Source organism: Bradyrhizobium sp. USDA 4510 (genome assembly GCF_054059095.1).
Window position 1 is genome coordinate 738,773 of the sequence record NZ_JBSSBT010000001.1, and the last position, 922,746, is coordinate 1,661,518.

At 60.6% G+C, this 922,746-nt stretch carries 703 protein-coding genes, 1 tRNA gene, 103 pseudogenes and 1 riboswitch (1 of these 808 running past the window's edge); of the genes and pseudogenes, 468 read left to right on the forward strand and 339 right to left on the reverse strand.

Features of this window, described 5'->3' with window-relative positions; genetic code table 11:
* The 5 genes from ACVMDN_RS03340 to ACVMDN_RS03360 all read left to right on the forward strand — a co-directional run.
* Positions 1 to 439 carry the 3' portion of an enoyl-CoA hydratase-related protein gene (locus tag ACVMDN_RS03340; RefSeq protein ID WP_456835686.1) on the forward strand. 350 nt of this gene lie to the left of the window's left edge, so only the last 439 of its 789 coding nucleotides appear in the window; its start codon lies beyond the left edge, outside the window; its stop codon occupies positions 437 to 439.
* Positions 440 to 907: 468 nt separating this feature from the next.
* Positions 908 to 2,101, forward strand: a complete 1,194-nt coding sequence (locus tag ACVMDN_RS03345) for a CaiB/BaiF CoA transferase family protein (RefSeq protein WP_456835685.1) — start codon at positions 908 to 910, stop codon at positions 2,099 to 2,101.
* 150 nt (positions 2,102 to 2,251) lie between these two features.
* On the forward strand, positions 2,252 to 3,424 hold the full coding sequence (locus tag ACVMDN_RS03350) for a M24 family metallopeptidase (protein WP_456835684.1): 1,173 nt from the start codon (positions 2,252 to 2,254) through the stop codon (positions 3,422 to 3,424).
* A gap of 142 nt (positions 3,425 to 3,566) precedes the next feature.
* Entirely contained in the window at positions 3,567 to 4,307 is a 741-nt protein-coding gene (locus ACVMDN_RS03355; RefSeq protein ID WP_456835911.1) for an SDR family NAD(P)-dependent oxidoreductase, read from the forward strand.
* A gap of 932 nt (positions 4,308 to 5,239) precedes the next feature.
* Positions 5,240 to 6,421: a M20 metallopeptidase family protein gene (locus tag ACVMDN_RS03360; RefSeq protein WP_456835683.1), complete on the forward strand. Its 1,182-nt coding sequence runs from the start codon at positions 5,240 to 5,242 to the stop codon at positions 6,419 to 6,421.
* Positions 6,422 to 6,565: 144 nt separating this feature from the next.
* Here ACVMDN_RS03360 and ACVMDN_RS03365 read toward each other — a convergent pair.
* Positions 6,566 to 7,506: pseudogene (locus tag ACVMDN_RS03365) on the reverse strand (IS256 family transposase); the annotation flags it as partial.
* A gap of 1,150 nt (positions 7,507 to 8,656) precedes the next feature.
* Here ACVMDN_RS03365 and ACVMDN_RS03370 point away from each other — a divergent pair.
* Together ACVMDN_RS03370 and ACVMDN_RS03375 are read left to right on the forward strand one after the other, a co-directional pair.
* Entirely contained in the window at positions 8,657 to 9,463 is an 807-nt protein-coding gene (locus tag ACVMDN_RS03370; protein ID WP_456835682.1) for an ABC transporter substrate-binding protein, read from the forward strand.
* A 255-nt stretch (positions 9,464 to 9,718) separates the two neighbouring features.
* Positions 9,719 to 12,343 carry a CehA/McbA family metallohydrolase gene (locus ACVMDN_RS03375; RefSeq protein WP_456835681.1) on the forward strand — a complete coding sequence of 875 codons (2,625 nt, stop codon included), beginning with the start codon at positions 9,719 to 9,721 and terminating at the stop codon, positions 12,341 to 12,343.
* 863 nt (positions 12,344 to 13,206) lie between these two features.
* Here the strand turns inward: ACVMDN_RS03375 and ACVMDN_RS03380 are convergent.
* A complete protein-coding gene (locus ACVMDN_RS03380; RefSeq protein ID WP_456835680.1) occupies positions 13,207 to 13,545 on the reverse strand; it encodes a transposase domain-containing protein in 339 nt (112 codons plus the stop codon).
* A 74-nt stretch (positions 13,546 to 13,619) separates the two neighbouring features.
* A complete protein-coding gene (locus ACVMDN_RS03385) occupies positions 13,620 to 13,946 on the reverse strand; it encodes an IS66 family transposase (RefSeq protein WP_456843685.1) in 327 nt (108 codons plus the stop codon).
* 35 nt (positions 13,947 to 13,981) lie between these two features.
* Between ACVMDN_RS03385 and ACVMDN_RS03390 the strand changes: the two are divergent.
* Positions 13,982 to 14,920: pseudogene (locus ACVMDN_RS03390) on the forward strand (IS630 family transposase).
* 40 nt (positions 14,921 to 14,960) lie between these two features.
* On the opposite strand, the pseudogene istB (ACVMDN_RS03395) reads toward ACVMDN_RS03390, so the two are convergent.
* Positions 14,961 to 15,817, reverse strand: a pseudogene (istB, locus tag ACVMDN_RS03395) (IS21-like element helper ATPase IstB).
* Positions 15,783 to 16,660 (reverse strand): annotated as a pseudogene (gene istA, locus ACVMDN_RS03400) (IS21 family transposase); the annotation flags it as partial. The pseudogenes istB (ACVMDN_RS03395) and istA (ACVMDN_RS03400), both read right to left, overlap by 35 nt.
* Position 16,661: 1 nt before the next feature.
* Between istA (ACVMDN_RS03400) and ACVMDN_RS03405 the strand changes: the two are divergent.
* From ACVMDN_RS03405 to ACVMDN_RS03415, 3 pseudogenes are all read left to right on the forward strand, one after another.
* Positions 16,662 to 17,010 (forward strand): annotated as a pseudogene (locus ACVMDN_RS03405) (IS21 family transposase); the annotation flags it as partial.
* Positions 16,982 to 17,754, forward strand: a pseudogene (locus tag ACVMDN_RS03410) (ATP-binding protein). The pseudogenes ACVMDN_RS03405 and ACVMDN_RS03410, both read left to right, overlap by 29 nt.
* 401 nt (positions 17,755 to 18,155) lie before the next feature.
* A pseudogene (locus ACVMDN_RS03415) lies at positions 18,156 to 18,512 on the forward strand (IS5/IS1182 family transposase); the annotation flags it as partial.
* A 196-nt stretch (positions 18,513 to 18,708) separates the two neighbouring features.
* Here the strand turns inward: ACVMDN_RS03415 and nodU (ACVMDN_RS03420) are convergent.
* The gene (nodU, locus tag ACVMDN_RS03420; protein ID WP_456835679.1) at positions 18,709 to 20,373 is read right to left on the reverse strand and encodes a nodulation protein NodU; all 1,665 of its coding nucleotides are present in this window, start codon (positions 20,371 to 20,373) and stop codon (positions 18,709 to 18,711) included.
* A gap of 1,042 nt (positions 20,374 to 21,415) precedes the next feature.
* Between nodU (ACVMDN_RS03420) and ACVMDN_RS03425 the strand changes: the two genes are divergently transcribed.
* The 4 genes and pseudogenes from ACVMDN_RS03425 to tnpC (ACVMDN_RS03440) all read left to right on the forward strand — a co-directional run bounded on the left by ACVMDN_RS03425 (position 21,416) and on the right by tnpC (ACVMDN_RS03440) (position 25,009).
* Complete coding sequence (locus ACVMDN_RS03425; RefSeq protein WP_456835678.1) at positions 21,416 to 22,048, forward strand: hypothetical protein; 633 nt, start codon at positions 21,416 to 21,418, stop codon at positions 22,046 to 22,048.
* Positions 22,049 to 22,580: 532 nt separating this feature from the next.
* Positions 22,581 to 22,982 (forward strand): IS66-like element accessory protein TnpA, encoded by a 402-nt coding sequence (tnpA, locus tag ACVMDN_RS03430; RefSeq protein ID WP_456835677.1) that lies wholly within the window; start codon positions 22,581 to 22,583, stop codon positions 22,980 to 22,982.
* Positions 22,979 to 23,329 carry an IS66 family insertion sequence element accessory protein TnpB gene (tnpB, locus tag ACVMDN_RS03435; RefSeq protein WP_456835676.1) on the forward strand — a complete coding sequence of 117 codons (351 nt, stop codon included), beginning with the start codon at positions 22,979 to 22,981 and terminating at the stop codon, positions 23,327 to 23,329. Before tnpA (ACVMDN_RS03430) ends, tnpB (ACVMDN_RS03435) begins: the two co-directional genes overlap by 4 nt.
* A gap of 99 nt (positions 23,330 to 23,428) precedes the next feature.
* Positions 23,429 to 25,009: pseudogene (tnpC, locus tag ACVMDN_RS03440) on the forward strand (IS66 family transposase).
* Here tnpC (ACVMDN_RS03440) and ACVMDN_RS03445 read toward each other — a convergent pair.
* The 6 genes and pseudogenes from ACVMDN_RS03445 to ACVMDN_RS03470 all read right to left on the reverse strand — a co-directional run bounded on the left by ACVMDN_RS03445 (position 25,010) and on the right by ACVMDN_RS03470 (position 28,501).
* A complete protein-coding gene (locus ACVMDN_RS03445) occupies positions 25,010 to 25,447 on the reverse strand; it encodes a hypothetical protein (protein ID WP_456835675.1) in 438 nt (145 codons plus the stop codon). It abuts the pseudogene before it with no gap.
* 199 nt (positions 25,448 to 25,646) lie between these two features.
* Positions 25,647 to 26,036 carry an IS4/Tn5 family transposase DNA-binding protein gene (locus tag ACVMDN_RS03450; RefSeq protein ID WP_456835909.1) on the reverse strand — a complete coding sequence of 130 codons (390 nt, stop codon included), beginning with the start codon at positions 26,034 to 26,036 and terminating at the stop codon, positions 25,647 to 25,649.
* Between the two features lie 219 nt (positions 26,037 to 26,255).
* On the reverse strand, positions 26,256 to 26,462 hold the full coding sequence (locus tag ACVMDN_RS03455; protein WP_456843686.1) for an MFS transporter: 207 nt from the start codon (positions 26,460 to 26,462) through the stop codon (positions 26,256 to 26,258).
* A gap of 2 nt (positions 26,463 to 26,464) precedes the next feature.
* Positions 26,465 to 26,755 (reverse strand): annotated as a pseudogene (locus ACVMDN_RS03460) (MFS transporter); the annotation flags it as partial.
* Positions 26,756 to 26,865: 110 nt separating this feature from the next.
* Positions 26,866 to 27,669 carry an MFS transporter gene (locus ACVMDN_RS03465; protein ID WP_456843602.1) on the reverse strand — a complete coding sequence of 268 codons (804 nt, stop codon included), beginning with the start codon at positions 27,667 to 27,669 and terminating at the stop codon, positions 26,866 to 26,868.
* Between the two features lie 355 nt (positions 27,670 to 28,024).
* A complete protein-coding gene (locus tag ACVMDN_RS03470) occupies positions 28,025 to 28,501 on the reverse strand; it encodes an Lrp/AsnC family transcriptional regulator (protein WP_456835674.1) in 477 nt (158 codons plus the stop codon).
* A gap of 1,229 nt (positions 28,502 to 29,730) precedes the next feature.
* On the opposite strand from ACVMDN_RS03470, the gene ACVMDN_RS03475 reads away from it, so the two are divergent.
* The 10 genes and pseudogenes from ACVMDN_RS03475 (at position 29,731) to tnpC (ACVMDN_RS03520) (ending at position 40,632) form a co-directional block, all read left to right on the forward strand.
* Positions 29,731 to 30,615 (forward strand): amino acid ABC transporter permease, encoded by an 885-nt coding sequence (locus tag ACVMDN_RS03475; RefSeq protein WP_456835673.1) that lies wholly within the window; start codon positions 29,731 to 29,733, stop codon positions 30,613 to 30,615.
* A 13-nt stretch (positions 30,616 to 30,628) separates the two neighbouring features.
* A complete protein-coding gene (locus tag ACVMDN_RS03480; protein WP_456835672.1) occupies positions 30,629 to 31,393 on the forward strand; it encodes an amino acid ABC transporter ATP-binding protein in 765 nt (254 codons plus the stop codon).
* Positions 31,394 to 31,462: 69 nt separating this feature from the next.
* Positions 31,463 to 32,251 (forward strand): ABC transporter substrate-binding protein, encoded by a 789-nt coding sequence (locus ACVMDN_RS03485; protein ID WP_456835671.1) that lies wholly within the window; start codon positions 31,463 to 31,465, stop codon positions 32,249 to 32,251.
* Positions 32,252 to 32,376: 125 nt separating this feature from the next.
* A complete protein-coding gene (locus ACVMDN_RS03490; RefSeq protein ID WP_456835670.1) occupies positions 32,377 to 33,057 on the forward strand; it encodes an aspartate/glutamate racemase family protein in 681 nt (226 codons plus the stop codon).
* A 506-nt stretch (positions 33,058 to 33,563) separates the two neighbouring features.
* Positions 33,564 to 34,904 carry an aspartate aminotransferase family protein gene (locus ACVMDN_RS03495; protein WP_456835669.1) on the forward strand — a complete coding sequence of 447 codons (1,341 nt, stop codon included), beginning with the start codon at positions 33,564 to 33,566 and terminating at the stop codon, positions 34,902 to 34,904.
* A gap of 385 nt (positions 34,905 to 35,289) precedes the next feature.
* Entirely contained in the window at positions 35,290 to 36,081 is a 792-nt protein-coding gene (locus tag ACVMDN_RS03500; protein WP_456835668.1) for an SDR family NAD(P)-dependent oxidoreductase, read from the forward strand.
* Between the two features lie 279 nt (positions 36,082 to 36,360).
* Positions 36,361 to 38,007 (forward strand): MFS transporter, encoded by a 1,647-nt coding sequence (locus tag ACVMDN_RS03505; protein ID WP_456835667.1) that lies wholly within the window; start codon positions 36,361 to 36,363, stop codon positions 38,005 to 38,007.
* Between the two features lie 229 nt (positions 38,008 to 38,236).
* Positions 38,237 to 38,512, forward strand: coding sequence for a transposase (locus ACVMDN_RS03510; protein ID WP_456835666.1), 276 nt, complete (start codon positions 38,237 to 38,239; stop codon positions 38,510 to 38,512).
* Between the two features lie 115 nt (positions 38,513 to 38,627).
* Entirely contained in the window at positions 38,628 to 38,975 is a 348-nt protein-coding gene (gene tnpB / locus ACVMDN_RS03515) for an IS66 family insertion sequence element accessory protein TnpB (protein WP_456835665.1), read from the forward strand.
* 76 nt (positions 38,976 to 39,051) lie between these two features.
* Positions 39,052 to 40,632, forward strand: a pseudogene (tnpC, locus tag ACVMDN_RS03520) (IS66 family transposase).
* 955 nt (positions 40,633 to 41,587) lie between these two features.
* On the opposite strand, the gene ACVMDN_RS03525 reads toward tnpC (ACVMDN_RS03520), so the two are convergent.
* On the reverse strand, positions 41,588 to 42,250 hold the full coding sequence (locus tag ACVMDN_RS03525; protein WP_456835664.1) for a helix-turn-helix domain-containing protein: 663 nt from the start codon (positions 42,248 to 42,250) through the stop codon (positions 41,588 to 41,590).
* Positions 42,251 to 42,813: 563 nt separating this feature from the next.
* Between ACVMDN_RS03525 and ACVMDN_RS03530 the strand changes: the two genes are divergently transcribed.
* From ACVMDN_RS03530 to glnT, 4 genes and pseudogenes are all read left to right on the forward strand, one after another.
* Entirely contained in the window at positions 42,814 to 43,707 is an 894-nt protein-coding gene (locus ACVMDN_RS03530) for a class II glutamine amidotransferase (RefSeq protein ID WP_456835663.1), read from the forward strand.
* A complete protein-coding gene (locus ACVMDN_RS03535; RefSeq protein ID WP_456835662.1) occupies positions 43,707 to 44,396 on the forward strand; it encodes a GltB/FmdC/FwdC-like GXGXG domain-containing protein in 690 nt (229 codons plus the stop codon). Before ACVMDN_RS03530 ends, ACVMDN_RS03535 begins: the two co-directional genes overlap by 1 nt.
* An 11-nt stretch (positions 44,397 to 44,407) precedes the next feature.
* Positions 44,408 to 45,737: pseudogene (locus ACVMDN_RS03540) on the forward strand (FMN-binding glutamate synthase family protein).
* A gap of 75 nt (positions 45,738 to 45,812) precedes the next feature.
* A complete protein-coding gene (gene glnT / locus ACVMDN_RS03545; protein WP_456835660.1) occupies positions 45,813 to 47,111 on the forward strand; it encodes a type III glutamate--ammonia ligase in 1,299 nt (432 codons plus the stop codon).
* A 138-nt stretch (positions 47,112 to 47,249) separates the two neighbouring features.
* On the opposite strand, the gene folD is transcribed toward glnT, so the two are convergent.
* The gene (gene folD, locus ACVMDN_RS03550) at positions 47,250 to 48,125 is read right to left on the reverse strand and encodes a bifunctional methylenetetrahydrofolate dehydrogenase/methenyltetrahydrofolate cyclohydrolase FolD (RefSeq protein ID WP_456835659.1); all 876 of its coding nucleotides are present in this window, start codon (positions 48,123 to 48,125) and stop codon (positions 47,250 to 47,252) included.
* Positions 48,126 to 48,129: 4 nt separating this feature from the next.
* Positions 48,130 to 48,990 (reverse strand): formyltetrahydrofolate deformylase, encoded by an 861-nt coding sequence (purU, locus tag ACVMDN_RS03555; RefSeq protein WP_456835658.1) that lies wholly within the window; start codon positions 48,988 to 48,990, stop codon positions 48,130 to 48,132.
* 45 nt (positions 48,991 to 49,035) lie between these two features.
* On the opposite strand from purU, the gene ACVMDN_RS03560 reads away from it, so the two are divergent.
* Positions 49,036 to 49,281 carry a hypothetical protein gene (locus ACVMDN_RS03560; RefSeq protein ID WP_456843603.1) on the forward strand — a complete coding sequence of 82 codons (246 nt, stop codon included), beginning with the start codon at positions 49,036 to 49,038 and terminating at the stop codon, positions 49,279 to 49,281.
* Here ACVMDN_RS03560 and ACVMDN_RS03565 read toward each other — a convergent pair.
* Genes ACVMDN_RS03565 through ACVMDN_RS03580 form a run of 4 tightly spaced genes read right to left on the reverse strand, consistent with a single transcriptional unit; the run spans position 49,247 to position 54,149 of the window.
* Positions 49,247 to 49,645 carry a hypothetical protein gene (locus ACVMDN_RS03565; RefSeq protein WP_456843604.1) on the reverse strand — a complete coding sequence of 133 codons (399 nt, stop codon included), beginning with the start codon at positions 49,643 to 49,645 and terminating at the stop codon, positions 49,247 to 49,249. The genes ACVMDN_RS03560 and ACVMDN_RS03565 overlap by 35 nt on opposite strands.
* A complete protein-coding gene (locus ACVMDN_RS03570) occupies positions 49,638 to 52,631 on the reverse strand; it encodes a sarcosine oxidase subunit alpha family protein (protein ID WP_456835656.1) in 2,994 nt (997 codons plus the stop codon). Before ACVMDN_RS03570 ends, ACVMDN_RS03565 begins: the two co-directional genes overlap by 8 nt.
* Entirely contained in the window at positions 52,628 to 52,891 is a 264-nt protein-coding gene (locus ACVMDN_RS03575) for a sarcosine oxidase subunit delta (protein WP_456835655.1), read from the reverse strand. The genes ACVMDN_RS03570 and ACVMDN_RS03575 overlap by 4 nt, the downstream gene beginning before the upstream one ends.
* A 7-nt stretch (positions 52,892 to 52,898) precedes the next feature.
* On the reverse strand, positions 52,899 to 54,149 hold the full coding sequence (locus tag ACVMDN_RS03580) for a sarcosine oxidase subunit beta family protein (protein ID WP_456835654.1): 1,251 nt from the start codon (positions 54,147 to 54,149) through the stop codon (positions 52,899 to 52,901).
* A gap of 85 nt (positions 54,150 to 54,234) precedes the next feature.
* On the opposite strand from ACVMDN_RS03580, the gene ACVMDN_RS03585 reads away from it, so the two are divergent.
* Entirely contained in the window at positions 54,235 to 55,197 is a 963-nt protein-coding gene (locus tag ACVMDN_RS03585; RefSeq protein WP_456835653.1) for a GlxA family transcriptional regulator, read from the forward strand.
* A gap of 308 nt (positions 55,198 to 55,505) precedes the next feature.
* On the opposite strand, the pseudogene istB (ACVMDN_RS03590) reads toward ACVMDN_RS03585, so the two are convergent.
* Positions 55,506 to 56,281 (reverse strand): annotated as a pseudogene (gene istB / locus ACVMDN_RS03590) (IS21-like element helper ATPase IstB).
* Between the two features lie 17 nt (positions 56,282 to 56,298).
* Positions 56,299 to 57,845, reverse strand: a pseudogene (istA, locus tag ACVMDN_RS03595) (IS21 family transposase).
* A 361-nt stretch (positions 57,846 to 58,206) separates the two neighbouring features.
* On the opposite strand from istA (ACVMDN_RS03595), the pseudogene ACVMDN_RS03600 reads away from it, so the two are divergent.
* From ACVMDN_RS03600 to ACVMDN_RS03610, 3 genes and pseudogenes are all read left to right on the forward strand, one after another.
* Positions 58,207 to 59,145, forward strand: a pseudogene (locus tag ACVMDN_RS03600) (IS630 family transposase).
* Positions 59,146 to 59,284: 139 nt separating this feature from the next.
* Positions 59,285 to 60,931: an ISNCY family transposase gene (locus ACVMDN_RS03605; protein WP_456835652.1), complete on the forward strand. Its 1,647-nt coding sequence runs from the start codon at positions 59,285 to 59,287 to the stop codon at positions 60,929 to 60,931.
* 230 nt (positions 60,932 to 61,161) lie between these two features.
* Positions 61,162 to 61,461, forward strand: coding sequence for a hypothetical protein (locus ACVMDN_RS03610; RefSeq protein WP_456835651.1), 300 nt, complete (start codon positions 61,162 to 61,164; stop codon positions 61,459 to 61,461).
* A 134-nt stretch (positions 61,462 to 61,595) separates the two neighbouring features.
* Here the strand turns inward: ACVMDN_RS03610 and ACVMDN_RS03615 are convergent.
* Positions 61,596 to 61,778 (reverse strand): annotated as a pseudogene (locus ACVMDN_RS03615) (porin); the annotation flags it as partial.
* A 504-nt stretch (positions 61,779 to 62,282) separates the two neighbouring features.
* Between ACVMDN_RS03615 and tnpA (ACVMDN_RS03620) the strand changes: the two are divergent.
* The 4 genes from tnpA (ACVMDN_RS03620) to ACVMDN_RS03635 are packed head-to-tail and all read left to right on the forward strand — an operon-like array spanning position 62,283 to position 65,327.
* The gene (gene tnpA / locus ACVMDN_RS03620) at positions 62,283 to 62,744 is read left to right on the forward strand and encodes an IS66-like element accessory protein TnpA (RefSeq protein ID WP_141343522.1); all 462 of its coding nucleotides are present in this window, start codon (positions 62,283 to 62,285) and stop codon (positions 62,742 to 62,744) included.
* On the forward strand, positions 62,741 to 63,094 hold the full coding sequence (gene tnpB / locus ACVMDN_RS03625) for an IS66 family insertion sequence element accessory protein TnpB (RefSeq protein ID WP_456835650.1): 354 nt from the start codon (positions 62,741 to 62,743) through the stop codon (positions 63,092 to 63,094). The genes tnpA (ACVMDN_RS03620) and tnpB (ACVMDN_RS03625) overlap by 4 nt, the downstream gene beginning before the upstream one ends.
* A gap of 50 nt (positions 63,095 to 63,144) precedes the next feature.
* A complete protein-coding gene (gene tnpC, locus ACVMDN_RS03630) occupies positions 63,145 to 64,707 on the forward strand; it encodes an IS66 family transposase (protein WP_456835908.1) in 1,563 nt (520 codons plus the stop codon).
* Positions 64,708 to 64,736: 29 nt separating this feature from the next.
* On the forward strand, positions 64,737 to 65,327 hold the full coding sequence (locus tag ACVMDN_RS03635) for a UPF0149 family protein (RefSeq protein WP_456835649.1): 591 nt from the start codon (positions 64,737 to 64,739) through the stop codon (positions 65,325 to 65,327).
* A 144-nt stretch (positions 65,328 to 65,471) separates the two neighbouring features.
* Here ACVMDN_RS03635 and ACVMDN_RS03640 read toward each other — a convergent pair.
* A pseudogene (locus tag ACVMDN_RS03640) lies at positions 65,472 to 65,851 on the reverse strand (helix-turn-helix domain-containing protein); the annotation flags it as partial.
* Between the two features lie 45 nt (positions 65,852 to 65,896).
* Here ACVMDN_RS03640 and ACVMDN_RS03645 point away from each other — a divergent pair.
* A pseudogene (locus tag ACVMDN_RS03645) lies at positions 65,897 to 66,026 on the forward strand (IS3 family transposase); the annotation flags it as partial.
* 324 nt (positions 66,027 to 66,350) lie between these two features.
* Here ACVMDN_RS03645 and ACVMDN_RS03650 read toward each other — a convergent pair.
* The 5 genes and pseudogenes from ACVMDN_RS03650 to tnpB (ACVMDN_RS03670) all read right to left on the reverse strand — a co-directional run bounded on the left by ACVMDN_RS03650 (position 66,351) and on the right by tnpB (ACVMDN_RS03670) (position 72,792).
* Positions 66,351 to 67,966, reverse strand: a pseudogene (locus ACVMDN_RS03650) (thiamine pyrophosphate-binding protein).
* A gap of 41 nt (positions 67,967 to 68,007) precedes the next feature.
* Positions 68,008 to 69,555 carry an L-piperidine-6-carboxylate dehydrogenase gene (gene amaB / locus ACVMDN_RS03655; RefSeq protein WP_456835648.1) on the reverse strand — a complete coding sequence of 516 codons (1,548 nt, stop codon included), beginning with the start codon at positions 69,553 to 69,555 and terminating at the stop codon, positions 68,008 to 68,010.
* Between the two features lie 2,088 nt (positions 69,556 to 71,643).
* A pseudogene (locus ACVMDN_RS03660) lies at positions 71,644 to 72,199 on the reverse strand (ATP-binding protein); the annotation flags it as partial.
* Position 72,200: 1 nt separating this feature from the next.
* Positions 72,201 to 72,554, reverse strand: a pseudogene (locus tag ACVMDN_RS03665) (transposase domain-containing protein); the annotation flags it as partial.
* Between the two features lie 70 nt (positions 72,555 to 72,624).
* Entirely contained in the window at positions 72,625 to 72,792 is a 168-nt protein-coding gene (gene tnpB / locus ACVMDN_RS03670) for an IS66 family insertion sequence element accessory protein TnpB (protein ID WP_456835647.1), read from the reverse strand.
* Between the two features lie 369 nt (positions 72,793 to 73,161).
* Between tnpB (ACVMDN_RS03670) and ACVMDN_RS03675 the strand changes: the two are divergent.
* From ACVMDN_RS03675 to ACVMDN_RS03695, 5 genes and pseudogenes are all read left to right on the forward strand, one after another.
* Positions 73,162 to 74,405, forward strand: a pseudogene (locus ACVMDN_RS03675) (IS256 family transposase).
* A 63-nt stretch (positions 74,406 to 74,468) separates the two neighbouring features.
* A complete protein-coding gene (locus ACVMDN_RS03680) occupies positions 74,469 to 74,684 on the forward strand; it encodes a hypothetical protein (protein WP_456835646.1) in 216 nt (71 codons plus the stop codon).
* 390 nt (positions 74,685 to 75,074) lie between these two features.
* Entirely contained in the window at positions 75,075 to 75,476 is a 402-nt protein-coding gene (locus tag ACVMDN_RS03685; protein ID WP_456835645.1) for an SxtJ family membrane protein, read from the forward strand.
* Positions 75,477 to 75,483: 7 nt separating this feature from the next.
* Positions 75,484 to 75,636 (forward strand): DUF5989 family protein, encoded by a 153-nt coding sequence (locus tag ACVMDN_RS03690; RefSeq protein ID WP_456835644.1) that lies wholly within the window; start codon positions 75,484 to 75,486, stop codon positions 75,634 to 75,636.
* A 3-nt stretch (positions 75,637 to 75,639) separates the two neighbouring features.
* Positions 75,640 to 77,298 carry a carbamoyltransferase family protein gene (locus ACVMDN_RS03695; protein WP_456835643.1) on the forward strand — a complete coding sequence of 553 codons (1,659 nt, stop codon included), beginning with the start codon at positions 75,640 to 75,642 and terminating at the stop codon, positions 77,296 to 77,298.
* Between the two features lie 669 nt (positions 77,299 to 77,967).
* Here ACVMDN_RS03695 and ACVMDN_RS03700 read toward each other — a convergent pair.
* Both ACVMDN_RS03700 and ACVMDN_RS03705 read right to left on the reverse strand, forming a co-directional pair.
* On the reverse strand, positions 77,968 to 78,744 hold the full coding sequence (locus ACVMDN_RS03700) for an N-formylglutamate amidohydrolase (protein WP_456835642.1): 777 nt from the start codon (positions 78,742 to 78,744) through the stop codon (positions 77,968 to 77,970).
* A gap of 294 nt (positions 78,745 to 79,038) precedes the next feature.
* Positions 79,039 to 79,203 carry a hypothetical protein gene (locus tag ACVMDN_RS03705; protein ID WP_456835641.1) on the reverse strand — a complete coding sequence of 55 codons (165 nt, stop codon included), beginning with the start codon at positions 79,201 to 79,203 and terminating at the stop codon, positions 79,039 to 79,041.
* A gap of 580 nt (positions 79,204 to 79,783) precedes the next feature.
* Between ACVMDN_RS03705 and ACVMDN_RS03710 the strand changes: the two are divergent.
* A pseudogene (locus tag ACVMDN_RS03710) lies at positions 79,784 to 80,112 on the forward strand (IS481 family transposase); the annotation flags it as partial.
* Positions 80,113 to 80,239: 127 nt separating this feature from the next.
* A pseudogene (locus tag ACVMDN_RS03715) lies at positions 80,240 to 81,662 on the forward strand (IS701 family transposase).
* A 710-nt stretch (positions 81,663 to 82,372) separates the two neighbouring features.
* Here ACVMDN_RS03715 and ACVMDN_RS03720 read toward each other — a convergent pair.
* Both ACVMDN_RS03720 and ACVMDN_RS03725 read right to left on the reverse strand, forming a co-directional pair.
* Complete coding sequence (locus tag ACVMDN_RS03720; protein ID WP_456835640.1) at positions 82,373 to 83,836, reverse strand: hypothetical protein; 1,464 nt, start codon at positions 83,834 to 83,836, stop codon at positions 82,373 to 82,375.
* A gap of 1,142 nt (positions 83,837 to 84,978) precedes the next feature.
* Positions 84,979 to 85,968, reverse strand: a complete 990-nt coding sequence (locus ACVMDN_RS03725; RefSeq protein ID WP_456835639.1) for a LysR substrate-binding domain-containing protein — start codon at positions 85,966 to 85,968, stop codon at positions 84,979 to 84,981.
* Between the two features lie 128 nt (positions 85,969 to 86,096).
* On the opposite strand from ACVMDN_RS03725, the gene ACVMDN_RS03730 reads away from it, so the two are divergent.
* The 8 genes from ACVMDN_RS03730 to ACVMDN_RS03765 all read left to right on the forward strand — a co-directional run bounded on the left by ACVMDN_RS03730 (position 86,097) and on the right by ACVMDN_RS03765 (position 96,513).
* Positions 86,097 to 86,693 (forward strand): PCC domain-containing protein, encoded by a 597-nt coding sequence (locus ACVMDN_RS03730; RefSeq protein WP_456835638.1) that lies wholly within the window; start codon positions 86,097 to 86,099, stop codon positions 86,691 to 86,693.
* Positions 86,694 to 86,920: 227 nt separating this feature from the next.
* Positions 86,921 to 87,526 carry a PCC domain-containing protein gene (locus tag ACVMDN_RS03735; RefSeq protein ID WP_456835637.1) on the forward strand — a complete coding sequence of 202 codons (606 nt, stop codon included), beginning with the start codon at positions 86,921 to 86,923 and terminating at the stop codon, positions 87,524 to 87,526.
* 96 nt (positions 87,527 to 87,622) lie between these two features.
* The gene (locus tag ACVMDN_RS03740) at positions 87,623 to 88,219 is read left to right on the forward strand and encodes a PCC domain-containing protein (protein ID WP_456835636.1); all 597 of its coding nucleotides are present in this window, start codon (positions 87,623 to 87,625) and stop codon (positions 88,217 to 88,219) included.
* Between the two features lie 461 nt (positions 88,220 to 88,680).
* Entirely contained in the window at positions 88,681 to 89,352 is a 672-nt protein-coding gene (locus tag ACVMDN_RS03745; RefSeq protein WP_456835635.1) for a dienelactone hydrolase family protein, read from the forward strand.
* Positions 89,353 to 91,336: 1,984 nt separating this feature from the next.
* The gene (locus tag ACVMDN_RS03750) at positions 91,337 to 92,173 is read left to right on the forward strand and encodes an ABC transporter substrate-binding protein (RefSeq protein ID WP_456835634.1); all 837 of its coding nucleotides are present in this window, start codon (positions 91,337 to 91,339) and stop codon (positions 92,171 to 92,173) included.
* 1,232 nt (positions 92,174 to 93,405) lie between these two features.
* A complete protein-coding gene (locus ACVMDN_RS03755) occupies positions 93,406 to 94,353 on the forward strand; it encodes an HpcH/HpaI aldolase/citrate lyase family protein (protein WP_456835633.1) in 948 nt (315 codons plus the stop codon).
* 106 nt (positions 94,354 to 94,459) lie between these two features.
* On the forward strand, positions 94,460 to 95,626 hold the full coding sequence (locus ACVMDN_RS03760) for a CaiB/BaiF CoA transferase family protein (RefSeq protein ID WP_456835632.1): 1,167 nt from the start codon (positions 94,460 to 94,462) through the stop codon (positions 95,624 to 95,626).
* Positions 95,623 to 96,513, forward strand: a complete 891-nt coding sequence (locus ACVMDN_RS03765; RefSeq protein ID WP_456835631.1) for an MBL fold metallo-hydrolase — start codon at positions 95,623 to 95,625, stop codon at positions 96,511 to 96,513. The genes ACVMDN_RS03760 and ACVMDN_RS03765 overlap by 4 nt, the downstream gene beginning before the upstream one ends.
* Before the next feature lie 261 nt (positions 96,514 to 96,774).
* Here the strand turns inward: ACVMDN_RS03765 and ACVMDN_RS03770 are convergent.
* A pseudogene (locus ACVMDN_RS03770) lies at positions 96,775 to 97,337 on the reverse strand (ISL3 family transposase); the annotation flags it as partial.
* Between the two features lie 521 nt (positions 97,338 to 97,858).
* On the opposite strand from ACVMDN_RS03770, the gene ACVMDN_RS03775 reads away from it, so the two are divergent.
* Positions 97,859 to 98,032 (forward strand): hypothetical protein, encoded by a 174-nt coding sequence (locus ACVMDN_RS03775; RefSeq protein ID WP_456835630.1) that lies wholly within the window; start codon positions 97,859 to 97,861, stop codon positions 98,030 to 98,032.
* Between the two features lie 143 nt (positions 98,033 to 98,175).
* Here ACVMDN_RS03775 and ACVMDN_RS03780 read toward each other — a convergent pair whose 3' ends face one another.
* From ACVMDN_RS03780 to ACVMDN_RS03840, 13 genes and pseudogenes are all read right to left on the reverse strand, one after another.
* Positions 98,176 to 99,042, reverse strand: coding sequence for an IS110 family RNA-guided transposase (locus tag ACVMDN_RS03780; RefSeq protein WP_456835629.1), 867 nt, complete (start codon positions 99,040 to 99,042; stop codon positions 98,176 to 98,178).
* Positions 99,043 to 99,145: 103 nt separating this feature from the next.
* Positions 99,146 to 99,571, reverse strand: coding sequence for a transporter substrate-binding domain-containing protein (locus tag ACVMDN_RS03785; protein WP_456835628.1), 426 nt, complete (start codon positions 99,569 to 99,571; stop codon positions 99,146 to 99,148).
* A 63-nt stretch (positions 99,572 to 99,634) separates the two neighbouring features.
* Positions 99,635 to 100,129 carry a hypothetical protein gene (locus ACVMDN_RS03790; RefSeq protein ID WP_456835627.1) on the reverse strand — a complete coding sequence of 165 codons (495 nt, stop codon included), beginning with the start codon at positions 100,127 to 100,129 and terminating at the stop codon, positions 99,635 to 99,637.
* Positions 100,096 to 100,347, reverse strand: coding sequence for an MBL fold metallo-hydrolase (locus ACVMDN_RS03795; RefSeq protein ID WP_456835626.1), 252 nt, complete (start codon positions 100,345 to 100,347; stop codon positions 100,096 to 100,098). The genes ACVMDN_RS03790 and ACVMDN_RS03795 overlap by 34 nt, the downstream gene beginning before the upstream one ends.
* A gap of 12 nt (positions 100,348 to 100,359) precedes the next feature.
* The gene (locus ACVMDN_RS03800; protein WP_456835625.1) at positions 100,360 to 100,524 is read right to left on the reverse strand and encodes a hypothetical protein; all 165 of its coding nucleotides are present in this window, start codon (positions 100,522 to 100,524) and stop codon (positions 100,360 to 100,362) included.
* A 46-nt stretch (positions 100,525 to 100,570) separates the two neighbouring features.
* Positions 100,571 to 100,813, reverse strand: a pseudogene (locus ACVMDN_RS03805) (transporter substrate-binding domain-containing protein); the annotation flags it as partial.
* Between the two features lie 363 nt (positions 100,814 to 101,176).
* Positions 101,177 to 101,389: a hypothetical protein gene (locus ACVMDN_RS03810; protein ID WP_456835624.1), complete on the reverse strand. Its 213-nt coding sequence runs from the start codon at positions 101,387 to 101,389 to the stop codon at positions 101,177 to 101,179.
* A 642-nt stretch (positions 101,390 to 102,031) separates the two neighbouring features.
* Positions 102,032 to 102,250: a hypothetical protein gene (locus tag ACVMDN_RS03815; protein ID WP_456835623.1), complete on the reverse strand. Its 219-nt coding sequence runs from the start codon at positions 102,248 to 102,250 to the stop codon at positions 102,032 to 102,034.
* Positions 102,251 to 102,338: 88 nt separating this feature from the next.
* On the reverse strand, positions 102,339 to 102,587 hold the full coding sequence (locus ACVMDN_RS03820) for a hypothetical protein (protein ID WP_456835622.1): 249 nt from the start codon (positions 102,585 to 102,587) through the stop codon (positions 102,339 to 102,341).
* The gene (locus ACVMDN_RS03825; protein WP_456835907.1) at positions 102,475 to 102,843 is read right to left on the reverse strand and encodes a CoA transferase; all 369 of its coding nucleotides are present in this window, start codon (positions 102,841 to 102,843) and stop codon (positions 102,475 to 102,477) included. Before ACVMDN_RS03825 ends, ACVMDN_RS03820 begins: the two co-directional genes overlap by 113 nt.
* A complete protein-coding gene (locus ACVMDN_RS03830) occupies positions 102,830 to 103,276 on the reverse strand; it encodes an aldolase/citrate lyase family protein (protein ID WP_456835621.1) in 447 nt (148 codons plus the stop codon). The genes ACVMDN_RS03825 and ACVMDN_RS03830 overlap by 14 nt, the downstream gene beginning before the upstream one ends.
* 95 nt (positions 103,277 to 103,371) lie before the next feature.
* A pseudogene (locus ACVMDN_RS03835) lies at positions 103,372 to 103,524 on the reverse strand (ATP-binding protein); the annotation flags it as partial.
* 15 nt (positions 103,525 to 103,539) lie between these two features.
* Positions 103,540 to 104,123 (reverse strand): annotated as a pseudogene (locus ACVMDN_RS03840) (sigma factor-like helix-turn-helix DNA-binding protein); the annotation flags it as partial.
* Positions 104,124 to 104,449: 326 nt separating this feature from the next.
* Between ACVMDN_RS03840 and ACVMDN_RS03845 the strand changes: the two are divergent.
* Positions 104,450 to 105,605, forward strand: a pseudogene (locus ACVMDN_RS03845) (IS3 family transposase).
* Between the two features lie 776 nt (positions 105,606 to 106,381).
* Here the strand turns inward: ACVMDN_RS03845 and ACVMDN_RS03850 are convergent.
* The 4 genes and pseudogenes from ACVMDN_RS03850 to ACVMDN_RS03865 all read right to left on the reverse strand — a co-directional run.
* Positions 106,382 to 107,206 (reverse strand): transporter substrate-binding domain-containing protein, encoded by an 825-nt coding sequence (locus tag ACVMDN_RS03850; protein ID WP_456835620.1) that lies wholly within the window; start codon positions 107,204 to 107,206, stop codon positions 106,382 to 106,384.
* A gap of 419 nt (positions 107,207 to 107,625) precedes the next feature.
* Positions 107,626 to 108,153: pseudogene (locus ACVMDN_RS03855) on the reverse strand (transposase); the annotation flags it as partial.
* A 299-nt stretch (positions 108,154 to 108,452) separates the two neighbouring features.
* The gene (locus tag ACVMDN_RS03860; RefSeq protein ID WP_456835619.1) at positions 108,453 to 110,327 is read right to left on the reverse strand and encodes an MBL fold metallo-hydrolase; all 1,875 of its coding nucleotides are present in this window, start codon (positions 110,325 to 110,327) and stop codon (positions 108,453 to 108,455) included.
* 587 nt (positions 110,328 to 110,914) lie between these two features.
* A pseudogene (locus tag ACVMDN_RS03865) lies at positions 110,915 to 111,991 on the reverse strand (IS5 family transposase); the annotation flags it as partial.
* A gap of 72 nt (positions 111,992 to 112,063) precedes the next feature.
* Between ACVMDN_RS03865 and ACVMDN_RS03870 the strand changes: the two are divergent.
* Positions 112,064 to 113,107 (forward strand): annotated as a pseudogene (locus ACVMDN_RS03870) (IS110 family RNA-guided transposase); the annotation flags it as partial.
* A gap of 4 nt (positions 113,108 to 113,111) precedes the next feature.
* Here the strand turns inward: ACVMDN_RS03870 and ACVMDN_RS03875 are convergent.
* From ACVMDN_RS03875 to nodU (ACVMDN_RS03900), 6 genes and pseudogenes are all read right to left on the reverse strand, one after another.
* A pseudogene (locus ACVMDN_RS03875) lies at positions 113,112 to 114,534 on the reverse strand (IS701 family transposase).
* A gap of 69 nt (positions 114,535 to 114,603) precedes the next feature.
* The gene (locus ACVMDN_RS03880) at positions 114,604 to 114,726 is read right to left on the reverse strand and encodes a hypothetical protein (protein ID WP_456843605.1); all 123 of its coding nucleotides are present in this window, start codon (positions 114,724 to 114,726) and stop codon (positions 114,604 to 114,606) included.
* Positions 114,727 to 114,771: 45 nt separating this feature from the next.
* Positions 114,772 to 114,924 (reverse strand): hypothetical protein, encoded by a 153-nt coding sequence (locus ACVMDN_RS03885; RefSeq protein WP_456835906.1) that lies wholly within the window; start codon positions 114,922 to 114,924, stop codon positions 114,772 to 114,774.
* Between the two features lie 31 nt (positions 114,925 to 114,955).
* Entirely contained in the window at positions 114,956 to 115,180 is a 225-nt protein-coding gene (locus ACVMDN_RS03890) for a hypothetical protein (protein WP_456835618.1), read from the reverse strand.
* A 304-nt stretch (positions 115,181 to 115,484) separates the two neighbouring features.
* Positions 115,485 to 115,667, reverse strand: a pseudogene (locus tag ACVMDN_RS03895) (alpha/beta fold hydrolase); the annotation flags it as partial.
* Positions 115,668 to 116,398: 731 nt separating this feature from the next.
* Positions 116,399 to 118,060 (reverse strand): nodulation protein NodU, encoded by a 1,662-nt coding sequence (gene nodU, locus ACVMDN_RS03900; protein WP_456835617.1) that lies wholly within the window; start codon positions 118,058 to 118,060, stop codon positions 116,399 to 116,401.
* A gap of 701 nt (positions 118,061 to 118,761) precedes the next feature.
* Between nodU (ACVMDN_RS03900) and ACVMDN_RS03905 the strand changes: the two genes are divergently transcribed.
* Positions 118,762 to 119,061, forward strand: a complete 300-nt coding sequence (locus tag ACVMDN_RS03905; RefSeq protein WP_456835616.1) for a transposase — start codon at positions 118,762 to 118,764, stop codon at positions 119,059 to 119,061.
* A gap of 26 nt (positions 119,062 to 119,087) precedes the next feature.
* On the opposite strand, the gene ACVMDN_RS03910 is transcribed toward ACVMDN_RS03905, so the two are convergent.
* The 7 genes and pseudogenes from ACVMDN_RS03910 to ACVMDN_RS03940 form a co-directional block, all read right to left on the reverse strand.
* Positions 119,088 to 119,327 carry a hypothetical protein gene (locus ACVMDN_RS03910; RefSeq protein WP_456835615.1) on the reverse strand — a complete coding sequence of 80 codons (240 nt, stop codon included), beginning with the start codon at positions 119,325 to 119,327 and terminating at the stop codon, positions 119,088 to 119,090.
* Positions 119,324 to 119,467, reverse strand: a pseudogene (locus ACVMDN_RS03915) (transposase domain-containing protein); the annotation flags it as partial. The pseudogene ACVMDN_RS03915 and the gene ACVMDN_RS03910, both read right to left, overlap by 4 nt.
* Positions 119,468 to 119,580: 113 nt before the next feature.
* The gene (locus ACVMDN_RS03920; protein ID WP_456835905.1) at positions 119,581 to 119,916 is read right to left on the reverse strand and encodes a tyrosine-type recombinase/integrase; all 336 of its coding nucleotides are present in this window, start codon (positions 119,914 to 119,916) and stop codon (positions 119,581 to 119,583) included.
* A gap of 158 nt (positions 119,917 to 120,074) precedes the next feature.
* Complete coding sequence (locus ACVMDN_RS03925; RefSeq protein WP_456835614.1) at positions 120,075 to 120,458, reverse strand: hypothetical protein; 384 nt, start codon at positions 120,456 to 120,458, stop codon at positions 120,075 to 120,077.
* Positions 120,459 to 120,588: 130 nt separating this feature from the next.
* Entirely contained in the window at positions 120,589 to 121,038 is a 450-nt protein-coding gene (locus ACVMDN_RS03930) for a tyrosine-type recombinase/integrase (protein ID WP_456835613.1), read from the reverse strand.
* Positions 121,032 to 121,514, reverse strand: a complete 483-nt coding sequence (locus ACVMDN_RS03935; RefSeq protein WP_456835612.1) for a hypothetical protein — start codon at positions 121,512 to 121,514, stop codon at positions 121,032 to 121,034. Before ACVMDN_RS03935 ends, ACVMDN_RS03930 begins: the two co-directional genes overlap by 7 nt.
* Positions 121,511 to 122,776: a tyrosine-type recombinase/integrase gene (locus tag ACVMDN_RS03940; RefSeq protein WP_456835611.1), complete on the reverse strand. Its 1,266-nt coding sequence runs from the start codon at positions 122,774 to 122,776 to the stop codon at positions 121,511 to 121,513. The genes ACVMDN_RS03935 and ACVMDN_RS03940 overlap by 4 nt, the downstream gene beginning before the upstream one ends.
* A gap of 122 nt (positions 122,777 to 122,898) precedes the next feature.
* Here ACVMDN_RS03940 and ACVMDN_RS03945 point away from each other — a divergent pair.
* A pseudogene (locus ACVMDN_RS03945) lies at positions 122,899 to 123,042 on the forward strand (transposase domain-containing protein); the annotation flags it as partial.
* 1,076 nt (positions 123,043 to 124,118) lie between these two features.
* Positions 124,119 to 125,313 (forward strand): annotated as a pseudogene (locus ACVMDN_RS03950) (IS256 family transposase).
* Between the two features lie 331 nt (positions 125,314 to 125,644).
* On the opposite strand, the gene ACVMDN_RS03955 reads toward ACVMDN_RS03950, so the two are convergent.
* The 6 genes from ACVMDN_RS03955 to ACVMDN_RS03980 form a co-directional block, all read right to left on the reverse strand.
* A complete protein-coding gene (locus tag ACVMDN_RS03955; protein ID WP_456835610.1) occupies positions 125,645 to 126,532 on the reverse strand; it encodes an MBL fold metallo-hydrolase in 888 nt (295 codons plus the stop codon).
* Positions 126,533 to 127,767: 1,235 nt separating this feature from the next.
* Positions 127,768 to 128,250: a hypothetical protein gene (locus ACVMDN_RS03960; RefSeq protein WP_456835609.1), complete on the reverse strand. Its 483-nt coding sequence runs from the start codon at positions 128,248 to 128,250 to the stop codon at positions 127,768 to 127,770.
* 7 nt (positions 128,251 to 128,257) lie between these two features.
* Complete coding sequence (locus tag ACVMDN_RS03965) at positions 128,258 to 128,356, reverse strand: transporter substrate-binding domain-containing protein (RefSeq protein WP_456835608.1); 99 nt, start codon at positions 128,354 to 128,356, stop codon at positions 128,258 to 128,260.
* A gap of 149 nt (positions 128,357 to 128,505) precedes the next feature.
* The gene (locus ACVMDN_RS03970; protein ID WP_456835607.1) at positions 128,506 to 129,270 is read right to left on the reverse strand and encodes an amino acid ABC transporter ATP-binding protein; all 765 of its coding nucleotides are present in this window, start codon (positions 129,268 to 129,270) and stop codon (positions 128,506 to 128,508) included.
* A gap of 13 nt (positions 129,271 to 129,283) precedes the next feature.
* The gene (locus ACVMDN_RS03975; protein WP_456835904.1) at positions 129,284 to 130,117 is read right to left on the reverse strand and encodes an amino acid ABC transporter permease; all 834 of its coding nucleotides are present in this window, start codon (positions 130,115 to 130,117) and stop codon (positions 129,284 to 129,286) included.
* A 1,076-nt stretch (positions 130,118 to 131,193) separates the two neighbouring features.
* Positions 131,194 to 131,769, reverse strand: a complete 576-nt coding sequence (locus ACVMDN_RS03980; protein ID WP_456843606.1) for a nuclear transport factor 2 family protein — start codon at positions 131,767 to 131,769, stop codon at positions 131,194 to 131,196.
* A 94-nt stretch (positions 131,770 to 131,863) separates the two neighbouring features.
* Between ACVMDN_RS03980 and ACVMDN_RS03985 the strand changes: the two genes are divergently transcribed.
* The 4 genes and pseudogenes from ACVMDN_RS03985 to ACVMDN_RS04000 all read left to right on the forward strand — a co-directional run bounded on the left by ACVMDN_RS03985 (position 131,864) and on the right by ACVMDN_RS04000 (position 138,777).
* Positions 131,864 to 133,300: an IS701 family transposase gene (locus ACVMDN_RS03985; RefSeq protein ID WP_456835506.1), complete on the forward strand. Its 1,437-nt coding sequence runs from the start codon at positions 131,864 to 131,866 to the stop codon at positions 133,298 to 133,300.
* 83 nt (positions 133,301 to 133,383) lie between these two features.
* Positions 133,384 to 134,474 (forward strand): annotated as a pseudogene (locus ACVMDN_RS03990) (IS5 family transposase).
* Positions 134,474 to 134,818, forward strand: coding sequence for a hypothetical protein (locus ACVMDN_RS03995; RefSeq protein ID WP_057019377.1), 345 nt, complete (start codon positions 134,474 to 134,476; stop codon positions 134,816 to 134,818). Before ACVMDN_RS03990 ends, ACVMDN_RS03995 begins: the two are co-directional and overlap by 1 nt.
* 2,306 nt (positions 134,819 to 137,124) lie before the next feature.
* A complete protein-coding gene (locus ACVMDN_RS04000; RefSeq protein WP_456835902.1) occupies positions 137,125 to 138,777 on the forward strand; it encodes an MFS transporter in 1,653 nt (550 codons plus the stop codon).
* Between the two features lie 176 nt (positions 138,778 to 138,953).
* Here ACVMDN_RS04000 and tnpC (ACVMDN_RS04005) read toward each other — a convergent pair whose 3' ends face one another.
* The 3 genes from tnpC (ACVMDN_RS04005) to ACVMDN_RS04015 all read right to left on the reverse strand — a co-directional run bounded on the left by tnpC (ACVMDN_RS04005) (position 138,954) and on the right by ACVMDN_RS04015 (position 141,312).
* Positions 138,954 to 140,546, reverse strand: coding sequence for an IS66 family transposase (gene tnpC / locus ACVMDN_RS04005; protein ID WP_456835606.1), 1,593 nt, complete (start codon positions 140,544 to 140,546; stop codon positions 138,954 to 138,956).
* 74 nt (positions 140,547 to 140,620) lie between these two features.
* Positions 140,621 to 140,965 carry an IS66 family insertion sequence element accessory protein TnpB gene (gene tnpB, locus ACVMDN_RS04010; protein WP_027583889.1) on the reverse strand — a complete coding sequence of 115 codons (345 nt, stop codon included), beginning with the start codon at positions 140,963 to 140,965 and terminating at the stop codon, positions 140,621 to 140,623.
* Positions 140,962 to 141,312, reverse strand: a complete 351-nt coding sequence (locus ACVMDN_RS04015) for a transposase (RefSeq protein WP_253606702.1) — start codon at positions 141,310 to 141,312, stop codon at positions 140,962 to 140,964. The genes tnpB (ACVMDN_RS04010) and ACVMDN_RS04015 overlap by 4 nt, the downstream gene beginning before the upstream one ends.
* A 316-nt stretch (positions 141,313 to 141,628) precedes the next feature.
* On the opposite strand from ACVMDN_RS04015, the gene tnpA (ACVMDN_RS04020) reads away from it, so the two are divergent.
* The 14 genes from tnpA (ACVMDN_RS04020) to tnpB (ACVMDN_RS04085) all read left to right on the forward strand — a co-directional run bounded on the left by tnpA (ACVMDN_RS04020) (position 141,629) and on the right by tnpB (ACVMDN_RS04085) (position 157,679).
* Complete coding sequence (gene tnpA, locus ACVMDN_RS04020; RefSeq protein WP_456835605.1) at positions 141,629 to 142,030, forward strand: IS66-like element accessory protein TnpA; 402 nt, start codon at positions 141,629 to 141,631, stop codon at positions 142,028 to 142,030.
* Positions 142,031 to 142,053: 23 nt separating this feature from the next.
* The gene (gene tnpB / locus ACVMDN_RS04025) at positions 142,054 to 142,392 is read left to right on the forward strand and encodes an IS66 family insertion sequence element accessory protein TnpB (protein WP_456835604.1); all 339 of its coding nucleotides are present in this window, start codon (positions 142,054 to 142,056) and stop codon (positions 142,390 to 142,392) included.
* A gap of 460 nt (positions 142,393 to 142,852) precedes the next feature.
* Positions 142,853 to 144,130 carry a group II intron reverse transcriptase/maturase gene (ltrA, locus tag ACVMDN_RS04030; RefSeq protein ID WP_456835603.1) on the forward strand — a complete coding sequence of 426 codons (1,278 nt, stop codon included), beginning with the start codon at positions 142,853 to 142,855 and terminating at the stop codon, positions 144,128 to 144,130.
* Positions 144,131 to 144,370: 240 nt separating this feature from the next.
* A protein-coding gene (gene tnpC, locus ACVMDN_RS04035) for an IS66 family transposase (protein WP_456835602.1) occupies positions 144,371 to 146,021 on the forward strand; the annotation gives its coding sequence in 2 pieces (ribosomal slippage) (positions 144,371 to 144,876 and positions 144,875 to 146,021; 1,653 coding nt in all).
* A 478-nt stretch (positions 146,022 to 146,499) separates the two neighbouring features.
* Positions 146,500 to 147,909, forward strand: a complete 1,410-nt coding sequence (gene ltrA, locus ACVMDN_RS04040; RefSeq protein WP_456835601.1) for a group II intron reverse transcriptase/maturase — start codon at positions 146,500 to 146,502, stop codon at positions 147,907 to 147,909.
* A gap of 521 nt (positions 147,910 to 148,430) precedes the next feature.
* The gene (gene ltrA, locus ACVMDN_RS04045) at positions 148,431 to 149,813 is read left to right on the forward strand and encodes a group II intron reverse transcriptase/maturase (RefSeq protein WP_456835857.1); all 1,383 of its coding nucleotides are present in this window, start codon (positions 148,431 to 148,433) and stop codon (positions 149,811 to 149,813) included.
* Positions 149,814 to 150,644: 831 nt separating this feature from the next.
* Positions 150,645 to 152,192: an L-piperidine-6-carboxylate dehydrogenase gene (gene amaB / locus ACVMDN_RS04050; RefSeq protein ID WP_456835600.1), complete on the forward strand. Its 1,548-nt coding sequence runs from the start codon at positions 150,645 to 150,647 to the stop codon at positions 152,190 to 152,192.
* Between the two features lie 43 nt (positions 152,193 to 152,235).
* Positions 152,236 to 153,936 carry a thiamine pyrophosphate-binding protein gene (locus ACVMDN_RS04055; RefSeq protein WP_456835599.1) on the forward strand — a complete coding sequence of 567 codons (1,701 nt, stop codon included), beginning with the start codon at positions 152,236 to 152,238 and terminating at the stop codon, positions 153,934 to 153,936.
* A gap of 398 nt (positions 153,937 to 154,334) precedes the next feature.
* Complete coding sequence (gene tnpA / locus ACVMDN_RS04060) at positions 154,335 to 154,712, forward strand: IS66-like element accessory protein TnpA (protein ID WP_176937120.1); 378 nt, start codon at positions 154,335 to 154,337, stop codon at positions 154,710 to 154,712.
* A gap of 50 nt (positions 154,713 to 154,762) precedes the next feature.
* On the forward strand, positions 154,763 to 155,008 hold the full coding sequence (gene tnpB, locus ACVMDN_RS04065) for an IS66 family insertion sequence element accessory protein TnpB (protein ID WP_456843607.1): 246 nt from the start codon (positions 154,763 to 154,765) through the stop codon (positions 155,006 to 155,008).
* Positions 155,009 to 155,027: 19 nt separating this feature from the next.
* On the forward strand, positions 155,028 to 155,372 hold the full coding sequence (locus ACVMDN_RS04070; protein WP_456835597.1) for a hypothetical protein: 345 nt from the start codon (positions 155,028 to 155,030) through the stop codon (positions 155,370 to 155,372).
* Positions 155,350 to 155,613, forward strand: a complete 264-nt coding sequence (locus ACVMDN_RS04075) for a recombinase family protein (RefSeq protein WP_456835596.1) — start codon at positions 155,350 to 155,352, stop codon at positions 155,611 to 155,613. The genes ACVMDN_RS04070 and ACVMDN_RS04075 overlap by 23 nt, the downstream gene beginning before the upstream one ends.
* Positions 155,600 to 157,435 carry a recombinase family protein gene (locus ACVMDN_RS04080; protein ID WP_456835595.1) on the forward strand — a complete coding sequence of 612 codons (1,836 nt, stop codon included), beginning with the start codon at positions 155,600 to 155,602 and terminating at the stop codon, positions 157,433 to 157,435. Before ACVMDN_RS04075 ends, ACVMDN_RS04080 begins: the two co-directional genes overlap by 14 nt.
* A 37-nt stretch (positions 157,436 to 157,472) precedes the next feature.
* Entirely contained in the window at positions 157,473 to 157,679 is a 207-nt protein-coding gene (gene tnpB / locus ACVMDN_RS04085; protein ID WP_456835594.1) for an IS66 family insertion sequence element accessory protein TnpB, read from the forward strand.
* 675 nt (positions 157,680 to 158,354) lie between these two features.
* Here tnpB (ACVMDN_RS04085) and ACVMDN_RS04090 read toward each other — a convergent pair.
* Positions 158,355 to 159,115 (reverse strand): IS5 family transposase gene (locus ACVMDN_RS04090; RefSeq protein WP_210185730.1). Its coding sequence is split into 2 segments (ribosomal slippage): positions 158,355 to 158,770 and positions 158,770 to 159,115, totalling 762 coding nucleotides; the frame shifts between segments, so codons are not numbered across the junction.
* A gap of 161 nt (positions 159,116 to 159,276) precedes the next feature.
* Between ACVMDN_RS04090 and ltrA (ACVMDN_RS04095) the strand changes: the two are divergent.
* Together ltrA (ACVMDN_RS04095) and tnpC (ACVMDN_RS04100) are read left to right on the forward strand one after the other, a co-directional pair.
* A pseudogene (gene ltrA, locus ACVMDN_RS04095) lies at positions 159,277 to 160,278 on the forward strand (group II intron reverse transcriptase/maturase); the annotation flags it as partial.
* 240 nt (positions 160,279 to 160,518) lie between these two features.
* Positions 160,519 to 162,183: pseudogene (gene tnpC, locus ACVMDN_RS04100) on the forward strand (IS66 family transposase).
* A 499-nt stretch (positions 162,184 to 162,682) separates the two neighbouring features.
* Here tnpC (ACVMDN_RS04100) and ACVMDN_RS04105 read toward each other — a convergent pair.
* A pseudogene (locus ACVMDN_RS04105) lies at positions 162,683 to 164,332 on the reverse strand (MFS transporter).
* Between the two features lie 3 nt (positions 164,333 to 164,335).
* Between ACVMDN_RS04105 and ACVMDN_RS04110 the strand changes: the two are divergent.
* The 5 genes and pseudogenes from ACVMDN_RS04110 to ACVMDN_RS04130 all read left to right on the forward strand — a co-directional run bounded on the left by ACVMDN_RS04110 (position 164,336) and on the right by ACVMDN_RS04130 (position 166,915).
* Positions 164,336 to 164,668, forward strand: coding sequence for an NAD(P)/FAD-dependent oxidoreductase (locus ACVMDN_RS04110; RefSeq protein WP_456835592.1), 333 nt, complete (start codon positions 164,336 to 164,338; stop codon positions 164,666 to 164,668).
* Positions 164,669 to 165,016, forward strand: a complete 348-nt coding sequence (locus tag ACVMDN_RS04115) for a hypothetical protein (protein WP_456835591.1) — start codon at positions 164,669 to 164,671, stop codon at positions 165,014 to 165,016. It abuts the gene before it with no gap.
* Positions 164,991 to 165,365: a hypothetical protein gene (locus ACVMDN_RS04120; protein WP_456835590.1), complete on the forward strand. Its 375-nt coding sequence runs from the start codon at positions 164,991 to 164,993 to the stop codon at positions 165,363 to 165,365. The genes ACVMDN_RS04115 and ACVMDN_RS04120 overlap by 26 nt, the downstream gene beginning before the upstream one ends.
* An 11-nt stretch (positions 165,366 to 165,376) precedes the next feature.
* The gene (locus ACVMDN_RS04125; protein ID WP_456835589.1) at positions 165,377 to 165,487 is read left to right on the forward strand and encodes a 4Fe-4S dicluster domain-containing protein; all 111 of its coding nucleotides are present in this window, start codon (positions 165,377 to 165,379) and stop codon (positions 165,485 to 165,487) included.
* Between the two features lie 794 nt (positions 165,488 to 166,281).
* Positions 166,282 to 166,915 (forward strand): annotated as a pseudogene (locus ACVMDN_RS04130) (hypothetical protein).
* A 671-nt stretch (positions 166,916 to 167,586) separates the two neighbouring features.
* Here the strand turns inward: ACVMDN_RS04130 and ACVMDN_RS04135 are convergent.
* Both ACVMDN_RS04135 and ACVMDN_RS04140 read right to left on the reverse strand, forming a co-directional pair.
* Positions 167,587 to 169,227 (reverse strand): annotated as a pseudogene (locus ACVMDN_RS04135) (MFS transporter).
* Positions 169,228 to 170,065: 838 nt separating this feature from the next.
* Positions 170,066 to 171,221, reverse strand: a pseudogene (locus ACVMDN_RS04140) (IS3 family transposase).
* Positions 171,222 to 171,954: 733 nt separating this feature from the next.
* Between ACVMDN_RS04140 and ACVMDN_RS04145 the strand changes: the two are divergent.
* Positions 171,955 to 173,484, forward strand: coding sequence for a porin (locus ACVMDN_RS04145; RefSeq protein WP_456835588.1), 1,530 nt, complete (start codon positions 171,955 to 171,957; stop codon positions 173,482 to 173,484).
* 377 nt (positions 173,485 to 173,861) lie between these two features.
* Here the strand turns inward: ACVMDN_RS04145 and ACVMDN_RS04150 are convergent.
* Positions 173,862 to 174,101: pseudogene (locus ACVMDN_RS04150) on the reverse strand (IS630 family transposase); the annotation flags it as partial.
* Between the two features lie 904 nt (positions 174,102 to 175,005).
* Here ACVMDN_RS04150 and ACVMDN_RS04155 point away from each other — a divergent pair.
* Positions 175,006 to 175,661 (forward strand): annotated as a pseudogene (locus ACVMDN_RS04155) (IS256 family transposase); the annotation flags it as partial.
* 263 nt (positions 175,662 to 175,924) lie between these two features.
* Here ACVMDN_RS04155 and ACVMDN_RS04160 read toward each other — a convergent pair.
* Positions 175,925 to 176,536: a hypothetical protein gene (locus tag ACVMDN_RS04160; protein ID WP_456835586.1), complete on the reverse strand. Its 612-nt coding sequence runs from the start codon at positions 176,534 to 176,536 to the stop codon at positions 175,925 to 175,927.
* A 449-nt stretch (positions 176,537 to 176,985) separates the two neighbouring features.
* Positions 176,986 to 177,146: pseudogene (locus ACVMDN_RS04165) on the reverse strand (IS481 family transposase); the annotation flags it as partial.
* 637 nt (positions 177,147 to 177,783) lie between these two features.
* Here ACVMDN_RS04165 and ACVMDN_RS04170 point away from each other — a divergent pair.
* Positions 177,784 to 178,826, forward strand: a pseudogene (locus ACVMDN_RS04170) (NtaA/DmoA family FMN-dependent monooxygenase).
* A 351-nt stretch (positions 178,827 to 179,177) separates the two neighbouring features.
* Here ACVMDN_RS04170 and ACVMDN_RS04175 read toward each other — a convergent pair.
* From ACVMDN_RS04175 to ACVMDN_RS04200, 6 genes and pseudogenes are all read right to left on the reverse strand, one after another.
* A pseudogene (locus ACVMDN_RS04175) lies at positions 179,178 to 179,576 on the reverse strand (transposase); the annotation flags it as partial.
* A gap of 358 nt (positions 179,577 to 179,934) precedes the next feature.
* Positions 179,935 to 181,440: pseudogene (locus ACVMDN_RS04180) on the reverse strand (ISNCY family transposase).
* Between the two features lie 254 nt (positions 181,441 to 181,694).
* A pseudogene (locus ACVMDN_RS04185) lies at positions 181,695 to 182,828 on the reverse strand (IS3 family transposase).
* A gap of 941 nt (positions 182,829 to 183,769) precedes the next feature.
* Positions 183,770 to 184,512 (reverse strand): annotated as a pseudogene (locus tag ACVMDN_RS04190) (class II aldolase/adducin family protein).
* Between the two features lie 770 nt (positions 184,513 to 185,282).
* Positions 185,283 to 185,660 carry a nitroreductase family protein gene (locus ACVMDN_RS04195; RefSeq protein WP_456835585.1) on the reverse strand — a complete coding sequence of 126 codons (378 nt, stop codon included), beginning with the start codon at positions 185,658 to 185,660 and terminating at the stop codon, positions 185,283 to 185,285.
* Positions 185,661 to 187,499: 1,839 nt separating this feature from the next.
* A complete protein-coding gene (locus tag ACVMDN_RS04200) occupies positions 187,500 to 188,330 on the reverse strand; it encodes a 3-keto-5-aminohexanoate cleavage protein (protein ID WP_456835584.1) in 831 nt (276 codons plus the stop codon).
* A gap of 659 nt (positions 188,331 to 188,989) precedes the next feature.
* On the opposite strand from ACVMDN_RS04200, the gene ACVMDN_RS04205 reads away from it, so the two are divergent.
* Entirely contained in the window at positions 188,990 to 189,205 is a 216-nt protein-coding gene (locus tag ACVMDN_RS04205; RefSeq protein ID WP_456835927.1) for a hypothetical protein, read from the forward strand.
* Here the strand turns inward: ACVMDN_RS04205 and ACVMDN_RS04210 are convergent.
* Positions 189,155 to 189,268: pseudogene (locus ACVMDN_RS04210) on the reverse strand (IS5/IS1182 family transposase); the annotation flags it as partial. The gene ACVMDN_RS04205 and the pseudogene ACVMDN_RS04210 sit on opposite strands and share 51 nt — an antisense overlap.
* Positions 189,269 to 190,401: 1,133 nt before the next feature.
* Here ACVMDN_RS04210 and ACVMDN_RS04215 point away from each other — a divergent pair.
* Both ACVMDN_RS04215 and ACVMDN_RS04220 read left to right on the forward strand, forming a co-directional pair.
* Positions 190,402 to 191,349 (forward strand): HpcH/HpaI aldolase/citrate lyase family protein, encoded by a 948-nt coding sequence (locus tag ACVMDN_RS04215; protein ID WP_456835583.1) that lies wholly within the window; start codon positions 190,402 to 190,404, stop codon positions 191,347 to 191,349.
* 1,002 nt (positions 191,350 to 192,351) lie between these two features.
* Positions 192,352 to 193,433: pseudogene (locus ACVMDN_RS04220) on the forward strand (IS630 family transposase).
* Between the two features lie 33 nt (positions 193,434 to 193,466).
* Here the strand turns inward: ACVMDN_RS04220 and ACVMDN_RS04225 are convergent.
* Positions 193,467 to 194,889 (reverse strand): annotated as a pseudogene (locus ACVMDN_RS04225) (IS701 family transposase).
* Positions 194,890 to 195,002: 113 nt separating this feature from the next.
* On the opposite strand from ACVMDN_RS04225, the gene ACVMDN_RS04230 reads away from it, so the two are divergent.
* From ACVMDN_RS04230 to ACVMDN_RS04245, 4 genes and pseudogenes are all read left to right on the forward strand, one after another.
* Entirely contained in the window at positions 195,003 to 195,623 is a 621-nt protein-coding gene (locus ACVMDN_RS04230; protein WP_456835582.1) for an IS110 family RNA-guided transposase, read from the forward strand.
* Positions 195,553 to 196,029, forward strand: coding sequence for an IS5 family transposase (locus ACVMDN_RS04235; protein WP_456843608.1), 477 nt, complete (start codon positions 195,553 to 195,555; stop codon positions 196,027 to 196,029). The genes ACVMDN_RS04230 and ACVMDN_RS04235 overlap by 71 nt, the downstream gene beginning before the upstream one ends.
* A complete protein-coding gene (locus ACVMDN_RS04240) occupies positions 195,926 to 196,183 on the forward strand; it encodes a transposase (protein ID WP_456835581.1) in 258 nt (85 codons plus the stop codon). Before ACVMDN_RS04235 ends, ACVMDN_RS04240 begins: the two co-directional genes overlap by 104 nt.
* Positions 196,184 to 196,283: 100 nt before the next feature.
* Positions 196,284 to 196,654: pseudogene (locus ACVMDN_RS04245) on the forward strand (transposase); the annotation flags it as partial.
* A 350-nt stretch (positions 196,655 to 197,004) separates the two neighbouring features.
* On the opposite strand, the gene ACVMDN_RS04250 reads toward ACVMDN_RS04245, so the two are convergent.
* Together ACVMDN_RS04250 and ACVMDN_RS04255 are read right to left on the reverse strand one after the other, a co-directional pair.
* Entirely contained in the window at positions 197,005 to 197,481 is a 477-nt protein-coding gene (locus ACVMDN_RS04250) for a lipocalin-like domain-containing protein (RefSeq protein ID WP_456835580.1), read from the reverse strand.
* Between the two features lie 47 nt (positions 197,482 to 197,528).
* Entirely contained in the window at positions 197,529 to 198,089 is a 561-nt protein-coding gene (locus tag ACVMDN_RS04255) for a hypothetical protein (RefSeq protein WP_456835579.1), read from the reverse strand.
* 1,150 nt (positions 198,090 to 199,239) lie between these two features.
* On the opposite strand from ACVMDN_RS04255, the pseudogene ACVMDN_RS04260 reads away from it, so the two are divergent.
* Together ACVMDN_RS04260 and ACVMDN_RS04265 are read left to right on the forward strand one after the other, a co-directional pair.
* A pseudogene (locus ACVMDN_RS04260) lies at positions 199,240 to 199,840 on the forward strand (alpha-hydroxy acid oxidase).
* Entirely contained in the window at positions 199,809 to 200,351 is a 543-nt protein-coding gene (locus tag ACVMDN_RS04265) for an alpha-hydroxy acid oxidase (RefSeq protein WP_456835578.1), read from the forward strand. The pseudogene ACVMDN_RS04260 and the gene ACVMDN_RS04265 overlap by 32 nt, the downstream one beginning before the upstream one ends.
* Positions 200,352 to 200,511: 160 nt before the next feature.
* Here ACVMDN_RS04265 and ACVMDN_RS04270 read toward each other — a convergent pair whose 3' ends face one another.
* The 3 genes and pseudogenes from ACVMDN_RS04270 to ACVMDN_RS04280 all read right to left on the reverse strand — a co-directional run bounded on the left by ACVMDN_RS04270 (position 200,512) and on the right by ACVMDN_RS04280 (position 202,514).
* Positions 200,512 to 200,655, reverse strand: coding sequence for a hypothetical protein (locus ACVMDN_RS04270; protein ID WP_456835577.1), 144 nt, complete (start codon positions 200,653 to 200,655; stop codon positions 200,512 to 200,514).
* Between the two features lie 341 nt (positions 200,656 to 200,996).
* Positions 200,997 to 201,485 (reverse strand): annotated as a pseudogene (locus ACVMDN_RS04275) (IS701 family transposase); the annotation flags it as partial.
* Positions 201,486 to 201,575: 90 nt separating this feature from the next.
* Positions 201,576 to 202,514: pseudogene (locus tag ACVMDN_RS04280) on the reverse strand (IS630 family transposase).
* A gap of 1,250 nt (positions 202,515 to 203,764) precedes the next feature.
* On the opposite strand from ACVMDN_RS04280, the gene ACVMDN_RS04285 reads away from it, so the two are divergent.
* Entirely contained in the window at positions 203,765 to 204,547 is a 783-nt protein-coding gene (locus ACVMDN_RS04285) for a class II aldolase/adducin family protein (RefSeq protein WP_456835576.1), read from the forward strand.
* 460 nt (positions 204,548 to 205,007) lie between these two features.
* Here ACVMDN_RS04285 and ACVMDN_RS04290 read toward each other — a convergent pair whose 3' ends face one another.
* From ACVMDN_RS04290 to ACVMDN_RS04305, 4 genes and pseudogenes are all read right to left on the reverse strand, one after another.
* A complete protein-coding gene (locus tag ACVMDN_RS04290) occupies positions 205,008 to 205,151 on the reverse strand; it encodes an integrase core domain-containing protein (RefSeq protein ID WP_456835900.1) in 144 nt (47 codons plus the stop codon).
* Between the two features lie 6 nt (positions 205,152 to 205,157).
* Positions 205,158 to 205,492: pseudogene (locus tag ACVMDN_RS04295) on the reverse strand (transposase); the annotation flags it as partial.
* A 699-nt stretch (positions 205,493 to 206,191) separates the two neighbouring features.
* Positions 206,192 to 207,550 (reverse strand): LLM class flavin-dependent oxidoreductase, encoded by a 1,359-nt coding sequence (locus ACVMDN_RS04300; RefSeq protein WP_456835575.1) that lies wholly within the window; start codon positions 207,548 to 207,550, stop codon positions 206,192 to 206,194.
* A 1,576-nt stretch (positions 207,551 to 209,126) separates the two neighbouring features.
* The gene (locus tag ACVMDN_RS04305) at positions 209,127 to 209,909 is read right to left on the reverse strand and encodes an enoyl-CoA hydratase-related protein (RefSeq protein WP_456835574.1); all 783 of its coding nucleotides are present in this window, start codon (positions 209,907 to 209,909) and stop codon (positions 209,127 to 209,129) included.
* A 1,376-nt stretch (positions 209,910 to 211,285) separates the two neighbouring features.
* Here ACVMDN_RS04305 and ACVMDN_RS04310 point away from each other — a divergent pair.
* A complete protein-coding gene (locus ACVMDN_RS04310; RefSeq protein ID WP_456835573.1) occupies positions 211,286 to 212,479 on the forward strand; it encodes an alpha-hydroxy acid oxidase in 1,194 nt (397 codons plus the stop codon).
* Positions 212,480 to 212,489: 10 nt separating this feature from the next.
* On the opposite strand, the gene ACVMDN_RS04315 is transcribed toward ACVMDN_RS04310, so the two are convergent.
* Positions 212,490 to 212,744 carry a hypothetical protein gene (locus ACVMDN_RS04315; protein ID WP_456835572.1) on the reverse strand — a complete coding sequence of 85 codons (255 nt, stop codon included), beginning with the start codon at positions 212,742 to 212,744 and terminating at the stop codon, positions 212,490 to 212,492.
* Between the two features lie 973 nt (positions 212,745 to 213,717).
* On the opposite strand from ACVMDN_RS04315, the gene ACVMDN_RS04320 reads away from it, so the two are divergent.
* The 8 genes from ACVMDN_RS04320 (at position 213,718) to ACVMDN_RS04355 (ending at position 228,398) form a co-directional block, all read left to right on the forward strand.
* The gene (locus tag ACVMDN_RS04320) at positions 213,718 to 214,572 is read left to right on the forward strand and encodes an acyl-CoA thioesterase (protein WP_456835571.1); all 855 of its coding nucleotides are present in this window, start codon (positions 213,718 to 213,720) and stop codon (positions 214,570 to 214,572) included.
* A 1,980-nt stretch (positions 214,573 to 216,552) separates the two neighbouring features.
* Entirely contained in the window at positions 216,553 to 219,048 is a 2,496-nt protein-coding gene (locus ACVMDN_RS04325) for a CoA transferase (RefSeq protein WP_456835570.1), read from the forward strand.
* 1,082 nt (positions 219,049 to 220,130) lie between these two features.
* Positions 220,131 to 221,420 carry a diaminobutyrate--2-oxoglutarate transaminase gene (gene ectB, locus ACVMDN_RS04330; protein ID WP_456835899.1) on the forward strand — a complete coding sequence of 430 codons (1,290 nt, stop codon included), beginning with the start codon at positions 220,131 to 220,133 and terminating at the stop codon, positions 221,418 to 221,420.
* A gap of 11 nt (positions 221,421 to 221,431) precedes the next feature.
* Positions 221,432 to 222,319, forward strand: a complete 888-nt coding sequence (locus ACVMDN_RS04335) for a crotonase/enoyl-CoA hydratase family protein (RefSeq protein ID WP_456835569.1) — start codon at positions 221,432 to 221,434, stop codon at positions 222,317 to 222,319.
* A gap of 597 nt (positions 222,320 to 222,916) precedes the next feature.
* A complete protein-coding gene (locus tag ACVMDN_RS04340; RefSeq protein ID WP_456835568.1) occupies positions 222,917 to 223,648 on the forward strand; it encodes a hypothetical protein in 732 nt (243 codons plus the stop codon).
* Between the two features lie 616 nt (positions 223,649 to 224,264).
* Positions 224,265 to 225,620, forward strand: a complete 1,356-nt coding sequence (locus tag ACVMDN_RS04345; RefSeq protein ID WP_456835567.1) for an aspartate aminotransferase family protein — start codon at positions 224,265 to 224,267, stop codon at positions 225,618 to 225,620.
* Between the two features lie 535 nt (positions 225,621 to 226,155).
* Complete coding sequence (locus tag ACVMDN_RS04350; protein WP_456835566.1) at positions 226,156 to 227,448, forward strand: aminotransferase class I/II-fold pyridoxal phosphate-dependent enzyme; 1,293 nt, start codon at positions 226,156 to 226,158, stop codon at positions 227,446 to 227,448.
* Positions 227,449 to 227,594: 146 nt separating this feature from the next.
* Positions 227,595 to 228,398 carry an SDR family oxidoreductase gene (locus ACVMDN_RS04355; RefSeq protein WP_456835565.1) on the forward strand — a complete coding sequence of 268 codons (804 nt, stop codon included), beginning with the start codon at positions 227,595 to 227,597 and terminating at the stop codon, positions 228,396 to 228,398.
* A 961-nt stretch (positions 228,399 to 229,359) separates the two neighbouring features.
* On the opposite strand, the gene ACVMDN_RS04360 is transcribed toward ACVMDN_RS04355, so the two are convergent.
* Positions 229,360 to 229,641 (reverse strand): helix-turn-helix domain-containing protein, encoded by a 282-nt coding sequence (locus tag ACVMDN_RS04360; RefSeq protein WP_456835564.1) that lies wholly within the window; start codon positions 229,639 to 229,641, stop codon positions 229,360 to 229,362.
* A 636-nt stretch (positions 229,642 to 230,277) separates the two neighbouring features.
* On the opposite strand from ACVMDN_RS04360, the gene ACVMDN_RS04365 reads away from it, so the two are divergent.
* The 3 genes from ACVMDN_RS04365 (at position 230,278) to ACVMDN_RS04375 (ending at position 231,494) form a co-directional block, all read left to right on the forward strand.
* Complete coding sequence (locus ACVMDN_RS04365) at positions 230,278 to 230,538, forward strand: DNA -binding domain-containing protein (RefSeq protein WP_456835563.1); 261 nt, start codon at positions 230,278 to 230,280, stop codon at positions 230,536 to 230,538.
* A 175-nt stretch (positions 230,539 to 230,713) separates the two neighbouring features.
* Positions 230,714 to 230,908 carry a transcriptional regulator domain-containing protein gene (locus ACVMDN_RS04370; protein WP_456843609.1) on the forward strand — a complete coding sequence of 65 codons (195 nt, stop codon included), beginning with the start codon at positions 230,714 to 230,716 and terminating at the stop codon, positions 230,906 to 230,908.
* Positions 230,909 to 230,957: 49 nt separating this feature from the next.
* Positions 230,958 to 231,494, forward strand: coding sequence for a DUF2285 domain-containing protein (locus ACVMDN_RS04375; protein WP_456835561.1), 537 nt, complete (start codon positions 230,958 to 230,960; stop codon positions 231,492 to 231,494).
* A gap of 260 nt (positions 231,495 to 231,754) precedes the next feature.
* Here ACVMDN_RS04375 and ACVMDN_RS04380 read toward each other — a convergent pair whose 3' ends face one another.
* The 3 genes from ACVMDN_RS04380 to ACVMDN_RS04390 all read right to left on the reverse strand — a co-directional run bounded on the left by ACVMDN_RS04380 (position 231,755) and on the right by ACVMDN_RS04390 (position 234,928).
* On the reverse strand, positions 231,755 to 232,690 hold the full coding sequence (locus ACVMDN_RS04380) for a LysR family transcriptional regulator (protein WP_456835560.1): 936 nt from the start codon (positions 232,688 to 232,690) through the stop codon (positions 231,755 to 231,757).
* Between the two features lie 140 nt (positions 232,691 to 232,830).
* Positions 232,831 to 233,112 carry a helix-turn-helix domain-containing protein gene (locus ACVMDN_RS04385; protein ID WP_456835559.1) on the reverse strand — a complete coding sequence of 94 codons (282 nt, stop codon included), beginning with the start codon at positions 233,110 to 233,112 and terminating at the stop codon, positions 232,831 to 232,833.
* A gap of 943 nt (positions 233,113 to 234,055) precedes the next feature.
* Complete coding sequence (locus ACVMDN_RS04390) at positions 234,056 to 234,928, reverse strand: isocitrate lyase/phosphoenolpyruvate mutase family protein (RefSeq protein ID WP_456835558.1); 873 nt, start codon at positions 234,926 to 234,928, stop codon at positions 234,056 to 234,058.
* Positions 234,929 to 235,660: 732 nt separating this feature from the next.
* Here ACVMDN_RS04390 and ACVMDN_RS04395 point away from each other — a divergent pair.
* The 6 genes from ACVMDN_RS04395 (at position 235,661) to ACVMDN_RS04420 (ending at position 241,529) form a co-directional block, all read left to right on the forward strand.
* On the forward strand, positions 235,661 to 235,783 hold the full coding sequence (locus ACVMDN_RS04395) for a hypothetical protein (protein WP_456835557.1): 123 nt from the start codon (positions 235,661 to 235,663) through the stop codon (positions 235,781 to 235,783).
* Positions 235,784 to 236,214: 431 nt separating this feature from the next.
* Positions 236,215 to 237,393, forward strand: a complete 1,179-nt coding sequence (locus tag ACVMDN_RS04400) for an ABC transporter ATP-binding protein (RefSeq protein WP_456835556.1) — start codon at positions 236,215 to 236,217, stop codon at positions 237,391 to 237,393.
* Between the two features lie 95 nt (positions 237,394 to 237,488).
* Positions 237,489 to 238,352 (forward strand): carbohydrate ABC transporter permease, encoded by an 864-nt coding sequence (locus tag ACVMDN_RS04405; protein WP_456835898.1) that lies wholly within the window; start codon positions 237,489 to 237,491, stop codon positions 238,350 to 238,352.
* Positions 238,349 to 239,200: a carbohydrate ABC transporter permease gene (locus ACVMDN_RS04410; protein WP_456835555.1), complete on the forward strand. Its 852-nt coding sequence runs from the start codon at positions 238,349 to 238,351 to the stop codon at positions 239,198 to 239,200. The genes ACVMDN_RS04405 and ACVMDN_RS04410 overlap by 4 nt, the downstream gene beginning before the upstream one ends.
* Before the next feature lie 88 nt (positions 239,201 to 239,288).
* Positions 239,289 to 240,179 carry a TauD/TfdA dioxygenase family protein gene (locus ACVMDN_RS04415; RefSeq protein ID WP_456835554.1) on the forward strand — a complete coding sequence of 297 codons (891 nt, stop codon included), beginning with the start codon at positions 239,289 to 239,291 and terminating at the stop codon, positions 240,177 to 240,179.
* A 204-nt stretch (positions 240,180 to 240,383) separates the two neighbouring features.
* Entirely contained in the window at positions 240,384 to 241,529 is a 1,146-nt protein-coding gene (locus ACVMDN_RS04420) for a hypothetical protein (RefSeq protein ID WP_456835553.1), read from the forward strand.
* Between the two features lie 323 nt (positions 241,530 to 241,852).
* On the opposite strand, the gene ACVMDN_RS04425 is transcribed toward ACVMDN_RS04420, so the two are convergent.
* From ACVMDN_RS04425 to ACVMDN_RS04480, 12 genes are all read right to left on the reverse strand, one after another.
* Positions 241,853 to 243,106: an extracellular solute-binding protein gene (locus ACVMDN_RS04425; RefSeq protein WP_456835552.1), complete on the reverse strand. Its 1,254-nt coding sequence runs from the start codon at positions 243,104 to 243,106 to the stop codon at positions 241,853 to 241,855.
* 91 nt (positions 243,107 to 243,197) lie between these two features.
* Complete coding sequence (locus ACVMDN_RS04430; protein WP_456835551.1) at positions 243,198 to 244,769, reverse strand: carbohydrate porin; 1,572 nt, start codon at positions 244,767 to 244,769, stop codon at positions 243,198 to 243,200.
* Between the two features lie 667 nt (positions 244,770 to 245,436).
* On the reverse strand, positions 245,437 to 246,108 hold the full coding sequence (locus tag ACVMDN_RS04435) for a class I SAM-dependent methyltransferase (protein ID WP_456835550.1): 672 nt from the start codon (positions 246,106 to 246,108) through the stop codon (positions 245,437 to 245,439).
* A 475-nt stretch (positions 246,109 to 246,583) separates the two neighbouring features.
* Positions 246,584 to 247,498, reverse strand: a complete 915-nt coding sequence (locus ACVMDN_RS04440; RefSeq protein WP_456835549.1) for a branched-chain amino acid transaminase — start codon at positions 247,496 to 247,498, stop codon at positions 246,584 to 246,586.
* 36 nt (positions 247,499 to 247,534) lie between these two features.
* The gene (locus tag ACVMDN_RS04445) at positions 247,535 to 248,650 is read right to left on the reverse strand and encodes an aminotransferase-like domain-containing protein (RefSeq protein WP_456835548.1); all 1,116 of its coding nucleotides are present in this window, start codon (positions 248,648 to 248,650) and stop codon (positions 247,535 to 247,537) included.
* 165 nt (positions 248,651 to 248,815) lie between these two features.
* Positions 248,816 to 249,604: a class I SAM-dependent methyltransferase gene (locus ACVMDN_RS04450; protein WP_456835547.1), complete on the reverse strand. Its 789-nt coding sequence runs from the start codon at positions 249,602 to 249,604 to the stop codon at positions 248,816 to 248,818.
* Between the two features lie 123 nt (positions 249,605 to 249,727).
* Positions 249,728 to 250,336, reverse strand: a complete 609-nt coding sequence (locus tag ACVMDN_RS04455) for a CDP-alcohol phosphatidyltransferase family protein (RefSeq protein WP_456835546.1) — start codon at positions 250,334 to 250,336, stop codon at positions 249,728 to 249,730.
* 13 nt (positions 250,337 to 250,349) lie between these two features.
* Complete coding sequence (locus ACVMDN_RS04460) at positions 250,350 to 251,135, reverse strand: phosphocholine cytidylyltransferase family protein (protein WP_456835545.1); 786 nt, start codon at positions 251,133 to 251,135, stop codon at positions 250,350 to 250,352.
* A gap of 127 nt (positions 251,136 to 251,262) precedes the next feature.
* Positions 251,263 to 252,201 carry a phosphoenolpyruvate mutase gene (aepX, locus tag ACVMDN_RS04465; protein ID WP_456835544.1) on the reverse strand — a complete coding sequence of 313 codons (939 nt, stop codon included), beginning with the start codon at positions 252,199 to 252,201 and terminating at the stop codon, positions 251,263 to 251,265.
* 300 nt (positions 252,202 to 252,501) lie between these two features.
* Positions 252,502 to 252,735, reverse strand: coding sequence for a hypothetical protein (locus ACVMDN_RS04470; protein WP_456835543.1), 234 nt, complete (start codon positions 252,733 to 252,735; stop codon positions 252,502 to 252,504).
* Positions 252,736 to 253,200: 465 nt separating this feature from the next.
* The gene (locus ACVMDN_RS04475) at positions 253,201 to 253,413 is read right to left on the reverse strand and encodes a KTSC domain-containing protein (RefSeq protein WP_456843610.1); all 213 of its coding nucleotides are present in this window, start codon (positions 253,411 to 253,413) and stop codon (positions 253,201 to 253,203) included.
* Positions 253,410 to 255,374 (reverse strand): AAA family ATPase, encoded by a 1,965-nt coding sequence (locus ACVMDN_RS04480; protein WP_456835542.1) that lies wholly within the window; start codon positions 255,372 to 255,374, stop codon positions 253,410 to 253,412. Before ACVMDN_RS04480 ends, ACVMDN_RS04475 begins: the two co-directional genes overlap by 4 nt.
* A 394-nt stretch (positions 255,375 to 255,768) precedes the next feature.
* Between ACVMDN_RS04480 and ACVMDN_RS04485 the strand changes: the two are divergent.
* The 5 genes and pseudogenes from ACVMDN_RS04485 to ACVMDN_RS04505 all read left to right on the forward strand — a co-directional run bounded on the left by ACVMDN_RS04485 (position 255,769) and on the right by ACVMDN_RS04505 (position 259,605).
* Positions 255,769 to 255,976 (forward strand): annotated as a pseudogene (locus tag ACVMDN_RS04485) (cold-shock protein).
* 280 nt (positions 255,977 to 256,256) lie between these two features.
* Positions 256,257 to 256,394 carry a hypothetical protein gene (locus ACVMDN_RS04490; protein ID WP_456835541.1) on the forward strand — a complete coding sequence of 46 codons (138 nt, stop codon included), beginning with the start codon at positions 256,257 to 256,259 and terminating at the stop codon, positions 256,392 to 256,394.
* 437 nt (positions 256,395 to 256,831) lie between these two features.
* Positions 256,832 to 258,370: an IS21 family transposase gene (istA, locus tag ACVMDN_RS04495; protein WP_456835896.1), complete on the forward strand. Its 1,539-nt coding sequence runs from the start codon at positions 256,832 to 256,834 to the stop codon at positions 258,368 to 258,370.
* 11 nt (positions 258,371 to 258,381) lie between these two features.
* A complete protein-coding gene (gene istB, locus ACVMDN_RS04500) occupies positions 258,382 to 259,125 on the forward strand; it encodes an IS21-like element helper ATPase IstB (RefSeq protein WP_253640537.1) in 744 nt (247 codons plus the stop codon).
* 18 nt (positions 259,126 to 259,143) lie between these two features.
* Positions 259,144 to 259,605: a hypothetical protein gene (locus ACVMDN_RS04505; protein WP_456843611.1), complete on the forward strand. Its 462-nt coding sequence runs from the start codon at positions 259,144 to 259,146 to the stop codon at positions 259,603 to 259,605.
* A 223-nt stretch (positions 259,606 to 259,828) separates the two neighbouring features.
* Here the strand turns inward: ACVMDN_RS04505 and ACVMDN_RS04510 are convergent, their stop codons facing one another.
* From ACVMDN_RS04510 to ACVMDN_RS04520, 3 genes are all read right to left on the reverse strand, one after another.
* Positions 259,829 to 260,665 (reverse strand): Crp/Fnr family transcriptional regulator, encoded by an 837-nt coding sequence (locus ACVMDN_RS04510; protein WP_456835540.1) that lies wholly within the window; start codon positions 260,663 to 260,665, stop codon positions 259,829 to 259,831.
* Positions 260,666 to 261,143: 478 nt separating this feature from the next.
* Positions 261,144 to 261,620 carry an Lrp/AsnC family transcriptional regulator gene (locus ACVMDN_RS04515; protein WP_456835539.1) on the reverse strand — a complete coding sequence of 159 codons (477 nt, stop codon included), beginning with the start codon at positions 261,618 to 261,620 and terminating at the stop codon, positions 261,144 to 261,146.
* A 319-nt stretch (positions 261,621 to 261,939) separates the two neighbouring features.
* On the reverse strand, positions 261,940 to 262,143 hold the full coding sequence (locus tag ACVMDN_RS04520) for a hypothetical protein (RefSeq protein ID WP_456835538.1): 204 nt from the start codon (positions 262,141 to 262,143) through the stop codon (positions 261,940 to 261,942).
* A 1,351-nt stretch (positions 262,144 to 263,494) separates the two neighbouring features.
* Here ACVMDN_RS04520 and ACVMDN_RS04525 point away from each other — a divergent pair.
* The 4 genes from ACVMDN_RS04525 to ACVMDN_RS04540 all read left to right on the forward strand — a co-directional run bounded on the left by ACVMDN_RS04525 (position 263,495) and on the right by ACVMDN_RS04540 (position 269,638).
* Positions 263,495 to 265,324: an alpha,alpha-trehalose-phosphate synthase (UDP-forming) gene (locus tag ACVMDN_RS04525; protein WP_456835537.1), complete on the forward strand. Its 1,830-nt coding sequence runs from the start codon at positions 263,495 to 263,497 to the stop codon at positions 265,322 to 265,324.
* A 194-nt stretch (positions 265,325 to 265,518) separates the two neighbouring features.
* Positions 265,519 to 265,815, forward strand: coding sequence for a hypothetical protein (locus ACVMDN_RS04530; RefSeq protein WP_456835536.1), 297 nt, complete (start codon positions 265,519 to 265,521; stop codon positions 265,813 to 265,815).
* A gap of 133 nt (positions 265,816 to 265,948) precedes the next feature.
* Entirely contained in the window at positions 265,949 to 268,090 is a 2,142-nt protein-coding gene (locus ACVMDN_RS04535) for a prolyl oligopeptidase family serine peptidase (protein WP_456835535.1), read from the forward strand.
* A gap of 576 nt (positions 268,091 to 268,666) precedes the next feature.
* Positions 268,667 to 269,638 carry a LysR substrate-binding domain-containing protein gene (locus ACVMDN_RS04540; RefSeq protein ID WP_456835534.1) on the forward strand — a complete coding sequence of 324 codons (972 nt, stop codon included), beginning with the start codon at positions 268,667 to 268,669 and terminating at the stop codon, positions 269,636 to 269,638.
* Between the two features lie 14 nt (positions 269,639 to 269,652).
* Here the strand turns inward: ACVMDN_RS04540 and ACVMDN_RS04545 are convergent, their stop codons facing one another.
* From ACVMDN_RS04545 to ACVMDN_RS04555, 3 genes are all read right to left on the reverse strand, one after another.
* A complete protein-coding gene (locus ACVMDN_RS04545) occupies positions 269,653 to 270,018 on the reverse strand; it encodes a DUF3088 domain-containing protein (RefSeq protein ID WP_456835533.1) in 366 nt (121 codons plus the stop codon).
* A 16-nt stretch (positions 270,019 to 270,034) separates the two neighbouring features.
* A complete protein-coding gene (locus ACVMDN_RS04550) occupies positions 270,035 to 271,213 on the reverse strand; it encodes an MFS transporter (RefSeq protein WP_456835532.1) in 1,179 nt (392 codons plus the stop codon).
* 362 nt (positions 271,214 to 271,575) lie between these two features.
* Positions 271,576 to 273,813, reverse strand: coding sequence for a tetratricopeptide repeat protein (locus ACVMDN_RS04555; protein WP_456835531.1), 2,238 nt, complete (start codon positions 273,811 to 273,813; stop codon positions 271,576 to 271,578).
* A gap of 986 nt (positions 273,814 to 274,799) precedes the next feature.
* Between ACVMDN_RS04555 and ACVMDN_RS04560 the strand changes: the two genes are divergently transcribed.
* The 3 genes from ACVMDN_RS04560 (at position 274,800) to ACVMDN_RS04570 (ending at position 277,858) form a co-directional block, all read left to right on the forward strand.
* On the forward strand, positions 274,800 to 276,428 hold the full coding sequence (locus tag ACVMDN_RS04560; protein WP_456835530.1) for an acyltransferase family protein: 1,629 nt from the start codon (positions 274,800 to 274,802) through the stop codon (positions 276,426 to 276,428).
* A 235-nt stretch (positions 276,429 to 276,663) separates the two neighbouring features.
* Positions 276,664 to 276,870: a cold-shock protein gene (locus ACVMDN_RS04565; protein ID WP_057016816.1), complete on the forward strand. Its 207-nt coding sequence runs from the start codon at positions 276,664 to 276,666 to the stop codon at positions 276,868 to 276,870.
* Positions 276,871 to 277,441: 571 nt separating this feature from the next.
* Complete coding sequence (locus ACVMDN_RS04570) at positions 277,442 to 277,858, forward strand: hypothetical protein (RefSeq protein ID WP_141713236.1); 417 nt, start codon at positions 277,442 to 277,444, stop codon at positions 277,856 to 277,858.
* Positions 277,859 to 278,540: 682 nt separating this feature from the next.
* On the opposite strand, the gene ACVMDN_RS04575 is transcribed toward ACVMDN_RS04570, so the two are convergent.
* The 3 genes from ACVMDN_RS04575 to ACVMDN_RS04585 form a co-directional block, all read right to left on the reverse strand.
* Positions 278,541 to 279,518: an omptin family outer membrane protease gene (locus ACVMDN_RS04575; protein WP_456835529.1), complete on the reverse strand. Its 978-nt coding sequence runs from the start codon at positions 279,516 to 279,518 to the stop codon at positions 278,541 to 278,543.
* Positions 279,451 to 280,443, reverse strand: a complete 993-nt coding sequence (locus ACVMDN_RS04580) for an outer membrane protein (protein ID WP_456843687.1) — start codon at positions 280,441 to 280,443, stop codon at positions 279,451 to 279,453. The genes ACVMDN_RS04575 and ACVMDN_RS04580 overlap by 68 nt, the downstream gene beginning before the upstream one ends.
* 1,858 nt (positions 280,444 to 282,301) lie before the next feature.
* Positions 282,302 to 282,832, reverse strand: coding sequence for a hypothetical protein (locus ACVMDN_RS04585; RefSeq protein WP_141713234.1), 531 nt, complete (start codon positions 282,830 to 282,832; stop codon positions 282,302 to 282,304).
* An 847-nt stretch (positions 282,833 to 283,679) separates the two neighbouring features.
* Here ACVMDN_RS04585 and ACVMDN_RS04590 point away from each other — a divergent pair.
* Together ACVMDN_RS04590 and ACVMDN_RS04595 are read left to right on the forward strand one after the other, a co-directional pair.
* Positions 283,680 to 283,931: a helix-turn-helix domain-containing protein gene (locus ACVMDN_RS04590; protein WP_069275780.1), complete on the forward strand. Its 252-nt coding sequence runs from the start codon at positions 283,680 to 283,682 to the stop codon at positions 283,929 to 283,931.
* Positions 283,931 to 285,238: a type II toxin-antitoxin system HipA family toxin gene (locus tag ACVMDN_RS04595; RefSeq protein ID WP_069275779.1), complete on the forward strand. Its 1,308-nt coding sequence runs from the start codon at positions 283,931 to 283,933 to the stop codon at positions 285,236 to 285,238. The genes ACVMDN_RS04590 and ACVMDN_RS04595 overlap by 1 nt, the downstream gene beginning before the upstream one ends.
* Before the next feature lie 354 nt (positions 285,239 to 285,592).
* Here ACVMDN_RS04595 and ACVMDN_RS04600 read toward each other — a convergent pair whose 3' ends face one another.
* From ACVMDN_RS04600 to ACVMDN_RS04625, 6 genes and pseudogenes are all read right to left on the reverse strand, one after another.
* Entirely contained in the window at positions 285,593 to 285,742 is a 150-nt protein-coding gene (locus tag ACVMDN_RS04600; RefSeq protein ID WP_176731264.1) for a hypothetical protein, read from the reverse strand.
* A gap of 348 nt (positions 285,743 to 286,090) precedes the next feature.
* Complete coding sequence (locus tag ACVMDN_RS04605; protein WP_456835528.1) at positions 286,091 to 287,128, reverse strand: hypothetical protein; 1,038 nt, start codon at positions 287,126 to 287,128, stop codon at positions 286,091 to 286,093.
* Positions 287,129 to 287,182: 54 nt separating this feature from the next.
* Positions 287,183 to 288,112: a hypothetical protein gene (locus ACVMDN_RS04610; protein WP_456835527.1), complete on the reverse strand. Its 930-nt coding sequence runs from the start codon at positions 288,110 to 288,112 to the stop codon at positions 287,183 to 287,185.
* Positions 288,113 to 289,530: 1,418 nt separating this feature from the next.
* Entirely contained in the window at positions 289,531 to 289,779 is a 249-nt protein-coding gene (locus ACVMDN_RS04615) for a transposase (RefSeq protein WP_081334944.1), read from the reverse strand.
* Positions 289,780 to 289,907: 128 nt separating this feature from the next.
* The gene (locus ACVMDN_RS04620; RefSeq protein WP_176731263.1) at positions 289,908 to 290,081 is read right to left on the reverse strand and encodes a hypothetical protein; all 174 of its coding nucleotides are present in this window, start codon (positions 290,079 to 290,081) and stop codon (positions 289,908 to 289,910) included.
* Positions 290,082 to 290,263: 182 nt separating this feature from the next.
* A pseudogene (locus tag ACVMDN_RS04625) lies at positions 290,264 to 290,513 on the reverse strand (IS3 family transposase); the annotation flags it as partial.
* Between ACVMDN_RS04625 and ACVMDN_RS04630 the strand changes: the two are divergent.
* Both ACVMDN_RS04630 and ACVMDN_RS04635 read left to right on the forward strand, forming a co-directional pair.
* Positions 290,457 to 290,579 carry a hypothetical protein gene (locus ACVMDN_RS04630; protein ID WP_256558529.1) on the forward strand — a complete coding sequence of 41 codons (123 nt, stop codon included), beginning with the start codon at positions 290,457 to 290,459 and terminating at the stop codon, positions 290,577 to 290,579. The pseudogene ACVMDN_RS04625 and the gene ACVMDN_RS04630 overlap by 57 nt on opposite strands.
* Positions 290,580 to 291,098: 519 nt before the next feature.
* Positions 291,099 to 291,311, forward strand: coding sequence for a hypothetical protein (locus ACVMDN_RS04635; protein ID WP_456835526.1), 213 nt, complete (start codon positions 291,099 to 291,101; stop codon positions 291,309 to 291,311).
* 226 nt (positions 291,312 to 291,537) lie between these two features.
* Here ACVMDN_RS04635 and ACVMDN_RS04640 read toward each other — a convergent pair.
* The 4 genes and pseudogenes from ACVMDN_RS04640 to ACVMDN_RS04655 form a co-directional block, all read right to left on the reverse strand.
* Positions 291,538 to 292,920: pseudogene (locus ACVMDN_RS04640) on the reverse strand (cbb3-type cytochrome c oxidase subunit I); the annotation flags it as partial.
* Between the two features lie 2 nt (positions 292,921 to 292,922).
* The gene (gene coxB, locus ACVMDN_RS04645; protein ID WP_245313728.1) at positions 292,923 to 293,768 is read right to left on the reverse strand and encodes a cytochrome c oxidase subunit II; all 846 of its coding nucleotides are present in this window, start codon (positions 293,766 to 293,768) and stop codon (positions 292,923 to 292,925) included.
* Between the two features lie 168 nt (positions 293,769 to 293,936).
* Positions 293,937 to 294,697 (reverse strand): annotated as a pseudogene (gene istB / locus ACVMDN_RS04650) (IS21-like element helper ATPase IstB).
* Positions 294,698 to 294,713: 16 nt separating this feature from the next.
* A pseudogene (locus tag ACVMDN_RS04655) lies at positions 294,714 to 295,271 on the reverse strand (Mu transposase domain-containing protein); the annotation flags it as partial.
* 475 nt (positions 295,272 to 295,746) lie between these two features.
* Between ACVMDN_RS04655 and ACVMDN_RS04660 the strand changes: the two are divergent.
* Positions 295,747 to 296,091 carry a hypothetical protein gene (locus tag ACVMDN_RS04660; RefSeq protein WP_245313727.1) on the forward strand — a complete coding sequence of 115 codons (345 nt, stop codon included), beginning with the start codon at positions 295,747 to 295,749 and terminating at the stop codon, positions 296,089 to 296,091.
* 95 nt (positions 296,092 to 296,186) lie between these two features.
* Here the strand turns inward: ACVMDN_RS04660 and ACVMDN_RS04665 are convergent.
* Together ACVMDN_RS04665 and ACVMDN_RS04670 are read right to left on the reverse strand one after the other, a co-directional pair.
* A pseudogene (locus ACVMDN_RS04665) lies at positions 296,187 to 297,174 on the reverse strand (IS630 family transposase).
* A gap of 476 nt (positions 297,175 to 297,650) precedes the next feature.
* Positions 297,651 to 297,887, reverse strand: a complete 237-nt coding sequence (locus ACVMDN_RS04670) for a hypothetical protein (RefSeq protein WP_069275777.1) — start codon at positions 297,885 to 297,887, stop codon at positions 297,651 to 297,653.
* Positions 297,888 to 298,495: 608 nt separating this feature from the next.
* Between ACVMDN_RS04670 and ACVMDN_RS04675 the strand changes: the two genes are divergently transcribed.
* Positions 298,496 to 299,701 (forward strand): ISNCY family transposase, encoded by a 1,206-nt coding sequence (locus tag ACVMDN_RS04675; protein ID WP_309144982.1) that lies wholly within the window; start codon positions 298,496 to 298,498, stop codon positions 299,699 to 299,701.
* A gap of 140 nt (positions 299,702 to 299,841) precedes the next feature.
* On the opposite strand, the gene ACVMDN_RS04680 is transcribed toward ACVMDN_RS04675, so the two are convergent.
* From ACVMDN_RS04680 to ACVMDN_RS04705, 6 genes are all read right to left on the reverse strand, one after another.
* On the reverse strand, positions 299,842 to 300,033 hold the full coding sequence (locus ACVMDN_RS04680) for a hypothetical protein (RefSeq protein ID WP_069275774.1): 192 nt from the start codon (positions 300,031 to 300,033) through the stop codon (positions 299,842 to 299,844).
* 24 nt (positions 300,034 to 300,057) lie between these two features.
* Positions 300,058 to 300,300, reverse strand: a complete 243-nt coding sequence (locus ACVMDN_RS04685) for a hypothetical protein (RefSeq protein ID WP_456835525.1) — start codon at positions 300,298 to 300,300, stop codon at positions 300,058 to 300,060.
* A 383-nt stretch (positions 300,301 to 300,683) separates the two neighbouring features.
* Entirely contained in the window at positions 300,684 to 300,947 is a 264-nt protein-coding gene (locus ACVMDN_RS04690; RefSeq protein ID WP_141713230.1) for a hypothetical protein, read from the reverse strand.
* A 149-nt stretch (positions 300,948 to 301,096) separates the two neighbouring features.
* Positions 301,097 to 301,726 (reverse strand): hypothetical protein, encoded by a 630-nt coding sequence (locus tag ACVMDN_RS04695; RefSeq protein ID WP_069275772.1) that lies wholly within the window; start codon positions 301,724 to 301,726, stop codon positions 301,097 to 301,099.
* A gap of 14 nt (positions 301,727 to 301,740) precedes the next feature.
* On the reverse strand, positions 301,741 to 302,061 hold the full coding sequence (locus tag ACVMDN_RS04700) for a PepSY domain-containing protein (protein WP_069275771.1): 321 nt from the start codon (positions 302,059 to 302,061) through the stop codon (positions 301,741 to 301,743).
* Between the two features lie 585 nt (positions 302,062 to 302,646).
* The gene (locus tag ACVMDN_RS04705; protein WP_309144994.1) at positions 302,647 to 302,949 is read right to left on the reverse strand and encodes a LexA family protein; all 303 of its coding nucleotides are present in this window, start codon (positions 302,947 to 302,949) and stop codon (positions 302,647 to 302,649) included.
* Between ACVMDN_RS04705 and ACVMDN_RS04710 the strand changes: the two genes are divergently transcribed.
* Positions 302,948 to 304,069, forward strand: a complete 1,122-nt coding sequence (locus ACVMDN_RS04710) for an IS630 family transposase (protein ID WP_069280104.1) — start codon at positions 302,948 to 302,950, stop codon at positions 304,067 to 304,069. The two genes, ACVMDN_RS04705 and ACVMDN_RS04710, sit on opposite strands and share 2 nt — an antisense overlap.
* A 76-nt stretch (positions 304,070 to 304,145) precedes the next feature.
* Here ACVMDN_RS04710 and ACVMDN_RS04715 read toward each other — a convergent pair whose 3' ends face one another.
* Positions 304,146 to 305,582, reverse strand: coding sequence for an IS701 family transposase (locus ACVMDN_RS04715; protein WP_456835506.1), 1,437 nt, complete (start codon positions 305,580 to 305,582; stop codon positions 304,146 to 304,148).
* 155 nt (positions 305,583 to 305,737) lie between these two features.
* On the opposite strand from ACVMDN_RS04715, the gene ACVMDN_RS04720 reads away from it, so the two are divergent.
* From ACVMDN_RS04720 to ACVMDN_RS04735, 4 genes are all read left to right on the forward strand, one after another.
* Positions 305,738 to 306,829, forward strand: coding sequence for an IS5 family transposase (locus tag ACVMDN_RS04720; protein ID WP_069276043.1), 1,092 nt, complete (start codon positions 305,738 to 305,740; stop codon positions 306,827 to 306,829).
* Positions 306,829 to 307,173, forward strand: a complete 345-nt coding sequence (locus tag ACVMDN_RS04725) for a hypothetical protein (RefSeq protein ID WP_057019377.1) — start codon at positions 306,829 to 306,831, stop codon at positions 307,171 to 307,173. The genes ACVMDN_RS04720 and ACVMDN_RS04725 overlap by 1 nt, the downstream gene beginning before the upstream one ends.
* 246 nt (positions 307,174 to 307,419) lie before the next feature.
* Positions 307,420 to 307,860 carry a low affinity iron permease family protein gene (locus ACVMDN_RS04730; RefSeq protein WP_069275768.1) on the forward strand — a complete coding sequence of 147 codons (441 nt, stop codon included), beginning with the start codon at positions 307,420 to 307,422 and terminating at the stop codon, positions 307,858 to 307,860.
* A 717-nt stretch (positions 307,861 to 308,577) separates the two neighbouring features.
* Positions 308,578 to 309,849 carry a hypothetical protein gene (locus ACVMDN_RS04735; RefSeq protein WP_456835894.1) on the forward strand — a complete coding sequence of 424 codons (1,272 nt, stop codon included), beginning with the start codon at positions 308,578 to 308,580 and terminating at the stop codon, positions 309,847 to 309,849.
* A gap of 1,117 nt (positions 309,850 to 310,966) precedes the next feature.
* Here the strand turns inward: ACVMDN_RS04735 and ACVMDN_RS04740 are convergent.
* Both ACVMDN_RS04740 and ACVMDN_RS04745 read right to left on the reverse strand, forming a co-directional pair.
* Positions 310,967 to 311,311, reverse strand: coding sequence for a hypothetical protein (locus ACVMDN_RS04740; RefSeq protein WP_057019377.1), 345 nt, complete (start codon positions 311,309 to 311,311; stop codon positions 310,967 to 310,969).
* Complete coding sequence (locus ACVMDN_RS04745) at positions 311,311 to 312,402, reverse strand: IS5 family transposase (RefSeq protein ID WP_069276043.1); 1,092 nt, start codon at positions 312,400 to 312,402, stop codon at positions 311,311 to 311,313. The genes ACVMDN_RS04740 and ACVMDN_RS04745 overlap by 1 nt, the downstream gene beginning before the upstream one ends.
* Positions 312,403 to 312,613: 211 nt before the next feature.
* Between ACVMDN_RS04745 and ACVMDN_RS04750 the strand changes: the two genes are divergently transcribed.
* From ACVMDN_RS04750 to ACVMDN_RS04765, 4 genes and pseudogenes are all read left to right on the forward strand, one after another.
* Positions 312,614 to 312,862 carry an NUDIX domain-containing protein gene (locus ACVMDN_RS04750; RefSeq protein ID WP_245313733.1) on the forward strand — a complete coding sequence of 83 codons (249 nt, stop codon included), beginning with the start codon at positions 312,614 to 312,616 and terminating at the stop codon, positions 312,860 to 312,862.
* Positions 312,863 to 313,129: 267 nt separating this feature from the next.
* Complete coding sequence (locus tag ACVMDN_RS04755) at positions 313,130 to 315,493, forward strand: AI-2E family transporter (RefSeq protein ID WP_069275765.1); 2,364 nt, start codon at positions 313,130 to 313,132, stop codon at positions 315,491 to 315,493.
* A 486-nt stretch (positions 315,494 to 315,979) separates the two neighbouring features.
* A pseudogene (locus tag ACVMDN_RS04760) lies at positions 315,980 to 316,066 on the forward strand (YidB family protein); the annotation flags it as partial.
* Between the two features lie 23 nt (positions 316,067 to 316,089).
* Entirely contained in the window at positions 316,090 to 316,353 is a 264-nt protein-coding gene (locus ACVMDN_RS04765; protein WP_069275764.1) for a GlsB/YeaQ/YmgE family stress response membrane protein, read from the forward strand.
* 533 nt (positions 316,354 to 316,886) lie between these two features.
* Here the strand turns inward: ACVMDN_RS04765 and ACVMDN_RS04770 are convergent.
* Positions 316,887 to 317,615 (reverse strand): Crp/Fnr family transcriptional regulator, encoded by a 729-nt coding sequence (locus tag ACVMDN_RS04770; protein WP_069275763.1) that lies wholly within the window; start codon positions 317,613 to 317,615, stop codon positions 316,887 to 316,889.
* 1,068 nt (positions 317,616 to 318,683) lie between these two features.
* Positions 318,684 to 318,893: a hypothetical protein gene (locus tag ACVMDN_RS04775; protein ID WP_253587825.1), complete on the reverse strand. Its 210-nt coding sequence runs from the start codon at positions 318,891 to 318,893 to the stop codon at positions 318,684 to 318,686.
* 1,018 nt (positions 318,894 to 319,911) lie between these two features.
* Here ACVMDN_RS04775 and ACVMDN_RS04780 point away from each other — a divergent pair.
* The gene (locus ACVMDN_RS04780) at positions 319,912 to 320,187 is read left to right on the forward strand and encodes a photosystem reaction center subunit H (RefSeq protein ID WP_069275785.1); all 276 of its coding nucleotides are present in this window, start codon (positions 319,912 to 319,914) and stop codon (positions 320,185 to 320,187) included.
* 448 nt (positions 320,188 to 320,635) lie between these two features.
* Here the strand turns inward: ACVMDN_RS04780 and ACVMDN_RS04785 are convergent.
* Positions 320,636 to 321,152, reverse strand: a pseudogene (locus ACVMDN_RS04785) (ATP-binding protein); the annotation flags it as partial.
* A 785-nt stretch (positions 321,153 to 321,937) separates the two neighbouring features.
* Positions 321,938 to 322,843: an NAD(P)/FAD-dependent oxidoreductase gene (locus ACVMDN_RS04790; protein ID WP_253587824.1), complete on the reverse strand. Its 906-nt coding sequence runs from the start codon at positions 322,841 to 322,843 to the stop codon at positions 321,938 to 321,940.
* Between the two features lie 382 nt (positions 322,844 to 323,225).
* Here ACVMDN_RS04790 and ACVMDN_RS04795 point away from each other — a divergent pair, with 382 nt between their 5' ends.
* The 5 genes and pseudogenes from ACVMDN_RS04795 (at position 323,226) to ACVMDN_RS04815 (ending at position 325,463) form a co-directional block, all read left to right on the forward strand.
* The gene (locus ACVMDN_RS04795) at positions 323,226 to 323,429 is read left to right on the forward strand and encodes a DUF72 domain-containing protein (protein ID WP_141713229.1); all 204 of its coding nucleotides are present in this window, start codon (positions 323,226 to 323,228) and stop codon (positions 323,427 to 323,429) included.
* A gap of 256 nt (positions 323,430 to 323,685) precedes the next feature.
* Positions 323,686 to 324,039: a hypothetical protein gene (locus tag ACVMDN_RS04800; RefSeq protein WP_069275760.1), complete on the forward strand. Its 354-nt coding sequence runs from the start codon at positions 323,686 to 323,688 to the stop codon at positions 324,037 to 324,039.
* Complete coding sequence (locus ACVMDN_RS04805; protein ID WP_069275759.1) at positions 324,036 to 324,458, forward strand: phage holin family protein; 423 nt, start codon at positions 324,036 to 324,038, stop codon at positions 324,456 to 324,458. Before ACVMDN_RS04800 ends, ACVMDN_RS04805 begins: the two co-directional genes overlap by 4 nt.
* Before the next feature lie 15 nt (positions 324,459 to 324,473).
* Positions 324,474 to 324,557: pseudogene (locus ACVMDN_RS04810) on the forward strand (hypothetical protein); the annotation flags it as partial.
* Positions 324,558 to 325,463 (forward strand): hypothetical protein, encoded by a 906-nt coding sequence (locus ACVMDN_RS04815; RefSeq protein WP_253587822.1) that lies wholly within the window; start codon positions 324,558 to 324,560, stop codon positions 325,461 to 325,463.
* A 1,074-nt stretch (positions 325,464 to 326,537) separates the two neighbouring features.
* On the opposite strand, the gene ACVMDN_RS04820 is transcribed toward ACVMDN_RS04815, so the two are convergent.
* Positions 326,538 to 328,220 carry a helix-hairpin-helix domain-containing protein gene (locus tag ACVMDN_RS04820; RefSeq protein WP_253587820.1) on the reverse strand — a complete coding sequence of 561 codons (1,683 nt, stop codon included), beginning with the start codon at positions 328,218 to 328,220 and terminating at the stop codon, positions 326,538 to 326,540.
* 930 nt (positions 328,221 to 329,150) lie between these two features.
* Here ACVMDN_RS04820 and ACVMDN_RS04825 point away from each other — a divergent pair.
* From ACVMDN_RS04825 to ACVMDN_RS04835, 3 genes are all read left to right on the forward strand, one after another.
* Entirely contained in the window at positions 329,151 to 329,606 is a 456-nt protein-coding gene (locus tag ACVMDN_RS04825) for an autotransporter domain-containing protein (protein ID WP_069275757.1), read from the forward strand.
* A 525-nt stretch (positions 329,607 to 330,131) separates the two neighbouring features.
* Positions 330,132 to 331,328, forward strand: coding sequence for a prolyl oligopeptidase family protein (locus tag ACVMDN_RS04830; RefSeq protein ID WP_253603454.1), 1,197 nt, complete (start codon positions 330,132 to 330,134; stop codon positions 331,326 to 331,328).
* A 274-nt stretch (positions 331,329 to 331,602) separates the two neighbouring features.
* Complete coding sequence (locus tag ACVMDN_RS04835; protein ID WP_081334949.1) at positions 331,603 to 332,322, forward strand: aspartate/glutamate racemase family protein; 720 nt, start codon at positions 331,603 to 331,605, stop codon at positions 332,320 to 332,322.
* A 37-nt stretch (positions 332,323 to 332,359) separates the two neighbouring features.
* On the opposite strand, the gene ACVMDN_RS04840 is transcribed toward ACVMDN_RS04835, so the two are convergent.
* Positions 332,360 to 332,569 carry a hypothetical protein gene (locus ACVMDN_RS04840; RefSeq protein WP_069275755.1) on the reverse strand — a complete coding sequence of 70 codons (210 nt, stop codon included), beginning with the start codon at positions 332,567 to 332,569 and terminating at the stop codon, positions 332,360 to 332,362.
* 594 nt (positions 332,570 to 333,163) lie between these two features.
* On the opposite strand from ACVMDN_RS04840, the gene ACVMDN_RS04845 reads away from it, so the two are divergent.
* From ACVMDN_RS04845 to ACVMDN_RS04880, 8 genes and pseudogenes are all read left to right on the forward strand, one after another.
* The gene (locus ACVMDN_RS04845; protein ID WP_253587814.1) at positions 333,164 to 333,550 is read left to right on the forward strand and encodes an ectoine synthase; all 387 of its coding nucleotides are present in this window, start codon (positions 333,164 to 333,166) and stop codon (positions 333,548 to 333,550) included.
* Entirely contained in the window at positions 333,547 to 334,476 is a 930-nt protein-coding gene (locus tag ACVMDN_RS04850; RefSeq protein WP_069275753.1) for an AMP-binding protein, read from the forward strand. The genes ACVMDN_RS04845 and ACVMDN_RS04850 overlap by 4 nt, the downstream gene beginning before the upstream one ends.
* Before the next feature lie 109 nt (positions 334,477 to 334,585).
* Positions 334,586 to 334,810, forward strand: coding sequence for an AMP-binding protein (locus tag ACVMDN_RS04855; protein WP_253587810.1), 225 nt, complete (start codon positions 334,586 to 334,588; stop codon positions 334,808 to 334,810).
* A gap of 98 nt (positions 334,811 to 334,908) precedes the next feature.
* Positions 334,909 to 335,241, forward strand: a complete 333-nt coding sequence (locus ACVMDN_RS04860; protein ID WP_176731258.1) for an AMP-binding enzyme — start codon at positions 334,909 to 334,911, stop codon at positions 335,239 to 335,241.
* Positions 335,168 to 335,512 carry a phosphopantetheine-binding protein gene (locus ACVMDN_RS04865; RefSeq protein ID WP_069275751.1) on the forward strand — a complete coding sequence of 115 codons (345 nt, stop codon included), beginning with the start codon at positions 335,168 to 335,170 and terminating at the stop codon, positions 335,510 to 335,512. The genes ACVMDN_RS04860 and ACVMDN_RS04865 overlap by 74 nt, the downstream gene beginning before the upstream one ends.
* 64 nt (positions 335,513 to 335,576) lie before the next feature.
* A pseudogene (locus ACVMDN_RS04870) lies at positions 335,577 to 336,763 on the forward strand (IS3 family transposase).
* Entirely contained in the window at positions 336,760 to 337,374 is a 615-nt protein-coding gene (locus ACVMDN_RS04875) for a thioesterase domain-containing protein (protein WP_253587808.1), read from the forward strand. The pseudogene ACVMDN_RS04870 and the gene ACVMDN_RS04875 overlap by 4 nt, the downstream one beginning before the upstream one ends.
* Before the next feature lie 535 nt (positions 337,375 to 337,909).
* Complete coding sequence (locus ACVMDN_RS04880) at positions 337,910 to 338,479, forward strand: 4'-phosphopantetheinyl transferase family protein (protein WP_245313732.1); 570 nt, start codon at positions 337,910 to 337,912, stop codon at positions 338,477 to 338,479.
* Between the two features lie 1,364 nt (positions 338,480 to 339,843).
* On the opposite strand, the gene ACVMDN_RS04885 is transcribed toward ACVMDN_RS04880, so the two are convergent.
* The 4 genes from ACVMDN_RS04885 to ACVMDN_RS04900 all read right to left on the reverse strand — a co-directional run bounded on the left by ACVMDN_RS04885 (position 339,844) and on the right by ACVMDN_RS04900 (position 342,629).
* Complete coding sequence (locus ACVMDN_RS04885) at positions 339,844 to 339,969, reverse strand: hypothetical protein (RefSeq protein WP_276327036.1); 126 nt, start codon at positions 339,967 to 339,969, stop codon at positions 339,844 to 339,846.
* Between the two features lie 1,535 nt (positions 339,970 to 341,504).
* Positions 341,505 to 341,663: a hypothetical protein gene (locus tag ACVMDN_RS04890; protein WP_176731252.1), complete on the reverse strand. Its 159-nt coding sequence runs from the start codon at positions 341,661 to 341,663 to the stop codon at positions 341,505 to 341,507.
* Positions 341,664 to 341,883: 220 nt separating this feature from the next.
* Complete coding sequence (locus ACVMDN_RS04895; RefSeq protein ID WP_456835523.1) at positions 341,884 to 342,294, reverse strand: hypothetical protein; 411 nt, start codon at positions 342,292 to 342,294, stop codon at positions 341,884 to 341,886.
* Entirely contained in the window at positions 342,255 to 342,629 is a 375-nt protein-coding gene (locus ACVMDN_RS04900; RefSeq protein WP_456835522.1) for a Fic family protein, read from the reverse strand. Before ACVMDN_RS04900 ends, ACVMDN_RS04895 begins: the two co-directional genes overlap by 40 nt.
* 35 nt (positions 342,630 to 342,664) lie before the next feature.
* On the opposite strand from ACVMDN_RS04900, the gene ACVMDN_RS04905 reads away from it, so the two are divergent.
* Complete coding sequence (locus tag ACVMDN_RS04905) at positions 342,665 to 343,051, forward strand: hypothetical protein (RefSeq protein ID WP_456835521.1); 387 nt, start codon at positions 342,665 to 342,667, stop codon at positions 343,049 to 343,051.
* Between the two features lie 331 nt (positions 343,052 to 343,382).
* On the opposite strand, the pseudogene ACVMDN_RS04910 reads toward ACVMDN_RS04905, so the two are convergent.
* Positions 343,383 to 343,925: pseudogene (locus ACVMDN_RS04910) on the reverse strand (IS5/IS1182 family transposase); the annotation flags it as partial.
* 99 nt (positions 343,926 to 344,024) lie between these two features.
* On the opposite strand from ACVMDN_RS04910, the gene ACVMDN_RS04915 reads away from it, so the two are divergent.
* From ACVMDN_RS04915 to ACVMDN_RS04930, 4 genes and pseudogenes are all read left to right on the forward strand, one after another.
* Positions 344,025 to 344,807, forward strand: a complete 783-nt coding sequence (locus tag ACVMDN_RS04915; RefSeq protein WP_456843612.1) for a transposase — start codon at positions 344,025 to 344,027, stop codon at positions 344,805 to 344,807.
* A 365-nt stretch (positions 344,808 to 345,172) separates the two neighbouring features.
* Positions 345,173 to 346,044, forward strand: a pseudogene (locus tag ACVMDN_RS04920) (site-specific integrase); the annotation flags it as partial.
* Positions 346,045 to 346,344: 300 nt separating this feature from the next.
* Positions 346,345 to 346,859: pseudogene (locus ACVMDN_RS04925) on the forward strand (IS21 family transposase); the annotation flags it as partial.
* Positions 346,860 to 346,923: 64 nt separating this feature from the next.
* On the forward strand, positions 346,924 to 348,756 hold the full coding sequence (locus ACVMDN_RS04930; protein WP_253587806.1) for an NEL-type E3 ubiquitin ligase domain-containing protein: 1,833 nt from the start codon (positions 346,924 to 346,926) through the stop codon (positions 348,754 to 348,756).
* 134 nt (positions 348,757 to 348,890) lie between these two features.
* On the opposite strand, the gene ACVMDN_RS04935 is transcribed toward ACVMDN_RS04930, so the two are convergent.
* Positions 348,891 to 349,547 carry a DUF6088 family protein gene (locus tag ACVMDN_RS04935; RefSeq protein ID WP_375167293.1) on the reverse strand — a complete coding sequence of 219 codons (657 nt, stop codon included), beginning with the start codon at positions 349,545 to 349,547 and terminating at the stop codon, positions 348,891 to 348,893.
* A 142-nt stretch (positions 349,548 to 349,689) separates the two neighbouring features.
* Between ACVMDN_RS04935 and ACVMDN_RS04940 the strand changes: the two genes are divergently transcribed.
* The 4 genes from ACVMDN_RS04940 to ACVMDN_RS04955 all read left to right on the forward strand — a co-directional run bounded on the left by ACVMDN_RS04940 (position 349,690) and on the right by ACVMDN_RS04955 (position 351,466).
* Complete coding sequence (locus ACVMDN_RS04940) at positions 349,690 to 350,019, forward strand: hypothetical protein (RefSeq protein WP_141718188.1); 330 nt, start codon at positions 349,690 to 349,692, stop codon at positions 350,017 to 350,019.
* A 346-nt stretch (positions 350,020 to 350,365) separates the two neighbouring features.
* Positions 350,366 to 350,866, forward strand: coding sequence for a hypothetical protein (locus tag ACVMDN_RS04945; protein ID WP_456835926.1), 501 nt, complete (start codon positions 350,366 to 350,368; stop codon positions 350,864 to 350,866).
* A complete protein-coding gene (locus tag ACVMDN_RS04950; protein WP_176731253.1) occupies positions 350,856 to 351,035 on the forward strand; it encodes a site-specific integrase in 180 nt (59 codons plus the stop codon). The genes ACVMDN_RS04945 and ACVMDN_RS04950 overlap by 11 nt, the downstream gene beginning before the upstream one ends.
* The gene (locus ACVMDN_RS04955; protein WP_253603449.1) at positions 351,023 to 351,466 is read left to right on the forward strand and encodes a tyrosine-type recombinase/integrase; all 444 of its coding nucleotides are present in this window, start codon (positions 351,023 to 351,025) and stop codon (positions 351,464 to 351,466) included. Before ACVMDN_RS04950 ends, ACVMDN_RS04955 begins: the two co-directional genes overlap by 13 nt.
* Before the next feature lie 390 nt (positions 351,467 to 351,856).
* Here ACVMDN_RS04955 and ACVMDN_RS04960 read toward each other — a convergent pair whose 3' ends face one another.
* The 4 genes from ACVMDN_RS04960 to ACVMDN_RS04975 form a co-directional block, all read right to left on the reverse strand.
* Positions 351,857 to 352,282 carry a sigma factor-like helix-turn-helix DNA-binding protein gene (locus tag ACVMDN_RS04960; RefSeq protein ID WP_176731254.1) on the reverse strand — a complete coding sequence of 142 codons (426 nt, stop codon included), beginning with the start codon at positions 352,280 to 352,282 and terminating at the stop codon, positions 351,857 to 351,859.
* Positions 352,283 to 352,778: 496 nt separating this feature from the next.
* The gene (locus ACVMDN_RS04965; RefSeq protein WP_253603446.1) at positions 352,779 to 353,975 is read right to left on the reverse strand and encodes an IS91 family transposase; all 1,197 of its coding nucleotides are present in this window, start codon (positions 353,973 to 353,975) and stop codon (positions 352,779 to 352,781) included.
* Complete coding sequence (locus tag ACVMDN_RS04970; protein ID WP_081335036.1) at positions 353,976 to 354,845, reverse strand: tyrosine-type recombinase/integrase; 870 nt, start codon at positions 354,843 to 354,845, stop codon at positions 353,976 to 353,978.
* Positions 354,733 to 355,215 carry a hypothetical protein gene (locus ACVMDN_RS04975; protein ID WP_253587796.1) on the reverse strand — a complete coding sequence of 161 codons (483 nt, stop codon included), beginning with the start codon at positions 355,213 to 355,215 and terminating at the stop codon, positions 354,733 to 354,735. Before ACVMDN_RS04975 ends, ACVMDN_RS04970 begins: the two co-directional genes overlap by 113 nt.
* 424 nt (positions 355,216 to 355,639) lie before the next feature.
* On the opposite strand from ACVMDN_RS04975, the gene ACVMDN_RS04980 reads away from it, so the two are divergent.
* Positions 355,640 to 361,054 (forward strand): hypothetical protein, encoded by a 5,415-nt coding sequence (locus ACVMDN_RS04980; protein ID WP_069279840.1) that lies wholly within the window; start codon positions 355,640 to 355,642, stop codon positions 361,052 to 361,054.
* Positions 361,055 to 361,344: 290 nt separating this feature from the next.
* On the opposite strand, the gene ACVMDN_RS04985 is transcribed toward ACVMDN_RS04980, so the two are convergent.
* Complete coding sequence (locus ACVMDN_RS04985) at positions 361,345 to 361,983, reverse strand: phospholipase effector Tle1 domain-containing protein (RefSeq protein ID WP_081334989.1); 639 nt, start codon at positions 361,981 to 361,983, stop codon at positions 361,345 to 361,347.
* Between the two features lie 577 nt (positions 361,984 to 362,560).
* On the opposite strand from ACVMDN_RS04985, the gene ACVMDN_RS04990 reads away from it, so the two are divergent.
* The 8 genes from ACVMDN_RS04990 to ACVMDN_RS05025 all read left to right on the forward strand — a co-directional run bounded on the left by ACVMDN_RS04990 (position 362,561) and on the right by ACVMDN_RS05025 (position 371,420).
* Positions 362,561 to 363,763, forward strand: a complete 1,203-nt coding sequence (locus ACVMDN_RS04990) for a cytochrome P450 (RefSeq protein ID WP_069279842.1) — start codon at positions 362,561 to 362,563, stop codon at positions 363,761 to 363,763.
* Positions 363,764 to 363,857: 94 nt separating this feature from the next.
* Entirely contained in the window at positions 363,858 to 365,147 is a 1,290-nt protein-coding gene (locus tag ACVMDN_RS04995) for a cytochrome P450 (RefSeq protein WP_069279848.1), read from the forward strand.
* Position 365,148: 1 nt separating this feature from the next.
* Complete coding sequence (locus ACVMDN_RS05000; RefSeq protein ID WP_069279849.1) at positions 365,149 to 365,457, forward strand: ferredoxin; 309 nt, start codon at positions 365,149 to 365,151, stop codon at positions 365,455 to 365,457.
* Complete coding sequence (locus ACVMDN_RS05005) at positions 365,444 to 366,289, forward strand: SDR family oxidoreductase (protein ID WP_069279843.1); 846 nt, start codon at positions 365,444 to 365,446, stop codon at positions 366,287 to 366,289. Before ACVMDN_RS05000 ends, ACVMDN_RS05005 begins: the two co-directional genes overlap by 14 nt.
* Positions 366,289 to 367,632, forward strand: coding sequence for a cytochrome P450 (locus tag ACVMDN_RS05010; RefSeq protein WP_069279844.1), 1,344 nt, complete (start codon positions 366,289 to 366,291; stop codon positions 367,630 to 367,632). Before ACVMDN_RS05005 ends, ACVMDN_RS05010 begins: the two co-directional genes overlap by 1 nt.
* A gap of 124 nt (positions 367,633 to 367,756) precedes the next feature.
* A complete protein-coding gene (locus ACVMDN_RS05015; RefSeq protein WP_069279845.1) occupies positions 367,757 to 368,764 on the forward strand; it encodes a polyprenyl synthetase family protein in 1,008 nt (335 codons plus the stop codon).
* A 209-nt stretch (positions 368,765 to 368,973) separates the two neighbouring features.
* Positions 368,974 to 370,521, forward strand: coding sequence for a hypothetical protein (locus tag ACVMDN_RS05020; RefSeq protein WP_253587782.1), 1,548 nt, complete (start codon positions 368,974 to 368,976; stop codon positions 370,519 to 370,521).
* Positions 370,518 to 371,420, forward strand: a complete 903-nt coding sequence (locus ACVMDN_RS05025) for a terpene synthase family protein (RefSeq protein WP_069279847.1) — start codon at positions 370,518 to 370,520, stop codon at positions 371,418 to 371,420. The genes ACVMDN_RS05020 and ACVMDN_RS05025 overlap by 4 nt, the downstream gene beginning before the upstream one ends.
* A 242-nt stretch (positions 371,421 to 371,662) precedes the next feature.
* On the opposite strand, the gene ACVMDN_RS05030 is transcribed toward ACVMDN_RS05025, so the two are convergent.
* Positions 371,663 to 371,965 (reverse strand): LexA family protein, encoded by a 303-nt coding sequence (locus ACVMDN_RS05030; RefSeq protein ID WP_309144994.1) that lies wholly within the window; start codon positions 371,963 to 371,965, stop codon positions 371,663 to 371,665.
* On the opposite strand from ACVMDN_RS05030, the gene ACVMDN_RS05035 reads away from it, so the two are divergent.
* The 7 genes from ACVMDN_RS05035 to ACVMDN_RS05065 all read left to right on the forward strand — a co-directional run bounded on the left by ACVMDN_RS05035 (position 371,964) and on the right by ACVMDN_RS05065 (position 380,448).
* Complete coding sequence (locus tag ACVMDN_RS05035) at positions 371,964 to 373,085, forward strand: IS630 family transposase (protein ID WP_253587778.1); 1,122 nt, start codon at positions 371,964 to 371,966, stop codon at positions 373,083 to 373,085. The two genes, ACVMDN_RS05030 and ACVMDN_RS05035, sit on opposite strands and share 2 nt — an antisense overlap.
* Before the next feature lie 190 nt (positions 373,086 to 373,275).
* On the forward strand, positions 373,276 to 374,622 hold the full coding sequence (locus ACVMDN_RS05040) for an IS5 family transposase (RefSeq protein WP_069280586.1): 1,347 nt from the start codon (positions 373,276 to 373,278) through the stop codon (positions 374,620 to 374,622).
* 994 nt (positions 374,623 to 375,616) lie between these two features.
* Positions 375,617 to 375,793 carry a hypothetical protein gene (locus tag ACVMDN_RS05045; protein WP_253587777.1) on the forward strand — a complete coding sequence of 59 codons (177 nt, stop codon included), beginning with the start codon at positions 375,617 to 375,619 and terminating at the stop codon, positions 375,791 to 375,793.
* A gap of 447 nt (positions 375,794 to 376,240) precedes the next feature.
* A complete protein-coding gene (locus ACVMDN_RS05050; RefSeq protein ID WP_069280036.1) occupies positions 376,241 to 377,068 on the forward strand; it encodes a type IV toxin-antitoxin system AbiEi family antitoxin domain-containing protein in 828 nt (275 codons plus the stop codon).
* Complete coding sequence (locus ACVMDN_RS05055; protein ID WP_069280035.1) at positions 377,065 to 378,048, forward strand: nucleotidyl transferase AbiEii/AbiGii toxin family protein; 984 nt, start codon at positions 377,065 to 377,067, stop codon at positions 378,046 to 378,048. Before ACVMDN_RS05050 ends, ACVMDN_RS05055 begins: the two co-directional genes overlap by 4 nt.
* Positions 378,049 to 378,482: 434 nt before the next feature.
* On the forward strand, positions 378,483 to 378,944 hold the full coding sequence (locus ACVMDN_RS05060) for a hypothetical protein (RefSeq protein ID WP_253587775.1): 462 nt from the start codon (positions 378,483 to 378,485) through the stop codon (positions 378,942 to 378,944).
* 829 nt (positions 378,945 to 379,773) lie between these two features.
* Positions 379,774 to 380,448, forward strand: a complete 675-nt coding sequence (locus ACVMDN_RS05065) for a hypothetical protein (RefSeq protein ID WP_069280033.1) — start codon at positions 379,774 to 379,776, stop codon at positions 380,446 to 380,448.
* A 148-nt stretch (positions 380,449 to 380,596) separates the two neighbouring features.
* Here the strand turns inward: ACVMDN_RS05065 and ACVMDN_RS05070 are convergent, their stop codons facing one another.
* Entirely contained in the window at positions 380,597 to 381,466 is an 870-nt protein-coding gene (locus ACVMDN_RS05070; RefSeq protein ID WP_301322241.1) for a LysR family transcriptional regulator, read from the reverse strand.
* A 745-nt stretch (positions 381,467 to 382,211) separates the two neighbouring features.
* Here ACVMDN_RS05070 and ACVMDN_RS05075 point away from each other — a divergent pair.
* The 5 genes and pseudogenes from ACVMDN_RS05075 to nolL form a co-directional block, all read left to right on the forward strand.
* Positions 382,212 to 383,510: a glycoside hydrolase family 28 protein gene (locus tag ACVMDN_RS05075; RefSeq protein ID WP_069280032.1), complete on the forward strand. Its 1,299-nt coding sequence runs from the start codon at positions 382,212 to 382,214 to the stop codon at positions 383,508 to 383,510.
* Positions 383,511 to 383,745: 235 nt separating this feature from the next.
* A pseudogene (locus tag ACVMDN_RS05080) lies at positions 383,746 to 384,737 on the forward strand (pectinesterase family protein).
* A 32-nt stretch (positions 384,738 to 384,769) separates the two neighbouring features.
* Entirely contained in the window at positions 384,770 to 385,012 is a 243-nt protein-coding gene (locus ACVMDN_RS05085) for a hypothetical protein (RefSeq protein WP_253587770.1), read from the forward strand.
* Between the two features lie 58 nt (positions 385,013 to 385,070).
* Positions 385,071 to 387,326 (forward strand): hypothetical protein, encoded by a 2,256-nt coding sequence (locus tag ACVMDN_RS05090; RefSeq protein WP_456835519.1) that lies wholly within the window; start codon positions 385,071 to 385,073, stop codon positions 387,324 to 387,326.
* Positions 387,327 to 387,834: 508 nt separating this feature from the next.
* A pseudogene (gene nolL / locus ACVMDN_RS05095) lies at positions 387,835 to 388,719 on the forward strand (nodulation factor fucose acetyltransferase NolL); the annotation flags it as partial.
* 14 nt (positions 388,720 to 388,733) lie between these two features.
* Here the strand turns inward: nolL and ACVMDN_RS05100 are convergent.
* Together ACVMDN_RS05100 and ACVMDN_RS05105 are read right to left on the reverse strand one after the other, a co-directional pair.
* Positions 388,734 to 389,497 (reverse strand): IS5 family transposase gene (locus ACVMDN_RS05100; RefSeq protein ID WP_139481326.1). Its coding sequence is split into 2 segments (ribosomal slippage): positions 388,734 to 389,159 and positions 389,162 to 389,497, totalling 762 coding nucleotides; the frame shifts between segments, so codons are not numbered across the junction.
* An 89-nt stretch (positions 389,498 to 389,586) separates the two neighbouring features.
* Positions 389,587 to 390,708, reverse strand: a complete 1,122-nt coding sequence (locus tag ACVMDN_RS05105; protein ID WP_069280104.1) for an IS630 family transposase — start codon at positions 390,706 to 390,708, stop codon at positions 389,587 to 389,589.
* Positions 390,709 to 390,751: 43 nt separating this feature from the next.
* Between ACVMDN_RS05105 and ACVMDN_RS05110 the strand changes: the two genes are divergently transcribed.
* Together ACVMDN_RS05110 and ACVMDN_RS05115 are read left to right on the forward strand one after the other, a co-directional pair.
* On the forward strand, positions 390,752 to 391,009 hold the full coding sequence (locus ACVMDN_RS05110) for a LexA family protein (RefSeq protein ID WP_253587780.1): 258 nt from the start codon (positions 390,752 to 390,754) through the stop codon (positions 391,007 to 391,009).
* Positions 391,010 to 391,048: 39 nt separating this feature from the next.
* A pseudogene (locus tag ACVMDN_RS05115) lies at positions 391,049 to 391,282 on the forward strand (nodulation factor fucose acetyltransferase NolL); the annotation flags it as partial.
* A gap of 145 nt (positions 391,283 to 391,427) precedes the next feature.
* On the opposite strand, the gene ACVMDN_RS05120 reads toward ACVMDN_RS05115, so the two are convergent.
* Positions 391,428 to 393,023 carry a carbohydrate porin gene (locus ACVMDN_RS05120; RefSeq protein WP_245314082.1) on the reverse strand — a complete coding sequence of 532 codons (1,596 nt, stop codon included), beginning with the start codon at positions 393,021 to 393,023 and terminating at the stop codon, positions 391,428 to 391,430.
* Between the two features lie 820 nt (positions 393,024 to 393,843).
* Here ACVMDN_RS05120 and ACVMDN_RS05125 point away from each other — a divergent pair.
* Both ACVMDN_RS05125 and ACVMDN_RS05130 read left to right on the forward strand, forming a co-directional pair.
* Positions 393,844 to 394,356: a hypothetical protein gene (locus ACVMDN_RS05125; protein ID WP_253587763.1), complete on the forward strand. Its 513-nt coding sequence runs from the start codon at positions 393,844 to 393,846 to the stop codon at positions 394,354 to 394,356.
* A gap of 39 nt (positions 394,357 to 394,395) precedes the next feature.
* Positions 394,396 to 394,476, forward strand: a pseudogene (locus tag ACVMDN_RS05130) (XdhC family protein); the annotation flags it as partial.
* Positions 394,477 to 394,561: 85 nt separating this feature from the next.
* On the opposite strand, the gene ACVMDN_RS05135 reads toward ACVMDN_RS05130, so the two are convergent.
* From ACVMDN_RS05135 to ACVMDN_RS05150, 4 genes are all read right to left on the reverse strand, one after another.
* Positions 394,562 to 395,452, reverse strand: a complete 891-nt coding sequence (locus ACVMDN_RS05135; RefSeq protein ID WP_420866014.1) for a nucleotidyl transferase AbiEii/AbiGii toxin family protein — start codon at positions 395,450 to 395,452, stop codon at positions 394,562 to 394,564.
* 25 nt (positions 395,453 to 395,477) lie between these two features.
* Positions 395,478 to 396,122: a type IV toxin-antitoxin system AbiEi family antitoxin domain-containing protein gene (locus ACVMDN_RS05140; RefSeq protein ID WP_069280027.1), complete on the reverse strand. Its 645-nt coding sequence runs from the start codon at positions 396,120 to 396,122 to the stop codon at positions 395,478 to 395,480.
* Between the two features lie 427 nt (positions 396,123 to 396,549).
* Positions 396,550 to 397,884 (reverse strand): oxygen-independent coproporphyrinogen III oxidase, encoded by a 1,335-nt coding sequence (hemN, locus tag ACVMDN_RS05145; RefSeq protein WP_069280026.1) that lies wholly within the window; start codon positions 397,882 to 397,884, stop codon positions 396,550 to 396,552.
* Between the two features lie 859 nt (positions 397,885 to 398,743).
* Positions 398,744 to 399,460 carry a sulfite exporter TauE/SafE family protein gene (locus ACVMDN_RS05150; RefSeq protein ID WP_253603415.1) on the reverse strand — a complete coding sequence of 239 codons (717 nt, stop codon included), beginning with the start codon at positions 399,458 to 399,460 and terminating at the stop codon, positions 398,744 to 398,746.
* Between the two features lie 1,629 nt (positions 399,461 to 401,089).
* On the opposite strand from ACVMDN_RS05150, the gene ACVMDN_RS05155 reads away from it, so the two are divergent.
* The gene (locus tag ACVMDN_RS05155) at positions 401,090 to 401,815 is read left to right on the forward strand and encodes a helix-turn-helix transcriptional regulator (protein ID WP_069280042.1); all 726 of its coding nucleotides are present in this window, start codon (positions 401,090 to 401,092) and stop codon (positions 401,813 to 401,815) included.
* Between the two features lie 333 nt (positions 401,816 to 402,148).
* Here the strand turns inward: ACVMDN_RS05155 and ACVMDN_RS05160 are convergent, their stop codons facing one another.
* The 10 genes and pseudogenes from ACVMDN_RS05160 to nodD1 form a co-directional block, all read right to left on the reverse strand.
* On the reverse strand, positions 402,149 to 402,874 hold the full coding sequence (locus ACVMDN_RS05160) for an outer membrane protein (protein WP_456835893.1): 726 nt from the start codon (positions 402,872 to 402,874) through the stop codon (positions 402,149 to 402,151).
* A 640-nt stretch (positions 402,875 to 403,514) separates the two neighbouring features.
* Positions 403,515 to 403,760, reverse strand: coding sequence for a hypothetical protein (locus ACVMDN_RS05165; protein ID WP_081334891.1), 246 nt, complete (start codon positions 403,758 to 403,760; stop codon positions 403,515 to 403,517).
* Positions 403,761 to 404,831: 1,071 nt separating this feature from the next.
* Positions 404,832 to 405,206 (reverse strand): NolY, encoded by a 375-nt coding sequence (locus ACVMDN_RS05170; RefSeq protein WP_069280023.1) that lies wholly within the window; start codon positions 405,204 to 405,206, stop codon positions 404,832 to 404,834.
* 1,128 nt (positions 405,207 to 406,334) lie between these two features.
* A complete protein-coding gene (locus ACVMDN_RS05175) occupies positions 406,335 to 407,363 on the reverse strand; it encodes an LLM class flavin-dependent oxidoreductase (protein WP_057021389.1) in 1,029 nt (342 codons plus the stop codon).
* A 166-nt stretch (positions 407,364 to 407,529) separates the two neighbouring features.
* Positions 407,530 to 407,787, reverse strand: a pseudogene (locus ACVMDN_RS05180) (transposase); the annotation flags it as partial.
* A gap of 937 nt (positions 407,788 to 408,724) precedes the next feature.
* Positions 408,725 to 409,693: a branched-chain amino acid ABC transporter substrate-binding protein gene (locus ACVMDN_RS05185; RefSeq protein ID WP_456843613.1), complete on the reverse strand. Its 969-nt coding sequence runs from the start codon at positions 409,691 to 409,693 to the stop codon at positions 408,725 to 408,727.
* A gap of 481 nt (positions 409,694 to 410,174) precedes the next feature.
* Positions 410,175 to 410,888, reverse strand: coding sequence for a MerR family transcriptional regulator (locus ACVMDN_RS05190; protein ID WP_176731412.1), 714 nt, complete (start codon positions 410,886 to 410,888; stop codon positions 410,175 to 410,177).
* A 122-nt stretch (positions 410,889 to 411,010) separates the two neighbouring features.
* Complete coding sequence (locus ACVMDN_RS05195; RefSeq protein ID WP_081334890.1) at positions 411,011 to 411,220, reverse strand: hypothetical protein; 210 nt, start codon at positions 411,218 to 411,220, stop codon at positions 411,011 to 411,013.
* Positions 411,221 to 411,819: 599 nt separating this feature from the next.
* Positions 411,820 to 412,815, reverse strand: coding sequence for a transcriptional regulator NodD2 (nodD2, locus tag ACVMDN_RS05200; RefSeq protein WP_092083568.1), 996 nt, complete (start codon positions 412,813 to 412,815; stop codon positions 411,820 to 411,822).
* 633 nt (positions 412,816 to 413,448) lie between these two features.
* The gene (gene nodD1, locus ACVMDN_RS05205) at positions 413,449 to 414,393 is read right to left on the reverse strand and encodes a transcriptional regulator NodD1 (RefSeq protein WP_069280017.1); all 945 of its coding nucleotides are present in this window, start codon (positions 414,391 to 414,393) and stop codon (positions 413,449 to 413,451) included.
* A gap of 535 nt (positions 414,394 to 414,928) precedes the next feature.
* Here nodD1 and ACVMDN_RS05210 point away from each other — a divergent pair.
* From ACVMDN_RS05210 to ltrA (ACVMDN_RS05265), 12 genes are all read left to right on the forward strand, one after another.
* On the forward strand, positions 414,929 to 415,561 hold the full coding sequence (locus ACVMDN_RS05210; RefSeq protein ID WP_069280041.1) for a NodA family N-acyltransferase: 633 nt from the start codon (positions 414,929 to 414,931) through the stop codon (positions 415,559 to 415,561).
* Positions 415,558 to 416,217 (forward strand): chitooligosaccharide deacetylase NodB, encoded by a 660-nt coding sequence (gene nodB, locus ACVMDN_RS05215; RefSeq protein ID WP_069280016.1) that lies wholly within the window; start codon positions 415,558 to 415,560, stop codon positions 416,215 to 416,217. The genes ACVMDN_RS05210 and nodB overlap by 4 nt, the downstream gene beginning before the upstream one ends.
* A gap of 15 nt (positions 416,218 to 416,232) precedes the next feature.
* On the forward strand, positions 416,233 to 417,603 hold the full coding sequence (nodC, locus tag ACVMDN_RS05220) for a chitooligosaccharide synthase NodC (protein ID WP_081334889.1): 1,371 nt from the start codon (positions 416,233 to 416,235) through the stop codon (positions 417,601 to 417,603).
* Between the two features lie 11 nt (positions 417,604 to 417,614).
* A complete protein-coding gene (gene nodS / locus ACVMDN_RS05225; protein ID WP_069280015.1) occupies positions 417,615 to 418,247 on the forward strand; it encodes a nodulation methyltransferase NodS in 633 nt (210 codons plus the stop codon).
* 13 nt (positions 418,248 to 418,260) lie between these two features.
* Complete coding sequence (gene nodU, locus ACVMDN_RS05230) at positions 418,261 to 419,970, forward strand: nodulation protein NodU (RefSeq protein ID WP_069280014.1); 1,710 nt, start codon at positions 418,261 to 418,263, stop codon at positions 419,968 to 419,970.
* Position 419,971: 1 nt separating this feature from the next.
* Complete coding sequence (gene nodI / locus ACVMDN_RS05235) at positions 419,972 to 420,892, forward strand: nodulation factor ABC transporter ATP-binding protein NodI (protein ID WP_245314072.1); 921 nt, start codon at positions 419,972 to 419,974, stop codon at positions 420,890 to 420,892.
* 3 nt (positions 420,893 to 420,895) lie between these two features.
* Positions 420,896 to 421,687 carry an ABC transporter permease gene (locus ACVMDN_RS05240; protein ID WP_069280013.1) on the forward strand — a complete coding sequence of 264 codons (792 nt, stop codon included), beginning with the start codon at positions 420,896 to 420,898 and terminating at the stop codon, positions 421,685 to 421,687.
* Positions 421,688 to 422,297: 610 nt separating this feature from the next.
* Entirely contained in the window at positions 422,298 to 423,314 is a 1,017-nt protein-coding gene (locus ACVMDN_RS05245; protein ID WP_276327028.1) for a nodulation protein NodZ, read from the forward strand.
* Positions 423,311 to 423,517, forward strand: a complete 207-nt coding sequence (locus ACVMDN_RS05250; RefSeq protein ID WP_141713652.1) for a hypothetical protein — start codon at positions 423,311 to 423,313, stop codon at positions 423,515 to 423,517. Before ACVMDN_RS05245 ends, ACVMDN_RS05250 begins: the two co-directional genes overlap by 4 nt.
* Before the next feature lie 572 nt (positions 423,518 to 424,089).
* Positions 424,090 to 424,926, forward strand: coding sequence for an SDR family NAD(P)-dependent oxidoreductase (locus tag ACVMDN_RS05255; RefSeq protein ID WP_069280012.1), 837 nt, complete (start codon positions 424,090 to 424,092; stop codon positions 424,924 to 424,926).
* A 179-nt stretch (positions 424,927 to 425,105) separates the two neighbouring features.
* Positions 425,106 to 426,929 carry a nif-specific transcriptional activator NifA gene (gene nifA, locus ACVMDN_RS05260; RefSeq protein ID WP_069280011.1) on the forward strand — a complete coding sequence of 608 codons (1,824 nt, stop codon included), beginning with the start codon at positions 425,106 to 425,108 and terminating at the stop codon, positions 426,927 to 426,929.
* A 488-nt stretch (positions 426,930 to 427,417) separates the two neighbouring features.
* Positions 427,418 to 428,800, forward strand: a complete 1,383-nt coding sequence (gene ltrA, locus ACVMDN_RS05265) for a group II intron reverse transcriptase/maturase (protein ID WP_456835857.1) — start codon at positions 427,418 to 427,420, stop codon at positions 428,798 to 428,800.
* 801 nt (positions 428,801 to 429,601) lie between these two features.
* On the opposite strand, the gene ACVMDN_RS05270 is transcribed toward ltrA (ACVMDN_RS05265), so the two are convergent.
* Positions 429,602 to 430,408, reverse strand: coding sequence for a LuxR family transcriptional regulator (locus ACVMDN_RS05270; protein WP_256558520.1), 807 nt, complete (start codon positions 430,406 to 430,408; stop codon positions 429,602 to 429,604).
* A 345-nt stretch (positions 430,409 to 430,753) separates the two neighbouring features.
* On the opposite strand from ACVMDN_RS05270, the gene ACVMDN_RS05275 reads away from it, so the two are divergent.
* The 5 genes from ACVMDN_RS05275 (at position 430,754) to ACVMDN_RS05295 (ending at position 438,619) form a co-directional block, all read left to right on the forward strand.
* The gene (locus ACVMDN_RS05275) at positions 430,754 to 430,912 is read left to right on the forward strand and encodes a hypothetical protein (RefSeq protein WP_176731409.1); all 159 of its coding nucleotides are present in this window, start codon (positions 430,754 to 430,756) and stop codon (positions 430,910 to 430,912) included.
* 1,477 nt (positions 430,913 to 432,389) lie between these two features.
* A complete protein-coding gene (gene groES / locus ACVMDN_RS05280) occupies positions 432,390 to 432,704 on the forward strand; it encodes a co-chaperone GroES (RefSeq protein WP_069280009.1) in 315 nt (104 codons plus the stop codon).
* 88 nt (positions 432,705 to 432,792) lie between these two features.
* Positions 432,793 to 434,442: a chaperonin GroEL gene (gene groL / locus ACVMDN_RS05285; RefSeq protein ID WP_456835515.1), complete on the forward strand. Its 1,650-nt coding sequence runs from the start codon at positions 432,793 to 432,795 to the stop codon at positions 434,440 to 434,442.
* Between the two features lie 1,147 nt (positions 434,443 to 435,589).
* Positions 435,590 to 436,972, forward strand: coding sequence for a group II intron reverse transcriptase/maturase (ltrA, locus tag ACVMDN_RS05290; RefSeq protein ID WP_456835857.1), 1,383 nt, complete (start codon positions 435,590 to 435,592; stop codon positions 436,970 to 436,972).
* 891 nt (positions 436,973 to 437,863) lie between these two features.
* The gene (locus ACVMDN_RS05295) at positions 437,864 to 438,619 is read left to right on the forward strand and encodes a hypothetical protein (protein WP_069280007.1); all 756 of its coding nucleotides are present in this window, start codon (positions 437,864 to 437,866) and stop codon (positions 438,617 to 438,619) included.
* Between the two features lie 419 nt (positions 438,620 to 439,038).
* On the opposite strand, the pseudogene ACVMDN_RS05300 reads toward ACVMDN_RS05295, so the two are convergent.
* Positions 439,039 to 439,315: pseudogene (locus tag ACVMDN_RS05300) on the reverse strand (phospholipase effector Tle1 domain-containing protein); the annotation flags it as partial.
* A gap of 247 nt (positions 439,316 to 439,562) precedes the next feature.
* Between ACVMDN_RS05300 and ACVMDN_RS05305 the strand changes: the two are divergent.
* The 11 genes and pseudogenes from ACVMDN_RS05305 (at position 439,563) to ACVMDN_RS05355 (ending at position 450,685) form a co-directional block, all read left to right on the forward strand.
* Positions 439,563 to 440,837 (forward strand): IS256 family transposase, encoded by a 1,275-nt coding sequence (locus tag ACVMDN_RS05305; protein WP_456813726.1) that lies wholly within the window; start codon positions 439,563 to 439,565, stop codon positions 440,835 to 440,837.
* 1,040 nt (positions 440,838 to 441,877) lie between these two features.
* Complete coding sequence (locus ACVMDN_RS05310) at positions 441,878 to 442,012, forward strand: hypothetical protein (protein ID WP_256558518.1); 135 nt, start codon at positions 441,878 to 441,880, stop codon at positions 442,010 to 442,012.
* Positions 442,013 to 442,129: 117 nt separating this feature from the next.
* The gene (locus ACVMDN_RS05315) at positions 442,130 to 442,486 is read left to right on the forward strand and encodes a hypothetical protein (protein ID WP_141713651.1); all 357 of its coding nucleotides are present in this window, start codon (positions 442,130 to 442,132) and stop codon (positions 442,484 to 442,486) included.
* Positions 442,487 to 442,958: 472 nt separating this feature from the next.
* A complete protein-coding gene (locus ACVMDN_RS05320) occupies positions 442,959 to 444,242 on the forward strand; it encodes a cystathionine gamma-synthase family protein (protein ID WP_069280004.1) in 1,284 nt (427 codons plus the stop codon).
* Positions 444,243 to 444,630: 388 nt separating this feature from the next.
* Positions 444,631 to 444,885 carry a plasmid pRiA4b ORF-3 family protein gene (locus ACVMDN_RS05325; RefSeq protein ID WP_253587753.1) on the forward strand — a complete coding sequence of 85 codons (255 nt, stop codon included), beginning with the start codon at positions 444,631 to 444,633 and terminating at the stop codon, positions 444,883 to 444,885.
* Positions 444,886 to 445,085: 200 nt separating this feature from the next.
* On the forward strand, positions 445,086 to 445,301 hold the full coding sequence (locus tag ACVMDN_RS05330) for a hypothetical protein (RefSeq protein ID WP_253587752.1): 216 nt from the start codon (positions 445,086 to 445,088) through the stop codon (positions 445,299 to 445,301).
* 134 nt (positions 445,302 to 445,435) lie between these two features.
* A complete protein-coding gene (locus ACVMDN_RS05335; protein WP_245314070.1) occupies positions 445,436 to 446,350 on the forward strand; it encodes a hypothetical protein in 915 nt (304 codons plus the stop codon).
* 105 nt (positions 446,351 to 446,455) lie between these two features.
* Positions 446,456 to 446,814 (forward strand): annotated as a pseudogene (locus tag ACVMDN_RS05340) (peptidase S10); the annotation flags it as partial.
* A 1,017-nt stretch (positions 446,815 to 447,831) separates the two neighbouring features.
* Positions 447,832 to 449,787 (forward strand): annotated as a pseudogene (locus ACVMDN_RS05345) (putative bifunctional diguanylate cyclase/phosphodiesterase).
* On the forward strand, positions 449,766 to 450,062 hold the full coding sequence (locus tag ACVMDN_RS05350; RefSeq protein ID WP_069280000.1) for a hypothetical protein: 297 nt from the start codon (positions 449,766 to 449,768) through the stop codon (positions 450,060 to 450,062). The pseudogene ACVMDN_RS05345 and the gene ACVMDN_RS05350 overlap by 22 nt, the downstream one beginning before the upstream one ends.
* A 371-nt stretch (positions 450,063 to 450,433) precedes the next feature.
* Positions 450,434 to 450,685 carry a DUF3551 domain-containing protein gene (locus ACVMDN_RS05355; RefSeq protein WP_253641395.1) on the forward strand — a complete coding sequence of 84 codons (252 nt, stop codon included), beginning with the start codon at positions 450,434 to 450,436 and terminating at the stop codon, positions 450,683 to 450,685.
* A gap of 5 nt (positions 450,686 to 450,690) precedes the next feature.
* Here the strand turns inward: ACVMDN_RS05355 and ACVMDN_RS05360 are convergent.
* Positions 450,691 to 451,180: pseudogene (locus tag ACVMDN_RS05360) on the reverse strand (RES family NAD+ phosphorylase).
* Positions 451,177 to 451,660: pseudogene (gene parS, locus ACVMDN_RS05365) on the reverse strand (type II RES/Xre toxin-antitoxin system antitoxin). Before parS ends, ACVMDN_RS05360 begins: the two co-directional pseudogenes overlap by 4 nt.
* A 960-nt stretch (positions 451,661 to 452,620) precedes the next feature.
* On the opposite strand from parS, the gene ACVMDN_RS05370 reads away from it, so the two are divergent.
* The 4 genes and pseudogenes from ACVMDN_RS05370 (at position 452,621) to ACVMDN_RS05385 (ending at position 458,025) form a co-directional block, all read left to right on the forward strand.
* The gene (locus tag ACVMDN_RS05370; RefSeq protein WP_057016774.1) at positions 452,621 to 453,463 is read left to right on the forward strand and encodes an electron transfer flavoprotein subunit beta/FixA family protein; all 843 of its coding nucleotides are present in this window, start codon (positions 452,621 to 452,623) and stop codon (positions 453,461 to 453,463) included.
* Between the two features lie 304 nt (positions 453,464 to 453,767).
* A protein-coding gene (locus ACVMDN_RS05375) for an IS630 family transposase (protein ID WP_456835514.1) occupies positions 453,768 to 454,710 on the forward strand; the annotation gives its coding sequence in 2 pieces (ribosomal slippage) (positions 453,768 to 454,106 and positions 454,108 to 454,710; 942 coding nt in all).
* A 103-nt stretch (positions 454,711 to 454,813) separates the two neighbouring features.
* Positions 454,814 to 455,897, forward strand: a pseudogene (locus tag ACVMDN_RS05380) (IS630 family transposase).
* 511 nt (positions 455,898 to 456,408) lie between these two features.
* The gene (locus ACVMDN_RS05385) at positions 456,409 to 458,025 is read left to right on the forward strand and encodes a hypothetical protein (RefSeq protein WP_141713527.1); all 1,617 of its coding nucleotides are present in this window, start codon (positions 456,409 to 456,411) and stop codon (positions 458,023 to 458,025) included.
* A gap of 366 nt (positions 458,026 to 458,391) precedes the next feature.
* On the opposite strand, the gene ACVMDN_RS05390 is transcribed toward ACVMDN_RS05385, so the two are convergent.
* Both ACVMDN_RS05390 and tcuC read right to left on the reverse strand, forming a co-directional pair.
* On the reverse strand, positions 458,392 to 459,708 hold the full coding sequence (locus ACVMDN_RS05390) for a DUF3422 family protein (RefSeq protein ID WP_245313953.1): 1,317 nt from the start codon (positions 459,706 to 459,708) through the stop codon (positions 458,392 to 458,394).
* 689 nt (positions 459,709 to 460,397) lie between these two features.
* Positions 460,398 to 461,735 (reverse strand): annotated as a pseudogene (gene tcuC / locus ACVMDN_RS05395) (tricarballylate/proton symporter TcuC).
* An 867-nt stretch (positions 461,736 to 462,602) separates the two neighbouring features.
* Between tcuC and ACVMDN_RS05400 the strand changes: the two are divergent.
* From ACVMDN_RS05400 to ACVMDN_RS05415, 4 genes and pseudogenes are all read left to right on the forward strand, one after another.
* Complete coding sequence (locus ACVMDN_RS05400; RefSeq protein WP_245313954.1) at positions 462,603 to 463,751, forward strand: GFA family protein; 1,149 nt, start codon at positions 462,603 to 462,605, stop codon at positions 463,749 to 463,751.
* 6 nt (positions 463,752 to 463,757) lie between these two features.
* Complete coding sequence (locus ACVMDN_RS05405) at positions 463,758 to 464,435, forward strand: 2OG-Fe(II) oxygenase (protein WP_253603402.1); 678 nt, start codon at positions 463,758 to 463,760, stop codon at positions 464,433 to 464,435.
* A 1,105-nt stretch (positions 464,436 to 465,540) separates the two neighbouring features.
* Positions 465,541 to 466,327: pseudogene (gene hisN, locus ACVMDN_RS05410) on the forward strand (histidinol-phosphatase).
* A gap of 153 nt (positions 466,328 to 466,480) precedes the next feature.
* Complete coding sequence (locus ACVMDN_RS05415) at positions 466,481 to 466,732, forward strand: hypothetical protein (RefSeq protein WP_069278732.1); 252 nt, start codon at positions 466,481 to 466,483, stop codon at positions 466,730 to 466,732.
* A gap of 90 nt (positions 466,733 to 466,822) precedes the next feature.
* On the opposite strand, the gene ACVMDN_RS05420 is transcribed toward ACVMDN_RS05415, so the two are convergent.
* The 6 genes from ACVMDN_RS05420 to ACVMDN_RS05445 form a co-directional block, all read right to left on the reverse strand.
* Positions 466,823 to 468,121 carry a preATP grasp domain-containing protein gene (locus tag ACVMDN_RS05420; protein WP_456835513.1) on the reverse strand — a complete coding sequence of 433 codons (1,299 nt, stop codon included), beginning with the start codon at positions 468,119 to 468,121 and terminating at the stop codon, positions 466,823 to 466,825.
* A 307-nt stretch (positions 468,122 to 468,428) separates the two neighbouring features.
* A complete protein-coding gene (locus ACVMDN_RS05425) occupies positions 468,429 to 468,692 on the reverse strand; it encodes a hypothetical protein (protein WP_141713529.1) in 264 nt (87 codons plus the stop codon).
* Positions 468,693 to 469,576: 884 nt separating this feature from the next.
* The gene (locus tag ACVMDN_RS05430) at positions 469,577 to 470,701 is read right to left on the reverse strand and encodes a M20 family metallopeptidase (RefSeq protein ID WP_253587748.1); all 1,125 of its coding nucleotides are present in this window, start codon (positions 470,699 to 470,701) and stop codon (positions 469,577 to 469,579) included.
* Positions 470,702 to 471,329: 628 nt separating this feature from the next.
* Positions 471,330 to 471,515: a hypothetical protein gene (locus ACVMDN_RS05435; RefSeq protein WP_057016764.1), complete on the reverse strand. Its 186-nt coding sequence runs from the start codon at positions 471,513 to 471,515 to the stop codon at positions 471,330 to 471,332.
* A gap of 254 nt (positions 471,516 to 471,769) precedes the next feature.
* Positions 471,770 to 472,780: an anthranilate phosphoribosyltransferase gene (gene trpD / locus ACVMDN_RS05440; RefSeq protein WP_069278734.1), complete on the reverse strand. Its 1,011-nt coding sequence runs from the start codon at positions 472,778 to 472,780 to the stop codon at positions 471,770 to 471,772.
* Between the two features lie 503 nt (positions 472,781 to 473,283).
* Positions 473,284 to 473,583 (reverse strand): hypothetical protein, encoded by a 300-nt coding sequence (locus ACVMDN_RS05445; RefSeq protein WP_245313956.1) that lies wholly within the window; start codon positions 473,581 to 473,583, stop codon positions 473,284 to 473,286.
* A gap of 2,576 nt (positions 473,584 to 476,159) precedes the next feature.
* On the opposite strand from ACVMDN_RS05445, the gene ACVMDN_RS05450 reads away from it, so the two are divergent.
* The 13 genes from ACVMDN_RS05450 to ACVMDN_RS05510 all read left to right on the forward strand — a co-directional run bounded on the left by ACVMDN_RS05450 (position 476,160) and on the right by ACVMDN_RS05510 (position 497,625).
* Positions 476,160 to 476,330 (forward strand): hypothetical protein, encoded by a 171-nt coding sequence (locus ACVMDN_RS05450; protein WP_253603399.1) that lies wholly within the window; start codon positions 476,160 to 476,162, stop codon positions 476,328 to 476,330.
* Between the two features lie 77 nt (positions 476,331 to 476,407).
* Positions 476,408 to 476,731, forward strand: a complete 324-nt coding sequence (locus tag ACVMDN_RS05455) for a DUF7694 domain-containing protein (protein WP_420866004.1) — start codon at positions 476,408 to 476,410, stop codon at positions 476,729 to 476,731.
* Between the two features lie 618 nt (positions 476,732 to 477,349).
* Positions 477,350 to 478,039 carry a YopT-type cysteine protease domain-containing protein gene (locus tag ACVMDN_RS05460; protein ID WP_256558789.1) on the forward strand — a complete coding sequence of 230 codons (690 nt, stop codon included), beginning with the start codon at positions 477,350 to 477,352 and terminating at the stop codon, positions 478,037 to 478,039.
* Positions 478,040 to 479,383: 1,344 nt separating this feature from the next.
* Positions 479,384 to 486,871: a shikimate kinase gene (locus ACVMDN_RS05465; protein ID WP_456835512.1), complete on the forward strand. Its 7,488-nt coding sequence runs from the start codon at positions 479,384 to 479,386 to the stop codon at positions 486,869 to 486,871.
* Between the two features lie 93 nt (positions 486,872 to 486,964).
* The gene (locus ACVMDN_RS05470) at positions 486,965 to 487,237 is read left to right on the forward strand and encodes a hypothetical protein (RefSeq protein WP_069279871.1); all 273 of its coding nucleotides are present in this window, start codon (positions 486,965 to 486,967) and stop codon (positions 487,235 to 487,237) included.
* A gap of 68 nt (positions 487,238 to 487,305) precedes the next feature.
* On the forward strand, positions 487,306 to 488,580 hold the full coding sequence (locus ACVMDN_RS05475) for an IS256 family transposase (protein ID WP_456813726.1): 1,275 nt from the start codon (positions 487,306 to 487,308) through the stop codon (positions 488,578 to 488,580).
* Positions 488,581 to 490,015: 1,435 nt separating this feature from the next.
* A complete protein-coding gene (locus tag ACVMDN_RS05480) occupies positions 490,016 to 491,677 on the forward strand; it encodes a class I tRNA ligase family protein (protein WP_256558788.1) in 1,662 nt (553 codons plus the stop codon).
* Positions 491,674 to 492,891 carry an MFS transporter gene (locus ACVMDN_RS05485; protein WP_245313761.1) on the forward strand — a complete coding sequence of 406 codons (1,218 nt, stop codon included), beginning with the start codon at positions 491,674 to 491,676 and terminating at the stop codon, positions 492,889 to 492,891. The genes ACVMDN_RS05480 and ACVMDN_RS05485 overlap by 4 nt, the downstream gene beginning before the upstream one ends.
* Positions 492,892 to 492,916: 25 nt before the next feature.
* The gene (locus ACVMDN_RS05490; RefSeq protein WP_069276065.1) at positions 492,917 to 494,227 is read left to right on the forward strand and encodes a lysine N(6)-hydroxylase/L-ornithine N(5)-oxygenase family protein; all 1,311 of its coding nucleotides are present in this window, start codon (positions 492,917 to 492,919) and stop codon (positions 494,225 to 494,227) included.
* Between the two features lie 56 nt (positions 494,228 to 494,283).
* Positions 494,284 to 494,616, forward strand: a complete 333-nt coding sequence (locus ACVMDN_RS05495; RefSeq protein ID WP_069276064.1) for a cupin domain-containing protein — start codon at positions 494,284 to 494,286, stop codon at positions 494,614 to 494,616.
* Positions 494,613 to 495,683, forward strand: coding sequence for an NAD(P)/FAD-dependent oxidoreductase (locus ACVMDN_RS05500; protein ID WP_069276063.1), 1,071 nt, complete (start codon positions 494,613 to 494,615; stop codon positions 495,681 to 495,683). The genes ACVMDN_RS05495 and ACVMDN_RS05500 overlap by 4 nt, the downstream gene beginning before the upstream one ends.
* 29 nt (positions 495,684 to 495,712) lie before the next feature.
* Complete coding sequence (gene alr, locus ACVMDN_RS05505; protein WP_081334850.1) at positions 495,713 to 496,885, forward strand: alanine racemase; 1,173 nt, start codon at positions 495,713 to 495,715, stop codon at positions 496,883 to 496,885.
* Positions 496,882 to 497,625, forward strand: coding sequence for a hypothetical protein (locus tag ACVMDN_RS05510; protein WP_245313760.1), 744 nt, complete (start codon positions 496,882 to 496,884; stop codon positions 497,623 to 497,625). The genes alr and ACVMDN_RS05510 overlap by 4 nt, the downstream gene beginning before the upstream one ends.
* A 1,840-nt stretch (positions 497,626 to 499,465) precedes the next feature.
* On the opposite strand, the gene groL (ACVMDN_RS05515) is transcribed toward ACVMDN_RS05510, so the two are convergent.
* Both groL (ACVMDN_RS05515) and ACVMDN_RS05520 read right to left on the reverse strand, forming a co-directional pair.
* Positions 499,466 to 501,106 carry a chaperonin GroEL gene (groL, locus tag ACVMDN_RS05515; RefSeq protein ID WP_069276060.1) on the reverse strand — a complete coding sequence of 547 codons (1,641 nt, stop codon included), beginning with the start codon at positions 501,104 to 501,106 and terminating at the stop codon, positions 499,466 to 499,468.
* Positions 501,107 to 501,188: 82 nt separating this feature from the next.
* Entirely contained in the window at positions 501,189 to 501,503 is a 315-nt protein-coding gene (locus tag ACVMDN_RS05520; protein WP_069276059.1) for a co-chaperone GroES, read from the reverse strand.
* A gap of 570 nt (positions 501,504 to 502,073) precedes the next feature.
* On the opposite strand from ACVMDN_RS05520, the gene ACVMDN_RS05525 reads away from it, so the two are divergent.
* On the forward strand, positions 502,074 to 502,739 hold the full coding sequence (locus tag ACVMDN_RS05525) for an FkbM family methyltransferase (RefSeq protein WP_069276058.1): 666 nt from the start codon (positions 502,074 to 502,076) through the stop codon (positions 502,737 to 502,739).
* A gap of 1,056 nt (positions 502,740 to 503,795) precedes the next feature.
* On the opposite strand, the gene ACVMDN_RS05530 is transcribed toward ACVMDN_RS05525, so the two are convergent.
* From ACVMDN_RS05530 to ACVMDN_RS05585, 12 genes are all read right to left on the reverse strand, one after another.
* Positions 503,796 to 505,157: a condensation domain-containing protein gene (locus tag ACVMDN_RS05530; protein ID WP_245313759.1), complete on the reverse strand. Its 1,362-nt coding sequence runs from the start codon at positions 505,155 to 505,157 to the stop codon at positions 503,796 to 503,798.
* A 17-nt stretch (positions 505,158 to 505,174) separates the two neighbouring features.
* Entirely contained in the window at positions 505,175 to 506,365 is a 1,191-nt protein-coding gene (locus tag ACVMDN_RS05535; RefSeq protein WP_081334851.1) for an MFS transporter, read from the reverse strand.
* A 53-nt stretch (positions 506,366 to 506,418) separates the two neighbouring features.
* Positions 506,419 to 507,360 (reverse strand): sulfotransferase family protein, encoded by a 942-nt coding sequence (locus tag ACVMDN_RS05540; protein WP_141713271.1) that lies wholly within the window; start codon positions 507,358 to 507,360, stop codon positions 506,419 to 506,421.
* A 29-nt stretch (positions 507,361 to 507,389) separates the two neighbouring features.
* On the reverse strand, positions 507,390 to 508,193 hold the full coding sequence (locus ACVMDN_RS05545; RefSeq protein ID WP_456843614.1) for an aminotransferase class III-fold pyridoxal phosphate-dependent enzyme: 804 nt from the start codon (positions 508,191 to 508,193) through the stop codon (positions 507,390 to 507,392).
* A protein-coding gene (locus ACVMDN_RS05550; RefSeq protein WP_141343507.1) for an IS630 family transposase occupies positions 508,174 to 509,116 on the reverse strand; the annotation gives its coding sequence in 2 pieces (ribosomal slippage) (positions 508,174 to 508,776 and positions 508,778 to 509,116; 942 coding nt in all). The genes ACVMDN_RS05545 and ACVMDN_RS05550 overlap by 20 nt, the downstream gene beginning before the upstream one ends.
* Positions 509,073 to 509,768: an aminotransferase class III-fold pyridoxal phosphate-dependent enzyme gene (locus ACVMDN_RS05555; protein ID WP_456835510.1), complete on the reverse strand. Its 696-nt coding sequence runs from the start codon at positions 509,766 to 509,768 to the stop codon at positions 509,073 to 509,075. Before ACVMDN_RS05555 ends, ACVMDN_RS05550 begins: the two co-directional genes overlap by 44 nt.
* A 28-nt stretch (positions 509,769 to 509,796) precedes the next feature.
* Positions 509,797 to 511,311 carry an FAD-dependent oxidoreductase gene (locus ACVMDN_RS05560; RefSeq protein WP_069276056.1) on the reverse strand — a complete coding sequence of 505 codons (1,515 nt, stop codon included), beginning with the start codon at positions 511,309 to 511,311 and terminating at the stop codon, positions 509,797 to 509,799.
* A 2,422-nt stretch (positions 511,312 to 513,733) separates the two neighbouring features.
* Positions 513,734 to 513,970, reverse strand: coding sequence for a hypothetical protein (locus ACVMDN_RS05565; protein ID WP_069280670.1), 237 nt, complete (start codon positions 513,968 to 513,970; stop codon positions 513,734 to 513,736).
* A gap of 54 nt (positions 513,971 to 514,024) precedes the next feature.
* Positions 514,025 to 515,143 (reverse strand): branched-chain amino acid ABC transporter substrate-binding protein, encoded by a 1,119-nt coding sequence (locus tag ACVMDN_RS05570; RefSeq protein WP_456835509.1) that lies wholly within the window; start codon positions 515,141 to 515,143, stop codon positions 514,025 to 514,027.
* A gap of 1,191 nt (positions 515,144 to 516,334) precedes the next feature.
* Complete coding sequence (locus tag ACVMDN_RS05575) at positions 516,335 to 518,050, reverse strand: MFS transporter (protein WP_069276054.1); 1,716 nt, start codon at positions 518,048 to 518,050, stop codon at positions 516,335 to 516,337.
* A gap of 710 nt (positions 518,051 to 518,760) precedes the next feature.
* Positions 518,761 to 519,381, reverse strand: coding sequence for a hypothetical protein (locus tag ACVMDN_RS05580; RefSeq protein ID WP_456835508.1), 621 nt, complete (start codon positions 519,379 to 519,381; stop codon positions 518,761 to 518,763).
* 623 nt (positions 519,382 to 520,004) lie between these two features.
* Complete coding sequence (locus ACVMDN_RS05585) at positions 520,005 to 520,334, reverse strand: hypothetical protein (protein ID WP_069276052.1); 330 nt, start codon at positions 520,332 to 520,334, stop codon at positions 520,005 to 520,007.
* Positions 520,335 to 521,307: 973 nt separating this feature from the next.
* Between ACVMDN_RS05585 and ACVMDN_RS05590 the strand changes: the two genes are divergently transcribed.
* The gene (locus tag ACVMDN_RS05590; protein ID WP_069276051.1) at positions 521,308 to 522,462 is read left to right on the forward strand and encodes an 8-amino-7-oxononanoate synthase; all 1,155 of its coding nucleotides are present in this window, start codon (positions 521,308 to 521,310) and stop codon (positions 522,460 to 522,462) included.
* 826 nt (positions 522,463 to 523,288) lie between these two features.
* Here the strand turns inward: ACVMDN_RS05590 and ACVMDN_RS05595 are convergent.
* The 4 genes from ACVMDN_RS05595 to ACVMDN_RS05610 form a co-directional block, all read right to left on the reverse strand.
* The gene (locus ACVMDN_RS05595) at positions 523,289 to 524,038 is read right to left on the reverse strand and encodes a carbonic anhydrase (protein ID WP_069276050.1); all 750 of its coding nucleotides are present in this window, start codon (positions 524,036 to 524,038) and stop codon (positions 523,289 to 523,291) included.
* A gap of 10 nt (positions 524,039 to 524,048) precedes the next feature.
* A complete protein-coding gene (locus tag ACVMDN_RS05600) occupies positions 524,049 to 524,801 on the reverse strand; it encodes a thermonuclease family protein (RefSeq protein WP_069276049.1) in 753 nt (250 codons plus the stop codon).
* Between the two features lie 525 nt (positions 524,802 to 525,326).
* Positions 525,327 to 525,716 carry a type II toxin-antitoxin system VapC family toxin gene (locus tag ACVMDN_RS05605; protein WP_069276048.1) on the reverse strand — a complete coding sequence of 130 codons (390 nt, stop codon included), beginning with the start codon at positions 525,714 to 525,716 and terminating at the stop codon, positions 525,327 to 525,329.
* Positions 525,716 to 525,955, reverse strand: coding sequence for a type II toxin-antitoxin system VapB family antitoxin (locus ACVMDN_RS05610; protein ID WP_069276047.1), 240 nt, complete (start codon positions 525,953 to 525,955; stop codon positions 525,716 to 525,718). Before ACVMDN_RS05610 ends, ACVMDN_RS05605 begins: the two co-directional genes overlap by 1 nt.
* 368 nt (positions 525,956 to 526,323) lie before the next feature.
* Here ACVMDN_RS05610 and ACVMDN_RS05615 point away from each other — a divergent pair, with 368 nt between their 5' ends.
* The 8 genes and pseudogenes from ACVMDN_RS05615 (at position 526,324) to ACVMDN_RS05650 (ending at position 536,979) form a co-directional block, all read left to right on the forward strand.
* Entirely contained in the window at positions 526,324 to 527,850 is a 1,527-nt protein-coding gene (locus ACVMDN_RS05615) for a Wadjet anti-phage system protein JetA family protein (RefSeq protein WP_069276046.1), read from the forward strand.
* A 61-nt stretch (positions 527,851 to 527,911) separates the two neighbouring features.
* Complete coding sequence (locus ACVMDN_RS05620) at positions 527,912 to 528,481, forward strand: DUF4194 domain-containing protein (RefSeq protein WP_456835507.1); 570 nt, start codon at positions 527,912 to 527,914, stop codon at positions 528,479 to 528,481.
* On the forward strand, positions 528,478 to 531,915 hold the full coding sequence (locus ACVMDN_RS05625) for an SbcC/MukB-like Walker B domain-containing protein (RefSeq protein ID WP_069276045.1): 3,438 nt from the start codon (positions 528,478 to 528,480) through the stop codon (positions 531,913 to 531,915). The genes ACVMDN_RS05620 and ACVMDN_RS05625 overlap by 4 nt, the downstream gene beginning before the upstream one ends.
* A gap of 2 nt (positions 531,916 to 531,917) precedes the next feature.
* Positions 531,918 to 533,096 carry a Wadjet anti-phage system protein JetD domain-containing protein gene (locus ACVMDN_RS05630; protein ID WP_069276044.1) on the forward strand — a complete coding sequence of 393 codons (1,179 nt, stop codon included), beginning with the start codon at positions 531,918 to 531,920 and terminating at the stop codon, positions 533,094 to 533,096.
* Between the two features lie 345 nt (positions 533,097 to 533,441).
* Entirely contained in the window at positions 533,442 to 534,533 is a 1,092-nt protein-coding gene (locus ACVMDN_RS05635) for an IS5 family transposase (protein ID WP_069276043.1), read from the forward strand.
* Positions 534,533 to 534,877 (forward strand): hypothetical protein, encoded by a 345-nt coding sequence (locus tag ACVMDN_RS05640; protein ID WP_057019377.1) that lies wholly within the window; start codon positions 534,533 to 534,535, stop codon positions 534,875 to 534,877. The genes ACVMDN_RS05635 and ACVMDN_RS05640 overlap by 1 nt, the downstream gene beginning before the upstream one ends.
* A gap of 94 nt (positions 534,878 to 534,971) precedes the next feature.
* Positions 534,972 to 536,409 (forward strand): annotated as a pseudogene (locus tag ACVMDN_RS05645) (IS701 family transposase).
* Between the two features lie 387 nt (positions 536,410 to 536,796).
* Positions 536,797 to 536,979 carry a hypothetical protein gene (locus ACVMDN_RS05650; protein ID WP_069276041.1) on the forward strand — a complete coding sequence of 61 codons (183 nt, stop codon included), beginning with the start codon at positions 536,797 to 536,799 and terminating at the stop codon, positions 536,977 to 536,979.
* A 531-nt stretch (positions 536,980 to 537,510) separates the two neighbouring features.
* Here the strand turns inward: ACVMDN_RS05650 and ACVMDN_RS05655 are convergent.
* The gene (locus ACVMDN_RS05655; RefSeq protein ID WP_069276040.1) at positions 537,511 to 538,359 is read right to left on the reverse strand and encodes a nodulate formation efficiency C protein; all 849 of its coding nucleotides are present in this window, start codon (positions 538,357 to 538,359) and stop codon (positions 537,511 to 537,513) included.
* Between the two features lie 568 nt (positions 538,360 to 538,927).
* Complete coding sequence (locus ACVMDN_RS05660) at positions 538,928 to 539,191, reverse strand: hypothetical protein (RefSeq protein ID WP_141713270.1); 264 nt, start codon at positions 539,189 to 539,191, stop codon at positions 538,928 to 538,930.
* A 512-nt stretch (positions 539,192 to 539,703) separates the two neighbouring features.
* Positions 539,704 to 539,903: riboswitch (cobalamin riboswitch) on the forward strand.
* Between the two features lie 101 nt (positions 539,904 to 540,004).
* On the opposite strand from ACVMDN_RS05660, the gene metE reads away from it, so the two are divergent.
* On the forward strand, positions 540,005 to 542,350 hold the full coding sequence (gene metE, locus ACVMDN_RS05665; protein WP_069276038.1) for a 5-methyltetrahydropteroyltriglutamate--homocysteine S-methyltransferase: 2,346 nt from the start codon (positions 540,005 to 540,007) through the stop codon (positions 542,348 to 542,350).
* 689 nt (positions 542,351 to 543,039) lie between these two features.
* Here the strand turns inward: metE and hemN (ACVMDN_RS05670) are convergent.
* The 7 genes from hemN (ACVMDN_RS05670) to ACVMDN_RS05700 form a co-directional block, all read right to left on the reverse strand.
* The gene (gene hemN / locus ACVMDN_RS05670; protein ID WP_069276037.1) at positions 543,040 to 544,392 is read right to left on the reverse strand and encodes an oxygen-independent coproporphyrinogen III oxidase; all 1,353 of its coding nucleotides are present in this window, start codon (positions 544,390 to 544,392) and stop codon (positions 543,040 to 543,042) included.
* A 528-nt stretch (positions 544,393 to 544,920) separates the two neighbouring features.
* A complete protein-coding gene (locus ACVMDN_RS05675; protein WP_069276036.1) occupies positions 544,921 to 545,547 on the reverse strand; it encodes a hemerythrin domain-containing protein in 627 nt (208 codons plus the stop codon).
* Positions 545,548 to 545,692: 145 nt separating this feature from the next.
* Positions 545,693 to 546,376 (reverse strand): helix-turn-helix domain-containing protein, encoded by a 684-nt coding sequence (locus ACVMDN_RS05680; protein WP_245313758.1) that lies wholly within the window; start codon positions 546,374 to 546,376, stop codon positions 545,693 to 545,695.
* 465 nt (positions 546,377 to 546,841) lie between these two features.
* On the reverse strand, positions 546,842 to 547,150 hold the full coding sequence (locus tag ACVMDN_RS05685) for a universal stress protein (RefSeq protein WP_456843615.1): 309 nt from the start codon (positions 547,148 to 547,150) through the stop codon (positions 546,842 to 546,844).
* A gap of 1,153 nt (positions 547,151 to 548,303) precedes the next feature.
* The gene (fixJ, locus tag ACVMDN_RS05690) at positions 548,304 to 548,909 is read right to left on the reverse strand and encodes a response regulator FixJ (protein ID WP_069276034.1); all 606 of its coding nucleotides are present in this window, start codon (positions 548,907 to 548,909) and stop codon (positions 548,304 to 548,306) included.
* On the reverse strand, positions 548,906 to 550,336 hold the full coding sequence (locus ACVMDN_RS05695) for a PAS domain S-box protein (RefSeq protein WP_069276033.1): 1,431 nt from the start codon (positions 550,334 to 550,336) through the stop codon (positions 548,906 to 548,908). The genes fixJ and ACVMDN_RS05695 overlap by 4 nt, the downstream gene beginning before the upstream one ends.
* Before the next feature lie 115 nt (positions 550,337 to 550,451).
* Positions 550,452 to 550,685: a hypothetical protein gene (locus ACVMDN_RS05700; protein WP_256559072.1), complete on the reverse strand. Its 234-nt coding sequence runs from the start codon at positions 550,683 to 550,685 to the stop codon at positions 550,452 to 550,454.
* 1,115 nt (positions 550,686 to 551,800) lie between these two features.
* On the opposite strand from ACVMDN_RS05700, the gene ACVMDN_RS05705 reads away from it, so the two are divergent.
* The 11 genes from ACVMDN_RS05705 (at position 551,801) to ACVMDN_RS05755 (ending at position 561,965) form a co-directional block, all read left to right on the forward strand.
* Positions 551,801 to 552,028 (forward strand): hypothetical protein, encoded by a 228-nt coding sequence (locus tag ACVMDN_RS05705; protein ID WP_069280672.1) that lies wholly within the window; start codon positions 551,801 to 551,803, stop codon positions 552,026 to 552,028.
* Positions 552,029 to 552,444: 416 nt separating this feature from the next.
* Complete coding sequence (locus ACVMDN_RS05710) at positions 552,445 to 552,777, forward strand: hypothetical protein (protein ID WP_069276031.1); 333 nt, start codon at positions 552,445 to 552,447, stop codon at positions 552,775 to 552,777.
* Between the two features lie 104 nt (positions 552,778 to 552,881).
* Entirely contained in the window at positions 552,882 to 554,498 is a 1,617-nt protein-coding gene (ccoN, locus tag ACVMDN_RS05715; RefSeq protein WP_375166983.1) for a cytochrome-c oxidase, cbb3-type subunit I, read from the forward strand.
* 8 nt (positions 554,499 to 554,506) lie between these two features.
* Positions 554,507 to 555,241 carry a cytochrome-c oxidase, cbb3-type subunit II gene (gene ccoO, locus ACVMDN_RS05720; protein ID WP_069276029.1) on the forward strand — a complete coding sequence of 245 codons (735 nt, stop codon included), beginning with the start codon at positions 554,507 to 554,509 and terminating at the stop codon, positions 555,239 to 555,241.
* Positions 555,242 to 555,252: 11 nt separating this feature from the next.
* Positions 555,253 to 555,417 carry a cbb3-type cytochrome c oxidase subunit 3 gene (locus ACVMDN_RS05725; protein ID WP_057018760.1) on the forward strand — a complete coding sequence of 55 codons (165 nt, stop codon included), beginning with the start codon at positions 555,253 to 555,255 and terminating at the stop codon, positions 555,415 to 555,417.
* Positions 555,418 to 555,423: 6 nt separating this feature from the next.
* Positions 555,424 to 556,302 (forward strand): cytochrome-c oxidase, cbb3-type subunit III, encoded by an 879-nt coding sequence (gene ccoP, locus ACVMDN_RS05730; protein WP_069276028.1) that lies wholly within the window; start codon positions 555,424 to 555,426, stop codon positions 556,300 to 556,302.
* A gap of 76 nt (positions 556,303 to 556,378) precedes the next feature.
* The gene (ccoG, locus tag ACVMDN_RS05735) at positions 556,379 to 557,848 is read left to right on the forward strand and encodes a cytochrome c oxidase accessory protein CcoG (RefSeq protein WP_256558515.1); all 1,470 of its coding nucleotides are present in this window, start codon (positions 556,379 to 556,381) and stop codon (positions 557,846 to 557,848) included.
* A 22-nt stretch (positions 557,849 to 557,870) separates the two neighbouring features.
* The gene (locus tag ACVMDN_RS05740; RefSeq protein ID WP_069276027.1) at positions 557,871 to 558,371 is read left to right on the forward strand and encodes a FixH family protein; all 501 of its coding nucleotides are present in this window, start codon (positions 557,871 to 557,873) and stop codon (positions 558,369 to 558,371) included.
* A gap of 13 nt (positions 558,372 to 558,384) precedes the next feature.
* Positions 558,385 to 560,571 carry a heavy metal translocating P-type ATPase gene (locus ACVMDN_RS05745; RefSeq protein ID WP_069276026.1) on the forward strand — a complete coding sequence of 729 codons (2,187 nt, stop codon included), beginning with the start codon at positions 558,385 to 558,387 and terminating at the stop codon, positions 560,569 to 560,571.
* Positions 560,571 to 560,798 (forward strand): cbb3-type cytochrome oxidase assembly protein CcoS, encoded by a 228-nt coding sequence (ccoS, locus tag ACVMDN_RS05750; protein ID WP_069276025.1) that lies wholly within the window; start codon positions 560,571 to 560,573, stop codon positions 560,796 to 560,798. Before ACVMDN_RS05745 ends, ccoS begins: the two co-directional genes overlap by 1 nt.
* A 981-nt stretch (positions 560,799 to 561,779) precedes the next feature.
* Positions 561,780 to 561,965 (forward strand): hypothetical protein, encoded by a 186-nt coding sequence (locus ACVMDN_RS05755; protein WP_075968370.1) that lies wholly within the window; start codon positions 561,780 to 561,782, stop codon positions 561,963 to 561,965.
* Between the two features lie 594 nt (positions 561,966 to 562,559).
* Here the strand turns inward: ACVMDN_RS05755 and tnpC (ACVMDN_RS05760) are convergent.
* The 4 genes from tnpC (ACVMDN_RS05760) to ACVMDN_RS05775 all read right to left on the reverse strand — a co-directional run bounded on the left by tnpC (ACVMDN_RS05760) (position 562,560) and on the right by ACVMDN_RS05775 (position 566,159).
* Positions 562,560 to 564,152: an IS66 family transposase gene (gene tnpC, locus ACVMDN_RS05760; protein ID WP_069276024.1), complete on the reverse strand. Its 1,593-nt coding sequence runs from the start codon at positions 564,150 to 564,152 to the stop codon at positions 562,560 to 562,562.
* 74 nt (positions 564,153 to 564,226) lie between these two features.
* On the reverse strand, positions 564,227 to 564,571 hold the full coding sequence (gene tnpB / locus ACVMDN_RS05765; RefSeq protein WP_069276023.1) for an IS66 family insertion sequence element accessory protein TnpB: 345 nt from the start codon (positions 564,569 to 564,571) through the stop codon (positions 564,227 to 564,229).
* A complete protein-coding gene (locus ACVMDN_RS05770) occupies positions 564,568 to 564,918 on the reverse strand; it encodes a transposase (protein WP_069276022.1) in 351 nt (116 codons plus the stop codon). The genes tnpB (ACVMDN_RS05765) and ACVMDN_RS05770 overlap by 4 nt, the downstream gene beginning before the upstream one ends.
* A 686-nt stretch (positions 564,919 to 565,604) precedes the next feature.
* The gene (locus ACVMDN_RS05775; RefSeq protein ID WP_081334855.1) at positions 565,605 to 566,159 is read right to left on the reverse strand and encodes a MarR family winged helix-turn-helix transcriptional regulator; all 555 of its coding nucleotides are present in this window, start codon (positions 566,157 to 566,159) and stop codon (positions 565,605 to 565,607) included.
* A gap of 660 nt (positions 566,160 to 566,819) precedes the next feature.
* Here ACVMDN_RS05775 and noeE point away from each other — a divergent pair.
* The 12 genes and pseudogenes from noeE (at position 566,820) to ACVMDN_RS05835 (ending at position 584,986) form a co-directional block, all read left to right on the forward strand.
* The gene (gene noeE / locus ACVMDN_RS05780; protein WP_253587722.1) at positions 566,820 to 568,007 is read left to right on the forward strand and encodes a nodulation protein NoeE; all 1,188 of its coding nucleotides are present in this window, start codon (positions 566,820 to 566,822) and stop codon (positions 568,005 to 568,007) included.
* A 264-nt stretch (positions 568,008 to 568,271) separates the two neighbouring features.
* Positions 568,272 to 569,171 (forward strand): annotated as a pseudogene (cysD, locus tag ACVMDN_RS05785) (sulfate adenylyltransferase subunit CysD).
* Positions 569,171 to 571,056 (forward strand): annotated as a pseudogene (gene cysN, locus ACVMDN_RS05790) (sulfate adenylyltransferase subunit CysN). The pseudogenes cysD and cysN overlap by 1 nt, the downstream one beginning before the upstream one ends.
* Positions 571,057 to 572,560: 1,504 nt before the next feature.
* Positions 572,561 to 573,574 carry a hypothetical protein gene (locus ACVMDN_RS05795; protein WP_456843616.1) on the forward strand — a complete coding sequence of 338 codons (1,014 nt, stop codon included), beginning with the start codon at positions 572,561 to 572,563 and terminating at the stop codon, positions 573,572 to 573,574.
* A gap of 1,096 nt (positions 573,575 to 574,670) precedes the next feature.
* Positions 574,671 to 575,324 carry an HD domain-containing protein gene (locus ACVMDN_RS05800; RefSeq protein ID WP_456835503.1) on the forward strand — a complete coding sequence of 218 codons (654 nt, stop codon included), beginning with the start codon at positions 574,671 to 574,673 and terminating at the stop codon, positions 575,322 to 575,324.
* 418 nt (positions 575,325 to 575,742) lie between these two features.
* Positions 575,743 to 575,905, forward strand: a pseudogene (locus tag ACVMDN_RS05805) (IS66 family transposase); the annotation flags it as partial.
* A gap of 1,115 nt (positions 575,906 to 577,020) precedes the next feature.
* The gene (locus ACVMDN_RS05810) at positions 577,021 to 579,432 is read left to right on the forward strand and encodes a 2-aminoethylphosphonate--pyruvate transaminase (RefSeq protein WP_456835502.1); all 2,412 of its coding nucleotides are present in this window, start codon (positions 577,021 to 577,023) and stop codon (positions 579,430 to 579,432) included.
* 31 nt (positions 579,433 to 579,463) lie between these two features.
* A complete protein-coding gene (gene rtxC / locus ACVMDN_RS05815; protein ID WP_253603356.1) occupies positions 579,464 to 580,522 on the forward strand; it encodes a dhydrorhizobitoxine desaturase in 1,059 nt (352 codons plus the stop codon).
* Complete coding sequence (locus ACVMDN_RS05820; protein WP_456835501.1) at positions 580,519 to 581,337, forward strand: gamma-glutamyl-gamma-aminobutyrate hydrolase family protein; 819 nt, start codon at positions 580,519 to 580,521, stop codon at positions 581,335 to 581,337. The genes rtxC and ACVMDN_RS05820 overlap by 4 nt, the downstream gene beginning before the upstream one ends.
* Before the next feature lie 162 nt (positions 581,338 to 581,499).
* Entirely contained in the window at positions 581,500 to 582,369 is an 870-nt protein-coding gene (locus tag ACVMDN_RS05825) for an EamA family transporter (RefSeq protein ID WP_253587717.1), read from the forward strand.
* Positions 582,366 to 583,655 (forward strand): ATP-grasp domain-containing protein, encoded by a 1,290-nt coding sequence (locus tag ACVMDN_RS05830; RefSeq protein ID WP_253587716.1) that lies wholly within the window; start codon positions 582,366 to 582,368, stop codon positions 583,653 to 583,655. Before ACVMDN_RS05825 ends, ACVMDN_RS05830 begins: the two co-directional genes overlap by 4 nt.
* Positions 583,652 to 584,986 carry a glutamine synthetase family protein gene (locus ACVMDN_RS05835; RefSeq protein ID WP_069276015.1) on the forward strand — a complete coding sequence of 445 codons (1,335 nt, stop codon included), beginning with the start codon at positions 583,652 to 583,654 and terminating at the stop codon, positions 584,984 to 584,986. Before ACVMDN_RS05830 ends, ACVMDN_RS05835 begins: the two co-directional genes overlap by 4 nt.
* Before the next feature lie 230 nt (positions 584,987 to 585,216).
* On the opposite strand, the gene ACVMDN_RS05840 is transcribed toward ACVMDN_RS05835, so the two are convergent.
* From ACVMDN_RS05840 to ACVMDN_RS05850, 3 genes and pseudogenes are all read right to left on the reverse strand, one after another.
* On the reverse strand, positions 585,217 to 585,414 hold the full coding sequence (locus ACVMDN_RS05840; RefSeq protein WP_141713267.1) for a hypothetical protein: 198 nt from the start codon (positions 585,412 to 585,414) through the stop codon (positions 585,217 to 585,219).
* Positions 585,415 to 585,845: 431 nt separating this feature from the next.
* A pseudogene (locus tag ACVMDN_RS05845) lies at positions 585,846 to 586,797 on the reverse strand (oxygenase MpaB family protein).
* A gap of 1,006 nt (positions 586,798 to 587,803) precedes the next feature.
* The gene (locus ACVMDN_RS05850) at positions 587,804 to 588,100 is read right to left on the reverse strand and encodes a hypothetical protein (protein WP_069276013.1); all 297 of its coding nucleotides are present in this window, start codon (positions 588,098 to 588,100) and stop codon (positions 587,804 to 587,806) included.
* A 2,098-nt stretch (positions 588,101 to 590,198) separates the two neighbouring features.
* On the opposite strand from ACVMDN_RS05850, the gene ACVMDN_RS05855 reads away from it, so the two are divergent.
* From ACVMDN_RS05855 to ACVMDN_RS05875, 5 genes and pseudogenes are all read left to right on the forward strand, one after another.
* Positions 590,199 to 590,447, forward strand: a complete 249-nt coding sequence (locus ACVMDN_RS05855) for a phosphatase PAP2 family protein (RefSeq protein WP_456835500.1) — start codon at positions 590,199 to 590,201, stop codon at positions 590,445 to 590,447.
* On the forward strand, positions 590,434 to 591,039 hold the full coding sequence (locus ACVMDN_RS05860) for a cupin domain-containing protein (protein WP_069276068.1): 606 nt from the start codon (positions 590,434 to 590,436) through the stop codon (positions 591,037 to 591,039). Before ACVMDN_RS05855 ends, ACVMDN_RS05860 begins: the two co-directional genes overlap by 14 nt.
* Positions 591,036 to 591,383 (forward strand): DUF3147 family protein, encoded by a 348-nt coding sequence (locus ACVMDN_RS05865; protein ID WP_456835499.1) that lies wholly within the window; start codon positions 591,036 to 591,038, stop codon positions 591,381 to 591,383. Before ACVMDN_RS05860 ends, ACVMDN_RS05865 begins: the two co-directional genes overlap by 4 nt.
* A pseudogene (locus tag ACVMDN_RS05870) lies at positions 591,380 to 591,855 on the forward strand (DUF3147 family protein). The gene ACVMDN_RS05865 and the pseudogene ACVMDN_RS05870 overlap by 4 nt, the downstream one beginning before the upstream one ends.
* A 359-nt stretch (positions 591,856 to 592,214) precedes the next feature.
* Positions 592,215 to 592,709, forward strand: coding sequence for a YciE/YciF ferroxidase family protein (locus ACVMDN_RS05875; RefSeq protein WP_069279440.1), 495 nt, complete (start codon positions 592,215 to 592,217; stop codon positions 592,707 to 592,709).
* Positions 592,710 to 593,039: 330 nt separating this feature from the next.
* On the opposite strand, the pseudogene ACVMDN_RS05880 reads toward ACVMDN_RS05875, so the two are convergent.
* Positions 593,040 to 593,336: pseudogene (locus ACVMDN_RS05880) on the reverse strand (DUF4142 domain-containing protein); the annotation flags it as partial.
* Between the two features lie 16 nt (positions 593,337 to 593,352).
* Positions 593,353 to 594,475, reverse strand: a protein-coding gene (locus tag ACVMDN_RS05885; RefSeq protein ID WP_069280104.1) for an IS630 family transposase whose coding sequence is annotated in 2 segments (ribosomal slippage) — positions 593,353 to 594,084 and positions 594,086 to 594,475 — 1,122 coding nt in all. Because the reading frame shifts where the segments join, the coding sequence is not laid out codon by codon here.
* Positions 594,476 to 594,518: 43 nt separating this feature from the next.
* On the opposite strand from ACVMDN_RS05885, the gene ACVMDN_RS05890 reads away from it, so the two are divergent.
* On the forward strand, positions 594,519 to 594,776 hold the full coding sequence (locus ACVMDN_RS05890) for a LexA family protein (protein WP_253587713.1): 258 nt from the start codon (positions 594,519 to 594,521) through the stop codon (positions 594,774 to 594,776).
* Positions 594,777 to 594,810: 34 nt separating this feature from the next.
* Here ACVMDN_RS05890 and ACVMDN_RS05895 read toward each other — a convergent pair.
* Positions 594,811 to 595,080: pseudogene (locus tag ACVMDN_RS05895) on the reverse strand (DUF4142 domain-containing protein); the annotation flags it as partial.
* Between the two features lie 180 nt (positions 595,081 to 595,260).
* Positions 595,261 to 595,908, reverse strand: a complete 648-nt coding sequence (locus ACVMDN_RS05900; RefSeq protein WP_253587712.1) for a hypothetical protein — start codon at positions 595,906 to 595,908, stop codon at positions 595,261 to 595,263.
* A gap of 972 nt (positions 595,909 to 596,880) precedes the next feature.
* On the opposite strand from ACVMDN_RS05900, the gene ACVMDN_RS05905 reads away from it, so the two are divergent.
* The 3 genes from ACVMDN_RS05905 (at position 596,881) to ACVMDN_RS05915 (ending at position 602,616) form a co-directional block, all read left to right on the forward strand.
* The gene (locus ACVMDN_RS05905; RefSeq protein ID WP_050421550.1) at positions 596,881 to 597,204 is read left to right on the forward strand and encodes a DUF736 domain-containing protein; all 324 of its coding nucleotides are present in this window, start codon (positions 596,881 to 596,883) and stop codon (positions 597,202 to 597,204) included.
* A gap of 1,519 nt (positions 597,205 to 598,723) precedes the next feature.
* Positions 598,724 to 602,227, forward strand: a complete 3,504-nt coding sequence (locus ACVMDN_RS05910; protein ID WP_245313995.1) for a Ulp1 family isopeptidase — start codon at positions 598,724 to 598,726, stop codon at positions 602,225 to 602,227.
* 83 nt (positions 602,228 to 602,310) lie between these two features.
* On the forward strand, positions 602,311 to 602,616 hold the full coding sequence (locus ACVMDN_RS05915) for a hypothetical protein (protein ID WP_141713586.1): 306 nt from the start codon (positions 602,311 to 602,313) through the stop codon (positions 602,614 to 602,616).
* A 139-nt stretch (positions 602,617 to 602,755) separates the two neighbouring features.
* Here the strand turns inward: ACVMDN_RS05915 and ACVMDN_RS05920 are convergent.
* Positions 602,756 to 602,930 (reverse strand): annotated as a pseudogene (locus ACVMDN_RS05920) (aminodeoxychorismate synthase component I); the annotation flags it as partial.
* Between the two features lie 146 nt (positions 602,931 to 603,076).
* On the opposite strand from ACVMDN_RS05920, the gene ACVMDN_RS05925 reads away from it, so the two are divergent.
* Together ACVMDN_RS05925 and ACVMDN_RS05930 are read left to right on the forward strand one after the other, a co-directional pair.
* Positions 603,077 to 603,259 (forward strand): hypothetical protein, encoded by a 183-nt coding sequence (locus tag ACVMDN_RS05925; RefSeq protein WP_069279412.1) that lies wholly within the window; start codon positions 603,077 to 603,079, stop codon positions 603,257 to 603,259.
* A gap of 600 nt (positions 603,260 to 603,859) precedes the next feature.
* Positions 603,860 to 604,185 (forward strand): annotated as a pseudogene (locus tag ACVMDN_RS05930) (DUF736 domain-containing protein).
* A 131-nt stretch (positions 604,186 to 604,316) separates the two neighbouring features.
* Here the strand turns inward: ACVMDN_RS05930 and ACVMDN_RS05935 are convergent.
* A pseudogene (locus ACVMDN_RS05935) lies at positions 604,317 to 605,632 on the reverse strand (DUF3422 family protein).
* 221 nt (positions 605,633 to 605,853) lie between these two features.
* Here ACVMDN_RS05935 and ACVMDN_RS05940 point away from each other — a divergent pair.
* Both ACVMDN_RS05940 and ACVMDN_RS05945 read left to right on the forward strand, forming a co-directional pair.
* Positions 605,854 to 606,796, forward strand: a protein-coding gene (locus ACVMDN_RS05940; protein WP_141343507.1) for an IS630 family transposase whose coding sequence is annotated in 2 segments (ribosomal slippage) — positions 605,854 to 606,192 and positions 606,194 to 606,796 — 942 coding nt in all. Because the reading frame shifts where the segments join, the coding sequence is not laid out codon by codon here.
* A gap of 1,406 nt (positions 606,797 to 608,202) precedes the next feature.
* On the forward strand, positions 608,203 to 608,526 hold the full coding sequence (locus tag ACVMDN_RS05945; RefSeq protein WP_069279415.1) for a DUF736 domain-containing protein: 324 nt from the start codon (positions 608,203 to 608,205) through the stop codon (positions 608,524 to 608,526).
* A 244-nt stretch (positions 608,527 to 608,770) separates the two neighbouring features.
* Here the strand turns inward: ACVMDN_RS05945 and ACVMDN_RS05950 are convergent.
* Positions 608,771 to 609,150 (reverse strand): annotated as a pseudogene (locus ACVMDN_RS05950) (hypothetical protein).
* Positions 609,151 to 610,112: 962 nt separating this feature from the next.
* Between ACVMDN_RS05950 and ACVMDN_RS05955 the strand changes: the two are divergent.
* The 10 genes and pseudogenes from ACVMDN_RS05955 to ACVMDN_RS06000 all read left to right on the forward strand — a co-directional run bounded on the left by ACVMDN_RS05955 (position 610,113) and on the right by ACVMDN_RS06000 (position 624,532).
* Complete coding sequence (locus ACVMDN_RS05955; protein WP_456835498.1) at positions 610,113 to 611,306, forward strand: DUF932 domain-containing protein; 1,194 nt, start codon at positions 610,113 to 610,115, stop codon at positions 611,304 to 611,306.
* Between the two features lie 423 nt (positions 611,307 to 611,729).
* Complete coding sequence (locus ACVMDN_RS05960) at positions 611,730 to 613,856, forward strand: ParB/RepB/Spo0J family partition protein (RefSeq protein WP_456835497.1); 2,127 nt, start codon at positions 611,730 to 611,732, stop codon at positions 613,854 to 613,856.
* Positions 613,853 to 614,074: a hypothetical protein gene (locus tag ACVMDN_RS05965; protein ID WP_456835496.1), complete on the forward strand. Its 222-nt coding sequence runs from the start codon at positions 613,853 to 613,855 to the stop codon at positions 614,072 to 614,074. The genes ACVMDN_RS05960 and ACVMDN_RS05965 overlap by 4 nt, the downstream gene beginning before the upstream one ends.
* 235 nt (positions 614,075 to 614,309) lie before the next feature.
* Positions 614,310 to 618,632, forward strand: coding sequence for a strawberry notch-like NTP hydrolase domain-containing protein (locus ACVMDN_RS05970; protein WP_456835495.1), 4,323 nt, complete (start codon positions 614,310 to 614,312; stop codon positions 618,630 to 618,632).
* Positions 618,632 to 619,693, forward strand: coding sequence for a DUF7146 domain-containing protein (locus ACVMDN_RS05975; RefSeq protein WP_456835494.1), 1,062 nt, complete (start codon positions 618,632 to 618,634; stop codon positions 619,691 to 619,693). Before ACVMDN_RS05970 ends, ACVMDN_RS05975 begins: the two co-directional genes overlap by 1 nt.
* A gap of 377 nt (positions 619,694 to 620,070) precedes the next feature.
* Positions 620,071 to 620,988 carry a DUF2493 domain-containing protein gene (locus tag ACVMDN_RS05980; RefSeq protein WP_456835493.1) on the forward strand — a complete coding sequence of 306 codons (918 nt, stop codon included), beginning with the start codon at positions 620,071 to 620,073 and terminating at the stop codon, positions 620,986 to 620,988.
* A 141-nt stretch (positions 620,989 to 621,129) separates the two neighbouring features.
* The gene (locus ACVMDN_RS05985) at positions 621,130 to 621,561 is read left to right on the forward strand and encodes a hypothetical protein (protein WP_456835492.1); all 432 of its coding nucleotides are present in this window, start codon (positions 621,130 to 621,132) and stop codon (positions 621,559 to 621,561) included.
* A gap of 605 nt (positions 621,562 to 622,166) precedes the next feature.
* Positions 622,167 to 622,487 carry a DUF736 domain-containing protein gene (locus ACVMDN_RS05990; protein WP_018454792.1) on the forward strand — a complete coding sequence of 107 codons (321 nt, stop codon included), beginning with the start codon at positions 622,167 to 622,169 and terminating at the stop codon, positions 622,485 to 622,487.
* A gap of 859 nt (positions 622,488 to 623,346) precedes the next feature.
* Complete coding sequence (locus tag ACVMDN_RS05995; RefSeq protein WP_081334860.1) at positions 623,347 to 623,625, forward strand: helix-turn-helix transcriptional regulator; 279 nt, start codon at positions 623,347 to 623,349, stop codon at positions 623,623 to 623,625.
* Positions 623,626 to 623,628: 3 nt separating this feature from the next.
* A pseudogene (locus ACVMDN_RS06000) lies at positions 623,629 to 624,532 on the forward strand (replication initiator protein A).
* A 404-nt stretch (positions 624,533 to 624,936) separates the two neighbouring features.
* On the opposite strand, the gene ACVMDN_RS06005 reads toward ACVMDN_RS06000, so the two are convergent.
* Positions 624,937 to 625,143 carry a hypothetical protein gene (locus ACVMDN_RS06005; RefSeq protein ID WP_069279423.1) on the reverse strand — a complete coding sequence of 69 codons (207 nt, stop codon included), beginning with the start codon at positions 625,141 to 625,143 and terminating at the stop codon, positions 624,937 to 624,939.
* Positions 625,144 to 625,718: 575 nt separating this feature from the next.
* Between ACVMDN_RS06005 and ACVMDN_RS06010 the strand changes: the two genes are divergently transcribed.
* The 18 genes and pseudogenes from ACVMDN_RS06010 (at position 625,719) to ACVMDN_RS06095 (ending at position 643,295) form a co-directional block, all read left to right on the forward strand.
* Positions 625,719 to 626,183, forward strand: coding sequence for a DUF2840 domain-containing protein (locus tag ACVMDN_RS06010; RefSeq protein ID WP_456835491.1), 465 nt, complete (start codon positions 625,719 to 625,721; stop codon positions 626,181 to 626,183).
* A complete protein-coding gene (locus ACVMDN_RS06015) occupies positions 626,180 to 626,692 on the forward strand; it encodes a S26 family signal peptidase (RefSeq protein WP_456835490.1) in 513 nt (170 codons plus the stop codon). The genes ACVMDN_RS06010 and ACVMDN_RS06015 overlap by 4 nt, the downstream gene beginning before the upstream one ends.
* Positions 626,689 to 627,579 carry a lytic transglycosylase domain-containing protein gene (locus ACVMDN_RS06020; RefSeq protein WP_456835489.1) on the forward strand — a complete coding sequence of 297 codons (891 nt, stop codon included), beginning with the start codon at positions 626,689 to 626,691 and terminating at the stop codon, positions 627,577 to 627,579. The genes ACVMDN_RS06015 and ACVMDN_RS06020 overlap by 4 nt, the downstream gene beginning before the upstream one ends.
* Before the next feature lie 250 nt (positions 627,580 to 627,829).
* Positions 627,830 to 629,593: a relaxase/mobilization nuclease domain-containing protein gene (locus tag ACVMDN_RS06025; protein ID WP_456835488.1), complete on the forward strand. Its 1,764-nt coding sequence runs from the start codon at positions 627,830 to 627,832 to the stop codon at positions 629,591 to 629,593.
* Between the two features lie 35 nt (positions 629,594 to 629,628).
* Positions 629,629 to 631,617 (forward strand): conjugal transfer protein TraG, encoded by a 1,989-nt coding sequence (locus ACVMDN_RS06030; RefSeq protein ID WP_456835487.1) that lies wholly within the window; start codon positions 629,629 to 629,631, stop codon positions 631,615 to 631,617.
* A gap of 6 nt (positions 631,618 to 631,623) precedes the next feature.
* Positions 631,624 to 632,049, forward strand: a complete 426-nt coding sequence (locus ACVMDN_RS06035) for a ribbon-helix-helix domain-containing protein (RefSeq protein ID WP_456835486.1) — start codon at positions 631,624 to 631,626, stop codon at positions 632,047 to 632,049.
* Positions 632,050 to 632,184: 135 nt separating this feature from the next.
* The gene (locus ACVMDN_RS06040; RefSeq protein WP_456835485.1) at positions 632,185 to 633,519 is read left to right on the forward strand and encodes an MFS transporter; all 1,335 of its coding nucleotides are present in this window, start codon (positions 632,185 to 632,187) and stop codon (positions 633,517 to 633,519) included.
* 230 nt (positions 633,520 to 633,749) lie between these two features.
* Entirely contained in the window at positions 633,750 to 634,664 is a 915-nt protein-coding gene (trbB, locus tag ACVMDN_RS06045) for a P-type conjugative transfer ATPase TrbB (protein WP_456835892.1), read from the forward strand.
* 1 nt (position 634,665) lies between these two features.
* Positions 634,666 to 634,992, forward strand: coding sequence for a TrbC/VirB2 family protein (locus ACVMDN_RS06050; protein ID WP_092090260.1), 327 nt, complete (start codon positions 634,666 to 634,668; stop codon positions 634,990 to 634,992).
* The gene (locus ACVMDN_RS06055) at positions 634,992 to 635,255 is read left to right on the forward strand and encodes a VirB3 family type IV secretion system protein (protein WP_069279432.1); all 264 of its coding nucleotides are present in this window, start codon (positions 634,992 to 634,994) and stop codon (positions 635,253 to 635,255) included. Before ACVMDN_RS06050 ends, ACVMDN_RS06055 begins: the two co-directional genes overlap by 1 nt.
* A gap of 10 nt (positions 635,256 to 635,265) precedes the next feature.
* Positions 635,266 to 637,707, forward strand: coding sequence for a conjugal transfer protein TrbE (gene trbE / locus ACVMDN_RS06060; RefSeq protein ID WP_456835484.1), 2,442 nt, complete (start codon positions 635,266 to 635,268; stop codon positions 637,705 to 637,707).
* Positions 637,704 to 638,432, forward strand: a complete 729-nt coding sequence (gene trbJ / locus ACVMDN_RS06065; protein ID WP_456835483.1) for a P-type conjugative transfer protein TrbJ — start codon at positions 637,704 to 637,706, stop codon at positions 638,430 to 638,432. The genes trbE and trbJ overlap by 4 nt, the downstream gene beginning before the upstream one ends.
* Positions 638,432 to 638,800, forward strand: a complete 369-nt coding sequence (gene trbK-alt, locus ACVMDN_RS06070) for a putative entry exclusion protein TrbK-alt (RefSeq protein ID WP_456835482.1) — start codon at positions 638,432 to 638,434, stop codon at positions 638,798 to 638,800. Before trbJ ends, trbK-alt begins: the two co-directional genes overlap by 1 nt.
* On the forward strand, positions 638,797 to 640,026 hold the full coding sequence (gene trbL, locus ACVMDN_RS06075; protein WP_456835481.1) for a P-type conjugative transfer protein TrbL: 1,230 nt from the start codon (positions 638,797 to 638,799) through the stop codon (positions 640,024 to 640,026). Before trbK-alt ends, trbL begins: the two co-directional genes overlap by 4 nt.
* A 98-nt stretch (positions 640,027 to 640,124) precedes the next feature.
* Positions 640,125 to 640,808 (forward strand): conjugal transfer protein TrbF, encoded by a 684-nt coding sequence (gene trbF, locus ACVMDN_RS06080; RefSeq protein ID WP_057018890.1) that lies wholly within the window; start codon positions 640,125 to 640,127, stop codon positions 640,806 to 640,808.
* Entirely contained in the window at positions 640,805 to 641,839 is a 1,035-nt protein-coding gene (gene trbG, locus ACVMDN_RS06085) for a P-type conjugative transfer protein TrbG (RefSeq protein WP_456835480.1), read from the forward strand. The genes trbF and trbG overlap by 4 nt, the downstream gene beginning before the upstream one ends.
* Positions 641,836 to 643,048, forward strand: a pseudogene (locus ACVMDN_RS06090) (TrbI/VirB10 family protein). Before trbG ends, ACVMDN_RS06090 begins: the two are co-directional and overlap by 4 nt.
* Before the next feature lie 4 nt (positions 643,049 to 643,052).
* Positions 643,053 to 643,295 carry a DUF2274 domain-containing protein gene (locus ACVMDN_RS06095; RefSeq protein WP_456835479.1) on the forward strand — a complete coding sequence of 81 codons (243 nt, stop codon included), beginning with the start codon at positions 643,053 to 643,055 and terminating at the stop codon, positions 643,293 to 643,295.
* Positions 643,296 to 643,408: 113 nt separating this feature from the next.
* Here ACVMDN_RS06095 and ACVMDN_RS06100 read toward each other — a convergent pair whose 3' ends face one another.
* From ACVMDN_RS06100 to ACVMDN_RS06110, 3 genes are all read right to left on the reverse strand, one after another.
* Positions 643,409 to 644,308 (reverse strand): TauD/TfdA dioxygenase family protein, encoded by a 900-nt coding sequence (locus ACVMDN_RS06100; RefSeq protein WP_456835478.1) that lies wholly within the window; start codon positions 644,306 to 644,308, stop codon positions 643,409 to 643,411.
* 275 nt (positions 644,309 to 644,583) lie between these two features.
* Complete coding sequence (locus tag ACVMDN_RS06105) at positions 644,584 to 645,264, reverse strand: HAD family hydrolase (RefSeq protein ID WP_057018887.1); 681 nt, start codon at positions 645,262 to 645,264, stop codon at positions 644,584 to 644,586.
* Between the two features lie 689 nt (positions 645,265 to 645,953).
* Positions 645,954 to 646,583 (reverse strand): FMN-binding negative transcriptional regulator, encoded by a 630-nt coding sequence (locus tag ACVMDN_RS06110; protein WP_456835477.1) that lies wholly within the window; start codon positions 646,581 to 646,583, stop codon positions 645,954 to 645,956.
* Between the two features lie 782 nt (positions 646,584 to 647,365).
* Between ACVMDN_RS06110 and ACVMDN_RS06115 the strand changes: the two genes are divergently transcribed.
* Positions 647,366 to 647,611, forward strand: coding sequence for a hypothetical protein (locus tag ACVMDN_RS06115; RefSeq protein ID WP_456835476.1), 246 nt, complete (start codon positions 647,366 to 647,368; stop codon positions 647,609 to 647,611).
* Positions 647,612 to 647,739: 128 nt separating this feature from the next.
* Here ACVMDN_RS06115 and ACVMDN_RS06120 read toward each other — a convergent pair whose 3' ends face one another.
* Both ACVMDN_RS06120 and ACVMDN_RS06125 read right to left on the reverse strand, forming a co-directional pair.
* A complete protein-coding gene (locus tag ACVMDN_RS06120; protein ID WP_159109486.1) occupies positions 647,740 to 647,889 on the reverse strand; it encodes a hypothetical protein in 150 nt (49 codons plus the stop codon).
* 94 nt (positions 647,890 to 647,983) lie between these two features.
* Entirely contained in the window at positions 647,984 to 648,169 is a 186-nt protein-coding gene (locus ACVMDN_RS06125) for a hypothetical protein (protein ID WP_456835475.1), read from the reverse strand.
* 121 nt (positions 648,170 to 648,290) lie between these two features.
* On the opposite strand from ACVMDN_RS06125, the gene ACVMDN_RS06130 reads away from it, so the two are divergent.
* Positions 648,291 to 649,361, forward strand: coding sequence for a cytochrome-c peroxidase (locus ACVMDN_RS06130; protein WP_456835891.1), 1,071 nt, complete (start codon positions 648,291 to 648,293; stop codon positions 649,359 to 649,361).
* Positions 649,362 to 649,688: 327 nt separating this feature from the next.
* On the opposite strand, the gene ACVMDN_RS06135 is transcribed toward ACVMDN_RS06130, so the two are convergent.
* Complete coding sequence (locus ACVMDN_RS06135) at positions 649,689 to 651,275, reverse strand: acyl-CoA dehydrogenase family protein (protein WP_456835474.1); 1,587 nt, start codon at positions 651,273 to 651,275, stop codon at positions 649,689 to 649,691.
* Between the two features lie 1,139 nt (positions 651,276 to 652,414).
* On the opposite strand from ACVMDN_RS06135, the gene ACVMDN_RS06140 reads away from it, so the two are divergent.
* The 6 genes from ACVMDN_RS06140 (at position 652,415) to ACVMDN_RS06165 (ending at position 656,497) form a co-directional block, all read left to right on the forward strand.
* The gene (locus tag ACVMDN_RS06140) at positions 652,415 to 652,726 is read left to right on the forward strand and encodes a hypothetical protein (RefSeq protein WP_456835473.1); all 312 of its coding nucleotides are present in this window, start codon (positions 652,415 to 652,417) and stop codon (positions 652,724 to 652,726) included.
* A gap of 244 nt (positions 652,727 to 652,970) precedes the next feature.
* Positions 652,971 to 654,617 (forward strand): recombinase family protein, encoded by a 1,647-nt coding sequence (locus ACVMDN_RS06145; RefSeq protein ID WP_456835472.1) that lies wholly within the window; start codon positions 652,971 to 652,973, stop codon positions 654,615 to 654,617.
* Between the two features lie 448 nt (positions 654,618 to 655,065).
* On the forward strand, positions 655,066 to 655,242 hold the full coding sequence (locus tag ACVMDN_RS06150) for a hypothetical protein (protein ID WP_176731384.1): 177 nt from the start codon (positions 655,066 to 655,068) through the stop codon (positions 655,240 to 655,242).
* A gap of 68 nt (positions 655,243 to 655,310) precedes the next feature.
* The gene (locus ACVMDN_RS06155; protein ID WP_256558511.1) at positions 655,311 to 655,436 is read left to right on the forward strand and encodes a hypothetical protein; all 126 of its coding nucleotides are present in this window, start codon (positions 655,311 to 655,313) and stop codon (positions 655,434 to 655,436) included.
* A gap of 248 nt (positions 655,437 to 655,684) precedes the next feature.
* Entirely contained in the window at positions 655,685 to 655,930 is a 246-nt protein-coding gene (locus ACVMDN_RS06160; RefSeq protein ID WP_141341663.1) for a hypothetical protein, read from the forward strand.
* A gap of 363 nt (positions 655,931 to 656,293) precedes the next feature.
* Positions 656,294 to 656,497 carry a cold-shock protein gene (locus ACVMDN_RS06165; RefSeq protein WP_028336518.1) on the forward strand — a complete coding sequence of 68 codons (204 nt, stop codon included), beginning with the start codon at positions 656,294 to 656,296 and terminating at the stop codon, positions 656,495 to 656,497.
* A gap of 568 nt (positions 656,498 to 657,065) precedes the next feature.
* On the opposite strand, the gene ACVMDN_RS06170 is transcribed toward ACVMDN_RS06165, so the two are convergent.
* Both ACVMDN_RS06170 and ACVMDN_RS06175 read right to left on the reverse strand, forming a co-directional pair.
* Positions 657,066 to 657,347, reverse strand: coding sequence for a hypothetical protein (locus ACVMDN_RS06170; RefSeq protein ID WP_456835471.1), 282 nt, complete (start codon positions 657,345 to 657,347; stop codon positions 657,066 to 657,068).
* A 99-nt stretch (positions 657,348 to 657,446) separates the two neighbouring features.
* On the reverse strand, positions 657,447 to 659,279 hold the full coding sequence (locus ACVMDN_RS06175) for an outer membrane protein assembly factor BamB family protein (RefSeq protein WP_076829086.1): 1,833 nt from the start codon (positions 659,277 to 659,279) through the stop codon (positions 657,447 to 657,449).
* A 259-nt stretch (positions 659,280 to 659,538) separates the two neighbouring features.
* Between ACVMDN_RS06175 and ACVMDN_RS06180 the strand changes: the two genes are divergently transcribed.
* From ACVMDN_RS06180 to ACVMDN_RS06190, 3 genes are all read left to right on the forward strand, one after another.
* On the forward strand, positions 659,539 to 661,119 hold the full coding sequence (locus tag ACVMDN_RS06180) for a sugar ABC transporter ATP-binding protein (RefSeq protein WP_168858450.1): 1,581 nt from the start codon (positions 659,539 to 659,541) through the stop codon (positions 661,117 to 661,119).
* Positions 661,116 to 662,108, forward strand: a complete 993-nt coding sequence (locus ACVMDN_RS06185) for an ABC transporter permease (RefSeq protein WP_076829084.1) — start codon at positions 661,116 to 661,118, stop codon at positions 662,106 to 662,108. The genes ACVMDN_RS06180 and ACVMDN_RS06185 overlap by 4 nt, the downstream gene beginning before the upstream one ends.
* A gap of 101 nt (positions 662,109 to 662,209) precedes the next feature.
* Positions 662,210 to 663,361 carry a substrate-binding domain-containing protein gene (locus ACVMDN_RS06190; RefSeq protein WP_057018879.1) on the forward strand — a complete coding sequence of 384 codons (1,152 nt, stop codon included), beginning with the start codon at positions 662,210 to 662,212 and terminating at the stop codon, positions 663,359 to 663,361.
* A gap of 80 nt (positions 663,362 to 663,441) precedes the next feature.
* Here the strand turns inward: ACVMDN_RS06190 and ACVMDN_RS06195 are convergent, their stop codons facing one another.
* Positions 663,442 to 664,236, reverse strand: a complete 795-nt coding sequence (locus tag ACVMDN_RS06195) for a DeoR/GlpR family DNA-binding transcription regulator (protein WP_057018878.1) — start codon at positions 664,234 to 664,236, stop codon at positions 663,442 to 663,444.
* A gap of 257 nt (positions 664,237 to 664,493) precedes the next feature.
* On the opposite strand from ACVMDN_RS06195, the gene deoC reads away from it, so the two are divergent.
* From deoC to ACVMDN_RS06235, 8 genes are all read left to right on the forward strand, one after another.
* The gene (gene deoC / locus ACVMDN_RS06200) at positions 664,494 to 665,498 is read left to right on the forward strand and encodes a deoxyribose-phosphate aldolase (RefSeq protein WP_076829160.1); all 1,005 of its coding nucleotides are present in this window, start codon (positions 664,494 to 664,496) and stop codon (positions 665,496 to 665,498) included.
* A gap of 10 nt (positions 665,499 to 665,508) precedes the next feature.
* Positions 665,509 to 667,896, forward strand: coding sequence for an aldehyde dehydrogenase family protein (locus ACVMDN_RS06205; protein WP_076829082.1), 2,388 nt, complete (start codon positions 665,509 to 665,511; stop codon positions 667,894 to 667,896).
* A 79-nt stretch (positions 667,897 to 667,975) separates the two neighbouring features.
* Entirely contained in the window at positions 667,976 to 668,431 is a 456-nt protein-coding gene (locus tag ACVMDN_RS06210) for an RbsD/FucU family protein (RefSeq protein ID WP_057018876.1), read from the forward strand.
* A 4-nt stretch (positions 668,432 to 668,435) separates the two neighbouring features.
* Positions 668,436 to 669,359 (forward strand): ribokinase, encoded by a 924-nt coding sequence (locus ACVMDN_RS06215; RefSeq protein WP_076829081.1) that lies wholly within the window; start codon positions 668,436 to 668,438, stop codon positions 669,357 to 669,359.
* Between the two features lie 7 nt (positions 669,360 to 669,366).
* Positions 669,367 to 670,242 (forward strand): carbohydrate ABC transporter permease, encoded by an 876-nt coding sequence (locus ACVMDN_RS06220; RefSeq protein ID WP_057018874.1) that lies wholly within the window; start codon positions 669,367 to 669,369, stop codon positions 670,240 to 670,242.
* Entirely contained in the window at positions 670,239 to 671,276 is a 1,038-nt protein-coding gene (locus ACVMDN_RS06225) for a carbohydrate ABC transporter permease (RefSeq protein ID WP_057018873.1), read from the forward strand. The genes ACVMDN_RS06220 and ACVMDN_RS06225 overlap by 4 nt, the downstream gene beginning before the upstream one ends.
* 49 nt (positions 671,277 to 671,325) lie before the next feature.
* Positions 671,326 to 672,765: an extracellular solute-binding protein gene (locus tag ACVMDN_RS06230; protein WP_307720397.1), complete on the forward strand. Its 1,440-nt coding sequence runs from the start codon at positions 671,326 to 671,328 to the stop codon at positions 672,763 to 672,765.
* Positions 672,766 to 672,849: 84 nt separating this feature from the next.
* Positions 672,850 to 673,941 (forward strand): ABC transporter ATP-binding protein, encoded by a 1,092-nt coding sequence (locus ACVMDN_RS06235; protein WP_076829077.1) that lies wholly within the window; start codon positions 672,850 to 672,852, stop codon positions 673,939 to 673,941.
* A 31-nt stretch (positions 673,942 to 673,972) separates the two neighbouring features.
* Here the strand turns inward: ACVMDN_RS06235 and ACVMDN_RS06240 are convergent, their stop codons facing one another.
* Positions 673,973 to 674,971 carry a helix-turn-helix transcriptional regulator gene (locus ACVMDN_RS06240; protein WP_229192253.1) on the reverse strand — a complete coding sequence of 333 codons (999 nt, stop codon included), beginning with the start codon at positions 674,969 to 674,971 and terminating at the stop codon, positions 673,973 to 673,975.
* A gap of 538 nt (positions 674,972 to 675,509) precedes the next feature.
* Between ACVMDN_RS06240 and ACVMDN_RS06245 the strand changes: the two genes are divergently transcribed.
* The 3 genes from ACVMDN_RS06245 to serA all read left to right on the forward strand — a co-directional run bounded on the left by ACVMDN_RS06245 (position 675,510) and on the right by serA (position 677,934).
* A complete protein-coding gene (locus ACVMDN_RS06245; protein ID WP_456835470.1) occupies positions 675,510 to 675,806 on the forward strand; it encodes a hypothetical protein in 297 nt (98 codons plus the stop codon).
* A gap of 188 nt (positions 675,807 to 675,994) precedes the next feature.
* Positions 675,995 to 676,330, forward strand: coding sequence for a BA14K family protein (locus ACVMDN_RS06250; RefSeq protein ID WP_229192251.1), 336 nt, complete (start codon positions 675,995 to 675,997; stop codon positions 676,328 to 676,330).
* A gap of 350 nt (positions 676,331 to 676,680) precedes the next feature.
* Positions 676,681 to 677,934, forward strand: coding sequence for a phosphoglycerate dehydrogenase (gene serA / locus ACVMDN_RS06255; protein WP_057018869.1), 1,254 nt, complete (start codon positions 676,681 to 676,683; stop codon positions 677,932 to 677,934).
* Between the two features lie 9 nt (positions 677,935 to 677,943).
* Here serA and ACVMDN_RS06260 read toward each other — a convergent pair whose 3' ends face one another.
* Positions 677,944 to 679,377 carry a helix-turn-helix domain-containing protein gene (locus ACVMDN_RS06260; protein ID WP_076829069.1) on the reverse strand — a complete coding sequence of 478 codons (1,434 nt, stop codon included), beginning with the start codon at positions 679,375 to 679,377 and terminating at the stop codon, positions 677,944 to 677,946.
* A 145-nt stretch (positions 679,378 to 679,522) separates the two neighbouring features.
* Between ACVMDN_RS06260 and ACVMDN_RS06265 the strand changes: the two genes are divergently transcribed.
* Both ACVMDN_RS06265 and ACVMDN_RS06270 read left to right on the forward strand, forming a co-directional pair.
* On the forward strand, positions 679,523 to 681,160 hold the full coding sequence (locus ACVMDN_RS06265; protein ID WP_456843617.1) for an isocitrate lyase: 1,638 nt from the start codon (positions 679,523 to 679,525) through the stop codon (positions 681,158 to 681,160).
* Positions 681,161 to 681,380: 220 nt separating this feature from the next.
* Positions 681,381 to 681,908, forward strand: coding sequence for a DUF4269 domain-containing protein (locus ACVMDN_RS06270; protein ID WP_168858849.1), 528 nt, complete (start codon positions 681,381 to 681,383; stop codon positions 681,906 to 681,908).
* A 22-nt stretch (positions 681,909 to 681,930) separates the two neighbouring features.
* Here ACVMDN_RS06270 and ACVMDN_RS06275 read toward each other — a convergent pair whose 3' ends face one another.
* The 6 genes from ACVMDN_RS06275 to ACVMDN_RS06300 form a co-directional block, all read right to left on the reverse strand.
* Positions 681,931 to 683,139 carry a PepSY-associated TM helix domain-containing protein gene (locus ACVMDN_RS06275; protein WP_076829068.1) on the reverse strand — a complete coding sequence of 403 codons (1,209 nt, stop codon included), beginning with the start codon at positions 683,137 to 683,139 and terminating at the stop codon, positions 681,931 to 681,933.
* Complete coding sequence (locus tag ACVMDN_RS06280; protein ID WP_253590486.1) at positions 683,139 to 685,469, reverse strand: TonB-dependent siderophore receptor; 2,331 nt, start codon at positions 685,467 to 685,469, stop codon at positions 683,139 to 683,141. Before ACVMDN_RS06280 ends, ACVMDN_RS06275 begins: the two co-directional genes overlap by 1 nt.
* A gap of 280 nt (positions 685,470 to 685,749) precedes the next feature.
* Positions 685,750 to 685,983, reverse strand: a complete 234-nt coding sequence (locus ACVMDN_RS06285; protein WP_158074205.1) for a hypothetical protein — start codon at positions 685,981 to 685,983, stop codon at positions 685,750 to 685,752.
* A gap of 208 nt (positions 685,984 to 686,191) precedes the next feature.
* Positions 686,192 to 687,118 carry an acyl-CoA thioesterase gene (locus ACVMDN_RS06290; RefSeq protein ID WP_456835469.1) on the reverse strand — a complete coding sequence of 309 codons (927 nt, stop codon included), beginning with the start codon at positions 687,116 to 687,118 and terminating at the stop codon, positions 686,192 to 686,194.
* A 5-nt stretch (positions 687,119 to 687,123) separates the two neighbouring features.
* Positions 687,124 to 688,239 (reverse strand): hypothetical protein, encoded by a 1,116-nt coding sequence (locus ACVMDN_RS06295; protein ID WP_057018861.1) that lies wholly within the window; start codon positions 688,237 to 688,239, stop codon positions 687,124 to 687,126.
* Between the two features lie 50 nt (positions 688,240 to 688,289).
* The gene (locus tag ACVMDN_RS06300) at positions 688,290 to 689,513 is read right to left on the reverse strand and encodes an ABC transporter substrate-binding protein (RefSeq protein ID WP_076829065.1); all 1,224 of its coding nucleotides are present in this window, start codon (positions 689,511 to 689,513) and stop codon (positions 688,290 to 688,292) included.
* A 202-nt stretch (positions 689,514 to 689,715) separates the two neighbouring features.
* Here ACVMDN_RS06300 and ACVMDN_RS06305 point away from each other — a divergent pair, with 202 nt between their 5' ends.
* The 9 genes from ACVMDN_RS06305 to ACVMDN_RS06345 all read left to right on the forward strand — a co-directional run bounded on the left by ACVMDN_RS06305 (position 689,716) and on the right by ACVMDN_RS06345 (position 698,471).
* The gene (locus ACVMDN_RS06305; protein ID WP_456835468.1) at positions 689,716 to 691,269 is read left to right on the forward strand and encodes a long-chain-fatty-acid--CoA ligase; all 1,554 of its coding nucleotides are present in this window, start codon (positions 689,716 to 689,718) and stop codon (positions 691,267 to 691,269) included.
* A complete protein-coding gene (locus ACVMDN_RS06310) occupies positions 691,239 to 692,336 on the forward strand; it encodes a phosphotransferase family protein (protein WP_143270973.1) in 1,098 nt (365 codons plus the stop codon). The genes ACVMDN_RS06305 and ACVMDN_RS06310 overlap by 31 nt, the downstream gene beginning before the upstream one ends.
* Positions 692,333 to 692,842: a hypothetical protein gene (locus ACVMDN_RS06315; RefSeq protein WP_076829062.1), complete on the forward strand. Its 510-nt coding sequence runs from the start codon at positions 692,333 to 692,335 to the stop codon at positions 692,840 to 692,842. Before ACVMDN_RS06310 ends, ACVMDN_RS06315 begins: the two co-directional genes overlap by 4 nt.
* 186 nt (positions 692,843 to 693,028) lie before the next feature.
* Positions 693,029 to 694,288: an aromatic ring-hydroxylating oxygenase subunit alpha gene (locus ACVMDN_RS06320; RefSeq protein WP_076829061.1), complete on the forward strand. Its 1,260-nt coding sequence runs from the start codon at positions 693,029 to 693,031 to the stop codon at positions 694,286 to 694,288.
* Positions 694,288 to 694,785, forward strand: a complete 498-nt coding sequence (locus ACVMDN_RS06325) for an aromatic-ring-hydroxylating dioxygenase subunit beta (protein ID WP_038387409.1) — start codon at positions 694,288 to 694,290, stop codon at positions 694,783 to 694,785. The genes ACVMDN_RS06320 and ACVMDN_RS06325 overlap by 1 nt, the downstream gene beginning before the upstream one ends.
* Positions 694,786 to 694,798: 13 nt before the next feature.
* Complete coding sequence (locus ACVMDN_RS06330; protein ID WP_076829060.1) at positions 694,799 to 695,593, forward strand: enoyl-CoA hydratase/isomerase family protein; 795 nt, start codon at positions 694,799 to 694,801, stop codon at positions 695,591 to 695,593.
* 1 nt (position 695,594) lies between these two features.
* Positions 695,595 to 696,344: an SDR family NAD(P)-dependent oxidoreductase gene (locus ACVMDN_RS06335; protein ID WP_076829059.1), complete on the forward strand. Its 750-nt coding sequence runs from the start codon at positions 695,595 to 695,597 to the stop codon at positions 696,342 to 696,344.
* A 1-nt stretch (position 696,345) separates the two neighbouring features.
* Positions 696,346 to 697,281 carry an alpha/beta hydrolase gene (locus ACVMDN_RS06340; RefSeq protein WP_076829057.1) on the forward strand — a complete coding sequence of 312 codons (936 nt, stop codon included), beginning with the start codon at positions 696,346 to 696,348 and terminating at the stop codon, positions 697,279 to 697,281.
* A complete protein-coding gene (locus ACVMDN_RS06345) occupies positions 697,278 to 698,471 on the forward strand; it encodes an acyl-CoA dehydrogenase family protein (RefSeq protein ID WP_456835467.1) in 1,194 nt (397 codons plus the stop codon). The genes ACVMDN_RS06340 and ACVMDN_RS06345 overlap by 4 nt, the downstream gene beginning before the upstream one ends.
* A 184-nt stretch (positions 698,472 to 698,655) precedes the next feature.
* Here the strand turns inward: ACVMDN_RS06345 and ACVMDN_RS06350 are convergent, their stop codons facing one another.
* From ACVMDN_RS06350 to ACVMDN_RS06385, 8 genes are read right to left on the reverse strand one after another with little or no spacing between them, the layout of a single operon-like run.
* The gene (locus ACVMDN_RS06350) at positions 698,656 to 699,402 is read right to left on the reverse strand and encodes an NAD(P)H-dependent oxidoreductase (protein ID WP_076829055.1); all 747 of its coding nucleotides are present in this window, start codon (positions 699,400 to 699,402) and stop codon (positions 698,656 to 698,658) included.
* A gap of 4 nt (positions 699,403 to 699,406) precedes the next feature.
* Positions 699,407 to 700,567, reverse strand: coding sequence for an ABC transporter substrate-binding protein (locus tag ACVMDN_RS06355; protein WP_076829054.1), 1,161 nt, complete (start codon positions 700,565 to 700,567; stop codon positions 699,407 to 699,409).
* Between the two features lie 34 nt (positions 700,568 to 700,601).
* Entirely contained in the window at positions 700,602 to 701,648 is a 1,047-nt protein-coding gene (locus ACVMDN_RS06360; protein WP_057018850.1) for a branched-chain amino acid ABC transporter permease, read from the reverse strand.
* Positions 701,648 to 702,520: a branched-chain amino acid ABC transporter permease gene (locus tag ACVMDN_RS06365; protein ID WP_456835466.1), complete on the reverse strand. Its 873-nt coding sequence runs from the start codon at positions 702,518 to 702,520 to the stop codon at positions 701,648 to 701,650. Before ACVMDN_RS06365 ends, ACVMDN_RS06360 begins: the two co-directional genes overlap by 1 nt.
* Complete coding sequence (locus tag ACVMDN_RS06370) at positions 702,521 to 704,455, reverse strand: AMP-dependent synthetase/ligase (RefSeq protein ID WP_456835465.1); 1,935 nt, start codon at positions 704,453 to 704,455, stop codon at positions 702,521 to 702,523.
* On the reverse strand, positions 704,455 to 705,249 hold the full coding sequence (locus tag ACVMDN_RS06375) for an ABC transporter ATP-binding protein (protein ID WP_076829148.1): 795 nt from the start codon (positions 705,247 to 705,249) through the stop codon (positions 704,455 to 704,457). Before ACVMDN_RS06375 ends, ACVMDN_RS06370 begins: the two co-directional genes overlap by 1 nt.
* The gene (locus ACVMDN_RS06380) at positions 705,246 to 706,097 is read right to left on the reverse strand and encodes an ABC transporter ATP-binding protein (protein WP_076829050.1); all 852 of its coding nucleotides are present in this window, start codon (positions 706,095 to 706,097) and stop codon (positions 705,246 to 705,248) included. The genes ACVMDN_RS06375 and ACVMDN_RS06380 overlap by 4 nt, the downstream gene beginning before the upstream one ends.
* 5 nt (positions 706,098 to 706,102) lie before the next feature.
* Positions 706,103 to 707,413: a phytoene desaturase family protein gene (locus ACVMDN_RS06385; protein WP_244558866.1), complete on the reverse strand. Its 1,311-nt coding sequence runs from the start codon at positions 707,411 to 707,413 to the stop codon at positions 706,103 to 706,105.
* A 248-nt stretch (positions 707,414 to 707,661) separates the two neighbouring features.
* On the opposite strand from ACVMDN_RS06385, the gene ACVMDN_RS06390 reads away from it, so the two are divergent.
* The 4 genes from ACVMDN_RS06390 (at position 707,662) to ACVMDN_RS06405 (ending at position 711,082) form a co-directional block, all read left to right on the forward strand.
* A complete protein-coding gene (locus ACVMDN_RS06390) occupies positions 707,662 to 708,297 on the forward strand; it encodes a TetR/AcrR family transcriptional regulator (RefSeq protein ID WP_076829047.1) in 636 nt (211 codons plus the stop codon).
* Positions 708,298 to 708,493: 196 nt separating this feature from the next.
* Positions 708,494 to 708,982 carry a DUF417 family protein gene (locus ACVMDN_RS06395; RefSeq protein ID WP_076829046.1) on the forward strand — a complete coding sequence of 163 codons (489 nt, stop codon included), beginning with the start codon at positions 708,494 to 708,496 and terminating at the stop codon, positions 708,980 to 708,982.
* 523 nt (positions 708,983 to 709,505) lie between these two features.
* Positions 709,506 to 710,636, forward strand: a complete 1,131-nt coding sequence (locus ACVMDN_RS06400) for a serine hydrolase (protein ID WP_082653927.1) — start codon at positions 709,506 to 709,508, stop codon at positions 710,634 to 710,636.
* A 131-nt stretch (positions 710,637 to 710,767) separates the two neighbouring features.
* Positions 710,768 to 711,082 (forward strand): hypothetical protein, encoded by a 315-nt coding sequence (locus ACVMDN_RS06405; RefSeq protein ID WP_057018843.1) that lies wholly within the window; start codon positions 710,768 to 710,770, stop codon positions 711,080 to 711,082.
* Between the two features lie 65 nt (positions 711,083 to 711,147).
* On the opposite strand, the gene glgA is transcribed toward ACVMDN_RS06405, so the two are convergent.
* Both glgA and glgC read right to left on the reverse strand, forming a co-directional pair.
* On the reverse strand, positions 711,148 to 712,602 hold the full coding sequence (glgA, locus tag ACVMDN_RS06410) for a glycogen synthase GlgA (protein WP_076829045.1): 1,455 nt from the start codon (positions 712,600 to 712,602) through the stop codon (positions 711,148 to 711,150).
* Positions 712,599 to 713,861, reverse strand: coding sequence for a glucose-1-phosphate adenylyltransferase (glgC, locus tag ACVMDN_RS06415; RefSeq protein WP_057018901.1), 1,263 nt, complete (start codon positions 713,859 to 713,861; stop codon positions 712,599 to 712,601). Before glgC ends, glgA begins: the two co-directional genes overlap by 4 nt.
* A 247-nt stretch (positions 713,862 to 714,108) precedes the next feature.
* Between glgC and ACVMDN_RS06420 the strand changes: the two genes are divergently transcribed.
* Positions 714,109 to 715,341, forward strand: coding sequence for a rhodanese-like domain-containing protein (locus ACVMDN_RS06420; protein ID WP_076829044.1), 1,233 nt, complete (start codon positions 714,109 to 714,111; stop codon positions 715,339 to 715,341).
* A 518-nt stretch (positions 715,342 to 715,859) separates the two neighbouring features.
* On the opposite strand, the gene ACVMDN_RS06425 is transcribed toward ACVMDN_RS06420, so the two are convergent.
* The 3 genes from ACVMDN_RS06425 to ACVMDN_RS06435 form a co-directional block, all read right to left on the reverse strand.
* Complete coding sequence (locus tag ACVMDN_RS06425) at positions 715,860 to 716,855, reverse strand: hypothetical protein (protein ID WP_456835464.1); 996 nt, start codon at positions 716,853 to 716,855, stop codon at positions 715,860 to 715,862.
* A 501-nt stretch (positions 716,856 to 717,356) separates the two neighbouring features.
* Positions 717,357 to 718,655, reverse strand: a complete 1,299-nt coding sequence (locus tag ACVMDN_RS06430) for a serine hydrolase domain-containing protein (protein ID WP_371852149.1) — start codon at positions 718,653 to 718,655, stop codon at positions 717,357 to 717,359.
* Positions 718,656 to 718,762: 107 nt separating this feature from the next.
* Positions 718,763 to 720,100, reverse strand: coding sequence for an aminotransferase-like domain-containing protein (locus ACVMDN_RS06435; protein ID WP_244558864.1), 1,338 nt, complete (start codon positions 720,098 to 720,100; stop codon positions 718,763 to 718,765).
* Positions 720,101 to 720,187: 87 nt separating this feature from the next.
* On the opposite strand from ACVMDN_RS06435, the gene ACVMDN_RS06440 reads away from it, so the two are divergent.
* Positions 720,188 to 720,661 (forward strand): DUF983 domain-containing protein, encoded by a 474-nt coding sequence (locus ACVMDN_RS06440; RefSeq protein WP_082653920.1) that lies wholly within the window; start codon positions 720,188 to 720,190, stop codon positions 720,659 to 720,661.
* Between the two features lie 233 nt (positions 720,662 to 720,894).
* Here the strand turns inward: ACVMDN_RS06440 and ACVMDN_RS06445 are convergent, their stop codons facing one another.
* Positions 720,895 to 722,094, reverse strand: a complete 1,200-nt coding sequence (locus ACVMDN_RS06445) for a multidrug effflux MFS transporter (RefSeq protein ID WP_371852151.1) — start codon at positions 722,092 to 722,094, stop codon at positions 720,895 to 720,897.
* 330 nt (positions 722,095 to 722,424) lie between these two features.
* Between ACVMDN_RS06445 and ACVMDN_RS06450 the strand changes: the two genes are divergently transcribed.
* Positions 722,425 to 723,759 (forward strand): MFS transporter, encoded by a 1,335-nt coding sequence (locus tag ACVMDN_RS06450; RefSeq protein ID WP_076829136.1) that lies wholly within the window; start codon positions 722,425 to 722,427, stop codon positions 723,757 to 723,759.
* A gap of 169 nt (positions 723,760 to 723,928) precedes the next feature.
* Here the strand turns inward: ACVMDN_RS06450 and ACVMDN_RS06455 are convergent, their stop codons facing one another.
* From ACVMDN_RS06455 to ACVMDN_RS06470, 4 genes are all read right to left on the reverse strand, one after another.
* Positions 723,929 to 724,561: an aspartate/glutamate racemase family protein gene (locus tag ACVMDN_RS06455; RefSeq protein WP_057018837.1), complete on the reverse strand. Its 633-nt coding sequence runs from the start codon at positions 724,559 to 724,561 to the stop codon at positions 723,929 to 723,931.
* A 158-nt stretch (positions 724,562 to 724,719) separates the two neighbouring features.
* Entirely contained in the window at positions 724,720 to 725,730 is a 1,011-nt protein-coding gene (locus ACVMDN_RS06460) for an amino acid ABC transporter substrate-binding protein (protein ID WP_076829040.1), read from the reverse strand.
* Positions 725,731 to 725,818: 88 nt separating this feature from the next.
* Positions 725,819 to 727,174 carry an aspartate aminotransferase family protein gene (locus tag ACVMDN_RS06465; protein ID WP_076829039.1) on the reverse strand — a complete coding sequence of 452 codons (1,356 nt, stop codon included), beginning with the start codon at positions 727,172 to 727,174 and terminating at the stop codon, positions 725,819 to 725,821.
* Between the two features lie 5 nt (positions 727,175 to 727,179).
* Positions 727,180 to 728,055, reverse strand: coding sequence for a MurR/RpiR family transcriptional regulator (locus tag ACVMDN_RS06470; RefSeq protein WP_076829037.1), 876 nt, complete (start codon positions 728,053 to 728,055; stop codon positions 727,180 to 727,182).
* Between the two features lie 155 nt (positions 728,056 to 728,210).
* Here ACVMDN_RS06470 and ACVMDN_RS06475 point away from each other — a divergent pair, with 155 nt between their 5' ends.
* The 4 genes from ACVMDN_RS06475 to ACVMDN_RS06490 all read left to right on the forward strand — a co-directional run bounded on the left by ACVMDN_RS06475 (position 728,211) and on the right by ACVMDN_RS06490 (position 731,591).
* A complete protein-coding gene (locus tag ACVMDN_RS06475; RefSeq protein WP_375166977.1) occupies positions 728,211 to 729,398 on the forward strand; it encodes an amino acid ABC transporter permease in 1,188 nt (395 codons plus the stop codon).
* A 1-nt stretch (position 729,399) separates the two neighbouring features.
* Positions 729,400 to 730,521, forward strand: a complete 1,122-nt coding sequence (locus ACVMDN_RS06480; protein WP_057018832.1) for an amino acid ABC transporter permease — start codon at positions 729,400 to 729,402, stop codon at positions 730,519 to 730,521.
* 356 nt (positions 730,522 to 730,877) lie between these two features.
* Complete coding sequence (locus ACVMDN_RS06485) at positions 730,878 to 731,387, forward strand: hypothetical protein (RefSeq protein WP_310881428.1); 510 nt, start codon at positions 730,878 to 730,880, stop codon at positions 731,385 to 731,387.
* A gap of 81 nt (positions 731,388 to 731,468) precedes the next feature.
* Positions 731,469 to 731,591 carry a hypothetical protein gene (locus ACVMDN_RS06490; RefSeq protein WP_256520758.1) on the forward strand — a complete coding sequence of 41 codons (123 nt, stop codon included), beginning with the start codon at positions 731,469 to 731,471 and terminating at the stop codon, positions 731,589 to 731,591.
* A gap of 10 nt (positions 731,592 to 731,601) precedes the next feature.
* On the opposite strand, the gene ACVMDN_RS06495 is transcribed toward ACVMDN_RS06490, so the two are convergent.
* Positions 731,602 to 732,639, reverse strand: coding sequence for a DUF4274 domain-containing protein (locus ACVMDN_RS06495; protein WP_076829034.1), 1,038 nt, complete (start codon positions 732,637 to 732,639; stop codon positions 731,602 to 731,604).
* Between the two features lie 169 nt (positions 732,640 to 732,808).
* Here ACVMDN_RS06495 and ACVMDN_RS06500 point away from each other — a divergent pair, with 169 nt between their 5' ends.
* From ACVMDN_RS06500 to hemC, 13 genes are all read left to right on the forward strand, one after another.
* Positions 732,809 to 733,603, forward strand: a complete 795-nt coding sequence (locus tag ACVMDN_RS06500) for a FadR/GntR family transcriptional regulator (protein WP_456835463.1) — start codon at positions 732,809 to 732,811, stop codon at positions 733,601 to 733,603.
* A 44-nt stretch (positions 733,604 to 733,647) separates the two neighbouring features.
* On the forward strand, positions 733,648 to 735,066 hold the full coding sequence (locus tag ACVMDN_RS06505; protein ID WP_456835462.1) for an amidase family protein: 1,419 nt from the start codon (positions 733,648 to 733,650) through the stop codon (positions 735,064 to 735,066).
* A 23-nt stretch (positions 735,067 to 735,089) separates the two neighbouring features.
* Positions 735,090 to 736,535: an amidase family protein gene (locus tag ACVMDN_RS06510; protein ID WP_456835461.1), complete on the forward strand. Its 1,446-nt coding sequence runs from the start codon at positions 735,090 to 735,092 to the stop codon at positions 736,533 to 736,535.
* 233 nt (positions 736,536 to 736,768) lie between these two features.
* Positions 736,769 to 737,986 (forward strand): ABC transporter substrate-binding protein, encoded by a 1,218-nt coding sequence (locus ACVMDN_RS06515; RefSeq protein WP_076829028.1) that lies wholly within the window; start codon positions 736,769 to 736,771, stop codon positions 737,984 to 737,986.
* Positions 737,987 to 738,227: 241 nt separating this feature from the next.
* Entirely contained in the window at positions 738,228 to 738,653 is a 426-nt protein-coding gene (locus ACVMDN_RS06520) for a GFA family protein (protein ID WP_076829027.1), read from the forward strand.
* 297 nt (positions 738,654 to 738,950) lie between these two features.
* Complete coding sequence (gene cnbZ, locus ACVMDN_RS06525) at positions 738,951 to 739,703, forward strand: 2-amino-5-chloromuconate deaminase CnbZ (protein WP_057018823.1); 753 nt, start codon at positions 738,951 to 738,953, stop codon at positions 739,701 to 739,703.
* Positions 739,704 to 739,827: 124 nt separating this feature from the next.
* Positions 739,828 to 741,420 (forward strand): NAD(P)/FAD-dependent oxidoreductase, encoded by a 1,593-nt coding sequence (locus tag ACVMDN_RS06530; RefSeq protein ID WP_082653918.1) that lies wholly within the window; start codon positions 739,828 to 739,830, stop codon positions 741,418 to 741,420.
* Positions 741,417 to 741,827, forward strand: a complete 411-nt coding sequence (locus ACVMDN_RS06535) for a c-type cytochrome (RefSeq protein WP_244558863.1) — start codon at positions 741,417 to 741,419, stop codon at positions 741,825 to 741,827. Before ACVMDN_RS06530 ends, ACVMDN_RS06535 begins: the two co-directional genes overlap by 4 nt.
* A 23-nt stretch (positions 741,828 to 741,850) precedes the next feature.
* The gene (locus ACVMDN_RS06540; RefSeq protein WP_083715065.1) at positions 741,851 to 742,339 is read left to right on the forward strand and encodes a Rid family hydrolase; all 489 of its coding nucleotides are present in this window, start codon (positions 741,851 to 741,853) and stop codon (positions 742,337 to 742,339) included.
* 126 nt (positions 742,340 to 742,465) lie between these two features.
* Positions 742,466 to 743,887, forward strand: coding sequence for a M20/M25/M40 family metallo-hydrolase (locus tag ACVMDN_RS06545; RefSeq protein ID WP_076829119.1), 1,422 nt, complete (start codon positions 742,466 to 742,468; stop codon positions 743,885 to 743,887).
* A complete protein-coding gene (locus ACVMDN_RS06550; RefSeq protein ID WP_076829023.1) occupies positions 743,887 to 744,705 on the forward strand; it encodes an aspartate dehydrogenase in 819 nt (272 codons plus the stop codon). The genes ACVMDN_RS06545 and ACVMDN_RS06550 overlap by 1 nt, the downstream gene beginning before the upstream one ends.
* Positions 744,705 to 745,325: a bifunctional nicotinamidase/pyrazinamidase gene (gene pncA / locus ACVMDN_RS06555; RefSeq protein ID WP_076829022.1), complete on the forward strand. Its 621-nt coding sequence runs from the start codon at positions 744,705 to 744,707 to the stop codon at positions 745,323 to 745,325. Before ACVMDN_RS06550 ends, pncA begins: the two co-directional genes overlap by 1 nt.
* Before the next feature lie 65 nt (positions 745,326 to 745,390).
* The gene (gene hemC, locus ACVMDN_RS06560) at positions 745,391 to 746,401 is read left to right on the forward strand and encodes a hydroxymethylbilane synthase (protein WP_076829020.1); all 1,011 of its coding nucleotides are present in this window, start codon (positions 745,391 to 745,393) and stop codon (positions 746,399 to 746,401) included.
* 6 nt (positions 746,402 to 746,407) lie between these two features.
* Here the strand turns inward: hemC and ACVMDN_RS06565 are convergent, their stop codons facing one another.
* The 3 genes and pseudogenes from ACVMDN_RS06565 to ACVMDN_RS06575 form a co-directional block, all read right to left on the reverse strand.
* The gene (locus ACVMDN_RS06565) at positions 746,408 to 747,097 is read right to left on the reverse strand and encodes a DUF1045 domain-containing protein (protein WP_076829018.1); all 690 of its coding nucleotides are present in this window, start codon (positions 747,095 to 747,097) and stop codon (positions 746,408 to 746,410) included.
* 9 nt (positions 747,098 to 747,106) lie between these two features.
* Positions 747,107 to 748,280, reverse strand: a pseudogene (locus ACVMDN_RS06570) (alpha-D-ribose 1-methylphosphonate 5-triphosphate diphosphatase).
* A complete protein-coding gene (locus ACVMDN_RS06575) occupies positions 748,277 to 748,942 on the reverse strand; it encodes a transferase hexapeptide repeat family protein (protein WP_076829014.1) in 666 nt (221 codons plus the stop codon). The pseudogene ACVMDN_RS06570 and the gene ACVMDN_RS06575 overlap by 4 nt, the downstream one beginning before the upstream one ends.
* 211 nt (positions 748,943 to 749,153) lie before the next feature.
* Between ACVMDN_RS06575 and phnC the strand changes: the two genes are divergently transcribed.
* From phnC to phnE (ACVMDN_RS06595), 4 genes are all read left to right on the forward strand, one after another.
* Complete coding sequence (phnC, locus tag ACVMDN_RS06580; RefSeq protein ID WP_456835460.1) at positions 749,154 to 749,969, forward strand: phosphonate ABC transporter ATP-binding protein; 816 nt, start codon at positions 749,154 to 749,156, stop codon at positions 749,967 to 749,969.
* Between the two features lie 79 nt (positions 749,970 to 750,048).
* A complete protein-coding gene (phnD, locus tag ACVMDN_RS06585) occupies positions 750,049 to 750,981 on the forward strand; it encodes a phosphonate ABC transporter substrate-binding protein (protein ID WP_076829010.1) in 933 nt (310 codons plus the stop codon).
* Positions 750,982 to 751,064: 83 nt separating this feature from the next.
* A complete protein-coding gene (gene phnE / locus ACVMDN_RS06590) occupies positions 751,065 to 751,949 on the forward strand; it encodes a phosphonate ABC transporter, permease protein PhnE (RefSeq protein ID WP_057018813.1) in 885 nt (294 codons plus the stop codon).
* Positions 751,946 to 752,794: a phosphonate ABC transporter, permease protein PhnE gene (gene phnE / locus ACVMDN_RS06595; protein ID WP_057018812.1), complete on the forward strand. Its 849-nt coding sequence runs from the start codon at positions 751,946 to 751,948 to the stop codon at positions 752,792 to 752,794. Before phnE (ACVMDN_RS06590) ends, phnE (ACVMDN_RS06595) begins: the two co-directional genes overlap by 4 nt.
* 48 nt (positions 752,795 to 752,842) lie before the next feature.
* On the opposite strand, the gene ACVMDN_RS06600 is transcribed toward phnE (ACVMDN_RS06595), so the two are convergent.
* Complete coding sequence (locus ACVMDN_RS06600; RefSeq protein ID WP_076829009.1) at positions 752,843 to 754,549, reverse strand: Na/Pi cotransporter family protein; 1,707 nt, start codon at positions 754,547 to 754,549, stop codon at positions 752,843 to 752,845.
* 342 nt (positions 754,550 to 754,891) lie between these two features.
* On the opposite strand from ACVMDN_RS06600, the gene ACVMDN_RS06605 reads away from it, so the two are divergent.
* Positions 754,892 to 755,392 carry a DUF1269 domain-containing protein gene (locus ACVMDN_RS06605; RefSeq protein ID WP_456835459.1) on the forward strand — a complete coding sequence of 167 codons (501 nt, stop codon included), beginning with the start codon at positions 754,892 to 754,894 and terminating at the stop codon, positions 755,390 to 755,392.
* Between the two features lie 192 nt (positions 755,393 to 755,584).
* Here ACVMDN_RS06605 and ACVMDN_RS06610 read toward each other — a convergent pair whose 3' ends face one another.
* Positions 755,585 to 756,715: an IS630 family transposase gene (locus ACVMDN_RS06610; protein WP_076829362.1), complete on the reverse strand. Its 1,131-nt coding sequence runs from the start codon at positions 756,713 to 756,715 to the stop codon at positions 755,585 to 755,587.
* Positions 756,716 to 756,754: 39 nt separating this feature from the next.
* Between ACVMDN_RS06610 and ACVMDN_RS06615 the strand changes: the two genes are divergently transcribed.
* Both ACVMDN_RS06615 and ACVMDN_RS06620 read left to right on the forward strand, forming a co-directional pair.
* Positions 756,755 to 757,036, forward strand: coding sequence for a LexA family protein (locus ACVMDN_RS06615; RefSeq protein WP_076829365.1), 282 nt, complete (start codon positions 756,755 to 756,757; stop codon positions 757,034 to 757,036).
* Between the two features lie 418 nt (positions 757,037 to 757,454).
* Positions 757,455 to 757,615 (forward strand): annotated as a pseudogene (locus ACVMDN_RS06620) (patatin-like phospholipase family protein); the annotation flags it as partial.
* Positions 757,616 to 757,715: 100 nt separating this feature from the next.
* Here the strand turns inward: ACVMDN_RS06620 and phnF are convergent.
* The gene (phnF, locus tag ACVMDN_RS06625; protein WP_028334541.1) at positions 757,716 to 758,441 is read right to left on the reverse strand and encodes a phosphonate metabolism transcriptional regulator PhnF; all 726 of its coding nucleotides are present in this window, start codon (positions 758,439 to 758,441) and stop codon (positions 757,716 to 757,718) included.
* Positions 758,442 to 758,569: 128 nt separating this feature from the next.
* On the opposite strand from phnF, the gene phnG reads away from it, so the two are divergent.
* Genes phnG through ACVMDN_RS06670 form a run of 9 tightly spaced genes read left to right on the forward strand, consistent with a single transcriptional unit; the run spans position 758,570 to position 765,521 of the window.
* On the forward strand, positions 758,570 to 759,031 hold the full coding sequence (gene phnG / locus ACVMDN_RS06630) for a phosphonate C-P lyase system protein PhnG (protein ID WP_076829110.1): 462 nt from the start codon (positions 758,570 to 758,572) through the stop codon (positions 759,029 to 759,031).
* Between the two features lie 4 nt (positions 759,032 to 759,035).
* A complete protein-coding gene (gene phnH, locus ACVMDN_RS06635) occupies positions 759,036 to 759,644 on the forward strand; it encodes a phosphonate C-P lyase system protein PhnH (protein WP_076829005.1) in 609 nt (202 codons plus the stop codon).
* Between the two features lie 3 nt (positions 759,645 to 759,647).
* Positions 759,648 to 760,751: a carbon-phosphorus lyase complex subunit PhnI gene (locus ACVMDN_RS06640; protein ID WP_076829004.1), complete on the forward strand. Its 1,104-nt coding sequence runs from the start codon at positions 759,648 to 759,650 to the stop codon at positions 760,749 to 760,751.
* Positions 760,748 to 761,632 (forward strand): alpha-D-ribose 1-methylphosphonate 5-phosphate C-P-lyase PhnJ, encoded by an 885-nt coding sequence (locus tag ACVMDN_RS06645; RefSeq protein ID WP_016846424.1) that lies wholly within the window; start codon positions 760,748 to 760,750, stop codon positions 761,630 to 761,632. The genes ACVMDN_RS06640 and ACVMDN_RS06645 overlap by 4 nt, the downstream gene beginning before the upstream one ends.
* Positions 761,625 to 762,422 carry a phosphonate C-P lyase system protein PhnK gene (gene phnK / locus ACVMDN_RS06650; protein WP_076829003.1) on the forward strand — a complete coding sequence of 266 codons (798 nt, stop codon included), beginning with the start codon at positions 761,625 to 761,627 and terminating at the stop codon, positions 762,420 to 762,422. Before ACVMDN_RS06645 ends, phnK begins: the two co-directional genes overlap by 8 nt.
* 8 nt (positions 762,423 to 762,430) lie before the next feature.
* Positions 762,431 to 763,129, forward strand: coding sequence for a phosphonate C-P lyase system protein PhnL (gene phnL / locus ACVMDN_RS06655; RefSeq protein WP_057015437.1), 699 nt, complete (start codon positions 762,431 to 762,433; stop codon positions 763,127 to 763,129).
* A gap of 13 nt (positions 763,130 to 763,142) precedes the next feature.
* Entirely contained in the window at positions 763,143 to 764,297 is a 1,155-nt protein-coding gene (locus tag ACVMDN_RS06660; protein WP_076829001.1) for an alpha-D-ribose 1-methylphosphonate 5-triphosphate diphosphatase, read from the forward strand.
* Entirely contained in the window at positions 764,294 to 764,887 is a 594-nt protein-coding gene (phnN, locus tag ACVMDN_RS06665) for a phosphonate metabolism protein/1,5-bisphosphokinase (PRPP-forming) PhnN (RefSeq protein WP_057015435.1), read from the forward strand. The genes ACVMDN_RS06660 and phnN overlap by 4 nt, the downstream gene beginning before the upstream one ends.
* Positions 764,888 to 764,909: 22 nt before the next feature.
* The gene (locus tag ACVMDN_RS06670) at positions 764,910 to 765,521 is read left to right on the forward strand and encodes a pyridoxamine 5'-phosphate oxidase family protein (RefSeq protein WP_057015434.1); all 612 of its coding nucleotides are present in this window, start codon (positions 764,910 to 764,912) and stop codon (positions 765,519 to 765,521) included.
* Positions 765,522 to 765,656: 135 nt separating this feature from the next.
* Here ACVMDN_RS06670 and ACVMDN_RS06675 read toward each other — a convergent pair whose 3' ends face one another.
* The gene (locus ACVMDN_RS06675) at positions 765,657 to 767,384 is read right to left on the reverse strand and encodes a SulP family inorganic anion transporter (RefSeq protein WP_141341809.1); all 1,728 of its coding nucleotides are present in this window, start codon (positions 767,382 to 767,384) and stop codon (positions 765,657 to 765,659) included.
* Between the two features lie 69 nt (positions 767,385 to 767,453).
* Positions 767,454 to 768,053, reverse strand: coding sequence for a TetR/AcrR family transcriptional regulator (locus ACVMDN_RS06680; protein WP_076828997.1), 600 nt, complete (start codon positions 768,051 to 768,053; stop codon positions 767,454 to 767,456).
* A 204-nt stretch (positions 768,054 to 768,257) separates the two neighbouring features.
* Here ACVMDN_RS06680 and ACVMDN_RS06685 point away from each other — a divergent pair, with 204 nt between their 5' ends.
* Positions 768,258 to 769,502 carry an efflux RND transporter periplasmic adaptor subunit gene (locus ACVMDN_RS06685; RefSeq protein ID WP_076828995.1) on the forward strand — a complete coding sequence of 415 codons (1,245 nt, stop codon included), beginning with the start codon at positions 768,258 to 768,260 and terminating at the stop codon, positions 769,500 to 769,502.
* Between the two features lie 23 nt (positions 769,503 to 769,525).
* Complete coding sequence (locus ACVMDN_RS06690; protein ID WP_076828993.1) at positions 769,526 to 772,708, forward strand: efflux RND transporter permease subunit; 3,183 nt, start codon at positions 769,526 to 769,528, stop codon at positions 772,706 to 772,708.
* A gap of 137 nt (positions 772,709 to 772,845) precedes the next feature.
* On the opposite strand, the gene ACVMDN_RS06695 is transcribed toward ACVMDN_RS06690, so the two are convergent.
* The 4 genes from ACVMDN_RS06695 to ACVMDN_RS06710 all read right to left on the reverse strand — a co-directional run bounded on the left by ACVMDN_RS06695 (position 772,846) and on the right by ACVMDN_RS06710 (position 775,635).
* Complete coding sequence (locus ACVMDN_RS06695) at positions 772,846 to 773,064, reverse strand: hypothetical protein (RefSeq protein ID WP_076828992.1); 219 nt, start codon at positions 773,062 to 773,064, stop codon at positions 772,846 to 772,848.
* 216 nt (positions 773,065 to 773,280) lie between these two features.
* Positions 773,281 to 774,081 (reverse strand): SDR family NAD(P)-dependent oxidoreductase, encoded by an 801-nt coding sequence (locus tag ACVMDN_RS06700; RefSeq protein ID WP_057015428.1) that lies wholly within the window; start codon positions 774,079 to 774,081, stop codon positions 773,281 to 773,283.
* A 1-nt stretch (position 774,082) separates the two neighbouring features.
* On the reverse strand, positions 774,083 to 774,637 hold the full coding sequence (locus ACVMDN_RS06705) for a carboxymuconolactone decarboxylase family protein (RefSeq protein ID WP_057015427.1): 555 nt from the start codon (positions 774,635 to 774,637) through the stop codon (positions 774,083 to 774,085).
* Positions 774,638 to 774,684: 47 nt separating this feature from the next.
* Positions 774,685 to 775,635 carry a hotdog fold domain-containing protein gene (locus ACVMDN_RS06710; RefSeq protein ID WP_076828990.1) on the reverse strand — a complete coding sequence of 317 codons (951 nt, stop codon included), beginning with the start codon at positions 775,633 to 775,635 and terminating at the stop codon, positions 774,685 to 774,687.
* Positions 775,636 to 775,851: 216 nt separating this feature from the next.
* Between ACVMDN_RS06710 and ACVMDN_RS06715 the strand changes: the two genes are divergently transcribed.
* The 4 genes from ACVMDN_RS06715 to ACVMDN_RS06730 all read left to right on the forward strand — a co-directional run bounded on the left by ACVMDN_RS06715 (position 775,852) and on the right by ACVMDN_RS06730 (position 782,764).
* A complete protein-coding gene (locus tag ACVMDN_RS06715) occupies positions 775,852 to 779,325 on the forward strand; it encodes an indolepyruvate ferredoxin oxidoreductase family protein (protein ID WP_076828988.1) in 3,474 nt (1,157 codons plus the stop codon).
* A gap of 125 nt (positions 779,326 to 779,450) precedes the next feature.
* A complete protein-coding gene (locus ACVMDN_RS06720; protein ID WP_057015424.1) occupies positions 779,451 to 779,882 on the forward strand; it encodes a hypothetical protein in 432 nt (143 codons plus the stop codon).
* A gap of 316 nt (positions 779,883 to 780,198) precedes the next feature.
* Entirely contained in the window at positions 780,199 to 781,779 is a 1,581-nt protein-coding gene (locus ACVMDN_RS06725; RefSeq protein WP_057015423.1) for an alkaline phosphatase D family protein, read from the forward strand.
* A gap of 166 nt (positions 781,780 to 781,945) precedes the next feature.
* Positions 781,946 to 782,764, forward strand: coding sequence for an aldo/keto reductase (locus tag ACVMDN_RS06730; protein ID WP_057015422.1), 819 nt, complete (start codon positions 781,946 to 781,948; stop codon positions 782,762 to 782,764).
* Between the two features lie 69 nt (positions 782,765 to 782,833).
* On the opposite strand, the gene ACVMDN_RS06735 is transcribed toward ACVMDN_RS06730, so the two are convergent.
* The gene (locus ACVMDN_RS06735; RefSeq protein WP_050387960.1) at positions 782,834 to 783,064 is read right to left on the reverse strand and encodes a hypothetical protein; all 231 of its coding nucleotides are present in this window, start codon (positions 783,062 to 783,064) and stop codon (positions 782,834 to 782,836) included.
* A 232-nt stretch (positions 783,065 to 783,296) separates the two neighbouring features.
* Here ACVMDN_RS06735 and ACVMDN_RS06740 point away from each other — a divergent pair, with 232 nt between their 5' ends.
* Positions 783,297 to 784,577 carry an amidohydrolase family protein gene (locus ACVMDN_RS06740; RefSeq protein ID WP_057015421.1) on the forward strand — a complete coding sequence of 427 codons (1,281 nt, stop codon included), beginning with the start codon at positions 783,297 to 783,299 and terminating at the stop codon, positions 784,575 to 784,577.
* A 246-nt stretch (positions 784,578 to 784,823) separates the two neighbouring features.
* Here ACVMDN_RS06740 and ACVMDN_RS06745 read toward each other — a convergent pair whose 3' ends face one another.
* The gene (locus tag ACVMDN_RS06745; RefSeq protein ID WP_057015199.1) at positions 784,824 to 786,062 is read right to left on the reverse strand and encodes an aminotransferase-like domain-containing protein; all 1,239 of its coding nucleotides are present in this window, start codon (positions 786,060 to 786,062) and stop codon (positions 784,824 to 784,826) included.
* Between the two features lie 60 nt (positions 786,063 to 786,122).
* Positions 786,123 to 786,665 (reverse strand): DUF3124 domain-containing protein, encoded by a 543-nt coding sequence (locus ACVMDN_RS06750; protein WP_063790050.1) that lies wholly within the window; start codon positions 786,663 to 786,665, stop codon positions 786,123 to 786,125.
* A 59-nt stretch (positions 786,666 to 786,724) separates the two neighbouring features.
* Between ACVMDN_RS06750 and ACVMDN_RS06755 the strand changes: the two genes are divergently transcribed.
* The 4 genes from ACVMDN_RS06755 to ACVMDN_RS06770 all read left to right on the forward strand — a co-directional run bounded on the left by ACVMDN_RS06755 (position 786,725) and on the right by ACVMDN_RS06770 (position 792,300).
* A complete protein-coding gene (locus ACVMDN_RS06755; RefSeq protein WP_057015201.1) occupies positions 786,725 to 788,458 on the forward strand; it encodes a cation:proton antiporter in 1,734 nt (577 codons plus the stop codon).
* Positions 788,459 to 788,722: 264 nt separating this feature from the next.
* A complete protein-coding gene (gene ribB, locus ACVMDN_RS06760) occupies positions 788,723 to 789,799 on the forward strand; it encodes a 3,4-dihydroxy-2-butanone-4-phosphate synthase (protein WP_028334516.1) in 1,077 nt (358 codons plus the stop codon).
* 168 nt (positions 789,800 to 789,967) lie between these two features.
* Positions 789,968 to 791,182: an acyl-CoA dehydrogenase gene (locus tag ACVMDN_RS06765; RefSeq protein ID WP_028334515.1), complete on the forward strand. Its 1,215-nt coding sequence runs from the start codon at positions 789,968 to 789,970 to the stop codon at positions 791,180 to 791,182.
* 200 nt (positions 791,183 to 791,382) lie between these two features.
* Positions 791,383 to 792,300 (forward strand): MBL fold metallo-hydrolase, encoded by a 918-nt coding sequence (locus tag ACVMDN_RS06770; protein ID WP_057015202.1) that lies wholly within the window; start codon positions 791,383 to 791,385, stop codon positions 792,298 to 792,300.
* Between the two features lie 92 nt (positions 792,301 to 792,392).
* Here the strand turns inward: ACVMDN_RS06770 and ACVMDN_RS06775 are convergent, their stop codons facing one another.
* Complete coding sequence (locus tag ACVMDN_RS06775) at positions 792,393 to 793,250, reverse strand: DUF1499 domain-containing protein (protein ID WP_057015203.1); 858 nt, start codon at positions 793,248 to 793,250, stop codon at positions 792,393 to 792,395.
* Positions 793,251 to 793,493: 243 nt separating this feature from the next.
* Complete coding sequence (locus tag ACVMDN_RS06780) at positions 793,494 to 795,122, reverse strand: fatty-acid--CoA ligase (RefSeq protein ID WP_057015204.1); 1,629 nt, start codon at positions 795,120 to 795,122, stop codon at positions 793,494 to 793,496.
* Between the two features lie 76 nt (positions 795,123 to 795,198).
* On the opposite strand from ACVMDN_RS06780, the gene ACVMDN_RS06785 reads away from it, so the two are divergent.
* Positions 795,199 to 796,350: an extensin family protein gene (locus tag ACVMDN_RS06785; RefSeq protein ID WP_456835458.1), complete on the forward strand. Its 1,152-nt coding sequence runs from the start codon at positions 795,199 to 795,201 to the stop codon at positions 796,348 to 796,350.
* Positions 796,351 to 796,367: 17 nt separating this feature from the next.
* Here ACVMDN_RS06785 and ACVMDN_RS06790 read toward each other — a convergent pair whose 3' ends face one another.
* Positions 796,368 to 797,045 (reverse strand): L,D-transpeptidase, encoded by a 678-nt coding sequence (locus tag ACVMDN_RS06790; RefSeq protein WP_057015206.1) that lies wholly within the window; start codon positions 797,043 to 797,045, stop codon positions 796,368 to 796,370.
* A gap of 338 nt (positions 797,046 to 797,383) precedes the next feature.
* Here ACVMDN_RS06790 and ACVMDN_RS06795 point away from each other — a divergent pair, with 338 nt between their 5' ends.
* Together ACVMDN_RS06795 and ACVMDN_RS06800 are read left to right on the forward strand one after the other, a co-directional pair.
* A complete protein-coding gene (locus ACVMDN_RS06795; RefSeq protein WP_168857199.1) occupies positions 797,384 to 798,361 on the forward strand; it encodes a magnesium transporter CorA family protein in 978 nt (325 codons plus the stop codon).
* 130 nt (positions 798,362 to 798,491) lie between these two features.
* Positions 798,492 to 798,713 (forward strand): hypothetical protein, encoded by a 222-nt coding sequence (locus tag ACVMDN_RS06800; RefSeq protein WP_063709281.1) that lies wholly within the window; start codon positions 798,492 to 798,494, stop codon positions 798,711 to 798,713.
* A 132-nt stretch (positions 798,714 to 798,845) separates the two neighbouring features.
* Here ACVMDN_RS06800 and ACVMDN_RS06805 read toward each other — a convergent pair whose 3' ends face one another.
* Positions 798,846 to 799,598: an SDR family NAD(P)-dependent oxidoreductase gene (locus ACVMDN_RS06805; RefSeq protein WP_018270354.1), complete on the reverse strand. Its 753-nt coding sequence runs from the start codon at positions 799,596 to 799,598 to the stop codon at positions 798,846 to 798,848.
* A 155-nt stretch (positions 799,599 to 799,753) separates the two neighbouring features.
* Complete coding sequence (pdxH, locus tag ACVMDN_RS06810; RefSeq protein WP_057015208.1) at positions 799,754 to 800,395, reverse strand: pyridoxamine 5'-phosphate oxidase; 642 nt, start codon at positions 800,393 to 800,395, stop codon at positions 799,754 to 799,756.
* 108 nt (positions 800,396 to 800,503) lie between these two features.
* Between pdxH and ACVMDN_RS06815 the strand changes: the two genes are divergently transcribed.
* Together ACVMDN_RS06815 and ACVMDN_RS06820 are read left to right on the forward strand one after the other, a co-directional pair.
* Entirely contained in the window at positions 800,504 to 800,911 is a 408-nt protein-coding gene (locus tag ACVMDN_RS06815) for an RT0821/Lpp0805 family surface protein (protein WP_057015270.1), read from the forward strand.
* Between the two features lie 118 nt (positions 800,912 to 801,029).
* Entirely contained in the window at positions 801,030 to 801,989 is a 960-nt protein-coding gene (locus ACVMDN_RS06820; RefSeq protein WP_253624181.1) for a DnaJ C-terminal domain-containing protein, read from the forward strand.
* Between the two features lie 385 nt (positions 801,990 to 802,374).
* Here the strand turns inward: ACVMDN_RS06820 and ACVMDN_RS06825 are convergent, their stop codons facing one another.
* Together ACVMDN_RS06825 and ACVMDN_RS06830 are read right to left on the reverse strand one after the other, a co-directional pair.
* Positions 802,375 to 803,139, reverse strand: coding sequence for an anti-sigma factor family protein (locus ACVMDN_RS06825; RefSeq protein WP_076828982.1), 765 nt, complete (start codon positions 803,137 to 803,139; stop codon positions 802,375 to 802,377).
* A 67-nt stretch (positions 803,140 to 803,206) separates the two neighbouring features.
* The gene (locus ACVMDN_RS06830; RefSeq protein ID WP_016844579.1) at positions 803,207 to 803,695 is read right to left on the reverse strand and encodes a sigma-70 family RNA polymerase sigma factor; all 489 of its coding nucleotides are present in this window, start codon (positions 803,693 to 803,695) and stop codon (positions 803,207 to 803,209) included.
* A gap of 226 nt (positions 803,696 to 803,921) precedes the next feature.
* Between ACVMDN_RS06830 and ACVMDN_RS06835 the strand changes: the two genes are divergently transcribed.
* From ACVMDN_RS06835 to ACVMDN_RS06845, 3 genes are all read left to right on the forward strand, one after another.
* Entirely contained in the window at positions 803,922 to 804,521 is a 600-nt protein-coding gene (locus ACVMDN_RS06835; RefSeq protein ID WP_168857197.1) for a histidine phosphatase family protein, read from the forward strand.
* Positions 804,522 to 804,670: 149 nt separating this feature from the next.
* Complete coding sequence (aroC, locus tag ACVMDN_RS06840) at positions 804,671 to 805,759, forward strand: chorismate synthase (RefSeq protein WP_456835457.1); 1,089 nt, start codon at positions 804,671 to 804,673, stop codon at positions 805,757 to 805,759.
* A gap of 44 nt (positions 805,760 to 805,803) precedes the next feature.
* Positions 805,804 to 806,997 (forward strand): adenylate/guanylate cyclase domain-containing protein, encoded by a 1,194-nt coding sequence (locus ACVMDN_RS06845; RefSeq protein ID WP_456835456.1) that lies wholly within the window; start codon positions 805,804 to 805,806, stop codon positions 806,995 to 806,997.
* Between the two features lie 97 nt (positions 806,998 to 807,094).
* Here ACVMDN_RS06845 and ACVMDN_RS06850 read toward each other — a convergent pair whose 3' ends face one another.
* The gene (locus tag ACVMDN_RS06850; protein ID WP_456835455.1) at positions 807,095 to 807,859 is read right to left on the reverse strand and encodes a hypothetical protein; all 765 of its coding nucleotides are present in this window, start codon (positions 807,857 to 807,859) and stop codon (positions 807,095 to 807,097) included.
* 90 nt (positions 807,860 to 807,949) lie between these two features.
* Entirely contained in the window at positions 807,950 to 808,255 is a 306-nt protein-coding gene (clpS, locus tag ACVMDN_RS06855; RefSeq protein ID WP_456835454.1) for an ATP-dependent Clp protease adapter ClpS, read from the reverse strand.
* A 233-nt stretch (positions 808,256 to 808,488) separates the two neighbouring features.
* Between clpS and ACVMDN_RS06860 the strand changes: the two genes are divergently transcribed.
* A complete protein-coding gene (locus ACVMDN_RS06860; RefSeq protein ID WP_057015213.1) occupies positions 808,489 to 809,340 on the forward strand; it encodes a DUF1194 domain-containing protein in 852 nt (283 codons plus the stop codon).
* 104 nt (positions 809,341 to 809,444) lie between these two features.
* On the opposite strand, the gene ACVMDN_RS06865 is transcribed toward ACVMDN_RS06860, so the two are convergent.
* The 9 genes from ACVMDN_RS06865 to ACVMDN_RS06905 form a co-directional block, all read right to left on the reverse strand.
* Complete coding sequence (locus tag ACVMDN_RS06865) at positions 809,445 to 810,278, reverse strand: nucleotidyltransferase domain-containing protein (RefSeq protein ID WP_456835453.1); 834 nt, start codon at positions 810,276 to 810,278, stop codon at positions 809,445 to 809,447.
* A 54-nt stretch (positions 810,279 to 810,332) separates the two neighbouring features.
* A complete protein-coding gene (locus tag ACVMDN_RS06870) occupies positions 810,333 to 811,574 on the reverse strand; it encodes a class I SAM-dependent RNA methyltransferase (RefSeq protein ID WP_456835452.1) in 1,242 nt (413 codons plus the stop codon).
* A complete protein-coding gene (locus ACVMDN_RS06875; protein WP_253587659.1) occupies positions 811,567 to 812,328 on the reverse strand; it encodes a TlyA family RNA methyltransferase in 762 nt (253 codons plus the stop codon). Before ACVMDN_RS06875 ends, ACVMDN_RS06870 begins: the two co-directional genes overlap by 8 nt.
* A complete protein-coding gene (locus ACVMDN_RS06880) occupies positions 812,325 to 812,888 on the reverse strand; it encodes a nucleoside 2-deoxyribosyltransferase (RefSeq protein ID WP_456835451.1) in 564 nt (187 codons plus the stop codon). Before ACVMDN_RS06880 ends, ACVMDN_RS06875 begins: the two co-directional genes overlap by 4 nt.
* A gap of 99 nt (positions 812,889 to 812,987) precedes the next feature.
* Positions 812,988 to 814,916, reverse strand: coding sequence for a 1-deoxy-D-xylulose-5-phosphate synthase (gene dxs / locus ACVMDN_RS06885; RefSeq protein ID WP_050387827.1), 1,929 nt, complete (start codon positions 814,914 to 814,916; stop codon positions 812,988 to 812,990).
* A gap of 544 nt (positions 814,917 to 815,460) precedes the next feature.
* Positions 815,461 to 815,712, reverse strand: coding sequence for an exodeoxyribonuclease VII small subunit (locus tag ACVMDN_RS06890; protein ID WP_028334494.1), 252 nt, complete (start codon positions 815,710 to 815,712; stop codon positions 815,461 to 815,463).
* 127 nt (positions 815,713 to 815,839) lie between these two features.
* Positions 815,840 to 816,766, reverse strand: a complete 927-nt coding sequence (locus ACVMDN_RS06895) for a histone deacetylase family protein (protein ID WP_057015218.1) — start codon at positions 816,764 to 816,766, stop codon at positions 815,840 to 815,842.
* 288 nt (positions 816,767 to 817,054) lie between these two features.
* On the reverse strand, positions 817,055 to 818,725 hold the full coding sequence (locus tag ACVMDN_RS06900; RefSeq protein ID WP_253624176.1) for a bifunctional metallophosphatase/5'-nucleotidase: 1,671 nt from the start codon (positions 818,723 to 818,725) through the stop codon (positions 817,055 to 817,057).
* A gap of 61 nt (positions 818,726 to 818,786) precedes the next feature.
* On the reverse strand, positions 818,787 to 819,548 hold the full coding sequence (locus ACVMDN_RS06905) for a crotonase/enoyl-CoA hydratase family protein (protein WP_456835450.1): 762 nt from the start codon (positions 819,546 to 819,548) through the stop codon (positions 818,787 to 818,789).
* A 394-nt stretch (positions 819,549 to 819,942) separates the two neighbouring features.
* On the opposite strand from ACVMDN_RS06905, the gene paoA reads away from it, so the two are divergent.
* The 3 genes from paoA to paoC are packed head-to-tail and all read left to right on the forward strand — an operon-like array spanning position 819,943 to position 823,770.
* Positions 819,943 to 820,584, forward strand: a complete 642-nt coding sequence (paoA, locus tag ACVMDN_RS06910) for an aldehyde dehydrogenase iron-sulfur subunit PaoA (protein WP_456835449.1) — start codon at positions 819,943 to 819,945, stop codon at positions 820,582 to 820,584.
* Positions 820,581 to 821,531 (forward strand): FAD binding domain-containing protein, encoded by a 951-nt coding sequence (locus tag ACVMDN_RS06915; RefSeq protein ID WP_229191169.1) that lies wholly within the window; start codon positions 820,581 to 820,583, stop codon positions 821,529 to 821,531. The genes paoA and ACVMDN_RS06915 overlap by 4 nt, the downstream gene beginning before the upstream one ends.
* A gap of 31 nt (positions 821,532 to 821,562) precedes the next feature.
* On the forward strand, positions 821,563 to 823,770 hold the full coding sequence (paoC, locus tag ACVMDN_RS06920; RefSeq protein ID WP_456835448.1) for an aldehyde oxidoreductase molybdenum-binding subunit PaoC: 2,208 nt from the start codon (positions 821,563 to 821,565) through the stop codon (positions 823,768 to 823,770).
* 89 nt (positions 823,771 to 823,859) lie between these two features.
* On the opposite strand, the gene ACVMDN_RS06925 is transcribed toward paoC, so the two are convergent.
* The gene (locus tag ACVMDN_RS06925; protein WP_456835447.1) at positions 823,860 to 824,588 is read right to left on the reverse strand and encodes an alpha/beta fold hydrolase; all 729 of its coding nucleotides are present in this window, start codon (positions 824,586 to 824,588) and stop codon (positions 823,860 to 823,862) included.
* Positions 824,589 to 824,691: 103 nt separating this feature from the next.
* Positions 824,692 to 825,255, reverse strand: a complete 564-nt coding sequence (locus ACVMDN_RS06930) for a DinB family protein (protein ID WP_057015223.1) — start codon at positions 825,253 to 825,255, stop codon at positions 824,692 to 824,694.
* A gap of 154 nt (positions 825,256 to 825,409) precedes the next feature.
* Here ACVMDN_RS06930 and ACVMDN_RS06935 point away from each other — a divergent pair, with 154 nt between their 5' ends.
* The 3 genes from ACVMDN_RS06935 (at position 825,410) to ACVMDN_RS06945 (ending at position 827,234) form a co-directional block, all read left to right on the forward strand.
* Positions 825,410 to 825,700 carry a hypothetical protein gene (locus ACVMDN_RS06935; RefSeq protein ID WP_456843618.1) on the forward strand — a complete coding sequence of 97 codons (291 nt, stop codon included), beginning with the start codon at positions 825,410 to 825,412 and terminating at the stop codon, positions 825,698 to 825,700.
* The gene (locus ACVMDN_RS06940) at positions 825,618 to 826,085 is read left to right on the forward strand and encodes a VOC family protein (RefSeq protein WP_456843619.1); all 468 of its coding nucleotides are present in this window, start codon (positions 825,618 to 825,620) and stop codon (positions 826,083 to 826,085) included. The genes ACVMDN_RS06935 and ACVMDN_RS06940 overlap by 83 nt, the downstream gene beginning before the upstream one ends.
* Before the next feature lie 75 nt (positions 826,086 to 826,160).
* The gene (locus ACVMDN_RS06945) at positions 826,161 to 827,234 is read left to right on the forward strand and encodes a lytic transglycosylase domain-containing protein (RefSeq protein ID WP_253587655.1); all 1,074 of its coding nucleotides are present in this window, start codon (positions 826,161 to 826,163) and stop codon (positions 827,232 to 827,234) included.
* Positions 827,235 to 827,278: 44 nt separating this feature from the next.
* Here ACVMDN_RS06945 and ACVMDN_RS06950 read toward each other — a convergent pair whose 3' ends face one another.
* Positions 827,279 to 827,683 (reverse strand): DUF1330 domain-containing protein, encoded by a 405-nt coding sequence (locus tag ACVMDN_RS06950; protein ID WP_456835446.1) that lies wholly within the window; start codon positions 827,681 to 827,683, stop codon positions 827,279 to 827,281.
* A gap of 125 nt (positions 827,684 to 827,808) precedes the next feature.
* Here ACVMDN_RS06950 and ACVMDN_RS06955 point away from each other — a divergent pair, with 125 nt between their 5' ends.
* The 5 genes from ACVMDN_RS06955 (at position 827,809) to ACVMDN_RS06975 (ending at position 830,624) form a co-directional block, all read left to right on the forward strand.
* Positions 827,809 to 828,801, forward strand: coding sequence for a LysR family transcriptional regulator (locus tag ACVMDN_RS06955; RefSeq protein ID WP_057015227.1), 993 nt, complete (start codon positions 827,809 to 827,811; stop codon positions 828,799 to 828,801).
* A gap of 291 nt (positions 828,802 to 829,092) precedes the next feature.
* Complete coding sequence (locus ACVMDN_RS06960) at positions 829,093 to 829,302, forward strand: cold-shock protein (protein ID WP_028339489.1); 210 nt, start codon at positions 829,093 to 829,095, stop codon at positions 829,300 to 829,302.
* 104 nt (positions 829,303 to 829,406) lie between these two features.
* Positions 829,407 to 829,667 carry a hypothetical protein gene (locus ACVMDN_RS06965; RefSeq protein WP_057015228.1) on the forward strand — a complete coding sequence of 87 codons (261 nt, stop codon included), beginning with the start codon at positions 829,407 to 829,409 and terminating at the stop codon, positions 829,665 to 829,667.
* A gap of 366 nt (positions 829,668 to 830,033) precedes the next feature.
* Positions 830,034 to 830,339 carry a 30S ribosomal protein S21 gene (gene rpsU, locus ACVMDN_RS06970; RefSeq protein ID WP_456835890.1) on the forward strand — a complete coding sequence of 102 codons (306 nt, stop codon included), beginning with the start codon at positions 830,034 to 830,036 and terminating at the stop codon, positions 830,337 to 830,339.
* Positions 830,340 to 830,372: 33 nt separating this feature from the next.
* Positions 830,373 to 830,624 (forward strand): hypothetical protein, encoded by a 252-nt coding sequence (locus ACVMDN_RS06975; protein WP_456835445.1) that lies wholly within the window; start codon positions 830,373 to 830,375, stop codon positions 830,622 to 830,624.
* Between the two features lie 270 nt (positions 830,625 to 830,894).
* Here the strand turns inward: ACVMDN_RS06975 and ACVMDN_RS06980 are convergent, their stop codons facing one another.
* On the reverse strand, positions 830,895 to 832,673 hold the full coding sequence (locus ACVMDN_RS06980; RefSeq protein ID WP_456843620.1) for an acyl-CoA dehydrogenase: 1,779 nt from the start codon (positions 832,671 to 832,673) through the stop codon (positions 830,895 to 830,897).
* A 220-nt stretch (positions 832,674 to 832,893) separates the two neighbouring features.
* Between ACVMDN_RS06980 and ACVMDN_RS06985 the strand changes: the two genes are divergently transcribed.
* Positions 832,894 to 832,968, forward strand: a tRNA-Gln gene (locus ACVMDN_RS06985).
* A gap of 286 nt (positions 832,969 to 833,254) precedes the next feature.
* Here the strand turns inward: ACVMDN_RS06985 and ACVMDN_RS06990 are convergent.
* Positions 833,255 to 834,577 carry a hypothetical protein gene (locus ACVMDN_RS06990; protein ID WP_456835444.1) on the reverse strand — a complete coding sequence of 441 codons (1,323 nt, stop codon included), beginning with the start codon at positions 834,575 to 834,577 and terminating at the stop codon, positions 833,255 to 833,257.
* A gap of 756 nt (positions 834,578 to 835,333) precedes the next feature.
* Here ACVMDN_RS06990 and ACVMDN_RS06995 point away from each other — a divergent pair.
* Both ACVMDN_RS06995 and ACVMDN_RS07000 read left to right on the forward strand, forming a co-directional pair.
* The gene (locus ACVMDN_RS06995; RefSeq protein WP_141340072.1) at positions 835,334 to 835,534 is read left to right on the forward strand and encodes a hypothetical protein; all 201 of its coding nucleotides are present in this window, start codon (positions 835,334 to 835,336) and stop codon (positions 835,532 to 835,534) included.
* 12 nt (positions 835,535 to 835,546) lie between these two features.
* Complete coding sequence (locus ACVMDN_RS07000) at positions 835,547 to 835,951, forward strand: hypothetical protein (protein WP_456835443.1); 405 nt, start codon at positions 835,547 to 835,549, stop codon at positions 835,949 to 835,951.
* Positions 835,952 to 836,115: 164 nt separating this feature from the next.
* Here ACVMDN_RS07000 and ACVMDN_RS07005 read toward each other — a convergent pair whose 3' ends face one another.
* The gene (locus tag ACVMDN_RS07005; RefSeq protein ID WP_456835442.1) at positions 836,116 to 836,304 is read right to left on the reverse strand and encodes a hypothetical protein; all 189 of its coding nucleotides are present in this window, start codon (positions 836,302 to 836,304) and stop codon (positions 836,116 to 836,118) included.
* Between the two features lie 213 nt (positions 836,305 to 836,517).
* On the opposite strand from ACVMDN_RS07005, the gene ACVMDN_RS07010 reads away from it, so the two are divergent.
* A complete protein-coding gene (locus tag ACVMDN_RS07010; RefSeq protein ID WP_225645863.1) occupies positions 836,518 to 836,718 on the forward strand; it encodes a hypothetical protein in 201 nt (66 codons plus the stop codon).
* Between the two features lie 406 nt (positions 836,719 to 837,124).
* Here the strand turns inward: ACVMDN_RS07010 and ACVMDN_RS07015 are convergent, their stop codons facing one another.
* The gene (locus ACVMDN_RS07015; RefSeq protein WP_456835441.1) at positions 837,125 to 837,916 is read right to left on the reverse strand and encodes a hypothetical protein; all 792 of its coding nucleotides are present in this window, start codon (positions 837,914 to 837,916) and stop codon (positions 837,125 to 837,127) included.
* A gap of 247 nt (positions 837,917 to 838,163) precedes the next feature.
* Here ACVMDN_RS07015 and ACVMDN_RS07020 point away from each other — a divergent pair, with 247 nt between their 5' ends.
* Positions 838,164 to 839,006, forward strand: a complete 843-nt coding sequence (locus ACVMDN_RS07020) for a hypothetical protein (protein WP_456835440.1) — start codon at positions 838,164 to 838,166, stop codon at positions 839,004 to 839,006.
* A 247-nt stretch (positions 839,007 to 839,253) separates the two neighbouring features.
* On the forward strand, positions 839,254 to 839,802 hold the full coding sequence (locus ACVMDN_RS07025; protein ID WP_456843621.1) for a hypothetical protein: 549 nt from the start codon (positions 839,254 to 839,256) through the stop codon (positions 839,800 to 839,802).
* Between the two features lie 24 nt (positions 839,803 to 839,826).
* Here ACVMDN_RS07025 and ACVMDN_RS07030 read toward each other — a convergent pair whose 3' ends face one another.
* The 3 genes from ACVMDN_RS07030 to ACVMDN_RS07040 are packed head-to-tail and all read right to left on the reverse strand — an operon-like array spanning position 839,827 to position 843,180.
* Positions 839,827 to 840,360 carry a Mov34/MPN/PAD-1 family protein gene (locus tag ACVMDN_RS07030; RefSeq protein WP_456835438.1) on the reverse strand — a complete coding sequence of 178 codons (534 nt, stop codon included), beginning with the start codon at positions 840,358 to 840,360 and terminating at the stop codon, positions 839,827 to 839,829.
* A complete protein-coding gene (locus ACVMDN_RS07035; protein WP_456843622.1) occupies positions 840,357 to 842,105 on the reverse strand; it encodes a ThiF family adenylyltransferase in 1,749 nt (582 codons plus the stop codon). Before ACVMDN_RS07035 ends, ACVMDN_RS07030 begins: the two co-directional genes overlap by 4 nt.
* On the reverse strand, positions 842,035 to 843,180 hold the full coding sequence (locus ACVMDN_RS07040) for a CBASS cGAMP synthase (protein WP_456835436.1): 1,146 nt from the start codon (positions 843,178 to 843,180) through the stop codon (positions 842,035 to 842,037). Before ACVMDN_RS07040 ends, ACVMDN_RS07035 begins: the two co-directional genes overlap by 71 nt.
* Positions 843,181 to 843,307: 127 nt before the next feature.
* On the opposite strand from ACVMDN_RS07040, the gene ACVMDN_RS07045 reads away from it, so the two are divergent.
* Entirely contained in the window at positions 843,308 to 844,351 is a 1,044-nt protein-coding gene (locus tag ACVMDN_RS07045; protein ID WP_456843623.1) for a CBASS cGAMP-activated phospholipase, read from the forward strand.
* Between the two features lie 65 nt (positions 844,352 to 844,416).
* On the opposite strand, the gene ACVMDN_RS07050 is transcribed toward ACVMDN_RS07045, so the two are convergent.
* From ACVMDN_RS07050 to ACVMDN_RS07075, 6 genes are all read right to left on the reverse strand, one after another.
* Positions 844,417 to 846,633, reverse strand: a complete 2,217-nt coding sequence (locus tag ACVMDN_RS07050) for a Cap15 family cyclic dinucleotide receptor domain-containing protein (protein ID WP_456835434.1) — start codon at positions 846,631 to 846,633, stop codon at positions 844,417 to 844,419.
* Positions 846,630 to 847,067: a hypothetical protein gene (locus ACVMDN_RS07055; RefSeq protein WP_456835433.1), complete on the reverse strand. Its 438-nt coding sequence runs from the start codon at positions 847,065 to 847,067 to the stop codon at positions 846,630 to 846,632. The genes ACVMDN_RS07050 and ACVMDN_RS07055 overlap by 4 nt, the downstream gene beginning before the upstream one ends.
* Positions 847,068 to 847,287: 220 nt before the next feature.
* Positions 847,288 to 848,637, reverse strand: a complete 1,350-nt coding sequence (locus ACVMDN_RS07060; protein ID WP_456835432.1) for a hypothetical protein — start codon at positions 848,635 to 848,637, stop codon at positions 847,288 to 847,290.
* A complete protein-coding gene (locus ACVMDN_RS07065) occupies positions 848,634 to 854,897 on the reverse strand; it encodes an AAA domain-containing protein (protein ID WP_456835431.1) in 6,264 nt (2,087 codons plus the stop codon). Before ACVMDN_RS07065 ends, ACVMDN_RS07060 begins: the two co-directional genes overlap by 4 nt.
* Positions 854,894 to 855,562, reverse strand: a complete 669-nt coding sequence (locus tag ACVMDN_RS07070) for a 4Fe-4S single cluster domain-containing protein (RefSeq protein WP_456835430.1) — start codon at positions 855,560 to 855,562, stop codon at positions 854,894 to 854,896. The genes ACVMDN_RS07065 and ACVMDN_RS07070 overlap by 4 nt, the downstream gene beginning before the upstream one ends.
* Before the next feature lie 2 nt (positions 855,563 to 855,564).
* On the reverse strand, positions 855,565 to 857,403 hold the full coding sequence (locus ACVMDN_RS07075; protein ID WP_456835429.1) for an AAA family ATPase: 1,839 nt from the start codon (positions 857,401 to 857,403) through the stop codon (positions 855,565 to 855,567).
* A gap of 127 nt (positions 857,404 to 857,530) precedes the next feature.
* On the opposite strand from ACVMDN_RS07075, the gene ACVMDN_RS07080 reads away from it, so the two are divergent.
* Entirely contained in the window at positions 857,531 to 860,929 is a 3,399-nt protein-coding gene (locus tag ACVMDN_RS07080; RefSeq protein ID WP_456835428.1) for a TM0106 family RecB-like putative nuclease, read from the forward strand.
* Positions 860,930 to 860,985: 56 nt separating this feature from the next.
* Here the strand turns inward: ACVMDN_RS07080 and ACVMDN_RS07085 are convergent, their stop codons facing one another.
* The 5 genes from ACVMDN_RS07085 to ACVMDN_RS07105 all read right to left on the reverse strand — a co-directional run bounded on the left by ACVMDN_RS07085 (position 860,986) and on the right by ACVMDN_RS07105 (position 864,671).
* Positions 860,986 to 861,882 (reverse strand): 3'-5' exonuclease, encoded by an 897-nt coding sequence (locus ACVMDN_RS07085; RefSeq protein ID WP_456835427.1) that lies wholly within the window; start codon positions 861,880 to 861,882, stop codon positions 860,986 to 860,988.
* A gap of 65 nt (positions 861,883 to 861,947) precedes the next feature.
* On the reverse strand, positions 861,948 to 863,054 hold the full coding sequence (dinB, locus tag ACVMDN_RS07090; RefSeq protein WP_456835426.1) for a DNA polymerase IV: 1,107 nt from the start codon (positions 863,052 to 863,054) through the stop codon (positions 861,948 to 861,950).
* Entirely contained in the window at positions 863,051 to 863,776 is a 726-nt protein-coding gene (locus tag ACVMDN_RS07095; RefSeq protein WP_456835425.1) for an SOS response-associated peptidase, read from the reverse strand. Before ACVMDN_RS07095 ends, dinB begins: the two co-directional genes overlap by 4 nt.
* Positions 863,777 to 863,779: 3 nt before the next feature.
* Positions 863,780 to 864,229, reverse strand: a complete 450-nt coding sequence (locus tag ACVMDN_RS07100) for a hypothetical protein (protein ID WP_253587629.1) — start codon at positions 864,227 to 864,229, stop codon at positions 863,780 to 863,782.
* Positions 864,230 to 864,275: 46 nt separating this feature from the next.
* Positions 864,276 to 864,671, reverse strand: coding sequence for a hypothetical protein (locus ACVMDN_RS07105; RefSeq protein WP_456835424.1), 396 nt, complete (start codon positions 864,669 to 864,671; stop codon positions 864,276 to 864,278).
* Positions 864,672 to 864,817: 146 nt separating this feature from the next.
* Here ACVMDN_RS07105 and ku point away from each other — a divergent pair, with 146 nt between their 5' ends.
* Complete coding sequence (gene ku, locus ACVMDN_RS07110; RefSeq protein ID WP_456835423.1) at positions 864,818 to 865,750, forward strand: non-homologous end joining protein Ku; 933 nt, start codon at positions 864,818 to 864,820, stop codon at positions 865,748 to 865,750.
* 34 nt (positions 865,751 to 865,784) lie between these two features.
* On the opposite strand, the gene ACVMDN_RS07115 is transcribed toward ku, so the two are convergent.
* Positions 865,785 to 866,063 carry a hypothetical protein gene (locus ACVMDN_RS07115; RefSeq protein ID WP_456835422.1) on the reverse strand — a complete coding sequence of 93 codons (279 nt, stop codon included), beginning with the start codon at positions 866,061 to 866,063 and terminating at the stop codon, positions 865,785 to 865,787.
* Between the two features lie 580 nt (positions 866,064 to 866,643).
* Between ACVMDN_RS07115 and ACVMDN_RS07120 the strand changes: the two genes are divergently transcribed.
* The 7 genes and pseudogenes from ACVMDN_RS07120 to ACVMDN_RS07150 all read left to right on the forward strand — a co-directional run bounded on the left by ACVMDN_RS07120 (position 866,644) and on the right by ACVMDN_RS07150 (position 878,128).
* The gene (locus ACVMDN_RS07120; protein WP_456835421.1) at positions 866,644 to 867,606 is read left to right on the forward strand and encodes an ArdC family protein; all 963 of its coding nucleotides are present in this window, start codon (positions 866,644 to 866,646) and stop codon (positions 867,604 to 867,606) included.
* A gap of 103 nt (positions 867,607 to 867,709) precedes the next feature.
* Positions 867,710 to 869,828 (forward strand): annotated as a pseudogene (locus ACVMDN_RS07125) (ParB/RepB/Spo0J family partition protein).
* Between the two features lie 180 nt (positions 869,829 to 870,008).
* A complete protein-coding gene (locus ACVMDN_RS07130; RefSeq protein ID WP_456835419.1) occupies positions 870,009 to 874,328 on the forward strand; it encodes a strawberry notch-like NTP hydrolase domain-containing protein in 4,320 nt (1,439 codons plus the stop codon).
* The gene (locus tag ACVMDN_RS07135) at positions 874,328 to 875,389 is read left to right on the forward strand and encodes a DUF7146 domain-containing protein (RefSeq protein ID WP_456835418.1); all 1,062 of its coding nucleotides are present in this window, start codon (positions 874,328 to 874,330) and stop codon (positions 875,387 to 875,389) included. The genes ACVMDN_RS07130 and ACVMDN_RS07135 overlap by 1 nt, the downstream gene beginning before the upstream one ends.
* 326 nt (positions 875,390 to 875,715) lie before the next feature.
* Positions 875,716 to 876,639, forward strand: coding sequence for a DUF2493 domain-containing protein (locus tag ACVMDN_RS07140; RefSeq protein ID WP_456835417.1), 924 nt, complete (start codon positions 875,716 to 875,718; stop codon positions 876,637 to 876,639).
* Positions 876,636 to 877,229, forward strand: a complete 594-nt coding sequence (locus ACVMDN_RS07145; protein WP_456835416.1) for a hypothetical protein — start codon at positions 876,636 to 876,638, stop codon at positions 877,227 to 877,229. The genes ACVMDN_RS07140 and ACVMDN_RS07145 overlap by 4 nt, the downstream gene beginning before the upstream one ends.
* A gap of 578 nt (positions 877,230 to 877,807) precedes the next feature.
* On the forward strand, positions 877,808 to 878,128 hold the full coding sequence (locus tag ACVMDN_RS07150) for a DUF736 domain-containing protein (protein ID WP_006018714.1): 321 nt from the start codon (positions 877,808 to 877,810) through the stop codon (positions 878,126 to 878,128).
* 108 nt (positions 878,129 to 878,236) lie between these two features.
* Here ACVMDN_RS07150 and ACVMDN_RS07155 read toward each other — a convergent pair whose 3' ends face one another.
* Both ACVMDN_RS07155 and ACVMDN_RS07160 read right to left on the reverse strand, forming a co-directional pair.
* Positions 878,237 to 879,004, reverse strand: a complete 768-nt coding sequence (locus tag ACVMDN_RS07155) for a hypothetical protein (RefSeq protein ID WP_456835415.1) — start codon at positions 879,002 to 879,004, stop codon at positions 878,237 to 878,239.
* A gap of 6 nt (positions 879,005 to 879,010) precedes the next feature.
* Positions 879,011 to 880,084 carry a ComEC/Rec2 family competence protein gene (locus ACVMDN_RS07160; RefSeq protein WP_456835414.1) on the reverse strand — a complete coding sequence of 358 codons (1,074 nt, stop codon included), beginning with the start codon at positions 880,082 to 880,084 and terminating at the stop codon, positions 879,011 to 879,013.
* Between the two features lie 149 nt (positions 880,085 to 880,233).
* Between ACVMDN_RS07160 and ACVMDN_RS07165 the strand changes: the two genes are divergently transcribed.
* Together ACVMDN_RS07165 and ACVMDN_RS07170 are read left to right on the forward strand one after the other, a co-directional pair.
* On the forward strand, positions 880,234 to 880,959 hold the full coding sequence (locus ACVMDN_RS07165; RefSeq protein WP_183231793.1) for a hypothetical protein: 726 nt from the start codon (positions 880,234 to 880,236) through the stop codon (positions 880,957 to 880,959).
* A 42-nt stretch (positions 880,960 to 881,001) separates the two neighbouring features.
* A complete protein-coding gene (locus tag ACVMDN_RS07170; protein WP_456835413.1) occupies positions 881,002 to 882,198 on the forward strand; it encodes an XRE family transcriptional regulator in 1,197 nt (398 codons plus the stop codon).
* 132 nt (positions 882,199 to 882,330) lie between these two features.
* Here ACVMDN_RS07170 and ACVMDN_RS07175 read toward each other — a convergent pair whose 3' ends face one another.
* Positions 882,331 to 882,582: a helix-turn-helix domain-containing protein gene (locus tag ACVMDN_RS07175; protein ID WP_456835412.1), complete on the reverse strand. Its 252-nt coding sequence runs from the start codon at positions 882,580 to 882,582 to the stop codon at positions 882,331 to 882,333.
* Between the two features lie 163 nt (positions 882,583 to 882,745).
* On the opposite strand from ACVMDN_RS07175, the gene ACVMDN_RS07180 reads away from it, so the two are divergent.
* From ACVMDN_RS07180 to ACVMDN_RS07220, 9 genes are all read left to right on the forward strand, one after another.
* A complete protein-coding gene (locus ACVMDN_RS07180; RefSeq protein ID WP_456835411.1) occupies positions 882,746 to 883,018 on the forward strand; it encodes a DUF2285 domain-containing protein in 273 nt (90 codons plus the stop codon).
* Between the two features lie 165 nt (positions 883,019 to 883,183).
* The gene (locus ACVMDN_RS07185; RefSeq protein WP_456835410.1) at positions 883,184 to 883,378 is read left to right on the forward strand and encodes a transcriptional regulator domain-containing protein; all 195 of its coding nucleotides are present in this window, start codon (positions 883,184 to 883,186) and stop codon (positions 883,376 to 883,378) included.
* A 67-nt stretch (positions 883,379 to 883,445) separates the two neighbouring features.
* Positions 883,446 to 883,955, forward strand: a complete 510-nt coding sequence (locus ACVMDN_RS07190; protein WP_456835409.1) for a DUF2285 domain-containing protein — start codon at positions 883,446 to 883,448, stop codon at positions 883,953 to 883,955.
* A gap of 132 nt (positions 883,956 to 884,087) precedes the next feature.
* Positions 884,088 to 884,369 carry a helix-turn-helix transcriptional regulator gene (locus ACVMDN_RS07195; RefSeq protein ID WP_128921270.1) on the forward strand — a complete coding sequence of 94 codons (282 nt, stop codon included), beginning with the start codon at positions 884,088 to 884,090 and terminating at the stop codon, positions 884,367 to 884,369.
* Positions 884,370 to 884,391: 22 nt separating this feature from the next.
* Positions 884,392 to 885,273 (forward strand): replication initiator protein A, encoded by an 882-nt coding sequence (locus ACVMDN_RS07200; RefSeq protein ID WP_456835408.1) that lies wholly within the window; start codon positions 884,392 to 884,394, stop codon positions 885,271 to 885,273.
* A gap of 289 nt (positions 885,274 to 885,562) precedes the next feature.
* Entirely contained in the window at positions 885,563 to 886,027 is a 465-nt protein-coding gene (locus ACVMDN_RS07205; protein WP_456835407.1) for a DUF2840 domain-containing protein, read from the forward strand.
* Entirely contained in the window at positions 886,024 to 886,536 is a 513-nt protein-coding gene (locus ACVMDN_RS07210; protein WP_456835406.1) for a S26 family signal peptidase, read from the forward strand. The genes ACVMDN_RS07205 and ACVMDN_RS07210 overlap by 4 nt, the downstream gene beginning before the upstream one ends.
* 2 nt (positions 886,537 to 886,538) lie before the next feature.
* Entirely contained in the window at positions 886,539 to 887,366 is an 828-nt protein-coding gene (locus ACVMDN_RS07215) for a lytic transglycosylase domain-containing protein (protein WP_456835405.1), read from the forward strand.
* 543 nt (positions 887,367 to 887,909) lie between these two features.
* Positions 887,910 to 890,030, forward strand: coding sequence for a DUF3363 domain-containing protein (locus tag ACVMDN_RS07220; protein WP_456835404.1), 2,121 nt, complete (start codon positions 887,910 to 887,912; stop codon positions 890,028 to 890,030).
* A gap of 520 nt (positions 890,031 to 890,550) precedes the next feature.
* Here the strand turns inward: ACVMDN_RS07220 and ACVMDN_RS07225 are convergent.
* Positions 890,551 to 890,781 (reverse strand): helix-turn-helix domain-containing protein, encoded by a 231-nt coding sequence (locus tag ACVMDN_RS07225; protein WP_141340112.1) that lies wholly within the window; start codon positions 890,779 to 890,781, stop codon positions 890,551 to 890,553.
* Positions 890,782 to 890,863: 82 nt separating this feature from the next.
* On the opposite strand from ACVMDN_RS07225, the gene ACVMDN_RS07230 reads away from it, so the two are divergent.
* Positions 890,864 to 891,139, forward strand: coding sequence for a DNA -binding domain-containing protein (locus tag ACVMDN_RS07230; protein WP_253587608.1), 276 nt, complete (start codon positions 890,864 to 890,866; stop codon positions 891,137 to 891,139).
* A 254-nt stretch (positions 891,140 to 891,393) separates the two neighbouring features.
* On the opposite strand, the gene ACVMDN_RS07235 is transcribed toward ACVMDN_RS07230, so the two are convergent.
* The gene (locus ACVMDN_RS07235; protein ID WP_456843624.1) at positions 891,394 to 891,777 is read right to left on the reverse strand and encodes a hypothetical protein; all 384 of its coding nucleotides are present in this window, start codon (positions 891,775 to 891,777) and stop codon (positions 891,394 to 891,396) included.
* A gap of 173 nt (positions 891,778 to 891,950) precedes the next feature.
* Between ACVMDN_RS07235 and ACVMDN_RS07240 the strand changes: the two genes are divergently transcribed.
* From ACVMDN_RS07240 to ACVMDN_RS07290, 11 genes are all read left to right on the forward strand, one after another.
* Positions 891,951 to 892,283 (forward strand): sugar ABC transporter substrate-binding protein, encoded by a 333-nt coding sequence (locus tag ACVMDN_RS07240; protein WP_456835889.1) that lies wholly within the window; start codon positions 891,951 to 891,953, stop codon positions 892,281 to 892,283.
* Positions 892,284 to 892,857: 574 nt separating this feature from the next.
* Positions 892,858 to 893,328: a hypothetical protein gene (locus ACVMDN_RS07245; RefSeq protein WP_456843625.1), complete on the forward strand. Its 471-nt coding sequence runs from the start codon at positions 892,858 to 892,860 to the stop codon at positions 893,326 to 893,328.
* Between the two features lie 139 nt (positions 893,329 to 893,467).
* The gene (locus ACVMDN_RS07250) at positions 893,468 to 894,256 is read left to right on the forward strand and encodes an SDR family NAD(P)-dependent oxidoreductase (protein ID WP_456835403.1); all 789 of its coding nucleotides are present in this window, start codon (positions 893,468 to 893,470) and stop codon (positions 894,254 to 894,256) included.
* 90 nt (positions 894,257 to 894,346) lie between these two features.
* Positions 894,347 to 895,363, forward strand: coding sequence for a sugar ABC transporter substrate-binding protein (locus tag ACVMDN_RS07255; protein WP_456835402.1), 1,017 nt, complete (start codon positions 894,347 to 894,349; stop codon positions 895,361 to 895,363).
* 64 nt (positions 895,364 to 895,427) lie between these two features.
* A complete protein-coding gene (locus ACVMDN_RS07260; protein WP_253587607.1) occupies positions 895,428 to 895,811 on the forward strand; it encodes a hypothetical protein in 384 nt (127 codons plus the stop codon).
* Between the two features lie 34 nt (positions 895,812 to 895,845).
* On the forward strand, positions 895,846 to 897,456 hold the full coding sequence (locus ACVMDN_RS07265; protein ID WP_253587606.1) for a sugar ABC transporter ATP-binding protein: 1,611 nt from the start codon (positions 895,846 to 895,848) through the stop codon (positions 897,454 to 897,456).
* A 26-nt stretch (positions 897,457 to 897,482) separates the two neighbouring features.
* The gene (locus ACVMDN_RS07270) at positions 897,483 to 898,451 is read left to right on the forward strand and encodes an ABC transporter permease (protein ID WP_456843626.1); all 969 of its coding nucleotides are present in this window, start codon (positions 897,483 to 897,485) and stop codon (positions 898,449 to 898,451) included.
* Positions 898,448 to 899,419, forward strand: coding sequence for an ABC transporter permease (locus ACVMDN_RS07275; protein WP_141340118.1), 972 nt, complete (start codon positions 898,448 to 898,450; stop codon positions 899,417 to 899,419). Before ACVMDN_RS07270 ends, ACVMDN_RS07275 begins: the two co-directional genes overlap by 4 nt.
* A gap of 229 nt (positions 899,420 to 899,648) precedes the next feature.
* Positions 899,649 to 899,957, forward strand: a complete 309-nt coding sequence (locus tag ACVMDN_RS07280) for a UBP-type zinc finger domain-containing protein (protein ID WP_253587604.1) — start codon at positions 899,649 to 899,651, stop codon at positions 899,955 to 899,957.
* A gap of 148 nt (positions 899,958 to 900,105) precedes the next feature.
* Complete coding sequence (locus ACVMDN_RS07285; RefSeq protein ID WP_141340120.1) at positions 900,106 to 901,680, forward strand: aldehyde dehydrogenase family protein; 1,575 nt, start codon at positions 900,106 to 900,108, stop codon at positions 901,678 to 901,680.
* 824 nt (positions 901,681 to 902,504) lie between these two features.
* Positions 902,505 to 903,447 (forward strand): IS630 family transposase gene (locus ACVMDN_RS07290; RefSeq protein WP_141343507.1). Its coding sequence is split into 2 segments (ribosomal slippage): positions 902,505 to 902,843 and positions 902,845 to 903,447, totalling 942 coding nucleotides; the frame shifts between segments, so codons are not numbered across the junction.
* Positions 903,448 to 903,783: 336 nt separating this feature from the next.
* On the opposite strand, the gene ACVMDN_RS07295 is transcribed toward ACVMDN_RS07290, so the two are convergent.
* Both ACVMDN_RS07295 and rpmI read right to left on the reverse strand, forming a co-directional pair.
* A complete protein-coding gene (locus ACVMDN_RS07295) occupies positions 903,784 to 904,074 on the reverse strand; it encodes a hypothetical protein (protein ID WP_141340121.1) in 291 nt (96 codons plus the stop codon).
* A 273-nt stretch (positions 904,075 to 904,347) separates the two neighbouring features.
* Positions 904,348 to 904,548, reverse strand: coding sequence for a 50S ribosomal protein L35 (rpmI, locus tag ACVMDN_RS07300; protein WP_141340122.1), 201 nt, complete (start codon positions 904,546 to 904,548; stop codon positions 904,348 to 904,350).
* Positions 904,549 to 905,108: 560 nt separating this feature from the next.
* Between rpmI and ACVMDN_RS07305 the strand changes: the two genes are divergently transcribed.
* On the forward strand, positions 905,109 to 906,056 hold the full coding sequence (locus tag ACVMDN_RS07305) for a polyphosphate kinase 2 family protein (protein ID WP_456835401.1): 948 nt from the start codon (positions 905,109 to 905,111) through the stop codon (positions 906,054 to 906,056).
* Positions 906,057 to 906,138: 82 nt separating this feature from the next.
* On the opposite strand, the gene ACVMDN_RS07310 is transcribed toward ACVMDN_RS07305, so the two are convergent.
* Together ACVMDN_RS07310 and ACVMDN_RS07315 are read right to left on the reverse strand one after the other, a co-directional pair.
* The gene (locus ACVMDN_RS07310) at positions 906,139 to 906,324 is read right to left on the reverse strand and encodes a hypothetical protein (RefSeq protein ID WP_225645927.1); all 186 of its coding nucleotides are present in this window, start codon (positions 906,322 to 906,324) and stop codon (positions 906,139 to 906,141) included.
* 112 nt (positions 906,325 to 906,436) lie between these two features.
* Complete coding sequence (locus ACVMDN_RS07315; protein WP_253587602.1) at positions 906,437 to 907,165, reverse strand: type 1 glutamine amidotransferase domain-containing protein; 729 nt, start codon at positions 907,163 to 907,165, stop codon at positions 906,437 to 906,439.
* Between the two features lie 1,508 nt (positions 907,166 to 908,673).
* On the opposite strand from ACVMDN_RS07315, the gene ACVMDN_RS07320 reads away from it, so the two are divergent.
* Positions 908,674 to 911,622 carry a formate dehydrogenase subunit alpha gene (locus ACVMDN_RS07320; protein ID WP_253587601.1) on the forward strand — a complete coding sequence of 983 codons (2,949 nt, stop codon included), beginning with the start codon at positions 908,674 to 908,676 and terminating at the stop codon, positions 911,620 to 911,622.
* 694 nt (positions 911,623 to 912,316) lie between these two features.
* On the opposite strand, the gene ACVMDN_RS07325 is transcribed toward ACVMDN_RS07320, so the two are convergent.
* The 4 genes and pseudogenes from ACVMDN_RS07325 to ACVMDN_RS07340 all read right to left on the reverse strand — a co-directional run bounded on the left by ACVMDN_RS07325 (position 912,317) and on the right by ACVMDN_RS07340 (position 915,038).
* Positions 912,317 to 912,700, reverse strand: a complete 384-nt coding sequence (locus tag ACVMDN_RS07325; protein ID WP_225646038.1) for a PRC-barrel domain-containing protein — start codon at positions 912,698 to 912,700, stop codon at positions 912,317 to 912,319.
* Positions 912,701 to 912,706: 6 nt separating this feature from the next.
* Positions 912,707 to 913,084: pseudogene (locus ACVMDN_RS07330) on the reverse strand (PRC-barrel domain-containing protein); the annotation flags it as partial.
* Between the two features lie 740 nt (positions 913,085 to 913,824).
* On the reverse strand, positions 913,825 to 914,061 hold the full coding sequence (locus ACVMDN_RS07335) for a hypothetical protein (protein ID WP_225645930.1): 237 nt from the start codon (positions 914,059 to 914,061) through the stop codon (positions 913,825 to 913,827).
* Positions 914,062 to 914,681: 620 nt separating this feature from the next.
* On the reverse strand, positions 914,682 to 915,038 hold the full coding sequence (locus ACVMDN_RS07340; protein ID WP_425249177.1) for a hypothetical protein: 357 nt from the start codon (positions 915,036 to 915,038) through the stop codon (positions 914,682 to 914,684).
* A gap of 847 nt (positions 915,039 to 915,885) precedes the next feature.
* On the opposite strand from ACVMDN_RS07340, the gene ACVMDN_RS07345 reads away from it, so the two are divergent.
* The 3 genes from ACVMDN_RS07345 to trxC are packed head-to-tail and all read left to right on the forward strand — an operon-like array spanning position 915,886 to position 917,656.
* Complete coding sequence (locus ACVMDN_RS07345; RefSeq protein WP_225645932.1) at positions 915,886 to 916,299, forward strand: hypothetical protein; 414 nt, start codon at positions 915,886 to 915,888, stop codon at positions 916,297 to 916,299.
* A gap of 19 nt (positions 916,300 to 916,318) precedes the next feature.
* Positions 916,319 to 917,170: an aldo/keto reductase gene (locus ACVMDN_RS07350; RefSeq protein ID WP_456835400.1), complete on the forward strand. Its 852-nt coding sequence runs from the start codon at positions 916,319 to 916,321 to the stop codon at positions 917,168 to 917,170.
* 24 nt (positions 917,171 to 917,194) lie between these two features.
* Positions 917,195 to 917,656: a thioredoxin TrxC gene (gene trxC, locus ACVMDN_RS07355; protein ID WP_253587599.1), complete on the forward strand. Its 462-nt coding sequence runs from the start codon at positions 917,195 to 917,197 to the stop codon at positions 917,654 to 917,656.
* Here trxC and ACVMDN_RS07360 read toward each other — a convergent pair.
* Positions 917,651 to 919,039, reverse strand: coding sequence for an NAD-dependent succinate-semialdehyde dehydrogenase (locus ACVMDN_RS07360; RefSeq protein ID WP_456843627.1), 1,389 nt, complete (start codon positions 919,037 to 919,039; stop codon positions 917,651 to 917,653). The two genes, trxC and ACVMDN_RS07360, sit on opposite strands and share 6 nt — an antisense overlap.
* Positions 919,040 to 919,140: 101 nt before the next feature.
* A complete protein-coding gene (locus tag ACVMDN_RS07365; RefSeq protein ID WP_225645936.1) occupies positions 919,141 to 920,352 on the reverse strand; it encodes an alkene reductase in 1,212 nt (403 codons plus the stop codon).
* Positions 920,353 to 921,508: 1,156 nt separating this feature from the next.
* Between ACVMDN_RS07365 and ACVMDN_RS07370 the strand changes: the two genes are divergently transcribed.
* Positions 921,509 to 922,234 (forward strand): helix-turn-helix domain-containing protein, encoded by a 726-nt coding sequence (locus ACVMDN_RS07370; RefSeq protein WP_225645937.1) that lies wholly within the window; start codon positions 921,509 to 921,511, stop codon positions 922,232 to 922,234.
* Positions 922,235 to 922,746: the final 512 nt, after the last annotated feature.

A 922,746-nucleotide genomic window follows, 5' to 3' on the forward strand; every position in this document is an offset into this window, starting at 1 on the left:
CGCGCTTGCGTGCGACATCATTATTGCCGCCGAGCACGCACGTCTCGGACTTCCCGAGCCACGTGTCGGGCGCTTCGCGGGGGGCGGCGGCACTCATAGGCTTGCCCGGCAGGTTCCACATAAGATCGCCATGGGCCTCCTCATGACGGGTAAGCTCATCTCGGCTGCGGAGGCCCATCGCATCGGCCTCGTAAATGAGGTCGTGCCGCTCGCTGACCTTATGGCCACCGCCGAACGCTGGGCGGCGGAGATTCTCGAGTGTTCGCCAGTCGCGGTGCAAGTAACCAAACGATCGGTTCTTGCCGGCGAAACTTTACCGGTGAATAGGGCGATGAAAGAAGATCACCAGCTGGTGGAAGTGCTACGTGCATCGGTTGACCAGGTTGAAGGGACGCGGGCCTTTGCCGAAAAGCGGAAGCCTCGATGGACCGGGCGCTAGGAGTTTGCGTGGGTGACCGGCAGCTGGCCGCGAGTGGGAGGTCAGTGAAGACCGCCGTTCTAGTGAAGAACGTGCCGAATAAGGTGCTGCGGCCAGAGCTGTCGCAAGACCATCTCAGCGTGACGTCCCCAGTCGATCAATTCGGACCGGGCGCCGCCGGTCTTCGATATCGCCGATCTCGGCAACGTGCGGCACATTGTCCCGCAAACGACGGGGCTTCCTGCGGAGCGGTGCGCGCCAGCCTTGGAGATTTTCTCGCGCGGCAAGTGAGCGAATGGCCTCAACCGCCGGACTCAGGTGTTAACCGTCCGCCCGTTTGTTGAATCAAGAGCGAATGTCACATCCGTAACCTCATCAGGCCGGGAGCCAACGAAGATCAGCATGGCAGATAAATCACAGATGTCCGACAGTCGAGGGGCTAACCCAAGCAGAGATCAAGTATCCGCTGACCTAAGCGCAAAGGACCACATGCAGAAGCCGCTACGCGGCATTCGCGTCGTAGACCTTACGCACGTACTGGCCGGTCCCTATTGCACCACCATTTTGGCCGACTTAGGGGCGGACGTTATCAAAATAGAGAGGGTCGGTGTCGGTGACATGGGACACATGGTCGATCCCTTCCGTGGCGGGGAGAGCTACCACTTTGCCGGCCTCCATCGGAACAAGCGCGGCGTGGCGCTCGATCTCAAGTGTGATGCGGCCAAGCAGGTGCTCGAACAACTGCTGCAGCGAGCGGATGTACTGGTCGAAAACTTCCGCCCAGGTACGCTCGAGTCGCTTGGATTCGGCCAAGCGCGGCTTCGCGAGCTCAATCCAAGACTCATCGTTTGTTCCATCTCCGGGTATGGCCAGAGTGGACCCATGCGGGACCAACCGGCGTTTGATCTCGTTGCGCAGGCCATTACGGGGATCATGAGCCTCACGGGAGAGCTGGGGCGGCCGCCCGTTCGAGCCGGTGTGCCGATCGGGGACATTCTTGCGGGTGTCTATGCTGTTGCCGCCATTGCGTCAGCGCTTAATGGCCGCTCAACTTCCGGGCGCGGCTGCATTATCGACATGAGCATGTTCGATTGCCTTCTCTCGACGCTAACGTACTTCGCTGGTCGTTACTTTGCCGACGGCGACATTTTGCCGCCGGTGGGCTCGGGCGACCCCAAAGTGTGCCCGTATGGTGCATTCCCCGCGGCAGACGGTTACATTGCCATCGGGATTTATGGTGATCACTTCTGGCCCTTGTTTTGCAACGCCGTGGGTTTGCATGAACTGGCGGCCGATCCGCGACTGGAGAAAGCCGCAGCCCGTGTGGCACGCCGGGAGGAGGTCGAGTTTGCCGTCATCAAGCAGCTAGCCAAGAAGACCGTGGCTGAGTGGTGCGAGATTCTTGGTCCCGTCGGTATCCCCCACGCTCCGGTTCTGAACGTCGGTGCTGCGCTGGAGCACCCGCATACTCTCGCTCGCCGGCTCGTGCTTGAGCTGGAGCATCAGAAATGCGGGAAGGTGAAGGTGGTCGGTAGTCCCATCAACATAGACGGTCAGTCGATTACGGAATGCGCGAAAGCTGCACCCCAGCTTGGGGAGCATACAGTGCAAGTACTCTCGGAGCTCGGATATGACGCCGCTACGATCGATTGCCTGCGCGCGCAAGGTGCAATCGGCACATGAACGCACACATGCGAGCTCTTACCGCGCCGCTCTATCCGTCGCACACACCTGCCCGGTTGTCCGTGTAAGCACGCCGCCCGGATACTATCTCTGTTCATCGCTCACTTCGACGCAAAAAGATCGAGGTGGTATTCCAAAGGAGCTAGGACAATGGCGATCGACAAAGGGCCGCAGGCCTTCCCGCGAGCAGAGTACTTGCGCAGAATTGCAGCAGTGAAGTCTGAAATGAAGCGGCGCGACGTCGATGTGCTTGTCGTGACCTTCGACCGCAACATGAATTATCTTACGGGCTACACGGCACGATCAGGATATATTCCTCAGGGACTCGTGGTATCCATGAGTGAGGAGGAGCCGACGATCATCCTGCGTAAACAGGATGCGCCGGCGGGCCATTACCAGACGTTCTTGAAGCGCGAGAGGGTCATCGGCTATCCGGAAGAACTCATCGGTGATCCCAAACTCGACGGCTACGACGCGCTGATCGACTTTGTTCTGGAAGCTGGTTCCTCAAACCGAGGGGTCGGTCTCGAATTCGCAAATCTTCCGCAGTATGCACTGGAAAAGTTCAAGGCGCGACTGCCGAAAGCCAGGATTGAAGATTTCACGCGTGTCATAACCTGGATCCGAATGGAAAAGTCGGATTACGAGATCGCGTATATGAAGGAGGCTGCGGCCATTACGGATGCCGGAATCGTGCGGGCCGCCGAGGTCATCCGACCCGGCGTGCGGGAAGCAGATGCGGCCGCAGAAATTTTGGGGACGCTCGTGCGCGGTATCAATGGCAAGCCAGGAACGAGCCTTGCCAGCTATTGGATGAACACCTCGCCGCGTACGGGAACAAGCCACATCTCCTGGACCGAGGATGCTTTCCGCGCTGGCTCACAGATCAACCTTGAGATCGCCGGCGTACGGCACAACTACACCGTTCCCATCAGCCGCACGTTCTCTATCGGCGCGCCCTCGGACCGTCTCCGCCGGGTGCATGAAGCGCAACTCGCCGGACTTGAGGCCGGCCTGGCCACTGTTCGCGCGGGACGCACCTGTAGTGAGGTCGCTGAAGCAGCCAGACGAGAAGTTGAGAAGCATGGCGTCAGGAAGGAGTCGCGTTATGGCTATCCGGTCGGGATCGATTGGACGGAGCAGACCGCCAGTCTCAAAGAGGGCGACATGACCGTGTTGAAGCCGAACATGACTTTCCATCTGCATCTGGGTAACTGGATCGATGAAGACTTCGGCATCATGCTCAGCGACCCTTTTCGTGTAACCGAGTCCGGCGCCGAAGTTCTGACGCGTACGCCACGCAAACTTTTCGAACTCGGCTAGGCTTTAGACGATCTCCAATGAAGCGGCGCTTGGCGCCCGCCGGCGAGGCAGCGCGGCTGGAAACGTTTTCGCCACGGACGGGTGCTACGCGCGCTGCACATGTGCATCGGCCTCGGGCAGGAAATCGCAGTGATCCTTGAGCGTGTCTGAAGCAATGTTCTATGACGAAGTAACGCTTGTCACCGGCGGTAGCGCCGGTATCGGCCGGGCTGTGTGCGAAGCGCTATTGGCTCAGGGCCGGCGCGTCGTCAACCTCGACTATCGCCTGCCCGAATGGCAGCACGCTCATCTGGTCTCGATGCAGGCGGATTTGACGGACGAGGCGGCAGTTCGTCACGCCGCCACCGAGCTCGCAGGAAAATTTGCTGTGACGGCCCTCGTGAACAATGCAGGAGCCACACGGCCCGGCACGATCGATACGGCGACTGTCGCCGATCTCGACTACGCCGTCGCGCTGCACTTGCGCGCCTCAATGTTGCTGATCCAGGCCGCGCTGCCCGCCCTTCGCCAGAGCGGCCGTGGACGCATCGTCAATATCGCTTCCCGGGCCGCGCTCGGCAAAGCGGAGCGTATTGTCTATTCGGCTACGAAGGCAGGCCTCATCGGAATGACCCGTACGCTCGCCATCGAACTCGGCGCTGAAGGAATTACCGTGAACGCAATCGCGCCAGGCCCGATCGCTACGGAGCTGTTCCGTAGTAGTAACCCTGCAGGCGCGCCGCGGACGCAACGCATCGTGGATAGCATCTTGGTGAATCGCCTTGGCACGCCCGAGGACGTGGCACGCGCGGCGCTGTTCTTCTTGTCGCCTGACAATGGCTTTGTCACCGGGCAAGTCCTGTATGTCTGCGGCGGCACTACCCTCGGCGTCGCGCCGCTCTGATTTCTCGAGTGTGCAGTGCTCAGTGAAGCTGTCGAGGAGTGCGCTGCTAGATGCCATAAGATGGTGGGCCACCATCGTCGAAGCGCCGTCGCCAGAGTTCGGCGAACCTAAGTCCCTCGCACTTTCCTCGCGGCAGTCGTCCGCGAGCCAATCCGCGCTATCCCGCACCGGCGAGCTCATATCGGCAACGTGACGCGGCCGAACGGCGTGGTGCGGCGCAGCGGAAGATCGCCCCGGTATATGTAGCGTAGCGTAAGACAAGCTGGGTCGAATCTCCTCGATAGACCGCTAATTTCCGAAATAATCTTGAGGACGCATAGCTGGCGTCAGCGATCCGGCAGGAATTCGACTGTTTCATGCCCCACGTTCGGCGTTCGGCCGGGCTATGCTTCGTTCGTGATTTCGCGAGGTGGCACTCTCGGAGTGCTGAAGCTCGAATGCGGGCTGCCGGCCGCCGCATTGCTGCCAACGCAAGTGCCCGCCCGGTGTTACGTCCAACCCCGGGCCCTCCTGGAGCGGTGGCGGGAGGCTTCGACGTCGCGCGCGTCTCGCTCCAGCGCCCGGGCCGGCATTTCGAGAACAGTGAAAAGGCAGCGGAAAGGACCAGAGCCGATACTACTCAAATGTCCCGGCCGATCGGCGCTTTAGATGCTTTGTGCCCGCGCGCGTCGAAGTTCACCATATCCGGAGGCCGGGGTCGTTTGTGATAGTCGACCCATCTGCCGCTGTTACTGGTTCGAGATTGTGCCGGAGCAACAGCCGTGCTGAAGGTCGGCCGTCAGGAGAAAGTCCTGCACCGAATGTAGCAAAATAGCCGAATGTACAACAGCAAACGGAGAAATTGGCCGATTTTCTTCTTCATGACAGAATAACCTTACTGTACATGCGAAGGCGCTGGTTCGAGCAGCCCGGATCAAAGGGTTCAAAGCCGAATGGTTAGTCGTAGCAACAGCTTTCTGGCGGATGGCGAGCGCGACGCGGTAATGGAGCTGCGCCATGCCATGCATCGCGAGCCTGAGCTCTCAAACGCAGAATGGAAAACGCAGGAGCGGATCCGCGGCATACTGCAGCAATTTGGCATTAACGGTGCCAAGGTCTTCCACAACACCGGCCTCTATGTCGACATCGAAGGCACCGCATCCGGCCCGAAGCGGTCGATCGCAGTGCGCGGCGACATCGATGCTCTCCCAATCCAGGAGGCCCGCGAGGATCTGCCCTATCGCTCCCGGGTCGAGGGCGTCATGCACGCCTGCGGTCACGACATGCACGGTTCGATCGCGCTCGGCACCGCACTCGCCTTCCACCGGTTGCGCGACAATTTTGCCGGCAAGGTGCGCGTGTTCTTTCAGCCGGCCGAGGAGGCGGAGCCGCTCGGCGGGCGCACAGTGGAAGAGAAAAGGCTCTTGGAGGGTTTCGACCGAGCTGTCGGTTTTCACGTCAGTCCCGAGATTCCCGCCGGGATGTTTGGCGCACGCGAAGGCGCAGTGACCAAATCCGCCGACGGGTTTAAGCTGACCATCACCGGCAAGATGGCACATGGCGCGACGCCGCATAAGGGCGTCGACGCGATCGCTATCGCCGCCGCATTCGTCAACGAGGTGCAGAAGGTCGTCTCGCGTGAGATGCCGGCCGACGACGGCGCGGTCGTTACGGTCGGCACCATTCGTGGCGGCGAGGCGACCAACATCATCTGCCCATCGGTCGTTATGGAGGGGACGATGAGGACCCGCAGCCCGGAGCGTCGTGCGCTGCTGTCCCGCCGTGTGCGCGAAGTCGCCGAAGGCGTTGCCGTGATGCACCGCGGCCAGGCTGAATGCGTCATCCGCACCGGCGAGCCGCCCGTCATTAACGATACCGAAATGGTTAAGCGTTTCCAGCACGTTGTGCACGACGCGGCGGGTCCTAACGCTTTCGTGGACAGGAAGGAGATAGCCGGCAGTGACGATTTCGGCTTCTATTCGGCATGCGTGCCGTCGATCTATTTCTGGTTCGGCAGCCGCGCGCCTGGTTACGATTCGCATCTGCATACGCCGACATTCGGAGCCGCCGATGAGCTCATCATCCCGACGACGGAGCTCACAGTTCGATACGTCCTCGATTTGTTGAATTCCTGAGGGGCGCCCTAGCTGGTACCTCGCGCCGACGCAAACCGCCTCGCGGCTGCCGGTCCTAACCATGTTCCGTATCGGAGATCGTGTCCCTGAGCGTGGTGGTAACTGGCGGTGGGACACCGCGTTCACCGGCAAGGGCCGGACAGGTCAGCTGGCGATTGCCGGAAGGCTGACGGTGGGATCATCGCTCAACGGCGCGATGGTTTCCAGCGTCATGTAACGGGCGCGCTGGACGGCCCATTCATCGTTCTGCTCGAGAAGGATCGCACCGATAAGGCGGACGATGGCGTCTTCGTTGGGGAAGATGCCGACCACCTCGGTCCGCCGCTTGATCTCGCCGTTGAGGCGCTCGATCGGGTTGGTGGAGTGCAGCTTGGTCCGATGTTGCGGCGGGAACGTCATGTAGGCGAGCACATCGGTCTCGGCCTCGTCCAGGAAGGTTGCGAGCTTGGGCAGCTTGGGGCGGAGCTGGTCGGCGACCTTCCGCCATCGCGCGCGTGCCGTCTCGGATCGTCCTGGGCAAACGCGGTGGCGATGAAGGCAGAGACGACACGCCGTCCGCTCTTGCCGGCATGGGCGAGCGCGTTGCGCATGAAGTGCACGCGGCAGCGTTGCCAGCTGGCGTTGAGCACCTTGCTGACGGTCGCCTTGATGGCCTCATGGGCGTCGGAAACGACCAGCTTGACGCCGCGCAGGCCGCGGCGGGCGAGCTTGCGCAGGAACGCCGTCCAGAACGTCTCGGCTTCGGAGGGACCAATGTCCATGCCGAGCACTTCGCGCCGGCCGTCGCTGTTGACGCCGACCGCGACGATCACCGCGACCGAGACGATGCGCCCCTGCTGGCGCACTTTCACGTAGGTGGCGTCGATCCACAGATACGGCCAGTCGCCCTCGATCGGCCGAGCGAGGAACGCCTTCTTGTCGTCGATCTCCGCGCACAGCCGCGAGATCCGGCTCTTGGAGATGCCGCTCATCCCCATCGCCTGCACCAGATCGTCGACCGAGCGGGTCAAGACGCCCTGCACATAGGCTTCCTGCACCGCGGCGGTGAGCGCCTTCTCCATGCTTATCCGCTCGAGGTAAGTGGGATGGCATTGCACCGCGGCAGGTTCTGGAAACTGATCTTTGGATTCTGAACACGGGCGCGCAACGGCGCGTGTTGCCGCGTTGCTATCAGAGCTGTAAGGCCGTGCATCGTCGCTTTCAGGGCTGACCGATATTGCCAACGAACTTTGCGACAGAAGGATGCGCTCGACGAAGAAGAGTGTTTCATCGACAAACCTTTGCGATGTCCAAGGCGGGCGCGGAGTTCGGCCTACGAGAAGCCCGGAAAAGGCCCGAAAATCATGGCGGTTGTGGATCGCCATGGCGTGCCGCTTTGGATGAGCCCCCTTGCCGCGAACCATTGCGAGGTGCGCTTGATGCAGGCTTGTTGATCGCGCTCGAAGATTGCGCATTGCCATCTGGAGCACATCCTCCAAACGCGGTCGGCTTAAGCCGCCGCTCGTGAGACACGCAGTACACGTGAAATTTCAACTCATGTCGGCCGTCCGCCCTAAATCCGCGTAACGCCAGCTTTTTTGCGTAATTTCTGCATTCCGTGTCGATTTCTGCGGCCTTTTGGTGTGCCTCTATGCTTTTGTTTGGAGACGCAAGAGCAGGCAGAAAAGTCAAGGAACGGAGCCTTAGCGGGAGGAGGGGGAGTCGTCGCCAGCAACTTCGATTTGATGCACGTAACCGAGTTGGATTTGTTGATGGCCGCAGTCTCCGTGAGCGGTGCGATTTCGGGTGGCCTGCTTTCGGGTTTGAAATACCAAAAGCCCGTTCGTCGCTGTCGGCGTGCGCAAGTCGTACGGTACGTTTGAGGCGCTCAAGAGAACTAATTTGGAAAGCGATCGCGGCGACGTGTTTGCGCGATTGGAAAGCTGTGCTCGGGAAAGAGCACGTTTCTGCGCTGCATCAACAAGTAGGAAGTTATTAGCGACAATGCTTCGTGGATAAATAGCGAGCTGATCGGATACCGTCGCATTGGACACAAGTTGTACGAGCTCTCCGAAATAAGAATCGAACGACAGCTACTGACGATAGGCATGCTGTCTCAGCGCTTCATCCTGTTTCCACACAAGACGGCGCCAGAAAGCACCATCGAAGGGCCCTCAAGTGCTGAGACATGAATCTACAGCTAAGACCCGTAAGGAGATAGCGATAATGCCTTTAAGAAGCGGATTTCGTCTTGCGATGAGCGCGCTCGCCGTCGCGCTCGGACTCGCCGCAGGTGCGGCCTGCGCGCAATCCACGAAGACCGTCATCAATGCAGTAACGAACACCAACTATCCGCCGTTCAAATTCAGGAATCCGATAACCCACAAGATCGTCGGTTTCGACATCGATCTGTTGGAGGCTATCGCTGCAAAGATTGGCGCGAAAGTCAACTGGAGCGAAGCAAGCTTCAGCCAGCTACTCAGCTCGATCCTCACGAAGCGTGCCGACGTTATAGTCGATGTGGCTGACACCCCTGAACGCCGCGAGAGCGTAAACTTCGTCGATTATCTAAATGAATACTCTGTGTTTGTCACGGTCCGCGACAACGCCGCACGGTCTCCGAATCCAGACGTCCTGTGCGGCACACGCGTGGCTGCATCTCGCGCCACGGCTTGGCCCGGCCTCGTAGTGAAATGGAGTGACGAGCATTGCACCAGAGCCGGTAAGCCTGCTGTCATGGTGGTGGAGGTGACCCTCTCGTCCGATATGCCCTTGGCGCTAAATCAGGGGCGCGTAGACGCGTTTGTTACAGGCGCGGGTACAGTGGCGTATCAGAACGAGCAAGAGAACAAGCGATACGTGACTGTCGCAAGGTTAAACCAGGGTGACTTGCAAGGATTCGGTTTCTCGAAAGACAACCCGGAGCTCGGACAGGCACTCAAGAAAGGACTGGCAGCGGTCATGGCCGATGGCACGTACAAGAACCTCATGCACAAGTGGATGCTAGCGGAAGATAGTGCTCTCGAACGGCCCATGATCAATGGTGAGCCCGAAAACCCTTAACGAGAATAGATTCATCGTCATAAGAAGCAAACGGATGACGATCTGCAAGGGGCAAAGGCATTTTTGCCGATCAGAGTATCTGCGGCGAGTGAATGAATCAAAATGGCAGAGATGTCCTGTCGATGCGCTCGTCCTGACTGGCCCCTTCGTAACAGCCTCGGTAGATGGTTTGCATGCGGTTTCGCGCACTCTCGGCCGCAAGCCTGATGCGATCGTCTGACTCAATCCTCGCGCATCAGAACTGGAACTGATCGGATGAAAACGCCCTCGTCGCCGCACTTCAATCCCGTGGACCTGACGCATCACTACAATGCCGGCCGGGAGGAGCTGGCGGGAGCCGACAGGCAAGGGGGCAACGATATGGCGAGCGACGAACTCCGAGGGCTGCAGGCACTTCGAGGCATACCGTTTCTCTTCGGGAGTGACGTGGGCCCGAATGTGCTGGTCTTGCGTCCAGGAAATGCTGCTGCCGAGATTGCTCTCGCGCCGACTGGCGCCACTTACGTGATATTCGCCCATTTAGTGGCGGATCGCCCGCTGGCGACACCCCTCGGCTTTGGCACAATCGGGCCTACAACAACTCCAGCTCAAGGCAACGAAGTCGGCGAATTGGTTTCGACCTATTCACTCCAATATGCCGATGGGAGCGAGACGAATATACCGATCCGGCGGCGAATTGAGATTCAGCAGTCGCATGTCTCATGGGGATCTCACCCGTTCGGCGCTGTACCGGCAGCGTGGCCAAGCGTATACGCGACTCACTACGAAGACGTAGCGCTAGGACGTGCCCCTATCCTAGGCTTCGGACATGCCGAGCAGCGCACGTGGCGTTACTCTGGTGGAGAGAATCTGTGGCTTTATGCGCTTCCCAATCCCCATCCGCAGAAGGCCATCACTGCCCTTCGGCTGCGAGCGGAACACGAGGTGTCGCTGGTTTACGCGATGAGCACGACCATGCTCCACGACCATCCCTTGCGCCTTCCAACGCGCCGCAAGGTACGCATGCGCTTGCCCACTGGCGTTCGCCTCAACCGGCTGGGAGAACTCGATACTGATCATCGCGGAAACCAGATCGGAATGGACCTAGGGGTCGTCATATCGGCCCGCGCCGTGCTGGAGTACTCTCGATCCGATTGGCTCGGTGATCGGCATGATGTCCAGCCGGTGCGATCCGACAACGAGGTCATCGTGGAATACGCAGGTCATCCCGATGCACGACTTTACTTGCGTTCCGACGACGGAAGTTTGCATATGCAGGAAGTACGGTCTCTGGTAGCCTCGCATGCGGTCGCGTGCGTCCCGCTCGATGCGGTTGCCATCGAGCCCGCCACGCGGCCAGTGAAGCTGCGGATCATAGAAAAGGCAACTGGTCTGCTCGTCCCCGCAAGGTTGCACGTCCACGGCCAGCATGGGGAGTATCTTCCGCCAAAGGGGCACCAGCGCAAGGTCAATACCGGCCGCTTTGAGGATGTGTACGCCGAATTTGCAAACGGCCTGAATCAGTACGCCTACGTAGATGGGGAATGTACCTTGGATCTTCCGCTAGGTCCGGTCTTCATTGAAATCACGAGAGGCTTCGAAATGCCCCCGATGCGGCGCGTCGTCGAAATTAATGCGATAACGCAGACACTAACCTTCGAGTTGGAAAAGGTGCTGCACTGGCGAGAACGGGGTTGGGTCAGTGCCGATACGCACGTTCATTTCCTCAGTCCACAAACCGCGCTGCTGGAGGGCAAGGCAGAAGGAGTGAATGTCGTCAACCTGCTCTCGTCCCAATGGGGGGAAATGTTCAGCAATGTCGGCGACTTCGATGGCCGAACGACGTTAGGTGCCAAAGATTTCGGCGGCGATGGGGAGTTCTTGGTTCGCGTGGGTACCGAAAATCGTATGCAGGTGCTGGGCCACATCTCGCTGCTCGGGTATGAAGGCGCCATCATTGATCCGCTTTGCACCGGCGGACCAGCAGAGTCCGCGATCGGCGATGCGCAGGAAACGACGATAGCCGAGTGGGCAGAGCGCTGTCGTCAGCAAGGTGGCCTCGTCGTTTTGCCGCACCTACCCGAACCGCAGGCCGAGTACGCGGCAGACATCGTCCTTGGATTGATCGATGCGGTCGAGATGATGACTCTGAATCCGCGGTGGGAGCAGATCAACGCTTTCGGCCTCGCGGAATGGTATCGTTATCTCAATATCGGCTATCATCTCCCATTGGTTGCAGGTTCCGACAAGATGACGCCGTCTGCGCTCTTGGGCGGCATTCGCACGTATGCGCACCTGGGAGATCAAGAATTCACGTATCGGAACTGGATGGGCGCTGTGCGCGGTGGAGATACGTTTATCACTATCGGGCCGCTCATTGCGATGACTGTGGAAGGCCTGCGCCCCGGATCCAAGCTCCAGCTCGCGCCTTCAGGCGGGACTGTGACTGTCGACTGGCTCGTTGAGTCGGTCAGCGTCCCACCGGAGCGAATCGAAATAATCCGCAGCGGCGTGGTCGTGGATGAAGTACTTTGCGACAAGTTATCGTGCCGCGGACACGTCGGGGTGCAGGTGACCGAGACTTGCTGGATAGCAATTCGCGTTCGAGGCAGCATCTTAGAGCGGGACGGCGACATCGCTGCACATACGAGCGCCGTTTGCGTGTATGTCGGCGACAAGCCGATGTTTGCTACCACTGACGCTGTGGCGGTTCTCGCGCAGATCGAGGGGTCGATCGCTTACCTGGATACATTGGCACCAAGGTCGGATGAAGCACGGCACGCACGCCTGAGGTCGGCTCTGCAGTTGGCTCATCATCGCCTGCATCACCGGCTTCATGAACTCGGCGCCGATCACGCGCATACACCAGTACATTCGGTTCACATCGAGCGTGAACATTGACGAGGGACAACAAGCAATAGACCAGCATAACCGGCACGGCTTGTCTATGTGTTCCGGGCCAGGCGAGCGCAGCTCGCGTCATTGCGCGTCCCTCTGTCAGATTCTGGCCATGCGGATCATTCCATCGTACTGATAACCAATGTAATGTTTCGGTTGAGTTTGATCACGTGCTGGATTCCGAACTCAGCGCGTCGACAGGAAGCAACCATTGCGATCCCTTGATTGCTTGTGTCGCCCGGCAAGAGGCCCCTTAGCACCAGACTCTTTACTGATCCGACGCAAATTCCAAAGTGTGCCGCAGCCTTCGCAAGGCTGATCATTTTTCCGTCGGATCGGATGATGCGGGATCGTAGTCCGGAAAGTCCAGGCGTTCGCGCATTTCCCGCACGCGAGCGGTCGTAACCGGTATGAGCTCCCACATCCGCAGCAATCAGCATTAGGCATCCAACAGTGACGCAAGGCCTAGACGGCCGCTGGAATCTCGGCGTAGCCGTTACGACGCCTTGCGATGGTCCGAGCGGCGGACGGTCCTGCTCGTTGCGACTGTGCAACAGGATGGGCAGCAACAAGCCGTGATTGACGTTGCTAGCATCTAGCAATAGCGTCCACGCCGACAGTCTGAGCTGCATCGAGTCATAGAAGCCTTGGCACCAAGGGCCCGGGTCGAGGTTGCCATTGACTTCGCGCCGGCGCATCGGCTCGAACCGATCGGGCTCATCGACACCGGTCCGGCTACGGTGGCGGCGGCATAGCCGTCGAGCATGTGAATGCTGGTGGCGGCAGGATACCAATCGATGCGAGCTCGGAGCCATCGCTCGAGCTCCGCAAGTGGCATCGCGGCTGACGTCATCGGCGATGCTGCTTTATGTCGACGCGGGCTTATGGGCAGCCAGTGCGGTGCGATGGCGCGCCTCCTTCCAGTTCCTGGCGAGCAGCTCCTGCAACTGATGGCTCCTGGTTCGCGCGGACACGATGCGCTCCAGCACGTCTGTCAGGTAGGCCGACGGATCCAGTTCATGGAGTTTTGCCGTGTTCACGAGCGAAGCCAGTATCGCCCAGCTCTCAGCGCCGCCCTCACTGCTGCTGAACAATGAGTTGCGTCTTCCAATGGCGATCGGCCGCATGGAACGCTTGTTGCTGTCGACCTCGACGCGGCCGTGTCGCAGAAACAGCGTCAGCCCATCTCCAGTGATTGAGCGCATAGTTGATGGCCTCCGCCAGCTTCGACGGGGACAAGAGCTGGCCGACCGTTGCGATCAGCCGCGCCTTGCCGCCATCAACGGTGTACTCCTGGTACGGCTAGCGGAAAGCCGCCGCTCCGCACTGATGCCGCGGATCTCCGCTTCGATCGTGTAGACGGCCTGCAGGCTTCGATCACCTCGCGAGCGAACGGCGACTGAGTCGTTTTGAACACCTCGACGAATTTGCGTCGGGCGTGGGCCAGACAAGAGGCGAGCTGGATTGCATCGCCATGATCGCGCGCCAGCGTCTTGTAGGCGGTGTCAACGGGCAGCGAACTTTCCGTAAAAATGGGCTTCCAAATTTCCCTAGAGCATGTTGTTTTTTCGCAGAATCGGGATTCCCAGCGGGAGCGATTTCTGATTCAAACTCCGTGCTGGAGAACGGGGGCCAGCATGGATGACGCGACCCTATTCAGAAGACCTTCGTGAACGGGCTCTGGCGCGAGCTGATGCAGGAGAGACAGTTCGTTCGATTGCAGAGGCGCTTCAGATCGGCCCGTCCTGTGGAACGAAGTGGAAGAATCTGAGACGGGAGACTGGGTGCGTTTCGCTCGGCAAGATCGGCGGTCACAAGAAGCTGGTTCTGTCCGGTGCCAATGCTGATTGGCTGCGTAAGCGCGTTCTCTCGGGACCATTCACTTTGCGGAAGCTGACACAGGAACTGGCGGCGCGCGGGATCAAGACCGATGTGCGGGCGGTGTGGACGTTTGTGCATGCCGAAGGGCTGAGCTTCAAAAAAAACGATCCTGCCAGTCGAACAAGATCGCCCCGACATCGCCCGTAAGCGGACACGCTGGAAGGCCCATCAAGGCAAGATTGACGCTTCACGCCTGATCTTTATCGACGAGACCTGGATCAAGACCAATATGGCGCCACTGCGCGGTTGGGGACCGAGCGGACAGCGGCTCCAAGCATCCGCGCCTTTCGGTCACTGGAAGACCATGACTTTCATCGCAGCGCTGCGGCACGACCAGATCAGCACACCTTGGGTCATCGACGGCCCCATCAATGGCTCTTCACCCTCTATGTCGAGAAGGTGTTGGCCCCAACTCTGGCAAAAGGTGAGGTTGTCATCCTCGACAATCTTGGCAGTCACAACGGCAAGTCCGCTCGCAATGCGATCCGCGCCACCGGAGCGCACCTGCTCTTCCTGCCGCCCTACAGTCCCGGTCTCAATCCGATCGAACAGGTCTTCGCCAAGCTCAAACATCTGATGCGAGCCGCAGAACCGCGCGATGTCGAGGCAACCTGGCGCAAGGTCGGCGAACTCCTCGACCTCTTTTCTGCACAAGAGTGCGCCAACTATCTCAAAAACTCAGGCTATGTTTCCGTATAAAAACAGCGTGCTCTAGGTGACGGCGATCGTGGCTGGCGGATCAGCCGCTATCGGGATCGTCATTGGTCCTCCCGGGTGGGCGGCCACGGCGCTTGGGCTGCGGCGGGTTTGTAAGCGGACGCGAGCGGACGTTTTCCGGTACGAGGGCGGCGTGCTGGCGAAGCAGATAGTTCGATCCCTCGATTTGGATAACGACGGCGCGGTGAAGCAGGCGATCAAAGCAATGCTGTGGCGACGACGGCATCACCAAAAACCTCGCCCTATTCGGCGAAGCCGCGGTTCGAAGTGAGGATCATCGCGCCTTTTTCATAGCGGGCGTTGACCAACTGGAAGAACAGCTTGCCGCCGACGGGCACGACCGGAAGATAACCGATCTCATCGACGACAAGGAGGGGGGCGCGGGCGAGGAACCGCAGGCACTCGCGCAAAGCGCCTTCGCGTTCGGCTTTTGCGAGGGTGGTGACGATGTCGGCGAGCATGGCGAACACGAAGCTCTTTTCAGCCTTGACAGCCTCGACCGCGAGCGCCGTCGCAAGATGGCTCTTACCGGTGCCGGGTGGCCAAGCAGATGGACCACCTCGGCGCGCTCGATAAACTTCAATTCGGTATGCATCAGGATGCGATTGCGATCGAGCGGGGACTGGAATGCGAGGTCGAAGCCGACGTGCGTTTTGACGGTGGTCAGGCGCGGCATTCTCAGCGCGCTGCTGACACGGCGATTGTCGCGCAACGTCAGCTCCTGGGCAAGCAGCGGATCGAGCGCCTCAATCGAGGTGACTTCACCCTGTTCGCTCGCCGGAGCGTAGGGTCCAATATTTCCAGCGCAGGTGGCATCCTGAGTGCGACCAGGCCTTTCTTGACGCTATCGATCGTTGCCGGTTGCGTGTGGATTGTCATGGCCCGAGTGGGCGAGCCGTTTGCCGACAGCTTGGTAAATCTCCAGCGACCGTCGTGGGATGTGATCGCCGGCCCGACCGACGAGGGGTTCGGACACGCCGGGTCCCGACCTGGATCGGTTGACGGCCTGACGATGATCGGGGGCGACGCGAGTTCGCCGACGGCCTTCCAGAACGGGACGGAGGGCGACGATTTCGCGTTGGTCGAGAATGCGGATTACATCAGGCAATTGCTGCACTTCGACAATGCGCCGCGTCCGGTCTGGTACACTGTAATAGTTGCCGCCGATCGACACGAGCCCGTCGTGGCTGACACGGCGCTCGAGTTTGAGAGCGCGTCGAACGGCCCTGCCGGCAACACCTGCAACTCGGCTCTTTCAATGGCAAACGCCTCAGTGACGACTTTCTGCGTGGTGCCATGCACGCGCGCGTTCGCAACCGTCGCGAGCCAGTCATCGAGCCGGGGGTTGAGATCGTCGAGATTGCGGAAGCTGCGCGCGAGGAAGAAGTCCTGCCGGATGTAGCTGAACGGACGCTCGACCGTGCCCTTGGTCTTGGCGCGGTATGGCCGGCAGGCCCTCGGATGGAAGCCGTAATGTTGTGCTAGCGCCAGGAGTGACCGGTTATAGACGATGTGACCATCGCCATCTTCGCCCGTCACGGCCATCTTCATGCGGTCGTAAAGGATCTCGATCGGGACACCGCCGATGACCGCAAAAGCCTGCATGTGGCAGCGCAGCAGCGTCTGCAAGTCCTGATGCATGACGACGCGGGCGAAGATGAGACGCGAATGGCCGAGCACCATCGAGAACAGCCAAATGATCCGTGTCACACCGGGCTCGTCCAACCGCATCTACCGTTACAAGCACGTGAGTGCGACCGTCGAGTGACTGTTTGAACAGGCATTCGCGCAGATTGAAACGACGCGACCACCGACATCGCAGCTCATCCAGGATCATCCGTTGATCCGCACCTCCGACGAATACGGCGACCTCTTCAGCCGCGCTGTGCGGCGCGACGCTGACGACAATGGCCCGGCAGGCTGAGGCTCACGACGACCGCGCCCCTGCAATCCGGGCTCGTGGCGCCTGCGCAACCCCGGCCAGCTCCGGCGCCACGAGCGCTCCCGCTGCGCCGTCTCACCTCAAACTGGAGACCAAGCCAGATGATGACCATGCCGGAACCGGAAATTGAGCGTTGCCTGCGACAGCTGCGCTTGTCGGGCGTCCGCGACACGCTGCCGACGCGCGTGCTGCAGGCGCAGGGCGCCAATCAGCGCTCCCTCGAACCTTCTCTCTGATCCTGCAGGACGAACTGAACCGTCGTCAGTCCCAGCTTATCGAGCGACGATACCGGCAATCCGGCCTCGACGAAAAGCTGACGCTCGCCGAGTTCGACTGGTCCATTTAATCCCAAATTGCCGCGCCAAACTTGCTTCCAGCTCCACACCCTGGCGTTCATAGCCGCTGGCGGGAACGCCCTGCTTTCGGCAAACCTGGCACCGGGAAGTCCCACATCGCCAAGGCGAGTCCTTATCAGGCGATCCTGCAAAGCCACCAGGTCCAGTATCTTGAGACCGACGACTTCTTCCACCGCTACGCCCTGAACTCCCTGGCGCAACGCGAGGTCCGGCTGCGAACCACCATCGACTGCGGCCTCCTCGTGCTGGACGATCTGTTCCTCGCCCGGGCCATCGCCGACGACGCCGGCGCATTGCCGCAGACCCTGATCCATCAGCGCCACAAATTGCACCGCAGCGGCATCGTCACCTCCAATCGCGTCGTGCGGGATTGGGGGACGTATCTGGGGGACAACACCATGAGCACGACAATCCTCGATAGCCTAATGCACCACTGCCATCTGCTTGAGTTCGACGGACGCAGCTATCGGCTCAAAGAGGCCGCTGAAGCTCTTGCCCGTGAAACAAAGTCAAAATAACAATCCCTTCTGTCATGCCTCGCGGGTGGAGGAATTTGACTGGCCACACCCGGAGGAATTTGAAGTGACCCGCGGGCACGGAAACCGGCTAGATCTGGCCTGAGCGAAGAAAATCGACGAACCAGCATTCTTAGGGTGCGCCAGTGAGCGACAAGAACATCTTGTAGCAGCAGGAGGGGGCGATCCCGGTTGGTTTATAGGCGAACACATCGGGTCGATTAGGAACAGCGCAAGTTACCGCCGAGGCGGTTGGTGGTTATTGCCGCTTGCGTACCCGACACGCGAGAACACGACGTTGGTCCATTTAAAACCAAGACTGCTGCGCTGGCTGAGGCGGAACGGCTGGCAGCCCTCCACAAACGAAAAACGTAGAGATCAGCTAACGTCTCGAACACGTGTGTTCGAAACAGCGCTTAGGGCTCGGCGACAAGCTGGAGCGGTTGTTGGCCGAGCCTTCGGGTGGCGCACGATCCGGTGCATTGCCAGCCAAGATTTCAGGCGGGTCACGGTCGACACCAGTGCAGCCGAAGGCGACGCTTCCCGACCGATGCCAAACTGCATTGTAGCGATCCGAAGCTGGAGCCGCCTGGCGAGGAAGCACGAAGTCAGGCTGCGGCAATTCTACTCTCGCGTGGCCAAGGGCGCAGCGATGATGGCGGGCGCGTTACGCTCATGCCAAATAGTTCAACCGGCATCAGCGGCAGCTGTGCATCCTGCGCAGCCGGCTGGCTCGGATCATCCGCGATATCCGCCGCAGACGCGTTGCATGCCCAGACCGGGTGCGCATAATGACGCTTCGGCCATTCGGTCGTAGTCGGCCGAACTACTCTCCCAGCGGCAACAGAACGACAACTCATTCAGACGTTCTTATCGGCACACAATTTCTTACGCTGGCAGGGCATTGCTACCGCGGACAGCACTCTCATCACTAAAACAGGGTCGACCGACGAGAGCTCAGCCGTGCCCCTCTTTAGTCCACAGCAGCCCATCGGACCAAATTTGTTCAACACGTCCCCACTGGCAGGCTGATGCGACGTCCGGGAAGAATCCACGTCCACGGTGGTTGGCGCTCGTATTGCATAGAAGCGGAATGCCCGTAAGCTTTTCATATTCGACGAGAAGATTGGCGATTCTGTGCGGAGAGGTCCTGGAAATCGTCTGCAATCGCGCGGATCCATCGAGATGTACGACCGCTGGGATTTTGTCTCGCCACTCCGGCCGTGTTTGATGATCGAATAGCATGTAAGGATCCGGCGTTCCAGGACTGAAAATATCCGGAGCTCGGTCCTCCAGGCATATCGGTGCCACTGGCCGGAAGTGTTCGCGAAGTTTGATGTCGTTGAGATGATCCTTCATTCCTGCACAAGTCGCGGCTGCGAGAATGCTTCTGCCCCCCAATGCTCGCGGTCCGAGCTCGGCTCGGCCGGCGAGGAACACCACTGGCTTGTTGCTCGCGAGGAGGGTAGCGAGGTCGCGCATGCTGCACGGCGCAGCATGCCATTCCGATGGCACATCGCTGCGTACCAGGGCGGGGCCACTGTAGACGGACCATTCCAGCGGCACGAAGCCTTTGTCAGCCGCCATCGCGCAGCAAACGGCACCTATCGCCGCCCCGCTGTCGTTCGGAAAGGGCGGAACCCAGACACCGTCGAAAAGGCCAGTAGCACGTAGCGCGCTATTCCATTTAATATTGAGACCGCAGCCGCCGACTATGCACAAATTGCGCGATCCTGGAAACTCCGAATGCTTCTGCAACACGGTCGTCATCTCACGGATGAGGAGACGCTCAATGAAACAGTGAAATGATGCAAGTACATCTTCGGGGCGCCTGGTCGTCAATTGCAGCGCACTCGCGTGAAAGAAGTCGTGGATAGCTGCAAGTGAGGTTTCTAAGCTGCTCTCCGCATGGTAACTACGAGCGTACTCCGTATTGGCCGCAAAGCGCTCCTCGTAGAGTTCATGGAACATAGTTATGATGTCTTCATCAGAAGACCCCAGGGCGATGTAGGCCATCAGCTTGCCGGCAACACCTATGTCTTCCCAGTCGGAGAGGTTCTTATAAGGTCCGAAGTGATTGCCCGCCGCAGCATAGATCTGACCTATCAGCGGAAACAGGTATTCAACGAACCGAGCGTCACGCGGGTCTACATAGTAGAGACGTGGAAAAATGATGCCGTCCCATACCAAGCAGAAAGCAGATTGTCCGGCCTTGATAAATGGGCTGGTGCAATATGCGGAAGCCAGATGGCCTGTGACGTGTGGGTAACTTCTATAAGAAAAGAACCTGCCATCAAGCAACAAGCCAGAGCGGTCGCGTGAGGCGAGAACCCCCTCTGAGTGGCGTTCAACGTACGACGCCCACTTAATCGCGACAGGTTCCGCCCCACTGAAGACCTGAAAGCCCTTTCTCCACCGCCCGCCGTCGACGACGAACTGATCAACATCGCGCGGATACAGACCGTGCTCAGCCAAGACAACAGCAACGGCGTCAAGATTGTCGATGGCTTCATACCGCCGATTGTTGTCGCGCTTTTCGTGCTCGATACAAAAGACGAGCCGTCCGTCTTCAGCAAGCGCAATCGCTCCGTCATGCTTCAGTTTGATACCGCAGATGCGCATAGTGGCTCCATGTCTGACGTCGGCAAAGCATTAACCCAAGATCAATCCAACTCTTAAAGCGGGCTGTCTTCGTGGAAGATGCAGCCCAGTGACCGAAGTTCACATCATTAGGTCGTGTTAGGGGCGCATCGTTGTGCCATGTTGTTCTGGACAATGGCGATGCGGCGTTCGATGGCGCTGCAACTTGCACCCGTGATGCTAGGCGATGAGGGGCGCGGACTGAGCTGCAGGCATTGACAGGCCGCTGGAAGACAGCCGAAGTCATGACGTCGAGAGCCCGTACCCGACCGCTTACATGATTGCCGACAGTCTGCTTTACGACATCTGGTCGAATTGGAGGGTAAATCTTGCGAGTAGCTCAATCGCCCCAGTTCAATCAAATTAAACCATTGGCTACTTCGCTTGGACAGCTATCAAATCGGATAGTCTCAGCGAAGGCTCGGCGCTCGCCCGTCCGGCGCAACCCCAATAGGAGCTTGCCGTGAGACGGGCCGCTCGTCACCACGTTAGGGCGCGCGTCTAGAGTTGATACGGGCCTGTCCGTTCGCCGAATCCGTGCCAGCGCACACTGCTCAACGGTCTCGGGCCAGAACGGTCGATTTTGGGACGAGCGTGGTGGCAATGTCGTTCTTCGTGGAACTCTCATTGAGATCCGCGACGCGCTCAAGCCCGGTACCCGATCGCCTTGAGATATCGCGCGGCCGGGCGACCATCGCGTGTCGTTCTGCCTGCTTGTTGGGCTCGGCTGAATAGCAACTCCGATCGTGCGCGCCGCGACCGTTTCAAAGCGGCTACCGCGAGATCTCGCCAGGGCTCACATCACCGGCCGTTCGTCTCGCGATGGTATTAGCGACCAGCGCTGTGTCACTAGTGAGTAGCGTTGCACCGAAGTTTAGCACTCTTTCCATCAAGCGCAGACGTTCAGAAATGGGGGCCTCTTTAGGAGACGAATGTGTTATGCTATGCCATGACATCGCAAACCCGACGCTCTCTCGGAGTCCTGCTTCTCGAACGCGGGCTGCCGCCTGGTGTTCCGCTCCCAATGCCGCAACCCGGCTCGCTTCTGAATCCGGATACGTTCGACGTCCCGGTCATTCTGGAGACAGTAGCGGGAGCTTGGGTGGATAACGTGGTCCGTGGTGATTCAGGGCTGGAGACGGCATACAGCGCAGCCGCCCGTCGTCTGGTCGAGCGAGGCGCTATCGCAATAAGCTCGGACTGCGGCTTCGCTATCCGGCATCAGGCGGCGGTAGCTGCATCGGTGAATGTCCCCGTCGCGATGTCGAGCCTGCTCCTTTTGCCTGCGTTGCTCCGGCAGTTTCCGAGGCCGGCCAAGGTCGCCGTGTTGACGTACGACTCAAGTCATCTGGGCCAGGATCTGCTCGCGATCAATGATCAGGCTGAGCGGGCAAGAATTGTAATCGGCGGCATCGAAGGCAGCAAGTACTGGCATGATGGCCTTAAGCGCCCGCTGCCAGCACCTGACGTCGCCGCTATTGAGACGGCCGTTTCTGCCTGCGTCGCGCACGTCCGCGCGGCGCACCAGGAGATTAGGGCAATCCTGTTCGAATGCACGGCATTCCCGCTCGTCGCGCCGGTGATCCGTCGTATAACGAGACTGCCCGTCTACGATATCACTGACCTCTGCCGGATGACGATTGCGTCGATCATCTGATGCTCGTTTCATGTCGCGGAAACGATGACGGCGGGTGCTCGAAGCCGCGTGCCTGGCATGCTATCGCCGCTCTCAATGGTGTGGTCGCCGGGCCGGCGATATCTGAAATCCGGGTTCTCGCGATGGAGTAGCATGGCGAAGATCGGCGACGGTCGCCGAGTACCACCTTGGTCCGCGTTGACCGCCGTCCTTGTGCTGGTGTTCGATCAGCGCATTATTTCTGACAGGATGTCGCACGGACGCGGCCGTCAATGGCTTTCCAGGCAGAACGAAATAGAGTGTTTGATAGCGAGAAGCGGGCCGATCAGATTTTGTGCGCAAGAATATCCCGCTAACGCTCCATGGTCTGTCCCCTGAGCAGCGCGTCCCTGGAACCGGCATTGCCCCGGACCGCATCGAACGTGAGCGTCATGCAGAGACGACGCGCTAAGGGCTGATCTGGTCGGCTAGACTAGGAAGAACTCGCGGAGTGGTTTGTCGCGAGGTCACAATGTCAAAGGATAGTCGTAAGGATAGCGATAAGGATAGGCATATGCCTATCCTCGAACACGGCGCCGACACGCTGCAGCGTATCGAGATCATCACCGGGACGGGCCGACGTCGGCGCTGGTCGACCGATGCGAAGGCGGCGATTGTTGCGGAGAGTTTTGCGCCGGGTGCAAGCGTGTCCGCGGTGGCGCGGCGACACGACGTCAGTCCAAGCCTGTTGTTTCTCTGGCGTCGCCGGGCGACGCGGGCGCAGGTCGCGGAGCGCGGGGACAGAGGCATGCCACCTGGCTTTGTGCCGGTCGCGATCACCGGCTGTCGGGGCCCGGGTGAGGAGCAGGCGGCGATCGAGATCGAGATCGGCGCGGTTCGCATCCGTGTCAGGGGGACAGTCGATCGGCAGGCACTGTGCGAGGTGCTGGCGGCGGTCGGGACGGTTGGTCGATGATCGGGCTTCGAGCTGGGTTGTCGATCTGGATTGCGACGCAGCCGGTCGATTTCCGCCGCGGCATGGACTCGCTGGCGATGCTGGTGAGCGAGGCCTTTGGAGCCGATCCGTTCGACGGCGGGCTTTATGTCTTCCGCTCCAAGCGCCGAGATCGCGTGAAGATCCTGACCTGGGATGGAAGCGGCCTTGTCCTTTACTACAAAAGAATCGAGGGGCAGTTCACCTGGCCGCCGATCAAGGAAGGCGTCATGTCGCTATCTCATGCTCAGCTATCGGTGCTGCTCGATGGCTCGGACTGGAAGCGTGTGCCGATGCGAGTTGTGGATCAGCCGGTACGAGCTGGTTGATCATTATCAAGAGTCGTTCGTCACTCATGCGGAGTTGTTGTAGAACCACTCTGCATGAGTGATTTGCCTTCCGATCCAGCATTGCTCCGACAAACCGTGATGGCGCTATCGTCACGGCTTGCGGCGTTGTCGGAGGAATGCAGCACGCTGGCGACCGAGCGTGATGCAGCGATCGCCCAACGCGACGCTGCGATCCAGGAGAACGACAAGCTCCTGATGATCCTGTCCCAGTACAAGCGTACGATCTTCGGTCCGCGCTCCGAGACACTGGATATCGGACAGCTGTCTTTCTTCGCCATCACGGCACAGGCGGCTCGTGCCGCCGCCAACGACGACGTGACCGGAGGCAGGCTGCCTGACGGAGCGCAGGGCCGTGGAAAGCGACCGGCGCGACGCAACCGCGGGAAGCTTCCGGAGCATTTGCCGCGCATCGATGTCGTGATCGATATCGAGAGCCACATCTGCCCCTGCTGCGGCGAGCAGCTGCATAAGATCGGGGAGACCGTCAAGGAAGCCTTCGTCATTCCAATGCAGTACCGGGTCAAGCGCATCGTGCGTCCGCGGTACGGCTGCCGGGGATGCCGCCAGGGTGTGGTACAGGCATCCGCGCCGGCCAGGCGATCGACGGTGGAATGGTGACGGAAGCCTTGCTGGCCCACGTCGCGGTGATGAAATACGGTTACCAGCTGCCGCTGTATCGCCAGGAACAGATGTTTGCCGCCCAAGGCATCACGCTCGACCGGCAAACGCTGGCCTCATGGATGGGCCGCGTCGCCTGGTGGCTGAAGCCGCTTCACGCGCTGTTGCGCCGCGCAGTGATGTCCTACCCGCGGCTGTTTGCCGACGAGACGCCGCTGCCAGTTCTCGATCCCGGCCGTGGCAGAACCAAAGTCTGCCAGTTCTGGGCGATCGCCACCGACGACCGCCCGTGGGGCGGCCCGGCGCCGCCGGCAGTAGTCTACGTGTTCACCGAGGATCGCAAGGCAATCCGCGCCAGGCAGCTGTTTGGAGATTACAACGGCATCCTGCAGGTCGACGGCTACGCCGGGTACAAGGGGCTGATTAAAAACGGCGGCCGTCTGGTACAACTGGCGTTCTGCTTCGCGCATGCGCGGCGGAAGTTCTGGGAGGTCCACGTCGCGACGAAATCGCCGATTGCCGCGGAAGCGCTGCAGCGGATCGCGATGTTCTACGCCATTGAGGATCGCATTCGCGGTTTGCCGGCGACGCAGCGAGCTGCGGTGCGACAATCCGACACCAGACCGCTGATCGAGGACTTCAAGCCCTGGCTCGAGGCGCGACTGCTGGAAGTCTCGAAGAAATCCGGCCTTGGCAAGGCGATCCGCTACACCCTCAACCATTGGGAAGGCCTGACGCGCCTCATCGATGATGGGCGCATCGAGATCGACAGCAATACGGTCGAACGCAGCGTCAAGCCGATCGGGCTGGGAAAGAAAAACTATCTGTTCGCAGGCAGTGAGGGCGGCGCCGAAACCTGGGCCACTCTCGCATCGCTCATCAACTCGGCAAAGCTTCACGACATCGACGCCGCGGCACTATCTTACTGATGTTCTCGAGCGCATCGTCTCCGGACGCACCAAGATCAATCAGCTGAACACGCTGCTGCCTTGGAATTGGAAAGCCGAGCGCGACGGTTCGGAGGCAAAGCTCGCCGCTTGATCAGTTCGACGGCAAAGCGTCGGGAACTTCCTGCGCATCGCTGGCGTCGTCGTAGATCTCTTCGCGGATCACGCGCAGCGTTACCTCGTGCAGATACACTTGCAGCGCACCTTCCAGCTCGGTGAACTCGGGCAGCAGGACTCGATTGACGAAGCCTCGTGACGCACGGACTATCACCGTGTTACGTCGCTGCCGCCGATAACGAAACGGCCGCAGCCCATATCGGCGGCAAAGCGCCAGAAACAGGTGCCGAGACCACTGGTCGGGAAGTGAGAATTGCTGTTCGATCGGTGGATCGTGGCGAGCGAGTTCCTCGACCCGGGCCCGCACCCGCTGCAGCGCGGCTTCAGCTGCAAGGCGCTCACCAGCAGTTCCGGCACCCACGAACAACGCCTCGATCTTCCGAAGCTTCTCGCGCAGCTGCGATTCGCTGGTCATTCTGATCCCCGTTGCCCGCTCCGAACCGGGATCAACCCATCACCGCGCCCCGGCGGCGTCAATCATCCCGACCGCGCTGTCCAGAGCATTCCGCAAGTCAAGCCCCGGCACCGGTGATCCTCTCGTGACGCTCACCATCGAACTTGCAGCGATTCTCAGTGCCTTGCTACTGCCTTCCGCCGCGCTTGCAATCAATGCGCTACGCTTGACGCGCGGTACTGGAATGCATCAGCATGCCGCAGACCGTGTGATAGCGCCAACGGCCATCCTTGTCCCGGCCGCTGTTGACGCTCTTGGTCAGGCCGACAGCGCTCGTGTTCGCGCGTTGGTAGGAGAATTCCGTCGTGTCATGAATGAGGAGACTTGGGCCTGTACAATCGTCGTAGCGCGCGCGTGTGGCGGCGAAGTGGCCGCTGAGGATGCCGGCTTCCTCCACGCGCTCGTTGGCGAAGAAACGGTAGGCCGCCTTCGTGTTCGCCCAGTCCTGGCACGCGAACGGTGTGCTCCCGCCCATGCCGTCACCAATTTGCTTCAACAACTCGCCAAATCGCTGACCAAGACGGGCATCCTTGAAAGCTGTCTTGTCGATCTCGCGCTCTGTCCAATGTTCGACGACGCTTTCATCACCATCATCCTGGCGACCATCCGGGCCGGCGGGCCAACGAGACGTCGCCGCTCGAACGCATCAAGGCACCTCGTCGTCGCGAGTCAGGTGCTCGACAATGAATCACAAGCGATTCATCCGATCCAAGATTGTTCGATTAGGGCTACTGCAATCCAATCAAGCATTTGTGGGTAATTGAAAGCTTCACCGGATGCGTACGATCGACCAGCTATAGGCGCCGTTGCGCTTGCGGGATAGTTGTACGTCCTGCATGACCTTATGAAAGGCTCGCGCGTTTTCCCGAGCAACCCGATATTCAATCTCGACCACCAAGGGCCCGCTGCGTCCGGTGAGCGGAAGCCGCACCTCGGGATCGGCCACGATCTTGGGGGCCTTTCCGTGTGCGCTGATACGTGGCATCCGCAGCGTCCCAGCAGCGGCGAGACCAGCATCAGCGCTGCGGCGACGAGCAGCGCTAGTTTGACGCCGGCTACGCCGGTAAGGCTGCCCCAGCCCCATCCGCCGGCTGCAATTCCGCCGGAGAACGCAGCCTGATAGATCGCAAGCGAGCGGCCCGCGGCGCGCTGCACCCCGATATTGAACAGCGTAATTGTCATCGTCCACATCGCGCCCGCCACGGCGAGCGCAGCAGCGGTCAAGATTGGCTCGCGACTCATGGCCACCGCCGCGATCGCGCCGGCCATCGACAACTACAGGCTCGCACCGCGGTCTCGCCACTCATTCGCTTACGCAACCCGGCAATGTTGAGCGCGCCGATCAGCGCGCCCAGACCGAAGGCGCCGAGTACGATACTTTAGGTCTGCGCCCCGCCGCCCAGTAAATCGCGCGCCGCCAATGGGATCAGTGCCGGGATCGAGCCGCCGATCAGCCCCCTCACCATCGCCCGGCTCAGCACGATCTTGATCGAAGGCGGATTAGTGACGTATCGCACACCCGATATTATCGCCCGGCTCAGTTGCTCGCGTGGGAACCGCGACGGCTCCGCTACGCGTCTCCAGAAGAACAGCGCCACGATCAGCGGCAGAAAAAGCACTGCATTGAACGCATAGGCTGCGACCGCACCCGCGCTCGCAACTACGATGCCGCCGGGTCCGGGCGCGAAGCTCCGCGCGGCTTTGTAGCTAATGCCGTTGAGTGCGGCCGCCGCGGGCAGCGCTTCAGGTGGCGCCTGCTCGGTGACAGAGGATTGCCAGGCCGGGCCCATCAATGCCATGCCGCTGCCGATCACAAAGCAAGGCATCAGCAACAGATTCGGCATGGTAAGACCCAGCCAATCGAGCGCGGTCAACACGGTCGCGCCGCAAAGTGCGATCGAGAGCGCAATCAGCGCCACGATGCGCCGGTCATACATGTCGGCAATGGCGCCAGCCGGCAACGAAATTAGCATCACCGGCAGCATCAAAGCAGTCACGACGAGCGCGACCTTGTCGGCTGACGACGTCATCTCCGTCATTGTCCAAGCCGCACCAAGGAACTGGACCAAAATGCGGGATTGGACAACAGGCTCGCCAGCCAAACACGCCGTAAAGTGGCATGGCGCAGGGGGAGCGATGATATCGCCGGCGATCAAGATCCGGCGATCGGGCGGATCGGTCATATCGGTCCCGGCTCGCCCGCGAGGGGTGGCTTCGACGAGGTGAACGATGGGGCAAGGCCCCCAGCAAGCGCGCGATCGTTGGTCTGCATGTCCAACTTACGCAGTTCGGTTGCGGCAGCCATGTCGGATCCTAATGCGCTTATTATATCGGATAATCTACGCGAACCGAGCTTGGGATGAGTCCGGCGCGATGGTCTTTAGCCTAGGCGTTCAACGCAGCCGGCAAAGAACTTTCCCCGACTCAACTCTAAGCAGGATCATAGAATTGAGGATCAATAGCGCGGTTTTCGCGCGTTCTATGCGGGTGGCCGAGGAAAAACCCAACCGGTTAAAAGGGGCGGAGCGAGCCATCGCATCAATCTTCGGGCGGAGCTTCAACTGGAACGGCCAGGCTCGCCTTTACGCGGTCCATTACGACCATTGTCTTGAAGCCCTTGATGTCCGGGTTCTCATAAAAGAATCGCCGGGTGAACTGCTCATAATCCTCCATGCTACGCGCGATTATGTAGAGGACGAAGTCAGCGTCACCGGTAATGTAAAATCCATTGACGACTTCGACCGACGTTTTGATTGCCTTCTTGAACCTGTCGATTATATCTGAACGCTCCCGCTCCAGAGTTACCAGCACAAGCATTTGGATCGGCGCGCCTACCGCCTTCGGCGAAACGATCGAGACATCCGCCTCGATGATGCCTTCTGATCGGAGCCTCTTCAGGCGCCGTTGACACGCTGTAGCTGAGAGCCCTGTAAGCTCGCCGATCACCTCGGAAATCAGACGGTTGTTCTTTTGCACAAGCTCAAGGATTCGGGCATCTGTTCGATCGTAGCGCATAAAGGCTCCGGGCTTAGAGGTGAATTTTGCCGCAATGTGCGTAAGTGATGCTGAAGGCATCCCAATCAATCATCTCAGGTGCAGGCATAGCGCAAGATCATGGCGATACCAGTATCTTGAGCCTATGCGCCAGTTCAAGAAATGACCCCCAGGTGTTCGAATAGACGGGTCAGACTATTTTATGCAGAACGCTATCCCGGCGATTGAGCAGACCGCCTGAGCGGAATTGGATTGGATTAAGCCGTGAAGCGGGAATCTGACCGAAACGCTCACTGTGCTTCGTTATTTCGTGCTGTGAAAGATCGTTGAGACGCGCAAGACCCAGAGTTCGCCATCGCGCTCTAAAAATACGGATTGCCGTTTGAAGCGCATCGCCAGACGCGGCCAGCTCCGGATTGCGAGCGCCGCACGAAGCCGTGTCGATTCCGCTCGCAGCATTGTCTAGAATTGGGGAGATTGACCAAGCAAAATGCTCCGGAGGTCCCCCTTGCGACGCCAATGGCAATGAATGGGCCGCTTCAAATCAGGACGCCGGAGCCGCGATATGGGTGACATTGCCGGCCTATACCCTAAGTTAGGCAAGCATCGGCCTGCGCTACAAATCGGTCCAAGGCCGGCCAATTTTGCGTTATTTCTGCATTTCATGTCGATTTCCGCGGTCTTTAGGCGTCGACGCGATTTTATGCTTCGCTCGGAAACGCAAAGAGCGGGCCAAAAACTACGAGATGGGCCTGGGTGAGGATGGGCGTGGAGTCGTGGCTGGTTATGAGCTTATCTCAGCAACTTCGATTTGATGCTGCACGTAACGATGCGGGACTTGATGGTGGTTGCGGTCTCCATCGGCGGCGCAATATTGGCTGGCCCGCCTTCGGGGTTGAAATACCAAAGCCCTGTTCGCCTCTATGGTGTGGCTCGTCCAGGCGGCCTCATCAGATATGTCGTTCGGCGTTGTGAGCCGATGCTCTCGTCGATCCGCGTGGATATCAGCTGCTGCGACCGGGTCGTGATCGGCGCTTTCGTGTGTTCTTAGCTTCGGATCATTCGAAGCGGTACACCGAGCCTTCTTTCGATGGCAATCTTCGCGAGGCCGGTCTTGAGCTGGCGGTGACGACCTGGCGGCCTCATTCCGGCGCACGCGAAGTGTGAACACGGAGCCACGAGGTTCAGCTCCAGCGTGAATGTTCGAGATTGCACGGTAGCCATCCGGTGGCATCATAAGGGATGAGAGCATGTCAATCGTACTGAGCGAGAGATCGGCGATGAGCGAGCGCGACGAGCCCATGGAGGATCTCTCTCGATTCGAGCATGTTCGAAGGAAGCATATAGGCCGCTATATCAGCGCTGCCATGGTCCTGGCGTTCGCCTCGTGGATCGTTATGGCGTTCGCCCATGGTCAGATCGAATGGCCGATCGTTGGGCGATTCCTCACTGCCGATGTGATTGTTGGCGGTCTCGTTAACACTGTGGTGATGACGGTGCTGGCAATGCTGCTCGGGATCGCCATAGGCGTAGCAGTTGCGATTATGCGGCTTTCGGCCAATCCGGTGGTCAATTCGGTGGCGGCGGGCTACGTCTGGTTCTTTCGCGGAACGCCTCTCCTGCTGCAATTGTTGCTTTGGTACAACCTTGCGCTGATCTTTCCACACCTCGGTATTTCCGGGGTCTTCGAGGTGCGCACCGTCGACGTGATAACGCCGTTCTTTGCCGCACTGCTCGGATTGGGCATCAATCAGGGGGCCTACACGTCGGAGGTGGTGCGCGCCGGCTTGTTGTCGGTCGACCAGGGACAATACGAAGCAGCAAAGGCGATCGGCATGCCTCGTCTGCTGGCACTGCGCCGAATCATCTTGCCTCAGGCCATGCGCGTGATCCTCCCGCCGATTGGCAACGAGACTATCGGCATGGTTAAGGGGACGTCGCTCGCGAGCGTGATCCAATATTCAGAAATGTTGCACAGTGCCGAAAACATCTACTTCGCGAACAACCGCGTCATTGAACTGCTGATCGTTGCGGCATTTTGGTACCTGATCGTGGTCACGGTGCTCTCCGTTCTGCAAGCGCGCATCGAACAGCATTTCGCCCGCGGCGCGGGGCGGCCAGTAAAGTCGCGTTGACGGGAGAGCAGTCATGGATCCGATCGTCAAGGCCGTCGGCGTACGCAAGTCCTATGGTACGTTCGAGGCCCTCAAGGGCATTGATTTGGAGATCGATCGCGGCGAAGTGCTGTGCGTGATTGGGCCATCCGGCTCGGGAAAGAGCACGTTTCTGCGCTGCATCAACCAGTTGGAAGTTATTAATGACGGCGCCTTGTGGATAAGCGGGGAACTGGTCGGCTACCGTCGCATTGGTCACAAGCTGTACGAGCTCTCCGAACGAGAAATCGCGCGACAGCGGCTGGCGACGGGCATGGTGTTTCAGCGCTTCAACCTGTTTCCGCATAAGACGGCGCTAGAAAACGTCACCGAAGGACCAATTCAAGTGCTTAGACATGAACCTAAGCGCGCCCAGGCCGAAGCCCGTGAATTGCTCGCGCGCGTCGGGCTCACTGACAAGTGCGACGCGTATCCGGTCGAACTGTCCGGCGGTCAACAGCAGCGTGTGGCGATCGCCCGCGCGCTGGCGATGAAGCCGTCGCTGATGCTGTTTGACGAGCCGACCTCCGCGTTGGACCCAGAATTGGTCGGCGAAGTGCTCGCCGTCATGCGAGATCTCGCACGAAGTGGAATGACCATGGTGGTCGTGACGCACGAACTTGGTTTTGCGCGCGAAGTCGCAAACCGGGTGCTCTTCATGGATCAGGGACAGGTAGTCGAAGGCGGATCGCCCGCTCAGGTTCTCGGCAGCCCGACCCAAGCCCGCACACGGGACTTCATTTCGGCCGTGCTGAGTTGACGATGCCATCCATTCGGGAAGACCCGTAAGGAGATAGCGAAAATGCCTTCAAGAGTAGGAGCTCGTCTGATGATGAGCGCGCTCGCCCTCGCCGCGGGTGTCGCCTGTGCACAATCGGCGAAAACGGTTATCAATGCAGTCACGAACACTAACTATCCGCCGTTCAAATTTAAGGACCCAGCGACCAGCAAGCTGACCGGGTTCAGCGTTGATCTGCTGGATGCGATTGCTGCGAAGATGGGCGCGAAAGCCAACTGGAACGAAGCAAAGTTCGATCAACTGCTCGCTTCGATTTTGACAAAGCGTGCTGACGTTATTGTGCATGTGTCTGACACGCCTGAGCGCCGTGAGAGTGCGAACTTCCTCGATTTCCTGAATGAATATTCGGTGTTCTACGCGCTAAAAGACAACGCCGCGCAGTTTCCGGACGCCACCTCGCTGTGCGGCAAGAAGGTGGCCGCATCACGCGCTACGACATGGCCGGCTCAAATAGCTGAATGGAGTGACGAGCATTGCACCAGGGCTGGCAAGCCTGCGATCATCGTAGTGGAAGTGACCATCACGTCCGACATGATATTGGCGCTCAGCCAGGGGCGCGCAGACGCGGCGGTGTCAGGGGCGGGTACGTTAGCATATCAAAATACCCTTGAGAATAACCGCTACATGACTGTCGCAAGGTTGAACCGAGGCGAGTTGATGGGGTTCGGCTTCCCGAAGGATGACCCGGAATTCGGAGAGGGGCTTAAGAAGGCCTTGGGTGCGCTTATGGCCGATGGCACCTACAAGACTCTCATGCGCAAATGGAGCATACCTGAGGATAGCGCTCCAGAACGGCCTATGATTAACGGTCAACCCTAAAAGCGAGTCCTTTCTTTGCTATCTACCTGCGATTGCGAACACAGCGCTCGTTTATCACCACGCTTGACGGCCGGGCAAGCGCTGCCATGCCGCTTGCGCGCTAATACTGCAAGGGAAATTCTGACATGACACAGAAGCGCGGCGCACTCGGTATATTGCAGCTGCAGTGCAAGCAACACATGGTGCAGGGAGCAATTGGCTGTCCTGACACTTACGAATTCCCTATAATCTGCCGCCAGGTTCCTCAGGCTACGATTGAAAACGTGGTGTTCGGGGCACACGACGAAAAGATGGCGGCAGCGTACATAAGCACCGCAAAGGAGCTGGTGCGCGAGGGGGCGGCCGCGATTACGACAACTTGCGGATTTACGATCAAGTACCAGCAGGCGATGGCGCAGGCGCTGTCAGTACCGGTCGCGACGTCCTCCTTGTTGCTCCTGCCATATATCCTCCGGTCCGTTAAGGGGCGCGTCTGCGTTTTAACGTTCGACTCAAGGCATCTGACGGCCGATATGGTCAAATGCGCCGGAATTGAAGCAGTCGATCGCATATTGATCGCCGGCATTGAGAACTCCGAGACATGGAGGGCAATGTCAAGGCCGGAAAACGACTTCACCGTTCCTCAACTGGCCAAGGATCTTCTGGCTGTCATCGCACTGATGCGAAGGCAGCATTCGGACATCGAAGCGATCCTGTTCGAGTGCGCGGGATTTCCGCTCGCCGCGCAGATGGTTCGCGAACAGACGAAGCTGCCTGTCTATGATGCCGTCACCAACGCGAAGCTATTGATGAGTGCTGCGGCATAATCTCGTCTCACCTCACGGAATGAAGCAGAGTGACGCCGCCCTGTGCGCCGGCGTATCCATCCGTCGCACCCTCGCTGCCCGGCATGTCCTCCGAACGAACGATTGGCATGCGAAAGGTCATGCCGGCGTAAAGGACCTTCGTTCTTATCACGTGCAGGATTTCGGCCATCCTGGTCCCAGATTGATGAAATTCGGCTTGGAAGACGTTTACATTTAAGTTGTGGCGGTTCGGATGGGCGAGGGTGTAGCCCGCGACCTGCAATAGCAGGCTTGCAGTGCCACGCGGGAACAGCTTGTGACCATGGTAGCCGGCAGCGGCGCACGGTTTCCGTCTATCGATGAGGGCCCCAGCATTAGACACAGCGGGCACCGCCTGCGCTCGAGGCAGAGTGGGGTTGTCGGACTGGTTGATGCCGCAGAGCCCCCAGCCGCAACCGCTCCAGGTGCAACCGCACCGACCATCGAAGATTATTTATCGTCCAGCACCACGCGCACAGGAGACGGCAATGGCTAGTCGCGAAGATATGGCGCCTCGGCCCGGAAATTTCCCGGCTCCGGCGCCGCTCGAGTTCAATGAATCAAAGCGAAAAATGGCAGAGGCGGCGCGTTGGACTCCCGGCGGTGTTCACAGCAACTTCCGGGCCGGCGTCTCGCCGACGTCTTTGGTGATCGAGCGCGGCGAAGGCCCCTATTTGATCGACGCCGATGGTAATTGCCTTATCGACTACTACCTCGGCATGGGTCCGATGATTCTCGGCCACTCGCCGTCTTCGGTGAAGGCCGCGGTCGCACAACAGCTCGAGCGGGGCGTTCTCTACGCGGGACAGACGGACGTCGAGATCGAGGCGGGTCATCTCTTTTGCATGCAGGTCCCGTGCGCCGAACGCGTGCGCTTTACTTCGTCGGGAACCGAGGCGGTGCAGGCTGCGATCCGGGTCGCACGCGCGGCGACCGGCCGCAACTTCATCATCAAGTTCGAAGGTCACTACCACGGCTGGTGCGACAACATCCTCTGGTCGACCTCACCCGCGCCGGACCAGGCGGGCCCGCGAGAGGCGCCGATTTCAGTGCAAAGGAGCCGCGGACAGGATCCCGAAGCGGGACGGCACACGGTTGTACTGCCTTGGAACGACCTGGCTCTGGTCGAGCAGCGGCTCGCCAGGCGCGACATAGCACTCGTCCTGATGGAGCCGATGATGTGCAATTCAGGCGGCATTTTGCCTTCGCCAGGCTATCTTGAGGAGGTCCGGGCGTCCTGCATCAAACATGGCACTTTGCTCATGTTCGATGAACTCGTCACCGGATTCCGGGTTGCTGGCGGCGGGGCGCAACAGCGCTTTGGGGTAACGCCGGACATCGCAACGTTCGGCAAGGCGGTCGCGAACGGCTTTCCGGTCGGCGCCGTCGCCGGCCGCGCCGAAATCCTCGACCATTTCGCCAAGGACGTCGTCCACGGCGGCACCTACAACGCGAACCCCATCGCGATGGCGGCTGCAGTCGCGACACTAAAGGAACTCGCCAACCCTGGCCTTTATGAAGCGATGGAGCGGCGGGGGCGGCGACTGATGGAGGGGGTGGGGCAGGCGCTCGAGGATGCCGGAGTACCAACGGTGGTATCAGGCCTGCCACAGATCTTTAATGTGGCAATTGACGTACCGCAGCGGCCTCGTGACTATCGTGAGGCGGCGAAGGCGAACAAGGGGCGCTACGTCGCGTTTACGACAGCGCTGCTTCGCCGGGGCGTCAGAGCGCTCGAACGAGGATCATGGTTCATGTCCTCCGAACACGACGATGCCGTCGTTGACGCGACTATTTCTGCTGCGAGGGAGGCGGCTCGGGAGATATAACATCCGCCGGATAGCCATTGCAGGACCGCACGTCCTGCGATGAGCGCGCCCGCCATACTGGAGGAGGCGGCTTCGGCCGCAAGGGGGCGAAGGGCTATCGTCGAAAGGCAGAGCGATTGCGCCCAGCCGCAAGCTGACCGCCAACGCCAACGGGATGGCCGATCGTGCACTCATCCGAAGCGCGCGATATGGAGAGCTGGAGGCAGGCCCGTTCGCCAGAGCCGTATGGACCGAGCTGATGTCGGCATAGTACTTGCAGGAATTCACCGCTCATGCGGTGATTTACGCACTCTTTTCGCGATGCGCCATTTTATATTCCCGCTCCGTCGAGTTGTCGAAGCAGGACGCAAGTGCCTGATTGTAGACGCCCAAACAAGGAGAAAGCATGAACAAGGTGGCAATCGTGACCGGATCAGCGACGGGGCTTGGCGCGGCCTGCGCGGTCGGTCTGGCGAGCTCGGGCTGGAGCGTCGCGATCAACTACAGCAGAAGCAAGAAGGAGGCTGAGGAAACCTACGCAAAGGTCAAGGCGCTAGGTGTCGACGCCATCCTGGTGCAGGCAGATATGGCACAGGATGCCGATTGCCGCAGGCTGGCTGCAGATACCCTGAAGAAGTGGGGTCGCATCGACGGGCTGATCAACAACGCCGGCACAACCAAGTTTCAGGAACAGGGCGACCTTGAGGGTGTCACGATCGAGGATTTCGACCGCATCATGCGGGTTAACGTCGCTGGCCCCTACATGATGAGCCGCGCGGTGTGGCCAACCATGAAGAAGCAGTGGGATGAGAACAAGGAGCGTGGTTCGATCGTCAACATCTCTTCGAATGCGGGCGCGATGGGTGTGGGCAGTTCGATTCCGTACGTCGCCTCAAAGGGAGCTCTCAACACGCTCACCCTGACGCTGGCACGCTGGTTCGGTCCGGCGGTGAGGGTGAACACGGTGTGTCCAGGCTTTATTCAGACGCGCTGGCTCTTGAATGGACTAGGTGAAGCGGACTACGAAAAGATGAAGGCGGCGATGGAACAGACGACACCTCTGCGCCAGGCCGGCACGGCCGAACAGATGGCGGAAGCAGCCCTGTTCTTTCTCACGAGCGCCTCCAACATCACGGGGGAGTTCTTGCTCGTCGATGCCGGAAGCCATCTCGGGACACTGCCGCTGAAAGGACGCTAGAGCAGCGCTTGCAGGCCCGGGCAGAATGCCGCCGCAAGATGCGAATCGCCAAAGAAGCTCTCGCGGCAGCGCTAGTTCGAGGGCGCGCATCGTGAGGCTTCGAAGGAGACCCGGCGGCCGCATAACTCCAACCCGAAGTGTTCATACTCGCATTTCGTGTGCCGAAGGGCTTAGCGTGGCGCCGGCGCGTTGTCCTGTACTGCCGCCTGCCCCACGGCAATCACGCGGAGAATAGGCGGCTCGACGGGGCCAGCAGACGCAAGGAAGGGCGCATAGAAAATGAACACGGTGATGCGCGCAGGTCCGGACACAATAGCGTCTACGTTTGCGCCGCTCAGGAACCTGACCTTTCGTTCGATCTGGCTTGCCACGCAAATTGCCAGTCTCGGCACTCTGATGCAGACCGTCGCCATCGGCTGGCTGATGGCTACGGTCTCGACTTCGGATCTGATGGTTGCACTGGTGCAGGCTTCATCCACGCTGCCGGTATTCATTTTATCGGTCTTCGCTGGGGCCATCGCCGACAATTTCAACCGTCGCAGAGTCATGCTCGCCGCTCAGTCCCTAATGGCGGCCGCTTCTGCTATGCTGACCGCCCTTATAGCGGGAGGCTTTGTCGATCCGTGGATCATCCTCGGCTTCAGCTTTTTGATCGGATGCGGCACCGCTTTCAACAGTCCCACCTGGCAGGCGTCAATCGGCGATATTATAGAGAGACGTGATCTCTCAGCTGCCGTCACGCTTTCCTCTGTCGGATTCAACACCGTCCGGAGCGTAGGGCCGGCGCTTGGTGGCATCATAGTTGCTTCGTTTGGACCTCTCGCTGTTTTCACCCTGAACACGCTCAGCTATCTGGCGCCGCTCGGTGCCATATGGCACTGCAAGTGGAAGGTCCGCTATTCACCTCTCCCTCGCGAATCGATGACCACGGCGATCTATGATGGGTTGCGCTTCACCGCGATGTCTTCCGAGATCAAGGCCGCGGCCGTCCGGGGAGCTCTCTTTGGTCTGGGGAGCAGCTCCATACTTGCGCTGCTCCCCCTGGTTGTTCGCGATCAGTTGACACGAGGCCCGATCGCATATGGCGTTCTGATGGCTGGTTTTGGGGCCGGGGCCCTTCTAGCCGGCGTCTCCAACAGGCTCTTCAGACATCTCCTGTCTCAAGAACGGCTGATAACGCTCGCATGCGTCGCCTGCGCTGCGTGCTCCATGTCCCTGGCTCTGACGCCGGCGCTCGCAGTAGCAACGGGCGCGCTCGCTCTGGGCGGTGCGGGTTGGGTCACCGCCTGGTCAGGGCTTACGTTGAGTGTGCAATTGGCGAGCCCGCGATGGATCGTAGGTCGCACCCTCTCGATTAATTATGCTTTGTCGTATGGCGCTATCGCGGCCGGCAGCTGGATTTGGGGCGCAATGGCCCAGAAGTATTCTCTCACTTGGGCGCTGGAGGCATCCGCTGGTGTTCTGTTGCTGGTCGCTGCGGCCGGGATACTGTTGCCTGTCCGCGAGTGCCGAGAATCAGACCTCGATCCTTTGGGAGGATTCGATGCGCCGGCCATCGCCCTCGATCTCAATCCGAGAAGCGGTCCTATCGTGGTCAATATCGAATATTTAATAGCGGAGAGAAATGTCGAGACTTTCTTGAGCCTTATGCAGGAACGGCGGCGCGTGCTAAGCCGCGTCGGTGCTCGCTATTGGACCCTCCAGCGTAACCTTCAAGAGCCTTCGCAATGGACTGAGACATTCCGCACGCCAACCTGGACGGACTATCTTCGCCTAAACCATCGCCTCACAACAGCGGATAAGCAATTGGAAGACTGTGTCCTAGAATCGCATAACGGAGATCTTCCACCTCGAGTCAAACTTTTGATCGAGCGACCGACAGCTCGCAAGCCTGATCAATTAACGCCCTTTGCCTCTCACCCCTGACGTCTTCGTTCGTCAGAAACGCTTGGGCTAAAGAGACAATGAACCAGGACTCGTGCGCTCCGCATTTTTCAAGCCGGCCCTGCCGCATGCCGTTGAGGCTGAGCGGACAGCCTGGACGACCCGAGCCGGATCCCTTTGGACGGTACGCATCCGACGGGCGCCGTCTTGCGTGACGCGAGGTAATTCGCGAAGCGTGTAGCCTTAAGTCTAGCTTTAAGGTCATCAGGCGATGCGGGTCGAGGTTTTGGGCGGGCTAGAGCGGCGGCGGCGCTGGTCGCAGGACGACAAGGCACGGATTGTCGAGGAGACGTTGGTGCCGGGCGCGAAGGTGACTGAGGTTGCGCGCCGCAACGGAGTCGCGGCCAGCCTGGTGTTTACCTGGCGTCGACAAGCACGGACATCAGAGCAGGTCGTACCATCTTTTGCGCCGGTGCAGGTCGCGCTACGGAGGTGGAGGAAACTGCGAAGCTTTTGCCTGCGGGTGACGGTCGGGTGCGCTCCGTAGCGTCCGCGCGTACTGGATTGATCGAGATTGATCTTGGCAACCGGCGACGCATCCGGGTGGATGCGCACGTCGACCCGGAGGCACTGGCGCGGGTCCTCGAGGTGCTTGAGCGCCGATGATCGCCATACCGGGTAATGTACGGGTGTGGCTCGCGACCGGCCATACCGATATGCGCCGAGGCTTCCCGAGCCTTGCGCGTCTGGTTCAGGAGAGCTTAAAGCGGGATCCACACGCTGGCGATCTTTACGTTTTTAGGGGCCGCCGCGGCGATCTGATCAAGATCATTTGGCATGATGGCCAGGGCGCATGTCTCTTCACGAAGCGGCTGGAGCGCGGCCGCTTTTTGTGGCCGTCAATGGCGGACGACGTTGTGACGATCAGCGTTGCGCAGCTCTCTTATCTCCTGTCCGGCATCGACTGGCGAATGCCGCAGGCAACTTGGCGTCCGCAGGCTTCCGGTTAAGCTGTGGCTCTTTGACTCACGGCAGGAATCCAGCGGGATTTTTTGCGGCGAATATGGTTGGTTGGTCATCGTGACGATGCCCTCCGATCCGCTTCCCGCCGATCTTGCCGCTGCGCACGCGATGATCCTTGCGCAACGCGAGCAGCTGACGCTGGCGAAGAGCGAGGTGACGGTCGGCCGGCTGGAAATCGAGCGGCTGAAGCTGATGCTGGCCAAGGCACGGCGCGAACAGTACGGGCAATCTTCTGAGCGCGGCAAGCTGCTGGTCGAGCAGCTCGAACTCGCCATCGAGGATCTTGAAGAGACCCAGGCCGAGCAGGAAACCAAGGCGGAGATCGCCGCGCCAGGGGCCGCTAAGGAGAAGCGCGCGCAAGATCCGCGGCCGCCGCGACGTCCGCTGCCGGACAATCTGCCCATCGAACGTGTCGTCGAACCCGCGCCTTGCGTATGCGGCAAGTGCGGCAGCGAGCGACTGCACAAGCTCGGCGAGGTGGTATCGAAGACCCTGGAATGCGAGCCGCGGCGCTGGAAGATTATCGAGCATGTCCGCGAAAAGTTCTCCTGCCGAGATTGCGAAGCGATCACAGAGGCTCCGGCGCCCTCCCATCCGATCCCGCGAGGCTTTGCCGGGCCGAGCCTGCTGGCGATGGTTCTGGTCAACAAGTTCCTGCTGCATCAGCCGTTGAACCGACAGAGCAAGACCTATGCTCGCGAAGGGATCGAGATCGACGTCTCGACCCTGGCGGATCGGGTCGGCGCCTGCGTGGTAGCACTCGATCCCATTATTGAGGCCATCCGGATCCACGTCATGAGCGCGGAACGCATCCACGCCGACGATACGACGGTGCCGGTACTGGCCAAGCTTAAGACGGTGACCGGTCGGATCTGGACCTATGTTCGCGATGACCGGCCGTTTGGCGGCTCGGATCCGCCTGCGGCCCTGTTCTACTACTCACGCAACCGGGCTGGAGAGCATCCGCAAAACCATCTTGCCGGCTATGTGGGCCTGATGCAGGCCGATGCCTTTGATGGATATAACCAGCTCTACAAGGCCCAAAGGAAGCCGGCTCCGATCCTTGAAGCGGCCTGTTGGAGCCACGGCCGCAGAAAGTTCTTCGAGCTGGCGAAATCTGGAGAGGCGCCGATTGCCAGCGAGGCCGTGCGACGCATCGATATCCTGTTCGAGATCGAGCGCACCATCAACGCCAAAACGCCGGAACAGCGGCTTGCGGCACGTCGTGATAAGTCGAGGCCGATCGTCGCCGATCTCGAAATCTGAATGCGCCAGCAGCGAACCTTGCTCTCATCAGGCAACGATACTGCAAAGGCGATCAACTACCTGCTCAACCGCTGGGCGGCGTTCACCCGCTTCCTGGACGATGGCCGCATCTGCCTCTCGAAGAACGCTGCCGAACGAGCGTTACGCGGTGTGGCTGTCGGAAGACGAAATTGGACCTTCGCCGGTTCAGATGCTGGCGGCAATCGTGCCGCCGCTGTCTATACCCTGATCGAAACCTGCAAGATGAACGACGTTGATCCGCAAGCCTGGCTCGCTGACGTGTTGGCCAGGCTTCCAGATCACCCCGTCAACAGAGTCGCCGACCTGCTCCCGTGGAATTGGAAGGCGACCCAACAGTCCAAAGCGGCTGCTGCCTGAGGCGCCGCGGCAGACCGGCGCGACTGCCCGTGGTGCTGGCCGGATGCGTACTTTGGACGTAATGAAACCCGATATCAAGCGCGGCTGCGGAATGTGTGATCTAGCTGGCCGAGACCGGCCAGGCACCGGTTATTGGCGGGCGCGGTGGGCGGTAATGATGGGCCCGGAGACTTCGGTGTCGCCTTGCCGCGCGCTATGGTACACGGCCTGCTTGAGACTATCGAGCACCGCGTTATCAACTCAGCCTCGATCTTCACGACTTGAGTAGTTGTGCGCGTAGTTGCACCAGCAACCCAGCTTGGGAGGATGAGGCGGAGATAGTGGTCAACGCCGTGAGGTGGCATTGGTATCCCCCTCACGGCGCTTGACGGCCGCCGGCGAGGTATCCGTCGGTCTTCGTGAGCCGATGGCGGGTCGGCGCCTGAATTCGCGTTTGATCGCCCTCGAATACGCCACGCCCGTAAAAACGCGGCGTGAGTTGTCGCGACACTCCTTGCTGACCGTCGGCGCGCTCGATTCTGCAGCCGGTGAGCTTCTCGGTGGCTTCGATGACGCCGCCGAGCGTGTGCCGTCATAGGGGCGCGAGAGCCCTGGCTTGCAGCACGAACTGGCTGCCTGGGGCGCGGGTGTTGGGCCTTGACGCCGTGGCATCGGTCGGGAAAGTGCTGCCTTGGGGGAAACGGTGGTGTCCACCCTCATCAACTTGAGATGCGTATCCCCAGCCGAACCTTTACGTCACCCTCAGGCTCACTGCGAATAAAAGCCCCAACTTGCCGAGAGCTCGCGTCCATTCAGGACGACGCGAACTTTAACTGGTCTAGACTAGCTCACCAGCGACGACCTGAGCTCGGAGCGCTGTCCAGTCTAGTGTATCACGAAAAAGGGCGCACCGGCGCCTCGCGAGAGGCGATAGCCTCGCAGCCATCGTCCTGCACGATCGCGTGGACCGTGCTCGTCAGCCGCGCCGCGGATAAATGATGATGGAGAGATACGTCATGGGCGCCTTGACGAGCTCCTCCGGGCCATGACGTGCGCCGGCGTCAAAGAAAAGCGCGTCGCCCGGTTCAAGCAGGTAGCTCCGGTCAGCGTGCCGGTAACGTACCTTGCCGGTGAGCATGTAGATGAACTCGACGCCAGCGTGCCTGAATTCGGTGTAGGGAACGGCTCCGCCCTTGAGCGTGATCAAATAGGGCTCAACGACTATATCGCCGCCAACCCCGTGGCCGAGCAGATCATAGAGGTGTCCGGCTTTCGTGCCGCGCCGCTCGATACGGACGCCGGTGCCTGCCTTGACGAAGGAACAATCACGCTGCTCTGCGCTTTCCCGAAACAGGCGGCCGATCGGGACATTCAAGGCCTTCGCCAACGCCGACAAGGTTGCCAGAGAGGGGGAAATCGTTCCATTCTCGATTTTCGACATCATTCCGGCAGAGATGCCTGCAGCGGCTCCTAGCTCCAATACGGTGAGATCAAGCTCCTTCCGAAGGCGGCGGACTTCCGCGCCGATTTCGGATTCGAGCGTGGGTGTAACTTCCTTCGGCGCCAGCGAGCCGGTCAGAAGCTCCGGTTCTTGCCGCGCTGTGTCCGCTTTTGAATGCTTGGGGACGCCTTTCGCCACGATCAATCCTCGCTGAGTCGCCGCCTTCGGATCAGCACCGATAGCGCGGCAGGCTTGCCGGCCAGACGATGCAATGTTGTCCCCTATACTGCGGCTTCGGGCAGCCGGCTAGCCGGGGGCAGCTATTACCCATATTCGCGCAGCACTCCCCGCGTCCACGGCCTCCGAATGGCAGGCTGGAAATCCTTTCGGTTTCCCTCTGAACTTTCGCCGTCTGAATTGCCGCCAGGCGGGCGGCAATCCAGGCGCCAGCAGAAAGGACCGGATAATCGTTTTTCTTAACGAGAAATCTATTTTCGTTTAAGGAGCGGCTGGACACAATCCATTTGAACATTTTGCCTTTTGAAGAAGCTCGACTTCGATTGGGCCGCCGGCCCACACTTGCCTGCATTTTTTACCATACAAGCGCTGAGTTTCATTCGCGCCCCGCTGTAACATCACGACGCCCTTGAACCACCAAACGGCGCCAGCTGTAGTAAGTTTCTTGACGAGAATAAAAAGTTCTATACAGTCGTCTACTTGAACGCGGGGCGGGCGCAGGCCTCGCGTCATGGAGGGGTGTTATGTGCGGAATCGTGGGGCTGTTTCTGAAGCAGCCCAAGCTTGAGCCCCAGCTCGGCGCAATGTTATCGGACATGCTTGCCGTGATGAGCGATCGTGGCCCTGACAGTGCGGGCTTCGCTGTCTATGGCGGTGGCGACCATGGCCGCGTGAAGCTGACCGTGAGCGGCGCGAGCGAGGCCGCGCTGCGTGAAGCGGTCGCGGAGTTGGGGCGCGCGGTCGAGGAAGACCTGTCCGCCACATTTCGCCATACCCATGCGGTAATTTCGCTTCCCGCGCTCAAGAAGCAGCAAGCCCGTGACTGGATCGCTGCACGTGCCGGCATCGCCTTCGTTGGGGCTGGCAAGCGGATGGAACTCTATAAGGAGGTCGGCCGTCCAGAGCAGCTCGCCCAGCGTTTCAGGCTGGCGGAGATGGCTGGTACCCACGGCATTGGCCACACTCGCATGGCTACAGAATCCGCGGTGACGACTCGCGGCGCTCATCCCTTCTCGACCGGGCTCGATCAGTGCCTGGTCCACAACGGCTCCCTTTCGAACCATAACGGCTTGCGTCGGGCCTTGCAGCGCGAAGGCTTCTCCTTTGAAACCGAGAATGACACTGAGGTCGCAGCAGGTTATCTCAGCTGGAAAATGCACGAAGGCGCGTCGCTCAAGGAAGCCTTGACGCAGGGCCTCGCCGATCTCGACGGCTTCTACACCTTTGTCGTGGGGACGGAGAGCGGATTTGCAGTATTGCGCGATCCGATCTCCTGCAAACCGGCAGTCATGGCCGAGACAGACGACTACGTGGCATTCGGTTCCGAATATCGCACGCTTACGATGTTGCCGGGTATTGACAAGGCGCACATCTTTGAGCCCGCGCCCGCGACTGTTTACGCTTGGGAGCGCGGCTGATGCCAAATCTTGATCTCGCCAAAACGTCTTTGCGCGAGCTGAATGCGATACTCCACAGGCTTTCACCTGCCTCCAATGAGATCCATTGGGTTGTGGCCAATCCCGGTGGCAAGCACGCTGTCGCTTGCGGCGTCGATGCGCCAGTTACGATCGATATCCAAGGCCATGTCGGCTACTACTGCGGCGGCATGAACAAACAAGCGACGATCGTCGTTGCAGGCAATGCCGGCGTGGGCGTCGCCGAAAACATGATGTCGGGCGAGGTTCGCGTCAGGGGCGACGCCAGCCAGGCCGCCGGTGCGACGGGCTGCGGCGGCTTGCTGGTGATCGACGGCAATGCGTCCGCGCGGTGCGGCATCTCGATGAAAGGCATCGATATCGTTGTCAAGGGATCGATCGGGCCGATGAGTGCATTTATGGCGCAGGCCGGCAATCTCGTCGTGCTCGGCGACGCCGGTGATGCTCTCGGCGATTCCATCTACGAAGCACGCCTGTTCGTACGCGGCAAAGTCGCGAGCTTAGGAGCCGATTGCATCGAGAAAGAGATGTCTGCGCAAGACAAGTCGATTCTTAGGTCAGTTTTGAAACGCGCGGATCTGGACGACTCGATGAGCCCCGACGACTTCAAGATGTTCGGCTCCGCCCGTCGCCTCTATCACTTCCATATCGACAACATTGATGCCTACTAGCAGGATTCTTGATGACCGTCCCGCCGCCTCATCGCATTCCGCCTCGCTTTTCCGCGACCTTCAGCCCGCAGGCGATCGCCGAAATTCAGCGCGCTGCCGCGACCGGCATCTATGACATCCGCGGAGGGGGCGCAAAACGCGCGCTGCCGCATTTCGATGATCTCCTGTTCCTCGGCGCTTCGATCTCGCGATATCCGCTTGAAGGCTATCGCGAAAAGTGCGGCACCGATGTCACACTGGGCACGCGGTTTGCCAAGAAGCCGATCAAGCTGAAGATACCCGTCACCATTGCGGGCATGAGCTTTGGCGCCTTGTCGGCCTCCGCCAAGGAAGCTTTAGGACGCGGCGCTTCTGCGGGCCGGGACGTCGACGACCACCGGCGACGGCGGGATGACACCGGAAGAGCGCGGGCATTCTTCCATCCTGGTCTATCAGTATCTGCCGTCGCGTTACGGCATGAACCCGGATGACTTGAGAAAGGCCGACGCGATCGAGATCGTAATCGGGCAGGGCGCAAAGCCCGGCGGCGGCGGCATGCTGCTCGGGCAGAAGATCTCGGCGCGGGTCGCCAAAATGCGGACGCTGCCGGAGGGAATCGATCAACGCTCAGCCTGCCGGCATCCGGACTGGACCGGGCCCGACGATCTGGAGATCAAGATCGAGGAACTGCGCGAGCTGACCGATTGGGAAAAGCCCATCTATGTCAAAGTCGGCGCCAGCCGTCCCTACTACGACACGGCGCTTGCGGCAAAATCCGGCGCTGACGTGATCGTGCTCGATGGCATGCAGGGCGGCACCGCCGCAACCCAGGAAGTCTTCATCGAAAATGTAGGCCTGCCTATCCTAGCAGCAATTCGGCCCGCTGTGCAGGCTCTGCAGGATCTGGGCTTGCACCGTAAGCTGCAGTTGATCGTCTCCGGCGGCATTCGCACCGGCGCTGACGTCGCGAAGGCGCTGGCGCTCGGCGCGGATGCGGTCGCGATCGGCACCGCAGCGCTGATTGCGCTCGGCGACAACGATCCACAGTTGCAGGCGGAGTACGAAAAGCTTGGTACTGTTGCCGGTGCGTACGATGACTGGCAAGAGGGGCTAGACCCTGCCGGGATCACTACGCAGGACCCCGTGCTTGCCGCGCGTCTAGATCCAGTGAAGGCTGGCCGGCGATTGGCAAATTATCTTTCGGTGCTGACGTTGGAGGCCCAAACGATCGCGCGGGCCTGCGGAAAGAGCCATCTGCACAATCTCGAACCGGAAGACCTTGTCGCGTTGACGATCGAGGCCGCGGCTATGGCCGGCGTGCCGCTCGCCGGAACCAACTGGATTCCGGGAATAGCAAAATGACGGGTTCGCACCGTGCGAATCCGGCGAACTACAAGTTTTCGATGCAGGGGTGTTGAAGCATCAAAGGGGGTAACTATGGCCAACAGTCTGTATGCCATCGCGCAAGAAAGAGGCATCAAGTATTTCCTGATCTCCTATACTGACCTGTTCGGCGTGCAGCGGGCCAAGCTTGTGCCAGCCGCGGCGATTGACGCCATGGTGAAGAACGGCGCTGGCTTCGCCGGCTTTGCGACATGGCTCGATATGACCCCGGCCGACCCTGATGTCTTTGCGATGCCGGATCCCGCAAGCCTGGTCCAGTTGCCATGGAAGTCCGAAGTTGGCTGGCTTGCGGCCGATCCCTGGATGAATGGCAAGCCTGTTGCGCAAGCGCCGCGCAATCTCTTGAAACGACTGATTGCGGAGGCCGCCGCCAAGGGCCACGAGTTGAAATCCGGGGTCGAGTGTGAGTTCTTCCTCATCTCGCGCGATGGGACCGGAATCTCCGATGACGCCGACCGCCAGTCAAAGCCCTGCTACGATCAACAGGCATTGATGCGCCGCTACGACGTTATTGCCGAGATCTGCGATTCCATGTTGTCACTCGGTTGGAAGGCCTATCAGAACGACCATGAGGACGCAAACGGCCAGTTCGAGATGAACTGGGAGTTCGACACTGCTCTGAAGACCGCCGACCGTCATGCATTCTTCAAATACATGGCGCGCTCGATCGCCGAGAAGCACGGGTTGCGCGCGACCTTTATGCCGAAGCCGTTCGTCGACCTGACCGGCAATGGCTGCCACGCCCATGTGTCGGTGTGGCGTGATGGCCGCAATCAGTTCGAGGATGAAACCGGCGAGCTCGGCGTCTCAAAGCTCGGCTATGCCTTCCTGGGCGGCATCATGCACTCGGCCGACGCGCTCGCAGCCCTGTTCAATCCGACGGTCAATTCCTACAAGCGCATCAACGCGCCGCGCACAACTTCCGGCGCTACCTGGGCGCCGAACTCGGTGACCTATTCAGGGAACAACCGCACCCATCTTATCCGTATTCCCGAAGGCGGCCGCTTCGAGGTCCGCCTCGCTGACGGGGCGGTGAATCCTTATCTGCTGCAGGCGGGATTACTCGCCGCCGGGCTTGACGGGATCGAGAACGAACGCGATCCCGGCGGGCGCCTTGACATCAATATGTACACGGACGGCCACACCGTTGAGGCCGGCAAGAAGCTGCCGCTGAATCTGCTCGATGCTATCCGGGCACTGCGGTCGTCATCGGTGCTGTCAGACAAGTTGGGCGAGTTTGTTCCGTGCTACATCAAGCTCAAGACGGACGAATGGAATTCGTATACCCGTCATCTGACGGCTTGGGAGCGCGAAACAACGCTTGATTGTTGATGGGAGCCAGGCAGAGTTACGAAGGCCGGTTCACTGCATGAAGGTGGCTTCACTGCGCCTTCCGAGCGATGTCAGTGACCGGCGTCTCGGATCTCCCGCAGGCGACGCAGGGACCCATTTTCGTCATGTTCGCTGGGCTTAGCTCTCGTTCCAACGTTCGACGGCAGCTTGCAGCGTGTTTCGTAGTAGGCACGCAATCGTCATCGGACCAACTCCGCCAGGAACGGGTGTGATTGCGCTGGCCACGTTCCGGGCCTCTTCGAAGGCAACATCCCCGACCAACCGGCCCCTGGCCCCAGCCTCTGCCGGCAAACGGTTGATTCCGACATCAATGACGGTTGCTCCGGGCTTGATCCAACTGCCACGGATCATCTCCGGTCTGCCGGCTGCTGCAACCAGAATATCGGCCTGACGGCAAAATCCTGGCAAATCATGACTGCGCGAGTGCGTCATCGTCACGGTGCAATCGGCCTGCAGGAGAAGCTGGGCGATCGGCTTTCCGACGATGTTCGAACGCCCGACCACTACGGCGTGCTGGCCTGCCAGTCTCGCATGAACCGAGCGGAGGAGTAGCATGCAGCCCAGCGGCGTGCAGGGAACGAGACTGCCAAGCCCGCGCATCAGCCGTCCAGCATTCTCTGAGTGGAAACCATCGACATCCTTTGCTGGATCAATCGACCCGAGGATGGTGCCGGTATCGATGTGCGATGGCAATGGGAGCTGGACTAGGATGCCATCAATGTCATCGTCGGCGTTCAATCGGCGGATCAGAAAGAGCAGAGTCTCCTGCGATGTCTCGGCCGCCAGGCGATGCTCGAATGAGCGCATTCCGGTGGCGATGGTCTGACGCGCCTTGGAGGCGACGTAGATCTCGCTTGCAGGATCGCTGCCGATGAGGATGACGGCGAGTCCCGGTACCCGGCCATGGCGCTGTTTCAGTTGCGCGACCCGGGCCGCGGTCTTAAGACGTTCCTGCTCGGCGATAGCCTTGCCATCGATATTGATCGCAGTCATGAGCTCAGTCCTTGAAAACGACGGTCTTGGAGCCGTTTAGGATAGTGCGGCCATCGATATGCCAGAGCACGGCGCGCGACAGTACCCGCCGCTCGATGTCACGGCCTTTACGTACGAGATCGTCGGGCTGATCGTGATGTGAGACGCGCTCGACATCCTGCTCGATGATCGGGCCCTCGTCGAGGTCGGGCGTCACATAATGTGCCGTTGCGCCTATTAGTTTGACACCGCGGCCATGAGCTTGGTGATATGGCTTTGCTCCCTTGAATCCCGGAAGGAATGAATGGTGGATATTGATGCAGCGTCCGGCGAGCTTCGCCGAAAGCTCGTTGGATAAGATCTGCATATACCGGGCGAGGACGACGAGATCGACTTTCCGATCCTGGACAATCTTCCAGATGGCCGCTTCCTGTTGAGATTTGGTCTCAGCCGTAACCGGCAGGTAGTCGAACGGAATGGTGCTGAGATCGTGATGCGCGAGGGCCTCGATCGGGTGATTGGAGACGATGCCAGCTATATCGACAGTGAGCTCGCCGATCCTCCATCTGTAGAGCAGGTCCGCCAAGCAATGGTCGAACCGCGATACCAGGATAAGCAGCTTTGGGCGCTCGGCCCGTGGACGGATCACCCACTTCATCTGCAACTCATCGGCTACAACCGCGAAAGCCCTGTTGAAGCTTGCAGCGTTGTCAGTCCCGACGAAATTGAAACGAATTCGAGCGAAGAACATGTTGGTCTCGACGTCGTCGTACTGATGCGCTTCCTGGATGTTGGCGCCGGTCTCGAACAGCGTCTTGGCGACGGCGGCGACGATGCCAGGCTTGTTGGGACAACAGAAGGTCAGAATGTAGCTGCCGGTGGACATCGGAATCTCATAGGTTAAGGCAATTACAGATTATGGAGCTGCTTTTTGTGGAGCAGTTTGGATTTGCCATTCGCAGCCAAACTCGGCGGAACTGCTCGAAAACCAACTACAAAAGCTTTTGGCGAGGCTGCGGAACAGGGCGATCTCAAAGCGGGCACTGCCGTCGGCGTTATCTTCGCAACGCCAGATGGTGGCGCCGATATGGCTAACGATCGTGGTTGCCGCAGCTCCGACATCGAACGCACAGGGATGAAGATCAATCTGAAAAACCTTTGGCAAGCACGTCCCTGATCGCGTATCCGCCGACGCGAAAGACCGCATAGCCTCCGCTTTGATCCGAAACGGATGCGAGCGGCCCGGCAATCTGTTTGAGTGACATACCGAACAGAGGACCAGCACCTTCGCTCATCGCGAGCCAGTAATTCGGGCCTATGCCCGCGAAGGCGATCTCGCCGGCGCGCACGATGGCGGGACCAGTGGGTATCTCGAGAAGGAAATGCTGCCGGATACGGTCGCGCAATAAGGCATGCTGTCCCTTGCGGGTCTGCATCGTCGCCAAGCCAAGTCCGCGCAGCTCGCAAATGGTGACGCCGCCGGGTTGTGATTGGCCGATGTCCGAGAGGGCGGAGCGAGGAGAAAGAACAGGATCAGCCATGCAGACGTTTTCCTTCGGGATCGACAAAGATGGGAGAGACGATTTCGACCTCGGTATCGCGATTGCGGATCGGATCGTAGGCGCGCACCCTCTCTCCGATCCGTGTTGGGCCGTTCTTGATCAAGCCGAGGCCGATCCAATGGCCCAGCGTCGGCGAGAATGCGACGGAAGTGACGTAACCTTCGTCATTCTCCGTATTCGGCGTCGCGCCGAGGGCCAGGAAATGTGCGCCGGCATGCAGTCGCGCAGTTCTGACAACCGGCTTGATGCCGATCAGCGCCGGTCGCTTGGGATCGGCAAGTCCCGGCCGCATTGCGAGCATGCGGCCGATGAAGTCTTTCTTGCGCGACATCATCCGGCCGAGGCCAAGATCGGTCACCGTAGTCATGCCGTTCAGTTCGTTGCCGGCGGCATGGCCTTTTTCGATGCGCATCACCCCTAGGGCTTCGGTGCCATAGGGCACGACCCCGAGCTTGCTGCCGGCTTCCATGATCGCCCGGATGGCTCCATCGCCGAATTGCGCCGGCACCGCCAGCTCGTAGGCAAGTTCGCCGGAAAAGGAGACGCGGAATAGGCGGGCCGGAACGTCGCGCCAGGCGAATTCGGTGCAGCCGAGATAGGGAAGGGCGGCGTCGGAGATGTCCACGGCATCACCGAGCAGCCGGGCCAGAAGCAATCGGGAGCGCGGTCCCGCGATCGAGTATTGCGACCATTGCTCGGTGACGGACACGAGCTGAACATCGAGCTCAGACCAGCGCACTTGGCGCGCGTGCTCAAGGTGTTGCATGACCTTGGCGGCATTGGCGGTCGTCGTCGACACGACGTAGTGGTCGGCTGCGAAGCGGGCGGCGGTGCCGTCGTCCATCACGATGCCGTCTTCGCGCAGCATCAGGCCGTAGCGAACCTTGCCGATCGGGAGGGTCGAAAACATGTTGATGTAGATCCGATCCAGGAATGCACCAGCATCGTTGCCCTGGACATCGATCTTGCCGAGGGTGGAGACGTCGCAGACCCCGACCTTGCTTCGAACCTCTCTGACCTCGCGCGACACCGTCGTTAGCCAAGTGGTTTCGCCCGGCTGAGCGAACCACTGCGCGCGGAGCCACTGCCCGGCCTCTACAAACGTGGCGCCGCGTTCTTTGGCCCAGCCATGGCCCGCGGTGAGTCGCGTTGGCTTGAACTCCGAACCACGATGATGGCCGGCGAGTGCACCGATTGCGACAGGCGTATAGGGCGGCCGGAATACGGTCGTGCCGACTTGTGACATATGGCGCCCGGTCAGTTGCGCCATCAAGGCATGACCATTGATGTTCGACGTCTTGCCCTGATCTGTGGCCATGCCAAGGGTGGTATATCGCTTTAGCAATTCCACCGACTGAAAGCCTTCGCGGGCAGCGAGCGCGACGTCATCGCTTGTGACGTCATTCTGGAAATCGACGAAAGCCTTTGACCGGCTGCCGGCGACGTACCAGAAAGGTTTTGAGACAATAGTTTCATCATCTGCCTTAGGCACCGGGTGATTCTGCACAGCGAATCCGGCCGCTTCCGCCGCCGCGGCGCCAGCCCTATCGCCCTCGCGAAGTGCGTCCGCAAGCGCAAAGGATCCCTGTGCGGCACCGGCAACCGTCATGCCGCGAGGAGGCATGTTTGGAACGAATCCCGCCGGCTTGTCCGACCAGCTCGGCCGGCCGCCAAGATGGGTGGTCAGGGCGAGATTCGCATTCCATCCGCCGGACATCGCCAGCAAGTCGACCGCAATATCCCTCATTTGCCCATCCCCCGTTCGAACGCAGATGGTCGTGAGACCCTGGCTTCCGCGCGTCTTTAGAACCTGTGCGTCCGCAAAGACCCGGATGCCCAACCGGCTCGCCTTCCCGATGAGGTGCGGGTTGATCTCTGCTCGCATGTCGATAATCGCTTCCACCGGAATTCCGCTCCCGAGCAGATCGAAAGCGGTCGTCCATGCATCATCGCAGCCTGTAAAGATCGCGGCGCGGCGGCCAGCCGGGACGGCAAACCGGTTCAGATAGGTGCGAACCGCCGAAGCCATCATCACGCCGGGGCGGTCGTTGCCGCCGAACACGACGGGCCGCTCGATTGCGCCCGTAGCAAGCACGGAACGTTTGGCGACGATCTTCCAAAGCCGCTGGCGGGGTTGATGTGGCGCCGGGACTGGAAGATGGTCGGAGACCCGCTCGATGGCGCCGTAAGTTCCGCCGTCATAGACGCCGAACACCGTCGTCCGGCACAGCACGCGAACATTCGACAGAGAATAGAGGGAAAGGCTCGCTTGTCTCGCCCACGCCGAACCACATTCGCCGCCGATTTCCCTGTTGTCTCCATTGAGACGGCCACCAAGGATGTAATCTTCATCGCACAGGATGACCCGCGCGCCCGAGCGGCCCGCACTCAAGGCCGCAGCAAGCCCTGCTGCACCGCCGCCGATGACGAGAACGTCGCAGAAGGCGTACAGCTTTTCGTAAGTATCCGGATCGGCTTCCTGGCTCGCGCGTCCGAGACCAGCGGCGCGCCGGATCGCGGGCTCGTAGACCTTCTCCCAGAAAGAGGCGGGCCACATGAATGTCTTGTAGTAGAAGCCCGCAGCCAAAAATGGCGAGAGCAAAGAATTGACTGCGCCGACATCGAACTTCAGCGAAGGCCAGCGGTTCTGGCTTTGCGCTTCAAGACCGTCGAACAGTTCTACGACGGTGGCGCGTGTGTTTGGTTCACGCCGTGCACCGCTCCGCAGTTCGACGAGCGCGCTTGGTTCCTCGCTGCCCGCAGTCAGGATGCCGCGCGGCCGATGATACTTGAACGAGCGGCCGACAAGCTTGATGCCATTGCCGAGTAACGCGGAGGCGAGCGTATCCCCTGCATATCCATGATAGCACTTGCCGTCGAAGGTGAAGCTCAGCAGCTTGGTGCGATCGATCCGGCCGCCTTTCGCAAGCCGGTTAGGCTTCATGTGCGAGGCAGCTCCACTCATGAAGGCTCTCCAGCGGCAAACGTCGCACCAAAAAACTCATGCGTGCGGGTATCGCGGGCCACTTTCAGCCAGCTTCGGCATCCGCCAGCGTGATACCAGAGCTCCTCATGAGGGCCTGCCGGATTGTCGCGCAGATAGACCGCCTCATAGAACTGCTGCGGCGTATCCGGCGCTGATGCCCCCTGTCGACGCTTGGCGTCGCCATGGTAGGCGAACTCACTCACATCGCGCGAGCCACAGAAGGGACATTCGATACGCATGTCGTTCTCAATGCAGGTTCGGTTGGGCGCCTTGGCCCTTCTCATCAATGAGATGGCCAGTCTGAAAGCGATCGAGCCGGTAGGCGGCCGCAAGCGGGTGCGGCTCGTCCCGCGCGAGCAGATGCGCAAAACACCAGCCGGAAGCTGGCGTTGCCTTGAAACCGCCGTAGCACCAGCCAGCGTTGAGATAGAGACCGTCGACCGGTGCCTTGTCCATGATCGGCGAGCCATCCATCGACATATCGACCAATCCCCCCCATGAGCGCAGGATACGCAACCGGCCGATTGCGGGCATCAGCGCCATGCCGCCTTCGCAGACGTCCTCGACGGCCGGCAGGTTGCCGCGCTGCGCATAAGAGTTGTAGCCGTCGATGTCGCCGCCAAACACGAGTCCGCCCTTATCGGACTGACTGATATAGAAATGACCCGCGCCGAATGTGACGACGCCTGGAATGAACGGTTTGATCGCCTCCGAGACAAAGGCCTGCAGTACATGGCTTTCGATCGGAAGTCTCAGATCCGCCAGCGCGGCGACGCGCGAACTGTTGCCAGCGGCGGCCAGACCGACCTTCGTGGCGCCGATTGGGCCCCTGGTCGTCTCGACCCCTATGACACGGCCCGCTTTGCGCAGAAATCCGGTGACCTCGCAATTCTGGATGATGTCGATCCCTCGGTCGCTAGCGCCACGGGCATACCCCCACACGACAGCATCGTGCCGGGCGGTGCCGCCCCGTCGCTGCAACAGGCCGCCCCTAATTGGAAAGCGGGCATTGTCGAAGTCGAGCATCGGAAGCATCCGGCGCACGGCCGTGGCATCGAGCAGTTCAGCGCCGGCTCCCGCAAGGATCATCGCGTTGCCACGCCGGGCAAAAGCATCGCGCTGGGCGTCGGAGTGATAGAGGTTGAGCACGCCGCGCTGGCTGACCATCGCATTGTAGTTGAGGTCTTGCTCGAGCCCTTCCCACAGCTTCATCGACCATTCGTAGAAGGGCTCATTGCCGGGCAGGAGATAATTTGAGCGGATGATCGTCGTGTTGCGCCCGGCATTGCCCGAGCCGATGTACCCCTTTTCGACCACCGCAACGTTTGTGATGCCGTGCTCTTTGGCGAGGTAGTAGGCGGTGGCGAGGCCGTGTCCGCCACCCCCGACGATGATGACGTTGTAGTGCGCGCGGGGAGACGCGTCGCGCCACACGGGCTGCCAATGGCGATGTCCGTAGAGCCCTTGCCAGGCGACGTTTAGGAACGAATAGCGCATGCGAGCTAAGCCGTTTCGGAGCGAACTTGTAAGAGGAATCATGCGCTGTTATTGATTGCGCCATATGGCAAAAAACGACTAAAAGATGTCTGTCCGCGACAGAGACCGGCCGCGCCGGATCGGCTTCTTGCTGATCCCGGGCTTTGCACTGATGTCCTATGCATCAGCGGTCGAGCCGTTGCGCGCCGCCAACGTCCTGGCCGGCAAGAACCTCTACCGTTGGCGGCACATCTCGATTCGCGGCAGCGATATTGCCGCTTCAAACGGGGTCCGCATTCAGGCCGACGCCAGTATCAGCAATGCAGGCCGGCTCGATTTGATCGTGGTTTGTGCGGGCGGCAATCCGCAGGCCTTTGATCACCCGCCGACGTTTGCCTTCCTGCGAAAGGCGGCCCGACATGGGGTGCAATTGGGCGGCGTGTCAGCGGGACCTTATCTCCTCGCGCGGGCCGGGCTGCTCGAGGGATATCGATGCACCGTGCATTGGGAGCACATCCCGGCCTTCACCGAGACGTTCCCATTCCTGCATCTCAGCCGCTCATTGTTTGAGATCGATCGCGACCGCTTCACTTGCGCCGGTGGCATTGCGGCGCTCGACATGATGCACGCCATGATCCGGATCCATCACGGGGCGCGGCTTGCCGCCGCCGTCAGCGACTGGTTCCTACAGACGGAGGTTCGTCGCGGTGATCTCGCCCAACGTCTTTCGCCTACCGAGCGCTTTGGCGTGTATCACCCGAAGCTCGTCGCCACCCTGTCGCGCATGGAGCAGAATATCGAAGCGCCGCTTGCACCAAAGCAGCTCGCGAAACTAGCAGACATGTCCTTACGCCAGCTTGAGCGTCTGTTCTCGCTGCATCTCCGCAGCACGATCAAGCGGCGTTACATACAGCTGCGGCTCGAGCACGCCAGGCTGCTTCTCAGACAAACCACTTTGCCAGTCAGCCAGATTGCACTAGCGACAGGTTTTTCAACCCAGATGCATTTTTCACGAGTTTACCGGCGGCTCTACGGGGTGGCTCCGCGGCAGGAACGATCGATCGACTAAATCGGGCTCAGGCGAGCCTGGCCATGTACTGGTAGAAGCCGCGCAGCATCACGGTTAGGTGTTGTTGCTGTTCGCGTCTCTTCCAGTGCGATAGCAGCCAGTCGCGGGTACGAGCGAGGAACTTTCTGCAGCTCTTGGTGCTGGGATACGGATTAAGGCGAACCGCCCGCTCCGATCCACGCCGCAGACATGCTTGGAGTGCGTATTTCGCAAAAACGGGACAGCGGTTTCGCTAACTGACGGACAGCAGTTTCGCTAAATCGCGGACAGCGTGGCGGCGCTGGCTTTTGGTTGCCTGGTTGTTGAAGTCAGTTGATATTCGTTTCGCTGTTTTCGACGTCGGTCAAGGGGCGCGCGGCTTTTTTCCTTCGCATGCTGTCGCCTTCGAGGGCGATACGGTGGGAGTTGTGGATGATCCGGTCGAGGATAGCATCTGCGATGGTTGGCTCGCCGATCATGTCGTGCCATTGGGCAACGGGCAGCTGAGCGGTAATCAAGGTCGATTTGCGCCTGTAGCGCTCTTCGAAGATTTCGAGGAGATCAAGGCGCTGCTGGTCATTGAGGGTGTGGGTGCCCCAATCGTCGAGGATGAGCAACTGGACACGTGCAAGCTTATCGATGAGGCGCGGGAAGCGACCATCGAGACGGGCCATGGCGAGGTCTTCGAACAAGCGCGGCATACGCAAATAAAGGACGGAATGATCGAGCCTGGCCGCCTGGCGTCCGAAGGCACATGCCAACCAGGTTTTGCCAGTCCCGGTCAGGCCGGTGATGATGAAGTTCTCATGGGCTTTCAGCCAGGCGCCTTGCGCCAGCTGCAGGGTGTTGCGCCGGTCAAGGCCGCGGCGGGAAGCGAAGTCGACGTCTTCGATACAGGCGTCGACGAAGCGCAGCTTGGCTGCGGCCAGCCGATTGGTCAGGCGCCGGTCGGCACGCATGGCGGCTTCGCGATCGAGCATCAGGCCGAGCCACTCATCCCGGCTGAGATCGGCGGCATTGTCCTGTTCGGCTAGTTGCCGGTAAGCGGCCGCATTCCGGCAAGGCCGAGCGCCTGCATCTGCTCGAGGGTCGGGTGGGTCAGCATCGCGATGTTCCTTTCCTTCATTGATAATAGCCCCCACCACGGATGTTGGCGTGCGAGGGGGTGGCTTTGACGGGTGCGGCAGCAGGGCTCGCGCGGTCGAGCCCGGATTTGAGGATCGCGCTCACCGAGGAGTAGCTGATCGCGTTGATGACGAGTGCCCGCTCGCAGGCCGCTTCGAGCCGATCGCGCTCGTAGCGCCGTGCCAGGGCGATGATCCCCATGGCGGAGCGATAACCCTGCTCGGGATGCGGGCGCTCACGCATCATCCGCTCGACCAGAGTGGCGGTGTTGACGCCGATCCGCGCTGCCATCTTGATCAAGCTCGCCGGCGTCATATTGGCATAACGCTGATGGGCCTTGGGCATGTGCTCGTTCACGGTGACATGGCCGCTGCGCTGAGAGCGGCGCACATGGCTGGCGACACGCGTGTGATCCTGGAAGATCTCGACGGCTCGATAGGTGAGCCGGACGTTCACCCGACGGCCGATCAGCCGGTGCGGCACCGAGTAAAAGGTCTTGTCGACTTCGACGTGATAATCGGGGTGGACCTTCGCCGTTTTCCACTCGGCGTATTCGAACGGCTCGCCCGGCAGCGGCGTCAACGCAGCGCGCTCGATCTCCTCGAACAGCTGCCGGCGGGATTTGCCGATATGGCGCATCGGCCGATGGTTCAGCTCCTCCAGCAGACCGCCGATCGCAGTATTGAGATCGGTCAGGTTGAAGAACCGCCGATGGCGCAGCCGTGCCAGAATCCAGCGCTCAACAATCAGCACCGCGCCTTCAACCTTGCCCTTGTCGCGCGGCTTGCGGCTGCGGGTCGGCAAAATCGTCGTGTCGTAGTGCTCGGCCATGGCGGCGAAGGTTTGGTTGAGCGTCGGCTCGAACCACAACGCCTTGACGACCCCGGCCTTCAGATTGTCGCAGACGATCGCCTTGGGAACTCCGCCGAAGTACGACAAGGCTCGGGTCTGGCCTTCGATCCAATCTGGTAGTCGCTGACCGAAGCTCCCCATAGCGAAGGTCAGCGACGAGGCCCCGAGCACCGCGACAAATATCTGCGCCTGACGGATCTCGCCGGTTTGCGGATCGATCACCTCCACCGTCGGACCGGCATAGTCGGTCTGCATCACTGCACCCGCCGCGTGGCGATGACGGAAGGTCGGGTTCGCCCGGCGCCGATAGGCGTCAAACTGCAGAACCACGTGTAACCATAGCCGTCGGGATGCGCCGTCCGGTATTCCTGCCACAGCAGCGTCAGCGTCACGCCCTTGCGCTTGAGCTCCTGCGCCACCCGTGGCCACTCAGGCTCGCTCAAGTCCTGCGGGGGGCGCCCGACCCGCCGGAACAAGGCTCGCTGCAAGGCCGCCTCGCTCTCGTAAATCGGCGGCAGCGGCCAGCTCAAACCCGCTTCACGCGCTCGCAGCAGGTAGGTGGCAACCGAACTCTTGCTGATCTGCAGCCGTTCCGAGATCTCCCGAACCGACAGGTCCTGCTCGTACGTCAGCCTCAGGATCGATCGTAGGTCCTTCACAGTGGTTCGTTTCGCTTGCTTCCGTCTCGGCATTGCCCCTCTCAAACTCAGCTTGAGAGAGAACATTGCCTGAACGGCGCTCCCGAAAACCAACCTCCCGCAACTGTCCGCGATTTAGCGGAATCCCTGTCCCGGAATTACTGAAATCGCTGTCCGCGAATTACCGAAATTGCTGTCCGGAAATTGCCGAAACACGCACTTGGAGCCGAGAAATTCAAATTCTCCGGCCTCTGTCCGTGCTTGGCCCGCATGGTCGCAGCAAAGCGCCCAAAGAGCAGCAGCCGATTCTTGTCCTCGCCAGCTCTAGAGCATGTTGTTTTTTCGCAGAATCGGGATTCCCAGCGGGAGCGATTTCTGATTCAAACTCCGTGCTGGAGAACGGGGGCCAGCATGGATGACGCGACCCTATTCAGAAGACCTTCGTGAACGGGCTCTGGCGCGAGCTGATGCAGGAGAGACAGTTCGTTCGATTGCAGAGGCGCTTCAGATCGGCCCGTCCTGTGTAACGAAGTGGAAGAATCTGAGACGGGAGACTGGGTGCGTTTCGCCCGGCAAGATCGGCGGTCACAAGAAGCTGGTTCTGTCCGGTGCCAATGCTGATTGGCTGCGTAAGCGCGTTCTCTCGGGACCATTCACTTTGCGGAAGCTGACACAGGAACTGGCGGCGCGCGGGATCAAGACCGATGTGCGGGCGGTGTGGACGTTTGTGCATGCCGAAGGGCTGAGCTTCAAAAAAAACGATCCTGCCAGTCGAACAAGATCGCCCCGACATCGCCCGTAAGCGGACACGCTGGAAGGCCCATCAAGGCAAGATTGACGCTTCACGCCTGATCTTTATCGACGAGACCTGGATCAAGACCAATATGGCGCCACTGCGCGGTTGGGGACCGAGTGGACAGCGGCTCCAAGCATCCGCGCCTTTCGGTCACTGGAAGACCATGACTTTCATCGCAGCGCTGCGGCACGACCAGATCAGCACACCTTGGGTCATCGACGGCCCCATCAATGGCTCTTCACCCTCTATGTCGAGAAGGTGTTGGCCCCAACTCTGGCAAAAGGTGAGGTCGTCATCCTCGACAATCTTGGCAGTCACAACGGCAAGTCCGCTCGCAATGCGATCCGCGCCACCGGAGCGCACCTGCTCTTCCTGCCGCCCTACAGTCCCGATCTCAATCCGATCGAACAGGTCTTCGCCAAGCTCAAACATCTGATGCGAGCCGCAGAACCGCGCGATGTCGAGGCAACCTGGCGCAAGGTCGGCGAACTCCTCGACCTCTTTTCTGCACAAGAGTGCGCCAACTATCTCAAAAACTCAGGCTATGTTTCCGTATAAAAACAGCGTGCTCTAGATTGAACTGCGCGAACCGCTCCCGCAACTGGCGGTGGAAGTTCTGTCGGTAGCTCGTGATCTGTCGCCTGTTTGTAGCTCGTGAAGTGTCGTGTTTTTGGTGCCCCGGAACAAAGGGGGCACGATGGGCACGGCATCCATTCACGAGGGTGTACGACGGATGCGGTTCTCGGATTTGCTGGATCGGACGGAGGCGAGGGAACTGACGCAGGAGGCTGCTGCGGAGGTTCTCGGGATCAGTGTTCGGACCTTCCAACGGTGGGCGGAGCGTTATGAGGCGGAGGGCGATGACGGGCTGGTCGACCGACGCATGGGACGGCGCTCGCCACGGCGGGCTCCAGAGGAAGAACTGGAACGGATGCTGGGACTGTTCCGCGACAAGTACGCGGACTTCACGGTGAAGCACTTCCACGAGCAGTTGCAAAAGCGGCACGACTATGTGCTGGGCTATACGGTGACGAAGCTGGCGCTGCACACGGCGGGCTTGGTGCGGAAGGCACCGAAGCGTTCGGCGCATCGCAAGAAGCGGCCGCGGCGGCCGCTTCGGGGCATGCTGCTGCACCAGGACGGATCGCGCCACGTTTGGATCGAAGGCCTGCCCGCGAGGGACCTGATCGTCACGATGGACGATGCGACCAGCGAGGTCTACTCGATGGTGCTGGTCGAGGAAGAAGGAACGGCCTCGACCTTCCAGGCCTTGCGCGAAGTGATTGGCGAGCATGGCCTGTTCTGCGCGCTCTACACCGACCGCGGCAGCCATTATTTCCTGACCCCAAAAGCTGGCGAGAAGGTCTCGAAGACGCAACAAACCCAGGTGGGACGGGCTTTGTCGCATCTTGGGATCGAGCATATCGCAGCCTATTCGCCGCAGGCGCGCGGGCGCTCCGAGCGGGTGTTCGGCACCTTGCAGAACCGGCTGCCGAAGGAGCTGCGGCTTGCCGGGATCACGACGGTTGAGGCTGCCAACGCGTGGCTGAAGGCGCATTACATCCCCGGGCACAACGCCGCGTTTGCGATCAAGCCCGAACAGGAAGGCACGGCATTCGTGGCCGACCGGCATGAGGCCTGGCGCGAGGCGCTGTGCGTGATCGAGGAGCGAACCGTCGCCAACGACAATACCGTTGCATGGAACGGTCGGCGGCTGCAGTTGCCGGAGAGCCGGCTAAGGCCTCACTTCGTCAAGGCTGTGGTGCGCCTCCATGAGTATCCCGATGGCACCGTCAGCGTGTTCCTCGGACCGCATCGATTGGCGAGGTTTGCGCCTGACGAACAGCAGATCAGCCCCGACGCGCTTCAGCCTGGCGGCGCGCTCGGAGCCGTCAAGGACAAGCCCTGGCGGGCGCGCAAGCGCGCGTCCTTGACCGCTCCTGCGCGCGCGCCGCCGTCAAGATCGTGCGGGTCGGGACGGAGAAACGGGCTTCAAATCGAACAAAGAAACCGACCCACAGGGCTGACCAGACGACCCTATCCATGGCATGACAACGCGGCGGACCCGTCCACGCCTTCCGGGTGCGTCCAAAACTCCAAAACGAAGGCGACAGATCACGAGCTACAAAAACACGACATCTTCACCCGCTACGGACACTGGCGGTGGAAGTTCTGCGCATCACTTCGGAACTGGAAGCACCCCAGGAAGTCATCAGCAAAACCCACCAGATATACCTCTCGACATAGTGGCTTGAATTTCTTCTCAAACCAGATCGCCATTATGCCCCCCGCGAATAAAGAGTTCGATGAATGCGGCGATGTCCGCGAACGGGCGACGAAGTAACGACGAACTTCTCAAATCGTCTGCGTTGCTCGCATCGTACATGACGCTGCTTGCGGCAACTGCGCCGCTTTCGCAGCCGATCCACGACGCGATCAAGGTCGTCAACAAGCATCTGTCGCGTTAATCCATTTGCGGTCGGCTCTCACGGCTGCACCGGACGTGTAGCCCTTTGATGTGAAGGTTGAGCCGCTAAGCCGTCCCGGCGAACCGCTTTAGCTCGGGAAAGTCTCATGAAACACGTCTGGACTATCGAAGACCTCCGCAACGGTCTGACCATCGCTCGCTATCCATGGAACGAACACACTCCCGCCTATCTTCTCGTTGTCGGCCGCAACCGCAACATCGCGCAGGATGAGTTCGACGCGCACAAAAAATACGTGCGTCAGATGCAATACGGTCGGACAATAAGGCCGAGACCGCCGTCCGGAAGACCGTTTTTCCGGCACTACCTGCATGCCATAAAGGGTTGGCGGAACCCACGTTTTCTGGGCATGGTCGTAGAAGGAATGTTCGAAGACCGTCGAGCGTAAAGTGCAAGTACAGATTACGCAGTCAGGCACCCCGTTCCGTCCTCGACTTGCATTGGAGCTGTTAGCCGGCGTTCAATGTAGAGTAGCGCCCATCTGTCTTGCACATGCTTCCTAACTGCCTTCATGAGTAGCTCGTAACCACCCAACTTGATGCAGGTGTCAGTGCCTGGAACATAGTAAAACCCAGGCCCGTATAGCGAACATATCCTGACGTACTCAATTGGCTTTGCCTTCACGGGAAGATCGGCGGCCCGTGCTCCGCCCAAGGCGATCAGACCAGCGGCCGAACCGAGCAAAAGGCTCTTCGCTACGTCCATATTAATCTCCTCCAATTATCTCACCCCAAAAGTGATCGCTGTCTAACGTTCGCCCTCAATCATTCACGATTGGATGGCCTCCTCGGACGACCGCTAAGTTGACTTCGCGCCGCCGACTATTCCGCCATTCGCAAGATTACGTTGACAGATTGTTGTCATAATCGGCGCACGAAGTTTGAACGGAACGGACAAATCTGCGCTTGCGCTCGAGAGGTGTACTCCGACTGCCTCACGTCGGTACGATGCGCGCCACATGGTCAACGAATTCAACCGTTCCTTCTAAGTGCGCAAAGTCCGTTCGGCCGACTGAACCTCCTCACGAATTGATAGACAGTAGGCTCGAAGAGCCAGGAGGTGTCGGATCGAAGGACGTCAACGTCAGTCGTTTACGGACGACTACAAGCGGCAAGCGATTGATCGTAACCGGCATGAGGGCCTCACCTCGCAGTGACGAAGCTTGTCTGCGATACAGGCTGGCAAGAGCTGATCGGTGGAGGTGGCGCGATGGCAAATGCCATGCTTGATGCCAGGCAGGAAGGTGACTCTTATCGCCGCGTTGAGGTGATCACTGGGGAGCGGCGGCGGCGACGGTGGACGAGCGAGGAGAAGGCCCGGATCGCGGCAGAGAGCTTTGAGGAGGGGGCGAACATCTCCGAGGTGGCGCGGCGTAATGGCGTTTCTCGCGGACTGCTCACGGTGTGGCGACGCCAGGTAGCGGCGGCGCTGGCCGGCAAAGCCCAGAACTTCGTGCCTATCCAAATTGGCGCCGAGAGCGATGGCGGGAGGGTTGGCAAGTCCGAGTGTATTTCGCCGGTACAGACGAAGCCCGTGGAGATTGCCACGCCGCCGGCCAAGGTCTGTGGAGTGGTCGAGATCGAGGTGAACGGGGCGCGCATCCGGGTCGAGCCGGGGGTGGAACTGGCGACGCTTTCGGTGGTGCTATCGGCGCTTCGAGGGATCCGGTGATTGCTCTACGGTCAGACCTCAAGGTGGTGCTGGCGGCCCAGCCGGTCGACTTTCGTAAGTCGGTGCATACGCTGTCGGCGCTGGTGAGCGAAGCACTGCGCGCGAACCCATATTGCGGCGACGTCTTCGTGTTCCGCAGCAAGCGCATGGACAGAGTGAAGCTTCTGGCGTGGGACGGCAGCGGCATGGTGTTGGTAACGAAGTGGTTGCACCAGGGGCGTTTCACCTGGCCGCCGATCCGCGACGGCGTTGTGCATGTCAGTGCGACGCAGCTTGCGATGCTACTCGACGGGCTCGAGTGGACGCGTGTGTCGCCCAAGCCTGTGAAGCAGCCAGCCATTGTCGGCTGAGAAGTGAGGATTTCACTGGAGCATGGGTCGCACGGATGTATCGTCTGGTCATGGCGATTCGCCCCGACACTCTCCCGACCGATCCGGCAGCTCTGACCGAGATGGTGCTCGCGCTTGACGCTGAGAACGAGACGCTGCGCGTAGCAATGCAAACGTTCAAGGACATGATCTTCGGGAAGCGCTCGGAGCGGCTTGCCGCGCTCGTGGCCGAGCAGCTCGCGCTTGAGCTTGGCGATCTTGAGACCGACGTCACGCCGCCTGCAGCTGCCAACGACGATGCAGCTGCGGCAAAGCCGCCCGGCAAGCCACTGCGGAAGAAGGCGCGCCGCAACATCGGCGCGCTTCCAAAGCACCTGCCGCGCTGCGAGCATGTGCTGGAGCCGGAGGCGACCGCATGCCCGTGTTGCCAGGGCCAGCTTCACAAGATCGGTGAGGACGTCAGCGAGGTGCTGGACATCATCCCGGCGATCCTGCGGGTGCTGCGGACGGTCCGTCCCAAGTACGGCTGCCGCCGCTGCACCGATGGTGTGATCCAGGCGAAGGTGCTGCCGCGCCTGATCGAGAGCGGCATGGCTTCGACCGCACTCGTGAGCCACGTGGTAGTCTCGAAGTTCGCCTGGTATCTGCCGCTGTACCGACAGGTGCTAACTCTGGCCGGCCACGGTGTCCATCTCGACCGGGCGACGCTTGCCGGCTGGGTGAAGCGTGCGGCCTGGTGGCTCAGGAGCCTCTATGCGCTTCAGCTGCGCACGATCCAGACCGCGCCGCGCCTGTTCTGCGACGAGACGCCGATGCCGGTGCTCGATCCCGGACGACATCGCCCGCGCATCTGCCAGTTCTGGGCGCATGCCATGGATGATCGGCCATGGGGCGGTCCCTCGCCGCCGGCGGTGGCCTACGTGTTCGCCGACGGCCGCGGCACGGCGGAGATCGCCAGACAGTTGATGGGCTTTTCCGGCATTCTGCAGGTCGACGGTTATGCCGCCTACAAAGCGCTCGCCCGCGATCATGGCGGCGCGATCCAACTCGCCTTTTGTCTCGCCCACGCCCGCCGCAAATTCGTCGAGGTGTATAAGACGACCCAGTCGCCGTTCGCGCGCGAAGTGATCGAGCGCCTGCAGGCGATCTATGCCATCGAAGCAGAGATCCGTGGCAGCAGTGCCGAGCAGCGGCTGGCCACCCGCGGCACGAGGTCCGCTCCATTGATGGAGGCGCTCAGGACGCGCCTGACCGCAATGGTCGGCCAGCTCTTCTCCCAATCGAAGCTGGCGGAGGCCATCAACTACGCACTCAATCACTGGGACGGGTTGACGCTGTTTCTCCGCGACGACCGTGTCGAAGTTGACAGCAACACAGTCGAGCGTTCCATGCGCCCGATTGTGATGGGAAGACGCAACTCATTGTTCAGCGGCAGCGAAGGCGGCGCCGAGAGCTGGGCGATCCTGGCGTCGCTCGTGAACACGGCAAAACTCCATGAGCTCGACCCGCAGGCCTACCTGACCGATGTGCTGGAGCGCATCGTGTCCGGGCGAACCAAGAGCCATCAGCTGCACGAGCTGCTCGCCTGGAACTGGAAGGCGGCGCGCCGGCACACACCGCAGGCAGCGGCATGAGCCCACGTCGCCATAAGGCAGGATCGTCGATGGCGTCAGCCGCGATGTCGCTTGCGGAGCTCGAGCGATGGCTCCAGGATCGCGTCGATCGCCATCCTACCGCCACCAGCATTCCCATGCTCGACGGCTATACCGCCGCGATCGTGGCCGGACCGGTGTCAATGAGCCCGCTCGATTGGATCTGCCCGCTGCTCGCGATCGATGCCGACGCTTTCAACCATGGCGGCACGCCGGAGTTCGCCGCGATCTCCGCCGTCGCGCTGCGCCACAACGACATCAGCAACACCCTCTCGACTGCCCCCGATCGGTTCGAGCCGATGCACCGGCGCGACCCAAGCGGCAACATCGATGCGCATCCCTGGTGCCAGGGTTTCTATGCCGCGATGCGGCTCAGACTGTCGGCGTGGGCGCCGTTGCTCGACGTCAACAACGTCAATCACGGCCTGCTGCTGCCGATCCTGCTGCATTGTCGCGACGATCAGGCCCGTCCGCTGCTCGGACCGCCACGAAACGGTCGCAAAACCGAGGATTTCCTCCGTAACGCCTACCTCGATATCCCAACCGTCGTCGAGGCGCTGCGCCAGCACTGGATGCCCATCCGCTACGCACGCGACCGCTAATCATCGCGGACGTGGGAGCTCATACCGGTTACGATTGATCTCGTAGCGTCGAGCGGGCGCTCGATCGGATCTGCGGCCAAGGAGCTTGGCCCGCGGAATTCCGTGCTGCGGCGTTGGGTGCAGCAGCGAGGGGCCCGGCTGGAGCCGACAGCGGCGTCGCCGTCGTAACTCACGGGAAATGGTCGAGGCAAATCGATCAAGACGACGCCCGATCTCACGCCTCGAAAGGCCCTGAACGCGAAGAAGTGCAATCTCGTCGCGTTCCGCAAAAGAAAGATACCGGCCCGGACGGCGCCTTGGCTGAAGATCTGAACGTCGCTGGTGGCATTCCGCCTGGCTTTCGGAACAATCTGGTTCCCACACGCTGCGATATACCAGCTATGAGCGCAGCGTCGTCGCTGGTCATTCCCTGCGCAATCCCTAACCAGAACCGTTGAAGTTCAGATCTCCCGCAACTGGCGGCCGTCCCGGGACGGTAACGGCGGGCGTCCAGATCGCAGTGATCGTCGCTTTCGAATGCCCATCGCAACCTCCAAAGTCTGAAGTTGCGACGATCGATTGAATCCGTCCAATATGCCTCGGCGGATTACCGCACGCTGATGCAATCCGCTGGCCTCAGGGCGTCGATGAGCCGAAAGGGCAACTGCTATGACAATGCTCCGACGGAGAGCTTCTTTCACGCGCTCAAGGCGGAGCTCGTCCACCATAGGGCACTATGCAAAATGGGCAAAAGCCACACGGGATATCTTTGCCTATATCGAGGCCTTCGTCACTCCGCCGTCGTCTTTATCAGCCCCGAACAAGATGGAGCTAAAAGCAGCTTAACCCTGTCCATTTTTTTCGGGGGAAGATCAATGCGCGCCGTCGGGCACACCAAAGAGTCTGACATGGCCGGTCTCGAAACCGATGTGACGCCGAGCTGGAGCAGCGGCTTAGGGGCTTGGCGATGCATGCACTGCACCCAACCATGTCCTGTGCTTGATCTCATCGCCGCTCTTGCGGCTGAGTATTTAAGAGCGCGATTCAACCTCGCTGAATGCGCTCCTGCGCCGCTGCACGGATCTGCGACAGCGTCTTCTCCGGGGTCAACGCTTCTTGATCAATCCGGATTTCAATGACGGCAGGCCGATCAGCATCGAGCGCAGCGGTGAGAGCCGGCTCGAACTGCTCTGTACGGTCGACCACTACACCGTCTGCGCCGAACGATCGTGCATAAGCAGCAAAATCAGGATTGAACAGTTCGGTGCCATGCACACGAGCTGGGTATTCGTGTTCCTGGAACAAGCGAATCGTGCCGTACATGCTGTTGTTGACGATAATTATCACGATTGGCAGCTTATACCGCACCGCGGTCGCTAGTTCTTGGCCGGTCATGAGGAAGTCACCGTCGCCCGTCAGGCAAACTACCGGTCGATCCGGATGCGCCATTTTTGCCGCTACTGCACCAGGGAGACCGTAGCCCATGGACCCCGCCGTAGGAGCGATCATGGTGCCCAAGCGGCTGTATTGATAATGCCGCAACGCCCAGACGGTGAAGTTGCCTGCACCATGCGCGATAATGGTCTCGCGCGTGAGCACGCGGCGCATAACGATCGCGACCTGCCCCATATCAACGCTGCCGGGTTGCGCGGGCAAACTCAGTGACTCCAAGTATTCCCGATGTGCGTCGGAGGTCCACTCACGCCAAGGTGGCACAAGGGCGGGCGCAAGCTGTGCTGCCTGTGCTGCAAATGCCGGCATGCCCGCATGCACCAATACTTCCGCCTGATACAGCTTTCCTAGTTCCTCAGCACCCGGGTGCACATGTACGATGGCCTGCTTGGGCCGCGGGATCTCCAGTAGTGTGTAGCCTTTGGACGGAATCTCTCCCATCCGTGCTCCAACGAGTAGCAACAGGTCCGCTTCTCGAATTCGTCGGTCTAGCGCAGGCGCCCCGCACACGTCGCCGACGTAATTTGCGGAGCAGTTATCGAACAGATCTTGGCGGCGGAACGAACAAGCCACCGGGAGGTCAAAAGCCGCGGCGAACTGCTCGATATCTGCGCAAGCCTGTGCAGTCCATCCGCTGCCGCCCAAAACCATCAACGGCCTCCGGGCTTGCCCGAGCAATACCAAAATACGTTGCATATCCTCCGCGTGGCTGTGAGGCTGCGGCACCTGGTAACGTCGCCCATCGTCGACCGAAACGGTATCCGTCAACATGTCCTCAGGGATCGCAAGCACAACTACTTGGCCATGGGGCCAAACATACGCCGATAGTCGATCTCTTGGAACGCCTCGCGCTCACTGGTGCCGCGTCCGACTTGGCCGATAAATAAAATCATCGGAGTCGAATCTTGGAATGCGGTGTGCAAGCCGATGCCTGCGTTAGTCGCTCCAGGCCCGCGTGAGACGAACGCGATACCGGGTCTACCGGTCGCCTTACCGTGCGCTTCAGCCATGAACGCCGCGCCGCCTTCGTGGCGGCAGACGATCAGCTTGAACTCGTCGCGAACATTGTAGAGCGCGTCAAGCACAGATAGGTAGCTCTCCCCGGGGACACAGAAAGCCGCGTTGGCCCCGTGGAGGCGTAGCGTGTCGACTAGCACCCTGGCACCCGTCCGACACTCTTCTTTGAGGTCGTGGAAGTCTGATTTCATATGCCACGTGCCAAGCCACGATATGAAATGAACGCTTTACGTCAGTCATGCGCAAGGTCGAACTTGACTCCACAGGCCGTCGGTAAGGCGCGACTATAGTTGATGGTATTGGTCGCACGGCGCATGTAGGCCTTCCAAGCATCCGACCCGCCCGCCCGCCCGCCGCCAGTCTCCTTCTCGCCCCCAAACGCGCCGCCAATCTCGGCGCCAGAAGTACCGGTGTTCACATTTATCATACCGCAATCTGATCCTCGCGCCGACAGAAAGACCTCCGCCTCACGGAGATCACTCGTAAAAATGGAGGACGAAAGACCTTGTAGAACGCCGTTGTTCAATTGGATGACCGCGTCCAAGTCGCTGTACTTCATAATGTACAGAATGGGAGCGAAGGTCTCGTGCTCGACCGGCCCCGTCTGTGAACTCATCTCGACGAAAGCTGGGCGGACATAGTACGCATTCGCCGCACCTTCGATCGCGACTCGTTCGCCGCCGCATACCTTGCCACCGGCTGCTTTCGCCGCTGCAATCGCGTTTTGCATGGCGTAATAGGCGTGCACGTCGATCAATGGGCCGACGAGCACTTCCGGGTCGAGGGGTGACCCGATAGACACCGATGCGTAGATTCGCTTTAGCCGCGACACGAATGCGTCGTAGATGCTCTCATGTACGAATAGGCGCCGAAGCGTCGTGCAGCGCTGGCCAGCGGTACCCATAGCAGCATAAGCAACAGCGCGTAACGCCAGTTCAAGGCCAGCGGCGGGAGTCACGACCGCGGCATTATTTCCGCCCAGTTCAAGAATTGCACGCGCAAAGCGGTTGGCAAGTCGCCGCCCAACAGCTCGGCCCATCGTCGTCGATCCAGTGGCCGAGACCACCGGCACCTTCGGATGATCGACGAGAACTTCGCCAATCTCGCGGCCACCAAAAATTACCGCCGAAAGCCCTTCGGGTGCACAGCTGGCGTCCCTCGTGAAGCGCTTCAAGGCACGCGCAAAAAGAGCTTGTGTGACCAAGGCAGTCAACGGCGTTTTGTCAGAGGGCTTCCAGACGATGCTGTTACCACACACAAGAGCAACGGCCGCATTCAAGGCCCAGACCGAGACAGGAAAATTGAAGGACGAGATGATCCCCACAACGCCCATCGGATGCCACACCTCCATAATCCGATGTTCGTCACGCTCGGTCACTATTGTAAGACCATAGAGCTGCCGAGAGAGACCGACGGCGAAATTACACACGTCAACCATCTCTTGGACTTCACCGAGACCTTCAGAAACGATTTTACCCGCCTCAATTGAAACCAACTGACCAAGAGCCTCCTTGTTGGCGCGTAATTCTTCGCCGAACAGCCGCACAAGCTCACCACGCTGCGGTGCCGGCACCAATCTCCACTCGCGGAAGGCCTTAGCGGCTACCTCGATTTGGGCGGCGGCTCCGTTAGCGGATGCTTCCTGGACCTGTCCGATGATCTCACCGGTAATAGGCGTTTGTACCTTGAGAGTTCCCTCTTTATAGAGGGCTCGACTCACACCGAATTTTGTGAGCAGCCTGTCGACTTCACAGGAGAGCTCGACCTTATGCGCTTTCATTTGCATTTTCGTTTTACTTCGTGTCCTACAGAGGCGAATTAATTTAGGTGATCGTGGAAGTGTTCGGCTTGATGCGTCAGCTGGATGTTAGACTGGCTCAGCGCGAAAAGACCGCATAAGTCGGCTCGACATTGGGGAATTCCTGCAAGATCAACGCGCCTAACGCTTTCGACGGTGTATTTTTCGCCAGTCATCGGCCGAAGGTGGATTAGCCAGGAGCTCCAAGCGCGTCGCAGCTATTGCGTTGCAGCTCGGGTCACCATGACGCGCTCGATCTGAAACGGCGCAACCCCGGCGGGCAGGAGCGAACGGATCATAAGCATCATGTCTCGATTGAATGCGCAAGCCGGGAACGGCACCGGACGCTAGCATTCCGAGTCCTCTCGTTTCAGCTGTCCGAGCGCCGGCGTCATATTGGCCGCGCGCGAACGCACTGAAGAACCCATATGGACCATCCAGTGTGCCTGTCGGCTTTCACGGCAGCTCCAGCAAGAGCAACCGCAGTAATTCCGGCGCGGACTGCAACGCCCCGCGTGGACACAGCCCTCCATCGTGCCATCAGCGAAGCACTGGTGAAAACCTGCCAGCCATGTTTGCGGCGAAGTTGAGTACTGTCGCAAATTTGCCAGAATCAAAAACGAGTCGAAACTGACGCAAGGGAACGGCGCTAAAGACTCGAATTATCGGGCCGCACGAATGCTGCTCGCCAACCACGGACGATCCAGGAACCACGTAGGTTCCCGAATGATCTCAGCGTCCCCTCAGATTCTGAAGCCGTCCTGCACGATGTCCGCCTGCCCAAGCCGCACAATCGGAAGAATATTGCCCGGATAGGCCGCGTTCGGAGAGACGGCATCCTCGGCCGCGCCATCGCAAGTTCGCTCTCATTGAAGATGTAGCAACGCATTCAAGAATCTCAGCACCCATTCATCGTCGAACTATCACCCGCCGAGTTCCGCCCGACATAGTCCTCGTGCAGGCGCATGACATCCGAGCGAGTCCGGATTCCCATGATCTCGCCCGGCTCTACCGATTTGATCTCGCCCGGGATTCCGAGGTGATCTCGCCCGGGGCGCGAGGCGCTCTGGCTGTGTAGTTTCTGGCATCGGCGAAGCCGCGTGGTCAATCTTGAATCGCGGCTGGAAGGACTTGTTTTTTGCTGCTCGTGCTGTGGGTATGTGGGCAACGCCCTTCGCGTTGTCCAAGCGCAGCGGCATGTCCACAACGCCACCGACTCAGGCCTTTCGGCCGGGCGGGTTCGCCGTGGGCCTCTCGCCGTTGAGATCGATCCGGTGAGCATGTGGACCAGGCGGTCGAGGACGGCATCGGCGTAGGTTGGGTCGCCGAACACGGCAAGGTACCTCTATTTTGACCGGGGCGTGTCTCATGTCACGATCACTGATCCGCATCATTTTCTTTTTGGGCACCAGCTTGAGGTGCTGTAGGAGCGATCGGGGCGGTCCCGCCTAACCCGTTGTCGCGCTGCCGGACGGTAGGCCGGGCCGGTTCGGGTCGCGTCGACGGATCTTGCCGAGGCGATCACTTCCCGCCCGAACGCCGCCGATCTGCGGCGCATCAGTGCACGTACGCTGATCCCTTTGATGCAACGTTTGAGCGCGAGGCTGGACCTTCTCGACGAGAAGGTGATTCGCGGAGGTCGCGTTGCGTATCGCCCCCTGCCGACATTGGCAAATCCACCTGGCCGGCCGATGGCCGACATTCGCGCCTGTGGCCGAAGCTGTCGACCGCGACGCAAACCGGCATTGCTCAAATCCTCGCCACGCTGCTGCGGCGAACGCAAGCGTTTCCTGGCAGGCCCGGAAGGGAACCGGGTCGTGCTGATCAGCTTGAACGTTGCGGACGAGCGGCTCACGACTGCGCACCGAGCCAAATTGGCCTATGTCTACGTGCGGCAGTCATCCGTGAACCAGGTGCGCCAGCACCAGGAGAGCACGGAGCTGCAGTACTGCCTCGACCGCGCCAGGACGAACAAATCAGTCAACTTCGGAAGCGGGTGCGACGCACCAAGCGTTCGAAGAAGGAGGCATCATGAGGTCATCGGCTCGCCGATCAGGCGCGCCTTTGATCGACCGACAGCTGGCTGGTGACGATGGTGGAGCGGTGGCCGTAGCGGTCCTCGAGAATCTCCAGGAAGTCGTGGCGAGCCGCGGCGTCGAGCGGCTCGAGGCCCCAGTCGTCGAGGATGAGGAGATCGACACGGCCGAGTGCGCGCAGCAGACGCGGGTGGCGGCCGTCGCCGCGCGCCAGGGCCAGATCACTGAACAGTCGCGGGACGCGCTGATAGAGCACGGAGTGATTGTCGCGGCAGGCTTTGTTGCCGAGCGCCGAAGCGAGCCAGCTCTTGCCGACGCCGGACGGGCCACAGATCAAAAGATTGGCGTGGTCGTCGATCCATTGGCCTTCGGCCAGCATCGTCAAGAGGCCGCGGTCGAGGCCGCGCGGGGCGATAGTCGATGTCCTCGACGCAGGCCTGCTGGCGCAGCTTGGCGTATTGTAGCCGCTTCGACAGTCGCTTGTCGCCCCGCAGCGACGCTTCACGTTCGAGCAGCACGCAAAGCCATTCGGCGAGGCCGAGGCTGGCCGCCTCGCCGCCGGCGTCGACGTGGGCGAAGGCCTTGGCCATGGCGCTCGACCGGCAGATTGTCTGGCAACGGACGTCGCGGCGGCCGTGGATTTTGCGCGCGCTTCTCCTTGGCGGCCCCAGGCGCGGCGAGTTCGGCCTTGGTTTCCTGTTCGGCCTGCGTCTCTTCGAGATCCTCGATGGCAAGCTCGAGCTGTTCGACCAGCAGCTTGCCGCGTTCGGAGGATTGCCCGAACTGTTCGCGCCGTGCCTTGGCCAGCATCAGCTTCAGCCGCTCGATTTCCAGCCGGCCGACGGTCACTTCGCTCTTCGCCAGCGCCAGTTGTTCGCGCTGCGCAAGGATCATTGCGTGCGCAGCGGCAAGTTCGGCGGGAAGCGGATCGGAAGGCGTTGTCACGAGGGCAAATCAATCATATTCGCCGCAAATAATCCCGCCGGATTGCTGCCGTGAGTCAAAGAGCCACAGCTTAACCGGAAGCCTGCGGACGCCAGGTTGCCTGCGGCATCCGCCAGTCAATTCCGGACAGGCGATAGGATAGTTGCGCAACGCTGATCGTCACAACGCCGTCCGCCAGCGATGGCCACAAGAAGCGGCCGCGCTCTAACCGCCGCGAACAGACAAGCGCCTTGGCCATGGTGAGTCGACCCCGGGAGTTGCACCCGGAGCCGCTCTCCGAACCGTACGTGACGCTCTCACGTCATACGGCTCTCAACAAGTAACGAAGCAGGACTCAACATCGTCCAATGAGCGAACAGCTTCGGCCTACGGCAGCGGATCAATCTGAGCCAGGTGGAGGCTCTGACTTTTCCATTCTTCAGCCCTTTGTATTTGCGTCGCGCCCAGCGGTTAAGAGATTCGTCGACGTATCGATACAGGTTGTGCATTTCTGACCGCCCATATCTGCCGGAGCTATGCGGGAAAGTGGGGGATGACGGACTGAGATAGGCGGCGTATCGAGGCGGGTGTCGAGCCTGCCAGAACCTCTCAAGGAGAGCGATAAGCCATAAACGAGACTAGCAACATTGTCCCGCTTCGTCAGCCCGACGAGATCGATGATCCACTGACCAATGTCCTGCGCGCCGGTGCGCGGCAGCTTCTGGCACAGGCTGTCGAGGTGGAAGTCGAGACCTTTCTTGCCACGGTGAAGGAATTGAAGCTTGCCGACGGACGCGCCCGTGTCGTGCGGCATGGTTACGGCCCGGCGCGAATGATCCAGACCGGCATCGGCCCGGTCGAGGTGGCGCGGGCGAAGGTTCGCGACCGCGGGGCGTCCAGCGAGGGCGAGCGAATCCGGTTCAGCTCGGCGATCCTGCCGTTGTGGGCACGGCGGACCAGAAGTCTGGATGCGCTGTTGCCGGTGCTGTACCTGCGCGGCATCTCGACCGGCGATTTCCAGGAGGCGCTGACGGCCTTGCTGGGCAAGGACACGCCGAACCTGTCGCCCGCGGTGATTTCCCGGCTGACGGCCGAGTGGCAAGGCGAGTACGAGCGCTGGCAGAGGCGCGATCTGTCGGCGCGCCGATACGTGTACGTGTGGGCCGATGGCGTCTTCCTGCAGGCCCGTATGGAAGACCACGGCGAGTGCATGCTGGTGCTGATCGGCGCGACGCCGGAAGGCAAGAAGGAACTGATCGGCTTTCAGTCGGCGTGCGGGAGAGCGCGCAGAGCTGGCGCGAGCTCGCCTGGTTGCAGATCGCGCCGGAAATTGCCGTCGGCGACGGCGCGCTCGGCTTCTGGAAGGCGCTCGACGAGGTCTTTCCCGGCACGCGGCACGAGCGATGCTGGGTGCACAAGACCGTGAATGTCCTGGACAAGGTCCCGCTCTCGGTGCAGGCCACCATGAAGAAGGATTTGCGCGAGGTCTATTGGGCGCCGAACCGGGCGTCCGCCGAAGCGGCGATCGGCGTCTTTGCCGAGAAATACCGCGCCAAATACGGACGCGCGGTCGAATGTCTGAAGGATCGCGACGCGCTGCTGGCATTCTACGACTTTCCTGCCGAGCATTGGGATCACCTGCGCACCAGCAATCCCATCGAGAGCGTGTTCGCCACCGTGCGGCACCGGACGGTGCGCACCAAGGGTTCGTTGTCGCCGACCACCGCCAAGCTGATGGTGTTCAAGCTCGTCATCGCCGCATCGAAGACCTGGCGGCGGCTCAAAGGCACAAATCTGCCGAAGGTCATCGCGGGTGTCAGATTCAACGACGGCATCGAGGTCATCCAAGTGCCTGCAAACCACGCCGCCTGATCACCTCGTCACCCAAAATCCCGCATAGCTCGCTATCCGAGTCCGTTGCCTAGCAACGCCGCCTTGATCGCCGCGCTCGACTTCGAGCGCGACGAAAGCTGCTTCACTCAGGCGGGTGGACGAAGGCCACTGCAGGCCAAAACGAAATGGCAGGACGCTGCCGCCAAAGCGGGCCAGTCGAAGGCCAACGGAGCAGCGGCATTCGATGCGATCGTTCTGCGATACACGGCCTGCCACGACGCCTTGGCGGCATTGCTGGGAGCCATTGCTGTGAGCTGATGTCGCGGCTGTGCGATGAAACGCTAAGCCTTCTGGTGGAATGGCGCCACATACGCGCTCCTCACCAGCACGTCGCCGAAGCTGGTAGTGTGCAGTGAGGCGCGGCCTAGCAACGCTGCCTAAGGTGCGGAGGGAGAGCGCCCTCGAACGCGCTGTGAAGTGTGGCGCGGTCCCTTCGGTAGCGCGGCCAGCTGGCCAGTCAGGCGTTTACGCCAGCACTCATTGTCGGATCTTCGACAATGTTGCACATGAGACGGAGCGCGCTGCCAGAGTGATCGTACTGTTCTGACGTGATTTTCTCCGTTGGCACGGCGCATGCACGGGCTATCCCCAAACGCAAACGGCCGCGCTGAGCAGAAATCATCCCGAACATATAGCAGGGGGCATAGCATGAGAGTCCCGGCCAAACTGCCGTCCGATCGACGCTTCGGCCTCACATTCTGCGCCGTATTTCTTGCGTTGGGCGCATACGCGGTCATCAAGGGACGCGTCGCTGCTACTTACGTGCCGCTCGTTGCGATCAGTGTCGCATTCGGCGGCATAGCATTGACCGTTCCGCGAATTCTGGCGCCGCTCAACCTGCTCTGGTTCTACTTCGGCGAGTTGTTAGGACGGATAGTCAGCCCGCTGGTTCTGGGTATCATTTATTTTGGGCTTCTAGCACCGATCGCCTTCATCGCTCGCTTGCTCGGGCGCGACGAGCTTCATTTGAGGCGGCAACCGGTCGGAAGCTACTGGATCCGTCGTAACCCGCCAGGTCCGACAGGTCAGTCCTTCACCAACCAGTTCTGAGGCGCAGATGTATCTCTTCATCACGGAACTCTGGGCTTTCATGCGAGCGCGCAAAAAGATGTGGCTCGCGCCCCTAATTGCTCTCATGCTTGTCATAGCCGCACTGCTCGTTCTGGCACAAGGTTCTGTCATTTCGCCGTTTGTTTACGCGCTGTTTTGACCAATGAATATCCTAGGCATCTCAGCTTACTACCACGACTCTGCGGCTTGTCTCGTCTCAGACGGCGAACTGGTGGCTGCCGCGCAAGAAGAGCGCTTTACGCGGAAAAAACACGATCCAGGCTTTCCAGCCTATGCAGCTCGTTACTGTCTCAGCGCCCGAGAGCTATGTCCAGCCGACGTCGACTATGTCGTCTTCTACGACAAGCCCTTTAGCAATTTCGAGCGGATCCTTGAAACCTATCTAGCTTTCGCGCCGAAGGGATTTAAGAGCTTCGCAACGTCGATGCCGGTTTGGCTAAAGGACAAGCTGTTTCAAAGAACGCTGATTTCGGAGGCGCTGACCGAACACCTTGGGAGCGATATCGATTGGTCAAATCGACTTCGCTTTTCAGAGTACCATGTCAGTCACGCCGCGTCGGCGTTCTTCCCATCGCCCTTTCACGAAGCCGCAGTGTTAACGATGGATGGTGTCGGAGAGTGGACGACAACCTCTCTTGCCATCGGTAAGGGAAAGGAACTATCGGTCTACAGGGAGATCTACTTTCCGCACTCCCTTGGTCTGCTGTACTCAGCATTCACCTACTACACCGGTTTCAAGGTGAACTCCGGTGAGTACAAGGTAATGGGACTGGCGCCCTACGGCGAGCCCAAGTACGTGCATCTGATAAAGGAGCACCTGATCAGCATCAAGGAGGATGGGTCGTTCCACCTGGACATGAGCTTCTTTGACTACTGTACTGGATTAACGATGACGACCAGTCGGTTCGACACGTTATTTGGTGGCCCGGCCAGACGACCAGAAGGTAGATTGACACAGAGGGAGATGGATCTGGCGGCCTCCATTCAGGCGGTTACCGAGGAGGTCGTCCTAAAGCTTGCAAGCGAAATTCGGACCACAACCGGACAGAGGAATCTCTGCCTAGCAGGAGGAGTAGCGCTTAATTGTGTTGCAAACGGAAAGCTCCTGCGCGAAGAGCTCTTCGATAACATCTGGATTCAGCCGGCTGCCGGCGACGCCGGCGGCGCGGTGGGCGCAGCACTCGGCGCCTACCATCTCATGCTTGAAAAGCCCAGGAGCATCCATTCGGGCGACAGCATGAACGGCGCGTATCTAGGGCCAGAGTGCAGCCAGTGCGAAATCGAAGAGAGACTAGGAAAGGCCGGCGCGGAATTCACGATCGAATCCGACGAAGCACTGATTGACCATGTCGCACATGCTCTCGTTGACGGTAAGGCGGTTGGGTGGATGCAGGGTCGGATGGAGTTCGGCCCGCGAGCGCTCGGCGGCCGCTCCATCATTGCTGACGCCCGCTCACCGACTGTCCAGAAGCAGCTAAATCTCAAGGTGAAGTATCGCGAGTCTTTCCGTCCGTTTGCGCCGAGTGTTCTGCGAGAGGACGCTTCGCAATGGTTTCAGCTGGATTCCGACAGCCCATATATGCTCCTTGTGGCCGACGTGATGAGCGCGAAGCAGCTACCGATGTCAGAAAAGCAAAAGCAGCTCTTCGGCATCGATAAGTTGAACGTCGCGCGTTCGGAAATTCCGGCCGTCACGCACGTGGATTACTCCGCGCGGGTGCAGACTGTGCATCACACGACTAATCCGCGGTGCGGGTCAATGTTCTGCATGCCAAAGCCGGCGCGAAGCGGCGCCGTATAAAAGTCGGAGGCACCGCGTGCAAGACCGGGTGTCGTCGTTGTCTTCGATGTTTTTGCATTGCTCGTTGGCGCGCTCGATGTTTTGCAGCTTGCTGATATTGACGGCGAGCGCAGAGTCATAAGAGGCATCGTTAGCTGTACGCGCGCCATGCGCTCGCGCTGCCGCTCCCGGAAATATTGTTCGTGCGCCTCCCGCTCGAGACGCGCTCGCCACGACGTTTCCGTATATTGATTTCCGACATCCAGATGTTGAGTTCATATGCCGACTCGGCACGCTGACGGAAGTTGTCTGATGCAGCTTGCGCTCTTCCCTGATACACGCAAGCAACACGCGCTCTGGGGGAGTACACCCGATCTCTTCGTCACCGGGCACGAGCTCGTCAGCTATAGGTTCCAAGAGCTCTTGGCACACCGCAGCCTCCGATCTCGTAGCTGAGGATCGCGCTACCCTGGTGAGGCTCTTGGTCGCGTGTAAGGCGCCCTGCCGCGCAAGATGCCTCCTGCGGTCTAACTACTCCATCGACTTCGCGATTGTAATGATAGGCTCTATACTGCCGGCGGCATCGGCATAAGGATCTTTGACTGCGCCGCCTCGCGTCAACGCAAAAGCAGGCCAAGCAATCGCGTCGAACTATTTGGCTTGATCCGTATCTCGCGCGCGGTTGGAATGTCACACTTTGACGAGCTCTTTCGCATTGATGTCCTCCAATGCCTCAGCGATCAAGTCGGCCCACAAGCGCTGCCCATCGGCTTCGCGGATCAAGTCATTTCGAATCCCAACCAGCAAGTGTGGCAAGCCGCGCCCATCGCCGTGCACTTGGATCGTGTGGTCGCAAATATCGTGGATCAAATATGGCTCGTTGTGCGCCGACAATATCGCCGGGTGACGCCTTTGGAAGGAAACGAGGAAACGCTCGGCAAAGCGCCGATCACAATTTGACAGCACGCCGAGCAGCCGAGATCGTTCGCCTCCTCCTGCCAGCGGTGGCGTGACGCTATGTACCACGATCAAAATCGTGGGTGCGCCGACTGCCACGCGACGATCGAGAAGTTGCGTGATTTCCCGATGGAATGGCTCGTGGATCTCCGTATAACGTTGACGTCGATCACTCTCATTTAACAACAGGTTGCCAGGAACAATTGTACCGTCGCTCACCCTCGGGATGCAGTCCGGCGCTTCAAGAAGCCGATTACAGTCGATAACGAGCCGACTGTAGGTCTGCAGGACGAGTGGTGCAGCGAGTTGCTGTGCAAGCCGCCGCGCCACATCTTCGGCGCCGGAATCGTAGGCGATGTGCTTGAGCAGTTCGGCAGTGGGCAAGCTGAGGTTCTTGAGCTGCTCTGGAATTGTAGCTCCCGCCTGATCGCAGATCAGAACGAAGTCCGAGCGTCCACCGGCATTGACCACTTCGACCGGTCTTGGGTCAGACGGCGAGAGAATGCTCACGGGAAAATTTGGCATTATGCGATAGATTGCTGCGCCCGATTGCGCCGACCAACATACTGAGTGGATCAAAGGACCCAAACCCTCAGATTGGGTAGCTTGGTTGTCATTGTCGGATAGGGACTCGACGTTATTCACTGAGGAATGGAACGCGCTCTTGACGCGATATCGCCTGCAGCGAGTTCAAAATGTAAACCACTCGGAACTATAGTCTTGCACCGCTAATCACATTGGCGGGTTGGCTGCCGCCGATCGCTCCGTGGAGCTTTCTTCATTATGCTGATCTGCGCCATTTCTCTATTTTTCCGGGGGGCGCAGGGACAGGAACCAAGAATCAAGCGGCGTTGCAGCATGTGCGCGGAAGCGACCGTTGAAGAAGACATCGTCGGGCGGTTTGCCGGGCCGCGAGACGTCCAGCGTGACGTCGCGCTGATATGCCCACAGGTCAAAGTCACGCGACACGAACTGAATGCCTTGACCGACGCGGATCGTCGCTGGGACGCCAACTCTCTCAGTCCCTACAGGACCTCGACGGCTTCGACGCCGAAGCGGGAGGGGAACCGTGGGGCCAGCGCAGGCGAGAACCGAGAGAGCGACCTACAAGGTAACCGCCCGGAGCGTCCTCCTCTCGGCCAACTGATCGTGGACGAAGTCACCCCCTAAGTCTCTTTTGATCGGGTCGCCGGCTTACGATCATCGCGCACCTTGGCCTCGATCCGGTACTTGAGTGATTTATTGCTGCAACGTAGACGCGCCGGGCATTGTTCTGGCCGTGGCGCCAACCGCACCCCACTCCCCGGGGATACTGCTAACCTCGGTAGGGCTGCCATTTTCAGTTCTCATGTAAGTGTATGAGCCCGTCTCGGGAAACGCTCCTCACGCAATGCACATGATCGGAGACGCGCCCGACAGTTCGTAGTTTGCTGTAATGTGAAGAAGGCCCGCTTGTTCATTAACCTCTTACTTGCAAGGAGACGACGATGGGTGAGGTAGTCGACGAGCCAGCTAACATGCGAGCGTGCGACGCCTAGTGTCTAGTCCCATGGGCCAGATACTCCATGGAGCGCCACGACCGCGCACGCCATCAGAGCGGCAATATAGCGATCGAAGTCTTCGCTCAAAGAACTAGCCCTAGAGCACGGTCTCAATCTCGCTAAGTGGCGTAAACGCGCCTTTATCCACGATGCGCGGATGGGCCCCAAGACTGTGCGATCGACCGTGCTCTCGACCGCGGAAGAGGCGATGGTCCTTGCCTTCCGCAAACGTACGTTGCCGCCTCTGGATGATTGTCTTTACGCACTGGAGGCGACGATCCCGCATCTCACACGGTCGTCCTTGCACCGCTGCCTGCAACGTCACGGGATCAGCCGCTAGCTCAAGATCGGCCGCGATAAGCCCCCCAAGCAACCCTTGAGCCTGCTTAGTCTGACTGAGTCACAAAACCGCCGGCTAGAATCAGTGATGGTTGCAGCATGGACCATCAGCCGATGAGGCCGACATGAGCGGGCGTGGCGCCAAGACGAGCGAGAAGCGATTTGCGGCGTATTTGGGAGGGCTTGCGAGTGTTATCGGTCATGCTGATCGGAAGGCGCCGCTGCGCGACTATTGCGTCGGCCTGATGGCCTGTGGCGGTCGCAAGAGCGTGGAGCCGATGGCGGCGGTAACAGCTCCGGAACGGACGGCCGCCCAGCATCAATCGCTGCTGCATTTCGTCGGCAGCGGCGCCTGGTCGGATGAGAAGGTGCTGGGCAAGGTACGCGAGATGGTCCTGCCGGCGATTGAACGCCAGGGCCCCATCGAAGCCTGGATCATCGATGACACCGGATTTCCCAAGCAGGGGCGACATTCGGTTGGAGTTGCACGGCAATATTGCGGCCAGCTCGGCAAGCAGGATAATTGTCAGGTGGCGGTGTCACTATCGATTGCCAACCACCACGCCAGCCTGCCTGTCGCCTATCGCCTTTATCTTCCGAAGGAATGGACTGAGGACCGCGATCGGCGGCGCAAGGTGGGCATTCCTGTCGAAGTCGACTTCCGGACCAAGCCGGAGATCGCGCTGGAGCAGTTGCGGCGGGCCTGTGCGAGCGGCTTCCGCGCGGTGTCGTGCTGATGGACGCGGGCTATGGCAACAACAGCAACCTGCGCACGGAGATCTCGGCACTTGGATTGACCTATGTGGCGGGTCTTCTGTCGAGCACAACGGTATGGGCGCCCGGCACCGGTCCCTTGCCGCCGAAGCCATGGTCGGGCCGCGGCCCTCCACCGAAACTGATGCGCCGCAACCGTCAGCATCAGCCGGCCGCCGTCGAGGCGCTCGCGATTGGCCTGCCGGCCAAAGCTTGGCGCACCATCACGTGGCGGCAAGGAACGAACGAAAAGCTGACCTCGCGCTTTGCACGCGTGCGGGTCCGTGCCGCGTATCGTGATTATTGGCAAACCACCCCGCGATTGGAGGAATGGTTGCTGATTGAATGGCCGAAAGGCGAGGACCAGCCTACCAAATATTGGCTCTCGACATTGCCGGAGGATGTGGCATTCCGAACTCTCGTCGAGACGGCTAAATCGAACGCGACTATCAGGACCTCAAGCAGGAGGTTGGGCTCGGACACTTCGAGGGACGCGGCTGGCGCGGCTTTCATCATCACGCAACGATGTGCATTGCGGCCTACGGATTCCTGATCTCCGAGCGGGAGACGATTCCCCCCTCAGGCGCTCGGCGCGCCCAGCCGATCCCGCTCGCTCGCGTTCCCGCAGATTACAGACCCCGCGGATCTGCCGCTGCGGACCCAACGTCACATTCCAAATTCGATCGCGACGATGCGACGACGGCTCGAACATGGGCTCGTCCGAACGCTGTCGAGATGTCCTTGTTGTGCGATCAAGTTCGACCACTACACAGATCATCGTTTGTGACGCAGTAAGACTAGCAGCGTGTTGAATATTCGGAGGCTCGGACGGCGGGCTCAACCAACTGTGGCACTGCACCGTTGAAGGTGCCGTTCCGATCTGTTAAAAACAGTAATGTCGAACCCGTTCTCTCTAAGTTGCTGCAGGGGAGAGAACGATCCATCTTCAATCACGCATATGCGCAACCTTCTACGCTGGTCCACCTTCGAAGCGAATGTTAGTTTGGTATCAAATTTTCTCAGATCATCTATCGTCAGGAATTTGCGAATATTGGGCCGTATGGAAACCAGCATGAGTGTGTTCTCCAACGTACACAGTTTGCTTCATTAATTGCCGAATTGTCGTACGATGCGGCCCTCCTTCTCGTTTTCTTGAGTGGGCCAATTCCGCGTGCATGACACGGACACTATTGCACTTCGATTTGGAAACAGAACATTGGCGCAATGGCAGGAGGCCACGGCGATGCCGCAGCGTGTGTTGGAGCACGCTTGATTGTCTGGGTGGATCAAATTGACTCACCCTTTCCGCCCTCGATTGCCTTGGATTTGTGTCTGATGCGCACCAGTCGGTTTGGCTCCTTGGGCAGTGCGGCCTCCAGCAAATCCTGATTGTCCAGACCGCTCCAGTGGAGTTGACCCCGTTAGACCGGGCACTCGGCTGGTTTGACTGATGCACAATATGGTCCCGCGGTGAGCGGAAGCCCAGCCGGAGCCGCGCTTGCGGTTTAATTTGCATTCTTGAGCCAGCCCGACAGCGACGCCCAGGCCTCCTTGTTCAACCGATGGCAGAGCTGGCGATCCAGGTACTCCTGGACAGCACCTGACAACCACCAGCTCATCGAAACGTCGTCGATCGGCGCCGTGGGAGGCGCGTCGTCCCCGCCCTGGACCTGCAGATGGCACCCGTTGCCGGCACCTTGCAGTGCGTGGGGCGTTTGATCGAAAACCTGGAAGCGGACATATTTGATTCCCTTTGCCGCGCGCGCCGCCTCGACGGCCTGGGCGGCGTGACCGCTTCGCGTTCCTATAAGGGCCGTCAGCGGAGTCGTCACGCTCTCGTACCACCGTGACAGACGCGGTGTCGGTCGCAACTCGTTGCGGGCAGGCATATTGCCAACGGAGGTATTTTCGCCGGCGCGCTGGACCGGATCATTGGTAACGTGCAGGATGACGGGCTCCATCGCATGCCTGAGTTGCCTGATCGCGCGCGCGAGCTCGAGCGCCGTGGTGACGCCGTCATTTTCGAAATAGCCACCATCAACTACGCGTTCCGTCGGGCGCCTTGGATCGTCGCTCGGAACCGCGCCACAGGGCGAAATGACGGGAAAGCGCGCGCTCAAAGTCGCCGCGGACGACAGCGGGATGTCGTGCGTGAGAAGCTCTTCGAACAGGTCGTAGGATTCCGGAAAGACGCGCCGTTGCTCGTTCGCGCTGTCAGCATAGAAGGGCGACAGCTCGGAAGCGATCACCCGCCGTCCGGTATCGACGGAAGTGGCGTTCAAAAGCAGCAGCGGCAGCCAGCGCGCTTCGGCGCCGACATATCCCAGCGGCCGTGCCAAACCTCTGCGGTTCGAGAGTTCCGGATCAGAGCCGACCATGATCCCAATACGGGACGCGAGGCTCGTTGGTGCACTCAGTAATGTCGCATAGCGAATTTCGAAGGCGCGCTCGAGCAAGGCAGCGCGGTCGTCGCTGTCGCTACCGAATGCCTTTGCGATACCGCTAAAGCCGCTCCAAGGATCGCGAAACGCCAGGCCGAGGATTGCGGGCGACAAGAAGTCGCCGGCAGTCAGTCTCTGAAGACAAGCCTTCCAAGAGTTTTGCTGCACGGGCTGAACGGAGAAGCGGGTGAAGGCGCCGCCCCCCTTAAAGCCGTACCACAGCGCATCAGTGCTCTTGCACGGCGCAGCACCGTCGCGGCCGGCGTCCGCCAGTGCGGAGCGGATCATTGCTGCCCCCACCGAGCCGCCGGACACGCCGGAGATTGCAAATGTCTGCGCACCGAAGTCGTGGAACGCGGGGTTTCCGCGGGTTGTATCCAAGATATCGCCAAGGACGGTTGCGCCAAGAAATGACGCGCGGCTGGCTCCTCCCGCCAACGCAACGATCACCGGATGCTTCGCGCAGTCGGCATCGCTGGAGCGATTGGGGTCGCAATTGGGCGCGGACGCTTCATCTCGTTCTGCCAAAGTTTGCCCCCTTCGATTCGACCGATATCAATACTTTCTCGCTGGGCCAGGTCGCCGACGCCAAGCAGATGTTCGCCGCAATGCTTCGAGTCGGCGGTCACGACGACGATTTTGGCTGCCGGAAGCGCCGGCCGTTGAGATTGTGTGTGCGCAGTCTTGGTAGCACCGTCAGAGCATCCGCCGACCTGAGTGAATCGAAAGGGATTGAACGAAGCCGCTGGCGCAGCATTGAATTTGTTGCTGGAGTGCGAGTGCCAACAACCTTCTTGCCGTCGGCAGGCGGCGCTTCGGATGAATAGACCCGTGCAGTCGGATCAACAATGAGAACGACCAACGACATCTCGCTACATCCAAGGGGCGATGCCGCGGCGTCGCTCTGCAATTCCCTCATTGAAGGCTCGGACTTCTCGCGCCAGGGTTGTCACAAGTGACTTTTCCGCACGCCGAGGGGCCCGATTGGGCAGCACCTGGATGATGCGCACGTCGGCCCCGCGCGGCCAATGTGACGCCGGCGCTCTGACACCTGAAGCGAGAGAGCTCGGAATCCTTAGCGTCCGATCCAAGCCATTGCCCGCTTGCGTAGTCAATCAAAACACAATGCTTGCGATCTGTTCGCTCCAGCCCTGCGGTGTTGCGCCGTCTCAGATCGAGCGCGTCATGGTGACCCGATCTGCAACCGGACTGAATAGCTACGACGCGCCTGGACTCCCCTTTATCATTACATGTTGCAGGCGCAGATGTCGGCGAAGTTCACTTCCATTGCCGCACTGCTCGGAAAACGTGTCACGGAATTGCGATACTTGAGGAAGTCGCACAGAGGGCTTCGTTGCTCGTCGCTGAGAGGGGAGTGGACGGAATTAACTGTTGAAGTACTAGCTGCAAAGATGGCGCGACACTCACGATGTATCCTGCAGACGTGGCCGACATGAACTGGGATACAGCCGTCCACGCGAAGTTCGAGAGGCTTGCTTTCCCGAGGCTTCATGCCGCCACCCGAAGCGTCCGCGATGTCGTAGCCAGTCTAATGCGCTTGGTGGCAGGCTTATGCAGCTCGTGCGAGCAGCGCGCTTTCGACATGCAACCGTTGTTCCATCCGGGGCTGTCGTAGATGTTGTCGGCGCCTGGCGCGAGATAGATGGTTCTCAGGCCCGCGGTTCGGTCCTGTCCACATCGAGCGCTTCGCCCGTGATGTGTCGCGTGATCCTGCTTTGCGCCAGCAACCACGCGACGAACGACTCGACTTCCGGCCGTTGCGCGCTACGCGCCCCCGAGACCAGGAAGTAGGCGAGCGGCGAATCGATGCGCAGTTTAGGCAGCGGCTCGATCAGGTCGCCGTTCGCCAGTTGCTCCGCCACCATGGGCACTCGGCCGAGGAGCACGCCCTGGCCGGCCAACGCGGCCTGCACCATCTGGTGCCCGTAGTTGAAATACAGCCATCGCCGGGGCTGGAGCTTCTGCAGGCCATGCTCGTCGAACCATCGCCGCCATGTGTGCCACTGCGTGTATGTGGGGTAGGCATCGCCCGGCTCGATGAGCGTGAATTGCGCAAGATCCGAGGGCGTCTTCAGCCGTAGCTCGTCTTTCAGTGCCCGCGGGCTGACCACCGGCGTGAGCTGCTCGCCGAACAGGCGTACCGCGGCCAGCGGCATGCCCTGCATCTGCCCGTAGCGCAGCGCGAGGTCGACGCCGGCGGCCTCCACGTCCAGCGTGTGGGGCGGCGTATCGATCCGGATGTCGATGTCGGGGTGCGCGCGCTGGAAGTCGTCCAGCTGCGGGATCAACCACATCGACGCGACTATATTAGGGGCGCTGAGCGACACCACGCGGCGGCCGACACTCTGGCGAATCTGCCGCACAGCGTAGTCGATGCGCGGCAATGACTGCGACACCGCCATCAGCAGTAGGGCACCGGCGCTCGTGAGTTCGACGGAACGGGTGTGTCGCAGGAAGAGGCTGGTCCCAACTTCTTGTTCCAGTGCCTGGATCTGCCGGCTCAGGGTCGATTGCGTGAGGGCCATTTCCTGAGCGGCCACGCTGAAGTTGAGGTGCCGCGCGACGGCCTCGAAGATCCGAAGGTGGCGCGCGGAGATCGGCCGCGTGCGCAGATGGGTTCGTGAGTGCTGCATCGTCATCGTTGGCCGCGGCGGGGAGCCCGCATGCATTTATGCGAATCATGAATGAAAAGACAAGGGGGATTTCATTAGACAGGCAGCCCCTCCGTGACGGACATTCGGCACAATCATTTTCGGAGATCTACGAAATGCAAAACGACGGTATGAAGAAGCGGCACAACATGCTCAGTGGAAAGATTGAGGAGATCATCTACGCGCAACTTAAGCCAGGTGAAGATCTTCTTCGTGCCCTTTGGGAGATCTGCAGCGAAAACGATGTCAGGACAGGAATACTTCTGGATGCGACGGGCTCGTTGGACGGGGTTAGAGTTAAGCGGGAGCCGCATGAGCCCCGTCCAGGAACAGGAGTTCGTGCGATCGACTACGCTGTGGTCGATGGGCCGCTCCATGTAAGCGCGCATGGCCTAATCGGGACGGGCTGGGTGCCTGACGAGTCCGTCAAACCCTCCCCGGAGCTTGTCCGTGGCGGTGGTCACACAGGATTCGGCCCTGCGGGTTTTGCGGGGCACAAGAGCCCTTACTTCCTTGTTCATATTACGGTGACGAGCCCGTCGCAGACGGTCTGCGGGCACCTCTTGGAGGGCTCACCGGTTAGCCAATATGCGAACTACGGGAAGGATGACATGCCCTCGGACTTCACCGTCGCGATCGCAAAAGTTTCAGGGGTCGTTCTGAAGGCGACCCTGGACAAGAGCGGTTTCTATCACGAACTCGTAGCTGCATAAGCGCACCATGCACGACGCCGGTGTCCAGAATGCTACAGCTGTACGCGCCGCGACGGCCATGGCCTGTTTGCCAAACGTTGGGCTTCCGGTGAACGTTTCTGACGCTTCGCGCTCGAACGCTGGAAGTCACTCGACGTGAGACCGCATCGCAAGAAGAATTTTTTAGCGAGAATGAATGGCTCAGCTGATGCAGGTCAGTCACTAGCGACCGTTTAGGAGATCTATGAATGCAGAACGATCACAAGAAAAGGCAAGTGCTCAAGGGCAAGATCGAGGAAGTCATCTACGCCGAAATCCTGCCGGGTGAGGACTTTCTTCAAGCCGTTTGGGACATCTGCAAAGAAAATGACATCAAGACCGGCCTCCTGCTGGAAGCGACCGGTTATCTGATGAACCTTAGGATTCACCGCTATCCTCATGAGCGACGACCAGGAACCGGATTCGGCGGCGTCGACTTCACAGATATCACTGGATCGCAGGGCTTCGAAATCACCGCTACGGGCATTATCGGATTGGGCTGGGTGCCGGACAAGTCCGTTACCCCGGGGCCTGTACTCACCCGACTCGGCGGTCACTCCGGCTTTGGCGCGATAGGGTTCGAAGGACACGAGACACCCTATGCCAACATTAATGTTGTCGGAACGAATGCGGCCGAAACCGTCTGTGGACACCTCATGGAGGGTTGCCCCTCTTATTCTCCCGCCGAAGATCACCCGGAATGGGACCCTGACGTGCCCACGCATTTCACCATTGTGATCGCAAAAGTCTCCGGGCCGCTTTTGAGGGCTACCTTGGACAGGAAAGGCTTCTATCACGAACTGGTACCAACGTAGGTCGAGCATGCGCGGCCTTCAGGCTCGGCAGAGGGAAAAGATTAAAGAAAACTCCCGTCCGAGCCCAACTAAACTCAACCAATTTGGACCTCTCAAATGCAAAAGGCGCAACAAATGCAAAAGAATGACGTGAAGAAAAGGAGAATGGTCAAAGGCAAGATCGAGGAGATCATCTATGCGCAACTCAAGCCGGGCGAAGACCTTCTTCCGGCTCTTTGGGAGATCTGCAAAGAAAATGACGTCAAGACCGGAATCCTTCTCGACGCGACAGGCTCGTTGGATAGGGTTTTGATACAGCGGGAGCCGCATGAGCCCCGACCAGGCACAGGATCCTATGGAATTGACTTCGCTGTGATCGATGGGCCGCTACAGGTAAGCGCACATGGCATCATCGGATGGGGCTGGGTGCCGGACGATTCCGTAACACCGGAGCCGGTGACTACCCGCCTCGGAAACAGAGGCTTCTCCTGGGGAGGCTGGGAGGGACACGACACGCCCTATTTGCATGTTCACATCACCGTGACGAGTTCGTCTCAGACGGCCTGTGGGCATCTCATGCTGGGTTCACCGGTTAGCCAGTCCAATCTCGATGGGACCTCGAACTTCACGGTCGCCATCGCAAAAGTTTCGGGGGTCATCTTGAAAGCGACCTGGGACAAGACCGGTTACTATCACGACCTTAGAGCCGCATAAACGTAGCAGACGCGGCGCCGGCCCCTTGAATGCTAGCGGTGCATCCGGCGCCGCGCGCGATCGTGATACAACAGCCCCACGTGAAAGCCGCTTACATCTTAACGAGCAGCATGCCGCAAACCCGAAACTTAATGGTGATTGTGCAATCGCTCGCCAAAGGTGAACGTTTGTGAAGCTTCGCGTTCGATCGTCTGGAGCCCGTTCGATGTCAGACCGCGACGCTCACATGTTACGCGTCATCTCCTGGATGGCTCATGGCGTCGACGGGCATGTCGCGGCCATCCGCTCTTCCGAGCGGAAACCAAGGAGTGGATGCCCGGGACAAGCCCGGTGACGACGTTATGGAGCGAGCGACGATGCGGCTAGATCGAACCGCAAGTGGCCTTCATCTTTTGAGATGCGTGACACGCTCCTCAGGATGACAAACCTGAATCAACAACCGACAACGAAGGACAACCCTCGTGGGACAAGACATCAAACTGACGACCTGCGACAAGTTTGAGCTCGGCGCTTACCGGGCCGATCCCAGCGCCGCGGCGAGGGGCGCGATCGTGGTGGTCCAGGAGATTTTTGGCGTCAATCACCACATACGCTCGGTCTGCGATCGCCTCGCGAGGGAAGGCTATGTCACGATCGCGCCGTCGATCTTCGACCGCACCTCGCCCAATTTCCAGTCGGGCTATTCTCCCGATGAGGTCGCCGAGGCCTGCAAGTTCGTCGCCAATCCGGACTGGGCGGCGATGCTGCGCGACACGCAAGCCGCGATCGATGCGGTGAAAGATGTGGGTCCGGTCGGCATCATCGGCTTTTGTCTCGGCGGCAGCATCGCCTTTGTCGGGGCTATGCGCTTATCTGGCCTCAACGCGGCGGTCGGCTATTACGGTGGCGCTATCGTGCGCTTCGCCGACGACGCGCCGAAGGTACCGACGCAGCTGCATTTCGGCGAGAAGGATGCCGGCATTCCCCTGAGCAATGTCGATACCATCAAGACGAAGCGGCCGGATGTCGAGGTCTTCATCTACCCCGGCGCCCAGCACGGCTTCCATTGTGACGAACGCGCGAGCTACGACAAGACCAGCGCCGAAATCGCCTGGGCGCGTAGCCTCGCGTTTTTCGCGAAGCACCTGAAGTAGCGCGCAGCGATATAGCTGGCCGATCAAGCCAACTCAGGTCGCAACACTCCTATGCGGCACGAGAACGCGGACGTCCTCATCCGCAATCCATTCGTAAGCGGTAGGCGTGCCAATTTGAGGCACAAGGCTGCGAGCGAAACGATGCTGTCGATCTAAGTTTAATGAACACCTATGCACGTTAATGAGAAGCGGCGGCGCCGACACAGCGAGCAGTTCAAAGCGCAGGTACTAGCCGCGTGTGCTGAGCCGGCAGAGTCGGTCTTGGGGATGGCGTTGTCGTTTGGGCTGAACACAAACCTCGTTCGCCAAGCGCGGTCACAGGGCTGTCCCCCGCGAAGGCTTCTGTGTGGTGACGACACAAGAATAGAAGCATTTTAATTGACTGAAGACCGATCGTGAGCTCGCCGCGCTTGTCAGATCGGTTCGAGCTCACAGCCGGGGAAGGTTGCCCCGTCCTCGGTCACAGCCGAAACAGGCCGCGTGGACGCGTGATAGCGAGGCGCGGAGTCCATCGGAGTGCAAAATAAAGTGCTGGCGATCTTTATGCAGCAGTGGGAAGCCCAGTCATCGCGATCGCCTTAGCGAAGGACGACCCCGCGGTTCGGGCAAGCGCTCAAGAAACGCCCTTCCTGCCGTCGTGGCAGTTGCTGTCGATCGCTGCAGAAATGGGACGTGACGGATGATGCAACCAAACAGCAACGATCAATGGTCAGCTCTGAGCGCACGAGAAAATCACTGACCGCAAACTCACTCTGCTTCGTCAGTCTTGTGCTGTAAAGGTGGCAATAGCACGTCTTATCACCAAGAACAGCTCGCACATTGAGCACTTGAAGTGCATACCGAAGCTCCATCTTTTTCCGCTTGCAAGACGCGTTCGACGCCGACGGTAAGTTCGTGCTAGCGTTTCCCAGAACCTCAGGAGATTGAAAGCACTATTGCCTTGGGCTGCTACCGACGCTCAGCTCGCCCATATTACATCTCTCAGGTCACGGGCAAAAAGGTACTGGGCGTCGGCGGCAGGGAGTGCGGCTCACGAACACACCCAATAGAGACCGCCTTCCCGCAATCCTGCGCCATGGTTATGCAAGTGCTCGTTTTTGCAGAGTTTCTGCAATCCGCAGCCCATTTTCGCCGCCTTTGATCATCGGCGCTCGATTAGTTTTCCGTCGGAAACGCAAAGCTCAGACTAAGGCGAAGAAGCAGGCCTAGGCTATCGTGGGGGCCTCTATGAGTCAGGAAGAAGTGCGCGCGATCGCTCCGGGGTTGTTCTCCGCTACACCACGAGACGCTCACCCTGAGAATCGGTCCTTTCTCGAGGCCGCCAGACCCCGCAGCTGTATCGAGCGGCTGAGCGCTACCCTCGAAAAGATGGGTCAGTGCAGCGGTGTAATCGCCGTTTTCGAGAAAGATTTCATTCTGGCCGGAAGTCGCGCGGCGAGCGCACAGTGTCGGCTTCCGCATTCAAATTCACGCAACCAGAATTGGCAGTGGTTCTGGAGAGCCCCAGCGGGAAGCCTCAAGAAGTGCCGATCAACTTTAGAGCGGCTTGGGGCGATCATGAGGTGGAATGGCATCAGGGCGGCTACAAAGACCGTCATCGATGGACACAAGTGCTGAAGCAGATCCGTAAACGAGCCGAGGCCCGCCCGTGAACTGCTCGCGCCTGTCGGAAGTGCACCGCCGGTGGACACGATTGGTATGTTGCGATCGCTCATGTTCTCGTGATCGCGCTGCTTGTTTGATGGGCCGGCGTCTACGCTCGATCGCGAACTGGCCAAGTAACTCGATATAATGAACGATCTGCAGGGATGACCGTGAGCCTACAACGACGAACTCGGCTTCGTACGGTGGCCGCGCCAAGTATTACAAATGCGCTCACGGAGGTGACCGAGCAGGATTACCCGAGGTCAGAACCAGCACCCACGACCTCTGTTTCGGCAGTGCCAGCAAAACGCTACATAATAAGATACTAGGAGCTAGGGATATGCTTTCAAGAACCGGACTTCATCTCGCTATATCCATGTTCGCCATCGCGTTCTGTGCCGATGCTGACCCCACCCACGCGGCGACAAAAACTATCATTAATGCATTAACGACTCCGGTGACTCCGCCGACCGAATACAAAGATCCGGAGACCGGCAAGCTGATGGGGTTCGACATTGATCTTTTTGAGGCCATGGCTGCCAAGATGGGTGCGAAGGTCAACTGGATTGAATCTGCCTGGGAGCAGATAATCCCCTCGCTCAAGACAAAGCGCGGTGACGTCATCGTGGCCTCGATGTTTCAATCTCCAGAACGACAAGCTGTTGTTGACTTCCTCGATTATCTGAACGATGGAGTGACGGTCATCGCGCTACGTGCCAACGCTGCCCGATTTCCCAACATGGACGCGTTATGCGGCCAACGTGTAGCGGTAGGGCCCGCCTCCAATCCGAGAGGTTCCAGCGAGCTTAAAAAGTGGAGTGATGAGCATTGCACCAAGGCCGGCAAGCCGATGGCGATTGGGGTGGAGACCACTGGCACGGCCGATTCCCGGTTACAGCTGAACCAGGGCCGTGTAGACGCGGCATTGCAAGCAACAAACACGGTAGGTTATCAAAGCGTGATCGAAAATAACGCTTACGTGGTCGTTGGGAAGCCACTCTACTCGGGGCCACTCGGAATCGCTTTCTCGAAGGATGATACGCAGTTCGGACAGGAACTCAAAAAAGCACTCGCTGCTCTCATCGCCGACGGCACTTATCAGAAGCTGATGCGCAAGTGGAACCTACCGGATATTAGCGCGATCGAACAGGCCACGATCAACGACGGCCAGCCCTGAACGCACATGGGCGTAAGCTTAGTAGATCTAGCGAACGATCCATGGGCACGAGACTGGCGCGTTGCGGACGCGAGATCTGGAGGGAACGGTGGACAACCACCATTCAGCCTGAGTCCATCCCTTCTCGACCTGCACCGGGCTCGTACGTGGGTCCGCTCGTCCTTCAGCCAAGGCGCTGCCGGACAACCGCTATGACGGATACACACTCGGCGATGTCATTTCAAGACGCGAGAAGGTCTCCGCGTGCAGAATCGAGCGCGCGCATGTGGATAGCGATGCGAGGCACAAAACGAAAACTTGCGACGCGTCTCTGGCCATAAGGGCGCGGTTTCGGGTGACCGAGCGCAAGCCCTCCGTCGCTCGGCCATCGAAACGGTGAGAACGCCGGGCCGCTCGATGTTCGGTGGCTCCGGGAATACGCAAACGGATCCGTCAGTATGTCGATCCGAGTAGTGTATGTGCACCACGAAGGCAGCCTGCGTTTTCATCGGCGCTGTACCATGGATCTGAGGAGCACCTGCCGACCGAACCTCGCTGGCGATGATCGCTTGCCACGCAGCGAACACAGTATAAGTGGAGCTCAACAATGTCCTCGCTGCTGATGTTGTCATATAGGGCGAAGAAGGGGTTGCCAGCTTCTGCCTGCGGTTTCGCGTGCCACGCCATCTGCACTTTCTGAACAGTTAGGGAGTGATAGGTTACGCAATCCTCCGGTCCCTCCCTTGCATGCCGCGATCCAAAGAGGGCCGCGCTATCTGCATATGAAGGTGAGGGGTGCGGAGGCAAATTTCTCACGGTGGCGTTCTTCGCATTCCTTACGTCGTGTAGCGATGTTGTTCTCGCTCTTTTCCTCGGCGGGACGAAAGAAAGCACACTACCGAAACGAACGTGGGAAGGCACTGGGAGGTCGACCCGACGACGCCGCAGTTTCGACGCTTATGATAATGATCTCAATTGTGCTTTTGGCTGGTTCTCAGCTCGCGCCCCTTAGATCGCAACGGGCGCGCGGCGCTGGACGAGATAAAAGCCGAAACCGGCCCTCTGATGATGCAGCTACCAACTGGGGGCGAACATTCTCCTGCGTCTCGCGCGGATTGGTCCGCACAAACTCGTTGAGTATGCTTTCTCCGCGCTGAAATTCGACTCCAAATCCCAGCCAATTGCGTTAAATCGTATTTAGAGCTCGTTAGACTGGAACTTGGCAGGTAAAATTAGAAGTTTAAGGAAAATAGATGCCTCAGACGTTTCGAGACGCTAAGTGGTATCGCTCGATGCTCTTTGTCCCCGGACACAAGCTCGACTGGATGTTGAAGGCGCCAAAATACGGTGCGGATGCCCTGATGTTCGATCTCGAGGACTCGGTTGCGATCTCTGAAAAACCAGTAGCTCGTAACGCGGTCGCGGAAGCTATCAGGGAACTGCGTGCAGGCTCTTTCGGACGATTCGTCAGGCTCAATGGGTGGCGAACGGGCCGTCTGTTAGACGACCTTAATGCGGCTGTAGTCGATGGCTTGGACGGGGTGATGCTGCCTAAGACTGAAGGGCCGGAAGATGTCGCAGCACTAGACCTTGTGCTTGGGGAGTTGGAGAGATCGCGGGGTCTGCCGGTCGGCCGAATAGAAATTTGTCCGAGTGCCGAAACGGCACTGGCGATGTATAGGTTCTTCGACATCTGTATGGCATCCCACAGAATAAAGCGGGCCGGCTGCGCTGGTGGGCCCACGCCGGGTGGAGACGGGGCTCTTGCCCTAGGCTTGCGGATCGGCGACGAGGGCGATGAGGGGCTCTACTTCGGTGCCTATTCCATGCTTCAGGCTCGAGCTGCTGGAATTACGCAAGTGGATGGCGCTATGACCGCCAAATTGGATGACCTCGAACTGGTGCGCCGAATCTCCCAAAAATCAAAGCGCATGGGGGCGACATGTGGGACGGCGATCCATCCCAGTCATGTTCCGATCATCAATGAGGTCTACTCGCCATCGCCCGACGAAATCGGGGAAGCTCGCGACATCATGACCGCTATGGCGGAGGGGACGACGCGCGGCGATGCTGCCGTCCGGTACAAATCAAAGTTGCTGGACTATGCTAATGTCCGAGCCGCAATTGACCTGCTTAAAAGGGCTCAAGCAGCCGGGATAGATGTCGGCAAAGTTCCAGACATCGATGTGCCCGCACATTGAACAGTGCAAGTAGGCTGTGGTGACCTGGTGCCGACACAGCCGTGAATGCATCTTGCTCGGCGGTGTCCCGATTTGAAGTAAGTTAGCCTGGATACAAGGAACAGAAATGGCGGAAGCTCTTGAAGGGATAATTGTGCTTGATCTCACTGCGTATCTCGCGGGGCCGTATGGGGCCGCCCTGCTGGGCGATGTGGGGGCGGAGATCATCAAGATAGAGCCTCCCGCCGGCGACGCGACACGGCACTATCCATCGAGTCTTGCTGAAGAATGTAGGACGTTCCTCGGAGCTAACAGGAATAAGCGCTCCATCGTGCTGAACTTGAAGCACGCTGACGGACTAGCCGCGTTCTATAGACTTGTTGAGCAGGCCGATGTGGTGGTGCATAATTTCCGACCCTCCGTCCCTCGATCTCTTGGCATTGACTACGAAGCACTGCGCAGTCGGCGTCCAGATCTCATCTACTGCTCTCTTACGGGTTACGGCGAAAGCGGCCCGCTGCAAGATCATCCCGGTTATGACACGATGCTCCAGTGCTTTACCGGTATCGCATCGATGCAAGGAGCCGCGACGGGAAAACCGCAAATATTGAGCGGTTCGATCGTGGACTACCACTCGGCCTCCTTCGTCGCTTTGTCGATTTTGTCAGCCCTCGTGCATCGACTGCGCACGGGCGAAGGACAGCACGTGAAGCCCTCCCTCTTGCGCTCGGCAATCTCATTGCAGGCTGGTCAGTTCATATGGGCAGAAGGCGAGCCCCGCAACGTCGAACGTTGGTGGGGGGCGAGTTACTCCGGAATCTACGCAACCAAGGAAGGCCATGTCTTCATTCAAGCCACCACCCCCGCTTTTTGGAAGGCCCTTTGTGAATCCCTTGGTTTTCCCGAGTTGGCGGAGGCCCCCCGCTATGACACGCTCAGGAAACGTACCGCTCTGAAGGACGAGATCATACCGCTGATACGAGAAGCCCTAATGCAGCATACCGCCCTGGAGTGGGAACAGCTAACGCTTGGCAAGCTACCTTGCATTGCAGTCCGATCGATCGAGGATATGTTCGACCATCCGCAACTCCTGGCAGAGGGGCTCGTCGTCGAGCACGAACACCCCACTGTCGGCAAATACCGGAGCATGGACAGGGCAATCAAGATGGGAGTGGGAGATAAGCCGACAACGCGCGCTCCCATGTTGGGCGAACATACGAACGAGGTGCTGGCACGGTTCGGATTCCGGGATGACGAGATCACGGCGCTGCGGGCGAAGGGGGCTGCAGCATGAAGACCCAGACTTTCGGGGACGTCCGCGTCGATTCGATCACGGAGTGCGAGTTTGCGATCGAGCCGGGCTGGCTGCTGCCGGGCGTGACCCCGGAGGACGTTGCGGAACATGAGCACTGGCTGGGTCCCAGTCTCGTGGAGCCGGGTACGCGAAATCTGAAAGTCCTCTCGCATGCGTATCTCATCCGCACGCGACACCATACGATCCTGTTCGATACATGCTGCGGTAACGACAAGGAACGTCCCGAGATGCCCGAGTGGCATCGACTGCGGACTCCCTTCTTGCAGAATCTGGCGCGCGCAGGCGTTCTTCCCGAGCAGGTCGACTTTGTCATGTGTTCGCATTTGCACGCCGACCATATCGGCTGGAACACGCGGCTGCACAACGGAGAATGGGTACCCACGTTCCCCAATGCCCGCTACCTGATCAGCAAAGGCGAATTCGACTACTGGCGCGAAGAGATCGAGACAGGTCGTGCGAAATCGAGCAGGACGCAGCCATTCGCCGACAGCATATTGCCGGTGGTGAAGCGCGGCTTGGCGACGTTCGTGGAAGATGACCATGCGATCGAAAACGAAATGCCGGACGAGGTGCGCTATCTGCCCCTCAACGGTCATACCAAGCACCACTGCGGGCTTTACCTCCGCTCGCGGTCGCAAGATGCGATCTTTAGTGGCGACGCCATTCACCACCCGATCCAGTTCGCGCGGCCGGATTGGATCAACCCCGCCTACGACCGCGAGGCGGCACTCCAAGTGATACGTGACCTGATTGCCCGCTGCATCGACACGCCGACGAAGCTGTTGACAGCACACTTTCCTGCACCCACGGCAGGGCATGTCGTGAGCGAGTCGGGCCGCGCCCGTTTTCGCTTTGACTCCGATTGAGCAGGGGCTCGAATGGATGTCACCGCCGCGTCTTCGGAAATCGGATCGACAAAGTGCGACCGTCTTCGCCATCAGTCGCATTGGCAGGCGGTGGCGAGAATTCCTCGTCATTATGGGTGCCGGCAGCCTCTGCGATGCTCACCGTCTTTAGAGCGCGGACTTTGTCGATCCGTTGATCGTTGTGTTTCGGCATGGAATAAGGACCTTTTCGGGGGGATCGGCATCCAATCGGAGCTCCGACGAAATTTTGGAGCAGCTTACTCATTCAGCACCTATCAGTCTGGCCTGCAGCAAATCGATTTTGCCGCGGCCGTACATTTGACGTCCGACAAGCTTGAGGCGAGTGATCTTTCCGGTTTGTCCGTTCGACCAGGGCAACGTGATTGCCGCTCGAGCCGCCGCTTCATCCTTCAGGACGCCGCTCGCGATGAGGCGACAAGACTAGCGCGATCCCGATGGATCCACAGGGTAAGGCCCGCCTCCGCTTTGCGCCAGATCATCAAGTGGAGTTCGGCGATATTTCGCGCGGCTCGACTAGTTTCGGTACGCCAGCTTCGATCGCCGCGACCTTGATGGTCTCCGCCTTCGTGAGCAGATCCCGCCCGATTGTCTGAGACGCGCGATCGTTCTGGCCGACGGAATCCGTTGAAGGTTCTCTGCGTCGGCTTTTTCAGCCGGTCGTCGGCGCGTCGCCCATTCGCTGATGACGCGGAGCGAGTCTCGGAAGCCACGCGCCGTTAGGCGACGCCGGAGTTGGCGCCGTTTCGGCAGCCAGCTGCCCACTGTTCGTCGAGCCACGGCAGGTGCTGATCGAGCGAACTCCGTACGCACGCTCTACAACAAACCGCGCGGCACCAGACTGGAGTGCTTGCTGCATGGCGCTGATTCTCCCCAATCAAAGCGCCAGACCTTCCCCAAACTGCATCAAAAGTGAGAACCCAATCGGGACCCTGGGACAATGGTCCACAGTGCCTTCCATCGAGTCATGCAAGTCGGGATTAGATGCTGGTGATGGACACGATTGCCAACATCCGTGGCGTCTATTTTCTTGATGGTCGTCCGATCAAGGCGATCTGCCGAGAACTCGACGTGCGCGGAAGCTCGTTCGCAAAGTCATCCGCTCTCAAGCAAGGGAGTTCCGGTACGAGCGAGAGGCGCATCCGCCGCCCAAGATGGGCCCTGGAGAGTCGAGCTTGACCGGTTGCTGGTGGCGAACGAAGCGCGGCGGGTCGTGTCCCAAGGAGTGGTGTAGCTGGTAGCGAAGCCGCTCGCGACGCGCGCCCCACATAGCGCCGTAGCGAGATTCCCGGCCGCGCACCACGCCAGGCTGCACTCGACGGATGAGATGGACAAGCGATTTTTAATGATCGGCCCGATGACGATTGCGGGCATCGCGTCCATTCTTTTGTTCGGCCGCGGCGCGGGCCATTCTTCCGTCCCGGCCACCGATCTCGCAGCCGCCGCGCTCGGGCCGGTCAAGGCTGGCCGCGTTTGCGGCCACCGCACGGCTTGGCCTTGACCGGCCCGAGCACGGCGGCATGCTGGCGTGGAATGGGACTGCATTCCTGGCTGGCACTTGCCGTCAGCGGCGGTTATGGTTGTCGGGCGCGGGCGACCTCGTGGCGAAGCGTGACGCGTCGGCTGAAAGCGTCACCGGACTGCCTATTTTGCCCTGCCGAGCTGAGGCGCCCGCGCGCTGGGTTTTGGCCGCCGCGGTTTCCATTGCGACACCAATCGTTCGTAGTTTCGCTCCGCCTGGGCGGCAATCAACATCTCACGGTTGCGCAGCGCCTTGATGTTGTAGGCATAGGCTGGTCCGCGCCGGCTGCCCTTCTGTTGCGGCTGTCCAGCTTGAAGTTGCATTGCGCGGGTCTTGTTGGCGACCAGCGCCGGACGCGCCCACAGGTAATCCTCGCCCTTCGTCAACAAATGCCAGCAGAGCACGGTGAGCTTGCGAGCCACGGCCACCGCGGCGACCTGATGGCCACGCCGGGCGCGAATCCGCACGAAAAAAGCATGGAGTGGACCGGGCGCCTTGGCCGCGGCCCAGGCGGCCTCGACCAGCATGGCGCGCGCGTGACTGCGGCCGATCTTGCTGATGCGATCCTGATGGGCGGCTCCCAGTCCCGACTGCCGCACCCGCGGGTTCAGCCCGAAATAGCTCACCAGTTTCTGCGGGCTGTCGAACCGGCTGATGTCGCCGATCGCCGCCACGATGCCGGCGGCGACCGCCAGATTGACGCCGGTGATCGTCATCAATCTGTTGACCGCGAGATCGTCGATGGCGTCCTGCGCGATCTCACGGTCGAGCAGAGCCAGGTCTTCCACCAGCCGGTCAAGCTCACGGACATGCCGATCGATGGCCGCGCGCTCATCGTGCGGCAGCTGTTGGGCGGCCAACCACGCTCGGCCGCGGGCGTTGAAAAGATCGGCATGCGGGCACTTCGGGATTAGGTGCGCGTGCAGGATCGAATGCACCTCGTTCTTGAGCCGCGTGCGATGCCGCACGACCTGGTAGCGCCGCGCCACCAGCCGACGCTTGCGTTCGGTCTCCGCGTCAGGCGTCCAGATCTACGGCAGGTACCCGGCCGCCTGCAGACTGGCGAGCGTGCCGGCATCGATCTTGTCGGTCTTAACGTGAGCCTGGGCGATCGCCTTCACCTGCAGCGGATTGGCGATAATCACCCGTGCCACGAACGGCGCCAGAACCCGCGACAACGTCGAGACGTCGCGACAGAATTGAAGGAAGGTACTGCGGAACCGATGTCTCGATCCAATTAACCTTGGCGTCCATCTTTGCTGCCATCGCTTCCAGCAGATCGATATCGAATCCCACAAGCTGCGTCGTGGCCGGATCCTTGTATTCGAACGGCGGATAAGCAGGGTTGATGCCCGCATTGATGACGGTTCTTGTCGATCGGGCGCAGACGGCTCCTGCAGCCAGCCCGATTGCGACAGTAAGCGCGCCGATCACAATGCGAAGCCCTCCTGAAGTCATGTCGATATCTCCATTTGGTGTCTTCAAATAATGGATTGACGTCAGCGCGCGTCGCAGCAATCGGGCAATTCCGCAGTATTGGCATGTGCGAGCGAGTCACATGGGAGCCGGTTCACTTCCCTTTCAATCAGCGTCAAAGCGAAAGCGAGCTTGACCCGCGACATTCACGACGCCCCCAGCCGTTGGCGCCGGAAAATGTGCTGTCAACAGCTTTGTCGGCGTGTCGATGCAGCGGGCAATCAGGTCGCGTATCACTTGACTTGCCGCCGCGCGGTCGTAGGCGGGGTTGATCCAATCCGGCCGCGCGAACTGGATCGGGTGGTGGATGGCATCGCCGCTAAAGATCGCATCTTGCGACCGCGAGCGGAGGTAGAGCCCACAGTGGTGTTTGGTATGACCGTGAAGGGGCAGGTAGCGCACCTCGTCCGGCATCTCGTTCTCGAAGGCATGGTCATCTTCCACGAACGTCGCCAAACCGCGCTTCACCACAGGCAGTACGCTATCGGCGAACGGTTGCATCCTGCTCGACTTGGCACGGCCCGACTCGATCTCTTCGCGCCAGTAGTCGAATTCACCTTTGCTGATCAGGTAGCGGGCATTGGGGAACGTGGGCACCATTGGCCGTTGTGCAGCCGCGTGTTCCAGCCGATATGGTCAGCGTGCAAATGCGAACACATAACGAAGTCGACTTGCTCGGGAAGCACGCCGGCGCGCGCAAGGTTCTCAAGGAACGGTGTACGCAGTCGATGCCAGGGAAGGTACTCGGGACGTTCCTTGTCATTGCCGCAGCACGTATCGAACAGGATCGTGGTGTCGCGTGCGTATGAGATACGCATGTGAGCGCGTGATCAGCTTTCCAGTTCCCGGCTCCACGAGACGTGGACCCAGCCAGTGCTCATGTTCAGCAACGCCCTCGCGTGTAGCTCCTTCCAGCAGCCGTCTGGATCGATCGCCATACGATCGTATTCTGCAACCGAGTCGACGCGAATATCGCCAAGGATCTGGGTCTTCATACGGCGGACTCCATGGTGGTCACGTTGCCCGAGTGTAGTGCCATTTTCATGAGGATTTTCGGCAAGGGCAAATTCCACTCGTGCAGCAGCCTATGATAGGTGCCATCAGCAATGATCGGCGCGCTTTGGTCTTGATCGAGGCGAAAGAGATTATCTGGTCCCAGCTCGTCTCGATCCAATTCACCTTCGAACCCATCTTTGCAGCAATAGCCTCAAAGAGATCAATATCGAACCCTACCAGCTTGCTGGTGGCTGACTCTTTGTATGTAAAGGGCGGATACACCGGACTCGTAGCCGCATTGACGACGGTCCTCCTGGATTGGGCACAGGCACTTCCTGCCGGAAGCTGACCGCGATGGTGAGTGCGCGGATAACAATGCGCCTCCCCTCATGCGATTTCTCCTTTGGTGCATTCAAAGCAATAATTTGCGACCTCACTTCAGCACGGCCGTAAGGAACCGTCTAACGGCCGGCCATTTGATCTGAGCGCGAGCGATCGCCGAAGCGACCCACTCCCGACGCAATGACAACTGCTGCCGCTGACGATGCTTCCTTGGCACATGCTCAAATCGCGACAGCCTCCACAACTGGGCTCACTCGCTTCCTGCTGATGTTTCGCTCGGCACCATTGAAATGTCCTTACGTCTTCTGCTTAGCTCACCGGCTGATCCGCCGAATCACCCGACTGCTGCAACGAATCGGCGACCCATTCGGTTTCGCTTTTCTTCGAATGTGCAGCGACCAGCTCCTGCGCTGAGCAGCGTACAGCCTCAAGACGAGCTAAATGCTGCGCAAATTCGGCCCAAGTGTCGAAATCCTGCGGGAATGGGTGACTTTGTGATGAGCATTGCTTTGGCTCAGCCATGCTCATTCGATAACCATCGCCCCACCGCGACACGCGGCCAGTCGACGGCGAAGGAAAATGAGCCGTGCGGCAGAGCGTGGTCGTATCGCAATAACGCTCAAGAAAGCGGCGGCATATATTCGCAGCGAGCGCAAGGTCCTTGTCACTCTGCGAACGAGAGCTCCGGGTAGCGCATCTGCAACGGAACGTTTGTCAAGTCACCCATCACCAAGACATCACCAAGACATCGTCTTTACTTCCTCCTGAAGCGAACCGCCACGTGCCCATCAGTATGTGGGCAACAGGCGGACGTGAGTCGCCAATTCTGAAGTCCTCCCGCACGATATTCGCGCGGCCGAGCCGCATAATTGAGGGCACGCTGTCTTGGTAGGCTGCGTTTGGCACGACGCAGCCTCGGCTCGCGTAACCGCAAGGTCGCGCTCGGTGAAGATGTAGCGCGCATTGGGGAACGTCAGCCCCCATTCGCCGTTGACCCGCCGCGTGTTGCAGCCGACGGTTGGTCACCGTGAAGGTATTTGCACATGACGCAATCGATGTCTTCCACGGACAGTCCCGCCTGCGCAAGCGCCCGCATGTAGGTGTCATCGGTCTTCATATGCCACTCGGGGCGATACCGCACCTTGTGGTTGCCCAGACAGCTGTCTACCAGGATCGCGTGGTCGGCGTACGGACCCACATACGTCTGGAAGCAGAGATTGAAAACATCGTTCCCGTCCAGCGCGTGTGGCTGCACCAGTAGCGGTTCTCGCCGAGAAGTTCGGACATGAGTGCCGGCAGCATCTCGCGTGCAAGCATGAACGGCGCATCGAGCTCGACTAAGCGGTGAACAGTCAGGTCGCCAACAGCGAAATCAAGCTTCACGTCGCCCCCTAGCAGCCGGCCTAGCTCGACCGCTCAACAATCGAACTTAGTAATCGAGTGATGAGAATATTGCCAAGAGTCCAGGTCTTCATTCTGCTATTTCTTCACCAGTCGAGCCCGCAGCCCCGTTCGCCCGTAGCGCAGTGATTTCGTCATCCCGAAATCCGAACTGTGCCAGCACCTCGTCCGTATGTTCTCCGAGCATCGGGGCGCGCGTGGTCGGGCTATCGCCCACTTCCATCTGGATCGCCTTGCTCATGCTTCGGTATTTGCCGACTCGTGGGTGTTCGTGCTCGACGACGAGCCCCTGTGCCAGGACTTGGGGATGATCGAACATGTCGGTCCTCGATAGACCGGACTGCAATGCTAGGGACGTTGCCAAGCATCAGCCGTTCCCATTCGAGGGCGGTGTTCTGCAGCAGAGCCTCTCCGATTAGGGATTTGATCTCGTCCTTAAGGGCGGTGCGCTTCTTTAGAGGGTTGTACCGTGGATCCTCCGCCAACTGGGGGAAGCCGAGAGATTCACAAAGGCCCTTCCAGAAAGCCGGAGTAGTGGCTTGCACGAAGAGGTAGCCGTCCTTAGTCGGATAAATGCCGGAATAGCGAACCTAGGGCACGAGCTCCATCTCCGCCTGGGGTTGGGCCACCAGCACAACCGGCTCGCTTGATCCGCTGAGATGTCATGCAGATGTCGTAGAACCTGTACATCGCCAATGCAGTTTCGGCACTCGGACAAATCTCTATTGGGCCGACCGGCAGGCCACGTGATCTCTCCAACTCCCCAAGCACAAGGTCTAGTGCTGCGACATCTTCCGGATCTTCGGTCTTGGGCAGCATCACTCCGTCCAAGCCATCGACTACAACCGCATTAAGATCGTCTAGCAGCTGGCCTGTTCGCCACCCACTGAGCCTGACGAAGCGCCCGAAAGGGCCTGTATGCAGCTCCTTGATAGCCTCCGCGACCGCGTTGCGAGCTGCTGGTTTTTCGGTGGCTGCAACCGAGTCCTCAAGATGCGTATTTCGCAAAAACGGGACAGCGGTTTCGCTAACTGACGGACAGCAGTTTCGCTAAATCGCGGACAGCGTGGCGGCGCTGGCTTTTGGTTGCCTGGTTGTTGAAGTCAGTTGATATTCGTTTCGCTGTTTTCGACGTCGGTCAAGGGGCGCGCGGCTTTTTTCCTTCGCATGCTGTCGCCTTCGAGGGCGATACGGTGGGAGTTGTGGATGATCCGGTCGAGGATAGCATCTGCGATGGTTGGCTCGCCGATCATGTCGTGCCATTGGGCACAATCTGGTAGTCGCTGACCGAAGCTCCCCATAGCGAAGGTCAGCGACGAGGCCCCGAGCACCGCGACAAATATCTGCGCCTGACGGATCTCGCCGGTTTGCGGATCGATCACCTCCACCGTCGGACCGGCATAGTCGGTCTGCATCACGGCACCCGCCGCGTGGCGATGACGGAAGGTCGGGTTCACCCGGCGCCGATAGGCGTCAAACTTCTCGCAGAACCACGTGTAACCATAGCCGTCGGGATGCGCCGTCCGGTATTCCTGCCACAGCAGCGTCAGCGTCACGCCCTTGCGCTTGAGCTCCTGCGCCACCCGTGGCCACTCAGGCTCGCTCAAGTCCTGCGGGGGCGCCCGACCCGCCGGAACAAGGCTCGCTGCAAGGCCGCCTCGCTCTCGTAAATCGGCGGCAGCGGCCAGCTCAAACCCGCTTCACGCGCTCGCAGCAGGTAGGTGGCAACCGAACTCTTGCTGATCTGCAGCCGTTCCGAGATCTCCCGAACCGACAGGTCCTGCTCGTACGTCAGCCTCAGGATCGATCGTAGGTCCTTCACAGTGGTTCGTTTCGCTTGCTTCCGTCTCGGCATTGCCCCTCTCAAACTCAGCTTGAGAGAGAACATTGCCTGAACGGCGCTCCCGAAAACCAACCTCCCGCAACTGTCCGCGATTTAGCGGAATCCCTGTCCCGGAATTACTGAAATCGCTGTCCGCGAATTACCGAAATTGCTGTCCGGAAATTGCCGAAACACGCACTCAAGATCGAAGATCAGGGCATCCGCGCTGTATTTGGGCGCCTTCAACATCCAGTCGAGCTTGTGTCCCGGTGACCTGCCACTGCGTATTTCCTCCAGATCGAGTTAGAGTCCAGCCTGAAGAAGGACGGACAGATGAGGCGAGCAAGGTTCAAGAGCAGATTATCGCGGTGTTGAAGGAGCATGAGGCTGGGGCAAAGACAGCCGACCTGGCGCGCAAGCATGGAATCTCCGAGGCGACAATCTACAACTGGAAGGCCAAATTCGGCGGGATGGATGTCTCTGAGGCCAAGCGGTTAAAGGCGCTGGAAGAGGAGAACGCGAAGCTGAAGAAGCTCCTGGCGGAGCAGATGCTCGATGCGGCCGCCCTGCGCGAGCTTCTTTCAAATAAATGGTAGGGCCCGCCGCCAAGCGCGCTGCGGTCGCGCATCTGCAGGCCGAGATGAGCCTGTCGGAACGGCGGGCCTGTTCGATCGTCGGCGCGGATCGGAAGATGATCCGCTACCGCTCAAGCCGTCCGCCGGAGGCGGCTCTGCGCGGCCGGCTGCGCGATCTTGCCAACGAACGGCGACGGTTTGGCTACCGCCGGCTGTTCGTCCTGCTGCGACGGGAGGGAGAGCCCTCGGGGATCAACCGGATCTACCGGCTTTATCGGGAGGAAGGGCTCACCGTCCGCAAGCGGCGTGCCCGCCGCAAGGCTGCAGGCACCCGGACGCCGATTCTGGTGGAGGCCAAGCCCAATGCCCGCTGGTCGCTGGACTTCGTCCACGACCAGTTTGCCAACGGTCGGCGCTTCCGCATCCTCAACATCGTCGACGACGTCACCAAGGAATGCCTGGGCGCCATTCCGGATACGTCGATCTCGGGACGGCGCGTGGCCCGCGAACTGACGGCGATCGTCGCACGACGTGGCAAGCCAGGAATGATCGTGTCCGACCATGGCACCGAGTTCACCTGCAACGCCGTGCTCGCCTGGAGCAAGGACACGGTTATCGACTGGCACTTCATTGCGCCAGGAACGCCGATGCAGAACGGCTTCATCGAGAGCTTCAATGGCCGGATGCGCGATGAACTGCTCAACGAGACTCTGTTCTTCGATCTCGACGATGCCCGCACCAAAATCGCTAACTGGGTCGCCGACTACAATATCCGGCGGCCTCACTCGTCGCTGAAATACTCACTCCTGCGGCCTATGCCGCCCACCTCACCGCAACGGACGACCGGCTCCGCAACCCCGACCAGCTCCGCCGATCGTCCGTTGCTCCACCCGCGCCACTTGGCGTACAAACAACCGAGACTCTAACCGCTGCTGGATGAAAGTTCAGTGGCAGGTCACGCATGCCCAAACTCTGCCGCCTCGTCGCGCCAGCAGTGCAGCAACCCGGAGCAGGCGCGTCTTGGTCTGCGCCAAGCTTCTTCAACGGATGACGATCCAGGCCAGGGACAACTCAGCGACAAGCTAGCTCGAGAGGCTCATCTCGAGGACCGCGATCAGCGTGCTGTTCTGTTCCTGGACGGTGGAAGACTGGCCAGATCGTTTACCTTTTGCATGGGGGGCTCCATTACTCATGACCAGCCTCAAGGGTCTCATGCCCATCGCGGTCACTTCATAGTATCTTCCACCCCCTCACGCGCTGGCTCAGGTTTCGTTGCGCCAAATCCTGATTGCGCTCTTCGCCCAGCCACTCTGCAATCCCGACTGAAAACCGGAATCGTCACGATCGACTGATGAACGCCCTTTACAGGAAGGCCGATCTTGAGCTCAAGGAGATTTTGGAGGACTTCCGCGAACGATCCTGAACTCCGGGTAGTGATCCTCGCCGGGGGCCGAGGTCGAGCCATCAGCGCATTCAGCGCTCTCAAAGAGGCAGCGGGTACGGCGAAAGCGCGAACGTCAAGCTGCCCAACCCGCTGCTTCTTTGACCAGCTACAGTCTCGCGAAACACGTTAGAGGCTGTCTCGCGTTCTCGAGACGCAATGCTCAAATTCTGACATCGGCACTCGTGCTCAATTGCTGACAAGACGTGTTGTTGGCACGAACGAAAACGTATGCCGCAAACTCCTCCAATTCTCAGTCCTTGCTCAAACCTGATTCAGGGCTGACCATTGATCATGGGTTGAGTGATTGCCATGTAACCCGGGAGGTTCCACTTGTGCAGTAGCTCATGGTAGGTTCCATCCGCGATGACACCGGCGAGGGCCCTCTTCATCGTCTCGCCCAATTTCGGGTCCTTCTTGGGAAAAGCGAACCCGCGCATATAAAACCTAAGGGAGTTACTCACTATTCTATAGCGATTTTCCTCGATCCTATTCTGATATACGATTTGAGTTCCGTTCTGGAATGCCACGTCGGCACGATCTTGAATCAGTTGCACCCGCGAATCGGCCGTGCTGGTGGTCTCAAGTATATTGAGGGTGGGTTTGCCGACCTTGATGCAATGCTCCTTGTTCCATTCCTCAGTCGCGGCGAGTGCGACAGGGTCGCGTGCAACAGCCACGGTTTTACCGCAGAGTGTATCCATTTCCCGAAAGCGATCAGCGTTAGCTGTCAGCGCAACAAAATACGTATCGTCGTTCAAGTAGTCGACGAAGCTAACAATCTCACGTTGTACGGGCAGGTCGGGAAGTCCAGACACAATAACGTCGGCTCGCTTGGTCTTGAGAGAAGACATTATCTGCTGCCACGGCACTTCGATCCAATTCACCTTCGCACCCATCTTTGCGGCTACAGCTTCAAAGAGATCGAACTCGAAACCTATCAACTTGCTGGTATTTGGATCCTTGAATACAAGCGGCGCATAACCCGGGGTTGTAGCGACGTTAAGAATAGTCTTCGTGTCCTGCGCGTTTGCGGAGGCAATAGCGCAAGTAAACGCCAGAGCGAAAGTACCCATTGCAAGCTGGCGTTTTGAAAGCATTCCACCCTCGTTGAATGATTTTCCGCGAAGAACAGGTTGTTGCAAAGCATCCGTTCAGGTATCGCGCCTACTTCCTGCAGATCGATAAAGCCCGCAACTCGCATAACTTGGCCACTCGCTGCCCACGAAATTAAATAGTATCGGTGCTCAAAAACACAGAAATTGGCCAGAATATCGCAGAAATTGTGTGGAATATTTGAGATATCGACCGAGACTGACCTGCCACCGCACCTGCATCGAGCGGCGCTTAGTACCTTGGCGGCTAGTGATGCGGTACGGCGCGGCTTGAGCAACCGGCGAAGACGGGGAGCCGTCTGAAAGCCCGTCGTAGGCGGTTGCGGTGAAGGTCGCCGTCGTTCGTAGGAGAGCGCGGAGTGGTGCCTGGCGGGTGTACCCGCTCGAGAGGCGCGCTGCGAGCATGGTCGAGACCGAAGAACACGCTCTCGTTCAGGAGCTGCTCGCGCATGCGGCCGGCAACTGTCAGGCAGAAAGAGACGTAACGCGACCATCACTGGCACTTCGCCGCGCGCAAGCGTTAAAGACACCAGGGTTTGGCAATTTGCCGTTTTACCGAGAGCCGACGCGTATTGAGCCGCAACACCGACCGAGCACTCACCCTTCTTCGGCAGCGAGGTGTCATCAATAACCAGCACCGCATCCTTACCGCCGACAAGTCGGTCCGCCTGGTTGAGCAGCTCTGTCTCCAGCGGCCTCGCGTTCCAGACACCGTCCGCAATAAAGTGGTGCAACTGATCGTAGTTGCTCGTGGCAAGGCGCTCCGCCATCGGCTGAACGCTTTTGCGATCGCCAGGACCGACATAGAGAGGGCACATCCGCTGCCGGGTCTTATGACCCAGCCGGTCCAAGAACGGCATCAACCAGCGTTCGAGTTCGTCTTCCCATCCCGGCATGGTCAGCCCTCCAAGAGTCGACCACTCATGAATCATTGAAAAATTGATTCGGGAATCCTATAAACGCGACAAAATCAACAATCTGCCAAAGTAGTGCTAGTAGATGTTTTCACAGCCGACCATCTGTGATGTGGAGTTTTTCAAACGGACAGAAATCTTTGCTCGAATTCGAGAATTCAACGTCTTTCGACAAGCGTCACCTCTGTAAAGTGGAACTTGCGACCCTCTTGTACGCTTCGATCTTCTGATCTCAGACCATCTGAGCTACAGCCAGCGAACGACCGTCGAGAGGAGCAGCATGAACCTCGACTGCCTACTCTTTTCGACGCGTGCTGCTAAGCTAGCAAAGTTGAGACTAGGGCTTCACAGACAGGCCCCTGCGACACACCGTCAATCAAAATCTCAGCGGTTATGATTCTTCGTCGCAAATCACCTCGAGAGGGCGCGATCGCCGCTAGGACAATTTCGCCTTGCTCTCCCTGTCGAAGCATAATGCTTTCCGCCTCTGCAAGTGACGCCCAACCAAATGCAGGCAGGAGTCGAGCGCTGTAGACCGCTGTGCGTTCCAAGTTGTTACGAATCCTAATCGTATGCGTAACCCGGCTGTTCGGGCTCGCTTCTGAGAGATATGGGAGCATTCGAGCCCAGAATAGATCGATGAAATGGTTTGCCGGTTCAGCTACGATATCGCGGAAGGCTGCCTCCTTACGTTCGATATAGTCCGTATACTCGGTGATCCTCGACTGATCCATGGCAATTAATTCACCGTGCCCAGGGCACACGAGCTCTGGCTTCGTCGTCTGTATCACAGACGCACAAAGGCGATGCATCTCCAACTGAAAGCTATTGCGCAAGACTGTAGTCTGGACGGCGATTTCGCGCTCAATCCCTCCAGCCTGAGGATTGAAGAGAAATAGATTGTCGCCCCCAAAAGCGATCCGCTTGCCGTCGATGTTACCGACGACATAGGCATGATATTCGGTTTGACCTGGCGCGAAATGAATTACGAAATCGAATCCCCTCCAGTGAAATGCCTCGCCGTCTCGCAGTACTCGTTGCACTTCGATTGGTTTGTGAAAGCAGCACGGCGTACTTGCCCACGCCGCAGGATCGGAAATGACTGCGGCGACACAATCGAGAGCCCAGCACTGCGTGCCGAAATGTCGTTGGAGGAACGGTATTCCACAAATATGGTCGTCATGAATGTGCGTGGGAACGACAAGCTCGATTTCGCATACCCCATAATCGTCGCGCAACTGATCGAGATGATGCTCGACGAAACGAAGGGCATGCTGGCTGCCGTGATCTGGAGCGAGATGGAGATGCCCGAACGAAGCCAGCCCGTAGTCAATCAGCATTGCGTGGCCGGCTCCACTCAGCACAACGTAAAAATTAGAGCAAGTGTATGGTCCTGCCCACAGCAAATGTTCTGTGATCGGCCGAAGCCTGCTCTCGCGAATGGTCTGCCAATCCTTGAAGCCGACATCACGGCCGGATGTGCGAAGTCGGCCTATGTTGGCGAGCGTCTCAAGCCTCAATTCAAGCCTTTCAATGTCCGCCTTCACCTCATTAATAGGCCTCCCGTGCGATGGATAGGCGGTATCAACGCCCTCCTTTTTCAAGGCGAGGATCGATTGCATCGTAAATTCAACGCCAAGAAGATCGCCATAGCTATACTCCATAGCGTGAAGTTGATAAAGTTTTCCGCCGCTTGTCATCAAATCGCCCGTAAAGGCGACTTTCTTGTCATCCACTTCTACAATCAGGCAGACCATACCGTATGTATGACCCTTGGCCGGCAGGATGCGGAACGAATAGTCCTTCCAGACGAACGTGCCGTAGTCTTCGAGAACAGCATCGACCGAGAGATTTTCCCCAAGCGAAAAAAACGCACTGCTATCGTTATAGTTGTCGTAGATGCGCCGAACCTGCCAATAAGCCTCGGCGTTTTCGAACAGGTGGCGTTCGTATTCCGGGACCGCAATTCTTGCGCCGGATTTTTGAATACTTGGTGTGCCCCAGCACTGATCCCTGTGATGATGCGTATGTAGAATCCAGTCGACTCGCTCGATCCCGAGCGCGGCAAGGTGCGGCATGATAGCGCCGGATCCTGCATCAATAAGTAGGCAGTCTACGCCACTTTTCAGAATGTAAACGTTACAAGTATCTCGAAATTCCCAAAGGTTTTCTGAGTGGTGGATCAAAGACACTTCCATTTCCTTCTGTTGTCTCACACTCTGGGTGTTACGCAGCACGATGAAGTAATCAGGGCTGTCACCGATGTGCGGTTAATTTGCCAACGACGAATGCGGCATCAAGATCGGTGCACCAGAAGCGCTGTCAGCGGGAAGATGAAGGGGACAATAAGAACGCCCCAGACATGAGCCACCATGACTGTAAACGACCACTTCGCCGTTGCCGGCGAGTTTTTTTCTGCCGGAAAGCTGCACTGGCTTTTGCAACCAAGGATGCACTCAACAGCCCAGCCGACGAATGGAGGACCGATCGTCGACTCACGCGTCGGCACGAAAGTTTACGAAACGCCTGCTCCGACATGATTCTCCCCGTTTTGAAGCCCGGGCTTGGTGGCCGATAGCTCAAGGGCATACATAGACTTCAAGCGCCTAAGGGAATCGTAGCTTATCGACTGAGCCGGATTTTACCGATTGTTAGCGCCACGCTGACGAAATCCTCCATCTCCGCCCGGCAGAAAGAAGGTTTCCAAAATGCGATACCGGCTCGGCAAAGATTGAGCGCATTAGAAAGTCCTCCGTGAAGAACGCGGACGACCGATGATTTAGGCGATGTTTTGAGCCGGGACAGTTTCGGCGAGCGCCCGGATGATGGCACGCAACAGTTCTGCGAGCCATCGCAGGAGCAGGCCGAAGTTGTGGCCGGCCGCAGCGAGGATGGCATTGATGCGGTCGCCAACGCGGCCTTTGAGATAGTTGCGGGTCCATGCGGTGCTCGGCCTTGACGTGGCCGATGACGGGCTCGACAGCCGCACGACGCTTCATCTCGCGCCGGATGGAAGCCGTGACGCGGCGGACCTGCCCCGAGATCCAGACCCTGAACCGATGCGGGTGGTTGTGGCCGCGGTACCCTTTGTCGACATGGATGCGGCGAGCCTCCACGCCGGTGAGCTTCTCCATGTCGGCGACCACCGGGCCGAGCGTGTGCCCGTCGAAGGGATTGCCGTGCAGTGCCTTGGCATGGAGCACGAACTGTCCGCGCTTCGGTGACGTTACGGTCTTGGCGATACTGACCTTGCAGCCGAACTCGTACGGCGCGCGGGCTTTTCCCTTGCCGATGCACTCGACCTCCTGCGGATGTAACGCATAGACCTTGGGACCGCGCTGATGCTGGTCCTGGGTGCGCACCCGCTGCGCCAGATCGAGCAGCGGGCCGAAGCCAGCTTCCAGCGCCACATCGTCATCAATCTTGCGGCGGATGTCGCGGATAATCCGGCCAAGCCGCGTCCGCAGGAACTTGAGTTGGAGCCGGGCGCGCTTGAACTGGTGAGCGTGGGTATAGCGGCCGACCATGATGGCGGCGCGCTTCGATAGGCGCAGATAGCTCTGGCGCAGCCGCACCGGTTGCGCTTGGCGAGCCCGACGAGCTTGGTGATGGCCCGATGCATCAGCCGTGCGTCGGTCGGATGCGCAACGGCCTTTGGCTGCACCGTGGTATCGACCGCCACTCGCTCCAGGTCCTTGGGACCGATGGCGCCAGTCTTGTGCGCCACTGACAGACTTTCCTGGATCAGCGCGACGAGCTGCTCCTCACCGAGCCGCTGGCGCCAGCGCGTCATCGACGATCGATCGAACGGCAGCCGGTGGCAGAAGCTCAACTCGCCGCAGAAGTATTGGTAATAGATCCCATGGGTGGATGGCAGCCGGCATTTTTGCAGAATGCGGTTGCCCAAATAATCATCCTGAAGGTGACCATGCATACAGCCGCACAATCCTCACAACCGACCGTTATCCCCACCAATCTTGGCGCGATTTTCGTGTCATTGGAACTCAGTCGCTCAACCTGGTTGATCACATCGTTGTCGCCGGGGAGAAGTGAGAAGATGTCGAAGCATTCTGTCCTGGCCGGGGACGTGCCCGGACTGTTCGCGCTGTTTTCGAAGCTTGGCGAGAAAAGCCGTATCAAGACCGGGCACACCTATCCGATGATCACCATTCAGGAAGCCGGTCTTGACGGCTTCTGGATTCATCGGGTCCTTGAGAAGGAAGGAATCGAAAGCCACGTCGTGGACCCAGCCTCGATTGCGGCATCACGCCGAAGCAGGCGAGCTAAGACGGATCGGATTGATGCTGAGGCATTGCTGCGAACGCTGATGGCTTATAAACGGGGCGAGCCGCGCGTGTGCGCCATGGCGCGCCCTCCGTCTCCAGAGGAAGAGGATCGGCGGCGGATTTGCCGCGAGCGGAAGGCGCTGATCGTTGAGCGCGTCGCTCATGTCAATCGCATCAAGGGCCTCTTGTTCGCGCAAGGGATTACGAACTACGGGCCGCTACGCCAGGATCGGCGAGAGCGGCTTGCTGAACTGCGAACCGGTGATGGGCGTGCACTACCTGCACATATGCAAGCCCAGATACGCCGGGAGTTGGATCGACTTGAACTTCTGCTCGGACAGATCAAGGCGGTCGAGGCCGAACGCGACGCGCTCATCGCAGTACAAGCCGCCGCGGCAACACCTTCGCCAGTCACGATGCTGCTTCAGTTCAAGGGGATCGAGTGTGCCGCCATCCTATGGTCGGAGGGACTGTTCCGACATTTTGACAACCGTCGCCAGGTTGCCGCTTATGCGGGGTTGGCGCCGACGCCCTGGCAGAGCGGGTCCATCGATCGAGAGCAAGGCATCTCGAAAGCAGGCAATCCGAGATTGCGAGCGACGTTGATCCAGATGGCATGGCTGTGGCTGGGGCATCAACCCAAATCAGTGCTGACCCAATGGTTCAATGAACGCGTCCAGCGCAATAGTCTTACTGCGTCACAAACGATGATCTGTGTAGTGGTCGAACTTGATCGCACAACAAGGACATCTCGACAGCGTTCGGACGAGCCCATGTTCGAGCCGTCGTCGCATCGTCGCGATCGAATTTGGAATGTGACGTTGGGTCCGCAGCGGCAGATCCGCGGGGTCTGTAATCTGCGGGAACGCGAGCGAGCGGGATCGGCTGGGCGCGCCGAGCGCCTGAGGGGGGAATCGTCTCCCGCTCGGAGATCAGGAATCCGTAGGCCGCAATGCACATCGTTGCGTGATGATGAAAGCCGCGCCAGCCGCGTCCCTCGAAGTGTCCGAGCCCAACCTCCTGCTTGAGGTCCTGATAGTCGCGTTCGATTTAGCCGTCTCGACGAGAGTTCGGAATGCCACATCCTCCGGCAATGTCGAGAGCCAATATTTGGTAGGCTGGTCCTCGCCTTTCGGCCATTCAATCAGCAACCATTCCTCCAATCGCGGGGTGGTTTGCCAATAATCACGATGCGCGGCACGGACCCGCACGCGTGCAAAGCGCGAGGTCAGCTTTTCGTTCGTTCCTTGCCGCCACGTGATGGTGCGCCAAGCTTTGGCCGGCAGGCCAATCGCGAGCGCCTTGACGGCGGCCGGCTGATGCTGACGGTTGCGGCGCATCAGTTTCGGTGGACGGCCGCGGCCCGACCATGGCTTCGGCGGCAAGGGACCGGTGCCGGGCGCCCATACCGTTGTGCTCGACAGAAGACCCGCCACATAGGTCAATCCAAGTGCCGAGATCTCCGTGCGCAGGTTGCTGTTGTTGCCATAGCCCGCGTCCATCAGCACGACACCGCGCGGAAGCCGCTCGCACAGGCCCGCCGCAACTGCTCCAGCGCGATCTCCGGCTTGGTCCGGAAGTCGACTTCGACAGGAATGCCCACCTTGCGCCGCCGATCGCGGTCCTCAGTCCATTCCTTCGGAAGATAAAGGCGATAGGCGACAGGCAGGCTGGCGTGGTGGTTGGCAATCGATAGTGACACCGCCACCTGACAATTATCCTGCTTGCCGAGCTGGCCGCAATATTGCCGTGCAACTCCAACCGAATGTCGCCCCTGCTTGGGAAATCCGGTGTCATCGATGATCCAGGCTTCGATGGGGCCCTGGCGTTCAATCGCCGGCAGGACCATCTCGCGTACCTTGCCCAGCACCTTCTCATCCGACCAGGCGCCGCTGCCGACGAAATGCAGCAGCGATTGATGCTGGGCGGCCGTCCGTTCCGGAGCTGTTACCGCCGCCATCGGCTCCACGCTCTTGCGACCGCCACAGGCCATCAGGCCGACGCAATAGTCGCGCAGCGGCGCCTTCCGATCAGCATGACCGATAACACTCGCAAGCCCTCCCAAATACGCCGCAAATCGCTTCTCGCTCGTCTTGGCGCCACGCCCGCTCATGTCGGCCTCATCGGCTGATGGTCCATGCTGCAACCATCACTGATTCTGGCCGGCGGTTTTGTGACTCAGTCAGACTAGGGCATTTGCCGCTTCAGCAAGCCCGGCTTCCACCGCCAGCCTCGCCGCGCGCTCGGCCAGGATTAATGCATGCGCGGCGGCAAGATCGGGCGGCAGGTCGGCGCTCGAGTCCATTGCCAGATGGAATCACATTCGGCAGCAAACTCAAATGACAAAGTCTCAGCCCACGCTGGTCGGACGCCAGGACTCTTGGGGTTGCGCCAGACTATGCCGGACAAACAGATAGCTCATCTGCGCCTGCAAGATCGACACCACGCCGTCCGCCAGCGACGGCCAGACAAAACGACCTCTCTCGAGTTTCTTCGTAAACAGGCACGCTCCCTAGCCATCATGCCATTCAACTTCAATAAATCGCCTCGGCGCCCGCGGAAGCAGAACAAATGCCGTTCAGCGGATCGCGGCGCAGCAACGAACTCCCGTAGGAACCAGCCTCAATGATCCGGCGAAGCACCTCAACGTCGACGCCCGCATCGACAATGACGCGCCGCCCGCCAGCCAGCTCGATCTCAATCCGACACTCCGTCGAATGTGCTGTCGCGCTCCCCGACGGAGCCGCCACCGACGCCACAAGCCCATCCTCCGGCTACAACTGCGCTGACAAAGCCAGCCTCGGATTTGGTCCGCTCCGCCGCGAAGGCTCTTCGCGAAGTCACCAGCAGAGAACGCGACAAGCCGTATCGCCGCGCTGTCGCCGCAACCAGGCGCGGCTCTGACAGGCTTTCCAAAACAATCCGCGACTTCTCTCAGACCAACGCCGCCGCCGGCCTGTCTCCACCACTTCAGTCGATTCAGCGCACTGATCGTATGGGTGTCCATACAAACAGTTCTCAACCATCAGGCCAGCCCGTCGCAAGGCGTCTTCCCTCGGAGACTTACTTTGCATATTGCTGTCGTAGAGGATATTGCGCATCTCTGGTCGCGAAGCGCTGGGACTGCACTAACACGGCTGCCGCGATGCGGTCGGGCGCCCGCTTGAGCAGGTTCCAGATGAAGGGGCCGCCGACAAAGAAGCCAAGAAGCGTGAACGTGTCGATGCCGAGATGGTCCATGAACCCAAGGTGATCGTCGGTGTACGAATGCGATCAATCTCGAGCGGACTGGTCGATACCATTGACGTTGAGTAGATCGGTTGCGATGCAGTCGTATTCGTCCTTGAACTCGGCGATTGGATTGATGGGTAAGCAATGCTCGGTGGTTCCAGCGTTGAAGATACCCGCGATTGGTCGAATTCAGTCCTCCACCGGAGATGTGCAGCAATGGAAAGCCAGATCCCGTTTCCTCGAAATAGATGCGCACGGCTCCATTTTCGTAAAAGCTCCCAAAGTGACTCCCTGCTGATCATAGACCTGGTAGTAGCCGGACCCGGCTACATCCTAACGATCTTATGGCCATGTTCATTGCTGTTTAGCTCACTTTAAAGCTTAATTTCTGCGCGGATAATGCCCTTTTCGACTGACCTGCGCAGCCGGAATGGTATCAACAAAGTGCCAATCAGTTCATTGGCCGAAGCGTGTGATGGCAAATTGGGTGGCGCAGCAATGACGTGGCGGTAAGCGCACTAAGAAAATCGGATCGTATCTTTCGATGGCGTTCGCTCGGGCACGAGAAATCTCTAAGCACGACGTCGCGCCAATGTGAAGTAACTCAGCATGGCGCTAGCGGGCACAGAGATCGGTCAGGGGGCAATATCGACGATCACATGCGGTCGCGCTTTGCCTGCGCCCTTCCTCCGAGCTGGCTGAAGCGCTCTCCCAGACCATAAAGGGTTCGGCAGGCGCCCGCTGCGTTACGAGCGCTTGGACCAGAGCAGGCCATCGCACCATACGTGATCAACGCGTCCCCATCTGCAGGCGGATGCGGCATCCGGGAAGAATCCGCGTCCATGGAGGTTGGCACTCGTATTGCATAGGAGCGGAATCCCGGTGAGCTTTTCATACTCGACGAGAAGCTCGGCGATCTTGTGCTGAGAGGTTCTGGGGACGGTCTGCAATCGTGCAGATCCGTCGAGGTGTACAACCGCGGGGATTCTGTCTCTCCATTCGGCTCGTGTTTGATGATCGAACAGCATGTAAGGATCTGGCGTTCCAGGGTTGAAAATATCGGGCGCCCGATCTTCCAAGCATATCGGCGCCACTGGCCGGAAGTGTTCGCGAAGTTTGATGTCGTTGAGATGATCTTTCATTGCCGGCGAACTCGCGGCTGCGAGAATGCTTCTGCCGCCTAATGCCCGAGGTCCGAGCTCTGCGCGGCCGGCAAGGAAAATTACGGGCTTGTCGCCGGCAAGAATGGTCACAAGTTCACGCATACTGCACGGCGCAGCCTCCCATTCGGGCGGCACATGGCTGCGTCGGAGGGCCGGCCCACTATAGACCGACCATTCCAAGGGTACGAAGCCTCTATATGCCGCCATTGCCGCGCAAGCGGCGCCGATTGCAGAGCCGCTGTCGTTCGGAAATGGCGGCACCCAGACAGTGTCGAACAAGCCGCTGGCACGTAGTGCACTGTTCCATTTGATGTTGAGGCCGCAGCCGCCGGCTATGCACAAAGCCCGCGCCGGAAGGAGCGAATGACGCCGCAAAGCAATCGCCATTTGGCGTACCAACAAACGCTCGAGGAAGGCGTGAAATGATGCAAGGATATTCGCGGGTGGTTTGGCATTCAACAGAAGCGCGCTGGCATCGAAGAAGTTGTGAAGGGCAGTACGCTCGAATTCGAAGCGGCTGAGGTTGCCAGTGGAGTGACCAGTAAACTGAGCCGCAAAGCACTCCTCTGACGCTTCGCGAAATACCGCTACGATTTCTTCATCTACAGATCCAAGCGCGATGTAGGCCATCAGCTTGCCGGCGAGGCCCATGTCCCACTTGGTACGGTCCGCCTGCTGATACGGTCCGAAGTATAGACCCGCCACACGATAAGCACGCCCTGTGATCGGGAACAGGCATTCAAGGAAGCGTGCGCCGTGCCCATTTACATAATACAGACGTGGAAACATGGCGCCGTCCCACACTAGGCAGAAAGCAGGTTGTTCAATTTTAGCAAAGGGGCTAGTGCAGTATGCGGACGCCACGTGGCCCGTGACGTGCGGGTAGCTTCTATATGGGAAGGCCGTCCCGTCTAGCATCAGACCGCAGTCCTCGTACGACGTGAGAAGGCCTTCGGCATGGCGTTCAAGATACGGTGCTCCTTTGAGAGTGATAGGCGCCGTGCCACTAAGCACGTCGAACTGCGACTCGTTTTCCCCAAGCCAGCCGTCAACAACGAACTGATCAATGTTGTGCGCATTCAACCGATGCTCGGCCAGAGCGGCGACAACTGCATTGAGATTATCGATGGTCTGGTACCGCGGATTGTTATCCCGTTTCTCCTGCTCGATACTAAAGACAAGCCGTCCGTTTTCGATGACAGCAACTGCTCCGTCATGACTTAGTTTGATACCGCAGATACGCATAGTTCCTCCACTAACACCGGAACATCCGCGAGAAGAAGCTTCCTTCCGCTCGCTAGTTGGACAGAAGCAAAGAAACGGAATCGCGCACGACGTTGATAAGCGTGACAGTTAAGGTGAGTATGCTTGCACGCAACATCTCTGACGGTGTGCGTTCCGGGCGATCTCAAGCAAATCGCGTTCGCGTCGCGCGCAACAACCCATGCGCCTGACGCGCTTCGCTCGAGGCGACGAAAGCGGCCGGATAATCTTCGAGGCCTCGGTAAATGCATCGCACGAAAGCAACGCCGCAAAGCTACGCGCCCTCAAAGTAACGGAAAGTCTGTGGCCCGCTGCCAAACCAGCCGCCCCGTCCTGCATCGATGCATAGCCGCTTTTATTAGTCGCATAAGTGCTCTTCCCAAACGCCCGTTTGTCGATCAGAACTAGAGCGAGAATTCAGTTTTCGCATTCCGTTCTCCAATGTTTCTGCAAGCATGCGCAGCCGACGCAGGAAAAGCGGCTTAGCAACATTGCATCGAATTGAGGTTCTATACGCAAGCTTGCGGACAGCTCCGATCGCATTGCTTCAATCGAGCTAAACCATTCGTTACTTCGCTTGACCAGCTACCAAATTGGATGGGATGAAATGCAATGGGGTAGAGCAAGATGTCTCGTAAGCCCCCCGCTGGAGACCGCCGTCCCGGATCGTGCTTGAGAGTGACATGATTTGCTCATTAATTCGCAAGCAATTGAGCAAACGTGGCGAGCGGGTACGGTTCTGTCCGGTCCTGAGCGGCGAGGGCGGTGGACCACTGCCGAGAAGCTTCGGATTGTGGAGGAGAGTCTGGCGCCCTGGGGCCAGTGTTGTCGAGGTTGCTCGACGACGTGACGTTCAGCGCAATCTGGTTACGGCTTGGCGGCGACAGGCGCGCACAGGCGTCCTTGCTTGCGTGGCCGGGCCGAGGCAGGATGACGAGGTCCGTTTGCGGCAGTCTCCATTGCGCCAGACCGGCAACCGTTGAGTATCCATTCGGCGTAGGCCGCAGAGTTACCGCCTGAGCAGTCCAGGGTTCTCTTTGTCGAATCTAATCAGCTCGACGAGGTTTTCGATTCCAAAATCGGTGAACGCCTGGACGCCGTCTCCTCCGACGCCATAAACCCAGATGACGCCGTCCTCGATCTCCATTTCGTTGGCGATGTCCCACAGCCAATCTTCGTCTTCGCCGAGGTCTTTCGCAACGTGGGTGATGGTGGTGACGTGATGGACCTTGTTGACGTGCGTGGTCATGCCGCTCGAGCGGACAGTGCCGATGCCGGGGCCCAATTCCAGGGCAGAAGTTTATCCACCCGATGAGCCGGCTGGGCGGCGATGCGGGCGAGGATATCGGTGAGCCAGGCCTGCGGGTCGATGCCGTTCATTTTCGCCGTTTATGCCGCCCGCCGAACTATGCCGAGCCGGTCCGGTATGGCGCGTCGTTGTCACGGTGGCATCGTCGATCGCGTGCACGGCAGCCCCATTCCATTCGGCATAGTCTGGTCGTTCAGAGCGCCTCTAGGAAGGCGAGCAGGCGGTCGTTCGGCTGGAAGCGGGTTCGCTTGCCGCGCTGGTACGGCTTGAGCTTCGCCAGGGCAGCTTCCTTGAGGGCGAGATGGGCGTGCAGGTACGTCTGTGTCGTCTCGACCGATTCATGACCGAGCCACAGCGCGATCACGGAGCAGTCGACGCCGGCTTGCAGCAGTTCCATCGCAGCGCTGTGCCTCAGCACGTGCGGCGACACGCTCTTGGCCTTCAAAGACGGGCAACTCTTGTGAGCGACACGAACGTGCTTTCCCAGCAGTGACTGGACGCTGTCGGCACAGAGCCGACCCCGATGCACGTTGGGGAACAACGCTGTTGCCCCTTTCCGCAACGGTTCCTTGAGCCATGCCTGGAGCGCGCACCGAGCGAAGTACGGTCAGCGGAGTGGTCCGCTCCTTCCGCCCTTTACCGACGCATCGTACGTGTGCGCCAGACCCGAGGTGGACGGCATCCCGGTCAAGGCCGGTCAGCTCGGAGAGGCGTAAGCCCGTCTGGGCCGCGACCAGCAGCGGTGTGATCGCGGCGGCCAAGCCACGTCGTTCGATCGGGCGCGGCGAGAACCGCCTCGATCTCAGGGCGCGTCAGGAAGTGCACCTGTCGCTTGTCGTGGCGCTTGCTCGGTATGGCGAGCACGCGCTGGATCAGTGCACTGTGTGTCGGTTCCTCGAAGGACACGAACCTGAAGAAGGATCGGATGGCGGTCAGACGCAGGTTACGCGTCTTCGCGTTGGCGCCGCGCGTTACCTCGATATCGGTGAGGAACGCGCCGATAAACGTTGTGTCCAAATCGGTGAGCGTCAGGGCCGATGGGAGCTTCCGCAGCTGCACCTGTGCGAACATGAACAGCAGCCGGAACGTGTCCCTGTAGGAGGCGATCGTGTTGTCGCTAACGTCACGCTAACGTCACGCTGACGCATGAGGCGCTCGGTGAAGAAGCGCTCGATCAACGTGGCGACATTGCAGGCGGGCTTCATGGCGTCACCTCCCATCGCCGATCGAGACGCTGCGCCGCTTCTTCCATCAACTCGGGGCAGGCCGAGAGATACCAGTAAGTATCGCGCACGCAGGCGTGGCCGAGGTAAGTGGAGAGTACTGGGAGTTGCTGCTCGACGTTCTTGCTTCCGCGATACCAGTCGAGCAGCGTCCGGATGGCGAAGGGATGACGGAAGTCGTGCACGCGTGGCCCGGTACGATCACCTGGGCGCCGCAGCCCGATCTCTCTGGACAATCGCCAGAAGACGCGATGAACGTACTGGTGAAGCAAGCGGCCTCCCTGTTCGGCAACGAAGAAGGTCGAGCCGCAGCGTGATCCGAGCAGCGCATCGCGCCGGCGGGCGTAGTCGCGCAGCGCGGTTCTCGTCGTCGGATGCAATGGCACGAGCCGCGACTTGCCGAACTTGGTCAGCCGGACCGTCAGCACGCCGGCGTCGAGGTCGACGTATCACGCTCCAGGCCCATCGCCTCGGATATACGCATGCCCGTCACCGCGATCAGCCCGAACAAGGTATGGTAGGTCCATCGGCGTAGCCCGTCCGCTGGCGGCAGAGCCAGCGCTGCCGTCAGCAACGCATCGATCTCCGCGTCGCTGTAGACATAGGGCTTGGCGCGCTTCCATCCCGGTAGCATGCCGACGGGCGGTACCTCCGTTCTCGGATCGAAGTTGGCGACATTGCGCGCGAACTCGCGCACGTCGCTCAATCGCAGCGCCCAGGATGCATGACGATCGGGCGGCAGCGTTGCCCATTCCATGGCCAGCTTCGTCGTGATTATCCTGGCTTTGCGCTTCTCCATGAAGGCGACGAAGTCGGCGAGCCGACGGGTCTGGTGCTCGTACTTGTATCCCAGTCCTTTGCGCATGCTCAGGTACTTATCGAGTGCGGAGCGCAGATTGGTCATTGCACGCCTCCCGGCCAGGGCAGGCTCAATGTTCTCAGCGCATCGATGTCGACCTTCGCGTAAATCCGGGTGGTGTCGTGGTTCTCGTGCCGCAGCAACTGTCCGATCTCCGACAAGGTCGCGCCAGATCGGAGAAGCTCGGTAGCGAGACTGTGTCGGAAGATATGGGCGCCGCGGTGTGCGCAACCTTCGATTCCAACGCGATCGAGAGCGGCCTTGGCGATCATGGTGATCGCACATCCGGAAGCAAAGCCGACGTGTGGCGCGAGTGTGCGGACGAACAACCGTCGGCAGGACGACTTTGGGCGGCCATTGCGCAGATATGCAACGATGGCCGCGCCAACGTCTGGCGGTATCGGCATCCGTGCACGCTGTCGGCCCTTGGCGCGAACGAGTATCTCGCTGGCGCGCCAGTCGATATCATCGAGGGTGAGCGTCGCGACCTCGTCGGCCCGCAGGCCGAGCTTGGCCAGCAACAACAGAATGGCGTAGTCGCGCCGTCCCATCACCGTCTCTCGGTCGCAACCGTCGAGAGCCTTCCGCACCTGAGCGGCAGGCAGATAGGTCGGCAGAGTTGCGAGCTTCCACCGTCGCATCGATGGAACGCAATCCGCCAACGGGCGCGCGTTCAGCCCCCGATGGTGGAGGTAACGGAGAAAGGCGCGCAACGACCAGCACATCGCCTTGCCTGTTCCCGGGCTCCAATCCTGGGCGTGGCGCTCAATGTAGCGGGTCACGTCCTCTTGGTTGATCTTGCACAGGGCGGCGGCGCCGCCGGAGCACACCTCGTGCAGGAACCTGCGGATAACCGGGAGATGGCGGACAATGGACCTCGGGGCCAAGCCGGGCTCTGATCGCAGGTAGGCATCGAACTCCTTGAAGATCCGTTCGTGCGGGGTGAGAGGCGGCAGCACCAACGGCGCGATCGCGCCTTCCTCGCGCAGCACTGACAGCCATCGCTTGAGCGCAGCCCGGTCACCGGGTTGGATAGACTGCCTCCCGCCTCGATGTCGGAGGTACCGCTCAACGACCTGCTCATCGAGATCGACCAGCTTGTAGCGATGGCCTGCGATCCAACTCAGGAGCCCGCCAACTACGTTGAGGCAACGCCACGCGCCGTGCCGAACGAGCCTCTCTTCGACGAGACGAACGGCGTAGCACTCGACGAGCCGTCCGTGCGGCCCGCTTCTGAGACGCCGGTACAGCCGGCTTCTGAGACGCCGGTACAGCCGGCCTCTGCCCAAGTACTCTTCCGCAATCATATCCTGACCTCCGCTGTTGAAAGCGGAGGTACAAGACAAACTATGCCGAGCCGATTACACGCCGCTCACGGTGGATCTCGGGGAAAACAAGCCCATTCGGCATAGTTCGGCAGTCGGCATAAACCTGCAAGATGAACGACGTTGATCCGCAAGCCTGGCTCGCTGACGTATTGGCCAGGCTTCCAGATCACCCCGTCAACAGAGTCGCCGACCTGCTCCCGTGGAATTGGAAGGCGACCCAACAGTCCAAAGCGGCCGCTGCCTGAGGCGCCGCGGCAGACCGGCGCGACTAGCCGGGGTGCTGGCCGGATGCGTACGGTCGGTTCGGCATAGTTCGTTCTGTGCCTCCGCTTTCGATAGCGGAGAAAGAAAGATGGAAGTTGAAGATTACTTGGGCAGAAGCCGGCTGTACCGGCGTCTCAGAGGCGGGCCGCACGGACAGCTCGTCGAGCGCTATGCCGCTCGTCGAAGAGAGTCTCGTTTGGCACGGCGCCGGGCGCTCAAGGGATGGCTCTCGGTGGTGCGAGGAAGGCGCGATCGCGCCGTTGGTGCTGCCGTCTCCCACCCGGTCCTGGCAGCGGAACGCACGGGTTCGGTGCGCCACCGAAAGCTCTCGACCAATGACGCTCAAGCCTGTCGCCAAGCCGCGCGCGCCAATAGCTCAGGTCTGAGCGCTCGGGCGGGAAAATTTGCTGGAAAGCATCTTCGCCGGGGAGAACTGGAAGTACGGATCGTGAACCTGGCCTCGTACACCTCCTGAAGAATGGTCCACGAAACGTGCTCAACAACAGCCCGATCATGAACCGGATCTTGATTCCTGGCCTGCCGTTCTCGTTGTAAATCGGCGTGATCTCTCGACCGGTCCAGTGCACTTTATCTTGCTCGCAAGCAGAACAGGTTCGTTGCTCTATATTGATCGATCTGGTCCGGGACAAATCCTTTCGACCTCGGTCGCTTTGTGTTTGTTCGGCTGCATCGTCCCTCCGATGCAACACACGCGGTTCGGCGAAAGGGACTCCTTAAGCGAGTTTGCAAGGTTTGGGGCGGCAAGCTTCAAATCTCGGCAATCTCAAACGGTCTCAAAAGCACCTCCGCTCAATCGCTTAGGAGCTTGGCTATGGGCGGACTCAAAAGGCTAGGGTGGCCATCCTCGCAGGATCGCACGTTATCCGAACGGAGTCTGTGGGTCGTGTCCCCCGTGATGGTGTAGCTCGGTAGAGCAAAGCCGGCCGCATGCGCGCCCTCCCATGGCGCCGTAGCGGGCGGGCGGCTTTGCGGTGGTCATCGGCAGTTCGCCGGTAGGGTCGGGTTGCTGACACCAACCTGATTCGAGGAACCACCGATGACCGATGAGATGATGAACCTCCGCACGCTCGTGGAGAAGACCCCTGATGCGGATCTGCTGCGCGAGATGATCGGCTTTGCTGCCCAGCGATTGATGGAGCTGGAAGAAGGCCAGACCGGGGCCGCCTACGGCGAGAAGAACCCCGAGCGTCTCGCGCAGCGCAACGGCTACCGCGACCGGACCTGGGAGACCCGCGCCGGCACGGTCGAGCTGCGCATTCCCAAGCTGCGCAAAGGCTCCTACTTCCCCGGCTTTCTGGAGCCGCGCCGGATGGCCGAGAAGGCGCTCACCGCCGTGGTGCAGGAAGCCTATGTGCAGGGCGTCTCGACCCGCTCCGTCGACGATCTGGTGCAGGCGATGGGCATGAGCGGCATCTCCAAGAGCCAGGTCTCGCGGCTGTGCGCGGAGATCGATGACAAGGTGAAGGCGTTCCTCGCTCGCCCGATCGAGGGCGACTGGCCCTACCTGTGGATCGACGTCACCTACGTGAAGGTGCGCCAGCAGGGGCGCATCGTGTCGGTCGCGGTGATCGTCGCGGGCGGCGTCAACAGCGATGGCCGGCGCGAGGTTCTCGGCATGGACATTGGTCCCTCGGAGGCCGAGACATTCTGGACGGCGTTCATGCGCAAGCTCGCCCGCCGCGGCCTGCGCGGCGTCAAGCTGGTCGTTTCCGACGCCCACGAGGGCATCAAGGCGACCGTCGCCAAGGTGCTCAACGCCAGTTGGCAGCGTTGCCGCGTGCACTTCATGCGCAACGCGCTGGCCCATGCCGGTAAAGCGGACGGCGTGTCGTCTCTGCCTTCATCGCCACTGCGTTTGCCCAGGACGATCCGAGACGGCACGCGCGCGATGGCGGAAGGTCGCCGATCAGCTCCGCCCCAAGCTGCCCAAGCTCGCCGGCTTCCTCGACGAGGCCGAGACTGATGTGCTGGCCTACATGACGTTCCCGCCGCAGCACCGCACCAAGCTGCACTCGACCAACCCGATCGAGCGCCTCAACGGCGAGATCAAGCGCCGGACCGAGGTCGTTGGCATCTTCCCCAATGAGGACGCCATCGTCCGCCTCATCGGCGCGATCCTGCTCGAACAGAATGATGAATGGGCCTTTCAGCGCGCCCGTTACATGACGCTGGAAACCATCGCGCCGTTGAGCGATGATCCAACCGTCAGCCTCCCGGCTATCGCCAGCTGACCAGTCCGGCTCTTGCCGGCGAACGCGGTGTCCCACCGCCAGTTACACCACGCTCAGGGACACGATCGAGTCTGTGTCAACGGCAAATCGTTTGATTTTCGTCAGGCAGACACCGCCTGATCACATCTTGTGAGATCTGGCTCTTTGCGCCGGCTGCGGAGGCTATTAGCGCCGTCTGCTCCGAAAAATAATGATTCCCCGATTGTCGCAAAAATACGTTGCGACAACGCATGCTGGTGTCGGTCGGAGGCTTTCAATGTCGGCTGGGATGTTAACCGCTCACCAGACCGCGGAGACAGATGCGTTGAGATGTTCCACGCTGTCCCCCATTTCAGTCCTCGTCAAAGCGAAAACGAGCGTGGCCCGGACCGCTCACGACACATCCGGCCGTCGGGGCGGCGAAATGCGCCGTCAGCAGCTTCGTGGGAGTGTCGATGCAGCGAGCAATCAGATCCCGTATCACCTGGGTCGCGACCACAGCGTCGTCGGCGTGAACCCAATCCGGACGTGCGAGCTGGATGGGGTGGTGCATGGCATCGCCGCTGAAAATTGCATCCTGCGAGTGCGAGCGAAGATAGAGGCCGCAGTGGTGCTTTGTGTGGCCGTGGAGCGGCATATAGCGCACTTCATCTGGCATTTCCTTCTCGAAGGCATAGTCATCTTCCACGAACGTAGCCAAACCGCGATCCACAACGGGCAAGACGCTGTCGGTGAAAGCCAGCTTCCGTGACGGATTAACACTCCCCGTCTCGATCGCGTCGCGCCACCATTCGAATTCGCCCTTGCTGATCAGGTACCTAGCATTTGGGAAGGTAGGGACCCACTCGCCATTAAGCAGCCGCGTGTTCCAGCCGACGTGGTCTGCGTGGAGATGCGAGCACAAGACAAAGTCGACCTGCTCCGGAAGCACGCCTTTGTGCGCGAGGCGATCGAGGAAGGGCGTCTGCAAACGATGCCATGCGGGTTCATACAAGCGATCCTTGTCGTTGCCGCAGCATGTATCGAACAGGATCGTGTGATGTCGCGTGCGTATTAGATACGCATGCATGCTCATTTTCAGGTTTCGAGTTCCCGCCTCCACGTGAAGAGGCCCCAGCCAATGTTCATGTTCGGCGACGCCCTCACGTGTGGCGCCCGCCAACAGACGGTCTGGCGCCCAGACGAAATCGAACTCGGGGATCATATCGACGCGAATGGCGCCGAACATCTGTGTTCTCATGTTTATAGCTCCTTTTGCCAAAGGCCCGGGTCTTCCTGAAATCCGAAGCGCGCCAATTTTCCGCATGGTTCGCGAAAGCATCGGCGCCCACCTAGTTGGCCTGTTGTCCTCGGTCAACCTTGATTGGCGCGTCATGCCGCCGCGGGCGGCTTTTACCTTGATAGCATCGGCTCCTACAATCCCGAGAACGTGCAGCCATATGGCACCGCGCGTTTGAGTGAGATCCAGTCCGAGGTCCCTTGCAGACCTTCCGCCATGCTTTGCGTCTAGCATCCACGTTTGATTTGCGTTCAAGCGAAGTCACTCTCGGAGCGGTTCAGTATGTGGAATCTCGACGGAAGAAGGTGGTGCCGATGTAAGTTCTCGCCGCCATCGCTAGTCCATGCTACTTATAACGAACTCTCCACACGATTTTATGAAGTCGGCTGGGCGTCGAAGCCGAATCTCCGCACCGAAGGATGCATTTTCGCAGAATTTGAGCGAGTTGGTCGGATGAATTGGCCGCGAAGCAGATTATAGCGGTCATTCACTTCGGCGCTACGATTTAAACCTACTTTCGAATTGTGTTGTGCGTATTTTAGGAAGGTCAATCGAGTTTGCAGCGTTAATGAGGCAGGCCCATGGATCCTATTCCAGTTGCGGGCTCATCAGCGCTCGTTGCGAGCGGTGCCGATCGACGCGACAGATTGCTCGATCCGTCTGACGACAGTGTGCTGCAGAAGCACACAGAAAGGATGATCGAGATGATCTGAAATCTGTGTGCACCAGCTGTGGCAGCGATGAGGGTAGGCTCCTCGGGATCGACTTTCAGGAGTAGGTCTCAAATCACTTCAAGCGGCTTCGCGAGTCTACGTCCCGGCATTTTGCGCCGTGGTTCGACAAGTCGATGGAGTAGAAATTATAGAATGGCACGCCGACCAAGAGTGCGTAAATCGCAGCACGAGCGGTGCAATCTTGCAAACTGGTCGACATCAGCTCGGCCAACGCACGAGTTAAGGTGCGCCACATTGCGGCGTCAACGACTCGCATGCGTTGCGCGCTTTCATAGCACGTGGACACGACACCGCATGCATGAAGCGCCGGTCGTTGTTGGTTTCGCTTGTCGCACTGCGGGCAATGAGGCGGCGCACGCCCCGTGCCTTGATCTATCTCGATCAAGCTGCTTGCCACCGCTATGTGTCATTGCTCGCACCGCGTTCGATCCGATAAAGTAGGTCGGCAACTCGCACGTGCGTTCAAGGCTGACCGTTGAGCAATGGGCGTGGGGTAGCCACATCTTCGGGGAGGTTCCACTTCTTGATCACCTTCTGGTAGGTCCCATCGGCCATCAGTGATGCCACCGCTTCCTTGAGGGACTGGCCGAACTCTTGGTCGTCTTTGGCGAAAGCGATCGCCTGGTGATCAACGGGCACAGTGCTTGCGGACATAGTTCCGATAACCATGTAAATGTCACCTTCGATCCCGTTTTGATACGCCAGCGTGGGTCCTCCTTGCACTGCCGCGTCCACTCGTCCCTGGTTGAGAGCGAGCCGGGTGTAGGGCGTGCTTTCGGTGCCCACAAAGTTGATGGCAGGCTTACCTACTTTGACGCAGCGCTCGTCGCTCCAAGCCGCTATCATACGGGGCCAAGCTGTGGTTCGCGAAGCCGCAACACGCTTGCCGCAAAGTGACTCCATATTGGGAAAGCTTGAGGCATCTGTCTTCAACGTGAAGAACACCGAAGGGTCAGTTAACCTTCGCACCCATCTTTGCAGCAACCGCTTCAAAGAGGTCGACGCTAAATCCTATCAGCTTATTGGAAGGATCCTTGTACCCGAACGGCACATAATAGGTGGTTATTGCAGCATTGATGACACTTTTCTTGCCTTGGGCGTTGGCGTCCGCTGCGGCAAGACTTAGCGCGATGCGAGTGCTCTCATCACAATACGAAATCCAACTTTCGAAAACATATCAGAGTCTCCTCTCGTACGTCGTCAACTCAGCACGGCCGAAATGAAGTTTCGGGTGCGGGACTGCGTTGGGCTGCCGAGCACTTGTGCCGGAGATCCGGATTCAATGACCTGTCCTTCGTCCATGAACAGCACCCGGCTCGCCACTTCGCGCGCGAAGCCGAGTTCGTGCGTCACGACGACCATGGTCATTCCACTTCGTGCGAGATCGCGCATGACGGCGAGAACCTCGCCGACCAGTTCCGGATCCAGCGCAGAGGTGGGCTCGTCAAACAACATCAGCAATGGCTTCATCGCCAGTGCACGGGCGATCGCCACACGTTGCTGCTGACCACCCGACAGCTCGATCGGGTATGCGTTGCACTTGTCAGTCATACCGACGCGCGCGAGCAATTCACGGGCTGCGGCCTCGGCTCGCTTACGTTCTTGCTTAAGCACATGGATGGGCCCTTCAGTAACGTTTTCAAGTGCCGTCTTGTGCGGAAACAGGTTGAAGCGCTGAAACACCATACCTGTCGCCAGCCGCTGTCGCGCGATCTCGCGTTCAGAGAGTTCGTACAGCTTGTGCCCAATGCGACGGTAGCCGACCAGCTCGTCGTTTATCCACAACGCACCGTCGCTAATAGCGTCCAGCTGGTTGATGCAGCGCAAAAACGTGCTCTTGCCCGATCCGGACGGTCCAATCACGCACAACACTTCGCCGCGATTGATCTCGAGATCGATGCCCTTGAGCGCCTGGAATGTACCGTAGGACTTGCGCACACCGACGGCCTTAACGATCGGATTCATGACTGTTCCTCGCTTAGCGTGCCTTTACTGGACGCCCCGCGCCGCGGGCGAAATGCTGCTCGATTCGCGCTTGCAGAACGGAGAGCACCGTGACCACGATCAGGTACCAAAATGCCGCAACGATCAGCAGTTCAATGACGCGGTTGTTCGCGAAGTAGATGTTTTCGGCACTGTGCAACATTTCTGAATATTGGATCACGCTCGCGAGCGACGTCCCCTTAACCATGCCGATAGTCTCGTTGCCAATCGGCGGGAGGATCACGCGCATGGCCTGAGGCAAGATGATTCGGCGCAGTGCCAGCAGACGAGGCATGCCGATCGCCTTTGCTGCTTCGTATTGTCCCTGGTCGACCGACAACAAGCCGGCGCGCACCACCTCCGACGTGTAGGCCCCCTGATTGATGCCCAATCCGAGCAGTGCGGCAAAGAACGGCGTTATCACGTCGACGGTGCGCACCTCGAAGACCCCGGAAATACCGAGGTGTGGAAAGATCAGCGCAAGGTTGTACCAAAGCAACAATTGCAGCAGGAGAGGCGTTCCGCGAAAGAACCAGACGTAGCCCGCCGCCACCGAATTGACCACCGGATTGGCCGAAAGCCGCATAATCGCAACTGCTACGCCAATGACGATGCCGAGCAGCATGGCCAACACCGTCATCAGCACCGTATTAACGAGGCCGCCAACGATGACACTCGCCGTGAGGTAACGTCCAACGATCGGCCATTCGATCTGCCCCTGGGCGAACGCCATGATGACCCATGCGGCGAACGCGAGAACCATAGCAGCGCTGATGTAGCGCCCCACATGCTTTCGTCGAACGTGCTCGAATCGAGAGATGTCCTCCATGATGTCGTCGCGCTCGCTCATCGCAGACCTTTCGCCCAGTACGATTGACATACTCTTGTCCCTTATGATGCCCCTGCGGGGCTACCGCGCGAAGAGATTGGAGGCCCACTCGAAAGAAATGCTCATGGCTCCGGGTTCACACCTCGGTCGCGCCGGAACGACGCCCCCTAAGCGGTCATCGCCAGTTTACGAGCCGGCTAGTGAAGGTTGCCATCGCAACAATCAAGCGCGACGTTAAACGTCTCGAATGAACGGAAGCTGCGAATACAAGGAAGGCGGCGATCATGGCCAAGACGTAGCCGATACCCTGGCGGAATATCGATAGCGCCGGCTTCGTCAGGCCCAACCTGACATGCGACGGACTCGTCTCGACGAGCCGCGCGAGAGCGACGGACGGGCTTTGGATATTGCGATCCGCCAGGCACGCCAGCCAAGCTTGCGCCACCCACGGAGGCAGTGACCATCGACGAATCCTGCATCGTTATGTGCAGCATCAAATCGAAGTTGCCGACGTTAAAATCCCAAGTAGCCACGACTTCACACCCGTCCCTGCCTTGGCCCGCTCTTTGTTTTTGGCCTGCTCTTTGCGTTCCCAAGCGAAAATATGAGGCCGCATCGCTGCCTAAAGACCGCGGAAATCGGCGCCGAGTGCACAAATTCTGCAAAATAAGCAGGACCATGTACCGATTTCGCCGTTGAGCATCGCGCATGTGGACGCCCGCCTGCGTGCGACTTAGGCTAGATAAAGTCCGCGTTGGCGCGCAGCTACCTCGCGCGGACTAGACTAATTGGAAACGGCAAGGCAGCAGCTCCTGGTTGCTTCTGGGACATCGTTGCGCTCCAAGCGAGCAAGTGGTGCTGTGATATCGACACACTCAACAAGACGCCCACATCGATGCTCCGTCGTTTCAGATCGAGCGACGACTTCGAGCGCGCAAAGATGACGACCGTCGATTATCTCGGTCTCAGGGCATCTTGTCGAGAAGCAACTCAGGCGAAGCCGGGGGCCGATATGACTGATCCGCTCAATTCCCAGATCTTGACCGCTGACGGCATCACCGCTCCCTTGCGCCATGTCACCTTCCGGCGCGTCTGGCTGGCGAGCTTGTTGTCCAACCTAGGCATTTTAATCCAGTTTGCGGAGTCCGAGTCCTCTGCCAGAGCGTCAAATAACCCTCAGTGTTGGGTCGCTTGCGGATGCATTCCACAATGCGCCACTGGCCATCTGTCCTGCGCAGCGTCCAGCGGTTAATGGCAACATAGTCGATGACCATTTCCGCGCCTCGCCGGCTCACAGTGAAATTATAGCCCTCCGCGATCGCGTTGTCGCCATCGATTTGGGTACGCAGGTTGTTGCCCATGAAGTGGAGGGCGGGGCCATCGACTTGCTCTAGGGCCTTCCATTCGCGCATCGACGCGCGCAGTGCGTCACGCCCTTCGCAGCGCACGACCGACTCGGGCCTGAAGTCATCGGCTGGGTAACTTTTGTTGAGCACGCCGTCCTTGGTGAAAAGATCGACAAACGCCTCGATGCGGCCGACGTCGATGTTAAAGCCATAGCGCGCAAGCAGCTCGCGTATCGCTTTGTCATCCTCGATCCGCTGAACACGCTCTTCGAGCGTCATGCCGGTAGTACTAGCTTGATCATCCATCGGGTTGATGCCTCCTCTAGTCTGACTGAGTCACAAAACCGCCGGCCAGAATCAATGATGGTTGCAGCATGGACCATTAGCCAATGAGGCCGACATGAGCGGGCGTGGCACGAAGACGAGCGAGAAGCGATTTGAGGCGTATTTGGAAGGGCTTGCCAGTGTCATCGGTCATGCTGATCGGAAGGCGCCGCTGCGCGACTATTGCGTCGGCCTGATGGCCTGTGGCGGTCGCAAGAGCGTGGAGCCGATGGCGGCGGTGACGGCTCCGGAGCGGACGGCGGCCCAGCATCAATCGCTGCTGCATTTCGTCGGCAGCGGCGCCTGGTCGGATGAGAAGGTGCTGGGCAAGGTACGCGAGATGGTCCTGCCGGCGATTGAACGCCAGGGCCCCATCGAAGCCTGGATCATCGATGACACCGGATTTCCCAAGCAGGGGCGACATTCGGTTGGAGTTGCACGGCAATATTGCGGGCAGCTCGGCAAGCAGGATAATTGCCAGGTGGCGGTGTCGCTGTCGATTGCCAACCACCACGCCAGCCTGCCTGTCGCTTACCGCCTTTATCTTCCGAAGGAATGGACTGAGGACCGCGATCGGCGGCGCAAGGTGGGCATTCCTGCCGAAGTCGGCTTCCAGACCAAGCCGGAGATCGCGCTGGAGCAGTTGCGGCGGGCCTGTGCGAGCGGCCTTCCGCGCGGTGTCGTGCTGATGGACGCTGGCTATGGCAACAACAGCGACCTGCGCACCGAGATCACGGCGCTGGGATTGACCTATGTGGCGGGTCTTCTGTCGAGCACGACGGTATGGGCTCCCGGCACCGATCCCTTGCCGCCGAAGCCATGGTCGGGCCGCGGCCGTCCACCGAAACTGATGCGCCGCAACCGTCAGCATCAGCCAGCCGCCGTCAAGGCGCTCGCGATCGGCCTGCCGGCCAAAGCTTGGCGCACCATCACGTGGCGGCAAGGAACGAACGAAAAGCTGACCTCGCGCTTTGCCCGCGTGCGGGTTCGTGCCGCGCATCGTGATTATTGGCAAACCACCCGGCGAGCGCAGGAATGGTTGCTGATCGAATGGCCGAAAGGCGAGGACCAGCCTACCAAATACTGGCTCTCGACATTGCCGGAAGATGTGGCATTCCGGACGCTCGTTGAGACGGCTAAAATGCGCTGGCGCATCGAACGCGACTATCAGGACCTCAAGCAGGAGGTCGGGCTCGGCCACTTCGAGGGACGCGGCTGGCGCGGCTTTCATCATCACGCAACGATGTGCATTGCGGCCTACGGATTCCTGATCTCCGAGCGGGAGACGATTCCCCCCTCAGGCGCTCGGCGCGCCCGGCCGATCCCGCTCGATCGCGTTCCCGCAGATTACAGACCCCGCGGATCTGCCACTGCGGACCCAACGTCACATTCCAAATTCGATCGCGACGATGCGACGGCGGCTCGAACATGGGCTCGTCCGAATGCTGTCGAGATGTCCTTGTTGTGCGATCAAGTTCGACCACTACACAGATCATCGTTTGTGACGCAGTAAGACTAGCAGGCTGTTGAAAAAAGGCGGTCGCCGCCGACCGAGGATCATGATTCATTGGCTCCGACGAGATTCGGAGATGGTGCGTGCGCGGCGGCGACAATCGAACGGGCGAGCTGTTCAGCTACGTCGACCTGGAAGCAAGGGTGCGGCGTGATCATCCGCTGCGAGGGATCCGGACGATCGTGAACGAGGCGCTGGCGGCGCTGGAGCACGAGTTCGCCGCCCTTTATTCGCCGATTGGACGGCCGTCGATCCCGCCGGAGAAGCTGCTGCGGGCGATGCTGTTGCAGGCGTTTTATTCGATCCGCTCGGAGCGACTTCTGATGGAGCGGTTGGAATATGATTTGCTGTTCCGCTGGTTCGTCGGAATCGGAGTCGACGATGCAGCCTGGGACCATTCGGTATTCTCGAAGAACCGCGACCGGCTGCTGGAAGGCGACATCGCGGCGAAGTTCCTGGCGGCGGTGCTGGCGCAGCCCAGGGTGAAGAAGCTTCTGTCGAGCGATCACTTCTCGGTCGACGGCACGCTGATCGAGGCCTGGGCCTCGATGAAGAGCGTCAAACCGAAGGATAGCTCCGGCGAGCCGCCGGCCCAAGGCGGCGGGCGCAATGCTGAAGCGAACTTCCATGGCCAGAAGCGCTCCAACGACACCCATGCTTCGACCACCGATCCGGAGGCCAGGCTCTACCGCAAGGGGAAAGGCAAGGAGACGAAGCTGTGCTTCATCGGGCACGGGCTGATGGAGAACCGCCACGGCTTGCTGGTCGACGCCTGCCTGACGCAGGCCGGTGGGCATGCCGAACGGGTGGCCGCGCTGCACATGATCGAGCCTCGTGCCGATCGACCGACAGCGATCACGCTTGGTGCCGACAAAGCCTACGATGCAGAAGACTTCGTCAACGAGCTGCGCTCGATGAACGTGACGCCGCATGTTGCGCAGAACACCGGCGGCCGTAGCTCTGCGATCGACGGGCGTACGACCGGCACGGCGGTTATGCTGTCAGCCAGCGCATCCGCAAGCGGATTGAGGAGGCATTCGGCTGGATCAAGACGGTCGCCGGGCAAGAGAAGACCAGATTCCGTGGCCGTGATCGGGTCGGATGGGCCTTTACCTTCGCTGCGGCCGCCTACAATCTGGTGCGGCTGCCCAAGCTGATCGCGGAGACCGGTTGATGGCCAAGGTGCCCGGCTTTGCCAAGGCCTTTGCCGGCCGCTGGCGCATCGTCGAAATGGACAACTGGGACAGCGACTTCCTCGATCTTGTCGGAGAGGCGCATCTCACCTTCCGTGGCAAGTCCGATGGCGAAATAGCGTTTGGGGCTCTCAAGGGCTTCCTGGATGCTCGCTACGGCACCCGCGACGGATCGGCCTGCGCCGAGTTCTCATGGGAGGGGCACGACGAGAATGATCCGTCCTGTGGTCGCGGATGGGCCATGATCGGCACTGCGGGCAGGCTCGTTGGCCACTTCTACATCCACAATGGCGACGATTCAGCCTTCGTTTGCGAACGCGGCTGAGTTCTTCAACGGCCTGCTAGAACTGGATTTTGTTTGCGCAAGTACGATGAACCATCACATTGATCTAATCGTTTCGAAAACAAGTAATGTCATTTCCTTTACCGCAATCCCGGCGGCCCGCGATGTCAATGAAATTGACCCCATAAATCGCGTCCGGCTGGTTGCATATCGTCTGCACCCTAAGCTGTTGCAGCGCGGCGGTCATGTCCAGTAGGATCCCTGCTTTGACATCGTTTTGTCTGCAGATGTCCCAAAGGGCTCGAAGGGTCTTCACGTCGGTCGAGTTGCGCGTAGATGATCTTCTCGATCTTCCCACTGAGCATCATCCCCTTGAGTTTTTATGCACCCGCGAATTTCCGTCACGGACGGATTGCCTGTCCAATGAAATCCCGCTTGTCTTTTAATTCATGATCCGCATAAATGCTGCGGGCTCCCCCCACGGCCAATGATGGCGATGCAGCACTCACGAACCTATCTGTGCAAGCGGCCAATCTCCGCGCTAACTCCGGGTCTTCGAGGCCGTGGCGCGGCACCTCAACTTCAGCGCTGCCGCCCAGGAAATGGTCCTCACGTAATCGACCCTGCGCTGGCGCACTGCCGCGCATCGACTACGATGGTGCGGCAGATTCGCCAGAGTGTCGGCCGCCGCGTGGTGTCGCTCGCCGCCCCGAATATGGTCGCGTCCATGTGGCTGATCCCGCGGCTGGACGAGTTCTGGCGCGCACCCCGACATGGACATCCGGATCGATACACCGCGGCCCCGATATAAGAGACGCGGGAGGGTCGTCCGTGCCGCGGCTCACGAATGTGCGCGTGCTCGTCGACATCTAAGATCTGGTCGAGTAAGCTAGGTTGCCCAATTCATTCCCTGAAGGCGACCCGCTAGGCTGAAAACGCGACTTCTCTCTTGTAGATGAGGCTGTTTTTCAGCTCACGTCCTCAAATCGCATCGGGTGGCTGGTACGCTGGACGGGATGAAGATTGAAACGGGCCCCATGGTTCAGGTGACTGTGACATCAAATGTATTTCAAACCCACTTGCGTCGCTCTATCTGTGTCGTTGGCGTAACTGCAAGAAGTGCGACTAGGTAGCACGCTCACTGTTCACCAAGGAAGTCGTCTCGTATATTCTGATCTTGCCCGAACTTTTATCCAGTCTTGGCTTCGCGCCGGCTGGTGGATTTGCCCGATGGGGCGGTGGAAGCGGCGGGAGCTGGTGCTGCAATTCGCCACGGGATGTGGCCGCGTTGCGCTATGCCGATGGCTCGGTGCCGGCCGTACGCCACGCCATCGTCGATCTCATTCCTCGACCGCCATCCCAGCGAGGCCCATAATGCAGAAGACGAATCCGTGAAAAGCCGCGGCACGAATAAATTCACTATAGAAGGTAATAGGGATCTATCGCTGACAATTAGCAAAGCTACGGCGGAAGACGCCATTGCGGTAACAATGAACATAGGAGGTGCGGCTATAAGCAAGCAGCCGACTTCTACAACTCTTCTGTCTCTACTCTTCGGACTAACGGCCGGCATTAGGTAACGTCTGGTATGAATAGACCTGAGATTGCGCTGATTTTGCAGAATTTTTGCGATCTGCGGCCGATTTTTGTGGTCTATAGGCGTTGGATTAGTTCTAACGTTTACCAACGGGAAACGACGAAGAGCGAGAAAAGCTGGGAGGAGGCCGTTTATGGAAGAAGGTGCGCTGTCCCTTCGCAGGTGCTTTCAGCGGCGCAACGAGAATTTAACTTTGAGAAGGGTGTCTTGATCTTCTGGGCATCATTCCGCGCAACTTCGAGCAACTGAACGCTGTGCTCGGCGAGATGGGCCCACAATTACACTCACTCTCGCTAACTCGTCTAAGCGCTCAGTCGATTAACGCCGTGGGTAACCTATATCGCTTCAAAGTTAATCGGCCGCCCCGAAAGTGAAAGACATCTTGGTCCCCGCACCGGCCGGGCTCTGCAGGTCGCCCTGCCACGGATCCATCTCTTACCAGTTGCAAACGTGCAGCGCTTGCGGACGAAGAGATCCCGAGGATCAAGCACAGGACGGACTGGCTGGAAGCTGACCGAAATCGTTTTGATTAGGGCCGCTGACGTAATGCGCGGCGCGAACGAAATCGGAGCCTTTGATGCAGGCGCTGATAATCTGCCGAACTGCTATCAAAGCCGAGCTCTCGATCAAGGCAGGAGCTAGACAGCTTCCGGGGCAGGATGCGGGGCGGCTTAGAATGAGTAACAAGGAAGATAGGTTCTGTGGCGAGCCGCAGGCCAACACGATAGACGGAATTGAAGGCTCGGGGAAAATGAACAGGGTGACGCGCGCACATGCGGGCACAAATCCGCCTACTACGTTTGGGCCACTTAGGAACCTCACCTTTCGTTTGATTTGGCTTGCCAGGCTCGTTTCGAGTGTCGGCGCGCTGATGCAGACTGTTGCCATTGGCTGGCTGATGGCTACGAGCTCGACTTCGGATCTGATGGTTGCGCTGGTTCAGGCTTCATCAACGCTGCCGGTATTCATTTTGTCGATCTTCGCCGGGGCCATCGCCGACAATTTCAACCGTCGTAGAGTCATGCTCGCCACTCAGTGCCTAATGGCGGCAGCCTCTGCGATGTTGACCGCCCTTGTAGCGCGGGGCTTTGCCGATCCGTGGATCATCCTCGGCTTCAGCTTTTTGATCGGGTGCGGCGCCGCTTTCAACGGTCCCGCCTGGCAGGCGTCAGTCGGCGATATTGTAGAAAGACGTGACCTCGCAGCTGCCGTCACGCTTTCCTCTGTCGGATGGAACACTGTCCGGAGCGTGGGTCCGGCGCTCGGTGGCGTCATTGTGGCTTCGTTTGGACCTCTGGCTGCTCTTACCCTGAACACGCTGAGCTATCTAGCACCGCTCGGCGCCATATGGCGGTGCAAGTGGAAGGTTCGCTGTTCACCTCTCCCTCGCGAGCCGATGACCACCGCGATCTATGACGGGGTGCGCTTCACCGCGATGTCTTTCGAAATCAAGGCAGCGATCGTGCGGGGAACTCTCTTTGGTCTAGGAAGCAGCTCCATACTTGCGCTGCTCCCCCTGGTTGTTCGCGATCAGTTGACGCGAGGCCCGACCGCATATGGCATTCTGATGGCTGGTTTCGGGGCCGGCGCCTTTTTGGCCGGGGTCTCTAACAGGCTCTTCAGAGAACTCCTGTCTCAAGAACACCTGATAATTCTCGCATGCGTCGCCTGCGCGGCGTGCTCCATATCTCTGGCTCTGACCTCGGCGCTAGTAGTAGCGGCAACCGCACTCGCCCTGGGCGGCGCGGGATGGGTTATCGCCTGGTCAGGGCTCAGCGTGAGTGTGCAAATGGCGAGCCCCCGGTGGATCGTAGGTCGCACCCTCTCAATTAATCTTGCTTTAACGTACGGCGGTATCGCAGCCGGCAGTTGGATTTGGGGCGCAGTGGCCCAGGAGTATTCTCTGACTTTGGCGCTGGAGGCATCCGCTGGAGCTCTGTTGCTGGCGGCTGCGGCAGGGCTTCTGTTGCCTGTCCGCGAGTGTGGAGAATCAGATCTCGATCCTTTGGGGGAATTCGATGCGCCGGCCGTCGCCCTCGATTTGAATCCGAGAAGCGGTCCTATCGTCGTCAAGATTGAATATTTGATAGCGGAGATAAATGTCGAGACTTTCTTGAGCCTTATGCGCGAACGCCGTCGCGTCCAGAGCCGCGTCGGCGCTCGGCACTGGACCCTCCTGCGTAACCTTCAAGAGCCTTCCCAATGGACGGAGACATTCCGAACGCCAACCTGGACGGACTTCCTTCGCTTAAACCATCGCCTCACGACAGCAGATAAGGAACTGGACGAACATATCGTCGAATTACACGCTGGAAAGCGTCCACCTCAAATGAAGCTTTGGATCGAACGACCGACAGACCCGGCTCGCAAGCCTGATCTGACGCCCTTTATCCCCCAACCTTGACCTCCTCACAAGCGCATCGACTTCACCTCGCAGGTTTCGCGGTGGCGAGGCCTGGCTTATTGTATTCGCTCATCGCGTTGCCATTCTTCTATGGCCATTTCCGATGCCAGAACATCGGGGGTCGAGCGGAACGACTCGGTTCGGGCGGGAGAAGCGTAAGCGGCAAGCTGAGGCCGTCAGGCTGCGTGGTTCCATGGCATAAGCGCGTCGATTTGGCTGCTCGGCCAGCCGTTGGCGATACGCTGAAGTGTTAAGGCGAGCCAGGCGAACGGATCGACGTTGTTCATTTTCGCCGTCTGCAGCAGCGTTGCGATGGTCGCCCAGGTTCGTCCGCCGCCGTCGCTGCCAGCGAAGAGGCTATTCTTTCTCGTGATTGTTAGTGGCCTGATGGCGCGTTCGACGACGTTGGAGTCGAGCTCGATGCGACCATCGGTCAGGAAGCGTTCGAAGATGGCACGGCGCGAGACGGCATAGCGGATCGCCTCGGCCAGTTTTGATTTGCCGGAGATCCGCCGCAAGGTCTGCTGCCAGAGATCGAAGAGATCTGCGACGATCGCCGCGGAGGTTTGCTGGCGCGCGGCAACGCGAGCGTCGGGGCTTTGACCGCGCACGGTCTTCTCGACCTGCCAGAGCCTTGCCATCCGCTCGACCGTCGCCGTTGCCACTTCCGAGCTCCCTGCAACATGCAGCTCGTAGAACTTGCGTCTGCAGTGTGACCAGCAGCCAGCCAATGTGATGCCATCATTGCCGCGATCGGATCGCGCGAGCTTGTTATAGGCGGCATAGCCATCCACTTGCAGGATGCCGCGATAACCATTGAGATGGCGGACCGCGCATTCGCCGGAGCGGCTGTCTTCGAAGCGATAAGCCACCATCGGGGGACCGCTGCGGCCAAAGGTTCGGTCATCCCGGGCATAGGCCCATAAGTAGGCCGTCTTTGTCGATCCGGAGCCCGGAGCGAGCGTCGGCAAGGTGGTTTCGTCGGCAAAGACCCGTTCGGCCTTCTTGACCTCGCTGAAGATGTAGTCGGCCACGATCTCGAGCTCGAAGCCGAGCTTGCCCATCCATTGCGCCATCAGCTGGCGGTCGAGCTCGACATGATCGCGGGCGTAGATAGCCTCCTGCCGGTAGAGCGGCAGGCCATCGGCATATTTGGCGACGGCTATCTGGGCCAGAAGCGCTTCCGTCGGAATGCCTCCTTCAATGATATGGGCCGGGGCCGGCGCCTGGATGACGCCGTCCGCGTTCTTGAAGGCATACCTGGGACGGCGCGTGACGATCACCCGGAACTTCGCCGGCACCACATCCAGGCGCTCCGACACGTCCTCGCCGATCAGCACCTTCTGCTTGCCGGCATGCTCAGCCAGCTCTTCCGGCTCAATGACGGTTTCGATCCGTTCCAGATGGGGCGCAAAGCCCTTGCGCCGACGCGGTGCACGCTTGCCATCCGCCTGCGCACGGCCCTTGCTGACCTGGGCCTTGATCGCGGCGATGCCGGTCTCGATCTCCTCGAAGACGAGGGCCTGCTGTTCATCGTCGCCGTTCGCCGAGCCGAGCTTCTCCGATCGTCGGCCGAACCGGGCGCGGTCGAAGGCCTTCAGGATTTGCGTCAGCCGCTCGATGCGCGCATCGGCATCGGCGTTGCGGGCCTTGAGATCGGCGACTTCGCTCTCCAGAGCATCGGCGCGGGCCGCTTTCTCGGCCATGGCAAGCACCATGGCTTTCAGCGTCTCTACGTCATTCGGGAGGCTGAGATCGGGCGGCGTCATTGACCCGACCAGAGCACATTTTGCCCCGTTTCTCTTGCCCTTTCAGGCCGCTGATTCACTTCGCCGCAGTGCTTTTACCCAACAATCTCCGGCGGCTTGACCGCCGCGGTCCGGACCCGCTTCCAGTCCATCCCATCCACCAGTGCCATCAACTGCGCAGCATTCAGCTGCACCCGATGATGCCCGATCCGCGGCCAGCAGAACCTCGCCTTCTCAAGCCGTTTTAAATAGAGGCACACGCCGGAGCCATCCCACCATACGATCTTTATTCGGTCGGCTCTTTTGGCGCGGAACACATAAAGCGCACCGTCGAACGGATCTGAGCCGGCATCGCGCACCAGCGCAACAAGGCCATCGATACCCTTGCGGAAGTCGACTGGATGGCTCGCCAGGAACACCTTCACGCCGGAGGGGATCATGCCGAACGGACCGCCCGGATCACCCGCTGCAACTGCGCCTCGTCGACGTCCACGCCGGCGCGCACGATCACCTCGCCAATGGCAATCTCGATCACCGCGCCTGCCACAGGCGCCACCACACCCTCGCAACTCGAGTGCCGTGAGCGATAACGCCGCCGCTCGGCCCGAGCGTCACGGCGCCAGGCGAACAGCTGCGACGGGTGAATGCCGATCCGGCGGGCGATCGCCGAGACGCTCGCGCCAGGCTCCAGCGCCTCCATCACGACTTGGGCCTTAAACTCGTCCGACCAGCGTCGGCGAAGCTGCCGCGGCGCTCCCTCAAGACGGTCGGCGACCGCTTCGATCATATGGAAGGTTCTAGTTCCAGAACTAGGCGCAGACATAGAAGCTCACATCGGCTCACAAACTTAGCAGCCGATAGCCGATCGTTCACCCCCTCCGCCAGACGGGGTCTCCTTGCCGCTTACGGAGAAGCAGCCGAGCCGTGCAGAGCTGGTCCGCTTTCTGGTTTTGCCGAGGCCCGGCCCAAGGGTACTGCATAATTGCGTAACCAGATGCAAGCGCGCGAGGTAAAGCGTACGCATCCGACGGGGGCCGTCTTGCGTGACGGGTGGTAATTCGCGAAGCGTGAGACCTTAAGTCTAGCTTTAAGGTCATCAGGCGATGCGGGTCGAGGTTTTGGGCGGGCTGGAGCGGCGGCGGCGCTGGTCGCAGGACGACAAGGCACGGATTGTCGAGGAGACGTTGGCGCCGGGCGCGAAGGTGACTGAGGTTGCGCGTCGCAACGGAGTAGCGGCCAGCCTGGTGTTTACCTGGCGTCGACAAGCACGGACATCGGAACAAGTTGTACCATCTTTTACGCCGGTGCAGATCGCCGCCGTAGCGGCATCGGCTGAGGAGACTCCGAGGCTTTTGCCTACGGTTGATGGCCGAGTTCGCTCCGTGGCAGCCGCGCGTACTGGATTGATAGAGATCGATCTCGGCAACCGACGGTGCATCCGGGTGGATGCGCACGTCGATCCGGAGGCGCTGGCGCGGGTCCTCGATGTGCTTGGACGCCGATGATCGCGATACCGGGGAATGTGCGAGTGTGGCTCGCGACGGGCTACACGGATATGCGCAGAGGCTTTCCGTCGCTGGCACTCCAAGTGCAGGAGGTGCTGCACAAAGACCCGCTCAGCGGTCATCTGTTCGTCTTCCGCGGTCGCCGCAGCGATCTTGTGAAGGTGATCTGGCACGATGGCCAGGGAGCCTGCTTGTTCACGAAAAGACTCGAGAGAGGAAAGTTCATCTGGCCATCGGTTGCCGGTGAATCGGTAACGATCTCGCCGGCGCAGTTGAGCTATCTGCTGTCCGGGATCGATTGGCGTAACCGTGTGTCCAGCAAAGGCTGGCGTGTCCAGTGGGAGGCAATCCCACCGGGGTAAAAGTCAGAGCCCTGTAGTTTGGATAGCAGAGAGGAGGGAAACCGAATTTTTGAAGCCTATCGACAAGGTCTCCGGAAAGGGAGATCACGAGTCATCGGGCCGTATCGAGAGAGAACGCGTTGTGGCCTCGAAAAAGTCAGCAACCCGAAGGCCGAGCCCGCGGTTTCAAGGCGAAGGCAGCATAGACAGCCGAAATCTGACCGATGCGGCTGTTCACTTCGGCGGGGTGGAAGCGACAGCACGATGACAAGGACATGCTGAGCAACTGGAGAAGCCCTCCTCGTCCCCGGCGAGAAATTGTCGGAGCAAGGTAGGCTGTATAACCGGCGACACCGGGAAAGCGGCCGAAGACGAGAGGGTGGCGGCCGGGTCCGCAGTAGCTGTGAAGCGGAGTAACCCCCGTGGAGCGAAGGGGCCCTGCCATTTGTGACGTCTCTAACGTAAGGAAGGCAAGGACGAGATGACAAAGGCGTCCATTGATTTGCAGGACCTGAGGAGGAGACTATACGTCAAGGCGAAGGCTGAACCGTCCTGGCGTTTCTGGGGTCTATACGTTCACGTCTGCAAAGTGGAAACGCTACGCGCGGCGTATGAGATGGCCAAAGAAAACGACGGCGCTCCGGGAATAGACGGGGTGACCTTCGAGGCCATTGAAGCGCTAGGCGTAGACGCTCTGCTTGAGCAGTTGCGGGACGAACTGACCGGGCATACCTATCGGCCACTTCCGGCACGGAAACAGGAAATACCGAAGGATGGGAATAAAGTTCGCATCCTCTCGATTCCGGCGGTCCGTGATCGGGTGGTTCAAGGTGCGCTCAAGCTCATACTCGAACCTGTCTTCGAGGCGGATTTCCAACCGGGATCGTTTGGGTATCAGCCTAAGCGGACAGCGCATGATGCGATCAAGCGAGTGACAGATGCAATAGCTCAAAGGAAGACGCGCGTTCTCGATTTTGATTTGCGAGCCTATTTCGACAACGTCCGGCATGACCGGCTATTGGCGAAGGTGGCGCAGCGGATCAACGACGCGGACGTCATGCATCTCCTAAAAGTTATGCTGAAAGCCGCTGGCAAGAAGGGAGTTCCGCAAGGCGGTGTGCTTTCGCCCTTGCTCAGTAATCTTTACCTCAACGAGGTTGACAAGATGCTGGAGCGAGCGCGAGAAGTCACACGGAGCGGCAAGTACATCAATGTCGAATACGCGCGTTTCGCGGACGATCTGGTGGTCTTGATCGACGCCCACAAACGTCATGACTGGCTGATTGGTGCTGTGACCAAGCGACTTCGAGAGGAGTTCGACAAGCTGCAGGTTGAAATCAATGATGAGAAGAGCCGCATAGTCGATCTAGGGCGAGGCAAGAGCTTCGGCTTTCTGGGTTTTGACTTTCGCTACATCCGCAGCTTGCGGGGAGCGATGCGGCCGCACTACACGCCCAAGCTGAAGAAGCGAACGGCGTTACTGCGGGATCTGAAGGAAGTATTTCGTCGGCACCGATCGCAACCGATTGGCAGGGTCATCAACCTGATCAATCCGAAGCTCCGGGGCTGGGTGAACTACTTTTCGGCTGGACACTCTGGCAGGTGTTTCAGCTACATCAGAGATTGGGTGGAGAAAAAGGTCAGGCGCCATCTGGCGCGGGCACGGCAACGAAAGGGCTTCGGCTGGGAGCAGTGGAGTAAATCATGGCTGTACGATACCCTGAAGCTGTTCAACGACTACCGGGTAAAACACGGCTGACGAAAGCTGCCCAGCGTGATAGGTCCCATAAACCTTGATGCGAAGCGAATGGGGGCGCGTAGTGCGGGAAATCCGCATGCTGCGTGCGATGAGGCGGGGGCTGGAAACGTACACATCCAAGGCTCTTGGATGTGCGGCGCGCCAGTCCTCGACCCTACCTCAAGAAACCCATCGGCCGACGCGGATCGGATAGCCGCTTTTACGGTTTGAATCTGCTGCTTGATCTGATTCAATAGCTTCATGATATCGAAGCCGGACGATCTTCCATCGGACCTTGCGAGTGCCCTGGCGGCGCCGCAGGCCGAGCGTGAGGCGCGGCTGCGAGCCGAGGCGGTGGCTGCCAGTGTGCGGGCGGAGCTGTCGGACAACGAGGCGCTGATCGCGCATCTTGAGCTGCGGATCGAGAAGCTCAAACGCGAACTGTACGGGCAGCGCTCCGAGCGCACGGCGCGGCTGCTCGAGCAGCTGGAACTGGAGCTCGAAGACCTCGTCGCCACGGCGAGCGAGGATGAGCTTGCGGCGCAGGCCGCAGCGGCGAAGACGCAGAGCGTCCGCCCCTTCACGCGCAAGCGGCCGGTGCGCAAGCCCTGGCCGGACGACATCGAACACGAGCGCGTCGTCATTGACGCTCCGACGAGCTGCGCCTGCTGTGGTGGATCGCGGCTGGCGAAGATCGGCGAGGATGTGACCAAGACGCTGGAGGAGATTCCGCGTCGATTCAAGGTCATCGAGACAGTGCGCGAGATTCACCTGCCGCGATTGCGAGAAGATCAGCCAGCCGCCTGCGCCGTTCCATGCCACGCCGCGCGGCTTCATTGGCCCACAATTGCTGGCGACGATCCTGTTCGACAAGTTCGGCATGCATATCCCGCTCAACCGCCAGAGTGCGCGCTTCAAGGCCGAGGGGATCGACCTGTCTTTGTCGACGCTGGCGGACCAGGTCGGCCACGGCACCTTCGCCGTTATGCCGCTCTTCCAATTGATCGAACGTCATGTGCTGGCTGCCGAACGTCTTCATGGCGATGACACCACCATCCGTATCCTGGCGAAGGGCAAGTGCACGACCGGGCGGATCTGGACTTATGTGCGGGATGACCGGCCCTTCGCCGGGCCTGCGCCGCCGGCGGCGGTCTATTACGCCTCAAGCGACCGACGAGGCGAGCATCCCCAGAAGCATCTGGCCGCCTTCGCCGGTATCCTGCAAGCCGATTGCTACAACGGCTTCGAGCCGCTGTTCGACCCGCAGAAGAAGGTGCTGCCGATCACGCCGGCGTTTTGCTTTGCCCATGCGCGGCGGGGCTTCTTCGAGCTGGCTGACATCGAGAAAAATGCTCGGGAAGGCAAGAAGGGCAAACCGGTCTCTCCGATCGCGCTGGAGGCGGTCAAGCGCCTCGATGCGTTGTTCGAGATCGAGCGCGCCATCAACGGCCGCAGCGCCGACGAGCGGCGCGCCGTGCGCCAGGAAAACAGCAAGCCGCTTCTCGAGGACATGCACGCCTGGTTGCTGCGTGAGCGCGAAACTCTGTCGCGCTCCTCCGAGGTCCTGAAGCCTATGAATTACATGCTCTGGCGCTGGGACGACTTCGGCCGCTTCCTCGACGATGGCAGGATCTGCTTGACCAACAATTGCGCTGAGCGCGCATTGAGAGGCATCGCCTTGGGAAGGCGCAGCTGGACCTTCGCTGGTAGCCAGCGTGGCGCCGACCGTGCCGCCATCATGCTGACGATGATCACGACTTGTCGCCTCAACGACGTCGATCCCAAGGCCTGGCTCGCCGACGTCCTCGCCCGGATCGCCGATCTTCCCGCGTCGCGCCTGCACGAACTGCTGCCCTGCGAATGGAAGCTCCTGCGCCAGGCCGATAAGCCTGCCGGTCAGCAGGCCGCCTGACCTTCACGCAACGCCATCATAGAGCCCGCCGCGCCCGCGCGCATGCGTCAATCAGGCGGTCTTCGTCGTATGCGTAGTGCGCCAGTGAAACTGGCGAAGGATAGTCGATGAAAGTTCGATACAGGAAAGGAGTAGCGACCCACCCTGACCCCGAGTCATGCGGAGGCGTCCGTGAGGGCGACTTCGAAGCGTTGACAGGGGAAACCGCAGGCCAGCCATTGAGCCGCGAAATCGAAAGTCTGGAGCGCCGACGCAGTTATGCAATGCGGAAGGCAACACGTTGGACGGCGTTTATCGCAAGCCACCCAACGGCTCCACGCGGTCGGAGACCCTGAGCATGCGGGGAAATCCTTCGCACAGGAACTGGGAGATCTCGTCGTCGCCCGAGGGGGAACAACCTTCGGGCAGGCTGGGGAAGGCTGAATGCCGTAAGCCCAGCACCACCGTCGACGAGAAGTCGGATGTCTGCACAGTACCAATGAACGATCTGAACAAGAGCGACGGGTCCACACCGATGCTCGCGGAAGGTCCGGAGGGAAGGCGGGCAGCCAAGGGCAATAGCAAACATCCTCCCGTGCCCCGGACACAGAGCCGGACCAGCGCGTCGACGAGGCTGGATGTTATACGTGAACTGGCAAGACGGAATAGGAAGACACGGTTCACAGCGCTGATGCACCATGTGACGCGCGAACTGCTAACGGAAAGCTTCAGGCGACTGAAGCATTCCGCTGCATCCGGCGTCGACGGAGTGACATGGCGTGACTACGAGGAAGGACTCGACGAGCGAATCGAAGTGCTTTGGGACGCGGTCCAGTCAGGTCGCTATCGGGCACTCCCGTCTCGCCGAGTGTATATCCCCAAGATAAATGGCAAACTGAGAGCGCTCGGAATCGCAGCGTTGGAAGATAAAATCGTCCAGCACGCGGTGGTGGATTTTCTCGGCTTTTCCTATGGATTCCGGGAGGGGCGGAACCAGCACCAAGCGCTGGACGCACTGTGGATCGGCGTTCATCAGAAAAGAGTGAACTGGGTGCTCGACGCTGACATCCGTTCGTTCTTCGATACGATCGATCACGAGTGGATGATGCAGTTCCTCGAGCACAGGATCGCAGACCGCCGGCTCTTACGACTGATACGCAAGTGGTTAACCGCTGGCGTTGTCGAAGGTGGATTGAAGTCCGTAGCGCGAGTAGGTACTCCGCAAGGAGCAGTGATCTCACCGCTTCTTGCTAATATTTACTTGCACTACGTCTTCGACCTCTGGACTCATCAGCGGCGAAGTAAGTCGGCAAAAGGGGATGTCATCGTCGTCCGCTATGCGGACGACAGTGTCATGGGCTTCGAAACAAAGTCCGAGGCCCTGCACTTTCTCGACGCACTGCGTGAGCGGATGGCGAAGTTCGGTCTGTCGCTGAATGAGGAGAATACGCGGGTATTGGAATTTGGACGGTACGCGGCCGAGCGCCGCGCACGCCGGGGGCAACGCCGCCCGGAAACGTTCGACTTCCTCGGGTTCACGCACATCTGCACGGTGACCCGGATAAACCCGCACTTCACAATCCGGCGCGTGACCATCGCCTCTCGCTTGCGGGCGACGCTGAGTGCGATACGACAGGACCTGATGAAACGTCGTCATGCGCCTATCGGTGAGACCGGCGTTTGGCTCCGTCGCGTGATGCAGGGATACCTGAACTACCACGCGATCCCGGGGAACCTGAAGCGGCTCGGCATGTTCCGCGCCGAGGTCTGCCGGGCCTGGCTGCGCTCGCTTCGTCGACGCAGCCAGCGCTCTCGCATGACCTGGGAAAGGTTCCGACGATTCATTGGGCGATACATCCCGAAAGTCCGCGCATGTCATCCGCATCCCAACCCAAGGTATACGTCATGACCCAAGGCAGGAGCCGTATGCGGTAGTTCCGCACGTACGGATCTGGGCGGGTTGCGCCTTGCAAGCGCGTTGAAGTCTGCCGTCTGAGATGACGGCCGCGGCAAAGCCTAGCGAGCAGCCGCGAACCGAGTCTTGCGTGGCGTCCGGTAACGGCCGTTGCGAAGCGTAGACAGGGAGGTTGTAGGCCGGAATGAAGTGAACGGGAAAATAGCCCCGAAATCGAACGTGATCGGAGTAGCCGACCCTGTCTCTCAAAGGGGAAGGCGGAACCGCAGGCCGCGACAACGCGAGCGGTCAGAGGTGCTCCCGGGGTTCGTACCGCCAGCATGCAATCAAAGGAAGCAGCGTGAACAAGGGAGATCCATCCGGTTCAAGCGCAAGCTTGTAAGACCTGCCAAGCCGCTGAGGTGAGAAGGGTCTGACGACCGGGTGGAAGTCAGACTGACCGATAGTACTCCGAGGACGGGAGAGCCGGCCACATGGGGAAGCGGTCAGCGGTAGTTGAATTGTTCTTGGGCGACATGGGCTCCATTCAACGGGAGTTACGGCCTTCTATGCAAAGAGAAGATCAGCTGACCATGGAAACGAAACTTGAACAAATAGCAGTGAAAGCTCGGCGCGAGACAAATCTTCGCTTCACCTCGTTGGCCCATCACATCACGCGCGACCGAGTGCAAAAGAATCTATTACAGATTCCGAAGCGCTCCGCCGCCGGGGTGGACGGACAGACGGTGGAGGCGGCGAAGGAGAGCTTCGAGGACTGGATAGGGCCAATGCTCCAATCCATCCATCGCCAGGGATATCGGGCGCCGAACATTCGGCGGGTCTATATCCCCAAGCCCGGTAAGACGGAGAAGCGCCCCCTCGGGGTTCCAACTGTCGCCGACCGGGCGCTCCAGCGCAGCACGGCTGAGGTGCTGGCCGCTATTTACGAGCAGGACTTCTTACCCTGCTCGTTCGGCGGCAGGCCGAAGCTCAGCGCCCATCATGCCTTGGCGACCCTCAATGAGGTGATCGCCGGCGGCATGATCAGCTGGGTGTTGGAGGCGGATTTGAAGAACTTCTTCGGGAGTCTCGATCATGATCGGGTCCTCCGGTTTGTCGAACATCGAGTCGGTGATCCGCGCCTGATCAGCTTGATCCGGCGCTGGTTGAAAGCGGGCATCCTGGAAGACGGAGCGGTGCACCCGAGCGAACAAGGAACGCCACAAGGCGGATCGATCAGTGTGCTTTTGAGCAACCTCTACCTTCATTACGTTCTCGACCTCTGGTTCGAACGCGTGGTGAAGGGTCGGTTGCGGGGCGAAGCCCGACTGGTGCGCTATATCGACGACTTTGTGATCTGCTTCCAATATCGATCGGACGCCACCCGCGTACAGGAGGCCTTGCGTCTTCGGTTGGGGAAGTTCGGCCTCACTCTAGAGCCGACCAAGACCAAGTTGGTCGAGTTTGGTCGGTTCGCGCAAAGACATGCGGGCAAACGCGGCAGAAACCGCCCGGAAACAATCTACTTTCTGGGGCTGACGCTCTATTGCACGCGAAACCAAAAAGGCAACTTCAAGGTTGGGATGCGCACCGAGAAATCTCGGCTAAAGCGCAGCCTTATGTCTCTGCAGGAGCTGATGCGGCAAATACGGCATTACAAGATCAGTGACCAGGCCGATGAAATCAACCTCGTCCTGCGCGGCCACTATGGCTATTACGGCGTCGCCGGAAATCTCCGGAGCCTCGTAAAAGTCTATCGGGCCGTGGAGCGTTACTGGCGCGGAATGCTGCGCAGCCGCAGCTGGGCAGGCCGACGCCTCACTTGGGACGCCTTCAACCAAATCAAAGAACGGACACCGTTGCTGAAGCCTAAGCTGCGCCTCCCTTATCGGGAGCTGCAAGCGCTTGCAGTGCTGTGAACCAACTGTCGAAGAGCGTCGGTGCGGGAAATCCGCACGCCACGTTCTGTGGGAACCGGGGGCGGGCGACCGCCTCCGGTGACCCGGTGGGCACGGAGAAATCCGTGTCCCTACCGCGACCGGTAAAGCTGCCTGTGTACGGCAAGCCGTTCAAATCGGAGTGCACCGCCATATACCTGGATCGCGAAGGCTGCCTTCAATGGCATTAACCCGTGGCCGAAGCGAAGAGGGGCAGGGCCGCTGTCGCGTCCAAGGCCCCGCGAAGGTCTTACGAAATGACATCAAGACGATCGGCGCGGACAACGCCCTGCACGACTCTCGACTAAAATGAGCAGCCGCGCTGTTGAATTGTTATATTGTCGGGAAAACAGGAGCAAGCGAGGAGGCAATCACCGGTATACGCCTCCTCGAACTGCACGATTAGACCAGAAGGAGTATTCGCATATGAATGCCCAAAAAATTCGGAGTGTCACGCGACGCCTAATCTTTTGAACGACATGAATTCCAGCGGGCTTACGCTGGGCACTGCAGAATTTCTATCTCAAGGAAATCAGCTTCAGTACAATCATAGCAGGGGCAAAGTCGTCACGCTGAGAGCATTGAGCGATGCGGGCGAATTATGATCTGAGTGAGGACGGTCGTTCGGAGGACGCCGTCATAGCAGCGCTTGGACAGTGCCTCTCGAGCGCTCTCCCTTGCAGGATTTCCTCAATCCTGAGCCGACTTATGCGGTCTTTCCGCGCCGGGACAGTTTAGTATCAAGCGATTCCTGCTAGGAATTATCTGTATCCATCTGCCTCTTGATAGGGCACGACCTTCGGTTCCGCGAAAATGCAAACGCATAAGCTCGATCTTCCCGGTGAGGTCGACAGACTGCTCACAAAGCTCAATTTGAGCCGAGCCCTCTATAGTGAGGGGGAGCTCAAAGTGCGAACGCCCGTTACAGGCGAGGTCATCGGACAGGTCGAAGAAACGACGGTCAGCCAAGCCGTCGCGGAAATCGAGGCAGCCGCTAGAGCCTTCCGTGAATGGAGGTTAGTGCCTGCGCCCCGACGTGGCGAGCTTGTGCGGCTGTTCGGTGAAGAATTGCGCGCTAACAAAGAGACCCTCGGCCGGTTGGTTTCGATTGAGGTTGGTAAAATCATCTCTGAGGGGCTTGGTGAAATCCAAGAGATGATCGACATGTGCAAATTCGCCGTCGGCCTCTCTCGGCAGCTCTACGGTCTTACAATGGCGACCGAACGTCATGAGCATCGGATCATGGAGACGTGGCATCCGATGGGCGTTGTGGGAATTATCTCGTCCTTCAATTTTCCTGTCTCGGTCTGGGCCTCGAATGCGGCCATCGCCCTTGTGTGTGGCAACAGCATCGTTTGGAAACCTTCTGAAAAGACGCCATTGACCGCCTTGGCGGCGCAGGCCCTTCTCGAGCGTGCCTTGAAGCGTTTTAATCAGGACGGCGGTAATGCGCCGGAAGGGCTTTCGACGGTACTCGTTGGTGGTCGCGAAATTGGCGAAGTTCTCGTCGACCACCCAAAGGTGCCGGTGGTCTCAGCCACCGGATCGACGACGATGGGCCGTGCTGTTGGGCTGCGGCTCGCCAATCGGTTTGCACGCGCAATTCTGGAGCTGGGCGGAAACAATGCCGCGATCGTTACGCCTAGCGCTGACCTCGAACTGACCCTGCGCTCTGTCGCTTATGCGGCGATGGGCACGGCTGGCCAGCGCTCCACGACTCTTCGGCGTCTGTTCGTACACGAGAGTGTCTACGACGCGTTCGTGCCGCGCCTAAGGCAAGTCTATGCGTCGGTGTCCGTCGGGAGTCCTCTCGATCCGAAAACTCTGGTTGGGCCTCTGATCGATGCGACCGCTTATCGCGCCATGCAGAGGGCGCTTGACGCGACGAAGAGTGCCGGGGGCAAGGTATATGGCGGCGAACCAGTCGCGATCGACGGCGCGTCGGATGCTTACTACGTCCGCCCGGCTTTGGCCGAGATTACTTCGCAAGCCGGGCCGGTCGAGCACGAAACCTTTGCTCCAATCTTGTACATTTTGAGGTACGGCGATTTAGACGCTGTCATAGAATTGAATAACGCCGTTTTGCAGGGCCTCTCGTCCTCGATTTTCACGAATGACCTTCGTGAGGCAGAGGCCTTCTTGTCCGCACGAGGATCGGATTGCGGGATAGCAAACGTCAACACCGGTACTTCCGGTGGCGAGACCGGCGGCGCCTTCGGCGGCGAGAAGGAGACTGGCGGCGGGCGTGCGGGCGGGTCCGATGCTTGGAAGGCCTATATGCGCCGTGCGACCAACACCATCAATTATGGTCGCGCCCTACCACTGGCCTATGGCGTCAAGTTCGACGTTCCGCAAGACTGACATAAGCGTGTCCTTTTCACACCCATATCTCCCTGAGTAGAATATGAAATCAGACTTTCAGCATATCAAACAAGGCCGGCGGACGGGTGCCCAGGTCTTGGTCGACACACTCCGTCTGCACGGGGCCAACACGGCTTTCTGTGTTCCTGGGGAGAGCTACCTAGCTGTGCTTGACGCGCTCTACGATGTCCGCGACGAGTTCAAGCTAGTCGTCTGCCGCCATGAAGGCGGCGCGGCGTTCACGGCCGAGGCGCACGCTAAGGCGACCGATACGCCGGGCATCGCATTCGTATCACGCGGGCCTGGAGCGACTAATGCCAGCATCGGCCTGCACACCGCATTTCAAGATTCGACTCCGATGATCCTGTTTATCGGCCAAGTTGCACGGGGCACCAGTGAGCGCGAGGGATTCCAAGAGATCGAATATCGACATATGTTTGGTCCCATGGCGAAGTGGGTTGGTCAGATCGACGACGCCAGGAGAATTCCGGAATACGTCAGCCGCGCCTTTCACACCGCGATGTCCGGCCGGCGTGGCCCCGTTGTGCTGGCGATCCCTGAAGACATGTTGACAGATGTCGTTTCGGTGATCGACGGGGCGCACTATCAAGTGCCGCAGCCTCACACGTCTACAGAGGACATGAAGCGCATCTCGGCATTGATTGGGAAAGCCCGGAGGCCGCTGATGGTCTTGGGCGGCAGCGGATGGACCGCACAGGCCTACAGCGATATCGCGCAGTTTGCGGTGGCTTACAACCTCCCCGTAGCGTGTTCGTTCCGCCGCCAGGATTTGTTCGACAACTACTCAGCCAATTACGTCGGCGACGCGTGCGGGACGCCAGCGCTGGACCGTCGAATCCTAGAAGCCGACCTGTTGCTCCTCGTCGGAGCTCGGATGGGAGAGGTTCCGTCGAACGGATACACGCTGCTGGACATCCCGCGTCCCAAGCAGTCCATCGTGCACGTGCACCCAGGTGCTGAGGAACTGGGAAAGCTCTATCAGGCAGACGTGTTGGTGCATGCGAGCATTCCCGCGTTCGCAGCGCAGGCAGCGCGGCTCGCGCCTGCGATTGCGCCAACCTGGCGTGAGTGGACGGCCGACGCACATCAGGAGTACCTAGATTCCTTGAAGTTGCCCGCGCAACCGGGCTCAGTCGACATGGGTCAGGTCGCGATCGTCATGCGTCGCGTGCTCCCGCGCGAGACCATCATCGCGCATGGCGCAGGTAATTTCAGTTATTGGGCCTTGCGGCATTATCAATACAGCCGCTTGGGCACCATGATCGCTCCTACGGCGGGATCTATGGGCTACGGCCTTCCAGGAGCAATAGCCGCAAAGATGGCGCATCCTGACCGCCCGGTAGTTTGCCTGACGGGCGATGGTGACTTCCTCATGACCGGCCAAGAACTAGCGACCGCGGTGCGGTATAAGCTGCCAATCGTGATCATTATCGTCAACAACAGCATGTACGGCACGATTCGCTTGTTCCAGGAACACGAATACCCAGCTCGTGTGCATGGCACCGACCTGTTCAATCCTGATTTCGCCGCTTATGCACGCTCGTTCGGCGCAGACGGTGTAGTGGTCGACCGTACAGAGCAATTTGAACCGGCACTCACCGCGGCGCTCGACATTCAACGTCCTGCTGTTATTGAAATTCGGATTGACCAAGAAGCTTTGACACCGGAGAAGACGTTGTCACAAATCCGTGCAGCAGCGAAGGAACGGATTGAGCGAGGTTGAAGCGCGCTTTTTAACGCGCAGTTCCTCTTGGCCGGCTTAAGAGCGGTCATGAGGTCGAGCAGGGACATGTTGCGGGCCCCGGGGCCATGCGCCGCCAGCGCGGTAGTATTTGCGTTGCTTCATGCTACGTCTAGGATTTCGCGAACGCGTCCCCCGCTCGAGGGCTTCAGGCTAGCAGCTCGCTAGCGACTACCTCGGCAGCTCTATAACTACATCACCAACGGTGCGGCAGATGAACTCTCTTGCGCCGAAACTGCGCAGATTTCGACCACTACACCTTCGTGCCACGCATGCTTGCAGTATCCCTCCGTTGAGGGCCGCCTTGTTTGACGAACGCGATCGCTGCAGGTCCTAGGGGTAATCCTAGGAGAAGCGCTATGACGATTTCGAGGGCGGAGGTGATCACGTCGGTCGAGCGGCGGCGCCGCTGGTCGCAAGATGAGAAGGAACGGCTTGTTGCAGCGTCGCTGGAGCCCGGCGCCAATGTTTCCGAGGTGGCTCGCGTGGCCGGGCTTCATGTGAGCCAGCTGTTCAGGTGGCGCAAGGAGCTTTGCAGGCACGGCGAAGCGAGCATAGCGCCGTTTGTTCCGGTCGAGATTGGGTCGTCCGCGCCACCGCGGGAGGTGGCCGAAGCGCCGTTGACGACGACGACGCGTCGACGCAAGAGCCACGGCATCATCGAGATTGATCTTGGTACCGGGCACCGCATCCGGGTCGATGGCGACGTTGATGGAGACGCGCTACGTCGTGTTCTCGATGCTTTGGTCCGCCGATGATCCCAGTTCCCACGGGCGCGCGAGTGTGGCTCGCGACAGGCTACACGGACATGCGCCGAGGCTTTCCGTCGTTGGCACTCCAGGTGCAGGAGGTGCTGCGCAAGGACCCGCTCAGCGGTCATCTGTTCGTCTTCCGCGGTCGCCGAAGCCAACACGCGACATTCTGCATACAGTCTTCGAAGCGCGACAATTGCATATCCGTGGCATCCGCTTTTTGGGCGGACGCTTCAGGTCGCACCTTTCCGACGCGGCAAGGATTTGAAATGCATCTACACCGAGGAGCGGCGTGGGTTTAGCCGCGAGGTTCCCAATTGGATGTTCGACGAAAGCTACTGTGCCGGCATGGCGCTTGGGCCGCCGCGGGTCAGTATTGAGGGGCTCAACGAATTTGCTGCTGTTCTGAAGCTTCTCGGCACGACTCAGGCGTCGGGCGCACGATCCCTTCCTTCAACGAAGAGGGAGAAAGGACGTGCGGAGAAAACACCAATATCGCGAACCGATGCAACTGGGTCTGGATCTGGGGCATCGGATTCCCCAGAACCCGCTGGGCGCCAATCCCAAGGCCTGATCCAGGCGCTCGCCGATCTCCTGCTGGAGGCGGCAGGCGTCGAGACCGTTCAGATGACGGGAGGTGATCATGAGCATCAAGATCACGCCTGATCACCTCAGCCGCGTCGCCGTCGTCTATGTTCGCCAATCGACGATGTCCCAAGTCATGGGGAATCTCGAAAGCCAGCGGCGGCAATATGACTTGGCGCAGGCCGCGGAAGCCGCCGGATTTAAATCGGTGACGGTCATTGACGACGATCTTGGCCGCTCAGGTTCCGGCAGCACTCAGCGGCCCGGATTTGAGCGCCTTGTGGCGATGGTGTGTTCGGGCGACGTTGGTGCCGTCTATTGAGGCATCGCGGCTGGCGCGCAATGGACGCGACTGGCATCACTTGATCGACCTATGCGCCCTCGCCGGGGCGTTGGTCATCGATCCCGACGGCGCCTATGATCCGCGGCTTGTCAACGACCGCCTGCTTCTCGGACTGAAGGGGACGATGTCGGAGTATGAGCTGAGCCTGCTTCGCCAACGTGGAATCGCCGCTCGAGACTCCAAGGCCCAACGCGGCGAGTATCGCTTCATGCTTCCACCCGGATTTTGTTGGAATGAACTCGGCAAGATCGAAATCGATCCCGACGAACATGTGGCGGGAGTGGTTCGACTCGTCTTCATGAAGTTCCGCGAGCTCGGCAGCGCCCGGCAGGTCTTTCTTTGGTTGCGCGCCGCCGACATCAAAATGCCTGTGGTTCTGAGGAACGTTCAACTCTACAAGCTCAGCTGGAAGGCGCCGGCCTATCACACGGTGATGCAGATCCTGCACAATCCGCTCTATGCTGGCGCCTATGCGTTTGGCCGAATCGCCCAGAAGACACGGATCGTGGACGGTCGCGCCCGCAAGGTCAGCGGGTTCAAAAAGCCGCGGGAGGAATGGAATGTCCTCCTGCGCGACAATCATCCCGGCTATATTAGCTGGCAGGAGTATGAAGACAATCAGAGGCTGCTGCTTGAAAACGCGCACATGAAGAAGAATTGCTCACGCAAATCGGCGCGCGGGGGACGCGCACTTCTGACCGGCTTGATGCGGTGCGGACGTTGTGGGCGGATGATGCGTGTGTTCTATGGCCAGGCCAAGGGGAATGCCCATCGTTATCAATGCCGCGGCGATGCTGCCCATGTCGGTGCAGGCTTGTGTATCGGCATCGGCGGAGTGCGGGTTGATCGTGCGGTCGCGCTGCAAATCCTTGAGGCGGTCTCCGATCGGGCTGTTGAAGCAGGGATATTGGCGTCCGACCAGGTTGAGCGCTCGAGACAAGAGATCATCGGCGCCGTCGAACGGGAGCTCGAAGTTGCGCGCTACGAAGCATCCCTTGCCGCACGCAGATATGAGCTTGTGGATCCGGCGAAGCGTCACGTTGCCCGTGAACTCGAGGCGCGCTGGAATGGTTCGTTGGAGCGGGTTGCCGAGCTTGAGGGAAGGAGCAAGGAGCTGCGCGCTGCGTCGGCGGAAAGTCCCAAGATCGACCGCGCCCTACTTCTGCAACTTGCGCATGATCTGCCGCGGGTTTGGAATGCACCATCCACGGACACACGCACCAAGCAGCGGCTGGTTCACATCGTGGTCCGAGAGATCGTTTGTGATCTCGATGAGAACGCCAATGAGGCAGTTCTGCTCATCCACTGGACCGGTGGCCGGCACACCGAGGTTCGTGTTGCTCGCGTAAAGACGGGCCGATATCCGGCCGATATGGCACCCACTGCCGTTGACGCACTTCGCAAACTCGCTGGTCATTGGCCTGACCGGGAGCTCGCCGTGTCGCTCAATCGGATGCGCTGCAAGACCGGCGACGGCGAAACCTGGACGACTGTTCGCGTGCGGGAAATGTGCGAACGCCTGGGCTTGCCGGAATACAACCCCGCATCATCCGACGGCAAAATGATCAGCCTTGCGAAGGCTGCGGCACACTTTGGGATTTGCGTCGGATCAGCAAAGAGCCTCGTGCTGAAGGGCATCCTGCCGGCAACGCAAGCGATCAAGGGGGCGCAATGGTTGGTTCCGGTCGACGCGCTGACGTCGGAGTCAGTGCGCATAGCGGTGCAGCGCGTGATCGAACGTCGGCCGAAAAACTACATTGATTATCAGTACGATAGGTTGATCCGCCTGCCTGGAATCTGACAAAGGGACGTACAATGAAACGAGCTGTGGCGATCTTGTGAAGGTGATCTGGCACGATGGCCAGGGAGCATGCCTGTTCACCAAGAGACTCGAGAGAGGAAAGTTCGTCTGGCCATCGGTTGCGGGTGAAGCTGTGACGATCTCGCCGGCTCAGATGAGCTACCTGTTGTCCGGAATCGATTGGCGTAACCGTGTGTCCAGCAAAGGCTGGCGTGTCCAGTGGGAGGCAATCCCACCAGGGTAAAAGTCAGAGCCCTGTAGTTTGGATAGCAGAGAGGAGGGAAACCGAATTTTTGAAGCCTATCGACAAGGTCTCCGGAAAGGGAGATCACGAGTCATCGGGCCGTATCGAGAGAGAACGCGTTGTGGCCTCGAAAAAGTCAGCAACCCGAAGGCCGAGCCCGCGGTTTCAAGGCGAAGGCAGCATAGACAGCCGAAATCTGACCGATGCGGCTGTTCACTTCGGCGGGGTGGAAGCGACAGCACGATGACAAGGACATGCTGAGCAACTGGAGAAGCCCTCCTCGTCCCCGGCGAGAAATTGTCGGAGCAAGGTAGGCTGTATAACCGGCGACACCGGGAAAGCGGCCGAAGACGAGAGGGTGGCGGCCGGGTCCGCAGTAGCTGTGAAGCGGAGTAACCCCCGTGGAGCGAAGGGGCCCTGCCATTTGTGACGTCTCTAACGTAAGGAAGGCAAGGACGAGATGACAAAGGCGTCCATTGATTTGCAGGACCTGAGGAGGAGACTATACGTCAAGGCGAAGGCTGAACCGTCCTGGCGTTTCTGGGGTCTATACGTTCACGTCTGCAAAGTGGAAACGCTACGCGCGGCGTATGAGATGGCCAAAGAAAACGACGGCGCTCCGGGAATAGACGGGGTGACCTTCGAGGCCATTGAAGCGCTAGGACCGATCGACATTCATTGCATCCAGATCATTGCGGCAGCGAGATGGATGAAGCCGGTAAAGTTGTCAGATCGCCTGTCATAACGGGTTGCCAAGCGTCGGAAGTGTTTGAGCTGGCAAAAGCAGCGCTCGATGCGGTTGCGCTGTTTGTATGCGTCGGCGTCGTGCGGAATGATGATCCTGCGGGTGCGGTTTGACGGGATCACCGCCGTTGCGCCGATTTCCGCGATGATCGCACGCAGGGCGTTGCTGTCATAGGCCTTGTCGGCGAGCACGGCATCGCCGCTTTGGCCGTGGAGCAGTGCCGGCGCCTGGGTGATGTCATTAACTTGCCCAGCCGTGACGATGAAGCGGAGCGGACGGCCGAGCGCATCAGCCAGCATGTGGATCTTGGTGGTCAGTCCACCTCGGGAACGCCCCAGCGCCTGATCTTTGGCCCCCCTTTTCCGCTCGTCGCCTGCTGGTGGGCGCGAACGATGGTGCTGTCGATCATCAGATACTGGTTGTCGCGATCGGCGGTCAGAGCAGCGAACACGCGCTCCCAGACGCCGGCATGGCACCAGCGGCTGAAGCGCTGATGCACCGTTTTCCACTTGCCGTACCGTTCCGGCAGGTCGCTCCAGTGTGCGCCCGATCGCAAAACCCACAAACATCCGTTGACGAACAGTCGATTGTCCGCAGCCGTACGTCCCGGGTCGCCAGCTTTCCCCGGCAGCAGTGGCGCAATCCTCGCCCATTGCGCCTCCGTCAGCTCATATCGTTTCGCCGCCACCATCTGCTCCGTGTCTCGAATCACGGAACTCTATGAATCAGCGATCAAACCGCTTGGGAATCCTGAATGTCGATCGGTCCTAGGCGTAGACGCTCTGCTTGAGCAGTTGCGGGACGAACTGACCGGGCATACCTATCGGCCACTTCTAACTTCCGGCACGGAAACAGGAAATACCGAAGGATGGGAATAAAGTTCGCATCCTCTCGATTCCGGCGGTCCGTGATCGGGTGGTTCAAGGTGCGCTCAAGCTCATACTCGAACCTGTCTTCGAGGCGGATTTCCAACCGGGATCGTTTGGGTATCAGCCTAAGCGGACAGCGCATGATGCGATCAAGCGAGTGACAGATGCAATAGCTCAAAGGAAGACGCGCGTTCTCGATTTTGATTTGCGAGCCTATTTCGACAACGTCCGGCATGACCGGCTATTGGCGAAGGTGGCGCAGCGGATCAACGACGCGGACGTCATGCATCTCCTAAAAGTTATGCTGAAAGCCGCTGGCAAGAAGGGAGTTCCGCAAGGCGGTGTGCTTTCGCCCTTGCTCAGTAATCTTTACCTCAACGAGGTTGACAAGATGCTGGAGCGAGCGCGAGAAGTCACACGGAGCGGCAAGTACATCAATGTCGAATACGCGCGTTTCGCGGACGATCTGGTGGTCTTGATCGACGCCCACAAACGTCATGACTGGCTGATTGGTGCTGTGACCAAGCGACTTCGAGAGGAGTTCGACAAGCTGCAGGTTGAAATCAATGATGAGAAGAGCCGCATAGTCGATCTAGGGCGAGGCAAGAGCTTCGGCTTTCTGGGTTTTGACTTTCGCTACATCCGCAGCTTGCGGGGAGCGATGCGGCCGCACTACACGCCCAAGCTGAAGAAGCGAACGGCGTTACTGCGGGATCTGAAGGAAGTATTTCGTCGGCACCGATCGCAACCGATTGGCAGGGTCATCAACCTGATCAATCCGAAGCTCCGGGGCTGGGTGAACTACTTTTCGGCTGGACACTCTGGCAGGTGTTTCAGCTACATCAGAGATTGGGTGGAGAAAAAGGTCAGGCGCCATCTGGCGCGGGCACGGCAACGAAAGGGCTTCGGCTGGGAGCAGTGGAGTAAATCATGGCTGTACGATACCCTGAAGCTGTTCAACGACTACCGGGTAAAACACGGCTGACGAAAGCTGCCCAGCGTGATAGGTCCCATAAACCTTGATGCGAAGCGAATGGGGGCGCGTAGTGCGGGAAATCCGCATGCTGCGTGCGATGAGGCGGGGGCTGGAAACGTACACATCCAAGGCTCTTGGATGTGCGGCGCGCCAGTCCTCGACCCTACCTCAAGAAACCCATCGGCCGACGCGGGTCGGATAGCCGCTTTTACGATTTGAATCTGCTGCTCGATCTGATTCAATGGCTTCATGACATCGAAGCCGGACGATCTTCCTTCTGACCTCGCGAGCGCCTACCTTGCGCTGCTGGCCGAGCGAGAGACGTTGCAGGCTGAGCGCGATGTCGCCGTCGCGGATGCCGCCAGTGCGCGGGCGGAGCTGTCGGACAACGAAGCGCTGATCGCACATCTTGAGCTGCGGATCGAGAAGCTCAAGCGCGAACTGCACGGGCAGCGATCCGAGCGCTCGGCACGGCTGCTCGAGCAGTTGGAGTTGGAGCTCGAGGAACTCGTAACCACGGCGAGCGAGGATGAGCTTGCCGCTCAGGCCGCGGCGGCGAAGACGCAGAACGTCCGTCCCTTCACGCGTAAGCGGCCGGTGCGCAAGCCTTGGCCGGACGATATCGAACACGAGCGCGTCGTCGTTGAAGCTCCAACGACCTGCGCCTGCTGCGGTGGATCACGGCTGGCGAAGGTCGGCGAGGATGTGACCAAGACGCTGGAGGAGATCCCGCGCCGCTTCAAGGTCATAGAGACGGTACGCGAGAAGTTCACCTGCCGCGATTGCGAGACGATCAGTCAGGCGCCTGCGCCGTTCCATGCCACGCCGCGCGGCTTCATCGGTCCACAATTGCTGGCGACCATCCTGTTCGACAAGTTCGGCATGCATATCCCGCTCAACCGCCAAAGCGCGCGCTTCAAGAGCGAGAGGATCGACCTGTCGTTGTCGACGCTGGCGGACCAGGTCGGCCACGGGACCTTCGCCGTCATGCCGCTCTTCCACCTGATCGAACGCCATGTGCTCGCTGCCGAGCGCCTTCATGGCGATGACACCACCATCCGTATCCTGGCGAAGGGCAAGTGCACGACCGGGCGGATCTGGACTTATGTGCGGGATGACCGGCCCTTCGCCGGGCCTGCGCCGCCGGCGGCGGTCTATTACGCCTCAAGCGACCGACGAGGCGAGCATCCCCAGAAGCATCTGGCCGCCTTCGCCGGTATCCTGCAAGCCGATTGCTACAACGGCTTCGAGCCGCTGTTCGATCCGCAGAAGAAGACACTACCAATTACGCCGGCGTATTGCTTTGCCCATGCCCGGCGAGGCTTCTTCGAGCTGGCTGACATCGAGAAAAATGCTCGGGAGGGCAAGAAGGGTAAACCGGTCTCCCCGATCGCACTGGAGGCGGTCAAGCGGCTGGACGCGTTGTTCGAGATCTAGCGCGCCATCAACGGCTGTGACGCTGACGACCGGCGCGCCGTCCGCCAGGAACAGAGCAAGCCGCTTCTCGACGACATGCACGCCTGGCTGCTGCGCGAGCGCGAAACCCTCTCGCGCTCGTCCGAGGTCCTGAAGCCGATCAACTACATGCTCAGGCGCTGGGAGGGCTTCGCCCGCTTCCTCGACGACGGCAGGATCTGCTTGACCAACAATTGCGCTGAACGCGCATTGAGAGGCATCGCCTTGGGACGGCGCAACTGGACCTTCGCCGGCAGCCAGCGTGGGGCCAACCGTGCCGCCATCATGCTGACGATGATCACGACGTGTCGTCTCAATGACGTCGATCCAAAGGCCTGGCTTGCCGACGTCCTCACCCGTATCGCCGATCTTCCCACTTCGCGTCTGCACGAACTGCTGCCCTGGGAATGGAAGCTTGTGCGTCAGGCTGCAGAGCCCTCCGATCAGCGGGCCGCCTGATCTTCACCCAACGCCATCATAGCGCTCTCGAGACCCGCGCGCATGCGTCAATCGGGCGGCCCTCGTCGTGTGCGTACTGCTTGCAAACAATTGAGCTATTCGGTCGCGGCCACGCCCCCTCGAACTTCGCCACTGGGCATGGGCCGCGATGTGGTGCTATCGCGGGACGTGGTATGCTTAAGCGAGCTGCTGCTCAGGAGATGGACGTTCTCGCCATATAGCCAGCGCTTCTCTACCTCCGATCGTCGCCGCCGCGATGGCGCCCGACACGTGGTCCCAGGCACGAGTGCCCCCAAGCGTGAGGTGCTGGTCACATTATCTCCTTGCCGAGAACCGGTCGTACAAAGGTGTAGAAATGCAATGCAGCCGGCGGATTGTTTTATGCTTTGCCAGCAGAGCGATCGGGCCCGTGGGCAGACCGGCTACCGGCGGATCGGAGCTTTGATGGCGAGCAGCTTGTCCTAAATCGCATCGAGCTTGCCGCAGTTCTTCAGCCTTGCTACTGCCTTCTACCGCACTTGCAATCAACGGGCTGCACCTCTTTCAACTCGCGGGCAGGAACGTCCTCCTGGGAGCGCACCGATCCGAACGGGCGCTCCAGCATGCGGCGGACGCGCACTGGGTCCGGGCCGATGTGGAAAGCGGCCGCTTTCTTATCTAGTTCGCGGTCCGACTGTGTCCAGCGGTTGCGTTGACGCAAATAATCAAGCCAGGTCGGGCAGTGATAGCGCTCGGTCCACAGTTCAGGATCGGCGATGTCGCGGGCGATTGACCAGCCATAGGCGCCGTTCCGCTGGCGTGACAGTTGCACGTTCTGCATGAGATTGTGAAATGTCCGCGCGTTCTCCTGAGCAACCCTATTCGATCTCGACCCCCAAGGGCCCGCTGCGCCCGGTAAGCGAGAGCCGCGCCTTGGGATCGACCACGATCTCGGGGTCCTCGCCGTGCGCGCTGGTGCGCGGCATTCGTAGCCAGAGCCCGAGCAGTGGCGAGAGCAGCATCAGCGCGGCGGAGATGAGCAACGCGTTATCGACGCCGGCGGCATCGGTCAGGCGGGCCCAAAACCAGCTGCCGATGGCAGCTCCGCCGGAGATCGCAGCCTGATAAATTGCAAGCGACCGGCCCGCTACCCAGCGCGGCGCGGAGAGCTGCACGCCAATATTAAACAACGTGCTTGTCATCATCCACATCGCACCCGCTACGACGAGCGCAGCGGCGGTCAAGATTGGCTCGCGACTCACGGCTACCGCCGCGATTGCGCCACCGACCGACAACGTACAGGCGCGCACCGCGACCTCGCCACTCATTCGCTTACGCACCTGGGCAATGTTGAGTGCGCCGATCACCGCACCGAGACCGAAGGCGCCGAGAGTGATGCCATAGATCTGTGCGCCGCCGTGCAATAGGTCACGCGCCACCAACGGCATCAGTGCCGAAATAGAGCTGCCAATCAGCCCCGTTACCATTGCCCGGGCAAGCACGATCTTGATTGAAGGCGAATTAGTGATGTATCGCACACCCGATATTGTCGCGCGACTCAGTCGTTCGCGCGGCAGCCGCGATGGCTATGCTACGCGTTTCCAGAAGAACAGCGCCACGATTAGCGGCAGAAAAAGAAATGCGTTAAGCGCGTAGGCCGCGACTGCTCCCCCGGTCGCAACTACGATGCCACCAAGAGCCGGCCCGAAGCTGCGCGCGACGTTGTAGCTGATGCCATTGAGCGCGACTACCGCCGGCAGTGCGTCAGGTGGTACCTGTTCGGTGACGGAAGATTGCCAAGCCGGGGACATTAAGGCCAACCCGCTGCCGATCACAAAGCAAAGCACCAGCAACAGATTCGGCGTGGTAAGGCCCAGCCATTCTAGCGCGGTCAACGCCGTCGCGCCGCAAAGTGCGCGATCAGCGCCACGATGCGCCGGTCATACATGTCGGCAATGGCACCAGCCGGTAACGAAATTAGCATCACCGGCAGCATCAAAGCCGTCACAACGAGAGCGACTTTGTCGGCCGACGAGGTCATTTCCGTCATTGCCCAACTCGCACCGACAAACTGGATCAAGATGCCTAGATTGGACAACAAGCTCGCTAGCCAAACACGCCGGAAGGTGGCATAGCGCAAGGGAGCGGTGATCCAGCCCGCACCGACGATGCGGTGCTGTTCCTCTCAGCGACCGGCTCGTTCCGCATGCCGAACTTTGCTCTGCCCAAGACCTTCCGGAACCACGGTAATTACATCGTTAGCCTCGGTAATGTGGTGCGCTGGCTGGCTCAGCAGGTTGAAGCGCTTCGCATCGAGATTTTCGCCGACTTTCCCGCCGCTGAAATCCTATACGACGAGACCGGTGCCGTCAAAGGCGTTGCGACCTGCAACATGGGCGTGGGCAAGGTCGATCAGCCTACAGAAAAATTCCAGCTCGGTATGGAGCTGCATGCGAAGTACACGATATTCGCCGTAGGCTGCCGCGGCACCTGGGATGGCAACTGATTGACCGCTTCAAGCTCCTACGGCGGCGCGTTCCTGTATCACATGGAGATCAACTTGGTTGGGCTCGGCTTCATCACGGGCCTAGACTACAAGAACCCCTACCTGAGCCCATTTGAGGAGATGCAGCGCTGGAAGACCCATCACAATATCCGCCGATACCTCGAAGGCGGAAAGCGAGCTTCGTACGGCGCGCGTGCGATCGCGGCGGGCGGCTGTCGCTGCCGAAGCAGATCTTCCCGGGCGGTGCGCTTGTTGGTGACGATGCAAGTTACCTCAATGCGGCGCGCGCATCAAGGGCAGCCACGCGGCGCTCAAGAGCGGCATGCTCGCGGCCGAGGCGGCGTATAACGCAATCGTGGGCGGGCGTCAGCACGACGAGCTCTCCGCTTGTCCGGAAGCCTTCAAGCGCATCTGGCTGCATAGGGAGCTCAACCAGTCGCGTAACTTCAAGGCTTGGTTCAAGAAGGGCCTGTGCCCCGCGACGATCATGACCGGCATCGAGCACAGGCTGCTGCGCGGGCACGTGCCGTGGACGCTGCACCGCCGCAAGCCGGACTACGCGTCACTCGAGTCGGCAGCCAAACACAACCCGGTTGCATATCCGAAACCAGATGGCAAGCTAACGTTCGACCGTCTCTCGTCCGTGTTCATCTCGAACACAACCATGCTGAGGACCAGCCGCCGCACCTCACGCTGAAGGACGCGAGCGTGCCGGCGCAGGTCAACCTCTCGAGGTACGCGGGCCCCGAGCAACGCTACCGTCCGGCAGGCGTGTACGAGTTCGTACCGACGGAAGGCGGCGGCGAACATGCGCACTGAGGGCACGATCGGGGCCTGACCACATTGACCATTATTGGACCGATTGAGCGATAATCAAAGCCGCGCGAAAGAGCGCAACTGCGGCCTGACCCGCAGTGGCCTTGAGTGCGGGCACTGCCACGACTGCAGCTCAGCCGACTCTGCCTACCCAGCCTGAGCGATGGCTCGGCATCGAAGCCGACGCAAGCCATTTCTCGGTTGCAGAATCTATGCGATTCTTGTGGCTACGATCTTCGGACGTCAACTCCGGAGTGTATTTTTTGCTGGAGGATTAAGCAGAACACAGCGATGGGAAACGCCAAACCAACCTCATCTACAGCGGAAGTAGATCGCAATGACCTTGAACGTGTGCAAGACGAAATCGTCTCCTGCTCGGCGCGCGCCCGATGAACAGAGGCCCCCAATTGCTGTTCCCTCCCACGACGATTGTGGCATGGCTCCGGTACGAGTTCACTAGTCGCACCGCACCTCCAATCGTAGACGCTATTCTTTGGCAGAGAATGCTTCGCGCTGATTCAAGTGTCCCCTGTGCAGACGTGCGATATCCAGAGATTGCGCGCGAGGACTACCCCGAAGAGAAATCCCACCGCTCATCCGGGCGACTTCAATACGTCGGGGTTTGCCCAAACGACATACCTTTAACTTCTTCGTATTGCCGCTGGGATCGTCAATCCGAGGGGCGGCTGGACAAAAAAAAGCAGCCTGGCTCGAGTGGCGCTAGGAGCCGTTAAGTTAACCGGCGCTTGCGTACCAGACAGGATTTGAACAATCCAACTTGGAGGTCAAGAATTCTCATGCCCATCGTCAATCGCCTCGCCGATCTGCAACCCGATATCCAGGCCTGGCGCAGCGACATTCATAAGAGCCCCGAACTGCTCTGCGATGTGTACGCACGGCCTCATTCGTTGCGGACCGTCTGCGTGAGTTCGGCTGCGACGAGGTCGTGGCTGGCCTCGGCGAGGCCGGGGTGGTCGGCCTCATTAAGGGCAAGAAGGGGGCCCGGCCACGGGCGACCTCAAGACGATCGTCTCGCGCAGTGTCGATCCGCTGGATTCCGCCGTGATCTCGATCTGCGAACTCCACGCGGGCAACGCCCGTAACGTTAATCCCGCAGACCGCAGGACTGCGTGGAGAAGCGCGTACGTGAGTTCGATGGCGTTGCGAAGACGACGGGCGCCAAGATCGACCCGACCTACGGGCGCGACACGACCTGATCGCAGCCTTTGACCGACTATCCCGTCACCGTCAAACTCGCAGACCGAATTCGCGACTAGCATCGCGCGCAAGGTTGCCGGCGATATGTGCGCGGGATATCGCCGCTGATGGCAACCGCGTCCCGGCGTCTTCATCTTTTGCGGCAACCGCGACAGCGCCGGCCTTCAGCACTCCGCCTATGACTTCAACGACGAGGCGATCGTTTTCGGATAGTCCTACTGGATCAAGTTAGTGGGAGAGCTCGCGGTGTGAGGTTCCCCGCCGTCATGACGGGTCGGACCCAAGAACCGTCGGCATCGGTCGAAAGCGGGCCGGCTTACGCAGCCTGGCCCAAACGAACTCGGGCCTTGCGCGTTCGGGGTTCCTGAAGAGGGGACGCGATGCAGCGTCACGCGATCGCATTCCTTCTCGGGCGTTTCCTCCCAGACTTGGACCGCGTGCGTCGGTTGGTACCCGGCCTAATCACACTGAGCCGCGCGCTTGCAGCCGTTCGGGGCGGCGCCGCCACGACAGCTTGCCCAGCACCAACTCACGGAAGACTAGGCGCGCAGCTAGCGATGGCAGCGGGCGGTCTCACACGCGCCCTGTCTATGATTCCGAGACGGTTGATCGTCGCTGTTTGTCGCTATCGCTCGTTGCAATAACGGCATTATCCGAAAAGCAGAAGGCCCTCATAGTGGACCACAAGACACGCGAGAAGGTCCCGAATCAGGATTGCGGCTGACCAGCATCATCTCACTCGGCGTTTGACGGGCTCAGCATCTGTATTTTCCACGATCCCGCACCTTCCTCTGCACGAGCGTTTGGCTTGTAAGCGGCACTCAGACGGCATCTTCGGCACCGCACATTAGGCAACTTCCTAAATACGGGGGCAGCCATGTGAGCTAGTCGGTTGCACCGCGGTCAGCCACGCCTTCCCTCCAGCGAACCGATCCGAATGGGCGCTCTAGCATGCGGCGGACGCCCAGGGGGCCGGGGCCGATACGGAAAGCCTCTGCTTAGCGACCGAGAGCGCGCTCCGCCTTCGTCGAGCGATTGCGCTGGCGCAGATGATCGAGCCATGTCGGGCAGTGATCGCGCTCCATCCACAGCTCGGGATCGGAGATGTCGCGCGCTATCGACCAGCCATAGGCCCCGTCGCGCTGGCGGGCTAGCTGTATGCCCTGCATCACATTGTGGAAGGCGCACGCATTCTCGCGCGCAACGCGATATTCGATCTCTACCACCAAGGGGCCACTGCGGTGGGTAAGCGCGAGGCGCACCTCGGGATCGGCCAAATGCTCAGCGTCCTCGCCGAGCTCGCTGATGCGCGGCATACCCAGCCAGAGCCCAAGCAGGGGCGAGGGCAGCCTCAGCGCAGCGGAGACGAGCAATGCTATCTCGACGCCAGCGGCATCAGTGATGCGACCCAGCCCCAGCCGCCGACGGCAACACCGCCGGAGAACGCCGCCTGATATGCCGCGAGCGATCGGCCGCGACCCAGCGAGGCGCGGAGAGCTGCACGCCGATAGTGAACAGCGTGAACATGATCGTCCACACGGCGCCGGCCAGGACGAGTGCGGTTGCGGTCAGAACTGGCTCGCTGTTCAGCGCTACGGCCACGATCGCGCCGCCCAAGGCGAACGAGCACGCGCAAGCAGCAGCTTCGCCGCTCATGCGCTTGCGGCACTTCGCCAACATTTAGCGCCCCGATGTCCGCGCCATGACCAAAGGCGCCCAGGATGATCCCATTTGTCTGCGCACCACCATGCAAGAGATCGCGCGCAACCAGTGGTATCAGCGCCGAGATTGAGCTGCCGATCACGCCAATGACCGTGGCGCGCGCCAGCACGATCTTGATCGACGAGGAGTTAGTGATGTACCGCATGCCCGAGATAATGGCGCGACTCAGCTGCTCGCGCGGCAGGCGCGAGGGCTTCGCGCAGAGGAACAGCGCCGACATTAGCGGCAGGTAGAGCACTGCGTTGAGCGCGAAGGCTGCGCCCGCGCCCGCGGTTGCAGCCACGACACCGCCGATGGCGGACCCGAAGCTGCGCGCGATGTTGTAGCTGATGCCGTTGAGCGCAACCGCCGCCGGCAGCCCGTCGAGTGGCACCTGCTCGCTGACAGAGGATTGCCAGGCTGGACCCATCAATGCCATGCCGCAGCCGATCACAAAGCAAAGCACCAGCAACAGATTCGGCGTGGTAAGACCCATCCAGTTGAGCGCAGTCAGCGCGGTCGCGCCGCAAAAGGCGATCGAGAGGCGCAATCAGCCCTACGATGCGACGATCATACATGTCGGCAATCGCACCGGCCGGTATCGAGATCAGCATCAGGGGTAGCATCAAAGCCGTTAGGACCAGCGCGACTTTGTCGGCCGACGACGTCATCTCTGTCATCGCCCAGGCAGCACCGACGTACTGGATCAGGCCGCCGAGATTGGACAACAAGCTCGCCAGCCAAATCTGCCTGAACGAGGCATAGCGTAGCGGTGCGATGATGTTGACGACGCTGAACGTCTGTGCCTTGGGCGGATCAGTCATACCAGCCCCCGCGCAGACTGCGCTGGCTTGATTCTGGACGAAAAGTGCGATGGTTCGGGCGAGATTGCTGCTAGCAAACGCGCGATCACTTCTTCAATCCCGTCTAGCCTTGGCAGTTTGAATGCGACACCCATAAGAGATGACCGTTTTTTGATCTGGTCCAAGCAACATCACGCGCCCATTGCCTGTGAGCGGGTCAAAGCGGCTAAGACGCCATTGCGTGCCTGCAGATGTTCGCGGTATTGTCCCGCAATCGCTCTGGTCGCGATGATGCACGTCTTGAGAAGCGCTCGAACGACGTTCGCCGCAACAGGAATAGATTGCAGGACATAGTCGCGAGCGGCCGCAACTCGTGGTTAGCGGCGTGTCTGTTGGTCACCAATTCACGAAACGGACCACCAAATGAGCCCACCACCACAATTCGCGCGTCCTCCTCTCTTCTGAAGTATTAATCTGCCAAGGCGCCCCAGAACGCGAAATTAGAAAGGGCTATAGATTGGGGAATCGAAAGCCCGATTGTTTGCGTTCTATGCAAGTGGCCGAAGAAAAAAGCGCAAAGAGATGTACACTCGGCGTGTGACGTCAGTTAGCGGCCCATCCTCTCGTGGACACCACGAGGAATAGCAGGTCCGTTCTTTCAATCCAAGAAAGTCCATCTTTTCAATCCAACACGATTGCAATCGTTGTTTTGCCCCTTTCGTGAAATGTTTTCGCCGCGATCGACGCGCAACGTCATGATCTTCGGTGATGCAAAAGACAAAGTGGATGTCGACAATGACTGCAAAAAGCAGGACGACGTCCGCTGATTTGATGATGGCTTTGACCTGCCACTGAACTTTCATCCAGCAGCGGTTAGAGTCTCGGTTGTTTGTACGCCAAGTGGCGCGGGTGGAGCAACGGACGATCGGCGGAGCTGGTCGGGGTTGCGGAGCCGGTCGTCCGTTGCGGTGAGGTGGGCGGCATAGGCCGCAGGAGTGAGTATTTCAGCGACGAGTGAGGCCGCCGGATATTGTAGTCGGCGACCCAGTTAGCGATTTTGGTGCGGGCATCGTCGAGATCGAAGAACAGAGTCTCGTTGAGCAGTTCATCGCGCATCCGGCCATTGAAGCTCTCGATGAAGCCGTTCTGCATCGGCGTTCCTGGCGCAATGAAGTGCCAGTCGATAACCGTGTCCTTGCTCCAGGCGAGCACGGCGTTGCAGGTGAACTCGGTGCCATGGTCGGACACGATCATTCCTGGCTTGCCACGTCGTGCGACGATCGCCGTCAGTTCGCGGGCCACGCGCCGTCCCGAGATCGACGTATCCGGAATGGCGCCCAGGCATTCCTTGGTGACGTCGTCGACGATGTTGAGGATGCGGAAGCGCCGACCGTTGGCAAACTGGTCGTGGACGAAGTCCAGCGACCAGCGGGCATTGGGCTTGGCCTCCACCAGAATCGGCGTCCGGGTGCCTGCAGCCTTGCGGCGGGCACGCCGCTTGCGGACGGTGAGCCCTTCCTCCCGATAAAGCCGGTAGATCCGGTTGATCCCCGAGGGCTCTCCCTCCCGTCGCAGCAGGACGAACAGCCGGCGGTAGCCAAACCGTCGCCGTTCGTTGGCAAGATCGCGCAGCCGGCCGCGCAGAGCCGCCTCCGGCGGACGGCTTGAGCGGTAGCGGATCATCTTCCGATCCGCGCCGACGATCGAACAGGCCCGCCGTTCCGACAGGCTCATCTCGGCCTGCAGATGCGCGACCGCAGCGCGCTTGGCGGCGGGCCCTACCATTTATTTGAAAGAAGCTCGCGCAGGGCGGCCGCATCGAGCATCTGCTCCGCCAGGAGCTTCTTCAGCTTCGCGTTCTCCTCTTCCAGCGCCTTTAACCGCTTGGCCTCAGAGACATCCATCCCGCCGAATTTGGCCTTCCAGTTGTAGATTGTCGCCTCGGAGATTCCATGCTTGCGCGCCAGGTCGGCTGTCTTTGCCCCAGCCTCATGCTCCTTCAACACCGCGATAATCTGCTCTTGAACCTTGCTCGCCTCATCTGTCCGTCCTTCTTCAGGCTGGACTCTAACTCGATCTGGAGGAAATACGCAGTGGCAGGTCAGCTTACTTTGAAAATGCCCGATCATGTCGAAGGCTGGACGGCCATACGTCTCAGGCTAGCTGGGTTACCAAGCGCGACATCGATGCTATGCTATGCTTCGTGCGAACTTCGATCGGTTAGCGCGCAGTTGGCTTTGGCCGGCAATCTGTTCGCGGCGTGGGATGCGGCGGGCGCGGTCATGCTGGTATAATGACTACGAAGTACCATCTGGCGCGGTTTACGCAGCACTGCCTCGGAGATGCTACGCTGACCTGCAGGACCGTTAGGGTGCCCCAGCTCGGCGAGCAGGATCATGAGTCGTCGTCGGCCGGTCTGCAGTACGTTCTCGGCTCGATATGCGAATGCAGATGGCGCATCCAAGCCCCTGGCGATCATACCTGATTGCAGGGCCGATCGCGCTAGCCGGAGCATACGGAAGAGTGACTTCATCGAGGCACTGTCGGGTACCCTCGACGTGTCATGTCGGCTCGACAGGTCTTCTCGCGTCGCTTCAATGCGCTAAGAATCTGCAAATCGTCTCCTTTGGCGCAGAATTTCGACCACGCAAGTCACACTTTAGCGAATATCCACTTTAGAGACCGGCTTACAGTTGCTGAGCGGACGGCGAGAATTCCGTCCGATGGGGGTGTATCAGGGGGTCATCGATGAAATTGACAACGCTCGTCCTCGGTACTGCGTCAGGGTTGACATGCGCTGGGGCGCAGGCGGCCGATCTTCCCGTAAAGGCGAAAGCGGTCGAGTACGTGAAGGTCTGCTCGCTTTATGGTCCTGGATTTTACTACATCCCAGGCACTGATACGTGTATCAAACTTGGTGGTTATCTCCGTGGCTGGCTCGCGGTAAACGGGAATACTGCCGCCTATCCTAACGACGCTGGCTTGGGCGGCGCGCAAAACCGGCTCAGCAACGCCTATACGTGGCGTTCTCGCGAACAGCTCAGCATCGATACGCGTACCGCGACCGATTATGGCTTGGTCCGCACCTATTTCTCCACGGTGTTCAGCTGGACGTCAGCAGGCTACTCCGGAAATGGAGCCGGCGGGACAGTTTACTCGTCGCTCGGTGGCGTTCAGGCGCCAAACAATGCCAGCCCTGGCGCTGTTGCTGGCGGTGCGATCGGAATCTACGACGCCTTTATCCAGTTCGCTGGTTTCACGATCGGTAAGGCGCAGTCGCAGTTCACCTCCCCCTGGGCTGATTATCCGGGCAACCTGTACGACCTCCCCGGCAGCGGCGGCTGGGAGCGCGTGAACCAATTCACCTATACCGCCGATTTCGGCCAGGGCATCTCGGTGTCTGTCTCAGCCCAAGATCAAGTCGCCAATTACACAAGCAACATCTGGAACGTAAGCGCTGCGAGCGCCTCAGGCCTCGCCACTGGTACGTACGGTGCCAATGACATCGCCGGAACGATCGCTCCAGACCTTGTCGCCATGCTTCGCGTTGATCAGGCTTGGGGCCTGTTCCAGGCGTCAGCTGCCGCCCATGACAATCATGCGGCTTACTATGGCGGAACTGAGCTCACCGGCCATCCGGATGACAAGTGGGGCTGGGCTGGTCAGCTAGCATTGTCGATCAAGAATCTGCCGACGGGTCCAGGTGACACGATCAACATGTCAGGTGTGTACACGAATGGTGCAAGCCGCTACAACTTTCATAGTTACATATCATCCGCCTTCGCGATGTACGGCGGTACGAGTTTGCCCGGTGCCTACCAAAGTGTCGGGCTTGCCGGCGCTTCTGACACCGTGTTCGTTGCAGGTGCTGGTCAGGAGTTGACCACGACCTACGGCTTCAACGGCGCCTTTAACCACAACTGGAATCCGTACTGGACAACCAGCCTGTACGGTGCGTGGGCTGCTGTGCGCTATAGCGGCACAGCCAAGGGCTACATCTGCAAAGCGTTCGTTACAGGTCTCGCGTTGTCGAGCGGAGTCGCTGGCTGTAACCCCGACTTCAACTATGCGGTTGTTGGTACGAAGACGGGTTGGACGCCAGTCAAGAACCTGACCTTCTCTGCCGAGCTCAATTACACGATGCTAGATCAGAAGTACGCCAGCGGGAGCACCGTAACCCAGCCGCAGCAGTCGGGTATTGCCAAGCCAGGCACTGTGTATCAGTTGAAGGACCAAAACAGCCTTACAATGCTGCTTTCCGCTCAGCGCAACTGGTGAGTCGCCGGCAGACCACCGAACCAAGAGAGTTTAAATAGCTACCTAGATCGTGTGATCTCCAGAAAGGTCTCCGGGATGCCCCCCGGGGACCTTTTGCATTTCGGATCAAGTCTTGACCATGGATGAAAGTGCTCCTGATGCTGCGGGCAGTAACTTATGACTCTTTGGAAGTATCTGCATAGGCTCGCCCCACCTTTGCGCGGGCCTTTTCCGTCGTACACATCCATTTGGCGCGGGAGCGGGCAGCACCTTATTTGTCGGTTCCCAAACGTAAACTTCGCGAAGCACTCACGCTTGGGGGCGTAGATCTTGCGAGCTCTGGCCGCGCAGGACGCCGATCTCAATCTCCCTTGGCTGGGATGGGCTGACGGACCTCGCGGTCGCAGCTCGTCGCTCGGCGCCCGTTCCAGACTGCCTCTCACGAAGCGGCACGTGGTCCGGGTACACGTCGAGCTGCTCACGCCGACGCTCCTGGCGATCTTCTCGTCGCCGCCCGCGGCGGCGAGCAGAATCTGTGCTCGTTTGAGCTTGCGGGGCGCATGCTTGTCGCCGCTAAGCAGCGCCTTGAGTTCAGCGCGCTCGATTTGGCTGAGTTCGACCCGATAGCGTACACTCATGGCGTGCCTCCTTATTCGAGGCACGCACGAACAACTGAATGGATGGCGGGTGTGAGTTCCGCGGCAAAAACCTTCACGCCCAAGCAGGGGCAGTATCTGGCTTTTATATACCTCCATACTCGGCTGCATCGCAGGCCGCGGCCGAAACCGACATGCAGGAATATTTCCGCGTCAGCCCATCCCCTTTACCCCAATGTGACGCTGTAGCGAACTGGCCCCATCAGAAGGCAGCCAAGAACCCCTCGGAGCATCGAGGTCCTCGTTTTGATCCCACGAGCCTGCCGGAGCTAATCTGACCGACCCTCAACGTAACCCGTCAAAATCACGGTGCAGAGCCACTAAGAGCGTCCACGCATCGGGAGATCGATCTCTGGTGCTAAAGCGAAGTAATTGTGCTCCAGAGCTGCTTGGCCTGACGCTCGCGTTGAGCCAAAGTTCGTTAGCACTCGATCCCGGCGGAATTACAGCCTACCGATAGATGAGGTTTCGCATTGAAATGGACGTCCACAGCGACGCGCTGGTGGCGCCGCAAGACATGTTTCGGTCCCTCTGTTCACGAAGTCTCTGCGAGCCGCAGATAGTTTGCTAATCGTAGAGACCCTTATTCGATGAGCATCGATTCCGGATGGAATTGCACGCCGTTGGTCCCCGCTGGGGTCGTGTCCCCAGTGATGGTGTAGCTCGGTAGAGCAAAGCCGCCCGCACGCGCGCCCTCAAAGAGCGCTGTAGCGGGCGGGCGGCTTTGCGGTGGTCACCGGCGATTCGCCGGTAGGATCGGGTTGCGACACGCCAACGCAACCGAGGAACCACCGATGACCGACGAGATGATGAACCTCCGCACGCTCGTGGAGAAGACCCCTGATGCTGATCTGTTGCGCGAGATGATCGGCTTTGCCGCCCAGCGGCTGATGGCGTCAACAGTGATGGCCGGCGCGAAGTGCTCGGCATGGACATCGGCCCTCTGAGGCCGAGACGTTCTGGACCGCCTTCCTGCGCTAGCTCGCCCGCCGCGGCCTGCGCGGCGTCAAGCTGGTCGTGTCCGACGCTCATGAGGGCATCAAGGCCACCGTAGCCAAGGTGCTCAACGCCACTTGGCAGCGTTGCCGCGTGCACTTCATGCGCAACGCACTGGCGCATGCCGGCAAGAGCGGGCGGCGCGTCGTCTCCGCCTTCATCGCCACCGCGTTTGCCCAGGACGACGCCGAGGCAGCAACAGCGCAGTGGCGGAGGGTCGCCGACCGGCTCCGTACCAAGCTGCCAAGCTTCCCGGCTTCCTGGACGAGGCCGAGACCGATGTGCTCGCCTACATGACGTTCCCGCCCCAGCATCGTACCAAGCTGCATTCCACCAACCCGATCGAGCGCCTCAACGGCGAGATCAAGCGGCGGACCGAGGTGGTCGGCATCTTCCCCAACGAGGACGCCATCGTTCGCCTCATCGGCGCGATCCTGCTCGAGCAGAACGATGAATGGGCCGTCCAGCGCGCCCGCTACATGACGGGAAACCATCGCGCCGTTGAGCGATGATCCAACCGTCAGCCTTCCGGCTATCGCCAGCTGACCTATCCGGCTCTTGCCGGTGAACGCGGTGTGCCACCGCTAGTTACACCACGTCCGGGGACACGATCTCCGCTCGCTGGTGAAGGTGCGCGAAGGCCCATGGTTCGCCTTCCTCGGAGCGCGCCGTCATCGAGCGTTGAGGTGGACCCGCGTTGGAAGGCAAGCGCGAAATAAGGTAACAGCGTCTTGGTCGCGGGCAAGTTGTTCGCGCCCCCAGGCGCACGGTCACCCGCGAGCCGCTCAGGTTGTCACAGAACCAGACCGTCAGACAAGGGACACGAGGGTCAGTCGGCAGAGATTTGTGATGTCGTAGACGGGCAGCTTTGTGATGCGACGGATCGACGGCGCGACCAGCGGGAATGCCGTACATTCGAACAGGATGGCCGCGATCTCCGGGTGCGCGGCACGAACTCGCACAACGCAGGCGGTGACATCCGCCTCGACAGCGGCGACGTCGGTCGGTGGCAGCGGCCGCTGCGTCGCTTGCGACAAGTAGTTTCCGCCTTCGATACCGCCGACCACGATTCTCGCACGAGCGACCGAATCGTTGACCCCGAGCAGGCCATCGTCGCAGTGCCTTGAGTCAGCGACGAGGACGGCGAGCTTGGCAGCGGGGGGCAACTGGCGCAGCAAGCTCGGTATTAGAAGCAGGCTCGAAATCGTCACGGGGACATTCACCGCCGCGGCAACAGCCGTCTGATGTCGGATAGAGAAGCCGCAGTCTTCGGCGATTGCGACGGCTCCGCGTTCGACCAAGCGCCGAGCGGCTGCGACGCAGGCCGGCTCAAGCGATGGATCGCCGGGGATAACAGTATCCGCCCAGGCCCCCGATACAGTTTCCAAAATGATGGGGAAATCGAATGCTGGGAGGCCCACGTTCGAGGTCGAGTATTCCGAGAGAACGGCGAGTCTGCGATGTCATTGAGCACCCTGAGAGAACGTGGAGTTTGCAATCATGGTAAACCATGAAGCGGCCTGACGCCGAACCTACCTGATATTGAGCTTCATATCGCCGAAATTGTGCGCATTGTGAGCTTAGTGCGACGAAGCCGAAATTTTCACGGACTCGGGATGGTGGCCGTCGCTAGACGAAAGGGCACGGCCCGAGAGGGTTAGTTTAAGTGCGTCGGCGCCCCGGACACTTGTGCACCGACAGCGGACGAGACCGGACGAGATGGAGGTAGATCGATGGCCTGCTACCCAAGGCCCGCCCATAGCGTCGCGTGCTTCCATTATTCCGACATTGCCTGAAGCCGCATGAGAAGCTGTCTCACTTGCTGAAGTTTGCGTCGGATGATCGCGCGCTGTGTCCTTGAGCACCTGCAAGGGAGATCGGCGACGGTCTCTCGCTCCTTCCACTTCGCGACAGTCTTCTCGTTGATCCCATAGCGCTTGGCGAGCGCTCCCAAGCTCCGTTGAATAATTGTGTTGCTCGACGGATTACCTCTGTGGTGGCGAAGTCATATAAAATTGTCCCATAGCACATTCTTCGGATCGCGCGATAAGAATGCACCATCAAAGCCCGGGACTAAGCACCTAGGCCTGCGAGATCAACGTTGATCTGCACCAGAACTCGGTTGACGGGCGCGAACGTGCACGCTCCCCGAATTCTGCCACCACGATCGGAAGACAACTAGCTATCCTATCGTGGGGCAACCACAGTTTGCGCCCGGTAACTACCAATGCTAGCAATTGATTCAGCAATCCGAAACGTGTCACCTATCGGCCGATGAGCGTTGGGCCCGGCAAGGAGCATGCAATATGAACCAAAATCTTTCGTCGCCAACGGCCTCGATCGATGCGCTTGCTCGCCAGGCAGATCCTGTGCGCTCCGGCACGGTCACTCACTGCGCCGTCTTATAGGGCTGTGGCAGCTTGACCAGTCAATTGCGTGCTCTCGCGGTTACCGCGATGCGAACAAAGCTTCCAGGAGCCAACCAAGGTGAAGATTTACGATCGCAGAACGCGATGGTCGGAGCATTCTTCCAACGCTGGCTTCAGACGATAGCATCGAAGCGAGTTGAAGGCGCGACCATCGGAGCGTTGAAGCATGCCGGTCCATGGCGCTGCGTCGACCCATCGGCTGAAGCGGGACGCGAGGATAATTCAAATGGAGACACGACATGCGGCGCAATAGAGAAATGAAGCTCGGACTATTCCTCGTTCAGGTGGGATATCACGAAGGTGCATGGCGCGATCCGAGCGTGCCGGAAAATGGCGGAATCGATATAGACCATTATGCTCCTCTCGCAGCACTTGCCGAAGGCGCTGCGTTTCACTTCGTATTACTCCAAGTATAGTAGAACGAGATCATGCCAGCATAGCTCGTGCAGGCCGAAACGATGGATTCGAGCCAATCACCCTGTTGACGGCACTTTCATCGAGAACGCAAAAGACATCGGTCTTGTCGTGACAGCGACGACGACGTACCATCAGCCCTATCATCTTGCACGCATGCTCGCCTCACTTGAGCACTTATCGCGGGGGGCGCGCCGCCTGGAACATTGTTACCTCAGCATCTACGTCCGAGGCGCCAAACTTCGGCGAAAACGAGCTGCCGGATTATGATACGCGCTATGCTCGAGCGAGAGAATTCGTAGAAGTGGTCAAGGGTCTTTGGGACACGTGGGAAGACGACGCTTTCGTTCGGGACAAGCAAAGTGGCATTTTTGCAGATACAACCAAGCTGCATTTGCTCGACTACAAAGGAAACGTCCTGTCAGTCAGAGGACCGCTGAATGTGGCAAGGCCACCGCAAGGATATCCCGTATTGGTTCAGGCTGGGGCATCCGACGTTGGAAGAGCGTTCGCCGCAGAAGTGGGCGAGGTGGTGTTCACCGCCGAACCTTCTTTAGTAAATGGTAAACGATCCTACGCAAAATCAAAGAAAAGTCGCGCGTTGGGCGGGAGGACGATCAGGTATTGATCATGCCGGGCATTGTCCCGATCGTTGGCAGGACCAAGCGTGAAGACAGCAACCCTTCCAGGTGAACTCAAGGATTTTATTGAGCTCGTCGTTCCTGAATTGCGCAGACGAGGCAAATTCAGATCTCGATACTCCGGACAAACACTAAGAGAGAACCTTGGCCTCAAGCGGCCACTCAATCGTTTCACGCTGGCAGGTGTAAGCAGTCGGCTTGGATGCCCAGCCGTTGAACGGGATTAGGCTTCTGAATGGTTCTCGAAAGTGCTCCGCTTCGCGAAGGCGTTTGTCGGCGACTGGGCGCATCGTCGAAATGGACAATTGGGGCACCAACTGCCTCGATCTTGTCGGAGGCGGCGAGGACGGGTCGCGCGGTGAAACTCGCTTTGAACTGCTGAATGGCTTTGTCGTCCGTTTACAGCGAACCAAACGACTGTTCTGGAGCCGTAATGCGGCGGGAAGGCTGTTTTGAGATTGCAAGATTTTGAGGCCTTAAACTCAGTGTCGCCGGATGTGAATTTAGGCCGTCAGCGCCAGCGAGAAGCGGGCGAAGCTGCTGACCTGCCACTGAACTTTCATCCAGCGGCGGTTAGAGTCTCGGAGTTTTGTACGCCAGGTGGCGCGGGTGGAGCGACAGGACTTGTAGTGAGGTCGAGCGGTCAAACTCGAGAACGTCACAAGCTCTCCGGATCGACACCTGCCATTTGCCACAGACCTCGTCGACCAGCTTGCGCTTCCGGCCAGGCTTCATAGCTTTCAGGGATCACGTCCGGCAGCATCTCCTTGTCGAACGACAGTCTGGCCGACCAGCTTCTTCAGCTTGGCGTCCTCGAGCTTCGAGGTGCTTCATCCGTCGGCAGCAGCCCGTCGTCCTTCTTCTTCCACTTGAAATAGGTCGCCGTCCTTGCGACAGATGTTCGCCACCGGGACCCTTTCATTGCCCTGCTTTAGGATGAACGCGTTCTGGACGTCCGAAAACTTCGAAACCTTCATCGTCGTCCGCTCTCCGCTCTGTCAGCGCAAGCCTCTAGTCGAAAATGGTCCAGTTTGCCGGCCTCAGATCAGTCATCAGCGCAACTGGAATGTTTGCTGCCAAGACGGTTGCTTAAGGCCAGAGAAGCATCGCGGTCGATCCGGCGGGCCGTTCCTACAATCGTCTTTTGCCTCAAGGGGGAGGCTAAGTGCCGCGCGGCGAACAGGATGGAAGTGCGTATTGCCTCACATATCGATGCTCCCGAGTGCGATCGGTTGCCTCATTTATTTTGCGCCCGGCTTGGGTTGAGGAGGAGGCCGGGTGCGGAGATGGCCGGGGTTTCGGAGCGCCCGGCCTCCTCCGCTGGCACCTGGCACATCATTGGGGTGTTGTGACCTCATACCCCGGCGGCGTTTTCTCCGTAGGAACGAACAGTAACGCGTTCGCTTGCTCGCTGCGCCAGGATTTAAGCCGACGTTGAAGCGTTCGAAGAAGCTTATTCGGATAGGCTCCAGGATATTCCACCTGCAACCGGGAGAGCAGTTCGCTGCCAGTCCGCCAGGGCTCGACCTCAAACCATTTTCGCAAATCTGGCGTTGCCCTGATGAGCGGGTCGGGACGGCGCCGGCCTCTTTTCGCTTTCACGATTGGCCGATCCGTCGGTCGCATAGCTCCGTCCTTCCAGGCGGTTCGTAGGCTTGCCAGAAAGAGATCCATCGATTGCGTTGCCGCAGCAGGATGGGCGATTGGCTGTGTATCCGCGAGCGCCGCGAGGCGCTCCTGTGCGGCGCGGATATCGTGCAGCAACGCGACCGGGTCGAGGGCGGCATAGATTTCCTGGAGATGGGCGCGAACCGCGTCGGGCGTGCGAGCGTCGGCAGCCAAGCGCTGGTGTGGCGTTGTCGGCGCGCTGTACGTCTTGCGCACACGCGCACCGTCGCGCTGTTTGGCTATTAACTTGAACGAAGGCTGGAAGAAATTCACGAACAGTCGCGCCGATCGGTAGAGTTCAGCCAGCAGTGTAGCCGCCTCCAGGCCCTCGAACCGACGATAGCCGATCATCCTGCGCAACCGCGCCGTTCTTCTGCTCGACGAACGCCTGTTCGTTCTTGCGGTAGGGCCGGCAACGCGTGAAGACGATGTTGCCCGCATCGCAGTAGGCCTTCAGCGTTTCGTTCATAAATACGGTGTCGTTGTCCGTATCGAGGCCGAGCAGCGCAAAAGGCAATTGTTTGCGCAATTCCGTCAACACCGTACTCAACAGCGTCTGTTCGCACAGAGGGGCGCACTCCGTCCAGCCGGTAGCAATGTCGGTGAGCACGAGGGTCTGGATGAAGCTGCCGCGCGCCGATGGACCGCTATGCGCGACAAGGTCAGCCTCGACGAATCCCGGCGCCGGATCGTTCCAATCTGCCGACGTCCGTATTGGAACACTGCGACGCAACGAGTGCGTCGCGTGCCGCCGGCGCCTGCGACCTAATCCTTCTCGGACCGCACCAATGCGCAGTCGATCGTCGCAGCGCTCATCGCCAAAAGTTTGTCGCGGATCTCGGGGGCAAGGTCGAGGTGGCCGTGCCGTTCCATCGCCTCAATCAGCGCAGGCATTAACGCCTTCAGCCGCTTCCCGCAGATCCGGTCTGACGCCTCCCAAAGGAGCACGAGCGCGTTGTGTTCTGCCTCATTATAGACCCGACGTCGCGCCCGCCGGCCTGGGCGTGCATCATCCTGACCTCGAAGTAGTCGCATCGCATGCTTGCGATGGAATCCGGTGATGTCGACGAACTCGTCCAATATCCGCGCCTTCTTCGCGCGATCCGAACGCCGATAGCGCGCGCCCGCCGCCGCTGTCAGTTCCTTCCGCGTTGCCATGCTTAGCCACCCCATCGTCGCCCCGCTCGTTCCCAATCCAAGGGAGCAATTTACGTGAGGCAACGGCTCAGCATCCGGTAACAATTAAGGCGAGGCAATGCGCGCGCGACAATCATCGCGGCGCCGCGACACTGACTCGCCATGCTGACCGCCGCGCTCTTCCAACCCAGATCGTCGCGCTATAGGCTAAGGGCATTGAGAACGACTTGAGCTGGTTCCCGATTGTCTGAACAGGATCTCCGCGTCGATAAGTGGAGCGTCTGCCGGGGTTAGGCTGCCAGGCGGAGTGGCAGCGGGGTGAAGTAGGCTTGATCCGGCGTGCTGCCGTCAAGACTCGAATGGGGACGTCGGCTGTTATAAAAGTCGAGATATCGGCCGATCGAGGTGCGCGCCTCGCTGACGCTGTCATAGGCCCGCAGATACACCTCCTCGTATTTGACGTTGCGCCATAGCCGTTCGACAAACACGTTGTCCCGCCAGGCTCCCTTGCCGTCCATGCTGATCGCGATGCCGTTGGCGGCGAGCACGCCGGTAAAAGCCTGTCCGCTGAACTGCGAGCCCTGATCGGTGTTGAAGACGTCCGGCTTGCCGTGGCGAGCCAGGGCATCCTGAAGCGTCTCGACACAGAACGCCGCCTCCATGGTGATCGATATGCGCCACGACAGCACGCGGCGGCTGAACCAGTCGAGCACAACCGCCAAATAGACGAAGCCGCGCGCCATCGGGATGTAGCTGATGTCCATCGCCCACACCTGGTTCGGCCGCGTGATCTCCATCTCGCGCAGCAGGTACGGGTATATCTTGTGGCCCGGCTCGGGCTTCGTCGTCCGTGGACGGCGATAGAGCGCTTCTATCCCCATCCGCCGCATCAGCGTTTTCACATGCCGGCGGCCGATCTTGCATCCCTGCAAAGCCAACAGGCCTCGCAACATACGCGAGCCGGCGAAGGGATACTCCAGGTGCAGCCGGTCGAGGCGCTGCATGATCGCAAGGTCGGCGTCCGGCACCGGCCGCGGCAGGTAGTACACGCTGCCGCGGCTGATGTTCAAAGCCTCCGCCTGCTTGGTGATCAGGTAGCTCGTGCTCACGGTCGATCATCGCTTTGCGCTCAGCAATCCCGCCTTGGTGAGCGCGCCTTCTAAAAAATCATTCTCCAGCGTCAGCTCGCCGATCTTGGCGTGCAGCGACTTCACGTCCACCGCGGGCGTGGCCGGTGTCCCGCCTCCCGGTCCGAAAATCTCGGAAACGCTTGCCTCAAGCTGCGATTTCCATGTCGTTATCTGGTTGGGGTGGACGTCGAAATGCTCTGCCAGCTGGGCGATGGTTCGGTCGCCCTTGACGGCGGCCCGAGCCACCTTCGCCTTGAAGGCCGCTGAGTGGTTCCGGCGGGGTCGTCTGCTCATAGTCGCTCCTGATTCGCAGGCACAGCGTGCCCGCTGTCAGGCAGAAACTCCACTTATCGTCCTGTGCAGAATTCTGGGACCGGCTCTACTCGACACATGTAAGCCTTCGATATCGAAAAGTGTAAGAAACTATACGAACGTTTGGGGGCGAAAGGGATTGCCGCATTGTTGCCCTAAGATATTAGGATCCCACATGGAAAGGCCGGGCGGTCTAAAAGCATGTGTACTCAGATCGTTAACTGCGAACGTTCAGCCAGCGCTTGTTTTTCGGCAGCATTGCGCTTGCATTGGTGACGATACCCTCCTTGTACCTTCATACCCATTTCGCTGCGACGGCGTTTGCCTATCTGGTGGTGATATTGCTGTTTTCGAAGATGGACAGCTTCATTGCACGTACTTGATCGGAAAGGTCCGCCAGGCGAGGCTCTAGCGCAGCGCGGGCCGATTTGCGCAACCTCGAGAAGAAGTGGCGCGCGATCTTAGCACAACCCAATCATGTACTTCATGTCGATGAAGCCGGTGTGCTGCGACGACCAGTTCGTCGCAGCGCACCTTCTCGTAGCGCGCCGAGAGCCTACACTGGTGCAACAGGTCAAGCTCGTACTCGTTCAGGCTGCCCTTCAAGCCGAGCAGCAGAGATCGTTGTCGGAACGCAGCGCATAGACGGTCTCCTGATCCACCAGCGCCGAGTCGACGACGCAGCACATCTCGATTAGTTGCTGCCAGAATGATCGCGCCGTTGACCGGCTTGCCTCTAGGCGGTGACCGCGGCTGTAATGGCGCCGGGCCCACCACGCCGAGACGAGCTTCCTCGATGGCATCGTCGACACGCGAGGGTTTCTTGCGGGCGATTGGTGGCGCTCTGCGATGTCGCCAACCTTGAGGGTCGCATCTGCCTTCTGGCTCGGCCCTGTACCTTTAGCTGCGCCGTTGGCGGACCATCAGGTTACATAGTCCGGGCTAATTCGATCGAGGCGGCGTTTGAGCGCCGCCCACGGACGCTGGCTCGTAAAGGCACCATTACGTTTGAACTGCACCGCCCTGTGAGCTGTGACATCGCCGGACGGTAATGTGAGCTTTTCGCCGCATTGTGTGGCCGCGACCTGAATGCGGCAGGATTGCTCCATGTAGTACATGTTGATGAACGCTTCGCCGATGGTCCGTCCGACAGTAAGCAAGCCGTGGTGCTTGAGAATCATAAGAATCTCTGTCGCCCAGATCACTCACCAGCCGTTCGCGCTCCTCAAGATCGAGCGCGACGCCTTCATACTCGTGGTAGGCAATGCCGCCGTAGAAGGCCATCGACACCTGGGTGCAACGGCAGCAGACCCCGCGCGCCAGCGGCAACCGCCATGCCAGCCAAAGTATGTGTATGCATGACGCACTGCGCGTCGTCACGATTCATGTGCAGGGCGGAATGGATCGTGAAGCCCGCCCTATTGATCTTTGAGTCTTCCTCCTCTTGTACAGCGTACCCGTCGGGATCGACGACGACGAGGCTTGAGGCCGTGATTTCGTCGAACATCATGCCGTACGGATTAAGGAGGAAGCAATGCTCCTTGCCAAGCAGGCGTGCTGACAGATGAGTGTAGATCAGGTCGTCCATGCCGAAATGGGCGATCAAGCGATAAGCCGCAGCCAGATCGCAACGGACATCCCATTCCTGGGCGCCATCGTTACGCATATCTCGTCCTTTCTTGAAATTCCTATGATGACCTCAATTGAATCCATCAGAGTACGCAGATATTGCCGGGCGCTAATTCGTATCGCAACTACCAGTTTTTCCAGCTGACTCTGGATAGGCAATCTTCGTAGGTTCGACATACAACGGGTTTGAGTTTTCCAGCACGAGTTGGCCCCGCGCGCTTAGTCTTAGTCATTTGTGAAGCGCCTCGGCGATAAATGTGAGCTTCTGTTGGCCGGGAGCTAAGGGCACGCACGCTGCGGACGCCCGATGTCGATCGGGATACTGTTGATACGTGCAACCCAACGCCATCGCCCTTCTCGGCCGACATCAAGCTCGTCGATCCAGCGATCAAGAGCCCCAACCGTCTCTTCCGCGAGAATAACATGCGGTGCGACAATTGAATCTAAGCATTGCCAAAGCCGGCGGTGATGATGGCGAGAAGGCTATGGCGAGCGGATGTGGCTCACGCGGTCCTCCGCGACATCAGTCCCGAGATCACAGAGCAGCCAAAACTGAGACCGCATTCGAGCGGCCGCTCTCGTGCATTGACGCTAATCGTTCCCAAGAATACCGCCAGCGCGGATACAAGCCGAGGCACTAGAGGCATCGAAGCATGAAGATTGTCGGCCATCGAGGTTCGCACAACTGTGATCGAGCCGCAGGTCCGGTCGGGACCCGAGCTCTGGGCCACAGTTATGCTAGTCGGCCGATCGGCAGCGTCGAGGGCTCACCCGTGAGGGGCTCACTTTCGAGATGAGACCGATCCGTTAGATCCTGAATCGTTCGGGAAACAACCCGCGGGCGACAAGGTTCCCGACCGGCAAACGGCCGCTCGGCTGTTCGCGCTGCAACAAGCCAAGCGGCAAGTGTTCGCCGTCGCCCTTGCGCCCGACGGCGATCGCGATCTCGAACACAAAGCCCTCGGGCACCCTGAGCAAGTTGCACGCCTTCTCGACGTCAAATCCACTCATGCCGTGTGCGGCCCAACCTGACGCCGCTGCCTGGCTGTCAAAGTTAGCCCACGCAGCCTCACTGTCAAAGGAATGCGTGCGCGACGACTCGGTCTTCTCGGGTGGGCTGAAGGCCTGCCTCGACAGCAGATAGACCAGCGCCGCCGCGTGTCGCGCCTTATTGAACTCAATCAAAGGGGTAAGAAAGGCGTCAAATTCGGACTATCCGCGTAAGGCATAGAGAAAGCGTCATGGCTGGGAATTAAAAGCCGACAGTGCCCACCGTGCGGCCTCGAAGAAAATGTTCAGAATTCCTTCCGGGATCTGATCTTGGCTAGATCCACGCGGCGACCAGCGGTCGGCGATATTCGGTCCGCGAGATATTCGGGTGCACGGATTTTGGAAGCCGGCTGTTGGATGATCACTCTCTTCTCCGTCGTCTTCTTGCACGCGGGGTTCCCGGTCGAAATAATCAGGCATAGAACTGATCAGCGCGAATTACAGTCTTGACCTATAGGTCAAGACGATATCTGCGCCCGTTGGCTATCGAGCCAAGGCCGCGAGCAGAAATCTCGTCTTCGCAGTCATGAGGGTCAATCGGACAAGATTCATCGGTGACTCTTGGCGCGGACTCCATCGCTTTGGCGCTGGCTGCTCTTTCTTATTCCAGCAATCAGCGAGTTCCTCAGTGAATCGCGAATTGTTCATCGAAGTGCCGTGCGCATCCCTCGATCTTCATGGGGGTCTTGTGATCTGCTCTTCGATACCTAGACGCCTCTAAGACCTCTTCCGATCTTCAATCGTCTCAAACCAGCGTTCTGGATCGTTGCCATTTACGATTGTGGCGCTTTAGTTGCCAACCGTTTGTTCATCTCGATGGTGAAGAATACAGCAAACGAGGAGGGCGCCCCTACTAGTTCCGGATGGAGGCGGAGGAACACTCTCGCTTTACAAATTCGTTCAATCACTCGGTTTGGGGATCATCAGACTCGAGAATTGAACAGCTTGTGCGCGGCCCCCCTGGCCGCCCAATTTGTTCAGATTGATGGGTAGAGGTACTTGAGTTTGACTAAGCATTGGGTGTTGTGAGGTCCCGTTGGCCTTGGCTTTGTTGGCGTTGCGTTCGTGCTTCCTGGCGGCGACTTCCTCGATGAGTGTTTGTTTGTCGGGGATACGGCGGTCGAGGCCCTAGGACAACGGGTCGCCAAGTTCGACTTCCGCCAGATCGAGCCAACTGCCGTGCTTTGGCATTGTAGTGCCATTCGAAGCGCTCGACCAGACGTCCTGGCGGCGCGTAGGTGACGCCTCGCTCTGGATGTTAAGGTCTCTTGAACCATAACGATGGTCCTGTCATTGGCGAAGTGGACATCGGCCATCTCTTTCAAAGACATGAGCGTACGGCGGTATGCCGATCGGTGACTTTGATGTGGCGCCAGCATTCGCGCGGCGCGAACATCATGAGGAGGTTGGCGGTGCCGTTGCGCTCGTACTCGTAATAGCAACCGGCGGGACGTCTCGCTCTCATTGGGATCGGCAGGCGCGTTTCCGCGAACAGTTGCTCTGAGGTCTCGTCCAGACACACAAGCGGTCCTTGCGATCGCACGGCCGCGTGTAGAAGACCAGCACGTCCTCCATGGAGGATTCGAACGCGCTATTAGCTTTCGGCGGAAAGACGCAGCACTGTCGGCGATCAAGATGGAGAATGTTTTTTAGCATCCTGCCGATCCTAAGCGTCCTTCCGATCGTTGAGTCACTGGCACGATCGACGATCCGGAGCTGCACGACTTTCTTCCACGCAGCGTCCAGCGCGCGTAAGTTAGCAGGCTTGGAACCAGCGCGCGCAATCAGTTCGACTTCCTTGTCGCCTTTCAAAAGCCGCTGGGCGGGGCGCTTGCCTTTCGGGTTCCTCGTCGCTCAGCCGCACAACATACTTCTTACCGAAATCTCCTTGGCAGCCATCATCGTCTCCGCGGCTCCCGCTGCGACGGTATAGAATCCCAAAAAGACCCAACCTCTGAAGCGAGGACTAAACACCTAGGCCACCCGAAGCCCGAGCGAGGCTCGCGCCTCGGCCGGCGTTGCTGGCCTGCCGCCATGCTTTTCAATCAGCCCCAGAGCGATGCTCACGAGCTCGGCATTCCCAGATGCGAGCCGGTCCTTGCTGCTTCGAATGTTGTCTTCCATTCCGGTGCGCACCGCGTTCGCGCCGCGCTGCAACACCCATTCCAACACCCGCGATTGATGGCGACCAATCCCAGCTGCAGTCCAAGTCGCGCCGGGAATGATACGCTTGGTTTCCGCAAGCAGAATATCGAGCAGATGCTCGTCCGCAGGCAGCGCATTCTGGACTCCCATAACGAATTGCACGTGCGGGCTCGGCGACATCAAGCCGGCATCGATCAGTCGCCTCGCGCCGTGAATGTGTGACAGGTCGAAGATCTCGATCTCAGGCGCAATCTCAAACTGCTTCATACGGGTCGCAAGGTCGAGCACCAAGGCCGCGGGATTCTGGTACACAATAGTGGGAAAATTCGTGGATCCGGTCGAAAGCGAAGCCATCTCCGGCCGATGCACGAGCGAAAGACCTCGCGCAGTGGGATCGCGCCCGCGGCCTCCCGTCGAGAACTGCACGATCATGCCGGGGCAGTGCTTGCGCACCCCCGCCTGGACTTCTGCGAAACGGTCAGGATCTGAAGAGGGGGATTCATCATCGTTGCGCACGTGGATGTGAACCAGAACCGCTCCCGCCTCGTAGGCCGCATGTGTCGACTCGATCTGCTCAGCCGGCAGAATCGGCAGCGCTGGATTGTCCTTCTTGCGTGGAACTGAGCCTGTGATTGCAACGGCGATAATAATTGGGCGCATGATGAGTCTCCGTCAGCCCTGGTCACCAGCGGCTCGTTGCGTAAAAAGACCACGTCGCCGCCATTCAGCGCCGATGGATGCGCTGCGTTCTTCGTTTCCTACGCGCGATTTGTTCGCGGTCGGAATGAACCGGCGAGGCATGTCAGCCCCTTCGATTAAGCCAGCCACCGACTCCAGCGCTGCCAGCCTATGCTGGACCAAACTCTCTAGGGGGGACTGTTGGACGATGATCGTGTTCTCGAAGAAAAGGAGCGAGAGGGTGTCCAGTCATGGAATAGTCCTCGGCTCATTCCTGTTGTACGCCTTTTGCCTAAGAATCATCGAAACCAGCCCCATCGTCGACTATCTAACCTATGGGTGCGTCATCGTGTCCCATTTGCCTTGGCGGCTACCACACAGAAAGCAACTGGACTTCCGCTGCACGAGGTCACGCGAGGACTGGACCGAGCGCCAATCTCAAAGGGCACGCCGGTGCAATTCAACATCTGCCTGGATCAGCGCCGAAAGGAATAGCGTTAGCGATTACGGACGGCACGTTGGTCACTCTTACTCGAGGACGACAGGCACTAAGATCTGCACCCGGACCATGAAGCGAGCCGGCGCTTGGGACGACATCACCGACACTAGCGGTGTTCTCGGCATCGCCGTTGTAGGGAGCCATGGATGAAGCCCGTGAGGCAATCGAAGTCGAACTCGCTGCCGACGACATCGAACAGGATGTAGTTGCCTGCCACGGCTATGCCATAGCCCGTCGTCTCGACGATGCGCCATTGGCTCCGGACGCTTATGCCGGCGTCACCAGAAGCTTGGCATTCGGACCGGATTTAAGCCGCCAAAGCCAGTGTGAAGGCGGCGTTCACCCGGTCGCGGCCTAGTAACTTCACCTTGGCCAGACCAGCGTAGCTTTTGATCCAGTCGAACATTTCCTCGATCCGTTGCATATAGATCGCAGGGTTGAGGCCGATCGATGTCGTCAACGGCGTTGATCACGCCAAACTGAATTGCTTCGTTGACCCCCCGATCATGACGTATGCCTGATCGAGAAGCACCACGCAGAAGACCATAACGAAGCGAGCCTTCGCGGTCGATGCGATCCGCACGCCTTCGGCCGTCATGGCGGCGCGCTTTCTCGTGCGCGAAGCGACGATCTCGATGCAATCCCAATCACGGCACCAATGTAGCACAACACTAAGATCGACCGGTAAGCTGCCACCGACGTGATCTCGACCCGGAGAGAACGGCGCGCCGATTACGGACACTGCGCACCAAGCGCCGAACAACAGGCGCTCTGCACCATGTGCATCAGAGTCGGGCAATGAATCGCGATGTCTTGGAGCGTGCCTGAAGCAACGATCTATAACGAGGCAACCTTGTGACCAGCGGGAGCGCTGTTATCGGCAGAGCTGTGTGCGAAGCGTTTTTGGTTCAGGACCAACTATTGCCTGCCCAAGTGGCAGCACGCTCATTTGGTATCGTTGCAGGCGGTCCTGACGGACGAAGTGGCTACTCCTCACACCGTTACTGATCGAACGAAAGTTGCTGTGACCGCTCTTGTGAACAACGCGGGAGCCGCACGGCCGGGCACGATCGATACGGCGACTGTCGCCGATCTCGACTACGTCGTCGCGCTGTACTTGCATGCCTCAGTGCTGCTGATCCAGACTGCTTTGCCCGCCCTACTGAGGCCCATTCTGTTGCAGAGTCGAGATGGGACATTCCCGCGCAGACCTGCCGCGTAGGTGTGCAACGGCCCGGAGAGCCAAGCATCCGGCAGCGGGAGTTCGTTTCCCGATCGATAGTCCCGTCAGCATGACGCCACGCGCTGGCGCCATGCTAACAGCGACGAGTGGTCGCTCGCATTGGCCGTTCGCGGAGCGCAGCGGCTTCGACAGCCCTGCAGCCGCTGCTTCCGCCGACCTTGATCGCGCGATGTCAGCCATAAGAAAAGGTAGGTGCGCCGGCAATCCTGGTATGTCACCAACAACTAAGCGTCAACGCCGACCCTGAACCAGCAAGAGGCACTGACCTTGATGCGGCGTTAGAAATGTGAGTTCCGAACGAGGAAGAAATCATGCGCCAGAAATTCCGAGAAGCTCGCTTGTATCGTTCGCTGCTCTTCGTCCCTGGGTCCAAACTCGACTGGATGTTAAAGGCGCCAAAATATGGAGCGGATGCCTTGATCTTCGATCTCGAAGATTCGGTCGAGGTTACTCAGAAACCTGGCGCCCGCAACGCGGTCGCAGCAGCTATCAAGGAGCTATGCGCCGGCCCCTTCGGACGCTTTGTGAGGCTCAATGGGTGGCGAACAGGCTATCTGCTTGACGACCTCTATGCGGTTGTAATCGATGGCCTCGACGGGGTGGCGCTGTCTAAGACTGAATCTCCAGAAGATATTGCTGCTCTGGACCTGGTGCTTGGGGAGTTGGAGACGTCGCGTGGTCTACCGGTCGGCCGAATCGAGATTTGTCCATACGCGGAAACAGCCGTGGCGATGTACAGGCTCTACGATATCTGCATGGCATCGCAGCGGATTAAACGGGCCGGCGTCGCTAGTGCCCCAACTCCAAGTGGAGACGGGGCTCGCTCCCTAGGCCTACAGATGGATGACATGTCCGATGAGGGGGTCTGCTTCGGAGCGTATTCTGTGCTGCAAGCTCGCGCTGCCGGAATCATGCACGTCGAAGGCGGCATGACCGCACGATTGGATGACCTTGAGTTGGTGCGGCGGATCGGCGAAAGATCAAAACGCTTAGGTGCGTCCTGTGCGTCGGCGATTCACCCGAGCCATATCCCCATCATCAACGAAATCTACTCGCCATCGCAAAGTAAAATCGACGAGGCGCGTGATATCGTCTCGGCTTTTGCCGAGGCTGTTGCCCGCGGAGAGGGCGCGGTACAGCACAAGTCGAGGGTGCTGGACTATGCGCCTGTTCGGACTGCTATGGACGTCCTTAAGAAGGCTCAGGCGGTCGGAATTGACGTTGGCAACGTTCCAAAAGTCGAGCTGCCACCACTTTGAAGGACTGGCGATGGCAGTCCGGATTGAATTGGCGATTACGATCGCAACGGCAGGAGGTGCGTCAATCCCAAGGAGATAGCTCAGCTGGCTTCGGTCCAGTCGGCTCACGTTCGGAATAGGAAACTTCGTTCCCTCGACCTAACAAGCTAAGAGAGTGAAAAACCGCGTCACAAACCAAACGTTAATTGTCATTTCACCTCCATGAATTAGATCCCGGGCGCCGTTTATATCCGACGCACATCGCCCTTTGTTCGCGCGGGATTCATCAGCTCGCAAACTCAACCCAACCGCACGGCTACAGTCGTGAAGCCCGGAGCACAGCGCAATGTCGCACCACCGAGCGCTTTTCCACTGCGCAAACGCACCCAGTTCCTTAGCGCCGCCGGGCGATGACTTTTCACCCATCGATGCAGTTGCGGATGATACTGCGAGTCCGGATGATTACGACAAATACGTTGCGTCGTAGACTATGTTGCGGAGCCGCGGCGGACGGCTCTTCGGTGGTCCGGCAGCACATAAGCCGTTGTGCGATGGTCGCTGCAGGGCTGTCAGGAAGCTCGTCAAAGAGGAGGACGACTGGCACGGCGCGGTTGCGCCGGCGTCCCGAGGTGTCGCCGCTGGCTAGCGCCTTGGCATTCATCTCCATGTCGACCTTTGCTTAGACATGCGTCGTACCCAAAGGAGACGTGTCCACGCACTCGTGGTGAGCTCCCACATCATGCGATGGCCGCAATCCGGAATGACGATGAGTTCGGCGTCAGGCGCCTGGGTGATGTCATTCACCTGCCCAGCCCTGACGATGAAGCGGAGCGGACGGCGCGCATCGGCCAGCACGTGGATCTTGGTGGTCAGTCCACCTCAGAACGCCCCAGCACCTGATCTTGGCCCCCTTTATGGATGGCCCGCCCCTCCCGCCAGCGTCTAGTGTCCTGAATCAAAAGTTCGGCGGACTCCAAATCGACTCGATGATAGCGGACTCTCCTGATTTGGGGAGGATTGGCGATGGGTCGGCGCTTTGCTCCGCTGGAGCTTGATGAGGTGGAACGTGCTGAGTTGACATCGTTGGCGTCGCGTCGAAGCACTGCTCAGGCGTTGGCACTGCGGGCTCGGATCGTCCTGGCCTGTGCTGAGGGCGAGCAGAGCAAGGTCGTGGCGGCCCGTTTGGCTGTCGATCCCGACACGGTCGGCAAATGGCGGCGGCGGTTCTCCGAGCATCGGCTTGAAGGTCTTTGGGACGAGCCGCGATCGGGCACGCCACGCACGATTGAGGATGCCCGGATCGAGGCGGTGATCGTTCGCACCCTTGAGACCCAGCCTCCCGGGGCCACCCACTGGAGTTCGCGCAGCATGGCGCGGGCCAGCGGGCTGTCAGTCTCAACAGTACAGCGTATATGGCGCGCTTTCGGCTTGCAGCCGCATCGGTTGGAGACCTTCAAGCTCTCAACCGACCCCGACTTCGTCGCCAAGGTTCGCGACATCGTCGGCCTTTACGTAGCTCCGCCCGAGCGCGCCATCGTACTGTGTGTCGATGAGAAGTCGCAAATCCAGGCGCTGGATCGCAGCCAGCCCATGCTGCCCATGCGACCTGGCCAGCCGGCGCGCCGTAGTCACGACTACAAACGCCATGGCGTCACCTCGCTGTTTGCCGCCCTCGACGTCGCAACCGGCCGGGTCATTGGCAAATGCTATGGACGCCATCGTGCCAAAGAGTTCCGCAAGTTTCTCGATGAGATCGAAGCGGCGGTTCCAGACGATCTGGACGTCCACCTCGTCATGGACAATTACGCAACCCACAAGACGCCGTTGATCCGCAACTGGCTGGCAAAGAGGCCGCGCTGGCACGTCCACCTGACGCCAACCAGTTCATCCTGGCTCAATCAGGTCGAACGCTTCTTTGCACTCATCACCGAGCGTAAGATTAGGCGCGCATCTATCGCAGTGTGGCGGCGCTACGGGCCGAGATTGCCTCCTTCATCGACCATCACAACGCTGACCCAATGCCGTTCCGATGGACCAAATCAGCTGACGACATTCTCGGCTCAATCGAACGCTTCTGCGCTTACAATCTGCCCGCCATGGCATAAAATGCCATGAACTTTTGGTTCAGGACACTAGTCTTACTGCGTCACAAACGATGATCTGTGTAGTGGTCGAACTTGATCGCACAACAAGGACATCTCGACAGCATTCGGACGAGCCCATGTTCGAGCCGCCGTCGCATCGTCGCGATCGAATTTGGAATGTGACGTTGGGTCCGCAGCGGCAGATCCGCGGGGTCTGTAATCTGCGGGAACGCGAGCGAGCGGGATCGGCTGGGCGCGCCGAGCGCCTGAGGGGGGAATCGTCTCCCGCTCGGAGATCAGGAATCCGTAGGCCGCAATGCACATCGTTGCGTGATGATGAAAGCCGCGCCAGCCGCGTCCCTCGAAGTGACCGAGCCCGACCTCCTGCTTGAGGTCCTGATAGTCGCGTTCGATTTAGCCGTCTCGACGAGAGTTCGGAATGCCACATCCTCCGGCAATGTCGAGAGCCAGTATTTGGTAGGCTGGTCCTCGCCTTTCGGCCATTCGATCAGCAACCATTCCTGCGCTCGCCGGGTGGTTTGCCAATAATCACGCGGCGCGGCACGAACCCGCACGCGGGCAAAGCGCGAGGTCAGCTTTTCGTTCGTTCCTTGCCGCCACGTGATGGTGCGCCAAGATTTGGCCGGCAGGCCAATCGCGAGCGCCTTGACGGCGGCCGGCTGATGCTGACGGTTGCGGCGCATCAGTTTCGGTGGACGGCCGCGGCCCGACCATGGCTTCGGCGGCAAGGGACCGGTGCCGGGCGCCCATACCGTTGTGCTCGACAGAAGACCCGCCACATAGGTCAATCCAAGTGCCGAGATCTCCGTGCGCAGGTTGCTGTTGTTGCCATAGCCCGCGTCCATCAGCACGACACCGCGCGGAAGCCGCTCGCACAGGCCCGCCGCAACTGCTCCAGCGCGATCTCCGGCTTGGTCCGGAAGTCGACTTCGACAGGAATGCCCACCTTGCGCCGCCGATCGCGGTCCTCAGTCCATTCCTTCGGAAGATAAAGGCGATAGGCGACAGGCAGGCTGGCGTGGTGGTTGGCAATCGATAGTGACACCGCCACCTGACAATTATCCTGCTTGCCGAGCTGGCCGCAATATTGCCGTGCAACTCCAACCGAATGTCGCTCCTGCTTGGGAAATCCGGTGTCATCGATGATCCAGGCTTCGATGGGGCCCTGGCGTTCAATCGCCGGCAGGACCATCTCGCGGACCTTGCCCAGCACCTTCTCATCCGACCAAGCACCGCTGCCGACGAAATGCAGCAGCGATTGATGCTGGGCCGCCGTCCGCTCCGGAGCCGTTACCGCCGCCATCGGCTCCACGCTCTTGCGACCGCCACAGGCCATCAGGCCGACGCAATAGTCGCGCAGCGGCGCCTTCCGATCAGCATGGCCGATGACACTGGCAAGCCCTTCCAAATACGCCTCAAATCGCTTCTCGCTCGTCTTCGTGCCACGCCCGCTCATGTCGGCCTCATCGGCTAATGGTCCATCTGCAACCATCATTGATTCTAGCCGGCGGTTTTGTGACTCAGTCAGACTAGTAGGATGTCGGTGTTCAGAAATGGAAGGAACGGACCATGAGCATAGTGATCCTTGGCATCGACCTGGGCAAGAACAGCTGCAGTGTCGTTAGACTGGATGAACACGGAACGATCGTTGTGCGGCGGCGGATGCGTCGCGACGGTGTAATTGCGTTCGCCGCAAAGCTGGCGCCCTGCATGATGGCGATGGAAGCATGCTGCGACGCCCATCATATGGGCCGATCGCTGGTGGCGCTGGGGCACGAGGTCCGGCTGATGTCACCGGAGTACGTGCGCCCTTACGTCAAGGCCCAGAAGAACGACGACCGCGATGCCGAGGCTATCGCCGAAGCGGCGACCCGACCTACCATGCGCTTCGTTGAACTCAAGAGCGAGGAGCAGCTTGATGTTCAGACGCTGCATCGAGTGGGCGACTGTCTGGTCGGCGAACGCACGTCGTTGACGAATCAGATCAGGAGCCTTCTACTAGGTGGTGTGGACTCTAAGGATTCCCTTTTAGGAGCAAATCAGATTCAAGGCTGCTTTTGGGGAGGCCGCCTTGGGTGTGATGGACCGTTTGGTATTGAGCGACGCGGCGTGGGAGCGGATGGCGCCGTTGATCATAGGGCGGCCCGATCAGAAGGGCTCGACCGGGCGCGACAACCGAATGTTCGTTGAAGGAGTGCTGTGGATCGTGCGTACGGGGTCTCCCTGGCGCGATCTCCCGGAGGTCTTCGGCGATTGGAACAGCGTGTTCCGGCGCTTCAGCCGATGGAGCATCAAGGGTGTTTGGTGGCGGATATTCGAGGCGATGTCCGATGATCCGGACTTCGAATATCTGATCGTCGATTCCACCATCGTTCGGGCGCATCAGCACGCCGCCGGCGCCAAAAAAGGGGGTCTGAAGATCAAGCGATCGGCCGCTCGCGCGGGGCCTGAGCACCAAGATACATCTGGCCGTTCGAGGCTTGGGATGTCCGGTGCGGTTCACGCTGACCGCGGGTCAGAAGGGCGATGCACCGCAAGCCGCCACATTGATCGAAGGCTTATCCGCCGAAGTCGTCATGGCCGACGCCGCCTATGACGCCGATCACTTGCGCCAAGCCATCGCCGCCAAAGGCGCGCTCGCCGTCATTCCCAACAATCCGTCGCGCGCGCTCAAATACCCTCTCGACAAGCATCTCTATGCCCAGCGTCATCTCGTCGAATGCTGCTTCTCAAAGCTCAAGCAGTTCTGACGCGTCGCAACCCGCTTCGAAAAGACGGCACGGAACTATCGCGCCGTCGTCACTCTCGCTGCCATTGTTCTATGGATGCGCTAATGTCCACACCACCTAGCTAGAGCGTGGGCACATCGTGGCGCAGGGCCACGTTCGACTACGCCTCCTGCTCGGCGAACTGCTGGATTGCGGCTCCGGCACGTTGAGCTCGCGCATGACGTTCCTGCTCGGGGATATGCGCGCACGCTGGCAGGAATGGACCGCCGTATCGTCGCCTTTGACGCTGAGTTCTCAGCCATGGCCCGGACCGATAAGCGGGCTCATCGGCTGACAGGCATTCCTGGCATTGGCGCACTGAAAGCTACCGCGCTGGTGGCCGCGGTCGGCAACGCGGCGACGTTCGACAAGGGACGCGACCTCGCCGCCTGGTTGGGTCTCGTGCCCCGCCAGGCTACAACCGGAGGAAGGCCGAAGCTTTTGAGGATCACAAATCCTGAATGCCGATCGGCTATAGATTTCTGATCAGCACCAAGGTCGGACGCCAATGTCCGGAAGTGCCTTTAAGCGGTCGAGTTCGGCGAAGCCTCGAATTGAAAGTCGGCGGCTGCAAAGGCGTCCGCACCGCGATCTCGCGTTGCATCTGATTTTGCACCAGTTCCCGGCGGCCTAGAGATATCCCGGCGAATAGGTGCCGGTACAAGTCGCGAAGTGCGATTTCTTACGGATTGACGCCGGTGCCACGCATCGGTACGGCACAATGTGCTTCGATCATCTCCGGAATATTCGATGCAATGACCTCCACAGTATCGAGACGTTTTACCACAAGCCGCATAGCGGCATTACTTGACCTTGTTCCAGACCAGTATCGATCGACCCATGGTGCCATCAAGATAGCTCCTGTACGGAGCCGTCGAGATCGTCATCGTATCTCCTTCGATCACAAAGTGCCGGATTTGATCGGTGCCGGTCCACGCCTGGTTCCACGATGTGTCGATGTGATGGACGATAACACTGTCCCCCAGCGAGAACGTGCCGGCATAAGCCACCATGGTGGCGAGCAATTGCGCGCCTTCTTCATGGGTGGGCACCACGTCACGCGGTACGACCCGATCGTCCCGCGTGAAGATAGCGTACATCCTGCCGTCTGCCGCGTAGCCGATGTAGCCGATCGGAGTCTCGCCGAATTGATTGTGGCGATCTCTGTCCGACAATCGTTCGCGAACGTACGAACACAGCCGCCATGTACCAAGCACCGGACAATCCGCTGAGGGTTTGCCTGGCCTTACCGATGCCAGTATTTCCTTGTCTGCTACCAAGTCGTCCTCCCGAGTCGAAACCGGTGTGTAAGATTCAATCCAAATCGTCAGACGTAGAAGAACTCCGTCTCACGATCGCCATGGAGATGGATGTCGAACGTGTCGAAGATTGAACCGTCTCGCTTCGACCGCGCCGCTATCGGCGTCCGGCGTCGCTCCAGTTGCTCGATAATGTTCAGCATCGGATCTTGCGAAGGGCCTTGCGAGTTCGCCGCTTCCTCGTCGCCAAAATACGTGCGCATGGCCCGTCCTCGCGGTGACACGAAGCGCATCGCGAACCAGCGTGGAATAATCGCCGAGCTTACGATCTCTCGCAACCGCTTCGCAAGCGGCTTTGTCGATGCGATCACATCGACAAGCTGAAAACGCTCCTCCCAACCGCTCATGATCGCCATTTGTCCAGTGGTCATGACCAACGGAATCGCGCCGAGGTCAGGATAGGGCGGCCGCGGTCGGGAGGTTGAGCGCCCCAGGACGGCGAACTGCGCAATCCACATGCGGGGGCGCACAGTAAAGAACCCTCCGTATGTCGCCGCCATGAACGCCGCGGTCTGCTCATGGCGTGTCACCGCCCACTCGATCTTCGAATTCCGAAGCGATTCCAGCACATCGAGATTCCCTTAGCTGACACGCCAAAGACGCGATCGACCCCTAATGCTTCAACATCTACCCGACAGATAGCAGCAGCGTGAGCCGCGGCGTATTCGTAACGTAAGTACAGTAGTTGCGCGCCTACCAGATCATGTACCTGCCGTTGGGCGCAACGAGCCGTGCTCCGGAATCGCCTTGCGCGCGTCTTGGACCAGCCGCTGCGGCGTGACCGGCCACGACTATCCGTCGCCCGGTCGGTAATTCGATCCAGAATACTCTGACGTAGCGACGGCGGTGCCTCTGCAGTGGGGAGCTTTCCTTCGACATGCCTGATTGATTGCTTCATGAACATTGTCCGCTCAGAGCGAGCAGTCATCCCGATGTACACCGATCCCTTTCCCATCTGCGTCGTGAAAAACCGAATGCCGGCACGATGCACGAAGCGCGCAAATCCCGAAGGCCGACCGCGGGTGGCTTGCCGTCGCTTCCACCCTAATGAGCGGACGCCATAGCATGCTGTTCTCGGGTGGAATCTGGATTGCCCAGATGAGACGATTTCTGACTCAAACTCCGTGCTGGGGGATTGGGGCCAGCTTGGATGACGCGATCCTATTCGGAAAATATTCGTCGAATGTGCCTTAGAGCGGACAGCACGGTTCGCTCGATTGCAGAAACGCTACAGATCAGTCCCTTCTGTGTGATGAAGTGGAAGAATCTGCGGCGGGAATACGGGGGCTGTCGCCTGGAAGACCGGCTGCCAAAAGAAGCGGATTCTGTCGGTTGCTCCACCGACCGGCTGCGCGAGCGCATTCAGGCGGGACCATTCCCCGTGCGCAAGCTGACGCAGGAACTGGCCGCAAGCGGGATCAGAGCCAGACGTTGTCGCAAGGCCGCGCAGTGGAGAAGGAACGCATTCTCAAGGTAGAATCACGCCATCAGCGAGCAAATGCAATTTCTTTGCTTCGGCCAGCAGCGGACTGGACATGATGGCGGCGGTGTCTATGCATGCAAGCCGCGCACCGGCACGGCCGCAGCCTGCGGAATTGCATTGCCCCACGAGGGTGACACTTGTAGTATCCGCGAATGTCGGCATTGAAAGAAATTCACGCGCTCGAAGACTTCTAGCTGGAAGCCCGCAAGCGACTACCTCGGCAGCTCTATAGCTACATCACCAACGGTGCGGAAGATGAACTCTCGATCTGCCGCAACCGTGCGGACTTCGACCACTACACCTTCGTGCCGCGCACGCTGGAAGGGGTGACGCGAGCAAACAATTGAGCTGTTTGGTCGCAGCTACCAATCCCCCTTCGGCCTTTCGCCAGTAGGCATGGCCGCGATGTGGTGCTATCGGGGCGACCTGGTGCTCGCGCGGGCTGCTCAGGAGATGGGCATTCCCGGCATCATGAGCGGCGCTTCGCTAATTCCGATGGAGACAGTCGCAGCGATGGCGCCCGAGACCTGGTTTCAGGCATATGTGCCGGGTGACGCGGCACGCGCCGCGGCGTTGATCGCGCGCATCGCCAGCGCGGGCTTCCGCACGCTTGTGGTGACTGTGGATCTGCCGGTTCAGCCGAACCCCGAGCGTTACGCGAAGAATGGATTCTGCACGCCTCTTCGTCCCAGCCTGCGCCTCGCTTGGGACGGTGTGATCCGTCCGCGTTGTGGTAGGTACGTTCCTAAAGACGCTGGCGAAGTACGGGGTGCCACACTTCGAAAACTTGCATGCCGAACGGGGGGTGCCCATCCTCGACGCGCAGATGCAGCTTGACCTCCAGGCGCGGGATAATCTCTCGTGGCAACATCTAGGCGTCGTGCGCGAGATGTGGAAAGGGCCATTGGTCATCAAAGGCATTCTCCGGTCGCACGACGCCGTGAAGGCGCAGAACCTCGGTATAGATGGCGTCATCGTCTCTAACCATGGTGGGCGCCAACTCCATGGTGCAATTTCACCGCTGCGGGTCCTACCCGAAATCGTGAAGGCAGCGCCCCGGCTGACCGTGATGATGGATGGTGGCATTCGCCGCGGGACCGACGTGCTTAAGGCCCTGTCGCTAGGCGCTCGCTGCGTGCTCAATGGCCGCTCCTTCAATTACGCGGCGGCCGTGGCCGGACCAGAAGGAGTGCGGCACGCCATCGGTATTCTGCGCACCGAGATCCATCGCGACATGGCCCTGCTAGGCATCAATCGACTAGAGGAACTTGATGAGTCGCTGGTACGATACCGTGCTACGAACGCTGAAAATTCAGTCTGTTGCCATCGAAACGTCAATCGCGTGTGATTCAGGACGCGTCTACCATTCTCGCGCGATCGAGGCGAACAGCTAGTATTCTAACCCGGAAATTAGCTCACAAAATTGCGCGAACTTCTGGAGGATGGAGCCGACAGTGGCAGTCCACACGAAGGGTCGTGAATTTGCCTCGTGGGTGCGAATCAAACGGTCATTTTTTTGAAGCGCTCAGCGGTGGATTCGAAGGAGCCACGGCGTATAGTGCGCTGCGCAATATAATGAGGACACAGAAACGTTCAACCTGATTGAGCCAGGAGGTCAGCAGGAACCACCCATCGCCGGCGGCTTCGCCCATTTGTCGTTCCCAGAGCAAATGAACTCTACTGCATCGCCCGTTGCGGCGCCGTAAACGACCCCCATAACGCGTCCGACGGCGTTCCCGGATTTGCCAAAAGGGTATGCACGCCGACTCTTTCAGCGCGGTGTTTGCGTTATCGAGCCGGGTGGTGCCAGATCAGTCTGGCCACTGCTTGCCCACTGATGAGAACAGCCCCGTCGGTTGACCAGCGCTTGCGGCAGCGCATCGACTTTTTAGCGCGTGTGAAACGCAAAAAGCGGTCCGGCCGTTGGCTGGCACGATGGAACGGTCGATCATCGGATCGCACGGTCGGTGCCGGTGCGAATGGAGCCAGTCACCTCAGTCCATTCCTTCGGAAGATAAAGGCGGTAAGCGACAGGCAAGCTGGCGTGGTGGTTGGCAATCGACAGCGACACCGCCACCTGGCAATTATCCTGCTTGCCGAGCTGGCCGCAATATTGCCGTGCAACTCCAACCGAATGTCGCCCCTGCTTGGGAAATCCGGTGTCATCGATGATCCAGGCTTCGATGGGGCCCTGGCGTTCAATCGCCGGCAGGACCATCTCGCGGACCTTGCCCAGCACCTTCTCATCCGACCAAGCACCGCTGCCGACGAAATGCAGCAGCGATTGATGCTGGGCCGCCGTCCGCTCCGGAGCCGTTACCGCCGCCATCGGCTCCACGCTCTTGCGACCGCCACAGGCCATCAGGCCGACGCAATAGTCGCGCAGCGGCGCCTTCCGATCAGCATGGCCGATGACACTGGCAAGCCCTTCCAAATACGCCTCAAATCGCTTCTCGCTCGTCTTCGTGCCACGCCCGCTCATGTCGGCCTCATCGGCTAATGGTCCATGCTGCAACCATCATTGATTCTAGCCGGCGGTTTTGTGACTCAGTCAGACTAGAGCACGCTGTTTTTATACGGAAACATAGCCTGAGTTTTTGAGATAGTTGGCGCACTCTTGTGCAGAAAAGAGGTCGAGGAGTTCGCCGACCTTGCGCCAGGTTGCCTCGACATCGCGCGGTTCTGCGGCTCGCATCAGATGTTTGAGCTTGGCGAAGACCTGTTCGATCGGATTGAGATCGGGACTGTAGGGCGGCAGGAAGAGCAGGTGCGCTCCGGTGGCGCGGATCGCATTGCGAGCGGACTTGCCCTTGTGACTGCCAAGATTGTCGAGGATGACGACCTCACCTTTTGCCAGAGTTGGGGCCAACACCTTCTCGACATAGAGGGTGAAGAGCCATTGATGGGGCCGTCGATGACCCAAGGTGTGCTGATCTGGTCGTGCCGCAGCGCTGCGATGAAAGTCATGGTCTTCCAGTGACCGAAAGGCGCGGATGCTTGGAGCCGCTGTCCACTCGGTCCCCAACCGCGCGGTGGCGCCATATTGGTCTTGATCCAGGTCTCGTCGATAAAGATCAGGCGTGAAGCGTCAATCTTGCCTTGATGGGCCTTCCAGCGTGTCCGCTTACGGGCGATGTCGGGGCGATCTTGTTCGACTGGCAGGATCGTTTTTTTTGAAGCTCAGCCCTTCGGCATGCACAAACGTCCACACCGCCTGCACATCGGTCTTGATCCCGCGCGCCGCCAGTTCCTGTGTCAGCTTCCGCAAAGTGAATGGTCCCGAGAGAACGCGCTTACGCAGCCAATCAGCATTGGCACCGGACAGAACCAGCTTCTTGTGACCGCCGATCTTGCCGGGCGAAACGCCCCCAGTCTCCCGTCTCAGATTCTTCCACTTCGTTACACAGGACGGGCTGATCTGAAGCGCCTCTGCAATCGAACGAACTGTCTCTCCTGCATCAGCTCGCGCCAGAGCCCGTTCACGAAGGTCTTCTGAATAGGGTCGCGTCATCCATGCTGGCCCCCGTTCTCCAGCACGGAGTTTGAATCAGAAATCGCTCCCGCTGGGAATCCCGATTCTGCGAAAAAACAACATGCTCTAGCTTCTTCGCGAGGCCTAGGGTTTCGTCCCGAACTTTCGCGAACTCATCAATCAATTTCGTGTCAAACCGATCGCGTGGTTCGAAGCGTGCAAGATCTTCCGGCGATTACTTCGCCGGGCGAAAACCATCGTCGCGGTACAATCCGTCGCCACTCCGCCTGAGTTCCCAACCTAAAGGCGGCGATCGCAAATGGATATTTGATCCAAAATCTCAATCTTCTTAGCATGATGATCCTCGCAATCTTGAGCTCGGCTCACCAGCCAGCTAGGCAAAAGGGCCGCTCCAAGGGCGGCCCTTCAGTGTCTGGCTAGTGTGGCGAGGGTCGTCCAGCAGGCTCTCCGAGAACTACCCTCGAATCCCTGCCAACGGCGTGACGCCCAGCGTTGCCAACTCGCAGGCAAGCGTGGCGACGAACGCCTCCTCGGCAAAACCTATTTCGAGAACTTCCGGCATAACTCCCTCGCGCGGAAGTCTCGATTGTCCGATAGGTTCACACAAGTCTTTTCAATGATTTATGGATATCGATCCGTTCCTAAAGTAAGAGAAGTCCAATCGACCCGTTCTTACTGTCAAAGTCGCCCTATTCTTCGGAGGTAGAGGCGAGCAATATCAGTCAGTTAATCGCCCCGTTTCTACGGTGTCAGCATAGTCGCGTCCCTTGTCGACGGCGGTCGCACTGCCGACGGCGGCCATCAGCGCGGTGGCATTCAGCGCGCCAGCCACGAACGCCGGTCAGCCGATGAGCCCGGTTGTCGACCCGGGCCATGGCTGAGAACTCAGCGTCAAAGGTGGCTATGCGGCGGTCCAATTCCTCCCGGCGTGTGTGCATATCCCTGAGCAGGAACGTCATGCGCCGGCTCAACGTGCCCGAGCCGCAATCCAGCAGATGACGTAGCTGAGCGTGGCCCTGGGCCACGGACTCGCAGCTGCGCGCGTCTCTCTACATGCAACCGTTAGCTTTTGGTTAGCACAAGATCAGCTTGTCGCCGAGGTGCTTTTGCCGATGGCTGATTGTCCTTGCGCTCGTGCGGGCCGTTGTGCTGGAAAAACTCAAACAAATAGGCTTTGAATTTATAAGAAACGCTCATGGCAAAGTGTGCCCGGAAAAGTGGTAGTTGCGACAAGAACAGGAGCTCGGGTAAATGCTTGCGGCAGTCTCATGGATTCAATCGAGATCGATGCCTCTAGAGAAAGATGGTATATGCGTAACAATGCTTCCCAAGAATGGGATATCCGTTGCGATTTGGCTGCTGCCTATCGCTTGATCGCGCATTTCGACATGGACGACCTAATCTATACTCATCTGTCGGCACGCCTGCCCGGGAAGGAGCATCGTTTCCTTCTCAATCCTTACGGCATGATGTTCGACGAAATCACGGCCTCGAGCCTCGTCGAGGTCGACCCCGAGGGGTACGCCGTCCAAGAAGAGGAAGAGTCCAAGATCAATAGGGCAGGCTTCACGATCCATTCTGCCCTGCACATGCATCGTGACGATGCCCATTGTGTTGTACACACACATACCTTGGCTGGTATGGCGGTAGCCGCACAGGAGCAGGGGCTGCTGCCGTTGCACCAGGTATCAATGGCATTCTACGGCGGCGTTGCCTACCACGAGTATGAAGGCGTCGCGCTTGATCCTGATGAACGCGAACGGTTGGTGCGAGATCTGGGCGATAAGGATGTAATGATTCTCAAACACCACGGTTTACTTACAGTCGGGCGGACCGTCGGCGAAGCTTTCCTCAACATGTACTACATGGAGCAATCCTGTCGCATCCAGCTCGCGGCTACGCAGGGTGGGCAAAAAATCAATTTACCGTCCGACGATGTCGCAGTTCACAGGGTGTCGCAGTTTAAACGTGATGGCGGTAACGCGAGCCAGCGGCCATGGGCTGCGCTCAAACGCCGCCTCGATCGTATTAGTCCGGGCTACGCGACCTGATGGTCCGTCAACCAGCTAGCTAAAGTAGAGGGCCGAAGCAGGGGCAAACGCGCCCTCAAAGTACGGCTTAGAGCGCGACGAGCCGGGGTAGAAGACGTCTAGGGAGCATCTTCGCGCGGGCCTTTTCAGGCGTCGGAGAGACGGTCCGGTCCTGCTATCGCGCAGAGCGCTTGCCGTTGGCTTTTCCAGCAAGAACGCGAGCGTGCCAGATCAAAAGCTCGATCGTCAGTGTGCATGTAAAAAGAAGTGCTTACAGTGACGATCACTACCGATACGCGACCGCAGGTAGTTCATTCACATCGTGCCTTCCATGAAACTCCTATCGAGCGCCAATTTGGGTACGAAGGCGCATTGCCTCTGACCTGCCACTGCGTATTTCCTCCAGATCGAGTTAGAGTCCGGCCTGAAGTGCAGCGAGACCGAACTTTGGACCACCCAGAACTAGAGTTTTGCGCCTTGGTCACGTTGGCGGGCTGGTTGCGCCGACGTGGTTTTGCAGCAAAATCGGCGGTCGATTGCCGATCGCCCCGTGGGGCCGTTCTTCATTGTAGTATCTGCGCCAATCTCCACTTTTTGCTGGGCGCCCGCAAGGGACAGGAACCAGTGGGCCGTAGTGATAGGTCGAGCGGTCAAACTCCAGAGCGTCACAGGCTCTGCGGATCGACACCTGCCACTCGCCACAGACCTCGTCGACCAGCTTGCGCTTCCGGCCAGGCTTCCTAGCTTTCGGCGGATCACGTCCTGCAGCACCTCCTTGTCGAGCGACAGGTCCGCCACCAGCTTCTTCAGCCTGCCGTTCTCCTGCTCGAGCTGCTTCAGCCGTCGCATCTCCGTCGGCAGCAGCCCGTCGTACTTCTTCTTCCAGTTGAAATAGGCCGCCTGGCTGGTCCCGGCCTTGCGGCAGATCTCCGCCACCGCGACCCCGTCACTGCCCTGCTTCAGGATGAACGCCTTCTAGGCGTCCGAAAACCTCGAGGCCTTCATCGTCCTTCGCTCCTCCCAGCCGGGAATCGATGCGAAAAACTCTAGCCAAGAATGGTCCAGTTTGCCGGCCTCAGATCAACAGAAGAACCACCGAGACTCTAACTGCCGCTGCATGAAAGTTCATTGGCAGGTCAGCGGCCGTTAGCCGCTCGGTGAATATCCGACGCGGGCGTTGCAAATTCGTGCATCGAAACGGTTCGCGCGTGAGGCCGGATTTCGACAAGCCATCCGCCTAACACGGGAAGTTGGCCAAGTGTAGCACGTAGTGGTTGTGGACGCGACAAGTCTGGCACCACAAAAGGGACAGGACGAGGCAGCTAGCTTCGGCCGAGCCACGAGCACCACCTTGTCGGCCTTGGGGCGAATCTGGACAATCAAAAGCTCAAATGAAACCCGTGAGCCGGCATGGAGCAAGACGAGCCACGGGGCGTCGAGTCCGACCTTATGACCTTATACACACCTATTCGCATTGTCCGTTAATCCTGCTCCCTGCACCAAATGGGCGGAGCCCTCTCGACCGTCGCTTCAGTTCTGCCCCGTTTGCCACGCCGCCGCTCGCCTCTTGCGAACTGCCAGTCGCGGCAATGGTCTCTACGAAGCCAAGCACTTTTGCCGTCGGCAGGTCAGAAGTTGCATCCCGCTCAACGCTTGTCATCTTTCTCAAAGACGACCGCTTACAGCCGTCTGCGCGAACCGATTGGGTGGCCGTTTGAGTCCAAGGTTCTCTCTTAGAGTTTGTCCAGAATACCGAGACCTGAATTTGCCTCGCCTGCGTAATTCAGGAACGACGAGCTCAACAAAATCCTTCAATTCGCCCGGAAGAATAGCTGGTAACACGTTGAACCCGTCCGCCGCACATTGATCAAATGCATCTACCATGACGTCGGCAATTTCATCCGGGGTTCCGACAATCATCAGATGACCACGGCTGTCCGATATCAAGCGGATCAATTGTCTCCAGGTCAATTTCTGACGTACCGCGAGGTCGAGGAGCACTTTTTGACGGCTCTGCATCAAGTCCGTCTGCGGTAAAGTCTCAGGGACCATTGAGTCGAGGTCCATTGAACGCAAATCGGTGACATACCCGAGCCATTTATCAGCCGTCCCAATTAAAACGTCGATGGGCGTATACGATTGTAGTCTTTGGAGCTTCTCGCATGCTTCATGCTTCGTCCTCCCAACGATCGGGACAATACCCGGCATGATCAACACCTGATTATCCTCCCGCCCAAATGCGCGCGCACGTTCTTTGAGAGTTGCGTAGAATCCTTTCCCGCTTTCTAAAGAGGGTTCGGCGGTAAACACGACCTCGCCCACTTCTGCGGCGAACGCTATTCCGGTATCAGATGCACCAGCCTGAACCAAAACGGGATATCCTTGCGGCGGCCTTGCGATGTTCAGCGGCCCTCTAACGGCCAGATCGTTTCCCCGGTGGTTGAGCAAATGAAGTTTGCTTGTATCTGCGAAAACGCCACTTTGCTTGTCGCGAACGAAAGCGTCGTCTTCCCACGTGTCCCAAAGACCTTTGACGACTTCCACGAATTCTCTCGCGCGAGCATAGCGCTTGTCATGATCTGGAAGTTCCTCTTCGCCGAAGTTTGGCGCTTCGGATTTTGACGCTGAGGTGACAATGTTCCAAGCGGCACGTCCCCGTGATAAGTGATCGAGTGAGGCGAGCATACGTGCAAGATGATAAGGTTGGTGATATGTCGTCGTCGCTGTCGTGACAAGGCCGATGTCCTGTGTTCTCGACGAAAGCGCCGTTAGCAGGGTGATTGGCTCAAATCCATCGTTTCGACCTGCACGAGCTATACTTGCGTGATCTTGGTCCACTATGCTGGGGCTATCGGCACGGAATACGAAGTGAAATGCAGCGCTTTCGGCAAGTGCTGCGAGATGAGCATAATAGTCGATGTTAACTCCAGCATTTGCTGGAACGCTCGGATCGCGCCAAGCTCCTTCATGATATCCTGCCTGAACGAGGAACAGTCCGAGCTTCATTTCATCATTGCGCCGCATATCGGGTCTCCCCTTTTAAACAATCCTTGCGAACCAATTTCGAGGTGGTCGGTTGCGCTCAGCGCGATAGAACAGCGCATACTCGACGATTCGCGATCACCAGTAATCTCGACGAGTGCGCCTTCCAAAAAAGACGCGGATGCACATGTCTGAAGCCAGCTTTGCAAGCATGCTCCGGCCAAAGCGTGCTGCCATCGAAAACCGTCCCTTGAGTTGGCTCCTGACTTTGTTCGCATCTCGGAGCTGATAGAGCACGCAACTTGTCCGGACCGATCTCCAGAATTCTCTGGAGCCGGCACGCTGGGCGACCATGCCGGAGTGCGCGTCATGGGCTCCCGCAAGGAAGGAGAGCTCACGGTTGGATCACGCCTAAGCGCGGTTCGGGCCAGCGGCGAACCTGCGCATCGATCAGAGCCGTTAGCGGCGACAGATTTTGGTTGAGATTGCATGCCCAACGCCGATTTAACCGGCCCGACTTTCATCAACCCAACAAATGACATACATCCGAAGCCCGAATCAATTGCTGGTGTTGGTAGTTGACCAGACGTAAATCGTTGCATGCCGCCGTAGGATCGCGTCCGCCTTAGCCTGAAGAAATTCGACGATACCAGTTTCAACGATCCCCGTTCCATGTGATTGATGCCGATTGAAGCAAGCTTCTCGCTTACGAAGTATGCGGTCCAGCCGATAGTCGAGGTCGGGATTAGGTGAAGATAATTCCGTCACGCGTTGCCTTCTCTGGCGAGGCCGGAATGTGTCAATAAGTTTCGCATTGCGGTCCGTCACCACAACGTGGTCTCTGCATCCGGACAAGGAGCCCGACAGAATGATTGGCATGATGCAAGGCTGTGTCCGCCTGAAAGAGGTTAGGCCCGCAGGTCACACCTAGCTCGCCAATTCAACGCGTTCTGCCAGCGGATGCCGCTTTTTCTGTCTGATCCGTTGGCGAAAGACCTGCGGGCATCCAGGTCCCTGGATCAATTTGCCGGCGACGTCCATTGCTGCCACGCTCACACCTAACTTGGCTGCGGCAATTCGGCTTCGAGGGCCGCTTCAGCCAGGCGACGCGAAGAATCGGTCTCATGATGCAGACGACGGAGTTCTGCGGCATACTCCTATCCAAGGCCGAGTTCCGCCAGTTGGAGATGAACGCGGGTAGCAGCTCGATTGTCATGACCAACTTTGGCTGCGCGACGCCTCAGCGTTCGCTACGCGACCGGCGTCAACAAAGGGCAGGTAGCTGCCCCATCGAGAGGGAGGGCGCAAAAACGGCGACGAACTTCGTCCAATTTCACTTCTGCATTCAGCGATTGCAGGGGGGAGGGGGCGCATGGGCCGGCCCGCCAACTCTCTTGTTCATGGCCGCCATCGACCACGCGACGGGCCGATAATTCTCGTAGACTGCAATCCGAGTAGCATCAACGTCAGACCTAACGGTTAGGCGTATCGATGGGAGCCAGAGAGAGAAAACGTGGTGGTCTACTCTTTCACTTTCAGTCTCGGGAGATGATAAGCAGCGATCCAGAATCTCGAGATCCCTCGTCCGTCCGGGGGCGGAGGAATGTCGCTGCTTCTGTCAGCGCCTCAGCCACGTCGGCGCCCGCTTTTCGGCAAAGGCTTTCGGTCCCTCGATGTAATCCTGCGACTCCCTCATGGCCTTCACAGCCGGATAATTGCGCTGTTCTCCCATCGCCTGCTCCAGGGAAACGCGAAAGCCCCGCTGAATCGTCTGCTTCGAGGCGCGGATCGACATCGGCGAGTTCTTGCAGATCACCTGCGCCCACCGTTCCGCCGCAGCCAGTGCCTGGTTCTGCGGTACCACCTCGTTTACAAAGCCAAGTTCGTATCCTTCGCGCGCAGACACGTGCCGGGCGGTCAGTATCATGTCCATGGCGCGTTTCAGGCCGATTTGCCGCGGCAGGCGGTGCAGCCCGCCGGCGAGTGCAGCCATCCCTACGCGCGGCTCCGGCAGGGCAAAGAGTGCATTTTCTGAGGCGATGACGAGATCACACGCAAGCACAAGCTCGAACCCGCCGCCCATGGCGAAGCCGTTTACGGCAGCAATGATTGGTTTGTCACAGTCGAAGCGCGAGGTGAGTCCGCCAAACCCGCCCTTATCGTCCCAACCCCTTTTTTCTCCCGCGGCCTGCCATTTCAGGTCGTTGCCGGCGCAAAACGCCTTGTCGCCGGCGCCGGTGATGATCGCGACCCATTGCTCGGAATCCGTGGAAAAATCGTCGAACACCTTGTTAAGCTCGGAATCTGCCTCGATATGCAGCGCGTTGTGCACCTCAGGTCGCGACAGCGTGACTACGGTGATGAACCCCTTGCGCTCGACTTTTGAGAACCGCAGATTCACCTTGCTTGCCTCCAATGAATTTTGAGTGGTAGTCCGGCTTCATCAGACCCGTGGCTCGAAGTCTGCGACCAAGCTGCCACCAGCGTGCCTTCTTCAGGAGCAAATTGAGCTGAAACAGCCGACATGCCCCCCTCTCTATAGGCGTGAATCCGAATTGCTCAACTTCGGAGCCGCACCGACAAGTCGCATCCGTGGAGCTGGAGAGGGGCAAAAGATCGCTTAACCTTCCAAAAATCTCTCGATGCCGCGAACGAGTCGGATCTTGTGAGCCGTCTCGGCTATTCGCTAACGTGGTCTGTCGGGCGCTCGGCTCGCCGTTGCCTTCCTTGACAAACAGTGAGTGTCTCACTGAAGGCATGTTGCTTTCCACTCGACCGTGAAAGATAACGTAGAGTGTTCCTGCGCGCTTGTGCCTCTCTATCTGCCCTGACGGATGGAGGAGCGCATCGGTGGTTGCACGTCCGAATGCGCTGAGCTCTCCCCTCGCTCTGTGTCGCCGCATCTCACAAGCAATGCCTGTGCCAGCGGGATTGAAGCGGATTAAGTTCCTGATTCGCTTGGAGGTGGTTCGCACACCTCAAACAGCAGCCGGTGTTTTGAACACGACAGTCATTGTGCCGGCGTCAGAAACCGAACAAGGATGATTGGTCGTTTACGCGCCAGTGTCCTGACTCCCGTGATCATCACAGAAGCCGATGGAGTGGAGCTCAACCAACCAATGCTCTCTTTTGTTTGCACCGGAAGAGGACCCACAATAGGAGCGCCGAATCTAGTGGGAGCTTGAGACGTACACAGTACCGCGACGACTGCCAAAAACGTCGATCGCTGTTTCGGCCGGAAACCAGGTTCGGCGCCTAAAGACCTCGCAGATCCTTCTTCATGGTGCTCGAACCGGAAGCGGGACCTTGTCCACGATATAGGTGGTCTGGTGCATCCAGCATCGCGGATGGAGCCTGCCGAGAAGGCCTGGTCGAGCGCCTGCCAGAAGCCGAGCACGCCGTCGCCGACGGCAATTTCAGAAGCGATCTGCAATCAGCGTTGCTTGACGTCGCTCGCGCCAGCTCTGTGCGTCCTCCCGTAATGCCAACCTGAAAGCCAATCAGTTCTTTCTTGCCTTCCGGCGTGGGCCGATCGGCACCAGCATGGACGCACCGTGGTCTTTCATGCGGGCCTGCTGGAAGAGCCATTGAGCCTTGGAGCTAGGCAAAATGGGAGCGCGCAGTGTAGGAAATCCTACGCTGCGTTCGATGAAGGGGAAGCGAAACGTGACACGGACACGAGGCCTCTCGGCGCGCAGTCTTCGACTCTACTCGTGAGAGCCTCGGTCCTGCATTGCCCCATGGAAGCGGCGCCTGTAATATCCTGGAATGACGTTCTTGAAAGACATTCACGCACTCGAGGACTTCCAGCTGAAAGCTCGCAAGCGATTACCTCGGCAGCTCTATAGCTACATCACCAACGGTACGGAAAACGAACTATCGATGTGCTGCAATCGAGCGGACTTCAACGGCTATATTTTCGTCCCGCGCATGCTGGAAGGGGTAACGCACCGCTCGCAAGCTATTGAGTTGTTCGGTCGCAGCTACCAATCCCCCTTCGGCCTTTCGCCAGTGGGCATGGCGGCGATGTGGTGCTATCGCGGTGACGTGGTGCTCGCACAGGCTGCTCAGGAGATGGGCATTCCCGCCATCATGAGCGGCGCTTCCCTAATCCCAATGGAGACCATCGCAGAGATGGCGCCCGATACTTGGTTTCAGGCGTACGTGCCAGGTGATCTTGCGCGTGTGGAGGCGCTCGTCACCCGCATCGCCAACGCGGGCTTCCGCACGCTTGTGGTGACTGTGGACCTTCCTGTGCAGCCGAATCCCGAGCGCTACGCAAAGAACGGATTCTCCGCGCCTCTTCAACCCAGCCTGCGCCTTGCGTGGGACGGTGTAACCCGTCCGCGTTGGCTGGTCGGTACGTTCCTGAGGACGTTGGCGAAGCACGGAGTACCGCACTTCGAAAACTTGCGCGCCGGACGCGGAGCGCCCATCCTTTCCGCGAAGGTGCAAGTTGATTTCCAGGCGCGGGATCACCTCTCATGGCAGCACCTAGGCGTCATGCGCGAGATGTGGAAGGGACCAATGGTCATCAAAGGCATCCTGCGGTGGCAGGATGCCGCGAAGGCGCAGAACCTCGGTGTGGATGGTATCATTGTTTCAAACCATGGTGGGCGCCAGATTGATGGTGCGATTTCCGCGTTGCGGGTCCTGCCCGAGATCGTGAAGGCCGCGCCCAAGCTGACCGTGATGATGGACGGCGGCATTCGCCGCGGGACTGACGTGCTTAAGGCGCTGTCGCTGGGCGCTCACTGCGTGTTCAATGGTCGGTCGTTCAATTACGCGGCGGCTGTGGCTGGAGCAGATGGTGTGCGGCACGCCATTAGTATTCTGCGTACCGAAATCCATCGCGACATGGCCCTGCTGGGCATCAATCGACTGGAAGAGCTCGATGACTCCCTGGTACGAGAGCGTTTTGCGGGCGGACCGGTATCTTTTGCCTGGGATCCCGCGGTTCCCCCAATTTAGGCAACTTGTACTAGTCTAGTTCGCAAGCAAGAAGCAAGTCGGCTAAACGCTCTGTAAGGTCGAATGGGTCAACGTGTCTTTTTGGCAGCCAACCTTGTTTGATGGTTCGTTTTGCGTTGAAGGACGCGGCCCGGGAGCGAATGAAGCCACTGATCAGGCCCGACCAGAAGCGCGATGCACCACAATCCGCCGCATTGATCGAGAGAGACTGCCGGCGCAGCTCGTCATCGTCGATACAGTCTATAATACCGATCATTTGCGCCAAGACATCGCCGTCCCGCAAGTGCCATTCGGCGGCAGCTAGAGACTGCTTGAAAAGCTAATTTAGCCACGTGAGACGGCCAAGGAAAGCTCCGAGATGGTGATCTCGCGGCCAGCGGGAAATCCTCAAATTTGAAGGTCAGATCAAGCCGTTTCGCTTGGAGACTTCGAGAGGTATCTTGTTCAAGCGCTCGCTGGTCTGAGCTTTTTAGTATCGAGATGATTTCTTAGTCTGTCGGCTGAGCCGAAGGTTTTCGGGTCACATGATAGTTCAACAATTGCTCGTTGACGCGAGCAATACGGGAGCCGATCGACGTACGGATGTCCTCAGTAAGCGCGTCCGTTGATTGATTCTCAGAGGCAGCTCGTCGCGAACGACCTGTCTCAACCGTTTCCAGCCAGTGCTTACTTCAAGCAGCATCAAGACCAACGAGCGTTCAAACTTGTGGCGCGAATGAACGAATCAAGCTGAGGAATCGGTCGCGCTTGTATTTCAAACGATTCGACGCGCGCTCAAAGTCGTCCGACAGGTTAGCGTCGCCTTTCACGTGCACGTTGTCGTGTGTGCATTGTGTCCGGTTGAAGACGACTGTGTCCGGAACCCGACACTAAGTTGCATGAAGGACGTGAGTTTATGCCGTTTCAATTGAGACTTTGCATGGCGGCTTTTATGGCACGTCGCTTGCTGGGAACGGGAGAAGCGAAAAAACGTACCACAATGGCGGTCTCGAGATTCTCTCTTGGGACCTCAAGGGGAAACTCCCAATCGATTCGGACCAATGCCAGACACGTTCACTGTTGGGTATGGCCCCCGGACTTAAACTTGGCTGCGTCTGCAGCGACGAAACGGACGCATGAAACTAAGACTCCAAATTGCCGATGCCGTCATCCCCCGGAATCCTCAAGAGAGCCGCCCCGAGATTTGGGTTCAAGGCCATGCAGCGCTTCGGAACGACGCCGAAAAGCCTAGAGCGCCTATGTCCAAAAGTCTGACTGATCTGCTTACGATTCTAGATCTCGAGCTCCTCGAGGTTAACCTATTCCGCGGCACCAGACCCAAGGTAACTTGGCGACGTGTGTTCGGTGGCCACGTGATCGGGCAGGCCATGGTGGCTGCGTGCCGTACCGTCGAGGGCAGGCTGCCCCATTCGCTACACTGCTATTTCCTTCTGCCGGGCGATCCGCACGTTCAAATTATCTATCAGGTCGAGCGCCTGCGCGACGGTAAGAGCTATTCGACACGTCGCGTCACCGCGATCCAGCATGGCAACGCGATCTTCTCGACCATGGTATCGTTTCACGCCGAAGAGGCGGGCGCTTTCGGGCACCAAGACAAGATGCCCGACGTGCCTTCGCCGAGAACGCTCTGCGCGGAGAAAACGGCAAAACAGCCGATCTTTCCCGAAAGGCCGGAATTCATCCGCCGCAATTATGCGCTCGAGCTGCATCCGGTCGAGATCGGCCGTTATATGGGCCAGAAGATTGAGGATGGACGCTTTCATATCTGGTTCAGGATAGCGACAAGGCTGCCCGATGAGCCATCGCTGCATATCTGCGCGCTCGCCTATGCCTCGGATTATCCACTGCTTGACGCGGCCATGGTTCGGTACGGGCGCACGCTGTTCGAGAACCGCATGGTGACAGCGAGCCTTGACCATGCGATGTGGTTTCACCGTTCGTTCCGTGCCGATGAATGGCTGCTCTACGCTCAGGACTCGCCGAGCGCGCATGGCGGACGCGCTGTCACGCGAGGGCTGATCTTCAAGCCCGACGGCACACTAGTGGCATCCGTCGCCCAGGAGGGATCCGTGCGCGAACCACGCTCTGGTTGATGTGTCACAAACGTGCCTCGTACGTCTAACTTCGATACCTGCCCGCGCTCGGCCTGCTAGGCGCCACAAGGAATTGACACCAGAAACGCGGTCGGGATCAACAGGAATATCATCCCCAGAGATATTCGAGGCACGAGCCTTGAAGACGATCTACCGCCAAGGCAGTGCGCACATCCATCAATCAGTCAATGATTAGGATGATGGAAAGCACGCGAGGATTGTCCTACCAAGATAGACTAAACGCGAGCCGAGAAACTAATGCCGGCTGCTGTCAAGTCGACACGAAGTTAGCGACTGCGTATCAAAAGAGGAGCGAATACAGCGCGAGCCAGACCGCGGCCCGCTTGCTGAGCCACCGTACGTCGTTCGGGAAAATACCGAGGTTGAGGGTGACAAGTGAAAGACCGGAGGTAAGGTAAGCGTCTGTCCTGTTGAGGGAGCTGGTTGTCCGGCAGACGTCGCGCGACGCCGACCAACTTCCAACTACTTTGCTTCGGCCAGCGGCACAAAAAGGACGAACAGCTTCGCGATTTGAACCGCTCGCGAAAAAGACGATAACCGATTTGGCGAGGCGCGGACGCCTCACGCGAGGGTATCCTTCGTTCCTTATGCAGGTGCGCGGATTGCCTATCGGATTTGGCACGGTCGTTGAACCTAACATCACGCTCTAGCCACGGCACCTGACGCGATAGTCAATCGAGACGACGGCAAGAGCCGAGGGGCGCTGCTACTAACGGAGCTGTCTGATCTGGTGGTTGTCCAAGCGACGGAGTCAGTGGTTTAATTCGATGAACCATGGCGGCCGCGAGCATTCCGTAGCATTTGTAACTGAACCACTAATTCTGCCCGATGTCGCTATCGTGCCAGGGTATCCGAGCGGTGGAGCCGTCGTCATGGCTGAGAATGAAATGCAACTGCAAACAGCTATCCCTGATGCTATTCGGCGGACTGGAGAGTTTCGGAACACCGAAATCGGCGGAGCGAAGTTTCGGAACCAACCAGTGCATAGCACGCGAAAATGTTATGCAGCGACTACGGACCTGATCAGGAACAGGGTACGAGCCGGGTTCGTCGAGAGCGTCGACGATCAGCATTTTTCCATTCCGGGAAGAAGCCGCTTGCTACCTAGTGGTTGCCTGCGACTACGATGTGCTCGCCAGAGCTCAGGGCATAAATCACCAAAAGCTCGACCACACGGCAATTTTGCCCGAGCTGTTGCGGAGCCGCTGGTGTCCTGCGCAGATGGGCCGAAGGGCGGCCGAAGCGATACCAATCGGCTCGGCGTGGCCAGCCTCGAAGGCCGACCGTTGGTACATTCTGCTAAACTTTCCGGCCTGGCGTCTGTCGTGAGTGTTGTTTGCCGCTTCGATCGCAATTGTCGCCAATTTCAGCTGCTAGGATGTTGCCACTGCAAAAAAAAAGAGGTCGATCGGTACGGCTGGGCTGGACCCAATCGACGGCGGTAGCACTTGCAGTTCGCTATCGTGCCGAGGCGGGCGCGGTCTCTTTCAAGTTTTGACGGCATCATCGGCATTCTCGTGGAACATTAGAGGACGGCGCGTACTCCCGGAGCCCGACGGTGCCCTTCTTCCGAGGGCAAGCCGTTCGGCATGATCGCCTGCACCCACAAGCGTTTGGGCGGCGCAATCGTGCAAGACAGAGCCGTGCGCTTTCTGCAGCTTTGCACCGCATTCGACCTCGTGATGGCAAGGCTGTGCGATACGCCCGCCTTCATGGTCGAGCGCGAGGGAGAAAAGATCGCGACCATAGGTCACATCTCACGAATGTTCGCTAGGGGGGCAGAACTAACCTGCCGCGGTTGGGCACCATGAACATGATCGCGCCCTGTGAGAGACGACTGTGTAGTATGGCAAATCTTCGCCCGGTCCGGTGCCGCCGCCTTGCACCGGGCGAGTGCGCCCACTCATTCAGCTTAGTAAAGCGGCCGCGTGCACGCCGTCTTTTAAGGAGTCAAATCACATGACCGATGGGTTCCGGAGCATCGGCATAGGCGGGAAGGCGGAGACGTCAATGGAAGTGTTCTCGCACCTGCGGGTCGTTGAGATCGGTAGCTCGGCCGCAAGCAGTTATTGCGCCCGGCTTTTTGCCGATTTCGGTGCCGATGTTCAGAAGGTCGAGCCGCCAGCAGGCGATCCACTTCGTCACAGCGAGCCACTAACCCCAGGTGGCCAGAGTGCTTGGTTTGGATTCTTGAACTTTAACAAGTCAAGCATCATTATCAATGCAGCCGACGCGGGCGCGGTCATGCACCTGACGGAACTGATCGAGCATTGCGACATTCTGATCGATGGCCGCGATGTTGATTCCGCGGATTGCCCGCGCATTGATATTGCGTCAATCCGGCGGCGACGCCCCGCTTTGATTTACCTTGAAGCGAGCTGGTTCGGCCGCGAGGGCCCCTATGCGGCCTTCGCCGCAACCGACTCGACCGTCCGCGCCCTGGCTGGCCTCATCAAGCTGGTTGGGCCGGTCGATGGCCCGCCGTTGCATTCACCGGACTTTCAGACGGGTATCATCGCCGGCCTGTGGGGCTTCATCGCGGTGGCTTCTTCAGAACTTTCACGAATGCAGGGCGGATCAGGTCGCTCGTGGTCGCTCAACATTTTCGAATCGAGTCTGGCTCTGTCCGAGTATCTCATGTTCGAGGCATTCACGCGCGGCAATGTGATGCGCCGGATTGGCATCAATCGTTTCTGGCCGAACTTTCCAACTGGTATTTACGAAACCAAAAAAGGTTGGCTCGGCATCACGGCAGGCACGCCAGCACAATGGCGCGCATTCTGCGACATGCTTGACCTGTCCCAATTACGTGATGATCCGGCTCTGTTCCTCGTCGAAGATCGTCTGCAGCACATGGAACAGATCGAACAACAGTTTATGCCGCGGCTGAAGAAGCGAACAGCGCAGGAATGGTTTGCGGAGGCTCTAAGGCGCAAGCTTCCGATCGTGCCGGTACCCGAAATATCCGATCTGGTGCAGGACACGGAGAAGAAGGCGCGCGGCGCAATCGTGCCTGTTCTGCTTGGCGAAGAAAAGGGGCTGACGGTTGGCTCAATGCAGCGAATGACATTAGCGCCGCGTGAGGCCCGAAAGGTGCCGGCTCCCGGCGAGCAGCAGCCGTTCGCGAATATGCGAAGACATCAGACGGGTGCTGTGCCGGCGTCATTGGTCTGTATCGATGCTGGCCAGCTCCCATTGCAGGGGATACGCGTTATCGACTTCTCGATGGGCTGGGCGGGCCCATTGTGTACGCGCACATTGGCTGATCTCGGCGCCGACGTCATCAAGATCGAGGCCATTCAGTATCCGGATTGGTGGCGCGGAGTTGACCGGCGGCCCGCTTACATCGACCGCAGGCTGTACGAAAAGACGGCACGCTTCTGCATCATGAACCGCAACAAGCGCGGTATTACACTTGACCTGAGGCGGCCGCAGGGCCTTGCTCTCGCCAAGCAGCTGTTGGCGCGGGCCGATGTCTGTGTCAGCAACTATTCGGTCGACGTGCTGCCGAAGCTTGGGCTTGATTATGAGGTGATAAGAACGCTCAACCCACGCCTTGTCATGATATCGATGTCAGCCTTTGGCACGAACAGTGTCCATCGCGATTGTCGGGCCTACGGTTCGACTCTTGAGCAGGGCTCGGGCTTGCCAAACGTGGTCGGAGGCCCCGACGAGCCACCCGTGATGAGCCACGTCGCCTTCGGGGATGCCGTTGGCGGGTTGAACGGCTGTGCTGCAGCTTTGGTTGCGTTGATTCAAGCACGCAATACCGGGCGAGGGCGGTTCGTTGATCTTGCGCAGATCGAATGCATGCTGCCGTTTGCCGCGCCATGGATCACCGTCCACTCGATCAGCGGTATGCCGCCGAAAAGGCATGGGAATCGACATCCACAGTTTGTGCCCCATGGTTGCTTCAGATGTGCAGGTGACGACGACTGGATCGTGATAGCTGCGACGGACCAGGAAATGTGGCAGAGGCTCGCTATACTTATTGGCCGGCCAGATTGGGCGACCGATGTATCGCTGCAATCGCCGGAAGGTCGCCGCGGCATCGAGGATGTAATCGAGAGAGGCATCGAAACCTGGACGCTGATTCGCGGTGCGGATCAAGCGATGTCCGAATTGCAGGCGACAAAGGTTGCGGCCGGCGTGGCTCGCTTGCCCATTGATCTGCTCGGTGATCGGCATCTCAGATCGCGCGGGTTTCTGCAGGAAGTCGAACGCGCTTTCGTTGGCCAGCATCCGCAACCCTCAATGCCGATTCGCGAAGCTGAAGCTCCCTATGTGATCCGCGTAGCCGCGCCGACGCTGGGGCAACACAATAGAGAGATACTCTCAGAATCTCTCGGGCTCTCTGACGTTGAGGTCAAACAATTGGAGATGGAGGGAATCATTGGCACGGCGATGCTCTCCGAAGAGGAGCTCGCAAAAGTGAAAAAGGAGTCATCAGATTGACAAGTGAACGCCCTCGGCCAAGATGATCGCAGGTCCAGGCTTGGCACACTGGCTTGCGACTCATTATATCGCAAAGCGCGGCCGGTCTCCACTTGAGGCTGTCCTCTGATTACCTCAATTCACCGATATACTCCACGCAAGAGAGGAGTGTCGGCAGGTAGTAGACTCTAAGCCGCGTCGGCGCTTTCTCTGCGGCCTCGACAAAGTTGAAGGTCATTCTTATTCGAAAAAACATTCCTTAAGTCGCAAGGCGTGGTGTACACTATCACCAAGTGCGGTCTCAAGGACGAGAGTCGTACGTAAATGCTTCGGTTGCTCGGGTGGAAGCCACGGAAGGGCGAGCCGCGCGCCGGGATCCTTGATCTCCTTTCTTATGAATCCCAGAAACCGGCATATTCTGGAAATCGGCGTCACAGTCCGGTATCTTAACGACGCGCCACGGTTGCGTCCGCTCGACGTGCGCTTCCGCCAGCGCATCCACCTTTTCGCGCCTCGGTTAGGGAGGACATGCGGCATACGGAACGGAATATGAGATGCGTCACGGGCGTGATCTGTGGAGCCGCCGAAGCCGACGCAGTGGAGTTCACTTGCTCTGGCAACGGCAATCTGCGTGAAGCCGCCCGAAGCTGGATCGAGTGTACTGCAGCCAGATCGCATGCTGGGGCATTTGCTTCGAACACGGCAATCAAGCCGACTTCACAGCAACCACATACTTTATTGCCGGCCTACAAAACCGGGTCCGAGACCTTGCCGACTGGGGCGCCAACAGGTGCGCATCCCAGCGCTAATCGCTTTCGAGCTGCCGGCCCGAAAACGGCTTGCTGTAATTCTGAAAAGCGCTGCACTGTTCTAGAGTCCACAGCGCCGTGGCTCCGAATGCTACGAAACTTAGTAGGTTCGTTGTTGCCGGTTCTCAGGTAAGTGAGTGCAGCCGCGCGCGATGCGCGTGCACTTTGCTCTGCCGAGGCCGCCGCTCATTCCGATCGCTAGCACATGCGGGCGAGAGAGGTTGAACCACGGAGAGGAGACGACGTGCGATGAAAGCAACGATTGGCGGACCACGTAACATCGAGCCCCGTAGTATGCAGACACTCGAAACATTAGAATCAAATGTCCGTTCATACTCGCGTTCGTTTCCGGCAATTTTCAGCCTCGCGCGTGGCTCCATCATGTTAACGGATAACGGTCGTAAGGTCATCGACTTTCTCTCCGGCGCAGGAGCGCTGAACTACGGCCACAACAATCACCGGATCAAAGCTGCTATCACTGATTATCTAGCGTCGGATGCCGTGGTCCACGGTCTTGACATGACCACTCCCGCGAAGCTCAAGTTCATGGAGACTTTCACTTCTGTCATACTTCGGGAACGGAGTTTGCAATACCGATTCCAATTCACGGGGCCAACTGGCGCTAATGCAGTCGAGGCAGCTTTAAAGCTGTCGCGCAAAGTCACAGGACGTCAAAATATCATTTCATTCACCCATGGATATCACGGCATGAGCCTAGGCGCGATTGCTGCGAGCGGTAATCGCTTTTACCGGAAATCCAGCGGCGTTTCGTTGTCTGGCGTAACCTTCGCACCTTATGACGGCTATTTAGGGCCGGGTGTGGACACGGCTGACTACTTGCGAAAGGTGTTGATAGACGAGAGCAGTGGCACCGACTTGCCAGCTGCCATTCTTGTCGAAACTGTGCAAGGCGAAGGGGGCATAAATGTAGCCAGCAAGCGATGGCTGCAAGCAGTTCAGGCCATAGCCAAAGATGTTGGCGCCCTTTTCATAGTTGACGATGTCCAGATGGGCTGTGGCCGGACGGGTGAGTTCTTTAGCTTCGAGTTCGCAGCGTTATCGCCCGATATTGTCGTATTGTCGAAGTCGCTAAGTGGGTACGGTCTGCCATTGTCGATGTTGTTAATTAAGGAGGAGTTCGACGCATGGCAGCCAGGAGAATACATAGGTACGTTCCGCGGAAATAACCTTGCGCTGGTATCTGCGACTGCAGCTGTAGATATCTATTGGCGCAGTAGTACGTTCTCTCAGGGTGTGCAGCGCGTGGGGGATTTTATGCGGAGCAGGCTCGAGACCATTGCATCTGGGCATGGAAACGCTTTCGCCGTCCGAGGGCGCGGCATGGCGTTGGGGTTTGACTGCCAGGTGACGGAGATAGCGAAGGCAACGGCACTCAAGGCATTTGAGAAGGGTTTAGTTGTCGAGCGATGCGGACCCGCCGATCAGGTCGTAAAGTTCTTGCCTGCACTCACGATTGACTCTGATACACTAAATGAAGGCCTTGAGATATTCGAGGAATCCTTAGCTGAAGCATACCAGGCTTGTAATGACTTGAGCCCTGCTGCTCATTGGGACGGCAAGTGAAGGAATCGCCCGTGGCCTACGAGACCATCAAATATGAGGTCGCCGAGCAGATCCTCACCATCGCTTTGAACCGGCCCGAGAAGCTCAACGCCTTCAGCTCCACTATGCAGCAGGAACTGATGGACGCCTTCGACCGCGCCGAGAACGACGATAATGTCCGCGCCATGATCGTGACCGGCGAAGGTCGCGCCTTTTCCGCGGGCGCCGATCTTTCCCGGGGGCCTGACACGTTTGACATCGACGCATGGCGTCAGGTGAAACGGCTACCCGACGGCACAGTGGATTATAGCGATCCGAACCTCCGCGACAGCGGCGGCCGGCTCACGTTGCGTATCTTCAAATGCCTGAAGCCCATAATCGCCGCGGTGAATGGGCCGGCGATCGGCATGGGCCTCACCATCCAGCTCGCGATGGATATCCGCATCGCGTCCGAAGCCGCGCGCTTTGGCTTTGTGTTCTCCCAGCGTGGCGTCGTGCCGGAGGCAGCCTCGAGCTGGTTCCTGCCGCGCATCGTCGGCATCTCGCAGGCGCTGGAGTGGTGCTACAGTGGGCGAGTATTTCCGGCACAGGAAGCGCTCGCCGGCAGGCTGGTCAGCAAGGTGGTGCCGCCCGATCAACTGCTGCCGACGGCACATGCGCTGGCCCGTGATTTCGCCGCGAAGACGGCGCCCGTGTCGATTGCGCTGATCCGGCAGAGCATGTGGCGCATGCTGGGCGCCGACGATCCCATGGAAGCCCACAAAATCGATAGCCGCGACTTCTATACGCGCGGTCGTTCTGCAGACGCGAGGGAAGGCGTGATGTCCTTCCTGGAGAAGCGCCCGCCGGTCTTCAAGGATAAGGTCTCGGCGGACATGCCTGATTATTTTCCATGGTGGACGGAGCGGGAGTACAAATAGTCATTCGGGTCCAGGCTAAGCTAAGTGCAGGCCGGGACAGTGCATCTGCGATGTTGTTCTCACAGGAGACGAGAGTCCGATCATGTGATGTCGAAGCCGTGGTGTGTGGCGGGAGCGCGAAACTCTAAAGCCGGAAATGGTCCACTTGTTCCCTTAGATCAGAGCGGCTGAGAGATGAGCGCAGCTCTTCCACCGTTAACCCTTCTTCGGCTGGGTTCACGGGGCGTCGTTCGTTCCGGCTTTACAAGGCAGTCTGTCCGTAGGTCTCGTCAGCGATTGTTGATAATCTTCAGGAGCCGTGTCGATTTCATCAATCGGGAGTGGCCGGTGCGTCCCGCTCATGGCGGTTCATGAAGGGATATTGGCAACGATTGCCAGCGGTCGGACTAGCCCGGCTACGCCCATCGCGGCACGCTACCGCGCAAGAACGCTTTTCTGCCCCTTGAATTCTGACAAATGCCAACACCGTTTCCTCAAGCATCGAACAACTCACCAGAGTAGGTAGTGCTGCGATTCATTGTTGCCGCTGTACTCTCATTTACTCGTTGGTCGACTAGGCCTGAAGGCGCATCATTACGACAGGAGCGGGATGCATCCATGACGGGGATAGTTAATCCGTTGCAAGTCTCTCGTTTCCTTCAAGTATATGACGAGGCTGCTGCCCAGAGAGGCATCAAGCTTTCGATGGGAATCGATTTTGATGAGTACGTCGCGATCACACGGGCCACCCCAACAAAGAAGCCGACATATCCAAGTTTCCGGCCGGATCGCTCGCCAATTAAGCCGGGCGAGGGGTATTGGATCATAGGGGTTGACAAGAATAGTGAGATCGCGCTCACAGACGCTGCTCGACTATTTGATCTTTCGCAGAGCAACTTTGCAGAACATCTGCAATCTCTGAAAGCATTCTACGCGAACCCGACCATAGATGCACATCCCGGGGACCATTGTATTTGCACAGCGCAAAGTGCAAAGGAGTTAAAGGGAAAAGTAGCCTACCACGGAGATCTTTGGGTCCGCAGAGACTTTAGAGGACATGGGCTGGCGAAGATCGCTGCGGGAATAGCACATGGCTTGTCTTTTGCCATGTGGGCTCCTGATTTCTTGTGTTCACTTGTGGCGAGCTTCTCCCTGGATAAGGGTCTCGTTTCGCAATACGAAATGCTTCATCGTGAACCAGGCGGGGCGATACTACGGTTGGTGGAAGAGGACATCGCGGACGATGATTGGCTTATTTGGCTCACCGGCGAGGAGTTGAGGAGCCAGGTAGAGCGTCACGATAGAACCGAGCTGCTTCTAGCTGTGTCATCGTCACGGTCGCGCAATTAGCTCTGGTGCGCAGCCGCGAAATGCTGGCCGTAAGAATTAGGCGCCGATCGGCAACGCAAGCGAGTCTTGGCCCATACTGCTTCCTCTGCAAGAGGCGGTCTTCTTGAGCAGGTTCGTGATGATGCAGCGCGAGTGTCTCATTCGGTTACAGTCGTCGAAGCCAAATGCGATTTGCTTTTCGCCGGCAACGATCGCGGTCCGCCGCAGGATCACCGGAATGGTTCGCCCCTACGCGCCATGGTGACATCATGATATTCGCCGCTTTCCCAAACCGCGAAGCGGCCGAACCAGCTAGTGCGACCGGCGCGCATGAGGTGCATTCAGTAGTAGCGTCGCTACCTTCGCACTGACGGTACTTGAATTGCCGGGGCTTGTCGGGCGTTGGCTAGGCAAGATGAGTATCATTGGAGCTTGCAGGAGGAAGGTGATCCCGTTCATCTCTTATTCTGAGGTCCAGGTGAGCGCCGGAATACCTGGATCGTTTCGATCTCACTCCGGCGAAGCACCGGCGCTCCGGAACCCAACCCCGAATGGCAATGATCCGGAAGAGGAGCTCTGCGAGAAGTAGCGCTCGGCCAACTCACCAGGAACGGCAAAATACATCGATGAGGATACCGTGGACAAGTGGTTTGCAGGTTCGTCTATCGCGGTAAACGCGCGTGTGGGACAGAGGTCTGAGGACAGCTTTGCCCGCGCGCGGCTGGTTTTCCCTGATGGCACGTCGCGAGTGACGATCGAGCGGGATCCAGTGCCGATCTATATCGAGCGCGGATTGGGCAGCTATCTATTCGATGTCGATGGACGCCGATATCTGGATCTCAATTGTAACTTTACGACATTGATCCACGGTCATGCCTTCGCGCCGGTCGTAGAAGCGGTAGTTCGTCAACTCCAGCGCGGCACGTGCTTCGCCCATCCAACAAAGAGTGAAATCGAACTCGCTGAACTACTTGGTGCCCGGATTCCGCGGGTTGATCGTGTTCGCTTCGTCAATACGGGGAGTGAGGCCGTGCTGTTTGCGATCAAGGCTGCGCGGGCCTACACCGGACGTTCAAAAATCGCCAAGCTCGAGGGCGCCTATCACGGCGCCTACGACTGGGGTGAGGTGAGTGTAGCAGCCACGCCGGAAAATTGGGGCAAATCCTTCGAACCCACGTCTACGGCCTTTTATCGCGGGATGCCTACAAGTGTGCTGGATGAAGTGGTTGTACTCCGCTTCAACGATGTTGAAGGCGTACGCCAGTTGATATCGCGACATGCGCATAAGCTTGCCGCTATCGTTTTAGATCCGATGCCGAGCCGCGGTGGCTTAATTGCACCAAAGCCTGAATTTATTGCAGCGGTTCAGGAAGCTGCCAGTGACAATGGCATTCTGGTGATTGCTGATGAAGTTCTCAATCTCAGGCAGAGCTTCCATGGGGCTTCAGCCCGCTATGGCCTTGTTCCAGATCTCATCGTGATGGGTAAGATCATCGGGGGTGGGCTGCCGATTGGAGCAATCGGCGGTCGCGAGGACGTGATGAAAGTGTTTGACGCCTCAGCGGGCCGGCCATTACTCCCGCAAGGCGGCACATTCTCCGCCAATCCCTTGTCCATGACAGCGGGTCTTACCGCAATGCGGCATCTGGATTGTGCCGCGTTTGCACATCTTGAGATGATTGGAAACATGGTCCGGAACGGGATTAGTCACGCCATCTCAAATCGGGGCGCCCCGCTGTGCGTGACCGGAGCCGCGTCACTGTTCCGTATCCATCCGATGGCAGAAGTCCCGAACGACTATCGTGAGGCCTATCCCGCGCCCGCCGCAGCAATTCTGATGAAGCAGCTCACGCGCTTCTTTGCGGAAAACGGGATCATCCTGCCGCACGGCGCTGCGGCTTCGATCTCGACACCGATGACTAGTACCGACGCAGGCTTTATCGTTGATGTGTTCGCAGGCTTTCTCGACAGCCATCGAGCATCCTGGACATGACAGAGGTCTCCGCGGTCCCAACCTCGGCAGCCTGCGGAAGCTATTCCGTTGCACCGCAAATGTTTTAGGCCCTGCGATCGGTGTAATCGTTGAAGCAATGACAAGTGCTGCTATGACCACGGCAAGGGGGCATATGGAATTAGAACCCGACGACCCTATCGCGGTCTAGGAGGACTACTGGAAGAGTTGGAGACGTTGGTATGCACCAAAAGGCCACTTTACAGGTGAGGCTGGTCGAGAGCTGACCCGCAGATCTCCATCAAGTCGAACACCATGCCAGTCGGCAGTAAACGAGGCGCGCACCTACAGTACATCCTGCGAGGCAGCGCTCATGTGCAGCCTAATATAGTGTACCACCCCGTTTGATCTAGTAGCTGTCAAAGCGAAGGACCTGATGTTAGTTCGCTTGAGCTAATAAGAGCCGAGTAGGCTGTTCCTCAAGATATGTGGAGAATCTTCAACTCGAGCCGACTTCGTCAAGTCGAGTGGTGCACAAGTAGGATGTACGGGCTTGACAGATGGAATGGAGAACGGAATGGGACAGCAGAGCGCCGCCTCGGATCATGGTCGTCAGAGCGAGCACTTTCGGAACACCGCGTACGTCATCAACAAGAGCAGGTCATCTTTCGATGCAGCCCACAACGCTGGTCTCATGGCTGTTCATGGACGCTCCACGATTGGGCGCGCCTTTGCGTTAGGCGTCGGACCACTTAATGGTCGGCCGCAGGTCATTGATTTCGTGCGGTGTTCGTATTTAGGACTGGATAATCATCCTGCAATCGTGGCTGCCGCGATCGAGGCTATTCAGGCGCATGGGTCGTTGCATTGGTCATGTGCACGAACACGACTCAATTTCGATCTCCTGGCAGAGCTCGAAGCAACTCTGTCGGAGATGTTCTGTGCCCGGGTTCTCGCCTTTTCAACCGTTATGCTCGCCAATCTGGGGGCGATGCCCCTTCTTGCTTCGGGCCTTCTGACGGACGGGGCGAAACCGGTGGTCGTGTTCGATCGCATCGCGCATCTGTCGCTCGCATATCATAAGCCGGTAGTTGCCGATGAAACGCGAGTGGAAACGATCGCGCATAATGATATTGACGCTCTGGAGCGCTTGTGCCGTGAACAGAGAGTAGTTGCCTATGTATGCGACGGTGTCTATTCGATGGGAGGGAACGCGCCCGTCAGTGAGCTTCGTGAGCTCCAGGAGCGTTATGGGCTCTTTCTCTACATTGACGATGCTCACGGCATTTCGCTGTTTGGACGTCAAGGCGAAGGATTTGCGCGCACTCAGTTCCCTGAAGTCCTAGGTGACCGTACGATCATAGCAGCCTCTCTGGCCAAGGGCTTCGGCGCATCGGGCGGCATGTTGATGTTAGGAACGGCCGAGCAGGAAGCTCTGTTTCGGCGATACGCGATTCCTTATGCATTTTCCGTCGCGCCCAACTTGGCTGCGGTTGGCGCGGCGCTTGGATCTTGCAGGATTCATCGCTCGGCAGAGCTCGCCGAACGGCAAATACGGCTGGCACACCGTATCAAGGTGTTTGATCGTCGTGTAGAGACCCCTGAGCAAGGCAATGCGCTTCCGATCAGAATGGTTGCTATCGGATCGGAAGCGGAGGCAATTACACTCGCCCGAGAGCTCCTCGAAGCAGGATTTTATACCTCTGTGATCTTCTTTCCCACCGTTGCGCAAGGAAAGGCAGGCGTTCGGGTGTGTATTACGGCCGATCATGAGGTTGGTGACATAGAACGGCTGTGTGAGTGCATCTTGGAGAGGGTACCTAAGGCTATAATTGAGCTCGACAAAGCACCAACGCCCGTGGCGCGGTGAGGGTCATTGTTCGACCATGGAGCAGGACAGCCGCGCGCGAGGTATCATCTCTGATAGGCAAAGGAGATGACAGGTATTTGTTGGATACCTTGTCCGAATTCGAAAGCCCAACTCCGGCGCACTGAGCGGATCGGAGAACACTCTTCATGATCGCTGGAACTATGGCAATGGGAAGGTTGAGAACCGAAGGTGATCCGTGTGTCGCACTCGTGACCGGAGGAGCTCGCGGGATCGGACTTGAGATCGTACGCCGGTTCTTGGCGGATGGCTACCGAGTGGCCTTCGTGGCGACACGGGAAAATCACGTGCAGCGTGCGCTTGAGAGCCTTGGCGGCGGTTTCGACGATCGGCTCTGTGCGGCGGTGGTCGATGTCACTCAGCATAATGAGGTGAACCGATTTGTTGATCAGATTCGGAAACGTTGGGGTGAAATTACCGCTTTGGTAAATAATGCGGGTATCTCTCCAAAGCGTGCAGACCAGAACGTGCCCTGGCTCTCGCAAATGTCGACCCAGGAATGGGCACGAGTCATCGATGTCAATCTCAGTGGTCCATTCATTCTCATACGTCTCTTAGCGCTCACAATGATTGCAAACGGCTATGGACGCATCATCAACATCGGCTCTCTCGCGGGCCGTGCCGTGCCTTTAATTGCGGGTCCGCATTATGCTGCGTCGAAAGCGGGGCTGATCGGGTTAACCCGCGCTGCTGCACGGGATCTCGCTCCATACGGAGTTACAGTCAATTGTATTGCCCCGGGTCGGATTCTTAGTGACCTCACTGGACCAGCAGGAGCCGCGGTCAATCGCTCCGCCCTCAGCCGTATTCCACTCGGTCGGTTTGGAACGGCCGAAGAAGTAGCGCACCTCGCTGCCTTTTTGGCGTCGCCGATGGCGGGCTTTATTACTGGGGCGACCATCGATATCACGGGTGGCGAGTTCGGCGCCTAGTTGATCGGCGTCGCATTTGACGCGATGGTCTGCTTTATACGACAGCTTCTGTTGAGTCGTCAGCCAAGTAAAACCTTAGCGAAGGCGTACGGCCCATCCAATCCGCTAAGCGGCGCCCACCCTGGGAGAACATAACAAGGAGATCCTGGCAGACTTGCTCGGGATTGGCGAGGTCGAAATCGCAGGCCTCGCGAGCAAAGGCATCATCGGCGCGAGAATGCTTTCGGAAGTGGAGCTGAGACGAGGATGGTGCCCTCAAGAGCCTTCGACGTGATGGCCCCATGTTTAGGCGTGGAACGCTCGCGGCGAGTGTTGGAGTACCCCCAGAATTGACCTTGACCGTGCAGGCGTAGCAACACACGTCGACCCGTCGCGGGAGGCGACCATCAATCCACGTCGCTGTACGATGTTGGCTGCTTCCCTCCTGTATTGAGAGGAAGAAGCCCTGGCTGTAGGTACGCCTCGATCTATCTGCTCGCCAAGAAATGACCTGGAGATAGCTGATTCGCTCGATATCGGATTCGCGCGGATATCTGATGGTGGCCGGAACGCAGACGAGGCGGCAGAGGCCATGATCAGCGCGTTCGACCAATATGCATATGCGGCCGATGGATCCAACGTGGATCCGGCGATTGTTCCGAGCGGGCTGAAGGAGTTCACAGAGCTCGTTCCTGAATTGCGGCGGCGCGTCCGGAAGCCCCGGACAGACTCTTCGAGAAAACATAGGGCTCGAGCGGCCACTTAATCGGTTTTGCGCGAGCGGCGTAGGCGTCCATTTTGAAGAAGCTCGGCCTTACTCGGAGACAGGCCGCTCTCGGTGTCGTTTAAGCGAAACCGTGCTGGTGCGGCAACGGCCGCTGCATGAGGTCGGAGTCAGCCGCCGCACACTCAAAGGAAGCAGGTGGGCCGCTCCGGCTCGCCTGCTCCCGTCGTTAGCTACAAACATAGCTCTCTCGAACAATTACGTCCTGTTCCGACACGGGCGCGCCGGCTTGCGTCCTCTGGACATCGGCTTGGGAGGCATCGCTCCCTTGGCTGGCTCAGCGAAAAATTCCGACAAGTGAATATCCAAGGTCGCGGCGATACGGTCCAGGAGATCAATGGTCGGGTTTTCTTTCTGCTGCTCAATACGGCCCATATATGAGCGGTCGATCCCGGCATCATAGGCTAATTGCTCTTGCGGAATGCCGCGATCTACACGGATCCGGCGCACATTCCAGGCCACAAGCGCACGAGCGTTCATGCGCAAAGGCAGCCATTCCGACGATTATGAAACCACTGGTTATAGCCAGACTATTACGATAAGCTCGCATCCATGCAGTTGGCTGCCCTCGCCCAATTGCTTCGAGGAAGCAGGTTACGATGAGATGCAGACGTCGTAACGTTTGCCGCCTTCGAATGCCGTCGACCCATCACAAGCGTTCTCGCAACGCGATAGCCCTACTGGCGGGAGAGCACTAATGGCCGCTCAAAGGTACTGCGGCTTTTTCCGGGCGCCGCGTCCAAATAGGACAACCGTTCGGCTGGAGCTCAAAAAGGGAAACGAATTTTCTCTCGTTGGCTGCGCCCCGGCCGTGGCCTTTTGCCAGCGCGCGCGGATCACTAAGGGCCTCCACTCCCCTTCCGGCAGCAAGAACAGCCTAGTTACATGGCATCTGCGATCAGTTCCGTATGCACTGCGAGCAAATCCGTGCCGATGAAACAGGAAAATGCGCTGAATGGAGCGGCCACCAGGTCATCGTGAACCGATATGGATCCGAGTCTGGGCGCGAAAAAGGACTTGGCGCCGCGACGATTCGAGCGGTACCAAAATGCCCCCAATTTGGTTATCGTTACTCGGATTTCGATAGATTATTCAGCTTGGTAGGAGTTTCAGGCAGTGCCGGCCGGTCCGAAGATCGCAGATTTGGCGCCCAGCGCGGACGAGCTCACGTCATATGACAAGGAGCACGTTGTTACCTACATGCGACTTCTCGATGCCGACGCTGACAAGGCAGATTGGCTCGAAATCGCGCGCATTGTGCTTGGGCTTGACCCAACCCTTGAACCGGATCGTGCGCGACGCAGCTTCGAAAGTCATCTGGCTCGAGCCAAGTGGCTAGCGGCCCACGGCTATCGTGATCTGCTGCGTGGCGGTTGAGCAAAGGAATGAACACGGCGGATGTGATCGGCAGAATTCCTAGCAATCGCAAAACGTGATCTTGGCATCGATTAAGTGCATGCAACGCAGGTACGCGGTACGCACGCAACCGTAAAGCGCCACAATCATCGGCTGCAGTTCGCCGCGCCTGAAGATCATGCGGGGAAATGGTGCAATGCCGGATACTGACTGGAGATCTGAGGAAGCATACAGCGGCCTCAAAAAGGCAGAAGCTGCCGACCTGGCCTGGGAGTGGCTGCGCCGGGATCGCGATTACCAAGAGGCGTATAGGCGGCTATCTCGCCGCGAACGTTCAAAACCAGCGGCGGGCCAGTTCCGGCGGAAGTGGGGGCTCTCGTTTTCCAGCTGATCCGCAAAAGACGTTCGACAAGCAAGCAGTCTTCTGGGCACCCGAGGTAATGCCGACCGTACTGGCTGTGCGGGCGGCCAGCTGCGTGGCGCCCAAAAGCTACCAGCTCGATTTCGCCAATCTGCCGGGCAGCGAGCTTCGTCGCGCGCCGGATGGATGGCATGCTATCGTGCCGCTCGGGGGCACGAAGCATCGCCTTTGGCTGAGCAAGCTTCCGGCGAGCAGGTCTGCTGCCGTCCTCGATCTGCCGCTCGACGCGAATTTCGAGCTCCGCTTGCAGGCCGCACGTCGATTTTGGCTCGCGCTTGAGCATCGGCCGCTCGGAACGCCTCCTCTTGCCTTGCCGGCTTTGAAGCGGCGCCGGCTGATCCTCGCGCTGCGCGCACTGGATGGATGGCAGGAAGGAAACAGCTATCGCCAAATCGCGCAAGGCCTGTTTGGGCGTCATCATATTGCCGGGCGGGCCTGGAAAACAGACGATTTGCGCAGCCGAACCATCCGGCTTGTTAAGCTGGGGCGGCGCCTCATGCGACTTCGCTGCCGCGCATTGCTCCACAAGGGCAGAGGCAGGCATGACCGTTCATGAGCTCTCGGGCGATCATTGGCATCGCCTCCGTACGCGCAACCAATTCTTCTGCTGGCATGGCACGATCGGGATAGGATGAGGTCTTTGCGTTCAATCTCTGACTCCGTCCTTTGTCGTCGGATCGCTGCAACAGAGACGTTATCTTGGCCGGAAGAAAACACCGGCCGCTTTGCCCGGACTGTCTCTCAGGTTGAGTGCTCTCGACTTGAACGCCGGAAAGTGCATCGACCTCGCAGACTGATTGAGGCCCCGGGTAGGCGTCAAGCAGCCTGCGCAAGTGCCGCCTTCTTGCAAAGACGAGCCACCCACCGGCAAAAAGAACGAGCGATTTCGGGATGCTCGCTGCGATCCACCGCATAGGCCCGATACTGCATGCCGCTTGGAGCGCGCGAGCCGGGTATGATTTGCAAAGCACCCCTTCGCACTAGATCACTGACGATGATTTCTGGTGTGACAAGAAGGCATTTTCCTGTCATGACAGCTGGCAGAGCAAGATAGTTGTGATCGTACCGCGCGCCCGCTCGTATGTCGTTTGAGGACAGGTTCATGGCCCTCAGCCATGTCGGCAGGATGTCGGGACGAGATGTGATGTTCAGTATCGGCGTTGATCGAACGATCGAGAGCTCTCTGCCCGCGACAAGATTTGGCGGCCCCACGCATACCAGCTCCTCATTGTAGATCTCCCAGCTATCGGCAGGTTCGATGACGGAGAGGTCGCGTGTAATCAATATGTCGAAGTCATCCGAAGATGTCGGCGGCGACAGCGAGCTGACGACGTCCACGATAACGCCGCCCGCTTCAGCAGAGAACGCTTGCAGATTTGGAATCAGAATAGAGAAAGCAAAGGTCGATAGTGACGTGCGGACGACAATCCGATTGGTTCCCGCGCCCGCACGCCGGCGCATTCTCTTCGCCGTGAAGCCGACTGTCTCAAGCGGCTCGGAGACTGCGTTTGCAAATAGCCTCCCGAACTCGGTCAAATCACTGCGCCGCCCACGCCGCTCGATGAGGTCCGCACCGAGATACTCCCGTAGTACGGACAAATAGCGGCTGACCGAGCTCTGCGTTGTCCCCAAGGTGCTGGCGGCGCGCGTGACGCTGCCTTCGCGTGCGACTATTACAAAAGCGCGGATGGCATTCAGCGGAACTTCATCGTCTTGAGCCGCCATCGTCTGCTCCGGCGCCAGAATGAACATCCATCACAATATTCGATGTCCATAGCGGAATTGCCGCGTATCAATGCTCGGCTGCGCACAAAAGCCGCGCATTCTACGTTTACAGTTTGGTCTGGCGCCGCAGCAGATTTGCGTCAAGCTCACTGTCTGCGGGAAGGGTGCTAGGCCCTCTTGCGGCGTTGCGGTTTGGGCTTGCGACCCTTAGGTAGGGTATCCGGGGCCGGCGCGCCTTTGGATGGCCGAACAAATAGCTCGGACACAGCAACACCCAGCGTCTCGGCAAGGCGATCGAGAAGATCAATTGTCGGGTTCGCCTGTTGGCGCTCAAGACCGCTCATATAAGAGCGATCAATCCCGGCGTCGTAAGCCAATTGCTCCTGCGGAATACCGCGGTCGACGCGGATCCGGCGCACATTGTAGGCTACAAGCGCACGAGCTCTCATGCGCGAAGGCAGCCATTTAGATGGTCATCAAACCACTGGCTATAACCTAACTAAAAATTATCACCAAATTGGATGTTTTGATCGAATTATTCGATGCGTTGTCGTGCCCCGAATGGTGCTAGTCAGTGACATTCTAGCGTGAAAGAGTTCTGGTTTTAGGCGCAGGACTGGGGTGGGAGACGCGTTTTTTCCGGTACGATTGTGACGTGCATCGGCACACAAGCCGCGGATCTGCCAGCCAAAGCGGATCGAGTACGTGGAAGATTTTTGCTACACATATTACGTCTCCCAGGCACCGGCACCTGCTACAAACTGGCTGTTAACTGCGCACTGCCTTACTCGTGAACAGCAACAGTCGTTTCGACCGAACTCTAATGAAACGGTGAGGGCCCCGACAGGCCATGGCAATGCTGCATACCTCGCGCTCCCGGGATCATCTGAGATAGCGACACGACCCGATATCTGCTGGGCGGCACCCGCTGCTACGGGTGTAAACGCAGTTCACCCGCAGCAGATTTCGGCCAAGCTTGTGTCCTCTCGGCTCACGGTCGAATAGTTCGTGCTAAATGCAATTGAGCTCCGCGACCACAGCTCCACAGCTGGATTGCGAAGGGCACGTGGAGTGGTAGCGGCACGGACCTAATCGCGGATGCTGTAGGTCGCACCGGCACCTGTTCAAGGCTTCCGTGGCGGCGTATGACAGTCGGTAGTGCTGCTTGTATGGTGCCTACAATTGGACTGGGCGACCCTGTCGATCAGGAGCATCCCAAACCAAAACATGTCGGCGTGTATACCAAAACCGCGAGCCAAGGCGACTTCAACCGGAATATGTCGACCGTCTGTGCGACGGCAAGGGCCTCGAGCACCGATGATGAAGTGACCAAAGGTCTAGATTGCAGCTACAGCCGCCCAGGCGAGCTTAGAATTCGCTTCCCGTCTTGCATCAGCGCAGGAAGCGCGTTTCCGCTGCCTTAACCTCGTCCATTCTCTGAAGTCTGAAAATTTCCTCTACCGGTACAATATCCTTGTGGACGTTCTGGACACCGCCATCGGCGATGATCCGGCGAAAGGCTTCCTTCAAGCCTGTGCTCGCGGCCCGGATGCCGTGATTGCCATAGATCATCATCCGGATGTTGCCCAACTCCTTGACTCGGTTGGCATCCAGGCCGGGATAGGCGTTTGGTACAATGGCCAGCGGGACTGAACCCGCCCAGGCCCGGGAAAAGCTTTCGATCTCGCCGGGGTGCTTCTTCTTTGAATGGATCAGGATCACGTCGGCACCAGCCTTCACGTAGGCTTGCGCGCGGTCCAAGGCCTCAGCTTCGCCAAGACCAGCTATGAGCGCTTCGGTTCTGGCGATCACAAGAAAATTCGGATCTCGCCTTGTGGCGACAGCAGCCTCAATCTTGCCCTGGAATTCCTCAACCCGGACCAGTTCCTGCCGGCCGTCCGCAGCAAGGCTCGTAACCTTAGGGAACGTCTTGTCCTCGATGACAACGGCGCTGGCGCCGGCACGCTCATATTCGCCAACCGCGTGGATGACGTTGGTCGCATTGCCATAGCCAGTGTCGATGTCGGCCACGATCGGTATCGTGGTGCGTCCGGCGATTGCCCGCAGCATATCGAGATGCTGCGTCATCGAGATCAGGCTCATGTCCGCCAGGCCATAAAGGGCGGAAAGCTCGAAGCCGGAAGCCCACAGCCCATCGAAGCCGGCTTCCTCCGCGAGGATCGCTGAAAGTGGACTATGAGTTGCCATAATGTGAACAAGGCCGGTCTCGGCGATCCGGGCGCGTAGGCGTTTGGCAGGGGACATCTGAGATCTCTCAAGGCAGGAAGGCGTAAGCGGCTATGATTCGGTCGCAGGTACGGGTGAATTCCTCGAGCGAGGAGGCGTGGGAGATGCGGAATAAGGCGGAGCCATAACGCCGTGCCGGGCACCACGACAAACGCAAAGATCGAAGATACATGGCTAAACGACTGTCGCTCTCGAATACGCTGAGCGGTCCGACATGCCTTTTCCGAGCAATCCGACGCGGCAGGGAAAGCTGTAGCATGGGTGTGCACGAAAGTCCTTCCGCGTGGTTAGCTTAGCGACCGCGAGCTTCGGCCTTGCCGGAACGCGCGTGAATGATTCCGCAATCTGCATGTTGCACGATCGAACTCGGTTGGGAAAAGGTTCGGCTCTAGATGAGATTGACGGCCTTGAGCGGAACCGAACGGCCTGCGCCATATACAACGCGCCAAGCGGTCATCGCATCGATCGTCGAGCCGGCCTTGCACCGGTATCTTGCAAAGAGCGCTGAAGACGACCCGCTTCGCTGAGACTGCGATCTGGAATCGGTATCAAGCTGATTATCGCGACTGCTTGTCCTGTGGATCGCTCCGCGCAACTGCCCCATCCCGGCAAACGCAGTGCATCTCGCGGCTCGTGGCGTTTTTTGCGCAGATGCCGACTGCGAGTGACGTTTTTTGGATCGGGTTCTAGCGCACCGGCCGCGCATTCGCCAGCTCGGCGGTTCGCGCCATCCCGATCTTGGTTAGAGAGGTGGCGAATAAGTTTGATCAGCTCTGCGGCGAGAAACAATGGGAAAACCTGAACTTCGAGCATGCTCCGATGGTACTCGCCGGCACAGTCGCGAACAAGCGGGCGGCCGTGTTTATTGAATGAAATGATCGCAACTTGAGATGCCTTGCGTTGCTTCGCTGAAGATGACGGCGCCTCAAGCAGCCGCGCTTCATCATCGCAGCAGTATGTCCGCCGGTTTGTATGTTAGCGCCCTGCAGACGCGCGTGAGCTTTCGTATCCAGACCGATACAATCAGCGGGAATCGAAGTGCTTTCCGATTCACGGCGCAGCAATTGCGCGGTGCCCCCAAAAGCAAGCTGTGCCGAGACTTGCTTGCTCGGGCTCGGTTGCAAGGCGACGTCGAGGAGGGTGCTCAGGGCCTTTCACGCTGTCTCGCTCCGCAGTCCCGCCATCGCATATTGCAGAAGAGTCCATCAACTTATTCGATGTGTGTCATCGAGTTGTAGCACGACACGTCTTGAAGGGCAGCCTTAGCGCTAGCATGAATTATCATCCAGCGAGGACGTGAAGTGATGGCATCGGTTTCGATCGAATGCATCAGCAAAGACTACGGTCAGACCCCCATTCTGCGCGGAGTATCGCTGTCGATAGCCGACGGTGAGTTCCTGACGCTATTGGGACCATCGGGCTGCGGAAAATCGACGCTGCTCCGCATCCTAGCCGGACTGGAGGTGCAGGACGTCGGATCCGTCTCGATCGGCGGGCGCATAGTGGACGGAGTGCGGCCAAAGCAGCGGGATATCGCAATGGTGTTCCAGTCCTATGCACTGTATCCCCACATGAGCGTTGCGTCGAATATGGCGCTGCCGTTGCGGATGTGCCGGCTCTCTGCCTTGCAGAGGCTCCCTTTTCTCGGCCGTCTTCTGCCAAGAACGGCCCAGATCACCGCGGACATCGGCGTGGAAGTCTCCCGTACGGCCAACTCCCTCGGGATCGGCCACTTGTTGTCGCGCAAGCCGGGGCAGCTCTCGGGCGGCCAGCGCCAGCGTGTCGCTGTTGGCCGGGCGATGGTGCGCCATCCGGCTGTTTTCCTGATGGACGAGCCCCTATCCAACCTCGATGCCAAGCTACGCGTGCAGATGCGCGCCGAGATCAAGGAACTGCATCGACGGCTCGGTGTCACCTTCGTCTATGTTACGCATGACCAAGCCGAAGCGATGACCCTTTCGGACCGCGTGGCGGTGATGCTCGACGGTGAGGTGTTACAGGTTGCTCCGCCGCAAGCCATCTATTCCGATCCTGACAATCGCCGCGTTGCCGAATTCATCGGATCGCCCAAGATCAACCTGCTCGATGGCGTGGTGCGCGAACGAGGCCTAATCGACCTAGCTGGGGCGACGCTCGCGATCGACGCCGATGTCCTCGCAGGCACGCCGCTCTCGCTCGGCATTCGCCCTGAAGCTCTTTATCTCGCGGACCGCGCCGGGCAGGGCGTGCTGACAGGCTCCGTGCGAGTGGTCGAGCACATGGGATCAGATGTCTTCGTTCATCTCGATCTTGCGGGCATCGATCAGCCATTGATCGCTAGGCTACTGGCCGAGCGGGCGCCGCACATCACAGCAGGCCAGACGTTGCATGTTGGCGTGCGAGCGGACCGCATTCTTCTGTTTACACAAGATGGGCGGCGATTACGGCGGGAGGCAGATCCTGTTCGCGGATCCGTCACTCCGCTCCGCGGGGTCGCAGGATGAGCGAGCGCTTTGCTTTTTCAAACGCCCGTAACGGCTCCTTAACGAGGCGAGTGCCGTTGCTTGCAGTCTCAGCGGCTCGTCGACAAGCTCTTGTGATGGCACTCGCGGGATTGGGACTGGCCGGCCCGGCGGTCTTCTTTCTGCTGGTGCTGTTCTTGCTACCGGCGGTTGCTGTTATTTTCATCGCGCTCACCGACTGGCAGTTCGGCGCAGGCTCGTTTTCCTTCGTCGGCCTCGCCAACTACCGCGAGGTGTTCGCGGACGCCACCTTTAGAGCCTCGTTCGCCAACACGGCTGTCTATGTCCTGATCGTCGTGCCGGGGACGCTGCTTACCGGCCTTGTTACGGCACTTTTGATCGAAAGCGGAAAATCGTGCCGCTCCTTCTATCGTGCCATCCACTTCCTGCCATTTATGGCGACGATTACGACGATGGCCATCGTCTGGGAGGCGCTGCTGCATCCCACAATGGGCCTCGTGAACCAGATCTTCGTCGCCGTGGGCCTTCCGGCCGCCAACTGGTTGCGCAATGAAAATACCGTCCTTCCCATATTAGGCATAATCGGGATCTGGCAAAATCTCGGCTACGCGATGGTGTTGTTTCTCGCAGGTCTCAAAAGCATCCCGCAGGATCTCTACGATGCAGCCGATATCGACGGTGCCGACTTATGGATCGATCGGCTCCGCACCGTCACTCTGCCCTTGCTCGGCCCGGTCTCGGTGTTCGTTGTCATTGTCGTGGCACTGAGGGCGCTCGAATCATTCGATGCCGTGAAAGTACTGACGCAAGGCGGCCCCGAGCATGCCTCCGAAGTCCTGCTGTATACGCTCTACCGAGAGAGTTTTGAATATCTGCGCGCCGGATATGGCGCCGCCATTGCCGTTGTCTTTCTCGCCATCGTCGCGGCTCTCACCCTTATCAACACTCTCGTCATGGATAGGAAGGTGCACTACCAATGAGCGCGAGCACTTCCGTCGACCGCTTGTCGCCGCTGGCGAGCATCCTTCGTCATGTTGGGTTGCTCGCCACAGGAGCGCTGCTACTCGTTCCGTTCCTGTGGATGATCTCGCTCTCCATCAAGGCGCCGGGCGAGATATTCCACGCGCCCTTCTCCTTCTGGCCCGTGCAATTCTACGGCGTCGAGAACTATGGAAAAGCACTGACTGAAGCGCCGCTGCTCCGCTACATGTGTAACGGCCTCATGGTATGCGTTCTGATCCTGGCGCTACAAATCCTCCTCTGCGCTCCTTGCGCCTACGCGCTCGCAAAATTGCGATTTTTCGGTCGTGACCTGATTTTCGTCATAGTGCTTGCCGGCCTAATCCTGCCACACCAGGTGCTATCGCTGCCGTTGTTCATCCTCGCGTACAAGCTTGACATTCTCAACACTTATAGCGTGCTGATCCTGCCTTATGTCGTCTCCCCCTTCGGCATCTTCCTGTTCCGGCAGTTTTTCAAGACGATTCCGGATGATGTCGTGCACGCTGCCCGCCTAGATGGTCTGTCTGAACTCGCGATCGTCTGGAAGGTCATGGTGCCGATGGCGCTACCGGCTGTCATCGCCTTCTCAATCTTCTCGGTCGTCGGGCACTGGAACGACCTGTTCTGGCCACTGATCGCCGTGCGTGATCAAGCCTTGATGCCGCCGCCGCTCGGTATTCTGGCTTTCAAGAACGAGGAGGCGGGCAGCGACTACGGCCCTCTGATGGCCGCATCCACGCTTGTGGTGCTCCCGCTCACCATCGCTTTCCTTGTAGGCCAACGTTGGTTCGTCGAGGGACTGATCGGTGGGGCCGTCAAACAATAAGCAAACCTGCGAAATTCTCCTCTCGCCGTAGGCACAGGCATCGTCCCCGCCAGTGTCGAAATGGGTACAGATCTGAAAAGGAACTGCGATGTTCACAATAACGAAACTTTCTTCCGGGATCGGCGCGGATGTCACCAATATTGATCTGCGCAGATTGGCAGAATCAAATGACGCCGCGGTCGTCGCCGGGCTTTGCGAAGCGATTGAAACGCACCTCGTGCTTCGCTTTCGCGGGCAGCATCTGTCACCAGGCGAGTTCGTCAGGCTTGCGTCGGCCTTTGGCCATACCAAGACTCTAAAGCGCGCTGCAGGGTCAAGTGGCGCGCATTTGTCCGGCCACCCTGAAATCAAGGTCGTCTCGAACGTAGCGAATGATGATGGCCGCCCGGTCGGTGACGGTGGTTCCTCTGAGAATTACTGGCACACCGATGGCACCTATCTGCCACAACCGGTCAAGTTGACGTTCTTGTACGGACGGGAGGCGCCCAAAACAAACCCACCGAAGACCTTTTTCATGAATCTATCCGACGTCTATGATCGCCTGCCTCACTGCTTGGCATCCTATTTGGGCGGACTGAGTTGCGTCCATTATTCGCAGTATAACTTCGCCCCTGAATATGCCGAGCAAATTGCAGCGCTCCCCCAAGGGGCCGATCGCCGGCATATTGGGCCCAGCTTTCCGCTTGTGCGCCTGAACCCCAATAGTGGAAGACCGTCCTTATACCTCCCGCGCCAACGACAATGCCTGATCGAAGGCTTGACGATTGCGGAGAGTGAGAAGCTCTCTGACCTGCTATGGACGTACGTCGAGGCTTATAAGGACACATGGGGCGACGTGATAAGTGCCGATGATCTCTTAGTTTTCGACAATAGCTACACGCTTCATAGACGTGAGGCGTTCGGTTCTCGAGAACGGCGTGTGTTATGGCATATCTCGACTGAGGGCGATCCTCCGATTCCATATGCATTGGCGTCTTAATGTAGCCGCAACGGCTGAACGCCAATGTGAACTACGGTCAGCTTGGTAGCACGAACAGTTACGGCAGGGTGAAGGTGAGCGGTGCCGCCATGCGGTATCGACTCATCCGGGCCCGAGAAAACGCGCATGCTCTCGGTCCGAGCGCCCGGACAACTGGAGGCCGTTTGCCCGGCCCACAAGTCGCGCCGTCGTTGGAGAAATGGGATGGTTCGTTCTTCGCCAACGATTTCGGAGCCTGCCCCGAGATCGGCGGCCGCGTTGTTTTCGAACGAGCTGTTTATGCATGGCGATACGTTTCCTGCGATTGTGTTTTGGCGTCCGCCGGCCGGCACCAATCCGACTGTCGTTTTCTTACCTGGGGGTGGTCATCTCGCCCGGATCGCGTATGGCCACCCTGGTGCGAATCCTCGGGATTTCCTCGATTTTTGGCTGCGCGAGGTCGGATGGGGCCTCCTGGCAATCTCCTATCCAAGCGATCCCGCGTTTCCCCGGCTCTATCCCGAGATGACCGTGAGTAATTGGGGGGCATCGGTAACCGCGATCGCTCTGGGCCTTTTGGCCACATGTGCCCGGCCACGTCGGGTCGTGGTGGCCGGCTGGAGCATGGCAGGCCGCGTTGCGCGGCCGGTGTGTCGAGGGCTCGCTGAAGGCGGCGTGCCGCCGATTGGCTTTATCTCGCTCGCTGCAAGCGCTCCGTTTCCCGGCCTAGTGCCCATCTTCGGCAGGGGCGAGCCGGTGACGGAAGCGGGTCTGTGGGATCTCTCCGCCGATGAGCGAGGTCTGCCAACGCGTCACTCGAATTGGTGCGCCGAACTTACCGCCCAATCGGCCGACAACGACCGCGTGATCATCCCGGAAGATGTTTACGAACGCGACTACCGTGTGAATACTCCGCTCCTGCTACGCGGAGAGCCGCAATTTTTGCGATCGCGCGGAGCCTGCGTTTCACTCGCCGAAGTAGCGGACGAACTCGGCACTTTCGATTTTGGTTCTCATCCGCTGACAGGCGTAATAGCGCCGACGCGGCCTTCTGATGCGCGTCACGCGCTGACCGATTCGCTCACCTGGGGTTTCATGAACGCCCAACATGTCTTCGAGCGTTACGTTGGCGGGCGCCGCGACCTTTCCACTATCCATCCTCAGCTGTGGGAGCAGTTGCGCTTACTGATGTTAGAGTTGCCGCGCCGCCTCACGCGTAGTGTATCAGGCGGTCATTTCTTTTTCGTGGGTGAACGCGGCGCAGAAGCAACAGTGCGCCATCTAACAAACCTCGTCACAGAAATTGTATTGTTGCAGGCCGAAGTCTCCGCCATTCTAGGCAATCAGCCTGCATCAACCAGCGGAGCATGAGGCCTTCAGCCGCGCTCCCAAAGCCCGCATTCCCAGCCCATCCATGCATGACTGAGGATGCCAGCGTTCCTGATCAAGGAGGTGCGCCGGCAATGCACATTAGAAGGTCTCAGAGTCCGGTCACGATCGGCTAGCTACTGATACCGACGCCGAAATATGGTTGATTAGGCGCCAGGGCCGAGACGCCGGCCCCCCTCACGGGAACTCGGGCGTCGAGGTTACTAGGCGCCAAACGAATGACTGCGGTGATGCTGCTGCACGTGGGCCCGAAAACGATTAGGCGGGGGTAAAGGCGCTGCGCGCAGCCGTGCCTCTATAAGCTATCACTTCTTCAGGATGAGTCTTCGTGCTTCTCTGGCTGCATCCTCGAGTGCTGCCTGTGCCGAGAGTTTACGACCCAGTACAAGCTGCATTTTGTCCACGATCATCGCCACGGCCTTCGTGCTGTTCTCGCCTGGAAAGGCATACCAAGGCGCCAGGTCGCCGAGCTGTCTCAGCGGAACGTTGTAGTTCGGCTTTTCTCGATAAAGCGTCTGTAGCCGTGCGTCCGAGAGAGCGGCTGTGTTGATCGGTGTATAGCCGGTCATTGCCGCCATGATCGCCTGTGCCCGCGGGCTTGCGGCGAATTTCATGTATTTCCAAGCCGCTTCTTGCCGAGCGGAGTCCTTGGTTAGCATTACCATTCCGTTGCCGGCGGCCAAGGTTTTGCCACCTAAGGCCAAGGGAATCGGCATCATCGTAAGCATGAAATGCTGGCCGATCTGCCGTTCGAAATCGGTGAGAAGGCTGCTGGAGCTCAAGTAGATGCCAATTTTGCCGCCCACAAAGGACTGACGGGCGTTGTCACGCGACAAATCGATCATGCCAGAATCTGCTGCGCGCGTTATGGATGCCATCGCCGCAAGTCCTTCTCGCTGGTCGAAAGCGATATCGTCCTCGTCCTTGGTCATCATCCTGCCGCCATGGGCGAAAAGCAGTGTTTCAAAGCCCCAGGCGCCATTGGCGTTGTACTCCATGTAGAACCCGCTGACGTTCGGGTCGAGCCTTGAGATCTTACTTGCCAAATCGAAGACACCATCCCAGGTCGTAGGGAGGTTGGCAGGGTTAGCGCCAGCGCGGACGACGAGGGCATTATTGTAGAACAGCACTGGGGTCGTCAGCGAATAAGGAACGGCATACGCCTTGTGACCGCTCGGTCCGATGTTTCGAATAGCGTCGAAGACACCCTGCTGCTTCCATTCCCCTTCAGTCGAGATGAAGCGGTCGAGCGACACGGCAAGGCCCCGATCGACCAGCAGCCGTATATAATTGAGGCCCTGATGTGAGACGTCAGGTGTGTCGTTAATCAATTGGGCGCGCAGGGTACTTTGCAGCAGTTCGTCGTAGCTCTTCGCCGGTTCGAACTTGATTGCTATTTCTGGATACGTTTTCGTGAATTCAGCCCCGATTGCATTGTACATGGCCGAAAAATTGGCCGGCGAGTAGCTCACGCGCAGCTCCAGCGCGTGGATTATGCGGGGAGCGGCGGCAACAATCGAAACCACGAAGAAGAAAGCGACCGCAGATAGACGTCTCATTTCTAGTCTCCACCACTCTTTGCCGGGGGCCCCTGCGACACCCCTTGTTGGGCTTTGGACAGCCTCTTCACGTTTCGCGCGAGCCACTTCGTCAAAAGAATATCGATGTAGAGGCTGAGAAATTGAGGGCATGACCGATTTGTGGCGTGTATGTGATGCTTGTCGGGTGATCGATATAGGTCAGCCCCAAGCTCGCGTATATTCCCGGACCAAGATGCGCGGTATAGGTTCCTGAGATTGCTTTCGCGTCCCGATGAACGAGATTGCCCTTAGCTGCCGCAGCATCGACTGCAAAGTTGCTCCAAACAGTGTCGGTAGCAACAAGCGAGATTTGATCAGTTGGCCGGCTGTCGAAGAGGCCCTTCGCGTAAAGCCGAACTTCGTAATACTGACTAACCTTGTTGAGGTCAGGCGGAGCGCCCATGACCGAGAATCCACCATAGATGCCACGAGATGCAGTGTCATAGATATTGCTCTGCCAGAGTTGCCGATCGGCAGCGACGTAATAGAGGCTGTTCTCGTCAGCTCTTGGTTGGGTTGGATTCGCCAGGTTTACGTAATGGCTGTTGTTGAAGCCTACACCCGCCCGCAGCCACGTCTCGGGTGAGCCGGGAGCAGCGCTATTGCGATAGCCGCTCTCGTCAAGCAACAGAAGACCCGCGTTCGCTGTGCTCCAGTCTAAGCCGGTTGGATTTGCGTTTATGTGCGTAAATACCCCATCCGGGCTGGTAGAGCGTTGGATCGAAACCTTGTTATACAGCCGATCATCAAAATGGTAAGTCAGGTTGAGAGTTGGTGTCGGCGCGGGCGCGAAGTTCATCCCTCCTTGATACAGGACATTCGATGAGGGCCCGAAGACGTTCGCTCCTGGATTTCCTCCGACCACCGTCCCGGCCAACTCGTATGAGTTCATCAGGTAGCCAACTTTGAGCTCGATCTTTCGATCAAAAAAGGTTTGGTAGTAGGCGATCGTATTGATCCCCAATCGATCTGGGCCGCCTGGCTGCCACGTCCAGGATTGCTGCTCGGCTCCAACAATGATCTGACCATCGGGAATCCCGTATCGGCTGAGATCATAGGTCATCATCATGTAATTTAGCGTGTAGAACGTTGGATTCTGTCCGCTATATTGTTGGTTTGCGATGGTGCTCTTGGCGGCGTTCGGCAGAAGATTGTTTACGTAGGTATTTTGCGTCCAAGCAATGTAACCGATGCCAATCTCAGCCAGCGCGGATCTGATGCCTCCCTTGTCCTGAACCAAAGTATCGGCTGGACCGGGTAAATTGACCTCCAATCCCTTTATGCGAAGATTTTCGAACTTTGCGAATTGTTCGGGCTTCGAAGTAGTGTGTGCAGCGCGAGTACCAAGACGCGCTGCTCGGTTTTCATTCATCTCACTCCCGTGTGGGACCTTCTTCCTTTGAACTGTTCCCTTTGTGATCTCGCTCGGAGTGCGGCTTTTCTGATCGGGTGTATTGCTCGTTTGTGCCAGCGCCGCTCCGCTGACTAGACTTGCTGCCAGAATGCAAGCGATCGATAGCTCTGCTTTTCGATTGCGTCGCAAGCGGAACGCAGATCCTGAAGCGGAGTACGATGCTCTGGTCTGCTCATTGTTTACATCCTGCACGCTGCCGGCAGCGGTACTATTGATCTTAACGCGCATATAATCTCCCAGACGCGGTTAGAGCCTTTGACGCGCTGTCTTTGGCATCGCGACGGCAACTGGAGGATGACACCCATCGGATAATTCGATGTGATTGCCTGTAAGATGCGATGACGCTCACTGTTGGCAGCAGCTATTGCGAGGGTGTGTCGCGCAACTGCGGAGCGAGATCGGTTTGTACAGGCAGGCGGATTGTTCGAACCTCGGCCGGAGACAACCTGATTGGGGCCAAGTGGGAAGACTAGCCGGCTCGCCGGCCGCCAGCCGGTCTGACGGACGCGATGCACAAAAATCGTGAGACGAGCTAACCAGTGTCGCAGACAAGCGCAGGCCCCAGCGCCAGCAGCGCGAGCCAGATATGCCGTTTAAGGATCGGTGACGCAGAATCTGCACTGATCGCGCGCAGCTATTGCCAGTCACTCAAACATTCCGGCGTGATCGGCATCGAGCCTGGCGTGAGCCAAACGTCGATCACCCGGCATTTATGCCATTTCGGATAAAGGAAATGTGCGCTTCCGCAGCGGTTGCTCCTGAGCTGGCGCTCTGCGCAGAACGACATCGGTCCGCCACTCAACAGTGACAAAACCTGACGCGTCCTGGTGCCGGCCTAGAAGGGCGTCGAGCTCCTTGGCGATCGTTTCGGCGCCAGACCTAGCGATCGCCGTCTTTAATGTCCCGAATGACGGTAGCCGCGAAACTGCGTTGCGGTCGTCGTCTGGCGCCATTCGAGCTTGTAGCGCTCCACAGCGACCAAATCGTGCCTCGAACGGAGTTCCGCTTCGAAATCAGCTTTCGCATAACCGCCCCAGAAATCAGGGTAGCGGTCTCGGCGAAATCCAGGAATGTGACGCTCTTGAAGGCTGGCGAAATCATCGAGAAATGCGCTATCCTCGTGCCGATGCTTGTTCTGCAAGAGCAGCAATGTTCCGGAAGGCTTCAGCACCCGTGCAGCCTCTAGGTAGAATAACGGCCGATCGAACCAGTTGGCGGCCGTTGCTGCCGTGACAAGCTCACATGAATGATCTTGGAGCGGCAGCTTCTCAGCAAACCCGGTGAGGACGTCGAGGCCGCGAAACGTCCCGGATCGCTTCTTGGCAACGGCGGCCATTTCTCTGTTTGGCTCAATACAGGTTAGGCGCTCAATGCCCGGAATTGACGCCATTAGCTGTCTGCTGAAAATCCCCGTTCCCGCGTCGATGTCTGCGGCTGACCGCAGTGGTGCAAGTGCCGAATGATAGTCCGTGAGGATATCAAAGACCGCGCCAGGATAACTAGGCCTATACTCGTCGTAGTCCAGAGCAGCGCCGTTATAGAGCTGCCATGTCACCCGTTCATTCATGACGATCCTCGAGCGGAGAATTAAGCAAACGAAAGGTGCGTGCCCTCACGCGGATGGAGGCCGACACCGGCGAGTAGCTCCGAATCCAAGTGATCGCGGGATGGTTCCGGCACGTTCAGGGTCACGAAGACTCCTCAAAGGGTGTCCCGAGTGGGACGAATTCATCAAATTCGTGATCTGCGCCGTTCTGTCCTATCAAGTAACGCTCAACACGCAGACTACAAATACCGGTAGGTGAGGAGCGAGAGGAGGTCGCGCACATCCCGGTTCGTGCTGTTGTGCCGATAGCACCGCTCGCGATTGGTGGCCGTGGCCCTTATGGAGGTTACCGCAATAGCGTCCGCGGCGCTTTTAGAAATCAGGATCGGCATTGCGGCAGTGCTGGGTGGAGAACTGCAACAGTTCGACATTGATGATACCAATAGCGCCCGGCTAGCGGCTAAGGCGAAGCCGTCACGCTTGCAGATCAATGTCTTCAAAAGACAGGAGTTCGCCATGACTCGTATGCGGTGTGGTTTCCGGTGGCGATCGCCCGGTAGATCTCCATTAGCAGCCGTGTGATCGCTCCAGGTTGTCCACTCCCAACCATCGTGTGGTCGATCGAAGTCACCGGAGTAATCTCGGCACCGGTGCCGCAGTAGAACACCTCCTCGGCGAGGATAAGTTCCGTCCGATCGACATCGCGCTCGACGGTATCGACCCCGAGATATTCGCGTGCCAACTGAATAACGGTCTGACGCGTGATCGATTCCAGTATGTCGTTGGTTCCGCTTGGCGTGATCAACTGACCATCGCGAACCATAAAAACACACATTGCAGGCGCCTCGGCTAGTTTTCCTCTTGAATTGAGGAGAAAAGCGACGTCGTAGCCATCGAGTTGAGCCTGCATCAAAGCCAATCTGGAATTGTGATAGTTTGCGTTACATTTGATGCGTGCGGGCATGACGTTGTCCGGCATGCGCATCCAAGAACTAATCTGAGCAGAAGCGCCTTCGACGGATTGCCTAATGGTCTCGCGTGGCAACGCTGTAATCGCAGTTCCTATGGGTCCTTTTGCTCCCAATTCGCCAACCCCATCAACAAAGGCCATCACCCGAATATGCACCGTCGTGCGAAATGCATTTGCGCGGCAGAGGTGAATGAGTGCCTCGATCAGCTTATCGCTGGAGATTGGCTGGTCGAACCTCATTGCCTTTTGCGAGAAGGCATATCGCTCGAGGTGCTCTGCAACGCGAAAGAGGTACAATTGCTGGACGTTTTCGTTCCAATAGCCGCGTATTCCTTCGAAAACACCAATGCCATACTTCGCCACGGGAGAGAATACATGCACCCTGGCGTCATCCCATGGGACAATTCGGCCGTTGAGATACGCAAAATCTGGCGCCAACATCTATGTTTACACCCAGTCTGAGTTTGATCCGCGAGGTTAGGTCCGACCGAGCAGTAAGGCCGCTAGAACACTCAGCCCGCGCCGGAGGTCCTCGTGGGTTGATGGAGCGATCAGCGAGGCTCTGATGTTGTGCTCGACATGGATACCAGGTGTCGCGAACACGCGCGGATGTCTCAGGCTTACGCCCTTCGTGCGAGCAGCTTGGATGAATGGCTCTGCTGTCCAGGGTGATGGCAAGTCGATCCAAACGTGCAAGGACGAGTTGTTCGTGTGAATCACCTCGAGATGCCCCAGCATCTCCTGCGCAATCTCTTGCCGGGCCGCGATCTCCCTGGATATCTGTTCGACAATGTGACTTGCGGCACCAGTTTCAATCAGGTGGGTGATAATGGCGGCGGATAACCCTGGTACAAACCAACTCGAGACGCTTGGTATCGGTCGAAGAAGATCGGCAAGGCTGTCCTCTGATGGCGCAACAAGGTACGCAGTCCTCAATCCGATGCCCAAGCATTTTGAGACGCTCATTAGGTACCAGGTGAGGTCGGGAGCGATCGAAGCAAGCGGAGGCGGCGCGTCCTTGGTTATAAGGCCATGCACGTCATCTTCGATAATCGGAAGGGCGTACTTGCGGGCCACTCCAGCGACCTTCTGTCTGCGCTCAAGCGACATCATTGAGGTGGTGGGATTGTGACCTGTCGGGTTAATGTAAACGGCCGCCAGCTTGTGGGCTTTGCACACTGACTCAAGGGAATCGTCCCGCATGCCGTCTTCATCTATGTCAACGGGCAGAACGCTAATCCGCCCCAACATCGCGAGTTGCCCGATCGCTGCATAAGTCAGCTTTTCCGCGGCAATCGCGGCTCCCCGGGGAGCGAGCCGCGAGAACAGGACCATTAGCGTGTTCTGAGTGCCGCCTGTCATGAGTAAGCGGGCAGCGCTAGGGACCGCGCCAAGCCGGTTCCTCAACCAATTGGCGGCGGCCTGTTTGTCACGCGCAGTCCCGTAGAAGCGATGGCGTTGTATCGTGCTGGCAAGGTCTGGTGCGCGCGCCGCCGCAGTGAGGCTTCTTTCGACATGTTCGCGGAAAGCTGGCACTTGAGGAGCCCATGTCCGCGTCATATCAATCGCTGCCGTCATTTCACCACCAGACATTTGAATTCTCCTTGGGCAGCCGATACCGCATTACATCAAAGCTGTGGCTGTTGTCCGGATCTCCGCCGGCAAAAGGGCGAGGTCGGGAAGGCGACTTCGCACGATGTGGTTGATTATGGAGCCGACGCTTTCGCTTCTGCCAACATTCTCCGATGTGTTCCGCTTTTAGTAGCGGCCGGCGTACAAGATATCTAAATGGCATCGTTCGATAAACGTATCAGCCGGCGACAGTTGCCGAAGTAGCAAGCGCAACTGTTGGTTGAACTCATCTCGTCTCTGCGTGAGTACACCTGGGCAGGCCTTTGACGTGGAATACATATATTGGAGGAGTTTTTCGGCAGTCCACGATACCGTGTAGGGGATGTGGCTCCTTGTGATGTTCGAAAACGTCGATCGGCGCAGAACAGCTTCGTTATCCATAGGCAATTCCCTGCGCTTATCGTCACGTCCGGCAGGAAAATAGCCTCCCCACCAGCTGTGCACGAAGTCCCAGATCCTGTTCCACCAATCGCTCGGTGTGGTTTCGTCGCGAACTCGTGTGATGATCGCGACCTTGCCGGACGATAGCAGGCGGCGATCTAGCGTCTCCATGACGAGCGAGCGGTCCATCCAGTGAAAGGCACTCGCGATTGTGGCCCCCTGGTAGCCGCTCAAGCCCGGATTGATCTCCTCGGCGGTGCTTTCGATCAGCGAAATGTTCAGCAGACCGCGTTCGGAGGAAACTCGTTCGGCTTCGCCCAGCATGGCGCGATTTGGATCGACGCAGTCTACATGTTCGATGCCGGGAGCAAGTCCAAGTGCGATCTGTCCGGTACCACATCCAAGATCAAGTACGCGGCTTTCACGTGTTAGATAAAGATGTTCGCGAAGCGACCTGAAGAGTTCGTGCGGATACTCAGGTTGATAGCGAGCATAGTAAAACGCTGCTCCCTCAAAGATGCTGCTTGCCAACATTCAGCTCTCCATTCGGTTGCTTAGGCGCGCTAAACCGGCATCTGACCCTGTCTCTACCAGCTAAGTCTGGGACGAATGCGAAGATCGAGAGCTCCGTATGATAGCACCCGCCGCCAGGCTGGTTCAGCTTAGACCCCGCAATGCCAGAACCGATGAAGCGGCGACGGCGAATATTGTGATTGCGACATACATCGTCATATTCGGCGCTGAGACACGAATTGGTGCGACGTGTAGCCCTGCGAGCAGGATGAAACTGCTGAGTGTGAAGTGTACGAAAAACTCGTCTGAAACCGCCGGTCGGGCAAGGAAAATGATGGCCATCACAGGAATGTCGTATGATAGCGGTAGCCCTAAAAAACGCCCATCACGTAAGCGGCCGAAATTGGCAAAGTAGCTGAGCCTAATGGCTCCTGCTGCGAGCAGGGCGGTCGCAGTCACCAGCGCAAAAACCGATGCCCCGCTGAGCTGGATTACGATTGCCGCGGGCAAGACGGCACCGTAAATGATGTCAGCAAAGCCGTCGAGGCTCTTTCCCATCTTGGCAACATCTGGGTGGCGTTGTTTCGTGTGAGCTGCCACAATTCCGTCGAGATGGTCGGACAGGACGGCCCAAAGTGCTGTCGCTATCGATAGTTCAAGTCGATTGGACAGGGCAAGAAACAGACTGACGGACGAAAAAACAAGGCCGCCGGTTGTTATGGCGTTCGCCGGATCCCAGAGATATTTGAGCATCGAAATTTCACCTTTAGCGAGGCGTGCCTCGGCCTTGCACTCCCCCGAAGAGCCGCTCTGCGATTTGCAGATCTTCAGCAGTGTCGATTTCATACCACCTGAGATGGTCGCACCGCGTGGTGGCGAGCTGCAGACCGCGCAATTCAACAAGGTACGAAAGAAGCTCCTCAGTGTAGGCCTGGGTCGCTCCAGACCCTATGATCTGGTCCAGCGCTGGAACAATTGTCGCCTTGAGGGTCAGCGCTGAAAGTCGCAATAGGTTCATCGTTTTGAAAAGCCGTGGCCCATTCGTAACTAGGTTTGCTCGGGTTTGCCTCATACGGAATTCCGAGATGAGGCCGCCACCCGTCAACAGAACTGCGGAGCCTTCCATCGAGTCGCGGAAGGGGACGATTGCTGCCACATCGGTCGCCGCGCTGTGCAGCAGAGGTCGCAACGCGCCGTCCTCGAAGAACACATCACCCTCGAGGAGAAAGCAATCGCCGGAAAGCAGCGCGTCGCGCGCGAGCCATAGCGAATAGGCGCTGCCGGTACGTTCGAAGGCCGGCGATTCGACATAGTTGATTGCAAGCCTACCGAAACGGCGACCGCACGCGTATTGAATGGCGTCCTTCCGGTAACCGACCACCAGAGTGACCTCTTCGACGCCGACTGATTCCAAGTTTCGGAGGGCGTTGTAGAGAATCGGCGTGCCGTTGACTTCAACCAAGGGCTTCGGCCGTAGGTCCGTCAGCGGTCGAAGGCGAGAGCCGACGCCGGCGGCGAGAATGATTGCTTGCTTGGGACTGTTGATAGTCATTTGATCGCAGCAGCCGCCGAGGGATATTTGGTTCGTCCATAGCGCGAGCCTATTCGACTCACGTCTGGCGCCGTTAGAGCAGCAAACATTGTTGGCCTAAGCCGCCCGGCTTGGCCCGTGAATGACGCTAATGCTGCAGCTTGTCAGGATGAAGGTACCGCGCTTCTGCCTCGGCGAGTTCATCGTAGCTCAACAGTTCAAAAATATCGTCGAGCGGTGCGATGTCGGGCTCGATGGTCGCAACGCTCTCTTCAGCGAAGATGCGGCCGCACACCCGACGCATTGAGGCGACTGCCGCTCGCATGGAATGATTGGCCCAAATGACCGTCGAGATGTCGGCGCGGCGATACGCGCAGGCCGGTGTCCGATAGTATTTCGTTGGAACGATCACGACCGGCAATTTGTTCTGCCAAGCACCTGCGAACGAAAGGATTTCGTCTGCGGAGCTGCTTCGCGAGTGAATCAGGATCGCATCGGCTCCGGCTTCCCGGTATGCGTGAGCCCGTGCAATTGCTTCGTGCATTCCGTGTCCTGCGATTAATGCTTCGATCCTGGCCACAAGGACGAGCTCATTCGCAACCGTGTCCTTCACGGCGCGCAAGCGTCCACAAAATTCGTCAACGTCGGCAAGGGGGTGACGGTTGCCAACAAACGAGTTTAGCTTCGGAAAACAGCTGTCTTCCAGCGCAATTCCCGCAACGCCGCGCTCGCGGAGTTTACGAGCCAGCAGGCGAGCATTGTTGAAGTTCCCGAAGCCGCCATCGCCGTCGACCAGTACGGGCAGTCGGCTCGAATCTACGATGCGTTCAACTGCGTCAACAAGCTGGGTCCACGATGCTTCGTTGGCGTCCCGGTAGCCTAGAGAGCAGGCAATCGAGAAACCCGATGCCCAAAGACCCTTGAAACCTGCGCGCTCGGCGATCGCAGCCGAGAGGCCATCATGTGCTTCCATCAGGAAGGAGAGTTCGCTGCTGGAGCAGACTTCTCTGCGTAGCGTATCAGCGCGTGAAAATTCAACTCGTTGATGACTACCCTGGGCGCGGGGAGAATCTGAGTGATCTTGCATGCAGACTCCCGTGAGTAAACCGGCCAATATTCATCGCTCGACAAGTGACATGTTACTGTCATCTCGATCAATTGCTAGAACCGGTAGGTGACGTTGGAGAAAAAGTGGATTTCGCCATGGATGCGGGTCGGCAGGTAAGACGGACTGTCCCGGACCTGTGCTTAAGGTCTAACCCTGTATTGGCGTATGGCATGGATGCGGCGGCGGGTATGGCGCGCCTGAATTGCGCTGAGCGTCCTTAGGCCAATGTCCAGCTCACGCCTTCAAGGATATCTGTGGCGGAATCTGGGACTGCGGCACTCATGGGCTGGTGCGAATCTCCAGCTCAATCTCACGCGTGACCTCGATGATGCTTTCTGGATGGCCCCCGTTCTCCAGCAGCGCATATTTCAGGGCTTGGGCGCGGTTGACAAACAGGCCGCCAAAGAAGCCCCGTTGTTCGAGGGCGACCCAGTAACCGGCCCGATTCCTGCCAACAAGAACGATCCGTGTGGCGGGATCACGCGAAGTGGACTCGGGCAGCGGAGTCATCATGACCCCCTCGTGGAACGACGGCTTAGACTCATGTGAAGAAGTCCATAGCGGAGGCATTCGCGTCGCGAACAGGCGCTGAACTGTCAGGCGACTTACATCGGCCGAGAGCTAGGATGGAATGACATCAACCTCATTTCGCCAGGGCCCACACCGGCTATGGCGTTAGCGCGTGCTGCCGCGCACCTGAGCTCGCATTGATACGTCGAATGCGAGCGACCTTCTCCTACCTGTTCTGGCTGAATGCGAGATTGCGCGGGATTGCCCGGCCGGAGGTGCTAACGATCAAACTAGCAAGGAGAGCGGTTCGAAATGTGCTTCGCAGTGATAAGACGTCTTCGCCGACGTAGCTTGCGCGAGCGGCCGTCTCCGTAATTTCCTGACCAATTATCCCGAGCTCTGCAGCTCCGAGTGCCGTCAGGGCAACGTCAGCGGCCTGTAGGGTGCCGGTCACGGCACATTCGGGGATTACGAGATTCTCAATGTCTTGAATTGGTTGCGGATATGCCGGTCGAAAAAGCTCCCCTTTGACGAGGCGGCCATTAGCTGCTTGTAGATCGGCTTCGGCATGCCAAAATATTGATAGACGGAATTCGTTTGAAACTCGATCTCTAGCAGTTGGTTGGATTCATCGTAGCCGGCCGAGACTAATGTCGACGATCGGACTGGTGTTCTCATCATGCGGCGGCTTCTTTCTGGTGTCCGAATGTCATGAGCCGCTTCATCAGCTCCATCAAAACATCTGGCTTTTTATCCTCAGCCCACGCCACGGCCAGCAGTTCTCCGATCAACGCCGGATTTTTCTCAAGGCTTCCAGCAGACGGATCGATGGCGCGCCGAGCCTCATTGTTGATCCGTTGCCAATCTGCAGCATCAAAACACCGTCTAACCGAATCTTCGATGTTATTGGGCCAAATCGCGCAGCAGTCATCCCACACGATCTCCGGCGGGAAAGGGCCGCACCCTAGCTGGAGAGCTGTGAGCAAAGCCTTATTGTCGACCTCATGTCGGCGCCGACGGTCGATGTGCGTTTCATCGCCATCGGCATCGAATATGACAAAGGAGGGAATCTCCAGCTCTTGAGCGATCGTCAGCAGCTGAAGGATGTTCGACTTTTTATCGGCCGGTAGAATGTGTAGCCCAGCTCTTCGCATAGCATTCCACTGGCCATCGAGATGAAGGGCAGCTGAGAGATAAGCGCGGTCGGCAATGCCTTCGACAAGCACGAGGCGTTGGCTAAAGTACAATTCAGACGGCTCGGGCCTTAGCGCGGCAAGCAGCTTGGCCCTTGCAACGGGGTTCTTGTCTGGTTTCTTACCTGTCGCTTTGGCGATACGCAGGGCAAACCTGTCGAAGTCGGTATATTTCACGTTCGACTTACCCGATTTCTCCTCGCGGCGAACAAGCCGGATCTCATCGAACTCCTCGCCCGACACAAAATAGGGGCTGTGAGTCGTAAGCATAACCTGATTGCCAAGAGAGGCCAAATCTCTCAATACAGCCGATAAGTGCTTTGCTTGCGGCGGGTGCTGGTAGAGCTCGGGTTCCTCGCACCCGAGAACAAGGGTCGGTTTTTCGCTGCCGGCTTCCGCTGTTGACGCGCTTTCGACGGAAGCCAGCTCTTGCAGAATTGCTAAGAGGAACGACCGCTGCAAGCCGTGACCGAAGCGCAAGATGCTTCCTTTGAATAGGCCTTCTTTAGCTTTGATGGTTGCCCTGGGCTCCCCGATCGAAACAGACTTCTCACTGCCCTGCAGCCACTCAACGATGAGACTCGCATCCGGATGGGCGAAGACGGCAAGCCGCTTGGCCAAGCTGTCTGAGATTTCCTGAAGCGTGCCCTGCTCCGCCTCGAGCAGGGCGTCGTACTCGGCGCGGGCGCGCGCGCGCAGAGCCTCCAATGCATCATCAAAGCTGACCTTCTGACGCACCGTTCGCTGAAGCAGTTTGCCCAAGGCGGTGTTTCCGGCTTCTTCGGCTTCCGCAGACGCGTCCTTGACGGCCGGCAGATAAATCCACTGCACGAAGGGCTCGAGCTTTCCCTTGATCTTGCCGACCCCGTAGAAATGGTCGTTACTCCGTTGAACTTCACAAATTTCTGGGCGAGCCTCCTCGTAAGATCGAAGAGCATCGATCATGGTCGCCTTGGCGGGCTTTTTTCCGATATCGGGAAAATCAGCCAATCCCTTGGTTACTTCGAAGAAGCGGGCGCGAAGAGGCTCGACAGTCGCTTTGTTCTTATCGTCCTCAAAGAACGGAGCGAATTGCTTGAAAACAAGCCGTTCTCCCCACTGTACGACAGGAGCCTTAGCTGTTTGGGGATCGAAAACCGCAACTGAAGTGATCACCAACTCGCCGTGGCGTACGTAGTGGGACAGTGCTTCTTTAGCCCCCTCGCTGAGCTGATCGAAGGTGACAGTGATCTGAACGGGAATGTCCGTGTTCCCACCATGAAAATCTTCCGCCGTGAGCGTTGCCACATCCGTTGCACTGCTCGCTTCTTGAAAAAATACGTTAAGAGCGGACAGGATCGTCGATTTTCCTGCGCCGTTGGGACCAACCAAGCAGGTGCAAGGGCCGAATGAGACTGTTTCGTCTTCAAAACCTCTAAAATTTTGCACGCGAACGGCTCTAATTCTCACGTCGTACTCCAGAGTAGCAGCCAGGTATCACTGAACGGTCCAAATCGGGCAGACTCGTTAATGTCGCTTCGATACGCGATATCCAAAGCTCGAATGCTGCTCATGAGGGCTATGCTCGCAGAGAATCTGCGGCTGTTAGGCCATTCGTGCAGTTTGGCCCCTAGATTATGGAAGGAAGCTCCTCACGGGACGCAACCATGATCTTGGCTAGGCGTTCTGCACAACAACGCTCCGCCAAGCCGTTAGCTCAACGTGACGAATTGAGCGAGCGGTTGACTACCAGCGCTGCTCGCTGCAGCCAGGGCTTAAGCGCCATTTGACGCACTTGCCGCGTGGCTTGATGACTGCGAGACTCCTCGTTAGATCACGGCCCGTGCAATTTGGAGGTCGTACCGTGGCAATGGATATTGTGAAGTGGTTCAATCCGACAAAGGGATGTGGCTTCATCAGGCCGGAAGATGGAGGAGACGGATGTCTTCGTACACATCAGCGCAGTTGAAAAAGCAGGCCACAGCGGACTGGAAAAGGGCGCTCGGGTCAGTCACGGCCTGAAGGCTGGTCGCTCAGGCAGAATGTCTGCGGAAAATATCCGGGTCGGCTAGCTTGATTGATGTGCCAAAAACTTGCAAGCGAGCTCTCGTATCGTTCAAGCTGCGCAGGACTATTTACGCGGGTCTCGGACGCGGGCCGCATTCTGCTTCGCTGACGCGTTCTTATCCTGTCTGCAGTAGTCACGTTGTTCTGGATCGCAAGCGCAATCGTCCCGAACGATCCTACGGCCTGGCAGTCAGGCGAGGAACCGAATGGCTGGGCCCGCAGTTTGTGCGGCTTCGCGAACCAGCTCGTGAAAGAATGTTTGCATGACAAAATCCGGAGGGTCTCATGCTCACCGCGCTGATCCTGCTCGTGATCTGGCTGCTGATTAACGTGCTGTTCTTTGTCGCGATGACACCGGTCTCCAAGTCTGACCGTAACGCTCAGCGGACACGAGAGCGTATTTGGCACATCTTTCGAAGGTAGGCGTTAGGCGGCCCAAGAGGCTGCATCGCCATATCCCTGCCATGTGCTTTGACGATCAAGCCGCTGGAGCCGTACGAGAATACGGAACAGTCTGACCCGGCGCGCTCTGTTGGTCGGCCTCTGATCCAATGTCGGCAAGCTGACATCAGGAAGCTGCGTGTGTTCAGCCGGCAAGGGCCTGTAGTGATCAGGCTGCCAGGCGATGGCCGACCATGCATGCTGGACTAGCTTTACTGCTGATTCCGCTCGATGTCGCCCACGATTCCGGAATGATCTCGCCCACCGTTCCGATTTGATGTCGCCCGCCATTCCGAGATGATCTCGCCCACCATTCCGGGATGATGTCGCCCGGGGTGACGAGGCCTCTTCTGGCTCCGATACGGTCCCGCCTTTCGGCTTTGCGAAGGGGGACCTGGATGCCGACGGAGAGGTTTGCGATGCGCCATGTGCGCGATGTGATCAGATTGAAGTCGGCCGGGATGCCGACCCGCGAGATTGCGCGGCGGGTGGGGACAGCCCCTTCGACGGTGCGGTTGACGATCCACCGGTTCGAGGCAGCGGGGCTGACCTGGCCATTGCCCGACGACATCACCGACGCTGCGCTGGAAGCCCGGCTGTTCGCCAGCGCGGGAGCCGGTCCCGGCACCCGGCGGGGCCATCGCCGGCAGGCCGAGCCGGACTGGGCGGCGGTACACCGCGAACTCCGGCGCAAGCATGTGACGCTGTCGATCCTGTGGGACGAGTACATCGCGGGCGAACCCGGCGGATATCGTTATTCGCGGTTCTGCGAGCTCTACCGCGCCTGGGAAGGCCGCCTGTCGGTGACGATGCGCCAGTCGCATACGGCCGGCGACAAGCTGTTCGTCGACTATGCCGGCGACGGCGTGCCGGTGGTAATCGACCGGTTCACCGGCGAGCGACGCGCCGCGCAGATCTTCGTCGCGGTGCTCGGCGCATCGAGCTTCACCTACGCGCAGGCGACCTGGACGCAGGGGCTCGCCGACTGGATCGGCGGCCACGTCGGCGCCTTCGAGGCGATCGGCGGCGTGCCGGCGCTGCTGGTGCCGGACAATACCAAGGTCGCAGTGATCAAGGCCTGCTTCTACGACCCGCAGATCAACCGCAGCTACGCCGACATGGCGGCGCATTACGGCACCGCCATTCTGCCGGCGAGGCCGCGACGGCCACGGGACAAGGCGAAGGTCGAACAGGCGGTCCTCATGGTCGAGCGCTGGCTGCTCGGGCGGCTGCGCCACCGCACCTTCCACAGCCTCGCCGAGGTCAACGCGGCGATCACCGAGCTAATGACCCGGCTCAACGAGGAGCGGCCGATCCGGCGGCTCGGCGTGACCCGCCGCAAGCTATTGGAGGAGATCGACCGGCCGGCGCTCAAGGACTTGCCGGAGAGCCCCTACGTGTTCGCCGAGTGGCGGATCTGCCGGGTCAGCATCGACTATCACGTCGAGGTCGAGGCGCATTACTACAGCGTCCCGCATCGCTTCGTCCGCGCCGAGGTCGAGGTGCGCTTCACCGCCCGCACCGTCGAGATTTTCCACAAGGGCGAGCGGATCGCCGCGCATCAGCGCATGAGCGGCAACCACAAGCACACCACCGTGCCGGAACACATGGCGTCCAGTCATCGGCGCTACGCCGGCTGGACCATCGAGCGCATTCGCAAGGAGGCCGCCACGATCGGGCCGGCCACCGCGGCGCTGTGCGACCTGATCCTCGATGAGCGGGCGCACCCCGAGCAGGGCTTCCGCGCTTGCCTCGGCATCATCCGGCTCGGCCAATCCTACGGGCAAGAGCGGCTCGATGCTGCCGCCATGCGGGCGATCGACATCGGCGCGCGCACCTACGGCTCGGTCAAATCGATCCTTGCCAACAACCTCGATCGGCGTCCTTCACCCAAGCGCCCCGCGGACAACGCGCCGGTCCTTCATCCCAACATCCGCGGGCCGCGCTACTACAACTAGGAGATCACGCCTTGCTCACGCATCCGACCCTCGATCAACTCCACGCGCTCGGCCTTCATGGCATGGCCAAGGCCTTTGCCGACATCGAAGCCGGCGGCGATGCCGCAAGCCTCGGCCATGCCGAATGGCTCGCGCTGCTGCTCGAACGCGAAGCCTCGCTGCGACGCGACAAGCGGCTATCGAAGCGGCTGCAATACGCCAAGCTGCGCCAGCAGGCTTGCGTCGAGGACATCGACTATCGCACCCCGCGCGGCCTCGACCGCAGCCTCCTGACGATGCTGGTCGAAGGCCAATGGATCGACGACCACGCCAACCTGCTGATCTGCGGGCCCTCCGGCGTCGGCAAGAGCTGGCTCGCCTCGGCGCTCGGCAACAAGGCCTGCCGCGACAATCGCTCCGTGCTCTATCAGCGTGTCCCGCGGCTGTTCACCGATCTCGCTTTGGCGCGCGGCGACGGCCGCCACCCGCGGCTCCTGCGGGCGCTCGGCCGCATCGATCTGCTCATCCTCGACGACTGGGGCCTCGAGCCGCTCGACGCCGCAGCCCGCCACGACCTCCTCGAGATCCTCGAGGACCGCTACGGCCGCCGCTCCACCACCGTCACCAGCCAGCTCCCCGTCGATCAATGGCACGCGCTGATCGGCGATCCCACCTACGCCGATGCCGTCCTCGACCGCCTGGTCCACAACGCCCACCGGATCGATCTCAACGGCGAGAGCCTGCGGCGAACCCGCAAACCCGAACGAAAGGCCTGAGCCAGTGGCGCTGTGGACATGCCGCTGCGCTTGGACAACGCAAAGAGCGTTGCCCACATGCCCACAGCAGACCAACAGCAGACGAAGAAGGGCCTCAAGCCGCGATTCAAGGTTGACCCCGCGGCTTCACCGATGCCAGAAACCAAACAGCCAGAACGCCTCGCGCCCCGGGCGACATCAAATCGGAATGGTGGGCGAGATCATCTCGGAATCCTGGGCGAGATCAAATCGGTACACCCGGGCGAGATCATCGGAATCCGCAAGCTTTACTTACCACGCGGACCTCGATGGCGACATAGCACTGCAGCCAATCACGTGGAAGTTGCTCGTCAGCTAACCGTCGAATACACCTATGCGTCCAGGCGGCTTTGCCTTGAGCAGGTTCGAAGGCATTGTGACCTGATCCAAAAAGCTTGGACGGTCATCTCGTCATCACCGGCTCAGTCAGCTGAACTCATCGAGGCGCCCGCACGCTGGTAGCGAACGACTCGATGTGCGTGCAAGGCAGTCCGGCGGACTTTGACCGCGTCTTCTAGGAGGAGCCGCTCTCAAAATGCACGTCCTCGCTTTTGGATCATGCGCCGATAAGATCAGCTTTCTCGTGCTGAACCTCCATTTGGGCGCCCATCTTGCTCAGTGAGGTGACGCCGCTTCATCTGTGCCCCGTGAAAAATGGCCAATGTAGACCGCCGCTTGTAAGTTGCTAACTCGCCTGTTCTTCGCTGAGGGTGCGTACTGATGATAAGGCATAGGCACCCGAGACAAGCTTGTAGCAACAGCATGCCTTTTGTTCGAGCGATTTGGGATCGTCGATCTGCAAGACCCCGCGCATCTTGCGAATTAGTCCCTGTTCTTCAAAGCGGATCAACGTTTCCGTCACCCCCGCGCGCCGCAGCCCCAGCACTGAGGAAAGATAATCGTGGGTGACTGGCAGCACACGAGCGTCAACAGCCTCGCTCGCAAGACACAGCCAGCTCGCAAGCCGCTGTTCACGATGGTGCCGAACCCCGCATAATCCGGTCTGAACGCACTGGAACGTCAGCGCTTGAACGTACTCGAACAGATGGTCGCGGATTTCTGGATGCGCCTTCATTATGCGGCGCAAGTCCTCAACCCGAATTCTGTGCGCGCTTCCGGGAAACACGACCACGGACTGATGCGTCGAAAGATGTCCTCCCCACAGAAACGAAGTGCCAACCGCGCCCCGATATCCAATGACGGCTGTTTCAAGCATGCTTCCCGCGGCAACAATTCTCAGCGAGACGAGACCCGTTTCCATAAAGTAGACGTGCTCGACCGGCTTTTTTGGCTCTTGCAGGACCATGCGCTCTTTCAAGATGATCGGCTCGAGGCATGCACCTATCGCCGCAAGGTGTTGCATAGAAAGGCGCGCCAAGATCACGTTCTTTACGAAGGACCGCTTCGCAGGACGCATCGGAACAGAAGGGTGAAGCACCGGGCGTGTGCCAGGCAACTGGTTGGCGGCTCCTTCTGCGGAGCAGTCAAGCGCTTCGAGAACGGCGGGCACGCGATCAGTCATGGTCCCTCTCCTGGCAGGACGCCTTCGCTAGCCTGCGCGCTGACCGTAACGAGAACGTGATCGCGACTGTAGCAACATCTCCATCTTGATTGATGCAACGAGCATCGCATCGACGCTCAAATCCAGCGTTGCGAACCCCGTCTTCGATGAATTTCAGCCAGCACGGTGTGCGCGGCTCGGACCTTTGGCAACGCATCCATATATTCTGAACTCGCCCTACCCGGGGCCTACGAACGATCTCGGTGTGAGCGGGGCCCACGTAAGTACCGAACGGGGAGATCTGCCGATCTGCCTATGACCAACGAGGCTCCAAAGTGGCTTCGTATAGTCAAGCGATTGCGAGGAGAGTAGGCGGCGCGCCGAGGGTGCGCTCTGGTGACCGGCTTTCTGATCCTGGTCAAGATCATGAAGGGGGCCCACGCGAGAAGCAACGAACTCGATGCCTCGATCGGCGCGGTGAGAGCCGGTATCAGCCAGATCAATCGTCGGAGGGAAGCTCAACTGGAACAGCAAAGCCTGCCTTGACGCGGTCCAATATGACCATCGTTTTGAAGCTCTTGATGTCACGATTTTCGTAGAAGAAGCGCCGCGTGAACTCCTCATACTCCTCCATGGTCCGCGCGGTGATGTACAGGACAAAGTCGGCATCGCCCGTGACGTAAAAGCCATGGACGACGTCGACTGACGATTTGATGGCCTTCTTGAACCTGTCGATGATATCGGCGCTTTCCCGCTCCAACGTCACCAGCGCTAGCACTTGAATAGGTCGTCCGACCGCCTTCGGCGATACAATCGACACGTCAGCTTGGATGATGCCTTCCGAGCGGAGCCTTTTCAAGCGCCGTTGGCACGCGGTAGGAGAGAGCCCAGCCATTTCGCCGATGACATCTGAAGTTAGACGATTATTCTTCTGCACGATCTCGAGAATGCGGGCATCTATCCGATCATATTGCATGACCACCTCCAGCGTGAGGCGAATTTCGCCGCGAGATGAGGGGGCAGCGCAGGAAATCCTCCAAAATGAAACATACGAGGAAATCTTCCATGACAAAGCCTGACCTTGCGCCGGTCTTCTTGCATCGCAATATCCGAGCAAGTGTGAGGGGCAACGGCGCCCGACCTCTGCGCCGTCTCAGAGGTGGGAGCGGCCACGCCGGCTGTTCTGATGTGGCCCAAGCTTTCGGTATTCGTGCGGATGTGAAGCAAAGCGAAGTTGAAACACAACCAGGCGCGCCACGGTGTAAATTCGTGCGGAGACGGCATCTTGGTTGAGCTCAGCCCGCCATCAGGCAGCTGAGAAGCGCGAAGCTAATCGCCTTGTTTGCCTTCAACGGGCGAACATTCAGCTCGAGGGCGACCTCCAGCTCAGTACCGGCGGAAAGTGCTCTCCCTGGCGACCAGGCCGCTAGGTGGAGATTGTTGCCGATCAGCTTCTGCTCCTCTGGTGGGGAAAAATTGAGTCGCTGCTTGCAGTTCATTCCGTTCTCTGCAGCCTCCCGCTCGCAGATCATCCCCATTTGGCGGCCCGATGGAGCTGCGAATACGTCGCAGTGCCTGTCATCCGAGCTGCTCTCAACTCTAAAACACAACATGCGTTCCCCGTGCGCTTTACTCCCGGCGGCCCTCCCGGGATTGTTTGCAGGACGGCCCGCATCTCGCGAACCAACCTTTGTTCTTTGAATTGGATTGGCGTCTCTGCTACCGCGACGCGGCTCAATCGCAGGAAGAAGCTGACGCCGCGGGCAGCACGCGAGCTTCGTCAGCATCCCTGGCGCAGCTGAATTGCCGTCACGGGTCAGCACCTACAGGTTTGCTCAGATCGCCCGGGCTGCTCCTGGTGCCGTCTCCCGCCGCTCAACATCCCGCTCATAGCCGTACTTGCTGCGTCTCCATCCTTGCGTGCTGAGCCTCGGCGAGCCCCTTTATGTTCTCCGCCGTGCAGACGGATCGCTTGGGCCCAACTATGCACCCGAGGTAGGCACTACCAGCGCCGCCGGCTACCTCTGGGATGCCGACAAGCAGTTCTGTCGCTTCGGTGCCGCTCGGAGCGCGGATTGCCCGGCGCGATGCAGACCGCGAACGGCCAGGCCGAAGCCTGCTCGTACCGTATTTTGCTGAAGACGCGAAGCGCTGCGGCTGACAGATCGACTTCGGAGCGAGACTGTTGCTATCGACGCACAAATCTGTACGAAACGAACAAATGCACGTGCGCTCTCCGCCGAAATCCTGACAAAGCGCACTTCGTACCGAGCCATCGACAGCACCACCATGCCGATTTGGTCGAGCTGCAATTTCGCTCGTTCGGCGCGTGGTCGAACGCTCGCATTGTTTGCGCCTCCCGGCGCCCGGCGTCCATCGGCGAGCACGATGCCTGACCGTCCGTAAGCGAAGGGGCATGTCATGGAGATCGGTTCTTGGCAGGGAAGGCCACAATGTCCGTGATTCGTCCCAATCGATAAAAGAAGCGTCGCCGCAACGCGACCTGCTGACGAGCCTCGGCGGATCTCCTGCGATCAAGAAGGATGAGCGCTCGGCTCCTTGTCGGCGTCGAGGCCGATCAGGCAACGCTGTGACCGTAAGAAGGGACGCATGCCTACCACTCTTCAGTGCGGCAAAGCTAAACGCCGTCCTTCCTTCAGATCTGAGGTGCCGGCGCCTCATCTAACACGATCGTGCCGAAGCCCTGGATGAGAGCACTGATGCGGCTATTTGGCTCGCCGGCTGGTCAGATTCCCGAAAGCTAGACCTGCCAACCTGGCGAAGTGGAGCTATCTCGGGGCTGATCTGCGGCTGAATCAAACGCAAACATCGTCTAACGGAGGTTACGAGATGGTTCGAATCCATGGCACGCTCGAAACGGCAACGTTGGATTCCGGCAGTACATCAGGTCGGGCTCAGCAAGATGAAATCATAGACCAGGCGGCCTTTGACCAGCACCTGGAAGGGATACCGCCGGAGCTGGATGAACAAGCCGGTGCAGATCCTTCTGATCCTATTGTCCCGGACGAGGTGGAGGATCGCCTCGATGCGGTCAACCAGCGGCCCGATTTGAAGCTTGTCGTCATTTCGAACCGCGTTGCTCCTTTTGACCCCAATAAACCTCAGACCGGTGGACTCGCCGCAGCCCTAGAGCCGGTCGTTGAACGTTCCGGCGCGGTCTGGGTAGGCTCCTCGGAGAACCGCGGCGACGGGACCGAGCTGCCCCTGCCACTCGTCGAGACCGGTACAGGCCACGTCGCCAGGCTCGAGCTGCCGGCCACTGACTATCCTGGCTACTATCGAGGTTTTTCAAATTCGACGCTTTGGCCAGCATTGCACTCCCTGCCGGACCGAATGTCGGGCTCGCAAGAGGATTATGACGGCTATCAGAAAACCAACGGTTTTATTGCGCGTAGCGTCTTCGACGTGCGAGATCAGGACGTATTCTGGGTGCATGATTATCATTTGCTGCCGCTCGGGGCCAATCTGCATGACCTCGGCATCGAGCGGCCAACCGGCTTGTTCCTCCATACGCCGTGGCCGACACCCGACATGATAGAGCGCGTACCCAATTATCGCGAGCTGATGAAGTCGATGCTGAAATACGATTTGCTCGGTTTTCAGACGAACCGAGATCTGGATAATTTTGTGGCCGGCCTGCGAACCCATTTCGGGCTGGAGAGCAAGGATGGCGTCGTGACAACCGAGCTCGGTCAGACGCGGCTTCAAAAGTTCCCAATCGGTATCGATCCGAAGCAGTTCGCAGAGTATCTTGCGACAGACCTCTCTCCCACAGAACAAGAAAAAATCTCTTCGCTACTGCAAAACTTCGAGGGTGCCAAGTTTGCGATCGGGGTAGACCGGCTCGACTACACGAAAGGTATCGACAAAAGAGTGGAAGGGTTCAATCAACTTCTAGCGGCCGAGCCGCACAGCATCTCGCTATTGCAGATCGCACCGTCCTCACGCGCCGATGTCGAAGAGTACCAGAAATATAAAGACGACGTTGAAACCGCGATCAACCACGTCAATGCCGAGCATGGCACAGACAGGTGGAGCCCGATCCACTACAAGAACGATTCGTTCAGCCAGGCCGCACTCGCGCGGCTTTACCGCGCCGCTCATGTCGGCCTAGTGACCCCGTTGCGCGACGGCATGAATCTCGTGGCGAAAGAATATGTTGCCGCCCAAGACCCGGAGGATCCCGGTGTGCTGGTCCTATCCAAGTTTGCCGGTGCGGCTGAAGATTTCAACGAGAACGAAGCGCTTTTGGTGGATCCGAACCATCCTGAAGAGATCGTAGCCGCTATGTCGAAGGCGATCCACATGCCGCTTGAGGAGCGTGTCACCCGCTGGCGGTCGATGATGGACAAGCTTGAATCCTATACCATCCACGACTGGGCGGCGGACTACGTTCGCGAACTGGACAAAAGCCGCGTCACTGTTCCGGCTGATCAGTTCCATCATCTCGGTCTTGGCTGGACCAACGAAGCTCAAATGCCACTGTACCAGAATTATGCCAAGGCTTTGACTGCTTTCAACGAGGTCGACCCCGCGGATGCCGCCTTGAAGGAGGCTACCTATGCAGATGTTAAGTCAAGCTTTGAGGCGCTGGCGGCTCCACTGATGCATACGCAGGACAGACTCTGGATCCTGCCGGCACCGGATAGCTTCGCTTAATCGTGGTCTCGAACAAGAGTCCGGTGCCCGTGGCGGACTGACGGGGCGAACAGCACACGGCGGATTGCGCTTCTGTAGCAGGCGAGAGGCGCAATACAGGCCTGGCGGCTGGCGCGGCTCTTTCGGACCGCGCTGGCGCGAATGATGAACGCAACGTCGCAGCGGATCCTCACCGTCACGAATCGGAGATCGCCTTGCGCACTGCCATCAGCTTGATCGCGATCCGGTTGCTGATCAACGCACTGCTCTATGTCATGCTGACGCGTGTCGACGAGCTGTCTGATCCAGATCGGAAGATTATACCTCGTATTTGGAGGAGCGTTCCGATGGCGCGCGGGGAGCGTCCTCTGTTCCGGTACTTGGCCGCAAAAGATCTGACGGTGCTGTCTGACACTTGGTCTTGCCGACATCGCCCTGTCTGCTTGGCACCCATTGTCGGCAAGCGGACATCGTCGTGCACCCCTGAGCGGCTGAAACTCGCGGCGCTTTAGTCGGCACGCAGCTTGCAGTGAAGAGTTCGCGAGGGAGCGCGAGCCGAGCCATGTTAAGCGTTGCGTACTTTCCGCGGCTTCTGCTTGACGCGCCAGGCCCGCGTGGCCGCTCGACCTCAGCCGGAGCAAGTCCATGAACACGTCAGTCCTCTCCGCAGCGCTGCTTTCGATTGCCTGCTTCACCTCCGCTGCACTTTCACAGGAGCGTTCTCTTTCACAGGAGCGAAAAGCTGTGGCGGTCACTGACGATCCATTCCTCTGGCTCGAGGAGATCGAAGGACAGGGCGCATTGGCATGGGCGCGTGCCGAGAACGAGAAGACACTCGGGGTGCTCCAGGCGGATCCCCGCTATCGGGTCTTCTACGAACAGGCGCTCTCAATCTTGCAGGCCAAGGATCGAATTCCATACGTTTCGCTGGGGCGTCGCGGGTTGGAGAATTTTTGGAAAGATGAGAACCATGTGCGGGGCATCTGGCGGCGCACCACGCTTGAGAGCTATCGTCGCCAAGACCCACAATGGGAAACCATCCTCGACGTGGACGCCTTGGCGGTTGCCGAGAACAAGAACTGGATCTTTCAAGGCGCCAGCTGCCTTCCGCCTGAAGAGCGACTTTGCCTGATTAGTCTTTCCGATGGCGGCAAGGATGCTGCGTCCATACGTGAGTTCGACCGCGAGACCAAGACCTTCGTTGCGGACGGCTTTCATCTTCCGGAGGGCAAGCAGAGCGTCAGCTGGTTCGATCGTGACACGCTCCTTGTTGCAAGGGACTGGGGCGAGGGCTCATTGACGCAGGCCGGCTACCCGTTCGTGGTGAAGGAGCTCAAACGCGCCCAGCCGCTCAGTGAGGCACGCGAGATCTTCCGCGGCGAGCCCAACGATGTTCGGGCGGTGCCCTTGGTACTTCGTGACAGCGAAGGCCATGTCCATGCGACCGGGGCCATCCGCGCGATCGGGTTTTTCGAGCATGAGTACGTGCTCTTCCGCCCCGATGGGCCGGTCAAACTCAATCTGCCGAAGAAAGCGGAGATTGTAGGCCTCGTGAGTCATCGCCTGCTTGTGAAACTTGACGAGGAGTGGACGCCGTCGGGTGATGTCAGCTTCAGTACCGGCTCGCTGATTTCGTATGACCTGACCGAATGGAAACAGGGTCCGCTGCGCGCCAAAGCCTCGCTACTCTTCAAGCCTGCGCCTCGTCAGGCCCTGAGCGGGGTAAGCTTCACAAAGAACCTGTTGATCCTGACGATCCTGGATAACGTTCAAAGCAAAGCGTTCGCTTACAAGTACGATCAGGGAGCCTGGTCGGCGACGCCGATCCCGCTGCCGGAACATACAAATGTCGGCGTGACAGCCGCTTCCGACGAAACGGACCAGGCCATGTTCGCCGTCTCAAGTTATCTCAGGCCAACGTCGGTCTGGTGTTTTGATGCCGAAACTCAAAAACTCGAGGAATTGAAGACAACACCTACGGCCTTCGATGCGTCCAAGCATGTCGTAGAGCAGTTCGAAGCGACTTCGCGTGATGGCACGTCAATTCCGTATTCTCTGGTGCGACCGAAAAACGCAAGGTTTGACGGTGCCATCCCGACCCTTCTTTATGGCTATGGCGGATTCCAGGCCTCGCTTCTGCCCTCTTATCTGGGTCCTGTGGGGCGGCTCTGGCTCGAACAGGGCAATGCCTATGTCGTTGCAAATCTTCGCGGGGGCGGCGAGTTTGGCCCGCAATGGCATCAAGCAGCCCAGCGGGCGGCCAAGCAGACGACATGGGATGATTTCATCGCCGTTGCCGAGGACCTGATCCGCCGGAAGATCACAACTCCGCGCCGGCTCGGAGTCATTGGCGGCAGCCAGGGCGGGCTACTCGTTGGCACCGCAATCACCCAACGTCCCGAGCTCTTCAACGCGGCGATCATTCAGGTTCCGCTGTTTGACATGCTTCGATACACCAAATTGGGTGCCGGCGCTTCCTGGATCGGCGAGTACGGCGATCCCGCTTTTCCCGAACAGCGCGCGTGGATCGAAGGCTATTCGCCCTATCAGAAACTGGTGCCGGGCAAGCCATACCCCGCGCCTTTAATTCTGACCTCCACCAAGGACGATCGTGTGCATCCCGCGCACGGCCGCAAGGCTGCAGCAAAGCTCGCCGCCCTGGGCCAGCCTTACTTTTACTACGAGAACATCGATGGGGGACACAGCGCCGCGGCCAACCTCATCGAAACGGCGCGTCGATTGGCCCTTGAATACACCTATGCATCGAGGCGGCTTTGTTCTGAATAAACCGGCGGACAGGCTAATCGAACCAGGCTCCAGACGATTCATGATCTCTGGTCATCACGTCCGACAAGCTGAATCATCGAGGCGAGATGCGAGGCGATAGTCAGAACCAGCCAATCGACGGGCAAGATGCTGCAGATTTTCAAGGGGAACCGGACCAATTCCGACGCTGCTAGAGGTGTTCGAAGACAAGCCCGCAATGTCCAGTTCGTCATGCAATATGGCTGGCCAGGCACCTCCCCATGAAGGAAGAAGTTTTGCTGAGCCGGATTGGCCCACGAGTAGCTATTCCAAACCTGAAGCTCCGTCCTGGCTTTTCTGGAGAAATCGCGCCGCGATGAACCCTGCACCGAATGGAGGGAACCCAAGATTCGAAAGTCTGTGTACCTGATCGATATCTGACCCCGCGGGTGGGGTAGGAAGCCAGGTCGTTGAGTTCGCCGTGATAGGCCGACCCGAAAGAAGTCTCAGTCGTGCGCGGTCCCGGCAGTCAGCGATGGCGGTTGCCGATGCTGCAGAAAATCGGCGGACACTTCAGGGCTCCACAACAGCTATCCCAGCGAGAGGCAGGAAAGAAAGATGCGCAAGCTACCGATCTTGAAAAGCCTCCATCTGTTTGAGGCAGTCAGCGAATTTCCAAGCTTCTCAAGGGCAGCCGAGCGGCTAAACATGACCACCGGCGCGGTAAGCTACCAGATGCGCCTGCTTGAGGATTGGTTCGGCAGGAGACTATTCGTGCGCCATAGTTCCGGAGTGCGGCTGACATCCGACGGCGAACAGCTCAAGCGCAGCTGCGCGAGCGCGTTCACCATGCTCGAGAAGGGATGCTACGAGCTACGAAGGCGTCATGCAGGACGTTCCGTCGTGGTCGGTTGCTCAACCACATTTTTGTCGCACGGCCTGTTGCCCCGTATCGGTCGATTCCGTAAACTCTATCCGGACATTGACCTTGTCTTTGAAACCGAAGCCGATCTTGACGCGCTCGCTGTTGGTGCGTTGGACGTATTGTTTGTCGTCGGCCCGCTGAAGCGGCCGCTTCCCGTCCGCGAGGTGCACGCTTCAAATGAGATGATTGGCCCAGTCTGTGCGCCAGCGACGCTCGAGGCGATCAAAAGTCCGGAAGATATTCTTTCTATCTCTCTGTTGCACGAGGCCGACAGGCTGGACGCCTGGAGCGAATGGGCCAGCGCAGCTGCAATATGCTTGCAGACACCCCGCAAGGTCGTGTTCGATACATTTTCCTTGACTATGGAGGCGGCAAAAAGCGGGCTGGGAGCGGCAATATCCTCGCAAATCCTGGTCAGAAGCAACCTTGAGAAAGGAGAGCTTGTCGCTCCATTTGGCTTCGTGCCGGTTAATCGCTCAATCTACATGTTCGTCAATGGGCACGCGCGAAATAACGCGGCTGTCAAACGGTTTGAGCGCTGGGCGCTGTCAGAAATAATGGGCCGGGACGATCAGCCATCGCCCTTCGAAGTCCCAACTCGGCAGATCGAGCAAGCCGCTCACTCGAAGCGTCCGGATAGGCCGTTACTGGCATCAAGTCGTTGACGGCCATCATAGGCCTACAAGGTGCGGACTGTTCGAGGGTAAGGCGCCGGAAATCCGTGGCGCGCGGCCAGAAGATGAAGGATTGCAAATGGTTCGTCGACATAGGCGCGGCCGTTCACGTAACTCGCATTCTCTGGTAAAGAACTTCCCTGCTCTAAAATCAGAACTGGCGCGGACTGATGATCCTGCCCAAGCCTCTCGATGAGCGCGGCTCGTGGCCTCGCCCAGGAAATCCGACGAACGTCGAGCCTCGTAGCGCAGCCTGGAAATGCGGACAGCAACCCGTCCAGCAGCAAGCAGTGCCAGCAATAGAATTGCTGTCCTGGCAGGGTCGGATCTGAAAACGGGCGCTCTAAAAGGAACAGCTGATCCCATGGCATGATGTAGACCCCTGATCTAGCGATCGCCAGGCCATGAAGTTTGAGAGCCCCTTGAAGTGACGACGGCGAAGGTCGCAACCGCAAATGCTAGAAATGCGCTCCCCGCGCATAGGAGGACGACCATGGCGAAGGAAAGACGATCACCCAAAAGCGACAAAGCAATGCCATTTCCCGCAACGCCGCTATAGGTGCAACATTGAAATAGCCCTGAAAGACGACCGGCTCGGTCGGGAGCCACTGAAGACACCATGTGCGCGTGAGCGGCGGCCGCAAATATTTGGCCAAACCCAAGCATCGCGCTGCTGGACACGATTGTCATAGGCAGACCCGCATCGAGTGACATCATTGCAAGGGACACCGCAAGCAGCACTGCGGCCCCGGCGATGGTTGGCAAGGCCCCCAACAGCTCGAAGATCGGCTTGACGGCGAGCGCGCCCAGCAAGGCAAAAACGCCATTGCTCATGACGATCGTCAGTAGCACGGTTTTATCGAGAACCCCGTCAGCTGTGGCACGTATCGCGGGATAGACATTGATGATGCCGGCGCCGAGATTGAGCAGAAAGACAGCAAGGAATGCGGGATAGAGTGGTGCCAAGTCAAGGATGGTACCCGAAGGCCGCGCCTCAAGGACTGCCGGTGTCCTTCTGAACTGCTGCTTGATGCCAAGAAGCACGATAAAGGAGAGAATGATCGCCGATATGTTGAACGCCAAAATGCCAGGCAAGTGCAATTGATCGGAGAGCATGGCACCTGCAGACATTCCCAAGAGATAGGTGAGCCAGTCGATATTGGCGATGTTGCGCAGCACCGAGATCATGCCGTCTTCCGACGTAATACGACGGAAGAAGGAAACTTCTGCAGATAAGTAGACGGGCTGAACCAGGCTCAGGACGGCCATCGCGGCATAGCTCAAAAATGAATCGGCTTCGTCGCTACCGAAGATGGCGAGCAGCGCGCATACGCGAACCGCATTGACGATCATCATGGCTGAGATCGGATCGCCTCTGTCGACCAGCGGCGACAGGAAGAGGCTCCCGAGCATGATAGGCGCAAAAGTGACCGCAATGCCTATACCCGCGGCGCTCATGCCGGATTGCAGAAGGCCGATCAGAATGCCAATTCGGAACGCCCAGCCGCCAATCTGGATGATCAAATGCGAGAGATAGACGAACTGCCGTGTGCTCGCCCCACTCATCGTTGACCCAGCTCATCGAGCATCGTCGAGTGGATATCCCTTGACCCAAAGCCGAAGATGAATGGCATTGGTCTAGTTCGGCGACATCGGTGCGATGAGACCACAAGGGGACGACGAACCCTCTCGCAATAGGGCGGCTTGGCAAAAGACATCTCACCCACCTATCAACCTCCCCGCGGAGTTCGGTCATTGCCAGAAGATGCCGGCCGACGCGTTCCCCTTGCCGGTGAGCCTGACCTTCAGCGCTTGCCGCAACATTCGCTAGACCCCCGCGAATCTTTGAGGTGCAGCACCCATTTCCTTAGCGATCCTGTCGCGCGCCGCTCGGCTTTGACGGCAAGGAATGCACACGAGCGGCAAGCTCATGACTGGGCGGAAGACGCGGAAGCTTGGTCCCGCCGCGAAGCCAGGTCAGCTTGCAGATTTGTCCGGATGTGCTCACGAGTGAGGAGGTAGTCCGGATCTCCCCCAATCTCGACGGCGACCGTGGCATGGTTCAGCGATAGATCCGGCCGGCCCTCGTTGAAGTACTCGATGGCGAGATTGTTGTGCGTGGGCGCATACCGAGGATTGAGTCCAAGGGCCCGAAGATAGTGCTCGATGCTCTCCTTCGCCTTGCCAAGCTCGGAATAGGCAAGGCCGAGGTTGCTCTGCAAATCGGGATTTCTGGGATTGATCTCGGCTGCCGCCAGATAGGACTCCAGAGCAGCGTTCGGCCTATCTTGCCGCAGCAAGATGTTGCCCTTCTCGAAGTGAGCTCGCCATTCATTCGGCTTGATGACAAGTGTCCTGTCGAGATCGGCCAGGGCGCCCGCGGCATCTCCCATTCTGTTGCGAAGGGTGGCCCTGTTCAGATGAGCCTCGTAATAGGGCGGGCAAAGCTCAATGGCACGTGCATATGCCTCGAGAGCCTCAGCGTCTCTTCCGGCTACTTTCGAAAGCAGGTTACCCAGGTCATTGTGATACTCTCCATAATAGGGATCGTAGGCAATGGCCTCACGCAACTGCTTCTCAGCCCGAGGAAGGTTGTTGATGAGTTCATAGACCTGGCTGGTGTTGTAGATCAGAATCGACTGATGCAGCCTGAAGCGCTCGTCGCCATACACTTTGAGCATCTTGCCGAGGCCTTCCGCGCAAAGGGCGAGAGCTTCTTGATACTTTTCCTGCTTGGCCTTGATGTAGGCATAGGCGTTCTCCGCAAACACCTTGATGTAATCGTACTTGTCGTGGTTCTTGAAGTCACGCTCGATAACTTCCAGGTTTCGTACGGCGTACTCCTCGGCCACCGTGAGATTGACCGGCTGCTGATAGCGTCCATACGTCATTGATTGGGCGTAGAGAACCGTTGGCGTGTATCGGCTCTTCGGGAAGGTCTTGTAGAATTCATCCAGATACGGAACCGACACGCGCCCGCAGCCAAGCGAATACAGCACAAAAGCCGCGTTGATGAAGGCGGCGTTCACCGGAGCATCGCCCGAGCCGTGGGTGCGAAGCGCAGGATCGGCGACAATTTCCCCGAAGTAGCTAAACCACAGATCATACAGGCCGATGCTTTGAACGATCTGGCTCGGCTCTGCAAGTAGTTCCGTACGCTTGAATTTGTCCCGTATTGACAGCGCATGAAGCATCACGAGCGGCGCCTCGCCGGCCAAATAGCGGTCCAGGCAAGCGCGGTGCAGCTGCTCGTGCAGATGATCTGCAGTCGCCTGCTCGAAGATTGCATAGTTTCGCTGCGCGATCAGATCGGGCGTGGTGCAATCGGATTCAATGTAAGATTTGAGAAGGCTATGCCGTTCCCCGGTGTTGAGGCTCGCCAGATAGAGATCCACGGTCGCGGTCGGATCGAGATAGCCGACGACTGGTAATCCTGCTGCCGCGCATTTGCTCAAGGCTTCCGCAATCAACGGATTGCCGCCGCTTGCCTCGTAGATCTTCCGTCGTTTCTCGGCAGGTAGGTCTCGATCAAGGATCGTGCCCAACTCTTGCGAGCTATATCTGCCGAAATGAACTTCGCTGGCCTCCGGAAAATAGAGGCGTTGTTCGTAATCGATCAGGACAAACCGAAACAGCCGCGCATTGTCGTCCAGCCTGACGAGTAGTTTGATCAGATTCTTGGCCGAGCCGGACAGGGCCGCCGCCCGGTCGATGACGATGATGTGACGTTCGTGGAGCTGTTGGGCGCACTTGATCAGGAATTCGGCTAGTCCGACCAGGAGCTTGTTTTGATATTCATGATGATAAAACCGGGTACGCTCCTCCTTGCTCGAAGTATTGGTGAGATCCTTCGGCACGGTAAAGGCGTCGCTGTTGAGAAGAGGGAATAGCCGCTTCAAGGATTGTTGTGCCGCCTCAACCAGTTTTGGCTTATTCTCTTTGGCCCACCTCAGTTCGGCGTCGATGAGCGCTTGCAGTCCGGCAAGATAGCCGCCGGTCCGCCAGTCGCCGTCAGTGATAGAGAAGTTAGAATTGGAGCTCGCGAGTGCCGATTTGATCGTCGGCACCGGAGCCATACCCGGTTCTACCTTCAAAATCGTAATCCGACTGAGCTCGACAGATGATGATATGGCTGGAAGCACGCGCTGCTGGATCAAATCGGCCATTGTACTCTCCCGAACTGTCACAAAGGAGGGTGGTCGAAAGGACCACCCTCCAATGCCGCTATGCTCTGATCAGGTAGACGCATTCAAGGCATCATCGCACCAGCCTAGAGCGTCCCCGTGTACGGAGTGGTGGTACGGATGGTGGTCTTGATCTCGGCGATCTTCTTTCTCATCACGTGTTCCTTTCCTTCTCTGGCACGCCAGACCCAAGCGAAAGCGCGGCCAGTCGTGCAGGGAAAGAATAGTGAATTGGTGCACCAATCCGCAGCGAGATTCCTTGTCAGTCGCTGTCAAAAAGATTGAACGCCCGGCTCGGACCGGCTGGGCTTGCCGACGCAAAGTTGCGCCCTTGTTTTCGAGATGCGTCCAGGTATCGCGATCTCACTCAGCAGCCTTTGGCCAACTGGTTGCGGGACGTAAGATGACCCTCGCCGCAAGGAATAACGAGGATGGGCACCTTGTGCGCTCCTGCACAGGACCTCCTAGCGGCTGTTGATGATAGCCTTCGCGCTCTCTCCCAAAGGACGTGACCTGGCGCATCGACCCGTTGTGAGGCTGCCAGTCACGAATGACAGCGCGTTGCCTTGAGCTGGAGTTTCATCGGGTACCTTGCGCCCGCCTTCTTGGCAGAGGGAGCAAATTGGCTTGCCACGCCCATTCAGGAAGCAGTCCGGTGAGACAATGGCGCGTTCAGACATGGCAGTCATTGGTTAGGGCCGTAGCTTGGGCCGGAGCCGGTCGGAATAGCGGCCTTGATCCGAGCAGCCCTACCAGAATGCAGAGTTTCAGCGCTAGCCGGATTCTCACTAAGCTGCACGGGCGCTCTGATAACCGATTTGACCTTCCGAAGGAGTTTGGCTGATCGCATGGCTCGCTCGCGCGATGCGATCAGTCGTTCTTGCCTTTAGCGTTCTGTCCAGCTGCGTGCCTTTGGTGCCATCGATCGCCAGGATTTGTACCCACCTCGCAAATGACGAGCGACATCGATGGTTAAGCAGATACCCGCGCTGACCGGTATCCGGTTTGTCGCGGCAGCAGCGGTGGCATTGTCTCACGGCGGCAGCCTGTTCCTGCAGGGACCCAGTCTCGGACTTGATATCAGCGTCGGGACACTCGGCCTGCTCGGGATGTCCATCTTCTTCACCCTGAGTGGTTTTGTCATTCAATATAACTATGGCAGCTCGATTGTGGGCAGCCCACGGAAAGCGATCCCGGACTTTCTCGTGGCGCGCTTAGCGCGAATCTATCCTCTGTTCGTTGTTCTGTTTCTGATCGAATTACTGACCGGACCGATGGTCTGGCCGTGGCTTCTTGGAACCAAGCCGCCGGCCGAAGGATTCTCAACGCACCTTGTCCCGTTTCAACTTGGGATGGTTCAAAGCTGGTTTTTCGCAAATGTTGCCGGTGTCGCCCCCGTTTGGCAGTACGAAGAGGTCGGCATCGTCTCCTGGTCAGTGAGCACCGAATGGTTCTTCTATCTCGTTTTTCCGCTCGTTTGCCCTCTCCTTGCGCGGATCAGAACTGTGCCCGCCGCGTTTGTTTTCGCCATTGGAGCCGTCGCAATCGAGCTTGGCATTGACCTTACCGTGCTCATGCTGCAGGGCCGCATCAATCTGTTTGCGCTTCACGCCTATGGAACCGAGGCGGCTCTGCCGAACTGGAAGAACACGCTCATCCTCTGGATCGTCTACTTTTCGCCGTTTTGCAGGGTGTGGGAGTTCATTGTTGGCTGTTGCTTGGCAAGGCTTCATGAAGTGTGGTTGGCGCAGGATTTCAGGCCGTCTCGCGCTCTGCTCGACATCGCGGCAGTTGTTGGCGTCTGTGCGATTGGTTGGGTGTTCTGGTTTACCGCCCACAAGCCGCCATTTGGCGCTTCCATGAGCCTGTTCGATATTGCACGCAACAATATCGCCCTGGCGGCCCCGGTTGCGCTCATCCTTGTCGCGGCGGCTCAGCCCAGCAGCACTGCAGGACTTCTGTTGTCAGCAAGGTGGCTTGTCTTTCTGGGGGAGGCCAGCTTTGCCCTTTATCTGATACACATCATCATCTTCCGGCGTTTTCCGGTGGTGCGTTGGGAAACGGCTAGCCAACTGCTTGGCCATCTCGGTGCGCTCGCTCTTGCTTTCGCCCTGGCGACTTGCGCCGCGATCCTGTTGCATTTCGGCTTTGAGGTACCGGCCCGCAGGCGAATTCGCGGTGCCTATCAGGCAGCCTCGGCGGAACCGCGCAGGCTCCTGGTGCGATTGGGAACCGTCGGCTTTGCCGCACTTGTCGGTGGGGCCGCCGCGTATGCACTGCGGGATGCGACCGGGAATGCCATCACGCAATCTGGTATTTCTGTTGTCTCCGGCACGTATGGCGGCAATTGCCGCTGGATGTCAGCGCGCGGCAACACCACGGATGCGCTTGCAGAAGCCTGTAATGGCAAGAGCGAGTGTACGTTTCGTACAGAGGCGACACGGATTGCTGATCCTGCGCCGGGCTGCGTAAAGGAATTTTCCGTCGCCTGGTTCTGCAAGGGAGATCGCAGCATTCGCTCCAGCTCGGCTCCGGAAGCGCATCCTACTTCGTCGGCTCTGCAACTATCATGTAACAAGGTGGCGCGCGATGATTAAGCCGCGGGCTGAACGCCCATCCGGTTCCCGCTTCCCTGAAGCGAGGTTCTGCGACGTCAGGGTCTTGCAGTCGGCCGCCGTACAAAAGAGGTGTGTGTGCGTGTCGGCACTTTGGTCATCGGGCAAAAGGCTGAGGGCGTGACTTCCGGAGCGGACGAGCGTCTTTTTGCCGCCCATCTTGATGGCCGCAAGACTCTTCGCTAGATCACGAACGTTCACTGATGGAGATGCCGCCGTGGCAATGGGTATTGTGAAGTGGTTCAATTCCAACAAAGGGTATGGCTTTATTCGGCCGGAGGACGGAAGTGCCGATGTCTTCGTGCACATCAGTGCCGTGGAAAAGGCCGGTTACACCACCCTCGAAGAGGGGGCTCGGGTCAGTTACGAGCTCAAGGCCGGGCGCTCGGGCAAGGCGTCAGCTGAGGATCTTCGGGTTGGCTGATTGACGTGCGCCTCCGGGCTGCCTTCTGCAACCTGTGATCTTGCCCCTGTCCGGCGATGCCTCGTGTCTGGTGCGCCGGGCGGTCCTTTACGATCGTCGCTTCCAACTGAGGCTTTGCCGCAAGCCCCTTGGCAGGTTCAATCAAGGCACTGCTCGCCGGTGCCAAGCAGTTCCAGATTCTGCTCGCCTTGGTGCAGAGTGGACCTGACACAATATCCTCGGTGCCATGAATGGTCCGAACCGTACACTCCTGCCCAGCGGGCCAGGAGGTGTACGCCGCGCATGTCTCACAGCAACTTACTGCACCCGCCGACGCAAAGCTTGTGCTGTCGATTCTGAAGGAGCTCACCGAGCGGAATTTGTCCGTTATGGACGATACGAGCCTGCGGCGCTGACATCTTTGCCCGCGCGAGGACCGCTCGCGCATGAGCCGGCGAGCGATTTCAGGACGCCGGCGCGCCGGGTTAGCCAATATAGTAGAGGTTAACGGCGCCATGCTGTTGACGATGCGCCCCAAGCCTTGATCCATTGTAGGGGAACTGCACCACACAGCCCATCGGAGACACGGCAAGTGTCGTTCCAGCTGACCGTCCTGAAAGTGCTGGCCGGTCAGCCCACCGGGCGGGCCTCTGTTGCCGAAGTCCGACGCGCCGTGGAGATCCTGATGAACAGCGGCCGCGACTGGACCGATCGCATGAAGCGGTTGGCCGAACATGCGCCGGATCTGAATATCTTTTCGGCGAGGTTTGTCGTTCGTGACGCTCTCGGCTGGGAAATCACGCAGGAGGGCCGGCAATTCCTGTCTGCGCTCGAAAAGGCCGTCGCCGATCAAAGAGAGCTGCTTCGATCGACCATCGATCCCTCATTCAGCGAAGTCGTTGCGCAAGCGGTCACGGATGCAACAAATTCACTTATTGCTCCCCGCAGTCGCCATCCGAGCTCGCGGCGACGCCGCAGGAAAGGTCGATCTAGTCGACGGACAGCATGAAGCAGGGTTGCCTTAAATGGGACCCGCACCGGGGACGAGGCGGCGCGGCACTTAACTTGGCAAAAATGCCATCGTCCTCGCGCAGCATCGATCAAATCTACATTTCCTCTTGATGGGCCCGGAACGATTGTCTTTTCCGGTCGGAGAAAGCCCTGCGCGTGAGCCGTTGCTAATGTCATGACAGATTTGGCCCCTGTCACGGCCGAGCCTGGAGGCATCAGAGGAGCGGAGCATTGAAGGGCGGTGTCCTCGCCGCTTCTGAGCGCTTCACGGTGGTCGTTCCGCCGAACAGGACCAGCTCGTGCAAAGTCGTCTGGCGGAAAGGACAAGGACGCCGTCCCGCTCGTTGCTGAATGAGGCGAGCGCTTGCTTCCCAACCACTTAGGAAAATATCTTGCAGTGTAACCTCGTTCATATGCAGTCCCGCTTCTCAACTGGCATTATCGGCGAGGCAATATCTGGTAGGATGTCATGGACGACGAGTTTTGTAGAGAGAGGGCGCGGACCGTGCGGGAACTTGCCGAGCAAGCTGACCCATTCATCAAGGTGCGCTTGTTGCGGCTGGCCGCCAATTACGAACGGCGCGTTGGTCAGCCAGAGAAATCAGCTCGAGATTGCGCTGACCGGCCGGTACGGAGGTCACCCATTCGCCCGTCCTAAATTGAGAGATGGCGCTTACGAGTCACCCCCGGGCCGCGATCTTTTTCCGTGATGCACTTGTGCCGATCCTCGCAGCTGACCGGCAATCTAAAGATGCCGGCTGGACAGCTCCGGCGGCTCGTCGAGGAGTTGAGAGCCCGGCCCGGTTAGCGCTGGTATGCCACCGCATCGCCCTGAACGCTCTGGCCTCACAACGTCGGTACCCAGCGCTGGCCCGCCGCCGCAGAATAATCGGCCCGCGCTCAGCGCATTGCGGCTTGCAATGACGCGCCGCAAAGACCGCAGCACCTTCAAACAATAACTCCATGCTGATAAACCGGGTCCTCACTCGTTCGCTCGACGCTGTCAAAGCACGAGCCCGACATATTAAGGGGCTGGCGCCCATTCTGGCGCCGGCGTCGATGCTGATGTTGTTGGTGATGAAGTAGGACAACACGCCTTCAATCTGGACTCCGCCGCCACCGTTGCCGCGTTGTTCAGCAAAAGTGGTCAAGTCGCGCAAGAGGTGATAGTCGCGCCCCTTGAAATCGGTCCACGGCAGGTACGCGACATCAGCGCTCACGCGCCAACGCTCGGTCAACATGATTTCGGCGCTCATGCCGATCCGGGGCGCATTCCATTGAGTATCCTCGCCGCCGATGACCCTGTTGTCACCCGAGCTAAGACATGAAGTAAGGGGATTTGCCATCTGCACGCATCCCCTCGAGTCCGAGCTCTGGCCGTAATAGGTCCAGCCTACAAATCCGCCGAACTTGTAGTCGGTACCGCGCAAGAAATCGTAACCGACGTCGGCCGTGTAATATGTGAACCTTCCATTTGCTTGCCCTGATACCGTGTTGACATACGAGCCGCCCCAATCTTCATCGTTCATGTTTCCTTTGTTGAACTGCCCGAGGCCAATATTGCTCTTCAGGAACACACCCCAGGGGCTCTCAAGGCGGCCGAATAACTCTCCCGAAAGTCCGTCCAGTCCGTGATAAGTGAGCCTCGATAAGAGCATGCTGGGATCTTGAGATCCGCCATGGGGCACTGCGTCCCATTGGAATCATCCCCGACTGAGCCAGAGCCGGGAGCCGCCTTCGAATGACCAGCCGGTCACGTAGGGAACGGGCGGCACGCTGACGGGTGCCTTCGCGTATGGCAACGTATCGGACCAGTGCGTCGCCTGCCGGTCGGCGTCGAAATGGTAGTTCAGACCAATCTTTCCGATGTGATAGTTGCTGGACAGATTGGTTGTGTTCGGCGGCAGAATTGCAGACGGGAACTGGACTGTCGCAGCGGTCGCGACACCTGGTCCGCCAAAAATGCAGATAGTCATACTCAACGTTCACCGACCATGCAGGCGTCAGGGCTCGCTCGACGCCGAGCCCGATGACGCCACCGAGGCGACCATAGTCGAAATGGGTTTTCTCCTGCGGCAAGCCGCCGCCTTCAAGGTTGTTGACGACGTCGCCTCGATTGTTTTGCCAGGCTACGCCCGCCTTGAGATAGGCAAGCGTATGCCCGAGTGCTCCAAAGGCGTAACCGACGCGACCGGTCCCGGTGGCAAAGAGACTCGGACCTGCCTTGCAGTTTGCGCTCACGACGAAGCCCGAAGGGGCAAGGCATGTATTTGTGCCCTCGGAGACAGCGCCGCTGACATCGAGCTCGATGCCGAACACCCAGCTGTTATTCTGCCAGTTGTAGCCGATCTGGCCACCTGCAAGGAACGCCGGGGTATCGACGACGCCGCCATAAATTGATGGACCATACGGATTGCTAAAGGAGGTTCGACCGTACCCTCCGCCGACGTGCCCGCCAATATAGCCGCCCGACCAATTCCACACCGCCCTTGGCAGTGTCGCTTCTGACTGGTGCGCCTTGGCTACGCCGCTTGCGACGAGCGCAATTGTCATGGTCCCAAAAAGAAAAACTCCAGCTCGCATCAAAGATTGCCTTCTCTTTCCCGGGTCACGAGCCCGCTCATTAAGTATCGCCACACGACAAATCGTCGGAGTAGACCAGACAGGCGGTAACGCATGGCGAGGTCGTCCCGAAGATCACCGCACGACGATTGGTGATGATGACCCGACAAAGCAAAACCGCGCGCCAAACTGAATTCCCATATTCGAAGGAGTTTCGTAAAACTGTGTCGCGTCAGCTTCCTGACAATGGTTTCAAGCCTGACATCGAAGCATCCGGATGAGACACGGGTCGCAGCAGCGCTTGTTGAAATCGCCATCCAAGGAGAAGCAGAGAGCACGAAGACGAACGCGCGGCGCTGAGCTTATTGCACGAGGATTTCCGGCGGCGCTCGGTCATGAAAGAGCAGGGCTAATTTGCTACTTGGCAAAGCTCAGCGATCCAAAGGCGAGGTCAGCATTAGTTCGGTCCGCCGGCTGCAGACCAGCTTCGCGAAGACGGCTCTCCTGGTGCCATTCGGTATCTCGTAGCCACCGCGAGGAAAGATCCGGCTCACGAGCAATGACCCTCGCTCCGCAGCAGCGTCGCACGAACGGTATGTCGCCCGCTGCGCGCGAATGTAGATGGCCAGAGCACGAAATCAGTATGGCCAGTGAGCGCAGATCGGTGAACTCGTATGGTTCATTGCGCGAGAAGTCGGAACTGGAAGCAGCACCATATTGTCGGTGGGCGGGTTCGGCCCGAACCGCACGCTGGTGCGCAACAAGCCAGCAGATGTGCGCATGCGTTACCGCAAGTGATAACGATGCGCTGGCGGCTTGCTCGAACGCGATCCGAAGTCTGGCGAAGTGAGACGCTGGGCGAGCGCCACGGAAACAATACGTTCTCGCAAAGTGACGTGAAAGCGAAGCCGCCTTAGCGGGCGGAGCATCTGAGACCGGATGGTTGTGCATCAACATACCTAAAGGAAGAATCTCTTTTAGAAGCAAGCTTCTAGTGATTTCCTAAGTTCGAGAGGGGTATGTGATTGGGGTCCGTTCCTCGTTACGGATCGTGATAAACCCGAGATGTCATGCAGCGGCCCGCTCGAGATGCTACGATCACGTTGTAGCACGGATCCGAATCCATCTATGTTGGTTACCATCCTGCTCAGAGGAGGGACATGTCACTTCGCTGCTTCGCTAAAGGAAGCGACCGTGAAGGTCGGGAAGCGACTAAATTTTTGCGATCCCGATCTCGGTGGCTTCAAGCGGATAAGATCTCGTTCGTTTGCATGAAACGAGGTTTGACCGGTCCCGACGGTTCAACTCCTCAACTGGATACAAGATCGCCTTGCCAACCTTGATGAATGATGGACCAATTCTATAAGACCGCCAGTTGCGCAGCGTACCCTCGCTGAGGCGGCCGGAGGACATTCGGGGAATTTCGAGGGGAATGCTTGCCCGGGATGTGGGTGGCGACGCTGAGATGGATCGGCGTTACGCTGAGAGTTCTCAGAGCACGTTCAGTCATCGATAGCTCTACATCATTCGCTCGAAATGCTCAAAAGCTAGGTGCTTCTTGCTTTGCGAGGGCTGGCTCGTTTGTCTGAAAGATCCCTGATCGTCGACGCACAACCAGGTTCGATCGATCGCAGCGATTGAGCTCCTCAACTAGATGGAGGGTCACTTTGCCGATCATCGATTTGGTCTGCGACTCCCAAGGCCCAAGCCGCCCAGTCTGTGGCGGCTCTTTCCATCGCCTTGTTCTTACCGAAGGCCGCCATCGCGGCTTTGACAAATGTGCGAATATCCTGGGCGGCACGGTGGTCGGCTGCCATTCGAAGCAATGTTTTGCGTTCCTCCGCTTCCGCCTTGAGGGCCTTCTCGCGCGCAAGTCGGGCTACCTCAGCGCATTGTTCGGCCAGCCTGTGCTCCATCTCGGCACGGCGTCGGCATGCGTGTTCATAGGCGGTGTGGGCGTTGGCCGGTACTGGACTTCACCGGCTACTGTTAGCTTCAGGACGATTTCTCTAAGCCGATCCTCGATGCGGCCGCTGTGATCATCTGTCCAGGAATCCCCGGTGGCTGAGATTTCCAGCCGCAGGATTTCGTAAGCTTCATGCGGTGTCTGCATTCGTTCGTTGGCCTGCGTCCTGGCCCTGGGGTGGTCAAGCGTGAACGAGATCTTCTGGCTGCCGACTGTCACACCGATATTGCGGGCCTGTTCGCCAAGCCAAGGCTGGTGGCCGGCCTTGATCAGAACAAGGAACAGGTTGTTCAAAATCCGCAGCCGTCTCCGTTCGAAAGGGTTATCGAAGAAGGGTTCGCTGTAACGGAGTTTGTACGGAGCATCGCTGGGTTTCAGACGATGCAACGCATCTTCGTCGAGCAGATGGCGGATCAAACTATGGGCCGATCCAAGGTCACGCATGAAACGGATCTTCCCGAGTGACTGGTCGACTCTGGCAGCAACAGCTTCGATAGATTCGGCGAACGTGGGTTCAGTCGGCCGCGGTGCGGCAAGTCAGCCTCAGGATTGGGAGGCCACGGATACGAGCGCGGGCCGGTTCCGATCGTCACGACTGTCGCCATTCCTGGTGACCGTGGCGGCAGTTTCTGGCGGATGACCTTCTTGTCGGCGCGGAGCTTTGCCCAATAGCCTCGGTCCGGTACGGGAATGTCAGCCTTGGCACAGCACTTTTTCAGCCACACATCGGAGACACCCATGCGCTGAGCAATCGTGCGCACCGGCTCTGTCCAAACAAGATCGTAAAGTGCCTCACGGGAAATGGTAGTCAATCCAATCCTCTCGGTCGGTCCGACTCCACTGTACTCATTGAGTATTGCGAAGGCGCGACGCCTTCGGTCTTGCTTCGGTGTTCGATGGAGCGGATGGATGGATGGGACGGTCAATGTATAGGTGTCGGAGTGCGAAAGCGGTGATGACGTGATGAACGGAAACGATGAAATTCCTGACAGGGCTTGCCTGGAACTCCAGGAGGACAGCCTTGCCGTGGTCGAGCTGTCAGCTCGAGATAGCGCCATGTTTGTGGGTGCTCTCCTCGAACCGAATCGGTAAACGCGCGCACTTGCAGGACACCGTTCGTCGTTATCGCGAGATCAGGGGATATGAGGAGCGAGAGCTCTTGGGAGGGCTGCTATACGCTAAAGCGTATTTATAAGTTTTATACGCTAGAAGGTATGCATATTTTTATCCTCTAAGGCGTATATTGACATTTATCCTCTAGGGCGTATATAGCATGCCAGAGAGGTAATCCGTGGATCAGATCGCCCGAACGCCTAAGCAAATCGGAGATGCCATCCGCCGACAACGCCGCAAGCTTGGTCTGAACCAGACCAGCATCAAGGACAAGACAAAGCTACGGCAGGCAACGATCTCGGCCGTCGAGAATGGCGCGCCCGGGACTCAGCTCGGAACGCTTTGCGACATTCTCGCAGCGCTCGACCTGGAGTTCGTTATCCGTCCTAGGACAAAGGCAAAGCCGGCTGAGATCGAGGACATCTTTTGATGGCCCGCCCGCGGCGGCATATCCCGCTCAACGTCTTCTTGAACGGCCGTCTTGTCGGGCGCCTCAACAGGCAATCCAGCGGCGCAATCGACTTTCAGTACGATCCGTCCTGGCTTGCCTGGGAGCATGCGCTGCCCGTGTCGCTATCTCTGCCTCTGCGTGAGGACCGCTATATCGGTGCCCCTGTCGTCGCCGTCTTCGACAACCTCCTGCCCGACAGCACGCCCATCCGCCGCCGCATGGCGGAGCGAGTCCACGCTCAGGGCATAGACGCTTACGACCTACTCGCTGCTGTCGGACGGGACTGCGTCGGCGCATTGCAATTCTTGCCGGACGGCATCGAACCTGGCGCCGCCGGCGCTGTCGACGGCAAACCCGTTGACGACAAGGAAATCGCCCGGCTTCTCGGCGACCTTGCATCGGCCCCCCTTGGGCTTGGTGAGGACGAGGACTTTCGGATCTCGATCGCCGGCGCCCAGGAAAAGACCGCACTCCTGTTCTGGAAAGGGCGTTGGTACAAGCCGCTGGCGACTACGGCCACGACGCACATCCTCAAACCGCAGATTGGCCGACTGCCAAACGGCATCGATCTTTCCTACAGCGTCGAGAATGAGTTCTTCTGCCTCAAGCTGACAGCCGCTCTTGGACTTCCGAGCGCCGCCATCGCCATCGAGGAGTTTGAAGGCAACCGCGTGCTCGTGGTCGAGCGGTTCGACCGCCGCTGGACCGGTGACAATCGTCTCCTGCGTTTGCCCCAGGAGGATTGCTGCCAGGCCTGGTCCGTGCCGCCGTCCTTGAAATACGAATCCGATGGCGGGCCCGGCATTCCGGCTATTCTCAATCTGCTGAAGGGAAGCGATCAGCCGGAGGCAGATCAAACGACGTTTCTGAAGGCCGCAATTGCCTTCTGGCTGCTCGGTGCCACGGATGGTCACGCCAAGAATTTCAGCGTTTTTCTCTCTCCGGGCGGTCGCTTCCGCATGACCCCGCTCTACGATGTGATCTCAGCGCAGCCCAGCCTCGACGCAGGCCAGATCAACCGTAACAAGATGAAGCTGGCCATGGCGGTCGGCGACAGCCGCCACTACGTCGTCGACGGCGTCATGCCTCGCCATTTTGTTCAGACCGCCGCTAAGGCAGGGATTGGCGCGGGACTCGTGACCACGATCTTCGATGAGCTGCGTACGCAGGCGCCAGTAGCAGTCGAACAGGTCACCGCGTCGCTCCCGAAAGCATTTCCTGCCGAAGTCGCTGACAGCATCTGCAATGGGATCAAGGCTCGTCTGCGAAGGTTGGAGGAAGCGTGATGCCAAAGATCGATGTGCGACCAACTAATCGGAGCCGGGGGGGCATCTCTGCCTATTGCCACAATGGACCAGCAGGATTGATCATGGTCCGCCTCTTCGTCGCTGTTACGGACTGTTGATTTCCGTCGAGAAGTGACCCGGGATTTCCATTGATAGTTCTCGATGGAAAAATGCCCTCCGACTGGGTCACTTCTCTTATCAGTGGAAATCGACATCTTGGGACGATGTATTCTCCGACAGACCTCGTTTTCCTGAATGGGACCACCCATCCAACCGGCCAGCTCTCGTTGAGTTCGAGCAGGTGTATGTCTTCCGGGGCACCGCACCACGCCGCAGTTTCCGCGACACCAAGGTTCAGCGGCTGGAGTTATGGCCAGCGACATAGCTGTAGGCCTTGCAGTACTTGCTGCGGCGAAAACTGAAGAACGGCTCAGGCGGGAGGTAGAGCAGCGGAGGATTGAGGAAGAGCGTCGTCGTCGCGAACTCGCTGCGCGCGTCAAACATATTGAGGATCGCCGCACCAACGGACTGAGCGCGCTTCTCTCTCCGGACTTGATGAACTGGACCGACTACGTCGTCTCATCACCATGCTTACCGAAGAGGTTTCGGCCGAACCGAGCCCCAGATTGTTGGCGTTTCTGGCTTGAACCACAGAGCACTTGGCGCAGCGCGAGGCTCGCCTATCCCCGCGGGCGATCGAGGATCGTTTCGAGGCGGAGCGTCTATTTGGTGACGATGACGATCACGGCTTCACGCCCTCGCGGTGGTAGGTTCGCGAGAGCGAGGAAGTCTCGATAGGTTATCGATGGCGCGGCAAGCGAGGGCCTATGCTTTTGGCCGCAGGCGGGTCGCCTAGCGCTTTGTCGCGCCGCGGGACTGGCAGAGTTTGATGCAACGCGTAACATCGTCTCTCGATTTCTTCCTGCTGGGCCGGTGGAAGATCGGCCATGACTTCGTCGATCGTGCGAAGCATGCGGATTGCTTTCGTTGAAGTGCCGGGAGGTGGATACGAATTAGCCCGGCGACTTCTTGGGATCGGCAGCACGCGGATAAGTCCACTCTTCTTGAAATTGACCGTCGACTTTCTGGATCTTGACCGATCCTCCGTCCTTGCCGACAGCCTTCTCGAGGGCGCCGCCTTTGGTCGCAGGCTGGCAGCTTGCCGGGCGCCGTCTGGCGGACGAGCGACGGCGCCGCATTTGCCGCGGCCTTCCAGCGCCATTCGAAGCCGTCATGCGTCAGGCGGCCGAGGGGCTCGCCATGCCAGGCCACGATCCGCTCAAGCGCCGCCTTGTTCGCGGCGGGCTTGCCGACCGCCGAGCGTGTCGTCAGGTAGCGCTCGGCGCCCTCGCCCTCGCGATACCATCCGTTCTCGCGAGCCAAAGCCCAGAGCGCGTCCGCCGCCGCTTGTGGTGATCCAAACTCCTCGACCAGCCGCGCAGCCATGTCCGCGCGAAGCTCGTCGGTGATGGCGCTGGCGTGCTCGCTTCGGAGGCGGAAAGCTTCCAGGAACCGCTGGCGCGGCGACGACCCCTCGATCCTGATCTCGCCCTGATCGTCGCCTACGATTGCAGGCGCCGTCGATGGATGTGCCGGCGCCTCGTTCTGGACGATTTCGAGAGTACGAATCCGGTTGCGCTGATTGCGACGTCCGCTGAGGAAAAGCCGACCGTAAGAGGTCGGCCGCAGGAGTGCGGCTGAGGCGGACGAGAGATAAGCGGCCGGGTAGAGATAATGTGCGATGCGCACGGCGTGGGCCAAGACCGCCGTGTCGACATCGGCATTGGCCTGGGCATAGACCCCGCGGACGAGCTGAATTAGCTCGCCTGCCGACGCTTGGGCATGGGCGCGCCGCCTGTCAATGTTCTCACCGACCAGGAGGATCGTCACAGACTTCCCCGCATTTCAGATGCGCGAAAGTCAGACCACTCCGAACCGGTCGGTTCAGGCGACCAGCCGTGTCCGATAGGCCTCAAGCCGCGCAAATCGATCCTGCAGATGAGTGCGATAGTGGATCAGAAGATCGTCTGGACCGGCGAACTCGCCAAGCACCCTTTCCGTCTCGACCATCGCCTGATCGAAGGTGAGGCAGCCCGAACCGTCGCCTGTCATCTGATCTATCAAGTAGCGCTCGACCTCCAATCGAGCAGGCTCGGGGAGAACCGAGCGCGCTTCGAAATAGATCAACCGGAGCCTGAACCAGCGCAGTCGCTCGTCCTCCATACCCTGGACGATCACGAAGCGGTCCTCCCATCGCGCATCGTGGAACGCGGCAATGCGTGCCTCGTCAGCAGGGCCGGGAAAGCCGTTATAGATGCGCTCTTCGATGTGCGGAGACAAAGCGTAGGGCTCGCGTGCGGCCGTGTAAGCAGCCACAAGCCGCGCGCGCAGACCGGTGTCCGTCTTCATGCGACGGGCCTGGTCTTCGATGGCGCCGATCGAACCGCCATCCAGCATATGCTCGGGAGCATCGTAGAACGCCGTCAGCGTGGGCGCGGCATTGATCCTGAAGCGACGGATCGGACTCGGCTTGTGCGTCAGATGAACTTGCAGTTCGAGGTCGCTCATCGCGGCAAGCCGGCCGATGTCTTCGTTGAGACTCAAGCAAAGCCGGCCATTGGCTTGATCGGATCCCTGCCGATGCAGACGAGTATGATAGGCTTGGCCGCCGAAAACCTCGGTCAACACGAAGCCGTCTTCGGCCTCAACGAAATCCGCGACGGCGGCCTTGTTTGAGAAGCGCACGAAGCGCTGCCACAACTCCGGAGACCTTTGATAGACCAATCGACACAGTTCGAGCGTCGCAAGCACATCGGACATCGCGTCGTGTGCCCGAGCGTGGGCGACGCCATTCGCCGCCGCCAGCTGTTGCAAGCGAAATGTCCGCCGCCCTTCTTCGCTGACCGGCACAACCAGCTGCGCAGGCGATACGGCATCGGCGGCTTCACCAGACTGAGCGCATCGGCACGGCAGTTGCGATGATTACTCGTCAGATACGCCGGATACAGGCACTGGAAGAGCGCGTGGCGCAGCATCTCCTCGTCGAAGCGGATGGAGTTGAAGCCGACGAAAACCGCCGGGCTCCAGGAAATCAGCGTTCGGCGGATATCTCCTACCATGGCGTAGTGCGACGGCAGGCTGGAATCGGTCAGCCACTCGATCGGCAAGGCGCCGGTGCGGCTGGACGATGTGCTGATCATTGCACGCTACAACGCGCAGGTTTTCGAGCTGCAAGAGCGCGTTCCTGGCGTTCGCATCGGCACGTAGACAAGTTTCAATGGCAAGAGGCGCCGATCGTCATCTACTCCATGACGTCGAGCCATTCCGATGCGCGGCGGGCATGGAGTTCCTACACAGTGCGAACCGGCTCAATGTTGCGACCTCTCAGGCCAAGTGTATTTTGCGTTATTGTCGCTTCGCCTCACTTGTTCGAAGCTGAATGTCGGACACCACGCCAGATACAGCTCGCCATGCTTCTGTCGTATTTGGAGCTGTCGACTCCGTTTTTTGCCCACGATCGAGCCTACGGCCTTCCCAAGACTGCCGGCGACTTTAGGCCATTCCTCACGATTTAGACGTCGATTTAGCACCGTGAGTGGTTCTAAAGACCGTGCCTCCGCTGTCGGTCCTCAATCTGCTGGAACATATTCGCGAGACCATTAAGCATCCGGACGATTTCCTTTGCCTTTGATTCACACAAGTTAATTGCTCCCGCTTAGATTCGATCATCCACGCGTTGGGCAGGGTCGGCTTCATCAAGGACAGTTGTTGAGGCCCAGAGGGGCTGGCCCGATTACCGAAGCGGCGGCTCGGCAAGCAATGGAACGAGGAGGGCCTTAGCATTACCTCCAAGATTGCCGGGGCCGATTCTTGGAATCCATCACAGGAATTAAATTAAAGCATAGGCCCATGCGCGGGCATACAGTTGTGCCAGCGACTATGTCCGGTACCATGCTTATGCGGTCCATTCGCGTGGTTGCCGCTAGGGGCAGCTCACGCGCGCCCGACAAAAAGCCTAAACTAGGCCCCAGCTGGACCCCCTCGCTGGGGCATTTTCTTTGGAAATTTAGAGCCCATCCCGGTAATTTATACGGGCGGTAGCAAGTGGAGCTTTGTACAATTCGCGTACCAGCGCAGCAACCCCATCGATAACCTTGCGGAGGTCAACTGATGGCTGGCCAAGTATACCTTCGAGGGGATGCCGAACGTGCCGCCCGGATCAGCCGCTGCAACTGCGCCTCGCCTACGTCCACGCCGGCGCGCACGATCCACCTCGCTACTAGCAATTTCGATCACCGCGCCTGACACAGATGCCACCACACTCGCGCAACTCGAGTGCCGGGAGCGACAATGCTGCTCGCCCAAGCATTGCAGCGCCACGCGAATAGCAGCGCCGGGTGAATGCCGATCCGCCGGGCAATCGCCGACACGCTCGCGCGAAGCTCCAGCGCCTCTGTCGCGACTTGCGGCCCTACGTCCGACCAGCGTCGGCGAAGCTGCCGCGGCGCTTTCTCAAGACGGTCGGCGACCGCTTCGATCATATGGAAGGTTCTAGTTCCAGAACTAAGGACGCAGACTAGAAGCTCACATCCGCTCACAAACTCAGCGGCCGATCGCCGATCGCTCACCCACTCCGCCAGACGGGGGCTCTTTGCCGCTTACGTTGTTTCTAAGAATTTGACGTCTTCATGGTCCGCTCGACCTCCTCGGCCAGTGTCCGGTGATGTGCCGCGAGCTTAGCGAACAAGGCCTTCTTCGCCGCGTTGGTCGCGAGCTTGCTGATTAGTTCGCACTCTTCCGCCTCGACACGAAGCTTCTCCAAATGAGCCTTCATGTCCTTCATTTGAGGTTCCCCCAATGATGGAGTTACTTGAAGAAGGGCGCCTGCCGCACGTCAATATCCTTAATCTTCCCCCGAAAAAAATGTACAGGGTTAAGCTGCTTTTAGCTCCATCTCGATCGGGCTGATAAAGCCGACGGTGGAGTGACGACGAGTCCGAGTTGTAGAAGCCTCGATATAGGCAAGATATCCCGTGTGGCTTCTGCCCGTGTTGCATAGTGCCTGTGGTGGACGAGCTCCGTCTTGAGCGTTTGAAAGTAGCTCTCCATCGGAGCATTGTCATAGCAGTCGCCCTTGCGGCTCATCGACGCCCTGAGGCCGGCGGATTGCATCAGCTTGCGGTAGTGCGCCGAGGCACATTGAACGCTGCGGATCGGAATGGTGGATCAGGCCGGCACTTGGCCGCTGCGCCGAGATCGCCATCCGCAAGGCCGCCGCACGACATCAAATAAGATTCGCAAGGCGGTGGACATTCTCGTTGCCAAAGAGCAAATTGAGTAAGCCACTCAGAAAGCCAAGGGCGACATGGGTTGGGCCTCTTTTTAAAGCGAAAACCGGGTATCGCGACATCACCTCCGAAGGCCTGCTGCGCGCGATTCAGGGATTATTTCGCAAATAAACTTAGGTTGTCGCCGCAAATCTCGACGCCAGTTATGTTGCTCAAAAATCTGGAGAGCAACGACGCTCCCGCTTTCAAACCAAGGAGCGCGTCATGACGAAAAATCGAAATCGAGCGAAGCAAACAACATCACTCCAAGACCGCTTGGCTGCGTTTGCCAGTGAGCTGGCTCGCAGAGCGGCCACCATGCCGGCAGGTATTGAGCGGGACAGCCTGCTCAAGCGAGCTCGCACAGCGGAGATTGCCGCAGACATTGACGATTGGGTCTCCTCGGCGGGACTTCAACCGCCGACCCCATAGGGCTTGGAGTGTCTCCTCCTCCAAGTTCTCGAAGGGCCCCCTATCCGGCGGGGGCCCTTCCGCTTTAGGAACGAACGCCTTTTGCTCAGCATTCTAACAGCATGAGTGAGAGCGTACATGTTGTCGTTGAAAACGCGGTCCAGATCGCTTGGGAATTCCTTGAGCGCAGCGGCGAGATAACCAACGGCTACGAGACAAGCCAATTCCTCGTCATGACGGTCGGCAAAATGGCCTTCGCCGGCGAACGGCGTCAGCTTATGCTCGCCAACCGAGCGATTGACGCTTACCAAAAAAGCAAACCTAAGGCCGCATGAACCCGATGAACACGTTCGCCTCCAAAGTGCCTTGTCGCGTGCACAATGGCCCCAACGATCAGTTAATTGATTGGGAGCCGCTATATCATGATTATGGCGTCAAGCAGGAGGAGGGTGTCGTCGCCTGGGACGGGCTGCTCTGGGATGGCTATGCCGATTCCCTACCAGCATCCAGGCGGTCACTGAGCCGGCCTCATCTGCGGCATCCCTTGCTCGCGCTCGATCTCATCAGACCGAGAATGTGCATTGGGAAAAACGCGATATTGAAGCCAAAAAAGGCGAGCCAGAAGTTCCAGCGGCCGAGCCGCTCGCTCAGCATCCTTCCCCAGATCTTGGGAGACCAGTAGTAGACCGCTCCGATAAGTGGGAAAACGGCGCCGCCGATCAGAACATAATGGAAGTGAGCGACGACGAAGTAAGTGTCATGGACCTGGGTGTCGATCGGGACCGACGCCACCATGATGCCGGACAGGCCGCCAATCACGAAGATCACGATGAATCCGAGCACGAACAGCAGTGGCGTCCGATACACCGGGCGGCCATCCCACAACGTCGCGATCCAACAGAATATCTGCAGGCCGCTTGGCACGGCGATCAACATGCTTGACGCAGTGAAGAGACCGGCCCCGAGCTGGGGCAGTCCGGTCACGAATATGTGGTGAACCCAAAGCCCGAACGACAGAAATCCCGTTGCGATCAGAGAGAGAACGATCACGGGATAGCCGATTACGGGTCTGCGCGGGAAGGTGGCGAGAATCATCGACACCATGCCCGTTGCCGGAATGAAGATGATGTAGACCTCCGGATGCCCGAAGAACCAGAACAAATGCTGCCACAGCAGCACATTGCCACCTGAAGAGGGGTCATAGAAGTGGGTACTAACCAGGCGATCAAGTATGAGCGAGGTGGATGCGACCATGATCGATGGCATTGCAAACATTACCAGGACAGCGGTAATCAGCATCGCCCAAACGAACAGCGGGATACGGTCAAGCGTCATTCCGGGAGCGCGCTGCTTGAAGACCGTGACGATGAGCTCGACGGCAACGGCAAGCGCTGCGACTTCCGTGAAGGTGATCATCTGGGCCCAGACGTCCGCATGCTTGGTTGGGGTGAACTGCAGGCTGGAGAGGGGTATGTAGGCGAACCAGCCGACGTCGGGCCCGACGTTGAAGAAGAAGGAGATCCAAAGGAATAAGCCACCGAACAAGAACATCCAGTAGCTGAAGGCGTTGAGGCGCGGGAAAGCAATGTTGCGGGTGCCGATCATCAGCGGCACCAGGTAGACCGCGAAGGCTTCCATCACCGGAACGGCGAACAGGAACATCATCGTCGAGCCGTGCATCGTGAAGACCTGATTGTACAGATCTGGCGAAAGCAGACGCTGCTCGGCACCGGCCAGCTGGATACGCATCAGGATCGCGAGGACTCCGCCGAGGACCAGGAAGGCGAATGCCGTCACGATGTAGCGGCGTCCGATGATCTTGTGATCCACCGACATCAGCGCGCCGATCAGTCCCGATGGCGTCCGCCAGATGCTCTGCAGCCGCGCTGCAAGTTGCAGCCCGTGGAGGTTGTCGTCGCGTATTTCTCTTTGCTCGGCGGCCATGCTCACTTGAGCTGCTCCAGATACTGAATGATCGCGATCAGCTCTCCCGATTGCAGCGGCATTCTCGGCATTAGATTGCCGGGTTTGATGTGTTGCGGATCGGCAATCCAAGCTCCCAGCGTCGCCGCTGTTTGCGGCAACGTGCCGGCCGCAATCGTCGTTCGGCTTCCGACATGGGTGAGGTCAGGACCCAATTGGCCGCCTGCCAGGGTGCCGCGAACGGTGTGACATAGCGCGCATCCGCGGCTGCGAAACAGCTCTTCTCCCTGTTTGGCTAGCGCGTCAGTCGGGCTGGTTGCGCTCTGGTTTTCGTGTTCGCGCCAACGCTCGAATTCCTCGGGCCGGAGCGCGATTGCCGCAAACGCCATATGGGCGTGTTGCAAGCCGCAGAATTCCGCGCAATGGCCGCGATAGATGCCAGGATTCTTGGCTGTAAACTGAATTTCGTTGGTTTGCCCGGTGATCAGGTCCATCTTGCCGGTGAGGCTTGGAACCCAGAAGCTGTGGATGACGTCAGCGGATTCGAGCTCCACCTTGACCGGCTTGCCAACCGGAATGCGGATTTCATTTGCCGTGGCGAAGCTGTTATGCGGGCTGTCGGCCTCGTAGTGAACTTCCCACCACCATTGATGGCCGACCATCCTGAGCGTCAGGGCGTCCGGATCCCTAGCAAACAGCGTGCGCTGGCCGGCATAGCTCACGAAGGATAGGACGAGCACGATCAACGTGGTGGCAGCGCCAAGCCCGAGAATGATTTGCCCGGCTCGTGTCTCGAAAGGAATACGAAGTTCGAGCGGCGCGTCTACTGTGCGTATTCGGCGCAGCAGGCCAACACTGAGCACGACCACGACGCAGGTCCAGACGATCCCGGACACCGCAAGAAATACGATGAACGTGACGGATCTGCTCCGATTGAAGTGCATATTTCACTGATGGTGAGCAGCGATTTCGCGCGATCATGAGCGCCGAATTCAGACGATCGTGAGCAGCCCGCTCCGGCCGAGGCGGTGATAGAGTCAGCGTTCTGGCTGCGCGTCAAGGGTGATGGTTTTGGCGTTGCGTTTTCGCATGCTTTCGCCGGCCAGCTGGAGGCGGTGAGCGTTATGGACGAGGCGATCGAGGACGGCGTCGGCGTAGGTTGGGTCTCCGATAACTTCGTGCCATGTGTCCACAGGGAGTTGGCTAGTTACGATGGTGGAGGCGCGGCCATGGCGGTCCTCGAGGACTTCGAGTAGATCGCGCCGCTCGGCGGCGGTGAGCACCGACAATCCCCAATCGTCCAAAATCAGAAGCTGGGCGCGGCCAAGGGTTTTGAGCAGGCGGGCATAACGTCCATCGCCCCGCGCGAGCGCCAACGCTTCGAACAATCTTGGGACGCGATGATAGAGAACCGAGCGATTGTCGCGGCAGGCCTTGTGGCCGAGGGCACAGGCTAACCAACTTTTGCCCAATCCGGTCGCTCCGGTTATGAGCAAATTCTCGTGGCGATCGATCCAGTCGCCGCTGACGAGCTTGGCGAAGACGGCCCGGTCGATACCCCGCGGCGTGCGCAAATCGACGTCCTCCACGCAGGCATTCTGGCGAGCGCGGCCAGCTTGAGGCGCGTGGTGAGCCGCCTGGTGTCGCGTTCCGCGGCTTCCCGGTCGACCAGCAGGCCGATGCGATCTTCGAACGGCAAGGCTTCGAGATCAGGTGATCGGCGCTGCTCCTCGAAGGCCTTGGCCATGCCGCTCAAGCCGAGCTCGATCAGGCGTTCGTGGGTGGGATGGTTGAGCATACAGGTCTCCTTGGCTTTAGTGGAAATAATCCCGGCCGCGGATGTTGCCGTGGCGCAGGGGTTGGGGTTCGGAGGGCTCGTCGAGAAAGGTGCGATCCAGGCCGTTCTGGAGGATGGAGCGGATCGAGGCGAGGGATCGAGCCTTGATCAGAATGCCGCGCCGGCAGGCCGCGTCGACGCGCTCGGCGCTGTAGCTTTTGGCCAGCGACAGAATGCCGAGGCAGGTGCGAAAGCCTTGCTCGGGATGCGGCCGGGCCGCGATCACGGCCTGGAAGAAGGCGGCGGTCGACGGACCGATCCGCTCGCCGGCGGCGATCACTCCGGCGGGCGTCCATTGGCCGTAGCGCCGATGGGCGCTGGGCATGTGGTCGGTGATGGTGGTGTGGCCCCGCCGGTTGGGCGCGCGAGCGTGGCTGGCGATCCTGCGGCCGTTGTGGAAGATCTCGACCGTCCTGTCGTCAATGCGCGCATCGACGAGCTCACGGATGAGCCGATACGGCGTGGAATACCAGTGTCCGTCGATCTCGATATGATAGTCGGGGCCGACCCGACAGCGCTTCCAGTGCGCGAAAGCGTTCTTGGTTGCTCGGGCCGAACCTCCGGCTCCTACAATGGTTCCTATATGAGGACCGCTCGGCTTGTGGTCAGACTGGCCAACCCTTCGCTGCAACGACGATTGCTATATCCGCCGCAGCCAACAGCAGGAGCACGATCCGATCAGATGCCTGGTTTGGGGAAAGCCGCCCCTGGCGAACCCCCCGAATGCCCATTGGCAACGATAGGCGAAACCGATGCCAACGGCGGACTGCCGAACAATTGCTCGGCCGTTTCGGCGGCAGTGCTTGGGAGCGGTGTGAGGCGTCGGCAATATTGCGACCATTCAGTTTCCGAGCCAGCCGGACTTCAATTGGCGGAATCCGCGGTCCGGGTTTTTGACTTGCTTCGCACCTCTCTAAACGATTTCTGACAGATCAAATGTCCCGCTCGGTCGTTCCGATCCTTGACCAAGGTCAAGGAATATTATCTTGGTAGAATGAATGAGGGACGGCATGAAAGCGTGGTATGATCCGCGATCACCGGCCAAGGCACAGTCCGCGGGCGCCGGTGGCCGAGAGACCGAGCGCGCTCCCGCCTGCATCAAGGACGGAGGCGCCGCCATGGTTGGTCCGCTTCGATCACCCTTTCACGATATGCAGCTTCGCCATCTGGAGCTGGCTGAAAGACATGTAGCTCAAGGCGAACGACGCATCGCTGAACAAGAGCAACGGATTGGAAGGATGGCCAACCGGGGCCAGAACGTAACGGACGCTAGAAAGATACTGGATAGCTTCAACGCAAGTCAGGCGCTGTTTGTTCAGCACCGAGACGAGATCCGCAAAGCACTCGGAGAGTAAGGCCAGTCCAGTCGGCGACTGTCTATATTACAAGTCTCGTTTCCTCCTTTGTGACAAGCGTCTTAGCTAGTGTCCTGAACCAGAAATTCGCGACACTACGATTGTTGTGCTTGAGTATTGTAACGGCAGAAGCGCTCGATGGAGGCGAGGATATCATCGGCGGCGCGCCGGATCTTCTTGTCGGTGATGAGGGCGAAGAAAGCGCTCGACCTGATTGAGCCAGGACGAACTGGTCGGCGTGAGATCGACATGCCAGCGCGGCCGTTTGGCGAGCCTGCTGCGGATCAGTGGGGCCTTGTGCGTGGCGTAGTTGTCCATGACGAGATGGACATCGAGACCGCACGGCACGGCAGCCTCGATCTCATCGAGGAACTTGCGAAACTCGGAGGCGCGATGGCGGGCAAAGCATTTGCCGATAACCTTGCCCGTTGCAATGTCGAGCGCCGCGAAGAGCGAGGTCGTGCCGTGGCGCGTGTAGTCATGGCTGCGCCGCGCCACCTGACCGGGGCGCATCGGCAGCATCGGCTGGCTGCGGTCGAGCCCTGGATTTTGGACTTCTCGTCTACACACAGGACGCGGCATGCTGGGGCGGGGAGACGTAGAGGCCGACCACATCGCGCACCTTGGCCACGAAATCCGGGGCGGTCGAGAGCTTGAACGTCTCGATCCGATGAGGCTGCAAACCGAAGGCTTGCCAGATGCGCTGCACGCTTGAGACCGACAGCCCACTTTCCTTTGCCATGCTGCACGAGCTCCAGTGGGTCGCATCCTTCGGAAGGCTTTCCAGGGTCTTTACGATGGTAGCTTCGATGCGCGCATCATCGATCGTCCGCGGGCTCCCGGCCTTGGCTCGTCGCGCAGGCCTTCCACGCGTTCCTGCACAAAGCGCCTGCGCCACTTGCCGACCGTGGTCTCGATCACACCGAGCTTCGCCGCCACCTCCTTGTTCTGGCTGCCCTCTGCACAGGCCAGAATGATCCGGGCCGCAACGCCAGGGGCTTCGGCCGTCTTGCGGCGGCCTGCCAACGCCTTCAGCTCAGTCCGCTCCTTCTCGGTTAGGATCAGGGGTGCCAGCCGCGCCATCCAATGCTCCATCGCTGTTGCCCTGCAAAGCAATGCCACAGCGATGCGACTCTAACCCGAATCTAATGATGCGAACTTGTGACTCGGGACACTAGTGATGGGTCTGAGAAGCACCGGGCACGAACGGCGGTGCCCGTTTGTCCCTGGACCCGACTGGCGTCCAGGGCACCGGCACGCTGAATGGATGACCCACGCGGAAATGGAATTAGAACGTGATTTGGCGGTGTCAAGAACATCCATTCAAAAAAAGCACTGCGGATAATCGGCCTTTGCGCCGTTCAGGACAGCGCGTCCATCGCTGCAGCGCCGGATGCGTCAGGGCCTTTTTTCCATAGGAACGAAGCGCATCCACTGGCATTGATCGCCCTGTTCGGTGCCGCACCGCTACCGGCACCTAGACGCCCAGCTACAAACTTGGCCCCAGCTTTCACAGCTGGGGCCCTTTCCAACAGGTCACTGCCGGCCGTCAGTTTCCACTAGTTTTCCAGCTCTCTTCGGATCCGATCCCGGTGCTGAACGTGCAGAACCTGACACGAATAGAAGTTGTCCAGAAGCTTCCTCGCTTCCGCTAGATCATGCCCGTGATGGGCGAGGTGCTCGATCAATTCCTCTTGCTCGGCAATGTGTCGCTCGCCTTCGGCAATGTGCCGCTCGGCTTCCGCCAAGTGGCGAGCCTGCATTTCGCGGTGCGCTGTTTGAAGGTGGTCCGGCATGGTCGCGCTCCCTTCCTATGCAGGCGGGAGCACGATCGGTCTCTCAGCCACCGACGCCTACGGGCAGAGCCTCGGCCGGTGGTGCCGGGTTAATAATCCGGTTCGTTGTCGGTTGCAAAAATTTCGCTGGCTAGATCTTAGACTTCGGGTCCGCCAATTGGGCGGCTCGCTGTCATACGGGAGGGGACCTTGAACCTGGCTCGGCCCAAAAAGGTGTCGGGTACCGGATCGCTTAGCAGTTCGGCCGCCTTCACTATGGCCGCATAGACCCTCGCATTGGCGTCCGCGATCTCGAACGCCAGATCATGGGCCTCGATAGATGTGACGTTGGAGAAGGCCGGGCGAGGGAACTCGGTTCCGCCCGCCAGGCAGGCTCGGGCTATCGATATCGGAGCGAGGATCGCGATCCGCGGGCCCGCTTCGTGCCGGGGCGCCTTGGCATCAGTACCGTCTCGCTGGGCCGCAAGCTGGTCGTGTGTCGGCTCAGTTCGGCGCCAGGAAGACTCGGAGTTAAGGCCTCGCGCCAGCAATCAACCGATGCTCATTCGATCCCGAAATCACGCTCGTTCGGAAGCGGAATCGGCTCATGGTGACTTCGTCCCAGAAACGTGTCGGGCTTGGGCAACCCCAGCGCAGCGTTGGCTCGGGCGAGGAGATCGTCCGCTGACCGGGCGCCGGAGGAGGCGCTGGAACGGATGCTTGCGCTGTACCGGGACAAGTACGCGGACTTCACGGTGAAGCACTTCCACGAGCAGATGCAAAAGCGGCACGACTATGTGCTGGGCTATACGGTGACGAAGCTGGCGCTGCACGCGGCGGGGCTGGTGCGGAAGGCTCCGAAGCGTTCGGCGCACCGCAAGAAGCGGCCGCGGCGGCCGCTTCGGGGCATGCTGCTGCACCAGGACGGATCGCGCCACGTTTGGATCGAAGGCCTGCCCGCGAGGGACCTGATCGTCACGATGGACGATGCGACCAGCGAGATCTACTCGATGGTGCTGGTCGAGGAAGAAGGAACGGCCTCGACCTTCCAGGCCTTGCGCGAAGTGATTGGCGAGCATGGCCTGTTCTGCGCGCTCTACACCGACCGCGGCAGCCATTATTTCCTGACCCCAAAAGCTGGCGAGAAGGTCTCGAAGACGCAACAAACCCAGGTGGGACGGGCTTTGTCGCATCTTGGGATCGAGCATATCGCAGCCTATTCGCCGCAGGCGCGCGGGCGCTCCGAGCGGGTGTTCGGCACCTTGCAGGATCGGCTGCCGAAGGAGCTGCGGCTTGCCGGGATCACGACGGTTGAGGCTGCCAACGCGTGGCTGAAGGCGCATTACATCCCCGGGCACAACGCCGCGTTTGCGATCAAGCCCGAACAGGAAGGCACGGCATTCGTGGCCGATCGGCATGAGGCCTGGCGCGAGGCGCTGTGCGTGATCGAGGAGCGAACCGTCGCCAACGACAATACCGTTGCATGGAACGGTCGGCGGCTGCAGCTGCCGCAGAGCCGGCTCAGGCCTCACTTCGTCAAGGCTGTGGTGCGCCTCCATGAGTATCCCGATGGCACCGTCAGCGTGTTCCTCGGACCGCATCGGTTGGCGATGTTTAGCGCCAACGGACAGCAGATCAGCCCCGACGCGCTTCAGCCTGGCAGCGTGCTCGGAGCCGTCAAGGACAAGCCCTGGCGGGCGCGCAAGCGCGCGTCCTTGACCGCTCCTGCGCGCGCCGCCGTCGAGAAGGCGCGGGTCGGGACGGAGAAACGGGCTTCAAATCGAACAAAGAAACCGACCCACGGGGCTGACCAGACCGCCCTATCCATGGCATGACAACGCGGCGGACCCGTCCACGCCTTCCGGCTCCCCTGCAAATCAGAAACGAAGGCGACAGATCACGAGCTACAAAAACACGACATCTTCACCCGCTACGGACAGGGCTTAGATGACCGGCCTCGCCGCTCGGCTCGGATCTAATGGGGCGTGGGCGCGGATATAGTCCCAATGATTTGCATGTCTTCTTTCCGCACGGTTACGCGGCGTCCTGTCTCGGCAGCGATCTTTCGGGCGGCTCGCATCGCGGAATCCTCGTCCGTCAGTTCGAGCAGGATGATGCTGCCTGTTCCCGAGAACGCGTCAGGGTTCAAGAGTTCGATGATGAACAATGGTCCCCCTCCGGACGATCATTTTCACCGCGCGTTTATAGCGGCCTTGACGCACCGCAATTGCGCAGGATCATCCGATCTCGCACGAATCTGGTTCGTCAGCGCCTGCGCTATGATCTCGGCTTGTTCCTTGGTCAGCTTCTCGGCAAAGGGGCCATCTTTCTTTATCTGGGCCGGTCCTTTGAGTTCGCTGTCGTAGACCATCCAGTCAATGCTTCTTTGCCGAACGAGGAACCGGCCTCGCATCGGGCGTCCAATAAATTCCATTGCAACCATCCACCTGTGAAACGCGAGTTCACCGATTGGCTTGCAGGATGGTGTGCTCCGCATTGAACTATGTGAATCGTTGCGATCAACTTTGGACAAGCACCGCTCGCGCTTTCCGCAGTGAACTGAAACGGCCCCAACCAGGGGGCCGCCAACCCGAGCGATACGGGTTTTCCTCCAGGCAGTCGGGGGGCACCTTGGCTGACCAGAAGCGCCAATTAGACGCTTGGCAATAGCTCCGTCGGATCGCGCCCCGGCAATCGACACAGCGAGCGCAAACGCCGCGGGCGCCACCGGGCACGTCGGACTTGGTCGTCGGGAAGCAAAAAGAAACGGCCCCAGTAAGGCATGCTGAGACCGCTGCTTTACTTCCGCCTCGCGGTTTATTTCTTCATGTGATCCTTCGACATCGAGCCACTCTTGTCCGTCGTGCCTTCCTTCAGTTTTGGGTCATTCTGGGTTGCGCCGGGATTCGCAGCGCTGGGGCTGCTGGACGCGCCTTGACCGGTGGTCGCCGCCGGTGAGTTTCCGCCGCCGCTACCACCGCCACTGCCACCACCACCACCACCACCACCGCCCTGTGCGCTGGCTGCAGCAATTGAGCCGGCCATGAACGCAGTGACCAAGGCGAGTTTTGCGATTTTCATTTGATCGTTTCCTTCCTGTTTTTAATAGAACAGACTGGAAAACAGAACGCGTTTGAGATCGTTCCTCCTACTGCAGCGAAAAGGCCCCGACGCTGAGGAGACATACGTCGGGGCTTTCGGTCGGCGAATTGGGAAACGAGGTTCGCGCGTCAGCGACCTATTCCGGTTCCTTCGCCATAGAGTTCGCGCTCGCGCTGAATCTGCTCGCTGCTGAGTGGCTGCGCCGCAGGATCAAAGCCCTTCCATCCAGACCGCTGCCATGCCGCCGTGCGCTTGCTGATGTCGACTGACGACTGATCGAGCACAGCTTCTGCTCGGCCACGATCCTGTTCGTCGACACGTGCACAGACGAGCGTTCCGCCGCGACGCACGCCCTCGGCATATTGCGAGGCTTCCTCTTCCGGAACGCCCGCTTGAGTCAAGGCGCCGATGACGCCGCCCGTTGCGGCGCCCGCGGCAGCACCGGCCGCGGTGGAGACGAGCCATCCGGCAGCGACGACCGGGCCGAGGCCAGGAATTGCGAGCAGGCCGAGGCCAGCGAGCAATCCTGCAGCTCCGCCCAGTCCTGCGCCGATGCCCGCACCTGCGCCCGCTCCTTCTGCTCGGTCGTCAACCCCGTCGCGGTCCCGATCAACTTTGCCATCCCGGCCGTGCCAGCCCTCCCCATTGTTTGCGATGACGCTGATATCGGAGGAGGGGACGCCGCTCTGCTCGAGTTGCTGGACGACACGCTCAGCGTCGCCATAGTTGTCATAGAGGCGAGAAATTGTAGTGGTCATGCTGGTCTTCCTTTCTAGTTCGCCGGGTTCACATTGCCCTGGAAGTCCAGGCTGACTTCGGTCTGCTTGCCTCCCTTGGTGGCCTTTCCTCTCCAGACGCCATTATCGTCCTTCTTGAGGTCGGAAACGCCGGAATAACCGGCAGCTTCGATCCGTGACTTCGCTTGTCCCTCGGTAAAGCTGTTTCGACCCGCCACGGGTTCGTTCGAGTTGTTTTCACCCGACCGATTGACGGCGCTATTGTTTGGCTCGCTCTGCGCCGGTGGCGTTTGCGCCGAGACAGGTGCTGAGCTCAGCAGAGCTGCCGTGGATATGATAGCAAAGACTCGCAACATCTTTTTGTCCTTTGGTTAGCTAATTGCCGAGGACAAATGAACGTCAATTCGATTGGTTGCTAAGTGCGTTACTCAACCGCAGGCAGGCTGGCTTCGTCGCTCGTGCCTTATCGCATGTTAATAGACCAGTTCTGATTGTCCCGCAGCAGTTGGGGGCCGCCGCAGGTTACGGTCGGTTTCTTGGGAAGCGAAGGCAAACAGCTCCTTGCCGGTTCGACTCATCTTGGGATTGACCGTTGGTCGTCCAAGCCAATCACTTATGTGAGCTGGCTCTGGCCACTTAGGACCCGGGCTGGCTACATGCTAAGCAATAGTCAACAGTATACGGCGATCACGATCACTATCTGAACGGGGAAGCAGTGAAGCGCAAGCTGACTGCCATGGGGCTCGTCGCGGATGCGGGCGTCAAGCAATCAAAGCGCCATCGCGTCCGTGACCGACGTTGTGATATCATGATCCTAATGACGAGCAGTACGGCGGCAGGAAGATAGATCTCAAAGGCCGGGAGAAGCCTAGGCGCGGGGATGCGGTCTGCGCATCGTCTAGTGGCTCTGCACAGTGATTTTGACGGGTTGCGTCTGGCGGTCAGAGTAGCTCCGGCAGGTGTTTTGGATCAACGAGGACCTCGATACTGCGAGGGGTCCTTGGCTGCCGTCTGATGAGGCCCTCCCGTTCCAGCGTCAGCACCATCTGGTGAACCGAGGGCGGGCTAACGCGGAAGTATTCCCGCATGTCGGTTTCGGCCGGGGGTCTGCGGTGCAGGCGCGTGTAGAGGTGGATGAAGGCCAGGTACTGCCCCTGTGTGGGCGTGAAGGGTTTTGCCGAAGGACTCACGCCGGCCATCCGATTCAGTTGTTGGTGCGTGCCTCGAACACGGAGGCATGCCATGAATGTACGCTATCGGGTCGACCTCAGCCAAATCGAGCGCACGGAACTCAAGGCGCTGCTCAGCGGCGGCAAGCATGCGTCCCGTAAGCTCAAGCGCGCGCAGATTTTGCTGGCTGCCGACACCGGCGGCAGCGATGAGGAGATCGCGCGGAGCGTCGGCGTGGGCGGCTCGACCGTGTACCGGACCAAGCGCCGCTTCGTGGAAGGCAATCTGGAGCGGGCGCTGAGCGATGAGCCGCGGCCCGGAGCGGAGCGCAAACTCACGGTCAAGGAAGAAGCCTTGTTGGTGGCGACGGCCTGCGCCAGTCCGCCAGAAGGCCGGGCCCGCTGGACGCTTGAGCTGCTGGCAGGTGCGATGGTCAAGCTCACCGAACACAAGAGCCTGTCGCATGAGACGGTTCGGCGGCGCCTGGCCGAAAATGGCCTCAAGCCCTGGCGCAGGGACATGTGGTGCATTCCGCAGATCGACGGCGAATACGTCGCCCGTATGGAGGACGTGCTCGACCTCTACGCCGAGGCGCCAGATCCCAAGCGGCCGGTGGTGTGCTTCGACGAAAGCCCGGTGCAGCTCATCGGCGAGGCGCGTCAACCGATTCCGGCCGAGCCCGGCCAGCTCGAACGTTACGATTACGAGTACCGTCGCAACGGCACGGTCAATCTCTTCGTATTCCTCGACGTGCATCGTCCCTGGCGCAAGGTCAAAGTCACTGAGCGGCGCGCGGCTGAAGACTATGCCTCCTGCATGCGCGACCTCGTCGACATCCATTATCCCGACGCCGAGATCATCCGGGTCGTCCAGGATAATTTATCGACCCACTCCGCCGGCGCCCTGTATCAGGCCTTCCCGCCCGCCGAAGCCAGGCGGATTTTGCGACGGCTCGAGTTCCACTACACGCCCAAGCACGCAAGCTGGCTCAACATGGTCGAGATCGAGATCGGCGTCCTGCGGGGCCAGTGCCTCAATCGCAGAATCGACGCCCCCAAGCGGTTGCGCCGCGAAATCGCCGCTTGGGAACGGAAGCGAAATGCCGCCCGCTCTCGCATCAAATGGATGTTCACAACAGACAAGGCCCGCACCAAAATGGGCCGCGCCTATCCCGCGCCTTCCAAAGAGTCATAATCACTGTGCAGAGCCACTAGTCGGTTGACTACCACCTAAGTCTAGGCCGGAGGGGCACCCGTTCGTGGAACTAGTCTTACTGCGTCACAAACGATGATCTGTGTAGTGGTCGAACTTGATCGCACAACAAGGACATCTCGACAGCATTCGGACGAGCCCATGTTCGAGCCGCCGTCGCATCGTCGCGATCGAATTTGGAATGTGACGTTGGGTCCGCAGTGGCAGATCCGCGGGGTCTGTAATCTGCGGGAACGCGATCGAGCGGGATCGGCCGGGCGCGCCGAGCGCCTGAGGGGGGAATCGTCTCCCGCTCGGAGATCAGGAATCCGTAGGCCGCAATGCACATCGTTGCGTGATGATGAAAGCCGCGCCAGCCGCGTCCCTCGAAGTGGCCGAGCCCGACCTCCTGCTTGAGGTCCTGATAGTCGCGTTCGATGCGCCAGCGCATTTTAGCCGTCTCAACGAGCGTCCGGAATGCCACATCTTCCGGCAATGTCGAGAGCCAGTATTTGGTAGGCTGGTCCTCGCCTTTCGGCCATTCGATCAGCAACCATTCCTGCGCTCGCCGGGTGGTTTGCCAATAATCACGATGCGCGGCACGAACCCGCACGCGGGCAAAGCGCGAGGTCAGCTTTTCGTTCGTTCCTTGCCGCCACGTGATGGTGCGCCAAGCTTTGGCCGGCAGGCCGATCGCGAGCGCCTTGACGGCGGCTGGCTGATGCTGACGGTTGCGGCGCATCAGTTTCGGTGGACGGCCGCGGCCCGACCATGGCTTCGGCGGCAAGGGATCGGTGCCGGGAGCCCATACCGTCGTGCTCGACAGAAGACCCGCCACATAGGTCAATCCCAGCGCCGTGATCTCGGTGCGCAGGTCGCTGTTGTTGCCATAGCCAGCGTCCATCAGCACGACACCGCGCGGAAGGCCGCTCGCACAGGCCCGCCGCAACTGCTCCAGCGCGATCTCCGGCTTGGTCTGGAAGCCGACTTCGGCAGGAATGCCCACCTTGCGCCGCCGATCGCGGTCCTCAGTCCATTCCTTCGGAAGATAAAGGCGGTAAGCGACAGGCAGGCTGGCGTGGTGGTTGGCAATCGACAGCGACACCGCCACCTGGCAATTATCCTGCTTGCCGAGCTGCCCGCAATATTGCCGTGCAACTCCAACCGAATGTCGCCCCTGCTTGGGAAATCCGGTGTCATCGATGATCCAGGCTTCGATGGGGCCCTGGCGTTCAATCGCCGGCAGGACCATCTCGCGTACCTTGCCCAGCACCTTCTCATCCGACCAGGCGCCGCTGCCGACGAAATGCAGCAGCGATTGATGCTGGGCCGCCGTCCGCTCCGGAGCCGTCACCGCCGCCATCGGCTCCACGCTCTTGCGACCGCCACAGGCCATCAGGCCGACGCAATAGTCGCGCAGCGGCGCCTTCCGATCAGCATGACCGATGACACTGGCAAGCCCTTCCAAATACGCCTCAAATCGCTTCTCGCTCGTCTTCGTGCCACGCCCGCTCATGTCGGCCTCATTGGCTAATGGTCCATGCTGCAACCATCATTGATTCTGGCCGGCGGTTTTGTGACTCAGTCAGACTAGCAGGCTGTTGAAAAAAGGCGGTCGCCGCCGACCGAGGATCATGATTCATTGGCTCCGACGAGATTCGGAGATGGTGCGTGCGCGGCGGCGACAATCGAACGGGCGAGCTGTTCAGCTACGTCGACCTGGAAGCAAGGGTGCGGCGTGATCATCCGCTGCGAGGGATCCGGACGATCGTGAACGAGGCGCTGGCGGCGCTGGAGCACGAGTTCGCCGCCCTTTATTCGCCGATTGGACGGCCGTCGATCCCGCCGGAGAAGCTGCTGCGGGCGATGCTGTTGCAGGCGTTTTATTCGATCCGCTCGGAGCGACTTCTGATGGAGCGGTTGGAATATGATTTGCTGTTCCGCTGGTTCGTCGGAATCGGAGTCGACGATGCAGCCTGGGACCATTCGGTATTCTCGAAGAACCGCGACCGGCTGCTGGAAGGCGACATCGCGGCGAAGTTCCTGGCGGCGGTGCTGGCGCAGCCCAGGGTGAAGAAGCTTCTGTCGAGCGATCACTTCTCGGTCGACGGCACGCTGATCGAGGCCTGGGCCTCGATGAAGAGCGTCAAACCGAAGGATAGCTCCGGCGAGCCGCCGGCCCAAGGCGGCGGGCGCAATGCTGAAGCGAACTTCCATGGCCAGAAGCGCTCCAACGACACCCATGCTTCGACCACCGATCCGGAGGCCAGGCTCTACCGCAAGGGGAAAGGCAAGGAGACGAAGCTGTGCTTCATCGGGCACGGGCTGATGGAGAACCGCCACGGCTTGCTGGTCGACGCCTGCCTGACGCAGGCCGGTGGGCATGCCGAACGGGTGGCCGCGCTGCACATGATCGAGCCTCGTGCCGATCGACCGACAGCGATCACGCTTGGTGCCGACAAAGCCTACGATGCAGAAGACTTCGTCAACGAGCTGCGCTCGATGAACGTGACGCCGCATGTTGCGCAGAATACCGGCGGCCGTAGCTCTGCGATCGACGGGCGTACGACCCGGCACGGCGGTTATGCTGTCAGCCAGCGCATCCGCAAGCGGATTGAGGAGGCATTCGGCTGGATCAAGACGGTCGCCGGGCAAGAGAAGACCAGATTCCGTGGCCGTGATCGGGTCGGATGGGCCTTTACCTTCGCTGCGGCCGCCTACAATCTGGTGCGGCTGCCCAAGTTGATCGCGGAGACCGGTTGATGGCCAAGGTGCCCGGCTTTGCCAAGGCCTTTGCCGGCCGCTGGCGCATCGTCGAAATGGACAACTGGGACAGCGACTTCCTCGATCTTGTCGGAGAGGCGCATCTCACCTTCCGTGGCAAGTCCGATGGCGAAATAGCGTTTGGGGCTCTCAAGGGCTTCCTGGATGCTCGCTACGGCACCCGCGACGGATCGGCCTGCGCCGAGTTCTCATGGGAGGGGCACGACGAGAATGATCCGTCCTGTGGTCGCGGATGGGCCATGATCGGCACTGCGGGCAGGCTCGTTGGCCACTTCTACATCCACAATGGCGACGATTCAGCCTTCGTTTGCGAACGCGGCTGAGTTCTTCAACGGCCTGCTAGAGCTTAGTCGGCCGCTTGGATAACCGATTTCTTCATCGTTCGAACGAAGAGCTCGACGATATCGGTGCAAGCCGTAGCCTCGTTGGCTCGGTATGGCGGCCACGCGCCAGGCTGCCAACCCGCGTCACCTTATTTGTTCGGCGCAGAGCGAATCTCTGCCGCCTTCGCGACGGACGGCTGAGCGTGATGGGGCTGAACTTCAGCGGGGCCGGCGCGTTGGAAAGGAATGTCACAGAAGCAAAGCGAACGACATCACCGTCGACTGTTCGCATCAATCGCAAACCAGGCCTCCCAAGCGGCCGGCCGGGCATCGACGTTTGTCCTGGCTTTCGCGGTAGTCGTCGTCTGGGCCGTTACTGGACCTCTGTTCAAGTTCTCCGATACGTGGCAGCTAGTCATCAACACCGGAACGACAATCGTGACCTTTCTGATGGTCTTCCTGATCCAGAACTCGCAGAACCGCGACAGTGCTGCTATTCAGGTGAAGCTGGACGAGCTAATACGGACGGGCATGGTGCAGAATAGTTTCGTCGGAATCGAGCATCTGAGCGCTGACGAGCTTGAGGATCTGCGCACGCGCTGCGAGGAACGCGCTAAGGTGGTCGCCGAAGACACTGCCGAGGGCAAGACAGGAGCGCGCAGGCCTCGCCGACGCCCAACCGATTAGTGGTTCCTCGCGGCCGGGGAGACTACCATCCTGGGGGATACTCATGATGCGGAAACATCATTGCTTCAGACTGTTCCGGCAGCGCGCCCAGCGATGAGCCTGACTGCCACTTCCCCGGCATTAGAAAGATCCGGAAGCGTTTACCGGGATTGAACTGCATTCTCGAGCGCCGAATAAACATGTCGCAGTTGGGACACACAAAAAATGAATGGTGATTGGCTTGTCATGGGCTGCAATAGCCGAGCCGCATCATGCTTCTTCGGAGGATCAAGATTGGGTCCGCTGGGGCGTCCTGGCGATGGTGCCAGAGCTCAATGCTGTAGAACCTGCCAGGCTTCCGAGACGCCATCCCAGCTCCCTTCAGATCGGGCGCACTGTCCCGGCTATGACCGTCGGGCGGAGGGAGAGGTCCTTGAGAGCCTTCGAAGCGGCACCACGTCGCCATCAGCTCGGATCGCGACCATTGCTATCTCGAGTACATCGACCCTAAGCTTAGCAAGCTCATCGACGACGCCCTGGGATCCAGCTCGCCGACGATCACTCGGTCATGGGGCGTCCATCCCCAGATGGTGTCCAGACAAGAAGCGTGCGCAACGCACAATGGAGCAGGTGAAACATAGCGCCGTCTGTAACCTCGCAATTAGCTGCCGAAATTGACCACCACTGCAGCGGCTCACGCAATAGGAGCTAAGGTCAATGCCGGACGTTGAAGGGCTTATGGAGACCATGGAAGCCTATCTGCGTCGAAAGCATGAAGAGCTTCAGTTGCTGGACGCCTGTCTTGACCACTCCTTTGCGCCGCCAACTCCGAAGTCGATCAATGAAGCGATCGCACTCAAGTTCAAGCTCACGGCGGCCATCAGAGCTCAACACGATCTAACAGAGTGGACCACGACCGAAACCGCCTGGTCGCATCGCAAGAAATCTTTCGATAGCCCGTTCGACTTCCGGTACGACTACCAGCGCGCCGATCTCGACGTGGCTGGCCCGTCCTTTTATGATCTCGGCGAAGATATCGAATGGGAGACCGTCTACACGTCTTCTGGCATGGCCTCCATATCTGCCCTGCTTTTGGCGTCGTCGCACTTGTTCGATCGAGCGGATATCGTGTCGCTGCCAGGGACGTACGGAGAGACCCTGGAGTTCGTTGAAGCGTACGCTAGGCACCTGAGGAGCATCACGGCCGTAGAAGTTCTGGGCGCGCCCGCTTCAGGCGCGTCGCACCGCATCCTTCTTCTGGATTCCTGCGCATCGGCAAAGGATTTTGAAGCCTGTCTGCGCTCACCCTGGGCGCAATTCGACCTCTGCATCTTCGATAACAGTTGTCTCGCCGGTAGCTCCGGCAAGATCGCGCGCGCGTTACGGAAGGCCCGCAGGTGCGGAGTGCCCATGGCCATGATCCGAAGCCATACAAAGTTGGATTCGCTAGGCGTCGAGTATGGACGATTGGGCTCTACGACCTTCGTCCGCTCCGCGGAGGCCGATCTCTGGGTTCGATCGCCTCTCCGAAACCTGCCCGATGAGATGCGCAACGCAGTCAGGCTGCTCGGCGGCGCAGCGCTACCGGCCCACTTCCCGCCTTATGTCGGCAGCCCCGAATATCGGTCGCTGACCACGAGGAGAGTGGCTGCAATCATCCGCAACAGCCGCCGTACTGCTCACTTCTTCCGTCAGGCGCTTGGCGATCTGGTGAGGCAAACGAATTTCGCGCATGGCCTTTACGTGTTGCTCAAGTGCAGGCGGCCCTTGGACGAAGAAGAGGCAAGGCAAGCGGCGTCGGAGATGAGCAGGGATCTTGGCCTGGCCGGCTTTCCGATCCGTCATGCCGGAAGCTTCGGGTTCGACTTCGCTGCCACGGAATGGTTTCACGACATGACGACCGGGGCGTTCAGCGTCCGCATAGCCGTCCCGGACCTTCCCACCAAAGTATGGGACGAGCAAACCTGGGCGATAGCTCGGTGGTGGAACGAACACGACTGCCGAGCATGAAGCATGCGGGACACTTGCTCGCTCGCAATGTCGGCCCGATTAAAAAAGCCGCGCGAAATTTTCGCGAATTCGATATCTGGCCTGATCCATGAAGCTGTTGAGTCTGCCCGCCGACCCGAGGCCGCCTTACTGTCGCAGAGATATGCTTCCGTGGGAACTTCGCCTGCGGATGCAGAGGAAATACCCGTCGCTGCAGTTGGCGGCAACGCGCGGCAATGTATCGTTGCAGAGGAGTTCCGGTGCCTGGTTTTAGGTCCAGCCCGCTTTAGGAACCGGTTTGTGGAAGTTGCATTGTCGCTCAATATTGTTGAAGGAGGAATGCAATGCGAAAAATCGCTTTGGCCGCACTGACGGTCGCCGCGATTTCTGCCGCAACTGTTGCACCTGCGGAAGCGCGATGGCGGGGTGGCGGTTGGCACGGCGGATGGGGCCCGGGTATCGGTCTCGGACTTGCGGCTGGTGCACTGGCCTTTGGAGCCGCTGCAGCTTCGCCCTACTATTACGGTCCAGGCTATTATCCGGGCTACTATGGCTATTATGGCCCTCGGTATTATCGGCCCCGGGTTTATTACCGGCCCTACGCGTGGAGGGGGTATTATGGCCCGTGCTTTTACGGCGGATGGGGCAGCCCGTTCTACGCAGCCTGGTGATCACAAGAGACCGGAGCGGGCTTTTCACTTTGCTGGAGCGGCCGACGCCTCGTCGGTCGCTTGGCGTGCAGACCTTAGCCAGAACTCCGGCGCAGCGTCACCTGCGGATGTGGCAAGTCCTGGCGACTGACAGCATGAACCTTAACCTTTCTCAAATGACAGTCGCAGTGTGCTCGCCCTCGCCCGCAAGATCAGTCGAAGATAATCTTCGGTCGATCTTCAACGCCGACCGCCAAAGCGGTCGCGTCCCGAACACGTGTTTTGCTGGTGGACGCCTGAGTCCGAGAGAAGATGAACGTCGTGCGGAGCACACTACGTTCCATTTGCAAGCTGTCCCGGTATCTGCTCTGGCGGGGCTCATCATATCTTGTTTGTGACCGCGGTTTCGGCCGGTATGAAGCGGACTAGTCACCGCTCTAGATTCATCCATGTCTACGGCAACCTCATCTAGCAGGCCGTTGAAGAACTCAGCCGCGTTCGCAAACGAAGGCTGAATCGTCGCCATTGTGGATGTAGAAGTGGCCAACGAGCCTGCCCGCAGTGCCGATCATGGCCCATCCGCGACCACAGGACGGATCATTCTCGTCGTGCCCCTCCCATGAGAACTCGGCGCAGGCCGATCCGTCGCGGGTGCCGTAGCGAGCATCCAGGAAGCCCTTGAGAGCCCCAAACGCTATTTCGCCATCGGACTTGCCACGGAAGGTGAGATGCGCCTCTCCGACAAGATCGAGGAAGTCGCTGTCCCAGTTGTCCATTTCGACGATGCGCCAGCGGCCGGCAAAGGCCTTGGCAAAGCCGGGCACCTTGGCCATCAACCGGTCTCCGCGATCAACTTGGGCAGCCGCACCAGATTGTAGGCGGCCGCAGCGAAGGTAAAGGCCCATCCGACCCGATCACGGCCACGGAATCTGGTCTTCTCTTGCCCGGCGACCGTCTTGATCCAGCCGAATGCCTCCTCAATCCGCTTGCGGATGCGCTGGCTGACAGCATAACCGCCGTGCCGGGTCGTACGCCCGTCGATCGCAGAGCTACGGCCGCCGGTATTCTGCGCAACATGCGGCGTCACGTTCATCGAGCGCAGCTCGTTGACGAAGTCTTCTGCATCGTAGGCTTTGTCGGCACCAAGCGTGATCGCTGTCGGTCGATCGGCACGAGGCTCGATCATGTGCAGCGCGGCCACCCGTTCGGCATGCCCACCGGCCTGCGTCAGGCAGGCGTCGACCAGCAAGCCGTGGCGGTTCTCCATCAGCCCGTGCCCGATGAAGCACAGCTTCGTCTCCTTGCCTTTCCCCTTGCGGTAGAGCCTGGCCTCCGGATCGGTGGTCGAAGCATGGGTGTCGTTGGAGCGCTTCTGGCCATGGAAGTTCGCTTCAGCATTGCGCCCGCCGCCTTGGGCCGGCGGCTCGCCGGAGCTATCCTTCGGTTTGACGCTCTTCATCGAGGCCCAGGCCTCGATCAGCGTGCCGTCGACCGAGAAGTGATCGCTCGACAGAAGCTTCTTCACCCTGGGCTGCGCCAGCACCGCCGCCAGGAACTTCGCCGCGATGTCGCCTTCCAGCAGCCGGTCGCGGTTCTTCGAGAATACCGAATGGTCCCAGGCTGCATCGTCGACTCCGATTCCGACGAACCAGCGGAACAGCAAATCATATTCCAACCGCTCCATCAGAAGTCGCTCCGAGCGGATCGAATAAAACGCCTGCAACAGCATCGCCCGCAGCAGCTTCTCCGGCGGGATCGACGGCCGTCCAATCGGCGAATAAAGGGCGGCGAACTCGTGCTCCAGCGCCGCCAGCGCCTCGTTCACGATCGTCCGGATCCCTCGCAGCGGATGATCACGCCGCACCCTTGCTTCCAGGTCGACGTAGCTGAACAGCTCGCCCGTTCGATTGTCGCCGCCGCGCACGCACCATCTCCGAATCTCGTCGGAGCCAATGAATCATGATCCTCGGTCGGCGGCGACCGCCTTTTTTCAACAGCCTGCTAGACCACAAAGTGCGGGGTCTTCTGCTTTCCGCCATCACGCAAATGTCTTTCAGGTCCTGCTCGGGCATCCGAACGGGCCTTTCTGGCGGCGCAAGCACGAGGGAGCTTGGACGATTCCGAAGGGCATCATCATGCCCGGCGAGTCACCGCTTTCTGCAGCCCGGCGCGAGTTCGCCGAGGAAACCGGACACGCGTCAAGCGGGCGGCTTATCTGTCTCGGGGCAAGATCGTTTACGTGTGGGCTGTGGCGGGTGATCCAGATTCCGCGGATATTCGCAGCAACACCTTCGAGATGGAATGGCCCCCGCCTTCAGGTAAGCTTCGTATTTATCTGGAGCTCGAACGAGCCGAGTGGCTCAACACTCCTGCCGCGCGCGTGAATATCCTTGGGGGACAGGCAATCTTCCTGCAGCGCCTGTCGGCGGTGCTCGACCCAAGGACTGAATGAGGTGCCCCGGCGAGGGGAGTCGATCGGGCGGAGGCCCGAGAAATCGTTGGTATTGAGCGGATCACGGTTATCCCTTCAGTCGGCTTGAGCCTGGAGGCTACCGGCCCAGGCAGTACGACCGGCCGGAGTGCTGCGATTGGATCCAAACGCGTCGGCTCGCGGTTGACCTGTCCTGAACCTTATTGAAAGGCTCGCTCCTATGGTCGAGCTGGCTGCCCCACCGCCGCAAAGAACGCCGGCCGCGCAAGGCGCGTCCTCGCCAATGCTCACGGCCGGCGGCATCGTCCTGGCCATCGGAGCCCTCTATCTCGGCCGCGAAATCTTCGTTCCTTTCGCTCTTGCCATTCTGCTCAGCTTCATTCTCACGCCCTTGGTTAATTGGCTAAGGCGCTGGAAAGTACCCCGTGTTGCAGCGGTACTCATCGCCGTTTCCATTGCCTTTATCGTGGTTGCAGGTGTTGCCTTGGTCGTGGGACGTCAACTGGTCCAGCTGGCTACCAACCTCCCCGATTATCAAACGACCATCACCGAGAAGATCCACTCGTTGCAAAGCTCTGCGCCAGGTGGGGGTATTGTCGACACAGTTACCACGACGATGCAGGATCTTGGCAGAGAGATCTCGGGGAATAAGAAAAAATCGGGGGCCGCGCCGTCCCGGCTTGGCACCGGCAGGGAGCATCAGGAGCCCGTCACCGTGCGTATGGAGCCGCCGCAGCCAAGACCGCTGGAGCTCATCCGCTCTGTCATAGGTCCGTTGCTGGCGCCCCTCGCTACGTCCGGGCTCGTCGTCATTTTTGTGATCTTCGTGCTGCTCGAGCGCGAAGACTTGCGCGATCGCTTTATTAAATTGGCAGGAGCCGGGGACCTTCAGAAGAGCACTCAGGCCATCAACGACGCCGCGGGCCGGCTCAGCCGTTATCTGTTGATGCAGCTCGTAGTTAACCTGAGTTACGGCGTGCCGATCGGCATTGCGCTCTACTTTGTCGGCGTACCGAACGCGATTCTCTGGGGACTACTTGCAGCGGTACTTCGATTCATTCCCTATCTCGGTCCTTTTCTGGCTGCTATATTCCCGGTGGCCTTGGCGATCGCCGTCGATCCCGGCTGGACGATGCTGTTTTGGGTGGTCGGCCTGTTCGTTACGGCTGAACTCATCAGTAACAATGTTATCGAGCCTTGGCTTTACGGCTCCAGCACAGGGTTGTCGTCACTTGCAATCATTATCGCCGCCATCTTCTGGACGATGCTGTGGGGACCTGTCGGGCTGTTCCTGGCGACACCTTTAACTGTCTGCCTTGTCGTCATTGGGCGCTATGTTCCGCAGTTGGAGTTCTTGGGCGTGCTTCTTGGCAGCGACCCTGTGCTCGCTCCAGAGGAGCAGCTCTACCAGCGATTATTGGCTGGCAACCTGGAGGAGGCGGTTGAGTTCGCCGAGAGCTATGTCGACGAGTGCTCCTCACGCGAGTTGTACGATAACGTAGGCATTCCAGCCCTTCGTTTGGCGGAGAACGATCGTCAGCGCAGCAGCATCGACACAAACTACCGGCGTCTTGTCGCGGATACCGCTATCTCCGTTGTGCAGGAGGTTGACGACCATATCCACGAGAAAGCGCATTTAAACGTAGACGCGGATCACGGGACGCAGCGACCATGCGTTCTCTGTCTCGCAGGACGCACGGAGCTTGATCATGCAGCGGCGGAGATGCTCGCGCAGGTACTTCACGAGCACAACATCGCCGCCAAGGTCTTGCCGCCGATCGTGGTCAGTCGGGAAGCATTGGGGCAGCTTGATCTCCAGGGGGTCGACGTGGTGTGCCTGTCCTACTTTCACCCGCAGCCACAGGTCTATGCCCGCTATATCTTTCGTCGCCTGCGCCGGCGGGCCCCCCATGTGAAGCTAGCCGTCTGCTGCTGGAATTTGATCGCCGGGACTGATCAGACGGAAGAGCTCAAGAACCAGATGGCGGCCCACGCCGTATTCGCCTCGCTCAAAGCCTGCACTGAGCAGGTCGAAGCATGGATAGGTCGCGCGCCAGCCCGCGGCGATACGCCTCAGGTCACGGCTGACGCCGAGCAGGCACAGCTTACCGCGCTGCGCAGCCTCCGCTTGGACAATTCAACACGTCAAGCCGTGGATGAGGTGTCCAGGAAGATTGCGCAGACCTTCGAGGTCCCGATCGCGCTGGTGTCATTTGTCGATGATATTCAGCCAACCATCGCTGACAGCCGCCTCCAGGACATTCAAGCAGCTCCGCAGGGCAATCACGAGGGCTCCCTCGACGCTCATGTGGTTGCTTCAGACGATGTGCTCGTTTCTGAGGATGTCAACGAGGATCCCCGCTTCGCCGATGATCCTCGTGTGCTGGAGAGAGGCATCCGCTTCTTCGCGGGGGCTCCGCTCAGAACTTCATCCGGCCACGTTGTAGGCTGCCTCAGCGTAATCGATACCAAGCCGAGAGAGTTCGCCGACCGAGATCGACAGCGCCTACAGGAGATGGCGAATCAATTGATGGTCAATATCCAGAGCGCCCGAGCGACGAAAGATGTCGCTTCGGCGACCTAACAAAACTGCATCCAGCCTCCTAAGCGGACGGAATGGTGCAAGAGCTGCAGTAAATGTCGGTCTCTTAGGAACAGAACCTGGTCGTCTGAGTTTGAGCTGTCGAACCCCACTAGGAGTCGTAATATGGGTCGCGGAATGCCATCCATGACTGCACTTCTCGGACTGCTCGCCATCGCTGGATATCAGAACCGCGAGAAGTTGGCCGAACCGATGAAGGCGCCCGGACCGAGCTCTTCGGAGCCTCCCGGTTCCCAACAGCCCCTTGGGGGCTACTTGGTCTGAGGGGCATGCTAAGCGGCGCTGGAGTCAGGAGGCTGCTTCAATGAGGAATGGCGAACTGCTGGAGAAGTGCAGCCAAACCCGCCCCGGCGATGCGGCTAATCCTGGATCAGCTCGAGGCCGAACAAGTAAATTCCGCCCGCGCAACTGCAGAAAGCAGTTAGTTCTGATGTGTTGACCAAGCTAGAGTAGGAAACCGGGCTCTCTCAAAAAGAAATACTCGCAAGGCTGTCGCGCGACCTACCCCGAGCAGTCGACAAGTATACGCTTGAGGGACGGGTACCCACTTCATAACCCTCATGTAAGAGGGGCGGAGAATGAGCATCATTTGGACTATCATCATCGGCTTTATTGCGGGGGTGATCGCGAAATTCATCATGCCAGGTGACAACGAACCCTCTGGATTCATCCTTACGACCATTCTCGGCATCGTCGGCGCCTTCGTTGCCACTTACCTCGGCCAGGCGCTGGGATGGTACCATCCCGGAGAGGGTGCCGGACTCATCGGCGCCGTGGTCGGTGCCATCATCGTGCTCTTTGTGTATGGTCTCTTCGCCGGACGACAACAGCGCACGAGTTGAATAGCGAGCTCGATTTGTCCGCGGCGTGGAGCGATCCTTCGCATCGTTTCATTTCGAATTTTTTAGTCCCGGAGAATTCACCGGATTATCGACCAGCCGCTGTTCGGCGTCACAATGGAATGCAGGACTGCTCCGGCGTTGCTCTCGGGGGGGACGGGTCGTTTTACAGGAACGGCCAGAACTCTAGCCGCTGCCGTGCCCAATAGCACTTGGATCCACTTGGCACCAATTTGACGAAACGGGGCTTAGATATGAACCAGCACCTGAAGCGCGCGAAACTCGAGTCTCCGCCCGCGGTTGAGCATTCATCAGCAGGTAGCATTCCCCATTTCGAATGACCATCGGTTTGATGATTCCGATGAGGAGGAGTTGCTGAATGACGATGGTGCTTGGCAGAAGGCCGTCATGACAGCTCGCGGTATCGAGTCCCAATTTCGACCTCGACAAGTCCAACCGTTGGTCGATCGTGATCAAGCGAAAGGAAGACCCAATCAGATTGACGTCGCCGCCAAGCGCATCGCCTCCCGTTCGAGCTAGGCGGCCGGCGGCAAGTGAAGATAAGTCGGATCGAATCCGGCCAGTTCTTCCAATTTATCGTGGTCCAGAATCCGGTAGTGTGGCCGCTCGACTTGCATGATACCCTGTTGCCGCAGTTCCTGCAGCGTGCGGTTGACGTGGACCGTCGAAAGTCCGAGACAATCTCCAAGATCGGATTGCGTAATAGGGAAGTTGAAATCACCGTCGCTCGTTCGACCGACAGCCCTCAATCGACGATGGATTTCGGCGAAAAGGTGGGCCATACGCTCGTCCGCGGACCTGCGGCCGACATTGACGATCCATTCCCTAAAAATCGCCGCGTCAATGAGCGTTTCGCGCCAAAGCGCACCTGTCACATTCGGGCGCTGCTTGCACAGGGCCTTGATCGCTTCATGAGGGATCAAGCCAAGCGTGCAGGGTGTCAGCGTCGTGAAATCGTGATCCATGACGTTGAGGTAGAGGCTCTGCAGATCCGGTATTTCGCCGGGAATGTGCAACGAGAGGACTTGCCGCTTGCCGTCCTGCGTGATTTTTGCACGGTACGCAAATCCTTCGGCGAGAAGGCAACATTCCTTTGGTCGGCTGCCATCGGCGACAATAATGTGCTGAGCCGGGACTTGGCGTTCCTGGATCGGAAGCTGCTGAAGTGACTGAATGTCATCGCTGTCGAGCCGGTTGGAGACAGTTAGCTTTGTGATCAGGCTGGTCGCGATGTTTGAAGCCATCGGCCGTTCTCCGCGCATTGGAGGAATTGTGCGTAGCGGCGGCGGTGAAATGCCTGCTTCGCCAGCGGATGATCGGGAGCACGACACTCTCAGCCACCGGCGCCCAATTGATAGTTGCCGATGATGCTTAGATAACAATTGGCGGGACCGCGATGTTCCTCGATAACTTCGCGGTCGCAGATTGCCGGTATTGCGATCCATGCCGCACTACGCTGGTATTTTTAGACTGCAATAAGCTGGGCGTGCTTTTGCATAGTTTAAGGGCCTCCCAAACGCGGAGTATCGCGATGGGGCGTCCTCACTTGCTTGTCGGCCTAAAAGAAACGGCCTCCGCGCGGGGCTGAGGCCGTTCTTCCATTTGGATCGTCCAAGTGCTGCTGGGGTTTGGTCGGCGCGGCAGGGCGGTGGGTACCTCGATTGGGGGGCTGTTTAGCCGCCGGATTGAGGCGCGAAAGCATCCACGTATTCGGCTATTCGCGTCGCCAGTCGCTCGTAGTGGATTGCTTATCGAAGGCTAGCGAGCTGATGGAATGGAAGCCGCCAATCCTGCACCAGCGTTACAAATAGCTATCGCAATTGCAGCGAGATGATCGGTGCTCATAGCGATGTCCTTGCATCGCCCATCAATTGGTCCCCGAGCGCGAGCTATTTCCTATCGGCGGTACCCGCCACTTTGCAAGATCAATGCGTCGGCTCTGGGCGTACTAGGTTCCTCATTCCATTCACGAAGACGGCTCGTCAGGATTTTAGCAGCCAATGAGACTGCCGCTCGCCGGTGAACAAGCCGGGCATGCCGGAGGTGCTATTAAGACCCGCTGTTGTGAAAATCAGCGCTCGCGCAACATAGCCAAAGGCGGCATCTGCCGTTTATTCAAAAACGCCGGCCGCGTCCCGATCAGTTGCGGGGGGACGCATTATGAGAGTGCCGGTTGCCGGATCCTTCCTAGCGCAGGGTGTGTAATGCGCAACCGCATCGACATCGGGGGATGGATTCTCACCGGGCTCAAATGCTGCTCGACCGTTTTCCCGAGTTGTAGCTGTGTCCCTCTCAATGAGCCGGAAGCCGCTTCAAGAGCCGGTCGGATTGACAGATCGCCTGTCTTGGGGATGCTTGTCGATGGTCCTCTTCGCGGCAGCGATCGCTTCCTGCGTACGCTGATAGGTCATCGTCCTGACGGTATGTCCGCCCCCGAGAGGCGTGATCTCGACCAGGAAACCGCCGCCAGGCTGCTCGATGATCACTAGTCGGTGCGCCGAATATTTGAGCTCGTCTGCCACGTTCGCGGTCCCAACCTGTTCCAGACAAACAGCTGCAGGGTTCTGACGTTCCAATAGCGCAATGGCGACTCGAGCAGCGTCACTGCTCCCCGATCATGGCTACGGCCCCACGATTACGCGTTTCTTTGCGCCGCCGTCGCTCGGGCTCGCTCCAGCGTCGCGGGGTAAATCAGCTGGCCGCTGAGTTTGACTTCGTAGAGGAGACTCCGGTCTCCGAGACAAGGGTAAATTACCAGCATTGACGTCCGGACGGGGGGCCATGATCGCGTTCGTAGCGGCCCGTGTAGACTTCGATCTCAGACATTGGCCTGATCCGCCTGGGCATAGCCGAGAGATGGATACTTGGTTTACGCGCCCCCGGCCGGCTGGGACCACCTTTCCAAGGGTCGGCAAGCAGGACTCGAATTTTCATGCCCGGAAGGTAGGTGTCAGGAGCCGGTTTTGCTAATCTCTGCCGGCTTGTTTGTCAGCCGCTCTGCTAAGATCTCCGCTTGTGGTCAGCTTCTCGGCGAAGGGCCATCTTTCCCTCTCTGTGCGGGGCCTTTCAACTTGCTGTCCTAGACTACCGGCCTCGCATCAGGCGCCCGACCAAATTCATTGCAATCACTACCTGTGAAATTAGCCCGCTGATTTGCTCGCCGGCCGCGGCAGCTGCCATTTCACTGTCAATCGATGCGATCACGTTCAGGGCTCTGGCGCCCCGGCCAATTGAAAGCGGCCCCAACCTGGGGGCCGCCAACCCGAATGATACGGGTTTTCCTCCAGCAGTCGGGGGGCGCCTGGACCGGCTGGGGGCCCTCAACCGACGCGCTGCCAAGCTGATTGTTCCTCGCCCGTCTGGCGCCTAGGAAAAAATCGGCTGGCCTCCATAAGCGCGTTTCACATGTGCTAATGACGCGGCGCCCGCATGATAGGAAAACTTATCTTCCAGCCTGGCGCTCATCGTCGGCCGTCGCTCGAATCCATGCGAAAATTGATCGCGGCTTCAGATTACATTTATCAGGATAGTTGCGTACTCATGAACGAGTATTTTGACTGCAGCAAACGCGCGCTAAACATCCTCTCCGAACTGCATGCTTCCGAAAAAGAGTTGGTGGGCAAGGGGGTCGTCTTGTCCGATGGGAAAGCCGGTACGATTGATCACGTCTTTCTAGATGACGTCCATGGGCTGCGCATTGCAATTGTGGGACATGAAGGTCGATGGCCAATAGCGATGGTCAAGCAATTGGAAGGGGATCTCTCAAGAAAGCCAAGCGACACAATAAAATTACGGCGCGCGATTCACGAAGGTTAACGACTCCGGTGCTGCACAATGCGACGATCGGCTTCCTGACGAGGAGCTTAAAACCATGGAACGCATGAATGGAGTAGAGCGGACATTTGCGTCTGTTACCGCGCTGAGCGCCTTGGTTCTCGTCGCTAGCCTGACCGCATATGCGTTTAGCTAGTGGAATCAGAAAAGTAGTGACATCCGAACAATAGGGCAGATAATTTTCATTTCGTATTGTTTCAGCCCTGGATGCGGATTCCGATGAGTCTCGCCCGGGTGTACCGATTTGATATCGCCCGGGCGCCAAGCGTTCTGGCTGTTTGGTTTCTGGCATCGGCGAAGCCGCGTGGTCAATCTCGAATCGCGGCTCGAAGGACTCGTTTTTTGCTGCTCCTGCTGTTGGCATGTGGGCAATGCCCTTCGCGTTGTCCAAGCGCGGCGGCATGTCCACAGCGCCACTGGCTCAGGCCATTCAGCCGGGCTTGCGGGTTCGCTGCAGGCTTTCGCCCTTGAGATCGATCCTGTGAGCATTGTGGACCAGCCGGTCGAGGACGGCATCAGCATAGGTTGGGTCGCCGATCAGCCGCGTGCTATTGATCGACGGGGAGCTGGCTGGTGACGATGGTGGAGCGGCGGCCGTAGCGGTCCTCGAGAATCTCCAGGAGGTCGTGGCGAGCCGCGGCGTCGAGCCGCTCCAGGCCCCAGTCGTCGAGGATGAGCAGATCGACACGGCCGAGTGCGCGCAGTAGACGCGGGTGGCGGCCGTCGCCGCACGCCAAGGCCAGATCACTGAATAGTCGCGGGACGCGCTGATAGAGCACGGAGCGATTGTCGCGGCAGGCTTTGTTGGCGAGCGCCGAAGCGAGCCAGCACTTGCCGACGCCGGACGGGCCACAGATCAAATGATTGGCGTGGTCGTCGATCCATTGGCCTTCGACCAGCATCGTCAAGAGGCTGCGGTCAAGGCCGCGCGGGGTACGATAAGGGATCGCTCATGAAGCGGGGATCACAGAGTGCAAGCGCGAACATACGACCCTTGTCGCAGCCGGCCGCCACTGTCTGGATGCCCTGGCGATTTAAGCCTCAGCCTCTTCGCGGAATTTCTCGATGGTGGGCATCGCAAGCCCTTCTCATATCGATAGATGCAGGCAATCATTGAACAAAATGCAACTACTTACCTTACCAGATTGCACCGGCAACACACCCTTGGTAAGCGAAAGCCAAATGCTCGCTTTCGCGAATCTTCAACTACCTGGCTTCTGCTATAGCGGCCGACACACAGAGCCAATTCGACGTCCTCGTTCCTGCCAATTATTGCAGTCGCATCAGTTCGCCAGATTAGGCATTGATGGCAGAGACATTCGTAAGTCCGTTCACCATCGCTGAAGTGACCAAAAAGGACGCTCGGCGGCGAAGCAGACTTGGCTAGCCTTAGCCAAGCCTCGTCAACGTTATGAGATTAGTCGCGGCTGTTCCGGACGCGAGAGCGGAAGTTGTACCGGCCGCACTCCATGAAAAGTAGCAAAGGCCGTTCGAGGAACTCAACCTCACACCCGATCTACAGGCTCGCTCCAGAGTGAGGGCGGCTCAGTGGCGACCTGTTTGTCGCGGCCTTGCTCTACAGACATGAGCGAAGCGAGGATGCGCGAAGCATGACATGAAGAGAGCTTCGGCGATTGAAAAAGATATCGTATTCGTGGAACGCCGCGCTAATGATGAGGACGAGTACCGGCGAAAGCTGAACGACAGGCTAGGTGGTCGGCAAGGCAGCCCGCTACTCGCTGAGCCCCTCGCGCCTGAGAAAGGCCTTGTTGATGGCGACCGCCGCTTTCGCGCCTTCGCCGAGGGCGGCCGCCACGAGCAGGACGTCGCGCGAGACGTCACCCGCGACATACACCCCCGGCACGCTGGTTTCTTCCGTGACCGGGTCGGTGATGACGCCGCCCTTTACGTCACGCTTGCAGCCAAGGTGCTCTGAAAGATGGGAGGCCTGGCGGCAGCCGGTCGAGAAAAACATGCCGGAGCACGCAAGCTGCGATCCGCTCTCGAAATTGATCTTTGCAAGAGCACCCTTCGCCCCCTCCAGCGATCGGATGCGATCCCTGCGCAATAGTATTCCGTGTCGCCTGAGCCGGTAGACGGCTTCCCCGCTGACTTCCGTGCCATCGCTGCAGCACACCACGTCCTTGACCCAGTGCGTCATCATTACGGCAAGATCCGCGCGCTTGTCCCCCTTGCCGTAGGCGGCGAGCCGTTTGCCGGCATATTCATAGCCGTCGCAATAGAGGCAGTGATGGACAGAAATGCCATAAAAGGCGTCGACGCCCACAAGCTGCGGGAGCTCGTCGATAAGCCCCGTCGCTAGGAGAACTTTTGCGGCAATGCCACTGGTCCCGTCGGCGCATACAAACCCGAATCCGCCGTCGGAAGGATCGACTTTCATGACCCGGCTCTGGCGGATCAAGACGGTCCCATGGCCGGCAAGCTCCTCCCGCGCATTCTGCAGGAATTGCTCGGGCGAGCGGCCGTTGGATCCGAGGAGCCCGTGAATCTCTTGCGAGGCGCGGTTGCGCTGCTGCTGATCGTCGCAGAGCAAAACGTTCCGCCGGCATCTTCCCAAGACTAAGGCGGCGCTTAATCCGGCGGGGCCGCCGCCGACCACAAGTACATCCACGTCCATTGGTGCAATTCCAGTTGGTCCGGGTACTTCCGGCAACAAGGAACCGTCACCGACCGTTCCTGCGTTACGTATTCCGGAAAGTAACTGCCCTCGCAAATCGTACAATAAAATCACCGGCTTTAGCGGCACGAGCGGAGGCGACTGCGGAGGGAGAAGCCGCGCGAAAGCAACATCGGGCGGGCCGAGAAGATGCGCAAGATCTGGCTGAAGATACGGGCGAGCGGTTCGAAGGCGTCGTTAAGTGCGACAAAGTTGCCCATATCGGGTGCTCGGGCTGGCGCTACTGGAAATGGCGAGACTCGTTCTACGCTTCCTGCCGCAGGCCTGCATTCGACACGATTGAGTTGATGCCTCATTTTACTCGTGGCCTACCCCCGCGAACGTGCAGGCAGGGCGCCGCCCGCCCGGGAGCAGAGAGTTTGTATATACGGTAAAGGGCTGCGAGCTCATCACGCACATTAAAGAGTTCAAGGGCGTGAAGACGCTTATCCGGGACTTCGGGAAGGCCGCCGATATTCTTGGCGATCGCATGGGGGGTTCCTCTTCCAGCTGCCGCCGAGCTTCCGCTACACCAAGTCCCGCTTAACTTCGATTGCAAGTCAGCTCGATCCCGCATGGCGCAGACGTGGTGGAGTTCCGGCACAAAGTGTCGGATTTCACAGCATGGCGGTCGCAGGCCCCTCCGTCGATCAATTGGACAGAGAAAGTACGATTGCCTACACGTTTCTCTTTCGGGCCAGGAACATCGAAAGCGTCATCATGTTGGATTCTGTGGAAGAGGAAGGGACAAATGCGACTGCGGCCGCGCGGTCAAGGGCGGCTGCACACGAGGGATTTCGACTATGCCAGACGCAACCACGCAGGCAGAACAAAAGGCAGAACACGCGGCCGGGCGGCAAAAGCAGGCAGGCGCAAGCCAGATCGAGCAGGTGGCTCAAGCCGTCCACGGCGCCGCCGACGAACTTCAACAGCAAATGCCCAAGGCCGCCGAATTTGCGCACGCGGCCGCTTCCCGCATCGAAGAGGGGGCGGGTGCGCTTCGCGAAAGCAGCCTACGGGACCTCATCGGGACCTTTAACGACTTCGGACGGAAGGAACCGTTGGCAGTGTTTGGTGGCGCGGCGCTCGCCGGATTTGCGATCTCGCGGTTTCTGAAAAGTTCGGCGGACCCCTCACGGGGAGGAAATACGCCATGACCCCCACGCACTCACGTTCCGTCCCCGAAATCATCGGCGATCTATTCTCCCAGCTCACGGTCCTCTTGCGCAAGGAAGCGCAGCTCGCGCGCGCAGAGGTCTCGGAGAACATGGCCAGCATCGGCAGAGGCCTGGGCCTCATCGTCGGCGGCGCTGTGCTGCTGATACCTGCTCTCGTTATCCTGCTCCAGGCCGGCGTTGCGGCGCTCTCCGAGCGCTATGGCATGGCCTCCTACTGGTCAGCCCTGCTGGTGGGCGGGATCGCGCTGATACTCGGAATCATACTTCTTCTGGTCGGCATCAGCCGCCTTAGAATCGAAAACGTCGTGCCCCGCAAGACCGTCCACCAGCTCCAACGGGACGCCTCGGTGGCGAAGGAACAGGTGAGTCAGGATCATGAGCCACGCCGAGCAGCTTGACAAGAGGCCGAACAAACACGTGCGCAGATTGCCAGCACCCTGGATGAATTGCGCGCCTGCATGACGCCTGGGCATGTCCTAGATCAACTCGCAGACAGGGTGATCGACGGCGCCGGCGCGGCGTTCGCCCGCAACCTGAGAGACCAGGCCGTTCGCAATCCGATGCCGCTTGTCCTCATGGGAGCAAGCCTGGCATGGCTGATGCTGGGCGGCAGGTCGACCGATGGGCTCATGCGCCGCACGGAGGAGCGCCTTCGCGATGCCGTCAGCGATACTGCGGACAGCGTGCGTGATGCGGCCGGTAGGGCCGGCAAGTCGGCGGCTGAAAAAGGCACCGAATGGAGCGATAAGGCCTCTGCGGTCGGCAGCGACACTGCCGAGGGCCTGAGGTCGACTGCCGAGGACGCCAGGCGGGCGGCTTCACAGACAGGAGACCGGCTGCGCGATATGGCGGGCTCGATGACGGACGCCGCTCAACAGACCGCTTCCGAGACAGCCGAAGCAGTGCGGGACACGGCCGGGTCGGCGAAGGATTCCGTCCAACGTAGCGCTGCAGCCGGGTACGATGCAGTCGCGGACACAGCCCGGCGGACGGCATCTTCCATCACGGAATCAACCAAGGCCGCAGGGCAACGAACCCTGCAGACCGGCAGCACCTTCCTCGATTTCTGCCGTGAACAGCCGATGCTGCTGACCGGCCTGGGGATCGCCGTCGGAGCGCTGGTGGGCGCCTTGCTGCCGGCGACTGAAGCTGAAAATCGTCTCATGGGCGAGACCAGCGACCGCCTAAAGGACCGCGCCCAGGATCTGGCATCGGAGCAGGTCGAAGGCGCCAAGGAGATCGGCGAGCGCGCGCTCGATGCGGCGGCCGACGAGGCTTCTAAACAGGCAGAAGGCGCGGCCCAGGAAGCTAAGGCCGACGAGGCCACTCTGGTGCCGGGCTCAGAGACGTCCGAGCGTGAGACGCGAGGGCAGCCCTGGTCACCCGAAAATGCGCCACTCTGAGCGCAGCAGTCGCGGCAGGCCGCCTTTGTGGGCCGCCGATGGCTGAAATCTTATTGGTCCGCATCGCCAACGCGCGTGCACTGACGAGTTTGACCGACGTCTTGTGCGCCAAGCTGCCACCCATGCGCTAACGCTCGCGGGATCGCGGGGCGCTGCAGCGAGCGGTGTAATCACGCGCATGAAGGACTATCCGGCCAAAATCACGCTCGGCAAATGCGAGAAACAGGCGCAACTCGCATCATTGTTCTCTGCAAAGATTATCGGGGCTCCCACAATGTCCGGCTAGACGCAGCGATAGCACGACGGGATGCATCGTCCGATCTCGAGCCGCGGTTTAATTGCACGGCCTTGAAAGGCAGGGCTCGATCATTCGATCGGTTGACGTGCCACCCGAAATGGGCCCCAATGAGCCGGTAGACTGGGTTGGTGCACGTCGCCCGGCAATTACGCCGTAGTCAGTGCCCAAAGAACAACCACAGCAGGATGATCACAGGAATTGGCACGCCCAAAAGCCAAAGCAAAACGCCTCGTCCCATCTCGCTTCCCTCCCTTATTTAGTCACGCCAATGGCAACTCCGGAAGACGCGGCCATGTTCCTAGCCCACCGATCGCGACGTCCTTGCCGCCGCGCGACGCTATTGGACGGATAGCGGTAGTCATCCCAGGCCATGTTCTGGGGTGATTTGATGGGCTTCCTTACCGAGGGGGACTCGAAACCCCTGCGCATTCATCAGAGCCCTTCCGTATCGTCGGTCCCGGACAGGAACACTTTCAGGTACTGACGGCTTTCGATGCCGGCCACCACGCGCCTTTTTCCCGGGCCGCGTCCGATCGGTTCAACGTGGAAATCGCGACGAATTCCTCGCCAATGCCCCAGCGCGGGCGCAACTCGCACGGTTCAATACGATAAGGCAACTTTCGAGGACGAGAGCGAGAAGCTCGCAACGGCGTCAATGAAGCTCACGGAGGCAGCACTGCTGTCGGTGCCTTCCTCTTCTTCTCCCTGTTGTGCTCAAGCGGCCGGCTTACCGTTCGGTCAAGTCGATAGGGCGGGTGAGCAGGCAGCCTCTGCCGCTACGCCGCCCGGGACAAAGTTCGCCGTTTCCGCTTCAGATGACGGGTTATCTCGGCCAGCGTCATGGCGTTCAGGACCCGGTCCGCCGGTACGCCGCCTTTGCGAGCCATCTCGACGCCCCAGTGCATGTGGTCGAGCTCGCGGATCGAGTGCGCGTCCGGATTGATGCTCATCATGCAGCCGAACTCCAGCGCCGCCTGGTGCCATCGCCAGTCCAGGTCGAGACGCCACGGATGGGCGTTGATCTCGACGGCGACATCGTGTTTGGCGCAGGCGCGCAGCACCTTTTCGACGTCGATTTCGTAACCTGGCCGGCGCTGAAGCTGGCGGCCGGTCATATGCCCGATGATGGTGGTGTAGGGATTGCCGATGGCGCGCAGCAGGCGTTCCGTCTGTGCCTTTCTGTCCAGCTTGAAGCGGCCATGGATGCTGGCGACGATGAAATCGAAGCTGTCGAGCACATCGTCCGGATAGTCCAGCGACCCGTCGGCCAGGATGTCGGATTCGATGCCCTTCAGGATCCGCAAATCCTTGCCGAACTTGCTGTTAAGCCGGTCAGCCTCCCGATGCTGCTTCTTGATCTGCTCCACTGAGAGGCCGCCGGCGTAGTGCGCCGACTTCGAGTGGTCAGCGACGCCGAAATATTCGAAACCTCGCTTCAGCGTGGCTTTCGCCATCGTCTCGAGGGTCTCGGTTCCGTCGGAGGCCTCCGTGTGGCAATGCAGGATCCCTCGCAAGTCCTGATCGGTTACCAGCTTCGGCAGTTCTCCGTTCAAAGCACGCTCGATTTCGCCGCGTCCCTCGCGCAGTTCGGGCTCGATGAAGGGCAGCCCCAGCGCCCGATAGATTGCTTCCTCGCTCTCAGCGACCACGCTGCGTTGCTTGTGCAGCCCGTTCCGTTCAAGGCGCATTCCTTTCTCTTCCGCAAGCTGGCGAAGCTGCTCCAAATGGGCGGGCGAGCCTGTGGCGTGCAGCAGGACAGCCCCAAAGTGCCTGCGGTCGGCGAGGCGAACCTGCAGCCCCGTGGTGTCGACGAATTCCGGCTCCATGCCGCTGCTCGGTGCCTCCGCAACAATGGCCAGATCTCCGATTAGCTCGCAGCCGCGCCGAAAGTCGCCCGCAATGGTCAACCTCTTAAGTTCGGGGCGGGCTTTGCGGAGGGAATCCTGCGCATGTTCGAGTAGGAGGGCCGCGCGATGCAGGTGCAGCCGACCGTGGCCGCTCTTGGCGATCGACAGGTTCTGCAAGATCTTGGTCTGCAATGCCGCACCGAGCCCTTTGGCTCGCTTGATCCGGTCCTCCTTTGCGGCCTGCTCCAGCTCGGCAAGCGAGGTGATGCCCACGTCCCTGTAGAGCCGCAGCACCTTTTCGGGTCGAAGGCCGGGCACGCTTAAAAGTTCCAGGACACCGGCGGGGATGTCCTGCCGGAGCTTCTCCAGGCTCGGGTGCGTGCCGGTGCGGTGTAGCTTGGTTACGATGTCGGCGATGGCTTGGCCGACCCCAGGGATCTCGGTCAGCCTGTCCTCCTCGATGAGACGATCGATAGGGACGGCGAGCGCAGCCAGGCTGTCGGCTGCCCGGGAATAGGCTTTCGCGCGGTAGGGGTTATCGCCGCGCAGCGCGCTCCGCTGCGCGTACTCGCGCAGCAGCCTTGCGATCTCTTTCGTACCGGCCTTGGGCACCGTGCCTCCGAACAGCGTAGCGCGATTTCAACGGCTCGCTGGGAAGCAGGGTTCCGGAATATGAGCGGGAACGGCTGCATCGCCGCTGTTGAGCCATGGGCATAGGTCCAAGAGTTCTCGCCATGCTCCGAAGCGAATGATCTGCTGGTGAACTGTCCGAAGTGCGGTGCGACCGTCGGCCCCCATAAGGACATGCTCGCACGGCCCGAGATCATTTTAGATGTTGCAAGTGCGGCAGCGAGGTGACCGGGCGGTTCCCCCGTTCCGAGCCTGCCGTCTCGCGCCGGTCAGTCTGGACCTTGCCTGAGCATCACCGGTGGGAAGTGGAGGACGAGCCATGAAACCGATCCTGGCCGCAGTAGCTTTGTCCGGCCGCGCCTCGTTTTCGCCGGGGCGATGGCTTTCGACAAAGATGTGCCGCCCTTGAACACCAGATGCTCGCCGAGATCCGAAGGAGCTCGACCTTGATGTCTCCGGACAGCAGCAGCGCGACGATTGCTGGCCACGGCACCGGCGAAGGGGAGGGGCCGCGGGACTTCGGCTTGACACTGCACAGCAATCTGTCGGCGGCGAAAGGATGGAGATCGGACATCATTCGGCCCGGTGCGCCTAGCCGAGACCCACGAAGCGGGAAGGTGTCCTGCCAAGGCACGGATTTGCGTGAGCAAAGCGGGTCGCGCTCCGTGTCGGAATTCAAGGGACGGCCTATCGGAGTCTCTTGCTGAGGGGCCGCAGCGTGCCGCTGCGGGCTTACGAACGCGCGCGCCAATCACGTTCGATGCGGCGGTGACAGAACAGTATGCGCAGGCATTCGCCAAAGGCGAGGTCGACGACCCCGCCGCAATGCCTGCGTTCGCAGCGCTCGTTGGCGCGCGCGGAGGACCGCCTCGCCAGCTTCCACTTCGAGCGCCGTCGGGGCTCGGGCGCTGAGTGGCTCGCAATTTCAACCTGCCGCAGGGCTACTTCATCGAGCCGCAGGCGCAGCTCGTGTACCAGAACATTGACCTCTCCGGCGCGCAGGATGCCGCCGCCCAGATCCGCTTTGCCGATGTCGATTCGCTGGCGGCACGGGTGGGCGCGCGGTTCGGCCGGACATGGTCGCTGGACGACGAATGGGTCGGCGGTTTTGCCCGCACCATCACCGCATCGCTGCGGCCGAACGTCTGGCACGAGTTCCGCGGCAACCCGATGACCCAGTTCTCCTCCGACACCGGCTTCATCCCGTTCCGCTCTAGCCTCGGCGGCAGCTGGGGCGAGCTCAACGCCGGTATCAACGGCCAGATCAACAGCTTCACCACGCTGTTCGCCAACGCCTCCTACCAGCAGCGCTTCGAAGGCAACACCTACGCCTACGACGGAAAGCTCGGTATTCGCGTAAATTGGTAAATCCCGGGTCTGTGTCGGATCATCTCTGTGACGCCAAAGGAAGTTGTGTCGACAGGCACGCGAGCGTCTGGGTCATATCGAACGTGGGGATGGCAGAAGGACCAGTTGCGTCTGGACCATAAGACGAGCCAAAGGGTTCGCTTACGCTAGCGCGTCGCTTCGCGGCAGACCGAACTATGGCGCGTTCAACTCAGCGAAGGCTGGGCGCCGAACGCGCCAACACTCCGGCGGCTGACAGCTTGCGCGCTCTGTCCGAGCGCAAGCGAGAAGCAGCCCCGCCGCGATCCAGCGCCGCCGATTTCCACACCAGATTGTCAGCTTCAGACCCAATGTCGGGAAGCTGACCTGGCGATGCGGTACGACGCGTCAGAAATTGCTGTTTTCCAGACGGCATGCTGCTTGCACAGTCGAGGTGCGGGCGGCGCGACATAGTGCGTGCACGCTCGCAACACGAATTTCACAACTGTCGCCCAGTCGCAAGAACCTGCAAGCTCGCCCTGTGTGTGCCCGTCCGAGGATAAGACAATGAAAAAATCCGTTCTGCGCGCCTGGTTGCTCTCGATCATATGTCTGACAGTCGTGCAGCTCCACGGGCAGTCTGCTGCGACGCCGGCGGACGATCCGTTTCTCTGGCTCGATGAGTCCGAGGGGCCGCGCGCATTGGCCTGGGCGCAGGCCGAGAACGAAAAGACGCTCGGCTCGCCGCACTCGGATCCTCGCTATGATCGCTTTTACCGGGACGCGCTAACCATCCTCCAGGCAAAACACCGGATTCCGTACGTTTCGCTTGGACGACAAGATCTCGAAAATTTCTGGCAGGACGAGAGCCATGTGCGCGGCATCTGGCGGCGCGCCAGCCTTGAGAGTTATCGCGGGGAGGATCCCCGGTGGGAGACCATCCTGGACATTGATGCCCTCGCTGCCGCCGAGAAAAAGAATTGGGTCTACGAGGGGCGCAGCTGCTTCGGGCGCCGCTGCCTCATCCAACTTTCCGATGGCGGCAAGGGCGCCGTGTCCATACGCAAATTCGATCGTGACGCCAAAAGCTTTGTTACAGGTGGATTCGAGCTGCCAGAGGGCAAGCAGCATGTCAGCTGGCTCGATCGTGACACTGTCCTTGTTGCTAGTGATCGGGGCGAGGGGATCACGACCGAGGCCGGCTACGCTTTCGAGTTGAAGGAGCTCAAGCGCGCTCAGCCGCTCGATCAGGCGCGCGAAGTCTTTCGTGGCCAGCGCACCGATTTCGGAATCGTGCCAATGGTGCTTGGTGAAGGTCGGATCCATGTGACCGGCGGCGTCGCCCGTCGGATCAACGGCTTCGAGCGCCAGTATGTGCTGTTCGGTGCGGCGGGGCCGGTCGAGCTCGATCTGCCGAACAAGGCGGCGATCGTCGGCATCGCGAGTGGCCGCCTGCTTGTGAAACTGGACGAAGACTGGATGCGGACCGGCGAGACCAGCTTCAAGACCGGCCCAGTGATCTCGTATGACTGGGCCGAATGGAAGCAGGATCCGCTGCGGGCTAAACCATCTGTCGTTTTCCAGCCCAATTGCCGGCAGGCGCTCCGCGGATGTTCCCCCCGACCCGCTAGGAGCCGCACCTCAAGCCGGCCGTCGAGTGATGCGACGGCGCACACCCATGAACACAGTCATCGGTACGTTGGTTTTTGCGTCGGTCAATCAGGGCGATGCGTCGATCAGACCGCTGTCCTCCACTGTGCTTGATGTGCCGCCAACAGGCGGACACCGAAAGATCGCTCGATCCGGCAAACGCACTGACGGGAGTTGCTGCACCGAGCTGCAACTTGTCCGAATTGTTTGCACAACGCCATGCCCTTTCAGCCGGCTTCGCAGCTCGGGTGAGAAGAGTTTTTGCCATCGTCAGAGATAAGGCCTTTGATTTTGCATTTCCATTGAGATTGCGAGAAACAACGCCGACTATTTGCCGCCGAAGGCGCGGCACGCCTGTGTCGCCTTCACATCAAGTGGAGATCGTAAAGTGCAGCAAACCATTGGGCTGATCGGAGGGATGAGCTGGGAAAGCACGGCCATCTATTACAAGGAAATCAACGAAATCGTCCGTCAGCGCCGCGGCGGTCTCGCCTCGGCAGACATCTTGCTTCGCTCTGTTGACTTTGGCGATATCGTCGCTCTTCAGGAGGCGGGAGAATGGAGGCAAGCCGCTGCTTATCTGGCGAGGATCGCCCGACAGTTGGTCGATGCAGGCGCCGGCTGCATCCTGATCTGCACCAATACGATGCATGTGATTGCCGACATCGTTGCTGCCGAGCTGAGTGTGCCGCTCATCCACATCGTCGATGTGACCGCTGCGGCCCTGCTCGCCGCTTTCGTCAAGCGACCACTCTTGCTTGGGACGCGCTATACGATGGAGCAGCCGTTCTATTGTGATCGCCTGCGGCAGCGGTTCGACCTTTCGCCGGTCATACCGGCGGAGCACGAGCGCAGCCGGATCCACGCTGTCATTTTCAATGAGCTGTGCCGCGGCACGGTTTCTGATCACTCGCGCCAGGAAGTTATCGACATCATTGCGCGAGGTCGCGACCGAGGCGCCGACGCGCTCATCCTTGGCTGCACGGAGATTGGTCTTCTCATCGGCCCCGAACATACACAATTGCCGGTATTCGATTCAGCGAGGCTGCATGCCAGGGCGGCAGCTGATTTCGCCGAGGGCAGCGGTCGGCTCATGCCGCCTCCTTAAGTGCGCAGCGAACATAGCTGAGCGAAAGCACAATCACTCAGTAAGAGATCCCGTCGAAGAGGAGCGAAACGTGTGTGTCCTTAATTCCGCCAGCCGCAATGCTCTGGATTGCGTCAATCATGAAGAAGCTCGCATCAAAAAAGGATAAGCGCTCTTCGTCGAAGACAAGTCGCTGCTGATGATCGCGCTGTCGCTCGACGCGACGATGGTACAGTTCCACGTCGCGCGCACCGCTCGAACGCGCCAAGTAGAAAGCGTGAAGTCTTAGCCACCGGCAATGGTTGGATCTTCAACGATAAAGGTCAGCCGACACTGTCCGACCGGTTCTCCCTCGCAGACTTGCTCGCATCCGGCCATATCTTGTCAGTTTGTCAGATTGGCTTCATTGCCTTGCCAAATCCTTTCCGCTCGCTAGCCAGCTGAAACAGCCACTATCTCTTATCTGTGTGCGACCATGGCATGAGGTTCGCTCCAGTTCGCTGAGAGGCTGCGGTGCTGTATTCGTGCCGCGAGGCACAGTGAAGGAAGGAAACAACTTGCCAAATCTGCGATCGGAAACGCTTTGTCTGGCCGGCAACATCACCAGCAGCATTCTCGACCATACCAAGGCAGGCGGCGGCACCGCGAAGAAGAGGGAACATCAAGGTGGTACATGCACGCCGTCGACGCGGCTGCGGAATACCCTTACGCCGATATCTTTGTCTAGACGCCGGCGAGGGCTCGGGAGGCCTTTTGGGTGCAGCCGATGCTTCGGCAGTGCGCGGGAGCCGCGCTTGCCGGTCAGTACAACGACCTCCAGCTGCCGCAACAATGAATTTACCGTATCCGGCAATCGAACGCTATGATTGTGCGTAGCCTGCACGATGTTGAAGCGACCGATCACTTCGTCGATTGGGGCAATGGTACGAGCCACCGCCTTCTGACGGAGAAGGACGGCATGGGTTTTAGCGTCTGCCACACTGTGGTCCGCGCTAACACCGTTTCGCTTCTGCAATACCGCAATCATCTCGAAGCCTGCTACTGCATCGCCGGAGAGGGCGAGGTCGAGGACATGGACGGCAATGTCTTCTCCATTCGTTCGGGCGATCTGTATGTGCTTGACAAGCATGACAAGCATCTTCTGCGCGGGGGGCGGGACAAGGACCTGATCCTCGTCAGCATCTTCAACCCGCCCCTTAACGGAGCCGAGCGCCACAAGCTCAACGACCCGGCAGGCTCGACATATTGAGCAAGGCGAAGATCGACTGCATGACGCAGCATCTGCAAACTTTGTTACATGACGGCAAGGCCGATGCGGGACAGCCGGTCGGCCGCATTGACAATCTGTCGACCGACCAACGCACGTATCTACTGGAGGAGTTGAATCGGACGGAGGCGCCGTATCCGTCGGAGCTGCGCATCCATGAGCTGTTCGAGGCGCAGGTGCAAAAGGCACCGGAGGCGGTGGCGGTGGTCCATGAGAAGGAGAGATTGAGCTATGACGAACTCAATGCGCGGGCCAACCGGCTGGCGCATCATCTGATCGAGCTCGGGGTCAAGCCAGACCAGCCGGTGGCGATCTGCCTGGAACGCAGCGTGGCGATGGTGGTTGGTGTCTTGGCGATCCTGAAGGCGGGCGGTGCCTATCTGCCGCTGGATCCAGCTTATCCACCGGCGCGACTGCGGCAGATTGTCGGCGATGCAGCACCGCAACTGCTGCTTTGCGATGCCGCCGGTCGAACCGCATTGGGCGGCGAGGCACTCGCCGATGTCAGCGTGGTCGATCTGGAAACTGGCACCCGGGCCTGGTGCGAGCGGCCGCCCTCGGACCCTGACCCGCGCACGCTTGGGCTCACATCCCGCCATCTTGCCTATGTGATCTACACCTCAGGATCCACGGGAATCCCCAAGGGCGTCGAAATGTCCCACGGATCGCTTGTGAATTCGCTGGCGGGGTTTGGCACGTCAAAACTGCGTACACTTCAGTTCGCGACGTTGAACTTCGATGTGTCCTGCCAGGAACTATTCATTTGTTGGAAGGACGGCGGAGTACTTGTACTCCTGCGGGAAGAGACCCGGAGGCGCTTTTCCGACTTGCTGGAGTTTGTAGAGCGGGAGGCGATCGAGCGGCTTTTCCTCCCATTCGTGGCATTGAATCATCTTGCAGAAGTCTGAAGCACGCAGCGCGTGCAGCTACCCTCTTTAAGAGAGCTTTATACAGCCGGCGAACGATTAGGCCACTGCACTGCTTAAGGTTTTCTTCGAGGCACACCCGAACGCGAGATTGATCAATCAATTTGGGTCCACGGAAATCAGCGTCATTTCCGAGCACCACCTTGCAGCTGATCCGTCATGTTGGCCCGAGATGCCTCACATTGGGCGCCCAATCGCCAACACGCGGGTGTACTTGCTGGATGGCCATGGCGCGCTTGTGCCGTTTGGTGCGGTAGGCGAGCTTTACATTGGCGGGGCGGGGGTTGCGCGGGGCTATTTGAACGCCCTGAACTGACAGCCGAGCGGTTCATCGCCAGTCCCTTTGTCGAGGGTGATCGGCTGTACCGGACCGGCGACCTCGGGCATTATCTGCCGGACGGCAATCTTGAGTTTTTGGGCCGCAACGACGACCAGGTGAAGATCCGCGGCTACCGCATCGAGCCGGGCGAGATCGTAGCAAAGCTTTGCGAGCACGCCTTCGTGCGCGAGGCGGTGGTGGTGGCGCGCCAGAGCCGCGCCGGCGACAAGCATCTGATCGCCTATGTGGTCGGCGCGCCGGAGGCCGGTGAGGGCGATGGAGGCGGGCTTGCGGGCGCCTTGCGCGCGCACTTGAGTAGCCGGCTGCCGGACTACATGGTGCCGGCTGTCGTTCGTGCCGATCGCGGCGCTGCCGCTGACGCCGAACGGCAAGCTCGACCGCAACGCGCTGCCGGCGCCGGCCGATGAAGCCTATGCGCTGGCGGCCTATGAGCCGCCGCAGGGCGCGGTCGAGACGGCGCTGGCGCGGATCTGGGCCGAGCTTCTCGGTGTCGAGCGCATCGGGCGCCACGACCACTTCTTCGAACTTGGCGGCCACTCGCTGCTGGCCGTGCAGATGCTCAGTCGAGCATTAGAATTTGGGCTGAGCTTTAGCGCCGCCGACCTCTTCCAAACCCCTGTTCTCAAGGAATTTGCATCAAAGATTCATGTGGAGCCACGGCCCAGTAGCCCGGAGTAATTGACCTGCCCCTGAATATTACCTCCAGATGGAGTTAGAGTCCGGCCTGAGCAAGGACGGACAGATGAAGCGAGCAAGGTTCACGAAAGAGCAGATTATCTCAGTGTTGAAGGAGCGTGAGGCTGGAGCGACGACAACAGACCTGGCTCACAAACACGGGGATCTCCGAGGCGACGATCTACAATTGGAAGGCCAAGTTCGGCGGCATGGAAGTGTCCGAAGCCAAGCGGCTCAAGTCGCTCGAGGAAGAGAACGCGAAGCTGAAAGAAGGTACTGGTCGAGCAGATGCTCGACGCGGCAGCACTGCGCGAGTTTTTGTCAAAAACGGTAGGGCCGGCTACCAAGCGCGCCGCTGTGGCGCACCTGAAGGCCGTGATGGGCCTGTCGGAGCGACGGGCCTGCACGATCGTCGACGCGGATCGGAGGATGGTCCGTTACCGATCTTGCCGCCCTCCGGATACGGATCTTCGTGCCCGGCTGCGCGACCTTGCTCACGAGCGCCGACGGTTCGGCTACCGTCGACTGTTCGTCCTGCTGCGGCGGGAGGGCGAGCCATCAGGGATCAACCGCATTTACCGGATCTATCGGGAAGAAGGGCTGACGGTCCGCAAGCGGCGGGCTCGCCGCAAGGCCATGGGGTGCCGGGCACCGATCCTGGTGGAAGCAAAGCCGAATGCGCGCTGGTCGCTGGACTTCGTCCACGACCAGTTCGCCAATGGACGACGCTTCCGCATCCTCAACATCGTCGACGATGTCACCAAGGAATGTCTGGGCGCCATTCCTGACACATCGATCTCGGGCCGGCGTGTGGCGCGGGAACTGACGACGATTGTCGCTCGCCGCGGCAAACCCAGCCTGATCGTCTCCGACAACGGCACCGAGCTCACCTGCAACGCCATGCTCGCCTGGTGCAAGGAAACCGGCATCGACTGGCACTTCATCGCACCGGGCAAACCGATGCAGAACGGCTTCGTCGAGAGCTTTAACGGCCGGATGCGCGACGAGCTCCTCAATGAGACGCTGTTCTTCGATCTCAACGACACCAGGACCGAACTCGCGGCATGGGTCGCCGACTACAATGGCGAGCGACCTCATTCCTCGCTGCAATACCTCACGCCCGCGGCCTACGCCGCCACTCTCACCGCAACGGACGCTCGGCTGCGCAACCCCGACCAGCTCCGCCGATCGTCCGTTGCTCCACCCGCGCCACTTGGCGTACAAACCACCGAGACTCTAACTGCCGCTGGATGAAAGTTCAGTGGCAGGTCATAATTTCCGTTCGATCAACCGGATCGCAGCCACCGCTGTTCTTTGTCCCCAAAGGTTTTGGAGATTGTTCCTATGTCCTCGGTTTGGTGGCGGAAATGGATGTAGATTGCCCCGTCTACGCTCTGCCGTGGCCGCCCTTCAATGACGTTTATTCACGAACTCTTGAGGCGATGGCCGCAGAGGCGATCCTTGCGATTAAAGAGATCCAGCCACGGGGCCCATACCGCTTTGCTGGATACTCATCAGGTGCAATCCTGGCTTATGCAATTGTCGAGCGATTGCTGAGCATCGACGAAGTTGTATCATTTATGGCGTTCATCGATGTTAGTTCGCCTGCAGATTCTTCAAACGCTTCACAGATCAGTTTGGCTCGAGAATTTATTCTGGAGAGTTGCGGAATCTTGCGCGATGAATACGGCGAGGTTTTCGAAGGATACAAGGAGCAATGTTCCATTTCTGAGTGCTCGAAAAGGCGCAGCAAAAGGAGTGTTACCTCCAGATCACGATCTCCACAGCGATGTTTCGGTGTATCAAAGGGCCGCGAGATTTCACCGGGCGCTACAATCGTGCCGAGTTCCGTCGCTCCCGATTGAGATACATCAGTTTATGGCAGTGAGCTTCTTGTCAGCCCTGGGTTACCACCTGACGAACAACTGCATCGCAAGGCACTCGCCAAACAAGGGTTGGGACTTATCATGCGGTATCGATGCCGGGCAACCACGCGACAATGGTGAGCAATCCAGAAAACCGGCAAGTTCTGGCTCGGGCCATTTCAAGGGCGCTCAGCGGGACTGTTAAATAGACAAGAACTTTCTCTCGAAAAAATTCTGAGTTCAAAGATCGGTCTCGAGCCCCAAATAACCCACAAGTCGGCAAGCGGCTCGGTGGGCCAGACTTCGGTCTCTCTGCAAAAGCTCCCGAGACTCTAACTCCCTCCGGATCATATTCAGGCGCAGGTCAGAAACGGTCCATATGTGGGCGGCCGCCGCCCCTCTGATCGACACTAAGATGTTCGAAAAGCTAGCGGGACCAAACAGTGGAGATTTTTACGATTGATCAACAGAACATCATGGTCGGCATCCGTCCGATAGAACGCTGCGACGAATGTACGCTTCCGAAGTCATGTCTATGGGACGCGCCGTTCCCAAAGTCCGCCGCGAAAGCGCTGCCGCAAGAGTAGCTGCCCGAACACTTCTTGAGCGATTGGGATTCCCACCAATGGCGATCTTGAAGACGCGCTCGGGTGTTCCGATCTGGCCAACCGGCGTGGTCGGATCTTTGGCGCACCACGATACAGTAGCAGCCGCCGCTATTGTAGGGACGAAAAGCATTGCAGCTCTCGGCGTCGACATTGAGCCTAATGAACCTCTGCCGGAAAACCTGATCGAATTGATTGCCACTCCTCATGAGCAGCGAATGTACGATCTACACACGCTCAAGCGGCGGGATCTCTTCGTTTTGAAAGAGGCGGTATATAAGGTGTGTTTTCCAATGGATGGCCAGTTTCTTGAGTTCCAGGACGTGGAAATTGATATCTTTGCGCGATCAGGACACGTGTCCAAGACAAATCGCACGTTTTCGTTCGAGTTATTTATTTCTAAGAATCTAATCGGGGTGGCGTATTCGCGGCCGAATGAAGTGGACAGCCCTCCAAGATCCAAGATCAGCAGTCACCCCCTAAAGCAATCGATACCCTAGCTCGTTCGCGCGTTCGTTGATCGGTCAGAGGGAAAACCGTGCGGCTGATGTTGTGCAAGGTAACGCAGGCGACTAGCCCTGGCTCCACTGTGTAGCCCTTCGCTCCGGCTTATCTTGGAAGTGTTGCTGGCCGTTGGGCAAAGTGCATCGCGCCCACGATGTTCGCATAACAAAAGTCGCCCGTCAGCACTTGAACCGCTGCTTTCTTTCCTTTAACGGGCGTGTTTTGCTCGCTCGTGCACTGCCGGATGAGCCGGCGACCTGGCGAGAAGCGCCTTGAAGCTCAAATCCGGAGCGTCGCTTTGAATTTGGTCAGAACTCTGTTGCGACGCGCATATAGATTCGCGCAGCCTCATCAGTCAAGCCCAAGCTCTGATTAAGTCACGGCAACAAATTGCCCGTGCAAGCACTGTCTTCTCGATAAATTTGCGGTTCACAACTTGCGGAAGGCAACGACAATTGCCTCTTCCGCAATCGAACGGACGGTCTTGTAACCCATCGGTGCATCGTGCACGAAGCCGCCTTTACGCTGCTTGGTGAGGTCTTCTGAGTGGGACCGTGGGCGAGCTTTCGACCGCTGTATCGCCGCTCTTGGCGTGCGTTGCCGTGCGCTGTCATAGAGTTTGGCCCACAGGTCCTCTCGCATGACGGATTAGAACCGACTGAATCTCCACGATCTGGGATCAGGCGTCGTCCGCCCTGTTCTCCCTCTCTTCGAGGCATCTGAGAGCGCGTTGGTATTCGAACTCGCACCACGCAAGCTCGAATGGTTCCATCAGTATCTCCATCCACGTCTCGGCGAAGGCCGCCATTCCCATAAAAAATAGAATTCGCGACCTCCTGATTAGCTATCAGTTGACGACGCCCGCGAAGACGAATGAGATCTCGCTGTGGCCAGTCGCACATGCAGCTAAGAGGATCGTGATCAGCGGCTCAATTGGACGTTGGTAAAGATTGGGCACCTCAAGGGGGGTGCGAAACGATACGAAAGTTTATGGCGATCGTTCGCCTGGCTCGCACATCAGGGGCGAGGACACACCCGGGTATGATACCCTCCCGCCGCCATCCCTCGCTGGCGTAAAGACGCTCGGCAGCAGAACCTGTGGTAGTGCTGAGCGTCAACAACGTCTTCCCTCCTTTCGTGCTAACTCGCTGACAGCCGAGAGCAGCCGGCGACCGATGCTGCGACGGCGTGCACTTCCTTCAACCAGGATTTTGACGACTCGAGCGCGATGCAATTGACGCGGCAGGTACCATGTGGGTTGTGCCAACAATCCGACCTGCACCATCTTCCGCAGCTACGCATCCATTGCAAACGACCGCGTCCGCGATGCTACGCCAATACGCCAGCGCACGTCGTCGAGTTAGCGGTGGCAGAAAGCTGAGCGACTGGCCGTGACGACGCAGTCAATGAGGATGTCGGCGAGACGCTCCAAACGCTTATCCACTTCGTCGGCGCCGATGCGCCGTACCTGAATATCGCCCGTCATCTGATTTCGGACAGAGCGAGCCGATCGTCCCAGCTAGGTCGGACGGTAGGTTCCAACGCCACCGCAACAGCGAGTTTCCATCAGAGCGACATGCTCTTAAGTGCAATAGGTGGTCACGTGCCGTGTCGCCCAACCCGACCGTAGCCGTGCAAATGACTACAGAAGACTACTCGGTCAAGGCCGCAATGCTCAGCTGCCCGCTCGAAGAAGCGCCTGGACCGGAAGGCGCGCTCCGCATCACGAACCAAATTTAGCGCAGAGCTCCGCAGCACGAAACAAATTTAACGCGGAGATGAGATTTTTGTCGCGCGGGAACAGCCTCCGAGCGGACCTGATCCGCGAGTCGTGGTCCAGTCCAGATATCGTCTGGCCCTCTAGAATAAGCGCCTCGGAGAATCTGCGAAGGGCAGGGCGATGCTGGTCAAGGGCGGTCTCGCTGCGCCTATTGGCACGAGTCACCATTTCAATGAAACTTTCGTCGTCCTCTGAGGGGGCCTTGGGCGGAATCGCGCTGCGAGCAGCCGGCTCGCAGCAAACGCGAAGATTGCTCAACGGCGCCTTCATCGTTCGGTTATTAGAATTCGTTGACGTGAGCGATAGGATTGCTGATTGCGCGGATCAAACGCTTGACGTCGAAAGCGGAGAACATGCCCGCGATCGGCGACGTTCGGTAGATACTGCTTTTAATCATTCCGAGCCGCAGCATTATTAGTCGCGTCATCAATTCGGCGCCGGTCTTCAGACTGATGAGGACAAGTACCGGTGCTGGCTGGGAGCGCCGTCGCCAAGAACGGCTCAAACGCCTTTTGTCTCGCCGAACCCTCATGCTGCTGTTCCGAGGTGGCATGCTGCACCTGCGACCAAAATGTTACATTTGATGGGTCACAATTGTGCGGGTCCACGTTGCCTCACATCCAAGATCACCTAAGCAGACATCCTACCAGAGCAAGCTTTCGAAAAGCTGACGAAGCCGCAGCGTAGCTGCTGGCGCTCGGACGGAACGACATTGGCTCCGATCTATTCCGTCACGCCTACGTCATCGGCCTCCCGTCGGGGATGCTGTCGAGCCGAGCGCGCCAAAGTGACTTTGGATCATCGACATTTGGAGGTGAGCCGCACGAGGTCCTATCGGATGGTCAGCAGTCGCCAGCCTTCCGGCCCGGTAGCCTGTGGGGCGGGGCGCCTTAGCTTATCCTGTTCGCAGACCTACGGCGAGGCGCTGTGTGCCGCGAAGCCGATGCCAGACGATCGCGTAGTCGGACTCGATATCCGCAGAAAAATCTCTCTCCTTTATAAAGGCATCAGCAGATGAGTACGCCGCCGTCGAAGCAAGTTATTGGCATTGAGCTGATCGGCCGCACGGCTCGGCCGATCGCAAGGATGATGATACGATAAAGACGCTGCCGGATCGTCCTGACCGAGCTTACGGAGGAGCGCACGCTGGCGCTGCGCGACAAGCTGGCGACCACGCCTTCCATCGCCCTCCAATCGGCGCTGCACAAGTTCTGCCTCGACGTGTTCTCCTCGCATTCCTTCTACGGGACGGCGATGGAGGTCTTGTGCGGCGCCAGCTCACCGAGAGACCCAAGACTGTCTTGGCGACCACATCTGATACCGCTGGGCGTGTTATTCGCACCGACGAACATGGTCTGTTCGTCGAAATGCAGGCGAGCAATGACCTTGAAATCTGGCATCGCTTATCGCCGCACCTAATAATGATGCGCCGCGGCACTCCCGGACGTGATTTGAGGACTGGCGAAGTGAGACGCTAGGTGAGCACTACGGCGACATTACTCCCTCGCGCAAAGCGAGTTGGTAAAGATCGTGACAGCGAAGCCGTTTTACCGGCCTTAGCGGGTCGCTCGCCCGGCCCATGCGAGGTAATTGATTTCTCGCTGTCATTGCCGCGCAATCCTACCTGGGAAACAGTCCCGGCATCCAACGCGACGCGAGCCGCGCCGGGAAGGCGAGATGTAGCGGCGCCCGCGGACTTTCGGAGGTTAGAATTTCCGCTTCAAGGAGGGCCGATGTAACCCTGCGGGCGCTGCGCTCGCTTGTTTGCAGTAAAGCAGCGGCATCGCCGCGCGGAAGTTCACCACGGAAGAGGATCGCTTCCAAAATGGCTCCTGATTTTTGGGGCAGGCGGTCGGCCCGTGTTTCTTCTTCGGCCCAGATCAGGATGCGGTTGCGGAGATGATCGGATTGCACGAGCCCTTGCATGAAGGTGACCGGATCGATGCAGGTCTGCAGAAAGAAGATCGCGAATTCCGCCAATGCTTCTTCACTTAGCGTGCCGCGACCGTCCAGATCGTTGCGGCGCTGCATGTCACAGGCAGTAAGATGTTGCTTGTAGGTCGCCTCGTTGCGGGCAAGGCCGCGCGCGATGGACCAAAAGCCTCGGTGTCGAGCGTTTCCCGCTGCATGGCATAGGACATGAGCCGCGCAACGCGGCCATTTCCATCCAGGAACGGGTGAATCCAAAGCAGGCGGTGGTGGGCGCAGGCCGAGGCGACGATTGCGTCGACTCCTCGAAGCGGGTGAGGAAGCGCGGCAGGGCGCCCGGGCTGACCGGCACATGGCGGCCCACCGCAACGTCGCGGTCGCGCAGCTTGCCAGCGACGACCTCGACACGTTCCTTGGTGTCCGGATTCTCGACCCAAAGCAGGTCTGTCGGGAGCAACTCGCAGAAGCGGCGATGGACTTCGATGATGCCGTCCTGCATCGTCGCGCGACCATTGAGGCCTCCCTCATCGATCCACTCCTGGACGGCGATATGGGCGATGGCTTCCTCTTGCAGGTCGCGTTTCTTGGGGTCGGCGCTGTAGTCGTGCTTGAGTGCGCGTTCTATATCGATCGGGTGAGTGTCGTGCCCCTCGATCAGGTTGCTATAGTAGCAATTCATCGAACGTACGAGCCTAGCCAGGGAGATCAGAACACCCCTGGGCAGGCTGTGCCTGAAAGCGGCCGACTTTGCCGCCAGTTCGACCGAGAGGTCGGCGAGCTGGGTTCGGCGTCCCGAGCTTTCGGAGACAAGCATCGGTTCCATCAGGCCGGTGCTTTCACCTCTGTCTGGGACCGCTGATTTGGCCGGTTCTTTGTCCGGTTTGTGAGTGCTCATTTTTGTAGCAATACCAGCAATTTAATGTCAACTACAGCTCTATCCTTGCCCTATTCATGGCCGGATAGATGTCCGCTAGGAGAATTCGAGAATTCGCATTCTCCGCAAATAATGCGACGAATAGCATCGCAATCGGTAGCAATGGAGTCTTCCGCCAGCAGTTGCTCTCCAACGCTGCGGCTTCGGCGATTCAGCGCTCTGCTGCCGTCGCCTTCATGAAGATGCGGCATCGGCAATCGGCAGGAGGCGCTCGGCGCGTCACCATTGCACGTGGCATAAATTCGGTAGTCGTCCGTCAAGCGGGGTCGAGGGCGACTGGGGTTGCGAAGGCGGGCCAAAGAGCGATCAGGATGAAGCGCAAGAGCTTCCTGAGCCAGGCGAGGATGCGGCGGAAGTTGTGGCCCATGGCTGAGAGGACGACGTTGGCGGCGTCTCCTGGGCGGCCCTTGAGGTAGCAGCGGCCGAGGTGACCTTCGGCCTTCAGGTGTCCGATGATGGGCTCGATGGCGGAGCGGCGGCGCAGCTCGCGCTTGATGACACCGAAGACGCCGCGCTTCTGGCCGGAGATGAAGACGCGACGGGGATCTTGCGCGTCGTGGCCGCGGTATCCCTTGTCGACATAGGCGCGCTCGATCGCACAGCCGGTGAGTGTCTCGGTGCGGTCGATGGCGTCCCGCAAGGTGTGACCGTCGTAGGGGTTATCGGGCAGCGCCTTGGCGTGCAGCACGAACAGGCCCCCAGGAGCACGGCGGTTGTTGGTGACGATGGAGGCCTTCACCCCGAACTCGTAAGGAGCGCTGGCCTTACCCTTGCCGATGCACTCCACCTCCGGAGCATGCAGGGGTGTCCGGGGAATGATTCACTGTGTCGCGGTGCATGCTCGGCAGGACCGAGGCAAATCGGTCTTTTCTGGTTGTCGAGACACAGAGGGCCGAGCATGCGATATCGCGGTAGCATTTTTGGAAGGCTGCTTGAACCGATCAATCGACGGCAGTTTCAGACGGTTGTGGATCGTCTGGACGGGGATGCCTACGACAAGTCGTTCAGGAGCTGGGATCTGGTGGCGCTGATCTATGCCCAGCTTAGCGGCAACAGCAGTCTGCGCGGGGTGGTGACTGGCTTCAACGCCAATTCGCAGCATCACTATCACTTGGGAACCGGCAAGCTGTCGCGCTCGACGTTGTCCGATGCCAATGCCCGCCGTCCGATCGGCATTTTCGCGCAAACCTTTGCGGCGCTGTCGGCGATGGCGCGTCGCCAGCTGCGGAGTGAAGGCATGGAGATGGTGCGTCTGATCGACGCCAGTCCGATCCCGCTCGGCAAGGTCTGCAGTTGGGCGACGTGGAACGGCCGCATCCGCGGCATGAAGCTGCATGTCGTCTACGACCCAAGGAGCGATGTCCCGACCTGCGTCGAGATGACGGCCGCGAACGTCAATGACATCGAGATCGGCCGACAGACCCCAATCCAGCCCGCCACCACCTATGTGTTTGACAAGGGCTATTGCCGTTTCGACTGGTGGCAGAAGATCAATGATAGCAAGGCTTTGTTCGTTACCCGGGCGAAGACGAGCATCCGTCTTCGCTCGCTCAGGCATCGCGCCATCCGCAAGCGTAACGGGGATGGCTTCGAAATCCTTGCCGATGACGAGGTGAAGCTCACCAGCAAGGGCGCAATCCTGCAATCGCAAAACAGTCCGCAACGACAAATGCGATTCTAGCTCAATTGCTTAGCCGATCTTCACGGACGACTCCATAGCGAGCCTCCACTGGACAAATGGTTCGCTACCCAGACGTCGAATTATGTTGCGTGAACAATGCCCACAGTGTTCACGCTCCCCGCAATTATCGCTCCTTGCACAACATAAATCTGGCCGCAACATAACGCGAATTGGACGAAGCCGCTCCGCGGCAGAACACTCGGCAAGAGTGGCCCATCGTCGGATGAAGGAATGCGGCTGAAGCAAGTGTAACTGCTTTGGCGTGCCATGGTGAGACGTAATTTGCAGCGTTCATAGGCTTGGCTTCGAGCAAGATGGCGTTGCTGCCCTCGGACAGTTTTCGTTTTTTTGCCAAGGAGCCTTCAATGACCCCGCTTCGGTTACGCATGATAAACGACATGCAGATCCGCAACTTGTCACCGTATACGCAGGATTCCTATCTGCTGCAGTTTTCGCAGTTCGCCCGCCATTTTGCGAAGTCGCCGGCTTTGCTTGGGCCGGAAGATGTCCGCGCCTACCAAGTCTATCTGACGAACGAGAAGAAGTTGGCGCCGAGTCGATCCACGTGACCGTCTCAGCGCTCCGTTTCTTGTACCGTATCACGCTCGGCTTCGAATGGGATTTCGACCTTATCATTCCGTGTCCAAAGGCGCCCAAGACGCTCGCCGTCATCCTCAGCCCCGAAGAGGTACTGCACTTCCTCGGCTGCGTGGAGAGCCTCAAGCATCAAGTGATCTTGACAACATGCTACGCCGCCGGTCTGCGCATTTCCGAAGCGGTACGCCTAAAGCCGGGGGCCATCGACCGACGGCGGATGGTGCTACGCGTCGATCAAGGCAAGGGGAAGAAGGACCGTTACGTCATGCTCTCGGCACGGTTGCTGGAGACACTGACCGACTATTGGCGCGCCGTCCGGCCGAGCACGTGGATGTTTCCCGGCGGTATCCCCAACGAGCCGATATCGACCAACGCGGTGCAGGACGCCTGCAGCAAGGCGCATCGGTTAGCGGGCCTTGCCAAGCCCGTGACACCGCATTCGCTGCGGCATGCCTTCGCCGTTCATCTACTCGAGGCCGGCACCGATCTTCGCACCATCCAGCTCTTGCTTGGCCATCGCAGCCCGTCCACAACCGCGCAATAGCTCCGGATAGCCACGAACAAAGTCTGCGCGGCGACCAGCCCGCTGGAGCTGCTGCCGCGCCCAATCCCTAAGGCACCACCACCGCCGCCGCCTGAACCCTGTTGTCGTTCTTCCGACGTCAAACCTCCGGCGCTTCGCATTTTCGGCTACTTCGCTTCCCAGATCTCGCTTCCACCCAGTACTTTCGTGATAATGTCCGCTTTGGACTTGTCTCCAGTCCAGATCACGACGTTCACAAACAACGGCGCAGTGATTCAACACCCATAGCTGCAGCAGCGTGCCCGCGGCTTCGTCCAACACGTTTTTAGATTACCGGTGCCCCTCGCGAGTGCCCATGTTGGGTGCTGCGCGCCGCCAATCTAAAAACGCTCTCTAATATGTAATCGTGAACATATTTCGCGGTTCTGCGATTTATTCCGGGAGTTCGAGCGGCGTCTGTCTCCGACGATGCGACAGGACCATCCGGCCGGTGACAAGGTCTTTGTTGTTACTCCGGCAAGGAAATCATGATCGTCGATCGCGAAACCGGGGTTGTGCGCGACGCGGAAATCTTCGTCGCCGTGCTTGGCGCCTCAAATTATACTTACGCCGAGGCGACCTGGACGCAGACACTTCCGGACTGGATCGAGGCCCATGTCCGCATGTTCCGGTTCTTTGGCGGGGTGCCACGCCTAATCGTTCCCGACAATTTGAAGTCCGGCGTGCACAGGGCTTCGTTCTACGATCCTGAAATCAATCGCAGCTACGGGATGATGGCGAAACCCCGGGATAAGGCAAAAGTGGAAGCCGGGGTGCGTTTTGCCCAGACCTACATCCTGGGGCGGCTTCGCCGACAGACCTTCTTCTCGCTGGCCGAGGCGAACGCGGCCATCGCCGCCGCGCTGGACAGTCTGTCAGCTTTTCGAAAGCTAAGTATCTTAGGTGCTAGAGCATGCCACCGTGACTGAGTCTACTCAGTTTCGTAAGGAGGGTAAGATGGATCCTTTTGAGAGAAGACAAATTCAGCCCGGCGGCGGAGGCTTCTTCCGTTCTACATCTTCCAGACAAGAGGCCGAGCAAAGCGGACCGGAGGCGCAGTGGGACGCATTCCTGACAGGCTACGCAGCAAACTCCGGGGGCTCAGCCCATGCAGAGGACGTTGACCACGAGGTGCTTGAGAATTGGGCTACCGAATCGGAGACGGGCCCGCTTGAGAATCGGGAAGAAGCTGTAAGACGACTGAACGCTCGGGGTGAGGCCGCCAGACTGAATCTCGGAGCGTTGAGGCTTACTAGCCTACCTCCACTTCCGAACGCCATCGTCGTCCTGGATGTAGGCTTCAATCGGCTTACAAGTCTGCCGGATAGCCTCCCTCCTTCGCTCCAGCGTCTTGACCTTAGGGGCAATGAGCTGACCAGCCTGCCCGCGCTTCCGACCGAGCTCAGAGGTCTTGACGCGAGCTCCAACCGGCTGAGGAACTTGCCTGAGGTCCTACCTGCTGCGCTGCAGTTTCTCGACCTCAACTACAATCAATTGGTAGACCTGCCCGAGGTCCTCCCTGCTTCGCTCCGGCTTCTCTACGCCCGCAACAATCAGTTGACGAATCTGCCGGAGGTTCTTCCTGCCAGGCTCCGGTATCTCGACGTCGGCGAAAACGAACTAACGCGTTTGCCGGAGGCCCTCCCTGCTTCACTGGAGCTTCTCGACGCCAGCCAAAACCAGTTGACGAGCCTGCCCGAGGACCTGCTGACGCGGCTAGGCGCCAGTAGCAGGATATATGCGACTCAAAATCCGCTGCCCGAACAGGTGCTGACGAACCTGGATACAGTCCTAAGCGCCGAAGGCTATGTCGGTCCGACCGTCTACCTTCCACGCAATGACGTTAGTGAATGGTCCGGGACAGACGATGAAGAGGCCGATGCTCTCATTGAAACGGTCGCAGACTGGCTCCGGGGCAATCCACAGGACGGCGATCAAGAGGTCCTGGCGGTTTGGCAGAGCGTTGCTGAAGAGCCGGGCGCCCGGGAATACGCGCTCTTCCTTGGCAAACTGTTCGACTCCGTGAACGCTGAGAATGAAGAATTCCGGCAGTCGGTGGCCAATGATCTGCGGGGGGCAGCGAAAAACCCGCAATTGGTTACGCGCTACTTCCAACTGGCCCTGGACGCCAACCAGAGCTGCGAGGATCGCAGAACTTTGACCTGGAACGGCATGCAGACCGCACGCCTCATCGCAGACGTCGAGAACGGCGCCTATAACGACAAGGCTCGACTTCCCGATCTCGTCGATCTGGGCCGGGTCATGTTCCGCCTGGACGCGCTGGAGAGAATTGCGCGCGAGAAGGTTCAGTCGCTAGGCTCGGGCAACAACGTCGAAGGCATCGACGCCATTGAGGTCTTTCTTGCTTATCAAAACAAGCTACGCGAACGGCTGGGACTGCAGCACGTCGCGCCGGACATGCGCTTCTTTGAAGTCTCCGGCGTCACCGACGCTGACGTTGATTTCGCAGAGACATCCGTCCGGAACAGGGAGGCGGCGGAATTCGCCGATTATTTGGCGGTGGACTGGCAACCTTGGGACGACGTGGTGCGTCGCATCGCACCCGAAGACCACGCCATGGCGCAGGACCAGCTCATTGCTGCAATGGGGAACGAGTTCGACAGCCGACTTGAGCAACAGCTGGCCGACAGAGGCCTGACAGAGGCTGAAGCTGGCCTCGTCGAGGATGCCAAGCGGGAATTGGGTGCCGCAGTTCGTAAACAAATCGCCCGTGAGATCAAGGGCGCTCTAAGAGACAAGGTGCTCAATGATCGCGGCCTCACCCTCTGATGCCACCTTTGCTGCAGTAGGCGTACTGCAGTTTGCCTCTGCGTGCGGCCGGCGCCGAGAGAATTTGCGTGCGCAGCAAGTGCAACGGATCACCAATCTAGAAGCCGGCGCTGCTCGGCTCATGCGGGAGCTCCCTAAGGCGACGATGGAAGTCGACCAACTGGACCAGCATCCGAAGCGCGAAAGGCGGCGAGATCACTGTCGAAGTTCGCGGAAAGAGCCATTTGACTTGCGTCATCCTGCAGCACGCTGTGCCCGAGCGATTCAGCCGGAGTGAGTTTCTGGCTGACGGACCGCAGCGCTTGTCTTGCCTTGGCGCGGCCCCGGCAAGCGCCGCGGACCCCCGCACCTGCTCCACCGTTTGCAAGCACTAGCTGCAAACCGGACGCATGCTTGAGTTCCACCATCTGCTTGCCGATGTAAGGCTCACGCGAAAGACCGTACCTTAGATAAACCTCCCGAACAACGACCTGCGTCGTCCAACCGAGACGGTTGGCTGCCGCAACTCCGCTGGACACGATGGTTTCGCCGCTCCGAACCTGCTCAACCGCAGCTCTAACTCTCACGTCGCGCGCAGGAGTTTTCTTCGCTCGGTAAGACGCTACAGCTCGACGGCAGCCCGCTTTCCAAGATGCAAAAGACCCCCTCAGCAATCGCACGCCTTCCCGCAATTTCTTGGTGATTTCCAGGATTCGGGTGCTCAGAAGGACCATGGCACATACTCCATTCTCAAACACAGAACAACTTCTGACACCTAGCGCCAAGCATTCAGCTGCGATCTCCAAAGGCATCACGTGCTCGGCTGCCAGTGCCTTCTTCAGGGCGGCAACATTGCGAGGTGGTGAATCACAGATTTGAAGCGCTGGGCCTTCGCCAAAAAAAGCAATCTGCTCGATGTCGTACTCAATCCGCGCTTCTCAGTGACCAGCTCAGTTGTGGACACCGCGTGTCGATGCCTTCCCACATCTAGGCGAGCCAAAGAGCGGAATTGGTCGCCAGCTCATGTTCCGACGCCCCACAATTATCTCGCAGGAACATCGCGATTTAGCGCTGAACGTTGCCGATCAGAGGCGATTTGCAAATGCAAAGGACATGTTGTCGCAACATGCCCGCTTTCTGCTCGATGGCGAAAAGGCAAAAGTGATAGTCGCAAGCATAACCAAACAAGTAGCGCGCCTCGTGGTACGAGTTGTTCGCGCTGAAGCCGTTAGCGAAAAGGACGCCGAAATGATCAAGGCGCCTTCGTATACCCGCGCTTTCTGACTAAATAGTCTGACCGTTAATGAGCTCTCCTGAACGTGCAGCTGTCCATCATCGCTCTTCTCTCGTCATTCCATTGGAGGATCGCCATCGCTCCCTCTTCATCGTGAACGTAGCTTTCTCTTCTCTCCAGATGATTCCAATGGCAGCCAATCTTTGGCCACCCGGAAGAACACATTCAGCGACCATCTCGCGGCTTTCATCGTTTCGGCTGATCGATCCTTAACGTGCCGCCCCCATCGAAAGGAAGGGGCCGCGCACCGTTGAACAACTGATCCCAGACATCTGCACCGGCCGCTGATCGCAGCCGGCCTGCAATCTCATCGAATTTGCTGCGGTGTTGCAACCGATGCTGGCGTTGCTGGAAGCGGTCGTGCAGAGCGGCAAGCCCTTGCTTATGATCGCCGAAGACGTGGAAGGTGAGGCGCTTGCCACGCTTGTCGTGAACAGGCTGCGGGCCGGATTGAAGGTCGCGGCTGTCAAGGCATCAGGGTTGCCGCGCGGACAAGAATCTCCATTATTCACTACGCGCGGCAGTCGACCCTGGCACTATGTGCGGGTCATCTCCTGGTTTCAGCATGTCCGCCGAGCCGCCGGACTCAGTTGCCCTGTCGGCGAGCCTCGACCTCCACGGCTGCACGATATTCGCCACACAGCCGCGGTGCACCGGGTGATCGCATGGTATCGCTCCGGCCAGGAGGTGCAGCGACTACTTCCGCAACTCGCAACCTACCTTGGCCACATCGATAGCCGTTCAACCCAGCGCTATTTGCAGATGACGCCGGATCTCCTCCAGGCGGCCAGCGAGCGCTTTGCTCTGTACGCGATGGAGGCCGACCATGAAGGATAAGAGCCTGCTTGGTCCGTGGATCCGGCGGTTCTTGCTGGAACATCTGGTCGCCGAGCGCAATCTTTCCCACAACACCGAAGCCAGCTACCGCGACACGCTGACATTGTTGCTGCCGTTTGCCAGCAAGCAGGGAGGCTGCGCCATCGATCGCATGACGTGGAAGAGTTGACGCCGGAAGTCGTCCGCAAGTTCCTGGACCACCTGGAGCGCGATCGCCAGTGCAGCGAGGTTACCCGCAACCAACGGCTGGCGACCATCCATTCACTGGCGCGCTTTATCGGGACGCGTTCGCCGGTCCACTTGGCCTGGTGTTCCGAGATACGGGCAGTGCCGTTCAAGAAGACGGCCAAGACAGCGATCGGATACCTCGAAAAGGCCGAGATGGACGCGCTGCTAAACCAACTTGACCGACGCACGAGTCTTGGGGTGCGCGACCATGTTCTGCTGCTTTTCCTATACAACAGCGGTGCTCGCGCCGATGAGGCAGCAAAATTGACGGTCGGCAATCTCCAACTGGGGGCGTCCCCGTCAGTGCGGCTTCTCGGCAAGGGAAACAAGATCAGAATCTGTCCCTGTGGTCAACGACGGCAACCTCGTTGACTCGCCTTGTAGCCGACCGGAACAAAAGTGAAGGGGTCTTTCTCGGGCGGACGAACCAACCTTTGACGCGCTTCGGAATACACCGTCTCGTGACGCAATATGCCGCTATGGCGGGCGAAACGGTCCCGACGTTGGCGATGAAGCGCGTGAGCCCACATACGGTTCGGCACACAACGGCCGTGCAGGCTGCGCGCCGGCGTCGACATCAACACGATCCGTGCTTGGCTGGGCCACGTGTCATTAGACACCACGCACATCTATGTTGAAGTCGACCTGGAGATGAAAGCAGAGGCGTTAGACAGGGTCGATATCAGCAGCCTGAGGCCGCCGCCTCGACAACCCTCTCTCCCGTCGTTGATGGCCTTCTTGAAGGCTCTGTAGGCCGAAAGGTCACACTCTTACGTTGCGGAGCGAGCCGAGGAGAGTTGGCGAAATCCTTGGTTCGCTCAGCAGCGACAACATAAATCCGGCCGCAACATAACACGCATAGCTGAAGCTGTCGGAGTTTGCGTCGCAATACTCCTCCCACAACAGCATCAGCGTGACGTTCGGGCGCCGCAGCTCGCGATGCACAAGCGCCCAATCCCGATGCGGACGCTCGTCGTTGGGCCGATCGGAAGGCGGTGGAAATAGGCGGTTCTCGAGCCGGACGTCGTCATCCAGCTCCGGCGGCAAAGGCCAGGTCAGGCTGGCGCGGCGGGCTCGGTTCACGTACTTGCTGACCGTGCCCTTGGCCAGACCGAGGCTGCGGGCAACGGCGCGTTGCGACATGCCGACGCTAAAGTGCAGGCGTAGAACTTCGCGAATGTGGCGCATGGACAGTCTCTCTGTCGGCATCTCGATCCTCTGCGGTTTAGGCAAAAGACCGAGCTACCCCGGTTGCAGACTGTCAGCGGTGCGCACCTCCCCGTTGTCCCCGATCACGATCGCTGGAAATAGCGATCACGATCAGCTGGAAATGGTGATCACGATGCTCTGGAATTTTTAGGGTTGAGCTGGGTCGCGCTTGAGGATGCGCGACCCAGGCACGAGCGCGACGCAGCTCAAGCCGGGTTGAACGAAGCCGCGGGCCGGGAGCTCAAGCGGTTATGGGGATTGAGGGCGCCGCAGACGTGCGCGATCCGCGATCAGTTGGGGATGGGTAAATGCACAGATTGGTGCGCAGCCGAGTCGGCTCGGCCGGCTCGGTGTGCAATAAGAGCGGAATCGTGCTTGCAACGGCAATTGCAGCATGGCTGGGCGAGCACCGACCCGCTGTCGGCCAGAGCGTGGTAGCAGTGATATCGGCGAAAACTATCGTGCGCGATTGGGTTCATGAGGTGTCCGGCGTCAGATTACCCCGACGAGGTCCGGGAAGGATCTCGATAACGACCATGCGGCTTCCGCAACAGGGGCATGGCGGTCGTTCGGATGTGTCTGCGACTGCGCACGCAGGCTGCTGCTCGGGCGCCTGATCAGCAATCGAAGGTGGCGTTGCCGCAAGCAAGCGACGGATCAGCATGAGCTTGGCACGGCGATGCCCGTTAGCGAGAAATCCATAGTGGCGGATGCGCTGGAAACCATCGGGCAGGACGTGCAACAAGAACCGGCGTATGAACTCGTCGGCCGCGAGCGTCATCGACTTCATCCGTGCTCCGTCGCGATAGTCGCGCCAAGAGAAGGTGGCGCCGTCATTATCGACTGCGAGAAGCCGGTGATTGGAGATGGCAACGCGGTGCGTGTAGCGAGCCAAATAGGCTAGAACCTGCTTGGGGCCGGCGAAAGGTCGCTTGGCGTAGACCAGCCATTCGATGCGGCGCAGCGACGTAAGGACTGTATCGAACGCTGAATGATCGCTGAGGTGCTTCAGATTGCCGAAGAAACGCAGCTTGTCGGCACGATAAGCAGCCCTCAGCTTCTCCAGGAACAGCCGGTGGTAGAGACGCGACAGCACGCGCACCGGCAGAAAGAAGCCCGGTCGGCAGGCGATCCAGCGATCGCCGTGCGCCGACAGCCCGCCGCCCGGCACGATGCAGTGGACGTGCGGGTGATGGGTCAGCGTCTGGCCCCAGGTGTGCAGCACCATGATCGCACCGATCTCAGCGCCGAGGTACCGCTCGTCGGCCGCAATCGTCTTCAAAGTCTCAGCCGCTGCCTCGAACAGCATCGCGTAGACGGTCGCCTTGTTGTGATAGGCGATCGCCGCCACCGGCGCCGGCAGCGTGAACACCACATGGAAGTACTCGACCGGCAACAGGTCGGCAGCGCGGGCGCTGAGCCACTCGCGGGCTGCCGTACTCTGGCACTTCGGGCAATGACGGTCGCGGCAGCTATTGTAGGAGATCCGCTGGTGCCGGCAGTCGACACAGCACTCGACGTGACCACCGAGCGCGGCAGTCCGGCACGCTTCGATGGCGCCCATCACGCGCAGCTGGGATCGGCTGAGGTGCCCGGCGTGGGCGACGCGGAACGCGTCGCCGTGCTGGCGGAAGATGTCCGCCACCTCGAACGCCGGACGTGCGCCGGGCACCTACTCGGGCCGAGATCTCAATCGTGCGTCGAGATCGTCGAGCGGACTTCTGGCCCGTGCGATCAGATTGGTTGCGACTTGCGTGTAGCGCTCCGTCGATGACAATCGCGCATGGCCAAGAAGGACTTGGATGAGCCGGATATCAGTCCCGCGCTCGTAAAGGTGAGTAGCAAAGCTGTGCCGCAGAACATGTGCCGTCACCCGCTTATCGAGGCCGGCATGTTGCCGAGCTTTGCGGCAAGCCTCTTGCAGCGTGGCGACGCTCACCGGATCGTCCGGATTGCGCCCCGGAAACAGCCAATGGCGCGGTTTGGCCAGACACCAGTAGGATCGCAGGATGCTAAGCAGCCGCGGCGACAGCATCACGTAACGATCCTTGCCGCCCTTGCCGGCGGTGATCAGGATCAGCATGCGCTTGCTGTCGATCGCGCTGGGCTTCAGGCGGCTGACCTCGCCGACCCGTAGCCCGGCAGCGTAGGCCGTCACCAGCGCAACGCGGTCGCGCAGGGCCGGTACAGCCTCCAGGAAACGGGCGACTTCCTCCGCACTCAGCACCAGCGGTTGCTTGATCGGCTCGCGGGCCGAAATAATGTTCTCAATCGCCTCCTTGCGCCCGAGCGTCACCGCATAGAAAAAGCGCAACGCGCACGTCACTTGGTTGATGTGAGTCCACGACCGCTTCAACCCGATCAGGTGCAGTTGGTACGCGCGCACCTGCTCAAGGCCGAGCTTGTCAGGTGATCGGCCGAAGTGTCGGCTAAAGTTCGCAACCGCGTACACATAGGATTGCTGCGTCGACGGTGATAAGTTGCGCAGCGTCATATCCTCGATCATGCGGCGGCGCAGCGGGCTCGAACTCATCGTGGCCATGAGGCACTCCTGGATTAAGAGGAACGGACTTGCGGCCCAATCCTCTCAAACAGATGCCTCTCAGATAAATGGCCTCGCCCTCCCGCGGAGCGGGTTCGTTCAACACGCACTCATGGTAACGATTTGCCCGGCGTTCTGTGAAATCGGCGGCAATCTTATCGTCAATAAGAACAGCAACGGATTCGAAATTTTCCGAGAAGACCGCGAGCACGTCGGTTTCGCCCACTTCGCGCTGGATTTTGCAGAAACCGAAATTCGGCTTTTTCGCACCGGAAACCCTTGAGCCCGACTTTTCCACAAACCAGTCATCGAAGCCGTTACCGCTATAAAGTTCTTCGAGGATGAAGAGATCAAGGTCTCGTTCCTGCATCTGAATGAAGTCATGATATTCAGCAGCTCAGTGTTGAACGTTGCGCTCAAGAAGTACTTTTCGTTGCAGCACAATGCCCGCCATAGCTTGGGCGATATCAATGCCGTAGGGTTGAGTATGGTCCGCATGTTTGCGGGACGCTGCCGGCTTCTCTCTCACGCTGCGGTTAGGAAGAGCATTGCGTCCGTCAGGTTCCCGACAGCTATTTCTCCTAGCAAACCAGCGTAGGTTTCCAGTCGGCTGAAGTGGATCGCAATGGAACAACATCGGAGCAACCCCTGCTTGGGGAGCTTGGCGACGGCATGCTGGGCCCCATGACCCTGGTGCGCGGTTCAACCCTGCTGAACCCATAAATGCCCTCGATGTGCGGCTCAAGACCAGCATACGCCGGAGCCCCAACCTTCATCTTCGAAAGCGAGAGCGGATGGACTTCACCTCAACGAACCCGATGCGTCGACAATCGGACAACGTCGGCTCGCAAGACGCCTCTCTGGTCGACTCGGCGGCCTTTGAGCGCCAGCTGAGCGAGGTCACCAGATCGCCCGCTCGCAGGCCCATGCAGCTCCTCACCCATCAATCGGGTGGATCAGCATCTGATGCGCAATCCATCATGGACGTCAGCGGGCAACAATTCGCGACGGCATCGCAGGGAGTAAGCAGCGAGGCTGTGCCGGCTGCCTTGCCGCTGCAGCCGGCGCGCTCAAGCGGGGTTTTGATAGGGTGTGGCAAGCGGCCTGTTCATTCCGAAGATGTGCCCCTTATTCAGGAGGTTCGGGAGGCTCTCATCAAGGGCGGGGCCGCCGAACGGACCGCCAAGAGCAATGCGGGTCATCTTCTCAGCTTGGCTCGCTGGCTCTTCGAAAACAACAAGGGGCCGATTGCTGGTCGTCTTAATAACAGTACGCTGACCAACGATGTCAGCGAGTTCATCAGCAAGGGTGGTTCCAAGCGCGCGCCTAAGGCGCTGGATCATCTGCGGACGTCGCAGTCGGCGGGCGGGGCCGCGCCGATTGCGGGTGTCGCCGACCTCACTCTTTATCCGGAGGATGCGGCCCTTATTATAGAGTACAAAAATGACGCGGCGACGGACACCGCGAGGGTCTATGCGGGTGCTCTTCGCAGCTTCGGTCAATACCTGCGTGAAAGCTGCAAGGAGGGCATTGCTGCCCGACTTGGCGACCAGTCTCTCGATGGAGACGCTGAGGACTATAAGGCGACTGGTGGCAACCCGAAGATCGGCGCCGCGTTGGCTCATCTTCTAAGGTCGTCAACAGGCGTCCGAACAAGGGGGCATGGACGCCATATCGCTGCCGTCCCTGATCCCGAAGGCGCAATCTTCATCGAGCCTGGGCTCGTTGATGTCGCAGCTGCGCAGCGCAGCGCGTCGGAGGCTGCTGTTAACTGGCCAGAGATCCTCGCTGTGGAAGGTCATGAGCAGGATCTGCTTGCTGGCATGGTGGACGAGACCGACCCATCTTCGCCTATCGATCGACCTCCGCAAATTGGTGTAGCGACCTTGCAAGCGCAGCGTGCCGCACTGGCTCATCTCAAAGGGTCGGCGTGCGCCCGAGTGATCGAACTTAGGCATTACCTTAATCCCGTTCCTGCTCTCGAAGAGGCAGGTCTCATCGAGCCGAGCCACGCTGGGGACATCGCTGCGCAGCCTAGCGCATTGGAGGGATCTGCCAGCTGGTCAGAAGTCATTCGAGCGGGTAATCACGAGCAGGACCTGCCTGGTCGCATGATCGACGAAGCTGGCCCATCATCGCTTCCCGAGGCGCTTACGCAAATCGATGTATCGGCATCGGAGGCGCAACGGCCGACGCGGACGAGTGGACCCCCATACATCCCGCCTCCGCATGGCGACGACGGGGGAGCGATGCTCGATCCCTCGGCGCAGCCGCCAAGCCAATCAACTTGGGCGTTCGTCGGACGAAGCGGGGACCCCCTTTATTCGGAAGACGCGGCTCTCATCGAGACGGTGAGGCCGGCACTGATCAGGGCTGGCGCCGCCGATCGCACCGTGACGGATAACGTACGCTGTCTTCTCAGATGGGGCCGTTGGCTTGTTAAGCACGATAAGCCCGGGATTGCTGCGCGGATTCATGACAAGTCGCTCGACAAAGATGCCGAGGAGTTCAGGCAATGCGGGGAGCGGGCCGTGCTTACGGCGCTCAGGCATCTGCGTGCCTCCCAATCTGCTGTCGGAATTGTCCGCATTTCCAGCCGCGTCGACCTCAATCCTTACCCTCAAGACGCGGAGCTCATCAAAGCGTACAAGAAAGAAGCACGAACAGAGACCGCCAGGAGATATGCAACGGCTCTTATCGACTTCAGCCACTATCTGCGTGACAACAACAAGCCCGGCATTGCCGCGAGGCTCGGCCATGCAACGTTGGATGAAGATGCCAAACGTTACAAGGAGGCGGGCCTCGGTGGTCGCCAAAAAGCGAGTGCCGCACTTGCCCATCTGCTGGCGTCTCCGCCCGGCGTCCGAGCGATGGAAGTCCGACGCCATATTCCACCCATTTCTGACCTCCAAGAGTCATTTCTCGCGCAGCCGAGCCGCGTCGGGGATGTCTCTGCGGGGCACGACGTCTCGGAGGAGACTGCCAACTGGCCGGAAATCCTTGCCGCGCAAGATCCCGAGAATCCACCTTTGGCGACAATAGACGAACGAAGCTTCTCGCCGTCTCTTGAGACAACCGCACACCATTTCGACATAGCGAATTCCGGAGCGGGTGACTTGAGCTTGCCCCACGATCAGCAATGGACTTGGGACGGGGAGATGGATGCGCTCGACGGGAGCGCTCTGGTGCCAGTCGAGCGGGTGTTCTTCAATCATGAGCAGGACGCGCCCGATGCGAGGCCTGCGAAGAGGCAGAGGATTCTGGAAGATCGGCAACTAATAGCCGTTGAGCGACAGCCGAGCGAAGCGGGCAGTTCAGGGAGGCGCGTGCTAAGGCAGGTCTCGGCCGCTCGGAGCGTTGCGGCCGTGCCGGCCGACTCGCCTCCGTGGTCGGGTCAATCGAACAGGATTTTGGTAGGTCGCAGCAACAGCCCCGTTTATTCCGAGGATGCGTCGCTTGTTCTGGGACTTGAGAACGCCTTGATCAAAGCCGGAGCCTGCGAAAGCACCGCGAAGGGAAATGTAGGTAGTCTTCTCAGATTGGGGCGTTGGCTCGTCAAAAACAACAAGCCGGGAATCGCTGCTCGGCTTAATGACATGACTCTGGACCGCGATGTCGCGGCCTTTGACAACAGTCGGAAGCATATGGTCCATACGGCGCTTGGTCATCTGCGCGCATCTCAGTCGGCAGGCGGAATCGCGCCGTTCGCAGGCCGCGTTGTCCTCAATCCGTATCCTGAGGACGCGGCCCTCATCAAGGAGTATAAAGCGACTGAACTTCGACCTAGCGCCGCAAACTATGCAAATTTTCTCGCCGATTTCAGTCATTACCTGCGCCAGAACTACAAGCCGGGAATTGCTGCCCGGCTAGGTCACGAGTCGCTCGTGAATGACGCCAGCTCTTATATGGCGGTTGCCGACGGTCACAGGACGATCGGAACCGCATTGGACAATCTCCTAAGGTCGCCTGCGGGCACCCGAATGCTGGAACTCACGCGCAATAGTTCTCCTAATCCGGACGTCCAGGACGCGGCCCTGATCAAGTCGAGGCGCATTGGCAATGAAGAGGCGCAGCACAGCGGGCCGGAGGGCGGTATGACCTGGCCAGAAGTCCTTCCTGCAACCGGTCACGAGTGTGATCTGCCATTGGAAGAGATAGACGAACCCGGATCCTCGTCTTTTGAGCCAACCGCGCGCCACCAACAGGCACCAGGCTCCAACGAATCCGTTCGGTTGAACTGGCCTCGCGATAGCCAGCAGGCCGACCAATTGCCGGTTGAACTTGACGGAAACAACCTCCCGCCGGACGAAGAATTTCTCATCAACAATGAGCATGATGCGGGGTACGCATACAGCGTAATGCCGCCTCCTGGAGGCGATGAGGCGTTCCGGCGCGACCCGGCGCTGCAGGCGGATCAATCAGGTTGGGGTTTGCCAGGTCGTCGCGGCGAAGTTCTTTATTCTGAAGATCTACCCCTGATCCTGGGGCTCAAGGAGGCGCTTCTCAAGGGCAACGCCGCCGACAGCACTGCCAAAGCCAATGTAGATCGGCTTCTCAGCTTTGACCGCTGGTTGTTCAAGAACAACAAGCCCGGCATTGCTGCTCGACTTGACGATGGATCGCTCGACGATGATTCCGAGGAGTTCACAAGAAAGGGTGGTTCCACCAACGTACGCACGGCACTCGCTCATCTCCGAACCTCCCAGTCAATGGGTGGAATCGCACCGGTAAAAGGCCGGCCGGACCTGACAGCTTATCCCGAGGACACGGCACTCATCAAAGAGTACAAGAGCAAAGCTGCGACCACAGGGAATTCAAGCACTGCAACGACCTATGCAAGTCTTCTTACCGATTTCAGTCACTACCTGCGTGAGCACAACAAGCCAGCCATTGCTGCTCGGCTTTACGAAGAAGCGTGGAACGAAGACGACTCGCTGGATGAAGACGTCAAGCGCTACAAGGATGCCGGTGGTCACAGAGCGGTCGGCGCCGCACTCGACCATCTCCGTGATGGAGCGAGAGACCTCGTCCGTCCTCCGTTCCATCCCGAAGATATGTCCCTAATTTCAGAGCTTGAAGACGCTCTCGTCAAGGCGGGGTACCAGGAGATCACCGCGAAGACGAATTATGCTCGTCCTCTTCGCAGATTCAGCCGGTGGCTTTTTGCAAACAACAAGTCGGGAATTGCTGCCCGCCTCAGTGACAAGTCGCTGGACGAAGATGCCACCTCGTTCGACACGGGTCGGAAACGGCTCCTCCTCATGGCTCTCGATCGGCTCAGAGCCTGCCAGCAGACGGGCGGAGTGGCGCCGATCACAGGCTTGCCGAGGGCATGGGAAGCCGCTTGGCAGCAACGCGCGCCGCAGGGAGGCTTCAATTGGCCCAAAGTCCTCCCCCCGCTAGGCGATACTCCGGAGTCTTTGTTGGAGATGGCCGATGAAGTCGGTCCGTCGTCCCTTGAGCCATCCACGCGCCAAGAGCCTGCACTCGATTTTAGACAGTCTCGTCCGTTGAATGGAGGGCACGACGGCCAGTGGTCCGCGGATGAGTTGATGGATGAGCTTCACATCGGCGACCTCCCGCCGGGCGAGGAGCTCCTCTTCAACGACCAGCATGAGATCGAAGAGTTGAGGCCGGCCAAGAGCCAAAAGATGCTCGGCCATCCGCAAGGCCGCGCCGTCGAGCAGCAGTCGAACGAAGGCGCCAATTCAGAGGGCGGTGCGCCGACGACGAGCCTCGCTCATCAAATCACGCAGCGCGCATGGGCGGCGCACGGGCACGACTACGCGACGTACCGCGGCGACGCGAGCGCGCAGCACGGTAAGCAGGGGCGCGTGATCACTCGGCCGCCGATCCTTCCCGATGCTCACGGTCTGAATCAGCTGGAGATGATCGAAGGAAGCCCACCTTGGTCCGGAGTGGTCCCGCCGGCGCAACTCCAGGAGGCAGAACGGACAGGGCAGGAGACAGTCCGGTCAACGTCAACCTCATCGTCGCAGATGCCGTTCAACTTTGATTGGAGTATGTGGCCGGCCTCGGAAGCCGCGCCGTCCCTGTCTGTTCCGGCTCACGTGTCGTCTGGTTCGCACGGGGGGCGCGATAATGGTATCCCTCCAAGCGCGCCGTCCGATGCTCAGATCCGGCATTTGGATTCGACAGTCTCGTCCCAAGGCCGTACGGACTTCAGCTCGGAGCCTCGGGCTGGCTGACCCGCATCTCCCGGCACGTTAAACGTTGTGGAGTTGCACCGGGACAAGCCGAGTTCGCCACGGGGGAGACGGTTCGTCCCCCGTGACCGCTCAAGCCCGGCGAAGCCGTCGGCGGTGCGTGAACCTTTACCTTCACATAGTGTCGCTCGCTCCCGGTCCGGTTGCGATCGAAGACGCGTATACGTTTGCTCATTGCGCACCCACCACCAACAACATCGAAATCGTACTAGACCCGATGTTCGCCCCTGAGGTGACGGGCGGCCCGCCCCGCGGCAAGCTCCTATCGAGGGTTACGCCGGATGGTCCGGCGCCGAGCCGCAAGCATGGGCAGCGGGCCTGATGAACGATAGCATTTTCGTGGGCTGGATGTGCACAAGGCGACGATTTCGGTTGCGGTGGCCGAAGGGATGCGCGGCGGGGAAGTTCGTAACTTGGAGAGCATCCCCAATCGCGCCAATCAGATCGACAAGCTGGCGAAGAAGCTTGGCAAGGATGACCGGCAGGTAAGTTTTGCTACGAAGCCGGTCCCTGCGGATATGGCCTGCATCGACAACTGACGGGACTGGGGGCACAACTGCATCGTGGTGGCCCCCGATCCCGATGAAGGCCGGGGATCGGGATAAAACCGACCGGCGCGACGCGGCGATGATGCCGAAGCGGCTGGGCGCCTTGCGGTCGGGAAAATTCTCGGCCGCATGCGTCATCCAACCCAGCGAGATGCCGGAGAGGCGGGCTTCATTTCCCGTATAACTACCGCCGACACCGGAGTGGTTTCCGGCGAACCACACCTGCTGCAGCCAATCCGGATGCTTGATATCGCGCAAGGCCCGCCCCGCACATTCAGCTCGAGAGCGGGCCTTTGTCGGGCACTTGCTGCGCCGGTTGTCGGCATTGAGACTCAATGCCAGAAACCTGACACTACGCGCCACTAGAAAGTGCCAGCTGAGCCTGCGAATTCAGCTCGGCACGCGATTTGCTCTGTTCTTGGCATCATCACCAATCACAGTGTGATGGTCTTCGGGACGGACACGGTGCGCGTCGCTGTTCGCGTTTGGTCTGTTCCGACGGTTTGCTATGGCGATGACTTGGCGTTCGGTTGTGGACCGAGAAAATGCAGGGAAGCGTTGGATGCGGTCTAGAGTTCTTCCTTTGGGAGCCACAGTGAAACTGCGACCGGAAGTGTGCGACTGGTCCGGAGGCAATATTGGCGGACAAGTCGGTGGCGGGTACCTCGAGCCTCCTTCACCAATCCCTACGGTCAGTCGATCTATGGCGATGCCGACAGGTTCGATATCATGCGGCGGCACAACATGCACCTGTCGTTCGGCTAGGGGCGCATTTCTGCCTGAGCGGTGCGCTGGCGCGCCTGGAATTGCGATGCGTCTTCCTCGCGCCGCTCGTGCTGCTGGAGGATCTGTCGCTGACGATCGCCGCGAAGGACTTCGTCTACGGCGGCGTCTGCCGGTCACCTTCCGCCCTTCCATCGCTTAGAGAGTGAAGTCCACCATGTCTGAACCATCCCTGCCGACGCTGCCGATGTGGCGCGTCGATCACATCGCGCCCTCGCCCGAGATGTTGGCGCTGTGCGCCAACGGTCCGATCCACCGCGTGCGCTTCCCGTCCGGACACGAAGGCTGGTGGGTGACAGGCTATGACGAGGCTAAGGCGGTGCTGTCCGACGCGGCGTTCCGGCCCGCGGGAATGCCGCCGGTGGCATTCACCCCGGATTCGGTGATTCTCGGTTCGCCGGGTTGGCTGGTCTCGCACGAGGGCGACGAGCATGCCCGGTTACGCCGGATCGTGGCCCCGGCCTTCAGCAACCGCAGGCTGACGCTGCTGGCGCAGCAGGTCGAGGCGATCGCCGCGCAATTGTTCGAGACGCTGGCGGCGCAGCCCCAGCCCGCCGACCTGCGACGCCACCTCTCCTTTCCGCTTCCGGCCATGGTCATCAGCGCCCTGATTGGCGTCCTTTACGAGGATCACGCCTTTTTCGCCAACCTGTCCGACGAGGTGATGACGCACCAGCATGAAAGCGGCCCGCGCAGCGCGTCGCGCCTGGCTTGGGAGGAACTGCGCGCCTACATTCGCGGCAAGATGCGGGACAAGCGCCAGTATCCGGGCGACAACCTGCTGACGGATCTGCTCGCGGCGGTCGACCAAGGCAAGGCGAGCGAGGAAGAGGCTCTCGGCCTCGCGGCCGGCATGCTGGTGGCGGGACACGAGAGCACCGCTGCGCAGATCGAATTCGGCCTGCTGGCCATGTTCCGCCATCCGCAACAGCGCGAACGCCTGGTCGGCGATCCATCCCTGGTGGACAAGGCAGTGGAGGAAATCCTGCGCATGTACCCGCCAGGTGCCGGCTGGGACGGCATCATGCGCTATCCGAGGACCGATGTGACCATCGCGGGCGTGCATATTCCCGCGGAGAGCAAGGTACTGGTCGGCCTGCCGTCGACGTCGTTCGATCTGCGCCATTTCGACGACCCGGAAATCTTCGACATCGGACGCGACGAGCAGCCGCACCTGGCGTTCTCCTGCGGGCCGCACGCCTGCATCGGCGCGGCGCTGGCCAGGCTGGAACTCAAGGTGGTGTTCGGTTCGATCTTCCAGCGCTTTCCCGCGCTACGCCTGGCCGTGGCGCCCGAAGAACTGCGGTTGCGCAAGGAGATCATCACTGGCGGGTTCGAGGAGTTGCCGGTGCTCTGGTGATGCAGGGAGGCCGCCGGGGATCGCGATCTTGTTTCGCAATTGCCGGCGCGCCTGGCACGCGCCGGTCGGATCAGCCAGCCAACAGGTAATCAAGATGGACGTGCAAGAAACCACGGCAGCATGCCGCGACGCCTTTGCCGAACTGGCTTCGCCAGCGTGCATCCACGACCCGTATCCGTTCATGCGGTGGTTGCGCGAGCACGATCCAGTGCATCGCGCGGCGTCAGGCCTCTTTCTGTTGAGCTGCCATGCCGACATCTGCTGGGCGCTCGAGGCCACGGGCGATGCGTTTCGGGGACCTGCGCCGGGCGAACTGGCGCGCTATTTCCCGCGTGCCGCGACCAGCCTGTCGCTCAATCTGCTGGCGTCCACGCTGGCGATGAAGGACCCGCCGACCCATACGCGTCTGCGCAGGCTGATCTCGCGCGACTTCACCATCGGCCAGATCGACAAGCTGCGGCCGAGCATCGCGCGCATCGTCGCAGCGCGCCTGGACGGCGTGGCGCCCGCGCTGGAGCGCGGGGAGGCGGTGGACCTGCATCGGGAATTCGCGCTGGCCTTGCCCATGCTGGTCTTCGCCGGACTGTTCGGCATGCCCCAGGACGACGTGTTCGCCCTCTCCGCCAGCGTCGGCGCCATTCTGGAAGGCCTGAGCCCGCACGCCAGCGATCCCCAGCTGACCGCGGCGGACGCGGCCAGCGCCAAGGTGCAGGCCTACTTCGGTGATCTCATACAACGCAAGCGCACCGATCCCCGCCGCGACATCGTGTCGATGCTGGTCGGCGCACACGACGACGATGCCGACACATTGTCGGATGCGGAGCTCATCAGCATGCTGTGGGGCATGCTGCTGGGCGGGTTCGCCACCACTGCTGCGACCATCGACCATGCGATCCTGGCGATGCTGGCGTATCCCGAACAGCGGCACTGGCTGCAGAAAGACGCCGTGGGGGTGAAGGCCTTCGTCGAGGAAGTCCTGCGCTGCGATGCGCCCGCCATGTTCAGCTCCATTCCGCGTATCGCCCAGCATGACATCGAATTGCGCGGCGTGGTGATCCCGAAGAACGCGGATGTGCGCGTGCTGATCGCGTCCGGCAATCGCGACCCCGACGCCTTCCCCCATCCCGATCGCTTCGATCCCGCGCGGTTCTACGGTACCAGTCCAGGCATGTCGAGCGACGGGAAGATCATGCTGAGCTTCGGCCACGGCATTCACTTCTGTCTCGGTGCGCAACTGGCCCGGGTGCAGTTGGCCGAGAGCCTGCCGCGGATCCAGGCGCGCTTCCCCACGCTGGCATTGGCCGGGCAGCCGACCAGGGAGCCCTCCGCGTTCCTCAAGACGTTCCGCGCGCTGCCGGTGCGGCTGCATGCGCAGGCGGACTGAGATGCGCGTCGTGGTCGACCAGGATCTATGCGGAACCACCGGGCAGTGCGCACTGACGCTGCCGGGGACCTTTCGCCAGCGCGAACCGGACGGCGTGGCCGAAGTGTGCGTGACGACCGTCCCGCAGGCGCTGCACGCCGCCGTGCGGCTCGCGGCCAGCCAGTGCCCGGTCGCCGCCATTCGGCTCATCGAACGCGACGCTGGTGACGACGAGAGCGCCAACGCCGACCCTGCGCCTTCACAGGCGGAGGCCGAGCGGCATGCCGCGAAAGACCAACGCAATCCAGGGAGACACGATGGGACGGTTTGAAGGCAAGGTGGCCGTAGTGACCGGCGCCGGCGCCGGTATCGGCAAGGCGTGCGCCATCGCTATCGCGCGCGAGGGCGGCAGCGTGGTGGTAGCCGACATTGATGGCTCGGCGGCCATCGCCTGCACCGCAAAGATCGCGGCCGAAGCGGGCCACGCGCTGGCCTTCGCCATGGACATCGCCGATGCGCAGGCGGTGGCAGCGCTGTTCGCGACGGCGGAGCGGCACTTCGGTGGGGTCGACCTGCTGGTGAACAACGCGAGCGCCATGGATCTGACGCCGCGCGACCGCGCGATCCTCGACTTGGACCTGGCGGTTTGGGATCAGACCATGGCGACCAATCTTCGCGGCACGCTGCTCTGCTGCCGGCAGGCCGTCCCGCGGATGATCGCCCGTGGCGGTGGCGCGATTATCAACATGTCGTCGTGCCAGGGGCTTAGCGGTGACACCGCACTGACAGCCTACGCCGCGTCGAAAGCGGCGATGAACATGCTGTCGGCCTCGCTTGCTACCCAGTACGGTCATGCGCAGATCCGCTGCAACGCGGTTGCTCCGGGTCTCATCATGACCGATCGTCTCCTCGCCAAGCTGGACGAGTGCACGCAATGGCATCTGCGCCAGCACCAGCTCCTGCCGCGCGTCGGCCGCCCCGACGACGTGGCCGCGCTGGTGGCGTTCCTGCTCTCCGACGATGCTGCGTTCATTACTGGCCAGGTCGTGTGCATCGACGGCGGCATGCTGGCGCATGTGCCGACGTACGCCGATGGGGGCAACAGCCGCGCCGCGCGGCCTTCCGGCAAGACAGCCGAAGCGGACGCGTCCCGGCGCTGCTGATGGACATGCTGCTCAACCCGCTGAACCGTCGGCATCGGCTGCGGCACGACATCCCGGTCGTGTCCGGCGCTTTCCCCATGATCGGGCATCTTCCCGCGATCGTCTGCAACCTGCCGCGCCTGCTGCGGCACGCGGAACGGACTCTGGGCAGCCACTTCTGGTTGGATTTCGGCCCTGTCGGACAGATGATGACCTGGTTGGATCCGGATGCGTTCGGACTGCTCCGGCACAAGGACGTGACCTCGGCGCTGATTGAAGAAATCGCGCCCGAACTGTTCCGCGGAACGTTGGTCGCACAGGACGGCGGCGCGCACCGGCAGGCACGCGATGCGATCCAGGCGGCGTTCCTGCCAACGGGACTGACCGAGGCCAGCATCGGCGACCTGTTAGCGCCCATCATCGAGGCGCGAGTGCAGGCGTGGCGCGACCGCGGCGAGGTAGCCATCCTACGCGAAACCGGCGACCTGATGCTCAAGCTCATCTTCAGCCTTATGGGTATCCCCACGCAGGAGCTGCCAGGATGGCATCGCAAGTACCAGCAACTGCTACAGTTGATCATAGCGCCCCCGCTCGACCTGCCCGGGCTGCCCTTGCGGCGCGGCCGCGCCGCCCGCGACTGGATCGACGCGCGGTTGCGCGAGTTCGTCCGCGCCGCGCGCGAACACGCCGCGCGCACCGGGTTGATCAACGACATGGTGAGCGCCTTTGATCGCAGCGACGATGTGCTCTCCGATGACGTCCTGGTTGCCAATATCCGCTTGCTGCTGCTTGGTGGTCACGACACCACCGCCTCGACGATGGCATGGATGGTGATCGAGCTGGCGCGGCAGCCTCTCGTGTGGGACGCCCTGGTCGAGGAGGCGCAACGTGTGGGCGCGGTACCGACCCGGCACGCCGACCTAGCGCAGTGTCCGGTCGCCGAGGCGCTGTTCCGCGAGACGCTGCGCCTGCATCCGCCGGCGCCGCTCCTGGTGCGCCGCGCACTGCGTGAATTGCGACTCGGCCAACGGCGCATTCCCGCGGGCACCGATCTGTGCATTCCGCTGCTGCATTTCTCGACCTCGGCGCGGCTGCACGAGGCGCCCGATCAGTTCCGCTTGGCGAGGTGGCTGCAACGCTCCGAGCCGATCCGGCCGACGGACATGCTGCAGTTCGGTACCGGCCCACACGTCTGCATGGGCTACCATTTGGCATGGCTGGAACTGGTGCAGTTCTCCATTGCCTTGGCGCTGACCATGCACAAGGCCGGAGTGCGGCCGCGGTTGCTGAGCGCCGTCGAAAAAGGCCGGCGCTACTACCCGACCGCACATCCGTCCATGACTAGCCGCATCGCATTCTCATGAGCTGGCGTTGCAGGACCCGGCAGCAGCGCCAGCGACGCGCGCATTACTGCAGCAGCGCGCTTCCGTGCGACGCCGGCAATACCGCCGCGGCTCGGCGTGGCTATCTCCTGTCAGGTACGCGGACATGAACAACAAGCAGACCGATTCCACGCTACAGGATCGCCGAGCTGGCGTTTCCGCCCTCGGCGCGTTGGACCCGCAGGCGCCCGGTGCATCCGGCAGACTGCTGCCGGAGATCTGGATGCAGGACGGCGCAAAGCGGGTCGAACAGGCGCTGGCCGGTCTTCTCTGCGCCGAAGACGACGGTGAGACCGAACTGATGGCGGCGATGCGCTACGCCACCTTGCAAGGCGGCAAGCGCATCCGCGCCTTGCTCTGTCTGGCTGCCGGCGAACTGGCCGACGCGCCGGCGCACGCGCTGGACGACATCGGTGCCGCCATCGAGATGATGCACGCCTGTACCCTGGTGCACGACGACCTGCCCGCGATGGACGATGACGTGCTTCGCCGCGGCCTTCCGACCGTGCACATCAAGTACGGCGAAGCCACTGCTATCCTGGTCGGTGATGCGCTGCAGGCGCACGCCTTCCTGACCCTGGCGAGTCTGGATGCGCCGCCCGACAAGCGCATCGCGCTCGTGCGCGAACTGGCGCAGGCCGTGTCCGCCGAGGGGGCCGCAGGCGGGCAGGCCATGGACCTGTCGCTCGTTGGAAAGCACGTCGCGCTGGACAGGGTCCTGGCGATGCACCGGATGAAGAGCGGAGCGCTGGTGCGCGCCTCCGTTCGCATGGGCGCGCTATGCGCCATAGCAGAGGATGCCGCCCACGCTGCGCTGTACCATGCGCTCGATCGCTACAGCGCCTGTTTCGGGCTGGCCTTGCAGGTGATCGATGACATTCTCGACGCGACAGCGGATATCGCGACGCTGGGCAAGACTCCTGGCAAGGATGCAGCGGCGCAGAAGCCGACCTGTGCGTCGATCATGGGGCTAAAGGCAGCGCGCCAGTTCGTACCGGACCTGTTGCGCGATGCCGGGGAGGCCATCGCCGCGCTGGGGCCGCGTTCGGAACGGCTAGCGCAAATGCTGCAGCGGGCCGATGCGTATCTGTTCAAGCACGCGCCATGCGCATAAGCGCCCGCTCGCATGGAGCGGCACCTTTGCCGCTGCGATCGGCCGGCGGCAGCGGTGCATGCTGCACCGTGTCTGAGTCCGAGATCGCTATTCTTCGCCAAGCACGGGCGTCCACGGAGGCGCTGTGCAAGCCTAGGCGGCCCTTTGGCTACGGGCCGCATCTGCCGGATCCTGGCTTTCGTCGACCGTCTGCAGAAGGAATATCCTGCGTGAACGCGCTGTCCGAACAGATCCTTTCCGAATTGCGCCACCTGCTGTGCGAGATGACCGATGGCGGCAGCGTCGGCCCGTCCGTCTACGACACGGCGCGAGCTCTGCAGTTCCACGGCAACGTCGCCTGTCGGCAGCACGCATACGCGTGGCTCATCGCGCAGCAACAGGGCGATGGCGGATGGGGAAGCGCGGACTTCCCGCTGTTCCGCCATGCGCCCACCTGGGCGGCGTTGCTGGCATTGCAGCGGGCCGATCATCTTCCCGGCGCTGCCGACGCAGTCCAGGCCGCGATCCGATTCCTCCAGCGCCAGCCCGATCCCTACGCGCATGCGGTGCCGGAAGATGCGCCGATCGGCGCGGAGCTGATCCTGCCGCAGTTATGCGACGAGGCCGCATCCTTGCCGGGCGGCGTGGCGTTTCCGCGCCACCCCGCTCTGTTGCCGTTGCGGCAAGCGCGCCTGGTCAAGCTTGGGGCAATGGCGAGGCTGCCGAGCGGCCATCCGTTGCTGCACTCCTGGGAAGCCTGGGGGAGGTCGCCGACCACCGCATGCCCGGATCAGGACGGCAGCATCGGCATCAGTCCGACAGCGACCGCCGCGTGGCGTGCGCACGCCGTGATACAGGGGAGCACGCCGCAGGTCGGGCGCGCCGACGCGTATCTGCAGGCGGCATCGCGGGCGACGCGCAGCGGCATCGAAGGTGTCGTTCCCAACGTCTGGCCGATCAATGTTTTCGAGCCATGCTGGTCGCTGTACACGCTGCATCTGGCTGGGCTGTTCGCGCATCCCGCGCTCGCCGAGGCTGTGCGCGTCATCGTCGCGCAGCTCGACGCCCGCCTGGACGCGCGCGGTCTGGGGCCGGCCCTGCACTTCGCGGCCGATGCGGACGACACCGCCGTTGCCTTGTGCGTCCTGCGCCTTGCAGGCCGCGACCCAGCCGTCGATGCGTTGCGCCATTTCGAAACCGGCGAGCTGTTCGTCACCTTCCCCGGCGAGCGCAATGCCTCGGTGTCGACCAACATCCATGCCCTGCACGCGTTGCGACTGTCGGGAAAGCCCGCCCTCGGCACCAGCGCCTACGTCGAAGCCAATCGCAACCGGCACGGTCTATGGGACAACGAAAAATGGCACGTTTCGTGGCTGTATCCCACCGCGCATGCGGCCGCTGCGCTGGCGCAAGGCAAGCCTTGGCGTGACGAGCGCGCGTTGGCGGCGCTGCTGCAGACGCAGCGCGACGATGGCGGCTGGGGCGCCGGTCGCGCGTCCACATTCGAGGAAACTGCCTACGCGTTGTTCGCGTTGTCCGTAATGGACGGGAGCGAAGAGCCGACAGGGCGCCGGCGCATCGCGCAGACGGTGGCGCGTGCGCTGGAGTGGATGCTCGCCCGCTATGCGGCGCGTGCATTGCCGCAGACGCCGCTTTGGATCGGCAAGGAACTGTATTGCCCCACCCGCGTCGTGCGCGTTGCCGAACTCGCCGGCTTGTTGCTGGCGCTTCGTTGGGGGCAGCGCGTCCTGACCGAGGAAGCAGGAGCGGCGCAATGATGAAGACAGCCCGCGCGCTGCAGCAGGTGCTGGAGTGGGGGCGTTCCCTGACCGCCTTCGCCGACGAGCATGCCGTGGAAGCGGTCAGGGGTGGCCAGTACATTTTGCAGCGCATCCAGGCGAACCTGCGCGACACCAGCGCCCGCACCGGCCGCGATCCGCAGGACGAAACGCTGATCGTGGCGTTCTATCGCGAACTGGCGCTGCTGTTCTGGCTCGACGATTGCAACGACCTTGGCCTGATCGCGCCGGAGCAGCTCGCCGCGGTAGAGCAGGCGCTGGGGCAGGGCGTGCCGTGCGCGCTCCCCGGATTCGAGGGCTGCGCCGTGCTGCGCGCTTCGCTGGCCGCGCTCGCCTACGATCCTCGCGACTATGCTCAACTTCTCGTCGATACCCGGCGCTACTGCGCGGCGCTGCGCGCCGGACACGCGCAGGCGGCAGGGGCGGAACGCTGGTCCTACGCCGAGTACCTGCACAACGGCATCGATTCGATCGCTTACGCGAACGTGTTCTGCTGCCTGTCGTTGCTTTGGGGGCTGGACATGGCCACCTTGCGCGCGCGTCCGGCGTTTCGCCAAGTCCTGCGGCTCATCTCCGTGATAGGGCGCTTGCAGAACGATCTGCACGGACGCGACAAGGACAGGTCGGCCGGCGAGGCCGACAACGCGGCGATCCTGCTGCTGCAGCGTTTTCCGGCTATGCCTGTGATGGAGTTCCTCAACGACGAACTGGCCGGCCATACGCGCATGCTGCACCGGGTGATGGCGGAAGAACGCTTTCCCGCGCCGTGGGGACCGTTGATCGAGGCCACGGCGGCCATCCGTGCGCAGTACTACCAGACTTCGACCAGACGCTACCGCAGCGACGCTGCGGGGGGAGGCCAGCGTGCACCTGCCTGAAACGCGCGGGAGGTGGCTGCGCGCTGCTGTCGCTCCGATCCGGCGCAACGCCGCAGTCCCGATGCGACGGATGGAGGCAGCATGAGCCGAGACCGCCCTGGAGCCGGCGCAAAGATGACCATCCGGACCTCATGCTGATCGGCGAACAGCGCCGGCCAGGTTCGCCTTCGGCTGATAGCACATCTGGTTCGGTGCTATCCTAGTGGCTCTGCACAGTGATTTTGACGGGTTGCGTCTGGCGGTCAGAGTAGCTCCGGCAGGTGTTTTGGATCAACGAGGACCTCGATACTGCGAGGGGTCCTTGGCTGCCGTCTGATGAGGCCCTCCCGTTCCAGCGTCAGCACCATCTGGTGAACCGAGGGCGGGCTAACGCGGAAGTATTCCCGCATGTCGGTTTCGGCCGGGGGTCTGCGGTGCAGGCGCGTGTAGAGGTGGATGAAGGCCAGGTACTGCCCCTGTGTGGGCGTGAAGGGTTTTGCCGAAGGACTCACGCCGGCCATCCGATTCAGTTGTTGGTGCGTGCCTCGAACACGGAGGCATGCCATGAATGTACGCTATCGGGTCGACCTCAGCCAAATCGAGCGCACGGAACTCAAGGCGCTGCTCAGCGGCGGCAAGCATGCGTCCCGTAAGCTCAAGCGCGCGCAGATTTTGCTGGCTGCCGACACCGGCGGCAGCGATGAGGAGATCGCGCGGAGCGTCGGCGTGGGCGGCTCGACCGTGTACCGGACCAAGCGCCGCTTCGTGGAAGGCAATCTGGAGCGGGCGCTGAGCGATGAGCCGCGGCCCGGAGCGGAGCGCAAACTCACGGTCAAGGAAGAAGCCTTGTTGGTGGCGACGGCCTGCGCCAGTCCGCCAGAAGGCCGGGCCCGCTGGACGCTTGAGCTGCTGGCAGGTGCGATGGTCAAGCTCACCGAACACAAGAGCCTGTCGCATGAGACGGTTCGGCGGCGCCTGGCCGAAAATGGCCTCAAGCCCTGGCGCAGGGACATGTGGTGCATTCCGCAGATCGACGGCGAATACGTCGCCCGTATGGAGGACGTGCTCGACCTCTACGCCGAGGCGCCAGATCCCAAGCGGCCGGTGGTGTGCTTCGACGAAAGCCCGGTGCAGCTCATCGGCGAGGCGCGTCAACCGATTCCGGCCGAGCCCGGCCAGCTCGAACGTTACGATTACGAGTACCGTCGCAACGGCACGGTCAATCTCTTCGTATTCCTCGACGTGCATCGTCCCTGGCGCAAGGTCAAAGTCACTGAGCGGCGCGCGGCTGAAGACTATGCCTCCTGCATGCGCGACCTCGTCGACATCCATTATCCCGACGCCGAGATCATCCGGGTCGTCCAGGATAATTTATCGACCCACTCCGCCGGCGCCCTGTATCAGGCCTTCCCGCCCGCCGAAGCCAGGCGGATTTTGCGGCGGCTCGAGTTCCACTACACGCCCAAGCACGCAAGCTGGCTCAACATGGTCGAGATCGAGATCGGCGTCCTGCGGGGCCAGTGCCTCAATCGCAGAATCGACGCCCCCAAGCGGTTGCGCCGCGAAATCGCCGCTTGGGAACGGAAGCGAAATGCCGCCCGCTCTCGCATCAAATGGATGTTCATAACAGACAAGGCCCGCACCAAAATGGGCCGCGCCTATCCCGCGACTTCCAAAGAGTCATAATCACTGTGCAGAGCCACTAGTTAGTCGCCTGTGAACAAGCCTGTAAGCGATTGAGCGGGAGTCTGTTTTTGGGATTTGACGGCGTTTGAGATTGCAGGAATTTGAGGCTTGATGGCCGCAAACCTTGCAAATTCGTTTTGTGGATTCCTCTCCGCTGTGAACCGTGCTTCTGTGGTGCACCGGAGGGATGATGCGGCCGAAGAAGCACAAGACGACGGGATCGAACGATCTGTTCCGGGCACGGCTGGACCAGATCATCAACATGAAGCACGAGCTCGTTCTGCTTGCCGGCAAGATCGACTGGGACTGGATCGACGGCGAGATCGCCCCGCTCTACAGCGAGAACGGCAGGCCGGGGATCGAGACCCGCTTCATGATCGGGCTGCTGTTGCTCAAGCACATTTACGGGCTGTCCGATGAGGGGGTGTGCGAGCGCTGGGTGCACGATCCGTACTTCCAGTTCTTCACCGGCGAAGAGTTTTTCCGGCACGTTTTCCCGCACGAGCGCTCGGACCTGAGCCATTGGCGCAAGCGGCTCGGCGACAAGCTGGAGCAGTTGTTGGCCGAGAGCCTTCGGGTGGCGCACGAGACCGGTGCGTTACGCAGCCAGGACCTCAAGCGGGTCACGGTCGACACCACAGTGCAACCAAAGGCCATCAGCTTCCCGACCGACGCCAAACTGCTGCATGCAGCGATCCGGGGGCTGAACCGCCTGGCGAGGAAGCACGGGGTCAAGCTGCGGCAATCCTATTGTCGCGTGGCCAAAAGCGCGGCGATGATGGCGGGCCGTTACGCTCATGCCAAACAGTTCAACCGGCATCAGCGGCAGCTGCGTATCCTGCGCAGCCGGCTGGGGCGGATCATCCGCGACATCCGCCGCAAGATCGAGGGCGAGGCGACGCTGGAGGAGGCGTTCGCCCTCCCGCTTGGCCGGGCCTCGCAGATCCGCTCGCAGCAGCAGCGCCAGCGCGGTTTCAAGCTTTATTCTTTCCATGCCCCGGAGGTGGAGTGCATCGGCAAGGGCAAGGCCGCCGCACCTTATGAGTTCGGCGTAAAGGCCTCCATCGTCACCAACAATCGCCGCGCCCCCGGTGGCCTGTTCGTGCTGCATGCCAGGTCGCTGCCCGACAACCCTTACGACGGTCACACGTTGCGGGATGTTATGGACCGCACCGAGACACTCACCGGCTGTGCGATCGAGCGGGCCTACGTCGACAAGGGCTACCGCGGCCACGACGCGCAAAATCCCCGCCGCGTCTTCATCTCCGGCCAGAAGCGCGGTGTTTTCGGCGCCATCAAGCGTGAGCTGCGCCGCCGCTCCGCCATTGAGCCCATCATCGGACACCTCAAAGCCGAAGGACACCTCGGCCGGTGCTACCTCAAGGGCCGCGCCGGCGATGCCGCCAACGTCGTTCTCTCCGCCGTCGGACACAACCTCCGTCGCATCCTCGCCTGGTTCAGAGAACTTTTGCGCCTGTTGTTGGTCTCGCTCTGGCGCACGCTCAACTGTCCAGCTCAGCTCAATCCGGCTTCTTAACGGTCGACTAGTTAGGACACTCGGAAGAACAAATTAGGACAACCCGGAAAACACCGGGCAGACGCGGTTCACGGAATCTGCAATTCCTACTGACATTTCATCACGGAATAATTTTGGAGAGTTCCATGCCGGCAGGATCATGGTCCGCTGAGGAAGAGCAAAAGCTGTTGCAGTTGATCCGGGAGACCGCGCTAACGCAGCGCGAGATCGCGCAGAAGATCGGCCGTACCGAAGCGGCCGTCGTGGCTCGGCTGACGATAATTAGAAGGCGGTCCACGGAGCTGAATTAGGACCGGGGACCTTGCGGAACCATTCGGGAAAAGTGGCATAGGCCTATGCAAGGTCCGGAGGTTGTCGCGGCAACTACTCACCGTACCATGTGGCGCGGTTCATTCGCGTGGTTGCCGCTAGGGGCGTTCAATCACGCCGCCACTCATGACGAGTGAGGTCGCTTAATCGCGACCTCCCTCAATCACAGTGAAGTTGCGCGTTACTAGGACAGGCCGGTTCGGCTCCAGCGGCAACACCGCATCCAGCAAATCCCCGATAGTCCACACGCGCTCAGCAATACCAAGCGCGACTGCTGGCGTAGTGCGCAACGCCTCATGTACGGCAGAGATTATAGTGAGCCACGTACAGTCTCACGGCTGCGGCATGGTGATCTAGTTTCTTTGAGAAGCCGTTGGTGACCCTCACAGAAAAACCGCCCCCATATTGAAAGAGGCCGCCAACTGAGGCGTCTCGATCTCACATGAATATTGCAAACGCAGCGATAGCAATTGGGCACAGTCCCAGCACCACAATGGTCGCCCTACAAAGTAGGTCATTTGGTCATGACACAACCCCTGCGTGGGGTTGAAGTCTAACTCCGGATATTCGGCAAACCAAAGTGCAGTTTGTGCCACGCTAGGAAATTTATCGCGCGCTAATTGGCCGCCAACTGAGGCGGCCTTTACTCTCCCAGTTCTCTGAGGATGCGGTCCCGGTGCTAAACGTGCAGTACCTGGCACGAGTAAAAGTTATCGAGCAGTTTCTTAGCTTCCTTCAGGTCGTGACCATGACCGGCGAGCCGCTCTATACGTTCCTCTTGCTCGGCAATGTGTCTCTCGCCTTGCGCAACGTGCCGTTCCGCTTGCTCCAAATGTTGAACCTGCATTTCGCGATGCGCTGATTGAAGGTGGTCGGGCATGGCCGCGCTCCATCACCTATGCAGGGGGGAGCGCTCTCAGTCTCTCAGCCACCGACGCCTACGGGCAGAGCCTCGGTCGGTGATAGCGATAGCGTATCACGTTCCGTTTCCCCTGGTTCGTTCTCCAAGATTAAATCCTGTAATCTGGATCAAAGGCCGGACATGGGCAGAACATCGATCGGGCGGCTTAGTAGTCCTACCGAGAACAACGGCCAAGCTACAGTTTCCGTCGCCTAATCCGAACTAGGACACTCTCAAATTCAATCTAGGACACCGGGACTTAAGTACGGACAGCACCTCCGGTTCGAACTCCGCCGCGCTTATTGTTGTAGAGTTTAGGGTATTATATACCTTAAATCATGCATTGAAATGCACTTTTCCTTGCGCGTTGTAATATCTGGGGTATAATATACCCTAAGGAGCGCACCGATGGTTGGACCGAAAGGGAAGGTTGAAAGGTTTCTATCTTCACATCCGGTCTTCACCCGGACCGAGTTCCGCGAAACCGTATCTCCCGGCCAGCCACTCTCGTCGTCCGACTCATTGCTTAAGTACCACGCCGCCTCAGGACGAATACGCCACGTCGCGCCAGGTGTGTATGCTTTCGTCCCGCCGCACCTGAATCCAGCGAACTTCCATCCCGACCGGATTTTGGTCGCATCGCGCATACGCGCCGATGGTGTCGTCGCGTACCACACCGCACTCGAACTGCACGGGCTCGCCTATTCGGAAAGGTCTCAGACCCAACTCCTCAGCGGAGGTCGCCCGGGCGAGATAAAAACGCTCGTTGGTCCCGTCAGGTTCGTCGCGCAACCCGCCTCGCTGCGCCGTCGCTCCGAGGAAATGTCTGGCACGATCACGATGGATCGCCGCGGTCTCGACGTTATCGCGACCGGCGTCGAGCGAACACTCGTCGACTGCATTGATCGCCCGGACCTGACCGGCGGCGTCGAGGAACTCGCAAACGCGCTCCACAGCGTCAAGGCGTTCGACGTTGGCAAATTCGCGAAGTTCGCGCTCGGTCGCGACAACCAGACGCTCGTCGGCGTGTGCGGTGCCTGGCTTGAGAGCCGGAAAGACGATCTCTTCGTCGACAAGCAGGTACTAGACGAACTGAAGCGTGCCGCCCCGCCGGCACCGCGGCCCGCGCTGGGAAGCGACGCCAAAGGCCATGCGATTGAAGCCTGGAACGTCGTCCTGCCTTCGGATTTCCTCAACCCGTCCTTCGAAGGGATGTCACCGGAGATGATGCCGTGATCTCGCTCGAACGCCTCGAAAAGATTGCCACCGATGTCTCGTTCCAACCGGCCTCGATCGAGCGCGTCATCCGGTTGATCGACGTGCTCCACCAGATCGCGAATGACCGCGAGCTCGGGAAGCTGCTCGCACTCAAAGGCGGCACCGCGCTCAACTTGTTCTATCTCGCACTCGACCGGCTTTCCGTCGACATCGATCTGAACTACGTCGGTGCCGCGGATAGAGAAGCCATGCTGCGGGATTCCAAGATCATCAACACGCGCCTTCCCGCGCTCCTGCAGAGCAAGGGTTACGAAATCGGCCGCGATCCTTCCGGTCAACACGCCGGCGGCAAGTGGCGCTTCAGGTACATCTCGGCCTATCGGCGGCCAGGCACGCTGGAAGTGGACGTGAACTATCTCTTCCGGACGCCGTTCTTCGGCTGGGAGAGGATGAATTCCGCAAAGCTTGGCGACTACGAAGCGAGGAATGTCGGCGTAGTCGACCTCCACGAAATCGCCGCCGGCAAGATCGTTGCCCTGGTGGCCCGGCGGGCTTCGCGCGATCTCTACGACGCCTGGAGGCTACTGCAGAGCGATAACATCGATTGGGCCCAAGTTAAGGTCGGAGCGCTTGCGATCGGCGCCGCATCCCGAGATCTGGATTGGCGCACGGTGTCGCTAAAGGACTACAAATACGATCTCAACGACCTGAACAACAAGCTGCTGTCCGTGGTCAAGAACGGCATGTTCGAGGCGGAGGGCAGCCCCAATAAGTGGTGCGACCGGATCCTAGCGGAATGTCAAGAAAGACTGGCGCCGCTCTTCAAGCACAATGACAGGGAGCTGGCCTTCCTCGACGCGCTCTACGACCGCGGAAGCATCGAAGTCGATACGCTTCCTGTAAACGACGATGTAAAAAAACGCATCGAAGCCTTTCCTGCGCTCCGTTGGAAAGCGCAACATGTCGCGCAGAACTTGGGCCGGAAGCCCGCCACCTGACCAACGAGTCGAGACGCGAACGTCACGTAAAGCCAGCAGCGTGTCCACTATGCGATAGAGGACATTCAACTCGGTCTCTGTTGGCAGTTCCGAACCGATCTGGTCCAAGGACGTGCAAGCGGATGCCGACATCCTCTGAGGGGCTGCCGATGAAGACGCCATCGCCCTCCTGCCGGAGCAAGGGATCCGTTTCCAAGTGGACGACCCGCGCGACTAAAATTCGTGTGCCGGCGGTCTGCGTTATGCGCGATCATTAAATGTCGAAACGTCGCGACGAGAAATTGCTGCGGCTCATATCGCTGCTGTATGCGTGATAAGCGATGCTCGTTCGGCGCCACTAATCGCCGAACGCCAACTATCAGTACCGCCCCGAGACCTAGCGTCTTATGTGATCTTGGACCTCAACGAATATCCTTTCGGCCGAATTCGAAAATATGAACATTTTCATCCTAAAACGAGCTCTTTCAACAATTGCTGAAATAATGACACGTCATGGAATCAGCACGATGGAATATTTTATGGTTGAGAGGTTCCGTTGGGCGCGGGCTTCCGTCTCGCTTAAACGTGCCCGCTATCAACGATCGCATCGCGATAGTGGTCAAATGGTTGATCGAGCCGGAACTGAAATCTATCTTCCTGCCGGACTCATAAGGTTGCAGGCTGGGAAAATCGGCTCTGGACGCCGTGGGCGTCACGTGTCAGCGGCGCTGGAAGGCCTGAAAGAGCATACCTCTCGCAACGATCTCTCCGGCATCAGGCTTGTCAATTTGGTCGCCATGTTGCCCGCGCTCCTGATCGCGGCCATTGCTCGGCTTGCGGCGACCAACGATAGAGCGGGCGACGAATGCCACTTGGCACAAACCACGGCTCCGTCAGGTTCTCGAAAGCTTAAGTGACTGTGGACGTGAGGCAAGCGTGGACCCGCACGTCTGCGGCCGGAACAAGAGGTCTTTGAACGGCAATTGCAAGCGGCGGGATCGGCCGTTACGGCGATGCTCGACCGGCGGCCCGGCCGTAAACCTCCTCCCAACGTGTCTATCGAGGATCGCGACTACATTTACGCTGTCGTCAAGGGCACTGCCAAACGCCGGAACCTCTCATCGGAGACGGCCGAGAAATATACCCAGATGCTCTACAAGGCGGCGAATTATCTCGGGGAGCGCGGCCAGTCGCTCAAAGGGAGTGATGATGTTGCCTTGAACCACCTCTCCAGTTCGGTCTTCAAGACGAACAAGCATGTGGGTATTGCGTTGCGGGCCCTTCAAAAACATCGTGGCGGTTCATCTGCTAGACTAGCAGACGTGCCCCGGACGCCCCAGATGGTGCCATTGTTACTGGGCGCATACCTACTGCTTCGACCGAGGCTGACAGGCCGCTCATTGAAAGCATCATAGCGGATGGCATCAAGAGCAAGCATTGGGCTTTCGACCACTGTCCAGCACCATGATTCGATTCTCCGAAAATTGTCGAACAGCCTTGGGACCCGAGACATGACGCTTGCTGGGACCAGTGATGGTGCGCTGTTCGATTACGTTCAGGAAGTTTTCCCTAAAAATTGGAAAAGAATGACTGCTTCGCTGGGGGTCGCTTCGTGAGTATCGGGAGGCGAATGCCTCAGGAGCTTCGGAGCAAGGGTCTTTGGCGGCAAGCGGGCTTCAACAGGCTGGGGGTGAGGCTAGTGCGCCGCCGACATTAGATGTCGTACCAGAGGAGCTTCGGCAGTGGTTGGATGATGAAGCAGACGAACCGCTTATCATGGCGGACAATCCAGAGCTTTTGCGGCGGCAACAGGAACTTCGCCAACTGATTGGAGATCAACGGTCTCCGCAGCCGATTGCCGGCGATCCGGACGAGCTGAATTTCGATCCTGAGGACTTCACTGGCCGCCCGGCGAAGCTGAGGCGACTGCTGAATGATGAATCAACGCACTCGCCGGTGTCCGCAAGCCGAGAGGAGCTTCAAAGATTGCATCAGGAGCTTCAGGATCGGCGCGACGATCAAATCACCAGCCGGCCCATCTTCATCGATCCATGGGAGTTCACTTTCGATCCGAAGCAGTTTCCTCCTGGCGAGCTTCGACGACTGCTGGAGGACGAACCGATCACGTCAGGGGCGGATCAGGTCAGCCGCCAATTGCCCCCTGTCCAGCTGAACTTAGAGGAGGTCATCTACGATCCCGAACAGTTCCCTCCAGGGGAGCTTCGGCAACTGCTGGATGATGAACCCGCGCAATTGGAGGCGGATCCGCTGGACAGCCAAGTGGTCGCCTCTATCGATCGAGGGGATTTCGCTTTCGATCCGGAGCCGTTTCCCTCATTGGAATTCCAACGCTTGCTCCGTGACGAACCTGCCGATTTGGAGGCTGATGATGTGCTGCGCCGGTTGCCAACCGATAGCTAGAGCACGATGAGAGCATGCTGCGGACGGCGACGTGTCAAGCAAACTATGTCAATGGAATCCGACAAGTTGTCCGTGTGTATTGGGAACGATGGTCGATTCCGACCTGAGGTCGATCCGTGGCCGAGATCTCTAGCGATCGACGAAGTTGTTACCGAACGAGTATACTGGGTTGATACTGTTGGTCGTCGAATATTCGCTTCACCCTCTGCACAAGCTTGGCCGCAACTTCCTTTCGTAGCCCCGGCCTTGCACAAATGACAGCCCTGAGATCAGGCAATGCTGGTAAGTAGTATTCTGGCGATTGAACTAAATCGTCCGGCACGCAGAACGTAGGCAATGCAGTCAAGCCCAAGCCAAGTCGCACGGCTGACAATCTCACCAAGTGGTCAGTGGTGTGAAGAACAATCCTGTAAGCGGATCCCATCCTATCCAGTGGACCGATCATCCAATCGTGGTCAGGAAGCGTTACGATCGGAATAGGAGTACCCGGACGGAGAACGAATTCGTGCGAGCGAACCCAGGTGGCCGGAAATGCCCGTTGTTCAAGGACAATTTTTGAAAGATCGGAATCTACGTCCGTAGCGAAAATGCAGGCTACGTCTATGTAGCCCTCGATCAAGCCCTTGCGGATCGTGCTGGAGTGATCCGCGCAAATAAAGGGATCCGAAAAGTCATCGCTGCCGGCTCGTTCTAAAAGTCCTTGAGCAAAGAAATTGCTGAGGCCAACCCGATGTACGGTAGCGTTGCCATGACCAGCGAGCCTTAACATCTGATCGTTGGCCTCGAGTATTATGCGGGCCTGTCGGAGGACGAGTTCGCCAAGGCTGGTGACGGTTGTGCCGTTGGGCGTTTTGACAAACAGTTGCCCGCCAATCAATCCCTGCAAGCGTTTTACTTGAGCGGTCACCGCAGGCTGACTAAGCCCGAGCTTGCTCGCGGCTTTGGTCAAGCTGCCCGTCTCAGAAATGGCTACAACGGTACGAATTGACTCAATTGGAAGGTTTAGCGCTCGTAGCATTATTCCGCACAAGAATCACGAACTTGCATTGGTTCTATCATTGTAGTCGCAATATCACACCGCAGCCAAAGCGCTATCCAAAATTCGGCCAGTGCGGCTAACGGTGCAAAAGATCATCCGTACAAAGCGTACAGACCTTAGGGGGGCCACCGCCGCACGGCAACGTGTCGTATCAGCTGCGCTCAGCGGTGGGCATCCGCTCGGTTCGTCGCACCTGAAAGCAACTTCTCTCTGAGCTGCTCGCTCGGAGGCATTCGATAAATTTTTGACCTGGCAACCAGTTTCATTGACGTCGATCACACCGCGCGCAATAGACAGTCTCGTGTTCCGGGTCCTAGCGACGGGGATTGCCTGAAATTATCTCTTTTAGAAGTGTTGCCGACAACGCTGTTCGATCTCGGACAAATGCAGTGCCGGGGCTCGGTTATTCAATCACGAGCATAGCCATTGAGCGGCCTGATTGCTTCGCGTTCCTTTCAGGGACCTGAGTTTTCCAGAGCTCACGGCGCCTCCTCCCTTGGTTTATTATTGGCCCTCGCTCACGAAGCGACACCTGACATGGTGCTTCGACTCTGCCTCGGTGCGTCAAGAGGTGCAGTCTTGCTGACAATAGTGAGGCCCACGCTCTCCTTTGCGGTCTTATAAATGTCATCTTGCGCGGGCCAGTGAGAGCAAGCGGCTGGCCGATCGGCCGACGCTCAACCCAGGTCAGACAATCACGCGAAGAGGCAAAGAGACGAGGTCGATGACAAAGCTTTTTCGTGAATGGGTCCTATTGTTCACCGTCGCCTTCATGGTTCTCTGCTCCGAAGCAGAAGCGCAAGATCGCCGCACCGTCACTGAGCCTGTTGCACCTCGCACGGTCTGTGACCGCCCGGTGCCGTCCGGCAAGAACGACACGGTCAGGCTGCAAGATGCCATCGACAATTGCCCCGCCGGTGCTGCGGTTTATCTGGGGCGTGGCGAGTTCCGGTCGGGCTCGCTCCAGATGAAATCGGGCGTGACCTTATGGATCGGACGCGGTGCAACGCTTTTCGCGATCCCCGAACCGGCTGCTTACGACAAGGGCCGCGGACAGTGTGGGCGAATCGGGGCTAAGGGCGACGGTTGCCGGCCGTTCATTAGTTTCTCCAAGACACGCGGCGGCGGCATCTATGGCGACGGCATCATCGATGGCCAGGGCGGTGCACCCATGGTCGGCAACGCTGAATCCTGGTGGCAACTGGCCCGCCGGGCGCAAGCCGAGGGTGGCAACCAAAACGCCCCGCGTTTGATCCAGATCGATCATGCGCAGGACATCACGGTGTCTGGCGTCACCTTGCGCAATGCGCCCAATTTTCATGTCGCGATGAACCGGGTCGAAGGTGCCACGTTCTGGGGCCTCACGATCGATGCACCGGCCGATGCCCGCAATACCGACGGCATCGACCCCGGCGCCAGCCAGGACGTGACCATCACCCGCAGCTTCATCCGCACCGGTGACGATAACGTGGCCATCAAGGCCGGCGACAATGGCCCCGCCCGCCACATCTCCGTGACTGACAATTATTTCGGCTGGGGGCACGGGATGTCGATCGGCAGCGAAGTGAATTCCGGTGCCAGCGACATCCTGGTGCGCAACCTGACCCTGGACGGAACGACATCTGGACTGCGCATCAAGAGCGATGTCAGTCGCGGCGGCCTGGTCGAGCGAGTGACTTATGAGAACGTATGTCTGCGGGGTAACCGATGGCCGGTCGCGTTCGACACGAAATACGATCCACGTGCCCAAGGCATGAGAATTCCGGTCTATCGCCAGATTGTTCTGCGCCATGTGCATGGCGAAAATGGTGCGCTGCTGATGCGTGGAGTCGACGATAGGCACGCCCTTGATGTGGTGCTCGAGGATGTTCGGTTTGCCGACACCGCTACCTGGCAGCTCGAGCATGCCAATGTGACGGCCGATCATTCTGACGTGTCGCCGCCTCTGCCCGGGCGAGCCACAGGACAGCTGTCGCGCGGATGGGAGGGATGTGCCAGAGCATTCCGCGACCGTATTGAGTAAGTGCATGCCGAACCTTTAGGCCGGTCAGATCTCCCTTTGATGCGGCTTTGAGTTCCTGGAATAAAAGGCTACGACGCTGACGCCTCATGGCGGACGACCGACGGGGTTTGGCGCGGTCGGACATTTCCGTTAGTCGCGCGCGAGTTCCGGATCGGTGAGGAAACGTATTGACCAGACTCAGCTGCCGTATCGCCGCGGCACTTTGTACCGACTGCATGGAGCGTGCAGCGCGCCAATGCGAGTTTCTGTGCTGTTCGCTGCGGTTCTGGCCGGATATGTCTGCATCTCGACGGCCCATGCTCAGCCACTTTTGGTCTCGCGTGCCGAGAGGGCGGCCTATCACTCCGTTCAAGCAGCCATCGACGCATTACCGGCCCAAGGCGGGGATATCCAAATCGCGCCCGGCATTTACCGCGAGAAGGTCAAGGTCTCTAAATCTGGCGTTCATATTAGGGGCTCCGGCAAGAGGCCGGACGATACGGTCATTGTGTATGGCGACGGGGCGATCAATGTCGGAGGAACCGCTCATTCTGCGACGCTGGACGCCTCCGGTGATGATTTCCGGCTCGATAATCTCACGATCCAAAACGACTACGCGCTGAATCCGGCCAATTCATCTTCGCAGGCGGTGGCGCTGTCGGTTACCGGAGACAGGGACGTTATCACCCGCGTCCGCCTGCTCGGTGCCCAGGACACCCTGTTTGCCAGCAAGGGGCCGAACGGCCGAATGTCGCGGCAATACTTCCGGAGCTGCTACATCGAGGGGCATGTCGATTTCATATTTGGGAATGCCAAGGCCTATTTCCGGCAGGTGAGTTACACGGCTTGGCCAATCAAGCGGTCGTGTATACCGCACAGAGCAAGGGCACGCCGGACGAGGACAGCGCCTATGTTTTCGACCATTGCAGGCTGACTGCCGATCCCGCCGCGGGCTATGTTGCGCTTGGCCGGCCTTGGCGCCCTTACGCTACAGTGATTTTCCTGTCGACGAAGATGGATGCACCGGTCATGGCGGAAGGCTGGCGCGAATGGACTCCGGGCCAAACCAATAAACTGAGGGCCGCCAACTATGCCGAATACAAATCTTCCGGCATCGGGGCCAATCCCGCAGGCCGTGAGCCTCACTCTCATCAACTGACCGATAGCGAAGCCGCGAAATGGTCGCTCGGCGCGTTCTTCGGAGATGCCACAGATTGGCTGTCCGGCTACCACCAAGATAGGACATAAAGACACGTTCTCGAAGAAGGCGTTTTGACGCCATGACGCCGTCCCAGCATGGACGACGGCGACGTAAGCTTTTGTTGGATTCGAGCGGACTATCCGCGGCGGCTGAACAGCAGGCAGGCTGCGATGCCACAGCAGGCAGGCTTTATGTTGCATCTTTCAGAAGAACCTACGCGATCGCGACTGCTTGGGGCGAGACGTTGATCTCGTCAGCTTTTCGAAAGCTTGCGGCCGCACAGATCGCGGATCTGATTGTCGCCGAAACTGCTGCCGCCTGACCGGAGTTCGAACTTCGGCCGGCTTGTGCAGGACCTCTACCATTGGAAGGAAAGCAGGATGGATCCAGTCGACCCATTCTTCGATTCAGGAGCCTGGATGGAGCAGTACGCCGCCCAACAGGAGCGGGCAGGGCAACGAAGGGGCAACGCAGGCCAGCAAGGCAACTTTGAGCGGCAGATGGCGGATTTGCAGCTCGATTCATCTGACGCGAGCTATGTACCCTCAGCTTCACAAGATCGGGCTCCTGCGAGAGGCGGTCGGGCGGTCCGGCGGGACGATTTCGGCGGCTCGATGCGGATACCACCGCATGCCGCTCTTAGGGACAGCGTGCTCGGCGGGACTCGCCGCATCGTCGACATTCCCCGTATTCAACTCGGAGCCTCGGCGCAACTGCCGCAGTTCAGTCTGCAGGATGATCTGTTCAGCAGTGCGCGCTGCTCTATGCCGGATTCGGAGTCCGCGGTTCAGGCCAAGAGTGGCAAAAGCCGCGGACTATGGTCGCGCTTCAAGTCGGGAGTGGGCAAAGCCCTCGGGGGGAGCAGCAGCGAAAAGTCGTCGCGTAAGGAGACGCAGCCTGAGGTCTTCTCAACGAAATTTCGAGTGGATCATGCCAGGCAGCCGGGCCGGGCTCGCGGAGGGCCAGTCCCTGCGGCGGACGAGACGCTCATAACGGATTTCAGAAACAGAGCGGCCGGCAACCTGAGCGATGGCACCATCAAGAATGCGGCAGCCGATCTGCGCCATTTGAGCGCGCGCCTGAGTGCGAACGGCAGGCCATCGATAGCCGATCGAATTCGCCGCGAATTGGAAAACGCGCAACTGGAAAATCCGGAGGTGGAAAACTATCAGCTGGAAGCTGAGCTTGATGCAGATGTGGAGACGTATGCAAATGACCGCGGCAGGCGCATCAAGGCGGCCTTGAAAAAGCTCCGGGAGGTCGGTGCCGGAAACACCTTGTTCGCCGACATCCGCCGTCTGGAACCTTATCCTGCGGACGCAACACTCATCCGCATGTGGGCCGCAGCGGAAAGGGCGACAGGCAGGGTCGAGCCGGAGACAGCCGATCGTCAGGCGCGTCGCCTTTCGAGGCTGAGTGACTGGCTGCGATCGCACCACAGGCCCGCGATGGCTGACCGGCTCTTCACCCCAGAGCTCGCACAGGACGTCGAGGCGTACAAGCAAGAAACCCAGGACAGTAAAATCAACCCCGATTTGCTCAGGCTTGGGCGCTACCAGCAAATCCTTGAGGCGAACAGGGCGCTCGGATTGGATCCTGAGGACGGTGGGCAGCCTGCTGGCGAAGGCGCTGCACACGCGCACTTGCCGCAGGAACTGCCGGCGACGCCTGCCACGCCGAGCGCGGGAGCTTGGGATTGGCTCGGCGAGCAGATCCACGGACCGAGCTCATCACTGCCAGCGCCGTACCACATTTCGCAGGCCGGTCCCTCGCAGCAGCGTCCCTTAATGCCAGCCTCCCCCAGCGGTGCTGCGTGGGATTGGACGAGCGAGCAGGCCCACGGACCAGCCTCATCGGCGCCTCGCTGGGCTCCACAGCCGGATCTACCGCTCGGGCTTCCTGCAACTCCAGCCAGCTTGAGCCAAGGCGCTTGGGATTGGCTCGGGCAACATATGCAAGAAGGTGGGTCACCGTCGTCCGTCAGGCCTCGGTCGTCAAACATCTACAGCGGTCTCAATCCCCTGATTGATCTGGATCCGCCTACACCGCATGACTTGCGTGACGATGCACGTTCAGTGCCGGCACCCGAATTTGGCGGAACGCCCTTGTTCGCTGGACCCTCGGGGGCCGTGCAGGGACTGCGGGACATTGGGGCCATCGTTGGGCCGGACTGGCGCCACGGCTCCCAGGCGGCTGAAGACGTCTTGGTTGACGTCCTGGGCAACATCAATCTGCTGCCAAACCAGTTCGGGCCAAGTCAGTTTATGATCAACGATGAGCGCTACTCGGCCACGTTCGGACCAGGAGGGCGCCGGGATGTCCGCCTGATCCATCACCCGCGCGCAAGCCAGCTAAACCAACCCGGGCCATCCGAGCTGCTCCATCAGCCCCCGCAGATGGTCGGAGCCAGTCAGCCTCGTGAAGGTGCGGTGGACCTTGGGTATCTGATCCGCGGCGGATGGGAGCATCGCGAACGGTTCCTTCCGCCCTACCTTGTGCGCGTCCTCGAGGGCCAGCGCATCATGCCGGAGGCCGGACGCCCGACCTATTTCGACATCCGCGGCGTGCCTTACCGGGGCGAGTTGGTCGAAAGCGAGGGGCGCCGGCGCGTTCGCATTCATCCTGAGCTTGGCTGAGGGACGTAGGTCGGCTGCAAATCTCAGGCCCGGGCGGGCTCTGCGCGCGCGTTCAACAGCACGGCCTATCATTGGAAGTAGGGAAGGGGCATGGCCGGAGCAGTCCAGCCGCCCCTTTCAGAATCAATCAAGCTCGGTGGATTTTGTGCTCCATCTCTCAGGCTTTCACAAATCGCCCGCCAATCAATCAGTCGCTCAATAAGCGCAACAGTTCGAACCTATTCGTGCTCGACGCCCACAGCGCGGAGCGCAGACGATCGCAATCGCAAAAAGAATGTGGGGGAGCTCGCCAACAATACGAGTTTGCCGACAGCCTATCCGCGATGGCCAAGCCGAACTTCTCTGAGAGACGTTGACATCCTTCATGCTCGGGCCGGGCGTTTGCCGCAATTAAGGGTCCTTGCAGTACGTTGCAATCAGCCAGCTATCCGAGCGCAGCCTCCAGTTGGCAATTGCCTCCACGACCATCGCTTGGATCGAACTCCCTGGAGCAAAGCCGCAGCGGCCAATGATTCATGCATCGCTAAATGTAACCCGATCGGCTGTGCCTGGCACGCCAGAGGAAAACGATCGCGATCTTGCCTTGGATTTCGCCAAGGGAGTGCTGATCGTGTTGGTGATCGTCGGTCACCTGATCCAATACATCCTTTACCGAGGTGAAGGCTTCTGGGATTCGCTATGCTTCAAATGGATCTACATGTTCCACATGCCTCTCTTTATGGCGATAAGTGGATACCTCTCTTGCCGCGCTCTGTTGCGAAAGTCGTTGACGCAATCCGTCGGCGATCGGGCGACGCAGCTCTTGCTGCCCATGCTGTTTTGGTACGCTCTCCGGAGATAGCAAAGGTTGCCGTGCTTCCCGGCGCACCTGACGCAACAGGCGAGATTCTGCTGTTTCTAAATGATGTCGCCGGCGCATACTGGTTTATCTGGGCAGCGTTCGTTTGTTTTCTTCTCGTAAAAATTCTTTCGATCTTCGATCGTTGCTCGCCCTTGACCCTATTCGTATCAGTCGTACTGGTCGTGCTTGCGCCTCTGACATTCTCCATATTTCATCTCATAAAGTACACTTACCCGTTCTTCTGCCTGGGCTTCTCAGCTGCGCAATCGAGAGACTGGTGGGCGAGCAACGCGATCTTACAGGCTGCTCTGGACCGTGACTCTGTCCATAGTGGCGCTGGTATGTTTTCTAGCTTGGCGCAAAGACACTTACGTCTACAACAATCTCGCCCTGGTCCAAGATATGCAGTCGGCGAAGAATGTGCTTCTGATGTTTTTCGGCTCTGCAGAGGCTTCGGCGCTCATGATTGAGTTTTTCCTCCAATGCGGGAGATTTGGCCGCTCAAACCCAGTGGTCCGCTTTATCGCCGTGGAAATAGGACAGAGCACACTAGGTGGTGTGGACATTTATCGCATCCATAAGACGATGGCTGCGAGAGTAACGACGGCCAGGTAATTTCGGGCGGTCTTTTCGAAGCGGGTTGCGACGCGGCGGAACTGCTTGAGTTTTGAGAAGCAGCATTCGACGAGATGACGCTGGGCATAGAGATGCTTGTCCAGCGGATATTTGAGCGCACGTGACGGGTTGTTGGGGATGACGGCGAGCGCGCCTTTGGCAGCGATCGCCTGGCGCAAGTGATCGGCGTCATAAGCCGTATCCGCCATGACGACCTGGGCAGGTAATCCCTCGATCAATTCGGCGGCTTGCGGTACGTCGCTCTTCTGACCTGCGGTGAGCTTGAACCGTACGGGACATCCCAGGCCGCGAACGGCCATATGTATCTTGGTGCTCAGGCCACCGCGCGAGCGACCGATCGCCTGATCTTCAGACCCCCTTTTTTCGCCCCAGCGGCGTGCTGGTGCGCCCGGACGATGGTGGAGTCGACGATCAGATACTCGAAGTCCGGATCACCGGACATCGCTTCGAATATGCGCCACCAGACCCCCTTGATGCTCCATCGACTGAAGCGCCGAAACACGCTGTTCCAGTCTCCAAACACCTCCGGAAGATCACGCCAGGGAGAGCCAGTGCGCACGATCCAAAGTACGCCCTCCACAAACATCCGGTTGTCCCGTCCGGTCGAACCCTTCTGGTCAGGCCGGCCGATGATCAACGGCGCCATCCGCTCCCATGTCGCGTCGCTCAATACCAAGCGGTCCATCACACCCAAGGCGGCCTCCCCAAAAGCAGCCTTGAATCTGATTTGCGCCTAAAAGGGAATCCTTAGAGTCCACACCACCTAGTGGCTCTGCACAGTGATTATGACTCTTTGGAAGGCGCGGGATAGGCGCGGCCCATTTTGGTGCGGGCCTTGTCTGTTGTGAACATCCATTTGATGCGAGAGCGGGCGGCATTTCGCTTCCGTTCCCAAGCGGCGATTTCGCGGCGCAACCGCTTGGGGGCGTCGATTCTGCGATTGAGGCACTGGCCCCGCAGGACGCCGATCTCGATCTCGACCATGTTGAGCCAGCTTGCGTGCTTGGGCGTGTAGTGGAACTCGAGCCGTCGCAAAATCCGCCTGGCTTCGGCGGGCGGGAAGGCCTGATACAGGGCGCCGGCGGAGTGGGTCGATAAATTATCCTGGACGACCCGGATGATCTCGGCGTCGGGATAATGGATGTCGACGAGGTCGCGCATGCAGGAGGCATAGTCTTCAGCCGCGCGCCGCTCAGTGACTTTGACCTTGCGCCAGGGACGATGCACGTCGAGGAATACGAAGAGATTGACCGTGCCGTTGCGACGGTACTCGTAATCGTAACGTTCGAGCTGGCCGGGCTCGGCCGGAATCGGTTGACGCGCCTCGCCGATGAGCTGCACCGGGCTTTCGTCGAAGCACACCACCGGCCGCTTGGGATCTGGCGCCTCGGCGTAGAGGTCGAGCACGTCCTCCATACGGGCGACGTATTCGCCGTCGATCTGCGGAATGCACCACATGTCCCTGCGCCAGGGCTTGAGGCCATTTTCGGCCAGGCGCCGCCGAACCGTCTCATGCGACAGGCTCTTGTGTTCGGTGAGCTTGACCATCGCACCTGCCAGCAGCTCAAGCGTCCAGCGGGCCCGGCCTTCTGGCGGACTGGCGCAGGCCGTCGCCACCAACAAGGCTTCTTCCTTGACCGTGAGTTTGCGCTCCGCTCCGGGCCGCGGCTCATCGCTCAGCGCCCGCTCCAGATTGCCTTCCACGAAGCGGCGCTTGGTCCGGTACACGGTCGAGCCGCCCACGCCGACGCTCCGCGCGATCTCCTCATCGCTGCCGCCGGTGTCGGCAGCCAGCAAAATCTGCGCGCGCTTGAGCTTACGGGACGCATGCTTGCCGCCGCTGAGCAGCGCCTTGAGTTCCGTGCGCTCGATTTGGCTGAGGTCGACCCGATAGCGTACATTCATGGCATGCCTCCGTGTTCGAGGCACGCACCAACAACTGAATCGGATGGCCGGCGTGAGTCCTTCGGCAAAACCCTTCACGCCCACACAGGGGCAGTACCTGGCCTTCATCCACCTCTACACGCGCCTGCACCGCAGACCCCCGGCCGAAACCGACATGCGGGAATACTTCCGCGTTAGCCCGCCCTCGGTTCACCAGATGGTGCTGACGCTGGAACGGGAGGGCCTCATCAGACGGCAGCCAAGGACCCCTCGCAGTATCGAGGTCCTCGTTGATCCAAAACACCTGCCGGAGCTACTCTGACCGCCAGACGCAACCCGTCAAAATCACTGTGCAGAGCCACTAGTGCTGTACTTGATTCAGGGGACGGTATTTCGTCTCATGGATTCGATGCAGTACGCAGAACCGTCAGATCTCACAACCAAGTTGGCTGAGGCGGGACTTCTTGGCGGAGCGATTATTCTCGTCTCGCTAGTGGTGCGCCGGTCAGCGCGCGACATTCCCTGTCTGTCTCAGTTCATTCTAGGAACTTCATCCCGCGCCCTCGCGGGTCAGGCCGCGCGCAAGCAAAGCTAGCCGACATCTGGTCACGATGCTCTTTAGTCGTTGGAGAGCCGACCTTCGGGTCGCTCCTTGCGACCTCCAGCCGGTGCGGTGACAGAAACGGCGCGTAATTTTGACGAATCAGGTTGTGCGCCGAATTAATGGCTTCCTCGACGAACTAGAAGAATATCAGCGTAGACACCAACAGATCTAACGCGTGCTCCGTTTGGGCCGTATGTGTGATGCTTGTCGGATTATGGATGTATGACAGTCCAAGGGTTGCATATATCCCTGGAGCGAGATGCGCGATGTATGTTCCTGTAATTGCAGTTGTATCGCGATGCGCAAGCTGTCCTTTCGCCAAGGCCGCATCCACTGCAACCTTGCTCCAGGCGGTGTTGCTCGCGACGAGACTAATCAGATCAGTAGGTCGGCTATCAAAAGGCCCCTTCGCATAAAGACGAAGCTCGTAATACCGGCTGATCCTATTGAGATCAGGCGGAGCTCCCATGATCGAGAATCCGCCATAGATGCCGCGAGATGGCGTCCCCTCAACGTCACTCTGCCAGAGCTGCCGGTCAGCGGCGATGTAATGAAAGTTATTCCCGCTCTGCCTTTGTTGATCCGGATCTGCTAAATTCTTGTAATGGCCGCTGTTGAAACCAACGCCCGCCCGCAGCCACGTGTCAGGTACGCCGGGAGCGGCCTTGCTCTTGTAGCCAAGTTCATCAACGAAAAGAATACCTGTGTTGGCCGTGCTCCAGTTCAGGCCGCTCGGATTCTCTGTTATCTCGGCATAAGAACCGTCTGGACTGATGGAGCGCTGCATGGAGACTTTGTTGTACAGGTGATCATCAAGATTGTACTTCAGGTTGACGGCGGGAGTCGGTGCGGCGTTGGTGCTCATTCCTGCTTGGAATAAGGCAAACATATTTGATCCTGAAATGCCTGCGAACAACGTGCCGGTGAACTCATTCGCATTTCGGAGATAGCCAAGTTTGAGTTCGAACTTCCTGTCGAGGAAGGTTTGATAATATGCGAGTGTATTCAATCCCACTCGATCCGGCCCCGGGCGCTTCCATGTCCAGTATTGCTGCTCGGCACCCACGACAATCTGGCCATCGGGAATGCCAAGCCGGCTGAGATCATAGGTGACGATCAGGAAGTTCGCCGTAGCAAACGTCGGATTCTGCCCCATGTAGAGCTGGTTCGCGATGCTGGTTCTCGCCGCATTCGGCAGCTGGTTATTTGCAAAGATGTTATGCGTCCAGCCGATATAGCCGATGCCAACGTCTGCCAGCGCGGATCTAACGCCGCTCTTGTCCTGATCAACCGTGTCGGCAGGGCCGGGTATGTTGAGCCAGATCCCTTTTTCTCGGAAAGTATCGAAGCGTGCGAAGGGATCGATCCTTTTTTGCGTTCGTGTCTGGGCGCTTCGATCGGAGCTGTCGCGCTTGATGAGAGGCAGGTTGGGAGCTGATGCCAGCGCGGAGGCACGAAGTTGAACTGGCTCATTGACCGTGCCGACCCGGAGCTTTGTGGCCATGTCGTGGGCTGTCGGCGCTTTCCTCCTGGCAACTTGTGCCGCAGCGTTGTTTTTGGCATCACGCTCGTCGGCAGTTTGTGCCAAGACAGGCATGCCAACCAGACAAGCCGCGAGCGAAAGTGCGGCGGTAAGGCGCCGCTGCGTCTCGCTTGATCGCAAGCTGCAGGCAAGTGCGGCCGTAGCCGAAGATGTTTGAGGCGTCGTCACCGCAATAAAGCAATCACCCACAGTGTACTTCGTGTCCTCTCTTGCGAGCCATGAACAGATTGAAAGCCGGCCTCAATGGCCAGAGCGGCGTCGAAGCGCTGGCCTCTGAGGCGCGGCACGACGCCGTACGGGCAGGAGGTTCGTAATCCCGGCGAGGTCACCTCTAATCTGTGCCCGCGAAAATCTTGTCTCAACGTCCATGATTGAGCCCTGGAGATCGGAGGGATCCGGTTTCGGGCTACTTTCGTGGCCGTGGGCAAACTGTTGGTGAGTCCGCCCGCTCCGTCGGCGCGGAAAATTTGGGATGCATTCCGAGTTCCTAGACCTGTGACGCACGGCGTTGGTGGGCCACGCTTGCCATCTGTCCGTCGTCTCCATCAACCTGCCAGAATTGGTAGTTGGCCATGTCCAATGCTTCCCGCTCCAATGGCGAGGTAGCTTGGGCGCCGGTTGGTGCGCCTTGAGCAGCGGTCGGCCATGAAGTTGCCGGTCTCGGCAGCACGGAAAGGCGAGAGGCAGACTTTGAAGGGAAATAGCGTCGGTTCACATCAACGGCCGGCAGGGTAAGAAAACCTGCAAGGTTCTCTTGAATGATGCGAAAATGCTGCACCATAACCGTGAAGAGGAGGACTATTTCTTACCGCTGGCCCTATGATGCAGGAACCCGCATCATCTGTTCGCTTTGCCTGGGACAAGATGAGCCGCTTCATCGGAGCAGCGAGTTTGCGAAGAATGACGTTGTCGGCGGCCGCGCTTTGCTGGGAGTCGTGACTTCAGCCATCTCTCGCGTCAAGGAAACAAGCCTGTCGAAACGGGGATAGTCGGGTAGGGGACAATGGAGATGATTGATCAGGCGGCCGCTTCCGATTTGCGGCCGCTATTATACGGCACGTCAAAACGCATTCGCTGGGGTTTGATGTTTCTGGTTGTCCTCGTCGGCTTGTGTTCAGCAGCAGCCCATTTTGGAGGGAGCCTCGCAAGGGTTGTCGAGACGCCGCCAGCCGGGTTCGCCGATTCGGCGGCGGGCCTATCACCGGAGGACAGGACATCCCTGACCGAGATACGTTGGGCGCAGCAGAAGGCGAGCGAGGATATTGCGGAACTCAGTCGCCTCATCGATGCTCAGCGGAAGGATCTTAAAGGGATCTTAGATCGCATCACGGTGCTGACTTCGCGGATTGAATCCTTGCAGATTCCAGCACCTGTCGCTTCCGATCCCTCCGTTATTTCTTCGTCGCCGGCACAAGCTGCTTCGAGTCCGGCCAAGAAGCACGTCGAGAGGTCCAAACCACAGGGGCCTGTTTCCGTCGGAGGTGCGCCAGTGATCGCTGGACAGAAGACGGGCGAGCCTTGACGCTCGCTGTCCCTGGCGCCCTGCGCGCGCAGCCGCTCGTCGGAGATCGCGGTCGCAATCATGGCCGAGATCACCGCGCAGCTGCGCTTGCCCCCCAAAGAAAAAGAAGAAGCGGCATGAAATTCGGTCCCGCCAGTCCAGCCGACGCGATTGCCTCGAGTTGCTGCGCGGAGCCAGCCACGTTTGGCGGCGGTGGGCTGCCCAGTCACGCTAATCCTGTCTTACCGAGCGAGCGTGCCGCCGACGCGTGAGGCATCAGGAATGCGGATAGGTCCTTGACCACGTCAGCGAGCGTGCCGGGTCGAAAAGCAACGTCTTCAACGAATGAATTCCGCTGCTGAATTTTCGTTGGGTCTTCCGCAAACGCAGTTGTCAGCGCATCCGGAGCACTTGGAGGAATTTCAGTCTTCCGTCGAGCGAATGTCGCGGTGATGGCTCGTGGGAGTTTGTCGTTCTTGAATTCGAAGTTGCGCGATAAAACCAAGACGTCATACAAGTCTTTCATGCGGCTATTGGCGCGACGCAACATAACCATCGCCTGAAAGTTCTCGGCGATAACCGTTTCGCGGGCGTAGGCCCGGAGATGTGGCGCCCGGAAGTCCAAGAGAACGGGCAGATCCATTTCCTGAAGACCCGGCTCAACGGAGTCGCCAAAGGCGATATCAATCACGATCCGAATTTTGGCGGTTTCGATCGTAGCGTTGGCTGTAATGCGCAGCCCGCCGCATTCGGTTTCTTCACGGATACGGTGGACCTTTACGCTGTTCGATTCAAAGACAACGCCATCATTAAGGGAGACCATGCAGATCTCCTGGAAGATGCGGACCATATCCTCTTGATCGTCTTTGCCAGTGGCCAGAAAGTCCAGGTCTCTTGTCGGGCGTAGCGGATCTTCGAACCACTTCGTAAGCAGCATCTCTCCTTTCAGAATGAAACGGTCGCAGTGCTTGGTTTGACTCAGGCGATAAAGGAGTCGCTCGAGAACGTAATTGTTGAGCAGCAGATCGAATGGCTGACGACGCTCCTTTGAGAGGTTGAGCAACCGCGTCCGAACCGACGCGCGGTTGAGCAACCGCGTCCGAACCGACGCGCCCATGTTCTTGATCAGAGGTGTTGGCTTCTTAGGCATTGGTCGTCATAGCCTCAAGATACGGCTGAACGACCTTCCAGGTACCAGCTTCATTTGCGTACCGGGCGATCTCGGCAGGGGTCGCTTGGCGCTGTCGCAGGGCTTCTCTGAGGCCCTCGAGCGCGAGATTGAGGCCGGGACTCTTTCGATACCGCTTTCCGGCGCTCCGGCGATAACGAAATAGGTCGACTACTGTTTTGGCAGGAATGTAGACGCGTACCCGTACGCCTTCGATCTTGTGCTCTGTAATGCCAGAGGTCAGAACCTTCTCTCCGAAACGCACAAATTGGATGGTCGGGGTATCGGTTCGCGGCAGCCGATCCTTTGAGCCGATGGCCATCCAAACGAGCGATGGAATCGTATCAGTCAGTCCGTGAAACGCCAGCGCAGAGGTGAGGCAGATAACGCCTCTTGGGACGAGCTTGGCGGCCTCAGCCAGGACATGATGGGTGTCGAACGAGGCGTCTGGAAGCTGGTACAGTCCCCTGCTGAGCTGAAGGACGAGTCCCTTCTCCTTCATTCGGGATACGGTTGCCGCCGTAATGCCCGCCTTCTTAAATTCAGAAAGGCGAAGCATCCCCTGCTTCTTCAGTAGGGTTATGGCGCGATCCTGCTGGGTCTTAGGGAAGGATAGCATGCTAGTATTGTGATACAAAATGTCGGATTTGTCAATATTTTATCCGACGATTGGTATCGTAAACTAATCGCATTGTTCGCGCCTGCGGACTTTGGAGGCGCGAGCGGCTGATCTTCCCGCGGGCACGACTAGCAACAAAGAAACGGTGCCGCATTAGTCGGCGTGCGACCAAGTTTTCTCAATATCTCCGAGCCAGGGCAAAGATGCCTTAGACGCGGATCTTAAAGTTTCCACCAGCTGCCGTGGCGGCGCCAAGTACCTGTCGAGAGTTCGATTAGTCAGCAGATTCCCTTTATTTCGATCCGCATCTCTCGGTATTTGAACCGAATTTAAATCTTCCCTTTAAGCGTCTGCCTGCAGCGCTTCTTCCGGTCACTCGTTCGCGAGGAGCGCCACGCTTTGGATCTGCTCACATCCCTTGGCTTTGCTAATAGGGTGTGCGGTCGAGATGAGCATCGAATGCGGCAGCCACAGCGCGGATGACAAAACGGTGCTCCTGCTTGACGCGGATGAAACCGTCCTGGATCTCCACTATCCCGTCCTCAGTGAGCATTTCCAAGCGATCAGCTGAATCAAGAAAAGCGATCGGATCAAATCCGTGGGCTGCACACAGTGCCGGCACGTCGGCCTGCAAATCGCACATCAAGCGCTCGATGATTGCAGCCCGCAGCCGATCTTCCTCAGTGAGACAGTATCCTTTCGACATAGCCAGACGACCTGCTCTGATGTGCTGGTTATAGGAAGCAGTCACGACCTCGTTCTGGACGTAGCCGTCACGGAGACGCCCGATGGCTGACGGACCAAAGCCGATCACAGTTTTACAGGTATCGGCCGAATAGCCCAACGAGTTGCGGCGCAGCCGACCAGCTTTCTGGGCCAGCACTAGCTCGTCGTCTGGCAAGGCGAAATGGTCGAGCCCGATTTGGTGGTAGCCGGCGGAGACCAGCGTATCTGCCACGGCCGCGGCTTGCTCGGCTCGAGCAATATTGTCAGGCAGCGCCGCCTCATTGATCTGGCGCTGACGTTTCATATAGGAGGGAACGTGGGCGTAGCCGAAAACCGCGAGCCGGTCGGGCCGCATGGCCGCAGCCGTCCTCGCCGAGTCCACGCAGGACTGCACCGTCTGATGCGGCAGTCCGAAGAGCAGGTCGAAGTTGATGCGGCTTATTCCATGCTGGCGAAGGCTTTCGACTGCAGAAGCCGCCTGGGCCTCGCTTTGGAGCCGATTGACCGCCTTTTGGACCACGGGGTCAAAGCTTTGCACGCCGATGCTCGCGCGGTTCACGCCGGCCGCCCCCAAGGCTTCCGCCATCTCTGTCGTGAACGCGCGCGGGTCGATTTCGATGGCGATGGCAGCCGACTTACTGAAGGCAAAATAGCGACGTAGGAGTTCTATCAGAGCTAGAAAATCGACTGGCGCAATGCTGGTCGGTGTTCCGCCGCCGAAATGCACGTCGCGGACGGGCAGGGCGCGCGGCAGTTGGTCTGCAACCAAACGAATCTCCTCCCGTAGCGCCGCCAAATAATTGCGAATTGGCCGCTCGCTGCGAATAAGGCTCGTGGGAAAGCCGCAGTACCAGCAGATCGATTGGCAGAAAGGGACATGGAGATAGAGCGATACGGGTTCATCCGGCGGCAGCCGTCTCAACCAAGTCTCACAAGTCTCGGCGCCGATGGTCGTGGAGAAATCCGGTACAGTTGGGTAGACTGTGTACCAAGGCAGGCGAGCATCGCAATACTTGTTCAGGAGTGCGGTCTGCAAGGCTTCGTTCCCGTGCTCATACAGACCTGAAGCTGAACCATGCGCTCTGCTGTGTCTTTGCGTTATGTCAACTTGCTCAAACTTGGTCGCGACATCTCGATCACGTTCTCGATATCATTGCCAACTTATCAGGGACCGAGGTTGGCGTGAGAGACATCCACGTTTGGATGCTCGTGCGAAGGATGAACTTCTCACAAGCACATGGCCGATAGCCGCTAGTTCGACCAACCTGCGCGCAGGAACTTCGCAGGGACCATTCAGTTCACTCGATGGGCCGAGCGGCTTGTCGCTCCTCTTCCCCGCGAGGGGGCACCTCTCGGATGAAATGCCGCGAGCAGGATGCGTCCGGCTGGCGATGCCATGGACAGTAAGTTGCTGTTGGATGGCGCCGACAAGTGCGAGATCATAGAACTTGACGCTACGTGAGATTCAAGTCCTTTGGAGCCGCGCATGAAACCATTTTAGACGCCACGTCAAAAGAATGGATGGGCCTCAATTCCGCCACGCTGGTTGTCTCATTGCCGCGAGCATCGTCACGGATGTACTGATGATGTTGGGGCGGGCCCGGCGCACTTCCAAGCCCGGCAAGTGCGTCGGGGCGCCTTGGTTCGGAGGCGTCCCGTCGCCGAGTACAAGCGGCTCTCCACAACCCGGTTTCGCGCGCCGGCGACCGCGAAGGAGAGCCCGGCTGGCTTCCTCACACCTGGACAACGTCCTACATATTTGCGCTGTGCTTCTGCACTTTCATTTCGTTTGTTTTTTGCGATCGCTTTAGCGGCTATCGATTCTTCGAGAGAGCCGCGCAATTGCATCAGTTGAATCTCGACCTGACCGGTGTGAAAACTAAGACGTGAGAGTTTCAAGCGCGCACCAATTGGATGCCGGCGATGAGCAGAACCGCCACGAGGATGAACCTTACGGTTGTCTGGCTCATCCATTTCAGGCCGATAACTGTTCCTGCCGCGGCACCCGCCAGTACGGCGATTGCATAAAGCCCGAAATCCGGCGCCGGAAATTGGCCGGTGAAAAGAACTCCGGCGAAGCCGAGAGCGGAGTTAGCCAGGATAAAAGGCGGCGACAGCGCGGCGGTCTGCTTAGGTGATGCCCAATTCAGTGCGATGAGCGTCGGGGCGAGAAACGCTCCGCCGCCTACGCCTGTCAGCCCGGAAACGAGGCCGATGACTGCTCCAATGCTCAAGGTTCCCCAGAGCCGAGTTTCGCAACCGCGTTCGGCGGTGCGTCCGTGCCGAACGATCATCACGACGCCTGCCAGAAGAAGGACAAACCCGGTCAGCGTCTTGTAAATGTGTTCCCCGAGCACCACGAGACCCCCGACAAGCGCCGTTGGCATCGATGAAAGCAGAAGCGGACGCAGCATTATCCAGTCAACTACTTTGTTGCGGTTGAAAACCCACGTAGAATATGTCGCGACCACAATGTTGAGACCAAGCGCCGTTGGGCGCATCTCTGTCGATGGCAGACCAGCAAAAGCCATCAGCGCCAGGAATGCAGTACCCCCCGCCTGACCAACGGTCGTATAGAGCAGTGAGATGATCGCCAGAAGCAGAGAAAACATCTCACCGATTCTCGGCGAAGCTCTTCGCCTTGGTTGCGACAGCCCCGCCAGGGCGAGGCGCAATTGTTTTTCCTGTCGGGACGTTTGCTTTGCAACCGAGTTTTAGTTGGAGTGCGCGCGACCGGACCTATAGCCAGTCACGATTGCCATGTGGCGATCGTCTCAATCAATCGTTAAGCCTTGTAGTTGACTGGGTAGCGCGAGACCTTGGTAGTTTCCGGTCGACGGACAAGGCCTCGTCGGACGGGCTATGCTCTCGGTCGTTCTTGACGTCAACCGTTGCATTCCGAGCCGCTGCACCTGCCAGGTCGTCATCTGACCTGCTTTTTCGTCATCTCTGATCGGCCACTCGCCGTGTTTTCCACCAGAATGTTGACGCTGGGCTGAGCGTATTGACGGGTTGAAGCCAAGAGCGTCTCGGAGCGGCTGCCGTGCGAGCTATATTTTCCTTGATGAGGTCAACTGGTGCCGGGGCTCGCGCAAATGGTCTGTCGGATGTCCTCCCGATGTCATGATTGCTTCAATGCGCGATAAGGAGAGCTGCCCACTCTTTCAAGTCATTGATTCCGCGGCCGGTTTCTGAAAACCAAATGTTGGTATGGCACTTGCTGGTCCCACACCAGGTCCTCTCCCGCCTTTGGAGATGCGCATGCAAAGTGTCCGCTGCGTCAAGCAGCTCTTGTGGCTTCGCGTATCTCCCGTTGCGCCCCTGACGCGGTTGCTATTTGTCCCTTCGATCTATTCGCGCCGACCCTACGCGACCAAGCCTCTCAGAGGCCGTCGGCTGATGCTAGCAAATTTCCTTTTGCGACGGCTGCTGCGTGTTGCTCATCGCCCGAACCCTCGACGTTGTGGACAGGCGAAGGACCAGCCAAGGAAAAGCGATGCCGACTCGCAAGACGGGGAGGAAAAATGATGCCGTTGTCTTCTGCGTCGGCGAGCAGTGCATCGACGGGGACGCCACGCAGGTCGAAGCGAGCACCCGCGAGCGGGGTTGCGTGCTCTAGCTCACCTGGCTCGCGAAGTTCAGCATCTAGGGTCTGCCCGAGCTCGCGCTCAAGCGGCAGCGAAGCCTCACTTGAGCTGGACATCGCTCTTGCACAATCGAATCGGATCTATGCTGATGTCGCAGCGGGCCGGCCTGGGTGGCTCGTACCGCCGACTGAATCGTTAGGAGAGCCGCCTGACCGACTTCAAGCCGTAGCGCGCGCACGCCCGCCAAACCAGAGCTCTTACTTTCCGTCCCTGGCGGCATCAGTAGGTCAATTGTGCCTCGCGAACGCAGACCATCAACATGGCCGTCCCCGCCGCGATCTTCAATCTCGGCAGCGCGTCGCCTGCGAGCCGGGTAGATCATATTGAATGAGGTGAACGCTACGGTGAGCGTCGTGCAGTTCGGCCTCGAACGAAGGATAGGCCGCACCTTAGCTGTTTGGCGGGGGACGATCACGTCATCGCAGTTGGTGTAGGGCATCGAATTCGGGATGACTCCTTCGGCAGCATGCGCTCCAGACTTTACAAAGAGCAAACCCAGGAATTCAGGGCATGGAATTGAACTTGGCTCTACCTGAAACAAGCGCAATTGGAAGCCGCGACACCGACCGGGATAGTCGTCCTGAGCCGCCCGCTATGGACCTGTTTAGCTTTACTGAATGCGCAAAACAGACGCATTCGCTCAGAGCGCTATTCGAGCTACTTGTCAGCTGCGCCACGGAGGAGGGCTTCAGTGAAGTTGCCTACGGCGCCCTCAACTTCGTCGAGCCCCTTCGCCTGGCGGAGTATCCACCCCCGACCGTGGCCGTGAAATGGCCGTCAGACTGGTGCGACCGGTACTTCAAACGCAAGTACCACACCATCGATCCGGTGGTCCGGCGGACGCCAATGCTTTCTAGGCCGTTTTTATGGGATCAACTGGCCGACCACTATCGACTTCAACCTGACGAGAGACGCGTACTGGACGAAGCCAGAGAGGCGGGCCTGAAGCATGGCATGAGCGTGCCGTTGTTTGGGCCGCTAGGCCGAGTATCTGTAGTGTCGTTTGCATCTCCGTCGGACGACGCTGATCCTCAGGATCGCATCGGTCATCTCAATGCATTGGCCTGGCACTTTCACACCGCGTATGGTGAGATCGCACGTCCCTGCAACGATGGCGGTGATAAAAAAGTGGCACTGTCGCAGCGGGAGATCAGCTGCATGCGATGGGTGGCGGAAGGAAAATCGTCATGGGAAATCGGGATGATCCTGGAAATCAGCGAGAATACAGTCAATTTTCATATCAAGAATGCGATGCGAAAGCTTGGCGCCACTAGCCGGATCCAAGCGATCGTTCTGGCAATACGCCTCAATGTTCTTTGAAATCCCAACTCGTTTGAGCAAGCACCGGCGGCTATCAGAATTGTTGTCGCAGCTTCCGGCAAGTCTAAAGCTGGACAATATTTATCGGAATTGCACGCACGACGCTAAGACCCAGCGTCAGATTATGAAGCTCGATAACCATCGAAGTGTCGGATCGTGACTTGGACCGCCAGGCCCGGAGTTCCAGTAACCAGGGGCCATCCGGCCGATGATCTGGCTCGGACTGCTCGAGTCGGACATCGCGAGGTATCGGCGGATGTGACACGAGCGCTTGAAGAAAGAACCCCGACCGACGGTCGGGGCTCACGATTTACCGCAAGCGCGTGGAGGTTGCTATCGACCAAACGCCGGGCCGAATTTGTAATTGAGCCGCGCTGTGACGAGATCGATGTCCTGGTGGACGCGATCACCGCCTACCGCTGTTGGAAAGGTTACGTTGCTGCCTTGCATGAACAAATGGTCATACTCGACGCCAGCCGACCAACTCGGAGTGAGGCTGACTTCGATCCCGGCACCGAGGGCGCCACCCCAACGCACATCGTTGTTTCTGGCAATTTCGGTCGCAGTAGCCACTGAGTTGACGTGATAAGTGTTGCTGGTCACTGCAGCACCGCCCTTGACGTAGAGCAGCACGGGGTCGAACGCATAGCCGACATGGCCGGTCATCAAGCCGAAAGCATCTGTCTTGGTGCCAATGATGTCTGCCGGGAAGGCGGTGCTGACATTGGAGCCGCTGAAGTCAGCCCAGTTGCCTTGACCTTCAATGCCGTAGACCGTTTTGAAGATCTGCCAGCGATAGCCGATCTGGCCGCCAACGGTAGCACCAGTCGAATTATGGCAACGCTCGGGAGTGATGCCGTTGAAGTCCCAGCAATTGTGGCTCGATCCCCAGCCGCCATTGATACCGATATAGTAGCCGGTCCAGTCGTTGATTGTGGCTACGACCGGCTGCGGTGCCGCCTTGATGTTGACGGGCTGCGCGGCGAAGTCCGCGCTGAATGCGGGAGCGGCCGCAGTGAGTGCGCCGATGCTTGCAGTCAGAACCAGCAAATTCTTCATTCGAGTGTCGTTCCTTTTGATGCCGCCCGGCGCGATGCGTCTTAACAAGATCATCGCGAATTGCTGTAACTGCAGCACCACATTGTTTCGGAAGAAATGAGTTAAATCGAACGCCGCGTCAGATTGTTGAGCGTGCAACCGTCGTAGTGCGTAGACCTGACCAGGATGCTCCGATCGGTGAGGCGCAAACAGCGAGAAGGCATTTGCGGACCAAGCAGTGCTGAATGAACTGAAAGCCACGAATCGCCCAGCGTCTCCCTTCTGCTGATGATGGCCTGCGATGCGATGCCGCCCGTCTGACGTGCCTAATCCGCATCACTCAGCTTCGAAGCGCAAGCTGCACACAACTTACAGGCGGATCGCTGTTCAAGCATTTCGTCGAAATTTAGGTCCTGCTGATAAAGCATTCCCGGGGACGACGAACTCATCTTGCTGTCGGCGGTCTACGATCATGGCCCGGCTGACTGGTATCGTAGCGTCAGGAGCTTTGTACCGGCAGCTTTAGTCGAGGGCGCGGTTCAGCGAAGCAGAATGGCCTGGAGGAGGACTTCGACCACGATATATTGAGATTGCTCACATGGCGCTTCGATGAGGGAGAGCTGTCACGTAGCCCATCGTTCCTATAGTGGTGGGAGCTACCCTACTGTTTGGTCGAAAATGCCAATTCTGCGCGCAAGTTGCGTATCGCCTCGTTTGCCAGATGCAAGGCATTCCGTTCACCGTTTCTTATCGAGCACTCCAGGGAGGCTCGCAAGCGACTATGAAGCACTGCCTTGTGATTGTGCGCCAGGAGCGGATCTTTCTCGACAAAGCGCCACGCCTTATCAAATGCGGTGCTTACGAGAACCTCTGGCGCCTGCACTTGCTCGGATGATATCTGAGCCATCTCAAACTCCTGCGATATCCTGAATACAAAGAAGTAATTTGTTCAAAACACCGAGCGCCCGTGATCTATCCAGCTGTCAAGAGGTCGGATCCGTAGGCGCGCTCGCCCGTGTCGAGCTGATCTCGGCGCTGCGAGCGAATTTATATAGATGCTTGTTGAAGCGCGGATGACCGAACGTGGTGGTGCGCGCTTCAATTCGAATGATTCTGAATCATTTGACGGCAAGTATGCGTTGTCGCGCGCTTCTCTGCTGATTACCGCATTGCCTGCTGTCAGTAGTGGCTCGAAGAAATCAGAAAATCGGTCCGGACCAAACGACGCTACAGTCGAAGCTGAGGAAAGACCGTTCACCGCATGCGCAACCTCGAGCTAAGAAGGGTCGAAGCCAAGTGCTGTCCGTTTGGTACATTACCCGTTTTGTACGATGTCATCTTCTAAGTGCGGGACGCATTCCGGACAGGATTTGTTCGCTTTGTGACATATGTCGGCGGCGTGGCCGTCGTTCTGCTGTTCAATCCCTGCGCGTAACCGATGGTTTGAAGTGTGCGTCTTGTGGAATGCAGTAGAGAAGTGGTGACGAGGTGCAGGGCAATTGTGATGATCTGGTTCGTGTCGCCCTGCAAGACGTCGTGGAGTGTAGATCGTGGGGTAAGGGTCAATGCCGCCGCAAAGTGAGTGCCAAACCATTGAGCCAAGCGTCAAACACTCGATCGGACGAGAAGGCCTTGCCCGCACGTCACCACATGCGTTGCGTTCATTCGCTATCCGCCGTCGGGTTGGCTGCGGCATACAGAATACATAGCCATGAAGTACTTGATACAGGAAAAGCCCAGTTGAGATCGAGGGGCAAACGGGTCCTCTCCCGCGCAAGATCGCTTAGTGCGACGGGATCGGTTCGAATCCGGTGGCAAACGGAAAAAGCAGTGGAGGCGACGCGCTCCGCGCGACGATACGTAAATTCAATCTGAGGCTTGCTGCGGTGCTGGGTACGTTAAACCGCAGCACGCCGTGCCCCAACTCTGATCAGACCCTGATCGCGCCGTCAACCGACGGAAAACTCGAAATAGAATCTCACTCCGCTGCACGGGAGAGAATCAGGGTGGCGATCTTCAACTGGTTGGCAGGGGTGCGCAGAGCCTCAGGTAAGGCCGCCACCGCTTGATCGAAAAGGCGTCCCAAAATTTGGAGGTCTTCTGGATGATAGACGCCGCGGTCTCGGAGTATCCGCGCCGCCTGCCCGTCGCCATTGCAGCCGCTGGCCCTCGCATCGGCGAGCTGACCGAGCGCTAGCTCCGCATTTATCATTTCGTTTGTGTGTGCATTGAGCAGTCTGACCGCCTCGAACCCGTTACCGTCCTCGCCGACGAGGGCGGCCACGATGTCAAGTTGCAGGTCGATGCGGTGCGTCAGGTCTTCTATGCGTGAATTGGAAGGATCAAGTTCCATGGTGTTGCTCCAGAGTAATGAAAAGCGCGCTAGGCAGAGTAAAGAGAATGCGTCGTTTGTCCCGTTAGCGGGGCTGCAGGCGCATGGCTAGAACGAGTTGCGGCTGCAGAAAGCTGTACCCTGCTGCAGTCGGTCGAGGGCGGTGCATAAAATGAGATGACCACGGTACAAGTTTGCAGGACGCGAGTGAGGGTTGCCGGCGACGAGCAGCACTGAGCCGGCGAGCCCAGTAAGGATCCCCCACGACGACGACTTAGGGGAGCGCGCAGTGATACTGTGTGGCCGGTCCTGCCACACACATCGACTGCCGTGCTTCGTCGTGGCCTGAGAAAATATGCCTTGCAAATCCGGCAGTCAGATCGCTGACGGCCCTGTATCGTCTGCGAGCCGTCACAGCGCCAGGTTGATCGCGCGGGCAGGAGGGTCGAGGCGATAGGTCCGGTTCGCCTTGGCTGCGAGAGCAGGTCGCCTATTGGAATTCTAGCCGGCGCACGCATGGACCCTAGCCAATAAGAGTTCGTGAGAGCTGATCTTCTCGGGCGCCTTTAGCATGATGACAATTAGGTTAGCGACTAAGCGGTAGATTGCCCGCGTGACGTTGCGATCTGCCATCCAACCAAACGTGGGCGGCGCGTGCCGGGGTTTGCGGGCTAGGGAGGGATCGTTGGGGCAGACACGGGCGGGTGGAGTTGCCCTGCAACCATGCTCAAAGCAAAATGGTTCCATTGTCACACGTGGTTCGCGAAGGATGTTTTCCGGAAATCTGCGATCGACTATGGGACATTTGGTTAAAACCGGTAAAATCGAAAGTTTTGATGGGACGCATCCAACCGGCGGATAGCATACTCGATCGTGGCGGATCTGTTCTTCGATGACGCACAATGCCAACCGCATGCGAATCGAGCCGGCTTGTCATGCCGCCGTTCTCCAAGCCAGTTCACGTCACCTCGGCGACACCGGCAGACCGGCCGCCATGGCGGGTGATCGATGCGACCGTGTCCTCATGGGTCTGCGGACCTCCTGCTGAGTAAGGCAGGAGATCTGAATTCGCCCGTTCTGCAGGACGGCCGATCATAGATAAACGTCGTCGCGCAGCTCCTTTGAGGTGGCAAGATCGGATAGTGATTGTCAGCCAAAGCCAGCGATGATTTCAGATCTGATTGTGGTTGCGGTGTATAGAGAAGCTTCCAACGGAAGGTTCCCGAAGGCAAGCTGGCAAAGTAGGTAGTTGGCACCTGCCTCCTCCATCTGGCTAAGAAGGAGTCGTCGGACGGAAGCTGGCGTTCCGACGACGCATAATTCGCTATCGAGCGCTGCATCGAAGGTCAGCGGTAGGGTGGGTGGCGTCGGAATGGCGTTCAGCTCGTAAACGAACTTGAAGCTCTCCAGCCATCGCTGGTAAGCCAATTCCGCCGCTACATGGGCATCTCGGTCAGACTGCGCGATCACGACCATGCGGAGCAAACCAAGAAACGGCTCCCGATCGTCCGTTGGCGCAATGCGCGCCCGCTGGGAGCGGAACGCATCCGTAATGTTTCGGACCGCTGAGGAGCGGCCCAGGCACGCCAGATTGGCGCCATTTGCAGCAGCCCACTCTGCCGACTCCGTCCGATTGCTCGTGATCCAGGTCGGCGGATGTGGATGCTGATGAGGCCTCATGGTCAAAGGTATTTCGCTCAGCTCAAAGAAGCGTCCGTGATAGGATAGCGTGTGCCCCTTCAGCGCGGCATTCAGGATTTCGCTGGCCTCCTCATAACGCTCTGGCGCCGCGTCCGCGCTGACGCCGAAATAGCCCCATTCAGTCGGCAGCGAACCGCGTCCGATGCCGAGCTCAAGTCTGCCGCCGCTCAATTGGTCAAGCATGCAGATCTCTTCGAATGCGCGCAAGGGATGATAGAGATTGAGCAACAGGACCAGCGGCCCAACGCGCAGTCTCTGAGTGCGCTGCGCGACGCTAGATAAAAAAAGATTTGGTGACGGCCCTCTAGCATGTGGTGTGCAATGGTGCTCGGCCAGATGATACGCGTAGAAGCCCAGGGAATCGCACACCTCCGCCAATTTGAGGCGATCTTCGTATTGTCGCGCGACATCGCGGCCGTCGTCGTCCAAATGGTCAAAGATTCCGCACGTTAGTTTTGAAGGAGGGCTGCTTTTCACTTGATCATCTCCGTTTTTGGACCAGGAGTCCTGGGTTGCCTGGTGCCGCGGCGCTCAAAGACGGCTTGCCCGGTATTTGACTGCTCTTGATCCGCTCATTGGGGTATGGTGGCTGGGCTAGCACGAGGTGATTGGGTCCCATGAGGATCTGCAGTCCTGATCACTACTTTGGCAGAAGCTCGCGGAGCGCCGCCACACCGAGCATGTGCTCGACCAGTAGCATCTTTAGCTTCGCGTTCTCCTCTTCCAGGGCGTTCAATCGCTTGGCCGCAGAAATGTCCATGCCGCCAAACTTGGCTTTCCAATTGTAGATCTCCGCTTCAGAGGTCCTGTGCCTGCGAGCTACGTCGGCCGCCTTCGCACCAGCCTCATGCTCCTTCAATATCGCGATAATCTGCTCTTCGGTGAATCTTGATCGCTTCATCTGTCCGCCCTTGTTGCGGCAAGAGTTGCTCGCCAGCTGGAGCAAATGCCCAATAAGAGGTCATCTGCCGCGCGCCAGGGCGAAACCTGGGTCGGAAGGTACTCCAGAAGGTTCGAGCTCAATGAAGTCTGCTGCAACTTCCCGTCTTTCAGGCCGGATAGGCCGAAGGTTGTCCTTGGCAAAGCGGAGCCCAAAGATGCAGACACCGATAGCTTGGCGGATCACACCGACGTTGAAAATATTCTGTATCGTGTAAATAGCGCCGATTTGTACGTGGCGCCGGGCGGCTTGGCGGCGGCTCGCCCCCAGGTAGATCCTTTCCTTGCAGAACAGCATTGCTGTGCAAGGGTAGCAACAAGCCTTCGACTAAGCCGGCGGATAGCGACAATGAGTTCTCATTGAAGACAAGTTTGGCGCGCGTCGCGTGGAGAGTGGGTTGGCTGGAACGCCAATTGGTCGTCTTGTGCGCAGTTCGCGGTGTTTCGCACGGCCCGGCAATGGCCATAGTTTGGAGCGCGCAAGTGCATTTGTCAGCATGTGCGCTCAATCGCGCGAATTGTCGCTGCAAATCGAATTTCATGGCTAAGTTCTGTGACTGAACCGCCATTCGCCTAGCCGCTGCAGAAGGCATGGAAGGATTATTTGAGAAAGATCCGGCGAACCAAAGGGGGCAAGCATCGAACTGATCGAGACTAGCTTGGCAAGGTCGAGTAGCAACGCTGAAGGTTGGCACGGGTACTATTTGTCTATCATCTGTCGTAACTCATCTGCCTGCGGATCGACGTCAGGCAGCTGTGCGAGAGCCGCAGCGAGCGCAAAAAATGCTCCGAAGGCCGCGAGTATAAGAGAGCACCCGAGTATCGCTGCACTAAGGTCGTCAGGGTGTCTCATCATCTGTGTCCTCGGGTGAATTGTGGGAGGCTACGCATCGCCCCGATCAGTTCTGCTCAACAGCTTCGACATGCCCGTCGCGCCACCGGTAAACGAGAAACCCAGGAGCCGCGTTGTCTCCCTTGGAATCAAACAGAACTGGGCCGACTACGGTATCGGTCGGGCGCGAACGAAGGGCGTCGGCGACCCGTCGAGCATCGAACGAGCCGGCCCGCTTCACCCCCTCTGCCCATGCTTGGACGGCTGCATAGGCGTAAAGCGTGTAGCCCTCGGCGGAGAGGTTGGCAGCTTTAAGTCTGGCCGTGATGCCGGCCGCGTTGGCATTCTTGGTGGGGTCGTCCATGAAGGTGAACAACGTGCCATTTCCGGCACTGCTGGTAATGGCCCAGAATTCAGAGGTCATCAGCGGATCGTTCGCCATGATGGTGAGGCCCGCACCCGCTTCTGACGCTTGGCGTACGATCAGTCCAACTTCGGTATGATATCCGCCGATATAGACGACCCGCACCCCCCCGTTCTTCATCCTCGAGACCAGCGCAGCATAGTCCTTTTCACCCGCCACATAGCTTTGTCGAATGACGGTCTCACCTGACCTCTGAAGCTGTGCCGCGACCACGTCGGCAATGCCCTTGCCTGCCGTGCTCTTGTCATCGAGCACTGCGATTGTCTCGTTATGGTAGTTTTTGCGAATGTACTCTGCTGCAACGAGGCCCTGTTGGTCGTCGCGGCCGCAGATCCGAAATACCGTCTTAAGACCACGCTCCGTCAGCCTAGGATTTGTCGAACCAGGTGACATTTGAAGAATGCCCGCTTCGTCGTAGACGTCGGAGGCTGGAATCGACGAAGAAGAACAAAAATGACCAACGACCAGCCGCACGCGCTCTGCTGAAAGCTTGTTCGCCACTGCGACGGCTTGCTTGGGGTCACATGCGTCGTCGACGACAGTCAATATCAGCTTGCTATCTGGAAGTTGGCCCGATGCGTTCAATGCCTCGACGGGCGGCAGCCGTGCCATCGCGCATTTGTGCGCCAAACGCAGCGCTGCTTCCGCTCATCGGACCAGCCACCGCAATATTGACGTCGGAGGCGCGCGTGGTCGAGGCAAGAGCGCTGAAAAGCAGCGCTGCACTTGCAGCCAAAGCGTGGCGCCTACCCAACATTGTAGAGCTCCAATGTTCACCTGAAGTGAGCCGCCTGCGTTGGCGGTCCGACTTGTCTCCGGACGTCGATGCGGTTGCTGAGCGAACTCGTGCACGTCAGCTCGGCCACACCGCAACCAGAGCTTACAATGTGACGTTACGTGCGGTTCAAGCGCTTTTTGAGGATGCGTCTGACCATGGCGGCGGCGGGAGGCTCGGGGGGGCCAGGCGGGAAGATCTGTTCGGTTGAGCCACGCACTCGGCCGTCGCGCCTCGAGCTGGTGTACGAGGCGTCAACGGCTCTCATCTAGATGGCCAAGATCAAGGGACAATTCCGCGCGTGCCTGGGCCATGCCGTCAGTACGGCTGATCTTCCAAGCCGGCAAGGGCGAGATCGAGATACTGCATGAGACTGGGATCCCAACCCGCCAGACTGCGCGGGGCGCTCAACCGCGCAAGGACCTTGAGGATCGTCGAAACGCGTGAATCAGCTCCGGCGATTTCGCCGATTAGCAACCGCGCTGCAACTGCGACAGCCTTTGCTCGCTCACCACAGGGATGTTCGCCTCTATCCATACAATCGCGCAGCTCGTCGCGAATCCGCCGCCACCGCTCGTCGCGCTCGGCGACCAGCTTACAGGTGCATCGCGAGGTTTGGTTACGCGTCTCAACCCGAGACATGGCTACCAAGGTGGCAGGCAGCTCGTCTACACTCACCTGGATCTCACTGTCCGTGGTCATGTCACGTAAACGATCTCGCAACAGGGTTGCTCGAGCGACTTGAAGTTCGATCCGCTCCAAATGTTTGCGTAGGAGATCAATCAGTGAAGTCGTGCCCTCCATAGCCTTCCGGATTTCGTGGAGGGAGAAGCCAAGCTCACGTAGCGCTCGAATCTGATGAACCCGTTGAACGCTTTCGCGATCGTACATCCGGTGACCGCCGTCAGTGCGTTCTGATGCGGCTAAGAGTCCCGTATGCTCATAATGATGCAGCGTGCGTACCGTCACTCCGGTCGCCTCTGCAAGTTCGCCAATGCGCCATCGACGCCTACGTGGTGTAGCTTTGCTCATGTTGTTCAATTTCAAAGCCTACAACCTGACGTCACGTGTGATTCAAGCTATTTCAAAGCTCTAGCTGGATCGTCTTCTATTCCAGCGTAAGAGATGGTGACTATCCTCAGAATGGCTGGCGATCAACCCTGAGGGGAAATGGTGATCAACAAGTTCATCAGGCGTGCCAGTCCAGACTCGCCGATCTCTGCACGCTCCAAGATGAGTTTGGCAACGGCTGTGCGATTTTCAGAAGTTCGCATCGATGGCGGTAACGCGGTGATTGCGCCGTCAAAGAGGCTTCCTAAGACAGAAAGTTCTTCCGGATCGAATACGCCTCTGTACTGTTCCAACGATCAGCTCCTTGTTGTCATTGCGCCAAGGCAGCGCACGTCGTCAAGACGTTTGGCCGCGGTAGGGCCAAAAGAAGTCAGACTGGCGACGCAAAGCGATGAAGGTGCGATGCACTTTAAGGTGATGCGACAAGGCAACACAGGTGCGCGGTGTTCTGCAGAATCGCACGAGCGAGTCCCGCCACCTCCGTAACGGATCGGTGTGAGGGCTGTGCGGCTCGGCGAAAGCGAATCGGCTGCGGCCGTGAGGAGCCCTACTAGCTCTGAGAGTGGACGGCGAGCTCCGAGCTGATCTTACTCATCTATATATGGCTGCTGGGCGAGGCAGTGTTGTGTAGGGCCTGGCTCAAGTGAGCATCAGCCGTGTGTTGCTTCGTCTCTGATGCGCGGCCCTCTAAAACCACGCGACAGGCGGCTTGAGCCGTCGCCCGCATGTCGATGGCGATCCTCAGGTGAGAGTCTCACAACAGCGTCGTGTTGGCGGCTGAGGCAGCGAAGCCGCGGGACGTTCATGAGCAAAGAATGAGCGTCGGTAGAGTAGTCTAAAATTCAGCTGTCGAAACATGCAGGCGGAGATTCGCGTAGCCTGCAAAGGGTCCTTACGATGGACGCGAGGCAGCTCTCGCCAAGCTTCTGTCAGTATCCGCTTGTCCCGAAGCGGAGATCATGGAGCACTCGTCAGGTACAGATGTCATGCGTGCCGCCTCCTGCAACAATATCTCTCGCATCCAGATGCTCTCCGGATCGCTATTGTGAAGGACTGGCCATTGGACCGCCTCGGTGAAGGAGGGGAATGACTGCGGAAGCTCGGCAATCCGAAGAGGCACCATCCTTTCGAAATGCTTAACGAGCCTGAATGGCATGGTCCCTATGCGGCTCGTGCCCTCCAGCATGGGCGGAATCATGCCGTAGTTCTGCACGAGAACGTCGATGCGCCGGTTGAGGCCGCGATCGAGCAAAAAGCACTCCTCGATGGGAGGTTTGCGCGCAACTCCGACCTTAACCGCAACGTGGCTCATTGACATATATCGATCAAATGTAAGCCGTCGCTGCAGCTGCCCGTTCGTGCTGCAGCCCACACACACCAGCCTATCCTCGAACAGGGCTATCCGTGGGTGCGCGCTAGACATGAATAGTTCAGGCAGGATAACAAAATCAACCTCGCCACGCCGAAGAAGCTCATCGTGCTCATCCGTGAGCGCCACCAGTTCGAAGCTGACGGCGGGTGCCTCTCGTGCGACGCGCTCTACGACATGTCGGAAGAATACGACCGTTATGAAGTCAGAAAGACCGATCCTGAATCGCCGCGTCGATTGCGCCGGATTGAACGCGTCGCGAGCGATGATGGACAGTTGGATGTGCATCAGAGCCTCGCGAACGGGACCCGCCAGTCCTTCTGCGCGTGCGGTAGGGACAAGTTCCCGGCCCCTCATCGCAAACATCTCATCGCGAAAGTAGGAGCGCAGCCGAGCAACGGCTGCGCTCATGGCCGGCTGGCTGAGGTTGATCTTGCGTGCTGCTGCGGTAAGACTGCGCTCAGTCATAAGAGCATCGAGGGCAACGAGAAGATTCAGATCCAGGCCTTTGAAACGCATATCCAACTATCCGACGCGATCGTCTTTACAGTGCATACAATGAGCGGCAATGGCTGCATCTGAAGCGGCAGCACTGGCTCGCCCGAATCAACTTCGTTCCTCTGGCGCGATCGCGAAAAGAAAGCTCGCGGATCATCGCAGAATGTCCGGCAGGGCGACCGGGCTCCGACCTACCTCTGGACCCGTCGGGCGCCAACCTGATCGAGCTCCGTCGATCCTGGGCCACACTGGCAACTCGGCCCGGTCGAGTTGCCAGCCGAAGTGCCGTGCCTATCGCGTATATTCGTGAGTTCGCCCGATGCGACCCATCGACGTCCACCAGCGCAGCGTTAGTCAGGAGACGAAACTACAACCTGACGCAGTGTCGGATTCAAGCAGTTAAATTGGCCCCATCAAATATCATTGTATCCGAGGACGTGAGTCCTTCCGCGACGGTGCCGGATCGTGCCCGCAGGACAGGCGTAGTAAACAACATTTTGCGAGATCATTACGTGCGCGAGCCGGCAGTCCATTGCCGGCGCACGCGCGCATTTTGCAGCGTGGCTGTACGCGACGCTGAAATGAGACAGCCGGCCAGCCCGCCGATGATCGGGTAGGGGTTGTTCTACTGCCGGGGGGCGGCTTGTGGCGAAGCTAGCCGCGCCTGCGCGCTGTGGGTTCCCGATGCCCAGATGCCATGTTGGATGCCTCCTCCAGCAAGATCCGCCGCATCCAAATGCTCGCCGGATCGGTATTGTGGAATGCAGGCCACTGCACTGCCTCGGTGAATGAAGGCAGGGGAAGCGGTGGCTCCACGATCCGTAAGGGCATTCGCTTTTCGAAATGTCTGGCAAGACGTAACGGCATTGTCCCTATACGGCCCGTATCCAGCAATATGGGCGGAATAAGGCTGAAGCCCTGCACAACGACCTCGATCCGTCTTTTCAAGCCGTGCTCGAGCAAAAACCATTCTTCGAGGTTGGGCCTCAGCGCCCGTCCGAACTTGGCAGCAACGTGCCCCATAGAATTGTATTTCTCGAAAGTAAGTGGCCGCGATAGCTGCTTGTTCGTGCGGCATCCCACGCACACGAGGGTCTCATCGAATAGCGTCGCCTTCGGATGCGCACTCGACATGAACAGTTCCGGCAGAATGAGAAAGTCGACCTCGCCGCGGCGGAGCAACTCACCAGGCTCATCGGAAACTGGCAGCAATTCGAAGCGCACTGTAGGCGCCTCCTGCGCGATACGATCGACAATCCTCCGAAAAAACACGATTGTCATGAAATCAGAGAGAATGACTCTGAAGCGTCGGCTCGACTGAGCCGGGTCGAACGCTTCACGAGAGATGATCGAGAGTTGGATGTGCAGCAGGGCCTCGCGAACGGGGCCTGCAAGCCCCTCAGCGCCGGGCGTCGGGACGAGCTCGCGACCTCTCATCGTAAACAATTCATCGCGAAAGTAGCTGCGCAGCCGCGCGATCGCGGCGCTCATAGCGGGCTGGCTCAGATTAATGTTGCGCGCCGCCGCTGTGAGGTTGCGCTCGGTCATTAGAGCATCGAGCGCAACGAGAAGATTTAGATCAAGTCCCTTGAACCGCATTTGTGAGTCTATCCATCGTATGGATGTGTTCTATCGAAACAATCGATTTTACCAAATTGCGGAATGTTGGATAGCAAACATCAGTTTGGAAAATGAATTAGGCATACCACGATGGCTGCTGGTCGCACGCGAGCTCGAAGAAGAACTCCTGGACGTGCGAGTGGCCGCCGAATCGGCGTGAGCAGTGGGTGTTGCTGCCACATGCGAGTTGCGCCGTTTCCCTGTGCGACAAGCACGCGCTGCGATCGTAGGCAGGTCCCGCTAAACCTTCGTATGTGTGTTCCAACCCTTTCCATATCGGCGGTTTACCCGCGTACACTTGAGGGCCCGCTCAGCCTCACCTTAGTGTCGCGACCAATCGGCGTGCGCAGATTGCGGATGCCAAATAGTTGCGGCGGCTGACCAAATGGCGCGCCTATCCATCGCAGTACAAGGCGTGTCGAAGATGCATAGGACCGAACTTGATCTGGCGCCAGCTGGGCGCGCCATCGATGAGCTCTCCGCTCTCACCGCCACTGGCGCAGGGAAGTCCGCCATGAATATTGCCGCATCCAGGACTGCGGAAGCGCCTTCCGCGCGCACTCAAGTGCAGTGGAGCCGCCGCTGGGAAAACGAGCTGCAGCTCGCCGATCATACCGAGCTTGCCGACTTCTTCCGTAAGAGTTACGGGCCGACCGGTGCGTTCAATGCGCAGCCGTTCGAAGGCAATCGGAGTTGGGCCGGTGCAAGGCCTGAAGTCCGGATCATCGGTCACGACGCGCGCGGCGTTGCGGCTCATGTCGGTCTACTACGCCGCTTCATCAAGATAGATGGCATCGACCTTCTCGTGGCCGAACTTGGACTATATGCCGTGCGTCCCGATCTTGAGGGGCTTGGAATCAGCCACTCGATGCGCGTGATGTATCCTGTGCTGCATGAGTTAGGGGTGCCATTCGGTTTTGGCACGGTCCGGCCCGCGCTTGAGAAGCATTTTACCAGGCTGGTCGGAAGGCAGGGATTAGCAACCCTCATGTCTGGCGTTCGTGTCCGTTCCACCCAGCCAGATGTCTACCCCAATTTGTCGCCGATCCGCGTCGAAGACGTGCTCGTGGTGGTGTTCCCGGTTGGACGCTCAATCGGCGAGTGGCCGGCTGGAACGGTTATCGATCGGAACGGGCCCGAGCTGTGAACGAACTCATCCGCCAATCTGCTGCGCGGTGCGACTACGGTGGCGTCAACGGAAGTCGCTCGGTCTACTTGACCTTCGACGATGGGCCCAACCCATTCTGCACGCCATACGTCCTCGATTTGCTGACCCATCATCGGGTGCCGGCGACGTTCTTCGTTATCGGCACGTACGCGGCCGACCAGCCTGAACTCATTCGGCGAATGATCGCCGAAGGGCACGAAGTTGCAAACCACACGATGACGCATCCGGATCTGTCCAGATGCGAACCGGCGGAGGTACACAATGAGGTGCTCACGGCGAGCAGGGCCATTCGATTGGCATGTCCGCAGGCGTTGCCCAGGCACATGCGGGCCCCCTACGGCATATGGACCGAAGACGTGCTTGCTACGTCAGCCAAGGCAGGGCTCGCAGCTGTGCATTGGTCGGTCGATCCAAGAGATTGGTCGCGCCCCGGGGTCGATAGCATCGTGAACTCAGTGATGGCGGCCGTTCGCCCGGGTGCAATTGTGCTCCTGCACGACGGATATCCTCCGGATGAGGCGATATCGTGCACGGATGCCACATCGCGCGATCAGACGGTGAGGGCGCTGTCATATCTGATTCCGGCACTCCAGCTGCGCGGATTCGAAATCCATCCGCTTCCTCAACTTCACTGAAAAAATTGGCACCCAATGGACCTGCTCGCTACAACCAGCGCTGTCGCCGTTTCGTCTTATGCGCTGCTCTCGACCGTCTACAAGAGCGCGCAAGCGCTTTACGCTCAGCCGGCCAATACCTCGCAGCTGCACGACGATCTAGGACAAGCCGAGGTGGCTCTGCCCAGCGTAGATGTCATCGTGCCGTGTTTCAACGAGGATCCAGACACACTCTCTGAATGCCTCGCGTCGCTTGCAAGCCAAGACTACGCTGGAATGCTGCAGGTCCACGTGGTCGACGACGGATCCGCAAATCGCGACCTTGTGGCGCCTGTACATGCAATCTATGCGAACGATCCGAGGTTTCGCGTCATTTTGCTTGCCAAGAACGTCGGAAAGCGCAAGGCGCAGATTGCAGCGATACGCAACTCTTCCGGCGATCTGGTGCTCAACGTCGACTCGGATACGATACTTGCCCCTGACGTGGTAACGAAGCTTGTATTGAAGATGCAGCACCCCGAAGTCGGCGCGGCCATGGGCCAATTGGTGGCCAGCAATCGCAACGAAACCTGGCTGACCGAGCTGATCGATATGGAATACTGGCTGGCCTGCAACGAGGAGCGGGCGGCCCAAGCTCGATTCGGTGCGGTGATGTGCTGCTGTGGCCCATGTGCCATGTATCGGCGCTCGGCGCTCGCGATGCTGCTTGATCAATACGAAACGCAATTCTTCCGTGGAAAGCCAAGCGATTTCGGCGAGGATCGTCATCTAACGATCCTCATGCTCAAGGCTGGATTTCGAACCGAGTATGTTCCCGACGCGATCGCGGCTACCGTGGTGCCCGACAGCCTTGGGCCATATCTGCGACAGCAACTTCGTTGGGCCCGCAGTACCTTTCGGGACACGTTTCTGGCATTGCGTCTGCTCCCCGAGCTCGATGGCTATCTGACGCTAGATGTCGTCGGACAAAATCTCGGCCCCTTGCTTCTCGCCGTGTCGTCGCTGGCTGCACTCACACAGTTTGTCATCGCGGGGTCAGTGGCCTGGTGGACAGTACTGACGATTGCAGCAATGACGATGGTCCGTTGCAGCGTGGCGGCATTCCGTGCTCGCGATATGCGGTTTCTCGGCTTCTCGCTCCACACACCCATCAACATCTTTCTTTTGCTGCCGCTGAAGGCCTATGCGCTCTGTACATTGAGCAATAGCGACTGGCTGTCGCGCAAGGTCATCGTGACAAGCGAAGCAGAGAAGAAGGCTGCGGTCCCGCACACGACCGCCGCAATAGGCGCTGCAAGAAGCGGGGCGAGTTCCGGTGCAATTCGCAAGTCCGAGCGTCCGCACCTTCCATCGAGTGTGGCCGCGATCGAGATTTGCGGTCACGATCGATCGAGCGCCTACAAGTAGGTTGAAGGCCCATGACGCCGGACAACAACAACTACCAGCTACTGGAACGCGAGTTGGCTGTCGACGATCCATGGCGTCTCGATAGCAATTCGTTCGAGCAGGAGCGCTATGTGCAAATGCTCCGGATCTCGCGTTGCAACGGGGATGTTGCTCATGCACTCGAGGTCGGATGTGCCGCCGGCGCATTCACCGAAATGCTGGCGCCCCACTGCCAACAGCTCACCGTGGTGGATGTCATGCCACAGGCGATTGAGCGGGCGCGGCAACGGACCAAGAGATGGTCACATATCAGGTGGAGAACCTGCGACATTAAGCAGTTCTCGACTGCCGAGCGGTTCGATCTGATCGTCGTAGCCGAGGTTCTCTACTACCTCAAGGACGTCGTCGAGATGCACGCGGCCATCCGCAATCTGGCGGGTCTGCTTGCACCAAATGGCGCTCTGGTGTTCGGATCGGCACGTGATGCCACGTGTCGACGCTGGGGCCATGCTGCCGGCGCGGAAACGGTGATTGCTCTCTTCAAAGAGAGTCTGATCGAGGTCGAGCGTCTGCATTGCTACACTGAGTCGGTCAACGAAGACTGTTTGCTTGTCCTGTTCCGGAAGCCGACTAACTCGTCAGAACAACCAAATTTGGGTCATTAGGTCAGGGGTTCGTATGCGCATCTGCGGCATTAAGTTAACACACGATGGCGCAATTGCCGTCGTCGAGGACGGGCAGCTTGTCTTTTGCACCGAGCAAGAGAAGCGCGCCAACAGCCCACGCTACCAATCCGTCGATAACCTCGATGCAGTCGTGCTCGCATTGGCCGAACACGGCCTTGACCCTCGAGATATTGATCAGTTCGTCATCGATGGCTGGGATGGGGAGATTGAGTCGCAATTCCAGGTCCTGAGTGGGGCGGTTCCGATCGCGCTGAAAGGGGCGCCATATGTCGAGCGGCGTGCCGAGGGCCTTCTTGATTCCGTCGACGGCTACGGCCTGATCCTCGGTGGCAAGGTATTTCCCTATAAGAGTTACCCCCACGTGACGGGCCACGTCGCGTCGGCTTATAGCACCAGCCCCTTTGCCGGCGCCGGAAAACCCGCGTTTTGTCTGGTGTGGGATGGCTGTATTTTTCCACGTCTCTACTATGTCGAGCCGCGCGGTGCGCGGCTCATCGCGTGCCTGTTTCCGATGATCGGTCATGCTTATGCTGCCGCTGGCCTTCATTTCGGGCCTTACAGGCAGCCGAACCGCACCAATTGGGACTTGGGCATCGCCGGCAAGCTGATGGCCTATATCGCGCTTGGCTCTGTCGACGAATCCATCGTGACGGTGTTTCAGGACCTTTACGAAAAGCGCTTCGCGGCCGACACGGAGCAGGCGCGTCGCTATCGCGCCGATATCAATAATGCGGAGGCGTCGCTTGCGGCTGTGCACGAATTTTTTGAGGCGAGCGCGCCGCGCGTGACGGGCAAGCGTGCGGAGGACGTTCTGGCGTCGTTTCATGTGTTCCTGGAGCGTCTTCTTGTCCGGGAAATCGCGATGGTTCTGCTGCGGCACTCGTCGCTTCCGGGCGCGAGAAACCTGTGTGTCGCCGGGGGGTGTGGGCTCAATATCAAGTGGAATAGTGCGCTTCGCGCGACGGGATTGTTCGATGAGGTCTGGGTGCCGCCGTTTCCAAATGACAGCGGCTCGGCGATCGGCGCTGCCTGCGGTGCGATGGCAGCGAAAAATGGGTTCGGGCCACTCGAATGGTCAGTCTACAGCGGCCCGGCGCTACAGACCGGCGAGATTCAGTCGGAATGGGAGGCTGCGCCGTGCAGTCTACGAGAACTCGCGGCCATACTCGCCGACAACAAGCCCGTGATATTTCTCTCGGGACGCGCCGAGCTTGGGCCGCGCGCATTGGGTGGCAGAAGCATTCTTGCGGCAGCGACGTCGGCGACAATGAAAGATCATCTCAACGACATCAAGCGTCGCGAGCACTTCCGGCCGGTAGCGCCGATTTGCCTGGAGGATCGGGCGCCAGAGATCTTCAGCCCCGGCACGCCAGATCCTTATATGCTGTTCGATCACGAGACCCGGGCGGAATGGCGCGATAAGGTCCCCGCCGTCGTCCATCTGGATGGCTCCGCGCGGCTGCAGACGGTCGCCCGCAACTCTCCGCACAAAATCGCAGAGCTCCTCGTCGAATTTGAGCAGCTCACGGGCATTCCACTGCTTTGCAATACGAGTGCCAACCTGAACGGACGAGGATTCTTCCCGGATGCCGCCGCCGCCTGCCAATGGGGACGCGTCGAGCATGTGTGGTGCGACGGTCTGCTTTGGACCAAAACGCTCGTAGGAAAGACAACGTCGGCTGAACGGCTTCTGTCGGCCTAAGATGAACATGTCCACCGCGGCAATCGACCTTTCCGGCGTACGAAAGTCATTTGGCGGCAAGATCATTGTCGACGAACTGTCGTTCTCGGTTGCGCGCGGAGAATGCTTCGGCCTGCTCGGGCCGAATGGAGCCGGCAAGAGCACGATCGCGCGTATGCTCCTTGGTATGATCTCGCCGGATGCCGGCAAGATTACAGTGCTTGACGCGGCTGTGCCTGCGCGGGCTCGCGTCGCACGTATGCGCATCGGCGTAGTGCCGCAATTCGATAACCTTGAACTGGAGTTCACTGTACGAGAGAACCTGCGGATGTTCGGCCGTTACTTCGGCATGAGCGCCAGCGAGATCGAGGCGGTTGTACCTTCGCTGCTGGAGTTTGCGCGTCTTGAAAGCAAAGCGGACGTGCGCGTCGCTGCACTGTCAGGTGGCATGAAGCGGCGGCTCACGCTGGCGCGTGCTCTTATCAATGACCCGCATCTGCTCGTGATGGACGAGCCCACGACTGGTCTTGATCCGCACGCCCGTCACCTGATCTGGGAACGCCTGCGTGTCCTGCTTTCGCGCGGCAAGACGATCCTCTTGACTACTCACTTCATGGAAGAGGCGCAACGCCTGTGTAATCGGCTGTGCGTGCTCGAGAGTGGACGCATGATCGCCGAAGGAAAGCCGGAAGCCTTGATCGACGAGCATATCGGATGCGATGTGATCGAAATCTATGGCGGTGATCCGCATGAGCTCACTGAGTTGATCAGACCTTACGCGCGGAACATCGAAGTGAGTGGAGAGACGCTGTTCTGTTATGCACCATATCCGGAGCAGGTACGTGTGCAACTGCGCGGGCGAGCGGGCCTTCGCATTCTGCAGCGGCCGCCGAATCTCGAAGACGTGTTTTTGCGGCTAACCGGACGCGAGATGGAGAAATGAGAGATGGGTGAAAGTTTTGCCGCGCTGATGCCCGCTAACGCGTACAATTGGATCGCGGTATGGCGTCGAAACTTCCTGGCATGGAGGAAAGTCGCGCTTGCATCGGTTCTCGGCAACCTCGCAGATCCCATAACTAACCTGTTTGGCCTTGGCTTTGGTCTCGGGCTAATCGTGGGCCGCGTTGAGGGAACCTCGTACATCGCATTTTTGTCGGCGGGCATGGTCGCGACCAGCGCCATGACATCCGCGACCTTTGAAACCATGTATGCGACCTTTGCCCGGATGGGCGCCAATCGCACCTGGGAAGCAATCCTATCAACACAGCTCACGCTTGGCGATATTGTTCTGGGCGAATTGGTCTGGGCGGCCACTAAGTCCATTCTGGCCGGAACTGCAATCGGGATAGTCGCTGCCGTGCTGGGTTATGCTTCCTGGCCGTCCGTTTTGTATGTGATGCCGACGGTCGCCCTTACCGGCCTCGTCTTCGCCAGCCTGGCCATGGTCGTCATATCTCTTGCGCCAAGTTACGACTACTTCGTATTTTACCAGACGCTCATCATTACACCCATGGTGTTTCTGTGTGGTGCGGTCTTTCCGAACAGCCAGCTGCCGAGTTCCTTTCAGCACGTCGCGGGCTTGCTGCCGCTCGCACATTCGGTCGATCTCATTCGCCCAGCGATGCTTGAGCGCGCGGTCAGCGGCGGCGTTGCCGTCCATGTCGGTGCGCTTTGCATATACGCGGTGTTGCCCTTCTTTGTGTCGACAGCATTGTTTCGACGCCGCCTCCTGCGCTGACGAATTGACAGGCTCGCTGCACCGGTCCAGGCGGCGCGAAGGAGCCACCGGAATGGTCAATGATGATATCAAGCAGCTGTGCGTCGGTGCGGTCGATCAGTGCGCGACGCTCGGTACTCCAATAGAGTGGCCGGCGCGTGGGCGGAATTCGCCGTTGCCTTGGCTGTGTGCCTGGGCCGCTTGGATGGCGGATCGTGATAGTACAGGCGACGTAGGTGGAGCGGCGGTTGGCCTTCCTGAGATGATCAAAACGGAGAGCGCAATGTTGTGTCTGGGAGACAGGATCTGTGAAACCTCGCCCGAGCTGCCCCATAATTTCTCGCAGGGTGGCACTACGCTTCTCGCGCGGAGTAGCTGTGTGATCACCACGTCGAACAGCAGCACCTCAAGCGGGTCAAGCACTCCACCAGTTCTCAGATAATTAGGAGACAATAGGCATTCGGCTGAAAGCGGATATATCGGCGCAACCGTTCTGAACAGAGACAAGAGACAAAACGCTGAGAGCACCCGCTACGAGGATAGCGCTGCCATGAAGTTCTACCGACGCAAATCGCGAGCAGCGCAACTGCCGACCATAACATCGGCCAAGATCACATGTGAGGTGTTTCCGATGATATCTCTTGCTCAGGACGTAACGCAAATGCTTGATAGTGCGCAAAATGATCGCTTCGTTGTTTCTCGACGACGTACCGGGTTGGGCGACTGTCTGTGGTCGTTGGCAGCAGCTTGGCGTTTTGCGCAGCGGACCGGACGGAACCTGGTCATCGATTGGCGCGGGTCCTGTTATCTCGATCAACCATTCACCAACGCGTTTCCGGTTTTCTTCGAACCAGTTCAAGAGATTGGCGGTGTAAGGGTGATCTGCGACGACCAGATCAATGAGCGCTCATTTCCGGGGCCGTTCTTCCCGGCATGGTGGAATAGGCCGACCTTTGACTGCGTCTATCGGCCGGATGAGCAGATTTTCCGGGAACGCGACGAACTCGATCAACTGTTTCAAAGCGAGCAAGATTGCGATGCAAATACGGTCGTATGTGACGCCTGCTTGATGTGGCGCTGCGATGAGGAAGCCGAACGAGAGATCTTTCAGAGTATCAAGCCGCGATCCGAAGTGCGGACGCGGATCGATGCCATCTTCCGTGAGCACTTTGACCCGTACAGCGTGATCGGCATTCACGTCCGGCACGGCAACGGCGAAGATATTATGGGGCATGCGCCCTACTGGGCTGATCCGGAGCGCGCCTTGCGACAGGTCTGTGATGCCATTGATAAGGCGAAGGCGTTGCCGCATGCAAAACCGATCAGGGCATTCCTGTGCACGGACAGCGCGCTCGTACTTGAGAAGGTGTCAGCACTGTTTCCCGATGTCTTCACGATCCCAAAGCGCTTCCAGGCGCCTCAAGCCGGGCCTTTGCATAGTGCGGCACTCGGAGCCGAGGGCGGCGTTTCCGCCCTAATCGAGATGTATCTCCTTGCGCGATGCGACACTGTGATCCGTTTTCCGCCGACGAGCGCCTTCACACGTTATGCGCGCCTCTGTGCGCCGCGCGTGATAGAGTTTGATTTGAACGATCCGAGCCGATTGATCTTGATTGAGGAGCCATCACAAGAGCTCGTGGCTTCATGAAAGTTGTAACCCGTTTCATCGACCTGATGGCCGCTTTTTGCATCGAGCAGTGCTGCCGGTATTTTTCCGCGCGGCAACTGCTTGTTAAAACCGACACTCCAGCGACCCCTTGCACTGGAGAAAAGAAAGATGCGGCGGTCGGAAGACATCCGCTGAAGCTCGAACTCGACAAGAGTGGCCGTAGCGCACTGCCACCGCGTTAGACAGGTGGGCATCGGGCCTCGGCTTCGACACGCGCGGGCCGAAGCTGAAAGGCTTTCGTGGCTGCTGGCGGATTAAGTTATCGAATGGTCCGACGTCGAGCCGGCGAGGTCCTTTGCAGCCGCCGGCCACTCGCTCGCGCTGACCAGCACTTCGGGACTACGGTATCGGGCTGGACCATTCAGCGTCCTAGTCTCAGTCTAGCTTCTTGATGCGAGATACCTGGCGTATTGAGGTGTCGCGTAAGGTTTCGGATCACAAAGACGACCGGCATCTCCGCCATCCTGAATGATCGTTGTAGCGACGAGTGACGGGCGCTGTTTGTCCGCTACATCCCTCGGCTCGGCGATCACAAGAGCGCGACTGAGTGTTGGTCTGAACAGTAGACAGAGTAGACTCAGGACTGTGGGCGATGCACTATCGCTGTCGTAAAGCGCACGCGCCGTGTCTCGAGTCCGCCAAGCGTTTGGCATGCGCGACATTAGGACGCAAAACCGGAGCGTCTTTGCGTGCATCGTAGTGGCCCAAATCCTGCTACGCGTTTGCCAGCGGCGCTACAGGAGGGGACGCGGGCGTGGGCTTCGATCTACCAAATGACGATCTAGTCGCAGGTCCGCTGCCTGAGACACATTTGAGCTGTCCCTTTCACGCCGATAAAGCCCGCGTCCATCGTGGTGAACAAAAGGCGATGTTGCTGACCGGGGCGTCGCGTGGAATCGGTCATGCCACCGCCAAGCTGTTTTCGGAGGCAGGCTGGCGCATCATTTCTTGCGCGCGGCAGCCGTTCGACGGCGAGCGGTGCCCGTGGGGGTCCGGGCGCGAGGATCATGTCCAGGTCGACCTCAGCAATCATCAAGCGCTGCCGCGCTTGATCACTGAGGTGAGGGAACGTTTGGCGGGCGCACCTTTGCACGCGCTAGTGAACAATGCCGGCATCTCGCCGAAGACGCCAGATGGAGACCGGCTGACCTCGTTGTCGACGTCAACCGAAACCTGGATGAGGGTGTTCCATTTGAATCTGGTAGCCCCGATCCTGCTAGCGCGGGGTCTATTTGACAAGTTAAGGGCCGCATCAGGGTCGATTGTCAACGTGACATCGATCGCTGGTTCGCGGGTGCACCCATTTGCCGGCAGCGCTTATGCGACGTCGAAAGCTGCACTTGCGAGCCTCACACGCGAAATGGCCCACGATTACGCGCCGCATGGTATTCGCGTGAATGCAATCGCGCCTGGCGAGATCAGGACGGACATGTTGTCGCCCGATACGGAAGCGCGTCTCGTGCCAAACATTCCGCTGCGCAGAGTGGGAACGCCGGACGAAGTGGCCAAGGTTATCTTCTTCTTATGTTCGGATGCCGCAAGCTATGTCACGGGCGCCGAGGTGCCGATCAATGGTGGGCAACATCTGTGAATCGAGCAAGCTGGCAACGCAGCTGTCTTGAGTTTCAGCTCTGAAGCTCTTGTTCCACGCTACGTCACGCACCCATTCCGAAAAAGTGAAATCACGGCACCTTAGAGTTACCGTCGTGCCATGAAGGTGTTACGCTTCTATGTCATCTCGTCAACTCGTAGCCCTAGACTGAGCATGACATGCAAAACGAAGTTCGTAAACTTGAACAAGTTGAGAGGGAGGATGATCAAGAAAACGGAGACCGCCTCATGCTGCATATTGCTTCCGCGCGCGAAAGACCTGCCTCTCACGCGGAGACGGAGCGCGAGCTCTCGGGCGAGCCGCTGGGCGAAAGCGCGCTGACCGGCATCTTCGAGATATCGAAGGTACTCACCGCTCCCTGCCGGCTCGAAGTCACGTTGGCCAACGTCGTGGGGCTTCTGCAATCGTTCGTGCAGATGCGACATGGTATCGTCTCACTGTTCGACGATGACGGGATGCCGGACATCACGGTGGGTGCCGGTTGGAGCGAAGGCAGCGACGAACGCTACCGGATGCGCCTGCCGCGGAAGGCAATCGACCAGATCGTTGTGACCGACAGGCCTCTTGTCGCCGAGAACGTGGCAGCGGAATCGGCGTTCAGCGCAGCTGACCTGGAAGTGCTCGGGGCTTCGGAAAATATGCCGGTGTCGTTCATCGGAGTTCCGATCCGGATTGACCCCAAAGTCGTGGGTACGTTGACGGTCGACCGAGTCCGTGACGATAGGTCGAACCTCCGGCTCGATTATGATGCGCGGCTGCTCGCCATGATCGCCAACCTAGTGGGACAGGCAGTGAGGCTGCATCGCTTGGTCGCCTGCGACCGCGAGCGGCTGATGACGGAGAAGGACCGTCTGCAAAAGCAATTGTTCGAGCTTAGGCAGCCGCCAAGGGAGCGGAAGAAGCTGCCGATCCACGGGATCATTGGCGACAGCCCGGCGCTGCGCGGGTTGCTCGAGAAGATCGCAGTCGTTGCCAAATCGAACAGCACGGTTCTGCTGCGCGGCGAATCCGGTACCGGAAAGGAACTTGTAGCCAAGGCCATTCACGAATCATCTTCCCGCGCCAAGCGGCCGTTCGTTAAGCTGAATTGCGCGGCGCTCCCCGAGACGGTGCTGGAATCCGAATTGTTCGGTCATGAGAAGGGTGCCTTTACTGGCGCGTTCAGCTTGCGCAAGGGGCGCTTCGAGCTTGCTGACAAAGGGACGTTGTTTCTTGACGAGATAGGCGAGATCTCAGCGCCGTTCCAGGCGAAGTTGCTGCGCGTCCTGCAGGAGCAGGAGTTCGAACGGGTCGGCAGCAACCAGACTATCAAAGTCGATGTTCGAGTTATCGCTGCGACCAACAAGAACCTTGAAGAGGCTGTAGCAAGAAGCGAGTTTCGCGCGGACCTTTACTATCGCATCAGCGTCGTTCCCTTGCTGCTGCCACCGCTGCGCGAAAGACGCAGTGACATTCCGCTGCTGGCCGGCGAGTTTCTCAGGAATTTCAACAACGAGAATGGCCGCGCGCTGACCTTGGAGGCGAGTGCGATCGATGTGCTGATGAACTGCGGCTTTCCAGGCAATGTCCGTGAGCTCGAGAACTGTATCGAGCGCACCGCGACCCTGTCGTCCGGACCATCGATCGTGAGAAATGACTTTGCATGTTGCCATGGTCAGTGCCTTTCCGCGATGCTCTGGAAAAGTACATCGGAGGAGGCGACAGTCCAGCCGGCACCGACCGTGCCCGTGCCGGTCAAGCCGATCACTTCGCTGTCTGAAGCGGCTGCGCTGGTCCCGCCCGTCGGCAGCGAACTGGCCTCGCCGGCGCCTCCCGGCACAGTTCTCGTAAGTGGCGCAAAGATGGCCGATCGCGAGCGGGTCATTGCGGCCATGGAAAAATCTGGTTGGGTGCAGGCAAAAGCCGCGCGCTTGCTCGGACTAACGCCGCGCCAGATCGGCTACGCGCTGAGGAAGTACGGAATCGAGATTAAACGGTTCTGAAGCGCGGTCCCGTGAGAGTTGCGCCTTGCAAGCGCGTTGAAGTCTGCCGTCTGAGATGACGGCCGCGGCAAAGCCTAGCGAGCAGCCGCGAACCGAGTCTTGCGTGGCGTCCGGTAACGGCCGTTGCGAAGCGTAGACAGGGAGGTTGTAGGCCGGAATGAAGTGAACGGGAAAATAGCCCCGAAATCGAACGTGATCGGAGTAGCCGACCCTGTCTCTCAAAGGGGAAGGCGGAACCGCAGGCCGCGACAACGCGAGCGGTCAGAGGTGCTCCCGGGGTTCGTACCGCCAGCATGCAATCAAAGGAAGCAGCGTGAACAAGGGAGATCCATCCGGTTCAAGCGCAAGCTTGTAAGACCTGCCAAGCCGCTGAGGTGAGAAGGGTCTGACGACCGGGTGGAAGTCAGACTGACCGATAGTACTCCGAGGACGGGAGAGCCGGCCACATGGGGAAGCGGTCAGCGGTAGTTGAATTGTTCTTGGGCGACATGGGCTCCATTCAACGGGAGTTACGGCCTTCTATGCAAAGAGAAGATCAGCTGACCATGGAAACGAAACTTGAACAAATAGCAGTGAAAGCTCGGCGCGAGACAAATCTTCGCTTCACCTCGTTGGCCCATCACATCACGCGCGACCGAGTGCAAAAGAATCTATTACAGATTCCGAAGCGCTCCGCCGCCGGGGTGGACGGACAGACGGTGGAGGCGGCGAAGGAGAGCTTCGAGGACTGGATAGGGCCAATGCTCCAATCCATCCATCGCCAGGGATATCGGGCGCCGAACATTCGGCGGGTCTATATCCCCAAGCCCGGTAAGACGGAGAAGCGCCCCCTCGGGGTTCCAACTGTCGCCGACCGGGCGCTCCAGCGCAGCACGGCTGAGGTGCTGGCCGCTATTTACGAGCAGGACTTCTTACCCTGCTCGTTCGGCGGCAGGCCGAAGCTCAGCGCCCATCATGCCTTGGCGACCCTCAATGAGGTGATCGCCGGCGGCATGATCAGCTGGGTGTTGGAGGCGGATTTGAAGAACTTCTTCGGGAGTCTCGATCATGATCGGGTCCTCCGGTTTGTCGAACATCGAGTCGGTGATCCGCGCCTGATCAGCTTGATCCGGCGCTGGTTGAAAGCGGGCATCCTGGAAGACGGAGCGGTGCACCCGAGCGAACAAGGAACGCCACAAGGCGGATCGATCAGTGTGCTTTTGAGCAACCTCTACCTTCATTACGTTCTCGACCTCTGGTTCGAACGCGTGGTGAAGGGTCGGTTGCGGGGCGAAGCCCGACTGGTGCGCTATATCGACGACTTTGTGATCTGCTTCCAATATCGATCGGACGCCACCCGCGTACAGGAGGCCTTGCGTCTTCGGTTGGGGAAGTTCGGCCTCACTCTAGAGCCGACCAAGACCAAGTTGGTCGAGTTTGGTCGGTTCGCGCAAAGACATGCGGGCAAACGCGGCAGAAACCGCCCGGAAACAATCTACTTTCTGGGGCTGACGCTCTATTGCACGCGAAACCAAAAAGGCAACTTCAAGGTTGGGATGCGCACCGAGAAATCTCGGCTAAAGCGCAGCCTTATGTCTCTGCAGGAGCTGATGCGGCAAATACGGCATTACAAGATCAGTGACCAGGCCGATGAAATCAACCTCGTCCTGCGCGGCCACTATGGCTATTACGGCGTCGCCGGAAATCTCCGGAGCCTCGTAAAAGTCTATCGGGCCGTGGAGCGTTACTGGCGCGGAATGCTGCGCAGCCGCAGCTGGGCAGGCCGACGCCTCACTTGGGACGCCTTCAACCAAATCAAAGAACGGACACCGTTGCTGAAGCCTAAGCTGCGCCTCCCTTATCGGGAGCTGCAAGCGCTTGCAGTGCTGTGAACCAACTGTCGAAGAGCGTCGGTGCGGGAAATCCGCACGCCACGTTCTGTGGGAACCGGGGGCGGGCGACCGCCTCCGGTGACCCGGTGACAATGGGGTTTCGGGGACGCATCCAATGAGATCGAATCGGAGGCGCGTCCGGCCTCGGCGGCAGATTACCATGCGTGACAGGATCAACTCGCCTGCGATGCCGGTTTGGTAAGGCGACGTGCGACGGCGGTCCATCTTGAGCGCGGGAGCATCAGGACCACGTGGGAATTGGGTCGGCTTCGCTCCAGGGCAAGAGGTTTCAGTTATGAGCATCGTGCGATTCTGCCCGCGCCTGTTGGGAACGGAGGTGATCTCGCAAGTCACTTGGCGTTCGTAGCTGGATGGCGCTGTCGCAGCTCCGACGCGCGTCGGTATTCTTTCGTCCGGAGCAGCGAGCTAGGTGTTTAGTCCCGGCGTTTCCCGGAGCGGCTTGAGTCTGAACCGTTCTGAGAAGAGTCCCGCATTGCAGAGTGTTAGACCCTTCAGGGTTTTCAGCCGCCCCTCGGCACTGCGCTTAAACTTGTCGTGTTTTCCGTGAGGCCACATGTTCTATTCGCGAGGTGCCTCGCGCGCCAAGCTTTTCAAACAGAGGTCGAAGCGATGATGAAGTAAACACAAGCGGAGCTCGCGTTTGCGCAAGAAATTGTTATCAATTTCTCATCATGCAGAGGAAATCCGGTCGAAGGGGCTGTCCTTACGTGCGGGGCCAAGGCAGTTATTTATTATGGCGGAGCATCTTAGCCGGTCGGTGAGTCACTCCATTAGACGAATTCAGAGAAGATTGAGTTGATCAGCCGTAAAGGCCGCTTGGGTCCGTCTGCTCGCCCCCAGTTTTCGCATAGCGTTTTTGATATGAAAATTGACGGTATTCTCGCTGATTTCTAGGATTTTCCCGATTGCCCATGACGATTTGCCCTCTTTCACCCAGCGCAGACAGGTGATCTCGCGTTGTGAAAGTGCAACCCGTTTGTCACCGCCGCTGCTAGAGGGGCGAGCAATCTCGCGATAGGCGATGTGAAAGTGCCAGGCTAGTGTGTTTAGATGGCCGATGCGATCCTGAGGATCAGCGTCATCGAAGGGTGATGCGAAGGACGCAACCGATACTTGCCCCAATGGACCAAATAGTGGCACGCTCATCCCATGCTTCAGGCCTGCGTCCCTCGCCTCGTCGAGTACGCGTTTCTCGTCGGGCTGAAGTTGATAGTGATCAGCGAGACGATCCCAAAGGAACGGTCGCGAAAGCGTCGGTGTTCGCCGGACCACCGGATCGATCATATGGTATTTGCGTTTGAAATATCGGTCGCACCACTCGGGTGGCCACTTCACAGCCACTGTGGGCGGTGGACACTCGCTAAGCTGGAGCGGCGCGTCGAAATTAAGCGTCCCGTAGGCAACTTCACTGAATCCCTCCTTCGTGGCAAAGTTTACCAGGAGATCGAACAGCGCTTTGAGCGAATGCGTCTGGCTTGCGCATTCGGTGAAACTAAAAAGATCCACGATCGTAGCCTTGCAGGCCCATTCAGGACTATCAATGTGTGGAGTGACGCTTGTTTCACGGCGAGTTAAATTCCGTTCCATGGCCTGCACTCTTACCTTTTGTCTTCATGAGAGCTTAGGGACGCCCACGTCGCTTTGCGTCACGCTGATCCCGGAGTTTGTTATCCTTCTCCAAGCTGTGCCGGCACAATCGTGCCGTCAAAGAGCGGAGCTTCTGTTCCTGTCCTTCGTGGAGATGCTGAACGTGCGGTTCGGGATTCAGTTGAGAGAGAGCGCTGGTGAACCAGGCGGTGCGCCGCTCGGCCCATACGGTGCTGACATCAATCCTCTACTTGCCGCCGAACCCAACAGCAGCGTCATTCTTCTTACTCCCCTTGCGAGTGGGACCGTGAGCGATTCGCTGATGCTGCTTTCTTGGATGGTCTCATGGATGCGGCCGTCGAGCAGCACGGTGACCGTTTCATGATGGCGGACGCCTGCGCAGGTGCGTTGGAGACGTCCAGCGCACATGAAGAACCCATGACGCAGATGATCCCCGCGCTGAAGGTGCAACTGGAGATACGCACAGTAGCGAGAGCTGCTTGATCCAGAGGATACTTTGCATGCGCATCTCCGAAGGGGAGAGATCGTGAATCTAACACAGCAACTGTCGTGCCAACTGCAGAGCTAGAAAAAAGCGAGCTGGAAACAATGGCTTCCGGGCAAGTCGGGCCCGGAGAATCGCGAACGCATTGCGGTAATGGTGACATCCGAGGAAAACGCGACGCACCATTTGCGTAAGCCCAGGCACAAGTTGGCCCAAACCACGAAGAGGGTAGCTTGCGGCCCTCGCCCTCTCTTCCAACCGGTCGGAAAAAGGAAGCGTTCCCCTCTCACAGCCCGGTCAAGTGCGAATACTGCCAATTGAAGAGCCGATCGTGGTAGACCGTCTTTCCGCTTCTTCCGGTGAAATGGCCGATTCTACTCTGCGCGCACGAGAGTTGCTCGGGCCTACCGAGCCGTTTCTCCGCGAAGGGACCCATTTTGGCAAGATTTGTGTGACCTTCTGATCGACAGTAGGTCGTTGAATCGTAGGACTGTCGTTGAGGCGGCTCAGCACATTCGCTTGTAATCTGCACGTATCCTCGCCACGAATGGTTCCTCTCCGCATAGTAGTGCCGACGAGCCGGAGGGCGCGTCCGGCTGAGATCGGCCATGCAGGTTTTGCTCGCTCGCGCCCCTCGGGCGGCCGTAAGCCTGCCAGGTTGAACCTTTGAAAGCATGGCTCCTGCGGGGCCAAACTCGATGCAGCTACAATCTGGCAAATCACTTCAGCGGTCCATGCCGCCGCCGGGTCTTGGCAAGACTAAGAGTTTTCGTTCGTCGAGTGCGACACAATGGCAGCTCTCTAGGAATTGCCCGCCGCGCCTTTCTCAGGACTTGCTCTGGTCGACCGATGGGTGAGCAATGGTCCGGGGTTCGATGTCCGCTGACATAGACTCGACTATCTCGATGACGCGTCGACGCGTCGGCAGAAGTTCAGAGCGCACGAAAGGCTGTTAAGAGACGAAAGGCCTGTGCGACCTCGTCAGAGCTGTTCTTAGGCGACAAGGGGGCTCCATACGCGAGTAAAGCTTAAAATCGCCCGATCCCCAATGCAAACAGAGAGTTAATCGTAATAATGCGGACAGGACAGGGATGCGAGGGCAGCCGCGGGAAATGTGAGTTTGCGTCACTCGGTGGCCAAGCAGGAATCTGATCACGTCGCGAGGCTCCGGAAGGTAAGGCGCCGCATCCTTCACCGCGAGCACGACTGGAGAAGGGGTGGGCGGCGGCAGATCGATGCGCGAAGGCTGGAGCTCCGTCTCGCGGGAGCCGGCTGCCGACATCCGTCGAATATTCGAAGCCGACGCGCGCCATGTACTGGGTCGCATTCGACGTGAGCTGCCTATTTTTTCTGCCAGAGTCCCTTGCTCCCGCAAAAATCCTATCCTATCTCAGCTCGGCCCGAAACTAGCACTCATGGGCATCGATTGCTAACATCTGAAAATCTCTAGCTCGTGCAAACGCTTAGGAGGACTGCATGAAATTCCGTCCGCTTCACGACCGCGTCGTGGTCAAGCGCATCGACGCTGAAGAGAAGACTGCTGGCGGCATCATCATTCCGGACAGTGCCAAGGAAAAGCCCTCGCAAGGCGAAGTCATCGCCGTCGGCCCCGGCGGCCGCGACGAGAGCGGCAAACTGACCCCGATCGACGTCAAGGTCGGCGACCGCGTCCTGTTCGGCAAGTGGTCGGGCACCGAGGTCAAGATCGACGGCGAAGACCTGCTGATCATGAAGGAAAGCGACATCATGGGCGTGCTCGACGTCCCCGCTTCCAAGAAGAAGGCCGCCTAACCAACCGCTCGCACCGCTCACCCCTGAGGAGCGCCTGCCGGGCGCCTCGCCAAGGGGGAGACCGATCTAAACACTCAGGGAAACCAATATGTCAGCCAAAGAAGTCAAATTCGGCGTCGACGCCCGCGACCGCATGCTGCGCGGCGTCGACATCCTCGCCAACGCCGTGAAGGTCACCCTCGGTCCGAAGGGCCGCAACGTCGTGCTCGAGAAGTCGTTCGGCGCCCCCCGCATCACCAAGGACGGCGTCACCGTCGCCAAGGAGATCGAGCTCGACGACAAGTTCGAGAACATGGGCGCCCAGATGGTGCGCGAAGTCGCCTCCAAGTCCGCTGACGCGGCCGGCGACGGCACCACCACCGCCACCGTGCTGGCGGCTGCGATCGTCCGCGAGGGCGCCAAGTCGGTCGCCGCCGGCATGAACCCGATGGACCTGAAGCGCGGTATCGACCTCGCGGTCGAAGCCGTCGTTGCGGACCTCCAGAAGAACTCGAAGAAGGTCACCTCGAACGAGGAGATCGCCCAGGTCGGTACCATTTCGGCCAACGGCGATGCCGAAATCGGCAAGTTCCTCGCCGACGCCATGAAGAAGGTCGGCAATGAGGGCGTGATCACGGTCGAGGAAGCCAAGTCGCTCGAGACCGAACTCGACGTCGTCGAGGGCATGCAGTTCGACCGCGGCTACATCTCGCCCTACTTCGTCACCAACGCCGACAAGATGCGCGTTGAGATGGACGACGCCTACATCCTCATCAACGAGAAGAAGCTCTCCTCGCTGAACGAGCTGCTGCCGCTGCTGGAGGCCGTGGTGCAGACCGGCAAGCCGCTGGTGATCGTCGCCGAGGACGTCGAAGGCGAAGCCCTCGCCACCCTCGTCGTCAACCGCCTGCGTGGCGGCCTGAAGGTCGCGGCCGTCAAGGCTCCGGGCTTCGGCGATCGCCGCAAGGCCATGCTGCAGGACATCGCGATCCTGACCGGCGGCCAGGCCATCTCGGAAGACCTCGGCATCAAGCTCGAGAACGTCACGCTCAACATGCTCGGTCGCGCCAAGAAGGTGATGATCGACAAGGAGAACACCACGATCGTCAACGGCGCCGGCAAGAAGGCCGACATCGAGGCGCGCGTGAGCCAGATCAAGGCGCAGATCGAGGAGACCACCTCGGACTACGACCGTGAGAAGCTCCAGGAGCGTCTCGCCAAGCTCGCGGGCGGCGTCGCGGTGATCCGAGTCGGCGGCGCGACCGAAGTCGAGGTGAAGGAGCGCAAGGATCGCGTTGATGACGCGATGCACGCGACCCGTGCGGCTGTCGAAGAAGGCATCGTCCCAGGCGGCGGCGTCGCTCTGCTCCGTGCCGCCGAGCAGCTCAAGGGCCTGCGCACCAAGAACGACGACCAGAAGACCGGCGTCGAAATCGTGCGCAAGGCGCTGTCGGCTCCCGCTCGCCAGATCGCGATCAACGCCGGTGAAGACGGTTCGGTGATCGTCGGCAAGATCCTCGAGAAGGAACAGTACGCCTACGGCTTCGACTCGCAGACCGGCGAGTACGGCAACCTGGTGTCCAAGGGCATCATCGACCCGACCAAGGTCGTGCGCACCGCCATCCAGAACGCCTCCTCCGTGGCGGCGCTGCTGATCACTACCGAGGCCATGGTCGCCGAGCTGCCGAAGAAAGCCGCAGCCGGCCCGGCCATGCCCCCGGGCGGCGGCATGGGCGGCATGGGAGGCATGGACTTCTGATCCAGCCGCATCGAACAATACGAGAATTACAGAGCCCCGGCACCAATGCCGGGGTTTTTTCTTGGTGTGCCGAGCATGTTCGACAGCTTGGAGGTGGAAGTCCTTTACCCAGCCTGATGGCGGCGAAGGGTTAGCGAAGCGCAAGGGCGTCATCGCGAGGTGGGGTCTGAAGGAAGCGTGGAGCAAACCTGCGGCCCGATGGACAAAAACCGGATAACGAGGCCTACCCAACCGGACGAGCGAGCCAATGATCGCAAAGTCCACAGTCATCAAGGGTTGGGGTGGTAAATCCGGCGGGCGTGCAGGGAAGGCGGTCGAACTTACCTCGGGAGATCTTCGGCGTGTCCGGGCGACCGGACTGAGCGGGCCGCAAGGTCCGTGATCGCGACGGAGAAGTCAGCAGACGGCATAGTAGGCGGAACGAGTTTCGCTGAAGGCCCGAACGCTGGAAAGACGTTTGGATGTGGAAGCCTCGAGCCGGCCATGCGGCTGAAATCCAGGTCACTGGCCTTTGGAGCGGCGGGAAAGGGTGAAGCCCGGACGGCGCCGCTCAAAGGGGCCGAAGCCGACACGACGGAGACCACTATCTGAGCCTCTGGCGCGGACGCAAAACAAACCGTTCGCGCTTAATCCGGTGAACCGCCGTATACGGACCCGTATGTACGGTGGTGTGGGAGTTGCGCCTTGCAAGCGCGTTGAAGTCTGCCGTCTGAGATGACGGCCGCGGCAAAGCCTAGCGAGCAGCCGCGAACCGAGTCTTGCGTGGCGTCCGGTAACGGCCGTTGCGAAGCGTAGACAGGGAGGTTGTAGGCCGGAATGAAGTGAACGGGAAAATAGCCCCGAAATCGAACGTGATCGGAGTAGCCGACCCTGTCTCTCAAAGGGGAAGGCGGAACCGCAGGCCGCGACAACGCGAGCGGTCAGAGGTGCTCCCGGGGTTCGTACCGCCAGCATGCAATCAAAGGAAGCAGCGTGAACAAGGGAGATCCATCCGGTTCAAGCGCAAGCTTGTAAGACCTGCCAAGCCGCTGAGGTGAGAAGGGTCTGACGACCGGGTGGAAGTCAGACTGACCGATAGTACTCCGAGGACGGGAGAGCCGGCCACATGGGGAAGCGGTCAGCGGTAGTTGAATTGTTCTTGGGCGACATGGGCTCCATTCAACGGGAGTTACGGCCTTCTATGCAAAGAGAAGATCAGCTGACCATGGAAACGAAACTTGAACAAATAGCAGTGAAAGCTCGGCGCGAGACAAATCTTCGCTTCACCTCGTTGGCCCATCACATCACGCGCGACCGAGTGCAAAAGAATCTATTACAGATTCCGAAGCGCTCCGCCGCCGGGGTGGACGGACAGACGGTGGAGGCGGCGAAGGAGAGCTTCGAGGACTGGATAGGGCCAATGCTCCAATCCATCCATCGCCAGGGATATCGGGCGCCGAACATTCGGCGGGTCTATATCCCCAAGCCCGGTAAGACGGAGAAGCGCCCCCTCGGGGTTCCAACTGTCGCCGACCGGGCGCTCCAGCGCAGCACGGCTGAGGTGCTGGCCGCTATTTACGAGCAGGACTTCTTACCCTGCTCGTTCGGCGGCAGGCCGAAGCTCAGCGCCCATCATGCCTTGGCGACCCTCAATGAGGTGATCGCCGGCGGCATGATCAGCTGGGTGTTGGAGGCGGATTTGAAGAACTTCTTCGGGAGTCTCGATCATGATCGGGTCCTCCGGTTTGTCGAACATCGAGTCGGTGATCCGCGCCTGATCAGCTTGATCCGGCGCTGGTTGAAAGCGGGCATCCTGGAAGACGGAGCGGTGCACCCGAGCGAACAAGGAACGCCACAAGGCGGATCGATCAGTGTGCTTTTGAGCAACCTCTACCTTCATTACGTTCTCGACCTCTGGTTCGAACGCGTGGTGAAGGGTCGGTTGCGGGGCGAAGCCCGACTGGTGCGCTATATCGACGACTTTGTGATCTGCTTCCAATATCGATCGGACGCCACCCGCGTACAGGAGGCCTTGCGTCTTCGGTTGGGGAAGTTCGGCCTCACTCTAGAGCCGACCAAGACCAAGTTGGTCGAGTTTGGTCGGTTCGCGCAAAGACATGCGGGCAAACGCGGTAGAAACCGCCCGGAAACAATCTACTTTCTGGGGCTGACGCTCTATTGCACGCGAAACCAAAAAGGCAACTTCAAGGTTGGGATGCGCACCGAGAAATCTCGGCTAAAGCGCAGCCTTATGTCTCTGCAGGAGCTGATGCGGCAAATACGGCATTACAAGATCAGTGACCAGGCCGATGAAATCAACCTCGTCCTGCGCGGCCACTATGGCTATTACGGCGTCGCCGGAAATCTCCGGAGCCTCGTAAAAGTCTATCGGGCCGTGGAGCGTTACTGGCGCGGAATGCTGCGCAGCCGCAGCTGGGCAGGCCGACGCCTCACTTGGGACGCCTTCAACCAAATCAAAGAACGGACACCGTTGCTGAAGCCTAAGCTGCGCCTCCCTTATCGGGAGCTGCAAGCGCTTGCAGTGCTGTGAACCAACTGTCGAAGAGCGTCGGTGCGGGAAATCCGCACGCCACGTTCTGTGGGAACCGGGGGCGGGCGACCGCCGGTGACCCGGTGGGAGAGTCGCGAGACTCCCCCTATCCCGATTCGCCGTGTTCATGTCCCTTGTTATGCTGGCATGCGTAGCCCGAGCCCGAACTTCATGCGGAGTTGAAAAAGGGCCAGTGTAGATGCCTCCAGCCTCTCACTTACAGCGTAAGCTGACGCAGGTCTCTTCCGACAACGATGTTGCCTCCATTGTCGTCCGAACCGCTTCCCTCCATACGTCGGGTGCCGCGTTGTTATCACCCGCAGGCACGAAATGATTGAGAACAAGTGTTTTCACGTTCGCCATCGCTGCGATGCGGCCCACAGTATCCGCGCGGGTGTAATGGCTCTCACAACGGCGTCCAGACCGGGTTCGTACGACGCTTCGTGCACTAGATAATTAACTTCCTTCGCGAAGTCAGCGAGCGGCGGAAAACTGGAATTTGGACGCATAGCTCTCGATGGAGACGGCGGCATCGACAACAGTCTGCTACGGACAGGCTCGACTGCAAGGATTGAGACCTTAGTATGTTGGAAAGCAGACAAAGCCAACACAGCATGGTGCGAACTGTCGACTATTGCTTGGCACGAAGAATGCAAACCCTAGCTATGCCTAGGGGCTTCTCCAGGCTTGGCTACCATTGCAAGTTGAGGCCGTGGCTGGCCGCTGAGTTTAGCGGCGCGTGACATAAATCAAGAGGGCGTCTGCTCGGCCGATACCGACGGGCGTCTTGTCACGTTGCCGCTAACTTCCAACGGCGTGAATAGCGTTTCGTGGTGTGTTTAGAGCAGAATGAGCGGGACGCGCTGGAGAGGGCGCGAAAGACCTCGGAAAATGAACGCAGAGAACAACTTCGCGGCCCGGCTCCTTGACGCCGGACGCCTCGCAGCAATCGCGCGTATATGCGGCCTGAAGGCGGATGTTTCATACTACGTCGACGAGGCGCTCAAGGAGCTTTGGCGAACCAGGTCGCCGGAAGAAGCAAAGGCGATCGCAGAGCGTTGGGTCTTATGGGACGCAAAGGGGAAGCCCTGGCCGCGCATGCCCCCACTGGAAAACGTCGTCCCGTTCAATCGGACCGGCGCGACAAAGATATGGGCCGTAAATCGGCCGAGGACGCCCTTGCAAGCAATCCGCGACTGGTTCGAAAAACAAGATGAAGACGTGCGATGCGAAATCGCCGGCATGGCGGCGCTTTTGATCTTCGAAGGTGGCAATCTTCTCGATTTCAGCAGCCAGGAGTGGTGTGACCATTTGCGCCGATGGCTGAGTGAGACGGGGCTACCAAACCATAAGATCATCGGCCGCGCTCTGACGTTTCGCACCTGTTTTGAGTACTTCTCGGAGAGGAGGTTCACCGAAGCAGCGTGGACGCGATCCCAAGAGGCCGCTGTGAAAATCCTTGAAGATGCTGGCCTTGCCCCAAACTCCGAAGCTGCGAGTCTTGCACCCATCGCCCAAAAAATGCTGGAGACCTTGCCAGCGCGGAAATGCCGCTGGATCGAAGTGGGCAAGTCCTGGAGCAAATTAGCCGATACCAGTCTGGCACCCCGGGCCCTCAGGGTTTGGAGCGCCTCGTATATGGAATAAGATCGCGGGAGGCGCTTGAATGTATGCTCGGCGCTGTGCCGGTCCAAGCAACTAAGCGGTCAATGTCTGAGCGGCTCGTCGCGCACATGAGTAGTATCGCCAGCTATCGTCGTCGCAAGCCAAATCGCGCAGGCTTATCTTTCAGGCGGACGAGACCGAGCAACCGATAGGCCTTTGAGAGGTTGCCAAAATGGTGAGCCACGGTTACCGACAGGGCAACTCGGGATCGTCGTTGATCAATCGCGCGAAAATGGCGCCCTCGCGTTCCACCAGGCGCTTGAGCCCCAGCAAAATATCATCCGTGCAATAGGCAAGTTTGGGGCGCTGGCCGGGATGACGGCGCTGGCGCCTGATTGTTTTGCCTTCTCGCTGGCGCTCGTGAACGCCTCCAAGCGGGCGAACGCCGGCAGCGCCGGCACTCCATATTTCTCGCGAATCGCCTGCTCGAAGCGTTCAGCTGCATATTGATCACGTGGATATCCGGCGCCATGCTCAAGCACCACCGTGACGAGCGACCTCCGTAGCGATGTCGTCCACTTGCTTCCGGAAGCGCATTAGGGGACCTGTTGGTGTCTTGGTCGGTACCCCGCAAAGCATAAGCAAGTTCGCCAGGCTGCGGACGGTGTAAGCACCGCGACTAAAGCCAATAAGGAAGATTCGATCACCGGGTTCGTAGTGGTTGATGATGAAGGCGTAGTGCGCGAAGACGTAGCATACAGAGCTGGTCAAGATTCATGTTCGCAGCTGGTCTGGCTCGTTTCGGCACCCCGGCCATTTCGCGTGTCAGGCCAATTTCGTCCTTGCCGGATCAAGCGCAGTTATTAAGTCTGGCGACAGATCGAGAGGGGATGTCCCGGGTTCTGTTGAATTTCTGAAGAGGTCGGCGTTGACCACCTTGAGCCGGTAGGCTCGGGGTGCTGATTCCACAAAGGAGAGCAACGCCATGACGAGAGATATCACACCGGCTAGTTGGCCGGCGATCGCGGCTGTGGACGACGCGTTTGCGGAAGTGCGAGCGAGCTTCGATCGGTTCTGCCTTGCGGCAGGGATCGAGGCGCTCGGCACGATGATGGAGGCGGATGTCACGGCGGCCTGCGGGCCGCGCCACGGTCGCGACGCGGCGCGGCGGGCGCACCGTTGGGGCCGAACGCGGGGACGAATCGGTTTCCACGGCGGCAAGATCGAGGTCGAGCGTCCGCGGGTCCGGGGCGTGGACGGCCGCGAGGTCACGATCCCGAGCTGGGAAACGGCGGCGCAGGAGGATTGGCTCGGTCGCTGGGCGATGAACCTGATGCTGATCAATGTGTCGACGCGCCGGTTCGGCCGCGCTGTCCGGCTGCCCGAGGGTGACGTGCCGGCACCGCCCGGATCGGGGGTTTCGAAGTCGGCGGCCTCGCGGAGGTTCGTAGCGCTGTCGGCGGCGCGGCTGGCCGACTTCATGGCTACCGATCTGTCCGCGCTCGACCTTCTGGTGGTCCAAATCGACGGGCTGCATCTCGGCGACGATCTCGTGCTGGTCGCCGCGATCGGGGTTGACGGCGAAGGCAACAAGCATCCGCTGGCTCTGGTGGAAGGGGCGACCGAGAATGCCGCAACGGTTCAGGCCCTGCTGGACAACCTGGTCTCGCGCGGGCTCGCCCCGACGGTGCCAAGACTGTTCATCGCCGACGGCGCGAAAGCGTTGTCGAAGGCGATCCGCCGCACCTTCGGTTCGGCCGCTGCGATCCAGCGCTGCCAGATCCACAAGGCGCGCAACATCATGGAACGCCTGCCGAAACAGCATCATGCGGCCACCCGTCGGGTGCTGCGCCAGGCCTGGGAGCTCGATGACGCCGACAAGGCTGAAAAATTGATCCGCAATCTCGCGCGTCGACTCGACCAGCAATGGCCCGGCGTCGCGGCCAGCATCCTCGAAGGCCTCGACGAAATCCTGACTGTCGTCCGGTTGAAGCTGCCGAAGGAACTTCGTCGATCGCTCGCCTGTACCAACATCGCCGAGAACATGATGGGCACCATTCGCCGCGTCACGCGCAACGTCAAACGCTGGCGGGATGCCGGTATGGCCTTGCGATGGGTCGCGGCCGGCATGATCGAGGCCAACAAGGGCTTTCGACGATTGAAGGCGCATAAGCAATTGTCGGTTCTGCGTGCGGCCCTTCAAGCTCACTACGATCGCATGACGATCAAGCCCGTTGCCCACGTCACGAGGGCCGCGTAACATTCATTCCGGCAGCGTCGGCCCGACGTAGTTCAACACCGATCGGGACATCCCCGATCGAGAAGCCATAGAGCGGTAAGGAATGTCCCGAGGTCATTCCAGCGTCACCCGTTTCGACCTTGCGTAAGGTCGGCAGCGATACGCCAAGCCGCCCTGCGAGGCCTTTAAGCCGAGACTCCGCCAACCGAGCCGCCTCTTTATGAGCGGCCCCAGCAACTATTTGGGGGCCGGTGGAGGCAGTTGCTGGGGCCATCTACCAGCCCGCGTGGGGCGCGGGCAGGTTGCTGCAACCCTTCAAATAAGCAGGATAACGGCTGTTATTGCGATCGGGCTAAGTCCTAACGCGACGATTCCCGCGCGGAAGAGAACTTCGGCCATGAGCACACTCCACACTTACGGGCCATGGTAGTTGTGCGTAGTAACATTACTCGCGCAAAGTGCAGTATCTGTCAACCTATTCTAGCGCTTCTGGCTGCAAATACTTGCTTGCTATCCCGCCGTGGGCTCTGGCTCGGCGGCCAGTCAATTTCATCGCGGCCTCATTTGCGAGGTGTAGTAGCCACCGAGGAGCAACAATTTCTCTGCGCAATTGCGGTGCGCGGCTTTCCTGATCGTCGTTCGGGAAGCGCTGACAAGCCGTCGCGGTATCCCGCTTTGATTTTGACAGTGATCCACGCTGATGAAAGAGGAGCGCCAAAGAACAGAAAGAAGATTGAATGGAAACTCCTGACCGATGTTCCGGTGCAATCGCGAGGGGTGCGATCGAGAAACTCGAATGATATTCTCTGCGATGGAAGATTGAGGTCTTCCACAGATACTCAAATCCGGCTGGAGGGCAGAGGACTCGCAACTGCGGACTACTCAGCGATTGACGAATCTAATCTCACTGTTCTGCATTGTGAGCTGGCGCATTTTTTGGATGACGATGCTCAATCGTTCAGCGCCAAATGTCTCACCGGAATTTGCGCTGACCAAAGCTGAAATCCAATCGCTTGATCGGCTCGTTAAAGACAGATCCAGTCAGCACCCAACGAAAGACATTGTCGCATTATCTCATCAAGATCGCCAGGCTCGGCGGCTATCTCGCCCGCGCCAACGATGCGCAACCAGGGAATCTGATCGTGTGGCGCGGACTATCGCGATTCATCGATATCGCAACGGCAGCGAAACTCTGACTCAAAAATGTGAGTAATCGTAAGCTTCTTCGTCAGCTTACCGACAGGTAAGTGCTTCAGAGGTTACAACGTATCGTAGTGGACCGAGTCTACTCGGTCCTGGCAAGGGAGTATGGAATGGATCCCTTTGAGGCAGGGCAGATTCTGTGCGGCGATGGGGTCCCTTCGAACGAACGAGAGGGGCAGGAAAACGAGGCCGGGGCGCAGTGGGACGGAGTGCTGACAAGCTATGACGCGGCAGATTCAGCTCATGCGGAGGGCGACCAAGACCAGACGGTTGAAAATTGGGCTGCCGAACGGGACGTGGGCCCACTCGAGGATCGAGAAGAAGCCTTAACGCGATTAAATCTCTCCGAGAGAGATCAACATCTCGATCTCGGATCGTTATCCCTGACCAGTCTGCCCAGATTTTCGACCGACCTCAGGCAAATCGACGTTTCCTTCAACCGGCTAACCAGACTGCCCGATAGCTAGCCTGCCCGCCACCCTCGGGCGCCGAACGTCAGTCACAACCAGCGGACCAACTTGCTCGCCCTTCCGGCCGTGCTCGCTTATCTCAACGCGAGTGATAACCGACTAGCGAGCCTGCCTGAGGCCCTTCCTCCTGCGCTTCAGTTTCTCGACGTCAGCTACAATGAGTTGCCGAATCTGCCGGAGATCCTCTCTGATGCGCTCCAGTATCTCGAGGTCAGCGACAATCAATTGACGAGTCCGCAGGAGGGCTTACCCGCTATGCTCCGTACTCTCGCCGTTAGGCGCAACCAGCTAACCAGCCTACCCGAAACCCACTGACGCAGTTGAGCGCTGGTGCCGAGTTAGATCTGTCTGGAAATCCGCTGCCGGAGCAGGTGCCGGCAAACCTGCATACAGGCTCGATTTTGTGAGCACCAGTGTACCACCGATTCGGCCCGCAACGCGCGGCGAGCATCGGAACAGCGAGGCAACCATGGTAAAACCGTTCCCGTCGAAGACCCATATCGGCAACCATATGCTGCATCCGGAAACCCTGATGCTGACCTATGGCTATGATCCGCAATTGTCGGAGGGCGCCATCAAGCCGCCGGTGTTCCTGACCTCGACCTTCGTGTTCAAGACCGCCGAAGACGGCCAGGACTTCTTCGATTACGTCGCCGGCCGGCGTGAGCCGCCGGAAGGCATGGGGGCGGGCCTCGTCTATTCGCGCTTCAACCACCCCAACAGCGAGATCGTCGAGGACAGGCTCGCGGTCTACGAGCACACCGACAGCTGTGCACTGTTCTCCTCGGGCATGGCGGCGATCGCGACCACGATCCTCGCCTTCGTCCGGCCCGGCGACGTCATCCTGCACTCCCAGCCGCTCTATGGCGGCACGGAGACCCTGCTGACGAACACGCTGGCGCGCCTGTCGATCGGCGCGGTCGGCTTTGCCGACGGCATCGATGAAGCCTCCGTCAGGCAGGCCGCGGAGGAGGCGACGGGGAGGGGGCGGGTTTCGATGATCCTGATCGAGACCCCGGCCAATCCGACCAACGGCCTGGTCGACATCGCGATGATCCGCCGCATCGCCGATTCTATCGGCAAGGCCCAGGGACACACGCCGATCATCGCCTGCGACAACACGCTGCTCGGCCCGGTGTTTCAGCGGCCGATCGAGCACGGTGCGGACCTGTCGCTGTATTCGCTGACGAAATATGTCGGCGGCCACTCCGACCTGATCGCGGGCGCCGCGCTCGGATCGAGGGCGATCATCAAGGGCATCAAGGCGCTGCGCGGCGCCATCGGCACCCAGCTCGATCCGCATTCGTGCTGGATGATCAACCGCTCATTGGAGACGCTGAGCCTGCGCATGGAAAAGGCCGATGCGAATGCGTGCCTGGTGGCGGGCTATCTGCGAGACCACCCCAAGGTCGCCAGGGTTCACTATCTCGGTCATCACGAGCAGGCCTCGCCCTCGGGGCTGGTGTTCGCGAGACAATGCCTGGGCGCGGGATCGACCTTCTCGTTCGACATCGTCGGCGGCAAGGAGGCGGCGGTGAAATTCCTCAATGCGCTGCAAATCCTCAAGCTGGCGGTGAGCCTCGGCGGCACCGAGTCGCTCGCGAGCCTGCCCGCGACCATGACCCATTCCGGCGTTCCCGCCGACATTCGCCAAAAGATCGGCGTGCTCGATTCCACCATCCGGCTGTCGATCGGGATCGAGAACCCGTCCGATCTGATCGCGGACCTCGCGCAGGCGCTGAACGCGGCTTGAGCGGGGGATCACAGCGGATTGGACGCGCGGCACGCTGACATGACGCAGCGTGCGGCCTCATTGCTCTGCGCGCCCGAAAGCTGTCGCATGAGGCAAACGTAATAGCATTGCTGGATGCGTTCAGCAGGGAATCGCCGGCAGGCCGTTAATCTCACTCTATTTCGAGCCATTCGGAGACGGCGCGACCCGTGGGCCAACAAACGAAACCAACTCGCAATTGCCGCCCGATCCCGTGCCCGACCGCGATCACCGCCCTTCGGATCGCCGGAGGCTTCCGCTGTTACGGTTGACGAAGCGCCCGAGTATAACGTTTAACCGTTTCAGGTTTTGGGCTTTTGATGCGTCGCCTTGTTGTACCCGTCACCTGCTCCTTGATAGGCTACATCTGATGCTTCAGGCGGCATTTGGCTGGACGAATAGCCACCTCTTCGAGTTCTTCGCTGGTGAGGTCCGTTGGGGGATACCTGGTCCCTACAACGATTACGGCCACCAGCCCTTGGACGCCAGCAAAGCGCGGCTCTGCGATATCGTTCAAGAGACCGGCGCCAAGACGATCCATTATCTCTATGATGGCTCGACGCATGTTGTTCTGCCGTCCAGCCTCAAGTTCACAGATCATCCCGTCGCACCATCGAGTCCCTGATTTTACCCTCGCTGAACGTGAGGACAGAATGCGATCATCGGTTCGTCCAGAAAGTTGGACGCCGTGGCGACGATGGGGCACGAATTGCATTTGTTCGAGTCGTATCAAGCGGTCAGCCCCTCAATTACGAAATCGCGAAAACCGCAACGATTTTCAGAGAGAAATCGTCGACGGGACAAAAAGTCACTCAAGCACTGCGCTTGGCGGAGTTCTTCCGCGCCTGCGCGGTAGGCACTAACTTTGACTTCGGACATAGCCGTCGCTTCGTTGCATTTGCGATCTCGCCGTTCGAGGAGTGGATCTGGGATATCTCCGACCGAATGTGGGAGGAGGATCCCTATCAACGGCGCATCCTAAACGCCGGAGAAGCAATCAAAGATGCTCGAGGATCGACGGTTACCGCCACCGACGACTGACGGAGCTCAGGGTTGAGCCGCAAGTTTTCACGCAATGAACCATCGAAGGGGCTTGAATCGTGCGTCGCGTCATATTGTACAGTCTCAGCTCGTTGTTTGCGGCCGGACTCGGAATGGCTCCAGTACGACTTACCATGCATAACCGGACTATCAGCTCGTCGAGTATCGAATCGCTCTCGCATGCAAGGGAAATTGGTGAAATCGAGTACTCAGTAAACAGTGCCGCGCAACCTGATACAGATACCCCGAGGTTTGTGGACGTGCTTGCAGACATTCAGTCGACGCCGAATCCGAACGCTAGTTCGTCTGCGGCGGCAGCACCGTCGTACTTCCTCGCTCAGCGACCTCCTGTCATCGAGATCACAAGGTCTCAATTCAAAGACAAAATGAAGGATTTTCATGGCGCTGAAATCAAGCATATCGCGGCGAACTCACAAGAGTACTCGCCTTTCGTATCTTCAAAAGCTGCGCGTACGGCAAGTCTGGCTGAGGGCACCGGTACGGCCAGAAGACATACCGACGACGCTCGATATTTCAGCTATGAGTTAGGCAACGAAAGCGTTGGGCTTCTAAGGACAGAAGCTGGATTTCAGATGAATGAGGTATTCGAAGGCGAAAAGTGGCGGGAACTGTTTCCCGGGCGAACTGAAATCACATCCACCACAGCTCTTCGGCTTAGTCATCCGCTTGTCGACAACGCGGGGGATATTCTGCTGGAATGTCAACTTCGGCGCGATGGCGAGCGACCATTGATCAATTCCACTCCGGTCAGTCTGGAAGCGCGATCCCGCCTCGCGGCGATGGGTTTTGTTGAGGTGGATGAAGCCAACATGGTGCTTGATCCTGCCCAGCGTCCCGATAAGTGGACTAGGAATGCTGATGGTGAATGGCAGCGTGCAAATAAACCTGAACTGTACCTTTCTAAATCATGGGATGCCAAGGATGGCGATGACGAGAGCGTTGTAAGTATCTCGACCGAGTCGTGCGACGATGACGTTGATGTAGATGAACTCACTCGCGCGCTCGACGAACTCCTTGCCCAACAATAGACAGTTCGCCCGATGTTCCGGCAGCAACCATTCTGCCTTTCTAGGTAGCATGTCATCTTGGCTGAGGGTATTTGACTTCTTGCGATCCTTGAGGAAAGAAAGCCGGCCAAGCTTATGTGCGCGGCCGTTGATGTCCTGACGCGCAGGCTCAACTGGCGACCGGACGGTTCCACTGCTCAACGGCGCGGTCTGGCGGCACTGGAGCTTCCGCAAGGGCAGTGCCCCCGCAGTCGCTATCGGTACTGCGCCAGATCCTCGCGAGGGACGCGAAGATGAACGTGTTGATCGGGCACGGTCTGTTCGATCTTATTACGCCCTATTTCGGTTCGAAGATGGCGCTCGATCAGTTGCTACCCTTCGCCTCGGAGCGGCGGGTCAAATTCGTGGTCTATCGGGGCGGCCACATGTTCTATTCACGCGTCGCGCCAAGCCTTCGCGCAGAGACTGACGCGATGATGAAGTGAGGCGTGTGTTTATCAAGCTGACGGCGAGCTAGCTCATGGGGGTTCGCGTTTTGTGTGCATAGGAGGTCGGTGCTCCTTAGCGCGAGACCGCAACTGAAATGCTAGTCCAAATATAAGACCCGCGCCGGACCAGCCGAGATGTCCCGGAGCGTGGTGGCGGCTTCGTGCTGGTGTTCGAAGCGGCCCCAATAAGGCTCGCCGCGAGCACGGCGCGGTCTCTCCTAGCGCTCGAAGCCGAACGAGCGCTTTTCGGACAAACGGTTCCTGGAATTGGTCGATATACTCGGCATGGCGACGCTCCCAGGCCAGTGTCCTGTCGCGACAAGAAAGAGTCGGCTTGGATGGCCTGCGAGAGCGCCTAGCCCGGATGTGGTGAGCCTCAGGCTTGTACGAAAGGGACGCTCCGTCAGCGACGACGAGGCATGTCGGGCAGTTTTGCGCGCGGTCATTGAAATTGAAAGAAAGCGTCATCGCGGCGTCAACTGACGGCGATCAGCTCCAGATGTCCTGCGTTTCTTTTTGCTGCGCGGGCATCCAACCGGGTTGTCGAGTTTTGATTGCGTGGACCGACGGGTCGAGGAGGCTGGCTCGATCGAACAAAAGGGATCAACGGCACCTCTGCCGAAACTTATTGGCTGGCGTGCAGTGCAGTAAGACAGCGAACTGCGAGGGCCACGCAAAGAGAAGGTCGTCGGGGCAAGCGGCTCAACCGCGGAATGCGCGCGTCGCCAAACCTTGGTCGAGCCCGATCGATCTCACACCTCGCTGTTTCATCCAGATGGCGCTGAGGCTGTCATCACGCGAGTTAACTCGAACTAGCGATCTATCAAAGCAATAGGTCTGTACGAAACGAACGGAGTTGCGCAGTAACCGGCCAAACCCTCAGCAATGATTCCTGCGCGCCGTCAGGCGGCGCTAGGCGGCTGGTACAATCAAGAGTTTATCTTTTGTCAAAGATTTGCCGCGACCTTCCGGAGCTGGCGCCAAACGTTATAACCAGTCCTGCGGGGTCCCTGAATGCGAGCATATCTGAGCTCCTGGCTCTCGAAGCTCCTAGCCGGAGAATTGGCGGCATTTGGCGGGCCGGCCACCGATGAAACGGTTGCAGGATACATTCGTGCCGAGCAGGTCTCCCTCGTGCTTGGCTATTCGCTGGGCATCATGATGGCCAACGCCTGCAATGCGACCGTACTCGCCATTGCGCTTTGGCATTCGCCAGACAGAAACGTTGCCCTGATCTGGGCGGCGACTGTCGTCTGCGGCGCGCTATCGATAGGCCTGAAAGCGCGTTCATCACGACTGATGACGAAGCCCCAGTTCGTGTCGCGCCAGGCCATGCACCGGTTGGTACGGAATGCGCTGGTTCTCGGAACTGCCTGGGCAATTGTGCCGGTGGCTTTCTTCGCGAATGCCTCCAATGGCGGGCAGCTCGTCATAACGTGTCTCTGCTCTGGAATGCTTGCAGGTGGCGCATTCGCCTTCGCCACGATTCCGGTGGCGGCAGTTGCGTTCACGGCTCCGATCTTTGTGGGTACCGCAATTTGCCTCGGCAGAAACGACGATTTCGCCTATCTGCTCGTCGCTATTCTGGTCGTGGCCTATGGCTTCGTACTCCTGCCGGCGTTTTCGCCAATTCCTTCGCGTTTACCAGACGCACGATTGCTCAACTGGAGGCCGAAAGGAGGGGGCGACGGGATCCGCTGACCCAACTGCCGAACCGTTTTGCCTTCAATGAGTGCCTCGAAGGTGCCCTCAACAGGCTCGCCCGCACGGGCGAGGAGTTCGCGGTTCTTCTCCTCGACCTCGATCGCTTCAAGGAAGTGAATGACAAATTCGGCCATCCCGCTGGCGATGACTTTCTCGTGCAGACCGCGGCGAGACTACAGCGATGCGTACGGCAGACTGATACTGTTGCGCGCATCGGCGGCGATGAATTTGCCATTGTTATGACCAATCTGACCAAGGTTGAGGATGCCTTCGAAGTCGCCGAGCGGTTTGTCGGCGCCTTCGCCGAACCATTCGCCATCGAAAAATGTGAGATCGCGGGAGCGACCAGCATCGGCATCGCAATGGCGCCGCGCGATGGCGACGTACCTCATGAGCTCCTGAGGAATGCCGACATTGCGCTCTATCGCGCCAAGCAAGCGGGTCCGGGAACGATCTGTTTCTATGAGATCTCCGATGACAAATCAGCGCACGAGCACAGAGCGTTGCAGCAGGATCTGGAGCTCGCGATCGACAGAGACGAGCTATTCCTTCTTTACCAACCATTCTTTGATATTCGAACGGACCGCGTCACCGGCTTTGAGGCCTTGCTGCGCTGGCGGCATCCCGTCCGTGGGGTAATTTCCCCGACCGAGTTCATCCCAATCGCCGAAGAGACCGGACTGATCCACGGAATCGGTGAGTGGGTGGTGCGACGCGCCTGCGCGACGCTGTCGAACTGGCCGTCTGACCTCAGGATCGCCGTGAATTTTTCGGCAGCTCAGTTCCATAACGTCAGCATCCTTGAGACAATCGTGCAGGCCCTCTCCCAAGCCAGAGTCGCTCCTCATCGTCTCGAAATCGAAATAACCGAATCGATGCTGATCTCGAAGTACGCGCCGGCATCATCGATCCTGAACGCACTCCTACAATTGGGAGTGACGGTGGCACTTGACGATTTCGGGATATTCGTCGCTGACCTATTTACTGAAACTGCCTTACACTCGCATCAAGATCGATCAGTCCTTCATACGAGACATGTTGAGCCGACCAGAGAGCGCGGCGATCGTAAAATCAATCATCACACTGACGCAGGACCGGCAGATCGGCGTGGTCGCCGAAGGCGTCGAAACCGCCGAGCAGCTCGACTATTTGCGAAAAGCCAATTGTGACGAAGTGCAAGGATACCTCATCGGTCGGCCGGTCGCGGCCGACGAAATCTTTGCTCTGCTCGATCAAGACAAGCGATGGTCGACACCAGCCGCTTGAATGACGGGGCGCCCTTCGTCATTCCGATGGTGGTAAACACCCGCATCCTAAGTGGAACAGACGCCTGGCCTGCTGGAGTAGCCATCAGAACCGATGACAAAGGTGTGGTGGAGCTAGCTTTCTCCAAATTCAAAGTTGCCCAAATTGATTGCCTAATGCGGCATTGGGACGAGATTCGCCACCTCTCTGAGGTCGATCAATCGTGCTTTGGCAGATTGCTGTGCGAGCCGGAGGGAGGCTGGGGAGAAAAGGATTTGCGGGCGCGTGACGCCTAACGTAGAACCTAGAGCAAGTCTGAGAGGTGTCGGATATCGTAGGCCGTGGACTCGGGCGAAGCATGCACGGCGCGTAGGCAGATCACCGTCGAGCCGCGAACCCCGACGCTCGCGGCGATCTCCTCATTGCTGACCCCAGCGTCCGCTGCCAGCAGCATCAAGCCATCTTTAATGAGCTTCTAAGGGGAACTACGGGTCGTTCGCTCCTTTGGAACGGTCGGGCGTCGAACTAAGAAGCCACCAATGCGCGTGTCTCTGTTGTTTGCTGCGTTGGCCTTTGGGATCGCGGGATACGTAACTGTTACTCCGGCGAGAACTCGAGATTTCCATGGTGCATGCAGGGGAGAGGCGTCGGATATCCCGGCGATTGCATGTACCAGACGCGCGCGCAGTGCCTCGCGTCCGCATCCGGGCGACAAGTGACATGCGGGGCGAGCGGCGGTGGCAATACAGAGATCGACTCGGTGGTGCAAGTCGGAAAGGCGGCCCACTGTCCGAGCCTGGACAAGCCTATAAATTCGCCGATGGTCTCCAAGTTAGAGTGGGTTCGAAAGCGACAACGCGCCATTATCGGCAATAACACCAGACTGTCGTTCGTTGGTGTGCGGCGGTCGCTGCCATGAAGCCATCAGGACCTAGATGGTCGAGGATGAAGACGCGTATCGAGTGCGAACGCTTCCTGAATGTGCTACTGGTACGCGCCTTTCGCCTTGGTCGGGTCGAAGATTCCAGCTGTGGTTGGACACCGCGCGGTGTTTGGCCAGGAGCGCATCACCGAACGCCTGCTGTCCTGCGCCCGGGATTCCGGGCAGCAGCCAGTTGGCGTTCGGAACGTCGGCGGGGCGAACGATGTGAACGTCGGACACGTCGATGACATGATGCGCGGTCAGTACGTGCGGCGCTGTGTCGAGCGTCTTGAAGCCTTTGTGAACCGCGACTTCCAGGATCGCTGTCGCCGGATCGAGAGAACAATAGACCACGCGGACGCCTATGCTGTTCCACCGGCCGCCGGCCAGGAAAGCGCCTTCGCCACTATCCCAGGTCGACGCGTAACGTGCCGGATCGAGGCGCCAGGCGATGAGCTTGCCGCCTCCCAATGGCTCTACGGAAGACGTCACGCATAGACACCGTAGGCGAGGCGCGTAAGGTACTGTTCAACGAGTTCGACGCCGGCCGGCGTGACGAGCAGGTCAATCGGGCGGCGCTGGTCAAGACCGATGGCCGGACGCTCGAGCCACTGCTCGGCCTCCTCCTGCGAACCGAACACGTCCGTGGCCTTGGCCAGAATTTCGGCAAACTTCCAGGTTCGCCCGCTTTGCTCCTGGCTGAGCGGCTTGTCCGGAGCGTCCTTGCGCCGCTGAAAGGTGCGAAGGCTCATTCCGAAGGCTTTTTCCAGCGAAGCTGTTTGAATGAAGAGGAGGTGGGCGGACGAAGTGGCTCAGCGCGGATCCAGGCAGTCCGTCCAGCAGAAGTTCATGGGCGTCGAGGGCGCTTGTGATGCGGCGCGACAGGATACGGGGTCCGCCGAGCAGATCGGCCACTTTTTGCAGGTCATTGCCCGGCACGTTCCCAACAGGTTTTTCAGCGGCCGCTGTCATGGTGGTCTCGCGACATGTGTCGCTTAATGTGCGTCACATGTCGTGATAAATCAAGGGATGGCCTCTTATGGAGCTCGGCTCACTTACATCGCGGAGCCGCATGTGGGTTCACGACCTTAGATGGGGGATTCGAGCTGCCGGGGTGGCCATCAATCTGCGCCGAAACAACGGACGGACGATTTCCCCTTTCCAGCATCGAGGAATGTCCAGTCTGTTTGACTACCAGCGACGGTTAGCATCTGCGGCGCAGTCACGATTCGAGCTAACCGCGAGAGCGTCGCCGAACCGAGATCGCTCATCTCAGCTGCGCCATCTGGAATGCGATTGCCAGTCGCCGAGATAGTCGAGATCGCCGTCGCTCGCTTCGAACGCGCTTTTGATCTCGGCCATCTGCCACTTGTGATCCGGCAACAAACAATGCCGTCCGTTGAAGTGCGAGTGGACCGGGACCGCAGAGATCGACGACGATATAATCTTCTCCCGAACGCCAGCCCAGAAGGATGCCTCCGTTCTCAAGGGGGGAAGATCCCGCAGGCTATTGCCGGTTGGACCATGTCGAAATCAAAAAAGGTGATCTCTCCGACGCCGGCGCGCGCCAGTTCTAGACCGGCGAAGCTTCCGATCGCGGCAGGAACTCAAGGCGTTCGCCCCCTCGAGGTTTGGCCACGGCGGACCACCTCGCCGGAGCCACCTGTCCGTGCGCATCGCGATTCTGCCTGCGCCTGATGGACGGAGGTGATCTCGCAAGCGGTCTTGGCGTCACTCACCCGACATTCGTAGCTGGATGGCGCTGTCGCAGCTCCGACGCGCGTCGGTACTCTTTCGCCCGGAGCAGCGAGCTAGAGTGGGCCGCATTCTCCCATATAAATGTTCGAAATTCCTAGAGAAATCCAAAAATAGGCGCGATGGTATAACATTTGCTGTTCCGTTCGCAGCTGTCGAACTTTTTGGAGCAATTCCATGCACACTGTCGTCTGCATCAAACAAGTCCCGGATTCTGCGCAGATCCGCGTGCACCCCGTGACCAATACGATCATGCGCCAGGGCGTGCCTACCATCATCAACCCCTATGACCTGTTCGCGCTCGAGGCCGCGCTGGAGCTGCGCGATCGTTTCGGCGGCGAGATAACCGTGCTTACAATGGGGCCACCATCGGCCGAAGACTCTTTGCGAAAAGCGCTGACCTTTGGCGCGGATCGTGCCGTTCTGCTGACCGATCGTTGCTTTGCGGGTTCCGACACCCTAGCCACAACGTATGCACTGGCAACAGCGATTCGGAAGATTGGTAAGGAATACGGGCCGCCGAACCTCATTTTTACCGGCAAACAGACCATAGACGGCGATACCGCGCAGGTCGGTCCCGGCATTGCAAAGCGACTTGGCGTGCTGCAGCTAACCTACGTCGCCAAGGTCAGATCCTTGGATCTCGCAGCGCGTACGATTGAAGCGGAACGGCGCTCCGAAGGTGGTGTCCAGGTGCTGCATACCAGGCTGCCCTGTCTTGTCACCATGCTGGAGGCTACCAACCAGATTCGGCGCGGCGCAATGGCGGATGCGCTGCGGGCTGCGCGTGCGCCGATTGTGAAATGGAGCGCGCATGATGCCGGCGTCGAGGACGTCTCCAAATGCGGTCTCAAGGGTTCGCCGACCGTTGTGAAGCGAGTGTTCGCACCCTCTGCGCGCGCCGAGAAAGCAGCGCTGGTTGAGACCGCCGAGCAGCCCGCACAGGCATTGATTGACGCAATCTTCAAGCAACAGCCGAAGCTCGAGACCGATCTTGCCGCATTAGCCCGCGATGCTTGATCTTGAGAGTTTGGTGAGAAAAATCCCGAACGCGTCAACGCCCTGGCGTCCCTCCTCACTCCGACAAGCGCGGAGGCATGGAGAGCTTGGCGCTGATGATTCAGGCGAGATTGGCGCCGTCCTCACGCCGGCGCCCTCAGCGCGAGGTATGCCTCCGGCGGCCTAATGCGTCGAGTTGGCCGAAACTGGGCCGGTCCCACGCTAGAGCGGTTTCCAGTTGAGGTGAATCGGAACAGTCAAAGGGGATTCCCACGGGCACGCAAATCAGATTCGGTGTTGCCCGCGACAACATGCGGGGCATGCGATGGCGAAGGGATACTCCAAGGACCTCAGGGTGCGTGCGGTTGAGCTTGTTGAGTCCGGCGAAAGCGCACGTGAGGCTGCGCGCATTCTCAATCTCGGCGCTTCGACTACGATCCGATGGATGGATCGTTGGAGGAAGACCGGAAACGTTGAGGCCAAGCCCGGCACCGGGCACAGCCGCTCGCCGTTGGAGCAGCACAAGCAGTGGCTGATCGAGCTGATCGCCGCGGAGCCGGACCTGACGCTCGAGGAGATCCGCGCGCGTCTGCGCTCTCAGAGAAAGCAAAAGGCCGGCATCGGTTCGATCTGGCGTTTCTTCGACCGTCACAGCATCACCTTCAAAAAAAACACTGCACGCCGCCGAGCAGGATCGACCTGACGTCGCTGCCGAGCGTGCCGCGCTGAAAGCCGAGCAGCCCAAGCTGCGTGCACCGCGCCTCATCTTTATCGACGAGACTGCGGTCACGACGAAGATGGTCCGGCACTATGGGCGCTCTCCTCGCGGTGAGCGCCTCGTCTCTGGCGTGCCCCATGGTCACTGGAAGACGCTGACGCTTGTCGCCGCGCTGCGCATCGATGGCCTCACGGCGCCCTATGTCATCGACGGTGCAATGGATGGGCCCTCGTTCCTGGCTTATGTCGAGCAAGTCCTGGCGCCGACCTTGCGCAAGGGCGACATCGTCTTCATGGACAACTTGCGCACTCACAAGATCGCCGGTGTCCGCGAGGCGATCGAGGCTGTCGGCGCCCGCGTGCGTTATCTGCCGGCCTACTCGCCCGACCTCAATCCAATCGAACAGGCCTTCTCCCGGTTGAAAGCTGCGCTGCGCAAAGGCGCCACCCGCACGGTCCAAGCCCTGCTCAAACTCATCGGCAAACTCGTCAAGTCGTTTGCGCCGCAGATGTGTGCCAACTACTCTAGGCATGCTGGATACACCAGATGATCCACATCATGTGGAAAATGCTCTAGTGTCCTGAATCAAAAGTTCGGCGGACTCCAAATCGACTCGATGATAGCGGACTCTCCTGATTTGGGGAGGATTGGCGATGGGTCGGCGCTTTGCTCCGCTGGAGCTTGATGAGGTGGAACGTGCTGAGTTGACATCGTTGGCGTCGCGTCGAAGCACTGCTCAGGCGTTGGCACTGCGGGCTCGGATCGTCCTGGCCTGTGCTGAGGGCGAGCAGAGCAAGGTCGTGGCGGCCCGTTTGGCTGTCGATCCCGACACGGTCGGCAAATGGTGGCGGCGGTTCTCCGAGCATTGGCTTGAAGGTCTTTGGGACGAGTCCGCGATCGGGGACGCCACGCACGATTGAGGATGCCCGGATCGAGGCGGTGATCGTTCGCACCCTTGAGACCCAGCCTCCCGGGGCCACCCACTGGAGTTCGCGCAGCATGGCGCGGGCCAGCGGGCTGTCAGTCTCAACAGTACAGCGTATATGGCGCGCTTTCGGCTTGCAGCCGCATCGGTTGGAGACCTTCAAGCTCTCAACCGACCCCGACTTCGTCGCCAAGGTTCGCGACATCGTCGGCCTTTACGTAGCTCCGCCCGAGCGCGCCATCGTACTGTGTGTCGATGAGAAGTCGCAAATCCAGGCGCTGGATCGCAGCCAGCCCATGCTGCCCATGCGACCTGGCCAGCCGGCGCGCCGTAGTCACGACTACAAACGCCATGGCGTCACCTCGCTGTTTGCCGCCCTCGACGTCGCAACCGGCCGGGTCATTGGCAAATGCTATGGACGCCATCGTGCCAAAGAGTTCCGCAAGTTTCTCGATGAGATCGAAGCTGCGGTTCCAGACGATCTGGACGTCCACCTCGTCATGGACAATTACGCAACCCACAAGACGCCGTTGATCCGCAACTGGCTGGCAAAGAGGCCGCGCTGGCACGTCCACCTGACGCCAACCAGTTCATCCTGGCTCAATCAGGTCGAACGCTTCTTTGCACTCATCACCGAGCGTAAGATTAGGCGCGGCATCTATCGCAGTGTGGCGGCGCTACGGGCCGAGATTGCCTCCTTCATCGACCATCACAACGCTGACCCAATGCCGTTCCGATGGACCAAATCAGCTGACGACATTCTCGGCTCAATCGAACGCTTCTGCGCTTACAATCTGCCCGCCAAGGCATAAAATGCCATGAACTTTTGGTTCAGGACACTAGTCGTAGTCCGGTCCGCCACGCTCGACGGCTTATGCTGCTCGCGCTGGCTGTCGAGAAGCTGACGAGCCCGGCTGCAATTCACCACCGATCCAAATGCGAAAGCGGGCCGTGCTCGCCCACCTGCTGCCTTGACTGAGAATGTGCAACCTGCCCGGTGCTGCCCGCTCAGAGAAGGTGCCGTTGAGTTCGCGTTCGGTTCCGTCGCGAGCTCGTCGCGGCGATCGGGATCACCCGCTTGGCATTCGCCATCGCGGCCGCTTCCATCAATCAGCTCTTGCCGAGCGGTCAAGGCAAGCTTCGTCGCCTCGAGATGGGCTTTATGCCGGTTGTCAAGCGGACCGTGCGAGAAAACAGACGCACATAAAGGAATGCCTTTCTAAGCTTCTCATCAGAGGCTTCGGGCTCGTCAGCTTTTCATCAGCAGTCACGGGTAGCAGGTGATATCTGCTTCTTGAGTTCCCTAAAACGGATGAGACCGCCATGGACCCGAGAAACTGCGACCCATTCTCTTCGGGCCCGCGAAGTTCCAATCATCTGTTGGGGGGACAGCAGGCAGCTCAGGGGGCGCAAGCGAACGAAGCTGGGCAAACGGATTTTGAGCAGCGACTGGGTGAGGCGGCCGAAGCCGCCGTCGCCCGGGATACTCCGCGCCCGACCTATCCTCAGCTATCCAGCGAAGATGAGAGTCTCATAGAGGCGGTTGAAACAGACGCTGTGCGCAGGAATCTGCAGGAGCAAACGGCTCGGAACTATGCCTTTTCCCTACGAAAACTTGGGAATGATCTTGTCTGCCGAGGCAAGACCATTTCCGGTCTCGATCAGACTTCCCTGCTTGACCACGCTTGGTTGTACTTTCCCGCCGACGAGCAAATGCGCCACGCCTTGGGGGCGCTTCACAAATATCGCGAGCCTAGGGTGGCCGATGGAGATCGACATTATGTCCCCCCTGCGGAAGACAAGATTCTGATCGACGGCGCGGTTCAGGCAGCTGCGGCACGCCGGGGATGGGCACCGCTCACAGCCGAGAAGTATGATCGTGTTCTTCGTAGGCTGGCGAAATCGCTCGAGTCTCAGGGGCAAGCGATGGCCGCGCTCGATCACAACGCGCTGCTAGTCCACGCCAAGGGGATGTTCGGTAATGACAATGAAATGGACGCCGCATTGCTGGTGCTTCGCGAGCATCGTGAGCCTGGCATCTTAGCTGCACGCCGACCTCGTGAAGATCAGGCTCCCGCCGCCGAAGACAAATGCCTCATTGAGGCTGCGGCTCGTACCAGCGCGCGTCCCAAGAAGGCCATCAACGTCTACGTCAAAAATCTTCTCAGATTTGCTGGGGCGCTCAACGCAGATGGCCAACGAATGACCAATTTGGAATATCCGGAGCTGGTCAAACTTGCCAAAGAGCGGTTTCCCGGAAACGGCAGCATTGTCAGCGGGCTGGGCATGGTTCGTGATTACCGCAACGCGGAGCGCGCTTCCGGTAGGGCCACCCCTTGGCACGCGGAGGATGATCCGGCCGTCGCGTCACCGGAGTTAAGTTTCGAACCGGAGGAACTTTGGCGGTTACTGGAAGATCAACCGGTCCCCTCGCTGCCACTCCAAAACTCAGCGGGGCTTCGGGATGCCTCGGATGATCCGGATCAGTTGCGGGCTGAAAGTTTGAACACGGCGACGCTTCGGGAGATGCTCGTTTCGCCTGTCGGATCCCCATTGGACAGTGTGAATCAGCCAGATCCAGCCGTTCCGTCGCCGGTGCAAATTGTCGATCCGGAGGGGATTTGGCCGAGTATGGGTCAAGCTGGCCTCTCGCCAGTGGAAAGCTTCGACACGGCGAAGCTTTTGGAGATATTTGCTTCACCCAGACATTCGCCAACCGACAGCGTTAATAAACCAGATCCTTCGCCGCTGTGGGGCGTAGGCGGCTCGAGCTCCGGCGCACCATATGACGCGGTGCGCTCGGTGCCCGGGGTCCCCGATGCAGAGCTGGATCTCCCAACGGGCTGGCAGCACGGCGACCAATGGGCGCCGCCAGACCTCAAAGAAGGAATGCGTTTGCATGACGTGCTGCCGAGCGCTCACAGCCGGAGACGAATTTGACAATTTCGGGTGTGAACTACACGGCCATGCTGGGACCACCTGGCCTGGAGAACGAGATTTTTCTTCGCCGAACCTGAGCGGTCTCGCCTGCCGATCCGGAAATGTCGCCTACAGCCAGTCTTAGCGATGCAATTTAGCGGCACCCCGTCGGTCCATCACTGCCCTGGGAGAGGGGATAATCTGTCATGCTACCGGTCGTATCGCGGGCGGACTGATAGCTTGCGGAAGACGGCAGCAGCATCTTCGATCCTACCGCAGCAATTGGCCAAAGTCGGATTTGCGCACTGTTGACGGTACGAGGGAGCGCGTCCGGCGGCCAGGGGATTAACGTCGCTAAGTTCTCCCGTTAATAGCTGAAAGGAGTGCCTACTCACGCATGGCGGACGGCTCGTCGCGGTGCTTGAGATGTCTCTTGCGAGTATTGTAGCTGACCAGCCAGATCACACCGACGGCGATCGGCACGCACCCTGCGGTTAGATAAGAGGGCTCTACATGAAGTCCGACATCATGCGCTCCCTTGGCAAGGTAGCCAAACAGGCTGACCACATAATATCCTATCGCCGCGACTGATAAACCCTCTACCGTGCACTGCAGCCGAAGCTGCTGCCCAGCGCGTTCATTGATAGCATGCAGCAGGTCCCGATTCTGGCGTTCGATTTCGACGTCAACGCGGGTTCGCAACAGATCAGCGGCACGCGCCAGCTTGACCGACAGGGTTGCCTCGCGATCCGCAGTCGTCTCGCAAGTTCGCATCGCAGGTGCCACCCGGCGCGCGAGGAACGACGACCAGGTCGGATAGTCCGCGATCTCGCTGCCTTCGATGATAGATAAACGGGATTGGACCAATTCGTAATAAGCTCGGCTAGCGCCGAACCGAAACAGGCTTCCGGTCGCACCGCGCTCAAACGAGGCGGCCAACGAGGTCAGTTCGGCAAGTAGATGGTTGTTGAGTTTCAATCCCTCCGCGCCCTGCATTTCTTCGAGTACCTCGCCAAGACGTCTATCGATGCGATCGACGAATGGACCGAGCTCAAGAGCTGTCGATAGACCGAGCAGCGCCAGCGGACGATATGTCTCGACTTCAAGCAGCCGCTGCACCAACGCGCCGAGATTGTGCGGCGTCAAGCCGAGGTCGCAGACAAGAATCCTGGTGAAACCATTTTGGTCAACGCGAAAATCAGAAGCCATGACACTTTCTCCGCCCTTTATGCGGGCCATAGCCAGGCTGCTCTTGTCGAAAAGTTGTTCCGCCCGTGTCAATGGGCAGGCGTCTTGCTCTACGTCCAACTTGATTGCGACCAGCAATTGCCCTTCCTGCCGCAACGCTAGCATCAGGGAGTGAACCGCGCCCGGGGCGCCCTCCGCTTGGCGATCGGCCGGACTATTGACTATCCACGTGAAGGTGGCGAACTCGGCATGCTGTTCCCAACGAAGCGTCACAGGTCCGATATCAATCTGGTGATGTTTCGCTGAGGCCTGCGGTGAGGGAAGGTCGCGATCCCGACAAAATGCGACGAAGCCGCGGCGATCGCTTGCCGCCGCATCGCCCTTCGCAAGAAACGCGTAGTGGATCACCTTGAATGGTGGAATAAGCTGCATAAACGGACGCGCATGCACTTCGCTGAGCACGGCGTCGCGCTGCGGATGCAGCTTGAAAGTGTGAGTATCCAGTCGATCGAGCACGTGTAGGTACCTCATTTCAGAAACTGCATTTGCGCAGGCCCGCGATGTGGCGTGGTGGGTCAGCTCGAAGTCGCACCGATTCGCGCAAGCGGCGCCAAATGTCGTTGGTTGCCAGCAGACCCCCGCACAAGTATCGCTTGGTATCGATGTGTTGCCGCACGCGTCGTGGAGCGTAGACTTGCCTCCAGGAATAGCGCCGGCGGCACGACCGACGTTCGCACGGTTCCGTTCGCGTGACTTCGCCAATCGCCATCGTCGGATCCCACCGTCGATGAATGGATCAATAGCGCAATCATGACTCTCATCCTGGCGCCGCTCATCTCGTCTCGCAATTGGACGCGATGCAGGATCTGGGCCAGCACGAAACGAGCGAAAAGCTGTGCTTTTGGCAGCGATACGACCCGTTGAAAACTGTCAGAGAAAGATGTCGGACATGAAACGCGGCGACATTCAGCCGTGCCGTCCTCACGTAGGAGGTTTGCGAGAATTCGCCTCCGCGCTTCGGCCGGGAAATGCTGATAGGACGATCGGCCGCTGCCGACTGACGGCTGCGAATCCCTCTTCAGCGGTCAAGCATTCCGCGGCAATAACACTACACGCGCCGTAAGGTGACTGCTAGGCGTCGTGGCAGAGCCCGGCATGAGTTTGTCGTAAACGAAGACCGGCAGTCAGCGACTGAGAGCAACACGCTAGCGCGATGCGGCCTGCACGCCTAAAGCGCTGTCGGGCGGTTCGGGGCGCAAAGGCTGCACGGCTCTCGATGGCTTGGAAGTTCCTCGATAGATCGTGAGTGCAGCGATCACGCTGAGTGCGGCTGCAAACATCGAACCCGGGCGAAGCCTTGTCATGAGTTCGTTCAATGAGCCAAGTCGAGGCAAGTGGAGTGAAAGTACCAAACAGGGCGGCCGCGAGTGCGAAGGCCAGGGAGAAGCAGGTTGTGCGCACATGCGCAGGTACGATCTCAACCAGAGCGCCCAGCATAGTTCCGCTGTAGGTGCCAAAGTAGAAAGAGAACATCATCGCCACTGACAACATTTTGCCGAAAGTGGGAGCGCTCACCAGCCAATTCAAAGCCGGATAGGCCGTCATCAAGGCAAGGCTAGCAATGGCGAGCAGAACTGGCTTACGGCCAATACGGTCGGAGAGGGCGCCGCCAATTGGATTCCAGATGAAGTTGGTCACGGCGACCAGGAGTGTCACCAAGAGCGCATCCTGGGTGGACAGCTTCAAGACGGTCTTGCCGAACGTGGGCGTGTAGACGGTAACGAAATAGAAGGCGCCGTGCTCAGCATGGCCATCATCATCCCGAGGACGACGGTGCGCCAATTCGCAAGCGCAGAGGCAATGACCTCGCCTGCTGCGGGATGCTTTTTCATCGCCAGAAACTCAGGAGTTTCCTCCAGCGTTCGACGAAGGAAGAAGATGAGCGGGACGATAAGACAGCCGAGAAAGAAAGGAATTCGCCAAACCCCAGGAGGCCACGGCCTCAACCGGCATCGATTCGTTCAGCAGGTAACCCGCGATCGCCGCGACAAAGATCGCGACCTGCTGGCTGGACGACTGGAACTAAGTGTAGAAACCACGATTGCCTGGGGTTGCGATCTCTGCCAGATAGACTGAAACACCGCCGACCTCGACGCCGGCGGAAAAGCCCTGGAGCAGCCGTCCGGTTAGAACGATAATGGGAGCGGCAATCCCGATTGTCGCATGGCTCGGACAGAAGGCGATAATCACGGTGCCGACTGCCATGATCGACAAGGTAATGATCAGGCCTTGGCGACGGCCAATCCTGTCAATATAGGCGCCCAGCATAATCGCGCCCACCGGACGCATTAAGGCGCCCAGCCAGAACACGCCAAACGTGTTAAGCAACGAGGCGGTTTCGCTCTCTGCGGGAAAAAAGCGTTCCCAATGGCGGTGGCATAAAAGCCAAATAGGAAAAAGCCGAACTGCTCGAGGAAATTGCCGCTGGTCGCACGGAGGATCGCGTTAAGACGCGATTTGACAGAGGCGTGCTGAACGAACATTTGTGACACCGCGAGTTTCCTTCCCAGTCGAAGGCCGGTCGCGGCAAACCCTACGCCGGCCCAATTGCTATCAGGCCGTGACTTTGTCGTTCAAGACATTAGCGACCGACCGGAAGGCGCCTTGTCTTTCGGGCATATTTTCGGCGGTCGCCAAACCTGACTTGAGATGAAGTTCAAACAGCCGTGACGCCCGGCGTTCATTTGGCGGGTAGGAGACGGTCCTCAAGCAGTCTTTCTCGGTCTATTAGCCCATGCCCCGTGGATTGGAAGCATATCCGTTTTCGTTGTCCGTTTTCTGACCGGCGTGCAGGGTCCTGTCAGCTTCAAGACATTTGCAACGAGGAGTCTCGCGAGGGTTCTCTCAACGTGCTCGGAACTTATGGAGCAGTGTCGGATTGGCACAGCAATTGCTGCAAGCGTGCAAGAACACAGGATGGCGAAGGAATGCACGCAGAACGAGCCAAAGCCGGCGGCAATCTCTTTGGTTTTGAGGACCTCGCGCCAGGCAGCCGCCGTATTTCACCACGACTCTGCGAGCGATGAGTGGCGCGCGGGTTACTCCAGCATCGGATTGCTTGTGGATCGGAAGTCAGCGCGGCGCCGCTTCGACTGGGCGGCGCTTTTCTTCGATACACTCATGAACGGGCCAAGCCCATCAGGCAAAAGCCGATACTGCGAAGATTGCGGGGGGCGCCACGATTTGATGCGGCCAAAAACGTCGAACCAGCGAACTATTTGATCTCGCTGCCGCTAGCCCTTGCCGCCTCGCTCGAATGATCGTTCTCTCCTCATAACAGGGTCCAAATGAGGTCTTCTCAAGCATCTCAATTCAAACAAGATCAGCCCTCGCAGATATTTTGTGAGCACTTGACTGAGCAAGCACGACTTCGGTTTGGCCCGCATCCGTTCACTGCGGAGATGTCCGAAGAACAGGTTGTGAGCCTGCTGCCTGAATACCTGGCGATGTCACAGGCGTTCCCGTACCTGCAGGCGGGCTCGCAAAAGAACCTCATATTCGACGTAATGCATCGCAATCGGGACGTTACCAGGGATATTGAGCTGACCAGCGTGGTCGCCAACTTCATCTGTTGGGATGAGACCGGCGGTTATGGCCGACTTCTCCAGGGCGGTAAGGCGGCGTTACCTGAAATTCTGGCTACCGAAAGCTTCCACTCGAACCTGCTTAGAAAAGATGCGTCGCGATTACTCGGCCGAGCAATACAGCCTAACTACAGCGCCACGACGAAGCGCTACCTGCATTGCCTCTATGATGGGTTGTCATCGAAAGATCTTCTAATCCGTTGCGCCTACATGGTCGCTTTTGAGCTACATGCTGCGGAAATGATCCAGGCACTGTGGTCCACTTTGACCAGGATCTTTGATGTGCAGGCCGGCGATCTCGAATACTTCCGGAGCCATGTCGGCGGTGACGATCCCGCAGAGAAATATCACGGAGAGATGACAAGCCGGCTCGTCCGCGAGCTCGTCCCGGTCGACCGTCGTGTTCGCTTCATGGGCGAGTTCGATCAAGCCTATCGGCTCAACGTGCAGTGGTGCCGCGACCTACTTCGAATTCCCCCATCTGAGGGAGATGGCCGAGCGGAGATCGAGCATCACGGCCGTTGTCATTGTGGTTCCGTCAAGTTCCGCGTCCGGGCGCCGCGAGAGGTCTCGGTAGTTCGATGCAATTGTTCAATCTGTAGAATGTCTGGATTTCTGCACTTGCTCGTGGCTGGTGACAAGCTCAGCGTAGAGCGCGGCGAAGAATCCCTCACTACCTACCAGTTCAATAAGAATATCGCCCGGCACACGTTTTGTCGGTTTTGCGGCGTAAAGCCATTCTATAGGCCGCGATCGAACCCTTCTGGATTCAGTGTCAATGTTCGATGTTTAGATAGAAAATCCATCGAAATCACAAGAATAGACGACTTCGATGGCGAGCAATGGGAGCAAGCGCTCAGCTCAATGCATGAAGGCAGCTTGGAATACCGTCTTGAAGATCACACCTTGGAGTGACCACGAATGCCGCGCGCAGCAAATGAAAAGCCCCGCCTGCTTTCAGAGGAACATCTGACGAAATATCGCATAGAGCTGTTGGTGAAGGGCACGGTGGTGATCGGTCCGCAGACTTTGTTCACCCAAGATGACCTGGCAAGGATCGATCAGCTGCAGACTGAGATTCCGGAGGAAGAAGTGCGGGAAGGAGATGCCGGCGACTCGCACAATGTCTTCGTAAAACGCGTGCGCGTAGACCCGCCGGGTCGCCCTCCCAGCAACGCGAATGGTGCAGCCCCAGGGCAGATTATCGAACTCCTCGAAAGAAAAGACCGCAGCTTCGTACTGAAAAAAATATTGGGAGCATCATCAGATTTTGTCATTCGCCGATGCCAAATGCATCGGATGCCTCCTGGTTCTTTTGTTGGCATCCATTTGGATGCTGCGAGCGACCCCGATTTCGAGTACTCCGTGATTGTGCAACTCGCGAAGAACTTCGAAGGGGGGGAGTTCGTGGTATATCCAAGCGCCTACGAACAGCAGGTATTCCGACCGCCATTTGGAGCCGTGCTGGTCACAACGTGTAAGCTCCGCCACGAGGTGAAACCTGTGCATACTGGTGAGCGCCGATCCCTGGTCTACTTCTGTTCAAAACGCGATGGCGTAAACCGAAGGACCATCGAAAGCACTTCTGGTGGTCTATGAGCCGGATTGGCCGAATGGCTTGACGACGGGCGAACCGCCGAGAGGATCCGTTGCGGACCGACACCATATTTGCGGTGCGCCTCATGCTGACAACGCCTGACACCCTTCGTCGATAATGGCAACGTCAAACCCTGAATTGACGTGGCTTAGCTAGCAATCACGGGGCGCCGAGTGTGGAAGGAAAGCACCTTCTCGGCACAGTCGGACATACAGCCGTACGAACAGGACGGCACGACTTGGTCTGCACCGTCGGCGGGACGGCGTGGCGTTCGGAACCGGAAACCGCTCGCGGCGGCTGCTTCAGGAGACACAGGGGGGCGCTTCGGTAACATTGTCATCTGAGGCAATATGGGGGGCAGTTTTCCATGGCACGCGACAGCCGCTATTGAGGACGTGTGTTCGACGTACGCATCCGATGCGGATAACTCCGGACGTGATTGCAGCCTCGTTGCGGAGGCTGAAATCGCAAAAAGCCAACCGAGGTTGGCGAAGTCGCCCTTATTGTTGACGGCCAGCCCTTCAGTTTTGAACTCGCAGCCGCTGCCGTAACCTAACGGCGGCAAGGTTCACTAAGTCACGACGATTGGTGGAGGGGCTTGGACAGAGACTGGCTGCGCGGCTGGAAAACCCTCACAAGTTGGACGCTTGCGGCGCATCTCGTTTTAAGTTGATTGTGGTGGATCACGCCCGCGAAAGGTCCGGAATCCGCGGAATTGATCGCGGCCGTCAGCTTTTGGTCAGGGGGCCTGGGTTAGTCAGGCGCGAAGAGTGCCTGGAGAATCCCACGGGGTCCCATCACCGATCATACTCGGTCAGGTGATGTTTTTTGGAGGATGATCACGTGTGCGGGTGAGATAGCCGAGCATGGCGATCTGCAAAGGCACACGCCGCATCGATGCGGTTGAGGTTTTCAATTCCTGCAGGCGTAAGAGCAGTCCCATCGTCCACGAGGCGCTCGCGGACATCAAGTGGAGCACAGGTACGATGTTGCAGACCGGATCTCAAAGCTGGATTTCGATTTCTGCAGAAAAAGCATTTGGAAACGCAGGCGGACGCACTCTCTCATCCGCGATCCGCGATGGCCGTTGTTCATGAAGGCGCTGTAATGGCCCAATATGCCGTCACGGCAGACGATGCCGATTTCTATCTGTCATTCGTCGCCGAGCTCGCCGATTCGGTCAGGCCCATCGTGCTGTCCTATTTCCGCACGCCGTTGGATGTCGCCGCCAAGTCCGATGCGAGCCCGGTGACGATCGCCGATCGAGCGGTCGAGTTGCGTCTCAGGGAAAGGATCGAGGCGCGCTTTCCGGAGCATGGCATCATCGGCGAGGAGATCGGAGCCAAGCCTGGCGGCGCGTTCACCTGGATCGTCGACCCGATCGACGGCACCAGGAGCTTTATCAGCGGCTTTCCCTTGTTCGGCACGCTGATCGCGTTGACCCAAGCAGCAGCCGTTCTGCGGCCTGATCGACGTTCCCTTTACCGGTGAGCGGTGGGTGGCGAAGCCCGGTGTGGCGCGGTTCGGCGATGGATTGGCGCGGACCAGCGCATGCGAGAGCGTCGCCGACGCGCGCTTCTACACTACATCGCCTGATATGTTCCGCAACGGCGAGATGGGGCCATTCGAGCGGCTGTCGCGAGCTGCGCGGATGCGCCGTTTCGGCGGCGATTGCTACATCTATGGCCTGCTTGCGTCGGGACACTGTGACATCGTTCTCGAAACAGGGCTTCAGCCATATGACTACATGGCGCTGGTGCCGATCGTGCAGGGCGCCGGCGGCTGCATCACCGATTGGGAGGGATGCCCGCTCTCGATTCGTTCGGAAGGGCGCGTCCTGGCGACCGCAACGCCGCGGCTTCATGCCGAAGCGCTCGCCTTGATCCAGGGATAACCAACGATCATGCCCTACAGGACAACCATCGGAGGGACAGTCGTTGGCGTTGCCGACCTCAGGGATCTGATGGCCAAGGTGACGGCTCGAGCGGTCGGACGATCAGCTCGCCGGCATCGGCGCTGACGTTTCGGTCGAGCGGCTTGCGGCCAAATGGCGCTCACCGATCTGCCGCTCAAGGCCTTCCTGGCCGAGGAACTGATTCCGGCCGATACTGACGCCGCGTTCTCGAAGACCATGCGGCTGCAGGATCTGATGTTGGTCGCTTCGATGCGGAAGTGGTCACAACATTCCGCTCGACGATCGCGCTCGAGGGACGGCTTTCGACGTGCACGCGACGATGCCGTATTCGCGGAAATTATCCGCGATGGCATCTCTCTAGACTGCAAACTCCGTGCGCCATGAACGAAATTGTGCATCGATTGCGACCAGTCTTAGCGAGTGGCTACACGAGCGAGTTCGCAATCGACGCAAGAGGGTACGTTGAGATCTCGTTCAATTCATTGTCAATAGTCGGTGCTGTAGCTCGCGTGATGCGGCCCGATCGCGCGCAATTGCGAGGCATTCGACCGTGCCTGCATCCTCATCAGCAGCAAGCGGGATCACGCCATCCTTGCGCTTGCGGTCGAACAGAAAGCGTTCCTTGACGAAAAGGTCATGTGCCGCTTGAAGAGAGCGTGATCGAACATTTCTGACGGATGAAATAACGTAGAATCCAGAGTAGTCGAAACCCAGCAGCCGAACGGCAATGTTGTGTAACACCGAGCCTCCACCCCACCGCCCGTTCGCCTCATTAAATAGCAGCCGCCCATCGCTCGTGAAAATGGCATCGATGTTGATCATTCCGCGGTATCCGAGGCCTCGCGCGAGCTCCGCAAATCGGTAGGCGTGCGTCTGGGCAGCCAGCCATTGTTCGTTTCTCAGATCGCTTGGCAGCTCAAGTCCCGTCCAAATGAGAAACCTTTCGGATTGGTCGCTGCTTCGACGCAGACGAATGCTTCCACTGTTGATGAAGGCGATCGAACCGTCCTCCTCGATTTCGTATTCGAGATAGAAGGGAGACCGAGCCAAGTGGTACGATTCCACGACCAGTGTCTTGCACGATGCTGTGGTCATCTCAGACCAAAGTGCTTCTGGATTAAACGACGGCCAAGAAATCTGCCTGGTATCTCGTGCCCCAGGTAATGGACCGCTGTCGTGACCGGTCAGGATAACATTTCCGACCCCACCGGCTCCATTGTCCAACTTGACGATTACGTTGCCGGTCTCAGACCTCAGCGAGGTAATCGCCCGCAATAGATCGTCTGAGTTCGTGGTTACGCACCCGCTTGGCAACGGAAGTCCGACACTTGTAGCCAATTGACGGAAGTGGCTCTTGCGGTTCAATAGATCAGGCCCCCGCTGCAGAGCGAATTCGCTCCCGCTCTGTGGAATACGCAGCAGTGCCGCCAAGCGCGCGACGCCTTCACTAGGATAGCAGGGATATATTCTCCAGGACGATTTCTTCCGAAGGTGGCTGTTGATTCTCTCAACAACAATATTTGACAGCAGCGTGCAATCATCAAGAACGCTGGCTGTGCCGCCGCATTCAGGCACAAGAAGCGAAAGGCTCGAGGCATCGAAATCGAGCGTCGCGCCAATGAAGGACAACAAGTCCGGCCGGATGGCAACCGGTGAGATTATAAGGTCGCCCTCCTGTGCAAACCATGCTGAGCGTGAAGCCGAGTTGGCGGTAAAGGAGATTTGAGCTGCTGTCAGACCGTCCCCCGACATTTGTGACGTACCGGCATTCATGATTAGGATCCGAGGCAACGCCGATCTCCCGAGCATTTGATACGGTCAGTAGACACCGCGATATGAAGAACGATGAACTCGATACGGCGGATTGCGCAGAGGCGGTGAGCGTAAGGCGGCTTTGCGCCGCATTCCGTTGAACCAATGTGCCGCGATCCTAATGATTGTCTGCTTAAATGTTTCTCCCGATGCAATTGAACCGAAGCTCGGCATTGCATCGAACAGGTCTCGATCGCGTCATTCCGGGCTGACTGACCCTGGCTATTAGCGCGCGGCCTCTGCAGAACAGCGGGGGTCTTAATGGCTGTCATGGGTTACGAGCAATCGATACCGGTTTAGGTATGTCGCCCACTCGATCAGTCACCCCGTGCCGATCGACGGCAGTCGCGTGCATCTGTCCGTAATGATAGGCGCACCACGATGACTGCTTCTTGCCTGGTCTTTGATAAACTGGCTCGCCGCACATGTATGCCGATCTTGGATCGTCATCTTTGAAGCCGACAATGGCCCGGCATTGGCCTTCAATATGGTCAACTAGCAGGACCTGCTTGGCGCCGTCAGGCTCTTTCAACTTGCTGCTCCAGAATACCAGGCAATCTCTTCCGAAGTCGCAGCGGTCAGACCGAACGACGCTTGCAGCTCAAATCTCTTGAAAATCCTTGCCGCCGCATGGGCTCTCGTGCGTGCGGACGCCGTGCCAGCGCGGGAAGCTGGCGTGGATGGAGCGAAAAGCTGCTTCTTGACTGCCTTTGGTACTGTGGCCGGCCGTCAGTCTTGAGATTTGGGAGGCAACGGTCCCCTGCAAGAAGTCGGCAGCGAGGTTTAGGTTGATCGCCTCTGATTTCACGAGTCCTCAGATTGGGCAGCCTGAGACAGCCCGTTAGTACCACTTCTGGAATACCGGGCCATCTGCGACTGCCTGCGAGACGTCGCGACGCGATCAGGCCTCGCTGCACAGCTGTCTCAGCCGCTTGGCTCTTTGAGATGGGGATCATGATCAACCACTGTGACTTGGTTCTCATCAAGCCAGACATTCGCAATCCTTCACAATCCCGGCGGCAGAAGAGACCTCGTGCCAGTTTCGAGATCGTACAACTTAACGTTACGTCTGATTCAAGCCCTTTTGCTTGCCAGCATTAGTCCGCCAATACTCTGAGGTTAGTGCGGAATGCTACGGCCTCGAGCGTATTCTGCACCGCGATCTGCATCAGAAAGTCGCCGCATATGTTCGCAGCCGATAAGCGCCCTTGCAGGGTCCATGCTTTCGCGATCCAAGGCTCCCGTCAGCGCCGCAACGGATTTCGGTCTGACCGTTGCACTATCATTGGATGATTCAGTCGCATCCGTCCCGCGCCGGCGAGACGATGCCGATTTTCGGCGGAAGTGTATGATAACGTGCGCCTGATAGTAGGGCAGCTCTTTGTCCGTAGGCGTCGCAATTCCCGCCGGTCGAGATCATTGAAGCGTCTGATAGAGGCGATAGAGGAGCCGGGCACGCGGCTCAATCGACGAGATGTAAAGCTGCTCGTAATGCGTGTGGGCACCCTTGCCGTCGACACCCAGGCCGTCCAGGGTCGCCGTATGGGCCGCGGTGAAATTGCCGTCCGAGCCGCCGCCGCTAAAGACGTCGTGCAGCTTGAAGCCGAGCTCGGTGGCGATTTCCTTGGCGTGCTGATAAAGCGCCGCGCCGGCGCTGCTCTTCTCATAGGGCGGGCGGTTCAACTCGCCCGTGATCTTCACCGTGACGCCCTTGGTGCGCGACTTAATGCCGAGGATCGTCGGTACCAACTTGTGGGCGTCAGCCAAGGTCGGCACCCGCATGTCGACTTCCGCATAAGCGTCCTCGGGGATTACGTTCGGCCTGGTGCCGCCGCGGACCACACCGACGTTGACTGTGATCCCGCGCTGAAGATCGTTCATCGTCTCAAGAGCCTGGATCACATTGCCGAGTTCGCGGATTGCGCTGCAGCCATCTTCAGGACGCGCGCCGGCGTGGGCCGGCGTGCCTCTGATAAAGACGTCGAAGCGGGCGATGCCCTTGCGGCCCGTGACGATCTTGCCGCCGTCGCGCGCGGGCTCGGTCACGAGCACATATTTGGCCTTGCGGCCTTCTGCCTCGATTAACGCCCGCGAAGTCGGGCTGCCGATCTCTTCGTCGGATACGTAGATGTGGGTGATGCCCAGCGGCGGGCGAACATCATCGGCGCAAATCTGCCGAAATGCATGGTAAGCGAGATATGCGCCGCCCTTCATGTCGTAAATACCGGGCCCAAATGCCTTATCGCCCTCGACCTTGAACGGCAGGCGCTTTATGAATCCCATCGGGTGAACGGTGTCGAGATGACTCAGCACCAGGATGCCTGGCACGCCCTGGCCCCAGGACGAACGCGCGATCAAATGATCGCCTCGATCGTCACGTCCCGCAACGCGCTCAACGGAAGCCGACAAGTCGCGATAGCCCTCCGCCACGAGATCAGCAAGTTTGTTGACCTGATCCGGCCGCTCCGTCGGAGATTCGACCTCGACCCAGCGGCGGATGCCGTCGAGTATCATCGCTGCTTCGAACGGGTTGCTGGACATTATCTGATGCCTTCCAATGCGACGTACATCACTTGTTCCACTCAATTGCGCCAGGATCCAGCGTGAACGCCCGTCAGGGCGCAGCCGTAGGAAGTCGGATGTCCCTCTGGGCTTGATGTTGCCGCAGTGGATGATGCTACGCGGCTCCCCATAACGGAGCTACCAGAGCTGGTAGGTGTTGAAGCAATAGTCTTGAGGGATTGTCGTGGGCTGGCGCTTTTGGGGCGAATAGTGGCTGTTGCTATTTTCGATACTTGCGAAAATTACATTTCCATAGCGTCAATCCGCGTGCTTGCGGGCGCGTTCGACATTGATGCACGATGTCGGAACTGTGCGTCCGAAGCGAACACACATGGAGATCCGCTACTGCTCAACAGCGTCAGCCACCAGGGTGACGCGCGGGACGGTATCGCGCGGGGCGTAGCCATAGCAGGCCGAAATGAGAGCTGCCGCCACCTGTCTTGAAGGGGCGACCAACGAGAAAACGCGCCGATCTGTCCGGCAAAGAGCCTGCCCATCGCTCATGAATCGGCGAGGCGATTGCGGCCGGATGTTCCCGCGAGCGCATGCGGATGATCCGGTTGTCGGCGCCGTGCTGATGCTCTTCGCCTCTGGTCGCAGCCTGATGCTAATGTGTCTTTAAGAGGACACGCTTCTTTGCATCAAGAAGATGCTCGTCGAGCGTAGCGTGTAGCGCGCCCCGCAGCTCCGACGGAATTGAACTATCTGTGTCAATCAGTTCCCGAAATTTTCGAATGATGTGTTCGATCAGTGCTATGGAGCCGAGCGCTTCCATGTCCTGCGGGGCCGTCATCGATTATCTCCTTTGAGGCGCAGCGCGCACTTTGATGCGGCCCGAACGCAACGACGTGTTGCAGCTGGCTCCTTCGCCAAAGCGGAAGGGTACCTCTCACGCCATGATACTTGACGGGAATTGCGATAATTTGGCGGGCAGGCGCCGCATGCTGTTCGAACCGCGCGGAAGGGACGCACGTTAGCGGTTGCGATCTCTGACGTTTGTGCATGTCGTCCTTGGTCGGAGGATTGGAACATCGACAGACTCAGCGGTCACGCGTTGGAAACCGCAATCAGGTGCTTAAGTCGAGCGGCTGCTGCGCCGCGATCAAGCGATTCTCGCCCAATCGCTACGCCTTCCTGCAGCGTCGAAGCCCGGCCGGCCACGATCAATGCAGTCGCAGCCGTAAAAAGTGAGGCGTCGCGAATTCGACCTGGTGCGCCATCGAGTATGCTTTGCAGCGCGAGGTTGTCGGGATCGCCGCTATCCAGTGCCTTGCTAAGGCCGCGAGGGAATCCGGCCTCCTCCGGCCTCACTTCGAAGGTGCGGACTGTACCCGCCTCAAGCGCGGAAACAAAGGTCGGCTCGGCGAGGGTTATGTCATCGAGTCCACCGGAACCATGAACCACCCACACCGACTCGGCGCCAAGATTTTTCAACACGTACGCCAGAGGCTGTACCCATTCACGAGAGCAGACCCCAACAACCTGACGCTTAAGCCTGGCCGGATTCGACAGAGGGCCAATGAGGTTGAAGATAGTGTGGGTGCCAAGCGCGGTTCGGATCTGGGCTACGCGCTGCATTGCCGGATAGTGGGCCGATGCAAACGTGAAGCCGATGCCGGCATCGCGCACGCAACGCATAACGGCGTCAGGCTCAAGATCGATCTTCACGCCGATGCGCGCGAGGACGTCTGCAGTATTGCCCGAACCTAGAGACGCAGCGCAGTTGGTATGCTTTGCGACAGCAACGCCCGCTCCCGCGACGATGAAGGAGGCGCAGGTCCACACGTTGACCGCACACAAAGAGGTGTCGTTCGTGCTGGCGATATAAATGGGGTCGCATCCTGCCTCGACGGACGGCATTCTCTTCCGCATTGCGGAGGCCGCGCCGGTGATTTCTTCGACTGTTTCGCCGCGGACCCTCAAGCCCATCAGTAAGCCGCCGATCTGCGAGGGGCTTGCGCGACCCGACATCACACCGTCGAATGCGAACGCGGACTCCTCCCGACTCAGAGTGGCGCCGCTAGCAACTTTGCCAATAATCGATTTGAGCGCTTCCATCGAACTTTACACGATTCCTGTCCAGACCTCAGGCGCTCGCGCTCGACCGGGACTTTCGTTGAGGAGGCATGTCATCGGTGGCGGCGGCTTTGCGGCAGCGGCACGTTCGCGAGGAACAGACGCCTCATTGAATGAAACGAGCAGTGAAGCTGTGGGTCACTCGGCGACGCTACAACCTGACGCTACGTGAGGGTCAAGTTCTCGATTCGGCGTCGTATCAACGCGAAATCGTCGGCCGACGAACTCAATACGCGTCCAAGAATGCGGCCGTCTAAACGCGAACCGAGGATCAAACGCGTACCTCGACTTAGCATAGGGTTCTATCGTTTGAGCTATAGCAACGCGGAGAGCGATTGCTCGGGCGAAACGCCGCTGCCCCCGTCAACCGCGAGCGCAAGTGCCACTCACGATCGGCCGCGCTCATTTGCTCTCAGATTGCTGGGGTGGCCTGGAGATCCCGTTCGACCGGTGTGCTAACGGAAATGCCGCTCAGTTATCAATCCTCACTTCGAATCGCTGCTTTTGGTGCCGCTGTCGCGACCTGACACCACATATCGACACTGCCGGCTGAGGCTCGCTTGCTTTGATCTGAGGCATGAAATGATGGCGACGCGATCCGGTATGTGGTTGCTGCAATGGCGGAACGCGTCCTCCATGCAAGCCTCTTTCTCCTTTTCAGTCGGCGCTTGATCGCGCGCATGCACGGGATCGGGAATTGCAGCTGTCAATATGGCAGCAAGAGCGATCGCGCCGTAGGTAGCGTTGAGGAGCGAGGCCAAAGCGATCCGTTGGCTTTCAGTCATGATATCCTTTCAAGTCGGTGAGGCTGCGATTGTCGTCCTTGCATCAGGCGAAGGAGACCGTTTAACCGGGGAGAACGCGCCGGGTGAGCAATCATCGCTGTCAGGAAGCGGCTAGATTGTCGAAGACGGTCCCAATTGTCGAGGATCGTACAATCTGACGCAGCGTGCGGTTCAAGCCTCTTAGTGGGCGCCAGCTAAAGATGTTCTGGATGATCTACACCGACGCTACGAGAGAGCGTCTCGGTTGGAAGATGGCAGGTCGTATCACTGAACGAGGGATTTGCGTGAGGCCGGGACGGCGTGAGTGTCAGCGCATAACCAGAGATGCTGCTGTCGATTGTGCCGTGGCCGTGCGCCTCGGTCTTACGTAATTGTACGGAGTTCTAGCGTCGCATTTCCTTGATCTGCGGATTGCATGCTGACCACCATGAATCCGAAAAGCAAACTCTACGAACCCGATCACTGGCGGGGCCGAGCTGAAGCAACGCGAAAGAAAGCGGAAGCACTCGCTTACGGAAGACCCAGAGATAGGCTTCTTAAGATCGCGATGGAATACGACAAGCTCGCTCGGCGGGCCCAAGACTGGCAAGCGCGCCGAACCGCCGACGATAGTTGGCCCGACTAAGAGTTGTGAGGACTCACTTCGCTTCGACGACCGGTCCCGCCGATCGGCTCGCAATTCATTATGAGGGCGATGATGCTCAGCGCCGGGCAATGCCGGTTGCTGGCTTGTATGCAGTATGCGCAGATCTGCACAGCGTGGGTCGGGATCCCGGGGGGAGACGAGGTGGCTGTGTGGGATCTGCTAATCGCGACACACTGGACACCGATCGCCCGATTCTTGTTGCCATTCGTGTGCGTGGGTTCGCAGAGCACTTGTTCGCCCGCAGTTGTGGATCTGGTCGGTAATAGCCGACGTCACTCCAGGCAGGATACTGATGGACTCGTGGCAGGATGTTGATGGGCTCATCGGTTTCGCCGATCCCGATATGTCATCCTCTTGCGTCCGCTATTACGTTTGCGTCGGAAAGGCCCGACGGGGTGCGAGGTAGTTGCGCTAAGTGTCGCCCTGGAGCTTGCCTAAAAACGGAGTTCAACTGTCAAACTGAGGGCGCGTCTGTTCCATCCCCCGCACTGATTGGATCAGTGCGGGCCCAAAAAGGCTTCGAGAAGCGCATGTGCGCCACCTCGTTCATCGTGACTGTCGCCAGTGCATCGCGTCCGTTCGCTCAAAGGAGCGCTGTAGTGATCCAGTAGATACCGGCCCAGAGCAGCGCATTTAAGAGCAGCCCGACCAGCGGCCACAGGTTCCACCGCCTTTGCGCTTGCAAAGAGCCGAAATCAGCGACGTATTGCCTCGTCATGGGTTGCTTTGGTGTGCGCCAATGCATCATTCACCACACGACGCGCTGGCACGCGAAGAATCGCGTTTCTTTAGAAGTCTCGTGTCATTCATGAGTTCGCGGTGTTCTTTCAAGGATCGAGAATCGAGAAGCTGTTTGCCGCGTGACAGGCATCCGGCTTGGTTATTTGGATCGCGCTTCGTCAGCTCAGGCGGGGCGTTACGAATCAAGACCTACGTCGCGTTGTGAATTGGCCCTGGATACAACGCGTCTTGTTGATTTGGTGTCTCGTCACCAGAGCAATCAGTATGCCATGACCGGAGAGGTGTTGCGCCCTCTTTTGACACAGAAAAAATGATGTCCGTCGGCTCCGGTGCAATGGATTATCTGCCTGTAGTAGAGTTTGCGACATCGATGCCTGAAATCAAACATTAGCCGGTAGAGTGAATGCGCCACCAGCGCTATACTGGCGACAGTGCGTTAGGATTTGCATCTCTTGATAGTCTGAAGGAGCGGCGATGGTCGACGTTGAGAGTCGATGAGATGGACTAGTCATCTTCCCTGACGGCTACCTTACGAAGAAGCGCTCGAAAGAACTTGATGGTATTAGCCCCAATATTTCCGGTGGCCGGCCGTCCTTACTCTAATGCGAGCTCGGCCGATTTAGCGCTCATACGGCTCGAGCATCGTCACATAGATGACGCATTGGCACTGTTTCACACGCGGCGAGAAGCGGGTGCTGCGATCTATCGGGTACAACATGGCAGTACGGCGCCGAGGCGCAGCCCTGGAATTGTCACGCGTTGGCCACGTGGTTTGCGAGCCGTAATGAGATGAACAAGCAAGCATCAGAGGCGATCATAAAGAGCTGCCAGGATGACAATCGATTCATCGGCCACGAGTTGATGGGCCGCTATCGGACCGCTTCATATGTTCGAGCAGATCGTCCGATGATCCGAACGGGCAGCCAATGAACGATTGTTTTTGAGGAGTCAGAGGCCCAAAGGCAGATGTGCTGTTGCTAAGGCAGGCTCTGTTCGGCGGTGGGCGCGCGTGAGGCGGCTCGACTTCGTGACGGAGTTGTTCGGCGGGCTCGCCCATCGGGTTGCGATGAGCTTGGAAATCCATCTGTAGGCTGTGTCGCATGGAGCGGAGCGTGCAGGGCCCGTATTCAGCGTCCGTGAGAGCATTCATCTGGTTCTCATCCGAAAACCGATAGTAGGGGAGCAAGTAATGATGAACATCTGCGGCTTTCTCAGCAGATGGTTCGCTGAAAAGTGGTTCTGGAATGCTGCGCTGCGGACTGAGCTGGCGCCAGTTCATCAGCTTCCGGACAATGTCATCTATGTGGACTTCAAGGCGAACCGGGAAGCAAAGGAGGGGGCGTGCGAGCGCAGATTATAGAGAAGCTGGAGGCCGGCCGGGTAAAATACGGCCGGTTCGCCAGTGTGCCCGGATCGGGCCCTCATGGCCTGTTTCTTGTGCAGGGGCCTTGCGGGTGTGAGCTCAAAATCAGTGGATTAGTTCGTCCTAGCTGGGAGCACGTCGCTGTCTCGACGCCGCGGCGTTGTCCAAACTGGGAGGAGATGTGCTTCGTAAAGGACCTATTTTGGAACGAAGAAGAATGCGTGATGCAATTGCATCCGCCGCATTCGCAATATGTCAATAACAGTAGGTATTGTCTGCATCTGTGGAAACCAATCCATCGGGACATCCCGATGCCGCCAGCAAGCTTTGTGGGCATCGTCGGGTTAGAGCCATCCGAAGCGGCAATATTGTTCTCACGAATGAGCGCAACGGCATGACGAGGACAACGATTTCCTGAAGAAAAGATCCGAGCCGGTGCCGCTGGGTTGGTTCTGCATCGCCGGAAGGCAGGGGGCCGCGGACATGTCGGGGCTTTCCGCCAGTCGCAAGTGCGGAAGTCTTGCCTCTGATATCCGCACACCACGCGGGAGTGCTCTATAAAGTGGACGCAAGAGATGTTTCATGTGCTGGAGCAGCCCGTGCCATTGCGGGCGGGATGATGATTGTTTTCAGCGGGGGCAACCACTCCGGCCAGAACTGCGTGCTTGTCGGCCGCTGCCCTGCGTCTGAAATCGGAAGCGGCGGTTGAAGCGTGGGCTCGCCGAATAATCGGGCTCGAGTGCGACGCTCTTCCAAAGCTTATCAGTTCGTCAGCTCGTCGACAGCTTGCAGCAATATCATTCGTAGGCAGGGCGTGAGCTCCCCGCACTCGCTTTAGACTAAACGTACGCTGAAGAGACAGGCGAACCATCATGTATAATCGAGTTGGTGGCCAATCGATACGCTCTGATCAGGCCGACGAATCAAATCAGTCCGCTGACACTGGTAGCTTTGCGCAAGCGCTTACCGAGTGCGTGCAACGAGAGAGCTTGCCGCCTGAGGAGTTGTCTGACCGAATGGGACTCTGCTGCAGCAGGCCTCATACCTCAGACGCAAACGTTTACAGCCCGGGCTCCTCGAGCCCCAGCACGTCCTCTCTGTCCTCAGATTCCAATCCGTCCTCTCCGGGGAGGCCGATTCGTCACCTGTTTCAATACAGGACGGCTGAATTGCCCGGGGCCAATGTCAACGGCATCTGCGTCGGTTTGGCAGCGGAGTGGCTCCGCAATCAGCACAGCAGCCCTGCATCCCGAATGGGCGCGCTGCGCCCGGGCGCTGAAAACCATGCCTCGGCGGCGGTGCGGCAGCGGCGGTATGAAGATATCAAGACTGAGTTGCGAAACGACAGGGCGGGAGGTTCTCACAACCTTCAGGCAAAAAGCACAATGCTGCGCGAAGCGGGTTTGGAGCCAGCTGACGAACAGACGCGATATAGGTTTGGCTCATCTTCGCGTATTGCCCAGATAGTGAACGAAGTCACCGCCGACCCGTCGATTTATTTACTCGGCTTACGGTTCGCCGCAGGTGGCGCACACACTATGGCAACGTCCACGTCGAATGGAATGACGACGCTCTTTGATCCCAATTATGGTGAGTTTACCGTTCGGTCGGACCAAATGGGTGAGCTGTTCAAAAGCCTCGCCGACCGCTACAGCAACCTGAATGGACATGATATATCGACGGTCGTCACACAAAGGATGACCTGAGCATCGGGCTTTCAATCGGCCGTTCCGACCGTGCCCGTGTCCTTCCCGGTTTTCGCGGAACCGAGCCGAATCGAGAGCGGCCGCGCCCCGTTGAAGTGGGGGGGGGCGCACTGATAGCTGCGTCCTCCTTTAGCATGCGACAATTTGCTGTAATGGAGCTCATGGCGGCCGCGAAGATGAAGGCACGTTGATATAGCGGCCGCCCGACATCGATAGGTAGCCCATCCAGCCGTTTGCTTCGCCGCGAGATATCGGACGTCGGATAACTCGTGCATTCCTTGGACTACTAATGTTCCTGGCTGCTATGCTGACACTCCGGCACGTTTGGGATGAACTGTCAGGCACCACGGCCTCTGGTGTGAAAGCGTGTTCGGCTTCGAGAAATCACAAACGGCCTGGACTTCGTTTCGGGAAGCGCGCATCTGCGGCGTCACCTTTGCCGTGATCCACAATTGCAGCGTGCGTTTGGCTTGCCCCCTCGTCAGCTTTTCGAAAGCCAAGCCTCTTAGCATAGGCTCTCGTCTCTCGATTGATGCGGCCTATGACTGAACTGGTGGCAGTAAAAGCCGGGCGGATCTGCAAGAGATTATGTTCTCAAAACAGAAGGAGAGCTGTATGGATTTTAACCAGATCGACGGCGGTGGATCCCCAGGGTCTCCAGCCACGGCTCTCAATCCGCTCCCGGCCGAATGGTCGAGAGACCGGGCCACTTGGGTCTCCTGCCTGACACCGACGATGCCGGCCAGGGTGACAGTTCGAGGCCGAGGCACAAAATCGTGGCCGCCAAAACCGATGTCACCAAGCCGACTATCAGCGGCGAGTCCGCTGTGAATGGCGCCCGGAACCTAGGCCGGACGATCCTGACCGACCGAATCCACCGATTGACGCCGTCGAAGCCCTGACACGCTCGTCTGCTGAAACAACTTATGGCGCGGACACGGTTGATGCCCGTTCGTCGAAGACCACCAGCCGGTGATGGCCAGCCTAATGGCGTCGCGCATGCGCAAGTCAAACCGCCTATGACCACTCTCATCCGGCTTAACCAATCCAACGAAACTACTCCGATGAATCCCGAGTCGGCTGTACGCTAATCAGATTTCCGTCAGGTCCAGGGCATATCTTCGGCGCTAGAGCGCACAATCGTACAAAACTGACTCGCACGTCAGGTTAGTGGCGAGTGACGTCCTGTCAACGCGGCCAAGGGGCTCCGCTCTGAAGCAAAAGTCGTTGGGGCCGACGCCGCAGGCCTCTATGCCACCGTCGGAATCGGCGCATTCTAGCTCGCATGGGAGATTGATTTTGACGAGAGCCGACTGGAGAGCGAAGGAAGCCCGCGGATCAGAGATGGACTGGTCCAGCCCTGAAGCAGATCTTGGCGGCGGAAACGATCGCTCGAAGTTCAGTTCTGTCTTACAGGGCTTGCGCTCTGAAAATCAGGACCTGACTGCGGGCTCGGCCCGAACGCCGACTTCGGCCAGCGATGCCCGACGCCGCACGTCAACCGATCCTTCCGTGAATACGCATGTCGACGAGCCAGCTTTGCGGTATTTGGCGCATCGCGGCGCGCCAAATTGGGAAGAAAGTGCGTCGCGTTCCGGTGCCGAGAGCCGCCGTGCCGAACAGCCCGGGAGTTCACGAGGTGCCTCTTCCTCGCACGGGCAATCTATATCGGACCTGGAGGCAGCGCCAAAGCGGCGGCGCCTGGATTATGTCGCCCCGCAGGGCAGGCAAGCCGCGATTTCAGAACAGCAATGTAACGCCGCTCTGGACGCCATTTATTTCGCTCGCGACATTGTCGAATTTTCACGTGCAGTGGTGGAAAATGACAAGCGGCTGCAGCGGGAGGACGAGAAGATCCGTGCGGTCTTTGTGCAAAAGGCTGCCGCCCAGTTCAGGAGCCAATTTGTCACCCACTTCGAGGACGATATCCGCCGCGGGGAATCCTGGGGCTACGCCACGGCATGCAACGTTGTGAGCCGCGAGGCCGGCGGTCAGGAAGGCCTCGAAGCTTGCAAAGCGGTGGCATCTCGGGTGTCGCAGCTTTCCAATACATTAATGCGCGAACTCAAGCCCGCTGCTCTTGCGCTGTTCGCGACATCATTCGGTCGGCAACAGCAGTCGAAGACATGCCGCAATGGAGTCATCAGAATCGCTGAGTTTTGTCGCGATGAACCCAAGGTACTTGCCGGGGCGAGTGACCAAAATCTCTCGCTGTTGGTGAACGGTTTCAGCAAGTGGACGCAGGAGGCGGGCACTCGTGAGGGCACGGAAGCTATCGCTCGCGTGGTCCGTCGTGCCGGCCGCAACAGCGAGCTCTCTCATTTTGAGCAGAAACATTTGGCGATGCTTGTGAACGGGTTCAGCAGATGGCCGGACGCGCCAGACTGTCGCGACGGCACGTTTGCGATCGCGTCTGAGGTTCTTCGCCGCCGTGAGTTCACTTTGTCCGGCTTTGAGCCGCAGACACTGGCGATTCTGGTAAGCGGCTTTAGCAAGTGGCCGGACGAGGCGGACCCGCGCGAGGCCACATTGGCGATCGCGAGTGAGGTGCTCCGCCGCGACCGCCGTGCTCGGCTCTCGGAATTCAATCACCAGAATCTGGCTAACCTGGTGAACGGCTTCAGCAAATGGCCGGACGCGCGGGACTGTCGTGACGCTACGCTTGCAATCGCGGGCGAGGTCCGGCGCCGCGGCGCCCGGCATTTTGAGAGCCAACACTTGGCGATGCTTGTGAACGGCTTCAGCAAATGGCCGGACGCGCGTGACTGTCGTGACGCTACGCTTGCGATCGCGGGCGAGGTCCTGTGCCGCGGCGCCCGGCATTTTGAGAGCCAGCACTTGGCGATGCTTGTGAACGGCTTCAGCAAATGGCCGGACGCGCGTGACTGTCGTGACGCTACGCTTGCGATCGCGGGTGAGGTCCTTCGCCGCGACCGTTATGCCTCGCTCTCTAAACTCACTCACCAGCAAGTGGCCAACCTGGTGAACGGCTTTAACAAGTGGCCGGACGAGGCGGATACGCGCGACGCCACGTTTGCGATCGCGGGCGAGGTCCTTCGCCGCGACCGCCATGTCCGGCTCTCTGAATTCACCTACCAGGAACTGGCTAACCTGGTGAACGGGCTCAGCAAGTGGGCGGATGCGCCGGACTGTCGCGGCGCAACGGTTGCGATCGCGGGTGAGGTCCTTCGCCGCAGCGCCCGGCTCTCTCAGTTTATTCCGCAGGAGCTGGGGAACCTGGTGAATGGCTTCGGCAAGTGGCCGGACGCGCCGGAATGTCGCGCGGCGACGTTTGCGATCGCGGGTGAGCTGCTTCGCCGTGCCGAACTCTCCCATTTTTCCCACCAGCACCTCGCTAATCTGGTAAACGGTTTCAGCAAGTGGCCCGACGCGCGGGACTGCCGCGAGGCCGCGTCTGCGATCGCACATGAGGTCCTTCGCCGCGGCACCCAGCTCTCTCATTTTACTCCGCAGGAGCTTGCGAACCTGGTGAACGGCTTCAGCAAGTGGCCTGACGCGCCGGACTGTGGCGACGCTACGGTTGCGATCGGGGGTGAGGTCGTTCACCGCGGCGCGCGCGGTGAGTTCGCACTCTCTGGTTTCAATCATCGGGACTTTGCGCACCTGGTGAACGGCTTCAGCAAATGGCCGGATGCGTCGGCCTGCCGCGGCGCCACGTTTGCGATCGCGGGTGAGATCCTTCGTCGCGGTGCCCGGCATTTTAGCGACCAGCACTTGGCGATGCTTGTGAACGGCTTCAGCAAATGGCCGGACGCGCCGGACTGTCCCGAGGCCACGTTTGCGATCGCGCGTGAGGTCCTTCGCGCCGAACTCTTCGATTTTGCCCCGCAGGCACTGGCAAACCTAGTGAACGGGTTCAGCAAGTGGCCGGACGCGCCGGACTGTCGCGGCGCGACCTGTGCGATCGCGCATGAGGTCCTTCGCCGCGCCGAACTCTCTGATTTTACCCCCCAGGGATTGACGAACCTGGTGAACGGCTTCAGCAAGTGGCCGGAGGCGCCGGACTGTCGCAAGGCTGCGTTTGCCATTGCGGGTGAGGTCCTCCGCCGCGGCGCGCGCGATGAGTTTGCACTCTCCGATTTCAATCGTCAGAACTTTGCGAACCTGGTGAACGGCTTCAGCAAATGGCCGGAGAGTGAGGATTGTCTCAAAGCAACAATGGCAATCGCCCAGGAAACCCGTCAGCATCAGCTCTCCAATTTCTCTCCGCAGGCAGTGGCGAACCTTCTGAACGGCTTCAGCAAGTGGCCTGGGGAGCCGATATGCTGTCAGTCCACCATGGACATCGCGCGCGAATTGGGAGCTGGAGCGCAGCGATTTAGTGTGTTCACCACGCCTGAGCTGGCGATGCTCGCCAACGCTCTGTCCCGAACGATCATGAGGGCGGAGGAGAGTGGGGAGATTACGGATGCTGCTCTGCCGAAGGATCGGTTACACAAGCTCGCCCACTACCTGCACTATGATAATGATCGCCTGTTGAAGGCTGAGGTTCTGAGCATCACGAACATTTTCAAGGCGCTGGGTAAGGTTGGCCTATTCGATGATCTCGGTTTGCTCGCGCCGACAGGCTTGAGTCGGCTCTCTGAATTGCGTTCAGCTCCTGGTTTTTCCGCCGAGAACAACCTTGAAACTATGGGTAATCTGAGTGCTGCTCTGCTGCCGCTCGCGCGCAGCCCAGAGAAGCCACTGCGCTGGCACCGCAGGCAGGCCCTCAACGTGCTCAACGACCTTCAGCCCGTGCTCGAGCAAAAGATCAAGGCGCATCTGAACGCGGGCGATGCGGAGCGGAGCCGTGGGCCCCTTGCGAGCCGGAGCCCCGCTTTATCGATCTATCAGACGCTCAAGGCCCGTGCGGCGCTGGAGAGATTGTTCAGGTCACCCTATGTCGAGGGCAACGGGGCAAATTTACGGGCCAGGCAGAAAGAGCTGCAGCGCGGCACGAGAGAGATCCTGGCAAGCGCTCGCGACCTGATTCAAGACGATCTGTCCAGCATGAGCTGGAATCTGATTGCGCAGATCGAGGCGGATAGTCCAGTGGATGCGCTGGACTTATTCATGGAGCAGGATGCGGCGGCGATCCAGGCGCAACGTCCTCCGTCGGTGTTCGACGTGCACCAGGTATTGCGAGCCATGGACCACGCCCCGAGGTCTCCGCAAGGTGAGGCGGGACTGATGCAGTTGCCGGTCGTGGACATGCATGGGCGGCCGTTGGCCACGGAGCCGGAGACGCGGTACTCGATTTTCCATCGCCTGACTTCGGGGGCCCTGCCCGTCGTCGCGGTACAATTGCCGGCACCCCCGAGCGCCTTCATGCTGGCGCGTACGGTAAATGTAAACGGTATTCCATACCGGATTGACTTGTTCGGCGGCAGCAAGTTAAAGCCGCCACGATTAACTGTGTCTCAAATTGCGACCCGCGCCCCAGACGAGCAAGCAAAGCTTTCGGGGGGAAAGCTGCTGGCGATTCCCTATGCCGAAACCGGGCCGGGTACAGCATTCGAGCAGCTGTCGCGCGCGTGGGCCCCTTTCAAAGAGGCCTATTATTATACTCAGCGCAGAGGCTTTGCGGCGCCGCCGGCGATCAAAGGTCTATCACCCCACGACTCCGCGCTGGAAGGCGCCTTCAAACTGGCGCTGCTGCCTGACCGCCCTGCCAACGAGGAGCATCCCTTCCAGCTGAGGGGGGCGGCCGGACCCATTGCATTGCGACCGCACGACGGCTGCGGCTTCATCCGGGCCTCGCTGGCCAAGCTTATGCCAGCTGTTTGCCGCGCCGGCGAGCAGGAAGGTCCTGACCGCGTGCAGGCCTTTGCCGAGGGAAGGAGAGCATCCCTGCCAGCGTCGGCCTTGCAACATTATCCGCGCAGCGAGCAAGTAGCGGATGAGGCCCGGCGGAAGGCGATGAGCTGGCTTGAGAGTCGGGTAAAGCAAGAGCTGACGTCGGAGGAGCTGTTTCGCGTCGTAACAGCCGCGAATATCAATGGTCCGGGCGCCGTCGCCGTCCCATCCGCTGATGGCTGTCTGCATGTGCCGAGGCTCAAGAGCGAAACATTGACCGGTGGTGGCGTGCTGATCGGGCGATCGCCCTACGACAAGCCCAACCTCCGCCCGTTCGCCCCCGATCGCGTCAGGTCAGCTGCGGACGGGGACCCGACTGCGGCGTTTCTCGATCAGTGCGTGACCATACAATACAGCTTCAACGTCGCCCAGAAGTCGGGGGAGAAGCTGGCAGTCGATGATCCGACTTTCTTCGCCAAGGGGCTTCTGATCGTGGTGCCGGATGAAATGTGGCCGGCCGACTTCGCCGACCGTGGCTTGGTGATGTCCGCCGAGGACGTCAAGTGCCATTCGAGCTGGATCAAGGGCAAGGACCGCGTAACGGCGGACAGCGCGCTCGATTGTATCGGGATCCTGCAGGCCACTGAGATCTTCGCTCCGGGGTCCCTGGTTGCCATCCCGCCTGATGAACAGAAAAAACTCGACGGCGACTTCGATGGCGATACGGCCATTATCATTGCCGACCGGCCGCAGTTTTACGAGCATGTCAGGCAATTCGACCAAGAGGAGCAAGCTAGCGGCCTCCGCTCGCTCAAGCCGCCAAAATCCCATACCCCGGCGATTGAGGACGGTCGCTATAATTTCGGTCGCGCCAGCCAGATTCTCGCCGCCACGCGGAACGTTCTGGAAACCTATACCGGCCTGCAGCGAGGCTTTCTGGCTCAATCAGATGAAGCCCGGCAGTGGTTTGCCGAACGTGCCATATTCGGCACGTACGAAGGCATTGACCGAGAGCTCAAGCGAGACATTCGCGGCCTGCTGGAGCAGGAACAGGTTAGTGCTCACGACGTCCGGGACAAGCTCGAGAAGGCGCGGCACGACATTGAGCTGGCACACCATCCCGTCGCGCGCGAGACGGCCGAGTTGCTTCTCACCGAACTCGAGGCGTGGGCGGCTGGTCTCGACCAGCAAGTCCCGCCCGAACTCCTGCCCGAAACAGCCGCTACTGCGAGTGAGAGACAGCTCGCAATGAGCCAAGAGCTTTGCGAGCTGTTTCCGCCGCTTGCCGAGACCTATCCGGCAACGGCTCACCCACGGGACCGCGTCCAGCTTCTGGTCGATCGTTACCCTACGCGCATCGAGCCCCGACCGGATGGTTACATGCCGCACGACCTCGTGCAAAGTGCAAAAAACCTGCTGAGCATCGGCATCAAAGTCGGAACTGACGCCTACAAATCCGACACTGGCGCTTACGCCTTTATGATCAAGAGCAGGCAGCTTCAGCGCCTGTTGCAAGAGACACCCGGGTTGAAGTCGGCTCCATACACCAAGAGCTTGGCGGCTACCCTCAACCAAGGTCGTTTCGATGTCGATGCGGCCTTGGAGGATCTCAAGGACAATCCGACGCTGGCGGCTTCGATCATGCAAGCCTCGATCAAGCTCGCTGCCGAGCGGGGGATTCTGCGCGAATCCTCGGATCTAACGCTTGCTACCGAAGATGTCGCAACCACAATCACGTTGACTCGCGAGGAGGCGACACAGCGCGCCCAAATGGAGGTTTCCCGCGCTCAAGCCGAAGAGAAGGACATCACGCGGACGGCAAAGGCGGTTGCCGAAGCCCTTAAGGGGGCCGGCATCGAGGTGAAGATGCCCCATTTGGCTAAGCGTCTTAGATCGCCAAGCTCAATGACAGACGAGCTCACCGGAATCCAGGCCAGCTCTGAGGCCGGCGTCCAGCTTTTCAACAACGCTGTACGCCACGTCTTCGAATTCTCTGACAGGGATTTTACACGTGCCTTCAAGAAAGCCATTCTAGCGTTCGAGGAGAGCGGGTATAGCGAGGTCAGCACGACTAACTGGTTCAGGACGCGATCGCGGACCTTCGCTGGCATCAAGACAGTGTTCGGCACGCCTGGCGGTTACCGTTTTGAGCTCGAGTTTCACACGGCAGACAGCTACAAGGCCAAGCTCGACAATCATGAGACGTACAAGGAGCTGCAGAAGCTCAGACGGCTGCAGCGAGGGAGCGAAGAGCCCCCGGATGAGTCTATAGCCGAGCAGCTCCTGGAGCGCGTGCGAGGGGCGTGCAACAGGGTTGTCATCCCGGAGGGTGCCGCAGAGATCCCCCATTGGGAAGCCGAAGCCGGCAATCGCGTTAGCGCTCGCCCTGCTCGTGTGTCGAACGTGACCCGGCCGACACGCGCAGCGAGGTCGGCACGCGCTACAGAGATTGTTGGCGCCCTCGACAACCGCCCGATCGTGCTCGTTGGCATGATGGGGGCCGGGAAATCCACTGTGGGACCTGCACTCGCAAAGCAGCTGGGGCTGACGTTCGTCGACTCCGATAAAGAGATCGAGGCGAAGACTGGCAAGTCCATAACCAGGATTTTCGCGGAGGACGGCGAGGCGCATTTCAGGGATCTCGAGGCGAATGAGATCTGCCGTCTGCTCGATCGGGGGCCGCTGGTGCTCGCAACCGGTGGCGGAGCCTTCATGTCCGAAGAAGTCCGCCGTCGTGTCGGCGAGAAGGCGGTCTCGATCTGGCTTAATACCAACGAGGACGTGATCAGGCGCAACCTGCGACACGACACCAACCGTCCGAAAATACAAACCGCAGACCGGGACGAGATGATCACAAAGCTGATGGAGCAGCGCAATCCTGTGTATAAGCTCGCCAATCTCACGATTGCCCCACAGGACCGGCGCGAACTCAAGAGCGCGGATGCTTGTCTTAGCGAGCTGCACGGCTATCTTTGCGCCGGTGGCGGGCTAGACGCCGGGCAATCTGGCTCGGTTATGGAGGAGATGCCATGATCCACGTCACTATAGACTGCTACGGCTTCCGTCAGACAATCCATCGCAGTGCTGGATCTGTGCTCGATTTCCGTCGACACCGCACGACTTGTGATGTCAAACGTTTCAAATCGGGGTTTGTACCCGGGAGCCCTGGCCGATGCCGGCTTCGTTGACGGCGCCACGGATTTGCCAGCTGACGATATCGCGGCCGACTACGCTCTGCTGCACGAGCAGTTGCGAGGCATGATCAGTTTCTTGCTGCGCAGACGCGGCTGGTTGAGCCCAAGCAAAGTCATCTGCTGGCAGCGAAATGACCTTCAGGAAACCTCAATGGGGATTGTCCACGACCAGAAGGGGATGTCCCGGGTTCTGTTGAATTTCTGAAGAGGTCGGCGTTGACCACCTTGAGCCGGTAGGCTCGGGGTGCTGATTCCACAAAGGAGAGCAACGCCATGACGAGAGATATCACACCGGCTAGTTGGCCGGCGATCGCGGCTGTGGACGACGCGTTTGCGGAAGTGCGAGCGAGCTTCGATCGGTTCTGCCTTGCGGCAGGGATCGAGGCGCTCGGCACGATGATGGAGGCGGATGTCACGGCGGCCTGCGGGCCGCGCCACGGTCGCGACGCGGCGCGGCGGGCGCACCGTTGGGGCCGAACGCGGGGACGAATCGGTTTCCACGGCGGCAAGATCGAGGTCGAGCGTCCGCGGGTCCGGGGCGTGGACGGCCGCGAGGTCACGATCCCGAGCTGGGAAACGGCGGCGCAGGAGGATTGGCTCGGTCGCTGGGCGATGAACCTGATGCTGATCAATGTGTCGACGCGCCGGTTCGGCCGCGCTGTCCGGCTGCCCGAGGGTGACGTGCCGGCACCGCCCGGATCGGGGGTTTCGAAGTCGGCGGCCTCGCGGAGGTTCGTAGCGCTGTCGGCGGCGCGGCTGGCCGACTTCATGGCTACCGATCTGTCCGCGCTCGACCTTCTGGTGGTCCAAATCGACGGGCTGCATCTCGGCGACGATCTCGTGCTGGTCGCCGCGATCGGGGTTGACGGCGAAGGCAACAAGCATCCGCTGGCTCTGGTGGAAGGGGCGACCGAGAATGCCGCAACGGTTCAGGCCCTGCTGGACAACCTGGTCTCGCGCGGGCTCGCCCCGACGGTGCCAAGACTGTTCATCGCCGACGGCGCGAAAGCGTTGTCGAAGGCGATCCGCCGCACCTTCGGTTCGGCCGCTGCGATCCAGCGCTGCCAGATCCACAAGGCGCGCAACATCATGGAACGCCTGCCGAAACAGCATCATGCGGCCACCCGTCGGGTGCTGCGCCAGGCCTGGGAGCTCGATGACGCCGACAAGGCTGAAAAATTGATCCGCAATCTCGCGCGTCGACTCGACCAGCAATGGCCCGGCGTCGCGGCCAGCATCCTCGAAGGCCTCGACGAAATCCTGACTGTCGTCCGGTTGAAGCTGCCGAAGGAACTTCGTCGATCGCTCGCCTGTACCAACATCGCCGAGAACATGATGGGCACCATTCGCCGCGTCACGCGCAACGTCAAACGCTGGCGGGATGCCGGTATGGCCTTGCGATGGGTCGCGGCCGGCATGATCGAGGCCAACAAGGGCTTTCGACGATTGAAGGCGCATAAGCAATTGTCGGTTCTGCGTGCGGCCCTTCAAGCTCACTACGATCGCATGACGATCAAGCCCGTTGCCCACGTCACGAGGGCCGCGTAACATTCATTCCGGCAGCGTCGGCCCGACGTAGTTCAACACCGATCGGGACATCCCCCGACCAGAATGGCAACGACACAGCCAGCTTTTGTTTCTGTCATTGAATGACGACGGTCTAGGTGACAATGCCCATTGGTCTCCACTCCTGCTGGATCGCCACGCGCATGAACGGGTGGTTGCTCATGACTACGATTCCGCCGGATCACGCAACAGCACCGTTGCGGAACAGCTCGCAGAGACTGCGCGCCGGCTGCAGCCAGCTCGCTTGACCCAGCAGCAGAACGGCTCCGATTGTGCGTATTTGTGGTGGATGCTACGCGGATCCTGGTTGGACATCCGCACAATGAGAGTGGCCCGGGCCCGTGCCGCTGCATCTCGACCACCTCGTCGCCAATCGGCCGGCACCGCAGCACCGATTAATGATTGGGTCGAACGGCTCTGGGATGTCCCGGAAATGAGCTGCTGGATCGGATTACGGCAAAGGCATCCACTTTCTTCGTGCGGAGGACAGCAACGCTAGCCCATCATCGGTGTTGGGTTTCGACGCGGCCGTCAGAAGGCCCAGCCCGCCTTTTTGGGGCCTCGCGAAGGATTTCGTGGAGCGGTTCGTCGTCTTCCACTACCAGAACGAACGGTAAATCCGACACGAGCCGCGCTTCAAAATCGGGGAACCTCCATGTCCCCGCGCCTTAATCAATGGCTGAGGAATTGTTCAAAATGCCAAAGCTGTCCCGCTGAGCCCTACCGAGGGTGGCCACCACACGCTCGCGATCAAGCTCGATAAGTGGTTCAACTACACGACAACGGACTTTCCCTCTTGCTTGAGGCCGGCGGCCGCTGTCCTCCGGAAGATGTCGGCGGTGCGCCGGGCTAAAGCGAATACCTCGATGCCATCAGCGACCCAACCGCGCGACGTGCTCAAAATAGACGTCGAGCGCCAATCAAATGGGCCTCAGGGCTACGCTCACATCCGGAACACAAACAAATGCGCCTATGGGCCCCGAGCAGTTCGATCCCAACGTCGTCGACCGGAGGGCACTCGAGGCCGCCGTCAACGCATTGTCGGAAATATGGAAGCCGCGTCTGCGATTCATGACGAATGTCGGAAAGCTGACGTACTCAGGCCCTGAGAAAGCGCGCAGAACAGCGACTTCAGTTGGCGCGCCGCTTGCTTCATTCACAGCGTCAGCAGGAGATTACCTATGTTGCTAGCTGTGGTGGAGCGATACGTCGAGTATCCAGCGAAAGAGCGTCGTCTGCACTGAAATCTCGAACAGAACGATGCAGGTCTTCGCCGTCTGAAGCGCAGTTCGAAATACGCAGCCCGATCGCGTCCACGAGCCCGCAAGCCGCGTGCGCCTTGGTGTTTCCAGAGGCAATGTCGGGGCACTTGATTGGACGCTCCAGATATCTGTTCATAGAAGTCACTCGTGCGGATATGAGAAGAAGCCCGACGATCTCACGGATAAACGTAGCGAATGCGCGTCCCGTCGATGTGTACGTATCTCCCGTCAACTTGACAGCCAATGGCAGAGCACATCTGGGCCATGCCGCGGGGCCGTATCTCAGAATGGATATTGTGCAGAAGCACCTCAAGAGAGCGGGCCATCATGTCCGTTCGGGACTGACGACCGACGGTTTCGAGAATCATGTCCTTGTTCGAGCGGCCCGTGAGAACGTCGATCCGTCCGACTTAGCCCACGCTTTCCATACGAAAATCGTCGAGGATCTCGCCTCGGTAGGTATCGTTTTCGATCATTTCGATGATCCGGCGTATGGCAGGAATCTGCGGCGCTTTTCGAAAGTCGGCAACGCGCTCATGGGCGCCTTATCTGCAGCGGGCTCGCTACATTTCTCCGCGGTCCACTTACCAATGGACGATGCGGGTTCTGCCGCCACACCACGAGAAGAGCGGTTCTGCATCGGAGGCTGGTTCGGTGCCACCTGTCCGGTTTGCTTGGCCGCAGCAGGTAGCTTCTTCTGCGAACGGTGTGGACATCATTTCGAGCCCGAGGAAGCGTTGAATCCGTTATCGAGGCGCGGGCGGATTGTCGAGTGGCCGGAGAATATTTCCGCGTTCCTTTCAATTCCGGAAAAGGACCTGCTTCTACGAGCTTGGGACGATACTGCCATCGAAGCCGGCTTTCTGGAGATAGGACATCGATATGTCGCGCGCAAAGGACAGCAAATGCGGCTGACCGTGCCGGGACTCCACGGGTTGGCCTGGAAGTCGCGGCATTTCGACACCCAGCAGATATTGTTTAGCTACTCCTCGTTACTCTACGCTCACTCTCTCTATTGCGGGCAAAAGGACACGGAGGACGCGGGCAAGCCAAGTCCTTTTGCGCGCGAGTCCGATGCGTTCCTCATCGGCGGTACCGGTATCGATAACACCATTCCGATGCTTGTCGGAGTTACTGGATGCGCGTTAGGCCAGAACTCGTTTCGCTCGTTCGATCGAATTTTCTTTAATCACTTCCTTCGGCTGAACGGATCGAAGTTCTCGACCAGTCGCGGGCACGTGATCTGGGCAGGTGACATCGCTAGAATTCCGAATATATCCGTCGATGTACTTAGAGTGTACTTGTCCGAAATCTGCCCGGAAGAAGCTGAAACCGATTTGGTGCCAGAACAGCTGGTCCATCGTTACAATGCAGTTCTCGATAGGATATCAGCGGCCATCGACCGCTGCACGGAATCCATAAACGCGATGCCGGCTCTCGCTGGATGTCACGTCGATGGCGCGATGATGGCCACGCTGGATGGGCTCTACGAAAAACAGTGCGCCGCGCTTTCGCTCGATCATCTACGCGTATCACAAGCGTCGAGGCCGGTTATCGATTGGGTCGATCATCTTGATGGCGCGCCGGACCATCAGTGCGCCTACACTTGGCTTATGGGATTCAGCATACTGGCTTGGCCGCTGATGCCCAAGATAGCAGGAGCCTTGTGGCGCTGGCTCGGTCATGGCGCACATCCCGTCGCTGCACGCGCATCGACGCCTTCATTCCAACGATGCGGGACCGCACCGCAGATCGGTGGGCGCAGGCTGGAGGTTGCGGATATTGAACGATGCCTTCCGGGGAAGATTGCAGCATGACACGCGCCGCAAACATTGCTCCTGCGGACAAACTGCCCAGTGCAGTCCCGTTGCAAGTTTCCATCCCATTCATGCTTGGCAGTATCAGCCTGGCCACATCCTATGGCTCAAGCTTCTTCCTCGTGGATGCCCTGAGGTCCATTGGGCAGAGCGCCACGACCGCTGGCGCCGTCATATCGACCGGTACGATCGCGACAATACTGTGTTCGCTCCTCGTCGGCCGGATCGCGGATTCAGTGGGCTTGACGCGAACTATCAGCGCGGCCGCGGTGATGATGACGATCGCGATGGCATGTTTCGCGTCCGCGTCAACTTCGACGCTTTTCGCTTACGCAGGCGGATTTTTTCTCGGCGTTGGGTGGTCTGGCTTTTATATGCTGGCGCCGCTTGAAGTCCTGAGGCACGTGCGGTCTGAGGCTCGGATCAAGTATCTTACCCTGCTTTCAGGGTCTCAAATGCTGGGTATCGGACTTGCTGCTCCTCTCGCGCGCGCCGTCGCGGAGACTGCAGGATCCTATATTGCAGTTTATGCCCTGTTCGCCGCCGCATGTCTTGTCGCCGCGACCGTTTTCGAGCTTGCAGGCAGGAGGGGCGCCCACGCTTCTCAACCGAGGATGCCGAATGTAGGTCTCACCCTGCAAGGCGTGATGGAGATCTTCAGATCGAGCACGCGCTATCCGATCATCATGATCGGCGTGGGGGGGTGCGTTTTCGCCGGTCTTTTCACGTTCCAAACGCTTTACGCCGCGTCGCGGGCGCAATCTGCCGACACGTTCTTTCTTGTCTTCACGCTGACAGCCGTCTTCATGCGATTTGCGGTGGCACCGATTATTGGAAAAGTCCGCATTGAACGCGCGGTCGCGGTGCTCTTCATGTGCACCATTGCGGGACTGTTGATCCTTTTCGTCAATGTAGACAGTACAGCGATCTACATCATCGGAACAATGGTGTTCGCGCTGGGATACGGTCTAAGCTATTCGACGCTGAACAGCATGGCCGTCGATCTTGCCGACCGGGATGGGACCCCCCTGGCCATTGCGTCTCAGGTATTCACGCTCTCCTACTTCGTCGGCTTATTCGGATTTCCGAGCATCGCGGCACAAATCGTGAAGGCCAGCAGCTTCGATCATCTTCTGATGAGCATGATGATGCTTGTCGTCGCCAATGCCGTAATTCTTACGACACAGGTGTTCTCGGCCGGCCGGGCGCACTGACCAGCTTCTTGCGGAGAATCACGGGATGTCCAAGCAAAGCCATAACCATGACGTAGTCGCGATCGGCGCGGGTCCGGCTAATCTGAGCTTGGCAGCGCTCGCAACTCCAATTCCGGAAGTTTCCTTGAACATCCTCGAGAGTTCGGAGACGCTCAGGTGGCATCCCGGCCTGCTCATAGGAGGCTCGGTCATGCAAACCAGCCCGCTGAAAGACCTGGTCACGCCGGCGGATCCAACGAGCGCATACAGCTTCCTCGCCTATTTGCATGATAAAAGGCGTCTTTATCAAGCTATCGTGCGGGGACTGGCGTCTGTCAGCCGCAGTGAATTTGAAGACTATTTGCGCTGGGCGGCGGCGAAGCTGCCGAACATTCGATTTGGCGTGCACGTTACCGCAGTCGAATTGCGCGGCGAGCTCTTCAATATCACAACGGGTTGCCGCAATTACCAAACCAGTACGATTGTGGTTGGTGTTGGCAGGGTACCGTCTGTCCCCGAGTGGGGCCGTAATGCACCGCCAAATGAGGTGTTTCACGGTAGTGCCCTTCTCCTGCAGCGGCGTGAGCTTTCCGGCAAGCGCGTTGTGGTCGTAGGCGGCGGCCAAAGCGGGGCCGAAATATTTCTTCACCTGCTTGGTGGTGCGTGCGGTCCGTTGGGAACTCTGACCTGGGTGACATGCCGCGCAAACATATTCGCCCTCGAAGACAGTCCTTTCGTCAATGAATGGTTCTTTCCGCAACATGGTGATTGGTTCTTTGACAAGAGTGCGGCGGCCCGAAAGGAAAGTCTTGAGCGACAGATATTGGCCAGCGACGGCGTCAATGGCTCGACGCTGCGCGCTATCTACAATGCACTGTACGATCGCGAAGTTCATAAGCGGTCCTATCCAGAGCATGTAGAAATACGCGTGGCCACGACGGCTGAGGACTTGCTCGGCGTCTCTCCTTTTCGCTTGCGCTTGCGCCACCAGGAGACGGGCGCTTGTTCACAGCTTGTCGCAGACATTGTCGTCCTAGCGACAGGCTATCGCACCGAAATCCCTTCGTTTCTAAAGCCGATCGCAGGTCGGCTCACGGTCTTAGATGCCCCAGGTGGCTCCCAAGAGATCATGGTCGACAAGCAGTTCTCGGCGCGCTTTGACGGTCCCGGAAAGTGTCGTTTGTACGTCCAGAACGGCGCACGCTTTCAGCATGGCATCGCCGATACAAATCTGAGCCTGGTTCCTTGGCGTGCTTCGCTGATCCTCAATTCAATCATCGGCCGCGTAGCTTACGACTGCGGCCCTGCAACCGGTGCCGTCAGGTGGGATGGCGTTGATCCCGAGGCCTCCTGCTGACCGGCGAACAGGTCTGCGCCACGTCAGGACCGGCCGATAGTCGTTCGGAGTATACGATGAAGAATGCACAGTTGATGATCCTGGGTGAAATGACGGTCTATAGTCCCGGCGTAGTCTTGCAGCCCGTCCGAGATTCCGAGACCGCTTGTCCCGTCGAACTCATCGAATTCCGACTGGATCCGTTCGCGGTGTCGGCGCCTCATTCCCATCCGTCCTGCGAGATCTGGCGCATCACGAGCGGCCATGGGCGGGTGATAACGGATGACGGAGAGTTGGCTATCAAGGCCGGCGATATGGTATTTTTGCAGCCAGATCGAACCCACTATCTTGAAAATCGTGGTGGCGAAGTTCTGAGCGCTTTGTCCATCGCCTGGGAGCGGGCCCGATGACCGACAGCATTCATGACCTGGCGGTCATTGGAGCCGGGGTCATGGGCCTGAGTGCCGCCTTCATTGCAGCGCGTAGTAATCCTCGGGACAGAATCGTCATCTTCGAACGAGAGACCGTAGGGGCAGGTGCCAGCGGGTTTGCTCCAGGAATCCAGATTAACATCGGCCGTAATGAAAAGGAAAGAAGCCTGTTCAATCGCGGTTCGAAGATTTGGCGAGAGCTCTATCCCGATGGGCGGTGGCCCGATGGTCGCAACTGTGACGTGTTCTGGTTGACGCGTCATCCAGGAGAACTCGCTCAGATGAATTGCGTGGGCGATACCATCCCATCAGCATCCTTCGCGCTCACAGAGAGGCTTTCCTCGCTGCCGCGGTTTTTGGTTCCCGACGAGATGGCCGTGATGCTGGATCGGGGGTCTTACTGCCCGGTCCGTTCCATTCTTCAGGATCTGGCCCAAAGGCTCAAAGCCGGGGGAATTTCGATATGCGAGGGCACATCTATCGAACGGATACGGCAGGGACCAAACCGTATCCTTCTTCAGGCCTCCGATGATACCGAATGCTCGGCAAGGCGAGCCATTCTGGCAATCGGTCCATGGCTTCAAGGATCACCGTTGCGCGCGCATCTCGCGGACGAGCCGCGATTACGAGTAAAAAAGGTCGTTGCGCTTCACTTGGCGGCGCGTCCTACCGCGAACTGTCCAATGATCGGCCTGTTCGATGATTACGCGTTCCTCATTCCCATGATCGAGGAGGGGTATTGGCTGTTCAGCTTCACATCGCAAGAATGGGATGTGAGGCCTGACGCCGGCGGGCTGCAGGTCAGTTCGGACGATCTGGCGCGAGCCACCGCAATCCTGGCAAAATGGTTTTCCCCTGACATGCCTGCGGTGACATCAGCGCGTGTGTTTTGCGATTGCTATTCAGACGATGGTGTCCCGTTCTCTCGTCCGGCTCAAGATGTCGCCGGACTGTATGTCATTGGCGGCGGATCAGGTAACGGGTTTCGCTTCGGACCGGCGTGTGCGGAAGACGCAATAGGATCCCTGTATTCTCACCATCGATAGTTTCCCGGCGTGCCGTGATGAGAAGACAAATGCCAGATACGAATGGTATGGAAGCCGATCCCCAGCATGATCTTGCAGCTGCTGGCCGCGAGACGTCGAGATCGACCATGATCGTCGATCTCAGCGCCATTGAAGCCAATTATCGCAAGTGCCAGGCGCTTGCGCCTCGCAGCGCTTGCGGCGCCGTTGTCAAGGCCGATGCCTACGGTCTTGGCGCGGCACGGATCGCGCCCTTCCTGGCTTCGCTCGGCTGCGCGCACTTTTTCGTAGCCGATGTGGAGGAAGGCATTGCCCTGCGCGATGAGGTGCCATCGTTCGCAAAGATCTATATGCTCCATGGCGCTATGCCAGGCATGGAACTGGCGGCCGAGCAGCACAATTTGCTGCCAATTCTCAACAGCAGGGAGCAATTGGAGGCTTGGCTTCGGCATTGCCGGCTTCGGAATCGCGCGCTGCCAGCAGGAATTCATGTCGACACGGGCCTGTCTCGGTTGGGCTTTTCCATTGATGAGCTGGACACGATCGCCGGGAATAGAAGCGGGTTATCGGAAATGCCTGTCGTGCTGTTCATGAGCCAGCTCGCTTGTGCAGAGTGGCGAAACGAGGTCTGCCTCGAACAACTAAATCGGTTTCGTAGACTTGCCCATTTGTTCCCGAATGCGATTCTTTCTTTATCGAATTCGGCGGGACTGCTTGCCGGATATGAATTTCACTTTGATCTCATAAGAGCGGGCGGGGGAATATTCGGCTTCTCGACGTCCGATGATCCCGATTTCAAACCAAAGCAAGTTGTCCGTCTACGAACGAAAATCATCCAATCCCGTGTAGTCGAGCGCGGAGAAGCCATTGGCTATTTCAGGTCCTACACCGTGAAGACGCGGATGCGGATCGCGGCGGCCGCTATTGGTTATGCCGATGGATTTCCGCGTACGCTCGGCAATCGAGGGCATGTCTTCATATGTGGGAGTCGCGTCCCTATCGTCGGGTTCGTTTCGATGGATATTATTACCATTGATGTAACTGACCTGGACGAGAATTGGACACGGCCAGGTACGGTGGTGGACCTCATTTGCCCCGAGCAAACCGTGGGAGATATGGCGTCATCCGCGAAAATGCTGAGCGATGAATTGACCACAGGCATCGGACGGCGATGCCGCAGACTTTACGTCTCATCCGAACGAAATGATATGAGGCACCGGTGAACTCCTCCACTCGCCGATCCCAGCAAGTCAATCGGGCGATTTATCTAGGCGATGAAGGCATACGTCTCATGCGTCCGACCTATTTCACCGCCGAGGTGCGTCGATTCCACCGCCGCGAGAAACTGTTCTACCTCGATCTTCTGGATGCGACCCGATACGAGTTGATCATAGAAGTAGGTTGTAGCGGCTATCGCCTTATCGGCATCAAAAACGACGACAACGATTATCTTGGCATCGATATAAGTCCACCTCGTGTGCGCCGGTTAAAGAGCAGGAGAGGAGCAGTGATCCGTTGTGAGGCCGGAAAGTTCTTCAAAAGAACACGGCTGGTCGATGAGATAATGCGCCGATATGAGGAAAGGGTGCTTTGCATACTGCCATTTAATTTTCTTGGTACGATGGATGCGCCGATCGACTTTCTGACGCTGGTCTGTAAAACGCCATTTGATCTAGCTTTGTCGCTCTTTTCGACGAGCGAGACGGCAACGTTGGCTCGCCGCGAATACTATGATTTTTGCGGCATTGCTGTTCGGGAGGTGGTGCGCACGGATGACTATGTTCGGTTAGATTGCTCGAACGGGTTCCAGGCGTTCGCCTTCGATCCGCTCTTCCTCGTGAACCATATATCGGCGTATGGCTTCCGCTTGAACGACATACAACATTTTGATGTCTGCAACTTCCTCCATTTCAAAAAGAGTCATCAGAAAATAGCTGGTCAAGATACCGAACACAGATGTTAGATCGTCGGCGTCAGGCGGCAAGCAAGCAGTAAGGAATGCTACCGTCATTTGCCGGCCCGGTGAGGCAACGACGAGCATACGGCCGTGCCAAACCGAGAGCTGAGGCTCGCGACGATCGAGACGGTGTCGCAGCGCGGAGTGTTCCTTCGGCTTCGCTCCACTTCTTACGATGAGGCTGAAATCGTACTGCGCAGCCTTCGGCGTGCCGAAAGCAAAGCCCTTGTGCACTTTCTCGAGACTGTGTCGTCCAAGTCACCAAAGAGTCTGAGCTTCGGCCTATGTTCAGCCGGAGAGAGGACTTCCATGTACGACGTCTACCTGAACGAACGGAACGACCTTCTCGTCGTTCCTCGAGGCAGTTGCATTCCAATCGATCTCAACAGGAACTGGCGGAAGAAACGTGTCGTACGCTCGGTCAGCGAGCAAATCCGCGAAGATGTCCGGATCCATGGCTACCATCGGCGAAAGCTCCCGCTAAGTCGCTCAGTGAAAGCCTTGGCTGACACGTCGGCTTGATCTACATACAACGAGTGATGATCTGCAAATAAGTTGCGAACGGCCGTAAATTCGCGGCGTTTCATTGGCGGGCCGAGAGTGCCGACGCTCCCTTCGCGAGCGGCCGCCTTCCAGTAATCCGGACGAGGTCGTCAGCGCTTGCGACAACGATCGCACCTGCCTACAGATGATAGCGAGCGGCTTTATGGGGCTATTTCCCGCTTTTGCAGAGAGGATGCGACTAATAGCATGCTCGTCCAAACCGATGTTTCGCGAAGATCCTGCTGGATTTTGAAAGCCGGAACCGGTGAGCAAACAAAAGGGCAGGATCGTGATACCCATCAGGTCGGGACGTTGACGCTTCTTCGCTGAAATTCACACGCGTCATTTCCGGAACCCAAATTCATTCCGATGATGCGAGCGCAGCGCGGGGTTATTTTCATTTCGTGATTTCGACGACCAGCGGCTCGGCGCGCTTGGCTTGAACCCCTCGGTGGGGCCGTCTTTACGTGATCTTATTGGTGCGTTGTGACTAATGAAGGCGCTACCAGAGAACTTTGTCGACGCTATTTCTCCAAAGCTCGATCAGCCGGATCGATCGTCCACACCTGAAGGAAATTCGAGTAACGACCGCTCTCGTGACGCATCCGTTACTTAGCCAGCGGTGTCCTCGGCAGCGACTTCCTATCGCCTGAGCCGTACTTATTCCTGGCCACCGCTAGATGCCCCTGCTTTCCCAAGAAGGATCTCGGCACGACGCCACAACTGTCCTGGTTAGATAGCTGCGACAATGCCAAGCACCCTGTTCGGAAGAAACGTTGTCCATCCGAGTGTCGAGGTCCGCGGCTTGGCTGGCGCAACGCTATAGTAAATGTACATCGCTCGTGGCTTCGTCCAGAGCGTTCTCGGCTCTGCTCCCTGACACACACCAGATCCTTGGATCGATCTGGACCGTTGTCTTCGAATTGAGAGGTCGCGAAATCTGCGATCGGAGGACATGTTCTCATGGAACGGCATCAATAGTCAGTGGTTGATCGGTAAAAGGCATTCCGGCACGAGGTGGGACACAATCAGCGGACTTTCCGTAGCATACCTGACGTGTTCATCCGCCGCTATGCTGAGGCCCATTCACTCTGCTCAAGGCCGAGCGGCGCCCGAAGACGTCAGGCTAGCTAACTTAGGCGCTGATATGAATGGCTCGATGGTTTCGCCGTCGGGTTTTTCTGGGCCAGCCGCCGAACCAGCTTCCGGCTGGCAATAGCCCCCGCGGGTACAGGCCTGCCCGAAGTCGAAAAACCCTGGCATTGCTGCCAGGGTTCCATCGGTCGATCCTCTGAGAGGCCGATCAGAAGTCCATGCCGCCCATGCCGCCGCCCGGAGGCATGGCGGGACCGGGCGCGATCTTCTTCGGCAGCTCGGCAACCATCGCTTCCGTGGTGATCAAGAGCGCCGCCACGGAGGAGGCGTTCTGGACCGCGATGCGCACGACCTTGGTCGGGTCGATAATGCCCTTGGAGACAAGGTTGCTGTACTCGCCAGTCTGCGCGTCGAAGCCGTAAGAGTACTGATCCTGCTCTAGGACTTTACCGACCACGACCGAGCCATCTTCACCGGCGTTAATCGCGATCTGCCGAGCCGGCCAAGATAGCGCCTTGCGCACAATCTCGACGCCGGTCTTCTGGTCGTCGTTCTTGGTGCGCAGGCCCTTGAGCTGCTCGGAGGCACGGAGCAGGGCGACGCCGCCGCCCGGGAGAATGCCTTCCTCGACAGCCGCGCGGGTCGCGTGCATCGCGTCATCAACGCGATCCTTGCGCTCCTTCACCTCGACCTCGGTCGCGCCGCCGACGCGGATCACCGCGACGCCGCCCGCGAGCTTGGCGAGACGCTCCTGCAGCTTCTCACGGTCGTAGTCCGAGGTGGTCTCCTCGATCTGCGCCTTGATCTGGGCAACGCGGGCGTCGATGTCGGCCTTCTTGCCGGCGCCGTTGACGATGGTGGTGTTCTCCTTGTCGATCATCACCTTCTTGGCGCGACCGAGCATGTTGAGCGTGACGTTCTCAAGCTTGATGCCGAGGTCTTCCGAGATGGCCTGGCCGCCGGTCAGGATCGCGATGTCCTGCAGCATGGCCTTGCGGCGATCGCCGAAGCCCGGAGCCTTGACGGCCGCGACCTTCAGGCCGCCACGCAGGCGGTTGACGACGAGAGTGGCGAGAGCTTCGCCTTCGACGTCCTCGGCGACGATGACCAGCGGCTTGCCGGTCTGCACCACGGCCTCGAGCAGCGGCAGCAGCTCGTTCAGCGAGGAGAGCTTCTTCTCGTTGATCAGGATGTAGGCGTCGTCCATCTCAACGCGCATCTTGTCGGCGTTGGTGACGAAGTAGGGCGAGATGTAGCCGCGGTCGAACTGCATGCCCTCGACGACGTCGAGCTCGGTCTCGAGCGACTTGGCTTCCTCGACCGTGATCACGCCCTCGTTGCCGACCTTCTTCATGGCGTCGGCGAGGAACTTGCCGATCTCGGCATCGCCGTTGGCCGAAATTGTGCCGACCTGGGCGATCTCCTCGTTCGAGGTGACCTTCTTCGAGTTCTTCTGGAGGTCGGCCACGACGGCTTCGACCGCGAGGTCGATACCACGCTTCAGGTCCATCGGGTTCATGCCGGCGGCAACCGACTTGGCGCCTTCGCGCACGATGGCAGCCGCGAGCACGGTCGCCGTCGTGGTGCCGTCGCCGGCCGCGTCCGCCGCCTTGGCCGCGACCTCGCGCACCATCTGGGCGCCCATATTCTCGAACTTTTCCTCGAGCTCCACTTCCTTGGCGACGGCGACGCCGTCTTTGGTGATGCGGGGAGCGCCGAACGACTTCTCGAGCACCACGTTGCGGCCCTTCGGACCGAGGGTGACCTGCACGGCATTGGCGAGGATGTCGACACCGCGCAACATGCGGTCTCGCGCTTCTACGCCGAACTTGACTTCCTTGGCTGACATAATCGAATTCCTCAGTGTAATTCCTCATCCTGCGGTACGCCCGGCAAAGCGCTCGTCAGGGCTGAGCGGTGGGAGCGCTGGACTAGGCGGCTTTCTTCTTGGAAAACACATCGGTGAGAACGCCCATGATATCGCTCTCCTTCATGATTAACAGCTCCTGACTGTCGACCTTGACTTCGGTGCCTGACCACTTTCCGAACAGCACGCGATCGCCGACCTCCACGTCGATCGGAATCAGCTTACCGGCCTCGTCACGGCCGCCTGGGCCAACCGCTACGATTTCGCCCTGCGAGGGCTTTTCCTTGGCTGTGTCGGGAATGATGATGCCGCCAGCTGTCTTCTCTTCAGCGTCGATGCGCTTGACCACGACGCGGTCGTGAAGCGGACGGAAATTCATGCAAGCCTCCTGAGCATTTGAACGAGTAGAGATGGGCACATTGTGAACAGCCCAATTACTGCAAGAGCCAGGCCAGAGATGAGCGGAGTAATCCGCCTGCAGTTCTGCTGAATCGCGCACTTGGCCGGCGCGTTCATTCGTCCGGAAGCAAACGCCCTCATGTACACAGCTCGCCAAGCTGTTACGAATCTGACATTGCGTTTCGTCAAAGCTCGAGTTTACTGCCAGCGCATTGGCCAAATCGTGCACGCTGGCGCACCAAGGTCTGGCCATTCACGAGAACCCGGAGGACGATCGACGGATGGACGGCAATCGAGCGCGACAGTCTCTTTCCGTAGCTTTTCCACGGATCTTCGTTGTCAGCCCGCCGACCAAATCTGCCTCATACGAATTCGGCTGGGAGCAACTATGCGGCCGGCCTGGTTGGTGTCGACGGCATTTCATTCAATAGCGCTGACTGATCAAGGGAATCGGACCGGCATATGGATTATATACGTTGATATACGTTGTGCCGAAGCGTCTGGCGTGTGATTGCGGATTTGAAGACGAATTCAACCGATCTCCGCGTCAATGGAAAAACAACCTGTGCCGTCGTCTGCAGAAGTACATCAGCACATCATCTCACTTCTTCAGAAGCCGAATCCGGTCATCTTGGATATCGGTTGCAATGACGGAACCGACACGCAGCATTTTCTTACCCTGTGCCCAAACGCTCAGCTTTACTGCTTTGAGCCGGACCCTCGGGCGATCGCGCGCTTCAAAAAGAAGTTGGGTCCTTCCCTCGCGAAGGTGAAGCTGCTTGAAATCGCGATCAGTGATCGAAACGGAACGATCGATTTCCATCCAAGCAATGCGGATGGAGATGCAAAAGAATGGGATCTCTCCGGCTCAATACGCCGGCCGAAAAACCATCTTACCGAGTATGATTGGGTTCGGTTCGATCGGCCGTTCTCGGTTGAAACCCGACGGCTGGACGATTGGTGCAGCGACGCTAAGGTGAATACGGTCGATTTCATCTGGATGGATGTCCAAGGCGCGGAGGCCGACGTCATCGCTGGCGGCATGCAGACCTTGAGCAACACGCGATTCATCTACACGGAATATAGCGATAGAGAACTCTACGAAGGGCAGCTGTCGATGCAAGCCATTCTTGATCTATTACCGTCGTTCGAGGTGGCGGCCCATTATCCCCGGGCTGTGGAAGGTGATATACTGCTCAGGAATACGCGCCTTTAGCGCCTGCCACCTATCCGCCCCTCATTCACCTCTGGAAGGCTTGCTGCGTATTCTCTCCAGCGTGCCGCTGCACGACGGCCGATTACCAAGCAAAACGATGCGGTGGTCCGGATAGGTGCGCTCTGAACATTTCTTTCACATCTCCGCTCGCCATGCAGTCTTGGCGACGCTCGCATAGGTAGGATCTTTCGACGGTCTTTGTGATGGTCAGATAGTCTTTAGTCAGCGAGCTCGCCACGGTCAGCGACCCCGGGGCCAGCAGCTCGAGCCTTCTCAGATGCATGAACCAGCACTGCCAGCCGACGCTCTAAGCGCTTAATCGTCTGAACTGCTGCTGCGTGCTCCGGCCCTCTAGGGAGCCGATCCACTGTTTTGAATAAATGCCAGAGCAATTGCATCAGTTCTCGTAGATCCTTAAGACTCGCCACTTCGATTGTGCGCTTAGTGCTGTTGTTATGCCGATGAGAAAGCATGCTGAAGCATTCCTGTTCAGCCCAAGTCAATCGCCCAGCGAGGTGAGTATAGCGAGCTCGTCGTCTTCGTCAGCTGCAGCTCGTATTCTGCGTTGCTGGTAGAAAGCATCGTCGATGAGAAACTCTGCGTCATCACTTTGCGAATACAACTACATTAGCACATGAGACCAAAAAAGCATCCGTTCCATGCGGGAAGCGAATCCATCCATTGAACGAAGACTTGCAACGACCGTGCCATCGCTAAACTCAATTCAGAAAAGCACGATATGGGGATGCTAGCTCGCAGTTGATCGGCGTTGTAAACCCGACATGCAGGTCGGAACTATGCCTGTTGCTGTCAGGAATGAGAATTTTCTGGCTTGGTCTGGCGACTCATCTTGATCGCTCGCGCCACCCGTGAGAAAGTCGTCTGAACCAAAAACATAGAGCGGAAAGGGCGTATGCTTGCGCCTGCCTCCCTGGAGGTGTCGCTCTAGGCAGGGTTTGATCGGATCTCCTAGAGTTGACCTCGCTTCTGATCACCCAAGCACGGATAATCTAATTGTAGCCTGGGCGATTCTTGTTCGACTTTCAGCCACCTTCGTCAGTCGATGGAGAGTTGCGGTGGTGGATTAGCGCGGCCGATCAGATGAGCCTGTGCAGCCACTTCAGCAAGATAGTGATCCATCGCGCTTCGCGCGGTGGCTGTACCAGGGTGGCGGAAATTCGCGGAAATCCCGTCCTGCCAGCGACTGACCCATAGGTACGTCTCGCAAGCATCAGAGCTGCGGCTGATCAGAAATCTCGTCCGCCACTCGGGCCAGCAGTCCGACCCAGGCACCGTCCGATTGTCCATGTAGGATACCATGAAGCGGTCGCGCAGTGTGGTGCCGAGCAGCTCCATCGCCTTCGAAAATGGCACTTGAGCTGTTTTCTTGGCGCGCTTGAGCTCGAGCCGGGCGGCGTGCAGGATTTCAGGCAACGTATCAGCCACCCGGAAGCTCACCGGACTCATCCCGACATACCATCCAACCGAACGCATCGAGCGCAGATCGTACCGGGTGTGAAAGGGCGCAACGGCGTGGAATTGTCGTTGGCTCGCTAGTGTCTTTCCTGCCAGTGCCAGACAGGCGAAAATTCCCGTCGCCGTGTTTCCGCCCTGAGCCCTGCAGCCGCGATCGAATTCGGATGCCCCAGCCGCATCGAGCAGCCACATTTGTCCGCTGCGCTGCAAGGAACCCTCCGGCACATCGAATGTTAGCGGAAAGTCGGGCAATTGACCGCCATTCGCCGCGATCAGCTCGCGCCAGTGGCCGATAGCGGGATGCTCATCGGTTAAGCCGGTCACCCGCTCTCGTTCGGCCTCGGCGTGATCCAGATAGCTGTGCGCCGCTGCCAACTGGGGGGCCGTTCCATGGATCGCGGCTGTGTACAATTCGCGGAGCTCATACGGTACCAAGGCCATCGAGTAGGCATCGCTGACAGAGTGGTCGCAGGCGAGCAGGAGGCTCGTGGATGTCGGCCGGCTGATCGTCACAAAGACATACGGCGGCCAGCGCAGGGCGGTGGTCTCCGCGTCAAACAGCTTTTCCAGGAGCTGAGCGAAATCGTCGCCATCGACGCGGTCACCCACTACGGTTTTCTCAAGCGCTACCGCGCCCGGATCAATCGTTGTGCGATGAATTGCCGACCCATCCTTGGTCAAGCGGCTGCGTAATACCTCGTGCCGGTTGACCCAGCCGAGGATCGCTTTGCTTAGCGCGGCGGCGTTGAACTCGCCAGGCAAGTCGAATGCTGCGCCAAGCCAACCCGGTCGGCCATCGTCCGCAGAGCGAAGATGTTCCTCTTGAACATAGGACGGGCGGCGCGGGTCAGGCCGCCAGCTGATAGGGTCGGGGACGTTGACTCGCCACACCATGAGCCGGCCTGGCCGCCGATCAAGATCGCCGAACTCTTTGATGTCCATCAGCGGGTCCCTCGCAGTCACCGACGCAAGCTGTGCGTGTGGCGCAGCGGCGACCGCAAAATCCACACTATCGAGGCCGTGCCAAGCACGCTGCTCGCGAGCAATGTGGTACGCAGGCTCGTTGCAGCAGCGGCCGCGCCGCCAGCCAGCGCACCCAATGAGGCCAGTCCCCACACCACGCTGCGGATACTCGCATTGACCCGGCCCTGTAAGTGCTGCGGCACCAACACATATCGAATGGGAACCTGCTGCACGTTGTAAATCCCTTGGCCGATCCACAGAATGAATTGGGAAAGTGCCACGCATGCAACTGCGGCCCACAAGGGTTGGGTGAGCAGGGTCGTCAAGCTCATTCCTCCGGCGCTCACCGCCAAACCGATCATTAAAATTGGGCCGAGGCCAATTGCCCGGCCCGCCCGCGGTGAGATAGCCGCGCCGATCACTCCACCAAGCGCGCCGATGCCGAGCACCATGCCGACGACCCGGCTGTCGAGCCCGAGATCCTTGGTCAGATGCAGCAGAAAGACCGCAGAATACGCGTTGTGCCAAAAGATGAATGTGCCGCTGGCCAACGTGACTGCCCTCAAAATCGGATTGCCGAACACGCTCGCCAGCCCCTCTGCCACTTGTCCGAGCACCGCGCTCGATGCGGCCTCTGAGCACCGAGCGCGCCGCATCGGCACCAGCGACAGCAACGCGGCGGCAAGCAGAAACGAAACCGAGTCCGACAGTATCGCGGTCGGGGCGGAGAATTCGTTGACGAGCCAACCGGCCAGAAGCGGACCTGCCGCCATCGCGCCCGCTTGGCTGAGCTCCAATGAGCTCTGCGCCCGAACCAGCTGTGAGCGGTCGATGACGGTGGGTATGCACGCCAGATAAGCTACGTCAGCGATCACTGCGGCGATCCCAACCAGCATGCTTGTCATGTACAACTGAACCAGTCCAAGATGTCCAAGGCTGGCGAACAAGGGAATCGTGGCCAGCGTTGCCGCCATCACCAGATTGGCGGTCAAAAGGATCCGCCGATGCGGAAGGCGGTCCACAATGACCCCGGCGAACAGACTCACCACCAGGTACGGCGCCCGACCGCAGGCCAAGAGCAGTCCCGTTTGCGTCGGGCCAGCGTCCAACCAGGTGATTGCGGTTAGCGGCAGCGCTAGCATGGTTACATTGGAGCCCAGCAGCGAGATAGTTTGGCCGACGAGCAACGCAAGATAGCTTCGTCGCAGTCCGCGCAGCGGGACGAACCGGCGCGGGCGGCTCACGCGTCGCCAGACAGGCTGCGAACCGACAAATATCCCAGTCGGCTCAGCTCACTTTCGGCGATCTGCTCGAACTCCTCGATCTGGGCTCGCGTCAGATCTTGGACGTAACGACCGATCCTGCCTTGGTGCAGCGGCTTGCCCGCAGCCTCGGCCGCCGGATGGCCGTGCGGTTGCTCGAACAATACGTGCTCGTATTCAGCGTGACGTAGCACGGCCTCATCCCAAGGCAGGCCGAGGTGATCCAGAATTCGGGCCAGAGTGGGACGGGGACTGCTTACAAGATCCTCGTAACGCACCTCGAGATAACGACCAGGCGGCGCAATTCGATGCGGCTGGGATACCACCTTGAGCCAACCGCGCGCGGCGTCGGCAACCGTTCGATATCCCCAATCAGGAACGGTATTCAGATGAGAGGCGGCAACGTCGCGGCCGTCCCGCACGATATGAACGAAATGTGCGCGCGGCCACAGCCGGGCGAAGTCGTCGGTTCGGGCGATCTTACGCTGTAGTTTCAAGCCCCAGCGCTGGGCCCCACTACGTGCTCGGCGCAACTCGCCGATCTCGTTGATAAGGCGGCATCGGGCGGCGAACGAAACAATATCGTCGCCCGTCTCGGCCATCACCTTGCTGACCAATTCACGGATATCATCGAAGTCGAGGCCGAATCGGCGGCACTGGAACACAAAATGCACCCCGTCATACCAGAACGGGTCGACAGTGTTTTTGGTCATGCCCGCGACCCGGAAATCGCCGGGCGCGAGCAGGTCGATCGCGCGCAAGATGTGCGGACCGAGATTGAGTGGTTCGAGGAAGTCTATCTCCGGCCCGACTACCAAATCCAGATGCGAATCCAGCACGATGCTCAGCAATGTGGTGCCCGAGCGGTTCTCGCCGCCGAGCAGCACCGGGGATGTGGAAAATGGATTGGGCAGCGGCATGGCCGTGTTCTCCGTTGGAAAATGCGTGCTCATCCGCAGCCGGGTGCGGTGAACCAGCGCCGAACCGCCCCCGGAGTGGCCACGAAATGGTCCCTGGCGAACCGTACAGCGGCTGCGACTGGATCCGGGTCGCTGCCGATGTTTTCCATGCGGGACAGCGCCGCCGGCAGAGCCTCTCCAGCAGCTTCGATGGCCGTCTGCACATCGGCGCCGGATAGCGCCGCCGACGGCATGAAGCGGCCGCCGTACTGCATAAGAAAGCCCCGCGACCACATCTCCTGGAAAAAGGCGTGGCCAAGTTCAGCGTTGGCAAATACGACATCGAACATAGTCGGCCAGGCGAATGCCCATGCTGCGACCTGTTGTCTGGCAAAGACCTCGTTAAGCCCCTTGATCAGTTGATCGCCAACCTCGCGCATCCGAGCCAGCAAGGTCCCGTCGCGCAGCGCGTGCAGGGTGCTTAGTGCGGCCGCGAATGGGGTAACCTCGCGCTGGTAAGTGTTGCCCATGTATGTCTTCTCCGCGGCGGCGAGTACGTCCGCGCGCCCCGCGACTGCGGACAGCGCCATTCCATTGGCCAATCCCTTGCTTAGCGTGATCAGATCGGGCGTGATTCCGACCGCCATATGGTAGCCGCCAATGCCGTAGCGGAATCCGGTCATCACCTCGTCAAGTATGAGCAAGGCGCCGTGCCGATGCACCAGCCTTTGTAATTCCTGATGGTATTCGGGCGGGAAGAAGTTGACTTCCGGAGTGATGATCACCGCGGCGACGCGCTGGACACTTGCTAGAGCATTTTCCACATGATGTGGATCATCTGGTGTATCCAGCATGCCTAAAGTAGTTGGCACACATCTGCGGCGCAAACGACTTGACGAGTTTGCCGATGAGTTTGAGCAGGGCTTGGACCGTGCGGGTGGCGCCTTTGCGCAGCGCAGCTTTCAACCGGGAGAAGGCCTGTTCGATCGGATTGAGGTCGGGCGAGTAGGCCGGCAGATAACGCACGCGGGCGCCGACAGCCTCGATCGCCTCGCGGACACCGGCGATCTTGTGAGTGCGCAAGTTGTCCATGAAGACGATGTCGCCCTTGCGCAAGGTCGGCGCCAGGACTTGCTCGACATAAGCCAGGAACGAGGGCCCATCCATTGCACCGTCGATGACATAGGGCGCCGTGAGGCCATCGATGCGCAGCGCGGCGACAAGCGTCAGCGTCTTCCAGTGACCATGGGGCACGCCAGAGACGAGGCGCTCACCGCGAGGAGAGCGCCCATAGTGCCGGACCATCTTCGTCGTGACCGCAGTCTCGTCGATAAAGATGAGGCGCGGTGCACGCAGCTTGGGCTGCTCGGCTTTCAGCGCGGCACGCTCGGCAGCGACGTCAGGTCGATCCTGCTCGGCGGCGTGCAGTGTTTTTTTTGAAGGTGATGCTGTGACGGTCGAAGAAACGCCAGATCGAACCGATGCCGGCCTTTTGCTTTCTCTGAGAGCGCAGACGCGCGCGGATCTCCTCGAGCGTCAGGTCCGGCTCCGCGGCGATCAGCTCGATCAGCCACTGCTTGTGCTGCTCCAACGGCGAGCGGCTGTGCCCGGTGCCGGGCTTGGCCTCAACGTTTCCGGTCTTCCTCCAACGATCCATCCATCGGATCGTAGTCGAAGCGCCGAGATTGAGAATGCGCGCAGCCTCACGTGCGCTTTCGCCGGACTCAACAAGCTCAACCGCACGCACCCTGAGGTCCTTGGAGTATCCCTTCGCCATCGCATGCCCCGCATGTTGTCGCGGGCAACACCGAATCTGATTTGCGTGCCCGTGGGAATCCCCTTTGACTGTTCCGATTCACCTCAACTGGAAACCGCTCTAGCTCGTCGAGCAAGTCTAGATTGTAGCGGAAATCCACGCTGTCTCGATCCCGATTGGGTAGCCCCATTTCGGGCCGGTCCTGCAACTGCCAGTCGTGCCAGCCATGATATCCGCTGGTAAGCACATGGTTCAGACCTGTGAATGAGCGGGCAAGGCGGACGGCGGCGGTGGTCGCACAGGATCCCGTGCGGAAGAACATTGAACGTTCCGCGACGGGGAAGATCTCCGCCAACCGCTCGGCCAATTCGATCCGGTGCCCGGACAGGGGGCCGGGCAATATGCCGCCGGTACGGCGCATCTCGGCGGCTGCGTGCTCCACGACCGGCTCGTATCCGGCTCCGAGCGGCGCAGCACCACTACAGGAGGTGAAATCGACATATTGCCTTCCATTGATGTCCCATGCATGCGCACCCGAGGCGCGCGTCAATACGACCGGAAAACGCCTATTGAGATCCCACTTCTCCGACGCGGTGACGCGCAACGCGCGGCGTAGTGCTGATCCGTGCGCGTCGGTCACTGCCACAGTGGTAGTCGGGCTGGCGTTGGACATGAGCCCTCTCCGTTTGATAATCATTCCCTTAGGCGAGCTGCGTGACTATTCTTCGAGCGATCCGTAACGCGTTCGCCTGAATGGTGAATGTCGGATTGACGCCTCCGGAATAGGGAAAGAAGCCGCCATCCGCGACATAGACATTGTCGATGTCATGCACCCGGCCCCAGCGGTCGACCACGGATTGGGTCGGATCGACACCGGCACGGCAGCCGCCATGCAGATGTCCGCTGCCGAACTGATAATTGGAATCCTGATAATCGACTTGTTTCACACCGGCCTCCGTCAGCAAGTTCGACGCACGTCGGCACAAATAGCCTAATCGGCGTTTGTCCAGCGGATGGGTCCAGTAATCGAGAATGATCTTTGGCAAACCCAGCCGATCCAGGCTGGTGGCAAGTCGGACCGCATTGTTGCGCATGGGTTGGTCGGCCGCCAGGAAGTGCAGCCGTAGTGTTATCTTTCCGTCGCGGTCCGTGCGCTCAACCCGACTCGCTTCGTAGATCATTCCGCCGAGTCCCGAAGGAGCATCCTCGTCCAGGTAGTGATCGGAGATCGCAACGGTGGAGAATGGGCCACCGGCCGGGCGCGCGGGCATTGCACTTATTGCGGTGCTACCGGACACGTAGCCGCTGATTTTAAACGAGATGCCACTGCCGACCATGCCGGAGGCGTTGCCGATGCCGTTGGGCGCCGCCCGCTGAGCCGACCTTAGCAGTAGGGCGGCAGACTGCACTGCGTTGCCGGCGAGTACCACGCAGCGTGCGCGGATCCGAGCGCGTTGTCGCCTGAGAGTATCCAGCCATTCCACGGAATCCGCGCGGCTGACGTTAGCCAGATCGATGCGCACAGCCTTGCTGCCGAGTGCAACTGTCAGCGCGCCGGGCGGCAGCGCGACATCTGTGAATGGCGAGCGTGCGTCGGCCCGCGCGCCGGTAGGACACAGATGCTCGTTGCAAGTTCCGTTGCAATGGCAGGCTGGCCGGCCACGATAGGGTACGGAGTTGATAGCCAATGGGGTGGGAAAAGGTAGTAGGCCTAGGCGTCCGCCGGCATCGGCGATCAGCCGCCCCTTCGCGCTGTAGTCATGCGGGGGCAGAACGGGAGGATCGCTCGGTGGTTCGTATGGGTCTGCCCCGGCTAGGCGGGCCACTCCCATGCGCCCTTCTAGCTCTTCGTAAAACGGGCGTAATTCGGCGTAGTTGATCGGCCAGGTAGGGTCAAGCGCGTCTCCGGCCACGTGCGCTCGCGCGTCAAAATCGATGGTCCGATAGCGGAAGGCTATTCCGGCGTACAAAGTCATTCCGCCGCCGAGCGCGCACACGGTCCAGGGACGTCCAAACGGCGTCAACGTACCTGCCGCAGACTTCACCAGCGCGGTATCCATACCATCTTGGACGCTCGCCAGCGAGGCGTCGGGAGGAAGCGACCGACCTTCCTCGAGGAGGAGCACTCGCAAACCGTGCTGGGCGATCTCGTATGCAACGGTCGAGCCGCTGGCACCACTCCCGATCACGCATACATCAACGATATCGGCCCTCATAATTTCACCTTTGGCAACAAATATCGACGATGCGCAATCAAAGCCCCATTCATCAGTGACCGGCTGCCTGAGACAGCTGGCATAGCCAACGATGAACGCGCGGCATTTGCACGATTACCCAAGACTGTCCGGTTTGGCTTCGTTCAGCTGATCAACTGCTGCGTATCATTGCGAACTACCGCAAGATCGTACAATGTGACGCTACGTACGATTCAAGACCATCCAGGTCGCAACCGCATGAATATGACTAATGGCTCTTCAGAAGCCGCGACACCATCGAATAGAACAATGGGATCAGGCAGTTGTCCAAATCCAGCTAACCTTCCTGATGTGGGTGAGAAAACGTGTTTGCACCATGAGCGGGTGCTCGCGAGCTTTTTGATTATGCGTCGTCAAAAGGCCGTGCGGCTCGCATTTTGCAGTCCGCCAAGACTATTGATCTCCCGAATTCTTCGCAACTCATCAGGCGCCGGCTAGCAGGAACACCAAAGCCGCACATCATGCGGCAAAAAAAGCCCGGCCTCATTTTGAGAGCCGGGCGGAAGTTAGTCTGGGCGAACGAGACTCGTCGCGCCAGCTCCCGTCGACAGAGGGAGGGCTGCCGACGGTTATTTGCGGCAAAGCATTCACCGCAAATTCCAAACACGAAAGGATCGATGTCGAAAAGTCTGGCGTAGTTTCCCTTTTTACCAAGGCGATATTCGCCGAATGCACTGACAGCCCGCGATCATCTGTCATCGTCGCTCATTCAATCGGCATGATTTCGAAGATCCTCCTAAAGTAGCGTCGACCGTGTCATTGTCTCGCCTCTGCCGGAGCAGCCCCGCCAGTTTGCCCGGGACCCTTCGCGTCCTGCTTTAAAATGCTACAACGTGACGCTAGGTGCGAATCAAGTCGCTTGAGCTGCGGCGTGCACCATGAAAATCCAAGCTCCCGATCTCTTACATGCAGCTAAGTCATCCAAGATCCGCAAGGTGCGGTGTCGTATCTGCTTTGGTGAATGGGCTTGTACACGTGAACATTTGAGCGATTTCGCCCGCACGACTTGTCGTACCCTCCGCGGAGATCACTACAGCGACGAAGTTCTGTGATGACGACGCCGCGCAGGCGCGCAATGAGCTTTTGGTGCGGCAAGCAATACCCATTCTATCGCCGGGGTGCGCGACCTATTGACACCTATCTCACCAGTTGCGTGGCTCGCGACCATTCTGCACGGTTCCTTTTGATGACGGCGCAATCCCGTCAGCGCACAGCCCCAGTCGCCCAAAGCGAAAGATGTCAATGTTCAGGAGCGCTTTGCTGACGTTGGCTCGGCTGACATTTTCCAAACCAACTCAATTCCCACTATGGGGTTGGCGCAATCGCGCGCGGCGTAGTCGGTGCGCCATTCCTCTCAATTGGGAGTGCGAGTGAATGGTCCCCGCTCAGCCCAGGAGGGCGCGGACATCTTGCGAGATAAAACTGCGTGCGTGATGCGAACCGCCGCCGCACTGAGGAGCCTTCGAAAACTATGGAATATGACTGCGAAAGGTTCCGACGGAGCGGCAATCGAAGCGGCCCAAGATAGAGCGTGGTTTCTAGGTTGGTGAGCCGCGGATCAGCCGGGCAATTGAAGATCTCCTCGCGCAAGCCCGGACTCGAAGAGGAACAAAGCTTTATTGCGTGCCGTCATGCCAGGCGAGATTTTGTACGATTCGCTCGGATCTGTAGCCGCAATGGCACACTGGGCCGAGGTAGCGAGATCTTTGGATCGCTGCGTACAGTGTTTACTCGCGTAAAAATACGGGCTTTCTAGTACAGTTCGGGGCGTGGGATGTGCTTGAGCCGTCGTTCGTGACTACCTGCTCGGATTGAGGTCCAACATGAGTCATGCGGCTAGGGACCGCCATGAAGCATTGAAAGTGACAGAAGAAGAATGTGAGTTGGCGCGGTGCAGGCAGGAAATAGCCCGTCTCAAAGATCTAGTTGTGCAGCTTTCTCAACTGGTCTTGCGGCACGTCGCGGAAAATACCGAGGACCGAAATCCACAGTGCAGGTGAGCCGCTTGGGCGTATGAGATAAATGACAGGGGATCGCAGTTAGACTTTCCGTTGTCATCGGCAGCGCGGCGTCCCCCGGGGGGGAGGGGGAGCGGCCCCGCCCTTGATTTCCATGGGGCGGGGCCGCAATTGCCAGTCGAACATCTTCGTGGAACGATGGGTGCCTGAGCTAACGCGCGTCGCGCGGTCCGACAGTCGAAACTCTCCGTAAGCCGAAACCGATGACTGCAGTCCGGCGAAGGGACCCCTCATCGTGCCCGCCGCTAAAACGTCTGCGTTGAACCAAGTTATCGGCTCCCATTGAGTCCAGCCCGTGAGCGTTGAACCCGTGGCAGGCTAGTCGAGCGGGAATAGGATCGAAACTGCGCATGTGTGTGCCCGCTTTAGACCGATGGCGGTCTATGGACACCAAGCTGCTCGATGACGCGCTTTGATATCTCTGTTGGATCGCCAACCCCGCTTTTGCCAACCTCGATGACCTTCTTGGCGATGATTTCTGCGATAGGGTCGTCTCGATCAACCAAGCAGAGCGAGCGCAGGGCCCGTGCATAGGCTGAGTTCAGACATTCAATTTCTTCCGGCCGTAGCTTGCTGCCTTGGAGCAGTCGATCGATCGACATTGATCACCATCCTGCCTCCTGAGGGCGCTCTTTGATGTCTCGCACTAAGATGGGTCAGAACGCGGTCGGGTTAGTCTCGCTATAGCCGCCTTTGTCGTCCCACCTATAAACGACATAGTCGAGCTGCTTGATGTCACCCTTGGCGTCGTATTCCAGTGTGCCGATCACAGTGTCCCAAGAGCCCGCTTTGATCGTGTCCATCACCTTCTTTGGGTTGAAGGTGCCGACTTTGGTTGCGGCTTGCATCCAGACCTGCACTGCAGCGTAAGTATAGAGCGTGTAGCCTTCGGGGTCGATATTCTTGGCCTTGAATTTATTGACGATCGCAGCTGCCGTCGACTTCTTGCGTGGATCTGGTCCGAAGGTGAAGAGCGTACCTGCTCCAGCTGCGCCGGTGATAGAGGCAAATTCCTTGTCAGCCAACGCGTCACCCGACATGAGTACGGTCTTCAGGCCCTGATCGCGCATCTGGCGCAGGATAAGGCCCGCTTCCTGGTGATAGCCGCCGACATAGACGAGGTCGATACTGTCATGCTTCAGTCGCGAGACAATCGCATTGAAATCCTTGTCGCCCTTGTTATAGGACTCGTACATCTTCTCAGCGATGCCGGCCTTGTTGAGTGCCTTCTTCGTCTCGTCGGCGAGTCCCTTACCATAAGTGGTCTTGTCATTTAGAATCGCGATGTTCTTGCCGCTGAAGTGCTTCGTGATGTACCGGGCGGCAACCTGCCCCTGCTGGTCGTCGCGGCCGCAGACGCGCGCCACGTTCCACAGCTTGCGCTCGGTGAATAGCGGGTTGGTCGAAGCCGGCGTGATTTGCAGTACACCGCCATCCGCATAGGCTTCCGAGGCCGGGATCGATGACGAGGAGCAAAAGTGCCCAGCAACGAACGGGATCTTAGCGGCAGCGACCTTTTCCGCTACCGATCGCGCCTGTTTGGGATCGCAGGCATCGTCCTCGATGTCGAGGGTGAGCTTCTTGCCGAGTACGCCGCCTGAAGCATTGATCTGCTCTACCGCCATCTCGGCGCCGTTCTTCATTTGCCGCCCGAAGGCAGACTCGCCCCCGGTTATTGGTCCGGCGACGGCGATGGAGATTTCCTCAGCCAACGCTGCGGTGAACATTGCAATCGATGCTCCAAGTGCAAAGCCGATCAGCTTGAGTGATTTCATGGGGTGGTCCTCACAGGGTGAACGCAACGGCGAGTAAGCTCGAGCAGAGCAAGGGGACCCCCGCGGCGCTTGGTGCCAGGAAGCAACCAGAGATAAAGTCATGATCGCGCATCAAACAGTTCGATTGCACCGCCACGAGGGCGCAGGAGCCCATCTTGACTTGATGAGACCAGGTTCGGGAGTTGTCGGCAGACAGTCCATCGCTCAGAAACAGTACATGACGATGTCGTTCCAGCAGGGGAACGGGCCGGCTCGCATGCGAATAGGCAACGATAACGCAAACTTCTCCGTCCCGTCTCATCTTCGCCGCGCGTCCGATCCCATACCGCCCACTATCTCAATGACGGCGTTGTCTTGCTGGACACTAACTGAACCGAGCGTTTATGAAAGGAATAGATCAATCCGGAACGTACAGAGCTTGTCGCGTCTGAAGCGCCGCCTCTTAGACCAAGCGGTCGGTCGAGCCGAAAGCAGAGACGATCGTTCAGGTCGTGCGCGAACATTGTCCCTTGGAGGCATACAAACACTTCATGCTCCGACGGCGTGATCCCCTCGATAGCGCGCGCAAGGCAACCAGCACGGTCTCAAATGAAAGCAAAGACGAGCAGGCTCGAGCAGAGTAGCGCCAAGCTGGTTGCGGTCAGCGCGAGGAGGCTACCGGAGACAAGGTCATGATTGCCCATGAATCACCCTCGAATGCCATCTAAGAAGAGATCGGAGCGGCAGCTCGTCACTTTGAGCTTCGCAAGCAAATTATGCGGCTTTTGGTTGCGCCATTTCTGCGTTGTCCGGGTGACGCTGCATTTTTGCGGCGTCATTCGGCCTTACTTTGTTGAAGTTCGGCACAAGAAAAGCGGAGAAATGCGCCTTGGGCAAAGCTGACGCTCCTAACCCAAGAAAGTGTGTGTCTGCCGGACCAGCTCGATGACGCGGCCAAATGCTTGAGATGTACGGCTGGCCGACTACGAAGCCACCGAAGTTGCAGTAAGCGTGAGTTTTGAAAAAGAGTGTACAAAAGCGCGAACCTTTCGTTGCTCTCGCCGGAAATCTCCCCACGATTGTCGCCTTCTCGGTTCGACGCTCTCGCCGATTGTCGCGAGAGCAGTGTACAGAGCGTCCATGCTGGGTACCGTTTTTTCGTGTGATGCGTGTCGATTACCCTCGTCCGGCCCAACCTACCCGCAAGCTGGCTCACTTGATGGGGCGAAGTGGCCGGCTACGGAGTGCCTTTGGCGGGTTTGCGATCTCCGCTCCCATTTCGCCGGCCGCGCACTCGGTCGTGTCGTCGTTCGAGCGTACCGAGCCGAACGGCCTTTCCAGCATGCGACGGACCCGTACCGGCGCAGGGCCGACGTGGAAGTGAATGGCCCGCTGCTCTAATGTGCGTTCCGACCGCGTCGAGCGGTTCCGCGAACGCAAGTAGTCGAGCCAGGTCGGGCAGTGATAGCGCTCGGTCCACAATTCCGGATCGGCAATATCCCGCGCGATCGACCAGCCGTAGGCGCCGTTGCGCTGGCGAGACAATTGCACGTCTTGCATCACATTATGAAACGCTCTCGCATTCTCCTGTGCAACTCGGTATTCGATCTCGACGACGAGCGGGCCGCTGCGTCCGGTCAAGGCGAGTCGCACCTCAGGATCGGCGAGCGGCTCAGGCTCCTCACCCCGCGCGCCGATACGGGGCATGGGCAGCCAATGGCCGATGAGTGGTGAGGCGAGCATCAGGGCGGCCGACACCAGCAGCGCGGTTTCGACCCCGGCCGCGTCGGTCAGACGGCCCCAACCCCAGCTGCCGACGGCAATCCCGCCTGAGCTCGCCGCCTGATAAGCTGCAAGCGAGCGTCCGGCCACCCAGCGCGGCGCTGACAACTGCACTCCAATGTTGAATACCGCCCACACCATCATCCACACGGCTCCCGCCAGGACGAGTGCCGCTGCGGTCAACACCGGTTCGCGGCTGAGCCCAACCGCAGCCATCGCTGCGCCCATGGACAACGCACAGGCGCGGACCGCCGCCTCGCCGCTCAACCGCCGGCGCAGTTCGGTGATATTCAATGCGCCGACCACCGCACCCAGACCAAAAGCGCCAAGCATGATGCCGTAGGTCTGGGCGTCGCCATGCAAGAGATCGCGTGCTACAAGCGGCATTAGAGCGGTGATTGCACCGCCAACGATGCCGGTCACCAGACTGCGGGCCAGCACGATCTTGATCGACGGTGAGTTGCTGATATAGCGTACGCCAGACACCATCGCCCGGCTCAATCTTTCAGGCGGTAAGCGCGCGGGCGCGCTCATACGTTTCCAGAGCAACAACGCGATAATCAGCGGCAGATAGAGCAACGTGTTGAGCGCGAATGCCGCCACTGCACCCGCAGTTGCCACCACGACCCCGCCGATTGCCGGACCTACGCTCCGCGCAATGTTGTAGCTGATGCCGTTCAGCGCGATGGCCGCAGGCAGCTGTGCTTCCAGCGGAACTTGTTCACTAACCGACGATTGCCAGGCCGGCCCCATCAGCGCCATACCACTGCCGACAACGAGGCATAGCATCAGCAAGAGGTTTGGCGTGGCCAAGCCAAGCCAGGCGACTAACGTCAACCCGGTCGCCCCGGCGAGCGCCAATCCAAGGGAGGCCAGCGCCACGATACGGCGGTCATACATATCCGCGATCGCCCCGGCTGGCATCGATATCAGCATCACTGGCAGTAAGAGTGCAGTCTGCACCAACGCGACCTTGTCAGCCGACGACGTCATCTGCGTCATGGCCCAGGCGGCACCAACGCCTTGAATCAGGATACCGACATTAGACAAGAGGCTCGCAAGCCAGATGCGCCTGAAGGTCGCGTGCCGCAGCGGCGCCGTGATGCCGTCGGTACTATGCGCCTGGGCTTTGAGTGAATCGCTCATATCAACTCATGATGATCTACCATGATTTGATCTTGGTAGGGATCACAAGGATGTTCCTGTCGCGATATCGCCTTCAGATCCTGACGTGGCTGTGAAATGAGATGCTTCGATCGAGTTTGATTGAAAGTGATCGACTGCTTCCGTCGCCTTGCGCCTCATAGCAAAGGCAGCGCCGCACAAAGCCGGAATGGTCTCCAGCACCGGCGTGATATCTGCAATCTCCAATCGCAGTAGAATCGCCTTTCCAATCGTGCCGCAGTGGACGCTAACGATCGGATAATCTAAAGGCTGCCTCAGACCTATTCGCCCCAGCGCACTGCTTGCGCGGCGTTATTGATTGGGTGGGCTGGCTGGCAGCTGCAAACTTTGTACGAATCGGACAAATGCGCGAGATCTCTAAGCGCGAAACGATTTGCGTCGCAGAAGCTGAACGACCGAAACTCGATCTCGCCGAACTTTTCAATGCCTCCACACAGCTGCGCAGTGATTATTATCGCTTGCCAGGTGGTTTCGCGTCAGTGCGGAGCATTGGAGGCCATCGGTAGGAGTATTGGGTTCTAGATCGAGCCTCTGTGCGCGTATTTCGCGCAGTACGTGGGACAGACGTCCAACCGCAGCGCCGCTGTGACCTTGGTTTGGGAGCGGTTACGCACTGCAAAGCAAACGTGTGTATTGTTCCCGTAGCCAGCTCAAGCACATTCGGTTCAAGTCTACTCGAACGCGCGGGCGTTCTGATTCTCCTCTTCAGCCTGTTTTGTGTGAAGAGTGTCAGGATAGGCCGTCGACTTCGCTAAACTTTCGCGTGGTGCGACATCGCCCGACGCCCTGGCGAAGGCGTTTGTTGATCTATTCAAGTGGCCGAGGATAGGCAGTGAAAGCCCGCCGGAGCGGGACCATTTGTCATGCGATGCATAAGGCGCGGTGCGTAAATTATGTGCACGATCGATCATCGCGCACCTGCGTGATGCAGGGCATTCGGGCAGCAACATACGATTCGTGCCGCATCCCGCGATCCGACGTTTGTCGTCTTCTGCAGGAGCTTCTCTTACTTGCCGGCCGTCTCTTTGAGCCGACCAATGATCGTTCTGGGGCCCCGGCCGGCGTGCAGTATCACCGGCCCCAATTTCATCGCAGCGCCGACGAGCACGTATGCCATTCAACCGTCGGTTCGCTGGAAGAATATTGTCGCCGCCCTCACAGGAGGCGCGAACGATGATCGCGTCGGCGCCGCACACCGGCTGCAGCGCGCGACCGTAGGTTTTGCCGATGAGGGGCGCGTTATTGCCGCTTGCCGGCACACCGCTGGTTGCGTGCTCCTCACGCCTCTTCATGTTGTTTGTGGATGCCGATGCACATCCTCTCGCAACGCCGGCTCGGCGGCGCTTGTTGCGGCCTAACGCGCTGTTCTCGGCAGCACGCCTTTCCGCATCCTCAGATGGGACTGAAGATGGCTTCGGCCACGTCCTGCACCGGCTGCCCCGCTGCGCTGGACCAGTGGTCGGATTGTCGTAGTTCACTCCCAAGCCTCATCAAGCTGCACTGCAGCCAGAGTCTTTCCTGCTTCTCGTGCCTGCTACGCCGAAACAGTGTTTCGGCATATGCGCGCATGCGGAATCGGTAAAGCAGTCGGTAGAAATGACAGGCCATGTGCTGCTCCTGGTCCATTTCGCCAACGAGGCGCTTTTGATCGCACCATTATCTTTCACTAAGCGCGGTGTTTGAATGCAATTTGGTCTCAGGTGACGCTTGATAGCGGAATTGCAGCGTCGATTTTGGTGGATTTCATCCCGCGGATAGCGGTTCACGACATAAAGCCGCAGTCAGCAAATTCGATCTCCGCCATGGAGATCCATACTTGAGCTAGAGTTAGAAGCGATGGACAAGCAGGAATGTGACGAAGATCAAGTCGATATCGTGCCGCACCTGGTGTCATTTTTACGATCAAGTCGCCGTCTCAGTTGCCCAGAGAACTCGTGCAAGCCACGATAAAAGCATCCAGCAGGCTTTGAAGACTTTCGACCGCTACCAACAACGTATCCGATTCTTCGCGTTCTGTTGTGCCGAGTGCATAGGATTCGCGTAGGCGCCTGGCGTGGTTCACCCTTTCGCGGCCGTTCGCGGCTCGCTTTTCGGCAAACTCTAGCTGCGCGGGGTCATGACCGAGCTTGTCCAACTCGCCGAGCAACAACTTCGTGACCGCCTGTCGCTCATGGTGGGTGAGATCAGTGCTGTAGAGCACGCTGAGATAGCGATCGATGTTGGCACGCGCGACGTGCCCGTACATGTCGCCGGTCTCCTATGTCCGGAACGGACCTTACGTAAGGGATTTATTGTACCGCCCAGTGGCATGGAGCACTATAATTGTTACTACTTGAGCCCGCCATCGCGGAACGGCTCGACTATTCGCGTCCGATGACCATGACGCGGACGGTTCAGGACTACTCTTGTGGTCCACTTTGAGCACGTCCACGGTGATAGCAATGTGCATTCGTCCGTTTCGTACAAAGCTCGCACCCGTTTTCCGGACGACGCACATCCGGCCAAGTTCGGGTGTGGTTTGGTCCACGATGAATTTGGCTACTCGCATATCGCTTTGTGCGCGGCTGCCGCGACGCGCGCCGAGGAGATCAGTGATTTGGCGCGCCGAAGTTGGGTATCGTCTCGCGAGCCCCGGGGTCCGCAGCGTGCGCTTATGATACGATTCGATCACACTCGCCGAGCGAACGTACGCTCGTCCGCTCTGTACGAAGTTTGCGCACGCATGAGGACGCGCGATCTGCCAACATAGCTACGCGGGGATGGGATGGTTCGCATCGTACCTGGTTCACTCTCTCGGCGGGCGTTTGGAAGGGGGCTTTTAGGTGCGGGCAATTGGGGCGCAGATGTCTCCGCGTGAGGTATCAAGGTGAGTAGCGTCGTCGTCACCGGCATGGGCGAGCGTGTCGAGGATTGCGTCGGCATGCTCGTCCTGCTTGCTCATTCACGTTATGGGACGAGTCAAGGGCGTGCGATTGATGGCGCCGCTGAGCGATCCTGGTGCCTTGATCGCGACGGTTAGAAGCGAGAGGCAGCCGAGCATGAGGCTTGTTCGCCGAACGGGGGTCCTATTACCGATGGACTGGAAGGCGCCCTGCCTCTTCGGCCGGTGCGGTTAGATTGGCTTGCAGATCCGTCGCTCCCCGGTGAGACAATCCGAGATCTGTGCCACGAAGGCTCGATTGATCGCGCCCTGCTGCAGGCGTTAGGATAATTGGTCAATGAATACGCCGCTTAATGGTTATGTCGCAGCACTAGAAGCCTTAAAAGAAGATGATCGGCTGCGCGGCCTCAAACCCCGCACAGGGACCGATTTTGCTTCAAACGATTATCTGGCGCTGGCAAGCGCGCCTCGTATGAAGAAAGCCCTGTGCACCGCGCTCGATGCCGGCACGCCGATCGGAGCTGGCGGGTCACGGCTCCTGCGCGGTAATTGTGAGGAGCACGAAGCTCTTGAAGCGGAGGCGGCGCGGTTCTTCCGAACGCAGACGGCGCTGTTCCTCGGCGGCGGTTACATCGCAAATTTTGCTGTTCTAACGACGTTGCCGCAGCAGGGCGATTTGCTTGTTCTCGATTCGCTCGTACATGCCAGCATTCATGAAGGCGCACGAGCGGGCCGAGCCGAGTTCCGGATAAGCACACATAATGACCTCCAGTCGATCGAAGACAGGATTGGCGACTGGCGAGCCAGGGGCGGCAAGGGGCGCGTCTGGATCGTGGTGGAGAGCCTCTATAGTATGGACGGAGACTTCGCGCCGCTTAAAGATCTGGTCGCAATCGCCGAGCGCTACGAGGCGTTCCTGGTTGTGGACGAGGCTCATGCCACAGGTGTTTACGGCGAGCAGGGACGGGGGCTCACCGCGCCCTATGAGGGGCGCGAAAATCTTTTGGTAATCCACACCTGCGGCAAGGCGCTGGGCGCGGCGGGCGCGCTTGTCACGGCTTCCGGCGTATTGCGCGACTTCATGATCAATCGGTGCCGTCCATTCATTTTCGCCACCGCGCCATCCCCCCTAATGGCCGTCGCGGTACGAGAGGCGATCTTAATCCTGCAGGAGGAGCCTGAGCGGCAACGACGTCTAATCGATCTGGTCAACTTTACACATCGGCAGCTCGTTGTGTGCGGTCGCGCGAGTTCTTCGAACTCACAGATTATTCCTTATGTTGTGGGCGACAACGCTCGCACGATGCGGCTCGCCTCTGCACTCCAGGCGCGTGGCTTTGATATCCGTGGGATACGGCCGCCAACGGTGCCTGTGGGAACGGCACGGTTGCGGATTTCGCTGACACTTAACGTCGGGCAGGATGATGTATCCGACATGATCGATGCGTTGGTCGAAGAGACCTGGGGCGTGCAATGCGGCCGCGCAAGATGATTACGGGATCGGCAAAACGGTCTTCAAAAGTCCGCGCCGACACACGCAGATGCTCCTTTTTGAAGGGAGCACTTCGGAAAGCAAATTGACAAGGCTCAGCTACGCAGCGCTACCAGCGCTCTTTGGGTGGCATTCTCAAGGCGTCCATCGATCCTTGGGTGCCAGGCTCGAGGCGTGTCAGCGAAGGCTCAGAGGACTTTTCTGCGTTCTAGCCGGTAATCGCAATTGTCGCGTGCGAAAAGTTCCGGTTTATTGCGGATGCAAGGTATGGTCTTAAAGCGAATCCAGCGATGCTTCGTTTCCAAGACTGGCACTCGCTTGCAGGAGAGACAGTCCGATGCCGTCGCGAGCAACAGTGTTCCTTACATCAGCCGGATGGGCAGCCGTCGCGGTCGTAATTCTGCTATATGTGATTTTCAGCCCCAGCTGAGCCGGGCACCCTGAACGGGCCGATCTGTTTCGATGCCATGACGGATGATCCGGCGAGGCTATTTTGAGGGTTGTCCCCTCGCCGAGAGTAGCGCTTATATCCCAACATCCGTTGCCGCGCATCTGCGGCTTCAGTCAACTGTTGGCTATGGCGTTAACCGAAGGCATGGAACTGTCGGTCACGACAGGAAATTATGTTGGTGCTGGCTGCGCGTTGCCAACATAAGTAGGTAGAGTACGAGGAGGATAAAGAGCTCGCGCATACAAAAAGATATTCCGAAATTGTATGTCAATTGTGGAGCGGATCACATCCGGTGCATTTATCGATGGACGAGCGAATTTCGCGGACTCAACCGAAGCAGCGTTAGGCATTCAAACGGCTGCGAAGGTGCCAGGGTCAGTTCAGCAGATCGACCTTGCCGGTGTCGAGCCGGTACAGACCACCGATTACCTTTAGTCTGTTCTGCTCAACTGCCGCGTTCAGAACCGGGCCTGCCGATTTAAGTTTATCGACGTTATCGACTACGTTCTGCCGGATGGCATTGGCGAACGCATCACCGGTTTGCTGGTGGGATTCCCGTACCGCAGGCGCAAGCGCAGCGACGAGCGATGGAATATGTCCCGGCGCCGGCTTTTCGTCGTTGAGCGACTTGATCGTGGCGTCTATCGCGCCGCAACGATCGTGCCCGAGTACCAAGATCAATGGCGTGTTCAGCACAGCGACCGCGTATTCCATACTGGCGAGGGTGTCATCGTTGGCAAAATTGCCGGCGAGGCGGCAGACAAACAGGTCACCAAGCCCGCTGTCGAAGGCAAGTTCAGGCGCTATGCGAGAATCGGCGCAGCTCAGAACCGCCGCATATGGATTTTGTCCATCGACTAAAGCCTGACGCTCGCGCTTGAAATCGCCGCCTAGTGATGTGCCCTGGACAAACCGGTCATTACCTTCGACTAGCCGCCTCAGCGCAGCATCCGGCGTGAGCATATTATCCGGCTTGGGTGGCCTTTTTGCTTCCTTCGCGTCAACTATGTTGTCGCCAAGCCGCATGCCAACCGCCGAAAACGCCAACAGCGACAGCAAAAGTGACCGGCGCGAAGGCTTTATCGTGAGCGCGCAAGATATATTCGGGGAATGGTCGGCATGCATGTGTGTCGCCTTATCGCGCGGCTTTACGCCATCCCGTGGCTTCAGCCTCCGCTTCGCTGCAGAGCCAGCGTTCACCCTGCTTCTTCGTCATGTCGATTTGTCCGTAACCGAATTGCCCGGGCAAGTGATAGATGCGCTCGCCGTTGCCGCCCACAGTGCCTTTTATCAGACACTCGGGTGAGGGCGGGTCCGATGCCAAAGCGGGTCCGAGCAGGAGCTCCTGGGCATCGGTCGGTACCGAGCTCGCGCCAATGATGATCGTTCCATTGTTGCGGTGACGCCAGTCCCAAGGCGTGATGAACGCCCCCGACCATAGGCCGGCATAGGCATGGCTCGCCACAACCTCATAGACGGCGTAGATATGGATATTTCGACCCCATGATAGTGCCCAACCCGAGCGTACCATCCACGCGTTCACGTCCTCGCCTGCGATGAAGCAGCTCCCGAGTGACCTGCCGTACTCATCTCGCCCGGTGGTATGACAATCCCACGTTCGTCCGTTCGAATGCTTGATAAGCTCATCGCGAGCAGCGATGCCGCAAGCCCATTTCTGACCGTGGGCGTCGAGGCAAATCTGATCCGTCTCTGGCGCGTCGATGCCCGAGAGCCGAATTTTAGTTTGCTCGATCTCAATCGTATTGCCGTCGACGATGCGCGGAGGGCCGCTGAGTTTCGCTGCGCAAGCCGGAGATGTGATGACAGCGAGCAATGCAGCCATCATTGCGCGGTGTTTCATCCCGACGGCCTTTCTCTCTTGGTCCATCCGTTCAACACCACGTGCAATCCGGCGTCGCTACATTCGCCTGCTTGATCGCACCATGTCTGCTATTTGGCCTGTGTTGCATCGTTCGGCGTTGGTTGGTGAAATCTTGGTTGTGATTTCCAACCTACGCCCTGACGTGACGTGAGGTTCAAGCGATTTCTTCCAGGATAAGTGTTGCGGTATGCCGGCCTCGACCGTCTCTCTCAGTAGGCGCGCACCGCAAAGGGCTTGACCCCAGCAGGAAAGTCATCGGCGGAGCGTTGAACTCGCCCGGCGTCGGTGTAGTCGAAAAGCCAACCGAGTTGCTCCCGGAAAGCGAATGCCATCAAAGCAAATGAACCTGGCTTACAGCGCGTTCGCGGTCACTCTCTTTGCGGCCCACGATCTATCGACTTGGATCCGCGCTGGCATCTGTTCACGCAACATGCGCTTCAAGATGAAGATCGCGCTTGGCGATGGTGCTCATCTCCACACCGCGGATGGTCGCCATATCATCGATGCAATCTTACAGAAGTTGCCAATAGCTTATCGCTTGCGGACCAGCTCGAGATCGGTTCGCGGAAAGTTGTCACCCTTGTGCAGCAGTGGCGCGCGATAGGTCTTGGCGCAGGCATAGGCGTAACAATCGCCAAGATGTCGCCCCTTTCCGAACCGACCGAACGCCATAGCGGCGGTCAATATCATGCCGTCGGCAATCGCGCACACGCGGATGGATGCGGCGTCGAGAAATTCCCGCACTGCGGCCTCCGCTTCCGGCGCACCCCATGCGTTGACGCGCGTGAGAGCACAGACCGTTTCATATACTGCGATGGCTGAGGCGAACGGCGCCTTGGCGTCGGCAATTGCCATGACGAGCTCAGCCGCGTCCGGTTCGCGCAGCAAGATCGCGACCAGGGCTGAGGCATCGATCATCATCAGACATCACCGGACAGATCGTCGAAAAACGCCTTGTCGGCGGTCAGACCGGTTTTGGGAGCGCTGGCGATGCGATCGAGCAGCGGTTGCAGCCGGTCCCAGAGCGGCGTCTTTAGGCGCTCACGCTGAATTTCATGTTCGCAAGCCTCGCGAACGCAATCGAGGATCGGCTTGCCTTTGAGTGCGGCGAGTTCGCGAATGATTCGGTCGGTCTCGCGGTCCTCGATGTTGTAGGCCATGGGTACTTCTGTTCGGGTATATAGGTATCCATGCTTAGGTACCTGAGCAGGGGCGTATTTCCAGACTCGGGTCAAGTATTTGATATTACGACGTTATAAAGTGATGGCGGCAGGGACGAGCCGCCAAGTAGCAGGTCCTCGAACTCAGCGGGGTCTTCGAAAGTCCCGGCATTGGAACGAGGCGGATACGTGGACTGCGGTGAAGCCCTCGACAGTACGTTCTCAGGACGTTATATTCGAACATAAACAGAACGATCGCCCACCGCCAGTTGTACCTCCCGGTCCTCGCATCAAAAGTTCAATAGGATTTTCAATATATTAGCTTGTTCCGATCTGGCTCGGGCATGTTCGATTGATGGAGCTTCTGATTGGCATTGTTTCGCCATTTGCACGACGACGCGTTCCTGGCCTTTTCGCGGGACCACAAACATCTCTACGCGGCATGTCTGCTGGATCTTCATGAGCGCTTCTTCTCGGGCGCGCCCGCTTTCCCTGCGCCGCAGCAGGTCATTCACGCGATCTACGACGTCATGCGGGCAAACCCCGCCTTGTGGGACGACGGCGACGATTTCGGCGCGCTGCCTGAAATGATCTCAGCGCGGCGCCGCCGCATCCGCAAGGTCGACGTCGCACTCACATCCGAGAAGGGAGACAAGGCGCTCGGCCTGGCGCGCCAACTTTACACGCGGCTCGTCGCATGGGGATGGCTCGAGGAGGAGGAGTACGGACTTCGGGTGACCGTGGACATGGCCATGGGACCCCTGCTCGTGATCCAGCGTCTGGCGAGCCTCAATAAGGACCTCTCCCAGCGGTTCGGCGGCTTGATCGTGCAAATCCGCCTTAATCTGGAAGCCGTTGAAAAGCTCACACCCGAGATTACCGACCGCAAGCAACGCGAGGCCGCACTCGCCGTCCGCGAGGCGCGCAATCAGGCCGATCAATTCACCAAGAGTCTGCGGGCCATTTTGGCTGACCTCAAGCGTATCCGACGGACGGTCATGGAATCGAAGACCGTGGGCACCCGCCTGGAAGCCTTTTTCGAGGAGTTCGTCGACCAGCTGCTGCTGAAGGATTTCGAGTCCATCCTCACCGTCAACCATCCGTACCGCTTTCGCGACGCGATCGTGGATCTTGCTCGCAGAATTTCCTACACGTCCGAGACGATGCAGGTGCTGGCCGAGGAATACGCCGCAGCAAGCATGGCGTCCGATCTCGAAGAGGGCCGGATGGCTGCGGCTGACGATTTGTTGGCCATCGAAAGCATCTTCGAGCAGATCGGCGAGATGTTCGATCGGATCGAGACCTTCCGCAGACAACTCGAGGCACGTGTTCGAAATACTATCAAGTACGCCGAGCGTGGAGCACAGGGACTCGTCGGGCGCGCCGGCGACCTGGTGCGGCGGCTCGACGCTCTGCTCCGCAAGGGCAGGCACGACGAGGCAACCGTCGAATGGAACATTGAGCCACTGCGGTCGCCCTGGTCTGAACACCATCAGGCGCCGGCTAGACAGCCGCGCCGCCCTGTCGAGGCAAGAGAACTCGCCGGGCCGCCGTCGGATCCGCTCTACGAACTGCGGAAGCAGCTTCGCCTGGAGTACATCGCTCGCATCGCGCCGCGCCCCGAGGACGTCAAAAGATTCCTCGAGGGGCAGGTTCCTCCGTTCGCGACCAAGGAGGCGCGCTTCATGCAGATCGGCACCGTTGACGATTTCCTCGCCTTCGACTGCGCCCGACGTTATGCGCTAACCGGCGACGTGCCGGCGCAGATCGCGGCTGGCTTCGATCTGGAGCCAAGCCCCGACACGCCTCCGCACGATAGCGAGTGGCTCAGGTGCGCGAACTTCGTGGTCAGACGATCGGGTACGACGGCGAAAGGCAGAGCAGTCCATGCTTAGCGAATTTGACAACATCGAGCGCTCCGCCGGCGCGGAGAAGGCGGCCGATCTTCGGAAGGCGTTGCATTTCTTGCTGCGACGACAATTCGTGTTCGCCGGGGACCCTCGCACCGGGACGGTCTACAACACGATGATGGATGGCCGCTTCCGCGACGTGGTCGACGGCTTCTTCGACAGTTGCGGTTATCGCGTCCATCGCGATCCGGAGGCGCAGTGGGCAGGGATCGTCGCGATGGACGAGGACGTGCCGCTGCCCCGGATGAAGCTCGACGAAACCATCGTTATGCTCGTGCTGGCCGCGTACTGGCAGCAGGAAGTGAACGTCGGGGCCGTCGAGGACCGAGCCGTGGTCGTCGCGACGCTGAACGACCTCTTCGATCGGTACCGGGAGATGGCGCAGCATAGTGGGGGCGGCGCCATCTCCGCAGCCCGCTTCCGCGACATTCTGCGTGAGGCCGCCCAGCGTAGTCTTGTCGAGATCGGTGACTTCGACGACGAACAGCAGGACTGGGAGGTCAGGATCCGGCCGATGATCAAGCTGATCAGCGGCGGTGACGCGCTCCAAAGGCTCGAGCGCTACGTCAAAAGCGAGGAAGCCCGCTTTCCGCAGGTCGCGGGAGATGACGCATGATGCAACTGCGCCACCTGACTATGGTGAACTGGCACCTATTCGATGTTGCCGACATCGAAGTGACCGCTCACGTGGGCGTGCTAGGTGAGAACCGCTCCGGCAAATCGACGATCCTCGATATGGCGCAGGTCGTCCTCACCGGTGGCAACCGACGCTTCCTGCGCCTGAACGCGGTTGCCGGCGACGGCGGAAGATCGCGCGGCAGCTCGAAGCGCAGCGTCGTCGACTACTGCCTCGGCACGCTCGGCGAGGATCAGCGCCGGCGCGACGAGGCGCGCACCTACATCGCGCTCGGTTTTGAAGACACGGACGGAGCGCGGCCTTCCGTCACCATCGGCATGGCGCTCGAAGCCCGGAAGTCCGACAGTAGAGAGACCGTGCTCGCGCTGTTCATCGCGGTCGGCGCGGTGCTCACGTCCAATGACTTCATCGAACAGCGTGGAAAGGCACTATTTCCAGCGCAATGGGAGGACGCGCGCGCCCGAATCATCTGCGCCGTCGGCGAAGGTAATTTCGTCAATCACCGCGATCGGGCGAGCGATTATGTCCGCGAGTATATGCGCCATCTCCTGCCGCACTCGCCGTATGGCGAACAGAACGCCAACGCGCTGCAGAAATCGATCGTCAACGCCATGACGCTCGACCACAACCAGACAGCCACGCAGTTCGTGCGGAACTACATCCTTGAGGACAGCCCGATCGGTATCAAGGAACTGCGCGAGTCGATTCAGACCTACCGCAACATTAGCGACACGATCCGGAAGATGCGCCTCAAGCTGGAGGCACTGAAGGAACTGAAGGCTATTCTGACGGCGCTGGAAGAGGCACTGGAGACCAAGTTCCGCGAGCAGTGGATTGGCAAGCGCGCGGAGTGGCTTGCCGCCCGCGCTATCAACCGTGACTTCAGGGTGAGGCTCCGGCTCGCGAGCGCGCAGCGCGAAGCCGCGGGCGGCGAACTGAAATTCTTGAATGAAGACATCAGAGCGATCGACGATGAGCTGCAACGGCTTACCGAGGCCATCGCCGAACACGACGCCAAGACTGGCAGGAAGTCGCTGCAGCAGACCGCCGCGGTGGCGGAGCAGTCCGCGCAACGCGCTGCAGCTGATTTCAAGGCGCGCATCGACACCATCCGGCGCCTGCAACCGTTGTGTGCCATGGGCGGGCGCGGCTTCGACGATTTCATTCCGGCCGTGGACCGGCTGCTTGCCGCTGTAGGTGCCGCCTCGGTTGGGGCCGTTTCCGACGAACTGGTTGCGGCCGAAAACGCCCTGACAATCTTGGGAGGGCAACGACTCGCGAAGATCGACGAAGCGCGTCAGGAGGTCATCGCAAAAGCCTCGCAGTTACGTAGCCAGCGGGATGACTTGCTGGAGCGGGTCCGGCAGCACGCCTCGGGAGGGGCGCGCGCGCACCTCGAGCCGGACACCGAGCGCTTATGTCTCCGGCTTCGTCAAAAAGGCATGGCGCCACGCGTCTTGTGCGAACTGATCGAGGTCGCCGAGCCGGGTTGGACGGGTGCCGCTGAAGCGCTTCTTGGCCGCGATCGGGATGCGGTGTTCGTCGACAGGCCGCATATCGGCGATGCGACCGCGATCTTCAAGGAAGGGCGGCGCGAGTTCCGGCGCACGTCCCTGGTGAGCCTTAACAAGCTGGAGCAATTCAGGGCCAAGCCGGAGCCAGGAACGTTTCCTTCGATCTTCCGCACGGAGGATCCGGACGCGCTGTCGTTTATCATGCGCCGGTATGGTTCCGTGCGCCTTGCGGACACCCTGGACCAGTTCAACAGGCCGGGCCGCGCCATCATGAAGGACGGCCTCTACGACGATGGCCTGGTCCGCACCCATCGATCAATCGAGCCTTCGGAGCACAAGATCGGCAAGGCTGCCCAGGCGAACGCGTTGCGCGCGCTGCACGAGCAGGCGGACGAGCTGGAAGTATCGCTACGCCAGGCCGCGAAGGAAGCCGAGATCGCTGACGGCGCGTTCATGGCGCTGAAAGCCCTGTGCGACGCGCCCGCGGGCGATCTGAAGACCTGCGCTGCGGCCTTCGCCGCAGTGCAGGCTAAGATGGCAGATGCTCAAGCGAAGCTCGCGGCTCTGGACGACGCCGGCGACGGCGGTCTTCGCCAGAAAAAACGTGCCCAGCAGCAACTGAAGGACCGAAGGATCGCCGAGCGCGAGACTCAGCAGACTGCCTTCAACAAACACGACGGCGACGTCCGGGCGGCGAAGAGTAGGCTCGGTGACGGCGAAAACGTACCCGGCTCCGAGCTCAATCTGAAGATCGCTTGGTCGCTTTTCGTCAAGAATCTGCCCCTCTACTCTGCGTCAAAAGGCCGGCCGATATATCGGGCGCGCCTTGATGCCCGCGCTCACAAGAACGAGGCCGACCGGCATCGCAGCATGGCTGAGAAGGCCGTCAAGGACGCCGACGCGGCGAACGACGAGCGCGGTCGGATCGAACGGCAGGTGCGCGAGTTCTTGGACGGCTATTTCGACGATTTCGGCGTCAGCTCCCAGATCGGCATCGAGAGCGAGCCTCTTCAGGAGGTCAAGCCATGGATGGCGCAGTTAATCGAGGAGATAGAGTCCAACGAATTGCGGCAGTACGAACGTCAGGCGCGTGACGCGGCCGAGAAAGCGTCCATGTTACTGCGAGGTGAGTTCATTAATGCGCTCTCGGCTCGGATCGGAAAGATGGAGCGGGAGCTCCAGTCGCTGAACCGCAGCCTCTACGCGCACCCCTTCCACAATGAACGATACTCCTTTCACCGTACCCAGGTGGTGGAATTTCAGCCGATCCTGAAGATCATCGAGATCGGCAAGACCTCTCCCGAGGCGCTCGACATGCTCTTCCGCGGAGACGTATCGGATGACTTCCCCCACAAGGACACGATCCTGGCACTCGAAGCGCTGCTCGAAGATCCCGACAAGGATTTCACCCAGTTCGAGGATTACAGAAATTTCTACACCTTCGAGATCCACATGGAAGACGTCGGTACCGGCCGCTCGACCCGTTGGGAGCAGCGCCGTGGCACCGGATCAGGTGCTGAACAACAGGTTCCAATTTACGTCGCCATCGGCGCCTCGCTTGCGGCCGTCTACGGCAGTGCCGAGCGTCGCGCCGGCAAGCCGGCCGGCTTCGCGCTTGCGATGTTCGACGAGGTCTTCTCGAAAATGGACGGCAAGAACCAGCGCCAGATGATGAGCTTCTATAAGAATCTGGGCCTGCAGTTTGTGATTGCCGCGCCTTTCGAGAAGCGGGTCGCGGTGCTAGAGCATATGGACACCATCGTGGAGGTCGATCGCATCGGCGAGCAGTCGAGGGCAACGGTCGTCTCGTTGAAGGAAAAGGCCAAGCGCGAACTGCGTGCGATCGATCCGGACCTGATGACCGCCGACGACCTTGCCGCACGTCTGGCCGCCGAGTAGCCATGGTGCGTCGTTTCAGTGAGGCGAACGGACTACTGAACGATCTGCTGGATCGCTACGAAGGTGGGACCGCCAACCCCATCGCACATCCCGACTATGACGCATTTCCCAACGTGGTGGCTGCGGACGTCTTCCTGAGGCAGATCGCGCGGGCCGAGGCGGTCGGCGCCGTTAGTCTCGCAAGGGGACGCGGAACCAGGCGGGATCAGATTGTGCACGTCAGACTTCAAGCCGCGGACGCGCTCTACCACTATCTCGGACGCGTTCCGGCCGCTCAGATCGCCCAAGAGGCTGGTAGGCGCCTCTGTGCGGACATCGCGCTGGATTGGCGCTTGGTGGAAGCGGCTGCCGCGATAGCGGAAACTTGGGGGCGAGCCAAGAGCTGGCACGGGTTCGCCTCATCCGATGTGGACAAGCTCCGCGACGCCTTCGCCCTCGCCCAAGCAATTCTGGAGAATAGGCATTTGGATGTCGATTATCGGACCTTCTCGCGAAGAACGGTCGGCGATAGCAAAGCCCTCGAACGCGTCGAAGGCGCGGTCGTCCGACTTCTTGGCGGCATCCTCGAGCTCCCGCCCGGAGCGCGGCCCCGCGAGGCGCTGCGGACGATCGGACTGGAGCGCTTCGCGCCGCCGCTTCTCATCGCCGGAAGGATCGATCTCGATGGCGCCGATTTGTCCCAGATTTCTCCACGCTATCTAGGCATCCCGCCCAAGGAGGCGGATCGCATCCGATTCCGGCGGCCACCAGCCTACCTTCTTACCATCGAAAATTTCGCGAGCTTCAACAGACATGTCGCCGAGGCCGATCCAGATCGAGAGGGAGCGACGATGTACGTGGGTGGATACCCCTCTCTCGCCACCCAGCAGGCGCTGCGCACGATTACGCAAATGGTGTCTGGAAACACGCCGATCTTCCACTGGTCAGACATTGATCCGGATGGGACGTGGATATTCCACACGATCGAGCGCGCAGTCGGACGTCCGATTAGACCCCACCTCATGAGTGTCGAAATCGCCGAAAGATCGGGGCAGGTGCCACTGAGGAAGGCCGCTCCGGCGCGGTGTCCACCAGACTCCGGTATTGCGGTGCTCGCGGCCTATTTAGCAGGGGACGGAGCAAAGACGCTTGAGCAAGAGGAGCTCAATCCCGTCTTACCGGATCCTACCGCTCCTCCGTGAGCGTCGGTAAAAACCAAGAGCGGTCGGTATCATGGAATCGAGCACTGTCAATTCCTCCTGCAAGGTGTTCGAAAGTGGGATACTCTCTGTGGTCGGTGACGACCTTGGCGATCTTCGAGCGCATAACCACACGGCCACGCTCACCGACTGCGTGGCGGCCGTCGAACAAGAAATAAGATGGCCCCGTCGCCTTGGTGCCGCGAAATATTTCGCCGGCGCTCGTCCGTGATTTGTTCGCTATCATTTCTCAACAGCTTGCGACGTCTAGCAGGCTGTTGAAAAAAGGCGGTCGCCGCCGACCGAGGATCATGATTCATTGGCTCCGACGAGATTCGGAGATGGTGCGTGCGCGGCGGCGACAATCGAACGGGCGAGCTGTTCAGCTACGTCGACCTGGAAGCAAGGGTGCGGCGTGATCATCCGCTGCGAGGGATCCGGACGATCGTGAACGAGGCGCTGGCGGCGCTGGAGCACGAGTTCGCCGCCCTTTATTCGCCGATTGGACGGCCGTCGATCCCGCCGGAGAAGCTGCTGCGGGCGATGCTGTTGCAGGCGTTTTATTCGATCCGCTCGGAGCGACTTCTGATGGAGCGGTTGGAATATGATTTGCTGTTCCGCTGGTTCGTCGGAATCGGAGTCGACGATGCAGCTTGGGACCATTCGGTATTCTCGAAGAACCGCGACCGGCTGCTGGAAGGCGACATCGCGGCGAAGTTCCTGGCGGCGGTGCTGGCGCAGCCCAGGGTGAAGAAGCTTCTGTCGAGCGATCACTTCTCGGTCGACGGCACGCTGATCGAGGCCTGGGCCTCGATGAAGAGCGTCAAACCGAAGGATAGCTCCGGCGAGCCGCCGGCCCAAGGCGGCGGGCGCAATGCTGAAGCGAACTTCCATGGCCAGAAGCGCTCCAACGACACCCATGCTTCGACCACCGATCCGGAGGCCAGGCTCTACCGCAAGGGGAAAGGCAAGGAGACGAAGCTGTGCTTCATCGGGCACGGGCTGATGGAGAACCGCCACGGCTTGCTGGTCGACGCCTGCCTGACGCAGGCCGGTGGGCATGCCGAACGGGTGGCCGCGCTGCACATGATCGAGCCTCGTGCCGATCGACCGACAGCGATCACGCTTGGTGCCGACAAAGCCTACGATGCAGAAGACTTCGTCAACGAGCTGCGCTCGATGAACGTGACGCCGCATGTTGCGCAGAATACCGGCGGCCGTAGCTCTGCGATCGACGGGCGTACGACCCGGCACGGCGGTTATGCTGTCAGCCAGCGCATCCGCAAGCGGATTGAGGAGGCATTCGGCTGGATCAAGACGGTCGCCGGGCAAGAGAAGACCAGATTCCGTGGCCGTGATCGGGTCGGATGGGCCTTTACCTTCGCTGCGGCCGCCTACAATCTGGTGCGTCTGCCCAAGTTGATCGCGGAGACCGGTTGATGGCCAAGGTGCCCGGCTTTGCCAAGGCCTTTGCCGGCCGCTGGCGCATCGTCGAAATGGACAACTGGGACAGCGACTTCCTCGATCTTGTCGGAGAGGCGCATCTCACCTTCCGTGGCAAGTCCGATGGCGAAATAGCGTTTGGGGCTCTCAAGGGCTTCCTGGATGCTCGCTACGGCACCCGCGACGGATCGGCCTGCGCCGAGTTCTCATGGGAGGGGCACGACGAGAATGATCCGTCCTGTGGTCGCGGATGGGCCATGATCGGCACTGCGGGCAGGCTCGTTGGCCACTTCTACATCCACAATGGCGACGATTCAGCGTTCGTTTGCGAACGCGGCTGAGTTCTTCAACGGCCTGCTAGTCTGACTGAGTCACAAAACCGCCGGCCAGAATCAATGATGGTTGCAGCATGGACCATTAGCCAATGAGGCCGACATGAGCGGGCGTGGCACGAAGACGAGCGAGAAGCGATTTGAGGCGTATTTGGAAGGGCTTGCCAGTGTCATCGGTCATGCTGATCGGAAGGCGCCGCTGCGCGACTATTGCGTCGGCCTGATGGCCTGTGGCGGTCGCAAGAGCGTGGAGCCGATGGCGGCGGTGACGGCTCCGGAGCGGACGGCGGCCCAGCATCAATCGCTGCTGCATTTCGTCGGCAGCGGCGCCTGGTCGGATGAGAAGGTGCTGGGCAAGGTACGCGAGATGGTCCTGCCGGCGATTGAACGCCAGGGCCCCATCGAAGCCTGGATCATCGATGACACCGGATTTCCCAAGCAGGGGCGACATTCGGTTGGAGTTGCACGGCAATATTGCGGGCAGCTCGGCAAGCAGGATAATTGCCAGGTGGCGGTGTCGCTGTCGATTGCCAACCACCACGCCAGCCTGCCTGTCGCTTACCGCCTTTATCTTCCGAAGGAATGGACTGAGGACCGCGATCGGCGGCGCAAGGTGGGCATTCCTGCCGAAGTCGGCTTCCAGACCAAGCCGGAGATCGCGCTGGAGCAGTTGCGGCGGGCCTGTGCGAGCGGCCTTCCGCGCGGTGTCGTGCTGATGGACGCTGGCTATGGCAACAACAGCGACCTGCGCACCGAGATCACGGCGCTGGGATTGACCTATGTGGCGGGTCTTCTGTCGAGCACGACGGTATGGGCTCCCGGCACCGATCCCTTGCCGCCGAAGCCATGGTCGGGCCGCGGCCGTCCACCGAAACTGATGCGCCGCAACCGTCAGCATCAGCCAGCCGCCGTCAAGGCGCTCGCGATCGGCCTGCCGGCCAAAGCTTGGCGCACCATCACGTGGCGGCAAGGAACGAACGAAAAGCTGACCTCGCGCTTTGCCCGCGTGCGGGTTCGTGCCGCGCATCGTGATTATTGGCAAACCACCCGGCGAGCGCAGGAATGGTTGCTGATCGAATGGCCGAAAGGCGAGGACCAGCCTACCAAATACTGGCTCTCGACATTGCCGGAAGATGTGGCATTCCGGACGCTCGTTGAGACGGCTAAAATGCGCTGGCGCATCGAACGCGACTATCAGGACCTCAAGCAGGAGGTCGGGCTCGGCCACTTCGAGGGACGCGGCTGGCGCGGCTTTCATCATCACGCAACGATGTGCATTGCGGCCTACGGATTCCTGATCTCCGAGCGGGGAGACGATTCCCCCCTCAGGCGCTCGGCGCGCCCGGCCGATCCCGCTCGATCGCGTTCCCGCAGATTACAGACCCCGCGGATCTGCCACTGCGGACCCAACGTCACATTCCAAATTCGATCGCGACGATGCGACGGCGGCTCGAACATGGGCTCGTCCGAATGCTGTCGAGATGTCCTTGTTGTGCGATCAAGTTCGACCACTACACAGATCATCGTTTGTGACGCAGTAAGACTAGCGCTCCACCAACTGTGTTCCGCTCAACCTCCACCGGTATTGTGGGCACCGTCACGACCTGTTTGGTCGCGGACGGGATCTTGCTGAATTGCTTGTGCGCAACGGTCTTGCGTTGAACTGGCCCGAATAGTCGGAGAGCAGATACCATGAGGCTCAGCACGAGGTGCGCGTGGCCCAGGGTAGCTGGGAGGGTAGCTATGTCAAGCCGATGGCTTGATCGTGCATGCGCCGCCTGGTTGGACGAATTCCCATCCCAGGCGCCAGCCAGTGCGAGGCATCAATCCACGACATGCGTCATCGCACTCGAGCAGCTTACCCTGGTGCGGTTTGGGCGACTCATTACGCATCGTTCTCAAGCACCTCACTGCACAATGGGAACGAAATGGTTGCAGCCAGCCGTGAATTGCCGATCTCTTGTTACGGGCTTGAAGTGGACGGCCGACTCGAAGCCGAGTTTACAACGAGAGACGGCGCCCGGGCGGGTAGGGAAGAATTAAAGAAGCGCTTTCCCATGCTTCAGATCAGGATTCATGACGCGCAGACGAATGCGCCCGAGGAAATCTAGATCCTCCGTCTCAAGTCTACGGTCCATCCATTGCGCACGGCTGCGGAGCTCCTCGCCGGGGGTACTCGGGAAAGGCGCCCGCCGCCATCAAGAATGCCGGCGTCGCTATCACTGCCCCGTTCCCGGGTACCCATTTAACCGGTCTCGTCGCTGCACTCGGTCCCGCGTGCCGCCTTCGGCGTCGCTATGCTCACGCTCCTGCGGGTGCCATTTTCCGTTGAAGCGATGCGCTGCGCGCACGCCTGCTGGGCGAAGTCCGCTGCAGAATGGGATTTCGAGCTGGCCTCGTCGTAGATTGGCGTCCGCGCACCGCGTATGTGCGGGGAAGGCTAAATCGGTTCTCGTAAGCCGGCACGTGGTCGTCTGATCATAGCATCGATTTCTCGCACAATGAGCCGCGAGCAACAGTGCTGTGTGCCTTTTCCTGTGACAAGCTGCGAGAGAGGCTGCCGGTCTGTTGCAAAGACAGAACAGCACACGTCAACGTTTCCGAGCGTGTGTGCTTTGGCCGCTACTCAGAGGCGCTCAGCGTCAAGGAGCTGCGCCGCGATCTTGCTCTGTGCGATCATTGGCCGAGGCCTTTCGCGCCCTCTCTATTGTTTCTCGTTTATTTGGCTCTATGCGATCGAACCAAGAGCCTGCAGGAAAGGCTGCGATACGTTTGGCAAAAAAAGATTGAGGCTCCCAATCTTGTCCTTCGCTTTTCTCGAAAGCGATGACGCCGTTGCGAGTAAAATAATGGGGCCCTGGGATCTTGCAGTTCACCAAAAGCAGAACGCGCCAAAGATCACCCTTTTTCGTCGGTTTGTCATTCGGTTTCGCCGCGTAATCCACCGCAACGGGCTCAATGATATGGCACCGGCCGTGCCGCAGAAGATTGCCGAGCTTGCCTTGTGCGGTCGTTACGAAGTTGAAGTTAACAGGATCGTGCAGAAAGCGAAGATTTGCGTCCCTTTCGCCATCGGTGACCTCACTGGCGATCAACGAGAGCGCAAAGGCGCGCCAGCCCAATTCAATCGGCTTGGCATATGGCGACGCAAGTCTGATCGTTCCGTCGGTCGCGATCTTCCAAGTGATTGCGTACTGTTCGTCTGATTTGTTGTCTTGGTGCCTGGTCCACGAAAAGTACACATACTCTGTTCGGTCAATTGCTTCAGCGACTCCCCACGACCGAGGGACGAAGTGAGCCACCTTCGAGACCTTGGAGATGATTTGTTCTATAGTCTCGCCGTCTTGCGCTCGCCACGTTGACTTGACCCTTTCGACAGGCGCGCTGTCGTTGGCGCGAACGTTGCTGTTTGTCGCTGCCAGCCCGGCCAGGCAGATCAGCGATCGACCGAGACAGAACCAAAGCACGCGCGTTCCAGACATTCTCTTCATTGCTGCCGGCCTATCTGGTTCTCATCCACGCGTCAATTCCAAAGCGGACAATCTTCGACGTGCTCTACGAGATCGCTAGAAGTTAGCGGCAACGTGACGCGAGCACCTGCTGATGTCCCGCGCAAGCAGGCGCTGTCCCTCGATGTCACGCGCCGCTAACTTCAGTGGTCAGCCAAAGCTTCAACTTGCAATGCTGGACCAGCCCAGGAGGAGAAGCCTGGGCAAGCGAGGACTTGCATTCTTCGTGCCAGGCAATAGCAGGCAGTTCGCACCAGATTTGTGCCGCCTTTGTCGACTTCCCGACCTGCGCACCTTATTTATGTTGCCATTAAGCCTATTCGCAGCGACTTTCGTGGCTCATTCCTGTCACGCACTGGATCTCCGAGCAGCGCAGTTTTGAAAGCCTCGCTGCCAGAAGCCAGACGACAATTGAGTGCAGGTTTGCCGCCATCGAACCGGTGTGGTCCGGGTTCGTTGCCGCTGCTGCCAAGGTCGAGAGTGCCTCAACCGGTTGTGCAAGGCGCTTTATGGCCACAACGAGGCGAAGCCGCCCATCAGCGGCGAGCGATTAGGAATTGGCGCTCGCAAGTTCAAAAGTCAGGCAGACGATGGGACGACGACATTCGCCGCTCGCGTGATGGCCCGCTTCGTGACCGGCGTCTATCAGTTCGTCGCCGTAGTCAACATTTGGAAGAGCCGCGCTTCCATGCAGTCGTACCGACCGGGCAAGAAGGCCAAGCCCCTCGGGTTGAGCTAGCTTCGGCTTGAACTGCTCAAAACGTTCGAGAGCATCTGTCTGACGGCCGGGTTCATAAGTGGCCTTGCTATCCACCCGAACAGGCCGACCGCAAAGACGGCAGCAGCAAAGACGCCGAGGGCACTCCAAACAGCCATTTTCATTGCGAGCTACTCTTTTCGTTGGTGATTCACTATGCTTGCTTTTCGCAGTATCGCCAAAAAACGTCCGCATGGCGCCTACCAGGATTGGTCGTAGATCAACATGCTCGCTGAGTATGCCGGCGGATTTAGCGTATAGCGCGCCTATTCACACTGGTTGTTGGTGGAGAAAGGGGGACTTATCGAAGGGTGCTCGATGAATGTTTGAAAGCTGGATCGCGTGAAGAGCGTCCTGTCTCGGCACCGTGACCTTCATCGCCCAGGCCGCATTCGTCTCTTCCATGATCTGACACGCGGTCCGACGCCAACGCGCCTCGCAGATGGTCACCCCGATATCTGTGATTGGAGAGTGGCTTCAACGTCGCGATCAAGAGTGGCCGTGCATCGTCAACACGTAGGAGACGTCGCAGCATCAATTTGAGAGGTTGACGGCGGAGTTGTCTTGCCGATAATCCAAGTCGTCGAGGTGCTCCGGTTCCTGCTTGATCCGGAGCTAAGAGGGAAGCCGGTGATGCCGGCGCTGCCCCCGCAACTGTGAGCGGCGAGCCGCTGTCCAACAGAGTCACTGAAGCCTGCGCGGCTTCGGGAAGGCCGGACAGTGGCGATGACCCGCGAGCCAGGAGACCTGCCCCGACAATATGTTCGTCCACGGGCGGGGTGTCCCGGTGGTGCGCCAAGCAGCCGTCGCTCGCGCGACGTCTCCTGCCTGCGTCCGCCATGGCCTTTGCCCCCAACATGGGTTAACGCTATGTCTCTTCTCTCGCTTCCGGTTGCCACGCTCGGAACGCCGCGCATCGGTCCAAGACGCGAGCTTAAACTCGCGCTCGAAAGCTATTGGGCCGGAAGAATCAGCGAACAGCAATTGCTCGAGGACGCAGCCGGCCTACGTGCGGCGAACTGGGCGCGCCAGAAATCCCTCGGTGTCACCATCATTCCGTCGAACGATTTCTCGCTATACGATCAGGTGCTCGACACCAGTGTCATGGTCGGCGCCATCCCGGAAGTCTATGCCTCGAAAGCCGAGCCTGCTTCTCTCAAGACGTATTTCGCCATGGCACGCGGTTCACAAAGCGGCAGTCAGGATGCGAGTTGCGGTCACGGACCTCGCGGCTATGGCGCACCCGCGCAGGAGATGACCAAGTGGTTCGATACCAACTACCACTACATGGTTCCGGAATTTCATCGGGGGCAGACTTTCAGACTCTCCTCTCGCAAGCCTATCGAGGAGTATGAGGAAGCCAAGGCCCTTGGCTTTCAGACGCGCCCTGTCCTGATCGGTCCGGCCACTTTCTTGAAGCTAGGCAAGAGTGCGGATCCCGCGATCCAGCCACTGTCACTCCTGGATGACCTGATACCGATCTATATCAAGGTTCTGCAGGAATTGGCCAAACGCGGAGCAGAATGGGTTCAATTTGACGAGCCCTGTATGGTCCTTGATCTGGATCAGGGGGCAAAAAAATCTTTGCTGCATGCCTATGACCGGCTCGCCAAGGAAGGGCCGGCCATCAAGATCATGGTTGCCAGCTATTTTGGCCACCTTGGCGACAATCTTCACACCGCCTTGCGCCTACCTGTTGCCGGCCTGCATGTCGATCTGGTTCGGGCGCCGGAGTTATTGGATCAGATCATTGCTGCCGGGCGAAGTGAACTCGTCATGTCACTCGGCGTGATAGACGGTCGCAATGTGTGGCGGACGAATTTGTCGGCGCTGCGCCAGCGGCTCGATCCCGCCATTGCGAAGCTCGGCAAGGATCGCGTACAGATCGCCCCATCCTGTTCGCTGCTTCACGTGCCGGTCGATGTTGAACTCGAAACGGAGCTTGCTTCCGATGTCAAGAGCTGGCTTGCGTTCTCGGTTCAGAAGATTCGCGAGCTTGCGACCTTGGCACGGGCACTCGCAGGCGATCAGGATGTTGCCGACGCTCTTGCGGAATCGGAGCGCGTTACCACCCGCCGCGGAACTTCCCCGAAGATCCGTGACGCCAATGTCGCCGTCCGGATGAGTGCGATCAATCAGACCATGCGACGGCGCGTCAGCCCATTTGCCAGCCGTGCCGAGATCCAACGCAAGCGCTTCAAACTGCCGGCGTTTCCGACCACGACGATCGGATCGTTTCCGCAGACCGCAGAGGTGCGTAATGCCCGCGCGGCGCACGCGAGAGGCTCGATGAGCGACGGGCAATACGACAAGTTTCTCAAGGAGGAGACTGCGCGTGTTGTCCGTTGGCAGGAGGACATTGGCCTGGACGTGCTCGTGCACGGCGAGTTTGAGCGCAATGACATGGTGCAGTACTTCGGCGAGCAACTCGCCGGCTTCGCATTTACCAAAAACGGCTGGGTACAATCCTATGGCTCGCGCTGCGTTCGGCCACCGATCCTGTTTGGCGACGTCTCGCGGCCGAAGCCGATCACCGTGGACTGGTGGCGCTACGCGCAATCACTAACCAACAAGCCGATGAAGGCGATGTTGACCGGACCGGTAACGATTTTGAACTGGTCGTTTGTTCGCGATGATATTCCCAGAAGCGAGGCCTGCCGCCAACTTGCGCTCGCGATCCGAGACGAAGTCAGGGATCTCGAGAATGCGGGTGCGACCATGATCCAGATCGACGAAGCAGCGCTGCGCGAGGGGTTGCCACCGCGTCGATCGGAGTGGGCGGCCTATCTCGACTGGGCCGGGGATTGCTTCCGCATCTGCTCATCGGGCGTCGCCGATCAAACCCAGATTCATACCCATATGTGCTACTCGGAATTCAACGACATCATCGATGCGATTGCTGCAATGGACGCCGATGTCATCTCGATCGAGACCTCGCGCTCGAAGATGGAATTGCTTGACGCGTTTCGGAACTACAAATATCCAAATCAAATCGGGCCGGGCGTGTACGACATCCATTCTCCTCGCGTGCCCGAGACAAGCGAGATGACGGGACTCATGGCGTTGGCTCGCAAGCGGCTGCAGGACTCGCAGCTCTGGGTCAATCCGGACTGCGGCCTGAAGACGCGGAAATGGGAGGAGGTTCGCCCAGCACTGGTCAACATGGTCGCTGCCGCCCGCGAGCTGCGCGCTGGATCCGCTCCCGTCGACCGTTGAGCCTTGGCCTGTTGTCTCTCGTCGAGAAAGCCGATCGCTTGTGGGACTTTGCGCAGTCGGTGATCGTGAGGGGACTTGGGGAACGAAAAAGCCCGGCCGCCTTTAGCGGCCGGGCGAAGTGTGTCCGGGAGGAGCGACGCTCTATGCATCGCACCGACGTCCATCGGCGGAGGGAGGACAGCCGATGGTTCGATCACGGCGAGGGCATCCGCCGAAAATCTGACCACAGTTAAAACAAAAGCTCAGGGGAGCTCAATTATGCCGTGGTATGCCGCCGATATTGCCTGGGATTAAAAATCTACACTAAGGTTTGTCGCTGATGAGTATTTTCGCAACGTGTTGCCGAGTTGAGCGACGTGGGCGGTAGTCGGGCCGTCATGGGCCGGCACCAAAGCGCACCTTGGTAGGCGTTCCTGCCGGAAACGGTGGGCTAGATCAACGCGACTATACGAGACTGCCGACGGAAAAAGAATGAGCGGGCTTGCTATTGATGCAGGCCCTGCTTACGCCAGTCTTGGGTCCGCGGGTTCCAAGCTTTGGTTGAGATCTTGTACAGCTTGGCAGACGAGCGGCGAACGGGATGCCGATCGGCGTGCTCTTCAGCGGTGTGATTGGTCGTCATCCTAAAGCATAACCCAGTTGCGGGGATACTGAGCTCGGATTCTGAAACGCTGGGTTTCGCTTAGTCGCTAGACCGCATGACTATGTGTAGCGCCGGACCTAAGGAGGTGAGCGTCGAAGACTGATGCGACGCACCGGGCCAGGAACTCTGCGCCCTGGGCTACAGTGAGCCGGCCATCATCAATCGCCACGACGCCATCGGCGATAAGGCTGCCGAGACGAGAATGATCGACAACGGCTAATCTCGGATCTCGGCCGTAACGACGGGATGTCTCGGAAAGATCAACCGCAAAGTCGCACATGATTCGCTCGATGATTTCGGCGTGGAAGCGATCGTCATCGGTCAGTAGATAGCCCCTTGCGATGGCGAGCCGATCCTGGGAGATGCGAGCAAGGTAGTCCTTGGTCGAGACCGCGTTTGCGGCAAACCCCTGTTGCATACGGCCGATGGCGCTGGCGCCCAGACCAATGAGGACGTCAGCGCAATCGTCAGTATAGCCCTGGAAGTTGCGCCTCAGCCCGCCTTCCTGCCTCGCTAAGGCGAGATTGTCGTTCGGCAAGGCGAAGTGATCGACGCCTACGCGAACGTATCCAGCATCCACCAAAGCTCCCGCGATGGTTTCGGCCTGGAGGTGGCGCGTGACGCTGTCGGGTAGGCTGGACGCATCGATCCTGCGTTGATGTTTCTTGAACGAAGGAATGTGCGCGTAGCCAAAGGCCGAAAACCGGTCCGGATGAAGCTCGAGGCACTTGGCGACGGTGTCGAGGCACGAAGCGACCGTCTGCCGGGGCAGGCCATAGAGCAAGTCGAAATTGATCCGGCCGACGCCGGCGCGGCGTAACCGATCGACCGAGGTCGCGGTCTGTCCGAAGCTCTGCAGACGATTGATGCCGTGCTGAACAACTGGATCGAAGCTCTGGATACCAAGGCTCGCCCGGGTGACCCCGCAAAAGCCCAGCGCCTCGGCCATCGGCTCGCTAAACGTGCGTGGATCGATCTCTACGGCGATCTCCGCATCGGGCAGGACAGCGAAGGAATGGCGCAACGAACCGACGAGATCAGCAAATGCTTCAGGTGTCATGATCGTCGGGGTACCGCCCCCGAAGTGGATATGAGAGATCGGTTGCCGTCGACCAAGCGTTTCTGCAACGAGGTAAGCTTCAGTCCGCAGTCCCGCTGCATAGATCGCGATCGGCTCCTGGCGTTTCGTGACAGACGTGTGGCAGCCACAATACCAGCACATCTTTCGACAAAACGGCACGTGAACGTAGATCGATGCGGATTGCTGGGCGTCCAACGACTTGAGCCACGTTTGGTAGTCGGATTCGCAAACCGATGCTGAGAAATGGGGGGCCGTCGGATAGCTGGTGTAGCGTGGCAGCCGGTGCTGCCCGTAGGAGTCTGCCAAGTCCGGTCGCATTCGGATGCCTTTCTTCCTCCTTGGGCCAGATTACCGGACACGCAGCAGATAAGCTTTGCGCTGGCTCAAATATCGCGTCGGACGATCGTGGCCATCATGCCGAAATTGGTAGGGCATGCCCGTGGCGTATGCATCGCACTTTGGGACGCAATGAGGCGCTCGCCCGGCCGCAATGAGCAGCATCTATCCGCGCGGGCCTCTGTAGTTCGTTGGTGATCAAATCCGGTCAGCGAACCGAGCCGCAATCGGTTAAGGTCATTCCCTGTGCTGGCCGGAGCGCTCGACGAGCGGCCGCAACCATCCATTCCGATCGGTCGGCGTGGGGTTCGTTTGGCGCGTGATCAGCGTGGCGTAGGCCAAGCCATATTGCCATTACCCTAGCGACGCACAGGTCATGGAACCTGCCGGACCCGGAGTGTATGGATTTCGGCGGCCGTGCGCAGCGTATGCGCGCCGGGAAGATTATCATCTTCATTTCAACAGGACGATCATGACGTCCACTTCCCATCGTGACACGTCGGCGATCAACTACGGTCCATCGGCTTTGGCGCCATCTGGCGGCTTGCCGGCCATTGCGGACGAAAACGCGACCGAGCTCCGTTCGGCTTCAGCTTCTTGCTCCAATTCTAGAATATGCGCTCTTAGCGCATCGGATGTCGCTTCCGCTGTCTTGCTGAATAACGGATCCCCGTCATTGGTGCGGGCGGATGCGATTTCGGTCCAATCCTCAGCCGATAGAGCCTTAACGGCGGCGGGGAAGAAGTCTCGTTCTTCCCACATCATGTGGTGCCGCTCCCGCATTATAAAGTCGCGTACGATGTTGCTGACGTCTTGCCGAACGAGTTCACGATCCGCGAGGATACCATCGATAGCTTGAGCGAATTGATGCAGACGGTCGATGACTTCCCGGTGTTCGTGCGCGAGATCGCCGACGATTGCAGCCGCGTCCGGGTCGCGAGTTCTAAGCTTGGAGAAAATCAGGTCTTCCTGAGGATGATGGTACACCTCCGGGTAAACCTCGAAGTAGCTGATAATCGCGCGAATTACCTCATAGTCTGGACGGATCCCATGCTCAAAAATCTCCAATTCGCGTTGGAGGGCGACCAGAAGGAGGTCAATGTTGCGATGCTCTCGAAGCAAAAGATCGATGATCATTGCGGTGCTCCACGGAGGAACAATGTAAATGCCGATCCTGCATCCATCTAGATCGCCCAAGCAGAGGTTCGGGCGTCCGTCGTGCAGTGCGATTTGTCGGACGTTCGATGCTTAGGGTTTGCGTATTTCCCAGCGCCTCTCGAGCTTACCCCAGATCCTGCGCAAAGCGGCTGGACAGTTTGTCGCTCCGTAGCTCGATTCGGCGCAAAGTCGGCAGCGCGATCACGCCATTCTGCTCAAGTTGAGTGAGCGTGCGTGAAACTGTTTCGATGGTCAAACCAAGGTAATCGGCAACATCCTGCCGCGACATGGGCAGTTCGATCGCAGCGTTCTTCGTCGCGCGGCGTGACATATCGAGCAGGAATGTCACGACGCGCTCTTCAGCGCTGCTGATCAGGAGCATCAGATGTTCCTGAAAGCGGCGGAGTTCAAGCGCCATCGCATCCCAGAGCTGCCGTGTGAGCTCGCTCTCGTGGCTGGCGCGATCGATGAGGGCACTGCGCTTCACCGTCAAAAGGTGCGTTTCACAGACCGCCTCCGCCGAAGAGATATGGCTGTCTCCTGCCTCAAAGCCGAAGATGTCACCGGGCAAATAAAACGCGCCAATCTGACGACGTCCATCCACCATAATCCTGTAGCTTCTCACAGCACCCGATACCACCTGATATAGGTATTCCGCTGCTTCGTCCTCGCCATAGATCTCGCTGTTGCGGGCGAACCGCATCGGGGTCGCAACCATACCAAACGGTCCATAGGTACGAGGCTGGCCACGCAAGACGCTGCTCGGATGATGGCTGATCTCGTGAATACTCGCGGCCTGTACGTACATGGCGGACTCGATCTTCGAAACGTCGATAGGACGCAGATTGGCCGTTTCCAACGAAGTGGAAAATTTGGATGTTTCCCCTAAGTAGAACCCACTAAGTATTTATACGTAAGAATACGTGCGGCGCAGCCCTTTGGTTGATCGAACACGGCTCAAAGTCGACCGGGCTGCGTCTGGATTGGAAAGCTGCATGCCGGGTTACCGGTCGTTCAGCTTGAGCTCGGACATCGTCGGGTAGAGCGGTGACAAGATTGTCCACGCTCATCGAGATCGGTAGCGTAGGTGCAATATTCGAAAACGGCGGCGCATGCTCAGCGGTTACGCCTCGCGAGCGAGGGCGGGTGCACGAAAGCCAAACAGCCGGCGCTCCTGTTCTTCAGATCGGCGGTCGGCCGGTGCCTCCCTCCGCCGGTGACTGGCCGCGTTCAGACCGCAACCAGCGGCATGTCGCGTCGAAAATTCTTGCCTTCAGTGTGACATCAAGACCGGGACGGAGTTTGCACGAAGCAGGTCTGCTGAGAGGTCCCCGCGCAGCCTTTCGCGCAGCCGACAGCGGCCGTATCCGCCCATCACCAGCAGGTCGAGGCTTTCGTCCGCGACAAGCGACAAGAGTGCGCGGTGCACCGACTTGGATGCTGGAAGCGACACGACCTTTGCAGGAAGCCCTGACCGTGCAAGATACTGTTCCAAGTGCTCGGTGGAACTTTCTGCCGGGATCTTGTGGGCAGAAGTGATCGCGATGATGGTCAGCGCGCCGGCTTCGCGCAGCAGCGGCATCGCGTCGTGCAACGCGCGGGCCGCAGGGGCGGCTGCCGTCCCAGCATATCCCGACCCTTCTGGCCGAAAGAGCGCCGTGGAAGACGCTTGGCAGATACAGAACTGGCTTGCCGGCCTGGGACAGGATCTCCTTGGGAATAACGTTGTCATAGCTGTCGTAGCCGCTCTGGGGCTGTGTGACGATCGTCATGTCGTGCACGCGCGCGCTGGCGCAGATGCTTCGACGTGCCTCCGCTGGAAGTGCACTGAGGGCGCGGCTTGCATAGGAAATGCCGGCGCTCCTCGCCCGCAGATCAAAGATACGAAGCGCCGCTTCGGCTCGCTCCAGCGCATGCGCCTGCTCGATTTCAAAGACCGAAGTAACGGCCGCCCCGCCGAGTGCAGCGAGCGGAATAATGGTCCTCTCGTAACCGATTGCCATAGCGTCAAGGTGCGCGCCCGTGATCTGTGCGAAGGAAATCGAACCGTTCACCGTAGCCCGTACCGGGAGCTCCGTGGGAAGATGGACCAATATATTCCCGAACATTGCGGTTCTCCGGACGTGAAAGGATTGCTGCCCATCGGAGCATAAATCTGACCGCGCATTTGATCTGCTTCATGCACGGTCGTTGATTTGTCGAGGCAAGATCAAATCGGCGACGGACAGTTCGTGCAGGTCCGATGCCAAGTAGAGCCAGCATGGCATGTGTTGCATCGGTCATGTCAACCATGAATCCTGCACGATTCGTGCAGAGCGAGTTTTGCTGCACAGATGAGGGGGATTGAGGTGGCCGGAGATCGTGGATGCGTCCATTGCTCGAAATTCATGTTCGAAAACAGATGCAGCGAGAGGAGCGCCCAGCTTGCAACGGAATCTGATGCGCCGCTGGTTGGCTGCGGTCGAGCCGGTTGCGCCAATGCTCCAACTGCTGCTGAAAGTCAATCAGCGACATGCGAGGACAGGGGTGGGCGGACGCCAGCGCGACGTGCGCGTGCACCTTTCGCCGGGCCCGCCTTGATTTTCGTCATTGCCGGTCTGTGGTCCTGGCCTGTGCGCAAGTCTTTGCCGGGCAATGCGCTCCGCGCCCACGCGATTGAGGATCATTTATCGACAAATTCGTCTAAGATCTGCCGCACCAACGCTCGTCGCTTATAGCGCGTGCTCGCGACCCTGCTAGAGTCCGGCGGCAATGGCGATCCGCATCAACTCGGACATGCTGCGTACACTGGTCTTGGCCATGAGGTTGGCACGGTAAACCTCGACCGTTCGCGGGCTGATGCCAAGATCGTGCGCGATTACCTTGTTGATCTTGCCGGCCAATAGTCCCCGCAGGACGTCACGCTCGCGCAAAGAGAGGTCCGCAAGGCGGGCTTCCGCCTGCAGTTTCGCTGCGTCATCGGCTGGCTTCATAGGCCGCGCTTCCAAAGCGGCGTTGATGGCGCGCAACAGTACCTCGTCCTCGAACGGCTTCTCGATGAAATCGACCGCACCCGCCTTCATCGCTTCAACCGCCAGCGATACGTCACCATGACCGGTTATCAGGACGACCGGACAGTCGATGCGATCGGCCTTCAGCTTGCGCACCAGTTCAAGGCCGCTCATGCCTGGCATGCGGATATCCGATACGACGCAGTCGACTGGACCGCTCGCGATGTCATTGAGAAACTCGGTCGCCGTCTCGTGGGTTGCTACCCAGAAACCACTAATATCAAGCAGAAAGGCCAAAGAATCCCGCATCGCGTCGTCGTCGTCGATCACAAGAATGCGCCGCGCAGTCATGCTTCTTCACCGACCTCCGCAAATGGCAGCGTGAACTGAAAGATCGTGCCTCCGCCCGGATTGGCTTCCGCGACGATGTGACCGCCATGGGATTCGACGATTGTCCGGCAGATTGATAGTCCAACACCCATGCCGTGCTCCTTTGTTGTGACAAAGGGCTGGAACATGCGGTCGGCAACATCAGGGCTGATGCCGGAACCCGTATCGGCGACGGTGAACCTGGCGAGACCGTCGACCTTGCTAACTCCGACGGTCAATTCGCGGCGCGGACAGGAAGCCATCGCCTCGATTGCATTGCGTATCAGGTTCAGCGCGACTTGCTGGATCTGGATCTTGTCTACGATCATTGACGGCAGTTCGCGATCGCTGCGCATCGTTACCCGCACGCCTTGCTCCTTGGCGCCGAGCAGGGCCAGCGCCACAGCCTCTTCAAGAAGCGTGAGCGGATTTTCCACAGAATGCTGCGTCTCGCCTTTGGCAACAAATTCCCGCAGGCGCTTGATGATATCGCCGGCGCGCAGAGCCTGTTGGACAGCGTTTTCGAGTGCATCACCGATGCGACTGGCGTTTGGCTTGTCTGCCGCCAGCAGAACTTTTGCGCCGCGCATGTAATTCGTGATGGCGGAGAGCGGCTGGTTGATTTCATGGGCGATGGACGATGCCATCTCACCCATGGCGGTCAACCGAGACACGTGGACGAGTTCAGACTGCAACTCCTGGAGCCTGCGTTCCTGCGCCCGCCGTTCGGTCAGGTCTCGGATGAAGCCGGTGAAGAAGCGTTCGCCGCGCACTTTGGCCTCGCCGACGGCAAGCTCCATCGGAAAGGTCGAGCCGTCGCTCCGCTCGCCGACCACAATGCGCCCGACGCCAATGATGCGCTGCTCGCCGGTGGTCAGATAACGTTCAATGTAGCGGTCGTGCTCGGATCGGTAGGGCTGCGGCATCAACTTGGATACATTCGTTCCAACCACGTCATCCGGCATCCAGCCGAATAAACGCACAGCCGCGGCGCTGAACGAGCGAATGATGCCCTTCTCGTCAATCACGATCATGGCTTCCGGTACGGTGTCCAGGATCGATTGCAGATGGGCCTGCCGATACCGCGCCTGCTCCGATTCCTGCCGCAGCCGGTCGCCCATGAAGCCGAGCATGGGACCAAGTACCGCGAAGGCTGCAATATCGATCGTGTTCGCGGAAACGGTGATGAGGCCTTTCCCAAGTACTGCGACGCTGACGACAAGGCAGAGCAGGGTAGCGAAGCTCGCCGGTCCGCGCCCGCCGGCGAAAGCGGCAAAAACGATCGCCGGAAGGTAGATGATCGTAAATGAGCGATCCTCGAGATACGGATTTAACGCTGCGCGGAGCACGAGGGCGAGCGCGGCGGCTGCCGCCGCAGTGCCATAACGATACCAGATGTGGTCGGACATATCTGCCGGTAGACCCTCTCATTCAATCGAACTTACATCGTTTGGTCGCAGGAGACCACCGAAGGCAGACGCGTGCCGATTTACGGTCGATATATTGTGCAGGAAGGCGCGATCGTTATTTGAGCCAAATGCGCCAATGCGTGGGCTGCACAGCGACGTGCTCCCCGCTCGTCGCTCTGATCCAGCCGCCGAAGATCCGGCGGCAGGGGAAGACCAGCCGATGAATGGTATTACCCTCGATCACGCCAATCTCCAGGTCCCGATCAAAGGGCGCCGTCTCGATCCGCTCCCAGGTCACGTTGCTATTACGCCCTGGACGGTGTTCATCGCTGCCGACTGACAAATTCAATCACCTTCCAGACAGTCCGGGCGCCATCGCTTGTCCAGCCGCGGGAACAGCTGCAGCCCAATATCGCACACGCCGCGTGCGGTCTCGATTGCGGAGATCGTCGCCTCGGTGCTCTTGGCAAAGGCATTGCTTGACGTTCTCGCAAATATCGGGATTGGCGGCTGCGAGGCGGTTTTCCGCTTTTGATCAAACTGATCCGGACCATCCTGCAATTGTGCCCGCCGCAGGAGAAAGTTTGCCGAGGCCTGTCATGTCGAACATCCATTGTTGGCGAGTCGTCTCCTGGCCATGGCATTAATTGGAGGGGCGCGCGGATGGCTAGCTGCGCTCGGCTCCGAGGGTCCGCGGGTCGATAAAGTGGACACCATCGCAAGCGATGCAGGTGATCTGGTGCAGGTCGTTGGCGGGCTCGGCTGCGTCGTCCGGCAGCAGTCCTTGAACCCGGTCGCCTCTATTTGGGCACGAAACGATCATGGGGCGCCAAGTCGTTCTGTGAGCCATGTGTCTGACCTATGACTGGGATAATGTTTTTATCGGCAGCTAGCCGTGGAAGTATTGATCCAAGTCAAAAAAAGCGCGATGCGCGTCTGGAACGACGGACGGCGGCGCGGCCGCCGCGAGTGGTCAGGATGGGCAAGCATGTTCCATCGCGGGTGGCTCGCTAGGCCGCCAGCCGAGTTGATGGAAATCAAAATGCAGGACGCGCAATCATGCGAATGTTGAAGTACACCCCACGCTCACCGCACCGTGACAACGTTTGTCAGTAGAGATGTGAGAGGCGGGAAGGAGATGTTAAATTGATTGCTCGCCTCGCATTGTCGGTGGCCTTGCCGGCGCTGATCGCAGCCGTCGGCTTTGGTGCGGAAGCCCTGAACCTTAGCCTTTTCGAAACCTTGGCTGCGGTGAGTCTGATCATTGGCTTTGCCGTTGCGGCGGCAGGGTGGGCCGTCAGGAGCGAGACAGGGGCCGTTTCGCTTTCTTGCTTGCGATCACGGGGGCGCAGGTCTGGCTGTGGCCAATAATTTGGGATGCTGCTTGAGGCAAATCAAATGCTCTCCTGGCACGAATGGCAGAATAGGCAAGGATGAGTAAACCCACCTAAAAAGAGGGTAGTCATGCCTTCATTTAACGTTCGCTTCATTAAGACCGTTTGCGACGATACGGGCTACGAGCATCGTGCGTGTCAGGCGGCGTTCAAGGTCGATGCTGCATCGCTGAGTGCTGCTGCGCTCCAGGCGGAGACCGACTTCTGCAAGCAAAAGGGGGTCCGCGATTGGACCATTTTCGCCGATGCGATGGAGCTTCGAGCCCCGTCTGCATTGCCTCCTTCATGGGCCGGCTAGCCTGAACTCGGCTAGCGCCGATGTTCCATCCCCGAGTTCAAGCGCGATCTTGTAAAACGTCGCTCCGAGCGTCGACAAGCTCGCGATGTTGTTGCCAATGTAGCAGGCGTCCTGTTGCCCGGGGCAGGAATACGAAATGACCTTGCCGCAACTCTTGCCGGCCCGTCGCTCAGCCAGCTGGGTGCGCTGCTCCGCAGAGCATCGTCCCGGGCAGGGCGATCCGGATCGAATGATTTGCTCCGACGTTGGTCAAATTTGATGCAGGTCAAAAACAAATCTGCCTCCTGCAGCTATGGCTGCTTCGAGGGATATGACACATGGTCAGCCAACCTGCACATATCGGTGGTCCTTGGCGGTTTAGGAGCTTGCTTGGCCGGTTACGAGCGAGTCTGTCTCGAAAGTCCGAGCTTGCTTACTTGAGCCCGCAGGACATCGATGCGATCGCGCGCGAGCTTAATCTGTCAACGTCCGCGTTTCGAACCCTGGCGCAGAGTCCGAGCGCTTCCGAACTCTTGCGCAAGCGCCTCGCGCTTGCTGGTTTTTCCGAACATGCGCTTGCCGCCTGCCATGGTGACGTGTTGCGCGATCTGCAGCGGGTGTGCGGCCTATGTCCGGCCAAAGGACGTTGCGCCGCCGACCTCCAAGCTGGTATGCATCGAAATCCGCTGAAAGACTGCCCCAACGAACACACCCTGCGCGCGCTCGGTCGTGAGGTCGATGACGGCCGCCCGCAGCGCTTTCGCGATTGATGAGCCCGATCGCTTAGCTCGCCGGAAATGATCTCCCCAAGCATCCCGCGTTCAAGGAAGGCCTAGCCATGACAAGCCCATCCTCCGCCTCGAAATCCACCACGATGGGTGAAGCAGGCCTGATGTCGGCATTCGCAGTTTCTGCATTCGTTTTCTATATCGCCGGGGCGATGGGGCACGATTCTGCCTTTACGTTCCACGCATTGCTGGCTTCTGCCGCCAGTCTGATCGCTGCAGCCATCATCCTCAACCGATACTATGAACGGCCGGCGCAACTCCCGCCGGCCCAGATCAATGGCCGACCGAACTACAATCTTGGTCCGATCAAATTCGCCTCGGTACTTGCGATGTTCTGGGGCATTGCAGGCTTTTCCATTGGTTTGCTGATCGCCTCGCAGCTTGCCTGGCCTGCACTGAATTTTGATCTGCCCTGGACGAGCTTCGGCCGGCTGCGCCCGCTGCACACATCGGCTGTGATATTTGCGTTCGGCGGAAACGTGCTCATCGCGACATCGTTCTACGTCGTGCAGAAGACCTGCCGTACCCGCCTGGCTGGCGATCTTGCGCCATGGGTTGTGGTCGTTGGCTATAATTTCTTCATTCTGATCGCGGGCACTGGCTATCTGTTCGGTATCACCCAATCGAAGGAATATGCCGAGCCGGAGTGGTACGCCGATCTCTGGCTCACCATCGTCTGGATAACCTATCTCATTGTGTTCCTGGCGACACTGTTGAAACGGAAAGAGCCGCATATCTTCGTCGCCAACTGGTTCTATCTCGCCTTTATTGTCACCATTGCAGTGCTCCACCTCGGCAACAATCCCGCATTGCCGGTGTCGGTGTTCGGTTCGAAATCCTACATCGCCTGGGGCGGCGTGCAGGATGCCATGTTTCAGTGGTGGTACGGCCATAACGCGGTTGGCTTCTTCCTGACCGCCGGCTTCCTCGCGATCATGTACTACTTCATTCCAAAAAGAGCCGAGCGCCCGGTCTATTCTTATCGTCTGTCGATCATCCACTTCTGGGCGCTGATCTTCCTCTACATCTGGGCTGGTCCGCACCATCTACACTACACGGCGCTGCCGGACTGGACGCAGACCCTTGGCATGACGTTCTCGATCATGCTGTGGATGCCCTCCTGGGGCGGCATGATCAACGGCCTGATGACGCTTTCGGGCGCCTGGGACAAGCTGCGCACCGACCCGGTGCTGCGTATGCTCGTGGTCTCCGTTGCCTTTTACGGCATGGCGACGTTTGAAGGTCCCACCATGGCGATCAAGGTCGTCAATTCGCTCAGTCATTACACGGATTGGACGGTCGGCCACGTGCATTCAGGCGCGCTGGGCTGGGTCGGCTTCGTATCATTCGGCGCGCTGTATTGTCTGATTCCCTGGCTTTGGAATCGCGAGCTATATAGCCTCAAGCTCGTCAACTGGCACTTCTGGATCGCCTCGATCGGGATCGTGCTCTACATCTCCGCGATGTGGGTGTCCGGAATCCTGCAGGGGCTGATGTGGCGCGCTTACACCTCGCTTGGTTTCCTCGAGTACTCGTTCATCGAGTCGGTCGAGGCCATGCATCCTTTTTACATCATCCGTGCCGCGGGGGGCGCACTGTTCCTGATCGGCGCGCTGATCATGGCCGCCAATCTCTGGATGACGGTGAATGCACAGGAAGCCGGTCAAATCCAGGACGCTCAAGCGCTCCAGGCCGCAGAATAGGTCATCGCATGTCGCTCTGGAACCGACACAAGATCTTTGAGAAGAACTCGATCATCCTGATCGCAGGTATCCTTGCCGTGATAGCGGTCGGTGGCCTGGTCGAGATCACGCCGTTGTTCTACCTCAAGAGCACGATCGAGGCGGTGGACGGTGTGCGGCCTTATACGCCGCTCGAACTTGCCGGCCGCAACATCTACGTACGTGAGGGGTGCTATCTCTGTCACTCGCAGATGATCCGGCCGCTACGCGATGAGGTCGAGCGCTACGGACATTACTCGCTGGCCGCTGAGAGCATGTATGACCACCCGTTTCAATGGGGCTCGAAGCGGACCGGCCCGGACCTCGCGCGTGTTGGCGGGAAATATTCCGATGAATGGCACGTCACGCATTTGAACAATCCGCGCGCCATCGTGCCGCAATCGGTGATGCCAGGCTATCCGTCGCTGGCGAACACGGAGATCGACCTGGCCGACATCGTCGCACATCTGCGCACCAATCGGGCGGTCGGTGTCCCCTATACCGAGGACCAGATCAAGAACGCTGTCGCTGACCTGAAGACGCAGCTCGATCCTGACAGCCCGAACGTCGCATCGTTCCAAAAGCGCTATCCGAGGGCGGCTGTGCGCAATTTCGACGGCGGGACCGGCAATCCGAGCGAACTCGATGCGCTTGTCGCCTACCTGCAAATGCTCGGCACATTGATCGATTTCAAGCTCTACGACGAAAAAGCCAATCTGCGCTGAAGGATCCTTGGATGAAAGCCATTATTTCCATCGAGAGCCTGGCTTCAAGCTTCGTCGTGACGCTCTGGACGCCGTTGTTCGTCGGCATCTTCGTAGCCATCGTCGTTTACGCGCTGTGGCCCCGCAACAAGAGGCGTTTTGATTCTGCAGCGCGCATGCCGCTGCGCCGGGACTGACAGATCATGACCGAGCATAACGACATCGATATCGATCACATCTCTGGCCGCTCCACGACGGGGCACGAATGGGATGGTATAAGGGAACTCAACACACCGCTGCCGCGCTGGTGGATTTTGAGCTTCTACGCCACGATCCTTTGGGCCATGGGCTACTGGGTCGTTTATCCGGCCTGGCCACTCCTCTCAAGCTACACGACCGGCGTGTTTGACTATTCGACCCGCGCCAGCGTCATCAATGACCTTGCCAGTCTTGAGAAGCTGCGCGGCGAGAAGATGGCCATGCTCGGCAAGGCGTCTCTGACCGAGATCGAGAAGGATCCGGTCCTGCTGGGATTGGCCCGGGGGCGCGGCAAGACGGTGTTCGCGGACAATTGCGCGCCCTGCCATGGCAGCGGCGGCGCGGGTGCCAAGGGGTATCCGAACCTCAATGACGATGACTGGTTGTGGGGCGGATCGCTCGACCAGATCCTGCAGACCATCCAGTTCGGCGCACGTTCCGGACATGCGAAGGCGCATGAGGGACAAATGCTAGCCTTCGGCCGCGACGGCATCCTCACGAAAACCGAGATTGTCACCGTAGCGAATTACGTGCGATCGCTGTCAGGCCTGACCACGGCAGCCGATTTCGATGCTGCGGCCGGCACAAGGATCTTTGCCGAGAATTGCGCGGTCTGTCATGGCGAGAACGCCAAGGGCAATCAGGCACTCGGCGCGCCGAATCTGACTGACCGGATTTGGCTGTACGGCTCGGATGAGGAGACGCTGGTCGAGACCATCAGCTATGGCCGCGCCGGCATCATGCCGGCTTGGAGCCGGCGGCTCGATCCCGTCACCGTCAAGGCACTTGCCGTCTATGTGCATTCACTCGGCGGCGGACAATAGGCGAGGTGCGCCGCAATACCTGCGGCGCCGTTGGCCCGGATCAACGTGAGTCACCCGCGTCCGATGTAAGGTCGTCATGAAACCTGCCGTGAACAAGACCGTTTCGCGCGATGACCCGGTGATCGACGAGGATGGGCCACTCTATGTAGCCCGTAGGAGGGTCTATCCGCAGAGCGTCCGCGGTACTTTCCGCACCATCAAATGGCGGCTGATGGTGGTGTGTCTGGGCATCTACTATCTGCTGCCATTCGTGCGTTGGCATCGTGGCCTTGGCGCTCCCGACCAGGCGGTGTTGCTCGATTTCTCGAACCGGCGGTTCTACTTCTTCTTCATCGAGCTCTGGCCGCAGGAGCTTTACTACTTCACCGGCTTGCTCGTGCTTGCCGCCATTGCACTGTTCCTGATGAACGCGCTGGGCGGTCGGATTTGGTGTGGTTATCTCTGTCCGCAAACGGTCTGGACCGACCTGTTCCATGCGGTCGAGCGCTGGCTCGAGGGCGACCGTCGCGAGCGGCTGAAGGCCGCCGCACGCCCTATGACGATGGGGCGCGCGGCGAAGCGCGTGCTGAAGCACGCGATCTGGTTGATGATCGCTTGGTGGACCGGCGGCGCCTGGGTGCTCTACTTCGCCGACGCGCCGACCTTGGTGCGCGATCTGGCAACGTTCCAAGCGCCAGCAATTGCCTATATCTGGATCGGGATCCTGACCGCTTCGACCTATCTGCTGGCTGGCTACATGCGCGAGCAGGTTTGCGTTTATATGTGTCCTTGGCCGCGCATCCAGGCCGCGCTCACCGATGAATGGGCGCTCAATGTCACCTACAAATACGATCGCGGCGAGCAGCGCTGCTCATTGAAGAAATCATTCGATCTGCGCGCGCGCGGCGAAAGGGCCGGCGACTGCATCGATTGCAATCAATGCGCGGCGGTCTGCCCGACCGGAATCGACATCCGCAATGGCGCCCAGCTGGGCTGCATCCAGTGCGGGCTGTGCGTCGACGCCTGCGATGCCGTCATGAGGAAGATCGGGCGCAGCACGGGCTTGATCGGTTATGACAACGACATCAATATTCAGCGTCGGATGGACGGCAAGCCGGAGCTATTCAAGCCGGTACGCCCGCGCACGCTCGTCTATGCTTCCTTGATCGTGGTCGTCTGCGCCGTGATGCTTTATGGGCTATCGTCGAGAACTCTGCTCGATCTCAGCATCCTACACGACCGTAATCCCGTGGCGGTCAAGCTCAGCGACGGTTCGGTTCGCAACGGCTATACGGTGCGCTTGCTCAACAAGCGCGGCGTCGATCGCGTGATCGCGATCGACGTCGATGGCCCAACCGAAACGTCCGTCCACGTCGTCGGCGCCGATTCCGTGACCGTGGATCGACCGATGATCGTCTTGGCTCGCGATACTACGACAGAACTGCGTGTACTGTTGACAGCGCCGGTTGACGACAAGTCAGGACACTCGATGCCGGTGAGGTTTCGGGTCACCGATATTGGCCTTGGCGAGGTCGCTTCCGCAATGGATCATTTCGTTCTCCCCTAGCCAGCACTGACCGGATCTGACCATGACCGCATCAATTCGCGTCGCGCGGCCCATCACCGGACGCTTCGTCCTGATTGCCCTTCTCACCTTCTTTTCGGCCGTGATTGGCGCCAATATGCTAATGATGCGCTTTGCCATCACGACCTTGCCGGGGACAGAGGTCGACAGCGCCTATAGCGCTAGCCTCACCTATGAGCGTGAGATCATCGCGGCACGACAGCAGAACGAGCGACGTTGGCAGGTTCAGGTACATATCCACCGGCGGCCAGACGGTGAAGCTGTGCTTGCGATTGAAGCGCGCGACCGCGCAGGCGCGCCTGTCGCTGGAGTGAATTTCATGGCCCGGCTCGAGCGCCCGGTCGACCGCCGGGCCGATCGGGCGATTGATGTCTCGCAGGCCGATGTTGGAACTTTCCGGGGCAGCGCCTCGGGCGTCGCCGTCGGGCAGTGGGATCTCGTGATCGAAGGCGACGCCGGTGGCCGCCGCATGTTTGTATCGAAAAACCGCGTCGTCTTGAACTGAGAGTACATGCCCCATGCAGAAAGACATCGATTTTTCTCACTTTCTGAAAAGGGCGGGCGCGGACCTCGTCCAACTCGACCTCGCGGTAGAGGGCATCAGTTGCGCGGGCTGCATGGGCAAGATCGAGCGCAATTTGTCGAGCATTCCGGATGTGACCTCGGCACGCGTGAACCTTACCGAAAACCGGCTGGTGATCGAATGGAAGGCTGGAGCGCTCGATCCAGCGCTATTTGTCAAGCGGCTCGCCGAACTAGGCTATAGGGCGTATCCCTTCCAGCGGGACAGTGCGGAGACGTTGGAGGCGGAAAGGGCGCAGAGCTTGTTGCGACGGCTCGGCGTCGCCGCCTTTGCCGCAATGAACGTGATGATGCTGTCGATCCCGGTGTGGTCCGGAAATGTCTCGGACATGCTGCCGGAGCAGCGCGACTTCTTTCATTGGCTCTCCGCGCTGATCGTCCTGCCCGCGGCGGCCTATTGTGCACAACCGTTCTTCTCTTCCGCTTTTGCGGCGCTTCGGGCACGCGGAGCCAATATGGACGTGCCGATCAGCATCGGGATCCTGCTCGCCTTGGCAACTTCGGTGATCGAGACCATCGCTCATGCCGAGCACGCCTATTTCGATGCGGCAATCATGTTGATCGCCTTCCTGCTCGCAGGCCGCTATCTCGACCAGAACATGAGGCGGCGCACCCGCGCCTTCGCCAGCAACCTTGCTGCACTAAAGGCGGAAACTGCAGCGAAGTTCATAAGTCCTACCGAAATCAGAACCGTTCCTGTGGCGGCGATCAAACCGGGAGATATCGTGCTGGTCCGACCCGGCGAGTGCTGTACCGTCGACGGCAGCGTGATCGGGGGACACTCCGAGGTCGATCAAAGCCTCGTTACCGGCGAGACCTTGCCGGCGATTGCGGCTCCAGGCAGCGCGGTGTTCGCCGGCACATTGGTCCGATCCGGCACCCTGCGCGTCCGCGCGGCGACGGCCTCGGACGGCACACTGCTTGCCGAGATCTCCAGGCTACTTGATCATGCCCTCCAAGCGCGCTCGCGCTATCTGCGCCTCGCCGAGCGCGCGTCGCGGCTCTATGCGCCCATCGTTCACACTACGGCCTTGCTGACGATGCTTGGTTGGCTGGCCTCCGGCGTCGCCTTCCATGACTCGGTCGTCACCGCGATCGCAGTCTTGATCATCACCTGCCCCTGCGCGCTGGGCCTGGCTATCCCCGCGGTGCAGACCGTGGCCTCCGGCGCACTATTCCGTTCCGGCGTGCTGCTCAATGCGGGGGATGCGATCGAGCGTATTGCGCAGGTGGACCGAGTGATCTTCGATAAAACCGGTACGCTGACGCTGCCTGAGCTCGATGTCGCCAACCTCGCTACTATTCCCCACCATGTCATCGAATTGGCAGGCCGGCTCGCGCTGGCGAGCCGCCATCCGATCGCCGCCGCCGTCGCACGAACTGCCGGTGCAAGCGAGCCGCTCGCCGATATCGAAGAGGAGCCGGGACGAGGGGTCCACGGTTACTATGAGGGAGCGCCAATCCGACTTGGCCACCCCGCCTTCTGCGGTGTCGACAGCCTCGCGAACGAGATCCTGTGCCGTGATCCTGAGGCCTCCGTCGTCGCGTTCAGCCATGGCGACGTCAGGCACGTCTTTGCCGTCCGGCAACGGATACGGCCAGACGCAGCCGAGGTCGTCGCGAGCCTCGCGTGCCTTGGTATCATGGTCGAGATCGTTTCGGGGGATCGTGAGCCAGCTGTCCGGCGGGCCGCCGAGACGCTCGGCATTCAAAGGTGGCGCGCCAACGTCTCGCCGCCGGACAAGGTCGCTCGGATCGAAGACCTGACCAGCCAGGGGCACAAGGTGTTGATGGTCGGCGACGGCTTGAACGATGCGCCCGCGCTCGCTGCAGCGCATGCATCGATGTCGCCTGTCACTGCCACCCATATGAGCCAGGCAGTCGCTGATGTCGTCTTCCTCGGTGAGCGTCTCGAGCCCGTGATGACGGCGGTCAGAGGCTCGCGCAGGGCGCTGCGACTGATGCGGCAGAATCTTTGGCTTGCGGTCGTCTATAACCTCCTGGCTGTGCCCATTGCGATCGCCGGCTTGGTGACGCCGCTGATTGCCGCTGCGGCTATGTCAGGTTCGTCGGTACTGGTCATGCTGAATGCGCTACGGGCACGAAGAAGCGAGGCGGCCTGATGGAAGTCCTGGTCTATCTGGTTCCGCTAGCTCTTTCGCTCGGCTTCTTCGGCCTGTTGGGCTTTCTGTGGTCGCTGAAGAGTGGTCAGTATGACGATCTCGACGGGGCGGCTTGGCGCGCAATCACCGATGAAGAGCCCAACGAACCGTCTGTGCCGATCCAGATAGTGAAAATGGACCAGGGCATTCGTTGTAGCGGTCGTCAGCGCTGTCCGCGCGAGTGCTAGCTCGCGCATCCAGTCGGCCACTGCCGCAACTGGCGAGAACATGCGAGTCGCGAAGTCGGACAGCAAGCAGCTTGTTGAGAAAAGCAATGCGCTCAATGATCAACAAAGGCTGCTCGATGGTCTGTCCGGCTATCGATGGCGAGCTGTGTGTCCGAGACCACGATAGCTGCAGTCGCGGCTTCAGCCGCTGCCTCGCCCACGACGTCCCATTAGCTGCAGTCTCATCGATCACCGCTATCTCGATCGCGTAATCAATCGGGCCGGCGATGTCGCATTCTCCAGCAAGGTCGACCGTCGGACAACGAGGAACGCTCGAATTTGGACGAGTGTGGCGACTGGAGCCAAAAGCGCTGGCCGTCGATATCGACGTCGTCCGAAATCTCTCTTTCTAAGAGATCATTGCGAGTGCAAATGATGGTTTTGCCGCTCTCGCGCTACGTCAAGAAAAATGAAAGCTGTTCATGCGACAGGATTGTACCACTTCGATAGGTTGTCGAGATCCGCAATGGAAGACGAGATCCGATCCGGTTGCCTCGATCAGCGCAAACGAAACTCTGCAGCTAGACGATCAGCTTTCCGACTGTGGCGGGAGCGACCATTATAAGAGATCGCGACGGTGTCTCACAGGGACTTGCATGGTTGATCCCTCTAAGATCGATTCAAACCTCGAACCTGAGCAGTTCTCGGACTAATCGCAATTCGCTTGTCAAAAGTTTTCAACGACTTGCTATAACCTGCTTGGTTTCGAACGCTGTGCGTCGATGAGGAGAGCTGCATTCGTCAACTTGTGGCGAAGTCTCTTGATACCAAACCTCCACGAAATGTTACAACCGGCCAGCCGTCGTTAATACCTGAGATATTGTCTTCTGAACATATGAGCGAGCTTGCATCTTTGCGCGAGTGCTATGTTGCCTCTTTTTTACGGTCGTCGCTTTGAAAAAACTATGTTACAAGCCGCTCCTCTCAAAAGGAGCATTCATTGTGAAAAAAGCAACCAAGAAACGCGTTAAGCGGCGCGAGTGGACCAAGGCAGATATCAAAGAGCTCAAGGTCCATTCAAAGGCTCGAACGCCGGTCACAAAGATATCAAAAATGACCAAACGCTCTGTCGGTGCGCTACGCCAGAAGGCCCTGCATCTTGGCATCGGATTGGGACATCAGCGTTAGCTTATGGAATGTGCTGGTGATTGGTCAGTAGGGCGGCTCCCGGGCCGCCCTTATTGGCTGTTGCATTTGTGTCGCAACTGCGCTTCGCGGATTTCCGCAGAACGGTATGCGGCTCGAATCCTGCCTGGCCCGGCACCGGTCGCTGTTTAAAGCGCAGTAATTCCGGCCATGAATATAGCCCAACTTCTGAAGGAACAAACTTCGAGCCCAGAGCTGATTTCCCTTGATTTCATTGCGCGATCGTTGCTGCTGATACCGAGAATGTAGGTTGTGAAGCGCTATAATGTGAAGTGTCGAAGCCTGCGTGCTCGGTGAGTACAGCCTGCATTCTTCGTGAACGTCTGGTGTGCTTCCCGGTGTGTTCCTGCCAGAGGCCCTGAGCGCCTTGGACTGATGAGGTGGCAGAGTTCCAGCAGCTGATCCGACAAGAACTTGTCGTTTGCGTCACCAACGGCCTGTCGCTCGAAGGAGTTTCGCCGGCACAGCGCAGAACGTGTGTCCGTGATCGGTGGTCCGCTCGCGGTTTTGTGGGGGCGCAGGATTGAGATTTGCAGAGAGATGAGCATTTCACTCGTAAGCGGCAAGCTGAGGCCGTCAGGCTGCGTGGTTCCATGGCATAAGCGCGTCGATTTGGCTGCTCGGCCAGCCGTTGGCGATACGCTGAAGTGTTAAGGCGAGCCAGGCGAACGGATCGACGTTGTTCATTTTCGCCGTCTGCAGCAGCGTTGCGATGGTCGCCCAGGTTCGTCCGCCGCCGTCGCTGCCAGCGAAGAGGCTATTCTTTCTCGTGATTGTTTGTGGCCGGATGGCGCGTTCGACGACGTTGGAGTCGAGCTCGATACGTCCATCGGTCAGGAAGCGTTCGAAGATGGCACGGCGCGAGACGGCATAGCGGATCGCCTCGGCCAATTTTGATTTGCCGGAGATCCGCCGCAAGGTCTGCTGCCAGAGATCGAAGAGATCTGCGACGATCGCCGCGGAGGTTTGCTGGCGCGCGGCAACGCGAGCGTCGGGGCTTTGACCGCGCACGGTTTTCTCGACCTGCCAGAGCCTTGCCATCCGCTCGACCGTCGCCGTTGCCACTTCTGAGCTCCCTGCAACATGCAGCTCGTAGAACTTGCGTCTGCAGTGTGACCAGCAGCCAGCCAATGTGATGCCATCATTGCCGCGATCGGATCGCGCGAGCTTGTTATAGGCGGCATAACCATCCACTTGCAGGATGCCGCGATAACCATTGAGGTGGCGGACCGCGCATTCGCCGGCGCGGCTGTCTTCGAAGCGATAAGCCACCATCGGCGGACCGTTGCGGCCAAAGGTTCGGTCATCTCGGGCATAGGCCCATAAGTAGGCCGTCTTGGTCGATCCGGAGCCCGGAGCGAGCGTCGGCAAAGTGGTTTCGTCGGCAAAGACCCGTTCGGCCTTCTTGACCTCGCTGAAGATGTAGTCGGCAATGATCTCGAGCTCGAAGCCGAGCTTACCCATCCATTGGGCCATCAGCTGGCGGTCGAGTTCGACCTGATCGCGGGCGTAGATGGCCTCCTGCCGGTAGAGCGGCAGGCCATCGGCATATTTGGCGACGGCGATGTGGGCCAGAAGCGCTTCCGTCGGAATGCCGCCTTCGATGATGTGGGCCGGGGCCAGCGCCTGGATGACGCCGTCCGCGTTCTTGAAGGCATACTTGGGACGGCGCGTGACGATCACCCGGAACTTCGCCGGCACCACATCCAGGCGCTCCGACACGTCCTCGCCGATCAGCACCTTCTGCTTGCCGGCATACTCCGCCAGCTCTTGCGGCTCAATGACGGTTTCGATCCGTTCCAGATGGGGCGCAAAGCCCTTGCGCCGACGCGGTGCACGCTTGCCATCCGCCTGCGCACGGCCCTTGCTGACCTGGGCCTTGATCGCGGCGATGCCGGTCTCGATCTCCTCGAAGACGAAGGCCTGCTGTTCATCGTCGCCGTTCGCCGAGCCGAGCTTCTCCGATCGTCGGCCGAACCGGGCGCGGTCGAAGGCCTGCAGGATTTGCGTCAGCCGCTCGATGCGCGCATCGGCATCGGCGTTGCGGGCCTTGAGATCGGCGACTTCGCTCTCCAGAGCAGCGGCGCGGGCCGCTTTCTCGGCCATGGCAAGCACCATGGCCTTCAGCGTCTCTACGTCATTCGGGAGGCTGAGATCGGGCGGCGTCATTGACCCGACCAGAGCACATTTTGCCCCGGTTCTCTTGCCCTTTCAGGCCGCTGATTCACTTCGCCGCAGTGCTTTTACCCAACAATCTCCGGCGGCTTGACCGCCGCGGTCCGGATCCGCTTCCAGTCCATCCCATCCACCAGTGCCATCAACTGCGCAGCATTCAGCTGCACCCGATGATGCCCGATCCGCGGCCAGCAGAACCTCGCCTTCTCAAGCCGTTTTAAATAGAGGCACACGCCGGAGCCATCCCACCATACGATCTTTATTCGGTCGGCTCTTTTGGCGCGGAACACATAAAGCGCACCGTCGAACGGATCTGAGCCGGCATCGCGCACCAGCGCAACAAGGCCATCGATACCCTTGCGGAAGTCGACTGGATGGCTCGCCAGGAACACCTTCACGCCGGAGGGGATCATGCCGAACGGACCGCCCGGATCACCCGCTGCAACTGCGCCTCGTCGACGTCCACGCCGGCGCGCACGATCACCTCGCCAATGGCAATCTCGATCACCGCGCCTGCCACAGGCGCCACCACACCCTCGCAACTCGAGTGCCGTGAGCGATAACGCCGCCGCTCGGCCCGAGCGTCACGGCGCCAGGCGAACAGCTGCGACGGGTGAATGCCGATCCGGCGGGCGATCGCCGAGACGCTCGCGCCAGGCTCCAGCGCCTCCATCACGACTTGGGCCTTAAACTCGTCCGACCAGCGTCGGCGAAGCTGCCGCGGCGATCCCTCAAGACGGTCGGCGACCGCTTCGATCATATGGAAGGTTCTAGTTCCAGAACTAGGCGCAGACATAGAAGCTCACATCGGCTCACAAACTTAGCAGCCGATAGCCGATCGTTCACCCCTCCGCCAGACGGGGTCTCCTTGCCGCTTACTTTCACTCAGTGCTCGCTACAGCTTCACGATTGCGGTCGGCCTCCAGCGCGCGGCATCTTTGACGAAGCCTTGAAAGGAGCCTGGTAGTTGCTGCCATCTCGGCATAAACTGGCTACATCACGAAACTAAGCCTATACGCACTTCCTGGCCGGTTTGCCTAAGTGCAAAATTCAGCTGTTGTTACTGTGATCGGCTCCTCTCGGCTGACCAAGGAGAAAGTTGCGTAATGGCCTGAGGTCGATTCTTTAAATCAAGACGCGTCTCCGCTGGGCCATTGGCTGTGGCCGATGAGCATTCTTGCGAGTGGGTGTTACTCGAAGATCATGGGGGCTACGGCTTGGGCGTAAGCGTACCCGGCTGGGCCCGCCGGGTCGCTCGAACTTCGGAACGATACGGTGCACCCAGCAGTAACAGAAACAGCGCGCGATTGGCTTGATAGCTGGCGGCGGAGCGGCTCCGTCCTGAACCCGTCATTACGCGGGCACCTTCGGCCGTATAAACGGACCACAACCACCTTCGTCCGCGCTGCTTCAGGAATGACTCGAAAACTGGAAGCGTTGACATGGCTACGGAGCGTCATTTCTGACGGTCGTGCGTTTGGTCTTCGGAAGGCCGGAGACGCTCTCACGGCGAACCTTCTCCAGACGATGCCTGACCGCGGCCAGCTTGGTAATGAACTCGTTTGATCCGCTTACCCCGAATTCATCAGAAGCGAGCTCGTCCAGTCCTTGCTGTTGCGGCGCCAAAGTCAATAGGCGCTTGCGAGTTTTGGCCGTCAGCGTCATCTGCACGACCCGAGCATCGCTCGCGCAGTGCTTACGCCGCAGGAATCCACTTTTCTCTAGTACCTTTGAGTGCGTCGTGACGAAAGAAGGGTCGACGTGCATCAACTTTGACACCAGGTTGACGGAGACACCATTTTCCTTGCCTAAGTAGGCCACTGCCATCAGGATCATCCACTGTGGTCCAGTGATGCCAAGCACATGAGCTCGGAATCTGGCAAGCTCTTCGAGACACGCACTGATCGACCTGATCTCCCACATGAACGGCCGGGCCGGCTCCAGTCCCTCAGTAGAGACACTTTCAAGCGCGCTGGCTAGACCGGGCAAATCCGGCGGCATCGTAGGTCAGGTTCCATCGTTCACCGGCTTCCCTTAGCGCGAATTGGCAGTAGGTACAACGCCGTAAGAGCAAGCAAATCAAACACTTGGTACGGTCCGGACGGATGGGTAGCGTGCGTAAGAAAGCCGTAGCTGCTCGGAGTCCAGCAGCGGCATTCACGGGCAACTTGCGTCGGATCGATGCTGCACGCCGGTCGGATCGCTGCGCCTGCCAGTGAGATAGCCGCGATTATGGTCTGCTTCTTGCTTCACTGGCGACCTGTCCGTTCCCTGCCGAATTTCTCTGGGGCATGCCGAGCATCGCGGAGACGCACGTCGCATTTTACGTGGCCGACGTAACACGTCCCTAAGGCGCAGGCATTTTTCCAGTAAACGTCCCGTATAGTTCTTCCCAACCTTCCCATGTCGGTAGCCAATCTTCATAGAGTTGAGCTGACCTTTGACTTCGATTTAATTGTGTGAGCAATGGGGACAGCGAAATGCTTCTGTGATCCCGCCAAGTCGCCGAAGTCAACAGCTCTCAAGATCAATTGCAAGCGCAAATCTTCTCAGGTGATGCGTTCAGCGCAAGCGACCGCCTCACGTGATCTCACGGCCGGCGCTACTCGCTCAATCGAACGAGTGCTGCGGCGGGGGGGACGCTTAATGAGGGTCTGAACTATGAGCGATGGTTTCGACCGTTCTCCTGCGGTTTGCTTTCTTCTCGGCCTCCCGCGATCCGGGACGACACTCCTGGCGCACTTGCTCCAGCACCATCCTGACATTGTGGCTCCGCCTGAGCCCTGGTTTATGCTGGCACTTGAGGCATTTGGCAGGGTCGATCAGCGACATCCGGCAGGATCCCCGCTGATCGAGGCTGCCACATCCGAATTTTTGGGACGGATAGATCGCACGTTGGTCTGCCGGGCCTTTGCCGACACTGCGTACAGCCAGTATCTGGCGGCAGCGGGCAAGCGCATCATCATAGACAAGACACCACGCTACTGGACGGCGCTGGAATTTCTTGAAGCTGTCTATCCAGAGGCGCCACACATCCTTCTGATGCGCAATCCCTATGCCATCGCCGCTTCACTGAAATCAACGTGGGGTATCCCGCTGCGGGCAGAAAACTCCTATCCGGTCAGCGTATCTGCTCTCGCTGATCTCATGCTCCGCCTGCCCGCTGTCGTTATATCGTCACTAGCCGATCTGGTTCTTGGCCTTCCCAGGCTCGCCGCGCACCGCGCTCGGCCGCGGACGCAGCTAATAAAATACGAACCGCTCGTGGCGCGTCCCGATCAGGAAGTCCGGCGTCTATTGGTGGCGCTTGGCTGTGATCCAGCGGTCGCCGCGTCCGCGGGAATGGAACAAGCAGATTATCTTCGATCCAGCAGCTTCGGAGACCGAAAAATCCTGGAGCGAAACGCGGTCGACGAAAGCTCTGTCAAAGCATGGCAATCCCAATTGAGCGCTGAAGAGATGCAAACGGTGACCGACCTGATCGGGGTCGAGCTTTTGATAGAGCTCGGATATGAGCAGGAGCTGCTGCATGCGCAGCAAGCCGGCGTGGTGGATAGGGGAGGAGAGGTTACCGAACTCCATCGCCGGATATTCCAAACCTGGCGGGATTTGCGCAGTCGTTCCGCATCCAATAGCTCCATAGTGCGGCAGACGCAAAATCTGTCGGACACCAACGTCGAGGAGGATCTGCGGCTGGCGGACTCAACGGCGGCTCGGTTGCAACACGCGCTGTTGACCTCAGAAGCTGAGCGCGCCGCGGGATTGGATGCCATTCAAAATCGCGACGCGGCAATCAAAGTTCTACGCAGCGAGATCGAACGTCTTGAGCAGGTCCTCAATATGCCTTAGGGTGATCTGGATGCTTGCGATCAAAACACGCTGGCTTATTTAGCTAGTACTGAGCCCGCGACGGGTTGATCTCCGCGCCGGATGGCTGGCGCAGGTTATGACCGCATCAGCGGTGAAACGCCCTCGGTTATGCGGCTCCTGGTTGCGCTCGCACTTGACCTTAACCGTGCGTCATGGCGAGCAGTTTTTTCGCCACCGGTATCTCTCATCGGGGCTGCAGCCGTAGACCGGCAAAGAACAGCGATTCTGCATCGAAAAGAACATATGCTGCCCAGACATCTGCGCCGTCTCGAAGCTGAATCGATCGAAATCATGCGTGACGTGGTCGCCGAGTTCAAAAGGCCGGTCATGCTTTATTCGATCGGAAAAGACTCGAGCGTGATGCTGCACGTTGCGATCAAGGCCTTCTATCCCGCAAAGTTGCCTTTTCCCCTGCTCCACGTCGACACGACCTGGAAGTTCCGCGAGATGATCAACTTCCGGGACGCCACAGCCAAGCGGCTCGGCCTCGACCTAATCGTCCATGTAAATAAGGAGGGCATTGAGCGCGGGATCAATCCGATCGACTCCGGCTCCGCGCTTCATACCCAGGTGATGAAGACAGACGCCCTGAAGCAGGCGCTCGACCTCCACGAATTCGATGCTGCTTTTGGCGGTGCCCGGCGCGATGAGGAAAAGAGCCGCGCAAAAGAGCGGATTCTGTCCTTCCGCTCGGCAGGGCACGTATGGGACCCTCGTAACCAGCGGCCGGAACTCTGGAATCTATTCAACACTCGGATTCGCCGGGGCGAAACCATGCGCGTCTTTGCACTGTCGAACTGAACTGAGCTCGACGTCTGGGAATATGTCATGCGCGAGAAGATTCCGGTCGTCCCGCTCTACTTCGCAAAGCAAAGACCGATCGTGCGTCGAAATGGCGCGATGATCATGATCGACGACAAGCGATTGCCGCTTCTGACCGGCGAGGCGCCGCAAATGCGGATGACCCGTTTCCGTACGCTGGGATGCTATCCGTTGAGCGGAGCTATTGAATCCGATGCGACAACGATCGAAGACATTGTCGCAGAGATGCAGACCGCGACAGTATCGGAGCGCCAGGGCCGCCTGATCGATGCCGATGAAGCCGCTTCGATGGAGAAGAAGAAGCGGGAAGGCTACTTTTGATGCTTGCCAAGCCAATAACGCAATCTATCCAAGCCATGCCAAAGGATCAGCTGCGATTCATCACATGCGGTTCGGTGGATGACGGGAAATCCACGCTGATAGGCCGGCTGCTGCACGACAGCAAAATGATTTACCAGGATCAGATGACGGCGTTGGAACGAGATAGCGCCAAGCACGGCACTACCGGCCGTGAGATCGATTTCGCGCTGCTCGTCGACGGGCTTGAAGCCGAACGAGAGCAAGGCATCACGATCGATGTAGCCTATCGTTTCTTTGCGACGGAGCGGCGCTCGTTCATGGTGGCTGATACACCCGGCCATGAGCAGTATACCGCAACATGGCAACTGGCGCCTCAAATGCTCAGCTCGCCATCATCCTCATCGATGCCCGTAAGGGCGTGCTGGTCCAAACCAAGCGGCACTCGTTCATCTGTTCGCTCCTTGGTATCCGCCACCTCGTCTTGGCAGTGAACAAGATCGACCTCGTCAACTACAGCAAAGAGACCTTTGATCGGATCGTCGCCGACTACGTGGCCTTTGCCGCAGATCTCGGCTTCGATACGATCGTCCCGATCCCGATCTCTGCCAGGTACGGCGACAACGTCGTCAACCGCTCTTGCAACACTCGCTGGCACGATGGTCCCTGCCTGCTCGGCCAGCTCGAGAGCATTGGGATCGGCTCCGATAGCTCCCGGCAGGCCTTCCGCTTTCCGGTCCAGTGGGTGAACCGGCCGGACCTGGATTTCCGAGGTTACGCCGGATCCGTGGCTTCAGGAAGCATCTCGGTGGGAGACGACATCGTCGTCGCAGCATCCGGACGAACCGCGCGCGTCAGCCGGATTGTAACTCAAGACGGCGACCTACCTTGCGCCGAGGCGGGCGATGCAATCACGCTTACCCTTGAAAGCGAAATCGACATCAGCCGCGGCGATCTCCTGGCATGCCCAACCGAGCGACCGGAACTTGCCGATCAATTCGCCGCTCATCTGATCTGGATGGATGAGGACCAACTCGCTGTCGGACGCAACTACATTCTGCGCATTGGATCGCAGACCACAGCCGGCAGCATTACTGCGATCAATCGTCGGATCGACGTCAATACGCGCGAGCATCTGGCAGCCAGGACGCTTGGCTTAAACGAGATCGGATTTTGCAATGTCTCAACCGCATTGCCCGCGGCGTTCGATCCTTACGAGGTCAATCGCAAGACCGGATCATTTATCGTCATCGACCGATATACCAACCGCACGGTCGCAGCCGGGATGATCGCATATCCACTGCGGCGAGCTGCCAACATCGCTTGGCAACCCCTTGCAGTGGGACGCAAGGAGCGGGCCACTCTCAAGAACCAGAAGCCTTGCATCATTTGGTTTACCGGCCTGTCCGGCGCGGGAAAGTCGACAATTGCCAACATCGTCGATCAAAAGCTGTTTGCAATGTCTCGGCATGCCATGCTGTTGGATGGAGACAACCTGCGGCACGGATTAAACGCGGACCTCGGCTTCTCCGAGACCGACCGCATGGAAAACATTCGGCGTACCGGGGAAGTTGCCAAGTTGATGGCGGACAGTGGCTTGATCGTGCTTTGTTCGTTCATCTCGCCTCACAGGGCCGAACGAGATATGGTGCGCAGTCTGGTCGGTAAGGAGGAGTTTGTCGAAGTCTTTGTCGATACGCCGAGCGAAGAATGCGCGCGGCGCGATCCCAAAGGTCTTTATTCAAAAGCGAAGTCCGGTAAGATCAAGAAATTCACCGGCGTCGATGCGTCCTATGAAGCGCCGACAAGACCTGAAATTCATCTCAGGACCAAGGAACAGGCGCCTGAGCAAATGGCCCAAGCTGTGATCGATGTCTTGATGGCGCGCGAAATTCTTGACGGTTACTGATTATCGAACCTATCACCTCGTATCCCACCGTTTAGCAAGATGTGGGCCTCACCAAGCCGCTGGCCCGGCCAAGGCGACTCGGGTTAAGCACCGACATCAATGGACTCATGCTCTGAGGAACAAAATGGTCGCGTCCACACGTCGATTGCCCGCTTCTGGTTATGTCCTCGAAATCGACGGTCAATTGAAAACCGAATTTGCGACCAGAGATGGGGCCTTTGCAGGAGCGCAGGAGCTCAAGAAGCGCCGTCCGATGCTCCAGGTCAGGATCTACGACGCTAGGACAAAGGCCAGAGAAGAAGTCGGGCTTCCAGTAACTTGAGTTTTTCGCTTCACGCTGTTTCTTGCGCGTATGGCGTGCGTCGCGCTCTCCCGATCAAACCTGTGCCCGGCTGAAGCCGCGGGGGAATTGAACACAGGTGCGGAAGCATCGCCAGCATCGGCTGGCTGCAGTCCAGTGCTTGGAGTGTGAAACCTGTACGAGATACTCCAGCGCCCTGACATAAACTACGAGACCGCGCAACTCGGCCACGAAGTGTCGATCGCTCGTGAGCTTGATCGAAAGACGGGGCTGGCACCAGGATCAGCTGTCACGCGGTATTCTCTCGACGTCGACCGGAAGCTCGATGCCATACCTGTCTGCTGTCTCGCAAGAACGCTGTACTGGCGATCACGGCAGCTTGGCTCCAAAACGCGGCGCCACAGACGCTTAGCGTGCTGCGCGTCAGCTTTTCGTCAGCTACCTCGCTTAGCATATTACAGTTTCGACGACCCGAGTTTCCGAGTCCAATCTCACGTTGATCGGGGGCGGAAACGAGCAGTTCAGCGGCGGCCATCGCGGCTCCGACTATGTTCACTCATGGCCCAACTCTCAGTTTCCGCGGTACCTGCATTCGGATTTCAGCTCAGCGATGCCAAAATGCAGTCGCCAGAGTTGGCGATGGCCCAGGACTGGTTGTCGTACGGCCGGCGCGATCGCCCGGCCGGCGCCCGGCTCGGACATTGTGGGTCATTGCGGCGGGCGCGATGTTGGGCAGATTTGCCATATCTCACCTCTCGATCGCCGCGGCCGCACAGGAGATCCGTGCGCAGTACGCGTAACGCAAACGGATGTGGTATGGCCGCCCGAGGGCGAGGCAGGGGTCTCGGATATAGAAAGCCGATGGGATTCAGCGATCGTTGGCGCTTGACGCTCTGCGCGGAGACAAAACCACCGCACTCTTGATTTCGCTTCGTTCTAGATCCGATTTCTGGTCCGGTTAGATTCGTAAATCGACCTGCGCCCACCCGTGAGAGATTCAAATGCTCCGTATACGAAAGCGCTGCGGGCGAACGGTTGGGGCCGCTGAAACCAGGGACGCCGTACCGTCAGCGCTCCAAGCTAGGGCCATCGCGCTGGAATTGCGCTGACGGCAATCGGCGGTGGAAGCATTAAAAATTACTTAATACGAATCATTGCCAGCGAAACCGGGGTATCTGACACATAACCGCTGCGAGACGACGCGTGAATGACGACATAGGTTGCAAAAGTTGCTTTCAAATCGACCCTATCGACCTACTGCCCGATGAGGGCGCCCGGCAGCGGTTCGAGGCGATTGTGGATCGTGCAGGGGACGCGCGCTCAACGTGGTCGCCGCTTGATGAGGAAATGCGCTCGACTCGTGCCGAGCTTCACCGCGTCGAGACCCGCCGCAAACAGCTGATATTGGCCCGCACCGCCGGCGGCCCCGTCGCGGACAAGGAGGAGGCGCAAATCCGTGACTTGAACTTGCAAGCTGCCGGATTCGCTGAAAAGTTGCGTTGCCTCATCGGTCGTGAGGCGACTGCTGCCGCCCGTATGCGGCACTGCGAGAGCCTGGCGTCACGCTGCCGAGCCTTTCTGGCTCGCAGTGGCCTGCGGTCGGGCGTGCGTCTTACCTCGATCCCACAAATCGCGCTGTCGGAGATTTTAGGGCGCGACGAGCCGATCAGTGAGGCTCTCAAGCGCTTGCGCCTGCGTCTTGGCGAGCTCGAAGCCGATGCGCACCGGATTCGCAGTGCGCCATTTCCCAGTGAGGCAAAGAAGCAAGACGCGGCGGTTCTGATCGCACGACTGGCGGAACGTGGAGCGCCGTCTATCTCGGCCATGATTGATGACAACGCGCGTGAGATCAAATGGCCGCTCATCCTCCAGGAGCACGATCTGACGGCTATGGTCCTCGGTGCGGACACGCGGGTTGTGGGCAGGGCATCTGGCCAGGTTCCCGATGCAATTGGGCTGCTCTGTTGGGTCCTTCGTGACACCTTGACCGAAAAGGTGAACGAATTGATCGATACCAACAGCGACGATGCTGCCGCGCTCCCGGCGGATGAGCGTGAAAAGCTGCTAACTCAGATCGAAGCTGACAAATTGATGACCGAACGCAAAGAGGCCGCCCTGGTACAAGCCGCGCAGGCTGCGGGCGAGGCCATCGAACACCGCGATGGCATCAGCGTTCTGGCCGCGCTTCAGCTCGAGCTGGTCACGCAGACATTATGACGACGCGGCCGCGCAAAATATTCTCTCGCAACTGGCACCTAACTGGTTGTCCATGAAGGAACGCGGAGTTCGGCCTGCAACGAACCGGATCAGGCGACGATTTTGGCAGGGAGTTCAAGCTTTGCCAGCGGAAAGCACAATGCTGGTTGCGGTCTTTCCCTGAGACCATTTCCTGCGCGCCTCTTCGGACTTCTCCAAAGCCATTTAGCGAACCGTCGATGCGCAGACGGAAAGGCGTGCGGGCGGCCGGGAGAGGCCGCCCGCGTTTGTTGAACTTGGCCATCTCGGGGGCTGCGTGAATGTATGAGAAGCCAAGTCCACGCGACACTCCTGGCAACTCGCGTGCCAGACGGTCCGACCTCAAAGAGGTGCGGGCTGTCGTGCTCAAGGAAAGCGCACCGACGGCGGTGCGCCGCTCGTGCGAGTTGCGTCACGAAAGAGGTTTTTCCATGCCGTGCCTAAGGTTGGCAAAAACAGGCCATGTTAGTCATGTAACGACGACGAGGAGCAAAACGAGGCGCTTGTGCACCTCATGCGGTGTCGGCTTTCGAACGGGCGTGTCGTCAACCCGGCGTACACGTCTGCAGCGCTTGCGAGTAGCGCAGCGGGGACACGCACGTTCGCGACGCACGGTTCCACTCGGCGAGATACACCCCGAATATCCGTAGCTTAGAACCCTGTCACATTGCCGAATCATATTTCTTGTACTCGGTGGTCGTGCCTAAGACTTCCTCCCGCTCATTGAAGCCGGCGCATCGAACTCCAATTCCACGGGGCTTTCTAGGGACCATTGGTTGGGCGAGCCGAAGCTGACGTCGGAGAGAGCTTCCTTGGTGGATTAGCATCATGACCCCGCAAGCTAAACTGTGTGCTTTGTTGAGAGGTGTTCTGGATGATGCCGTCGCGATGGTGCCCGAAGCAAGGCGGACGTCATCGTTGAAGGCATGCATCGCCGAAAAAGTACTAACTCTAGCTGCACAAGGCAATTCGGATCCAATTGTGTTGACACGCCTGGCCGTGCGGAGCGTGCAGCAAGCCTGTCGAGGTTGCTACGGATGCGAAGGACAGCAACCCATCGGTCAGTGAAAGTTCGATCATGGCCCCCAACACGATCGCAAGTGCTTTCGCACCGCTTGAGCAACTTGCCAGCCAGTTGATTCCCCATATTCCGCGGGAGGACGATGCCTCGCACGACATTAGCCATACTCTACGAGTTTGGAAGAACGCGCGAACAATACAGGCGATCGAGGGCGGCGATCTCACGATCCTGGTTCCTAGCATCCTTCTTCACGACTGCGCAGCGGTTGAGAAGAATTCTCCCTTTCGTTTTCAAGCATCTCGGCACGCGGCCGATAAAGCGTCGAAGTTGCTGAGGGAACAAGGCTTCTCGGCAAGCGCTATCGAGTCCGTTGCGCATGCAATCGAGGCCCATAGCTTCTCCGCAAACGTGCCTCCTCGAACGTTAGAGGCAAAGATCGTTCAAGACGCCGATCGGTTAGACGCAATCGGAATGATTGGGGTGGGCCGATGCTTTCACCTTGCAGGTCGGCTAAGGCGGTCGCTTTATGACGTCGGCGATCCTCGCGCTCGAAATCGTCCGCATGACGACAGGAAATTTGCAGTCGATCATTTCGACACCAAATTGCTCAAGCTGGCGTCGGGATTCCAAACCGCGGCTGGAAGATCCCTGGCAAGACCCAGGCACGAGCGCTTGGTGCGCTATCTGGACGAATTGTTTGAGGAGATCTAGATCGGAAAAGTGTCGGTTTTCAGAAGGTTGTCGTGCTGGTCTGATCAGAAGATCGTGCAACTCACCCGGTCTAGTGCCGGATCTGATCAGTTAGAGGCTCTACTGCGTGAATTCGGCTGGAGTGTTCTGACTGGCCAGAATTCCTTACGAGGAGAAAGACCAAGCGGTGCAGGCAGCGTTGGCGATTGTCTCAGCGTGCCGCCCCAGTACCTAGGCCAGCATTTTAGGGCACGTTACGTACAGGCTTCGAAGTCCCTCACGTACAGCTCTTTGGTGGTGATCTCCATCGTCCCCGGGTCTCCGGCGACATCCCAACGCAGTATTTTGGTCACCACCACCTTCCGTTCGCATAATGCGTCAGATCGCATTCGACTATTCTCCCCACGTAAGCATGTGCCTCATATTTTGGGGGCATTGGGCGCGCCGCGCCTTCTTCGAGCGTTTCCTCCACCAACGGCCGCATCGAGCTCGGCGACGAGCGCGGGATCAGGCCCCAAATAGTTACGAGAAAGAATAGCCTCTCTCCGGTCCACGACAGCGGACAACACTGGGAAACCATCGCAGCATTGCTGCAGACAGCAACGACGTCGATCTGTTCGCATGGCTCGCCCCGCACTCGGCGGTTTGCTCCGCCGGGGCTCAGCAAAAGTTGTCGAGCTGATCGCTGCAAAAGGTCCCGCCAATTGCAAGCCCGAGCCTGACTGGACGAGACAGGGGACCCCCCGTTCAGACGCAATGATGACATGATGGCGGACATGTAGAGCGGTGGCAGGCACTTCCAAGGCATCGACCTTCAAGGAAAGTAGCAAAGGCGGATAACTTGTATCCCGATCTGGAGTTCGGCGAGGGCGCGACGTGAATCGAGCCAAATCCTCGCGGCAGAACGTCCTCACCCCTGACGTCGCACTGTGGACACTCTGAGCATAGCTTGCCGCCGCTCCCTGCAATCTTCTGCCAGCCTTCGCTTATCGCTCCGCGCGGATGTGCACGTTAGAAAAAATCACATGAGAAGAGTTCGGAAGAGGGTTGAAACGCACCTAACGTCAAGTTGTACGATCTGAAAATAGACGGCAAAGGTCGTCAATGTCCCGAACTCTCCAGCGAGTGACAGTATGCGAATGTCTCAAGCCTCACGCAGGATCCGGCGCGTCAGCAGCGGCACGCATAACGGGCGCCACGCGCGAATTGACATCCGCGTGCGATCGGTCCGACGTGCACTTTTATCTGAACTTCAACGTTCGCCTGGATGGCACAGGTCGGCCGTAAGCCGATCAGCCGACACGTCTAGCTTGCTAGGCAAGATGTTGAAGACGCTGGATCGTTGCATGCAGGACGGCTGGACAAGAGTTGCGCTTCGCGCCGCCTCGGTGCGCAAATGCGGCGGCAGAGCGAATTCCTAGGAAAACTGAATGATATCGATGGGGCCTTGGCGCCGTGCGGGCATCGCTGTGCATCTGCGGATTGATGTGCATGTCGTGATCGGCCGAATTTTCGATGAGTTGTCAAGCGAAGCGCGTCTGCGCCGATGGCGCTTCGCCCAATAGCAGATGACGCGAGGGGCTGCACGCAAGGTGACTCAAGTCGCGGCACCCCTCCAGATTCGCGACGAATACAACTTAAGGGGAATAGTGTGACAAGACAGCGCTCTCTGTTGACGCCTGGTCCGTTGTCGCTGTCGCTGGCGGTCAGGAGCCAGATGCAGCTCGATCTCGCATCGCGCGATTGCGAGTTCAAGGAAGTGACCGCCCGCATGAGGCGGCTGATGCTCAATCTGCTGGGAAAGGCCGGGGATTATTCCGTAGTCCCTATTCAGGGAGGCGGCTCCTTTGCAATGGAGGCTGCTCTGTCCTCGTTCGTGTCCAAGGGGGGCAAGCCGCTCGTTTGCATAAACGGCATCTATGGCGAGCGCATCTTCAAGATCCTGCGGCTGTGGGGCGTCGACGCGCTGAAGCTTGTCAAACGAGCTACCGAGCCTTTGGACCCCCAAGAAGTTGCTGAGCATCTGAGGCGAAATCCCGGCATTACCCACCTATGTCTCGTGCATTGCGAGACGACGACCGGAATCGTCAATCCGCTGGACGCGATCGTCGAAGAGGCGAAGCGGCGTGGTATCAAGACGATCGTCGATGGCATGAGCTCCTTTGGCGCGATTGATATTGACCTGAGCCGTGGTGGGATAGACGTCCTGGTGACGTCGAGCAACAAGTGCATTGAAGGGCCGCCAGGGGTCGCTTTTGTCATCGCGTCTCGCGGGCTGCTAAAAAACGCAGTCCAAGAACCGAGGTCGTTTGTGCTCGACGTGAGAGACCAATGGCTCTCGCTCGAGCGCTCCGGTGAGTGGCGATCGACCCCGCCCACCCACATCGTTCAGGCAACGACGAGGGCCTTGGAGATTCTGGAGGGGGAAGGCATCGATGCCCGGCGCCGCAGGTATGAGAAGGTTAGAGACGATCTCGTCCAAGAACTCGAAGGGGTAGTGTCTCCCCTGCTGTCTGCCGACTTGCAGTCGCCGGTCTGCGTCGCCTTCAGTGCGCCATCCGGCATCGCCGATCAGGAAGGATTTGACGGGCTATATCGCCATTTGGCGGCCCACAACCTTTACATCTACTCGAAGTTGCACCTCGCGACGCGGAGTTTTCGGGTCGGTTGCATTGGCGAGATCCAACCCAGTTGGATCGAGCAATTGGGGTGCGCCTTTCGTACATACTTTCGGTCCGGTCCGGTTCCTTGCGCGGGGGCGGCGTCGGCCCGGGAGGCTTGCGAGCGTCGCATCGAGACGTCATCGCCGCTCGCAAGGACCTCGCAGCTCCCGTTCTCTGTCGAAACTGCTGTTCTGCACGCGGGCTACCGACGTGATCCGGTGACCAAAGCTGTCGCAGTGCCGATCTATCAGAACACGGCCTATGAACTCGATGGCGATCTGAATCACATTGCGGATGTCTACAACGTCAAGGCGGATGGGTTCACCTATACGAGGATCATCAATCCGACGACCCGCGCGCTGGAAAGAAGGTATGCCGCGGTCGACATGGGTCGCGACTCGCTCGCGGTCGCATCGGGGCAAGCGGCGACGTTCCTTGCCATCGTCAACCTGTCAAGCGGAGAAGTGGGGGACAACGTCGTCGCCTCACCGTACCTCTATGGCAATACCTGGAACCTGCTCCACAACACGTTAAAGCGTCTTGGTATCGCCGTCAGGACGGCGGATCCTCGCAGGCCGGAGACTTTCGAACGTGCCATCGATGACCGCACGATCTGCCTGTTCGGAGAGGTGATCTCAAACCCGTGTCTGATTCCGCTTCCGGTCAAAGAGCTGGCTGAGATCGGCCGAAAGCACGGCGTCCCCTTGGTTGTGGATAATACGACGACCCCGCTGGTATGTCGGCCGTCAGATCTCGGTGCGGCGATTACGACCTACTCCGCCACGAAATATATCTGCGGCCACGGCACGACGCTGGGCGGTCTGATCGTTGACAACGGCAAGTTCAGCTACCGGGGAGCCTCTCGCTTTCCATTATTCAACAGTCCTGACGAAGCGCATGGCGGGATCATCTGGCGCAACGCGTTGCAAGACGTCGACGATCTCGGAAAAAGCGAGGTTCTTCTGAAGGCACGCATGACCTGGTTGCGCGACACTGGCGCGGCCATTGCCCCCTTTGCGAGCTTTCAGCTGATCCAAGGCCTTGAAACGCTGCCCCTTCGCATGAAGCAGCACTGTGCAAACGCCAGGATAGTGGCCGACGTTCTTAAGGCGCATCCGAAAGTACGTCGTGTCTTCTACCCGGGGCTGTTCGAAGGAGCCGACCGGGAAACCGTCGACCAGACGCTCAATCCCGCATACGGACACGGCGCGATGGTCATGTTCGAGGTGGAGGACGAACAGGCCGGGCGCAAGTTCATCCAGAACGTCGACCTGATGTATCACGTTTCGAATGTGGGAGATGCCCGGACGCTCGTGACGCATCCTGTTTCGACAACCCATACCACCGTTCCGCGGGAGAAGCGCGAAGCCGCCGGCATATTTGGCGGTTCGATCCGGCTTTGCGTCGGCATCGAAGACGTCAACGACATCGTGCGCGATCTGGACAGGGCGCTTTCCGCAATCTGACAACTTGTAAGGCGATCAGGAAGAGGTTCTCATGAATCAGACAGACGCTTGGAAACTGAGGTCGTCCCGTTATGAAGCGGTTCAGTTCAGCCGCGAGATCAACAAGCAACTCTCAGAACTGAGGCCCGACAATGTAACGGGAGTGGCCTATATCGCCAAAGATTACGCTGTAATTGCCGCTTGCACGCTCGCGACGGTCTGCGTCTCTTGGTGGCTCTACCCGGTGGCCGTTCTTCTGATCGGCGCCTACCAACGAGGTCTGACGACGATCGCTCATGATGCGGCTCACCGTACGCTCGCGAAGAACACGACGTGGAACTACGTCCTCGGCATTCTGTTCGCCGCCTATCCCCTGTTCCAGCGCCACTGGGCCTACCGGATCTCGCATGTCTATCTGCATCATCCGTATCTCGGCGACCCGGAGAAGGATCCCGACCTGAAATTCTTCATGGCCAATGGTGTCTACGACGTCCAGCCTCCCGAGCGGTACGCCTTCAATATCATCTGGAAGCCGATATTCGGTGGGGCGACACTGGCCTATCTGAAGTATCTCTGGACCAATCGGTTTTCGATCACGGATGCCGAGGACCAGAGCCGCTCAGGCATCCTTGTCGACAAGTATGGCTTCTATCTTTTCTGGATCAGCATCCTGGGCGGGTCATATGCGCTTGGGCTGATCCACATCGTGATCCTGTTTTGGATCGTGCCCTATCTCACCACGTTTCAGGTTCTCGGGTGGTTTGTCGAACTCGCCGAGCACTCGCCGATGTGCGAGACCGAAACGAAGAACGTCTATCTGACCAGGAACCGGAAAGGGAATTTCCTCGAGCGCGCCATCCTTGGACAGAATCTGGATGAGTACCACCTCGAGCATCACCTGTCGCCGGGCATCCCGTTCTGGCTTTTGCACAAAGCCCAGAAGATCCGGATGCAGGATCCGGGTTACGCAAAGGTTGCCGCGAGCTGGGGAGGGCTCTTCGTCAAGGGGCCGCAAGGTCAACCCAGTGTTATGACCCAGTTGAAGGAGCGAAATCGACGCTTGTATGAGCAGTCGGTGGCTGATGGCCATGCAAAGGGACAGGTGGCGTGACATTGCAGCGGTCAGACAAGGCTCGCGCCGTGGTCGGCGTCACCTCGAACCGTCTTTTGGTCGATGGCGTGCATCGCGACTGGCTACGACGCAAATACGTCAAGGCTCTCCTTCATCATGCGGGCGTGGCCTGCGTCATATTGCCGACGATCGACGCTGAAGATGCGCGGGGCGATGCCACCCGGGCGATCATGAACGCGCTCGACGGCCTCGTCTTGACAGGAGATGAATCCAATCTTGATCCGGCCGTCTTGAAAGCGCCTGCATCCCATCCAGCAGCCGATCAGCAGGATGTTGAGGATGGTATCCGCGACCGCCCACGGGACAGGCTGTCTGCGGTAGCCATCGATAGGGCCATCGCGATCGGAATGCCGATCCTGGGCATCTGCCGGGGGCTGCAGGAGCTTAACGTCTATTTCGGCGGCACACTCCATCCATCGCTTGCGGAGTGGAGGCTGGGAAGTGCCCTGATGCATGCCGAGAAACCGGATCGTCCAAGAGACCGCCAGTACGATGCCGCGCACAGCGTGAGGATATGCTCCGATGGTGCGCTTTTTCCGATCGCGGGCGCAGCGGAAGCGCAAGTGAACTCCCTGCATAATCAAGGCATAGAGGCGCTTGCCAGCGCGCTGAAGCCGGAGGCATGGGCGCCTGACGGTCTGGTCGAAGCCGCTTCCGTCGTTGGCGCGCCGACGCTGCAAATCGGCGTGCAATGGCACCCCGAATGGCACGTCTCAACCGATCCCCTGAGCGGGCGGCTGTTCACGGCATTTGGAGAAGCGTGCGTTGCGTATTGCCACGCCAAGAAACACTAGAGGCTGATTGTGACGTTTCAATCCAAGCGCGGTCCGCCCAGGTCGAAGGACGAGTCTCTGGGAGCCGATGCACAAGCATGGTTCGGGGGGCGCGCTGCGCCGCGCCACCGGCAGGGGAAGGGCGGGCGATTGACAGGACGCTTCGCTCTGGGAGTTCTCTTTGTGGCGCTTTATGTCGTCCTGAGCGCGGCAGGCGAGGTTTATGCGGCATCGTATTTTCAGCAGGCAGATGTGTTCGTCGCTCTCCTTGTGTCCTTTGCCGCGGTGTGCCTGACATTCAATCTCCTGGCAGGTCACGAGGGAACAACGGCACCGGTCGCCAGGTCGGCACTCCTGGTTTTTGTCTCGCTCAATATCGTGACCGCGATCAGCTGGATCGGGTTGTTTATCGCCCTGAAATACGCCGAGCCTGCGATCGTCGTCGCCTTCATGGTGGCGTTAGGACCCGCCGCAACGGTGTGGTTGAACGCGCTGATCAGGCGGCAGGGCGCCCCTCCGGCATCCGATATCGTCGTGAGCGTCACGATCGCGGCGATCGGTGGTTATATGATTTGGATCTCAGCAACCGGCAACGCTGGGGTGGCATGGGGAGCTCGATCGTCCTTCGGTATCATCTTGGCGATCGTGGCCGGCCTGTCGCTCGCCCTGACGAACATACTCGTCAAGCTTTTGTTCGACCGCGGATTTTCCGGTCGACAAGTGTTGGCGCATCGGTTTTACGGCACGATCCTTTTGCTGCTGGGACTGGTCGACCATTCCTCCATCGCGCTCGAGATCTCGCAGCATTGGCTTGCGATCGCAACGATTGGGCTATCCACGATCATTATTCCTTTGCTCCTGATCCAGGAGGGCATTCGCCGCGTGGAGCCCTTCACGGTCAACATGGTCCTGTCCACCGCTCCTGTTGTCACGTTCCTGTTTCAGTACTTCGATTCCCGCATCGTGCCGTCGCTACATACGTTCGTTGGAAATGTTCTCATTACGGCTGTCGCCGTTGGCAACGTCTGCCTGCAGTACCGGAGGTCCGCATGAACGAACGGAAGTGTGTAATCGTCGACGCATATTCGACTGGCCGATTTCTGCCGGAAGAATTCAAGCAGTATGGAATTGGAACAGTGCATGTGATGTCGGCTGCACAGATTCCAGGCATCTTCCAATCCCATTTCAATGTGGATCTGTATGATGAAGTCATTTGTCCGCCCCAGCACATGGGGTACGAGGAGATCGTCGAATATCACCTTAAGGCTCTCCATGGCAGGGAGCTGGAGTTCGTCATAGCGGGGTGCGAGACCGGAGTTGAGTTGGCCGATTCCATCTCGGAGCGGCTGGGCCTACCCTCAAATGGGACCGCCTTGTCAGCCGCGCGGCGCGACAAATCGCGCCTTTGCGAAGCGTTGGCCTCGGCAGGTGTGCGATCGATCAGGCAAGTGGTGTCCGACAATGCTGGAGAGATCGCAAGCTGGAAGCGTGCGGAGAATTTCAATGAGATTGTGATCAAGCCACTGAACAGCACAGGCACCGAGGACGTGTTCTTCTGCTCGACGGATACTGATGTTCAGCGCGCTGTAACTGCCATCGTCGGCAAGACGAACCGGGTCGGAGCGTTCAATAAACTGGCGCTTGCGCAGGAAAAGATAAACGGCCAGCAATATACCGTAAATGCCGTCTCGATCGACGGAGATGCCTTCGTCACGGAGGCCTGGACCTATGACACCGTCCCTATCGAGGGAGCATCGTCGGTCTGTTCGCTCGAGCGGTTGCTGGGTGGTAAGGAGCCAATCGTTCAGGAGCTGTCGGACTATCTTGTTCGTGCGTTGCGGGCGCTTCGGATTGCCGACGGGCCCGCTCATGCCGAGATCATAGTCGATGTTCGGGGACCGGTTTTGGTCGACTTCGGAGCGAGGCTGCAAGGAACCATGTCGGCGAAAGCTCGGACGATGGCTTTGGGCCATAACCATTTGACGCTCACGGCTTGGCGCTACGCAGATCCCAAAGGATTTGCTGAGTATATGAGGCGACGCGGGGTCTACAAGCGGCAGGCTCATGCACTGTGTGTCTCGCTGATTTCCGACATGGGCGGCGTTGTGACCGGTTATTCCGGACTCGATGAAATCCGAAAGCTCCCGAGCTTCGCGGATGCCATTGCATTCGTTCCGATAGGTCAAGAACTGGTTCCGACAATCGACTTGGCGTCGACGCCAGGCATTGTGTACCTTGTGAACAACGACTTGATCCAGCTCGAAGATGACTATCGCCAATTGCGCGCGATGCGGATGAACCAGGTGTTCGATTTGGTGGCGCAGGAAGCAAACCAATGACCGACAGCCGGGTAAGTTGCGCGAACTCAGCCGGCGCGGCGATGATCGGCGTGAGTGACTTCGATGGCATTCTTCGAGGCAAACACGTTCTCCGAGAAAATCTCTCGGGTGGGGACAAGGTCATCAAGTTCTCCGAAGCGGTGCTTGCTTGGGATTGTTCCGACCGGGTCATTCCGGTGAATTTCACGCAAAAGCCGCTGTCGGCATTCGGAGACGCCGATCTGCGTATTCTCTCAAGTACCGGCCGTTCAGTATCCTATGTCGGCGATCACTATCTCTACCTCGCCGAGTTTATGGGCGCGCATGAGACCGTCTGTCCGCGCGGCATTCTGCGTAGGGTCCTGCGTAGGTCTGCTCACCACGGGTACGACTGCACTGCCGGGTTCGAGTTTGAGTTTATGCTGTTCAAGGAGAACGCTGATGCGATCGAGGACAAGCCGTTTGACAAATGGGCTCCGTTCACGCGGGGCCCGTTCGGCTACTCGATTGCGCGTTCTCTCGCGCACCAGGATCTGTTCGGCGAGATCCTGTCGCTTTGTGAGAAGTCCAGAATACCTCTCAGCGGGCTGCACTTTGAGACAGGACCTGGCGTGGTCGAAGCGTCACTTCATCATTGTGATGCCCTGGAAGCTGCCGATCGAGCAATCATATTCAAGTCGATGATAAAGGCCTGGGCGCAAACCCGAGGCATGATGGCTACATTCATGGCCAAGGTCTCCGAGAAATGGCCCGGACAGTCCGGCCATATTCACATCTCGGTGTCCTCCGATGGACAGAACGCTTTTTACGATGGTGACGCGTCTCGCAACGTCTCGAAGCTCATGACGCAATTCATCGCGGGACAACTGAAATACATGAATGATTTCTGTGTGCTCGCTGTGCCGAACGTCAATAGCTATAAGAGATTGGTACCTGGCTGCTGGGCACCAATTTGCCCGAGCTGGGGAGTTGACAATCGCTCCTGCGCGGTACGGGTCATCCCGGGAGGGCCGTCTGCACATCGCCTCGAATACAGGCTGCCTGGGGCAGACGTGAACCCATACCTCGCTCTCGCATCCGCCATCGGCTCGGGCATGTTGGGTATCGAGACAAATGCGGCGCTCCCGGCTTCGACCGTCGGCGATGCAGGCGCGGAGATCTGCCTTCCATCCGGGAGACTTCCTCAAAGTCTGTCAGAGGCAACATACCGATTTGCACAATCTCCGGCAGCCATTGATGTCTTCGGAGAAAGGTTTGTTGAAGCCTTTTCTTGCTCCCGCCGTTGGGAATGGGAAGCCGTTCAACATCGGGTCACCGACTTTGAACGTCGGCGGTACTTTGAGATCATTTAGCTTGAGCCTCATAGCTGGGCGCTGCGGCAACCATCTGATTGATAATTCGCGCCACTGGTCGGTTTGGTGGCCAACTATTTTACTCACCTCTCGTTCGACGCAGAACATCGAGGATGCTTCCGAGGGAGGTGGTGGACACGCGGCGCCTCTTTTCGCCAGGAAAGACAGCGCCGCGAGAGTCTAGCAGCCAGGTCCGGCAACAACGGCTTCGGCATATCCGGCGCCGATCATCAGAGCACCATGATGATAATCAGCTCGTCGACATGCCGACGATTGGATGCCGGTATCATCATCACCAGCAGCACGATCAGCACCAGCTTGAGCATTGCGATTGGCGACGCCGGCGGCCCAGCGGAGGCTGGCGTCCAAGAGCCGTCAAACCCGCTGGCGATCGCCGCAAAATCGCTTGCGTGCGCCGCGGCGGGCAACGATGCGGGCACCGTTTCCAGCGTGACCGGCGTTGCGGGAGTGGCGCTCCGAGATCCGCTTTAGCCTCCGCTTCCTGGCCGTTATCTGCGGCGCAGGGCTCTTCCTCGAGGGCTCGCCGGATGCACGACCACACTCGCAGTCCGGATGGTAGACGCCTCGAATTCGCCTTCAACTGCCAACCGCTACGGGATCTGGCGTGCGCTATGCGGAGCGCTCCGCGCCAGCTCCCGTTGCCATCCATCGCCCAACCGGGCAAATCCAAAGTCAGGGGCGAACTCAGGACTGGATATAACTTCAAAGCTGCGAGCATTCGCCCGAACCCACCGTTGTTGGGACTCGCCGATGAGAAGTCCGATTTCGATCCGGTAAGGTTGGGATCGCGGCAGGCGGCGGTCGGCCGCATCCGAAGGTCCGCGGCTGTCGGAGAGCTTCACCTGTTCCAGCGGTCGTCCAACTGGGGGCGCCCTATCCAGGCCCTGTTAAGGCACCGCGTTGTCCAGCCCAGCTGCCGCCTTCCGTGCAGTCGCGCTTGAGCTTCCTGGTAAGGGCCGACGTAGCGAAGCAGGATCGGTATTTTGGGATAGATGCGCCGTATCCGCGCGACGGCACGCTCTGCGGCCCTCCTGTCGCGTTCGTCCAAGTCAAATCCGAAGCCGGTGCGCAATCGGTCCGGCAGCAGCTCCGCACTGAGGGTTTGGTACCAGCGCGGCGGACGCAACCATGGTCGTGAACCGGTGAATATCTGTCGGGCCGCCTCGCGCGCGGCGGTGCTGACCGACAATGTGTCCGATTGCATCATCCCCGCTGTGTAGGCCGCAAATGCATCCCAATCCGCCGGTAAGTCGCTCGACGTCAGCCCGAACAACGCCCCAAACAGTCGGCTTTCGGCCCAATAGCGCTCGCGCTCTTCGACGGAGAATGGCGGCAGGATCAGGTCGTGGACGGTCAGAGCGGTGTCGACGAGCGTCGCGTGAACCCAGCGCAACGCTGCGACCTCGTTGGCGCGGTAGGGCGAGCCGCTCTCGAACCGACCGATTGCTTCGGGCAGACGGCCGACGATCATGGTATGGCGATGGTGCAGGTGCCGGGCAGCGGTAAGGGCCGCGTCGAGCGAGCCGAACACCATCGTAAACACCACATTAAAAGTTCGATGGAAGCGACCGATTCGGATCCGCAAAGCTCCGCGAGTGCTCGAGGACGGCCGCGGCGACCCAGGGATGCGCCAGCTGAAGCAGCAAGGCGCGACCGGCGCCCAAAAAGGTGATGGCTTCCCGGTCGATCCGCCACGTCATCGAGCCCGGCCCAAAAATGCCCTCGACTGGTCCCGCGGCCCGAGCCCGGACGAAGTCAAGAGCAAATTCGATGTCGCTTTCGGAGACCAGATGCGCACCTTGGGAAGCAGACCAGGGGTAATTTCACTGATCTGTGCAGTCTATCGCGATTCAGCAAACCAAGGCTCTCTCAACTTGTTGCATGATGTCCACCTGCGCGGAATACCGCCACCGGGCATTTGGTCGTACCCCATGCGGGTAAGACTGAGCCGGTCGCCGCCGCCGTTTGTTGAAGACGTATTATGCGCCTTTGCGGGCTCATCTAAGCCCATCACATTTCAGCAGCGTCGTCGTCAAACCCGTCTTTGTCGTAGGTGAGCGCCGAATCCGCAAACCAACTTGGCCTATTCGCGCGGGGCGACCTAAGCGAGCGCGACTGGTTGGCTTATGAGAACCGCGATGGGGGGCTTCAAGGTCTGTCCACGATCATGACAATGATCTCCGCGGTGCGCACGGCCGATCTCGCAAGACCTTCGGCTGAGGCAAATGCGCGCGGGCGGCTTGGGGGGACCACCCGCGCTAGTCTGGGTGGAGGCTTAGCCCTCTCTTGGGGGCGCGAATGTATGAGCAGCCAAGCCCAGACGTCTCCCAGCAACTCGCGTGCCAGACAGTCAGTTGCGCAGCCTCTTCACAGGTAGACCATGAGCTCAAGAAGCGCGGCGCCTGGGACGACACCACGGAAAAGCGTGCAGCGGCTCGGCAGAAGCCGCCCGCACTTGCGCGACGAAGCGGCTTGAGGCCGTCATTGAGCAACCAAGCCATGCGCGGCTCAGCAATCAGCGTGCCAAACAAAATAGAACGATGGAAAAGACGTGCTCCCTTTTCAGGCCACGTCAGCTACCTGCCTGGGCGCTTCCGGACATGCATGTCAGTAACCCGACGCGGTCGTACGAGATCGCAGGGTATCGGTCCTCATGCAAGAAGCCAGTGATCAAGATCTGGCAGTCCCAATCGACGTGCGTGCCCCGTCATTTGCAACGTCGATAGCCGGCCTAGATGTGAGCTGAACCTCCGGCCGCGGCGCGCGACCGAAGGTTTGTCCGGACCGGGCTTCGCGTCAGTGCCGCTTGTCACTTATTGGCGTATTGCTGGTCGGGAATTCATCAAGTGTCTCCTTGTCCTGCGGTTGCCGCCGGGGTTTCTTTGCGCCCTTGATCGACTTCCTACCCAGTTTTGCGCCCGGTGTCCTGAGCTTTGGCGACGAGTCCTCATCGTCGCTCATGCCGCTCTGAATGCTCGTAGTTTGCACGCCTTTGCGAGCCTTGGCATCAGCGGCAAGACTCTGCGCAATGACGGGGTATGCAAGGAGAGCCGAAAGGCCGCATGCGATTACGGTTGTCTTCACTAGGTTCATACATGTCTCCTGATTGATTTGCTTGTGACAGAACGATGATTGGCGCCGCGCCGCCCGCTTGCGCCGTTCGCGACTCTGAGAGTACGAACGGTGCTGCTTCAGTATCTCTCGTATGTGGTCATCGTTTAGGAGATTTCGGGTAAATTCGCGAAGTGACCATCTCATGTGTGGCGGTACAATACATCCGTATCGACGCGTGACCTTGCGGTACTCTGCTCACGATGAGGGGAAGTCTTGCGCGGCTGATGGATGTGACCTGCCCGACCCGTCAGCAGACGTCAACTCTGCCATCTCGAGGCTAGGTGTTTAGCTGGAGACAGCAGCAAGATTCGCGACCTCGCAGTTGTTTTACCGCGCTCGAATTATGTTGCCTCATGCGAGGAAAGTCTTTGGCTAATTTGCAGATCGTCGCCGTGACTTAATGCAGATCCAAGAAGGGCCTGTCTTAACCGTGCATCCGTTGAGGAGCATTCACGATCGCACAAGTATTCGATGACTCCATTTCGTGCTACATCCGTCTCCAAAATTTGCTGAAAGGTGACTGACAGTTTCAAGTCTACGCCCTGACGCAACGTGAGGTTCAAGCGATTTCTGCAGTTTTGATTGCCAGACCTAATTCCGTGTCTGCGGCCGCTTTTTCAGCATCGTTCCGCAATCATCTTCGCGCACCACGTGGGACAGGCGAGTGTCACGATCACTTTTGAGGAAATCGGGTTCACTGATTGCAGAGATAGCGCGCCGATAACTTCGCGGATCAGCGGATCGTCCTCGACGAGAGGTACGCTCCTTGGCGCCTCACTTGGGATAACGTCGCAACGCATGTTGAACGGTCTAATTGCGGCGTCGTTCCTGACGCGGGAGCGGCACCGGCCATTCGTCACTGGAGGGTTCGACCGGTCTTATGCCGAGGGATTCATCAGGCGTCGCGCGGAGTCTACGACGCGGCGATTGCCGCGCCATTGATGAGCGGCGTTCGAGTCCTGGGACGGGGGGGCGCTGCACTAGAGTGTCGCGAAAGAGATGGAAGTCGCAGACTGGTCGCCGCGACCGAAGCCCGGCACCGTGCTCGCGTTCCTGCTGATCGAATGGCCGCTTCGCTTCGCCTCTCGCCTCGCCGGCAGATCTCGGCGGAGGCGCCGGCGAGCGGATCTTAGGCGAACCCGAAGAAGCGAACGCTCCTGGGATCAGCGGCAAGGAAACCCGCAAGGCTGCGCAGGAGCTCGAAGGAGTAGCGACGGTGAGAGACCGAGCGGCACCGGGCAAACGAGGTGTGCGCCGAGGTGCGTGAGAGGTGGGAGAGGGCCGCGAAGGCGCAGGCGGAAATGGACAGGACCCGACGGGATCACGAGGAGAAGGCGGGTGCACTCGAGGCCGAAGACAAGCGCTGGGAGAAAGCAGGGAAGACCTCAAGTCGGCTCTTCGCCGCGCAGGGGGACCATCGGGCCCGCGGGAGAAGTTCACTCCGCTTTTGGTATGCGTCACTTGCCGCACTTTGTGCAGCAGCCCGGAAAAGCTTGCGGATGCGGCCTTCTCAGGCTTCCGCCGAAGCCGGAGAAAAGCGGCGAAGGCGCGCTGTAGGTCGTTTGTTCCTATTGGCGTAGAATTCCCGCTCGCAAAATTCGCCGTTAGGCTTCGCCGTTTGGAAGTCTGGATTTGACAGAGGACCTTGGCGGCGCGTGGAGCGTTGGGAAAGGTACTGACCTTTCCGATCTTTGCGACATGTTCCAGATAGCTAGATTTTCGCCAAGGCGCCTGGGCCACAGGCCAAGCGTTTCAGTTACTGTCCGACCGACTAAACCGGATGTCGTCATCGCGCGCTCCATAGCGGGCAACACGGCGCCTGCTCCGGAGCAGGTGGCGCGCGCCCTGACCTGGGGCGCAGATGAGAAGCTTCTTCTGGTCCTGACAGCCGTCGGCTGGCTTGCCTCGCGCGGTTGTGGGGTGCCGCTGCGGCGCGCAGGAAACCATGCTCTGCCAGTGACGGTCACTGCGTCGCTGCTGCCCCGTGATTTAAAACTCGTATTCGACCAAACTCGGCCGGATCGTCGGACGGTGATTGGGCATATGCATGGCGTCCCGCTTTCCGGCAAACGAAAAGATGCGTTTCCCTCAGGCCACGCGCTGCACATGGACTGGCACCGGCGGCCAGCGGGTCGCCGGCTGGTCCCGGCGGGCGATCCGCGCGATTGCGGTCGGGCTGTCGCTCACTCGCATTGCGATCCTGGCGCATTGGGCGAGCGATGTCGTTGCCGGCTTCGCACTCGGGGCGATTCTCGAACGGGTCCTCCGGCTTTGGACCGGCTACTCGAACGGAATTTCAAAGGAGGATGATCATGCCGACTCTTGAAGACCTGAAGGGATACATGGAGCGCGCAACCGGTCTGAAGCGCCCCGGCAAGCGGAAGGCTGTGGATCTCGCGCGAGCGCGAAAGCCTGTTACGGTTCGCTTTAAGGACGACGGTCTCATTCCAAATCACCCGCGATGGCCGCTCGTACTGTATCGAAACGCGGTCGCTTTCGACGAGGACCTGGACGCCGCAGCCGTGATCGAGGACCTATTTGAAGCGAACGAATGGGGAGATAGCTGGCGGGATGGCATCTACGATTACGTGCATTATCACTCCAGGATCCATGAGGTGCTCGGCATCGCGCGCGGCAAGGGCCGCGTTCGGTTCGGCGGCAACAAAGGGAAGATCTTCACCCTGAAGGCTGGGGACATCGCGGTTCTTCCCGCCGGCACAGGCCATCAGTGCCTTTCCGCGGGCGATGAGTTCCTCGTCATCGGGGCATACCCGCCGACCGGTACATACGACGAGTGCACGAGCGTCGAAGACCGTCAGCGAGCGCTGAAAGCCATTCCGAAGGTTTCGGTGCCGCGTAAGGATCCGGTCTATGGGGCCGCCGGGCCGCTCTCGAAGCTCTGGAAGAAAGCGAAATGACCGAGTACGTCATCCGCTTCGTCCTCGGGGGCGCCGTCGTATCGGCCTTCGCGATACTGGGAGATCTCCTGCGTCCAAAGAGCTTCGCCGGCCTGTTCGGAGCAGCACCCTCGGTCGCGCTCGCGACGCTTGGGATCGCGGTGTATCAGCACGGGGTCAACTACGCCGCCTTGCAAGCCCAGGCCATGAGTGCGGGAGCGATTGCGCTTGCCATTTACAGTGTCGTCGTCTGCCATCTGCTTGTCCGCACAAAGCTGCGAGCGTTGACGGCCACGTTGCTGTCACTGGTCATTTGGCTGGTCGCGGCCTTCGGGTTGCTCAGCTTCACCGGAGGTCAGACGTGAGCCCGATTCGCTTTTCGCCGTCATCTCTCAAGCAAGGCCGTTGGTACGAATATCTTGTCCGCTTCGCGCTCGGCGGCGCTGCGACGTTTTTACCGGCCTCATCAGCAGTCGCTATGGAGCAGTCATCGGTGGCGTTTTTCTTGCCCTTCCAGCCATATTCTGCGCGAGCGCGACGCTGATTGAGAAGCACGAAATCCGCCGCAAGCGCAAAGCGGGTCTCGCCGGCGAGCGCCGCGGGCAAATGGCGGCCGCCGTCGATGCCGCTGGCGCAGCGCTCGGCGCGCTGGGCATGCTGGCCTTCGCGGTTGGTTTCTCGATGCTGATCCCACGCGGCAACATCCCCGCCGTCTTCGTCGGCGCCTCCCTCGCCTGGCTCACTATCGCGGTGCTGGCTTGGTACGTGCGCCGGAAAATGCGATCGATGCGGACAGTGCAACAGGCAAGCGGCTCCGCGAATTCGCGAACCCGATAGGATCGTTGGATGGTTGGAACTGTTTCTTCATTCAGTCCATAATGAGGAAGCGTGATCTCATGGCCGAGTTCCTTTCGACGCTTGTCACTCCCAAAACGGCATCGGTCCCTCCTGCTGGCAGCGGATGCATTCGGAACGATAGGTTGATTTACAAGGCTCTATTGCAATTGGGGCGCAGACAAAATCCCACACGCCATTCAGCTACGCTGTTTCGAGAAGGGGCGCCGGGTGCGAGGGCGTGGGGCTGCTGCAGATCATCCATGGCCTGCACCCGAAAGGGGTGCTGACCTTCAGCACGTCACTCGTGGAACCTTTGAGGAAAGGCGCTGTTGGCTCGCATCACAACTGAGGAGGAAGCCATGTCGGGCCGGAATAAAACACTTGAAGACCTCTTCCTGGAGACCCTCAAGGACATGTACTACGCCGAAAGGAAGATACTCGTTGCGTTGCCAAAAATGGCAAAGGCCGCGAAGTCTGACCAACTGCGCGCAGCATTTGAAAAGCATGCCGGCGAGACGGAGGGACAAGTCCAGCGTCTGCAACAAGTTTTCAAAATGATGAAACAGGCCCCCAAGGGCAAAACCTGCCCCGCTATCCTCGGACTGGTCGAGGAGGGCGAGGAAGTGATGGAGGATTTCGAAGATTCTCCGGCGCTGGATGCCGGCCTTCTCTCGGGTGCTCAGGCCGTCGAGCATTACGAAATATCGCGCTACGGCACGTTGATTGCCTGGGCTGGACAACTGGGCATGAAGCCGGCGGTCCAGCTCCTTGAGCAGACCCTTGAGGAGGAAAAGAAAACCGACGCCGCGCTAAACAAGCTGGCGGAAGCCGCGATCAATCGCAAGGCAGCTTAGAAATCAGCCGGGCCGCTCGTTGGCCAGCCCATTTGGCGCGCGCATTGAATGGCTGTGTCATCTTCCTCTGTCTGGGCGGCGCGCCGCCCGGATTGCATCCGCTTGGCGTCGTGCCTGGAAGTGGCGGAAGATCTTCGGCCCCGCTTGCCGCTCTCGGCGCGGGTGGGCAACAAACCGCTGTGACATGAGCGCGCTTCCCAGCGGGACAGTATGTCCCAGTGCCAATGGCGGCATCGACGTAGCTGCTGCCCCAAATGTCTGCAGCCTTTACAATGGAGCCACCTTGGCATCAGCGCAGCGGGAACCGCCTGCCAGCGGTTCCCTTTTTCGCTATTTTTTGCCCTCGCCGACCGTAGGTGCGGGCTTGTCGAGATCCTGCGCCATCTCAAGGTGATGCTTAAGCGCCGGCAGGGTCTTGCCGGCCCAATTCTTCAGATCCGCATTGTCGCCGCCCTTGGCATAACTCTCGAACAGGTCGATGGCATCCTTATGGGCGCTGACCTGCATCGAATTGAACTCGGAGCTGAAGTCGTTGCCGCTGGCACCCTTGAGCTTGTCGAGCTTGCTTTGATGCGATGAATCGAGGGCGCTGGGCAATTCGGCCTTCAACTTGCCGCTGGAGACTAGTGGCTCTGCACAGTGATTATGACTCTTTGGAAGGCGCGGGATAGGCGCGGCCCATTTTGGTGCGGGCCTTGTCTGTTGTGAACATCCATTTGATGCGAGAGCGGGCGGCATTTCGCTTCCGTTCCCAAGCGGCGATTTCGCGGCGCAACCGCTTGGGGGCGTCGATTCTGCGATTGAGGCACTGGCCCCGCAGGACGCCGATCTCGATCTCGACCATGTTGAGCCAGCTTGCGTGCTTGGGCGTGTAGTGGAACTCGAGCCGTCGCAAAATCCGCCTGGCTTCGGCGGGCGGGAAGGCCTGATACAGGGCGCCGGCGGAGTGGGTCGATAAATTATCCTGGACGACCCGGATGATCTCGGCGTCGGGATAATGGATGTCGACGAGGTCGCGCATGCAGGAGGCATAGTCTTCAGCCGCGCGCCGCTCAGTGACTTTGACCTTGCGCCAGGGACGATGCACGTCGAGGAATACGAAGAGATTGACCGTGCCGTTGCGACGGTACTCGTAATCGTAACGTTCGAGCTGGCCGGGCTCGGCCGGAATCGGTTGACGCGCCTCGCCGATGAGCTGCACCGGGCTTTCGTCGAAGCACACCACCGGCCGCTTGGGATCTGGCGCCTCGGCGTAGAGGTCGAGCACGTCCTCCATACGGGCGACGTATTCGCCGTCGATCTGCGGAATGCACCACATGTCCCTGCGCCAGGGCTTGAGGCCATTTTCGGCCAGGCGCCGCCGAACCGTCTCATGCGGACAGGCTCTTGTGTTCGGTGAGCTTGACCATCGCACCTGCCAGCAGCTCAAGCGTCCAGCGGGCCCGGCCTTCTGGCGGACTGGCGCAGGCCGTCGCCACCAACAAGGCTTCTTCCTTGACCGTGAGTTTGCGCTCCGCTCCGGGCCGCGGCTCATCGCTCAGCGCCCGCTCCAGATTGCCTTCCACGAAGCGGCGCTTGGTCCGGTACACGGTCGAGCCGCCCACGCCGACGCTCCGCGCGATCTCCTCATCGCTGCCGCCGGTGTCGGCAGCCAGCAAAATCTGCGCGCGCTTGAGCTTACGGGACGCATGCTTGCCGCCGCTGAGCAGCGCCTTGAGTTCCGTGCGCTCGATTTGGCTGAGGTCGACCCGATAGCGTACATTCATGGCATGCCTCCGTGTTCGAGGCACGCACCAACAACTGAATCGGATGGCCGGCGTGAGTCCTTCGGCAAAACCCTTCACGCCCACACAGGGGCAGTACCTGGCCTTCATCCACCGCTACACGCGCCTGCACCGCAGACCCCCGGCCGAAACCGACATGCGGGAATACTTCCGCGTTAGCCCGCCCTCGGTTCACCAGATGGTGCTGACGCTGGAACGGGAGGGCCTCATCAGACGGCAGCCAAGGACCCCTCGCAGTATCGAGGTCCTCGTTGATCCAAAACACCTGCCGGAGCTACTCTGACCGCCAGACGCAACCCGTCAAAATCACTGTGCAGAGCCACTAGTCCCTTCAGCTCAATGCTTGTCTTGGTGTGGTCTGTGACCATCTGGGAAGCGAACGTTTTCTCCGCCGCGTTGCCCTTCTGCTGCGCCAGCTTGCTGGACTCGATCTCAAACATGTCCGATATCGCGACCTGCTTGACGAAATCGGACGTCGAGGGGCTGACCCCGAGCACGGAGTTGACGCCGGTCTTCTCGCTGACGGATTGCGCCAGTCCTGGTGTCGCCAGCAAAATGCACGCGATTGCTAGTATCGTGCGTCTCATGTGTAGTACCTCCTTCAGCTTGCGCTCTTGCAGTTGACGCCGTTGCGATGCGCCACGGTGTTGGGCTTGGTATCGCCGACTTTTCCTCGTCGAGTTCAGCGGTGAGGAATCAGACGTCGTGGCTGCGCTTGGCGATCTGGCGGCTTGCCTGGCGGACAGGAGCCAGATAGCTAAGCGTTCTCAAGTAACCGGTCTTGTGGCATCTTCGACAGCTCGGGCGGTGGTTGCCATTCCGGCGGCATAGGCAGCGCCGGCGCCCAACAGAAGCGCGCAGAAACTGGCAAGCATGGTATAGGCGAGGTGCTTGCGCGCCTCCTCCATTTGAGCTTGCGTTCCCGGCCTGCTCGTCGAGCCGACGGTTTCACGCGCCGGATTGTTCGAATAATATGCGATGCGGGCGTTCGCCGCATAGCTTGGGCCGGCGAGGTTGCCCGCGATGCTGGCAGCCGAAGCAGGTATCATCGCGGCTGCCGCTACTACGATAACGGTCGCAACCGCCCACGCTCCCAAGGCATGTCCGACACGGCCCAAACCGCTCTGATCGGGCGAATTGGCGGCTGCGATGGCGCCGCCGACGAAGGCTGCAATGATGCCCGAAACGGCCCACCAGACGAAGGCAGGCCAGCCAGCGCTGGCAGGCGCGGAGGCGGCCGTCGGAGTATCGATGGCGAGCAGGCCAATGCCGAAGCCGAGCATCGTCAGCAGAATTTGGATGACCAATGAAGCAAACACGCCCGCCAGGACAGGTGACCAGGACCAAGAGAAGAAAGCGTGCGGTACCGCGCGTGTGGCCATGTTTACCTCCTCAAATACGAACTTTGCATTCAAGATCAATTTCCTGCGTAAGTTCCAATCCGTTGGAACCGCGGACCTGTTTGAGGTTTGATGCCTAGAAAGGAGTTGACCATGACATTCGGCAGAGGCGCCCTATTGTGGCTCCTGGGCATCCCGCTTCCAGTCATCCTGTTGCTTGCGCTGTTCTGGCGCTGACGCTCGAGAATTGAGGATTACTGGCTCAGGTATTTATCCGCCGCCGCCAGCACGCTGGTTGCCGCCACCGATTGCTGCCGAGACGCCGTGGTACCCGGCCGTAATAGACGCCGTGGTACCGGCGGCGGTTGACTACGAGCACAAGACAGCGCAGCGCGGGCCAAGCCGCATCTCGGCGGCATCGTAGGTCGCCACTATCCGCGCCCGTCGGGAGTAAACCGTCTCAACCAATTCTCACGTCTGCCACGCACGAGGGATGATCCTTCGTGCCTTTCTGGTCGAACGGGTCCGCCTGGATCGACATATTGAATGCGGGGTAAGGTGATGGGAGCGAGAAGTAATCGCGGCCCTCATCAATGCGCTTCGATCAGGCTGCGGCGATCTTGGCCCGGCCCACGTGTCGCGGTGGCGCGCGGCGTGTTCTCGATGTTCTTTCATGGACGATACCGCCCTTTTCGGCAGATTGTTTCTTTCGCTTCGCTGAATCGTCCCGACATCTTGTGCAGCACGACCGAGATTCTCCAGTCTTCTCCTTACGATTGCGGTTCAGCACGCGGACGCACGTGGCCTCCTTGATGGCTTGATCTGGCCGAGGACCGGCTTCGCCTCGATCGTCTGAGCCGCAACGTCGTTGATGCGACTTTCTTCCCCTGGGCTAGAGCCCATTCCTCGCGAGACAAGAAAGTCGCCACAACGGCGTCCTCCGCTGCGCTCCGGCCCGCGAGGGGTGCGTCGCCGATCGTCCTCGGCCTTTAGATCGCCATCGAGGCCGCGGTGGTCGCGGGCTCGAAACACAACAGGAGAAGTGACATGGCTAACATCGGTTCTTTCAAGAAGGTCGGCAACGATTTCCAGGGCGAGATCGTCACCCTGAGTCTGCAAGCCAAGGGCGTCCGTATCGTCGCCGAGACTAACCGCTCCAACGACAACGCTCCGAGCCACCGCATCTATGTGGGCCGGGCCGAGATCGGGGCCGGCTGGTCCAAGCGCTCCAACGAGGGCCGCGACTATCTGAGCCTCAAGCTCGACGATCCGAGCTTCACCGCCCCGATCTTCGCCAACCTCTTCGCCGACGAGGAAGGTGAGGGTTTCAGCTTGATCTGGTCCCGCCCCAGCCGTCGCAACGGCGACTGACCCGGCCTACACTGCCTCGCCCGGCTCGTCCGGGCGGGGCGCCACGCTCAAACAATCGAGGGCACCTCGTTGGGGTGCCACTGCAAGCAGAGAGGACGTAACAGATGCAACGCCTCCATCATCGACAACGCCATTCGGTCAGCAGGTGAACGCCGGGAACTGAGCGCGGCAACGGTCGGTGGTTATGCAAGGTTTCTTCGGAGTCTTGGGGAGAATCTCGCACGTAATGGGCAATCGATTTCTGGGCTCGATAACGCTTCGCTGGTAGCCCACGCCAATAAATTCGACGACCAGGGTGCCATTGCTGTCTTGCGTTATCTTCGGAAGTATCTTGAACCCGGTGGTACGTTAGGCCGTTCTCAGCGTGCGCGGCGCCCAGGAGAGCAAGGGAGTATTCCCGCCGAAGACCAAGCCCCATCGAGGACGCAGCTCGTAGCAGCAAGCGACCCGCAACGGCCGTTGCGATCTATAGCGGCAGCCTTCGCATATTTTTTGAAGGGCTTGACCGCGAGGGTCACGCAATCGCCCGGCTAGATCACGAGTCACGCATCAAGCGCGCTAAAGAGCTGCGTCCGAACGATAGAAGCCTCTTGACCACGTTGAAGATGATCTATCGGTGCCCTGCACATCTTGTTCAATCGCAAGCTGCAGCGCTTGAGACGATGGTCGGCACAAATAAGAAATCGGCTGACTAGTTTGGAGGACGCATGAATGCTGGATCGATCAGTGCCCTGCAAAACGCGCCGACAATTGAAGCCGCCTCATGATCTCCGCGATCATCGACGATGCGATGGAGCGCCTTCGCACTCGCTTGGAAATGCGGACAAGAGCGATGGATCGCTTTGCACAGCGCAACGTAGACCTCATGCGCCAACCCGCACGAGCCTCATTACGACCATCGCCAAAAGGGCTTGAAGCCAACGTAGCGTCAGGTTGTACAGTATTGATCGTACAAGCGGGGCGACCCCCGGAAGGGACTTAATCGCAAGGAACGGTGTCAATGTCGCGAGTTCTGAGATATGCACGAAATTTTGCTGCTGCGGATGCTCTCCGAAGCGGCTCGTGCCGAATGCGAAGGACGTCAATTGAAGAATTTAAACTGGAACGGGACGTGCATTTGGACACCAATCGGGGCATCATCTTCGCACGATGCGGCGGGCAGGTTCTATCCTGATGTCCCGCATGCTGTTGCGTTCGGGTGCCGCAACTATCTGTCTTGCGCTGTCTTTCGGCTCGTCGTGAGGGCAGGCCCACAAGTGTCTCGGGCTTTCACTGAGCGGGATCGTCGCACGGCTGCGCATTGGCTCCAGGCGTGACTTGCCGGGTGGGGTGAACGAGTTGTTCTGCGGCAGGTACCAGCTGGGCTGGTGGGAGTAATGCTAATGCGTGAACCAGGACGTGCGTGCGGCGACCGTTCTGGTTGTCAAGCCTGGCATCGGCTTTCTGCGCCTCGGTCGAGAGTGCGCTCGAAGATAGTTCTGGCAGCCATGAAGATTCATCTGATCCAAGGAGAGTAGCGTTGGAAGCGAACTATAGCGATCCGAACTATTGGAGCAATTGGTACGCTGAGCAGCATGAGCTGCTGCGTGCGAGGCAGGAGTCGGACGACGCGCCGGCGGACCAAGCCGGGTTTGAGCAGCAGCTGAGCCATCTGCAGCTCAGCTCATCGGAGGAGAGCTCCGCCGAGCCGAGTTCGCCCGACACTCGACCGGCAGAGGTGCATGGAAGCATCCAGCGCATCGGCCTCGGCGGTTCGATGCGGATGGTGCCGCAATCCGACCCACAGGACAATCGGTTCAGCAGTACGCGGCGCAGTGTTGACATTCCTCGCGCTCACTTTGGTGCGGCTGTGCCAGGATCTCCATCCGACTTGGGTGCCGGGGCGTTTGGTAAGGTGCGCGACGCAGCGTCATCGGAATCGAATCCTGCAGCGCGCGCGAAGGATAGCAAAGGGCGTGGACTGCTTTCTCGGGTTAAATCGAGGCTTGGCAAAGTGTTCGGAGGAAATCGCGGTGAAAAGCCGTTGGGCGACATCGCGTCGGATGCAGTCACTTCAGAGCTTCGAATCTACGCCTATAAGCGTGCCCGTGCGTCCGAAGAGGACGCGGCCCTCATTTCCGAGTTCGCGCGCGCAGCCGTAGGAAGTTATGCTTCCAGCACCGTTCAGAGGATGGTTGTGCAGCTGAGCCGGCTCAGCGAGTTCCTCAACCCCAGAAACCTGACGCTGGCCGGTCTGGTTGAAGACCCTGATCAGTTGAACGTCCACGTGGATGAATTTGTGAAGGCAGGGGGCATCAAGCGAGTGCGTGCTGCGTTGGAAGCGCTTCGGAAGTTCCGCGCCGGCGAGTTGTTGCCTCGGCCTCCAGCGCCACCTCCGCCGCCTTCTTGTACCGGAGACGCGCTGCTCATTCACCAGTTCGCTGCAGCAGCCCGAGCGCACGAGGTGCCCAACGAAACCATCAGGCCTCATACGCAGGTTCTTAAGGCCTTTGCTGAGTGGCTTACGGCCAATCAGAAGGCGTCCCTGACTTCTCGGTTTCGAAGCGATGAAATAGCCGAAGACATGATGGCATACTGCGAGGAGAATGACCCCAAGGGCCGCCTCTTTACGGCCCTCAATCATCTCCGAAGGCTTCAGCCCGACGGGGCAGGGTTCGAAACGCTCGGACCTGGGCCCCGCGTCATGGGGCGCCGTACCTTGAGCGCTTATGAGAGTGATGCCGACCTCATTGACGAGGCTACTAACGAGGCCTTGCGTAGGCTTGGACCGGCAGCAACTCCCAAAGAGAGGAAGCCTATCATTGCGATGGCGAGTAATCGGCGCAAGCTTAGTGAGTGGCTGAAAAGAGAGGGCAAGGACAGCATAGCGAGCCGACTCAACGGCAATGAGCAGCAGAAAAAGCAACTGGAGAAAGATATTTCGGAGTTCAAGCGAGCCATTGGCCAACCGTATATTGGCTTGGGTATCAACAAGCTTCGACAGCACCCGGGGGGCGAGCCCCGACCCCGGCTGCATCCTTATGACGACGACGCCGACATCATCGATGGCTTGGTCGAGGAAGAGCAGAGCAAGCTCGGATCCGGGCCCGCTCCCAAGACCATCCGCAATACTGCTTCGGCGCAACGAAGGTTCAGTGATTGGCTGCGAACAACCGGCAGGGAGAGCTTCGCGAGCCGAATCAACGGCGATTTGTATCAGCAACGGTCGTTGGACGAAGATTACCAGGAGTTCACGAAAGCCAATGGGAATATTGGCATTGGCTTCCAGAGGCTTGCGCAGTACGTGCAAGTCGTCGAGGCAAACAGGGCGCTAGGTGTCGCCTTCCCAAGGCAATCAACTCGCGAGCCGCAGCTTGCCGAGGCGAACTCATCGTGGTCGCCGGGGGCGCCGTCCGACTTCGACCCGAGTGAGAGGTCGGCGCCGGAACGCGCGCCAGCTCGGTCGTCAGACATCTACCGCGGTCTTGGCTCTCTGGTTGATCTGTCGTCGATGCCGCATGAGGCACGTGATGATGCTCAGTCTGCGCCGGTATTTAGGGCCGCCGCCAGACCCCCGCTCTTCGCCGGCCAATCAGGCTCGCCAGCTCGGTCGTCAGACATCTACCGCGGTCTTGACTCTTTCGTTGATCTGCCATTGACGCCGCAGGCGGTACGTGATGACGCCCTGTCTGCGCCGGCGGGGAGCGCCGCGGCCAGACCGCGGCTTTCCATTGGGCAATCAGGCGCGCCAGCTCGATCGTCAGACATCTACCGAGGTCTTGAGTCTTTCGTTGATCTGCCGTCCACACCGCGGGAGGTGCGTGACGATGCCCAGTCTGCGCCGGCGGGTAGGGCCGCCGCCAGACCGCCGCTCTTCAGCACGCAATCAGGTGCGCTAGCTCGGTCGTCAGACATCTACCGAGGTCTTGAGTCTTTCGTTGATCTGCCGTCCACACCGCAGGAGGTGCGTGACGATGCCCAGTCTGCGCCGGCGGGTAGGGCCGCCGCCAGACCGCCGCTCTTCAGCGCGCAATCAGGTGCGCCAGCTCGGTCGTCAGACATCTACCGAGGTCTCGAGTCTTTCGTTGATCTGCCGTCCACACCGCAGGAGACGCGTGATGATGCTCAATCGGCACCAGTGCTTAGCCCGGCCGGTAGACCGCCATTCGTCATTGGGCCATCGGGCGAGCCTCGCGAGCTAGAGGATATCGGATATCTGGTCGGCCAGGACTGGCAGCATGGCTCCCAGCCGGTGGCGGATTTCCTGCTCGACGTGCTGGACAACAGAATGCTGTTGCCGAGTCCGTACGTTGTCGCACAGCCGATCGCTATCCACGGTGAAATGTACTCGATCAGGTTGGGCGCGGCAGGGCGCCGCGAGGCTCAATTTATCCATCATCCTCGCCCATTCTCGGCTTTGGATGCTCGGATCGGCGCTTTGGCTACGAGTGCTTCTTCCGGGGACCGCAGCGGACGGGTTCTCGGAGCCAGGCAATGGCTGGGCGACGAGCATATCCAGCGGGACTACGAGCTCCTGGCGCAGCAGTTGCGAGGGAACGATCCAGATCTCGCCGCCCGGACTCGGTTCGTGGATCCTCTCATAGCCTTTCAGGTGGGTCAGGGGACCAACGTCGACGCCCTCCGCGCATTCCATCGCATTGTCAATGATCGGAATGGTAACGATACAGCCGACTTCCTGTTCTTGCCGGTGAATGATGCCAGTGCTACGGACCTCAATCGCCGCGGCTCCCATTGGTCGTTGTTGCTGGTGGATCGCCGCGATCGAGGCCGGTCGGTTGCCTATCACTATGACTCCGCTCTAAGGTACAATGACAGACCCGCAGCAATGCTCGCTGAACGAGTCGGGGCCAATCTGCAAGACGCTCCCATAAGCCAGCAGAGGAATGACTACGACTGCGGCGTCTTCGTGGTTGATGGCACCCGGGCGCTGGTCAGTCGATTGGCCGCAAGTCCGCAGCCAGACCTGAACCTCAAGAACCTCGTCGTCGATCGGCAGGCACTGCAAATCCGTCTGAGCGGCTGAACGCGGCTGGCTGAGGGACGCGCCCGGCGACTCGGCGCGTCCCATGCGGGGCCTTCGGCTGGTAGAGCTGGCTGGACCGGCTCTTGGCGACCTGGCGGACCGTCTGTGGTGAGCTGCGGTATCAGGACGAAGACGACATCGCCTCCGCTTTGCAAATCGGCCGGTCCGCAGTTCGAGATGCGCGCTCTTCAAATCCTGTTGGCAAGCTGGCTGAGAAACAAGTCGATTGGCCGGACCGCGGTAGTCAAGTGGCCTTGACTGCAGGCCGGCTAGACTTTGCCGGATCCGGCACGTTCTTCAACCGACGTCAGCCAGTGCCGGGATTTCTCCGGGAAGACCCTGCCGGGGCGGAGGCGGTTCACGAGGACAACAGTCTGCCGGAATGCTGATTCCGCTCGAAATCGCTCACGATCCCGAAATGAAATCGCCCACCGTTCCGGGATGAAATCGCCCGGGATGAAGCGGCCCCTTCTTTCGGCTTTTGGAAGGAGTGGATCGGATGCCGATGGGGAGGCTTGCGATGGAAGATCAAACTGCACCAGATAGATCGGCACCAAGTCATCGAACAGTCGCTGTGCCTTGGCAAGCGTCTCCCACTTTCGGCTTCTGGATTCTACATCGCCGTTATTGCCCCCGCATGAAACATAGCCAGTCCGTCGTCGATCGTCACGGTGCGGATTGCAATGTCCGTGTCCATGTGCCCAGTTATACGCCTATGTCTTCAATCTCCGTCACTCCGCGCAAGGCGGCCTTCGCCGGACTTCGCCGGAGCGAAACGATTTGTTTTTCCTCACGAACTGATCTGCTGCGGGCAGTTGAAATCGCGCGCTTAGGTCTCCGAGTCGCCGAATGCACCTGCCCGCGACCCTCGCCGGTTATAGCGCCACGCACGGAATCGCCATGATGGCGATGCCTTCACCGATCTGGCAGGCGATATTTGCCGTCGTCGGCGCCGTTGCCGTCAGCATCACGGCGTTTGTTCGCTTCACAGGAATGGCCGCGTCCGGACCTGCTGGGCTATTATTGCTGTGACTGATAGCGTGACATCGATTGCGGCGGGACTGGACAAGGCCTCCAGCGTACTCGCGCTCCTCATCGTCGAAATTGAACGGAGAGTCGTGCGGGCATCCAGGCTCGGCCGATCATCGCAGAGAGACCGGCTTCGTGGCAGTCGTTTTGAAGGCATGGACCAAACGGTGGCGTCTCAAGGATACGGCCGACGACAGGCGTGAGTGAGGCATGCAGCCGAGCTTGATCACAAAAGCCAGATCCGACCGTTGTTGAAGGGAGAGGATGCCTGATCGTCAGTGAACTCACTGCCGGACTCTCGGTGGACTCGAAGATCGCCACGTTCTCCTTGACGTCAGTTCTGTAGGCCGAGCGCACGAAACGGCCTCTTCGATGGATTGATCTGCCCGAAGGGCGGCTGCGCCTCGACCGCCTAAGGCGCAACAGCGGCGTCACAACTTTCTTCCCCTGCCGCCTGCGCCGTCATTCCTCGCGCGAGCCAAGAAAGTTGCTGCTTTGCTGTCAGGCCCCTTCGGGGTGCGCCGTCGATCGCCTCCGGCCTGTCGATCACCATCGAGGCCGCAAGGTGCGGGCTCGGAAAACTTCAGATCAAGGAGAACTACCATGGCGACCATCGGCACCTTCAAGAAGACCGGCAGCAACGAGCTCACCGGCGAAATCGTCACCCTCTCACTCCAGGCCAGGAACGTCCGGATCGTCCCCGAAACCAACCGCGCCGGCGACAACGCACCGAGCCACGGGGTCTATGTCGGCGAGTTGAGATCGGGGCCGGCTGGTCCAAGCGCTCCAACGAGGGCCGCGACTATCTGAGCCTCAAGCTCGACGATCCGAGCTTCACCGCCCCGATCTTCGTCAACCTCTTCGCCGACGAGGAAGGTGAGGGTTTCAGCTTGATCTGGTCCCGCCCCAGCCGTCGCAACGGCGACTGACCCGGCCTACACTGCCTCGCCCGGCTCGTCCGGGCGGGGCATTACCTTGCGCAGGAGCCGGCCGCGCGGCAGCGTCGCACCGCGACCATGCGAGCTTCGCAGGACGGACGCACCGATTCCCTCAAGGAGCTTTAGTCGCAAGTAACCGAGGGCGCGTCGTCGTGCTTGAGGTGTCGCTTTCGGACATTGTAACTCACCAGCCAGATCACGCCGAGCGCGATCGGCACGAAGGCTGCGGTCAGGAACGAGGGCTCTACTCGCAGTCCGACATCATGCGCGCCCTTGGCTAGATAGCTAAACAGGCTGACCACATAATATCCTATCGCCCCGACCGACAATCCTTCGACCGTGCACTGCAGCCGAAGTTGCTGTCTCGCGCGCTCGTTGATAGCCTGCAACAGGTCACGGTTCTGTCGTTCGATTTCGACGTCGACCCGGGTTCGCAACAGATCGGCGGCACGAGCGAGCTTGACCGACAGAGTCGCCTGACGATCCTCCACAGTCGCGCAGGTTCGCATCGCCGGCGCCATGCGGCGCGCCAGAAACGACGACAGGTTGGATAGCCCGAGACATCATTGCCTTCAATGATGGATAGTCGCGATTGGACCAGCTCGTTTTAGGCCCTGCTGGCGCCGAAGCGAAACAGGCTGCCGGTCGCGCCTCTTTCGAAGGATGCGGCCAGCGCCGTCAGCTCGGCAAGCAGATGGTTGTTGAACTGCAGCCCCTCACCGCTTTGCATTTTCTCGAGCGCCTCAACAAGACGGCGGTCGATGCGATCAACAGATGGTGCAAAAGGGCCGCCGACAGCCCAAGCAGCGCCAATGGACGGTAGGTCTCGATTTCCAGGAGCCGTTGCACCAGCGCTCCGAGATCGTGCGACGTCAACCCGAGGTCGCAGACGAGGATTTTCGTGAAGCCTTTTTCGTCTACGCGGAAGTCTGAGGCCGCAACGCCTGCGCCGCTCTTTGTGGCAACCATGGCCAGGCTGTTCTTGTCAAAAATCTGTTCGGCCCGCCTGGTCGGCGAGGCGTCCTGCTCCACTTCTAGCCTGATCGCGACCAGCAACTGCCCGGTCTGACGCAACGCGCGGATCAGCGATCGGACGGTACCATCAACTTTGTCAAATTGGTCTGCGGCAGAACAATTTGCGTTAGTCCAGATCCAGGTGAATGTTGTAAATTCTGAATGCTGCTCCCAGCGTAGCGGGCCCGATGACAATTTGATGAAGTTTCGCCGATTGCTCAGGCGGCGTAAGATTGCGCTCGACGCAAAAATCGATAAAGCGGCAGCGATCGCTTGTGGCCGCCTCGCCCTGTGCAAGAAAAGCGAAGTGGATCACGCTGAAGGGCGAAACAAGGCGCGTGAAAGGGCGCGCGTGCACTTCGCCGAGCACAGCGTCGCGTTGCGGATGTGGCGTGAAGGTTCGTAGGTCCAGTTCATCGATCATGTATTGACGCCTCGCTTCAGGGTGAGCAGGCAACTGTCAGCCTTGACGCGGGAGGCAATGGCGGTGCTGGGAAACGGTTGCGCGCGGCTAGGTTGCTGATCGAGTCATTCGACGATCACTAGAGCGGTTTCCAGTTGAGGTGAATCGGAACAGTCAAAGGGGATTCCCACGGGCACGCAAATCAGATTCGGTGTTGCCCGCGACAACATGCGGGGCATGCGATGGCGAAGGGATACTCCAAGGACCTCAGGGTGCGTGCGGTTGAGCTTGTTGAGTCCGGCGAAAGCGCACGTGAGGCTGCGCGCATTCTCAATCTCGGCGCTTCGACTACGATCCGATGGATGGATCGTTGGAGGAAGACCGGAAACGTTGAGGCCAAGCCCGGCACCGGGCACAGCCGCTCGCCGTTGGAGCAGCACAAGCAGTGGCTGATCGAGCTGATCGCCGCGGAGCCGGACCTGACGCTCGAGGAGATCCGCGCGCGTCTGCGCTCTCAGAGAAAGCAAAAGGCCGGCATCGGTTCGATCTGGCGTTTCTTCGACCGTCACAGCATCACCTTCAAAAAAAACACTGCACGCCGCCGAGCAGGATCGACCTGACGTCGCTGCCGAGCGTGCCGCGCTGAAAGCCGAGCAGCCCAAGCTGCGTGCACCGCGCCTCATCTTTATCGACGAGACTGCGGTCACGACGAAGATGGTCCGGCACTATGGGCGCTCTCCTCGCGGTGAGCGCCTCGTCTCTGGCGTGCCCCATGGTCACTGGAAGACGCTGACGCTTGTCGCCGCGCTGCGCATCGATGGCCTCACGGCGCCCTATGTCATCGACGGTGCAATGGATGGGCCCTCGTTCCTGGCTTATGTCGAGCAAGTCCTGGCGCCGACCTTGCGCAAGGGCGACATCGTCTTCATGGACAACTTGCGCACTCACAAGATCGCCGGTGTCCGCGAGGCGATCGAGGCTGTCGGCGCCCGCGTGCGTTATCTGCCGGCCTACTCGCCCGACCTCAATCCAATCGAACAGGCCTTCTCCCGGTTGAAAGCTGCGCTGCGCAAAGGCGCCACCCGCACGGTCCAAGCCCTGCTCAAACTCATCGGCAAACTCGTCAAGTCGTTTGCGCCGCAGATGTGTGCCAACTACTTTAGGCATGCTGGATACACCAGATGATCCACATCATGTGGAAAATGCTCTAGCGAGGCCGCCTTTAACTCGGGAAAGAGGTCTTGCGGGAGGAAGGTCAGGCCTAGGCAGATTGAGATGAAGCAGCCTCATCCAGCTTTCGAATGACATCAACGTATGGTCCGGTGTCTATGGCGAAATGCCGGCATTGTGGCTCAATAGGTGTAGCGGTGCGCCAGCAAGCCGTTCCGCGACCTTGGCGGTGGCGCGCGGCGCCGTCCGACGAATGCCTAGATTTACGTGGACATGGTTGTCTGTCTCCGAATCCCACCGACATCGCCCGCCACCGAAGGGATGCGGCGTGCAAGTGAAGATACGCTGGCCCTCTTCTGAAAGCAGTTTTCCGGTGGCATGACCGATGCCGCGCGAGGTCGTGGCAAGCAGGAACGTCTTCCGTTCTCCCAGCGTGGTGCACACAAGCGACCTCGGGTGCGGCAACCGCATTGTCGATTGACGGATCGAGGCCCAAACTCGACTCCCATCTTGTTGCCATCGCCAAACTTCCTGGCGCAGAGAGCCGGTGCAGGATTTGGGCCAGCACTATAGAACGGGCACTCTCGCGTCTTTTTTACGCAATGTAGCTTTCGAAGACAGTCGGAGGCGGGTTCCAGACATGACGCGCGCTTGTATTCTGACAGAATGCGCACGTGGCACAGGCCATAGGGAATTGCCTGTTTTCGGCAAGATGATCGCTCGCCCGGCCGCTGCCATTGTTTGAGCGGCCACGCTCTCGTTGGATTTGTCGATGCAGAGCCCTGCGAATGACCGCGCCCGGACCCGCGGGGCAAGGCTCGGCGATGGGCTGATAACGTCACGTCGAGTGAGGTTGACTGGATCGCGCAGCTGGAGCGCTCGCCGTCCTCGTCTTTGAAGCGTCACTCAGAGCAGCGCGAGCGTCGCGGCTCGACCGATGTCGCAGGGGGCAGATACGTGGCGATCGTTGTGAGCGATCGACAAATAGCGGCGGATCACAGATACGGCCGACAATAAATGTGAACGGGCCGCGCGGCCGACGCGTAATCACGACGCCAGATCCGACCGTTGTTGAAGGGAGAGGGCGCGTGTCACCATCGAACTCACTTGCCGGCCTCTCGGTGCGGTCGAACTCGCCACATTCTCCTTGACGTCAGTTCTGTAGGCCGAGCGCACCAACGGCCTCTTGATGGAGTGATCTGCCCGAAGGACGGCTGACGCCTCGACCGCCTAAGGCGCAACAGCGGCGTCACAACTTTCTTCCCCTGCCGGCTGCGCCGTCATTCCTCGCGCGAGCCAAGAAAGTTGCTCCTTTGCTGTCAGGCCCCTTCGGGGTGCGCCGTCGATCGCCTCCGGCCTGTCGATCACCATCGAGGCCGCAAGGTGCGGGCTCGGAAAACTTCAGATCAAGGAGAACCACTATGGCGACCATCGGCACCTTCAAGAAGACCGGCAACAACGAGCTCACCGGCGAGATCGTCACCCTCTCGCTCCAGGCCAGGAGCGTCCGGATCGTCCCCGAAACCAACCGCTCCGGCGAGAATGCACCGAGCCACCGGGTCTATGTCGGCCGGGCCGAGATCGGCGCAGCCTGGTCGAAGCGCTCCGAGGAGGGCCGCGACTACCTCTCGCTCAAGCTCGACGATCCCTCCTTCAACGCACCGATCTACGCGAACCTGTTCGACGACGAAGGTGGCGAGGGCTACACGCTGCTGTGGTCGCGGCCGCGCAAGAACGGCGAGTGAGACGCGGATCCTTCAAAGCCCCGCCCAGTCTTGGGCGGGGTTCTTTTTTATGCACGCGCCAGCGAGAATCCCTTCGGCGCTGGATGGGCCACTCGCATGCACGGATCGATCTGGCGCGATGCATTCGCGTCCGGTCGAGCGCAGGTTTCGGCGCGTATGAGTGCCGTGCATCCGACAAGGCTCGTCGGGGCAGAGGCTGGCGATAAAGGAACAGGGCCTTTCGAACGCGGCGGGCCGGACCCAATCAATGGATGTCATGCAGCCTAGAAGGGCGACTTGACCTCTCGTGTTTGTCCGAAAGGCTCCCTGAAGATGGCTTGCGTTTGATATGGACATGCTTGGGCAGTTCGGCGCTGGCCAGTGCCTGTCCGACGCGATCGTTGCTGATGTTGGCGATCTGGCTCAGACCGTCGAGCAGACCAGGCGCCTGAAGGACGCCGGCATAGATGCCAATGCTGACATTGGTATCGCCGGCTTCGACTCTTTGCAGGGTCGAACGGGACGTGAAGGCGCGCTCGGCCACGACGGCCATCGGCAGCCGCCGGCCTCGGCGGGCGTCGTGGATGTCAGCGCCAAGCTTGCGCATGGCTCGTCGAACGGCGGCGGATTATGAGGAGTCGGCATTTGTTATCTTCGTGCTACATATTCGACGATTATGTAGCACGATTACATTTTGGCTTGAGGTGCCCCGCCCCTGCAACAAATGGCGCCATCCCTGCTTCCGGCGCCGGCGGGGTCGCGCATCGTGGCTTGTGGGATCTTCCGCATATTTTTCCTTGGGAAAGCTTTTTCGTGAGATTGCGGTCGGAAATCACGATCGGGAAGGTTTTTCACGGATCGAGCCCATGCGACCAAAGTTTTCAGGTCCGGTGGGCGTTTTTCATGATCTGAGGCTGCCAGTGGTCGCGATCGCCGCCAGCTGCGCAGCGCTGATTGACGCCTGCCAGCTGTCCCGGTCCCACGCGTGCTTTCGGCTATCGGAACAAAGCACCGCATCCTTGATGCAAGGGAAATGGCGCATCTACATGCCGCGTCACGCGCCTGAGGCGAGCCGACCCCACACGGCAACGTTAAGATCTTGAACGATAACTGACTTCTATCGCTTCTTCGAGGCAACGCCGCACGCGGAATTTCTGTACGCATGCGTGCAGAGGACCATCGAACAGGATCTTCCCAGCGAAGCCCGCCTTGCGGAGCTTCGATGAAGGGCAGCTGCTAAAGGGCGCCCGTGACAACGAATTCTCCCGGTTGACACCAGACGAAGTCACGAAGATCGAGCAGCTTTATCAAGCCGCCTTCGATTCCGGTTAGATGTCTTTGCAGGCGTTGGCTGAGTTTATTGCCGTCTCCCTGCGGGACCGGGCTGTCGGCTGGCGCTGAAACCCCGCCTTGCGCCGGGTTTTCACCCTGCGGGCTTCCATCCCTGACGGAAGCTGCGGCGGGGCTGGATGTCGTGGGTCCTGGTTGGGGTCTTGGCCGCGGGCGTTGGACTGACGATACAGGAGAGGCAGAGGGGAGCGGCCCTGGCCATGATGGGTTGAAGGTCGGAGGAGAGTCTTCCGGCGCCCGTCATGGAGATTGCTCCCATGAATACGCAGATTGTTGATGCCGGCCGCAACGCCAGCTGCGGTTACAAAGTGGATGTCAGCCGCGGCGAGTGCGTTGGTCGGGTGTCCTCGGAGTGGTTCTGCCGTCCGGCGGATGAACGTTATCTGTCGCTCAACGACCTGGCCCGCACGGTGCGCGATCGCACGGACCGCAGCCGCACGCGCGTGGTCGAAAGCGCGCTCATCCATGTCGAGGCAAGAAGTGCCGATCCCGAGCGCTTGGCCCTGATGCTGCCCGGCTCGGACAGGCCAGTCGCGCCGACCCACTGGAGCTTCGGCCAGCTTGCAAGCCAGGTTGGCGCTCCGGCCGCCTACCTGCGGCAGCTCCCCGCGGCCCTCGCAGCCATCAACCTGCAATATGGCCTGACCGCCAATCGGGCCGAGCAGATCAAGACGCTCGAGACCGAGGATAACCGGGTGGAGCTTCGTGCCGTCACCGGTCCCGACTATGGCCGGATCTACGACCACGAGCTGGTTGAGGCCGTACAGCGCATCGCTGGCAATGGCACAGGCGATACACGGTGGAAGGTCCCCGGTGTGCTCGACTGGTCAAGTGGCATCTACAATCCCCGCGTCGATATTTCCAAGGACACGACGACCCTCTATGCATCGGACAGGGACGTTTTCCTGTTTCTGGTCGATGACCTGAACCCGATCGAAGCCGGTCGTCTCCGGGACGGCTCGCCCGACCTCTATTTCCGGGGCTTCTATTGCTGGAACTCGGAAGTCGGTGCGAAGACGCTCGGCATGGCGAGCTTCTATCTTCGTGCGGTTTGTCAAAATCGCAATCTGTGGGGCGTGGAGGATTTCGAGGAGATGACCATCCGTCATTCCAAATACGCAGCCTCCCGCTTTGCTCACGAGGCAGCCCCGGCACTGCTAAGCTTCGCCGACTCCTCACCCATGCCCTTCGTCAACGGCATCAAGGCCGCCCGCGAGCGGATCGTGGCACGCAGCGACGAGGATCGCACCGAGTTTCTGCGCCGCCGCGGCTTCTCCAGGGCCGAGGCAGGCAAGGTGATCGACGCGGTGCTGGTGGAGGAAGGCCGCCCGCCTGAAAGCATCTTCGATTTCGTGCAGGGCATCACCGCGCTCGCGCGCGACAAGCCGCATCAGGATGTCCGCCTGGACATGGAAGCCAAGGCCAAGAAGTTGCTCGACCGCGTGGCGTAATTTCGGCCGAGCCGGAGATTGCGCTCTCCGGCTCGGCCCGTCTGCGCTTTGTCGGTTCGCGAGTTCGCGCGCTGCCCTCTCGCGGAAACGGTCATGTCCGTCGCGGGCGACGATCCGCGGCGGAGCTTGGGCGGTAGAGCGGTCGCCCACGTCTCAGCCCAAACTGGGTGATGGTCCCCCGGTCGTCGATGGAGAGGCACTTCCACGACCTCGACTTCGAAAGCGGAGGGGCGATCCGGATCGCATCCGAGATCGAGACCCAAGAAGATCCGAGGGCGCGACCCAGTTTTCCGACAGCGCGGCAGCCGCCAATCATCGCCATCGTTCGCCGCAAAAGCGAGCGAGAGGAGGGTGGGCCTGATCGCGAACGGGGTTGGAGGCCGAGAGAGAGGCTCCCGGCCGCCCGTTTTCGGAGAAACTGACATGGCAAAGGCCGTTCAGAAGATCAAGCTGTCGCCCTCGCGCGACATTCCCTTCAGCAAGCTCGTCTTGAGTCAGAACAATGTACGGCGCCTCAAGGCCGGCATCTCGATCGAGGATCTCGCCGAGGACATCGCTCGGCGCTCCCTGCTGCAAAGTCTCAACGTCCGGCCCGTGCTCGACGGTGAAGGCCAGGAAACCGGCATGTTCGAGGTGCCGGCCGGCGGCCGCCGTTATCGCGCGCTCGAGCTTCTGGTAGCGCAGAAGCGTCTGGCAAAGACGGCGCCAGTCCCTTGCATCGTCAGTGACATGGGTAGCGAGGTCACCGCGGAAGAGGACTCGCTCGCCGAGAACGTGCACCGCGTCGCGCTTCATCCCCTCGACCAGTTTCGGGCATTCCACACCCTGCACGAGCAAGGGCGGTCCGAGGAGGATATCGCCGCCATCTTCTTCGTATCGGTCAACGTGGTGAAGCAGCGGCTGCGGCTTGCGGCCGTTTGGCCGAAGCTGCTCGACATTTACGCCGACGAGGGTATGTCGCTCGAACAGCTGATGGCGTTCTCCGTTACCGACGATCACGCCCGACAGGAACAGGTCTGGGAGAACGTCAGCAAGTCGGGCTACGACGAACCATATCAGATCAGGCGTCTTCTGACCGAGCGCGCGGTGCGGGGATCCGACAAGCGCGTCCGATTTGTCGGCCTCGCGGCCTATGAAGCGGCCGGCGGCAAGGTGCTGCGTGATCTGTTCGAAGAAGATGGCGGCGGCTGGCTCGAGGACGTCGCTTTGCTGGAGCGTCTCGTGGCTGAGAAGTTGCGGACAGATGCCGAGACGATCGCCGCCGAAGGCTGGAAGTGGATCGAGGTCACCGCCGCCAGCTTTCCCTACGGCCATGACCATGGCCTCCGTCGGCTCGACTCAGATCCGGCGGCTCTCAACGCCGAGGAGCAGGCGCGCTTCGATGCTCTCCAGGCGGAATACGACGCGCTTCAGACGAGATTTGAAGGTGCGGACGAACTGCCCGAGGAGGTGGACGCGCGGCTCGGCGAACTCGAGCAGACGCTCGAAGCGTTCAACGACCGGCCGGGCGTCTTCGAGCCGGACCAGATGGCCAGGGCGGGCGTCTTCGTCAGCATCGATGGCGAAGGGCGGCTTTCGGTCAATCGGGGTTATCTCCGACCGGAGGACGAGGTGCCTGCGGCCGATGTCGAAGGCGAGCAGGGCACCAATACAACCTTGACTGAAGGGCAGGAGCCCGGCGCGTCCGTTCAGCGCACGACGATTTCGCTCGCCGGTGCATCGAGCGAGCCGGAGGAGGGCGATGAGGATGTGGCACGGCCATTGCCGGATCGGCTCATCACCGAACTGACGGCGCATCGTACGTTGGCATTGCGCGATGCGCTGGCAGAAAATCCGGCAATCGCGTTCCAGGCGGTGCTGCACAATTTCGTGCTGACGGCCTTTTACCGACACGGATCGTCCGGCACGTGTCTGGAGATCGGACTGCGCACGCCGACCTTTCCCACTCAAGCCCCCGGGCTCAGGGAAAGCGCGTCTGCCAAGGCCGTTGAGGCCCGGCACGAGTCCTGGAGGGCGCAGCTGCCCAAGAGCGAGAACGACCTGTGGGATGCGCTCACGGTCCTTGACGGTGCCGCACAGGCATCCCTGTTCGCTCACTGTGCGTCATTTGCGGTCAACGCCGTCCATGAGCCGGCCAACCGTTACAATCAGGGCCGTGTCTCCGCCGACGGCCTCAGCTCTCGGCTCCGCCAGGCTGATGTGCTGGCACGCGCCGTCGGCCTCGACATGGTTCAATCCGGCTGGAGACCGACAGTCGATAATTATCTCGGCCGCGTCACCAAGCCTCGTATTCTGGAGGCGGTGCGGGAGGCACGAGGTGAATCGTCCGCGCAATTGATCGATCACCTGAAGAAGACCGATATGGCCAAGGAGGCCGAGCGTCTTCTCGATGGTTCGGGCTGGTTGCCGGAGTTGCTGCGTCTTGTCGACGCCACCGCCGCGCCAATGGAACAGGAGGCGGAGGCTGGCCCGCTCCCCGAATTCCTCGTCGACCAAGGGCAGGAGGACGGCGGCGGCGACGACGAACCACAGCTCGATGCCGCCGAATGAAGCCTATCGCGGGACGGCCTGAGGCCGTCCCGCACGCCTTCCATCGCAATTCTCACACCGCGCCCGGCTTCGTGCCGGGCTTTCGACTTTCCAATGAGCGGGAATTCATCGTTCAGGACATCGTGCGGCGCTCGCTGACGCTGGAGCAGTATCGGCCGTTTCCTCCTTTGCTTGTTAGTGGATGCGTGCCGATGGTTTTGGCGGCGCGGTCGTTGTGATCTCGGCGAATCAAAAGTCCACCAACGATCTCCTCGAGGAGTTCATCGCTCAGGTCACGCCGTGAGGCCGGCGGGTCAGCCCACGCCGTGCCGGCAGTTCATTTCGCCTTGGGCGAGCCGTGAGGGTCGGCCGGGTCATGAGAGGCAGAGAGCGGCCGGGACGGGTTTGAGCCGGCACGGTCCAGAGAGAGCGCCAGCCGGCTCGCCCCATTCCCGCTCTCCGAAAGACACTGACATGACCGAATCTCTCGCCGGCGCCGCCGCCGCGCCGCTCTCGATGCGTGCCGCTGCAAGTCTCACCTCCGCCGCCCTCCGCGCCGCACAGAATCTCCTATCCGAGCTCGAACGCGGCCGTCGCATCGATGCCGCCGTCTTGCGCAGCGCCATGGCGGCGGCGTTCGCCGGCTCGGACGCGGCCGGCGCCTGGAACTGGAAGACCGCCTATGACGTCTGCGAGGCGGCGACCGTTCTATTCCTTCGCAAGTTCGGACCGGCCATGCGCGCCCGGGCTGGCTCGACGGCCGCCATGCTGCCGATGCTCGCGAGCATCGCGAGCTGTCTGCCGACCCATACGCGGCGTTCCGAGCATAGCCAGGCACTCCAACAATTCTCGACGCCGATTTCGCTCGGCTTTGTTGCATCTACGGCGGCGGGCGTGACGCCCGCCGATCGCGTTCTCGAGCCCTCTGCGGGGACAGGCTTGCTCGCTATCTTTGCCGAGCTTTCGGGCGGCGCCTTGGTGTTGAACGAGTTGGCCGAGGCGCGCGCGACATTGCTCGATCATCTGTTCGCCAATCTTAAAGTCACCCGCTTCGACGCCGCCCAAATCGATGACCATCTCGATGCGAGCGTCGCCCCAAGCGTCGTCTTGATGAACCCGCCGTTCTCGGCGGTGGCGAATGTCGAACGACCGATGCCGGACGCGGCCCTCCGGCACATCACCTCGGCCTTGGCACGGCTTTGCGATGGCGGGCGTCTTGTCGCGATCGTTGGCGCGAGCCTCGCGCCGGAGAATCCGGCATGGACGGAAGCCTTTGTTCGTCTCCAGGAACGCGGGCGGGTGGCATTTTCTGCCGCCATTGACGGCGCACTTTACGCCAGGCACGGAACACAAACGGACACAAGGCTGCTTGTGATCGACAAGCTGCCGGCGGCTGATCCGAAGGTTTTTTCAGCTTCATTGGGCATGGCGAGCCATGTCGGAACCTTGCTTGACTGGGTGACCCAGCATGTGCCTTCGAGACTGCCCATCGCGACGTCGGTACCGGTCGACCTTAGCCGTTGTCATCCCGCCAAGTCGAAATCGAGCGCCGCCGCTGCACTGTGTTCACCGTCCACCTCGGGAAGCGCGGCGTCAGAAGGCCTGGAGCTCAACTACGGGACAGTCGAGTGGTCGCCGCCGGAAGAAGCCCGACTGACCGATGCCCTTTATGAGACATACGGGTTGCAGTCGATCCTTATTCCCGGATCGTGCCCGCATCCGACCGAACTCGTGCAGTCCGCGGCGATGGCGTCCGTCGCGCCACCGAAGCCGACCTATCGTCCGCACCTGCCGTCGCGTGTGGTGACAGATGGACTTCTGTCGGACGCCCAGCTCGAGAGCGTCATTTATGCTGGCGAAGCACATAGCGAGTTGCTGGCAGGCTTCTGGTCGGTCGACGCGACATTTGATGTCGTGGCCGCCGCCTGCGAGGGCGCTCAGAACGCGGTCCGCTTCCGTCGCGGCTGGTTCTTGGGCGATGGCACCGGTGCGGGCAAGGGACGGCAGGTCGCCGGGATCCTGCTCGACAATTGGCTCAAGGGCCGCCGCCGGGCGGTGTGGATCAGCAAATCCGACAAGCTGATCGAGGATGCGCAGCGCGACTGGTCGGCGCTCGGCATGGAGCGCCTGCTGGTTACGCCCCTGTCGCGGTTTCGCCAGGGCACGGCGATCCGGCTTTCGGAGGGCATCCTATTTACCACCTATGCCACGCTACGCACCGACGAGCGTGGCGAGAAGCTTTCGCGCGTCAGGCAGATCGTCGAATGGTTGGGCTCCGACTTCGACGGAGTGATCGTCTTCGACGAGAGCCACGCCATGCAGAATGCGGTCGGGGGCAAAGGCGAGCGCGGCGACCAGGCGGCCTCTCAGCAGGGGCGCGCCGGGCTGAGGCTCCAGCACGCCTTGCCGAATGCTCGCGTGGTCTATGTGTCGGCGACGGGCGCCACCACGGTGCACAACCTTGCTTATGCCCAACGCCTCGGCCTTTGGGGCGGCGCCGACTTTCCGTTCGGCACGCGCGCCGAGTTCGTCGAGGCGATCGAGGAGGGCGGGGTGGCGGCCATGGAGGTGCTGGCGCGTGATCTTAAAGCGCTCGGTCTCTACTCCGCCCGCTCGCTGTCCTATGAGGGCGTCGAGTACGAACTGGTCGAGCACCAGCTGACGCCGGAGCAGGTTCGCATCTACGATGCCTATGCTGGCGCGTTCAGCGTCATTCATAACAACCTCGATGCGGCGATGCGGGCCGCCAACATCACCGGCGAAACCAGGACGCTGAACGCGCAGGCAAAATCTGCGGCGCGATCCGCCTTCGAAAGCGCCAAGCAGCGCTTCTTCGGGCATCTGTTGACCTCGATGAAGACGCCTTCGCTGATCCGATCGATCGAGCGCGATCTCGACGCCGGCCATGCCGCCGTGATCCAGATCGTGTCAACGGGCGAAGCGCTGATGGAACGTCGGCTCGCCGAGATTCCGACCGAGGAGTGGGGCGACGTCCAGGTCGACATCACGCCTCGCGAATATGTGCTCGACTATCTCGCCCATTCGTTTCCGATCCAGCTTTACGAGCCCTTCACCGACTCGGACGGTCATCTTTGCTCGCGGCCTGTTTATCGCGATGGTCAACCGGTTGAGAGCAGGGATGCCGTCTCCCGCCGCGATCGCTTGATCGAAAAGCTCGCCTCGCTGCCGCCTGTTCCCGGGGCGTTGGATCAGGTCATCCAGCGTTTCGGGACCGAACTTGTCGCAGAAGTGACCGGCAGTTCGCGCCGCATAGTTCGCAAGCACGACCGCTTGGTGGTCGAGAGCCGAGCTGGCTCGGCGAACCTCGCGGAGACCACGGCCTTCATGGACGACGTCAAGCGCATCCTCGTGTTCTCCGACGCGGGCGGTACGGGAAGGAGCTACCACGCCGACCTGTCAGCCCGGAATCGACGGTTGCGGGTCCATTACCTGCTCGAGCCCGGCTGGAAGGCCGATGCCGCGATCCAGGGGCTTGGCCGGACCAACCGGACCAATCAGGCACAGCCGCCGCTGTTTCGTCCCATCGCAACCGACGTGAAGGCCGAAAAACGTTTTCTTAGCACCATTGCCCGTCGGCTCGACACACTGGGCGCCATCACGCGCGGTCAGCGCCAGACCGGAGGGCAGGGCCTGTTCCGGCCCGAGGACAATCTCGAAAGCCAGTACGGCCGTGACGCCTTGCGTCAACTCTATGTCCTGCTCGTGCGAGGCAAGGTCGACGGCTGCTCGCTCGCGAGATTTGAGGATGCGACCGGCCTGAAGCTGACTGATGCCAATGGGCTGAGGGACGACCTGCCGCCGATCAAGACGTTCCTCAATCGCTTGCTGGCGCTCACCATCGACCTACAGAACATTCTGTTCACCGCCTTCGATCAGCTTTTGACTGCTCGGATCGAGGGCGCGGTTAGCTCCGGCACCTACGACATTGGACTGGAAACGCTCTGCGCCGAGAGCTTTGTCGTCACCGACCGGCGGACGATCTACACCCACCCCGGGACTGGTGCGGAGACCCGGCTGCTCACCATCGTCCAGCGCCAGCGCAATCATCCCATCGGTCTCGATGACGCCCTGGCTCGCCGTTCCGACCATCACGCGATCCTGTTGCTCAATGAGCGCTCGGGCCGTGCTGCCGTGCAGCTTCCGGCCCCGAGTTTCATGCTCGACGATGGCGAGATCGAGCGGCGCATCCGCCTGGTACGGCCGATGGAGCAGCACAGCGTCGCCCTCGACATGATGGCGGAAAGCCATTGGGCCGAAGCGGATCGCAAACGCTTTGCCGCCGCCTGGCTTATGGAACTCGCCGAGGTACCGGAGTTCACGGAAAATACGATCCACATCGTGGCGGGCTTGCTACTACCCATCTGGAAGCGGCTGCCGAACGAATCGACCCGCGTCTATCGTCTCCAGACCGATGCGGGCGAACGCATCATCGGCCGCAAGGTCTCGGCCGCCTGGGTCGCGAACGTCCTTGCCGCTGATGCGCCCTCGATGGCGCCGGACGCCGCCTTTGCCGCGCTGATGGAGGGACAGATCGTCCTTGATCTCGCGGAGGGGCTGAAGCTTCGCCGTGTGCGGGTGATGGGCGCAGCCCGCATCGAGCTGTCGGGATTCAACGACACCATGCGCGATCGTCTGCGGGCTTATGGGCTCTTTGGCGAGATCATCTCCTGGAAGCTGCGGATGTTCGTGCCCGCGGACGCAAGCGGTGTCGAGATCCTGTCGAAGGTACTCGACAGCTATCCGGTTGCGCGCATTGGTGGGCGGGAGGCCGCGTGATGCCGCGCGATGCCTCTGAATTGGCACGCCGCCTCGCGCGAGAGGCCGAGGCGGTATGCAGGCACTATCTCTCCAATGGCAAGCGGGTGGGACGGTATTGGGTGGTCGGCGACGTCCACAACGCGCCGGGCCGTTCGTTGTTCGTACGGCTGCAGCAGTCGCCGAAAGGTCCCGCCGGTAAGTGGAGCGATGCCGCGACCGGAGAACATGGTGACCTCCTCGACATCATCCGCGAAAGTCTGGCCTTGCGCGACTTTCGCGAAGTGACCGGGGAGGCGAGACGCTTTCTGATGCTACCTCGTTCCGAGCGACAACGTCCTCCAGAACTCGTGGATCCAGCAGTGCCGGCCGGATCGCAGGAAGCTGCCCGTCGCCTCTTTGCCATGTCCAGCCCGATCGACGGTACAATGGTCGAAGCCTATTTGCAGCGTCGCGGAATAGCCCGCATCCACCATGGCGACAGTTTGCGCTTCCACCCACGCTGTTATTATCGACCGGACGACCATTTGCCGAGCGAAACATGGCCAGCGATGATAGCCCGCGTCACGGATCTCGATGGACGGATCTCCGGCGTGCATCGCACATGGCTGGATCCAGACGGCTTTGACCGCATCCGGCTCGGCAAAGCTCCGATCGACACGCCACGACGGGCGATGGGCGACCTGCTCGGCAATGCCGTGCGTTTCGGCCGGGTGGACGACGTGCTCGCTGCGGGCGAAGGCATCGAGACCATGCTGTCGCTGCGTTACGTACTGCCGACCTTGCCGATGACCGCTGCGCTGTCGGCCAATCACCTTTCGGCCATGTTGCTGCCGTCCGGGCTACGTCGCCTCTACATCGCCCGCGACGCCGATGCCGCCGGAGATGCCGTACAGGCTATCCTCATCCAGCGCGCGGAAGACGCCGGCGTTGAAGCGATCGCACTGTCGCCTCGGACGGGCGACTTCAATGAAGATCTGCACATCTTCGGCCGTGAGGCCCTCCGAGCAGTGTTGCGGCTTCAACTCGCACCGGAAGACGTCGACCGCTTCCTCCGTTCGCCAACGCTGGCCGCTGAATAAGCCGCTATCCATCGATCGATCGCGATGGGTCGGTCGTAGATTAGGCCGATACCGGAAGAGCACGCGACCACGGCCTTCTAGAGGGCGATCGGACGGCAAGCGGTCCGGGCCGGCAATGGCTGCGTCCGGCTATTTTCCGCCGCGCGCAGGCGATGGGAGGCACGCCAGTGATCCGATCGGCGCGCTTTGCATCGCGAAGCAAAATAGCCGGCCTCCGCCATCCTCCGCTGCCGCTTCGGCCCTGACGCTTCCGCCTACGCCCTGCCGGGCTTCGGCGGACGAGCCGCTTACGGGTGCCGGCCCGTTCCGCCCGCCGTCTGAGTGATCGCCACGAAGGCCGCGATGGGCGCGGCCAATCCGGCAAAGGACCTCTTCCCATGACCGACCACGACGACATCGAACCGGCGCAGTCTCCGACCGACCACGTCCTGAGCGAATTGCAGCTCTTCGGCTATCGTCCCTTCGACGACCAGCCAGATCCAAGACCTCTTCCCGAGGGCAAGATGATCGTCGATGCCACCGCCGATATGTTTGACGCCTTGGTTGCGACTCTCAGCGATACGCGGCTTGAGCCGGACCTCCACGATCTCCTTTGGGCGACTGTCAACCTGTTTCATCGTGCCGTCGAGCGCATCGAACGCCAGCTCGACGACAATGAACAAGCGCAGCACAAGAGCCAGCGAGAGCAGAACGGGTCCGAGGTGCGATCGGTTGAGCTCGAGCGCCTGACCGCGGAGGGCATCACGCTGATCGAGCGCAGAAATTGCCTGGAACTCTTCCGCGACCAGGCGATCGAACGATTTGAGGTCCACACCGGTTCGTCCTGGCGTCCTCGGTCGGGCTCCCTGGTCAACCATCGCACGCTCACCGCAGCGATGATCGACTCCCGCGACTTCATCGCCGCCAAGCGTCGTTCCGAGACCGAGGTCATGTTGCCGCAGGGAGTGAAGATCGCATTCACCGGCGGGCTCGACTTCAACGACCATCGCCTCATCTGGGATCGCCTCGACAAGGTTCATGCCAAGCATCCCGACATGGTCCTGCTCCATGGCGGCTCGCCCAAAGGGGCCGAACTGATCGCCTCCAAATGGGCGACCAGTCGCAAGGTGCCCCATATCGCTTTCAAGCCCGACTGGACGAAGCACGCCAAGGCGGCACCCTTCAAGCGCAATGACGCCATGCTCGAACTGTTACCGATCGGCGTCATGCACTTTCCGGGTTCAGGGATCCAGGACAACCTTGCCGACAAAGCGAAGCGTTTCGGCATCCCCGTTTGGAGGTTCGGCGGCGCGTGAGCGCCGTCTTCTCGTCTCCTAACCACCAAAGCGGAGTTGTGCGCGCCGCAACTCCGCCTCGTTCAGACTGTATATCCGAAGTTGCGCTGTGGTGGTGGTGGAAAGCGCGACTTGCAAACCCATGCAAATGGAGCCGCCACCATGCCCGCCCTTGGGCTTATCCTCAATGCGCTCGGCATCGGCTTGTTCTGCTGGGCGATGTTCGCGCTGGCAGTGCATGCCTTGCCGTTTCTCGTCGCACTCATTTGCGGGATGATAGCGTTCCACGGTGGCGCCGGCGTCATCGGCGCGCTGCTCGTCGGAAGTGTGGCCGGCGCGCTGACACTTGCCGCCGGTGAGGTCGCCTTCGCTGTTACCCGATCGCTGGCTCTGCGCCTCGTGATTGCGACCATATTCGCCGTTCCAACTGCCATCGCCGGCTACAATGTGGTGTTCGCCCTGTCCCAGATCGCGGTGCCGTCGCTGGCCTGGCGTGAGGCCTTCGCCTGTTTGGGCGCGTTTTGCATTGGCGGCACGACGTGGACGCGCTTGACGGTTCTTGCTCGCAAAGGCCCGCCTGTTCGAGCCGGCTAGGCTGGTGGAGCAACCCGTCTCAACCGTTCTTGCGGCCGCCGCGCGCGAGGGATGATCCTTCGTCAGCGTCCTCGTCGAACGGGTTCGCCTGGATCGGCATATTGAATGCGGGGGTAAGGGACCTGGAGCGAGAGGTAATCGCGGCTCTCTTCGGAGCGCTTCGACCAGGCTGGCGATCTCCGCCCGGCCCACGTGGTCGCAGCGGCGTGTGTCGCGCTCTCGATCGTTCTTCATGGACGATACCGCCCTTCGCGGCAGATTGTTTCTTTCTCTTCGCTGAATCGTTCCGACATCTTGTGCAGCTCAACCGAGATTCGCCAGTCTCCTCCTCAAGATTGCGGTTCAGCACGCGGACGCACGTGGCCTCCTTGATGGCTTGATCTGGCCGAAGACCGGCTTCGCCTCGATCGTCTGAGCCGCAACGCCGTTGATGCGACTTTCTTCCCCTGGGCTTCGCCCATTCCTCGCGAGGCAAGAAAGTCGCCACAACGGCGTCCTCCGCTGCGCTCCGGCCCGCGAGGGGTGCGTCGCCGATCGTCCCCGGCCTTTAGATCGCCATCGAGGCCGCGGTGGTCGCGGGCTCGAAACACAACAGGAGAAGTGACATGGCTAACATCGGTTCTTTCAAGAAGGTCGGTAACGATTTCCAGGGCGAGATCGTCACCCTGAGCCTGCAAGCCAAGGGCGTCCGCATCGTCGCCGAAACCAACCGCTCCAACGACAACGCTCCGAGCCACCGCATCTATGTGGGCCGGGCCGAGATCGGCGCCGCCTGGTCGAAGCGCTCCGAGGAGGGCCGCGATTACCTCTCGCTTAAGCTCGACGATCCCTCCTTCAACGCACCGATCTACGCGAACCTGTTCGACGACGAAGGTGGCGAGGGCTACACGCTGCTGTGGTCGCGGCCGCGCAAGAACGGCGAGTGAGTTGAGCCGAGTGCTGCGCCCCGCCATCTGGCGGGGCGCTTCGCAACTGGACTGAGGCGGCTTACGATTGCCAAGCCGCGCGGCGCTCTTGAGCAGGCCCCCGGTTCGATCCCGACGCTTCAGCAATCTGTCCGAGCACGGTAGTGCTTGCTGAGAGATCGCAGTGCTTTGGCGGCTTAAACCCGCTCGCTCCTCCTGCGTAATAAGTAGATCGTCGGGGTTCCGACGCGGATTTTCAGCCATGATCTCCTTGAATCCAGCGCTATACGGGAGCTGAGCCGAGCGATCGTTCCTATTGTTGTCGAACGATCCTACCGGCTCCGGCGACGCTATGAGTGCGGTCGATCTTGATCGCAGCAGCCGCATTTCTCGCAAGTTCAGCGTCTCGGCTACGGTTCGATCTTGCGGCCGGGCAGGTGCGTCGCACCCAATGACTCGACTGCGGTTCTGCGCGTCGATTCGGTGGAGCACCGCATCTGGTCCAGGGAGCCGCAGCTGGTCGGTTCGTCATACGCAGCCGAGTTGACGTTTGATGGCGACGAACGGGCATATGTAGCCCAGTTACTCTGGCGCACGATGAACGGGCGCGCGCGAAGCCCAAGCTTGGGATCAATCGTCCAAATAGCAGGGGCAAGCGCCCGAGCTCTGCTATCCGCGCGCTCGCCCGCGCAATCGCTGGTGGGCGGCTTCTATCGCAAGCTTCTGTGGCCCGGGCGCGAGGACGAATAGGCCTTCCGTAGGGGTATCGAAAATCACTCCGTCATCTTCGGCATCCCCCTAAGCGCTGCTACTCCGCGATGGTGGCCGTCGACGCGCGGCGAACCTCGTTCGCGCTCCAGACGATCACGGAGCTTTTCAAATGTCCGATCCGAACGCGGGTAAGACGCCGCGTTACCTACGAACGTCCGAAGCCGCGCGCTTTTTGAGTTTGTCTGGCCGCACTTTGGAGAAACATCGAACGTACGGAACCGGCCCGGAATATCACAAGATCGGTGGGCGTGTGGTCTACTCGGTAGCTGACCTGACAGCCTGGGCCGAACTGGGCAAGAAGAAATCGACTTCCGATCCCGGTACCGGCACCGTACTGCCCGCAAAACGGCATGCGCCAATTCCTTATGCAGGTAAAGAGCGGCGCTAAGCAATGTCCATTAGCAAATCCTCGGCGCACCGCCGCCGTTCAGAGCGCGAGCAGCTTGCCCCGTTTCGCGCCCATCCTGCCAATCTCGCGCCGCGCGATGCGCAGGATCTCGTGGCTTATCCTTTCTTCTCACGCGCAAAGACAAATCGCATCGTGCCAATCGATTTCTGTGCCGGCACGATCGTAATTCGCGTCGAAGCCATGCGGAAACACGGCATGGCGGCCATTTCGGATGCAGATGTGCCGATCTGGGCCGTGCGCCAAATCGTCGAAGCCCGTGACACCGGTTTGAAAACGTCGCGCCTGATGGCTGCAACGCGTTACGAGATTTCGACCTTTGTCGCTCGCGACACCAGCGCGCGGGAATATGGCCGGCTAAAGAGCGGGCTCGACAGACCGCAATCAATGACAGTGCAGACTTCGATCCGCCAGCCGACAGAATGGCGACCGCATCGTTGCTCCTGGATCAACGAGTGGAAGGAGACGGTCGATGTCAACGGGCGTTCATTTGATCTCGAGCTGATCCTGCCTGATTGGTTCTATACGGGTGTGGTTGATCATGGGCTCGTGCTGACGATCGGTCGCACCCTATTTCAACCTGACAGGCGGAATCGACCATCGCCTTTACTCGCTCATGCGCAAGCACGGTGGGCGCCACCACGGCGGCTCGAGCTTCCCGACCTTTGTGGATCTCCATGCCAAGTCCGGCATTCTCTCGCCGCTCAAGCACTTGGCCGACGCCGTCTGTCAGATCGTCCAACGCCAGACGTTGCCCGGCTATCAGCTTGTGTTCACGCGCGATCCGAACGGTACCGAGCAGCTGAACTTCGTACCGAAGCTTGGTGGTCCCTTCACGGCGTGCCTGCGCATGCGCGGTCTTATTCCAAATTCGGAGAACAATCTGTGAATCAGCTCGTGCTATCGAGGACCGCGACCCTCGTGCCACCGGGAACCCAATCCTCCTGCTGTCGAGGTCTGAAATTGAGCTTAATTGTTTGCTTCTCCGCGCTTTACGAGCGCGCTCACTTCACTAACCTACTGACCCCAACGTTTTATCAACAAGCAGGCCACGCCTGCAGCGATGCCTCTTGCACTTGCTCTCCCACGCGCCACGCTTTCTTGCAATGCAACTCGTTTCTCGAACCTACAGATGCGGTCGCGCGTAGTACCGCGCGAACGCCAAGGTCGGGGTCACCGTATTACACTCCTTGTGTTCCCTTGCGGCAGCTCGCTCGTCGAGGAGAACTCGGCGACATGCGTGGTTGGCACCAAAGCCACCACATGCCGGAATCTGGAGAATGGGCGGTCAGGCTAACAAGCGCAATGCTTGATGGCTTCAAGACGGCCTGCCGATACGTCGCCGACCTTGAGCCCGAACGTGCGCAACGAGTCGCGGATCGCGTTCACCATATCCAGCAGCTTGCCGAGCAGCGCCGTCCGCCCGACCCGCAGCGCCCGCAACGTTTGCACGCTCTCCGGCCTGACGTGGACTGCGCGGAACCAGCCGGTCCGCATCATCTGCGCAATATCTTTGGTGTCGTTCCGGTAGGTCGCGTTCAGCGCCGCCTCGGCATGGCGCGTCTCGATGCAAAGCGCGGGGAGGCGCCTTTGGACGAGCGCCGTGAACAGCCATGCGCTGTACGAGAACGCTTCCAGGTCGACGCGCTTGAGGTGGATTCCTCACTCTGCCAGGACCAGCTCGATTGCGTCAGGGGCGGTCTCAAGTGTCGTCCCCCGGACGAGCTTGCCGTCACCATCCACCGCGCAAATGTTCGTCGCCTCCAGCGAGGCGTCAGGACCTGGATAGAAGTCCGCCGTTCGCTTTCACCGTCGATCGGCGCAGCGCGCCGCGCGCTCCGTTCGCGAATCATTGCGAGGCGCCGCCGCCGCAATGCGGCCGGCGAGGGGGCACAAGTCAGCACCCCGATTACCCGGAAATGCTCCGGATTTCGTCTAGCGGATCAGACCACGACTTGCATGAGACGTGACTGGCAACGCCGCGGCGCCAGTCCTGCTAACCTTCAGGAGTGTCACGCGTGCTTAACGACGCTCAAAGCATACGGCTCCCAGCTCGATCGTTGGGGAGCGGCAGCATGAGCGATCTCACCGAAGTGGAACTGCTGTGGCTCGAAAAGCGAATCGAAAACCGCATTCGGTTCGGTCGTATCGTCGAGGAACGGAAGATTGATCGTCATCGGCGCGTCCTATCATTCGCGCCTGACAGCATCTTTGCATTTGTCCGTTGGACCTCCAACGACTTCGGTACGATCATTTCGCGGATCGACATCTTGCGCTCGGTCGCGCCGGGACAACGCTGCTCGACTGTGCCCTATGTGAAGCCCGGCGGAGAAATTTTGCTGCGGCTCTCTGGCTGGCCAAAGGTCGAACGCGTGCTGCAGATGATCGACGCAGTCGAGGCGCTCAGCATCGATCCCGGCGACGTCGCTCCAGATCACTGGCATCACGTCCACAACCGCCTATCCGTCAATGAAAACCCGCGTCCCTACACGAAAACCCGCCACCAGGCGTGGCTCCATCGCCGGAGAGTGACGCGATGAGACGCCGCATGATGACGTTGACAACGACGTTTGGGGTCGGCGCTGCGCTGGTCGGGACTATCGCTCTGGAGCCGCTTCCTCTCTACATCTGGAATGCATCGACGAGCGTGCCAACCGGTCTTTATCGTTTACGACCGGCAACGGGCTTCCAGGTTACCGAACTGGTCGCCGTTCAGCCGCCAGAGCCGCTTGCGACCTTCCTCGACCTTAACGGCTATCTGCCCATCGGCGTCCCAATGCTTAAACGGGTGCTCGCGCTGCCCGGACAGACTGTCTGCAGATCCGGCCTCACGATTTCGGTTGATGACATTACAGTCGGCGAGGCCCGCGATCGCGACGGACGTGGCCGGCCGCTGCCGAAATGGCAGGGCTGTCGCGTCGTCGGCAAAGACGAACTCTTTCTCATGAACTGGCAGTGCAGCGACTCCCTGGACGGTCGATATTTTGGATTTATCCCGGCTTCCGCCGTAATCGGACGTGCGTTCCCAGTCTGGACACGGGAGGAATGAGCGTGCGTGTTCCACGTGTTCACATCGCCGCCATTCCTTTGTTCGGTCCATTGCGGGACCATTCCCCCGTTCCGATCGATATCAAGGTCGACGCGCGCAGGGGTGGTCAAGGCCGGCCGAGCGGCCGGCACGAAGCAGCTTTACCCTGGACGGGCGCGAGCACGGTGGCCTGCTTGGCTCGATCCGTCGCGCGTGTGGTGCCCCTGGTGCTCCTTCTGACCGCATCGGGCAATGCTGCTTCAGCTGAGGACGGGCCGATCGCATTTCCAGCGATCCGTCAGGGCACACACCCGTTCACGGGCTTCATCGACGAAGCCGCACAACGCTTTGCGATACCGTCAGCATGGATACGTGCGGTGCTGAGCGTCGAAAGCGCGGGAGACGTGCATGCCAGATCGCCCAAGGGCGCAATTGGCCTGATGCAAATCATGCCGGCGACCTGGGGGGAACTTCGCAAGCGCTATAGTCTAGGCAGCAATCCTTACGATCCACACGACAACATTCTGGCTGGGGCTGCGTATCTGCGTGAATTGCTCGATCGCTATGGCTCGCCGGGTATGTTTGCGGCGTACAACGCGGGACCATCTCGCTATGAAGCGCTTCTTGCGGGCGACGCTTTGCCAGCCGAGACGCAAGCGTATGTGGCAAAGCTTGCAACTCTGCTTGGCATCGAATTGCCTGCGACGAGGACCGCCGGCAGGCGTCCATCGACGGCTGAAACGTTGTTCGTCGCATGGGTTGATCTGACGAGAATGCGCGATCGATCGGCAGAGCTCATGCCTTCGAGTGGCGCCAAGGCTGCAATCTCGGTGCACGATGTCTCGCCCATGGTCCCCCGGCCTATTGGTGTGTTCGTCCCTGGGTCGAAGGCGGGAGGATCGCAATGACCATATCGGCAGGTTCGCAAGCCATGGCGTGCAACAGCGAGCAATTGGCGAAAGAGCGAGGAGAGCGCACAAGCACGACAGCTGGACGGCGAGATAAAAGGGGCTCGCCGGCCGAACCGCAAGCCATTGACATGGCTTGGGTTCCGGCGTGCCGGTCGGTCGGGGCGCGTGCCGCGCCTTGCATTTTGACGTATGCAATCAAAGGCGTTTTCGGCACTGTAGGCGCTTTTGATCGTTGGGAGGCCGTTCCGTGAGCGTGCGCGACAGTGACCTGCGCATTCGGCCTGGGCGCATCCGCAGTACCCGTGCGCCGAAGCAAAAGAGCTTCATCAACCAGGTGCTACGTGCCGCGAAGAAAGCCGGTCACACCTCGGAGCAGGCTGCGGCTGGCAGACGCTCCGTGGCCTATGGGCGCTCGACGTTTGGCCGCGGCCGGCTCGCCTTTAGTCGCGCTAGATTGTTCAGCCCGACCCGGCGCGTCGTGGTGAAGGCGCGCGTGGTTCGTCACAAAGGGCGTGCCTTCCGTTCGGCGCCTCTGGCCGCCCATCTCTCTTATCTGAAACGCGACGGTGTGACCCGGAGCGGTGAGCGGGCCGAGATGTTTGATGCCGGCAGCGATCGTGCTGACGGCGCGGCTTTCGCAGAACGGTGCAAGGACGATCGCCATCATTTCAGGTTCATCGTCTCGCCGGAGGACGCCGGCGACATGACCGACCTGAAGGCCTTTGCCCGCGATCTCGCCAGGCAGATGGAGACCGATCTCGGCACGCGGCTCGACTGGGTGGCCGTCGATCATTGGAATACCGACAACCCTCACGTCCATCTTCTCGTTCGTGGCGTAGATAAGGAAGGGGCGGATCTCGTGATCTCCCGCGACTATATCAGCCAGGGCCTGCGCTCACGCGCCGAGGAACTGGTCGCCATCGAACTGGGTCCAAAACCGGAGCACGAAATCCGCAATTCGCTGGAGAGGGAAGTTACGGCGGAACGATGGACGCGGCTCGATCGCGAGATCCGGCTGGCGGCCGATGAGACCGGCACTATCGATCTTCGCCCGGAGAATCCCGGCAAGTCCGATCCCGAGATCCGGCGCCTGATGGTCGGTCGACTTCAACACCTGCAGAAGATGGGGCTTGCCACATCCGAGCTACCCGGGGAATGGATGGTCGGGCTCGAAGCCGAGCGCAGCTTGCGCGACCTCGGCATGCGCGGCGACATCATCAAGACCATGCACCGCGTTTTCACCGAGCGTGGGGAAGCGCGCGGCGTTGCCGACTACGTCATCGAAAGCGGACAGCCGACGTCCCAGATTATCGGACAGCTGGTTGACCGTGGATTGCACGACGAACTGACTGGCGAGGCCTATGCCCTGATCGACGGAACAGACGGGCGCGCGCACCACGTGCGCTTCCGGGGGCTCGAGGCTTTCGACCACGCACCGCCGATCGGCGGCATCGTCGAACTCCGACGCTTCGGTCAAGCCGGCGAACCCCATCCCACCGTGGTGCTCGCGACCCGTTCTGATCTCGGTCTTGGTGAGCAGATCACCGCGAAGGGGGCAACCTGGCTCGACCACCGGCTGGTCGAGCGTGACCCCATGCCGCTCGCCATGGGAGGATTCGGCCGCGAGACCCGTGACGCCATGGAAGCCCGTGCCGAGCATTTGATCCAGGAGGGCCTAGCGCGGCGGCAGGGCCAACGCATCATCCTGCAGCGCGACCTCCTGAACACGCTGCGCCGGCGCGAACTGGACGAGGTAGCAGCAAAGGTCTCGGCCGACGCCGGCCTGCCTCATGTGAAGGCCTCGTCCGGGGAGCATGTGGCAGGCACGTATCGCCAGCGGCTGACGCTCACCTCGGGACGTTTCGCCATGATCGATAATGGGCTCGGCTTCCAGCTTGTGCCCTGGTCGCGCGAACTCGAAAGGAGGCTCGGCCAACACGTCACCGGCGTCGTGAAGGACGGCGGTGGCATCGAATGGGGCTTTGGTCGGAAGCGCGACCTCGGCCTCTAGCAATCTCTCCAATCAGTTACGGAAGGGCGTTCGGGATGTCCGGAACCAAGATCCTCTGGGGACAGGTGATCGTTGTCGGCCTCATCGTTTTGCTGGCCATCTGGGGAGCAACTGAGTGGACGGCTTGGCGGCTCGCCTGGCAACCGGAGCTTGGGCGCCCCTGGTTCGAACTGTCAGGCTTCAAGATCTATTATCCGCCAGTCTTCTTCTGGTGGTGGTTCGTCTACGATGCGTATGCGCCGCAGGTCTTCGTTGAGGGTGCGTTCATCGCGGCGTCGGGGACCTTCATTTCGATCGCGGCAGCGATCGGTATGTCAGTCTGGCGCGCGCGTGAAGCCAAGAACGTCGAGACCTATGGTTCGGCGCGCTGGGCTGGTCTGGAGGAGGTTCGAGCGGCCGGGCTTCTTGGTCCGGATGGTGTGGTGCTGGGCAAGGTCGACCGCGACTACCTCCGCCATGATGGACCGGAGCACGTATTGTGTTTTGCACCTACCCGATCCGGCAAGGGTGTCGGTCTCGTCGTCCCGTCGCTGTTGGCTTGGCCCGGCTCGGCCATCGTTCACGACATCAAGGGGGAGAACTGGCAACTAACCGCCGGGTTCCGCTCGCGGCATGGTCGCGTCCTGCTTTTCGATCCGACCAACCCAAAGTCCTCAGCTTACAATCCGCTTCTCGAAGTGAGGCGCGGTGAATGGGAGGTTCGCGACGTCCAGAACGTGGCCGATGTTCTGGTCGACCCCGAAGGCTTGCTCGATAAGCGCAACCATTGGGAGAAGACGAGTCATTCGCTCCTGGTCGGTGCCATCCTCCACGTCCTTTACGCCGAGGCGGACAAGACCTTAGCTGGCGTCGCCGTCTTTTTGTCCGACCCGAAGCGGCCGATCGAGGCGACGCTGAAAACGATGATGACCACTGCGCATCTTGGCGAGCAGGGGGCCCATCCTGTGGTCGCTTCGACGGCCCGCGAGCTCCTCAACAAATCCGAGAACGAGCGATCCGGCGTCCTGTCTACCGCGATGTCATTCCTCGGGCTCTACCGCGATCCGGTAGTGGCCAGGGTGACGTGCGGGTGCGATTGGCGGATCGCCGACCTGATCGCCGATCAGAACCCGACGACGCTCTACCTCGTGGTGCCGCCGTCTGACATCTCTCGGACCAAGCCGTTGATCCGCCTGGTGCTGAACCAGATTGGCCGGCGCCTGACCGAGGATCTGCACGCCCGCGACCGGCGGCATCGCGTTCTGATGATGCTCGACGAGTTCCCCGCACTCGGGCGTCTCGATTTTTTCGAGTCCGCGCTTGCCTTCATGGCGGGGTACGGCATCAAGAGTTTCTTGATCGCGCAATCGCTCAATCAGATCGAGAAGGCCTACGGGCCAAACAACGCCATCCTCGACAATTGCCACGTCCGAGTCAGCTTCGCGACCAATGACGAGCGGACAGCGAAGCGTGTGTCCGACGCGCTCGGTACGGCGACCGAAATGAGAGCGATGAAGAACTATGCCGGTCATAGGTTGAACCCATGGCTGGGGCACCTGATGGTCTCGCGCCAGGAGACAGCAAGGCCGCTCTTGACCCCGGGGGAAATCATGCAACTTTCGCCGATGGACGAGATCGTCATGGTGGCGGGTACGCCGCCGATCCGGGCGAAGAAGGTCCGCTACTACGAGGATCGGCGGTTCACCGAGCGGGTTTTGCCGCCGCCTGATCCGGCGACGGCCGGCCGATCATTGCGAACAGACGGATGGTCAGCGCTCGGATCGCTGAAGGCGACGGCAGGTCCAACTGACAAAGCTGCGGGAGCCGAGGAAGACACGGCGAACAGCGGACTCCGTCGTGAGCCCGAACTCCCCGATCACGTCGCGATCGCCAAGGAGTCGACCGAACCGACACCAGCAGAGGAATTTGCTGTCGTTCTAGACGATGACGAGGATGCGGTCCGTCAATCCCGGCTCATACGCCAACAGATGCGCGGTGTCGCCCGTCAAGTCGCGCTGGACCCGAATGACGGTATGGAGCTCTGAGGCAATATGCGCGACCGGATAAACGTCTACTTCCCACCAGAGCTGCTGAAACAGATCTCGGAGCTCGCCGATCGCAAGAAGCTTTCCCGGTCTGCGATTGTGGAAGCGGCGGTTGCTTCGTTTCTGTCGCCGGACGGAGCGGACAGGCGGGAGGCGGCGTTTACCCGCCGCCTGGATCGGCTTTCCCGCCAGATGCAGCGGCTGGAACGTGACGTCGGGTTGACCGCCGAGACCTTGGCCCTGTTCATCCGTTTCTGGCTGACCATCACGCCGCCGCTACCCAACGATGCGCAGGCTGCAGCGCAGGCAAAGGGCCGGGAACGGTTTGAGGGATTTGTCGAGGCACTCGGGCGCCGCTTACAAAAGGGGCAAAGCTTTCTGCGCGAGATTCCAGAAGATATCGGTCGTCAGGAACCGGCCGAAGAAACCTGATCGAACCATGTAGATAAACTATTTCGCCGGTCCTTCTTTTTCTACGCCAGCCCACGATCGCAGCAATTTAGAAAAGCCCATGAAAAGCTGGACGCGCTATCGGCTCGAATGAGCTGAGGAGCAAGAAGGGCCAGCATGCAAATTTCAGAGGCATGGCGTCTCACTGGGCGCGTATTTTTCCCGTTTGCTGCTGGATACTATCTTTCGTATCTGTTTCGAACCATCAACGCCTTAATTGCCAGTCGTCTCAGTTCGGATACCGGGCTTGGGACGGCCGACCTCGGGTTGCTTACGTCGGTCTATTTCCTTGTTCTCGCGGCGGTCCAGATCCCAGTTGGCATTTTGCTGGACCGCTTTGGTCCGCGTCGCGTCCAGAGTGCGCTGCTCTTGCTCGCAGCAATGGGCGCTGGACTGTTCGCGGTATCCACGGGTTTCCTGTCATTCTTGATCGCACGCGCGATGATCGGGCTGGGCGTGGCAGCGGCTTTGACGGCGGGCCTGAAATCCATAGTCCTTTGGTTCCCCAGAGAACGATCTGCCCTGCTTAATGGCTACATGGTGATGCTCGGATCACTGGGGGCGGTAACCGCCACGGCTCCCGCCGAGCATCTACTCACCTTGATGGGATGGCGGCAACTCTTTGAGATCCTGGCGGCCGCTACCGGTGCGACGGCCATGCTCATCTATGTCGTGGTCCCCGAGCGAGCTGTTGTCCCTTCGACCCCGTCAATGTCCGCCAACCTTAGTGCGGTTTTCAGCGATAAACGTTTCTGGCGTATTGCCCCGCTGTCGGCGGCGTGCGTTGGTTCGGCCTGGTCTCTGCAGGGATTGTGGGCCTCACCATGGCTGATGGACGTAGAAGGTCTCGATCGTGCGAGCCTCGTAGGACAGCTGTTCATAATGTCGATTGTACTTAGTGGCGGAGCCTGGCTATTCGGTACGATTGTTCATTACATTAAACGAAGAGGTCTCGAGGCCGAGACAATATTAGCGGTGGTCGCAATACTGTTTATCACAGCGGAGCTAACCTTGGTTCTGCGCGTGCCTTTGCCATCCATCTTGCCCTGGTCAGTTCTCGCGATAGTCGGAACGGCAACCGTGGTCAGCTTCGCGGTGATAGCGGATTACTATCCGCCGGAACTTGCCGGTCGCGCTAACGGGGCCTTGAACGTCTTGCATTTTGGCTGGGCATTTCTGGCCCAATACGCGACGGGTCTGGTCCTGGAACAATGGTCCATAAATGATGGCCATAGGACCCTCCAAGCTTATCAAGTTGCGTTCGGTCTCAACGTAGCACTGCAAATCGCAGCGTTGGCTTGGTTCGCGCTGCCCTGGCGCCGATCCTTTGTTTCATGGATGAGATCAATTCCTTTCTTCATGCCAGCTATTGTTTCCAACGCTGTCGACTCAGCTGGCTTGTACGAGAATTCGGTCATCCTCCTGCCCGCAGATGACGACGCGGAGTGGTGAGCAGCAACTCGCGGCGAAGCGATACGATTGGGTAGACCTAAAAGTTCAGTTCTCAGTCTATCTTTTTCTACGCCAGTCTACGATTACCGAAAGCGCTTGTTGCGCCAAGTCCATCGGTGCCTTTTCTAATCATCCCCATCTGAGGGCCCTCTTTGGAGGGCCCTCATTCGATGGGGGCGACATTGGCGATCCATTCCTTTCAATCGGAAGCGAATTCGCGCGGCGCGCGAATGCTGCGCAGCGCGCTTGGCACAGCGGTTGCGGGCTACCTCGAAGACGAAGCGATCATCGAGGTGATGCTCAACCCGGATGGGCGGCTGTGGATCGACCGGCTGTCGAGTGGACTGATTGACACTGGCGAGACGCTGTCGCCGGCAGACGGGGAGCGCATCGTGCGCCTGGTGGCGCATCATGTAGGTGCGGAGGTGCATTCCGGTTCGCCGCGAGTCTCGGCCGAACTGCCTGGGACCGGAGAACGTTTCGAGGGTCTTTTGCCTCCGGTCGTGGCAGCTCCGGCCTTTGCTATCCGCAAGCCCGCCGTCGCCGTGTTTACGCTCGACGACTACGTCGCCAAGGAGATCATGACCTCGGAGCAGGCCAAGTTCCTGAGAAGCGCGGTCGCCGCGCGGAAGAACATTCTCGTCGCGGGCGGGACGTCGACCGGCAAGACAACCTTGACGAATGCCCTACTGGCCGAGGTGGCAAAGAGCTCCGATCGGGTCGTTCTGATTGAAGACACGCGCGAACTGCAATGCAAGGCGCCCAATCTGGTGGCGCTGCGAACCAAAGATGGCGTGGCGACGCTGTCAGATCTTGTGCGCTCCTCGCTGCGACTGCGTCCTGATCGTATCCCGGTTGGCGAGGTCCGCGGTGCCGAAGCACTCGATCTGCTCAAGGCCTGGGGCACCGGACATCCCGGTGGCATCGGCACTATTCATGCGGGCACCGCACTCGGTGCGCTGCGGCGGCTTGAGCAGCTCATCCAGGAAGCCGTCATCACGGTTCCGCGTGCGCTGATTGCAGAGACGATCGACCTCGTTGCCGTGCTCGCGGGGCGCGGTGCTGACCGTCGGCTCGCCGAGCTCGCCATCGTCACCGGGCTTGGTGCCGCCGGCGACTACAACATTTCATCAGCAGGAGACTGACATGCGTCAGCAATTTCGAGCTCTTCGAGACGCCGCTCTACTCGCCGCCTCCGGCATGGTTCTTTTGGCGTCGGCGCCGGCATGGGCTGCCGGTTCGAACATGCCGTGGGAGCAGCCGCTCAATCAGATCCTGCAGTCGGTGGAAGGACCGGTCGCCAAGATCATCGCCGTTATCATCATCGTGGTGACCGGACTCACGCTCGCGTTTGGGGATTCGTCAGGTGGTTTCCGTAGGCTGATCCAGATCGTGTTCGGTCTTTCGATCGCGTTTGCCGCCTCGAGCTTCTTCCTGTCGTTCTTCTCCTTCGGCGGCGGCGTGGTGATCTGATGGACGATCAGGTTGCAGGTTTTGTCGTGCCTGTTCACCGCGCGCTCACTGAGCCAATCCTGATGGGCGGCGCGCCGCGATCGGTCGCGATCGTCAACGGCACGCTCGCGGCAGCCCTTGGACTCGGACTGCGGCTCTGGATCGCGGGTCTTGTCCTCTGGCTAATTGGGCACATGGCTGCCGTGTGGGCCGCCAAGCGTGATCCCGCTTTTGTCGATGTGGTGCGCCGACATCTGCGCATTCCCAGCCATCTCAACACTTGAGCGCCCGGTTATGATCAATCTTGCCGAATATCGCCGTTCCGACGCTCGCCTTGCCGACTTCCTGCCCTGGGCAGCGCTGGCCGACGAGGGGATCATCCTGAACAAGGACGGTTCGTTCCAACGGACGGCGAAATTCCGCGGCCCCGATCTCGACAGCGCGGTGCCGGCCGAACTTGTAGCCGTCGCCGGCCGTTTGAACAATGCCTTGCGTCGCCTGGGATCGGGCTGGGCCGTATTCGTGGAGGCGCAGCGCCATTTTGCGGGGGCATACCCACCGAACACTTTTCCGGACGTCGCGTCTGCGCTGGTCGACGCCGAGCGCAGGGCACAATTCGAGGAGGCGGGTGCGCACTACGAGTCCAGCTATTTCCTGACCTTCCTCTATCTGCCGCCAGAGGAGGGAGCGGCCAGGGCGGAGCGACTGCTCTATGAGGGGCGCGATCGGACCGTTGGGGGCGACGCTCGCGAGATGCTCCGCGGGTTTGTCGATCAAACCAACCGCGTGCTTCAGCTCGTTGAAGGGTTCATGCCGGAATGCGCTTGGCTCGATGATCAGGACACGCTGACCTACCTGCACTCGACGATTTCGACCAAGCGTCATCGCGTTCGCGTGCCCGAAATTCCCATGTACATCGATGCGCTGTTGGCGGACCAGCCGCTGACCGGTGGGCTTGAGCCGATGTTGGGGGCAGCCAATATTCGGGTTCTGACGATTGTCGGATTTCCGGGCGCGACGACCCCGGGAATCCTGGACGACCTGAATCGCCTGGCATTCTCATATCGCTGGTCGACGCGCGCGATCATGCTCGACAAGAGCGACGCCACCAAGCTTCTGACCAGGATTCGTCGCCAGTGGTTCGCCAAGCGAAAGTCCATCGGCACCATCCTTAAGGAGGTCATGACCAACGAGCCGTCGACGCTGCTCGATACCGACGCTCACAACAAGGCGATCGACGCCGACGCGGCGTTGCAGGAACTGGGGTCGGATCAGATCGGACAAGCCTTTGTCACAGCAACCATTACGGTCTGGGACCGCGATCTCAATGCTGCCGACGAAAAGCTGCGGCTGGTCGAGAAAGTCATTCAGGGCCGCGATTTCACCTGCATGATCGAGACGGTGAACGCCGTCGAAGCCTGGCTCGGCAGTCTGCCGGGGCATGTCTATGCGAACGTGCGGCAGCCACCTGTATCGACCCTCAACCTCGCTCACATGATTCCGATGTCGGCTGTGTGGGCGGGCGAGGCGAGGGATCTGCACTTCAAGGGTCCGCCGCTTTTGTTCGGCAAGACCGAAGGATCAACGCCGTTCCGATTCTCACTCCATGTCGGCGACGTCGGTCATACCCTTGTGGTGGGGCCGACAGGCGCTGGCAAGTCTGTGCTGCTCGCGCTGATGGCGCTACAGTTCAGGCGTTACCCGAACTCTCAAATCTTTGCGTTCGATTTCGGTGGTTCGATTCGCGCGGCCGCCCTCGCCATGGGCGGTGATTGGCATGATCTCGGCGGCGCATTGTCTGACGGAAGTGAACAACCCGTCGCCCTGCAGCCGCTGGCCTGGATTGATGATCCTTCCGAGCGCGGATGGGCGACGGAATGGATCGGCGCGATCCTGGCACGGGAAAAAGTCGAGATCACCCCGGAGGTCAAGGATCACCTGTGGTCGGCGCTGACATCTCTCGCTTCGGCGCCGAGGGAGGAGCGCACCCTGACGGGCCTGTCAGTCCTGCTCCAATCGAACTCTCTGAAACGTGCCCTGCAACCTTATTGTCTGGGTGGTCCCTCCGGTCGCCTGCTTGATGCCGAATTCGAACGCCTTGGCGAAGCCTCGGTCCAGGCGTTTGAGACCGAAGGTTTGATCGGAACGACTGCAGCGCCGTCTGTGCTGGCGTACCTCTTCCATCGTATTGGTGATCGTCTCGATGGCCGGCCGACACTCCTGATTGTCGATGAAGGTTGGCTTGCCCTCGACGACGAGGACTTTGCTGGCCAACTTCGCGAATGGCTGAAGACGCTCCGGAAGAAGAACGCGTCCGTCGTCTTCGCCACCCAGTCGCTCTCGGACATCGATGGTTCCGCGATCGCGCCGGCGATCATCGAAAGCTGCCCAACGCGCCTGTTGCTGCCGAACGAACGGGCGATCGAGCCGCAGATCACCGCCATCTATCGCCGCTTCGGCCTCAATGACCGGCAGATCGAGCTTCTGAGCCGGGCAACGCCTAAGCGCGACTACTACTGCCAGTCGCGTCGGGGCAACCGGATGTTCGAACTCGGTCTTGGGGAGGTTGCGCTCGCCTTCACCGCAGCCTCTTCCAAGACAGACCAGGCTGCCATCGCGCAGCTCCTGGCCGAGTATGGACCCGACGGCTTCGTGCCGGCCTGGCTCCAGCACCGTGGCGTCGCATGGGCGACAGATCTGATCCCCAATCTCGTCAATCTGGAGAAATTGCTATGAGACCTCTTGGCCTACTGGCGACCACGGCCGCCTTCGCGCTGCTGCTTGGCGTTACGCTGCCCGCACGGGCGCTGATCGTCTTTGATCCTACCAACTACGTCCAGAATGTCCTGACGGCCGCGCGGGAGCTCCAGCAGATTAATAATCAGATCACCTCGCTGCAGAACGAGGCACAGATGCTGATCAATCAGGCAAGGAATCTGGCAAACCTGCCGTATTCGTCGCTGCAGCAACTGCAATCCTCGATCCAGCGGACCCAGCAGTTGCTGGCTCAGGCCCAGCGCATCGCCTACGACGTCCAGCAGATCGATCGTGCGTTCTCGACCAGCTACGCGCCGGCGACCGGCAGCCAGTCGAACCAGTTGCTGATCTCCAACGCTCAATCGCGCTGGCAGAATTCCTATGCCGCAACGCAAGACGCGCTGCGCGTCCAGGCCGGCATCGTTGGCAACCTCGACACCAATCGTATCCAGACGTCCGCACTCGTAACGTCAAGCCAGGGTGCCAGCGGCGCGCTGCAGGCAACGCAGGCTGGCAATCAGATCCTTGCGCTGAACGCGCAGCAGCTCGCCGATCTTACTGCTGTCGTGGCGGCGCAGGGCAGGGCGCAGAGCCTTGAAGCCGCTCAACGCGCCTCGGCTCAGGATCAAGGACGAGAACAACTCAGGCGGTTCCTTACACCGGGGCAGGGCTATCAATCCTCCACCGTGCAGATGTTTCACTGATGACCAACATAAAGGCATTCAAGGCGCTGTCGCTGCTTACGACAATCGGCCTAGTGGCCGTCGCTGCCTGCACGATTCAACTGCGTAGCGGAGACGAGTCTCTGCCGGCACCGAAGGCGGGGCAGACGACCGATGCAACCGCCTCCGATCTCGCACGCTGCCGCGGCGTCACGCCGGAGGAAACACCGGGTTATCGCCATTGCCAGCAAGTTTGGGCCGAAAACCGGCGCCGCTTCTTTGGCAAGAAAGACAGCGTTGTAGCTCCCGCCCACGATGACTCGGCCAGTTCGACGCTTGCCCCAAAGGATCAGAGCCGTATCCCGCAGGGATCTCCGAACCTGGCTACACCTGAGGCGAGGAAACCATGACTGGTACGGGGATCATTGACCAGTTCCTGGAAACGTTCACGCGTTATATCGACAACGGCTTCGGGCTGCTGGGGAGTGATGTCGGATATCTCGCAACGACGCTTGCCGCGATCGACATCACCCTCGGAGCGTTGTTCTGGAGTTGGGGAACGGACGAGGACATCATCGCGCGCCTCGTCAAGAAGACGCTCTTCGTGGGGGTCTTCGCCTACCTCATCGGCAACTGGAACGGCCTGGCGCGTATCGTCTTCGAGAGCTTTGCCGGTCTTGGACTGAAAGCATCGGGTGCAAGCCTGTCCGCATCCGATTTCCTGCGACCTGGAAAGATCGCGCAAGTCGGACTCGACGCCGGCCGACCGTTGCTCGATTCGATCTCCAACCTCATGGGCTACATCAGCTTCTTTGAGAATTTCGTCCAGATTGTCGTTCTCCTGTTCGCTTGGGTCGTGGTGTTGCTTGCCTTCTTCATTCTGGCGATCCAGCTCTTTATCACGCTGATCGAATTTAAACTCACGACGCTGGCCGGCTTCGTGCTCATTCCCTTTGGTTTGTTTGGCAAGACTGCCTTCGCAGCAGAGCGGGTCCTCGGCAATGTCATCTCTTCAGGGATAAAGGTCCTGGTCCTGGCCGTCATCATCGGCATCGGCTCGACCTTGTTCTCTCAATTCACCACCGGCTTCGGCGGCGACCAGCCGACCATCGAAGACGCGATGACCCTGGTGCTCGCGGCACTCTCCTTGCTCGGCCTCGGTATCTTCGGTCCGGGTATCGCAAACGGCCTTGTGTCAGGCGGACCACAGCTCGGCGCCGGCGCCGCAATTGGAACAGGCGTTGCTGCCGGCGGCATTGTTGCGGCGGGCGCGGGACTTGCCGCGGGCGGCGCTGGTCTCGCTGGCGGCGCGATTGCCGGCGCCGCGCGTAGTGGCGGTGCTGCCATGAGCGGAGCATCAGCGGCCTACCGCAGCGGCGGCATTGCCGGCGTCGCGGAAGCCGGCGCTTCGGCCGCCATGAGCCCGTTGCGTCGTGCAACGGCTGCGGCTGGTGGAGGTGGGCAAGCCGGCGCGCAGGCCACCAGCACTTCGGCAGAAGGGCAGCCCGATTGGGCGCGGCGCATGAAGCCTGCCGAGACCATTCGGCACGGTGCTTCGGCGGCCGGCCACGCGGTCCGCTCAGGCGATCACGGTGGCAGCGGCTCTTCCGTCGATTTGTCTGAAGGAGAGCGCTGACACGCAGCCATTGCACCTCGCCACCCGCTGCGCGGGCCACTCAAAGGCGGATACCGCACGACTCGAAACCCATCACTTGATCTCAAGGGCAACTTTCGATGTTCAAACGACCTTCCGTTCATTACGGGCGCATGCCCGAACCGGTTACGCCGTATCAAAAGGCAGCGCAGGTTTGGGACGAACGCATTGGATCTGCCCGCGCGCAGGCCAAGAATTGGCGCTTGATGGCCTTCGGTTGCTTAATGCTATCGGCTGGTCTCGCAGGTAGCCTTGTTTGGCAATCGAGCCAAGGCTCGATCACGCCCTGGGTGGTTGAAGTGGATCATCTCGGCCAGGCCCAAAGGGTTGCGCCGGCCAACATCGGCTATCAACCTACTGACGCTCAGATCGCTTACCATCTGGCGCGCTTCATTGAGGACGTCAGAGGCCTGCCAGCCGACGGCATCGTTCTGCGCCAGAATTGGCTCCGGGCCTATGATTTTACGACGGATCGTGGCGCGGCTGCACTGAACGACTACGCGCGCACCAATGACCCCTTCGCCAAGTTGGGGAAGGCCCAAATCTCGGTGGATGTCTCGAGCGTCATTCGCGCGTCGTCGGAGAGCTTTCGGGTCGCCTGGACTCAACGCACCTACGACAACGGTTCGTTGAGCTCGACCGAGCGCTGGACTGCAATTCTCTCGATCGTGATCGAGACGCCGCGCGATGCCGAACGACTGCGCAAGAATCCCCTTGGGGTCTATGTCCGCGCCATCAACTGGTCAAAGGAGTTGAGTCAGTGACCAAGACGCCGTCTGACGTTTATTCGAAGCATCCTATCGTGCGCAGTGGGTTCAATTCGAGTCGGTACGACCTGGTGGCCGCGAAGCGAGCACTTCTACCTGCTCTTCTGTTTTGTTCGTCGGCGCTCGGTGGGTGCGCGACCTACATACCGCCACAGATCAGCTATGATGCGGAAGTTCCTTCGATGCCAGCATCGCCAGCGCCTCCGGACGACAAGTCGCAACCGCTACACGTTCCGCCCCTCTGGAGGCCGGCTCTCGGGGGCAAGGCGGCCGGGAAGGAAGAGCCTGAACCCGTGAGCCGGATTGAGACGGCAAACAGCGCAGCCCGGGTCGAACCGCGCAAGCGGGGGTATTTCAACTCAGCGCAGATCTATGCCTACAGCCCCGGGGCGCTTTATCAGATTTACGCCGCCCCGGGACAGATTACGGATATAGCGCTTGAGGAGGGAGAGCAGCTGACCGGATCTGGGCCGATCGCCGCCGGAGATACCGTGCGCTGGGTCGTTGGCGATACCGAAAGCGGAAGCGGCGATACGCGCCGGGTCCATATCCTCGTCAAGCCGACCCGCGCATCGATCGAGACCAATCTTGTGGTCAATACAGACCGGCGCACCTACCTGATCGAGCTCCGCTCGCGCGAGCGGCCATACATGCCATCGGTTGCCTGGTACTATCCGGAAACAATGCGCGAACGATCGCGTGCAGTCGCTCTGAGACCCATCCTTCCGGAGCCCGCGCAACGCATTTCCCGCTACGCAATTGAAGGCGACAGCCCGCCGTGGCGGCCGCTGGCCGTCTATGACGACGGCCGCAAGGTCTATGTCGAATTCCCTCAGGGCATCGTGCAAGGCGAGATGCCACCGCTCTTTATCATCGGTTCAGACGGCAAGACCGAACTTGCCAATTACCGCGCCTACGGCAACCTCCTGATCGTCGATCGGCTGTTCGCGGCTGCCGAACTGCGGCTTGGCGGTGAGCACCAGCAGAAAGTCAGGATTGTCAGGAAAGACGGGAGGCCGTCGTCATGAATACCGAGGACGGAAACGATCGCGATCAGGCGACTCAGCCGCAGGCGCGAGACGGGCAATCCGGAAGTTTCCGCTTGAGAGCAGAGCATGCGCGCGTGACACGGTTGTCACGGAAGGTTCTGACCGGCGGGAGCGCGGTTATCATGCTCGTGATTGGCGGAACTGTTTTGTGGTCGCTGCAGAGTAACCGCTCCCCAAACCATGCGGCCGAGGAGCTTTACAGCACAGACCATCATAATGTGGCCGACGGGATCGCGACGCTGCCGAAGGACTACACGGGCGCTCCACGCCAATCGATTCCGCTGCTCGGTCCGCCACTCCCCGGGGACCTTGGACGGCCCGATCCTTGCTGCTCAGGGGCGGTCGCCAACCATCGGCTCAGATCCAGAACAGCAGCGCCGAGACCAAGAGACTGAAGCAGCCCGCATCAGCCGCTTGTTCGCTGCGAACAATGGTGGTGAAATGCGCGCGCCCGCCGCTGCGGCCGCTGGAACCGACCGCGTCGCGTCTCCAAGCGCGACGAACTCTGCCGATGACGGATCGGCGCAGAACGGTCAGGACCGGAAGCTTGCCTTCGCGAACGCTTCTGTGGACCGTCGCACGGTCAGCCCGGACCGCATCAGCGGGCCGGCTTCGCCATACATCTTGCAGGCTGGGACGGTCATTCCGGGAGCCCTAATCACTGGGATTCGATCGGACCTCCCAGGTCCGGTCACAGCGCAGGTAACTGAGAATATTTTTGACACGCCGACAGGCCGCTTTCTGCTTGTGCCCCAGGGAGCGCGTCTAATCGGTATGTACGATAGTCAGGTCACGTTCGGTCAGTCGCGCGTCCTGCTGGTTTGGACGCGGCTGATCATGCCGAACGGACGTTCTATCGTTCTTGAAAGGCAGCCTGGCACTGATAACGCAGGCTATGCGGGTCTGGAAGACCAAGTCGACAATCACTGGGCAGAACTATTCCAGGCTGCGGCACTATCGACGCTTCTAGCTGTTGGGACGGAACTAGGCGCGGGCTCCGACACAAATAGCAACGACAGCGCAATTATCCAAGCATTGCGACACGGGGCCTCCGACTCACTGAATCAAACGGGACAGCAGGTCGTTCGCCGCAGTCTCGGCATCCAGCCTACCCTGACCGTGCGACCTGGCTTTCCGGTTCGTGTTCTGGTCAATCGTGACCTCATACTTGCGCCGTATGGAAAGTGACAACATGCCACAGCTCAAAATAGCAGAGCTTCCAGACGATAAGCCGGTCAAAGTGAGTACGGAGCTGCCGGCGGCCGTGCATCGTGACCTCATTGCATATGCAGAAGCCCTTAGGCGTCAAGGTGGTCAAGCGGTCGAACCGAGTAAGCTCATCGCCCCCATGTTGGCGCGCTTTATGGCCACGGATCGAGGGTTTTCTAAACTGAAACGTGAGGGCCACGTACCGGCCACTGGCGAAGGGAAGTGATGCTCAAGGTTTCTCGACAGTTGAGATATCGTTTAGCGTTCCCACGTCCGGCCCCAAACAACTCCGGTAGCCAGGCTTTGTCCACTTTCGGATGCGAGGGCGCTGGTCGTTGATCACTTCATGCGCGGTACGCTTCTCCGGCCATCCACGCTGACGGGCACGTCTCCATCGATCGTGGCCCGACGTACGACGCGATGCTGGTCCCCGTAATCGTTGACCGCGTAATGCTGTGTCGCGCGGTTATCCCATATCGCGATATCGCCCTCTAACCAGTTCCACCGCACAGTGTTTTCGGGCGCGGTGATATGAGACTGGAACAGCTCGAACAGCTTTTGTCCGTCGTATTTGGGCACCCCAATAAAGTGCTTCACCAAGACGCCGAGCACTAGCGTCCGCTCGCCTGTTTCGGGATGGACACGCACGACGGGATGCTCAGTCTCAAAAATCCTGCTGGTGAACACATCGTCAAAGTGTTTCTTGTCAACGTCACGGACGCGCGCGATCCCAGCGTAATCGAAAACGTTGCTGTGAACAGCCCATAGCTCATCGGCAAGCCGTTGTAGCGGGGGCGGCAGGTCAAGGTAAGCGGCAGCTGTGTTCGACCACACGGTATCGCCTCCGAACATTGGCATTACAACGGCTCGCAAGACCAAAATCTTGGGATAGGCTTCTGCGAAGGTCCCATCGGCATGCCAAACATCGGCGCGACCGCCGCCGCGAGTGGAGTCCAGTTCGAGGAGCGACGCCGTTCCCTTGGTAGCACCGAGCATAGGATGCGGCACTAGCTTTCCGAGACGAGCGGCAAAGCGCTCCTGCTCGGCGTCGTTGAGGTGTCCTTGATTGCGAAAGAAGATTACCTTGTGCTCGAGCAACAAGCTGTTAATTGCGACGATCGTGTGGTCCGGTAGATCGCCCGATAGCTCGATATTTTTGACTTCGGCACCGATGCGCGCTGCACGTTTCACAACATCGCTGCCCGGAATGACGTCACCGATCAAAGCCGCTGTGCTCATGTCGTTTTTCCAAGGCCTTTCAGTTTCTTCCCCGCCCCTTGGTAACGAATGATCTGCAGCAAGCATCATGCCAGGCGAAAGACCGAACATGTAGCGCCAGATGGCACTAAGCGGATCGCGATATTTGACACGAGCTATCGGACTTGATCCGCGGTTCGACCGAGTAAAAGAACTCGGTTTTCGATCTCACTCTTCGAATATCATCGGATCGTGAAGACGAAGCGGATAGCAGCAGCGGGCGAACGGCGGATCTTCAGCTGTGTTCTTATGGTCACTTAACTGCGCTGAATAATGCAATGCTTTTGCAAAACCGGTAATAATTCATGATGGTCATGAATCATGTAGTCGGGCCCTGCGGCGCACAGGCGCGCTTCGGAAACAAATCCCCCCGTGATTGATACGTTAATAAGACCGAGATTGCGGGCAATCTCAGTCTCAACTGGCATGTCACCTACGATGACGGTTCTTTCTGGGGATAGATCATTGGCCTGCATATACAAACGCAGCCGTTCTTCCTTGCTCATGCTCCTAAACTGGGTGGCGCGGCTCTCAAATGCCAAGATATCCCTAACTTGAGTCTTGATTCCGAGTCTTCGCACTTGTGTGCGGATCGGTTCAACAATGTGATTGCTAACGATGACGGTTTGAACTGATCTCTGATCAAGAGCGAGCAAAACGTTTCGTGCGCCCTTGCGTAAGGCCGCGTTGCGCGCCAAAAATTCGTAGGCATCGTGGAAAATGGCGCTGTCGTTACTATTCACGACTTCGATTTCATCTTCCGACATGTCTAGATTGCGGAAGAGAACCGAAAGCGGGAGTTCGAACTCCTCTCGAAGCCTGTGCATATCGACGGCTGCGCGACCGAAGCGGCTCAGAATTGCATTAATGGTTTGCAGCACGGCATTGGCATCATCGAGCAGCGTACCATTCCAGTCGAAAACAACGGCGGATTTCATGCGTGAACCTAGACAAGTAATCGTGCGATATTCTCGTGTTCGAGACTGGCTGTTTTGTTGGTCCGGTGGTCCTAGTGGGTTAGACCCATACAGAGTTGTCAGGGGAGCAACGCGCGCCAGTGCGCTCAACGGGCGGACTGTGATTCCGAGGCGAGATGGAGGCGGAGGGCGTGAGCATTGCTGCTTTGGCGGCTCTATTTCTGGATCGATTTGCTTGAAGCAATGGTCATGCCAGCCGGCCATCAAGGCCGAATGGGCTTTCGACGGTCTGAACGCGTGCTAGGCGCGCTGTACTGGACATGACACGAGATTGTGCCTCTGTCGGAATACGGACACGAGTCTACAAGGTCCGGTAAGTGCGGGCCGACTGATCCGCTCGTGAAATTCGGGCGCAATTGATACTGGGGTAGTCCCTCCGTGATCTGTCCGGCTAGTGAGGCGAATGGGCTTCTACCTGAGTCGCTAAGTCGAAAGTCGGGGGCTTCAACGACTTTCCACTGAGAGGACTGGAGCAATGCTCAATTGTCGCCCATCCTATCTAGTGCCAGCAACCACTGATGCGACGAGGAAAAAAATGTCTTGAGCGGCGCAACGGCTAGACTGATGCCGCTGTTCTCTGTGAGAACTGTACATGTAAGATCGCTATGTGTCGACCGCTGCTGTTGGTAACGGCCATGCATGTTATCGTCTCAGGCCTGAACTAGGATAAGAGGCGCAACTTCCTGGTCCCGCGCCAGTTTGCTCGCGGCTAGGCCGGTGGCGACACCAATGCGATCAGGCATGGGGCGATTTTGGCTCATCTTGCGCTTGCTTTCGACCCTGGTGATCGGGATGCGTACGCCGACGATTTCACGCAACTGGGCGGCAATGAAATCCACGGGAGCATCGCTGACGGCCCAAGGTGTCGCACGTGACGTTTCATGGATATTCGTAAGGCGCGTCACGATCTCAAGCAGGCGATCGGGATCCTCGAAGAACTCAATCGGCCCATGGGCATGGACCGCGATGTAATTCCATGTCGGCACCACGTGCTCAGCTTGTCGTTTACTGGGATACCAGGATGGCGTCACGTAAGCTTCCGGGCCAGTAAAGATCGCCATCGCATCTCCGATCGTGGCGGTGCGCCATTGCGGATTGCGCTTCGCAAGGTGCCCGTACAGCGTGCCGTGCTCGCCTTCGCTCTCATCGAGGAAGAGGGGAAGCGGCGTCGCAAGGGGCCCGCCCGACGTGGCCGTGATCAGGTTGGCCAATCGGGCGCAGCGGATTGTCGCTCGAATGTTCTCGAGGTCGTCATCTCGAAACGGGCATGGTATATACATGGAAGGCTCTCGGTTGGAGGTCGTCGAGATAACCCAGGTCAATGTGCGAGAAAACTGCCAGTTTCAGTCGGCCCCTTGGAGGTTCGCCGTTGGATCCGCCCGCCTTGCTCGTGGCTTGGCCGCCTCGTGATCGCCCGCTGACGTGCTCCTGGGGCCGTGATGTAACCGAGCAAGGCAATTATGACGCGACAGTCCGGTTCCATGGGGCGCTCGCTTTCATTCGCCGCTCTGAACATCTGAGTTTCCTCGGACAAGCGAGCCGGACTGCTGCTTACCGATGGGTGCGTGCCACGTTCAACTTGGAACCTGCCAACAGCCGGCTTACTGAGAGCAGAGCGGACGGCGGTGCTGATAACTTTCCATCTGGCTGCGCTGACAACTCCCTCAACGCCACCTCGATATCTCTTATGGCACTTGCGGTGGGCGAACTTTATGAATGTCGGAGGTTCCGATCAGCTTGATCTAATCGAGCTGAAGTGCGGGAGGGACAACCCGTTATAGACGATGGTCTATTTATTTAAGCCACAATGTGTTCGAGGCGAAGGGGTGTCATGGGCGAGTTTAATTTCAGCGCAGGAAGCGTTCTGTTCGGCCTTTGCTTATCGCGATTGCGGCAATCCTTTTGTTTTTCTGATCACGTTCAATCATCGGCCATCCGCTGTTCGATTGTCACTCCCTCGCGTCCGCCAAACCTTGGTATACGCCGACGCCGCTAAGACGGCCTTGCTCCGTTCCGTTACTGGAGTTAACGCTGGGCCATTGGTCTGGCTTAAGGGTATACAGTGAGCGAAGTTCGCGAATTTATCGACTTCTGGATCGAGAATAGCGTTCATGCCGTCGAGCAGTATCGGACTCCCGGCGCGTCGCAGGATGTGGCCGAACTCACTCAGCGCCTTGTCGAGGCAGCCAAAGAGCAGGATATTTCTGAAGCCGACTTGCGGGCTGAGATGAACGATATCTCTGAGTACATTGGAGAGCGACTCAGGGCTGCAAATAGGGCTGAGCGCGAACGGCGCACGCCCACCTAGGAGAGCGAAGTCCGCTTACCTGCCAGCCGGTAAAGCGGCTCAATGCGACGTTCCTCAACATCCGCTGCTGCTCAGCCATCAAGCTGCCACTATCCGATTACGCGAACACCGTGAGAGCCGCTGCTCAGCTATTCGCCTTCAAGGCCCTTGAGGGACATCATGGCATTGAGGTTCTTAATGGCGGTGTTGCGCTCGCTCAGTTGCCGCGTAATTTTGCCGTCTACCCGCTTGAAAAACCCGAACGGCGTTACACGAGAGTTGCCGTGCAAGGCCAACATTGTGAATTGTTCCGGGGGTCGTCAGCTTATCGACAGCTAAGGCCCGTAGCATGGGAAGGTCTCTAGCTAGACTGACAAGTCCGGCTTGATTTGCCTAGATCTGGCAGAGGAGGATCGGATGGATTGCTTTGACAATATCAACAGCTTCGACGACCCAGATCTCACGCAGACGCTTTGCGCCGGCAGCAAGTGCAGGGGTGGGCGAATGAGGCTGGGTGTTTGACGATCCTGGATCAAAACCGCTGTAGTTGACCGCCTCTTCATTGTTCGTCGGTGGCACCCCGCCGGCTTCGAGAGCTGCCGTTGCGGCGTCCTTCTGGTGGAGCTGTGTCTTTCCTCGAGTGTGGCCGCATGCAGCTTTTTGGCCGTTTCCGGCATCTATGAAATTGGTAATGCAAGCAATGAAGAAGTCAGCGATACGAGAGCCTTCCCTGGTCTACAAAGTGTGCGTTCTGAGCATTGGGATCCTGGTCTCCTCAGCAGCGGGCGCAACTGACGATTTGATGAGCGCTGCCAGGGAGGCTTTCAAACCGATTCCTTCGGTCGTCCCTGCGATAAAGGACAACACAGTCACCCACGAAAAGGTCGAACTTGGCAAGACGCTGTTCTTCGATCCGAGGCTATCGGCAAGCGGGATCATTAGCTGCAATACGTGCCATAACCTTGGCGCGGGCGGCGTAGATGCCGGTCCAACGTCAGTGGGTCATGGCTGGCAGCGAGGTCCACGTCGGGCACCTACCGTCTATAACGCAGTGTTCAATGTGGCGCAGTTCTGGGATGGGCGCGCGGCAGATCTCAAGGCGCAAGCCACAGGCCCCATCCAGGCGAGTGTCGAAATGAATGCCACGCCGGACAGGGTACTCAACACGTTGAATTCGATGACCGACTATGTCGTCATGTTCCAGAAAGCGTTCCCGAATGAGACGAGGCCCGTCACCTTTGACAATTCCGCCAAGGCGATCGAGGCTTTCGAAGCGACTCTGATTACACCTGCTGCCCCGTTTGATCAGTACCTGAAGGGCGATGAGCATGCTCTCGATGATCAGCAGAAGGCGGGACTAAAGCTATTCATGGAAAAAGGATGCTCGTCTTGCCACAATGGAATCAACGTCGGTGGACAGGATTACTTCCCGTTCGGCGTGGTTGAAAGGCCGGACGGAACGCTGCTGCCATCCGCCGACAAGGGCCGTTTTGCGGTTACCAAGGTAGCCAGCGACGAATACGTTTTCCGCGCCGCGCCGTTGCGCAACGTCGCGTTGCGGGCACCGTACTTCCATTCGGGCCAGGCCTGGAGCCTTAAGCAAGCGGTTGGCGTGATGAGTGAGACCCAGCTCGGCGCGAAGCTCAGCGATAAAGAGGAAAACGACATTGTAGCGTTTCTAAATTCGTTAACTGGGCAGCTGCCAAAGATCGAATATCCGAGACTGCCCACGCGTAGCGATGCGACGCCACGGCCCTCTCTAGACAAATAGGGGCACCGATAAGCCGGATGCCGTGCGTCCTTGGTTCAATCGATACTCAAAGTATGCGCGTCGCTAAGTGTGCCCAATCTCAATTGTTGTTGTCCAGGCGACTACACATCCCAGTTCGCCTCGCCTCAGCGACGCATCATGCGGCGCGTTTGTCCCAAGCCTCGAGTGGTAGTTCTGACTCCGCGACAAAAACGGCTTGCTGTCGATGAGATGAACTTTGCTGAGTTAAATCGCTAAATCTTGCTAGGTCAGTGTTACCGAAAGCTCGTCGCTGTCGAGTGTTGGATCGTCTCCAGATCAGCATCCTCGAACCGTTCACATGGGGTCTCAAACATACTGTACCAATCTGAGGTAATCGTCTGTAAGGACTGGTGAACGGATGGAAGAAGCTGCGTCGTGAAGGAAAGTATTCAGAGTCCTGCTAGCGCGAGTACGGCCTTCGAAAGATAGCCTTGCCGGCTTGCGAGTACGGAGGGTGTTCAATTCGGAACTGACGAGCTCAGCCGCGAGACAATCTGAGGCCGAGAACGAACCAGTAGACATGACGGCTTGTGCCAGTCCTAATGTGGTGAGCCAACCCGCATAGATTAGTACGGCGCCATCTGTCTCATTGAGTCCAGAGAGTTCCTCAATTGCAGCAGCGTGGAATGGTGCCGCATCAAGAGACAGAAAAAGATCAGCTATTTCGTCACGTGTGGCTCGAGAGAGAAGGCAGCGGCCGAGATGTGATAGGAGCGTCTCAGTCGGCCCCTCGAAGATGCGGAGAATGCGAGCGTCTCGATAGATTTTAGCTACAGGAGTCCCCTCATCGTAACCGCGGCCACCTAACAGTTGGACGCATTGATCGGCAACGAGGCCGCACCACTCCGAGGACAAAACCTTCGTTGCTGACGCAAGGTGGACGTTCGGTGCGCCCTGCGCTGAGACAAGTCGGCAGGATGCACCCAGCATTGCCTTCACGACTTCCCGTCGGAGTACCATCTGTCCAAATGATTGCTCGATATAGCTGTTCTCGATCATGCGCAGCTTGCCTAGTCGACGACGGCTTGCATATGAGGCTGCGACCTGAATAGCGCGCTCAAGGGCTCCAAGACCCATAGCAGCCACACCGATGCGCCCGCGGTTCATACTAGATGCTGCTGCTCCCCAGCCGTCTTGATCGCGAGAGAGCACGTAAGCGCTCGGCAGCTCGACATCGTGGAACTCTAGGGTGTTTTGAATAATACCGCGCAGACCGAGTGTGCGATGCTCGTGCGTGACCTTTAGGCCCGGAGCCTGCCTATCAACTAGAACGCCAACGACCCGTCCTTTTGCATTGGGACCAGCGGCTCGCGCAAAACAAACGATCCAACGAGCCCAGTCAGCGAGGCCGATCCAGATTTTGCGGCCAGAGATGCGAACTCTATCTTCATGCATGAAGGCCGACGCTTCTATATGTCGCGGGGCAGAGCCAGCTCCAGGCTCTGTTAAAGCGAAAGCGCAAAGATCGCCGCGTGTTGCGCCCCACATGACCTGCCTTTGTTCAGGGATGTGCGGTGCCGCTTCGATGCAGGGCAGGGCCAGAAAGTTATGGATCACGAGGGTAGAGGCAGCAGAGACATCGAAGGATGCAGTCGCGGAGATGAGGTCGATGGCCTCTTGCAAAGGAAGGGCTAACCCACCGTGCTCTGTTGGTGTCGTGAGCCCGAATAGCCCATGCCTTGCCAATACGCTGTGTAGGGTCGGAGGGAATGCCCGACGGTCATCCGCGTCTGCAAAATTCAACTGACTGAGGTCATCGATCAAACGGGAATATAAGGTGGTAGCTGCACCAAAGTCAGATGTGCGCTCCTGCGCCTCCTCGCATAAGGGGTAAGCTTGAGTGTACATATCCATAAAGCCAGATTGATTGCGTGCGTGCGTTATGACAATCATCTTCGTGGCTGGCTCGAATAGACATTGGTATAGGTGAATGCGAGCGAAGCATATGCAGATTACCCAGATTGGGAGTCATCGCCAGGGCTGCGCGGCGGGCGTCAAGGTGCATCTTGCAGACTAACCCATCGAGGGCGTGTTCGCGACCGTGCGATACGCTCCAGGGACTCGTCGCGTCGAGATCGTGCGGTGCTGCACGGTACTCGCGATGTCGCGCCGGAACTCCGACAGGAGGAATCTCCTTGAGCTGCACATACCGCTTGTCCGTCAGTTCTCCAACGTGACTCCCGCCGTCTTGATCGCGTCGTACCTTTTGGAATTCCTCGGGGCCCTTGACGAGCCGGCGCTTGCGGTCGGCTTGCTCCTCCGAACTGGCAGTGCTGTCCGCAACTTTGTCGATTGCTTTGCCGGCCATGTCGCGAGCGCGCTGGCGTTGGCTTTCAGTCTTGGGCCGCACTGCGGTTGACGACGTCGACGCGATCTAGAGCAGCCTGCGGATCGCCTCGAGGCGGGAAGGCTCATCGGCCTGCTTCTCGATCCACTTGTCGATCGCCTCGAGCTCTATGCGGTCTTATTGCCGACGTGAGCTTGCGTAAAAGTAAGCGGGCAATGGTGACATTGTCGGCGTAGCCGGGGATCTCGACGTCCAGCATGCGTGGTTAAGAATCAATGCTGGCAACTGGAATAATGATGTCTCGGCCAATCCCGCAACCGGCTCAAATGGCATCGATTTCTCTTCGATCCCCTGAACCGGAGGCTGGCATGCGTTCTACGGCGGAAATTATCCGGGCGTCAGTTCAACGGCAAACTTCGGAGCTTCTGCCTTCGCTCACGCGGTCCCGAGCGGCTTTTCGTCTTGGGACGAAATTGGCGGTTGTAGGAGTTTGCTAGCGTCGATTGCTGGGGGTCTGAAATAGAAATGCAGTGGAGCGCTCTCGGCCTACAGATATTGCCGCACGGTTGCCGGCGGCCGATCACGATGGCTCTCGTTGAGTCGGCATGGTGTTCGGCGCCTACATGGCGATTGCGGATGGACTGGCCTTCCGTACAGTCATTCCGCCAGAGCAGGCCGCGCTGGTGCTTGTTACTCAGCGACGGTCCTGATCATACCTTTCTCGGCGCGTGCTGTATTCGAGGAGGTGATCTTCCGCCTGATCGTGATGTCCGCGTTAATCTGGCTCTTCGCGATCGCCGCCGGTCGCCCGCGGTTATGGTGCTACTGGGGCGCGATCCTCAGGGCTGCCTTGGTGGCCTATCCCCTATATTATCTGTCGTATCTGATGACTCTTGATCCGACGCCCCTGAGTTGGGTTCGCGAAGTGGCGCTTCATGGGTGCGGCGGCTTGCTCTGGGGCAATCTCTATTGGCGCCTTGGCCTTGCGGCCTCGATCGTGGGGCACGTTAGCGCGCACCTTTCGCTGCAGCCGCTGTTAGGCTTCCTGTTCGGCTAGGCCGACCGGCCAGGACACGATATTTCGAGAATCACGGCGCAGCTTTTTTGGGGCCGCTATCCTCTGCGATCGCGCCTGCTGAACATGCTTCGAAACCCGCGCGGCAGCCGCGGAAATTCACATCTGGTTGGTGCTACAAAGGCAACCATATCGCTTGTGTGGCGCGAGCTGCGGTCCTAGTTTTGTGATCGCTCAATGGCTTGAATGAGATGATGCAGATAATCGTCATTTCGGGAGGAGCGCAATGGCCAACTCGCTCATTGTGCGCAAGGACCATCTACCTCAAGCACAGAAGATACATCGGGCGGCACAATACGTCCGAATGTCCACTGACCTCCAGAAATACTCGACTGAAAACCAAGCGGCTGTTATCGCAGCTTACGCCGCCATTCATGGGCTCACACTCGTTCGCACCTACCGCGACGATGGCGAAAGCGGTCTTAAAATCGAGAAGCGAGCCGGTTTGACCGCGCTGATCCGTGACGTCCAGTCTGGCGAAGCTGACTTCGGTCACCTGCTGATCCTGGATGTTAGTCGCTGGGGACGGTTTCAAGACGTCGACGAGAGCGCGCACTATGAATTCCTCTGTCGGAAGGCAGGCATCAAGGTAGCCTATTGCGCTGAGCAATTCGACAATGATGGCAGCCTTCTGTCGAGCATTGTCAAAAATATCAAGCGGGTGATGGCGGCGGAGTACAGCCGGGAGCTTTCAGGTAAGGTCCATGCGGGAGCTTTGCGGTTGGCGGGGCTAGGCTTCAAGATGGGCGGCTCAGTTCCCTATGGATTGCAGCGACTGGTCGTAGACGAACACTCAACTCCAAAGGGATTTCTTGGTCGGGGCGAGCGCAAATTTCTGGCGTCAGATCGCGTACGACTTTGCCGGGGAACGCCGGCTCAGACCAAGGTCGTGAGATGGATCTACGAGCAGTATTTGAGTGGAAAATCGCCAAGAGGTATCGCGCGCGAACTCAATCGGCGAGGCATTGTAAATAGCCGAGGCGCTCCGTGGTGCAAGAATGCGATACGTGATCTTCTTCGAAACGAAGCATATATCGGTACTTTCATTTACAATCGCACGACGGAAAAGCTAGAGACAAAGAGAGCGCGTAACCCACAGTCCCTCTGGATCAGGAAGGAAGGCATCATCGAGCCTACTGTCGAGCGAAACGTGTTCCTGCGCGTGCAGAAGGTTATGGCGGCACGGCGGCTCATCAAAATCCCAGAGGAGGAAATGCTGCTGAGGCTTCGAAAGCTGCTGATGAAGAAGGGTAAGCTGAGTTCAAGGATTATCAACGAGTGCCCCGGCATGCCCTCAGTCACCTCGTTTTCGGTTCATTTCGGCACGCTTAAAAACGTTTATCGACTGATTGGCTACACGGGCAATCAACACTATTGGGACAAACTCGCCGCGTACAAGCAATGGGTCGAATTTCATCTTCAAAATGCAGCTCGTCTTCGTGTTGCCCTCAAGCGGGCAGGCTCGTTTGCTAGACTTGATCGCTCAGCCAAGTGTTTGAGGTTGAATAGGGCTGAGAACGTCAGCTTTCGGGTCGCCAGATGGTGCAAATATGGGGGCCGAGTGGTACGCTGGATGATGCGTAATCGCGTGCGCCGGCTAGAGGGGTGGGTGATTATTTTGAGACTGGACGAAAATAACCAATCGCCCCTCGATTATCTTCTGCTGCCGTCGGCATCGCTGTTGTTTAATGGCCCTTGGTTTCGGGTCTCCGAAGAATCTCGGGCGGCCCAAAACATAGAGCGCTTCGATACTTTTGACGAATTATCTCGATCGCTCGTTAAATGCAAAACAACGCGTGCCACTCGATACAAGTCGAACAAGGCGGTGGTCGATATGTCCAAGCCGAAGAGGGGATGCCCGCGAGCCACCTAGGCCAGCGTGCGCACCAGCTGTACCAGGAAGGTACGGGTAATCCTCCCGCTACAGGAGTAGGCTGTGTCAGAAGAGACGAATTGCCCAATCGTCTTCCTGTCGGGCGACCGGAATTTTATGCGGGCACAGTCATGACGGAAGTCGACGGGCCAAATGTCCGCATTGTTTACGGCGCGCAATGATCAGCGCTCGATCAGCACGCACCACGCAACTGAAAAGCCATTGGATCTGGCCGCCCCTCATCGCCCAACGAAGTGCGAGCGGCGGCGGAATTGGCGTTTTCCCGCGAGACGAGCTTAGCTCCAACCAACACGGCTGCCTGCAATCTCAATTAAGGCACCTGGTGATCGAATCACGAAGATAAATCATTCAGCCCGCCAGTTCACGCCGGCGGGTTTTCCCTTGGCGCAATTTCCATTGTTTTGAGTGGTCGACGGCGGCGCGCGCTATGTTCAGTCATGGCTTTCACCGCCTCATCTTCGTCGGCGCAAAAAGCGATGCTTCGCCGATCGGCAAACACGAGCTACTGGCGAAGCCCAATACCCTGATGACGTACTCGGTCATTTTCGAGCGTCCTGCAGCGAATGAACTGCATCTTATGCAAACGACGTTGCTGTTCCATTAATCAGAATCCGGCCCAGGCGGTGAGCGCGCACCGAAAGGTGACAAGCTTTTGTCGGTCTTTCTTTTCGAATGGGAAGGGAAGGCGAGTTCGCCGAGGGTGCCATCGAAGGCGTGGCGCTCGCCGTGCTGGTCGCCGGCCTTCTCGACAGGCCGCTTCCGGATCGTCTGCCTGATTGGGTGGCCGACTGGATCTAATTAAAACCTGTCTCGGAAATGACGCCGCCGGTCTCAAAAATACACGCCCGGCGGCGTTTCCTTCCTGAACTGGGACGCTGAAATCCCCAGCACCAAGCAAACTGCAGGGCTGTGCCACGGGCCAATGACGTGAAGCCGAACGCACCGGCATCAAGTGCGCGTGATATGTGAGGCCGTTCACACTCGATCATCGCTAATCGGCCTAATACACGCACAAACCGGTGGCGACTCGGTGGCGGAGAATCGTGATGCCGTTTTTCAGCAGCCAAAGCTTGCCGTCAGCAGCCGCCGCTTCAGTGCTCAGTGTTCTCATCGTGGGAGCAGTTGCCTTTGCAGCAGTTGGTTATGTGGAGTGGTCATCAGGCGTTAATCTGATCCACTTCATGGACCGGACTGCCGCGGATGCCTCAACGCCGGCTCTACCGCTCAAGGGGCGAACAGGTTGCGAGCAGGGCAATAAGCCGCTGCCGGCGCTTTCTCTGCGGCTCGAATGACACCAGCCCCGATTAACCTCCCAAGGAAACTAGCCGCCGGGCTTGAAATGCAGCATCCCGGCGGCGCCCTGTTCTTCCAGCCCTGGCCCTGAAATCCCCAGTATCCGTAGACTAGCAGGCCCGTGGACCGATTGACCGTTGTCTCGTTAGCACACGGTTAAGGAAGAAGAGCCGGCGCCAGGGCCCGTGCGCCAGTTCCTCCCGAAACGTGACCGTGCGAATTCCCCAATCGGTCCCGTCCCACAGAGAAGCGTGAGCCGGTTTGGTTGCTGATTTGCTAACGGCTGTTTCGGTCTTTATCCTTGCGGGACCTGACGCTCAGCGCTTAGGTTTCCCGCATTAGGACCAAAGGGAGTTTTGTCTGTGGCTACAGGTACTGTGAAATGGTTCAACCCGACGAAGGGTTACGGATTCATCCAGCCCGATGACGGAGGCAAGGATGTTTTTGTGCACATTTCTGCGGTCGAAAGGGCTGGGCTAAGCAGCCTAAACGAGGGCGCGAAAGTCAGCTACGAAGCGAAGGACAATCGCGGAAAAACATCCGCCGAAAATCTGCGGGTGGGGTGACGCACCAGGAACAAGGGGCAATGCCGGGAGTCATCATAGGCTCCCGCGATAGGTTGCCCCCCGACCGGGAGTTTAGAGCGGCCTTGGCGTTCCCCGCGCCAAGGCCGCTACCGTTATTGTATGGCATCGCAGCATGAAAATGCGCGAGATAGCGAAGGGCATTGCCTGAGTTTTTTTTATCATTTTCGGCGAGCCGAGGGCGGGGGTAATCCCTAATGGTTCTGCTTAGGCGCGGAACGGGGGGCAACGCTGGAAGTCATCTTTCTTGCTTCCGTTGTCAGCGCGCCCGACGGCGCGAGCTTGGAATGCGGCCCCGACGCGCCCGATGACCGTGTCGGGGGCGTCTGCTGGTGCGGCCACTGCCCTAGGAGGGCGCAGCGCGGCTTCAGATTGGCGGTCAGGCAAATCGCCGCCGGCTTCTCGCCCGGTATCTCCCCACAAATGCTTTTGATCGTTTGTGCTGCTGGTGATCCCGGCAGACTCGTGCGCGGGTCTGGTGTCCGGGATTAGACTTCGCCAACCACCGATTGACCACCGAAACACAGTGAACAAACAGCGATAACAGTGGTCAATCAGGATCGGCCTTCATTGTTTTTGTTGATTTTTTCGGGTGCTGCTTACGTTCGGGACGCAGGGGTCGCAGGTTCGAATCCTGCCACTCCGACCATTCTTTCAAGCACTTATAGTTTCTGTGTTTTTCGTGCGCAACGACATGCGCATCGATTTGAAGCGCGGCTGCCATGTCGGTCGATTTCGGGACGCCGGTCCCTGATATCGGCGATTCGGGACCATTGGAGCGCGCGAGGGAAGCGGCCCCTGACGTGAAAATGCGTAGCACGTCACCAAGCACCACACGGTCTCCCTTCGGACCTCTCGGCTGATCCTGTCCGACATCAAAGCACGAATAGCCCGCCGCGAGTAGTGCTCAGCTTGCCGGCGCAAATACCCGTCAGGGGTTGCCGACCTCAAAGGCCAGCAGAACGTTGCCGGGCAGGCCGCTCCATTGCGCGTAGCCGGAATTGACGTACAGCATGCCGTCGACGACGACCGGGCCGGGTCCGTCCATGGCGCCGCCATGGGCCGCAACGCCGTTGACCGTGGCGTAGTCGCGGGCGGTGTCGATTTCCCAGAGCAGCCGTGCGTCATCGGTCGCGTAGGCGCGCAGGAAGCCGCTCACGCCGCCCGAGAACACGACGCCGGGAATGGCGGTGACCGCCGCGGAGAGAGCGGGGCTACACTGGGGGCGGTCGCCACAGGCCACCGGCGCCACCTGCATCGCGATCCTTCCGGTCGCAAGATCGAGCCCGAACAGGCCGCCACCTTCGCTTGAATTCAGACGTCGCGTGCCGTCCCTGAGAAATCGTACGTCCGAATTGGCGACATAGATTCGGTCCTGGTCGGCGGCGGAACCCCATTCGGTCCCGCCCAACGCGCCACCCTTGCCGATCCGCGTCTGCCACAGGATCTTGCCCTCGTGGTCGGGATCGAGCGCGTGGACCACGCCGGATTTCTGGCCGATCACCAGCACGCGCTGTCCGTTACGCAGGCTCACCAGGATCGGTGATTGGCCGAAATCATGGTCGGGGCCGCGGTCTTCCGGACAATTGCTCTGATCGGTGCCGAAACACGCAACGACGAAGCTGTCCTTCGGTGTGGCCTGTTGGTGCCAAAGCATTCGGCCGGTCGCGAGATCGAACGCGAGGATGGCATCGCTGGTGTCGGTTGCCGGATCGGCATAGCTGTTCGAGGTCGCGACATAGAGCGCCTGGCGCTGCACGTCGATCGTCGGCGCGGACCAGACCGACGCGCCGGCCGGACCGAACAGCTGGGTCCCGAGGGCGTTCGCCCGTGTCGGATGCGGTGCCTCGGGAATCGTATAGGCCTTCCAGATCTGCGCACCGGTCTCGGCCTTCAGCGCAACGACGCTGCCGCGAAACGTACAGCACTGGTAGGTGGGACGAGACCCGATAGCCTCCTCGATCGATGAAACCCCGACATAGACGACGCCGGAATAGAACACTGGCGCACCGGTAATCCGGGCGGCCACATGATCGTCGACCTTGCTCTTCCAGATCAGCTTGCCGGTCGCGGCATTCAGGGCGTAGACGTTGGCGCGCACATCGCCAAAGAAGATGGCAGACTGGTCGTTGTCCAGTGGGGCAAAGCTGATGGCCGTCCGCACCGGCGCCTCGGTCGGAAACTCCCAGCGCGTGCAGCCGGTTTTGGCGTCGAGGGCGTGGACCTTGCGGTCGCCGCCACCGACGAACAGCAAGCCACCGACGACGGCCGGCTGCGCGTTGGCGTTCGACGTGTCAGGAAATCCGAACGCCCATTTCAGACGCAGCCGCGGGACCTGGTCTTGCGCGAGGCCGGCCATTGCCGCCGGCTGAAACCGGCTGTTGTTGATATCCGTGCCCCAACCGTTCCACCGCGGCCCATCGATCGGCTGCGGAAAGCCGGTCTCGTTCTGCGCGCATTGGCCTGCGCTCTCGGTTGGCACGAGCGACGCGGCCTTTCCGGTGACGAGTGAGGCGATCGCCGCCCGCTCGTCGCTGGCCAGTCCCTGCGCGAAGGATGCCATCGGGCCCGTGGTGATCGCACCAAGCACCTCGTCGAACGATCTGGATTGCAGCGCGGTGCGGCTCGGCGCGCGAACAGCCGCGTTGCTGCTGTCGTGACATTGCGCACAGCGTTGCGCGTAGAGATCGGCACCGGCTTGCTGCGCCGCGGCGGGCAGGCAAGACGAGATCAGGGCGATGGCAATCGCAGCACTCAGTTTCATCGTGATTCACCGGAGTTGGTTTTTGATGAAGAGAGCAATTGCAGCTTAGCACAACCTTCCGGCTGCCATCGTGCTTGGCGGAGGCCGGCCGCACGTATGGCGGTGCAGGATCCGATTGCCGCCTTCAATTCGAGCGCCCGCTGGCGCGATCTCCCATTGACAGGTCGGCCGATGTGATAGAATTATAACAAGATAAGTTGCAAAAATAACAATATGTCACCATCGTACCAGCGCCGCGCGCGGTCGACGGGAGGAAAATTTGGAATTGTCCGGTTCGATCGCAGCCGAGCCTCGGCCGTCGACGGCGCTGTTGATGGTCGGTGGCATCAACAAACGCTTCGGCGGCGTGCGGGCGTTGCGCGACGTCAACCTCGAGGTCCGGGCCGGCGAGGTGCACGCGCTGCTGGGCGAGAACGGGGCCGGCAAGTCCACGCTGATCAAGATCCTTAGTGGTGTCCACGCGGCCGACAGCGGCACGATCGAGATCGCCGGCAAACCAGCTACGTTCGACAGTCCGGCTAGATCGCGCGAGGCAGGCATCGCCGTCGTCTATCAGGACCTCAGTCTCGTCGAGTCGCTGAGCGTCGCCGACAATCTGTTGCTCGGCCGCGAGCCGCGTACGCGGTTCGGCTTTGTCCGCAAGCGCGAACTGATGGCCAGGGCCGGGGCGTTCCTGAGCGAGCTCGGCATTCCCCTCGATACCAAGGCAGCAGTCGGCTCGCTGCCGTTCGCCTACCGCCAGATGACCGAGATCGCCAAGGCACTGATGGGCGAGGTGCGCCTGTTGATCCTCGATGAACCGACATCGTCCCTGACTTCGGATGAAGTTCGTATCCTGTTCGACGCGATCGGCAAGGCGACGCGCCGCGGCGTCGGCGTGATCTATGTGACGCATCGGCTCAACGAGGTGTTCGAGATCTCGCAGCGTGTCACGGTGCTCCGCGACGGCGCCAATGCCGGCACGTTCGTCACCGCCGAGACCGACATGAAGCGGCTGGTGAACTCCATCATCGGCACCGATCGATTGGCGCCCGCGGCGTCGCGCGCTGAACCTGCAGTTGCGCGTTCATTCGATCCGTCGCCGGTTCTGTCGCTGTCGCGCGTGTCGAACGATCGCCTGTCGGCCGTCGAACTGTCCGTGATGAAGGGTGAGATCCACGGCCTTGCCGGATTGATAGGCAGCGGACGCACCGAGATTCTGGAGACCATCTTCGGCCTTCGGCCGGTCGACAGCGGCACATGCCAGATCGACGGTCGGCCTTGGCTGCCGAGGAGCCCGGCCGATGCGATCGACCATGGCGTCGCGCTGGTGCCGGAAGACCGGCATCTGCAGGGCCTGGTGCTGGATCATTCGATCGAGCGCAACATCACCTTGCCGCGGATTCCGCATTTCTCGCGCTGGGGCTTCATGCAGCAGCGCGCCGCCGCCCGGCGTGCCGACGCTGCGGTGGCGAGGCTGTCGGTGAAGGCGCAAGGCGCTTCGAGCCTGGTCAGGACATTGTCCGGCGGCAACCAGCAGAAGGTCGTGTTCGGAAAATGGAATGATCCGCGGCCGCGCGTTCTGCTGCTCGACGAGCCGGCGGTCGGCGTCGACGTCGGCGCGCGCGAGGAGATCTACGGCGTGATCCGCAATGCCGCTCGCGACGGCACCGGCGTCCTGGTGGTCTCGTCGGACCTCGTCGAACTGATCGAGCTCTGCGACCGCATCTCCGTGATCGTCGATGGACGCGTGGCGCGAACGCTGCTGCGCGGGGAGATCGATGATGCCGAAGAGCTCCATCATCTGCTGCAGATCTACCAGGCTTCCGAACAAGGCGTATTGCAAGAGCTGCCCGCATGACCGAACTGACCGCGCCCAACCTCGTCGCCTCGTCGACCCGATCCGATCGACGCCGCAAGCTGCTGCAGAATCTGCTGCGGGGTGAGCGGCCCTACATGCTGTACATCGCCTTCGTGGTGCTGCTGGTCGTGTTCAGCCTGTCCTCGCCCTGGTTCCTGTCGGTCGACAATTTCCTGAACATCGGACGCCAGACCACGCTGGTCTCGATCATCGCGGTCGGCATGACCTTTGTAATCATCGCGCGCCAGATCGATCTGTCGGTCGCATCGACATTGGCGCTGTCGGGCATGGCCGCGGCGCTCGCGATGAGTCAGATCAACAATAGCTGGATCGTAGGCTCTGTTGCCGGGCTCGGCACCGGCGCGCTGGTCGGGCTGCTCAACGGCATCCTGACCACGCAGCTCTCGATCCCGTCGTTCCTGGTGACGCTGGGTTCACTGAGCATGGCGCGCGGTTTGGCGATGATGGTAACCAATACCAAGCCTGTCATCATCACCAACGAGACGTACTTTGCGATCTTCGGCGAAGGCTCGTTCCTGGGCATACCGGTTCCGATCGCCTGGACGCTGGCGGCGATGATCGTCGGCATCCTGCTGCTGCACTATAACGTGTTCGGCCGCCGCATCTATGCGGTCGGCGGCAATCCGACCGCGGCGCTGTATTCCGGTATCAACACCAAATGGGTAACGACCGCGGCCTTTGTGCTGACCGGCGCGCTCGCCGGGCTTGCGGCGCTGGTGCTGTCCGCGCGCTCGCACGCCGCGCGGCCCGACGTCGTGCAGGGCATGGAACTCGACGTCATCGCCGCCGTGATCCTCGGTGGTTGCAGCCTGTTCGGCGGGCGCGGCTACATCCTGGGGACGCTGTTCGGCAGCCTCATCATCGGCACACTCAACAACGGCCTCGTGCTGCTCGGCGTCAGCTCGCCGCTGCAGCTCGTCATCAAGGGAGCGATCATCGTGGCCGCGGTCGCCTTCACGAAACGCTAGAGCACGACGGTGCAGCGCATGGGCCGCAAGGTCAGGCGTTGCAAGGGTAGGGGCAAGGTCGCCGGCCTCCGGTCAATCGGCGACCAAAACGGGAGGAAACAATGAAGCCGATCTTGCGACAAACCCTGCCGCTGACCGCGTTGATCGCGGCGACGGCCATTTCGATCGCCGCCTCGGCTCGCGCCGAAGTGCCTGCAACCTGCGTCAAGGGCGTCGATCTCGCGACGCTTGGACCGAAATCGATCGTCGGTCAGGGGCCGCACGGCGAGAAGGCCGCCTCGCCCGAAGTGCTGGCGCTGTCGGACGCCGATGCCGCCAAGATCAGGGAGAAGCATTTCAAGGTCGGCATCTCCATGCAGACCGTCAATCTCGACTGGGCGCAACTGCAGATCCAGGGCATCACCGATACGCTGAAGAAGTACGGTGTGACCGTCACCGGCGTCGCGTCCGCCGAATATCAGGTCGACAAGCAGATCGCCGATATCGAGAACACCATCCAGCAGCATCCGGATGGCATCATCTCGATCCCGGTCGATTTCACGGCGACCGCACCGACCTACAAGAAGATCGCCAAGGCCGGCATCAAGCTCGTGCTGATGGACAGCATCCCGACCGGCCTGAAGCATCCGGAGGAATATGCCTCCATGATCTCGGCGGATAGCCAGGGCAACGGCCTGATCGCGGCCCAGATCCTGGCGTCCTGCGTCGCGCAGGGCGGCACCATCGGCCTCGTCAATTTCGGCGTCGATTATTTCAGCACCAACGAGCGCACCAAGGGCGTCCGTGAGTGGATGCAGAAGAATCGTCCCGACATCAAGATGAAGCAGGTCGACTTCACCGACCCGCCGAAGGTGTCGCAGATCGCGGGCGACTTCCTCACCGGCAATCCGGATATCAAGGGCCTGTTCGCGGTCTGGGACCAGCCGGCGCTCGATACGTTGAGCTCGATGCGCGCGCAGGGCATCGACATTCCGGTCGCCACCGTCGATCTCGGCCTGCAATCGGCGATCGAGATCGCCAAGGGTGGCCCGCTGAAGGCGACCGGATCGCAGCGCCCCTATGACCAGGGTGTCGCCGAAGCGATGGCCATGATGAACGCGCTGCTCGGCAAGGAAACGCCGGGCTGGATCGGTGTGCAGTCGCTGCCGGTGACGCAGTCCAACGTGTTGGAATCCTACAAGACGGTGTTCAAGAAGGAGCCGCCGCCGGAGCTGACCGACGCCTGCAACAAGGCGAAGCCTGCCTGCAACTGAGCCGCAGGAGTGCGATGCGTGGTCCCGCGAGCCCGCGCATCGTGAGCAGCCTGATCCGGGCGTGCCAGCCCCCGCTCGGATCAGGTTGCGCTGGTCACGTACTCGACGGGAAGGCTACGGAAGTGCTTGCGCATGTCCGCTGACGCCGCGCCGCCGACGATGATGCGCGAGAACGCGCCGATATCGGAGAAGAACGCCGACTTGAGGCTGCCGAGCTTGCTGGCGTCGATCACCAGGATGCTTTCCATCGCGGTCTCGATGACGGCCTGCTTGACGGCGACCTCGTGAAAATTCGAGCAGCTCGCGCCGCGGGTCCAGTGCACGCCGCCCGCGGAGATGAAGGCCTTGTTGATGCCGAGCCGCCGCAGATAGGATAGGCCGTCGTCCGACGCAAAGGACTGCGACGACGGATGGTAGAGGCCGCCCATCAGCATCACCTGCGTGGCCGGCCGTCGCGTGACGATCGACGCCACGTTCATCGAATAGCAGATCACCGAAAGCGGCAGGTCCTCCGGTAGGCAGTCCGCCAGCGACTGCATCGTCGTGCCGCAATCGATGAAGATCGTATCGCCTTCCTTGATCGAGGCCGCGGCAGACCGGCAGGCCAGGCGCTTGTCCTGGGTGTGCTGATCGATCTCCTGCTCGAACGTGTACTTGACCCCGGTCGGCGACGCCGCATTGACGACGTAGCCGCCGAGCAGCGCCAGCGCGGCGTCCGGCCCGGCGAGATCGCGCCGGACCGTCATTTCGGAAACCTTGAGGAGCTCGGCGGCGTCCTTCAGATGCAGCGTGCCGCTCGATTCGACGGCGCGGCGCAGCCTCTGCAGGCGCTGCACGCGCGTCTCGCTTGGTCGTGCGTTCGATGTTTCAGCCATTTTGATCGCCGGGCTTGCTTATCCGATTGACAATGATCTTACAATGTTGTGAGTTTATCAACGTCGATTTGTTACAATAATAACATCCAGTCCGGCGGGCTGATCGAAGGTCGGGGACGATGTCGTCCTCAGGCAGTCGGCAAACCCCGCGGCAAGGTCAGGGGAGGATCACATGTTGCGATCGACACATTCAGTCTATCTGGCGATCTCGTCGATTCGCTAGGACGCACGGCGCCTCCATGACGCAGAGCGTCTTCATGCAGAATCCGTCCCCATTGGCCGCGCAGTCGCCTTCCCCGGGCGGCGGGCATCAGCTCCCGCGCAACAGCGGCCGCGCGCTCGAGATGGATTGGGTCGACGAGATCAGGATCAATCTGTCGGCCGCCGAACGCCGCGTTGCGAGCCTGCCGGGCCGGCGCACGGTCAAGAAGGACGCGCAGGCGGCGTGGCTTCTCAAGGCGATCACCTGCATCGACCTGACGACGCTCAATGGCGACGATACGACCGAACGGGTGAAGCGCCTCTGCGCCAAGGCCAAAGCGCCGGTGCGCGGCGACCTTCTCGAGCGGCTCGGCTTTGCCGGCCGTGAGCTGCATACCGGCGCGGTCTGTGTCTACCATCGGTTCGTGGCGACGGCCGTCGAAGCGCTCAGCGGATCGGACATTCCGGTCGCCGCGGTCTCGACCGGATTTCCCGCAGGCCTCGTGCCGCACGATCTGAAGCTGAAGGAGATCGAAGCGTCGGTCCGCGACGGCGCGCAGGAGATCGACATCGTCATCACGCGCGAGCATGTGCTGACCGGCGATTGGCGGGCGCTTTACGCCGAGGTGCAGGATTTCCGCGCCGCCTGCGGCGACGCGCATCTGAAGACGATCCTGGCCACCGGCGATCTCAAGACGCTGCGCAATGTCGCCAAGGCGTCGATGGTCTGCATGATGGCCGGCGCCGATTTCATCAAGACCTCCACCGGCAAGGAAGGCGTCAACGCGACGCTGCCGGTGACGCTCGCGATGCTGCGGATGATCCGCGTCTATCAGGAGCGTACCGGCTACCAGATCGGCTTCAAGCCGGCCGGCGGAATCTCGACGGCAAAGGACGTGCTCAACTATCAGTTCCTGATGAAGGAGGAACTGGGCCGCGACTGGCTCGAGCCGGACCTGTTCCGTATCGGCGCCTCCAGCCTGCTCGCCGATATCGAGCGGCAGCTCGAGCATCACGTGACCGGCCACTACTCGGCTTTCAACCGCCACCCTGTGGGATGAGACTCCAGCGATGAGCGTCGCAAGCTATTTCGAGACCATGGAGTATGGCCCCGCGCCGGAGGCGGACGGCGAGGCACGCGCCTGGCTGGCGCGGCATGGCGCCACCTTCGGGCATTTCATCGCCGGCAAGTTCACGGCGCCGCATGCCGGCAAACGCCTCACGACGACCGAGCCCGCCACCGGCAAGACGCTGGCGCGCATCGCGCAGGGCGCCGCCGCCGATATCGAGGCGGCGGTCAGCGCCGCGCGCACCGCGCAGACAGCGTGGGCGAAGCTTGGCGGCCACGGCCGCGCCCGTCATCTCTATGCGTTGGCGCGCATGCTGCAGCGTCACGCCCGGCTGTTCGCCGTGCTGGAGGCGATCGACAACGGCAAGCCGATCCGGGAAACCCGCGATCTCGACGTGCCGCTCGCTGCGCGCCATTTCCTCTATCACGCCGGCTGGGCGCAGCTGCAGGAGCGCGAATTCACCGATCAGGTGCCGGTTGGCGTGATCGGGCAGATCGTTCCGTGGAATTTTCCGCTGCTGATGCTGGCGTGGAAGATCGCGCCGGCGCTGGCCGCGGGCAATACGGTGGTGCTGAAGCCGGCGGAGTTCACCTCGCTCACCGCGCTGCTGTTCGCCGAACTTTCGGCCGAAGCCGGCCTGCCGCCGGGCGTGCTGAACGTCGTGACCGGCGACGGTGCCACCGGCGCGCTGCTGGTCGAAAGTCCCGGCGTCGACAAGATCGCGTTCACCGGCTCGACCGAGGTCGGACGGCTGATCCGCCAGTCGACCGCGGGCACCGGCAAATCGCTGACACTCGAGCTTGGCGGCAAGTCGCCGTTCATCGTGTTCGACGATGCCGATATCGACGGCGCGGTGGAAGGCGTGGTCGATGCCATCTGGTTCAACCAGGGCCAGGTCTGCTGCGCCGGTTCGCGGCTGCTGCTGCAGGAGGGGATCGCGGAGACTTTCCGCCGGCGCCTGATCCGCCGCATGGAGACGCTTCGCGTCGGCATGCCGCTCGACAAGGCGATCGACATGGGCGCGGTGGTCGCACCGGTACAACTCGAACGGATCAAGTCGCTGGTCGAGACCGGGGTGAAGGAAGGCGCCGAGAAATATCAGGCGTCCGGTACCATCCCGGCGGAAGGATGTTTCTATCCGCCGACCTTGCTCTGGAACGTGCATCCATCCTCGACGGTTGCGACCGAAGAAATCTTCGGCCCTGTTCTGGTGGCGATGACGTTCCGCACCCCTGACGAGGCCGTGATGCTCGCCAACAACACGCGCTACGGCCTTGCCGCCAGCGTGTGGAGCGAGACGATCGGTCTGGCGCTCGATATCGCGCCGAAGCTCTTGGCCGGCGTGGTCTGGGTCAACGCCACCAATCTGTTCGACGCCAGCGTCGGCTTCGGCGGCTATCGCGAGTCCGGCTTCGGCCGCGAGGGCGGCCGTGAAGGCATGTACGAGTATCTCAAGCCGAAGGCCTGGAGCGGGCGCAAGGCGCGGGCCAAGGCATCGACGCTGCCGACGGCTTTTGGCGCAAGTGCCGGATTCGATGTGCCGCCAATCGATCGGACGGCAAAACTGTTCGTCGGCGGCAAGCAGGTGCGCCCGGACGGCAATTATTCGCGCCCGGTGCTCTCGCCGAAGGGCCGGCGCCTCGGCGAGGCAGGCGAGGGCAATCGCAAGGATATCCGCAATGCGGTGGCCGCGGCGCGCTCCGCCGAGTCCTGGGCGCGGGCGACGGCGCATAATCGCGCCCAGATCCTCTACTACCTTGCCGAGAATCTTTCCGCGCGCGGCGACGAATTCGCCCGGCGCATCGCCGAGATGACCGGCGTGTCGGCTGCGAAGGCGCGCACGGAAGTCGATGCGAGCATCGAGCGGTTGTTCAGCTATGGCGCCTGGGCCGACAAATTCGAAGGATCCGTCCACGCACCGCCGCTGCGCGGCGTGGCGCTCGCGATGCATGAGCCGATCGGCGTGGTCGGCGTCGCCTGTCCCGACGAGGCGCCGCTGCTCGCCTTCATCAGCCTGGTGGCGCCGCTAGTTGCGATGGGCAACCGGGTCGTCGCCGTGCCGAGCGAGCGGCATCCGCTCGCCGCGACCGACTTCTACCAGGTGCTCGAGACCTCGGACGTGCCGGGCGGCGTGGTCAACATCGTCACCGGCGATCACAGCGAACTGGTCAAGGTGCTTGCCGAGCACGACGATGTCGACGCGCTCTGGGCATTCGGATCGCAGGACGCCTCAGCGGCCGCCGAGCGGCTGTCGACCGGCAATCTCAAGCGGACTCTGGTCGATCATGGCCTCGCGCTCGATTGGTACGACAAGGCCGCGAGCGAGGGCCCGATCCTGCTCCGCCACGCGGTGCAGGTGAAGAACATCTGGATTCCGTACGGTGACTAGCGACGTCACCTCGCGGTGATATCGATGGGGTTCGGACCGTCAGAGTCCGGCGAGTTTGAACACAAGGGAAGGACGCAACATGCTCAAGGGCATCGATCCACTGCTCAATGCCGACGTACTCTACGCCCTGCGGGCGATGGGGCATGGTGATCGTCTGGTGGTGTGCGACACCAATTTTCCGGCCGACTCGATCGCGCGCCAGACGGTTCTCGGCCGGTTGCTGCGCATCGACAATGTCAACGCGGCCAGGGCGGTTGAGGCGATCCTCTCGGTGATGCCGCTCGACACCTTCGTCGACGATGCGGCCAGCCGCATGGAGATTGTCGGCCAGGCTCAGGAAGTGCCACCCGTGCAGCGCGAGGTGCAGACCGCGATCGATCGCGCGGAGGGACGGTCCTGGCCGCTGGTCGGCGTCGAGCGCCACGCTTTCTATGAGAAGGCCAAGACGGCCTATTGCGTGATCGCGACGGGCGAGCGGCGCTTCTATGGCTGCTTCCTGTTCAGCAAGGGCGTGATCGGGCCGGACGGGGAGTGACGAGATGAGCAAGAGTGGCGTCGCCGTCCTCGGCGTCTTCGTCGTCGACTTGGCGTTCCGCGCCGGCAACATGCCGGCGATCGGCGAGACGATCGCCGGTTCGGGATTCGCGATGGGGCCCGGCGGCAAGGGATCCAACCAGGCTGTCGCGGCCGCGCGGGCCGGCGCCGGCGTGAGCTTCATCTCGCGGATCGGCAGCGACGCCTTCGGCGAGCTTGCGATCAGGACCTGGGAGGCCGAGGGAATCCGGCCGCGCGTGGCGAGGACCGCGGATGCGCCGACCGGCGCGGCGTTTATCTATGTCCATGAGACGCGCGGCGACAACGCCATCATCGTGGTGCCGGGTGCAGCGGGCGGTATCGGCCCGGCCGATGTCGACGCGGTGGCGGACGCGATCCGCGACAGCCGCGTGTTCGTGACGCAGCTCGAGCAGCCGGTCGATGCAGCGCGGCGCGGGCTCGAGATTGCGCGCGCCGCCGGCAGCATCACGGTGTTCAATCCGGCACCGGCGATCCAATTCGACGATGGCCTGTTTGCGCTGTGCGATTATGTCGTTCCCAACGAGACCGAGGCCGAAGCGCTCACAGGCATCGCGGTGGGCGACCTCGCCGGCGCCCGCCGCGCCGGCGACGCCCTGTTGGCCAAAGGCGCCGGGACCGCGCTGATCACCCTCGGCGAACGCGGCGCTCTATTCCATGCGCGGGATCGCTCGCTGCACGTGCCGCCCTTCGCGTCCGGCAAGGTCGTCGAAACCACCGGCGCGGGCGATGCATTCGTCGGCGGCTTCGCGGCGGCGCTCGCGGACGGCGTCGATCCGCTCGAGGCCGCGCGGTTCGGTTCGGCCACGGCGGGAATCTCGGTGACCCGGCCGGGCACCGCGCCCGCGATGCCGCGGCGCGTGGAGATCGAAGCGCTGCTGAGGGGATGATGCTGCGATGATGCGGAATGATCCGATCAAGCATGTCTTCATCTGGCCGGCGGTGCTCGTCGTGCTGGCGATCTCGATCTTTCCGCTGATCTATTCGCTGACCACGAGCTTGCTCAGCTACCGCCTGATTCCGCCGATCCCGCCGCGCGTCGTCTGGCTTGGCAATTATGCGGCGTTGTTGCAGGAGCCGCGGTTCTGGAATGCGCTCTTCACCACGACGCTGATTGCGCTGATCGCGGTCGGGTTGCAATACGCGATCGGGTTCGGCGTCGCGCTGGCGCTGAATGCGCGGGTGCCGGGTGAGCGGCTGTTCCGCGTCGCCCTGCTGCTGCCGATGCTGCTGGCGCCCGTCGCGGTCGCGCTGGTGGCGCGCATGATCTTCAATCCGACGATGGGACCGCTCAATCAGTTCCTGTCGAAGTTCGGCCTGGTCAACCTGCCGTTCCTTACCAATGGACATTGGGCACTCGCCTGCATCATCGCGGTCGAGGTCTGGCAGTGGACCCCGTTCGTCATCCTGATGATGCTAGCCGGGCTGCAAACGCTTCCCGAAGATGTCTACGAGGCCGCTGAGCTCGAGAATGCCAGCGCCTGGCAGCAGTTCTGGGGCATTACCTTTCCGATGATGCTGCCGATCTCGGCCGCCGTCGTCTTCATCCGCCTGATCGAGAGCTATAAGATCATGGACACGGTGTTCGTGATGACCGGCGGCGGGCCGGGCGTCGACACCGAGACACTGACGCTGTTCGCCTATCAGGAAGGCTTCAAGAAGTTCAATCTCGGCTACACATCGGCGCTCAGTTTCCTGTTCCTGATCGCGATCACGATCATCGGCGTGACTTATCTGGCGCTGCTGCGGCCGCATCTGGAGAAGCGCCGATGAGCGGCCAGGGCTTGACGGGACTGTCGCCATGGCGCCGCCGCCTGGTCGCGGCCGGCGTTCTCATCTGGTGCCTGATCACGGTGTTTCCGCTCTATTGGGTGGTGGTGACCGCATTCAAGACGCCGCCCGGCGTCGTCGGCGGGCCGACCTATCTGCCGTTCATCGACTTCACGCCGACCTTGCAGCCCTTCATCGATCTCTATCAGGGCATCCGCGGCGAGTTCTTCCGGACCTTCCTGAACTCGACCATCGTTGGCCTATCCGCGGCAGCGATCGCCACGGCGATTGGCGCGATGGCGGCCTATGCGCTGGTGCGCTTCGAATTCAAGGTCCGCTTCGGCGCGGGCCTCGCGTTCTTCCTGCTCGCGCTCGGCGGCTACCTGCTGTTCAACACGACGTTCGGGTTCACCCGCCCGCAGGCCCTGTTGCTGGCCTTTCCGATCGCGCTGATCGTGGCCGTCGCCGCCAACCGCCTGCCGCTGCCCGGACCGATCCTCGGCAATGAGGACATCCTGTTCTGGTTCGTCAGCCAGCGCATGTTCCCGCCCATCGTCACCGCCTTCGCGCTGTATCTGCTCTACAGCGAGATCGGGCGGCTGGGCTTCCAGCTGATCGACAGCTTTGTCGGCCTGACGCTCTGCTACGTCGCCTTCTCGCTGCCGATCGTCGTCTGGCTGATGCGCGACTTCTTCGAGGCTGTGCCGATCGAGGTCGAGGAGGCGGCGATGGTCGACAATGTGCCGAGCTGGCGCATCTTCTTCGGCATCGTGGTGCCGATGTCGATGAACGGGCTGCTGGCGACGTTCATGATCACGCTGGCCTTCGTCTGGAACGAGTTTCTGTTCGCGCTGTTCCTGACCAATTCCAGATGGCAGACGCTGCCGATCCTGGTGGCGGGACAGAACAGCCAGCGCGGCGACGAATGGTGGGCGATATCGGCTGCGGCGCTCGTCGCCATCGTTCCCATGATGATCATGGCGGGCCTGCTCAGCCGGATGATGCGGTCGGGCCTGCTGCTCGGGGCCATCAAATAGCAAAAAACCTTGTAGGGAGGACTAGACGATGTTGCGACGGACGTTCCTGATGCTGACCACCTCGCTCGCGATGGCCTGTGCCGCGAGCCAGGCGAATGCTGCCTGCAGCCCGGACTATACCGGCGTCACCCTGACGGTGGCGTCGCAGACCGGGCCGTATATCGCCTCTGCGCTCAAGCTCGGCGCGGACGAATGGGCCAGGAAGACCTGCGGCAAGGTCAATGTCGTCGAATTCCCGTGGTCCGAGCTCTATCCGAAGATCGCGACATCGCTGACGGCGTCGGACGCGACGTTCGACCTCGTCAGCTTCGCGCCGGCGTGGCTGCCGGACTTCGTGCCCTATCTCAGCGAGATGCCGAGGGAGATGCAGTCCGGCAAGGACTGGGACGATATCGAGCCGGCCTATCGCGAACGGCTGATGGTGTGGGAGGGCAAGATCTACTCGCAGTCGATGGATGGCGACGTCCACACCTATACCTACCGCACCGACCTGTTCAGCGATCCCAAGGAGAAGGACGCCTTCAAGGCCAAATACGGCTACGACCTCGCGCCGCCGAAGACCTGGAAGCAGTATCTCGACATTGCCGAGTTCTTCCAGCGGCCCGACAAGGGGCTGTGGGGAACGGCGGAAGCCTTCCGCCGCGGCGGTCAGCAGTTCTGGTTCTTCTTCAGCCATGCGGCGGCCTACACCAACAATCCGAACTATCCGGGCGCGATGTTCTTCGATCCCGAGACGATGGACGCGCAGATCAACAATCCGGGCTGGGTGAAGGGGCTCGAGGAATACATCAGGGCATCGAAGCTCGGGCCGCCCAACGCGCTGAATTTCTCGTTCGGTGAGGTGAACGCTGCCGTGGCCGGCGGCCAGGTTGCGGAATCGATCGGCTGGGGCGACACCGGCGTCATCGCCGCCGACCCGAAGCAATCGAAGATCTCGGGCAAGGTCGGTTCGGCGATGCTACCCGGTTCGGACGAGATCTGGAACGCCAAGACCAAGAAGTGGGACAAGTTCCCGAGCGTGCTTCCGGGCCCGTTCATGGCATTCGGCGGCTGGCAGATCGCGGTGCCGAAGGCCGGCAAGAACCAGAAGGCGGCGTGGGATTTCGTCAAGACACTGACAAGTCCTGAAGTGTCGGGCCAGGCGGCGATCACCGGCGGCAGCGGCGTCAATCCCTATCGCAAATCGCACACGGCCAATCTGCAACTGTGGAGCAAGATCTTCTCGCCGGAAGAGGCCAAGGAATATCTCGGCGCGCAATCGGACTCCATCAATGCCAAGAACGTCGCGCTCGACATGCGTCTGCCCGGTTACTTCTCTTACACCGAGGTGGTCGAGATCGAGCTCGGCAAGGCGCTGGCCGGCCAGACCACGCCGCAGGCGGCGCTCGACGCGATGGCCAAGGAGTGGAATCGGCTGACCGACGAGTTCGGCCGGGCCAAGCAGCTCGCGGCCTATCGCGCGGCGATGGGCCTTCCGCCGAAGAACTAGCTTTCCAGTGAGACGTCCCCGGATGATGCGCGAGCATCGTCCGGGACTTTACTTGCCGTCGATGAAGGGACGGAAAAGGAATCCATGGCGCACGTCGAGATCGAGAATGTCAGCAAGGCATACGGGCCCTACAAGATCATTGAAGGGCTCGACCTCAACGTGGCCGACGAGGAGTTTGTCGTGCTTGTCGGCCCGTCCGGCTGCGGCAAGACGACGACGTTGCGCATGATCGCAGGACTGGAGGCGGTGACGAGCGGAACCATCCGCATCGGCAATCGCGACGTGACGCAATTGCGTCCTGGCTTGCGCAATTGCGCGATGGTGTTCCAGAACTACGCGCTCTATCCGCATATGACGGTCGGAGAGAACATCGGCTACGGCATGAAGGTGCGGGGCGAATCGCGCGCCAGCATCGAGAAGGCCGTCAGCGACGTGGCGCGCGTGCTTGACCTCGAACAATATCTGCAGCGCCGGCCCAAACAGCTCTCGGGCGGGCAGCGCCAGCGCGTGGCGATCGGCCGCGCCATCGTGCGCAGCCCGGATGTGTTTCTGTTCGACGAGCCATTGTCCAATCTCGACGCCAAGCTCCGCATCGAGATGCGGACCGAGATCAAGGCGCTGCACCGCCGTCTCGCCAAGACGATCGTCTATGTCACCCACGACCAGGTCGAAGCCATGACCATGGCCGACCGCGTCGTGGTGATGAACCGCGGCCGCATCGAGCAGGCGGCCGATCCGATCACGATCTACGAGAAGCCCAGCAATCTCTTCGTCGCCGGCTTCATGGGCGCGCCCAGCATGAATTTCATCCATGGCGAGCTCGTCGCCCGCGACGGCGCGCTCATTTTCACCGAGCCGTCGGGCACTGCGTTGAGAGTGCCGAAGTCACGCGAGGCGGCCTATGCCGGCAGCGTCGGCAAGCCCGTGGTGCTCGGCGTCCGGCCCGACCATGTGTTGCGGCAAGACGCATCGACAGGCTCTTCCGTCCGAATCCTTGTGAAAGACGTGGAGCCGCTCGGGCCGCACACTCTGGTGATCGGGACCGTCGGCCCATTCGCGTTCACGGCGCAAATGCCGGTCGGCGTCGCCGCGGAGCCGGATCATGTCATCGACGTCGCGCTCGATCTCGAGCGAACGCACTTGTTCGACAAGGTGTCTGGGACGGCTATTTGCTGATCCGCCGCAGCCTGGCTCGACAACCGCCTGCCTAGCTTAAGAAACCTCGCGCGCGCCGGACCGTATCGGACGGATACAGGCCGAAGGCCGAGCGGTACACCGCAGCGAAACGGCCCATATGCGTAAAGCCCCACTTCAGGGCAACTTCGCTGACCGGGAGCATGTTCTCCGGTCGCGACAGTTCGTCGTGGATGGCCTCCAGCCGAATTTGCCGCAAATAGGCGACCGGCGTCGTGCCGTGAATTTTGCGGAAGCCCAATTGCAGCAACCGGCTGCTGACCCCAACCGTTGCGGCAATATCCGAGATCGTCAGCGGCAGATGCGGATTGGCCCGCATATACTCGACCGCACGCCTGATGTAGCGCGGCGGCGCATCCCGCGGGTGGCGGCTCAACCGGTCCGTCAACCGATGAGGAACGTTCTCAAGGATGAGCTGTATGGCTGCTTCCGATAGCAGCGCGCTGGCTTTCGGAGAGCGTACCAGGATCCCGTCATACAGACCGGTGGTGCTCGTGCGGACAAGCTGAAGAAGGGTCTGTCCAACGCCGGTCGACAAGTCGACGATCGGCGTCAGATTGAGATCTTCCAGCGCTGTGCTCCCGAACGTCGCCGACAGCACCTTGGTAACTGCGCCCGTATGCAAGGTGAGCGTGACGCTTGAGTATCGTCCATCGACCGCTTCGACCCGCTGCGCTTGCATCGTCGGAAGGGGCACGATGGCGATCTCGGAGGGGGTCCGCTGGATACTCTTTCCTGCGATGAGCATTTCGGCCTGGCCGGCATTCAGCAGGCTTATTGCAAGCTCTCCGGCAGATTTCTCGTAAGAATAGCGCCAATCCCAACCGGCCGACAGATCGGCCCGCACGACGTCAAGTTCCGCGCCGATGGCTATGTCCGCATGCCAGCGAAACGATTCGTCAGGCCGCGGCGAGGAATGCGCATTGATCCCGTGGGGGTGGAGCATTTCAAGGAGTTCTTCGAACGAAGATCCCGATCGCGTGGGAGGTGCAGCGAGTACGTCTTCGACCATCAAATCCCAACCATCGGATGATTGCTGTTTCGCGGATTGCCCGATCCATCAGACCGGTTTTCCGCTGTTCAGGGCGTCCGCCACACGCATAGACCGCATCACCACACTAGCACAGCTTTGGTGATTTCGGGTCGCGTGCCCTTTCTCACAATTTCTTCAATATCCGAATAGCGAACAGAATATCCAGGTCGCGCAATCGAGCCGCGAAAGCTGACATTTGATCTCATCCGCTCGCCGGCATCGCGCGAACGTTCCGATTCAATCCGCCGCGCCAACGTTCGAGAGCACCAGCGGATGCACAGCATTCGCGATCGACTGCTCTAGCCACAATCCGAACGCCTGCATCCGGAATGCGACGTCGTCCATGGACTCGTAGCCCATTTGGCCTAAATCGTCACGACCAACTCAAACGGGTTATGAAAGCATGCTTACAAGGATTACTTGCGTACTCGCGCTTACAGTTCTTTCGTCCATGCCTGCGCTGGCCGATGGTTGCGCAGATCACGTCCAGAGCACCGGCGTTCCCATGGTAACGGGCATGACGCACAAGACCTGGATGATCTTCCCGTCGGTCAATCCCGGTGCCGCCCTCGACAAGGTGTCCCGAGCCGTTCTGGCGGAGGGCTTTGTCGGTGTGAACGTCGACAAGAAACTCGGCACGCTGACCACCCAGCAGGACACCACCGGATCCGGCCGCCCACAAACGCTGCAAGTCGTCGTCCGCAAGGACGGCAAAGGCAGCCGCGTCGATGCGATCTTCAGCTTGCCGCCGGGACAGTTGGCTCCAGGTGTCGGCGATAACCTCTGCCGCTTCGTGAACGCGGCCGGCCAATGAACTTCGCCCATCTGTGAAGCGGGCTGACGCGCGAATTGTAACCGGCCGCGCGTGTCCGGGTGTCGTCCGGTCCGGAACCAGACGAGTTCATCCAAGTCGAGGGAATCGGGACGCAGGTGCCGGCCTGCGCCCACAGCAATGAAGCAGGAGATATGATGCGCAGGGCTCGCTTTGTGAAAGTTGTTTTGATGGCGACCACCGGTGCCGTGGTGTTTTCGGCCTCCGCCATTTCGGCTCCGTTGCAGCACGGTACCGGCGTTGCGGCGGCAGTGCCATCGTTGACCGAGAAGGTTTGGTGCCGTTACGGGCAGTGCTATGACAATGGCGGCGGCGCTGCCGTCGGCGGACTGGTCGGTGGCCTCATCGGCGGCGTCATCGCGGCCGGCGCAGCCAACGCCGCCGCGCAGCAGGAAGCTGCCGCCGCCCAGCAGCACGCGGCGTCCTGCGCCCAGCGCTATCGCTCGTACGATGCGGCGTCGAATACGTTCCAGGCAAAGGACGGCCGGCGGTATCCCTGCCAGTGAGACTGCCGCAGGCTTGCGGCGCCGGAACGGGGAGGAAGCGAACCCGCCGCTCCAGACAATAGCCCTCGGCGCCACGCTGAGCACGAATGGAGCTCCGGCCCGTGAGCCGGAGCAGGCGTTCGAGCGCCCCAGGAGCCGCAAACGCGGCTTCTGCCGGCGAATTGGCCAGGATCTTTGATGAACGGGTTCCCGCTCCGTGCCTGGATGCGCGGATCGAGAGGCTTCATCGGGAATCGCAGAGCGGGCAGCCCACGGCGGCTTCTGACGCGACCGTTTTCCATGCTATCACGCGATCCGTCGAAACTGCGCTCGTGGCAGGATCTGCCCGAACCTTACGAATCCGGATCTCGATGATGCTGTCGCTTCCCAAGACCAAAATACGCGTGCTGCTGCTGGAGGGCGTGAACGAATCCGCGGCCCGGATGTTTGAGGCGAACGGCTATACCGAGCTGCAGCGTCTGCCCAAGGCGCTGGGACCAAAAGAACTCAGGCAGGCGCTGTCGGGCATCCACATGCTGGGAATTCGCTCGCGGACCCAGTTGACCGCGGACATCCTGGAGGCCGCCGACCGATTGCTCGTTGTCGGCTGCTTTTCGGTCGGCACCAATCAGGTGGATCTCGACGCCGCGCGGAAGCTGGGAATCCCCGTATTCAACGCGCCATACTCCAACACCCGCAGTGTGGCGGAGCTGACCATCGCCGAGATCGTGATGCTGTTCCGCCGGATCTTTCCGCGTTCGGTCTCCGCACATGCCGGCGGCTGGGACAAGTCCGCCGAAGGCAGCCGCGAGGTGCGCGGCAAGACGCTCGGCATCGTCGGCTACGGCAACATCGGCTCGCAGCTGTCGAACCTCGCCGAAGCCATGGGCATGCGCGTGATCTATTTTGATCAGACCGACAAGCTCCGCCATGGCAATACCGAGCCCGCCGAATCGCTCGACGCGTTGCTCGCAGCCAGCGACGTCGTATCGCTGCATGTGCCGGAGACGCCGGCCACCGCCAACATGATCGGCGCCGCCCAGCTCCAGCTGATGAAGCCTGAGGCCTATCTGATCAACAACTCGCGCGGCACCGTGGTCGATCTCGATGCGCTGGCGAGCGCACTGCGTGGGGGCCGGCTGGCGGGTGCCGCGGTCGACGTGTTTCCGGTCGAGCCGGTGTCGAACGAGGCGCGCTTTGTCTCGCCGCTGCAAGGTCTTCCCAACGTCATCCTCACGCCGCATGTCGGCGGTTCGACGGAAGAGGCGCAGGATCGGATCGGCGGCGAAGTTGCACGCAAGCTGATCGATTATTCCGATGTCGGGTCGACCTTCGGCGCGGTCAATTTTCCGCAGGTGCAATTGCCGGCGCGACCGACCGGCACCCGTTTCATCCATGTTCATCGCAACGTTCCCGGCGTCATGCGCCAGGTCAACGACGCGGTCTCCCGGCACGGGATCAACATCCTGGCGCAATATCTGCAGACCGATCCGGAAGTCGGCTATGTCGTGCTCGAGACCGACGTTGTCGGCGGCGAGGGCGAGGGATTGCTGGCCGATTTGAGAGCGATTGACGGCACGATCCGCGTGCGGGTGCTGTATGACGCGAACCGGCCGCAGGGGTGATCGACTTCGTCAATCCGCCGAGAAGCCGAACGGCACGCTCGAGGTCCTGAAATCGTCCGGAAGAATCTCGCGTCCGATCGGCGGCGCCGACCGCGCCGCGCATCTCGGCCGATGGCAGACCCGGCATGCGACGCCGATCGGCGTCGGCTCGTCGGCATTCGGTCCCTGTCCGTCGCGCGTGTAGATCAACTGGCCCGCATGTTCGGCGGCGCAGCCGATCGCGATCGCCCGCTCGACGCGGATGGCGCCGAACGCGCCGCCGCCGGCGGTCACGGTGCGGGCGATCGAAAAGAACCGCTGTCCGTCGGGCAGTTCCAGCCATTGGGTGACGATCTGGCGCGGCGTCTTGAAGATGTCGTGCACTGACCATAGCGGACATGCACCGCCGTGCTTTGCAAACGGAAAGCCGGCGCCGTCAAGCAGCTTGGAAATGTTGCCGGCCGGATCGACCCGGATCAGGAAGAACGGGACCTTTTCGAGACCCGGCCGTTGCAGGGTCGTGACGCGATGCGCGACTTGCTCGAAGCTGGTGCCGAATTGACGCGCCAGCGCCTCCAGATCGTAGCGGCGGGCCTCGACCGCTTTCGCGAACACCGAATACGGCATGATGAGTGCGGCGGCGGCGTAGGCCGCAAGCGCACGGCGCGCCAGCAGCTCGGCGCTTTTGGTCGTGAACTTGCCGGCTTCGACGGCGGCGCCGATCTCGTTTTCCAGTTCCAGATAGGCAAGTTGCTTGGCCAGCTGAAAATTGAGCCCCGCGGTATCGAGCGAGTCCTCGAGCAGCAATTGTCTGCGATGAAGGTCCAGTCGCCTGATCGAACCCAGCATGACGTTCGGCGGCAGATAGCGGACCTGGAGTTTATGTCGCTCCCGAAGCCGCTCGATAAATCCGGCGGGCCCGGCAGGTTCGTGGACGAGCCGCTCGGCGGCATCGTCGAGGCTGGCAAAATTGTTGCGGCGCGCGGCGAGAAAACGTCGGACCTCCGCAACGGGATCGTTGGCGTCAAAGTTCTCCTGGCCCGGTGAAGCGATCGCCATGTCCGGAGCCCTGCGCTCCGCAAGCGCCAGCTGCTCTTCGCGATAGGCGGTGTAGAGGCGCAGGAACGCCTCGGTCATTCCGGGATAGCTGACCGCGAGGTCGCTGACCTCGAGCGCGGGGATGTCGATGTCGGCAAACATCGGCTCCTTCAAGACGGACTGCATGCGGGCGGTGTGATCGGCACCGCCATCGCCAGCGAGATCAGCCAGATCGATCTTGTAGGTGCGGGCAAGCCGCAGCAGCATGTCGGCCGTCACCGGGCGCTGATTGCGTTCCAGCAGCGCCACATAGGGGGCCGAGATTTCGAGATCGGCGGCCATGTCGGCCTGGGTCAGCCCGAGGTCGCGCCGCAGCCGGCGTAGCCGCGGGCCCATGAAAACGGAACGGGCGCTTGAGGTTACCATCGCCTTATCCAAGGTTTGTAAGATTCTTACAACAATACATCGGTTTCTTGTAAGTTATGACAAGTTTTCCGCGCCAGGTCTAGCTCCCGATGACGCCGCGCGTCACAAATGGTGCAGTTATTTCGTCACCGAAGGGATCACGGACATGAACTTCCAACCGCGCGGGATCAGCGACCGGGCCATCCAGGGACCGGCTTCGTATCAGAGCGAGATCGAGGCGGCCGAAGCGCTGCTCAAGGGCAAGGACACCTGGAACGGCGTCACCGCCGAAGCCGTGGCGCGGATGCGCCTGCAGAACCGCTTCAAGACCGGTCTGGATGTCGCCCGTTACACGGCTGCGCTGATGCGCGCCGACATGGCGGCCTATGACGCCGACAGCACCAAGTACACCCAGTCGCTCGGCTGCTGGCACGGCTTCATCGCCCAGCAGAAGCTGATCTCGGTCAAGAAGCACTTCGGCAATACCGACCGCCGCTATCTGTATCTTTCCGGCTGGATGATCGCGGCGCTGCGCTCCGAGTTCGGCCCGCTGCCGGATCAGTCGATGCACGAGAAGACCTCGGTGCCGGCCCTGATCGAGGAGCTCTACACCTTCCTGCGTCAGGCGGATTCGCGTGAGTTGAACGATATCTTCCGCGCGCTCGATGTGGCCCGCAAGGAAGGCGACAAGGCCAAGGAAAAGGCGCTGATCGAGAAGATCGACAACTTCCAGACCCACGTCGTGCCGGTCATCGCCGACATCGACGCCGGCTTCGGCAATGCCGAGGCGACCTATCTGCTCGCCAAGAAGATGATCGAGGCGGGCGCCTGCGCCCTGCAGATCGAGAACCAGGTCTCCGACGAGAAGCAGTGCGGCCACCAGGACGGCAAGGTGACCGTGCCGCACGAGGTGTTCATCGCGAAGATCCGCGCCTGCCGCCATGCGTTCCTCAAGCTCGGCGTCGAAGACGGCATCATCGTGACCCGCACCGACTCGCTCGGCGCCGGCCTGACCCAGCAGATCGCCGTGAGCCACAAGCCCGGCGACATCGGCGACCAGTACAACAGCTTCCTTGATTGCGAGGAAGTGACGGCCGCCAACGCACGCAACGGCGACGTCATCATCAACCAGAACGGCAAGATGATGCGTCCGAAGCGTCTGCCCAGCAACCTCTACCAGTTCCGTCCCGGCACCGGTGCAGATCGCTGCGTGCTCGACTGCATCACCTCGCTGCAGAACGGCGCCGACCTCTTGTGGATCGAGACCGAGAAGCCGCATATCGAGCAGATCGCCAGCATGGTCGATCGCATCCGCAAGGTCATTCCGAATGCGAAGCTGGCCTACAACAACTCGCCATCGTTCAACTGGACCCTCAACTTCCGTTGGCAGGTCTATGACGCGATGAAGGAAGCCGGCCAGGACGTCAGCAAGTATAACCGCGCCGAGCTGATGAAGGCGGAGTACGACGACACGCCGCTGGCGAAGGAAGCCGACGAGCGCATCCGTACCTTCCAGGCGGATTCGGCCAAGCGCGCCGGCATCTTCCATCATCTGATCACGCTGCCGACCTATCACACGGCTGCGCTGTCGACCGACAATCTCGCGAGGGAGTATTTCGGCGAGCAGGGCATGCTTGGATACGTCAAGAACGTGCAGCGCGCGGAGATCCGTCAGGGCATCGCCTGCGTCAAGCATCAGAACATGGCGGGCTCCGACATCGGCGACGATCACAAGGAGTACTTCGCCGGTGAGGCTGCCCTCAAGGCGGGCGGCGCCCACAACACGATGAACCAGTTCGGCTAATCGATCGAACGGATCATTCCGACATCGGCTGGACAGGCTGGCGCGCGAGCAGCCTTGTCTGTCCGCCTTGGCGGGGCGATTTTCGACCACGGTAACGCGGTCGAGATCGCCCCGCGACTTTTTTAGGCCCGCTTCCCCTCGAGCCCGCCATTTGCAGAGGTTCGCGCGTTCCACGCCCGTGTGGTAATGCGTCGCTGCGATCTTGAGGGCATGCCACGCGATGACTGTCGGGCACTACGCATCCGCCGTCACCAGCTCCGCCGTGATGGAACTGCTGAAGCCGTTCGATCCCCGTATCGTCGGAACGCTGCCGCTCGGCCTCGCCGTGCCCGGCAGCGACATCGATATCGTCTGCCATGCGTCCGACCCGAACGCATTCGCGGACATCGTTTGGGCTCACTATCAAGCGTGCGATGATTTCGTCCTCTTCCGGTGGACCTCGGGAACGCGGCCGGTGATTGCGCGCTTTGTGTGCGATGGCTGGCCGTTCGAACTGTACGGTGATCTGCGTCTGGTGGAGCAACAACGAGGCTGGATCCATTTCAAGGTCGAACGGCGGCTGCTTGCGCTTGATGATGGAGGGCTGCGGCGAGCCGTCAGGGAATTGAGGGCGGGCGGTCTCAAGACCGAGCCTGCGTTCGCTACCGTGCTCGGGATATCGGGCGATCCCTATCGTGGATTGCTTGAGCTCGCGGCCGAAACGGACGCCGAGTTACGTGTCCGGCTCGCGGCGTGCGATTTCGGCTGAGAGACAAATTGATAGAACGGCTTCATTCGCCCGGAACGAGGTGGCCGACCGGCTGCCGCGCGAGCCGCCGGTGCCTGCGACGGGACAGATAAAGCAGCAGGCCGGTCACGGCGAATAGCGGCATCATGGCGGCGGCCAGCATGAAGGCGAGCTTGCCGGGCCATCCCAGGATGGCGCCGCGGTGGATGTCGAGCACGCTGGCGAGGACGCGTTCGCCAAACGTCTTGTCGGCGTAGCGATCCGATGAGATGACGCGGCCGGTGAGGGCATCGATACGGAATTCGTCACGCACGGCCTCGCGCGACGAGTCCCGCGGCCATGACCGCACGCGCACGGCCGTGCCCGCGCCGGCCGGCATGGTCAGGAGGGCCCTACCGTAACTGTTGTCCTCCTGCTGCAGGAACGCCGACCAGGCGTGATCGAAGGCAAGCGGCTTTGCCTCGGCCTTCGCTTCGGTCTTAGCTTCACCCTTGCTCTCGGCGCCGCCGCGCGGCGGCTTGGACTGTATCGCGTTTGCCGTGGCCTGAGGCCGCGCGAACAGCCAGTTGGCGCCGGCCTTGTACCACTCGAACGAATACCACAGGCCGGTCAGCGTCATCACCAGATAGACCGGCAGCACCCAGGTCCCGATCACGGCGTGCAGCGAGCGATGCAGGCCGCGGCCGCGCAGTCCCAAATTCGGCTTCAGCCACATCTTGACGCTGCGCGCACGACGCGGCCAGCGCAGCACGAGGCCGGTGATCAGCATCACGATCAGGCAGATCGCGGCTGAGCCGGTGATCTTGCGGCCGATGCCATTGCCGTCGCCCGGCAACAGCAGCCAGCGGTGCAGCTTGCGGACGGTTGCGAAAAAGTCCTCGCCGCGCGGCGAGCCGAGCACGTGCCCATCATAGGGGTCGACATAGACCGAGGACGGCCGCGTGCCGCCTTCGCTGCGAGCAAAACGGATGCGGGCCGCGGCCGATGGATCGCTCGACATCGTCACGGCCGAGACCTTGCCGAAATCGCCCGCCGCCGCCAGCCGCGCGATCAACTCGTCCGGCGTGAGCCGCCGGGCTGCACTGGCCTCGACGTGCATCATCCGACTGTTCAGGCTGGCCTCGATCTCATCCTCAAAGGCCATCGTCGCGCCGGTGAGGCCGACCACGGCCCACAGCAGCGCCAGCACGAGGCCAACCAGGGAATGGACCTGCAGCAGTGCAGCCTTGATTGGGCGCCAAACGTCACTCATCAGAATTTCACCGTCGCCGAGAGCGAGAAGCGCCGCGCGTCGCCCATCGCGACCGTCAGGATGCTGTTGGCCGAAGGGTAGTAGACCGTGTCGAACAGGTTCTTGACGTTGAACTGGTAGATGACCGAGAACGACTGGACCTTGGTCTCGTAGGTCGCAAACACGTCAGCGACCGTGTAGGCCGGCAGCACGAAGCTGTTCGCGGCATCGCCGGGCCGGTCGCCGACATAGCGCGCGCCGCCGCCGAGGCGAAGCCGGCCGGGCAGGGTGGTGCCGAAATCATAGACGAGGTAGAGCGATGCGGTGTTCAGCGCGACGTTCTGCAGGGCCTTGCCGGCGAGCGTCGGGTCCTCGGTTACGCGTGCGTCGGTATAGCCATAGCTGCCGATCATGCTCCAATTGTCAGTCAGCCTGCCGGTGACGTCGAGTTCGACGCCGCGCGAGCGAACCTTGCCTGCCGTACGGTACTCGACGATACCAGTCGTGGCGTTGAGCTGCGAAACCAGCACGTTCTTCTTGTCGATGTCGTAGAGCGCAAGTGTGCCGGAGATCTGCTTGTTGAAGTCGAACTTGACGCCGGTCTCCCACTGGGTGCCCTCTTCGGGCGCGATGTTGGACCCGATCACGACGCCGCCGGTAAGCGGCGCGATGGTCGAGGTGGGTTTCAGCGATTGCGTGTAGCTCGCATAAAGCGAGACCTGGTCGGTGAGCTTGAAGATGGCGCCGCCGAGCGGCAGCACCTTGTCGGCCGAGACATTGGTATTGGTGATGAACGGGCGGCCCTTGCCGGCGAGCTGGTCGTAATCCATGTATCGTACGCCGCCGACCAGCGCGAAGCGCTCGGTCAGATGCAGCGTGTCCTGGAAGAACAGCGACCACTGGCCGAGCTTGTCGGTCTGCGCGCTATCGGCGGCGGACACCGTCGTCCCCGGCGTGATCAGCCCATAGATCGGATTGTAGAAGTTGAAGCTCGGCGTCGCCTGCCGGATCAGGTCGTCGCGGTAGATCGTGCGGTACTGGCCGTCACCGCCGAACAGCACCTCGTTGCGAATGTTGCCGAGCCAGACATTGCCCTGCAGATAGGAGGTGCCGTAGCTGGCATTGCTGAGCGAGCCCCATGTGCCGTCATTGCTGCGGGTCTCGACGCCGGTCTTGGCGTTGACGCCGGTGATGCGAAGCTGGTTGGCGCTGAAGGTCTCGGTGTTGTAGCTGTAGGCCGCGAACAGCTTCCAGTCCTGGTTCAGCCGGTGCTCGACCGACGCCTGCATCAGGTCGGAGGTGCCCCACATGTTGTTGAAGGGCTCGTCGAGCCGGCGCGTCGCCGGGATCGCCAGCGGCGCCTTGGTCACGGAATCGAATGCGGTGCCGCGGTCGAACGGCGTGATGAATTCGCGGTGCTCGTAGTTGAGCTGGACGGTGGTGTTCTCGCCGTACCAGGCCAGCGACGGTGCGACCAGCATTTCGCGATGGCGCCCGAAATTGCGCCAGTAATCCTCGCTCACGCCATAGCCGATAAAGCGATAGGCGAGTCCGCCATCGCCGATCGGGCCGGTGATGTCGATGGTGCCGTCGGCTCCGGTCCTGGAGTTGGCATAGGTCGAGCCGAGCAGGGTCACCGAACCATGCTGGTAGAGCTCGGGGCGCTTGCTGATCGTGTTGACGATGCCGCCGGGATCCATGATGCCGTACAGCAGCGACGCCGGGCCCTTCAGCACCTCGACGCTTTCGACCGCTGCGTTGAGGCTGCGGCCCTGCACCAGCGGCATGCCGTTGCGCATGATCGAGCCGTCGCGGTTGTCGCCGAAGCCGCGGCGCATCACCGCATCCTGGGTGCCGGCCAGCGTATTGGCCTGGGTGACGCCGCTGACATTGGCGAGCGCATCGTCGAGGTTGCGCGGCAGCTGATCCTTCAGCACCTGCTCGGGCACAACGTTGACCGTCTGCGAGGTGTCCAGCGGCGAGCCGCCGCTGCGCAGCGTGGTTGGGCTTGGCATCGCGCGGTAGTGCAGCTTGGCTTCGTTGAGCGCCGCGGCGGCAGCTGCCGCGCGCTCCGACGGTGTCGGCGGCGCCGGTTGGGCATTCCGGCTGCGCTGCCGTGCCGCGGCGGCAGCCAGCGTTCGCTGCGCCGGCTTTGCTGCGGCGGCCGGCTTGCGCTTCGGCGTCGGTTGGTCGACCGAAACAGGCGGCAACGGGACGCTCGATCGGGCGTTTGCCTGCGTCGCCACGGAGGCGACATCGGCGAGCAGGAATGCTGCGCCGATCAGCAGATGGGTGCGGCCCTTGTCGGCGGCATTTCGACGGTCGCCGACAACCCGGCCATCAGCATTCACAGGCACTCTTGGACTTCCGATTCACGCGAACTCGTTCACGGCGCGCCTCTAGCAGTCGGCGTGCGCGAAAAGAACCGGAGCAGACTTGAATCTCTCTAACCGGAATGGATTTGAATCATTCTAAGACACGACAGGGCTCGCGCGTGTGCGCGAGCCCTGAACCTCGTGACCTGCTTGTCGCGTCTGCGCGTCAAATGGCCGTGCGATCGTCGCCTAAGGCTGCAGCCGTCGTCCTGTCACATCTCAGGTGTACGGTTCGCCGTAGGCCGCGCGATGCGCCTCACGACAACGCCAGGCTGATCGGCGTCTTGCCGACCACTCCCGTGCTCACGCCGTCGCGGGCCATGGATTCGATCGTGCCCCAGTTCTCGCGAAATATCCGCGCCGCCTCGTTGGCGCTTTCCGCCTGGATCGTCAGACTGCACGCGCGCCTCGTGCCGTTGCTGGCGAGCTGGAAGTAGAGAACATATCCAGACGATTCCGCACTCCGTGCGGCCAGCGGTGCCTGCTGCATGTAGGTTTTCCCCAAAGTGTTTTTGTTGCGCCACCCGCAGGCAGGATTTGACAGGGATGCGGCACAGTCGTGGTCGCGATCGAGCTAAGCTGAACGTTTGTTCATTTTGTTGGCCGGTGTTGCCAGGATTCAACACCGGGTGGAACTTGCCGTAGCTCGGCACTGCAACTAAGCCGCGATCGCGGCATCAGCTCAACCGTCGTGGCGTCTACGCATCGCCCTCTGGATGGACCATCAGCGTCTCTTGGATCGCGGTGGCGAGCATCGCGCCGTCACGGTCGTGGACGCGCGCGATCGACAGCCCGCGGCCGCCATCCGCGCATGGGCTCTCGGTTTCGACATGCATCCAGGCGTCAGGCGAAAATACGCGATGAAACCAGATGCAATGGTTGAGGCTCGACAGATAGAGTGGCGCGCGCGACTGCAGATCGCCGAGATGGCCGCCGACGCTGGAGAAGTTGAGCCACCAGTCCGAGAGATAGGCGAACACCGCGGCCTGGGCGCGAGGAGCAGTGGTGAGCGGCTGCCTGGATCTGATCCAGAAGCGCAGGCGCGGCTCTGCCGTCGCGGCCGAGAGCTGACGTTCGATCTCGGGGATGCGGAAATCCATGCTGGGCTTGATGTGCTGGGAATAAGGACCGAGCGGTCGCAACTGCGCCATCAGCCCGTCGGGGATCATGGTCAGATCTGGCAGGCTTTCCGGATCCTCTGAGGGGGTGAATGGCGCTGCGTGCCGCGGACCCGGTTGCGCTGCGCAGAACGTGGCCTGCGCGCTCAGGACCGTGCGCCCGTTGCCCTGGCTGCCCACGACGTGGCGTGAGGAGAACCGCTTACCGTCCTGCAGGACCTGCGCGTCGAACGTGATGCGGCGGCCGGGATCGGCACCGCGCAGGAACAGGAGCTGCAGCATCGCGGCGGGACGATCTTCGGGCGCGCTGAGGGTCGCGGCCATCATCGCCTGGCCAAGGATCTGGCCGCCATAGGACCGGCCATTGAGATTGCCGTCGCCGAAGCGGCTGCGATAGCGGAGCGGGGCGATCGTCTCGAGCGAGACCAGCGCCTCGGCTGCCTGATTGTCCCATTGATCGCAAGTGAATTCGCTGCCTTCCGCGACGCGCTTGCGTTGCCCGTCCATTCCGATCACATCGCTGGAAATTTCTGTGGTCCGGGATAGAGCGGATAGCCGGCGGCGACACCGTATTCGCTGATGCCAAATCCGGTCTCGTTGCCGCTCTCGAGCCGGACGACATGATCCGACAGCGTCCGTGCGATGGCGCGCGTCGCCGCATCGTCGAGGTTCCAGATGTCGTGCCCGGCATGGCTCTCGCCGCGGTCGTCGCCATGGGTCCAGCCTTGCAGGCCGCCATACATGCCGGCCTTCAGATAGAATCGCGTCGGCAGTCCATGCATCCTGACGCGGCGCGGCTCGCCGCGATCGAATGTGAAGGTGAAGTCGGCCGACGCGATGGTCTGACCGAGCGGATCGTCAGCCCACTCGATCTTGTGCTCCAGCGAGGTCACCTCGCGATGCGACACCGATCCGTCGGCTTCGCGGTGGAACTCGGTGCCCGAGAGGTAATGCGGCTTGCCCGGCGCGCGCTCCTTGATGAAGATCGATAGCGCCGACTCCGGGAACTGGAACATCGACCAGGTCCAGAAGAAATTGCGATGGGTCGCGACCGGCGGCCTGGTCTCGTCGGTGCGCATCTCGGATCGCAGGCCCCAGGAGCGGTCGCGCTGCCCCCACCACAGCTCGGGCTCGATCTCGTAACGCTTGCCGTCGGCGACGATCCAGCCGCGCCAGCGGCCGAATTGCGAGACGCGCGCGAGGTCTTCCTCGACGACACCGTTGCGCTCGCGAAAATTCTGCTTCTCCTGCGCCGCCGGAAAGCTCGCCTTGAATTCGAGCGCGAAGCTGATGCCGGACGGATTGTCGGCGAGCGAGATCCTATGCAGGCTGTTACCCTCGACGATCTCGATCCTGAGCCCGCCGACTTCCGTCTCCAGCGGACGGGTCCCGAGCCGGCGCGAGGCACGGAAATTGTGCTGACGCCGGCCGATGGTGATGCCGGCAAAGCCGTCGATCACGTTGCGGTTCGGGTAATAGCCGAGCCCGATGTCGATCAGCAGTTCGCTGCCGTCGATCGGATGCGCGGTGTACCAGTAGCGTTCGGTGAACCTTGCATCGCCGCCGCCTGCCTTGGCAAACGGCTGCGGCGTCTGGTGGCCGATGAGATCGTCCTGGGCTGTCAGCATTGTTCTTGTCCTTGTGTTTGAGCCGGTTCGGTCGGATGGGTAGCGCGGGATCAGTCCTTGGCCGGGCCGGCGCCCACGATGTCGCCGAACAGCACCCAGGTCTTGCCGTCGAAGCGGGCGAAACGGCGCTCGGTGATCGCCGCGTAGTCCTGCGGCGCGGTCTGGATCGTGATGCCCGGGAGCAGCATCGGCAGCTCGATGCCGCTGAGATTGGTGGCCTGCTTCAGCACGTTCTCCCGCGTGAGGTTGTCGCCGCAGCGCTGCAGGATGATCGCGCCGAGCTGGGCCGTGGTGTAGCCGGTCACCGCGATCACGTCGTTCGGATCCATCCCCGGCATATATTTCGCGGCGAAGGCGAGATAGTCGGTCATGCCCTTGTCATTGGCCCACGCCGGATCGTTCGGCGTCTTGTAGGAAGTCGTGGTCAGGATGCCGGTGGAGGCCTCGATGCCTGCCGGCACCAGCACGCCGGCGATCGAATTCGCGGTCGAGCCGAGGAAGATCAGCGGTTTCCAGCCGAGCTCGTGGATCTTGCGGATCGCCATCGAGGCGAACTTGTTCTGTGCGGCGATCAGGATCGTATCGGCGCCTGATGCTTTCAGGTTCACGATCTGGGAATCGATCGTGGGCTCGGTCGACTGATACATCGCCTCCTTGACGATCATGGTGTCGGCCTTGGCGCCGAGCCCTTCCTTCAGGCCAAGCACAAAGTCCTTGCCGATGTCGTCGGCCTGCAGCAGCACGCCGATCCTGGCATCCGGCTTCTCGCGCAGCACGTAGCGCGCGATGATCCGGGACTCGTTGACGTAGGTCGGCGAGTAGGGCGTCGTCCAGGGGAACTGATTGGGATCGTTCCAGCGGGTGCCGCCACTCTGCACCAGCAGATGCGGAACGCCATTGCTGTTGAGATATTTCTGGATCGCGGCGTTGGTCGGCGTGCCGAACGGCGCCATGATCGCGAGCACCTTGTTGTTCTCGACCAGCGCGCGCGTCACTTCGACGGTCTTGGGCGGGCTATAGGCGTCGTCGCGGGTCAGGAAGTTGATGTGGCGGCCATTGATGCCGCCTTTCTCGTTCAGCATCGTGAAATAGGCGAGCATCGTTTTCGGGAAGCTCGCATAGATCGATGCCGGTCCGCTGTAGGGCGCGTTGGCGCCGAGCAGGATCTCGCTGTCACTGACCCCCGGGCCATAGGCCTTCTGGGCATTCGCCGTTCCGAGCGCGCCGGTGAGCGCGAACGCCCACACCGCAAGCGTGACGATTGGCTTCCGCATCTTCCCCTCCCATGACGCCCTCTTTTGCGGGGCTGGTTGATCCGGCGATGGAAGCCTTGAAAGGCTTTACCCCTCGCATCCGCTATGCAATAATAGACCGTCTGTCCGGATTATCAACTGGAATCTACGGACGGCGTATCGGCCTCATGCGTGACGGAAACATCCGCAGGCGTGCGCGGCCGCATGACGGTGTGGAGGAAACATGAAGCTGACGCAGGCGCTGATCGCGGCGGTGCAATTGCGCAAGGACGCACCCGGCACCATCCACGCCGGACGGTCGCGGAGCTGGAAGGAGATCGGCCATCGCGTCGCCTGTGCCGCGGGCGGGCTGCGACGGCTCGGCGTCGATGCCGGCGATCGCGTCGCCATCCTCGCGCACAACAGCGACCTCTATATCGAGGCGCTCTATGCCGTCGCCTGGGCTGGCGCGGTCGCGGTGCCGCTCAACACGCGCTGGGCGGTCGCCGAGAACGCCTATGCGATTGACGATTCCACGCCAAAACTGTTGCTGGTCGACAAGGCCTTCGCCGAGATTGCGTCCGCGCTGCGCGGCGCAAAATCACTCAGCGCAATGGTCTATCTCGATGAGGGGCAAGTGCCCGACGGTATGCAAAGCTATGACGAGCTCATAGCGCATGCGCCGATCGAGGACGCCTCCGGCGCCTACAACGATCTCGCGGGCATCTTCTACACCGGCGGTACCACCGGGTTTCCCAAGGGCGTGATGCTGTCACATGCCAACATCATCTATGAATCGCTGGTCTGGATCTATGCGCTCCGGTTCCGTGAAGATACCCGGTATCTGCACTCGGCCGGCATGTTCCATCTGGCCGGCACCTCGCCGATGATCGCGCTGACCCTGGTCGGTGGCACGCACGTGACCATCGCGAAATTCGAGCCCGAGCTCGCGATGAAGACCATCGCCGAGCACAAGGTGGATTACTGCCTGTTTGTGCCGACCATGCTCAACATGATGCTCAATCATCCATCCTTCGGCACATATGATCTGAGCAGCGTCAAGGATTGCGAATATGGCGCCTCGCCGATGCCCGACGCGCTGCTGGTCAAGCTGATGCGCGTGCTGCCGAGCTGGCGCTTTCACCAGGGCTACGGCATGACCGAAAGCGCAGCGCTGGCGACCATCCTGCCGTGGGAGTATCACGCGCTGGAAGGGCCGCTGGCGGGCAAGCGCAAATCGGCGGGGCGGGCAGCGCCAGGCGTTGAAATCCGCATCACCGATCCCGCGGGCAATGAGGTGCCGCGCGGGACGGTGGGCGAGATCGCGATCCGCGGCGCCGGCGTGATGCTCGGCTATTGGCGCAAGCCTGAGGAAAGCGCGCGCGTGCTGCGCAACGGATGGCTGCACACCGGCGACGGCGCCTGGATGGACGAGGACGGGTTTGTCTATATCGTCGACCGACTGAAGGACATGATCGTCTCGGGCGGCGAGAACGTCTATTCCGGCGAGGTGGAGAACGCCATCTTCCAGCACGAGCACGTCAAGGAATGCGCCGTAATCGCGGTGCCCGATCCGCAATGGGGCGAAGCGGTGCACGCCATTGTGGTGCCGAAGGACGGCAGGAGTCTCGATTCCGAAATGGTGATCGCGCACTGCCGCACCTTGATCGCCGGTTACAAGTGCCCGCGTTCTGTCGATATCCGCCTCGAGCCATTGCCGCTGACCGGCTCCGGCAAGATCATGAAGTCGGCGCTGCGCGAGGAGAAGTGGCAAGGCTATACGAGGTCGGTCAATTGATGCAGGAGGCTGCGAAACGATCCGATGATGCACCGGCCGCGCCGGAGCCTGTTCGCCCGGTCGCGGTGGATGACGATACAGTGCGGGCCGCACTGGCGCAGCATCTGTCGCGGATATCCGGGAGCCGGACGGAGATTGTCGGCTTCGGCCGCAAATCATCGGGTTTCTCCTGGATCACCTATGCGTTCGTGGCCCGCACTGCGGCTGAAGGCGACCGCAAACTGATCCTGCGCGTCGGTCCACCGAGCGGGCTGTTTGCGCCTTACTCGGTGCTGCCCCAGGTTTATGCGCTGCAGTCGCTGGCCGGCAGCGGCGTACCGGTGCCGGCGTTGGTGTCATCAGAACAGGATGGCGCCGAGATCGGCTTTCCGTTCTTCATCTGCGCGCATGTCGAGGGCGACGTGCCGGCGCCCTGGGCGGCGAGCGAACTCGATCCGGACCACAAGCGCGCGGTCGCCCGGCAGTTCATCGAGATCCTCGCGTCGCTGCACCGGATCGACCCGGGCTCGACCCCATTTGCTTCGCTGCAGCTGGGCGGGGAACGCGCCGAGCTGCGTGCGATCGCCGGCTGGCGCGCTTCTCTCGCGCGTCCCACTGCGCGCTATTATCCGCTGCTTGATTGGGGCGGGCGCTGGCTGCGCGACAATTGTCCGCAGCCGCCGCGCCGTGCCATTGTGCATGGCGACTACCGGATCGGAAACTTCATCGAGCACCAGGGGCGGATCGCCGCCATTCTGGATTGGGAGCTGACTCATCTCGGCGATCCCCACGAGGATCTGGCCTGGGCGCTGATGCCGACCTTCAACGCCAGGAGCCGCAAGCTCTATGGCGTGCTCGAGCGCGCGGAGGTGATCGATCTCTATCAGCGTGCCTCCGGCATTGTCGTCTCGGACAAGAGTCTCGCCTTTTATGAGGCCTATGCGCTGTATCAGGCAGCCGCGATCCAGATGTGCGCGGTGCGCGCCTTCGAGGTCGATCGTTTTAACGACATGCGGCTTGCGGTGATGGCAAGCCAGATGCCCTCGATCGTGCGGGCCTTCGAGCGCGCATTGGAGGCCGCGGCATGAGCGCGTCATTCGAACGGCTGATCGACGGCATCATCGATGCACTGCAAAGCCATGTCGTGCCGAACAGCAACGACGATTTCGTTCGCGGGCAGGTGTTCTCTGCAGTCTACGCGCTGAACGGGCTGAAGCTCGCCGCCGACTGGAAGGCCGGGCCGCTGCTCGAGCAAGTGCGTCTGCAGGACGATACTTTCGCGACGGTCGAGCGACTGGCCGGCAGCATGGCGCATCCGGAGGTTCCTTCGACGCCGCGCATCCAGGGCGGCCCGTCCGACGTTGCCGCGATCGAGGCATTGCGCGACGATGGCGACCGGCGGCTGGGGCAACTTCTGCTCTGGGCGAGCGGGGAGCACGCACGGGCGGCTAATCCCAATGCTGCGACCGAGATCGAGCGCCTGCTGCGGCGGGCGATTTGCGACCAGCTCAAGATCGAGCTTGCGACGACGCCGAAGTCGATGCTGCAGCAGATCGCGGGTGGCGAGCGCGACGGTGGTGCGGCGCAGGGCTAGCGTGGTTTCGTCGCCGACCGCCGCCGGGATGCATCGTTGCACGCCTTCCGCGACCAGCGGCGACGCTCACGAAGAAGCTTGCCGGTCCATGACGCTCATGCTATTAATTCACCGAACGGTCGTTCGGATTATTATTGAATGGCCGATAGACATCCGCGGCAAGCGGCCGGCGAGGGAGACGGAGCGATGAACATGATGACCGGCGTCCCGCCATGGGAACGGCTGATCCGGCCCGACCGGGTGCACGGATCGCTCTACACCGACCCTGACATCTTCGAGGCCGAGCTCAAGAACATCTGGTACCGCACCTGGGTCTATGTCGGGCATGAGAGCGAGGTCCCGAACGCCAACGACTACGTCGTCAAGTCGATCGGCCCGCAATCCGTGATCATGACGCGCGACGAGCAGGGCAAGGTCAATTTGCTGCTCAACCGCTGCTCGCATCGCGGCAACCAGGTCTGCTCCTATGACCGCGGCAATGCCCGCTCGTTCACCTGTCCGTTCCACTCCTGGACTTTTGCCAATGACGGCCGCCTGGTCGGTTATGCCTTCCCCGACGGCTATGAGGGGCAGGACAAGTCGCAGCTCGCGCTCGGGCGGGTGACGCGCGTCGAGTCTTACCGCGGCTTCGTGTTCGGCTCGTTCGCGGCCGATGGCCCGACGTTGAAGGAGCATCTCGGCGGCGCCGCCGAGACCATCGACCGGCTGGTGCGCACCTCGCCGGAGAACGAGGTCGAGATCACGGCGGGCTTCCTCAAGCATCGCGTCAAGGCGAACTGGAAGTTCATCCTGGAGAACGAGTGCGACGGCTATCACCCGGCCTTCGTGCACACCTCGATCTTCGGCGTCGCCGACAGCATGATCGGCAAGCTCTATGGCGGCGCCTCGACCGCGCTGACGCGCGACTACGGCAACGGCCATACCGAGATCGACCTGCGGCCCGAGTTCCGCAAGCGCGACGCGCCGATGAGCTGGTTCGGCACCAGCGAGGACCGGCTGCCGGACTACACGGCGCGCATGAAGGCCGCCCATGGCGACGCCGCCGCGCGGGAGATCATGATCGACGGCACGCCGCATGTGATGATCTTCCCGAACCTGTTCATCGCCGAGATCCAGATGTTTGTGATCCAGCCGCTCGGCGTCGACGACAGCGTGCAGCACGTCACCGCGTTGCAGTTCAAGGGCGCGCCCGATCTGAACCGAAGGCTGCGCCAGCAGACCATGGGCTCGGTCGGCCCAGCCGGCTTCCTGCTGGCGGACGATTCCGAAATGTACGAGCGCTGCCATCGCGGCGTGCTGGCGCGCAATCCCGAGTGGATCTTCCTCGGCCGCGGCGAGAAGCGCGAGCGGCAGGACGAACTCGGCTTCACGGTCGGCCACGTCACCGACGAGGTGCCGTCGCGCGGCATCTGGACCCATTATCGCAAGTTGATGGAGCCTAGCTGATGCTGTCGCGCGAGAGCAGCGCCACGTTGATGAGCGCCATCACCGCCTTCCTTTATCGCGAGGCGCGGCTGCAGGACGAGCATCAATACGAGGCCTGGGAAAAGCTCTGGACCGACGACGGCGTCTATTGGGTGCCGGCCAACGGCGCCGACATCGACCCGGAACGGCAGATGTCGATCATCTACGACAACCGCTCGCGGATCGCGCTGCGCGTCCGGCAGCTGATGACCGGCAAGCACTTCACCCAGACGCCGCAGTCGAATTTGCGCCGGCTGATCTCCAACATCGAATTGATGGACGAGCAGCCTGACGACGGCGACATCGCGGTTGCCAGCAACAGCCTCATTTTCGAATCGAGCCTGCGCGACGACACGCTGTGGGCGGCGCGCAATGAATACCGGTTGCGCCATGTCGATGGCGAATTGCGGATGGCCGCCAAGAAGGTCATCCTCGTCAACAACGACAAGGCGATCTACACGCTTTCGTTCCTGGTCTAGAGGAAAACGCGCCATGATCGACAAGGGCCCCGTTCTGCTCGATATTACCGACGGCATCGCGCGGCTGCGGCTCAACCGCCCCGATGCGGCCAACGGCATGAGCGTCGAGCTGCTCCGCGCGCTGTGTGACGCCATCATGGTCTGTCATGGTCATTCCGATCTGCGCGTCGTGCTGCTGAGCGGCGAGGGTACCAATTTCTGCGCCGGTGGCGACGTCCGCGCCTTCGCCTCCAAGGGCGAGAAGCTGCCGGACTATATCCGTCAGGCGACGGCGTATCTGCAGAATGCGGTGACTGGATTGCTGCGGCTGGAGGCGCCGGTCATATCATCGGTGCAGGGCTTTGCGGCGGGCGGCGGCGGCTTCGGCCTGGTCTGCGCTTCCGATATCGTGATCGCGGCGGAATCGGCAAAGTTCCTCGCCGGCGCGACGCGGGTGGCGATGGCGCCGGACGCCGGCGTCTCCGTCACGCTGTCGCGGCTGGTCGGCTTGCGGCGCGCGATGTCGATCCTGTTGACCAACCCGGTGATCCCGGCTGCCGAAGCGTTGCAGATCGGCATCGTCACCAGGGTCGTGCCCGATGCCGAGCTCGCCGATGCATCGCTCACGCTGGCCCGCGAGCTTGCGGCCGGCGCGCCGATGGCTCTGGCGGCGACCAAGCGGCTGGTCTGGGCCGGCACCGGCACCAGCATCGAGCAGTGCCTCTCGGAAGAGGCGCGCACAGTCGCGGAACTCTCGGGGATGGCCGATGCACGCGAAGGGCTCGCCGCGGTCATCGAGCGGCGCCAGCCTGTATTCACGGGGCGCTGAGGTGGCGAGCTTGCCATTCGGACGTCTCGATGGCCGCCGCGCCTTCGTCTCCGGCGGCGCGCGGGGCATCGGTGCTGCGATCGCGCGCAGCTTTGCCGGCGCGGGCGCCAGGGTCGTGATCGCCGATCTCGATGTCGCCGCGGCCTCGGAGCTGGCGCGCGAGACCGGCGCCGGCGTTGCAGGATTAGACGTCAGCGATGCGACGGCAGTGCAGGCTGTGATGGCGCAGGACGGCCCGTTCGACATTGTCGTCAACAATGCCGGCATCGATCAGCATGCCTTCTTCACCGATACCACGGCGGAGGATTGGGCGCGGCTGATCGCGGTCAATCTCACCTCGGTCTTGGCCTGCACCCACGCCGCGTTGCCGGCGATGCAGGCGGCGGGCTTTGGCCGCATCATCAACGTTACCTCGGAAGCGGCGCGGCTCGGCTCAAAGGGCGGCGCGGTCTACTCCGCGGCCAAGGGCGGCGTGATCTCGTTCACCCGGAGCATCGCGCGGGAGAATGCACGCTATGGCATCACTGCGAACGCGATCGCGCCGGGACCGATCCGCACGCCGATGCTGGAGCAGGCGGTGGTAAAGGGCGGCGACAGGATCCTGCAGGCAATGACCGGCGCAACGCTGCTCGGCCGCCTCGGCGAGCCGGAGGAGGTCGCGGCTGCCGCGCTGTTCCTGGCTTCCGACCAGGCCGCCTATATCACCGGAGAGACGCTCGGCGTTTCCGGCGGCATGGGCATCGGCGGCTGAAATGGGCAGCGCGGACGACGATATCGCAATCACGCCGGTCGATCGCGCGATCGAGCGTTTGCGCGCGATCTATCGCGGCTGGACCCGCGATACATCGGTGGCGCAGATGCGCGACGACTGGGACGCCGCCTTTGCCGGCTGCTCGGTGCCGGTGACGCGCCAACCGGTCGCCGCCGGCGGGGTCGACGGCGAATGGCTCGTGCCGACGGGCGCATCGCGCGACAAGGTGATCCTCTATTTTCACGGCGGCGGTTTCCGTATCGGCTCGGTCGCGTCGCATCGCGAACTGGCCGCACGGATCGCCGATGCATCCGGCTGCCGCGTGCTCTCGATCAATTACCGGCTTGCCCCGGAGCATCGTTTCCCCGCGGCACTCGAGGATGCGCTGATTGCCTATCGATATCTGCGCGATCAGGGGCTGCATCCGGCGGATATCGCCTTCGCCGGGGATTCGGCCGGCGGCAATCTCGTGCTGTGCGCGATGCTGGCGGCGCGCGACCGTGGCTTGCCGCTGCCCGCCGCCGCCGCGCTGATGTCGCCCTGGACCGATCTCACCGCGAGCGGCGCGAGCTATCAGAGCAGGGCCGAGGCCGATCCGATCCACCAGCGCGCGATGATCCTGGCGCTGGCGAAGAACTACCTTGGCAAGGACGGCAATGTCCGCGATCCGCTGGCCTCGCCGCTTTATGCCGATCTCACCCGTCTGCCGCCGCTACTGGTGCAGGTCGGCGACCGCGAGACCGTGCGCGACGATGCGACGGAACTGGCCGCCCGGGCGCAGGCTGCCGGTGTCGACGTCAAGCTCCAGGTGTGGGACGGCATGATCCACGTCTTCCAGATGTTCCCGGAGATTTCGCAGGCGCGCGAGGCGATCGCATCGCTGGCAGCTTTTTTGCGCAACCATCTTCACATCGGCCATGAGAGGGCGCCACAATGAACGTCATGACGTCGGATCCGCGCCAGCTCACTGAGGCCGAGTTCCACTTTTCGGAGCAGCCCAATCTGTCCGAGGAGCTGCGCATGCTGCGCGAGCAGGTGCGCCGCTTCGTCGAGAAGGAAGTAGTGCCGCATGCCGAGGCGTGGGAGCGCGACGGCAAGATCCCGCGCGAGATCTATCGCCGCATGGGCGCGCTCGGCTTTCTCGGCATGCGCCACGCGGTCGACCATGGCGGCACCGACATGGGGCCGCTGGCCTCGATGGTATTCGCCGAGGAGTTGGGGCGCTCCAGCTTCGGCGGTTTCACCTCGTCGATCCTCGTGCATACCGACATGTCGGCGGTGCACATCTCCTTGCGCGGTACGCCGGAACAGAAGCAGAAGTATTTGCCGGCGATTATCCGCGGCGAGACGGTCTGCTCGATCGCGGTGACCGAGCCCGATGCGGGCTCCGACGTCGCAGGCCTCAAGACGCGGGCGCGGCGCGACGGCGACAGCTGGGTGATCAACGGCGCAAAGATGTTCATCACCAACGCGGTCTATGGCGACATCCTGATCGTCGCCGCGCGGACCGACCCGCATGCCAAGGGCAGCCGCGGCATCTCGCTGTTCATCGTCGAGCGCAACACGCCGGGCATCACGGCGACCAAGCTCGACAAGCATGGCTGGCTCTGCTCGGACACCGCCGAGATCGCGTTCCAGGACGTGCGCGTGCCGGCGGAAAACCTGCTCGGCGAGGAGAACAAGGGCTTCTATGGCATCATGGAGACCTTCCAGAACGAGCGCATCTGCATCGGCGGCATCTGCGCGGGCGAATCCGCCAAGGCGATCGAGCTGACGACGAATTACGTGAAGACGCGGCAGGCATTCGGCGGCCCGCTCTGGAATCAGCAGGGCGTGCGGCTGAAGCTCGCCCAGCTTGCCGCGAAGGCGGCGGCGGCGCGGGCGCTGGCCTATCAGGCCGCCGAGCTCGCGGCGGCCGGGCAGGATTGCCTGCGTGAGGTCTCGATGGTGAAGGCGCTGTCGCCCGAGGTGCTGCACGAGGTCGTGCATGGCTGCCTGCAACTGCACGGCGGCTCAGGCTTCATGCGCGGCACCCCGATCGAGCGCATGGTGCGCGACGCGCGGGTGCTGACGATCGGCGGCGGCGCCACCGAGGTGATGCTGGAGGAAGTGGCGAAAAGGATGTGACGCCGGCGCTCTTTCTTACCTCGCCCCGCTTGCGGGGAGAGGTCGGATCGCATCGTGAGATGCGATCCGGGTGAGGGGGAGTCTCCACGAGCGTTTCTGGCAGCGCGTCTGCGGATGCGGCCCCTCACCCCAACCCTCTCCCCGTAAGAACGGGGCGAGGGAGCAGACCTACGTCCGGGTCATGTCATTTCTGGGCACGAGCGCCCTGGCCGACAGTCTGCGCCGCAATGCCCGGCTTCAGCCGCCAGTCCTCGCCAAAATCCGCGAGCGGGTGGAAGAACAGCGGCTCGGTGGTCTCGAGCCGCCGCAGCCGTTCGGCATAGTCGTTGAGATAGCGGTGCCGCGTGGCCTCGTCGACGAAGTTCACTGAATACGACACGAACGGCGGCAGCACCTTGCAGCCCGCATAGGCCAGCATGCCGTTCTGGATCGGCCACAGCACCACATCGAGCGCACCGACCAGCCCGTCGGGCGCGCACATGCCGGGATAGGCGGCGGTCGAGGTCACGACCATGGCGCGGCGGCCGGCAAGGCCGCCGGTGTCGTAGCGGCGGCCGCTGCCGTAAATTGCGCCGTTGACGAACACGCGGTCGATCCAGCCTTTCATGATGGCGGGGACCGAGAACCACCACAGCGGAAACTGCAAGATCAGGAGGTCGCACCACAGCAGCTTCTCGATCTCGGCGGCGATGTCGCCGCTGAGCGCCCCGTGCTGCAGATTGTATTTCTGCTCGCGGTCATATTGCAGCCGGTCGGGAAACCGCCGCGCGCCAAAGTCTTCGGCGGTCGCTACCGGGTTGAACCGCATGGCGTAGAGATCGGAGATCCTGACCGTATGCCCGAGCGCGGTCAGTTCCGCCACCGACCGCGCCAGCAGTGCAGCGTTGAACGACCGCGCCTCCTGATGGGCAAAGACGATCAGGACCTTCATCTCTCTAGTTCACCGGCTTGAAGCTGAGCGTCGCGGCATCGGCCTGCATGATCTGCAGCTTCTGGTTCGAGAAGCGGACGCCGGGACCGAAGCTGATCGGCGCCATCACGCCGGTCTCGACATTCTTGGTCTTCTCCAGTTCCGAGATGGTGCAGGCCCAGGTCGGCTGCTTGCCACAGCGCTCGATTGCCGCGATCAAGACCTTCGCGGCGGCATAGCCGGTCATGGTGTAGCGGTTGATGCCCTTGAACTCGGCCTCCGACACCAGCGGCTTGGCCTTCTCCAGGAACGCCTTGCCCGCCGCGCCGGCGAATGGCTCGACATAGTCGACCGCGTAGATGCCATCGCCCGCCGGGCCCATCAGCTTCAGCACCGGCTCGATGCGGCCGGGCCAGAAGATGCCGGTCACCGGCTTGATGTTCAATTTCTCGAGCTCCTTTGTCATCGCGATATTCTCGGCGATGATGCCGCCGGCCAAAAACACCTCGGCGCCGGCATCCTTCAGCTGCAGCATGTCGGATGAGAAGTCCTGCTGGCCCTTCTTGTAGTTGCCGCTGTAGACGACGTTCAGCTTCTTGGCCTTGACCACGGAATCGAAGCCGTCGCGCACGGTGATGCCGTAATCGTCGTCCTGGGTGATCAGGCCCCATTTCTTGCCGGGGTTCCTGTCGGCGAGGAAGTTGACGAGATGGATGATTCCCTCCTCGTAGGATTGGCCGACCACGAACACGTTCTTGCGCGCCGGCTCCCACAGGAATTTGACCGGCGCGACGTCGATCACGGTCGGGATACCGGACTTCTCCAGCACCGGCATCACAGCGATCGACTGGCCCGAGCCGGAGATGCCGAGCATCGCGAAGACCTTGTCGACGTCGATCACCTTCTTGACGCCCTGGATGGTTCGCGCTGTGACGTAGCCGTCGTCCTCCAGCACATATTTGATCTTGCGGCCGTTGATGCCGCCGGCGGCGTTGGCTTCGGCGATCGCGATCTTGTGGCCGATCGAGGCGGCGACGCCCAGCAGCGCCGGCGGGCCGGTCAGCGGCTCCACGTCGCCGATCAGGATCTCGCTGTCGGTGATGCCGGGATCGGCGGCAGTAGCCGGGCCGGTCGCGAGACAGGCCGTGGAAAGCAGCAGCGCGGCCGCCGCCAGGTGTTTGATCATTGTCTCCTCCTCATGGTGTTGCGTCTTTTTTTGATTAGTAGCGCAGCGGCCAGTGCACCCAGGCCCGCCTGATGTCGTGCCAGGCGCCGACCAGCCCCCGCGGCTGGAAGCGCAGGAACAGGATGATGACGAGGCCGTAGAGCATGCTCTTCAGCTCCTGCGCGCCGGTCGTGAAGGTCGCATCCATCTGCGCGCTGAACAGGCTGAAGACGAGCCGCGTCGCCTCCGGCAGCAGCACGATCAGGATGGTGCCGAGCACCGCGCCGAGCGCCGAGCCGAGTCCACCGACGATCAGGATCGCCAGCGCCTCGATCGAGAGCAGGAACGGAAAGCCCTCGACGCTGACGAAGGAGAGATAGATGCCGTACAGCGCGCCGGCGATGCCGGTGATGAACGCCGAGGTGACGAAGGCGAACAGCTTGTAGGCATGCAGGTTGATGCCCATGACGCGCGCCGCCGTGTCGTTGTCCCTGATCGCGACAAAGGCGCGGCCGACCCGGCTGCGGCGGATGTTGAGGGTGGCGAACAGCGTCAGTGCCGCGATGCCGAGGCAGAGATAGGTGAAGGCCGCGTCGCCGTCGAAGCTGATGCCGAGGATCTCGGGCCGCTGCACCTGAATGCCGCGTGCGCCGTTGGTGAGCCAGCGCATCTCCAGGATCACGGTGTTGATGATGAAGGAGAAGGCGAGCGTGGTGATGGCGAGGTAAAGTCCCTTGAGCCGAAGCGACGGCGCACCGACGATCAGGCTCGCCAGCGCCGGCACCACGCCGGCGCCGAAGAAGCCGACCAGCGGCGGCATGTGGTACTTCGAGACCAGCACCGCATAGGCATAGGCACCGGTGACGAGGAAACCGACATGGCCGAGCGAGATCAGGCCGGTGTAGCCGGTCAGGATGTTGAGTCCGAGCGCACCGGTGACCGTGATCAGGATGATCATCAGGAACGACAGCGCGTAGGAGTTCAGCACAAAAGGAGCGGTGATCAGCGCCAGCAGCAACACGGCCGACCATAGCCACACCGGCGGGGAATCGATCAGCGCAACCAGTTCGCCGTAGCTCTGCTTGTAATCGCCGGTGCGCATCACACCCTCTCGATGTCGCGTTCGCCGAAGATGCCGAACGGGCGGATCATCAGCACGATGATGATCATGGCAAAGCCCGCGACCTCCTTCATGCCGGAGCCGATATAGCCGCCGGCCAGGTTTTCGGTGATGCCGATCAGGAGGCCGCCGAGGCCGGAGCCGAGCACGGCGTCGAGGCCGCCGAGGATGGTGGCCGGAAACGCCTTCAGCCCGAGCTGGAACATCACCGGCGATAGATCATAAGACAGCGCGAAGAACACGCCGCCGATGCCGGCGATCACCGAAGACGCGGCCCAGGCCAGCGCATGAACTCTTGTTGCGCTGATGCCCATCAACAGCGCCGTGCGATCGTCGGCTGCGACCGCGCGCATCGCAACCCCGACCTTGCTGTAACGGAAGAACGCCCAGATCGCGGCGATCAGCAGAAGCAGCGTCGCGATGACCGCAATCTGCCCGGTACGCACGCCGATGCCGCCGAGATGCACGATGCCGCGGCCCATGCCGATGTCGAGGCCGTGCGGATAGGCGTCCCAGATGAAGTTGATGGCGGAGCGCAGGATCACGGCGAGCCCGATCGTGACCATCACGGTCGCGAATACCGGCTCGCCCAGCATCGGCCGCATCACGAGCCGCTCGATGATCAGGCCGAGCAGGACAGCGGCGAGAATCGCGCCCACCGCGACGACGAACACATTGCCGCTGACCGTGGTCGAGATCGTCCAGGCGGTATAGGCGGTGATCATGGTCATCTCGCCCTGGGCGAAATTGACCAGCCCGGTGGACTTGTAGATCACCGCAAAGCCCATCGCGATCAGCCCGTAGATCGCGCCGATCGCGAGCCCCGAGATCAGCAGCTGGATGAGATACTGCATTCAGCCCTCCGCCCGGTAGATGATGGCGAGTTCACGGGCGAACTTCTTCTCGATCATTGCGCGGCGTACCTTCTGGGTGGCGGTCAGCTCGCCGTCGTCATGGTCGAGCTCCTTTTCCAGGATGGCGAACCGCCTGATGTTCTCGACCCGGGCGAACCGCTTATTGGTCTCGTTGACGACGCGCTCGACCAGCTCATTCACTTCGGGAAGCTGCGAGAGCGATTTGTAGTTGGTGTAGGCGAGCGCCCGGTCGCGCGCCCAGCGGCCGACATTGTCGTAGTCGACCTGGATGATGGCGCCGAGATACTTCCTGGCCTCGCCGACCACGATCGCTTCCTTGATGAATTCGGAATCCTTCAGCGCGTTCTCGATCTCGGACGGCGCGATGTTCTTGCCGCCAGCGGTGATGATGATCGCCTTCTTGCGGTCGACCACGGCGATCTCGCCATTGTCGAGGACATCGATGATGTCGCCGGTGCGCAGCCAGCCGCCGGGCTCCAGCGAGGCGGTCGAGGCCTTCTCGTCGAGGAAGTAGCCCTTGAAGACGCCGGGGTTGCGCAGCAGGATCTCGCCGTCGGTGTCGCACTTCCATTCGGTCTGCGGCAGCGGCACGCCGCAGCCGCCGATCCGATGATGGCTTGCGGTCTGGATGAAGGCGACGCCGCCGCTTTCGGTGAGGCCGTAGCCCTGCGACACCGGACGGCCGATGATGTCGAAGAAGCGCAGCGTCTCCGGCGAGATCGAGGCGCCGGCGCAGAGCCGGTGCCGACTGTAGGCAAAGCCGAGATGGCGCTGCAAATTGCGGAACATCAGGAGATAGAGCAGTCCGTAGGCGGCACGATCGAGCATACTGGCCTTGCCGGCCTGTCGACGGTCGGACAGCGTGCGGCCCCAGGCGAGGCAGGCCCTGGTGAAGCTCTGGCGCAGGCGGCCGCTCTCGCCGAGGCGGAACAGAAAGCCCTGCTGCAGCTTCTCGTAAATGCGGGGAACGCCGACGAAGAAGGTCGGCGCGATCTCGCGGATGTTGATCGCGACGGTGTCGATCGATTCGGCGAACGAAACGGTGCCGCCGAGCACGAGATGGGTCACGGTGCCGTAGCAGCGCTCGGCGACGTGGCACAGCGGCAGATAGCTCACCGCCTCGAACGGCTTGTCGGCAGTGCCCACGGTTTTGGCGTAGGCATAGGCGGCGTAGACGAGATTGCGATGGGTCAGCATCGCGCCCTTGGGCGGGCCGGTTGTGCCTGAGGTGTAGACGAGGATGCAGACGTCGTCGGGCGCGCCCTGGCTGATCAGGCGGTCGAGCGTCGCGTCGGCCTCCGAATTCTCCTGGGCGTAGGTCCTGCCGCGCTCGCACAATGCGGCGAACGACATCAGCTCCGATTGCCGGTAATGCCGCAGGCCCTTCATGTCGACGCAGACGATGGCCTCGAGGTCCGGCAGGCCGCCATTATTGGCCATCGCGTCGAGCACCTTGTCGGTCTGCTCCTGGTCGCCGGTGACGACGATGCGGGCGCCCGAATGCTTGACGATATATTGCAGCTCGACCCAGGGATTGGTCGGATAGATGCCGACCGCCACCGCGCCGATCATCTGCGCACCAAGGTCGGCGTAAAACCATTCCGGCGTGTTCTCGCCGGCGATGGCGATCCGGTCGCCAGGCTTGATGCCGAGCGAGAGCAGGCTGAGCGCCACCGCGCGCGCGGTGTCGTAATAGTGCCGCCAGGAATAGGGATTCCAGATGCCGTAGTCCTTTTCGCGCAGCGCCAGCGCCTCGCCGTGCATCGCGGCGCGCTGCCGTAGCAATTGCGGGATGGTGATGGCGGCATCCGCAAGCGTACCCTGCAACGCGTCGATGCCGGCTGCGGGCACACTGCGTGCGGCGCTGGCTGGCAGCGGCGGATGAGCGGTGCGCAGGCTGTCCAGCGTCGACATCACGCGCCCGCCTTTGACATCGCGTCAGCGCGCTGGCCGCCGAGATAGGCCTCCGCGACTGCCGGATCGCGCCTGATCTCACCAGGTGCGCCTTCGGCGATCTTGCGGCCGAAATACAGCACATGGACGCGGTCAGAGATGTCCATCACGATGCGCATCTCGTGCTCGATCATCACGACGGTGATGCCGAGCTCGTCGCGGATGTCGAGCACGAAGCGCGCGATGTCCTCGGTCTCCTCCTGGTTCATGCCGGAGACCATCTCGTCGAGCAGCAATAGCTTCGGCTCGCAGGCGAGCGCGCGGGCGAGCTCGACGCGCTTCTGCTGGCCGTAGGACAGCGTGCCGACCACGGCGTCCCTGATGTGCTCGATCTCGAGGAATTCGATGATGTGCTCGACGCGTTGCCGTGCCGCGATTTCCTCCTTGCGGGTACGTCCGTAAAACCACACCGCATCGAGCACGGTCGAGCGCAGATGGGTGTGGCGGCCGGTCAGGATGTTCTCGACCACGGTGCCGTGCTTGAACAGCGCCAGATTCTGGAAGGTGCGGCCGATACCGACGGCGGCGAATTTCCACGGCGAGATCATCGAGAGGTCGATGCCGTCGAAGCTGATGCGGCCGCCGCTCGGCCGCAGCACGCCCGAGATCATGTTGAACAGCGTGGTCTTGCCGGCGCCGTTCGGACCGATCACGCTGCAGATCTCGCCGGGCGCGACGCGCAGGCTGACATCGGCGACTGCCTGCAGGCCGCCGAAGCGCTTTGACAGGTTCTCGACCGTGAGCAGCGCGGTCACGACAGCCACCGCTTGCGGCGCTTGTAGTGCTTCACGTCGCGCAGGCTCTTGCGACCGGTGGAGGAGACGCCGAGATAGAATTCCTGGACGTCCTCGTTGGCGGTGAGCCTCGCTGCCGTGCCGTCGAGCACGACGCGGCCGGTCTCCAGGATGTAGCCGTAGTCGGCGATGTCGAGTGCGCGCTGCGCGTTCTGCTCGACCAGCAGCACCGTCATCTTCAGTTCGTCGCGCAGCCGGACGATCACCTCATAGATGCGGTCGATGATCAGCGGCGCGAGGCCGAGCGACGGCTCGTCGAGCGCCAGCAGCACGGGATCGGTCATCAACGCGCGGCCGATCGCGAGCATCTGTTGCTCGCCGCCGGACATGTAGCCGGCGATCTGGTCGCGCCGCTCATATAGTCGTGGAAACAGCGTAAACACCTTGTCGCGGCGCTCGCGCGCCTCGGCGCTGGTCCTGGTGTAGCCGCCCATTTGCAGGTTCTCGTCGATGGTGAGTGCCGCGAACACGCGGCGGCCCTCCGGCACCTGCACGATGCCGCGGCGGACCAGTTCGTCCGGCGCAAGGCGATGCACCTCGTCATTGCGGAAGCGGATGCTGCCGTTCTCGATCACGCCTTCCTCGGTATAGAGGATGCCGGACATCGCCTTCAGCAGCGTCGATTTGCCGGCGCCGTTGGAGCCGAGCAGGGCGACGATGTTGCCCTCGGGCACCGCGATCGAGACGTCGCGGATCGCCTCGATCGCATTGTCGTAGACGATCCGGATGTTGCGGAATTCGAGCAGGCACTGCTCTGGCACGGCGACTGGCGCTGCTTGCGGCATCGGATGCGGGATGGTCGTCGGCATCGTGCTCAGACCCGGCCTGCCGATAAGCGCGGGCGCGCGGCGAGGATCGCATCGGTGACGATCTTGGCGGTCTCGGCGCAGGCCTGCGTGCCGCCATTGCCATATTGCTTCACCGCATCGCCGACGCACCACAGGCCACCGATACCGGTCTCGCGCGGCAGATCGTAGCCGGCGCAGCTGCGTTGTGCCGGCCAGTCGTCGCGCATCACCCGGATCGACAGGATTTTGGCCTGGTCGAAATTCGTGAACTGCTCGCGCAGATCCTCGAGCGCGAGCTGGACTTCTGCATCGGAGTCGAAATCGCCGAGCGCGGGCACCGGCACGGCATAGGCGACATAGAGGTGCCAGCCGGGCGGCGCCAATTCCGGACAGGTGGCCGAGAGGTTGGCCATGTTGCAGAGCCGGCGCGTCTTGCCGAAGGTGACGATGCCGGGATGATTGATCAGCGGCTCGCGGCTCGCGACATTGATGACGATGTTGGCGGCCGGGCGAAGGTCGTTCTTCACCCTGGTGATATAATCCGCCGGGAACGCCTCGCTGCCGGCGAGCGCGACGGTGGCTTTCGGTCCCGCATTACTGATCACGAGATCGGTGTCGATCCGCACCCGCTCGCCGTTCCTGAGCACGGTGACGCCTTCGACCTTGCCGTTCGCGGTGTGGATCGTGGTCGCCGGTGTTTCGAGCCAGATGTCGCCATTGCGCCTGACGGCATTGCCTAGACTGTTCCAGACGCCGATCGTGCCCTGCGGGCAGAAGCCGAATTTCTTGAAGGCGCCCTTGCTGGTGAAATAGGTGAGGAAGGCGCGGGCCGGCAGCTCGGCGGCGTTGCAGGCGAAGATCGCCGCGCAAAGATTGCGGAACAGCGCGTGTACGGTGGCGTTGCTGGTGTAGCCCTTCAGCCAGTCCTCGGTCGATTGCCGCCCGTCGGGCAGGTTGCCGGAGCGGGCGTCGGCGAATTTCTCCAGGATGCGCGAGGCCTGCTTGGTCAGTTGCCCGAGCAGCAGCGACCAGCCGCCGCGGCCGACATCGATCACCTTGCCGTCGATGAAGAACGAGCTCGCGGGCTCCGGCGCGCGGATGTCGAGCGGGGCGCCGACGGTGTGGAAGGTTTCCTCGAACACGCCACCGAACTCGATCGCGATCGCCCCGATATTGACCTTGAAGCCGTCGATCTCCTCGGTCGAGGCGCGTCCGCCGAGCCGGTCCTTGTCGTCGACGACGAGCGTATGCAGCCCGCCATGGGCGAGGAGCGCCGCGGCGCACAGCCCGCCGGCGCCGGCTCCGATCACGACAGCATCGATCCTCTGAGAATCCACGCGCAACCTCCCGCGATGCCGCCGGGTTGCTCCCAGCGTGCGCAATCCGCTTGCTTGATAGAAGGCAGTCTAATATAATCCGACCGGTCGTTCAAATTATTTTTTGACGCAGGTCGCTCGTCGCACGGGCGATGGAAGAGTCTGGTGGATGGTGCCCGCAAAGGGGAGGAGAGCGTGGGGCGGCGGTAGTATAGAGAGAGGCAGTCGCCCGATTCCGGCGGCGCCGATGGTGCATGAGAGAGACGGCAATGGCGCGGACGCGCTCAGAGAATTACGACGAGATTCAGCGGAACATTCTCACCACTGCCTGCGGCCTGTTCGCGCGGCAGGGCTACATGCGTGCCTCGATCGCCGACCTTGCGGATGCCTGCAAGCTGTCGCGCGGCGCGCTGTACCATTATTTCGATTCCAAGGAAGCGATCCTGTTCGCGATCCTCGACGCCCATATCCGCGAGATGATCGCGGACGTCGAAGCCGCGATGGCCGAAAAGGCGACGACGCTGGAGCAGTTCCGCGCCGCGATCCAGGCCATCGTCGCGCTGAATGCGCGTTCGAGCGACGAGCAGCGCGTCATCCTCAACGACCTCTCGTTCCTCGGCGAGACCGAGCAGGATGCGATCAAGGCGCTGGAGCGCCAACTCGTCGACACGGTCTCGGATCTTCTGGTCAAGCTCGACAAGGAAGGCAAGATCGTCAAGCGGACCAAGAAGATCTACAGCATGATGCTGTTCGGCATCCTGAACTTCAGCCACACCTGGTACGATCCGAAGGGCGGGATCGATCCAGGGGAGTTCGCCGACATGGTGGTGGATCTGTTCCTGTACGGCTTCACCATGCCGGTGCCGGCAAAGAACGCCGCGCGGCCGCTGCGCCAGCGCGCGTGAGGCCGACGCGGCGCGCACTGCGGCTTCGCGCCGAAGACATCTCTCGCAGCGATTATTCCTCATCTCGTCTGCACATCATCGTGAAGGCCGAGACGTTGTCCCGCGCGTAACGCACGCGCGGCGCGCCGCGTAGTTTTGCCACGAACGCCGCGACAGCGGCCGATGGTGGCTCCGCAGCGAGGGAAGAAACAACCACATGAATCTGTCGTTCAACATCGCCGAACAGGGCGAGGGGTCTTATCGAGCGCTCGCGATCCTGCGCTGGGTCATGGTCGTGATCTTCGTGTCGTTCGGCATGCAGAAATTCACGCTGCAGTCGGCGCAAGGCATCGCGCAGTTCATCAGCAACAGCCCGTTCATCTCGTGGCTGTCGGTGTTCGGTCTCCGGGGCGAGGCCTATGTGCTCGGGGTGGCCGAGTTCGGCATTGCGGCGCTGCTCGTCGCCGGCGCGTTCAGCCCGCTTCTCTCGGCGATCGGCTCGTTGATGGGCGTCTTCACCTTCGCGGTGACGTGGTCGTTCTTCTTCACGACGCCGGGGGTGGTCAAATGGAGCCTGTCGACCGATCCGATGGCCTGGAACCTGGCCGGCGAGTTCCTGTTCAAGGACATCGTGCTTCTGTGCGTCTGCCTCGTGCTGCTGTTGGCGTCGTTGCCGCGGTCGATCGTCCGCTTGCGCGCCAAATAGGTGTCGCGCCGCGCATCGATGGTTAACCAATGGTTAAACAGTCATCGCGCGCATCCGGCATCTGGAACAGGACAAAACGTCGCGGACGACCGTGTCTTGAAAATCGAATCCGATCGGCTTATGCAACCTTCGATTGACGAATTGTTGCTAGGAAGAAACGTCCCCGGTTGGGAGCGGAATGTGACGAAGTCAGAAATATCCTTGGCCCGATCGGCAAGCGCCGATCTTGCCGTTTCGTCGAAGCCCACTCCCGTCATTTCAAACGTCCTGCATTTTTTAGTTCGATTGCAGTTCCCGCACCGTGGCTGGAGTGGGAGGGCGGTCGCGATCGCGGCTTCCGGAAGTGACCACCGGAACAGCGATCGGGCCGCCCCGTCCCCAGCCGGGCGGGTAACGGCGCAAGACGCGTAATCGTGAATTCGGACGCTTGGGTTCCACCGCTAGGATCGTGATGTCGCCATCTCTCGATGGTGAACAGATTGTCTGCAGGTCGCATCGCAACATCGTGCCGATTTCGTTCTTCATGAGACAATGGCTCACCGTCCGGATCGCGGCCGTCCTGTTCGTGGTCGCTGGTAGCGTGCTTGGGGTAGCGCGCGCGGATTCCGACATGGACGCGCAGATCAGGGACATCGTCACGACGGAACTCGCGCCGACCGCGACCGCGACCGACCCGGGCGGCCTCGCCGCGGCGGTCTATGCCGGGGGCCGGGTCGCGTTCTTCAACTACGGTTTCGCTGATGACTCAGCGAAGCGGCCGGTCACCCCGGACACGCTGTTCAACCTTGCCTCGTTGCGCAAGCTGTTCGAGGCGACGCTGGTCGCGCTCGGCACCGAGCGCGGCGAATTGCGGCTGGACGATCCGGTCGGCAAGTATCTGCCCGAGCTCAACGGCGACTACGTCAGCCGCGTCACCATCGGCGAACTCGTCAATCATACGTCGGGGCTGCTGCTGCCGACCGATCATCCGCCATGGCCGGTCGGGACCTTCAGCCGTGATCAGTTCATCGCGATGCTCAACGCGTGGACGCCGCCGGCAGGAGAGCAGCCGGGCAAGCAGCGCATCTACAGCCATGCCGGCTATGTCCTGCTGCAGCTGGTGCTGGAGCGGCGCTATGAGATGCCGATCGCGACGTTGATCGGGAGCCGCATCCTCAATCCGCTCGGAATGACGTCGACCTTCGTTCCGGACCGCAGCGAGGACAACCGCGCGAGGATGGCGCCCGAGCTGATGCAGCGCGTGGTTCAGGGCTACTCCCACGACGGCACGGCGATCGGTCCGCCGGGCAATCAGCAGCGCTATTACGATTTTCCAGGCACCGGCCAGATGTTCTCATCGGCGCGCGATCTCGGCATATTGCTGGGCGCCTGCCTCGACGGCGCGGTGATCGATCCCGAATTGCGCGCAGCGTTGCAGATGACCGAGCGGGAGAGTTTTCGCGTCGACGAAAAGTTCGGCCAGGCGATGGCATGGGAGCATGTGCGGCTGGACGGCATCACCGTGATCGACAAGCCGGGCGGTCTCAATAACGCCTCAGCCTATGTCGGCCTGGTGCCGGCGCGCAGGCTCGGCATCGTGCTGCTCGCCAATCGCGGCGACTATCCGCACGAGATCGCGCGCTACAGGATCTTGCCGGCCCTCGCGCGACTTTAATCGCAGGACGTGCCAGTCCAATGACACGGCCTGCGCGGCAGGGCAGAGGATGCATGCAAAAATCGCGATGGCGCGGAACCGTGATGAGCTGTATAAGCCGGTAGCTTCTTCTCCATTTTGAAGAGGCTGATATGACCGATCTGTATCCTGATTTGCACAATTGGCTTTCGCAACAGCCCCATGGGTTGCGAACCTTCAGGACCTTCCAGCAAAAACTCGAGATTCTGAGCAAGGACGACCCGGAGCAACGCGGCGTTTGCCGGCTGCTGAGCGGACTCGTCGGCAACTACGTCGAAACCTTCGACGAGGAGCCGCTGCCGGTCGCGGTCGCCGACCGCGCCTATGGCCGGCTGCTCGATCTCGTCGCAAGCCTTGATCTCAAGGGAAATCCCGACCGGCGCCTCGCCGACATCAACCGCATCGCGTCCTGCGATCTGCTGAACTGATCTCAGCGCAAGACGCTTCGCGTTTTGTCGCGGAAAAACCGGTTGGCACTTTTCCGGATTGTGCTCTAGCGCCGCGTCGTCGCGAGCTCGCGATAGAGCGCGGCGTAGCGGCCGGCGCGATTGTGCCAGGAGACATCGGTGGCCATGCCGGCCTGCTGCAGCCGGCGCCATGTCACCTTGTCGTTGAACAGCAGGTTTGCCTTGCGCAAGCCGTGGGCGAGCGCATCCGAGGTGACGGGTGCGAACTTGACGCCGGTCGGCGCATCGCCGGTGATCGCGACTTCGTCGAAGTCGAGCACGGTGTCGGCAAGGCCGCCGACATTGGCGACAACAGGGACCGCGCCGTAGCGCAGCGCGCACAGCTGGGTGAGGCCGCACGGCTCGAAGCGCGACGGCACCGCGAGCGCGTCCGCGCCGGCCTGGATCAGATGCGCCAGCGCCTCGTCGTAACCGATCACGACCGCGATCCGTCCGGGGTTGTCGCGCGCCAGCGCGGCGTAGCGGTCCTGCAGGTCGCGGTCGCCGCTGCCGAGCAGCGCGAGCTGGATGCCTTCGCCGAGCAGCGTCGGGATGTTCTCGAGCAGAAGGTCAAGGCCCTTTTGCCATGACAGCCGGCTGATGACGCCGAGCAGCATCGCATCCGGCGTGGGATCAAGCCCGAAGCGCCGCTGCAGCGCCGCCTTGTTCACCGCGCGATCCGCCGGCTGCTCGGAGCTGAAGCGCGCCGCGATGTCGGGATCGGTGGCCGGATTCCACACCGATATGTCGATGCCGTTGAGGATGCCGCTCAGCACGTCGGCGCGTTCGCGCAAGAGGCCGCCGAGCCCCATGCCGCCCTCGTCGCTTTGAATCTCCCGCGCATAGGTCGGCGACACCGTGGTGATGCGGTCGGCGAATTGCAGGCCGGCCTTCAACAGGCTGATGGTGCCGTAATATTCGACGCCGTGGAGCGCGTAGGATTCGCTCGGCAGGCCGAACGCGGCAAGCATGTCCGGCGAGAACTGGCCCTGATAGGCGAGGTTGTGCACGGTCATCACCGTGCCGGGCCGTGGTTGCCCGGCATAATGCAGGAGGGCGGGTGCGAGGCCCGCCTGCCAGTCATGCGCATGCACGATGTCGGGGACGAAGGAGGTGATCGCGCCCTGGCCGATCTCCGCCGCCATCCGCGACAGCGCGGCAAAGCGGATGCCGTTGTCCGGCCAGTCGCGTCCGTCCGGGCCGACATAGGGATTGCCGGGCCGCGCATAGAGATGCGGCGCGTCGAGCGCGAACAGATCGAGGCCATCATGCGTGCCGCCCAGCACGCGGATCGGCCCGCCGTAGAATTCCGGCCAGTGCAGCAGCGTCTCCGCCGAAGCCAGCGCCTTGAGCACGTCGGGATAGCCGGGCACCAGCGTCCGCGTCGTGACGCCGTGCTGCTTCAGCGCCGCCGGCAGCGCGCCGACCACGTCGGCAAGGCCGCCGGTCTTGACGATCGGGTAGACTTCAGAGGCGACTGCGAGGACGCGGATGGGCGTCATGTCCCCAGCCTGTCGATCATCGACTGCGTGATCAGCGTGATGCCGCTCTCGGTGGTGCGGAAGCGCTTGCCGTCGAATTCGGGATCCTCGCCGACCACGAGCCCTTCCGGAATCCTCACCCCGCGATCGATCACGACGTTTCGGAGCCGTGCTCCGCGGCCGACATTGACATAGGGCATGATCACCGCATTCTCGATATTGGCGTAGGAATTGACGTGCACGCCGGTGAACAGCAAGGAGCGGCGCAGCGACGCGCCCGAGATGATGCAGGCACCCGAGACCAGCGAGGTCACCGCCTGGCCGCGTCGTCCGTCCTCGTCATGCACGAACTTGGCGGGCGGGGTGATCTCGGCATAGGTCCAGATCGGCCATGATCGATCGTAGAGGTCGAGCTCGGGCACCACGTCGGTGAGATCGATATTGGCGCCCCAATAGGCATCGACGGTGCCGGCATCGCGCCAGTAGGAGCGCGGATCGTCGCCGGAGCGGACGCAGGAATCGTTGAACTGGTGCGCGATCGCCCGGCCGTGCTTCACGATATAGGGGATGATGTCCTTGCCGAAATCGTGGGCCGAGTTCGGGTCAACGGCATCGCGGCGCAACTCGTCGAACAGGAATTCCGAATTGAAGACATAGATGCCCATGCTGGCCAGCGACTTGTCGGGCTTGCCGGGCATCGGTGGCGGATCGGCGGGTTTCTCGAGGAAGGACTGGATCAGGCCGGTCTCGTCGATATGCATGATGCCGAAGGCGCTGGATTCAGCCCGCGGCATTTCAAGGCAGCCGACCGTGACATCGGCGCCGCTTTCGACATGCTGCTTCAGCATGATCTCATAATCCATCTTGTAGACGTGGTCGCCGGCGAGCACCAGGATGTACTTGGTGCCGTGCGCTTCGAGGATGTCGATGTTCTGGTAGACCGCGTCGGCCGTGCCGACATACCACATCGTTTCGGAGACGCGCTGGCTTGCGGGCAGGATGTCGAAACTCTCGTTTCGCTCCGGCCGGAAGAAGTTCCAGCCGCCTTGCAGATGCCGGATCAGGCTGTGCGCCTTGTACTGGGTCGCCACCGCGATGCGGCGGATGCCCGAATTCACCGCATTGGATAGCGCGAAATCGATGATGCGCGACTTGCCGCCGAAATAGACCGCGGGCTTGGCGCGTTTGTCGGTGAGCTCCTGAAGTCTGCTGCCGCGTCCGCCGGCCAGCACGAAGGCGAGGGCGTGACGCGACAAGGGTTCATTTCCGACGGATCTCATGGTCATCCTCCCAGAACTTCAGGCTGGCCCCGCTACCTTCTCTTGTCCGGAAGGCCTGATCGGGCGCCAACGGGGCCGATTGGGAACGTAGCAAGTGCGTCCCGGTTGAGCAAAGCGGGATGGCGGGCTTTCGTTCCCCGGACCCCCTCTCGTGAAGATCGGGGTTGCGGGCCGGTTAAAGCTATTGACGAGACGTGATTTCGGCCTAGAGCAAGCCTGCCGTTTTCTTCTGTCAGGCCAGCATTCCATGACACTTGCTTCCGTCACGCCCCAGGACATCCGCGCAACGCTGCTGCTGCGCCGGGAGATCGCGCTGCTCGACGTCAGGCATGAGGCGGAATTCGCCACCGGCCATCCGCTGTTTGCCGCCAACATGGCGGCCGGCCGGATCGCGCTCGAAGCCGAGCTGCGATTGCCGCGCAAGGACGTGCCGATCGTTCTTTATGACAATGGCGAGGGGCTGGTCGCTGCCGCCGTGGAGCAGTTGATGGCGCTGGGCTACGGCAATGTCGCCGCGCTCGCCGGCGGCTTAGGAGGCTGGAAGGCGGCCGGTTACGAGGTGTTTGAGGATGTCAATTCCTATGCCAAGGCGTTCGGCGAGTTGGTCGAGTCGCGCAGGCACACGCCGTCGCTGAGTGCCGACGAGGTCGCCGCGTTGATTTCGGACAAGGCCAACATCGCGATCCTCGATGTCCGTCGCTTCGACGAATATGCCACCATGAACATCCCGGGCTCGGTCAGCGTGCCCGGCGCCGAGCTTGTGCTGCGGGCCGGCGGCGCGGCGCCGGATCCCGACACCACCATCATCGTCAACTGCGCCGGCCGCACCCGCTCGATCATCGGCACGCAGTCGCTGATCAATGCCGGACTGCCCAACAAGGTGCGGGCGCTGCGCAACGGCACGATCGGCTGGACGCTGGCGAAGCACGATCTCGAGCACGGCGCCGGCAAGCGCGGCGGCATTGCTCCGTTCGAGGGCGCAGGCGACAATGCGCGCGACGTCGCCTATCGCGCCGGCGTCCGTCACATCGGGATCGATGAACTCGCTGCGCTGGACGAGGACGCACACCGTACGCTGTATCGCTTCGATGTGCGCGATGCCGAGGAATACACGACCGGTCACCTTGCCGGCTTCCGCCACTATGCCGGCGGCCAGCTGGTGCAGGAAATCGACATGGCCGCGCCCGTGCGCGGCGCGCGCATCGTGCTGAGCGACGACAAAAGCATCCGCGCCGACATGACGGCGTCCTGGCTTGCGCAGATGGGCTGGGAGGTCTATGTGCTCGACGGCGGCTATGACGGCCGGCTCGAAGTCGGCCCGCCGCGCATCGTGCCGCGGCCCGATCCCGCGCACCGCTACCGGCGCCCCTATGAAGGCACCGGCGTCGCGGAAAAAGCGATGCAGGCCTATCTCGATTGGGAGTACGGCCTCGTCGAGCAGCTGCGTCGCGACGGCACGCACGGGTTCTATGTGATCTAGCGGATGACGTGGTGACGGCGGTGCGACTGCATCGGTCGGTGCCGCGTCGCAGGGGCGACTGCCAAAATATCGAAAACAACCCCATGCAAAGGAGCCGGTGGCTGCCCGCGGACACGGCAACTTGACTCGTCGGGCAAATCAGTGGTAATTTTCCATTATTCAGAAATCGTGCCGGCATGGTCGTCCCTGCGAAAGCAAAGACCCATAATCACAATTGCTGGGCGATGCTGGAACGACGAATTCCTTCAACAAGGTCCGCCGCGGAGTATGGGTCCCTGCTCCCGTGCGCAAATGCGCACTAGGCAGGGACGACGTGTTGGAGGGGCCGCGGGCTCTCATCTCTCCGGTGCCATACCCCGCACAGGCATCCAGTACGGCGCGGCCATTAAGCACGAACGCCGTGAGGAGTCGGATCGCATCTATCGATGCGACCCGACCTAACAGGAGCTTCGCTCGTCTCGACCCCGCAAGCCGGGGAGATACACCGAGTTTGCTGCGAAGCATAACCCAGCCCGCCGCTACTTCGGCAACGCCACCGGCGTCAGCTTGAACGGGCCGGGGTCCTTGCCCTTGTTGTCGCCGATCACGTAGGACAGCTTGCCCTCGGCGACCCAGCCGACATCGCCGACCTGCGTCACCGAGACCGGCTCGGCAAGGCCATCCTTGATGGTGTCGATGGTAGCCTCGCTGCCCTTCACCGTGACCTTGTCGAGCTTGCCGTTGCCCTCGATCAGCAGGAAGCTGCCGCCATGGGCACGCAACGCGTCGGCGTGGTCGAGCCGCCGCGACGGCTTCAGCTCGGTCACCGCGCCGGCCTTGCCGTCCTTCATCTCGATCTTGAACAGTTTTGCCGGAATGAAGGTGGTGACGTAAAGATTGCCGTCGGCGCCGATCGCGATGCCGTCGAGCCCGACGCCGTCCTTGGCGGGCGCGAGCTGCGGATCGGTCGCGAACGTCGCCAGCGCCGTGCCACCCGCCTTCAGGCTGTAGACGAACGGCGCAAAGGAATCGCTCACATAGGCGGTGCCGTCGGCACCGACCACGATGTCGTTGCAGAACGATTTCGGATCGCTCAGGGCAAAGCTGCCCTTCGGCGCGCCGCTCTTGAGATCGAAGGTCTTCAGCCAGGCGCCCTTGGTGTCGCTCGGCCCCGCCACGCCCATCGCGCTGATGTCGTTGGAGCAGACATAGAGCGTGCCGCTCTTCTCGTCGGCGAGCACGCCCAGCGTCGAGCGGCTGTCGGCGGCGCCCGGCTTGACCAGCTGCTCGGCCTTGCCGCCCGAGATCTTCGTCACGCCGCCATGGTTGAAGCTGCCGACGTAGAGCGTCCCGTCGGAGGTCGAGGTTACGCTCTCCGGAAAACTCTTGTCGGGAACGCCGACCGCAGCTGTTTCGGCGCGCACTGGGCCGGCCGCACCGAGCGCAAGGATGATGGCCGCTAGCGATGCGCGGCGGATCTTGAGCAGTTCTCCCGTTGCGCGCGGACGTCCCGCGGCGCCATTGTTTTTTATCATGATCGCGTTTCCTCGATGAACCTGGTTGGACCAGGCAGGATTTTCTTGGCGATCGTCTCCGGTCGATGGTTGTTGTCTGCAGGGTTCCCGACCGGATTGTTCACCCGCCTGCCTTGTCGTCACGATATATACGATAGTATATAGCGTGAGGGAAGCAGCGGAGAGGAAGCTGCGACGGCTGGAGAGCGCGTCATGGAACGGGAATTGGCGTTGCGCCATCAATGCGTGTGCTGCGGTGGCATTATCGATGGATCGTCGACGACGATGCGATCGGCCTCAATGCACGGATCGGCCTTACGGACGGGTGTTCGTTCGTCTGCGACGAATGCACCGCGAGCCTGATCGCGGCCGCAGCACGGCGCAGGCAGGAACCGGTTCGGCGCAAGTCGTAAGGCGGGAAGGTTTCCGCGTCATTGCGAGGAGCGCAAGCGACGAAGCAATCCATCTATCCCCATGCGGAGACATGGATTGCTTCGCTGCGCTCGCAATGACGGTGGGAACTCAATCCGGGCTGAACGCGTCGTAGACCAGCTTGCGGAACGCGGGCGTAATGCGCTGGCGCTCGTTCTGGGTCTGCTCGAGCATGATGTAGATCATGTCGAGCTTCGGATCGACGCCGAAATAGGTGCCGCTGCCGCTGTCCCATTTCAACTCGCCGATCGAGCCGGGCGGTGGTGGCTTGGCAATGCCGGGATCGGTGCGCACGGCGATGCCGTAGCCATAGCCGAAGCCGTCGCCGGGAAAGTACCAATAGTCGCGGCCGACACCGGAGCCCGGCCCGATATGGTCCGTCGTCATGGTCTTGAAGGCTGCGGGGCTGAGATAGCGCTTGCCGTCCAACTCGCCGCCGTTGAGCAGCATCTGCGCGAAGCGCGCATAATCGAGGATGGTCGATACCAGACCGCCGCCGCCGGATTCCCATTCCGGATGCGCGCGCCGGTCGTTCTCGCCCTCGATCAGGATGGTGTCCGAGGGCAGCGGCTCGGCGAGCCTTGTCCGCTCGGTCTCCGCATCGAGCACGTATCTGGTGTCGTTCATCTTCAGGGGATCGAACAGGCGCTCCTTCTCGAACTGATAGAGCGTCTTGCCCGAGACGATCTCGATCACCCGGCCGAGCACGTCGGTGGAATGGCCGTAGCGCCACAGCGTGCCGGGCTGTCGCGACAGCGGCAGCTTGGCCAGCCGCGCCACGAATTCCTCGTTGTCGAACTTGCCGTCGAACAGATGTCCAGCGCGGTAGATCTTCTGGATCCAGTCGGCACCGATATATTCGTAGGTGATGCCCGAAGTGTGCCGCATGATATCTTCAATGGTCACCGGCCGGATCGGCGGCACCAGCTCAACCTTGGCCGGATCGTTTCCACCGTCCGGTTCAATGGCGACCTTCACGTCGGCGAAAGCCGGAATGTATTTCGACAGCGGGTCCTGCGGCGACAGCTTGCCCTCGTCGACCAGCATCATCGCGGCGGAGTTGGTGATCGGCTTGGTCATCGAATGCAGCGCGAACATCGTGTCGGGCCGCATCGGCGATTTGGTCGTGACGTCGCGATAGCCGAAGGTCTTCAGGTAGACCGGCTTGCCGTGCTGCTGGATCAGGATGACCGCGCCCGGAATTTTTCCTGTCGCAACCTCGTTATCAAAGAATGCGGTGATGCGTTCGAGTTTTTCCGGCACCGGGGCAGGGGCATCGGAGGCGCGCGCCGCGCCTGATATGACAACTGCAAGACAACCGATCGCGGTCACTGCTCCGCGAAGCGACAGCACAGCACGGTGGACTGCCCGATCATACCCGCACGACATTGAAAAGCCTGCCCCTGCCTGATGCCCTGAGCGCAGAGTTTTAGCGGCGCGCGCTCCCGCGCACCATAATCATTTTGGCGCGAGTTTATTCCCGGCGATCGCCGGAATTATACGATTTGGGTAGCGCCGACGGGCGTGCGCACCGCATTCGACAACACCTGCAGCGCCTGGCTCAGTTCGGCGCGGTTGCGTGCCGCACCCAGCGACACGCGCAGGCCGCGCGGCGCGGCATCGCCTGCCGCAAAGGCGTCTTCGCCGACCACGGCGAGACCGTTGCGCATCAGATGCGACAGCAGGTCGGTGCCGTCGAAATGCTTCGGCAGCGGCATCCAGAGATGGTGGCTCGCCGGCCGCGCCGCGTAAGTGACGCCCTTGAGGAAACGGGCCGCGAGCTGCTGGCGCGCGGCCGCCTCGTTGCGAATGGCGCGGATGATGTCCGCGGCGACGCCGGAACGCAGCCATTGCGTGACCAGCGCGACCATCAGCGACGGCGGCATCTGCATGGTGGCCTGCATGCCGGCGCGCATGCGCTGCTCGGCGGCAGCATCGGGCGCCAGGAGATAGGCGACGCGCAGGGCCGGCGCGATGCATTTTGCGATGCTCGCGGCGTAGTAGGTGCGCTCCGGAATGAGCGTAGCGATCGGCGCCATTTGCGGTTCGAGCGGCCCGTAGACGTCGTCTTCGATCAGGACGCAGCCGCGCTTGCTGATGACATCGGCGACCGCCTTGCGTCTGATCGCGCTCATCGTCGCCGTGGTCGGGTTTTGCTGCGTCGGCACCAGGTAGACCGCCTTCGGCTTGTGCTTGCGGCAGGCCTCGTCGAGCGCCTCGGGCCGCGCGCCCTCGGCGTCCATCGCAACCCCGACCAGGCGGACGTCGAGCCGCGCCGCCGCGGCCTTGATGCCGGGAAAGGTCAACGCCTCCGTCACCACGACATCGCCCGGCGATGTCAGCGCCAACAGCGTGTTGAAGATGATCGCCTGCGAACCCGGATAGATCACGATGCGGTCGGCCGCCGCCTGCGGCACGCGCGGCGCGAGCCATGCGGCGCCGGCCTCGCGCTCCGCAGTGGTGCCGCCCGGACGCGTGTAGCCGAGATAGGCGGAGAACCCGGCTTCGGAGCGGATGGTCGCAAGTCCCTGCGCGATGCGCAGGTCGAGATTGGCCTCGACCGGCTGCGGCGGCAGGTTCATCGACAGGTCGATGTTGACGGGCGCGGGCAGGTCGGACGCGGCGCGCGCGGTTGTCTCCGAGACGAACGTACCCTGGCCGACACGGGCGTCGAGCAGTCCGCGCCGCCGCGCCTCGCCATAGGCGCGAGTCACCGTGGTCAGATCGATATCGAGCGCTGACGCCAGCGCGCGATGGGTCGGCAGCCGCTGGCCGCGCACCAGCCGGCCGCTCGCGATGTCGGCGGCCAGCGCATCGACGATGCGCAGAAACATCGGGCCGTGCCATTCCGAAACTGTAGGGATCCAATCCATGCAATTCGACGCTTTGTCTTTGATTGTAGGTGCTAGAATGCATATTGTATGGGTCATCCAGATCAGGTCAAGGACGACGGCGAAAGGAAAACGACGATGACCGAGACGGTTTCCCTGCCAAAGGCGATGTGGCGCGGCTTCACCATGAAGTGCCCGAACTGCGGGCGTGGCCATCTGTTCGGCCGCTTCCTCAAGGTCGCCGATCACTGTGAAGTCTGCAGCGAGGACTTCACCCCGCAGCGCGCGGACGATTTCCCGGCCTATCTCGTGATCGTCGTGGTCGGCCACGTCGTGGTGCCGGCGCTGCTGTGGCTGGAGATGAACTACGCGCCGCCGGCCTGGCTGCAACTGGCGATCTGGCTGCCCTTCACGCTGTTCAGCGCGCTCGCGCTGCTGCAGCCGACCAAGGGCGCGATCGTGGGCCTGCAGTGGCAGCTGGGGATGGAGGGATTCGCGGCGACGCGGCGTGCGGTGGCGCCCGCCCGGGCGCAAAGCAGCGTCGGACGGACTCGCGAAGCCTGACGCGATCTCAGAATCGTAGCCCGGATGAGCGAAGCGACATCCGGGAACAGTAGCCCCACATATCGCTCCGCTCATGCGGGCTACAGTGATGCAACCAGTCAGAATTGTAGCCCGGATGGAGCCAACGGGTCGCGCGAACGCGCGCCCGATGACAAGCTCCGCGTAATCCGGGATCCTGTCGCCCGCACGATGAATCCCGGATTGCGCTGCGCTCGATCCGGGCTACGGATCAATCAAATCGGATGATGATGCGGCCGGAACATCCGGCCCTTCTCCGTCACCAAGACGACGGCGAGCGCGGCCAGCGTGCAGAGGAAGAAGCCGGTCGCGAACGGCGCCAGCGTGCCGTCGTAATCCTGGCCGATCGTGGTGCCGACGCCGATCCCGAGGAGCGTCGTGATCGTGCCGTACAGCGAGGAGGCGGTGCCGGCGATCTTGCCCTGCGGCTCCATCGCGAGCGCGGTGAAATTCGCCATCATCAGCCCGAACGCGAACATCATCAGGCCCGACAGCACCATGAACAGCGGCAGCGACAGCGTGTCGGTCTTCACCGCCAGCAGCAGGGCGCCTGCGACGACGGCAAAGCCGGTCAGCGCGGCGTGCGAGATCACGCGCATTCCGATGCGGCCGACGATACGCGAATTGAGGAAGCCGGCGATCGCGACGCCGACCGCGCAGGCCGCAAAGGCGACCGGGAAGTAATGCCCGAGCTTGAAGATCTCGGTGAAGATCTGCTGCGAGGAGAACACGAAGGCAAACAGCGAGCCCTGCACGCCGCCGGCGGCGAGCGCGTAGCCGAGCGTCTGGCGATTGGTGACGGTCTGGCGAAACGCGGATAGCACTTCCGGGATCGCCAGCGACTTGCGCAATTCCAGCGGCAGCGTCTCCGGCATCCGCATCGCGCTCCAGGCCAGCGCGATCACGCCGTAGATCATCAGCAGCACGAAGATGCCGCGCCAGTGCGTCAGCAGCATCACCGCCTGGCCGAATGACGGCGCGATCACGGGGACTGCGATGAACACCATCATCGCCAGCGACATCACGCTCGCCATCTGGCGTCCAGCGTAGCAGTCGCGCACGATCGAGGTCGCGATCACGCGGGTCGCCGCAGTGCCGAGCCCTTGCAGCGCGCGCGCCAACAGCAGCGTCTCAAACGAGGGCGCCATGATCGCGAGCAGGCCGGCGATGGTGTAGACGGTCATGCCGCCGAGCAGCACCGGGCGGCGGCCGAAGCGGTCCGATAGCGGGCCCATCACGAACTGGCCGACGCCGAAGCCGACCAGGAAGATCGACAGCACCATCTGCGGACGGTTGGCATCGGCGATCTGGAACGCGGAGCGGATGTTCGGCAGCGCCGGCAGCATCATGTCCATCGCCAACGGGTTCAGCGCCATGATCGAGGCGATGACGACGACGAATTCCGGAAAGCCCATCGGGCGGTGGCCTGAGGAAACCCAGGCATCGGCATTAATGTCAGACACTTAGCAACCTCTTGGCAATCCTCGCATCGTAGCGATCGTGTTGCGATGCACAATCGGCGTTTCGGGATAGCTGCCCGCCGATCGCGGTCGAGGTAGCGGGGTCGGGAACCGGGGCCAAAAGCACAATTCGCAGAATATCGTTGCGCCTGCAACTATTTTGCTCGTGTGGTGCGGAAACCTCTGCTAATCCCGGGTCCAGCATCCGTGCGGGGCAGGCGCATCGCCGCCAACCACGCCCGCGCGGCCAAGAACAGGTTCAAGAACGGGTTTTGGGGAGGCGACATGTCCATCGAACTGTCCGCGCGCTCGCGCGGCGCTGAACTGTCGGATGAGGAGCGCAAGGTCCTCACTGCAACGCTCGTCGGCACCACCATCGAGTGGTACGACTTCTTCGTCTACGCCCAGGCGGCGGGCCTGGTGTTCGGCGCGCTGTTCTTCGCGCCGATGAACGCGAACAATCCGCTGCTGGCGCAGATCGTCTCGTTCGCGACGCTCGGCCTCTCATTCCTGTTCCGCCCGTTAGGCGCCATCGTCTGCGGCCATCTCGGCGACCGCTTCGGGCGCAAGAACATGCTGGTCGTCACGCTGCTGTTGATGGGGGCGGCGACCGCGCTGGTCGGCCTGCTGCCGACCTACGCGCAGATCGGTGCCTGGGCGCCGGCACTCCTTATTCTCCTGCGCATCCTGCAAGGCTTCTCGGCCGGCGGCGAGTGGGGCGGCGCGGCGCTGATGGCGGTGGAATCCGCGCCCGTCGACAAGCGCAGCTTCTTCGGCTCGTTCCCGCAGATCGGCACGCCGCTCGGCATGATCCTGGCGACAGGCGTGCTGTGGGTGCTCACCGCGACGCTTGGCAAGCAGGCGATGATCGAATGGGGCTGGCGAATTCCGTTCCTGCTGTCGATCGTGCTGATCGTCGTCGGCATCGTGATCCGCCGCACGGTCGAAGAGTCTCCGGTGTTCCAGGCGATGCAGCGGCGGCACAAGGAATCCTCTGCACCGCTGCGCGACCTGATGCGCAATCACAGCAAGGAGATCCTGCGCACCGCGTTGATCTTCATGGCCAACAATGCAGCCGGCTACATCCTGATCGCGTTCATCATCAGCTACGGCGCCAACACGCTGAAGATGCCGTCGGAGCAGCTGCTGCTGATCGGCACGCTCGCGGCGGTGAGCTGGTTCATCTTCACGCTGCTCGGCGGCATCCTCGGCGACAAAATGGGCCGCGTGCGCTGCTTCCAGATCGGCTACACCCTGATGGTGCTGTGGGCGGTGCCGATGTGGTTCCTGATCGACAGCAAGAACCCCTTGCTGTTCTTCGTCAGCGCGGTCGGGCTCACCATCGCGCTCGGCCTGTCCTATGGCCCGCAGGCGGCGCTCTATGCCGAGCTGTTTCCGGCCAAGGTGCGCTATTCCGGCGTCTCGATCGGCTATGCGCTCGGCGCCATCTTCGGCGGCGCCTTCGCGCCGATGATCGCGCAATGGATCATCGGCACCTACGGCCAGTCCTGGCGCGTCGGCGTCTACATCGCGGTGCTGTCGCTGATCTCGCTCATCACGGTGTCGACGATTAGGGATCCGCAAGGCGTCGATCTGAACGTGCACGACGCGGGGGCGTGAGCCGCGACCTTGTGTCATTGCGAGGAGCTCGCGACAAAACTGCGAAGCAATTTTGCGCTGAAGCGACGAAGCAATCCATCGATCCGCGTATGCGGTGAAATGGATTGCTTCGCGGAGCCTGTCATCCGGCGGCGCTTCGCGCCGACCGGGTGGCTCGCAATGACGGAGATCAAACCCCCAGCATCGCCTTTAGCTTCAGCACCGCGCTATCAGGTGTCGTCAGCACCTCGCGGCCGGTGACTTCGGCGACGCGCTCGGCCGCCGGCGCCATGCTGTACTGCGCGAGCGCGATCAGGTCGCAGTTGCGCAGCTCCTTGGACGCCTCGACGACGATGCGGTCATGCTCGGCGCGGTCGCCGCGGTCGAGCGCTGCCAGCGCGCCATCGGCAAGTTTCGGCACCAGCGTGACCTGTGGCGGAAATTCCGGCGGCATCGACACCAGCGTCGGCGGGAAGGTCGAGAGCAGGCCGATCCGCTTGCCCTTCGCCACCGCCTGCTCGATCATCGCCTCGTTCGGCTTCAGCACCGGCATCGGCGCGTGCGCGCGCGCCACCGCCTCGATGCACGGCCCGAACGCCGAGCAGGTGAACAGGATGCCATTGGCGCCGGTGCTTGCCGCATAGCGGCCCATGGTCAGAAATCGCTCGGTCATGCGCTCGTCAAGCTTGCCGTCGCGCGCGAGGTCCGCCGACAGGCTATCGTCGAGCAGGTTCATCAGCCGCGCCTCCGGCCAATGCCGTGCGAACGATGCTTCGATCGGCACGATCGAATGTTTCAGGGCGTGAATCAGGGTGATGCGCATCGATGTTTCTTGCTCTCCCTCTCCCCGCTCTTTCGCGGGGAGAGGGTTGGGGTGAGGGGCTCTATCGTCGTAACAGGTGAGAGGAGGGTATGCGGAGGCGCCCCCTCACCCGGATTGCTTCGCAATCCGACCTCGCAGGCGGGGCGAGGTAACTTCGGTCACTTGAACGGAATCGCGTACATCAACCCGCCCTTGCTCCAGGTGGCGTTGAGACCGCGCTCGAGCTTCAAGGGGCTGGCCTTGCCGACATTGCGCTCGAAGATTTCGCCGTAATTGCCGCCGGCCTTGATCGCGGCGAGCAGCCATTTGTTGTCGAGGCCGAGGCGCGAGCCGAGATCGCCAGACGCGCCGAGCAGGCGCTGGATCGCCGGGATTTGCGACTTCGCCATCTCGTCGGTATTGGCCTGGGTGACGCCGAGCTCTTCGGCCTCGATCAGGCCGTAATGCAGCCAGGTGATGATGTCGCTCCAGACCTCGTCGCCGTTGCGGGTGAACGGGCCGAGCGGCTCCTTGCTGATGGTCTGCGGCAGCACGACGTAGTCATCGGCCTTCGGGGCTGCGGTCGCGACCGCGCCGGCGAGCGCGGAAGCATCCTGGGTCATGGCATCGCAGCGGCCGCCGAAGAAGGTCTGGTACATGGTGTCGACGCGGTCGAACACCAGCGGCTTCCAGTCGATGCCGTTGGCGCGGCCGTAGTCGCCGAGCGTCACTTCATGCGTGGTGCCCTGGGCGACGCACACGGTTGCGCCCTTGAGGTCCTTCAGCTCCTTCACGCCGAGGTCCTTCTTCACGACAAAGCCCTGGCCGTCGTAGAAATTGACCGGTCCCTGCCGCAGCCCAAGCGTGGTGCCGCGCAGAAAGGTCTGCGTCGAGTTGCGGTAGAGCACGTCGATCTCGCCTGACTGCAGCGCGGTGAAGCGGTTCTGCGCGGTCAGCGCGACGTAGCGCACCTTGGCGGGATCGCCGAGCACGCCGGCGGCAAGCGCACGGCAATAGTCGACGTCGAGCCCCTTGAAGTTGCCTTGCGAATCCGGCGCCGAGAATCCGGCAAAGCCGGTCGAGACGCCGCACACCAACGTGCCGCGCTGCTTGACGGTGTCGAGCGTCGCGGCGCTTGCGCCCGCGATGCCCGCGGCGAGAACGGTTAGAGTGATGATACCCCTCAGCATGCTTTCCTCCTCCTCCTAACGTTTGAGCATGATCCCTGCGCGAACGCTTCGCGTTTGTCGCGGGAAAACCGGTGCCCGTTTTTCCGGATCATGCTCCGTGACCGATATCCTTCAGCGCGCTGTCCACCGCGGCGCCTAGTCGTTCGACGATCATGTCGATGTCGCCGGACGTTGCGATATAGGGCGGAGCGAGCAGCACGTGATCGCCGCGCTGGCCGTCGGCGGTGCCTCCCGACGGATAGCAGCCGAGCCCGCCGGCGAAGGCGGCGGACTTGATCCGCTGATGCAGCTTCAGCTTGGGATCGAACGGCTGCCGCGTGGCACGGTCGGCGACCAGCTCGAGCCCCCAGAACAGGCCGCGGCCCCTGATGTCGCCGACATGGCGATGATTGCCGAACCGTTCGGTGAGCCGCTGCTCAAGCTGGCGGCCGCGCTCCTTGACCTGGTCGAGCAGCTTCTCCTCAGCGATCACCTTCTGCACCTCGAGCGCGGCGGCGCAGGCGAGCGGATGCGCCAGATAGGTGTGGCCGTGCTGGAACGCGCCGGAGCCGTTGCGCACGGTGTCGACGATGGTGCCGCTGGCAAGCATCGCGCCGATCGGCTGATAGCCGCCGCCGAGGCCCTTGGCGATCGCCTGGATGTCGGGCGAGATGCCTTCCTGCTCCCAGGCATGCAGCGTGCCGGTGCGGCCCATGCCGCACATCACCTCGTCGAGGATCAACAGGGCGCCGTGGCGGTTGCAGATCTCGCGCACCGCCTTGAAGTAACCCTCCGGCGCAGGCACGCAGCCGGCGGTGGCGCCGACCACGGGCTCGGCGATGAACGCCGCGACCGTATCGGGGCCGAGCCGCTGGAATTCGGCTTCGAGCTCGGCGGCAAGGCGCGCCACGAACGCCGCCTCCGATTCGTCGTCGCGCTTCTCGTGATAGGCGAAGGCCGGCGTGACATGGCTGAACGAGGGCGACAGCAGCGGCGCGTAGGGCTCGCGGCGCCAGGCATTGCCGCCGGCCGACAGCGCGCCGAGCGTATTGCCGTGATAGCTCTGGCGGCGCGCGATGAAGCGCGCACGCTTCCGCTCGCCGCGCTCGATGAAATATTGCCGCGCCAGCTTGATCGAGGCCTCGATCGCCTCCGACCCGCCGCTGACGAAATAGACATAGCCGAGGCCGCCGGGCTCGTGGCCGACCAGCCGCTCGGCGAGCTCTTCCGCGGGCTCGGAGGAGAAGAAGCCGGTATGGGCATAGGCGATCTTCGAAGCCTGCTTGGCGATCGCGGCCAGGATGCGCGGATGCTGATGGCCGAGGCAGGACACCGCGGCGCCGCCGGAGGAATCCAGAATCCGGTGGCCATCCTCCGCGATCAGCCAGACGCCGTCGCCGCCGACCGCTTTCGGCGGGGTCTCGCGCAGGCTGCGATGCATCACGCGGCTCTTGTTGGCTGCCATGACAGTCATCCTTTCTCGACGAAATATTGCGACATCTCGGCAAGCCGGCCCTCGGTCTCCTCCAGCTTGCGTTTTGCGCTCCCGCCGCCCAGCGTGAAAGCGACGGCGGCCAGCGACTGGGCGACTGCGATCGCGCCGGTCAGGCTCGGGAAGAAGCCGGGGGAGGAGGCGGCCTCGAACAGCAGCAGATGATCGGCGCCTTCGGCCATCGGAGCTGTGATGGTGTCGGCGATCGCGATCAGCGCAGCACGCGCCTGATGCGCCGCGCGCGCCGTCTCGACGCTGACCAGGGTGTAGGGCGCAAAGCCGATCACGACCACGGCGTCGCCTGAGCGGAAGGCGCCGTGGTCGAGATCGAACGGGCCGGAGCCGCCGACCAATTGCACGGCATCGGGGCGGAACAGGCGAAGCTGATAGGTCAGCAGTTCCGCGACGCTGCGGCAGCTGCGAAACCCCGATATCCAGATCCTGTCAGCGGAGTGCAGCGCACGCGCGGCTTCCGCGATCGCGCTCGCTGAAATCCGCGCAAGGCCCGCGGCCTCGGCCTCCAATTTGTCGTGCACCAGTTTGACATCGGCATTCGGCCCGGCGCGGCGGCTCCTGGCGCGGCCGGAGAACGGCGAGCCCTGCGCCGGCCGGCGCGCCTCGGTGAGCGCGGCGCGCAATTCGTCCCAGCCGGAATAGCCGAGCGCCTTGGCAAGACGGGTGAATGAAGCAGGATCGGCGCCGGCGACGGAGGCGAGCTCGCGCATCGAGCGGGTGGTGGCGTCGTAATCATTGGCGGCGACGAACCGGCCGACCTCCTGCAAGCGCATCGGCAGCGACGGCAGTGCGCTGCACAATTCGTTCAGGGGCGATGGTTTCGGCTGGGCCTGGGCCATGAAACATATGTTGCACAAATATTAAATTGGTGCAACATATGACGCGCGCAGGATTTGAGGTTGACGCGTCTTCTTCACGCGAACCGGGTATCCACTTCGCTCGAAAACGCTCTTGCGCATGGCAGAAGATCGCTTCTCACTGGGGTCCTTGTGCTGTGACGACATCGACGCCGAAACGCCCTCCCGCCCGGCCCTGGCGGCTTTCGCTCAGCGATCCCCGCGTCGCGGGCCTGTTCTGGCAGATCCTGGTGGTCGCCATCGCAGTCGCCGTCGTCGCCTGGCTGTGGTCCAACGCGGTCCATAACCTCTCGGTGCGGCGCATCTCGACCGGTTTTGCCTTCCTCGGCCGTGAAGCCGGCATGCCGATCGCCGACAGCTGGATCGACTACACGCCAAAGAACACTTACCTGCGCGCCTTCATCGTCGGCGTCGTCAACACGCTGCGCGTCGCGGTCATCGGCATCGTGCTGGCGACCGTGATCGGCACGCTGGTCGGTATCGCGCGGCTGTCGTCGAACTGGCTGCTGGCGCGGCTCGCCGCCGTCTATGTCGAGGTGCTGCGCGACCTGCCGCTGCTGTTGCAACTCCTGTTCTGGTACGTGCTGATGCAGGGCCTGCCGGCGGCGCGCCAGGCGTGGAAGCCGGTCGACGGGGTCTATCTGTCCAACCGCGGCCTGGTGCTGCCGTCGGTGCCGCTGCATGAGGCCAATGGCTGGACGCTCGCTGCGCTGGTCGCCGGCGTGATCGTCTTCCTCATCGTCAGGCGCCGCCTGATCGCGCAGCAGATGCTCGATGGCAAGGCGCGGCCGGTCTGGCCCTACGCGCTCGGCCTCATCATCGCGCTGCCTGCGCTGGTGTCGTGGCTTCTGGGCGCAAGCTGGAGCGTCATGCTGCCCGAGCTGCGCGGCTTCAACTTCGTCGGCGGGCTGACCCTGGCGCCGGAATATTTCGCGCTGCTGATCGCGCTGGTCACGTATACTTCGGCGTTCATCGCCGAGATCGTGCGCAGCGGCATCCAGGCGGTGCCGCGCGGCCAGTCGGACGCCGCTAAGGCGCTCGGGCTGAAGCGCAGCTTCGTGCTGCAACACATCGTGCTGCCGCAGGCGCTGCGCGTCATCATCCCGCCGATGACCAGCCAGTATCTGAACCTGACCAAGAATTCGTCGCTCGCGGTCGCGGTCGGCTACCAGGACATCGTCTCGATCGCCAACACCACGCTGAACCAGACCGGGCAGGCGATCGAGTCGATCGCGCTGATCATGATGGTGTTCCTCACCATCAGCCTCGGCATCAGCCTGTTCATGAACTGGTACAACGCGCGGATCGCGCTGGTGGAGCGCTGACATGAGCTCGGTCGCACATCTCCCGCAGGATCCGCTGCCGATCGGCCGGCGTCGCGCGCAGCGCACGCTCGGTGGCCAGATCGTGGCCTGGCTGCGCGCCAACCTGTTCGCGTCCGTGACGTCGAGCATCATGACGCTGCTGCTGCTGTTCGTGCTCGGCAAGGCGTGCATCGGCCTCTGGCAATGGGGCATCGCCAACGCGGTCTGGATCGTCTCGGGCAACGACACCAGCGCCTGCCGCGCGCTGCGCGGCGTCGGTGCCTGCTGGGCGGTGATCCCCGAGAAGTACCGCTTCATCCTGTTCGGCACCTATCCGTTCAGCGAGCAGTGGCGGCCGGCGCTCGCGGTCGTGATCTTCATTGCGCTGTTCGTGGTCTCGAGCCGCCGCAGCTTCTGGCGCAAGGAGCTGTTCCTGCTGTGGGCTGCGGCCTTGATCGCGATCGGGTGCCTGATGTGGGGCGGCTTTCTCGGCATGTCCTTTGTCACGCAGGACCGCTGGGGCGGGCTGCCGGTGACGCTGATCCTGGCGACTTTCGGATTGGCGTTCGGTTTCCCGCTCGGAATCCTGGTCGCGCTCGGCCGCCGCTCCAAGCTACCGGCGATCCGCTCGCTCTGCGTGCTCTATGTCGAGCTGATCCGCGGCGTGCCGCTGATCAGCCTGTTGTTCATGGCGAGCGTCATGTTTCCGCTGTTCATGCCCGACGGCGTCAACATCGACAAACTGCTGCGCGCCCAGATCGCTTTTATCCTCTATGCCGGCGCCTATCTTGCGGAAGTGGTGCGCGGCGGTCTGCAGGCGGTGCCGCGCGGACAATATGAGGCCGCCGACGCGCTCGGGCTGTCCTACTGGGAGAAGAACGCGCTGATCGTGCTGCCGCAGGCGATCCGCCACGTCATCCCGCCGCTGGTCAACACCTTCATCGCCTTCTTCAAGGACACCAGCCTGGTCCTGATCATCGGCATCTTCGATCTCTTGACCACCGCCAAGACCGCGATCGTCGATCCGGCCTGGCAGGCCTTCAGCGTCGAGGTCTATGTGTTCGTCGGCGTGATCTACTTCGTGTTCTGCTTTGCGATGTCGCGCTACAGCCGCGGCCTCGAGGCGCAGCGCGCGCACGGCTGAGCGATCCGGATTCTCCGTCGCTTGCCTCCCTCACATGCTGCATCCTTCGGTGCCGGCATGTTCGCATCCGCAGCCGTGTGCTTTGATTTCTGGAGCGGCCTGTTCTGGCTTTAACGATGCGGCAACCAAGACTTGGCCGATGGTTGGCGCAAAGGCGCGGCTGGCACAGAGTGCACTAGGCGATGTTCCGCCCGTAACTTATCTTGAGCGCCATTGGATTCGCGAGCGCGCGCGATGACAGAAATCATTGTTCGCGCGGGCATCGTTCGATCTGGACTGAACGCAAATGCTGCCGTTGATTTTGTTGATTTGGTTCGGCCCTGACAGGGCGTTACTTTGATTTTTGCCGTACGCCCATGGCCGAAGACAACGCCTCCTATCCCGAGAGTACCCGAAACCAGGTCCACGATGCCCTGCAAGGGTTTTCGACCGATGAGCTTCGCCAACTCCTGGCGGAGATCGAGCAACTCCTGAATGTTGAAGCCAAGCCTCGCCGACCGAGACTGCGACTGGCGGGAGGCACATATGTGAACGAGTATACCGCGCGCGCAAACATCGACCACTATCTGGATCTGCTGAAGCGCCCGGACGTTCCAACCAACACGAGATCGATGCTCAACAAGCGGCTGCTTGAGGAAGAAGACAAGCTCGGCCGCCGACGCGAGCAACTGGAGTTTGCCGAAAGCAGGGCCGCGGCCTGCCGGGATCGCGCAGATCGCCAGCGGCGTCTGGCGGAATCGTTTGCCCCTGGTTCGGTTGACCGGGAGCAGGCCGAAAGGCTGCTGGTCAATTTCGAGGCGCTCGCGCAGTTCGTGGAGGGCTTTTGTCGCCAGATGCGCCACACCGTGAACCATAGTCCGCTTTAAGCGAGGCGCCGCCTCGGTTCCGCGGGCTCCTCGTCATCACCATCGTGCAGCGTCCGGTCGCCCTTTGACCGCGTAGGCGCTTTGCCTCGGGGCGATGCCAAACGACCGGGGGGTACGCTGTTCGTCGGCGTGATCTACTTCGTGTTCTGCTTCGCGATGTCGCGCTACAGCCGCGGCCTCGAGGCGCAGCGCCTGTCGAATTGAGGAGGCGTGATCATTCTTGGCAACAGCGCGGAAAGTCCCCGCCGCACCCGAGTTGCTCGCGCTGCTGTTTCCAAGCCGTAAAGCCCAGCCTCAACTGGCAGTCCTCGTAGAAATACGCTGAATTCGCCTGCCGTCCGCCAAACCGGCGCAGTTTCGGTCCCGGCACTGTCCACGGCAGCGGACGACCACTGGCCTCCCGGCGCGCCACCAACTCGTCGTAGTATTGGACGTCGGACGGCTGAACTGAGGGCTGCAATTCATTGCGCAGATAATGCCCGCGTTGCCAGTTGTCGGCCACGCGCTTCATGAGATGCCATTTGCGCCGATAGCCGGAACTGAGTTGCGCCGGCTCCTCGTTGGCGAGCCCCAATGCCGCGATGAAAAAGTATTGCGCGGCCGTGCCGAGGTCGCAGTTCGGCTGCTCGAAGATCCATTCGATCACGCTATCCCGATCGTCGCTGTTGTGATCCCAGCTGTCGACGATGACGTGCCAGGTGTCGGGCGTCTGATCCTTGATCCAGAGCAGGAAGTCGTCGGGCTCGGTACTCAGCGCCGCATGCGGACACGGCCAATATTGCGACTTGAGTTCTTCGTCCGGCGCAGCCGCTTTTTTTCTGGCCTCTTCCTGCTGTTGCGCCACGGCCTGCATGGCGTGAACGGCATGCCGACGCTGCCGCATCCGCTTTGCCGTCGCGGCGTCCAGCGGTCGCAAGAGGTAATCGACGTGAGCCTCGCTCTCGGGCTCGGGAGGCAGGAAGTAGACGGAAAGCGCTGCATCCAGGCGGACGATCGCGGCCGCAGGCAGCAACTGTATGGTGTCGCAGTACGACGCGATGGTCGTGTCGCGCATCCCGATGCGCGCAGCGCGCGCTTCCAGTTCGACATCCGCGAGGAAGTAGTCCCACGACAGCCCCTCGAATGGCCGGGTCGCAAGGCCTTGAAACGTAATGCGGCTCTGGATGGCGCTTCGGTGGAGCGCAAGGTTTTCGTCGCACAGTCCCACGCCGCCACCGGATTGAGCCTGATCTCGAACTTCGTCGCCTGTCATACCGGCCTCATTGGAATTTGTCGTGGCATTCTAGGCATCAGATGTTGATCGATCCTGAGTCCGCAGCGTCGATTTCTGCGTTTCTGGAACGGGACTATTGACCGATGTAGCCCGGGCAGCCGGCGGAAACGTCTTGCCATACCGTGCCCGACCTATTTATGATTATAAAATGGATAAACCGGCTCTCCCGTCCCTCGACCCTTCGCGCCGCGCCTCGATCAAGCGCAAGCGCTCGGACGCGGTCGCCGACCTGATCCGCAGCCACATTTTCCAGGCCGGCTTGCAGCCAAATGACCGGCTGCCGCAGGAGGGCGAGTTGATCGAGATGTTCGGCTGCAGCCGCTCGACCATTCGCGAGGCGCTCAAGTCCCTGGAGGTGCAGGGGCTGGTGCAGAACACCACCGGTCCCGGCGGCGGCGCGCGGGTGGCGCCGGTGTCGATCAACCGGATCGTCGGCCTGCTCAGCAACTACTTCTATTTCCAGTCGACCAGCACCGCGCAGATCTACCAGATCCGCCGGCTGATCGAGCCGGAGCTCGCCTTCAGCGTGGTCGGCCACCTCACGGCGGAGCATTTCGCAGCACTGGAAAAGGCGATCGCGGTCCAGGAGCATCATCCCCGTGGCGATGCCGATTGGGAATATCATCGCCACGCCGAGATCGATTTCCACGACATCCTGATCGAGGCCTGTCCCAACCCGCTGCTCGGCCTGGTGTGCCGGTTCGTCAACGAGGCCATCAGGCATCTGATCGGCAAGCTCGGCGTGCAGGAATTCGCATCCAGCTTCACCTGCGAGAATATCGAGTTTCACAAGCGTCTGATGGCCGCGTTCCGCTCCGGCAATGCCGCGCGCGCCCGGCGCGTGATGCTCGATCATGTGCTGAGCGCCGAAGCGGTGGTCGTTCCCGCGGAAGACCTGCGCATCGATCTGCCCGTGTTTCATCAGCCGTTGCGGCTCGATTGAACCGCATCGGCGGACTGCTGCATCACGCCCTGGAGAAAACGACAATGGACACGCGGCGCGAGAATGAGTTGTGGAGCTGGTCGGCCGTCGATCTGGCGCGTGCGATCGCGACGCGCGCGATTTCCAGCCGGGAAGCCGTGCGATCCAGCCTCGATCGCATCGCCGAGGTCAATCCGGCATTGAACGCCATTGTCGCTGTGCTCGCCGATGAAGCGCTGGCCGCCGCGGACGCGGCGGACGAAGCGGTGAAGTCAGGCGCGGAGCTCGGCGTGCTGCACGGCGTGCCGGTCACGATCAAGGTCAATGTCGACCAGCGCGGCTGCGCCACCACCAATGGCGTCGTGGCCTTCCGCGACGTGATCGCCACCGAGGACAGCCCGGTGGTCGCGAATCTTCGCAAGGCGGGCGCGGTCATTGTCGGGCGCACCAACACGCCGGCCTTTTCGCACCGCTGGTTCACCAACAACGATCTGCACGGCGCGACCTACAATCCGTGGAGCCATCGGCTGACGCCGGGCGGCTCCAGCGGCGGCGCCGCATCGGCCGTCGCCTCCGGGATGGGCGCGATCGCGCATGGCAATGATTTCGGCGGCTCGATCCGCTATCCGGCTTACGCCTGCGGCGTCGCCGGCCTGCGTCCGACGCCGGGGCGGATTCCGGCGTTCAATCCGTCGGCAACCAGCGATCGTCCGATCACCGCGCAGATGATGTCGGTGCAGGGGCCGCTGGCCCGCTCGGTCGCCGATCTCGGGCTCGGCCTTGCCGCGATGGCCCAGGCGGACGCGCGCGACGGCACATGGCTGCCGGTGCCCCTGCAAGGTGCGCCGCTCAAGCGTCCGATCGGTGTCGCGGTCGCGCCCGCGCCGTTCGGCGACGAGGCGCCGGAGGTGAGCGCGGCGGTGCGCGCTGCCGGGCGCTGGGTCGCGGAGGCCGGCTTTGCCGTGGAGGAGACCGTGCCGCCGCGGCTCGCGGAGGCGGCCGATCTCTGGCATCGCCTCGTCATCAATGAGGAGCGGCGCGTGCTGGCGCCGATGATCCGCAAGTTCGGCGACGATCGGAGCCGCTACAATCTCGAGTGCCATATCGCCTACGCGCCCGAGCTCGACGGCGATCAGGTGCTCGCCTGCTTCGAGCAGCGGCTGGCGATCGTGCGGGCCTGGCAGCTGTTCCAGGAGCGCTATCCCGTCATCATCCTGCCGGTCTCGGCGCAACTGCCGTTCCGTTTCGATCAGGATCAGGAAGACGCGGCGGTGGTCCGCGCGCTGCTCGACGCGCAGCGGCCGCTGCTTGCGGTGCCCGCGCTCGGCTTTCCGTCGGTCGTCGTACCGACCGGGACCGCCGAGGGCGTGCCGGTCGGCGTGCAGGTGATCGCCGGCCGCTTCCGGGAAGACGTCTGTCTCGCAGTGGCCGAGCTGATCGAGGCGCGTGCATCAAAGCTGACGCCGATCGACCCGCGAGACTGAACCAACAACAAGCACTGACCATCATGGGAGAACATCACGTGACGAATGCACCGATCTGGCACTGGTCCGCCGTCGACACGGCCGCGGCGATCCGAAACAACCAAGTGACGTCGGAGGAGGTGGTTCGCGCCCATCTCGACCGCATGCAGGACGCCAATCCGGCGCTCAACGCCGTCGTGGTCGATCTCGGCGCGTCTGCGATGCAGGCGGCGAAGGCCGCGGACGAGGCGCTGGCCGCGAGCAAGCGCGGAGGCGGCGCCGTCGGGCCGCTGCACGGCGTGCCGGTCACGATCAAGATCAACATCGACGTCCAGGGCCAGGCCAATTCGAACGGCGTGGTGGCATTCAAGGACAACATCGCGCCGGGCGACTCGCCGGTGACGGCCAATCTCAGGAAGGCCGGCGCCGTCATCATCGGCCTCACCAACACGCCGGAGTTCTCGCTGCGCGGCTTCACCGACAACCCGCTGCATGGCCTGACGCGCAATCCCTGGAAAGCCGACGTGACCTGCGGCGGATCGTCGGGCGGCGCCGGCGCGTCGATCGCGGCCGGCATCGGCACCATCGCGCATGGCAACGACATCGGCGGCTCGCTGCGCTGGCCGGCGCATTGCAACGGAATCGCCACCATCAAGCCGACCCAGGGCCGCATCCCGGCGTTCAATCCGAGCGCGACCGCGGAGCGGCCGCTGATGGCGCAGTTCATGTCGTCGCAAGGGCCGCTGGCGCGCCACGTCGCCGACGTGCGCCTCGGCCTCGAGGTGATGGCGAAGCGCGACCCACGCGATCCCTGGTATGTGCCGGCGCCGCTGACGGGGCCGAAGCCGGCCGGGCCGATCAAGGTCGCGCTCGCAAAGATCCCCGAGGACATGGCGACCGATCGCAGCGTGATTGCGCTTCAGCGCAAGGCGGCGGATCATCTCGCCGATGCCGGCTATGCGGTCAGCGAGGTCGAGGTCCCCGACCTCAACAAGGTCTGGCAGCTCTGGTGCGACCTGATCATGACCGAGGTTCGCGTGTTGCAGCAGGACCAGATGCTGGCGACCACCAGCGCCGACTTCCAGAAGACGTTCCGCGGCTTCATGGCGCTGGCCAACCCGCTCGACCAGGCCGGCTACATGAAGGCGATCGCCGAGCGCTCGCGCCATATCCGGAACTGGATGACGTTCCTCGAGCAGTATCCGCTGGTGCTGATGCCGACCACCGTGCGCAAGACGCCGGAGGTCAACGCCGATCTCGGCGGCGATCAGCGCGTCAAGGATTTGTTCTGGAACGACCTGCGCTTCATTTCGTCGATGAACGTTCTGGGGCTGCCGGCGTCCGTGGTGCCGGTGGGTCTCGATGAGGGATTGCCGGTCGGCGTCCAGATCGTCGGCTCGCGCTATCGCGAGGACATGTGTCTCGACGCCGCCGAGGCGATCGAACGCAAGGCCGGCGTTCTGGCACGGCAATTGTGGGAGCGGCGCTGAGGCGATCTCGACGCCACCACGCATTATCCATTCGTATGATTCAACGCACGCCGCGGCGAAATTTCGTCGCGGCGTTCGCATGATCGGAAATGCGAGCGTGCCGGGGTCCAGCTGTGTTCCTTCTCCCGGAATTTCTGAGCGGAATCGCAGAGCGCCATGCCGGCGACGGGGTTGTCGGCGATCCCTGATTGCTTCAGGAGATCGTCCGAAACGTCGAAACCCCTGGGAACGAAATGTCCATCACGAAACGCTCGCATGTCCTGGTCGCAATTGCCGTGTGTCTCTCATTTGCGGCCGGCACTGCCCGAGCGGAGGATGGCGTGCTGCGGGTCGGCATCATCACCGACATGAGCGGGCAATATTCCGACGGCAATGGCCCGGGATCGGTGATCGCGGCGCAGATGGCCGCGGAGGAAATCGGTGGCACGGTCGCCGGACGCAAGATCGAGATCATTTCGGCGGATCACCAGAACAAGCCTGATGTGGCGACCGGCATCGTGCGCAACTGGATCGACAACAAGGGTGTCGACGTGATCGCCGAAGGCGTCAATTCCGCGGTGGCGCTCGCGATCCAGACCGTGACGCGCGAACGCAAGAAGCTGTTTCTGATCTCGGGCTCGGGCTCGTCCGATCTCACCGGCAAGCAATGCTCGCCGACGAGCGTGCAGTGGACTTATGACACCTATGCCTCCTCGAACGCGACGGCGAAGGCCGTGGTTGCGCGCGGCGGCACGCCCTGGTTCTTCCTGACGGCGGATTATGCGTTCGGCCAGGCGCTGGAGCGCGATGCCAGCAAGGCCGTGACATCGGCCGGCGGCAAAGTGCTGGGGGCGGTCCGCCATCCCTTCGATACCGCCGATTTCTCGTCGTTCCTGCTGCAGGCCCAGTCGTCCGGCGCCAAGATCCTGGCGCTTGCCAACGCCGGTTCCGACTTCCGCAACGCGGTATCGCAGGCCGACGAGTTCAATATCCGCGCCAGCATGCAGGTCGTCGCGCTGCAGGTGACGCTCACCGACGTGCCCGCGCTTGGCCTCGCGCATGCGCACGATCTGCTGTTCACCGATTCCTTCTATTGGGATCGCACGCCGGAGACGCGCGTGTTCGCCCAGGAGTTCTTCAAGCGGCACGGGGCGATGCCGACCGCTTACCAGGCCGGCGTCAACTCGGCGCTTCGGCACTATTTCAAGGCGGTCGCCGCGACCAACTCGGTCGATTCGGAGACCGTGATCGCGCAGATGCGCAAGACCCCGGTCAATGATTTCTTTGCCCAGAACGGCCTCGTGCGCGAGGACGGCCGGATGGTGCACGACATGTATCTGATGCGCATCAAGAAGCCGGAAGAGTCCAAGAGCAAGTGGGACCTCTACGAGTATCTCGCGACGGTGCCGGGCGACCAGGCCTTCCGTCCGCTCGATGAGGGCGGCTGCCCCTACGTTGCCAAGTCGCACTAGCCCTGTCAGAAATTTGCATCGAGCCCTCGCGTGAGTTTTTCTCCTATCATGCGCGAGTTTTGATCGGTTGTCCGGCGCCGATCCTGACGATACGTTCGGATTGAGATCAGTCTTAGTTGGCGGATCATGCTCCTGCGCGGTTCCGCGCGAACTGCGGGCTTGCGCGTTGACGTCGCTGAGACCTTCTCGTCCGCCCGGCTAGACCGGGCGCAGAGGCGATCTGGACAGGAGACGCAGCAACATGACGGGCGACATGGGTGTTCGGGCTGGCCAGTGCCATTGCGGCGCGGTGCGTTTCGAGGTGACGCTCAGCGACGGCTTCAATTCGATCCGCCGCTGCACCTGCTCTTACTGCCGGATGCGGGGCGCCGTCGTTGCCATGGCCGAAATGGGCGGGATCAAGATCCTGCACGGCGAGGATGCGCTAACAAGCTACCGCTTCCATACCGGATCGGTGCAGCACTTCTTCTGTTCGCGCTGCGGGATCTACACCCATCATCAACGGCGATCGAACCAGAACCTGTATGCCGTCAACGTGGCCTGCCTGGATGGTGTAAGCCCGTTCGACTTCCCCGAGGTGCCTGTGATGGACGGCGTCAATCATACGAACGACACCGGCAAGCCGACGCGCCGGGCAGGCACACTCCACTTCATCCCTGCCGACTGACGATCGCTGTCGGCCGACGACCGCCCGGCTCGTCGCGGGACGACGGTGAGAGGGAAGGGAGCCCTTCCACCGGTGGTCGTGCAACAAGTTCAGTGTCGTCCCTGCCTAGTGCGCAATTGCGCACGGAGCACGGACCCATAACCACCGATCGTCATTGTTTCACGACGCCGAAATGACGAGTCCCTTTAACAACCTCGGCCGCGGAGTATGGGTCTCTGCTTTCGCAGGGACGACAGCTGTGGTGAAATCAAGCGAGGCGTCATCGCGACGGCCCCATCACCGTGTTCACGAGGCACCATGACCAACACCATCGAGGCTTCCGACGGCGGCTACCGCTTCATGCCCGGCGTCAGCCAGTATTCCTGCGGCATCGCTGCGCTGCCCGGCTTTGCCATCGAGCGCGTCAGGTTCTCTGAACCGGTGCCGTTGGGCGCGGGTTTTGCAAGGATTGCCGACATCATCAAAGCGGCGGGTCGTCCGCTGACGTCATTTGGCGCCTGCGAACTGCGTTCCCCGGCGCCGTTCACCGAGGACGGGTTCAGGGCCTTCAACGAGATCTACATCAAGACGCTCGTGGCCTGGGGTGCGATGCGGGACGGCGTCAATCCGGTGGCGCGCAGCAATGTCTGTCCGAAGCTCGATCCGCCCGGTGAGCCGAGCTTCCACGCCTTCTGCTACACGGTGCCGGCCGCCATGGACGAACCAGCCAGCTTTGTCGTCGCCGGCAGCGGCGAGTCGGTCGAGGGCAAGGCCAATTATCGCGATCATACCGTAGCCCTCGGCGACACCAGCCCGGCCGGCCTGCTGGCGAAGGCGAAATTCGTGGCCGACGAGATGGAACGCCGGATGAGCGCGTTCGGCGGCCGTTGGCAGGACACCACCGCGGTGCAGCTCTACACTGTGCACGACGCCTATCCGGTGCTCGAAAGCGAGCTCGGCCGCCGCGGCGTGCTGCGCAACGGCTTGACCTGGCATTTCGACCGGCCGCCGGTGGTTGGCCTCGACTTCGAAATGGATTGCCGGCGCGTGCATCGCGAGCGCGTGGTGTGACGTGGCGGTCGCGTGATGCATCAAAAGCGCGTGTGGGTGCATGTGGAAGCGTGCGCCCTTTCTTGACACGGATCGCGTCAACCGTTTCCCTTCGCCATCGACGTCAGCGGCTGGGTGAGCGCGGGTGCAGAACGAATCTGTGATCAGGCGGCGTGATCTGCTGGCGCTGATTGGCACCATTGCCGGCAGTTCGGCGATGTATCACGCGATGACGAGCCTCGGCTTCGCGTCCGAATCCGCCTACAAGGGGCCGCTGAAGCTCGCAGGCGATGTGAAGGGCGCCTCGGTGCTGATTCTCGGCGCGGGGCTTGCCGGGATGACGGCGGCGCTGGAGCTGCGCAAGGCCGGCTACAAGGTCCAGATCCTCGAATTCAACAGCCGCGCCGGCGGCCGCAACTGGTCGATCCGCGGCGGCGACAGTTTTGTCGAGCTCGGCGGCTTCAGGCAGACCAGCCAGTTCGAGCAGGGGCTCTATCTCAATCCCGGCCCGTGGCGGATTCCCTATCATCACCGTGCGCTGCTCGACTACTGCCGCCGGCTCAATGTGACGCTGGAACCCTTCATCCAGCTCAATCACAACGCCTATCTGCACGCGACGCGTGCATTCAGCGGCAAGCCGCAGCGCTTTCGCAGCATCAAGGCGGATTTCCAGGGCGGGGTTTCGGAGCTGCTCGCAAAGATCACCCAGCAGGGCCGGCTCGACGAGACCGTCGGCAAGGAAGATCAGGAGATCCTGCTGCAGTCGCTGCGCGACTGGGGCGCGCTGGATCGCGACTACAAGTACAATGCCAACCTGGTGTCGGCCGAGTTCCGCGGTTATGCGCGCGATCCCGGCGGCGGCCTGATGGGCGATCCGCTGCCCAGCGAGCCGATCCCGCTGCAGGAGCTGCTGCGGTCGCGGATGTGGCGCTATCTGCAGACCTTTGCGCGCTACGATTTCCAGACCACCATGTTCCAGCCGGTCGGCGGCATGGACATGATCGGCAAGGCGTTCGCGCGCGAGGTCGGCGATCTCATCCGCTATGGCGCCAAGGTGACGCAGATCCAGCAGAACGGCTCCGGCGTCACCGTGAGCTATGTCGACACCGCCAGTCCATCGACGGTGCAGCAGGCCACCGCCGACTGGTGCATCTGCACCATCCCGTTGCCGATCCTGAGCCAGTTGCCGGTCGATGTCAGCGCGCCGATGAAGAGTGCGATCGACTCCGTGCCCTATGCAGCCTCGGTGAAGATCGGCCTGCAGTTCAAGCGGCGGTTCTGGGAGGAGGATGACGCGATCTATGGCGGCATCAGCTACACCGACCTGCCGATCCGGCAGATCGCCTACCCGAACTATGGCTTCAACCGCGGCGGCCGCGGCATCCTGCTCGGCGCCTATATGTATGGCGGTGCCAATTCGTTCGAGTTCACCGCGATGACGCCGGCCGAGCGGGTCGCCAGCGCGGTCGAGTTCGGCGCCGCGATCCATCCGCAGTACAGGAACGAATTCGAGAACGGCGTCGCGGTGGCCTGGCATCGCGTGCCGTTCACGCTCGGCTGCGCCGGCGAATGGACCGAAGCCACCCGCGCGCAGCATTACCGCAATCTCTGCCAGATCGACGGCCGTATCGTGCTGGCGGGCGAGCACGCCTCGCAGCTGCCGGCCTGGCAGGAGGGCGCCATCCTGTCCGCGCTCGACGTCATCTCCCGGCTGCACGAACGCGTGGTGAAGACATGATGATGCGGACCGCAACATCCGTCGTCGCTGGACTGGCGCTGCTGTGGGCGACGGCAGCCCTTGGGCAGGACAGCGGCGCGGGCAAGCGCACCTTCTCTTCGGGCTACCGCTTCGTCGAGATGACCGGCGAGGAGCTGTTCGCCAATGTGTGCCAGGGCTGCCACATGCCGGATGCGACGGGCGCCAGCGGGGCGGGCAGCTACCCGTCGCTGGCCGGCAACAAGAATCTCGAGGCCGGCAGCTATCCGGTTTTCCTGGTCATCAACGGCCGCCGCGGCATGCCGGCGTTCGGCGACATGATGACCGATGGTCAGATCGCCGCCGTTGTGAATTATCTGCGGACGCACTTCAGCAACAACTATGAGGACGCGGTGACGACCAAGGATGTCCAGGACGCCCGCCGCTGACAAAAACACTCGGGGAGAGTTTGATGAAATTCATCGGTATCACACTGGGCGCGGCGCTATCCGCGGTGGCGACGGTCGCCTGCGCGGATGTGGTCAGGCATCCGATTCCCAACTCGACATTCCCGATCGCGCAGGCCGTGACCGTCACCGGCAACACCACGACCGTCTATGTCAGCGGCCAGGTGCCGCCGGCGATCAACAAGGACGCCGATCCGTCAAGCCCGCAGGCCTATGGCGATACCAAGACGCAGACCGTCGGCGTGCTCAACCGCATCAAGACCATTCTGGAAGGCCAGGGCCTTGGCATGGGCGACGTCGTCAAGATGCAGGTATTCCTGGTACACAACGCATCCGCGCCGATGGACTTCAAGGCCTTCATGGAGGGCTACACCCAGTTCTTCGGCGGCAGCCAGCCGAACCTGCCGGCGCGCTCGGTGATCGGCGTCGCCGCGCTCGCCAATCCCGGATTCCTGGTCGAGATCGAGGTGATCGCGGCCAAGGATTCGAAATAAGGACTGCAAATAGCGTGCGCGAAACCGCGGAGCATGCGCGCGGAAATTGAAGGGCTCGCCGTCTTGCCAAAGCGCATGTCGCCTGTCTGAATTCGCTCTAATCAGGTGGCGGAATTCTGGGAGAGCATGATGTTGCACAAGGCTAGAGACACGGTTCGATCGCTGCGGCTCGCGGCAGCGCTCGGGCCGGCGCTGCTGGCAGCCGGCGCTGCGGCGCAGGGGCTGACCGAGCAGCAGCAATTCGCCCGCGGCATCTACCAGGAGCTGGTCGAGATCAACACGACCACCGCGACCGGCGATACCCAGAAGGCAGCGGAGGCGATGGGCGCGCGGCTCCGCGCGGCTGGCTTCCCCGAGGCCGACGTGCACGTGTTCTCGCCGGCGCCGCACAAGGGCAATCTGGTGGCGCGGCTGCGCGGTTCCGGCGCGCGCAAGCCGATCCTCCTGGTCGCCCATATCGACGTCGTCCCCGCCAACCGCGAGGACTGGTCGGTCGATCCGTTCAAGCTCACCGAGCAGGACGGCTATTTCTACGGCCGCGGCTCCAGCGACGACAAATACATGGCGTCCGCCTTCATCACCAATCTGATCCGCTACAAGAAGGAGGGCTACAAGCCCGATCGCGACATCATCGTGGCGCTCGAGACCGACGAGGAGATCCTCGATGCCAACGGCCTCGGCATGCAGTGGCTGATCAAGAACCACCGCGACCTGATCGATGCCGAGTTCGCGCTCAATGAAGGCGGCGGCGTCGGCCTCAAGAACGGCAAGGCGATCCGCAACAGCGTGCAGACCAGCGAGAAGGTCTCGATCGGCTACCAGCTCACGGTGAAGGATCGCGGCGGCCACTCGTCGCTGCCGCGCAAGGACAACGCGATCTATCATCTCGCCGAAGGCCTCGTGCGGCTCTCCAATTACAGCTTCCCGATGAACCTCAACGAGACCACCCGGATCTATTTCACCAAGACCGCCGAGGTCGACACGTCGCATGCCGACGATATCAAGGCCATTTTGGCGCCGCAGCCCGACCCGGCGGCGCTGGCGCGATTGTCGGAGAATCCGGGTTATAATGCGCAGCTCCGCACCACCTGCGTCGCGACCATGCTGGAGGGCGGCCACGCCATCAACGCGCTGCCGCAACTGGCGACCGCCAAGGTGAACTGCCGGATCTTGCCCGGCGAGCCGGTCGAGGGCGTGCAGGCGACGATCGAGCGCGTGCTCGCCGACAAGGAGATCGCGGTGGCTCCGACCGGCAAGGCCGTGCTGAGCCCGCCGTCGCCCCTCAACGAGGAGATCATAGGTTCGATCGAGAAGCTGTCGAAGGAGTTCTGGCCGGATGCGTCGATCGTTCCGGTCATGAGCACCGGCGCGACCGACGGCAGCTATCTGCGTAACGCGGGGATTCCGACCTATGGCCACTCCGGGCTGGCCGCCGATGTCGACGACAACCGTATCCATGGCAAGGACGAGCGCGTGCTCGTCAAGTCGTTCTACGAGGGCGAAGAGTATCTCTATCGCCTGGTCAAGATGCTCGCCGGCGGGAAATGATGGCTGACAGCAAGACAAGGACACGGGTTGCGGTCGCCGGCCTCGGCGCGATCGGCACCGACGTCGTCAAGGCGCTCGATCAGGGCATCGAGGGCCTCGCGCTGGTTGCGGTGTCGGCGAACAGCCCGGACAAGCATCGCGGCTGGGTGGCGGAGCTCAAGTCTGCGCCGAAGCTGGTGCCGATCGAGCAGCTGGCCGAGATTGCCGACATCGTGGTCGAATGCGCGCCGAGCAAACTGGTCCGTTCGATCGTGGCGCCGGTGGTCGAGCGCGGCAAGACCGCGGTCGTGCTCAGCGTCGGCGCGCTGCTGCAGAACGAGGACCTCGTCGATCTCGCGAAGACCCATGGCGGCCAGATCATCGTGCCGACCGGGGCGTTGATCGGGCTCGATGCGGTGACCGCCGCGGCGATCGGGACCATCCATTCGGCGAGGCTGGTGACGCGCAAGCCGGTCGCGGGCCTCGTCGGCGCGCCGCATCTGGTCGAGAACAACATCCGGATCGAAGGCATCACCGAGCCGCTGCGCATCTTCGAGGGCAGTGCGCGCGACGCCGCAAAGGGTTTTCCGGCCAACCTCAACGTCGCGGTGGCGCTGTCGCTGGCCGGCATCGGCCCCGACCGCACGAGGGTCGAGATCTGGGCGGATCCGACCGTGACCCGCAACACCCACCGGATCGAGGTCGATTCAGATTCCGCGCGGTTCTCGATGATGATCGAGAACATTCCCTCGGAGAACCCGAAGACCGGCCGCATCACCGCGCTGTCGGTGATCGCCTGCCTGCGCAAGCTGCGCGCATCGTTGCGGATCGGCACCTGATGAAGATTGCGCCCGACGATCTGTTGCTGGTCATCGACGTGCAGAACGATTTCTGCCCCGGCGGCGCGCTGGCGGTCGCGGACGGCGATGCCGTCGTGCCGGTCGTCAACCGGTTGGCCGGCCGGTTCGACCATGTCGTGCTGACCCAGGACTGGCATCCGGCCGGCCACAGCTCGTTTGCGACCTCGCATCCGGGCGCGGCGCCGTTCTCCGAGATCGCCATGCCGTATGGGCCGCAGACGCTGTGGCCGGATCATTGCATCCAGGGCAGCGCGGGCGCCGCGTTTCATCCTGACCTCGCCACCGAGCGGGCCGAGCTCGTGATCCGCAAGGGGTTCCGGGCCGCGATCGATTCCTATTCGGCGTTCTTCGAGAACGACCGCAAGACGCCGACCGGGCTCGCCGGCTATCTGCGCGAGCGCGGCCTCAAGCGCATTGTGATGGCGGGGCTCGCCACGGACTATTGCGTGCAGTATTCGGCGCTCGATGCGTGCCGGCTCGGTTTCGAGACTATTGTCGTGCTGGCAGGCTGCCGCGCCATCGATCTCGGCGGTTCGCTTGCCGTCGCCACCGCGGCGATGCGCGCGGCCGGGGTGGAGCTTGTCGAGGAGCTCGTCTGAGCGTCGCCAAAGAGGGGCAAAAACCGTTGTTTTGACTGGCTTTTTGTTCTAATCCCCCACCGTTGATGATCACGCGTAGCGGAGCTTTCGTGTCGGGACAGGTTTTGCGGATTGGGACGCGCAAGAGCGCGATGGCGCTCGCGCAGACGGATGAGGTCGCACGCCTGCTGCGCGCTTCGGCGCCGGACCTTGCCGTCGACATCGTCAAGTTCGAGACCCGCGGCGACCAGGACCAGACCAGCAAGCTGTTGCGTCATGGCGGCAAGGGCGGCGCCTTCGTCGCCGAGATCCGCGAAGCCATGCGTGCCGGCACCTTGCAGGCGGCGATGCATTCGCTGAAGGACGTGCCGGGCAACGAGGAGACGCCGGGTCTTGTCATCGCCGCGATGCTGGCGCGCGATGCCGCCAATGACAGCCTCGTGCTGCGTCCCGGCCTGTCGCTGGAAACGCTGCGCGCCGCGCGCGGCAAGGGCTTCATGATCGGCACCAACGCCGTGCGCCGCGCCGCCTATCTGCGCCGGCTGTTTCCGGAAGCGACCGTGATCCATTATCGCGGCGCCGCCGACACGCGCGTGGCCAAGCTCGATCGCGGCGACAAGCAGCGGCTGCCCGGCGGCGGCGACGTGGGGCCGGCGGATGCGCTGGTGATGGCGCGCTCGGGCCTGGAGCGCATCGGCATGACCGCGCGCATCGCGCATGATTTCTCGGTCGGCGAGATGCTGCCGGCGGTCGGCCAGGGCATTGTCGCGGTGGAATGCGTCGAGACCGACTGGGCGACGCGTGCGCGGCTTGCCGGGATCGACAACGTGCCGTCGCGGCTTGCGGCCGAGGCCGAGCGCGAGGTGCTGTGGGTGCTCAACGGTCATTGCAATTCGCCGATCGCGGGCCACGCCACGCTCGCGGGAGCCGAGATGACGCTGCGCGCCTCCGTGCTCGACGAGGCCGGCGCCGGCTTCATCGAGGTGACGCGGCGCGGACCCGCGGACCGGCCGCGCGAACTCGGCCGCGCCGTGGGCATGGAGCTGCTGGAGAAGGGCGCCGCCGAGATCATCGCCCGCACCCGGGCGGAGGAATAGCGCGCGCTACGCCCGCAACGGCCAGCTGCCGATGATGCGGAAGCGCGATGCGCTGTCGGTCTGCTTGAACAGTGCGATGCGGTCGATTGCGAGCCGCGCGAGGTCGATCGCCGCGAACCGTGAGCGCAGCTGCGCCACGATCGGGCCGCGCCGCTCGTCGCTCAGCCGCCCTGTCAGCGTCATGTGGAAGCGGAACTCCTCCATGACGTAGGGATAGCCCCAGCGGTCGAGATAGTCGCACTGCCGCGCGGTGAGTTTCTCTGGCCTGCGGCGCGCGCGATCTTCCGGCGTCAGCGGCGCGCGGAACGCGTCGAATTCGGTGACGCAATCGGCGGCAAGCTGCTGCAGATCATCCGAGCGGCTGGCCGGGATCACCGCGATGAAGCCGCTGATCGCATCGACCACCGGTTCGATCACCGGAATGCGCCGCGCGCGGCCGGCGAAGGCGGCACAGGCATCGAGAAGCTCGGCCTCGCTTCGACCGTCGGCGAGCGCGGTGGGCGCTTTCAGCGTGGCGTGGAATCCATACTTGCGCGGATCTTCGGTGATCTCGCGCCAGTCCGGCGTGACGCCTTCGGGAAACGGCAGGTCGTCGCCCGACACCGCATCGTAACCGAGCAGTGTCGAACCGAAGCGGTGCAGGACGCTGTCGGGTGACGGCGCATAATAGATCGCGTAGCGCGGAGTGCTGGCCATGGGACTGGGCTACGCCGCCGCAACCGTCTTGCGCGGCGCGAGCGAATGAACGAGGCAGCTCGCGTCCGCCAGGTGCACCAGCCGTCCGGCCGCTATCACGGCGACGATGCGCGGCCGCAGCGGCACCTTGTCGTCGATGACGATGATGTCGGCACGGCGGCCCGCGGCGAGCACGCCGCGATCGGCGAGCCCGGCCGCGCGGGCCGCCGCCGACGAGATCAGGTCCCAGGCCCTGGCGAGCGGCAGGATGCCGTCGTCGGCGAGGCGGAACGCCGCGAGCAGCTGCGCCGGATAGTAATAGTCCGACGCCAGCACCGAGCAGAGGCCCTGTGCGATCATGTCGGATGCCTTGGTCCAGCCGGTATGGCTGCCGCCGCGCACCACATTGGGCGCGCCGAACACGATGAAATCGCCCGCCGCGGCGGCGTCGCGCGCGGTCTCCTCGTTGACAGGGAATTCGGCGATCACAGCGCCCAGCGCGCGAAACTCCTGGCGCATCGCCGGGCTGTTGTCGTCGTGCGAGAGCATGCGGATATCGGCCGCGCGCGCGGCAGCGGCCAGTCGCGCTATCGAGGCCGGCACCTCGGGGCGACGCGCCACGATCCGGTCGAGCATGTCGTTGACGGCCTCGACGGAGAGCCCGGTGCGCTCGGCCAGCTGGTTGCGCTTCTTCGGCTTGACGTTGCTGTGGTCGTTGAAGGCGAACAGGTCGATGCGGCCTTCACCGAGCCATTGAATGATCTCGGCCTCGGCCTCGAGATTGTGGGTCTCGTGACGCAGGTGGAGGCGGGTGTCGGCGGCGAGCTGCGGCCGCAGCGCCTCGATCGCATCGAGTAGCTTGCGCGCATTCTCCGCGCTGCGCAGGCCGGGCTCCCACGACCAGGTCGTGCCGTGGAACACGGTGGTGATGCCGTTGGCGATCGCCTGCCGGTCGCTGTCGATCAGCGCCACGTCGGTCGGGAAGTCGACGCCGGGGCGCGGCATCATCTGCCGCTCGAACGCATCGCCATGCAGGTCGATGATGCCGGGCAGCACCAGGAGGCCACTGGCATCGATGTGAAGCACGGCGCGACCCTGCTCGCGCGTCGAGCGCGCCGATGTCGCGGCCTGCGGTCCGCAGCGAGGTCTCGACCAGGGCGCCGTCAACCAGCGTGCGCCCGCCCTCGATGAAAATGTCCGTCACGATGCGGCGCTCCGTTGTTTGGCTTGCGATTGGGATACGGCCTCGGCCTCATGCTTGTCGAGGAATTCCTCGACCGCGAGCTTGCGAAAGTCGGGCAGGACGCGGCGGAGCGTCTCGTGATCCCAGTCCCACCATGCGAGCGCGGCGAGGCGGTCGGCGATCGTCTCGGAGAAGCGCCGCTTCACCGGCCGCGCCGGATTACCGGCAACGATGGTGTAGGCGGGAACGTCCTTGGTCACGATCGCGCCGGCGGCGACGACAGCGCCGGTTCCGATGTTCCGTCCTGGTAACAGGATCGCACCGTGCCCGATCCAGACATCATGGCCGATATGCACGTGATGCGCACGTCGCCAGTTGAAGAAGTCGGTGTCGTCGCTCTCTCCGGGGAAATACGCGCTGGCGCGGTAGGTGAAATGCGCTTGAGTCGCGCGATGCATCGGGTGGTTGCCGGGGTTGATGCGGGTCATCGCCGCGATCGAGCAGAACTTGCCGATCGAGGTGTAGGTGATCTGGCTGTCGTTCACGACGTAGGAATAGTCATCCATGCTGACTTCAAGCAGGATCGTGCGCGCGCCGACCTCGGTATATTTGCCGAGCTTGCTCTCACGGACCGACGCGGTCGGGTCGACGGTCGGCACAACCGAGAGTGTTTTTCCGGCCATCAGGGCCTCCGCAAATCTTCAAGAATCTTGGGCTTCCGGGGGATGCGCGCTCGTCATCGGGATGCTTGATGACAACATCATGACGTTGCGATGACGGCAAGGGAGCGACAAGGGAGGGGTGTGGACGATCGCCGCACCGCAGCGCTGTCGTCACATAACTGTAAAACGCCGGGGATAGCGATGACCCAACGAGGCGCGGTTGGAGCATTACATGCTGGTGGTGGAAGGTTTGACGTGCCGTTTCGGCACGAAAGCCGCAGTCGACAACGCGTCCTTTTCGATCGCGCCGGGCTGCTTTGTCGGCGTGATCGGCCGCTCCGGCGCCGGCAAGTCGACGCTGCTGCGGATGATCAACCGTCTCGCCGATCCGACCTCCGGCCGTATCCTGTTCGAGGGCACCGACGTCACCGCGTTGCGCGGCAAGGAACTGCGGCGGTGGCGCGCGCGCTCGGCGATGATCTTCCAGCAGTTCAATCTGGTCGGCCGCCTTGATGTGCTGACCAACGTGCTGATGGGCCGACTGGCCCAGATTCCGTCATGGCGCTCGCTGGCGCAGGTCTGGCCGGAGCAGGACAGGGCGCTCGCACTGTCGGCGCTCGAGCAATTCGACATCGCCCAGCTGGCGGCACAGCGCGCCGACCAGCTCTCCGGCGGCCAGCAGCAACGCGTCGCGATCGCCCGCGCGCTGGTGCAGGAGCCCGACATCATTCTCGCCGACGAGCCGATCGCCTCGCTCGATCCGCGCAACACCAAGATCGTGATGGACGCGCTGCTGCGCATCAACAAGCATTTCGGCATCACAGTGCTTTGCAATCTGCACTCGCTCGACCTGGCGCGGACCTATTGCGACCGCCTGGTCGGCATGGCCGCAGGTCGCGTGGTGTTCGATGGCGCCCCCGCGGCGCTCACCGACCATATCGCCCGCGAGCTCTATGACCTCGAGGCCAATGACGTCATCGGCGCAGCACCGCTGCCCGCGCCCGACGGTGCAACTGCGTCGGCACTCGGCACCGCAGCCGCGGCCTGAGCGTCGCGCATTTTTCAATCTGGGAGGCCGGGCATTTTGCCCGGCCAACAGGTGCAACTACAACAAAAGAGGGGTAGTCATGTTCACTCGTCGCATCATTCTGGCTGGCGCCGCCGCGCTGGCATTTGCCGGTTCGGCCTCCGCGCAGGACTGGAAGGCAAAGTATCCGGAGCTCACCTTCGCGGTGGTGCCGGCCGAGAACGCCTCCGGCGTCACCGAGCGCTGGACGCCGTTCGTGGCGTATCTGTCGAAGGAGCTCGGCGTGAAGGTCACACTGCGCATCGCCAACGACTACGCGGCCGTCATCGAAGGCCAGCGAGCCGGCAACATCCAGATCGCCAGCTACGGCTCGGCCTCGTTCTCTCGCGCGCGCCTGACCGGCGTCAAGACCGACGCGTTCGCCAACGATATGAACGCCGACGGTTCGACCGGCTATTACTCGGTGTTCTTCGTCAAGGCGTCGAGCCCGTACAAGACCGTCGAGGACCTGAAAGGCAAGAATCTCGGCCTGGTCGATCCGAACTCGACGTCCGGCAACAACGTGCCGCGCTTCGAACTCAACAAGATGGGCATCGCGAACGCCGAAGGCTTTTTCGGCAAGGTCGTGTTCACCGGCAGCCACGAGAATGCCGTCCTGGCGCTGTCGCAGGGAACCGTTGATGTGGCCGCCAACCAGTGGACCAACGAGGATGATTCCACGCTCGCCCAGATGCTGACCAAGGGCATGCTGAAGAATGCCAACGGCTCGGCGATGAAGAAGGATGATTTCCGCATCATACACAAGTCGGCGCTGATCATCAACGGCCCCTATGCGTACAACACCGATCTTCCGGAGGACCTGAAGGCCGCGATCGCAAAGGCCTTCTTCGACGCCCCGACCAAGGACAAGGCCGCCTTCGACCGTCTGTCCGACGGTCAGAAGAAGGGCTTCCATCCCGCCACCACCAAGGATTGGGACGGCACCACCGAGCTGATCAAGTTCGTCGACGGTTTGCGAAAGAAGGCGAGCTGATCGCACGCCTGACGTCACGAGGGCCGGGCGTATAGCCCGGCCCTTTCTCTCCACTCAACTCCGAACCGGACTGGCACGCGTCGATGGCGACCGCCGTATCCATTCTTCCAGCGCAGCAACTGGCGACGCTGGGGGACGCCTACCGCAAGTCCGTCGCACGCAAGCGGTTGAAGGCCGCGCTGGCAACGGCGGCATTCTGTGCGGTGCTGGTGATCGCGGCGTTCGGCGCGGAAGTGAACCTGCGCACGCTGTTCACCTATTTCGGCAATTTCGTCAGCTATTTCGATCGCATCCTGACGCTGGATTCCGGCGCGCGGGTCTGGACCGATCCCGCCGAATGGTTCTGGGGTTGGCATAAGTGGCTGAAGATGCTCGGCGAGACGATCCTGATCAGCTATGTCGGCACGCTGACGGGTGCCGTGCTCGCCTTCGCGCTCAATTTCTTCGCGGCCCAGAATACGTCGCCGGGCCCGTGGGTACGTTTCACGATCCGCCGCCTGCTGGAATTCGCTCGCACCGTCCCCGGCATCGTGTTCGCGCTGATCTTCGTGATCGCGTTCGGCCTCGGGCCGATGGCCGGCGTGCTGGCGATCGCGATCCACACCACCGGGGCGCTCGGAAAGCTGTTCGCCGAGATCGTCGAGAATGCCGACATGAAGCCGGTCGAGGGCATCCGCTCCACCGGCGCGAGCTGGCTGTCCTGCATGCGCTTTGCCGTGCTGCCGCAGGTCTCGGCCGGCTATGCCAGCTATGCGCTGCTGCGCTTCGAGATCAACGTCCGCGAGGCGTCGGTGATGGGCTTCGTCGGCGCCGGCGGCATCGGCCAGGAGCTGGTGGTCGCGATCCGCAAGTTCTACTATTCCGACGTCAGCGCCATCCTCATCACCATCATCGTCACCGTCTTCATCATCGACATCTCGACCGGCTGGCTGCGCGGCCGGCTGTTCGGCAAGGAGACCCGTCGATGAGCCAGATGCCGAGGCCGGACACCGCGGAACTGCGCGCGAAGTACCCCGACGTCTTCGAACGTCCCACATCGGCACGGCTGGCGATGCCGGCCATGATCGTGGCGGCGCTCGCGATCTTCGTGTTCGGACTGGTCGATCTCGATTTCTCGCCGTCCAGGCTGATCGCGGGCCTCGGCCAGCTCGGCTGGATCACGATGCTGATGCTCCCGCCGAATCCGGGCTCGTCGTTCCCGCTCTACATGCAGGCGCTCGGCGAGACGCTGTCGATCGCGGTGCTCGGCACCACGCTTGCCGCGGTTTTGGCACTCCCGGTCAGCCTGCTGGCGGCGCGCAACATCATCCCCTCGAACCTGATCCGCTTTCCGGTGCGCCGCTTCCTGGACTCGATCCGCGGCGTCGATACGCTGATCTGGGCGCTGGTCTGGATCAACGTCGTCGGCCTCGGCCCGTTCGCGGGCGTGCTCGCAATCATGGTGTCGGACTTCGGTGCGTTCGGAAAGCTGTTCTCGGAGGCGATCGAGGCCGCGGATCGCAAGCAGGTCGAGGGCATCCGCGCGTCCGGCGGCAACGCGCTGCACGAGATCCGCTTCGGCCTGCTGCCGCAGGTGCTGCCCGTGATCGCCGGGCAGGTGCTCTACTTCATCGAGTCGAATACCCGTTCGGCCACCATCATCGGCATCGTCGGCGCCGGCGGCATTGGGTTGCAGCTCGCCGAGCAGATCCGTGTGCTGGAATGGCAGAAGGTATCGTTCCTGATCCTGATGATCCTGATCGCGGTTGCCGCGATCGACTTCATCTCGAGCAAGCTGCGCTTTGCGATCATCGGCCAGCGCGCCGTGGTGTAGGACCCTGCCTCGCCCTGCTCTTGCGGGGGCCTCGAGTTTTGTACCGCACTATGCGCTGCGATCGTGAAGATGCGCGACGGAGCGCCAGGCGTGATGCGTGAGCGTTTCAAGGCGCCGTACGGTATCGACGCGAGCGATTGCGTCGTCCGCGATCGTCGTTCCATTCGCCACTGAGTCGAGCGTGGCCTTGCGGTGGTCTCTCCGCACTTCGCCGAGTGCTTTCGCGCAGTGTTCCAGATGCGCAAGGGCCTGCTCGGTCGATGTCCTGGCTGTGGCGAGTGCCTTTTCTGGGTGGAGCGACCGCGTCGGCGCAGTTCTCGGCTTGATCTTTCTGGCGGAATCGGAAGCGTCGGGCACGACGGCGACTTCAGCGGCGAGCGATGCCGCGCTACGCATGGCCTCCACGCAGAGTTCCACCGCGCGCATGTCCTGGGAGCCGCTGGGGAGCCGACCGAGTTCGATTTCCTCGCCGAAGGTTTCGGCCAGGCGAGACGCGTGGTCAAGTGCATGTACCGTGCTGGTGAGCCGCCGCTGCTCATTCTGCGATTCAGGAGGTCCACTTACTTCTGATATGAACTCCTGCGCCTGGCGCAGGGCAGAGGCAGCTTCCCCCGCTGGCACTGTGTTCTGTCTCGCCGGGACGGGGGCGTCCTGACTCGCTGTTGACAGTGCTGTCGCCAATGATCCGCACATCGCTTCAAGCGCGCGCGCGACCGTGCGTCGCACTGCCTCGACGGTTGCGATCGGGGTCGCGAGCGCTGCCGGATCCAGGCACCTGGTCAGCGGTGAGCCTCGTTCGGGCAGGATGCGCTCGACGAACCGGGTAAAGCCATTGATCACAGGCAGCAGCACCAGGACGCCGATGACGTTGTAGGCGGTGTGATAAGCTGCAAGCAGCGTTACACCACCAATGCTGTCTGAGGCGCGGACCAGAAGGGGAATGGTCACGGGGAAGAGCACCAGCGCAATAGCCGCCGCAATCAGCTTGAACAGGATGTACGCCAAGGCCAATCGCTTGGCGGTGCTGCTCGCGCCGATTGCCGCCATGGCGGAACTGGTCGCCGTTCCGATGTTCTGCCCAATGATCAGTGCGCATGCCTGGTCTAGGCCGATGGCTCCAGCATAGTGTGCCGAGAGCGTCACCGCGATAGCCGCGGTCGACGATTGCATCACGGCGGTCATCACCAGTCCGACGACGGCCAGCGCCAGCACCCCGTACAAGCCGGCCCACCAGGTGGCGCCGAGAACGGCCGGCAAGTCCGCCGGGTGCAACCGTTCGGCTAGTCCTCCCATGCCCTGCTGCAGGGTCGTCAGCGCGAACAGCACCAGCGCGAACCCCGCAAGGGCTGCTCCCGCTGCGGATACACGGCCACCGCCCAACAGCTTGATCAATGCGCCGACGAAAATCATCGGGAGCGCCGCGGCCGTGAGGGAGACGCGAACGCCGATCAGCGCAACGAGCCAGCCGGTTCCCGTGGTTCCGACGTTCGCACCGAACACCAGGGCCAGCCCTTGTGGAAAGGTCAGCACGCCCGCGCTTACCAGACCGATGGTGGTCATCGTCGTGGCGCTGGACGATTGCACGATCAAGGTCACGATGGCGCCCCACAGCGCCCCGGATAGCGGGGTCGCTGCTGCCTTGCTCAGGACTGTCCGCAATTTGGATCCGGCGAGTCCCTTGAGGCCGGCGGTCATGACGCTCATGCCAAGCAGGAACAAACCAACTCCACCGAGGACCGAGATCGCCGTCGACATGCGTGCTCTCTTCGCAGTGCACCGACAATTGAACCAATCAACCTAAAGCAGCGGCGCCCTGAAGTCAGCACGGGATGAGGATTTGTCATCCGGCCGATCCCGCGACGGCTTTTTGGTCGCACGGGTCGAACTCAGAAGGGCGCGGCACACAGGCTTGCGGCGAGTCCTTGTTCGAGACACATGCGACAATGTCGCTTACTCAATTGCACTGAGCGCTAAAAACATCTCGGGATTGTGAAGCTGCCTGCATGCGCGGCAAGAGACTTTCGGGTCTATGCTAAGTTTCGGCCGTGCATCACGCGCGGAATAGGGGCAGCACTTCGAGCCATCAGGGAGTGTTCAATGTCAGATCTCGTTGCGATCGTGTACCCATCCGAAGCCAAAGCAGAGGAAGTTCGGCAAAAAATACTCAAGCTTCAGAGCGAGTACCTGATCACGATCAGCGATGCCGTGATCGCAGTCAAAACCGGGGACGCTGTAAAGCTCAATCAGCTCGTGAACACCACCATGACCGGCGCCGCCAGTGGCAGCTTCTGGGAACTGCTCTTGGGGATGGTATTCCTGAATCCCCTTCTCGGCGTGGCGCTCGGAGCCGGCGCAGGCGCTTTGAGCGGTGCGCTGACCGATTTCGGGATCAGAGACCAGTTCATGAAGGATCTCGCGTCGAAGGTGAAATCGGGAGATGCCGTTCTGTTCCTGCTGATCAAGTCCATGACCTCAGACAAGGTTCTCAATGCGATCAAGGATGCGGGAGGGATCGTCCTGACGACCTCGCTCGATGAAAAGAAGGAGCAGCACCTTCGCGACGCGCTCGCAGCCGCAACTCAGGCCAAGGCTGCCTAGTCGCCGATCTTGTGGCGGCCTAATACGCTGCGGACTTGCGTGGGGATCAGTGCGCAACAGCATCGGTCCTTGGGCGGATCGCCAGCGATGAGGTTGGCTGCGGCGTTCGGCTCCGCGGTCGCTTCCCTTCCGCGCAGCCAGGAGCCGGGAGAAAATCATGCGCAAATTGTTTCTATGGGGCCTAGTAGCTCGTCACAGTGATTTTGACTCTTTGGGTATGCCTGGATAGGCGCGCCCCAGTTTGGTGCGAGCTTTGTCCGTTGTGAACATCCAGTTGATACGGGCGCGAGTTTTGTTTCGCTGCCGCTCCCATGCTGCGATCTCGTTTCTAAGGCGTTTTGGATCGTCGATCCGGCGGCCGAGACACTGCCCTTGGAGCACGCCGATCTCGATCTCGACCATATTGAGCCAACTGGCGTGTTTCGGGGTGTAGTGGAACTCGAGGCGGCGCAGGATGCGGCGGGCCTCGGCGGGGGCAAAGGCCTGGTAGAGGGCGCCGGGGGCATGGATCGACAGATTGTCCTGCACGACACGGATGCAGGCGGCCTTGGGGTAATGGACATCGACGAGTTCGCGCATGCAGTGAGCATAATCCACGGCGGTGCGCCGTTCGGTGACTTTGACGTTACGCCAGGCCCGATGCGGATCGAGGGCGACAAAGAGATTGACGGTGCCGTTGCGGCGGTACTCGTAATCGTAACGCTCGCGCTTTCCCGGCTCGGGTGGGATCGGCTGGCGCACTTCGCCGATGAGCTGGACGGGGGTTTCGTCGAAGCAGACCAGCGGCCGCTCGGGATCAGGCGCTTCAGCGTAGAGATCGAGCACATCTTCCATGCGGGCGACGTATTCGCCATCGACATGGGGAATGCACCACATGTCCCTGCGCCACGGCTTGAGGTCATTATCGGCCAGCCGGCGGCGCACGGTCTCGCCCGACAGGCTGTCATGATCGGTGAGCTTGACCATCACGTCGGCCAGCAGCGCCAGCGTCCAGCGCCTCCGGCCAGCGGGCGGCTTGGCGCATGCGGTCGCCACCAGCAGGGCTTCCTCCTTGCCGGTCAGCTTGCGCTCCGCACCGGGACGCGGCTCCTCACTCAAGGCCCGATCGAGATTGCCTTCCACCAAGCGGCGTTTGGTCCGATAGACGGTGGAGGCGCTTACTCTGACGGTCCGGACAATCTCCTCGTCGCGGCTGCCGATGTCGGCCGCCAGCAAAATCTGGGCCCGCTTGAGTTTGCGAGCGGCATGCTTGCCGCCGCTCAGCATCGCCGTCAGTTCCTCTCGCTCGGCTTGGCTCAATTCAACCCGGTACCGTACATTCATCGTTCGCCTCCCTGTCGGAGGCTCCGGACGAATCGATCCATGAGTCAAAAATCAGGCGCACGCTTTACCGAGAAGCAGGGCCATTATCTGGCTTTCATCTATACCTACTCGCACATGTTCGGACGGCCCCCCGCCGAAGCCGACATGCAGCGTCACTTCGGTGTTAGCCCGCCCTCAGTCCATCAGATGATCGTCACGCTCGAACGTAACGGCCTCATTCGCCGTCGAGCCGATATCCCCAGAAGCATCGAAATCCTCGTGCCGCCAGAGAACTTGCCGATCCTAAGCTGGCTCGGTATCAAACCGTCAAAATCACTGTGACGAGCCACTAGCACTTGGGATTGCTTCGGTGGCGATCACGGCGACCAGCGGTCGTTCGCAGGCCGGCCTTATTGCGCCGCTGGGTCTGCGCCAGGCCGCCGACGAGCTTCGTCTCGCGGAAACTGTCCAATTCACCTGGAGGGGCCACCGCTACTGTTGGTACAGCAGGGGATGGCGCGGCGGCGGTTGGTATCGGTGTGGTTTTGGTTCAAGGCGCGGCATGGGTTGGGGTGGTCCGGCGGGATGGCACGGATGGCGCCGGCCAGGCCACCGCCCGGTCACTCGGCCTCCGAGACCTGGGCGGCCAGGAATCCAGCGTCCGCAACCACTCCCGCAACCGCTTCCCGGCAGGAGCTGATGGCTGCTTTGTCTATCGTTCGCCGGCCGCGACGTGGCCGCACGGCAGTCGGAGCCCGCCATGTCCTTGAAGGAGCCGCAAACACGCGCGGGCCAAGTGCGCGATACCGTGCTGGTCGATCTCGCGCTGAGGGCAGTGGATCGTACCGCGCTTTTACCTGGGGGGTGCTCGATCGGCTCATGGATGAGCCGTGGTTGCGCAGCGAGGCAATATCGGGCACCTGACGACGACCAACGTTCATACTGGCCGTGGTGGGCGTGTGTAACAAGACATCGGGCCTTGCAGGGCTCGACCGTTTAGTTCGGATTACAAAGGGGATTGTCAGCCGTTCTCGACCAGAAACTCCACGCGCTCGGCGGCGAAGCGCGAGCGCTTGGTCACCAGCGGCTGGTCCAGCATGTCGACGTCGGTTGCGTCGACCACCAGCACCGGCCGTCCCAGCGGCAGGTCGAGTCGCGCGGCGTCGGTCGCATCGACGATCGCCGCGGTGATCCGGGTCGAGGCGCGGTGGTAGTCCTTGACGCCGTAATGCCCGAGCAGCTTCGTCATCGAGCGGACGTTGGCGAACACGCTGCCGGCATCGGGAAACCGCTCGGCCGACAGCCAGGTGGTGGAGACGCAGATCGGCGTCCGGTCGGCGAGCCGCACCGCTTCGATCCGGATCAGCGGCGCACCGATCTTCAGGCCGAGCTCGCGCGCGATCTCGCGATTGGCGGTGTCGCTGCTCGCATCGATCAGCTGGCCGCGCGGCTCGTGACCGCCGGCGCCGACGATCTCGGAAAATCGCGTGCGTGAGCGCAAGGGATAGGCGAGGCGCTGGGCTTCGACATAGGTGCCGCTGCCGCGTTCCGCGCGCACCAGGCCGCGCTCGGCCAATGCGGCGAGCGCCCGCCGCACGGTGTGCCGGTTGACCCGGTACGTCTCGGCGATCTCCATCTCGCCGGGCAGCTTTTCGCCGGCGGCGAAGCGACCGTCAGCGATGCCGCGCTCGATGCCGTCGGCGACCTGCCGCCACAAGGCGACGCCGGAACTTTCCTGCATGCTCATGGCGCGGTGATACCAGAAATCTTTGGTTTGTCACGAAACAGTCATGGCGCTCCGCTATCAAGTTGTCTAGTATCATAGACAACTTGATGCAAGCAAGGTTGCCCAAAGGTTTGCCCATGAGTTCGACCATGAGTTCGACCGGACCAAACAGCAAACAGGCCCAGCGCAAGGCCGCGATGATGGTGCTGGCGCACGCCGCCGCTACGGACATCGCAGGCAGGCTGGCCGCGATCGCGGTGCCCGCGCATGAGAACCTGCGCGAGCCGGAAAACGGCCTTGTGATGCTGCGCGGGCGGATCGGCGGCGACGGTGCGCCATTCAATCTCGGCGAGGCGACGGTGTCGCGCGCGGCGGTGCGGCTTGCGACCGGCGAGGTCGGCTTCGGCTACACGCTCGGCCGCGACGCGCGGAAGGCGCAGATGATCGCGCTGTGCGACGCCATGGTGCAGTCGGCGGAGTTGTCCGGCGAGGTGGAGGCCAAGGTGATCGCGCCGCTGCGCGTCGCCATGAACGCCGAACGCGGCCGCAAGGCAGCGGAAACCGCGGCGACGCGGGTCGATTTCTACACGATGGTGCGCGGTGAGGGATGATGCAATGACGACGATTGCCGAAATGCCCGCGGGCTTTGCCGACAAGGTGCTGTCGGCGCAGTCGACTTTCCGTTCCGTGATGGATGCGATGGCGCGCCCGGGCAGCGTGCAGCGCGTCGCCGCGAGCGTCGGAACGCCCGCCGGCATGATGCGCGGCTCGGCCGCGATCGCGCTGACGCTGTTCGATCACGACACGCCGATCTGGCTTGACGCTGCGATGTCGGCGACGCCGGACGTCGCCCGCTGGCTGAAGTTTCACGCCAGCGCGCCGGTGGTGGCCGATTCCTCGATCGCGAGCTTCGCTTTGATCGGCGATGCCGCGAGCCTGCCGGCGCTCGATCGCTTTGCATTCGGCAGCAGCGAATATCCTGACCGGTCGACCACGCTGATCCTGCAGGTCGACAGCCTGTCGCAGGGGCCGGCCTTCGAGCTGAAAGGGCCCGGCATCGACGGCAGCGCCGTGCTGCAGGCGATGATCAAGCCGCGCGACCTGTTCCAGCGGCTTGCGATCAACGAAGCCCTGTTCCCGCGCGGCATCGATGTCGTGCTGGTCCATGACGATGCCATTGTGGCGATCCCGCGCACCACGCGGCTGATCGCAAGCGGAGTGTGAGCGATGTATGTAGCCGTCAAGGGAGGCGAGCGCGCCATCGAGAACGCCCATCGTCTGCTCGCGCATGAGCGGCGCGGCGACCGCGAGGTGCCCGAGGTGACGCTGGCACAGATTTCCGAGCAACTCGCGCTCGGCGTCGATCGCGTGATGACCGAAGGTTCGCTCTACGACCGCGAGCTCGCGGCGCTCGCGATCAAGCAGGCGCGCGGCGACATGATCGAGGCGATCTTCCTGGTCCGCGCCTTCCGCGCCACGCTGCCGCGCTTCGGCGCCACCGAGCCGGTCAACACCGGCGAGATGCAGGTGCGGCGGCGGATCTCCTCGACCTTCAAGGACGTTCCGGGCGGCCAGATCCTGGGGCCGACCTTCGACTACACCCATCGCCTGCTCGATCCGCAGCTCGCGGAAGGCTTTGTGCCGGAGCAGCCGGCGACCGCGGAGGCCTCGCAGGCCGCCACGCCGCGGGTGACCGACATTCTCGGCCGTGACGGTCTGATCGAATCCTCGCCGCAGGCAGATAGCAACACGCCGGTCGGCGACCTCACGCGTGAGCCGTTGAGCTTTCCGGCCGATCGCGATTTGCGGCTGCAGAACCTGGCGCGCGGCGATGAGGGCTTCCTGCTCGCGCTCGGCTACTCGACGCAGCGCGGCTACGGTCGCAATCACCCGTTCGCCGGCGAGATCCGCTTCGGCGAGGTCGAGGTCGAGTTCTTCGCCGAGGACGCGGGCTTTGCCGTGCCGCTCGGCTCGATCGAATTGACCGAGTGTCAGATGGTCAACCAGTTCAAGGGGTCGACGACTGAGGCGCCGTGCTTCACCCGCGGCTATGGCCTCGCCTTCGGGCAGAGCGAACGCAAGACCATGTCGATGGCGCTGGTCGATCGCGCGCTGCGTGCGCGTGAGCTCGGCGAGGAGGCGGCGGCGCCGGCGCAGGACGAGGAGTTCGTGATGTCGCACTCCGACAATGTCCAGTCGACCGGCTTTGTCGAGCATCTCAAGCTGCCGCACTATGTCGACTTCCAGTCCGAGCTCGGCCTGTTGCGCAAGCTGCGGCAGGAGTTCGCGGAAGCCAACGAGGCCGTGGAAATGCAGGAGGCCGCGGAATGAACGCGCCGACGTACAATTTCGCCTATCTCGACGAGCAGACCAAGCGGATGATCCGCCGCGCGATCCTCAAGGCGATCGCGATCCCCGGCTATCAGGTGCCGTTTGCGAGCCGCGAGATGCCGATGCCCTATGGCTGGGGCACCGGCGGCGTGCAGGTGACCGCCGCGATCCTCGGTCCCGACGACGTGCTGAAGGTGATCGACCAGGGCTCGGACGACACCACCAACGCGATCTCGATCCGCAAATTCTTCGGCAAGACCGCGGGTGTCGCGACCACGACCTCGACCACGGACGCGACCGTGATCCAGACCCGGCACCGCATTCCCGAGGCGTCGCTGCATGCCGGACAGGTGCTGGTCTATCAGGTGCCGATCCCCGAGCCGCTGCGCTTCCTCGAGCCGCGCGAGACCGAGACGCGGCGCATGCACGCGCTCGCCGAATACGGGCTGATGCACGTCAAGCTCTACGAGGACATCGCGCGCTTCGGCCATATCGCGACCGCCTACGCCTATCCGGTGAAGGTGAACGCACGCTACGTGATGGACCCGTCGCCGACGCCGAAATTCGACAATCCGAAGATGGACAATTGCGCGGCGCTGCAACTGTTCGGTGCCGGCCGCGAGAAGCGCATCTACGCGATCCCGCCCTACACCACCGTGGTGTCGCTGGACTTCGAGGATCACCCGTTCACGCGCTACCGCTTCAACGCGCCCTGCGCGCTGTGCGGCGCCGACAATTCCTATCTCGACGAGATCGTCACCGACGACAAGGGCGGGCGGATGTTCGTCTGCTCCGACACGGACTTCTGCGAGCAGCGCCAGGCCGCCGGCCATCACGGCACCGAGAGCGCAGCGCCGCACAAGGAGAAGGCGCATGTCTGAGCTCGCGAGCCTCGACAACGACGAGCCGTTGCTGGTGGCCGAGGGGCTTGCCAAGAATTACGGCCGGCTTGCCGCCTGCCGCGACGTCTCGTTCGCGCTCTATCCCGGCGAGGTGCTGGCGATCGTCGGCGAGTCAGGCTCGGGCAAGTCGACGCTGCTGCAGCTGCTCTCGGCGCAGCTCGCGCCGAGCGCGGGCCGGGTGTGCTACCGGATGCGCGACGGCGTGCTGCGCGATCTCGCTGAACTCGGCGAGGCCGAGCGGCGCTTCCTGTTCCGCACCGACTGGGGCTTCGTGCACCAGGACCCGGCGCAGGGGCTGCGCATGGGCGTCTCGGCCGGCGCCAATGTCGGCGAGCGGCTGATGGCGGTCGGCTGGAATCATTACGGCCGCATCCGTGACACCGCGTCGACCTGGCTGGAGCGGGTCGAGATCGATACCGGCCGCATCGACGATGCGCCGAAGACCTATTCCGGCGGCATGCGGCAGCGGCTGCAGATCGCCCGCAACCTCGTCACCGAGCCGCGGCTGGTGTTCATGGACGAGCCGACCGGCGGCCTCGACGTCTCGGTGCAGGCTCGCCTGCTCGACCTGATGCGCAACCTCGTCAGCGAGCTCGGGCTCGCCGCGATCGTCGTGACCCACGATCTCGCCGTGGCGCGGTTGCTTTCGCATCGCGTGATGGTGATGAAGGGCGGCCGCGTCATCGAGACCGGCCTCACCGACCAGGTGCTCGACGATCCGCGTGAGCCCTATACGCAGCTGCTCGTTTCCTCGATTCTTCCGCCATGAGCGTGCCAATGACCGCGATGATCGAACTTGCCAACGCCGAGAAGACCTTCACCATGCATCTGCAGGGCGGCGTCGAACTGCCCGTGGTGCGCGGCGTCTCGTTCCACGCCGATCCGGGTGAGTGCGTGGTGCTGTCGGGCCCGTCGGGCGCCGGCAAATCCTCCATCCTGAAGATGATCTTCGGCAACTATCGCTGCGACAGCGGCCGGATCGGCATCCGCCATCACGGCATGGTTGTCGACCTTGCCACCGCCGAGCCGCGCCAGGTGCTGAGCATCCGCCGCTCGACCATCGGCTATGTCAGCCAGTTCCTGCGCGCCGTGCCGCGGGTGGCGACGATCGACGTCGTCGCCGAGCCTTTGATCGTCAACGGCGTGGCGCGCGAGGAGGCCCGCGCGCGCGCCGGCCAGCTGCTGCGCCGGCTCAACATTCCGGAGCGGCTGTGGACCTTGCCGCCCTCGACCTTCTCCGGCGGCGAGCAGCAGCGCGTCAACATCGCGCGCGGCTTCATCTCGGACCTGCCGATCCTGCTGCTGGACGAGCCGACCGCTTCGCTCGATGCGGCGAATCGCGCCGTGGTGGTCGAGCTGATCGCGGAGAAGAAAACCAAGGGCGTCGCGATGGTCGCCATTGTCCATGACGACGAAATCCGTCATCTGATTGCCGACCGCATCGTCGATGTGACCTCGTTCGCGGCTGCTGCCTGAAGGACCGTTTGAAATGACCGCCAAGCAAGACACCATCATCGGCAACGCCCGGCTGGTCCTCGCCGATCGCGTGATCGAGCAGGGCTGGGTCGCGATTGCTGATGGCAAGATCGCCGAGTTCGACGAGGGCAGGGCGCCCGAGGCCGCCGAGGATGCCGGCGGCGATCTCCTGATGCCCGGGCTGATCGAGCTGCACACCGACCATCTCGAGATGCACTATGTGCCGCGGCCGAAGGTGTTCTGGAATCCGGTCGCGGCCGTGATCTCCTATGACGGGCAGCTCGCGACCTCAGGCATCACCACGGTGCTGGATTCGCTGCGGGTCTGGCGCGAGGACGGCGCCGAGGATGTCGACGGCCGCGCCGGCGTGCTGGCGGCGGCGATCGCGGCGGCGCGCGAGGAGAATCTGCTGCGCGCCGATCACTTCCTACATCTGCGCTGCGAGGTCCCGATGCCGGACGTGGTCGCCGAGGCCAAGGAGCTGATCGACCGGCCGGACGTGCGGCTGATGTCGCTGATGGACCACACGCCGGGCCAGCGCCAGTTCCGCGACGAGGTCAAGCTGCGCGACTACTATCGCGGCAAGGGCGGCGGCATGACCGACGCCCAGCTCGACGTGCTGTTCGCACGGCGCTTCGCCTATCAGAAGGAATATGCGGTGGCGAACACCCGCGCGATCGTCGCGCTGGCGCATGAATACCGGATCCCGCTGGCGAGCCATGACGACACCACGGATGAGAACGTGGTCGACGCCGTCAACGACAAGGTCGCGGTGGCAGAGTTCCCGACCACGATGGAAGCCGCGCGAGGCTTGCACGCCGCCGGCATCGACATCCTGATGGGCGCGCCGAATGTGGTGCGCGGCGGCTCGCACTCCGGCAACATCGCGGCCGTCGATCTCGCCAATGAGGGCATGCTCGATATCCTGTCGTCGGACTACATCCCGTCCAGCCTTTTGATGGCGGCGCTGCAGCTGCCGCGGCATGTGCCGGCGATCGATCTCGCTTCGGCCGTGCGCACCGTGACCAAGACGCCGGCCGAAGCGGTCGGGCTCACCGACCGCGGCGAGATCGCGGTCGGCCGGCGCGCCGACCTGATCCGCGTGCACGTTGCGCGCGATCTGCCTGTCGTGCGCAGCGTCTGGCGCGAGGGAGGGAGGGTCGCATGACCGATGCATCCGTCGTCGCCGATCGGCGCGCCGGAATCGGTCCCGGCCGGCTGATCCTGGTGGTCGGCCCGAGCGGCGCCGGCAAGGATACGCTGCTGGGGTTCGCCAAGGCGGCCTGTGGCGATGATCGCGATGTCGTGTTTCCGCGCCGGCTGATCACCCGCCAGGCCTCGGCGTCGGAGGACAATGAGGAGGTCAGCGCGGAGAGCTTCCAGCGCGCGGTAGCCGCCGGCGACTACGCCATGCACTGGGAAGCGCACGGCCATCGCTACGCGCTGTCGCGGTCGATCAACGACGATATCGGCGCCGGGCGCACCGTGATCGCGAACGTCTCGCGCACCGTGATCGCCGCGGCGCGCCGCAACTATGCCAATGCTGTCGTGGTGCTGGTCACGGCGCCGCCGGATGTGCTGGCCGCGCGGCTCGCGATGCGGGCGCGCAGCAGCGACGGCCTTCTCGAGCGGCGGCTGGCCCGCACCGTCGACGAGGGCACGTCGACGCCCGATTTCACCATCGTCAATTCCGGCACCGCCGACTATCATGCGCGACAGCTTGTCCGCATCATCAAGGGCGAACGCTGGGACGACTAGCAACCATAGGAGAACGGCACGAATGTCGGTGATCGAAACGGTCGAGCAGCTTGAGGCGATCTACGGCTTCCCGAACGACGCGTCGACCGTGAAGGTCGCCGATCACGTGACGCCGCTCTATCGTGTGCTCATCGAGAAGTCGCCGTTCGTGTCGCTTGCGACCGCAGGCCCCGAAGGGCTCGATTGCTCGCCGCGCGGCGACCTGCCGGGCTTCGTGCGCATCCATGATGCGAAGACGCTGATGATGCCGGATCGCCGCGGCAACAATCGCTGCGATTCGCTGCGCAACATCGTTCGCGATCCCCGCGTCGGCTTGCTGTTCCTGATTCCGGGCTCAGGCAGCACGCTGCGCGTCAACGGCCGCGCTTATGTCACGGCCGAGCCGGAGCTGCTCGCCTCCTTTATGATGGAAGGCAAGGCACCGCGCACGGTGATCGTGATGCATGTGGAGGAGATCTATTTCCAGTGTGCGCGCGCGATCGTGCGCTCCGATCTCTGGAATCCGGACAAGCGGGTCGATCCGAAGGTCTTGCCGACGCCGGGCCAGATCCTCGCCGAGATGAGCGAGCACACGGTCGGCGGCGAAAAATACGATCGGGAATGGCCGGAGCGCGCGCGACAGACGATGTGGTGATGCGCCCGGACGGCTGGGAAGCATGATCCGGAAAAGTGCGAAGCGGTTTTCCCTGCGACAAACGCGAAGCGTTTGCGCGGAGATCATGCTCAAACAAAAGCGCTATAGCGCGCTGACGATTGAACCCATCGCGCTTTAGGCCTCGGCGACGCGGTCTTCCCAGTCCTCCCAGGTCACGTCAGCATTGATCTCGAGGTAGCGCGCAACGGCGACGCCGATGGTCGGGAAGAAGTTGTTTTCGCCAAGTTGCGCCAGCAGGCCAAATTTCTTCAGCTTGTCCTTGACGGGATCCTTGAGCTCGGCAAAGCACAGCTCGATCTTCTGTGCATGCAATGCCTCGTCGAGCTCGGCGAGAATGTCGCCGGCGGTCACGTCCACGCTGGTGACCGGCTCGGCCGTGACCACCAGCCAGCGCACCGGCGTCGGGGATTTCGCCACGGCATCCAGCGCGCGTTCCTTGAAGAACTCGGCATTGGCAAAGAACAGCGGCGCATCCCACCGGAACAGCACCAAGCCGGGGATCTGGCGCGCGTCCGGGTATCGCGTGATGTCGTGATAGCCCTTCACGCCGGAGGCGCGGCCCAGCACGGCGGAATGCGGTCGCCAGCCGTCCCACAGGAATTCGACGATCGCGAGCACGATGGCGAGGCCTATTCCGGGGATCACGCCCAGCACGGCCACGCCGACAAAGCAGACCATCGATAGCCAAAACTCCCACTGCTGAATGCGGTAGATTCGCCTGAGGTCGCCGATCTCAAACAGGCCGAGCGCAGCGGCGATGACGACGGCCGCCAACGCTGCGTTGGGCAAGTGCTGCAGCAAATTCGGCGCTATCAGCAGCAGGAAGGCGATGGCCAGCGCGCCGATGACGCTGGTCAATTGCGTGCGCGCTCCGGCAGCTTCCGCAACGGGCGTTCGCGATCCGCTGCTGCTGATCGGAAAACCCTGAAAGAAGCCGGCCGCCAGATTGGCCGCGCCGAGCCCCACCATCTCCTGGTTGGGATCAACGCGATCGCCCAATCGTCCTGCATAGGCGCGCGACAGGACGCTGGTATCGGCGAACGACACCAGCGCGACGGCGCAGCCGCCGATCAGCACCTGCACGATGTCGCCATAGCCGATCCGGGGAATGGCAAATCCCGGCAAGCCCTGGGGAAGCGAACCCAGGACCGTCACGCCGAAGCGGGCCCCGAGATCGAGAACCCCGGTGACGACCGTCGCGGCGACGACGGCAATGAGAATGCCGGGCAACCGCTTGTTCCGGGCTAGCAGCAGGATCACCGCCAGCGTCGCAAGGCCGATCCCGAGGGTCGCCCAATTCGTCTTTCCGTCGACGATTGCTCCGATGACCGCCCAGAGGCTGCGCAGAGGTCCATCGCCTTCAATGGAAAAGCCGAACAGCTTTGGCAGCTGGCTGATCAGCACGGTCAGGGCAATGCCGTTCATGTAGCCGTAGCGGATCGGCTTGGAGAGAAGCTCGGTCAGGAATCCCAGCCGCGCGATACCCGCGACGATGCATATCGTCCCGGAGACCACCGCCATCATGGCGGCCAGGGTTGCCGCACGCATCGGATCGCCGCCAGACAGCGGAGCGACGACGCCGAGGATGATGGCCGCAAGCGCCGAGTCCGGCCCAAGGACAAGGATGCGGCTCGGCCCGAACAGCGCGTAGACGAGCAGCGGGATGATCGTCGCATAGAGCCCGTAGATGCCGGGCAGGCCGGACGCCTCCGCATAGGCGATGCCGACCGGGACCAGCATGGTCGCGAGCACCAGCCCGGCGACGATGTCGTGTGGGAGCCACGCCGCTTGATATCGACGCAGCGTGGTGAGACCCGGCAGCCAGCCGGTCCAATGCTTCATCGCCGGTCACTCCCAACGTCGTTGGGGCCGCAGGCGCTTGACGTGAACCGCTCTACCCCTTCAACCGCTTTAACCCTTCGCCTGCTCATCAAACGCCTTCAGCGACACCGCTGCAATCTCGCGCAGCGCGTTGCGGTCGGCGCCCGAGGAAGCCATCACGCACATGCCTGATGTCACCGCGGAGAGATAGCGGGCAAGGGTGGCCGGATCGGCGCTTTCGCCCAGGTCGCGTTCGGCCTTCGCGCGGACAAAACGCTCGTGCAATTGGTCCTCCGTTCGGGTGCGGCGCGCTGCCAGTTCAAATGGAACATTCTCCGAGCCGGTGCCGCAGGCAAGGCCGCCCTGCACCAGCAGGCAGCCGGGCGGGTTGGCGGGATCGGTCTGGGCGTCCGCGTGCTCCATCAGAAATCGTTCGGCCACCTCTCGGGCGGTGGCGGCGCCCAAAACCTTTTCCATCCAGGCGTCGCGCTTCTCGGTGTAGCGGTCGAGCGCGGCCTTCAGCAGACCCTCCTTGCTGCCAAAGGCGGCGTAGAGGCTCGGCGGATTGATGCTCATCGCCTCGGTGAGCTGCGCGATCGTCGCGCCCTCGTAACCATGGCGCCAGAACACATCCATGGCCTGGTCCAAAGCGGCGTCCGCGTCGAAAGCGCGGGGGCGTCCCATTCCCATTTTTCGTTGCTCCGTAAGCCGGGTGCCGTTTCTATGACGGATTGTCCCTGGCTTATCCTCTTGTTGCACGTGATGTTTTTCCGCGACTTCCCATTTCCCCATGAATGAGATAAGAAATTCATAGTGCTTGATACATAAGTATCTTGCGAACCGGCGTCCAGCTCCACATCTGTAGCGAACACTACAGATATCTGGAGCGCGTGAATGCCCTCGTCAATCCAAAATCCCCGTTCCGGCCGCTTCCGACGTGTCGTCGGCGGTATCGTGATCCTTGGCGCCCTCGCGGTGGCCGGTTCGATCGCGACCGGCCACTATTTCCATGCCGCACAGGCGACCGCGACTGCCGCGGCCCCCGAGCCGGCCGTCCCGGTCACCGTTGCCGTGATCCAGCCGCGGCCGACCACGCTGTTCGATGACTTCTCGGGCCGGCTCGAAGCCGTCGACCGGGTTCAGCTCCGGCCGCGGGTGGCGGGCGCGATCCTTTCGACCAACTTCACCGAGGGCGCGCTGGTGAAGTCCGGCGACATCCTGTTCAAGATCGACCCCGCGCCCTACGCCGCCGAGGTCGATCGCGCCCAGGCGCAGCTCGAGGCCGCCAAGGCCCGCGTCGTGTTCACCACGAGCGAAGTCGAGCGCGGCGCGCAGCTGGTTGGCAACAACATCGTGACCAAGCGCGATTTCGACCAGCGCGACAACGCCAACCGCGAGGCAGTCGCTAACGTCAAGGCCGCCGAGGCCGCGCTGCAGACGGCCAAACTCAATCTCGACTACACCGAGGTGCGGGCGCCGGTCGACGGCCGGGTCGGCAGGATCGAGGTCACCGTCGGCAATCTCGTCGCCGCCGGCACCTCGTCACCGGTCCTGACCTCGCTGGTCTCGGTCAATCCGATCTATGCGAGCTTCGATGCCGATGAGGAAGTGGTGCTGCGCGCGCTGAACTCGATCGCGGATGCCTCCGGCAAGCGCGGCAATCTCGACCAGATTCCGGTCGACATGGTGACGTCGGGCGGCCTCAGCGCCAAGGGGCACATCCAGCTCATCGACAACCAGGTCAACGGGCAGAGCGGCACCATCCGAGTCCGCGCCGTGTTCAAGAACGATGACGGCCGATTGATCCCGGGACAGTTCGCCCGTGTGCGCATGGGCCAGCCCAAGCAGCAGACGCTGGTGCTGATCGACGAGCGCGCCGTCGGCACCGACCAGGACAAGAAGTTCGTGATGCTTGTCGGCGACGACAGCCGCGCCGTCTATCGTTCCATCACGCTTGGCGGCTCGGTCGATGGCCTGCGGATCGTCACCGCCGGCCTGAAATCCGGCGACCGCATCGTCGTCAACGGCCTGCAGCGCGTGCGTCCCGGCGCACTCCTGAAGATGGAAGTCGCCGAGATGGGCGCGCGCGGCATGAAGCAGGCATCCACTGAAACCAACCAGCACGTCGTGCAGCGCTAGGCGCTGCACGCGGGGGCGGAGCCATGAATCTCTCAAAATTCTTCATCGACCGGCCGATCTTCGCCGGCGTGCTTTCGATCCTGATCTTCCTGGCCGGGCTGATCTCGCTGCTGGCGATGCCGATCTCGGAATATCCCGACGTGGTGCCGCCGTCGGTCGTGGTGCGCGCGACCTATCCCGGCGCCAATCCGAAGGTGATCGCCGAGACGGTCGCCACCCCGATCGAGGAGCAGATCAACGGCGTCGAAGGCATGCTCTACATGTCGAGCCAGGCGACCACCGACGGCGCGATGACGCTGACGGTGACGTTCCGGCTCGGCACCGACCCCGACAAGGCGACCCAACTGGTGCAGAATCGCGTGCAGCAGGCCGAGCCGCGCCTGCCGGCTGTGGTGCGCCAGCTCGGTATCATCACCAAGAAGAGCTCGCCCGACCTCACCATGGTCGTGCATCTGCTGTCGCCGAACAACCGCTATGACATGACGTATCTGCGCAACTACGCGGTACTCAACGTCAAGGACCGGCTGGCGCGGATCGACGGCGTCGGCGACGTCCAGCTCTATGGCGCCGGCGACTATTCGATGCGGGTCTGGGTCGATCCGCAGAAAGCCGCCGAGCATTCGCTGACCGCGAGCGACGTCGTACGCGCGATCCAGGCCCAGAACGTCGAGGCTGCCGCCGGCGTGGTCGGCTCCTCGCCCAGCGTCAAGGGCATCGACCTCCAGCTCTCCGTCAACGCCGAGGGACGGCTCTCGACCGAGGAGCAGTTCGGCGACATCGTGGTGAAGACGGGTTCGGCAGGCGAGGTGGTGCGGCTGCGCGACGTCGCGCGGGTCGAGCTCGGCGCCTCCGAATACGGCCTGCGCTCGCTGCTCGACAACAAGCAGGCGGTCGCGATCCCGATCTTCCAGGCGCCGGGGTCGAATGCGCTGGAGATCTCCGACCATGTCCGTGCCACGATGGCCGAGATCAAGAAGAACATGCCGGAAGGCGTGTCCTACCAGATCGTCTACGATCCGACCCAATTCGTGCGTTCGTCGATCGAGGCTGTCATCCACACGCTGCTCGAGGCGGTCGCCCTCGTCGTGCTGGTCGTGATCCTGTTCCTGCAGACCTGGCGCGCCTCGATCATCCCATTGATCGCGGTCCCGGTGTCGATCGTCGGCACTTTCGCGGTGATGCATGTGTTCGGCTTCTCGATCAACGCGCTCAGCCTGTTCGGCCTGGTGCTGGCGATCGGCATCGTGGTCGACGACGCCATCGTCGTGGTCGAGAACGTCGAGCGCAACATCGAGTCCGGCTTGTCGCCGCGCGATGCCACCAACCAGGCGATGCGCGAAGTGTCCGGCCCGATCATCGCGATCGCGCTGGTCCTGATCGCGGTGTTCGTGCCGCTCGCCTTCATCTCCGGCCTCACCGGACAGTTCTACAAGCAGTTCGCGCTGACCATCGCGATCTCGACCGTGATATCAGCGATCAACTCGCTGACGTTGTCGCCGGCGCTGTCGGCGCTGCTGCTGAAGGGGCATCACGAGCCGAAGGACTGGCTGACCCGGATCATGGAAAGGTCGCTTGGCTGGTTCTTCCGCGGCTTCAACAAGGTCTTCACCAAGTCCTCCGAGAACTACGGCCGCACCGTCACCAAGGTGATCTACGGCAAGGCCGTGGTTATCGGCCTCTATGTGCTGCTGATCGGCCTGACCGGCGTGCTGTTCAAGCAGGTGCCGAGCGGCTTCGTGCCGGGCCAGGACAAGCAGTATCTGGTCGGCTTTGCGCGGCTGCCCGATGGCGCGACGCTCGACCGCACCGAGGAAGTGATCCGCAAGATGAGCGACATCGCGCTGACCCAGCCCGGCGTCGAAAGCTCCGTGGCGTTCCCCGGCCTGTCGATCTCCGGCTTCACCAACTCCTCCAACGCCGGCATCGTGTTCTCGACCTTGAAGCCATTCGACGAGCGCAAGGATCCCTCGCTCAGCGGTCCGGCGATCGCGGCGGCGCTCAACAAGAAATATGCCGGCATCCAGGATGCCTTCATCGCCATGTTCCCGCCGCCGCCGGTCAACGGTCTCGGCACCATCGGCGGCTTCAAGCTGCAGATCGAGGACCGCGCCGGCCTCGGCTATGAAGCGCTGAACGACGCGACCAAGGCGTTCATGGCGGCGATGCAGAAGGCGCCGGAGATTGCCGGCGTGTTCTCGAGCTTCCAGGTCAACGTGCCGCAGCTGTTCGCCGATATCGACCGTACCAAGGCGTTGCAACTCGGCGTGCCCGTCACGGAGGTCTTCAACACGCTGCAGATCTATCTCGGCTCCTACTATGTGAACGACTTCAACAAATTCGGCCGCACCTACTCGGTCTATGTGCAGGCCGACGCGCCGTTCCGCGCGCGTGCCGACGACATCAGGCAGTTGAAGGTGCGCTCGTCGTCGGGCGACATGGTGCCGCTGTCGGCGTTGCTGAAGGTCCGCCAGAGCGCGGGTCCGGAACGCGCGATCCGCTACAACGGCTTCCTGTCGTCGGACATCAACGCGGCTGCCGCGCCGGGCTATTCCTCCGGCCAGGCGCAGGAGGCGGCGACGCGGATCGCGGCCGAAGTGCTGCCGCCCGGCTTTGCCTTCGAATGGACCGACCTGACCTATCAGGAGTTCATCGCCGGCAACTCCGGAATCTGGGTGTTTCCGTTGGCGATCCTCCTGGTGTTCCTGGTGCTCGCCGCGCTCTATGAGAGCCTGGCGCTGCCGCTCTCGATCATCATGATCGTGCCGATGGGGCTCTTGGCCGCGATGTTCGGGGTCTGGCTGTCGAAGGGCGACAACAACGTCTTCACCCAGATCGGCCTGATCGTGCTGGTCGGATTGTCGGCCAAGAACGCCATCCTGATCGTCGAATTCGCGCGCGAGCTCGAATTCGCCGGGCGGTCACCGATCCGTGCCGCGATCGAGGCGAGTCGCTTAAGGCTGCGACCGATTCTGATGACGTCGATGGCCTTCATCATGGGCGTGCTGCCGCTGGTGCTGTCGACCGGCGCGGGCTCGGAGATGCGGCGCGCGATGGGCGTTGCGGTGTTCTCCGGCATGATCGGCGTCACGGTGTTCGGCCTGTTCCTGACGCCGGTGTTCTACGTGCTGCTGCGCAGCCTCACCGGGATGAAGCCGCTGACGCAGCACGGCGAGACGACCATCCCTGGAAAAGCACACGCGGCATGATGCCGCGTGTGCAGAGCGTTTTCGAGCGAAGTGGATACCGGTTCGCGTGAAGAAAACGCGGCAAGACAAAAAAACGAGAGCTTCAGCTTTGATTCAATCAAAACTGAAGCTCTCGTTCGTGTCAGCTTCGAACGGAATCAGGCTGCGATATCGAGCAGCAATTGTGATGAACCGCGGACCAGCACCTTGCGGCCCGCGGGCGTCAGCTCAAATGAATCGCCGCGCACGGCGACATAGCCGAGCGTGATCAGGCTCTCGACGGCGAACCTGTTCAGCCGTGAAGGGTTTGCTGCGGGAGCCCGCAACGCTTTCAGCGCATCCCACTGATCGGGTCTGAGTTCGAATTCTTCGCTCATCGGTCCAGGCACTCCAGAAGTTCTTGGCGTGCGAGATACAGAGCGCAGATGAATTTCGTGCGACCACAACGAGTCAGGATTTCGATTTATGTGGACGCGTCGTCACATCGCCGTGTCATTGGAATACTTCAATTTTTTCGAATCATTGCGGCGCAATAACGCGTGATTTCGTCACAGTGATTAATCCCAAATTGTCACACAGGTTAATCGTCTCGATTAACCGCGCCGCACACTTGCGCCGCCATCGACCGGCAACGTGACGCCGGTCACGAAGTTTGCTTCATCGGAGGCGAGAAACAGCGCGGCATTGGCGACGTCCCAGCCGGTGCCCATCTTGTGACGCAGCGGCACCTTGCTGTCGCGCTCGGCCTCGACCTCGGCGCGGCTCTTCTTGAATTCGCGGGCGCGGGTGTCCACCGCCATCGGCGTGTTCATCAATCCCGGCAGGATCACGTTTGCGCGAATGCCGTATTGCGCATTCTGGTAGGCGAGCTGTTCGGTGAAGGCGATCATCGCCGACTTGGTCGCCTTGTAGGCGACGTAGGGATAGGTCGTGATCGCGGCCATCGACGAGATGTTGATGATCGAGCCGCGCTGCTGCGCGCGCATGATCGGGATCACATGCTTGGCGGCGAGGATGCAGCTCTTCAGATTGATCGCCACGCAGCGGTCGAACGCCTCCTCGGTGATATCAAGCAGTTCGGCATCGCCGCCGGAGAGGCTGACGCCGACATTGTTGTGGAGGATGTCGACACTGCCCCAGCGGCCATGTGCGTCCGCCACCATCGCCTTGATGTCAGCATTTTTGGTGACGTCGGCCTTGAAGGCGACTGAAGTCCCGCCCTTGGCCGCGATCAGGTCGACCGTCTCCTGCGCCGAAGCCAGATTGTAATCGACGCACAGCACCCTGGCGCCTTCGCGCGCGAAGGTCAGCGCGGTGGCGCGGCCGTTGCCGATGCCCTCGCCGGGGCTTTGGCCTGCACCGACGACGATGGCGACGCGATCTTGCAGGCGCATCTCACTTCACTCCCTGTAGCGGGTACTGCTGCAGTACCTCCTTGTAGTAAGGTTCGTTGTCGATCTGCATGGTGGCGAGCACCCGCACCACGGCGCAGTAGAATGCGATCGTCAGCACGAGATCGGTCATGTGCTCGTCGGAGAGATGTTGCTTGATCTCGGCGAAGGTCGCCTCCGACATCGCGAGCTCGCGCACCATCTCGCGGGCGCCCTTGAGGATCGCCTTTGCCAGCGGCTCGAGCTTCGACGGCTGGCCACTGGTCTCCGCGATCAGGCCCTTTATATCCTCGTCGGTGACGCCAAACTCCTTGCCGATCTTCACATGGTGAGTGAATTCGTATTCCGACTGCTCGAGCCAGCCGACCTGCAGGATCGCGAGTTCGCGTAAGCGCGGATCGAGCTTGCTCTTGAAGCGGATATAGCCGCCGACGCCGTTGAAGGCGCGCGCCATGTCCGGCGAGTTCACCAGCAGCTTGTGCAGATTGGTGTTGCGCTTGAGCATGTCGCGATATTCGGGGGCGACCTGATCGGCTTCGAGATAGGGCAGGCGGGCCATTGTTGTTGTCCTTTTTTCGGCGGCTTGCGGAAGAGGCGGCTGTTGTTTCAGCCGTAGAGGGCTTTGTGCTCGCTTTGGTAGTTGGCGTAGGAATCCTTCATGCTGGCGCCGTTGAGCAGCATGGTTGCGACCACCGCGTTGTCGGCATCGAACACGGTCGAGCGCACCCACATGCTCTCGGTGCGCTTGCTGCCGGAAAGCGCCACGACCTCGCGCTCGACCCAATAGGTCTCGCCGGGGAAGAGCGGCCCGCGCAGAAGACGGATCTCCTGGTCGGCGAACAGCCCGACGGCGGGGCCGCGGACCGGCAGCCGGACCTCGCGCGCGCGGTACTGGAACAGCACGCTCAGCATTTCCATCGGGATGATGGCGCGGCCCCAGGGATTGTGCTCCAGCGAATAATAATCCGACGGCTCGGTGATCACCCTGAGCTTGTCGGCAAGCGAAAACGGATAGAGATCGCCCATGTTCTGGTCGAAATCTATCTTGATCGCCTGCCGCGGCGTCTTCATGCCGACCTTGATGTCGGCGAGGATGACGGGATCGGTCAGCGGCTTCAATTCGCCGAGCCGGCGGCTGAGCGCCGTCTCGTTGCCGTCGCCATCGATCGAGGCGGTGCCGCGCAGGATCTCGGTGCCGTCACGCCTGACCATCCCGATCGTGCAAACGGTCTGGCCCGGCTTCGGCTTCTCGATCTGGGCCTGCACCTCTTCGCCTTCGAACACCGGGTTGCGGTAATGCGCGGATAGGCAGCCAGTGATGAACCAGGCGCGGCCCCAGATCCGCTCGCACAGCGGCGCGAACTGGCTGAAATGGGTCGGTCCCTCGATCGTGCCGCCGCGAAAGCCGAGCTTCTGCGCGGTTGCATCGTCGTGAATCGAGGCGTGGGAGTCGTAGGTCTGGGCCTGCAGCATCTGCTTCGGGCTGCGCCAAGGACCCACCAGCAGATTGCCGTTCTCCACGATTTCCGTCGTGAATGCGGATTCGACTGTAATCATCCTTGGTCTCCCTTTGCGCGCCACCGTTTCAAAGATGCCGGGGTTCGGCAAGGCCTTGCAGAACGGCAAGGCCTCGCTTGGGCAACATGAGATATGTGCTGCGGCCATGGAACGGGGCTGTTCATGCATAACAAAATCAGTGCATGCTGATGCATGATCATTTCGGAAGATAATCAGACCGGTCCGGACCGGCGTGGCTGACTGACGGGGAAACTGATGGCGTTGATGGAAGTTGGACTGGACGACAAGTACCGGTTGGATACGAAACGAATCTTCCTCTCCGGTACCCAGGCGCTGGTCCGATTGCCCATGTTGCAGCGCGAACGCGACCGCGCGCAGGGGCTGAACACCGCCGGTTTCATCTCCGGTTACCGCGGCTCGCCGCTCGGCATGTACGACCACGCGCTGTGGCGGGCGAAATCCTTCCTCAGGGAACATGACATCGCCTTCGTCCCCGGCCTCAACGAGGATCTGGCGGCGACCTCGGTGTGGGGCAGCCAGCAGGTCGGCATGTTCCCCGGCGCCAAGGTCGATGGCGTGTTCGGCATCTGGTACGGCAAGGGCCCAGGCGTCGACCGCTCGCTCGATGCGCTCAAGCACGCCAATTCCGCCGGCACCTCGCCGAACGGCGGCGTGATCGCGCTGGCCGGCGACGACCATGGCTGCCAATCCTCCACCCTGGCGCATCAGAGCGAGCAGGTGTTCGCCTCAGCGCTGATGCCGGTGGTCAATCCGGCGACGCTGCAGGATTATCTCGACCTCGGCATCCTCGGCTTCGCGCTGTCGCGCTATTCCGGCTGCTGGGTCGGCTTCAAGGCGATCTCGGAGACGGTGGAAAGCTCGGCCTCGATCGTCAGCGATCCCGATCGCATCAAGATCATCATGCCCGACGATTTCGAGATGCCGCCGGACGGGCTCTCGATCCGCTGGCCGGATCCGCCGCTCGAAGCCGAGCGCAGGCTGCACGGGCCCAAGATGGAGGCGGTCGCGGCCTTCGCCCGCGTCAACCGCTTCGATCGCATCGTGCTGGATTCGAAGCCGGCGCGGCTCGGCATCATGGCGACCGGCAAGGCCTATCTCGATCTGCGCCAGGCGCTCGCCGATCTCGGCATCACCGATGCCGATGCGCAGGCGCTCGGGCTGCGCATCTACAAGGTGGCGCTGACCTGGCCGCTCGAAGCGCGCGGCGCGCGCGCCTTCGCCGAGGGCCTGCAGGATGTGCTGGTCGTCGAGGAGAAGCGCGGCTTCATCGAGGACCAGCTGGTCCGCATCCTCTACAACATGGACGCCTCCAAGCGTCCCTCGGTGGTCGGCAAGCGCGACGAGAGCGGCGCTCCCTTGCTGCCGAGCGAGGGCGAGCTGACGCCGACCATGGTCGCCGCCGCCGTGGTGGCGCGGCTGCGCCGGCTCGGTCACCGCAGCCCGCTGCTGGAGCAGCGTTTGGCAAAACTCGAGGCGTTCGATCGCCCCGCCGAGGGCACGGGCACCGCGAAGCTGCAGCGCACGCCGTATTTCTGCTCGGGCTGCCCGCACAACTCGTCGACCAAGATCCCCGAGGGCAGCCGCGCCATGGCTGGCATCGGCTGCCACGGCATGGCGCTGTCGGTGCCGAACCGCAACACCCAGACCATCTCGCATATGGGCGCGGAGGGCGTGAGCTGGATCGGGCAGGCGCCGTTCACCAGCGAACAGCATGTGTTCCAGAACCTCGGCGACGGCACCTACACCCATTCCGGCTTGCTGGCGCTGCGCGCAGCGGCCGCGGCCGGCGTCAACATCACCTACAAGATCCTCTACAACGATGCGGTTGCGATGACCGGCGGCCAGCCGGCCGAGGGCGGCTTTACGGTGTCGCAGATCGCACACCAGGTCTGGGCGGAGGGCACCAAGCGGCTCGCGATCGTCTCCGACGATCCAGACAAATATCCCGCCAATTATTTCCCGGCCGGCGCTACCATTCATCATCGCCGCGAGCTCGATGCCGTGCAGCGCATCCTGCGCGAGATCGAGGGCCTCACCGTCCTGATCTACGACCAGACCTGCGCCGCCGAGAAGCGCCGTCGCCGCAAGCGCGGGCTGTTCCCCGATCCGGCCAAGCGCGTCTTCATCAATGAGCGCGTCTGCGAGGGTTGCGGCGACTGCTCGGTGGCGTCGAACTGCGTCTCGGTGCAGCCGCTGGAGACCGAACTCGGCCGCAAGCGCCGCATCGACCAGTCGAACTGCAACAAGGATTTCTCCTGCATCGAGGGCTTTTGCCCGAGCTTTGTGATGGTGCAGGACCCCAAGCTGCGCAAGGCGGACCGCGCTGCCGCCGAACCCAAGGCGTTGTTCGCCGACTTGCCGACGCCGCCTGTGGCCGCGTTGAGCAATCCCTACAACATCCTGATCACCGGCATCGGCGGCACCGGTGTGATCACCATCGGCGCGCTGCTCGGCATGGCCGCGCATGTCGAGGGGCTCGCCTGTTCGACGCTCGACTTCACCGGCCTGTCGCAGAAGAACGGCGCCGTGATGAGCCATGTCCGGCTCGCGCCCGCCTCCGACATGCTGACCACGGTGCGCATCGCACCGGGCAATGCCAACCTGATCCTCGGCTGCGACCTCGTCGTCGCCACCAGCGTGCCAGCGCTGAGCCGCGCCGAGCGCGGCGTCACCCGCGCCGTGGTCAACGCCGATCTCTTGCCGACCGCGAGCTTCGTGATCGATCCCGATATCGACTTCGAAGCCAGCTCGATGCGCGATGCGCTAAACGGCGCGGTGACGCCTGGCGACCTCGATATCCTCGATGCCACCGGGCTTGCCACCGCGCTGATGGGCGACAGCATCGCCACCAACGCCTTCATGCTCGGTTTTGCCTTTCAGCGCGGCGCGATCCCGCTGTCGCTGGAAGCGATCCTGAAGGCGATCGAGCTCAACGGCGCCGCCATCGAGATGAACAAGACCGCGTTCTCGTGGGGCCGGCTCGCCGCGCATGATCTGCAACGCGTGGTCAGCGCCGCACGCTTCAAGAGCGCCGGCGCCGCGCCGGCCAAGAAGACGCTTGATGAGGCGATCGCGTTCCGCGCCAAATTCCTCACCGACTATCAGGACGCGGCCTACGCCAGGCGCTATCTCGACGATGTAGCGCGCGTCCGCACCGCCGAGGCGGCGGCCGCGCCGGGCTCGCAGGACCTGACGGAGGCCTTCGCAAAGGGCCTGTTCAAGCTGATGGCCTACAAGGATGAATACGAAGTCGCGCGGCTCTATTCCGACGGCGAGTTCAGCAAGGCCTTGAGGGAACAATTCCAAGGCAATTCCGGCTTGAAGGTCTTGCTGGCGCCGCCGCTGCTGGCCCAGCGCGATCCCGTCACCGGGCGGCTGCAGAAGCGTGAATTCGGTCCGTGGATCTTCACGGCGTTCGGCATGCTTGCAAGGCTGAAGGGCCTGCGCGGCACCGCCTTCGACATCTTCGGCTATACCGCCGAGCGCAAGATGGAGCGCGCATTGCCGGTCGAGTATTCGGCGATGATCCTGCGTCACCTCGACGGCAAGAAGCCGCTCGACTTGCCGCGCCTCGTGGCGCTGGCGAAGGCTGCGGAGCTCGTGCGTGGTTATGGCCACATCAAGGAGGGCAACGTCGCCCGCTACCGCACCGAATGCGCTCGGCTGGAGCGCGCGATCAGCCAGCCGCTGGCGCAGGCGGCGGAGTAAGGCCGGGGAACTTTCCACAGCCGCCCTGGTTGACCGGCAACCCTGCCTGCAAGCGGTGGCTGGATTCGTACGCCCGAGCCCCTACATGATGGCTGTCTGTTCGAGTGATTTCAGGAGGCCGTTTGATGGTCCTGAAAAACGCTTTTGTTGCAACCGTTTGTACCGCGTGCCTGGCTTTGGGCGGCGTGGCGTTGGCTGACGAGTATCGCCCCAGCGAGTTCTTCAGCCTCGATCTTTCACGCGCAGTGTTGTCGCCGAAGCCGCTTGGCCCGCCGGCGCTGTTCGAGCCCGTTCCGGTCGAGGCGAAGACCGACCATGGCCCCGATCAGCATGCGAATGTCGAGCCGCAGGTCGAGGAGCCGAAAGTCGCGCCGAAGAAAGCCGTGCGGACCACTAGGGTGACCGCGCCGCACGAGAAGAAGCGCGCGGAAGCGCGCGTGCCCGCCCGTGCCAAGCTCGCGCGCCGCCACTCGAACCCGCTCGATGCGGAGGCCCGTGACACACGGATCCAGACCTGGCCGTGCCGCACCGGCGGCATCTGCAACTGGCATCGGTGAGGCGGCGCTCTCGCGCCTCTGCTTTCTCGAAGTGCGTCAATCCTTGACCCGTCATCCTGAGGTGCGAGCGAAGCGGCCGTCTCGAAGGATGGATCGGCCACGGACGGGCCGTTCATCCTTCGAGACGGCCGCTTCGCGACCTCCTCAGGATGACGGGTTTGGTGCTTGAGCGCTCGATATCCGGGGCCGCCGTCCCAGCAGCCGCCCCCGAGTCATCCCGCCGTCGCAAAACCGTCGGCGGAGAGTCAAGAAACCGTAAGGCCGGAGTCAAGGAGCGCAGGCAAAACCTTCGTTGCGATTCGACGAAGGTTATTCGATGCCGACAGCGAACTCCGCGAGGCGGCGAGGCCTCACCCGGCGCCAGCTTCTGGTGCGCTCGGCGTCGACCGCGGCGCTGGCGGGATTCGGCGCGCTGGCAAGACCGTATCTGAGCCGCGCCGCGGATCGGCCCGCGATTGCGGGCATCCAGTCCGGCGACGTGGCAAGCGATTCCGCTGTCATCTGGGCGCGCGCCGATCGCGCCGCGCGGATGCACATCGAATGCGCCGCGGTCGAAAGCTTCGCCAGCATCCTGCGCACCGTGTCCGCCGATGCGCTGCCCGAGCGCGACTTCACCGCCAAGCTGCTGCTCGACGGCCTGCCGCCGGGCCAGGACCTGTTCTATCGCGTGCGCTTCGAGGACCGCGAGGGCACATCAGGCGAAAGCCGGGTCGGCCATTTCCGAACCGCGCCGGCCGACCGGCGTCCCGTCTCGTTCGTCTGGTCCGGCGACGTCGTCGGGCAGGGCTGGGGCATCGACCCCGCGCGCGGCGGCTTGCGCAGCTACCGCACCATGCTGGACGAGCGTCCGGACTTCTTCATCCATTCCGGCGATCACATCTACGCCGATTGCACGGTGCCGTCGGAGCAGAAACTCCCAAACGGTGAGATCTGGCGCAACATCGTCACCGAGGAGAAATCCGTCGTCGCGCAGAGCCTCGATCAGTTTCGCGGCAACTACAAATACAACTGGCTCGACGAGAGTTTCCGCGCCTTCCACGCCGAGGTGCCGATGTTCGCGCAGTGGGACGACCACGAGGTGGCCGACGACTGGTCGCCACTCGGCACCACCGATGCGACCGGCTATGAGGCGGACGGCAGCTCGCGCCTGGTGGCACGGGCACGCCGCGCCTTCCACGAATTCATGCCCATGCGGCTGATGCCGGAGCGCGATGGCCGCGTCTACCGCAAGATTCCCTACGGGCCGCTGCTCGACGTCTTCATCATCGACATGCGCTCCTATCGCGATTCCAGCTGGAACAAGCAGGGCGATCCGGACCACGCCTGCATCCTCGGCCAGAGCCAGCTCGCCTGGCTGAAGCGGGAGCTGGTGGCGTCGGATGCTGTCTGGAAGGTGATCGCGGCGGATCTGCCGATCGGCCTCGTCAGCCTCGATGCGGTCGCGCTCGGCGACGGGCCGCCCGCGCGGCGCGAGCACGAGATCGCCGATCTGTTGTCCTTCATGAAGCGCGCCGGGGTCCGCAACACGGTGTGGCTCACCGCCGACATGCACTACACCGCCGCGCATCACTATGATCCGAACCGCGCGGTGTTCCAGGAGTTCGAGCCGTTCTGGGAGTTCGTCTCCGGTCCGCTGCATGCCGGCACCTGGTCGCCGGGCGAGCTCGACAACACCTTTGGCCCGAAGGCGATGTACCAGAAGGGCTGCTCGGCCGAGCAGGGCGACAATCTCGCGCCGTGCTTCGGGCTGCAATTCTTCGGCCGCGTCGACATCGACGGCAAGACCGGCGTGATGACGGTGACGCTGAAGGACGTCGACAACCACGACCTCTGGTCGGTCTATATCGAGCCGCGGCCGGACGCGCGGCCCGGCCAGATCATGGCGCAGCACATCTAGCGCCGTCTCTGATCCGTCGCGACATCTTGATTGCCGGCGTCTTGCCCGAGGGCCCGGTTTGCGGGCAGACTGCGTGTCGGCAGTCCTGCCAATTTCATTCCCACGAAACGATTTGCTGGCGTGACGTCGTCGATGGCATCGGCGTCCCACGCGTCAGGAGCTATCCATGGAAAATCTGCAGACACAGGGCATCAGCCTGCCGCAGCTCGGGCTCGGCACCTTCCGCATGCAGGGCGATACCTGCCGCGCGGCGGTCGAGAGCGCGCTTGGGCTCGGCTATCGGCATATCGACACCGCCGAGATGTACGGCAATGAAGAGGCGATCGGGGCGGCGATCGCTGCCTCGAATGTCGCGCGCAGGGACCTGCACGTGACCACCAAGGTCTGGCACGAGAACCTGGCGCCGGATGCGATCCGGACAGCGTTCGACGCCAGCCTGAAGAAGCTGCGGCTCGATCACGTCGATCTCTATCTGGTGCACTGGCCGTCGCGGAGTATGAAGCTGCCTGCCGTCTTCGAGACGCTGATGAAGCTGAGGGAGGAAGGCCGCACTCGCGCGATCGGCGTCGCCAATTTCACCACCGCGCTGCTCAAGACCGTGGTCGAGGACATCAAGGCGCCGATCGCCTGCAACCAGATCGAATATCACGCGATGCTGGACCAGACGCCGGTGCGCAAATATCTCGCCGCGAAATCGATCCCGCTGGTGGCCTATTGTCCGCTCGCCCAGGGCCGCTTCGCCACCGACGAGACGCTGGCGAAAATCGGCAGCAAGCATGATGCGACCGCGGCGCAGGTGGCGCTGAAATGGCTGCTCGATCAGGATGGAGTGGCGGCTATTCCGAAAGCCTCGCGCGCCGAAAGCCAAAAGGCCAATCTCGACGCACTGAAGGTCAAGCTCGACGACGCGGACCGCAAGGCGATTGCCGCGCTGCCCAAGGACATGCGCTGCGTCAATCCGGGGTTTGCGCCGGCGTGGGATTGAGGCCGCTGGCCCTGAGGAAGCAGAAAAGAAAATGGCTCCGTGAGGAGCCATTTTCCGTTGTGTCGGTCCTTAGTAGTGATGACGCTTGATGATCACCGTCCGGTCATGGCCGTGATGCCAGCCATGATGCCAACCGCGATGCCAGCCACGGTCATGGCGCATTTCGGCGCGTGCGCCCCAGCCGCGGTCCCAGTGATGATGACCGCCATGTCTGATCACGACCGTCTCGGCGCTCGCGATCGACGGAACGGCCACCGCAAGCGCACCAACCGCCGCGAGAACAAAGCCAATCTTTTTCATCTCATCCTCCTCAAATAAGCGAAGAGAAAACCGTACGGAGATTGAAACGTTCCGCAGGAATCAGAGGAGTTTTCTGAACGCTTGTTCAGCAACTGCCTCGAACGCTGCTGCCGTCGCGTGTTGGTGCGCACAACCGATGAGCGAGCGCACGGGCGGCTTTCCCGGCCTTGCCTAACCGCTGCGTCCGACGCATCATCGCGCCATAAAAATCAATGTTCGGGGGGACGTTGCCATGAGCGAATTTTCACGCCGGGATTTTTTGAAAGTGACGGGATCGGCCGCTGCCGCAGCCATCGCGAGGCCGGCCGCTGCGGCGATGGGGCCGGACGACAAGTTCGACCTCGTGATCAAGAACGGCGATGTCATCGATCCCAGCCAGTCGCTGCGCGGCAAGCGCGACATCGGCATCCGCTGGGGCATCATCGAGGCGATCGAAGACGATATCGCGGCTGCTCGCGCCGCCAGGACCATTGACGCGTCGGGCAAGCTCGTGATGCCGGGTCTGGTCGATCTGCACTGCCACGTCTACCCGTACGGATCGGCGATCGGCATTCCCGCCGACGAGCTGGTGCAATTCCAGGGCACCACGACGGTGGTCTCGGCGGGCGACGCCGGCGTCAACAACCTCGCGGCGCTGCGGCGCTTCATCGTCGCGCAATCGCGGGCGCGGATCTACGCCTTCGTCCACATCGCCAACAACGGCCTGTCGGCATTCCCGGTGGCCGAGCTCTACAACATCGACAACGCCCAGGTCGAAGCCTGCGCGATGGCGCTGGCCGAGAACCCCGACTTCCTGATCGGGGTCAAGGTGCGGATGTCGGAAAACGTCATCTTCAAGCACGGCCTCGAGCCGCTGAAGCGCGGCATCCAGGCCTGCGAGATGTGCGGCTGGCCGGCGCGGATGATGGTACATATCGGCGGCGTCGAGACCAGGGAGCTGATGTCCGACATCCTCGATCTGCTGCGGCCGGGCGATATCCTGACCCACGCCTATTCCGGCGCGCCGAACATGTCCGGCGCTTTCACCAATATCGTCCAGGAGGGCAAGCTGTTGCCGGCGGCGCTCGCGGCCAAGCAGCGCGGCGTGCTGTTCGACGTCGGCCATGGCGGCGGCAGCTTCGATTTCACGGTGGCCGAAGTCGCGATCCCCGCCGGCTGCGCGCCCGATACGATCTCCTCCGACATCCACGTCTTCTCGGGCAACTCGCCCGGCATTCCGTTCCTGCCGAACGTGATGAGCAAGTTCCTGGCGATGGGCTCGTCGCTGGATCAGGTGGTGGCGATGGCGACCTCGGCGCCGGCGCGGATCATCAACCGGACCCCGAAGGTCGGCACCCTGCAGCGTGGCGCGCCCGGCGACGTCGCGATCATGGATCTCGTCGAAGGCCCGGTCTCCTTCGTCGATACCCGCAACAACAAGCGCGACGGCAATCTGCTGCTAAAGCCGGTGCAGACCGTGGTCAACGGCGTGCCGTTCGGCCGGCCCTATCAGGCGCCGTTCTCGGTGAGGTAGGCGCGCAGATCCGTAGAGCATGATGAGATCAGATCGAATGGCGACCGCAAGCGCGCTGCGCTCCCTCGCCCCGTTCTTACGGGGAGAGGGTTGGGGTGAGGGGCTGCCTCCGCATATCCGGTGATAGCTGAGGTTGCGGAGGCTCCCCCTCACACGGAACGCATCTGACGATGCGTTCCGACCTCTCCCCGCAGGGGCGAGGTGAATCGGAGTCCGCAACTCGCTTCAGCGCAAAGTCATCATGATCTAGCCGCGCTTCTCCACATTGCTGCTGCGCGCCGGCACGCCGAACTCCTTGCGGCACACCTCGGCCAGCGCGGCAACGCCCTCGCGGATCTGCTCGTGCGAGGGGCTGGCGAAGCAGAGGCGGAGCCGGCTGCCGGAATGGGCCTTGCTGGTCGACCATTCCGGTCCCGGATTGATCGAGACGCCGGCGGCAAGCGCCGCCTGATAGAGCTTCAGCGTGTCGACATTGTCGGGCAGCTTGACCCAGAGGAAGATGCCGCCCTTGGGCGCCTCGAATTCGGCCGCGGTGCCGAACTGCTCGTTCAACGCCTCCATCAGCGTATCGAGCTTGGCGCGCAGGCCCTTGGTCAGGCGCGGCACATGGGTCGAAAAATTCGGTGCGCAATATTCCGCGAGCACCATCTGCTCCAGTGCGCCGGAGCCGGCGTCGGTCTTCAGCGGCAGCATTCGCGACATGATCCCCCAGGGCGCTACGATGAAGCCGACCCGCAGCGCAGGCGCGATCGATTTGGAGAACGAGCCGATATGGATCACGCCGCCATGCTTACTCATCGCATAGATCGCGGGCGGCCGTTCGCCGTTCCAGATCAAATCGGCATAGCAATCGTCCTCGAAGATCGGCACGCCGTATTCCCTTGACAGCTTCAGCATCCCGGCGCGGCGGCTCTCGGGAAGGATCGAGCCGGTCGGGTTCTGCACTGTCGGGATGGTGTAGATGTATTTCGGCGTGATGCCGCGCCGCTTGTGATCGGCGAGTGCCGCAGCCAGCGCATCGATCCTGATGCCCTCGCCATCGAGGGGAATGCCGACCGCATTGACGCCGAGCCGTGTCAGCCGGTTCAGTGAGCCCTGATAGGTTTCCTGCTCGATCAGCACGGTATCGCCCTTGGCGAGCAAGGTGTGATTGACAAGATCGAGCGCCTGCAGCGAGCCGGAGACGATCATGATCTCGTCCGGCGTGCAGGCAATCCCGGCGTCGCGCTTCAGCTTCTCGGTCAGGAACTGGCGCAGCGGCAGATAGCCCTGCGGCCCGTGCGCGAGATTGTAGGTCGCCAGATTCCTGCCCTCGCGCTTCAACACGGCGTTGACCGCCTCCAGCAGCCCGTCGACCGGGACCTGGTCGGGATCGTTGTTGCCGCCGACGAAGCTGTATTTGGCGAGCCCTGTCCAGCGTGCGGCCGGGGCAGGCAGGCCGGCCGCGAGTAGCGGTGTAAAGTCGAACTGGGCTGAGGTGGACATGGACGTTTCGCTCCGTGTTGTTATCGTTGAGAAGGCCGCGGCAAGCGGCCTTCCATGAGGTTAGTTCTTGCCGACCGGCCGGATCGGCCGGCCCTGGCTGATGAAGGCGTAGTGCCCTGCGCCGACACTGCCGACCATCAAGGCCTCGACCGCCGGTTCCGCGATCTCGCCGGCGGCCGCCCAATCGACCACGAAATTCGCGCCGGTGCCGCCGCGGGTATCGGTCGTGGCGATCGCGACCTCGACGGTCGCAAACGGTTTTAGCGCGACCGGCGATTTAAGGTAGCTCTCCACCATCTTGCCTGATGTGTCGAAATAGGCGATCCGCTTCAGCACTAGCGGCTTCGTCTCGGAGGCGTTGTGCACGCTGAGCGTCACCGAAAAATCGGCCCTGAGCTTGCCCTGGCTCATCGACACGCTGGAATACACCGGCACGTAGAATGCACCGGAGGCGGTGAGGCCCTCCGATGGCACCGTCGCCAACGAGTTCGCGAAATTTTGTTCAATACTTGCCGAGGATTGTGCTAGCGCCTCTGACATGCGCACGGTGAGCAGGCAGAGCAAAACTGCGAGAAAAATGCCGCCTGCGCGGATGTGACACATTGCTCGGTTGATCCTCACGCCCGGCCCTCTAGGTTGCGGCAACAGGAAGTCTTTGACGCATGCATGAACTGATTCCCGATATCACGCTCTGTATCCTGTTTGCCTGGGGGATTGGGCTGCTCGCCCACTTCTCCCGGCAACCGCTGATACTGGCCTACCTTATCGCCGGCTTTTTCATTGGTCCATTCGGCATGGGCTGGGTCAAGTCCCAGGAATCGATCAGCGTCATCTCCGAGCTCGGCCTGATCTTCATGCTGTTCATGATCGGGCTGGAAATCGACCTCAAGAAGATCATCCGTGCCGGCAAGGTCATCCTGTTCGCGGGAGCCGGCGAGCTGATCGGCGGCTGCCTGATCGGCGTGGCGTTCTTTGCCGCTATCGGGCTTGCGGTCGGCGGCGGCAAGTTCGACGCGATCTATCTCTGCGTCGCCTGCTCGCTGTCGTCGACCGTGATCATCGTCAAGGTGCTCTACGAGAAGCGCGAGCTGGATACGCTGCCGGGCCGCATCACGCTCGGCGTGTTGGTGCTGCAGGACATCTTCGCGATCCTGTTCCTGGCGGTGCAGCCGAGCCTCGACAATCTGCAGATCAGCGTCGTGCTGTTGTCGATTGCCCGCGTCGCGGTGCTGGTCGCGACCGCGCTGGTGCTGAGCCGCTACGTGCTGCCGCGGCTGTTCCACCAGATCGCGCGGCGGCCCGAGCTCGTGCTGCTCGGCGCGCTCGCCTGGTGCTTCCTGATCGGCGAGATCGCCGAGCGGCTGCATCTGTCGCGCGAGATGGGCTCGCTGGTCGCCGGCGTCTCGATCTCGACCTTTCCCTATGCGCTCGACGTCACCGCCAAGGTCACGACGCTGCGGGATTTCTTCATCACGCTGTTCTTTGTCGCGCTCGGCATGACGATCCCGATTCCGGGCCTCTCGGTGATCTGGCTTGCGCTCGTCATCGCGGCCTTCACGGTGGCGAGCCGCCTGATCACGACGTTCACGCCGCTCTATCTGATGAAGCAGGGCCTGCGTGCCAGCCTGCTGCCGGCGATCAACCTGGCGCAGATCTCCGAGTTCTCGCTGGTCGTGATCCAGACCGGCGTCGCCGCCAACCACATCGGAACCGAAACCGCGAGTGCGGCCTCGTTCGCCTTCGTCGTGCTGGCGGTGCTCTCGACCTTCGCGATGGGGCGCAGCGACCAGATCGTGCGCGGCCTGATCGGTCCGTTGAAGCGGATCGGGCTGCGCGACCTCGATCAGGAAGGCCAGGGCCGCGGCGAGGCCGGGCACGAGGGCGGACATGGCGAGATCCGGCGCATCGTCATCCTCGGCTTTTTCCGCGCGGCGAGCGCGCTGATCAGCCAGATCGAGCGGCAGAACCAGTCGCTGCTCGAGCAGATCAGCGTCATCGATTTCAACCCGCTGGTGTTCCGCACGCTGTCCGACCGCGGCATGCATGTGATCTATGGCGACATCAGCAATGTCGACACCCTGGTTCATGCCGGCATCGGCAAGGCCGAGATCATCATCCTGAGCGTGCCGGATTTCCTCTTGGTCGGCGCCGACAATGAGAAGCTGGTGCGCCACGTCCGCGCCCTCAATCCGACCGCGCGGATCGTTGCCACCGCGGACCTGTTGACCGGCGTCGACGACCTCTACAGCGCCGGCGCCGACTACGTGACGGTGACCCGGCTCAGCGACGCCGGCGAGCTCTATTCCGTGATCGAGGCGGCCGACGCCGGCCTGCTCGACGACAAGCGCGCCGAGCTGGACGCCCAGCTCAGCGACCGGCGCGAGGTGCTGCCGTAACGCCGGTCTCAAGGCTGTCCATCACCTCTCCCCATCGGGGAGAGGTCGATTTGCGCAGCGGGTGAGGCGGCTCGAGTCCCACGAGAGGGCTGAACCCCTCACCCGGATCGCATCGAGCGATGCGATCCGACCTCTCCCTTTGGGAGAGGTGAAATCTCCCCTCCTGGTATCCCTGCCGGATGCATGGCGGGTTGCATAATGATACTGGCGCTGACATCGGAACCCGGCTAATCCACTGCCTGCATATAGCGAGATGTCAGGACAATGGCCGATACGATCCAGGAAGTGCTGCAAGCCTTTGCGAAGGGTGAACTCGTCGTCGTCACCGACGATGACGACCGGGAAGGCGAGGGCGATTTGATCGTCGCGGCGTCGTTCTGTACGGCGGAGAAGATGGCTTTCATCATCCGCCACACCTCCGGCATCGTCTGCGCGCCGATCACCACCGAGGATGCCCGCCGGCTGCGGCTCGACCCGATGGTGGCGCACAACGAGTCCAACCACACCACCGCCTTCACGGTCTCGATCGACTACAAGCCCGATGGTGGCACCGGCATCTCGGCCGAGGAACGCGCCTCCTGCTGCCGCGCGCTCGCCAATCCCAATGCCGGCGCCAATGATTTCGCGCGTCCCGGCCACATCTTCCCGCTGATCGCGCGCGACGGCGGCGTGCTGCTGCGCTCCGGCCACACCGAGGCGGCGGTCGATCTGTGCCGGCTCTCCGGCCTGCCGCCGGTAGGCGTCATCAGCGAGCTGATGAACGACGATGGAACCGTGATGAAGGGCGAGCAGGTCGCCAAATTCGCCGCCGCCCACAAGCTCAAGCATGTCACGATCGCGGACATGATCGCCTATCGCCAGGCGCGCGAGAAGCTGATCGAACGGGTCGCGACCTTCACCACCGAAAGCCCGATCGGCCCGCTGCAGGGCTACGCCTATCGCTCGCCGTTCGATGAGATCATGCATGCCGCCTTCGTCTATAACGGCATCGGCGACGGCCGGGACGTGCTGACGCGGCTGCACAAGCCGAACATCGTGAAAGACCTGTTCACCGGGCCGGCGCGAATGGAAGCCGTGCTGCGGCATTTCAAGGATGCCGGCCGCGGCGTGCTGGTATATCTGCGCGATGGTGCCGCCGGTGTTCCGGTCGAGCCGGTTGGCGAGCAGAAGACGGCGGAGGCCGATCGCCACAGGCAGTGGCGCGAGGTCGGCGTCGGCGCACAGATCCTGCGTGATCTCGGCGTCACCTCGATCCGGCACCTGACTTCGTCGGTGCATGACTACAAGGGATTGTCAGGTTTCGGCATCGAGATCGTGTCGAACGAGAAGCTGGAGACCTAGCACTGTCATTCCGGGGCGCGCGATAGCGCGAACCCGGAATCTTGTGATTCCGGGTTCGATGCTGACGCATCGCCCCGGAATGACGAAGGTCCCAATTCAATTGCGCTTCGCAGCATAGCGCTTTAATTTATCCGCCAATTTCCGATAGACGATGCGAAAGGATGTTTCATGAGCGTGCGCCCCCAGGCCAAGGACAAGCCGGCTGCCGCCAGCTTCCAGTGGGATGATCCGTTCCTGCTCGACGACCAGCTCACCGAAGACGAGCGCCTGATCCGCGACACTGCGCGGGCCTATGCGCAGGACAAGCTGCTGCCGCGGGTCACCAAGGCCTATCTGGAAGAGAAAACCGACCGCGAGATCTTCAACGAAATGGGCGAGCTCGGCCTGATCGGCGTGACGCTGCCCGAGGAATATGGCTGCGCCAATGCGAGCTACGTGGCCTATGGCCTCGTGGCGCGCGAGATCGAGCGCGTCGATAGCGGCTATCGCTCGATGAACTCGGTGCAGTCGTCGCTGGTGATGTATCCGATCTACGCCTATGGCGACGAAAACCAGCGCAAGAAATATCTACCCAAGCTCGCGACCGGCGAATGGGTCGGCTGCTTCGGCCTGACCGAGCCGGATGCCGGTTCCGATCCCGGCGGCATGAAGACCCGCGCCGAGAAGGTCGCCGACGGCTACAAGCTCAACGGCGCCAAGATGTGGATCTCGAACGCGCCGATCGCCGACGTGTTCGTGGTGTGGGCCAAGTCGGCTGCGCACGACAACCAGATCCGCGGCTTCATTCTCGAGAAGGGCATGAAGGGCCTGTCGGCGCCGAAGGTCGGCGGCAAGCTGTCGCTGCGCGCCTCGATCACCGGCGAGATCGTGCTCGACAATGTGGTGGTGCCGGAAAGCGCGCTGCTGCCCAACGTCTCCGGCCTCAAGGGCCCGTTCGGCTGCCTCAACCGCGCCCGCTACGGCATCTCCTGGGGCGCATTGGGCGCTGCCGAGGACTGCATGCACCGCGCGCGGCAATACACGCTCGACCGCAAGCAGTTTGGCCGGCCGCTCGCCGCCACCCAGCTGGTGCAGAAGAAGCTCGCCGACATGGAGACCGAGATCGCGCTCGGCCTGCAGGCCTCGTTGCGCGTCGGCCGCCTGATGGACGAGGGCAAGATGGCCCCTGAGATGATCTCGATCGTCAAGCGCAACAATTGCGGCAAGTCGCTCGACATCGCCCGCATGGCGCGCGACATGCACGGCGGCAACGGCATCCAGATCGAGTATCACGTGATGCGTCACGCCGCGAACCTCGAGACGGTCAACACCTATGAGGGCACGCACGACGTCCATGCGCTGATCCTCGGCCGCGCGATCACCGGCATCCAGGCGTTCTCGTAAGGGCGCTTGCTCGTCATTCCGGGGCGCGCCAACCGAACTCAGGTTTACCCGAGTTCGGCAGATCTTAAATGTCCAAGTCGGCAACAGCCGATTTGGACGGCGCGAACCCGGAATCTCGCGCCGCGTTCCTTTCCCTTCTTTCGAGATTCCGGGTCTGGCCCTGCGGGCCATCCCGGAATGACGATGCAGAGAAAATCCCCATGGCCGACAACGACGACATCCCGTTCAACCGCGACTTTCCGCTGAAGCCCGGCGTGGTCGAACAGGTTCGCCCCGGCGTTCGCCGTGTCCTCTGCAACAATCCGAGCCCGTTCACCTTCACCGGCACGGTCAGCTACATCGTGGGCGAGGGGAAGGTCGCGATCATCGATCCCGGTCCCGACGACGAGGCGCATGCCAAGGCGCTGCTCGATGCGGTCAAGGGCGAGACCGTGACGCATATCCTGGTCACCCATACCCATCGCGACCATTCGCCGAACACGCCGCGGATCAAGGCCGCGACCGGCGCGCCGGTCTATGCCGAGGGGCCGCACCGCGCCTCGCGGCCGCGCTTCGAGAGCGAAAAGCACAATCCGGAATCCGGCGCCGACCGCGATTTCCGACCCGACGTGCAGGTCAAGCACGGCGACGTCATCGAGGGCGCTGGCTTTGCGCTGGAGGCGGTCGCGACCCCCGGCCACACCGCCAACCATCTGGCGTTCGCCTGGGCCGAGCGCAGCATCAATTTCGTCGGCGATCATGTGATGGGCTGGTCGACCTCGATCGTGGCGCCGCCGGACGGCTCGATGATCGATTACATGGCCTCGCTGGAGCGGCTGGAACAGCGGCCCGAGCAGCTGTATTTCTCCGGCCACGGCCCGGAGATTCCGGAGGGCCCGCGCTACGTCCGCTTCCTGGCGCGGCATCGCCGGGCGCGCGAGGCGTCGATCCTGCATCGTCTCGGCAAGGGCGAGGCCGACATTCCAACCATGGTGCGGGCGATCTATATCGGGCTCGATCCGCGGCTCGCCAATGCCGCCGGCTATTCGGTGCTGGCGCATCTGGAGGACCTGGTCGCACGCGGCGTCGTGGCGACGGACGGCGATCCCGTGATCGGCGGGACGTACCGATTGGCCTAGTTCGTCATTCCGGGATGGTGCCAAGCACCAGACCCGGAATCTCGAGATTCCGGGTTCATCGCTGCGCGATGCCCCGGAATGACGCTACCGCGTCACTTCTTCACCGTCTTCGCCGGCGGCGCCTTTGGCGCGACAGGCGCCGCCTTCTTCGCCGGCTTGGCATTGTCGTTCTCGGCCGCGCTGTTGAGGTCTTCGATCAGCTTCTTGACGCGGGCGGCGTTGCTGCCGAGATCGGTGTCGAAATAGCGCGACGCCGAGCGGATATCGACGCGAGAGTCCTCGTCGTCAGGCGTGACCCGGATCGAGACGTCCTCGCGGAAACCCATGATCGGCGTCCGCGCTACCGCCTCGATGCGGCCGATGCGGCGCGGCGGCTGCGGCGCGCGCGCGTCGATGACGAGCCATTTGCGGCGGTTCACCAGCCGCAGCGTCAGCTCATAGGCGCGGTCGACCGGGGTTTCGAGCTCGACGGTTTCGATATCGGGATAGGCCGCGCGCTGCCGCTCGGCCGAATAGAGGCCGGCATAGGCGGCAGGATTGGTGCCTTCCCCGGTGCGCAGCCGCGCCAGCGCCTCGAATTTCGGCGGGTCGATCGCGTCGGTGGTGACGTCGTAAATCCGCGGCAGCTTGCGGTACTGATAGATGAGGTAGGCCGGGTAGGCGAGGATCGCCGCGTCGATCAGCAGCGCGAGCAGGATCCGGCCCATGCCGCGGGTGCCGTTCTGCCAGATCGCGGCAAAGGCGGCCAGCCCGAGCAGGATCGACAGGCCGGCCAGGCCCAGCGCGCCGAAGAAGGTCGCCAGCGCCGGCTTGACCTCCAGGAACCCGAAGCGGACGATCAGGATCGAGACCACCACCGCGACGACGGAGAAGATGGCGAGGTTGCGCGACCAGGTGGCGAGACCGGACACGGGCTCCTGCTGGTAGGGAGCGGAAAACCTGCGCGCCATCGTCGAAAAATCTGCCGGTTGAGATGTCCTCAGGCGACCTCGGCCGCCGCGATCAGTCGTGTGAGACCACGGACCTGCGGCGAATTCAAGGGATTTGGGCTTTACCCCGAATCGTCATGGCCGCGCATAGCCGTCCGAAGGACGGCGTCGCTTGCGCTCGCCTATGACCCGGCCATCCATGTCTTGCCGCACGATGAAGTCGTGGATGCCCGGGTCAAGCCCGGGCATGACGAGCGTTTGTTTTCACGCCGCGGCGGTCGGGAACGTGTAATCCTTGAATTGGTCGCGCAGCGCCGTCTTCAGGATCTTGCCGGTCGCGGTGTGGGGAATGCCGTCGACGAAGGCGACGTCGTCGGGCATCCACCATTTGGCGATCTTGCCGTCCATGAACTTCAGGATGTCCTCGCGCGTGGCACTCTGGCCCTGCTTGAGTTGCACGATCAGCAGCGGCCGCTCATCCCATTTGGGGTGATGGACACCGATCACGGCGGCTTCCGCGACCGCCGGATGGCCGACCGCGAGGTTCTCGAGATCGATCGAGGAGATCCATTCGCCGCCGGACTTGATCACGTCCTTGGAGCGGTCGGTGATCCGCATGTAGCCGTGCTCGTCCATCGTCGAGACGTCGCCGGTGTCGAAATAGCCGGCATCGTCGAGGATGTTGCTGTCGACCCGGAAATAGGCCTTGGCGATCGCCGGGCCCGAAACCTTGAGACGGCCGAAGGTCTTGCCGTCCCACGGCAGCTCCTTGCCGGCATCGTCGGTGATCTTCATCTCGACGCCGAACGGCGGATAGCCCTGGGTCTGCAGGATGTCGAGCCGCTCCTCGCCGGTGCGCTCGGTAAACGGTGGCTTCAACGTCGCCAGCGTGCCGAGCGGGCTCATCTCGGTCATGCCCCAGGCGTGGCGCACCTGGCTGCCCATGTCGAGGAACGCCTGGATCATCGAGCGTGGCATCGCCGACCCGCCGCAGATCACCATCTGCAGATCCGGCAGCTTGACGTTGTTGGCGGCCATGTATTGCAGCAGCATCAGCCACACCGTCGGCACGCCGGCGGTGTGCGTGACCTTCTCGGTCGACAGCAACTCGTACACCGAGGCGCCGTCGAGCTTCGGGCCCGGCATCACGAGCTTGGTGCCCATCGACGGCGCGGAGAAGGCGATGCCCCAGCTGTTGGCATGGAACAAGGGGACCACCGGAAGCATTGTGTCCGACGCGGAGGTGCCGAGCGCATCCTTCGAATTGGCCATCAGCGCGTGCAACACGTTGGAGCGGTGCGAATAAAGTACACCCTTGGGATCGCCCGTCGTGCCGGAGGTGTAGCACATCGCCGCCGCGGTGTTCTCGTCGAAGGTCTTCCACTCGAACTTGCCGTCGGATGCCGCGATCCAGTCCTCATAGGCGACCGCGTTCTTCAGCGTGGTCTGCGGCATGTGCGCCTTGTCGGTCAGCACCACGTAGCGCTCGACGCTCGGCAGCTGGCCTGCGATCTTCTCCAGCACCGGAACGAAGGTGAGGTCGGTGATGACGATGCGGTCCTGGGCGTGGTTGACGATCCAGGCGATCTGCTCCGGAAACAGGCGCGGATTGACCGTATGGCAGATCGCGCCGATCCCCATGATGCCGTACCAGACCTCGAGGTGGCGCCAGGTGTTCCAGGCTATGGTGGCGACGCGGTCGCCGAGCTTGATGCCGTCACGTTCCAGGCTCTGCGAGACCTTCAGTGCGCGGGTGTGGATCTGGGCGTAGGTGGTGCGATGAATCGGGCCTTCGACCGACCGCGTCACGACTTCCTGTGTGCCGTGATATTTGGCGGCGTGCTCAATAATCTTGTGACACAGCAAGGGCCAATCTTGCATCAAACCAAGCATACGCGAATCCCTCCTCGATCCTCACACATGATCCGCCGGCATCTTGGACGGCCGGCAGTAAAATCATGGAACTGACATGAACTTTAGCGCGGAGAAAGCAAGCCGAAAATGGCCTGTTGGCGCGTTTCGTCGCGGGGGCGCGGCAATGGTTACCGCCGCCGCCGTGCTGCTTTGCCTTGGCATGCAAGCAGGCCCCGCCGAGGCCACCCGCCGCGCGCCCAGCTTTCCGTGGGACGATCTGTTCGGCACCCGGCCGCAAAGGCCGCACAAGGCAGCCCGCCGCTCAGCGGTGCCGCTGCCGAAGCCACGCCCGGCTGAGGCGCCGGCGGAGCCTCCCGCCACAGCCAAAACGCAGCCTGCCGCGCCTGCCGAGGCGGCAAGGCCCAGCGAGACGGCCAAGCCCGCTGATGCCGCCAAGCCGGCCGAGCCCGCCGCGCCGCAGCCTTCGGCCTGCCGGCAGGCGCTGACCGAGGAGATCGCGATCGCCCCGAGCATTCCGGATATCCACGGCGCCGGGGGCTGCGGCGGCGAGGATCTGGTGCGGCTCGAGGCGATCGTGCTGGCGGACAAGCGCAAGGTCGCGGTCAAGCCCGCCGCGATCCTCCGCTGCAAGATGGCCGCTGCGGTCGCCGACTGGGTCCGCACCGATATCGCGCCGCTCGCGCAGAGCCTCGGGGGCGGGATCAGCAATCTCGACAATTTCGACTCGTTCGAGTGCCGCGGCCGCAATCGGGTCGCCGGAGCGCAGCTCTCCGAGCACGGCCGCGCCAATGCGCTCGACGTCCGCGCGCTCGGTCTCGCCAACGGCAAGTCGATCTCGCTGACCGACCGCAGCGTGCCGCGGACCTTGCGCGAGACCGTGCTGCATTCGGTCTGTGCCCGCTTCTCCACGGTGCTCGGTCCGGGCTCGGACTGGTACCACGAGGACCACATCCATCTCGACCTGATCGAGCGTCGCAACAATTACCGGATCTGCCAGTGGAACGTGGACGACCCGCTGCCGCAGGTCGCGCCGCTGTTGCCGGCCGAGCGCCCCGAAGAGGCGCCGCCGCGCGAGGTCGCCGCCAAATCCGACGCGCCGAAAGCGGACACATCCAAAGCTGACCACGGCAAGTCTGGCACCGGCAAGCCGGACGCCACAAAATCAGATGATGCGACCGCGCCCGACCGCAGCGCAGAGACCAAACCGCAGCCAACAAAAAAGCGCCGGCAAAGCCGGCGCTTTTGATCGCGATTGCGATTGGATCAGTAGGTCGTGCCGCCGCCGCCCTGCAGCGCCATCTGCGGCTTGTAGGGCGAGTCGCCGTGCTTCGGCTCCAGCACCACGACGATGGTGCCGAGCTTGACGCGGTTGTAGAGGTCGATGACGTCCTCGTTGGTCATGCGGATGCAGCCCGAGGAGATCGACGCGCCGATATATTCCGGCTGGTTAGTGCCGTGGATGCGGAACAGCGTGTCCTTGCCGCCCGAATAGAGATACATCGCGCGCGAGCCCATCGGATTGTCCGGGCCCGGGGCCACGAAGGTCGGGACGCCAAGGCGCGAGATTTCGCCGGGGGTCGGGTGCCAGGCCGGCCATTCGGTCATGCTGCCGACCTTGGCGATGCCGGACCAGGCCATGGCTTCCTCGCCGACGGTGATGCCGTAGCGGATCGCCTTGCCGTCGTTCAGCACGTAATAGAGGTAATGGTTGTCGGAATCGACCACGATCGAGCCGGGGGCTTCCTTGCGGTGGTACTCGACGATGGCGCGGCGGAACGGTTCAGCGACCGGCGTCTTGACGTAGGTGGTCTTGGCCAGGAGTTCCTTGTCACGCGGCTTGAAGTTCGCGGTGTTGGTTGCCTCATAGGTTGTGGCCTGCATGCAGCCCGACAACATCAGGCCCGCGGCCAGGATCCCGAGGGTAACTTTGAGCGACGACATGATTACATTCCAATCGAAAATCCGCGCCCGAAAGCGCCACTATTACGCCCCAAACGCCACGATTCCATTACCGGCATTATTGCCGAAACGTGCCATTATTCCCAGAGTCTAGATGCCTTTCCCGCATCGCGGGACGCTGTCTGTGGCTTTTTTGCCGCAACTGTTCTGGTGCCGGGTTGGTTTTTGTGCAAACAGGCAACGGTCGACGAGTCGGCGTCACGTCGCTGCCGCTTGGCCGCCACAAGTATGGATGCCCGGTTAATACCCCGGTCATGAAGCGCCCCCCAGAATCGCGCTAAGTCGGCGGGTCCTGCCAGCCCTGTTTCGTGGAGTTCGTGATGCTGTCGGTGTTCGTTCCGTCCGAGTTTTCGCTCAAGAAGGCCACGGCGACCGACCTCGGCGCGCTGCCCGAGGGAGCGGTCTGGGTCGATCTGGTGAATCCGACCGTTGAGGAGGACCGGGCGGTCGAGAAGCTCGCGGGGATCGCGGTGCCGACCCGGGAAGACATGCAGGAGATCGAGATCTCCAGCCGCCTCTATATCGAGAACAGCGCGCGCTACATGACCGCGACGCTGATGTGCCAGTCCGACACCGACATGCCGCGCACCACGGCGGTGACCTTCATCCTCACCGGTCATCGGCTGGTGACGGTGCGCTACGACCTGCCGAAGCCGTTCGCGCTGGTCGAGAACAAGCTGGCGCGCGCCTGTTCCCCCAGCATCACCGGGGAGCAGGTGCTGATGGAACTGCTGGACGCGGTGATCGACCGTTGCGCCGACATTCTGGAGCGCTGCGGGGCCGATATCGACCAGGTGTCCCACGACATCTTCGAGCCGGAGAGCGAGCGCCACGGCCACGCCAAGCAATATTCGCAGATTCTGATCGCGATCGGCCGCAAGGGCGACCTGACCTCGAAGGTTCGCGAAAGCCTGGTCTCGATCGGCCGCCTCGTCACCTTTCTCTCCGCGGTGGTCGAGGGCGTGAAATGGTCCAAGGACATGCGCGAGCAGCTCAAGACCATGCAGCGTGACGTGGCCTCACTGACCGACCACGCCTCCTATCTCTCCAACAAGATCACCTTCGTGCTCGACGCCATGCTCGGCGTGGTCAATCTGGAACAGAACAACATCATCAAGCTGTTCTCGGTGATGGCGGTGGTCTTGATGCCGCCGACGCTGATCGCCTCGATCTACGGCATGAATTTCAAGGTGATGCCGGAACTCGAATGGGCGCACGGCTATCCGTATGCACTGGTACTGATGCTGATCGCGGCTGTCGTGCCGTACTGGATCTTCAAGTGGAAGAAGTGGCTGTAGACCGGTTCCACGCGTCGCGTTTTGGGACGCGCTTCCTGCCTTATTTCCTCTGCTAAAATTTGAGCGTTGCGCTGAACGTTTGGGCGAAACTTGTCTGCGATAACGCCCGCCTCGAAGCCGGAGGACAGCAATGGTTGAGAAGATCATAACGCCACGGCGTAACGTCATCGACTTTGCGCGCTATCAACAGGACCGCGCAGCAGGCAAGGTGCAGGCGATCTCGCCGAGACTTTGCCGTTACTGTGGCGCTGCGTTGCTGGATGGCGAGGACGAAGACGAATGCTCCAGCGCGCTGAACGACGTCGCGCTGCGGCAGCCCGAGAAGAAGTCGCGTCGGTTCTACGCAGACTAGAGGCCGAAGCCTCGGAGGCAGAAGCCTCGTTTGCGTTGTTACGCCTGCAAGTGAAGCAATCCCAATGACGGCCGCGGCGGCGGCCGGGATCGCCTCAAAACTTCCTTCCCCGAAATACGGCTCTTCCCAAGCTCAGACGTGCTGACCACCGTTGATGTGGATCTCCGCACCGTTCACGTAAGAGCTGGTCTCCGTGCAGAGAACGTAGATGATCTTGGCGACCTCGTCCGGCGTGCCGAGGCGATGCATCGGGATCTGCTGGTCGACGATCTTCTCGGTGCCGGGCGATAGGATCGAGGTATCGATCTCGCCCGGCGCAATCGCGTTGACGCGGACGCCGACGCGGCCGAAGTCCGATGCCATCTCGCGCGTCAGCGCCGCGAGCGCGGCCTTCGACGTCGCATAGGCCGCGCCGGCAAACGGATGCACGCGCGAGCCGGCGATCGAGGTGACGTTCACCACCGCGCCCTTGGCGTGTTTCAACTCCTCGATCAGCCCGCGCGCGATCATGATCGGTGCGAAGAAGTTGACGTGGAAAACGTGGGTCCAAGTCTCGATGTCGGTGTCCATGGTGCCGAGCCGGCCGCCGCCCGCAGCCTTCGGCGAGATCGCGGCGTTGTTGACCAGCGCGTGCAGTTCATCGTTCTCGAGCCGCCTGCGGATCTCAGAGATCGCGCGAACGGTGTCGTCATGGCTGCCGAGGTCGACCTCGATGTGGTCTTCCGGCCCGGCGCCCCAGGGGCAGACCTCGGGAAACGCATGCCGCGACAGGGTGATGACGCGCCAGCCGGCGGACGAGAACCGGATCGCGGTGGCATGGCCGATGCCGCGGCTTGCGCCGGTCAGAAGCAGCGTGCGCCGCGGCGCATTGGATGGGTGGGGCATCGACGGTTTCTTTCGTTTTCGTCATGCGCGGCGGCGTGCCGGGCATCCACGCCTTCGAACGACTTGGGATGACTTGGGATCAAGACGTCGCTGGCCGGGTCATCTTACACGAAGATGCGCTTCGCGCTTTCGCCCGGCCATGACGGTCGCAGCTTTCAGGGATAGAGCCGCACCTTCGACCAGGCGCTGCCGGCGCCGTCGCGGCGGAATTCGATGCGATCGTGCAGGCGGTACGGGCGGTCGTGCCAGAACTCGAAGCGCTGCGGCGTGATCCGCCAGCCGCTCCAGCCCGGCGGCCGCGGCACCTCGCCGATGACGTATTTCGCACCGGTCTTGGCGATCGCCTGCTCGAATGCGAAGCGGCTCTCCAGCGGCTGCGACTGCTTGCTGGCCCAGGCGCCGATCTGCGCCTGCTTCGGCCTGGTGGCGAAATAGGCGTCGGCCTCGGCATCGGTCACCGGCGTGACCGGCCCGCGGATGCGCACCTGGCGGCGCAGCGATTTCCAGTGGAAGAGTAAAGCAGCCTTGGGATTTGCGGCCAATTCGCGGCCCTTGGCGCTCGCAATGTGGCTGTAGAACACGAAGCCGTCGGCATCGAAGCCCTTCATCAGCACCATCCGCACGTCGGGCAGGCCGTCGGGATCGACGGTCGCAAGCGCCATCGCGTTCGGATCGTTCGGCTCGGACTTGATCGCCTCCGCAAACCATTCGGCGAACAGGGCGAACGGCTCCTCCGCCGCGGTGAAATCACCCGATGTTAACGGTGTCGGGTGTTTGATGGAGGTCGTGTCGGTCATGTCAGGAGTCCCGATTTGCATCCGCCCGCGTCTGCAAGCGCGTTACTAGCCCTATATAGGGCATGGGGGCGCGTTGGCCTATCGGCGATCCACCCCGCAGGCGCGGTGGTGACATTGATCCTGATCGGCGTCGGCGCAAGCGGCTGCAGCCTGTCGCGCAGCGACGCCTTCGCCAAGCTGGACGACAAGGATGTGACGGGCTCGATCAGGCCGACCCAGATCAATGCGGTGATGCCGACCGACAGCGATCTCGCCTTCGCCCGCAATGCCGCCTCCGACGTGCTGACCAAGGGCGACAAGGATTCCAGCCAGCCCTGGGAAAATCCTGAAACCGGCGCGCGCGGCTCGGTGACGCCGCTGGCCCAGGCCTACTCGGGCGAGGACGGCAAGACGTGCCGGGATTTCCTTGCCAGCTACGTCAACGGAGCCACCGAGAGCTGGCTGCAGGGCGCCGCATGCAAGGCTGGACAAGGGCGGTGGGAAATCCATAGCCTGAAGCCCTGGAGAAAATCCTGAGAATTCCGGCGAAGCCGGACTAGTTGCAAAAATGCCACTGAGCCCCCACATCAAGGTAAAGTGGGCCCGGACGGGTTCCCGGCCAGGACTGATTTTTCCCGTGAAGGAGACGTGACGGATGCGCGACCCCTATGAGGTCTTGGGGGTGCAGCGGAGCGCCAGCGCTGCGACGATCAAGAGCGCCTATCGCAAGCTCGCCAAGAAGCATCACCCTGATAACAACAAGAACGACCCGAAGGCGGCGGCCCGCTTTGCGGAGATCAACACGGCCAACGAGATCGTCGGCGACGAGGACAAGCGCAAGCAGTTCGACCGCGGCGAGATCGATGCCGAAGGCAAGCCGCGCTTCCAGGGTTTCCCTGGCGGCAGCGGTGCCGGCGGCCGTGCCGGTCCGGGCGGCTTCGAGTACAGTTTCCGCTCCGGGCCCGGCGGCGGCATGGGCGGCGGCAGCTTCGAGGACATCCTCAACAGCATGTTTGGCAATGCGGCTCGCGGAGGCGGCAGCCGCGCGGGCCGGGCCAGTCCGTTCGAGTTTGACGGCGGCGGGGTCGGCGTCGACCTCGATCTTTCGGTCGCTATGACGGTGTCGCTGGAGGAATCGGTCAGGGGCGGCGACAAGCGCGTCCGCCTGCCGACCGGCCGCGAGCTCAACGTCAAGATTCCGCCCGGGGTTGCTGCGGGTCAGCAGATCCGGCTGAAGGGGCAGGGCGAGACCGCGCAAGGCCATCCGCCCGGCGATCTTCTGATCACGATCTCGGTCGCGCCGCACCCGTTCTTCAAGGTCGACGGCAACGACCTCAGGATCGACCTGCCCATCACCCTCTACGAGGCGGTGCTGGGCGGCAAGGTCCGCGTGCCGACGCTCGGCAGCGCGGTCGAACTGTCGATCCCGAAGAACACCTCGAGCGGCCGTACCTTCCGCCTCAAGGCCAAGGGGCTGTCGAAGGCGGGCGCGACCGGCGACCTCTATGTCACGACCCGCATCATCCTTCCCGACGGGAACGATGCCGAGCTTGAGGCATTGATGCAGACATGGCGGGATCAAAAACCCTACAATCCGCGTAGCGATCTCGGCTGACCGCCGATAACGCGCCCCAAAAGACGCGAAGACGCGACACTGCACTACCCCGGACTCTATCGGGGTAGACGCGGGCATCGTGAGCGCGTCACAAAGGATGACGGGCCGTCCGAGGTCTGCGGCGTGCAGACCGGATGACGGAAAAGGAGTGCGGCCTCGAGAGGGGGACCAGCGCGGTACACAAAACCCCAATCGAGGCCGCGTGCGCCGATCGGCGGATCGGGCGCGGATCATCTTCGCGTGAGCATCCGGTGCGATAATGAGACGCGTCGATGACGCGAATCGAAGTTTTCGATGTCGGAATTGGGACGCTGAGTGAGGCTGGATTCACTTGCTCGAAATGACGCAATTTCGACGACCTGATCTTCCGTAAAATTACGGAAGATCACCCGCCGCTCTTCTCCATCTGATCGTAGACGGCCTGCGCGACCTGGGTCAGGCGCGTGCGATCGGTGCCGCCGCTGACGACATAGGCGACGCCTCGATCGGCCCAGAACAGCGCGCCGTCGCTGCCCTGCACGGCATAGCGCATCTGGGTCGCCTCGGTCTTCACCTTGGCGGTATAGACCGTGAACCGCTCACCCGACGTGCTCTCATACATCAGGAACGACGCCGGGCCGCTCGGTCCGGGCAGCAGGCGGCCGCCGACCAGCTTCAGCCCGGTCAGCTCCGGCGCGCGGACGTCCCAGCCGCAGCGCTTGGTCAGCCATTGCTGCAGGTGGTCGCGCTCGCTGCCGGGCACCTCGACGGGATGCCGGACCTCGACCACGTAGAGCCGATGCGCATCGAGTGCATCGACCGTGAAGCTCTGGAATGCCGACGGCGTCGCCGCCGCTCCGCGCGCGATCCAGCCGGCGCCGCCACCGGCGACGAAGGCCATGACCGTCGCCGCCACCGCGCCATAGACCCAGCGGCGCGGCTGGCGCACCAGCCGCTCGAGCTCGAGCCGTTTCGGCACCGCCTCGTCCAGCACGGTGTCGTAGCGTGCATGCAGTGTCTCGGCCATCGCACGCCATGACTGCACCCGCGCCGCGTCGTCGGGATGCGCGGCAAGCCACGCCTCGACATCGCCGCGGCGTTCGGCTGGCAGCTCGTTGTCGACGTAAGCGTGCAACTCGTCTTCGGTGACGGGAATGTTCGAGTCGGTCATATCAGTCGTCTCTGCCAAATCTTGTTCGAAAATCGTTCATGCATAACGCCGGCCATCGCGCACATTATCATTTCACCCGCCGGAGCGCCGGGCGCTGGCCCTCGATCGAGGCCCGGACATGGGCGCGTGCGCGGGCGAGGCGGGACATCACCGTGCCGATCGGCACGCCCTGGATATCGGCGACCTCGCGGTAGCTCATGCCCTCCAGCATGACGAGCAGCAGCACCGAGCGTTGTTCCTCGACCAGCGTCGACAGCGCGCGTTCGATGTCGCGTCCCTCGGCCTCGGTGCCGCTGGCGTCGGCATTGTTATCGAGCAGCGGCACGAACGCCGGCCGCCGCGCCAGCGAGCGCCGGCGGTTCTTGTTCAGATTGGTCAGGATCGTGTAGAGCCAGCTCCTGACGTCGCCGCCGAGAAACAGCCGCTCCGAGCGCAGCGCCCGCACCAGCGTGTCCTGCACCAGATCGTCGGCGATATCCGTGTCACGCGCCAGCGCGCGCGCATAGCGACGCAGCGCCGGTATCATGGCTTCGACACTTTGACGAAACGCGGTCATGCATCCCAGTCTTCGATGGTCTCGGCGATAGCCGCCTTGTCAACATAACACCCTGGCGGCGTGGCTATTCCGTCTGCGCCGATCTGCGCGCATACCGCCCAAGCTGCGGCCGATTTGGGCTTGTCGCCAGCCGAAGTGCTGGTGTACCTCCGAGCCGAAAAAATTCGAAGCGTGGAAGCCTTGAGGCGGCCGACCTCTCGCGCAGCAGGGACCAGCCGTTACGGGAATGCCGGTACCGACGATCTATTACATCCGCCACGGCGAGACCGCGTGGAACGCCGAAGGGCGGCTCCAGGGCGTGCAGGACATCGCCCTCAATGAGCGCGGTCGCGCCCAGGCCGCGCATGCCGGGCGCATCCTCGGCGATCTCCTCGCGCGCGACCGCCGTGACAAGGCGACGCTGCCGTTCGTCGCAAGCCCGCTGATCCGGGCGCGTGCCACCATGGAGCTGGTGCGCGCCGAGCTCGGCCTGCCGCCGGGCGACTACGCGCTCGACGCGCGGCTGCGCGAGATCGGCTACGGGACGTGGGAGGGCTCGACCTTGGCGCAGGCGCAGGCTGCGGACCCCGCGCTGTATGCCCGCCGCCTGGCCGAGAAGTGGACGGTGTCGCCGTCCGGCGGCGAGAGCTATGTCGACGTGCAGGTGCGGATGACCGACTGGTACCGCTCGGTGACGTCGGACACGGTCGCGGTCGCCCATGGCGGTACGGCGCGGGCGCTGATGGTGGCGCTCGGCTTCGAGACGCCGGCCTCGGCCGCCGAACTCTATATCGAGCAGGGGGCGGTCTACGTATTCGGTGAGCAGGGGCTGCGGAAGCATAGTTAACTTGCACTGTCATTCCGGGGCACGAAACGAACCTCAGGGGCGCAATTGCGCCCCGGGGAATCTCGAGATTCCGGGTTCGATGCTCCGCATCGCCCCGGAATGACAGCTTGGCTGTTTGACCCCGCTGCCTCTGCGCGTTACGACACGCCATGTCCTTCAATACTTTCGGTCATATGTTCCGCGTCACGACCTTCGGCGAGAGCCATGGAGTCGCGATCGGCTGCGTCGTGGACGGCTGCCCGCCGCTGATCCCCCTGACCGCGGAGGAGATCCAGCACGACCTCGACCGCCGCCGCCCCGGCCAGTCGCGCTTCACCACCCAGCGCCAGGAGCCGGATGCGGTCAAGATCCTGTCCGGCGTGATGGCGCATCCGGAAACCGGCGCGCAGGTGACGACCGGCACGCCGATCGCGCTGCTGATCGAGAACACCGACCAGCGCTCGAAGGATTATTCCGAGATCAAGGACAAGTTCCGGCCCGGCCATGCCGACTTCACCTATGAAGCGAAATACGGCCTGCGCGACTATCGCGGCGGCGGACGCTCCTCCGCGCGCGAGACCGCGACCCGCGTCGCGGCCGGCGCGATCGCGCGCAAGGTGCTGCCCGAGGTGAAGGTGCGCGCCGCGCTGGTGCAGATGGGGCCGCACAAGATCGACCGCGAGAAGTGGGACTGGGACGAGATTGCGAACAACCCGTTCTTCTGTCCCGACAAGGACAAGGCGGCGTTCTTCGAAAGCTATCTCGACGGCATCAGGAAGAGCGGCTCCTCGATCGGCGCCGTCATCGAGGTCGTCGCCGAGGGCGTGCCAGCCGGCCTCGGCGCGCCGATCTACGCCAAACTCGACAGCGACCTGGCGGCGGCGATGATGAGCATCAACGCGGTCAAGGGCGTCGAGATCGGCGCCGGCTTCGGCGCCGCCGAATTGTCGGGCGAGGAGAACGCCGACGAGATGCGGACCGGCAACAACGGAACGCGTTTCCTGTCCAACCATGCCGGCGGCGTCCTCGGCGGCATCTCGACCGGGCAGCCGGTGGTGGTGCGCTTTGCGGTCAAGCCGACGTCCTCGATCCTGACCACGCGCCGGACCGTGGACCGCAAGGGCGCGGATACCGACATCCTGACCAAGGGCCGCCACGACCCCTGCGTCGGCATCCGGGCGGTACCGGTCGGCGAGGCCATGATGGCCTGCGTGCTGGCCGATCATTTTCTGCGCGACCGCGGGCAGACCGGGCGCTGATCCCTTATATAGTGGCGGTCGCCAGACCGCCCCGGGGGAATGCCATGAACGCGTCGGAGCTTCGGGACATCATCGAATGGATGATCGGCGGCGCGCGGTCGGCGCCGACCCCGCCGCAGATGATGGCGGAATGCTGCGAGCGCCTGGTGCGGGCCGGCCTGCCGCTGTGGCGCATCGGCGTCTTCGTGCGCACGCTGCATCCGGAGATCTATGGCCGCCATTTCTTCTGGAAGCCCGGCGCCGAGGTCGAAACCGGCACCGTCGATCACAACATCCTGGACTCCCCGGAATTTGCCGTCAGCCCACTGTCGACCGTGTTCAGGCAGGGTGTTGAAGTACGCGCGCGGCTCGACGATCCCGCAAGCGCCCGGTTTCCGATCGTCGTGGACCTGCAGGCCGAAGGCGTCACCGACTACATCGCCGTGCCGCTGGTCTATACCGACGGCTTCGTCAATGCCTCGAGCTGGACCACCAAGCAGCCGGGTGGCTTCACCGAGGAGCAGCTCGATGCGATCCGGTCGATCACCGTGCCATTGGCGCGCTATATCGAGATCATCACCCTGCGCCGCACCGCCTCGCTCTTGCTCGACACCTATGTCGGCAACCGTGCCGGCGAGCGCATCATGGGCGGCCAGATCCGGCGCGGCCATGCCGATACGATGGATGCCGCGATCTGGCTGTCGGACCTGCGCGGCTTCACCGCGCTGTCGGACCGCTTGCCGGCCGAGACGGTGGTGGAAATCCTCAACCTCTACTTCGATTGCCAGGTCACCGCGATCCGCGACCATGGCGGCGAGGTGCTCAAATTCATGGGCGACGGCCTGCTCGCGGTGTTCCCGGTCGACGAATATCTCGGCGACGAGGTGCAGGTCTGCTCACGCGTGCTGGAGGCCGCGCGCGCGTCCCGCGCCAGCGTCGAGGCGCTGCAATTCGCCAATGGCGATGCCGTCGAACGCTTCCGCTTCGGCCTCGCGTTGCATCTCGGGCGCGTGCTCTACGGCAATATCGGCGGCGGCAACCGGCTCGACTTCACCTGCATCGGTCCGGCGGTCAATCTCGCCGCGCGGCTGGAGAAGATCGCCGGCCGTCTCGGCCGCACCGTGGTGGCCTCGGAGCGCTTCGCCGGCATCAGCGACGGCGGCTGGAGCGATCTCGGCGAGTTTCCGATCGCGGGATTTGCCAAGGCCGAACGGGTCTACGGCCTGTACGACGAGGCGCCGGTCGCTGCTACGAGCTAAAGCATGATCCGGAAAAGTGCGGAAGCGGTTTTCCGAAAGATCATGCTCAAACAAAGAGCTAAGGCGCGATGACGATTCAACCTAATCTCATCGCGCCTTAGCCGCCGCGGGCGTAAGACTGCTTCAGGCCGAAGGTCAGGATCGACAGCGTGATCCACAGCCGCAGCATGGCGAAGCCGAAGATGAAGACGACGTAGACCAGGTTCTTGAGCGGCTGGCCCACCGTCGCGGTCTGCCAGAAGTGCCAGATCGCGGTGCGGACAAGCTCCTGACCGTAGCCCAGCGCGACGTTGATCGCACCGAGCACCAGCACCGCGGCGCCGAGCCACAGCGCATGCCGGCCCAGATCCTTGACGGCGGCAAACAGTGCGACACGGCCGCCATTGCCTTCCGCATTGACGATGATCAAGAGCACCAGCGCTGCGATCGCCGCACTCCAGAACCGGCCGAGATCGGAGTCCTGATCGAAGGCCATGCCGTCGAGGCCCCACATCAAATGCAGAGCAAACGACGTGAAGCCGACCGCGGCGGTGCCGACTGATGCCACGATCATCACGAGCATGATCCGCCACAGGATCGACGCCGACAGTCTGGTCTGCTCGGCCAGGGTCCATTCGCCGAGCGACGATTGGCCTCCGGCAGCCTGGATCGAGTCCCGCGCTGTCGCGAAGAAGGCGAGCAGCACGCAGATGTCGGCCAGCACCAGCGCGGGCAGCGTCAGGCCGGGCCTGCCGAAACCGACGATCCGAAGCGCCGCCGCCATGACGAGCCAGGGCAGAGCGGGCAGGGGGCGAAACGGCCCGAACGAGGTTTCTGGGCGGGTCTTCCGCAGTGAAAGCTGTTGGCGCAGTGCGACGGACATGCCGCGTTCATGCCATGCGATCCCTAAAGCACCGGTCGCCGCGATCGCTAAAATTCGCGGCAAGGCCTGTGGCAATCTGGCGCTGGCGCGCTATTCCTCGGGCTCGGTGGTGAACAGCAGCGGATAGCCCTTGGCGCGGCCGGCGTCGGTGGCGCGCGTCGCCTTGGTCTCGGCGACGTCCCTGGTGAAGACAGCGACGAGGCAGACGCCGCGCTGGTGCGCCGTCAGCATCACCTTGTAGGCTTGGTCGTCGGTCATGCGGAATTCACCCTTCAGCACGGTGACGACGAATTCGCGCGGCGTGTAGTCGTCGTTGACCAGGATCACCTTGTGCAGGCGCGGCCGCTCGACCTTGGTCTTCGTCCTGGTTTTCGGCTTGACGACGGTATCTGGCATCGCACTCCCTCGCGATTGCCCCGTAAGAATACCGTCTTCAGGCGCGCCTTGGAACCGTTCGATTTGCACGGCGTCATTGCGGCAACGGCACGGCGCGCGTTGCCGCATTCGAGACAAACGAAGTTTGACTTGAGTGTGGACGTCTAACCTGAATGTGAAGGACAGCTGATATCTGCGCTTTTCGCCGCCTGAATTGCGTGTCACCATGACACTCATACGACGGGAGGGCCGCAATGCGCTGGTATGTCTCGATCGGAGCGGTGCTTGTCGCGGGCATGTTGGCCTGCGGCGATGTGGCCGGTGTTGCCGCGCCCGGCCCGGGAACCCAACCCGGCCATCGCCTGGCTGAAAAGGAATCCACACCGAGCGTCGACATCGAGTTGATCATCGCGGTCGACGTTTCCTATTCGATGGACATGGACGAGCTCGCGATCCAGCGCGAGGGCTATGCGCAGGCGATCGTCTCCAAGGATTTCCTGCAGGCGCTGAAGGCCGGTCCGAACGGCAAGATCTCGATCACCTATTTCGAATGGGCCGCCTCCAACGATCAGAAGATCATCATCCCCTGGCGGGTGATCGACGGCCCTGAATCCGCCGATGCGGTCGCCGCCGAGATCATGAAGACGCCGGTGCGCCGCGCCTCGCGCACCTCGATCTCCGGCGCGATCTATTTCGCGATCCCGATGTTCGACGAGAATCCGCATCGCGGGCTGCGCCGCGTGATCGATATTTCCGGCGACGGGCCCAACAACAACGGCACGCCGATCACGCCCGCGCGCGATGCGGCGCTCGACAAGGGCATCGTCATCAACGGTCTACCGATCATGGTGAAGGAACCGTCCTACTCGACGATGGATATCGAGAATCTCGACTATTACTACGAGGACTGCGTGATCGGCGGACCGGGCTCCTTCGTGGTGACGATCAAGGATCGTGAGAAGTTCAAGGAGGCGATCCGCACCAAGCTGCTGCTCGAAGTTGCCGGCCGCACCCCCGAGCGCCCCATCATGCGGACCGCCGAGAAGGAGCCGCGGGTCAATTGCCTGATCGGCGAGAAGATCTGGCAGGACCGCTGGGGGCGGTAGCGATCATGTGGACCTCGTAGGATGGGTAGAGCGCAGCGAAACCCATCAATTCATGTCTATGGCGCGAATGATGGGTTTCGCTGCGCTCTACCCATCCTACGGTTCTAACTGGCCCTCCAGATCTTCTGGAGCTCACTCTCTATCGCGCGCAGCATCTGCAACGCGGCGGCATGCTCGGTCGCACCGATCTGCCGCCAGACCTCTGCGGCGCGGCCAGCAAGGCCGCGAACCGTCACCGGAAAATTCGCGGCCTGCGCCAGTGCGCTCTTTTCGTTGATCAGATATTGCCCGTTCAGAGCAAACAGCACCTGTGCGAGGCAGGCCAGCGCGCGATAGGCGCAGCCGGCGACATGCGTGCCGTCGCCGCGCGGCAGAGCAAGCTCTGCATTCTCGATGCTGAACAGGACTTCCCATTGAAAGCGCCGGATCAGCGCATCGCGCAGGGCCGGCGGGTAGGGCACAGTCCTCGCCTTCAGCGCCGCGACGAGGCCGTCGGGATCGTGCAGCTGATGGCACAGCGCGACCTCGCCCATCCAGATCGCCGAGCAGAAGCCGTGCGGATGGCCCGGCTGGTAGTGCATGCTGATCTCGCCGTTCCGGCAAGCATCGATGACAGCAGAGACCTGATCGGTGCTGCGGTAGAGCAGGTCGACCTTGCGGCCGCCGATCGTGAGCCAGGCACCGCCGACGATCCACGGTCCCCATTCGCCGACCGGCGTGACATGCGCAGCGGCGGGGTCGTCGACCAGACCCGTTACAGCTTCGCGCAGCCGATCGATATCCGGCGCGGCGCCATCCCGATAGTAGAGGCCGATATCGGTGTCGGAGGTGTCATGCGCCGTGCCGCGCGCCCGCGAGCCGCCGAGTACGATGGCGGCGACGCCCGATACGGCGGCGATAACGGGGATGATGCGTGCGAGCAGCGGATCGTCGGACATGGGGCGCAGACTATAGCGAGACTGCCCGCGCTCAGCGATAGCCGCTCCGTCCTGTCAGCGCGCGAACCGCGCCACCAGCTCGACATGCGCCGTGTGGCGGAACTGATCGACCGGTGTGACGGCTGCGATCTTGTAGCCGCCGTCGATCAGGATTTTCGCGTCGCGTGCAAACGTGGCGGCGTTGCAGGACACCGCGACGATCACCGGCACCTTGCTCGCCGCCAGCTGGGTGACCTGCGCCTGCGCGCCCTGGCGGGGCGGGTCGAACACGACGGCGTCATAGTCGCGCAACTCCTGCGGCATCAGGGGACGGCGGAACAGGTCGCGCGCCTCGGCCTTGAGTGGCTTCAGCCCCGGCGTCGATTGCGCGGCCTTCTGCAGCGCGGTGATCGCACCCGTGTCGCTGTCGAAGGCGGCGATCCGCGCCTTCTCCGCGAGGCGCAGCGCAAACGGACCGACGCCGCAAAACAGGTCGGCGATACGCTTGGCGCGTCCGCAATGCTCGCGAACCAGCGCGGCCAGCGTCTCCTCGCCCTTGACGGTCGCCTGCAGGAACGAGCCGGGCGGCAGCACGACCTTCGCCTTTCCGATCGCAATCTCGGGAGGGGCACGCTGCAGCACCAGCTCGCCGTGGCGTGTCAGCCGCGCCAGCCGGTGATTCTCCGCAACGCGCGACAAAGTGGTGATCAGGCTGGTCGGCAGCGCGCCGGAACCGCGCACGTCGATGTCGAGTCCGTTGACGGTTGCGGTGACCTGGATGTCGAGCGGCTTGCCGATCGCGATCAGTGGCTCGGCGGTGGCCCAGGCCGCCTCGATCGCGCCGTCGAGCGCAGGATCGAGGATCGGGCAGCGATCGACCGGGACGATATCGTGTGAACCTGCCGCGGCGTAGCCGACCTTGAGGACCTCGTGGCTGCCCATGCGCCCGTGCAGCGTGATGCGGCGACGGCCCGCGCCATGGGCATCGATCAGCGCTGCGACTTCCGCCGCAATCTTCGCCTGCGCCAGCGTCTCGACCACGATGTTGCGCTTCCAGGCGTGGTAGGGCACATCGTTCCAGTGCTGGATCGCGCAGCCGCCGCACACGCCGAAATGCGGACAGAACGGCGCGATGCGCTCGGGGCTTTCCTGCGCGACCCGCAGCAACCGCCGCCGGTCGGGATGGTTGCCCGGGACGTCGTCGACCTCGACCGTTTCGCCGGCCAGCGCATAAGGCACAAAGATCGATTGCGATCCCTCGATCGCGACGCCGTCGCCGCGGTGGCCGACATGGTCGATGGTAAGAAGCTCAGCCACGGCGCGCGCCGAGGAAGAATTCGATATTGCCGTCGCCGCCCGAGATCGATGACGGGAACACCTGAATGTCGGTGCAGCCCTGCGAGGCGGCAAAGGCGGCGATGTCGTCGCAGATCTCCTGGTGCACCATCGCGTTGCGGATCACGCCGCGCTTGGAGTGCTTGCGCGCCGCCTCGAACTGCGGCTTGATCAGCGCCAAAAGATGCATCGGAGCTGCCGCCAGCGACAGCGCCACCGGCAGCACCAGCTTCAGCGAAATGAAGCTGACGTCGATCACCACGATGTCGGGCCGCGCCGGCAGGCGCTTGCCCTCGAAACTCCTGATGTCGGTCGCCTCCATGGAGACGATCTTCGGATGCCCCTGCAGCGAGGGATGCAGCTGGCCATGGCCGACATCGATGGCGAACACGAGGCTTGCGCCGTTGGCGAGCAGCACTTCGGTGAAGCCGCCGGTCGAGGCGCCGACATCGAGGCAGACATGGCCCTCGACGTCAATCGGATAGTGCTCGAGCGCGCCGGCGAGCTTGACGCCGCCGCGCGAGACATAGGGATGCGCCGGCTCGGCCGAGAGTGCCGCGCCCGGTGCGACGATCTCGGACGCCTTCGCGATCTGCCTGCCGTCGGCGGTGACGAGGCCGGCGTCGATGGCGGCGCGCGCTCGCGCCCGGCTTTCGAACAGGCCGCGTTCCACCAGCAGCACGTCGATGCGTTTGCCGGCGGATGCGTCGTTGTCGTTGTCGCCCGCTCTGGTCACTTCGCCGCCTGCCGGCGCTGCGCGGCAGCGAGCCGCACGCAGGCCTCGAAGGAGGTGAGGTCGTGCCATAGGTCGGCCGACGGCTCGCGCGGGGTCACCAGCGGGTTGCCGTGCAGGTCGAGCGCGTGCATCATCATCAGATTGTCCGGCAATCCAAACTCTTCCACCGTCAGCCCCTCCGCATCGATCAGGCGTCCGTCGGATGCCGGCACGACCTGGCTGAGCCGCGCCACGCGATTGGCGTAGGACGTGGGATCGTTGGAATAGGCGAGGCACAGTTTGCCGCGTCCCGCCATGTAGCCGAGTTCGTAAACCGTGCCTGCGTCGGCACTGGGGCCGCGAAACGGCGTCAAGTTGGCGATGATGGCGTCGGCAGACTCCATCATCGCCTCGTTGCTCTTGAAGATGGTGAGCGAGACGCCGGCGGCGGTGGGATCGATGCTGTTGTCGAGCGGATACAGCCCGGTCAGCCCGTGATAGGCGCAAACCTCCGCCTTGCGGCGGCCGATCTCCACGGCATCCGGCAGGAACACGTCAGGACCTGCCAGATAGATCTTCATGGACTTGCCGGGGCTGGTGCGTTTTCGAGCGGCAACCTGGAGCTTCGGTTCTGATTCAATCAGAACCGAAAATGCTCCAGTGAGCGCCGCCCGTCACGATCAGGCGAGCTTGACGGTCTCGGCCTTGTAGTCCTTGCCGAGGGTTTCGAACACCTTGGCAACGATGCTCTTGGCGTCGAGACCGGCGCGGGCATACATCGCCGCCGGCGTGTCGTGGTCGAGGAACACGTCGGGCAGGATCATCGAGCGGAACTTGAGCATGCCGCTGTCGAGCATGGCGTTGTCCGACAGGAACTGCATGACATGCGAGCCGAAGCCGCCGATCGAGCCTTCCTCGATCGTGATCAGGATCTCATGGTCGCGGGCGAGCTTCATGATCATCTCTTCGTCGAGCGGCTTCATGAAGCGCGCGTCGGCGATCGTGGCGGAAAGGCCGTGCGCGGCGAGCTCGTCGGCCGCCTTCTCGCACTCGGCGAGACGGGTGCCGAACGACAGCAGCGCGACCTTCTTGCCCTCACGGATGATGCGGCCCTTGCCGACCTCGAGGGCAACGCCGACTTCCGGCATCTCGATGCCGCGGCCTTCGCCGCGCGGATAGCGCAGCGCGCTCGGACGATCGTTGATCGCAACCTGCGTCGCCACCATGTGGACCAGTTCCGCCTCGTCGGCGGCGGCCATGATCACCATGTTCGGCAGACAGCCGAGATAAGCATTGTCGAACGAACCCGCGTGCGTCGCGCCGTCGGCGCCGACCAGGCCGGCGCGGTCGATCGCGAAGCGGACCGGAAGGCTCTGGATCGCGACGTCATGGACCACTTGGTCATAGCCGCGCTGCAGGAAGGTCGAATAGATCGCGCAGAACGGCTTGTAGCCTTCGGTGGCGAGGCCGGCGGCGAAGGTCACCGCGTGCTGTTCGGCAATGCCGACGTCGAAGGTGCGGTCCGGGAACGCCTTGTTGAAGATGTCGACGCCGGTGCCTGACGGCATCGCCGCGGTGATGGCGACGATCTTGTCGTCCTTCTCGGCTTCCTTGACGAGGCTCTGGCCGAACACGTTCTGGTAGGCCGGCGCATTCGGCTTGGCCTTGGCCTGGGTGCCGGTCGCGACGTCGAACTTGACCACGGCGTGGTACTTGTCGGCGGAGGCTTCGGCCGGGCCGTAGCCCTTGCCCTTCTGGGTCACGACGTGAACCAGGATCGGGCCGGTCTCCATGTCGCGGACGTTCTTCAGCACCGGCAGCAGATGGTCGAGATTGTGACCGTCGATCGGGCCGACATAGTAGAAGCCGAGTTCCTCGAACAGCGTGCCGCCGTCCATCATGAAGCCGCGGGAATATTCCTCTACGCGGTTGGCGCGGTTGGCGAGGATCTTCGGCAGGCGCTTGTTGATCTGCTTGGCGGCCTCGCGCAGCGAGCGGTAGGTCTTGCCGGAGTACAGGCGCGACAGATAGGCGCTCATCGCGCCGACGGGCGGCGCGATCGACATGTCGTTGTCGTTGAGGATCACGATCAGGCGCGAGTTCATCGCGCCGGCGTTGTTCATCGCCTCATAGGCCATGCCCGCCGACATCGCGCCGTCACCGATCACGGCGATAACGTTGTTCTTGCCGCCGGAGAGATCGCGCGCCACGGCCATGCCGAGGCCGGCCGAGATCGAGGTCGAGGAGTGCGCGGCGCCGAACGGATCGTAGTCGCTTTCGGTGCGCTTGGTGAAGCCGGAGAGACCACCGCCGGTGCGCAGCGTGCGGATGCGGTCGCGGCGTCCGGTCAGGATCTTGTGCGGGTAGGCCTGGTGGCCGACGTCCCAGATCAGGCGGTCGCGCGGGGTGTCGAAGATGTAGTGGATGGCGGTGGTCAGTTCGACCACGCCGAGGCCGGCGCCGAAATGGCCGCCGGTCACCGACACCGCGTCGATGGTTTCCTGGCGCAGCTCGTCGGCAACCTGCTGCACCTGCTCGACCTTCAGCTTGCGCAGGTCATCCGGCGTGTGAATAGTGTCAAGAAGCGGCGTCTTACTAAATGTGGTCACAGCGAATTTCCAATTTTTGCCTGTCGGAACGAACCGCCCGACGCGAGATGGGATGGCGCGCACACCGCGCAGCGAATGCCAGACACTGGGTGCCGCCCCGGCAGGCCGGTGCCTGGTTGTAAGCCTAGATTCACTCCGGATTGGACCACGTGATATGCATCACCTTGGTCGCTCTTCACCCGTCCCGGTTCAGTTTTGTCGAACCATTTGAGATGCATGCCGCCCGAAAAGTCGGGCTGCCCGCCACTCTCAAATGCCCATAGAACTGGAAGCATTACACCAAAGCCGCCGCCAAAGCCAACCCGATAGGGGCCGCAAGGTTCCTATGCGGCGCGCCGAAAAACCTAGTCTTTTCAATAGTCGGGTGGGAGCTGGGTTCCAATTCGCCTAATTTGGCGGCAGCCGGCCGGGCCGGCTCGGCCTGATTCGCAGCCGTACCCGACCCCGCGGGTAGCCCCGGAGGTTTACGGGTGGCTGGAAATGCACAGCAACAATTGCCCGCCGTGGCGGACATCGCGCCGCACGATCGACGTGGTCGGTAGCGCTACTGCACGTCGAGCGGCTCGGTGCCGGTCGGCTGGCCCGAGGCGTCGGTGGTGATCTTGTCGACGCGGGCTTCGGCCTGACGCAGCAATTCCTCGCAGCGCCGCTTCAGCGCCTCGCCGCGCTCGTAGATCGCGACCGATTCCTCAAGCGGGACCTTGCCGTCCTCGAGCCGCTTGACGATCGATTCGAGTTCCTCGATCGCGCGTTCAAAGGAGAGCTTCTTCACGTCGGCTTGGGTATTCTCGGCCATTCTTGCGTTCCCGATTGCGTGGATCAGATCGCAACCTGATCTTGTCGTCCAAACATGACCTGTCGCAGGCCATGCTCGCCCCGGCGCAGAATCAATCGAATTTTTGCGGGCGTATTGTGGCGGGGATTTACCCGTCCATCAATGCGGTGACGTGAGATGCCACCGACTCTTTCAGGCCCTGCAGGTCGTAGCCGCCTTCCAGGACGGAGACGACGCGGCCGCCGGCGCTCTTGTCGGCGAGATCCATCAGCTTGCGCGTGACCCAGCCGAAATCCTCGCCCGTCAGGTTGATCGAGGCCAAGGGATCGCGGTGATGCGCGTCGAAGCCCGCCGAAATGACGATAAGTTCGGGGGAGAACTTCTCCAGCTGCGGCAGGATCAGGTTCTCGAAAGCGGAGCGGAACTTGGCGCCGCCGTCGCCGGGCGCCAGCGGCGCGTTGACGACAGTGTCGTGCTCGCCACGCTCGCCGGCGGCCCCAGTGCCGGGGAACAGCGGCATCTGGTGCGTCGAGCAATACATCACGGTCGGGTCGGCCCAGAAGATATCCTGCGTGCCGTTGCCGTGATGGACGTCGAAATCGATGATTGCGGCGCGCTTGATGCCGTATTTGCGCTGCGCGTGGCGGGCAGCGATCGCGGCATTGTCGAAGAAGCAGAAGCCCATCGGCGTCGATTTCTCGGCGTGGTGACCGGGCGGGCGCACCGCGACGAACGCGTTTTGATGCTTGCCCTCCATCACCGCATCGGCGGCGGCCACCGCGCCGCCGACGCCGCGCATCACCGCTTCCCAGGTGCCCGGCGACATCGAGGTGTCGCCGTCGATATAGATCATGCCGGAGGTCGGCGCGATGTGGCGGAGTTCGCCGACATAGTGCTCACCGTGACAGAGCAGCACGGTGTCGAGGTCGCCTTCCGGCGCGGAATCGCGCACCAGCGCCTTGAAGCGATCCTCGCCGAGCACCTCGGCGACCGCCCGCAGCCGGTCGGGGCGTTCGGGATGTCCGGGAGGGGTCAGGTGGTCGAGACAGGCGGAATGCGTCAGAAGCAGTGTCATGCAGATTCCCGGCGCAATCGATGCGCGTGCGAGGACGCATGATCCGGAAAAGTGCGCGGCGGTTTTCCGACCAAGATCATGCAAGAGCAGGCCCTAATCTAGGCCGTTAGCGGCGTTCCGGAAAGGGCCGACATCATCCCTGTTCCCGTCCTTCCAAAGCCGGGGTGTTTTCCGCGTCATTGCCAGCGGAGCGAAGCAATCCATGCCGTCGCATGCTCGGAGACAATGGATTGGTTCGCTCCGTTCGTAATGACGTGAGGAGCTGCGTACGCCACCCCTAGACCTCGCTCAATTGATCCGCTCGATCCGCTTGCCTGCCGTTGGGCCTACCGGGCTGTTGGCCTTGAAGTAGGCATAGAGCGCATCGACGTCGTAGATGCCGAACTGCTGCGCGGTTCCTTGCTTGAATACCGTGAAGCCGTCGCCGCCCTCGGCGAGATAATTGTTCACGGTGACGCGGTAGCTCGCGGCCGGGTCGATCGGCTTGCCGTCCAGCGACATCCGTGCGGCAATGATGCGCGCGCCATCGGGCTTGCTCGCATCCCACGCATAGGAGAACCCCTTCGAGACCTGGAGGGCGCGCGGCCGCTTCGGATCGGCCCATTGCTGCTCCAGTGCGTCCTTGAGCTGCTTGCCGGTCAGCGTCATCGTCACGAGCTGGTTGCGGAACGGCTGGCTTGCGAAGATATCGGCATAGGTCACCGCGCCGTCCTCGCGCTTGACGATGTCGGTGCGCACGCCGCCGGGATTGGTGAAGGCGATCAGCGCGCCGCCATTCGGCTCGGCGCTAGTTGCAAGCAGCTGTGCATCGGCGACGATGTCGCCGAGCGGGCTCTCGCCGGTTTCGGCAGGTGTACGCGACAGCGTTTCGGTGACCGAGCCTGCCGCGCGGCTCGCGATCGGCGCGGCCAGCCGGTCGTAGGATTCCAGCAGCGCGCTCTGCTCGGGATCCTTGGCCGTGCCGGCGATCCGCACGATGGTGTTGGCGGCCCTGGCGCTGATCACGTCATGGCTGTTCGGATCAAGCTGAAGGTCGATCGCGGTGACCAGGGTGCCGTATTTGTCGCCGGAGGTGACGAGCCGTCCGTCGATCTCGCAGACATAGGCCTGGTGGGTGTGGCCGGAGACCACGACGTCGACCGCGCGATCGAACTTCTTGACGATGTCGACAATCGGCCCGGAGATCCCTGGACATTCATTATAGTCGCCGGTCGGAAAGCCGCCTTCGTGGATCAGCACCACGATCGCCTCGACGCCCTTCGCCTTCAGCTCGGGGACCAGCGCATTGACGGTCTCGGCCTCGTCGCGAAAGTCGAGGCTCGCGACGCCGGCCGGCGACACCAGGTTCGGGGTGTTCTTCAGCGTCAGCCCGATGAAGGCCACTGCAATGCCGTCGAATTGCTTGATCTCGTAGGGCGGAAACACCGGCTTGCCGGTCGCCTTCTCGATCGTGGAGGCGGCGAGATAGCGGAATTTGGCTCCTGTGAACGGGTGCGGCCCCTGGCATTTGTCGATCGGATGGCAGCCGCCATTCTGCATCCGCAGCAGCTCGTCCTTGCCCTCGTCGAATTCGTGATTGCCGACCGAGGAGATCGCAAGCCCCATCAGCGAGAGCGACTCGATGGTCGGCTCGTCATGAAACATCGCCGACAGGAACGGGCTTGCGCCGATCAGGTCGCCGGCCGCAACGAAGATGTTGTTCTTATGGCCCTCGCGCAGCTGCTTGACGACGGTGGCCATCCGCTCGGCGCCGCCGGCGGGCTCCATGATCTTCCTGGTCGCGTCAGCGGGGTCGGTGATGCGGATGCCGCCCGGCGGCGGCCGCAGATAGCCGTGGAAATCGTTGATCGCGAGAATGCGCAGGCTCACCGGCTCCGCGGCCTGCGCCGGGCAGGGGTTTGCTGCGGCCAGTCCGAACGCGCAGAGCGCGGCGAGAGGGGAAAGGCGGGGCTGTCTCATGACCTGTCCATGGAGCACGGGATCATGGCGCCGCGCCACTACAATTTTGCGACGCTTCGTTTCAATCCTTCGGGCGAGCCATGAATGCCTTGAACGCCTCGACTGCTTCCTCGGAGCGCATCCGTTCGCTGAACAGATGGTTCTCCTGCTCGATGCGGCGGGTGACGTCCTCCGGCGGCAGCCGGATCAGGCGCCGCGAGATCGCCACCGCATCGGCCGGCAGCGCGCAGATCTCGCGCGCCACCTTGTGCGCCTCCACCTCGGCATGCCCCGGCGCCACCACGGTGTTGACGAAGCCGGCGACGCGGGCGTCGTCGGCCGACATGGTGCGGCCCATCACCAGCATCGCGAAGGCACGCTGGTGGCCCATCATGCGTGGCATCAACAGGCTCGAGGCGCCTTCCGGCACCAGGCCGAAATTGGAGAACGGCGTCGAGAACAGCGCGGTCTTGCTGGCGAGCACATAGTCGCAGTGAAACAGCATGGTGGTGCCGATGCCCATCGCGACGCCGTCGACGGCGGCGATGATCGGCTTCACATTGTGGGCCAGCGAATACAGGAACTTGACGAGGTCGGAGGCCGGCGGCGTCTCACTGGTCGAGGTGCCCTGCGCGAGCAGGTCCTCGATGTCGTTGCCCGCGGTGAACACGCCGGAGCCGCCGGTGATGATCAAGCAGCGGATCTTCGGATTGTTCTGCGCCTTGTCGATCGCGTCGCTGATCGCGCGAAACATCTCCTGGGTGATCGCGTTCTTCTTCTCGGGCCTGCGCAGCCGGATCACGCGCGTGGCGGCTTCGTCGGTCACTATGACATGCGCGGTCATCGAGCGGTCCCAGGGTCGGCCGGCATCGTCGCCGGTGGAGGTCGTATCCGCTATCCTACATGATCCGGTGCAAGCCCCAAGAGCTCCAGCGTGTTCCGGGCCGCTTTTCCCTGTGGGCGAGCATGAGAACGGCGCAATGCAGATAAATCTTGCGATTCCGGGCAGGGGACGTTGGTCGTAGGCGCGGAGGCGCACGGCGATGCTGCCTTCCGCCCGCGCCACGATGGCGCCGATGCTGCCCGCCCGCCGCGCCCGTAGCGCTCGCGACGAGTTTAACTTCCCCGCGAGAAACATTCCGCTGTTCGCAGCATTCCCCCTTTGCTGACAGGCCGAGCAGACCTCGACACGTCGTTGTCGTGGTTCCGCGTCCGGCTGACTTGAGGAGAGCAGCGGCATGCAGATCTCCGGACGTTTGGAACTATCGCGGCGCCATCTGTTGATTGTTGGAGCCGCCTCGCTTGCGGCGTCGTCGATCGCGACGCCTCCGCCTGCGGCCGCCCAATCTGCCCCGACCGGAGCGCCCGTGATGACGAGAGTATCCTTTGACGTGAACGGCGAAACCCACCAGCTCGAGCTCGACACCAGGACCACGCTGCTCGATGCCCTGCGCGAGCACCTGCATCTGACCGGCACCAAGAAGGGCTGCGACCACGGCCAATGCGGCGCCTGCACGGTGATTGTCGACGGCCGGCGGATCAATTCCTGCCTGACGCTCGCCGTGATGCATCAGGGCGACGAGATCACGACGATCGAGGGGCTCGGCACGCCGGACGCGCTGCATCCGCTGCAGGCGGCATTCGTCGAGCATGATGGCTATCAGTGCGGCTATTGCACGCCCGGCCAGATCTGCTCGGCGGTCGCCGTGCTTGCCGAGGTCAAGGCCGGCATCCCGAGCCATGCCACGGCGGATCTGAATGCGCCGCTGCGACTGACCAATGCTGAGCTCCGCGAGCGCATGAGCGGCAATATCTGCCGCTGCGGCGCCTATTCCAACATTGCCGAGGCGATCAGCGAGGTCGCCGGGAGGAGCGCATGAGATCATTCAGCTATGAGCGCGCCGCCTCGCCGGGCGCGGCGGCCGCAGCCGCCGCCGGCACCGCGAACGCCAAGTTCATCGCCGGCGGCACCAATCTGCTCGACCTGATGAAGCTCGAGATCGAGACGCCGGCGCATCTGATCGACGTCAACGACCTGGCGCTCGACCGCATCGAGGAGACCGCGGACGGCGGCTTGCGGATCGGCGCGCTGGTGCGCAACACCGATCTCGCCGCCGATATACGCGTGCGGCGCGACTACGGCGTGCTGTCGCGCGCGCTGCTCGCCGGTGCCTCCGGCCAATTACGCAACAAGGCGACGACCGCGGGCAATCTGCTGCAGCGGACGCGCTGTCCTTATTTCTACGACACCAATCTGCCCTGCAACAAGCGCAAGCCCGGCAGCGGCTGCGCCGCGATCGGCGGCTTCAGCCGCCAGCATGCGGTGGTCGGTGTGAGCGACGCCTGCATCGCGACCCATCCGAGCGACATGGCGGTGGCGATGCGCGCGCTCGACGCCGTCGTCGAGACGGTACGGCCCGACGGCACCACGCGCAGCATCCCGATCGCCGAGCTGCATCGTCTGCCCGGCGACAGCCCCGAGATCGAAACCAGCCTGGTGTCGGGCGAGCTGATCACCGCGGTGGTGCTGCCGAAACCGGTCGGCGGCGCGCAGGCCTATCGCAAGGTGCGCGACCGCGCCTCTTATGCCTTTGCGCTGGTCTCGGTTGCCGCGATCGTGCAGCGCGACGGCACCGGCCGCGTCGCGCTCGGCGGCGTGGCGCACAAGCCGTGGCGCGTCGAGGCGGCGGAGGCGGAATTGCCTGCTGGCGCCAAGGCCGTCACCGCGCGCCTGTTCGCCGATGCGAAGCCGACCAAGGACAATGCGTACAAGCTGCCGCTCGCCGAGCGAACGCTGGCGGCGGTGCTGCGCGAGGCCAGGGCTTGAGATCCAGGGCTTAAGAAGAGGGCCTGATATCATGCGTTTTGAACATCCCGCCACCTTCAATCCGATCGACCAACTCAAGGTGATCGGCCACCCGACCAGCCGGATCGAGGGACCGCTGAAGACCACCGGCACCGCGCCTTACGCCTATGAGCGGCATGACGTCGCGGCTAACCAGGCCTATGGCTACGTGGTCGGTTCGGCGATCGGCAAGGGGCGGATCGGTTCGATCGATCTCGAGGCGGCCAAGGCTGCGCCGGGCGTGCTCACCATCGTCACAGCGGACAATGCCGGCAAGCTTGGCAAAGGAGAGCGCAATGCGGCGCCGCTGCTCGGCGGGCCGGAGATCGCGCATTATCACCAGGCCGTCGCCGTCGTCGTCGCCGGGACCTTCGAGCAGGCACGGGCCGCGGCGCAGCTGGTCCGGATCGACTACGTCAAGGGCGACGGCAAGTTCGATCTCGCCGCGGAGCGGGACAAGGGCGTCACGCCGCACCCGTCATTCGGCGGCCCGGCCGATACCGCCGTCGGCGATTTCGCCGCCGCCTTCGCTGGTGCGCCCGTGCAGCTCGATGCCACCTACACCACGCCCGATCAGGGCCACGCGATGATGGAGCCGCATGCTTCGATCGCGGCCTGGGACGGCGACAAGCTCACGGTTTGGACTTCCAACCAGATGATCGCCTGGGGCGCTGAGGATATGGCGAAGACGCTTGGCATCGCCAAGGAGAATGTCCGTCTGGTGTCGCCCTATATCGGCGGCGGCTTCGGCGGCAAGCTGTTCCTGCGCGCCGAGGTGCTGCTCGCCGCGCTCGGCGCCCGCGCGGCCGGCCGGCCGGTCAAGATCGCGCTGCAACGTCCGCTGATGTTCAACAACACGACGCACCGTCCGGCGACGATCCAGCGCATCCGCATCGGCGCCGAGCGCGACGGCAAGATCACGGCGATCGGCCACGAAAGCTGGTCTGGCAACGTCAAGGACGGCGAGCCCGAGATGGCGGTGAGCCAGACGCGGCTGCTTTATGCCGGCGCCAGCCGGATGACGGCGACGCGGCTTGCGGCGCTCGATCTGCCGGAGGGCAATGCGATGCGCGCGCCCGGAGAAGCCTCCGGCATGATGGCGCTCGAGATCGCGATCGACGAACTCGCCGAGAAGCTCGGCATCGACCCGGTCGTGCTGCGCATCAGCAACGACACCCAGGTCGACCCCGAGCATCCGGAGCGGCACTTTTCGCAGCGGCAACTGGTGCAGTGCCTGAGCGATGGCGCGGCGCGGTTCGGTTGGGACAAGCGCAATCCGAAACCCGGCGCCGTCCGTGACGGGCGCTGGCTGGTGGGAATGGGCGTCGCCGCGGCGTTCCGCAACAATCTCGTGACCAAGTCGGCGGCACGCGTTCGTCTCGACCGGAACGGCATCGTGACCGTCGAGACCGACATGACCGACATCGGCACCGGCTCCTACACCATCATCGCGCAGACCGCGGCCGAGATGATGGGCGTGCCGCTCGAGAAGGTCGCGGTGCGGCTCGGCGATTCCGACTTCCCGGTGTCCTGCGGCTCGGGCGGGCAGTGGGGCGGCAACAATTCCACCGCCGGTGTCTACGCCGCCTGCACCAAGCTGCGCGAGGCCATTACGCAGAAGCTCGGCTTCAATTCCGAGGAGGCGGTGTTTGCCGACGGCGTGGTCCGCTCCGGCAATCGCAGCGTGCCGCTGGCGCAGGCCGCCGGCGGCGGCGACCTCGTGGCGGAGGATGCCATCGAATACGGCGATCTCGCGAAAACCTACCAGCAGTCGACCTTCGGCGCGCATTTCGTCGAGGTCGGTGTCGACGCCGACACGGCTGAAATCCGGGTGCGGCGGATGCTTGCGGTCTGCGCGGCGGGCCGCATCCTCAATCCGAAGGCGGCGCGCAGCCAAGTGATCGGCGCGATGACCATGGGTGTCGGCGCGGCGCTGATGGAAGATCTCGTCGTCGACAGGCGTCATGGCCTGTTCATCAATCACGACCTTGCTGCCTATGAGGTGCCGGTCCATGCCGACATCCCGCATCAGGAGATGATCTTCCTCGACGAGATCGATCCGATCTCATCGCCGATGAAGGCCAAGGGCGTCGCCGAACTCGGCATCTGCGGCGTCGCCGCCGCGGTCGCCAATGCGGTCCACAATGCGACCGGCGTGCGGGTGCGCGACTATCCGATCACGCTCGACAAGTTGCTGGCAGGGATGCCGGAGCCGGCGTAGCGCGGGACGCTTCACCTCGCCCCGCAAGCGGGTGAAGAACGGGGAGAGGGAGCACAGCGGAGTCGGGGGCGCTGTTCTACCTAAACGCTCTAACCGCGACCGACGAACGAGCCGATGCCCCGGCCGATCGCGGCGCCGTGCTGAAACAGCGCGCCGAGGTGATCGCCGGGCACCGACATCGCATCGAGGCCGTTCTCCGCGGCGAAGCGCTGCATCGGCGCATGCGGCCCGTCGTCCTGTCCGTTCCAAAGCAGCACCGGCACGCGCGAGGACAGTACCGCGTCCTTGGCGCCATCGACCTGTCCGAGCGCATTGAAGCAGGCGCGCACGCCGCCTTCGAGATCCGGCGTCACCCATTCGGCGAGCTCCGGCACCGTGCGGCGGGCAAAGGTGATGAAGGCACCATAGGTCAGCGGGCCGGCGTTGCCGCGCGGCAGTCCGGTGAGAAAGTCCCAGCCGCCGATCGCCAGCGACGCCAGCCGTGCCGGGAAAAACCGGGCGACACCGACCGCGACCCAGCCGCCCATCGAATGTCCCACCACGTGGGCGCGCTCGTCGCCGAGATCGTCGATCACGGCGACGATGTCGCCGGCACGCTGCGCCTGATTATAGAGCGCCGGATCGGCGGGCTTGTCGCTCAGGCCATGTCCGAGCGAATCGACGCAGACGACGCGAAAGCGATCGGCAAGCGCGTCGACCACGCCGCATTGTTTCCGGCTCGCGGCGTCGAGCAAGAGACCGTGCTGCAGCACGATCAGCGGCCCGGATCCCTCGACGGTGTAATGGATACGCTGGCCCCGGTGATTGGCGAATGGCATCGGATAGAGTTCCCCACGTTTTACCAGAGGTGAGCGTGGAGGCGCCGGGTTTCAAGACCTCGTTCCGGATCAGGAACCGCATCGCCGATGGCGGGCGGAACCATCAGCCGCCCCACACGGTGGCTTCGCTCCAGCCGAGATCCCTGAACTCGGCTGCCCGGAGCGGGGCTTCGCCGGCGGCGAAGAATTCGTCGAGCTGCGGCGGCTTCACCGTGGTCTCCGAGAGCATCGCATGGGCCTGGCCGCGATGATGAATCTGGTGCTGAAACAGATGCATCAAGAGGCGGTCGCGCCGCTCGGTCTGCACGCTCGTGTCGCGATTGATCTTCACCACATCATCGAGCCGCTCAGCCGTCAGCGCATCGCAGTGCACGATCAACCGCTGATCGATCGCGCGCTGGGCGTCTTTCAGCGCGGCGACTGACGGGTAGGGCACCTCGTTGGCCCACGCCTTCGGCCCGAGCCAGCCGCCCTCGAGCGCATCAATGTAGAAGAGATCGATGACATGAATGTGGTTGAGCGTCGCCTGCAGGCTCGGGAAGAACCCGGTCCGCGCGGCGGCGAACTCCGCCTGGCTGAGACCGGCGCAGGCCGTGAGCAGGCGGTGATTGGCCCAGGCATTATTGTACGCAAAAGCGCGAAAGGTCTGAACGAGGCCTGCTTGCATATCGGTCCTCACTGGATTGACTGTTTCAGGCAGGTGCACCGGCCGACCCGCGACAGTGATCGTGGTGCTTGCGTTGGTGACTTGATCCTCGCATAGCTAATCCATCGTGGTGCACTTCATCCGAAGGCGGGAGCAGATGCAACTGGCAAAGAACGTGATCGACGTCGGCCTTTCCTTCAACGATCTCGAACCGATGCTGCGGTTCTGGCAGCAGGAGGCCGGACTTCGCTTCGATCATGTGCAGCCGATCCGCCGCGGGCAGAAGCAGTACCGGCACGACGCGCAAGGTTCGGTCATCAAGCTCAACCATCATGTCGAGCCGCTGCCGGATGCGGCGCCGAGCGGCTATCGCGAACTGATCATTGCGCGCGCGGGCGTCGACGCACCGCAACGCATGGCCGACCCCGACGGCAACAGCGTTTGCCCTGGTTGCGCCCGGACATGACGGCATCACCCAGATCGCCGTCACGATGGCGGTGCGCGACCTTGCCGCGCATCGCAGGTTCTACGGCGACATCCTCGGCTTCACCGAGCAGTCATGGTCTGATGGTCCGGCGTTTCGCCTCGGCGACAGTCTGATCCTGCTCAGGGAAGATCGCGCCGCAACCATCGATCCGGTTCGGGGTGCGCGCGGCTGGCGCTACATCACGCTGCAGGTCGCCGACATCGACGCCGTGCATGACGAGTTGCGCGCCAAGGGCGTGCGGGAAGGCCTTGCGCCGGTGACGCTCGGCGAGGTCGCGCGGATCTCCATGATCCTCGATCCCGATGGCAACTGGATCGAACTGTCCCGCCGCGCATCGATCGTTGGAAGCCTGTCCAACCGCTAGGCAGCAAATTTTCTGGCCGCCCGGTCGGCACCGATGATATGATTCTGCGAATGCATCCAATTTGATGATCGCTTTATGCAGTCGATTTTCGGGCCGCGGCGGGTTCATCGATCGATTTTGCCAGCGGCTATCGGCTCGGCTTGCCTGCTGCTGTTCGTCCCCGTCGCAAACGCCCAACCTCCCGGCAATCCAGCGGTAACGCCCTCCGCGCAGCGCGCAGAGCTGGCGCAGGCACAAACATCGCAAACGGAAACGTCTCGTCCGGATACCAACGCCGCAGTGCGCAACGCTGAGGCCGCCGATCGGTCGGCGTCCGATCAGCAATCGTCATCCGTTCCGTCGCCGGCGCCGACACCTTTGCGTCCAAAGCTCGATGGGCCGCAGCAGTACTGCAAGGCGTTGGAGGAGGCTGCTTTAGAGAACGGCTTGCCGCCGGATTTCTTCGTCCGGCTGATCTGGCAGGAAAGCAATTTCGATCCCAACTCGGTCAGTTCGGCCGGTGCCCAGGGGATCGCCCAGTTCATGCCCGGTACTGCGCGGTGGCGCGGTCTGGCCGACCCGTTCGAGCCATTGCCTGCCTTGCAGGAATCCGCGCGCTGGCTCCGCGAACTGCGCGCGCAGTTCGGCAATCTCGGCCTTGCGGCGGCCGCCTATAATGGTGGCCCGCGGCGCGTTCAGGATTGGTTGGCGGGGCGTGGAAACCTGCCGGGCGAAACGCGCGCCTATGTCAGGATCATCACCGGCAAGTCCGCCGAGGAATGGGCGCAGGGTTCGCTTGAGGATCGGGTCCACACCGACGCGGCCATGGCCTGCGGTGACATCGTGCGCGGCATGCTCGTTCGGGCGCTTCCCGCGGGCCCAAGAGAGTCCGTGACAATCGCGCAGCAAGCTGCGTGGGGGCCCTGGGGACTTCAATTGGCCGGCGGCCCGTCGCAATCGCGCGTACTCGCCGACTACCAGCAACTTCAGAAACGATTTGCATCCGTGCTCGGCGATCGCGCACCGCTCGTTCTGAGATCGCGCATGGCCGGGCCAGGCTCGGCCACCTGGTATCTGCTCCGGGTCGCCGAGACGACCCGTGAGCGAGCTAACCAGCTGTGCGCCCGGTTGGAGGCAGTCGGCGGTCGCTGCCTGGTGTTTCGCAACTAGGTGGCACACGTTGCAGGTCGCAGCGATCGACGGCGTGGTCAGCGCTAATTGGCGACAGAGCCCTCAACTGCAAATGTGTGGTACCTCGCGTATTTCTCGCCGACGGCCCGAACCTGCACGTAGGCCGGATCGTGTCGCCAGGCCCAAAGCGCCTCCATGCTCGGATACATGTAGACGACGACGCGCTTGGGTGGATCTCCATCGACGGCAACGACCTGCGACCCGGTTGCCGCCGCGCCGGCAGCCGCAATCAACTTGCCGCCATGTGCCCCGATGATCTCCTTCGCCTTCGGGAGATATTCCCTGGCATAGCCATCGGGATCGGTGACCTCGATTTGGCCGATCAAATAGGCGGGCGGCCTGGCTTCGCCATGCAGCGCTTCGCTGCCAAGAGCGCCGATAGCGGTACAACTCAACATGACCAGAGCCATCTTGCCTCCAGAATTCATGGGAGCCTCCTCCGGTGCCGTGCCTGTGCGGCAAGCCGCAGCCTGACAGGACTCTTCACGAGGCTTCGAAATACGTCCAATACATATATTTTCTCGAACCTTATGCTCGAATGGTATAAGCGGGCATGAACCTTCAACAGGCCCTCACGTTCTTGACGGTGGCCGAGCTCGGCACTGTCTCAAAGGCCGCATTGCGGTTGCGTGTCGCGCAACCCGCCCTGTCCAGGCAAATCATCGGTCTCGAACGGGAGCTCGGCTTGCAGCTCTTCGACCGCGTCGGGCGCCGGCTTCTATTGACTGGCGAAGGCGAGCAGTTGATTGCGGGCTGCCGTCTGCTGCTCAACAGCGTCAATTCGCTGAAAGAGCAGGCTCAGCTGCTTCGCCAAGGAGATACCGGGGTCTTGAGGATCGCCGGCTCGCCGCAACACATCGAGAGCGTGCTGTCAGATTTTCTCCACCGGTACGCGGAGCGATATCCCAGGGTCGAGATCAGGATCAGGGAGGGGACGGGCAGCGAGATATTGGCGATGCTGGAACGCGGGGAAGTTCACCTCGGCCAAAATTTGCTGCACGCCGTCAGACTGAACGAGCAGCACTTCGGCAGCCTTCCGCTTGGATCCGTACAGTTACTGGCTGCTTGTCATCCGTCGATGCCGCTTGGTCCCCGTTGCACAATCGAGATCGCTGACCTCGCCGAACTTCCGTTGCTGCTGCTGGACAGCGGGTTCGGATTTCGGCGTGCTTTCGATGCGGCAAGCCGTATGGCGGGGCTGAAACCGAAGATCACGTTCGAGAGTCGCAGTCCGCACACCTTGCTGGCACTGGCCGAGGCGGGGCACGGCGTCGCGATCGTTCCCTCCCAGCTTCAGTGCTGGCGCTACGAATTAAGGATTGTTGGTCTCACGCACAGGCGCCGCGTGTTGCAGGAGCCTCTGACCATCTCATGGGACAAGCGGCGTCCGTTGCCTCGTTTCGCGACCGATTACTGTGCAATGCTGGCAGCGCATATGCGGGAGACGTTTCCGATCACGCGCCCGACGGAACCGGCAGCGGCAAAAGCAAGTGTTCAGACGCGCGCCAAGCGAGTTCCACGCAAGGCGAAAAGCTCGGGCGGTTGAATATCGCGATTTGCGTCCGCGTCACCGATCACCGAGTTGCGCGGCGGCGCAAGCCCTTACGCGAAACATGGTTCGGTTTATCGGAACGGCAGCTCGGTGAAGCTCCGCTCGCCCCGATCGACGGCGCTTCCGAGCTTGCCCTAGCGGATTAAGTGTGTATGCTTGCAGCGTTCGATTTGCCGTTGTGCCTTGTTGAATGGTCAAAGCGGCCCTTTTCCAAAGAACATCGTCGGTTGAAGGATGATGCGGAACCAGGCGCGAATTCACGTGCGTCCGCTTTGGAGAAGACAAATGCCTACAGGTACTGTGAAGTGGTTCAACGGCCAGAAGGGCTTCGGTTTCATTCAGCCCGATGATGGCACGAATGACGTGTTCGTTCACATCAGCGCTGTCGAGCGGGCCGGACTTGGCGGTCTCGCCGAGGGCCAGAAGCTGTCGTTCGAACTCAAGGTCGACAAGATGCGTGGCAAGACCAGCGCCGAAGATCTTCGGCTGGCTTGAATCGATCTGTCATTCCACGGATGTACTGGGATGACAGCCGCGGCCCGCTCGATCCTCTGATGGGTTGAGCGGGTCTCGCTGCTTTTCAAAGGGCTCATTCGCTCATGGCCAAGAAGCCGGAAGAACTCTCTGCCGAGCGCCTGGCCAAGGCCCAACGCCAGCGGCTTGCCGCCGAGGCCGGTGCGCAGGCAATCGCTGAAGTCGAGCGCGATGCGATCGCCGTGCGCAAGAACATGGTGCGTCTGCGGGCTCTCCGTGAAGCGCGTGACGCCGAGGCGGCCGCCGCGCAGGCTGGCTCTGCACCCGCTGGCACGGCATCTGTGGCTGCCAAGAGAACCAAACGGGTCAAGCGCATCGTGCGTTAAGCCGCGCAATCACGCACGTCGAGTCCGTCGCTGATACGTTGCTGAAGCGGACCTGTTGTTTCGCGGCCTCGGCCGCCAGTTCAGGCCGCGAAGCCAGGCCGTGGCCCGAACTATTTGGGACGATCGGCTTCCTTCCTGTTCGCCGCCTTCAGTCTGATCCTGATGTAGTCAGTGATATCGCCGGCCGCATCACGCAGATCCTGTTCCGCGTGCTTGTAGCACCGCGGCTGAAGCTTCCGCGACGTTGTCGGTCGGCTGCCGTTCCACGGATGTACTGGAATGGCAGTGCGGCCCGCTCTATCATTGATAGAGCGGGCTCTGGTCTTGTTCATTCAAAGTGCGTTGTACCGCGAGAGAGGTGATCCGTTGCAAGTTCTTGTCAGGGACAACAACATCGACCAGGCGCTTCGAGTTCTAAAGAAGAGGTTGCAGCGCGAGGGCGTCTTTAGAGAGATGAAGCGCCGCAGATCGTTCGAAAAGCCATCGGAAAAAAGGGCTCGAGAGAAATCCGAGGCCGTGCGGCGAGCCCGCAAGCTTGCCCGCAAGCAAGCGATACGGGATGAATTGATCGCGGCGCCTCCGCGGAAACCCAAATTCCCGGCGTCCAAACCTTCGGCGCCAAGGCAATCACCACAATCGCCACAGCAAGCAGGCGGCACACGGGAGACCTAGCCCGTACCGATCCTGCTGGAAGGATCGTGCAAGATGACGCAGCGATTTGATCGAGGCAACGGATGCCTCCAGGAACGTCTCTCCGATGAGATCTGTCGTCGGCGAGCCGTGGATCGGGATATTCGGTCGAGGAACGACGATCAACGGCGACGTGCGCAGAACCTGGCCGGCACGGCCATCAACGCAATGGCAGATCATTCCGCCAGCCAGTTCGATCAGGCCGCGCGCAAGCGTGACTTGCTCGACGGCCCGGAGGAATTTCGCGCGTTTCGCGCGGATCGCTGACGAAACGTATGATTCCGCGGTAGGCGCAAAACTCGATGCCGTCCCGGGCAAGCGAAGCGCGACCCGGGACCCATAACCACAAGTGCCGATTGGTTTGCAACGCTGGAGCCACAGCTCGTTTCAAAACGGAAGGCTGTGGTTATGGGTCCCTGCTTTCGCAGGGACGACAGTTGTGATGCGGCACGTCATGTGCATCAAACGAGCGAGGAGGGCCTTTGGCGAGCACAGCGCTTTGGGCCCTCTCACCTCGCAATGACGGTGGAAGGTATCTTATCCCGCCAGCACCGCATCCGCGCCGGTCACCGCCTCGGCGCTTTCGGTCACGGTCTTTTCCAGCGACGGCGCCTGCACGGCGATGTTCTCGGCGAAGAAGCGCGCCAGCGCGACATAGCGCTGCGGCTCGGCTTCGCCGTTCGCCTTGGCGGCCAGCGCCTCGCCGGCGAGCATGCAGCCGCCGAGCGTTGCGGCGAACAGCCGCAGATAGGGCGTTGCGCCGGCTAGTGCCTCGTTCGGCGCCGAGGCGAGGCGCTCGAGCAGCCATTTGCTGGTGCGCTCCAGCGCGGCGTGGGCGTCGCGCAGCTTGGCGCCCGTGGTGCCGAACGCCGGATCGTTGGAGGTCTCGACCTGCTTGATGACGGCAGCGAGCTCGTCCAGCAGCGCCCAGACCGAGGCGCCGCCATTGGCGCCGAGCTTGCGGGTGACGAGGTCGATCGACTGGATGCCGTTGGTGCCCTCGTAGATCGAGGTGATGCGGGCGTCGCGATAATGCTGCGCGGCGCCGGTCTCCTCGATGAAGCCCATGCCGCCGTGGATCTGCACGCCGAGATAGGCGACCTCGTTGCCGATGTCGGTGGAGAAGGCCTTGGCGATCGGGGTCAGCAGCGCGCCGCGGGCAGCGGCCTCGGCGCGCACCTTGGCGTCCTTGGCGCGCACCGAAACGTCAAGCGCGACCGCGGTGGTGTAGCAGATCGTGCGCGCCGCCGCCGTCATGCTGCGCATCTGCATCAGCATGCGCTTGACGTCGGGATGCACGATGATCGGATCCATCCCGTCGCCCTTGTGGCCGATCGCCTTGCCTTGCCTTCGCTCCTGCGCATAGGCCAGCGCCTGCTGATAGGCGCGGTCGGCAATGCCGACGCCTTCGAGGCCGACGCCGAGGCGGGCCTGGTTCATCATCGTGAACATGCAGCGCATGCCCTGGTTTTCCTCGCCGATCAGATAACCGATCGCGCCACCCTTATCGCCCATCGTCATGGTGCAGGTCGGCGAGGCGTGCATGCCGAGCTTGTGCTCGACGCCGCTGGCATGGATGTCGTTGCGCTCGCCGAGCGAGCCGTCGGCATTGACCAGGAATTTCGGAACCAGGAATAGCGAGATTCCCTTGGTGCCCGAGGGGGCATCGGGCAATCGCGCAAGCACGAAATGCACGATGTTGTCGGTCATGTCGTGCTCGCCATAGGTGATGAAGATCTTGGTGCCCTTGATGCGATAGGTGCCGTCGGGGGCGCGTTCGGCGCGGGTGCGCAGCGCGCCGACGTCGGAGCCGGCATTGGGCTCGGTGAGCTGCATTGTGCCGGTCCACTCGCCGGTGACCAGCTTCTCGAGATAGGTCTTCTTCAACTCGGCGCTGCCATGGGCATCGAGCGCCTCGATCGCCGACAGCGTCAGCAGCGGGCAGAGGCCGAAGGCGACGTTCGACGCGCTCCAGATCTCGGTGCAGGCGGCGTTGACCGCGAGCGGCAGGCCCTGGCCGCCGAACGCCTCCGGCCCCGACACCGCGTTCCAGCCCGCGGCGGTCCAGCGCTGATAGGCGTCGGGCCAGCCCGGCGCCGTCGTCACCTTGCCGTTGTCGAGCTTGATGCCATGCTCGTCGCCGACACGATTCAGCGGCGCCAGCACGTCGGAGGCGAACTTGCCGGCTTCTTCTAGCACCGCAGCGGTGATGTCGCCGTCGAAATCGCCGTAATGGCCGGCCTCCACGGCGGCAGCGAGCCCCGCACCGTGATTGAGGGACAGCAAGATATCGTTGATCGGCGCACGGTAGGTCATGGCGTTACTCCCGACGAGGCGTTTGCAAATTGTCATCCCATGAAACCGGCGCCCTCTCAACAGTCCGAACGGACATCGCACGGTCTGTTTCGGCCACCGCGGCGTCGCCTTATAATAAGAGTACCGTCATCATCCTGCGGCTTTCGTGCCTTTTCGATCGCCGCCCTGTTGAAATGGCGGGACTCACCCTATAGACCGACGTGGCCTTCGATCGGCGCGTTGGGGCGTAGCCAAGCGGTAAGGCAGCGGATTTTGATTCCGCCATTCGGAGGTTCGATCCCTCCCGCCCCAGCCAGAGGTAACGCGCTGATTTTGTTGCGAAAATTGCCTTGCCTAAGGCGGAATTTCTCGCGCATTTGGAAATTCCGTTTGCCTCCCATTTGGAAATTCTGTGCTGGTTTCGTTTTTGGTCGAAGGCAGATGAAGGTCGTCGCGCGTTGAACGTCGCTCAATTGTAAAAATATTGAGCGGATGAACCCTGTCTGCGGGTTGTAAAGTTCCGACCGCAGCCGTTGACATCGCGTCCGGATCGACGGTTGCACACGCCGCCGCCTTTTGCAGCTTTCAACGAAGCGCGAAGTCTATCCTTGAGATCGGACGCTGGTCTTAGAAATTGCGGAGGTCTGCGTTTCGTCTCGAGGTGATGCTGCTCCATCAGCATGCTGATCGAGTTCCTTCTGCGCCAAGAGATGTGCATGCCGCTTACGGGTCGCAGCCAACGCTCGCATCATCGTTTCCTTGGCATAACCGCGATAGGCCTGTGCGGTCTTGTGGCCCGAGAGTGCGCGACCCTGGCCGTCCGTCAGTTCGGCTTCCTCGAGTTCGGTCATGCCGCCGTGTCGACAGGCATCAAGCGTGAACAGCTTTGACACGCCGTCGATCTTCTTGCGCATCTGCTGCACCACTTTTTCCATGCCAGGGTAGGACCACACCTTGGCATCGCCTTTGCGTTCACCCTTTTGGATCAGGCGCATGATCATCGGGACGCCAAGCTTGGGCAGATGGCCCAAAATATCCTCCGCCTCGGCGTAAAATTTGACGGTCTCTCCATCGAGAGTCTCTTCGAGCGGATGCCAGACCAACGCCTTGTTCTTGTGATGCTCGATGCGCACCGCGTGTGGCCAGTTCTTGCTGCGATAGTCGGGCCAAGTCAAAAACCCGGCCACTACGTTCTCCGGCCGTTGCAGCCATTCAAAGCAGATCACCGCGACGGCTGCGGGTTCAGGCCGCCCTTCTTTGATGCAGCCCCATGCAAATTTATAGACCTCTTCTCGAGTGACCGCGTGCTTCTTGGTCTTGGTGCGGCTCTTGAGGGTGAAATCGTCCCAGGGGTTCGGGTGCTTCTTATCGAACAACTCTGGGTGCAGCCGACGCATGATTCGCCACACCTTTCGGCAGAGGCCGACGACCTTTTCTCCCTGCCGCAGTCTGATGCCGTTCGGGCCGTTGATGATTTTGTCGTAGATTTTATCGGCGGCTCGTGGCGTAACTTCCATGATCTGTCGTTCGCCGATCCGCCGTCCGCTTTTACCGACCGTGTCGCAGATCATTTGCATGATCCGTTCGTAGTCTGGGCGCGACCGAGCTGAGACCTTCTCAGTATACGCCTTCTCCGTCTTGTATTGTCGGAATAGCCAATCGATCGTGCCATAGCGCGCGATCTTCCCCTGGTCGCCCGGCTGCCCTCTGCGGTGGTTGTTCCATTCATCGAACAAGGCGTTGAGGGTGGCAGCGCGTCCGCCTTTGCCATCGCCGCCGCATGCGGTTTCGTAGCTTGTCCCAAGTGGCTCATTCGCCATCTCGCAGCCGAGCTTCCTGTAATGTGTGGGGATGCGGAAGTAGAATGCGGTCGATCCGCGGGCAAGCCGCCGTACCTCCACGAAGCGTGGAAGTGGGCGCTCCAACGTCACAAATCCTCGGCGAGGTCGCCCGGCACGATGTCCGGCGCAATAGCTCGGTCCAGATCGTCTCTCAACCACAGCTGACGCCTCCCTTCTTTCACACGTGGTTGAGGATACTCCTTACCGACTCGTTTGAGAAAGGCCTCGACAGTCAATTCTCCGCAGTACCCTGCTGCGATTGCAGCAGACATACGGCGCGGCCAAGAACCCGCTGGAATTATGGCAGGACGTGTCATCGGATGATGGCGTGAGCTGCTGAAATCGGTTCTTTGCTGGTGCTGCCCATCATGATGATCGCCAGCAGGATTGAAACTGCGACGGCAACCGGATCGAAGAGGAGCGTAGTGCCGCGCCTGAAAAGGACACCTCGGACCTACGTGCCTCCGATGCTAGAGCGCGCCGTGGGAAGGCCGGGGGCAGGAAGTGACCTGCCGACGTAGCAGAGAGTGAGGCGGGAGGGGGCCGACACGGAGCTCGGAGAAATTGGTAAAGAGGGCAGTGGGCCGGAGTCCTACGCGCGGAGGCAGTCCGCCCAGAAAACCTGGACGTATTCACTGGCGCAACTCGCAAACCTGCGGCGAACAAGACAGAAGGAGGCGATACACTCCACCTGTCGCTTTGCTAGTTCCTTTGGTTTATCTGCCACTTGCGCAGATATTGCCAAATCCAAGCAGAGGTGTAGAGTTCTAGCGATTTTCAACACGCTTAAATTTGACGCCGCCGCTATTGCGGTATGGTAATTTTTTTATGGGGGTTCACATGTTCGATCCCGCGACCACCGCGCTATTGCGCGCCGTCCTAGATGAGGTTTGCGAAAGCGTTTCCCGGAGCGAGACCGGCGCCCGTACCCATGTGGCCTCGAAAATCCTGGAAGCCGCGACCAAAGGGGACATCTCTCCGGATCACCTCAAGCAGATCGGGCGCCACGCTCTCTCGCAGGCGCCGACGATGTGGCGATGACCGGAGGCGGGGGTGAATTTCCAGGTCACGGTGCTAAAGGTCCTGGTGAGCTATCCGGATGGATTTGCCGCGATGGCCGATCTCAAGCGCGACGTGGCGATCCTGGCGACTAGCGGCCGGGACTGGGTCGAGCGCACAAAGCGCCTGGCTGCGCGTGTACCGGACCTCGACATCTTTTGGCAAGGTCTCGTCGAGCGCGAAAACGGCGGCTGGAAGATCACCGTCAAGGGACGGACAGTGCTGGAGTTCATGGAGGCGTGCCCCGCCGTCGAGCCACCAACGGGGACAGTGCTATCTGAGAACAGGGATGCGCCCATACCACCGCTTCCGCAGCCAGCCGAGCGCGCTAGGCGACGACGCGAACGTCGCGAGCGGCGTCGCGAAGCTCGAGAACGGGCGCGAGCTAATGCCTCCTAATCCTGCGGAAACCGTTTGAGAAGGCCGAACTAAAACAAACGGTGTTCTTGGCGGTCGGTCGGCGAGTCCACTCTCGGCATTGCGATCTTGTTTACTCCTCCCAGCGGACGCGAAGCCGAGTCGAAGGCGGCCAGACAGAACCGGTTCCTCAATGTGTATCCGGGTCAGAGCCGCCCAATGTCCCACTTCTGTTCGATGTCATCGACGACGCATTGGGGCAGCTGCGCCGCGCTGGCATCGAAATAGTGCTTGAAGTCGACGTGCACCCTCATGTTGTCCGGCCGATAGGCCGCCATGCGGTCGTAGAGGAGAGCCGATCCTGTTTCGAAGCGCCGATAGACCGATTTGTGCATCGGCGATCTCGAGTCCCTCGATCAGATTATTTCAAGTTGTAATGTTGGCCCACCAAGAATTGCCGAAACAATTGATAGCTCGGACAAATCGCCTGCAATGCGGATGTCACCAGAGAGTTCACGGATCGTACCAGCATATAGAGTCAACTGATGGAGAGTTGCGCCTCAATGCGGCTGTGCTAGTACGCCCACTCTCGAATCGAGGAGCTAAAAGTGGCGAAGAAGGCAAAGAAGATGGCTACGAAGAAGAAAACTGTGCGTCGCGAATACACAAAGGCTGACGTGAAAGAGCTGCGCGCTCATTCGAAAGCGAAGACGCCCGTTGCAAAAATCGCGAAGCTCACAAAGCGCTCCGAAGGCTCACTCCGCCAAAAGGCGCTCAAGCTTGGAATCCGGCTCGGTCACCAGCGCTAGAGGCGGCTCTATGACGCTCTTCAATAGAGTGTTCTCGACCAGGACGCTGCTGCAAATCATCTGCGTTCTTGTTGCTGTTGTTGCAATGAAGTTGTCGAGTGCTCATTATGGCTTCAGCTGAGCAACCGCAGTTGGCGGTTGACTAGAGGAACAGCCTGGAACGCTGAGCAGAAAAGAAGCCCATCTACTGGCGAGCTATCATGCGGCGTTCAAGCGGATCGAATTTACCCTCTCAAGGCTGAAACAGGGGTTCGATTCCCCTAGGGAGCGCCAGAAATTTCAACGACTTAGATCCGTTGTGCAGAAGTCGTCGAATATCCGTTGAATAAGCGTCGGCGAACGTTGGCGAACTCCGCCATGCTAATCAGTAGGCACAGCCGCAGCTTATTCTCGCTTCCATCGCCGGCTAGCCTTCGCCCGCCGCCGCCTCCTCGATCTTGTGTGCCGCCAGTGCGATGCCGTTGTGAGAGCCGCAGCGGCACCGCCAGTGCGTTCCCGGCGCCAGTTCGTGCGGCCAAAGGGGAAATCTCTCGGAACAGCCCTCGGAAGAACATCCGACCAGGGTCAGCTTCGGTTTGAACTCGACCGCGCCGCCGGGGTGCGAGACGACCGTGTAGGTCGCCTTGCACTCGAAGCATACGGCCTCGATTTCGGTCTTGCCGTGCGGAATGCGTTTGCGGACCGGCCGTCGGCAGGTCTCGTTCATGCATTCGGCGAGCTGGGCGAAATCGCCCAGCGTGACGTTGTAGACCGGCGAGCTGAGCACCGATTCCAGCGCCGCCACGACCGCCTCGCACCTGGTCCGCAGTTTCGCCGGATCGGCGATCTTGCCGGTTTCGAGTTGCTCCAGCGACGGCATGTGCAGATGCGAGCCGATCGCGTCGTAGTGCGTCTTGATGTCCTTGAGAGTGAGAACCTGGTCTGTCCCGAGAGTTTCCATGTTCTCGGCCTGCTTTCCGTATTCGGACTCGATTCCGACCGCGATGGTCGAGCTCATTCCGATCGACGGATCGATGTCCACCAGTACGGCCATCAGCTTGCGTGGCTGCCACGTCCTGTATTCTTGCGGCGGAATCTCGTCCTTGAACGCGAGCGCCCGGTCGTACGTCACCGCCTCCATGGCGTCGCGCAGTTCCAGCGCGGCGTATCGCAGCCGGTGAAGATCCTGGGTCGCGAGTTCGGTCTTTGCGCGCGACAAGGATTCGCGCGCCAAGTGCCGATAATTTGGAAAGCCGATCATCGCTCGAACCGTTGTTTCGAAAGGCCTTGGGAAGCCTGACACGATTCGGTGCGACCGTCATGCCGGGGACCTGACGGCTGGCGCCGCCGGGCCAGGTCGGATCGGCGAATTCGCGTCGTAGGCGCGCAAGGCCGCCGGAACGACGATGGACAAACCGTGATATGCCCGGTCAATTGTCCGACCGATCGATCGCAGCGAGCTCCCATTGACCGATACCGAGAAAAACGAAGATGTCCTTCGGCCGTTCGCCGATCTGATCGGCCACGAATTCATCGAGTTCCTCTTCGATAGGGCGCCCCGCAAAGTGGTGTCCAGAATCGTCAAGTCGATGGACCACTTCGTCAAGGCGCAGAAGCTGGGCGGCATCGACGACGAGATGGGAGTCATAAGGTGCATCGCGGGCGAGGAGGAGCTCGTCGTCGCGATCTTCGAATGGCTCAAGCTCAACTCGGATCGACTGCCGGCGCATAGCGATTTCATCGGCAAGTACAAGAACCATCGTGTGAAGCTGGCCTTCTACCCGGTGTTGTCACAGTTCAGGTCCGTCCTGAGCGATATGATCAGGCACGGCATTACGTTTCCCGGGTTCGAGCAGGTGCTGCTGATGAAGATCGATCCTTCGATCGACGATGGGCGACTTGTCCTGCGGCTGGCCTCGAGCCGACCCGGCGGGGCCGACACATCGATCCCGCTCAATCCGTTGAACATATCGGTATCCCGCGAGGACCTCGATCATGACGAGATCGCCGAGGAGCTCTATCGCGACTTCGAAGACGAGGTCTGCGAGAACAACGGCATGACCGTCCGCGAGTTCGTGACCGCCCGGGCCGAGTTTCGCAACCTGCTGCTGTACGCCGGAGATGGAGGGCATCACGCGATGGGCGAAACGCTGTCCGACCTGATGCCGATGTTCAGGAGAACCTACCGGGACTTGCTGTGGACGCTCTGCGTGCTCGTCGGCAATGCGCCGTCGAGCAAGGAATGGGGCTTGGTGAGCCAGTTCATCGACCTCTATCGACGGGTGCTCGTCGAGGCGAAACTGGTGTGAGGTCGAGCCGGTCCGACCGCTCGCAGACGAAGGAGGCGGAGTACCGCCATGGGCTGTCACTTCCTGATGGATCGGCATCGCTGGACGATGGCGGCGCTCCACCACTTCGAGGCTTGGGAGCGCGAGGAGCGGGAGATCTTTGCCCGGATGGTGCCGCGCGTGACCGGCGAAGGAAATCGCTCTCGCCGGCGCCTATTTCCGCGTCGCGCGGCATTTTCCGAAGGATCGTCGAAAGGCCCTGATCGGCATGATCGAAAGCGTGGCGCCTGTCGAGGGGGCGGCAGAGCGGCGGTTCGACGGATTCGTACGGTCGGTCAGGAGCCTCGCGAAAGGGATGGCGACGGCTTTCGCGGAGGGCGACCGCGCTCTGAGGCCGATCAGCGGGATGTCCAAATTCCTCTGGTATAGGTTCCCTCTGCACGGCTTCATCTACGATTCTCGCGTCCTCGCGGCCGTGTGCAGCAACGGGCTCACCGTCAGGTTCGATGCGATGATCGACGACTTCGGCGGGCGGCCGTCCGACTCCGGCGAGTGGAATTTCCTGATCGCCGCCGCGAGCTACCGGACTTTCGCTCTTTCTCTTCACGCGCTGGTCGCGGAAGTCTTCGAAGGACTCGGTCTACAGGCTGAAAGGGCTGCAAGGCTGATCGACACGCTGTTCTGGCTCGAGGGCGGCGCATCCGGCACGACAAGGCAGCCTGCGGAGGAGGCCGGGCGCCGGACCGCGCGCGAGGTCGGTATCGAAGCATTCCGTCGTTGCGAGCAGACGGTGGCGGATCTGATGCGTCACGCGTGATCCGAGATGTCCCTTCCCCTATTCCTAGGCCTCGGTCGCCGCCCCGGTCGTCGCGCGCGGCCCCTTGGATCCGGAGATCAGGGCCTGTGGAGTGCTGCCGGGCGTGGTCGCCACGACGTTCATCTTCGTCAGTCGACCTTCGAGACCCAAGCCGCAATAGACGGCGACGCTTCCGGCGATCACGAAAACGAGCGGATCGCTCCGGCGCCGAGCCATCTCATGGACCCAAGTGTTGCGATCGACGCCTGACGGGGTCGGAACTTCTTCGGGGTGCGTGTGCCATTCGCCGACGAAATTCACGGTTCGACCGCTTGTCTGCCAGGCCGCCAGGGCGGCGCGCTGGTGGCCTGGGTCGCGGCGGACGAAACCGAACCGGCTACGCCGGTCTTGGCACATGGGTACGGTGCAGTCCAGAATCTCGACATGCGGACCACGATGGCATCCGAGCAGTATGCCGCCCGCCTCCAAGTTCGATTCGGGAGGCGCGACGAAACGCTTCATCTTGCCGACGACCTCATCCGAGAAGATCACTAGATGACCGCCCGTAAGGAAGATCATTGTCGGACGCCACCGCATGCAGGGCACGTCTCGATACGCTTCGGACTTCCGTCCTTGACGTGATTTGCGCGGTGGTGGTCGAGCGTGATCGACCGCCACTTGGGGCCGGCGCCGCCGTTCGCCCAATCGAGCGCCACGTCGCAAATGAGACCCGCCGCAATCGTTGCCCGCGAGACCGGAAACGGAATGTAGTGGGCGTCGCCGCATGCCAGATTGCGTCCCGTCTCGATCTGAACGTCGCTGCGCATGATCCGGAATCTCGGCGGCCCGGCTAGTTCGACTTTCAGGCATTTGAAGCAGGCGAGGTCGGGATCCCCGGCAAGGAAGGCGACGGCGGCGGCGCCGTTTCCCTGCAACCAGCCGAACAGGACCGGCGGGAAGTTCGGACGTCCGTTCACGGCGAGTTCGTTGATGGCGATCGACAGCGATTCCTCGCCGGTCGCCTCGATGACCAGGTCTTGCCGGCGGAGAAGGCTGGTGTCGTTCATGATCGAACGGGGAATGCTGGTGATATCGAGATAGGGAAGTTGTTCGCGAAGCAGGTCTGCGCAGCCGTCGGCCTTGTTCCGGTCGAGATACGGCGCGCCCAGCAGATGACGTCCCAGATTCGCGCCCTTCAGCTTGTCGTTGTCGACCAAGGTGAGTGTCCCCCCGCCGGCGCCGGCGCCGCTTTGCGCGAGGTTTTGCGCCAGGAAACCTCCGACCGCGCCGCACCCGACGACCAGTATCCTCTTGCCGGCCAGATTGTTCATCGCACCCATGTTCCTCGAGAAGACGTATTCCTCGTCGACCGGTACGCCGACATAGCCGGAGATCTTCACGGCGCCCTGGATATACTGCAGCGTCTCGCGGAGATGGGCGCGCCGGTTCTTCAGAATTTCCGGAGTCCTGTATGCGGGGGCGATCTCGGCCGACACGAAGAAGCGACCGTTCGGCGCCGAAAGGCAGATCCACTGCCGATGCCCTTGCGAGCGGGCGAATGCTTCCTCGACCGCGCCGACCGCCGAAGGCGCTGCGCCCTTCATCCAGGAGTTCAATTCCGCGAGATTCTTGGGTGGCCAGGACTGTTTCGGATCGAACGACAGCGCCGGCACGCGCAGGACGGGACAGAGGATTCCTTCGGCATCCTTGCCTCCATTCCGCTTGTGCAGGCCGTGAAAGCGAGAGGCGCCGTCGGACACCAAGATCGTTTCGCGCTCGGAACGGTGGTCGAACCTCAGGATCTGGATCTTCGCGTCGCCTTCGAATGTCGGCGGCAGATCCATCAACACGGTGCCGTCGGCCCAATAGGCGCCGAACTCGCCGATTAGATCTTCGTCGAGGCGCCCGCGAACGGCATCCCGCAGCACCTTGTCGGCCTGTTCGAGGCACTGGATGATCGTTTCGGCGGGCCTGTACCTGTCGAGCACGATCGCTTTTCCGTCCAGATAGCAGAACGTGCCGTCCGATCGCAGGACATGCGGAATCTGACCCTTGGACCCGGCTTCGGGATCGACGAGCCGGATGACCGGCGGCGTCACGAAATCGAGGTCGGTCACGGTGATCACCACCGGGATCCTCAATCCCGTTTCGTCGAGGACACCTCGGTAGCGCAGACCCGAACCCGAATGATCCCGCACGAACCGGCGTTGGCGTAGCGCGTCGTGAACGCCTCGAACGGACCGCGTCCGCTTGTCAGGCACTTGTGGACTTACCGACGACGGGAGCGGCCGAGATCCTGCGCTCATGCGACCGTACTTCCGCATGGGCGGCCTTGGTGACGTCGACGAGATCCGGGCGGCTCGGGATGCGCTTGCCGAACAGGCCCTTCAGTCGAGTGATGGCGTCCTGCGGGTCGAAGCATTTCTCGACGATCCAGCCCAGCTCGGCCGCGAGTCCTTCGGCCGCCTCGATCGCTACGCGCCTGTCCTCGTCGCCGAGGCGGCAGTCGATCTTCTCATCAGGGTCCGTGGGGTTCTCGACGGGGCCGGCCAGCAGCACCGGAAGGCGTCGGGCGACAAGCAGAAGCGCCGCGTCGTCCCGCTCGGGGACGTTCGGCCGGCCGAAATCGTCGAATGCCCGCCAGGCACAGACCATGAGCAGGATCGACGAAACGCGGTCGAGATGAGGCTGGTTGTGGTCCCGCCAGGCCTTCAGGTAGCGACAGATGCGGCGGAGCCTCTCGCCATAGACGACGACGGCCTCGAGGAACCAGTCGTTGATCTGGCGTGGGTCCGAAGCCACCCAGTCTTCCTCGCGATGAGCCAGCAGCACGCAGTCGGACGGCAGAGCATCCCAGCGGTCGATGCTGTCCGCCCGCGCGTCGAGAGCGCCGTCGAACGTTCTGGCCTGTGCGGCCTTTTCAAGTCGTTCGAACTCGGCATCGGGAATGGCGTAGAGGGGAATGTCGATGTGCGCGTATTCCGATATGACCAGCCGTGCGCAGGTCGGCTTCCTGACGAAGATCCAGCCCTCGGCTTTCGCCAGAGCCTGCAGCGCGCGGTCGACGATGGCGAAGAAGGCGGCTGCGGCGACCGACGGCTTGGCGCCCTGGACGAAAGTCATGGGCAGATAGGTGCCGTCGTCCAGGTCCATCTGCTGCGGCGGCGTCCACGCGGGATCGTTGATCGTCCTGTAGGCGAAGCTGCCTTGGGTGAAGAAACGCGGCCGGACCGTGAAGCCGACGTCGGCTTTGCTGGCCTTGACGAACTCGCCTCGCAGGCATTGTCGGATCTTCGTCCGCGCCGCCCTCAACTCGGCGTGGCACTCCTCAGTGATCTGCAGGTTGCTGAGGAATGACGTTTCGCCGCGGCGGTATAGCAGTCGGGATATGTTGGCCATCGAATCCTTTCCCTCATGAAACCGAGGGAGGATTTGAGATGGGCGTCGCCCAAGTCGCACAACCGCGCGGTTATCGAAGTCTACCCTGAGTCGCTAAAATCTTGCAGAACATAAATCGAACATCCATATGGGATACCGGGTTCCTTGGTTCAACGGCAGGTCGGGGAATATTGCATTTTGGGGAATTTCGATGACGTTTCAGATACTTGCCCTTAGCGGGGGCGGCTACCGGGGCCTTTTCACAAGCGCGATCCTCACGAAGCTCGAAGAGCAGGCGGGAAGGCCGCTCGCAGAATGTTTCGACTTGATTGCCGGCACGTCGATCGGCGGCGTGATCGCCCTCGGACTGGCCCTCGGCAAGAGTGCCGGATCGATCCAGGCGATGTTTCTCGACCACGGCGAGGAAATCTTCACCCGGGGTGAACCGCCCCGGTCGCGGCTGGAGCGGTATAGGGCTCTCTACTCCCAATGGCGTCGTCCCAAATACGACGGCACCGTGCTGCGGGACAGGATCGAGGCCGTCGTCGGCAAGGACACCAGGCTCGGCGATGCCCGGACGCGCCTTCTGATTCCCTCCGTCAACATGACGAAGGGCAGCGTCCAGATGTTCAAAACGGCGCATCATCCGAACTACATGAACGACTACAAGCTTTCGGCGGCGGACGTCGCGATGGCGACCGCGGCGGCCCCGTTGTACTTTCCGATGGCTCGCGTCGAGAACAGCAATTTCATCGACGGCGGCGTGGTCGCCAACGCTCCGGACATGTGCGCGGTCCACGAAGCGGTTCATTTCCTGGATCAGGAGATGGAGGACATCAGCGTCCTCAGCGTCGGCACCACGACCAGCAAGTTCTCGTTGCCGAGCTCGCTCGGCAGGGACTTCGGGCAGAAGCTTTGGCTCGAAAACGGTCGGCTGGTTTCCACCATCCTGTCGTCGCAGCAGCAACTGGTCGACTTCATGCTGAAGCATCAGCTTGGCGACCGGTACGTCAGGTTCGACGAGCAACCGTCACCCGAACAGACGGCCGACCTCGGGCTGGATCTCGCGACGGCGAGTCGCCGCCAAACTCTGCTCGGCATGGCGGACGGCTGCTATCAGTCTTTGAGCAACAAACCGAAGGTCATCGAGATGCTGGCGTACCGCCGGCCGGAGCCGTCGTTTCATCGCTAGACCGCGGGCGGTGGCCAGGATGGAGGAAATCATCCTCGGAAACCTTGAACAGCGTGCGCCGACCCCTAAAAGCTGAACTCCGCGGCGATGTGTTCGAAGACGCCGTCTTCCAACATGCCGCAGCGTACGCGTCGCAGGCTGGCATCCACCGCGATCCCCTCGCCATGCGGGCGCCAAAGCGGTTGAAACTTTTCGGCGGTGGAATTCATGTAGCCGAGATAGAAGTCGCACTGCAGCTTGCCGCGATTGCCGATGAACTCGCGGTAACCGAGGTTCGGATGTCCTCCTGCCCATTGCCCGACAAACTGTTCCTGGTCCGGGAATGTGTAGACGCCGAGCGGGCCATATCGACCGGCGTCGTGCATGCCCGCATAGGAGGACCGAAGGCTGGGAGTGATCTCCTCCGATACCAGATAGAGCCGGAAGACACCGAAACCGTCGGCCTCGTTGCCCGCGGCCTCTCCAGTATACTCGTCGTGGCTGTTCCATATCTTGGCGATCAGTGGTCTTGCGTTTCCTTTCGAGCCGTTTTCGACCTTCAGAATTTTCGCCCCTTTATTGAGTCGCCCAGCATGGGTCTTGGCGATCGCGCCGCCCAATGCGACACGGACCTGCTCGGAGATTTCATATGCTTGTTCGGCGGCGCCCCGTGCTTCTTTTGCCTTCTCGAGCGTCAATTGAAGTAAGCCCTGGAACCTCGGCGCATGTCGCTCGATCGCCACGCTCAAGTCGTCGAAGAACGGTCCTTCCACGGTGCGGGGCCGCCATGTCGAGGGTGCGGGAGCCGCGGGCGATGCGCCCGAGCCTTCGCCGGACCGCGCATCCTCTGCGATCTCGCCGAAGCGATCGACCAGAAACGCGCGAAGGGCTTGAGCGGAGGCGCGGGCCGCGAACGGCTTGAAGCGGTCATCCTTTTTCGGATCGGCGTGATCCATCACGCCTTTGATCACGATCCATTCCTCGACGCCGCTCGCGCGTGCGACCTCTCCGATCGCGGCCGCTTCCATCTCCAGACCCAGGACGGTGCGTACGCCCATACGCTTGAGTTTGTCCCAGGTCAGACCATCCTTCACGACTACGTTGCCGCTCGCGATCGGGCCGGTCTTGATGGCGAGCGGAAGCGTCAGCGGTGGATCGACGTCCATCACTATCGATCGCTCCACCTCCGCCTTTCCTGCAGTGGTCAAGTGGGGCACCGATCCGTCGATGCTCAGTAGGCCCTGCTTTTCCAGCTCGCCAATGGTCTTCTGCCACTCCCCTGTGCCGAAGTAGCGTTTGCGGGCGGGGTGGTTCCGCGGGTTGTCGCCGCCGAGTAGGCGTTCGAGCAACCAATAGCGTGCATCCTGAGCGGTGGGACGACCATAGCTCGGTAGCTCTTCCGGCTTCAGGGTCTCCGCTGCTCTCAGCCATCTCGGGGATATCGGAGATTGACGGTGGTCGCCGACGAATCCATCGGCCTCGAGCTTACCTTCGTCGTACTGATAGGTCATTTCCGATACGACGATGTCACCGAGCGCAAGGTCTCCGGGATTGCCTGCGCAAACGCCGCACATCACCAGGCATTTGGGTTGGAGTCTTTCGACGAGTACCGTCGCGACGTGCCCTGTACGATTGGCGCCCATTCTGGTCGGCTTGGCGATGGCGACGACGAAGAGAGGAACGTTGTTTCGGAAGAAGACGCCGACCTCGTGCGGCGCGCTGGAAATTGTCCTTTGATCGTTCCAATCTCGCACGCCGTCTTCGGTGGTGGAAGCTGCCGAGAAAGCCGACTTCGCGGCGTCGAATTCTTCCCGAAGTGCCGTGACCAGCACGACATCCACTGCGTTGGTCTTGGGAGCGGCGTTGCGAGTTTTCGCCTTTCGTGTGAGCTCGAAATGTCCCTTGGTCAATTGACTGGTCCAGTAGTTTCCTCTCAATGCCTCCGAGTCGGAATAGAAGCGGAGGATCGCGGCGCCTTTGTAAGGGCCCTCGGCGTCGGACCCGATCGCTTTGGGTTCGACCTCGTACAGGTAGTGAAGCACTGGGTTTCCGGACTTTTCGCAACCGAGCTGCGCCAGCAGCGTATGGGAGTCGGATCCCTTCGACTGGACCTCCATGCTGATCCGACCGAACTCCTGACGGATTATCGCGGACGCCGTTACCTTTCCTGCACGCTCCCCACGGTGCCAATGGATATTCATCGTCCACTCGCCGGAAATGTCGGGCAAGGTCGCGTCGCTCGAACTCGGGAGCGACGAGTCCAACGAGTTGTTGTTCTGAGCGGCGTCTTCGTCGGGTGTCATGGTTCGGCGCTTATTTCCTTGCCGCGGTGGAATACGGCCACGCCATAGCGAGGACTGGCCACTCCGGTCGCGATGATGCTCGTCAGCGTCGACCCGCAGAGCGCGGCCACGTAGCGGCCTCCGACACGGCGGATCGGGTCGACGCTGAGGCCCGCGACGACGGGCGGAGAGAAATACAACGACACTCGGGTGAGATCGAGCTCGGGCGACAGGACGTGGAAGCCGTCATGGAGCTCGCTTGTCTGATCGGATATCTCGACGAGACGGTCGAGCGTGGACCGTCGATCCGCCAGGAAGCGCACTTGTCTCAGTGGTATGGTTGGCAGGTCGTCGGGCGCAGAACTCACGAGAAGGCCGATCCCTGAAAATGAATTTCCTGCCCCGTCGCGCACTTCGCGTAACAACGCGTGTAACCGGGAGAGCATCTCTGCCAAACCGAATCCTCTCTCTTTCGCAGTTCATAGTAGCGCGGCCATTTGAACGTGGCTACACCCGCTTGCCGCGCCTGCCAACATCGGCATCGCGCAATTCGGTAAGATCATCTATCCGGCTTCGACGTCGGTAGAGCGCCAAGCTCGAACAGCGGCTCCCATATGGGAGAATGGCTCTTCGAATATCTCGCTGGGTACGATCTCTCCGCTCCTTGGCCACAGCTCAAAGACCGCGGGCTCGTGTCGGAGCGACCTCTTCATCAGATCGACGACCCGCGAAGTCGGACACCACTTTGAGAGGAAATTGACCAACTGGACGGGCGCTTTCGATTGAGACGCTTCCTCCCGCCTTCGCGACCAGGGACTGCAGGCGTTCAAATTCGCTGCACCAAATAGTTTCCATGTCCCGATCCCGTCCGGCGTCGCGTACCTCGGTGGGATCTCCAATGCCGACTGCTCTCACCTGCATGATGTCCGCCTGCGATCCGGCCGAAAGTTCGACCCCATACCCTGGATTGGCTGGCTTTCGGAGAACGACCCGATCGCCCGAGACCCAAGCCGTCATCATCCCCTCGGAGACCTCATAACCGAGGCTCGCGAGCCCTTCCAAGACGGCGCGTCGCCGCTCCTCCGCAGCCATGGAGCGGACCTCGGCCTCGATCAGGAAATCGGCGCGCTTGACGAGTTCCTGGTCGTTGGAGCCGGACTCCGTAAGGGCCTGCTCGAGCTCGACGCGCAGCGCGGCCGCTTCGGCCGATTTCATCTCCGACAGTTCGGCGTGCCGCTCAGAAAGATCCCGTTCGAGGCGCGCGCGCTCGCGTCCGGTCTTGATCGCAGAGCTGAGATCGAGGAGCAGGCTGTCGGCAACAAGAGCATGCCGGGCGCGGGGCTCGGCCTCAAGAGCCGTGATCCGGGCAGAAAAAGGACTAGGATCGATCCCAAGGGCGGCAAGTTCGCCGAGGAGCTTGTCCACCTTCAAAAGCGCCTGGTCTTCGCTTGCGTCGGTTTGTTGGGAAGTCCACTCCTCGAGCGTGATACGGCGGTCGCCGGCACCGAGCCGGTCGGCGAGCGCCCGCTGACGCTCGGTGACACCTTCGGAGCGGTCCGTCGGCTGAAGCAGGATCAGCCCCTTGCTGACAGCCTTGTTGAGGCTCTCGACGGACGCCGTGGGGGTCGTAAGCTCGCGTCGAAGATCGACCGGGATTTCGATGCGGGAAGCTTCGAGCTTCGCGAGCAATGCCTGGGCGCCGGACTTAGCACGCCTCTGATCGCCCTTGCGTTTCGCTTCAGATTCTGCGGCCTTTTCCGCGCGTCGCTCGGCATCGGCGTTCAAATATGAGATGTCGGCTATGACCTGCTTTTGAAGCTCCGTGAACCTGTCCGCGTCGAGCATACGGCGGATCTCGTCGCGTCGAGCGATAACCCGGTCGATATCCGACTGATCGATCGTCCCATTACGTTTGCAGGTCGAAGTCCAAAATTCGATGGCCGCGTCCAGGCGCGCCAAGCTGCGGCGGCAAATTGAGATGATTTCCGCGCGGGTGACTATCCGGAAGGCTTTCGGACCACTCATTGGTATCCTCCTCCGTTATGCAGGGCGTTTTCGACGGCTTCCTTGAGGCGCTGACGCTCTTCATCCCCGGAATGGGTCCACGCGTAGGACGAGACCCGGTGAATGAACGGGACCGCTCCATTCAGAACCTTCGGTCGCCAGACTTCGCGCGCTCGGGCTCTTTGGAGCAACAAGTGCCGCGGAGCGTCGCACTCTACGCCTAGCGCATACAAACCCGTGCGAGGATCGGTGATCGCGAAATCGAGACTGAACGCGCCACCGTCGCGCGCCTTGGCCGGCTTCCATCCGCTGGTCTCCAGGAATTTCTCGACGGATTTCGTGAAGCCATCGTCTACGTGGTTTTCATATTCGTGATCCGCGCTCTTTTGCGTCACGAGGCGGTCGAGCAACGTCCTGCCGGATTCCGCCGATCCCTCCGAAACGGTACGGGCGTATTCGAGGTAACCCTGCAGATAGTCACGCGGTACACGCGGTCCGCTGCGCCGGGTCAGGAGGTCGGAAATTTCGGATACCGGCATGGACGTGACGATGACGACCTTTTCCCTCGCCCTGGTCACGGCCACGTTCAAGCGCCGCTCGCCGCCGGCATGACCGAGTGCACCGAAGCTCTTGCGGAAGACGCCATGCTCGTTGCGTCCGAAAGTGGTGGAGAACACGATGATGTCGCGTTCGTCGCCCTGAACGTTCTCCACGTTCTTGACGAAGAAACCCATATCCTCGCCGCCTTCGACGCGCTCGCGCTCCCGCATCAAGGCATCGCGAAACGCTTCGTCGTTTTCGGCGCGATCTTCCAGCGCGTCTTCGATTGCGTCCGCCTGCTTGCGATTGAATGTCACGACACCGACTGATGGCGGCGAAGCGTCCTCCCAAAGGCCGCTAAGATACTCCACCACATCGGAGGCTTCCTTGGGATTGGTCTGGCTCTTGTAGATGCCGTCCGAGCGAAGAACCTCGATAGGCTTGATCCTCCGGATCGTTTCGTCGGGGTGGCGAACCGGCACGCTAAGTCCGTTCGCGTAGAACGAAGCGTTCGAAAACGAGATGAGCTCGCGGTATTTCGAACGATAGTGGACCTGCAGGGTTCGGCTTTGGAGAGCGGAGCGCGCAAGCTGGAGCAGGTCGGGACAATCCTTGATCTCCCGCCGATTCCACGTTTCCGCGAAGGCTTCGCGTTCCTCTTCGGTCGCTTCCTCCTCCGGCTCCTCGCCATCGAAGATCGCCGCTTCGTCGTTCTCGACTTTGCTCGCGAAGAATGTCGTGGGCGGCATCTGCTTCTCGTCGCCGCTCACGATCACAATCTTGCTTCGGAATAGCGATGGCAACGCGTATTCCACCGGCATCTGGGACGCTTCGTCGAAAATGACGGTATCGAAAGTGCCGGGACGCGCCTGCAGCACGCGGCTCGCGATGTCGGGAGTCATCAGCCAAACCGGTCGCAGAGCGAAAAGGCCAAGCGGAGCGGCTTTCTCGATGAACTCTCGAAGTCGCAACGCCCTCGGTCCGCGAAGTCGAGTGATCGGTTCCCACTCCCGCGTCGGATGGACGCGGCTGACATCGATGCCATGGATCAGGAGCTCCCTGTTGCAATCCCTGATCTGCGCGTCGGCTTCGGCAAGCGACGTCACCTTCGCTTCGACCGCTCCGCTATCGAGGAGGACCTCCGGATTGGCGGCTTCCATCGCGCTCTTCCAGGCCAGCCGCGCCTCCCGCCCGATGGTTGCTCGGATGCAAGAATCAAGATCACCGGTACCGATCAGCGAGAGTTCAGCTTCCTTCGAGCGAAGAGTGCGGAAGATAGCGCGTTCCTTGTCGCCGAGACGAACGGAGCGGAGCCGAAATTCCTGGTATGGCATCAGAATCGGTAACGCTTGAAGTATTTCGGCGAGGGCGGCCTCGTTGGACCGGCCGCCGTCGATCGTCGCGCGTCGCGATTCGATCCAAGCCGCGTCAACATATCGGGCGAGATCATCCAGCGCCGCATGGCTTTGCTGCCGGACATCCTGCCTTCGAAGGGCGCGATCCGCTCGCCCGAAGAACCAGTCGATCCCTTCGACCTTGCCGGTCATGGCTGCCCGGTCGAGCTCAGCCCGGTTGGGGCAATCGTCGATGACGGTCACGAGGTTGTGGACGACCGCAAGTATCGAATGCAGGTTCCTGGAAAATTCGGCGAGTTTGCCGGGAGCAACGTCGTGATCGGGAGCCTTGCCGAAAAGCGCGGTGAGATATCCCGCCAACTGCATTCTCAGCGGCCTGAGCACCAACTCCAGTTCGGCCCCGCGCTGGAAAGACGAGATGGCTCGGTCGTCGTTGGCAAAACTCATGGTCGTCAGCAGAGCGCGAAGACGACGTTTTCGAAGCCAACGCATGGGATTGATTATTGTCAATCCCTTCGCTGGCTGGAGTACCGCTGCCGCCAGTTCCGAAGCGGATCGTAGCTCGTCGTCGTGGACACCCACCAGTTTCCGGACCTGCTCTGGCTGGTGCGCCGATGGATCAAGCGAAGCGAGGCGTTCCTCAAGCCAAACGAGGCCGGCGAGCATATTCGTGCCCTTGGACCCGCCCCCCTCGGGACTTCTAAACATCGGAAGCCAGCGTCCGAGATTGGCGCAAAGGCCCTCGCTGATCGAACGAAGCTTCTCGGCCGTCTGTAGCCATTGTGTGAAGGCATCAAAATCTGAAATCTTCAACGAGTCTGCGGTCTCCGCTTCCGCGTTCTCGCGCCTGGCCTCCAAGTCCGAGAAGGCCCGAAGGGATATACCGAACTCCTCCGCCGTTCCGCGGTCCGGGTTGAAGACTTTGAGAGAGGATAGGGGATTGCCCTCGAATTTGGCCGGAAGCCAATATCTCGCAAGCGGTCCGCAATTCTCCTCGACCGTTGCGATGTCTGACGGATGCAAATCCGACAGTAGCGAACGAAGCGCCGGCGCATCGATCGGCTTCGGCTCGTTTTCCTCGATGGCCAGGAGTTCGCCGAGCAATGACCGATAGGTCAATCCCGTCCGATTTTCGACTTCGTGCAAGGCGGCCTGTTGACGATCGAGTTCCGCTTCGAGCACGTCGATGCGAGCCGCCAATCGTTCGCGATCGCGTTTCCAAGCGGGCGAGCCGCCCGCGGGACGACTATGCAGGGCTTCGACCTGGGAACGGATCGAGCCAACGATGGCCTCGCGGTCTCGCGTCGCATCCGTGATCATGACGAACCGGTCAGCAAGTCGCTCTCTTTCGAGGCGCTTCCTGACGACGTCAATTGCCGGTTGCTTCTGGCAAATCACAAGCAGCGATTTGCCTCTGCCGATCGCGTCCGCCACCATGTTGACGATGGTTTGGCTTTTGCCCGTCCCCGGTGGCCCCTCAATGACGAGGCCTGGTGCCTGTCGAGCTTCGATCACCGCCGCCTCCTGGGAGGGATCGCTGTCGGCCGTGAAGTAACGATCGATCTCCCGCACCGGGGCCGGCGTCGGTGGCGCCGACCTCTGATCCGTGAGACGGAGTGCTGCCTCGAGCGCGGTCGCCGTGGGCGGCATTCCTCTCAAGAGCTGGAGATCCTTCATGACCGCCTGCCCCATAAAAGCGAGATGGAACAGCACGGCTGCCGGCACGATTTGTCGTTCGTGCGAGCCGACTTTCACGTCCTTACCGGGTAGCGGTGCCAACTCGCTTCCCGTAGGCGTGGCGAGCTGGCTGAACGCGTCCATCACATCCTGAGCCGTAAGACTGCCGCGGGTGAGCAGCTCGTCCGCCGCTTCCTGCCATCGTCTTGCTTCGGGAATTCCCACCATGCCTTCGAGGGCTGGGTTGACGACGACGTGTTCGGCTTCCGTCTCGGCATTCTTTTCGCGTCCGTACCCGATCGTGACGTGACCGCGGTTTCCGACCTCGGGCGACACGCTGACCGGCCAGAGCAGGACGGGCGCGATCCTCGGCTTCGTGTTCGGCTTCCCGTCCCGCATGAGGAGGAACGGAAATCCCATATATAGACCGTCGATCCCGGTATCTCGCTTGTAGAGCAGTGCATGGGAATGGAGAGACCGCAGTCTGCGTTCCAGACCTTCGTTCTCGGAAAACGCGGCAGGATCGATGTTCACTGCTCGGCCGGCCCGTGCCAAAAGAAGGCTGAGGATCTCCGATCCCGGCAGTCGCGTCGTATTCAACTCGGTCAGATCTATCCGCGCGGTCTTGCCGATGAGCATCCGCGTCAGCGGTCCGCGCAGTACGCCGCCTGATATTCTTTTCGCGAAGAAATCAAGAATGGTCGAAACGTAGCCTTGCTTGGGAAGCGGCTTCCACGTGTCTTTCGGAACCGAGAGAAGTGCGAGAGCACGACCGATCGGCATGCGTCGGTCAAGACGAAATTCGTCGGCCCATTCGTCGACCGTCGAAATCCCGCACCTGGCGAAGTTCTGTATACGCTCGTCGACGGCCTGGTAGATTTCACGACGAGGGCGCGCGAGTCTCGCCGCGGCCTCCTCCTTCGAAAAGGCGCTCAAGCCTGCCGATGAAGCCTGCTTGGCTGCCTCCTCGATCACCTCCGTCACCGAGCGGAATTGGCTCGGCGATGCGCTGAGAAGAATTATCAGGTCCTCTTCGGCCGACTGTCGCCGCTCCACCAGCGAAACGATGCCTGCATGATCGGTGTCGGGAAGCAGCCTCCGCTTTTCCTCCCACAGAGCCGACAAACGGGCCATCGACGTCGAGAGGAGTTGCACGCGAAGCAGGTCTTCCTCGACTTCGATATCGAGTTGTTCCAGGCGCTTTCGCACGGTCTCGGCGCGCAGTTTCAGCCGCCAAAGCAGATCGTCCGCATCGACCTTTCGAAGAAGATCTGGAGCCGGGCCCGTGATGAGGCTGAAGCCGTCGTCGGGATGGTCGAGCAACCAGCCGGGGGTAACGATGTTTCCCCGGACGATCAAAGGCATCGACGGGTTCAGCGTCTTCAACGAGATCGATAGCTTCAGATCTTCGTTCAGTTCCTCGACCCTTGCGAACTGTCGCAGCGCCGCGGGCACTTTGGCATCGAAGCCCGCCTCCGTAGCCCAGGTCGCCACCGCTCCTCGCAGAAGAAGGCCTCTTGCCTCATCCCAGTTGGATGCTTCGGCAGCGGCAAGTGCGAACATGCCGGCCGACCTGTACTGCTTGCCGCCGAGCGTGATGGACGCCCGCCCTTCTGCCTCGCCGGCTTTCTGCCCTGCAGGCGCCGACACTGCTTCGCCCGCCAGCCAGGCCTGAACTTCCTTCCATTGCCACCGCTGACGGCGATCACTTGCCAGAAGGCCCCGAAGAAGCAGGTCCATGGAAGGATCCAGATTCTCCGGCAGCGGCACGCCGTTGGTCAGCACGTGGATCAGGAAGGCCTGCTCGTTGATGCCTTCGAAGCAGGCTCCTGCCGTGATCCGCTCCAGCAGGATCATCCCCAGGCTCCACCAGTCCGAGGCCGCCGCTACGCCGCCCGCAATCGCTTCAGGCGCCATATAGCGGGTCGTTTCAAGCGGAGAGGCGATGTCGAGATCGAATTCCGAAAGACGTGCAGAGCCGAAGCTGCCGATAGCGAGGTCGAGCGGATCCCGGGAGCGGACGAAAATGGTGGAGGGACGGAGGTCCCTGTGGCGCAGGCCTGCCTCGGTCAGCGAATGCACGGCTCGGGCAAGTTCGCTGATGAACCTCTCCAGCGCCGTCCGATCGCCGATGTCCAGCGACAGATCCGCGATGGTGCCGCCCGGGAATTCCTCTACGACCTCATAAGCGCGCTCGCACCATCGACCGGTCGCGATTATTTCGGCGACGTGATCGCGCGGAAGTTTTCGCAGCAGATCGTAGATCGCTCCGTCCGGTTCGGACGCGGTCGCATATAGCGTCAGTACTCCGCGACGTCCGCTGGCGTCCTGCACGGCAGTGTAACGTTCGCGAACGGTACTCGACGACTTGATCCTGTCGAGAAGACGCCAGCCGTCGATGATGGTCTCGGCCGGCGATGGCTCGGGATCCGGTTGGGGTCCCGGTTCAGGCAGCGGTACGGGTGGCGCAGGTTCGTCGAGAATTTCTCCGCAGGTGCTGCAGATGAGGTCGCCCGGCGAGTTGGTGTGCCCGTTGCGACAAGTCGGATTGGATGGCGTCGGTGCCGGAGGGACAGGTTGCGGCTGGCCAGGGGGCGTGGGATCGATCGATGACAGGTCCCATCCGCAATTGTGACCGTCGACCGTGCCTTCGCAAAAGAACTCGGTGACGGGACGCTCGGTATCGCAATTCGGGCAAAGTCTAATCATGCCGGGCGAGCCAGCTTGGAGGAAATTCGCTTGTCCTCGGAAGTGTCGAGTGTCGATCCATTGCTTTCGAGTAATTCCTGCAGTCTGCGAAAATCATTGCGCGCGGGTATACCGGCAAACCAGACGTCGCCGTTTTCGTCGAACATGACATCGACGGACCGATCCCGCTCGTCGACCAGGCGCTCGAAGCTGGCGAACCGGGCGCGGCCTTTTTCCGTGATGAAGTGAAGTTCCTGATTGTCGCTTCCTCGCAGAGCAAGTGTCTGCTTTTCCTCGAAGTCGAAAGGCCCCGTAACGAGGGCATCGATCGTACCAGGGGACGTGCCAGCCATGTCGCGGATGTGCGCCCACGGATATCCGGTGAAGACGAGTATGTCGGCCTCGGTCTTAGACCTAATTCGTGCCGTGAGTTCCAACAGAGCGTCGGGTTGGTCGAAAGGCTCGCCTCCTGAGATGGTGATGCCGTCGGCCTTCGAGATCCACGGAATGATGGAATTGACGACTTCTTCGACCGTCGTGTTTCCCCATCGTTCCACCCAGGTGTCCATGGAAATGCAGCCCGGACAACGGATGGAGCAACCCTGAAACCAAATGCCGAGCCTTCGTCCGGGTCCTAAAGTCGTCACGGGAAAATGGATACGCGATACGGAGATGCGAACCGTCATCTCTAGGGCTCGCTTTCGAGACGAAGCGTCGACGATGCCCCGGTTTGAACTTCCAAGACCCGAAATCGGCTTCCTGCTGCTGCGCCGCTATCGAACAGACCGCGCGAAAGCGGGTTGATGAGATGGGCTTCGACCTGATTGCGTATGCCGCGTCCGCCGTTCGAAAGATCCGCCAGACACAGACCGCGCAGCGTCGCGCGCGCCTGCTCCGACAGTGTCACGTCGTAGCCTAGCGATTTGACGTCGTTCAGCAGGTTGTCCACCATCTGATCGAAGATCTCGTTGGCGACATCTCCGCGAATGAAATCGAAGACGATCACGTTCTCGCCGATGCGATTCAGGATTTCCGGACGGTTGAGCACTTGCTTGAAATGCTTTTCGATCTCGGCGCGGACTTTCCGCTTGACCGCATCGAACGTCTCCTCCGGCGTCACGTTCGCGATTCGCTCGCCCGTGGGGCCGGGGGTGTAGATACCGAGATTGGACGTGAAGACGATGAAAGCTTCGGAGAAGTAGACGCGATCCCCTCGTCCCGAGGTGAGAACGCCGTCGTCCAGGATCTGAAGGAATTTATCGAGGATTCGCGGGTGTGCCTTCTCGATCTCGTCGAAAAGGACGACGCTGAATGGCTTTTCCCGGATCGCGTTGGTGAGCTCGCCGCCGACGTCGTAGCCGACGTAGCCGGGTGGGGCACCGATCAAGCGCTGATCGGAATGCTCGGCGCTGAACTCGGACATGTCGAAGCGGATGTATGCGCTGTCGTCGCCGAAGAGCAGGCTAGTAATGGTCTTCGCGAGTTCCGTCTTCCCGACCCCGGTGGGGCCGGCGAGGAAAGCGACGCCCCTCGGTCGGCCTCCCCTCGGCGATTGCCCGATGCCGGTGACGGCGCGTTTCACGATGTCGAGCATGTGAGTGACGGCGTGTGCCTGCCCCTTCACGCGGCGCCTCACGAACTCGTCCGCCGAGCTGATCTTGTCGTGGCTTATTTTGCGCCACGGGTCTTCGGTGACGCCGACCTTGAACCGCCGAACCGCATCGGAGATGCGATCGAACGGGACGTTTTCGCTTCGGGAGAGCTGTGCGATCGCGCTGAGGTCGAGAAGCAGGAGTCCTTCGGTCTCGTCGACGAATCCATTGGTCGACTTCTCCAGGTCGGCCGGCGCGGCATTTTGAGCGCCGGGCAGTCCCCGCATCAACGAGCTGATCATGGTCCGCCTGGCCAGGTGGTCGGGCCGACCGATCGGTATGTGACGAATACGTGGATTGCCGATCAGGAACCAGTCGGGAAGGTCTCCTTCCTTGTCCACGATCCAGATCACCGTGTTGAAAAATGGCTGACGACGATCGCCGGCCGGGCGCGCGCGCGCAGAATGGGAAAGGATCAATGCGCGCGAAAATAGCTGATGTTCGGCAGGAGAGAGAGCCTCGCCGCGAGTGATCAAGCGCGACGCGAAGTCGATGATGAGGGCCGAGGGCGGGCCGTCGGATGGAACATGCCGTTCAAGGGCCGAGGCCAACAGATCGATACCGCCGGCAGCGGTTCCGTTTGCGGGCGATAGTCCAAGATGCGTCAGAAAGGTATCGTCGGGCGGTTCGAGGGCTCGAAAGCCGCTCAAAAGATCGAAGCTCGCGATCCGGCCATAGCCGGCGTCCTTCAGAGCGTCCGGCAATGCTCGGGCGAGGGATACGGATGTGATCTGGCCGGGCGCGGCCTCATGGATCTGGAGATCCCTGGTATTGCCCGAAAGGACGAATTGGCTTCGCAAGGGCAAAAACCGCAGCAAATCGCGCAGCCATCTCGCCTTCTCGACCGTACCAGCCCCCACCAGCTCAACCCCCATCCACACTCTTTGCGCGACTATAGTAGATTACTCGCCTCTTTCGAGCCTGATCGCCTAGGAAAATGGCATAATGGGCGCACGCGAGACGGCCGAGTAGGGTCGTCGGCGAACGGCATCGTGGTGGGGAATGCAGAACGTCGGTGGGAATTTGCACCTTAGTTCGACCGATCTGGTCGGGCACCTGAACTGTAGGTATCTGACGGAACTCGATCTCAAAGTGGTCAAGGGCGAGCTTCAGAAGCCCAAGGTCTGGGACCCGGTTCTTGAGACCCTTGCCGAGCGCGGTTCCGCGCACGAACAGGCCTTCATCGATCACTTGAAGACGCTCGGCATGACCGTGACGGAGATCGATGGAGTCGGGCTCGATCCCAAGTCTGTTTCGGCCACCTTGGAGGCCATGACCCGCGGCGATGCGGTCATCGTTCAAGGAGCATTACAATCGGGGACGTGGAACGGCCGGGCCGACGTGCTTCGCCGGGTGGAAACGCCAAGCCGGTTCGGTGCCTGGTCGTACGAAGTTACCGATACGAAGCTCGCGCGCGAAACGAAGGGGAACACGGTACTGCAGATATCACTTTATTCGGACATGCTTTCGGCGATGCAGGGCGTCGAGCCGACTGCGGCCCACGTCGTCACCCCGGGTACGAATTTTGAGCCGGAAACCTACCGTATCGCCGACTACTCAGCTTACTACCGGCATGTGAGATCCAGCCTCGAAACGGCTATCACCAACGGCGCCGGCGCCGCCTATCCCGAACCGATCGAACATTGTGACATTTGCCGGTGGCGCCGTGATTGCGACGATCGAAGGCGGCGCGACGACCACTTGTCGCTGGTCGCCGGTATCAGCAAGTCGCAGATCGGAGAATTGACCAGATGCGGAGTCGGCAGCATGGCCGCGCTCGCCGCCATGCCTATTCCCCTGGAATGGAGGCCAGAACGCGGAGCTGCCAAAAGCTACGAAAAGGTCCGCGAGCAGGCGAGAATTCAGGTCGAAGGCAGAACGAGCGGCTCGATGAAGTACGAGGCGTTGCCGCCGATCGCCGGCTTCGGCCTGTCACGGCTTCCCGCGCCATCTCAAGGCGATATATTCTTTGACTTCGAGGGTGATCCCTTCGTGGGAGAAGGTGGTCTGGAATTCCTGTTCGGTTACTCCTTCCTCGATCGCGAAGGGAAGCCGACGTACTTCGGCGACTGGGCTTCGGACCGACGGGAGGAGCGGGCCGCATTCGAGCGTTTCGTCGACTTCGTGACCGAGCGCCTTAAATCCTACCCCGATCTGCACATCTACCATTTCGCGCCGTACGAGCCGGCCACCATGAAGCGCCTGATGGGCCGTTACGCCTCGCGCGAGAATGAGGTCGACAACCTTCTGCGGGCCGAGATCTTCGTCGATCTGTTCGCCGTCGTCCGCCATGGGGTTCGCGCCAGCGTGGAGAGCTATTCGATCAAGAAGCTGGAGCCCTTGTACTCGTTTACCCGCAGCGTTCCCCTGGAGGACGTCGGAGCGGTCATGGCCAGGACTCAGGCGCGCCTCGAAATGGCGGATGCCGCTGGCGTTCCCGAGGCGGACAAGGACGCGATCCGCGGCTACAACAAGGACGACTGCGACTCGACGGCCGCGCTACGGGAATGGCTCGAAGCGCTGCGCGCCAGTCTCATTGCCCGCGGCGAAGTGATCGAACGACCCGTTCCAAAGCCCGCTGAGGTTAGCGAAAAACTCGGCGATTGGCAGAAGAGGGTGGCAGTGCTCGTCGGTCGGCTTACGGAAGGCATTCCAGACGACGTCGCCGAAAGGACGGTCCAGCAGCAGGCCCGCTGGCTGCTGGCATTCATGCTAGACTTTCACGGTCGGGAGAAGAAGGCCGTTTGGTGGGAATATTTCCGGCTACGTGATCTTTCCGCCGAGGACCTCCTCCACGAACGCGCCGGTCTCTCGGGGCTTACGTTCAAGGAAGCAGCCGGTGGCACCGCAAAGGTGCCAGTTCATAGGTACAGCTTCGTCCTTCAAGATACCGATCTTCGGCCCGACAGCGAGCTCAGGAGCGTCGGCGGGCAGAAGTTCGGTAGCGTCGTCGCCATTTCGCATGAAGACCGGACCATCGACATCAAGAAGCGAGGCGACACAGCGGAATTCCATCCGGAAGCCGTCTTTGCTCACAAATCGGTGGATCGCGACGAGCGTCCCGAGGCTCTCTTCCGGCTGGGGCAGTACGTGGCGGAAAATGGAATCGAAGGAGCCGGCGAGCACCGCGCCGCGCGCGATCTTCTCCTAACGACCGCGCCGCGGCTGAAGGGAGAGAGCCTGCAGGTCGTGGGCGAAGATAGTTTGAAGACCGCCACGCGGGTCGCGCTTGCGTTGGACCAGAGCGTCTATCCGGTTCAAGGGCCGCCGGGCGCCGGGAAGACATTCACCGGGGCCCGCATGATCTGCGCTCTTGTGCGCGCAGGAAAGCGAGTTGGGATAACCGCCAATAGCCACAAGGCTATCCGCAATCTTCTCGACGAGGTCGTCGAGGCTGCAGGCGAAGAAGGTCTTCCGATCCGCTGCGTTCAGAAGGTCGATGAGAAGCATCAAGAAGACGATCTCGACAGCTTGAAGTTCGTCAAGAAGAACGAGCATGCCCTCGATACGCTGCAGACGAACTGTTCCGTCGGCGGCGGGACATCGTATTTCTGGGCCCGGCCTGACGCACGCCTTAGCGTCGACGTGCTGTTCATCGATGAAGCCGCGCAGATGGCTCTCGCAAACGTGCTGGCCGTCGCACAAGCTACGCAGAGCGTCGTTCTGCTGGGAGACCCGCGGCAATTGGAGCAGCCGATTCAAGGAAGCCATCCCGATGGCGTCGGAGTTTCGGCCCTGGACCATGTCCTCGGCCCCCATGCCACCATTCCGGCCGATCGAGGTCTGTTCCTCGCCGAGACGTGGCGGCTTCATCCGCTCATCTGTGCCTTCAATTCGGAATTGTTCTACGAAGGTCGCCTAAAGTCTCGGCCGGGACTTGAGCGGCAGGAAATCAGGATCAAGTCCGGACTCAACGGCTCTGGCCTTCGGTACCTTCAGGTCCAGCACGACGGAAATCAGAGTTCGTCGCCGGAAGAAGCCGATGCGATCCGCGACCTCATCGCGGACATCCTGGGATCCGGCACGACCTGGGTCGACCGAAAAGGTACTGAGTCCCCGATCTCGCTCGACGATGTCCTGGTCATCGCGCCGTACAATGCGCAAGTCTTCGAGCTTCAGGAGCGACTTCCCGGCGCTCGCATCGGCACCGTGGACAAATTTCAGGGCCAGGAGGCGCCAATCGTCATCTATTCCATGACGACCTCCAGTCATGCGGATGCGCCACGCGGAATGGAGTTCCTGTACAGCGCCAATCGGCTGAACGTTGCGGTTTCGCGAGCGAAGTGCATTTGCATAGTTGTCGCTTCGCCGCGTTTGTTTGAGGCCGAGTGTCGGACACCTCGTCAAATGCAACTTGCGAATGCCTTTTGTCGGTATGCCGAGATGGCGTCGGTATTGTAAGATTCGTCGCTTTGGAATTATGGAAAATAATCCATCCAACAAATTGAGAGCCTCTTTCAGGCTCGGACGGAAAATCGATCGAACGCTGTCAGGATTTGTAAGCGCGGCTCGACATCCCGCAGATAAATTTCGGTCTGGAGGAAGGCGATTTCTTCATCCAGCTTGCTTTCGTCGATATCGACATACCAAGACCGCGGCCTGCCATCGCTTCCATCGCTCCAACGATAGCCACGCCGCTTGAGTGCGTCCTTTAGCTCGAAGGGCGTTTGCTCGGCCCACACGCGTACCGTCTTCTTGCGGGCCTGTTCGAGTAGGATGGCAAGTGCCGGCGAGCTCGTTGTCGGTAACTCAAAGGCTAAAATTTCCAGCAAAGCATGGCAATCGTCGACTGCCCTGTGAGCTTGATGGAAATAACCCGCACCGTTCAAAAGGTACCCTAAACGTGAGCCTTCGAAGCCATGCTTCCGCCAATCGACCTCTGTTGCCGAACAGCCCCAAGCCTTCTGTTGGAAAATCGGCCAGTAACGTTCCGAAAATTTGCGATCGAAACTCGCGTTGTGCGCGATGACAATTACGGCATCGTGCGCGAATGACGAGACGGCCGTCTCTTCGATGCGTTGTCCTGATACCATCTCGTCCGTAATGCCGGTAAGAGCCGTCACTTCGATCGGTATCGCCCCTGTTGGCTCATTGAACGATGAAAAGACATCCCTGATGCGGACGATCCGACCATCAGGGAGGTAGTCGAATTTGACCATGCCGAGCTCGATGACCTCGTCGTTTCGCTGATCAAGCCCAGTGGTTTCGACATCAAGGAGGACGGCCGTTTTGGTGTTATGATCGCCGGATGATACGAAAGTGGTGCGGGGAAGCAGTCGGCGCAAGACACGGTAGTCGGGGGATTTCGCCAGCTCCTCGGCCATGGCGGCCAGAGTTAGATCGTTGTCAGACATGCTACTCTTGCGATCCTTAGGCGTTGCCAACGCATCGAGTTTAGCTCGGCTAACTCTAATCTGCTTCAAATGCCGAAATCCAGCTGCGGCGGCTCCGCATCATCCCCGTCCTGTAGGGAAGAGAGCGATATCCCCAAAAGGCGCACTGCTTTAGGGAAAGGCATGTTGTCCTTCAGAAGGCCGATCGCCAGATGCGCAAGATCATCCCGGTTTGCGACGGGCGAAGAAGCGGATCGGCTGCGGGTGATGATCTCAAAATCGGAATATTTCACCTTAAGCGTCATCGTTCGCCCCCGACTGCCCTTATTCTCGCAATGCCGCCAGACCTTGTCGATCAATGGCTGCAGCTCGGAGAGCATGGCCGCGAAGTCAGCAAGATCGCTGGGGAACGTGTGTTCGGCGCCGATGGATTTCCGGATTCGGTCGGCCCGGACCTCACGGTGATCGACGCCTCTCGATATCCAATAAAAGTATGCGCCCGCCTTGCCGAAGTTTTCCTGCATGAATTCGAGTGATTGATTACGCATGTCGAGGCCGGTGTGAAGGCCGAGGGAGTTCATCTTGGCGCTAGTCGCCGGCCCGATGCCATGAAACTTGCCGACCGGTAGGGCTTCTACGAATGCGGGTCCCATCTCCGGTGTGATGACATACTGACCGTTCGGCTTGCGGTAATCGGAGGCGAGCTTCGCCAGAAACTTGTTGTAGGAAATACCGGCGGATGCGTTGAGGCCGGTTACCTCCTTGATCTTCGCACGGATCGCGAACGCCACGTCTCGAGCCAACTGAATGTTTTGCAGATTTTCGGTCACGTCGAGGTAGGCCTCGTCCAGCGACAGCGGCTCGATGATCGGAGTGTGCTCGGCGAAGATCTCGCGGATTTGCTGGGAGACCGCTTTGTAGACCTCGAACCGCGGCTTGACGAAGATGAGATCCGGGCGTTGCCGCTTCGCGGTAACCGATGGCATGGCCGACCTGACGCCGAACTTGCGCGCTTCGTAGCTGGCTGCCGCCACCACGCCGCGCTCGCGGGATCCGCCGACGGCTACCGGCTTGCCGCGGAGATCCGGATTGTCCCGCTGCTCAACGGACGCATAGAAGGCGTCCATGTCGACGTGGATGATCTTGCGTTGGCCGGGCGAGGGCCCTGCCGGGTCGTCGTCTTCGGCGGTCACGTTGTCTGCCCGGCTGGGTCTTCCTTGACGCCGCGGGCGACGATCCTGAGCGATCCGTCCGGAAGCGGCCTCTGCAACTTCAGGGCTTCTTCCACGGGGGCCGTCATCCAGGTTTCGACTTCTTCCGGCGTTGTCAGGATGACGGGCATCGCCTTGGGATGGATGGCGCCGACCTCTGCGTTCGGCTCCGTCGTGAGGAACGCGTAGAGGTCGTTGGTCGTCTCACCTTCCTTGACTTTCCGGACAGACGTCCAGTTGGCCCAGATGCCGGCGAAGCATGCGAGGGGACGGGTCTCATCGAGCGCGAACCAAATATCGCCGCCCTCGGCTTTGTTGAACTCGCTGAAGGAGTTGAACGGCACCACGCAGCGATTTTCGGTCCCCAGCCATCGCGTCCAGTGCTTGCTTTTCACGTTGCGGATGTTGGTTGTGCCGCCGTCCGGCTCCATTCGCAGAAGTTCCTTGAAATCCACTGCCTTGCCTTTGGCCTGCAGCTTCTCGGCTCGTTTCTTGGTGGCGTCCATCAGCGCCTTTGATGACGATGGCATCCCCCATCGCGCCGTAGCGAGCTCGCGGCCCTCGGCTCCATTCCGCACGATCGGTGCTTTGTAGTCGGGAAAAACTCCCGGCATCGGCGCCAGATTTCCAACGTATCGGTTCACGACGCGGAACAGCGCGCTGATCGCGGCTTGGTTGGTCGTGATCGAATAAAGATTGCACATCGGTCAGGATTCGGTTCGAGGGTGGCGCGGCTGCCACGTCAACTGTAGCAGAGTCGCCGATGGACGCCGGCCCGCCTTGGCGCATTTGCGGCAGCGCAGCCGGCTGGCGAGATCGTGCACGAAGGTGGTCGGCGGGTGCTTCATCGCCGCGAGGTCGACATCGCTCGGCGTCTTGCAGCGCGCGCACCTGATTTCCAGCCAGGGGAAGCCTCCGTTCACGGCCTGGTCGATGGTCGGCGACGGATCGATCGGCTCGCCGTCACTCCACATCCGCTCGTTCCAGCTTTCGCAAAGCAGCCTGTCGGCTTGCTGGATCATCGCCTCGCCTTTGGCCCGCATCTCCGCCGATTGGGTAGCCAGGATGTTAGCCATCGCCCGTGCCTTGCCGAGCTCTTTTGCCAGAGCCTTGCGATCGCCGCCCGACAGGGGCGTAGGGTGATACTTCGGGGCCATCCGGACATCCAGGCGCAAAGAGATCGGATCGGCAAATCCAGAGCGACTACGGCGTCTCGAACGCTGGCCAGCACCCGTCTTCTTCATGCCTGCCGGTGCGCTGCTGGCAGGTGTTGTCGAGCAGCCGCTGCGCGACATCCTTCCAGGCCCCGCTGCGGCCATACAATCGGACGGCATCGGCCGTCTGGATTTCGACTATTCGCTCGCAGCGGCGGCAGGTCACGCGGAGGACGTGGCGCTCAACGTCGCAAAGACGTTGCTGCCGGATCTCGGTTGCGGTCGCGCCGGCGCGAGGATCTTTGAGCACCGAGTCCCAGTATTCGGCCGGAAGCGGTGCATCCGGAGCCGCAGCGGGAGGTGTTGGCCTGTGGGCGGCCTGGGCGGCCAGCTTTTCCATCTGCTTCGGGGTCGGCATGCGCCAGCTCGCGGGTCGGTCGGTCATGCCCGAATTAGAACATAACAAGAACAAATGTCGAGTCCGCTCCGGTCAGCACTGAGAAAAAATCATCCTGGCGGGAAGGATGTGATGTCGGAACCAAGGCTGGTGGATCGTCTTGAATCCGGCATCAGTAACGGAGTTCCCCCGCCATGGCCCCCCGCGCCAACTGGAAAGGCTTCCTACGTCTTTCGCTGGTCACCTGTCCGGTTGCGCTCTATCCGGCCACATCGGAATCCGAAAAGGTCTCGTTCAACCAGCTGAACCGAAAGACCGGCCATCGGATCAAGTACGCCAAGGTGGATGCCGACACCGGCGAGGAGGTCGACAACGAGGACATCGTCAAAGGCTACAAGGTCGACACGGACACTTTCATCGAGGTGACGAAGGAAGAGCTGGAGAACGTCGCGCTGGAATCAACGCGAACGATCGAAATCGACGAGTTCGTCGACCGGAGTGAGATCGACCCGCGGTATCTGATCCGCCCCTACTATCTGTGCCCGGATGGCAAGGTTGGGCACGACGCCTTCGCAGTCATCCGCGAAACCATTCGCGAGATGAACAAGGTTGCAATCGGTCGCGTCGTGCTGACGAACCGCGAGCACATCATTGCGCTTGAGCCTCTGGACAAGGGGCTGATGGGGACGCTGTTGCGCTATCCTTACGAAGTGCGTTCCGCGGACGAGTATTTCGATGAGATCCAGGATGTCAAAGTGACCAAGGACATGCTTGATCTCGCCAAGCATATCGTCAATCAGAAGGCGGGCCATTTCGAGCCGGATAAATTCGAAGACCAGTACGAAACCGCTCTCATCGATCTCATCAATCAGAAGCGTGCCGGCAAACCCATCACCGCGAAAGCGCGTCCTCGAGGTGAGAACGTCGTTGACCTGATGGACGCGCTGCGCAAGAGCCTCGGACGAGACGCGGCGGGCCCGACCGATGCGCCGAAGAAGACAGCCAAGAAGCCACGCAAGGCGGTCGCTGGGCAGAAGGAAATGCTGATGCCGATCACCGGCAAAAAAGCGGCGAAGGAGGGTGCGGCGAAAAAGCCCTCCGCAAGGTCGCAGCGAAAGTCGGCTTAGACCCCCAAGGTCGGAGACGGGTTAGCCTCAATGCTTAGCGCCGGTCCTCCTCGTCAGGGGAGCATTCTGGACAGGTATCGCCAATCGAGTCCAGCACGTCGCGAACCGCGGCTTCCGCCGCCTGAGGGGATACGTCTGCTGGCGGGTCTCGACGAGCGATATCGAAGGCCCGCTCTCGCGCATGCGGATCGGCGCGATCCTGCATCCAACCGTGCTCCTTGCACTCGCGGATGGCGCCTACTTCCTGGAGAACGTGGATCGCCCATCCCCGCAGCGTCCGTGTTGTCGGCCTTCGCTCACTGATCATCAGCATTGAAATAGACTCCGAATACGACGAATCCTGTGGCCCGTCGTTTGTTCCGGCTGCTAGCACAAGGCTGGGATTCCCGACGGCAGAGGACGAGGTTTTCCCGCGTTCCGAGACCACTGTGAAATGCCAGGCTGTTCTCGCAGGATTGCCAGCATCACGTTCGCTCAGGTCTTTAGTGGGTGTGCGCGTGCGGCCAAGGCCGCACCGGGCTCTCGTGAACCGAGCCGCGAAGCGTCTCGGCCTTGCGGCTTCGATCCCTCGCGCTAGCGCTTTGGTGCTCCTCGCCGGGGGCACTCGGGAAAGGGGCTCGCCTGCGGCGATCGCTATCGCTGCCCCGTTCCCGGGTGCCGCTATTGAACCGGTCTCGTCGCTACACTCGGACCCGCGTGCCCCTTCGGGTCGCTATGCTCACGCTCTCCGGGTGCCATTTTCCGTTGAGGCGATGCGCCCCTGGCGCACGCCTGATCAGGCCTGTGGCCTGCCATATTGCGAAGCGGCTGAGAGTAAGAGTGCAGGCTGGGTTTTTCCGTGACGGGTTACAAGCTGCGAGAGAGGCTCGCGGTGCCTGTCGCGGAGACCCGCGATGTCAAACCCTACTGCTTGCGCGTGCGCCGGCCAGGAACGGGCGAACCTCTATGACGAAATCACCGACAGGATCATTGCCGAGCTTGAGGCCGGACGCGTCCCCTGGATTCAGCCCTGGGGTACTGCCGCGGCGAAAGCGCCGCTGGCGATGCCGAAAAACGCGTCGACCAACCGGCAATACAGTGGGGTGAACATCCTCATCCTCTGGGGAGCCGTGATCGAACGCGGATTCACCGGGCAAAGTTGGCTCACTTTCCGCCAAGCGCTCTCGCTTGGCGGCCACGTTCGCAAGGGAGAGCGCGGCACCGCAGTCGTCTACGCTGATCGTTTCGTGCCGAATGACGAAAAGCGACGCGCCGCCGAGACCGGCGAAGACGCGCAGGCAATTCCATTCCTCAAACGATTTACCGTTTTCAACGTCGATCAGTGCGAAGATCTGCCCGATGGTATTGCCACCGCTGCGCCGCCACCGCCCGCTGGCCTCATCGAACCCACCGTCGACGCCCTGATCACGGCCACCGGAATTCCATTTCGGATCGGCGGAGATCGCGCATTCTATGCAACGGCCGAAGACTACGTTCAGGTCCCGCCGCCGCAGGCCTATTTCGAACCCATCAACTGGCACCGCACAGCGTTGCATGAACTCGGTCATGCGACTGGGCATCCCTCGCGCCTCAATCGCGACCAGAGCGGATCCTACGGTACGAAGAAATATGCCTTCGAAGAACTGGTCGCCGAGTTGAGTTCCGCGTTCAGCTGCGCGTCTCTCGGGATCGTCCCGACCGTGCGCCATGCCGACTATATCGGCTCCTGGCTTGACGTCCTGCGCGAAGACAATCGGGCCATCGTGCGTGCCGCCTCGCAGGCGAGCAAGGCCGCGGACTATTTGCTCGGCTTCGCTCCCGGGTCCATTGAACCCGCGTCGCCGGATTCAGTTGTCGCCGATCACGAGGCGGCGTGATGTTCGGCCTCGTGGCCGCCCGAGAGTGAGAGGAGGGGACGCTGTTCGCGACGGGTTGGAAGCCGAGAGAGAGTCTTCCGGCCGCCCGTCGTGGAGAGCCAAAATGACGAAAGCCGTACAAAAGATCACACTATCGCCTTCCCGGGACATTCCCTTCAACAAGCTCGTGCTCAGCCAGTCGAACGTTCGCCGCGTCAAGGCCGGTGTCTCGATCGAGCAGCTAGCCGAGAGCATCGCGCAGCGTACGCTTCTGCAAAGTCTGAGTGTTCGGGCCGTCGTCGATGGAGACGGCGCCGAAACCGGCATGTTCGAGGTGCCGGCGGGCGGCAGGCGCTATCGTGCTCTCGAGCTCCTCGTGAAACAAAAGCGCATGTCAAAGACGCAGGCGGTGCCGTGCGTTGTGCGTGAAGGGGGCATTGCCGCGGACGATTCGGTGGCGGAGAACGATGAGCGGGTCGGCCTACATCCGCTCGATCAGTTTCGGGCCTTCCAGACACTCCGCGATCTCGGCATGACCGAGGAAGACATCGCCGCCCGGCACTTCGTGAACCCGGCGATCGTCAAACAGCGGCTGCGGCTGGCGTCGGTGTCGCCGAAGTTGCATGAGGTCTATGCTGAAAACGGCATGACGCTCGAGCAGCTCATGGCGTTCTCGGTCACGGCCGATCACGCCCGCCAGGAGCAAGTCTGGGAGAACGTCAGCCGTTCCGGTTACGACGAGCCATACCAGATCCGCCGCATGCTGACCGAGAACACCGTGCGCGGGTCCGATCGGCGGGCCCAATTTGTGGGCCTCGATGCCTATCAGCACGCAGGTGGCGGCGTTCTGCGGGATCTGTTCGAGCACGACGACGGCGGCTGGCTTCAGGACGTCGTGTTGCTCGACGGCCTCGTAACCGAAAAGCTCAAAGCCGAAGCTGAGACGATTGCGGCCGAAGGCTGGAAGTGGATCTCGGTCGCCGTAGAGTTCCCCTACGGTCACACTCAAGGCCTACGAGAAATCGAAGGCAAACCTGTCGATCTCTCGCCTGAGGAGCAGGCCACCATCGATGCTCTCAACGCCGAGCAGGCCAAGCTTGAATCCGATTACCAGGATGCCGATGAATTGCCCGACGAGGTCGATCAGCGTCTCGGCGAAATCGAGGTGGCACTGGTGGCATTCGAAGATCGGCCGATGCTTTACGAACCGACGGAGATCGCCCGAGCCGGTGTCTTCATCAGCATCGATTCCGAAGGACGCCTCTCGGTTGACCGGGGTTACGTCCGGCCAGAGGATGAGGTGCCGGCAACTGATACTGATGTCGGGCGGGGCGTCGATCCGTCGTCGACCGAAGGTCAAGAAGAGGGCCCTTCCGTCCAGCGCACGGTGATCGCGCTCGCGGGTAGTGCTCCTGATGCCGAAGAAGATGATGAGGACGCGGCCAGGCTTCTGCCGGATCGACTGATCATCGAGCTGACCGCACATCGCACGCTGGCGTTGCGGGATGCGCTGGCCGAAAATCCGGCGGTCGCGTTCCAGGCGGTGCTGCATAACTTCGTGCTGACGGCCTTTTACCGGTTCGCCTCGTTCGGGAGCTGTCTTGAGATCGGCCTTCGCACGCCGAACTTTCCCGCTCAAGCTCCGGGGCTGAGGGAAAGCGTCTCCGCCAAGGCTGTCGAGGCGCGGCATGAGGCCTGGAAGGCACGGTTGCCGAAGAGCGAGAACGATCTCTGGGATGCGCTGACGGCTCTCGATGGTGGTGCACAGGCATCGCTGTTCGCCCACTGCGCGTCATTCGCGGTCAACGCCATCTATGAACCGGCCAACCGCTACAATCAGGGCCGTGTCTCCGCTCACGGTGTCCGCACGCGTCTTGACCAAGCTGATGTGCTGGCGCGCGCGGTCGGGCTTGACATGGTGCAGGCTGGCTGGCGACCGACCATCGACAACTATCTCGGTCGGGTCACCAAGCCCCGTATTCTCGAAGCGGTGCGGGAAGCCAAGGGCGAGTCGGCAGCACAACTGATCGACCATCTAAAGAAGGCCGACATGGCCAAGGAGGCCGAGCGTCTTCTGGATGGCTCGGGTTTGGTTGCCGGAGCCGCTGCGTCTCGTCGATCCCGATGTGGCGCCAGTGGAGCAGGAGGGCGAAGCGGGCTCACTGCCCGAATTCCTCGCCGACGAGGAGGATCCGGAGAACGCCGGCGACGATGATCCGCAACAGCTCGACGCGGCTGAGTGAACATCATCGAGCGGGCTAGGGCCGTCCCGCAGTTGCTTGGGGACCGGTGTACAGCGCCGGTCCCCATTCTTATGGGCGAGGGCTGAGAGGGAGAGCCGGGCCGGGAGGGTTTGAGCCGTCGGGGTCAGAGGAGAGCGCCTGGTGGTTCGACCCATTCCTGCTCTCCGAAAGAACCCTGCCATGACCGAATCTCTTGCCGGCGGTGTCGCCACGCCGCTCTCCATGCGTGCCGCTGCAAATCTCACCTCTGCCGCTGTTAGGGCCGCGCGACAGGTCCTGACCGAGCTCGAACGCGGCCGTCGCATCGATGCCGCTGTTCTGCGTAGCGCTGTGGAGTCTGCCTTCAGCGCCTCGGACACGGCCGGCGCCTGGAACTGGAAGACCGCCTATGACGTCTGCGAGGCGGCAACCGTTCTGTTTCTTCGCAAGTTCGGACCGGCCATGCGGGCCAGGGCTGGCGCGACGGCCGCCATGCTGCCGATGCTCGCGCGAGTGACCGGTCTTCTCCCGACCCACACGCGACGTTCCGAAGATAGTCAGGCGCTTCAGCAGTTCTCGACGCCGATCCCGCTTGGGCTTGCCGCATGCACTGCAGCCGGCATTACGCCGGTCGACCGCGTTCTGGAGCCTTCCGCGGGGACCGGCCTGCTCGCCGTCTTTGCCGAACTCGCCGGCGGCGCCTTGGTGTTGAACGAGTTGGCCGAAGCCCGCGCGGGTCTGCTCGATCATCTATTCACGGGCGTTAAGGTCACGCGGTTCGATGCCGCGCAGATCGATGACCACCTTGACGATGGTGTCGCACCGAGCGTCGTCCTGATGAACCCGCCGTTCTCGGCACTGGCGAATGTCGATCGACGGATGGCGGATGCGGCCCTCCGGCACATCACTTCAGCGCTCGCCCGTCTTTGCGACGGTGGGCGCCTCGTCGCCATCACTGGCGCAAGCTTCGCACCGGATAACCCGGCATGGCGAGATGCCTTTGTGCGGCTCCAGGAACGCGGGCAGGTGGTGTTTTCTGCGGGGATCGGTGGCGCCGTCTACGCGAAGCACGGAACACAAATCGACACACGGCTGCTTGTGATCGACAAGCTGCCCGCTACCGATCCGACGGTTTTTCCCGCATCGCCAGGAATGGCGACCGATGTCGCTACCTTACTTGGCTGGGTGAACCAGCATGTGTCTCCAAGGCTGCCCGTCGTCCCACCATCGGAGATGGCTGCTATCGGGCGGCCAGCGATGTCACGATCGGTCGGCGCCGTTGCACCACGTTCTTCGTCCTCTTCGATAAGCGCAGCACCAGAGGGTGTCGAACTTGCGTACGAGACGGTCGAGTGGTCGTCGCCGGAAGGCACCCGGCTCACCGATGCGCTTTACGAGGAGTACGGATTGCAGTCGATCCGTATTCCCGGATCGTGCGCACACCCAACCAAACTCGTGCAATCCGCGGCGATGGCTTCCGTTGCGCCACCGAAGCCATCCTATCGTCCGCACCTGCCGGTCAATGTTATGGCAGACGGAGTTCTATCGGATGCCCAGCTCGAGAGCATCGTCTATGCCGGTGAGGCGCATTCCGAGTTTCTCGCGGGCTCCTGGACGGTCGATGCGACCTTTGATGTTGTCGCCGCCGCGCGCGACGACGCAGAGAATGCCGTCCGCTTTCGCCGCGGTTGGTTTTTGGGTGATGGCACGGGTGCGGGCAAGGGACGGCAGGTCGCCGGAATCCTGCTCGACAACTGGCTCAAGGGCCGCCGGCGGGCCGTCTGGATCAGCAAGTCCGACAAGCTGATCGAGGATGCGCAGCGCGACTGGTCCGCGCTCGGGATGGAGCGACTGCTGGTTACGCCGTTGTCTCGGTTTCGCCAGGGCACACCGATACGGCTTTCAGAAGGCATCCTATTTACCACCTATGCCACGCTACGGACCGATGAGCGGGGCGAAAAGCTTTCGCGTGTCAGGCAGATCGTCGAATGGTTGGGCTCGGACTTCGACGGAGTGATCATCTTCGACGAGAGCCACGCCATGCAGAATGCGGTCGGGGGCAAGGGCGAGCGCGGTGACCAGGCGGCCTCCCACCAGGGGCGCGCGGGGTTGAGGCTCCAGCACGCCTTGCCGAATGCTCGCGTCGTTTATGTGTCGGCGACCGGCGCGACCACGGTCCACAATCTTGCCTATGCCCAACGCCTCGGTCTTTGGGGCGGCGCTGACTTCCCGTTCGCCACCCGTGCCGAGTTCGTCGAAGCGATCGAGGAGGGCGGCGTCGCGGCCATGGAGGTGCTGGCGCGCGACCTCAAGGCGCTCGGTCTCTACGCAGCCCGCTCGCTCTCGTACGAGGGCGTCGAGTACGATCTCGTTGACCACCAGCTGACGCCGGAGCAGGTTCGCATCTACGATTCCTATGCCGGTGCGTTCAGCGTCATCCATAATAACCTCGATGCGGCGATGCGAGCCGCCAACATCACCGGCGCAACGGGAACGCTGAACGGGCAAGCCAAGTCTGCGGCACGCTCCGCCTTCGAGGGCGCCAAGCAGCGCTTCTTCGGGCACCTCCTGACCTCGATGAAGACGCCGTCGCTGATCCGATCGATCGAGAACGATCTTGAGGCTGGACACGCCGCAGTCATCCAGATCGTGTCGACGGGCGAAGCGCTGATGGAGCGCCGGCTCGCCGAAATCCCAACGGAGGAATGGGGCGACGTCCAGGTCGACATCACCCCGCGCGAGTATGTCCTCGACTATCTCGCTCATTCCTTTCCGGTCCAGCTCTACGAACCCTTCACCGACTCGGAGGGCAATCTCTCCTCCCGGCCTGTCTATCGCGACGGCCAGCCGGTCGAGAGTCGGGAAGCCGTCGCACGACGCGACCACCTCATCGAGAAGCTCGCCTCGCTGCCGCCGGTACCCGGCGCGCTCGATCAGATCGTGCAGCGCTTCGGCGCGGACTTTGTCGCCGAGGTGACTGGTCGATCGCGCCGCATCGTTCGGAAGGGCGATCGCTTGGTGGTTGAAAACCGAGCCGGCTCGGCCAACCTCGCCGAGACCTCGGCCTTCATGGATGACGTCAAGCACATCCTGGTATTCTCCGATGCGGGTGGCACGGGGCGGAGCTACCATGCCGAGCTCTCAGCCCGGAATCGCCGCTTGCGGGTCCACTACCTGCTCGAGCCCGGTTGGAAGGCCGACGCCGCGATTCAGGGCCTCGGCCGCACCAACCGGACCAACCAGGCGCAGCCACCGTTGTTTCGTCCGATTGCGACCGACGTGAAGGCCGAAAAGCGTTTTCTCAGCACGATTGCCCGCCGGCTCGACACCCTGGGAGCCATTACGCGCGGCCAGCGCCAGACGGGAGGGCAGGGCCTGTTCCGGCCCGAGGATAACCTCGAAAGCCAGTACGGGCGTGACGCCTTGCGTCAGCTCTACACGCTGCTTGCGCGAGGCAAGCTCGACGGTTGCTCGCTTGAAGGGTTCGAGGAATCGACCGGCCTGAAGCTGACCGACGCTAATGGACTCAGGGATGACCTGCCGCCGATTACGACCTTCCTTAACAGGTTGCTCGCGCTCACTATCGACCTACAGAATGTCCTGTTCACCGCCTTCGAGCAGCTCTTGACCGCTCGGATCGAGGGTGCGGTTGCGTCCGGCACCTATGACATCGGGTTGGAAACGCTCCGTGCTGAAAGCTTTGTCGTCGCCGACCGGCGGACGATCTACGTCCATCCCGGCAATGGCGCCGAGACCCGGCTGCTCACGATCAGCCAGCGTCAGCGCAATCATCCTGTGAGTTTGGATGACGCTCTTGCTCGTCTTTCCGATCGTCATGCTGTCCTGCTGGTCAATGAGCGCTCGGGACGAGCCGCCGTGCAGGTCCCGACGGCGAGCGTCATGCTTGACGACGGCGAGATCGAGCGGCGCGTCCGGCTAGTCCGGCCGATGGAGCAGCACACGGTCTCCTTGAACATGATGGCGGAGAGCCACTGGGTGGAAGCGGGCCGCGAACGCTTCGCCGCGGCTTGGCTAGCGGAGCTTGCCGAGGTGCCCGAGTTCACGGAAAGCACGATCCACGTCGTTGCGGGATTGCTGCTACCCATCTGGAAGCAGTTGCCGAACGAATCGACCCGCGTCTATCGTCTCCAGACCGATGCGGGCGAACGCATCATCGGCCGCAAGGTTTCGGCCGCGTGGGTCGCAAGCGTCCTTGCGACGGACGCGCCTTCGCTGGCACCGGCCGCTGCCTTTGCCGCGCTGATGGAGGGACGGACCGTCCTCGAACTCGTGGAGGAACTCCAACTTCGCCGCGTCCGGGTGATGGGGGCCTACCGCATCGAACTGTCAGGCTTCAACGACACGATGCGCGATCGCCTGCGGGCTTACGGTCTCTTTGGGGAGATCATCTCCTGGAAGCTGCGCATGTTCGTGCCCACGGACGCGAGCGGCGTGGAGGTCCTGTCCAGGGTGCTCGACACGTATCCGGTAGCGCGCATCGGCGAGCGGGAGGCCGCCTGATGTCCCGCGATGCTTCCGAACTGGCACGCCGCCTCTCGCGCGAGGCTGAGGCGGTGTGCCGACACTATCTCTCCAATGGCAGGCGGGCAGGGCGGTACTGGCTGGTCGGCGACGTCCACAACACCCCGGGTCGATCGTTATATGTGCGACTCCAGGAATCGTCGAAGGGCCCAGCCGGCAAGTGGACTGATGCTGCGACCGGGGAGCATGGCGATCTCCTCGACATCATCCGCGAAAGTCTGACCTTGCGAGACTTTCGCGAGGTCGCCGAGGAGGCGAGACGGTTTCTGAAGCTGCCTCGTTCAGGGCAGCCATCGGCCCCGAAACCCGTTCGTTCGCGAGCGCCGACCGGATCACAACAGGCGGCTCGTCGGCTCTTCGCGATGTCCAGATCGATTGCAGGGACGGTAGCCGAGACGTACTTGCAGCGCCGCGGGATAACCCGCATCCACCATGGTGGCAGCCTGCGCTTCCACCCGCGTTGCTACTATCGGCCGGACGAGCATTCGCCGACAGAAACTTGGCCGGCGATGATAGCTTCCGTCACCGACCTCGATCGACGGATCACCGGCGTACACCGCACCTGGCTCGATCCAGACGGCTTTGATCGTGTGCGGCTCGGCAAGGCTCCGATCGACACGCCACGACGCGCCATGGGCGACTTGCTCGGCAATGCTGTTCGTTTCGGCGTGGTCGATGATGTGCTCGCTGCCGGCGAGGGCATCGAGACCATGCTGTCGCTGCGTTACGCACTGCCGGCCCTGCCCGTGATCGCCGCGCTTTCGGCTAACCATCTCGCAGCGATGATGCTGCCATCTGGCCTGCGTCGGCTCTATATCGCCCGCGATAACGATGCTGCCGGAGATGCCGTACAAGCGATTCTCACCCAGCGCGCGGAAGCCGTCGGCATTGAAGCGATCCCGCTGTCGCCTCGACTGTGCGACTTCAACGAAGATCTGCACATCTTCGGGATCGATGCTCTCCGAGCTTGCTTGTGGCTTCAACTCGTACCGGAGGACGTCGCGCGCTTCCTCCATTCTCCGGCGGTAGCCGCGGAATAGCCGGCGCGCTTCAATCGGCGTCGAGATCGATCGCGCCGACGCCAATGCCGGGAGAGACGCGACCACGGCCTTCTAGGGGGCGATCGGACGGCAAGCGGCTCGGGCCGGCAATGGCTGCGACCGGCTATTTTCCGCCGCGCGCCGGCGACGCGAAGGCAGATTAGCCATCTGGCGGGCGCGCTTTGCATCGCGAAGCAAAATAGCCGGCCTCCGCCATCCTCCGCTGCCGCTTCGGCCCTTTCGGGTTCTGGCCCGTTCCGCCTGCCGTCTGAGTGATCGCCACGAAGGCCGCGATGGTCGCGGTCGATCCGGCAAGGACCTCTCTCATGACCGACCATGACGACATCGAACCGCCGCACGCCGCATCTCCAACCGACCATGCTCTCACCGAATTGCAACTCTTCGGGTACCGCCCCTTCGAGGACCAGCCTGACCCACGGCCGCTTCCCGAGGGCAAGATGATCGCCGGCGCCACGGCCGATATCTTTGACGCCCTGGTTGCGACACTGAGCGACACACGGCTTGAGCCGGACCTCAATGATCTGCTCTGGTCGACCGTCAACCTGTTCCATCGTGCCGTCGACCGCATCGAACGCCAGATCGACGACAACGAACAGGCGCAGCAGAAGAGCCAGCGCGAGCAGAACGGCTCCGAAGTTCGATCGGTCGAACTCGAGCGCCTGACGGCTGAAGGCATCACACTGATCGAGCGCCGCAACTGCCTGGAGCTCTTCCGCGACCAGGCCATCGACCGCTTTGAGACACACACCGGCTCATTCTGGCGCCCCCGATCGGGATCGCTGGTGAACCACCGTACCCTGACCGCAGCGATGATCGACTCCCGCGACTTCATCGCAGCCAAGCGCCGCGCCGAGACCGAGGTCATGCTGCCCTCAGGGCCAAAAATCGCGCTCACCGGTGGGCTCGACTTCAATGACCACCACCTCATCTGGGATCGCCTTGACAAGGTTCACGCCAAGCATCCCGACATGGTCCTGCTCCATGGCGGCTCCCCGAAGGGTGCTGAACTGATCGCCTCGAAATGGGCGATCACCCGCAAGGTCGCTCAGATCGCCTTCAAGCCTGACTGGACGAAGCACGCCAAGGCAGCACCGTTCAAGCGCAACGATGCCATGCTCGAACTCCTGCCGATCGGCGTCATGCACTTCCCGGGCACGGGCATCCAGGACAACCTCGCCGACAAGGCGAAGCGGCTCGGTATCCCCGTCTGGAAGTTCGGCGGCGCGTGAGCGCCGTCTTCTCGACTGGAGTCTTCGAGGTGAAATTGCTCACGCCGCAACTCCGCCTCGTTTCGGCTTCATATCCAGAGTTGCGCCGTGGTGGTGGTGGAAGGCGCAACTGGTACATCTATGCACATGGAGCCACCACCATGCTCGCTCTTGGGCTTGTTCTCAACACGCTCGGCATCGGCTTGTTCTGCTGGGCGATCTTTGCACTCGCCGTGTATGCCCTGCCGTTTTACGTCGCACTGAGTATCGGGATGACTGCGTTTCAGAGCGGCGCCGGCCTCCTTGGCGCGCTGCTAATCGCAACGGCCGGCGGTGCGCTGACGCTCGTCCTCGGCCAGGTCGCCTTTGCTGCTACTCGGTCCTCCGCCTTGCGCGTCGCGATCGCCACAGCATTCGCTGCTCCCGCCGCCGTCGCCGGCTATCATGTGGCGTTCGCCCTGTCCCAGATCGGGGTGCCTTCGCTGGCTTGGCGTGAGGTCTTCGCGTGCCTCGGCGCGGTTTGCATTGGCGTAACGTCATGGATGCGCTTGATTGCTTTGGTGGAGACCCGCCCGTTAGAGTCGGGTGGGGTGGTGGAGAACTCGTCCTAACCGGTTCTTACGACTGCAAGCCTCGAAAGATGATCGTTTCCCGCCTTCAGCGTCGAACAGGTACGCGTAGATCGGCGCGGTGACCGGGGGGATGATCGAAACCTGCGCGCGGAGAGGCCGTCCTGCTCGGAACTCCTCGATCAAGCTGCCGACATTCGGTCTGGCCCACGAAGCCGCGGCAGAGCGATCTTACCTCGATCGATTCTTGGGAGACGATGCCGCCCTTTGCAGGAGATTGTTTCTCTTTCTGCGCTGAATGGTTCCGACCTCTTGTTCATCAAACCGAGATAGCCACGCTTCTCCGCAAGATTGTGGTTCAGCACGCGGACGCACGTGGCCTCGTTGATGGCTAGATCTGGCCGAAGACCGGCTTCGCCTCGATCGTCTGAGCCGCAACGCCGTTGATGCGACTTTCTTCCCCTGGGCTTCGCCCATTCCTCGCGAGACAAGAAAGTCGCCACAACGACGTCCTCCGCTGCGCTCCGGCCCGAGCGGGTGCGTCGCCGATCGTCTTCGGCCTCCAGATCGCCATCGAGGCCGCGGTGGTCGCGGGCTCGAAACACAACAGGAGAAGTGACATGGCTAACATCGGTTCTTTCAAGAAGGTCGGCAACGAGTTCCAGGGCGAGATCGTGACCCTGAGCCTGAAGGCCAAGGGCGTCCGCATCGTCGCCGAGACCAACCGGTCCAACGACAACGCTCCCAGCCACCGCATCTACGTGGGCCGCGCCGAAATCGGGGCCGCCTGGTCGAAGCGTTCCGAGGAAGGCCGCGATTACCTCTCACTCAAGCTCGACGACCCCTCGTTCAACGCGCCGATCTACGCGAACTTGTTCGACGACGAAGGCGGTGAAGGCTACACCCTGCTCTGGTCGCGGCCGCGCAAGACCGGCGAGTAAGAGCGCCCCATCAAGCCCCGTCCGGTCCGCCGGGCGGGGCTTCTCACAAATTGGCTCCGGTCCAAAGAGCACGGTTTCCATGTCAAGAACGGCGCGCGGGATTTACGCTTAGGATCGATCCATGGTCGCCAACAAAGCCTCAGCGTACTGCTCGGCGCCGGCCTTGACCCAGGCGTCGGTGACGGCGAAGGCCCAGGCGAGGCTAGCCAGAAGGTCAAAGATAACCGAGCCCAAGATCGCCGGATTAGCCGCCTCACGGAGCTGCATCACAAAGGGCCGAACGTCGCCAAGAGTGTCAGGCCAGGGCTCGATCTGAAGCCCGATAGCCGCCAGTGAGGCAAACAAGGCGATGACGGCGCCGAGAAGGCCAAAAGCCTTCATTCCTCGCATATTGCGCCGGAAGCCGTATTGAGCGTTTTCCTTGTCCACCAGCGCTGCCTTTCCGCGGACATGCTCTTTCAACCATTTGATCGCGGAAGCGTAGGCTGCATCAGCCGCCTCTGGATTCGAGCGCTCAGCGGTCGGAGAAGGCAGCACAAGATTGGGAGCGTGATGCCCGAGGTAACGGTGATACCGATCCCTCGTGTGGGGATCGAGCCGGCTCGCGTGACGCAGCAGATAGGTGGTCGGCCAACCACCCCATTCCTGCAGCACGCGCTGCTCGACCTGCTTCCCCCGGCTACGCGCGATTGAGCTCAGCCAGTACAACAGGCCGCATGATGTCGCGATCGTCAGCAATGTCGAGCCGATATGGGATGTCAGGAGCTCGGGAAACCAGGCGAGCGCCGTCGACAACGGCGCGAAGATCGTCAAGAGCGCGGGAAACAGCCGCGCCTGTCGGCTGTAGCTGTCGAAAAGGTTTTTGAAGTCCTCCATGTCGGCTCAGGCCTCTTGGTCTTCCGGATAAGCTACGGGAATGGCCGCCGACCAGCCCCGGTTCGGCGCTCCCTTGTGCGTCCGCTTTCCCTGGCCTTCTGTAGTAAGCACCTTTCCACCGCGATGGATCATCGCTCGGACAACCGACTTCCGTGGATGATCCGGGTCAGCGGCAGCGGAACTGATGATCGCAGTGAATGTGCTCGGCTGACCACTGGCGGGCAGACGTGGTCCCAGAAGCTCATCAAGAAGCTGTGTGGTTACATTGTGCCGACCGCCATGATGCGGCACCTGAAAGCGATCGATGCCGGGCAGGGCAAGCCCGATATAAGGCGCATAGTCGATCACCTCCCTTAGACCGGCGCGCCCGGTATCCCCCGTGAGCATGATGCGCTCGCCATTGAGCAGCGCATACTGAACCACACTCATCTCGTTCTCGGCGCTGGTGTCTGAGCCCGGAAAATATTCGTCGCCCCAAGCGGCACGCACCAGCGCCGTCGCCTGGCGTGCAGCATCGGCGATGAAGCTGGTAGCCTTCGCGAGCAGGCCACCCTCGGCGCCTTCAGGCGTCTTGTTCGACTCGACGACTAGGTCCTTGAAGCGAGCCGGCGTCGGCGCCATAACATGAAAGGCGCCGATGAGAGCGCCTTGGAACGGCTCATAGATCGGGATGCCGCGCCTCGTCGCAATATCCTCGAGCGTGGCGAGATTGCTGTAAGCAGAACGGAGGCGGCTGCGGAGACGATCGACATCGGTGTAGGTTGGAAAGCGCGGCAGCAATTCCTGGGCGTACATCCACGGCCGCAGCATCCAAAGAGCGCCGACATCGAAGCTCTCGAGCACGGACTGCAGCCCGCCGGCATGGTCGCCGTCATTGTGGGTGCAGACGACGTTGTCGATGAAGGACGGGTTGCCGTAATACTTGTTGATGTGGTCGACCACGGACTGGCCGGTCTTCTGATAGCCGCCGTCGACCACGTGGATGTAGGTCTCGTCGGCGAGCTCGTAGCGCAGGCAGATGGCGTCGCCGCTGTCTTTGGCTTCGACGTCCAAAAAATCGATCTCAAAAAAATCCGGCAAAGGAACCTCCGCGGCTAGGGACGGCCGGCAGCTGGACCAGCCGCCGCGCTGCGATGGGGAACTTTATAGGGTCTAACCGGTCGTCTTTTCTTGCTTTACGCAAAATTCTATGATCAAAATCGTGTTATGTGCACGAATCGAGGAGTCGCATGACCGCCCTTCTTCGCCTCCGGCTGCGCCGCGTGTTGCCGAGCTCTTTGATCCTTGATCTTGAGGATCGCATCAAAGCCGATGCGCTACACGCGCATGAGGTCGTCCGCGATGGCTTCGAAGGGCTGACGCCAGTGCGGGCTCGCGCCATCGAAGGGCAGGCCCGCTTCCGCATCTGCGAGCAGGGGTTCGAGGAAGTCTGCGCCGAACACGGCGGTCATCTGCTCGAAGGCGGCGTCATCCCGAAGACGGATTTGCGGGTGCACCAGCCGTTCATGCGCTTTGAGCATGAAGGGCAGGGAGTCATCTTGGCGCTGGCCAGCATGCCGGAGAGCGGCATGCTGCCGGCGAAGAACAAGTCACGCCTTGCGGGCGTGACGGTCAACTACGAGCTCTCGCTGCGGCTGGATTTCGACGGGAAGGGGCCGAAGATCGGCGACATCTTTGTCACCCTGTTGGTTGCCCGTGACCGTGAGCGCGCCGGCAAGATCGAAGAGATTGCGGTCGGCGTGATCGAGTCCAGCTACGAGGGATTCCTTTACTATGAGAGCGTAAACTCGTTCCTGGCGGGTGACGGCGATGTGGAACCCGATGCTCCGGCGCCGACGCCCATTGCGCCGCCGACGGTTGACCAACCGAAGGTTACGTTGAAGAAGGGTGTGAAACCGTTTGTGCCGCCTGAGGCACCCTCGGCCAACAATGAGGAGGGTGATGCCCAAGGCTGATTTCTCCTTAGGGCAAAGGCAACGTTCGACATTGGTGGATAAATGCGAGTAGGGACCCCCGGATTCGTGCCGGCGCGTCTGACCGAAATTCGGGCAGCGCGGCGGCTAACAAGTATGTCCGCGTTGGCACGACGTCTTGGCGTTAATTCGAGCAGCGTCACGCGCTGGGAAGACGGCACAAGCGCGCCGGACGTCGACGCCATGGCCGCGTTAACGGAGACGCTCCAGGTTCGCCGGGAATTTTTCCTTCGTCCAACCTACGAGAACGACCACGCTCTCTTCTACCGCTCGTTGTCCTCGACGCTGGTTCGCGACATCAATTACCAGGAGTCGCAGCTGCGATGGTTGCTGGAAATCAGTTCCATCCTGCAGCACTATGTCGACTTCCCGGCGGTCGATATTCCCGATGTGCTCGCTGGCGCAAGCTACAAGCAGCTGCGCGACGAAGATATCGAACGTATCGCGCTTGATCTGCGCGGACATTGGAAGATCGGCGAGGGACCATGCACGGATATGGTCGCTTTGCTGGAACGAATCGGGGTTGTCGTCGGCTCGATTGAAATGGGCACCGCCAAGCTTGATGGCGTTTGCACCTGGTCTGCGTCAGAGGGACGGCCGCATATACTCTTGGCGACCGACAAGATGTCATTTCCGCGCCGCCAGATGGATGCGGCCCACGAGCTAGCGCATGCCGTTCTACACAGGCACGTCTCTCCCGAAGAGCTACGCAAGGATCTCAAGCAGATCGAAGTGCAGGCTTTCCGTCTCGCAAGTGCCTTCTTGTTGCCGTCGACCACTTACCCACGCGAAGTAAAGCGGCCGTCGCTCGCTGTGCTGGAGACCTTGAAGGAGCGATGGCGCGTTTCCATCAAGGCGCAGATCAAACGGCTCAAAGATCTCGAACTTATTCCCGAAGGATATGACGTCGATCTGTACAAACTCTATTCCGCCAAAGGCTGGAATCGAGAAGAGCCACTTGATGGTGCCTGGCCACTTACAGAGCCTCGCATTCTCGCAAATGCTTTGAATCTCATTGCGGATGCGGGCGTTCGGACGAAGTCCGATTTGCTTGCGGTCGAATTCACGATGTCCGCCGGCGACATCGAAAATTTGGCTTCGTTGCCTCCCGGTTGGTTTTCTGCGCCTGCGGCTGAAGTTGTTCAACTTAAAGCGCCAGCTGACCGTGAAGCGCCCTTCGAGCGAGGGCAAGGCATCGTCGTCCCCTTTGCACGGAAGTAGATCTCAGCCGATCAATGAGTACACAGTCTCGCTAGCTCCATGCCGCGCTTCCATGCTCAACACTGCTTTTGTACCCCGTCGCTAACACCTTCGAGCTGTTCCGAAGCGACATAGTGTGCGGTTGTAACTCAATCACCGCCGTTTGCCTGGTTTTGGTCGTTCGTCTTGTGTCTCATCATCTGGGAGGACTAGATCGACATGACTAACGCCCAACGTGCTGGCGAGCTCAAATAGAGTGACGACAGTTGGATTGCGACGGCCACGCTCTAGGTCGCTAATATACTGTTGGGTGAATCCGGACACTTCGGCGAATTTCTCCTGCGTGAAGCGCTTCTGCTTCCGCAATCTTGCGAAATTCCGACCGACCAACTTGCGCATGTCCATCAGCGCAAATTGCGTCTTTACATACTATGAGGTTTATCTCCTATAGTATGTATTTCGACCATGCCTGCTGGTCGGCTAGTCTGCAATGAGGCTAAAATGAGACCTGCGGACAATCTCGGCCAACCAGGGAGGTTAGAATCATTCGCTGTTTGTTGGGATGCTTATGACAAAACCGCAACTGGATCCTGACGTCGCAGATGACGCGCCGAACGAGCCGGCGCTGACGGCTTACGACGAACAGCATGTCTTAACGTACGTTCGTCTTCTGCAGGCAGAGGGTGAGGGGGCGGACTGGCGCGAAGTTGCTCGAGTAGTCTTGCATATGGACCCAGAGCGAGAGCTGGATCGTGCGCGGCGCGCATATCAGAGTCATCTTGCACGCGCTAAATGGGTGACCGAGCAGGGACGGCTCTTACGCGGGTCCGGCTCAAGGTAGAAGAAAGTTGCCCGCCGGCGTCTTGCAGGCAGAACTATTTTCTTTCGCTTACCGGTGGTCATTCCGGTGCACCACGTGGTGCCAAACTAGGGGCTTCCTACAACCGCCTCGTTCATACCTATTGCACCGCAATCCTTGTTAGCGGCATGCAATGGGGCGGAAGCAATGCTTGAATTCGACTGGCGGTCGCCGGATTCCTACAAGAGCCTACAAGACGCGGAAGTCACCGACATCGCCTGGGAATGTCTTCGTCGTAACGCCGACTATCGGCGTGAGTACGAGGTGATGATTGCCAACAATCAGAACGGCGAAGTGACTGACGAATTCAGGAGGAAATGGGGTATCTGCTTTCGCCCATGACCCACAGAGGTCCTTCGACGAGCAGACGATCTTTTGGGCGCCGGAGGTTCTAGCGGCGGTCGTTCCGGTGACGGTTGCCTCGACGGCCGACCTCGTGTCGGCGTCTCAGCCACTGCTTGACCTTACAGCTGGCCAGGTGCGCCGCGCCGTCGACGGCTGGCATGCCGTGCTGCGCATCGGTTCCGCGGACCACCGCATTTGGTCCAAAGACGCGCCAGTGCTCGGCGCGTCATACGCGGCCGATCTGCCGTTTGGCGGTGATTTCGACGCGCGTGCGTATGCAGCCCGCCGGCTGTGGCGCGCGATCAATGGACGCGCGCCAGGGCCTGCATTTCATCACTTATCCAAACAGCGACGCGATCGCCTGAGCGCCGCGATCCGCGCGCTTGATGCGCATTGCGCGGGCGGCAGTTATCGCGTTATCGCCGAAGCGCTGTTCGGCAGAAAGCGAATCCCCGATCGTGCCTGGAAGACGCATGATCTGCGCAATCGAACAATCCGCTTGGTACAAGGAGGCCTCGCGTTGATGCGCGGTGGTTACCGCAAACTCCTGCGGCCCGGGCGCAAGGGCGAGTAGCACAGTTCCCAAGGGTGCCGAAAATCGCCCCCTCCATATTCGGCATCCCCCTCCGAGATCCTGCTCCTCCATGATGACCGCTCACACGCCGGCTTAGCCAAGCGTAGTGCGCTGTCCTCCTGGAGTTCTCAAATGTCCGATCCGATGGCCGGTCTTCCCCCGCGCTTCCTGCGTACACCGGAGGCCGCGCGCTATCTTGGCCTGTCCGGCCGCACGCTCGAGAAGCACCGCACCTATGGTACTGGACCGACGTATCGGAAGATCGGGGGACGTGTCGTCTACGCCGTCGATGACCTGAAAGCGTGGGCCGACCGCGGCGCCAAAACGTCGACGTCCGATCCCGGCAAGGGAACGGTGCTGCCGGCCAAGAAGCATCCCGCGCTGCGCCCGTATGCGGGCCAGGAACGTCGCTGATTGCCGCGTGAGAGCAGTAACCATGCGGCGCATACACCATTCCGAGCGCGACCAGCTTGAGCTATTTCGGGCGCTACCCGGCGATCTTGCACCCCGCGACGCGCAGGATCTGATGGCATATCCTTTCTTCTCGCTCGCAAAGACCAAGCGGATCGTGCCGATCGATTTCCGCGCCGGCGCGATCGCAATTCGTGTCGAAGCCGTGCCAGAGCACGGCATGGCGACCATCTGGGATGCAGACGTTCTGATCTGGGCTGCTTCCCAGATCGTCGAAGCGCGTGACGCTGGTCTCGAGACGTCGCGTCTGATGGCCGCAACGCCTTACGAGATTTTGACGTTTGTCGGCCGCGGCACCAGCGCACGTGACTATGACCGCCTGAAGGCTGGTCTTGACAGACTTCAGTCAACGACTGTGCTGACGTCGATCCGCCAAGCGACAGAACGGCGACGGTACCGCTTCTCCTGGATCAACGAATGGAAAGAGACGGCCGATGCAAATGGTCGCCCATTCGGGCTCGAGCTGATCCTGCCGGATTGGTTCTACGCGGGCGTCATCGATGACGCGCTCGTGCTGACGATTGATCGCGCCTATTTCGAGCTCACGGGCGGGCTTGAGCGATGGCTTTACCGCCTCGTTCGCAAGCACGGTGGACGCCAGGATGGCGGCTGGAGCTTTGACCTTGTGCACCTCCATGCCAAGTCCGGCATCCTCTCCCCGCTCAAGCACTTTGCTTACGACGTGCGTCAGATCGTCCAGCGCCAGACATTGCCCGGCTATCAGCTCGTGCTCACGCGCGACCGGAACGGCAGCGAGCGACTGAACTTCGCACCTGCGCCTGTTGATCCCTTAGCGGCACGATTGCGCCGCCGCGGTCTCATTCCAAATTCGGAGGACAACCTGTGAATCAACTCGTGCTATCGGGGACCGCAACCCTCGTGCTATCGGGGACCCGACCCTCGTGCTATCGGGGACCGGAATCGACCTTAAGAGCTTGTTTCTCTGCGCTTTCCAGCCGCTCTAACTTTACTAACAGGAAATCCTTCGGATTTCTTCTAACGGAGCAGGCCGAAAGCCGAGTTGGGGGCGCTCGGCAACGGCCGTCCGACAGTCCAGCCTGCCTTTGCAGGCCATACACACTCTCCACCGAGCCCCAAGCTCACGGCTACCAGCTCCAGCGTCAGGGAGCCGCCGCATGAGCGATCTCACGGAAGTGGAAGTGCTGTGGCTCGAGAAGCGTATCGAAAATCGCATTCGGTTCGGTCGTATCGTCAACGAACGGAAGCTTGATCGTCACCGGCGCGTCCTGTCATTTGCACCGGGCAGCATCTTTGCCTTCGTCCGTTGGACGTCGAACGACTTTGGGACGATCATTTCGCGCATCGACATCTTGCGCGCGGTCGCACCGGGACAGCGCTGCTCGACCGTGCCGTATGTGAAGCCCGGCGGAGAGATTTTACTGCGGCTCTCCGGTTGGCCGAAGGTCGAACGGGTACTGCAGACGATCGACGCCGTCGAGGCGCTCGGCATCGATCCGGCTGATGTTGCGCCTGATCATTGGCATCACGTTCATAACCGCCTGTCCGTCAACGAAAACCCGCGCCCGTATACGAAAGCGCGCCATCAGGCTTGGCTTCATCGCCAAAGGGTGATGCGATGAGGTGCCGCCTAATGATGCTGGCCGTGACGATTGGGCTCGCTGCCGCGCTCGTCGCTACGATCGTCCTGGAGCCGCTTCCGCTTTACATCTGGAACGCATCCGCGAGCGTGCCGATCGGTCTCTACCGCCTCCGACCGGCCGACCAATTCCAAGTCACTGAATTGGTCGCCGTGCAGCCGCCGGAGCAGCTCGCGACCTTTCTCGACCTTAACGGCTATTTGCCCATTGGCGTCCCCATGCTGAAGCGCGTGCTCGCCGTTCCGGGGCAGAGTGTTTGCAGAACCGGCCTCACGATTTCGGTCGACGACGTCGCGGTGGGCGAGGCGAAGGATCACGACAGTCGAGGCAGGCCGCTGCCGAAATGGCAGGGCTGCCGCGTCGTCGGCGACGGCGAGCTGTTTCTGATGAACTGGCAGTCGGACGACTCTCTTGATGGCCGGTATTTTGGATTTCTTCCGGCATCTAGCGTGATCGGCCGTGCGATGCCGGTGTGGACGTGGGAGGAGTGATCGTGCGTATTCGACGTATTCTCCTCGCCATTCCCTTGTTCGATCGATTGCGGGATCATTCCTCCGTCTCGATCGATGTTTGCAAGGCCGGCGCGTGCGCGAGAGAGTGCTTGGCTCAGTTGGGCACGCGCGTTTGTGCTGTCCTGCCGGTGCTGCTTCTTCTGACCGCGTCCGACAGCGCTGCTTTTGACCAGAACGCATCAGCCGGACGCCCGGCGATGAGTCAGACAGTTAAATCGTTTGAAGGCTTCATCAATGAAGCTTCACAACGCTTTGCGATTGCGCAGAACTGGATCCGATCAGTCCAAAGCATAGAGAGTTCTGGTGACGTGCATGCCAGATCGCCAAAAGGCGCAATGGGCCTGATGCAAATCATGCCGGCGACTTGGGCGGAACTTCGCGAGCGCTACAATCTCGGGAACGACCCCTACGATCCGCACGACAACATTCTGGCCGGCACGGCCTATCTGCGGGAACTGCTTGATCGGTATGGCTCGCCTGGCGTGTTTGCCGCGTACAACGCGGGACCATCTCGCTATGAAGAGCATCTCGCAGGCGGCCCTTTGCCAGACGAGACACGAGCATACGTCGCAAAGCTTGCAAATCTGCTTGCCATCGAACTGTCGCCGAGGTGGACGTCCAGCGGACAGTCAAAAGCGGCTGCGACATTGTTCGTTGGGCGACCCGATCTCATGAAAACGCGTGATCGGTTGCTGGAGATCACGCCGTCGAGCGGTGTCACGACCTCAATCTCGGCGCCCGATGTTTCGCACATGGTCCCCCGGCCTATTGGCGTGTTCGTTCGATCGGAGTCGGGAGTATCGCATTGACCAAGCGTGCGGGTTCTCAAGCCTTGGCGTGCTTCACCGTGCAAGTGGCACGTGCTGATGGCGTAGGGGCGATGCCTTCGGCCCGCGCTCTACTCGTCGCTACGCTCCTCACCGAGCCACCCTGCGGGTGTCTCGGCCCTTCGGGTGACGATCGCTATCGCAAGCGCTCGGAAGCAGTGGGGGCTTCGCGAGTTGGCTGCCAAGTCGCGGCGGCTCTTTCGGGAACCGGCGACCGGGAGACCACGACGGCAGGACGGCAAGATAAAGCGAACTGTCGTTCGCACCTTGCGGGCTCGGCAAGTGATTGTCTGCACATTGTCTTTGGCACCTTGCGAGGGCGATCTGACGGCGCTGTGCAATGTGCGCACGCTATCGCCTCAAGGAGATTCTCGTTTGCTTTCAAGTCCAGGATGGTTGCCGCGCGCAACGTGCAGCGGTGGCTTGCCCCGCCGTCTCTGCACTGCCGCACCCCATTCTGCGACGCTTTCCGATCGATGATTTTGAGGTCTTGCGCGGCGTGACTCCCGCGCCGATCGTCGCGTCATGGCGAGCGATGAGCACGACGATTTCCGCATCAGGCCGGGCCGCGCGCGCAACCGGGGCACGCGGGTCAACGCGCGCGATCTGCCCTTCCTGACCGAGGTGAAGATCGCCGTGCGCAAGGCCGGCGGCAACCCCAGGCAGATCGGCCGAGGCCCGGTATCGGCGGGCAGCCGGAACGGGCAGGGCAGCGGCCGTTTCAACGCGCGCGGCCGGGGCGCCAGGGTTTTGGCGTCCCTTCCTCGGGACGGCGGCGGCTGGCAGCGGGACTCCAGCGGTCGATTCCGCGCGCGGCGGGTCGTGGTCAAGGCGCGGGTAGTGAAGCTCAATCCGCAACGCGGTTCGCGCGGGCCGAAGATGCGCGGCGCGGCGAGCAGGGCGGCCGACGCGCATCTGCGCTACCTCGAGCGCGACGGGGTCAGCCGCGACGGCGAGAAGGGCCGCGCCTATTCAGCCATTGAGAACGACGCGGACAGCAAGGCGTTCATCGAACGCGGACGTACGGATCGCCACCAGTTCCGGTTCATTGTCGCGCCGGAGGATTCCATCGAGATGGCTGACCTGCGCGGTTTCACCCGCGACCTCATGCGGCAGATGGAGACTGATCTCGGTACCAGGCTGGACTGGATCGCCGTCGATCATCACAACACCGGCCATCCGCATACCCATGTCGTGGTGCGCGGGGTGCTCGATGATGGCCGCATTCTCAACATTGCCGGTGATTATATCGCTCATGGCGTCCGCCATCGGGCGAGTGAGCTAGTCACGCTCGAACTTGGTCCACAGACCGAGATCGAGCTTCAGAACAAGCTCCACAACGAGGTGCACGCCGAGCGCTGGACCCGGCTCGATAAGATGCTGGCCTCCGAGCAGCGCGACCATGGCGTCATCGATCTCAGGCCCGGCGAAGGGGCGAACTATCTTGTTCGCGAGAACCGCGCCAACCTGATCGGGCGCGTCCGCCAGCTTGAGCGGTACGGCCTCGCCAGCGCGACCGAGCCGGGGCGCTGGACGCTCTCGGACAAGGCCGAGCGGACCTTGCGGGAGCTCGGCGAGCGCGGCGACATCATCAAGACCATGCATCGGGCGCTCGCCGGGCACGGCGTCGCCGACGAGCGCGGGCCCAGCCAGTACGTCACCCACGGCCAGCGGATCGCCGAGCCCGTCGTCGGCCGGGTGCTGGCCAAGGGACTGGCGGGCGACGAGATGAGCGACCGGCTGCATCTCGTCATTGATGGCGTGGACGGGCGCACCCACTATGTCGAGACGGCGGACCCGGCTAAGCTCGACGAGATCAAGCGCGGCCACATCGTCGCGCTCGAGCCGGTGCCAAGCAATGCGGAGCCGCGGGCCGCGGACCTCAACATCCGCGACATGGCGGCGATGAATGACGGCCTCTACCGGCCGAGCGAGCATCTGGAGGCCGCGCGCCCGGAGATCGAACGCTTCAAGGGCGACCCGGACGCGTTCATCCGCGCCCACGTCCGCCGTCTCGAAGCCCTGCGCCGCGCCGGCCATGTCGAGCGCATCGACGCCGACCACTGGAAAATCCCCCACGACATCGCCGAACGCGGCATCGCGTATGACGCCCCCGGCCGGTCGAGGGACTTTGCCATTCGCACGCTTTCGACCCTCGATCTTGAACGCCAGATCGGCAGCGACGGCGCGACCTGGCTCGACCGGGAACTGGCCTCGCCCAACCGGATGCCGCTCTCGGAGGCGGGCTTCGGGCGGGACGTCACGAACGCGATGGAGCGTCGTCGCCAGGCCCTGGTCGATCAGGGGCACGCAACCCGGCTCGACGACGGCCGCGTTCGCGCGCCGAAGGACCTCGTCGCCCGCCTTGAGGCGACCGAGATCAGTCGCGTCGGGAAGCAGATGGCGGACGAGCGCGGGCTGACTTACCTGCCGAGCAAGCCGGGCGAGTTCGTCGCCGGTAAGCTTGCGGGCGTTGCTACGCTGGCCAGCGGGCGCTTTGCCATGATCGACGATGGCCTCGCCTTCCAGCTCGTGCCCTGGCAGCCTGTGCTCGACAAGCGCATCGGCCAGGACATCAGCGGTGTGATGCGCGACAGCGGTGGCATCGAATGGGGGGTCGGTCGGAAACGTGGGCTTGGGCTGTGAGCTGGACCCCCTTTGCCAGCCGTCGGCCGTCCTCCGACAGGCGGAGCGTGGACGAGGGGGTGGCAACTTGGGCACGGTGGCTAGATCGCTCACCCGCGGCGTCTGGCAGCGAGAGCATTGGATCTGGAGCCGCGGACAAATGATGACCTAATCGATTGACGGCGAGGGAGAGGCCGGCGCTCATCAGCCCCCCATCTTTTTGTTCCAAATTCCGGGGCCGCGAGATCATCGGCCTCGCGGATCACTGCCTCGCCGGCGGCGGGCTTCTTGGCCGATCGACTGTCGCGATCCTTGGGCCCCGCGCCAGTTCCATCGTCAGCACCTCGCAATCGCCGCGGGTCTGGGGGTTGGGTGACGTTTCGGGACGATCGGGGTCTTCGAACCGCGAACGCAGCATACGCATTCGATGATCAGAGAACCGAACTTCTGCTGATGAAGCTGCCTTCAGCAGCGAGCACCTGAAGGATTGGTACGGACTTGGCCGGCACCACTTCAGAAGCGTCATCGGTCCGCCGATCCGCTATCGAGGCTTCGTCCTTTTGCTGACCGGCTTGAAGAATTCTGCCGGTTCAACATCAAGGACAGCAGAAAATTTGCCAATGATTTCCAAACCTACGTAGGTGATGCCCCTTTCCATCTTGCTCACATGAGCGCGGTCGACGGCGGCCTCGTGGGCCAGCTCTTCCTGGGAAATCCCCCGCTGGTGCCGAATGCGGCGCAAGTTCGTTGCGAAAAGCTGACGCAGATCCATTGCGCCAGCCAACCGGCTTGTGGTTTATTAACCCACGGCTTTAAAACCGAATTCGTGGGGTGCAAGTGGATGGGAGGACCCTATGCCTGATGAGCTGAACCGCCCCGGTGTTGCGGCAATTGCGCCTGCCGATCCGGCCTTAACCCCCTATGACCACGCCCACCATATGACTTATCTCAGGTTGCTTGACGCTCACGCTGAAGGTACCGACTGGCGCGAGGTCGTGCGAATTGTGTTGTCGATCGATCCTGATCGAGAGCCGGAACAGGCGCGCGAAACGTTTGATAGCCATCTAGCCCGAGCCAAGTGGATGACGGAACAAGGCTACAGGCACCTGTTGAAAGGTGCATTTAGATAACCGGTCGTGAATGGGCGGTACCTATGGCCATTGGTTTACTTTCGCAATGGTCTCAAACATCCCCACGGCGCCCCCGCCAAACGGACTGAGGGCTTCCGCTTTCGCCCACTCGACCCATGCCCTCAACGTGCGATCTGAGACCGTGACGTCACCCTCGGTCGCTAGCCGAGCCTCGGGGTTACGGGTTGCGAGGCTTTGGCGGCTGCAGCTCTCATTTTTTCTAGGAACGACACCTTGCTATCCTCACGGTGACATTACGCAGCTTGTTCGGATTGTAGCGCCTCGCGGCCAGCGTGCGCCGCGGCCGGCTCCCAGAATGCGCCATCCGTCATGCCGGGTGGCACGCTGACGATTGTCGATGCGAACTGGGATGCTGGTGAGCAGAGCAAGCAGATCGCGTCGTTTGTTGGATCCAAGCCGGACGCTTTGTTTTGTTTGTCGTTCCGGTTGACCCCATAGGTATATCGCGGGCGGTGCAGGCGGCGACGGACGCGCGTATTCCAACGTTCCTGTGCGATAGATCGATTCCGGGCGTGCCCGCAAATTCGGCTTCGGTGCACAATCATTTTGGCATGGGTTCTGCCGCTGCCGAGTACATCTGCAAGCGACTCAAGGAAAAAAGGAAAAATTGCCGCCATCCACCTGTATTCCAACGAAGCGTGGAGCGCGCGGTCAGACGGAATGAGGTTTGTACTCTCCGGCTATCCCGAGATTCGGGTCATTGCGGAGATAGCATATTCGCTGACTGGTTCAGCGACACCTCGACAGGCGGTCGAGCACATGCTGACGACACACCCGGACATAACGCGATCTGGAGCGCGCGTGGGATGGTGGAGCGATCGGCGCCGCACATGCGATCCGGGCGCTCGGTCGAAAGGACATTGTCGCAACGGGTATTGATGGCGGCAGTGAAGCATTCGAACACATCAAGAGTGACTCTACATTCTGTTTCACAATCGCCCAAAGCTTCTACGAGCAAGTGTACTGGAATGTCTACTGTGCGCACGAAGTGCTCGCTGGGCGGCGCTCGCCACGGCATGATCATCAATCCCGCATTTGCTGCGGATTCCGCACGACTATGACCGGCGTGGCGTGGCGGATAGGCTTGGTTGGCGGCGCGTCCCCTAGGAGTTGCGCGGAGTAGTTCGGCCAGTAGTCAAATGGCACCCGAATTGATCAGAATGAGCACCAAATTGATCAATGTGTCGTACTGCTAAGCGGGTATTCTAACCCCGTTGAGGTTGGCCCAGATCGGAAGACATCAGGGCTCCCTCATCACCCAAACGTGGCAAATATGCTCTCGCACTCCCGCCTGCGCATTTCCGCTTTACCATTGTCAACATCAATGAGCTGTTCGAGCTCGAGCAGCCGCTCCACGCCAAACGGTGCCTTCCCGGGTACATAGACAAAACTGCCCCCCAAAATGACCGGAATTGGTCCGAAAATGATCAGTCACGATCGTGGCTGATGTCTCTAATAGGAGCGGGAGGGAAGGCGCGGAAAAAACGGAAGAAGAAAGCGCGCATTGTTCGGGAGGGAGTAATGCACGCTTTGTGCCTGTGCGGGTGGAGCCGTGAGCTGCTCATTGGAACCGCGACGCATAATTTCTGCTGGCTTCGCAGAGACCGTAAGCCTGATGTCCGGGTCGAACTTCCGATCAGAGGGGAGTTCTTACGCATGCTCGCTGCTTTACGGCAGCCGTCGGTGATCGCGTTCAGGTGATCGGTGATGACTATCTCGTCACCAATGCCGATCTCGTGGAGCAGGCGGCAGCAGCGCGAACCGTCAACGCCGTGCTTCTCAAAGTGAATCAAGCAGGAACGGTCAGCGAGACCTTTGCGGCCTGCCAGGTGGCTCGCCGCGCCGGGTTTGGTACCATCGTCTCGGCGCGCTCTGGGGAGACGGAGGACTTCGCGATTGCGCACCTCGCCGTCGGATGGGACGCCGGTCAGCTGAAAGTCGGATCGTTCGCGAGATCCGAGCGCATGGCGAAATGGAACGAGGTTCTCCGGATCGAGGAAGCGCTCGGCGCGAAGATGGTCCGTGCTGCGGGGCGGGAGAGGCGCGCTGGACGCGGCGTCCTCGCGCACCAGCACCGCACGTGCCCCACATGCTGCAGCAGGTGCCGCATCAACAGCAACGCCCCAGCCAGGCTCGACATCGATAAGGCATTGATAGGCAATAACTGAGATCACCAGACGTAAAATGGCACGTGCTTTACGAATGAAAACCTGATCGCGGCGCTCGCACGATTGAGAACCAAAAAAGTCAAACAACGGCGTGCGCGTGGCGAGCCACATGACTTCAATAGGAAAAGGGAGAAACCAAATGCCTGGGCGGCTCAACCATCAGAGCATCATTGTCACTGGAGCCGGTCGCGGCATTGGTGCGGAACTGGCGCAAACCTTTGCCGCCGAGGGAGCGAAGGTTGTTGTCGCGGACGTCAACCAGGGCAATGCAGCCAATGTCGCAAACCGCATCATGGCAAGCGGCGGGTCAGCGATATCGGTTGAAGTCGACGTCCGCAAACGGGACAGCATTCGCGCGATGATCTCAGCGGCGGTCAAGGAATTCGGCGGCCTGGACACGATCGTCAACAACGCCGGCATCGCGCAGGTCCGGAGCTTCCTCGACATCTCGGACGAGGATTGGGACACCATGCTTGAGGTAAACTCGCGCGGCGTCCTGATCTGCATGCAGGAATCGATCAAGCAGATGCTGGCCCAGGGGCACGGCGGGTCGGTTATCAATATGTCGTCGATCGCCGGCAAGCAGGGATACCCGACCCAGGCACACTACTGCGCCAGCAAGTTCGGCGTCGTCGCGCTAACCCAGGCCGCTGCGAAGGCGTTCGGGCCGAACCGCATCCGTGTCAACGCAATCTGCCCAGGCATTGTCGCGACGGATATGTGGAAGATGATTGACCAGGGCTTCCGCGACGCCGGGCTGACGAAGGAAGAGAATGAGGCGTTCAACGGCTATGTCGCGCTGACGGCGTTAGGACGCCCCTCGACGCCCGCTGATTTGACAGGTGTGGCGGTCTATCTGGCTTCGCACGAGTCCGACTACATGACCGGCCAGACGCTGCTCGTCGAAGGGGGGCTGGTCTTCGATTGAGCGCCCTGTGCGCCGTCATTCGGGCGTCTCGTGAAGCGGTCAGCCGATGCTGCCCAAGACAACAAACAATTCAACCAGGAGGAGGAATTCATGCAAAACAATGACGCGGTGTCCGGCCTGAGCCGGAGAGATGTCCTGGGCGCGGGCGCTGGCGTCGCCCTGGCCGCAACGCTTGGCAAGCCAGGATTGGCCGTCGCGAAGAGTCCCAAGGACCTCAATTTCAGCTTGTCGGTGCCATTCACCGGTCAAGATTCGTTCCGTCACATCATCGCCGGGTACAAGGATGCTGTTGCCAAGCTGGGAGGAACTCTGACGATTGCTGACTCGAACTGGGATGTCAAAAAGCAGACTGATCAGATCGCTTCCTTCGTTGCATCAAAGCCTGACGCTCTGTTTGTCCTGCCGGCTGATCCGGCGGCGGTCTCGAAGGCCGTGGTGGCGGCCACGGAAGCGGGGATCCCGACCTTCCTGTGCGACAGCTATGTACCCGGTGCCACCGTCAATTCCGTTTCAATGCACAACAACTTCGGCATGGGAGCGGCGACGGCCGAGTACATTTGCAAGCGGCTCAATGGAAAGGGGCGCATCGCTATCGTCAATCTGCCCTCGAACGAGGCGTGGGATATGCGCTCGCATGGAATGAGGTTCGTGCTCTACCGCTATCCTGACATCAAGGTGGTGGCTGAGTGGGCGTTCTCGCTCACCGGCTCGGTCACCCCCCGGCAGGCGGTCGACAACATGCTCACGGCGCATCAGGATATCGATGCAATCTGGAATGCCTGGGACGGCGCGGCGATTGGCGCCGCACTGGCGATCCGCGCCGCAGGGCGCGAGAACATCTTTGTGACCGGCATCGACGGTGGAAAGCAGGCGTTCGAGTACATCAAGAGCGGCACGGCGTTTTGTTACACCATTGCACAGAGCTTCTACGAGGAAGCATATCTCAGCGTCTATTGCGCGCACGAAGTCCTCGCCGGTCGGCCGGCACCGCGCATCATCGTCAATGCTGCCTACGGAGTGACAAAGGAGATGTTGTCGGGCGACATCCCCGACGACTACGACCAGCCCGGCGTGGCGGCGAAGCTCGGCTGGCAGCGCATTCTTTAGGCGTTTGGCTCGACTTCACGCGCAGGGAGAAGCCCCCGGCTTTGCCGGGGGCGGGGGGCAAGCAATGGGTCTTTCGAACATGGACATCGTGCCTTGGGCCGCAGCGATGCTCCAGGTGCCGCTGGTTGTGATCGGCTGCTTCAGGCGTCGGTCGGTCGCCATTGCGATGACAATATGTGCCGCTCTTGCCTTGGCGTCTGTCGGATTCGCTCTTGGGACTGGGGCGGCTGCTCTCGAGGCGATGTCCTCGATTGGCGTGTTCATGATCGCGTGTCGCATGATGGTCTGGTCATTCAGGAACAGCCGCCTGCTCGCCAGAGACGCCATCGGAATGCGCATGAGCCGTCGTGCTGCGGACTGGCTGGCGCGCAATGATCTATCGTTTTCTGCAACCGTTTTGAAGCAGGTGATCCATTCGCTCGAGACGGTGCTCTCACTGAAACCTTAGGTCCACGCAGGTCACAAAGTTGCGGATGGAGTTCGTGAAAATCGATCGCTGCGAACGAAGCGCGGTGAGGCCGAGGTCGGCGCGCGACCAGGTGACCGCGTATCCGTCTGCATCGGTTTTTGAGGAGGGTGAGAAAGTGACTGATCTCGTTCTGAGCATGACCGGAATTGAGAAGCGATTCGGACCGGTGCTTGCGCTCGATTCGGTCGATTTTTCGCTCCAGCGCGGTGAAATTCACGCGCTCCTTGGCGTCAATGGTGCCGGCAAGTCGACGCTCGTGAAGATCCTTTCTGGGGTCTACGTGAAGGATGCCGGGGAGATCGAGATCGAAGGGCAGAGAGTCGAGTTCTCGACACCGCGCGATGCGATCGAGCGGGGCATTGCATCGGTTCAACAACACCCGGAACTCGTCGACGACCTGTCCGGCTACGAGAACATCTTCCTTGGCCAGGAGGCCAGACGTCCAGGCCTCTTCAAGCGGATCGATCGTCATGGACTGCGAGGCCGGGCCGAGGCCCTGCTGCGTCGCTTCCCTGTCACGGCCAGCCTGGCGCTGCCGGTGGAAGCGCTGCCGTCGGTTGAGAAAGAGATTGTTGCCGTTCTTCATGCGCTGCGTCGTGACGATATCAAGATCCTGATTCTTGATGAGCCGACATCGACCTTGACGGAGCGCGAGAAGGCCCAACTCTTCCAGATGATGCGCGCGCTCAAGACGGCTGGCATTGCCATCATCTACATCACGCACCGTCTTGAGGAAGTCTTCGACATTGCCGATCGCTTCACGATATTTCGAGGCGGCCGGAGAATTGCGACGCTAACGTCCCGGGATGCATCGCAGCGAGGCGTGTCGATTGCCGAGCTGATGCTCGACGGCACAATTGGGGAGCTCTACCCGCCCAAAGCCGCGGGGAGGCGTGGTGAGACCCTTCTTGATGTGCGACAGCTGTCGCAGCCAGGCGCCTACCAGGACATCAGCTTTTCGGTTCGACGCGGCGAAATCCTTGGAATCTTCGGTCTCGTTGGCTCTGGGATCGACGAGCTGGCGAAGGCGTTGTTCGGCGTCACTCATCCGGCCTCTGGCGAAATCCGGTTGATGGGTGAATCGGTGAAGCTGGCGGGGCCCCGTGACGCACTACGTCGGGGCGTCTTCCTTCTTCCGGGAGATCGGAAGACCGAAGGCTTGACGCTGACGCGCAGCGTAACCTTCAACACCACGCTGGCCAATCCCGGGCGGGCCTCTCGGATGGGCGGCCTCACCCGCTTCGGGCGCAATCGCGAGGTGGCAGCGACGCTAGCCAAGCAGGTCGCGCTGCACCCGCCGCAGCTCTGGCAGGTCGCCTCGGCCTTCAGCGGCGGCAATCAGCAAAAGATCGTGCTTGCGAAGGGTCTGTTTTGCCAGGCGGATGTCTACATCTTCGTCGAGCCGACCGTGGGCGTCGATATTGGTGCCCGAGCAAAGCTCTACGGTCTTATTCGCGGGTTGAGCGCGAGGGCGGCAGTGGTGGTGATGTCGTCGGATTGCGATGAGGTCTTTGGCCTGTCCGATCGCGTGATGGCGCTGTACCGCGGTCGCGCACCTCTCGATCCTGTCGAGACCATCACTTGCGGCCAGCTCCTCGCCGCCGGAATTATGGGAGCGCGATAATGACCGCCTGGAGAGTGCCACCCATCATGTGGCGACTGGTCGCCTTCGTCGGATTGCTTGTCGTCATTGGGGCCGTGTTCCGGTCGCAGGCGCCCGCCTATCTAACCAACGGAAATCTTCACGCGCTGTTCCGGCATATGGCGATTCAGGGGGTGGTTGCCGTTGGCCTCACCTTCGTGATCGTTGTCAGGCACTTCGATCTGTCTTTGCCAGGCGTCGCGTCCTTCGGAGCGATGACACTGGGCTTCCTCATCAGCAAGGATGCCGGCCTGCCGGTCTGCATTCTCGGGTGCGCCGGGATCGGGCTCGGCTGCGGGTTAATTAGTGGACTTGCGGTGGGCGTCCTGCGCTTGCCCGATGTCGTTGCAACGATCGCAATGGGCTCGATCGCTTACGGCCTGTCATTCATCTACAACGACGGCGCGTCGTTCTCGGATAACTTCTTCAGTTCCGGAATCCTCGATCTCAATGATCGGGCATATTTCTCCGTTGATGCCCCGGTGTTCATTCTGGGGATGATCGCCTTAGGGGCCGCAGTCGTCTTGCACATGACACGCTTCGGTCAGGCTTTCTATGCCACTGGCGAGAACCAAACCTCGGCCAGATTCTCCGGAATTCCAGTGCGGGGCTATGTCGCTGCCGCGTTTGCCATCTGCGGTGCATTGACGTGCCTGGCGATGGTGTTGCACGTGGCATCGTCCGGCGTGGCCAACGTCTCATCCGGAAATCAGATCCTGATGCCGGCCTACGCGGCTGTGTATCTCGGAGCGGCGCTGTTCGGGGCCGCTTCGGTGCCGGCGACGCTGGCCGGCGCGCTTCTGATGTCGGCTCTGCTCAACGGCTTCACGCTCCTCACCGTCCCGTACTACTACAGCGACGCCGTCGTCAGCGCCGTGCTGATCATGGCGATCGCGGTCTTCGATCCGCGGCTGTTGGCCTCCTTGCGGCCGCTCGTCTCGCTCTTTCCGCGCAAGGCTTTGCAGAGGTCCGCATGAGCTACAGCCTTGTTCAACCCGGTGGACCGGAAGCCGGCGCGCGCCAATTCCTCGTGCGTTACGGGCTGGTGGTGCTTCTTGTGGCGTTGTCCGCCGTTTTCGGTTGGCTCCGGCCAAGCTTTGTGAGTCTCGGCAACCTATCCGACCTGCTGCAGTCAACCGGCATCGCTGCGATCATGTTCCTGGGCTTGACCTGGGTTCTCGCAGCCGGCGAGATCGATGTCAGCTTTGTGGCTGTCGCTGCTCTTGCAAACATGGTGGTGGCGGGCTTGGTCTCAGCAGGTGCGGGCTGGCCCCTGGCTTCGGCGATGGCTCTTGGCGCCAGCCTTCTGGTCGGCGCTGTCAACGGCGTTCTGATCGCATATCTTGGGTTGCCGGCCTTGGTGACGACAGTTGCGACCGGGGGAATCGTCGCGGCGCTGGCTGCTGCAATTGGCCATGGATCATCGATCGCATTGAGCTCGACTGGCTTTGTCGGCTCGATCCTCGCAACCAAGATCGGAATCGTGCCGCTGATCACGGTGATTGCCTTGTCGTTGTACGGCGGGGCCTGGTTCCTGCAGGAGCGCCTCGTGTTCGGCCATTACATGTATGCGTTGGCGAAGAACCGTAATGCCGTGATCGAAGCTGGCGTTCCGGCCGCGCGCCTGCTCGCCATCCTTTGCATGATCTCGAGCGCGTGCAGCGGGCTCGCAGGCATCCTGCTCGCTGCCGAATTGTCGTCCGGACAGCCTTCCATCGCCAGCTCTTTCTTCCTTGACGGCCTCACGGCATCGCTCCTGGGCGGAGTGATGCTCAAGCTCGGGAAGCCCAATGTCATTGGGACGATTTTCGGCGTTCTGATTTTGGCCGTGCTGGTGAGCGGCGCCGCTCTGCTCGGATGGACCGATACGCAGAGGCAAATCATCAAGGGCCTGTTGCTGCTTGTGGGAATCACGGCCGTGGTTTGGGCGCGGCCGCGCATGTGAGCCGCTGGCCACGAGTGCCATCCGTCCCGCGCTTGAGGTGTCGAACCATTGCAATGCGCCGCGAAGGTGCGAGGACGGACGGGCAGCGAGGCATTCCGGCATTTCAACAGCCGAAACGCACTTCGGCAAGATCGTGATCGAGCACGAGGGCAAGTTGACGACCGTCAAGGCAGGCCAGCCGGCCTGCACGCTATGCTATCATTGAAGTAGAACAGACATTGAGTTTGGAATGGCACAAGGCTGCAGGCATTTGGCGGGAATTCGCGACGTCGTTCCGAGTGCCCTTGGGTGCGAAGAATGCCTGCAACTGGGCGATCCATGGCTGCATCTGCGCGTCTGCCGAACCTGCGGTCATGTCGGTTGCTGTGATCAATCGCCCAACCGCCACGCGACGAAGCATTTTCATGCAACCAATCACCCGATCATTGAAGCCTATGATCCGCCCGAAGGCTGGGGCTGGTGTTACGTTGATGAAATCATGTTTGACTTGTCGGATCGGCCGACGCCGCAAAGAGGTCCGATCCCGAGATTTTATTGATGCCATGCCGCGCTGAAGGTGGGCTGTGAAGGCGTGGGCAATGCCCGGCCTAGGCGAGACCGACTGATGGCGCATGATGCTTTGACGGCCCCCAAGATGGAGCATCGTCATTGTCGGTGACGAAAGCCAACCTGGTAAGGTGAAGGACATGGCCGCGCGTACTGCCAAACGGAATTCCGATCGAGGCGAAGCCACAAAACAGCCTGGCGCGAGAGTTCAAACGATAGACCTGCAACCCTATGACCACTTCGAGCTGCTTCCGATCGCTGGCGACTGGCGCCACGGACGAGCGGAAAGCAGGTTGGTTGACACAAATCCTTATACCGACGACGTCCTCCTCGAAATCAAGCAGGCGGATCGCAGCGATCTTGATGCGGCATTTGCAGGGGGTGCCAAGGCTCAGGTGGAGTGGGCTGCCTCAGCACCGCCCGCCCGAGCGCATGTGCTTCGTCGTGCGGCAGAGATCATGGAAGCGCGCCGCGGCGAAATCGTCGATTGGCTGATCAGTGAATCCGGCAGCACGCGGCTCAAGGCGAACCTCGAGTGGGAAGTGACTCATACCGTCATGCTTTGGGCCACCTCGGTGCCGCATGCCGTCGAAAGCCGCGTCATTCCGTCCGACATTCCGGGCAAGGAAAGTCAGGTGCGGCGCAAACCGGTCGGCGTTGTTGGCGCGATCAGTCCGTGGAACTGGCCGCTCCACCTGAGCAACCGCACCATCGCGCCGGCGCTGGCGGTGGGAAATGCCGTCGTGGTGAAGCCGGCGAGCGATACGCCGGTGACGGGGGGATTACTGTTAGCGAAAATTTTCGAGGAAGCCGGCCTGCCGGCGGGTCTCCTCAACGTCGTGGTCGGCGCGGGCAGCGAAATCGGCGACGCTTTCGTCAGTCATCCCGTTCCGCGGGTGGTTTCGTTTACCGGCTCGACGCCAGTTGGCCGCAACATCGCGGAACTTGCAGCGAAGGCGCCGATCATCAAGCGTGTTGATCTGGAGCTCGGTGGTAATGCTCCCTTCGTTGTGCTCGCGGACGCCGACCTGGATCAGGCCATCGAGGCCGCAGTGTTCGGCAAGTTTCTGCACCAGGGCCAGATCTGCATCGCTATTAACCGCATCATCGTCGAGGAGGCCGTTTATCATACGTTCGTCGAGCGCTTCGCCGCGCGGGTCGCGAGGCTAAAAATCGGCGATCCCAGCGACAGTGACACCATGGTCGGCCCGATCATCAACAACTCGCAGCTTCGCAAGTTGATGGAGCGCATTGGCCGCGCGCGCGAAGACGGCGCGAAGCAGGTGCTCGGCGGCGAGCCGAACGGATTGGTGTTGCCGCCGCATATCTTCGTAAACGTTACTAACGAAATGGAGCTTGCCGCAGAGGAAATATTCGGGCCGGTGGCGCCGATTCTCCGAGTCGGCAATGCCGAAGAAGCGTTGGCTGTAGCCAATGAAACGAGTTTTGGATTAAGCGGCGCCGTGTTCACGCGCGACGTGCACCGGGGCATGCACTTTGCCCAGCGAATGCAGGTCGGTATGGCCCATGTCAATGATCAGCCTGTCATCGATTTGCCGACCTGTCCGTTTGGCGGCGAGAAGAACTCCGGCCTCGGCCGGTTCAACGGCTCTTGGGCCATCGAGGCTTTCACTACCGATCAGTGGCTGACAGCACAGCACGCGCCGCGAGGCTTTCCCTGGAATGCTTCCGCCGTACAGGGGCCATGGTCCTGAAGGTGCATAGCGCGGACGATGTTGCTCAGCAGGCCAATTCCCCCTGGTAAACTACGCTACCGGCTTTTGTTTTGGGGACTGTTGCTGCCCCTGGCGCTGTCGGCACGGGTATCGTTATTGGGCGCCGGAACCGCTGGAACGGGGCTCGCATTGGGCTGCGTATATGCGCTTCGCGGCGTGTCAGAGGCTTGGAACTCCCGTCGTCCGCTTCTTGTTTCTTTCATGGCCCAGAGCATCAGAACTATGGCAACGCAGACCATCGCGATCAGGAAGATAATTGCAAAGGGTACATTTCTGTTCATGCGATGCTCCTTCGCGCTCGGGCGCAGCGAATGTGGCAACCAGTGTGCCAGCGAACTCATCAATTATGGAGGTCGGACGGCGCGGCGCGTTGATATCACGCAACCGCCGCGACTTTCGAACAGAGCTACCTGCATCATGTGCGCTCGGAAGGAGCGGACCGGCCGATGTCGTCGTATGATTCGCCTTGAGCTCGCAGGGTTCGGCGCAACGCCGTTGATCGAACTCTAGTTGATCGAACTCTATCTGACGGCCAAGGCGCCGGGAGAATTGGACGCTTCCGAGCTCAAAGCGACGCGTTTGCTGACCGGGTCCTGCCGTAACATCACTCGACATGGCCGGCGCATCGATGAGTGCATGTCATGGCAGATGGCTAATAAATGTAACGATGCGGCCGATACTTGGCCGTGGACAATCCTCACTAGAGCGGTTTCCAGTTGAGGTGAATCGGAACAGTCAAAGGGGATTCCCACGGGCACGCAAATCAGATTCGGTGTTGCCCGCGACAACATGCGGGGCATGCGATGGCGAAGGGATACTCCAAGGACCTCAGGGTGCGTGCGGTTGAGCTTGTTGAGTCCGGCGAAAGCGCACGTGAGGCTGCGCGCATTCTCAATCTCGGCGCTTCGACTACGATCCGATGGATGGATCGTTGGAGGAAGACCGGAAACGTTGAGGCCAAGCCCGGCACCGGGCACAGCCGCTCGCCGTTGGAGCAGCACAAGCAGTGGCTGATCGAGCTGATCGCCGCGGAGCCGGACCTGACGCTCGAGGAGATCCGCGCGCGTCTGCGCTCTCAGAGAAAGCAAAAGGCCGGCATCGGTTCGATCTGGCGTTTCTTCGACCGTCACAGCATCACCTTCAAAAAAAACACTGCACGCCGCCGAGCAGGATCGACCTGACGTCGCTGCCGAGCGTGCCGCGCTGAAAGCCGAGCAGCCCAAGCTGCGTGCACCGCGCCTCATCTTTATCGACGAGACTGCGGTCACGACGAAGATGGTCCGGCACTATGGGCGCTCTCCTCGCGGTGAGCGCCTCGTCTCTGGCGTGCCCCATGGTCACTGGAAGACGCTGACGCTTGTCGCCGCGCTGCGCATCGATGGCCTCACGGCGCCCTATGTCATCGACGGTGCAATGGATGGGCCCTCGTTCCTGGCTTATGTCGAGCAAGTCCTGGCGCCGACCTTGCGCAAGGGCGACATCGTCTTCATGGACAACTTGCGCACTCACAAGATCGCCGGTGTCCGCGAGGCGATCGAGGCTGTCGGCGCCCGCGTGCGTTATCTGCCGGCCTACTCGCCCGACCTCAATCCGATCGAACAGGCCTTCTCCCGGTTGAAAGCTGCGCTGCGCAAAGGCGCCACCCGCACGGTCCAAGCCCTGCTCAAACTCATCGGCAAACTCGTCAAGTCGTTTGCGCCGCAGATGTGTGCCAACTACTTTAGGCATGCTGGATACACCAGATGATCCACATCATGTGGAAAATGCTCTAGCGCACTGAGTTCAGGAGATGGTTGGATAGAGGTCTCGCGCCCGGAACGCCATCGAGGCGCGGCATCAGCAAACAGTCGATCCAAGCAGCGGACGAAAATGCGCTGGTCGAGGCATACGGTGCAGCTGATTTTTCTGAAGAACGTCCGGCGGCGTCATGAATGGTCTCATGACAGATGTCGTACGGCGGCCTGATCGAAAGAATGCGCGCCGGTTGGTCCGTCGGAAGGCTGGTTGACGGCCGTAAAGCAAGTCAGGGCTGAAGGCGCAACCGAACCTAGCGCTTAACTGACTTGGAGATAGATTTGGGTCTCAGCGGTTATCGCGGCGCCACTCTTCCGTTGCCAGACGCATGGCTTCCGTGCGGTCGCAACCGGTCCGATCCATCCAGCGCTTGATCAGGCCCTCCTTTCCCTGCGCGCTCGTCATTGAAAAGACGCGCTGAAAATCCCGCTGGGTTTCCGATTGCCGTCGCAAGTCGGCTTGTCGCCGCGTTGCCGGATCCGGCCGCAGCGGCTGCGATCCATGCTGCAACAGGTAATAAGCGACGCCACCGACTAACAGCAGCAGCAATAGGCCTAGAATGATTTGTTCCGTATCCATGTTCGCCACTCCGCTTGAGCTGGCCCAATATCCCTCCCGGCCCGGCCATTCGCATTGACGGATCGCAAGCCGGTGGGTGGCGGATCCAAGGGGTGGTTAGCTAAGGAGCACCATTGAACATTCTGGCCCGTTTTGCGTGAGCGTAAAATTCGCCAACTGCTCACATTTCCGGTATTGAATGTCCGCTTTGTTCACACCAGCAGAGGAAAAGCGACATGCCGGGTCGAGCGGGGACGCGACTCGGCTAAGCGGGAGCGTGATCGCGGGTCGCGCTCAGACGTTCGGCAAGAAGTATCTCTTGATGTTGTCGCCGTCGGTCTTGAACAGCACGCGGGTGCCGCGAAGCTGCCGAATCTGCTTCTTGGTCCTTTTGATCATGCCGTGGCGCTTGCCGGCGTGGGCCGCCATTACTTTGCCGGTGGCAGTCACCTTGAAGCGCTTCTTTGCGCCTGATTTGGTCTTCAACTTGGGCATTCTGGCCTTCCTATGCCTGCGAGATGACAAAGCGACTCGGCGATGGCCTCAATCGTCGCTTCGTTCTGAATATCCGAGACAGCGAAATCCTGCGGAAGCATTAGATCAACGATCTGCCGCTAACCGTCCGGACGCACGGCCCATTATTTGGGAATTTCTTGAACATGATGGCGGGCTTAATCTTAGCGAACGATCCAGCCGCTTCACTGCGCACCATTGTACCGAGAGTATCCGCCGATAGCAGGCCACGGGATAAGTTCTTATATTCATACTCGCACCCTTGCTTTGGCCGGGGGTAACGCTTTCGAGGGAACCGACCGGAAAGATGAACGATCGCCTCGCAAGAACGTTCAACTAAATGCTGCGAATTCCCGCACCGTAAAAGTACGTAATGCGGTCGCCGATGTCACAAACGAAGCGGCGCAGAGTTGCACGCTGGAAATTGATTGCAGCCAACGAGACGATGCTGACCGTTGAACGTGAAAAAGCGAGTCGGGCTTTCGATACCTTTGCACCGGATTTCATACTGCAGGCCACCCCCGACCAACACCTCAACCACCATGAACAAAAAGCCTTCATATTCTCTCGCAGCCGAGTTGAGGCCTTTTGTAGCTCCGTTCCGCTTCGACGGATCGAGCGAGTTTCACCTCAAATCACAGAAGACCAGAGAGAGGGGAGGTCTCGACAAGGGCCAGGGCGAGGAGATCATCGAGGCCAACCACAAACGGTTGAGTGATTTCCAGGAAAAGCTCTACGCGCAGAACAGTTGGTCGTTGCTGCTGATCTTCCAGGGCATGGACGCCGCCGGCAAAGACAGTGCCATCAAGACCATCTTTAAGGGCATCAACCCGCAGGGCTGCGAGGTGCATTCCTTCAAGCAGCCGTCAACGCTTGAGCTCGATCATGATTTCATGTGGCGCAGCGTGATCGCGCTGCCGCGGCGTGGCCGCATCGGCATCTTTAACCGTTCTTATTATGAAGATTGCCTGGTGGTGCGGGTGCATCCGGAGATTCGCGCTAAGGAGAAGATTCCCGCCCGGTTGATTACCAGGAATATCTGGCGCGAGCGGTTTGAGGACGTCTCTTCCTTTGAGCGCTACCTCGCGCGCAATGGCACAATCATCCTGAAGTTCTTCCTCAACATATCGAAGGAAGAACAGCGCCAGCGTCTTCTCGCGCGACTAGATGAGCCTTCGAAGAACTGGAAGTTCTCGATGGCCGATATCGCCGAGCGCGCACTGTGGGAGAAATACCAAGCGGCGTATCAGGAGGTTATCAGGCATACCTCAAACGAGGCGGCGCCGTGGCACGTGGTACCGGCCGATCACAAATGGTTCGCGCGAGTGGTGATCGGCTCCACTGTCGTCAGCGCGCTCAACAGGCTCGATTTGCGGTTCCCCAAGGTCGACCCTGCTTCGCTGCAGGAGTTAAAGCTGGTCCGCAAGGCATTGCTGGCGGAAGGGCAGGAGCGAAAAGTAGGTAAAGTCGCCGGTCAACAGGTTAAGTGAACCTAGAAAGGGTTTCATGCGCTTAGCAGACCCAGCACAGCCGCGGCGTCCGGGCTGTTCGGGTGGTTCGGGGCGACTTTCTTTATGCGTCCATGCTGGCAGGTCCATTGGTACCGATGCGTGCCCACAGCATCAGCACGATTGCAAAACAGACGAGCGCGACGATGACCAGGACGGCATAAGGCTTTCGGGGCTCATGGGAGTTCTCCTTTGCCTGGATTATCAAACCCAAGAATGAACTTGAGCGCGGCGCAAAGATCGCAGCCATAACCGTATCCTTTTGGCGATGGCGTTGTCCCATCGCTGACCGCAGCTGCTCACTCGACGAGCGCCTGCTATTTTCCCAATTAACCGGCGCCGCATTCGGGCAGGCCGCAGTACTATTCAAGCGCTCCGAGCCGCGACGTCACCAACTTTTGCGTCTGGCCCTTGATCCCCAGTCGATCGAGCAGAGCGTTGGCAACAGCTTCCGAGGATGCTGGATTCTGTCCCGTGATTAGGTCGCCATCGGAGATGGCATAGGGCTGCCATTTCTCTTTCCGCGAATAGTTGCCGCCGTTGTTCCTCAACATATCTTCGACCAGGAACGGTAAGACGTCAGTCAGTTCAATTGCAGCCTCCTCGAGGTTGGAAAATCCGGTGACGGATTTGCCGGCGACAAGGGGCAGCCCATTGGATGCCCTGGTAGAACGCAACGCGCCGGGCCCATGGCAGACGAGCCCTAATGGACGACGCGTGCGGGCCATGGTTTCGATCAGTGCGATTGAGTGGGGATCATTGGCGAGATCCCATAACGGCCCGTGGCCGCCCGGATAGAAGGCGGCATCATGGTCGCGGGCCGAAATGCTCGACAGCGTCCGGGTGTTCGCCAACTCGGCTTGTGCATGACTGTCGCGCTGAAAGCGATTAGTCGCTTCGGTCTCCGCTTCGGCCCACTCGCTTCTTGGATCGACCGGGGGTAGGCCTCCGTCGGGCGATGCAAGTGTGAGAACGATGCCGGCGTCCTTGAAGATGTAATAGGGCGTAGCGAGTTCGTCGAACCAGAGGCCAGTCTTCTTGCCAGTGTCCCCAAGTCGGTCGTGCGAGGTTAGTACGATCAATATCCTCATCTCAGGTTTACTCCTCTGCTCGGCACCTTGGTGGCGGAGCATCGGGCATCATGGTTCGATGTTCATTGAGGGTCATCAATTTTGCCGTCAAAGTGCAGACCAGCGCTGATTGGCACAGGCTTTTGGTTGTTGTCGCGTCACATTGATTGTCGGCGAACTTTCGAAGCTCGTCCTGGTCGAGCGCTGTTCGGTCTTACCAGAGACCAGGTCGCTCCGATTTCGAACCGGATTACTCTAGTGATTGGCCCCCAAGATAAAGGCGACGAGTTGGTGCGCAGCCTCTTTCGTGGAATGTCTGTTGTTGAAGCATCACCGTTTGATGAGGATCTCAGGTGAGCATCTCCCATTCATGAAAACTGATCCCCGTCAAGGTCCTAAGACAACTGCAGCGGCATACTGTGCCACGCTTCCGTATACTCCTGGAACGAAAGGCGGCCGAGCGTTGAGAAGATTCGACGCTGCTGGATAGGCTGATCTGAACAAAGTTGGGCTTCTGCCGCATGTCCCATGTCGATCATGTAGGCCAAGCGGACGTGTCGTTGAGTCGTCCGCCGACCCTCTCCTCGAGCTGTGTCGCTGTTATGACCGCTTCGGGTAGGATTACGGTTGCCAATCTCGATTACGACCAGCTGATGCTGACCGAAATCCACGCGTCTAGGCTAAGGTTCATCGCCGCTGGTCCGACAAGAGGGAGAGACTGCATGCGAAGTTCGTGTACCTGCGTCGCGCTTGCCGCGTTCATCCTGGGCATTTTCAGCTCCATGGGTGCAGCCCAGCCGCAGAGTGAAGATAAAAAGTCGGGAGATGCTCCTTGGAGTACCGGGCGCACAGTATTGCCGGACAATCAGGGTCAACCCCAGCCTCAGGGCTGGACCGGCCCACTATCGACCGGCACTGGCGGCGCTCCACCGACAAGTCCACAGGGGGGCACACCGCCAGACATGCAACCCGCGCCGGGCGGTGCGACCAAGAGCATCGTTGATCCTTCTCCTAAGTACTAACGCGTGACGTGGCTGCATGAAGGGAGAGCCCCGATGAATGGCTTCATTGCCGGTCCGGCCTTGCGGTTTGCTGATGCATCTACGGGGTCAGGGCAGGAGGCCTCGGTACTCTCACTGTTCACAATCACAGCGGAGAGAGCTGTGCTATCGGCGCGCAGTAGACGGGGCAGGAGAAAAAAATCTGTCTAGAAGATGATGTTTGTCATGATGCCCACGTCTCGTGCTGTGCGCATAGTGGCAATTGAGTTTGATCTCCAACGCCCGTTGGAACCGCGTGGAAGGGCTTGTGTATGAAGGGACGTGTCCAGGCAGCCGTGTACCGGCGTGATCTGCTTCGCCTCGCGATTGTAAGCGCTGCCGCCGCGACCGCTGGAACGTTGACCATCGAGCCCATCGTGGCTGAGCCCGCGGGTAGCGCTAAGCGGAAGCCCCGTTACCGGGCGAACTCAGCCGAGGTTCAAAACTTCTATCGCGTCAACAGCTATCCCGCCCCATAGGGAGGCGCGCATGCTGTTCAGGAAGTCGGAACGTCGCAGTCGTGGGCAAGCAACTGTCGCGCCGTGTCAACCACGCACGGGTATCGATCGCCGGACCTTCTTGAACCGCTCGGGCGTCACCATCGGTGCGCTGGCGGTGCTTGGCGACTTGCCACTTGGTTGCGTTCGTCAGGCGGAAGCCGGCCCGCCGCCTCCCGCGGGTGCCACAGTTAACACCCGTAAGAACATCTGCACACATTGTTCGGTCGGCTGTTCGGTTATCGCAACAGTCACGAACGGCGTGTGGACCGGGCAGGAGCCAGACTATGACAGCCCGATCAATCGTGGATCGCATTGCTGCAAGGGTGCTGCGGTTCGAGACGACGTCTTGAGTGAGCGCCGCTTGCGCTACCCCGTGAAGCTTGTCGATGGCCAATGGACGCGTCTGTCATGGGAGCAGGCCATCGACGAGATCGGAGACAAGCTCATTGAGATTCGCGAGAAGTCCGGACCGGAGTCGGTGTACTGGCTTGGATCAGCCAAGTTCACCAATGAAGCCGCCTACCTCAACCGCAAGCTTGCGGCCTTCTGGGGCACGAACAATGCCGACCATCAGGCGCGTATATGCCATTCCACGACGGTCACCGGGGTAGCCAATACCTGGGGCTATGGCGCGATGACCAATAGCTACAATGACATTCGAAATGCCAAGACCATCATGGTCATGGGCGGCAACCCAGCCGAGGCGCACCCGGTTTCGCTTCAACACATTCTTGAAGGCAAGGAGCTGAACCGGGCCAACATGATCGTCATCGATCCACGAATGACGCGGACGGCCGCGCACGCGACGGAGTATCTTCGTGTTCGCCCCGGAACCCACATCGCGACGATCTACGGCATGCTTTGGCACATCTTTAAGAACGGCTGGGAGGACAAGGAATTTATCCACCAGCGGTCGTACGGCATCGACGAGATCCGCAAGCAAGTCGCGAAGTGGACGCCCCGGGAAGTCGAGCGTATTACAGGTCTGCCTGAAGCACAGGTCAGCCATGTCGCGGAAATGTTCGCCAAAGAGAAGCCCGCAACATTGATCTGGGCTATGGGGCAGACGCAATTCTCGACCGGCACAGCGAACGTCCGTGCCAGCTGCATACTTCTGCTGGCGACAGGCAACGTCGGGTGTCCCGGAGGCGGCGCCAATATTTTTCGCGGCCACACCAATGTGCAAGGCGCTACCGATCTCGGCCTCGATGTGACGACGTTGCCACTCTACTACGGCCTGACCCAGGATGCCTGGCAGCATTGGTGCAGGGTATGGGAGATCGATTACGACTGGATCGCTTCGCGCTTCGCGAGCAAAACGCTGATGGAAAGTCCCGGAATTCCGAGCACGCGCTGGTTCGACGCGAGTTTATTGCCGAAGGATCAGGTCACACAGCCCGACAATGTGCAGGCGATGTTCGTCATGGGGCATGGCGTCAACACGATCACCCGGATGCCGGAAGCCAAGCGAGGGATAGAAAAGCTCGAACTGCTGGTTGTGTGCGATCCGTATCCGACCGCATGGTCGGTACTCTCGGAACGCAAGAACGGCATCTATCTTTTACCGGCCTGCACCAGCTTCGAGATGGATGGTTCGCGAACCGCCTCGAACCGCTCGCTGCAGTGGGGTGAGAAGATCGTGGACCCAGCGTTCGAATCGAAAAACGACTACGAGACGTTCTATCTGCTCGCCAGAAAGCTGGGTTTCGCCGACCGTATGTTCAAGAACATCAAGGTAGAAAACGGCGCGGTATCGGCGGAGGATATTCTGCGCGAGATCAATCGCGGCGGCTGGTCGACGGGCTATTGCGGACAATCGCCGGAGCGGCTCAAGGCGCACATGAGGAACCAAGCCAAATTCGATCTGGTCACCCTGCGGGCGCCGAAGAATGATCCGGAAGTGGGTGGAGACTATTACGGCCTGCCGTGGCCGTGCTGGGGGAAGCCCGAGTACAGACATCCCGGCACGCCGATTCTCTACAATACCAATCTTCCGGTAAGCGAAGGCGGCGGCACGTTCCGCGCGCGGTTCGGCGTCGAACGCATCGTCAAGCGCAAGGTGATGGAGAACGGGCAGGAAGTCGAAAAGGAGCAACACGACAATTTGCTTGCCGAAGGGTCGTATTCGGTCGGTTCCGAGATCAAGGACGGCTACCCCGAGTTTACGCTGGCCGTGCTGAAGAAACTGGGCTGGGACAAGGACCTGACTCCGCAAGAAATAGAGGTCATTCAACGCGTCAATCGCGCCAATCCCGATGCGGTGTCATGGGCGCTGGATCTTTCCGGCGGCATTCAACGTGTCGTGATCGAGCACGGCTGCTCGCCGCACGGCAACGGCAAGGCGCGCATGATCGCCTGGAATTTGCCTGATCCAATTCCGGTCCATCGCGAACCGATCTACACCCCTCGTCCGGATCTCGTGGCTGATTATCCGACGCTGCCGGATGCCAGGCAATTCCGCATGCCCAATATCGGCTTCAGCATTCAGAAGGCTGCGGTTGACAAAGGCATTGCCAAGCAGTTTCCCCTGATCCTGAGTTCGGGACGGCTTGTAGAATACGAAGGAGGCGGCGAAGAGACGCGATCCAGTAAATGGCTAGCAGAACTGCAGCAGCACATGTTCGTCGAAATCAATCCGGTGGATGCAGGCGCCCGCGGAATCAAGGATGGCGGATGGGTTTGGGTGACCGGGCCGGAGAGTAATTCGAGGGCTCGCATGAAGGCCGTTGTGACGGAAAGAGTAGGCGAGGGAGTGGCCTGGATGCCTTTCCACTTCGCCGGTTGGTACGAAGGCACCGATCTGCGTCCCAAGTATCCGAAAGGTGCCGATCCGATCGTGCTCGGCGAGAGCGTGAACACGCTCACGACTTACGGATACGATCCATCGACCGGCATGCATGAGCCGAAGGCCACCCTTTGTCAGATCAGGGCGGCGTAAGAGGATAGAGCCCTGGCGTGCATGAAATTCCCTTGTAGATGCTGCAAAGCCTGCGTCACCATCCGCAAAAACTAGAATGACGTCTCCTGGAGAATGACGGCTAGCCCGGTAAGTTCGGTTTCGATGCGTGCATTGCACGGTCCACCCTGCGGGGAGCCGTGTGACATGCATCAATCCGACAGACGATTGCACTCGTGCTGCTTCGGAAAGATTTGTGCATCAGCTGCTTCGAAAGAATTGTGCATCAGCTGCGGCTACTGCTTCTATGCCCGCTCACTCGCGGCGCCGCAATATCCGATGGTCAATTTCGAGTTTCGCGGCAAGACGTCGCGATCCTGGAAGGTTGGCTGAAGGTTGGCTGTTGGGTGCAGCGATACAGATACATCAGCGATCGCCCGGTTGATACATGGTGGTGCGCCAAACGGGCGTTCGCATGGCAGGCCCTGCGGCGGATCAAGGTTTGGTGGCGGACCTCAGCTACCAAGTGCACGACTTTGCTCGCTAATCTATGATGTACAATTCCCAGCGCGAGATCGTAGCGCCCGAACCGCTCAGCTATCCCCTCTGCCGTCAGTTCGAGCGCGCGCCCGGGGCGGGATTGCCAACTGAAGCTACTGCGTCCGGCGCGCTGGAATCGACGATTTCGGCGGCGCGCTGAGGTGTGCTGCTTCGATGAGAGGCCTCGCGATAGTGTTCACGGGACATCGGAAGCAGCAGCAATCCAATAATATCTGACCTGCCAATAGTCGTAGATGTCCTGGTTGCGGGCCCGAGCTGTTTGCTCCCAGTGTTCCCCTTGCTCGATCTTCGGCGCGTTCTTAAGCTCCCCTTCGGTGATGTCCACCTGGAAGCCATCGGGCTTTTCATTCCAGGTCAACATCGACCAGGGAATAGGGTAGTGGTCCTCTCCGATGCCGAGGAAGCCGCCGAAACTCAGGATCGCGTAGGCGATCTGGCCGGTGAGCTTGTCGATCATCAGGCGCTCTACCTTCCCGATACGCTTGCCGTGTACGTCATAGACCGGCATTCCTTCCACGCTGTCGCTAGTGATGAGGGAAGAAGTGTGGCCCTCTTGCATCGGGACGGGTTGCTCCCAATAACCATAGACCCGCTCGTCGCGGTCCGGGTTCGCTTGCTCCCAGCTTTCCACTGGTTCGGCCTTCGGAGCGTTCTTGAGTTGCTCCTCGGTGATGTCGACGCGATATCCACCGAGCTTCTCATCGTAGTTCAGCATCGGCCAAGGAACTGGATAGTGGGTCCCGCCGATACCGAGGAATCCCCCAAAACTCAGGACCGCGTAGGCGATGCGGCCGCCGGCCTTGTCGATCACTAGCCGCTCGACCTTCCCGATGCGCTTGCCCTGTGGATCATAGACCGCAGTGCCTTCTACGCGATCGCTTGCGATCAGGGAAGACGCAGTTTCGCTCTCCGTCGCGGGTGCGCGCTGCATTGTAGTCACCATTGATTGTCTCCTTGATTGGCACATTCAAAACCAGAGCATCGGCCCCCGGATTACTAATCGATGGTTTCGGAGGCTTGCACTCTATTGCATGCAGCTACGAGCTACGCTGCCATCGCGTCCGCTGCATTGATGGCCGTCAACGCACGTGCACGGTCTGCGGATGCTCGCGTTTGGTGAACTCGACGTCCAGTTAGCATAGCGACCGTTGCGTCAAGTGAAGAGCGTTGCAGCGTGTAACAGAACGCCAATTGAGCGTCAGGGATCAGCGTCCATTACCATGCTAGGCGTCGTTCACCGCGACTGAAGCTGTTAAATCACCGGCCGGGCTGGCCGATTCGAACGTGGCGCAGCGCGTCCCCGCACGAGGACTGGCGATGTGACGCGACTTTCCGGGCCGTCAATGCTCGAGCAGCTAAGGCGAACTGCAGCGGGCAAGCGACATTTCTACGAAACCCTAGCATACAGATAGCATTGTGACCCAGCTCTCATGACCTGCTTCAACGGCGCGTCCTAGCTGACGAACGTCGACTGTTGGGGAACCGCCAAATGGAGCGACTCGCTGCCTCGACAGGAGATGGTCAATATCATGGTGCAGCTCAAGCGCCCCAGCTGCGACACCCGTGACGCCGCGGCCCCTAACGCCGCTACGGTAGTATTTGAGATGGACGGTTTCTTCGCGGGCCGTCCGCCGTAGCGGGCATGGCGTGATCCTCGCCGCGCGGACCGCCTGTCCGCGAGTTCTAGCAGCGCCGGACTTTGCGAACGATCAAAGTGCCGTCGGGCCGGTGGTGGCGCTCGACTACTATCCGGCAGTCGTCCCAGGCGTAGCTACGCCACGCCGGCTCGCGCACGATCACGTCGCGTTCGACCACGCGAGGTGGAGGACGAACGACTTCTTCTTCCCAGACCTGAGCTGAGCTGGGCCATGCGGCCAAAGTCGTCATGATGCCCGCAAGACCTATCGCGAAAATTCTCATGCTGTCTCTCCTTGCAATTTGACCGGTTGGCAGTGGGGGCCCAACGCTTGGCGATGTTGGATGTTGCCGTCGGTTGCGAAAATAAAGCACATGAGGCGCGGGCCGGAAATTGACGGCTGTCAAGGGCGCGCTCGAGCAGCAGAGCTAGAAAAGCAGCCTGCGCCAGTTGGGCCACCAGACGCTCTCGAATGGTCCATATTGCTGATGCTGCTTTCTCGACCGGTGTGCTCAGCTACGATCTTTGCTCTGCTTTGTCTTTAATTTGCGGCCGCCGGCACATGGCTCGCCGTTCTCGGACGCACCTTGTATTATACGATGGCCGGAGTCGGCCTGCCCGCAGACTGCCTTGCGAGGAAGTCTACGTCACCTTCGGCTTACATCCCCATCTCGGAAAAGAATGCCATCGATCTTGCCAGAACGGTAAGCCGATTGCACCCTCTCTACCATTCATATTGATGACCGGGAGGCGAGATGGACCAGTTGAAAGAAATTGCAGGATGCGGGTTCTTCAGAAGCCGATTTTACAGAAGCCATGGACTCGGCGAACTGGCGGAGGAAGTCCCCCTGGCGCTCGGCTAAGATCAGGTGCCTCGGCATCGATGATCCACGAGCATTTCAAATCAAGTCATGCTGCCCGGCATGAAGCAGCGGACCGTGGTTCCCATGTAGTCGCGGATCGGCCAAACCATGGTTCTTCCCACTCTGTTCGGCTCGGTGATGACGGCCTCATCCGGAACGTCAATCCATTGGTTGTCTAGGCGTACGCGGTAGTGGCCGTCGCGGGTTTCCCAATCGACATCGCTGACCGCCGTGCCGTCGGCGTCGGAGCAGCAGGGTCCCTTGCCCGATCTGAGCTGGTCGAACCAGGCTTTCAGCGGCGAATTGGCATGGCGGCCGTCGTCGCGGGCGTGCGCCGATAGTATCGGCGATGCCAGCGCCAGGATACAAGCAGCCGAAATGGCAATGGGTCGTTTCAAGCGCTTTGCGAACACATCACTCTCACTTCGAGATGTTGGAGCTGCGGGCGCGATCTGAATGGTAACGTCGTGCGTCAACGCTGTCGTTGACAACGAGCAATTTTAGAATGATTGGGATTTGACCTGCATTGCGTGCGCGTGCAATTGCGAAAGCTCTTCATCTGCGGGGTCTTGTCCTTCCAATCTTCAATAACTATCGTGTCGATTTGACCGCTTTTCAGGCGCTATCGAGATGCGCCGCGGATCAACCAGTTGGATATCTCATTGACGCGCGCGAGATGTTGCAGCTCCCGGAATGGGGCTCGTCGACGTCGGGCAACATTTCCGCCGCGGTACTGGCCAGAGCAATCGCACCTCGAAGTGACCGTGCCGCCAATGCTCGATGGCGGCGTGGATCTGCCGCATCGATGCGTAGTGGAAACAGCTCTCGACGTGATGAGTGTTGCCGATCGCCTGTTCCCTCACGCTAGATGCGAGCCCTCACTGAGGCGAACGCAGTTCGCTATTCGCAAGTCTGGAGAGGCGGGGCCAATAGAGCGGATCGCCGCCCGCACAATTGATACAATCAAGAAACGGTCCAGGGCTCCACATACCGGACAGGGAACTGGGGCAACGTTCCTCTGCAGGTAACGCCTCATCTTACAACTCCATGAGAGGCGCATCTTGTCGGGCGGACACTGTGTGATCATGCGCGCAACGAACGCCGACGGCGTGACGAGGGTAACACCGACTGACCAGTTCTTGCCAGCTATCGGCCAGCAATGCCGGTTTCCATTCCTGAATTGACAGCGGTCAACGCTTCCTATTCAGGAGCGGGCTAGCGTGGCTTATTCATTCGGGATTGGCCATGCGAAAGATGATGCAAGGCATCGCCACGGTTTTCGCGATCGCTGTCGCATCGCCAGCGTTCGCCCAAGGCAGCGTACGCTACGAGTTGCTCCCTGAGCCGGATGTCAAATCCAACACCTCTTATCGGACGGCTACGGCCTATGTAGTCGACAAGAAGGAAAATCAAATTTTTGTATGTTCGGCGCGCTACAACTATCGTGACCTGACAGCGAACAATGGTTCGTGCGTCAAGCTCGACCCGACGATCGGCCGGCCATCGCTAAACGAGACATATGTGGCCCATCCAGTGACGGGCTCCACGATATTGAACCCGTTCCTGCCGGTGATCTGGTTTATCCATCCAGGCAGCGGCGATGTTCAGTTTTGCGCCATTCGTCACGCCGGCCTATGCGTGAAAATTAGTCTGCCGTGAACGACAGAGGAGTCGCATCATGACCGTGACGGAGGCCATCCGTACTATTGTACTACCTTCAGGTGAACACATTCCAATGCTCGGCCAAGGGACCTGGCACATGGCCGAGAATCCGCTGAACCGGACCAACGAGATCAAAGCGCTACGGCTCGGCATCGATCTCGGCATGAACCTGATCGACACGGCCGAAATGTACGCCGACGGTGGCGCCGAAAGGCTTGTCGGCGAGGCCATCAAGGGACGGCGCGACGAGATTTTTCTAGTGAGCAAGGTGCTGCCTCAGAACGCCACCCGACAGGGCACGATAGCGGCTTGCAACCGAAGTCTTGCCCGGCTTGGGGTGCATGAGATCGATCTCTATCTGCTGCATTGGCGAGGACTCGCTCCGCTGGAAGAAACCGTCGATGCTTTCGAGGCTTTGGTTGGCGCAGGCAAGATCCGGAACTGGGGTGTCAGCAATTTCGATATCGGCGACATGCAGGAACTCGTCGACTTGCCCAATGGTGCCAACGTCGCGACCGATCAGGTGCTCTACAATCTCGAGCGTCGTGGCATCGAGTTCGACCTCTTGCCATGGTGCCAGCGCAGCGGCGTCCCCGTTATGGCCTATTCGCCGATCGAGCAGGGCCGTGTGTTGCGTGATGTCACACTCAAGACCATTGCGGCTCGTCTCGGCGCGACCCCGGCACAAGTGGCGCTGGCATGGGTGCTACGCCAGGACGGCGTATGTGCTATACCGCAGTCGGGCAAGCCGGAACATGTTCGCGAGAATCGTGGCGCGCTGGACGTTCGCTTGACGCCACAGGATCTCGCCGATCTCGATGAAACCTTTCCGCCGCCGGACCGCAAACAACCTCTGGCGACGCATTGAGCCCAGTTCGGGAGCCATCCTGACATGAGTGCACAAATCCGCCACATCGTTTGTCCGCATTGCACAAGCATCAACCGAATTCCGGCCGAAAAAGATGCGCGCCGGGCGAAATGCGGCCATTGCCACCAACTCCTGTTTACGGGGCATCCGACGCCGGTTTCCGCTCGCGCCTTTGCCACCCACATCCAGCGCAACGATATTCCCGTCGTGGTCGATTTCTGGGCAGAGTGGTGTGGGCCCTGCAAGGGGATGGCACCGGCTTTTGAGCGCGCCGCCGGCGAGTTCGAACCCCAACTTCGTTTTCTGAAGGTTGACACAGAGGCCGAAGCCGAGCTGTCAGGTCGTTACAACATTCGAAGCATTCCAACGCTGATGCTATTCCATAAAGGCAATATCGTCGCCCAACGCACTGGAGCTGTGGGTGCCGAGGCGTTGCGCCAATGGCTACGCCAGCATGCGCCATTGGCCGCGCCTGCAGCCTCATGAGTACACCATCACAGTCTTGATGTTGACGAACTCCCTGATGCCGTAGCAGGACAATTCACGCCCATAGCCGCTTTCCTTGATGCCTCCGAAGGGCACTCTCGGATCGGAACGAACGTTGTCGTTGACGAAGACCATTCCCGATTCGATCTCGAACTCTGCAATCCTTTCTCCGCGCGCAAGATCGCGGGTGATCACGCCGCCGCCAAGTCCGAATGGGCTGTCGTTCGCGACCGCAATCGCCTCGGCCTCGTTCCGGGTCGGGATGATTGCCGCAACCGGACCGAACAATTCCTCTTCATAGGCCGGCATGCCTTTCCCTACGTCGGTGAGAACTGTCGGCGGATAGTAGGCTCCCGGATGATTGGGCACATTGCCGCCGAGGAGGAGGCGCGCTCCCTTTCCGACGCTTGCGACGACCTGCCGGTGCAAGGAGTCGCGCAAATCGTGCCGCGCCAGCGGACCTATCTCTGTCCCATGATCGAACGGGTCTCCCATCTTGGTCTGGCTCATCAGCTCGACAAAGCGTTTCTCGAAAGCCGGCCTGGCCTTTTCGACCACGATGAATCGCTTGGCAGCGATGCAGCTCTGGCCCGAATTCAGCAGCCGGCCTCTGGCGCATATGGCGGCGGCGGAGCCGGTATCGGCATCTTCCAGGATCAGGTAGGGGTCGCTGCCGCCGAGCTCGAGCACTGTCTTCTTGAGCATGGCGCCAGCCTTGCTCGCGACTGCGCGCCCGGCGGCGCCGCTGCCCGTCAGGGTAACCGCGCGTACGAGCGGATGCTCGATCATGGCCTCGACTTGCTTGCTTGTGATCATCAATGTGCGGAGCAGATTTTCGGGAAAGCCGGCGTCGCGAAAGATCTGTTCGATCGCAAGCGCACAACCCGGAACGTTCGAGGCATGCTTGAGCAACGCGGCATTGCCCGCCATCAGGCTCGGTGCTGCGAAACGAAAGACCTGCCAGAATGGAAAATTCCAGGGCATGACCGCCAATACCACCCCGAGCGGGTTGAACGCGACGAAAGTTCTGCGTGCTTCCGTCCATGCCGGCTGACGTCTCAGGAAATTCTCCGCATTGTCGGCAAAGTACTCGCAAGTCTTGGCGCATTTCTCGGCCTCTGCAACACCCTCGTGAAAGGGCTTTCCCATCTCCTCCGCCATCAACTTTGCATATTCGCGCGCCTTCTTGTTCAGGATCTCGGCTGCATTGCGCATCAGCGAAGCGCGGTGTTCGAAACCGGTGCGGCGCCAGGCGAGGTAATCCTGGTGAACCGTGCCGACGACGTCTTGCGCCTCCACGGTCGACCATTCCTCATATGTCGCAAACGGCTCACCGGTGGTGGGGTTGACGGATTGAAATGTCATCGCGGATGGTCCTCGCATCGCGCTCGGCCGGGCGGCACTCGCTGTCGATCACCATGAGTATGCGGGGTTCGATAGACCATGACGGCCGTCAATTTGCGCTCTTGCAATGCAAGCTTTGATTATCGCCAGCTCTGGTCCACGCACGCCTTGGGCTGTTCGCCGCGGTCCTGGGCCAGCGACGGGTAGTCGGTGTATCCCTTCTCACCTCCGCCGTAGTAACTGCTGGGATCATCGGCGTTGAGTGCCGCGCCCAGACGCAGACGGTCTGGCAAGTCGGGGTTGGCGAGGAATTTCCGGCCGTACGCGATCAGATCGGCCCATCCCTCCCGAAGCCACTGCGCTCCGCTCTCGGCATCGAAGCCGCCTGCCACGATCAGGGTTCCCCTGAACTTGTTCCGGACCAGCTTCGCCATATCCAGAGCGGCTGGATCCGGTTCTTTCCCGCTTTGCATCTGCTCGAGCGCGGGGTTGACCATATGCAGATAGGCCAACCCGTATTCGCTCAGGCGTTCGGCCACATAGCCAAAGGTTGCTTGTGGGTTGTCGTCATGTATGTCGTTCAATTTTCCCAACGGGGATATGCGCACGCCGATGCGATCCGGTCCCCAGACCGGCGTCAGGGCCTCGACGATTTCAAATAGCAGGCGGGTGCGGCTCTCCACCGCGCCGCCATAGGCGTCGGCGCGCCGATTGGTGCCGCTTTCGATAAACTGGTCGAGCAAATAGCCGTTGGCTGCATGGATCTCCACGCCGTCGAAATCGGCCGCCACTGCATTCCTTGCCGCACGCACATATTGCGCCACCACGTAGGGCATCTCCTCGATGTCAAGCGCGCGGGGTCGTACAAAGGGAACGAGCGTGCCTTCCCCCCGCTCGTTTTCGATGAAGGCTTTTCCAGCAGGGATGATGGCCGAGGGAGCGACGGGCAGCATGTTGTCGGGCTGTAGCGCAGGATGTGAAATGCGGCCGACGTGCCAGAGCTGGCAAAACATCAGGCCCGCCGCCTGATGCACCGCGTCGGTAATACGTTGCCACGCCTCGACCTGCTCGCGGCTATGAATGCCGGGTGTCCAGGCATAGCCCTGACCCTGCATCGACACCTGCGTCGCTTCGCTGACGATCAGCGCCGCCGAGGCGCGCTGCGCATAGTAGCAGGCCGCCAACGCGCCCGGCACATTGCCGGGCTGTCGCGCGCGCGAGCGCGTCAGCGGGGCCATAACCACGCGATGGGACAGATTGAATGGACCAAGGCGGTACGGCAGGAACAGTGGTGCGGTATCCGTCTTCCGGCTCGCTTCTTGCGTTGGTGTCGCTGTCACCACGTCATCCATCGCCTGCTCCTGCATAGGGAAGAACCTCATTACAATCCTAGCTACCTCGAGAACCGCCCTCACTGACGATTGTCAACCAAACGGTCAGAGCAACGATATGACTAAGACAAAATGGTTGGAACGCGTCAGCCGCCAGACTATCGCTGCAGTCATTCAATCGAGATGGTCTCCGATCGATGGCCGGACGAAGCCCGGCGATCGGAGACCGAGCTGCGATTCGTCTGCACGGCCTGCGGTGACCGGGGGCGCTGATGTACGGCCGCACGTTGCGCCTGCCCTCATGGGCACGATGCAATGAAAGAGGCCGCCAACTGATGCGGCCCTGCTTCAGCGTTATGACTTCACCGGTGCCTTGCAGGTCTTGCAGCCGTCCTCGGTATTAACGTCTTAAGGCCATTCGGGATGAGATCGACGGTTGACGCGTCTTCGTTGTCCTGAAAGAGGCTGGCCGTGCCGGTCCGTAGCATGGTCTTTCATGACGAACCGCCAAATTCATGCACTCGGCATTCGTTCAAATCAAATTAGGCCACCGAAATTTTAAGATAGGCCACTCGATGTCGGTGGCACACAGCAAGGCCTTTGATGATGCAGTGATTGCCATCCTGGAGGCACGCGCCAAACACTGAGGATAAACGTGGTAGCGCGATATCAAAACCTCCAGCTTGCGACCGGCCTTCACCACTTCAGCATTTTCATCGCTCCTTGTGGCGAGCTGATAAAGTTCCTCCACCGCCTCTTTCGACCGCGGCTTGGTCGCGTCCTGCGCTTGCGAAACGGAAAGGCGTTTCAGCGCGTCAGATCTTCAATCAAATGCTTCTCCAGCAATGCGTCAGCTTCCCCCAGTAGCCCGGCTGCTGGTCTGGCGGACGTCATCTGTCCGCGGATGTTACACTTTGGTTGATCTGCGCCTTCAAGGGGGCCATGAGTGTTCTTCCGCCTACGCTTGATTTCCAACTTTCGCTCTTACACCGCACGCAGCGCCAGCGTGTCGTGACTGCGATCAATTATTGCGGTCCGTAGGGAGCTCCTTGGCGACCGATTACGTATTCTTACGGTACGGAGATTTGTAAAAAGGTCGGATCATCAGGGCGATAACAGGGTTAGTGTGGTGGGAAATGGGCAGAATGAAGAAGAACGAGAACAGGAAGGTGCAGCGATGAAGGCGAAAACGCGCGCACTAGACTACTATCGGCGAATGTTAGCCGCGCAGAACCATGCGATGAAGCAGCTCGATGAGCATGCCAAGATAATGCTGATTGCCAGGAGCCAGGAGGTTCCAGGCAATTCGGAGCCGGCGGCCCATTGGTACTTCGTAATTTCGGGAGCGGTTCGGCGATCCGCCATCCGTTCAGACGGGCGGCGGCAGATTCTCGACTTAATGTTGCCGGGAGATTTCTTCGTCGTCGTCGATGGAAACGAAGATCTAACGGTTGAGGCGATCGCCGAGGAAACAGCGCTGGCTAGTTACTCTAGTCAAAGGGTCGAGCAATTGGCGCAGCGCGATGTGGAGTTCGCCCGCGAGCTCCGCAGTGTCGCATTTCAGACCTTGTCGCGGATTCAGGACCAATTGCTGATCATCGGCGGCGTAAGGGCGGTCGAAAAGGTCGGTTCATTCCTGCTTGCGTTGGCGAGCCGTTCGTCGAATGATAAGGGGCAGGTCGTATTGCCCCTGACGCGTTACGACATCGCCGAGTATCTGTCAGTTTCGGTCGAAACCGTTTGTCGTTGCTTCACTAGCCTGCAGCAGCGTGGCGCGATCACGCTGTCGGGAAAACGCACCGTCAGGATTATCGATCGAAATGTCTTGAGGAGAAGAACGAACATGATCCCGTGCGGCTCGGCGGCTAGCAATTCCGACCCAACTTATCGCCCTGAGCTATAGCGCTGAGCACGAACTGCGTTAGGCCAGCCGCGCCCTGATGCCGAGACAAAGCGCTTCCGCAGTTTGATCGCATGCCGAGCCGCACTATCATACGCGTGCGCTGAACCTCGATCGTGCGCACGCTAAGGCCCGCTGATGAGCGGTCATCTTATTGGAGCTGTCGTCGATCAGCGACTGAAGTGCTTTTGCTTTCGCGCAAGGACATTGACGCGGCGCGTGGCATCGGCGGTCCTTCGCACGAACAGTCGTCCCTCCGTTCACGAAGGCGGCCTCAATAGCTTCCAGCTATGCTTGCTCCCTATGTGGTGTCTCAGAAATTCGAGTACGCCCGCATGGCGCGAGCAGCAACCTGAATACTGCCTGGGCCGCCATGGCGATGGCCGCAAATGGTCTCGGATGCGATGCCGCGCCTCCGACACTTCAATGCCGCTTGTGGTCGGGGGCCCAACATCCAGCGGGGCGTAGCCCTCCATTGTGCTTATCGCCAGCCCGGCGCCGATATCGCCGGAAAT

Excerpts from the sequence above, each read along its gene's own strand:
- ACVMDN_RS06220 (WP_057018874.1), top strand. The coding sequence starts at position 669,367 with ATGATGCGGAATGATCCGATCAAGCATGTCTTCATCTGGCCGGCGGTG.
- ACVMDN_RS06830 (WP_016844579.1), bottom strand. The coding sequence starts at position 803,695 with ATGACCGCGTTTCGTCAAAGTGTCGAAGCCATGATACCGGCGCTGCGT.
- ACVMDN_RS06420 (WP_076829044.1), top strand. The coding sequence starts at position 714,109 with ATGACACTTGCTTCCGTCACGCCCCAGGACATCCGCGCAACGCTGCTG.
- ACVMDN_RS04845 (WP_253587814.1), top strand. The coding sequence starts at position 333,164 with ATGATTGTGCGTAGCCTGCACGATGTTGAAGCGACCGATCACTTCGTC.
- ACVMDN_RS03495 (WP_456835669.1), top strand. The coding sequence starts at position 33,564 with ATGGCTAGTCGCGAAGATATGGCGCCTCGGCCCGGAAATTTCCCGGCT.
- ccoP (WP_069276028.1), top strand. The coding sequence starts at position 555,424 with ATGACCGAGCATAACGACATCGATATCGATCACATCTCTGGCCGCTCC.
- ACVMDN_RS03810 (WP_456835624.1), bottom strand. The coding sequence starts at position 101,389 with ATGGCTGAGCCAAAGCAATGCTCATCACAAAGTCACCCATTCCCGCAG.
- ACVMDN_RS05250 (WP_141713652.1), top strand. The coding sequence starts at position 423,311 with ATGAAAGTTGTAACCCGTTTCATCGACCTGATGGCCGCTTTTTGCATC.
- ACVMDN_RS04730 (WP_069275768.1), top strand. The coding sequence starts at position 307,420 with ATGTCACAGAAGCAAAGCGAACGACATCACCGTCGACTGTTCGCATCA.
- ACVMDN_RS07155 (WP_456835415.1), bottom strand. The coding sequence starts at position 879,004 with ATGGAGGACTTCAAAAACCTTTTCGACAGCTACAGCCGACAGGCGCGG.
- ACVMDN_RS07175 (WP_456835412.1), bottom strand. The coding sequence starts at position 882,582 with ATGGACATGCGCAAGTTGGTCGGTCGGAATTTCGCAAGATTGCGGAAG.
- ACVMDN_RS06775 (WP_057015203.1), bottom strand. The coding sequence starts at position 793,250 with ATGGCGCGCAGGTTTTCCGCTCCCTACCAGCAGGAGCCCGTGTCCGGT.
- ACVMDN_RS04515 (WP_456835539.1), bottom strand. The coding sequence starts at position 261,620 with ATGCAATATGATCGGATAGATGCCCGCATTCTCGAGATCGTGCAGAAG.
- ACVMDN_RS03570 (WP_456835656.1), bottom strand. The coding sequence starts at position 52,631 with ATGAGTGGAGCTGCCTCGCACATGAAGCCTAACCGGCTTGCGAAAGGC.
- ACVMDN_RS07345 (WP_225645932.1), top strand. The coding sequence starts at position 915,886 with ATGCGAAAGATGATGCAAGGCATCGCCACGGTTTTCGCGATCGCTGTC.
- ACVMDN_RS06900 (WP_253624176.1), bottom strand. The coding sequence starts at position 818,725 with ATGAGACAGCCCCGCCTTTCCCCTCTCGCCGCGCTCTGCGCGTTCGGA.
- ACVMDN_RS06430 (WP_371852149.1), bottom strand. The coding sequence starts at position 718,655 with ATGTCGTGCGGGTATGATCGGGCAGTCCACCGTGCTGTGCTGTCGCTT.
- ACVMDN_RS03880 (WP_456843605.1), bottom strand. The coding sequence starts at position 114,726 with ATGGACTCGAGCGCCGACCTGCCGCCCGATCTTGCCGCCGCGCATGCA.
- ACVMDN_RS06355 (WP_076829054.1), bottom strand. The coding sequence starts at position 700,567 with ATGATCAAACACCTGGCGGCGGCCGCGCTGCTGCTTTCCACGGCCTGT.
- ACVMDN_RS05990 (WP_018454792.1), top strand. The coding sequence starts at position 622,167 with ATGGCTAACATCGGTTCTTTCAAGAAGGTCGGTAACGATTTCCAGGGC.
- ACVMDN_RS04470 (WP_456835543.1), bottom strand. The coding sequence starts at position 252,735 with ATGATGACTCCGCTGCCCGAGTCCACTTCGCGTGATCCCGCCACACGG.
- ACVMDN_RS06370 (WP_456835465.1), bottom strand. The coding sequence starts at position 704,455 with ATGTCGACGCTGGACAGCCTGCGCACCGCTCATCCGCCGCTGCCAGCC.
- ACVMDN_RS03425 (WP_456835678.1), top strand. The coding sequence starts at position 21,416 with ATGCCGCAACCCGGCTCGCTTCTGAATCCGGATACGTTCGACGTCCCG.
- ACVMDN_RS03360 (WP_456835683.1), top strand. The coding sequence starts at position 5,240 with ATGGTTAGTCGTAGCAACAGCTTTCTGGCGGATGGCGAGCGCGACGCG.
- ACVMDN_RS07170 (WP_456835413.1), top strand. The coding sequence starts at position 881,002 with ATGCGAGTAGGGACCCCCGGATTCGTGCCGGCGCGTCTGACCGAAATT.
- ACVMDN_RS05480 (WP_256558788.1), top strand. The coding sequence starts at position 490,016 with ATGAGAAGAAGCCCGACGATCTCACGGATAAACGTAGCGAATGCGCGT.
- ACVMDN_RS06105 (WP_057018887.1), bottom strand. The coding sequence starts at position 645,264 with ATGAAATCCGCCGTTGTTTTCGACTGGAATGGTACGCTGCTCGATGAT.
- ACVMDN_RS04555 (WP_456835531.1), bottom strand. The coding sequence starts at position 273,813 with ATGGCCGATTTGATCCAGCAGCGCGTGCTTCCAGCCATATCATCATCT.
- ACVMDN_RS05170 (WP_069280023.1), bottom strand. The coding sequence starts at position 405,206 with ATGGAACTTGATCCTTCCAATTCACGCATAGAAGACCTGACGCACCGC.
- ACVMDN_RS06050 (WP_092090260.1), top strand. The coding sequence starts at position 634,666 with ATGCGTCAGCAATTTCGAGCTCTTCGAGACGCCGCTCTACTCGCCGCC.
- ACVMDN_RS07295 (WP_141340121.1), bottom strand. The coding sequence starts at position 904,074 with ATGGATACGGAACAAATCATTCTAGGCCTATTGCTGCTGCTGTTAGTC.
- ACVMDN_RS06145 (WP_456835472.1), top strand. The coding sequence starts at position 652,971 with ATGGCCAACTCGCTCATTGTGCGCAAGGACCATCTACCTCAAGCACAG.
- ACVMDN_RS05975 (WP_456835494.1), top strand. The coding sequence starts at position 618,632 with ATGCCGCGCGATGCCTCTGAATTGGCACGCCGCCTCGCGCGAGAGGCC.
- ACVMDN_RS06005 (WP_069279423.1), bottom strand. The coding sequence starts at position 625,143 with ATGATGCGGACCGGCTGGTTCCGCGCAGTCCACGTCAGGCCGGAGAGC.
- ACVMDN_RS06230 (WP_307720397.1), top strand. The coding sequence starts at position 671,326 with ATGCTGACCACCTCGCTCGCGATGGCCTGTGCCGCGAGCCAGGCGAAT.
- ACVMDN_RS05245 (WP_276327028.1), top strand. The coding sequence starts at position 422,298 with ATGATATCTCTTGCTCAGGACGTAACGCAAATGCTTGATAGTGCGCAA.
- ACVMDN_RS06565 (WP_076829018.1), bottom strand. The coding sequence starts at position 747,097 with ATGGCCAGCACTCCGCGCTACGCGATCTATTATGCGCCGTCACCCGAC.
- ACVMDN_RS03910 (WP_456835615.1), bottom strand. The coding sequence starts at position 119,327 with ATGACCACGCACGTCAACAAGGTCCATCACGTCACCACCATCACCCAC.
- ACVMDN_RS05405 (WP_253603402.1), top strand. The coding sequence starts at position 463,758 with ATGCCGCGCGCAGCAAATGAAAAGCCCCGCCTGCTTTCAGAGGAACAT.
- ACVMDN_RS07135 (WP_456835418.1), top strand. The coding sequence starts at position 874,328 with ATGTCCCGCGATGCTTCCGAACTGGCACGCCGCCTCTCGCGCGAGGCT.
- trxC (WP_253587599.1), top strand. The coding sequence starts at position 917,195 with ATGAGTGCACAAATCCGCCACATCGTTTGTCCGCATTGCACAAGCATC.
- ACVMDN_RS03755 (WP_456835633.1), top strand. The coding sequence starts at position 93,406 with ATGCCTCAGACGTTTCGAGACGCTAAGTGGTATCGCTCGATGCTCTTT.
- ACVMDN_RS06550 (WP_076829023.1), top strand. The coding sequence starts at position 743,887 with ATGGCTGACAGCAAGACAAGGACACGGGTTGCGGTCGCCGGCCTCGGC.
- ACVMDN_RS05085 (WP_253587770.1), top strand. The coding sequence starts at position 384,770 with ATGACGCCGTCCCAGCATGGACGACGGCGACGTAAGCTTTTGTTGGAT.
- ACVMDN_RS06500 (WP_456835463.1), top strand. The coding sequence starts at position 732,809 with ATGGATAAACCGGCTCTCCCGTCCCTCGACCCTTCGCGCCGCGCCTCG.
- ACVMDN_RS03795 (WP_456835626.1), bottom strand. The coding sequence starts at position 100,347 with ATGCGTATCTCATACGCACGCGACACCACGATCCTGTTCGATACGTGC.
- ACVMDN_RS05015 (WP_069279845.1), top strand. The coding sequence starts at position 367,757 with ATGAACAACAAGCAGACCGATTCCACGCTACAGGATCGCCGAGCTGGC.
- ACVMDN_RS07280 (WP_253587604.1), top strand. The coding sequence starts at position 899,649 with ATGGCACAAGGCTGCAGGCATTTGGCGGGAATTCGCGACGTCGTTCCG.
- ACVMDN_RS04120 (WP_456835590.1), top strand. The coding sequence starts at position 164,991 with ATGCTCGCGGCCGAGGCGGCGTATAACGCAATCGTGGGCGGGCGTCAG.
- ACVMDN_RS03345 (WP_456835685.1), top strand. The coding sequence starts at position 908 with ATGCAGAAGCCGCTACGCGGCATTCGCGTCGTAGACCTTACGCACGTA.
- phnH (WP_076829005.1), top strand. The coding sequence starts at position 759,036 with ATGACGACGATTGCCGAAATGCCCGCGGGCTTTGCCGACAAGGTGCTG.
- ACVMDN_RS05500 (WP_069276063.1), top strand. The coding sequence starts at position 494,613 with ATGACCGACAGCATTCATGACCTGGCGGTCATTGGAGCCGGGGTCATG.
- ACVMDN_RS05675 (WP_069276036.1), bottom strand. The coding sequence starts at position 545,547 with ATGATCATCGATCTTTTGCTTCGAGAGCATCGCAACATTGACCTCCTT.
- ACVMDN_RS04455 (WP_456835546.1), bottom strand. The coding sequence starts at position 250,336 with ATGCTCAAATATCTCTGGGATCCGGCGAACGCCATAACAACCGGCGGC.
- ACVMDN_RS05070 (WP_301322241.1), bottom strand. The coding sequence starts at position 381,466 with ATGCTACGAGCGCTAAACCTTCCAATTGAGTCAATTCGTACCGTTGTA.
- ACVMDN_RS07060 (WP_456835432.1), bottom strand. The coding sequence starts at position 848,637 with ATGAGTGGTCCGAAAGCCTTCCGGATAGTCACCCGCGCGGAAATCATC.
- ACVMDN_RS06780 (WP_057015204.1), bottom strand. The coding sequence starts at position 795,122 with ATGCTTGGTTTGATGCAAGATTGGCCCTTGCTGTGTCACAAGATTATT.
- hemC (WP_076829020.1), top strand. The coding sequence starts at position 745,391 with ATGATCACGCGTAGCGGAGCTTTCGTGTCGGGACAGGTTTTGCGGATT.
- ltrA (WP_456835603.1), top strand. The coding sequence starts at position 142,853 with ATGACAAAGGCGTCCATTGATTTGCAGGACCTGAGGAGGAGACTATAC.
- ACVMDN_RS03850 (WP_456835620.1), bottom strand. The coding sequence starts at position 107,206 with ATGCTTTCAAAACGCCAGCTTGCAATGGGTACTTTCGCTCTGGCGTTT.
- ACVMDN_RS05415 (WP_069278732.1), top strand. The coding sequence starts at position 466,481 with ATGGCGCTCACCGATCTGCCGCTCAAGGCCTTCCTGGCCGAGGAACTG.
- ACVMDN_RS04490 (WP_456835541.1), top strand. The coding sequence starts at position 256,257 with ATGCTCACCGCGCTGATCCTGCTCGTGATCTGGCTGCTGATTAACGTG.
- ACVMDN_RS06095 (WP_456835479.1), top strand. The coding sequence starts at position 643,053 with ATGCCACAGCTCAAAATAGCAGAGCTTCCAGACGATAAGCCGGTCAAA.
- ACVMDN_RS04960 (WP_176731254.1), bottom strand. The coding sequence starts at position 352,282 with ATGCGCCACATTCGCGAAGTTCTACGCCTGCACTTTAGCGTCGGCATG.
- ACVMDN_RS03725 (WP_456835639.1), bottom strand. The coding sequence starts at position 85,968 with ATGACGATGCAGCACTCACGAACCCATCTGCGCACGCGGCCGATCTCC.
- ACVMDN_RS05655 (WP_069276040.1), bottom strand. The coding sequence starts at position 538,359 with ATGAAGAGAATGTCTGGAACGCGCGTGCTTTGGTTCTGTCTCGGTCGA.
- ACVMDN_RS06865 (WP_456835453.1), bottom strand. The coding sequence starts at position 810,278 with ATGTCCGACGATCCGCTGCTCGCACGCATCATCCCCGTTATCGCCGCC.
- ACVMDN_RS06295 (WP_057018861.1), bottom strand. The coding sequence starts at position 688,239 with ATGCTGACAGCCCAGGACGATCTCATCGGCCACCAGACGCCGCAGCCG.
- ACVMDN_RS03790 (WP_456835627.1), bottom strand. The coding sequence starts at position 100,129 with ATGGTGCCCACGTTCCCCAATGCCCGCTACCTGATCAGCAAAGGTGAA.
- ACVMDN_RS06505 (WP_456835462.1), top strand. The coding sequence starts at position 733,648 with ATGGACACGCGGCGCGAGAATGAGTTGTGGAGCTGGTCGGCCGTCGAT.
- ltrA (WP_456835857.1), top strand. The coding sequence starts at position 427,418 with ATGGGCTCCATTCAACGGGAGTTACGGCCTTCTATGCAAAGAGAAGAT.
- ACVMDN_RS06020 (WP_456835489.1), top strand. The coding sequence starts at position 626,689 with ATGAGCGTGCGTGTTCCACGTGTTCACATCGCCGCCATTCCTTTGTTC.
- ACVMDN_RS04230 (WP_456835582.1), top strand. The coding sequence starts at position 195,003 with ATGAGCATAGTGATCCTTGGCATCGACCTGGGCAAGAACAGCTGCAGT.
- tnpA (WP_456835677.1), top strand. The coding sequence starts at position 22,581 with ATGCCTATCCTCGAACACGGCGCCGACACGCTGCAGCGTATCGAGATC.
- ACVMDN_RS05590 (WP_069276051.1), top strand. The coding sequence starts at position 521,308 with ATGAATACGCCGCTTAATGGTTATGTCGCAGCACTAGAAGCCTTAAAA.
- paoA (WP_456835449.1), top strand. The coding sequence starts at position 819,943 with ATGCAGATCTCCGGACGTTTGGAACTATCGCGGCGCCATCTGTTGATT.
- ACVMDN_RS05865 (WP_456835499.1), top strand. The coding sequence starts at position 591,036 with ATGACCGAGTACGTCATCCGCTTCGTCCTCGGGGGCGCCGTCGTATCG.
- tnpB (WP_069276023.1), bottom strand. The coding sequence starts at position 564,571 with ATGATCCCCTCCGGCGTGAAGGTGTTCCTGGCGAGCCATCCAGTCGAC.
- ACVMDN_RS03480 (WP_456835672.1), top strand. The coding sequence starts at position 30,629 with ATGGATCCGATCGTCAAGGCCGTCGGCGTACGCAAGTCCTATGGTACG.
- ACVMDN_RS04700 (WP_069275771.1), bottom strand. The coding sequence starts at position 302,061 with ATGTTGCGAGTCTTTGCTATCATATCCACGGCAGCTCTGCTGAGCTCA.
- ACVMDN_RS07315 (WP_253587602.1), bottom strand. The coding sequence starts at position 907,165 with ATGAGGATATTGATCGTACTAACCTCGCACGACCGACTTGGGGACACT.
- ACVMDN_RS03505 (WP_456835667.1), top strand. The coding sequence starts at position 36,361 with ATGAACACGGTGATGCGCGCAGGTCCGGACACAATAGCGTCTACGTTT.
- trbL (WP_456835481.1), top strand. The coding sequence starts at position 638,797 with ATGACTGGTACGGGGATCATTGACCAGTTCCTGGAAACGTTCACGCGT.
- ACVMDN_RS06795 (WP_168857199.1), top strand. The coding sequence starts at position 797,384 with ATGCTGTCGGTGTTCGTTCCGTCCGAGTTTTCGCTCAAGAAGGCCACG.
- ACVMDN_RS06275 (WP_076829068.1), bottom strand. The coding sequence starts at position 683,139 with ATGAGTGACGTTTGGCGCCCAATCAAGGCTGCACTGCTGCAGGTCCAT.
- ACVMDN_RS06040 (WP_456835485.1), top strand. The coding sequence starts at position 632,185 with ATGCAAATTTCAGAGGCATGGCGTCTCACTGGGCGCGTATTTTTCCCG.
- ACVMDN_RS06035 (WP_456835486.1), top strand. The coding sequence starts at position 631,624 with ATGCGCGACCGGATAAACGTCTACTTCCCACCAGAGCTGCTGAAACAG.
- trpD (WP_069278734.1), bottom strand. The coding sequence starts at position 472,780 with ATGGAAGCGCTCAAATCGATTATTGGCAAAGTTGCTAGCGGCGCCACT.
- ACVMDN_RS06395 (WP_076829046.1), top strand. The coding sequence starts at position 708,494 with ATGAATCTGTCGTTCAACATCGCCGAACAGGGCGAGGGGTCTTATCGA.
- ACVMDN_RS07275 (WP_141340118.1), top strand. The coding sequence starts at position 898,448 with ATGAGCTACAGCCTTGTTCAACCCGGTGGACCGGAAGCCGGCGCGCGC.
- ACVMDN_RS06190 (WP_057018879.1), top strand. The coding sequence starts at position 662,210 with ATGAAGCCGATCTTGCGACAAACCCTGCCGCTGACCGCGTTGATCGCG.
- ACVMDN_RS06915 (WP_229191169.1), top strand. The coding sequence starts at position 820,581 with ATGAGATCATTCAGCTATGAGCGCGCCGCCTCGCCGGGCGCGGCGGCC.
- ACVMDN_RS06260 (WP_076829069.1), bottom strand. The coding sequence starts at position 679,377 with ATGGTAACCTCAAGCGCCCGTTCCGTTTTCATGGGCCCGCGGCTACGC.
- ACVMDN_RS06965 (WP_057015228.1), top strand. The coding sequence starts at position 829,407 with ATGGCCAAGAAGCCGGAAGAACTCTCTGCCGAGCGCCTGGCCAAGGCC.
- ACVMDN_RS06450 (WP_076829136.1), top strand. The coding sequence starts at position 722,425 with ATGTCCATCGAACTGTCCGCGCGCTCGCGCGGCGCTGAACTGTCGGAT.
- groL (WP_456835515.1), top strand. The coding sequence starts at position 432,793 with ATGTCAGCCAAAGAAGTCAAATTCGGCGTCGACGCCCGCGACCGCATG.
- ACVMDN_RS05630 (WP_069276044.1), top strand. The coding sequence starts at position 531,918 with ATGGTGCGTCGTTTCAGTGAGGCGAACGGACTACTGAACGATCTGCTG.
- ACVMDN_RS06715 (WP_076828988.1), top strand. The coding sequence starts at position 775,852 with ATGGCGTTGATGGAAGTTGGACTGGACGACAAGTACCGGTTGGATACG.
- ACVMDN_RS03380 (WP_456835680.1), bottom strand. The coding sequence starts at position 13,545 with ATGCGCTCAATCACTGGAGATGGGCTGACGCTGTTTCTGCGACACGGC.
- ACVMDN_RS04595 (WP_069275779.1), top strand. The coding sequence starts at position 283,931 with ATGGCCCGCCCGCGGCGGCATATCCCGCTCAACGTCTTCTTGAACGGC.
- ACVMDN_RS04790 (WP_253587824.1), bottom strand. The coding sequence starts at position 322,843 with ATGGACGTGGATGTACTTGTGGTCGGCGGCGGCCCCGCCGGATTAAGC.
- ACVMDN_RS03925 (WP_456835614.1), bottom strand. The coding sequence starts at position 120,458 with ATGTTCGCACAGGTGCAGCTGCGGAAGCTCCCATCGGCCCTGACGCTC.
- ccoO (WP_069276029.1), top strand. The coding sequence starts at position 554,507 with ATGTCGCTCTGGAACCGACACAAGATCTTTGAGAAGAACTCGATCATC.
- ACVMDN_RS05985 (WP_456835492.1), top strand. The coding sequence starts at position 621,130 with ATGCCCGCCCTTGGGCTTATCCTCAATGCGCTCGGCATCGGCTTGTTC.
- ACVMDN_RS03375 (WP_456835681.1), top strand. The coding sequence starts at position 9,719 with ATGAAAACGCCCTCGTCGCCGCACTTCAATCCCGTGGACCTGACGCAT.
- ACVMDN_RS03955 (WP_456835610.1), bottom strand. The coding sequence starts at position 126,532 with ATGAGAACACAGATGTTCGGCGCCATTCGCGTCGATATGATCCCCGAG.
- ACVMDN_RS04710 (WP_069280104.1), top strand. The coding sequence starts at position 302,948 with ATGAATGTACGCTATCGGGTCGACCTCAGCCAAATCGAGCGCACGGAA.
- ACVMDN_RS06480 (WP_057018832.1), top strand. The coding sequence starts at position 729,400 with ATGAGCTCGGTCGCACATCTCCCGCAGGATCCGCTGCCGATCGGCCGG.
- ACVMDN_RS05600 (WP_069276049.1), bottom strand. The coding sequence starts at position 524,801 with ATGGACCAAGAGAGAAAGGCCGTCGGGATGAAACACCGCGCAATGATG.
- ACVMDN_RS06930 (WP_057015223.1), bottom strand. The coding sequence starts at position 825,255 with ATGCAAGCAGGCCTCGTTCAGACCTTTCGCGCTTTTGCGTACAATAAT.
- glnT (WP_456835660.1), top strand. The coding sequence starts at position 45,813 with ATGGCCAACAGTCTGTATGCCATCGCGCAAGAAAGAGGCATCAAGTAT.
- ACVMDN_RS05980 (WP_456835493.1), top strand. The coding sequence starts at position 620,071 with ATGACCGACCACGACGACATCGAACCGGCGCAGTCTCCGACCGACCAC.
- ACVMDN_RS06535 (WP_244558863.1), top strand. The coding sequence starts at position 741,417 with ATGATGATGCGGACCGCAACATCCGTCGTCGCTGGACTGGCGCTGCTG.
- ACVMDN_RS07025 (WP_456843621.1), top strand. The coding sequence starts at position 839,254 with ATGATCGAAAGCGTGGCGCCTGTCGAGGGGGCGGCAGAGCGGCGGTTC.
- ACVMDN_RS05770 (WP_069276022.1), bottom strand. The coding sequence starts at position 564,918 with ATGATCGAAGCGGTCGCCGACCGTCTTGAGGGATCGCCGCGGCAGCTT.
- ACVMDN_RS04830 (WP_253603454.1), top strand. The coding sequence starts at position 330,132 with ATGAAAAAATCCGTTCTGCGCGCCTGGTTGCTCTCGATCATATGTCTG.
- nodU (WP_069280014.1), top strand. The coding sequence starts at position 418,261 with ATGCGCATCTGCGGCATTAAGTTAACACACGATGGCGCAATTGCCGTC.
- ACVMDN_RS07065 (WP_456835431.1), bottom strand. The coding sequence starts at position 854,897 with ATGATTAGACTTTGCCCGAATTGCGATACCGAGCGTCCCGTCACCGAG.
- ACVMDN_RS05350 (WP_069280000.1), top strand. The coding sequence starts at position 449,766 with ATGGTCGACACCAGCCGCTTGAATGACGGGGCGCCCTTCGTCATTCCG.
- ACVMDN_RS04560 (WP_456835530.1), top strand. The coding sequence starts at position 274,800 with ATGGTTAAGCAGATACCCGCGCTGACCGGTATCCGGTTTGTCGCGGCA.
- ACVMDN_RS05430 (WP_253587748.1), bottom strand. The coding sequence starts at position 470,701 with ATGTCCAGCAACCCGTTCGAAGCAGCGATGATACTCGACGGCATCCGC.
- ACVMDN_RS06360 (WP_057018850.1), bottom strand. The coding sequence starts at position 701,648 with ATGCGCACCGGCGATTACAAGCAGAGCTACGGCGAACTGGTTGCGCTG.
- ACVMDN_RS04685 (WP_456835525.1), bottom strand. The coding sequence starts at position 300,300 with ATGGAATTTATTGGACGCCCGATGCGAGGCCGGTTCCTCGTTCGGCAA.
- ACVMDN_RS04015 (WP_253606702.1), bottom strand. The coding sequence starts at position 141,312 with ATGATCGAAGCGGTCGCCGACCGTCTTGAGGGAGCGCCGCGGCAGCTT.
- paoC (WP_456835448.1), top strand. The coding sequence starts at position 821,563 with ATGCGTTTTGAACATCCCGCCACCTTCAATCCGATCGACCAACTCAAG.
- ACVMDN_RS07205 (WP_456835407.1), top strand. The coding sequence starts at position 885,563 with ATGAGCGATCTCACGGAAGTGGAAGTGCTGTGGCTCGAGAAGCGTATC.
- ACVMDN_RS03980 (WP_456843606.1), bottom strand. The coding sequence starts at position 131,769 with ATGGATGATCAAGCTAGTACTACCGGCATGACGCTCGAAGAGCGTGTT.
- ccoS (WP_069276025.1), top strand. The coding sequence starts at position 560,571 with ATGGAAGTCCTGGTCTATCTGGTTCCGCTAGCTCTTTCGCTCGGCTTC.
- ACVMDN_RS05545 (WP_456843614.1), bottom strand. The coding sequence starts at position 508,193 with ATGCTGGATACACCAGATGATCCACATCATGTGGAAAATGCTCTAGCA.
- ACVMDN_RS06825 (WP_076828982.1), bottom strand. The coding sequence starts at position 803,139 with ATGACCGACTCGAACATTCCCGTCACCGAAGACGAGTTGCACGCTTAC.
- ACVMDN_RS06700 (WP_057015428.1), bottom strand. The coding sequence starts at position 774,081 with ATGCGCCTGCAAGATCGCGTCGCCATCGTCGTCGGTGCAGGCCAAAGC.
- ACVMDN_RS04320 (WP_456835571.1), top strand. The coding sequence starts at position 213,718 with ATGTCCAAAAGTCTGACTGATCTGCTTACGATTCTAGATCTCGAGCTC.
- ACVMDN_RS07030 (WP_456835438.1), bottom strand. The coding sequence starts at position 840,360 with ATGATCTTCCTTACGGGCGGTCATCTAGTGATCTTCTCGGATGAGGTC.
- ACVMDN_RS03750 (WP_456835634.1), top strand. The coding sequence starts at position 91,337 with ATGCTTTCAAGAACCGGACTTCATCTCGCTATATCCATGTTCGCCATC.
- ACVMDN_RS05165 (WP_081334891.1), bottom strand. The coding sequence starts at position 403,760 with ATGGCTCAGATATCATCCGAGCAAGTGCAGGCGCCAGAGGTTCTCGTA.
- ACVMDN_RS05010 (WP_069279844.1), top strand. The coding sequence starts at position 366,289 with ATGGACATGCTGCTCAACCCGCTGAACCGTCGGCATCGGCTGCGGCAC.
- phnK (WP_076829003.1), top strand. The coding sequence starts at position 761,625 with ATGTCTGAGCTCGCGAGCCTCGACAACGACGAGCCGTTGCTGGTGGCC.
- ACVMDN_RS04445 (WP_456835548.1), bottom strand. The coding sequence starts at position 248,650 with ATGTCTGGTGGTGAAATGACGGCAGCGATTGATATGACGCGGACATGG.
- ACVMDN_RS07075 (WP_456835429.1), bottom strand. The coding sequence starts at position 857,403 with ATGGGGGTTGAGCTGGTGGGGGCTGGTACGGTCGAGAAGGCGAGATGG.
- ACVMDN_RS05960 (WP_456835497.1), top strand. The coding sequence starts at position 611,730 with ATGGCAAAGGCCGTTCAGAAGATCAAGCTGTCGCCCTCGCGCGACATT.
- ACVMDN_RS04340 (WP_456835568.1), top strand. The coding sequence starts at position 222,917 with ATGACGGGGATAGTTAATCCGTTGCAAGTCTCTCGTTTCCTTCAAGTA.
- ACVMDN_RS06540 (WP_083715065.1), top strand. The coding sequence starts at position 741,851 with ATGAAATTCATCGGTATCACACTGGGCGCGGCGCTATCCGCGGTGGCG.
- ACVMDN_RS06820 (WP_253624181.1), top strand. The coding sequence starts at position 801,030 with ATGCGCGACCCCTATGAGGTCTTGGGGGTGCAGCGGAGCGCCAGCGCT.
- metE (WP_069276038.1), top strand. The coding sequence starts at position 540,005 with ATGTCTCTTCTCTCGCTTCCGGTTGCCACGCTCGGAACGCCGCGCATC.
- ACVMDN_RS05005 (WP_069279843.1), top strand. The coding sequence starts at position 365,444 with ATGGGACGGTTTGAAGGCAAGGTGGCCGTAGTGACCGGCGCCGGCGCC.
- ACVMDN_RS04670 (WP_069275777.1), bottom strand. The coding sequence starts at position 297,887 with ATGCCGGACCACCTTCAAACAGCGCACCGCGAAATGCAGGCTCGCCAC.
- ACVMDN_RS03635 (WP_456835649.1), top strand. The coding sequence starts at position 64,737 with ATGGCGTCAGCCGCGATGTCGCTTGCGGAGCTCGAGCGATGGCTCCAG.
- ACVMDN_RS04980 (WP_069279840.1), top strand. The coding sequence starts at position 355,640 with ATGGACTTCACCTCAACGAACCCGATGCGTCGACAATCGGACAACGTC.
- ACVMDN_RS06785 (WP_456835458.1), top strand. The coding sequence starts at position 795,199 with ATGAACTTTAGCGCGGAGAAAGCAAGCCGAAAATGGCCTGTTGGCGCG.
- ACVMDN_RS03730 (WP_456835638.1), top strand. The coding sequence starts at position 86,097 with ATGCAAAACGACGGTATGAAGAAGCGGCACAACATGCTCAGTGGAAAG.
- ACVMDN_RS06445 (WP_371852151.1), bottom strand. The coding sequence starts at position 722,094 with ATGGGCTTTCCGGAATTCGTCGTCGTCATCGCCTCGATCATGGCGCTG.
- ACVMDN_RS05745 (WP_069276026.1), top strand. The coding sequence starts at position 558,385 with ATGCAGAAAGACATCGATTTTTCTCACTTTCTGAAAAGGGCGGGCGCG.
- ACVMDN_RS05575 (WP_069276054.1), bottom strand. The coding sequence starts at position 518,050 with ATGAGCGATTCACTCAAAGCCCAGGCGCATAGTACCGACGGCATCACG.
- ACVMDN_RS05135 (WP_420866014.1), bottom strand. The coding sequence starts at position 395,452 with ATGGGCGCGTCGGTTCGGACGCGGTTGCTCAACCGCGCGTCGGTTCGG.
- ACVMDN_RS03695 (WP_456835643.1), top strand. The coding sequence starts at position 75,640 with ATGAATATCCTAGGCATCTCAGCTTACTACCACGACTCTGCGGCTTGT.
- ACVMDN_RS04615 (WP_081334944.1), bottom strand. The coding sequence starts at position 289,779 with ATGATCGAAGCGGTCGCCGACCGTCTTGAGAAAGCGCCGCGGCAGCTT.
- ACVMDN_RS03575 (WP_456835655.1), bottom strand. The coding sequence starts at position 52,891 with ATGCGTATCGAATGTCCCTTCTGTGGCTCGCGCGATGTGAGTGAGTTC.
- ACVMDN_RS06615 (WP_076829365.1), top strand. The coding sequence starts at position 756,755 with ATGAGTCAAAAATCAGGCGCACGCTTTACCGAGAAGCAGGGCCATTAT.
- ACVMDN_RS07370 (WP_225645937.1), top strand. The coding sequence starts at position 921,509 with ATGAAGGCGAAAACGCGCGCACTAGACTACTATCGGCGAATGTTAGCC.
- ACVMDN_RS06640 (WP_076829004.1), top strand. The coding sequence starts at position 759,648 with ATGTATGTAGCCGTCAAGGGAGGCGAGCGCGCCATCGAGAACGCCCAT.
- ACVMDN_RS05640 (WP_057019377.1), top strand. The coding sequence starts at position 534,533 with ATGGCCAAGGTGCCCGGCTTTGCCAAGGCCTTTGCCGGCCGCTGGCGC.
- trbF (WP_057018890.1), top strand. The coding sequence starts at position 640,125 with ATGTTCAAACGACCTTCCGTTCATTACGGGCGCATGCCCGAACCGGTT.
- ACVMDN_RS04375 (WP_456835561.1), top strand. The coding sequence starts at position 230,958 with ATGCCGACCGTACTGGCTGTGCGGGCGGCCAGCTGCGTGGCGCCCAAA.
- ACVMDN_RS03970 (WP_456835607.1), bottom strand. The coding sequence starts at position 129,270 with ATGAATCCGATCGTTAAGGCCGTCGGTGTGCGCAAGTCCTACGGTACA.
- groL (WP_069276060.1), bottom strand. The coding sequence starts at position 501,106 with ATGTCAGCCAAGGAAGTCAAGTTCGGCGTAGAAGCGCGAGACCGCATG.
- ACVMDN_RS04545 (WP_456835533.1), bottom strand. The coding sequence starts at position 270,018 with ATGCCATGGGATCAGCTGTTCCTTTTAGAGCGCCCGTTTTCAGATCCG.
- ACVMDN_RS05060 (WP_253587775.1), top strand. The coding sequence starts at position 378,483 with ATGAACATTTTCATCCTAAAACGAGCTCTTTCAACAATTGCTGAAATA.
- ACVMDN_RS06850 (WP_456835455.1), bottom strand. The coding sequence starts at position 807,859 with ATGTCCGTCGCACTGCGCCAACAGCTTTCACTGCGGAAGACCCGCCCA.
- amaB (WP_456835600.1), top strand. The coding sequence starts at position 150,645 with ATGCAAACGCATAAGCTCGATCTTCCCGGTGAGGTCGACAGACTGCTC.
- ACVMDN_RS06725 (WP_057015423.1), top strand. The coding sequence starts at position 780,199 with ATGCCGACAGCGAACTCCGCGAGGCGGCGAGGCCTCACCCGGCGCCAG.
- ACVMDN_RS04055 (WP_456835599.1), top strand. The coding sequence starts at position 152,236 with ATGAAATCAGACTTTCAGCATATCAAACAAGGCCGGCGGACGGGTGCC.
- ACVMDN_RS05325 (WP_253587753.1), top strand. The coding sequence starts at position 444,631 with ATGCTTCAGGCGGCATTTGGCTGGACGAATAGCCACCTCTTCGAGTTC.
- ACVMDN_RS03690 (WP_456835644.1), top strand. The coding sequence starts at position 75,484 with ATGTATCTCTTCATCACGGAACTCTGGGCTTTCATGCGAGCGCGCAAA.
- rpmI (WP_141340122.1), bottom strand. The coding sequence starts at position 904,548 with ATGCCCAAGTTGAAGACCAAATCAGGCGCAAAGAAGCGCTTCAAGGTG.
- ACVMDN_RS04970 (WP_081335036.1), bottom strand. The coding sequence starts at position 354,845 with ATGGCCACGATGAGTTCGAGCCCGCTGCGCCGCCGCATGATCGAGGAT.
- ACVMDN_RS05370 (WP_057016774.1), top strand. The coding sequence starts at position 452,621 with ATGCACACTGTCGTCTGCATCAAACAAGTCCCGGATTCTGCGCAGATC.
- ACVMDN_RS04975 (WP_253587796.1), bottom strand. The coding sequence starts at position 355,215 with ATGCAGGAACGAGACCTTGATCTCTTCATCCTCGAAGAACTTTATAGC.
- ACVMDN_RS06320 (WP_076829061.1), top strand. The coding sequence starts at position 693,029 with ATGAACATGATGACCGGCGTCCCGCCATGGGAACGGCTGATCCGGCCC.
- noeE (WP_253587722.1), top strand. The coding sequence starts at position 566,820 with ATGAGCGATGGTTTCGACCGTTCTCCTGCGGTTTGCTTTCTTCTCGGC.
- ACVMDN_RS06695 (WP_076828992.1), bottom strand. The coding sequence starts at position 773,064 with ATGAGCGAAGAATTCGAACTCAGACCCGATCAGTGGGATGCGCTGAAA.
- ACVMDN_RS05650 (WP_069276041.1), top strand. The coding sequence starts at position 536,797 with ATGGTTGCAGCCAGCCGTGAATTGCCGATCTCTTGTTACGGGCTTGAA.
- nodD1 (WP_069280017.1), bottom strand. The coding sequence starts at position 414,393 with ATGCGGTTCAAGGGACTTGATCTAAATCTTCTCGTTGCGCTCGATGCT.
- ACVMDN_RS04380 (WP_456835560.1), bottom strand. The coding sequence starts at position 232,690 with ATGTTCATTCTGGCGCCGGAGCAGACGATGGCGGCTCAAGACGATGAA.
- ACVMDN_RS03585 (WP_456835653.1), top strand. The coding sequence starts at position 54,235 with ATGTCTGTCCGCGACAGAGACCGGCCGCGCCGGATCGGCTTCTTGCTG.
- deoC (WP_076829160.1), top strand. The coding sequence starts at position 664,494 with ATGCAGAATCCGTCCCCATTGGCCGCGCAGTCGCCTTCCCCGGGCGGC.
- ACVMDN_RS05560 (WP_069276056.1), bottom strand. The coding sequence starts at position 511,311 with ATGAGGGCCGATATCGTTGATGTATGCGTGATCGGGAGTGGTGCCAGC.
- ACVMDN_RS06290 (WP_456835469.1), bottom strand. The coding sequence starts at position 687,118 with ATGGACGGGCAACGCAAGCGCGTCGCGGAAGGCAGCGAATTCACTTGC.
- ACVMDN_RS04770 (WP_069275763.1), bottom strand. The coding sequence starts at position 317,615 with ATGGCTTCAAACATCGCGACCAGCCTGATCACAAAGCTAACTGTCTCC.
- ACVMDN_RS03820 (WP_456835622.1), bottom strand. The coding sequence starts at position 102,587 with ATGTTCGATCATCCCCAAGTCCTGGCACAGGGGCTCGTCGTCGAGCAC.
- ltrA (WP_456835601.1), top strand. The coding sequence starts at position 146,500 with ATGAACGATCTGAACAAGAGCGACGGGTCCACACCGATGCTCGCGGAA.
- ltrA (WP_456835857.1), top strand. The coding sequence starts at position 148,431 with ATGGGCTCCATTCAACGGGAGTTACGGCCTTCTATGCAAAGAGAAGAT.
- alr (WP_081334850.1), top strand. The coding sequence starts at position 495,713 with ATGCCAGATACGAATGGTATGGAAGCCGATCCCCAGCATGATCTTGCA.
- ACVMDN_RS04145 (WP_456835588.1), top strand. The coding sequence starts at position 171,955 with ATGAAATTGACAACGCTCGTCCTCGGTACTGCGTCAGGGTTGACATGC.
- ACVMDN_RS05490 (WP_069276065.1), top strand. The coding sequence starts at position 492,917 with ATGTCCAAGCAAAGCCATAACCATGACGTAGTCGCGATCGGCGCGGGT.
- ACVMDN_RS04235 (WP_456843608.1), top strand. The coding sequence starts at position 195,553 with ATGGCGCCGTTGATCATAGGGCGGCCCGATCAGAAGGGCTCGACCGGG.
- ACVMDN_RS05105 (WP_069280104.1), bottom strand. The coding sequence starts at position 390,708 with ATGAATGTACGCTATCGGGTCGACCTCAGCCAAATCGAGCGCACGGAA.
- ACVMDN_RS06155 (WP_256558511.1), top strand. The coding sequence starts at position 655,311 with ATGGGAAGGGAAGGCGAGTTCGCCGAGGGTGCCATCGAAGGCGTGGCG.
- trbK-alt (WP_456835482.1), top strand. The coding sequence starts at position 638,432 with ATGACCAACATAAAGGCATTCAAGGCGCTGTCGCTGCTTACGACAATC.
- ACVMDN_RS06945 (WP_253587655.1), top strand. The coding sequence starts at position 826,161 with ATGCAGTCGATTTTCGGGCCGCGGCGGGTTCATCGATCGATTTTGCCA.
- ACVMDN_RS06465 (WP_076829039.1), bottom strand. The coding sequence starts at position 727,174 with ATGGCAGCCAACAAGAGCCGCGTGATGCATCGCAGCCTGCGCGAGACC.
- ACVMDN_RS06705 (WP_057015427.1), bottom strand. The coding sequence starts at position 774,637 with ATGGCCCGCCTGCCCTATCTCGAAGCCGATCAGGTCGCCCCCGAATAT.
- ACVMDN_RS06510 (WP_456835461.1), top strand. The coding sequence starts at position 735,090 with ATGGGAGAACATCACGTGACGAATGCACCGATCTGGCACTGGTCCGCC.
- ACVMDN_RS07005 (WP_456835442.1), bottom strand. The coding sequence starts at position 836,304 with ATGCACAAATCGGTCTATCGGCGCTTCGAAACAGGATCGGCTCTCCTC.
- ACVMDN_RS06365 (WP_456835466.1), bottom strand. The coding sequence starts at position 702,520 with ATGCAGTATCTCATCCAGCTGCTGATCTCGGGGCTCGCGATCGGCGCG.
- ACVMDN_RS07350 (WP_456835400.1), top strand. The coding sequence starts at position 916,319 with ATGACCGTGACGGAGGCCATCCGTACTATTGTACTACCTTCAGGTGAA.
- ACVMDN_RS03465 (WP_456843602.1), bottom strand. The coding sequence starts at position 27,669 with ATGACCGATCCGCCCGATCGCCGGATCTTGATCGCCGGCGATATCATC.
- ACVMDN_RS05530 (WP_245313759.1), bottom strand. The coding sequence starts at position 505,157 with ATGGACATCAAAGAGTTCGGCGATCTTGATCGGCGGCCAGGCCGGCTC.
- ACVMDN_RS05090 (WP_456835519.1), top strand. The coding sequence starts at position 385,071 with ATGGATCCAGTCGACCCATTCTTCGATTCAGGAGCCTGGATGGAGCAG.
- ACVMDN_RS06325 (WP_038387409.1), top strand. The coding sequence starts at position 694,288 with ATGCTGTCGCGCGAGAGCAGCGCCACGTTGATGAGCGCCATCACCGCC.
- ACVMDN_RS05890 (WP_253587713.1), top strand. The coding sequence starts at position 594,519 with ATGGCCGGCGTGAGTCCTTCGGCAAAACCCTTCACGCCCACACAGGGG.
- ACVMDN_RS05495 (WP_069276064.1), top strand. The coding sequence starts at position 494,284 with ATGAAGAATGCACAGTTGATGATCCTGGGTGAAATGACGGTCTATAGT.
- ACVMDN_RS04885 (WP_276327036.1), bottom strand. The coding sequence starts at position 339,969 with ATGACGGGCGATATTCAGGTACGGCGCATCGGCGCCGACGAAGTGGAT.
- clpS (WP_456835454.1), bottom strand. The coding sequence starts at position 808,255 with ATGCCAGATACCGTCGTCAAGCCGAAAACCAGGACGAAGACCAAGGTC.
- ACVMDN_RS04705 (WP_309144994.1), bottom strand. The coding sequence starts at position 302,949 with ATGGCATGCCTCCGTGTTCGAGGCACGCACCAACAACTGAATCGGATG.
- ACVMDN_RS06755 (WP_057015201.1), top strand. The coding sequence starts at position 786,725 with ATGCATGAACTGATTCCCGATATCACGCTCTGTATCCTGTTTGCCTGG.
- ACVMDN_RS06955 (WP_057015227.1), top strand. The coding sequence starts at position 827,809 with ATGAACCTTCAACAGGCCCTCACGTTCTTGACGGTGGCCGAGCTCGGC.
- ACVMDN_RS04075 (WP_456835596.1), top strand. The coding sequence starts at position 155,350 with ATGAGCATCAAGATCACGCCTGATCACCTCAGCCGCGTCGCCGTCGTC.
- ACVMDN_RS04400 (WP_456835556.1), top strand. The coding sequence starts at position 236,215 with ATGGCATCGGTTTCGATCGAATGCATCAGCAAAGACTACGGTCAGACC.
- nodU (WP_456835617.1), bottom strand. The coding sequence starts at position 118,060 with ATGCGTATCTGCGGTATCAAACTAAGTCATGACGGAGCAGTTGCTGTC.
- ACVMDN_RS05320 (WP_069280004.1), top strand. The coding sequence starts at position 442,959 with ATGGTAAAACCGTTCCCGTCGAAGACCCATATCGGCAACCATATGCTG.
- ACVMDN_RS05445 (WP_245313956.1), bottom strand. The coding sequence starts at position 473,583 with ATGACTGAAAGCCAACGGATCGCTTTGGCCTCGCTCCTCAACGCTACC.
- ACVMDN_RS04735 (WP_456835894.1), top strand. The coding sequence starts at position 308,578 with ATGGAGACCATGGAAGCCTATCTGCGTCGAAAGCATGAAGAGCTTCAG.
- ACVMDN_RS04890 (WP_176731252.1), bottom strand. The coding sequence starts at position 341,663 with ATGCCAGATTTCAAGGTCATTGCTCGCCTGCATTTCGACGAACAGACC.
- ACVMDN_RS06520 (WP_076829027.1), top strand. The coding sequence starts at position 738,228 with ATGACGGGCGACATGGGTGTTCGGGCTGGCCAGTGCCATTGCGGCGCG.
- tnpC (WP_456835908.1), top strand. The coding sequence starts at position 63,145 with ATGGCGATTCGCCCCGACACTCTCCCGACCGATCCGGCAGCTCTGACC.
- tnpB (WP_456835647.1), bottom strand. The coding sequence starts at position 72,792 with ATGGCCAAGGCGCTTGTCTGTTCGCGGCGGTTAGAGCGCGGCCGCTTC.
- tnpB (WP_027583889.1), bottom strand. The coding sequence starts at position 140,965 with ATGATCCCCTCCGGCGTGAAGGTGTTCCTGGCGAGCCATCCAGTCGAC.
- ACVMDN_RS04915 (WP_456843612.1), top strand. The coding sequence starts at position 344,025 with ATGCGATATCGCGGTAGCATTTTTGGAAGGCTGCTTGAACCGATCAAT.
- ACVMDN_RS06995 (WP_141340072.1), top strand. The coding sequence starts at position 835,334 with ATGTTCGATCCCGCGACCACCGCGCTATTGCGCGCCGTCCTAGATGAG.
- ACVMDN_RS06380 (WP_076829050.1), bottom strand. The coding sequence starts at position 706,097 with ATGCCGACGACCATCCCGCATCCGATGCCGCAAGCAGCGCCAGTCGCC.
- ACVMDN_RS05810 (WP_456835502.1), top strand. The coding sequence starts at position 577,021 with ATGCAGCTCGATCTCGCATCGCGCGATTGCGAGTTCAAGGAAGTGACC.
- istA (WP_456835896.1), top strand. The coding sequence starts at position 256,832 with ATGCGCCATGTGCGCGATGTGATCAGATTGAAGTCGGCCGGGATGCCG.
- ACVMDN_RS07130 (WP_456835419.1), top strand. The coding sequence starts at position 870,009 with ATGACCGAATCTCTTGCCGGCGGTGTCGCCACGCCGCTCTCCATGCGT.
- ACVMDN_RS06680 (WP_076828997.1), bottom strand. The coding sequence starts at position 768,053 with ATGGGAATGGGACGCCCCCGCGCTTTCGACGCGGACGCCGCTTTGGAC.
- ACVMDN_RS05925 (WP_069279412.1), top strand. The coding sequence starts at position 603,077 with ATGCACCTGCCCGCGACCCTCGCCGGTTATAGCGCCACGCACGGAATC.
- phnG (WP_076829110.1), top strand. The coding sequence starts at position 758,570 with ATGAGTTCGACCGGACCAAACAGCAAACAGGCCCAGCGCAAGGCCGCG.
- nifA (WP_069280011.1), top strand. The coding sequence starts at position 425,106 with ATGCAAAACGAAGTTCGTAAACTTGAACAAGTTGAGAGGGAGGATGAT.
- ACVMDN_RS03905 (WP_456835616.1), top strand. The coding sequence starts at position 118,762 with ATGATTTGCTCATTAATTCGCAAGCAATTGAGCAAACGTGGCGAGCGG.
- ACVMDN_RS06805 (WP_018270354.1), bottom strand. The coding sequence starts at position 799,598 with ATGCCCCACCCATCCAATGCGCCGCGGCGCACGCTGCTTCTGACCGGC.
- ACVMDN_RS03565 (WP_456843604.1), bottom strand. The coding sequence starts at position 49,645 with ATGGCTGATCCTGTTCTTTCTCCTCGCTCCGCCCTCTCGGACATCGGC.
- ACVMDN_RS06175 (WP_076829086.1), bottom strand. The coding sequence starts at position 659,279 with ATGAAACTGAGTGCTGCGATTGCCATCGCCCTGATCTCGTCTTGCCTG.
- ACVMDN_RS07230 (WP_253587608.1), top strand. The coding sequence starts at position 890,864 with ATGCCTGATGAGCTGAACCGCCCCGGTGTTGCGGCAATTGCGCCTGCC.
- ACVMDN_RS05955 (WP_456835498.1), top strand. The coding sequence starts at position 610,113 with ATGAATACGCAGATTGTTGATGCCGGCCGCAACGCCAGCTGCGGTTAC.
- ACVMDN_RS07105 (WP_456835424.1), bottom strand. The coding sequence starts at position 864,671 with ATGACCGACCGACCCGCGAGCTGGCGCATGCCGACCCCGAAGCAGATG.
- ACVMDN_RS04660 (WP_245313727.1), top strand. The coding sequence starts at position 295,747 with ATGAAAGCGTGGTATGATCCGCGATCACCGGCCAAGGCACAGTCCGCG.
- ACVMDN_RS06925 (WP_456835447.1), bottom strand. The coding sequence starts at position 824,588 with ATGCCATTCGCCAATCACCGGGGCCAGCGTATCCATTACACCGTCGAG.
- ACVMDN_RS05190 (WP_176731412.1), bottom strand. The coding sequence starts at position 410,888 with ATGAGCAAAGCTACACCACGTAGGCGTCGATGGCGCATTGGCGAACTT.
- ACVMDN_RS04205 (WP_456835927.1), top strand. The coding sequence starts at position 188,990 with ATGGATGAAGCCCGTGAGGCAATCGAAGTCGAACTCGCTGCCGACGAC.
- phnN (WP_057015435.1), top strand. The coding sequence starts at position 764,294 with ATGACCGATGCATCCGTCGTCGCCGATCGGCGCGCCGGAATCGGTCCC.
- ACVMDN_RS05565 (WP_069280670.1), bottom strand. The coding sequence starts at position 513,970 with ATGTCGATCGATCGACTGCTCCAAGGCAGCAAGCTACGGCCGGAAGAA.
- nodU (WP_456835679.1), bottom strand. The coding sequence starts at position 20,373 with ATGCGCATCTGCGGTATCAAACTGAAGCATGACGGAGCGATTGCGCTT.
- ACVMDN_RS05520 (WP_069276059.1), bottom strand. The coding sequence starts at position 501,503 with ATGAATTTCCGTCCGCTTCACGACCGCGTCGTGGTCAAGCGCATCGAC.
- ccoG (WP_256558515.1), top strand. The coding sequence starts at position 556,379 with ATGAAACCTGCCGTGAACAAGACCGTTTCGCGCGATGACCCGGTGATC.
- ACVMDN_RS06455 (WP_057018837.1), bottom strand. The coding sequence starts at position 724,561 with ATGCGCATCACCCTGATTCACGCCCTGAAACATTCGATCGTGCCGATC.
- ACVMDN_RS06130 (WP_456835891.1), top strand. The coding sequence starts at position 648,291 with ATGAAGAAGTCAGCGATACGAGAGCCTTCCCTGGTCTACAAAGTGTGC.
- ACVMDN_RS06765 (WP_028334515.1), top strand. The coding sequence starts at position 789,968 with ATGAGCGTGCGCCCCCAGGCCAAGGACAAGCCGGCTGCCGCCAGCTTC.
- ACVMDN_RS03735 (WP_456835637.1), top strand. The coding sequence starts at position 86,921 with ATGCAGAACGATCACAAGAAAAGGCAAGTGCTCAAGGGCAAGATCGAG.
- ACVMDN_RS05905 (WP_050421550.1), top strand. The coding sequence starts at position 596,881 with ATGGCTAACATCGGTTCTTTCAAGAAGGTCGGCAACGATTTCCAGGGC.
- ACVMDN_RS06235 (WP_076829077.1), top strand. The coding sequence starts at position 672,850 with ATGGCGCACGTCGAGATCGAGAATGTCAGCAAGGCATACGGGCCCTAC.
- ACVMDN_RS06400 (WP_082653927.1), top strand. The coding sequence starts at position 709,506 with ATGAGACAATGGCTCACCGTCCGGATCGCGGCCGTCCTGTTCGTGGTC.
- ACVMDN_RS05420 (WP_456835513.1), bottom strand. The coding sequence starts at position 468,121 with ATGAATGCCGGTACGTCACAAATGTCGGGGGACGGTCTGACAGCAGCT.
- ACVMDN_RS05740 (WP_069276027.1), top strand. The coding sequence starts at position 557,871 with ATGACCGCATCAATTCGCGTCGCGCGGCCCATCACCGGACGCTTCGTC.
- ACVMDN_RS05185 (WP_456843613.1), bottom strand. The coding sequence starts at position 409,693 with ATGGCACGGCTGCCGCCCGTCGAGGCATTGAACGCATCGGGCCAACTT.
- ACVMDN_RS03775 (WP_456835630.1), top strand. The coding sequence starts at position 97,859 with ATGGACAAGCGATTTTTAATGATCGGCCCGATGACGATTGCGGGCATC.
- ACVMDN_RS04715 (WP_456835506.1), bottom strand. The coding sequence starts at position 305,582 with ATGAGCGGGCGTGGCACGAAGACGAGCGAGAAGCGATTTGAGGCGTAT.
- ACVMDN_RS04520 (WP_456835538.1), bottom strand. The coding sequence starts at position 262,143 with ATGAACTGCAAGCAGCGACTCAATTTTTCCCCACCAGAGGAGCAGAAG.
- ACVMDN_RS07180 (WP_456835411.1), top strand. The coding sequence starts at position 882,746 with ATGACAAAACCGCAACTGGATCCTGACGTCGCAGATGACGCGCCGAAC.
- ACVMDN_RS04510 (WP_456835540.1), bottom strand. The coding sequence starts at position 260,665 with ATGACTGATCGCGTGCCCGCCGTTCTCGAAGCGCTTGACTGCTCCGCA.
- ACVMDN_RS05685 (WP_456843615.1), bottom strand. The coding sequence starts at position 547,150 with ATGCCGCTGCTGCGCGAAGCCGGCGCGCTGACCATCATCGCGATCACT.
- ACVMDN_RS06030 (WP_456835487.1), top strand. The coding sequence starts at position 629,629 with ATGTCCGGAACCAAGATCCTCTGGGGACAGGTGATCGTTGTCGGCCTC.
- ACVMDN_RS07310 (WP_225645927.1), bottom strand. The coding sequence starts at position 906,324 with ATGGCTGCGATCTTTGCGCCGCGCTCAAGTTCATTCTTGGGTTTGATA.
- ACVMDN_RS04435 (WP_456835550.1), bottom strand. The coding sequence starts at position 246,108 with ATGAATGAACGGGTGACATGGCAGCTCTATAACGGCGCTGCTCTGGAC.
- ACVMDN_RS07070 (WP_456835430.1), bottom strand. The coding sequence starts at position 855,562 with ATGACGGTTCGCATCTCCGTATCGCGTATCCATTTTCCCGTGACGACT.
- serA (WP_057018869.1), top strand. The coding sequence starts at position 676,681 with ATGATGCTGTCGCTTCCCAAGACCAAAATACGCGTGCTGCTGCTGGAG.
- ACVMDN_RS03610 (WP_456835651.1), top strand. The coding sequence starts at position 61,162 with ATGAAACACGTCTGGACTATCGAAGACCTCCGCAACGGTCTGACCATC.
- ACVMDN_RS04415 (WP_456835554.1), top strand. The coding sequence starts at position 239,289 with ATGTTCACAATAACGAAACTTTCTTCCGGGATCGGCGCGGATGTCACC.
- ACVMDN_RS06245 (WP_456835470.1), top strand. The coding sequence starts at position 675,510 with ATGACGCACAAGACCTGGATGATCTTCCCGTCGGTCAATCCCGGTGCC.
- ACVMDN_RS05270 (WP_256558520.1), bottom strand. The coding sequence starts at position 430,408 with ATGGAACGGAATTTAACTCGCCGTGAAACAAGCGTCACTCCACACATT.
- ACVMDN_RS06300 (WP_076829065.1), bottom strand. The coding sequence starts at position 689,513 with ATGCGGAAGCCAATCGTCACGCTTGCGGTGTGGGCGTTCGCGCTCACC.
- ACVMDN_RS04875 (WP_253587808.1), top strand. The coding sequence starts at position 336,760 with ATGAAAGTTCAGTGGCAGGTCATAATTTCCGTTCGATCAACCGGATCG.
- ACVMDN_RS06685 (WP_076828995.1), top strand. The coding sequence starts at position 768,258 with ATGCCCTCGTCAATCCAAAATCCCCGTTCCGGCCGCTTCCGACGTGTC.
- ACVMDN_RS03510 (WP_456835666.1), top strand. The coding sequence starts at position 38,237 with ATGCGGGTCGAGGTTTTGGGCGGGCTAGAGCGGCGGCGGCGCTGGTCG.
- glgA (WP_076829045.1), bottom strand. The coding sequence starts at position 712,602 with ATGACGCCCATCCGCGTCCTCGCAGTCGCCTCTGAAGTCTACCCGATC.
- ACVMDN_RS06860 (WP_057015213.1), top strand. The coding sequence starts at position 808,489 with ATGCGCTGGTATGTCTCGATCGGAGCGGTGCTTGTCGCGGGCATGTTG.
- ACVMDN_RS05025 (WP_069279847.1), top strand. The coding sequence starts at position 370,518 with ATGATGAAGACAGCCCGCGCGCTGCAGCAGGTGCTGGAGTGGGGGCGT.
- ACVMDN_RS04740 (WP_057019377.1), bottom strand. The coding sequence starts at position 311,311 with ATGGCCAAGGTGCCCGGCTTTGCCAAGGCCTTTGCCGGCCGCTGGCGC.
- ACVMDN_RS05110 (WP_253587780.1), top strand. The coding sequence starts at position 390,752 with ATGGCCGGCGTGAGTCCTTCGGCAAAACCCTTCACGCCCACACAGGGG.
- nodD2 (WP_092083568.1), bottom strand. The coding sequence starts at position 412,815 with ATGCGTTTCAAAGGCCTGGATCTGAATCTTCTCGTTGCCCTCGATGCT.
- ACVMDN_RS04350 (WP_456835566.1), top strand. The coding sequence starts at position 226,156 with ATGGGACAGCAGAGCGCCGCCTCGGATCATGGTCGTCAGAGCGAGCAC.
- ACVMDN_RS07050 (WP_456835434.1), bottom strand. The coding sequence starts at position 846,633 with ATGACACCCGACGAAGACGCCGCTCAGAACAACAACTCGTTGGACTCG.
- ACVMDN_RS06330 (WP_076829060.1), top strand. The coding sequence starts at position 694,799 with ATGATCGACAAGGGCCCCGTTCTGCTCGATATTACCGACGGCATCGCG.
- fixJ (WP_069276034.1), bottom strand. The coding sequence starts at position 548,909 with ATGACTGCGCGGCGCATTCTTGTGATCGACGACGACGACGCGATGCGG.
- ku (WP_456835423.1), top strand. The coding sequence starts at position 864,818 with ATGGCCCCCCGCGCCAACTGGAAAGGCTTCCTACGTCTTTCGCTGGTC.
- ACVMDN_RS05970 (WP_456835495.1), top strand. The coding sequence starts at position 614,310 with ATGACCGAATCTCTCGCCGGCGCCGCCGCCGCGCCGCTCTCGATGCGT.
- ACVMDN_RS06215 (WP_076829081.1), top strand. The coding sequence starts at position 668,436 with ATGAGCAAGAGTGGCGTCGCCGTCCTCGGCGTCTTCGTCGTCGACTTG.
- tnpC (WP_456835606.1), bottom strand. The coding sequence starts at position 140,546 with ATGACGCCGCCCGATCTCAGCCTCCCGAATGACGTAGAGACGCTGAAA.
- ACVMDN_RS03940 (WP_456835611.1), bottom strand. The coding sequence starts at position 122,776 with ATGATTGCGGAAGAGTACTTGGGCAGAGGCCGGCTGTACCGGCGTCTC.
- ACVMDN_RS06880 (WP_456835451.1), bottom strand. The coding sequence starts at position 812,888 with ATGAAGATCTATCTGGCAGGTCCTGACGTGTTCCTGCCGGATGCCGTG.
- ACVMDN_RS05850 (WP_069276013.1), bottom strand. The coding sequence starts at position 588,100 with ATGAACCTAGTGAAGACAACCGTAATCGCATGCGGCCTTTCGGCTCTC.
- groES (WP_069280009.1), top strand. The coding sequence starts at position 432,390 with ATGAAATTCCGTCCGCTTCACGACCGCGTCGTGGTCAAGCGCATCGAC.
- ACVMDN_RS04750 (WP_245313733.1), top strand. The coding sequence starts at position 312,614 with ATGCCCGGCGAGTCACCGCTTTCTGCAGCCCGGCGCGAGTTCGCCGAG.
- ACVMDN_RS05835 (WP_069276015.1), top strand. The coding sequence starts at position 583,652 with ATGACCGACAGCCGGGTAAGTTGCGCGAACTCAGCCGGCGCGGCGATG.
- ACVMDN_RS06150 (WP_176731384.1), top strand. The coding sequence starts at position 655,066 with ATGTTCAGTCATGGCTTTCACCGCCTCATCTTCGTCGGCGCAAAAAGC.
- ACVMDN_RS07320 (WP_253587601.1), top strand. The coding sequence starts at position 908,674 with ATGCTGTTCAGGAAGTCGGAACGTCGCAGTCGTGGGCAAGCAACTGTC.
- ACVMDN_RS03995 (WP_057019377.1), top strand. The coding sequence starts at position 134,474 with ATGGCCAAGGTGCCCGGCTTTGCCAAGGCCTTTGCCGGCCGCTGGCGC.
- ACVMDN_RS07270 (WP_456843626.1), top strand. The coding sequence starts at position 897,483 with ATGTGGCGACTGGTCGCCTTCGTCGGATTGCTTGTCGTCATTGGGGCC.
- ACVMDN_RS06735 (WP_050387960.1), bottom strand. The coding sequence starts at position 783,064 with ATGAAAAAGATTGGCTTTGTTCTCGCGGCGGTTGGTGCGCTTGCGGTG.
- phnL (WP_057015437.1), top strand. The coding sequence starts at position 762,431 with ATGACCGCGATGATCGAACTTGCCAACGCCGAGAAGACCTTCACCATG.
- ACVMDN_RS05435 (WP_057016764.1), bottom strand. The coding sequence starts at position 471,515 with ATGACGGCCCCGCAGGACATGGAAGCGCTCGGCTCCATAGCACTGATC.
- ACVMDN_RS05140 (WP_069280027.1), bottom strand. The coding sequence starts at position 396,122 with ATGCTATCCTTCCCTAAGACCCAGCAGGATCGCGCCATAACCCTACTG.
- ACVMDN_RS05315 (WP_141713651.1), top strand. The coding sequence starts at position 442,130 with ATGGATCCCTTTGAGGCAGGGCAGATTCTGTGCGGCGATGGGGTCCCT.
- ACVMDN_RS05040 (WP_069280586.1), top strand. The coding sequence starts at position 373,276 with ATGCGGCCGAAGAAGCACAAGACGACGGGATCGAACGATCTGTTCCGG.
- ACVMDN_RS05475 (WP_456813726.1), top strand. The coding sequence starts at position 487,306 with ATGACGAGAGATATCACACCGGCTAGTTGGCCGGCGATCGCGGCTGTG.
- ACVMDN_RS04905 (WP_456835521.1), top strand. The coding sequence starts at position 342,665 with ATGGACTTCGATGATGCCGTCCTGCATCGTCGCGCGACCATTGAGGCC.
- ACVMDN_RS04460 (WP_456835545.1), bottom strand. The coding sequence starts at position 251,135 with ATGACTATCAACAGTCCCAAGCAAGCAATCATTCTCGCCGCCGGCGTC.
- ACVMDN_RS07080 (WP_456835428.1), top strand. The coding sequence starts at position 857,531 with ATGCAGAACGTCGGTGGGAATTTGCACCTTAGTTCGACCGATCTGGTC.
- ACVMDN_RS03800 (WP_456835625.1), bottom strand. The coding sequence starts at position 100,524 with ATGAAGACCCAGATCCTTGGCGATATTCGCGTCGACTCGGTTGCAGAA.
- ACVMDN_RS06285 (WP_158074205.1), bottom strand. The coding sequence starts at position 685,983 with ATGCAGCAGGCACCGCTGGCCGCACGGAGTGCGGAATCGTCTGGATAT.
- ACVMDN_RS05155 (WP_069280042.1), top strand. The coding sequence starts at position 401,090 with ATGGACCTGTTTAGCTTTACTGAATGCGCAAAACAGACGCATTCGCTC.
- phnC (WP_456835460.1), top strand. The coding sequence starts at position 749,154 with ATGCTGGTGGTGGAAGGTTTGACGTGCCGTTTCGGCACGAAAGCCGCA.
- aepX (WP_456835544.1), bottom strand. The coding sequence starts at position 252,201 with ATGCAAGATCACTCAGATTCTCCCCGCGCCCAGGGTAGTCATCAACGA.
- ACVMDN_RS04270 (WP_456835577.1), bottom strand. The coding sequence starts at position 200,655 with ATGGGCGAAGCCGCCGGCGATGGGTGGTTCCTGCTGACCTCCTGGCTC.
- ACVMDN_RS06960 (WP_028339489.1), top strand. The coding sequence starts at position 829,093 with ATGCCTACAGGTACTGTGAAGTGGTTCAACGGCCAGAAGGGCTTCGGT.
- ACVMDN_RS06740 (WP_057015421.1), top strand. The coding sequence starts at position 783,297 with ATGAGCGAATTTTCACGCCGGGATTTTTTGAAAGTGACGGGATCGGCC.
- ACVMDN_RS03740 (WP_456835636.1), top strand. The coding sequence starts at position 87,623 with ATGCAAAAGGCGCAACAAATGCAAAAGAATGACGTGAAGAAAAGGAGA.
- ACVMDN_RS06950 (WP_456835446.1), bottom strand. The coding sequence starts at position 827,683 with ATGAATTCTGGAGGCAAGATGGCTCTGGTCATGTTGAGTTGTACCGCT.
- ACVMDN_RS06340 (WP_076829057.1), top strand. The coding sequence starts at position 696,346 with ATGGGCAGCGCGGACGACGATATCGCAATCACGCCGGTCGATCGCGCG.
- ACVMDN_RS06195 (WP_057018878.1), bottom strand. The coding sequence starts at position 664,236 with ATGGCTGAAACATCGAACGCACGACCAAGCGAGACGCGCGTGCAGCGC.
- ACVMDN_RS06010 (WP_456835491.1), top strand. The coding sequence starts at position 625,719 with ATGAGCGATCTCACCGAAGTGGAACTGCTGTGGCTCGAAAAGCGAATC.
- ACVMDN_RS04765 (WP_069275764.1), top strand. The coding sequence starts at position 316,090 with ATGAGCATCATTTGGACTATCATCATCGGCTTTATTGCGGGGGTGATC.
- ACVMDN_RS06015 (WP_456835490.1), top strand. The coding sequence starts at position 626,180 with ATGAGACGCCGCATGATGACGTTGACAACGACGTTTGGGGTCGGCGCT.
- ACVMDN_RS04360 (WP_456835564.1), bottom strand. The coding sequence starts at position 229,641 with ATGAACGCTCGTGCGCTTGTGGCCTGGAATGTGCGCCGGATCCGTGTA.
- ACVMDN_RS05460 (WP_256558789.1), top strand. The coding sequence starts at position 477,350 with ATGGGACTCTGCTGCAGCAGGCCTCATACCTCAGACGCAAACGTTTAC.
- ACVMDN_RS06185 (WP_076829084.1), top strand. The coding sequence starts at position 661,116 with ATGACCGAACTGACCGCGCCCAACCTCGTCGCCTCGTCGACCCGATCC.
- ACVMDN_RS04215 (WP_456835583.1), top strand. The coding sequence starts at position 190,402 with ATGCGCCAGAAATTCCGAGAAGCTCGCTTGTATCGTTCGCTGCTCTTC.
- ACVMDN_RS04580 (WP_456843687.1), bottom strand. The coding sequence starts at position 280,443 with ATGCGAGCTGGAGTTTTTCTTTTTGGGACCATGACAATTGCGCTCGTC.
- ACVMDN_RS07365 (WP_225645936.1), bottom strand. The coding sequence starts at position 920,352 with ATGGATGACGTGGTGACAGCGACACCAACGCAAGAAGCGAGCCGGAAG.
- ACVMDN_RS04425 (WP_456835552.1), bottom strand. The coding sequence starts at position 243,106 with ATGAGACGTCTATCTGCGGTCGCTTTCTTCTTCGTGGTTTCGATTGTT.
- ACVMDN_RS06690 (WP_076828993.1), top strand. The coding sequence starts at position 769,526 with ATGAATCTCTCAAAATTCTTCATCGACCGGCCGATCTTCGCCGGCGTG.
- ccoN (WP_375166983.1), top strand. The coding sequence starts at position 552,882 with ATGGGTGAAGCAGGCCTGATGTCGGCATTCGCAGTTTCTGCATTCGTT.
- ACVMDN_RS04070 (WP_456835597.1), top strand. The coding sequence starts at position 155,028 with ATGTTCGACGAAAGCTACTGTGCCGGCATGGCGCTTGGGCCGCCGCGG.
- ACVMDN_RS07040 (WP_456835436.1), bottom strand. The coding sequence starts at position 843,180 with ATGGCCAACATATCCCGACTGCTATACCGCCGCGGCGAAACGTCATTC.
- phnE (WP_057018813.1), top strand. The coding sequence starts at position 751,065 with ATGGCGACCGCCGTATCCATTCTTCCAGCGCAGCAACTGGCGACGCTG.
- tnpA (WP_141343522.1), top strand. The coding sequence starts at position 62,283 with ATGGCAAATGCCATGCTTGATGCCAGGCAGGAAGGTGACTCTTATCGC.
- trbJ (WP_456835483.1), top strand. The coding sequence starts at position 637,704 with ATGAGACCTCTTGGCCTACTGGCGACCACGGCCGCCTTCGCGCTGCTG.
- trbE (WP_456835484.1), top strand. The coding sequence starts at position 635,266 with ATGATCAATCTTGCCGAATATCGCCGTTCCGACGCTCGCCTTGCCGAC.
- ACVMDN_RS05050 (WP_069280036.1), top strand. The coding sequence starts at position 376,241 with ATGGTTGGACCGAAAGGGAAGGTTGAAAGGTTTCTATCTTCACATCCG.
- ACVMDN_RS06440 (WP_082653920.1), top strand. The coding sequence starts at position 720,188 with ATGGGTCATCCAGATCAGGTCAAGGACGACGGCGAAAGGAAAACGACG.
- ACVMDN_RS06905 (WP_456835450.1), bottom strand. The coding sequence starts at position 819,548 with ATGACCGCGCATGTCATAGTGACCGACGAAGCCGCCACGCGCGTGATC.
- ACVMDN_RS03485 (WP_456835671.1), top strand. The coding sequence starts at position 31,463 with ATGATGAGCGCGCTCGCCCTCGCCGCGGGTGTCGCCTGTGCACAATCG.
- ACVMDN_RS04385 (WP_456835559.1), bottom strand. The coding sequence starts at position 233,112 with ATGAGAGCTCGTGCGCTTGTAGCCTACAATGTGCGCCGGATCCGCGTC.
- ACVMDN_RS05800 (WP_456835503.1), top strand. The coding sequence starts at position 574,671 with ATGGCCCCCAACACGATCGCAAGTGCTTTCGCACCGCTTGAGCAACTT.
- ACVMDN_RS04450 (WP_456835547.1), bottom strand. The coding sequence starts at position 249,604 with ATGTTGGCAAGCAGCATCTTTGAGGGAGCAGCGTTTTACTATGCTCGC.
- ACVMDN_RS04930 (WP_253587806.1), top strand. The coding sequence starts at position 346,924 with ATGGATCCTTTTGAGAGAAGACAAATTCAGCCCGGCGGCGGAGGCTTC.
- ACVMDN_RS06270 (WP_168858849.1), top strand. The coding sequence starts at position 681,381 with ATGACTGTCGGGCACTACGCATCCGCCGTCACCAGCTCCGCCGTGATG.
- tnpB (WP_456835676.1), top strand. The coding sequence starts at position 22,979 with ATGATCGGGCTTCGAGCTGGGTTGTCGATCTGGATTGCGACGCAGCCG.
- ACVMDN_RS04995 (WP_069279848.1), top strand. The coding sequence starts at position 363,858 with ATGGACGTGCAAGAAACCACGGCAGCATGCCGCGACGCCTTTGCCGAA.
- ACVMDN_RS04370 (WP_456843609.1), top strand. The coding sequence starts at position 230,714 with ATGCCGGATACTGACTGGAGATCTGAGGAAGCATACAGCGGCCTCAAA.
- ACVMDN_RS07200 (WP_456835408.1), top strand. The coding sequence starts at position 884,392 with ATGCGGCGCATACACCATTCCGAGCGCGACCAGCTTGAGCTATTTCGG.
- ACVMDN_RS05695 (WP_069276033.1), bottom strand. The coding sequence starts at position 550,336 with ATGTCCGACCACATCTGGTATCGTTATGGCACTGCGGCGGCAGCCGCC.
- ACVMDN_RS05160 (WP_456835893.1), bottom strand. The coding sequence starts at position 402,874 with ATGAAGAATTTGCTGGTTCTGACTGCAAGCATCGGCGCACTCACTGCG.
- ACVMDN_RS06345 (WP_456835467.1), top strand. The coding sequence starts at position 697,278 with ATGAACGTCATGACGTCGGATCCGCGCCAGCTCACTGAGGCCGAGTTC.
- ltrA (WP_456835857.1), top strand. The coding sequence starts at position 435,590 with ATGGGCTCCATTCAACGGGAGTTACGGCCTTCTATGCAAAGAGAAGAT.
- ACVMDN_RS04420 (WP_456835553.1), top strand. The coding sequence starts at position 240,384 with ATGGTTCGTTCTTCGCCAACGATTTCGGAGCCTGCCCCGAGATCGGCG.
- ACVMDN_RS07085 (WP_456835427.1), bottom strand. The coding sequence starts at position 861,882 with ATGTCTGACAACGATCTAACTCTGGCCGCCATGGCCGAGGAGCTGGCG.
- ACVMDN_RS04475 (WP_456843610.1), bottom strand. The coding sequence starts at position 253,413 with ATGATGAGAACACCAGTCCGATCGTCGACATTAGTCTCGGCCGGCTAC.
- ACVMDN_RS06645 (WP_016846424.1), top strand. The coding sequence starts at position 760,748 with ATGAACGCGCCGACGTACAATTTCGCCTATCTCGACGAGCAGACCAAG.
- ACVMDN_RS06210 (WP_057018876.1), top strand. The coding sequence starts at position 667,976 with ATGCTCAAGGGCATCGATCCACTGCTCAATGCCGACGTACTCTACGCC.
- ACVMDN_RS05570 (WP_456835509.1), bottom strand. The coding sequence starts at position 515,143 with ATGAAATCACTCAAGCTGATCGGCTTTGCACTTGGAGCATCGATTGCA.
- ACVMDN_RS03765 (WP_456835631.1), top strand. The coding sequence starts at position 95,623 with ATGAAGACCCAGACTTTCGGGGACGTCCGCGTCGATTCGATCACGGAG.
- ACVMDN_RS04540 (WP_456835534.1), top strand. The coding sequence starts at position 268,667 with ATGCGCAAGCTACCGATCTTGAAAAGCCTCCATCTGTTTGAGGCAGTC.
- ACVMDN_RS06975 (WP_456835445.1), top strand. The coding sequence starts at position 830,373 with ATGACGCAGCGATTTGATCGAGGCAACGGATGCCTCCAGGAACGTCTC.
- tnpA (WP_456835605.1), top strand. The coding sequence starts at position 141,629 with ATGCGGGTCGAGGTTTTGGGCGGGCTGGAGCGGCGGCGGCGCTGGTCG.
- ACVMDN_RS05625 (WP_069276045.1), top strand. The coding sequence starts at position 528,478 with ATGATGCAACTGCGCCACCTGACTATGGTGAACTGGCACCTATTCGAT.
- ACVMDN_RS06575 (WP_076829014.1), bottom strand. The coding sequence starts at position 748,942 with ATGGCCGGAAAAACACTCTCGGTTGTGCCGACCGTCGACCCGACCGCG.
- ACVMDN_RS06800 (WP_063709281.1), top strand. The coding sequence starts at position 798,492 with ATGGTTGAGAAGATCATAACGCCACGGCGTAACGTCATCGACTTTGCG.
- ACVMDN_RS03500 (WP_456835668.1), top strand. The coding sequence starts at position 35,290 with ATGAACAAGGTGGCAATCGTGACCGGATCAGCGACGGGGCTTGGCGCG.
- ACVMDN_RS06390 (WP_076829047.1), top strand. The coding sequence starts at position 707,662 with ATGGCGCGGACGCGCTCAGAGAATTACGACGAGATTCAGCGGAACATT.
- ACVMDN_RS05860 (WP_069276068.1), top strand. The coding sequence starts at position 590,434 with ATGCCGACTCTTGAAGACCTGAAGGGATACATGGAGCGCGCAACCGGT.
- ACVMDN_RS06100 (WP_456835478.1), bottom strand. The coding sequence starts at position 644,308 with ATGAGCACAGCGGCTTTGATCGGTGACGTCATTCCGGGCAGCGATGTT.
- ACVMDN_RS05830 (WP_253587716.1), top strand. The coding sequence starts at position 582,366 with ATGAACGAACGGAAGTGTGTAATCGTCGACGCATATTCGACTGGCCGA.
- ACVMDN_RS05580 (WP_456835508.1), bottom strand. The coding sequence starts at position 519,381 with ATGAAGAGGCGTGAGGAGCACGCAACCAGCGGTGTGCCGGCAAGCGGC.
- ACVMDN_RS04355 (WP_456835565.1), top strand. The coding sequence starts at position 227,595 with ATGATCGCTGGAACTATGGCAATGGGAAGGTTGAGAACCGAAGGTGAT.
- ACVMDN_RS05450 (WP_253603399.1), top strand. The coding sequence starts at position 476,160 with ATGATGAACATCTGCGGCTTTCTCAGCAGATGGTTCGCTGAAAAGTGG.
- ACVMDN_RS04575 (WP_456835529.1), bottom strand. The coding sequence starts at position 279,518 with ATGCTCTTATCGAGGCTCACTTATCACGGACTGGACGGACTTTCGGGA.
- ACVMDN_RS07360 (WP_456843627.1), bottom strand. The coding sequence starts at position 919,039 with ATGCGAGGACCATCCGCGATGACATTTCAATCCGTCAACCCCACCACC.
- ACVMDN_RS05385 (WP_141713527.1), top strand. The coding sequence starts at position 456,409 with ATGGACCCGAGAAACTGCGACCCATTCTCTTCGGGCCCGCGAAGTTCC.
- ACVMDN_RS05150 (WP_253603415.1), bottom strand. The coding sequence starts at position 399,460 with ATGTTTTCTCTGCTTCTGGCGATCATCTCACTGCTCTATACGACCGTT.
- ACVMDN_RS04630 (WP_256558529.1), top strand. The coding sequence starts at position 290,457 with ATGGTGGATCAGGCCGGCACTTGGCCGCTGCGCCGAGATCGCCATCCG.
- ACVMDN_RS06895 (WP_057015218.1), bottom strand. The coding sequence starts at position 816,766 with ATGACACTGCTTCTGACGCATTCCGCCTGTCTCGACCACCTGACCCCT.
- ACVMDN_RS06600 (WP_076829009.1), bottom strand. The coding sequence starts at position 754,549 with ATGTCGACGGCGATCTCGGTCCTCGGTGGAGTTGGTTTGTTCCTGCTT.
- ACVMDN_RS04635 (WP_456835526.1), top strand. The coding sequence starts at position 291,099 with ATGAGTGAGAGCGTACATGTTGTCGTTGAAAACGCGGTCCAGATCGCT.
- pncA (WP_076829022.1), top strand. The coding sequence starts at position 744,705 with ATGAAGATTGCGCCCGACGATCTGTTGCTGGTCATCGACGTGCAGAAC.
- ACVMDN_RS03935 (WP_456835612.1), bottom strand. The coding sequence starts at position 121,514 with ATGACCAATCTGCGCTCCGCACTCGATAAGTACCTGAGCATGCGCAAA.
- ACVMDN_RS03475 (WP_456835673.1), top strand. The coding sequence starts at position 29,731 with ATGTCAATCGTACTGAGCGAGAGATCGGCGATGAGCGAGCGCGACGAG.
- ACVMDN_RS04430 (WP_456835551.1), bottom strand. The coding sequence starts at position 244,769 with ATGCGCGTTAAGATCAATAGTACCGCTGCCGGCAGCGTGCAGGATGTA.
- ACVMDN_RS05605 (WP_069276048.1), bottom strand. The coding sequence starts at position 525,716 with ATGATGATCGATGCCTCAGCCCTGGTCGCGATCTTGCTGCGCGAACCG.
- ACVMDN_RS05485 (WP_245313761.1), top strand. The coding sequence starts at position 491,674 with ATGACACGCGCCGCAAACATTGCTCCTGCGGACAAACTGCCCAGTGCA.
- ACVMDN_RS06470 (WP_076829037.1), bottom strand. The coding sequence starts at position 728,055 with ATGGCCCAGGCCCAGCCGAAACCATCGCCCCTGAACGAATTGTGCAGC.
- ACVMDN_RS04285 (WP_456835576.1), top strand. The coding sequence starts at position 203,765 with ATGGATTCAATCGAGATCGATGCCTCTAGAGAAAGATGGTATATGCGT.
- folD (WP_456835659.1), bottom strand. The coding sequence starts at position 48,125 with ATGACTGCGATCAATATCGATGGCAAGGCTATCGCCGAGCAGGAACGT.
- ACVMDN_RS07285 (WP_141340120.1), top strand. The coding sequence starts at position 900,106 with ATGGCCGCGCGTACTGCCAAACGGAATTCCGATCGAGGCGAAGCCACA.
- ACVMDN_RS03535 (WP_456835662.1), top strand. The coding sequence starts at position 43,707 with ATGCCAAATCTTGATCTCGCCAAAACGTCTTTGCGCGAGCTGAATGCG.
- ACVMDN_RS05680 (WP_245313758.1), bottom strand. The coding sequence starts at position 546,376 with ATGTACGTACAGGCCGCGAGTATTCACGAGATCAGCCATCATCCGAGC.
- ACVMDN_RS06720 (WP_057015424.1), top strand. The coding sequence starts at position 779,451 with ATGGTCCTGAAAAACGCTTTTGTTGCAACCGTTTGTACCGCGTGCCTG.
- ACVMDN_RS05775 (WP_081334855.1), bottom strand. The coding sequence starts at position 566,159 with ATGCCGCCGGATTTGCCCGGTCTAGCCAGCGCGCTTGAAAGTGTCTCT.
- ACVMDN_RS03760 (WP_456835632.1), top strand. The coding sequence starts at position 94,460 with ATGGCGGAAGCTCTTGAAGGGATAATTGTGCTTGATCTCACTGCGTAT.
- ACVMDN_RS06890 (WP_028334494.1), bottom strand. The coding sequence starts at position 815,712 with ATGGCCGAGAATACCCAAGCCGACGTGAAGAAGCTCTCCTTTGAACGC.
- purU (WP_456835658.1), bottom strand. The coding sequence starts at position 48,990 with ATGTCCACCGGCAGCTACATTCTGACCTTCTGTTGTCCCAACAAGCCT.
- ACVMDN_RS07335 (WP_225645930.1), bottom strand. The coding sequence starts at position 914,061 with ATGAGAATTTTCGCGATAGGTCTTGCGGGCATCATGACGACTTTGGCC.
- ACVMDN_RS04600 (WP_176731264.1), bottom strand. The coding sequence starts at position 285,742 with ATGTTTGACGCGCGCAGCGAGTTCGCGACGACGACGCTCTTCCTCAAT.
- pdxH (WP_057015208.1), bottom strand. The coding sequence starts at position 800,395 with ATGACCGACACGACCTCCATCAAACACCCGACACCGTTAACATCGGGT.
- ACVMDN_RS03445 (WP_456835675.1), bottom strand. The coding sequence starts at position 25,447 with ATGACCAGCGAATCGCAGCTGCGCGAGAAGCTTCGGAAGATCGAGGCG.
- ACVMDN_RS06745 (WP_057015199.1), bottom strand. The coding sequence starts at position 786,062 with ATGTCCACCTCAGCCCAGTTCGACTTTACACCGCTACTCGCGGCCGGC.
- ACVMDN_RS06135 (WP_456835474.1), bottom strand. The coding sequence starts at position 651,275 with ATGATTGTCATAACGCACGCACGCAATCAATCTGGCTTTATGGATATG.
- ACVMDN_RS07035 (WP_456843622.1), bottom strand. The coding sequence starts at position 842,105 with ATGCGGAAGTACGGTCGCATGAGCGCAGGATCTCGGCCGCTCCCGTCG.
- ACVMDN_RS06515 (WP_076829028.1), top strand. The coding sequence starts at position 736,769 with ATGTCCATCACGAAACGCTCGCATGTCCTGGTCGCAATTGCCGTGTGT.
- ACVMDN_RS05725 (WP_057018760.1), top strand. The coding sequence starts at position 555,253 with ATGAAAGCCATTATTTCCATCGAGAGCCTGGCTTCAAGCTTCGTCGTG.
- ACVMDN_RS05945 (WP_069279415.1), top strand. The coding sequence starts at position 608,203 with ATGGCGACCATCGGCACCTTCAAGAAGACCGGCAACAACGAGCTCACC.
- ACVMDN_RS07100 (WP_253587629.1), bottom strand. The coding sequence starts at position 864,229 with ATGGCCCCGAAGTATCACCCTACGCCCCTGTCGGGCGGCGATCGCAAG.
- ACVMDN_RS04300 (WP_456835575.1), bottom strand. The coding sequence starts at position 207,550 with ATGCGGCGCAATGATGAAATGAAGCTCGGACTGTTCCTCGTTCAGGCA.
- ACVMDN_RS06660 (WP_076829001.1), top strand. The coding sequence starts at position 763,143 with ATGACCGCCAAGCAAGACACCATCATCGGCAACGCCCGGCTGGTCCTC.
- ACVMDN_RS07235 (WP_456843624.1), bottom strand. The coding sequence starts at position 891,777 with ATGGCGGCAATTTTTCCTTTTTTCCTTGAGTCGCTTGCAGATGTACTC.
- rtxC (WP_253603356.1), top strand. The coding sequence starts at position 579,464 with ATGAATCAGACAGACGCTTGGAAACTGAGGTCGTCCCGTTATGAAGCG.
- ACVMDN_RS07220 (WP_456835404.1), top strand. The coding sequence starts at position 887,910 with ATGGCGAGCGATGAGCACGACGATTTCCGCATCAGGCCGGGCCGCGCG.
- ACVMDN_RS05335 (WP_245314070.1), top strand. The coding sequence starts at position 445,436 with ATGCATAACCGGACTATCAGCTCGTCGAGTATCGAATCGCTCTCGCAT.
- ACVMDN_RS03605 (WP_456835652.1), top strand. The coding sequence starts at position 59,285 with ATGGGCACGGCATCCATTCACGAGGGTGTACGACGGATGCGGTTCTCG.
- ACVMDN_RS03530 (WP_456835663.1), top strand. The coding sequence starts at position 42,814 with ATGTGCGGAATCGTGGGGCTGTTTCTGAAGCAGCCCAAGCTTGAGCCC.
- ACVMDN_RS05465 (WP_456835512.1), top strand. The coding sequence starts at position 479,384 with ATGGACTGGTCCAGCCCTGAAGCAGATCTTGGCGGCGGAAACGATCGC.
- ACVMDN_RS05030 (WP_309144994.1), bottom strand. The coding sequence starts at position 371,965 with ATGGCATGCCTCCGTGTTCGAGGCACGCACCAACAACTGAATCGGATG.
- ACVMDN_RS04990 (WP_069279842.1), top strand. The coding sequence starts at position 362,561 with ATGTCTGAACCATCCCTGCCGACGCTGCCGATGTGGCGCGTCGATCAC.
- ACVMDN_RS06545 (WP_076829119.1), top strand. The coding sequence starts at position 742,466 with ATGATGTTGCACAAGGCTAGAGACACGGTTCGATCGCTGCGGCTCGCG.
- ACVMDN_RS06710 (WP_076828990.1), bottom strand. The coding sequence starts at position 775,635 with ATGATTACAGTCGAATCCGCATTCACGACGGAAATCGTGGAGAACGGC.
- ACVMDN_RS06750 (WP_063790050.1), bottom strand. The coding sequence starts at position 786,665 with ATGTGTCACATCCGCGCAGGCGGCATTTTTCTCGCAGTTTTGCTCTGC.
- ACVMDN_RS03370 (WP_456835682.1), top strand. The coding sequence starts at position 8,657 with ATGAGCGCGCTCGCCGTCGCGCTCGGACTCGCCGCAGGTGCGGCCTGC.
- ACVMDN_RS03985 (WP_456835506.1), top strand. The coding sequence starts at position 131,864 with ATGAGCGGGCGTGGCACGAAGACGAGCGAGAAGCGATTTGAGGCGTAT.
- ACVMDN_RS05000 (WP_069279849.1), top strand. The coding sequence starts at position 365,149 with ATGCGCGTCGTGGTCGACCAGGATCTATGCGGAACCACCGGGCAGTGC.
- ACVMDN_RS06435 (WP_244558864.1), bottom strand. The coding sequence starts at position 720,100 with ATGTTTCTGCGCATCGTCGATGCGCTGGCCGCCGACATCGCGAGCGGC.
- ACVMDN_RS05555 (WP_456835510.1), bottom strand. The coding sequence starts at position 509,768 with ATGTCCAACGCCAGCCCGACTACCACTGTGGCAGTGACCGACGCGCAC.
- ACVMDN_RS07140 (WP_456835417.1), top strand. The coding sequence starts at position 875,716 with ATGACCGACCATGACGACATCGAACCGCCGCACGCCGCATCTCCAACC.
- ACVMDN_RS04695 (WP_069275772.1), bottom strand. The coding sequence starts at position 301,726 with ATGACCACTACAATTTCTCGCCTCTATGACAACTATGGCGACGCTGAG.
- ACVMDN_RS07210 (WP_456835406.1), top strand. The coding sequence starts at position 886,024 with ATGAGGTGCCGCCTAATGATGCTGGCCGTGACGATTGGGCTCGCTGCC.
- ACVMDN_RS06460 (WP_076829040.1), bottom strand. The coding sequence starts at position 725,730 with ATGCTGAGGGGTATCATCACTCTAACCGTTCTCGCCGCGGGCATCGCG.
- ACVMDN_RS06605 (WP_456835459.1), top strand. The coding sequence starts at position 754,892 with ATGTCAGATCTCGTTGCGATCGTGTACCCATCCGAAGCCAAAGCAGAG.
- tnpB (WP_456843607.1), top strand. The coding sequence starts at position 154,763 with ATGCGCCGAGGCTTTCCGTCGTTGGCACTCCAGGTGCAGGAGGTGCTG.
- ACVMDN_RS06315 (WP_076829062.1), top strand. The coding sequence starts at position 692,333 with ATGAGCGCGTCATTCGAACGGCTGATCGACGGCATCATCGATGCACTG.
- tnpC (WP_069276024.1), bottom strand. The coding sequence starts at position 564,152 with ATGACGCCGCCCGATCTCAGCCTCCCGAATGACGTAGAGACGCTGAAG.
- ACVMDN_RS06160 (WP_141341663.1), top strand. The coding sequence starts at position 655,685 with ATGCCGTTTTTCAGCAGCCAAAGCTTGCCGTCAGCAGCCGCCGCTTCA.
- ACVMDN_RS05355 (WP_253641395.1), top strand. The coding sequence starts at position 450,434 with ATGTACCAGACGCGCGCGCAGTGCCTCGCGTCCGCATCCGGGCGACAA.
- hemN (WP_069276037.1), bottom strand. The coding sequence starts at position 544,392 with ATGCGACCGGACTTGGCAGACTCCTACGGGCAGCACCGGCTGCCACGC.
- ACVMDN_RS05275 (WP_176731409.1), top strand. The coding sequence starts at position 430,754 with ATGGATGCGGCCGTCGAGCAGCACGGTGACCGTTTCATGATGGCGGAC.
- ACVMDN_RS06205 (WP_076829082.1), top strand. The coding sequence starts at position 665,509 with ATGAGCGTCGCAAGCTATTTCGAGACCATGGAGTATGGCCCCGCGCCG.
- ACVMDN_RS05240 (WP_069280013.1), top strand. The coding sequence starts at position 420,896 with ATGGGTGAAAGTTTTGCCGCGCTGATGCCCGCTAACGCGTACAATTGG.
- glgC (WP_057018901.1), bottom strand. The coding sequence starts at position 713,861 with ATGAGATCCGTCGGAAATGAACCCTTGTCGCGTCACGCCCTCGCCTTC.
- ACVMDN_RS07195 (WP_128921270.1), top strand. The coding sequence starts at position 884,088 with ATGTCCGATCCGATGGCCGGTCTTCCCCCGCGCTTCCTGCGTACACCG.
- ACVMDN_RS04725 (WP_057019377.1), top strand. The coding sequence starts at position 306,829 with ATGGCCAAGGTGCCCGGCTTTGCCAAGGCCTTTGCCGGCCGCTGGCGC.
- ACVMDN_RS07045 (WP_456843623.1), top strand. The coding sequence starts at position 843,308 with ATGGGATACCGGGTTCCTTGGTTCAACGGCAGGTCGGGGAATATTGCA.
- ACVMDN_RS03685 (WP_456835645.1), top strand. The coding sequence starts at position 75,075 with ATGAGAGTCCCGGCCAAACTGCCGTCCGATCGACGCTTCGGCCTCACA.
- ACVMDN_RS07115 (WP_456835422.1), bottom strand. The coding sequence starts at position 866,063 with ATGCTGATGATCAGTGAGCGAAGGCCGACAACACGGACGCTGCGGGGA.
- ACVMDN_RS03580 (WP_456835654.1), bottom strand. The coding sequence starts at position 54,149 with ATGCGCTATTCGTTCCTAAACGTCGCCTGGCAAGGGCTCTACGGACAT.
- ACVMDN_RS04505 (WP_456843611.1), top strand. The coding sequence starts at position 259,144 with ATGCCGCTGCGCTTGGACAACGCAAAGAGCGTTGCCCACATGCCCACA.
- ACVMDN_RS06265 (WP_456843617.1), top strand. The coding sequence starts at position 679,523 with ATGAACTTCCAACCGCGCGGGATCAGCGACCGGGCCATCCAGGGACCG.
- ACVMDN_RS06835 (WP_168857197.1), top strand. The coding sequence starts at position 803,922 with ATGCCGGTACCGACGATCTATTACATCCGCCACGGCGAGACCGCGTGG.
- ACVMDN_RS06250 (WP_229192251.1), top strand. The coding sequence starts at position 675,995 with ATGGCGACCACCGGTGCCGTGGTGTTTTCGGCCTCCGCCATTTCGGCT.
- ACVMDN_RS05610 (WP_069276047.1), bottom strand. The coding sequence starts at position 525,955 with ATGGCCTACAACATCGAGGACCGCGAGACCGACCGAATCATTCGCGAA.
- ACVMDN_RS04535 (WP_456835535.1), top strand. The coding sequence starts at position 265,949 with ATGAACACGTCAGTCCTCTCCGCAGCGCTGCTTTCGATTGCCTGCTTC.
- ACVMDN_RS04585 (WP_141713234.1), bottom strand. The coding sequence starts at position 282,832 with ATGCGTGACCTTGGATCGGCCCATAGTTTGATCCGCCATCTGCTCGAC.
- ACVMDN_RS06670 (WP_057015434.1), top strand. The coding sequence starts at position 764,910 with ATGTCGGTGATCGAAACGGTCGAGCAGCTTGAGGCGATCTACGGCTTC.
- ACVMDN_RS05595 (WP_069276050.1), bottom strand. The coding sequence starts at position 524,038 with ATGCATGCCGACCATTCCCCGAATATATCTTGCGCGCTCACGATAAAG.
- ACVMDN_RS05470 (WP_069279871.1), top strand. The coding sequence starts at position 486,965 with ATGTCAAACGTTTCAAATCGGGGTTTGTACCCGGGAGCCCTGGCCGAT.
- ACVMDN_RS06485 (WP_310881428.1), top strand. The coding sequence starts at position 730,878 with ATGGCCGAAGACAACGCCTCCTATCCCGAGAGTACCCGAAACCAGGTC.
- ACVMDN_RS03470 (WP_456835674.1), bottom strand. The coding sequence starts at position 28,501 with ATGCGCTACGATCGAACAGATGCCCGAATCCTTGAGCTTGTGCAAAAG.
- ACVMDN_RS04325 (WP_456835570.1), top strand. The coding sequence starts at position 216,553 with ATGACCGATGGGTTCCGGAGCATCGGCATAGGCGGGAAGGCGGAGACG.
- ACVMDN_RS06845 (WP_456835456.1), top strand. The coding sequence starts at position 805,804 with ATGAACGCGTCGGAGCTTCGGGACATCATCGAATGGATGATCGGCGGC.
- ACVMDN_RS04950 (WP_176731253.1), top strand. The coding sequence starts at position 350,856 with ATGAAGGATAAGAGCCTGCTTGGTCCGTGGATCCGGCGGTTCTTGCTG.
- ACVMDN_RS03350 (WP_456835684.1), top strand. The coding sequence starts at position 2,252 with ATGGCGATCGACAAAGGGCCGCAGGCCTTCCCGCGAGCAGAGTACTTG.
- ACVMDN_RS05995 (WP_081334860.1), top strand. The coding sequence starts at position 623,347 with ATGTCCGATCCGAACGCGGGTAAGACGCCGCGTTACCTACGAACGTCC.
- ACVMDN_RS06730 (WP_057015422.1), top strand. The coding sequence starts at position 781,946 with ATGGAAAATCTGCAGACACAGGGCATCAGCCTGCCGCAGCTCGGGCTC.
- ACVMDN_RS05965 (WP_456835496.1), top strand. The coding sequence starts at position 613,853 with ATGAAGCCTATCGCGGGACGGCCTGAGGCCGTCCCGCACGCCTTCCAT.
- ACVMDN_RS04440 (WP_456835549.1), bottom strand. The coding sequence starts at position 247,498 with ATGTTGGCGCCAGATTTTGCGTATCTCAACGGCCGAATTGTCCCATGG.
- ACVMDN_RS03975 (WP_456835904.1), bottom strand. The coding sequence starts at position 130,117 with ATGGAGGACATCTCTCGATTCGAGCACGTTCGACGAAAGCATGTGGGG.
- ACVMDN_RS06425 (WP_456835464.1), bottom strand. The coding sequence starts at position 716,855 with ATGATAAAAAACAATGGCGCCGCGGGACGTCCGCGCGCAACGGGAGAA.
- aroC (WP_456835457.1), top strand. The coding sequence starts at position 804,671 with ATGTCCTTCAATACTTTCGGTCATATGTTCCGCGTCACGACCTTCGGC.
- ACVMDN_RS05305 (WP_456813726.1), top strand. The coding sequence starts at position 439,563 with ATGACGAGAGATATCACACCGGCTAGTTGGCCGGCGATCGCGGCTGTG.
- ACVMDN_RS06790 (WP_057015206.1), bottom strand. The coding sequence starts at position 797,045 with ATGTCGTCGCTCAAAGTTACCCTCGGGATCCTGGCCGCGGGCCTGATG.
- ACVMDN_RS05855 (WP_456835500.1), top strand. The coding sequence starts at position 590,199 with ATGCGTTTCCCTCAGGCCACGCGCTGCACATGGACTGGCACCGGCGGC.
- ACVMDN_RS07185 (WP_456835410.1), top strand. The coding sequence starts at position 883,184 with ATGCTTGAATTCGACTGGCGGTCGCCGGATTCCTACAAGAGCCTACAA.
- ACVMDN_RS07120 (WP_456835421.1), top strand. The coding sequence starts at position 866,644 with ATGTCAAACCCTACTGCTTGCGCGTGCGCCGGCCAGGAACGGGCGAAC.
- ACVMDN_RS05125 (WP_253587763.1), top strand. The coding sequence starts at position 393,844 with ATGATTGATCAGGCGGCCGCTTCCGATTTGCGGCCGCTATTATACGGC.
- ACVMDN_RS04525 (WP_456835537.1), top strand. The coding sequence starts at position 263,495 with ATGGTTCGAATCCATGGCACGCTCGAAACGGCAACGTTGGATTCCGGC.
- amaB (WP_456835648.1), bottom strand. The coding sequence starts at position 69,555 with ATGAAAGCGCATAAGGTCGAGCTCTCCTGTGAAGTCGACAGGCTGCTC.
- ACVMDN_RS06305 (WP_456835468.1), top strand. The coding sequence starts at position 689,716 with ATGAAGCTGACGCAGGCGCTGATCGCGGCGGTGCAATTGCGCAAGGAC.
- ACVMDN_RS04755 (WP_069275765.1), top strand. The coding sequence starts at position 313,130 with ATGGTCGAGCTGGCTGCCCCACCGCCGCAAAGAACGCCGGCCGCGCAA.
- ACVMDN_RS07150 (WP_006018714.1), top strand. The coding sequence starts at position 877,808 with ATGGCTAACATCGGTTCTTTCAAGAAGGTCGGCAACGAGTTCCAGGGC.
- ACVMDN_RS07095 (WP_456835425.1), bottom strand. The coding sequence starts at position 863,776 with ATGTGCAATCTTTATTCGATCACGACCAACCAAGCCGCGATCAGCGCG.
- ACVMDN_RS07165 (WP_183231793.1), top strand. The coding sequence starts at position 880,234 with ATGACCGCCCTTCTTCGCCTCCGGCTGCGCCGCGTGTTGCCGAGCTCT.
- ACVMDN_RS04780 (WP_069275785.1), top strand. The coding sequence starts at position 319,912 with ATGAACGAGTATTTTGACTGCAGCAAACGCGCGCTAAACATCCTCTCC.
- ACVMDN_RS04000 (WP_456835902.1), top strand. The coding sequence starts at position 137,125 with ATGAACAGGGTGACGCGCGCACATGCGGGCACAAATCCGCCTACTACG.
- ACVMDN_RS07325 (WP_225646038.1), bottom strand. The coding sequence starts at position 912,700 with ATGCAAGAGGGCCACACTTCTTCCCTCATCACTAGCGACAGCGTGGAA.
- ACVMDN_RS04200 (WP_456835584.1), bottom strand. The coding sequence starts at position 188,330 with ATGCGCCCAATTATTATCGCCGTTGCAATCACAGGCTCAGTTCCACGC.
- ACVMDN_RS06495 (WP_076829034.1), bottom strand. The coding sequence starts at position 732,639 with ATGACAGGCGACGAAGTTCGAGATCAGGCTCAATCCGGTGGCGGCGTG.
- ACVMDN_RS06980 (WP_456843620.1), bottom strand. The coding sequence starts at position 832,673 with ATGACCTACCGTGCGCCGATCAACGATATCTTGCTGTCCCTCAATCAC.
- phnD (WP_076829010.1), top strand. The coding sequence starts at position 750,049 with ATGTTCACTCGTCGCATCATTCTGGCTGGCGCCGCCGCGCTGGCATTT.
- ACVMDN_RS06610 (WP_076829362.1), bottom strand. The coding sequence starts at position 756,715 with ATGAATGTACGGTACCGGGTTGAATTGAGCCAAGCCGAGCGAGAGGAA.
- ACVMDN_RS04410 (WP_456835555.1), top strand. The coding sequence starts at position 238,349 with ATGAGCGCGAGCACTTCCGTCGACCGCTTGTCGCCGCTGGCGAGCATC.
- trbB (WP_456835892.1), top strand. The coding sequence starts at position 633,750 with ATGCTGCGCAGCGCGCTTGGCACAGCGGTTGCGGGCTACCTCGAAGAC.
- ACVMDN_RS06240 (WP_229192253.1), bottom strand. The coding sequence starts at position 674,971 with ATGGTCGAAGACGTACTCGCTGCACCTCCCACGCGATCGGGATCTTCG.
- ACVMDN_RS05075 (WP_069280032.1), top strand. The coding sequence starts at position 382,212 with ATGACAAAGCTTTTTCGTGAATGGGTCCTATTGTTCACCGTCGCCTTC.
- ACVMDN_RS06350 (WP_076829055.1), bottom strand. The coding sequence starts at position 699,402 with ATGAAGGTCCTGATCGTCTTTGCCCATCAGGAGGCGCGGTCGTTCAAC.
- phnF (WP_028334541.1), bottom strand. The coding sequence starts at position 758,441 with ATGAGCATGCAGGAAAGTTCCGGCGTCGCCTTGTGGCGGCAGGTCGCC.
- ACVMDN_RS04690 (WP_141713230.1), bottom strand. The coding sequence starts at position 300,947 with ATGAAAATCGCAAAACTCGCCTTGGTCACTGCGTTCATGGCCGGCTCA.
- ACVMDN_RS04800 (WP_069275760.1), top strand. The coding sequence starts at position 323,686 with ATGCCAGACGCAACCACGCAGGCAGAACAAAAGGCAGAACACGCGGCC.
- ACVMDN_RS04550 (WP_456835532.1), bottom strand. The coding sequence starts at position 271,213 with ATGAGTGGGGCGAGCACACGGCAGTTCGTCTATCTCTCGCATTTGATC.
- phnE (WP_057018812.1), top strand. The coding sequence starts at position 751,946 with ATGAGCCAGATGCCGAGGCCGGACACCGCGGAACTGCGCGCGAAGTAC.
- ACVMDN_RS05585 (WP_069276052.1), bottom strand. The coding sequence starts at position 520,334 with ATGTACGGGCACGTCGCGCGTGCCAACATCGATCGCTATCTCAGCGTG.
- ACVMDN_RS04805 (WP_069275759.1), top strand. The coding sequence starts at position 324,036 with ATGACCCCCACGCACTCACGTTCCGTCCCCGAAATCATCGGCGATCTA.
- ACVMDN_RS04390 (WP_456835558.1), bottom strand. The coding sequence starts at position 234,928 with ATGTCCCCTGCCAAACGCCTACGCGCCCGGATCGCCGAGACCGGCCTT.
- ACVMDN_RS05525 (WP_069276058.1), top strand. The coding sequence starts at position 502,074 with ATGGAAAAACAACCTGTGCCGTCGTCTGCAGAAGTACATCAGCACATC.
- nodC (WP_081334889.1), top strand. The coding sequence starts at position 416,233 with ATGGACCTGCTCGCTACAACCAGCGCTGTCGCCGTTTCGTCTTATGCG.
- ectB (WP_456835899.1), top strand. The coding sequence starts at position 220,131 with ATGCAGACACTCGAAACATTAGAATCAAATGTCCGTTCATACTCGCGT.
- ACVMDN_RS04945 (WP_456835926.1), top strand. The coding sequence starts at position 350,366 with ATGCTGGCGTTGCTGGAAGCGGTCGTGCAGAGCGGCAAGCCCTTGCTT.
- ACVMDN_RS07260 (WP_253587607.1), top strand. The coding sequence starts at position 895,428 with ATGGGTCTTTCGAACATGGACATCGTGCCTTGGGCCGCAGCGATGCTC.
- ACVMDN_RS07255 (WP_456835402.1), top strand. The coding sequence starts at position 894,347 with ATGCAAAACAATGACGCGGTGTCCGGCCTGAGCCGGAGAGATGTCCTG.
- ACVMDN_RS06055 (WP_069279432.1), top strand. The coding sequence starts at position 634,992 with ATGGACGATCAGGTTGCAGGTTTTGTCGTGCCTGTTCACCGCGCGCTC.
- ACVMDN_RS06225 (WP_057018873.1), top strand. The coding sequence starts at position 670,239 with ATGAGCGGCCAGGGCTTGACGGGACTGTCGCCATGGCGCCGCCGCCTG.
- ACVMDN_RS05705 (WP_069280672.1), top strand. The coding sequence starts at position 551,801 with ATGCCTTCATTTAACGTTCGCTTCATTAAGACCGTTTGCGACGATACG.
- ACVMDN_RS03490 (WP_456835670.1), top strand. The coding sequence starts at position 32,377 with ATGACACAGAAGCGCGGCGCACTCGGTATATTGCAGCTGCAGTGCAAG.
- ACVMDN_RS04405 (WP_456835898.1), top strand. The coding sequence starts at position 237,489 with ATGGCACTCGCGGGATTGGGACTGGCCGGCCCGGCGGTCTTCTTTCTG.
- ACVMDN_RS06110 (WP_456835477.1), bottom strand. The coding sequence starts at position 646,583 with ATGTATATACCATGCCCGTTTCGAGATGACGACCTCGAGAACATTCGA.
- nodI (WP_245314072.1), top strand. The coding sequence starts at position 419,972 with ATGAACATGTCCACCGCGGCAATCGACCTTTCCGGCGTACGAAAGTCA.
- ACVMDN_RS06675 (WP_141341809.1), bottom strand. The coding sequence starts at position 767,384 with ATGAAGCATTGGACCGGCTGGCTGCCGGGTCTCACCACGCTGCGTCGA.
- nodS (WP_069280015.1), top strand. The coding sequence starts at position 417,615 with ATGACGCCGGACAACAACAACTACCAGCTACTGGAACGCGAGTTGGCT.
- ACVMDN_RS05035 (WP_253587778.1), top strand. The coding sequence starts at position 371,964 with ATGAATGTACGCTATCGGGTCGACCTCAGCCAAATCGAGCGCACGGAA.
- ACVMDN_RS05295 (WP_069280007.1), top strand. The coding sequence starts at position 437,864 with ATGAACGCAGAGAACAACTTCGCGGCCCGGCTCCTTGACGCCGGACGC.
- cnbZ (WP_057018823.1), top strand. The coding sequence starts at position 738,951 with ATGACCAACACCATCGAGGCTTCCGACGGCGGCTACCGCTTCATGCCC.
- ACVMDN_RS05210 (WP_069280041.1), top strand. The coding sequence starts at position 414,929 with ATGAATATTGCCGCATCCAGGACTGCGGAAGCGCCTTCCGCGCGCACT.
- ACVMDN_RS06770 (WP_057015202.1), top strand. The coding sequence starts at position 791,383 with ATGGCCGACAACGACGACATCCCGTTCAACCGCGACTTTCCGCTGAAG.
- ACVMDN_RS07250 (WP_456835403.1), top strand. The coding sequence starts at position 893,468 with ATGCCTGGGCGGCTCAACCATCAGAGCATCATTGTCACTGGAGCCGGT.
- ACVMDN_RS04935 (WP_375167293.1), bottom strand. The coding sequence starts at position 349,547 with ATGCCTTTGGAGATCGCAGCTGAATGCTTGGCGCTAGGTGTCAGAAGT.
- ACVMDN_RS06120 (WP_159109486.1), bottom strand. The coding sequence starts at position 647,889 with ATGTTGGCCTTGCACGGCAACTCTCGTGTAACGCCGTTCGGGTTTTTC.
- ACVMDN_RS04620 (WP_176731263.1), bottom strand. The coding sequence starts at position 290,081 with ATGAAGGACATGAAGGCTCATTTGGAGAAGCTTCGTGTCGAGGCGGAA.
- ACVMDN_RS04895 (WP_456835523.1), bottom strand. The coding sequence starts at position 342,294 with ATGCAGCGCCGCAACGATCTGGACGGTCGCGGCACGCTAAGTGAAGAA.
- ACVMDN_RS06405 (WP_057018843.1), top strand. The coding sequence starts at position 710,768 with ATGACCGATCTGTATCCTGATTTGCACAATTGGCTTTCGCAACAGCCC.
- ACVMDN_RS05875 (WP_069279440.1), top strand. The coding sequence starts at position 592,215 with ATGTCGGGCCGGAATAAAACACTTGAAGACCTCTTCCTGGAGACCCTC.
- tnpB (WP_456835665.1), top strand. The coding sequence starts at position 38,628 with ATGATCGCCATACCGGGTAATGTACGGGTGTGGCTCGCGACCGGCCAT.
- ACVMDN_RS07305 (WP_456835401.1), top strand. The coding sequence starts at position 905,109 with ATGAACAAAAAGCCTTCATATTCTCTCGCAGCCGAGTTGAGGCCTTTT.
- ACVMDN_RS07225 (WP_141340112.1), bottom strand. The coding sequence starts at position 890,781 with ATGGATCTGCGTCAGCTTTTCGCAACGAACTTGCGCCGCATTCGGCAC.
- ribB (WP_028334516.1), top strand. The coding sequence starts at position 788,723 with ATGGCCGATACGATCCAGGAAGTGCTGCAAGCCTTTGCGAAGGGTGAA.
- ACVMDN_RS04880 (WP_245313732.1), top strand. The coding sequence starts at position 337,910 with ATGGGACGCGCCGTTCCCAAAGTCCGCCGCGAAAGCGCTGCCGCAAGA.
- ACVMDN_RS05540 (WP_141713271.1), bottom strand. The coding sequence starts at position 507,360 with ATGCCGCTGCCCAATCCATTTTCCACATCCCCGGTGCTGCTCGGCGGC.